The organism is Psychrobacter sp. JB193 (assembly GCF_002285555.1).
GTDB classification, from domain to species: domain Bacteria; phylum Pseudomonadota; class Gammaproteobacteria; order Pseudomonadales; family Moraxellaceae; genus Psychrobacter; species Psychrobacter alimentarius.
The window spans coordinates 230,685-1,153,430 of sequence record NZ_NRGY01000001.1 but is presented as its reverse complement, the minus strand read 5'-3'; the positions used below and the strand labels follow the sequence as shown (position 1 = coordinate 1,153,430).

Below are 922,746 nucleotides of genomic sequence, written 5' to 3'. Positions count from 1 at the left end.
CGGCTCTGATTGACCAGACCAACAAAGTGGCGAATAGTGCCCAGGCTGTAATTAAAGACCTTTTCGACTTAGATGCCAGTTACGGTGAAGATACCAACTCTCCTCATATACAACGTGTGTTAGAGCGTTTGGAGAAAAACACGGCGTCAATTACCAGCTCTATCGCTGCTATTGAACAAGGTGGAACGATCACTGATACCGAAGGCAGAAGTTATACTCTACCGAAGATAGATAGTGATGCCCAAGCAAACATTACTGCCGCCAATGAGCAGTGGAAAGCGTTAGAACCTAAAATTCAGACATATCTAAAAGATGCTGATAATATTATGGTTCCCTCTGCTGACGCGTTGACACAAGCGGTTGAGCAGGCAAAAACGTCAAGTTTGCTGATGAACGATTCTTTAGATAATCTTACAGATGACGTGTTCAATAGTGCAGAGAGTGAAGCATCTACGATTCGTCTTATTCAGGCAATTGGGGTTTTTGCTATTTTTGCCTACTTCTTGATCTTCGTATTCTTCTTTGTACGTCGTTTACGTGAAACGGATGCTGAAGCACTTGCCGCTCGTCGTGAAACTCAAGAAATTATGGAAACGGTTAATACGGGTCTATTCTTGCTTGACAAAGACTTGCGCATTGGTCAACAGCATTCTCGAGCACTGAACGATATTATCGGTGCTGATAGATTGGCTGGAGAAAACTTTACCAATGTACTGCGTGGTCGTATCTCAGATAAAGATCTAAAGACCACACAGCAGTTTATTGAGCAGCTTTACAATCCACGAGTCAAAGAAAAATTGGTGGATTCTCTCAATCCTTTGCACAAAGTCATGCTCCACAATACCTCTGGTAATAAAGGGCTCAATGATCGCTTCCTAGACTTTAAATTCTCACGTGTTTACGATGACAAAAACATTGCGCGTATTTTGGTCAACGTGAACGACGTATCAGATGCCGTCTATCTAGAACAGCGTCTAGAAAAAGAACGTACCGAAAACGACATGCAAATTGAGATGTTAACCACCATCTTGAATGTAAACCCGAAAATTATTAACGAGTTTATTGCGAACACGCAAACGCATATCGAGAAGATGAACAATATCTTGAAAAACCCTGGTAGTTCGCAATACGAATTAGAAGGCAAATTAAAAGCCATTTACCGTGAAATGCATAGCTTAAAAGGCGAAGCTTCTGCGTTAAAACTGCACAGCTTCACTAAGATTGCTTCAGATGCAGAAGACAAGTTGCACGCGTTGCAGAATCAAGGTCAACTATCGGGCAATGACTTCTTACCGTTAGCCGTACATTTGGATGACTTGTTGAGTCTATCAAATACCATTGCTACCTTGGGTGAACGTATTAACCGCTCAGCACCGCCAAGTGTAAAGCCTGCAACAGCGCCAATCAGCGATAGCTTTGCAAAAACCAATATCACTGAGAGTCATACATCAAACCATACTATCAATAACATAAACGCTGATCATGGTCAAAGTATTGATTTGGATAATGATGCAGACGATCAATTGTCTTTTTATAAAGAATTTGCAAAAGACATCGCAGCACGACAAGGCAAGCAAGTACAACTGAAAAGCGATACTCTAACGCAAGCGGACATACCAGACCATCTGGTGAAACCAATCAAAGAGATCAGTATTCAGTTACTACGTAATGCGGTAGTTCATGGTATCGAAGCACCAAGCGTTCGTCATTCCACGGGTAAAGATGCCGTAGGAACCATTGATGTAGAAGTAAAAGACAGCGGTTCAGACGTTTTGTTAATGGTACAAGATGATGGTCAGGGCATTGATTATGACGGTATCCGTACAAAATTGAGCAAAGAAGGTCGTTTTAGTACGGAAGAGGCAAATCAGCTCAGCCAAAATGACCTATTGAAGCAACTGTTTTCTTCAGGTTTTTCTACCAAAGAACACGCAGATGAAGATGGTGGCCGCGGCGTCGGTCTCGACATCATCAAAGCAAAAGTTAAAGAGTATAACGGCAAGCTTAATGTAAATAGTGAACTGGGTCAGATGACACGGTTTGTCATTACTTTACCTAAAGCTTAATTAAAAATAGCAGGGATATTGTCAAGGACGACAAGCACTTTATTAAAGGTAATAGATAAGTTATGCATAAGTTAATGATTGTTGATGATTCGAACATTATCAGAAACCGTATTCAGCGCGCGTATGATTCAGGAAATTTTATGTTGGTTGCTACGGCCACCAGCGGTGTTCAAGCCATTGAAAAATTTAATATACATCGTCCTGATGTGATCACTATGGACTTGACCATGCCGCAAATGGATGGTCTTGAATGTATTGAAAAAATCATCTCGATTGATCCTGACGTCCGTATCTTAGTGGTATCAGCGTTGTCTGATAAATCTACAGGTATTGAGGCGTTGTCGTTGGGTGCAAGCGGCTTTTTATGTAAGCCATTTTCAGAGGAGGAGCTTGTGGAGGCTTTGTATGAGCTGATGCAAGACTAATACTATTCAACGACCTAAGTAGATGTGATTATGAAAGAACAAAAACTACAGATTTTTTTAAGCATTATTAGTAATTATTTTAATCAATTTGGGGGAGAAGAGCTTGTCGCTGATACCCCATATTTGTTAGAAAATAAACAGCCCAAAGTTCATGATTATACTGGCGTGATTGGTATATCTGGTGGACAAAAAGGCGTGGTATATTTTTCGGCAACCCATCAGTTGTTGTCTTCTATATTAGACAATATGGGTGAAACCGATAAAAGTGATGAGAACTACATAGATTTGGCTGGTGAAGTCGCCAATACGATCGCAGGTAATGCACGCAAAGAATTCGGTTCAGAGTTTCATATTTCTGTGCCATTCGTGTTCAAGGGCTCTCCGCAAAGTATCGTACTGCCGAATGATGAGCGCTCTTTTATCATTCCCATCACTTGGCATGCTCAAGTTGGCGAGATCGTAGTTTGTTTGCAGGACTAACTGTCCTGCCGCGTAATAAAGATGGATATTAATATATTATGGTTAAAATAGAAAAGCTGGGCGTGTTTTTAAGCTCAATTAACGCATTTTTTGTACAGATTGATGGCTCAGAAGTAGACATTGATACGCCGTATCTAAGCCATAATAGGAGCGCTATAGGTTATGATTATAGCGGTATTATTAAGATATCAGGGCCTCTTGAGGGCTGTGTGTATGTGAGTGCGCCTAGCGTCATGTTACGAGAGGTAATAAAAGTGATGGAAGAGCCGGACTCTTCTATCACGATGATGAAAGATTTGTTGGGTGAAATGGCCAATACTATTTCTGGTAATGCTCGTACTGAATTTGGGTCAGAGTTTATTATTTCACCGCCGCACATCGTTGAAGGTGCTCCTAGCGTGTCTTATCTACCAAAAGACCGTCAAAGCTATATTACCCCATTCACTTGGCGTAATTACAAGGCCATGATTGGGATCTGTATTGCCTAATCTAAACTCAGCTTTATAGTCTCTAAAACTCAATGATTGCCTGAATAAATTGATTAAGTATGAGCTATCTAAGCACAAATTGCCCACTAAAAAAAGCGACACACTCTGTGTCGCTTTTTGTCATTTAATTCCTTTATATCTTATGTCTATCTGGAGAAGACCACAACGATAAACTGCTGGAGATTTGAATAGATTATATGATAAAATACGGCACAGCTATTTTCATCACTCTTTTTATCGTTTGGATTTAAGTTTTTCTTAGATCAGACAATAGCTTTTTTTAAACCAACCAATGACACACACATCATGGCAAAAAATTGCTGGGTGTTTGGCGACTTGATTAATTTGCAACAGGGTAGTGTGGTCTCAACGAGCACTCACTATTGGCAGATGCGTGTCGCTAGATAGGCAGTTTTTGTGATGTGGAGGCATAACCCAATCAATAGGACATTTTAACATGGCTACAAAGAATCCAACCAAAATCGAAATGCGCGACCTACTACAAGCTGGCGCTCACTTTGGTCACCAAACACGTTTTTGGAATCCAAAAATGGGTCCATATATTTTTGGTGCCCGTAACAAGATTCACATCATCAACCTAGAGCACACTGTAAAAGCATTTAACGAAGCATTGACTTACGTAAATGGCTTAGCGGCTAAGAAAAACAAAGTATTGTTCGTTGGTACTAAGCGCGCTGCAAGTGGTATCGTTCGTGAGCAAGCGACTCGTGCTGGCATGCCATACGTTGACCATCGCTGGTTAGGTGGTATGTTGACTAACTGGAAAACACTACGCCAGTCAATCAACCGTCTAAAAGAACTTGAAAAGCAATCAGAAGACGGTACTTTTGCTAAGCTGACTAAGCGTGAAGCATTAGAGCGTACTCGTGACATGGAGAAACTTGAGCGTTCATTGGGCGGTATCAAAGACATGGGCGGCCTACCTGACGCTATCTTCGTTGTAGACGTAGATCACGAAGCGATCGCTATCAAAGAAGCTAAGAACTTGGGTATCCCAGTTATCGGTATCGTTGATACAAACTCTAGCCCAGACAATGTTGATTACATCATTCCAGCTAACGATGATGCAATCCGTGCTGTATCTCTATATGTAACTTCTATGGCTGATGCAATCATTGCTGGTAAAGAATATGCACAAACTCAAGCTGGCGGTAAAGCTGAGCAAGAGCCTGCTACTGAAGAAGCATCAGTTGACGCTGAAGAAGCTGCAACTCCAGCAGAATAAATAGCTGACCCAAAGGGTTTAACTTTGTCAGGATAGTTTGATGATTTATTTGTCACTATTCATAACAGGTTATTAACAGCGTATAAGTAAGCTTATAATAGGCATGATGTAGTTTTACTCGTCATGCCTTCTTATTGATAGATAGCAAATATATTAAGTATAAGTTAAGCACTCCCATACATAACAATACTGAGGTAACTCTTATGTCAGAAGTAAAAGTATCTGCCAAAATGGTAAAAGAATTGCGTGACCGTACTGGTCTTGGCATGATGGAATGTAAAAAAGCGTTAGAAGAGTCAAATGGTGATGTTGAAGTAGCCATTGATAACCTACGTAAATCTGGTCAAGCAAAAGCAGCTAAAAAAGCGGGTAACATCGCAGCTGACGGCGCTATCATCATCGCACAAGGCGATAACAAAGCATTCTTGTTAGAAGTTAACTGCCAAACTGACTTCGTTGCAAAAGATGATAGCTTTACTGCGTTTGCAGAAAAAGTGGCCAATCTTGCATTAGAAAACAACGTCACTGATGTTGCTGCTATCTCTGAATTGCCTTATGGAGATGGTCAAACGGTTGAAGAAGCACGTGTATCATTGGTACAAAAAATCGGTGAGAACATTCAGATTCGCCGTGTTGAAACCCTAGAGGGTAATAACATTGCTTCATACCGTCACGGCCTACGTATCGGTGTGGTCGTTTCTTATGAAGGTGGCGATGCTGACACTGGTAAGAACCTTGCGATGCATATCGCTGCGTTCAATCCTGTTGCGGTTGCTGACGAAGACGTTGCAGCTGACCTATTAGCACGCGAAAAAGACATCATCGAAGCGAAAGCTAGAGAGTCTGGCAAGCCTGATAATATCGTTGAAAAAATGATCGAAGGTGGTCTGCGTAAATACCTAGAAGAAGTGACTCTTCTACGTCAGCCATACGTCATGGACAACGAGAAAAAAGTTGGTGATGTCCTAAAAGCTGAAGGCGTAAAAGTACTTGGTTTCAAACGTCTAGAAGTTGGTGAAGGCATCGAGAAGAAGCAAGAAGATTTCGCCGCTGAAGTTGCTGCAACTCAGGCTGCTAACAAGTAAGTATTAATTTACTGAAAACGACTAAGAATGTTGAATGCAAGTTATTTAACATTCGCAGTTTGGCTTTATCTTTCATGTAATACCTATAAGATAAAGCTGCTCAGTAAAATAAGAAAAAGCCCGTTAATCAATTAACGGGCTTTTTTGTGTTCGGATTTTAAGTTTTGGCTTCAGGCTTTAAAACTGAGTTTAGCGTAGTGCTGCATAAGCCGAATTGGTATAACTGGCACTGTTGATGTTACTACCAGTTGCATAGCTGACATTTTGTAGGCCGTCACTCATAGTCCTGTTTGTCGTCTGATTATTGGCACTCATACCTCCACCAGAAAGCCCAGCATCATTTTTGTACAGGCTATGGTAGCGACTCATCACTCTTTGGACATAATTACGAGTCTCTTTAAAAGGAGGGATACCACCGTATTTATCGACGTTGCCTTCACCAGCATTATAGCCAGCCACAGCGTGTTCGACATTATTATTGAAGCGGCGCATGAGCCATGCGATGTACTTAGCAGAGCCTTCTATATTGTCAGCTGGGTTCCAAGGGTTGCTCACATTAAAACGACGAGCGGTGGCAGGCATCAATTGCATAAGTCCTTGTGCCCCGACAGGCGAACGTGCATTCGGATTAAATGCCGACTCTGTGTGCATCATGGCTTTCATGAGTGCGGGATCCACACCGTTTCGCTCAGCAGACGCACGGATATAACTGTCATACGCGTTACGGCTACTGCTATTACTGGCAGCACTGCTACCATAATTATTGCTGCTATTACTGCCGTCATACATCTTAGAGTCTTTGTAGTAAGTGACTTTTACTTTTTTCGTAAATTTATCAAAATTACCACTTGGATTGACGTTGGTAAGGAGAACTTGTCCACCTTTGTCTTTATAAATATACATATTGCCTGCTTGGGCAGCAGTAGAAAAACCAGATAGAAGAAGAGTGGTGAGTAGGGCAGGAGGTAAGCAGCGATTAACTAAGGTTGCAATATTTATCATAGGGTCATCACTTTTTATAGAGTAATAGCAAATCTCTTTGCTTATAGGCGTGTTTTTTTGCGCATTTAAGCGGTCATTATGTTTGTAGGATTTTGCAGCTATAAGGCATATAGCCACCTAACAAAAATCACGTCTAACTAAAAACCACTTGCGATAGATACAAAAAATAATAGTGGCTTACTATAACATATAATAACTTTTCAACACATTTGATTGTCAAAATAAGCGCGAAATATAAATATTATCTACTAAATAACTATAAACAAATCAACATGATATTGGGATCAGATATGTCAGTAAACGAATAAGCTTAAAAAATAGAAATAAGTGGACCTAACATATCCATTTACTTAACCACTGAGCGCCCCAATGAAAATAGGCACCCAAACCGCAGTAACCAAGCCATTTACCGCCAGTCCAAAAGCAGCATAACGCCCAGCGGTATGGCTGATTTGCCATGCCTCTACCGTGCCAAACGCATGAGCTGCCAATCCAAGTGCCAACCCTTTGGCTCGATCATCATCGATACCGCGAAATAAGAAACGCGCTAAAGTACCACCAAGTAGCCCTGAGACAATAATGATCAAGTTTGCCATTGGCAATGGCGCTCGAATCAAATCTGCCACACTCAAACCAATAGGCGTGGTCACTGAACGAGTAGCAAAGGCCAATATGGTGTCGTGACTTAATGACATAAGGTACGCCAATGACATCGGTAATAAAGCACCAATAGCACTTGCAAGGACAACGATCAGCGTAAGCTTTTTGATCGGTAATCCTTTAAAGTTCATCGCTGCTAAGGGGACTGCTAGTAGTACGGTGACGTATCCTAATAGGTGATCAAATACAGGCTTGGCAGCACTATAATAATGATTATAATCCCATTGCAATAAAAACAAGAATACAAGCACCAAGACAAGGGCGGTAATGACCATCGGCAACCATGACAGCTTGCGTGCCAATACTCGAGCAATCACATGAGCCGCTAAGGTCAGTAATATGGCGGCAAGCGTAGTTAGCAACACGTTATCAGTAATCATGACATCTCCCCGCAGCTCACAGCTGTCCCTTCTGCTGATCGATGGTGGTGCTATCACTATCGTTTTTATGATTTAACCAACGATTGGCAAGTATGGCCAGTCCCCAAAGTGGAATCAACGTACTGATAATCATCGTGAGTATCACGCCCCATAGCTCATCTCCTAAGGCAAACAGCAACAGTCCTGCTCCAGCAGAAACTGGCAAGAAAGCAAAGCCACTATCGACAAGCAAGGTATTACTGGCATGCGTCAACCAGCTAGGTAGGCCTTTGAGCAATCGCCATATGATTAAAATGATAAACATCGCGATCAAGCCAACAATATTGGCCGCTTTTTCGATACCTGCCCACTGACAAATAATCACTGCCGACTCACGAACGAATATGACTATTGCCAGTGTGATTATGACAGCTAGCCATAAAGGTAAACTGGATGAGGGAGTAGACTTCATAAAGATTCTGGCCAAGTCAAATATAGATAGTGCAGGTATTCGATTCAAAAGAAACGCTCTTGCTCTAAAAAATGCATTTAATAAATTAAGCTTTATTAAGCCACCTACGAACGATTATATAGAGAGCAGATAGACTAATAAAGTCTATAAAAAAGCAGCGTCCTCTATTATCTTAAAAAGATATGAAAACTAAAAGCGATATATCAGATAAAAAACGGCAAAACAAAAAAGACGATATCAAATGATATCGTCTAGGTGTGACTGCGACAGCTATTTCAAATAATAGGCATTGCTTAGTATATCATTACTTAAATCTGAGAATCAGTAATAGGTGCTGCTTTTGTGCCAGTGTCGTCTGAGTTGGCAGTAGTGGTATTTAGCGAATTAAATTCATCAAAGGCCTGTTCTTCTGCTTCCGTTAACGTCTGCTCTTCTTCATCATCAGATTTTTCGAACTCTTCAAGGACTGGCATCAGCAAGGTTGCTTGCGCTAGTGGCAATACCTCTAAAGGATCTAAGTCGGCTTGCCCAAGCAGCTGTCGTAAGCGCTCGCTTGGCAAACGAATGGTCAAGCACTCATGACCATTATCATCGTAGCTCTCCTCCAAGATAACGCCCAGCTCATACAAAGTGTTTTTGAAGTGACCCGCACTATAAGGTAAGGTCAAATCGAAGGTAGTCAACTTACCGGTCAGCAGCTGCTGAACGGCAAGTGTTAGACCTTCCATACCGAGATTTTCTCTAGAAGACACATAAACGCGGTTGGGTTTACCTTCACTCGCATAACCAATATGCGCAGGTTCATCGGTCAAATCAATTTTGTTATAAACATTGAGTACTGGTACATCGTTATCAATTTCAGCCAATACGTCTTTTACTGCTTGAATTTGTTCATGCATGTCTTCACTAGACGAATCAATCACGTGTAGCAGCAAGTCCGCCTCTAACGTCTCTTCTAGCGTGGCATGAAATGATTCGACCAACTCATGTGGCAGGTGACGAACAAAACCAACAGTGTCTACCAAAACAACCCGTCCCACACCCTGCCAATCTAAGCGGCGTAATGTCGGATCCAACGTGGCAAATAGCTTGTCGGCTGCATAAATGTTTTCATCAACCAAACGATTGAATAGAGTCGATTTGCCCGCATTGGTATAACCCACGAGCGAAATGGTCGGTACATCAGATTTTTGGCGGCGCGCCCGGCCTTGGGCACGTGTTTGACGTACCTTTTCTAACTTGCTTTTTAACTGATTGACGCGAGTCTGTAGTAAGCGGCGATCCGTCTCAAGCTGAGTCTCACCCGGTCCACGTAAGCCAATACCACCTTTTTGACGCTCCAAATGGGTCCAACCACGTACCAAACGTGTCGATAAATGATTGAGCTGAGCAAGTTCTACCTGTAGCTTACCTTCGTAAGTACGGGCACGCTGAGCAAAGATATCTAAAATTAAACCGGTACGGTCAAGCACGCGGCATTTGACCAGCGCTTCAATATTACGCTCTTGAGAAGGCGATAAGCTATGATTGAAAAGGACGATATCAGCATCATGCTCGCGAACCAATTCTGCTATCTCTTCTGCTTTACCGCTACCCACGAAGTATTTGGCATCAGGTCTTTGACGTGAGCCTGTAACCAGCGCCAAACGATCTGCGCCTGCCGAATCTGCCAATAACTCAAACTCACTCAAGTCATCAGGATCTTGAATCTGACGAATGTCTAAATGTACGATGATGGCGCGTTCGCCACCTTCATGTCTTTCAAAATAATCCAAAGAGTATCACCTATTCAATAAAGTAAATAAATCGCCACAATACTAGTGCCTGATAATACAGCATTCAAAAGAATGAGATTTTTCATTCTATTAAGCCTGTAATCAATGCATCAAAATAGTAACGCAGCGTTCAGATAGCTGTTTATATGTGGTCTTATTGATTGATATTAAAGCGTATTGAGACAATTAGTGATGATTTTATGTTACAGAGTTGATAAGTGAATGCTTTGTCATTGGAGAGGTTGATTATCTTATTGGCGTTTTTATCAACAATAAGCGTTGGAAGAAAGAGGTGGCCTTTTTTATTCACAGAAGCAATATTCACAAAAGCAGTTTATAATTCAGTGCACAAATCATCACTGATTGAGCGAATTTTGTTATACTCATGGCGCTCGTTTTAGATATATAATCACAAGTTTTTTAACCACGAGGGGCACAGATGAGTCAATCTAAGTCAGGCTTTTCACTCAAACAGCAATTGGGTCGCGGCAAACAAATCGCTGGTATGACCACGACGATCGCTGGTGGACTACGCGCCGCCCAACGCATTGGGGCTTTTAAACAGCCACCACGCGAAACGCTACCACGCTACATCCAAACCTTTTGTCGCAAAATGGCCAGCTCTTTTGGGGTAGAGGTTGTTGCCGTTGAGCCCGTACAACAGCTTCATGGCTTATGGGTATCTAATCATGTGTCATGGATGGATATACCAGTAGTGGGTACGCTTAGCCCAGCTTTCTTTTTATCCAAAGCTGAGATCGGTGACTGGCCTATATTTGGGAAGTTGGCGCATGCGGCGGGTACAGTGTTCATTGAGCGCGGATCCGGAGACGCAGGTTCGGTTGCCACGCAAATTGCCAGCTTTCTAACCGAAGGGTTTTCGGTCATTTTCTTTCCAGAAGCAACCACGACCGATGGTAAAAAGGTCAAACGTATTCATGGTACTTTGCTACAAGCCGCCATCGATGCTGATGTGCCTGTGCGTCCGCTTGTGATTGCGTATGTCAATAAAGACGGCACGTTGAGTGATGCGTTACCTTATTATGGCAAGCTGACCATGAAGCAGAGTCTGAAAAAGGTGCTGGATAGTAAAGACGTCACCGCTTATGTGTTACCACTTGAGCCAATAGATCCCAAAGGTCTAAATAAAAGCCAATTGACCAATTTGCTGCAAGCACGTATGCAAGAAGGATTGTCGGAGTTGCATTCTCGGGTGCTAACAACAGAGTTGAACGTGTAGAGTCTTTTTTTATTCAAAAATAAGCACAAAAAAGGCGCGAACCGCAATGATAATACTCGCGGTTTGCGCCTTTTTTACTATAACCAATTCAAAATTAAAAGTTCTACAGGTAACTATAGTTAGTGAAAAGTAATATCGCTACAACACGTACTGCTGGTACAAATTTTTCTTGCTTGCTGTGCCCTCGCAGACAGAGGCGGCAAAAAATTTACACCAGCAATACGGTAGCGACTTTAAAATTTTTTAACTATATTAACCTATGGAGACGGGTTAGGATGCTGAGCATGTACCGCTTCAATCGCGTCTAACACGTCTGACGTTAAGGTGACATTGATACTATCGATGTTGGATTTAAGCTGTTCCGTCGTTGTTGCACCAATGATGTTGCTGGTCACAAAGTGACGTGAATTGACAAAGGCCAATGCCATTTGCGCCATGTCCAAACCAGCATCTGCGGCGATTTCGGCATACTGCTCAGTGGCTGATACGGCTTGATCGTTGGTATAACGGGCAAAGCGATCGTACATGGTAAGACGGGCGCCAGCGGGGCGTTTACCGCCCAAGTATTTACCAGACAGAACGCCAAATCCGAGTGGCGAATAAGCCAGTAGTCCAACGTTTTCGCGATGAGCTATTTCAGCCATGCCAACTTCATATAAACGGTTTAGTAAACTATAAGGATTTTGAACGGTAAGAGGAGCGATGAGGCCGTTTTTGTCTGCTTCCCAAAGATAGCGCATCAGACCCCAAGCAGTGTCATTTGACAATCCATAAGCACGAATACGACCTTTTTTAATTTCATCATTTAACGCCTGTATGGTTTCTAAAAAAGGCGTTAAGTCGTCTAGCGATTGGGCCGCCATTTCTTCAGTATAACCGCGTTGACTAAAAAAGTTGGCTTGGCGTTCAGGCCAATGCAGCTGATAAATATCAATATAGTCAGTTTGCAAACGTTCTAAATTGCCATCAATAGCGCTACTGATGTGTTCGGCATTAAAGCGCGTTTGCCCATCACGCAAAAAGTCCATCGGTGATATTTTGCTGGCAAGAACGACTTTGTCACGCTGTTTGGTTTTATTAAACCATGTACCCATGAAGCGCTCGGTATCACCTTGCTTGTCCTTGTCCGGTGGCGAAGGATACATCTCAGCCGTATCCCAAAAATTCACGCCCTCAGAGAGTGCCATATCCATTTGTGTATGGGCGTAAGACTCTGTATTTTGCTGACCCCATGTCATGGTGCCAAGACAGATTTTAGAAACTTTTTCATCGATTTGGGGCAATGTTGTATATTGCATACAAGTATCCTTTTAGCATTCGTTTTATAGTTTATTAGGTGTTTGGAAGGCTACATTAACTTTATACTTGTAACACCAGGGGGCGTCACTTTAAAGACTTTTACTTTAAACAGCACGTCTTGTCCAGCGAGAGGATGATTAAAATCGACTTCGATTTCCTCGTCATCAATGGCGCTAATCGTACCAGGCAAGGTGTTTTTGCCTTTGTCTTCAAACTCTACCATCATACCGATTTCAGGATTGTCAGCGACCAGCGCAAATTGAGGACGGCTAAAATGCTGGATGTTATCAGGATTCCATTCGCCAAATGCTTGCTCTGGCTCAAGATGGGCCGTTCGTGTGTCACCGGCACGTAGATTCATCAAAACCTGTTCAAAGCCTGGTAGTAAGCTCTCATCACCAATCGTTAAGCTGACAGGAGTGTCGCGGCTAAAGGTTGAGTCAATCACCGTACCATTTTCTAGCGAAACCTCAAAATGCAGCTTCACAAGACTACCGTAAGTGATACGTGTGTCTTCATTGGGATTAATAAATTGCGAATCGGTCATAGTTATCATTTCTTTTGTGAATTATGTTAAATAGATTAGAACTAGAAACTGTTTTTTATAGCAGATAAATAGTCTAGCATAGTCAGTATGTTACATGCCGCTATATCACGGGGAGAGTATGAAACATATATATTAGCCATTTAATTACTGAAATAAAACCTCACTGATTACTGACGAAAGTAAATTTAAGTTGACTTATGTTTCTATTTTGTATATAAATGTTTTTTATTCGTTAAAACAGCGAACTTTATTCTATAAGGTTCAATTTAAACAACTTTGAGATGACCATGAAAAAAGCTATTTTAGTAATCGGTGTATTTGCATTATTAGCCCAAGGTTGTGCGACTCCTCATGTCGTACAGACTAAAAAAGTAAGCGATGTCAACTTGTCATGTACACAAATTCTTAGTGAAATTGAAGAAGCTGAACAATTTGAAAAAGATGCGCGTGCTGAGCGTAAAATTACGGGCAAGAATGTAGCCGCGGCAGTATTATTTTGGCCAGCATTGATTGGTACTTACTCTAATACAGAAGAAGCTATTGACGCTGCAAAAGAACGCCGTGCTAATTTGACCAATCTATATGAACAAAAAAAGTGTCGTTAATGTCTTTGTTTTAATGATAAGTATCTAAAATACTTTCATGCCCGATCTAAACAAGCTGAGAGTTTACTCTTGGCTTTTTTTATGAGTTGATTAACAAGCTATACTATCCATAGTAACGACTAATAATAAAAAGCAGGTAGATATGGCAAACAAGCAACAAGGTCACATAAAAAAGTGGCAAGATGACAAAGGTTTTGGGTTTATTGATACTGAGCACGGTGAGTCCGTTTTTTTTCATATCAATGAGTTTAAAGCGCGCCGTCGTCCTGAGGTGGGTGAGCAGGTCGTGTTTACTGTTGGACGAGATAATCAAGGTCGCTTGCAGGCAAAAGACGTGCAAGAGTTGCAATTTGTACAGCAAAAAATGGCACAAAAAAACCAGCAAATACGTCAGCGTAATGCCAAACGTAGCGCGCAAGCAGATTTTGAAGCGGGACAAAAAAAGCGCTTGTTACTCGGTGCTGGATTCTATGCGGTCTTAATCTTATTGATGGTCACTCATAAAATAAGCTGGCTGGTGGTGGCTTGGTACGCAGCGTTGGGTGTTATTACCTATGCGATATATGCCAAAGACAAGGCAGCAGCGCAAAGCGGCGACTGGCGCACACCTGAGTCTACACTGCATTTAATGAGTGCGCTTGGCGGCTGGGTTGGGGCAATGGTGGCGCAAACTTACTTACGTCATAAGTCACAAAAACCAGAGTTTCGATTGACCTATTATTTGACCGTTGTCATCAATATGGCAGGTTTTTTGTTTGTATTGTCGGGTGGCGGCTTAGAATTTTTAAAAGGCCTATTGTAGACATTACCGATTACATAATCCGTTCGATATGACATCGTTACATTGATGACGACGTGCTACTGGTATAAGTTTTCCTTACTTGCTGTACCTACGCAGACAAAGGCTACGTAAAATTTATATCAGTAGCCCTGCACTTATTTTTTAGTAGTTCAATTCTAAAAATCCACTTATTGCTTCTGCTCTAATACTTGTTTATAGACGGCAGCATCTTTGTCCGAAAAGCAGCAAAATATCACCTCACGAATTGAGAACGTATGCGCTTGTTTAAGACTGCTTAATACAAATGCCCTCACAGTATCAATTGCTATCTCAGTCGCTTGTTTTAATGGATAACCATAGACGCCTGTACTAATTGACGGAAAAGCAATACTGGCAAGCCCTTGCTCAGTCGCTAATGCTAAAGATTTTTGATAACAGCTGGCAAGCAAAGCTGCTTCGTTATTATTGCCACCATACCAGACAGGGCCGACCGTATGAATCACATACTGACAAGGCAAGTTAAACGCTGGACTTATTTTGGCATCGCCAGTCTCACAGCCATTCAACGTGCGGCAATACTCAATCAGCTCAGGGCCTGCAGCGCGATGAATCGCACCGTCCACGCCGCCGCCACCCAGCAAACTTGAATTGGCAGCATTGACGATGGCATCGACACTTAACGTGGTAATGTCCGCTTTTAATACGGTTAAAGTAACGATAGGCTCAAGGTGCTCATGATTAGTGTCATCAAGCGTATTAATTTGCTTTTGGAAAATAGGGGTGGCTGATTATGTGTCATATAAAACGTCCTTTTTCTGATGTCTTCCAGTTTTTTCCTATATATTCTAATTTAGTCGCTGTCATTTGCTTGTATATTGTATGAGTATAAAAAGTTGTGATTTTTAAATACTTTTATGTGAATAATAAAACCTATTGTCTTGCATCATCAAAATGAACCGCTAAAAAAAAGGTGGGTTACGAATACGTAACCCACCTTTTGTATATATAAACGTTATTTTCTTATGACTGTGGCATTTCACGCTTTTTTTCTAAAAACAGCATATCAATGACAATGAATGCCACGCCAATGCTAATACCCATATCAGCAATATTAAAGATTGGATAATGCCAAATGTCCGCATTATGCACATGGATAAAATCAATCACATGACCATGTAGCAAACGATCAATCAAGTTACCAACCGCACCGCCAAGTACCATCGCCAATCCGACAGAGAGCAGCGTGGCTTTGCGAGGCGCTTTGATGAGATAAACTATCAAAAACAACGCCATGACAAGCGCTAAGCCTGAAAAAAACCACTTTTGCCAACCGCCAGCATCTGCCAAAAAGCTAAAGGCTGCGCCATAATTGTAAGCGAGCGTCCAGTTGAGAAAAGGCTCAATGACAGGTACTGGCTCATGAAAGGTCAGGTTGGTTTCAGCCAGCCACTTCGTCCATTGGTCGATAATTACGACCACCAGTGCCAACAAATACCACATAAACGCGCGACTGCCATTAGCAATCATTTTTGGCGTTTTGGTCAAGCGGCTTCTTGGCGTGGTTGAGCTGCCCGTTGTTGCATGGGCAGGTTTGGGCGAATTATCGACATCGACTGGGGGTAGATTGTTCTCTGATGAATTAGGCATAGTGGCGCACCTCACCATCACCACTGACATTGGTCACACAGCGACTGCAAATCTCAGGATGTGCGCTATCTGTACCGATGTCATCACGGATATGCCAACAGCGCACACATTTAGTACCAGTAGCGGCACTTACATTGACCACTAAGTCTGCTGATGCTTCTGTATCGCTGTCGGTTTGCTCATCCAAGACAACTTTGTTAGCAGGAGCGGCACTCATTGGTTGAAGGGTTGCTTTGCTGGTAATAAGGACAAAACGAAGCTCCTCGCCAAGCTTGGCTAAGCTTTCTTGCATCGCACCATCAGCATACAAACTGACATCGGCAGACAAGTTGGCATTGATGATTTTTTCGCCACGTGCTGTTTCGATGTTTTTGTTGACCATGTCTTTGGCCAGCATGATTCGTTGCCAATCATCAGCACTGATATCGCTAAGCGCGAACTCAGGGAAGGTGTACCACTCTTCAGTGAACACGTAGCTGTCAGCGCCATGCAATACTTCCCAAGCTTCTTGCGCGGTGAATGACAAGATTGGTGTGATCCAGCGGATCAAGGCATGGGCGATGTGATAAATAGCCGTTTGCGCAGAGCGGCGCGGCTGACCATCTCTCTGCGTGGTGTACTGACGGTCTTTGATGATATCCAAATAAAAGCTGCCCAAATCCTGCGAACAAAACGCCGTTACGTGCTGGGTGACTTGGTGAAAGTCCATCGCATCATAGGCGCTGATGATCTGTGCTTGTACTGTTTTGGCTCGCTCAATGATAAACTTATCCAAGCTCACAAGCTCATTAACATCGACGCTGTTGGTCGCTGGATCAAAGTCATCAGTATTGGCCAGCAAAAAACGCAAGGTATTACGGATGCGGCGATATTGATCTGTTGCACCTTTAAATGACGCTTTACTCGCCGCCATCTCATAGCGATAGTCGCTTGAGGCAATCCACAGACGTAGCATGTCCGCGCCCGTTTTGTTGATCTCTTCTTGGGGCGTGATGATGTTGCCTAGAGATTTACTCATTTTGCGACCGTTTTCATCGACCACAAAACCATGAGTCAATACTTGCTTGAACGGTGGGCGCTCATACATGGCTTCAGACGTTAGCAAAGAGGTCTGGAACCAACCGCGATGCTGATCTGAGCCTTCTAAGTACATGTCGGCTGGGTTGGTCAGCTCTTCACGCTGCTCAAGCACAGCAAAGTGCGTCGTACCTGAATCAAACCACACGTCTAGCGTATCAGTGGCTTTATCATAATCAGCCGCCTCACTGCCCAAGAAATCTTCACAGCTGGCATCAAACCATGCTTCTACGCCGCCCTCATTGATTTGTTGTGCCGCCGTTTCCATCAGCTCAAGCGTGTTTGGATGCAGCTCACCCGTTTCTTTATGGGTAAAGAAAGTGATCGGCACGCCCCATGTGCGCTGGCGTGAGATACACCAGTCAGGACGACCATTCATCATCGCTTCAATACGGTTCTGACCCCAAGCTGGTGTCCAGTTGACTTTTGGGATATCGGCAAGCGCACGCTCACGCAAACCTTTGGTTTCCATATTGATAAACCACTGCGGCGTTGCGCGGAAGATAATCGGCGACTTATGACGCCAGCAATGCGGATAGCTGTGCTCAATCTTGGTATGGCTGATTAAATGACCATTCTCATGTAAGGCGGTGATGATTTTTGGATTGGCTTTATAAATATGCTCACCCGCAAATACCGCTGCACTGTCTAGGTAGACGCCCGTACCACTTACTGGGTTTTCCACTGGTAAGTTATATTTTAGACCCACAATATAATCGTCGAGACCATGACCAGGTGCGGTATGTACCAGACCTGTACCACTATCCGTTGTCACATGCTCACCTAAGATAAGCGGCACTTGACGCTCTGCAATGAGTGGGTGTTGAGCACGCAGACCTTCAAGCTCGCGTCCGGCTACCGTCGCAAGAATGCCTTTGTTATCCAATTTAAGCTCAGTCAGAGCGGTCTCGACCAAGTCAGCTGCCAAGAGCAAATTGCCTTTTTCAGTAGCGACCACACTATAGTCGTGCTGAGGATGTACTGAGATGGCTTGGTTGGCAGGCAAGGTCCAAGGCGTGGTTGTCCAAATAACAGCGGCAATGTTATCCAGTTCAGCCAAAGCTGCAACTTTATCGGTATCAAGCACATCAAAGCTGACATAGATGGCGTCAGAGACTTTATCTTGGTATTCAACCTCGGCTTCTGCCAAGGCAGAACTACAGTCCAAGCACCAATTGACAGGCTTCATACCACGAGTCACGTGACCGTTTTCATGAATTTTGGCAAGCGCACGTACGATGTTGGCTTCTTGATGGAAATTCATCGTGAGATAAGGATTGTCCCAATCACCAAACACGCCCAAACGCTTGAAATCCGCCTTTTGCAGTTCAATCTGCGTGCTGGCGTATTCACGGCAAAGGCCACGGAATTCAGTTGCTGAGACTTTTTGGCCAACTTTGCCGACTTTGGCTTCAACTTTTTGTTCGATGGGCAGGCCATGACAGTCCCAACCAGGGACATATGGCGCGTCAAAACCTGACAGCGTTTTTGACTTAACGATAATGTCTTTGAGTACTTTATTGACCGCGTGACCCAAGTGAATCTGACCGTTGGCGTATGGAGGGCCATCGTGCAAAATATACTTGGGCGCACCCGCGCGTGCCTGACGAATTTTGCCGTATACGTCATCCGCTTCCCAAGCAGCCAACCAATCAGGCTCGCGCTTGGCAAGATTTGCCCGCATCGCAAATGGTGTATCGGCAAGGTTCAAGGTGTCTTTATAATCGTGGCTTGGTGTATCAGTACTTTTATCAGTCATAAAGGTGTCTTTTTAAAAGGTAGAAGTGGGTGAAAAGATAGGTTCAATATTGAAATAAGTTCAAATGCTCAGCCTACTGCTCAATCGTGGTGCTCTTATTTATGGTGCTAAAGTGCTTTAAAAGCAATAGTGCGCTAAAAGCGATGGTATGTTAAAAATAAAGTAAGGCTGTCTACATTTATGTTTTACAGCATTGAATCTTGTTTGCAAGTCAGATACTGCCTACAAGTCAGATGTTAAAATAATTTATATCAATAGCATATCATTATCCACATAATGATTTCAGTGTACGTGACAACAAGCGGTGGCTGGTGACAGATGTTATCGCCGCTTAAGATACAGTCAGGTCAATAATAAATGCTCACAAGGCGAATGCAACCTAAAATACGTTTATCAGTCATAAAATACCGTTCTGATGTGTTTAAGATGATAAAAATCCCAGCCTAAATAGCATTTACCGGACATAATTTTTTATCACTGATTTTATGCTTCTTACCTTCAGCACTTTGCAAAGCTGCTTCTAACCGCATAAGGGTTTGTTAAAGTAAATCAATCGTATAAGAATCAGTAAAAAAGATAACGGCAGCTATTATATGACAAAAAGGATAGGGTAAAAAGAGCTGGCCCGCAACACCATGACTTTATCCAAAACGAATGCAGTGATTTATCTTAAATACTGATTATCTTTTAAACTATCTGTAGTGCACGTTTCAAGTGTATTGGCTATTAAAGTATATTAAACATCGGCTAAAGTGTTAGTCAAATTTTAGAAAATAGAGGACAACCATAACCGTAATTTCAACGACCAAAGTGGCTGTACGCCAGTCAAACCTTGACTCATCTCACCTTCATTTAGGATGACATAAGAGGGTGTAACCTGTCCTTGCCAATCGGCAAAGATACGACCTTCTTTGTCATTCACAGTCGTAAAGCTATAGTTGTGTTCAGTAAGATAACGACGTAGCTCTTGATCAGACCCTGATTTGATAGCAACAGTGACAATAGGATAATTATTTTGGGCCGCCAATTTGTCTATTGTGGGAGAAGTAACACGGCAAACAGGACACCATGTACCCCAAAAATATACTAGAGTAGGTTTCTCGTCACTCAGCGCTGCCAAATCAACCATTTGCCCTTCGTAATCTGTCAGTTGCAATTCTGGGTTGGCAGGCATGACCGGCTGACGCCACCAATTAATGGTAGTATATACCACAGCAAATATCAGACCGTATAGCAGGACGGTTTTTAATACAGACCACGCTTTTTGTTTTGGTGTCTTTTTGAGCGTGTTCTTTTTTTTGCCGATATCAGTCGTCATAGTGGCTGCTTTTTTCACTCTTAGGTTTTTGAGTAGATAAAAATAAACGGCTGAATGATCAGCCGTATTATCAAGTGAGAAGGTTCTCGTATCTTATATTAGCGTTCTTATCTTAACCGATTAAGGTTTTTGTGCACGGTCTTGTAACGGATCGCCCAATAAGACGCTACCTGAGTTTTCACGACGTTCTTCATCACTTAACTTGCTCGCTGATATTTTTGATTTTCGTTTCCATTTTAGGCTAAACAAGTCATCACGACGGTCGATCAGATTGTGTACCGAGCCTTCGTTACGGACGTGAGTGAGTTTGTCTAAATTCACATCTGAGAAGAAGATCATCTCAGTGTTCGCAGTGGTTTCTGCCATAATCGCATCATGGGGGAACGCAAAGTCTGATGGTGAAAATATAGAAGACTGCGCGTATTGAATGTCTAAGCTCTCAACTTGCGGTAAGTTACCGACTGAGCCGCAAATCATGACATAGCATTCGTTCTCAATCGCTCGTGCTTGAGCACAGTGGCGCACACGCAAGTAGCCGTTTTTGGTGTCTGTCCAAAAAGGCACGAATAAAATGTCCATATCGTCAAGCGCGAGCAAACGAGCAAGCTCTGGAAATTCAACATCATAACAGACCAAGATACCAATACGACCAGCATCCGTATCGAATACTTTAACCTCATCACCACCCTCGATGACCCAAGCACTACGCTCATGTGGGGTAATGTGAATTTTGCGCTGCTCTTCCACCGTACCATCGCGGCGACATAAGTAACTGACGTTATACAGCGTGTCGTCTTCATCGAGTAATGGCATCGAGCCTACGATAACGTTGACGTTATAACTGACCGCCAGATGAGAGACTTCGTTTTTGAACCATTCGGTATAACCGGCCAAAAAGCGAATAGCGACATTTTGATCCGTTGACTCACACAGACCCATTAATGGTGCATTAAAGAATTCTGGCAAGCAAGCAAAGTCTGAGTTGTAATCTGCCATAACGTCAACGAAAAACTCAACCTGCTGCAGCAGCTCTTCAGGAGACTCAACCTCACGCATTTGCCACTGAATACCGCCAATACGCACTTCGGACTTGCGCGTGTTGGGTTTATAATCTTGTGGCTCATAGTAAATATTTGCCCATTCAAGTAGGGTGGCAAAACCTTTGGACTGCGCATCATCTGGCAGATACGCGGTCAAAATACGCTTGACGATAAAGCCGTTAGATAACTGAAAAGAGAGCGCAGGGTCATGAATTTCACGTGACGCAACAGCGTCAATATATTCACCAGGCGTCAGATCTTGGTGATGATGATAGTTGGGAATACGTCCACCAGCCAAAATAGCGCGGAAGTTTAGCTGACGGCACAGCTCTTTACGGGCATCATAGAGCCTGCGACCTAAGCGATAACCACGATATTCAGGATCAATCAACGCGTCCAACCCGTAGATAGCATCGCCTTCTGGGTTGTCTCTGATGATCTCTTTTTGACCAATCAAATCATCATAGGTATGCGGGTTTGAAAACTTAGCATAATCAACGCGCATGGATAAGACAATACCGATCAATTGATCGTGGTCAAATAAGGCAATCTGACCTTCAGGGAAGGCATCAATTAAGGTGTGAATGGTGGTCTTTGACCAAGCGCCACCCAAGTTGACATAAACGCGATCCATCAGCGCTTTTAATTGCGGATAGTCTTTTTTCTTAATCTCAGCAATCGTAAGATGAAAGTCATCTAACTTTTCTATTTTACTCATAATTTTCCTGTTTTTGCATTTTACGGGTTATAACAATATTGAAAAAGGAGTCGTTTAAGGGGGGGTAAGATTCAAAATAACAAGTCTTTGTGTAACAGATGCAATAAATATATTTCATTGACAGAGTATTACCGTTACAATGATTTATTGCTGCATTTACAATACGTTATAATGATATTCTATCTCATTTAGTGCATAAATTTTATTGTAATTGTCGCTGGTTTAACAGATATTTTAGTCAAACTGATTAAAAGGTGACTATCCTTACCGACCAGAGTTGAAAGATATTTAATGTCTATGGCGAGTTGGCTAAATACTCTTTCAAGCTGACCTGATAACTTTGTTAAATAGCATTTCTTAGTACCTTCACTCCAAATACGTTTCGTTCTGCTCGCTATCATAACAAGCTACCTCATCAATAAAAGTCTAACGTGGTAACTATTTGCTACGTTTTTGTGAGTCAGTATCCTATGTTCTTTTTGGGCATCGTTTTACTTTGTTTGGTTTGTTTCATTTCGCCGTTATAAGATGGTTTTTTAGGATGGTTTATTATGCCCACGAATTACAAAAATAGAAGCAATATGGGTGATGAAGTACAAGACTCAACGCTGATTCAATTGGTTTATGTCAGCAGTTTGACCTTAGGCTCACGTTTGAACACGTCTATATTTGAAGAGGTAGAACGTCATGCGCGTGATTATAATCAGCAGCATGGTATTACTGGTATCTTATGTTATGGCAATGGTCAATTTTTGCAATGTATTGAAGGGGAGAAAGCTCACGTATTTGCATTAAAACAACGTATTTTTGCCGACAATCGTCATAAGAATGTTGAGACGTTACTATTGCAGGCTATAGATCACCGCAGCTTTACTGACTGGCGTATGCGTTTGCTGTTCTTAGAACGTTGGTTGTGGTCACCCGCGACAAAGAAACAAGCCGCGCAATTGTCACCCTATTTGCCATTTTTCCCCCATGATTGGTCACCAGAGCGTACAGAGCGTTTCTTACAAATTATCAAAACCTTTGACAACCCACCTCACATTCAGGCGGCAGGTATTACCTATAATGCGCTGGGTAATATGTTTCGTCATATTGCGGCACCGCATCAAGCTTTTTTGATTGTGCAAGGGTTTTTAAGTTTGTTACTCGTGGCAGGGTTGGTACTACTGTATTTGTAAAATAATAAGGTGTTCTCCTTTTTATTCATAAATTGATACTTTATATAATGCACAAAAAAAACGCTAGCCTGTCGGTATAGCGTCTTTTTTTATCTCAATCTAATCCTACTGCCAATTACATATCAAAAATCTTCCCACGATTCATAATATTGTTTGGGTCAAAGACTTTTTTGATATCACGTAAATAGCTCATCTCAGCCTCGCTGCGGCTATAGTGCAGATACGGCTTTTTGGTCATACCCACGCCGTGCTCAGCAGATACTGAACCGCCGTATTTTTTTACCGTCTCAAACACATACTTATTGACGATTTGACACTCGGCAAAGAAATCATCTTTACTCATGTTTTCAGGTTTTAAAATATTGAGATGCAAATTGCCATCGCCGATATGACCGAACCAGCACACCTCAAAGTCAGGGTAGTTGCTGCTGACAATCTCATCAATCTCAGTGATAAAATCAGGTACATAGCTAATCAGTACGGATACATCGTTTTTGTAAGGCGTGAAAACTGAGATGGTCTCAGAGATATATTCGCGCAGCTTCCAAAGCTCGGCCGCTTGCGATAAGCTCTGACTCATGACACCGTCAACGACCCAGCCTTGCTCTAGACACTGCTCAAATATTGTCATGGCTTTTTCCATGATTGGCTCATACGGTACTTCAAACTCTAATAGCGTATAAAACTTGGTACGCGACTCAAACGGTTCTTGTACTTGACCGTGTGCCATCAGCTTATCAATCGCCACATCATCAAAGAACTCAAAGGCGGTCAAATCAATCTTTGCTTGGAAGGCAGAAAGCACATTCATCACATCACTAAAGTTGTCCATACCCAGCACCATGACGTTTAAGTCTTGTGGCTGACGCTCAAGCTTGATCTGTGCATGAGTCACAAGGCCAAGTGTGCCTTCTGCCCCAATGAAAAGTTGGCGCAAATCATAACCAGTAGCGTTTTTGACCATACCGCGGTTGAGATGCAAGATATCGCCACGACCGGTGACGACCGTCAGTCCCATGATCCATTGACGGGTCATACCATAGCGAATGACTTTGATGCCACCAGCATTGGTGCCAATATTACCGCCCATTTGGCTCGAGCCTGCTGAAGCAAAATCCACTGGATAGTAGAGATCCTTTGATTCGGCGAACTGTTGTAATTGCTCGGTTACAACGCCTGCTTCAATCTCAACCATGCGATCGGCAGGATAAAACTCACCAATCTGGTTCATTTTATCCATGCTGACGACAATCTCACCATTGGCGGCGACCGCGCCCGCTGAGAGTCCAGTACGACCGCCACTTGGGGTTAGCACGACGTTGTGTTCATTAGCGAGTAAGACGATGGTTTGTACTTGTTCGGTGGTCTTTGGAAAGACGATGGCTGCGGCATTGGGCGTGAAATGCTTAGTCCAATCTTTGCCCCAGTGCTCTAGGCTCTCAGCGTCAGTTTTGATTTGGCTGGGATCGAACTGATGCGTATCGATTAAGGTACTCAGTATCGTTTGGACAGCAATCGGATGGGTTTCAGATGTGCTTTGGCTAGATAAGGAAGTCATGGTCAAATCTCAGTATAAACGTAAGCGCTATGCATAAAGAAGATTATTATATCGCTAAATTGATATAACGAAACCCATATAACTATGTTTATATGGTTGTGGGTGTATAACTGGAAGTTGGTTATATTGATAATTATCGAGCGATTCGAGTGTGCTTACTCAGACGAGCCGAGACAGTCGTAAAAGATAAACAAGTCCATTGCGAACCAAATGATTCACTATAGCATAAAAAGTTTTCAGGCTTAATCATCAATAATTGCTGTAATCTGCTAACATCAAGGTCGGATTTTGTGTAAGATATCTAGACTGTTTTCGTTTCACTCATCATGGATTATCCATCAGATAATTTTATAAGACAATTATAGGACAGTTCTCACATGGCGTTATCACTACAAAAAGATAAAATCCGGTTTCTATTGCTCGAAGGTCTACATGACAATGCGTTAAAAGTATTGGAAGGGGCAGGCTATCATAATATCGAGAACATCAGTCATGCTCTTGATAAAGATGAGCTCATCGAAAAAATTAAAGATGCCCACTTCATCGGTATTCGTTCGCGTACGCAATTGACACGCGAAGTACTTGAGCATGCGCATAAGCTGATCGGTATTGGGTGCTTTTGTATTGGTACCAACCAAGTAGATTTGGACGCGGCTCGCGATCTTGGTATTCCTGTCTTTAACGCACCATACTCAAACACTCGCTCAGTGGCAGAGCTGGTATTGGCCGAAGCCATCATGCTATACCGCGGCATTCCTGAAAAAAACGCGACCGTCCATCGTGGCGGCTGGGGCAAGTCTGCGGCTAACTCACATGAAGTCCGTGGTAAGACGATCGGTATCGTCGGCTATGGCTCTATCGGCTCGCAATTGTCTGTCCTAGCAGAAAGCTTCGGTATGAAAGTCATCTATCATGATGCTGTGACCAAATTGCCACTTGGTAATGCCGTTCAGGTTGGCAGCTTAGAAGAGCTACTATCAACAGCTGACATCGTGACATTGCATGTACCTGATTTGCCAAGCACGCGTTATATGATGAAAGCAGAGCAGTTCGCGCAGATGAAAGAAGGCAGCTACTTTATCAATGCGGCTCGCGGTACCTGCGTTGAGATTGATGATCTTGCAGCAGCGCTTGAGTCTGGCAAAGTATTGGGCGCGGCGATTGATGTGTTCCCAAAAGAGCCAAAATCTGCGGACGAAGAGTTTGAGTCTCCATTACGTAAGTTTGACAATGTGATCTTGACGCCGCATATCGGTGGTTCAACGCAAGAAGCGCAGGCCAATATTGGTCTAGAAGTGGCTGATAAGTTCGTCAGATACTCTGATCAAGGGGATACGGCAACAGCTGTCAACTTCCCAGAAGTTTCTGTACCGTTCAAAGAAAATTCACATCGCCTGCTTCATATTCACAAAAACGTACCAGGCGTACTGTCTCAGATCAACCGTCTGTTTGCAGAAGCAGGTATCAACATTTTGGCTCAGAGCTTAATGACAGAAGGCGATGTGGGTTATCTGGTGATGGATGTCGATTATAACGATTCGACAGCAGCGCTAGATCAATTAAAAGATGTAGAAGAAACGATCCGCGTACGTATTCTGTTCTAAGCAGTACTTATATTTTAATTTAATTAGCAGTAAAAAATAGCAGGCCATTTGATGAGTGCCTGCTATTTTTTTGTTTTAAAAAATTTTTAAACAGGCAGTTATAGTTCCAATGACACCTATTTCTGCGTCATAAAAACTTTCTAGCTTATTTATATGATGCTCACTACTTCTACTTTATATACGTTAAATTTTTATGAATCTTGTAAGACGATAGTTAAATAAATATACAAAATATCGTTAAATATATAAAGCAAAACGCCTACCTATGTATTCTGTGATTCATTATATTTATCATCTTAGTTCCGACTGGTTTTTGTAAAAGTCTAATACAAAAGCTACTAACTAATCTAAAAATAATCTATTGAACAACATAGTGTTGAGAAGAGGCTTTATGAATAATAACTTACTAAAAGCGATTGCCTTTGGAGGAGTGTTGGCTACTACTGCGGTGGCAAGCCATGCTGCGGGTAATCAAGAAGACTACCAGCTATCCAGTCATATTTTGGATATCAGTACAGGTAAACCTGCACCAAATGTCAATGTGAAGCTAATGATGCAAGATAAGGCAGGCGGTTGGAAATTACTGAATACTCAAAAAACGGACGCCAATGGACGTATTGGCAACTTTTTACCGAATCAAGATGGTGTTCAGCACGATGGTACTTATAAGCTTATCTTTGAGACAACTCCTTATTTTCGTAATCAAGGTCTGAAGTCTTTTTATCCTTATGTTGAAGTCAACTTCAACATTGAAGGCGACAACCATTATCATGTGCCAATCACTTTATCGCCATACGGCTATAGTACGTATCGTGGTAGCTAAATTGTATTGAGTAAAAATAAAGACAAAAAAACACATCAGCTAAATCATTAACTGAGGTGTTTTTTTTTGGTTCAATTAGAAGTAAATTTATTCTGTTTTGGCTTTTTCGTCTGCTTCAGCTTGACGACGGGCTTCAATCTTGGCGGCTTTGCGTTTTTCAATCACATCCATGACGTCACTACCAATATGAGCTTCGCCGCGTTTTTGTGCTAACTGCATTTGATGCTCACGCTCGCGGAATCGGGCTTTTTGCTCATCTGTTGCTTTATCAATGCAATGCGGGCATGACTCGCCTTTGATGTAGGCGGGGCTTTGCATATCATCAGCAGTAATGGGCATACGGCAGGCAAAACACTGCTCATAGCTGCCTTTTTCTAAGTTGTGATTGACCGACACACGGTTGTCAAACACAAAGCAATCGCCTTGCCACATCGATTCACTGACTGGGATTTCTTCTAGATATTTTAAGATGCCACCTTCTAGATGATAGACTTCTTCAAATCCTTGCTCGCGCATATAGGCAGTGGATTTTTCACAGCGGATGCCGCCTGTACAGAACATCGCAACCTTTTTGTGTTTGGCTGGGTCCATCTCTTTGGCGACATATTCTGGAAACTCACGGAAGGTTTCCGTGTTTGGATTGACCGCGTTTTGAAACGTCCCAATTTTCACTTCATAATCGTTTCGTGTATCAATCAGGATAACGTCTGGGTCTGAGATCAGCGCATTCCACTCGCTAGGTTTGACATAACGACCAACGGACTGTAGCGGATCAATATTCTCTACGCCCATGGTTACGATTTCTTTTTTGAGTTTTACTTTGGTGCGGTAGAATGGTTGAGCATTGGTATAAGACTCTTTAAAGGTAAAGCTGCCAATGGCTTCAATGCTGCGCAGATAGCCAAGGACGTCATCAATGCCTTGACGTGTACCAGAAATCGTACCATTAATGCCCTCGCTTGCAATGAGTAACGTACCTTTAACGTCATTATCGAGCATAGTATTTAAAATTGGCTCACGGTATTGCTCAAAATCGGCAAAGCGTGTGAACTTATAAAGGGCTGCAACCACGATATTATTGGTGACGCTATCGTAGGCGGGAGCCGATTTGTCATTGGGTACAGTGGTTTCTTGGATACTACTATTTTGAGTGGTGCTCATGTGTCTCTCCTGCTGGCTGGGTCGCAAACCCAGTGCAATAAGTTAAGTCTTTTGAAGGGATAAAAACATTGGCGCAATTGTGGAATTGACCGATGTGCGCGTAGTGTAGCAAATTTTGAGAAAGTTTTGAATGGTTTGTATGTAGTAGTGCAAGCACAATGATGGGCTTATCCTAATAGACGTATAGGTTAGGAAAATAATAATTTTAGTCTAAAATATTTTTCATGCGCAGTTACTTCGAAGAAAACATATCATCTATGTATTCGCGATCATAGTCTAAAAGGAACTCTGAATGACCCTTATAGAGTGTCTCTAGTGCACTTCTTTCGAGTGCGACTATGTCCATGCCTCGGTCATCATAGAGGTTAAGAACAACATCTCTAGTATGATTGATAAAAAAGCAATCTCCTTTAAACACTGGCTTAGCTCTTCTAAAATCAGAATTTATCAAAGCTAATAAAATATTTTGTACATTTACATCTTCAGTTTTTATATTTGATATTACGACTTTATTATAACGATAAGAAATACAGTCAAAACGTTCATTATCCAAAATTCGACACTTAGTAATGTCGATATACCTTTTCTCAATTTCGCTTATTTGCTTAAATATAAAATTACTTTTCCTTATCTGATTACGACGGTTCAAATGAACTTGATAAACAATAGAAATATCATCATCTGCAGCAAATACTTGTTCAAATATATCCACTGCTCTGTTTAAGGCAGTATCAAAGTATATTTCGTTATAAATCCCGCTCTCATAGTTTGTCCAAATCTCTAAATCAGGTAGACCTATCTGAAACCTTAGTCCAAACTTATTATTATAAAAAAGGGGAATATCTAATTTTATTCCTTCAAATTCTTTATACATGCTTTTAACTCACTATATAAGATACGAATAGAATAGATCGTTCTTTTATTAAATTAAGTATTACAGCTCATAAGTGATGAAATTGAATTATAGGTTTAACGCAAAAAAGCCCAGTAAAATACTGAGCTTTTTTATATTCACTGCGTAAGCGTTGAGTTTACTTACTCTGGAACCAAGTATCTGCTTTACTACGAGCACTAGCAATATCAGCACTTGATAAGTTCAATGCCAATTGACCAATTTTGCCGCGTGCTTTGTTACGAACTTTTTCATCTAGCATGCCATCACGGGCAGCCAAGTCGTACCATTTATAGGCATCAACCAAATTCTTTTGCTTTTCATCTAACAAGGCAAGGGTGTAGCTGGCACGGTTGTCACCGCGCATTGCTGCTTTTTCTAACCAAATGCGAGCTTGTTGTAGGTTTGGTTGTACCCCTTCACCGCGCAAGTACATGATGGCAAGGTTCAACTGAGCAGGGGCAACACCTTGATTTGCCGCTTTGGTGTACCACTGGATGGCTTGTTGAGTGTTTTGGGCAATGCCTTGGCCTTTTTGTAGGCGTTTGGCCAAATAAAATTGAGCGTGATCATTACCTTGAGCAGCGCTGGCAGACAGCTCACTGACAGGCATTAGCTCAAAACGTGAGGTATCAAGTGGCACGTTTGATATTAACTCAGCGTTTGCAATACCCGCACAAGAAAACAACGCGGTAAACAACGCAGCTTTTAATAATTTCATAGCAGCTCCAATATTAGGCAGTTAATAAGCAAAAGAAAAAGTTGTACCGCTGAACCGAATTAAGCGGCAGTAACAATTAGGTGAAATCTTGCAGTATCAACTTACCTAATCATTAGCAATATAATTTATCATGGTAGTGTTGCAATCGACCAACATTGGACCCATAAATGGTCGCCGTGGCGGTACTGCTGACACTATTTCGCTAGCTTAACACCCAAACTTACGAAACTCAAATACTAATTACACGATTCAATTCCTATCTATACCTGTTTGACCTTAATAAAATCATAGAGTTACTTGATTGTAATAATAAAACCAAACTTTATTAAGGTTAAGAATTGTACCTGCAGAATTTCTTGTCACTTATTGTTTTCAATTATATTTTATTGACTGGCTGCTATTGTTATTCTGGTTTTTGTTTGGTAACGCGATAGATAGCGACATCAGCTAATAAATTGGGCGCTCGTCGTATCAAGGTTTTCATCAAGGGAGTATGTCCTTTTTCAGAATCACTGACCGCAAAGCGGTTGATGATATGAATATCGTGCTTGGCGCACAATTGCTCAAAATCTTTAAAGGTGCATAAATGAATGTTTGGTGTGTTATACCATTCGTAAGGCAGCGCTTCTGAGACAGGCATCAGGCCTTTTAAACCTAAGTGCAGGCGGTTTTGCCAATGGGCGAAATTCGGAAAAGTAATAACGGCTTCACGAGCAACGCGCAGCATATCAAGTAACAAGACATCAGGTGATTTTACTGCCTGTAGCGCCCGTGCCATAACAACCGTATCAAAGCTATTGTCAGCGAAACGCGCTAGACCGTCGTTGAGATCTTGTTCAATAATAGACAAGCCTTTTGCAATGCCGTCATTGATTTTTTCTTCGTCAATCTCAAGTCCGTAGCCCGTCACCCCGCGATGTTGTTGCAAATGTGCAAGCAGCTCCCCATTACCACAGCCCAAATCTAGCACATGTGACTGCGGCGCAATCCAGCGCTCAGCCAGTTGATGGTCCATTCTCATGAGCGTGCTCCTGTTGGTTGCTGGCGATTGTTTTTTGGCTGGCGGTCTGCAATAAATGGCGCAGTTAAAAACCCTTTGACAGCGTCCATATATCGCGGGATATCGAATAAAAATGAGTCATGACCGTGCGGCGCGTCGACGTTGATGTAGTTGACGGGTTTTCCTGTTGCCATTAAGGCATCAACAATTTCTTGCGAGCGCTCTGGGGCAAAGCGCCAGTCAGTGGTAAAGGACACCACCAAGTATTGGCATTGTGTGTGGGCAAATGCCGCTTTGAGCGCCGTTAGCTCTTGCTGACGGTTGTGCTCATTATTACTGATAACGGCTAAATCGTCCTCTAGCTCAATTTGAGTGGCTGTTTTGGACGCTTCGACTGATGCACCAATTGAGTCTTCAAGTTCTGTTACAGGCTCTGTCGTTTCTGTAGACGGTGCTGAAGGACAATCATGCGTTAGATAGCCACGTGTTGGGTCAAAATAGTCTAGCGCTTTGGTCATCAGTAAATATGTGTTGGCATCGAAGTTTTCGCTAAAACGCTCACCTTGATAGCGCAAATAACTCTCAACTTGGAACTCAACATCATAGCCATACATAAATTTGCCAGATTTCAGATCACGCCCGAATTTGGCTTTCATGGCATCATCAGTAAGATAGGTAATATGACCCACCATGCGTGCTAGGATCAGACCGCGACGAGGGTAAGTACCTGCCTGCAAGTAGCGCCCATCCTTAAAGTCAGGGTCAGAGAGAATGGACTGACGCGCCACTTCATTAAAGGCGATGTTTTGTGCTGATAGCTTGGGCGTACTGGCAATGACCACGCAGCGCTTGAGTCTGTCTGGATAATCCACTGACCACTGCAATGCTTGCATTCCGCCCATAGAGCCACCGACAACGGCGTGCCATACGTCAATCCCAAGGCGGTCTGATAGCATAGCTTGGGTTTTTACCCAGTCTTTGATAGTGACCAAAGGAAAGTCAGGGCCGTATACTTGAGGCTCACTATGTTCGTTTGTAGGCTCATCTGAATGAACGCTGTCTGGATTGGTAGTGGTTGGGCCAGTAGAACCAAAACAGCTGCCAATATTGTTGACACAGACCACATAGAATTGATTGGTATCAATGGCCTTATTAGGGCCAATCATATTGTCCCACCAACCCGCTTTTTTATCATCGCTACTATGAAAACCCGCTGCATGATGACTGCCTGATAAAGCATGGCAAATAAGCACGGCATTTGATTTGTCGCTATTGAGCGTACCATAGGTTTCGACTATTAAGTCAAACGAGGGCAGCGTACGATTGCACTCTAACGTTAACGGCTCAGCAAAATGAAAAATCTGGGGCGTGACGATACCTACGGAGCCCACAGAATCAACCGCATCAGTTGAATGGGCTGTCTCTTTAAGAAGAAGGTCACTGGTACTATCAGGGCGTGCGTTCAAAGCTACCTCGCAAGACAACAATCGTCAATAAAATAAAAATGGCAAGATGTCGACAGATTGTTTGACCGACATTGTTATTACCTATAGTCAGTTCTAAATAAATCGATACGTTAAGAGTGACGTACGACTGGGATGAATTTTTTGTAGCCTCTGTATTAACAGCACGCAAGGAAAATTTATACCAGTCGTACTCTATCGTTTTTAAAATGAATCGACTATACACTATATTTTGGCTCATAGTTTTCATTACCACAGGCTTGCCTATTGTATGGTGATGCGCATATGAGTACAACCTTCATGCAGCTTTTCGAGCTGAGTTTTTATAGCGGCAGAATGATGCAAGTGAAAAGGGTGTGATCAAACACTGAGTATCAAATTGTGTCAGCACACTTTTACCCTGCGTTATTAATAGATAAAATGCTACACTTACATGGCGTTGGTTTAACACTGACTTAATAATCTGTTATCGACTTACTTTGCCTGTCATCTCGTATTTTTTAATTAACCAATAAAATAGTGCTGCTATGAAACCTGAACTGCCTCCACGTATTGCTGTCCTATTAGTTAACCTTGGTACACCAGATGAGCCGACCGCGCCTGCGGTACGTCGTTATCTGAAACAGTTTTTGTCAGACCCTCGTGTGATTGAAATCCCAAAGCTCTTATGGGCGATTATTCTGAACCTATTTGTTTTGCCAAGTCGTCCTAAACGTGTGGCAAAGGCTTATGCCAGTATTTGGGAAGGGGATTCACCGATTCGTAAGATTCTAAAAAGCCAAGTTGAGAAGTTAGAGCCACGCTTGGCCAATAGCGTTGCGCCTTTTCGTGTGTCGGTACATCCTGCCATGAGTTATGGCAATCCAGGTTTACCGGATGTGATGGATACGCTGCGTAGCGAAGGCGTTGATCATTTTGTCGTATTGCCTTTATTTCCGCAGTACTCCGCGTCGTCAGGCGGTGCGGTATATGATGCGCTGACCAAATGGACGCTTAAGCAACGCAATCTGCCCAATTATACGATTGTGAAAGATTATTTTGCCCATCCGCTATATATTCAAGCGTTGGCAGACTCGATACGTCGGTTTCAAGCGAAGCATGGCAAACCTGAAAAGCTGATGTTTAGCTTTCATGGTATTCCGCAGCCTTATGCTGATAAAGGCGATCCGTATCCTAGTCGTTGTAAATGTACGGCAGCGCAAGTGGCGCAGGCACTAGGTTTACAAGCAGATGAATGGATTATCAGCTTTCAGTCACGCTTTGGCAAACAAGAATGGGTCAAGCCTTATACCGACGTCGTGTTAGAGGACTGGGGCAAGTCTGGCGTGCGCTCAGTACAAGTGATTAGTCCTGCGTTTTCAGCCGATTGTTTAGAGACACTAGAAGAGCTTGCGATCGAAAACCGTGATAACTTTTTGGAGGCGGGCGGTCAAGAGTATCATTATATTCCAGCGTTGAACTTGGATGAAGCGCATATTGATTTGCTCGAAGCGTTAAGTGCGCCATTGGTTAAAGGTTGGGCAGGCACCTTGGATGGTTGGGCATAAATAAATCAGTTGATAGCCAGCCTGACACAAAGATAATGAGTAAAAATACCGAGCCTGTCTGAGGTTCGGTATTTTTTTGTTAGGATAACTTTTATCTGAATAGATATAGTGAAATAAAGTTGAGATTGTTATCAGCAATGTGCAAAACTATGGCAATATTTATGGTTATTTTTGAGGGTTAATATGTCTATCTCTAGTGGTACACCCAATACGGTCTCACTACAAAAAAATAATGCACTGCCACCAGAGTTACCGCCAGTAGATGAGTATGGCAAGTTATTGCCGCAATTATTAGCTGAGCCTAGATCTGGTAGCGCTGGCTGGGGTATCAGTTGGATCACCAACGCTTTTGCCCTATTTAAAGAGCAGTTTTTGTTATGGATAGGAATGGTGGTAGTGTATTTGATCATCATGGCTGTCACGAGCGCGATTCCTGTTATCAATCTTATTTTTTCTATTATCTCTTTTGTGTTTATTGGCGGAATAATAAAAGGCTGCGCTGCGCAAGTAAGTGGTAAAGAGCTGAGATTCAATCATCTTTTTTCAGCATTTGGTACACATTCAGGGCCGCTGATTATTTTATTCTTACTGTACGTTGTTGCCCTTATTATTGCTATTGTACCCGCAGGGATTATATTTGTGGCTTTAGCTCATGTGCTGAGTAGTTCGGACAGTATCAATAGCGTGCTATCGGTCGACCAAATCAGTAATGGCACTATCATAGCGTTGTTACTTGCCTCCTTGGTCGCCATACTAATCTTTATACCTTTATCTATGGCAGTTTGGTTTGCCCCTGCCTTAATCGTATTGCACGATATACGTCCTATCGAGTCAATGAAAATGAGCCTCAAGGGATGTTTAAAAAATATCGGACCTTTATTTGTATTTTTCCTAGTAGGGCCGATTATTGCTTTGTTGGTGTTTACCTTTACATTGGGAATCGGCATGTTAGTGTTAGTACCAATTGGTATGATTACCTATTATACAAGCTACCGTGACGTTTGGACCGATCAGCCTCTATCTGCGACGACTTGATTTCTCCGTTTTCTCATCACATTGACATATTGCTATACGCTACAAAAAAGCCTGCTTTATTTTATAAAGCAGGCTTTTTTAGTATATAAGCGCGTCAAACATTTTATTTATTTTTAAAAGTCATCATCATTACTACGCTCTGCTGCTTCTCTGTCTGCAATATCCATCGTATCAGGATAATGACTGTCATCAAGATTGTCTTGTACGAGCAGTTCATCAACACGTGATTCATCGAGGTTCTGGCGATGCATAGGCGTCAAACCTTGCGTGGCATCCGTGCCCACTTCTGAGTTATCAAACCCAGCACTGTTATCAATCACATCATCGTTGTCAATCGTGTGTAGCATTGGATTGTCTAAGTCGACCAGTTGATTGTCCTGATCGTCAGAGTCATTACTGCTAGTCGTGTTACTGTCAATATGATCCATCTCTTCTGGTAATGGGGTTTTTGAGTTTTCCATGGAAGCTTCCTTATTATTATTAATTAAAAATAGGTATTGATTAGAAATAGGTGATTTTGTTTATCAAGGGTAGTTTGACGGGTTATGATGATGGCTAATAGTGGTAAGGTGTCACAGCATGTTCAAAAAATGTAAGACGGTCAAACAATCAAAAAGGTCCGATATGGTAGCCACTCGTCATTTCTTCCTCCCCTTATCTCTGATAACTGCCACTGTTGTCATGACGGCATGCGAGCGTTTGCCCTCTATCTATACTGGTTCTGACTATGATGCTGATATAAAACCGCCTCTTATTATCGATGCTCATTTACCAACTGTCACGACGACGATAGATTGTGCAGCGTTAGTTCCTAATCAGACAGTGATCGTAAAAGGCCATAGTGTCATCAGCCAAGGCTGCGACCTGACAGAAAAATCGATACGGTTTGAGCTCAATACCTCGGACAGCTCCCTTGATTGTCAAGGCGCGATGCTCAGCCTTGCTGCCAATGATGCATCAAAGGCGAGTGCCATTACCATCAGGCCTAAGACCGATAGTGCTATCAATAATATTGCTGTGGCCAATTGTCATATAGATGGCTATGGTCACGCCCTCCATATTCGTCAATATAGTAATCCTAACCAGCGTTATGCGCGCGGTTTGATTGCGCCTGCTGCCAATCGAGCGCTTGCGCCAAATGATATTCGAGTCAGTAATGTCACTAGCCGCAACAGTATCAATAGCGGCATGTTCGTGGGTGACCATGTACACGGTGTTACTTTTGATAAAGTGCATATCCAAAACGCAGGGACGGTAGGATTGTATTTGGAATTTGGTAGCCGCGATAATGTGATTAAAAACTCAGTCTTTGTAGGCAATGGCTTTCGAAATTTTAAGCCCAATCGTGAGGCAATAGCGGTTGATTCCTCTAGTGACAACCTGATTGAGCATAATCGCTTTATCCATAATGGCGCAGGTAGTGTGCTTTTATATCGTAATTGCTTTGAGCATGCCAATGACCCAGCGCGCAGTAATCATTTTAAGCGTACCGAGTCGAGTCGTGACAATATGATTCGTCATAATGTCTTTCAAGAAGAGCCGGTTGGGGTTTGGATAGCCTCAAGACAATCGCGCAACCTAAAGGGCTTTGAATGCGGGGCGTATTTGATTAAACAAACCCCATTTGCCAGCTATCACTTAGATAGTGCCAAAGACAATCAGATTGTTGATAATCGATTTGAGCAAGTAGAACAGGGTATCATTATCGAAGATGACGACACATTTGTGAGCGGCAATCAATTTGCAGCAACCGTAAATTTGCCTATCAGCATCGGCTCTGAGATACGTGAAGCGAGTCGGGCAGGCGCGATAAAAGGGACGGTGATAAGAGACAATGTTTTTGTCGATAAGACCACGGAGCAGGCAATAAAGATTCGAGAAGCAAGCAAAACGGCCACTCGTATTGAGTAGCCATTTTGAGAGTTATTGATTATTGAGACTTATTGATTGTGATGAAAGGGCGAGACGCGCACAGACCGTTTATTTGGCGCCAATCTTGGTATTGACCCAGCGTATCAATGGATCAGGGGTGATTTGTGCCAGTGTTTGAAAGGCTTTGGCTGGCATGCCAACAGTGTAATGCACGCTCTTTAACTTGCGATTAGGACGTGTGGTGAGTTTGCATAGGGTTTTTGCTACGTCATTAACAGTCAAGTTGATACCTAAGCGCTCTACGCTGGTCACGTTAATATCGGCGGTCATGTCTGATTTGACCCAAAGTGGCATCACATCAATCACTTTAATACCTTGCTTTGCATACTCGATATTTAGGCCTTCAGTGAGACCACGTACAAAAAACTTACTGGCCGCATAGTTTGCCACTTCGGGCTGACCGTAGATTGCAGAGGCCGAAGAGACATTGATGATTTTGCCATCATTACTATCAGCCAGATGCGGCGCAAGTTTGTGACAGCCAATCAGCACACCTTTACAATTCACATCAATCAGGGACAGTTGTTCATCGAGATCGGTTGTGGGCAGTGCGCCACTGACCAACACGCCTGCGTTATTGATTAAGACATCAATGCCACCAAATCGCTCAAGCATCTGATTGATGGCATTATCCCATGAGTCAGGCTGAGTCACGTCAAGTTGACCTGTAATGACCTGATGTTTTTTGACTGACTTTTTAAAGGATTTGTCTTTAATGGCCTGCTCAAGCGTCGTCCTGTCAGTGGCAAACAACCCAACATGATGCCCTTTTTTTGCTAACTGCTTGGCAGTCGCAACACCAATACCACGTGATGCACCTGTAATCAATATATTCATAATAAGAGACTCAGTTATTATTTATTATCAACAAATCGAGAGCAGGCATTCAATGCCTTGTCACTCGGACTGACATTTAGTATAACAAACCTATCTGTCTCTATTTTATGCAGGCATGTTGGTTTTATTAAAAATTCTATTTGTGACTGACATAGGATAAAAGTGTGATTAAAGCTCTTATTTATCGCGTAGACGTTTGATAGTGTAGCTCGCTTGCCTCCTTTTGTTGATTTGCATAGTCACTTATGTTCAATCGCCACAGATATATGAGGGCAACAGCATAGATGATAGTCTCCGAAATCTCTTCGACGAAAACACCAAAATCTTTAGGGAATAATATGGCATTTTCACCCATATACTGCACGACTGCCAGTACGGCGACACTGCCATATAGAGACAAAGGGGCTTTTTTTAATAAAGCCCAAAGGTAGCGCCACGAGTGGATTAACAAGCCTACCACTACTAAATAAATGACTGTGAGAACCATATCTTCCCACCAGTCATAAGAGCGGCTGAGCAAGGTAAAGTTATTTGGAACAAATAAATCTGGTAAATAGTTTAGCTCTCGGCGTATCGCAGTAATAAATATCAGCACGCCTGCCAGCCAAAAAGTTTGCGCCCGTCTGATGTGGCTCTACAAAAAATAGTGTAGGCAACGTAGTAAGCAGATAACTAAAATGATGTTACCAGGAATTTCGATCATGCTTTCAGGGCTTGTGATAATAAACTCCCAATACTTAAAAAATAAAAAGTGAGCACAAAGGCTCACTGTAAGTTAAAACTCATTCAACTACGTCCGGCTTGGTCAATAGTTATTATAACGTCAACGTTGACCACATGCTGTTGGTTAATATAACTAACGAGTCATAAGGTATTGTTAATATAGACAATACAACCTATGTCCAAGCCAATTTAAGTCAGTGATTAATGCGCCTCATCCCAGTTTTGACCACTGTCGGTTTCAACCAGTAATGGCACAGCAAAGTTGATATTCCAGCCTTTGTCTACCGCTGTTGTGGTCAATACATCTTGCATGGCATGGGTAATCAGCTGACTGACTGCACCCACCTTATCGGCATCAACTTCAAACACCAATTCATCATGTACCTGGAGCAGCATTTTGGCGTGGTCTTTTGGCAATACTTTATCGACTGCAATCATCGCAAGTTTGATTAAATCAGCTGCGGAGCCTTGTAGTGGCGCGTTAATCGCCGCACGTTCAGCGCCTTGCTTGACCATACGGTTGCTATGATTGATATCTGGCGTATAGAGCTTACGGCCCAATATGGTCTCGACATAGCCTTTCTCATAAGCACTGGCACGCGTGTTGATCATGTAGTTTTTGACACCAGGATAACGCTCAAAATACATATCGATGTAATCTTGCGCTTCACCGCGGCTCATTTGCAACTGCTTGGCAAGACCAAAAGCGCTCATACCATACAGTAGGCCGAAGTTAATGGCTTTGGCATTACGGCGCTCCGTTGGTGTGACATCCGCGACATCCTTGCCAAGCACCTCAGCAGCGGTCGCCGCGTGAATGTCCAGCCCTTCATTAAACGCATGGGTAAGGTTATTATCGCCTGAAAAATGCGCCATCAAACGCAACTCAACTTGTGAGTAATCCGCGGCCAAGATGACGCGACCTTCTGGTGCAATAAACGCTTGGCGAATTAAGCGACCGGTCGCCGTACGAATCGGAATGTTTTGTAAATTGGGCTCTGTAGAAGACAAACGGCCCGTACTGGTCAAGGCTTGGTGATAACTGGTATGGACACGATCGGTCTCGCTATCTGCAACATTATCAAGTGCATCGGTATACGTGCTCTTTAGCTTAGAGAGACCACGATACTCAAGAACGATTTCGACCAATGGATGGTCAATCTTGGATAACACGGCTTCACCCGTCGAGTATTGACCAGACTTGGTTTTTTTACCACCAGCAACACCCAGCTTTTCAAACAATACTTCACCAAGCTGCTTAGGGGAGCCGAGGTTAAATTCTTCTCCAGCCACTTCATAAGCGCGTTTTTCTAATGCGATGATTTCTTCGTCAAAGCGTTTTGATAGCTCGTTTAAGAATGGTCGTTTGATAAGAATGCCGTGCGCTTCCATTTGGCAAAGTATCTGGGCTGTTGGAATCTCTAGCTCGTGGAGCAATTTGGCGTTATTGCTGTCATTTGCCATCTCTAAACTGAATACATCAAACAACTGATAAGTAATGTCCGCATCTTCACAGGCATAATCACTGGCGATATCAATAGCGACCTGATCGAAGGTGACTTGTTTGGCGCCTTTGCCCGCAACGTCTTCATAGCTGATGGTTTGGGTTTGTAGATAATGGCGTGCCAAGTCGTCCATACCGTGACGAGTGACCGCCGCATTGATCACATAGCTGGCAAGCATGGTATCCATTGCCCAGTTGTTAGGGTGCTCATGGAGCGCGCCAACAAGGTCAATGTCATAGTGAGCGAGAATATGCGCATCGTACTTTAGATGCTGACCAATTTTGCCAATGTTTGGGTTTTCTAAAATAGGCTTTAAGCGCGTCAATACCATGTCGCGATCAAGCTGTTTGGCTGTTAGCTCATCGCCCTCTAAGCTGTGGGTAAGCGGTATATAGTAGGCTTCATGAGCTTTTACGGCAAACGATAGACCGACGATTTGCGCCTCGCGCCAATGCACGCTGGTGGTCTCTGTATCAATGACAAAATGCGGCACGGATGCTAATAATTCAACTAGACTGTCAAAAGCTGGCTCATCTAAAACCGTGTGCCATGCTTTGTCGTGGCTTTTACTGTCTTTGGTATCCGTGATTTTTGACGACTGTAAGTACTTTGCTACCTGTGCTTGTGATTCAGCCTCGGCTTGGCTGTCAGCGACACTTTGTGAGCCATTGGCTGGATGATTTGGATGATCGAGCGAGGCCAGCTCATTTCTAAACTCAAGCTCACTATATAGATCGCGTAGTTCGTCTATGTGCGCACAAGGGTCAGTATTGATTTTTAAATCATTCCAATCTTGGCCAATCTCCAAGTCTGTGACGATGGTGGCAAGCTTGGCATTGAATGGAATCTCATCGGCATGATCAATTAAGCCCTTTGCACCGCGACCTTTGATAAAACCAATGTGTTTTAGCATGTTGTCAATGGTGCCATACTCAACGAGCAGGTCTTTGGCAGTTTTTTTACCGATACCCGGCACGCCTTTGATACCATCAGAGGTATCGCCCATTAAGGTCAAAAAGTCGATCATCTGATTTGGATTAATGCCGAACTTATCAATCACTGCTTGGGTGTCTGTTATCTTACCTGTAAAGCTGTCTTCCAATATCACGCAGTCATTGACCAGCTGCATCATATCTTTATCACCAGTTGAGATAACCACATGATGACCTTGTTCAACCGCACGATGAGCCAGTGTACCAATGATATCGTCGGCTTCTGCGCCTTCAATACGCAATAGCGGAATACCTAAGGCGGTGACCAAGCGGTGAATATAAGGAATCTGCTCGACCAGCTCAATATCGATCGGTGGACGTCCTGCTTTATAGTCGGCAGACATATGATGGCGAAAGGTAGGAGACTTGGTATCAAAACAGACGGCCATATGGGTCGGATGATAACGACGCATCAGCTTCAATAGCGCATTGAGCGTACCACGGATGGCATTGGTTATCAGCCCTTGTGAGTTTTGCATGGTTTTAGGCAAGGCGTGATATGTGCGAAACAGATAGTAAGAGCCATCCACCAAGATAAAAGGCGGCTGGTTTTTATCGACGTGATCGGTGCTCATCGTCGCGACGTTGGGCATGGTAGCAAAGTTTGGTAAGGTTTCAGGGTTGATGGCTTGGTGGGAATTATGATCACTGTCTGTGGTGATGTCGGTTGTATTATCGGTCATAAAAGTCACTTATCAGCTATTGGATAAAATATACCCTTATTATAACGATAAAATCAGCGCGTGCCGAACTGCTGAAAAGTTAAGAGATGTTCTTATGGGTAAACTTCCAATGCCATACCCAACATAAAAAAAGAACCCAGACAAGCTGAGTTCTTTTATTATCGGTAATAAAGATTCTGATATATTATTTTACTTCTGACGTGACTTCTACATCGATATTGCCACGAGTTGCTTTTGAATATGGGCAAACTTGATGCGCTTTTTCGACCAATTGCTGGAATTCATCTGCTGACAATTCTGTGTTCTCACCAACCACATGAATCTTAGCAGCTAGTTTATAGTCATGACCTTCGCCTTGAAGCAAATCCACTTCTATTGAAGTGGTTGAGTCAAACTTGGCTTTTTCCATTTGTTTAACAGCACCTAATGCACTATCGAAACAAGCGCTGTAGCCCATCGCAAAAAGCTGTTCTGGGTTATTGCCTGATTTTCCAGAGCCTGGTGGTACCATATTGATAGTAAGATCATTGTCACTCAGGCTAACTGAACCGGCACGGCCGCCAGTAACGGTTGCTTTAGTAGAGTATAACGTTTTCATAATTCATCCTTTATTTTAGGTTTTTGTGGTTAAGTGATACTTATTAGTATAAGATTTTTGATATAGCGTTTTTTGACATCGGACTTAGCATAACAAACCACTAAGTTATTTGTATAAAGCAGTCGTAAATATATACCCTGTCTTTGTAAGTGAAATGTTAAGTAAAAAGATTATAAGGTGACGCATCGACAAAGTTTTAGGTATAAACTGAGCCTGTATCAATATAAACTAATAATACAGAGACTTACACTAAAATCATTAGAGCGGATAACAAGAGCTCTATCAAGCACAAGGACATTAATTGATGAACAAATTGATTGTTGTACCGAGTATTTTTTCTTTGGCCGCTGTGATACTTGTCGGCTGCGGAGAAGACGATGGTACTTATAATTCTGACGGTAGTAGCAACCAGATTACACTGACTAAATTTGCCAATAGCTATGACAGTCAAGCCAATGCCAGTGCAATTGCTCGTATCGATGAGATGTACCGCAGCGGCGAACATGAAATAAAGACAAAAAATATCGTCAATAATTATATCAATCAAAGTTTGAATACTTTAGACAAAACCGTGCTGGCTGATAACTTTGAAGGGCAGCTTGAAAATAAAAATATTGAAGTCGATAATCGCACGGTCAAACGCCCCATTTATGAGAAAAACAGTAATAATAAAGTCACTTATGAAACGACCTATAAAACGCTAAATTTATCTGGTCTACAAGCCACCAGCTATAGCGCTGGCACGAACAGAGAAAATAGTCGAGGAATTTTGACGGACTTAAACAATTATCCTCGTATTCCAGCTAATGTCGCATTCCCAGCCGGTTCAGTGTGTTATATCCCAGTGGTCAAGAGTGATCTCTCGTTTTTAGTCTTTAACGAAAAGAACAAGACTGGATACGCATCCATTGATAAATGGATTGAGGGCGCTGAAGATCGCTTCAATGACAACAGAGATTATAGAACCTCTCAGTTTGGTGTTGGCGTCGGTAACAAGCACAAAGCGGCGCAAGTGACGTTCTTTGAATATCAAAATCAGCCTTCTTATCAGTACAATGGCGTCGAATATACTGACGGTAGTAATAGTAGTAAGGGTACTTATGAGGCAGATTATATTGCCAAGGGTACGACAGAACCCAATACCAACAGTCTGCGCGGTTTGGTAGATTGTACAATCGTCAATGAAGTCGCAGGGGACTTCTTAGCGACACAAATTCAGCGTTATTATTGATCCCAAAAAACCAATAACACTCTCTATTTAAAAATTAGAGGGTGTTTTTTTTGTGCGCTAATTCTGCACCCTGACGCTAAATCCGCTACAATACGTCCATTATTTATCCTATTTATTTAGATTGTTTTCTAACTGACATCACTATTGAAGCCGAACACTATGAGCGTAGAACCAAAAAAGTTAAGTAAAGAAGTTGCCAAACGCCGTACCTTTGCCATCATCTCGCATCCCGATGCGGGTAAAACCACCATGACCGAAAAGCTCCTATTGTGGGGACAAGCCATTCAGGTTGTGGGTGAAGTCAAAGGCCGCAAGACGGATCGTCATGCGACCTCAGATTGGATGAGTATGGAGCAAGAGCGTGGTATCTCCATCACCACATCTGTCATGCAGTTTCCTTATCAAGATCATATCGTCAACCTACTAGATACCCCAGGTCACGCCGACTTTAGTGAAGATACTTATCGTACCTTGACCGCCGTAGACAGCGCGCTGATGATGGTCGATGGGGCAAAAGGTGTTGAGGAACGTACCATCAAATTGATGGAAGTCTGCCGTATGCGCGACACGCCTATCATCTCATTTGTAAACAAGCTCGATCGTCAGATTCGTGAGCCGCTTGAGCTACTGAGTGAGATTGAAGCGGTACTCAAAATCAAATGTATTCCAGTGACTTGGCCTATCGGTATGGGACAAGATTTTGTGGGTGTGTATCATTTAACCGAACATAAGACATACTTTTATCAGAAAGGTAACGGCGGTAAGATGACCGTCGCTGAGACCCGTGAGGGTTATGATTATCCTGACGTCCGTGAGCGTTTAGGTAGCCTGATGTTTGATGCCTTTGAAGAATCGCTTGAGCTGGTACAGATGGCATTAGAAGAGTTCAATGTTGAGGCGTTTTTGGCAGGCGAGATGACACCTGTCTTGTTTGGTACAGCGTTGGGTAACTTTGGAGTCAACATGGTGCTCGACACGTTAGTGAAGTACGCACCGCCGCCCAAAGCCCATCCTACCAACGAGCGTGAAGTGAGTGCTACAGAGACAGATTTTAGTGGTTTTGTCTTTAAGATTCAGGCCAACATGGACCCGCGTCACCGCGACCGTATCGCGTTCTTACGTGTTTGCTCAGGTAAGTACGAAAAAGGTATGAAACTCAAGCACGTGCGCTTGGGCAAAGACGTGCGCATTGCCGACGCCTTGACTTTCCTTGCAGGTGACCGCGAAGCACTAGAAGAAGCGTATCCGGGTGATATTATTGGCCTACATAATCATGGCACCATCTCTATCGGTGACAGCTTCACCGAAGGCGAGGAGCTAAACTTTACTGGTATTCCTCATTTTGCGCCTGAACTGTTTCGCCGTGTGGTACTCAAAGACCCACTCAAATCAAAAGCATTGCAAAAAGGTTTACAGCAGTTAAGCGAAGAAGGTGCCACGCAGGTATTTATGCCGCAGATTAATAATGACTTAGTCTTGGGCGCTGTAGGGGTGCTACAGTTTGAGGTGGTTGCGCATCGTCTCAAAGAAGAGTACAAGGTGCAATGTGTGTTTGAGCCAGTATCGATTGCAACTGTACGCTGGATTCATTGTGATGACGAAGTTGCTCTGGCGAAATTTAAGAAAAAAGCCCATGACCAATTATCAATAGATGGTGGCGGTTATCTCACCTACCTTGCGCCATCACGCGTTAATTTACAATTGATGCAAGATCGCTATCCAGAAGTGACGTTTAGCAGTACTCGTGAGCATTAAAATCAGTGATTTTATCGCATAGTTTATTTATAAAGACACGCTAGCCGTGTCTTTTTTGTTGTCTACGATTTGTAGAGAGATACGATAACGGGCGTGTAAATAAATAGCAACGTTCCAAAAACTCCAACAGTGTTCCTACAATACATCGCAATTGTTACGCTAAAATATTAAGTAACAACTTAGATTCCTAAATGAGGATATATGGACACTACGAATCAATTGAATACTCATTCATCCGTATTACCTACATGCTTATCGATGAGACTAAGCACTGTATGTATGACGAAAACGCTAGCAGCCAGCTTGATTGTGGGTGCCATGAGTGTGTCTGCAAATGCGACAAATATCATCAGCAGTACCACTTATCTTGAGTACCAGTTGCCCGAAAAAATACAAGAGATGTGTACTGAGCGTGAGAACTGCCCAAAAATTGAAGTCAAGTATCTCAAAACCAATCATCCTTGGATCAACGATATCACCAATGCTCGCATCAATAACTTGGTGGTCAATAGCAAGCCTACTGAGTCAGCACCTATAAAAACAAAAAGTAGTCCAGCAGAAGTACAAGCGGCTATCAATGACTTTGCAAACTCACAATTTTTAGATATGCCAGAAGACAGACAATGGGCGTATGAGCTGATAGTAACGCCCAACTATTTGGGTCATGTGGGTGATGCTGAGCTGTTTGAAATAGAATCGTACTCGTATACTGGCGGCGCTCATGGCATGTCTTATAGCGAATACTTAATATTTGATCCCAGCACCAAAAAACAAATCAAGCTGGATAATATGCTGGTCACCGGAAAAAAATCCCGCTTCAAAACCCTTGCTTATAATGCTTATAAAACGTGGGTAAAAACGTTTGATAATGATGTGAGCAGTTATGAGAAAAACTGGCCATTTACATTAAGTGATAATGTGACTTTGACGGATAAAGGTATCGATATCCTGTATCAACCTTATGCCATTGGCCCTTACGCCTCTGGTATGCCTACACTAAGTATTCCGTATAGCCAGCTTAATGGTGTGATAAAACCTCGCTTTATTCCCAAATAGCGTGCACAGTCAATTTATAGAAGATGACTGATATTGAAATAATTGTAAAATCTTTAGAAAATTGGTAGTAATTATTCAGAATATTTTGGAATTCAACAGAAAAACAAGGAGTGATGACATGACGAACCCTATACATGATGAGCTTGATACAAGCAAAACAAACACGTGGGCGCTAAATGCTTTAACAGAAGAGCTTGGGGATTTGACGGTGACAGTGAGTGAAAGCTTATCTGTTGGTCGTGGTAGCGACAATGATGTCGTGCTCGGTAGTAAGCAAGTATCGCGCAATCATGCCGTGCTAAGCGTTTTGGATGGTCAGTTATATGTGAAAGATTTAGACTCATCAAACGGTACGTTTATCAATAATGAGCGTATTGAAGGGAATATGTCGAGCCTTTTACAAGCAAATGACACGATCGGTTTTGCCAGTTTTAATTTTAAGGTAAATACCTCTGTTGCTGATGCAGAAATGAACTCACAAACTGAGTCATTAACGCCAGTGATGGCAGATGACGCAGCGACTATTATTGATACTGATACTAAAGAACCAGTAGTAGCTGCTGAGCCAATTGTTCAAGAACCTATCGTTCAAGAACCAGTTGTTGAAGAGTCAGTAGTTGAGGCGCCAATCATTGACGAACCAATTACTGAAAACCCAGTAGTTCAAGAGCCAATTGCCGAAGAACCTGTTGTTAAAGAGCCAGTCATTGAAGCGCCAGTCGCTCAGGAGCCCATCGTGAAAAAAACACATATCGAAGAGATGTTGCCTGTTAAAGATGAGGTGGTGCCAACACTGAGCAATAGTGATGCAACCATATCAGATGCGTCATCGACAGCCGCGACACACGAGTCTGCCAACACTTTAGAAACGTCGCCAACCCCAACGACTGAGCATGAACCGTTAGTGGAGGCCGAGCAGCCAGCTGTACATAAAGAACAAGCTATCCATGAAGAGCCGATCGTTCAGCCTGAGCATGATAAGACGACCAAAACGGAGCTACAAGAAGAGGCAGATCCTGAAGTGTTACGTGCCAAGCAAGCAGCTACAGCGCAGTTTTCAGGTACAGCCAATTTGGGTCAAGGACATGATCTTGGTACCACGGGTAATAACGCAATGGATCAAGCAGTCGATAATCCTGCGACCACAGAACAAGTGGAGAAAAAACCAAGCGGCGGCTGGTTTATATGGGTATTTATCGCCTTGATTATCATTGGGGTGGCGCTATGGCTGTTTAACATGGGTGGCGCTGGTGCCTAGTGATAGCCCTTTGCTTGTACCTTATACGATTCTTAGTAAGAGTAAGGGAAGTTAAAACATACAAGCAATCACTCAATCGGTAACTGATCAGTCGGTTTAAACAGCGATAATGCCAGTGGGCTTCGTTATAATTGCGCAGCCGCAGATTAGATAAGCGTTAGCGACATAGATATTAATGGCATAGGTATTAATAATCCAGTCGTAACAAAGCCATTGTTATCAGTTACTGTGAGTTTTTATAACGATCCATTTTTTATAGCGTCAGCATTCAGTAGAGTGCTGACGCTATATTTTGTTTGTCATTTTACTATTGTGTTTATTGTTCTTATCTTTTGCCAATATGTTGTTAAGAGAGCGTTACTATGATGACCTTTAAAGAATATCAAGCGTTTAAAGACCGTGGCTTTAGCCATGCACCACTGGTAAAAAAACGTTTGATGGATGCACAAACGCCAGTGTCTGTGTTTTCTAAAGTGCGTGACTTGAATGGTTCTGCATATTTATTTGAATCTGTCGTCGGTGGTGAGCGCTGGGCACGATACTCAATGATTGGTCTAGGTAGTGAGCTGATCTTGCAATACGCAGATGGCAATATGACCATCAAAAAAAATGACCATATCGATGTAGAGTCGGTAGATGATCCTTTCGATTATATCCGAAAGCTCATGGCAGAGTATAAAATGCCAACCGCAGACGACATCCCGACCTTACCGAGTTTTAGTGGGGGTTTGGTTGGTTACTTTGGCTATGACATGGTACGTGTCATCGAGCCATCCGTGGGTCTGTCTGATGCCCCAAACCCCATGTCGATGCCAGACATGTGGCTGATGCTATCAATGAGTGTGATCGTTTTTGATACTCTAGAAAACACCTTGTCTATCATTGTCTACGCTGACTGTCATACGGAAGATGGATATGGCACTGCTATCCGTGAGCTCGAAAAAATTGAAGACAAATTGGCAGAAATGCCAAATTTGAGTGCACCAATTATGCCGACACCGGTGTTTACATCGCAGACAGGAGCAGAGAAGTATTGTAGCGATGTCAATAAAATAAAGGACTACATCTCAGCAGGTGACGTGATGCAAGTCGTTCCAGCGCAGCGTCTCACTGCTGATTATCTGGGTGACTCATTGGCAGTATATCGTGCTCTGCGGTTTTTAAACCCCTCTCCTTATCTGTTTTTGGTACATGGTTATACGCTTGACGATCATAAGCGCTTTGACATCATTGGTGCATCACCTGAGATACTATCGCGTATCGAAAATGGCAAAGTGACTGTCAGGCCGCTGGCGGGTACGCGTAAACGAGGTAAAGATGATGCAGAAGATTTGGCACTTGAGCAAGAGCTGCTGACTGACGAGAAAGAAATCGCTGAGCATTTAATGCTCATTGATTTGGGTCGTAATGACATTGGCCGTGTCTGCGAGTATGGCAGCGTCAAAGTGACTGAGAAAATGTTTATTGAGCGTTATTCACAAGTGATGCACATTGCATCCAATGTCGAGGGCACCATATCACCGGATAAAGACGCACTGGACGTATTCTGTGCCACTTTTCCTGCAGGAACGCTATCGGGCGCACCCAAAATTCGCGCTATGCAAATTATCGATGAGCTAGAGCCAGTGCGTCGAACAGTGTTTGGCGGGTCAGTAGGGTATCTTGGTTGGCATGGCAACATGGACACGGCTATCGCTATTCGTACCGCAGTAATGCGCCGTGGTGAGATTCATATTCAGGCAGGAGCAGGGGTGGTCGCTGATTCAGTGCCAGAAGCAGAGTGGGAGGAAACCAATAAAAAAGCGTTGGCCTTGATAAAAGCCGTAGAAATGGCCTGTAATGGTTTGCGTATTCGTTAACGATGCCATATAAAAAACGGTATAAAGCCATCAGTAGAATAAAGATGCGTATTTTTATTTTTGAAAAAATTATTATAATCAATAACTTAAAAATTATTATGAAAATAATGATAAAAAATATGAAAAAGTACTTGCGTCTTTCAAAATATTTGATAGAATAGCCACCACTTTAAGAGAACAAGCCGACTTAGCTCAGTTGGTAGAGCAACTGACTTGTAATCAGTAGGTCGCCAGTTCGATCCCGGCAGTCGGCACCATCTCTCTTAAAGTAGCTTTTTATGAATTTGCCTTAATTGAAAGCCATTTTTGTTCAAAGCAACCTAAGGTGGGGTTGGGGAGCGGTCAAACCCAACAGACTGTAAATCTGTCGCGAAAGCTTCGAAGGTTCGAATCCTTCCCCCACCACCATATTTTGAAGTTTGTCATAGCGCCAAGCATGCTCTATATACTAGAGACTCTCGATTAGAGTCTATTTGGACAAGAGCAATTGCGGGTGTGGTATAATGGTAACACCTTAGCCTTCCAAGCTAATGACGCGGGTTCGATTCCCGCCACCCGCTCCATATATACACCATCGCAAAAGTTATAAATAATTCATCACGACAGCCAGTTCTTTAGTACTGTGTCGTGATATTTTTTTTAGTGCAACTTGTTGGTTGACTAAAATTTGCTCATATAGCTCAGCGGTAGAGCACTCCCTTGGTAAGGGAGAGGTCTCGAGTTCAATTCTCGATATGAGCTCCATTTATTGTTTACATCTTTTGTGCTCGCCATGCTATTGATATAGCCTTGCATCGACGTTGAAATTATAAAATATTGAAATATATAAAGTTAGTGCGATAGGTAATGATTCAAAGGTGACACTGAGGTGTTGCCTTTTAGTGCTGTCAGAATATTAACAACTTATTGATCTGAATGATTTGATATTGATAAGGTGGGAACAAATAAACAAGTATGCAGACGTTTATACATTATTTTTTGCATTTTGGTTTCCCGCTTTTTATCGCAGTTATATTCTTTAAAAAAGAGTGGAAAAAGGCATACTTGATTTTACTCGCGACAATGTTAGTGGATGTAGACCACTTAATAGCGAATCCAGTTTTTCAAGCCAATAGATGCAGCATTAATTTTCATCCGTTACATACTTATTATGCGATGCTTATCTATGTTGTTTTGCTTTTTTTCCGCAAGCCTTTCAATATTATTGGAATTGGATTGCTTTTCCATATGTTGACGGATTTCACAGATTGTTTGATGATGTCAGCCAGGTAATATAGCTGTTCTGCATATCAAGGTAGAATAACGATGATTGGTGTTAAAACAATTTAGATCTTTGTCTATAATACAGCAAAATTGTTTTCGATTATGAGATGTATGACTATTTAAGAGAAGTCAGCGTATAATAACCGATACAAAAGATTGGTTCGAAGCATTGTACTAGCAGTGGTTCGTGCGGTTGATAGCTAGGTTTATGATGATTTGATTCTATTATGAGCCACTAAACAGCTTTTTATTGAACATTCACTAAAAAAAGAGGAATTACCCATGGCAAAGGCCAAGTTTGAACGTAACAAGCCACACGTCAACGTCGGTACCATCGGACACGTTGACCATGGTAAAACAACCCTAACTGCTGCAATCGCAACAGTAGCTGCAAAAACTTCTGGCGGCGAAGCCAAAGACTACGCGTCTATTGACTCAGCACCTGAAGAAAAAGCACGTGGTATCACCATCAACACCTCACACGTAGAGTATGACACTGAAGCACGTCACTATGCTCACGTTGATTGCCCAGGTCACGCCGATTATGTTAAAAACATGATCACCGGTGCAGCCCAGATGGACGGCGCAATCTTAGTTGTATCAGCAACTGACGGCCCAATGCCACAGACCCGTGAGCACATCTTGCTATCACGTCAGGTTGGCGTACCATACATCATCGTATTCATGAACAAATGTGACATGGTAGATGACGAAGAACTACTAGAACTAGTAGAAATGGAAGTTCGTGAATTATTGAACGACTATGACTTCCCAGGTGACGACACCCCAATCATCAAAGGATCAGCCACTGAAGCCCTAAAAGGTTCAGAAGACAAGTATGGTGAGCCAGCAGTAGTAGAACTACTAGGCGTACTAGACACCTACATCCCAGAGCCAGAGCGTGATATCGACAAAGCATTCCTAATGCCAATCGAAGACGTATTCTCAATCTCAGGCCGTGGTACCGTAGTAACTGGTCGTGTTGAATCTGGTATCGTTAAAGTTGGTGACGAGATCGAAATCGTTGGTATCCGTGACACTCAAAAAACCACCTGTACTGGTGTAGAGATGTTCCGTAAACTGCTTGACGAAGGTCGTGCAGGCGAAAACTGTGGCGTACTACTACGTGGTACTAAGCGTGAAGACGTACAACGTGGCCAAGTACTAGCTAAGCCAGGTTCAATCACGCCTCACACCAAGTTTGACGCAGAAGTATACGTACTGTCAAAAGAAGAGGGTGGTCGTCACACACCATTCCTAAACGGCTATCGTCCACAGTTCTACTTCCGTACCACTGACGTAACTGGCGCAATCCAATTACAAGACGGTACTGAAATGGTTATGCCTGGTGATAACGTTGAGATGGGCGTAGAGCTTATCCACCCAATCGCTATGGACAAAGGTCTTCGCTTCGCAATTCGTGAAGGCGGCCGTACTGTAGGCGCTGGTGTTGTTGCTAACGTATTGAACTAATTGTTACGTTTGTCAGAGTGATCTGATAAGGTCAATGACTAGTAAAAAGCCACTCTAGAAATAGGGTGGCTTTTTTTTGGATATGAAAAAGTGACTTCATAATATAGCTAATCTCAAATAAAAAAGTTACAACAATGATGCTGGACTGCCAACGATATATTTTTGTCGTCTCTGTCCGCGAAGGCACAGCAAGCAAGAAAATATGACGTTGGCAGCACTGTATATATTTTATAGTGGATTGACTATAGAAATAATATCTGTCTACATGAACAATGCCTATTTTATATAGAGTCTGTAGTAGACTAAACATGATCAAAATAAAAGGAGAAACTGTGGCTGTCATAGAGAATGTATCAGTACATGCAGTCGACTATCAGCAGACCATTCAAGCAGTAGCTGATATAGAAGCAGTGGTTCAGCCGCATGATGCATGGACGTATCAGATACTGATTACTTTGCTTGAGCAAGACAGTATCGATATGCTGATCGTTTATGAGAAAGAAAAAAAAGAGCGGGTTTTAGACAATAAAGTGGTTGGCTACTGCCTATATCAAGTTGTTTTTGAGCAAGCTGAGATTTTGCGTATTGGCACGCATCCCAATTATCAACGTCAAGGCATTGCGTCACAACTGTTTGACAAGTTAAATCGTGAATTGATGCAACGCCAAGTAGAAAACCTTTTGCTCGAAGTACGGGCGGATAATATTCCAGCGATCGCTTTGTATGAGCAGCAACAGTTTGTAGTGATTCATAGGCGTAAAGGCTACTATCAACTAAAAGATAAAGCGGCTATCGATGCGTTGATCATGCAACGAGTGGATACGTAGAAGTAGCGAGTAGGTACGTGCCAATGCGTTACTCAAAATTAGAAGAAGAGTTGGTCAATGAATCAGTATGATTTTGATCATTGTTCATGTATTTTTTTTTGCACGTTTCAACGTCAATTGTGGAGCCATGATCTGCTTTCATATACTCTAGTACCTCGACACGCTCGCTGAGCAATTCTACCATCACACTGATGTTGGCTTGTTGCTTTCGTACTTGTGCCAATTTTTGCTGAGTAAGCATCAGCTGCAGATCGATATCGAGCTGACCGTCGTAATAATCATTAAGACTGTCTTTGATTTCAGTCAGGGTAAAACCAATAGCCTGTGCGCTTTTGATCAGTTCAATACGTTCCACGCATTCTGGATGGAACTCAGTATATAGACGTGAGCCTGCTTGACGTTTGCGAGATTTTAGTAAGCCTAGTTGATCATAGTGGCGCACAGTATCTTTAGTTGTATTGGCTTTTGTTGCTAAAGCACCAATCAATAAAAAGGAATTGTCAGGGGACATAATACTCTCGTTGGAAGCTATGAGTGGGAATAAGACAGTAGGAACAATTAACTCAATTTACGCTGCCAAGGGGTTGGTGTATCAAGTAATGAGACGGCTAGTGGTATATAAGCGTCTTTTTGCCATTTGACCGAGCCGGCCCTTATTAAAGTATCTAACTGAGTAAGAAACTCAGCTCGAGGTACGGTAGAGGCACCCAAACTCATCAGATGATCATTCGGTAACTGACAGTCAACAAGAGCGACCTGACTTTGTTCGCATAGCCGCATCAACCCCCAAAAAGCCAGCTTGGAGGCGTTGGATGCACAATGGAACATGGACTCGCCAAAATATATGCCGCCAAGCTTTAAGCCATAAAGTCCACCTATAAGCTGTCCTTGATCATTCCATACCTCAATGCTATGGGCAAAGCCTTGCGCATGAAGATTGGTATAGGCTTCAATCATCTCTTCATGGATCCAAGTGTGCTCACCTTCAGGAAGCCCATCACTACGCGGTAAGCTACAGGCACGGATGACATCATCAAATGCCTGATTCAAGGTCAACTGCCAACGTTCGCGTCTTGCTTGTTTGCGTAAAGACTTGCTTGGTTGGTAGTCGGAGGGCACCACCACACATCTTGGTTCAGGACACCACCAAGCGATGGGCTCGTCTTCATTAAACCAAGGAAACAGTCCCTGCGCGTAAGCAGAAATCAGCGTGTCAGATGCCAGATCGCCACCCATGGCAACGAGACCAATCCCTTCAGGATCGATAGAGGTAGGATCAGGGAAGTCATAACGCCCAAGACTTTTTAAGGTCTCAGGCGTGATGTTTTGATCGTTTGGTAGAGTGAGATTGCCCATTTAGGATTCTTGATCAGCGGTCAATGTTGATGCATAGGTGTGGTCAGTTGCCATCGTTTCACCAATAGCGTCCAAGTACTTCTCAGCATCCAGCGCTGCCATACAACCTGTGCCCGCAGAGGTAATGGCTTGACGATACACATGGTCTGCAACATCGCCTGCAGCAAACACACCTTCAATACTGGTTTGCGTGGCGTTACCATTTAGGCCACTTTTGACTACAAGATAGCCGTCTTTCATATCGAGCTGATCTTTAAATAAATCTGTATTAGGCTTATGACCAATCGCCACAAACATACCCATGGTATCTAGCTGTTTGGTGCTGCCATCAATCATAGACTCGATGATGACACCATTCACGCCCATATCATCACCAACGACTTCTTTGACTTGATGATTCCACTCGATTTTGATATTGCCATTTTTGGCTTTTTCAAATAATTTGTCTTGTAGAATTTTTTCAGAACGTAAGCTATCACGGCGATGCACGAGCGTCACTTCAGACGCGATATTAGACAGGTATAAAGCCTCTTCTACAGCAGTGTTACCACCGCCAATCACAGCGACTTTTTGATCTTTATAGAAAAAACCGTCGCAAGTGGCACAAGCTGATACACCCAAACCTCTAAACTTGGTTTCTGACTCTATGCCCAAGTATTGAGCAGACGCGCCTGTTGAGATAATCAAAGCATCACAAGTGTAAGTGCCATTATTACCGACCAACTGAAAAGGACGTACGTTTAGGTCGACTTCATTAACATGATCATAGACCAACTCAGTACCAAAACGCTCGGCATGAGCTTTCATGCGCTCCATTAATGCAGGGCCCGTTAAATCATGAGCATCACCTGGCCAGTTATCGACTTCTGTAGTGGTGGTTAATTGTCCACCCACTTCTAAGCCTGTGACCATCACAGGTTTGAGGTTGGCACGTGCTGCATAGACTGCAGCGGCGTAACCAGCAGGGCCTGACCCTAGAATAATAAGCTTTTCGTGACGTGGAGCAGTATTGTCAGTTGCCATGAGTTTGTTCCTTGCTAAATATACGAATTAAAATAAGAATGATAAATGTTATAAAAAATTTCAAAAAATGAGACTGTTTTGGTTTGTTTAATTGCAATGTGATAATAACATAAGGGCATAGACCCAAAAGTGCAAGTTTGCTAAAACAAACACAGGCATCACTATAATCAAAGCATGGTTGCCTTGACGTTTGGTTTTAATAAATAATGGTTATTTTATAGAGTTTACGCAAAATTGTTAGCGTTATCCTATCAGCTGTTTGTACTAATTGTACGGTTTTATGCATAAATCGCAGATTGACTGACTTTCTTGCCTGCTTTCTTTAGAAGACTGTCGCCACCATACCTATCTATTTGTTATTATAAGAAGTTATGCCAAGTACAGTTAGAGTAAAAAGACCATCGTTATTCACCATTTTCGGGATCGATAATGGCTCTTAACCCTGTTGCTAGGTATATTTATGTCAGCACTTTATGTCAGCATGATTAAGCTTAGTCATGCGGCGACCATTTAGTATTAATAACAAGGCAGATCTTACGTGATATCAGCACCGCTTATTGAGTATTTGAAAAAAGGAATATTTACCCTCCTTGGGTTAATACTGGCCGTTTATCTGTTCGTCATTTTGATGACGTATACGGGTAACGATCCGAGTTGGTCACACATCAGTAGTGATATGACCACAATCAATAATATGGGCGGTGAGACAGGTGCGTGGTTGTCCGACTTGCTCTACAGCTTCTTTGGTTTTGGTGCATGGTGGCTGCTGGCATTTTTGATTTATGAGTCTATCCTTATTTGGTGGGACAATAAGCCTACGTTTTGGCTGATGCGTTTGGTCGCTTATGTTTTCTTATTATTAAGTGCCAGTGCCTTGTTTGCCCAGCTCGTAGCTTTGGTGCAACAATTCACCAATCCTACAGCGACAGCACTTGAAGGAGTGGCGGGTGGCATCATTGGTCTTGAGTTGCAGGTGCGTTTAGCACAGCTCTTAACGCAGTGGGGGAGTGTGGTTTTCTTGATGGTGTTTGTCGTTCTCACCGCGACCTTTGCCTTTAACATTCATTGGATGACGATTTATCAGAAAATCACCGCCCTGTCTTGGTTTGGTTCAGGTGTGAAAAAAGAAAACACACAAGAGACCGTAGCAGTCACTCAAAACAGAGAAGTATTAAACACGAAGGGCAAAGTCACCACAGGGGCGAATCCAGATCAAGAAGCGCCAGCTTATGAGCAGTTGCCCTTGGCCTTGCAATCTTCTGAGCAGGCGACCGATAAAAGCGGTCGATTTAGCAACGTCTTATCAGACTTTTTGGTGAAGTCTGGGCTTTCTGATAGTGTCAGAGCCTCTATGGCCGCAGCGACACAGGCCACAACAGCAACCCAGACTGCCTTATCTGGTCATGAAAAAAGTGAGTCTGTAGAAGCCAAATCACTCACAAGTGGTACGACTGAGAATATAGATAATCAAACACATTCATCACCAAGTCCAAACCCTGTCATAGCGCCTGTCCGTAAAGTTGAACCAAGCTTTGCATGGAATGATGCCAATACGGTCGATGATTTGTTGGCGAGTGAGCAGATGGCCTATAGTGCCAATAGCATGAGTCATTCTGATACTGCTGCTCTGACTTCTGATGATATGAGCCCTGAGCCTATAAAAAGTGAATCGTTAAAAAATGAATCCGTCAAAAACGAGCCAACAAATTTGGAAGTGATAGCGGAATCTACGCCAGCATCTACCTCTACGATAGAGGCAGAGCCGTCTGTAGAACCAATCACTGCGAGACCCAAAACAAGGATCATTCAGCCTTCTGTCAAGGAGCAACTGTATAACGAAACAGCCAGTACTGACGCTGTATTATCAACATCAGAAGACACTAAAATAGCTGTTGATACTTTAGCAGATGCATGGCTAGCAGAGCATGCTGATGTTTTAGAACCTGCTATGGAAACGGAAACCGTTCAGCCCAATGAGCCTTTGTCTAGCAGCCAGGCTGAGTTATCAAACAGTGATACGTCAACCGAGGTGGCGGCATTAGCAGTTGCTTCGCCAGCATTAGACAGCGTAGCCGCGGTGTCAGAAGCGATAGATATGACACCAACCAATACACCGCCTACCAATCCAACAGTAGCGCCAACGGTAGACACGATTGATGTTGCTAATGCTGCGAAAAACACGCAGCTAGTCAAACCGACGATGAGTTTTGCCGTACCAGAAGGGGATAGCAGCAACCATATCACTGATATGATGCCAGAAGATGAAGACACTGATATACCAGTCATGCCGCATATTAGCGATGATGATGCCTTTAGTCGAAAGTCACGCTCGATGCAGACGGCGCAATATCGCAGCAGTTTGACGCCTATTCCAGAGATGTCTATTCTTGATAAGCCAGATCCAGATCGTAAGCCTAGCTATACCATAGCTGAGCTTGAGCAGCTCTCTGAGCTGTTAGAGATCAAGTTGCAAGAGTTTAATGTAAAAGCGTCGGTGGTTAATGCCATCCCAGGTCCAGTAGTGACGCGCTTTGAAGTTGAGCTGGCTCCGGGTATTAAAGCCAGCAAGGTTACGGGTATTTCACGTGACTTGGCGCGTTCATTATCGATGGCATCTTTGCGTGTGGTTGAGGTGATTCCTGGCAAGCCTTATATTGGTATCGAAGTACCTAACAAACAGCGTGAAATGGTGCGTTTGATTGAGCTACTCAATACCGAGAAGTTCAAAGACCCCAAAGCGCAAATCAGTATGGCGATGGGTAAAGACATTGGTGGCAATCCAATTATTACCGATCTTGCCCGTGCACCGCACATGTTGGTTGCTGGTACGACCGGTTCTGGTAAATCGGTATTGGTCAACTCCATGTTGTTGTCGATGCTACTCAAATACACGCCCAATGAGCTGCGTCTTATCTTGATTGATCCAAAGCAGTTAGAGCTTGCTAACTACAATGATATCCCGCATCTACTGACACCAGTCGTCACTGATATGACCGAGGCGGCCAGTAGTCTCTCATGGTGCGTGGCGGAGATGGAGCGCCGTTACCAGTTGATGAGTCTGCTCAAGGTTCGTAAGCTCAATGAGTTTAATAAAAAAGTCATCGCAGCGGAAAAAGCGGGCAATCCTATGCTTGATCCTTTGTGGCGGCCTAATGATAGTGTCAGCATCAGCCAAGCACCAAAGCTCAAAACCTTGCCTATGATTGTCATTGTCGCGGATGAGTTTGCTGACATGATTATGCAGGTCGGTAAACAGGCAGAAGAATTGATTACACGCTTAGCGCAGAAATCCCGAGCAGCGGGTATTCATTTGATGCTTGCCACTCAGCGCCCATCGGTAGATGTGATCACTGGTTTGATCAAAGCCAATATTCCCGTACGTGCTGCCTTACGTGTCAACTCAAAGGTCGACTCACGGACGATTTTGGACAGTGGCGGCGCTGAGGACATGCTGGGCAATGGTGATATGCTCTTCCTAGGCCCTGGCCAAATTGAACCAGATCGTGTACACGGCGCTTATGTCAGCGACGAAGAGGTCAACCGTGTCTGTGATGCGTGGCGTGAGCGCGGCGCACCGGACTATATTGACAATATGGCTGGCAACTTTGAATTATCTAGCCTAGGTGGTAATGGTGGTGGTAGCGCAAACAATGCTTCTGGCGAAGATGATGGACTGTATAACGATGCGGTGGCATTTATTATGGAAACGCGTAAAGTCTCTGCTTCGAGTATCCAGCGTAAATTTAGTATTGGCTATAACCGTGCAGCGCGTATTGTGGACTCTATGGAGGAAGCCGGATTGGTCAGCTCAATGGGTAAAAGCGGCAAGCGTGAACTGCTGATGTAGCGTTTGGGCTTCAGTAGATATAGCCAATCCATTTTAAAAATGGCTCAGATCTACTGGGATGAATTTTTCGAAGCATCTGTCACGCTTGCGAACGGCCAGCGAGAAAAATTGATACCAGTAGAGCGTTACGATCTTATGTACTACTTTTACTTTGGATTGACTATACAGTCGATTCCAAATAAAACAGAACCCTTATATTGCAACGCGGAACTGGTATCACCTTTATACTGAAACTCACTATAGCAAAAAGACGAGTCACAAAAGTGGCTCGTTTTTTTATGAAATGAGCTTAATCATATTTTCACAAATGGAGAATCTAAAAGGAATTTCTATGATCAGTCATGCTTTGATTTATCAAAACTGGGTTTATTTACAAAACTATGAGCTTAATCCAATCTCCAAATGACCAATCAGTTTGTTTATCGACTATAAGGTGCCATTTTTTATACTAAACTGAGAGTGGTTATAAGATAAGTGGGCAACAATTTTAGTTAATCTCATTTTAATTACTCTCTAAGGACGGTCAGTTATGTTTAAAGAATACACTCAGTATGATGGGTTAGCCTTAGCGGCATTGGTCAACTCAGGTGAGGTCAGTACAAAGGAGTTGTTGGACGCGGCCGTTTATCAGGCCAATAAACTCAATCCTAAACTGAATGCCATTATTCACCGTTTTGATGAGCGCGCTTACAATGCCGCGCAAGCAGGATTGCCAAAAGGTGTGTTTACTGGCGTGCCTTATCTGCTAAAAGATTTGTCATTTAGCTTCGCTGATGAACCGATTACGATGGGCAGTCGCAGCGTCAATATCCTCTCAGAAAACGACAGCGAAATCGTCAAACGGATGAAAGCCACGGGCGTTAATACCTTTGGTAAGACCAATACGCCCGAGTTTGGTTTGATTATCACCACTGAGCCAAAGGCGCATGGTGCTACTCATAACCCTTCTAAGAAAGGCTATAGCGCTGGTGGATCATCGGGCGGCAGTGCAGCAGCAGTCGCAAGCGGTATTGTACCGATGGCGGGCGCTGGTGACGGTGGTGGTTCGATACGTTTTCCAGCTGCTTGGTGCGGTGTGTTTGGACTCAAACCCAGTCGTGGGCGTAACCCAATGGGACCGAGATATGGTGAAGGGTGGGAAGGCGCAGTTGCTGATCACGTGATTACACGTTCGGTACGTGACAGCGCCGCGATGCTCGACGCTACGAATGGCGCAGAGATCGGTGCACCTTACGTGATTGCCCCGCCAGATGGGACGTTTTTGCAGGCAGCAATGCGTGCGCCAAGGCCATTAAAAATCGCTTTGCAACAGCAGCCATTGATTGTCAATACCGTAGTGAACAAAGAAGTGCTCGCCGTACTTGAGAAAACGGCCAAGCAACTAGAGTCTATGGGTCATCAGGTAATACCTTGTGAGCCAAAGATCAATATAGAGCAGTTTTGGCATGACTTTATCGTCGTGGTCTGTGCGCATACTGCCTTTACGATTGATAATATCGAGCGGGAATTTGGGGCTGCTCATATCAAAAACCTAGAGCCGCAAACCTACAATATGGCGCTGCTAGGACGTTCGCTATCAGCAGCTGATTTGGTTCATGCCAAGCACGGTTGGCACCACAGTCAGTATCAAACGGGCCTGTTATTGGACACTTATGACATGATTTTATCCCCGACAGTACCCACGCCTGCTGTCAAACATGGCGTGCTGCCACCAAGTCGTATGGATGAGATGATGATGCGTAGTGCAGGCTGGCTCAACAAGGGTATAAATGTGGGAAAACATGCCTTTCGCTCAGGGATGATTGAAAAGCTGAGTCAACCAGTACTGAGCAAAATGGCGTTTACAATATTGGGTAATGTCACAGGATTACCAGCAATGTCATTACCAGTAGGTATGAGTAAAAAAGGTTTGCCAATTGGTATGCAGCTCATTGGGCGTATGAATGATGAAGCGACGCTATTGAGTCTGGCAGGTGAGATGGAACGTGCTGGTTTATTTACCGAACCTGCCTTTAAGAAGTAGATTTGTACGCTTTGATTAAATAGCTGTTATTTAATAGCTATTACTTAATCAAAGCGATAAATATCCATCCCCAAACTATGATGTGCCATACTTTGATGCACAACAGAGACACGTTGACCCGCACCTAAAGCAAAAAACAGTGGTAGCAAATGCTCATCACTTGGGTGAACGTGCTTATAGTTGGGGTACTGCTGCCAATCTAGCGCAGTAGGAATATCTGTCTTAATGTGCTGTAGTAGCCAATCCTTAAAGCCTTTTGCCGCCTCATCAATGCTGTCTGCTTGCCAACGCAAGGCTTGCAAGTTATGCGTGATGCTCCCTGAACCGATGATAAGTATTTGTTCTTCACGCAGACGTGCAAGCTGAGCACCCAGCTGATAGCAAGCAACACTGTCGTAGTGCTGTGGTAAAGATATCTGTACGATTGGTATGTCTGCTTGTGGATACAGATGGGTGAGCGGGGCCCAAACACCATGGTCACAAGCACGCATCGGATTGATGCTGCACCTAATACCGCGCGCAGTAAGCTGATGCGCGAGCGATTCAGCAAGCGCTGGCTGACCAGCAGCAGGATACTGTAGCTCATATAGCTCAGGCGCAAAGCCTGAAAAATCATGCCACGTTTTCGGTTGAGGGTTGCTACTGATCTCAAGCTTGGCTGACTGCCAATGTGCCGACATAATAACGATGGCACGTGGCTTGGGTAAGTTTTGCCCGATACGTGCCAATGCACTGGTTGTGGCAGATTGTTCAATCGCAAGCGTGGGTGCGCCATGCGAGATAAACAAGGCTGGCAGTTTAGCCAAGTTAGCTGCCTTAGAGACTATAGCAGACGTGTCTTCCCAAGCATCGGCAGACGTGATGGGCTGCAACGTGTGACCATGATGATCGCCATGTTGTGAAGTGGAATGAGAGGCGTTAGGTATTGCGCGTTTTGGATATTTCATGTTCCAGTTATTAGGGCGCACGCCAGTTTTTCAATCTGTTTTGTCATGGTTATTTTCAGATAATTTATCGCGAACGGTACTTTGCCTAATTACCGCGATGATAAGGATGGTTGTTATTGATACTCATCGCTCGATACAACTGCTCCATCAAGACAACTCGTACGAGGGGATGTGGCAATGTCAGCGCAGATAACGACCATTTCACGTCAGCTTTTGCCAGTACTTCAGGCGAGACACCATCTGCACCGCCAATGACCAAAGCAATGTCATCCCCTTGTTGCATCGCATCTGATAGTTTATCCGCCAAGCCTTCTGTCGAAAGCATTTTACCTTTGACGTCCAATACCCATAATTGTTCGCGCCCAGTGGCATTATGAGCTGCCAAAATGGCTTGACCCTCTTGTTCACGATACTGTGCTAAATTGGCATCTGAGGGGTTTTTTGCTCGCTTGGCGGCCGCGATTTCGATGATGTCTGTACTGAGCATGGGTTGAATACGTTTATGGTATTCATCAAAACCTGTTTGCACCCAGTTAGGCATTTTATTGCCAACGCTCAAAATTCTTATTTTCATAGTCCATACCACGTCAATAATTAAATAAATATCACAAGGCTTTTTACAATTGGTTGCGGCCAATACATTTTCTTTTTTGATCTATTATTACATCAAAGGTGAAATCGTTTCTGAGACAGTCTGTTCTGTCATTTGGTGGTGAGGGTCACTCGGGCTTGGCTTTGGAATAATGGTAAGCTTTGCATCCGATTCAAATACAATGGCTTCAACTTCATCGAAGCTATTTATTCCATCAGAGCGCATTGCACATTCTATCTCCTGCCGGGTCAATCGTTCATCACGCATAGCATCTGGTAAAAACTGCCCTTGATAAAAAACAATGCGCGGCTCGGACAAAATAAAACTGCTAAACTGCGGTGAAATAGAGGCATATTTGGTGACCAAAAACTGCAATAGATAGAGCACCAAAATAGAAGAGGCTCCTTCAATAAAAGGAATATCTTTGAGCAAAATGGTACTGGCACCTAATGAGCCAATCATGACGGTCACAACCCAATCAAAATTATTGAGTTGAGAGGTAGAACGTTTTCCTGAAACTTTCGTCACTAGCACGATTAAGACGTAAATCATGGTGGTCGTCAGTACGATGCGCCCAAGTTTGTCTATATTGTCAAAAAAAAGCATGTCCATTAAGCGCGCTCCTATGGTAAGAATAAAACCGTGTGCCGCTAAGCATCGATTCATAAAAGAAAGTAACTGATGAAGCTCACCAATTGATACTGTTAGCCTAACGAATTCTAAGCCTCAAAAGGAAAAAATTTGTAGTCAGTCATTGTGGTTTTATAAGGTTCAAGTCGCGCGTTATTAAACTCATATGGTCTTACGTTTGGGATCAAGCAAACGATTCATTACCCAAATACTGATGCGAGCGCTGACCAATGTCATTACCAATATCAGCATCAGTGAGGACAGCAGCGGTAGGGGCTGTTGTGTGGTCATCTCAAACAATACTTCGCGGCTCACTGCGTCAAACAACCAAAACCAAATCCCCAAGAAGTAAATCACCGTCAGTACCCAAACAACTGCTATTCCTCCAAATACTAAGCGATTACTCTCACTTCTATTCAAAGCGCGTTGCTGCTGTTTGGTAAACTTATGCACCGCAATATAAGCGCCAACAATGATAGAGATTACTGTGACCAATGTTGAGTTCAGCGCCACTTTGGTTTGGATCATCATAAATACTGCGCTGGCAAGCACATAACCAATCGCGAAAAACCCAATATATCGAGCCAGTTTAGGTCGTGCCAATTGATGAGTGTTGAGCGATCCATTGTGCCCTAAATGCGAGGTGGATTTGTTGAGCGTGGTAGTCTTGCGTGACATAAGCGGACCTTTATCAAGGTAAAAACAAGAAAATATAAGTAATATAGTGAGTCAATAAAATAGCGAGGCACTAATGGTAAAATAAAAATGCGCAAAGACCACTTTAGAGACGGTCTCACACCTTTGCGCATGCTTTCTAAGATTTGCGCCTTTGCTGTTTAGATTAATGCTGCGCCGTCCAATCAAGTGCCACATCCAATACCGTTCGAGCATTATAGGCATTTAGTGCTTGCTCGCTGTTGATCAGTCCTACAATGACATAATCCTGTCCTGATAGGCCTTTGACGTATCCTGCCATCGACGTCACGTTGTTCAATGTGCCTGTTTTTATCCATGCGCGGCCAATAGCTTTCGAATCAGGCAATCTATCACTATGCGCCACGATGGTGCCACTCACACCAGCCACGCCTAAAGAGTTAACGTAACTATCGAAGTTTGGACGATCATATGCATACGCCAGTAGCTCGCTTAAATTAGCGGCAGTAATCGTACACTCGCGGCAGAGTCCTGAACCGTTGGTTAAATACGGTGGGGGTGTTTCTAGATTGCTCTGCCACCATTGATTGATCGTCTGTAACGCGGTCGAATAGTCCGTCGTTGGGTTGCTAAACTGATATAAACTGGTGTCATATAAGCTGCTATTTTTCACAGTTTTGTTTTTCAAACGGTCGCTTTTATCGTCAAGAGAACTACTGATTGTCCCTTGCTCATTCGCATTTTTATTATTTTTCGCTTTATCCGTTTTATTTGTAGCTACTTTAGCATTATTGTCATGATGATAGGCGCCTATCGATAGTGCCACTTGTTCAGCCATGACATTATTTGAAAAATGGTTGATGTCATAAATTTGCTGGGCCAGATTTAATGACGCGTAGCTTACAATAGGTAGCGGCGATATCGGCCACGCGGCTAGTCCCTTTACGGGTGTTGATTTTTTGCTTGCATCATAAGGCGTTTCTTGTGAGATGACGTCGCCACTCAGCGTATTGCCCAGTGCCTGCCATTTTGCCGCAATGACACGTGCCGCAAACTCTTTGGCATCGGGATAAGCAATATAAAAGGCGTGTTCTTGGCAGCTGTTTGGCAAAGAAGCATTGAGTGCCAATCGATTGGGTTGCCACTGCGGCGCAAGGCTATAACGCGCTTGACCACAAGCCGCTGAGCGTGTGTCTATGGTGCTTGGCATTTGATAGTTTGCTAATTGCGGCGTATACACCAAAGCCGCTTCGCCATTGTCTGCCGGATAGCTCTTGATACCGATGGTGCTAAAGTTGACCAAAAAACCATCAGGGCTGGCATTATAAGGTCGCAGTGGATCATTATCAAAGGCAGCTGGGTCTTTGGTCACATTATGAAAAATGGCACTATCGACAATCATGTCACCATCGATATGGCGAATGCCTGCTGCCTGCACTTGATACAATAACTGTTGCAAACGCTCATGAGTCATTTTTGGATCGCCACTTCCTTGAATAATCAAGTCGCCATATAACCGATCATTGACAATCACACCCGTATGATAAACACGCGTGTGCCAAACAAAATCAGCACCAAGTGTATCCAAAGCGATAAAGCTAGGCACAAGTTTCATAGTGCTGGCAGGGGTACGGGCGATATCAGGTTGATAACTCAATAAAGGAGAAAACGAGATGTTGATAGACGATGTCGCTATTTTATCCCGATTATTTTTTGAATCATGACTGTTATCATTGGGAGTTGTTTGATTGCTGTTTGAGAGATGACTATGAGAGGAATAGCTATCGGATAATGGGGTAGGAATACTCTCTAGGCTTTGATAAATGTAGGGGTCATCGGTATAAGCATGTATTTTTTGCTCATACTTCTTAATTGTGCGTTTCTCAATAGTCGTCAGAGCACTGTGATACTCAGTTGATTTTTGGATACTCGTCTTACCCTTATCAATAGGATTTTGAGTGCTTTTTGGACTGTCAGGAGTAATAGCAGCTTCTGCGCCTGTCGCGCTTACACTATCGACGACCTGAATGGGAGACGGCAGATGACTGGCATTTTTATCACCGACTGGCACGATGACAATGCTCATATCAGAAGCGGACAAATCTGCACGTGCCAAAGCCGCTTGTATGGCCTCAGGTAGCGCTGCTTGTGCAAATACTGGCGTTGCAGTGGCTAAAAGCGCAAGTAAAGACAAGCGTTTGCCTGCTTGCAAAAAAGGACTCAAACGTTTGTTAAAAAACTTTGGTTTGTTATCAGTATTATAATCGATGTTAGTATCAGTATTGGTATTATGATGAGGGGTGCGGCAGCGTTGAGAGTTAAGTAACATGAGCATCTATCGTTAGGTGAAAAAACAGCCTATGGTAACATGAGTTATCGTTTTCGCGTAGATGTAGGGCAGGGTTTGAGTGTCTCTTTTAGGGTATATTATAACTGTGAGCGTAGATGCAAAAACACCATCGCTGTCATGATGGCATCGTTATAAGCATCATGTGTGCCCATTTCAGGAATTCCATAATACGCCAAAATATTGGTTAGACGCTGTGACTGATGGAGAATGCCTTGTGTACGGTCGCCCATACGCCGACTGTATAACTGACGCACATCAATGATTTGATTCGGTAATGTCGTACCCATATAGCGTTTGACCACAGGGTTTAAAAACCCGATGTCTAACTGCGTACAGAATCCAACAATCGGTCGATTGTCTATAAAGGGTAGTAAAAGCGCCAGCATCTCATCATAGCTTATCCCATGCTCAACATCAGCAGTGCGCAAGCCATGAATCACAATCGTATCTCGGTCTGGCATCACAGGCGGTCTACATATCAGGTGCATACCGTTGCCAGTATCAATCGTATTGTCATTAATATGAATGGCGGCGACAGATAACAAGTGATGCTTTTTTGGGTTCAATCCCGTCATTTCGCAGTCAATGGCGACCCATTGTTTGGCATGAGGTTTGGCAAACATAGATACCAACTCTGGACGTTGTAGCTGGGTTTTTTGCCAAGTGCCAGATAACTGCTTTAGCCAATTCATATCCGTCACGCACCCCTTTATGATACTTCTGCAGTCATGATATCTCTAATTGATAGTGCTGACGTAGTTGGTTTTTGAAGCTTTTGACCACAGCCAAACACTCTTTTAGTAAGTCACGCTCAAGCGCGGTTAGCATCATTGGGTTCACTTGACGCGCCTGTCTATCATCGGTTGAGAGCGCAACAGATAAGCGCTGCGCCATAAAAAACTCTAACGCTTCTAATAAAGTGTCGGCGCGTTCTTGATTCAAAGCGTGTACTTGCACCAGCGCTTTGAGGCGGTTTTTGGTACTTGGAACGTCTAAGATATCGTTTTCTAAGGCGAGCGTACGTATGCCATGAACCAATGGAAAGATGCCAGTTTTTTTTAGGTCGATGTCTGATGAGGCTGATTTGCCTGCTAGTAATGGTACAAATTTTTGCCACCACTGATTGACATCACCAAACTGTAAGGCGGCGCGGGCGAACTGACGTACAAACATAGGGTCTGACTGGCGATGCGCAACTTGTAAATGTTGCCGTACCTGAGTGAGGAGGGATTCGTCACCGCAGACGTATTCACCATCGAGTATGGCGGACAGATAGATGCCATGCATGGGATCGGTATTTTTCAACCATGAGCCAATCTGTGTGTTAAACGACTTAAGCGGTTGTCGCCACATCGGATTGGTCATCATGATATTGCCATCACATAGTGGATAGCCGAGACTGGCCAAATGTGTATTAAAGGTAGCGGCAAACTGAGCCAAATCAGGATGCATGTAGCCATCGCGTATGATAAGCGCGTTGTCTTGATCGGTACGCATGATTTGCTCACCGCGACCTTCTGAACCCATGACAATCAGACAGGTATTTGCGACGACATCATCAGGCACGATTAATTGCCAAAGTTTGGTAAATACTTGCGCGTTTAGCGTCTGTACCATGCGGCTGATATTGCCGATTTTGACGCCGTTTTGATGCTGAGCACGAATATAGCGACCGATCAGCTCAACAGCGGTATGTAAGCTTGATAAGTCTTCTGCTTGTTCAATTTGAATACTAATCAGTTGTGAATGGTGGCTGATATGAGCAAGCATATCGCTTTGTCCGAGTATGCCTATCACCTCACGGTTGGTATCAAGGACCGGCAGTCTATGGATACGGTAGCGTGTCATGGTCAGTAGGGCATCGCCAATCTCATCGCCTGCGTTGATGGTGCGCAAGTTAAAATTGGCATAACGCTGGCATGGCGTTGTATTAGGATCTTGCTGCTCACTCACCGCGCGGCAAATATCCGTGTCCGTTAAAATGCCCAATAAATGATTGGGACCGTGTGACAAAGAGACGTCATGATTTGAATGATTGATGGGTCGCACCAATACGTGTTTGAGTCCTGCTGTTGTCATGCTGCGGGCGGCCTCGAATAAGCTGCTACGAGCCTCGACGATGTGGACGGGTAACAGAGTCACATCCGTCACAGGTTGCAACATGATCTGCTGTACTTCTTGTTGGTTATTGTGAGAGAGGGCAAAAGTCTTATTCTGGCGTCGCTGCTGTAAGGCTTTTAAGCGTTCAGGCAGCTTGTCTGATAATAACTGACGTACCAAATGGTTTTGGGCGCTAATTTTGTCGATTGCTTCGCCAGTGACTTGCAGCAGCAAGGTATCCTCAGAGGCTCGATATTGATAGGTTTGTGCCGCTTCAATCGTAGCATTACTTGCTTTGCCATCTTGCAGGCGGGGTGTTACGACAGATTCAGGCAAGCGCCGACTGTCGAACCAGTCGTTGTTGTTGTAATCATCAGCATGGTTACTGCCTAAGTAGGAGGCGACAAACTCACCATCAAGTAATTGCTCTATCTGTCCTTTGATGACCACATACAGATACGTTAATTCTTCGACAGGTAGGCTTTCGCCTTTGGCAAGGTAGCGAATTTGGGTGTGCTTTCTAACGCTTTGTCGTTCAGCCAAACTTAAGACATCAAAAGGTGGCTGAGTAAAATCAAGATGGGGCATGGCATCATCCTTGATGGCATATCGGTGAGAGTATTTACGATAGCATTATTAGGATATCTATTATTCTCGATTATGCGCCAAGCAGCTGACGAATGCGACCAATCGCTTCACGACTCTCATCGACACTAGCGACCAAAGCAATCCGGACATAACCTTTTCCTGGATTGTGACCATCGATTTCGCGAGATAAGTATCTGCCTGCTAAGGCATGGATGTTGGCTTGCTCATATAACGCTTTTACAAATACCTCGTCATCCCCTTCGAACTGCTCAGGCGCTTTTATCCAAAAATAAAACCCTGCCTCAGGCATACGCAGTTCTAGCAGCTCACCAAGCTCAGACATCCACAGTGCAAATTTTTCTTGATACAACTGGCGGTTATGCGCCACATGCTTCTCGTCTTGCCAAGCTGCGATAGAGGCGAGCTGATGCGGTATCGGCATCGCGCAGCCTTGATAGGTGCGATATTGTAAATACGCCTGCAAAATTTTGGCATCACCTGCCACAAACCCTGAGCGTAGACCAGGCAAGTTTGAGCGTTTAGACAAAGAGTGGAACACAACACAGTTTTTGAAATCATGACGGCCAAGGGCCGCGCATGCTTGCAACAAACCAATCGGCGCTTTATCAAAATACAACTCGCTATAACACTCATCACTTGCAATGACAAAACCATACTGATCAGACAGGCGAATGAGATATTCCCAATCTTCCATCGTCATGACTGAGCCGGTCGGATTATTGGGACTACAGACAAACAAGAGCTGCGTCTGTGCCCAAACGTCTCTTGGCACTGCGCGATAATTGCCTTTAAAGTCATTATCACGTGTGCAAGGCACAAAATACGGCGTTGCTTGCGCAAGTATCGCTGCGCCTTCGTAAATTTGATAAAAAGGATTTGGCATCACGATGGTAGGTGGTTGATGAGAGGGGGGTAGTGCAGGATTGGCTGCGTCATCTGCAGTGTGGTCAACCACTGCTTGCACAATACTAAAGATTGCTTCACGCGTACCCATCACTGGCAATATTTGCGTATCAGGATCCACATGCGTTAAGAAAAATCGCTTTTCGAGCCAGTGAGCGATGGTTTGACGCAGCTCAAACAGACCGTTAGTGGTTGGATAATGACTTATTTTGTCCAAGTTTTCTCGTAGTACGTCCAGCACAAAGGCAGGTGGCTCGTGTTTGGGCTCGCCAATTCCCAGTTTGATTTCACTGTAGGTAAGGGCTGGCGCGCTATCAGCAAGCAGTTTTGCCATCTTCGCGAAGGGATAAGGATGCAGGTGGGTCAAGTTGTGATTCATAATTAGGATAACTATAATAGACAATTAATAATAAAGTTATAAAGAAAAGTTACATTCTAGCAGTGTGGCAATTCTCTTATTTTTTCTTTTTTTCATGGTAAGACTGTTTGTTGGATGACAAGTAATTATCGCTCATCGAACACTCAAAAATGTAGTGGTATTCAAAACCGTTAAATAAAAATTATCAATGACTAACGGCTATAAGTACAAAAAACGCTATCAGTCTTCATGATAAAATATTATAAGGATAATTTGATATGCCTAGTGTTTCGAAAACTGAAGATATAGACGCTGAACATATCAATCGTGATAATGTAGGTAGTCATCAGCATCATACTCGATTGTATGAATTATTGAAACAGCGAGAACAGTATTGGTGGCAGGCTCGACAGCAGTTGCTGACTCGTAAAGAAAGAAAAATGGTTTGGTACAGCGAAAACAGTTTGATGATGTGGTTACTATGGCAATTGGTTGGTTATGTGGTCGTTGCTATGGTACTAATGTTAATCAGTAATTTACTCGATATAGTGCTACCTTTATGGCAATACATTGCTTTGTTTGTCTTACAAACCGTTATTTTCGTTTTTATGTTGATGGCTAAAGGGCGAACGGCCAATAAACTACAGCGTAAAATCGACAAAGATGAAATGGTGAGTGAAGAAGCATTCAATGAAATGGTTATCTTAGCAAAAGACAGTTTGTTTCCAGATGTACATGCTAATGCGCCAATTTCTTTAAAGCAGTTATACGATTATTTTGAGGGACAGTTTCATCTGACCAGTCTGCATCGCTTACTACAAAAAGAAGTTGATACGGGGCGTCTACTACTGACTCAGCAGCAGTTAGATGCAAATATATTGCCGCCAGATCTTGCTGATGATGAGCTGGATGATCATGCCAGCGAAATGATATACAAAAGCATGATTTAAGACAGTTTTCCTTCTCTCAAGTCACGCTTGTGACTGTTTAACCTCTCTTTTATTGGCAAGTCTGGTTATTCAGCCATATCTTCGTCAGTCAAATATCTTTATCAATCAAATACCTCTATCAATCAACATATCAATTCATAGAGGTATTGATTTATCGTATCAAGTCACAGTGTCTTTTTGTGTACTTAGACTTGCGATTAGTGCTGACTTTAAGGCATCGAGCCTGTCAGTAGATAAGGGCTCATCATTTTGGTCACTGATATAAAACATATCCTCTGCACGCTCGCCCAATGTAGTAATACGGGCGGCATGTACCTCGATTTTTTGTTGTAAAAACACCTGTCCCACTCGTGCCAACAATCCGGGTTGATCCAGCGTCTCTAAGCTCATGATGTGTTGATCTGATGCGTCATTAAACTCAAAATTAATCACTGTCGTCACTTCAAAATGTTTAAGCTGACGAGGCATGCGCTTGTTCGTCAGCTTAAGCACAGTAGGATCTTTAAAGGCATCGATCAGGCGTTGTTTTAGCTCTTGCTGACTGTCTTCATCAACCAACAGCGTGCCGCTAGGATCAAGGAGTACATACGAATCTAAGGCAAAGTCACGCGTGGCGGTAATGATACGAGCATCTAATACATCCAGATTCATCTGATCGAATACGGCCATCGTAACGGCAAATAGATTCATCTGATCTTGCGTATAAACGAAGACCTGCACCGCATCAAGTGCCAGCTCTCGATGCTCGCGTAATACGACCAAAGGCGGGCTATCTGCGTTAGAGGCAAGACCGATAGGCGGGTGGTTCAAGATAGCTTCGGTATGCCATAAAATATCTTCGGCAATCTCTCGCAAAAAGTACTCATCACCCAAATCGTCCCATAGTCGCAGTACTTCGTCGCGATTCATGTGCTGATTTTTGACATTGTCCAGCATCTCCAAGGTTTGCTTACGCGTAGCACTAATCATGTCTTGACGGTTGGTCGGCGCATCTATATCAGCCCGCAAAATGCGCCGAGTCTGAGAATATAGCTGCTTCATAAGGGTTGCTCGCCAGCTGTTCCATAACTGTGGGTTTGTTGCATTCATATCGGCAACGGTCAGCACGTAGAGATGATTGAGATGGGTGACATTGCCAACCAAATTTGCAAAAATAGTGACCACTTCAGGGTCTGAGATGTCTTTTTTCTGGGCGGTCATCGACATCAATAAATGATAACGAGTCAGCCAACCGACTAAGTTGGCATCTGCCAAACTCATACCGTGCGCCAAGCAAAACTCAATCGACTCCGTTTCACCCAGCTCACTGTGATTGCCACCGCGACCTTTGGCAATGTCGTGGAACATCGCTGCCAATACCAAGATTTCTTTGCGCTCGATTCGTTGGAATATTGAGCTGACCAAGGGAAAGTCTTCATAAAAGCGCGGGTCGGTGAAGCGGTGTAAAATCCGAATCAAAAATAGCGTATGTGCATCGACTGTGTAACGGTGAAACAGATCATATTGCATCAGACCCGTCACTTGAGCAAAAGCCGGAATATAACTGCCCAAAACGCCACAGCGATTCATGGTACGCAAACGATGAAACAGATAGTTCTGCTCTTTTAGATTGGCCAAAAATAATGCCTGATGTACAGGGTTGTCGCGGTATACCTGATCGATACCGCGCGCAGCGATTTTGAGCGCACGTAAGGTATGAGTACGCACGTTTTTGATACCGTGCTGACCCATCAATAAAAACATCTCCAAAATCGCTTCGGGATGCTGAGCAAAAACCCTATGATGTGACATGGCGATCTGGTCGCCAATTTGATTAAAGTGCGCGTTAATAGGCTGCTTTTTTGGTCGCTCGGCATCGGGTAGGTGCGATTCTATGATTGTCTCATAATAATGGTTGGTCAACATCTCAGACAATGTCGATATTTTCATAGCACAGCGATAATAATCTCGCATAAAACGCTCAACCGCCGCGTTTGGCTCATCATCTGGTTGAGTCTCATAACCCATCAACTGAGCAATCTCGCGCTGATAATCAAACAGTAGCTTATTTTCATTACGACCTGTCAAGACATGCAGATAATGACGTATTTGCCATAAATAACCCTCTGCAAAGCTCAACTCATCAAACTCTTTTTCTGTCAAAAAGTTTTGTTGCACCAAGTCATAAAGCTTACTGACGCGGAAATAGCGTTTGGTCACCCAGCCGACCAGATGGATGTCACGTAAGCCACCTGGCGCTGTTTTGATATTTGGCTCAAGGTTGTATTCTGTGGCATTGTGCTGCAAATAACGCTCTCTTGCCTCAGCAACCTTGACATCATAAAAGTCACGCGGCGACCACTGTTTGTTGACAATCTGAATGGGCGTCTGTTGCAATGCCTCATTCCCAATCAATAACCGAGCCTCTAGCTGAGCGCTAGCAATGGTATGATCAAGCGCGGCTTCTAAAGCATCATTGACGCTACGCACAGAGAGAGCAGGCTCTAACCCGATATCCCAAAGTAGCGCCACTAAGCGATCTATTTTTTGATTGGTATCTGCGCTCATCTCATCTGGATAAAGTAGCAAAATATCGATATCTGAATACAGCGACAGCTCACCGCGACCGTAGCCGCCTGTGGCAAACAGTGCCAAATCCGTCTTATCAAGCTCAAACCAAGTAAAGAGCGCAGTGAGCAAGCGATCAATGGCGCAAGCACGTGCCGCTACCAACTGACGAATATTGACACCACGCTCAAGAGCACGGCTGATATCGTCATTGATTTGGCTTAACCATTTTGGAATATCGATGAGTAGCTGTTCGGTATCATGCGTGTCTGCCAATAGTGATGTGTTGGCCGCTGTATTATTCAATAGCAAAGGTAAGGGCGTTAGATCAATAGTAGCAACATCACAATTCAGCATGAGAAGTATCCAATTAAGAGGTTGAAAATAAATCGTTAAAACCAAAGCGTTAAAAGCAAGTCGTCAAAAGCAAAGAGCGATTAGGAATGATAAAACACGCGCCACGCAAATCATATGAGAAAAAGTATAAAGATAAGTACTTTACCAACACAGTATTCAATATGCCCTAATTATGCGCCAAAAAAAAGACCGCCTAAGCGATCTTTTTTATATTATTGGGTCAAAAAGCTCAAATCTTCTTCAGGTCGCGTGGTAAATACTTCACAGCCATTGTCGGTCACAACCATCGTATGCTCCCATTGAGCAGACAACTTACGGTCTTTGGTGATCGCTGTCCATTCATCGGGCAAAATTTTCGTCTGCCATGTGCCTTGGTTAATCATTGGCTCAATGGTGAAGGTCATCCCCGTTTTTAGCTCAAACCCCGTGCCTTTTTTGCCATAGTGCATGACTTGTGGCTCATGGTGAAACTCATTGCTGATACCATGTCCGCAGAATTCGCGAACGATACTGAAGCGTTCAGGCTCGACCACTTCTTGAATGGCAGCACCAATATCGCCTAAGCGTGCACCGTCTTTGACAACACTCATGCCCGCATATAGGGCGTCTTGGGCCACTTTGCAAATACGCTGCGCCATGATAGAGCCATTGCCTACGATCCACATTTTTGAGGTATCGCCATAATAACCGTCTTTGATGACGGTCACATCGATATTGATGATATCGCCATCTTTGAGCAGTTTGTTTTCGGCAGGAATGCCATGACAGACCACATGGTTGACAGAGGTACAAATCGATTTTGGAAAGCCATTGTAGTTGAGCGGTGCAGGAATGGCTTTTTGCACATTAACGATATAATCATGAGCGATTTGGTTAAGTGCTTCGGTGCTAACGCCGACCTTGACATGCTCATCAAGCATCACAAGGACATCGCTGGCAAGTTTACCAGCCACGCGCATTTTTTCTATGGCATCGGCGGATTGAATAAGGGATTTTTTAGTCATCATCGTCTTACTTATAGTTATGAGATTGGTATGGGCCATTATAGCATAAATGTGGTTAATGCTGTTTTGCGTGCATTGACCATCTATTCGTTGATTGAGTTATCATTTGCCTGACAAGTCACCGCATCTTTGACGCTATAGAGATGACTACAAAGTCATTAAAATACGGCATAGATGCCAAGAAACCCATTGAATGTTGCTAAATATAGTCGTAATGTAATTTTGGTTGCTAAATGGATTAGCAAAGGTTTTCAGTGCTTTTTTGCAGGATGCAAGAATAAAAGGACTGAGAACAGCCTCACCTTAACAATAACAAGGATGTTGTTATGAGACTCAAAGATTATTTACCTTCGGCAGTCATGCCAAGCCTTTTTTTGCCCACACTTGGTACGATTGGTGCGGGTATCTTTATGATAATCATACAGACCAATTCTGCCCAAGCAGCGGGTCAGTACTATAATTGTGCCAATGCCAACGGTTGCAAGTTGGTTGATAGCCAATATTTCACATCCAGCTATACCAAGACGCAATATCCCGTCGTCATGGCTCACGGTCTTGGTGGTTTTACGACACTATTTGGCGTCATCGATTATTTTAATGGAATTCCTGGTGAGTTGATAAAAGGTGGCTCAGAGGTATATACCACCAAAACGTCAGCCGTCAACAACAGTGAAATCCGCGGTGAGCAATTGCTGCAACAAGTCAAAACCATCACTGCCATCTCAGGCAAACCCAAAGTCAATTTATTTGGGCACAGTCAGGGCGGTATCGACATTCGCTATGTCGCTGGCGTTGCGCCAAAATACGTCGCCTCAGTGACGGCCGTCTCAAGTCCAGAGCAAGGCTCAAAAACCGCAGATTTTGTCAAAAAAACGCTTGAACCAAACAACACTACTGGAGAGCCATCAAACGTCACCACGCAATTAGTATCAGGCGTATTCAATTTAATTGGTGGCTTTACGGATATCGGTTCGGGCATAAGTTACAAGCAAATACAACAGCAAGATGGCTGGAAGGCACTGGTTGCTTTATCCACGAGTGGGGCTGCCACCTTTAACGCAAAATTCCCAGCAGCGATGCCAACCTCATACTGTGGACAGCCTAGTAGCACCAAAGTAGGTGGTATCAGCTATTATTCATTCAGTGGGGTTGGGCAGCTAACCAGTGCCGTTGACCCAAGCGATTACCTGTTAGCCGCAACAGGCGTACCATTTGCAGGCGAGTCTAACGATGGATTGGTATCTGCTTGCTCAAGCAGGCTTGGTTATGTGATTCGTGACAATTATAAAATGAATCACTTAGATTCAGCCGACCAAGTGCTGGGTCTGACCGCATGGGGCGAGTCTGAACCAAAATCTATCTATCGCACTCAAGTAAATCGTCTGAAAAACGCCAGTCTATAAGAGTTATTTAGAATGATAGACAGAAATAGCATCAATTAGGCTTTAATTATATTGATGCTGTTTTTGTTTATCAAAGTGGCCAATCGTCAGATCAACCTATTTTTGCTACTAAGATACCTTTGCTATGTCAAATAATGGCCGCTCGCCTTTTTTAACTGTCGTGATGATTGCCGTGGTCATCCTCTTAACCGTGGCGATTATTTTATGGTTTAAACCAAACAGTAGCAGCGTTGCTTCTACTCAATTGGCTTCCACCACAACAGGCCGTCCAATTACTGATAGCGAATCGAATCTAGTCAGTTCTGACCAAGGTACGACTACCAGTCCTACGCAGGGCAATACGCCATTTATCACGGGGCTAGAGAATCTACCGCGCTCGTTGCAAGGCACGACGGTCGATGGTGAAATCATCATTGACGAGAATAAACAGCTGGTTGTGACCGAGGGCTTACGGCGTCTGTTCGATTACTTTTTATCCGCGTTTGGGGAAGAAGACGAAAGTGTGATTCATGAGCGCGTAAAAGGGTATATTCGTAATCACACACCAGAGCCTGCTGCCAGTCAAGCCATTAGTATATTCGATCAATATGTGGCGTATCTCAAAGCACTGCCAGAGATAGAGAAACGCTATGGCAATCTACAACTGCAAGCGACACAAAGTGGTGAGCTGGATTTAAATATCGTGGCGCAGCGCAAGCAAGATGTTGCAAAGCTTCGTCAACAGTATTTTGACAAGCAAACCATCCGCGCATTTTTTGGCGCAGAAGAGATATATGACAACTATAGTGTTGAGATGATTCGAATCAATCAAAACGAGCAGCTATCTGATGCCCAAAAAGAAGTGGCAAGGCAAGACTATATCAGCCGTATGCCAGACACTGTGACCAAAACCAATATTGAGCAGCAAGCCAATATCAGTACCTTAATCACTCGGACAGAACAGATGAAAGCAAAAGGCGCGACGGCAGAGGAGCTGTATAAAATGCGTCGTGAGTTGGTAGGCGCACCAGCCGCTGCACGGTTAGCGAAAGTGGATCAAGAAGATGCAAGCTTTGATCAACGCTTTACTCAATATCAAACCCAAAAACAGCTGCTGTTGAGCCAAAATTCAGACAATGCGCAAACTCAAATTGAGCAGATTGAACAGCAATTGTTTGATGAGAGTGAACGCAAACGGTTGACAGGCTATGCGGCGCTGCAACAACAAAAAGCTGCCAGCTCTAATTAAATGTTTAACGAATAATACGAAAGTATTAGCAGCTAATGGCATGTCTAGCAATGCCTAGTAGCAAAAAGACTATAAAGAAGAACAAATAATGGGGCAATCGCGCACTCAATCTATAAAGACAACTGAGTAGCAACTATGCATAATAGCTCAATTGTTTAGATACATGAATAAAACAATAAACCAATGATAATAAAGCTCATGGTTAGGGTAAAGGGCAGATCTGTTTTTGTGCGAATGCTTTATTATGCAAATGCTTTTTATACTAATTATGCTTAGTAACCTATATAGGAGTTTATATGAAAAACATGACTAAAATAATGATGGCAGCGACGCTTGCTGTTGGTACACTTACTGCTGGCTGTCAAACGACTCCGAGCGTAACAGCGCCCGTTACTCAGTCGATTACTTCTGAGGCGCTACAAGCGTATAACTGGCAACTTGTTGATGCCAAACGTATGAATGGTGAAAAAGTCAGTCAGCTGTTTATCAATCCAGCGAAACCGCTAACATTGAGCTTCTTTGAAGACAATGGCAGCGAGCGTGTGACATTTAAAAATACCTGCAATAATATGGGCGCGCAGTACAGTGTGGTAAATGGCAATGTACAGATTACCAATGGTATCAGTACTATGATGGCGTGTCCTGAGCCACAAGCGAGTTTTGACACCGCGACATTGGCCACTGTGCAAGGCAAATACAGCCTTAATAAGAATGTGAATAATACGCCTATCTTAACCATCAAAAATGACAGCCAAGTTGCTTATTTCAAAGCCGTCGCTAAGTAACTTATTCAACACAGCTCATTTGATAATGCTCAGTCAATACAACTTGTGTCGGTATGGCTTATGTCGGCACAGCTTATTGAACTAAGTGTGCTGTTTTTCAAAATCAGATTTGATTGTCACGATGCCTCACTACTATATTAAGTGGGGCATTTTTTTGTGTAAAATCAAAGCGCAATGTGCGCTACACTAGAGATAAAGTTGGTCTCTAAAAACGCTTATTATGCACTCATTAAAGCTCTATTGGACTTTATCTTATGTTGAAACGCTTTGTGTCACAACCGACTAAAACTCTTATTAGCACCTCGATCGCGATAGGTACGCTCAGCATCATAACGGGTTGTCAGACGCTACCGAACATGAGTGTGTCTAATACCACGATGAATACTGCTAGTAACCCACTTACAGCGGCGATGCCTGCCATCGACCGTCAAGGACATATTGCTTATGTGGAAGAGCAAGGCGTAGGCGCTGCCAAGATATCCACCCTTTATACCATCCGTCCTGATGGTAGCGATCGGCAACTGATTGATCAATTAACTGGCTATATCTATGCGCCTGCATGGTCAGCGGATGGTCAACAGCTGGCTTATAGCAAACAAGCACCGCGCGAGCATCCCAAGATTTATATTTATGAGCGTAAAAGCAACAATAAACAATTGGTCGTGGATAGTGAAGGCAGCAATCTATCAGCGTCGTTTTCACCGGATGGACAAAAATTGCTTTATAGCTCAACCGTTGGCGGCAACGCCGATATTTATGAGCGGCGTTTGAGCGATGGCAGTACCAAACAGATCACCACCTTGCCCAGTACTGAGGTTCAGCCAAGCTACGCTGCTGATGGTAGAAGCTTTGTTTATACTAGCGACAGAATCCGTGCGGGCAGGCCGAGCATTTATCGTTATACCTTTGCCACTGGCAGTGCAGCACTGATACCGACAGGAGGTTATGCTGCCAGTCCGCAACTAAGCGCAGATGGTCAGCGCATGGCATATCTGAATGGTCGCAAGGCTGCGGTCATGACGCTTGTCACAGGTCAAGTGCTTGATTTGGCAGAGACAGGATTTGATGAGCCAGCGCGCCTGTCACCTTCTGGGCAATATGCTGTCTATCCAACGCGTAACTCAAATTTAGGCGGGCAAGTAGACGGGCAAAGCGGTGGCAGCTTGGTCATTCATTCCTTGTCTGGTCGTACAAGCTATGGCATCAGCAGTCAAGCTGGCGGTATATTGCGTTCACCCGTTTGGGGTCGTTAAAATTGACTCTTAAAACCTAAATTATCGATTGAATAATATTAAGGAAAATTATGTATGGCGCACAAAAAAAAGAACGTCCGTAAAAAAGAATGCCCTGTCTGCGAGCGCGAGTTTAGTTGGACTAAAAAGCTGGATAAAAACTGGGACAGCATGGTCTATTGCTCAGACCAGTGCCGACGGATTAAGAAATATGAGGGCGTAGAGCATCAAAAGTAGATAGATAAGGGTATAAGGATAAAGGCAATGGCACATAAAAAAGTAAACTTACCGCAAAAAACCTGCCCCGTCTGCCAGCGCCCGTTTACGTGGCGTAAGAAGTGGGAAAAAGACTGGGAGCAGGTGATTTATTGTTCTGAGCGGTGTCGGCGGGCTAAAGTGAAAATATAGCAAATTAAATAAAATGCTTGGATGGTAATTTATTTTCCCTTAAAAGTAATGCAACTAATACCATGCTTTTGTAGAGTTGATAGCTTTCTTTCGTTTTCAGAATGAAGTAAACACTGCTTTATTCCAAGATTAGCTAAGATTTTGGCAACAATACTATAATCTCTACTATCTTTTGGAAAGCCTAACCTCAAATAAGCTTCGTCTTGAGTAGCACCATCTTCTTTAAGTTTTTGTGAAGATATATGAGCAACGTTACCGTTAGCTCTACCTTCTTGATTCAATAGAATAAGTAAACCATTTCCATTGGCTGAGATGTAATTTTGAAAGCTATCGGAATCTTCTTTACAGCTACATTCTGTGCTATTAAAGTAATGACCAGTTATACAAGTAGATTGAATCCTAAGATGTACAGGTCGAGTGTTATTCAGTTCCAAAGTCTGTAGAACCGTGGCTTCAACCTGTCCATCGTTGTATATAGTCACCTTAAGTTTACCAAATTCAGTCTGCAGATTTCCCTCTGCCATTCGAAATACTAGCGGTGATGTCATCTGATCTATCCCAATGATTTAAGAATTCGTCTTCGCAAAAATCATACCATTCAGTGCTCGGTTCGTAGAAAAACTTTGGTTTACTATTCGAAGCCTTTGTACCGAAATTATAACGACTATCAATAGCTAGGTTATTCAAGATAATTAGTTCATGTTCGAATAAATAGTCATGCTGTTTTACTATTATTTGCTCTGGGTAATCTTTTATTAATTTACTTAATATATCGTGTGTTTCTTTAAGACGCTGATCTTCTTTTGCTATCTTGGTATCTTCTTCAGTATGTATGTAACGTCGTGCTGTCATCGTTATAGCACTAGAACCTATCGGAGCTATAATTATTCTTATTTTGGTGCCTTTATCAAGCGCCTTTTTGAAATATTCACGATAATTGTTAAACAACGAGTTCAGATGAAGACCTAAGAGATCTATATCTCTAGAATTTTCTATTAGTTTAGTAAAGTTTTTAGGATACTGCTCATTGATGGTTTTCAGATAATAGGTTTCCTCAAAGTGTTGGTCAATCATCTCAATAAGTCTGTATATAATCACAATGAGTAGAACATAAAAACTTCCGAAAACTGTTTTAAAGAAAAACTCATCAGTGATTATAATATTGAAGAAAATGATAACTAAACTAGACCAAAAAGCTAACAAAAAAGCTTTGTCTTTTTTTAAAATCTTCACCTATTTTTCAGTCATTTCTAAACTTGTCTCTCAAGTAATGGTGCACTTATTCTTCCGTTCTGCCATTGTCCACGATAAGGGTTAGTAGTACCGTATACTTCACTAAATAAAATATGGGCTATTCTAGCACCTAACTCGAATTCAAATTCAAAGTTAGAGGCATTATACATACCGAATGTTAACTCACCCGAATAGGCTGGATTAACTTGACCAGTCGAAAGTATTATTCCAGAGCGGAAAAGAGTACCTCTAGGTCTAATTATTCCTACTAAATCATTGGTCATATTCAATGATTCAATGGTCGTAACTAAAATGTATTCCTGAGGCTTTAATATGTAAGAAGAAATTTCTGTATCACTGAATTCTGCTACTTTTTTCGAGTCTAATGTTGATCTTTTATCGACTCCCAAGAATGACTTAGATTCTATAAACTCCGAGACAATACCAACTCTTAAATCAATGCCTGCACCTTCAGGATTAATTAATTCACGTTCTGAAATATTTTCGATTAGGGCTGGATTATTATCATTAATCAATCCAAGTATTTTATCTATTCCGATCATTGAGGTACAACCTTTAGAAATATTAATATTTCAAATGAAATTTATTATATTCTACCATGTGAAAAAATATACAGCACGTTCTATGAACTATCGATAATAATATATTCAAATTTAATCGTTTTTCAGCTTTTACCTCAGGATCGTTTTTTAACCAAGCACAACTTATCCCACCTGAAATCCTATCTAGCATCTCTCTTCGCAAAGATATTTGCAACCAACGCACCGCTAAAGTTATGCCAGACACTAAAGATCGCACTCGGTAAGGCAGCGACAGGATTGAAATAAGTCGCGGCAAGGGCAGCGCCCAGACCAGAGTTTTGCATACCCACTTCCACCATAATTGCGCGGCGCTGTCTCTCCGTAAATCCAGACAAGCGCGCGATCATATAGCCCAAGGTATACCCCAGCATATTGTGTAAAGCAACCACGATGAAGACGATGGCACCGCTATCTAAGATGGTTGCTTTAGACACCGCGACTACAGCTGCGATGATAATTGAGATACCCAATACCGACACCATTGGCAATACTTCGGTGACGAATGCGATCTTACTACCCAAAAACTTGTGAAAGACGACACCCAATAAGATAGGCAAGATGACGATCTTGGTAATAGTTACCATCATACTCGCCAAGTCGATATCGATCAGCTGACCGGCAAACACGTTTAATAATATAGGTGTTAAGAAGGGTGCAAGTAGAGTAGAGATAGACGTAATCGCTACGCTCAGTGCCACATCCCCTTTAGCCAAAAACGTAATCACATTACTAGACGTACCGCCAGGGCAACAGCCTACCAAAATCACGCCAACCGCGATTAAAGGGTCGAGATTAAAAGTCATAGTCAATAAATAAGCAATCAGAGGCATGAGCGTAAACTGTGCTAATAGTCCGACCAACACAGGTTTGGGACGTTTGACAATCTCTAAGAAGTCTTCTGTTCTAAGCGTCATACCCATGCCGAACATAATAATGCCGAGAATTGGCACAATCAAAAACGCCAACGAGGCAAAAAACTCAGGAAAAACAAATCCCAATACGGCGCTGACCAATGCCCAGATTGCAAATGTTTTGCCAATCCAATTAGAGAGTAATGCAATCTGATTCATAGCCTGTCTCACAACGATAGTAATAAAGTAGGCAATAATTTAGCACGGTTATTGGCAGTAAATGATAAAAGTATTTTGTGATACGTGCAGCGATAAGTTTGCTGAGAGCGGATAGAAGAAGGCGCAATAAAAAAGGCTTACCCATCATAAATGAGTAAGCCAAGAGATAATGATAAAATGTCTATCATTGATATTCTTCAAAGGCGTTGTAACGCTACTAGGATGAATTTTACGCAGCCTCTGTCGGCGTAGGCACAGTAAGCAAGTAAAATTGTACTAGTAGCGCATTTCAATTTATATAGCGGTTTTTTTAAAATCTATAAATTTGGATTTAACCACTTTTCAGCCGTTTTTATATCCCAGTCTTTACGCTCAGCATAGCTCTCTAATTGATCGCGGCTTATTTTGCCGACGTTGAAGTACTCACTATCAGGATGCGAGTAGTAGAATCCACTGACCGAGGACGCAGGCCACATCGCATAGCTTTCGGTCAAGGTTGTACCAATCGCCTCAACCGTACCAAGCCAATCAAACAGTTTGCCTTTTTCGGTGTGCTCAGGACAGGCAGGGTAGCCGGGTGCTGGACGGATGCCGACGTATTTTTCTTTAATCATCTCCTCATTGGTGAGGGACTCGGTTGGCTGATAGCCCCAATACTCTTTACGGATCAGCTCATGCAGATGCTCGGCAAAGGCTTCAGCAAGACGGTCGGATAATGCTTGTACCATAATGGCATTATAGTCGTCGCCCGCTGCTTTGTACTTTTCAGCCAGCGCCTCTGTCCCAACGATGGAAACGGTAAAGCCGCCCAAATAATCTGTGTAAGCATCAGACGGTGAGATATAGTCGGCTAAGCTCAGGTTTGCTTTGCCACTGGCTTTATCGCTTTGCTGACGCAGATGTTCAAACTGATGGGTCGGCTGACCGTTTTGTTGTGGGTCATTGTCATAAACGGTGACCGTATCCGCGGCAGTACGACGCGCAGGCATGAGTTTAAACACGCCTTTAGCTACGATTGATTTTTCCGTAATCATTTTGTGTAGTAAGTCTTCGGCATTACCAAACAAATCGCGCGCCGCTTCACCAACCACATCATCTTGCAAGATTTTGGGATACTTGCCCGTTAGACCCCAAGAGATAAAGAAAGGCGTCCAGTCGATATAAGGCAGTAGATTGTTGATGGGATAATCATCAAATATCACTTGTCCTAGGGTATTGGGTACAGGCGGTACATAGTTTTCCCAGTCATACTTAAAGCCAATCTTGACCGATTCCGCATACGTAATCTTAGCGGCTTTTGGTTGACGTTTGGCGAGACGCTCACGCACTTTGACATACTCATCACGCGTCTCATCGATCAGTGCTTGGCGGTGTTCTTTTGACAGCAGCTTGGTGACCACACCTACGGAGCGCGAGGCATCCGCCACATAGATGACGCCATCGTTTTGATATTGTGGCTCGACTTTGACTGCCGTATGCGCTTTTGAGGTGGTCGCACCACCGATCATTAAGGGTAGGTTCATACCGCGCTCTTGCATTTGCTTGGCGACATAGACCATCTCATCGAGACTTGGGGTAATCAGACCGGACAGACCGATGATGTCTACTTTCTCTTTAATAGCAGTATCAAGGATGGTCTCACAAGGTACCATCACGCCCAGATCGACGATATCATAACCGTTACAGCCGAGTACCACACCGACGATGTTTTTGCCGATATCATGGACGTCGCCTTTAACGGTCGCCATGAGGATTTTACCTTTGACTTCACCTTCGACTTTTTCCGCTTCGATATACGGGTTGAGCCATGCGACCGACTGCTTCATCACGCGAGCAGATTTAACGACCTGCGGTAAGAACATTTTACCAGCACCAAATAAGTCACCGACGATATTCATACCGTCCATGAGTGGCCCTTCGATGACTTCTAGCGGTTTGGGATATTTCTCCCACGCTTCTTTGGTATCGGCTTCAATGAATGTAGTGATGCCTTTGACCAGCGCGTGAGCAATACGCTCTTCTACGGTTCCTTCACGCCAGCTCATATCGACGGTGCTGTCTTTTTTCTTACCGCCGTCTTGATAGTTTTCAGCGGCGCTCATGAGTCGTTCGGTGGCATCTTGTCCCGTTTCGCCTTGATTGCGGTTGAGCATCACATCTTCGATGGCATTACGCGCTTCAAGAGGGATGTCGTCGTACAATTCAAGCATGGAAGGGTTGACGATACCCATCGTTAGACCGTTTTTGATGGCATGGAACAAAAACACAGAGTTGATTGCTTCACGAATCGGGTTACCACGGAAACTGAATGAAACGTTTGAGACACCGCCTGATACCATAGCATTTGGTAGGTTTTCAGTGACCCAGCGTGTGGCATTGATGAAATCCGCGCCGTAGTTGTTGTGCTCAGGAATACCCGTTGCCACCGCAAAGATATTTGGGTCAAAGATAATGTCTTCGGACGGGAAGCCCACTTCGTTGACCAAGACATCGTAGCTTCGCTGGCAAATCTGGATTTTACGCTCGTACGTATCGGCTTGACCATCTTCATCGAAGGCCATTACGATGACGGCTGCGCCATAACGCATACATAACTTGGCACGCTCGACGAACTCAGCATGACCTTCTTTCAATGAGATAGAGTTGACGACAGATTTACCCTGCGTACGTTTTAGCCCTTCTTCAATGATGTCCCATTTCGACGAGTCAATCATCAATGGTACGCGGCTGATATCAGGCTCACCAGACACCAAGTTGACAAAATGTATCATCGCTTGCTTGGAGTCCAGCATGCCTTCGTCCATATTGATATCGACGATTTGCGCACCGCCCTCGACCTGATCGCGCGCGACATCGAGTGCCTCGGTATAGGCTTCGGTTTTAATCAAGCGCAAGAACTTTTTAGAGCCTGTGACGTTGGTACGCTCACCCACGTTGACAAACAAACTCTCAGGCGTGATGGTAAACGGCTCAAGTCCAGACAAGCGGCAGGCGGGCGGTATTTCAGGAATAGTACGCGGCGCATAGTTTGCCACCATCTTGGCGATTTGGCGGATGTGCTCAGGTGTTGTACCACAGCAGCCGCCCACGATATTTAGAATACCTGCTTTGGCAAAGCCTTCGAGTAGGGCAGCCGTTTCTTCGGCCGTCTCGTCATATTCTCCAAACTCATTGGGCAGCCCCGCGTTTGGATGCGCAGACACATAAGTATTGGCGATATTTGATAGGGTCTGAATGTGTGGACGCAGCGCATCAGCACCAAGCGCACAGTTAAAGCCAACGGATAAAGGCTTGGCATGGCGAATCGAGTTATAAAACGCTTCCGCTGTTTGACCGGATAGTGTGCGACCTGAAGCATCGGTAATCGTCCCCGAAATCATAATCGGTAATTCAAAACCAATATCTTCAAACACGCCCGTCACTGCAAATATCGCGGCCTTGGCGTTTAGCGTATCAAAGATCGTCTCAATCAAGATCAGATCGACACCGCCTTCCATCAATGCCAGTGTGGCTTCACGATAATTGAGCACCAATTCATCAAAGGTGATGTTACGAAATGCAGGATCATTGACATCAGGCGAGAGTGAACACGTCCGTGACGTGGGGCCAATGACCCCAGCGACAAAACGTGGCTTTTCAGGCGTCTTAGCAGTGAATTCATCGGCTGCCGCACGCGCAAGCTTGGCTGCTGCTTTATTCAGCTCGGGCACCAAGTATTCCATGTCATAGTCAGCCATTGACAGACGCGTACCGTTGAAGCTATTGGTCTCGATAATGTCTGCGCCCGCTGCCAAATGATCCATATGAATCTCTTGGATCATATGCGGCTGCGTGAGCACCAATAAATCGTTATTGCCTCTCACATCTTGACTGATATCTGCAAAGCGCTCACCACGATAATCAGATTCTTCCAGCTTATAGTTCTGAATGTGCGTACCCATTGCCCCGTCCAACATCAAAATCCTTGATGCCATTTGCGTAGTGATACGGTCACGTACAGTCAGTTGTTGCGCTTTATAAGGAAACACAGCAGGCGGCGTTAGAATAAAACCATCCGTAGAGTGTGACGAGCTAGAAGTGGTCTCTGTTTCAGAAGAGTGTTGCGGGGTCATCGTTTGAGTCGTCATTTGAGTCATAGGAGCGCTGCTTATATCGTCAATGTTATAAAAGGAAGGAATAACAAACAGAATGCAATTTTTATAAAAATATCGGGCAAATCCGTATTATTTTAGCATGAAAATCATATGGTAAGCGGAACAGTACTTATTCCTGTTTGGCAGTATAAAAAGTAAAAAAAGTATTGGTAACAAGAGACAGCACCACAGGCAATTTTATAAAGAAAAAGCGTGAAAATAACTCTCATTTCGATTCAAGATTACATAACGTGTAGCTCTTGTAAATCAAAGCAAACGCTCTCTTATGAAAGACAGACGCAACTTACACCACAACTACAAAAAGTAGCGTAAATTCGAGTTTATAAATATTTTTTATATGTTAATTTAATTTCAGAAGGATTTGTTTTTCGTAAGCAATACTTACTAGTAAATGTGCATGATTTCATTGACTTAATGTCAATATTTATCATGAATGTTTGCTTAGTGGTTAGCATTACGAAAACAAAATCTGATCTGTAAGACAATAATTTTGTGGTTAACAAATAATTGAATCATTAAGGAAAATGTTATGAAACTTACTAAAATCGCTACTCTTGGTACTTTGGCACTCTCAATTGCAGGCCTAAGCGCTTGTAACAACATGATGCCAAACAAAAGCGCTGATATGAAACCGCCAATGCACAGCCAATCTATGGCAAAAATGAACGTCGTACAAGTTGCTCAAAGCAATCCTGATTTTTCAGTACTAGTAGAAGCCATTCAGGCCGCTGGTCTAACAGGTGCTCTAGCCAATCCAAACGCTCATTACACGGTGTTCGCGCCGACCAATGAAGCCTTTATGCAAGCGTTAAAAGAAACAGGTATGACCAAAGCACAGTTATTCGCAAACAAACCATTATTGACCAAAATCTTGGGCTACCATGTAATCAGTGGCGATATGGCAATGTATAAGAAAGACGTGAAGCCAGGTAACGTCATGACATTGAGCAAAGACACATTGATGGTGACCAATCAAGGTAAGCTGATGGATGAGATGGGTCGTACGACCAATATTGTTAAGACAGATATTCCTGCCAACAACGGTGTGATTCACGTTATTGACAGAGTATTAATGCCTAAATGATAAATATGGCACAAATAAGTCGTGTTTGAACAAGCATCGCTTAATGTACGTTATATGTCCTTTCTATAAGATGAAGCTGGTATCAATACTAGCTTTCATCACTCATAAATTTACTAACTATTTAATCAGAAGATAGGTGTCGTTTTAGATATCATCTAAAGCTCTTTTAAAAAGCTCTCCTAAATAGTTACTACTATTGATTTACTCTAATAAAACTTCAGACCATAGGCGTGAAGTTTTTGACATCTTTATCGGACTTAACGCTTTTTTTGACTCAAATATATAGAAAAGAAAACTCTGGTGACCGATTCCTCTTGTATGCGTAACCGTATGCTCTGTTGTAACAAGGCGAGAAGGCGAGTGAGTCATCTAGGAAATAGCTCCTTTACTATTATATTAGCTATTATTCAAATAATTCCTTGTTTTGTACACGTGATTGATACAGTCTCGCTACCTAAGTACGCAGCAATTTAAAATGAATCAGTTAGAATCATAGTCATTGGAATAACAGTATCGATGTCCTCGAACTGTGTGATAGGTTTTACTTGCTATGCACAAGTCCATAAGTCATCTGCTGTTATATGCACATATTGAGCAGAATGGTTTGTTTAACAAACGATTTAACCCATTATTTATTTATAAGGAAATACCTATGTTAAAGAAGAATTTATTATCGATCGCAGTTGTTACAGCCGCTATGTCACTGGCCGCTTGTAATGATAAAGAAGCCGCTACTGATCCTGTAGAAGCTGATACGACTACTGAAGAAGTAGTAGCAGAGCCAGCGGTAGGAACGGCTCCAGAAGCTGAAGCAGAGCCGATGGCTGATCCAATGGCAGAAACGGATGGCATGGCAACACAGACCATCGCTGAAGTAGCAGCTGGTAATGAAAATCTAACCATCTTGACAGCAGCGCTTAAAGCCGCTGGTCTTGACACTATGCTAATGGAAGATACCAAATACACTGTATTTGCACCAACTGACGACGCTTTTGCGCCAGTATTAGAGAAGTTAGGTGTGACTAAAGAAGAGTTATTGGCTAACACCGAACTACTGAAAAAAGTATTGCCTTATCACGTAGTACCGATGGAAGTAAAAGCAGCTGATATCCCTTACGGTACAGACATCGAAACTGCTAATGGTGCAACGATTTCTATCAGCGATGCTAACGTGATCACTGATGCAACTGGTGGTACAGCAAACATCACAGGTACTGATATCATGGCAACCAATGGTGTTGTACATACTATCGATGCAGTATTAATGCCTGAATAAGCTACTGTTGGAAGCCTTTTTTATAAGCTATTTCCGTAGTGAAGAAGCCTAGCCACTGAGCTAGGCTTTTTTGTGCTCAGGTACTAACTATTTATAAAAGAGTAATCTATGAAAAGAAGATAGATGGATAGAGAGTCATGTTTTAATATACTTTACCTAACTCTACTTAAGACAAATATGACTCCTGAATCCTACTTATATAAAAAAGCCCGAGACAATCGTCTCGGGCCTTCTTGTATACTATTTAACTGATGGCTATGATAAAGACGACTATCGAATGTCTTTACGTAGTGGATCAGCCGCCATTCTTTGTTGCTGTTTTAGATGACGCTCTTCCCAGTAAGGTGCGTTTTTGATACCGAACTTGGCTGGGTCAAAGGTATATTCGTCAACACCAGCTTTAAGTTGTGCTTCGTAGTCTTTCAGCATGGTTAGGGTTGGACGAGCCACAAAGAAGATGACCAAAATACCCACAATGTTTAACCAAGCCATGAGGCCGACACCGATATCACCAATCGCCCAGATGTAACCAGCTGAGTTTAGGGCACCGTAAGCCACCATCACCATGATTAAGATTTTAACTAAGAATAAACCTGTCTTATTGGCACTGCGCCCAAGAAAGCGTGTCAAGTAAGCCACGTTGACTTCAGCGATGTAGTAGTAAGCCAAAATTGTCGTAAAGGCAAAGAAGAATACAGCAACTGCAATAAAGACATTACCAGTAGTACCGTATACTGATTCCATTGCCATCTGCGTAAAGGCAGGGGCGTTAATTTCAGTAGTAGCTGCAACGTTCTGTACGATGAATTGACCATCTGGTAATGTACCTTGAATGTTGTACATACCAGTAGACAAAATCATGAATGCAGTTGCAGAACAAACCAGTAGTGTATCAACATATACTGAGAATGCTTGTACTAAACCCTGTTGTGATGGATGCTTTACTTCAGCAGCGGCGGCTGCATGAGGACCAGTACCTTGACCTGCTTCGTTAGAGTAAATACCACGTTTGACACCCCAACCGATTGCAGCACCAAAACCTGCTTGTGCCGTGAATGCATCACTGATGATCAAACCAAATACATCTGGAATCAAGCTGAAGTTGCTGAACATGATGATTAAAGCTAAGGCAATATAACCGACTGCCATAAATGGAACAGCAAATTCAGTGAAGGTTGCAATACGTTTGATACCACCGAAGATGATGATACCTAGTACGACTAAGATGATGGCTAAGCCCACCAAACGCATAGAGCCGACTTCTAGGCCTGCCACGTTCATGACAGTACCTTCACCCATAAGTTGCGTGAAAGCACTGAGGACACCGTTTGCCTGTACACCAGGTAAGAACATACCACAAGCTAAGATAGAAGCGATTGCGAAGAGGATGCCGTACCATTTTTGACCAAGGGCACGCTCAAAGTAGTAAGCTGGACCACCGCGATATTCGCCAGTGATGACGTCTCTTTCTTTATAAATCTGTGCGAGTGTTGATTCAACATAAGCAGTAGATGCCCCTAAGAAGGCAACAACCCACATCCAAAATACTGCACCTGGACCACCGAAGCCGATAGCAGCTGCTACCCCAGCGATGTTACCCATACCCACACGCCCAGCTAATGCTACGGCTAGTGCTTGGAATGAAGAAATACCATCTGCACTGGATTTACCAGTAAATAGTAGCTTGATCATTTCACCGAATAGACGTACTTGTACGAAGCGCGTCATAATGGAATAAAACAAGCCTGCGCCTAAACACAGATAGATCAGCGCGGGGCTCCAGATAATTCCGTTTACTAAGTTAACTAAACCTTCCATATTTATATCCCTAGTACTGTCTCAAAGTGGCTCTGTATGCTCTAGGAGTAAGCTAACTGGTTAACTTACTTATTTAAGTTAAGCAGTTAAATTAGCTACATTGACTTATATATAGTTAAGTCTCATACGTGTTTAGCCAATAAGAATGGACTGTAGTTGTCCGTATTTATCCACTTGGCTTGCTAGCAACAATACCTATTTGCATAGCACTTATCATTCGTAATATTAGTACCAGCTGCATGTAAAACGCTTTTGCTACATTAATTACTCTCGTATCTTATTATGAAGTGATGAATAAGATTCGTGATAAGTAGAGCAGCGGATAAAATAGGCGTTTATATAATTGAACACTCATCATCATGAGGGTGTTCAATTTGCTATGAGCCGTGTCAGCTGGATATATTACTGATAGGGCGTATTGAACGTACTAAAAGATATTTCATGGCTCAATAAGGATTTTATACCTCAATTACCAACTCTCTAATACGTATCAAAATATAAGTCCACTACCAAATGTATTCAAACCGTACGGCTACGTAACTGCAATTTGCCATATTTTTATCCTAATTACTAGAATTTTCTTTATGGAGAGATAGATATATTTGAATTTAGTGAGGTAAATTTGGTCATAAAATATGGGAAGTGTCTGTACGCTTAGCTTTGCCGATTAGTGACTATGTATCCTTATATAACGGTTTCTGATACTTGACTTGTAAAAAAAGTTATATAAAAGCCATAACAGCTTACAATTGGGGTTGTGTTTTGGTAACGGTCAATTGTAAAACCATCACGATAACGCCATTATTAGTGTGATATTAGATAGGCAATAAGACTTACAGGTACAAATGACACATATTGTTCAGGTTGTATCTACCTATCGATAGTTTGTCTACAAGAAAGAGCAAGCCTACGACATATAGAGTATATATATGGTCACTAGACTGGCATTAAAAAAATGAAAGAATTATTAGAAAACGTGTTACCAGCTATTTGTTATTTATGATTATTAGGAGAAACAACGATGACGCGTAAATCTATTATGAAACCAGTATTGTTAGCAGCACTATTGACGACTTCTACTGTCGGTTTGAGCGGCTGTGGGTATAACAATCTTCAAGCGCAAGACGAGCAAGTGACAGCGTCATGGTCAGAGGTGGTTAACCAATATCAGCGTCGCTCTGATTTGGTACCAAACTTGGTAAAAGTTGTACAGCAATATGCGACACAAGAGCAAGAGGTGTTCACGCAAGTGGCAGAAGCTCGCTCACGGGCTGGCGGTATTACCGTAACGCCTGAAGTACTCAACGATCCAGAAGCAATGGAGCGTTATGCTGCTGCGCAAGAGCAGATGACAGGAGCATTATCGCGTTTGATGGCTGTATCTGAGCGTTATCCTGAATTAAAATCAGATGCTTTGTTTCAAGATTTACAAGCCCAGCTAGAGGGCACAGAAAACCGTATCGCCGTCGCACGCAATCGCTATATTCAAGAAGTACAGGGCTACAATACAACAGTTCGCCAATTCCCAACCAATGTGACCGCAAAAGTCTTTGGCATGCAACCTAAGCCAAACTTTAGTGTCGCTAACGAAGAGGCGATTTCAACCGCGCCAAGTGTCGATTTTGGTGGTGACGATGCTGCGACAGCAGAGTAGGATTAGGGTCAACCAAAGCAATACAACAGTAGAGCGGTCGTTGCCGCTCTATTTGTTTGATGACAGGTCAAATGTGTTTTAAAGGTGTTGATGGACGTGGATGCCTATTAATTTAGTATAGATGTCACTTGAGGTGGTATAGATTAGATGAATAATTCAAAAGCAATCTTATCAACATTATTGTTTACACTCAGCATGACTGGTGCGTCAGTACTTTATGCTGCGCCTAATGCCGATGTTGGAACCAGTGTGGCCGCTACCGATAACCCCTCAACGATGCAAGATCGTAGTGTCGAGGATTTGGTTGCTATTGCCAAGGCAGGTGAGTCCAATGAGGCCATTAACGATGCAGTGCTGGGTAATGATGCCATTAACCCTAATGCAAGTAACAATGATGCGACTGACAGTGAGGTATCTACATCAAGCGCCAGTCGACCGGATGTAACATCAAGTGCACCCAGTATCGATTCAGATAAGCTAATACTAAACGAGCCAGTCGTCGATCAGGCCAATATCCTAAACCCACAAGAAAAACAGCGCCTAGAAGCGCAGCTTCGCGGTATCTATCAGCAAGGTTTGGCTCAGGCTGCTGTGGTCATTGTACCTACTACCAACGGCACACCCATTTTTGATTATGCGCTTCAAGTAGCCGAAAAATGGCAATTGGGTGATAAAGATATAGACGATGGTTTATTGATGGTCGTGGCTGTTAATGACCGTGATATGTATGTTTTAACAGGTTATGGATTAGAGGGTGTGCTACCGGATGCGGCCGTCAATCGTATCATTCGTGAAGACATCACCCCGTTGTTTAAGCAAAACAACTATGGCGGCGGTATTTTGGCAGGTATAGATGCACTCAAAACACGCCTGACTGCTGATCCTGAAGTATTAGATCGTGCTGACGCCCAAGCCGCTGAACGAAGCACACAACAAAGCTCAGATGAGGTACCAGCACCGATTTTCCTATTTATCATGGCCATGATATTTGGTAGCTTTATTACCAATATTTTGGGCCGAGTATTTGGCTCTATCTTGACCGCAGGTGGCTTTTTTGCAGGCTCGTTAGCGCTAGGTGGCGGCTTTTTCATGACGTTAATCATGGCGATATTTATATGGATGTTTTTGATTTCGCGAGGCGGTGGTGGTAAAGGCGGCGGTGGTAAAGGGGGGCGCAGAGGCGGCGGCATGATTTTCCTACCTGGTATGGGCGGTGGCAGTGGTGGCGGCTTTGGCGGTGGTGGTTTCGGTGGCGGCGGCTTCGGCGGTGGTGGCGGTGGCTTTGGCGGCGGCGGTGCTGGCGGTTCTTGGTAATTGATTCACTAAACAACCGTCAGTAATGACGTATTTGAGGAAATAATATAATGGTAGAAAGCAACGCTTCAACTTCCAGTTTGGCTCGCTGGTGGCGTCAGGTATTGTTTGTCCCTTTATTACATAGTAAATGGCTGACAGCGGACGCAAGAGCACGTCTGACAAAAAGAGTAGAAAGCGCTGAACAAGGGCATCGTGGTGAGGTTTTTTTAATTGTAGAAAATCATCTACCCATTCAAGATGCGTATTATATAAATTGTCGTGAACGAGCGATTGATTTATTCAGTGAGTATCGGGTTTGGGATACCGAAGAAAACACAGGCGTTTTGGTCTATGTCAATATTTGCGAGCACCAGTTAGAAATCGTGGCGGATCGCGGTATCAGTGCTCACGTCAGTCCCACCGTTTGGCATGCGATGTGCGAAAAGGCAGTATCAGGTATTGCCAACAAAAAAACAGAAGAGAGCGTGGCCGAATTGCTAGATGAGGTGGGGCAGGTGCTTCGTCAGTATTATCAATTAGAAGACAATCCATCAGGCAATGAGTTGTCCAACACAGTGGTATTTTTGAAGTAATTGGTGTTAAAGGTGACGGTACTGTCTGTCACCTTCGTCCATTCTCTCATTGATGAGATATATAGATTGGTATGGTTGATTTTAGTTTATAGGGTTTTGAGGCAAATTCAAATATAATAGCGCTTCTATTGATAGAGAAAGTGGATATGCAAATTGCGCGTATCTAATTTTTCTATCAATAGGCCTTAATACAAAACCAGTACTGGAACACTATGATTGATTTAATAAAGAAACTACCAAAAGCTGAGCTGCATTTACATATAGAAGGTTCTCTAGAGCCTGAGCTGATGTTCAGGTTGGCCAAAAAGAACCAAGTAGACATTCCTTATAAAGATATAGAAGATGTACGCAACGCCTATAATTTTACCAATCTACAGACCTTTTTAGATATTTACTATGCGGGTGCTAATGTCCTTCTCACAAAAGACGATTTTTATGACCTAACGTGGGAATATATCTTGAAGTGTGTCGAAAACAACATCATCCATACTGAGATATTTTTTGATCCACAAACGCATACCGCCAGAGGCGTTCCTTTTGATGCAGTCATTACAGGCATTAAAGAAGCGCTACAGGATGCCAAAGCCAAATATGGCATCACGTCTTGTATTATCATGTGTTTTTTAAGACACTTATCACAAGAAGACGCATTTGGAACGTTGGATGCGGCACTCAAATATCAAGACGATATTATCGGTGTGGGTCTGGACTCTTCAGAGCTTGGCAATCCACCTTCAAAATTTAAAGACGTGTTCAAGAAGGCAAAAGAAGCAGGCTTTAAATTGGTCGCTCATGCAGGCGAAGAAGCCGATTTTTCGTACATCTATGAAGCATTGGATCTATTGAGTATTCACAGAATTGATCATGGTGTGCAATCTATAAAAAGTGCCGCGTTAATGCAGCGTCTAAAAGACGAGCAAATGCCGCTCACCGTTTGTCCGAATTCGAACATTGAACTCAAGGTTTTCGAAACTTATAAAGAGCACAATATCAAAGAGCTTTTGGATTATGGCTTAAATGTCAGTGTCAACTCTGATGATCCAGCGTATTTCAAAGGCTATATGAATCAAAACTTTATCAACTTACACGAAAATCTTGAACTGTCAGAAGATGATATTGTGACCTTGGTAAAAAACTCGTTTAAGTCAGCATTTATCAGTGACGAGTTAAAAGAAGTCTATTTAGCAAAAGTTGATCTTGCTCTACAATGAACTTCGTTTGATTTCTGACTTAGTCGCATTTAATTGAGTAAACATAAAAAAGGCTTAATGGCTGATATAAACCGTTAAGCCTTTTTTAGTGCTACTGTTTTAAACTGCCCATCGCTTATCTAGCGTCATCTTCTACAAATACCTTTCTACTTATGAGCCAGTGATTTGCTTTACTAGCAAGGGCATTATCAACCCTGCTTTTTCTTTTATGATGATATCGACGATGGTGTTCGGCGTTGGGTTTGGATTTATCTCGATAACCTTAGCGCCATTTTGCTTGGCTAACTGTGACAATCCAGCAGCAGGATAGACGAGGCTGGATGTACCAATACTGATAAACACTTCGCAATCAGCAGCAGCCTCTTCTGTAGTCTGCCATGCTGGTACTGGCAACGATTCTCCAAACCAAACAATATCTGGTCTGATATAACCATCACAGTGCGAACAAGTGATCAATGCCTCAGCGTCAATCGCATCAACGTCACTGCTATGTAAAACTTCACTACTATGTAAAACTTCACTACTATGTAAATTGTCTGATGTGCTTTTATAAGGTGTCTGGCATTGATTGCAGCGATTACGTGCCAGATTGCCATGCAGATGAGTCACGATACTACCAGCTTGCTCATGCAGATCATCCACATTTTGAGTGATGAGCGTTAGTTGCTGATGGTTGACTCTTGCGAGTCGTTGCCAATGTGCCAAGGCCACGTGTGCGGGATTGGGTTTTTTATCCGCGACCAATTTTCGGCGCCATTGATACCATGACCAGACCAGTGCTGGGTCACGAGAGAATGCCTCTGGTGTGGCCAAATCTTCTGCCTTATAGTTTTCCCATAAGCCAGTTTGCTTATCCCGAAAAGTAGGAATGCCGCTTTCTGCTGAGATGCCAGCACCAGTTAAAATACAAATGCGCTGTTTTGATACCAATAGTTTGGCTGCATCTTGTACTTCTGCTATTAACGCTGGTGATAATTCTGCTAACATGAGCCAACCCTTGCTAATAATGGATATTTTTTCTCATGATAGACGGAATTTGGTGGCTTGTCATATTGTTCGTTGTGATCGCAGCCTTGTGGTTATTGGCAAAGTCGCGTGGCGTCAAAGCAGGCGAGACATCTTATAGCGGGCAATCAAAACAGACTAAAACCACTGCTAATGATGGTTTACAAAAGACGTCAGCTTTGTTAAAACAGTATTTCCCTAATTATCGAGTCACTCGCAAGGCAAATCATTTATTGCTCAGCCAGCAAGACCAGAAAGTTGCGATGATTACGATGGATAAGAAGGTTGCCATAGGCCAGCGACGTCTTGGCAGCGTGCCTGTGATTAATTATCACCGTGTACCTAGTCGCGCACAACTGACGGCCAACTTGCAAGATATGAAATAGATTAATATTAGCGGAATTTTAGAATGATAGACACACGGCAAAATACACAAATAGATTTGGGTATAAGTGAGTCATTAGGGTAATACTAGGAAAGGGGTAAATACGGTGATTGGTGCGCTCGGCGGGAATCGAACCCACGACCCTCGGCTTCGGAGACCGATACTCTATCCAACTGAGCTACGAGCGCATGATAATGACGATATGGAACAATACAATACTTAAACGAGTGTTATAAGCCGTATAAAGTGTCGAAAAATAAAGACCGCTTAGTCTAACAAATAAAAGCCATAAAGCCAATGAGTGAAGGCAGCGATTGATGTTTTTTAAGAAAAAACAGGATAGTCATTAAACAAGCATGGCAATTTACCTGCCTTTTCCCTTATAATGTCAGGGAGAATTCATATTTATAATCACCGATTACAAGTGCGTTGACACGCGGGATGGCTGTTTGCTATTGATGACGATTGCTCATCAAAGGAGGACAGACAGAATGTCCGAGTCGTGTAGGCCACTGTATCTGTAATAAGAGAACGTGACGAATGAGAAAAGTAGTTATGTTATCGGCAGCTGCCATTCTAGGAATCGCTAGTATCGCGGTGAGCCAAGCTGAAGACGTTGCAGGCACTTCTACTGTAACCGTTTCTGACGTAGCAGAGGGACAGGAAGTGGTAGATAACCTGCCTGAAAAGCTAGGGGACGACACCAAAGCCGCGGCCGTGACTACAGATGGCGAAGCTGCTACTGATGAAGCTGCGCAAGTGGATGGCGAAGCTGCTGCAGAAACCGCTGCTGCGGCACCTGCTGCCGAAGAAGAGCCTATCCCTCAAGACACGCCACAAGTACAAAAGCTGATCGCGCTATACCCTAATTTGATTGCTCGTATTCAACCTGTAGCCAAAGTATGTTTTGAAGATGACGAAGTTTGTGATGTGACAGCTCGTGTGGCTGGGCCAGCACCAGGGGATGGACCTCGTGATGGTAAGGCTGTATACAATGCAGTCTGCCATACATGTCATACTGCAGGCCTACTAGGCTCTCCTATTTTTGGTGATGCTGGCGCTTGGGGACCTCGTATTTCAAAAGGTAAAGATACGCTATATACGCATGCTATCAATGGTTTTAATGCCATGCCTGCAAAAGGCGGTGCTGATATTCCTGATGAAGAAGTTCAAAATGCTGTAGATTATATGGTTGAAGCAGCAAGCTAATCCTGATTCAAGCCAACGCTAAATTTTTGCAATATACTCTGTTAAGCGCCTATTTCATTAAATGAAGTAGGCGCTTTTTTTGATGATAAGTAATATCAATCTGTTACTTCTTACGAGCGACAGTTGAAATTCGGGTCTGATAACCTCACTTCATGACATTGTCCTATCTAGATATTAGGGCGTGTTGAATATTTATAGACCGTCACTGCAAAGTGATATGGTCGCATGTTCAACACGCCCTAATATGCTATAAACATTCATAATAGATATAGAGGTACTCATGTCTGATGCACCAGCACTGATGATAAAAGATTTATCCAAAACTTATGATAATGGGTTTTCGGCATTAAAAGGGGTCGATTTGACCGTACCACAAGGTGGGTTTTTTGCACTACTTGGTCCTAATGGTGCTGGTAAGTCCACCATGATTGGTATTATCAGCTCACTGTTTAAACCCACGACAGGTAGCGTACATATTTTTGGGACAGATTTATTAGAGAATCCTTTGGTTGCCAAGCAATATCTTGGAGTGGTACCGCAAGAATTTAATTTTAATATGTTTGAAAAAGTTGAAGATATCTTGATCACGCAGGCCGGTTACTTTGGTATTTCTGCAAAAGAAGCCAGACCACGAGCCAAAAGATTACTAACAGCTCTTGGGTTATGGGATAAGCGCAATAGTAAATCACGTGAGTTATCCGGTGGTATGAAACGCCGTTTGATGATTGCACGTGCTCTCATTCATAAACCTAAACTGTTGATTCTGGATGAACCGACGGCTGGGGTCGATATTGAGTTGCGCCGCTCTATGTGGGAATTCATGCAGCAGATCAATATTGAAGAAAACACCACCATTATTTTGACCACGCATTATCTCGAAGAAGCCGAGCAGCTTTGTAAGCGCATTGCAATTTTAGATCACGGTGAGATTCGTATCAATACAGAAATGAAAGACTTGTTGGCACAGCTATCAGTTGAGACGTTTGTCTTTGATTTAGGTACGCCACTTGTGCAGAAATTGGCTTTGTCAGGTGTGACAGATGTCTCTCAACCCGATAGTCAGACGCTTGAAGTCACTTTGACAGAAGGGGAGTCACTCAACGGTGTTTTTGATCAGCTATCTGAGCAAGGCATCACGGTAGCCAGTATGCGTAACAAAGCCAATCGATTAGAAGAATTATTCATGCGTTTAGTGGATAAAAACATTCAAAGTACAGACAGTATGAAGGAGGCGGGGTTATGAGTCAGGAAATTGTAGATCATAATAAATCGATGTCATGGCACAAAAAAGGAGTCGCTTTTCGTACGATTTGTTTAAAAGAAATTCGTAGGATTTTGCGCATCTGGCCACAGACGTTATTGCCGCCAGTCATCACCATGAGTCTGTATTTTGTTATCTTCGGTAAGATGATTGGCTCACGTGTGGGCGAGATGGGCGGCGTGCCCTACATGCAGTTTATTGTGCCTGGTTTAATCATGATGTCGATTATTACCAATAGTTACTCCAATGTCGTTTCAAGCTTTTTTAGCGCCAAATTTACGGCCAGTATTGAAGAGCTTTTGGTGTCGCCAGTCTCGAAGCATGCTATTTTAATGGGCTATATTAGCGGCGGTATTTTCCGCGGACTTGCCATTGCTGTCATTGTTTCAATAGTGGCACTATTCTTCACAGACTTGGGTATTGAGCATTTATTTGTGACAATATTTACTGTCCTTGGTACCTCCATTTTATTCTCACTGGGTGGTTTTATTAATGCGGTATTTGCCCGCTCGTTTGATGATATCTCCATCATTCCAAGCTTTGTATTAACACCACTGACGTATTTGGGCGGTGTCTTTTATTCAATGGAAAACCTCTCACCATTTTGGCAGAACATATCGCTTTTGAACCCTATCGTTTATATGGTCAACGCATTTCGTTACGGTATTTTAGGCTACTCTGATGTGAATGTTTGGTATTCAATGGTCGCGATTTTTATATTTTGCGTGATATTTTATGTGATTGCTTATCGCCTGCTTGATAGCGGTTCACGGATTCGTTTGTAGTTCACCTTATCATCTAAGCTGCCAAGTACTGGCAGCGTTGCTTTTTTCATTATTCCATTTATCGTGACCCGCCTTTGTCCAACGAATAATAGATGAGTATTGCAGGGCGTTAGCAATAACGCCCTGCAATACTCAGTTGTTTGGCTCCCTTCCTTTCCTATATCCCAATTTGTTATCGATCTCCCTTCAAATGAAAGGGCACTTATTATATGAATTCAAAGGCTTAATAAGGGGAAAGATAAGACTATTAATTGCGAATGTTCCTCATTAGCACTATAATTCTCATCTTTTAAGACAAAAGGTAGCTTAAGTCTGCCTTGGTAATTGAGATATAAGATGACCCAATCCGTCAGCGAACAAATCATCCGACAACAACGTCGCATAGAGTCAAAACGCCGAGTGGTATTATTGGCACTGGCGACAGCGTGTTTGTTGGGTCTAGTGCTCGATGTGATGACAGGACCTTCGATGCTACCGATGGCGGACGTCGTTAAGTCTTTACTACAGATAGGCAGTTTGGATGATACCTCACATACCATCGTTTATGATCTGCGGTTGCCAATTGCGTTTATGGCTTTGCTTGTGGGAGCGTCGCTTGGTGCAGGCGGGGCTGAGATGCAGACGCTACTCAATAACCCAATGGCAAGCCCTTATACACTAGGACTTGCAGCGGCAGCAGGGTTTGGAGCGTCACTGGTTATTGCGTTTGGTAGTTTTGGCTTGCCACTGCAATATGCGGTGCCTATTGGGGCATTTTCGATGACGATGCTCGCCTCTGCGGTGCTGTTTTTATTTGCATCATTGCAGCAGTTTGCCGCTTCTACACTCATCTTAGTGGGTATCGCCCTCTTATTTATTTTTCAGTCGTTACTGTCATTGGTACAATTTACCGCATCATCTGAAGTCTCGCAGCAGATTTTGTTTTGGCTATTTGGTAGTTTAACCAAATCCACCTGGACAAATGTGACGGTGGTGGCCGTCGTAAGTAGTATTTGTATCCTATTACTGATGCGAGACAGTTGGAAATTAACAGCGCTGCGACTGGGTGAAGAAAGAGCGTCAGCACTTGGCGTCAATCTCACTCATTTACGCATCAAAACCTTGATTTTGGTAGCAATGATGACAGCAACCGCGATTAGCTTTGTAGGGGTAATTGGCTTTATTGGGTTGGTTGCGCCGCATGTCGCAAGGCTGCTCGTTGGTGAAGACCAACGTTACTTTTTGCCCGCGACTATGCTCGCTGGAGCGGCGTTTCTATCATTCTCATCAGTGTTATCAAAAGTGATTATCCCAGGAGCGTTGTTTCCGGTTGGGATTGTCACGTCGTTTGTGGGTGTGCCTTTTCTATTTTGGATTATTTGGAGTAAGCGGTGAAAAACTGGATTCGCGGAACATTGGCGTTAAGTTTGATATTAACAACATTAACTGCCCAAGCAGAAGTCAAAACCATCAACGATGTATTAGGGCGTGACGTACAAGTCGATGTACCTGCCAAGCGAGTCGTGTTGGGGTTTTATTATCCTGACTATATTGCCGCCACAGGGGCCGAAAACTTTGGGCAGGTCGTCGGTATTTCAAGAGAATTTTGGGAAAAGTTTAATCCTGGTAGCTGGAATTTATACAACCAAAAATTGCCTAATTTACAGGGCATTGGCGATATTGGCAATATCGATAGGGGCACGTTTTCATTTGAAAAAACCTTAGCGATGAAACCTGATGTAGTGATATTGGCAAAGCAGCAATACGATACGCTAAAAGCCGAAATGCCGCGTTTTGAAGCGGCAAATATCCCTGTGGTGGTGGTTGATTACAACGATCAAACGGTGAAAAACCATGTCAAAAGCACTCAAATATTTGGGCAATTGGCAGGCAGTGAGCAACGTGCCGACCAAGTGGCTCAAGAATACGCTGATGGTATCGCAGATATCCAAAAACGGGTGAATGCTGCTCAAAGTGCCAAACCTAAGATCTACGTCGAATTTGGTGATAAAGGACCAAAAGAGCACAGCTTCACCTTTGGCAAGAACATGTGGGGTGCGATTGCCGATATTGTGGGCGGTGACAATATTAGTAAACCGTTTGTCGAAAATTGGGGACCTATTAACCCCGAACAAGTTTTGGTGAGTAAACCTGAGGTCATTATGATCTCAGGCACCGAAGTGGGCATGAAACAGCCCAATACGATGGCAATGGGGATTGATGTTCCAGCTGACGAAGCCCAGCGCCGCCTAAAAGGCTTTACTACCCGCAATGGTTGGGAGAATCTACCAGCGGTAAAAAATAATCGCGTATATGGTATTTATCACACGGCTTCTCGCTCGTTGTCTGATTTGGCAGCAGCACAGTTCATGGCAAAAGCCTTGTACCCAGAAGCCTTTGCCGACGTCGACCCTGAAAAAACCTACATGGATTTTCATGAAAAATACTTGCCAGTCAAGCCTAACGGTACATTTTTTATCCAGCTAGGCTGTGGCGCAAGTGTTTGTGATGGCAATGCTAAAAACCAAGCCAACAACAATGCAGAATCATCGACAGCTGCGAGCCAAGCCGATCCTGCTGCCAATACGTCTGAAAATGTGTCGTGGTTTACTAAGCTCATGAATTGGTTCAGCGGTTTGTTTGCTTAATTGGTTTTTAAAAATTTGATAGAAGAAGTCCGCTATGCTCAAGCTTGACCGTTTAACGATCCAATATGGCGCGCTCACCGTTGCTAGGGATATTGATGCCCAGTTTGAAGCGGGCAATATTTATACCATTTTGGGAGCCAATGGGGCAGGTAAGTCCAGTTTACTCAAGGCGATTTTTGGTGAGCTTACATTCTCTGGCACGATTGACTATCAAGGGAGAGTGCAGACCAAATCCCAGCTCAACGCGTGGCGCAAATCTATCGCATATATGCCGCAAGACAGTCACACTGACGCCGAGCTGACGACTCTCGAAGTGGTCATACTTGGACGAATGGATGCCTTGAGTCGTCATATCAGCGATGAGTTGTTACGAGAAGCAGTCGAGTTATTGGCGGAGTTGAATATTTCCCATTTGGCGCATCGCTCAATCCGCTCATTGAGCGGCGGACAGCGACAGCTGGCGATGTTTGCACAAGCGTTACTTCGCCGTCCCAAGATTTTACTGCTGGATGAACCCGTCTCAGCACTAGACATGGCACATCAAATTAACTTATTGGACAAAGTTAGGCATTACACGCAACAACACCAATTGATTTGTATTATGGTATTGCATGATTTGAGCCTAGCCGCTCAATTTTCGGATGAAGTCATATTATTGTCTGATGGTGATATTCAAGCCCAAGGTATGCCTAAAGCTGTGTTACGATCCGAGATTTTACGCAAAGTGTATCACGTGGATATTGAGATTTTGACGAGTCATCAAGGCTCACCAGTGATTCATCCGTATCGTAAGCGGCAAGCTAGCGTTTAGCTACTTTTCGCTCAGGCACACTGCTGACGATGCCTGCCAAAATGACTGCCGTAATCCCTAAAATCTCTAGCCAGCCAATGCGTTCGCCTGCAAAAATGACCCCATAAATCGCAGAAAACACGACCGTTAAATACGACAATGCCGCGACCGTGAATTTTTTTCCGACATGATAGGCATGAGTCATCGCCAGCTGCGCAAGCAACCCTGTCACACCAATGCCAATGATATAAGGTAAACTCTCGCTTGTTAGATGACTCCAACCAAACCAAGTTGCCGCTATGCCTGAGACAATGGTCGCCACTGCCGAAAAGTAAAACACAATTCGCCACGCAGGTTCTCCCATCAAGGATAGTTCTCGCACTTGCAGTAACGCAAAAGCCGTAAAAATACCGCCACTCAAGGTAATTAAAGTCTCTAATAATCTATCTGAGGCGAAGGCAGGTTTTAGCATCAGACAGATACCCGCCAACCCCATCAGCAGAGCGATCCACGTTTTGAGTGATGGCTTGTCTTTTAGCCAAAAAATGGATAGCAAGGCAATAAAAACGACAGAGGTATAGTTCAGCGTCACAGATGTTGCTAGAGGCAAATGACCCAAGCCATAGAATGCCAATAACAATGCCATTGTGCCCGCCATACTACGCTGCATATGACCCCAAAAAAATGGCGTCTTAAGGGTTTTTTTTCGCGCGAGGGTCGTGCCAAAAATGACCAGAGCAGGCAATAATGACCGCCAAAAGGCCAACTCATATTCATTCATGTGCAAGTGAGTAGACGCATTTTTGACCAAAATGCTCATCATGGCAAACAAGAATGCCGCAATAATCATCCAAGCTGAACCCAAAGGGAATTTTTTTATCATAGGGAGTATTAAGAAAAAAAAGGCAATTGTAACACTGCACGTGGCCTGGTTTTTGCCTAATTTAGAAAGTGAATGATTGTGGTAGTTGGTACGGTTTGGTTATTAAAAGGCGCGCACAGATAGGTCGATTGCGGTAAAATAATGACCCATTAATATAATTCATGTTATCTAGTAATCAAGGCAGTTTATGAGTATTCACGGTATTTTAGGAGAACAAACCACCAATTATCCCACGCAGTACAGTCCAGAGACACTCTATCCCATCGCGCGTGAGATGGGACGCAATGCCATTGATTGGCATACTGACAAGTTAACGGTCGGCGTCGATTGGTGGCAAGCTTTTGAGATGTCTTGGCTCAATACGCAAGGGGTCTCGCAGGTTGCTATCGCGCGTTTTAGTATTCCTGCCAGCTCACCATATATCGTAGAGTCAAAGTCGCTTAAACTGTATTTGAACAGTATCAATTTTACCGAATTTGCTAGCTGGCAAGAGGTAGAGACGCTGATTGCTAAAGACTTATCAGCCTGTGTACAAGCTGATGTGACGGTTGAATTGTTTGGCTTAGAAGAGGACTTATCAAGCTTATTGATTGCCAAGCCTGAGGGTATATGCATTGATGATGCCTTGTCAGATACCACAGAAAAAGTGACACTATGCGAGCATCCAGATGCGTCATTGTTGCAGGATCAAACACGGGCAGATGATAGTCAGTTAGAAAGAGATGAGTCTCAGCCTTATACTTTTTATTCAAACCTACTGCGTAGTAATTGTCCGGTGACCAATCAGCCAGACTGGGGTACGCTAGCTGTTTCGATAACGACTGATAAGCCTTTCAGTAACGCAAATATGCTGCGCTATATATTGAGCTTCCGCCAGCACAATGGCTTTCATGAGCAATGCGTCGAGCAGATATTTGCTGATTTGAGCAAATACTATGAGCCAAGTGAGCTAATGGTACGTGCTTGGTACACACGCCGAGGCGGTATTGATATCAATCCGTGCCGTGTTAGCGATGCCAGTTTGTTACCGAAACCGAGTCGCCTTATTCGTCAGTAGGTAAATAGAGATTTTATAATCTCGCTGGTGTATCTTATAATCAATAGACTTTATCTATATAAGATCAGGATGCAGACATGAAGCTGATGACTAATGCTTTAATGGTGGCGGGGTCAGCCGCTTTGCTTCTTTCTACCGCAATATCAGCACAAGCAGCATTTGTAGAAAACGAATACATTTGTGAAGATATATATATGGAAAAGGCCTATGATTGCGCTAACAATGCCATTATAGTTGAGAAAAATCGCCTTAATAAAATCTATAATCGCGCTTATCGTCGTTTGAATAAAGTGGAGCGGCAGCAGTTGGATACAGAACAACTCGCATGGTTAAAAAAGCGCGATGATAAGTGCCACTTTGAACATGATGGCCCAATGAATAATACTATAGTGTATGCTCAGATTGGGGCGAATGTTTGTACCGCCACTGAGACTCAGAAGCGTAGTAAAGCAATTGCCAAAAGATACAACATTCAATAGACTGTTCTCGCCAATAAAAAAGCGCCTACCTCATTCGATGAGATAGGCGCTTTTTTTTGTTAAAGGCTTTAGCAATAGAATTATTTACCGTTTACCTTTGCCAACACTTCTTCACGGCTGAGCATTTGCTTTTCTGTCTCGCGACGGTTGACATATTCGTACTTATCTTCTGCAAGGTTGCGATCAGAGACAACGATGCGATGTGGAATACCGATAAGTTCTAGATCTGCAAACTTAACGCCTGGACGCTCATTACGGTCATCAAGTAGCACATTGACACCCTGAGCTTTTAACTCTTCATAAAGTGCCGTTGCCGTTTGCATGACATTTTCCTCTTTTGACTTCATCGGGATGATAGCCACTTCAAAAGGCGCGATAGAGTCATTAACGGTTGGTGTGGTTGGCCACATGATGCCGTTTTCGTCGTTGTTCTGCTCGATAGCAGCGGCGATGATACGACTGACACCGATGCCATAACAACCCATCATAAGGGTCACAGGCTTACCATCTTCACCTGACACCGTACAGTTCAGTGCTTGTGAGTATTTATCACCCAATTGGAAGATATGACCCACTTCGATACCGCGTTTGATTCTTAGGCTACCTTTTCCATCAGGAGAAGGATCACCTTCTTGAACATTGCGGACATCGACAATGCGAGTAATATTGGCATCGCGTTCCCAGTTTAGACCAAGGGTGTGCTTATTCACTTCATTGGCACCAGCCACAAAGTCTGACAAAGCTGCAGCCGAGCGATCAACGAATACGGGCATATCTAAGTCAACACCGATATATCCTTTGTGCAGACCAGCAACCTTCAATTCTTCATCAGACGCCAAAGTCAGTGGCACGTTGGCCTCTTCGATTTTTTCCGCTTTGATGGTATTGAGCTGATGATCACCACGTAAGACGATCGCAATCAGTTGTGGCTCGTTGTCTTCTGTATGACCGTGTACGATCAAAGTTTTGACTGTTTGCTCTAGAGGAATGTCTAAATGCTCAGCGACCATCTTACAGGTGGGCATGTTCTCTGTTAAGACATCTTCACGTGCTCGGCTAGGCGCTTGACGCTCAGCAGTGCTTACTGATTCAGCCAGCTCAACATTGGCTGCGTAGTCAGAAGCGTCTGAGAAAGCGATATCATCTTCACCGCTATCAGCCAATACGTGGAACTCATGAGAAGCAAAACCACCGATGGAACCGGTGTCTGCTTGTACGGCACGGAAATCTAAACCCAGACGTGTAAAGATGCGTGTGTAAGCTTCATACATGTCGTGATAGGTTTGCGCCAATGACGCTTGGTCAACGTGGAATGAATAGGCGTCTTTCATCGTGAATTCACGAGCGCGCATCACGCCAAACCGTGGACGAATCTCGTCACGGAACTTACCTTGGATCTGGAAGAAACTGATTGGCAGTTGTTTATAGCTGCGCAGCTCGCCTTGAGCAAGATTGGTGATGACTTCTTCATGAGTAGGACCCAGTACAAAGTCACGATCATGGCGATCTTTGAAGCGTAATAGCTCAGGACCATAATCATCGAAGCGCCCTGTCGTCTGCCAAAGCTCTGCAGGCTGAGTCATCGGCATGAGCACTTCTTGCGCACCCACGTTTTGCATCTCTTCACGAACAATACGTTCAACTTTTTGTAAGACGCGCAGCCCCATGGGCAGCCAAATATATAACCCAGAAGCAATCTTACGAATAAGACCGGCACGTACCATCAATTGGCTTGAGGCGATATCGGCATCACTTGGGGTTTCTTTTAGTGTGGCAAATAAAAATTGACTGGCTTTCATAAATAAAGCGTAACCTTATCAACGATAAAAATAAGAAATAAGAGGATGTTGAGCGTATGGCTAACTGTTTCGTTGCCGCCGCAAGCTTACCGTCATCACTTAGTAATAATCTGGGATGTGTCTTAGCGACTAAAATGCTTGTAAGAAAAGCATATGAACAAAACCGCTCTAATGAAAGAGTGGCGAACTCTGATTGATGTATCAATATACTGAGCAGCTATAGAAACCATTTGTAGGGCAAAACCTGTTAAATAAATCTATACCGACATTTTATCAACGCAATCTGACTATGTTAGGTAAAGTTGGTCTAAGACGCAATGACTTTTTATTTTTTCAAAGCGAACGTGGCTCAAAGACGCTAATAAAGCGCCTATAACTCGATTTTTATCAGCTCTAAACCTATTTATCGCGTATTCTAAGGAGGTGCTTAATAAGTAATTATGTAAAGCATTTGTACCTGTTACTTGAAGTTATTGCTCAAACATAGCATTTATTGCTTAGATTGTTACTTATCACGATGTGATAGAAATAAACGCCACATTCTAAGGTAGCTTATATGAACAAGTCTGATAATCGCTCTTCTATCAATCACAATGCCCCTAATTCTTCAGCAAAAAAACCAATCGCTCCAATGTCATGGATAGTATTGCTGGTTGGTTTGGCCGCGATCGTGTTTGCGATTTATAGTGTTCAGAATATAACAAAAGAAGAACCCATAGAAACCATCACTCGTGAGGGCGTGGTCACCCAGATTCAGCAGCTCAATCGCTTACAAACGGTCGCGTTCAGTGTAGATACCGTCATCACCAGTAAGCGCCCAGGAAGTTGGATGAAGCTGTGGCAAGATGAGCAAAAAGGGCTGTTTATCGCGCGTGGTCGAGTACAAGCAGGGATCGATTTGAGCGCATTGACGCCTGAGATGGTTCAGGTAGTGCAGCCTGAGCCTTCTAGTGCTGACCAGAACGCACAAACGGACAGTGCGACAAGCGCAGCTTCTTTGATGCCAACAATCAATATCACGTTGCCACCATCAGAGATATTTGCGGTTTATTTGGATGACATCGAGATTTATGATTGGCAAACGGGTGCGTTTGGCATGATGCAAGTCGATCCAAAAATCTTAGCCCAAGCACAGAGCATGGCCAAAGAAGAAGTTTTGGAGCGTGCGTGCCGCGGTGATGTGATGAATATGGCACTAAAAAATGCGCAGACACAGTTGCAGCAACTGTTTGCTATGACAGGCGCAGTCGTGACTGTCACGACTCAAGGTGCAGGGGCGTGCCAATTGCCAGTAGCCTCGTCAGCAAACGGTTAAACCACTTACTGACATGACTAAAGGTCTGTTTAAACGACGTTATTATTTTTTAAACTCAGCAATGGCAAGCTCGCGGGCTTTTTTGTGTTCAACCATCGGTAGAGGATAATCAAGGCTGGCAAATTTACCCCCTTTACTGAGTGCCTTGCGGAGTTTTTCTTCTGAATGCAGGGTGCTATTAGGAATATCTTTGAGTTCAGGTAGCCAAGTCTTAATGAATGTTCCATCAGGATCATGAGTCTTGCCTTGGCTAAATGGGTTCATGATACGGAAGTAGGGCGCAGAATCCGTGCCAGTCGAAGCGCTCCATTGCCAGCCACCATTGTTGGAAGCAAAGTCACCATCTATAAGTTGCTGCATAAAGTAGCGCTCGCCCCATCGCCAATCAATCAATAAGTCTTTGGTCAAGAACATAGCCGTCACCATTCGCAAGCGATTGTGCATAAAGCCAGTGGTATTGAGACTTTTCATGGCAGCATCGACCAAGGGCACGCCAGTTTTACCTGTACACCATGCCTTAAAATCATCATCACCGTAAGACCAGTCTATACGTTTATCCATGTCATCTTTATAAGCGTGATGGCGTATGAGCTCTGGCTTATCGACCAATACATGACGATAAAAATCACGCCATGCCAATTCACTTATCCAGCGATTGATGTCTTCATTATCGCCATCATTTCCGTGCAATTTTTCTTGCGCTTTATGAGCTTGTAGATAACACAGTCGTGGACTAATAGTACCAATCGTGAGGTAAGCAGATAGCTGACTAGTGGCATTCAAGCTAGGTACATCTCGTCCCACGTCGTAATCATTGATGTCCTCAGCAATGAAACGCTCTAGCTGCTGGCAGGCTGCTTTTTCACCCGCAGGATAAGCGTCGCGAGCGTGTTTAAGCTGCTCCTCGCTATCTATGTGCTGTAGTGCTTCTGCGTCTTGCAAGGTCTTTTGATAATCCTCGACGGTGTTTTTGCAAAGACTCTCTATCTCTTTCATAGTGTTTACACTGGTTTTTGATAGTTGCAAATCAATATCATGATTGTCTTTGATAGCTGGTGCGTCATGTAACTGTATTTCGCCCACATCCAAGGTATGACGCCATTTTTTATAGAATGGCGTAAATATTTGATACATGGTGTCATCGTTAGTGGTGATGCTTTGCGGTGGCAATATACATTGGTCGTGCCAACGAATAAACTCGATATCATCTTTTGCCAGCTGTATGGTTAGTTGCTCATCACGGTCAATCTCATTGCCTTCGTATTCATGATTTGCCATGATGCAACTGATATGATTTTTTTGACAAAAGGTCGTCAAAGTATCGATACAGTCAGCAAAGCTTGGAGCAGAATGGACGATAAGGGTGATATTCAGTTGATCTTGTAGCGTTTTTGCCAGTATCGGCAAGGTGCAGGCAATATGATCGACTTGTACAAGCGACATATCGTGTGCTTGCCACTGCTTGGGTGTCAAAAAAAACACGGCACTGACTTGAGCGTTGTCTGTGGCTGCTTTTTCACACAGTGCTGTCAAAGCCGTATTGTCATGGAGCCTTAGGTCACGACGGAACCACATCAAGTAATGAGGCGAGGTTGCATTCGTGTTTTTATCATTATTATGGGTCTTGCTTGCCGCTTTTGATGCTGTCTTAGACATTCAAATAACCTTATGTCAATCATAAACAAAATTAGGAATAAAAGTATGCTAGGATAAGTTTTTGGATGCAATTGATTTGCCATTTGGTTAACAAATCATCATCATACTTAATCTGGCGCGTTAACGAGTCGTATTGGTCGTGAGCCAATTGTAAAGCAGTATTCTGAGAGTTCTATTTAAGGTCATATCATGCACGTTAAGTTTTGCGGTTTTACCCAGCTTAGTGATGTTCAGACTGCGGCACAATTGGGTGCTGATGCAGTCGGTTTGGTGTTTTATCCGCCAAGCCCGCGTGCTGTGACGCTTGTGCAAGCAAAAATACTCAGTGCTTCTGTGCCAGCCTTTATGAGCGTCGTCGCATTGGTGGTCAATATGCCTCAGGATGAGCTGATTAAATTAGCAAACACCGTACCTTTTGACATCATTCAATTTCACGGTGACGAAACCCCTGAAGAGTGCCAGCAGCTGGCAAGCAGTATCAATAAGCGCTGGATCAAAGCGCTGCGTATCAATGCTGAGCAGCATACGCCCGATAGCGTTCGCGCCCAGATTGACAAATTTGCAGCAGCAGGTGCCAGTAGTATCTTATTGGATGCTTATCACCCCGCTGCTTATGGAGGTACAGGCCAGCGCTTTGACTGGAATCTCATTCCGAAAGACAGCTCGCTGCCAATTATCTTGGCGGGTGGACTAGATGCCAAAAATGTCGCTGCGACGTTAGATTTGCCTATTTATGCGGTCGATGTCAGCGGCGGTATTGAGCAGGATAAAGGCAAAAAAGACCCTGCCAAAATGCGTGCCTTTATGAAAGCGGTCAAGCGTGACCGATGGCAAAACGCGACGCTTAGCGAACCTTCGAACCTGAGTAGTTAGTTCTGCATTATTCAAGCATCTACTACTCAACGCATTTTCTAATATTTATACTAAAAAATACCACTTATTACAGTAGGAATTATCATGAGTCATGTCGCTAATAAAGAGTTATCTACCACTGCAACGGCCATTAACACCTTTACCAATCCTGAAAACGTGCCCGATTTTAACCAGTATCCCGATGCACGCGGACATTTTGGTGTACACGGTGGTCGCTTTGTCTCTGAAACCTTGATGGCTGCCCTAGAAGAGCTAGAGACGCTTTATACCAAAGTCAAAGCAGATCCAGCATTCTGGGAAGAGTATCACAATGATTTGGTGAATTACGTCGGTCGTCCAACACCGCTTTATCACGCAAAGCGTTTGAGTGATGAGATTGGCGGTGCGCAAATTTATTTCAAACGTGAAGATTTGAACCATACTGGCGCGCACAAAGTGAACAACACCATCGGACAAGCATTGCTTGCCAAGATGTGTGGCAAAAAACGTATCATCGCTGAGACAGGGGCAGGGCAACATGGCGTAGCAACAGCCACGATTGCGGCACGCCTAGGACTAGAGTGTATCGTCTACATGGGTGCTGACGATGTCGAGCGTCAAAAGATGAACGTCTATCGTATGCGCTTGCTTGGTGCGACCGTCGTGCCAGTCACGTCAGGTTCTCGTACGCTCAAAGATGCCATGAACGAAGCCATGCGTGATTGGGTCACCAATGTCGATAGTACCTATTATATTATTGGTACGGTGGCAGGTCCGCATCCTTATCCGTTGCTAGTGCGTGATTTCCAAGCGATTATTGGTAAAGAAGCGCGTATTCAGCATTTAGAAAAAACAGGCAAACTACCTGATGCACTAGTTGCGTGTGTCGGTGGTGGTTCGAACGCTATTGGTTTGTTCTTTGATTTCTTAAACGATCCTGAAGTCAAAATGTATGGCGTTGAGGCGACAGGCGACGGTATCGATTCAGGTCGCCATTCTGCGCCACTAGCAGCTGGTCGTATCGGTGTGCTACATGGTAACCGTACGTATCTTATGGCAGATGATGATGGTCAAATTCAAGAAACGCACTCTATCTCAGCAGGTCTTGATTACCCAGGCGTGGGTCCTGAACACAGCTTCCTAAAAGACATGAACCGTGTTGAGTATGTTGGTTGTACTGACAAAGAATCTTTAGAAGGCTTTCATGAGTCCACGCGTAAAGAAGGTATTATCCCTGCACTTGAGTCTGCCCATGCGGTCGCTTATGCCCTGAAGCTTGCGAAAACCATGACGCCTGACCAGACCATTATCGTCAACATGTCAGGTCGCGGTGACAAAGACTTGCACTCAGTGATGAAAGCGGAAGGGATTGAGTTGTAATAGCCATTGTTTTGACAGGCTACGCCACTATCATTCATAAGAAAAATTGCTTAGCGCCCTTTATTGTTTGATAAAGGGCCAGCTGAGCCACCGTATACAAATTAAGAGAATTTTATGACTCGAATCGAAAGCACTTTTGACACTTTAAAATCACAAAATAAAAAAGCCCTCATTCCTTATGTGATGGCGGGCGATCCCAATCCTACCGTCACTGTAGACTTGCTGCATGACTTGGTGAAGCATGGCGCAGATATGATTGAGCTTGGCTTACCGTTTTCTGACCCAATGGCAGATGGTCCCGTGGTTGCATTGGCAGGCGAGCGTGCGCTAGCAGCCGGTACGAGTACGCGTGATGCCCTAAAAATGGTCGCGGAGTTCCGTCAGAAAGACACTCAGACTCCAATTATCTTGATGGGTTATCTCAATCCTGTGGAGATCATCGGTTACGATAATTTTGTCGCGCTATGTGAGCAGTCAGGCGTCGATGGTATTTTGATGGTAGATTTGCCGCCCGCAGAGGCAGGCAGCTTTACCCAGCATTTAACTGAGCATGCGATGAATGAGATTTTCTTACTGTCGCCCACCACTTTACCTGAACGCCGTGAGCAAGTACTGACCCATTGCGGCGGCTATATCTATTATGTTTCCTTAAAAGGCGTAACTGGCTCAGCTACGCTAAATACAGACGATGTTGCCACCCAAGTTCAAGCAATCAAAGCAGAGACAGATTTGCCAGTATGTGTCGGTTTTGGTATTCGTGATGCCGCGTCAGCCAAAGCGATCGGTGCTCATGCAGATGGCGTCATCGTCGGAAGTGCCTTGGTACAGAATTTTGCTGATATAGATGGTAATGATGCAACGGCTGTCGCCAATGCCCAGCAAAAAATCATGACCAAAATGGATGAGCTACGCGCTGCTCTTGATAGCTTGAGCGCTTAGTGAAGCCTAAGCAAATAGAGAAGATGCAAAGATAAGATACAATTATTCAAGTGAAACAGCAGCAGTTATTATTACTACTAAAATACTGAATATTGATGCCATATGAATGTGAGCATTAAAAATTTTAAAGATAAAAATAATTGCGCTGAGCCATGATTACAGTCTTTGTAAGAATGTTTATACAGACAGTAAGAAATGACTTTGCTAAACTTAGTTTACGTGTGTAAACTAACCTCACATATGAATTGTTACAGTTGCATATAAGTGTGCTTGATAACTGCTCATGTTATGACTATGTGCAACTCTTAAATCTACTCTTAGGGACAAGTAAATGAGCCAACTTGTCGATAAGCCTTTGATAATGGCGAATAATATGACTGATACGATAACGAAACCCAATGCTAGTAACGATAGTGCGCCAAGCCTTGAGCCAAAAGGCAATACGGCTGGGCAATCATGGTTTAATCGCGAGATACCAGGGATTAAGCAACAACTGACGGCACCATTGACCGCAGTTGAGACCGAGCCATCAACAGAGTGCAGTAGCTGCCACTCAATGATTACCAATACAGCGCTGATTTTTAACTGTTATGTGTGCCCGCATTGCGATCATCATTTACCGATGAGCGCTCGTGAGCGTCTGAACTGGTTACTGGATCAAGTTAATGGTGAGCTTGGGCAAGAGTTTACTGCCAAAGATCCACTCAGCTTTGTGGATAGCAAGCCCTATCCTGCGCGTATGAGTGAGGCACAGGAAAAAACAGGTGAAAGTGAAGCGCTGATTGTGATGCATGGTAAATTGCGCAATCTTGATGTCGTTACTTGTGCCTTTGATTTTCGTTTTATGGGTGGTTCGATGGGGTCAGTGGTTGGTGACCGTTTTGTTCAAGCAGCCGAAAAAGCGCTTGAAGATAAAGTACCTTTGATCTGCTTTGCGGCGTCTGGCGGCGCTCGTATGCAGGAAGGCCTGTTGTCTTTAATGCAAATGGCACGAACGGCTGCCGCCATTGAACGTCTCAGAATCGCTGGCATTCCTTATATTGTGGTATTGACCAACCCTGTTTATGGTGGGGTGACGGCTTCTTTAGCTATGCTGGGTGATATTCACTTGGCAGAGCCAAAAGCCATGATTGGTTTTGCTGGTAAGCGCGTGATTGAGCAAACCGTACGTGAGACATTAGAAGAGCCATTCCAACGCGCAGAGTTCTTGTTAGAACATGGTGTGGTCGATGAAGTGGTACATCGTCATCAACTGATTGATACGATTTATCGTTTGCTCGCGAAGTTATGTCATGTACCCAATCTCAATGCTCAGTAAGTAAATGAGCGCATGGCGATATGCATAACGATTGAGCGTTGTGCTACTATCTGCCAGATATATAGAACTCACGAATAGCATTTATCGTCATATTACGGTAAATGCTATTTTTTGTTTTTACCAAGCCAGTTATACTATTTTTTCTTTTTTTAGTAATTATCAAAATTCTTTATATAGGTTTTGTCCATGTCTGATTCTTTAGTTTCTTCGACGCACAATCTCAACGACCAATCTAGCCTAACAGAATGGTTGGACTATATGCAGCAGATACATGTCTCTGCAATAGACATGGGTTTGTCACGAGTATTGCCAGTCGCTGAGTTGCTTGGTGTCGTACAATCCGCTAAAGATGATGCCTATGTGTTCACGGTGGCAGGTACCAATGGTAAAGGCTCAACCACGGCTGTTATCGCACAAGTTTGCCAAGCTGCAGGGTACAAAACGGCATTGTATCAGTCACCGCATCTGAGCGTGTTTAATGAGCGCGTGCGCATCAATGGCGAGATGGTCAGTGATCAGACATTGATTGATGCCTTTAACAAAGTAGAAGCCGCACGATTAGCGTGTGATTTGACCTTGTCGTTTTTTGAGATGACGACGCTGGCAGCATTATTGATATTCGCTGAAGCAGATTGTGATGTTTGGGTGTTGGAAGTGGGGCTGGGCGGACGTTTAGACGTGGTCAACATTATTGATCCTGACATGGCGGTGATTACCAATATCGGTATCGATCATGTCGATTGGTTGGGTGACAATATCGAAGATATCGGCGCAGAAAAAGCAGGTATTCTACGTAAAGATATTGCTTTAATTTATGGCAGTGACCAGATGCCTGCTAGCGTGCAGCAAGCCATTGATAAGCATGAGGCCACTTGTTATCAAGTTGGTCAAGATTTTAGTTATCGCGAACTTGACTCAAAAACATGGCAGTACAGTAATGCAGCTATTACGATGCAGCTACCTCGACCAGCATTGTCATTGATGAACACCGCCAATGCTTTGTCAGCGGTATTGGCAAGTCCCTTAAATGTCGATATGGCTGCGCTTGAGCAAGCGTTGCAAACGGTTAAACTGGCAGGTCGCTTCGATTATCGTGAGGTCAAAGCGCGTCATTGGTTGTTTGATGTGGCCCATAATGAGCATGGCGTTACGTTTTTATTAAAACAGCTATTACCACTTTGGCAGCAGCATCTGGCGCAGCAAAAGGTAGATAGTCAAACCCATTACACACCCGCAACGATTAAAATCCTGTTTTCAATGTTAGGGGATAAAGACATCGACAAGGTTGTACAGTGCCTGACCGAATCTGGTTTGCCAATCAGTGATTGGTTTATTGCCGAAATCGATTATCCACGTGCGGCCAGTACCGAGCAGTTACGAGGGATTTTGGCCAGTTATGTCGATGGCGCTCAAATACATGAATTCAATCGGTTATCAGCAGCAACTGATGCGGTGATGGATGCCAGCCAACCACAAGATCTGATTGTCGTATGCGGCTCTTTTCATACCATTGGAGAGGCATTGTCTGCGCTTAAAATTTCATAATCTTGGTTAAAATATCCGTTAATTAATGTTAATCTTAGTATCAGCAAGATTGCAGACAGCACGAAAAATATGCTTTATAATCAAAGAGGTTTAAAAGACTGGTATGACAAGGTCTACAGAAATCTTGAGAACGGATGAATAGAATTGAGGGCAAGCACTACGAACTAAATCTAGCTACCCTATAGTTTTGAGACGATAGCTGCGCCGCTCAATCAACCTTATTACCAACTAAGAGACGTAAACGGATGAATTTTTCGAGACAAGCCTTATTGGGCATTGGGATGATTATTGGCGGTAGCGTGATGCTATACGCCATGGCGCAACAGATTAGTGACAGTAACAAACCACATCTACCCTCAGCACTGATAGATCAGCCAAGTAGCGAACAAGAGTCTTCGCAGCCATTAACGACTGATATCGAGACCGAAAAACGTATCTTGGCACAAAAACAGAAAGAACGCGCGGCTCGCGTTGCAGAGCAAGAAATGCGTGCTCAGCAGTTCTTAACAGAACAAGAAGCTGCTGAAGCTGAAGCATTGGCCAAGGCGCGTGCTGAAAGCCAGCAATATGTGGCTAGCAATACGCCTAAGGTAGAAGAGAATGACTCAAGCGAGTCGTCTGAATCAGCATCAGCACAGTCCACTAATGATAACAGTACCAATACATCAAACGAGACTGCTACAAGCGCCAGCAGGCGCGATCAGCAACAAACTGCGCAAGCAAAGCAGGACGCTCAAAGACAAGCCGCTTTGAAAGAACAAGCCTCTGCTGAAAAAGCGGCAAGAGAGAAAAAAGAAGCCGAAGCAAAAAAGCAGGCTGAAGCACAAGCTGAAAGAAAGAGAGAGGCTGCGGAAACGGCTAAGGCAGAAGCCGCTAAGAATGAACCGCCAAAATCGCCTTCTGACTATCAGGTCAAAAGAGGGGACGGACTGATTAAGCTTGCACGGCAATACAACATGCCAGTAGAAGCGTTGGCGCAGGCAAATAATCTTTCACCCTCAACATCGCTACAGGTCGGTCAAAACATAACGATTCCATCGCGTAGCCAAGTACAGCGTTTAGAGCGTGAAGCGGCAGCAGCTGAGAAGTCCGCTGAAGCCAAACGTAACGCTCAGCAGAAACTTACCGAGGCTCGTAAAGAAGTAAAAGAAACCGATGCCAAAGGCAGTTTCGGCGTGCAAGTTGCCTTGGCAAACAATCAAGCCAAAGCGGATGAATTGGCAAAGAAACTACAAGCCGCAGGTTATCAGGTTAAAACCAGTCCTACCAGTCGCGGTGTTCGAGTGATCGTTGGGCCTGAGCGCGGTAAAGTCGCAGCGTTGGCACTAAAAGATAAAATCAATAGTGACCCCAAACTGAATGCGTCGGAAGCTTGGGTTTTATACTGGCGCTAATCTATCGCTGATAGAATCGTTTAAAGCAACAGACAGTATTTTGACCATGCTCTTATAGCCGATTATCTTTTATTTTTTATGACTGGACACGACAGCTACTGTCGTGTTTTTTACGTTAGTGTTTGCTGCTTGGCGTAAGCTTAGCTAGGATAAGCATTAATTTCTTTGTTTTTCTCCGTATCGCTGGTCAGTCTATAAAGGCTGACCAGTTGTGACTGGTTTACTACGAAACGCCCTTCATAAGGTCATGGTAGATCGTTAGTCACTTTCATATTGTATAAGGTAAAACCATGTCATTTGGCGTTATATTTTTAATACTGGCAGTTGGCTTTTTGGGGCTGATTACATTACCAAAGCTGTTATCAAGACGTCAAAGCGTGGAGCCTGATCCAAAGCCTGTACGCGGTGATGAGTTAGAGATTTGGCCATTTGCTCCTATGCCTATTATGACTGACACCGAGGTTGTCTTTTTTAACAAGCTAAAAAATGCGTTGCCCGAATATCATATCTTTGTCCAAGTGCAGCTATCACGGATTATTGAAGCCAATAGCGATGAGACCTCAGAGCGCAGTTTTTGGTTCAATCGTATCTGTCGTCAAAGCGTCGATTATGTGATTGTTGATGTGGATGCGCAGACGACATTACTGGCGATAGAGCTTGATGACTGGACACACAGTAGCAAATCCCGTCAAAAGGCTGATGACAAAAAAGACAAAGCTTTAGCGAGTGCTGGGATTCCTATCGTTCGCTTTCACGCAGAGCGTATGCCCAGTGCCGATATGCTCAGGTATGAGCTGATGCAAGTGATTGAGACTTATTAAGCCAGTAAGTATTTATTGTTGCATGAATTCTGGTCGAAATTTGCTTGCCAACAAGGGCTAACGCTTTTTAAAGCTTATCGTAGGGTTTTTCAGGGTATGCGAAATAAATAACGATGGGTCTATCACCTTCAAAATACAATCCGGTTCTAAGGGTTTCAGTTTCAGACAGGTTAAGCGGTGGTAGACGTGCATCATAATTATCATAAAAGTCACGCTTGCTAAACCATTCCACATAGTGTGCACGTCGTAAGGTGGTCGTATAAATCGTCGCAAGATTGGTCAGATCATTCTTATCGCACCACTCATGTATGGGGAAGCTAGATTGTAGCCAAGCGGGCCAATCACGATCACCAAAACTGCTGGTGTTGATGGGCAAAAAGAATCGCCCTTTGATAATACCGTAACGCTTATCAATTCTAATGCGTCCATGATCCTCGGTATCAACCCACACACTACGAAACTGCTTGGTCTGCATGTGCGTCATCTTACGCTCTAAGTTGTCCTTTGAGTTAATCCCAACCCAGTTCTCAGGCGCAAAAGGCGCTGACCCCATAAAGAACTTGATGGCAAGCTCCCAATGCTCAACCAGCTTTTCCTCATGGTTGTACAAGATCAAATCCAGCTCGCCCGTGGTTTGCTTACCGTTATACAACTGCACGTTATTAGCGAGCATCTCATACGGATGCAGCTGACGCGCAAACCCATCTTCTAACCAAAATGATAACAGCCCCTCAAAGTGAAACCCTAGACGACTCGGACTTGGTCTTTTTAATAAGTAGCGTGTTAAGTCTTGATAAGCGGTGGTTGTGTCTAGCTCTTCTAGACGCTCTTGATACGTCTCAAGCTGCGCTTGCCAAAAGCTGGCGCTATGCACATCAACCGTATGCGTGTTTTGATGCGGTGTAAAGTCTATCCATTGCGTCAAGACATTGGGACATGCCAGCACATATGCCAAATCACGTACAAAGGGGCGCTGATATGCGTTCCAAAGCGCGTCGTTTGTAAAGGTAAAGTCAGGTTGAGTAAGAGTCTCGCGCATAGGATAAGCCATCATTGTGATAGAGCATTTACCCTAACGGCTCACCTACCAAAAGTCTAGTTATGGTGAGTATCAACTAGGGCAATGTGTATGCTGTCATTATGAGGGAAAGGCGATGGTGATGTGATAAGTATAAATGCTGATATCGGGCGGTGATAGTAAGTAAGGTAATAGAATACCGAGCACTGCTTTAAGTAAAAATCGCTGCCACTTTTTGGGTTTGCGGGGTTGGGTGTTAGGTGGTTGTTGTGAGTTCTGGTTTGGGTGGGTCATTTTTTAGCTCCATGTCATGCCGTGACTAGTTTCGGCGGATTACATGGGCTATCTTATGAGGTTGGTAGTTATAGCTAAATACTTATGCTTGTATAACACATGGTATGCGTGCATAGCGTGTTGTATGCCTGCATACCACAGTAGAATAGGTTATGAAAAATTGCCTTTATTGGCTTGGCTTAGCCATCTTTTAATAGTGTCATAAGATGGTTTTTTATCTGTTTCAATATGCTGTTTTATATATTCAGCTGTTTCAGCAAAAGCGGTAAAGTTCTGTTGATTCATAATCTCTAAGTATTGTTTCTTTTTTTCGGGCCTAGTTTGATTGTGCTTTGACCATCTTTTATTTGCTTTTTCCTTATTAGATCTCGATAGTTTTTTTTGAAAATCATTGTCACCGCTAACTTCATTTGTTCCTGCTCCAAAAACATAGCTGGCTAACCTGACACAGTAGAAACTGGCTTCATACTGTCGGTTTTCAAAATAAAGTCTAGTGAAAGCTTTTAGCTTGATACATTGACATAATTTATGGAAGTTTAAACACTTAAGCTCTTTTGACTCTAAGTAAAGATCTTTATGATCGAAGATAATATGAATGCCAAACCCTGCATACATAATAGGTTGCTCTTGCTCAAAATTTACATAATAGTCTTGCTCTTCTAAAAGTTCTCTACAATATTTAATAGCAATATTTTCTATTTTTTCTATCAAGTTATGAATGGCTGATATTTTCTTTCTATCTTTATAACCCACGTCAAAAAAATTATGACTTAGTAAGTAGTTAGGTGGGCTATCTAGCAATTCTTTTATGAATACTGTGGGTATAGTTGTTTTATGTTGCAATCTTTCAAACTCTATTCGTTTGGCTTGTTCGAGTATTTTTTGAAGATCTTCATCTGAAAAATCTTCTTTAGAATTAACCATAAATCGCACCTTTACACACCCTCAAATCAAAATAGCTACAGGCAGTGCCAGCCTAAAGGCGTATGAACGGCTGGCTTTTGATTACTTGTCATGCCTTGCTCAAATTTTTAGTATTTCGTCAAATACATCATACAATTAACAGTTAAATTTAGCACAAAAAAAAGCCAACCATTGAAAACAATGATTGGCTTTTCTTGTTACTACAATGTTTGGTCGGAACGGCAGGATTTGAACCTGCGACCACTACACCCCCAGTGTAGTGCGCTACCAGACTGCGCTACGCCCCGAATGACTGACTATTTTACGCAAAATTATGTATATTGCAAGGGCTATTTATATTAGCCAAACGCTATCATCGTATTTTGCCTATCACAGTCAGTCGAACCAATGAGCAGACAACCTTAACCTAGTAGCTCTTTTAGGATTTGGTTGACTTGCTGCGGGTTGGCGCTACCGCGACTGGCTTTCATCACTTGTCCAACCAGACCGTTAAAGGCTTTTTCTTTACCGCCGCGATATTCTTCGACCATCGCTTCATTTTTAGCGATGACGTCTTCCACGATGGCTTTAATCGCGCCCGTGTCGGTTTCTTGCTTGAGGCCTTTGTCTTTGATGATTTTATCTGCTGCATTATCGGCATCGCCGCCTTCGCGCTCATACAGGGCGCTAAAGACTTTCTTTGCCAATTTACCAGATAAGGTATCATCTTTGATACGTGCCAGCATACCAGCTAATTGCTTAGCACTGATAGGGGAGTCGACGATATCCGTGTCATCTTTGTTCAATGCACCGAGTAGATCGCCCATAACCCAGTTGCCAGCCATCTTCGCGTCCGATTGTCCCACTTCAGCGACGACAGCTTCGAAGTAATCGGCCAGCTGACGGCTTCCGGTTAGGATACGAGCGTCATATTCTGATAGACCAAGTGCTTCCTCAAAGCGTGCGCGACGAGCAACTGGTAATTCAGGCATAGCTGCTTTGATTTCATCAACAGTATGCTGCTCAATGCGAACAGGTAGCAGATCAGGATCAGGGAAGTAGCGATAGTCGTTGGCGTCTTCCTTGGTACGCATGGTACGCGTCTCATCACGATCTGGATCATATAGCATCGTGGCTTGGATGACTTGACCACCGTCTTCGATGATGTCAATTTGACGCTCGATTTCACGATTGATCGCACGTTCGATAAAGCGGAACGAGTTTAAATTTTTCAGCTCAGTACGCGTACCAAGCTCGTCACCCGGTTTACGTACAGAGACGTTACAGTCACAGCGGAACGAGCCTTCTGCCATAATCGCATCGGATATACCAAGCCATGTGACCAGCTGATGGATGGCTTTGATATAGGCAAGGGCTTCATTGGCTGAGCGCATGTCTGGTTCAGAGACAATCTCAATCAGCGGCGTACCTGCACGGTTCAAATCGACACCTGTCATACCGTCGATGGCGTCATGTACAGATTTACCTGCATCTTCTTCTAAATGCGCACGGGTGATGCCCATGCGTTTTGGATATTCGTTCTTTTCTCCTTCATTGACCACCACATCGATGTACCCTTTACCCACGATAGGATTGGCCATCTGGGTAATTTGATAGCCTTTTGGTAAGTCAGGATAAAAGTAGTTTTTGCGATCAAATGTGTTGTACAAACCCAATTCAGCATTGACGCCAATACCGAATTTTAAGGCGCGATCGACCACGCCAGCATTTAAAACAGGCAATACACCAGGCAGACCCAAATCAACAAGGCTGGCTTGGCTGTTTGGCTCATGCCCAAAATCTGTGGGCGAGCTTGAAAAGATTTTACTTTCCGTATTAAGTTGGCAATGAATCTCGATGCCGATGACCACTTCGTATCCATCAACGAATAGCTCTTTACGAACGGTATTGTTATCAGTAGTTGCAGTGCTCATTATACCGTCTCCTTCGCGATGGCAGAGTGTTGTAAATGATAATCGGTGTGTTGCTGGAATAGGTGCGCAGTAGACAGCAGCTTACTTTCGTGCCAATGCTTGCCAATCAATTGCAAGCCAATAGGCAAGCCGTCTGACGTCAAGCCAACTGGCTGACTCAGTGCTGGCAAACCAGCCAAATTCACCGCGATGGTATACACATCGCCTAAGTACATGGTGGCAGGATCAAGATCTTCAGCGAGCTTGTAGGCAGCCGTTGGTGCGGTTGGACTGGCAATCACATCACAGTTGGCAAATGCATCTTCGAAGTCTTTAACGATTAAGCGGCGCACCTTTTGTGCCTTAGTATAATAAGCGTCGAAGTAACCAGCAGATAGGGCATAAGTCCCTGTCAAGATACGGCGTTGCACCTCAGGGCCAAACCCTTCAGAGCGTGAGCGTGTGTATAGATCGATCAAGTCTTTTGGGTTTTCACAGCGATAACCAAAGCGTACACCATCGAAGCGCGATAAGTTAGAAGAAGCTTCTGCCGGCGCTAGCATATAGTAAGTAGACAGGGTGATATCAGGGTTGGTGATGTTTACTTCTACAATGGTCGCACCCAGTTCTTCATATTTTTTTAGGGCGGCGCGTACTGCTTGCTCGACTTCGCTATCTAAACCATTAGCAAAATACTCTTTGGCAACGCCAATACGTAGATCCGCAAATGGCTTGTCGCCAGCGGCTGCTTCTGCATCTTCAATGTCTTGTATATAGTCAGGAATGTCATGTTTAATGGAGGTGCCATCAAGCGGATCATGACCGATCATGGGTTGCAGTAGATAGGCACAGTCTTTGGCGCTGCGTCCCATGCTACCAGCTTGGTCAAGACTTGAGGCATAAGCAATCATACCAAAGCGCGAGACACGACCATAAGTGGGCTTGATACCGGTCAAACCACAGAATGAAGCAGGCTGACGGATAGAGCCACCCGTGTCACTACCAGTTGCAACAGGAACGAAGCCTGCGGCGATGGCTGCGGCACTACCACCTGACGAACCACCAGGAACACGCTCTAGGTTCCAGGGATTTTGCACCGTGCCATAATAAGAGCTACTATTGTCTGAACCCATCGCAAACTCATCCATATTGAGCTTACCTAAGCTAATCATACCGGCCTTATCAATATTAGAGACAATCGTGGCATTATAAGGTGAGACAAAGTTATGTAGCATTTTAGAGCCACAAGTCGTCAATACACCTTGCGTACAAAAAATGTCTTTATGCGCCATTGGTACGCCTAACAATAGGCGGTTGTCGCCTTGTGCACGCATCTCGTCTGCTGCTTTTGCTTGTGCGCGTGCTGTCTCAGAGGTATGAGTGATAAAGCTATTAATCTTGCTGTCGAGGGCGTCGATACGTTTGATATAGTGATCAGTCAGCTCGAGGCTGCTAAATTCTTTGTCTTGCAAGCCAGTGATCAGCTGCTCGGTACTTAATAAATGAAGCTCAGACATAGTTGTCGTCCGTCAAATTGTTAATAACATAAATAAAATTAAGATAAAAGACCAAAAAGAGGTGATCGTCTATTCAATCACTTGTGGTACAAGATATAAGCCTTCTTCAACAGCAGGTGCGACCGACTGATTGCGTTCGCGGTCGATATCGTGGTTGGCAACATCAGCGCGCAATTCTTGACAAGCTTCATGAATGTTTGCCAATGGCTTGATGTCTGTCGTATCAACGTTGCTAATGGTCTGCATCATCTTTAATATTTTAGTGATGTCATCGGCATAGCTATTGGCAGTACTCTCATCGACACCCAAACGGGCAAGGGTAGCAATTTCTAAGATTTCTTCACGGCTGACTGCGCTGTCAGACGTTGATGGTTGCTGTGACGTTGATTGTTGTGACATGGTTTCTCCAGTTAAGGACAGTTTTGTTAAGTGTAGTAATAGGTTACCATTGAGGACAATGAACCTTAAAGTATATAAATATGAGTATGACAATAGGTCAGTATTAAACTAAAGCTTTGATAAAGGTGCTTTATTATAAAGCATCTGACCTAAGTTTACAGAGCAGGACGCTTGATTGATGCACAATATAAACCAAGACACAATTAACCAAAATATAAGTATTCGCAAAGTTGACCATATAATTCACGATTGTTGCTCAATTGCTCACCCATTCGATTCTGAAATACGTTACAGTATGCACCTACTATCAAGCAAAACCATCATCTGCCTGTAGAACTTTGTTAGTTATTGAATTAAATGATGTTTCATTAAGTTGAATGGCAATGACTGCTCATTCAAACTTTGTAACAACTTTTAGCGTCTAAGACCGAAATCCTGACTTACTGATGCAAATATCTGTGTTTTTTCTGAGCCAAATCGGTATAATTTAGCTCAGTTTTATCATTTCATCATTATTGCTTAGGTTTGACTTGCTGCGATGCTCAAATTTTGCAACAAGTAACGTCTATCGACGACCTGCTCAACACTGACGAGTAACCCCTCAGTCAATCTCATTCGCCTCATTCGTAAGACGCTGGATATATTAGTCATGAACCTGTTTGGATTTTTATCAAATAATATCGCAATCGACCTCGGTACTGCGAACACCCTCATTTTTATTCCTAATAAAGGCGTCGTACTTGACGAGCCTACGGTGGTTGCGTTACGAAGTAATCGTACTCAAAACCCTACCGTTGCTGCTGTTGGTATCGATGCAAAGCAAATGCTGGGTCGTACGCCTGCCAATATTACGGCGATTCGCCCACTAAAAGACGGTGTGATTGCTGACTTTGAAGTGACACAAAAGATGCTCAAGCATTTTATCGCTAAGGTAAAAGCCAAGCGTTTTATGGCGCAGCCTAACGTGGTGGTTTGTGTACCTTGTAAGTCTACGTTGGTTGAGCGTAAAGCAATACGTGAGGCAGTTTCATCAGCAGGCGCAAGTAAGGTGCTATTGCTAGAGGAGCCGATGGCGGCAGCGATAGGGGCAGGTATGCCAGTCCATGAGGCCAGTGGCTCTATGGTCGTTGATATCGGTGGTGGCACGACTGAGATTGCTGTTATCGCGCTATCTGGTTGCGTCTATGCTGAGTCCATTCGTATTGGTGGCGATATGTTTGATGAAGCCATTATCACGCACGTACGCCGTACTCATGGTTGCGTGATTGGTGAGACAACAGCTGAGCGTATCAAAAAAGAAGTCGGTTCTGCGTTGAATGAAGACAGTCAGTTAGAAGTTGAGGTTCGCGGTCGTAGTATGGCAGAAGGGGTGCCAAAGACATTTATCGTCAATTCTGAAGAAGTGCAAAAAGCATTGAGCGATCCATTGAGTGGCATCATTAGTGCAGTAAAAGCAGCACTTGAGCAGACACCACCTGAGTTATCATCAGATATCGCTGAGCGCGGCATTGTGTTGACTGGTGGCGGTGCGTTACTTCGTGATTTAGACAAACTGATTTCAAGAGAGACTGGTCTGCCTGTGACAGTTGCCGAAGACCCATTGACCTGTGTCAGCCGTGGTGGCGGTATCGCACTTGATTTTATCAATAACAAAAGCTTGAATATGATTTTTGTTTAAGTCATTCGCTTAAACCAATGTCCTATGATCATGTTCGTTGTACTTGTTACTTATTGATATAACATCGCAAGTCAAAAGAGTTAAAAATAAAGGTAGCCCGTTGCGCTACCTTTAATTGCATTAGCAAACGCTAGAACATAGTATTTATGATGAAACAGCCTCTATGACTGGCAACTGATTGTTCTATAACTTCTGAGTTAAAAAGCTTATGACCCCAAGTATTTTTGCGCGCCAGCCGTTATCACTTCGTAAGACTGCTATTGTACTAATAGCAGCCTTAATATTGATGTGGTTCGATAGCAAAAACTCAGAATGGTTTACTCCCGTACGTAGTACGAGTCATGCCGCAATGCAGCCGATTTATGAGCTGTCTTTATTGCCCAGCTATGCAACCCATTGGGCGAGTGGAAGTTTACAGTCCAAAGAAACCTTGCGCCGTAAAAACATGCAGCTAGAGTCACAGCTCATTCATGCCCAAGCCAAGCTGCAACAGCAGGATTATATCTTGGCACAGAATGCGCGTTTGCAAGGCATCTTATCAACCACGAAGCCTGAGCAGTTTGATCTCAATTTGGCTCAGGTTATTGGGACCGATGCCAATTTGCTCAGACAAATTGTGGTGCTCAATAAAGGTGAGCAAGATGGAGTGCAAGTTGGGCAAACGGTCATTGATGAAAACGGCATATTAGGACAGATTATCAACGTATACCCTAATACCAGTCGATTGCTACTGATCACTGATGAACAGCAATCGGTGGCTGTGACGGTCAAACGTACGGGTCAACGAGCTATCGTGACAGGCAAGGGCATACCAACTTCATTGAGTCTGGATTATGTTTTCAAAACTTCAGACGTGCGTGTGGGTGATGAGCTGATTTCTTCAGGGTTAGGTGGACGTATACCAGCAGGGTATCGTGTCGGTCGCATCTCTCATGTGGAAGATGTACAAGCTGCTAACTTTAGAAGCATCAATGTGACGCCAACAGCAAACTTCATCGATAATGCCTATGTACTAATCTTGCAAGACAAACGCTGATTAATATAAGCATTGATTGAGTAGTAATGTACGCATGCTCAATTGATAGTGTGTTTACTAGTGCCACTTCAGTAATAGCATTTGGCTCATTATTGATTAACCACGTTTTAACAGCAGTAGTTTCCACTTCTAAGGTAAGTAAATAATGGCGTATCCTGATTCTGAGAATGCAACGGTACTTTTAATTGCTGCCATCATTCTAAGCTTCGTCGCTGCTTCATCACTCAATGTATATCCATTAAATCCTAGTATGGCAACCCTACGTCCTATGGTCATGATTATGGTGCTGATTTTCTGGTTGCTGTTTCAGCCCCGTTACGTCGGTATCTTCACAGCATTTACCATAGGTATTATTGCTGATTTACTGATGGATACGCACTTGGGACAACAAGCCTTTTCTGCGGTAGTGGTCGCTCTTGTCATCAAAATCACCAGTATCTACGTGAGACAATTAAATACTCTGAGTGCATGGCTGATAGCGAGCTTGGGATTGATCGTCTTCCAAATCAGCCTATGGGTACTACAGATGTTTATTCAAAATGTCTTTATCGCACAATCCGCATTGTCCTTACTGATGAGTATCATAAGCTGGCCACTAGTGCTCTTGGTATTAAGAAAGTTTGTGCATTGATCGCTGATAGCTTTATGGCAATAATAATTGCTAATATCCTGTTCTAATGTTCTGATTCACAAACAATCAGCGGTGACACATCCGTAAATTTATAAATGAAGAGAAGCGCAATGAATATCATTTTAGCGTCTGGTTCACCGCGTCGTCGCGAGCTACTGGCAAGAGCGAAGCTAGATTTTGAGCTCTTGAGCGTAGATATTGATGAGACACAGTATGACCGTGAGGCACCAAAAGACTATATTGAGCGCATGGTTGCGACCAAGGCACAAGCGGCCATTGAGCAACTGAATGTACAACTCAAAACAGGTAAGGCATGTTTCACTGAGCCACTTATTATTTTAACCTCGGATACGATAGGGGTGCTACCAGATGGTCAGACAGTACTCGTAAAACCAACCGATCGTGAACATGCTTATCGTATGTGGCAGCAAATGTCGGACAGCATTCACGAAGTATGGACCGCTGTACAAGCAACCCAAGTATCGTTACCTCTTGAGTTTTCTGAATGTGCAAGTCTAGAGCAAGGCTTTCAAATACTTGACCAACGACAAATTACTGAGCGTACAGAAGTAAGCTTTGTGCCACTGACGGCTGAGATGATGAGCGACTATTGGGATAGTGGTGAGCCAGCTGACAAAGCAGGGGGTTATGGGATTCAGGGTCTTGGCGCGGCTTGGGTCAGTCGTATCAATGGCAGCTATACCAATGTCGTTGGGTTGCCGTTAGCACAGACATTGGCCTTAATCAAAGAAATGACAGCAGTCAGTGCGTAAGTAATTGCGCCGTTATCGTTAGATATGCGCACAATAATGCGGTAGAGTAATGAGTAATAGCAAACCATATTTGTTATACTATAACGAATTATGAACGTCTAACAAAAGCTAAGAGAAAAACTATGTCCGAAGAGCTGCTGATTAATATCAGTCCAATGGAATCCCGTGTCGCAGTACTAGACAACGGCATTTTGGGCGAAATCTATATTGAGCGTCATCATAAACTTGGTTTGGTTGGCAATATATATCTGGGCACGGTTGTTCGGGTCTTACCTGGTATGCAGGCAGCTTTTGTTGATATTGGTCAATCACGGACAGCATTTTTACATGTCAATGATATGCAGCGTGAACCTCGACCAGTGGCCGACAATAAAGACAAAACTGGTGCAGGCAGTCTTCAAGGTAATAGTTCTCAAAGTAAAAGTACAGAGAGCGATAAAGACAACACAATTCTTGAAACCTCTGATGGTGTGGATTTTACAGCACCTATGGTCACGACCCAAACGACTGAAGTAGTGCCTGTCTCCAAAACACTTATCCAACATCGCTTGTACGAAAGCCAGCGTATTTTGGTACAAGTCACCAAAGATCAGTTAGGAAGTAAAGGCGCTCGCCTGACAACCAATATATCACTGCCATCACGCTACTTGGTTTATTTGCCATCAAGTGATCATATTGGTATATCACAGCGTATTGATGGGGAAGAGGAGCGTACACGCTTAAAGACTGAGCTTAGCAATTTGATGCAAACCGTCAATCTAAAAGGTGGCCTCATCGCTCGTACCGCTGCTGAACGTGTGCCTGTCGACAAGTTAGAAGAAGATATTTATTATCTATTGCAATTGTGGCGTACCATTTGCGCTCGCCGTCAAGAAATCAATCATCATCAAAGCTCAGAGCTGATTTATCAAGAGTTGTCGCTGCCTCTACGCTCTATTCGTGATTTGGTTCATGCAGATACCGAAAAAGTTATTATTGATAATACAGAGGTTTATGAACAAGTCCGGTATTTTGCCAGAGAGTTTGTACCTTTTGTATATGATCGAATCGTACACTACACCGCAGAGCAGTCACTATTTGATGTGAGCCGTGTTGAAGATGATTTGCGCGACGCTCTAAAACGCCGTGTTGATCTAAAATCTGGCGGCTATTTGATTATTGATCAGACAGAAGCCATGACAACCATTGATGTCAATACAGGCTCCTTTGTTGGAGGGCGGTCACTAGAAGACACTGTCTATAAAACCAATTTAGAAGCCACTCACGCTATTGCCCGTCAACTGCGTCTACGTAATCTTGGCGGCATTATTATCCTAGATTTTATCGATATGCTTGAGCAACAACACAAGGACGATGTGCTCGAGAGTTTACAGGCACAACTCACGCAAGATTATGCCAAAACCAAAATTACTCAAGTGAGCGAGCTTGGTTTGGTTGAGATGACACGCAAACGCACTCGTGAATCCTTGGGACAGCAGTTATGTGAGCCTTGTTCTACTTGTCAAGGTCGTGGTTTTGTAAAGACAGCAGAAACCGTTTGTTTTGAGATATTTCGCGAAATTATGCGCTGTGCTCGTACTTATAACTCTCCTAAAAAGTTCACTGTCGTTGCCCATGCTGCAGTCATCGATTTATTACTGACTTCAGAATCAGATACCGTGGCAGACTTAGAGTATCTATTGGGTAGAGTCATCACTTTTGATGTGGAAAACCTATATACCCAAGAGCAATATGATATCGTTTTAGACTGATATTTTAAGTTTTATGAAAAGATTTAAAGAATGGCAATAGGAATAGAAAAAGTGCTGCATAACGGTTAATATCTGAAATCACTATATATATTGCCCTTGCAATGATAAAAATACTATGTATAATACGTACCACTGAATTATATATGCGCAGCGAATAAAAAAGCTGGCGCTATGACAGCTAGAGCATCGTTTCTAGCACTATTTCATTATGCCTTTGCTGATTTCCAATATATGGAGGGTCGGCGGGGCTTTAAACTATTTTGCTTTTGGCACGCTATAAGTTCGGATAAAGAACTCATTCTGGTTAAGAACAGAAGGCCGCTTTAAGTGAATATTTAACCAAACTGCTTTTGGTCATAATCTTGCGAAGCAAGGATGACAAAGGCACATATTAGGAGCTTGCTGGCATGGCTAACCAGAGAATCCGTATCCGTCTTAAGTCTTTTGATCATCGTCTGATCGATCAATCTGCACAAGAGATTGTTGATACTGCAAAGCGCACCGGTGCGCAAGTTTGTGGTCCTGTACCGTTGCCGACTCGCATTGAGCGCTTCAACGTTCTAACCTCACCACACGTTAACAAAGACGCTCGTGACCAGTACGAAATCCGTACTCATAAGCGTATGGTTGATATCGTTCAGCCTACTGATAAAACAGTGGATGCGCTAATGAAGTTAGATTTAGCGGCGGGTGTTGACGTTCAAATTGCTTTGGGTTAATGCACATTACACACCCAACCCATTAATATAAGATATAAAGAGGTCTAAAATGGCGATCGGTTTAGTCGGTAAAAAATGCGGCATGACTCGTATCTTCACTGAAACAGGCGCATCTATCCCTGTAACAGTGGTTGAGGTCGATGCAAACCGCATTACTCAAGTAAAAAATACTGATGTAGATGGCTATCAAGCTATCCAAATTACCACAGGTACCCGTCGTGACAGCCGCGTAACAGCCGCACAAAAAGGTCACTTCGCTAAAGCTGGCGTTAAAGCTGGCCGTGGTGTTTGGGAATTCCGTGCCAACGATAGCGATCTTGAAGGTCGTGAGATTGGTGGCGAGATTCTAGCTGACTTGTTCGAACAAGGTCAGATGGTTGATGTGACAGGACAAAGCAAAGGTAAAGGCTTCCAAGGTCCTATCAAGCGTCACAACTTCAGCATGCAAGATGCGACTCATGGTAACTCAGTATCTCATCGTGCACATGGTTCAACTGGTCAAAACCAGTCACCAGGTAAAGTATTCAAAGGCAAAAAGATGGCGGGTCAGATGGGTAACAAACGTGTTACCGTTCAAGGCCTAGAAGTAATTTCGGTTGATGCCGAAAAAGGGTTACTTGTCATTAAGGGTGCTATCCCAGGCGCCACCGGTGGCGATGTCATCGTACGTCCGTCAGTCAAAGCCTAAGCAAGGGGATTAACGTGGATTTAAAAACAGTTACAGGTGCGGCGGTTGAGCTTTCTGATACGGCTTTTGGTCGTGAATTCAACGAAGCATTAGTGCATCAAGTCGTCACCGCATATCTTGCTGGTGCTCGTCAAGGTACACGTGCGCAAAAAACCCGTGCCGAAGTTTCTGGCGGTGGCATTAAGCCATGGCGCCAAAAAGGTACTGGTCGCGCTCGTGCAGGCTCTATTCGTAGCCCTATCTGGCGTTCAGGTGGTCGTGCATTCGCTGCAAAACCACAAGATTGGTCACAGAAAGTAAACCGTAAAATGTATCGCGGTGCGATGCAGTGCATCCTAGCCGAATTGATTCGCCAAGAGCGTTTGATTTTGGTAGAAGAGTTGAGCGTTTCTGGACCTAAGACCAAAGAGCTGATTGCAAAGTTAAATGATCTTAATGCACCTCGTGCATTAATCGTCACCAAAGAAGTTGACGAGAATTTATACTTAGCTGCTCGCAACATCCCACACGTCAATGTACTTGGTACAAACGAAGTGGATCCAGTGAGCTTGATTGCTTTTGATAAAGTAATCATGTCAGTTGAAGCTGCGAAACAATTTGAGGAAGCACTAGCATGAATAACGCAAGACTTTATCAGGTCTTAAGAGGACCTGTATTCTCAGAAAAATCTCAAATGCTTGGCGACTCACTTGGTGTGCAGGTATTTAAAATTGATTCTAATGCTACTAAGCTTGAAGTCAAGAAAGCAGTTGAGTTGATGTTTGAAGGTGTTGAAGTTACTAAAGTGAACACTTTGAATGTTAAAGGTAAGACAAAGCGTTTTGGTAAAAGCATTGGCCGTCGTAACGACTATAAAAAAGCCTATGTTACCTTAAAAGCTGGTCAAGATGTACAAATGGCTGATGCTGGTGAAGAAGTAGCGAACACTACTGATTTTACTAGTGAAACAGCGAATAACGAATAAGGATTACACTCATGCCTATCGTAAGAGCAAAGCCAACATCACCAGGCCGTCGTTTTGTTGAAAAAGTGGTGCATCCACACCTTTACAAAGGTCGTCCTTATGCAGCGCTTCTCGAATCAAAAAGTAAGTCAGGTGGTCGTAACAATAATGGTCGCATAACGACTCGTCATATCGGCGGTGGTCATAAGCAACATTATCGTATTATCGATTTCAAACGTACTAAAGACAATATCCCAGCAACGGTAGAGCGTATTGAATACGATCCTAACCGTACTGCACATATTGCATTACTTAAGTATGCTGATGGCGAACGTCGTTACATTATCGCTGCTAAAAAACAAGCAGTTGGCGATACAGTAATGTCAGGTGAAACATCTCCAATCCGTCCAGGTAACTGCTTACCGCTAAAAAACATCCCATTGGGTACTGTGATTCACAATATCGAGCTTAAAATCGGTAAAGGTGCACAGATGGCTCGTTCTGCGGGTGCTAGTGTTCAGTTGTTAGGTCGTGACGGTATCTATGCGATTCTTCGTATGCGCTCTGGCGAAACACGCCGTGTACATGTGAATTGCCGTGCAGTTATTGGTGAAGTTTCTAACACTGAAAACAACTTGAAATCACTTGGTAAAGCCGGTGCTTCACGTTGGCGTGGTGTTCGTCCTTCAGTTCGTGGTGTCGCTATGAACCCGGTTGATCACCCACATGGTGGTGGTGAAGGTCGTAATAAAGGTCGCCATCCAACTAGCCCTTGGGGTCAGAAGTCTAAAGGACTTAAAACGCGTCACAATAAGCGTACTGACAACATGATCATCCGCCGCCGCGCCAAGAAGAAATAAAGGAAGAATTTCATGCCTCGTTCATTGAAAAAAGGTCCATTCATAGACGCGCACCTATTTGCTAAAGTTGAGAATGCATTAGACACCAACTCACGCAAGCCAATTAAGACTTGGTCGCGCCGCTCAATGATTCTGCCACAAATGGTTGGCCTAACTTTATCTGTTCACAACGGCCGTACTCATGTACCGGTTATCGTGAGCGAGCAGATGGTTGGTCATAAACTAGGTGAATTTGCCCCGACTCGTACGTATCGTGGTCACGGCATTGACAAAAAAGCTAAGAAATAAGGTGCTTACCATGGAAGTAACTGCAAAATTACGCGGTGCCGCCATTTCGGCACAAAAAGTTAGACTCGTTGCTGATGAAGTTCGTGGCAAATCAATCGAGCGTGCTTTGGATATCCTAACGTATAGTAATAAAAAAGGCGCTGTGTTTGTTAAGAAATGCCTTAACTCAGCCATCGCCAATGCCGAACATAATCACGGTTTAGATATTGACGACCTAAAAGTCGCTACTATCTATGTCGATGAAGGCATTACGCTAAAACGTATCCTACCACGTGCTAAAGGTCGCGCTGATCGTATCAGTAAGCGTACTTGTCACATCACTATAAAGGTAGGAGAATAAGTTATGGGTCAAAAAGTACATCCAATCGGAATTCGTCTTGGTGTTGTAAAAAAGCATAATGCAAATTGGTATGCTAACCCTAAACAATACTCAGAATACCTCATCAATGACATTCAAGTTCGTGAATATCTACGCAAAAAGCTAGATAATGCTATGATCAGTAATATCATGATTGAGCGTCCTACTGGTGCTGCTAAGATTACCATCGCCACTGCGCGTCCTGGTATTGTTATCGGTAAGAAAGGCGAAGATATTGAAAGACTTCAAAAAGAATTGACCAAAATTATGGGCGTACCTGCTCAGGTCAATATTGAAGAAATCACTTCACCTGACCTTGATGCTCGTTTGGTAGCAGACGGTATCGCAAGCCAGCTTGAGCGTCGTGTTATGTTCCGTCGTGCAATGAAGCGCGCTGTACAGAACAGCATGCGTTCTGGTGCTAAAGGTATTAAAGTTGAGTTGTCTGGCCGTCTTGGCGGTGCTGAGATTGCTCGTAGCGAATGGTATCGTGAAGGTCGTGTGCCATTGCATACACTCCGCGCTGATATTGACTATTCGTCAGTACGTGCAGAGACAACTTACGGCACTATCGGTGTGAAAGTTTGGATTTTCCGTGGCGAAATCCTTGACGGTATGAACAGTGTTTATAATCCCGTCAATGAAGAGAAGCCTCGTGCGCCAAAACGCCGTGGTCGTGGAAACGGAAACCGTCGAAACTCAGACAGAGGTTAAACTATGTTACAGCCAAAACGTACCAAGTTTCGTAAAATGCATAAAGGTCGTAACACTGGGCTAGCTCATCGTGGAAGCACCGTTGCATTCGGACAAATTGGTCTAAAATCGTTGACTCGTGGTCGTATGACTGCCCGTCAAATTGAAGCAGCACGTCGTACCATCACTCGTAAAATCAAGCGTGGCGGTAAGATTTGGATTCGTGTATTCCCAGACAAACCAATTACCAACAAGCCATTAGAAGTACGTATGGGTAAAGGTAAAGGTCCAGTTGAATATTGGGTATGCGAAATCAAACCTGGTAAAGTGCTATATGAAATTGAAGGGGTACCAGAGGAGCTTGCACGTGAAGCTTTCACGCTTGCTGCAGCAAAATTGCCCTTTAAAACTACCATTGTTAAGCGGACGATAATGTAATGAAGATCAGTGAATTACGTGATAAATCATTAGAAGAACTGACCCAGTTACTTGATGAAAAGCAACTTGATGCTTTCCGTATTCGTATGGCTAAAGCAACTGGTCAGTTGGGTAATACCCATGAAGTCAGAGGCAATCGTCGTACGATTGCTCAGATTCAGACTTTGATTAACGAGAAACAACGAGGCGACTCATGAGCGATAACAATCAAACAGCTACCAATGCTAGCGTATTGACAGGACGAGTTGTCAGCGACAAGATGGACAAGTCCATCACAGTTTTGATTGAGCGCCTGGTTCGTCATCCTTTGTATGGCAAACAGCTTCGTCGTTCTACGAAAATCAAAGCACATGATGAGAATAACGTTTGCCAACAAGGCGATCTTGTCCGCATCAAAGAAACGCGTCCAATCTCTAAAACCAAGTCTTGGACTTTGGTTGATGTGGTTGAAAAAGTAGAAAAAATCTAAGTAAATTGCATTAAAAGCCAGAAGCTGTTAAAATAGCCGCCTTTTTAAGGATGCTGATTGCGCCGAGCGTATATCACTCACATTAAGAGTAAGTCGCGGTTATTAATATTAAAATGCCGTCCTACTCATTCTGTGCTAGCGGCAGCAACTGGTTTTTATTGCTCATACGTGTGGAGTAACGCTATGATTCAGGTTGAGTCAATGCTGGAAGTTGCAGATAATAGCGGTGCAAGGCGAGTTCAGTGCATTAAAGTACTGGGTGGTTCTCATCGTCGTTATGCATCAGTTGGCGACATTATTAAAGTAACGGTTAAAGAAGCCATTCCGCGTGGTCGTGTTAAGAAAGGCGACGTGATGAATGCTGTAGTTGTTCGTACCAAAAAAGGCGTTCGTCGTCCTGATGGTTCTGTGTTGCGTTTTGACGATAATGCTGCGGTATTGTTGAACCAAAATAAAGCACCTATTGCAACTCGTATTTTTGGACCGGTAACTCGTGAACTACGTGGTGATCAGTTTATGAAAATTGTATCACTAGCACCAGAAGTATTGTGAGGTAATCCATGTCAAAATTACGTAAAGGCGATACAGTTATCGTGATTGCTGGTAAAGATAAAGGCAAACAAGGTACTGTGCAAGCTGTAAAAAATGATCGTATTAAAGTTGAAGGCATTAATATTGTCACTAAGCATCAGAAGCCAAATCAGGCAACTGGCGTTGAAGGTGGCATTCTTAAGCAAGAAGCTTTTTTGCATATCTCAAATGTCGCAATCTTAAATGCGCAAACCCAAAAAGCTGATCGTATTACTTATCAGTTTGGCGAAGACGGCAAGAAACAACGCGTCTATCGTTCAAACGGTGAAGTAGTGGCGACTGCGTAAGACACTAAGGGTGTAATGGTAATGGCAAGATTAAAATCTTTATATAACGATAAACTAAAGCAGCAAATCAAAGAAGAGCTTGGTGTTGCAAACGTGATGCAAGTGCCTAAAATCACTAAAATCACACTAAACATGGGTGTAGGCGGCGCGTCTCAAGACAAGAAATTGCTTGAAGGTGCAGTGGCTGATATGACTGCAATTGCTGGTCAAAAGCCTGTTGTCACCAAAGCACGTAAATCAGTTGCTGGCTTTAAAATTCGTGAAGAATGGCCAATTGGCTGTAAAGTAACGCTACGCGGTGAGCAAATGTACGAATTTTTAGATCGTCTCATTGCCATTGCAATTCCTCGTATTCGTGATTTCCGTGGTTTTTCACCTAAAGCCTTTGACGGACGTGGCAACTACTCATTGGGTATCAAAGAACAGATCGTATTCCCAGAAGTAGATTTTGACAAGATTGATCGTATCCGCGGTATGGATGTGACGATCACCACGTCAGCTCAGTCTGATGAAGAAGGTCGTGCGTTGCTTAAAGCATTCGGCTTCCCATTTAAATAAGGTAAAGACGTTATGGCAAAGAAGAGCATGATTAACCGCGAATTAAAGCGCGAAAAAATGGTTGCTAAATATGCTGAAAAGCGTATCAAGCTAAAAGAAACTATCAGTGATATGAATGCAAGCGACGAAACTCGTATGGAAGCGATGCTAGAGCTACAAGCTCTTCCACGCAATTCATCACCAGTACGTCTACGCAATCGTTGTGCTATCACCGGTCGTCCTCATGGTTACTTCCGCAAGTTTGGCTTATCACGCAATATGCTGCGTGAGCGTGTCATGCAAGGCGATGTGCCTGGTGTTCGTAAAGCAAGCTGGTAAGGAGTAACTATATGAGTATGCAAGATACCGTTGGGGATATGCTAACCCGTATTCGTAACGCACAAATGGCTAACAAAGTATCGGTAGCAATGCCGAACTCTAAATTACGTAAATCAATTGCTGATTTACTAGTTAGCGAAGGTTATGTGGCAAGCGCTGTTGTTACTGAAGAAGAAAACAACAAAGCGACCCTATCTATCGAATTAAAATACTTCGAAGGCAAAGCTGTCATCGAAACTATCCAACGTTTTAGTCGTCCTGGCTTACGCCAGCATCGCGGCAAAGACAATATCCCTACTGTTAAGCAAGGTATGGGTGTTGCTATCGTATCAACTAGCCAAGGCATCATGAGTGATCGTGCTGCACGTGCTGCTGGTATCGGTGGTGAAGTCGTTGCATTTGTTGCCTAATCAGTATTTATTGCTCTAGGTAATAAGACGATAAAGTCTATTTGAACCCTTTAATAGTTTCCTATGACATTTATATAGATTAATTATAAGTTCTAAGAAGCTATTCATTTGATCTTAATAAAATTGAATGATGCTTAATGGGTGCAACTATGCTAAACTAGCAGGCTTTTTAGCCTGTTAGTTTTTTCGCTAATATAAAGAAGTCAATTTTTTAAGGAATATTCCTATGTCTCGTGTGGCTAAAGCCCCAGTGACGCTACCAAGTGGTGTAAGCGTTACTTTGAACGATCGGCAGGTCGAAGTTAAAGGCAAGAACGGCAATTTGTCTTTACGCCTGCATGAATTGGTCGAGCTGAAACAGGAAGATGATGCTATCATTTTCTCACCTACAGTCGATTCGAAAGAAGCTATGATGCACACTGGCACCATGCGCGCCCTGCTAAACAACTATGTTACAGGCGTTAATGAAGGCTTTGAAAGACGTCTTCAGTTAATTGGTGTTGGTTATCGCGCTCAAGTTGCTGGTAACAAAGTAACTTTGAACGTTGGTTACTCTCATCCAGTAGAGTATACGTTGCCTGAAGGTGTGTCAGCTGAAACCCCAACGCAAACTGAAATTGTTTTAAAATCAAACAATAAGCAGCAGCTTGGTCAAGCAGCGGCTAATATCCGCGGTTTCCGTCCACCTGAGCCTTATAAAGGTAAAGGTATTCGTTACAGTGATGAACATGTGATTCGCAAAGAAGCTAAGAAAAAATAAGGTGAGTTGAAATGTTTGATAAAAAAGCAGCTCGTCTGCGTCGAGCTAAGAAAACCCGCGCGCATATCCGTGTCTTAGGCGCTCATCGCTTAACGGTTAATCGCACGCCGAAACATATTTATGCCCAGATTATCTCTCCGAACGGTGGTGAAGTGATTGCTCAGGCATCTACCTTGGACGGCAGTTTGCGTTCAGGCGCTACAGGCAATATTGATGCCGCAACGTCTGTGGGTCAATTGATCGCAGAACGTGCAAAAGCAGCTGGTATTACTAAAGTTGCCTTTGACCGTAGTGGTTTTAAATATCATGGTCGAGTAAAAGCTTTAGCGGAAGCTGCTCGCGAAAATGGATTGGAGTTTTAATCATGGCTAGAAATGATAAAAATGATAAGAACGAACAAACTGACGGCCTAGTCGAACGCTTGGTTACTGTTGATCGCGTTGCCAAAGTTGTCAAAGGTGGTCGTATTTTTTCTTTCACTGCGTTGACCGTAGTGGGCGATGGCAATGGTCGTGTTGGTTTTGGTCGTGGTAAAGCACGTGAAGTGCCAGCTGCTATTCAAAAAGCACTAGAAGCTGCTAAACGCAATATGATCACTGTTGATCTTAATGATGCAACTTTGTATCATCCAATCAAAGCACGTCATGGCGCAAGTAAAATTTATATGCAACCTGCATCTGAAGGTACTGGCGTCATCGCTGGTGGCGCAATGCGTGCTGTATTAGAAGTTGCTGGTGTCAAAGATGTTTTGACTAAATGTTATGGTTCTACCAATACTGCTAACGTTGTTCGTGCAACGTTTAACGGTTTACGTGATATGTCAACTCCAGAAAAGATGGCAGCTAAACGTGGTAAATCTGTAGACGAAATCTTGGGTTAACTTAGACTAGGTGAGTTACGATGAAAAAAATGAAAGTCACTCAATTTAAATCGGGTGCCCATCGCCTAAAGAGCCACAAAGCGAGCTTGAAAGGATTGGGTTTACGCCGTATTAATCATACTGTTGAAGTAGAAGATACTCCTTCAACCCGTGGTATGGTTAATCGCGTCAACTACATGGTAAAAGTGGAGGAAGCGTAATGGGACTTAGATTAAATGAATTATCACCAGGTGTTGGCGCAAAGAAAACTGCCCAACGTCGTGGTCGTGGTATCGGTTCAGGTCTTGGTAAGACTGGTGGTCGTGGTGTAAAAGGTCAGAAATCTCGTTCAGGTTCTAGCATTCGCTCAGGATTTGAAGGTGGTCAGATGCCTCTATATCGTCGTCTACCAAAATTTGGTTTTACCAGTAAATTGGCAATGAAGACGGCTGAAGTACGTTTGTCTGAACTGAACAAAATTGAAGGCGATGTAGTTAGCATTGAGACACTTAAAGCTGCTAACCTAATCCGTCACGATATGAAGCGTGCACGTGTTATGTTGTCAGGTGAAGTTACTAAAGCTTATACTTTTAAAGGTATCAAAGTAACTAAAGGCGCTAAGCAAGCAATCGAAGCTGCTGGTGGTAGCATCGAGGAGTAGTAACGTGTCAAAACAATCAATGTCATCGACTGGTATACCGCTTAATCCATTTGCATTCATACGTAAGTATGATGAATTATGGACGCGCTTATTATTCTTAATCGGCGCATTGATTGTTTATCGTTTAGGGTCACATATTCCTGTACCAGGCATTAACCCAGTTAATCTAGCAGATCTGTTTTCGCGCAACGAAAATACTATCTTGAGTATGTTTAACATGTTCTCAGGTGGTGCGCTAGAGCGTATGTCCATTATGGCGCTTGGTATTATGCCATATATTTCAGCATCAATTATTGTACAGATGATGTCTGCGGTATTACCATCGCTTGAAGCTCTTAAAAAAGAGGGTGAGGCGGGACGACGTAAGCTAAACAAGTATACTCGTCAGGGTACACTTGGTTTGGCACTGGTACAATCGTTGGGAATGTGTGCTGGTTTAATCAGTCAAAATCTTACCTTATCATCTGGTCTTACCTTTTATATTCCAGCAGTTACTTCTTTAGTAGCAGGCGCAATGTTCTTAATGTGGCTCGGTGAGCAAATTACAGAGCGTGGTGTTGGTAATGGTATCTCAATGCTCATTTTTGCGAGTATTGTGGCTGGTACGCCAGGTATGATTTCGCAATCTATTGAACAAGTGAATCAAGGTCAAATGAACTTGATTGTACTATTTATTTTTGTGTTATTAGGCATCGCGGTTACTGCTGGCATTGTTTATATTGAACGTGCTCAGCGCCGTGTTCCCGTAAACTACGCACAAAAACAACAACAAGGCCGTAAAATTTACGCTCAGCAGCAGTCACATTTGCCGTTGAAGCTTAATATGGCAGGGGTTATCCCAGCTATTTTTGCAAGTTCATTGTTATTGTTTCCAGCAAGTTTAGGGCAATGGGTTGGTCAATCAACTGATCCTACTTTTACTCAAAAAATATTACAAAATATGGCATTGGTATTGTCTCCAGGACAACCGCTATATTTAGTCTTGTTCGGTGCGATGATTATTTTCTTCTGTTACTTTTATACGGCACTAGTATTTAGCCCGCGTGAAGTAGCTGAAAACCTTAAGCGTAGTGGTGCTTATATTCCAGGTATTCGCCCAGGCCAACAAACTCAGCGTTATCTCGATCATGTATTAAACCGATTGACCTTTATTGGCGCGATGTATATGACGGTTATTTGTTTAATGCCAATGGTCGTCCAGTCATCGTTTGGTGTACCGTTCCAACTTGGTGGTACGTCTTTACTGATTATGGTGGTTGTGGTAATGGATTTCATTTCGCAGATCCAAGCGCATTTGATGACCCATCAATATCATGATCAGACGTTAATTCAATCGCCCACTCAATCTTAATGAGCGGTACGATATTTCAAGGAGCATGCTATGAAAGTTCAAGCATCAGTTAAGAAGATTTGTGGTAGCTGTAAAGTTGTGCGCCGTAAAGGCCGTGTACATATTATTTGTACAGCAGAACCGCGCCACAAGCAACGTCAAGGTTAATACTTAGTTTTATAAAGTTTATAACTTTTGTCACTATTTAAATTAATACTTGAAAAATAACGGCGGATGGGATATCATCCGCCACTTGCCGTGTTTATGCAGAATATTTTATAATTCTATTTATTGATAGGCTTTTTATAAAGTCAAAAAGTAATATGGTTATAAAGTTCTAGTATTAACAGCAACAAATCTGAAGAATAATGCCTTATTGATAAATAACGCTTATTTTTCTTTAATGGAGAGAAATCAATGGCTCGTATTGCCGGCGTAAACATCCCGGATAATAAGCATGCTGTTATTTCACTAACTTATATCTTTGGTGTAGGTCGTACCACTGCTCAGAAAATCTTAGAAGCAGTTGGCATTGCCCCTACTACTAAAGTTAGTCAGTTAGATGATACACAGTTAGATGCTATCCGTGCACAAGTTGCAAATTACATGACCGAGGGTGACCTTCGTCGTGAAGTTTCAATGAATATTAAGCGTTTAGTTGATCTTGGTTGTTACCGTGGCATCCGCCATCGTCGTAACCTACCAGTTAGAGGTCAGAACACCAAGAACAACGCTCGTACTCGTAAGGGTCCGACACGTCCTCTCAAAAGATAATTAACTTAGGAAGCTAAAAGATGGCAAAAGACACTCGCAGTCGCAAAAAGGTGACTCGCCGTTCAGTATCGGAGGGCGTAGCCCATATCCATGCGTCTTTTAATAACACCATTGTTACGATTACCGATCGTCAAGGTAATGCATTGGCTTGGGCCACTTCAGGTGGACAAGGCTTCCGTGGTTCACGTAAATCTACACCATTTGCAGCTCAGGTTGCAGCTGAAGTCGCTGGTAAAGCGGCTCAAGAATATGGTGTTAAGAATATCGACGTTTTGGTCAAAGGACCAGGACCGGGTCGTGAGTCTGCGGTAAGAGCACTAGGTGCATTGGGTTATAAAGTTAACAGCATCTCTGATGTAACCCCAATCCCACACAATGGTTGCCGTGCGCCGAAAAAGCGCCGCGTCTAATATTAAAGACGAAGCTTTTTATCCCAAAAGCTTATAGGAGACATAACAATGGCCCGCTATATTGGACCAAAACTAAAATTATCACGTCGTGAAGGTACTGACTTAGGTCTTAAGTCTGGCGTTAAACCATACGATGTAAAAACGAAAAAAGCTGGTCGTCCACCAGGTCAACACGGTGTAAGCCGTAATAAGACCTCAGAATATGCTTTACAGCTGCGTGAAAAGCAAAAAGTTAAGCGTATTTATGGTGTATTAGAGCGTCAGTTTGCTAATTACTATAAAGAAGCTGCTCGTAAGCGTGGCGCTACTGGTGAAAACTTGCTAGCAATGCTTGAGAGCCGTCTAGATAACGTGGTATATCGCATGGGCTTTGGCTCAACTCGCGCTGAAGCACGTCAGCTAGTCAGTCATCGTACTGTTATGGTAAAGAAAGCTGGTCGTGATGAGTTTGTTCGTGTGAACATTCCATCAATTCAGCTTCAAGATGGTGATGTCATCGCTATCCAAGAGAAATCTCGCGAACAGCTACGTATTAAAAACGCTATTGAACTAGCGACACAACGTGGTATTCCAGAATGGCTTGATGTTGATCACAGCAAATTACAAGGCACGTTCAAAAAAGCGCCTGATCGTATTGATCTACCTGCTGAAATCAACGAAAGCTTGATCGTTGAGCTATACTCTAAGTAAATGACGTAATGCTCAATGTTATGAGAATGGCATTGAGCAATTAACGTTAATTAAACCAGTTTAATAAATCGAGGTGACATCATGATGCTAAATGCAACTGAGTTTCTAACGCCTAACGCCATTAATGTGGATACGGTTAACGAAACGATTGCGAAAGTCACGCTCGAACCGTTAGAACGCGGCTTTGGGCATACCCTAGGTAATGCTTTACGCCGCATCTTGTTATCTTCATTACCTGGTGCTGCAGTCATTGAAGCTGAGATTGATGGTGTTGACCATGAATACTCAACGCTTGAAGGGCTACAAGAAGATGTACTTGACTTGCTTTTGAACCTAAAAGGCTTGGCAATCACACTTCATGACCAAAATGAAGTATTTTTGACCTTGGATAAACAAGGTCCAGGCACTATTACTGCTGCAGATATCGCGTTACCGCATAATGTAGACATTATCAATCCAGAATTGGTATTGGGTACATTGAGCGACCGTGGTCATCTTAAGATGCGTTTGCGTGTAGTAATGGGTCGTGGATATGAGCCAGCAAACCAGCGCCGTGAAGATGGCGATACCAAAGCAATTGGACGTTTGAAGCTTGATGCAAGTTTTAGTCCTGTGCTTCGTGTTGCTTATCAGGTTGAGAACGCTCGTGTAGAGCAGCGTACTGATCTTGATCGTCTTATCATTGAGCTTGAAACTAATGGCACTATAGATCCAGAAGAAGCAATTCGTAAAGCAGCCACTATTTTACAACAACAGATTTCTATCTTTGTTGACCTAGAAGCTGAAGAAGCGCCTGAGCCTGTGAAAGAAAAAGAAGAGGTTGATCCGGTGCTATTACGCCCTGTGGACGATCTTGAACTAACGGTTCGCTCAGCCAACTGCTTGAAAGCTGAAAACATTTACTATATCGGTGATTTGGTACAACGTTCAGAGACTGAACTATTAAAAACCCCAAATCTTGGTAAGAAATCATTAACGGAAATCAAAGACGTTTTAGCGTCTAAAGATTTAGAGCTCGGTATGCGCCTAGATAACTGGCCACCAGCTGATTTACGCGTTGATGATCGCTTTTCTTATCGTAGCCGTTAAACTTTAAGGATTTTTGACTATGCGCCATCGTAAGAGTGGAGTCAAGCTGGGTCGTACCGGCAGTCATCGTAAGGCAATGTTTCAGAACATGACTAACTCATTATTTGAGCATGAACTGATCAAAACAACTTTACCAAAAGCTAAAGAATTACGTCGCGTTGCCGAGCCATTAATCACTATGGCTAAAGAAGACAGCGTTGCTAATCGTCGTTTAGCATTTAGCCGTATGCGTAGCAAAGCTATGGTAGGCAAATTATTTGGCACGTTAGGTCCTCGTTACCAGACGCGTCCAGGTGGTTATTTGCGTATCGTAAAATGTGGTTACCGTGACGGTGACAATGCGCCAATGGCTTATGTAGAATTGGTTGATCGTGACTAATTTTATACTAATAGTATAAGTTATAAAAAAGCTCCAATTAAATTGGAGCTTTTTTTTGCCTGAAATTTTCTACTACTTTTTATTAATCACAACAATAACGATGTGACATCAGCAGCCCCTTGCCTAATAACTTCAGGTTGACCACTGGTCATATCTACAATGGTGGTTAATTTGGTAGTTTTTACACCTGCATTGATCAAACCATCTATTTGATTGCCCAAAAGATCTTCAATTTCAAATGGATCATCAAGTATTTCATCTTTATTAGGTAGTATTAACGAACTCGTCAAGATTGGTTCGTCCATAACCTCTAAGAGTGCTTGAGCAATAGGATTGCTGGGTACCCTAATGCCAATAGTTTTTTTCTTCGCATGGGCCAATTTTTTCGGCACATCCTTTGTGGCGTTTAAAATAAAGGTAATAGGGGCCGGTGTATGAGCCTTGAGCTGTTTAAATTGCACGTTGTCTACTGTTGCATAGTTCGCAATTTCACTTAAGTCTCGGCACAAAAGGGTGAATTGATGCTTATCATCAAGCTCACGAATTTGCTTGAGCTTTTCTAGGGCGTCTTTCGCTCCTAAGCGACAACCAAAAGCATAACTTGTATCAGTAGGATAAATGATCAATTGATCTTTACGCAGTAGGTCAGCGGCTTGTTCGATAAGGCGAGGCTGTGGATTTTCTGGATGGATATAAAATACTTGCATGGTGGCTCCTTATTTTATAGTTATTGATTGATAATCAGACAAAGATATTATTCTTTGTCATTTGTCTCTCTTATTTTTCAGATAAATAATCCATTTGCTGAATAAAAATGGAATACTCACATAATAATTGATAAAAAAGCTATCAATTTAAAATCTGCTTTATGAGTTAGTATAGTCTGATGTAGACAGAAGTTTATTGGTAAGGCGTTACTATCCGTAGAAAATCGTTAACGGAAAATTGATACAGAGTCACATGCTAAAATCAATAAGCCGTTTGAATCAGGGGTAAGTACAAACACTAAGAAAAGTGCGCAATAATACTTTGGCATCGCGTGGTAGGCGATGTGGTTTTTCAATATACTCTTTGACTTGTGTATGAACGTCACTGGCAAAAGTGCTGTTACTGGTATCAAACGTTGCAAACAAGTTGTCTTGTGAGACTTGAAAAGTATTTTTACAGGCGAGTGTAAACAAACACTCTAATGCTTGCGGCTTAACCTCTACATGTTCAAATGCTTGCTGCTGAGTAGCTGAGCGTCCATCTGGTGCGTACCAATAACCAAAGTCACTAAGAGTCCTACGATTTTTACCAGCAACGCACCAGTGGCTCATTTCGTGTAATGCACTAGCGAAAAAACCGTGTGCAAATTCAATTCTTGCCGGTTGATCGTCATGGGCAGGGAAATATTCGGGTTCTCCTGAGCTGCGAGCCAGTAAGACTTTTTGATTTTCAAACAGAGTATTAAATATTCGAATCAGCCAATCTGTTGCGATTTGTTCACTATCAGCTACCTCATTGGCATAAATTTCTTGCCATTCTTTTTTCCACTTGTTTAAGTGCTCTTTATTCTCGCGTTTTTCATACTCAAAGATCGATGAGGTAGTACTGTCTTTTTTGACGGGATCAGTTAGCTCGATTAAATGTTGTAGCAATGCTTTGTCTTCGAGATAAGACAGCAGATCAGAAAAGTCAGGTTTAGTGTTACATGAGCTCATAGATGAAAGGATAACCAAATAAAAATAAGAGGGGAAGATGGAAAAGCAGAACAAACCAGCTAAAAAAAATTTAACATACTAGCGCTAGCGCAGCTTAAAGCTTTCCTTTAGTATGGCAGGCAATATTATACACCGTTTTGATGAATGAGGCCTCGCATGTCAAGCACTCCAGAAAGTAAATCGTCAGTCCTTAAATCTGACAACAAAAAAGCGCCTGTCTCTGCCAGCATGCCTGAGCATATTTCTTTAGACAAATGGGCAGACAGCGGTTATGAGTGGGCAGGAGAAGTGTCACCCAATTCTTTTAAACGTCTAAATGCTACGTTGACAACGGAACGTGAACAGTCAAACACCCAGATTAGCGCTAATTTATATCGTCGCAATAACGTTTTACACTTGGCGTTTACGTTAGATGGTGAAGTCTGGCTTACTTGTCAACGTTGTTTGCAGCCGATCAATATTGATTTGTCCGATGACTACGACATTGCTTTGCTTGAAAATGATAGTCAAGTACGCTTAGTGAATGAAGAACAGGACTATCTAATACTGGATGAAGTCATTACTGAACAATCACCAGAGACGCTATTGCCATTCAAAAAGCTGGTAGAAGATGAGATTTTATTAAAAATTCCAATGGCACCAAAGCATGACGATTGCGAAATGACTGTTGAGCAATTTGGTGAAATTCCAGAAGAGGAAGAGACAGAAAATCCTTTTGCTGCATTGGCATCACTTAAAGGTAAGTTATAATAATCTGAATATTTTATCAGCAATTTTATAGCCACTTTTACTACTTTGTGCAGAAGAGTGGAAAGCAGGGCTTTATTAATCTAATAAACATGCGTATAATGTCCGGTTTATTGCATTCTAGCAACAAGTTACTTGCTGATAGACGCTGACTAGGCAAATTCTATAGATTTTAGACGTAGTCAGTACTTTTATGTAGGTGGCAATCTATTTAATTAATGATGCTTAAGACTTAGGTTGTTGTGACCATATAATCTCTGTCAGTATCAACTGAAGCTGAATTTTTAAGCTTATCCCTTTTAAGTATAGGAGCTATATCATGGCTGTTCAAAAAAGTCGTAAAAGCCGTTCTCGTCGTGACATGCGCCGTTCACACCATCGTATGGAAGTGGCTGAGCTAAGCGTAGATGCTACTACTGGTGAAAAGCATCGTCGTCATCACATGACTAAAGATGGTTTCTACCGTGGTCGTCAGTTATTCAAAGTAAGCCAAGACGCTTAAGTCCTTGGCTATACAATAGATAATATAAAAGTAGTGATGATACTGGTGATTGTCATTGTCTTTTTGCAATTATTATCAAGTAGTATGCTATAAGTTAAAAGAGCCAAGTTATTTCGCTATCATATATTATGTGGCTGGATAACTTGGCTTTTTGCTATACATTTTTTATCGTCAGTATATCAAAGTCTTTAACTTTGAATCTTTAGCAGCTTTTAGCGACTATGCAAGTAAATTGATAAGATTGCTTTTCTAGCGCATGTGATATTTTTTGCTATTTATTTTGAAGTTTGATTCGCTAGGATAATAGTGCGTGTCAGTGTATAGTTTGCTGATAGTTGGTTCTTTGGGCAAATAAAGCAAATACTGGCTTGATATAGTATCTAATAATATAACGACCCCATTGTTTTAGGGATGTTTCCAATTAAATAAGGAATATTGGTTATGGCTTCTGTACCTGATATGGTAAAAAAGCAACCCACACGTATTGCGGTAGTTTTTCCTGGACAAGGATCACAAGTCGTTGGAATGACCAACGAGCTTGCTGACATCTATCCAGAAATTCGTAATACTTTTGCTGAGGCGAGTGAAGCGCTTGGCGAAGATTTATGGGCTATTTGTCAGGATGAAGAAAAGCTCAATCAGACTCAATATACCCAACCTGCTTTGTTAACTGCTAGCATAGCGATCTGGCGTATCTTGAAACAGAAAATAGCCACAAAACCTTCTTATTTAGCTGGACATTCTTTAGGTGAGTATAGTGCACTGTGTGCAGCTGACGTCATCTCATTAGCAGATGCAGTCACCTTGGTCCATAAGCGCGGTCAATTAATGCAGGAAGCAGTTGTCGGTATTGATACGGCTATGGCAGCAGTATTGGGCTTAGAAGACAATCGGGTCGAAAATCTATGTGAGCAAGCGACCGAGCATGTCGACGATGCAGTGGTTGGTGCCGCGAATTTTAACAGCCCAGGGCAAGTGGTTATATCGGGTAATGAGGTAGGTGTTAATGCCGTGATCGATAAAGTACAAAACACTGGCAAGAAAGCCATTCCTTTGAAGGTAAGTGTGCCATCGCATTGTGCACTTATGGAGCCAGCCAGCAGTGCCTTGGCTGAAATATTAGCAGGCATCAAATTTGATCAAGCAACTATTCCTGTTATTCAGAATCGCTATGCGCGTATCGAAAGTAACGCTATAGGCATTAAACAATCATTGACGGAGCAGTTGAGTCAGCCTGTATTATGGTCAAAAACCATGCAAGAGCTTACTGATAAACAAATCAATGTTTTAATCGAATGTGGTAGTGGCAACGTATTGAGCAACCTAGCCAAGCGCCAAGCACAACCAATTACCAGCTATCCTACTGATAAGCCTGCCCGTATTGATAAATTAATGGAGATATTATCATGAGCCGTACAATTACATTAGTCACTGGTGCTAGCCGTGGTATCGGTAAAGCCGTTGCTAAACGTTTTGCTAAAGAAGGTCATTTTGTCATTGGAACAGCGACTAGTGAAAAAGGGGCTGAACTTATCAACGATTATCTTCATGATACCGGTGGTATTGGTCGAGTCTTAGACGTTCGAGATAGTGCACAGATTGATAAATTATTCGAAGAAATTGAAAGTGTTTATGGTGCAGTACAAGTGTTGGTAAACAATGCAGGTATTACTCAAGATGGCTTATTAATGCGTATGAAAGACGAAGATTGGAGCAATGTGATTGACACCAATTTGACCTCAATTTACCGTATGAGCAAACGTGCTGTGCGTGGCATGATGAAAGCACGCCGTGGACGTATTATTAATATTACTTCTGTCGTCGCACAGATGGGCAATGCTGGTCAATCTAACTACGCTGCGACCAAAGCAGGGGTTGAAGGTTTCAGCCGTACTTTGGCACGTGAGATCGGTTCAAGACAAGTCACTATCAATTGCGTAGCACCAGGTTTGATTGAGACAGATATGACTGATGAGCTTGACGAGCGTCTACTAAACTCTATGTTGGATGCGGTGCCTATCAGTCGTCTTGGTCAGCCAGAAGACATTGCTGCAGCGGTGTATTTTTTAGCAAGTGATGAAGCGAGTTATATTACAGGTGCTGTTATTCCTGTAAATGGTGGCATGTATATGTAGGCCAGAAATAAGTGTTACACACTGACAATAAAAAACTGTGTGAACGAGTGTAAACTCTAATAAACAGTGCTATAATGACGGACACTTTTATATCGAAGTCTTGTATGATAGCAAGGCTTTATCAGACATTAGTCAAATCGTATAACTGGTTATAAAGCACTTAGACGACCTACTAATTTAAAAACATCATTTTGTATACAATGTCATAGAACCTAATAATAGGACTATGAACCGTTTGTAAAAATAATAGATCAAAAAGGAGAAATCTACATGAGTAATGATACAGAGTTAAGAGTTAAAGCAGCAGTAGCTGAGCAACTAGGTATGAATGTTGAAGATATCAGCAACGATGCTTCATTTATGGAAGACCTAGGCGCTGATTCATTGGATTTAGTTGAATTGGTTATGTCATTTGAGAGTGATTTTGGTATCACTATTCCTGACGAAGATTCAGCTGAATTGACCACTGTACAAAAAGCAATCGATTATGTACAGGCTCAGCTATAATCAGTAATTAGCTCAGCAAGTTTTATATGACCGCTTATCTTTTTAGGTAAGCGGTTTTTTTATGTTCAGATCTTTCTTGAGTAACTTATCTATGTCGCATGTATAACTGCTTTAACATAAGCTACGCCAAATCAACATTACTCAACATTCTATTACTATCTTACTCAGCTGCCTTTGCTTATACTCATAAGGGTAAGCATTACTAAGAAATGATTATAGTATTTTGATGGTACTCTATTTACAGAGATTTATGCTCATAAAGAGTTACCATCACAACAATAAACACAAATAATAAATAATGATATTTTAAGGAGCAATAAGATGGGTGTATTTAGTTTTGCAAAAGACATTGGTGAGAAGATATTTAATCGCGATGATGCCAATCACGATGCCAAATCAGAAACAAAAGCCGCAGCTACCACACCAGCCGCGAAAACGACTGGCAAACCTGCTGCGAATAGTGAGCCTTCAGCACAGTCAGTAGCCAATCTACTGCTTCGTCGCATTCAACAGCAGAATTTGAACATTAGTGATCTACAGATAAAATATAATGGTACTACAGATACTGCAGAAATTAGTGGTAAAGCGAAGACACAAGCAGATCGTGAAAAAGCGATTATCGCCATTGGTAATGTGCAAAATGTTGCTAAAGTTATCGATAGTATCGATATTGAAGAAGATGCACCTGAATCTACGATGTATACTGTAAAATCTGGTGATAGCCTGTCAAAAATCGCGAAAGATGTGTATGGTTCAACAGCTGACTATATGAAGATTTTTGAAGCCAATAAGCCAATGTTATCTGACCCAGACAAAATCTATCCAGGTCAAGTATTACGTATTCCTAAGCCATAGTAGAGATACAATCATTGTATCAAGAATAATTCGAAAATCGATATTCAAAAAATGCCTCTTTTTAAGAGGCGTTTTTTTTGGTCTATTACTTGTATTTAAAGTGAATTAAGTACAAATTAGTGTATGGCAATAAAAATAAATCTGTTATTGAGCAGCGTTTATTTTCTCATGTTGTTCATTGATTGCCCATATTATGTGTTCATCAAGCACGTCGCTATGTTTGCCTAATTTCGATTGCAAATGTGTGATGGTTGCTTCGCTACCATTTGCATTACCAAGCCCAATCGCAATATTACGTAAAAAATTGATATAGCCTGTGCGTCTGAGTGGGCTACCTTCTGTCTTTTTCATAAAGTCAGCTTCTTGCCATTGCCATAATTCTAATAAACTGCTGTTATCGAGGCTATGCCGCGGTGCAAAGTCGTCTACAGACGTTAGGTTGGCATAACGATTCCAAGGACAGATAAGCTGGCAATCATCGCAACCGAAGACACGATTGCCAATGGCACGGCGATATTTGTGATCAATGATACCGTCGTGTTCGATAGTGAGATATGAGATACAGGCAGAAGCATTGAGCTCATAGGGTGCGACAATGGCTTGTGTAGGACAGATGTCAATGCAAGCGCTACAACTACCACAGTGTGCCTTGACAGGTTGGTCATCGGGCAATTCTAGACTAACGAACAGTTCGCCCAGCACGAAAAACGAACCTGCTTGCTTGTTGAGCAATAAGGTATGTTTTCCTGTCCAACCAAGCCCTGCTGCTTCTGCAATGGGACGCTCAAAAATAGGCGCAGAATCACTAAAAGGTCTAAAAATAAAATCTTGGTCTGAGCCGATATTGAGATGTTGCCACTCAGGAAGCATGGTTTCGATATTCAATGCCAACTGCTTTAAACGACTGCGCATGGTTTTATGATAATCCCGCCCTCTCGCATAGCGTGCAATGATACCTTGATTAGGATGATCGTTATCACTGACCGTGCGAGGTGTTGGCGTTTGAGTCAGATAGTCCATACGCACACTGATGATGGTTTTTGCACCTTCTACCAATTGATCAGGATTTGCGCGCAGATGATGATTGTTATGCATAAATTGCAACTGACCCTCATAGCCTTTATCTAACCATTGCTGCAACTGCAAAATTTGCTGAGCAAACAGAGGGTGATGAACCGATAAGAAACCGCAGTCAGCAAATCCCAGCGCCTGTGCTTGAGCTTTAATCCAGTGTTTGACGTCCGCAGTGGTTGTAAATGCTGGAGTATTTTTAATAGTAATCTTTTTTTCAGATGCACCGCTGCTAGCTGATACCTGTTTAATAGAAGCGTCTGATAAGTTTGGTTTAGATGAATGATTCATGTAGGGCAATAGGCATTGATGTGAATACCGCTATGATAAGCGAGTGAGCGAAGAGCGCAAGCATAAAAGCCAAATAAACGCACATTCATATTAATACACAACATAGAGTTAGCTTTGCTAAGCTAATGCCATTGAGAAATAAGTATACTTACATTACTAAAAAATATGCCTATAAAAATAATCGAGGACAAGTCATGTCAAAACTTTCTAACTTATTAAACGAAAAAACGAACATACCTGTAGCGCTTTATAGTAGTGAGCAAGTTTATGCGATGGAGCAGGCATGGTTTGCACAAGGTCATGACAGTTTTGGATTGATGAAGCAAGCAGCTTGGCAAATGGCGCAGCAGATCGAACAGCTTTATGCAAAAAAGTATTTGCATACTAACGTCTCAAACAATAATCAAAGTAATTATGTAGAGACTCAAGAGCGACGAGTCAGTGTCTGGGTCGGGAAGGGCAATAACGGTGGTGATGGTTGGCTTGTTGCCTATTATTTGCAACAAGCAGGCTGGCGTGTACAAGTCATAACAGTCGGTTTTGAGCATTGTGATTTTGAGATAAATGATGAGTCTGATGCGTCAAGCGCACCGACCGATGCTATAAAAGCGCTAAAAATAGCACTATCTGCTGATTGCAATTATCAGCGCTTTGAAGACCATCTGGATGAGCTGAATAATTACAGAAAAGCAGGCTTACAAGCAGATATTTATATTGATGCGTTATTTGGTATTGGGCTGAACCGCGCGCCTGAAGGTATGTATAAGCAAGCCATTCATGCCTTTAATCAATCAGTGCGACAAACATATGCATTGGCTGTGGCAGTAGATGTTCCAAGTGGGTTGGTGGCGTCTACTGGCGAAGTATTTGATCGAACCGCAATACAGGCAGACGTGACCTTATGTCTGATTGCGAGAAAATTTGGTTTACATACCAAGGATGGCGCTGATTATAGCGGAGAAGTGCTTGATATACCGTTGATACCTTATGAGACAGTATCTTATCGACAGAGTTGTCAGTCTCAAGATATGAATAAGCTGGCACCAGTGGCTATGCTGCTAACGGCAGCACACAGTTTTAATGCCCGTCGCCAGAATAGTTACAAAGGAAGTTACGGTCATGTTTTGGTCATCGGTGGCAATCGTGTCAACGGTTCACAAGGTATGGGCGGAGCAGCGATATTATCAGCTTCTAGCGCCATGGCAACAGGCACTGGGAAAATTACCGTTGCTTGTCATGACGCTTTTCATGGCGCACTTTTGACGTCATTACCAGATGCCATGACTATCGACTTGCATAATGTAGAGGGCGTCAAGCATTTGATTGAATCTGCCAGTATCATTGCTATCGGTATGGGATTGGGGCGTGATGAAAAAGCAAAAGCGATATTTATCAGCTATGTAGAAGCTGCTATGGCCAATGAAAAACCAATGGTTATCGACGCTGACGGTCTTTATCATTTGGCATCATTACAGGCAGATAATCATAATCTGATCTCTGAGTTACGCGAATACAGTATAGATCATCAGGTTTGCTTAACACCGCATAGTGGCGAAGCGGCTAATTTACTAGATAAAAAAATAAGTGAGGTGGAAAGCGATAGATTGGCTGCTATCAAGCAGTGTGCTGAGACTTACGGCGGCGATTGGGTGTTAAAAGGCGCAGGTTCTTTGGTACTTGAGCAACGCTCAGGATGGAAAAATATTTATGTTTGCGGTGTTGGTAATGCTGGTATGGCGACAGCTGGCATGGGTGATGTGTTGTCTGGGGTTACCGCTGGTCTACTGGCACAACAAGATTTAGAATCAGAGATGCGCAGCTTGCACCAAGCAGTGGTTATTCACGGTCTAGCAGGAGATACGCTGGTAAACCAAACGAGTCATTATGATAAGCATACGCTATTGGTCGGACAAAGAGGGCTACAGGCTCAAGATATGCCAGCGGCCATTCGTCATGTGATGCAGTTAGGAATTTTTACCTAAAATTAGGTAGAAGGGTTATTGCAGTATTGATTAATCGCTTGTTGAACACGCTCACGTTTAAGTTCAATTTCACGGCCGTCCAAGTACTGACGTTTACCATTGGCGTCCATCTCATAGATGCGACCGCCAACGTTTAGGTTGGTCAAATTGTTTCGTAGCGATTGACAACGCTGGGCATTGGCTTGAGCATCCTGTTCTTTAATTCGTGCTTCTAGCTGTGCAACGCGTTGTTCTTCAGCGCTTTGAGTATTGCTATCTTGATTGGCCTCTGTTTTGCCTGCCATCTGTCCAGCATTATTTTGTCTACCGTCACTGCGAAATTCGATGAGTTCAACATTTTTACCATTTTGCGGAGCATGTTGACTGTATTTGACTTCACCGTGCGCACCAATAGATTTATAAACCTGAATAGCCTGACTGGCATTCATTGATAGCATTAACATACACGCAGTACTGATAAGCAGTTTGGCAGCATTATTTATCTTAGACGCATATGCCATGTTTGCAATCCTCTTAATTGGTAAAACAGATGTAAGTATAAATATAACATCTGAACGTGCTAATGAGACTAAAAAAATATGAACGTCTGATTTTAACAAATATTACTTATAAATGTATATTATTTAATAACCAATAGTTAGGTATAGGCTTTAGAATTTTTTCTTGACAATGGCTCACAAACAATCGAATATAATAGACGTTGATTGGTCAGTGAACGGCTTTTATTGCATTGCCGTGGCACTTGAAAATAATGACAACGGGTTACTTATCGGTAACTGGCGCAGTTTTATTTTCTTTGTGACAATGATATGAGAAACATAGTAATCACAGGCATTACTATTGAAACTTTATACATTGTCTCCGGACTTATCTGTCTACAATGACTAAGATAAACTTATTATTTGATACTTACTACGCATGATTTTAACGGTATTACTAAATTGATATGGTATGTGAATATAGATGTTGTTGCTAAAGCACTTATAAAGCCTAAGAAGTTTATAAGATAGCATTGGCTATGAGAGTAATTTACTCTATCTATACTGTGGCATTCGTGCCCACCTACTCGTATAAATACTGACTGATATTCATCATCAATAATAAGCTTCTTTTATAGATGCATTCGCATCTTGTCACTGTATATCGATAAACACCGTCACAAAACTGACCTTACATACATTGCTGAAATACAGCGGGCACAAATTCTTGTCCTACACAAGGATTGGCATTCATTTTTACGAGATGGACAACAATGTGCAAACGTGGTTGTTTTCTTTTATGAAATAACGCAATTTTTTGCCACAAAAAAGGGTGACGACAGTGACGCAAACTACGCAAAGTCCAAACATGACTGGACATACCCAAACGGGTAATGCTGCCAAAAACTTTGAAAAGAAACAACAACGTCTTGCTGAGAATAATGGTCAGCCTGTAAAGCTGTCTGGCGCTGAGATATTGGTTCAATCGCTGACTGATGAAGGCGTTGAATATATTTTTGGTTATCCAGGCGGTGCCGTTCTGCATATTTATGATGCCTTGTTCCAACAAGACAATATCGAGCATATTCTGGTGCGTCATGAGCAAGCGGCTGGTCATATGGCAGATGCTTACTCACGCGTGACGGGTAAGACGGGCGTCGTATTAGCAACGTCGGGCCCTGGTGCAACCAACACCGTGACGGCTATTGCGACCGCCTTTATGGATTCAGTACCGATGGTTGTAATCGCCGGTCAAGTACCAAGTAGCCTTATTGGTGAAGACGCTTTTCAAGAAACCGATATGGTTGGTGTCTCACGTCCTATCGTGAAGCATAGCTTTCAAGTGCGTCATGCGAGCGAAATTCCAAGTATTGTTAAAAAAGCGTTTTATATTGCACAGTCTGGACGTCCAGGGCCAGTGGTCATTGACGTGCCTAAAGATATGACCGCACCTAACGAAAAGTTCGCATACGAATACCCAGAAGAGGTTTTCATACGCTCGTATCAACCTTCGCTAAAAGGCCATAGCGGTCAAATCAAAAAAGCAGTTGAGACCTTATTGTCTGCACAGCGTCCGGTCATTTATGCGGGTGGTGGTGTGATTTGGAGTAAGGCGCACGAAGAGTTGACAGATCTTGCTCATCGTCTAAATTTACCTGTGACCAACACGTTAATGGGTCTTGGTACTTTCCCTGGCTCTGATCGTCAGTTTTTGGGTATGCTGGGCATGCATGGTACTTATGAGGCCAATATGACCATGCATCATGCCGACGTGATTTTGGCGGTTGGTGCACGTTTTGATGACCGCGTCACCAATAACGTCAAAAAATTCTGCCCAAATGCAACGATTATCCATATTGATATCGATCCGGCCTCTATTTCTAAAACGATTCTTGCTCATATTCCTATTGTTGGTGATGTGAAGTCCGTATTAACAGACATGCTAGATATTATTGGGCACGACAAAGAGCTTGAGCAACATGCACTACTTGATTGGTGGTCGCAGATCAATGAATGGCGTAAACGTCATGGTCTGCGTTATGACACCAATACAGACAACGGCATTAAGCCACAAAACGTTGTACAAGCATTATGCAAAATTACCGATGGCAAAGCCATTATCACAAGTGACGTGGGTCAGCATCAGATGTTTGCTGCACTATACTACACGTATGATGAGCCGCGTCAGTGGTTGAATTCAGGCGGACTTGGTACGATGGGCGTCGGTCTACCATATGCAATGGCCGCAAAGCTTGTCAATCCTGAGCGCGACGTGGTGTGTATTACTGGCGAAGGCTCTATTCAGATGAATATCCAAGAGCTATCTACGTGCTTGCAATACAATTTACCAGTCAAGATTTTGAATTTAAACAACGCTCAGTTGGGTATGGTCAAACAGTGGCAGGATATGTTGTACGAAGGTCGCCATGCACAGTCTTATATGAACTCATTGCCTGACTTTGTAAAATTGGCTGAAAGTTATGGTCATGTGGGTATCAAGATCACCGATCCTGAGACCATGGAAGCACAGTTGGCTGAGGCCATGGCAATTAAAGACAGATTGGTATTCATTGACGTTTATGTCGATCGTAATGAGCATGTGTATCCGATGCAAATTGCTGGACAAGCCATGCGTGATATGTGGTTAACAAAAGGGGAGCGTACCTAATGCAGCAACAACATCTTATTTCAGTATTAATGGAAAATGAAGCAGGTTCGTTGTCGCGATTGGTCGGCTTGTTCTCACAACGTGGCTATAATATCGAAACACTAAACGTTGCGCCCACCGATGATCCAAGCATTTCACGTTTGACATTAACGACTATTACTTCACCTGAAAGAATTGAACAAATTACCAAGCAATTGCATAAGTTGATTGAAGTCGTTAAAGTGCATAACTTATCAGACACGGTACATGTAGAGCGTGAATTGATGCTGATCAAAGTACGTGCAACAGGTAACGTGCGTGAAGAAATCAAGCGCAGTGCTGATATTTTCCGCGCCCAAATTGTTGACGTCAATGCGGCTTTATATACCATTCAAATCGTTGGCGACAAAGCGAAGTTAGATGGTTTCATTGATGTGATTGGTCGTGACCGTATTATGGAAGTTGTACGTTCAGGTGTGATTGGTATTGCTCGTGGTGAGAAAACACTTAGCTTATAACCAACACTGATTGTATTCAAACATCATATTTTAAACTTATTTACTTAGAATTTAACATCGCGCTTAGGTAACAACTTACGTATATAAAGTGGCTGTAAACTAAGCGCTCATTTATCCATGGTAAGCCATGATTGAGGAAAAGGACTCTATTTATGAACGTATTTTATGACAAAGATTGTGATCTATCGATTATCCAAGGCAAAAAAGTTGCCATTATTGGCTACGGTTCACAAGGCCATGCACACGCTCTTAATTTACAAGATTCAGATGTCGAAGTAACCGTCGGTCTACGCGCAGGCTCAGGCTCATGGAAAAAAGCTGAAAACGCTGGCTTAAAAGTTGCTGAAGTAGAAGAAGCGGTAAAGGCCGCTGACGTGGTCATGATTTTGACGCCTGATGAGTTCCAAAAAGAGCTTTACAGTGACGTGATCGAACCTAATATCAAAGAAGGTGCCACCTTAGCATTTGCTCATGGTTTCGCGATTCATTACAACCAAGTCGTACCACGTAGTGACCTTGATGTCATCATGGTTGCGCCTAAAGCGCCAGGCCATACCGTTCGTTCTGAGTTCACAAAAGGTGGCGGTATCCCTGATCTTATCGCTATCTATCAGGATGCTTCAGGTCAAGCCAAGCAAGTAGCGCTTTCTTACGCTGCTGGTGTTGGTGGTGGTCGTTCAGGTATTATCGAAACGACGTTTAAAGATGAGACAGAAACGGATTTATTTGGTGAGCAAGCCGTTCTTTGTGGCGGTGCGGTAGAGCTGGTAAAAATGGGCTTTGAAACCCTAACTGAAGCAGGTTATGCGCCAGAAATGGCATATTTTGAGTGCTTACATGAGCTTAAGCTGATTGTTGACTTGATGTATGAAGGCGGTATTGCTGACATGAATTATTCAATCAGTAACAACGCTGAATACGGTGAGTACGTGACTGGCCCTGAGATTATTAATGAGCAGTCTCGTGAAGCCATGCGTAACGCATTAAAACGTATTCAGTCTGGCGAATACGCCAAAATGTTCATCTCTGAAGGTGCAACCAACTACCCATCAATGACCGCCCGTCGTCGTAACAATGCTGAGCATCAAATTGAAGTGACTGGTGCCAAACTACGTGGCATGATGCCTTGGATTGGTGGCAACAAGATTATCGATAAAGACAAGAACTAAGCAACTATTTAGGATACAAGCCTAGTTAGTCATAAAAACCTACGCTATGAATACATAGCGTGGGTTTTTTAATGGCTACTATTTGAATACGTTTTCATAGAGGTCTAATCATATGGCTTGAAAAGCAGTTGTAACTCCCCAATGTAGATTATCGCCTTTGTGTTCTTTAATTGTTTGCTCAATGAGACGACGGTCATTATCTTGATTTGTCTTCGACAGGTTAGAGAGAACAAAAAATTCCTTCATTTTTATTTTTCATAGATTACAGGTTGTATGTTGTGCAAATATCTTATCCTGACTGGCTAACGCCGCAATTCATATATGTTACGCTCAGCGCCGTGATAGCAGTGTTAATTTGGATACAAGGAGAAATGCTCAAGAAAACGAATGGCAAATTACCAAAGTCTAAGTTTTTTCAAGTTAGCTCACTCCTAGACACGCTGTGGTTCTTTATTTCCGTAGTCATGTTATATGTGATAGATCTAACGCCATTGGCTATCGCGGTTCCTGCAGCTTATGGTATTTATACGACTTTCGGTTGGATTTATGGAACACGTCTATTAAAACGTAAAGGGGTTCCTGACTCTCCCAAAGACCTGGTCATACCAGCCAAATATATTGCTTATAGTCAGTCATTTTCATTGATATTTTTTGCCCTTTGTTTATTAGTACTGAGCTCGCCGTGGCTACCCATATTTCAATAGAATATTTTTGTATTGTTGCTCATTATACTTTGCAGCATTGATATGCCTCAGGATGAATCATTGGTTTTTATTTGGACGTTGAATATCTAATAATAAAATTATACTTAATATCAGTATGATAGGTGATTGGTTGCTTAATAAATTGGTCTTTTTGAACTGACTATAATCGTTTACAAAAATCATCAATTTAACCAGTTGCGATTAAGAAAAGCTGCTATAATCAAGTGGTATTCAAAGATTTTTAGGCAAAAACCTTATGTTAACTCTGAGGTAGCTTGATGATTTTAATCATCAAGCCAAGCAAAAAATAATTTGGGTATATATCAATTAATCGGTGGCGACACAAGTCTCACCAACAGTTAAAGAGTTAGGAAAATTTATGTCAGATAAAGTTGAAGGCACTGTAAAGTGGTTTAATGAAGCTAAAGGTTTTGGTTTTATTGCTCAAGACAATGGCGGACAAGATGTATTCGCTCACTACAGCGCTATCCAAGGCAATGGTTTCAAAACTCTAGCCGAAGGCCAAAAAGTGTCTTTCATCTTAGGTGATGGCAAAAAAGGCCCACAGGCTGAGCAAATCGAAGCTATCTAATCTTATTTTTTATTGAATCGACTGATTTTCAGTAGATTCCATAATAGGTAGATTACACATAAGCATTGATTACTTTGTTTGTTAAAACAATAAAAATACTGTTTCGACTTCAAAAAAAAGCAACCTCTCATCAGGTTGCTTTTTTTATACTTTTTTCTTTGTGAAACGATAAAGTGATGGCTGTTAACGGCAAGCGTTATGAAGCAGTAAAAATATCGATGTAAAAAATATGCAAGAAGAAAGGATGTGTTATGAAATGGGAAACTTGATTTTCAATGGACTGGCCACAAGTGCTAGGTATTTCTCTATCTGTGATAGGGTTTTATATAGGGCTTATGTTGTTCACACGGCTGATGGGACTGCGCAGTTTCTCTAAGCTATCAAGTCATGACTTTGCAATGACAGTGGCTATCGGTAGTATCCTTGCTTCAACGGTGATATCAGATACACCAGCATTGTTGCAAGGGTTGTTTGCAGTGGCTGTATTATTTTTAATACAAGGTGTAATATCGGTCATCAGGCGAAAAGTGAAGCCATTAAAGGCTTTAATCGACAATCAAGCCATCATATTAATGGCGCATGGTGAGTATTTTGGGGATAACTTAAAAGAGGCAAACCTTGCTACCAGTGACGTTCAAGAAGTATTACGTAAAAATGGTATCAAATCCAAAACCGAAGTGTTTGCCGTTATTATGGAAACCACAGGTGATATGAGTGTGATAAAAAATAATGATGTGACACCTGATTGGAGTTTGTTTGATGACGTACGCGACAGTGAGCTATTGATTAAAACTGATAAGCGCTTATCATGATAAAACTTCGGTAATCTGGTAGTTTTAAAAAGATAAATAATAACAAAACGTTAAATGGATAGAGCGTTAGCAATGCTATAAAGGTGTGAAGCGTTAAATATTTAAGCAGAAACGGTGAAGTGATACGCTTATAAACTATTTTTTATAGAATAGTGACAAATTTATGACGCATTATTCACGGCGCTGTCTTGACGTGATGCCTGTGCTCACGCAAGATACATAGGTCTGATAATAATGATTGGCTTGGCTTTAACCTCTGTTTCTGCTGAGCAATCATCACTTTAAGTACAACTTTGAACGACAGTTTGAACAATCCTGAACCTTTGGTTCTTAACTGATCATTTTTAATTCATAACATTAATAAACGAGGAACGTATGAAAGCATTAGTAGCGGTCAAGCGTGTCATTGATTATAACGTGAAAGTTCGTGTAAAAGCTGATAACTCTGGCGTTGATCTATCAAACACTAAAATGTCAATCAACCCATTTGACGAAATTGCGGTAGAAGAAGCGGTTCGCCTAAAAGAAGCGGGCGTTATTGATGAAGTTATTGTGGCATCAATCGGTCCAAAAGAATCGCAAGAGCAAATCCGCGCAGCCTTAGCCCTAGGCGGAGACCGTGGTATTTTAGTCGTGACTGACGAAAAACCATACCCATTGCAAGTTGCTAAAATCCTAAAGAATATTGCTGAAACTGAAAGCACTGATATTATCTTGCTGGGTAAACAAGCCATTGATGATGACAACAACCAAACTGGTCAAATGCTAGCCGCACTGATGGGTATTGGTCAGGGTACTTTTGCTTCAGAAGTGAAAGTTGAAGGCGATAAAGTAAACGTAACTCGTGAAATCGATGGTGGTTTACAAACTGTTTCACTGGCCTTGCCAGCGGTTATCACGACAGACTTGCGCTTGAACGAGCCACGTTATGCAAAATTGCCAAACATTATGAAGGCAAAGAAGAAGCAGCTTGACGAGAAGACACCAGCTGACTTCGGTGTTGATATGACATCTAAGCAAGAGATTATTAAAGTGGTGCCACCTGCTGATCGCAAAGCTGGTATCAAAGTAGGGTCGGTTGATGAGTTGATTGATAAGCTAAGAAATGAAGCAAAAGTCATTTAAGACTTTTTCATAGCCTATCCTGTCCAGTGTTGTGATACTAAAACGAAGCTATATTAAAGCTGAAAGTATAAACAACATTGGACAGAAACAACCAAATGAATAGACGATACAAAAAAATAAAGGATTAAAACCATGGCAATTTTGGTATATGCAGAACATGACAATGCCAGTCTAAAAAAGGCAACTCTAAACACGATCGCTGCTGCTAAACAAATCGGTGGCGATATCCATGTATTGGTTGCAGGTAGTGGCAATCAAGCCGTAGCCGATGAAGCAGCCAAGGCTGAAGGCGTGTCTAAGGTACTATTAGCTGACAATGCTGCTTATGAGCATCAATTGGCAGGTAACATTGCCTTACTAGTGTCTGATATCGCTGGTGATTACAGCCATATCATTGCACCTGCTACTACAACTGGTAAGAACTTCATACCGCGTGTCGCAGCATTACTTGACGTTAGTATGTTGTCAGAAGTATCTGCTGTCATAGATGCGCAAACATTCGAGCGTCCTATTTATGCAGGTAACGCGACTGCCACCGTTAAAACGTCAGAAGACAAAGTGGTATTGACCGTTCGTACTACCGCTTTTGATCCGGTTGCAAGTGAAGGCGGCTCTGCTACTGTTGAGACGCTTGATAACGTACAAGACACTGGTAAAGCCAGCTTTGTAAATGAAGAGATGGCCAAATCTGATCGTCCAGAACTCACGTCAGCGGGCATTGTAGTTTCAGGTGGTCGTGCATTGGCAAATGGTGAAAATTTCACTAAATACATCGAGCCATTGGCTGATAAGTTGGGTGCTGCTGTTGGTGCCTCACGCGCTGCTGTTGATGCAGGTTATGTACCAAATGATATGCAGGTCGGTCAAACCGGTAAAATTGTAGCGCCGCAGCTGTATATCGCGGCTGGTATCTCAGGTGCGATTCAACATTTAGCGGGTATGAAAGACTCTAAGGTTATTGTGGCTATCAACAATGACCCAGAGTCACCGATTGCTAGTGTGGCAGATTACTTCTTAGAAGCCGATTTGTTTGAAGCATTACCTGAGTTGACCAGCAAAATCTAGGCTGCCAGTAATTACTCTGATGACTACTGTTTAGGAAAACCCACTATCTGCTGATAGTGGGTTTTTTATATGTAAGACAATTTTAAGGCGTAATGTCTAGGCGTAATGTCGTTGCCGTAAGGTTTCATACAAGCAAAGCGATCCTGCGATTGCGACGTTGAGGCTCTCTTGTCCATTTGGCTGGGGCAATGCAATAGGGATGGCGCATTGCATGAGCTCATCACAAACCCCTTGGCCTTCATGACCCATAATCCAAGCAATGGGTGCTTTTAAGTCATGCTGATAGATGACCGTATCGGTATGAGAGCTAGTGGCAAACAATGGTGTTTGTACGTAATCTAAAATATCCTGTACGCTTAAGCCTTCATAGATGGTGAGTGCAAACTGCGCACCCATACCTGCCCGTAAGGTTTTGGGAGACCATGCTTGAGCGGTGGCATTGGTACACAGAATATTGGAGATGCCAACCGCTGCTGCTGTACGTAGTAGCGTTCCAACATTGCCACTATCTTGTACATCATTCAAGATCAAGCAATCCTCTGTTATGGTCGATAAATTAGGCGTTGGCACCTTGATGACTGCCATGATATCGATACCTGTACCTAGGTTCCGAATACTTTCATAAAGCGTATCTGAGAGCGTTAAAATAGGTGTGTAGGTTGGCAAGCGCGTTAATACTTGCTGTACCTCAGGATGCGTATGGGCAGATTCAGACAGTAATATTTGGACAAATGGATAGTCACTACGCAGAGCGGCGTCAATAAGATGAACACCTTCAATGACTGTCTGACCATGCTTTTTACGCTGGCGCGCTTGCGTCAATAGCGCTTTGACCAGTTTGACTGTCGTATTCTTATCTGAGGTAATCAGCTCGGTGGGATTTGAGACCATAGTGGATCGCTTAGAGAAGAGGATAAAATGAGAATGGTTTGAATAACCAGCATAATGTCATATAAACGTTAGACGTTAGACTGGCTGCTATTAATGCACGTTGCAAACAATTATTTTTCAGTATAATTCACATGTAAGTCTTTGACGTAATTGACTTCATTCTTACTACCAAGCACCACAGGTACGCGTTGATGAATATCGTTAGGTTCGATATCTAGAATACGATTGACCGCGTCAGTGGCACCGCCGCCAGCACGTTCAATCAGTAAGCTCATTGGATTGGCTTCATACATCAAACGCAATTTACCGGCTTTATTGGCATATTTGGTGTCAAACGGATAAGTGAACAGACCGCCACGGCACAAAATACGATGAACGTCACCCACCATAGCAGCCACCCAGCGTGTGTTAAAATCGCGACCGCGCACACCTGTCTCGCCTGCGATTAGCTCATCAATATACTGCTGCATAGGCGCACGCCAATAGCGGTAATTTGAGGCATTGATTGCATATTCGCTGGTATCTGCTGCGATTTGCACATTGTCCTCTATCAGTACATAGTCACCTGTATCTGGATCTAAGCTGAACATGACAACCTTGTCTGCTATCGTCAGCGCCAATACGGTAGAGGTACCATATAATAAATATCCTGCTGCAAGCTGCTTGGTACCTGCCTGTAAGTAATCACTGTTTTCGCTCAGTTGGCCTTGACGTTCATACGGTAGAATCGAAAAAATCGTTCCAACGGCCATATTGATATCAATATTTGATGAGCCGTCTAATGGGTCAAACAATACCAGTAAACTACCATCAGCGTTGGCAGGAGTCGCATCGTCCAATTCTTCTGAAGCAACGCCAGCACAATGTGCATTTTTTGCCAAAGCATCTAATAACAAGTCATTAGCCAATACGTCCAGTTTTTTCTGATCTTCGCCTTGAACGTTCTGATTACCCGCTTCCCCTAAAATATCCGCTAAAGCGCCTTTTCTTAGTAACTGTGAGATGGTTTTACCCACGTCAGTGACGGTCGTAATCACATCATTAAGGGCAGGATTGGCTGCGTGATCGTTGAGATAGTTTGCTAAGGTTGTCATAAGATGTCCTGCTGGATGATAGTGTGAGTAAAAACTAGATCAGTATTAAAAGAAGAAAGGGTTACATGAACCACGTTTAATTTGACAGATTTTGAAATAGCTCATCAGGCAACTTTGTCCTGACCAAAAAATCAGCTACACTATATCTGTTATTATTCATTTATATTTTGATAGGCCTATCCTCTAAGATAGGTGATAAAGGTTGACTTATCTCATTTATAGAGCTGCTAAAGGTATTATACAGTGCCTATTTCTTTAGCGTAAATTGTAGCAAATAAGTGACTGAATGTCCTCGTGTCTGTGCGTATCAACCGTAAGTGCTCGAATAAAAATGAATAAGTGATTACGATAGACTCATATAAACCCACAATAAAGACTTGCCATTATGTCAAATTCTCCCGATAGCAATTCAACACATGCGGTCTTGTCGACTGATTATGCCACACTCGATTCCAATGCCATTCACCAAAAACTCAATACTTCACTGAGTCGTCCACAGCTAAATACTGATGGTAGTATTCGCCATTTTTTGGGTGTTGAAGGTCTGAATAAGGCACAGTTGCAAGCCATTATTGCCAAAGCAGAAACGTTTTTTGATGATAAAGGGCAATTGATCAACCGTCCTGAGCTTGAAGGTTATACGGTGATGAATTTGTTTTTTGAGCCATCGACTCGTACTCGTACCACCTTTGAGGTCGCTGAAAAACGTCTGGGCGCCAATGTATTAAACATCGATATCGAACGCTCCAGTACCAAAAAAGGGGAGAGCCTACGCGATACGCTATGGAATTTGCAAGCGATGACGGCAGATATTTTTGTGGTACGGCATTCGGCATCTGGCGCTGCGCATTTTATGGCCACAGAAGTGACGCCTGATATTGCCATCATCAATGGCGGTGATGGCTGGCATGCGCATCCGACCCAAGGTATGCTCGATATGCTGACCATTCATCGAGAAGCGCCGCGTCCATTTGAAGAGCTGTCAGTGGCTATCGTTGGTGATATCAAGCATTCACGAGTAGCACGCTCTGATATCAGTGCCTTGCAGACTCTGGGTGTTAAGGATATTCGTGTCTGTGCGCCGCTTACGTTATTGCCTAAAGGAATTGAGCGTTATGGGGTAAACGTTTATGAAAATATGAATGAGTGTGTGACGGACTGCGATGTCATTATGGGATTGAGAATCCAAAATGAGCGTATCGGTTCGCCTTTATTAGCGTCGTCGAGTGAGTACTACAAACACTATGGCATCACGCCTGAGCGCGTGGCACTTGCCAAACCTGATGCGTTGGTTATGCATCCTGGGCCGATGAATCGCGGTGTTGAGATTGCATCGAGCGTGGCTGACGGGGCGCAATCGGTGATCTTAAAGCAAGTGAATAACGGTATTGCGATTCGTATGGCCGTACTGTCGCTTGCGATGGAAGGCCAACGCGCGCATCAAGCAGGCAACAGTTAGTATTTTACTCGCCACTTTATTCTTATTCCTTTTATTTTATCGATACGGTAATAACGCTCATGTCTACTCTGCTCAATACTGAAGCACCAATACGAGATCATCTTCCTCAAACCATTAAGAACGCTCTGCCAAATGCTGTCACAGACAAACTGGCTTCAATCGGAACTGAGCGTGAAATGTGGTTACTACCTCCATTGGTTGATTTGTGCGCGCGCTTACGTGAACCGGGTCAACAGCAACACGGTACGCTAGAATCAGAAGGTCGCGCGGCTCGTGGCAATGGCTTTTTGCATGTGGTGATTCCACCTGACACCAATCCTATCCTAGAAAATGGGTCTTTGTTAAAAGGCTTGCGTGAGCGTGCGCTAGATGATGGTGGCATTTACTTACATATTTTGGGTGCATTGACCGCTGGGTTAGAAGGCGAGCAACCCTCCAATATTGCAGGCTTAAAAAAAGGTGGCTGTATCGCTGTCTCTAACGCGCGCAGACCGTTCCGTAATGATTTGGTGTTGTTACGTACTCTAGAATATGCAGCGACGTTTGGCATGAAAGTCTTCTTTTATCCAGATGAGCCAAGCTTGTCGGGAGATGGGGTCGCGCATGAGGGTTATATTGCGTCTTATCATGGGTTACAAGGTATTCCATGGATTGCTGAAACGGTGGCGTTGTCTACCCAGTTATTGATGGTTGAAGAGACAGGAATCGCGGCGCATTTTAGTCAATTGTCGTGCAAATCCTCCATCGAGCTGATGCGCTGGGCAAAAGACAAAGGTCTGCCTGTGACGTGTGATGTGGCCATGCATCAACTCTATTTGACAGATGACAATTTAGAAGGGTTTAACGCACAAGCCTATGTGTTACCACCACTACGCAGTAATACTGACCAACAAGCCATTCGACGGGGTCTAAAAGATGGCACGATTGATGCCATTTGTAGTCATCACGAACCACTAAATAGCACAGCTAAAAAAGCGCCGTTTGCTGAGAGTACACCTGGTATCTCAAACTTCGATACGTTTATGGCGCTGGCTTGTCAGCTGGTGCATGATGAATTCCTTACGCTAGAGCAGTTAGTAGATAAAATTTGTCTGAATCCTGCTAAAATTGCTGGGATCAGTGAGCAGTACGAGAAAATTGGTGGGGCCGTCTTGGTTGATCCTAATATAGAATGGCAAGTGACAGCACAATCTATGCTATCAAGCGGCAAAAACACGCCATTTTTTAACCAACAACTACAAGGCCGTGTTGTGGAGACTTTCTTTGGCTAATTTGCCCCGACAAGATGACAATCTGCTGCCATCCTCGAAGGATTATGAGCCGAATTTACGTGACCAGCATGAAAGCCCGTGCAGTACTTCTAGTGAGTCCATCAAAGCGGTGGCAATCTATGAGGTGGTTAAAGGGGTAGGCGCACTGCTAGGGGCAATGGCGTTATGGTCGTGGCATACCAACCTTGATCACTGGTTGACAATGATTGCGGATTTTTGGCAGCGAAGATTCGGTCAGCTATTGGCACCTCAAGTGGACAGTGCGGTACAAGTTGCTCAACAAGCCAGCAAAAACTGGCCAGTATTTTTACTATTGATTGTGGCTTATGCCAGTTTACGCTTCGTTGAGGCTTATGGGCTGTGGCAGGATAGAACATGGGCGTATTGGTTTGGTGTGCTTGGCTACGGTATATTTATCCCTATTGAGCTTTATTATCTGCTAGCCAATCCGTTTGATTGGTTTAACTTTGCCATCTTGGTCTTAAATGTTTTGATCGTTATTGTGGTATATCGTAATATGAAGCGAAAGGGTTTGATATAGAACATTGTAGATATTGAAATGTGGTCAATACGCTTCAAAATTTACCAAAAAGCCAGCATAGACGATATTCTATGCTGGCTTTTTATAGTGAGTTCGGTATAAAACCGATACAGCGTGACTGGAATGGGTTTTTTGCAGCCTCTGTCTGCGAAGGCACAGCAAGCCAAAAAAATTCATTCCAGTTCAGCGTTGTCTTATAAGGTATCTGTTTTATTTAGACTCGACTATACTGCAAATGCTTTTTGGTACAGAGATTCTATTTATACGCTGGCTTTTTTGTCATCAGGACGAATACTTTTTGCCACTCGGCCAACACTCAATCCTTGTACCAAAATAGAGAATATGACGACGGCGTAAGTAAGTGCCAATAAAATATCACGCTCATCGCCCATCGGTAACTGCAATACTAAAGCGACTGAAATACCGCCACGCAGTCCGCCCCATGTCAATACTTTCCAAGCCCCAGTTGGCAAATCCAGTTGACGATGAAAGGTTTTGGTAGTCATTCCCACGACAATGAAACGCGCCACCAAGGCAATGATGATGGTCAATGCGCTTGCGATAAATAAATTGCTTGAATATACAATCATCACCACTTCTAGACCAATGAGAACAAACAAGATAGCGTTTAAAATCTCATCAACCAATTCCCAAAACAAATCGATGTAATGCCGCGTCTTATCACTCATCGCAAGCGCCCGCCCACGATTGCCAACCATAAGACCCACCATAACCATAGCGAGTGGGCCTGATAAATGCCAGTGACTCGCCAATGCATACCCACCGATGACGCCCGCTAGGGTGAGCAATACCTCTTCTTGATAGCTGTCAATGCTCTTTAACAAGTAATACAAGATTGCCCCAAGTACCAAGCCAAAAAGAATACCACCACCAGCTTCAACCGCTAATGTATGTGCTACATAATTGACCGTTGGGATGTCGCCACTGGCTAAGATGCCAAGCAATAACACAAAAATGACCACGCCAATACCATCGTTAAACAATGATTCGCCAGAAATAACAGTTTCAACGCTTTTTGGCGCGCCAGCTGAAGCAAGAATACCCATGACCGCAATAGGATCGGTGGGCGATATCAGAGCCCCAAACAGTAAGCACCAAATAAAAGGTAGACCAAACCCAAATAGGGGCAACATAAAATAAATAGCAATGGCAATGAGTAAAGCCGATACGATGGTGCCAAGCCCTGCAAGAATGCCAATCGGCAGCTTATAACGTTTTAAATCACCAATGTTGACATGTAAAGCGCCTGCAAATAACAGCATGGAGAGCATACCATCTAATAATACTTCGGTAAAATCAAGCTGCTCTAATAGACTGACCTCATAATCAATGAGCTGATCAAACCCCAAAAAGCCTAAAAATATCGCTCCGATAGACAACAATATGGAAATAGCCATGACACCAATCGTGGTCGGTAGGCCAATAAAGCGATGATTGATATAAGACAGTGAAGCAGTAATCGATAAAAATATGGCGCTGATTTCAAGAATAGTGAGGCTGTTTGCAGTGGCCATAAAGTGGGTCTCGTATAAATATGAAATTGCCTTAAGCCTAGGACTTATAGTAATGATGCCAGCATATTTGTATAAGTCATAACATTATACAAGTCTGAGGATCGCCAGTCGTGTAATGATTAGCTTGATTGTTTTTGTAGCGACTGACGAATGTGAGCGGCAAAATCGCTGGTATAATGGAAGTGCTTGTGTTGGGCGTCCTCATCAAGAATGAATTGCTTTGCTTGTTGGCACATCTCCATCAAATCATCCACCAATTCTTGATAGCTTAAATTTTCTTCTCCTGCCCGTTTAATCAACTCGAGCTCATGCAGGAGTGTTTGTTGCTGGGCATGATTGACGCAAGAATAATTTAGATTGACCATTGCCTGACACAAGGCTTTTAGTACCATCAGATCTGTTGCCGCATAACGACGTATCTCACCAAGCGATATATTGATAAAGTCCAAGATCGTAGGTATATAAGTCACCACCGCCAATATGGAAAGGCGTTGTGCTTGGTCTATGGTCTCTGACGTTTCGTTTTCTTGCGTTGGAACATGAAAGTGATAAGAAGTGGGTGGCTGACGGCGCATCATGATACTCAGGCAACTTGTCAAAGACTGTACACAGTTGACGGCCGTCTTTGGATCGTTGATACCAGGAGACAAAGCTCGCACAGCAATCTCAGTCATTTGACTTAAGCTATAAGAGATATCATTAGAATGTGACAATCGTTGTTCGAGTCGTATACAGCCTGCAAACCGCTGCCAAAATTCGCCATCAGGTGCGCGCGGCAAAACAGCCAAATTAGGCAAGTCTGTGATTTTCTGGTTGCTGGCATGATCGGCTGGTCGTTGGTAAAAATACCCAATAACGTTTTGGTTGGTAACATAATCACCCGTATTGACTTGTATTTGTACCACGCCGCCATACTCTTGAGTCAGAGTGATCAGTGACTCAAGATAGATTTGTTGAACATAACCTGAGCTTGATGGGTAAATGGGTGTCGAAGACCATGTATGAAACGTCTGAAGGTCTTGATGTTCAATATCACGCTGATGTTGAATCTCGCAACGATCGCTATACCAATAGTGAATATTTTTAATGGCTTCATTACTAGCACCTTGAATGACATGTGATGCTTGAATGGCGTGAACCATATGTTGGACAAAGTAGACCAGTAAAAGCGCACAAATAATAGCCATGATAATGGCAAAAGTCACTGCTAATTGCGGGACACCAAAGTCGACGTCGTATTTATGAATAGACTTTAGTACGAGCAGGCTATAACTAAAGGTGCCAATAAAAGCACCCAATACAAACTGGTTTGGTGTATCTGTCAAAAAATTGCGCAATAACCGTGGACCAAACTGAGACGAGGCCATGGATAGTACAGCAATGGTAATAGAAAACGTGGTCCCTGCTACGCCTAAAACGGCCCCTGCAATCGACGTCATGATAGCGCGTGCAGCATCATCATTACCGGTAAACGCAAACGTAATCTTCCTCACCGCTTCCCGATCAAAATATTGATCAATCGTCAATAATAAAGGCGCAAGTAACAGTCCTGCAAGTACGCAGGCCGTTGGAATAAACCAGTAAGAGCCGATAAGTTGCTGCCACAAATTTCTAAGTCGATCCGGTAAATCAGTCAATGTCTGGAGCGACCATAGCTGAATGAACGACTTGGGTATATTTTGAACCCTATTAAAAAATCGCATCCACAAGCTTTTTGTCTCGTCTTTATTTACTGTCATAAGCTAAAAAATATCCAAAAATAATCATACAATAGAGATAAGGCTTGTTTGCCATGTTATCAGTCTGTTTTGAGCCTCATACTATATTGAGCTCTACATCAGTTCAGGCTTTTTTATTTGGCTGATAAGGCTGGGGGTTATCCGCTTCAGTAATGATAGAACGTTTGTGATTATCGCGTCTGGTAGTATCTGTCTCAGAATGGTGTTTGTCATGAACCTCGTTGGCGTCCATAGGAATCAATATTTCATTATTATGCTCGTCATACTCGACATCGCTTTCTTTATCATAAGTCGCAGGATCAAAGTGTGGCGACTTTTCGAGATTTGAAGGGGACTTCGAGGCAGAACTGACTGGTGGTATCTTGTTATTGGTCTTTCTAAACAAATTATTTTTATGACCTTTGAGCGCGTTTTCTTCATCGGAGTCGGCTTTTTTACGCGGTTCACTGTCGGCAAAAATAGTACTCAGAGGCAGGTTTAATTGTTGTTTAGCATAAGATTCAGTATTCTCAAAACGCGCGACCAAAAGGCTTAGCCAAGGTTTTTGATCTTCTGTTGTCATCTCATCGAATTCATCTTTGATCGGCAAAGGGTAGGGTAACGTACGATAAAAATCCCACAATGTCATTTTGCTCAAGTCTCTTTTGAGCACATAATCATCATCTTCAGTCATGGTAATGAGATTACTGTCTTGTAGATAGTTGATATAGGTATACCATTTTGGCAGCTCCTTACGTCCCAAGACATTACGCAGCGCCTGTTCGCTGACAGCCTCACCTTTTAGATGGTGCGTATATACCAAGTTGAGCATATCAAGCAAACTGAGTAACGGGTGACGAGGATACACCTCTTCGGTCTCAAAAATCGTCAAGGTATAACTAATCTCAACACCCAATAAAATCAGGTTCCATGATAAAAAGATCCATAATAAAAAGATGGGTAGGGCAGCAAAAGCGCCATAAATCGCTTCGTAACTGGTGAAGTTAGCCATTACAGTACCGAAAAGGTACTTCATCAATTCAAATACAATGGCCACAAATATACCTGCAATAGCGGCGTTCTTTGCAGGTACACGCGCTTTAGGAATGAACCAATACATTCCAATGAAGCCCGCCAACGTAATACCTATCGATACGGCTTGTACCCAAAAAGACCAATCGATACCATAACCTGCGATCTGTCGGTTTAGAAAACTTAGGCTCTGTACCGTACTTGAAGCAATAAAGGCTGTGCCTAACACTAAGGGCCCCATAGTCACGATGGTCCAATACCGCATCATGCTTTTGATACCGCCTGACCGATTTTCTACCCGCCATATTTGATTAAATGCGCGCTCGATGGTCGTTAGCGTCAAGATGGTCGTTAGAAATAAAATGAGGGCACCGATGATGGTCAGATTGGACGATTTTTCAGCGAAGCTATTGATATACTCGCTGACCTGCATGCTCGACCGTGGTAGCAAGTTGCTATAAATAACCTCATAGATTTGTGCTCTGACCGAGGATAGCGCAGGCACAGAAGATAAAATCATCAACAGTACCGTCAGTATAGGTACAATGGATAACATTGTAGTGTACGTCAGCGATGCCGCCTTTTGCTGGCAATTGTCCTCAAAAAAATGCCGCGTTAAAAATCGCAAGAATTGAAACCAGCGTTGATTCAAAAACGGGAGTTTTTTTGTTAAGTTTTCCATGTTGACCATTTAGCAAGCAATAAAGTGACAATAGTGTAACAAAGATACGCCATTATCTTCTGCCCTTTAATTGTGTCAAAATGCACAGTGGTGACTGCCATCGGTTCTTAAGAGCTATAATATAAAGCAGGGTGGTTTGCATGTCAGGGAAAGACTCGGGCATAATGCATACGCAATTCTATGGTGCAAACGGCTGACTATGAATTGATATATGACAGGTCGATAATAGTCTGATTGGCAAACATAAAAATAAGCCGATGTAGACGATGGTTATCAATAATAACGTGAACGATTTTATGAGGAAGTGTTGCTAATGAGTCAGACTGCCCCTTATGTTTTAGTACTCTATTATTCCAGTTATGGTACGACTAAAACATTGGCCTATGCTATCGCTCAAGGTATTGAAGATGCGGGAATGAACGCACGTATCCGCACTGTACCAACAGTGGCACCTGAAACCACCGTAAGTAAGCCTGCGATACCAGACGAGGGTGATCTTTATTGTACGATGGATGATCTAAAAAATTGTAGCGGCCTTGCGCTCGGTAGCCCAACGCACTTTGGTAATATGGCTGCGCCTATGAAGTATTTTTGGGACAATACGGTGACGCTATGGTTGGCAGGTAATTTACAAAATAAACCAGCGTCCGTGTTTACTGCCACAGGTTCGATGCATGGTGGTCAAGAGACGACATTGCTGACAATGATGTTACCACTGATACATCACGGCATGATTATTCTTGGTGTACCTTATGGAGAACCAGCCCTAAATCGTACAGATCGAGGTGGCACGCCTTATGGTGCCAGTCATGTTAGTGGGGCTGCGCATGATCAACCCATCACTGCCGATGAGCGTGAGCTGGCAATCGCTCAAGGTCACCGTTTGGCCATTAGTGCAACTGCTTTGGCACAAGCCAACTGGCGTCGTTAAGCCACTATCATATGGTAATATGAGAGTAATGAAGCACTGCGTTATTAATTAGGAAATAAATACATCCAATGGTTACCAACCGCTCCGATAGCGAGACAAATATTACCCCGCCTGAAAAAAGAGTAGGCAAACCTGCTAAGGCTAAAAAACCTATTGCTCCCATTCGTCAGCGTTTGCTGATGACTTGGTTAGCTTGGCTGATTTATAGGCTCATTGGATTGCCTGTTTTTATTAGCGTTTTTAATCCGAGCAATCCTGACATTGTTGGTGGTGTCGCATGGCAAGCATTGTGGTTAGTGCCCGCCTTTATCTTGACGCCATGGATAGTACGAGGACGCTCGCCTTATGCATTGTTAATAGCCAGTATGTTTACCTTGGTGTACTTGGGTGCCAGTGGTGTGGTGTTATTTACACGTGCTTATGGTAGTAGTTGGGCTGAGATAGGCGTTTATTTAATCGACTTCTTATTATTATTGGGGATTAACATTTGGTTGTTTATTTTACTCAAACGTTTGCCCTCGATGAATAACGTGGTAAAACAGCCGCGTTCATAAGCGATCAATCCTCCCATACAAAAAAGCGGCGCTCTAATATAGAACGCCGCTTTTTTATTGCCTATCCTCTTGAGATTAAAAATCTCAAACCTTCAAAGGGATAGCTGCTTCTATTAATTGACTTTAGTTAATTCTAAGTCCATTTTTTTACCATCATTAATTTGGCTGACTTTTACGGGTAAGTAATCCAAACTTGGGGCTAGCCAAAAGCTGGTAGAGCGACTGTCATCTTCATGGATACGGTCAACACGTACCGTATCAAAGGTACCAGCTGGTACGGTAATTTTGGTATTACCAGACTTCTTAAAAGGGGTTTTTTCTATTTTGTCTTTTTTTGCCATGTAATAATTGCCAGAGAATTTACCATTAAGTAGGTCTTGGCGAATTTGCACTTCGAGGCTCAAGTCATCAAATGCTTGTTGTGCCATATTCATGGTCGTTGTTTTGCCCTTATAAGTGCTCGTAACTTTTTTGGCACTTGGGTTAAAGTTTAGCTTATGAGTACGACCAAGACCGAGCAGTTTATAGGTAGTTTGGGCTTGAGTTGGCACGACGTTATTACCGTTAATGGTAAACGTACTGCTTTGTGCGGCACTTGCCACGCCTGCAACTCTAGCATTCACATTGTACTTCCACGTATTACCTGACTGGTTTAGCGTGCGAGTCGCTGTTCCTTTATATTTGTCTTCTACTGTAAAACTATAATTGGCACTTGAAGGCTGAACGGTTTTTGCGTTAGCAAGTGTAGGGGCAGTCATACTTAAAGCTCCGATAGCAGCAATGCTGGTGCCTGTGGTCAAGGCAGTCAAAATCTTAGACTTGCTGCGCTGTTTGTCATTAGCGGTAAGAGATGCTTTGTTCATTGATAAAAATCTCATGAATGTTCCTTGATCGGTTTCTATACGACATATTAGATTTTGATGGGAATTTTTTTAATAGCGTTGGGCTGTTTTAATAACTTTGACACCTATAATGGCCATGTCTGGCTACCTTTTCAAGAGTAGCCAGACATATTGTCGTTTGGCTCTTGTAGCCAATGTTACCGCTAAAGCTGGAACCATTGGTTTCATAATAAGTGGCGCATTATCAACATAATGAAAATCGATAAATAGAGTATCAGACAGATTCTACAGCTCGTTCACTGGTTTGTTTCATAGCGTTATCACCATTTTTGTTCAAGGGATTTTCGACAAGTGGATTTTTGAATTTTGTGAAATGCGAAAAGCGAGACAATCTTTCAAAAGTACAAAAATCAAAGGTACAAAAAATCTTGTAAATTTTTGAGCTTTACACTTGAACCGCACTTGTCCTGCCCCCACTTTTTGAAACAAGCTCAAGGCTTATCTTTAGAATACTGTTTTATACAGAACTTCTGATAGATATTGGCATTGAGAGTATTTATTCAAATAAACCCTTAATTCAAATAACCAATTTTTGGAGTCATATCGATGAACATTCGTCCTTTACATGACCGTATTGTCGTCCGCCGCATAGAAGAAGAGACAAAAACTGCTGGTGGTATTTTACTTCCTGGTTCAGCCCAAGAAAAACCATCACAAGGTGAAGTGCTGGCAACAGGTAATGGTCAAATTCGTGACAATGGCGAAACGCGCGCATTAGATGTAAAAGCTGGCGACAAAGTTTTGTTCGGTCAATATGCTGGTCAAACAGTGAAAGTTGACGGTGAAGAATTATTGATTATGAAAGAATCTGACGTATTGGGCGTGTTAGAAGGCTAATGGTTTAACAGCATATTTTGGCTGACCATTTTTTAGCTAAAAATACTCATAACCATACGAACGAATCATTCAATTGTATTCTCATACTTATAATAATGGAGTAATTTACCATGGCAAAAGACGTAAAATTCGGCATTGATGCCCGTAAACAAATGATGGACGGCGTAAACGTCCTAGCAAACGCAGTACGTGTTACTCTAGGCCCTAAAGGCCGTAACGTGGTTATCGATAAATCATTTGGCGCACCAACCATAACTAAAGATGGTGTCTCGGTTGCCAAAGAAATCGAGCTTGAAAATAAATTCGAAAACATGGGCGCGCAGCTCGTTCGTGAAGTGGCTAGCCGCACTAATGATGTTGCTGGTGATGGTACAACGACTGCAACTGTATTGGCTCAGTCAATCTTGCAAGAAGGCATGAAGTCAGTGGCTGCTGGCATGAACCCAATGGATCTTAAGCGCGGTATCGACAAAGCCGTTCGTGCAGCTGTTCAAGAAATCCATAACCTATCAACGCCAGCTGATGACGAAAAAGCCATCGCGCAAGTAGGTTCTATCTCTGCTAACTCAGACACCAAAATCGGTGAGTTGATTTCGCAGGCGATGCAAAAAGTTGGTAAGCAAGGTGTTATTACGGTTGAAGAAGGTTCAAGCTTTGAAGATACCCTAGAAGTTGTCGAAGGTATGCAGTTTGACCGTGGTTATATCAGCCCGTACTTTGCAAACAAACAAGACAGCCTAACTGCTGAATTTGAAAATCCATATATTCTATTGGTTGACAAAAAAATCAGTAACATCCGTGAGATCGTGCCATTACTTGAGCAAGTCATGCAGCAAAGCAAGCCATTGCTTATCATCGCTGAAGACGTAGAAAACGAAGCATTGGCAACCCTAGTTGTGAACAACATGCGTGGCGGCTTGAAAACTTGTGCCGTTAAAGCACCAGGTTTTGGCGATCGTCGTAAAGCCATGCTAGAAGACATCGCAACGCTAACGGGCGGCACCGTAATCTCTGAAGAGATTGGTCTAAGCCTAGAGACTGCAACGCTTGAGCAATTGGGTACAGCTAAGAAAGTCACTGTTGGTAAAGAAAACACCGTGATCGTTGATGGCGCTGGTAACAAAGCTGACATCGAAAACCGTGTTGAGTCTATCAACCGTCAGATCGCAGAGTCTACTTCTGACTACGATAAAGAAAAGCTACAAGAGCGTGTTGCTAAATTGGCAGGCGGCGTAGCAGTTATCAAAGTTGGTGCAGCCACTGAAACTGAAATGAAAGAGAAGAAAGACCGTGTTGACGATGCGCTACATGCCACTCGTGCAGCGGTTGAAGAAGGTGTTGTACCTGGCGGCGGTGTTGCATTGGTTCGTGCCATGAATGCATTGTCTGAGCTAAAAGGCGACAACGATGACCAAGACGCAGGTATCAATATCCTACGTCGTGCGATGGAAGCGCCATTGCGTCAAATCGTTACCAACGCTGGCGAAGAAGCATCAGTTGTGGTTAATGAAGTGAAAAACGGTACAGGTAACTACGGTTACAATGCGGCCTCTGGTGAGTACGGCGACATGCTTGAAATGGGTATTCTTGACCCAGCAAAAGTATCTCGCTCAGCACTAGAGAACGCTGCCTCTGTTGCTGGTCTCATGCTAACCACTGAAGCCATGATTACTGACCTACCAGAGAAAGATGATGGTATGGCTGGCATGGGCGGTGCTGGTGGAATGGGCGGTATGGGTGGAATGGGCGGCATGATGTAATTTATGCCTAGATATATTAGAATGACGAAGTTAAACTAGTTTTAAAAGAATGCACGGTCAGTAGATATTTCTATTGACCGTCAACCGTCCAGTCGGGTTGCTGTCACCATATGACTGGTTGAAGTTAAACTAGAATAGACAGCAAAGTCTGAGCTGCTTTACCCCGACTCATCATGAGACGTGAAGCAACGTTATAGGAGTGTCTTATGGCACAACCGATATTGACGGGTTCAGCGGCTCTAACTGTTCGTATAGGTGCTTTGGTTACATTGTATACTGCTTTTATGGTGTCTTTTGATCCAATTGCTCTTATGATAGCGCTTATAGTTTACTGGTTGCTGTTAGAACGGTAAGAGTAGGGTACGTAGCTTGGGAAGCTGCGTACCTTTTTTTATTCATAAATATTATTTTGTGATCGTATTTCCTCTAAATATCGATGTTGGACTATCAGACACTTCTTTATCATAGCAATATTCTATCAAATCCAAATGAACTCATTATGGGTCTTGCTACTCACTAATTATCGAGCGAAACATTGTGCTCTGAGTCGGTATGGAAAAATCTCACACAAAAATAGGTAAAGTCGTCTTATGGATTACCTTTCTCACCGATAAATGAGTGTGTATGTCTTTTACGCTAGCAAGCTTATGTAGCTTACGTGTGAACCGCTCATAACCATCAAGATTGGGGCTTACCACTTCTAATAAATAATCGTAAGAACCTGATACCACATGTCCATTGATGACCTCGTCCATATCGGACAGGGCTTTTTCAAAGGTTGCAATAGAGTCTTCTTGGTGGCTGTTGAGACTGACCTCCACAAAGAAACTCATCGCAATACCCACTTTGGCTTTGTTTACGTTCGCTTGATAGTTCTCTATATAACCCTCATCCTCCAAACGTTTTAGGCGCCGTGCGCAAGGAGATGGCGACAGCCCTATTCGTTCGGACAGTTCCGCCGTAGATAAGCGCGCTTCTTTTTGAAGCACCTCCAAGATATGACGGTCGATTTTGTCCATAATTTACCTTTTGGTTTTTTAAGCCAATAATTTTGATTTAATTGGCATTATCCACCAAATATTTGCAAAATTGCAATGAATAAATAGAGATAAAAGCGCGTATTTTAATCGATAATTGGTCTTTGTATACCAGTATAAGATACGACTATGAATACGATATTCCATCCCTCATCACGCAAAAATCCTTTGTTTATAATGTCGCCACTAACCAAAGGCTATGTGGCTATGAGCGTTGTATTGTTGATTTGGTCAGGATTTGCGTTGACTGTGCGAGCGGTTGGGGAGTCGTCGCTAAGCATTGCCGATGTCGTGCTCATTCGCTTTAGTGTACCGCTGGTTTTGTTGACCCCTTGGGTACTATCTAGTTGGCATGAAATCAAAAATATAAGACTGCCAGACATCATGTTTATTTTATTTGGCGGCGTACCTTTTCTTCTGTTGGCGGCTTTTGGTGCAAGTACGGTGCCAGCAGCTTACATGGGTACTATTTTGACAGGGACACCAGTCTTCTTTGCAGCCTTACTGTCTTTTATTTTTTATCGTCAGCGAATATCATTAAGAAAATTTGCCGCATTAATCCTTATTCTCTTTGGTATCGCTACGATGATTGGCGGGCATGCACAGGCAATACCGAATAGTCTTCTGTACGGTGTAGGATTGCTATTGATGGCAAGCCTGATTTGGGCGGGTTACACTTTAGGGTTAAAAAGTACCAAGTTAAGTCCAATAGCTATCGCTATCGTGCTCTCTTATACCTCGTTTTTTCTGACATTAGTGATGGTTATGTCTGGCATTATGGAGACAAATATAGGTTCTGTATCTTTTGATGACGCGCTTCCATTTATCCTAGTACAAGGACTTGGTGTAGGGATGGTATCAACCATTGCATTTTCTTATGCTGTCAAACAATTAGGCTCCATTCGTACCTTATTACTTGGCTCGTTGTCCCCAGGACTAACTGCTATATTCGCTATGTTAATACTCAATGAGTCTCTATCAGTCATCATGATATGCGGCATCGTACTCAGTACCATTGGTGTTATCTTGTCCAATCGAGCGAAATAAATTAATTGAGGAATTATCATGATGTTAAATAATATGCCCATTATCAATGGTGATCCACTATGGGCATTGTTGGGTAGGTTTCGCGCTGACCAGCGTAAACATAAAATAGATCTATTGGTTGGTGTCTATCGAGACGAGCATGGCAATACGCCTGTAATGAAAACCGTGCAAGACGCAGAAATACATCTTGCTCATGAAGCTCATTCAAAGGCTTACGGCATGCTATCGGGTAACGCTAATTTTAATCAACAAATGGCAAAATTTGTATTAGGTGACAGTCCAAGTCTAAACAACCAATGCACGATTCAGACGGTTGGGGCATCAGGGGCGCTACGACTCATTGCTGATGTGATCGCCACGCTCTCTCCAGATTCAACCGTTTGGATCAGTGACCCTGGCTATATAAATCATCGTCCGCTGATGGAAGGTGCTGGGTTAACGGTTAATACATATCCATGGCAAAATAAAAATGGACAATTAGATATTGATGCGTGTTTTGCCGCGCTAGAAAAAGCAAAAGAAGGAGACGTGTTGTTATTACATGCGTGCTGCCACAATCCTACCGGTATAGATCCTTCTTTAGAGCAGTGGCAACGGTTTTCTGATAAATGTAAACAGAAAAATATTGTCCCGTTTATTGATATGGCGTATCAAGGTTTTGGAGGTGATCCTAATACCGATGCTGCAGGGCTTCGTCTAATCATTAAAGACTCTGACTTTGCATTTATCGCCGCCAGCTGTTCAAAAAATATGGGTCTATACAATGAGCGTACTGGTATTGCCACGGTGGTAACGACGAACCGTGAGCGTCACGCAGATATACAGACACTCTTAGAAACCATCACACGCGCCAACTACTCCATGCCGCCCAATCACGGTGCCGCAGTTGCTTCTCATTTACTAGACAAACCAGACGCTTGGCTAGTCGAGCTGGCAAGCTACCGTGATAGGGTGGATACTATTCGCCAAGCGTTAGGCAAAGCCTTAAAAGATAGGGATGCACCCGCAGAGTTTTTGGACATTTCGCATCAAAAAGGTATGTTTTCTCTATTACCGCTAACAGAAAATCAAATGCTCATATTGCAAGATGAGTTCGCGATTTACGGCATGCCAAATGGCAGAATCAATATTGCAGGTTTAAAAATGACGGAAATTCCCCAACTGACTGACGCTATCATGTCGATTATTTCACGTTAAAGAATCATCTTTATAGTTCAAGGCAATGGTTTTAGCCATCAATCGCAACAGCAAGAAGGACTGTTGTGATCCGTTCAATTAAAGGAGATGTAATACAGTCGCTAGAAGCCCTGAGTGCCATGCTTCTAGCGACTGTAGTAAATATGGTTTTTATATCAAGTTACTGATCCGCCGCATCTCTTCTAAACACCCACGTCTTATCATCAGACGCTTCTGCACAGTAATAATAACCCGCCAAATCAAAATCTTTTAACTGCTCCGCATTGCTCAGCTTATTATCTGCAGCATATTTCACCATAAGACCGCGTGCCTTTTTGGCATAAAAACTAATCACTTTATACGTGCCATTTTTTTCGTCTTCGAACCGTGGCGTGATGATATTAGCATCAATGGCTTTTTTCTTTACTGCTTTAAAGTACTCATTAGAAGCCAGATTGATCAGGGTCTTATCTTCGCTATCTGCCATACGAGCATTGATAACGTCAGTCACTTTCTCGCCCCAAAAGTCATAAAGATTATCACCGCGCTCGTTTTTTAGCTTGGTACCCATTTCTAAGCGGTAAGGCTGAATCAAATCTAACGGCTTCAATACCCCATAAAGCCCTGACAAAATCCCCAAATGCTCATTGACGTAAATAGCGGTCTCTTTGTCCATATGATACATATCAAGGCCCGTATAAACGTCGCCATCGAATAAATAACCCGCTGGCTTCGCTAGATTACCCGTTGCGTCATCGGTAAATGGTTGCTCTTTACTCCAACGCCACTGTTGATTGCGCTCGGCATTAAGCTGAGCCAAATCATCAGAGATACTCATAAGTGCTTGCAAATCCATCGGTTCTTTTGACTTTAATATTTTCATCAAATCCTGCGAATGTTCAATCAGCTTTGGCTGACTGTAATAGTTACCCAGACTTAGCGGTATCGCATCTGTTTCATTCAAAGATTTGGCAGGGGAGAGCAAAAAATACATCGTTATTCCTTATTAAAGTGAATCAATAACTGACTGATCAAAGTATTAGGTTTTCTTATTATACGACACTCAGAGAGTCAACTGTATTTGTGAGCAGTCGTTTTAGGTGTTCCTCAATCTTCACAAATGTGTAAAAAATTACCATCAAGTGGTGAGCCTATCTGCAATGAAGCACAGCGTCTAGTAGAAAGATAAAATTTTTAATATAACAATAAAAGTTATGTCTATGGTGTAAATACTTAACTTTTTATTTACTTGTAAGTCATCATTTGGCAATGAAAGTTGACGGATGATGTCTCTATAATAAAAAGGAGTGATGGAAAACTATCTATCATTTATTAAATTGATAAGCTTTGGTCATACATAGTGTCCGTTCTGACCAAAGCTTTTTTGTCCCTGTGCTTTTTAAATGTGCGTTGAGGATATTGGGGTCAATCATTGGACTTGAGTAAGGAGACGATATGAAAATTGGTGTAATCAGTGCAGATAGTGCGAGTGAGAGTCGGGTTGCGCTAACCCCAGACGCGGTTAAAAAGTTGCGCAAACTTGGGTTCGACGTGGTCGTGCAGTCAGGAGCAGGAGAAGCGGCATATTACGCGGATAAGTTGTATCAGGCCGCAGGTGCCGATATTGCCATGAGTAGTACTGAGGTCGTCACACAGTCGCAAATTATTACCACAGTCCATGACTTGCCAGCAGCGACAACGGACAGCCTAACCTCTGGTCAAGTAATCGTTGGTATGCTCGACCCTTATCGTAATACTCAGCTCGACACTTATGCTGCTAAAGGGGCAACAGCATTTGCGATGGAGCTATTACCTCGCACCCTTTCACGCGCACAAAACATGGATGTCTTGTCATCACAGGCCAACCTTGCTGGTTATAAAGCGGTATTGCTAGCAGCCAATGAATACTCACGTCCATTTCCTATGTTTATGACGTCAGCAGGGACGGTCAAGCCAGCCAAAGTGGTCATCTTGGGTGTCGGTGTCGCCGGTCTACAAGCGATTGCGACGGCAAAGCGTCTAGGTGCTGTAGTAGAGGCCAGTGATCTGCGTCCTGCGGCAAAAGAGCAAGTCGAGTCACTTGGGGGTAAATGGCTGGATGTACCGATGAGTGCAGATGAAGCACAAAAAGCAAAAGCAACGGGAGGTTATGCATGGACGCCCTCAGAGCAATACATCAAAGACCAAGCTGCAGTGGTAGACAAAGCCTTGACCAACGCTGACATCGTGATTACAACGGCACAAATCCCCGGTCGACAAGCACCGCGCTTGGTGCACGGGGCCACGATTGCCAAGATGAAAGCAGGCTCGGTATTGATCGACATGGCAGCAGGGACGGGCGGCAATGTAGAGGGCAGTCTCCCTGATCAAACCATTACTACCGATAACGGTGTACGTATCGTTGGTGCAGCCAATATTCCCTCAATGCTTGCTGCGCAGTCCTCAGATTTATACGCCAATAATCTTGTTAACTTTATTACGACTTTGCTTGCGCCCAGTATAGATGAGGCTTCAGTGAATAAACTGGCACTCAACTTAGACATGGCAGATGAGATTCAAGGAGCCTTGGCCGTGACGCACGAAGGTCAGCTCCGTCTTGCCAAGCGCTAAGTTTGGATGGTTTGCTATTACACATTTGCCAGACACGAATAAATTTTTAGGAGGATAAGATGATTGCCACTGTTTTAGCTGCCGCACCAGTCGGTGCAGCCATGAGTAGCACACCCTTTGTCGCGATTTTTACGGTATTTGTACTTGCGGTTTTTGTCGGATACTACGTCGTTTGGGGCGTAACCCCTGCATTGCACACGCCATTGATGGCGGTAACCAATGCTCTATCAAGTATCGTCATCGTGGGTGCGATGCTACAGACAGTTACCATTGATGGTTCGATGTTTACGCCAACCAGCTTACTTGGTGCCTTCGCGGTCTTTTTAGCCAGTATCAATATCTTTGGCGGTTTTGCTGTGACTGAGCGTATGCTGGCGATGTTCAAACCCAAAGCAAAAAAAGCCCCTGCTCTTGAAACTAATGCAAAAGAAACTGGAGGCGACGCATGAATGATTTATCAATGCTGATCGCAGCAAATGCAGATTGGTTCTACTTGGTTGGTGCCATTCTTTTTGTCTTAACCTTACGTGGCTTATCTAGTCCAAAGACCGCCGTTCGTGGTAACCGTTTTGGTATGGCAGCGATGGCGATTGCCGTTGTGACGACGTTCTTTTTGGCAGAAGGCCCTGTCCTTTGGTTAATCATCGGAGCGATGATTTTAGGTGCGCTTGTCGGTATGTGGAAGGCAAAAACAGTCGCAATGACCCAAATGCCAGAAACAGTTGCGTTGATGCATTCATTTGTCGGTCTGGCCGCGGTTGCGATTGCACTTGCGACGGTATTACATACTGAGCAGCAACATGGTGCAGTGGCTCGGGTAGAGTTATTTATCGGCTGCTTTATCGGTGCGATTACTTTTTCAGCCTCGGTCTTTGCTTTTGGTAAACTGGCAGCAAAAAGCTGGGCGAAAACCTTGGTCGGCGGCTGGGTAAAACCCGTTCAAGCGCTATTATTCATTGCGATGATTGGTTTTGGCGGCGTGTATTTCGTCACAGATTCATTGCCCGCTTTTTATGCCATGGCAATGATTGCAGTCATATTCGGTTGGATGTGGATTGCGCCTATTGGTGGCGGTGACATGCCAGTGGTTGTATCTCTGTTGAACTCATTTTCTGGTTGGGCGGCGGCTGGCATTGGTTTTACGCTTGGCAACTCGATGTTGATTATCGCAGGCTCACTCGTTGGTTCATCAGGGGCAATCTTATCTTATATCATGTGTAAAGCCATGAACCGCTCATTATTGAATGTCTTGTTTGGCGGTATGGGAACCTCAGCCGTCACAGCAGGTGGCGATGAGGGCGCACCGAAAAATTACAAAGCAGGCTCAGCAGAAGATGCTGGTTTCTTAATGGCCAATGCCAGTAGCGTAGTGATTGTACCAGGTTATGGTATGGCACAAGGCCGCGCACAAAATGCGGTCAAAGAGCTATACGAGTTATTAAAAGAAGAAGGCGTGAATGTGCGCTTTGCGATTCACCCAGTCGCTGGTCGTATGCCAGGTCATATGAACGTGCTATTGGCGGAAGCGGATGTACCCTATGATGACATTTTAGAGATGGATGAAATCAATTCAGACTTCGCGAGTACCGATGTGGTCTTAGTCATTGGTGCAAACGATGTCGTAAACCCGTCTGCCAAAGACGATCCAGCGTCACCCATCTTTGGTATGCCAATTCTAGAAGTCAGCAAAGCCCAAACCGTTATGGTTATTAAGCGCTCAATGAGTACAGGCTACGCAGGCTTAGACAACAGCTTATTCTATATGGATAAAACCATGATGATCTTCGGTGATGCCAAAAAAATGGTAGAAGAGATGGTGCGTAGTGTCAATGGCGGCGGTCACTAACGCTTAGCGCATGTTCTTAAATAGAAAAAGTCACTATGGTGGCTTTTTTTGCGTTAAAGTGTGCGACGTTTACGCTCCCATTGCTTTATATAGGCGATCACCCAGTCCAAATACAATGTGATAAGAGATTTATTTATGAATATGCTACTGCGTTTTTTTATTATGATCAGTTTGCTCAAGCAACAGTTAAAGCAGCAATCAGCGAGTGAGACGCTCAGTCTAGAGACCTTGATTGCACCAACCACCCGCCATTATCGAGTTTTACCACATGACATGGGCTTTCGTGATCATCTGCCCAATTATCGTTATCTGTCTTTTATTGAATTAAACGTCACTCGCTGGCTGATGGCATGCTGTCATCAAAAAGGTATTCAATCTTTAGGTTGGGTAATTGCTATGCAAGAGATGGTCTATCTAAAAGAAATCAAATTTTTGAGTAAGATGACAGTCAATAGCGTACTGGCTGGCTGGGATCACAAATACATCTATTTTGAACATCGCTTCTTCGTGAAAAACCAACTCATGAGCGTTGGTATGACTAAATTTGTTTTGAAAGGTAAAAAAGGAAAGCTGCAAACGCCAGAAGTGCTAGACATGCAGGGAGAGCAACTTACAGATGTCATTAGCACATGGAATACACATCAAGTAGCTATAAAATCATCCAAATCAAAGGTGAGTGTATAAATAACGCACCTATAATCATCGGGCAAATTTTGGTAGGATAGAGCCTATTAAGTCGATAACATGGTTTTATAAAAACGACTGATATTTTATAAAAATGATTAACCATTAAGGAGCCACTATGACCCCGCAAAAACTAAAATGGACAGACAGCTTAGACATCGCGATTGAGCTTTATGAAAAATTTCCAGAGACAGATCCGCAATACATACGCTTTACAGATTTGCATCGCTGGGTGACTGAGCTTGAAGGTTTTGATGATGATCCGCAAAAATCAAATGAAGGCATCTTAGAAGCCATTCAAATGAATTGGATCGATGAAGCCGACTAATCGTTTCGGTTTTTTAACGTTGCCATCCATAAAAATTCAATAAATAAATTAAAAAGGCCGCATCATGACATCACAAATTAAAGAGTTATCAGAAGCGATAGCTTGCAGTGGCATTAGCGTACGTACGACCAACAACGCTGAGATTAGCTATGAGACCGCCAAGCTGGGTAGATTATGGCAAAAGTTTTATCAAAATCATGCAGGTCAACTTCCTGAAGGCGAGGACATTTATGGTATCTATCATAACTATGAAAGTGATGATTTAGTCGGTGCTTTTGATGTGGTCGCTGGTTGGCAGACGACTAATGAGCAAGAGGGAGTAGCGTCAACAGATAATGTAGTTGCGGTAGAGATTCCTGCTGGCAAGTATTTAGTATTCTCTGAGCAGGGCAATATGCCCAATACGGTCATGAATGCTTGGGAAAAAGCTTGGGAATATTTCAATGCGGCAGACTGTGAGCATACTCGAACGTTTAATGTGGATTTTGAGCGTTATATCGATGGTAATCTAGAGTACGGTCAAGTGGATCTTTATATCGGTATTGAATAGAGATAGTAAGCTGCCTATAAATTAAACTACAAGAGTTTTTTTTAGAGGTACAGTATGCGTTGATGATATGGTGATCTTATTTATCAATGACTCAATCACTTCTAAACTAAATATTCGGTTATCGAAAAATCACTGGTTTAAGATTACGAAAACTTACTCAGCCTTTTCCGTTTTACAGTATATTCAGTAGTATGTCTATATGAGAAGGTTCTCAAAGACGTTAAAGATGGATAGCAAAAATGGACGATGATAATATTTCAGTTTACGAGTTAGGAATAATTAAGAATGCACTGCGTGGACGCGTATTGGATGTAGAGGATTTCAGAACAGAAGGTATGCTTAGCGAAGATGAGGAAGACATGAATAATAAAGTCGACGCTTTCCAAGCAGAGCTAATCAACATACAGCAAAAACTTGAAGACCTTCCGGCCGATCAAGGTATCAATCTTTAGAGCATTCTTAATTCATTTAATCTCCAAGAAATTATCGACATATCACTCAAATATACGGTTTTTAGCAATTGAAAATAAGAAAAAAGCGCCTTCTATCTATATGAGAAGGCGCTTTTTTTAATCTTATACGATTGAGATTAGTACCATTAATTCAACAACAAATTCTCTAAAATCCCTTCATAAATCTGCGCAAGTCTTCCTAAGTCATCCACTTCTACTTTTTCATCAACCTGATGAATCGTCGCATTACGTACACCAAGCTCCACAACTTGTGCACCTGTTGGCGCGATAAAACGTCCATCTGATGTACCGCCAGAGGTGGATAGTGTGGTATCGACATCGGTTACGGTTTTGATGGCTTTTTGACAGGCTGAAACCAATTTACCTTCAGGTGTCAAGAATGGCTGACCGGATAACTTCCAATTAATGTCGTAACTGGCCTTACTATCCGCAAAGTATTTATCAAAGATAGCGTGCGTTTTTGCTTTTAGCGCATCTTCTGTGGTTTCCGTTGAGAAGCGAAAGTTAAAGACCACCTCTAAGGTTTCAGGAATGACGTTGGTTGCGCCCGTACCGCCATTGATATTTGATATTTGCAAAGACGTCGCTGGGAAATAGTCATTGCCCTCATCCCACGTAGCAGCCGTCAATTCTGTCAAGGCTGACATGGTGGCATGGATAGGGTTAGAGGCCAGATGCGGATAAGCGACATGACCTTGCTTGCCCGTGACCGTAAGTACCGCGCCCAATGAGCCACGGCGACCGTTTTTGATAATGTCGCCAAGCGTGTCGGTACTTGATGGCTCACCAACAAGACAGTAAGTGATTTTCTCATTACGCGCTTCTAAGGTTTCAACGACTTTCACTGTGCCATTGACTGACGGCCCTTCTTCATCAGAAGTGATTAAAAAAGCAATAGAGCCATTATGCTCAGGATGGTTTTGCACGAAGCGTTCGGCTGCGATGGTAAACGCTGCAATGCCAGTTTTCATATCAGCGGCCCCGCGTGCCCATAGATATCCATCTTGGATGGTTGGGGTAAAAGGTGGATACGTCCAATGGCTTTCATTACCTGTGGGTACTACGTCAGTATGACCAGCAAAGCAAATGACGGGGTCAGTCGTGCCACGGCGTGCCCATAAGTTTTTGACTTCGGCATGTTCGCCGCTTTGTTTTCTATCACCAAAGTACATAAACTCACAGTCAAAGCCCGCTTGCTCTAATCGTGCCGACAATATATCTTGGCAACCATCATCGTCTGGTGTCACTGAAGGGCGTTCGAGCAATTCGATGCTCAAATCTAGCGTCGCTTGTTGGTGAGTCGTCTGTTGATGAGGGTTAGATTGAGTGTTTGCATCAGACATGAATAAACCTTTTATATAAAGTCAATATTTAGAGTTAAAGTTGAAAATGATTTAATTGTTTTCTTCCACAAATGGGACCAAACCATCTCGGCGCATCCAAGTGGCAATAGAATAGCGCTGACGGTGGGCTGTTTGCACTTGATGTCGTAGATCGCTATCGAAGATGATGAGTCTATTGGCAACTGGCATCACTTCATGATGAAAGCCATGTTTATCAACAACTTCTAGTGCGCCGCCGTCAGTAGGTTCCCAGTCATCATTGAGATAAAAAACGGCTGAAATAACGCGTTCATCACGTCCAGCAGGATTGTCACTGTGCCACTGATAGCCAAAACCAATTGGATAGCAGGCATAATGTGCTTCACTATGGCGAATACCGGCGAACAAGCTACGATTGAATAAGGAGGCAAGGGCATTGATACTTTGCAAGTAATAATAGCCAGCAAAGAAGTTCTCAGTAATCCAGCGGATTTTATCACCGCGAATATCACTGACGCGGACGCCCGCGGTCAGCTCTGCATCACGATAATCTACAAAACCGCTCTCTACCTGCAAGGCAAGCAGCGCCTTAGTCTCAAACACATCGTCAATGATCATCCATCCATCATTAACAAATGTATCAAGCTGCGTATCGGTGAGATTGTCTTGCCAATTTATATCGAAATCTGCTGACTGCAATACCTCTTGGGTTGGCGGTTGCTCAGTATCATTGTGGCCATGCGGAAACAATAATGGCGGGTTGTCCTGACCGATCGGATTCTGGGCCACGATGTCTGTCACGTCAAGATTGCTAATAATCTTCGTCATTTCATCTCATTCTTATCAATCAGCTGTCAATATACCGTCAATTAGGCTGTTTTTATTGAAAGCACTTACTAAAACCACATTATCTTTTACTCTGCCTATGCTACCATAGATGCAATTTTTCTTATTTAAACTTTTGAGATTATGAACTATAAACACGCCTACCACGCTGGTAACTTTGCTGATGTGGTTAAACACATTTTATTGGTACAACTGCTCAATCAATTGGGGCAGAAAAACAAACCTTTTTATGTGCTTGACGCTTATGGCGGTCGTGGACTGTATTCACTGAGCAGTGAAGAAGCGCGCAAGACAGGAGAAGCCAAAGGTGGTATCCAAGCTTTATTGCAAGCAGATATCGAAAAGGCACCAGCTGCTGTCAAAGATTACATGGAAGGCATTAAGCAAGCCAGGTTCACTTATGACAGCAAAGTGTATCCTGGTTCTCCTTGGTGGGTTGCTCATCATATTGAAAAAAATCCTGAGGTAGGCGTCCGTGGTGAGGCATTTGAAGCCAAGGCCACCGAATATGATGCACTAAATTATCAACTACATAAGTTGCCAATCGGCATTCAACATCGAGATGCTTTTGAAGGGATTACGGCCGTTATTCCACCAAAAGAAAAACGTGGCTTGATCTTTCTTGATCCCCCTTATGAGCAAGAGCATAAGGATTTCACGCGTCTCATCAATCTATTAGTCGCTGCTTATAACAAATGGCCTCAAGGCACGTATGCGCTTTGGTTCCCTATTAAGAATATGGAAGCGGTTGAGCTGTTTTATAAAAAGCTTAAGCGTACCGAAATGCGTCGCCAGCTAGTGTGTGAGCTAAACATTTATCCAAACGATGTAGCAGTAGGTCTGAACGGCACGGGTTTATTGGTTATCAATCCGCCTTGGCAATTTGACAATCATGCGCGTGAAATATTACGCTTTTTACAGCCTGCATTAAAGGTAGCAGATGCACCAGATTTAACGCCTGATAGTGCGACTAATGTGCGCTGGCTGGTCGGCGAGTAACCATGCTAGCAATGACGCCATGTTGGTAATAAGGATATTGAGATGACTAACAAGCAGCCACCAAGCAACCAATCAGATAATACACCGTTAAACGATGGATTGTTACAAGACAGTGCGGCCACCCAGCCGCCCTTCGTCGACGAGCATGAGTTCAATATTCGCCTAGCGGATAATGACAGTTATGATGGCTTGACCTTTGAGGTGATTGAAGCAGAAGTCGCGGAAGGCAAGCGAGTGGTCAGCCGCGGCGTTTATTTAGCGCCCAATTTGATTACGACCTTGTCTCTACTGTCAGGCTTTTACTCGATCTTGGCGAGTACGCAAGGCGAGTTTTATAAAGCCTCGCTAGCCATCTTTTTGTCTGCCATTTTGGATGGTGCAGATGGTCGCGTTGCGCGGATGCTGAATGCACAAAGTCCTTTTGGCGAGCAATATGATTCACTGGCGGATATGTTAGCATTCGGTGTGGCACCCGCTATCTTGATTTATAGTTTTGCCCTGCAGTCATTAGGTCGTATCGGTATCGGTTGTGCCTTTGTCTTTACTGCTTGCGCGGCATTCCGTTTGGCACGGTTCAATGTGCAGGTTGGTATCGTTGATAAAAAATATTTTGTTGGTTTGGCCAGCCCGCTTGCTGCTATTTTAGTCACGTCTGCAGTGATGGTTGCCATTGATCATAATGAATGGATAGGGCAATATGATACGGCAATCATGTTGTTGTTTGCCGCTTGGGTAGTGACTTGTGGTTTGTTAATGGTCAGCAATGTTAAGTACTACAGTTTTAAAGAATTCGACAAAAAGAAAGTTCCTTTTGTGGTTCTGATCGTCGGTGTGCTGGTAATGAGTATCGTGCTATATGATATACCAGTAGGTATCTTAGCCATTGGGGTTATTTATGCGTTGTCAGGTATTGTCACCACTTTACGTATGCGTCTCTAACCTGGCTTAATGCTTATACAGATATATTCTTTAATATCTATAGTTGATACTAAATGAATAATTTTATAATGAGACATATTGCCTATTGAGTGCAATATGTCTCATAAAGATGTAAGACACGAAGTTTTGTATGTTTATAACCCTTGTCTATATAAGCTTTATATCCCTCTTATTGAATATAAACATCCTTCATTTTACTTTCTGCTAGCCTCAGTTGTTCGTCGCTTTCGTGAGCCGAACAGCTAAACTTATCCCCCTCGTTTTATATATACTATCCCAATCTCCATTGACTCATAAAACCTCTCTACGCTATCTTCATTCCCTCTCATACTCAAAAATAAAAAAATTTCAAGCTCAATTTATAGCTTTTGAATAGTGAAAACATGTTTTTTTATTTCTATTTTGTTGCAGGTAGTGCTTTTTAAAAAAAGAGGCGTATAGTGTGTGTGAATTAGATGAGCTTGCTTCTGAAGGTTTTATACCTTGTATATTGTGTGTAATATTGTTCTGGCATTCAGACAAAATTTAACATTGGAGTAAGCTTTTCTGAATTATTGATACCCTCTTAGTAAATCGATTTACCAATTCCCAATCTCACAGGATTAAAAAACAGAGCATAACTGCTACTGTTTTTTAATCCTGTGTTACTTATTTGATTAGGTAGATGAACGTTGAGATTTACATTATCGGTTATTGTTGCAATCTATTGACCTTGTTTGCACTCTTTACAGCGTTAGAATTGCCGTATATTTTCTTTGCTAAGTTAAGAGTATGAATAAGGTCAAAGTCCAGTGTCATTTCTCTGATGTCCGCTATGAGATTGTAACAGTTACTGGGTGTCTCTAAAACTTGGCAAATGTTAATAAGACTAACCGAATATAAGGTTAACAAGGCATGACGTTTTTCAAATTACCAATCTGGCTCAAAGCCAACTTAGTAGTCTTGATAAGCAGCTTGCTCCTGACCGCCTGTGATACAGGGATATTAGATCCCAAAGGCGAAGTTGGCGTGCAAACTAAAGAGCTTCTCATTGTTACTACTATCTTGATGTTGATTGTGGTTATACCAGTCATCGTCATGACAGTCTGGTTTACCTACCGCTATCGTGCGGATAGACCAGATGCTGATAAAGACTTCGATCCGCAGTGGTCACACAACACTTGGATTGAAATAGTAATGTGGACTATCCCCATTATTATTATTGCTATCTTGGCTGTGATTACGTGGAAAAGTACCCACGCACTCGATCCTTATAAGCCGCTAGAGACGACAAGCGAAAATCCACCGCTTGTGATTCAAGTTGTGGCGCAAAACTGGAAATGGTTGTTTATCTACCCAGAGCAAGATATTGCCGTCGTCAATGAGCTTTATATGCCTGTAGATCGACCAGTTAGCTTTAAGATTACCTCTGATTCAGTCATGAACTCATTCTTCATTCCGAGACTTGGTGGCCAAATTTATGCCATGTCAAGCATGGTAACGCAGCTACATTTAGTTGCCAATGAACCAGGTATCTATAATGGGCTATCTTCTAACTATAGTGGTCCTGGTTTTTCAGATATGAAGTTCTTGGTTCATGCTGTTGACAATCAAGGTTTTGATAATTGGGTAGCCAAAGTTAAAGCTGAGGACAATAAAGTTCTTGATACCGCTGTCTATGAAGAATTAGCGAAACCATCAGAGAACCATGCCATCGAATACTTCAAATCGACGCAACCTAATATGTTTGATTATATTGTGAATCAGTATGGTTCAGATACCAAACAACAAAATCAGTTTGTAGCGCCAAATGAAGTCAACCAGCGTGATAATGAAGTCGCTGTGGTAGAAGGTATAGAGTCTGATTTGAAGGAGGATGGTGAAGGTAGTATCAACCCAGCAGCGCCATCAAATAAAGATGATGCGCAAGAAGATGACGCTCACTAATAGGAGAGGCGACTATGGAAGCAATACTCGGTAGATTGTCCCTCGAGGCAATACCTTACCATGAGCCTATCATTATGATGGCTGGTGGTATGATGGCCTTGGCTGGGCTAGCGGTTTTAGTTTTTCTAACCAAAAAGAAGCTTTGGGGTACACTTTGGCATGACTGGCTAACCTCAGTTGACCATAAAAAAATTGGTATCATGTATATCGTTGTAGCCATCGTTATGTTACTACGCGGTTTCAGTGATGCCATTATGATGCGTACCCATCAGATGCTGGCCAACTATCCTGAGACAGGATATTTGCCTCCGCATCACTATGATCAGATTTTCACGGCCCACGGCGTGATCATGATTTTCTTCGTCGCTATGCCATTGGTTGTAGGACTAATGAATGCGATTGTACCTTTACAGATTGGCGCACGTGATGTGGCCTTTCCGTTCCTAAACTCATTGTCATTTTGGCTATTCGTTACCGGTGCTCTATTGGTCAACGTCTCGCTAGTAGTTGGCGACTTTGCCGCGACAGGCTGGTTGGCTTATCCACCATTATCAGAGCTAAACTTCAGTCCGACAGTGGGGGTGGATTATTATATCTGGGCCTTGCAGTTATCAGGATTAGGAACGTTGCTGACGGGTGTCAACTTCTTAGTAACTATCTTAAAGATGCGTGCCCCTGGCATGAATCTGATGCATATGCCTATTTTTACTTGGTCAGCACTTTGTACCAATATCTTGATCGTTGCCGCTTTCCCAGTATTAACCGCAACGTTAATTATGCTGACGCTTGATCGCTACTTTGGTATGCACTTCTTTACCAATGATGCTGGCGGCAACGTCATGATGTATATCAACCTGATTTGGATTTGGGGTCACCCAGAAGTTTATATCTTGGTATTACCAGCTTTTGGTATTTTCTCAGAAGTCATATCGACTTTCTCGCAGAAAAAACTGTTTGGCTACGTCAGTATGGTTTATGCCATTCTCGTCATTGCTGTTTTAAGTTTCATCGTTTGGTTGCATCACTTCTTCACGATGGGCTCAGGCGCCAATGTTAATGCCTTCTTTGGTATTACCACCATGATTATTGCCATTCCTACAGGGGTTAAGGTCTTTAACTGGCTGTTTACCATGTATCGCGGCAAGATTATTTTTGGTACCCCGATTATGTGGACCATTGGTTTTATCATTACCTTTACGGTTGGTGGTATGACAGGCGTTATGCTAGCGGTTCCTGGTATTGATTATGTGTTGCATAACAGTCTGTTCTTGATTGCGCATTTCCATAACACCATCATTGGTGGTGCGGTATTTGGTTATTTTGCAGGCATTGCATTCTGGTGGCCGAAGATGTTTGGCTATCGTTTGGACGAAAAATGGGGCAAACGCGCTTTTTGGGGCTGGATCATTGGTTTCTTCACAGCCTTCATGCCGCTATATGTTCTAGGTTTCTTAGGTATGACACGCCGTACCAACCATTATGCTAATGATTCATGGCAGTTCTGGTTAATCATTGCTGCTGTTGGTGCTTTTATTATCATGTTCGGTATTTTCAGCCAGTTGATGATGTTCTATGTCAGCTATCGCGACCGTAAACGTCTTGCTGATGTTAGTGGTGATCCTTGGAATGGTCGTACTTTGGAGTGGAGCACACCGTCACCTGCACCGTTTTATAACTTTGCTCAGTTGCCGGTCATTAACGATCTTGATGCCTTAGCTTATCTGAAAGACAGTGGTTGGACGTCAGACAAAGCGCCTAATTACTACAGCCCAATACATATGCCTAAAAATACAGATTCTGGTGTGATTATTGGTCTGCTGACCTTTGTCTTTGGTTTTGCTTTTGTTTGGCATATCTGGTGGTTAGTAATAGTGTCTTTCTTCGTCATGATTTTCTTTGTTATTCGTGAAGCCAATAAACGTGATATCGATTATATCGTACCGGTTCATGAAATTGAAAAAGTTGAAAATGCTTACTATGAGCGTCTTCGTACGGCACACGCAGGAGACGGATTATGAGTGGTACCGAAAGTATGAATAAACAAGAAGTAAATAGTAATTTGCCAGACGACAACGGTGAGGAGTTGTTGCCGTCTGATGATCATAATAAAGGCAATATAGATTACTTTAACCATAGTGACCCGCACCATCCAGACCATTTGGACGCACAGGGCAATAAAGTCTTGGGTTTCTTTATTTATTTAATGACCGACTTGATTTTGTTTGCGACGTTTTTTGCCACTTATGCAGTGTTGAATGTTGGTGTGGCAGATGGTCCAGGTCCTAAAGATATTTTCGACCTTAAGTTTGTTTTAGTTGAGACCTTCTTGCTACTAATCAGTAGTATTACTTTTGGTTTTGCTATGCTTGGTGCTTATCAGAACAACATGGCAAAGCTTAAGACTTGGCTGATTATTACTGCATTATTCGGCATGGGTTTCATTGGGATGGAGATCTATGAATTCCATCACCTGATTGTCGAAGGCTTTGGACCTGATCGCAGTGCTTTCTTATCGAGCTTCTTTAGCTTAGTCGGTTTGCATGGTATCCACGTAACAGTCGGTATCTGCTGGTTATTCTTTACGCTGTTCCAGTTAAACAAATTTGGTCTTTCTGAGCGTATGATGACGCGTTTAAGATGTCTAAGTCTGTTCTGGCACTTTTTGGATATCGTGTGGATTTGCGTCTTTTCACTAGTGTATCTAGTAGGAGTGGCATTATGAAAAATGAGAATTTGCATGCAGCTCAGCAGGCTCATGCACATGGGGATGTCAGCCACGGTCAGAGCAGTCATGGTAGTAAAAAGAGTTACCTTACCGGCTTTGTACTATCGGCAGTCTTAACGGTCATTCCGTTTTGGCTAATAATGAGCGGTACAATGTCAGGGACCAGTGCAATTTGGATGATTGGTATCTTTGCAGCTGTACAGGTTTTTGTACAAGTTTACTTCTTTTTGCATATGGACTTTAGCCCTGAGCAGCGCAATACGCTTTATAGCTTTTTGTTCACGTTGTTTGTGGTTGCGATTGTCATGGTCGGTTCTTTATGGATCATGCACAACGCTAACGAACACATGATGCCTGGCATGGGTCAAGATATGAATATGGACATGGGTATGGGTATGGACGAAGAGATGCCTATGCAAATGCCTACCAATGCAGATGGTACACCTCGATTAGACCGTGAGCTTGAAGGTTTTGAGGATAGGTTAAATCTACCAGATACGTATCAACCTCATACGCAGGGTAATCCTGCTACCACGCAAGAAGATCACTCAGATATGTCTGATCATTCAGACATGCCTGGAATGCAACAGTAGGGCAGTCACTGCCGTTATTATCTGCGCTATTAATTTGGCGTATGTAAGCTATCGCAAATGCCCCAATGATGGGTCGCTGGTTGAGGACTCATCATTGTTCTAGATGGTAATATTTTACCGATGTAATTAAGGTATTTGACGATATTAACTGATGGATAATCATGAATAAACTTGCACAGTTAAAACTCGATGTTGCCAAACAACCGCTTGTTCAGGTGATAAAACCTGGCATCGTCTTTGGTAATGCTATCACCGTGTTGGGTGGCTATTTTTTAGCCGCTAAAGGCAACCCCGATTGGCTGGTATTGCTTCAGGTCTTGATCGGGACCTTAACCGTCATAGCTTCTGGTTGTGTGATTAATAACATCATCGACCGTGATATCGACTCAAAGATGGAGCGAACTTGTGATCGCGTTTTGGTCACAGGCGAGCTCTCTATTGCGCATGCGATACTTTATGCGATTGTGCTACTGGGCATTGGTGTATTATGTCTAGCAGCGACCACGCCATTGGCTCTATATTCGGCTTTGTTCGGCTATGTCGTTTATGTCGGATTTTATAGTCTGTATTTCAAACGTCAATCCGTTTGGGGTACGTTTATTGGCAGCTTCTCTGGTGCTATTCCTCCAGTGATTGGTTATGCCGCGCTGACGCCTTCTATTGATGGTGTGTATTGGGTGCTATTTGCGATGTTTGCCATTTGGCAGATGCCGCATGCGTATGCCATTGCTGTGTTTCGCAAAAAGGACTACAGCGCAGCCAGTATTCCTGTACTACCAGTCAAGCACTCGTTTAGAACAACCCAGTGGCATATTGCCATCACTATTGCTCTTTTCTTAATTGTGGGTAGTTTGCTCACAGCGTTAAATGCAACTGGCTATTGGTATTTGGGAGTTCATCTATTGTTATCAGGCTATTGGCTGTTTATCGCCATGAAACCGATTAAGTTCGATAGCGAACAAGACCAAGTTCAACAACAGATAAAATGGGCGTATAAAATCTTTGGACTATCCATTATCATCATGATGGCATTATGTTTGATGATGGCGATTGATTACGTATAGAGTTGATTGGTTGTAGACAGTTCAGCAGTCATGATTCCAAAAGCTGGAACCATTGTAGCTCCAATCTTAAATATTGTTAATGAATACCATCAAAAAGCCACTAGCATGTATAGTGGCTTTTTTTATGTCCATTGATCTTATAAGAGATATTTACCTATTAAACCCGCTTTCTTATAAATAAGCCAACCTATTAAAATCTATAACTCATTGAAAAATATCTAGTATTCAAAATGAGGTAGGATAAATCAACAATTAACTCGAATAAGCGCTTGCTAACAAGATAAAACCCCGTATAATGCCACCCAGTCGAAAGGGAAGGTTAGTTGGATATCTGATTGATTCAGGTCATTCAAACAAACTTAAAATAAACCCTTGACACTAAGAATAAAGCGTCTATAATACGCACCTCATTAAGGCAAAGCAGTTAATAACTGAGTGAGTAATCACTAAAATTAGCGAGCTAACTTATTGAAACGAATTAAAAAAGAAGCTTGACAGTCTATTAAAACATGATATGATAGTCGGCTCGCTAATAACGATAAGCACATTGCTTAGTTATTAGTTATATCACTCTTTAACTGGACGACAGTGAAGAGACACTATTTAAAAGCACAACTAAAGAACAACTTGTGTGGATTTTTGCTGACATAGAATGCTAAAAAATAAAGTTGGTTTTGATTTCTTTTCGGGAGTTAATTCTAACTATAAAAATTATCATTTACTCAGCAGAAAAACTCAAAGTTAATTCATTACGAACATAATTTTAAGCGATTTGCTAGATAAATGAGCCAAGATTAGAAGTCATCTTCCTATTTATAGGTAAAGGCTTCAGATAGATTAAACTGAAGAGTTTGATCATGGCTCAGATTGAACGCTGGCGGCAGGCTTAACACATGCAAGTCGAGCGGTAACATTTCTAGCTTGCTAGAAGATGACGAGCGGCGGACGGGTGAGTAATACTTAGGAATCTACCTAGTAGTGGGGGATAGCTCGGGGAAACTCGAATTAATACCGCATACGACCTACGGGAGAAAGGGGGCAACTTGTTGCTCTCGCTATTAGATGAGCCTAAGTCGGATTAGCTAGATGGTGGGGTAAAGGCCTACCATGGCGACGATCTGTAGCTGGTCTGAGAGGATGATCAGCCACACCGGGACTGAGACACGGCCCGGACTCCTACGGGAGGCAGCAGTGGGGAATATTGGACAATGGGGGAAACCCTGATCCAGCCATGCCGCGTGTGTGAAGAAGGCCTTTTGGTTGTAAAGCACTTTAAGCAGTGAAGAAGACTCTTCGGTTAATACCCGGAGACGATGACATTAGCTGCAGAATAAGCACCGGCTAACTCTGTGCCAGCAGCCGCGGTAATACAGAGGGTGCAAGCGTTAATCGGAATTACTGGGCGTAAAGCGAGCGTAGGTGGCTTGATAAGTCAGATGTGAAATCCCCGGGCTTAACCTGGGAACTGCATCTGATACTGTCAGGCTAGAGTAGGTGAGAGGAAGGTAGAATTCCAGGTGTAGCGGTGAAATGCGTAGAGATCTGGAGGAATACCGATGGCGAAGGCAGCCTTCTGGCATCATACTGACACTGAGGCTCGAAAGCGTGGGTAGCAAACAGGATTAGATACCCTGGTAGTCCACGCCGTAAACGATGTCTACTAGTCGTTGGGTCCCTTGAGGACTTAGTGACGCAGCTAACGCAATAAGTAGACCGCCTGGGGAGTACGGCCGCAAGGTTAAAACTCAAATGAATTGACGGGGGCCCGCACAAGCGGTGGAGCATGTGGTTTAATTCGATGCAACGCGAAGAACCTTACCTGGTCTTGACATATCTAGAATCCTGCAGAGATGCGGGAGTGCCTTCGGGAATTAGAATACAGGTGCTGCATGGCTGTCGTCAGCTCGTGTCGTGAGATGTTGGGTTAAGTCCCGCAACGAGCGCAACCCTTGTCCTTAGTTACCAGCGGGTTAAGCCGGGAACTCTAAGGATACTGCCAGTGACAAACTGGAGGAAGGCGGGGACGACGTCAAGTCATCATGGCCCTTACGACCAGGGCTACACACGTGCTACAATGGTAGGTACAGAGGGCAGCTACACAGCGATGTGATGCGAATCTCAAAAAGCCTATCGTAGTCCAGATTGGAGTCTGCAACTCGACTCCATGAAGTAGGAATCGCTAGTAATCGCGGATCAGAATGCCGCGGTGAATACGTTCCCGGGCCTTGTACACACCGCCCGTCACACCATGGGAGTTGATTGCACCAGAAGTGGTTAGCCTAACCGTAAGGAAGGCGATCACCACGGTGTGGTTGATGACTGGGGTGAAGTCGTAACAAGGTAGCCGTAGGGGAACCTGCGGCTGGATCACCTCCTTATAGACAGCATTCGGTCAGCAAGAATTCACAACAAGTTGTTCTTTAGTTTAAGCTTACGTTTTAGCGAACGTATTGGGTCTGTAGCTCAGCTGGTTAGAGCACCGTGTTGATAACGCGGGGGTCAGTGGTTCAAGTCCACTTAGACCCACCATTTATATGGGGCCATAGCTCAGTTGGTAGAGCGCCTGCCTTGCACGCAGGAGGTCAACGGTTCGACTCCGTTTGGCTCCACCACTACTTTAGTTAAGCTTAGAGTGCGAATAAATAAAATAGGTATTAAATAGAAATAAGTGATTTTAATAAGATTACTTCTTTCTGTTTTATACGGAAATCTATGACTCGACGAGAGCATAGAGACTATTTAAAAACATAGATATGAGTCTGGGTTAGGATGAGCGTGTTCACGCGCACATCTTAACCTTAGCAATCAGCTCTTTAACGACATCAGTTGTTATCCCAGGGGTTGATTGCTAAAAAGAAATAAGAGAACTGAATCAAGCGTAAACATAGGTGATATCGTTATCATTAATTAGAGTGTATGACACTACTTAGTCGAAAGACTACTTGGGGTTGTATGGTCAAGTAATGAAGCGCACATGGTGGATGCCTTGGCAGTCAGAGGCGATGAAAGACGTGACAGCCTGCGATAAGCTTCGGGGAGGCGGCAATATCCTGTGATCCGGAGATTTCTGAATGGGGAAACCCACCTAGCATAAGCTAGGTATCCTAATTTATTAGGAAGCGAACGAGGGGAAGTGAAACATCTCAGTACCCTTAGGAATAGACATCAATTGAGATTCCCCTAGTAGCGGCGAGCGAACGGGGAGAAGCCGATTAGTACTAATGTAGAAGAACAGCGTGGGAAAGCTGACCGTAGTAGGTGATAGTCCTGTATTCGAAACATTAGCATTAACATATTAAGTAGAGCGGGGCACGAGAAATCCTGTTTGAAGATGGGGGGACCATCCTCCAAGGCTAAATACTCCTGACTGACCGATAGTGAACCAGTACCGTGAGGGAAAGGCGAAAAGAACCCCTGTGAGGGGAGTGAAATAGAACCTGAAACCGTGTGCGTACAAGCAGTGGGAGCCCACTTGTTGGGTGACCGCGTACCTTTTGTATAATGGGTCAGCGACTTATATTCTGTAGCAAGGTTAACCGTTTAGGGGAGCCGTAGGGAAACCGAGTCTTAATAGGGCGTCTAGTTGCAGGGTATAGACCCGAAACCGAGTGATCTATCCATGAGCAGGTTGAAAGTGCCGTAACAGGCACCGGAGGACCGAACCCACTGTCGTTGAAAAGCCAGGGGATGACTTGTGGATAGGGGTGAAAGGCTAATCAAACTCGGTGATAGCTGGTTCTCCCCGAAAGCTATTTAGGTAGCGCCTCGGACGAACACCATTGGGGGTAGAGCACTGTTTCGGCTAGGGGGTCATACCGACTTACCAAACCGATGCAAACTCCGAATACCGATGAGTGATATCCGGGAGACACACAGTGGGTGCTAACGTCCATTGTGGAGAGGGAAACAACCCAGACCGCCAGCTAAGGCCCCAAATTCCTAGTTAAGTGGGAAACGAGGTGGGAAGGCATAGACAGCTAGGAGGTTGGCTTAGAAGCAGCCATCCTTTAAAGAAAGCGTAATAGCTCACTAGTCGAGTCGGCCCGCGCGGAAGATGTAACGGGGCTCAAACTAGGAGCCGAAGCTGCGGATTTGAATTTGTTTTCAAGTGGTAGGGGAGCGTTGTGTAAGCCTGTGAAGGTGTGTTGTAAAGCATGCTGGAGGTATCACAAGAGCGAATGCTGACGTGAGTAACGATAATGCGAGTGAAAAGCTCGCACGCCGGAAGATCAAGGGTTCCAGTCCAACGTTAATCGGGGCTGGGTGAGTCGACCCCTAAGGCGAGGCCGAAAGGCGTAGTCGATGGGAAATCGGTTAATATTCCGATACTTGTTTATGATGCGATGGAGGGACGGAGAAGGTTATGCCAGCCTGGCGATGGTTGTCCAGGTGGAAGGATGTAGGTTTATAGCTTAGGTAAATCCGGGCTATTTTATACCGAGATCTGATAGCAAGCTGTACTTGTACAGCGAAGTGGCAAATACCATGCTTCCAGGAAAAGCTTCTAAGCGATAGTCATAAACGAATCGTACCCTAAACCGACACAGGTGATCAGGTAGAGAATACCAAGGCGCTTGAGAGAACTCTGCTGAAGGAACTAGGCAAAATGGTACCGTAACTTCGGGAGAAGGTACGCTGCTGATGGTGAAGGACTTGCTCCGTAAGCTATTGGCAGTCGCAGATACCAGGCTGCTGCAACTGTTTATTAAAAACACAGCACTCTGCAAACACGAAAGTGGACGTATAGGGTGTGATGTCTGCCCGGTGCTGGAAGGTTAATTGATGGGGTTAGCGTAAGCGAAGCTCTTGATCGAAGCCCCAGTAAACGGCGGCCGTAACTATAACGGTCCTAAGGTAGCGAAATTCCTTGTCGGGTAAGTTCCGACCTGCACGAATGACATAATGATGGCAGCGCTGTCTCCAGCAGAGACTCAGTGAAATCGAAATCGCAGTGAAGATGCTGTGTACCCGCGGCTAGACGGAAAGACCCCGTGAACCTTTACTACAGCTTTACATTGAACTTTGACCTGACTTGTGCAGGATAGGTGGGAGGCTTTGAAGCCGAGACGCTAGTCTTGGTGGAGCCAATCTTGAAATACCACCCTGGTCATGTTGGGGTTCTAACTCAGGTATAACAATACCGAGGACAATGTATGGTGGGTAGTTTGACTGGGGCGGTCTCCTCCTAAAGAGTAACGGAGGAGTACGAAGGTGCGCTCAGACCGGTCGGAAATCGGTCGTAGAGTATAAAGGCAAAAGCGCGCTTAACTGCGAGACCCACAAGTCGAGCAGGTACGAAAGTAGGTCTTAGTGATCCGGTGGTTCTGTATGGAAGGGCCATCGCTCAACGGATAAAAGGTACTCTGGGGATAACAGGCTGATACCGCCCAAGAGTTCATATCGACGGCGGTGTTTGGCACCTCGATGTCGGCTCATCTCATCCTAGGGCTGAAGCAGGTCCTAAGGGTATGGCTGTTCGCCATTTAAAGAGGTACGCGAGCTGGGTTTAGAACGTCGTGAGACAGTTCGGTCCCTATCTACCGTGGGCGTTGGAAATTTGAGAGGATCTGCTCCTAGTACGAGAGGACCAGAGTGGACGAACCTCTGGTGTTCGGGTTGTCACGCCAGTGGCATTGCCCGGTAGCTACGTTCGGATGGGATAACCGCTGAAAGCATCTAAGCGGGAAGCCCACCTCAAGATTAGATTTCCCTAAAGAGCCGTTCAAGACTAGGACGTTGATAGGCAGGGTGTGGAAGCGCAGCGATGCGTGTAGCTAACCTGTACTAATTGCTCGTTTGGCTTGACCATACAACACCCAAGTGGTTTGTATCAAGTCTAATTAATCTATCTTGTAAAGCGAAAGCTTTAGAATAAGAAAGAACATTTCGATATCACCGTTAACCTTGATTCAGTTAGGTTATGTGGTACTTATCAAAGTCACACAAACAGACTCATATCTAACCCCCTTTGCTGACGACAATAGCACGATGGAACCACCTGATCCCTTCTCGAACTCAGAAGTGAAACATCGTAGCGCCAATGGTAGTGTGGTTCGCCCATGTGAGAGTAGGTCATCGTCAGCTCTCTATTCTAGATAAAGCCCCCTTCGCTAACGCGAAGGGGGCTTTTCTTTGACTGTAATTCTGATAATTCTGCGCTTTACACTTGCTGCCAATTATATTCGTTCTACTTACTATTCATATTTCATATGGTTGCTTTCATTATGCTGATATTTAGCATGTCTTTATCTTATGCTTTGTTTATTATCAGTCTTTCAGATATTCAGTTATTAATTGAATAAAGTTGATTCAAAGATTATATTTATATTGTTGCTCTGGGAGATTAGTGCTAACTTTGATTAATGATATATTATCATTTCAAAGAGCCAAACCATGAATACAGACAAACTCCCTCCTTATATCAGCGCTTCAGATAAAGTCATACTCTTCGATGGTGTTTGCAAGTTGTGCAATGCATGGAGTAACTTTATTATCAAACATGACAAGCACCGTCTCTTTAAGTTATGTAGCGTACAGTCGGAAGAGGGTCAAGCAATACTGCTTCATTTTGGCCTACCTATCGATTCTTATGAGACGATGCTTTACGTAGAAGGTAATCAGTCATTCCAAAAAAGTGATGCTTTTTTTCAAGTAATGGCGAAGCTGGGCTACCCATGGAAAACGACTTGTATTTTTAGCATTATTCCAAGACCAGTACGTGATTGGATGTATGACCGTGTTGCCCTAAACCGTTACAGTCTTTTTGGTAAGTATGACTACTGCACTCTACCATCACCAGAACATAAGACGCGCTTTTTAAATGCAAAGCTCTAAGCTTACTCATGTCTCATTTATCAGCAGATTATCATTCGGCTTCTTATTTATTTATCATGGCTTAGTGCCCAAGATACTTTGGTTAAGTCCGGTTGAAACCCATTTGGTTTCTTTAAGTGGTCTCGATATTCCTGCCAATGTAGTTTCTCTATTATCTGGTATTGGTGAGGTACTCTTAGGTAGCTCAATCCTATTTTTTCGGAAATCTATTATTCCACTTTATATGGCAGTGGTCGTTTTACTGCTGCTACTACTCTTTGTAGGTTTTGTCAGCCCAGAGTATTTAGTTGAGGCCTTTAACCCTGTTACAACCAATATGTTGGGGCTGGGTTTTTGTTATTTGGTATGGTTTATGCATGAAGGTAAGAAGGTTTAAAAAATAGATAACGTATCGTTCGTTTGGTTTCTTCTGCATAAAGTTTGAGTAGACCCTTATTTAGCTTATTATTATAGATTTAGGTAATATCTTAGGCACAAAGCTATGAAGAAGATTAATGTGGTTGGAACGAGTGGCAGTGGAAAATCTACTTTTAGCCGTATGTTAGCGACAAGATTGGACTATCCGTATCTTGAAATGGATGCGATGTTCTGGAAGCCCAATTGGCAAGAGTCTAGCGATGTAGAATTCTTTGCCAAGCTTGACAGTGCTTTGTCGCAAGAAAGATGGGTTCTCGATGGCAATTATAATAGGACGGTTGATATAAAACGGGCAGATATTGATCAGGTTATATGGATAGATTATTCGTTTCCTCGTACGGTCTATCAAGCAATCAAACGTGCCTTTATTCGCTCAATAACGAAAACTGAGCTTTGGGATGACACTGGAAATATTGAAACGTTCCGTAAATCATTTTTTAGTCGTGATTCAATCATCATTTGGACGTTAAAAACATATAAGCGCAACCGTGTCCGTTATACTGAGATGTTCAATGATCCTAAATATAATTATATAGAATTTGTAAGATTGACAAGTCCAAAAATGGCTAAGAAATTTATAGATGAGTTAAATCTATAGCAGTAAGTTTAGTCGGGTTTATTTCATATTTAGCGCTACTATTAGTAAGAGTTTTAATACCGCTTTAACTACTTTTGGAAATGATTATGAATGTAACTGATATAAAAGTGTTTGTGCCAAGTAAGGACTATGAAATCTCAAAATCGTTTTATTCGGAAATTGGCTTTAAGCCTGAGTTCGTAACCAATGATTTAACCCTTTTTCAAAGTGGATCGTATTCTTTATATTTGCAACGTTTTTATAATCAAGAACTGGCAGATAATTTTATGATACAGATTTGCGTCTCAGATATCGAAGAAGCATTCGATGTGTGCTCAAGCTCAGAACATAAGACAAGAATCATGCCTGTTCAGCAAGAGGCGTGGGGTAAGGTATTTTACTTATGGGGACCCGCGGGTGAGCTGCTACATATTACTGAGTTTGATCGTTAATAATAAGTTCTGCGAAGATAGGTTTTGAGCAGTGCTCCAAGCTAGCTCTCTTTGTAGGTATTATTTTAGATGTGTATATCAAGGATAGATGTATGAGTATTCAAAGAGTGGCACTCATCACAGGTGGTGGTCGAGGTATTGGTGCTGCCACAGCGAAGCTGTTTACCAAGCAAGGTTATGCGGTCGCTATCAATTATAAATCTAATTCGGAAGCAGCCAACAAACTGGCTGAGATGACCACTGCTGATGGTGGATAGAGTGAGTAGAGCGATTACAGACGGTGATTCCACTGCAAAAAGGCGGGCAACCTGAGGAAGTTGCTGAAGCCATATATTGGCTGGCGTCAGATAAATCTTCCTTTTCGACTGGGAATTTCTTAGATATCACAGGTGGTTTGTAGGTGGAGTAAATGGTTTGAAAGTAAATCTTAAATATATAGTGCTTTTTGTCTAGTCTGTGTGAGAATAGATCGTTGTAAGCTTTCTATTATAAGTGCTCCTCTCTGTATTAACGTACAGGAGCGAAGATTTTGTAAGTTTTTCAGATATTTAATGCATGTTAGCTATCAAAAGATATATAGATTTAAAAGAATACATTTTTGAGATTTTATTGGTTTAAGTATTTTAATTTCTAAAAGTTAAATTATACATTGGTTGCTTTGAGGGAAGTTTCTATATGAAATTAGAGTTCGATAAAAAGTTAGAACAAGCGTTCATCACTATTTTAGAGTCTCCTGCTTCTGAAGGAAAAAAGAAAGAGTTAGTAGTACATGAGTTCATGGAAAGGAATCCAGAATTAATCCCTACACCTAACTTGTTAAACCATCATCTTCATTTTGGATTAGTAGTATCAAAATTTCCTTTAGATACATCTTTAGAAACCGATTATGTTTACCTAACAAAAAGTTCTGATACATGGAGAGTGACCTTTGTCGAATTAGAAGCCCCTGACAAAAAGATGTTCACAAATAATAAGAAGCAGGTGGATACCTCTTCTGATTTCAATAAAGCTATCGCTCAAGTTAGGTCATGGCAGGTTTTTATAGAAGAAAATAAATGTGAAGTTATGCGTAGGCTTAACCCTATTTTCTATCCAATTGTAATGAGAAGAAATCCAGTTGAATTTAATTATCAGTTAATAATTGGACGATCTGAGGAAAAGAACGAGTCACCTGAAAGAATTAAAATATTAAATCGTCTTCGAAAAGAGACTGGTATCGATATTATGACTTATGACACGCTTATTAACTATTACAGAAATTCAGAGAGATATAAGAAGGATATACTTTCGTTATCAAAAAATAAAATGAAGTTTAAGTATACCCATACAGATTCAACGATGCTGTTTAGCTATGTCAGTAAAGACGAATTTATTCTAACTTCAAAGCAAAAAGAGTATTTTAAATTAAAAGGGTATGAGATTGATGAGTGGGAGCAAGGCAAATCACTCGCTGTAAATGGAAAGCAGACTATGAAAAATTTTAGTTTATCTTGTATGCTTGAGCTGTAGAATAAACTTTAAAACTACCATAAGTTGAGCGAAAAATTATGGCTCGTTTAACGACTATAGCCAATAATTTTCTTTCCCTTAATTAGCTTCTATACCATTATCGACATTAGGAAGACTAAATGTCTGAACTGAAAACTGATAACAATTTATCTAAACGAGATGACATATCTTCTTCAAATTGGAATAAAATTTTTCAATGGATATTTTCCACTCAGCTAGAAGAAAAGGAAGAAGAAGATCCCGCTAAAAAATTATTGAATAGTATGAGAATAACCGCAAAATGTCGATTTAATGCATCAGTAAGACTAACAAGAATAAGCAAATACTCTTTTTTGACCACTACGATTCTATCGTTAGGATTAATATTCATACCACTATATCAGTACTCGGGTCTTCCTATTCCCTACAGCACAGAAGTGCTAAGCATGTTGCAAATATTCTTAGCTGTTGCGGTACTTGTGTATTCAGTTGTTAATGCGACAGCTAAATATGACTTACGTGCCCAGTCCTTAGACGATTGTGGTATAAGTATTAAAGAGTTGATCCGCGAACTCCGAAATGTGATATCAGACACAAAGATAAGTGGACAAGTTATTAATTTAGAAGAATATCATAAGAGGTATCATATTATATCCTCTGAACCAGAGAACCATACTAGGGTTGACCATCTTTTTGCCGTATTAGATACATCTACTGATTTCGATATAACTGGGCTAAAAAGGCTTTCAATGTATATTAAGTCTTATTCTATGTATCTAATACCTTATGTGATTCCCACTTCGATGATGCTTTTTGAAGTTTTATTTATTTTAGATATGTTGAAAGTCACGAGCTATTTTAAAAATATTTTCACAATTACGGCTGGGTAATAAATTATTTTAAATATAATAAAAGATTATTGGCTATTTTGGGTATATTTTTTGCTCCTAAGATAAGTTTATACATTAATATCTTTTAAAGTGACTAAGCCAAAATATTTATTCAGTAAATATAATAACCATTAAAGAGAACCCTATGACCACCTCAAAAGTAACCTACCAAGGCGATTTGCGCACCACCGCCATTCATTTGCAATCAAACAATGAAATCATCACCGATGCGCCAACCGACAATCAAGGCAAGGGCGAGGCATTTTCACCGACTGACTTGCTAGCGACCAGTTTGGCCAGTTGTATGCTGACCATTATCGGTATCAAAGCCCGCGACATGGATATCGATCTCGCAGGAACAACGGCTGAAGTGACCAAAATCATGGCGGCCGACCCAAGGCGCGTGAGCGAAATACATGTCATCGTGACGTTTAACAGAGAGCTTGATGATAGAACGCAAACGATCTTTTATAACACCGCATTGACTTGCCCAGTCGCCAACAGTATACACCCTGATATCACGCAAAATATCGTTTTTAGATGTGCAAAACCGCTTGATTAAGGGCTAACTATGGCTGCCAAAACCTTATTAATCGTCGCGCATGCACCATCGCCCAATACTGAAAAGTTAGCGCAAGCTGCTTACAAGGGTGCCAATTATCCTGATATAGACATCAAGGTTATTATCAAGTCGCCGCAAGATACGCAGCCAGAAGACGTGTTGGCTGCCGATGCGCTATTACTGGGCACGACTGAGAACCTTGCGTATATGGCAGGATTGACCAAAGACTTTTTTGATCGTTGTTATTATCCTGTGTTAGAGGAGAAGCAAGGGTTGCCGTTTGCCTTATATATTCGAGCAGGGCAAGATGGCACGGGTACTGAACGTGCGATGAAGACGATTACGACAGGTTTGCGCTGGTCATGGATACAAGAGGCGCTGATACTACAAGGCGAGTGGCAGGACGACTTTACTGAACAAGTAGAGACGCTAGCGATGACACTTGCGGCGGGACTAGAAGCTGGGATTTATTAGCATCATGAGCCTTATTATCCATATGGTGCTACTTGTCATATAAGAAGTGAAAATACGATGATATATAGCAATACTGATTTTATGCCCTCTGAGGCGTTACCGTTTTCTCAAGCTTGTGAAAACAACAAACAACCTATCTTATCTGTTTTACAAAAAGAGTTGATAGAAACGGCTCACGTGTTGGAAGTCGGTTCTGGAACGGGTCAGCATAGCGTGTATTTTGCCCCAAGACTCGCGCACTTAACATGGCAGACCAGTGATGTTCTAGTCAATCATACTGCTATTCATGCATGGCATGCCGCGTATCCTGCGAACAATTTATATGCGCCATTGGCGTTTGATCTGTCTCGTGATTCAGTACCTATCAATACAGATAATAACGCACCATATGATGCCTTCTTTACGGCTAACACTTTGCATATCATTGCGTGGCCATTGGTAGAGCGCTTATTTGCATTGGCAGGTGATACCTTACCTTTAGGTGGCAAACTCATTGTCTATGGCCCATTTAACGAAAATGGTCATTATACGAGTGCTAGCAATCAACAATTTGATATAAGCCTGCGTCAACGCGATCCAAAAAGCGGTATTCGTCATAAAGAAGATATTGTCACGTTAGCAAGCCAGCATGATCTGAAGCTAAGCAATACTTATGCATTGCCTGCCAACAACCAAATATTGGTCTTTACCAAAGCAGATTGAAGCCATTCACGCTTCTAAAAAATAAAGACCAAGACAGAATAAGGTGATCTATCTTGGTTCTTTATACAGTGCTTTTTATACGACAACTACAGCCTTTTGAATACGATGGTTTTATGCATAAGGTCTTCGTATAGATGATTTGCGCTATTTATATTCGTTGGCTAAAAAATCTAAATAACGTTTCCAAGAACGTTCATCAGCACGCGCATCGTAACGATCACTTCCAAACACGCTAAAGGCGTGTGGCGCGCCGCTGTAGGTCACCATCTCATGAGGTACTTTGGCCGCTTCTAACGTTTTGCCCAAAGTAGCAAAACTCTCTAGCGAAACGGACTCATCGGCAGAGCCGTGGAATACTAAGATTTCTCCTGTGGTTTTATCATAGTTCTGTCCCGTTGGGATATCAAAAGCACCGTGGAAAGGCACGAAGGCTTTCTGCGGGAAGCCTGAACGAGCTAACTCTAAAGCAACCGTACCCCCAAAACAGTATCCCATGGTAACGCCTTCACGCACATCATTTCCTTGCAAGCGACCTGCATTCAACGCACCTTCTAGTATGCGGCGCATTTTACTGCGATCATCATATAGGGCACCCGTTAGGCGCTTATTTTCTTCAACGGACGTAGGGCGAATGCCTTGCCCAAACATATCTGCGGCGAGGACGTTATAGCCCTCATTCGCTAACATATCAGCGCGCTTACGCTCATAGTCTGTGAGGCCGTCCCAATCATGAATCAGTAAGATAAAAGGGGCATTGGGCTTGTCGGCTTTGGCGTAATAGCCTTCATAGGCTTGGTCATCGACGGTATAAGTAACGTTCTTGGTCGTGATGGCAGCTGCCGTCTGACTAAATGTCAATGCCATGACGCACATTGACGCACCTACTAGCAATGAGCGATAAGGTTTTTTGGATAAGATATTTGATGTTGGTAGCATAGTAGATAGCCTTATAGTTGTATGAGAAGGCGATAAAGAGATGGCTAAACACCATGCCACTATCATTTATCGATAATTTTGGAACGTCATAAAAGCATACCTTAAAGAATAACTACATTACAAGATTGGATTGTTAACGTTACTGCTCGTATTAAATATGGGGTTTGTAGAACTTTCTGAACGCATACTTTAACCAAACATCAACAAGGTTCACCATATACGCAACTTAGTTTTTGGGTAAGATAACCCGTATGCCTTTTATTCCTTTATATTTTTTATTTCTTTATATTATTTGATAATCGGTTATACAAACACACAGATAAATAATCGACAGATGAAGTCAGCATTATCTCAATGGATACTAAACCTGTGTAAGCACACTTTTAATGGTCTAAAAAAGACTATTTTACTCATTAGCTAGGATGTTTTATGAATAATAATATCGATCATACCGACCCAGCCAAAGACATGAATTCTGAACGTGGTAACGGTGGTGAAACCCATCAGCGCGCAGGCGACGATACTAAGGTATTGACAACGCAGCAAGGCGTGCCTATCTCTGACAATCAAAATTCTCTAAAAGCAGGTTCACGTGGACCTACGTTGTTAGAAGATTTTGTACTACGCGAAAAAATCAATCATTTTGACCACGAGCGTATCCCTGAGCGTATTGTTCATGCTCGCGGTAGTGCGGCGCATGGTTATTTTGAGCTGACCGAATCGTTAGAAGCGTATACGACAGCCAAAATTTTGACTGAAACTGGTAAACAGACGCCACTTTTTACGCGCTTCTCGACCGTTGCGGGTAATAAAGGCTCAAAAGATACACCACGCGATGTACGTGGATTTTCTGTCAAAGTATATACCGAAGAAGGTAACTGGGACATCGTTGGTAACAACATGCCAATCTTCTTTATTCAAGATGCGATTAAATTTCCAGATTTGATTCATGCGGTTAAGCCTGAGCCAGATCGCGGATTTCCGCAAGCGGCGTCTGCCCATGATACTTTTTGGGATTTTGTGTCTTTAAGCCCTGAAACCATGCACAACCTGATTTGGCTCATGAGTGATCGTGGTCTGCCACGTAGCCTACGCATGATGGAAGGTTTTGGTATTCACAGCTATCGTTTGATTGATAAAGACGGCAAGAGCACGTTCGTCCGTTTTCATTGGAAACCAGTACTGGGTGTACAATCGACCACATGGGATGAAGCAGTAAAAATCTCTGGCGCGGATCCTGATTATCATCGCCGCGACTTGTTTGAGTCCATTGATAACGAGATGTATCCTGAATGGGAATTTGGTGTTCAGTTATTTACGGAAGAAGAAGCAGATAACTTTCCATTCGATCACTTAGATGCGACCAAGCTTATTCCAGAAGAGCTAGTACCAGTAAAAATCATTGGTAAAATGGTCTTGAATCGCAATGTAGATAATTTCTTTGCAGAAACTGAGCAAGTGGCGTTCTGTCCATCGCACGTCGTACCTGGTATCGATTATAGTAACGATCCTTTACTACAAGGGCGTCTATTTAGTTATCTAGACACGCAATTGTCACGTTTAGGCTCACCAAACTTTGCCCAAATCCCAATTAATGCACCAAAATGCCCATTTGCGAACAATCAGCAAGATGGTCATATGCAAATGCAAGTGCCTAAAACGCGCGTGATGTATGAGCCACAAAGTCTTGATCCAACGCGTCCACGTGAAAGCGCCAAACGCGGATTTGCTTCATTCCAAGAACGCTTGGATGATGGCGTAAAAGGTCGCATCAGAGCAGAAAGCTTTGCTGATCACTATAGCCAGCCACGTATGTTCTATCGCAGCCAGACGGCGACAGGACAGGCACACATTGCTTCTGCCTATGCGTTTGAGCTAGGTAAAGTGGATACTGCGCATGTACGCACTCGTACGCTAAGCCATCTACGTCATATCGATGAAGATTTGGCCAATCGTGTGGCCACAGCACTTGGTATGGAACTTCCAGAGCCTGCTAATGCCGCCGCTCCTGTACAGGATTTAGAGACGTCTAAAGCCGTTCAAACCATTGGTATCACGCCTAAGAGTTTGGAAGGTCGTTTGGTCGGTATTTTAGTTGCTGAAGGTTCTAGCCATAGTGAAGTTGAAAAGTTTGAAAAAGCCGCCCGTGCAGCTGGTGCTAATGTCAAAATCGTTGCTCCTAATAAGGAAGTGACGTTAGATAACGGTACACGCATTCAAACGGATGAGCGTTTGGCTGGCGCGCCGTCAGTCATCTTTGATGCGATAGTAAGTATCATCATGCATCCACCCGCTAAAAAGCTGGCTAAAGACAGCGCAGCACTAGACTGGTTTAATGATGCTTATGCGCATTGCAAAGCGATTGCATACTGCCCTGCGACTGAAGAGCACATTTTGAGCAAACTGCCTATCGAAAAAGATGCGTTTGTAACGCCGCTCGACAATGTTGACGGTTTTATCGAAAATGCTAAAACTCGTCTGTGGGAGCGTGAGCCAAAGGTACGTGACCTTGCATAATTGAAGGCATAAGCTTTGAATATATAAAACATACTTTTGATATAAAAACCCAGCCTATGTGCTGGGTTTTTGCTTTTATACGAGCAGAGATCAATCCGTTATTAGATGGAAAGTTTAGTTTTTATAAGTTTTTATTTACGGTCGTCTCTTTTACTGATGGATATCTATAGTCACAAGCGTTCACTCAAAGTCGTTTTTTTTGAGTTGACGGACGTTATACTAAAGATCGTCTATAAAACTGAATAAAACCTCATAATGATAATTATAAAGGAGGTGAGGGATAGCAATGAGTTTATGCAAGATTGTACGTTTAGAAGGATATATTCAAAGTACCTACCTTGCGATATATCCAGACAAGATAATGCTGCTGGACGGTGGCTGCCGTGCTGATGTGCCAATGGTTCTCGATTATATTAAATTGACATTGAAACGACCGATCACGGATTTAAAAGTCGTCGTCGTCACACACATGCATCCTGATCATGCTGGTGGGGCAAATAAGTACCGAGAAAAAACGGGTTGCCTCATTGTTTCCTCTAACAAAAAGCATCAGTGGTATGGCGGCATTGGTGGACGTGCCATGCACTTTATAGATATAAATCTTGCGTATTATGTGGCTAAGCGTCAAGGGCGCTCATTTAAAAACTTATATTACCCAGCAAGCCTAAAACCAGACATCACTGTGAAAGATGAAGATTGCGTGCCAAGGTTTGAGGAATGGCAAGTACTAGAGACGCCAGGGCACACAGATAGAGATTTGTCTTTGTTCCATATGCCAAGTCGGCAAATATATACCGCTGATTTGATTATTAAGCTGCGTCACAAATTTGTGGCACCGTTTCCTATTTATGATCCTAAAGTCTATATTCAGTCATTGACCAGAGTCAAAGATTTAAAACCTTCCATGGTGATGATGGCACATGGGTGTGAGATGGCGATAGATGAGGATACTTTTGATAAGCTTATTGCTGGCGCGCCCAAACATCCTCGTACGATCAAAGACACGATCAAGCACAAACTACTATGGCGAAGAGATAGAGACCGTCATATTTTTAAACAAAATCGTAGGTAATAAAAAATGAAGTCAAAAAAAAGCCCCATGACGATATAGTCATAGGGCTCTCTAAATATGGTGGGCCGACCGCGACTCGAACGCGGGACCAATTGATTAAAAGTCAACTGCTCTACCAACTGAGCTATCGGCCCTGAGAAGCATTAAAAATTTAGCTTCGCAAGATAAATTTCCTTAGAGGCAAATTTATTAAAACTGGATATCTTAGCGATATCTTTTAAACTTAAACTCGTTAATCAACTACCGGATAGGGCAGAACAATTAATAAGTATCAAACTAAATATGGTGGGCCGACCGCGACTCGAACGCGGGACCAATTGATTAAAAGTCAACTGCTCTACCAACTGAGCTATCGGCCCTGAGAAGCATTAAAAATTTAGCTTCGCAAGATAAATTTCCTTAGAGGCAAATTTATTAAAACAAGACATCTAAAAAATGTCTCAAAACTTAATTCTTTATGTATTGAGCTGTCAATAATAAAAGAGGCATTAAGTTTCTTTCACCGTTTTGAGAATTTGTATCCCTAAACGTGAGAGCACATTATATATATAATTCTGACAATTACAACCCCACATCGTAAAAAAAGTGCAATTCTTGCGTAAAAAGGGCTATTTTTCTGGAATACTTATAAAAATGCCTGTTCTGATTGTCATTTTGAGAAAAAGTACGCTCTTGATTAACCATTAATCTCTAGATAATGCTTCAACAGGATCTAATTTTGCCGCATTACGTGCTGGTAAGAAGCCAAAAACCACGCCAATGAGCGTTGAGCAAACAAAAGCCGCAATGATGGAGGTCATTGAATAAATCACTTTGAAACTATCGCCACCCACACGGTTGATCAATTCGCCAATAGCAAAGGCCATTCCAATACCAATCAGTCCTCCTAAGACACAGACCAAAACGGCTTCGATCAGAAATTGCTGCATGATATCGCTTTGGCGTGCGCCAACGGCCATACGTACACCAATCTCATTGGTACGCTCGGTCACTGATACCAGCATGATATTCATGACGCCGATACCGCCGACCACTAATGAGATAATGGCAATGGAGGATATCAAGAGCGTCATGGCTGTCGTGGTAGACTCAATGGTTTGGCGAATAGAGTCTGAATTGCGTATGCGAAAATCATCCGTACCGTGGCGACTTTCCATCAACTGATAAATGGCAGACTCAGCGGCCGAAGAAGATATCTTGTCATCGATGAGTGCGACGAAACTTTCAATATTATCGCTACCTTTGATACGTGACATCATGGTGGTATAAGGCATATACAATGTCGGTGTGTCGACCTCGCCGCCGAACCCGCTGTTGTTGGGTTCAAGCACGCCAATCACTCGTCCTGGTACGCTACCAATCAATACCACTTCACCAATAGGATCCGCATCATTGGGGAAAAAAGTATTTTTGGCATTATTGTCAATAATGATGTCTTGCGTGCGACGTAGAATGCTTTGGCCATCAAAACCCTGACCTTGCGCCAATGTCTCACCACTGACGCTCAGATAATCTTGTCCAACACCGCTGATGCTGGCAGCTTCCTGTATGTTGCGATAGCGTACGTTCATATTGGCGTCAAGCTGAGGGCTGACACTAATGACGTAGGGCTGATCTTCGACGGCCTGAGCATCTTGCGGGGTCAAATTCTCATCGTTGTATTGTCGCCTTGGGTCACCATAAGGATACCCATCACGGACAGTGATCGTATTGGTACCAAGCGAGCTAATATTGGTCAGGATTTGTTCTTGTGAGCCTTTACCTAAGCCCACGACAGAGACCACTGAAGCAATACCAATAATAATACCTAGCATGGTGAGCAAGGTACGCATTTTATGGGCACGCATGGCCAACAGCGACATTTTGAATGCTTCGAGCAGCCGATCGATAAAGCTGCTAAAAACGCTCTTACGGTTGTTGTCTAATATAGGCGCGGGTTGAGTGGTCGTTGATTTATAGTGATCGTTTTTATAGTCCGCAATCACGTAACCATCTTTTAGCTCAATCACACGCTCAGCTTGTGCAGCGAGGCCTGGGTCATGAGTTACCATGATGATGGTATGACCTTGAGCGTTTAGGTCATATAAGATTTTCATCACATCTTCGCCAGACTTGCTATCAAGCGCGCCTGTAGGCTCATCGGCTAAGATGATATCGCCGCCATTCATGAGCGCCCGTGCGATCGACACACGTTGCTGCTGCCCACCTGAGAGCTGGTTAGGGCGGTTATTCACTTTTGCGCCCAAACCCAAATCTGCTAATAATTTTTCAGCGCGCTCGCTACGGGCTTGTCCATCCATACCAGCATATACCGCAGGGACAGATACGTTGTCTCGAGCACTGATATCGCCAAGCAAATGATAACGCTGAAAAATAAAACCAAAATGCTCGCGGCGTAGCTTAGCCAACTCATCAGCGTCTAAGCGACTGACTGATTGACCATAAATTTTATATTCACCAGCAGTCGCTTGATCTAAGCAGCCTAGGATATTCATCAGGGTTGACTTACCTGAACCCGACTGACCGATGATAGCAACCATTTCACCTTGGTTGATGGTCAGATCGATATCATGGAGCACACGAATGGTTTGTTCACCAGCTTTGAACTCTCTGATTAATCCTTTGACCTGCATCAATGGGTTATCTGCTGCGGTAGTAGGGCTGGACTCTCTGGTATTCATTTGCGATGCTGCCTATATCAATGCTGCTTATATAATTGCTCTTATCGAAAGCAATAAAATGCTTGGCGATGAAGATTGGTACCAAATGCTTGTCTAAGTATTAAAACCCTCTCATGCCTCTACCGCCTTGTTCCTTTTTTTGTCCTTCTTCGCCCAATATCACTTCATCACCTTGATTTAAACCGCTTAAAATCTGTACGCTAACGCGGTTGTTAATACCTGTTGTTACGGTTTGCTCGACTACTTGACCATCGGCTTTGAGTACGCGTACCATCGCCGTTTTTGCATTTGGATCTGTATTGGCGTCACGAGATTTATTGGTTTTACTGACAGGTTGTAGGGCAGCTGCTGGTATAAGAAGGGCGTCTTTTGCTTGATCGATGACAATATAAACCTGTGCTGTCATATCAATACGAAAACGTCGTTCAGTATTTGGCACTTCGATATAACCAACATAATAAATAGCAGAGTCGGTTGAACTGGTGTCACTGATGACTTCAGGAGCAGGTTCGACAGCCTTTAGGACAGAGTCGAATTTTTGATCCGGATTACCAATGATATTAAAATAAACAGGCATACTGGCATTGACGTTGATGACGTCAGCTTCTGATATTTGAGCATTGATTCGCACTGTAGACAAATCAGCCAATGTCACGATAGTGGGTGCAGTTTGGTTAGCGTTAACGGTCGTGCCTTGCTCTGTGGTAATCGATACGACGGTTCCTGACATAGGCGCACGGATGGTGGTATAGCTAAGATCTTCTTCAGCCGTATTGACGTTGGTCTGTGATTTGCGCAATGCCGCTTCTTGGCTGTTGATATTGGCCTCAGTCGTTGCAATCGCAGCTTTGGCAGTGTCGATGGCAGCAAGGGCATTGGCTACCGCAGCCTTGGCTGTCTCTACGCTGGTTGCTTGAGTGTCATACTCTTGCTGAGAAATCGCGTTAATGGCGACCAACGATTTTAAACGGGTAAAATCTGACTGCGCTTGCTTGAGCTCAGACTGACGGCTGGCAAGATCGGCATAAGCACTTTTTAGGCTGGCTTGTCTGCTCAAAGATTCGGCTTTGGCGCTTTGTATCGCGGCCACACTTTGTTCAAGACTGGCTTGCTCGTTACTTAGATTGTTCTTTTGCGTGACTTGATCGATTTGGGCAATCAAATCGCCTTGCTGTACCTCATCACCAACGTCAACATAAAGGCGTTTTACTTCACCTGAAACCTGAGCACCAACATCAACCGTGTTCAGGGCTTTGACTTTACCAGACGCCATGACATTGTTTTCAATGTCACCGATCTCAGCTGTCGCTGTTAAATAATTAGGCGTGGTTTCTTTTGGTTTTAAGAAATGATAAGCCAAGGCCGCGAGTGCTATGACAACTAAGGCGATAACCCCCCATTTAATAGCAGATTTTTTGCTCATTTTGCGCATAACAACAGTCCAATCACAATTAAATCAAATGTAGCTATAGTAGAGGCTTCATCAGCAAAAGGGAATGGGAATTAGTTTAAGAAAGGTTAAGGTAGCGTGAGACAAAGTAAGGATGCAGCAGCAAAACAGGCGTCGCACTAGATTTTAATAAGCCAATTACCGTAAGCATTAAGAAAATAATATTAGTATAGGCGGGGTTGCTAAGGGAGTGGTTGTACAAGAGAGTCAGTAGAAATTCAAAGATAGCGAGAGGAGTAAAATGGCAGTTATCGTTTTATAAACAAACGCTTTCCTGCCAGCTCAAGTGCAGCTTGCAATAGTAACTCCCATGCAGGCTGGCGAATAAGCCCTTTGATGGCTTGGTCACAACGATAAAGTAGGGCGGGCCACTCGGCAGTTTGTACTTTTGACTGCCTGCGACAAGCTTGTTGATACAATCCTTGTTTGCTACGCCAAATGCCAAGCGCTTGCGGGTCTTGTCCATCCATCAATTGTATGACTTGACGCATGTCTTTACTGATTGCCCATAATACCAAGGTCGTTGGCTCATCTGTGGCTCTAAGCTGAAACATAATCTTTGCCACTTGGGCGCTGTTGCCCATCAGCATGGCGTCTGATAAATCAAACACGCTAAATTGGGCATCACTGACCAAGGCTGCTTGCAAGTCATTAATGTCCAGCGCCACACTATTATCAGGCTGGTTCAATGTACGACTTGTTTGCAAAGCATCTTTATTTTGACTGACAAGTTGCGGCGCAAATAAATAGGACAGTCGCCATAAGGTTTGATAAGCGCTCAACAGATGATGCTCAGTATGGGACATAAGTAGCTGCCACGCTTCTTGTGACAAGCGTAATCCAAATTGCTGGGCTTGTATTTGTAATAACTGTTGTCGTTGCTGCTCGTTGTATAAATTACAGTCAATCACGTGACCATATTGAGCAAATGGCGCAAACCACTTGCTACTCTGACTGCGCTTGTCTTGCTTTGGCGTTAGCCATAACACGCTATGAGTATGTGCGCCTGTTTGTGCTTCTTGGGCAAAACGTTCTAACGCCTCAATCACACCTTTGTCTGGTTTATGATTGCCGGTCACGATTAATGCGCTGGCATCATCAAATAGAGATTGACTGCCAAGCTCTGATAATACCTCTTGCCAACTCTTGACTGATATCAGCTCGATACGTTTGACGGCGTAGTTTTGCGCTCGCCAGTGTGGACGTAATGCATCAATAAGCCATTGACTCAACAGCGGCTCATCTCCATGAGCCAGCCACAAGCCTGCTACCACAACAGAAGATTGCAGTAGTTTTGGATAGGCTTGTATAAAGGTATCTTGCATAAATTAGAGAGACGCAGGTTGATAAAAATAAACGTGAAACATTAATTAGAGAGACGCAGGTTGATAAAAATAAACGTGAAACATTAAGAATCTGGTATTACAACAGTTGTCGAACCTACGTTATCACTAACGGGTATCGGTTTGCTAGCACCGTTCGAAGTCACTTTGGGTAAGGAGATAGCGACATACTGATCCGTGATGCGGCGCGCTAAACTATCATAGAGCCAATCACGAATCTGATCACCCTGTAGATCGTCTGTACTGACCGAGGCTTCATTATACTGATAGCTACGTTCGACTTGAATCGGGTTGGTTAAGGTGACGGGTTTGCCATTTTCAGTCGTTTGGTAAGTCACATTGGCTGACAATACCAAGCGTATTTCTGTCAAAACACCCACCAGCTCATAACGTTTAAAACGGACGTTACTGATATTGATGGCAGCAATTGGATCAGCACTGATGTTCTTATTATTCGCCGCCACATCAGAGACAGTCATGTTATCGATAACATCGACACCTAATGTTTCTAGACGGCTTGTTAAAGGTAATTTGAGAGGAAACGAGATTCTGTTATCCTCAATAATCACTGCTGTTTTGGCTGCATCAAACAACATCGGAGAATCATACCCACGAAGCTGAAAACCGCAGCCACTAAGCCCTGCGGTTGCACCAACGACAGTAAACATAGGCAAGGCAGCAAATAGAGCGGCTGCTAGTTTCTGTCTGCTTGATGATTTGGCAAGATTGGCGGGTTTGCTCAATTTGATATGAGGTGACTGCCCAGCTCTCTGCTTATACCACATAATCGCTATCCTTAAATGTTAAGAAGGCTTAGAGAGCCAAGACTAAAATACTCAGCTCAATGCACTTATTTTAAAGTACTTATTAATCAAAGTACTTCTCAATTAGAGTACTTAGCCTGCAACCACGATATTTACCAATTTATTAGGAACGACGATTTCTTTTTTGATGTCGCCCGTAATGAATTTTGCCACACTTTCCATTGTACGTGCTTGTACTTTTAGTTGCTCAGGATCGCTGTTCGGTGCCACATCCATCTTACCGCGCATCTTACCATTGACCTGTACCACCATCGTAATTGTATCTTGTACGAGCGCACTTTCATCAACAGCTGGGTAAGTTAGGGCGCTACTCTCAAGACCAAGCGCTTCAAGTAAATGCTCGCCCACGTGCGGCGCATAGACAGATAACATAGTTAGCAAATCAACCAAGGCTTCGTGTTGTACTCGCAAGTCTTGCTCACTACTGGCCTTGAAACTTGCAAGCTCATTAGAAAGCTCCATCAAGCTAGACACTGGCGTATTCAATGCCAAACGATCGCCCAAATCATTATCAATCTTGGCAATGGTCTCATGTGTTTTACGGCGCAAGTTTTTGGCTTCTTTGCTCAAATCGTCTGTATTCAAGGCGTTATTGTTTAGCGCATCAAGGCTTAAGTTTGCATCAGCAAGTGCTTGCATGTGTTCAGTTGCAATGCGCCACATTTTTTTCACAAAGTTGTAAGGGCCTTTTAACGCGTCATCTGACCATTCAAGCGTTTGGTCAGCAGGTGCGGTAAATAACGTGTACAAGCGTACTGTGTCAGCGCCATATTTATCGATGGTAAGCTGTGGATCAACACCGTTGTTTTTTGATTTAGACATTTTCTCAATTTTGCCAATCGTCACAGGCTGTCCATCTGCTTTTAATAACGCTTTAATGGGTTGTCCGCGCTCATCGAATTCAATGTCGATGTCTTCTGCAAAATAGTACGTCGTACTACCATCCGCATTGACACGATAGAACGTACCAGCGAGCACCATACCTTGGGTCATCAAGTTTGCAAACGGCTCATTGCCTGATACTAAGTTTTCATCACGCATTAGCTTGTGAAAGAAACGCGCATAAAGCAGGTGCATGACGGCATGTTCTACGCCGCCGATATATTGATCGACAGGCAGCCATTTGTTGGCGGCAGATTTGTTGACCATGTTTTGCGCGTCGTTCGGACTGGCAAAGCGGGCATAGTACCAGCTTGACTCGACAAAGGTATCAAAGGTATCGGTTTCGCGCTCAGCAGGGTTGCCACATTTTGGGCAAGTCGTGTTTACAAACTCTGGGATATTTTTGAGCGGGTTACCACGGCCATCAGGAACGACATCCGTTGGCAATACAACGGGCAAATCTTGCTCTTCGACAGGAACTGTACCACAATGCTCACAGTTGACCATTGGGATAGGGCAGCCCCAATAACGCTGGCGCGATACGCCCCAATCACGCAGACGATATTGGATTTTTTTCTTAGCCAAGTCTTGTGGTTCAAGTTTGGCTAGCATTGCGTCGAACGCCTGCTCAAAATCTAACCCGTCGAATTCACCTGAGTTAACCAAGGTATTACGTTCAGTATAAGCAAGATTGGCCGCAGTATCATCTGCCTTTGCCTCGGCTTCTATCTCATCAAAATAACCGTTTGGAATATCGATCACTTGTTTAATAGGTAAGTTGTATTTGGTTGCAAACTCATAATCACGTTCGTCATGAGCAGGTACCGCCATAACCGCGCCTGAGCCATAACTCATCAACACATAGTTGGCCACCCAAACTGGCACTTCTTCACCAGTCAAAGGATGCGTGACCGTAAGACCTGTATCCATACCGATTTTCTCGGCTTTGGCAAGATCCGCTTCAGCCACTGAACCTTTTTTGCATAAGGCACAGAACTGCGCGATTGTGTCATCTTTTTCAGAAGCGTACTGTGCAAGCGGATGCTCTGCTGCGACGGCCACATAAGTCACACCCATCAAAGTATCAGGACGAGTGGTGAAGACGTCTAATGTGTTTTCTTGGCCAGCAAGCTCATAAGGGAAGTGTACTTCCATACCTGAACTACGACCAATCCAGTTACGCTGCATGGTCAATACTTCAGACGGCCAATGACCCTCTAGTTGATCCAAATCATCCAACAGCTCATCAGCATAATCGGTGATATTGAAATAATACATAGGAATGTCGCGTTTTTCGACTGGCGCACCACTACGCCAGCCTTTACCATCAATGACTTGCTCGTTTGCTAACACGGTATTATCAACCGGATCCCAGTTAACAGTAGAAAGCTTTTTATAGACCAAGCCTTTTTTGTACAACTGTAAAAACAACCACTGCTCCCACTGATAATACTCAGGGCTACAGGTAGCAAATTCACGTGACCAGTCGATCGATAAGCCGAGTAATTTTAGCTGCGCGCGCATGTTATCAATATTGGCAAACGTCCATGCCGCAGGCGGGGTCTGATTGGCAATCGCCGCGTTTTCTGCTGGCAAACCAAAACCATCCCAACCCATTGGCTGCATGACTTCATAGCCTTTGAGGCGGTAATAACGGCTTAACACATCAGAGATGGTATAGTTACGTACGTGGCCCATGTGCAGCTTGCCGCTTGGGTACGGGAACATCGACAGCATGTAACGACTTGGCTTATCGCTTGGCTCATTGCCCACTTCATAGCGCTTATCATTTGCCCATTTAGCCTGCTGCGCGGCTTCGATCAGTTGTGGCTGATACTGGGTGCTGTTATTAGAAGTGTCATTTGCGCTGATAGGGCTGTTGTTAGTATTAGATTGGTCTGCTGTCACGGCATTGCTCATAGTCGGCTCGGAATTGGTTAATACTGATAAAAATAGGTGGAATTTGACAATGCCATAGCATAGCGTAATTTGGCAAAAATTGCGACGATATGATGTATTTGCTTATCAGGTTCACAGCTAAACATGCGATAGCAGAGACCTTATGTCTACCTGTGGTCAGTCTTAGGTATAATGAAGAGGCATTCTTATAAATAATAGTATTGATTTGGAGTAAATATGACCATCACCATTTACGGTATAAAGTCTTGTAGCACGATGAAAAAAGCATTTAAAAAGCTGGATGAACTAGGCGTCAGCTATGAGTTTCATGACTATAAAAAACAAGGTATCGATAAAGAAACGGTACAGCGCTGGGTTAATGAGCTTGGTATTGATAAAGTACTGAATAAGCGCGGTACGACGTGGCGTAAACTGGATGACCATCAAAAGCAAGCGGCTGACACCAGCGTAGACAATGCCATTGAGCTACTGGTTGAAAACACCAGTATGATTAAGCGTCCCATAGTAGAAGGTTCGCTCGAGGATAAAAATGAGCCAATACTTTTATGCGGTTATGATGAAGCAGTATTCGATACCAGTTTTCGTTAATAAAATTTTCATAAATAAGCTATGCCTTTTGCTCATTATAACTTATGCTACTTTTAATAGAATTATGTTCAGTAGTTAAGTGTGTTCAATGACGAGGATAAGACGATGAAAAAATTGTTAATAGTAGCGGCTTTGGCAGTCGCACCTTTAATGGTGACTAGTGTGCAGGCAGCTGATTCATCCACTAAGATAACTTTTGCAAAAGACAGTTATTGCGGTAGCTTTACTGGCAATATCAGGGATGGGAAAGTGTTTCGTTTGTGGCTCATGCCAGATCAGAACTTAATCATTCGTAATGTGGGCGACGATCAAATCAATGTCGCTTATGTGACAGGGCCCAATGGGCGCTTGAGTGGTGATCGCTATGATAAGGAAAACTCTTATTTTATTCAGCGTAAAGGCAATCATCATATGAAAGTATATGGCAACAGCAGCCATAGTGCTGTTGAGTTCTGTGCTTATTGAGTGATTTTTGATAAGTCCATTTTAGCAAACAAAAAAGGCCCAAGCGGGACATTCAAGCTTGGGCTTTTTCATATCAATTATTGCAAAAACTTCCTAACTCTGTGAGGTCTCTATCTCACGACTGATGAGCGTACCCACACCCTCATTGGTGAAAATCTCAAGCAAGGTAGCATGTGGCACGCGACCATCAACGATAACTGCACTTTTGACACCACTGCGTACGGCATCAAGCGCACATTGAATCTTAGGAATCATGCCACCTGAAATCGTACCATCTTCGATTAAAGCATCGACTTTTTTGGGTGTGAGTCCAGTCACTACTTCGCCATCACGGCCGAGTACGCCTTTAATATTGGTGAGGAGCATCAGCTTCTCTGCTTGTAGAAACTCAGCCACTTTACCTGCGACCAAATCAGCATTGATATTGTAAGTATTGCCTTCTTTATCAACGCCAAGCGGGGCGATAACGGGGATAAAGTCAGAAGCAATGAGCATATTGATCACGTCTTTATTGACACTCACAACGTCACCGACAAACCCTAAATCTATTGGTACGGCAATACCGTCGTTACCGATTTTTTCCATCATAAGTTTTTTTGCTTGAATCAAATTCGCATCTTTGCCGGTCAAACCAATGGCACGACCACCATGTTTGTTGATTAAGCTGACGATAGACTTGTTGACACTACCGCCCAACACCATCTCAACGATATCCATAGTGCTCTTATCTGTAACACGCATGCCATCGATACGGTCAGACTGACGTCCCAGCTCTTTTAATAAGTTGTCAACTTGTGGACCACCACCATGCACGACGACAGGATGTATACCAACCGTTTTTAGCAAGACGATATCACGGGCAAATGAGCTTTCAAGTTCAGGGTCAGTCATGGCATTGCCACCGTATTTGACCACGATGAGTTTATCAACAAAGCGCTGAATATAAGGTAGTGCTGTGGTTAACACCTCTGCAGTGTTTTTGGCATCATCTAAATTAAGCGTCATTACAAGCTCCTCAAGAAGGGTTTTAATGGGGGATATTGTCAGCGTTATTCTTTTATCTTGGCTGTTATATCGTTAATTCTAAATTGTATGTATTTTATATTGGATTGACGATATAGTCAGTTCAACATAAAAAAGATGTGCTTATTTTCTAGCAAATCCACTGTATACGGTGCAAAGCATCTCTACTCGGCTGGCATAGCAGAAATCTGCTCTGCCAGATTTTGATCAAATGGGCGACACAGTGCCGCAAATTTTGCCTGAATGTCTTTCAAATCAGCCAACGTATTGCCAGCGAAGCGTGCCGTCAAATTATGACTGGTATTTGATTGGCGCAGTACGCCAAAACCGTGTGCAAAATCTAAACGTACGCCATCGATGCAGCTCAGCTTTGTGCCTACTGGTAGTAAATGCCGCGCTTGTTCAAGCGTTACGTGATGCTTGTCTGTTGAACATTCACACAGTGACGACGGACACGTATCTAACTGGTAATGACCAAAATCGCTCTCGGTCGTGGTCGCCACAAGTTTGCGTAAATAATGACAAAGTCTCGCCAACTGCTCTACAACAGGGCATTCTTGGTCAGCAGTGTTGGGCATTGGCAAGTAATGATCTGCTGTACTGACTATGGCTGGCAAGCATTGAGTGATGTTGGTCAAAGCATGTTTGCTATCAATGGCTGATAACCAATGCAGTAAACGTAAAGCGGCGTACATGGCGTCATCATAAATAATAAAATGGCTGTCGTTAAATATAAAGTGACCGGACAACTCACCTGCAAAAATAATGGGGCTATTGGCAGATTGCATGCGTTGACGCATAAAACTACTGCCTGTTTTGCTGAGTACAGGTGTCGAGCCAAGCTTGGATAATAAGGTCGGTAGATGATGAGAGCACTTGATATCAAATAAGATTTGCGGTGTGGATAGTGAGTCTATTAGCGATTTTGGGCGTTCAGCCAGTGCAACCTGTGCCAATAAATAGAGCAGATGGTCAGAGCTGACAACGTTACCGTTATTATCGACCATCATCAGGCGGTCGCCATCGCCATCGAACGCCATACCTAAGTCCGCGTGATGGACAATTACGTTCTGCTGTAACTGTAGCAGACGATAAGGCTCAGTCGGGTCAGGATTGCCAGTAGGGAACCTGCCATCTGGTGTGTCATTGAGCATGATGACTTGTCGGCAAAATCGCTCAAATAAGCGCTGCGCAATCGTGCTGGTTGCGCCATGCATACAGTCAATCACAACCACCAAATCAAGTTTATTAGACAAGCGGTGGTCAGTTTGTTTATCAGAGGGATAAATCTTTGCAAAGACTTGAGTAATGGCGGTCATGTAAGCTGTAGCAACATGCTCGCTGGTCAAATCGAGGGGTTTCTGACTGATGGCTGAATCTATTGTCTGTAACGGTACGTATTGATCTGGACGGTCTGCTTGAATACGGAGGCGACTTTTTGTTTCGTTGATAATGAGCTGCTGATAAAGAGATTGAATTTGTCTGCTATCAGGAGATTTATGGTCTACTAGCCATTTAATACCTAAAATGTCTTTGGCAGAATGACTGGCTGTCACAACAATCCCATGACCCTGATATTGCTGCGCCCAAAAAGCCATCATGGGGGTGGTGATCAATCCAAGCTGAATAACTTGTATGCCATGTTGAGTCAAGATGTCCGACAGTCCTTGAGCAATACGGTCGCTACCACAGCGCACATCATAGCCCATCACGATAATAGTGTGTTTAGAGTGCGTGTTTTTTTGGTCGTTAAAGGTAGTTGTATAGAGAGTAGCAAAAGCCCTGCCTAACGCTTCTATGAAATGAGGCGTAAAAAGCTTGTATGATCCGCGAATATCGTACGCACGAAATAAGGATTGCTGCGCAGCAAAAGATGACATTGCTTACTCTCCTTATCGGCGTAATCTGTATTGTTGTAGCGGATTATTGTAAATCATCATTGTGAGCCAATAGGTCTGCCAGCGATAATGGTAAAGACCTCAGTGATACTACTGAGTCGACGTGAATATTAGCACTTTACGATGAGTCATCACTGTTTAATCTGGTAAATTGTCAGGCTAATATCATTGATGACGACTGACAATTACTGACGACCAGAATGACCGAAACCACCTGCACCGCGTGCGCTCTCGTCACTAAATTCTGTGACCACCTCAAACTCAGGACGGGCAACGGGTACGACCACATACTGCGCCATACGTTCTGCTGGATTGAGAATAAAGTCTTCTTGACTGCGATTCCAAATACTGACCATCAGTTCGCCTTGATAATCGGCATCAATCAGCCCAACCAGATTGCCTAAGACGATACCATGTTTATGACCCAAACCTGAGCGCGGTAAAATCATGCCTGCATAGTTAGGATCTTGGATATAAACAGCAAGACCTGTTCCTATTAAGTGCGTGGCACCTGCCTTAATGGTTAAAGGCTCATCAATGCAAGCACGCAAATCAATACCGGCACTACCATCAGTGGCGCGAGTGGGTAGAGAAAAGGCCTCATCTTCAATGACTTTAGGATTTACCACTTTAACTTGGACAGCTTGCATAACGCACTCTCTTAACGATTTAATGGTTTTATAAATAAAATAAAATAAAATAAAATAAAATAAGGATCTTGACGTTTCAAATTTTTATTAAAGTATCAGTACACTGGCTAAGCCCAAAAATGACATAAAGCCAATAATATCGGTAACCGTCGTCAAGATAACGGAAGCAGATAGGGCAGGGTCGATATTCATACGTTTTAATAACAACGGAATACTGATGCCTGAGACATTAGCAACTGTCATATTAATTGCAATAGCAAAACCGATCACCGCACTAATTTTAGCATCATGGAACCATAATTGTGCAATAAATGCCATGATTATCGCCCATATGATACCGTTTATCGCGCCAACCCACAGCTCTTTGTTGAGTAGCCATAAACGGTTAGACCCACCTATTTGACCCATGGCCATACCGCGAATCACGACAGTAAGCGTCTGTGAGCCTGCGATACCGCCCATGCTGGCAACCACAGGCATAAGAATGGCAAGCGCGACCACCTCTGCTAGTACGGCCTCAAACTGACCAATCACTGCTGCGGCCAGTAATGCCGTCCCCAAGTTAATACCCAGCCAAATGCTACGACTTTTTGCGCTAGTCAAAATCGGCGCAAACAGCTCTTCGTCTTGACTAACACCAGCAAGATTTTTCATGGTGCTATCGACATCATCTTGGATAATCTCCATGATGTCTTCACCATTCAATTGACCAACCAGCTCACCATGACTGTTAATGACAGGGGCAAAACGAATGTCTTCTGAACGAAAAATCGCGGCGGCATCCTGAATGTCTAAGCGATCATTAATCGTGATGGCAGGATCAATCAGCTCTGAAACCAAAGTGTTTTGATCGTGTTTAATCAGATCGACCAAACTGAGCAGTCCAAGTAACTGTTGGCTTTGATCGACCACCAACAGCTCTTGGCTTTCATCGTCGAGCAACTCATCGTTTTCTCGTAGCCAATTTTGTACTTCAAACAAACTCACATCTTCTCTGACCTGAATCAGGTCAGGGTCCATATAGCTACCCACTTCCCAGTCTTCATAAGTGTCGAGCTTGTTGACCTGTATACGGATGTCTTCGTCTAAGGTGGCCATGACCGAGGTACGAACGCTCTCAGTGACCGTATCTAAAATCTCGGAGATGTCTTGTGCATCAAGGTCTTGAGTAAATAAGGAGATCTCTTTTGATGAAATATTTTCCATCAATGGCTGGCGTGTATCAAAATCCAGCTCAGCCAGTACTTCACCTTTAAGATGCTCAGGTACTTGCGCCCAAATCAGTAGGCGGTTTTGGGGAGGGAAAGATTCTAATAAGCTAGCGATTTCATATTCTGACTGCTTTTCTAAAAACTCAGTAATGGCATCGTAGGCCTTGTCAGCAACCAAACCCTGCAAGTAGAGGAGCTTATATTCAGCACTGTATTCTGCCGGATTGTAATCTCCTTGTAGCGTCGAGGGGCGTTCCTGATCAGGCATAGGGGTAGACATAAGGGTTCCCGTATTTTTAGAAAATGAAAATAAGTACAAAAATAAAAATCAGTATTGAAAAAATTCGCTACTGATTTTTCTATTAAATAGTGCGTATTTGATAAAGCTTGGACTAGCGTTTGCCAAGTAGTGCTCGAATATTGGCCAAATATTCATCGGCTACTTTTGCTGGATCTTTGGTCGCTTGTTTCTTTTTGGCTTTGGCAGGCCAGTCGATATGATCTTCTGGCAGCTCCTCTAAAAATCGTGACTCTGAGGTGACACGCATCTGACCACCAGCTCGGCGCTGAGTGGCTAAAGTCAGGGTTAGCTCGCGGCGAGCACGGGTGATACCGACATACATAAGACGACGCTCTTCTTCGATCGTCTCGCTCAAAATAGAGTTACGGTGTGGCAGCATCTCTTCTTCAAGTCCCATGATGTAAACGTAATCAAACTCCAAACCTTTTGCCGCATGCAACGTCATCAGATTGACTTTATTGGTATTCTCTTCTTCTTGTTGCTGCTCTAGCATATCCAGCAAGACCAGCTTACGAATGATGGTGTCAATCGTTCGGTCTTCGTCCTCTTCTGCACGATTGATCAATGACTGAATACTGGTGTACAGCATATCGATATTATCAATACGGTTTTTTTCTTGCTGCGGCGTTTTTGCATCGCTACGGACAAAATCAATATAACCTGTCTCATCGATCATTTGACGGACGATAGGGACGGGGTCAGGATGTTGATCAAGCTCACGCGTATAGTGCTCGATAAACTCACCAAACTCTTTGATTGTGCCATACGCTTTTGATGGCAACACATGTGCCAAACCAGCATGGGTACAAGAAGCCAGTAGCGATATACTATGCTCTTGCGAAAACAAGCCAAGCTTTTCTAGCGTTGCTGGGCCCATACCACGCTTGGGAGTATTGATAATACGCAAAAACGCACTGTCATCTTCGGGATTCAAAATTAGACGCAAGTAACCCATGATATCTTTGATTTCACTACGCGCAAAGAACGACTGACCACCCGATAATTTATAAGGCACTTGGAGTTGGCGCAATTGTGCCTCTAGCATACGCGCTTGAAAGTTGCTACGATAAAGAACGGCATATTGCTCCCATTCGTTGCCAAAACGCAGTTTGTGAGTGACGATTTCTTTGGCAACGCGCTCAGATTCATCATCGTCATTGCGGCAGTTAATGATGCGGATTTTTTCGCCTTGTCCTTTGTCTGACCACAGCTTTTTCTCAAATAAATGCTCATTATTAAGAATGACCGCATTTGCAGAGGTCAAAATACGCGTGGTTGAGCGATAGTTCTGCTCAAGCATGACGATTTTTAGTTTAGGAAAGTCTTCTTTTAGCAATGCCATATTTTCAGGTTTGGCACCGCGCCACGCATAGATAGATTGGTCGTCATCGCCCACAACCGTAAACCGACCTTGTGGCCCCACCAAGTATTTAATCATTTCATACTGAGCAGTATTGGTATCTTGATACTCATCGACCAGCAGATAGCGGATGCGATTTTGCCATTTGTCTCGCAGCTCTCTATTTTCTCGTAGGATTTTTGTTGGTAATACAATCAAGTCATCAAAATCGACCGCATTGTAAGCGCGCAGATTACGCTCATATAAAGCATATAGCGTCGCAAAAATCATATCTTCTGGGTCGTCTAACGTTTCCATCGCCTTATCTGGTTCAATCAAATCGTTTTTCCAATCAGAAATCATCTTGATCGCTTTACCAACTAACTCACGACTTTCAGCGCCACTTAAGTTGTCGCGCATCATCAGCTCCATCAGCAAACGCTTACTGTCATCGCTGTCCATGATAGAGAAGTTGCCCTTTAGCGGGGTATGAATAAGCTCGTAGCGTAAGAACTGTAGACCAAATTGGTGAAAAGTAGAGACCGTCAAACCGCGCATCTTTTCGCTTGGCAACAATTTGCTGACACGGGCTTTCATCTCACGTGCTGCTTTATTGGTAAAAGTCACCGCCGTGATGCGCTCAGCTGGCATGTTGCATTCTTCGATAAGGTAGGCAATCTTGCGCGTAATAACAGACGTCTTACCGGAGCCTGCCCCTGCTAATACCAGCAATGGACCGGAGACGTAGAGCATGGCTTCTTGTTGTTTGGGATTCAGTTGACTCATAACGTGACCTGTAAGACAAAGACTAAAAAGGATGGAGCGGAGAGCATCGTTTCAAAATGTAAAGATAAATATCGCGCATCTCATTAAAATTGGCATTGGGATGACAGATTAATAAAAAATCTTATAGTAAAAGCAGCAGAAATTTTTGCTCAATAATATTTTTATAGTCATAAGATATTGAATTTAGGTGGGCTATTATAAAGCAAAAACCATAACTTTAGGGCACCAGTTGCGTACGGATATCAGGAGATTGGACAATAGATCAAGGTCTTATGAAGCGATGATATGAGCGACGAGTTAAAAGCATGGATTTGGGGTTAATATAAGGTAACGTCTATATCATAATCTATATGCAAAAAAATACAGTTTTTTTGCATATAAAGTGACCGTTCAATACAGTTAAAAACTAGCTTTTAAGTGCCAAAATGCGTATAGTACGTAAATAATTTATGCCAGTTGTCACGTCATTATTAACCACGTGTAATGAGCTATTAAATCAATTAAATAAACTATCGGATATGATATTGATTTAATACGTTGATCTTACGTTGTTATGAGATGCGTTAGACGACCAGCCATTTATCCGTGTGCGTACCGGAATATGTCTAGTTGGTCACGTCTGACATCGTCGTTGATAAGTCTGATAATTGGTTATTACCAGCACAGTACCTAAAATAGTTACTTAAATACAGTGGCTCAATGACAGTCGCTTTGTGTTTTCGTCTGCGTTATGCGTGTCGCTAGACGACCTTGAATAGGTCAGTACTTGCGCTGCGCTTAACACTCTATTGGGTGAGGAGCACGTATTATCATGTCTGCTTTTAATTGGTCAGCAGTTGCTTTTATTCTAGCCGCCATTGGGTTAGTTGTCTTTATGCTGGTCGTTCCGCGCTTACTTGGCGGACGTTCTCAGGGCTCACAAAAAGAAGAGATATTTGAAGCGGGTGTTGTCGGAGCTGGCAACGCCCGTATTCGTTTGTCTGCCAAATTCTATTTGGTGGCGATTTTCTTTGTCATCTTCGATCTAGAAGCTCTCTATCTTTATGCTTATGCCGTTTCGGTACGAGAAGCAGGCTGGCTTGGCTTCGCCGCTGCCACTGTGTTTATTACCATCTTAATCATCGGTTTGATATACGAGTTGAGTTTGGGGGCGATGAACTGGGCACCTGCTGATAAGCGTCGCAAAAAAGCACGTCTATATGCAGCGCCTGCTGGCTTCAATTTGGCAGATATCACAGGCTTTGATGGCGTTGATGAATTGGTTGTTGATCCGACAGGCAAGATACCAGCACAGTCTTCTGGACAGATTAATGTCTCAAATAACATTGAGACCAATCGTCTTCACTTAAAAAATATCGATCATATTAATACCACAGGTAATGTTACTTCCGTGGATTTTGTATCGTCTGTGCCCCAAGATCACGTTGGACGCTAACTACTTTTGCCTGTCTTTGTCTAAGCTTCTAGTAGCTTGGACAGATGGACGGTGAGGGTATGATCAAAAAATCCTGTTTGTATACTACATTTGTATTGATGACCATTTATTCATAATAGAAGTTAAGGCAGTGGTGATGGCAAGATGCTTGTCACGCTAGGCCTAATAAAAAGGTTGTATGTTATGAAATACACATTAACAAAAGCCAACCCTGATGCAGATGTCTATCCTGCACAGACCAGTCAAACGGTCAATGATCCTATCGAAGACGAAGTCAATAAAAACGTCTTTATGGGTCGTCTAGAAGACCTCGTTCATTCGACAGCAAATTGGGGGCGTAAGCACTCATTATGGCCATTCAACTTTGGTACATCTTGCTGTTATGTCGAATACGCCACCACTTTAACGGCCGTTCACGATTTATCCCGCTTTGGGGCAGAAGTTATTCGTGCCTCGCCCCGTCAGGCAGACGTCATGATTGTGGCTGGTACTTGCTTTGTAAAAATGGCGCCCGTGATTCAGCGCTTATATGAGCAAATGCTTGAGCCAAAATGGGTGATTTCTATGGGTGCTTGTGCCAACTCAGGCGGTATGTATGATATTTATTCTGTCGTGCAAGGCGTTGATAAGATTATTCCAGTGGATGTTTATGTGCCAGGCTGTCCACCGCGTCCAGAGGCCTTGATTCAAGGTCTAATGTTGCTACAAGAGTCCATCACCAAAGAGCGTCGTCCGTTGGGTATTCATGTCAATGAACAAGGTATTTATCAGCCTCAAATGACGCCTGAACGTGACCGTAAGCAAGCAGATCGTATCGCGGTCAAAAACTTACGCAGCCCAGACAGTATTTAGTCATCTGGTATTGAGCAAGCAAATTGCCTCAATAATAAACAATCACTAGAAGGGCTAGTATGCTTACGCTCATCATAGTTCGGTTATGATTAACATAGTTCAGTTATGATTAATGAAGGAATATATCATTCATGGTCACGGTAGTCGAAAACATAGATCCTAAGATTAAGCCTGTCCCAGCCGTTATCACAGAGCTGGAGCAGAAGTATGCTGGCAAGTTTGTGATACAGCACACTGTGGATGAGATTCCAACGGTTTGGGTGGCTCGCGCTGATTTGCTCGATGTGCTTTTATTCTTGCGCAAGCTTCCTAAGCCTTACGTCATGCTGTTTGATTTATCAGCGATAGATGAGCGCCTGCGCCAGCATCGCGGAGGCATGCCGGACAGTGACTTTACGGTGTTTTATCACCTGATGTCACTTGAGCGCAATAGTGACGTACGCATCAAAGTAGCATTGAGTGAAGAAGATCTCAATGTGCCTAGTGCTACCCAGATTTGGCCCAATGCCAACTGGTACGAGCGCGAAGTATGGGATATGTTCGGTATCGTCTTTACGGGTCATCCGCATTTGACGCGTATTTTATTACCAAAATATTGGGAAGGTCATCCTTTGCGTAAAGAGTACCATGCGCGCGCGACTGAATTTACCCCATACTTCCTGAACACAGCCAAGCAACAATACGAGCAAGAAAACCTACGTTTTGTGCCAGAAGAATGGGGCATGAAGCGCTCAGGTCGTGATGAAGACTTTATGTTCTTGAACATCGGCCCCAACCATCCCTCGGCTCACGGTGCTTTTCGTTTGGTACTACAGCTTGATGGCGAAGAAGTGGTTGATTGTATTCCTGATATCGGCTATCACCATCGCGGTGCAGAGAAAATGGCTGAGCGTCAAACCTGGCACTCATTTATTCCTTATACCGATCGAATTGATTATCTCGGCGGCGTGATGAATGAGCTACCGTACATCATGTCGGTCGAAAAGCTAGCAGGTATCACGATTCCGCCTCGCGCTGAAACCATACGTGTGATGATGAGCGAGTTTTTCCGAATCACTAATAACTTACTCTATGTCGGTACGTTCATTCAGGATGCTGGCGGTATGACGCCAGTATTCTATATGTTTACCGATCGTCAAAAAGCGTATGACGTCATCGAAGCTGTGACGGGCTATCGTATGCATCCAGCATGGTTCCGCATCGGTGGTACAGCAGCTGACTTGCCACGCGGCTGGCAGCGATTGGTTCGTGAGTTTTTGGACTGGATGCCAAAACGTTTGGATGAGTATGTCAAAGCCGCTCTACAAAACAGTGTATTAAAAGGTCGTACCCAAGGCGTGGCGCAATACAATGCCAAACAAGCATTGGCGTGGGGCGTGACGGGTGCTGGCTTGCGTGCAACGGGTTTGGATTTTGATCTGCGTAAAGCACGTCCATATATGGGCTACGAGAATTACGACTTTGAAATACCAGTAGGCTATAACGGTGATGCTTATGACCGCTGTATGGTAAAAGTCGAGGAGATGCGTCAGTCACTGCGCATCATTCGCCAATGTATGGATAATATGCCACAAGGTCCTTATAAAGCCGACCATCCACTCGCTGTGCCACCACCAAAAGACCGTACACTGAACGACATTGAAACATTAATCAATCACTTTATCTCGGTATCGTGGGGTCCTGTGATGCCAGCGGGCGAGTGCGCAACGATTGTAGAGGCGACCAAAGGTCTAAACAGCTATTACATCACATCAGACAAAGCCACCATGAGCTACCGTACCCGTATTCGTACGCCGACATTTGCACATTTGCAGCAGATGCCATCGGTGATTAATGGCTCGCTGGTATCTGACGCCATTATGTATTTGGCATCGATTGATATCGTGATGGCAGATTGTGATCGCTAATATATTTCATTGAAATCGTAGTTATCTGACACAGCTTGCTAAGTATTGTAGTTAATAAATAAAGTCTATCATTATCAAAAAGATACGTTAATCCATATATTGCCGCCGAATTGCACACCAAAATGCAGTCATATTTCAAGACAGTGACAGAATTCATAACACTGTCTTGGTTAAGAGATGGAGCATGATGAGTGAGGAAAGATAGAAGATTATGAAAATTGTTTCCGACAAAATGCCAAAAGTAGATGTGGCAAGTATCCTCACCGCTGAGGAGATTGCTGCTATTCATGAATTTATGCACCATTATCCGCAGGCGCGTGCAGCCTCATTGGACGCGCTAAAAATAGTACAAAAGCGCAATGGCTGGGTGGATGATGCACAAGTCAATGCCATTGCCAATATCCTAGATATTCCGATGTCAGATATGGATGGAGTCGCAACTTTCTTTAACCGTATTTATCGTCAGCCTGTCGGTCGTCACGTGATTCTTATCTGTGATTCAGTCGCTTGTTATCTGACTGGCTATGAGGCGCTATCGGCTGAAATAAGAGCGCAGCTAGGTATCGAGTATGGACAGACGACCACTGATGGTCGTTTTACGCTATTGCCGATTTGCTGTCTGGGTAATTGTGACAAAGGTCCTGCCGTCTTGATTGATGAAGATACTTATGGCCCTGTTCAGCCCACCGAGGTCGCGCAATTATTGGAGCTATACGCATGAGTTTAACGATTTCAGAGCAGATTGCTCGTCGCGGTCAAGGCAAAGCACCCAGTCAGCTTAACGAACAGCGCGTTCCAATTTATGGTGATAAAGCAACCGCGACTAGCGAGACCAGACCCTTAACCTGGCGTTTGGCACATCATGATGCCGTGCTTGATTTGGCTACTTATGAATCTCTAAAAGGCTTTACTGGTTTAAAAGAAGCACTATCTAAATCACCTAAAGACGTTGGCAACATGATTAAAGCTGCTAATGTCCGCGGACGTGGTGGTGCTGGTTTTAACGCAGGTTTGAAGTGGACGTTTATGTCGCCTCCTGATGGTTTGCCGCGCTATCTTATTTGTAATGCTGATGAGATGGAGCCGGGCACTTTTAAAGACCGTTTGCTCATGGAGCGCCTGCCATTTCAATTAATCGAAGGTATGTTGATTACGGCGCATGCAATCGGTGCGACTGACGGCTATATCTTTATTCGTGGCGAGTACATTTTAGCCGCGGAGCGTTTGGTTGCCGCGATTAATGAATGCTTAGCTAACAACCTGATGGGCAATAACATTTTAGGCTCTGACTTTAGCTTTAATCTTCATGTGCATACAGGCGCTGGACGCTATATCTGCGGTGAAGAGACGGCACTGATTAATTGTCTAGAAGGCCGTCGCGCTAATCCACGTACCAAACCGCCATTTCCACAAATCTCTGGCGCATGGGGTCGTCCAACGGTTGTCAACAACGTTGAGACCTTATGCAATATGCCAGCCATTTTGAATCATGGGGTTGATTGGTATCAGTCATTGGCCAACATCAAAGGTACCAGTAAAACACCAGGCACTAAACTATTTGGTTGTTCAGGCTTGGTCAATGATCCTGGTCTGTGGGAGTTGCCTTTTGGTTATACCGCTCGCGAGATCATTGAAGAGTTGGCTGGTGGTATGAAAGACGGCAAAACGCTTAAAGCTTGGCTACCAGGCGGCGCATCAACAGATTTCTTGACAGCAGATCATTTAGACGTAGTCGTCGATTTTGACTCGATTCAAGAAGCAGGTAGCCGTATGGGTACGGGTCTTATTATGGTCATCGATGAAGCGCAAGACATGGTGCCATTACTGCGTAATCTTGAGATTTTCTTTCAACGCGAATCTTGTGGTTGGTGTACACCATGCCGTGATGGTTTGCCGTGGGGCGTCAAATTGCTGACTGCTATTAATGATGGTGAAGGGCAGTTGGGCGACGTAGAAAAACTAGAAGGTCTGACGCGTGATTTGTGGATTGGTAAAACATTCTGTGCCCATGCTCCAGGTGCGATGGAACCACTCATGAGTGCGATTAAATATTTCCGTCCTGAATTTGATCAAAAAATTGCTCAGGCGGTTGGTGTAGATGTCATTGATGCTGCAGCCAATCAACAGCCAGTAGCGAAATAAGGAGAGCGGCATGGCAGTCATACATATTGATGGAACCACTGTCGAAGTAGATAGTAGCGATAACTTGCTACAAGCGTGTTTGTCTCTTGGCATTGATGTGCCATATTTTTGTTATCATCCTGCCCTCGGCTCAGTAGGATCATGCCGCCAGTGTGCGGTTAAACAATACCAAAATAAAGAAGATATGGAAGCAGGTCGTGGTCGCCTAGTGATGTCATGTATGGTGGCACCTGGTGATGATATGTATATTTCGGTCACCGATGATGAAGCCAAAGCCTTCCGTAAGTCGATGGTTGAGTTACTCATGACCAACCACCCGCATGACTGTCCTACCTGTGAAGAAGGGGGGCATTGTCACTTGCAGGACATGACTTACATGTCAGGTCATAGCCGTCGTCGCTATCGTTTTACCAAACGTACGCATCACAACCAAGAGCTTGGGCCGTTTATTGCTCATGAAATGAACCGTTGTATCGCTTGCTATCGCTGTGTTCGCTTTTATAAGGATTATGCAGGTGGTGAGGATTTGGGCGTTTATGGCTCAAACAACCGTGTCTATTTTGGTCGTGATAAAGATGGTCAGTTTGAAAGCGAGTTTTCAGGCAACTTAACTGAAGTATGCCCAACGGGTGTCTTTACGGATAAGACGCATTCTGAGCGCTACAATCGTAAGTGGGACATGCAGTATGCGCCAAGCATTTGTCATGGTTGCTCAGCGGGCTGTAATACCTCGCCAGGTGAGCGTTATGGTGAATTGCGCCGTATTGAAAACCGTTACAATGGCGAAGTCAACCGTTACTTTTTGTGTGACCGCGGTCGCTTTGGTTACGGTTATGTCAACCGTGATGATCGCCCAACCCAAGCGCTTGAGCGTATTAATGATAAGCATGTCAAAATCAATATCGACTATGCGCTAGATGAAACCATCAAACGTATCAAAGACAAAAAGGTTATTGGTATTGGCTCACCACGTGCCAGCCTAGAAACCAACTTTGCCCTAAAAAACTTAGTTGGCTTTAATAACTTTTCAACTGGCCTTAATCACCAGCAGCAAGCTTTGGTCAATAAATGTATCGAAGTGCTTAGCACTGAGGGCATCTATAACCCAAGCATGACTGATATCGAAAGCTATGATGCCGTATTGGTATTGGGTGAAGACATCACGCAAACGTCATCAAGAGTTGCACTATCAGTACGCCAAGCGGCTAAAAATGAAGGTCTGAAAATGGCAGCCGCGTTGCAGACTCAGCCTTGGCTTGCTGAACCTGTCAAGCGTATTGCCCAAGATGCTTTAAGTCCCGTTTATGTCATTGATGTGACCCAAACTAAGCTAGAAGACATCAGCAAAGTGAGTGTGGTAGCAACGCCTGAAGATATTACCAAACTTGGCTTTAAAGTGGCCGAAGAGATTGCTTATTTTTCTGATGATTTAGCCAAAATTGCTCATCCTCAGGACAGTAAGCAACAAGATGCCAGTGCTGATGCCAACATCGACGGTATGCAATCGCTTGCCCAGCAAATTGCTTATGACTTGATTCAAGCGGATAAACCATTAGTCATCTCAGGCACGGGTCTGTCGTCTGTTGCCTTAATAGAAGCAGCCGCGCAAATCACGCAAGCATTAACCCAAAAACGTGCTGCCATTCAAGCGACAGAGCAGCACCAAGTTGATGTTCATAATGAAAAAGTGAGAGCGGCAGAGCAGCAAGCGCAAACTGATCAGCCTGACGAAGATCAAGAGCTATCAGCCAAACCAGAAAAACCTGACACTGGTACAAATAAAGAAGCGCAAGACGATGTTGAGCGTAAGCCAGCTGAGAAGCTTGAGCTAAAAGAAGTGAATGACAGCTATCATGCACAAGCCGGTATTTATCTGACGGTTCCTGATGCCAATAGCATGGGCGTTTGTATGCTTGGTGGTCAATCAGTCGAAGAGCTACTAGCGAGTGACTTTGATGTGGTCATCGTTGCAGAAAATCAGCTAACTGATGCAATAGATGCCAATAAGTTAACACAGCTATTGGCTGATAAAACCGTGATTGCGCTTGATCATCAGTTGCTTGATTGGCACAAAGATGTTGATATCGTATTACCAGCAGCAAGCTTTGCGGAAGCTGATGGTACATTGATCTCGGCTGAAGGCCGCGCTCAGCGTTTTTTCCAAGTCTATGACAATAACTATTATCATCCAATGAGCAGTATCAAAGAAGGCTGGCGCTGGCTGCATGCTGTGCATAGCAGCTTAGAAGGCAGAGAGGTCGATTGGACGCAATTGGATGATGTGATCAATGCGTTAATAGCCACGCATCCTAAGCTTGCAGGTATCAAAGGCGCAGCGCCAGAAGCAGATTACCGCATTACTGGTCTTAAAATTGCACGTCAACCGCGTCGCTATTCAGGTCGTACTGCCATGCGCGCACCGATCTCCGTCCATGAGCCAATGCAGCCAAAAGATTTGGATACAGGCTTAACTTTCTCAATGGAAGGTTATAGTGGCAAACAAACCCCAAGCTCTATGATTCCTTTTGCCAATGCGGCAGGTTGGAACTCACCGCAAGCGTGGAACAAATATCAAGACAAAGTGGGTGGTCATCTAAAAAATGGTGATCCAGGTGTGCGCCTGTTTGATCAGTTAGAACGTCTAACCACTCGTCAGTATGTGGCACCAGAAGCTACTGCGTCGACCATGACGGATATGCAGCAAGGACAAGCCAAGTTAGTACCTATCTATAATATTTATGCCAGCTCAATGATGGTATCACGCAGTCCCATCGTTGCAGAGCAACTGCCTGTTGCAGCATGGCGCATTGGTATTGATGATGCTAAAAACTGGAATATTGGTGCTGGTGATTATTTAGCGATTGAGATTGATAAGCAACAAATCACCTTGCCAGTCCAGCTTGTCGGTTACTTAGCGGAAGGCTGTATTGGTTATCCAGTCGGTCAGGTCAGCATCGTTCATCCGTCACTGCCAGCGTCGGTACGTAAAGTTGACGCGCCCGTTACGATGATGGGCGATATGGCTGATGATCGCCTTTTGACAAACAAAAATGCTGGTAACAGCTTTGATGATAACCGCGCCATGCAAGCAACTGTAGCGCCAACCACCACACAGGAGGTGTGATATGCAAGTCACTCGTATTATTCCTGATGTGCCAAGCTTTTTGGCCAATAGCATGAGTTTCGATGCGTGGTCCATTCTATTTTTGGTGGGCCAATCACTGGTTATCTTCTTAGTTGTGGTACTGGTTGCTGCCATGATGATCATCTATGAGCGCCGCATGCTGGCATTATGGCAAGACCGTTATGGTCCAAACCGAGTCGGGCCTTTTGGCTCATTGCAGTTAGTCGCGGATATGCTAAAAATCTTCTTTAAAGAAGATTGGACGCCAAACTTTACTGATAAGTTCATGTTCACTTTGGCACCTGCAGTTGCAATGTTTACGGCATTGGCTTCATTTGCCATTATTCCTATCTCACCGACGCTTGGTGTCGCTGATTGGGATATTGGCATTTTGTTCTTCTTTGCCATGGCGGGTATCGCTGTCTATGCAGTGATGTTCGGTGGTTGGGCATCAGCGAATAAGTTTTCTCTTTTGGGTGGCTTACGTTCAGCTGCACAGACGATCAGTTACGAAGTGTTTTTGGGATTGTCATTGATGGGTGTGGTTGCATTAACCGGCTCATTTAACTTGCGTGAGATTGTCGAGTCACAAATTGACGGCTGGTATATCATTCCGCAATTTTTTGGATTTTTGACTTTTGTGGTCGCTGGTGTGGCCGTTACCCATAGACATCCATTTGACCAACCAGAAGCTGAGCAAGAGCTCGCTGAAGGCTATCATGTCGAATATTCTGGCATGAAATTTGGTATGTTCTTTATTGGCGAATACGTCAACGTTGTTTTGATTTCTGCGCTAATGACGTGTTTGTTCTTTGGTGGCTGGCTTGCACCTTTTAACCTAGATATTCCATTTATTCCACCAGCTTTTTGGTTCATGATTAAGACACTGTTCTTTATGACCATGTTTGTTTTGGCTCGAGGCTCACTCATGCGTCCGCGCTATGATCAGGTGATGAACTTTGGCTGGAAAGTTTGTCTGCCAGTAACGTTGATTAATTTATTGATTACGGCTGCAGTCATTTTGATCTTTTCCCCAACGTTGTAATCATTACTAGCCATCACTGATGAACTAGGGTAAAGCTGATAAGGATAATAATCCCATGTTTACTACTATAAAAAAGACCGTCATTGGTATATTTACCATTGTCCGCAGCATGTGGATGGTCAATAGTCATGCGCTCAGGCCACGTGATACCATTCTTTATCCTGAAGAGCCGGTACCTGTACCGCCACGTTTTCGTGGACGTATTGTCCTAACGCGTGACCCTGATGGAGATGAGCGCTGCGTTGCCTGTAACTTATGTGCTGTTGCATGCCCAGTCGGTTGTATTTCGCTACAAAAAGCGGAACGTGAAGATGGCCGCTGGTATCCAGAGTTTTTTCGGATCAATTTTTCACGATGTATCTTTTGTGGAATGTGTGAAGAAGCCTGTCCGACAACTGCTATTCAAATGACACCAGATTTTGAGCTTGGTGAATATAAGCGTCAGGACTTGGTTTACGAAAAAGAGCATTTGCTCATTTCAGGACCGGGTAAATATCCTGATTATAACTATTATCGTGTGACGGGTATGGCGGTCGCGGACAAACCAAAAGGAGCAGCTCAAAATGAATCTGCACCTATTGATCTAAGGAGCTTGCTGCCATGATGAATATCTTGAATCATCCTGAATTGGCAGGGTTTTACTCGCTTGCAGCCGTGGCTATTTTTGCCAGCCTGCGAGTGGTCACTCAAGCCAACCCCGTACATGCTATTTTATCAATGATTGTGTCATTGCTAGCGATTGCTGGGATATTTTTTGTGCTTGGTGCGCCATTCGCAGGCGCGCTTGAAATCGTGGTCTACGCAGGCGCTATCATGGTGCTGTTTGTCTTTGTCATCATGATGTTGAATCTCGGTATGAGTAATGATGAGCGCGAAGAGAAATGGCTAGATGCTGGCAGTTGGGCGATACCGACAGGTTTGACAATCATCATTGCTGTGATTCTTTATGCGCTGATTGGTCTTAATGACGACGGCACAGCGATGATTGGTGGTACCACCGTATCTGCCAAAGTAGTTGGCACGGTGTTGTTTACCAAATACGTGATGCTAATAGAAGTAGCAGCCTTATTGCTGTTGGCAGCTTTAGTGGCCGCTTATCATTTGGGTAAAGAAGCCAATGATGACGAGATTGTCAGTGACGACAGTCATAAAGGGCAGCCGAGTGTGGCTCGCACCAAGTCTTACAATCACGATAGCTCTCATGTAGAAAACAATGCAGCAGAAACGGCTGAACCTTATGAATATAAAGATGTTGATCCACGTGACTATGTGGGTGCAAAACGAGTCGTGGGTGTAAAACGAGTCACGCGCAAGGAGTCAGACTGATGGTACTAGCAGCGAGCGTGGCACAAGACGTATCGAATGTGCCGTTTGCCCATGAAGTGGCAGGCTTAGTACAGCCTGCTGCTGAGGCACAAAACTTATTGGGAATGATACCGATGAGCCATGGATTGATTTTGGCAGGTATTTTATTTGCCATTGGTTTGTGCGGCGTCATGGTACGACGTAATTTCTTATTTATGCTAATGAGCCTTGAGATTATGATGAATGCGACAGCACTGGCATTTGTCATAGCAGGTAGTCGCTGGGTCGATCCAGATGGACAGATTATGTTTATCTTTATTTTGACGTTGGCAGCAGCCGAGGCCGCCATTGGTTTGGCAATATTATTGCGGTTTTATCATAAGCGTGGGCATCTAGATGTCGATACCGCCAATGAGATGAAAGGATGATGTCATGAGTTTATTACCATTAACCTTTATATTCCCGCTCGTTGGCTTTTTGATTTTAGCCTTTATGCGCGACAAGTTAACGGAGCAGGTGGCAGCGATTGTCGGTGTTGGCAGTATGCTGTTATCAGCATTGTGCACACTGGTTGTCAGTTATACCTTTTTGAGCACCAGTCCAGCAGGAACGGTGATAGAGATACCGATGTGGACATGGTTCCAAGTTGGTGACTTTGCGCCAAATTTTGGACTCAGCTTTGATGGCTTGGCATTGACCATGACTGGCGTCATTACTGGTATTGGCTTTTTAATCCATTTGTTTGCTGCTTGGTACATGAAAGGCGATACAGGATTTGCGCGCTTCTTTAGCTATATGAATTTGTTCGTCGCCAGCATGTTATTGCTGGTATTGGCAGATAACTTATTCTTACTCTATCTGGGCTGGGAAGGTGTGGGTATCTGTTCGTACTTGCTCATCGGTTACTATTATCACGATAGAGCCAATGGTCGCGCGGCGATAAAAGCCTTTACGGTTACGCGTGTGGGTGATGTGTTCTTAGCTTTTGGTCTATTTTTATTATTCCGCGAGTTTGGTACGCTCAATATTCAAGAGATTATCACGCGCGCGCCAGAAGTTTTTGACATCAATAATCCAATCATGATGTTAACCACTATGATGCTTGTGGGCGGTGCAATGGGTAAATCAGCCCAGTTGCCACTACATACGTGGCTTGCCGATGCGATGGCAGGTCCGACGCCCGTATCAGCGCTGATTCACGCTGCAACGATGGTGACAGCAGGGGTGTATTTAATCGCTCGTCTGCACCCATTATTTGAGCTGACGCCAGGTATTTTATTGTACTGGGTTGGCGGTGTAGGGGCATTAACGCTGGTCGTTGCTGGTTTTTGTGCATTGGCGCAAACAGACATCAAACGTATTCTTGCGTATTCAACCATGAGTCAGATTGGTTATATGTTCTTAGCGTTGGGTGTGGGTGCATGGCAAGGGGCTATCTTCCATCTGATGACGCATGCTTTCTTCAAAGCATTGCTGTTTTTATCATCAGGTGCGGTTATTCTTGCGGTACATCATGAGCAGGATATCTTCAAGATGGGCGGCTTACGTAAAAAGATACCATTGGTATTTTGGTGTTATATCGTCGGTGGTGGTGCATTGGCTGCCATACCTTGGGTAACCGTTGGTTTTTACTCTAAAGAAGCGATTCTTTGGGAAACCTATGCGACAGGTCATCTCGTCTTGTTCTATATGGGTGTGTTTGGGGCATTCTTAACGGCCATTTATACCTTCCGTATGATTTGGATTATCTTCTTTGGTGAAGAGAAAACCCATGCACACAAATTGTCAGGGGTATCGTATTGGTTACCGCTTACTGTACTGCTGGTGCTATCAACAGCGGTTGGTGCATGGATTACGCCGCCATTACAAGGCGTGTTACCAGAGAGCGTTGGGCATCTATTAGAAGTGGCGGGTCAAGATCATGCTAAGCACACAGCAGAGTATATTGCGATGGGTGCGATGGCCGCTGGTTTGATCATCGCTGCGCTACTTTATGTGGTCAATAAAGGCCGCATACTAACCAGCTTCAAACGTTCACGCATTGGTGGCGGGCTATATCACTGGTGCTATCATGGTTTAGGCTTCGATGCGCTATATGATCTAATTTTTGTAAAACCCTTTTTATTCATCGGCCGCTTATTTAAAGCCGACCCTATTGATAAAACGTGGTATGTATTACCCAAGCTGGCTTCAGCAGGTAATAAGATATTGTCTGCGACGCAAACAGGGTCACTTCGAGGTTATGCGACAAGCTTTGGCTTGGGCATGGCTGTGCTGTTGGTGCTGGTAATGATGACGGTGGTATAAGATGATTGAGTTACAACAAACGTGGATGCTACCAGCATTGATTGCAATTCCTTTTATTGCAGGGTTGCTATGTTGGCTGGTAGAGCGATTTAATAAGCGTCTGCCGCGCTGGATTGCGTTGGTCGGTATGATATTGACCTTTGCACTATCACTGGTGCTCTGGCAGTACGGCAATTTTAGCGGTATGAGCAAGCAAGTCATTGCACCAGACTCAGCAGTGCCTTGGGTTGCTGAATTTAGTGTGCCGTGGATACCAAGTTTTGGTATCAGTTTTCATTTGGCGCTAGATGGTCTATCACTATTAATGGTGGCTTTGACAGGTCTGCTCGGTATTGCTGCTGTGGCCTGTTCATGGAATGAGATTCAACGCCGCGTTGGTTTCTTCCATCTAAACTTGCTGTGGAGTCTGGGCGGCGTCATTGGTGTTTTCTTAGCCATTGATTTGTTCTTATTCTTCTTCTTCTGGGAGATGATGCTGGTTCCTATCTATTTCTTGATCGCTATTTGGGGTCATGATGTGGTCGGTAAAACCAAAGAGTATGCGGCCACCAAGTTCTTTATCTATACCCAAGCCTCTGGTCTTATCATGCTGATTGGTATTTTGATATTGGTTATTATCAGCTACGCACAAAAAGGCGTAGTGAGCTTTAACTATAATGATTTACTCGGTACGTCACTTGGCGGCTGGGAATATCCAATCATGCTGTGCTTCTTTATTGGCTTTGCGGTTAAGTTGCCGATTATCCCGTTCCATGGCTGGTTGCCAGACGCGCATGCGCAGGCACCAACAGCAGGTTCGGTGGATTTGGCAGGGGTTTTGATTAAGACTGCGGCTTATGGTTTGATTCGATTTGTTTTGCCGTTATTTCCTGTGGCATCTCAAGAGTTTGCGCCGATTGCAATGACGTTGGGTACGATTGGTATCTTTTACGGCGCTTGGCTGGCCTTTATGCAAACCGATATGAAGCGTTTACTGGCTTATACCAGTATCTCGCACATGGGATTTGTGGTATTGGCTATTTATGCAGGAACGTTACTCAGTCTACAAGGTCTGATGATTCAGATGCTGGCGCATGGTTTAAGCTCAGCGGCACTCTTTATCATGGCAGGGCAGTTATATGAACGTTTGCATACGCGCGATTTGACTTTGATGGGCGGTATGTGGGGTCAGTTCCGTTACTATGCACCAATATTGATGTTCTTCTGTGCCGCGCTGCTTGGTATCCCTGGTACAGGTAACTTTATCGGTGAGTTCATGATTTTATTTGGCTCATTTGCTCAATATCCTGTATTCGTGGTATTTGCAACGTTTAGCTTGGTACTAGCAGGATTGTACTCGCTGATACTGATCCACCGTGCATTATTTGGAACAAACAATATTGCCGAACTGGCGCTCGAAGAGACCAAATCACATGGGTTGCCCACACGCCGACTCAAAGATTTGGGTAAACGTGAGCTGTCATTGTTACTGGTATTAGCCGCTGGACTGGTATGGCTTGGACTTTATCCGCAGCCGTTCCTCGATACGTCGAGTCACGCGATGCAGTGGATCAACAATGCGTATATATACAGTCAAGTGACACAGGTAGATGCATCGCAGTTGCTTGATGCAATGGAGGCACGTTAAGTCATGAATAATATTACAATGAATGATTTGATGGGATTGTTGCCTTACGCGCCAATTATTATCGTAGTCATTACGGTATTGGCAGTTATGATTGCCATTGCAATCAAGCGCTCACATATGGTCACTGCGGCAATCACGGTTGCCGGTTTGAATATCGGTTTGTTTACCTTAATTGGTCAAATGCTGGGTATTGTTAATAGTGGCAATATGATGCCAAACGCTGAGCAGTTATTTGTCATTGATAACTTCGCTCAGTTTAATATGGTGGTTATTTTCATCTGTGCATTGGCCTGCTGTACGCTATCGTATGCGTATCTTGCGAATTTAAAAGACAATAAAGACGAGCTATATTTGCTCATGTTGCTATCGACAATTGGTGCCTTACTCATGGTAAGCGCTCAGCACATGGCATCGTTCTTTATGAGTTTAGAGATGCTATCAGTGCCGCTCTATGGATTGCTAGCTTATACGTATATGCGTAATCGCTCGCTTGAGTCGGGGTTGAAGTATTTGGTATTGTCTGCGACTGCATCGGCGACGTTGCTCATGGGCATGGCCTTTATTTACGCAGAAGTTGGCTCGTTGGCTTTCAAGCCCATCAGTATGATGCTGACCAATCTATTTGAATCGCCACTATTGATTCTTGGTGCGGCAATGATGATGTTCGGTATTGCCTTTAAACTGTCTGCGGCACCATTTCATATGTGGACGCCCGATGTTTATGAAGGCGCACCAGCACCTATCGCAACCTTTTTAGCGTCAGTTTCAAAAGTGGCGATGATGGCGCTCGCGGTTCGCTTTTTGATTGATACGTCTTTGTTGGCATTGCCCTCGGTACAGATGTTGCTGATGGTGATGGCAACCTTGTCAATTTTGGTGGGTAACTTATTGGCCATACGCCAAACCAGCCTAAAACGTCTACTTGGTTACTCTTCGATTGCCCATATGGGTTATGTGCTGATCGTCATTGTTAGCATTGGTGCAGCAGCTGATAGTATCTCTAGTATGTATATGGCAATTTATGCATTTACCTCTATTGGTGCCTTTGGGGTTGTGACCTTGATGTCGAGTCCATATCGCTTATCTGGTGAAGCGGATGAGTTGACGCATTATCAAGGACTGTTTTGGCGTCGTCCTGTATTGACCGCTGTTATGACGATTATGATGTTGTCATTGGCAGGTATTCCGTTGACGGCAGGTTTTATCACTAAGCTATTTGCGATATTGTCTGCGGTACAAGGTACTCATTGGTTCTTAGCGGCAATGATTATTCTCGGTAGTGCCATCGGTTTGTTCTATTATTTGCGCGTTATGCTCACGTTGTTCAAACGTCCTAAGCAATTTATTGAATTTGATGTATCTGGACAATGGGGTATTCGTATGGGCGGTATAATGGTGATTGCGGTAACTGCCATTATCGTCTTCTTCGGTGTCTTACCCAATAGTATGATTGAGTGGGCAAGTCTGGCACGTATCTGGTAGATGTTAGATGTGGTAAGTTGTTATCATAGAGAAAAGGTAAGCCACCGTATACGGTGGCTTGTCTGTTGTTACGGTTAGAAAACCAAGATGCGCCTGCTTTGTGATAAGCTTGGCGCATCTTTTCGTTTGTAGCGTCTAACAATTCAATAAGTATAAATACTAGGTGGGTGAACAATTATTATGAGTGACAATATTCAAAAGGTAACGGTGCTCAGCAAAACCACATGGACACCAAATCTATTTAGCTTTACGGTGAGCCGTCCTGACAGTTTTAAGTTTACCGCAGGTCAATTTGTACGTTTGGGCGTCAATCCTAGCCAATTACAGTATTATAAGCAGCAAAGCGACGTATCTGATGATGGCGTTGATGAAGCAGCGAATACAGCATTGAATGAAGATATCTTTCGTGCCTATTCAATAGTGTCGTCCCCTTTTGACGAAGTGCTAGAATTCTTCTCTATCGTGATTCCAGATGGTGCATTTACCTCGCAGTTACAACACTTGCAAGTAGGCGATGAATTGCTACTCAATACAATGCCATTTGGTTTTCTAACCTTAGCCCGTTATCAAAAACCCTTGCCAAAAGATCTATGGCTACTAGCGACTGGTACTGGTTTGGCTCCTTTCTTATCCATGCTACAAGATTTAAAGACATGGGAAGATTATGAGCATATTATTCTTGCCTACAGCGCACGCTCAACGGAGGAGCTTGCTTATCTGGAGAAGATTGAAAGCTTGCAAGAAGACTTTGGTTCGTTGGTAGATAACCCGGCGACGTTGACCTTTATTCCTATTGTTACTCGTGAGTCTGTCGAAGGGGCATTGACAGAACGTTTGCCAAAGCTGTTGTTAGAGGGTACTTTACAAGCGCGAGCAGGTATCGAGCTGGATATCGATAGTACGCATGTCATGCTATGTGGTAATCCAGACATGGTAGAAGATACCAAAGAGACATTAAAATCGTTAGGGTTGGTCATGAACCGACGCGGTGAGGGTAATATTGCAGTAGAAAACTATTGGTAAGTATCAGCTGTGAGCAGACACAGGGTTGATATTGACCATCTGTAAGCTATTTTTTATACCATAACGCGGTCTCTAAAAGTAAATAGGCTTTCAGAGACCGCGTTATGGTATAAAAAAGCAAATATACTTTAAACTTGGCTGGGTTCGGTGGCATCCTCTATCGGTCTGATGGGACCTTGCATCAGCTGCGGTTCATCATCATCGCTAATGATATCTTCATTGCTACTGGCAGCCAGTAAATCCCGATAGTTGATTTGTGTTTTCAAAATCATCTGTTCTTCTTCAAGCTCGCCATAGTTCACTTGAACCTTATGCAGCGTGCTAATGATTTTTTTGTTGCTCTTGAGCCAACGATTGATATCAAGATAAATGACTTCATCTTTTGTACGAGCAATATTGATATAAGACAGAATAAATCCTAAAGGATCTTTTTTGAGGATACTATGATAAAACCAGATGAAAAGCTTAACCCCTTGACGTTTGAGAAACGACTCACAACGTAGGTTGAGTACATCGGTATAGGTCTGCTGCCCAAAAACAAAGCGCTGAACATTACGATCAAGCTGCACATGGACCAAGCTAAAATTACTGGCCACCTCAGCATAAATGCCACTGGTATTGACTGTACAGAATAATCGAAACCAGTCGTCATGCATCTCAACACGCAATTCTAAAATGGCTTTTACGTTATCAGTGACGAATTTTTGCAAGGCGTCGTTGACATATTTTTGGGCAACGGGCAGAGCGATTTCGTCTTCTAGCTTGTCAGTCGTTTTATTATATATTTGCTTAATAGACTGAGTAAGGCGCTCCCAGCCTCCGCTAAATGACTCGTCAAAACGGTCACCCATATTTTCGAAAAACTCATCGAAATTGTCTGAATCATTCACGTTGTCATTTATGTTATCAAAGCCACTCAAACTTATTATCCTTATAATAGGGGTCATTATTTAATACTTATAAAACAGTATATAGTAAATGTGATGGCTTCAAAATAAACACCTACACTTTGTAGTAATTCATTTGATGACGCCTGCTGCTAAAGTAAAACAAACATTGTCATAACAAAAACATCATTGCCACCGATCTATTTTATTTGAAGCTACTGGGCCTATTAATCAGCCGATCAGAGCTGCTGGCATAGCAAAAGTGAGTGAAAATACGGCATCACAGTTATACTGGCAGTATAATTCTATGTCATGTTATGATAGCACTGGCATTGTTTTAGGCTCTGTAGCAATAGTGCTTTTTATTTGTTTGACTTGATTTTTATCCGCTGAGACCTATTGTGGCCTATATCAAAGATTCACAAAGTTACCATTTTTCTGCTCAAGCGCCCAAGCGTGATTTGGGTTTGCCTATCGCGATTGTGATCGCTGTTGCGATACATGTCGGGATTATCTTTGGTATCAGCTTTTCGATGGGTAAAGATCCCGCTGCAATGATGCAAGACGTCGCAAAAGCCCTCACGGACAACATGCAACCAAATGAAGACGCGCATTTTATTGCCAATGCGTCACAAGAAGGTGGTGGCACAATAGAGGAGACGCTGCGGCAAGAGACTGATCAAACCAGTCCTTTGTCCGCTGAACAAATGAGTGAGACGCAAGACGTCATCAATTTACAGCGGCAAGTTCGTCAGCAGCGCTATCAAGAAAGTTATCTACGCACCACTTTGAGCTGGCGTCAAGCAGCGGTTGAGTCTGATAATGATAGCAAACAAGCACAAGACGATGCCATGGAACAAGAAGAGCGGCTACGCAAAAAAATTGCCACGTTAGAAGCACAGCTCTCCCAGCGTCAGCAAGTCTATACGACCAAATCAAAAGTCGTGACGATGGATAGCAATTCGACCACGCGCGGTGTCGCAGCAGATTATATCAATACCTTTCGTGAGCATGTTGAGCGTGTTGGTAACTTGCACTATCCAGTACAAGCTCGTGCCCAAGGCATTACAGGTGATGTGCGCTTGATGGTCATCATTAATAACGATGGCAATATTAAAGCCATTCGTCTGCTAGAGAGCTCGAACTCGACAATACTAGACGAAGCGGCAAAACAATCAGTGCGTCAAGCGGCGCCTTTTGGTCAATTTACCAAAGATATGAAAAATATTGTAGAGTTGCGCCTGATACGGACGTATCGCTATAGTGACAAAGTCGATGTCACTTATTAACATTTGTGGTTAAGTACTACACAGACAGACATCAAAAAATATTAACATGAGTTTATCAAAACATTTATAGAATAAAGAGTCAGTATGGAATTTTTAGGTTTTACCATCGATATCGCCACGCTAACCGCTAGTGCAGTAGTGTTAACAACCAAGCTAGTGTTGGCCATTCTAATATTCGTCATCGGACTGTGGTTGGCCAAAAAGGCAGTAAGTATCGCTCATAAAGTCATGCTAAAAAGTCGCTTGGATGACACGGTCGCCAGCTTTTTAGGTCGCTTATTGTATGGCGTTTTACTCGTCGTGGTTACCCTAGCGGCTTTAAGTAAGGTAGGCGTGCAGACGACATCTGTCGTTGCGATCTTGGGTGGTGCAGCGGTCGCCATTGGTTTGTCATTAAAAGATCAGTTATCAAACTTTGCAGCTGGCATCATGATTGTGACTTTCCGCCCATTTGTCAGTGGCGACTATGTCCAAATCAATGGTTTCACTGGTACAGTGGGCGAAATTACTTTGGTCAATACGCATTTAACGACGACCAATAACCACGATATCATCATTCCAAACGGTAATATCACAACTTCAGCAATCACCAATTATTCATCGTTGCCCAATCGCCGTGTTGATATCACAGTCGGTATTGGTTACGACGCAGATATTAAAGCGGCTAAAACCGTCATGCTTAACTTGGCACGAAATAACCCATTGGCCTTTACTGATCCTGAGCCCATCGTGCGTGTTACCAACTTGGGCGATAATTCGGTGGATTTGACTTTGAATGTTTGGACCACCAATGCTGACTGGTGGTCAATGCAGTGTGAGTTGTTAGAACAATTCAAAGTGGCACTAGACGATGAGAAAATTGAGATTCCATTCCCGCAGCGTAGTGTCCATGTCAAAGGCCTGGATCAAATGATTAACCAAATGGGTGAATCACAAAAACTACCGATGAAAAAAGACTAAAGCATGTCCTCAATTAAAAATGGGACCGTAAAAAGTCCCTAATCTAGACATATGGATTTGGCAAATCCAGATTTGCTAAAATATCGATCTCAAACCTTTCCATTTCATCTTGTTCGGCCTGTCCAAGCTCATGATCGAAGCCCAGTAGATGCAGTACCCCATGTATCAACAGATGGCTGATGTGCTGATCTACTGCTTTGTTCTGCTCTTCGGCTTCACGCACCATAACGTCATGACAGATAACGAGCTCACCGAGCGGTAATGTGGGCATTAGCTCAATGATAGCAATGGGCAAATCGCTTGGGTAAGATAGAATGTTGGTTGCATAATCTTTATCACGTGCTTCCAGATTTAATGCCTGTCCTTCAATCTCATCAGTAATATATATGTCCAGCGCTTTTGTTTTTGACTGCCAGCGCTCAGGATCAATATCCTCAAAGTAAGGCAGCGTCAAACCTTGAGGCATACGCTCATTCACATAATCTAACGTTGCCATCATAATCGTGCGTAGTTTATCTCGCTGATAAAAGGTATCCAGTATCTCATCATCAATACTTTCAGTCGCATTGATATCGAGTGCTACTAAGTCTGCATCGTTATTAGTCATGTCATCATTTACGTGATCTTGGTCATCGTTAGACTGACTCATGTCATTATCCTTTTATCGGTTGATGAGACAATGTCTCTAAATATTATTATCTCAAACATTTCAGTGTTGCCTGACTGCATAATCAATCCAATATAAAATAAATATAGTGCTGCCAACGTTATATTTTTTTAGCAAAAAACCGGACTACTCTAGAAGTAATCCGGTTTTGTATTTTAGAATGACTGCTTAAACATGCCAGTTTATAATTTAGCTGCTGCGTTAGCAATCACTTGTCTACGTTCTTGCTCTTTAATGCGCTCAAACTTGCGTTTTTCTTCTAGTATCAATTGCTCTTCATCAAACACATCGTAAGCTTCGACGATTTTTTGTACCAACTGATGGCGTACCACGTCTTTTGAGTCAAACTTAGTGATATGAATCTCTTCAATACCGCTTAGAATCTCCATCGCTTGTGCCAAGCCTGATTTGTGGCCACGTGGCAAATCGACCTGAGTGATGTCACCCGTAATCACGGCACGTGAGCCAAAGCCCAAGCGCGTCAAAAACATTTTCATCTGTTCAGGGGTGGTGTTCTGGGCTTCGTCTAAAATGACAAACGAGTTGTTTAGTGTCCGACCACGCATATAAGCAAGTGGCGCAACTTCAATGATTTGACGTTCAATCATTTTGCCCACTTTTTCAAAGCCAAGCATCTCATACAACGCATCGTACAATGGACGCAAATACGGATCGATTTTTTGGGTCAAATCACCTGGTAAGAAGCCCAGTTTTTCACCCGCTTCTACGGCTGGGCGTACCAATAAAATACGTTCAATCTCATTACGCTCAAGCATGTCGACTGCACAGGCAACCGCTAAATACGTCTTACCTGTACCAGCAGGGCCAATACCGAACGATACATCAGAGCTTAGTACATTTTGTACATAACGTTGCTGATTGCCGCCACGAGGGACGATGCGGCCTTTACGTGTGCGTAAACTAATAGGCGTAAATTCACTGGCTTCTAGCTCGTTTTCGTACTCTGCATCGTCGTCTTCTTGTTCATCGGCTTCCATGTCTTCATCACGAGAGATGCTCGATTGGATAATGAGGTGCAACTCTTCTGCGCTGATGTCTTTTGAGTTTTGGGCTTCGTCTACCATTTTATATATAATGCGCTCACCGCGCTCGACACCAGTCACATCGCCACTGAGGCAAAAATCGCCTTGACGTTGGCTGATTTTGATGTCGAGGCGTTCTTGGATATATTTCATGTGATTGTTGTATTCACCAAGTACAGTTTTTAGCTGGGCTGGTGTCAATGATTCAAACTTTATACGGCGGCTCATGGAATCAGTCAAGCGATTATCCTTATGTTGTGTACCCGATACTAGGATGTATTTTTAATAAAGTGACGGGTTTAAACGGAAAATAGTTATTAATTTTAGATCGTAGAGATAAAAATAACGGCAATGTTTTAAAAGTTATTATTGGTTATTGGTTATTGGTTATTGGTTATTGGTTATTGGTTATGAAGAGAAATAAATGCCTTGTCTTTATTATGGTAGATAGTTTTTAAATTTCAAGCAGTACATCCGCCAGATAGCCCTGTTTTTGTATGACGATTGCAACTACCTCAAGTGGTTTTTGTTTTGTATGACTCAAGAGAGGATATCTCAAATATCCTAAACTTGACATGCGATTGATACACGTTTTATGTACGGTTAAGAGCACAAAGGAAAAGGCAATTTATGGTAATCTACGAGTCATATCACCCCTTTTATAATTGGACATAAAGCTGGCGTACAATAATAGAATAATGAGAGAACAATAATATAGTTGGGTCGATATAAAACAGAGACTTGAATAGCCACATGCTACTGGTATAAATGTTTCTTGCGCGCTGCGAAACAGAGACGGCGCAACATTTATCTCCGTAGCACTGTATCGGTTTTAAAGTAAATCGACTATAGATGAGCGTATTTGGCACGCAGACTCAATCAATAGCAATAGGCATAACAATTAGGAACAACCATGATGCAAAAAACGGATTCAAATTTATCGCAGGCTACAACGAAAGAAGCAGTCACTGAGCAGCAGGTACTTATCGCTGGAGGGGGCCATGTAGGCTTGTCTTTTGCATTGCTATTGGCGCATCATGGCATCGCTAGCACCTTATTAGAAAAAAACCGTTATCCAGACATTAGTCCTACCGATGATAGAACCCGCAGTCATTACTTAGACAGTCGCAATACGGCACTATCACGCCGTACAGTACAGATTTATCAAGAGATTGGTCTGTGGGATGAGCTACAAAGCCATGCGTGTCGCATCGATACGGTGCAGATTAGTGAGCAGGGTAGCTTTGGGCGTGCTCAATTGAATAAAGCGGAAGAAAAGGTCGAATCGTTTGGGCAAGTGATCGAAAATGCGTGGCTTGGACGTAAGCTATTATTAGCGGCTCAACAAGAGCCATTGATTACGCTGATTGATGGTGCCAATGTGATAGCGGTTGAACAGCATGTCAACAGTGTCATACTCAGCTTTAACCATGACGGCGATGAGAAAAATGAGCAGCAATTGCAAGCCAGTGTTTTGGTTGCTTGTGATGGACGTGACTCTACGGTGCGTCAACTGTTAGATATCGATACGACGACTTATGATTATGGACAAAGTGCGATTGTGGGCGTGGTTGAGACAGACAAACCTCATCTCCATACCGCCATTGAACGCTTTAGTCCAGCAGGCCCATTAGCGGTCCTACCACTGACAGATCCAGAGGGCGATGGCAACAATGAGCATCAAGAAGGTTATAGACGCTCAGTCGTTTGGATATGTCCAAAAGGGGAAGAGACGCAGTACCTAGAAGATGACGCGCATTTTCTGACGATGTTACAGCAAGGATTTGGACAACGGGCAGGCACGTTTATGGCTGCTGGTCGACGCGGCGCATATCCATTAACCCGAGTGTTGGCAGACAGGCAGGTGGTGGGTCGCTGCGTCATCATGGGTAATGCTGCTCATACTCTACACCCTGTGGCAGGGCAAGGTTTTAACCTTTGTATGAGAGACGCTCATGTCTTGGCGCAAATGATGAATGCACAAGTGTTAAGAGGCGACGACATTGGAAACACGCAATTGCTCCAACGGTATGAGAAAGCCAGAAAAGCGGATCAAAAACGAGTCATCCGCTTCTGTGATGCCGTGGTGCATGGCTTTACACATACCAATCCAGCCGTGAAGCTAGCGCGAAACGTGGCTTTGGTTGCATTTGACAAACTACCGAATATTAAACCGTTAGTGGCGACTTATGCGATGGGCTTAAAATCTTAAATTTGAAGTCTTCAATTTAAAATCTTAAAAGCGTATTACCATCGTGTTAAATAATGAAGCGATAAATACTATGAGCAAACCACCGCTTAATAAAGGATATTCCATGAAAAACAACCATACATTGATTATAGGTAGCGGTATCGTTGGTGCCACGCTTGCATTAAAGCTGGCGCAAGCAAAAATGCCAGTGACTTTGATTGATGCTCGTCCTGCACGTGATGAATCAATGTGGCAAGCGGTATTGAATAAGCGCGATGCCCGTGTCTATGCGCTAAGCTTAGCCAGTATCCATCTTCTAGAAGACGTAGGGGCGTGGCAAAAAATTGCGGCCTCCAAACGCAAAGCAGACTATTCGCAAATGCAAGTATGGCAATTGAATGGTATGGGCGAGTTGCTGTTCGGTGATAGCGATAGCCAAAACGTCGCATCTGACATACTGGGTAGTATGGTTGAGCCTACCGTCATTGAGCATGCACTGTGGCAGCGCGTCAATGACGAGACAGTCAGTGACTATCTCACCGTTGTCGCAGGTCAAAAAGTGGTAAACATAGATTGGCTGGGCGCTGATAAAGGATATCGTGTGACTTTAGATGACGGCACAATCATTGAGGCCGCGCTAGTGGTTGGCGCAGATGGTCGAAACTCCTTTGTGCGTCAGCAAGCGGGCATTGGGCTTGATACCTTAGATTATCATCAAACTGCGATTTGCTGTGCCATTCAAACAGAAAAGCCGCATCAAGCGACGGCGCGCCAAGCCATGCTGCCTACGGGGACTTTAGCCTTATTGCCTTTGGCTGATATTACAGATACGGACAAAGCCAATCCACACTACTGGCAGTCAGTCGTTTGGACATTGCCGCGCAATCAAGCGTTGTCACTACTAGAGGAAGAGGATCACTTTATCGCGGATAAGCTTGCGGCTGCGACGAACTATGAGCTTGGTGCTATCCGACAAATTGAATCTATCGCCAGTTTTCCATTAATGGCGCAACAAGCGCAAAGTTACGTCGCTGATAACTTAGTCTTAATTGGTGATGCAGCGCATGGCGTCCATCCGCTGGCAGGTCAGGGATTAAATCTAGGCATGCTCGATGTGCAAGTATTGAGCAAGCAGTTAACCCATGACTTTGCTCGTAGTGGCAGCAAGATTTGGGGCAGCAATCAGACCTTACGTGCATATGAGCGCTCGCGCCGTCCGCACAATAGCTTGATGATGCACAGTTTTTCTGCACTTAACTGGTTGTTTGCAGGATCGCTTGCTCAAGCTCGTCCTGTGCAGCAGATCCGTAATGAAGGCATGTACCGCGTCGGTAAAATCAAGCCATTGATGCGCTTGTTTGCAAAGCAGGCGAGTGGGGTGTAAGTAACTGTAATTTTTACTAGATGATAAGAATACTTCGATGAAGCATATTTTAATTGATTATGAAAATGTTCAACCCAAAAGCTTTGATAATATAGAGACAAAAGATTGTCATATATGGTTGTTTTTGGGTGTCAATCAGCAGAAAAGCCTACCACTTGAATTGGTTGAAACCTTGCTCAGGTTTGATAATGAAAAAACCCATATTATTAAGATGCAGCATGTGGGAAAAAATGCCTTAGATTTTTATTTATCTTTTTATCTCGGCAAAATCTCTGAAATTGATTCTAATGCTGATGTCTTTATTTTAGCAAGAGACAGTGGCTATGATGTCTTAGTTGAGCATCTTAATAGTGCCTATCACGGTATGAAAATTTTGCGATCAGCAAGTACTAATCAACTCAATATAGTTTATGAATCAAATGGAAAAAATGCGTTAGATATAGAAAAAAGCCAAATCACTGTCGAAGATAATCAAAATTTTTTGTGCGATAACGTTAATAGCGTATCAACGGAGGAGAAAGAATCTTTAATTCAAACTGTTGCGAATGATATACCTAAAGCAACGGTTATAAACGAGTTTTATATTTCCGTGTTTGATAGTATAGTCAAACGAAAAGTGTTCTTACCAAGCTACAAATCTAACCTATTATATTCAATGAAGAAGTATATCCCAGTGACAGTATTAGAGAGATTTAATAGTACTCAGCAAGATTATATTTTTGAAGAGGTTTTCAAAAAATTTGTCAAAGCAGGGCTCATCATACCTGATGAAAATGAAGAAAAATTAAGTTATAAGGTAGATAGTGAAGGAATATTGGGTTTAGTAACTCATCAAGTTTTGCTAAGCAAAGCTAAAGAAATTGATGGATTAAATAATATCATAAAGCAAAAACTTGCAAGTTATCGCCAATTAAACGATAAGCAACAAGTTGATTTAATTGTGATATACCTTAAAAAGAAAGGCTTGATAAGACAAGATAATAAAGCTATCTATTATTCATCCTTCGGTGATGTAAGAGTCAATTTAAGTAAAAATTCACAAGCCAATATTGAAAAGAGCAAACCTTCTATTACGATATATCAAACTGCAGTTGCATTAATAAAAAATAGACCTGCAGGCACTCGACCATCCAAGAAATCAAGTTTAATAAACTATCTCAAAAGCCATCTACGTAATGAAGACCCTAAAGTAATTGATAAGCTTGTTAAACAGATGGTTAATAATAAAGTTATCGTAGTATCAAATACTAACAAGCTGAGCTATAAAATATGATTAATTTACCCAAGCGCCGAAAAGAACACCATCAGTACTGGCGAGACGATGTTAATAATAAAGCCAAAACTGATCGCCAGCGGCACAACTTTGAGACCACCTGATTGCTGGATAATCGGCAAAGTAAAATCCAAGCTGGTCGCGCCACCAAGCCCAACAGCAGCAGACGGGTATTTACGCATAAAAACAGGAATAAAGAGTAACGCAAAAAACTCGCGTACCAAATCATTAAATAGCGCGACACTGCCCCAAACTGCGCCATAAGCATCCGTCATCACAATCGCCGAGAGCGAATACCAGCCAAATCCTGAGGCTAACGCTAAGCCTTTCGTCCATGAAACATCTGTGAACATCAATGCAAAAATCAGTCCGCCGACCAATACTGACAGCGTAAAGATAATGCTCATCTCTACGCCGCGTCTATTCAGTAATACTTCTTTTAAGGTAATGCCTGAACCCTTCAACCCAATACCCACTAACAAAATTAATATCATTAGCAGCACGGTCATGGTGTTTTCAGGTGGCATGTAGTCAGCGGGTAATAAATAGCCGATTATCATGCCAATCGCCACACAAAATACTTGCGCTAAGCTGCCACGAATACTGACGCGATGCGCTTTTGACTTTACGCTGGGTTTTTTAGCATGCCATGGACGCATGTGGTCAAACAACATAAGAGCGAATAAACCTGTCCCAACCGTGAGTATCGATAAGACCGTCACGTATAAAGCGATCTCGCCAATCTGACTGCCTAAGCCTTCCACTTGTGACAGCTCAATACCAATGAGTCCCAAGATGACAAACACCAAATAAGACAGGCCTTTGTCTGCAAACTTGGTCATGGTTGGGTTAGAAGGAATGGCAAAACCAATGAACATTGGCATCAATACCAAAACAAGAGTGATTAGGCTGTGCATGGTGGTAGGCTCGCAGCATTTTTAATAGGGCATTTTGGACAAGCCGATGATTGTAGCACACTGGGTCATAATGGTGGCACGTGCGTCAAAGGGTGATGCATACGCCCCAGTTGATTGATGAAAAAAGAATATAATAATGACAAGCATTTACCTGATAAACATTTGTTGTTACATTAGAGTATTCAGATAGCTGATCTTTATTATGTCACTTTACCAACTCAAGTCTCAATTTCAAGATCAGCTGCGCCCTGTTAGCGATATGCTGGTTAAGCATCATTGTACTGCAAATCAAGTGACTATCAGCGCGGTCGTGTTAAGCATGGGTACGGCTTATGTGATTGCGACGCGGGCAGGAGAGAGCCCACGTTTATGGTTATCATTGCCTTTGTCTTTGTTCATGCGTATGGCGCTAAATGCAATCGACGGCATGATGGCACGTGAGCATGGACAGGCATCGACAATGGGTGCCGTACTCAATGAAGCAGGCGATCTGGTAGCAGATACGGTATTTTTTATCAGCATTTTGCCGCATTTGAATCAGACGACAATATCGGGCGCTCATAATCATGGCTCTTATCAGCAGCATATTGCCAGTTTGTCCTTATTAAGCATCGGTACAGAGCTGTTGGCAATTGGTAGCAGTATTGGTTTCCAAGAGCGAGCCAATCAAGGGCCATTAGGAAAAAGCGATCGTGCGTTATTGCTTGGGGTGCTTGGTACGGTGATGGGTATGAAGTTACCGCTCACGAGTTTAAGTGTTTGTCTGTCACCATTGTTCATCATCTCAGAAGCATTACTCATAAAAACGTGTCTAAACCGCTTACGGTTTATCGCTGAGCTTTATCTGCGAAGTAATCCACCCCAACTTCGGTCAAACCGCGCAGTTTTTTTGAGTCATGCCGATGACAATACATTCGAGCAATTGCTTACTAAGAAAATACAGTTACCTTTAAAGCATACTTCTTCAAAATTAGATAATCTCTCAGAGATAACTCACGCATCGACTCCCCATCATTTGGATATTCAAACCATGGCTAAGCCTTCATCACCTCATTATTTTCATCAATCGGCATGTGATCAGACACTGCCCATCAGTGGCGAAAGCTGTTTTAATGCTTACGATGGCACGGCGATCTATTACCGTTATTGGTTGACCATGCCGATAGCTGACATAAAATCACAAGCAGCCAATCAGTTATTACGCCAAGTAATTTTGTTACACCGTGGGCATGAACATTCGGGACGACTGGCAGAGCTTGGTGTACAGTTTGCAAAGGCAGGTTATCAGGTATTTGCATGGGATGCGCGTGGTAATGGACGCTCAGGTGGCATCAAAGATCATGCTGATAGTGTCACAGAGCTTGAACGAGATTTGAATGGTTTTGTACAGTTGATCAGAGCGCAGACGGGCATAGCTATCGAAGATACGTTGATTGTGGCCAGCAGTATAGGGGCTGTGTTAGCAGCCGCATGGGTACATGATTATGCGCCCAATATCCGCGGGATGATATTAGGCACACCTGCGCTCAATATTCGCTTGTATATGCCGTTTGCCATTCCGACGCTAAAAGTGGCACGAACTCTTGGGATGATGTCTCGCGTGAGCAGTTATGTGAAGGCGCAAGTGCTCACTCATGATAAGGCCGCGCAGGAAGCATATAATGCCGATCCACTGATATCGAGTAGTATCTCAACGGATTTATTGATTGACACTCACGCCACAGGGCAGCGTTTGCTCGACGATGCTGCTGCTATCACCGCGCCTGTTTTTGTGTTGTGTGCCGGCAAAGATTACGTGGTAGATAAACAAGCTGAGCGTGATTTTTATGAAGCCATTAATACGCCTATTAAGCGCTGGCAGCTATATCCAGACAGTTATCACGCGATTTTTCATGAGACCAACAAAGCGGATGTGTTTGCAGATTGTCTTGATTTTGCTGAGCAGGTATTCGCAACGTCAGTACAAATGCCAGATCTAAATAATGCGCATCTTGCCAGTGCCAGCAAGGATAAAGTCGATCGTTTAGCAATTAAGCCATTTAATCCAAGTTTTGCTATCACGCGCTTTGCCATGCAAAAATTTGGTCATGTCAGTCAAGCCATCTCGGCAGGACTTGAGCACGGCTTTGACTCAGGTAGCTCGTTGGATAAAGTGTACGATAATACTCCAAGCGGACGTGGGGCAGTTGGGCGTGCTATAGATAAGTTCTATTTAAACAATATTGGTTGGCAAGGCATCCGGGTACGACGTGAGCATTTGTTAGAATTAGCAGGTGAGGCGATTACGCACATACAAATGCAAAAAGAGGCTCAAGACAGTCAGCATGCCTCTATCTCTGAACAGCCAAACCACGTCCCAAGATCATACACTCCAAAACTATTAGATATTGCGAGTGGTCATGGCGCTTATGTATTTGATTTGCTAGAAAAGTTCGACAATTTACATGCTGAGCTGCGTGATTACGAGACCTATAATGCACAGGCTCTACAAGCTAAAGCAGAGCATTTGGGTATGGGCAATCGCGTGGTAACTTATCAAAAAGATGCGTTTGATAGCAGTAGTTATCATAACAATAATGCTGTTACGCCTGCATTTGATATTGCTATTGCTTCAGGGGTGTTTGAGCTGTTTTCTGATAACACATTACTTGCGACAGCGTTGGCAGGGATGTACGCCAGTCTTCAGGCGGGTGGATATCTTATTTATACCAATCAACCTTGGCATCCTGAGCAAGAATTTATCAGCAAAACCTTGAATAATCATCGCGGCAGTAGTTGGGTGATGCGTTGCCGCTCACAGGCAGAAATGGATCAACTGGTTGAGCGTGCAGGTTTTGAAAAAGTATCTATGCGTATCGATAAGTTTGGTATTTTTACGGTATCATTGGCAAAAAAACCACTTAATGCTGACAAAGATAGTGAGGCACCCCTAAAAGACAGTAAAACTGAGTCTACCAAACATCATGAGAGCCGGTAATGAAAACTGCGTACCCTTATGAGCGTGTTCAGCTTTTTTCTGGTGGCGGTTCGCGCTTTGGGTATTATTTGGGCAGTTATGCCGCGCTGGTTGAGCATGATCTCAAGCCGGGTTTAATCATTGGGACTTGCGGTGGTAGTTTGTCCGCTCTTCTGGTACAGCTTGCGCCTGATCCTGTTGCCCTCAAACAGCTTATTGAGAGTCATGCGCTATATAAGGTAATTGGCAATATCACCCATGTCGCTCCTGATGAGGTTAGCATGCGGCATAAATGGCGTTATGCCAGTCAGGCATTCAACCGTTGGCGTACTTCTCATCTAAGTATGCGCCAGTCTGCCAATATGCATGCTGATCTTTTGGATGAACTACAACATTTGGCTATGTTTCGTATCACAAATGACGATCAATGGCTTGATGAATTGATACACTTGGCAAATACTAATAAACAGACGGTAATTGATCCAATGACACCTGATATTGCGATTATTGCCAGTCGACTTTATCAAGGGCAAGCAGCACAAACAGCGCTTGGCCAGCCGCAGCTACAAGAAGTTTTATTTGCTCCGCTACCTTTGGCTCATCGGTATCGGACCCAGTTAATACCGAATTCTACTACCGAACCAACAGCATGTACTACGTTCGATAAGCTTATTTCTCCTGTCAATACACTAGCACGTACACGCATTCATCAGAACGTGGCCGTACTACAAGAATGGGAAATAGCCACTGCAGTTCGTGCTTCGATGTCAGACATGTATTATTTACCGCCCATCCATATTCGAGAGTTGGGTTGGTGCTTGGGCGGTGTGATTAATTTAACCCCCATTGAGCTGGCAGCTGCTACTGGTCACACAGTCTTTGCCGAAACTAAGGCAGGATATGATCGTTGGCTTGCCGCGCCTGCTATTCGCCATGTTTTTGGGTTTGACCCAAATGTGCGCTTGGCACAGGTGCATCAGTATCAGCATAGAGATGGGGCAAGCGGTTTTACCAGTCAAATACATTGGCTGCCTTTTTCTGACAATGCAGCGCAGTTAGTAGGGCAGCAAGTAAGAAAACGCTTGAATATGAAGACGGCAATGATTGAGCTGGTACACAGCTCTCACGATACGTTTGTCCGTCAAATGCAGGCGCAGTGGGACTACGGGTATAAGCGTACAGTGAGCTATATTCAACAGCATCTTTAATACCGCTACTTTATTACAATGACTTATCGGCAGGCACTATGACAGATGTTATTAATCCTTCCTATACTAATACCAGTAGCATACCGCATCTGATTGTGGTGGGTGGTACAAGCGGAATTGGCTTGGCACTAGCACGCCGCCACCAGCTGCAGGGCTGGCGAGTGAGTGTGGTTGGTCATAATCAAGAGAAGATAAAAACGTTAAATCAGAGTCATCCTGATATGATTACTTATTCTTGTGATTTAGCCCATGACATTGAACGTCGAAGATTATTGCAACAACTATCAGAGGTTGATTTTCAGCGTTTGATCTATAGCGCAGGCAGTTATTTCAATGAGAGAATACACACACTTGACCGCGTGCAGAGTGACCAAATGCTGGCGATTAACTTGCAAGCGTTTGAGCATGTATTTTATTGGGCAAGTACGCAATTAAAGCGGCAAATAGAGGAGCAACCAGTCACTTGTCCTGCTACTCATACTGTATCTGATCCTAAACTCGGTCTCATTTGTATTGCGTCGATAGCAGGAGTGTTGGATTATCCTTATGCCAGTCTATATGCCAAAAGTAAGAGCGCCATGATTGCCACTGCCAGTGCTTATCGCTGTGCTATGCAGCCTTTTAATATACAAGTTACTTGTATTGCATCAGGCTATATTGACACGCAAGCTTTGCGCGATTTAAATAAAGGGGATGCCAGTCATAAGCCTTTTATCATGTCCACTGAGCATGCAGTCGATAACATAATGCAAGCAATTAGCGAAGATACTGAGCTAGCTATATTTCCATGGCCTATGCGTTACATCACTAGAATATTGAATCGACTGCCAAAGCCTGTATTACATCGACTACTACGTAGTAAATTAGACAAGTAATGGGAGATCTTCAATTTTAGTAAAACCAATAAACCAAGGTAAACAGTGGCACACCAATCAGTAGACTATCAATCCTATCAAGAATACCGCCATGTCCTGCCAGTAACGTACCAATATCTTTGATCCCATGTTGACGCTTGAAGGCTGACTCTAGCAAATCCCCTGCAATGCCACTCACAACTAGCCCATAAGCAATAATAAAGCATAACCAGCCATCAAATGGCGTCAACCAAATCCCAAATATCGTAGCAAGTACGGCAGCAGCGAATCCACCAAATAGGGCACCTTCAATACTTTTGTTAGGGCTAATGGTGGGTGCAAGATTACGTTTAAATAGCTTGTTCTTGAGCCATTTGCCACATAAATATTGAGCAATATCGTTAAATTGACTCGAAAATAATACAAATAATACTACGCCATACTCGCCACGTTGCCATGCCACATGTTGAAGAACAATGAGACTGATGGTCAAACTAATAGTAGCAAGTACTAGAGCGATATCAATACCATTTATTGTTGGAGTAAGCGGAGATGAGTGAGGAATAGCATTAAGGAATGCAGGTTTGTGATCAGTTGGTGTAGAAGGATGTAATCCACGCTGTTGTAGCTTATAAATCAAATGTGCTTTGCTGCTTGGTCGCCACAAACGAATGATTTCGTATAAGGCGCGTAAGCCCACTAATAAAAAAAAGACCGTCAATAGCCATGCATAAGGATGCTGATTATTGAGGTCTATTTTTGCAATCACATAGCAGCTGCATAATGTGGCTAGCATCCACCACCATGAGCGGGCGATAAAATAAATTTTAGGTAAGCGGAGGCGGATGCCTGGATAGGCCAGTGCACCCCAAACTGTGCTTACGGTTAACATCAGACCAACCACAAACCAAGTATCAGCAGTCATCGTCCATCGTCTTAGTCATACATTACGAATAAAAGGTAAAAGTGAGTCCAGCATATTATACTCAGTATAAATAGGGTACCTGCTGCTAAATTGAGAAAGTATAGTTTGTTGCATCTGATTCACTCTTTTACCCTATATTTGCTGGTCAAAGCAGGTGCATTATCCTGTGGCAGTTGTTTTAGCTGCTACAACAGAGGTATTTATAGGCAATGTACCATGATATCTGCTTGGCTTATCAAGGCTGTGAATATCCAACTCAACGATTGGATAAACGACACTGGTTCGCGGTTCGCTGTCTGTGTCAGGATAGTCTAGGCGCGCGTGACCACCACGACTTTCACAGCGTTGATACGCCGCGTGAATAATAAGAGAGGCTAAAGATAGTTGCTGCTTTAACTGAAAAGATGCCAAAGAATGGAGTATAGCAGATTCATCAACACAATTTGATAAATTTAAGTCGGTCCCACTAGTGCTATAACTCTCGGTTCCATCTTTTAAAAGGATAAAAGCTTTTTCATCAGACAGTGCGTCCAATGCTTGTTGCCACTGCTGTACTTGCAGGAGCGCTTGCTCTAACTTATCAGCATGACGCACGATACCCATATTATTGGTCATCAGCAGTTTTAATGCGGCGGTTATTTTGACAGCATCAACGTCAAAATGTGTATTGTCTTTTATATCACTATGAACATATAAATGAGAGCTAGAAGGTGACAAGGCAACAGCCTGAGTCTCTTTAAGAAGTGGTAGCGTCCAAGCAGTAAATGCTGCTTGCACTGAATTATTGTCATATAAAGGGCGGTTTGGTTTCGTAATGGCCTTCAAATACTGGGGCACATGTGCGGCAATGTACCGACCAACGACCACGCATTCTAATAATGAGTTACTGGCCAGACGATTGGCGCCATGCAATCCGGTATAGGCAACTTCACCAGCCGCATAAAGTCCTACCACATCGGTCAAACCGTCAGCAGATGTCACCACGCCGCCACAGCTATAATGGGCAATCGGCGCTACAGGAATAGGCTCAGCAGTGATGTCAATACCGAGCGTTTGCAATGTTTGATAAATCTGCGGGAAATGCGCCTTTAAGAATGCCGCTGGCAAGTGACTGACATCAAGATGCACGTAACCAAGACCATTGCTCTCAATTTGCTCGGCAATGGCACGGGCAACGATATCGCGTGGTGCGAGCTCAGCGCGCGCGTCGATATCTAGCATAAAGCGCGTACCGCTCTGCGGACAATATAATCGTCCACCTTCACCGCGTAACGCCTCCGATATCAAAAAATGACTATCGCCAAGCACCAAACCTGTCGGATGAAATTGAACAAACTCTAGATTGGCCAAGCGGCAGCCTGCTTGCCATGCCATCATCACCCCATCACCAACACAAACGTTGGGCGCACTGGCGCGTTTAAACAGTTGCCCTAAGCCGCCACTGGCCAATACGACAGCACTACTATGAAAAGTAAATTGACGCCGATTGATATGATCAAAAACACGTGCACCGTGACAGTGATTAATAGCTGCGTTATCCAGATGACGGCTGAATGGTGCTGTCAACAATTCCAACGCTTCATGATAGGGAAGGATAGTAATATTACTCGCCGCCTGCGCTTTGAGAAGTAATGCTTCCATAATATGCCGACCAGTCGCATCGTCCGCATGGGCGACTCGGCGACAACCATGACCGCCTTCTTTGGTTAAGTGTAAGTCGCTGGTACGCAGAGTGGCGATGGTTTTTTGCTGAGTATCTGAATGAGATATTTGGGTAAAAGGCACGCCTTGTTGGCACAGCCATTCAACCGCTTGTTTTCCAGCGCTTAAGATGCGGGCGGTATTATCAACCTCACACAATCCTGCGCCAGCAACCAACGTATCAGCGATATGGTCGGCAACAGTATCCTCTTTGTCTAAGCTTGCAGCGATACCGCCTTGCGCATAATGACTCGAGCAAACCTCAAGTGCAGCTTTGCTCAGCACCGTGACCGAAAGCGACGTTGGCAAAGACAAAGCCGTGCTCAAACCCGCAAGTCCTGCGCCAATGATTAACACATCCGTTTGTCTTATATCGTCTTCGCTATGTGCATCACCAATGGCGCTACCTAGGTTGATAGCCTGGCTCATGTTAAGCCGCTCCTACATTGGCAAATAAAGAGCGGTCTTTTGTGATATCGCCACTGCTCGCCACACGTTGTTTTTGTGACTCAGCAAAATCAAGCATGCGTTGCAAAGGTTTTCTAGCCGCGGCGGCCAACTCAGGTGTCATAAGTATTTCACCGCTTTGATGAGTCAAGCAGTGTTCAATACCCTGCAAGCCATTCATTGCCATCCATGGACAAAAAGCACAGCTTTTGCAACTGGCGCTTTCACCAGCGGTGGGCGCGGCCAAAAATCGCTTGGTTGGTGAGCGTTTTTGCATCTCATGCAAGATACCCAAATCGGTGGCAACAATAAACGTATCGGCGTCCATCTCATATGTCGATTGCAGCAGTTTACTGGTTGAACCAACCACATCGGCGAGCGCCACGACGCTATCAGGAGATTCAGGGTGTACCAATACTTTTGCCTCTGGATAGGCTTCTTTCAACTGTATTAGCTCAGTGGCTTTAAACTCGTTGTGTACCAAGCATGAGCCTTGCCACAGCAGCATATCTGCACCAGTCTCACGCGCGATATATTTACCCAAGTGACGATCAGGCCCCCAAATGATGGGCTCGCCTTTTGCGTGCAGATGACGAACGATATCGATACCAACGGAGGAGGTCACCACCCAGTCTGCCCGCGCTTTTACGGCAGCGCTGGTATTGGCATAAACCACCACGGTACGCTCAGGATGAGCATCACAAAATTCAGCAAAGGCATCGGCAGGGCAGCCCAAATCAAGCGAACATTCCGCCTCTAAATCTGGCATGAGGATGGTTTTTTCCATGCTTAGTATTTTTGCTGATTCACCCATGAAACGTACGCCCGCAACCACCAAGGTCTGCGCACTATGTGCTTGACCAAAGCGCGCCATCTCAAGCGAGTCTCCAACACAGCCACCCGTTGCCAATGCCAAATCTTGGATAAAGGGATCGACATAATAATGGGCGACCAATACCGCATTTTTATCCTTTAACAACTGCTTGATGTTTGCTTCGACCGCGATGCGCTCTGCACGTGGCAGATCCTTTGGGATTTTGGCTCGGGCATAGTCGATATTCATTTGAGTAGCAATGCGAGCATCAGTGCTCATTATTGGCGCATCGTATGGGTAGATTTTCATAATGACAACCTTTTATGGGGTAACGACAATTGGTGTGCCGCTAAAATGGATCAATCAAGTACTGCTGACAAAACATTATTTAATTATGCTCATTTTGAGTATAAATACAAGTGCTTTTTAGATGTCGCTGATTAAAGGATGCGATTTACATAAACTGCGTTTTTGTACTTGAGTGATAAGAACTTGAGTGATAAGAACTTGAGTGATAAAGCGTCGAGATGATAGGAAAAAGGCTTTGGTTTTTTAGAGAGATTCGCGTGTAATGGGAAAGAGGGTAGATAAATGGTGCTGTAAATTGTGTAATTTGAACCAACTATCCTCTGCTAATTATCGTTTTTGACATTGCTTTCGATACTGTTTTCCACATTGTTTTTAACTTTTTATCGTTACAACCGCAGTCTATGATAATGCGACATTCACGCTATACTAAGCCATACTATCAGCCATTCGTTTTATTACCTTTTGACTCTAAAAAATAAAGGATGACCTTTAACGTTATGACATTGTCTTACTCGCACGCCCATCAACAAGGTAGTGGCACAACCGAAGTGGTCGCAGTACTTGTGGCCATCACAGATCATACCGCTCGCGTCTTAACGGTCGATCAAGGGAAATTGTTGCCCAATGGACCACTCATGCCGTTGCATCGCTCTTTACAAACAGGCGTTCGTCAATGGGTCGAAGAGCAAACACAGCAGCCACTTGGATATTTAGAGCAGTTGTATACCTTTGTCGATACCAATAGGCGCAACATCGATGGTCACGCATTGGTTTATGTGAGTTATCTAGGATTGGTGCAAGAGACGCAAGCGCAGCTACAAAGCCAAGCTTCATGGCAAGATTGGTACGACTATTTTCCTTGGGAGAATCACTTGGATGGTATGCCAAGTATGATTGTAGAATTTATCGTGCCTGCATTATTAGATTGGGCGAATACCGCAGAGGATGACGTCGGTCAACAACGCCGAATACAACGCATTGGCTTGTGCTGGGGTGTAAATCAGCCAGTTTTTGCAGATGATGACGCTCACAATATAGAATTGGCAAGTGAGTCAGATAAAGAGCCTGTATACGAGAGTAAAGAATGGGTAGCCGAGCATGTGTTGCTGCGTTATGAAATGCTCTATGAAGCAGGGCTGATACCTGAAGCGCCTACTTATCCGCCCACTTATCAGACAAAAATACTGCCTGAACAATGCTCACAACTCATAGGTGTGCCGATGTACTATGATCATCGCCGTGTGATTGCCACTGCTATCTCAAGGCTGCGTGCAAAAATCGAATATCGACCCCTTATCTTTGGCTTAATGCCTGAGGTGTTTACGTTGTCGCAGTTACAGCAAAGCGTAGAAGCATTATCAGGCGTGCGTTTGCACAAACAAAACTTTCGTCGCCTGCTCGATGCACAGCACCTCGTAACAGAGACAGGAGACAGTAGTAGCGCTCAACGAGGTCGCCCTGCAAAGCTCTATAGCTTTCGTCATGATATTGAACTACAAAGCTTATTGATGGATAGCAAATTACCCAAACGTAAATAAGAAGCCATTTTTGCAGTCGATGATGTCCACTTGGTTAAGCACGAAAATAGGTGCTTGGCTTGCGAGAGTGTTCACTTTACGCTATATTTATGCTCATTTTGAGTTTAATTAAATCAAGCTCATATTACTAGTGTACGCATATAAGGGTTAAAGATGACAGTCAAAAAAGAGCCAGCATTGGATGAGGTATTGCTTAAACCCTTGGTTGAAGCTGCTTTAATCGAGGATTTGGGTAGACGCGGTGATGTGACGTCGCAAGCAACCATCCCAGCTGATCTGCAAGCGCAACTAGAAATTAAGACGCGGCAAGCAGGCGTGATATGTGGTATGGATTTGGCGCGTTTGTCGTTTGCTTTGGTTGATGCGCAGATTGAATTTAGCGCTTACGTCAACGACGGTGAATCGGTGGCTGCTGGTACAGTTTTGGCAACCGTTCATGGCAATGCTCGTCATCTGCTAACAGCAGAGCGCACCGCACTCAATTTTATGACGCATCTGAGTGGTATTGCGTCAGCGACAAAAATAATCGTCGATAGTGTCGCTGCATATCCCGCGCAAATTACCTGCACGCGCAAGACCATTCCAGGTTTGCGTGTGGTACAAAAATATGCCGTACGCTGCGGCGGCGGGCGCAATCATCGCTTGGGTCTGGATGATGCCATCTTGATTAAAGACAATCATATTGCCATAGCAGGTGATATCAAGACAGCCATCCGGCATGCACAAGAGTTTGCAGGTCACCTGATTCCAATCGAAGTGGAAGTTGATACACTAGAGCAGCTAGAGCAGGCGTTGGAGGCTGGCGTGAGCTTGGTCTTATTAGACAATATGTCGCCTGACGTCCTATCGCAAGCAGTGGCCATGTGTCAGGGCCGCGCCAAAACAGAAGCGTCAGGCGGGATTACTCCTACCACCGTACAAGCAGTGGCAAAGACAGGTGTTGATTTTATTGCGATGGGGTACCTCACACACAGTACCATGGCCTTAGATATTGGTTTGGATTTTAGTGTGTAGTCTGGTTTGTTGAGGTTTGATAAGATTGCTTGATAGCTTAGTTTTTTAATTTAGTCGATTCTAAATAAAACAGAACCATTATGTGCCAACGCTGAGCTGGAATGAATTTTTCTTGCTTGCTGTACCTTCGCAGAAAGAGGCTGCAAAACATCTCGTTTAAAGATAAGCATTCCAGTCAGGCTTACTCGTTTTTATATTGAGCTCACCATACTTAGCGTCTGAATAAAGCATTTGCTAACAGTCTGATATTAGTGATGTAAAAAAATCGACAAAGTTAATGATTTTATTGGCTTATCTGCCTATGTTACAATGCCATTTTTCGATGCGTATTGGGTCATCTTTGCACTCGCACGATGACCTTACTTTTTGTACAAGTTATCTCAATAGACAAGCGAGCGCTCAGTGAATACTGAAATTATCAAAATAATCTTAGCCTTTATGGTATTGATTAATCCATTTAGCGCTCTGACGTTATTTTTGGATTTGACCCGTGGTTATTCGATGAATAACCGGCGCAAAGTGGCGCGCGTTGCTTGTGTGACGATTTTTATTACCATTAGCTTTTTTACGTTAGCGGGCGAGGGGCTACTAAAAATACTGGGTATATCGATAGGCTCGTTCCAGCTGGCAGGCGGAATATTGGTATTTTTGATTGCGCTGAACATGATGAATGGTGAGGGTAACCCAGTTAAGCCTGATCAAGAAAATTTTGATGTCGATCATGTACAAGACGCGCCGCCAACGATGGCTTCTGCCGTTGTTCCACTTGCGATTCCGATGATGATTGGACCCGGTGGTATCTCAACCGTAATTATCTACTCCTCACAAGTCTCGGGCGTGTTGCAAGTCTCTGCTATATTGATCGCTGGATTGTTCATCAGCTTGTTTTGTTATTTGGCATTGATGGCAGCTGGTCGTATCAGCCGTTTATTGGGCGATACGGGGCTAAACATTATGAGCCGAATCATGGGTATGTTACTGGCGGCCGTTTCTGTCGAAATCATCGTCAATGCATTGCGTACATTGTTTCCAAGCATGATGTAATAAGGGTTTTAATATAACAGCCGTTTTGTGAGCAAGCGCTTAGCATAGACTCTAAATCATATACCTGTGCTAAGTGCTTGCTACTGTTTTATACAAAGGACTTGTTTGACTTAGTCTTGACTAAACTCTCTAAAATCTGCCTTACGAATTTTTGCATGAATGCCTTTTGTTTTATCGACCACCTGTGATACTTCAAAGTCAGTGGCGGCACTCAAATAAGCATACGCTAATGCTTCATCAATACCATACTCTCTATTTAAAAAACCAATGGCTTCACGAGTCGATTTTTTCATGGCTTCGTCTAAGTCTTCATCCAACCCCGGCGTCATCCAAAACTCAGCATTTTCGCCCAAAGGTTGTGACATCGACTGACCAGGGATTTTGTCTTTACCCGCTTTTAACAATGTGAACTTAAAGGTTGCACGCGCTGATGCTTCGAGTGCGGTCAGAGCGACTTCACCATCTCCCTGAGCGAAATGACTGTCACCTGTGTAGAAGAGTGCGCCTGGTACTTGTACAGGATAATAGACCGTTGAGCCATCACCCAAGTCATTGATGTCCATATTGCCGCCATGTTTTGCTGGTGGTACAGAGTGTACAGGCTCTGAGGTGTTTGAGGCCACGCCCATCAATCCCATAAATGGATTGAGTGGAAAGCGGATAGAGGGACCAGACTCGGTTTTGATGACGCCTTCATAATTGCCGTTGGCGTTTTTTTCTATCGGCGTAAAGACGGAGACATTACCGAAGCGTTCAGGATGAGCGGTCGAGGCGTTTTTTTGCTGCAGTGTTTTTGGAAACTCTCCCACCAAGGTGCCTTTGCCATGACGATTAGAGATAACCCCATAAGGCACACGAGGCTCAATTTTAATCACTTCTACTTTCAAAATATCGCCTGGCATGGCGCCGCGTATTTCAAGTGGTCCTGTCACAATATGCGGGCCATCTTTATGAAAATCATGTGCTAAGTCAGAACCAGTTATCTTTTTTGCTTCATCCAAGACGTAATCTGCTGTGACACCTTTTGATTGAAAGTATTTTTCTGCATCGCGTCCTTGATCTTCAAGTAAGCCTTCATGAGACACCGTGTCAAACGTCACTGTACTTCCAGATGGCACACTTAACACCGGTTTGGCGTCTCTATTTGGCAAATAACCCCAGCTGATGGTTTGTAAGGTAGACGGCACGTAGTAGTTGCCTTTATATGGTCCTTCTTTTAGTTGAGTGGGTTTATTTGTGATTTCTTTTAGAACCTGAAAGTCTTGTGCATGAGCTAGGGATAGAGTGAGCGTGCTTAAAACAAATAGTGACAAAGCCGTTTTTTTCAACATAGAGCATATCCTTAGTTTTTAAGAGCAATGGTTTTTAAGAGCAAAAGTTTCTTAACTGCGCTTTGATTAAGGCAAGTTCTATACCATTGTAAAGAAACACTCATTCAGCCATAAAATCTATGTTCAAACGTTCGGATACGTTCTAATTTGGTGCTATTAAACCATTTAAGAGCGATTTTGGTGCAGTACGTCACAATATCTCAGTAGTATTAACTGCGATACAGGTGCCAAGCAAGGTATAGCATCAATATGCCGACTAAGGCATCAAGGATGTTCCAAGCTTTTGGTTTGGCAAACAGCGGTCTCAGCAGGCGCGCGCCATAACCCAACGCAAAAAAGAAAAAGAAGGACGCCGTGATGGCACCCGCTGCAAACACGAGCTTGCTACTGGCGCATGTTGAAACCATGCCAACGAGCACCAATGTATCTAGATAGACGTGTGGGTTTAGCCAAGTAAAGCCAAAGCATAATAACAAGGCCTTTTTAAGACTGGTGACTACCTGTCCCTCGACGGTCATCGCATGTGACACTCGCACGCTGGCATACAAGCTTTGTAAGCCGTAGCATAGTAAGAACAAGACGCCAGCTATCTTTGCAATATTGACCACTTGAGGGTAGCGTGCGGTGACTGCGCCAAAACCACCCACGCCTGCTGAGATTAAAAGCGCATCACTCACCGCGCAAAAAAGACAGACAAAAAATATGTGCTCACGTTTGAGCCCTTGTTTGAGTACAAAGGCGTTTTGTGAACCAATGGCAATAATGAGCGATAGCCCAAGAAAGAAACCAGAAAAATAATCAGGGGCATTCATAGTAGTAGGCTTATTGTTTTTAGAGTAATAACGTTGACAGTTTGCTTACTGGCAGCGCCAAAAAAAGCTGTTAAGATACGCTATTGAATCTACGTATGCAATACAAGCACAATGAATGAGAGGCGAAGTGGGCCATGGTGGTAAGTTTGGCAAGAATGCTACAGTCGTTTGGACAAGCGCAGAATGACTTGCCAACGCTAGCGGCTGAAAATGCTCAAAGAGCGAGTATCAGTCAGGACGCCGAAGTTAAAGAGGCTGGAGCGACTGAAAAAAGTAATCAAGTAGATCAGCAACTCTCCACGCTGACTCCACCTGAACGGGCGGATCGTATCTGTGATGCTTTAGCACAAGTCACTGATATTGGAACACCCACGCCTTTGACGGATCGTTATTTGTCCAATCGCGCTCAAATGCGCCCCACAAATAGACCTCCTTTTGACCCAGATACGTTATGGTATCTAAGATATGGACGCTGTCCGATTATGACTGAACTGATTGATGTGGTTGATGAGGCCACCTTAAATGCTATGCCGATTGAAGCGGTTGCCATATTAGATCGAATCAATGGTAAGTTAAAGCGCTATCGTGAGTGGAGCAATGAGCTCAACGAACAGCAACAGCAGCAGCACAATGAGCGCCAGTTTGTCATCGATAAGCTGGTGTCAGAGAGTATTCCAGAAGCGTTACATCATTATGAACAGCTACAGCGCTTTAGTCCACATCGAACCAAGAATAGTACGGTTCAAGGTAAAATGACGGCAGGTGACATGCTGACCGATTTGTTTTTAGAAATTGACTATGAGCTTGATGAGTTATTAGATGAGTTGCATCAAACCGTGATGAACCGTCTGGCATCGACCCATCGTTATGTCAAAAGTCGCACCCAAAGCTAGTTTATATAAGACCAATTCCATAAGGACGCTATGATGACCCAAATGACAGCGATGTTCGTGATGTTTGTTTTATACGGGCTGTTACCAGCAGCTGGGTTATATTTGGGGTATCGCGGTATCAAAAAATTCACAGCGCCCAAAATGCTTGAATACACGGCCATGCCGCAATTGGGCTATATTCCCGAAAAAAGCTTGCCTAGCGATGTCAAAACAGCGCTTGACCAAATCAACCAAAAAGGCAAAAAGCTGCGTCTAATTTATGGTGATACCAATAATGATGGAAAAATTGATGACAAGGATACTGTCAACGAAACTTATATTATGATTCAGAACCTGATGGACACACATATACCACAAGCAGTGACTGACTATCGCCGCTTGCATGACTTAGATGTGGCGGATGGCGCGCTTGTTAATACGACAAAAATTAAGCACTCTAACGTCACTGGCAAAGAAGCATTATTAGACATACTAAAGACAATCAATACTCAGTTTGACGATTTATTAAACGCTTCTTATCATCAAGATGGACAAAAACTGCTGGTCGCCAATAGATATCTACAAAGTCGCTTTGATGACCCAACAACCACGGTAGAGGCGCCTTCTCTGAGCAACATTAGTAATCCTAATACAGTCCCTAATATGGATAAAAATAGTGACCCTAATGAGCTAAATCCTCAAGAAGAAAACATTCAAGAAGCAAGTACTCAAGAAAAAAGTACTCAGCGATTAAACGATTAGCCAAAGACAAATGAACGCGAAATAGCATCTGATGACATGTGTGAGTGAAAAACAAATAGCGAGTGTATATGAGTATCATAATAGGCATTGGCGTTGTGACGACAATTACTACTTTATATTTGGGAAAAAAGTGCTGGCATGCATTTCATAAAGCGGTCGGCATCTCTCCAGGTGTACTCACGTATCAAGATTACCATGCGCCATTGTCTCTAACGACCCTAAACTGGCAGCAGCTAAATCTGAATAAAAAACATTTGGAGAGTCTATCAGAGCAGCAGTTGCGCCAACTACAGCGTATTGACGAAAAAGTACATCACTACCAAGCATACCAACAAGAGTTACAAGCGCAGCATAAAACACCTGCGGTTAATGAGTCTCAATTTGTGCTGCACAAGATGTTACATACTCGATTGCCAGAAGTGTTGGCCAGTTACTACCAGCTCACACATATGCATAAGAATGCAAAAACTGTGAATGGTGAGAAAAGGGCGGAGGCAGGTGAGTTACTACAAAAGGTATTAGACAATATTGAACAACGTCTGGATACGTTATTAGAGCAAATGGAGAGGCAGCATTTGCAGGATTTACGAGTCATGAATCAGTATCTCGATAGCCATGATCATTGAGTAGTTAAAGTTATTGAATGGGTATAAGAGTTAAACAATCTTAAGACTTCAATAGTCATAATGCTTGAGCTGACGGTATGTCTATAAAGACCCAAGAACACCACATAAAAAAGCTGCCCATGACTCATCATCATGGGCAGCTTTTTTGAATTTACCTTAACGCTTTAACAGATTTAAAGTAGATACAGATTAACGTTTGTCATTACGGTCACGAGTATTGCGTGAACCGCGGCTGGCAGGGCTTGCGCTGCTCTTAGGTTTTGCATTGCTACTCTCGCCACGGCTGTCTGCACGACGTGCTTTTAGTGGCTTGTTGCGGATACGCTCTTGCTTCTCTTTTGCCGCACCATGTAGGCCCGTGCCATAACGTGGGCGTAAGCTGACTAGGTCTGTCAATGTATTGATGTCTTTTTTGTCCAGCTCTAAGAAACGACCTGTGCGCAGCTCTTTTGGTAAGGCAATTGTACCGTAACGCGTACGCAATAGACGACTCACTTTAAGGCCTTGCGACTCAAATAGACGACGCACTTCACGGTTACGTCCTTCTTTTAGCTTAACGTGATACCATTTATTGACGCCTTCACCGCCGCCTTCTTTGATGTCTTCAAACTGTGCCATGCCGTCTTCTAGCATCACACCAGCCGTCAAGTTTCGAGCAATATCAGGTGTCACTTCGCCCAATACACGTACAGCGTATTCGCGAGTCACTTCGCTTGATGGATGCATCAAACGATGCGCCATTTCGCCATCATTGGTGAACAAGAGCAGACCAGTGGAGTTAATATCCAAACGTCCAACCATGACCCAGCGATCATGAGTCAATTTTGGCAAGCGCTCAAAGACGGTTGGACGACCTTCTGGATCCTTGGCCGAACAAACTTCACCTTCAGGCTTATAGTATGCCAACACGCGGCGACGCTTCTCGTTTTCAGCAGTGTATTTGATCTGGCGACCATCAACGCGAATTTCATCGCCTTGGGTGACGCGATCACCAATCGTTGCTGGGCCATTATTGACAGAGACGCGACCCGCTTTGATCACTTCTTCCATTTGACGGCGCGAACCTAGACCCATACGGGCGAGGGCTTTTTGTAGTTTTTCATCTTTCATAGTGATGTCCTTGAGTCGGTGGGTTTACATTTCTCAATGTATAAAATTTTAGCAAAGTAATTTGCAGCCGCTATTCTACGCTATTTTTAACCTTTTAGCACGTAAACCCTTTACGAATAATTATGGTATTACATTTATACTCAATGAGATTTTTTAGCCAAACCTCTGCCTTTAACGAGTCAATGACTGCCATTTATCCGCCTGTAAATCTTATCCTGCGCTAGGATTATTTGGCTCAGACAGGTACAATACTCCTAGTAAATAAACGTTCAGTTCATTCATACATCACTCAAGCACAAGACAGGCATGCAAATCAATTGCGAGCGCTGTCTTTACTTTTTTTATGCTTCCTATATTGGAGTTATTATGTCTACTGCCCAAGAGTCAGCCATCGTTTTGGACGGCAAAGCACTTGCCAAACAAATAGAAGAGCAACTACGTACACGCGTAGATGCCATTAAGGATAAAACTGGACGTACACCGAGCTTGGCGACGGTATTGGTCGGTGACGATCCAGCGTCTGCAACTTATGTCCGTATGAAAGGTAATGCCTGTAAACGAGTTGGTATGGATTCTATTCGGGTCGAGATGCCGAGCGAAACGACGACCGAACAGCTGATGGCAAAGATAGATGAGCTAAATAATAACCCTGATGTACATGGCATTTTGCTTCAGCATCCAGTACCTGAGCAAATTGATGAGCGCGCCTGCTTTGAGCAGATTGACTTAGCAAAAGATGTCGATGGCGTGACTTGTTTGGGCTTTGGTCGTATGGCGATGCAGCAGTCAGCGTATGGCTCATGCACGCCTCAGGGTATCATGCACCTATTGGCGCATTACGACATCGAGCTATCAGGCAAAGAAGCGGTTGTCGTTGGACGCAGTGCCATCTTGGGTAAGCCGATGGCAATGATGCTATTGAATGCCAATTGTACCGTTACTATCTGTCATTCAAGAACTGAAGACTTAGCCGCGCATATTAAGCGCGCAGATATTGTAGTTGGGGCAGTTGGCGTGCCAGAGTTGATTAAAGCAGAGTGGATCAAAGCAGGGGCAGTCGTTATCGATGCAGGTTTTCACCCAACAGATAACGGCGGTGTCGGCGATATCGAAATGCAGGGTATGGAAAACATCGCCAGCGCTTATACCCCTGTACCAGGCGGTGTGGGTCCAATGACTATTAATACACTCATTCGCCAAACGGTTGATGCGGCTGAAAAATCAGCAGGTCTGAGCAACGATGAGTAGCCTAGCCAGTTATTAATAAGGCTAGTTTATTAATACGAAAAAAGGCTACGGTTGGTAGCCTTTTTTTGTGGAAGCTTAAATGTTATGGTTCGTTACTCGAATTGATATGGCAAGCAAAGAACCTAAGGTCGTTTTTCTTAATTGGATTAGCGTAAGAAAAATAGGCTGCCTGTCAGATTTGGCTCGGTAAATGTACGGGTGTGGGGGTGTTGTACATCCAAATATGAGAGGTGTTTTTATTACCCAATGCACCTTCAAAGCTCCAGCCCCAAGTCAAGAAAGAACCGATTTTGGAATCACTAATGCCGTTTTGAGAGCGCGGTTTTTCATGAGCAATCAGGTGCATGATACCCACGGCCATGGTGTCGATATTTTTTAAATGAAGCAGTTTATTGGTAGGCTCATCTAAATTGTTATAGACAGTTTTGCCAGTGCTATCGGTCTCACCAAATGCGCCCCAAGCGTAGACAATGCCATTGGCTTTTGAGTCAGTACCCATCGATACGTTGTCTAATAATGCATAGCTGGCATGACCATTGGCATAAATGCGGCGAACTTCCTTGTTAATAAACCAAGGCAGTTTGGTCGGTGTGACAATAATATCTGTCCACGCATCTTTGGTATCTTTGGATGCTTGGCCGTTATAGCCCAATTGACTGGTATCATTTAATCCCCAACCGTAAACGGATTCTGTATTAGTCAAGGCAAGGACGTGGTCGCGACCAGCAGCAAGCTGAATGATTTTTTCTTTATAGTGAGTCGCATTGGATTTGGTAGGATTGTTATCGAGAACCTGTATGCGTGTAGGTATGGCATGAATATTGAGACAAGAGTTGGTTGCGGTACAGGTTTTGCCGTCTCCAAGATTGGCGTAAGCATCGCTGCCCCAACCCCAGACCTGACCTTTATCATCCAAGGCATAAGAACTATTAGCACTAGCGACCACTTGTACAATGTGCCCGACATCATTTGCGTTAGAAAAATCTACACGAATAGGGGTGCTGCTAGAAGCACTTGAGCCCGTACCCAGTTGTCCTTGAGTATTGGCACCAAACGACCAAACACTACCATCTTTGGTAAGTACCAAGTTGTGCTTATAACCTGCCGCTACCATGACTGCATCATCAATACCTGCAATAGGACTGATATCGAGGCGGCAATCTTCGATTTCTCTACAGTCATCGCGACCTATTTCCCCGCGACCCAATTGACCGTACTTATCAGCACCCCAGCTATAAACCTGACCCTCTTGATCGATTGCCAGTGAATGGTTTTGATTATAATTGATAGAAATCAAATTTTTTGGCGCATGGTTTACGATCATGGGGGTGTCTGGATGACCAATCACATCGGTCGTTTTGGTCGTCAACCCAAGACCAATTTGACCATAATTGTTGCGTCCCCAAGCATAGAGTTGCCCATCGCGTAGCGCTCCAGTATGCGAGCCTCCTGCAGCGACCGTGTTACCAAGATACAGGGTTTTGGTTGAGCGCATGATATTGCCTGCATTGTCGGTGGCCTCTAACGTTAACTTGTTATTGCCTAAGGACAACAAAATTCGATCGTCAAAATACCCTTTAGCATCGACTGTTAATGTTTGCGCGGGGGCTTCATTCAGTGTGTAAGTTAAAGACTTTATACCACTGCTATCCTGTACTTGTCCTGAGACAAAAACGGCGGCCACAGCAGTATAGCCATCCACAAACCCACTGTCAGTCGTTAGCAACGGCGGTGTCCTATCAATAACCGTTATGGCGGCAACAGTATCAGAGTCATGGCCACAAGCAGTCAAAAGCAAGGCTATGACAACCATGGCCATTGCCTGCATGAGAGAGGATGAACGCATAAAAACCTTAATAGAGGTGAAGCACTATCATGTCAAAAACTAGAGGGGCAAGTAAGGCAAAAGTAAGTCTGATGCCTAGTTTTTGACATGATAGGATGTGAGTGATAGCAAGCCATTAATAATAGCGATGAATCATATTATAAGTAAGAATCATTATCAATTAAAAACAGCTTCTTTGACGAGACTGTTTTCTGTCAAAATGGTTATAACTTGTGTTTGAGCATAAGTTATAACCATTTTAATCGCTTAAAATTATAATACAGATAGCCACACAACGAACCGATAAAGATCATAATAACCAAATAGGAATACTTCCAGTGTAATTCAGGCATAAAGTCAAAGTTCATGCCATAAATACCAGCGATAGCCGTTGGTACTGCCAAGATACCTGCCCACGCAGCAAGCTTACGTACCACCTCGTTTTGTCCCATATTGACCATGGCCATATAGGTATTCATCACCACGCTCAGCATCTCATTAAGACCATTAATCGCATCTAACGAATGCAAAAGATGGTCATTGACATCGCGAAAATAAGGTTTGGCCGCCTGAGAAAAACCAGAAAACAGCTCGCTTTTTTTATGATTGATAAAAAAGCTACAGATGTCTTGTACGGGCAAAATAATAGCGCGCATGTGGACCAGTTGCGATTTCAACTCATAAAGGTTTTTTAACGTGCCTTTATCAAACTCGTAGGTAAATACATAGCGTTCTTGCTCACGCAAATAGCGACCCAAGCGATCCGTGATCGGCATATAGTTATCCACGATAAAATCGAGAATAGCATGTAGCACAAAGATTGGACCCATGCGCAGCTTTTCAGGACGACGGTGGCAATGCTCGCGGACAGGTGCGTAAGAGTTCGATGGACCGTTACGAATAGTAATCAGGTAATTTTTACCCATAAATATCGCTGTGGTGCCATAGCGAATAATGTTGTTTTCAAGCTTCGCCGTACGCAGCACGACAAACACCATGTCATTGTCATAGTTTTCAACTTTGGCGCGCTGATGGTCGGCGAAGGCATCTTCGATAGCCAACTCATGCAACTCAAATGCTTCTTTAACTTTGACCATGGTTTCTAAGCTTGGGTCATAAAGACCCAACCAAATAAACTGACCGTTATTGCTCAAAGCACGACTGACATCAGTGAGCGCAACTTGATCCAGTTTTTGACCCGTTTTACGCGAATAAGAGTAGCAGTTAACGACTTCTCCAGAGCTTGATAAGTCAATATCTTCATAACGCTCTGAGTCTGGATCATAGACAGTCATCGTCTCGATCGTTTCCTCATTTGTGGCATCTGCATCGCCATAGATATAACTGTCGTCATTATCCAAATAAAGATGTTTGTCATTCATATTGGCGTGAATACGAGTGACATTGGAGTTAGGTGCAATACGCGCTGTTTCTTTAATCAACGGATCGTTATTGTTTTCCATACACCCTCCCTTAATAAAGTAAAAGGTCTGTAATAATCAAAACTTATAATTTGAGCTACTAAAGTGCATAGCTTTTCAATGTTTCAATATCGACTAAACTTAACAAGCTTTCATGACAAGCTTCGAGCTTTATTTGCGGTGCAATATCGAAATCTAGCGCTTCAACCCAGCGTAGGGCACAAATACACCAGTAATCTCCAGGCTTAAGACCAGCGAAGCCATATTCTGGCAAAGGTGTAATCAGATCATTGCCGCGACTGGCAGAAAAGTTTAAAAACTCACTGGTCATTTTGGCACACACCGTATGCTGACCGACATCATGGTTGCCAGTGTGACAAAAGCCGTTGCGATAATAGCCAGTAAGCGGGTCAAAGCAGCAGCTGGCAAGCGCTGTCCCTAATACATTGGTTTGGTTGTTGGCTGGGTTTGGGTGATAATCAGACGACATGAGGCTTCCGAGATAAAAATATGCGTTAGTGTAACATGAGTCTGCGTTGAAGGCGCTGTTCTAAACACTTTGATGATGTTCTTTATAAGCAAGATTGAGCCAAGGTTGAGCATTGCTAGTCTCGATCAAACTCATGCAATATGAGGCATTTGAATCATCTGGTCTGTAACATTGAAGAGAATCAATTAGATAGTGATTGTGGCAATTGTCACTAGGCGAACCCAAACTGCTATGCTAAACTAAAGCGTAAAGTGCCTTGGCGGTTTATCAAGCTCTATTAGCTTATCGCTATTTATCGGCGTATAAAAATACTCGTCTTATCATTCTAAATTATACTTATTACTCACCCTTTTGCGGCTACCTAGTTTGTTTATAAATAATTGGGTCAATGATGTTGCGTGTTAAAAAATAAAACGTACTACGCATTATTGCCATTATAAAGACAAATTTTTAGTACCGCATTAGCATCGCGTTTTTTGGTAAGCGCTACGCCAAACAAGGATTTATTGTGTCTGTCAGTTCTGATTCTGCGAAACTCACCCAGTCAAATACGACCAATCAAACGGTAACGCATCCTGCTACAAGTGATGCTATATCCAATCAAAACCGCTCTTTTAGCAACTTTGCCAATGACGTTGCCAATAGTTGGTTACTGCCTGATGGGGTGGTGGACGTGTTGTTTGAAGATGCTCATAAGCAAGAAGTGCTTAGACATCGATTGACTCAGCAGCTCATTACACATGGCTATCAGCTGGTAAATCCGCCAATGATTGAGTTTACTGAGTCTTTGTTAAGTGACGCCTCAGAAGATTTGAAGCGTCAAACTTTTAAGATTATCGATCAGCTTACTGGTCGCTTGATGGGTGTACGCGCTGATATCACGCCGCAAATTTTGCGTATTGATGCGCATTGGGGCGGTACTGGTATTGCCAGATACTGTTATGCTGGTGATGTGATTCATACCTTGCCTTCTGGACTTTTTGGCTCGCGTACACCATTACAGCTTGGTGCTGAGATATTTGGCTGCGCGTCACTTGCTGCAGATATCGAGCTTGTCGATGTGTTATTCACTATGGTGAATACGCTGAATATGAGAGCTGCTCTACATATTGATTTGGGTCATGTAGCAATCTTTAAGCGCTTGTCTCAGTTAGCGCAATTGCAAGACGTTGATACCGAACAGTTGATGCATTTATATGCCAATAAGAATCTACCAGAGCTCAAAAAAGTCTGTCAGAACTTGCCAATGGGTGATGATTTTTACGTCTTAGCACGCTTTGGTCATGATATTGACAACCTATTGACTAAGCTGTCTGCAACTGCTCAACAAGACAGCCAAATTGTAACGGCAATTGACGAGTTACAACGACTAAAGACTCATTTACAAGAACAGTGGCAGTGCGCAGTGAGTATCGATGTGACAGAGTTGTCAGGCTATCATTATCACACAGGCATCATCTTCAACGGTTATATTAATAGTGAGACCCAGCCACTGGTTCGTGGTGGTCGTTTTGATGGTATGCAAAGTGGCAGTCAATTAGCAGGACATCAGCCACGTGACGCAACTGGTTTTAGTATGGATGTCAGTCGTTTACTGGCTCATACTCAGCTTAATGCGCCAACCATTGTATTGGTGGATTATGAGGCATCACAGACCATTGACGATGAGCAAAAACAGCTACTATTGCAACAAGTTGAGAGTTTGCGTCAGCAAGGTTATCGCGTCACTGTGCCATTAAATGCAGAAGACCGTCCCACCAATGTGACGCATCAGCTCAATCTTGTGAATGATCAATGGCAACTACAGACCTTGTAAGCACAAAATAGGTGGGTGCTTAAGGTCTGGTTGAGTCATTGATTGACCAAATATACACCAAATATGATTCATTGATTTTGAAGTTATTATGAGTTTTTGACGTTATAAACGTTACTGTTATTAAAATTATCGTGGTTTTTAAACCATTATTGCACACCTCAATACATAAAGGTAAGGATTGATCATGGGTAAGAATGTCGTAGTTTTGGGTAGCCAATGGGGCGATGAAGGTAAGGGTAAAATCGTTGATTTACTTACCGAAAAAGCATCAGCAGTTGCTCGCTTTCAAGGCGGTCACAACGCAGGCCATACTTTGGTTGTCGATGGCAAAACCACTGTCCTACATTTAATCCCATCGGGCATTTTGCGTGAAGGCGTCACTTGTTTTATCGGTAATGGCGTGGTGTTAGCACCTGACGCATTATTGAAAGAAATGAAAGAGCTTGAAGACAACAATGTGCCAGTCCGTGAGCGTCTACGTATTTCACCTAATTGCCCACTTATCATGCCGTATCACGTCGCGCTTGACCAAGCACGTGAAGCCAAGCGTGGTACTGGCAAAATCGGTACCACAGGTCGCGGTATTGGGCCTGCATACGAAGACAAAGTGGCTCGTCGTGCTATTAAGCTTGCTGACTTGTTCCGTGAAGATTTAGAAGAAAAGCTACGTAACCTAATCGAATACCATAACTTTCAATTGACTGAATACTACAAAGTCGACGCAATTGATTTTGATGAAACGTTTAAGCTTTGCCAAGAGTGGAAAGCTGAAATCACTGGTATGGTCACTGATGTTACTGAAGATTTGAATCAGTTACGTCTTGCTGGTAAAAACTTGATGTTTGAAGGTGCTCAGGGCACGCTACTAGATATCGATCATGGTACTTATCCGTTTGTCACCAGCTCAAGCGTAACCGCTGGCGGCGTATCAACGGGTACAGGTATTGGTCCATTATATTTAGATTACGTACTTGGCATTACCAAAGCCTATACCACCCGTGTTGGTAGTGGTCCGTTCCCAACCGAATTGTTCGATGACGTTGGCGCGCATTTGGCCAAAGTTGGTCATGAGTTTGGTGCAACGACTGGTCGTGCGCGTCGCTGTGGTTGGTTTGATGCCGAAGCATTACGCCGTGCCGTAGTACTGAATTCACTGTCTGGTATCTGCTTAACCAAACTTGACGTATTGGATGGTTTAGAAGAGTTGCTAATCGGTGTGGGCTATAACCTACCAGAAACTGAGTGTGCAGGTGCTCACGATGCAGAATTTTATGAGTCAGTCACGCCAAAATATGAGACGCTGCAAGGCTGGAGTGAGTCAACGGTTGGCATCACTAACTATGATGATCTGCCAGAAAATGCCAAGACATACATCAAGCGTATCGAAGATTTGATCGGTTGTCCTGTTGATATTATCTCGACCGGTCCTGATCGTTCTGAGACAATCGTATTACGTGACCCGTACGACGCGTAATAATATTTGCGTTGAGATCAGTATGTATGGACTCCTAAAACCCCAGTGCTCAGCACTGGGGTTTTCGTTTGTGTGAGATATCATGACTTTATAAATAATTGGTGCCTACTGAGTTTACTTTTATGCAAGATACAATCATAAATTAACCCTATCATTTATAGCCTTAATCATTATAATAGGCAGCAATCCTATATTGGCCAAGTTGGCGCTCATTTTTTTGATTGCCAAGCCATAAGTCGATTGAATCGACACATGCCAATATAGTGGCTACAGACAAAACAAAGCAGTAACTATTTCATTTATTATTAAGTTTATTATTTATTAGGAGCTTTTCATGGCTAACGAACGTACTCTATCTATCATCAAGCCTGACGCTGTTGCTGGCAACCACATCGGCGCTATCTACAGCCGTTTTGAAGAAGCTGGTCTAAAAATCGTTGCAGCAAAAATGCTACAACTTGATGATGAAAAAGCAGGCGGTTTTTACGCAGAGCACGCAGAGCGTCCGTTTTACAATGATCTAAAATCGTTCATGATGTCAGGCCCAGTATTGGTATCAGTATTAGAAAGCGAAAACGCCATCGCTAAACATCGTGAAATCATGGGTGCAACCAACCCTAAAGAAGCCGCTGAAGGCACTATCCGTGCGGACTTCGCTAACAGCATCGATGAAAACGCTGTTCATGGTTCAGATTCAGCTGAATCAGCCAAACGTGAAATCAGCTACTTCTTCAATGATGATGAAGTATGTGCACGTACGCGTTAATAGCGGCAATTATTGATATGGCTATTGTTTGATTTAGTCCTTATTAATAATTAGTTTCGCAAAACGGCTTATATCTTATGGGTATAAGCCGTTTTAACGATTATAATAATGACTGGTTTCATTGAAATTAGTGCTTTTCTCCCTCATTATTGTGTTTCACTAGCGTTATCAATCCCTTAGCAGTATAACTTTATTGAGTTTTTATCATCTAGGATGCGAATCAATAAAGCCTGCGCTGATAACGGATTGCTCATGCATCACATACAGCAACGTTTATATTAATAATTGCATCGATCATTCACGCTCATGCAAAAAGGTTACCTATTATGTCAACTGTACAAACACCGACCCAGCATATTCCTGCGAAGCTTACAGACAGCATCAAATTGGTAGATGAGACGCTGGCAAAAACCAATCTACTCGGCATGACCCAAGCGCAACTTGCTGACTACTTCAAGAGTATCGGCGAGAAGCCATTTCGTGCTACTCAGGTGATCAAGTGGATATACCAGCATGGCGTGACAGATTTTGAGCAAATGACCAATTTGAGCAAATCATTGCGTGACAAATTATCACTCAATGCGTGTGTCGTTCCACCTAAAGTGATTCACCGTCAGTACAGTGATGATGGCACGCGTAAGTGGGTGTTTGAAGTGACGGGCGGCTCGTTGGTTGAGACCGTATTGATTCCAGCAGATGATAGTAAGTTGAACGGCCGCAAGACATTGTGTATCTCCTCACAAGTGGGCTGTGCACTAGACTGTAGTTTTTGCAGTACGGGTAAACAAGGGTTTGAGCGTGACTTGAGTGCGGCTGAAATTATCGGTCAGCTTTGGGTTGCCAATGCCTCTTATATGACAGATGGAAATGACAGCTTAGAAAACGTTGACCACAGTTTATGGGAAAATAACGTGACCAATGTTGTAATGATGGGTATGGGTGAGCCGTTATTGAACTATAAGCCAGTGGTTGGTTCAATGGAAATCATGCTGAGCGATCATGCTTATGGCTTGTCAAAACGCCGTGTGACGTTATCGACGTCAGGCGTCGTACCAAAAATGTATCAGTTGTCACAAGACATTGATGTGGCTTTGGCTATCTCATTACATGCACCCAATGATGAGTTGCGTAATGAATTAGTGCCTATTAATAAAAAATATCCGTTAGATGAGCTGATCGCTGCTGCAAAAAACTACGTCTATGACGTCAATCCGCGCCACAAAAAACATGTGACGATTGAGTATGTCATGCTGGATGGCGTCAATGATAGCAATGAGCATGCAAAGCAGCTGGTTGCCTTGTTGGAAGGGTTGCCAAGCAAAATTAATCTGATTCCATTCAATCCTTTCCCGCACGCGCCGTATGACAAGTCAAGCAACAACCGTATTCATGCGTTTAGCAATATCTTGAGTGAAGCCGGTTTTGTTTGTACCATTCGCCAAACTCGTGGTGATGATATCGATGCCGCTTGTGGCCAATTAGTAGGGCAGGTCGCTGATCGTACTCGCCGCTCGGCGGCTTGGCAACAAAGTATCAAAGACCGTGAAAGTGTTTAAGACGTGTTTGTGCACTACATAATCTAGAAGGGTACTTTGTGTACCCATATTCACTGATAAATAACCGATATAGGATATTAGTTGTCTTCTATCTATCACAACGGTAATAAAAATGTATCAATAATGACAAGTAATGCAGAGTACAGCAATTAATCACAACTAAATTGTACTTATAGGGGTTAAATCTATTAAACTGATGCCTCGAGGATCGAACGCACTGAATCACAGTTTTATGATGGCGGCTATGATGACTTCTAAAAATTCTTGTCAGTTCAAATATCAAAAACCATTTTCTCAAGATTATAAAGCGTCACATATAGTGACAGTTCAAAGAGCGTTGCCAAAGCGTATGGTACTGGCGACAACCCTAGCAGGACTGCTAATGGCTGGTTGCCAAAGTACGCCTACCAACGATTTGACTGGTAGTACTTCCTATCAAACGTCGACGCGTCCCAACGACAATCGTAACTTAGACAAACAAGAAATTGCCCGCGTACGTACCTCACTTGCTGCGCAATATATCCGGAAAAACGAGCTTGACACGGCACAGCAGCAGCTTGAAAAAGCCTTTGCTGCTGATAGCCGTTACGCGCCAGCCTATGATATGATGGGCGTTTTGCTGCAACAAGAGGGCAGCAGCATCAATCTTCAAAAAGCCGATCAATATTTTAAAAAAGCGATTATGCTTGATAAAGAGTTTGTGCAAGCCAACAATAATTACGGCGTTTATTTGTCACAGACCAAACGCTATCGTGAGGCTGCTTCGCAGTTTGAGATTGCAGGTGCGGCATTAGGATATGAAGGTCGTATTGGCGCTTTGGAAAACTTAGGGCGTACCTACCTTCAACTGGGTGAGCGCGATGCTGCTGCTAAAGCTTTTTTACGTGCGCTCGATGGCAATCGAAATAGTATCATTGCTCATATCGAGCTGGTAGATTTGTTGCTGGAGCAACAGCGTGTCCCACAAGCACAAAGGCTTTATGATGAAACATTGATATTGGTACAGGGGCAAGGTATTAGCCCGCGCTTGCTAATGCAAGGCATCAAACTGGCTGCTGCGCAAAATAACATAAAAACCCGCCAGCAATTGGCACAGCAACTTTTATCCGCTTATCCACTAAGTGATGAAGCAAAACAACTTAAGATTTGGCTTAATAATCCAGAGGCACCATGGAAATGACCACCCCATCATCAAACACTCAATCTAACGCTCAGGGATCATTTGGTGCTACGTTGCAGCAAGCCCGTAAAAATAAAAAAGTCAGTATAGATGAGGCAGCGGCTGAGCTATTTATCTTGAAGCGTCATTTGCAAGCTTTAGAGAATGAGAATTTCTCTGATTTGCCACAACCAGCGTTTGCGCGTGGTTTTGCCATCAATTATGCCAAATATCTGGGCTTGGATCCGATAAAGATCGCCAGTAGCTTCGATGCTGCTTATCCTAATGAACTGAAGGTGCAAGCGTCAAATAGTACAGACACACCGCTGCGTCCAATGGGTACATTACAGCGTGACACGCACAATCGTATTCGTTTCAATCCTTTACTGATTTTAGCGGTTATTGGGGTTATTGTATTAGCCGTATTCTTATTCCGTATGGTCAGTAATGCAAGTAAAGAACACAATGAAGAGCCTGTATCTACAGTCGAAGACATTTCAGCCAGCGAACAAGCGCAAGGTGCGGCGATCAGCAATACTAGTGGTATAGGCTCGTCGGGCTCGGCACTCAATTTGGGTGATGCCAATGTAAGTGAGGCTGCTTTAGCCGTCACCGTGACTGATACGGCCAACGTGACGATTACGGATGCCGCTGGTAATGATCTTATGACAGGTGCCCAAACCTCTGGTAATTACAACTTATCAGGTATGCCACCGTTTAATGTGCAAATTGACAATATCGATAATGTCAGCTTAATGCTCAATCAAGAAACAGTTGCTTTGGACACTTACGCAACTGATAAAAAAGCCAGCTTTGAGCTTGCGCCTTAACGGTAGCGCTGTGCTTGCCAGCTATTAAAAGCTACTGTTATTAAAAGCTACTATGAGTGTGTTTTTTCTTTGTTTTTTTCGCTCCAAATAAAGGGTTTGTCTATGTCAACGTCAGCGCCTATTAACCGTCGTCTTACCAAAAAAATATATGTCGGTGATGTCGCGATTGGTGGTGATGCGCCGATTAGTGTACAAAGCATGACCAATACAGATACCTGTGATGTGGCAGCAACGGTCGCACAAATTGAGCGCTGCGTTGAAGCAGGTGCTGATTTGATGCGTGTATCGACGCCAACCATGGATTCTGTCAGAGCTTTTGGTGAAATTCGTAAATTGGTCAGCGTACCACTAATCGCCGATGTGCATTTCGATCATAAAATTGCATTGGCTGTTGCAGAAGCAGGGGCGGATTGTTTACGTATCAATCCAGGCAATATCGGTAGCGATGCCAAAGTACGTGAAGTGGTTGCGTGTGCCAAGCATTACAATATTCCTATTCGTATTGGCGTCAATGCAGGCTCGCTCGAAAAAGATATTCAGCGTAAATACACTGAGCCAACTGGCAAAGCGATGCTTGAGTCAGCGATGCGTCATATTGATATATTAGAACGTTTGAATTTTGACCAATACAAAGTATCTGTCAAAGCCAGCAATGTGTTTTTGACTATGGATGCGTATCGCCTGATATCTGCAGAAATTGATAATCCACTACACTTGGGCGTCACAGAAGCAGGCGTATATCGTACAGGCGCTGTAAAGTCTGCGATTGCTCTTGGCGGTTTATTGTTAGATGGGATTGGTGATACCATTCGTATCTCGCTTGCCGCTGAGCCTGAAGAAGAAATCAAAATTGGCTTTGATATTTTAAAATCACTAAACATTCGCTCTAACGGTGTCAATTTCATCGCTTGTCCAAGCTGCTCACGTCAAGAGTTTGATGTGATCAAAGTCATGACTGCATTGGAGTCGCGCTTAGAAGACATTCGTGAGCCGCTGAATCTGTCTGTGATTGGCTGTAAGGTTAATGGTCCAGGCGAAGCCAAAGAAGCTGATATTGGTATCGTGGGAGCCGCGCCAAAATCATTGGTATATCGCATGGGCAATAAAAGCCATTTGATCGATACCAATAACTTGGTTGATGAGATAGAAGGCATGGTGCGAGCTCATGCAGAAGATTTGGCCAAAAAGCGCGAGAATGAGATTATACGAGTCAAATAGGTCGAGATACCGTATGGTGGCTGATGATAGCGCCGTAGTATTGACTCAATGCTCCATGAAAAATGATGCTCAGCTGTGAGCAAAAACAACAATAATAGAGACACTTGTTCGAAATTTTAAGGATATGACCGTACCATGATTAAAGCGATTAAAGGGTTTAATGATATTTTGCCAGAACAGTCTGCAAAGTGGTTGCATTTAGAGGCGATATTGGCGAATGTGCTTGGCAGATACGGTTATGAACATATTCGTTTGCCGATCGTTGAGCAGACAGACTTATTTGCCCGTGCTATTGGCGGCGCAACAGACATTGTTGAAAAAGAGATGTATAGCTTTACTGACAAGTCTGAGCCACCAACGCCATTGGCGTTGCGTCCTGAAGGAACGGCAGGGGCAGTACGCGCTGTCATCGAGCACAACTTATTGCGTGGTGATACACCTAAATTGTGGTATATCGGTCCAATGTTCCGTTACGAGCGTCCACAAAAAGGGCGTTATCGTCAATTTCACCAGCTGGGTGTAGAGAGTTTCGGTAGTGCATTGCCCGACGCTGATGCTGAGCTGATTGCGATGACGCATTTGATGTGGCAAGAGCTGGGTCTACGAGATGAGATGCGTTTGCAACTCAACAGCTTAGGTGAGCTGGATGAGCGTCATGCATACCGTGAAGCGCTGGTTACTTATTTGACAGATAAAAAAGATCAACTTGATGAAGACAGTCAACGCCGCTTAACCACCAATCCACTCCGTATTTTAGACAGTAAAGAGGCGAGTACGCAGACAATCTTGGCAGATGCGCCAAAGCTTGCTGAGTTCTTAGGGGCAGAAAGTTTGGCACATTTTGAGCAAGTACAAAGCTACCTAAGTGCGCTTGGTATTGAGTTTGATATCAACCCACACTTGGTACGCGGACTAGATTATTACAACAAAACAGTTTTTGAGTGGGTCACGGACAAACTTGGTAGCCAAGCCACTGTATGTGCAGGCGGTCGTTATGATGGTCTGGTAGGACAATTAAAGTCTATAGGTACGGATGGCAGCAAGCCTGTTAAATCTGAGCCAGCGGTTGGCTTCGCCATGGGACTTGAGCGTTTATTACTGCTGATGGAAGCCGTGGCACCAATTACTGACGTACCAGCCTGTGATGTTTTCGTAGTTGCTCATCCAGAAGTGTATAGCGCTGGTATTGGTTATGCGCAAGGCCTGCGTTATAGCCGTCCAGACATACGAGTCAAAATGGCAAGTGCAACGAGTCTAAAAGCGCAAATGAAAAAAGCCGATAAGTCAGGCGCTGCATTGACGGTTATTATCGCGCAACAAGAGCTCGATGATAATACCATCAGCATTAAAGACATGCAGACAGGTGAGCAAAAAACAGTTGCACAAGATTGGCTTGTAAACAAAGACAATTTTTCTCGCAACTGAGTGTTCATTCATCGCGTCAACCGTCAATGCCAATACACTATTGGCGTTGACGCTCGCAGCAGCAACTTAATATCAATTTTATCAGGTAAATATGTATGGCTCTGACACCTAATTCGCCAAATGCAGACAATTCAATGCAAGCGTTAAAGCAATATGGCAGCTATATTGTCACTGCGATTCTATTGGCACTGGCCGCTTATTTTGGCTGGACCTATTGGCAGAATAACCATGCGCGGGTAGATACCGTGGCAGCGGATCACTATGCAGACATACAGCGACTGAACGAAGAGGTCAGTTTGGCCTCGCAAAACCCAGATTTAGAAGCAGAGGTACAAGATGCACTGACACAGAGTCGCACGCAACTTAATAAAGATATCGATGCGCTCGTGAGTAAGCATGGAGATTCTGTCTATGCTTGGCAGGCGCTAATGATTAAAGCTCGCCAGCAAGTCGATAATGATGAGTTTGCAGAAGCAGGCAAGACACTCAAAAAAGCACTGACAATCGACTTGGGTGATGCAGGTTTAGAAGCAATCACGCGTTTGCGCTATGCAGCGACGTTGTTGGCCGCAGGTGATGCAGACGGTGCATTGACAGAAGCCAGTAAAGACATGCCAAGCTCGTTTGAGCCGAGTCAACAAGAATTACTGGGTGATATCTATTTGGCGCAAGCCAACAAAGACTCAGCCGTTAAATCGTACAACAATGCTTGGGAGCTGTTACGCAATCGTCAGGAAACGCGGGCAGTATTGGCGTTAAAGATGGAGAGTTTGGGGATTGTGCCTGAGCCTATCGATGAGCAAGCAAGCCTCATTCAAGAGTCAGCGGCACCAGAACAGCCATTGGTACAAGATGACGCTGCACAAAATGCTGCTGCCGAGGTTACACCGTAATTGTATAGTAATGAGCGCTATTGACTAATAATAGCATTGGCGCTTTACTTAATTATCAATAATTTATTTGTAGTGAGAACCTATAATGACTCAATCTATTCGCTCTAGCAAAATATTTAAAGCCAAAACCCTCAGAACGACGGCTATGCATGTAGCAGTACTGGCAGTAATGAGCACTGCAGTGATTGGGTGTAATCGTGGCATCAAGCCAGTGGTCAATGAGCCAGTAAAATTGGTGCAAATTGCGCAACCTATCAGTGTTCTACAATCTGTGTTTAGCACTGATGTTGGTAATAAAAAAGCCAGCAAAAAAGATCCGCTAGACTTGCAAGTGGGTTATGCCAATGGACAGATCGTTACTGCTTCACGTGGCGGTGATTTAACAGGCTTTAATAGTGCAGGCGAACGTGTATGGTCAGTCCAAGCAGGTGACCAAATCACGGGTGGTGTGGCGCTAGACGCATTGAGTCAGACAGCAATTGTAAGTACGCGTAATGGTCAGATCATGGCGTTTGACAGCACGACTGGTGCTAAACGCTGGCAGCAGCAGTTGTCAGGCACAGTGTTAACGTCAGCACTTATCACCAATAACCGTGTGATCCTCTCTGCAAATGATGGCTTTTTACATGGATTGTCGTTACAAACTGGCCAACCTGTATGGCAGTTTGCTACACAAGTACCTGCTATCAGTGTACGTGGTAGTGCGGCCCCAACGTTATTAGACAATAAAACGGCACTATTGGCGACTGCTGATGGTCGATTGCATGCGGTAACGACGGATAGTGGTCTGCCGCAGTGGTCAAGACGCGTCGGCGTTGGCACAGGTAGTAGCGAAGTCGAGCGTATGAGCGATGTCGATGGTACGCCTATCGTGGATAAAAACCAGTTATTTGCTGTCAGCTACAGTGGCCAGTTGCTCGGTATTGATTTGGCCTCGCGTCAAGTAATGTTCGTTAAAGACATGGCGAGCTTAAAAGCGCTTGCGGTAAACAACCAACAAGTCATCGCGACAAGTTTAGATGGTAAAGTCGCGGCCTATGATAGAAACACGGGCGAGATGCTTTGGGAAAGTGAAGAGTTGGCGTACCGTCATCTAACCAACCCTGTGATGATTGGAAACTATATTGCCGTTGGTGATTTGGATGGGGTTGTGCATCTATTTGACCCAGCCAGTGGAAAAATCGTTAGCCGCGTAGAGACCAAAGGCGCTTTGAGTAGCTTGCAAGTACAAGGCAGTCGTTTGATGACACAAAGTACTTCAGGTCAAGTGGCTATTTGGCAGTTGGCGCGCTAAATTTTTTGGCCGGCAGTGAATCAATAAGTTTGTTTTACTACCCTTAGAAAGCCAATTGATTGATGATAATATTGTGAAATGTAGATATAAACGCTGCTTGGTCAGCGTTTAGTGCTTTGTGTAAACTGCTTGTTTAAACGCAGGCTTTCGCGTACTCTATGCGACCGATACGCCGTAGGCGTGATTCATATACGGTAGTCGATTCATTTTAAAACAACGCCACCTTAAGGGTAGGCCTTTTGTTTTGGACTAAGTAACGTGTTTATATATAATATAGACGGCCTATATACTATTTGCTAATCGCAATATAACCCACTATCATTTTTGCTATTGTTTTATTTTTATCATTCATTTTAATTTACGGTCAAGTACAGCATTGTCGCTACTGTTATCAGAGCCACTGTACCGTCCGTCATTGTGCCCTTCACTGAGAGTAACCCATGAGTATCAAGCCTGTGGTCGCCTTAATTGGTCGTCCAAACGTCGGTAAATCTACCTTATTTAATCAGTTCACAAAAAGTCGGCAGGCATTGGTTGCTGATTTGTCAGGACTGACTCGTGACCGTCAATACGGCGATGCTACTTATGAAGACAAATCCTTCATCGTGGTTGACACTGGTGGTATTGGTGAAGCAGATGACGGTAGTGGTAACATTGACGATTACATGTCTGAGCAATCACATACAGCCATTCATGAAGCCGATATTATCGTGTTTGTCGTGGATGCCCGTGCTGGTATGATTGGTGCCGATGCCGAAATCGGTAAGTTCTTACATACCCTTGGTAAACCCGTTTACGTCGTTGCCAACAAAGTTGATGGCGTACATGATGCCGCACCTGCTGAGTTCTATGCGTTAGGATTGGGCGAACCGTATCCAATGGCTGCCAGTCATGGACGCGGTGTTGGGAACTTGCTTGAAGTGTTGACCGCAGATATGCCTGCGCAAGAGAATATCGTAGAACCTAGAGGTCTCAAGCTTGCCATCATTGGTCGTCCAAACGTTGGAAAGTCGACATTGGTCAACCGTCTATTGGGCGAAGACCGAGTGGTGGTTTTTGACATGCCTGGTACCACGCGTGACAGTATCTATATTCCTTATCAGCGCGATGGTAAAGACTACGTACTGATCGATACAGCTGGCGTACGTCGCCGCGGAAAAATCGATGAAAAAGTAGAAAAGTTCTCGGTTATTAAAACATTACAAGCGATTGAAGACTCAAACGTGACCGTTATTGTGATTGATGCTCATGAGGGTATTGTCGATCAAGATTTGCATATGATTGGTTACGCACTGGATGCTGGTCGTGCCTTGGTAGTTGCGATCAATAAGTGGGATGGTCTGACGCAGGATCAAAGAGACTATATTAAAATTGAGATGGATCGCCGCTTCAACTTTATACCTTATGTGAAAGTGCATCTAATATCAGCGCTACACGGTACAGGCGTTGGCAACTTATATCCGTCTATCTTACGCGCTTATAAATCTTCAATGTTTGAAGTATCAACCAATCGCTTGACCCAAATTTTACAAGATGCCGTTACAGCAAATCCGCCACCCACGGTAGCAGGTCGTCGCATCAAACTGCGCTACGCTCATATTGGTGGTCATAATCCACCTGTGATTGTGATCCATGGTAATCAAACCAGTGCACTTCCTAAGAGCTATCAGCGCTATCTTGAGAACCAGTTCCGTCAAGTATTTAAGCTGGAAGGTACACCGCTTAACGTTATCTTTAAGCAAAATGATAACCCTTACGCAACCAAAAGCGATACGCCAACCAAGGCCAAAACGCAGCAGCTGCGTCAACGTGAGCGCAATCGAGCGAAAAAATTCACTACCAAAGATAAAAAACCACGCTAATTAGTAGATTTTTTAACGGTTTATTTACTTTATCGTGCCAAAGAGTACGGTAAAGTAAATAAGACGCCCCTTTACTACCATAGTTTTGTCTGTCATGAGATAAACTAGGCAAATATCTACAAGTTTTTCTTATCACATCTCAAAAATACCTGTAATATACATAAAAGTTGTCTTGACTCAGTTGAGTGATATGAACAACCGTCCTTCCAAAACTATCTCTATACTTATCTGGCGCTCTGTCATCAAAGCCATCATGTTTGCGGTGCTGGCAGGCTTTTTGTTCTCTTTTATTTATGGTTTATTGCATCACTATAAAGAGAAGCGCCACAATATCCAGCAGTTTGCTACTTTATTAACCATAAGCGCTTCAACAGCTGATAGCGCAGATATTGTGGCGCAGCAAGTGACGTTTTTGCTAAACAGTGAACCCAGCATCAAAAGCATTTTATTTTATTCAACGCCTCAGCCAATTGATGGGCTTAATCAATCCAGTGGCGATTGGAAAAATGCTTTATTTGCAGACACAGTCAGCTTCAACTACCCAGTGGTTAGTAACTACATCAGTAACGATAGAGCGCCTCGAGTGTCAGACGCCAGTCAGCAGTTAGATGTGGCTTTATCAAATCGAGGTATCTCATCAGCCGCCGATAACAGTGCCTTAGTGGGTTACATCAACATCACATTGGATGTAGATAAAATGCGCTTATATTGGTTCCAAAATATAATACTATATTGGCTGATTGCTACTATATTGACTGTGCTTGGTGCCTTTTATATCCTGCGCAAACTCAATTGGCCGATTAGAGACATAGAGACACTGACCGACGCATGTGACATTGTTTTGAAGACCTCAGATCTTAAACAACTACCCACCATTTCTCAACAGTTCGATTTCCAAGAATTGCTACAGATCAAACAGACATTTATTAAGTTGTTTAGTCGCTTACAAAAATCGCGACAAGAGTATGAGGAGATTGCGGTTTTTGAGCAGCAACTACATAAAAAAGATATCTCTCTCGATGTGCAGCTTCATAACTTTCAAAGCATGATCACACATGAGTTAAAAACCTCACTGAATGCCATTGTGGGTGGCTTACAACTGTTAGACCATGAAACTCTAAATATAGAGCAAAAAGATGCTGTCCAAATTATTAGAAATGGTAGCGACAAGCTAGTACTATCGCTTGATCATATTATTCAGCTGAATCAAATACAAAGAGGTCAAATGAATGTCACTTTTAGTGAGTTCAAACCTCTACAGTTGCTAGCGGATCTATTGGCGACATTTGAACCTATTGCTCAAAAAAGAGGGCTTACATTAATCAGTCATATCCATCACATAGACTATAATTTAGAAGGTGACGCTGAGAAAATACAACAGATACTAGCCATCCTTCTTAGTAATGCAATTAAATTTACGCCAGCGGGACAAGTGACCATTACCTCACAATTGACCCACTTTGATAAAAGTAATCGTTGGCAAATCAGTGTCAAAGACACAGGTATTGGTATCGATAGCAATTATATTGATGATATTTTTAATCCATTTTTTCAGGTGGATTCTTCAAAGACTCGTCAATATGAAGGGTCAGGGGTGGGCTTACCAGTCGTTAAGCAAATGGCACAACTTATGGACGCTACGATAGAAGTAGAGAGTACATTAGGGGTAGGTACGGAGTTTGTACTGACTGTAGCAATGCCCAGTCAGAATCAGTCTCGACAGAAGCATTTTTTGGCTAAAAAGACCATTATTTACTACTACTCTCATGAGGTTGGCTCTTTAGGCAAAGAGCTAGAACGTTTGGGAGCTACGGTTATTTATCGTCAGCACGAACAACTGGTGCTAGAGGATATTAATATGAGAAAGGTTGATATGGTCATGTTTGCCGAAGGGGTCGCTCCCAGTAAAGCTGAGTTATTGGCAAAAAAAATCCGTCAATCTGAAAGTGAGCATCGTGCGTTATTGATATATTGGTACCCTCAGCACCAAGCAAGACAATTAGACAGTTTTGAGCGCTTCTTAAAAGCAGCGGGCGTCGATTATTGTCAAAGCTCGACTTATAAGGATAGAGCATTGAGTGACTTGCTTAAGCGCTGGTTGGTATGGACATAAAAAAGACGCCCCTATGTTGGGCGTCTTTTTTATGAGATAAACTGTTTTATCAAATGAGTAATTTGCTAGACAGCTTTTAAATGAATAAGCATTCGCTTAAAGCAGATTTTTTATCCAGCGTACTACGTGCTCCCACGTGCGGCTCATAAAGCCTGATTGCTCGATATCACTCGTCGCTACGATAGGCACTGACGCCACTGCTTTGCCATCAATAACCGCCATCATCTTGCCAATTTCTTGACCTTTTTTGATTGGTGCTTCCAAGCTTTCAGGAATATCAACCACAGTGGTGATTTTATTCTTTTGTGTTTTGGTGGTTAGAATTTGCAAGCTGTCACCAGTTGCCAATTCCATTTCGTCTGCTTCACCAAACCATACTGGAATCTTGCTAACGAATTGTCCAGCAGGCGCTTTGGTGACTGTTGTAAAATGACCAAAACCCCAGTTAAGTAGCTCACGTGACTGATCGGCGCGAGCTTGTTGGCTTTCTGTGCCCATAATGACAGAAATGAGGCGCATACCGTCACGCTTACTTGAGGCAGCTAGGCAGTAGCCTGCAGCATCAGTATGGCCTGTTTTTAGACCATCAACCGTAGAGTCAGTGGCTAGTAGAGCGTTACGGTTGCCTTGCGTGATACCGTTATAAGTGAATTCTTTTTCAGAATAAATGCTGTAATATTCACCGCTGTTTTTAATGATAGCGCGAGAAAGCTTTGCCAAATCTAAGGCAGATGCTTCGTGGCCTTCATCAGGCATGCCTGTCGAATTGACAAAATGCGAGTTGGTCATACCAATCTTTTCTGCTTGCTCATTCATTAATATAGCAAATGAGGCTTCACTACCAGCGATATGTTCTGCCATTGCTTTTGAAGCATCATTACCAGATTGAATGATAATGCCGCGTAGCATATCGATGACACTGGCCGTTTTATTTACCGGTACGTACATGCAAGACTGACTGCTACTACCACGGCACCAAGCATTTTTACTCATTAATACTTGATCGTCTTCTTTGAGATCACCTGATGCTAAGCGTTGCTCAATGATATAACTGGTCATCATTTTTGTTAAAGACGCTGGCGGAAGTGACTCATTGGCATTTTTCTGTGCCAAAATCTCGCCAGTATTGAAGTCCATTAATACATAAGCGGTATTATCCATCTCAGGTGGCTGAATGGCTGCGTTTGCCATCACTGCGCTCATAGAGATACTTACACCAACTACCAGTTGTATGAACTGGTTTTTTACACGCTTTACTGTCATATATCGTTACACCGCATCATGAAACCAAATGTATCTATCGCTTATGCATAACATTGACGCTCAGCCATCATTTCAGACAACAAGAATCAATAATTCTGTTGCAAAATAAATTATGAGAGAGAGTAGTGATGATTAAGCGATAGACATAAAATTAACGCCTTATCTTAGCAAAATGCCAACCGATGGGGAATCAGTTAATGCAAAAAAAAGAACCAAATTAAAAACAAAGTCTAATAATTATCAAACGTTTACTCTTACTAAGAGTTTACCGTATTTTAATACGCAAAACCTGACAACCACAAAAAAGCCTGCTGTGTTGTCCATTATTGAAAACGAACATACAGCAAGCTCTTGATTCAGTAAACTCAACAAACCAGTATCGAGTTTATTTGATCTATCGTATCACTTAGCGCTTAAAAATTCATAATGCCATTGTTTTATTGTCGTTGATTCTAGTAGGCATTATTCTTTAGAAGCGGGTCATGATGCATTCTAAGAAGACATCTTAAGAGCGATACAGGTAAGCCCATCAAAACATATTCTTGATAAAGCTTACTTGTTACTTGTGGTTATTGATATTGAGCATCCGCTAGGTCTTCACACAATGCTTTATTCTCTTGCTTTGAGAATCCCATTGTCCAGCCACGAATACCTTGTAGAATTTGACGGTAATCTTGCTGAGTTGACAGATATTGGATAGCCGCTTTTGGGTCTTCTAAAGAGGGCATCAATTCATGAAGCTGAACATTGTAAGATTTGTAAAAACGCTGCTTCTGCTTACCGTTGAGCATCTGTGGACATATCTCTGAGAGCACTTGCATAACCGCAATTTCATGTTTGGTTATGTTGATACCAGACATGTCTAAGGGGATAGTTGTCGCAGGATTATTTGCGGCAAGAGAAGCTTGAGAAAACATGGCAACAGACGTTATCAGTCCTGCAAAACCAACTTTTGATGCGGTCTTTGCTATTACAGAAGCTATAGATAATATCGATTGATTTTTCATTCAGTATTACACTCACTTATCTTTATTTAATGGTCATATGTTAATGGGTAAAAAAACAAAAGTCACATAAAATATTGATTTATGTGTAGATATCTTGTGAGCCAGAGCCCTATTTTAGCAACATACCAGTAGCATATATGTCTACGTTACTTCAGTATAAAAGCAACTGTCCACATTGTTGTAGGTTATTGCCTATTGTAACGTTATACCTCGTCATTTCCCTGCTATCAGCACACTATGGTCACCAAAAAAGCATTGTTGAGACTCAAAATATCAAAAAAACGCTAAATGCAGACAGGGTTCGTGTGAACCGACTATTCAGGTATAATCCGCTCTAATAGGGGTTTTGAAATGACCTTTTCGAGCAAATAGAAGGCTATATTACAAGGTTTGTGCAATTGTTTTTTCTTAGATTTTGAGCTAACTTTACTGGTAGTAGCTGTTTTGACAAATCGGGTTAATGATTATTTATTAAAATCCGTAGAAGTCTACTACGGCTGCTTGCAGGTCAGATTATAGCAATTCTATGATGATAAAACTCAGAAGTGGACGAGCGGTCAACTATAAATATATTGAGTACAAATGAAATTTTTAATCAGTAATGATGATGGAGTGTACGCTCCAGGTTTATTGGCCTTATATCAGGCACTGTCTACTATCGGAGAGGTCGTGGTGGTCGCGCCAATGACGGAGCATAGTGGTTGTGCTAGTGCATTGAGTATTTCAATGCCATTACATACGCATCAGCTAGATTCAGGATTTATTGCTATTAATGGTTCACCTGCCGATTGTATTTATTTAGCATTGCATGAGTTATATCGTGATACACCATTTGATTGTGTGATTACAGGTATCAATTCAGGGGCCAATCTTGGTCAAGATGTATTATTTTCTGGTACGTTTGGCGCAGCGTCAACAGCGCAGCTTTTTGGGATACCAGCAATTGCAACTTCACTAGTGGGCGGTGGTAGTAAAGGAAGTCAGCAAGAAGAAGCCAGTCATTATCGAATAGCTGCCGATGAAATTGTTAAGTTGTTGGTAGAAACCTCGATATTGAGTGAGTGTAAAAATTTGCCCTATCACGTATTAAACGTTAATATTCCTGATGTTGGGCGCGTCGATGATATCAAAGGCCGAAAAATAACGTCTTTGGGTCACAGGAAAGTTGCACGTCCTGTACATCCCTTGATTGACCCACGCGGGCGAGATGCTTATTGGTTGTCTTTACGTAAAGCCCCACCTGAAGTGCTCGCAGACAGTGAAAAAGTACCACTATCTGCTAAAGATGAGCTAGACCAAAAAGATCAGTCATTTGCTATACCATTGACAGATGATGAAGCGGTGGCAGCAGGTTATATTAGTTTGTCGCCCGTACGCCTACATCATACGCCAGGTGCCGCTTTGGATAGATTTTCGGCATTGGCTCTGTAGATGGACGATATCAGATATGTACAGCCTTATTAATAGCGAACGCTGAGAAAGGGTGCTGGCTATAAAATTATCATGGTGGTACTTACTCAATACTAAACGGTATAACAGTTAACAAATGCTTTTTGAGTCACACAAGGCATTTGTGAGCAACACAAAGAATAGGAAATTTTGTATGAAAAAGCTTATGGCGGGATCGCGCTTTGCAACAGCGGCATTGATTGGTACGATGACAGTGGCGACGCTTGCGATGGTGGGCTGTGCTACAAAACCTACTTACCAAGCAGCCAACCAAGCTGGGCCTAAAATCATCACCAATGCTCAAGGCGTTCCCAATTATCATCGCGTACAACGTGGTGATACGGTCAGTCAGATTGCCGAGCGTTATCGCCTCAGTTATCGTCAAATTGGCGCAATGAATGGTCTAGACAGTAAGTATACGATTTATAGTGGGCAATGGCTCAAGCTGTGGGAAGGAAATCAAGCAGCAGGTAACAACCCTCGCAACAATAATAGCTACAATACCGCTACGCCAACTGTCTCACAACCAGCTTATACCTATACGCCACCCGCTACGAACGTGCCTACAAATAATTCATCAAGTCCTGCCTATGAGGTAACTGCGAACTCAACCTCAGGTTATGAGTATCCAAGTCGCAATCAGGTGACTAGCAACTTTGATGCAGCAGCTGGCAATATGGGTATGTGGTTTGCTGGTAATGTTGGTGATCCTGTGCTTGCCAGTCAAGCTGGCACTGTACTTTACTCAGGTAATGGTCTGCCAGAATATGGCAATCTCATTATGATTCGCCATAGCGATAATTATATCACGGCGTATGCTCATAACAGCCAACTATTGGTTAAAGAAGGGGATACGGTACAACAAGGTCAGCGTATTGCCAACATGGGTAACAGTGGTCAAACCAATCAAGTAGGATTGGAGTTTCAAGTACGCTTAAATGGCAATCCTATTGACCCACGTGCAGTATTAGGGCGTTAAGTTCAACCTGATATTTTGAATGGCTTGGTTGATTTGGCAACGTATTTAAAACGGGTTGATGTTAACGTTTTTGATGATGTTGCTTTATTTGAGTCAGTTTACTTATTCACACCTGAGAATTTTTATGATTATAAAAAAGCATTATGTCGCTCTTTTTCCTGCCCTAGTGATGGTCGGGTGTACGAGCCAACAGGCCATGCAGAAACAAAGCAAACCTGTACGCCAAGGCAATGTTGAGATCACACAGACTCAAACCATTCAGGTAAAACCAACGCCGCGTCCAGTCGTTGTCAAGCCTCAGCCCGTTGCCAAGCCAAGCTACAACAGCTTTTCTGATTGGAAGTCAGACTTCTCAATGCGCGCAATTTCGTCAGGCCATGATGCTGCGACAGTTCGTCGTCTTTTAGATTCTGCGTATTTGAATCAACAGGTTATTTCGTTGGACTCAGGACAGCCAGAATTCTCTAAAATGCCTTGGGAATATGTGGACTCTGCTGTATCAGACGGTCGAGTAAGTACAGGTAAACGAAAATTTGCTGAGCAACGTGCGTTTTTGTCGCAGTTAGAGTCACAGTATGGCGTCAATGCAGAAATTGTCGCGGCAATATGGGGTATGGAGTCCTCTTATGGAGCAGTGACGGGTAACAGCAGTATACCAAGCTCTCTTGCCAGTCTTGCCTATGATGGTCGTCGTCAAGAGTTTGCCGAAACTCAATTATTATCACTGGCAACCTTGTTACAGCGTGGCGATGTATCTTGGTCGCAGCTTGATGGTTCTTGGGCAGGCGGTATGGGGCAAACACAGTTTATTCCTGATACATGGCTCAAGCAGGGCGTAGATGGCGATAACAATGGACATCGTAACCCTTGGGCAACATCAGATGCTTTAGCGTCTACCGCAAACTATCTTAGTAATTCAGGATGGGTTCGTGGCTTAGCGCCATTTTATGAAGTTACGGTTCCTGCCTCATTTGATTACTCAGTGGTGGGCACTAAACAGCCAGCAGCAAGATGGGCGGCCATGGGTGTGGACACCATAGCGGATGTCTATTTGGATGCCAACACACAGATGGAGTTGTGGCTACCAGCTGGCAAGGATGGCCCAGTATTACTACTCAGCCCGAACTTCGATGTGATTAAGGTCTATAACAATTCTTCAAGTTATGCGTTAGGAGTTAGCTTGCTTGGTAAAGCGCTTGCTGGACAAAGTGGATTGCGAACCGCTTGGCCGCGTTATGAGCGTCCATTATCGACTGCTCAAGTGCGCAATTTACAGCAGCGTTTGACCAGCTCAGGCTATGATACCAAAGGCGCTGATGGGATTGTTGGTACAAATACTCGTAAGGCATTCCAGCGCTGGCAGGCAGACAATGGTCAAACGCCAGACGGTTTTATCACGCAGCGTAGTGCCTCTTCATTAGCCTCATGGTGAAGTAGATTGATATCATGGCTGGTTGAACAGCTTTGTTTTTAAAAGTTAGAATTGTCATCAAGGCTCGATGATTACTATAAAAATTGTGGCCTCGTAGCGACAACAAAAAAGCACCTTATTCGGGTGCTTTTTTGCTTTACTCTATAACCACTTTTTGGGCATTTATTAAAATTGCCAAAATAACCGTGTTGAGATGTGCTTAAACTAGAAATGTGCTTAAACTGATTAGAGTAAAAGTAGATGCGTGAATGGTTATGCCAATTTCAAAAGACGATTATCCCTGTCAAACGCTAAAGACAGTATTGGTACAAGAAAGTTTGATCTGTGAATGCTACACTCTAAACAAGATGATTTTGATAAATTGATAATGAGAATAACTAGAAGAGTATACCTTTATGATTACCATGGAAGCATTACAATCTGCGATAAAGCAGCGCATAGAGAACTATAATAATAATGACTTTCCGTTACACGTTAGAGCGACCAACACCTGCGAGCTATTGAACAGCTGTAATCAAGTGCTGGCTCAAGATATTGTCTCGCCGTTTGATGTACCAAGACAAAATGTGTCTGCCATGGATGGTTATGCGATTAGTCAAGGTAGCGAGCTTACTCAAGACAGCTCGATCGACATTATTGGCGAATCACAAGCGGGCTGTGCGTACACCGGTCATCTCACAGCGGGTCAAGGGGTTCGTATTTTTACGGGCGCTGTTGTACCAGACAGTTGTGATACCGTGATTATGCAAGAGAATACCAACTTTGCAGAAATCAGAGACACAATCGATAAGTCACAACCTTATGCCATAACACTCAAACAAACGGCTCAGACTGATAGCAATATTCGTAAACAGGGCGAAGAGATTGAGTCGGGTGAAGCCGTGTTAGCGGTAGGCAAACGTATCAATCCTGCTGATATCAGCTTACTTGCCAACTTGGGTGTCAGTGAAGTCCGTGTTTTTCAGCCACTGGTAGTAGGTGTTTTGGCGACTGGTGATGAGCTCGTTGCTATTGGCAAAGAGCTGACAAGCTTGGCACAAATATACAACTCTAACACCCCAACTCTTAAGAGCTTACTGTCAGATATACCTATCAGTATTCGCGATTACGGCATTATTCCTGATGATTTGGCGCAGACAACGGCTGCTGTAAATACAGCCATGCAAGACTGTGATGTCTTGATATCCACAGCTGGGGTATCGGTTGGCGACTATGATTTTTTGACCAATGTCATTGAAGCACTGGGCCAAATCAATCACTATAAAGTAGCAATGAAACCAGGTAAGCCGTTTGTATTTGGCGAATTGAATCAAGGGCTTGATAAACCTGTACTGTATTTTGGATTACCAGGTAATCCTTTGTCTACGGTCGTTGGCGCACTACAGTTTGTCATACCGGCACTGTGGCAGATGTCAGGAGCAGGCGTGGCAGAGCAGCCTATGGTACTGAATGTAAAAGCGACGCTGACCAATGATGTCAAAAAATCGCCTGGCCGCAAAGACTTTCAGCGCGGTTTTTTGTCTCAAAATGAAGCAGGCGATTATCAAGTTGAGTGTTTTTCGGGTCAACAATCTCATAGAATCAAGCAGCTCAGCCGTGCCAATTGTTTTGTTGTTTTAGATAAAGACAGTGGCAGTGTTTCAGCAAATAATATGGTGACTGTACAACCTTTTCCATGGCTGTATCGCTAATTCATCGGTTGCTAATTTGCTATAAGATGACTACAGAAAAACTGAGGAAAAATAGAAAATCAGCCTTACAATGGTAAGCTAAACGCGAATAATAAAGCAGTGTTGCCAATCAGCACTGCTAATGGCAATAAAATATGAGTGATAATAGCGTCAAATTAGACAGTACCCAATGGTATTCGCCTACCTCAGTGTCTGCTGTAGATACGGTTGAGACTTATCAATCGTTGTCTATAATGGCACCTACTGATAATACAGTTGAATCCTATCAACCCCTAACTGATGGGTTTTCTCGTCGTTTGACTTATTTGCGGTTATCCATCACGGACTTTTGTAACTTTCGCTGTGAGTACTGCTTGCCAAATGGTTATCAAGGCAAACGTCCTGATGATGAGTTGAGTGTGCCGGAGATTGCCACATTAATTCGCGGATTTGCCCAAGTCGGCACCAAAAAGGTCAGAATTACGGGTGGTGAACCTTCTATCCGCCGTGACATTGTTGATATTATTAAAACGGTCAAACAAACCAAAGGTATAGAAACCGTTGCTATGACGAGCAATGGTTATAAGCTTGGTAAGCATTTGGCCAGTTGGCAAGCCGCGGGATTGGATCAGCTAAACATCAGCATGGACAGTTTTGATGCGGCGACCTTTCATAAGATGACGGGTTTTAATACGTTGCCACAACTCCTTGCAGACATGGATGAGCTGTTAGAAACCACAGATATCAAACTTAAAATCAATAGTATTTTGATGGCGGAAACAGCCTTTGAAAATCTACTGCAAGCCATTGATTATGTCAAAGACAGAGCGGTCACTTATCGTTTTATCGAATTTATGCAGACAAGCGATAATAGTGATTTGTTCTTTGCGCAGCACGCTCAGTCTGACACCATTATCGATTATTTATTGGCGCATGGCTGGCAGCCAAATGAGCGAGGCCATGCCGATGGGCCAGCAGTCGAATATAGTCATCCAGATTATGTTGGTCGTATTGGTATGATTGCGCCCTATGCTGCGCATTTTTGCGACACTTGTAACCGTTTGCGGGTGAGTAGCCAAGGCAAGGTGCATTTGTGCTTATTTGACCAAGGCAATTATGATATTCGCCCGCATCTACAGCAGGATGATGTCGCAGGATTGGTCAATACTTTGCACAGCTTTATGCCGATTAAACCTGAGCATCACCACTTACATGACGCTAATAGTGGAATTATGCACAATCTATCGATTATCGGTGGTTAGTGCCTTGATGACGCGCTTTAATAACAACACGCTTGAATAATAAAAAGTAATGGATTTTAAATTTTACTGAACAAGCACTTTATAAAGGAAACTCTATGAGCAAGCCCGCTGCACAATTTACGCCATTAAATATCGCTGTGTTGACCGTATCTGACAGTCGCACACTCGCGGAGGATACATCGGGACAGTATTTGGCAGATAGCTTGAACGAAGCGGGGCACCATTTAGCAGACCGTCAGCTGATTACGGATGATATTTATCAAATACGAGCCGTTATTAGCGGCTGGATTGCCGATCCAAACGTTCATGCAGTGATAACCACGGGTGGCACAGGATTTTTTATTAGAGACAGCATGCCAGAAGCGGTGCAAGTGCTGTTTGATAAATCCATTGATGGCTTTGGCGAAATGTTTCGTTTAATCTCAAAAGATGAAATTGGTATGTCAACTGTACAATCGCGTGCAGTGGCTGGTATGGCAAATGGCACGGGTATTTTTTGTTTACCAGGTTCGTCTGGTGCTTGCCGTACTGGCTGGGAAAATATCCTAAAAGAGCAGTTCGACAGCCGCACGCGTCCTTGTAATTTTGTACCGCACTTCATGGCACAAAACCCCAGTCATGACCATAACTAACTATTCAAACTTTCAATATAACTTGGCAGGCGTAGTTGTTTTAGCAGGCGGTGCATCTAGACGAATGGGCACACCCAAAGCGACTTTGACATTACCAACGGATGAGCAGCTGCTCGATTATCATGTTCGCCATTCGCTAAATTTACATGTGCCTGTAATGATTGCAGACAATGAACGTGGTTTTGAGGTCGACTCAGTACTAATGGACAATGAATCACAGCCGCCTATTATCCATATTGCTGATTATGAAGTTGTTAAGAACAATAAAAAAAGTAAGACGGGCGGGGCACTGGTTGCGATTGAATCGGCATTGCAAACACTGATCACTTTAAATAGCTCAGCCGCCTTAGAAAACAAGTTACTATTGCAATCGTCGTGGTTGCTGGTGATCAGCTGTGATAGCTTAATACCCGCGACGGAGTTATGGCAGAATTTACAGTCCTTGATAGATAATGCTAGGGATAAAAAAGTCATTTGCTTAGCGGATGAGAATCATTTGTACCCATTGTTGGGCATTTACCGAGTCAGTATTGAGCCTGACTTAAAGGCCTATGTTGATAGTGGTGAGCGTAGAGTCATGTCATTTATTAATCCTGTTGTCCAGACAGTGCAATTTTTGAAACAGTGGCAGCCTTTAACCAATTTTAATACGCCCGCAGAGTTTGTGCATGCTTGCGAGGCTTTGAGAAATATAAATACAGCGTTATCAAGAGAAATATAAATGAATATGGACAGTCAAAAAGACAATCGCCAAGACACCAAGCAATCGACTTTATCGCATTTAGACAGTGATGGTGACATCACTATGGTCGATGTCAGTGGTAAAACTGCCACGACGCGAGAGGCCACTGCTATCGGTCAAGTGCGATTTCCACGTGTGATATATCAGCAAATAAAAGCGGCTGATGGGATGACCAAAAAAGGAAGTATCACTCAAACCGCGCACATTGCGGGAATTATGGCTGCTAAGCGTACGCATGACTTGATACCGCTTTGCCACCCATTGCCACTCGATAAGATTGGCTTAACCTTTGATTATGATGATGCATTGAGTAGTATTATGGTCAGCGGCGTTGTCAAGGTCACGCATAAGACAGGGGTTGAGATGGAAGCGTTGACGGCTGTCAGCGTTGCTTGTTTGACCATTTATGATATGACCAAAGCCTTGTCGCACGATATTGTGATCGATAATGTTCGCCTTATCAATAAGACAGGCGGCAAATCAGATTACAACCACGCTTAAAGCAACCGTACTTAAAACTGTAAGACTTAAAGCCTAATGCTGTCGTCATTTAGAATCGACTATAGATATTTAGAAGGGAAGGATTTATGGGTAATACTGCCGTGGCAAGTTCTGTTGATGCGACAATGGATATTAACGTTCTATATTTCGCGAGCCTAGCGGATGAAGCCAATTGCCAACAAGAAACGGTCACTGTACAGCAATCGACGTCACTGATTGAATTGTATGATCAGCTTTGTCAGAAGCATCGCTTTAGTCGTCCGCAGTCAGAGCTGCGAGTTGCCATCAATGATTATTTTGCAAAATGGACAGATGCTATCTCTGATGGGGATAGTGTGGTATTTATTACCCCAGTGGCTGGTGGGTAGGGCGTGTTCCTAGTTCAAACGCTTTATGTTTAATATAACGGCAAGTAGAGATAAGAGATGACAGACAACGTTCATAGCCATTCCATGACCATCAAGCGCAGTGTGGATGAGGCTTATCAGATTGCTGAACGCGATGGTTTTGCGCTATTAGACACGGCTATTGACGAAAATCGCCTCAAAAACACCCTTGATGATGATAGCTGCGGCGCGTTTGTGTGCTTTGAGGGTCGCGTTCGCAATCACAATAATGCTGAGAGTGTTGAGCGTTTGACTTACTATGGTTATGAAGATTTGGCACTCAATCAAGGTCGCGCGATCATAGAGGAAGCCAAGAAGCGTTTTGAGATTACGCATGCCATTGCGATACACCGTATCGGTGCTTTAGAGATTGGTGATGTGGCAGTATGGGTTGGGGTGGTTTCTGCGCATCGTTATCCGGCATTTGATGCTTGCCGCTGGATATTGGATACCATCAAGGCAGATATCCCCGTTTGGAAACAAGAGTATTATGAGGGAGACTCTTTTAAATGGCTCAGTAACAATGGCTAAGTAATCACGGCTAAGCAGAGTAAGCAGAAATGAGCTGCATTTACGGTTTATGACGGCAGTTTAAGTAGCCGCTGCATCTGGTACGATCCGTTTTCTAAGACAAACCCTCACCTATAATAATACCTCTACCAATGAGACGAGCAGTGACATTATGATAGATCAGTCGCTTATGTCAGACATGCTGAGTCCATTTTGGGTAAGCATTAAGCTTGCCAGCATTACTACTCTGTGTTTATTGCTGTTTGCGACCCCTGTGGCGTATTGGCTGGCTAAACCCAGTCGTAATCAAGGAGTGGCACGTTTTAAAGTTCTACTCATGGGTGTCATTGCTATGCCACTCGTATTGCCGCCGACTGTCATCGGGTTTTATCTTTTACTATTACTCAGCCCGAATATGGGTATTGGTCAGTGGTTAAGCGAACATAACATCAGCTCATTGATCTTTACTTTTGAAGGTCTTGTCATCGGCTCCATTATTTACTCACTGCCTTTTTATATTCAACCTGTATACGCTCAGTTTTTGCGTATTCCACGCAATGTCATGGACGTGGCTCATTTACTCGAACCTAGCGCTCTAAAGCGTTTTATCAGAGTGGTTTTACCACAGGCACGCACAGGTATTGTGCTTGGGAGCTTGATTAGCTTTGCTCATACGATTGGTGAGTTTGGTGTGGTGTTGATGATCGGCGGCAGTATCTCAGGGGAGACCAAAGTGGTATCGATTGCGATATATGAGCAAGTCGAGGCGCTTAATTATGAAGCCGCGCACATGATGTCAGGTGTTCTTATAATCGTTGGCATTATTATGGTGGTTTTGATTGCGAGTGTCAGCCGCATGAGTCAGCGTTCGTTAAGATAACGTGATGAGAAATAGGGACGGCAATCCTTTTATTTTAGAAGTCATTAAGACCATAGTTTTTGTGATATCACGTCATCAAGATATCAAAGTATCAAGAAATTAAGGCTTTGGAATATGAAGCTTATAACCCACACCAATTTCGGTTAAAAAATAATTTGGCCTAGAGGGGTTGTCTTCAAGTTTTTGCCGTAAGTTGGACATAAATATCCGAACATAGTGCTCTTGGTGATTGTGACCTTTGCCCCATACTTCTGTGAGTAGCTGCTGATGTGTCATGACTTTTTCAGCGTTTTTGATCAATACCGTCAGTAGCCGATATTCGATTGGGGTGAGATGAATGTTGTCACCATTTTTACTGACTTGTCTTTGCGCCAAATCAATACTGACGTTGCCGAGTGTCAACTCAACGGGCGTCTCATATCCCACTTGCCAGCGCCGCATGTGAGCGTTTACTCTAGCGATGAGCTCGCCCATGCTAAAGGGTTTTACCAGATAATCATCTGCGCCTAGATTTAGCGCTTTGATTTTATCTTGCTCATCACTGCGCGCCGACAATACCAAGATAGGAAGCGATGACCAAGTTCGAATATCCAAGATTACATCGCAACCATCGGCATCCGGTAAGCCCAAATCTAAGATAAGCAAGTTCGGACGCCGAGAGGCCGCTTCTATCAACCCTCTGTTTGAGCTATCTGCTGTAAAGACTTGATAGCCTTCTTGCTCCATAGCAGATTTTATAAATCGGGTAATATGCGCTTCGTCTTCGATAATTAGAATGGTCTTCATAATGCCTTATTTTCTAAATGTGTTGTCACTCTGACGCGTCGAGTACAAACTTGTCATCGAACATATCTTTTTCTGATAAAGGTTCCCACGGTAGCACTATAACAAATTGTGCGCCATGCGGCTGGATATTGTGTGCGCTTAGCGTGCCGCCTAAATGTTTAACCAAATCTCGACTCAATGCCAGACCCAATCCCAGTCCTGTTGTACTACTTTCCGTATCACCGCGCGTAAAGCGTTCAAATATTTTTTCCTCCATACCTATCGGTAAGCCTTGGCCACTATCTGTTACCGTTATTTGATAGTGGGACAGGTTTTGGTTATGTGGAGGGCTTTGGTGATGTTGCGAGTTTTGGTTTCTTTGAATATGTGATGGTTGATCAAGTGTGGCTTGAATTTCAATAGTCGCACTGTCTGGGGTGTAGTTAATCGCATTGGTTAACAAGTTATTCAGAATTCGCGACAAAATAAGCTCATCCGTATAGATAAAATCTACCGCATGAGGAATGTCTATTTTAATCTGTCGATTTTGTAGATAGGGGTCGAGTTGACGAATATTGCTGCCGATGATTTCCTCCAAACTGACCCACTGCTTGTTCAGTTTCATCCCGCCAGATTGGAGTGCCACGTAATCTAGAATATTGATGACCAAACGCTGAATGACACGAGCTTGCTGTTCGATGTCGATTGCCAACTGCTTTTGTTCATCGAGTGCTAAAGGTTGGGTGGCAAGCGAAGTGGCAAGTCCTGATAGTACGGTAATGGGCGTACGAATGTCATGAGATAAGGCTGATAGGAGTGAGCCACGCAGGCGCTCTGATTCCACTCTGATAAGAGCGTTTTGGGCAACTTTTGCGTAATGCACGCGCTCTAATGCGAGCGTAATTTGCGCAAGTGCCACATCGAGCGTTCGCTGCTGCTCGGGCTGATTAAAATTATCGTTATCTGTCGGTTTCAATGCCAATACCGCCAGTACACGACTTGAGGTCGCAAGCGCTCGATAATGCATGGTGTTGGCAGGTAGGGTATTTGTTGCCAGCCCCGCGCTTTCATTGTGATCGAACACCCACTGCGCTACCGTCCAATTAAAGTCCGCTGGGGCGTTTGGCTCTGAAACAAGAAGCAGCTTACCATCGGCATTTGGCATCACTATGAGGGCTTTGCTGGCGATATGCTTGTTCAGCCACACGATGGATTGACTGATGATTTCGTCATTTTTACGAGCAGCACTTAAGTTTTGTGCCAAGTGACTCATCGAGATGGCTTGTTGCTCACGTTTACGCGCATTTTGCGCTTGAAAACGTAAGCCTACTGCTAGGTTATTAATGATTAAAGAGACAATGAGCATGACGGCAAAAGTCACAAGATACTGCACATCGCTCACGCTAAAAGAAAGTTTCGGTTCCACAAAAAATAAATCAAAACTTAGCACACTCAAAAGCGCAGCAAATATTCCAGGGGCGCGGCCAAAGCGCACGGAGATAAATACAATAACCAATAAATAGAGCATCACCACATTGGCCAAATCAAACCAACGCGTCAGGGCGACTAAGCTAACGGTGACAAGCGTACAGCCCGACATCGCCATCAAATAACCCGTACGGTTGTCTGTGGAAGATAAGTCGGAGATGTTCCAAAAAGGTGGTTGGCGCTCGGCTGTCAGCTTATTTTTCTTTTTGGTTTGATTAACCAGTATTAAGTCTAAATTCAAATCTTGCTCTGAGATTTGCTTAACCAATGAGCCGTTAAAATAAGAAGCACCTTGGTTTTGTCCGATGATAATACGTCCAATATTAAATTGATGTGCATAACTGACCAAGCCCTCAGCCACGGTAATAGCGCTGATGATCTCTGTCTTTGCGCCTAACTCATCTGCTAAGCGTAGGGCATTTAACACGTTTTGTTTATCTTTAGCGCGTTTATAAGGGCTTCTAGGCGTCTCTACATAAATGACATACCACTGAGAATGTAAGCTGCTGGCAAGTCTTGCCGCATGTCGAATAAGGCGTTCGCTATGCTCGCGCGTACTGATACCGACCAAGAGCTGATCGGTCGTATTCCAAATAGAGGATATGCGAGATTGATTGCGATAGTCACGCATATCAGCATCGACTAGATCAGCCGTTCGACGCAAGGCCAGCTCTCGAAGGGCAATCAGATTGCCTTTTCTAAAGAAGTTTTTTATGGCGTGTTTTGCTTGGCTGGGAATATATACCTTGCCTTCGTGCAGCCGTGCTAGTAGCTCATCGGCTGGCAAGTCGACCAATACCACTTCGTTTGCTTGATCAAAGAACCAGTCGGGGATGGTTTCTTGCACAACGACGCCTGTGATTTGATTCACGACATCGTTTAGGCTCTCTAAATGTTGGACATTAACCGTGGTATAAACACTGATACCGGCTTTTAAGAGCTCATTGACATCATGCCAACGTTTTGGGTGCCGAGATCCTAGCACATTGCTATGGGCCAGTTCATCCACCAATAAAATATCGGGCGCACGCGCCAACGCCTCATCAATATCGAACTCTAGCAAGGTTTGCGCTCGATACTCAATCTGGCGTAATGGCAGTATCGGTAGTCCCTTTAGCAGCGCCGCTGTTTCACTACGACCATGCGTTTCTACGATACCGACTAAGACATCGAGTCCATGCGCTTGATCCCTTTGAGCCGCAGAGAGCATGTCATAAGTTTTTCCCACACCTGCCGAAGACCCAAAGAAGATTTTTAGTTTGCCTCTACTCAGCGTGTCTTCTTGCTGCTTTATTTGCTGCAATAAATCTTCTGGATTGGGTCGCTGATCACTCATGTCTATGTTCGTCATTAAGGCACACACTTATCATGGCGCTCATTTATTATCGCGCCCACTTATCACCGCGCGCACTGCCTGTTGCTTATTGCTTAGTGTAAATCAATTGGCACCAGACATCTCATCTAATGCTAAGTTGACAGCCAATACGTTCACGCGCGGCTCACCCAGCCAATGAAGCTGGCGACCTTCTGTATGAGCATCAATCACTTTTTGTACTTGCTCGCTACTGATGCCTCGTATACGTGCCACTCTATTCACTTGCCACTCGGCAGCGGCAGGGGAGATATGTGGATCTAATCCACTACCTGACATGGTGACCAAGTCAAGAGGAATGGGCGCGGTGTTTTGTGGATCGGCTGCTTTAAGTTTTTGTACTTGCGTCTCTACATTGGTGACCAATTCAGGATTCAGTGGACCTAAGTTACTGCCCGATGATTGCGCCGCATCGTAGCCATCTCTAGCGGCTGATGGGCGAGTCCAAAGATATTCTGGTTGATCAAATGTCTGACCAATGAGCGTAGAGCCAACCAAGCTGCCATTTTGCTCTATCATGCTGCCGTTGGCTTTGTTCGGCATTGTCACGTGCGCGACGCCTGTCATTAATAAGGGATAGCATAAACCTAAAGTGATGGCTAAGACGATAAATAACGACAACGCAGGTTTGAGCATGGGCATACGAGTGGCCGCCTGATCAATCTCGGTGCTTTCGTTGTCTTTACCATTGTCACTATCGTTGTGATTATCGTCAATATATGAGTGTTCAGCGTTCATAGAAGCCGTAGGTTGCGTCGCGTTACTAGAAGGTATGGAGTGGTTAGGTTGCATAGTCGTTATCATCCGTATTGTGGTTATACCAAGTGCAGTGCGTTAATAATAAGGTCAATCAGTTTGATGCCGACGAAAGGTAAAAGCAGCCCGCCCAAGCCGTATATCATTAAATTACGACGTAATAGATTGATGGCAGAGTCAAGTCTATAAGTGACGCCGCGCAGCGCTAAGGGAATAAGAAACACAATGATTAACGCGTTAAAAATAATGGCGGACAAAATGGCGCTTTTGGGACTGCCCAATTGCATAATGTCGAGCACACCAAGCGCTGGGTAGGTACTGGCAAAGGCGGCTGGGATAATAGCAAAATACTTGGCGATATCGTTTGCAAGACTGAACGTCGTCAAGGCACCGCGAGTCATCAGCATCTGCTTACCAGTTTGTACCACTTCAATGAGCTTGGTCGGATTTGAGTCCAAATCAACCATATTGGCCGCTTCTTTAGCGGCTTGAGTCCCGCTATTCATAGCGACTGCTACATCAGCTTGAGCCAAAGCAGGCGCGTCATTGGTACCATCACCAGTCATAGCGACCAGTTTGCCTTGACGTTGATAACTGCGTATTCTCTCCAGTTTTTGTTCTGGCGTGGCTTCTGCCATAAAGTCATCCACGCCCGCTTCGGCCGCAATAGCGGCAGCGGTCAAGGGATTGTCACCAGTGATCATAACGGTGGTAATCCCCATCTTACGCAGTTCGGCAAAGCGCTCTTTTATGCCCGATTTGACCACGTCTTTTAGTTCTATGATGCCAAGTATTTGTCCGCTGTCGGCCACAAGCAGTGGTGTACTACCGCGGCGAGCAACTTCTGCGACTTGTTGATCTAGATTGTTGGGAAGTTTGCCGCCTTGAGATTCAACCCACTTTATGATTGCATCAAAAGCGCCTTTACGAATACGGCGACCATCGATATCTGTGCCACTCATACGCGTTTGAGCGGTAAATTCAATCGTGTCAAACGAACGCGCTTTCCATACCTCATCATCGATATCAAAACGACTTTGCGTAAGTTTGACGATACTTCGACCTTCTGGTGTCTCATCGGTTAAAGAGCTGATGAGAGCCACCTCGGCAAGCTGGCTTTCTGTTACGCCTTGGGCATGAACAAATAACGCCGCTTGGCGATTGCCATAAGTAATGGTGCCCGTTTTGTCGAGTAGTAAGACGTCAACATCACCTGCTGCTTCTACCGCGCGTCCAGAAGTTGCGATGACGTTGGCTTGCATCATGCGGCTCATACCGGCAACGCCAATGGCTGATAATAAACCGCCAATGGTGGTCGGTATCAAACAGACCAATAATGCGACCAAAACTACGATAGATATCGGCTCGCCAGTGCCTGAAGACAGTACGGCAAATTGCGAAAAAGGCAATAACGTAACACACACCATCAAAAATATCAGGGTCAGTGCGACTAATAAAATGGTCAAGGCGATCTCATTGGGGGTCTTGGTACGTTTTGCACCTTCTACCAACGAAATCATACGATCCAAAAACCCTTGTCCCGGGGCTTGCGTGATACGAATCATTAGCCAATCGGACAATACCTTGGTGCCGCCCGTCACTGCATTAAAATCACCACCACTTTCACGAATGACAGGGGCTGACTCACCAGTAATCGCTGACTCATCTACTGAGGCTAGGCCTTCTATGACCTCGCCATCAGCAGGAATGATTTCGCCAGCATTGACTAACACGATGTCATCTTGATTTAGCGCTGTGGCTTGAATCATCAATGGGTCTGAGTGTCTATCAGCATTCGTCAGTTTGCGAGCTTGCACATCTTGGCGTGCTTGTTTGAGACTGGCGGCTTGGGCTTTGCTGCGACCTTCTGCCAAGGCCTCAGCGAAGTTTGCAAACAACAGCGTAAACCACAGCCAAAAAGTAATGGCTAAAGTAAAACCAACACCTGATTGGGACTGAGTCAGCATGGTGATGGCTAAAATACTGGTCAGCAATGAGCCGATATAAACCACGAACATCACGGGATTGCGCCATTGGACTCTAGGATTAAGCTTGAATAAAGCCTCTTTTAAAGCTGGCTTGATCAAAGCAGGATCAAGTAGTCCTTGTACGGGGTTTTTGGGCGTACCCGACTGATTGGGATCTTGTTGGGACTGTAAATTGGTGGACTGCTCGTTAGGATCTGATATAACCTTCATGTTGGTATTCCTCACATAATCATAAAAATGGGGCGATTCGCTGCTGGGTATAGAGCCGATCTATGATGGATAAGATGACTCGGTGCTGGCCGATATAAAGCGGCTAGCCGCCCAGCATCCAAATCTGCTCTATGATGGGCCCAAGTGCTAAAGCGGGGACAAAGGTTAAGGCGCCAATCATAAGGACAGTGCCGACCAAAAGCCCGACAAACAAAGGCGTGGTGGTGGGTAGGGTCCCGCTATTGACTTCGAGTCTAGGCTTTTGCACCAACGATCCTGCCAAAGCCAATACAGGAATAATCACACCAAAGCGTCCAACCAACATAGAAAGACCAAGCATAAAGTTATAAAACAGGGAGTTCGCGCCCAAGCCTGCAAACGCGGAACCATTGTTGTTGGCAGCCGAACTAAAGGCATAGAGCACTTCACTAAAACCATGAGCACTTGGATTAAAAATACCTGCTTGACCAGAAGGCGTCATCACACTAATCGCAGTGCCGAGCAACACCATAAGGGGCGCAGCTAATAAGGCTAATACCACCATTTTCATCTCAAAAGGTTCGATTTTTTTGCCAAGATATTCAGGCGTACGGCCAATCATAAGGCCTGAAACAAACACAGCTAAAATAGCAAAGAGCAACATACCGTAAAGGCCTGCGCCCACACCACCAAACACCACTTCACCCAATTGCATCTGTAGCATGGTGCTAAGACCACCGAGGGGCGTGAAGGAATCATGCATTGCATTTACTGCGCCGCATGATGCCGCCGTCGTGATAGTGGCAAACAGCGACGAAGCCACAATACCAAAGCGTATCTCTTTGCCTTCCATGTTGCCGCTCACACTTGCATCAGTTAGTCCTTGAACCTGCGCTGCCAACCAAGGATTACCAGCAAGCTCACTACTTACCGTCAATGAGTACATGCCCACGAACAGGACAGTCATCGCGCCCAAAATAGCCAAGCCTTGTTTTAGGTTGCCACTTATCTTGCCAAGACAAAAACAAAGCGCGGTTGGAATCAAAAAGATGGCCAACATTTGAATAAAGTTAGAAAGAGGCGTGGGGTTCTCAAACGGGTGAGCGGAGTTGGTATTAAAGAATCCGCCGCCATTGGTGCCTAGCATTTTGATGGCTTCTTGTGAGGCCACAGGACCCAAAGCGATGGTCTGCGTGTCGCCTTGTAAGGTTTGTACATCCATATACGTCGATAGCGTTTGGATAACCCCTTGACTCATCAATAGCACAGCGATGATCGCAGCAATGGGCAGTAGGATATAAATATTACATCGCCATAAATCTATCCACGCATTGCCTAGATGAGCGCTTTGCTTGAGTACCAAACCCCGCATCAACGCAAAAGCCACCACGATACCGGTGGCAGCAGATAAGAAGTTTTGTAGAGATAAACCCATCATTTGCGTCAGGTAGCTCATGCTACTCTCGCCGCCATAGGCTTGCCAGTTGGTATTGGTCATAAAGCTGATGGCGGTATTCATCGCCAAGTCCCACGTAATACCTGACATGTTTGCTGGATTGAGCGGTAAGCGTCCTTGCGCCAATTGCAAAATGAACAACGCTAAAAACCCAATAAAGTTAAACAGAACAATGGCTAACGCATATTGCTTCCAATTCATACCAAAAGCACGATTGCCCTTGCTGTCTTGACCGATCATACCAAGCACACTAAAAAAGCGTGACTCAAGGGCAGAGACAGGGGCTTGCATGCGCTTGAGCATGTAGCCTGATAGGAAGTATCCTAAAACAAACAGAATAAGCAGGTATATAACCAGCTGTGATAATGCATACATGGTCATCAGAAGGCCTCCGGCTTAATCAGGACATATAACAAATAGAGGAATAAGCCGAAGGCAAGAAACCCTGCAAAAACGTCCATAATACGCTCCAAAAATAATAGTGAAGATCGGCTATGAGTCGTTGGTCAGCAGTAAAGATAGGGTATAAATGGAGGGCTTAGCATGACCTTCACTGGTAGGAGGTGTCGATCATCGCTTGGTTGCATCTCGCTTTATATCACTGACAACGCATTCATTGACTGATCGTTCATTGACTAATCGTTTATTAATGGAAACAGTATGCCAAGCGAGGTATAAAAGTGTTGTCAAGATAACAAGGCGAGGTATAAAGAAAGTATAAAGATGGAGGAGGATTAGCGTTTTTGAGTATTTGATAAGGTAGGTTTGGTCGGGTGAAATTGGCTGTTTTTATTTTCATCAAAACGTTTAAAAAAAATATGTGCCAATGCGCAAGCAATGGTCAATGACAGCAACATTGATATAAAGGTGTGACTAAAAAAGTGATCACCGAAGAGCATTTTATATAGTCCCATCGTCCATCCCAAAGCGGTCACTGCTTCAAAAATTTTATAGCGATATTTGCGCCATGTGGGGAGGAACGCTAAGCCATATAAGGAAAATCCTGCGCTGGCATGTGCTGCTGGAAAGCATTTAGCCGATGTATGTTCTACCATGCTTTGCCAAAGGGTTAGGTAAGGCATATCACCACCAAATAGCATCAAATGGTTGGGGCAGCTGACGTGAGTGACGCTTTTGAGGGTAGCAATAGTCGTAGGGACGATTATGCTAACAATTAGCAAGTAGCTTATCTCGCGGACAGATAAAGGCAAAATATATCTGCTGCGTTTTGAATGATTTAATGAAAAGTCAGCATTCAAAGGCGTTCTGTATTTAATCGCTAAAACGGTCATCAAGTAAATCGCAAATAAAATTAATAGCGCTTTGGGTGCGTCATAAAAGACAAATGCATAAGGTTGTGCGCCTTTCTCCAAAAGCCATTGACCGTTTAGGTAAAAAAGCTTACTGATAAGTAGGTCTATTTGACTGTGCTCCAATGCTACTGTCGCAATAATAGTTAGACACAGTAGTTTGAGCCAAGTCCAGTCAGTCACATGATGGTTGGTGTTCATTGAAGCATCCCATAAACGGCATTTATTTGTGAAAATCTAAAAATGGCTCAACGTAAAAGGCTTGAAAGCGCCATCGTCCACAAAGAAAATAGAAGTAGCAAAGACAAAAACTGTGCTGCAGAACCCACATCTTTCGCTATTTTTGCCAATGGATGTTTTGTCATTGAGGTATGGTCAACACACGCTTCGATGCCAGTATTTAGCAGCTCAACAATCAAAGATAAAAAAGAGGCAATAATCAGCAGCATTTTTATACTGATAGCAAAAGGCATGAATATCAGTGTCAATAATAAAATGAGGTTGAGCCAAAGGACTTGTCTAAACGCAGCCTCAAACTGATAAGCAGCTCGAAACCCGTCTAGTGAATACCCCGCCGCTTTTATAATACGAGACATTCCTGTTTTACCTTTGGCTTGACTCACAAAACTGTCAGCTGACAGTGAGTCTTTATGAGCAGCTGAGCGTAGAGGATCACCCTGATATGGTTTGGTTTTAAGCGTAATAGAATGGATTTTTTTCATAGTGACTGCTTAATATCAAAGTAGGCAAGAGTTTCGAGCTATTTAAAAAGGCTCTAATGGGATTACCAGACTTTGAGTATAAAACGGCGTGCATTAAGAAAGCGTTAAGGCAGGAGGGATGACTGGAGCTGTAGGGTGGGGTGATAAGTGTTAAGACTTAGGGGTATTTGGCTTATCTTATGACAAGCGGCTATTGTAATAGATACTAAAGGTGCTACCGCCTGATGCATTGGTTTGATGGGTTAATTGCCAATCCATATGAGCCATAATACGTTGTACAATACTGAGCCCTAAACCCGATCCTTCAATCTTATAGCCTGCGCTATCGCTTAGTAATACATTGGTATGCAAAATTGTGTCAGTATTTTGCGGCTCTAAACGTTCAAATCTCTCATACAATAGCAGCATCATGTCCTCAGGAATCCCAAGACCCGTATCGGTGACGGTGATGTTTTCTGCGTCAATACAAACAGTGACTTCGCCTTCATCGGTATACTGAAACGCGTTTTTTATCAAATTGCCCAATGCCATTTTTAGTAGCTCAGGTCGGACATTGGCCACATAGTCTTTATCAGCCAGTACGGTGCATGTTACGGCTTTGTGGCGAAGCAAGTATGTTAAGCGGTTCACCTCGCTGATAGCCACGTTGTTGATAGACGTTGGCGGCGCGTCCAGCTTTTCAGGTGAGCGAGAAAGCAACAATAAAGCGGTGATAATCTCAGAGGTTTCTTTTGCAGTGTTACTGATGCGGTTGGCAAATTCGCTCAAACGCTCGTTATCTTGTAATTGTGATGCCAGCACTTCTGATGCGCCCATAATAATGGTTAAGGGCGTGCGTAATTCGTGACTAACATCTCCTGTAAAGAGTTGCTCACGTCTTAAGTATTGCTCAAGTTTATGGTTTTTTTCATCGACGGCTCGTGCCAAGACGCCAACTTCAGAGGGCAAATGCGTTAACTGAGTGAGATTTTGATGATCTGTTTCGACAGCATTTTTTAAGTCTAATAAAGGCTTGGTGATTTGCCTAGAGGATAATTGAGAAAAAATAGCAGCGATGAGTAGGCTTAAAATGACAGCAACTCTTAACGCATTGGCAAAGATATCTTCTAACTGCTCAAAGATTGCCAAAACGGGGTAGTTGGCCATCACCATTTTTGTGTCTTCTAAGTAGGTTAAAATGTAGCTTTGGTTGTCTTGATGGTAGACAAAAAAATGCAGGTTGGTTGACGTTTTACCTGTGTCAGTATTCACAGTGACAGGAATTTCTTGAACCGTTTCAGTAGCCTCGGCTTTTAAATGCGCTGGGGCATTATCGTAGTTGTAGATTTTAATACCTGGATCAGCAATATAAATAGGCTGCTCACCTTGTTTTTCTTGACTGAGTTCTAATTGTTGCAGCAAGCGACCTTTGACCAGCTCTTGCTCCATTCTAACCTCAGCATACATAAAAATACTGACGAAAGTGGCGCAAAGCAGTATGGCAAATAAAAAATACGACAGTCGAAACTTATTGGCAATGGAGTCGATACTGAACATGGTATTTACTTCATAGTGAGAGGTAGGAGATAAGATAGCATTTTGCTATTTGCTATTTGCTATTTGCTATTTGCTATTTGCTATTTGCTATTTGCTATTTGCTATTTGCTATTTTAGGCTTTATCTGGATCAATAAGCTGATAACCAACGCCCGACACGGTCATTACCATGGGTTTGGCAAATGGCTTATCGACTTGTGCTCGTACGCTGTGCACGTGGGTTCGTAGCGCATCACTACTAGGGATATCATCAGCCCATACCTTTTCTTCTAGCTCATTTTTACTGACCATCCTAGGCGATGCACTCATCAGTATCTGTAATATCTTAAATCCAGTGGGGGTCAATTTAAGCGATTTACCTTCGCGCACCACCGTATGCTCTTCAATATTTAAACACAATCCACCCACATTGAGACTTTGCTCACAGTGACTGTCTTGATGTCGGCGTATTAGAGCTTTAATACGCGACTCCAATTCAACTAAAGAGAAGGGTTTTACAAGATAATCGTCAGCGCCACTATCAAACCCTGCTACTTTATCCAAAATAGTATCACGCGCTGTCAGCATCAATACGGGGGTTTTATCGTGTAATTCTTCTCGAAGTTTTTTGCACAATTGCGTGCCGTTCATACCAGGCAGCATCACGTCCAACAATATGACATCGTAACGATTGTTCGAGGCCAGTGTTAGTCCACTATAACCGTTGTGAGCATTGTCTAACTCAAAACCTTTTGGTTCAAAAAAAGCATAAATATTGGCTACGATATCGGGGTTATCTTCAATAACGAGTATCTTGTACATAAATGTCTCGTGCATCAGTGTTAGCAATGCGATGATAAAAAAGCTTAAGTGGTAGGCTTAAAAAAGGTAGGTGCTGCTGCTACCTCGTCCGTTGTAATATTAAAAAAACTGAGCAACGTTGGGGTAATAAAATCATGAGAGACGGGCTGATTAATCATATTGGTCAGGCTGCTCTTATCGTTACTCTTAGCATCAATACCATTATCACTAGGTGACCAGATAATCAAAGGTACCTGCTTTTGGGCATCGGGTGCAATACTATAAGGCAAACCATGCAAATAAATATTATTTTCGCCCAAGCTTTCACCATGATCGCTCATATAGACCATCACCACATCATATGTCTGCTCGTAAGGCTTTAGTGTCTCAATCACACCATTCAAAAAATAATCAGTATAGCGCAGAGCATTGTCATAACCATTGATAACTGACTGAGCATCGCATTTGGACAGCTCATTGGTCTTACATACAGGTTTAAAGGTCTCAAATGCTTTGGGATAGCGCTGGTAATAAGCGGGGCCATGATTACCCATTTGATGTAACAAAATAAGCGTGTCTTTAGGCGTATCTTTCTCTGAGCTGCCTGACTTAACCAGTGTATCAAAACCATCAAGCATACCAATATCTCGGCATTCAACATTGCAAATAGGATTGTTATCAGGCGTTTTGTAATCCTCAAAAGTCACTCGATCGGCGACGCCTTTGGCGCTTGAATTATTGTCTCGCCAAATCACATTGACGCCTTGCTTGTGTAAGGTGTCGAGGACATTTTCGTTATAGGCAGCGTTATCAGTGTCATAGTTTTCTCTATTGGCATAACTGAACATGCAAGGTACGGAGTAAGCGGTCGAGGTGCCGCAAGACGTCGCCTTTGTGAAGCTATAAATATTTGATTGCTGAGCAAGTAATGGCATGGTGTTGCGCTTATAACCATTGAAACTAATGTGGTCGGCACGCGCTGTCTCACCCACGACAAACACCATAAGTTTGGGTTTGGGTTTACCTTTACTGCTGGTAACAACGGGCGTTACTCGCTTCGCATCTGTCGCATGCAGTATCAACGTATCAGGACGGCGCAGCTCATTGGCATAGTCGAGACCGAGCTTCACAACAGAATAAATGGGCATAATAGGGTTGGCATAACTTCGAACCATTTTATGCTGCCGAAAAAAGCTGGCATATTGGTCACCAAAGGGAAGCAGGCAAAGACCTATCAGTGCAATTGCCATTACCAAACTGGCAGTTTTTTGTAGTATGGCTCGACGCCAAGTAGGGTGTTTGATACGAATTTGACTGATCACAAAAGCAGGTAAGACACCTAACAATAGCAAATGCACAAAAAAACTCGGTGCCATCAGTCCCATCACTTCGGCTTGATCGGTTTGTAGGCTGTTAATTAACATAATGCGATCAAATATAGTCCCATAGCCATCCGTAAAATAGCTACATACAGACGCAATCAATACTAAGGCAATCAATACTATTTTTGCTATTGGGCGGTAACACAGTAGCTGGCAGACGAGCCATATCAAAGCAAATAGTAAACTTGCGGTAGAAATCAGAAAACCAAAGTTATTACTCAAAGGGTAAATCGTTAGCATATGCTTAAAAAAGCTAATATTTGCAGTCGCTACTAAGTAGAGGGCAACGACTATAATCAAATGATTGAGGTTGACTGGTCGATTATAGAATTTGTTTATGTCGCCTTTATTGGTCGGGGCTTTAACTTTCGCAGTATGAGTGATAAACACGTGAGATAGTGACATAAACGGTCTTCTCAACAGAGTGATAAGGAATGTAGGTCCTTACGGTAACAAGTTGCCTGTTAAGAAGACGTTAAGGTGAATAGGTTTCTTTATGTTTAAAGCCAACTTATTTGTGAGAGGGCATTTCTGCCTTCAAAAACTCAATGAATGAGCTAACCCGTTCTGATAATTTCCTATTTTTGTAATAAACAAGGTTGATGGGTTGCTGCATTTTTATCGTACTAGAAATCAAGATTTGCACCAGACGCCCTTCTCGAATGTCTTGCTGTGTCATAAAGTCTGACAAACAAACGATACCTGTCCCACATAACGCAAGCTGTCTTAGCGTCTCACCACTATCGGTTTTTATGTTTGTATCAACATGAAATAAATTGTTGAAAGCATCATAAATAGGCCAGTCGTTTAGTTTTTCTAACGAGCTAAAACCCAATAGCTGGTGTTGTGTTAACTCTTCTAGATTCTGAGGTGTACCGTGTTTTTTTAGATAGGCAGGGCTGGCCAGTATTCGAATCTGGCTTAACCCTAGCGGGGTTGCGCTCAATGTAGAATCTTTTAACTCACCGATGCGCACAGCGATGTCTGTTCGCTGTTCTAACAAATCGACTAAGTTTTCATTGCTTATCAGCTCAATGTCAATTTGTGGGTAAGCGCTGCTGTACTTATCAATTAATGGTGCAATGACGTGTAGCATAAAAGGGGTTGCCGCATCAATTCGTAGTTTGCCAGAGGGGACTTCTTTATTCATGATCAGCATATTTTCGGCCGCTTCTAACTCTTCTAGAATGCTGCGTACTCGCACGAGATACTTTTCACCCTCTTGCGTCAACTCCAAGCGCCTTGTAGTACGCCTAAAAAGAGCCGTATTTAGCTTTTTTTCTAATCGTGATAATGCTCTACTGACGGCCGAAACCGTGACATCTAAGTGCTCAGCTGCCTGACTGATAGTGCCTTCATCGACAATACTAATGAAAGTGACCAGCTCATTAATCGTGACTTTCATTATTGACTCCTACGCAAAAGTATTTTGAATATTTGTGCCTTCTTATCAAGTATCAGCTTATATATAATTTCTGCCAATCACAATTGATAAACCCATTCGCTTTCATCGGAAAATTTGTAAAAGGCAATTTATAATGAAGAATATATTAATATTAAACGGAAGTAAGCGTTTCGCCCATTCAACAGGCGAGCTTAATGACACCATGACGACAGTCGCTGAGCAGCAACTACTTGAATTGAGCCATAACGTAAAAGTAACCAATATTGATGCAGGTTATGATGTAGAAGAGGAGATTACAAAATGGCTATGGGCAGATGTGGTTATCCAGCAGACACCTGCTTGGTGGATGGGCGTGCCATGGATCGTTAAAAAATATATTGATGAGATTTTTACGATTGGACATGGTCGTCTCTATGAAAGTGATGGACGTTCTCGTCATAATTCAGAAAATAAGTATGGCTCTGGTGGTTTGTTACAAGGTAAGCAGTATATGCTGTCAGTAACGTGGAATGCACCTGAGGCAGCCTTTACTGATCCAAACCAGTTTTTTGAAGGTGTTGGAGTAGATGGGGTATATCTTGCTACTCATAAAGCGTATCAGTTTTTGGGTATGCAGCCGCTGACCACCTTTATGAATAATGATGTCATCAAAAACCCAACTATTGATAGTGATATTGCAAGATATCAAGAACATTTAAATGCCTTGTTTGCAGTGTAGCTATTGCTATTTTTCGCTTAGGTTGGCGCTACAGTGAACGCTACGTGACATTAGTATCAATTTTTCTTGCGTGCTGTTGAAACAGATGCTACGAAAAACTCATCCCAGTCGCACAGTCTTGTTTTTAACGTCAATTAACTGTATTTATGACGCATAAAAAAAGTAGTGATACGCCATCCATCAGATGAGTTATCACTACTTTGATTAAGATTGGCAAATATCAGCCAACGCTAGTCTTTTTCTAACACCACTCTATAGCGAGCGTTGCCACTTTCTAGTCTTTCAAATGCTTCATTTATCTCAGACATTTTATAGGTTTCAGTGACTGGTTGAATATTATGTCGAGCGGCAAAATCCAGCATTTTCCGCAAGGTTGATGGTGAACCAACTGGCGAACCTGATAGACTTTTTTGAGCCATAATCATGGGTGCCGTTGCTATCTCTAGCGGTGCTTCTAGTATACCAACGAAGTGTAGCTTACCCTTTGGCTTCAAGGTTTTGATCACCAGATCCCAGTTCATATCGACGTTCACGGTTGATATGATTAAATCAAAAGAGCCCGCTGCTTTTTCGATTTCGCTATCTTCTCTTGAATTTAAAGAGTGGTGAGCACCCAACTCTTTTGCTTCTTCCATCTTTGAGCTGCTGGTAAAAGCAGTGACTTCACATCCCCAAGCATTAGCAAACTGCAGCGCCAAGTGACCTAAGCCACCGATACCAATAACCGCCACTTTAGAGGTTGGTTTGATATCGTATTGCATAAGCGGGTTAAACACAGTGACACCGCCACACAGTAACGGTCCTACAGAATTAAAATCAAGGCCTTCAGGGATTTTTATAACGCTGGTGTCCTTTGCGCGTACTTTGTCCGCAAATCCGCCATGATTACCAATGATAGTGCCTTCTTGTTCAGGGCATAAATTTTGGTCTCCACCGATACATAGGTCGCAGACGTTACAATAGCCTTTATGCCAGCCAAGGCCAACCTTATCGCCCAGCTCAAGATGCTTTATATGCTTACCTTTTGCCAGCACTTTTCCTGCCACTTCATGTCCACCGACAAAGGGGTATTGAGTCATACCCCATTCGTTTTGCCACATAGACAGATCACTGTGACAAATACCACAGCTATGTACTTCGATTTCTACTTCGTGATCACCTAAAGCGCTAGGTTCGTATTGGTAGGGCGCAAACTTGCCACCTTTTTCTGTTGCTGCATAGGCGTTAATCATCGTTATTCCTTATTTTCTATTATTTGTGGAAAGGCGTTATAAATATTTAATGGATATATTATCTAATAAATCTGTTCTCAGCGTGTTGCTGAAGCTTATTGGTAATGGTTTGTGTAAAGAGAGTGGGATAGTGCAATTAACTTCTACCAATTTTGGTTAGAACATTGCAACCAATTTAAAAGGCAGAGTGCTTAGATAACAGTTGATTTCAAAGATAAGAAAAGAGAAAGTGGATTGCCTCTTTTGTGAAGTAAAAATAATAAATAGAGAGATATTAAAAACCAATATGATATAGCAGACACAAAAAAACCTCAAGTAAACTAATACTTGAGGCGAAACTTGCTTAAACTTTACAGTTTAAATTCGTTTTAAATATGGCGCAGCGGACGGGACTCGAACCCGCGACCCCCGGCGTGACAGGCCGGTATTCTAACCAACTGAACTACCGCTGCTTAGGTCGTTTTAGCTTCTTTAACCACTTGCTAATAAGTGGTGGGTGATGACGGATTCGAACCGCCGACATTCTGCGTGTAAGGCAGACGCTCTACCAACTGAGCTAATCACCCTGAGCGAGGAGCAAACGAAGCACTGCTTCGTCCGAGCGCAAGAGAATTTACATTTTCGTAAATTCTAGAAGCTCAGTACCCAATATAAGGTATAACTTCTACTGCAATAGAAATTCTTTAAATAGAATTTCTGTATTGCTTCGTTAATATAAGCTGTCACACTTAAGTTAACTTAATCAGCTAGGGTTGTTTAAGTCCCCTTGCTGTGGGTGTGTATTATATAGATTTACGCATGGCTGTCAAACACTATTTTAAATATTTTCGCAAATAATTGAAGATATTTACCTAATGGTAATATTTACAATAACTTAAGTTTGCGATGGATAGGGTGGTTACCATGACGTTTATAAATGTCATCTGTTGTTCGGTAGCCAAAAGCTACTATACTATTGATGCTTTATTATTCACACTGTACTTTTATCTTGTTAAGCGGAGGCAAGCATAGACACTTTTACTACATGGTCGTTGGGAGACGTGGCTGGACTAGGTCTGGTATTGCATATCATTCTGATGATAGTAATGACGCTAAGAATTGTGACGGTGCAGCGCAATATTGGTGTGTCAATTGCTTGGGTCGCTGTGCTTTATACCCTGCCTCTTTTTGGCTTTATTGCTTATCTCTTGTTGGGTGAGCCGATGATTGGGCGGCGTTATCGTGATCGAGTGGATCAAGCAGGGATGATGATGAACGATATGGCAAAGCGTGAACATCTGGTGTTTGATCAAGGGCAGGAGTTGCTACCAGCCAATTATCGCGGTGTGAGTCAAATAGGCACACGTTGGACAGGGCTTGGTGTTTTTCCTGAACACAAAATGCAATTATTGACTGATCCCAACTCTATTTTTCAAGGATTGATTGAGGATATTAATGCCGCGCAGCGTATTATTCTGATGGAGTTCTATATCGTTTATCCTAAAGGACAGACATTAGACGTGATAGCGGCGTTATCAGCCGCTGCACAACGCGGCGTGGAATGCCATATATTGGCTGACAGCGTGGGAAGTTTTAGTTTTTTCAATAGCAAAGAACATCGTATGCTAGAAAAAGCAGGCGTCTTCGTCCATCAATCGCTGCCAGTGGGTTTGTTTAAGACGCTCTTTAAGCGTTCTGATTTGCGCAATCACCGCAAAATCGTGGTCATTGATGAATACATCGGTTATATCGGTAGTTTTAATTTGGTTGATCCCAGATTTTTTAAACAAAATAAAAAAGTCGGGCAATGGATTGATGTGGCAATACGTACGACCAGTCGTCAATCTATGAGCATTACGACCGCGATGGCAAAACTGGTGGCAACAGATATCGGTGCTGAAAATAAGGATAATTTAGATGCACTACATTATCGGGTAAACAATTATACGCGCAAGCTATATGTGATGGATCCGACTATTAATGATTTGAACAGTCGGGTAAAAGTGCTGGGCAATAATGTGGCGCATCATGAGCAAGCAGAGGATGGCTCAAAATTAATTGCCATACCCCGAATGCCTGTTGTAGAAGGTGTTTTAGCGCAGCTGATACCATCAGCACCTCGAGTGACAGCTCATGTGATTTATAATACGTTAGTCACAGTGATTCATCGTGCTAATAAAAGTATTTGCATTACTACCCCGTATTTTGTGCCGGATGAAGCGTTATCAGGGGCGCTTACAACAGCAGCGAAGCGTGGTGTGAAGGTCACGCTGATTGTCCCTGAAAAGGTCGACTCCTTCCTTGTACAGCACGCATCTCAAGCGTATTATCAGGAATTACTTGAAGCTGGCGTCATTATTGCTCTATTCAAAGGCGGTTTATTGCATGCCAAAACAGTGGTCGTCGATGATGACTATTGTTTATTTGGTACGGTAAATATTGATATGCGCAGTTTTTACCTAAATATGGAAGTCAGCTTGGCAATTTATACGCCAGAAATGGTAGCTCAAGTAGCAAGTTGCCAAGAAGTCTACTTGCAACATTGCCGATTTTTAGGCTTAGAGGAATGGCAACAGCGTCATGGTGCTGCGCGTTTGTTTGATAATGTGGTTCGCCTGTTTAGTCCTTTATTGTAGCGTTTTTACTTTTAGGTTAAGGTAACCTATCGCTATTAATGATGCTCACTGTTTTAGCCATACCACATTCCACTTATTGGTAAAAAGGACGCGATTGTTTATGTCTGCATTGCTTTTGACACCACTTGACTATACCGCAGCAGGATATTGGCAAGACTTTTTAGCTGCGCGTCCCATTGCTGGCGGTATTGTTTATGAAACCGAGCTGCGCGACTGTGTATTGGATGAGTCACTGGCAAGTTTGCAGCGTATAGATACGTTATTGACGCAAATACGCCGTGATATGATTAAAGCGGGTCAATGGCATGAAGAAACGTTACTGATTGATGAGCGTTATAGTAATTTTATAGTGTTTCTGGCGTTTTATGCAGGACAAGTCTTAGCCCAGCAGTGGCAACATACGCCGCATTGGTATGGTCAATTTGAGCTACGCAAACGCTATCCTAATTTATCATTAACAGGTGATGATTTTTATCAGCATATGGCGGTTGTCTATCGTGAGGATACGGAACACAGTACCTCACATAATGGCAGTACATCTGCCTTTTTTGCCTTAGAGCCAATAGGGCTGCGTTTGTTTGGGCATATTGATCGACCATTTGAGGCAGTACAAGGTGGTCAAGTAGCAAGCGGTTTATATCAAGCGGTCAGCTTACGATTACCAGGTGTCAGCGAGCCATCCGTTATTAAAGCGGCTGTACCCGATATCATTCAGAATGTTGATACACATAAAACGGTTGAGCCTTATTTAGACACTGTCCCAGAACTGCCTCAAAATTCTAATCAAGTGTTAGCTGGTCCGTCAGATAAAATAGAGACCAGTTCGACACCAGTCAATAATCCCTCGTCTACAACAGACTACCAACCATCGCCAGATTTAAGCAGCGCTGAGGCACCATCAGTTGATACGGCATCAGACACGCTTATATCATCCAAACCTGCTCCCGTCTCAAAAACACCTCCAACGCCAGAGATGTTTACGCAGCTTCTTATAGAGTTAAATGAGATTGAAGTGGTACAAAGCGCTGACAATATGGCTTACCAACAAGCTTGTCGTGTGTTGGATCAGTTTGAGGAACACATTGCCAAACAAAACAAACCCCGTGCGCAAGTTTCTTTTTCACAAAATCATCTAAAAGCAAAAAAACAAGCATTATTGAAGCTACAAGAGGCTGCTAATGCTGGCAGTACGGCGGCCATGTTACGTTTGGCAATGTATGAATTATTGGGTGAGGGTTTGGCGGTGGATAATTCTGCGGGAACGGCGACAGGGGCAGAGTGGGTCAAACAAGCCGCCAGCAAAAACGACAGTCGGGCTCAGCGCCTCCTTAGTAAAATGTATTACCAAGGCATAGGGGTCACGCAAGACATAGAAAATGGTCAGTATTGGCTCACTCAAGCTGCTAAACATGGTCATGCTGAAGCTGCTGACTTGGTCGCCCATTGGCAGCAGACCCAAGACTTGATGAGTACACAAAAGCGAGAGCAGCATAGTATCAAGCGGTATCAAATCTTGCTTGGAGCGGTGGCGGTGATAGCGATGTTGATTCTCATTCTTCTCTAAGCTCTTTTGTGGTAGACCGTGCTTAAAAGCGTATTGTTACGTGCCAAATTCAGGTAGAATTGGCGCATTTTTTACTACTAGCTTTTTGTTTATCAATCCATTACTCATCTGGGCTGCTTCATGTCATCTCCCCATACAACTCCTGCTTGTCCTTCGAAGTCGTCTGATAGTGCTTCTTTACCCAGTCGTTCTGTGCACACGCCACCTTTTTATTATCAATTTGGTATTGGATTACTCAAGCCGTTATATCGAATGCAGGTATGGCGACGCTCACATAAGCGCGAAAATTATCAACGTGAAGTGGCACAACGGTTTGGTAAACACTATCCCGCTCGTCCAATAATAGAGTCTGCTACTAATAAAAACGAACCCCACGCAAATAAAGGCGTGATTTGGTGTCATGCGGTCTCATTGGGTGAGACCAACACGGTTGCGCCTTTATTAGATGCATTGCTGGCTGAAGGTTATAAGGTATGGCTGACCAATACCACTCAGACAGGGTTTGCTCGCGGTGCCAGCCGTTTTGCCGACGAAATTGCTCAAGGTCATGTGAGTCATAGCTATGTGCCGGTCGACAGTCCGGCAATCATTGAGACGTTTTTGGCACATGTAAACCCTATGGCAGCTTTGTTTGTAGAGACTGAGCTATGGGCAAACATTTTAACCAAACTCTCTGAGCACCAGATTCCTAGTATCTTGGTCAATGGACGTTTATCGGCGTCCTCTTTTAAAAGCTATCAAAAAATTGGTGCCGTCAGTACCAGTATGATGAAAAATCTGACACTCATCATCGCGCAAGACAATGAGTCGGCAAAACGCTTTCGGCAATTGGGGGCACACAGTGCGCAAATTCGCGTGGCAGGCTCGCTAAAGTGGGTGATCAATACACCCAAAGTGATGGACAGTGCCGCTCATACAGAAAGTACCCATGACTCTAATAGTTTACAAACACAAAAAAGCAAGCTGGCAGAAGCGTTGGGCGTCGCCGGTCGACCGATTTGGGTGGCGGCAAGCACACATAGCGATGAAGAACAAACGGCACTGTCACTACACCAGCAATTACTGTCCAATTCAGCGCTGGCTAATGCGCTATTAATTGTGGTGCCCAGACATCCCGAACGTTTTGACGAAGTCGCAGAGCTGATTCAAAACACAGCATTAAAGATGGCACGGCGTAGTAACGAAGAGGCAATAGAAGCAGGCACACAAGTATATTTAGCTGATAGTATGGGTGAGCTGATGACGTGGTATACGCTAGCAGATGTCGCACTAGTGGGCGGCTCGTTGGTTGATATTGGTGGGCATAATCCAGTGGAGCCTGCGAGTGTGGCAACGCCTGTGATTATGGGACGCTACACGCAGTCTTGTCAAAGCGTAGTCGATGCACTGTCTGAAGTAGGAGCTTTGTATCAGCCGAATAATGCGTTTTATCGTCCCGCTACTAGAGAACAAGTGGCGCCGAATGACGCTGGTAAATATGAGCAAACCACCCTACAAAATGCCGCAAATATAACTCAAAAACCCGCGCACAAAGCGTCTAATAATGAGGATGAGACAACACTGATTTACCAACAGTTGGTGTCTTGGTTGGACAATTTGGCATTGGCAAAACTGGCTGGACAGGCTGGGTCGCGTATGACAACGAAGCAACAAGCGGTATTGCCTCGTCAACTTACAATGATTACGGATATTATAGAGAAGCATGCGGGTTTAAAAACGTTATGAACTGTATATTACTTCCAGCCGAAAACATCGTACATGAGACTGCTCAGATTAATACTTTGTTGCAAGTGCGTCATGTGACTCAAATATTAGATGCTAAGGTTGGTGAGTCACTAAAGATAGGGCAGATCGGCGGAAAGCTAGGCACAGCAATCATTGAGTCTATAACACAAGACTGTATTCAGCTACGTGATGTTCAGCTCACGATTGCACCACCACCTAAACTAGATCTGACAGTGATACTGGCGCTACCCCGACCAAAAGTGCTACGACGCCTGATTATGGATATGACGGCGCTTGGCGTACGACATATCATTCTTATCAACAGTTACCGTACTCAAAAAAGCTATTGGCAAAGCCCAATGCTGGAGCGCTTAGATGAGTTCGTGTTAGAAGGGCTGCAACAAAGTGTGGATACGATAGCGCCAAGTATTGATCTAAAAAAGCGCTTTAAACCCTTCGTGGAAGATGAACTGGCGAATCTGATCACTAATGGTGCTATTGTGGCACATCCTTATAGCACACAGTCATTTGCTCAGTATATAAAAAAGCAGCCTTTAGACAAGCCCTATCTAGATCACCCAGATTCAAAAAAGCCGCCGGTTTCTGGCTTGCCAAGTTTGGTATGCATCGGTGCTGAAGGTGGCTGGATTGATTACGAGATAGCGTTGTTGGCCACTCAAGGTTGCGAGCCTGTGCATATAGGGCCGCGGATTTTGCGCACTGAAGCTGCGGTTAACGCGCTATTAGGACAGTGGCTGCTGTAAAAAGAAGTGGTTTATTGATGGTGGTAATTTAGAAATATTTATACCCGCTGAGCTTTTGTAGTGGTAATTTTTTTGCTCCATTGACTGTACAGAAATTAACGTTATTGAGTTCAGGTTGGCGATTTACATACGGCTGGAGGGCAAGTTATCAAAGGATTTGTGAGAAAAAAATGCATTGATAATTACTCTCATTTACATTAGTATGTCGTTTCTAGATATTACAGTCTTGACCATTTTAATCAGTGGTTGACGCAATAAATGGTCGCACAGATTTTTTCACCAGCCTTTTCAACGTTTGATAATACTATCTTTCTTTTATAACACCATTGTGGAGAAACCATGTCACTGAATGCCATCACTACCATTGCGAGTTTTAATAAGCTGACCTTACCTGTTGCTGTATTTGGCATGATGCTGGGGCTTACGGCTTGTAGCGATTCTTCTACGACAGACGGTAGCGAAGATACAGAAGCACCTGCTAGTACAGAAGCAGACGTTGCGACCAGTGATGCTGATGCCGCTAAGGCTGATACTGAGAATCATACTGTTACTATCTACTCATCACGTAACGAGCAGCTTATTAAGCCATTGCTTGACCGTTATACTGAAAAGACAGGTGTGAAGGTTGAGTTGGTCACAGATAGTATTGGACCATTGCTTGCACGTTTAAAAGCAGAAGGGCAGAATACGCCAGCTGATATGCTCTTGACCGTTGATGCAGGTAATTTATGGCAAGCTTCGCAGGAAGGATTGCTCCAGCCAGTAGCTTCTGATATTTTAGAAGCGAATGTTCCTGCAAAATACCGTGACCCAAAAGGTCAGTGGACAGGCCTGTCATTACGCGCGCGTACTATCTTTTATGACCCAAGCAAAGTCAACGCTGACCAATTATCGACGTATGCAGATTTGGCCGATCCAAAGTGGAAGGGCAAGCTGTGTCTACGTAGTTCTAAGAAAGTTTATAATCAATCACTTGTAGCGAGTATGATTGAGCACTTAGGCCCAGAAAAAACTGAGACCATCATCCGTGGTTGGGTCGATAATTTGGCCACTGATATATTCAGTGATGACACAGCGTTGTTAGAAGCGATTGCTGCTGGACAGTGTGAAGTCGGTATCGCCAATAGCTACTATTATGGTCGTTTGCTCGATGAAAAGCCTAACTTTCCTGTTAAGCTATTTTGGGCAAACCAAGGCACAACTGGTACGCACACAAATATCTCAGGCGCGGGTGTGGTGGCAAGCTCAGACAATGCAGACGACACGCTTAAACTTATAGAATGGTTGTCATCTGATGAAGCACAAGGCATTTATGCCAGCTCAGACAAAGAATTCCCAGTAAAAGAAGGGGTTGATGAGTCGGAAATGCTCAGATCGTGGGGTCAGTTCAAGAAAGACGATATCAACGTTCAAAAATTTGGTGAGCTACAGACTCAAGCGATTCAAATAATGGATAAAGCAGGTTACAAATAACGACTTTTAGTCACTACGGTTGATAATGGTCTTTATACCAATCTTTAAAAATTGCTTATAAGCTTGGGATTGGTATAAAGCCGTTATACGTATGACAGGACATTGAAGCATGGTAATAACGATATGAGCACAACGCCAAACGCGTCTGTTCGTCAGCCTGGTGCAGTGGATAAACGTCTTAGTCAGCAGCAGCTTGCCAGTCAAGACCATACACTCTTTAACCGTTTTCTCTCCAAATCAGTCTTAGGGCTGATTTCGTTGTTTATGCTGATCCCAATTTTAATCGTATTGCTGTCATGGACGCAGCCAGTCGCTGATATTTGGTCGCACATGGCAGAGTATGTGCTGCCACAAGTACTCAAAAATACGGCAATTTTATTGTCGATGGTAATCGCCATTTCTGGCATCATTGGTACCACGCTTGCTTGGATTACTAGCATGTACCGCTTCCCTGGACAGCGGTTTTTTTCGTGGGCATTGATGTTGCCGTTGGCCATTCCTGCTTATGTATTGGCGTTTGTGACGATCGGTATTGTTGATTTTAGTGGGCCATTGCAGACCAGTTTGCGGGATTTTGGCATTGATACAGCGATTCCATCAGTACGCAATGTCTGGGGCGCAGGTCTAGTCCTATCATTAGCATTCTATCCTTATGTTTATTTGTTGGCGCGCCAAGCTTTTTTATCGCAAGGTCGGCGTGCGATTGAAGCAGGACAGATGCTTGGTTTAGGCCGAGGGCAGGTGTTTTTTAAACTGGCATTGCCACAAGCACTGCCATGGATCGTTGGTGGATTATTGCTGGCAAGTATGGAAACCTTGGCAGATTTCGGTGCAGTATCAATATTTAATGTCGATACCTTTACGACCGCAATTTATAAAGCGTGGTTTGGGTTTTTTAGTTTAACGACGGCAGCACAGTTAGCGGCGTTGCTAATTGGGGTAGTCTTTATCGTGGTTTTGTTTGAGCAGTACTGGCAAGCAAAGCGCGGACGTTCGGTGACTCAAGGCAATAGTCAACGTTTTGAAACCACTACGCCTGCCAAATGGGGCATGACGCTGCTATGTATGCTCGTATTTGCAGTGGCATTTTTTATCCCATTTTTACAGCTGATCTATTGGACGGCATTGAACTTCAGGCAAGACTTTGATGCGCGTTATATCGATTTTGTGACCAATAGCTTTATGATTGCTAGCATGACCACGCTCTTCATTGCTGTTTTGGCGATTATTATGGCGTGGATTAAGCGGCAGTATCCTGATAAATTGACCAAGCTGATGACTACGCTGGCCAATTTAGGTTACGTGGTGCCCGGTACGGTATTGGCAGTGGGTATATTTATTCCGATTGCTTGGTTAGACAATCAAATGATTGCTTCTGGAATAATCTCAAAACAAGTGCTATCAGGTAGTGTGATTGTAATGCTACTTGCTTTATCTACACGCTTTATGACAGTCAGCTTTCAGCCAGTGGATCGGCAATTACAACGCTTGACAGTCAATCAAGAGGCGGCGGCCAAGTTACTTAGTGATAGCGCATATCAGCGCTGGCGACAAGTGGTGTTACCGGTGCTGAGCCCAGGAGTGTTGACAGCATTATTGATGGGTTTTGTCGAAGTCATGAAAGAGATGCCAATTACGTTAATGACACGGCGACAAGGTTGGGATACGCTTGCAGTACGGGTATTTGAGATGACCAGTGAAGGCATGTGGGGACGCGCGGCATTGCCCAGCCTATTGATTGTACTGGTTGGACTGTTGCCTGTTTGGATATTATTGCGTCAAAGCGACAAGCAGCATTAAAGGCGGGCGCTAAAATAGATTAAAAGCAAGCGATAGCCTTTTTGTCGTTATGATGGTTGTACTGTTTTATCCGTGAGTTTTTATTTAATATTATTTAACGAGTATCTTCCATGCACACTGATTCGATGAAAGATTCAATAGATCTCAAATCAATAAATACCAGCTCAGTGAGTGACACTAAGCCTTATTTTAGCGTGCAAGATTTGGTGGTTGGCTATGACGATACGATAGTCGTCAATGGATTGTCTTTCATTCTGCAACAAGGCGAGATTGGTTGTTTTTTGGGATACAGTGGATGCGGTAAAACCACGGCATTACGCGCCATTGCAGGATTGGAGCCGAGTCGCGGCGGTAGCATTCATCTAAGCAATCAGTGCTTAACTGACCAGACGGCTCGTAACGCATTAACCGTAGCGCCAGCCAAACGTGGCATGGGTATGGTGTTTCAAGACTATGCGCTTTTCGGTCATCTAAGCGTCGCAAAAAACATCGCTTTTGGGCTGAATAAATGGTCTGCGGCCGACAAAAAATCCCGTGTGATTGAGATGCTAAGCTTAGTCGAATTGATCGAACATGCTGACAAACGTCCTCATGAGCTTTCAGGTGGACAGCAACAGCGCGTAGCATTAGCACGAGCATTGGCACCTAAGCCTAAGTTGTTATTGCTGGATGAGCCATTTTCGAATTTGGATGTGGTATTGCGTGAGTCGTTAGCAATGAGTGTCCGTGACATTCTCAAACGCACCAATACTACTGCTATCTTGGTGACTCATGATCAAAACGAAGCTTTTGCGCTGGCAGATAAAGTTGGGGTGATGGATAAGGGTAAGCTTGTGCAATGGGCAACCCCAAGCGAGTTGTACCATGAGCCAATCAGTCCTTTTGTTGCCGAGTTTGTAGGCGAAGGCGCAATGATAGATGGCATCATAAAAGACGGCCGCATCGAAACCGCCTTGGGGAATATTTATCGACGCATGGAAGTTTATGACGAATTAGGGCAGCCGCAATACTGCGCGTATGATTATCCCAACGGCACGCCGATTAAAGTGCTGGTGCGTCCTGATGATATCATTCATGATGATGAGAGTACGCGAACAGCATTGGTGATTGGGCGCGTGTTTCGCGGTGCCAACTATTTGTATCGCTTACAGCTTGATGATGGGCAGACAGTGTTATCTTTGGTCGCCAGTCACCATAATCATGCGATAGGCTCGCACATTGGTATTTTACCCTTGTTAGAGCATGTCGTGGTATTTGATGAAAAAGAGATCAATGCCACGACGTGGTCAGAATCTGATAAATCAAAAAGAGTGGAAGAGATTAGATAAAACAAAACGGTTTGCTTTGCCTGTAACTTTAGACTGGCTATCATGATGGGCAAATTTACCGAGTTGCCATGACATGTAAGTAGCGTCCTAGCCATTTATAAGGTTCTAGTTGTGAGTAACGCAGCTCCATCCGTACGACGGCATCTGGGTGATTATGACCACCGCGTTTGAGGGGCGCATAATCATGAAACACGCGCAAGCCACTGGTCAGTACGGTTTGATAATGATGGGCTGCCAGCCAAGCATCGACTTCTTCTTTGGCAACGGGATGATTGGGCGTTAAGCTTTTTTTGTTGTCGGCCTTATAGTCCGTGTTATCGAGTAAGTTAAAGTTACCCATGATGAGGTTACGATAATCGAAGCTGGCGAGATTATAGAAGCATAAAGATATCGCCCCATGATTGGCTAATTGTCGATCAAAGAAATTCATAACCATCGCAGGTTCTGCCAACCATTCTAATAACGCGTGTGACAGGATCAAATCAAACTTAGCGCCATTTGAGCTTTTATCCTTATTTAGCTTGTCTTCAAGGTCTTGATACGGGCAAACATACCACGTTATATCCAACGCTTTATCTATTTGCGCCGCGCTCACTTTCGCCTTTTCAAGCATATTGGCTGAGATGTCATTGATGACTAGGCTATGGCCTTGCGTGGCAAGCTCGATCGAAATCTGTGCCAGTCCTGCGCCCACATCGAGAATACGCAAAGGCCGTCCAAGCTTTTCGCTCATCTTTGCACTATATTCAAAAATATCACGACGCAACACAGCCAATCGAATCTCGCCCTTTAGACCACCGTAGACTTTTTTTTCAAAATGATCAGCAATCGCATCAAAATTGCGATCTGTACGTGCGTCTTGTTGCTCTAACGCTTGCTGCGGCGATATAGTTGCTGATTCTAATAATGGATTATCAGCATTTTTTGTGTCTTGAGGTATTGTTTGCATAAAGGGTAGGTCTGTATCGAGGTGAGATTTTGCAACATCGTACAATAAAGAAGAGAGCGATGCTAGGATTGGTTTGATGGCTCAGAATATTGTTTATTAGTGTCAAAAAAGGGTCTAAGGTCATGCTTTGCAGTAGCTTTTGATAATATTTTACGGTATAAATAGTAAGGTTTAAGAAACAATTCTGATCATGCAGATTTTGAAGAAAATGCTTAAGACCAAGCAATGATTAAGAATCTCTTTCAAACTAACATTATCTACTGCCATGGACTATCGGCAATCTATTACTTGCCTCTGAAGGCCATCACTACTAAGGATAGTAACGATGATAAAATCTAAATCTGCCACTCGCCTCGCACCAGCTGCCAATACTCAGCTCTCAACTTCTATTATTACGAAACAACCAAAAATGTCACGCTGCTTGTTGTCTGTCGCCATCACCAGTAGTTTACTGCTGGTAGGCTGCGGAGATGATGACAACGACAGAGTTGTCTCCTATGACACGACAGTTGAAACCATCAATGCATTTAGTACCGATCAAATTGATAATGGATTTGGTCTAGGAAATACCGCAACGCCTGATGCCAAATGCGACATTAAAATTGAAAAAATCAATTATCCAACGGTAGGTGCAGCGGGCGAGCGTACCAATGCAACTGCCGCACTGATGCTACCAAGTGGTGATAGCGCGGACTGCCAAGGTGATCGACCCATACTGCTTTATGCACATGGCACCACCACCGATAAAGACTATGACTTCAGTCAAGTGGCGAATACCCAAAACCCAGCGGTGGCTGAAGCCACATTGATAGCCGCGAATTTTGCTGCACAAGGTTATATTGTGGTGGCACCAAACTATGCCGGTTACGATGATTCTAATCTAGATTATCATCCGTATCTGGTGGCAGAGCAGCAAGCCACTGACATGGCGGATGCGTTAGAGGGCGCGCGTACGATTATTGATAGACAACAACGCGTCAATGATACGGATTACACCAGTATTGATGACTCTGGCAAACTGTTTATCAGCGGATACTCACAAGGTGGGCACGTTGCCATGGCAACCGCCCGTCTTCTAGAACAACAAAACGAGCCAGTGACGGCAATTGCACCTTCATCAGGACCTTACGCATTGGCCGCATTTGGTGATTTTATATTTAGAGGAAATGTGAATGTGGGTGCCACCCGTTTTGCACCGTTATTGGCAGTAGGTTTGGATAAAAAGTATAAAAATATCTATAGCAATACATTAGATATTTTCTCGGCGCAGTATGCCAATACTAAGCTACCAAGTATGCAAACGTTTGGCGAGTTGGTAAACGCTGGCAAGTTACCTGATAACGCGCTTTTTCAATCAAAACCTACCAATAATACGATTCTCGATCAACTCCCAACCAGCAATTTGCCTTTTGCTTTCTTAGGGTTCGACGATGATAAATATCTGATAAAAACAGACTTCCGTGCCGCTTACGTTGGCGATGCCTTGCAAAATCCAGACAGCCTAATAGCTAGTACAGGAGTATTGCCAGCCGCTAATCCACAAAACAATTTGCGCAAAGCGCTAAAAGACAATGACCTTCGCGGCTATGTGCCTAAAATGCCAGCCCTATTGTGCGGTGGTAACCAAGACCCAACCGTTTTTTATGATATAAACACAGGATCAATGACGGCCATCATACAACAAGCAGGAGCAGCGTCAGGCGCCAATCTGAATGTCACAGTATTGGATGTCGATACCAGAGGCAATCGCGGCGCAGTAACACCAATTGGTAGTGCTATGAGCAACCCATGGATGTCCACGTCCATCATTGACAACATTCAAGGCAGATTTTCTGCAACTTTGACAGCTGTTCAAAACAAAGCTATCGCAGATGCTCAAGCGGCAGGAGTAACTGATCCGACGGTATTGGCGCAAGCAGCAGGCGCTGCTGTATTGGCTAGCTACCACGGCGGATTAGTCAGTGCGGCCTGTACCCAAGCGACACGCGAATTCTTTGATCAGGAATTCACAGCAAGTTAAGCGCATTCAGACTTTCTCATAACCACTGTTTTACCATCAAAAACTGTATCTACTGGATGCAGTTTTTTGATGAATGTATGCCAATAATTGAAGAGAGAAAAATATGAAATCAATACTATTGTCACTATTCACAATTATCTTTGTGGTTGCGCCTATCGGCCAAGCACAAGCAAAAAACACCCCATGTTCGGGTAAGATGGGCGGGGTATCTCACTGCTCAGCAGATGGTAAATTTGTGTGTAATAATGGCAAAATTAGCCAATCTAAAAAAACTTGTCGTTAATATAAATCAAGAGGGGGTTTAGTCGTTAAAATATCATCGCTAATAAGCTGTTTTCCTTGATTTTAATGACAGTCAGAACCCCCTAAATCAGCAATTTTGTGCTAAAATAGCTTCTTTTATTAAACATTAAAACGATCGTCGTTTTCTTATTGTTTTGCACGTTTAATAGCGTTTTTCTGATCACTATTTTACGAGTAGCTGCGTATTGATGCAGCTATATTTTTTAGAGTGCATCAGTATTTTAAAAAGTGTCTACATTAGAAAAAACGAGAGTGAAGGAGTGTATATGAGCGAATCGGTCAGTCCTATTGGCATTGTAGATGAACTAAAACAATCCTATTTGGATTATGCGATGAGCGTGATCGTCTCGCGTGCACTACCTGATGTGCGTGATGGGTTCAAACCTGTACATCGCCGCGTCATGTACGCTATGCATGTGCTATCTAACGATTACAACAAACCTTATAAAAAATCTGCACGTGTGGTTGGTGATGTTATTGGTAAATACCACCCACATGGCGATAGCGCGGTATATGATGCCATCGTACGTATGGCACAGGACTTTAGCTTGCGTTATCCGATGGTCGATGGTCAAGGTAACTTTGGTTCGATCGATGATGATCCACCGGCAGCGATGCGTTATACCGAAGTACGTATGACCAAGCTGACCCACCAAATGCTGGCTGATTTGGACAAAGACACGGTCGATTGGGAAGACAACTACGATGGATCTGAGCGCATGCCAAGCGTGATGCCAGCACGTATTCCCAACCTATTGGTGAATGGTGCGACGGGTATTGCTGTCGGTATGGCCACCAACATGGCACCGCATAACTTGACCGAAGTCATCAATGCGTGTTTGGCCTATGCTCAAAACCCGCAGGTTTCAGCCGAAGAGCTGATGTCCCATATCTCAGGTCCTGATTTCCCTACAGGCGGCATTATCTATGGCCGCGCAGGTATTTTAGATGCTTATCGTACCGGTAAAGGCCGCTTGCACATACGGGGTCGTTATCATATTGAACCTATGAGTGATACGGGTGTCAACCGTGACCGTGAGCGTATTGTATTCACCGAAGTGCCTTACCAAGCCAACAAAGCCAAGCTGATTGAGCGTATTGCAGAGCTTGTCCGTGATAAAAAAATCGAAGGCATCAGTGAGATTCGTGATGAGTCTGATAAAGACGGCATGCGTATCGCCATCGACTTACGCCGTGGTGAGACAGCAGAAGTTATCGTTAATAACTTGTTTTTACAAACCCCGCTTGAATCTAGCTTCAGCATCAATATGGTGGCATTGGATAATGGCCAGCCAAAAGTATTGACCTTGCGTCAGCTGATTGCTGCGTTTGTGCGTCATCGTCAAGAAGTCGTGACACGTCGTACCATTTACGAGTTAAACAAAGCACGTGTACGTGGGCATTTATTAGAAGGGTTGACGGTTGCACTTGCGAATATCGATGAGATTATTGCAACCATCAAAGCGTCTGCAAACCGTGGATTGGCGCGCGAAAGCTTATTGAATAACACGTGGGGCTCAGGTAGCGTCGTTGCGATGCTAACCGCTGCCGGTAGTCAGTCAGTGCGTCCTGATTTTATTGAAGGCGAAGATCCTAAAGCGCCATTCGGTTTGATCGATGGTGAAAGCGATGGTGAGCAGCGTTATCGCTTATCACTTGAGCAGGTCAATGCAATTTTAGACATGCAACTGCATCGCCTAACAGGTCTTGAGCAAGATAAGTTGACCGAAGAATATCAAGACTTGCTGCGCGAAATTGCGCATTTAGAGTCTATTCTTGGAGATTTTGATAAGCTGATGACCATTATCTCTAATGAGATGATTGAGATTCGTGACAATTTTGGCGATGAGCGTCGTACGGACATTATCGACTCACGTACTGATTTCAACCGTGAGGATCTCATTCCTGAACAAACCGTGGTCATGACTGTTTCTCGTACTGGCTATGCAAAAACTCAGCCGATTGATGATTATGTGGCACAAAAACGTGGCGGTAAAGGTAAGTCTGCAACCGCCATGAAAGAAGATGATGTCATCGATCATTTGGTTGTGACCTCCACGCATGCGACGGTATTGTGCTTTACAGATAGTGGACGCGTCTTTAGTTTGCGCGGCTTTGAAGTACCCATTGCCAGTCGCGGCGCTCGTGGTCGTCCATTGGTTAACCTGATTGGGTTAAATGGTGATGAGACGGTGACGACCATACTACCAATTCCAAAAATAGTAGAAGATGTTTCTGCCAAAGGTGATATTTCTTTAACGGATGATGAATCATTAGAAGACACGAATGAAGCAGAGCCTCCTTTTGTCTTTTTTGCAACGGCGAATGGTACAGTCAAGCGGGTCGAGCTTAAGCAGTTTGCCAATATTCGCTCGAACGGTCTGATTGCTGTTGGTTTAGAAGACGGTGATAAATTGGTCAGTGCTCGAATCACCAATGGTAGCCAAGAAGTCATGCTGTTTGCCTCAAGCGGTAAAGCCATTCGATTTGATGAAAATGATGCTCGTGCAATGGGTCGTACCGCAAAAGGCGTACGTGGTATGCGTTTGGCAGATGATGAATTTATCAAATCATTGGTTGTCATCGAAGATGATGTGCGTGAGATATTGATTGCTTGTGAAAATGGCTTTGGTAAGCGTACCTTCATCGACGAGTTCAATACCCAAAACCGTGGCGGTGGCGGTGTTATCGCGATCAAAACCAGTGAGCGAAATGGCGCATTAGTTCGTGCGACCAAAGTCGAGCCTGAAGATGACATTATCTTAATCTCAGACAAAGGCACGTTAGTACGTACGCCAGTTGAGCATGTGGCCAGTTCTGGACGCAACACTCAAGGTGTGACACTGATTCGCTTATCAAAAGATGAGAAACTGGTTGCCATGGCGCGAGTTGAAAATGAAGAAAACGCTGATGAATTAATCGATGCCATGAGAGAAGATGGTACGTTTGAAGTTGATGGTCAAGAGCAGCAAGACATTGATACGGTTGCTGGAGACTCAGCAACTACGGATGTCAATGATGCGATTGATATAGCCAATGACTATTCATTGGATGATGACTTGGCAGACGATGACAAATAAACGTCTTGGCAGTTAGTTTTTTAGTTTAGTTTTTCACACTGCTCTAAAAAAGCCTCTAACGCTATCGTTGGAGGCTTTTGTTTTTTTAGCATTTTATTTCTTTTATTGTCTGCTTTTAATTTTTGGAAGCGCTAATAATTGAAAAAAATGTCCATCACGTTGTATTTTAAAGGCCATAGCTATGCTCACAACCAATCAAACCTTTCAAGGAACTGTCGCCTCGGTCTCATCGAGCGTTTTGTTTTCGATGATGTTTTTGTTTGGACTGTTTATGCTGCCCTTAACAGGTACGCAGGTGGCGTCATGGCGCGTGCTGATGATGCTGCTCAGTTTGGTCATATTGCTTAGCTTAACCAAACAGTGGCAGCATGTTTTTGATTATATAAAAACGCTAAAGACAGCAAAAGAATGGCTCATATTCATGTTACCTGCACCAATTTTAGGTGGGCAAATTTGGTTATTTATGTGGGCACCCGTGAATGGCTTTGGTCTTGATGTCACTTTGGGATATTTTCTGTTGCCACTCATGATGATAGTGATCGGTCGCTTTTTTTATCAAGAGTATATGAGCGCGCTGCAGTGGATAGCGGCGCTCTGTGCAGCATTAGGCATTGGTTACGATATTATTCAATATGGATCGGTATCTTGGGTAACATTGTTTGTGTGCTTGGGGTATCCGCCTTATTATCTCTTGCGGCGCACACTTTCTGTACCACCCATTACTGGTCTGCTGTTTGATTTGACATTACTGACGCCAGTGGTACTGGTTATGCTTTATATGAGTGGTGGTTTTAGTGTGGCGGCACAAAACATGAAGTTTTGGTACCTACTACCACTGCTTGGCGCTTTTAGTGCGCTTGCCATGTCTCTGACAATGATGGCGAGTAATAAGCTGCCTGTTTCATTATTTGGGGCGCTAAGCTACATAGAGCCGATGCTGCTATTTGTGTTCTCTATTACTATCCTGAGTCAAAGTCTTGATGAAGGTGGATCGCTCTTTATGTATGGCATGATTACGCTCGCGCTTTTGGTGATGATAATTGATAGTGTGATAGGATATCTGGTTCGTCGCCGTGACAACCATTTACATGGCTATAGAGAGCCACAAGTAGGCGGATTTCCGCCGCGTCGTCACTATATCAATCAGCGTATCGATGGTGCACTAAAAGCGCATCGTTTTCGCAAAATTCGTCGTTATCGAAAGAAGATAAATAAGATACAGCAAAAACTGGATAATTCTTTTTAAAATAAGTACTTAGGTGTATTAAATTTACTCAAGGTAGAAGTTAACACACTAGATGAACAGGGGCATTGCTTATCTATGCTGACTTTGACATAATGCCGCCCATGATGTAAGCACAATACATTACAAGCGTTGATTTTAGATGGCGCGACGACCTTATATGCAAAAGCCTCAGACGTTCTCGTCTGAGGCTTTTGTTTTTTTTTAAATTGCCAAGGATGTGCCCCAATCTCTAAAGGCTGTTGTGATGCTGACTACTAACCAAACCTCGCAGGGTACAATCACTGCTGTGGCTGCAAACTTTTTATACTCTTTGCTGTTCCTATTTGGTTTGCTGCTGCAACCGTTATCAGGTACGCAAGTGGCTTCTTGGCGCGTACTGACGATGTTTTCTAGTTTGGTACTACTAGTCAGTGTGCTCAAACAGTGGCAGCATATTTTTGATTATTTAAAAACATTGAAGGGCACAAAAGAGTGGTTGTTATTTATATTACCAACCCCAATTTTGGGCGCACAAATTTGGATATTTATGTGGGCACCCGTCAATGGCTTGGGGCTTGAGGTGACACTGGGTTACTTTTTATATCCGATGATCATGATCGTCGTTGGTCGGTTTTTTTATAATGAAGATATGAGCTTACTTCAATGGGCGGCTATTATATGTGCAGGTTTCGGTATTGCTTATGATATTTTCCAATATGGCGCGATCTCTTGGGCGACTTTATTTGTCTGTCTGGGTTATCCGCCTTACTATCTACTGCGTCGCAAGCTGGCAGTGCCGCCAATCACAGGCTTGATTTCTGATCTTGTGTTGCTATTACCCGTTGTCTTGATTGCGCTGTATTTTAATGGTGGTTTCGAAGTTGCGATCGCAAGCGACAAGCTTTGGTATCTACTGCCATTATTGGGCATTATCAGTACCGCTGCGATGTCCTTAACCATGGTGGCAAGCCAAAAGTTACCAGTCTCACTATTTGGGACTTTGTGCTACCTTGAACCGATATTTTTATTTATATTTTCGATTGCGATTTTGGATCGTAATTTACATGATGGTGGATCTATGCTGATGTATAGCATGATCTTTATTGCACTGCTTATTATGATTGCTGATAGCGCCCTTGGCTATCTGGCGCGCAAACGTGATGACCGCTTACATGGTTACAATGAGCCACAAGTGGGCAGCTTTCCGCCGCGTCGTCGTCTCAAAAACCGCCGTATCAAAGGCGTGCTAATCGCGCACCGATTCCGCAAAATAAAAAAATATCAGCAAAAAATAGACAAAATGACCCGTAAAATTGAAGCGTTACATTTAGAATAATACGGAGTAGATAGCGTCATAAAGTTGACTTAGTAGACATAATTTTTCGTGATGGGTCTACATAGCGCCTATGTTAAAGGTGAATCAATTACGCTATTATCGATATCAATGTTGTCATGCGTAATAGAATATGTGGCACCATCTATGGATCTTGTTATTTACTTATACTACAACTAGGACGGTCTATGTTAAATCTGCATCATTTAAACAACTCGCGCTCATTTCGTATTTTATGGTTATTAGAAGAGCTTGAGCTTGATTATAAATTAACCAGCTATGAGCGCACCAAATCTTATCTGGCACCTGAAAGCTTAAAAAAAGTTCATCCGCTTGGTCATACTCCAGTCCTTGAAGTGGATGGTCGCGCGCTGGCTGAGTCAGGTTTTATCATTGAATATCTGCTCAGACATTATGACACCGACCATCAGTTCAAACCTACTGATGACAATGAAACGGCGTGGGAAAACTATACTTTTTGGCTACACTTTGCTGAAGCTTCTGCGATGCCGCCTTTGGTCATGCGTTTGGTATTTAGCAAAGTGGTTGAGAGATCACCAATGCTCATCAAACCAATCAGTAAAGGTATTCGCAAACAGGTAGAAGATGGCATGATCGATAACAACATCATGAACAACTTAAACTTGATGGAGCAGCATCTACAAAACAACCATTGGTTTGCTGGTGAAGCGTTTAGTGCCGCTGATATTCAAATGTATATCGTCGTTGCAGCGTCTAACGCGCGCGCAGGGATGGACAGAGTCAGATTTGCCAATCTACTAAACTGGCTTAAGCGTTGCCAAGAACGTCCAGCCTTCAAGCGTGCTGAAGAAAAAGGCGGCACACCGAAGTTTTAAAGATATAATATGCTATTGTGAGCGTTTTTGATTCTTATTTAACCATAGCATATAAAGAAGGTAGTACCATGAGCGACCAGAATAAACTGGCTAAAGATACAGTAAATGCCGATGAGAGTGATATTCGTCGTCAAGAAATTCGTGAGCAGCAAGTCTCCATTAAATCATGGACGCAAAAGATATTGGTTGTGCTGCTGTGTCTTGCCAGCTTTTATGGCGGCTGGAAGTCTTATGAGTCCAATATGGTCAGCGAGTGCCGAGCCAGTGGTGGGCAGATGGTAGAAAATCAAAAAACCATGCTATGTCAATTGTCGTAGTGAATGGCTAAATAGATGATTGCTATCAGTCAGAGAAGCTACCAATGCTCAAGTTGACCTTTCTTGGCACATCAGCTGGTGTGCCTACCAAGCAGCGTAATGTGACGGCGCTTGCGATTGAATGCTTGAATCCCTACGCATTAAGTGCAAATCAACAAAATAGTAAGTCGCACCCATGGCTGTTGATCGATTGCGGCGAGGGCACACAGCAGCAACTGTTACATACTAAGCTGTCTTTGCATCAGTTGACTGCTATTTGCATCACCCATGTGCATGGGGATCATTGCTATGGGTTGCCTGGATTGCTCGCCAGTGCGGCCATGTCTGGACGTCGCCAGCCATTAACTTTGATTGCACCAAAAGCCGTTGCCACACTTTTAGATGCCATCGTATTGACCACTGAGCTATATTTGCCTTTTACGATTGACTTTATAGCAGTTGAAGACATAGTAGAGGGGCAAGTGGGCAAAGTGGACATTGCCTTAAATGAGCAGCATCAGCTAACGATCGACATCACACCTCTCTCGCATCGAGTGTCTTCGCATGGTTTTGGTATCACACAGAATATTAGTCGCCATACATTGAATACCGCTAAACTCATCGCAGCCGGCATACCTGCCAGTCATTTGTGGGGCAGCTTACAGCAAGGTCAAGATGTGGTGACTGACGAAGGTCAGCAACTGAATTCGACAGACTATGTCAATCATGAGACGCAGCGCACACGTATCATAGTGGCTGGAGATAACGACACGCCAGAGTGCCTAAGTGCAGCGGTGGTCGATACAGATTTATTGGTCCATGAAGCCACTTACACCACCGATGTGTTAACTAAAATCCAAGCCAAAAATCCAGACTTCGATCCGATGCATAGTAGTGCGCGGCTAGTGGGTGAGTTTGCGCACAATAGCGGTATCCAAAACCTAATTTTGACACATTTTAGCGCCCGTTATCAGAGCTTTGAAAATCCGAATAGTAGCACACCAAATATGGCACACATCCGAGCGGATGCGCAAAGTGGTTATCAAGGTAATCTTTGGCTGGCAGCCGATTTTGCTCAGTATATAGTCAATGGTGCCAGTGATTTGACCAATAATCAAAAACACGATCGCGTACAGTATCTAGGCTCTGCACGCGATCATGAAAAATGATTTAACGCTTACTGTCTTCGATAGCCAGCTGTGTCTTACCACTCCAATAGCGACTGAATTGATAAGCCACTCGTCCTGAGCGCCCGCCGCGTTCGGATGCCCAACGTAGCGAATCTGTTCTAATTGCGTCAGGCAAACTGCCATCTTCTGAGCTAACTTCAAGAGTCGTATCGGTATTAGCCAAGATTTTCTGTTGCTCTAAAATCAGATAATGCTGAATAATTTGTAGATAGGTTTGCTGATCCATGGGGTGAAAGGTGAGCGACAAACCGAATCGATCGGATAAAGACACAGTTTCATCAATGGTCTCATAAGGATTGACTTCATCTGTCTGACCATTGTAAATATCAAGATTGTCTTTCATCATCTGCGGTAATAGACGACGGCGATTACTAGTGGCGTAGACCAGTAGCTTGTCTTGTTCAGAATCCAGCGCACCATCGAGTACGCTTTTTAGAGCGCGATAACTTTCATCTTGACCATTGAATGCCAAATCATCGCAGTACACTATGTAACGGCAACCGCAGTCTACGGGTAACGCCTTAATGGCCGCGCGTATTTTGTCTAATACTTGCAAATCATCACGCGCAATCTCAATAATGCGCAGCCCTTCACTATGATAAGCTTGTAATAAAGCCCGAATCAATGAAGATTTACCTGCACCGCGTGTCCCTGTCATCAACACATGATTGGCGGGATAGCCTTTTAAGAACTGACGTGTGTTTTGTATGAGCTTTGACTTTTGTCTCTCGATACCTTGCAAGTCGTCTAAACTCAAAAACAGATTGACTGCCAAGGGTGATAGATGACCATTTTCACCGCCGATCCAGCGATAGGCCAGCTGCTCAGGATCAATTTTGATCGTTGGCGTGACCTGCTCTTGTAAGTATTGAGTCAGCAAATCCAGTATTGGCGTGGGTAAGGCATAATGAGTAGTAGGTTTAGACGAGTGGGTAGGTTGCGACATAATAGCTCTAACTGTTGAGGTGGGATTTGAGAGGTGTCATCGTGGTTTTTTCAGGACGTCACTGTATGATAAGAGTTTGCCATGAAAAACCAGACCATGCAAAATAGTGCCAGTAATCGGCTGATTATACAAGCTTTGCAAACGCAAGCTCAGCAGCTATTGCCGCTTATTACTCAAGCACTGTCTGCACTACAATATAGCGAAATAGTGCATCAGCGTATTGCTCAGCAAAACGCTCTGAAAACACGAGGTGCTGAAACAAAAACCACAGCAACAAGTTGTTATCAAGGTTTGACACGCGCAAAGCACCCGCAATTTGGTAGCGTTATGATTAAGTGGCAGCTAAATGCTTTTGAAAATCATGATTTATCCGGTTTGACTCATGAGTATGATGTGCTGAAGTCTTTGAACGCATTATTACAAAATCAGAGTGCCCAAAAAGCTTTTGTTCCTTCTGTACTTACTTGTGAAAAAATGAGCATTCAGGCAATGGGGCAGAGTCAGCAATTAATGGCACTTGTCATGCCTTATTATTCAAATGGTAATTTAGCAAAGCAGCTTACTAGTCAAAACGGTCCTTTATTAACAGATAATCACAAGCATCATTTCATTAAACAAGCCGCTTATCTTGTAGCCAAGTTACATCATGCTGGCTGGCTACACAATGATATTAAACCCAGTAATATTTTGCTTAATGCCGCTGTAGAAAATGGTGGTCATAATCGTAGCAAAATGCTTGATCTAGTCATGATTGATTTTGCGTTAGCAGAGACGATGCATCAATCTATTAACTCAAATTCTGCTGGGACGCCTGCCTATCTGGCACCTGAGCGCTGGCAGGGACAGAGAGCAACGATACAAAGTGATATTTACGCGTTTGGCATTATGATGGTTGAGATATTAACGGGCGAGCGACCGTTTAAGATTGCTGCTGAAAGTCATGATCCTATGATTGATTGGGCGACTCAGCATTGCCAAACCCCCATTCCAAGATTGCCGTTATCATATAGTGGTTATCAATTTATAATAGACAGGGTATTAGCAAAGCGGATAGAGAAGCGGTACCAGAGTATGGGCGAAATACTGTTAGATTTAGAGAAAGTGTGAACCTACGATTAAAACTCAGACACAAAAAAACCTGCTAAAAAGCAGGCTTTAATATTTGGTCTAAGATGTACTATCCGAAAATGGTGGGGCTGGAGAGACTCGAACTCTCACACCTTGCGGCGCCAGAACCTAAATCTGGTGCGTCTACCAATTCCGCCACAGCCCCATTTTCGTTACTCTATCATCAAAAGCGGTTAAATTCAAACGCTATCTAGACAGTTAACTGATTCGGTAGTGCGTCTCAGTGGTTGGCTATTATATAGAGTTTGAATTTTTGGTCAACCCCTATTTTCGATTATTTTTAATTATTTGACGAATATTTTTCAAAGATTTTATAAATAATTGATAATAAAAACATTTTTATTTGAAGGTTTTGCTGCTTAAATATCTATCTATTTGGTTTCTGCTATGACGGAATATCTAATTGCTGTAATTTGCGTGTCAGCGTATTACGTCCCCAGCCAAGTAGGTTAGCAGCGGCTATCTTTTTACCGCCACTATGTTTAAGAGCTGCCGTCAGTAGGATGCGTTCAAATTCAGGCGTTGCCGTTTGCAAAATATCAGTTTCGCCTTCTTGTAGTGATTGCTCAGCCCAAATAGCCAAGGCTTCCTGCCAGTTCTGGCTCTCAAATCCCTCATGCAGAATATCAGCTCCAGCATGGTGGTGCTGGTCTTGTATGGTTTCTTGTGCAGAGGCAGACAGTTGCCTTAGTTGAGGCTTCACTGGGTTATGCTCAAGCAGTTCTGGCGGCAAATCATCAACCATGACTGTGTCACCAGTTGCCATGACGGTGAGCCACAAGCAAACGTTTTCAAGTTGGCGCACATTGCCGCGCCATTCAAAAGACTGCATTATCTGCATCGTTGCAGGATGCAGTTGCTTTGGAGTCGTATTCATCTGCTCAGCCGCGCGCTGCATAAAATAGGTGGCTAGGGCAGGGATGTCTTCGCGCCGTGTGCGCAGAGGCGGTAGTGGCAGGCGAATGACGTTTAGGCGATAAAACAGATCCTCACGGAATCGACCCAGTTTGACCAATTCTTCTAGATTTTGATGGGTAGCAGCGATGATGCGCACATCTACTTTGACCGGCTGCTGTCCGCCCACTCGATAAAACTCTCCGTTTGCCAATACTCGTAGTAGACGCGTTTGCGTGCTAAACGGCATATCTCCAATTTCATCTAAAAACAACGTCCCTCCATTTGCTTGCTCAAAACGACCTTGGCGCGTTGTGGTGGCTCCTGTAAACGCCCCTTTTTCATGACCGAATAACTCTGACTCAATCAGATCATGCGGAATGGCTGCCATATTAAGAGCGATAAAAGGTTGTTGTTTACGAGGTGAATGCTGATGCAAGGCACTGGCAACCAATTCTTTACCTGTCCCTGACTCTCCTGTAATTAAAACGGTAATGGGTGAGTGCGCCAGTCTACCAATGGCACGAAACACGGTTTGCATGGCTTGTGATTGCCCAATGATTCCGCTGGGGTTGCTCTGTGCCTGAGGTTGGGCTTGGGGTGCGAGTTGAGTATCAGTTTTTATCTCAGGTTCACTATGTGCAGATGGATGCGTTTTACTCACAGGACGAGTGGTGCTAATAGGTTTCGTTGTTGCCTCTGATACGGCTGCTTTATTGGATGCATTATCAGGAGTGGCATCGATATCAGATCCAGTGACATTGGGATTCGTCGCCCTGTTAGGCTGATAGTTGATGGCTTTATAAATCGTTGCGACTGCATCATCTAAGTCAAATGGCTTAGGAAGGTATTCAAATGCGCCTGTCTGATAGCTGTTGATTGCAGAAGTTAGGTCTGAATGCGCTGTCATAATGACGATGGGAAGCTTGGGAAAGTTCCGGTGTACCCAATCACTAAATGACAAGCCATCCATCATCGGCATGCGGATATCTGTCAATATCACGTCTGGCAATGGCTCGGCTGACTCTGGCTGCTGCAAGATATCATTAAGGCGTGTCCACGCTGCTTGCGCCTGTGTAAAGCTAATAACCGTCAATCCTGCGTCTTCAAAAGTATCCGCCAATATCAAACGTAGGGCAGCATCATCGTCAATAAGCCATAAAGTGGCAGAGTGATTGTCTGCATGGTTGTTGACGGTGACTTTTGCGGTTTGGTCATTGACCTGTTGAGTATTTAACGCTTGACTGTCTTGAGCTTGCCGATCAAAAGTCTGATCGCTTGATGAGTCGTTATCGCTTTTAGGGTTACGCGTGTTGTTATAGTCAGTCATGTATCAGGCCTAATGAGCAATGAGTTGATTCAGGTTTATGATTGAGTGGTGAGACAATGATTTAAGGTTTAACGCCACTTAAACTTTAACATTATTTACGTCTCAACGATTGGTCGATTAAACGGTAGATAAAGCGTAAAGCGGGTTTGGCCTTGGCTATTATTGAGACGGCCATGAGAATTTTTTGCTTGTGTGGAGCTGACATCAATCATACCATGATGATGGCTGATAATATCTTGCACAATGGACAATCCAAGTCCAGTTCCTGCTGCCCGGCTGGTCACCATTGGAAAAAATATTTGTCCGATGAGCGCAGGATCAATCCCTGAGCCATTATCGGTGATGTTAACTTGCAGTACTTGTTTATGCTGCTGCCCACTGATGGTGTGTTGAAACGCCACGCGGGTTTGAATATGCAACGTCGGTTGGTAGTCACCATTGCTATCTTTATGCGCCTGTGAAGTCGCAGATTGAGCATCGGACAACTCTTTTTGTTGCAATGTTTGGGCAAACTCTGTCATAGATTCGCAAGCATTATTGATCAGATTTAAGAATACTTGAATCAGCTGGTCTTTATCAGCCTGCAACTCTGGTAATGATAAGTCGTAATCACGCTGTAATGTGACTTCTGGATATTGATTAAGCACCAAGGTTATGACGTGTTCCAATGGCTCATGAATATTCAGCACTTGCCAATTGGGCAGCTGATTCGAGCCAAGAAATTGCCCAATAAGATGGGTCAAACGATCCGTTTCCGAAATGATGATATCAGTATAATTACGGAGTTTTTCCGCAGTTTTTTGTAGATTGAGATTGGGGGTCAATACGGGCATCGACTGATCAGCAGTATCAGATGATTGAGAATCGAAGGTGGCGGTGTCACTAAAGGTGATGAATTTTCGCTGGAGTAATTGCGCCGCACCGCGAATACCAGCAAGGGGATTTTTGATTTCATGTGCAACCGAGCGTAGCATATTTCGAGCGACGCTATATTGTTGCTGCTGGCGTTGTTCTTCTGAGATACGGCTTTGACGATCCTTGCCCCACATCTCAATGATAAAATAATGCTGTTGTTCATAAATCACAGGCGTCACGCTATAGTCGACTGACAACGGAAAATTACCATTTAAAGAAGTATTGATAATGTGATCGTGATCGATAAAGGGTTGCTGATAGTGCTTGGCCTGCGTAAAACGCTCGGTCAAAGAGCAAGTGGGTTCAGCTTCTTTATCTTCAATTGACGTATGATCTTTTGACGTTGATTTCTCTGTGACCAGTAATGTCAATATGGACTGATTGAGCAATCTGCCACTACTGATCGCAAGCAACTGTTCAGCTTGCGCATTCAACCAAATAATAGACATCGCATCATTGACCCATAAAATAGACGTAAACAAATGCTGTGATAAAAACGCTAAGTCAGGTGTCAGTTTTGTCGGGGTCAAATGACTTGTCATAGATAATGCCTAATAAAATGATGCATAAGTGAAAAAGTGCTTGATATAATATTTAACCACAAATCAACAGTATAGAGCGGCAAAACTGGCGGTTTTTGTAAAAAAAACGTACAATGCGCACAGCCAATTATCTCTAGCAAGGTCAGCCATGTCCAAAACTTCTACCGAGTCGGTAAATACGACTACGATCACCTCACCGTCAGCGTCTACTGCTCCTAATAATACAGCCACTATATTTAATCCTGCTAAGCCTGCAATGGTAAAAGAGCAAGGGTCGTCAGACAGTAGCCAGCCTTACCACCATAAAGCCAATCACAATCAAAACCGTAGTATCGTGCAAAGCAGTGATGCTGCTTCAACGGCAGCAACTTCTACTGCGCCAGTGAGCACAGCACCAAAGATTGGGTTTGTATCGCTAGGTTGTCCAAAGGCACTGGTAGACAGTGAGCGCATTATTACGGAACTTAGCCGCGATGGTTACCAAGTCGCAAGCGACTATGACGGTGCAGATTTAGTCGTGGTCAATACTTGTGGCTTTATCGAATCAGCAGTACAAGAATCACTTGACGCCATTGGTGAAGCCATTAGCAAAAACGGTAAAGTCATCGTTACAGGTTGTCTTGGCAAAGAAGCAGAAAAAATCCGTGAAATGCATCCAGCCGTGCTCGCTGTGACGGGTGCTCATGCTTATGATGAAGTCATTACCGCGGTGGCGCAGCACGTGCCTAGACCCAATCGTAATATGGATGCCAACTACGATCCAAAAATAGATTTGATCAATGAGGCAGGCATAAAATTGACGCCAAGTCATTACGCCTACCTAAAAATCTCTGAAGGATGTAACCACCGTTGTACCTTCTGTATCATTCCAAGCTTACGCGGTGATTTGGTCTCGCGTCCGATTGACAATGTCATGAATGAGGCGATGGCACTGAAAAAGGCGGGCGTGAAAGAATTGTTGATTATTTCGCAAGATACCTCTGCCTATGGTCTTGACTTAAAGTATAAGACCAGCTTTTGGAATGGTATGCCCCTAAAATCTAAGTTTTATGACTTGTGCCAAGCATTAAACGACTTAGGGATTTGGGTGCGCCTGCATTACGTCTATCCTTATCCCCACGTAGACAAAGTCGTCGAGCTGATGGGCGAAAAAAAGCTGTTGCCGTATTTGGATATTCCTTTCCAGCATGCCAGCCACAGTATCCTAAAAGCCATGAAGCGCCCTGCACATAGCGAAAACACGTTGGCACGCATCAAAGCATGGCGTGAGATTTGCCCAGATATCGTGATTCGTTCAACCTTTGTCGTCGGCTTCCCTGGTGAAACAGAAGAAGATTTTCAGTGTTTGCTCGATTGGCTAGTTGAAGCGCGCCTTGATCGCGTTGGGGCATTTACTTACTCAGAAGTTGAAGGCGCGGTCGCCAACGATTTGCCAAATCATGTACCTGAAGCGGTTAAGCAATCTCGTTATGAGCGCTTGATGGCACTACAGCAAGAGATATCGGCACAAAAGCTACAAGAAAAAGTTGGCAAGACCTTGATGGTATTGGTTGACGAGATTGATAGCGACGAAAATATCGCGATTTGTCGCAGTTACGCTGATGCGCCAGAGATTGATGGTCATGTCTATGTTGACGAAATTACCGATCAGGTAAAAGTGGGTCAATTCTTAACGGTCACTATTGATGATGCAAGCGAATATGACTTATTTGCCAGTTATCAAGGTGAACACTGACGATAATATGCGAGTGAAAATTGCCCAAGAGCGGGCAGTTTTTGCTACAATTAGCGCAATTTAGCCTGCTTCATACGCCGCCAGCCTGTATGGCGCTGCAGGCATACGCTATTTGTATTTTACCCATGATTGTAATTATAATTTAATACTAACAAGGTGACCTCATGTCTGACAAAAATCCACGTTACTCCCGTATCTTGTTGAAACTCTCTGGTGAAGCTTTGGCCGGCAGTAAAGACATGGGTATTGATACCGAAGTACTTGATAAAATGAGTTTGTCTATTGCCCACTTGCGCGGCCTTGGCGTGCAAGTCGGTATCGTCGTTGGTGGTGGTAACTTATATCGCGGCGCACAGTTGCAAAAAGAAGGCTTGGTTGGCCGTGTCACAGGTGATCAGATGGGTATGCTGGCGACAGTCATGAACGGACTTGCCATGCGTGATGCGCTTGAGCGTCGCAATATCAAGACGCGTTTGATGTCAGCACTGCCAATTGGTGAGGTGACAGAAAGCTATAGCAGTCGTAATGCGATTCGCTACCTCAAAAACGGCGAAGTTTGCATTTTTGTGGCAGGCACAGGCAACCCGTTTTTTACCACTGATACCGCCGCTTGCTTGCGCGGCATCGAAATTGAAGCGGGTCTTATTTTAAAAGCCACCAAAGTGGACGGCGTTTATGACAAAGACCCAAGCCTACATGCCGATGCCAAAAAATACGATGGCTTAACGTTCGATGAAGTGTTAGAGCAAAAACTGGGTGTGATGGATTTAACTGCCATTGCATTATGCCGTGAGCACAATGTACCTCTACAAGTTTTTGATATGAATAAGCCCAATGCTTTATTGAATGTCATTATGGGCGAAAATGAAGGCACGCGCGTTTATCATTAATACGAGTGATGACTCTTGTTGTAGTAAATACCCTAATAACTTTTTATAACTAACAATAATGAATGATTTGTCGGTAGCGATAAATAAGGATACATAATGATTAAAGAGATTAAGCAAGACGGCGAAGCGCGCATGCAAAAAACGCTAGAAGCGCTTGAGAGTACCTTTAGTAAAGTGCGTACTGGCCGTGCACATCCAGGTATGTTGTCTGGTGTGATGGTCAGTTACTATGGCTCACCTACGCCATTGAACCAAGTTGCTAGCGTAAACGTAGAAGATTCGCGCACGCTATTGGTTCAGCCATTTGACCGTACTATGGTACAAGCGGTAGACAAAGCCATTCGTGAAGCAGATCTGGGTTTGAATCCAATGACAGCTGATGTGATTCGTGTGCCAATGCCAGCGTTGACAGAAGACACGCGCCGCGACATGCAAAAACTTGCCCGCGGGGAAGCTGAGAGCAGCCGCGTTTCTATTCGTAATATTCGCCGTGATATGATGAATGACATCAAAGAATTGGCGAAAGAAAAAGAAATCTCAGAAGACGACGAGCGCCGCGCCAGTGATGATATTCAGAAAATTACTGACAAGTATATCGACACTATCGATAGCCGTCTGAGCAAAAAAGAAAGTGATTTGATGGAAGTCTAAAACTGGTCAGCCTATTATTTATGGCATAACCAGTTGAATTATATTTTGACAGTTTAAGCAGCCAATGTGCGAGTGCTATTGGCTGCTTATTATTATGTCGATTGGCAGGATGTTTTTATAGCAATATGGTTTTTTGGTCTTACTCAGCGCATGAGCATATGTGTTTTTGAATATTTGGCCCATCATATCTTATCGATAATAAATGTATATGGTCTGATAATGTATTTATGATAAGTTCATGAATTGTCTGTATGACGCTTTTGAACTGCGCAAGTCCACGTTATTATTATCTCACCTTAACAATAAGCAAGTTTTCTTATGTCCACTTCAGTTTTTTTGGCTCCTGACATTCTTCCACGCCATATCGCCATTATCATGGATGGTAATAATCGTTATGGAAAAGCCAATGACTTGGCAAAGGGGCAAGGACATGTGGCTGGCAAAGATGCCTTAGATCCTATTGTTGAGTATTGTGTCGAAACAGGTATTGAGGTATTGACCGTATTTGCCTTTTCTAGTGAAAACTGGCAACGCCCGCCTAGCGAGGTGGCGTTACTCATGCAGCTCTTATCATCAACCATCTATGAGCAAATACCGCGTATGAATGAGTACCGTATTCGCTTGCGTTTTATTGGTGATCGCAGCCAGCTCAGCGACAGTTTGCAAGCATTGATGGCAGATGCGGAAGAAAAAACAGCAGATTTTGAAGCCATGACCTTGGTCATTGCCATCAGTTATGGTGGACAGTGGGATATTGCAAATGCTGCAAAACAGCTAGCTAAGCAAGTCCAAACAGGACAATTACAGGCGGAAGAAGTGAGCAAAGAGCTGCTGGGTGAGTACGTGCAGTTGGCAGATGCGCCAGCAGTAGACATGTTGATACGTACAGGCGGTGAGTATCGAATCTCCAATTTTTTATTGTGGCAATCTGCTTATGCAGAGCTATTTTTTACTCAAACGTTGTGGCCAAATTTTGGTGCGGAGGAGTTGTCTACTATGGTAACCGAATTCGCTCAGCGTCAACGCCGCTTTGGTAAAACCAGCGAACAAATAGTGATAGAGCAGCAGTCTCGTTAATGTGGTGACGGTTTTGAGGGTTTCTAAGTGCTTTTATAAGTAAGTACTTTTATAAATAAGCATCTTATAAATAAGTCTTTTACAAAGCCAATATGCTACTAGTAGTTAATAAGCTGTGTTTGTGAAATAATCAATACTCTCATTAGGGTCAATTGCTATTAAAAGATGATTATAGATTGACAGCTATATAAAGCACTTTTTGTTCATGCGTTTTTTATTATTATAAGGCTCAATAAGTATGTGGCAACGAATTAAAACGGCAATTATTCTCGTTATTATCGTTGGTATTGCAATGTTTGCGAGCCAAACTCCTATTTTATTTGCACCGCTATTAGCCATTGGCGTCATTATCGCCGCTCACGAGTGGACAAAGCTGATGCCAGCATGGCGTCAACCGCCAGTTTTTGTATTGTTGGTACTGATACTGACATCGGTATCTTTGCTTTTTAAAGTGACTTGGTTGTTTTGGTGGATTGCTGCCATCGCGATATGGCTAATGGCCCTGTCTTGGGTAAATGCCTTTCCCACACATACCAACTGGTATGGCAAAAAGCTGGCATTAATGGGCGCTGTAATATTGACGGCATCCATCACAGCCATGTTTTATTTATGGCAGCTGTCAGCATGGTGGCTGTTATACGTGTTTTTATTGGTATGGTGTGCTGATAGTGGTGCGTATTTTGTTGGCCGTAAGTTTGGCCGCCGAAAAATGGCCCCAAATGTCTCACCCAATAAAAGTATGGAAGGCCTTGCAGGCGGTTTAGTGACGGGTTTGTTAGTCGTTGTCGTCATTAGTATTTTTAAGCTGCATCTGACAGGTGTGCCTTTGGTTGCTTTTGTGCTACTGTCGGCGCTAACCATTTTGGCCTCAGTGCTTGGCGATCTGTTTGAGTCAATGCTTAAGCGTCGTGCGAAAGTAAAAGATTCAGGAACCATACTACCTGGGCATGGCGGTGTGCTTGATCGCATCGATTCGTTATTGTCTGCTACCCCAATATTTGCGCTTGGTTTTTGGGTGATACAATATTTCGGTTTGATGGTTGTGTAACGTTAAAAAGTCCTTATATTAGTCTGTTTTATTTTTACTGTATCACTTACATTCGTACTCTTTATATTCTTTACTTTATATATATAGGCACCATTGGTTATGACGCAACGCATCGCCGTATTAGGCGCGACAGGTTCGATTGGCGATAGTACGCTAGCAATCTTAGCCGCGCAGCCACAGCATTATGAGGTCTATGCGTTATCAGGTCATCACCGTTTAGACAAATTATTTACGCTCTGCCAGCAGTTTTTACCAAAGCGTGTCAGTGTACCTCTGACAGCGGTGGATGATTTTGCCAATCGTCTCAGTATGGCAGGCTTAAACATCGATGTGGTAGGCGGCGAGGCGGGGCTGGTAGATATTGCTAAAGACTCCCAGACCGATACAGTGGTAGCAGCCATTGTGGGCGCAGCAGGCCTTCCTTCTACCTTAGCTGCTGCCCGTGCAGGCAAACGTATCTTGCTGGCCAACAAAGAAGCTTTGGTTATGGCAGGTCAATTGATGATCGACGCGGTCAAAGCAAACAATGCGACTTTGCTACCACTCGATTCTGAACACAATGCTATTTTCCAATGTTTGCCGCTTGCTATTCAACAAGACAATACCCAAATCCACCAAAAAGACCACGGGGTGCGCAAGCTTTGGTTAACGGCATCTGGTGGGCCATTTTTGCAGCAATCATTTGAGCAAATGCAACAGGCAAGCGTTGCTGAAGCTGTCAAACACCCAAACTGGTCAATGGGTCAAAAGATATCGGTTGATTCTGCCACGATGATGAACAAAGGCTTGGAGTTGATTGAGGCGTGTCATCTATTTAATCTGCCTGAAGATAAGATAAATGTGGTGATTCATCCACAAAGTATCATTCACTCAATGGTAGAATACAGCGATGGCAGCTTCTTAGCCCAGCTTGGCAGTCCAGACATGAAGACACCAATCGCGCATGCGCTCAGCTATCCCAAGCGGATGGATAGTGGCTCGCAGCCCTTGGATTTGTACGCACTAAGCGGATTAGAATTTATTGAACCTGACTTACAAAAATTCGCCTGTTTGCGCCTTGCACGCCAAGCCATGCAAGCAGGAACACACGCAACGATTGTACTGAATGCGGCCAATGAGATAGCAGTGGCTGCATTTTTGAATGGACAGATTCGCTTAACAGATATTGCTGATATCAATGAGCAAGCCCTAACTAACACTCAAGTGCCATTATTAAATGATAGTGCTGACATAGAAGACATATTGGCAATTGATAAAATAACGCGTCATCATACCGATAGACTTATCAAGAGTCTGACATAATCATCTCATGAGCCATTTAACAGAGAAAAGAGCATGACATTTTTATTAACGCTACTAGCGGCAATATTTGTCTTGGGCCCACTTATTGCTTTACATGAGTGGGGTCACTATATCGTGGCGCGTCTTTGCGGTGTAAAGGTGCTGACGTATTCTATCGGCTTTGGACCCAAGCTCTTTGGTTGGACCAGTAAGAAAAGTGGTATTGATTATCGTATCTCAGCACTACCACTTGGTGGCTATGTCAAAATGCTTGATGAGCGTGAAGGGAATGTCGCAGAACATGAGCAGCATTTGGCTTTTAATCGCCAGCATCCGCTAAAAAAAATTGCGATTACTGCAGCGGGTCCTCTCATGAACTTTATCATTGCAATCGCGCTTTTTTGGGTGTTATTTATGACGCCATCAGAGCAGCTTGCGACGAGAATTGGACAAGTCTTACCTGATACACCCGCTGCCATCGCACAGCTTCCCGTTGGTGATAAAATTGTCGCCATTGATGGCCATGAAGTGCAGACATGGGAAGGTATTAACTATCGTCTCGCAGATCGTATGGGTGAGACAGACAAGGTGAGTGTTACTTTGCAGTCAGACGCACAAGTCGATAGCCCAACCAAAACATATCAAGCGCCCGTACAAAAGTTTATGCAAGGGGCGGCACAAGGTAAAGATGCCTTGAGCAGCTTTGGTATGTTACCGTGGCAACCCAATATCGCACCAATCGTTGGTAACTTGACGCCCGACGGCGCTGCCAGTCGTCAAGGTTTGCAAAAAGGTGATCGCATTACAGCTATCAATGATGAACCAATCAAAGACTGGATTAGTGCGACTCGTATTATTCGTGATAGTCCAGAGAAGTTGCTTAATTTCACGGTATTGCGTGATGATAAGTCGGTTCAATTACAGATTATGCCGCAAGGTAAAAAAGACAATTTAGGTAACGATTATGGGCAGATTGGTGCTATGGTGGAGCAATCTGAGATTGTTATTCCTGATGCTTATAAGACGACCGTGGTATATGGTCCTGGTGAGTCACTGATCAAGTCTTTTGAAAAGACTGAGCAATTGGCTGTCATGACAGTAAGCTCGATGGGTAAAATGCTGTCAGGTATGATTGGGTTAGACAACTTATCAGGCCCAATTACCATTGCCAAAGTCGCCAAACAAAGCTTTGATATTAGTTGGGAGATGGTGTTATCCACTGCAGCCTTGATCAGTTTGAGCCTTGCTGTATTGAATCTTTTACCCATTCCGGTGTTAGATGGCGGTCATATCGTCTATCATTTTATTGAGCTGATACGCGGTAAGCCACTTTCAGAAGGGGTACAAATGGTAGGATTAAATATTGGCTTACTCTTGCTGGCAGGTTTCATGGTGTTAGCAATTGGTAATGATATCAGTCGTCTGTTTTAAACAATTATTCTTCTATACCCTTGATCAGAGGAGATATAATAATGGCTTTACCTCAATTGTGTTGTCATTATTCATGTGACAGGTAAGTGGCTTTATATCAGGACCTCTGTACTAATCGTAATTTTTAGTTTATTTTGTGATGCATTTTATATAAAGTGTTCTGAGTCTCCCATGTATCGTTCGAATTTGACATGTGATGGACTGGACAACAGGCGCTTTTTAACTTAACTTAAGCAAGTTTTTTATTGACGGATAGTGTTTATGCGTACGCCTTTATTTATGAGCGCGGCAGGGTTGCCGTTAGTTGTAGCGATGATGAGCATGCCTGCACAGGCTGCCGAGTTTGTAGTAACTGACATCGGTTTTAATGGTCTGCAACGCTTAACCCCAGATAGCCTCTATCCGGTCCTACCCATTTCGGTAGGGGATACGGTTAATGACAGTAGTTTGGCGGCGAGTATTAAGGCGCTATATGCGACCGAAAACTTTGCCGATATTCAAAGCCGTGTGGAAGGGGGACAGCTACGATTTGACGTTGTTGAGCGTCCAACCATTGCTGAGGTAAATTTTGAAGGTAATAAGCTCATTCCAAAAGAAGGACTTCAGCAAGGTCTAGACAATGCTGGCTTGGCTACTGGTAAAGTGCTAAAACAAGCCACTTTGCAAGGCGTTGCTAATGAGCTGCAGCAGCAGTATATAAGCCAAGGTTATTACAACAGTAATATCGAGGTTGACCAAACCCTACTTGATGGCAATCGAGTAAAGCTTGATGTGCGCTTCATTGAAGGCAAGCCTGCTAAAGTGGTCGATATCAACGTTATTGGTAACAAGCATTTTAGTGACGAAGAAATCAAAGATGTCTTCGCCGTAAAAGAGTCTTCTTGGACACGTCTGCTGTCTAAATCTGATCGTTATGCGAAAGAAAAACTGGCAGCCAGTTTAGAAAATCTAAAGGCGCTGTATCAAAATGACGGTTACGTACGTTTTGCAGTAGACAATGCTGTCCTCAATATCAGTGAAGACAAAAAAAATGTCTTCATCGAAGTCAGTTTGAGTGAAGGCGAGCAGTACCAATTTGGTGAAACAAACTTCTTAGGCAAACCAACATTTGATACAAATGAGCTAAAAGATTTGGTTACTTTTGCCCCTAATGAGAAGTACTCACAAGCCAAGTTGGATGAGACGACCGCAGCACTTAAGAGTCGTTACGGTAACGAAGGCTATTACTTAGCTCAGGTCAGACCTGTGCCACGTATCAATGATGATACTAAAGTGGTTGATGTCGATTACTTTATCGATCCTGCGCGTCCGATTTATGTTCGCCGTATTAATTTTACAGGCAATATCAAAACTCAAGATGAAGTGCTGCGCCGTGAGATGCGTCAATTAGAAGGCGCGTTGGCGTCTAATGACAAAATACAATTGTCACGTACTCGTTTGATGCGCACAGGTTTCTTTAAAGCTGTCAATGTTGATGTAAAACCAGTACCTAACCAGCCAGATCAAGTTGATGTTAGCTACACTGTTGAAGAACAACCTTCTGGCAGCTCGACGATTGCAGCTGGTTACTCACAAAGTGGTGGTGTTACATTCCAGTTGGATTTGACCCAGAATAACTTTATGGGTACAGGTAACCGTGTTAAAGCCGCACTATCACGTTCAGAGACGCGTGACTCTTATAGCTTGGGCTATACCGACCCATATTTCACCGAAAATGGTGTATCACAAGGTTTAAGTGCTTATTATCGTGAGACTAAATTCGATGATAGAAACGTCAGTAATTATGTGACTGATTCTTACGGCGCTACCTTGAATTATAGCTATCCTGTTGACGAGACCAAGCGTGTGAGCGCAGGTATCAATGTCGATAATACCTCAATACGTGGTGGTCGTTTCCTTGGTGTATCAAACGTACAGCAAATCATCGATGATGGCGGTTCATTTGAAGATTTCACAGGGGATTTTGAGGGACGTACTGGCTTCAAAAATGATTACCAGACCTACAACTTGTTACTAGGGTGGGATTACAGTACTTTAGATCGCCCTGTTTTCCCGACTAAAGGGATGAGTCATACGGTAGATGCAACGGTTGGCTTGGGTGACTCCAGTTATCAAAAGCTTATTTATCAAGGTAATGTGTACTATCCAATTTACAAAGATTGGGTTGCTCGCGGTTATACCAAGTTAGGTTATGGTAATGATTTGCCATTCTACGAAAACTTCTATGCTGGGGGCTATGGCTCAGTACGTGGTTATGAAGCCTCAACGCTTGGGCCAAAATCACAAACGTATTTTGATGCCATTAATGACCCCGCCAACCAAACTTTTTCAGCAGAAGAAGTTGGGGGTAACGCATTGGTTAGCTTCGGTAGTGAGCTGATTTTACCGATGCCGTTCAAAGGCGACTGGGCAGACCAAGTACGTCCAGTACTGTTTGCTGAAGGTGGTCAGGTATTTGATACCACTGATAAAGAAGATCGTACTTTTGTTAATCCTAATACAGGGGTTGATACCGAAGTACCGCTATTGACACAAGACAATAGCATGCGCTTTAGTGCTGGTGCAGGGGTGACTTGGTATACGCCAATTGGCCCGATTTCACTCAGCTATGCAGTGCCTATCGGTGATAAAGACGGCGATGAGACTGAAAAAGTTCAGTTCCAAATTGGTAATACTTTCTAATTTGCTATCCTTGTCTATGCTGGTTTGATAAACAATATAGAAAATTTAAAAGAGCGAAGCCTCAGTTAAATATAAATAGATCGCCAAGATGATTTTTCAGCTTGGCGATTGCCATATTCATAATAATATTAATAGCAACTATGATAACGATTGAGCAACTTATCACTCGAATTGAGCAGCGTCAGCCTATTATTAATAAAGCTGACATTGATGCTGAGCAATTACATCAAGAATTTGATAGTGTTGGTAGTTTAACCACTGCAACTCATAAACAATTGAGTTTTTTAGCAGATCCTAACTACATTTCGAGTTTAGCGAGTAGTCAAGCCGGTGCAGTATTAATTACTGCCGAATATTTTGACCAAGTGCCACAGACAGCAGTAGCGCTGGTCGTGGCGAATCCATATTTAGCCTATGCTGGTGCCAGTCAGCTATTTGCTCGTGAGTCACTGTTTAAAGGTATTCACCCGAGTGCGGTGATTTCTGAAAGTGCAGTGATTGGTGAGCAAGTCAATATTGGCGCTTTTTGCGTGATTGGCGACAATGTACACATTGGTGCACACAGCTCAATTGATGCTCATGTGGTGGTTGAAGCCAATACTGAGATCGGTCACAATTGTGTTATTAAGTCTCACGTGGTCATTGGGCACGATAGCATTATTGGAAATCATGTAAGGATACACGCGAACGCAAGTATCGGATCCGAAGGGTTTGGCTTTGCACCTACTAGAAATCCTAGTACTACGGGCTGGGAGCGTATCGCTCAGCTAGGGCGAGTAGTAATTGGCGACCATGTGCGTATTGGTAGCCAAACTTGTATCGACCGCGGAGCTATCGACGATACAATCGTTGGCAGTTATGTGGTTATCGATAATTTGGTGCAAGTTGGTCATAACGTTCGTATTGGGGATGGTACCGCTATCGCTGCCAAAACGGGTATTGCTGGCAGTGTTATTATAGGCAAACGTTGTATTATTGGTGGGGATGTTGGTATTACTGGTCATATTGAGATTGTAGATGATGTTATTTTATCTGGCATGACAATGGTCACCAAATCGATTAAAAAGTCCGGTTCATATTCTTCTGGAACGGTCGCAATGCCGACGGCTGAGTGGCGACGTGCCGCAGTACGTTTCCGCAAGCTTGGTCGTGATTAGCAAAAACACAAATATGTCTTAAAGATTTAAAACACTGCAAGGAAATGCCATTATGAGCAGCACTGATACAGATAGTTCAATTGATAATAATGTGAAAAGTTTGGCTGAGCAAGGTCTCACGCTGCCATTAACTTATCACACTCTAAAGCATTACTTGCCGCATCGTTATCCTTTTTTATTGGTGGACAGAATTATTGATTGTACCCCTGGAGAAAGCATTACTGGTATTAAGAATGTGACGATCAACGAAGAGTTTTTTAATGGCCACTTCCCTGATGAGCCAATTATGCCAGGCGTATTGATGGTTGAGTCGATGGCTCAGGTATCGGGCGTGCTTGGATTTATCAGTGCAGGGCTGACATCAGAAGATGGGTATTTGTATCTGTTTGCAGGCGTGGATAAGGTTCGTTTTAAACGTCGAGTGATCCCTGGTGATCAGCTGACCATTCGTGCCACATCAGTGATGCAAAAGCGTGGTATTTATAAGTTCGATTGTACCGTTCATGTTGAAGATGAGCTGGCGGCTAGCGCGCAGATAATGATTGCACGTCAAGAGCAATAGCACTTATTGCTATCTATCTACAATTGGCAACAGTGTCTAAAAAACCACATCAAAATAGATAATAGGCATCGTTATTTACTATGATGTTTTATAGTCATGATACTTTTGTTTTGGCGCACCAAGCCAGACTTGTTATATTCGCTTTACTATTTATTCGCATAAAATGATACAAAGGGCCACATTATGAGTCAGATTCATCCAACAGCACTCATCTCACCATCCGCTCAAATCGATGAGACTGCTATCATTGGTCCGTATTGTATCGTCGGTGATGAGGTAACGATTGGTGCCCATACAGTTTTGCATCGGCATGTGGTTGTGACCAAGCTAACTCGTATTGGCCAGCACAATCAGTTTTATCAATTTGCAAGTATTGGTGAAGACCCACAAGACCTGAAATATGCAGGTGAGCGCACATGGCTTGAGATTGGCGATCACAATACTATTCGCGAGGCTTGTAGCTTACACCGTGGTACAGCGCAAGACAGTGAGCTTACCAAAATCGGCAGTCATAATCTGTTGATGGTAAATACGCACGTGGCTCACGACTGTGTGATTGGCGATCATAATGTGCTGGCTAATAACGTTGGGGTGGCAGGGCATGTGACCATTGGCGACCATACCATTATTGGTGGTAATTCAGGTATTCATCAGTTCTGTACGGTTGATGATTATAGCTTGATTGGGGGCGCCAGTTTGATTCTGAAAGATGTTGCAGCCTTTACAATGGTATCAGGGAATCCTGCAAAAGCACACGGTCTTAATGTCGAAGGAATGCGTCGTAAAGATTGGTCACAGGATACCATCGACGTGTTGCGTCAAGCATACCGCACAATCTTTAGATCAGGCTTGACAACCGTTCAAGCACTTGAAGTTTTGAGCAACGAACTACTACCAAAAGAGCCAAAAATTCAATTACTGATCAACTCATTAGAAAAAAGCCGCCGCGGTGTCGTACGTTAAACAGGTGATGGCTTTTTATTCAGAAATCTAGAGCGTATTACGGTTCTAATCAGCCAAAATATTATCAATCGCAGCTAAAATATCAAAAAGCCATAACCAAACGTTATGGCTTTTTATGTTTATAATTACTTGACTTTTTTAGTCGCTTAGCAGAAACTTCCTAATCATATACAGTTAGATTCTAGTAACGTATTTTAACCAATAGCTTGTGTAGTCTCTTTAAGTATCTGTCTTTAGCTGAGTTTGATAACTTAAAGGGAATTACTATTAAATTTTAGGAGTGTCATATGGCAGAGCAAAGGGAAAATTGGTCCAGTCGAACTGGATTTATTATAGCCGCTGTCGGTTCAGCTGTGGGATTAGGTAACATATGGCGTTTTCCATATGTTGCTTATGATAATGGTGGTGGGGCATTTATGGTGCCATACCTCATTGCGTTATTAACCGCAGGTATTCCATTGTTATTTTTAGATTATATTATAGGACATAAGTATCGCGCTGCAGCACCTCGTGCTTATAAGAAACTGGCGCCTTCTGGTCAGTTTGTGGGCTGGTGGCAAACGCTGGTCTCTTTTGTGATTGCGGTTTATTACGCAGCTGTCATTGTATGGGCTGGCAGTTATATGTTTTTCTCGTTTGGCCAAAAGTGGGGTGAAGATACCACAAACTTTTTCGTCAGTGACTTTGTCAAGCATACTGGCGACTTAACCTCAGTATTTGTACCCCAAATGTTTGTAGGCTTAGTCATTGTTTGGGCTTTAGCCATATTGATTATGTTTGGTGGCATTCGTAAGGGTGTTGAACTTGCGAACAAAATTTGTTTGCCATTATTACTGGTATTATTTGGTGTTATGGTATTTAAGGCAATTACTCTGCCAGGTGCGGTCATTGGTTTAAATGCCTTCTTTGAGCCAAATTGGGCGAGAATGAGTGATCCTAATGTTTGGTTAGCAGCTTATGGTCATGTGTTTTTCTCATTATCAGTAGGTTTTGGTATCATGGTCACTTACGCCTCATACCTACAGAAAAACACAAACCTAACAGGTGCAGGGCTAGTGGTTGGTTTTGCTAACTCTTCATTTGAGCTCATGGCGGGTATTGGTATTTTTGCTGCAATTGGTTTTATGGCGATGTCGACAGGTCAAGACGTGTCTGAAGTGGCTAGTGGCGGTGTTGGATTGGCATTCTTCGTCTTCCCTAAAATCATCTCTACTATGGGTGCCAGTGGTGATTTTGTTGGTTTCTTATTCTTTGGCTCTTTAGTAGTGGCGGGTATTAGCTCATTAATCAGTATTCTTGAAGTACCTATCTCTGCTTTTCAAGGTAAGTTTGATTGGTCACGCAAAAAAGCAGTTGCTATCATATGCGGAGCATGTGCACTGATATCTATTTCTGCTTTCTCTACAGGTAGCTCACTAGTGCTAGTAGATGTGATAGATCATTTTGCAAATAACATTGGTATCGTTGCTGGTGGTTTGATGTCAATTGTTTTAGTCACTTGGTTTCACCGTAAGAAAATTCCAGGTTTATTGGCACATAGCAACCGTATTTCTAGTGTCAAGTTAGGCGGCGCTTGGATATTTATGTTGACCATTATTACTCCAGCTGTACTGACTATTGCTTTAGGTCTCAAGTTTATTGACTTAGTCAAAACACCTTATGAAGGTTACTCTTCAACGATTCTATTGCTGTTTGGTTGGGGCGTAGTCGTATTCTTTGGCCTAGGTGCCTTCATATTAAGTCGTATGAAAGGTATCCATGATGAAGAAGATGATAAAGCTCGTGCCATTGATGATGCGCGCTAGATAGTTAGCAGATAGATTAACATTTCAATAGGAATTTATTATGAGCACTTCAGCTATTATTTTTATGATTATCTCAATGGTACTGATATGGGGTGGCTTGATTTCTGCCATCATACACCTGCGCAACAATCCTGATATTCCAATGGATCAAGTACCAGATGATAACTTTTAAAGTTTAGTCTACTAAAGACTTTGATGTCTTTAAGGTTTTGCATATTATAAAAAATGCCAATCAGTGAAAGCTGACTGGCATTTTTCTTATTAAATAGTCTAAATTAAGCAGTTATGTAGCTCTATTCATATCAACGAAGGTTTAATTCAGGAACGGTTTGACCACGTTTGCTATAGAACTCACTGACGAATGTATCAAAGTTATCTTGTTCGATGGCGTCTCTAATACCTTGCATTAGGCGTTGATAGTAGCGCAAATTGTGAATAGTCGCTAACTGTGCACCAAGCATCTCTTTACATTTATTCAGGTGGTAAAGATAAGCGCGGCTAAAGTTCTGGCAGGTATAACAATCACATTCAGGGTCTAATGGGCCTTCGTCGTTACGGTATTGGCTGTTACGAATACGTACGACGCCCGCGTTGTCCGTGTCGCCTGTGACAAAATAGTGACCATTACGCGCATTACGAGTTGGCATGACACAATCAAACATATCGACGCCTCGACGTACGCCTTCAACCAAATCTTCAGGCTTACCAACACCCATCAGATAACGCGGCTTATCTGCTGGCATATCATCAGGAAGATAATCTAGGACATCTATCATCTCCTCTTTAGGCTCACCAACGGACAAACCACCGATGGCATAACCATCAAAGCCAATATCGAGCAGCCCTTCAAGTGATTGCTGACGCAAATCAGGATACATACTGCCTTGGACGATACCAAATAGTGCGTTAGTACTGCCCAGTCTTTTATGCTCATCAATACAGCGCTGTCCCCAGCGTAGTGATAGCTCTAGAGATTTTTTGGCTTCATCGTGAGTGGCTGGATATGGCGTACACTCGTCAAATTGCATCACAATATCAGAGTTTAAGCTGTACTGAATTTGCATAGATTTTTCTGGAGAGAGAAATACCTTGGCACCATCGATAGGGGATTTAAAATTGACCCCTTCTTCAGTGATTTTGCGCATTGCGCCAAGACTAAATACTTGGAAACCGCCTGAATCTGTCAAAATAGGCTTATCCCAATGCATAAACTTGTGAAGACCGCCAAATTTGTCGATCACTTCCGTGCCTGGACGCAACCATAAATGAAAGGTATTACCTAAAATGATATCGGCGCCAATCGCTTCGATATCACGTGGCAGCATGCCTTTGACCGTACCATAAGTACCAACAGGCATAAAAGCAGGCGTTTGCACGTCGCCATGATTGAGATGAACCGTACCACGGCGTGCACGCGTTTCGCCGCTGGCCGTTTTGTGTAAGACAAATTGCATATGATAACCGCTATCTAAGCTATGAAAATAGCGCCAATTATAGCACTACTGGCTATTTTTTTGGACATGGATATTTAGGGGTATGCGAGATACTGACGGTCAGGTTGACAGAAAATAAGGCGGAACTATAGTAAAACTTAATAGACGCTGTTTGCATAGATGCCGAAAGCCACAAATTTCCTAAAATGATGCATCGTAGTATTAGTTGTATTAGATATCTACTGTACTTTAGTCGCAGCTATAGCTTCGCTATAACCAAAAGATACAGACACTACTATAGAGTCGTTGGTAAAGTAAAAAATGGGTGAGGGGTTAACAATCGTTAAAATGTACTGCTGTACGCTGGAGACATAATATGAATAGGGCACCTTACTTATTGCTGAGCGGTTTATTATTGATATCAGGAGAGACTATGGCTATTGAAGAGCCAAGCTATACGGTGTTGTCACAAGTGGAGGATTTTGAGTTGCGTCGTTATGATGAGCAGCTTGTAGCTCAGACATGGGTGAGTGGTGACCAAGATACTGCCAGTCGTCAGGGCTTTAAAATTCTGGCAGATTATATTTTTGGTAATAATACAGCACCAAGTGGAGAGAGCAGCAAAATAAGCATGACCGCACCTGTTACGATGCAGTCCGACAATCTAAATGGGCAAGCATCACAAAAAATTGCCATGACTGCGCCAGTTAGTATGCAACAAAATAATGGGAAGTGGCGTGTACAATTCACAATGCCTAGCCAGTATACGATGCAAACATTGCCAAAGCCGAACAATCCAGACGTCAAAATTGTACAAGTGCCAGCTCAGACATACGGTGTGATTAAGTTTTCAGGGTTGGCAGGTAGCAAAAAAGTGGCGAAAAAAACAGAAATGTTAAAATCTTGGATGCAAACTCAAAAGCTAGTGATAACAGGGACACCGGAGTTGGCACGCTATAACCCACCTTGGACATTGCCTTTCATGCGTCGCAATGAAGTGATGATGGCTTATCAGCCCAAATAGTACACGTTAGTATTTTTGGTATTTGCTAAATTTATGTATACATAATTGACTTTTTTTCGATATTTTTAACTGAGATAGGCGACATAAAAAAAGACAGCCACCGCTGTCTTTTTTCGTATAAAACTTAAATGCCATAAGATTAGCTATTTTGTTCACGAATAATATTAAGCATACGACGTAACGGTTCAGCGGCGCCCCATAATAATTGGTCACCAACCGTGAAGGCACCTAAGTATTCAGGTCCCATGTTTAGTTTACGCAGACGACCTAAGGCAACGGTCAAGGTGCCTGTCACTGCTACAGGTGTTAAACGGTTTATGGTCGCTTCTTTGTCATCTTCAACCAAATCTAGCCATTCGTTACCGCTATTTTTTAGGGCGGCCTCAATCTCTTCTAAGGAAATGTCTTTTTTCAACTTAATGGTCAGGCCTTGAGCATGACAACGCATCGCACCAATACGCACACACATACCATCGATAGGAATGGTATTGTCTTCTGAGTTGCCAAGGATCTTATTGGTTTCAACACCGCCTTTCCATTCTTCACGCGACTGTTTGTTTTCTAGCTGAGCATCAATATAAGGGATCAAGCTGCCTGCCAATGGAACCCCAAAGTATTGCTTAGGAAAGCTGTCTGAGCGCTGAGTTTGAGCGATTTTTTTATCGATATCTAAGATGGCACTAGCAGGATCAGCCAACTCGTCCTTGACGGCATCATGCAACACACCCATGCCACTGATCAGCTCACGCATGTTATTTGCACCAGAGCCGCTTGCCGCTTGGTAAGTCATTGCACTGACCCATTCTACCCAGCCTCTATTGAACAGCTCACCGATTGCCATTAGCATCAAGGATACGGTACAGTTACCACCGATAAAATCTTTTTTGCCTTCAGCCAACGCATCATCGATCACGGTGCGATTGACAGGATCAAGGATGATGATGCTATCGTTTTCCATGCGTAACGTACTTGCTGCATCAATCCAGTAGCCACTCCAACCGCTGTCTCGTAATGGTTGATGGACTTTTGAGGTGTAATCTCCACCTTGACACGTAATAATCACATCACAGGCAGCTAGTGCATCAATATCATGAGCATCTTTTAATTGGCCAGTTTGAATACCATCAAATTTTGGTGCATCACCACCGGCATTGCTGGTTGAAAAAAACACAGGCGTAATACCGTCGAAGTCTTTTTCTTCAATCATACGTTGTATCAATACTGACCCAACCATACCGCGCCAGCCTACCAAGCCTACTGTCAAATTACCCATGAAATCTAATCCTATTTACAATTAATTATTGCATTACCAGCCGATAACAATGCCGTGAATAGTCACAAAAAGCAAGGCGTTTTGACGATTTTTACGCGTTTTTCATGCACTATTAACTGTGTTTGCTATAACTTTAAGTTATTAACGCCATACCGATATCTGCTCTTCTTCTCCCTTTTATCATATGAAAAATCCTTATACATTAGCTTACGGAATATCAGGTAGGGCAGACATGATTTTTATATTTTCTGACTGTTGTCGTATAATTAATACGCAATGAGTAGGCGTTAATCTTGTGAGATGATAAAGTAAGCCCTAATGCGGGTTCAATTAAGAACAGAAAAGCGCTTGTCAGTGAGCCAATAATGACTATCATTATTGGCTCACCTATTATTTTAATCAACGGTTAATACACATTATGGATCTCTCACTATTATATTATGGCGCACAGTGGTTAGCAGGATTCATCGCATTTATAACAGTTTGGGGTTGGATACCGCTCGATAATTGGTGGGTGCGCGGTGTGGATTTTCCACGCATACAGATTATGGTGCTTGGCGTTATCGCTTGGATTGGTATGATCGCATTTTGGTCAGAGTGGCAACTAGGGCAATGGGTATTGTTTGCAGCTTTATGTGTCACTTTAGCATTCCAGTTTAGAATGGTATTGCCTTATACCAAACTGTGGAAAAAAGAAGTTGAACATGCAAAAAGTGATGCAGAGGGAACCTCGCATCATCTTAAAATCATGGTTTCAAATGTACTGACACCAAATGATGAAACGCAAAAGCTGGTTGATCTCGTTAAGCAAAAGCAGCCTGACATTCTTATTACTTTAGAAAGTGATAAAAAATGGGAGCAAGCCCTGCATCAAGTCGAAGCAGATTATCCTTATACCGTGAAAGTACCTTTGGATAATTTGTATGGTATGCATCTATATTCTAAACTTGAATTGATTGACCCTGAAGTCAAATATTTGATGATTGATGACATACCTTCTATACACACGCAGCTGCGGCTTCATAATGGCCGCGTGATCTGGCTATATTGCTTACACCCTATGCCGCCAAGTCCGACAGAGGCGGATAAGTCGACCACTCGTGATGCTGAGCTGTTAATGGTTGGCAAGCATATAAAAGAAAATGAGCAAACCGCGATATTGGCAGGTGATCTCAATGACGTTGCATGGTCAAAGACGACCAGACGCTTTCAGCGCATCTCAGGCTTATTGGACCCGCGTATCGGACGACACTTTATCAATACCTTTCATGTCAAGTATCCGTTTTTACGTTGGGCATTGGATCACCTTTTCCATAGTGCTTGCTTTACGGTGGTGGATATTAGGCGTCTGCCCTCGGTTGGCTCCGATCACTTTCCTGTGATGACCACACTACAATATGAGCCAGAAAAAGAGCAAAAGCAAAAGCAAAATGCGCCTACTGCGGAAGCAGATGATATTAAAGAAACTGACCATAAAATAGAAGAAGGCAAAAAAGAGGGTAAAAAAATCTCAAATGAGAATATAGAAGAGCATGTAAGTCCAGCTTTATAAGTGATAAATGCAGTGAGCGAAATGAAGATAAAGTTCATCATAAAAATGTAAGCATATGCTTACGTTAAATAAGGTCTTTAGCCTCTAGTGGCCTTATAGTGATTGCACTACAATAAAACCATCAACAAAAGGACATGCAAGGATGCATTGTTGAGACAGTACCCTAAACGTTCAGACCAGCCCGCTGTTCTTTTAGTGTACTGTTTGTGACTTAGGATAAGTCAAAATGGAGTAGATAATAATAACAATATGAAGCGTCATAGCCCTGAACCAATCGCCCTAGGTTCGGGGCTATTCTTTGTATAATGGCTTTAGTTTGTAGACAGTTCTTCACTTACAATGATTAGCGTACAAAAAAAGGATACTTGCATCGACAAGTATCCTTTTTTTAATCAATTATTTTTAATCAAGTATCATGGATTTGTCTATCTACTAACCAAGTATCTGGATATAAGCACCTGCACGCAGCTCTTGTAGCCAATCTTCTTTGGCTTGTGGTGCCAAACGTTGATAAAGAGCTTGACGTGCCATGTTGCGACGATATTGCGTACTGACGTCCTGCTCACGCTTACCTTCTACTTTTAAGATATGCCAGCCAAACTGAGTCTTGAAAGGCGCTGAATAATCACCGACAGTCGTGTTTTTCATCACAGCCTCAAATGGACCGACCATATCTTCTGCACTTACCCAATCAAGATCACCGCCGCGACCAGCTGAACCTGGATCATCTGAATAAGTAGAGGCTAGGTCAGCGAAGTCAGCACCACTACGTAATTGACCATATAGATCATTGATCTTTTGTTCAGCAAGTGCGTCTGTCTGTAGCTCATCAACTTTGACTAAGATATGACGAGTATGCCACTGCGGTATGAGCATCTTATCGCTTTCTTTTTTGTCAGCAAGCTTAATGATGTCAATACCTTCAGGCGTCACTAATGGTGCACTGACAGCGCCAACTTCCAGTTTGGTAATTTCAGTTGATAACTCTGTGGGTAATGAAGCAGCTTTATGAAAGCCCATATCGCCGCCTTGTAACGGGATAGGATAACTGCCTTGAGTAGCAGCAACGGCCTCAGCAACATTAACGTTTGGTGCAAGTAAACGAGTGCGTAAGTCCTCTGCGACTTTTAGCGCCTCTCCGCGTTGAGCTTCTGATAGGCGGCTATAATCATCTATATAAGGCACGCGTACATGAATCGTTTGATACTCGCTTTGATTCAAACGCTTGGCTTCAGGTGAGGCCAAAAACGCATCAATGTCTTGTTCGCTAATACGAACACGACTGCTGATTTGACGTTGTTGTAAAGCCTGAATAGAAGCTTCTTCAATCAATTGTGCACGCAGGGCAGCATAGCTACCAGGTCTTGCTGCGTCTAAACTTTGCTGCAATTCTGATAGACTATTTAGACCTTCTGATTGTGCGATTTGACCAAGGCGCTGATTGATGGCTGATTCATCAGGATTCAAGCCAACACGCTTAATCATAGACAATTGCAATTCGCGCAAGATAAGAGCGTTTAGCACGTCCGACTGCAACTGTGCCGAATTTGGAAGGTTTTCTCCAGCAGCTTGAGCGCGTGCTTGGGTTTGCACGATAGCGTCAACCAATTCACTTTTTAAAATCGCATTTTCATTGACCAAAGCAATAATGCCATCTGTGCTATTGCCTGGAGTCAAACGATTGCTACTGTTTTGCTCAGCAGTGCTCGCTGTTTGCCCTACAGGAGGCTTGACGGTGGCAGCGTGGGCACTCAATGTCAGTGCAAGACTGGCACTCATAGACAGCAATACAGCGCGGCTGGTCTGACGTAAAGAAAAAACTCTCATGATGCTCCTCATCAATGTCATCACATCGGATGGTAGTCGGTTAACGCTATCTGATACTCTCAATAGATAAGTATCAGATAGGATAGTCCATAATAGGGTTGCAGACTGGGTAATACAAAATGCTTTATGAATATTTATACAAACGATCTTTTAACCTGACAAAGAATAATTTATCAGTCTTTCCATGCAGTTTGGACAGGTTCAAAGCCCAAAACCTTGTCAGACAGTAAGCGTGTCAAGCGACTGCTGCCACTGCCAAGCCCATTTAATCTGATCTCTGCCATAATCGCTTGCGTTGGTTTGTCTTTAACATTTAGGTCATTATAGTAACGACGACCATAAACCGCAAAACCAAAACAACAATCCTCATAGTCAACACCTACTAACGAATCAAGCATCTTATCACGATTATGATCGTATTGACCCTGAGCCAATATTCGCCAGCTATTATTGATAGGGAAGACGGCTGATGCTGTAAATGCAGCGAGCGGTAGCTGATTCGTGTTTTCGTCACGTTGACGTTTGACATAACCGACGTTAAATAAGCTATTTTCCGATGGCTGATAACGCAGTTCAGTCGTGATGTAATTTAAGTCATAGTCATTGGTAAGTGCGCCACTGACATCCACCCAAAAATTATTATAGGGCTGTGTACTCGTATCCCAAACCATCCCTGAAGAAGAAGACGTAAAGACGGGTTGTTCATTTTCAAGTGTGACACGTCCATCATCGATATAGAATTGTTCCGCTATGCTACCATCAAAACGTGTCACACCCGTTGCGTCGATGTAACGATAATTGACCCCAGGAGTAATCGAATGCAAATCTTGCAAGCGATCATGGCCTAAGAACCAACTGTCCGAAAATAACTGCTCGTAGTTAATAGAAGCAATACGCGTGTTAAAGTTGGGAAGCTCGTTTTGGTTTTTATAAGGTGAGTACGTATATTTTAATCGCGGACTGAGCAAGCGATAGCCACCCATAGTGTCATCAAAAGCGCCAAACGGTGAACCTGCTTGATAAAAGTTCAATCCAGCATCAATACTAGCCTGTGGTACAAACACAGATTGACTACCGTCTTCCTCACTCAAATCGTTGTCTGCCAAACTGTCTTCATCATAAGAGGTGTAAAGATGCTGCAAGCTTAGTTTGGGTCTAATGTAACCCCAAGATTTTTCTATTGGATAAGCTGCGCTTAGCTTATTATAAATACGGGCGCCACTTTTTTCATTCTCAGAACCATCATCGATCGACTTTTTAAAGTAAGCAGAGTCTTGTACACCTGTTATGTCGAAATTTTCAAACCAAGGCAGGCGATAATTGAGTTTGAGCTGCGGTAATCGTGAGTAGGGCTTGTCTTTGTCTTGTAATGGCTGTCCACTATCCGTAAAAGCATCCAAAGTCTGAAACGTTTCTACTTTTAATTCGCCATCAACGTAGTCATTGTAATAATTGACGCGAGCACGGCGTGGTAAATTGATGGTACTGTCTGATAAACCCAACGTATCAAAATCGTTGAGATAATCAGCATCTGACACATAGCTGTATTTGGCATCACCGCTCAAACGAGGGATATCTTTAGACGTCCAGTAATGATCATAGAAGAAGCTGGTACGATCTTCATCATTATATTCTTTATCGTTGGGTAGGTATGAGCCGTTGAAAATCCCTTCGCCATAGTTTTCGGTTAAATAACGAAATTCACCTGAGACCATGGGATTACGATCAGTATAAATGTGGGTATTAAGCGTGGCATCATAGTTGGGTGCAAGATTGAAATAATACGGCACATCAAGTTCAACGCCACTTTCACTACCGATACTCGCGCTTGGCAATAAGAAGCCACTGCTGCGACGACTATCAATTGGAAAGTTAAAATAAGGCAGATAAAATACTGGCACATCAGCAATACGGAAAGTGGTGTTGTAAGCTTCACCGCGACCTGTGTCTGTATCTAAATCAATGCTTTTTGCATCGAACTGCCATTTACGATTGGTCGGCGGGCAGGTGCTAAACATTACCTCATCTAATTCGTACTGACTCTCATTGGGCTTGTTTAGACGCTTAGCATAGCCATGTGCTTGTAGTGCCACACTGGCAAACGCCACATCATTAGCGGTTGATTGTCCAGTTTCAGTGTTGTAAGCCAAGCTGTCTGCAACACCGATGAGGCCTCCTTGAGAGGCTTTATTGCCAAAGTTGCCCTGCGATGTCTTAAGAGAGTTACTCGTAGCATTACTAGATGGCATTTGTTGTCCAGTTGCTTGATCCGTAAACATGACTTTGCCTTGAGCAGCAGCAACGCCTGTGTTTAAATCGACCAAGACCTTTTCTGCTTCTATGTACTGCGTACCCTGATTGACAATAACGTTGCCTGAAAGCTCGGCATAATCGACGTTATTGTAGTAACCGTAGTCTGACTCTGTAAACAAAGGTGCTTGATTGTTTGGAAGACCATCAAGGTTCGGCGCTGGTTGACCATTTGCTGCTCCAGCCTCATTCACGGCACGCTGATAGTTTGGGTTCCCCTTTGGATATACCCATTGACCTTCACAGCGTTGAGCACTATCGATTGAGCTTGGCAACAGCCGCAAGTCTCTACCCACCTTCGGAATGGTTTGTGAGTTAGGTGTCAAAGCATTTTGATTGTCGTCAGTTTCAGTTTCAATATTTGCTGTTTTATCTGCACTGTCCAAAGCTGGTGTATTAGCACTACTATCAGTGTCTGGTGTCAGCTCATAAAACTCTGCCAAACGCATCAGACTGTCTTGGATGCTCTCTTCACTGGTCTCACTTTGAGTCGCGTCTGTTATAGTATCCGACACGGCTGTCTCGCTGACTGGTACATCAGTATTTATTTGAGGGTCACTGTTTTCCTCAATATCAGTGATATCCAAAGCATTGCTGTCTAAAGTATTGCTATTTAAATCGCTGTTATTTAAAGCACTACTATTTAAACTGTTGTCATTTAGATTAGTGGTATCTAAGCGACTGTCAGCAAAATCACTATTATCGGGGCTATGAGTGGCACTATTATCAGTGATTGGTAGCTCTGTTTGCGATGTATTGACATCGTTCAGCGCAGCACTGACAGTGAGGCTGGATAAGCCTAGGGCACCAAATAAAATCAAGCGAATGCTTTGGTAAAGCGGAGAATATAACAAGGGCACACCTATGATTGCAGAGCCTATTGGATTGCGATACTGAGTTTAATAACTGCTGATATATTCTATATGGTACAAACAATACGATAGCGAATGAGCAGCTACTAAATTCCTAATGGGTAATGTAATCTCAAGAATTTAGACGTTTTACATATAATGACGACTAATCATAGTCAAAAAAAACCAAATCAGCTACACTATTTACCAAAATTTATCGTATAGACTGGCTATTTTTTAAATGGTCACTGAGAGAATGCTCAGCGCTAGATACTGAATGATATATCAATATGACTGTTACAGCATCTGTTGTGGCTCAAGACGTTACTATTTTAGCAAGTATTGGTGCGACTTATCACTACTTTAATTGTTTACGACGCATATTTAACTTTTAATACCTTTTATGACTGACCCAATAATTTTAGAGCCTAACATGACTATGACAATTACAAACAATCGCCTTCAGCATTTAGAGCACTGGTTGCAGCAAGTATTTGCTGGCAAAACATTCAATCTTGACAGTTTGCCAGGTGATGCTAGCGCGCGTCAGTATCATCGTCTTCAGCTGTTAGAGGGCAGTGATACGACAGCATCGCGTTATATTGTTATGGATTCTGCTGATGAACAAGACGCCATGCGCCAGTTCATCAATGTTGCCAAATTGATGTCCCCAGCGATCAATGTACCCACGCTCATCGCACAAGATGTAGAAAGAGGCTTTTTAGTATTACAAGATTTTGGCGCGGTAGAGTTTGCCCATTTACTTGTCGGTGCAGTGCCTGCTCAGATTGATAAGCATTATCGGCTGGCAATGCAGACATTGGTCGCGCTTCAAACTGTTCCGGTTGAGACTGCAAAGGCTCAACATCAATTGCCAGATTATGATGAGGAACTACTAAATCGCGAGATGGATCTATTTAGTGATTGGTTTATACCTTACATTGGTGTAGCCCTTGATAAAACATTGTGGGACAATCTAAAAGCGGCACTGATAAAACAAATTTTGCGCCAGCCTCAAGTTATCGTCCACCGTGATTATCACAGTCGCAATCTTATGCAAGACCAAGCGGATCACTCACGCTTGGGTGTGATCGATTTTCAAGATGCGGTCATAGGTGCTTATACTTATGATTTGGTGTCATTGATACGAGATGCTTATGTTGAGTGGTCAGAGCCTCAAATATCTGAATGGATTAGCGATTTTTGGCAATTACAAAAACAAGCAGCGCTCACCACGGCAGATAGTGTTGAGCAGTTTGAAAGTGATGTGAATATCATGGGTGTGCAGCGTCATCTAAAAGTGCTGGGGATATTTATCCGCTTGTCTGAGCGTGATGGCAAAGATCGCTATCTATCTGACATTCCTAAAGTCATGCGTGATTTGATCACCGAGTTAAACTGGTTGGCTGAGCATGGCAACGCTGACATTCAGCAAGCCGTTGTCCCTTTTAACCAATGGCTAGAAAGTGTTGTCTTGCCTGCTTATCAAGACACATTTTCTGCGATATGAGTGCGGCAATATAAGTATTGATAAATCGACACTGATAAATACAGACTACTCATGAGCTGTGGCTGAATATTTAGATCAAGAATTTACATAATACGATGAAAAGGAATATGCATGTCAATGTCATCTACCTCTAAGATTACCCAAGCAATGATTTTGGCTGCGGGTAAGGGGACACGCCTACGTCCATTAACGCTTGAAACCCCAAAGCCACTGGTTGAAGTGGGTGGGCAGCCGCTTATTGTTTGGCATATCAAAGCGTTGCATGCTGCAGGCATCACTGATATTACTATCAATGCGTCATGGCTTGCTGATAAGTTAATGGATACATTGGGGGATGGCTCTCAATATGGCGTCAACCTACATTGGTCCGTTGAAGAAGATGAACCGCTTGAGACAGCAGGTGGTATTTTTCAAGCATTGCAAGCAGGTCAGTTAAGAGATGAGCCCTTTATCTTAGTCAATTCTGACATTTGGACGACGTATGATTTTGGCCAGTTACGAGATTATGCATTGAGTGCTGACCAACAAGCGCATTTATTGTTGATTGACAATCCTGAGCACAATAATGGTGGCGATTTTGCAATTAACAACGGTCTGGCCAGCGAACAAGCAATTGGTGACGCAGACAAATATACATTTGCTGGTATCAGTATCATCTCTCCCAGATTGATAGATGGTTTGGTGTCAGGACAGCCAGCAGCATTAGGGCCTTTATTAAAACAGGCAATGATAAAATTCCAAATCACTGCTGAAGTCATTACTGATAATTGGATCGATGTCGGTACGCCCGAACGCCTGACACAGGTAAATGAGTTCATTGACAGTAAAGGCGCTGACAATCATTTGGGCGCATAAACCCACTATCAAATAAAAATAGACCCATAAAAAAAGCAGCGTTGATTTCTCGACGCTGCTTTTTTATGGTTTTAGCAATTGGCATCAAACGCCCATTGCTAACTTGATTATTTGGGCAAATATAAAAACAACCAAAAACCCTGCCACATATAAACCAAAAAACCATAACCATTGTGACTGTTTTTTACTAAGCTTTTTCATAAAAACTCCTGATTAGCTCATGAACTGTGGTTACCCTACATCAGTAGTAATAACCACAGTATCAGTCTGACCTGTCATAAGTTGCTATTTACGATTAATACATTGGGTTGTGATCTGTTTTACCCTTAAACGTATAATAAGCAAATGCGGTATAACTCAAAATAATCGGTAGCATAATGACCGCGCCAATTAACATAAAGGACAACGATGTATCAGCCGCCGCCGCATCATAAATGGTCATTTGATACGGTACGATATAAGGGAATATGGCAAAACAAACCCCAATATAGCCCATCAAAAATAATGCCACAGTCAATAAGAAAGGACGATACTCACGTTCCGTTTTTAAGTCTTTACGCATTAGGAAAAATAATAACAACGCAATAACAGGCATCGGAGCAAGATATAAAATACTTGGCAACATAAACCAGCCTTCGAGTGCATCAATGTCTGAAAAATACATGAACGCAGTCACGACAATCATGGCTACTACTAAGGCAGAAAGCAGCCAACCTGATACTTTACGTGCCCAAACTTGCAATGTATGCTCAGTTTTTATGATGAGCCATGTCGAGCCAAGCAGCGCATAGCCGATAATCATCGCAAACCCACAAACGATAGAGAAAGGTGTCAACCAGTCAAATGGACCACCTGTATAGAGACGGTTACTGGCTTCTAATCCTTGTACTAGCGCTCCAAGCATAATCCCTTGAGAGAACGTCGCAATGACCGAACCGACAAAAAAGAAAGTATCCCACACATGACGACGTGCTGATGATTTAAACCGGAACTCAAACGCGACGCCGCGCATAATGAGTCCAAACAGCATAGCAGTCACGGGCAAGTAAAGCCCCGTCATGATGATACCGTAAGCAACTGGGAAGGCGGCAAATAAACCACCCCCGCCCAATACCAACCACGTTTCATTACCATCCCAAAATGGAGCGATTGAGTTCATCATGCGGCTGCGGTTTTTATCAGAACCTGCAAATGGAAACAAAATACCGCAGCCCAAATCAAAGCCATCGAGCAGTACATAAATAAAAACAGCAAGGACGATAAGTCCGCCCCAAATTAAGGGTAAGTCTAATACATCACCGAAGTTAAACATTAGCGTAACCCTCCATCATCGACATCATCAGCAGGCTTACTCATGTCTTCGTCATTGTCTTTGGTATTTTCGCCTGCATTTTTATCACCGCTCAAAGCCCGACCTTGCGCTTCTGTGACAGAATGCTCATAGAAGTTATCTTCTGATGGATCTTCATAAGGCTTAGGCCCTTGCGCAATCAGTCGCAAAATATAAAAGCTGCCAGCGCCAAATACAAAAATATACAATATGATAAAGCCAATGAGCGTCGTCGCCACTTGCTGTGCAGCGACTGGCGACATACTTTCAGCGGTACGAATAACGCCATATACTGTCCACGGTTGACGACCTGTTTCAGTCACAAACCAGCCTGCCAATATAGCGACAAACCCAAGCGGCGTCATCATCATCCATGCACGGTGGAACCATACACTCTCAGGACTAAATTGCTGCTTCTTAAAGTATTTATAAAGACTAAATAAGCCGACAAGTACCATTAACATACCAATAGCAACCATGATACGAAATGCCCAAAAGACAACAATAACGACAGGTTGATCTTCAGGTGCCCAGTTTTTTAGGCCTTTAACTTCGCCATCTAGTGAATGGGTAAGAATCAAGCCGGTCACATAAGGAATTTTTACTTCATATTTATTGGTTTGGTTTCCCTGATCAGGAATAGCGAATACACGCAAAGCAGCTCCGCGCTCATCCTCCCAAATACCTTCCATTGCTGCCACTTTGGCAGGTTGATGCTCTAATGTATTTAGACCATGCTCATCGCCGATGAGTACTTGAGCCGGTGCCACAAAAATTGCCATAATCATCGCCATACCTAGCATGATACGACCATGACGACGGTGCTCAGTGTGTTTTTTAGATTGAAGATAGTAAGCACCGATACCACCAACGACAAAGGCGGTCGTTAAGAATGCGGCTGTCATCATATGAGCGTAGCGGTAAGGAAATGACGGGTTAAATATGATTTCAAGCCAGTCAGTAGGATATAGCAACCCATCTGCGCCCATCATGAAACCTTGCGGTGTTTGCATAAAGCTATTGGCAGCCAAAATCCAAAATCCTGAAATCAGCGTACCAACAGCGACAATGGCAGTTGAGGCAAAATGCATGCGCTTACTAACGCGGCCCCAACCGAATAGCATAATGCCGAGGAAAGAAGCTTCCAAGAAAAACGCAGTCAACACTTCATAGGCAAGTAGTGGACCTAAGACGTTCCCTGCTTTATCAGAAAACACAGCCCAGTTGGTGCCAAACTGGTATGACATGACCACGCCCGATACCACACCTAAACCAAACACCACGGCAAATATTTTTACCCAGTGTTTATAGACTTCAGCATAAATAGGATCGCCAGTTTTCAACCAACGGTATTCAAGCACCGTAAGCCAGCTGGCAAGTCCGATGGAAAAAGCGGGAAAGACGATATGGAATGAGATAACGAAAGCGAACTGGATGCGTGCGAGTAAGAGCGCATCAAGCTGGTCAATCATAAACGTAGCGAACATAAATGGTTACCCTTATCTGTTACCTGAACAGCGCTAGCTTCCATAAAACGCTTAAGTAACTGTCCGTAACTGTCTGTAGACTAAAATGACAAGTATTACGGCAGTAGCTCAGTGTCGGCTAGCGAGCAACATTAGAGACAAAGTGCAGCTAGGCTAACAACTGTTTAGTTGGATTGAATAACTTACATCCTTATAAATTAATGTATTGTCGTACGGATTAATATCTTGCTGTCGTATGTTAGAGATATATTATGCGCTTACCTAGATATACACGCAAGCTAAGCTATGTCATGGTTACATACCTAACAGTCATCTAAAAATACTAAAATCATCCTCAAAAACTTGAATAAATACCATTCAATAACAAGGGGTTACTAAATAGATAGTATGGTCAAAAATGTCTATAACTGATCACGAAGTGATATTCGTACATCATCACCAACTCTTTTAATATTTATAACGATTTTTTCTTAGATAAAATACGGTTTCGCTAGAACAATTCTTTAAAATAATATTCACATGACATGCTTTATAGTCTGGCTCTCTTATTTTTTAATAAGTTGCTAGAGTTAAATCATTGTGAATAATCGACGATGTAATACAGATTGCCGCTATTCTTGTAATTGCTTATGCAAAATGCGTCTCAAGGTCAAAATGGTTTGTGGATTGGTTTGAATACTATGGCCACCACTAATAATAGTCTCAGAAGTTGCCCCTTCTAGATGCGCACTGGTATAAGGGACAATGCCGTCTGACAAGCGTTCAGTCAATGCCTGGCTTATATCGCTATTGACCGTGACGGCAGCCACAAGAGGCTCAGCAGGTATTGCTGAGGTATTGGCAGCATTATTTGTATCATCGGTTGGATCTTCTTCTACCGCTTGTGACAGATCTACTTTTGCACCGTTTGGCTGCATTTGCGCCAAGCCTTGAGTGATATCGACATCATTATTGGCAATAATGGAATGATAGGTGACGCGATCGTTGATAGCAATGTCTTTAGTCAATTGTATAAAGGATGACTTATCGCTCAGCTGGCTGGCACCATTTTGTAAGTACAAAGCACCCAGTGGGTTTTGTGCCAATTCACCCTGAGTCGCAATCGTGGCCAAGTTATCCGTGACCGTTTTTACCAAGCCGACGGGTAGATAGACAATGCGACGTAGCGCCCGTGTAAACCAACGATCGGCATAATCGGTGCCGCGAAAAGGCGCGGATAAAAAGACAGCTGTATCCACTTGCGGTAATGCTTTAAGCTCAAACCGCTCTTGTAGCTTGTTTTCTGTAAAGGACGCTTTGAGAGCATCGCGAACCCTACGTTTTTCGCTACCAGACAATAAGTCTTCGTCATCCAACTTATCTAAGTTGTTGGCTAAGTTGTCATCGGAGAGCATCATACGAGCGATAAGAGCACCCATACTATGACTGATGATGACGCTATTTTTGCTGGCACGATTTTGGCTTTTAGGGTCAGTTTGCTGATAAGTAGTTTCAATCAAACGCTGAATTTGATAACGATTTTCCAAAATGGGCAGATTGGTTGGATAAAATATCTGCCAAACTTGGTAGTTATCACGCAGTTTGTCATCATTCAGAATATCGTTGGTCAGGTTCACCCATGTCGCCGGACTAGAGGCCAATCCATGTAGCATAATTAACACGCGCTTGTCAGGATCATAAGGCTCAAGCATGAAGAGTTTGGGCAGCCTTTCTTCGGGTTGACGCGTTATCAAGTTTAAATAGCCGACGCCATCCAGCTGATTTTCAGACAGCCACAAGCCATAACCAGCAGAGAAGTTAGCCGCTAGAGGATAATCGTTATTTAAAAGGTTAACGCTTTCACTTCGGTACGGGTTATATAAGTGAATATCAAGCTTGCGACTGCTTAACACCTCCAGCACGCTATCACCACTTGGCTGAATCAATCCAGTCAATAATAAGTGTCCTGTAGGATAGATGCGTGTGCTTGGATCAGCGTTGTCTACGTTGCTATCACTCTTTTCATTCGCCAATCGACCTGATAATGAGGATACCAATAGCTGACGGATCGTCGTGGTATAGCGATCGTCTAATGACGCCACTAAGCTGATACCCAATCCTGGACGCTTGCTAATGGAGTTAAGGCCTGAGAGGCGTAACTCATAAGTGGATACTAGGTCTGCTAAAGCAGAGGTTTGCTTGTGTGCATTCTGTAGATAGTTATTTTCGTTTGGCAAATAGATACCAAGATCATAGTCATCAACTTGCACTTTCATGACTTTGACTTGATCAACCGTCTTTCCTTTTAGCGGAGAAGGATTGGCGATAGCGGCTTGCTTATCATCAATAAGATTGGTGGCGGTTGTTGGTAGGTAGTCTACCTTAACATCACCCATTCGCTTCTCTGAGCCGTTGGTCGATCGATAAAGCTGGGTAATAACATCGTTACTGGCAGCGTTATAGATATCTTGGGTTTGAATGTCGATATCACTTGGAATACGGTTTGGCGTATAGGCATTCTTTTCTTGGTCAGCGCCTTCAAAGTCATGTGCCAAACTGTCATAAAACAAATAGGTATAACTTGACTTAATGGCGTCAAATAGACGAGCTTGATAATCGACCACACAGCGACTGGTATTTTGTTCTTGGGTCTTAGTATCCGCTTCGCTCAAAGGGGCATTGGCATAATAAGGGTCGAGTGGCGGACGAGCAAGCGCATTGCGACAATCCTGAGAGTCAGCAAGCTGACGTGCTTTTGCATAATGTAGTTCTGCAAAAATCGCTAGAGCAGAGCGGTAGTGTTGATTTAGGATGCTATCGGTCAGCTGAGTCAGGCATAAGTCAAATTGCTGCATACAGGCTTGTTCATTAAGACCTGCTGATAATAATGCTGAGGCTGTGTCACTGCTTAGGTTTTTACCTGTGACGATATTGCCGCGCTGTGCGGTGATGGTCTTCGCTGATGTTTGTTTATTCACTGACACCGTGCTACAGGCAGGCAAAAGCGCGATCACGGCTATCAAAGCGACTGACGTGATGGGTAAAGGCTGCTTATTAGTGTGCGCCACCATATTTTTGATAGAGCGAACGAAAGTCATAGGTCAGTCCAATAAACGTCAGTCATGAGGATGCGATTACTTCACAAGATAATGATAAGAATGAGTGTAGCGTAACTTCTAGAATTAAACTATTTTATTTAAGCTTGATAACTTAATTCTATTTTTTAGAGTAGACACTCAAATTATTGTTATTATTTGAAGTTGGAGACTTAAAGATAATATGTATAAAAATAAAGGAATAAGTAAAGAAAATATAGACAAAAGGGGATTTTACAGTCATAAAAAAGCACCATCGTTTTATATCAACTTACTATCGACATAAAATAATGGCGCTCAATATCAAGCCTAGATTATATAGGATTATCAGACATTTGGTTTAACATTGATGTCAGGAGCAGGAATATCCCAAATATAGAACTTACCTTCCTCTACCAGCTTAATTTGTTGAGGAATGATGGTATTGTTTGGATTTTCTCCAGCAAGACGACGCAAACGCTGCAATGCATTATCACGACGATCACTTAGTACATCTGACTGTGCCAAGCTTTGCTCTGCTTCTGTGTACCCCAAAGACACCGCTTTATCCAGATACTTTTGACCTTCTTTGAATCCACCGCCTTCTGACAACATCATGCCGTATAAAAAGTTAGCTTCGCCACTATCAGGTTGAATTTTGATAGCGCGATCAACATATTTCCCGCCACGTATGGTGTAATCCGAGCCTAAATCTAGGTTACGTCCCATACCGTTTAGTTTGGCAGCACGAAGCAAGACATCGTAAGAAGCATTTGGCGATTGGGCATAAGGCTCGATCCATTCAGTCAATACTTTAATTTTTTCACGAGTATTATAGCGCTGGGTGCGATTAGGAAAGTTTGGTGGGTAATGACGCGCATTGGGTGACGCTTCTGCGATGAAAGCATCAAGCAGACTCACATCTAGTTTATCTGTACCAAGCCCCTTTTGTTGAGGAATCAGTACAGTAGTGACAAAGCTGACGTCAGACAGTTGTACTTGCGGTGTTGGAATATTAGGAAGCTGACCGCCACGAAGGTCAATGCCTGCTGCGACCATTGGACTTGGCGTGTATACGCGAGTAGTAGTATTGCCTGTCAATTCAGAGTCGTCAACTCCTGCAGCCGTCGCTGGTTTTGGTGTAGTGCCGCTACTCATTGGTGCATTATTTTGTTGGACACTGTTCTGTTGGACGGTATTTTGTTGATTACTATTTTGCTGAGCAGTATTCAGCGGCATGGTAGTAGCTACAGCGTCCATTGATGTGTCTGGTTGAGGGGCTGTTTGTGTGTTAGGTGCCGTGGCACTGACAGTAGCGTTGGGCCGTGCAAGACGAATGACTCGTTTGCTTGAGTCCATAGCACTAGGTACAGAGGTACTGGTCGCAGACGCAGCAGCGGTATCCGTTTCAGCAGCATTAACAGGTGCTGATAGCATCATTGCACAAGCAGCCGCTAGTGCTGTCAAGGTAGCAAGCTTAGGTGACTTGGCTGGCAAGCGGCTAGAGAGAGTCGATTGGTGGTTGGCTTTCATAAAAATCGTTACCTTAATTATTCATGGTTGAGCAAATGGATGGCAATTGGGTTATGTCTGTGAGGCAAAATCGTACAAATTTTTAATACCCTACCAAATTAAACTCAACGCTATCAGTAGTAGGATTGTTAATGGTGAGAATTAACCAAGTTGGGGTTTATCGCTAACACTGTACATCGCTAATCGTGCTTACTGTATTAACGACGATAAAAGCTATCTAAACGTTACAAATGATAAGCAGTGGCTTTCATGCGATTCGCCATCCAGCGCATGGTCTGACGAACTGGTGGTGGTAATGCTGCACCGCCACTTGTCAGTGCTAACTCACGATGGTGCAACTCTTCAAGATCCATCTGGGCCAGTATCTCTTTTGAGCGCTGATCGTGTTCAGGCAACTGCTTGATATGATCTTGCAGGTGTTCACTCACTTGTGCTTCCGTTTCAGCGACAAACCCCAAACTGAACTCATTAGAGATGGCGCCTGCCACCGCTCCAAGGCCAAAGGACATGCCATACCATAATGGCGTAAAGACACTGGGATGACTGCCCAATTCATTTAGACGAGTCTCACACCAAACCAGATGATCGACTTCTTCTTCGGCTGAGTGTTGCATGGCTTGTTTGACGCCTTCGTCTTTAGCAGTAAACGCTTGCCCATGATATAGCCCTTGCGCACAGACTTCGCCTGTATGATTGATACGCATCAAACCTGCGACATGGCGTGCTTCTGTGATCGTAAGCTCAGGAATATCATCACTGCTTACAGGTAACGGACGGGTACTAGGATTGGAATTGGGCACGACAGCTCGTAATGCCTTGTCGACCCCAAGTAATAAATGATCGATTTTGGATAAGGGACGCGGGGCCATAATTCACTCCTGATGGCTTAAAGTACGGTAAGGCTTAAGGTAGTATAAATACATTCTATCGATAAGGTGTCACCAATAAAATAGAATTATCTGCTTCTTTTTTGGGATGATTCTAATCATGATGGCATGTTTTTTACTATAGCAAATAATCCAAATTATCAGCACAAATATTAGTGCCTTCACAATTTACTCATGCAACAGAAATGATGCTTATTTGTATGTCTCAGGGATACAAGCTTTTCATCTCTCACTTTAATATTATGAGCTGACCACATCATTTGTTTGAATAACGGCATCTTTGATGTGTTTGTTGAGCTTGACATACAAAAACGCACCAAAGGCAATGTTCAGTAAGCCTGTCACTAAGAAGAGCTGTGGTAATGTTAAGCCCAAGGCGTTCAAAATAACAATCGCAAAAATGGCTGAGGTCACCATAAAGATGGCATTAAATATGTTATTTGCACCTACAATACGAGCACGATGGCTTTTAGGGGCATATGCTTGCATAGAGGCGTACAAAGGCACGATATACAAACCACCACTAAACCCTAAAAAGAACAGGTCTGCAAACACACGCCAGCTACCATTGAGTCCAAATAAATCGCGAATACTGAGTAAAGCGCTATTATTAACATCAATATTCAGGCTTGAAAGCGAAAAATACAAATCAATGGCGAAAATACTGAGACCTGCAATGCCAAAAGGCAGTAGACGTAGACTGACCTGATTTTTGGTCAATGATTTACACAATAGTGAACCAATTGAAACGCCGACAGAAAACAGGGTTAATAAGAAAATAACCACTGACTCATCGCCTTGCAAAATGACCTTGCTAAACTCTGGGGTTTGCGTCAAAAATGTGGCCCCATAAAACCAAAACCAGCTATTACCAAGGATGACAAAGAATAAAAAAGGCAATGAGTATAAATAGCGAATCGTTGATAAGCTGGTGGTGATGATGTTCCAGTTAATTTTTAGATTGGGCTGCATCGCAGGCATGGTAGGAATATATCGCGCAGCCAAATAACCCAGAACAGCGACAATCAATACAGTGACGCTAATCCAGTATAGCGATTGTGATAGCTGAGTTAACACACCCGCGATAATCATGCCCAAAAGAATGGCAAGCGATGTACCCATTTGAAACAGCCCATTGGCGCCAACTAACTCATCTTCTTTCATCGCTTGTGGCAAATAGGCGTACTTAATTGGTCCAAAAAAAGTCGAATGTGTACCCATTAAAAACAGCGCCACAAATAACAGCGCATACCACTCAAAAACGAAGCCAACCGCAGCAATTGCCATAATCACTAACTCCAACAATTTAATAAATTGCGTGAGTTTTGACTTTTCGAACTTATCGGCAATTTGTCCCGCCAGTGCTGAAAATAAAAAATAGGGCAAAATAAATAACATAGCGGCCAAGTTATTTAAAATGCTTACTTCCATTCCTAACTGACTAGCAGCGGTATAGGTCAGAACCAGTATGAGTGCTTGTTTAAAAATGTTGTCATTAAACGCGCCCAAAAATTGGGTAAAAAACATAGCGTTAAAACGGCGATGCTTAAACAGTTGAAACTGATTTGCCATGGAGGTTCCTGCAGATAGGTCGCGGCTGATTGAGTGAAAAAACGTCAAACATAATTTTTGAGATAAAGTTAATTATCAATATTATCAAAAACTTATTTGAATGTAGCATAGGTTTTGTCAATATTAGGAAGTATAATAGCAAGGCTTTAGAAAAAATACATGCAGCCTATGCTATGATTTCATAATTAACTAAGTTATGATTTGTAAATTTCGCATCGTTGCATTATAAAGTGTGAGTGATGCTAAAGGTTCACTATTACCCAATTTTAACTCTTAGTAAGTACAAAACAAGACTAAAGTCTGTCTGTTAGGCTATCATTATCCAAGTTAGGTAAGATAGTCACCATCATTTTCATCAACTGCTTGACGTTTATCCACCGGTAAGACTTGGCGATTATTGTCGCTAATAATATTGTGCCGCGTGAGGTGATAGGAACCGAACATGAAACATCAGCCTTCAACGCCATCGCGCAACGTATCAATCATGCAGCGTGTTACTGTCAACACACAGGATGATATTAGTAACCACAGCCATCAAGAGAATTTTCAAAAGACGATGAACGATACGCATAATAATGTCCCACGTATTTATTTTAGACGTTCCGCACTTTTTACAGCATTAGCAACCAGCCTAGTCGGTTTTGGAATTGTGCCTATAGCATTTGCTGATACCACAGATAGTACAACAATTGATAATCAATCTATTACTGATCAAGCCATGGCTGATAAAGCATCCAGCTTAGTAGAAGGCAACACTGAGCAAGAGGATGATCAGCTTAATATGGCTTTAGATGCATTACGCCTAAAGAAGGCAGTAGAACAGGGCATCATCGAGCAATCTGTATTGGATGATTATGCCGAACAAAGTCTCGGTGCCAAAAAATCAGATTCAAAAACTGAAACCACGCAAAACCCAAATACTCAGTCTCCAAACACGTCTAACTCTCAGACGAATATGAATTATGCAGAAAATGCGGATAGCAATCTTGATCTGTCTGACAATGCCAATGACGATTTAGCACAACAAGCCGCAACGATACAACAACAGGGTTATCAGATGATGACTCCTGAGCAGATTGATCGTGAGCTGGCTGCGATGGATCTACAAAATACACAAGACATTGATGATATAAACAATAGTAATAGCCTTAACAATAACAGCAATACTATCAGCAGCAATGACAGTGATTTTGATGGACCAATTGCAACATTGGCAGATACTACTCCGCCAATTGGCTTAGATGCGGAACTGGATGCGAACAGTCTGCCCATACCTAATAACCTCGATACTTTAGGTCGAAATGAGACAGCAGCTGAGCAAGCCGAAACGTCTGAGGTTATGTCGCGCCCGATCGATGTAAGCGATGCTGTCAGTAGTAGAGATGAGGAAGGAACGAGTGAAGGTATCGTTGCAGCAGGTGATGTCACTGGTGCAGAGAGCACATCATCATCAGATATTATAAATCCTGATGATTACTTGCCAGATTATCAAACAGAAGATCAGGCGATTAGCCAAAGCATCGAGCAAGCGGACAAACCCAAGCCTTTAGCTCGTAACAGAGGAAATATCGTCAAACGCCTTTATAACCGTTTGTTTAATAGTGGTGCCATAACATTACCACACGTAGACACCACGATTTATATGAGTCAAGCAGCGCCTGATGGTACGGTGGATAACACATCGAAAGTAGTCAAGGCAGATAATGATATTCAGCCTATGAAAAACATCAAAGCAGCGCTTGATGATACAACAGTACAATCAGTGGTCGACTTTACAGCCGCCTTGCCTCGGTTACGTGAAACAGCGTTAGATGCTGCCAAAGCTGTTGGATATTATGATGTTACCTTGCGTTTACGCCAGCCCAATGCCGATACGATAGATGTCATTATCGATGAATTGGGCGAACCTGTGCGCGTGGATAGTCGCATTGTTGAGATTCGCGGTGAAGGCCGTGAACAAAAAGAGTTTATTGAGTTTGAAAAAGAGCTGCCCCCACAAGAAGGCGATATTTTCAATCACCGTGTGTATCAAAACAGCAAAGCTGCGCTTGAGTCGCTGAGCAATACCTATGGGTATTTTGATCAATATTGGTTAAACAAGTCTGTCGATATTATCTTGCCTGATAATACAGCAGATATCTCTTTAATCTACAATACTGGCGATCGTTATGAGTTTGATGATGTGGTGTTCTTTACCTATGATGCAGAAACGAACACGCTGACTCAAGATCCAGATAAGCTGCCTGTCGAATTGTCATTATTACAGCAGCTGTTTGAATTCAAGCCTGGCGATCCGTTTTATCGTCCAGATGTGACTAAGTTCAGCAACGATTTGTCAGCCACACGTTACTTTAATACGGTCAACGTCGAATCAATACTGCCGCCAAATGAACGCAGTGAAGCCAGCACATTGGCATTTAGCAATGCGCCAAACACCGATAATGAAACACTAGATGGTGATATCAATAGTGATGGGACAACAAGCGCTGTCGCTATAAATGCTGATAATACCAATAGTACAGAAACCTTAGCAGCAGCCAATAATTCGCGTAATATCAGTCAAGACAATGCCAGCACTTCTGTTGATTCGGATGAGGTTGGCACAGCAAGCCAAAGCGATACTAGTGCCAACAGTGGCGATACAGTGAACCCAGCTGATATTGCTACCCTCGAGTTTGAGGCGGATGAAGAAACACTAGACAAACTGCAAGCCATTAGACGAAAAGCAGAACGCTTGAGCAACTTACCAGATGATCGTGTATTAGATGAAAAAGATCAAGAAGCGCAGAATCTGTTAGGCAAAATCAGTGATTCAATTAGTAATGTGGCTCAAAAAATATTCCCTGATGAAAAAAGCATTCTTGCAGATGAAAATTTTGTGCCACCAACACTAGCAGGACGCAAAACTCCGCAAGATGTCGTAGAAAGCAAAAAAGTACCGCTGTATGTTTTCGTATCTTCCAGTAAGCCTCGGGATGCTCAAGTTGGTCTTGGTTATGGCACAGATACAGGTGTACGAGCAACGGCAAAAATAGATTACAACTTATTGAACCGTCAAGGTTATCAGGCGGGAGCAGAAACTGAAGTCTCAAGAATTAATAAAAATATAGGCGTTTACGCCAGTCGACCTTGGAAGCATCCACTCAATGACAAATTGGAAGGACGCCTCACGTATGAAGAAGAGGTAATCGATCAAGGCGAAGGTAACTTTGATCTGTCTACTCGCACACTAAAAGCAGCATTGAATCGCAATATCCGTCGTGAAGAAGGCTGGAATAGTAGCTACTCTGTGCGTTATCGTTTGGATGAGCTTGAAACAGGCGTTGATGATACTAAGTTGGACGATCTTCCCATACGTTTTACTTCTTCTAACCCTAAGCAAAAAGCATTGCTATTTGGCTATGGTATTAATAAAACCAGTGTTGATAATGCGACCAATCCAACGCGTGGTATACGCCAGTATTACTCACTTGAAGCTGGAACAGAGAGCGCCTTTAGTGATACTGATTTGGCAATCGCGCGTGCAGGGGTCAGTGGTATCTATAGCTTTGGCGAAGACAAAAAGCATCAGGTACTAGGTAGTCTAAACACAGGCTACATTTGGGCGGATGATTTTTATGATGTGCCTTATAAACTTCGCTTCTTTGCAGGTGGCGATCAGAGTATCCGAGGCTACGACTATGAAAGTTTATCTCCGATTGATAAAGGCTATCTAACGGGTGGACAGATTCTCGCAGTGGGTAGTGCAGAGTACAATTATGAATTCAGACCTGGCTTTCGTGGTGCATTTTTCACTGATGTAGGTAATGCCTATGACAAGAATTTTGATACTGAGACAAAAGTTGGTGTTGGTGTTGGGGTTCGCTGGGCATCACCCATTGGCGTGGTCAGAGTCGATGTGGCAGCTGGGGTGACAGAAGATAGCATCCCAGTCAGGCTGCATTTCTTTATTGGCTCGCCTTTATAATTGGATTTAGTGGTTTTTTTATTTATCGTGCCAATTGCTGGTAATCATTCTTTAACGTAGTTGAGTGTCATGCTGACAAATAATACCCCGCCTAATAACTCACCAGATGAAGATCCAGCACAGCGCGATGCTCGTGCAGTCAAACGTTGGTATCCGCTGTCTTTTTTACTCAAGCTACTGGTGCTGATCTTAATCGTATTAGTGATTATGTTTGCGGTCTTCTTCTATGCGGTAGGCACCGATTCAGGTACCAAATTTGTATTAGACAAAATCAGTGCCGAGACAGGAATCAAGTTTAAGTACGGGCGCGGTAACTTACGTGATGGTATTTGGATTACGGACATCGATATCGACGCGACTGAAGATCTTGAAGTACTGATCGATAAAGCCTATGTCAAGATTGGTTGGCGTGCCGTGTTTGCCAAAGAAGTGCATTTGCGTGATGCAGACATACAAACTATTGAGATTCTCAATAATAAGCCGCCAACAGGTGAGCCGTTCGACTATAAGACCTTGCAGTTGCCAGTGAATTTGCGTTTTGATCAAGCTAACATTAAAAAAGTTATCTATAAGCAAGTGACTAAAGATCCCATTATTGTTCATGATATTGCTGCCCGTGATTTGACATGGGTAGGCAGTACTGTGACGGTTGGGCGTGGTGATCTGCGCTATGCCGACATAGTTAAAGTCAGTGCGTTGCAAGGTAATATTGATTTGCAAGGGGATTATCCACTGGACTTGAGCGCCATTGCAGAAGTCAGTGCCTTAGACAAAGCTTATATTGACCCGCTCAATATTACCGCAACAGGAACGCTTAAGCGTACAGTCGGTAAAGTACGTAGCCGCTATAACGATAGTGATGTTAGTGGTGATTTTGTTGTGCAGGGATTGGATACTGATGCGCCGTTCCAAGCAAAACTGCAATGGGATGATATTTTAATTCCTTATGCCGAAGATCAGAACATTCGTCTAAAAAGTGGTAGAGCAACTGCCACGGGGGTTGTCTCAGAAATACGCTTGCGAATCAATACTGAGCTTACAGCAAAAGATATTCCTTCAGGTCACTATCAAGGTCGCGGTATTATCGCAAACAGTCAGTTACGTATCGATCGCTTGGATGCCGAAGTTCCTGCTGGTCATTTGATATTGCAAGGTATTTTGGATTGGCAAGAAAGCTTTGATGCAAAACTGCGAGCAACTGGTAGCAATTTTGATATCCGTAAAGCCATTCCAAATGAATATGCCGACTTTAAAGCGTATGCACCGCAAAAGCTTAACGGTAGACTGTCATTGCATTATCAGCTTCAGAATACATCTGGTAATACACAGATTGATGCAGATTTGCGTCAACGAGATGGTGAGCACCTCAATGCCAATATGGTCGCTGGTAAGACGTCAGCGAAGTCTAAGCAAGCAGCGCCTTGGTATATTGATGCAAGATGGGAAAACCTAATCCGTCGAAATGTACCCGATATTGGTAATATTGACAGTCCAAGTGGACAAGCGAATGTCATTATTCAGGGATCACGACTATCCGTCGATGCCAATGCCGTTATCAATGAGTTAAATGCTGCGCCCAAAGGTAACTATGATGTGCGCATACGTAAAGCGGGTGACGTCATTGATATTAACCGTCTTAACTATAAAGGCATCGTGGGTGATTTATCAGGTACTGGACAGATTCAGCTGGCAAACAATCGCCGTCCATTATCATGGCAAGTCGATGCGCGTACCAATGGTTTGCTTCTCAAGCAGTATCGCAGTGACTTACCGCTTGAGCGTTTGACTGGTAATATCAGTGCGCGTGGTCGTCTATTAAATATCACTAAAGGTGGCGTGAGTGGTCAGCGTCATATCATTACTTTAAACAACACAGATTTGCAGGCACAGCTTGATGCCACGCAAGATAGCCGTACTATTGGCATCACAGGTGGCGGTGACGCCAGTGTCGATATCGTTGGTGGTGAGCTGTCTGTCTTTGATGCAAGATTTAATGGACAGATTGATACGGCAGATGTACCAAAAGGACGCCTTGTCATCGATGCGGCAGGCACGCCAAATCTTATCAGCATCCGCAAAGTTAATTACAATGGTGAAGCAGGCGCAGTAAATGCCAAAGGCGTTATCGATTTGCGCAAAAATATTGGCTGGACTATTGATGGCCGTTTTGATCAGTTTAACTTGGGCTATTTCTTACCTAATAACCCAGCAATCATTACGGGTGATCTAAAAACCAGTGGTGAATGGCAAACTGCGCCCAAAAACCAAGCAAATGCGGCAGGCAAGTTGCAACGTTTCGCCGTCAATTTCGATGGCATACTAGATGCAGAGCAACTGCCAGCAGGTAAGTTGACCATTGATGCTAGTGGCGATGCGCAACTGATTCGTATCAAACGTCTGCGTCATGTGGGTGCAGCAGGCAGTATTGATGCCAAAGGCACCATAGATGTTCGTCAAGGGATTGCTTGGGATATCAATGCGGTAATGGATCGCTTTAACCTAGGTTACTTCCTTAAAGACACCCCAAGTCTTATCACCGGTACCATCAATACGGATGGTCGTTGGAGTGATATACAGCAAACCATCAATGTTGATCAGATTGATCTTAGAGGTATGCTAAAAGGTCAGACGCTAAGTGCCAAAGGCAGCTTAGCAGCAAAAATGCGTCTGCCAAAAGACTTAGCGAGCTATTTCAAACGTCTCCAAACACAAGACGCGCAAGCACAATATAGACAAGTTAATGCCTTGATTGATAGTTTGAATGCGGACAATTTGGTACTGCGTTGGGGTGATAACTACATTACTGCAAATGGTAATGCCAAGCAATTACAAGCAAAAATCAATATTACCAGTTTGGATCAGCTTTCAGATAAGCTGACAGGCAAAGTTACAGGCGGTGCGACTTTAGCACAGCCAGCAGGACAAGCGTTACCAACCATCTATATTGATTTGGTGGGTGAGCGTCTTGCACTGCCAGGTTTTGTCTTACGTCAAGGACGCGTGCGCGGCAAGTTGGTCAACTTGGCAAATAGCCCAAGCCAGCTGATTGTGACGGCGGAGGGTTTGGATGCGGCTGGTCAAAGCTTTAAGAGCCTTAATGTGACCTTTAACGGCACTGAGCAGGCACACGTGGTCGATCTTGGGGTTATCAATGATCAGCTGGATGTTAGCGCACGGCTTAAAGGCGGTTTTGATCGTAATAACCTTAGCTGGTCTGGTGTGATTGGTCGAGGCCGTATCAAGTCCAAATACGCAACATTAAACCAGTTACAGCCAGCACAACTGATTGTGAATTTACCTAATAACCAGAACGGTAAAAATAATGACCTAAGAGTGCAGCTGGCAGCCCATTGTTGGCAAGCTTCTGACCAAACGGGTAAGCTGTGCTTACGCGAAAACTTAGTGGCATCGCCAGATAAAGGTGAAGTCAATGTCGCTTTGCAAAATTTAGATACGTCATTGTTCTCAGTCTTTTTACCTAAAGATATTGAATGGCAAGCCAAGATTAACGGTAAGGCTATTGTCGGCTGGCAAAAAGGTCGCCCGCCAACTATCAATACGACATTATACTCGGATAATGGCAAAATCGGCTTAACCCAAGATGGCGATAGTACACCTGTCTCCTTACCTTACAAGCGTGTGTCACTTATTGCTTTATCAGTCCCTGAGGGTATCAAGCTACGTACTGACATCAATACGGGTCGCGGCGCTCGCGGCTATGCTGAAGTCGTGGTTGATCCTTATAAAGCGCCTAAGCCAATCTCTGGTGCACTGGTGTTAAATGAGCTTAACTTAGCGGTATTTAAGCCTTTCTTACCAGGTATGCGAGTACTTGAGGGTAATATCACGATGGCAGGTGGGCTTGGCGGTACATTAGATACACCGCAGTTTTACGGTGATGTAAAGCTTGCTAATGGTCGTATCGCGATGCTCGATTTGCCAGTGAATTTGACTAATATAAATACTGAAGCCAAAATTCGTGGCACACAGGCAACCATTGATGGTTCATTTAAAAGTGGTACTGGTAATGGCACCTTAACAGGAACAGTGAATTGGCAACAAAAGCTACAAGCCAAATTGAGTATCGTTGGGGAGCGTTTGGTAATCACGCAGCCGCCGTTACTGGTCGCTGAGATTAATCCTGATATTGATATTATCGTGCGTCCAACTGATCGTTATGTCGATATTAAGGGTGCTGTCACTGTGCCTTCAGCGACTATTCGTCCACCAGAAGCCAGCGAGGATATCATTACACAAACCGAAGATGCGGTTGTACTTGATCGTCGTCTGATTGGTAATATTAATGACGTATTGGCTGTCTCAAAACCTTGGTCTATCAATGCTGATGTTGGTGTTGATTTGGGCGATGATATCAACTTCCGTGGTTTTGGTGCCGTTATTCCATTGGCAGGCGCGATTAATATCACTCAGTCTGGTACGGGTGTCATGCGTGCAAGGGGTGTGGTGCAAGTATCACGTCGTACTAGTGTTGGTATCTTTGGTCAGAATTTGGACCTTAACTATGGCCAAGTACGTTTCAATGGCGATGTCATGAAGCCCAATCTTAGTATTGAAGCCGTTAAAGAGATCAGTGGTAAGACTGTGGGTGTACGTGTCAAAGGCAGTACTGAAAGTCCAAATATTGTTGTCTTTAATAATGCAGGTTTAACCCAGCAGCAAGCGATGAATGCGCTAGTAACTGGTCGAATTGATAATAGAAGCGCCACACAGATCAGTGAGCAAGGATTTAAGTCGCAAGTTACCAACAATTTGGCAGCCGCTGGATTGAATTTTGGTTTGGGTGGTACGCGTAACTTAACCAATCAAATTGGACAAGCTTTTGGTTTCCAAAGCCTGACAGTCGATGCCTCAGGTAGCAGTGAGGATACCAATGTCAACGTAACAGGTTATGTGTCTCCCGATCTATATATTCGCTATGGTGTCGGTGTGTTCAATGCACAAAATAGCCTGTCGGTTCGTTACCAGCTGACTCGTCGTATCTATGTCGAAGCGACTTCAGCGGTAGAAAACGTAGTCGATGTGGTGTATAGCTGGCAGTTTTAGAGTCTGGGTTTAAAAGACTGTAATGATGACGATATAATTTAGAACCAACAAAAAACGCCTTTTAATGAAGGCGTTTTTTTATAATTAATCCGACGTTGAAACCAATAAATTTATTTGGTTAAAATAAGGCGGTTGTTGCGTGTTAGGCGCAAACGATACTCTTCACCTTCATGCTCGATTCTTACTTCTTTGGTTAAGGCAAAAAGGTGTTGTGATTGTAGCGTTGGTAGACGGTTTTCACGGCAATTTAAATAACGAGAGATGACCATACTCATGGCAAATTCCTTTTGATAAAAAGTGGCTGAATAAATTAATAGCTGAATAAATCAATAATAGTGTGACTGCCTTTTAACGATAATAATTATCATTTACATTTGTTTATTTTGCAAGTCAATTTATAAAATAAAATGCAGTTATTATGTAAACTTATCTTAACCGATACACATAAAGTATTTTTATCAAGCATTTTTTATAAAAATAATTATCATAATCAATAGTTTAACGACTAAAGAAACAGTTTTTACTCAGCTTAGTCAGAAAGCGCAAAAGTCACGATAACAGTAGAAATGGAATACTATGTCAAGTAAAGCAAATAAAAACCGAGAAAGTCAAAAAGCCATCGTAAACGTAGCAGTGGCAGTCATTCATTACAAAGACCAGTATTTACTAGGATTTAGAGATGCAGCTCAACACCAAGGCAACCGTTATGAGTTTGTAGGTGGCAAGATAGACAACAATGAAAGCGGAGAGCAAGCAGTCATTCGAGAGGTTGCTGAAGAGACTGGTATCGCCATCCAAGATAACACTATCGTCAAACTTGGCCGGCTGCATCACGACTATGGCGATAAGCAAGTGAGCTTGCAGGTTTATAAGATTGAATTAACTACGGCGCAGTATGAGCAGCACAAGCATTGTCAATATGGATTAGAAGGTCAGGCACTGGTATGGGTAAATAAACGTGATTTGTTAACAGAGCAATATCCTTTACCAGCCGCCAATAAGACCATTCTTGAATGGTTAAGCGTACCAACAACCATCGCAATTACCTATCCGTTAACACATTTCAAGATGCATTCTGATCCAAGATCAGCTTGGCTACAATATCATCAAGAAAACCTAGCCTCAAAGAGCTGGGTATATATGCGAGTAAAAGACGCGATGTCGGAGGATATAGTCGGGCGCTTGATGCGTCAACGTCCAGATATCTCAGTCATTGTCTCTCATGATGCTGATTATTCATTTCTGATGAGTAAAGATTTGGTCGTTGAAAATAAACATACTTCTGAGCAAATAGTTGCTCATCACTTAACGCATACTACATTAATGCAATGGTTCGACAGTATTCAAGACAGTAGTGCATCTACTCAGCTTATTTCGCATACGCATCCATTGTTCGTCAGCTGTCATGATGCTGCCAGTATTAATGCAGCCAATCACCTTGCCAGCACCCGTCTACAGCAACAATTACCACCAGTAATTGGCGCTTTTTTATCACCTATATTGATGACTCAAACACACCCTCATGCTGAGCCGCTCGGTTGGGAGACATGGTCAAGTTTGGCACAATTGGCTGATATGCCTATCATCGGTCTAGGCGGTTTATCACCTGCAATGATTGATCAAGCTTTAACGTATGGTGGTATCAGTGTGGCTGGCATCCGGCAGTTCTACTAATTTCAAAGTCTAAAAAATATTTCATAATACTAACTTCTCATTTTTAATTAACTATTCAGATCTCAATATAACGTTGTTTAAGACTGTTGCTTATTAGAAAATCCTATTTTAAATAACGGATTTTTAACATATTTATCTGCTAAGTAACTATGTGTTTATTCCATAGCATAAACACATAGTTACTTACAAACCGTTGCTTTTTCCTACATTGCGACACTGTTTTAACTGCTCATCTGTCCTTAATATAAACTACCTAAACAAAGCGCCTTTGTAGTACTTCTACTAAGTCAAATGTTCACACAAAAGTTTTATTACTATTTTGATGACTTGTAATTTTTATAATATTCATACGCTTACTGGATATATTTTCCAATATGAGCGACAAATAAGATACTAAATATAATTAATGACGTATAAGAAACTTTAACTAACATTATTAACAATGGTACCCATATGAAAACCAATAAGTTACCTAAATCAGCATGGCCTGATTCACAGGAAGCTGGTTCTCAGTCTCCGCAGGCTAGCCAGTCGAGCCGCTATTATCAAAAAGATAATAACACTCAGACCAGCTATGCGAGCAACGATTCTAGCTATAACCATGCTAGTTCGAACGATGATTATTCTCATCCTTTAGCTGACAATGTATCTGAGCAAGACGGCTATTTTGGATATAAAAGTGCTAAGCAGACGAAAGACCCCATTGCGACTAATCGTGGCAGTATAACGAATGATAAGATCAATGGAGATTTCGAGATGCTCAATAACTACAAGCAGCCGCAGAAGTTAAGTAAAAAAGAACCATTAATGTCAAAGTTTGTAGAAGAACAAGAGAACAACTTAACAGAGGATCTGGGACAAGATGTTGATTCATTATCCCCAAAAATTACTTCATATAAAGAAATACCGGAGCGCGTATTCATGAATGGATTGATCAAGCACACAGGTATTGCTTTAGCGATTATCATACCTTTAGCTGCGTTTTCAGCTTATGCTGCAACACCGCCAACAAATAATGCTACTAAAGCAAATGTAGCGGCAAATACAATGGCGAAAGAGAATATATCAATTAAGCCTGATGCGATCATACACAAGTCTGCTAGTACGCCAACCACAGTCGATAGTGTGGATCTAAAAAAATACTCAGGTACTTGGTATGAAATAGGTCGCTTGCCTATGTATTTCCAGCGTAAGTGTGCTGGTGACGTTACAGCGAACTATACCGAAAAGACAGATGGCTCAGGCATTGTAGTTACTAATAAATGTATGGGTGAAGATGGCTCTAAGATCACAGCTGAAGGTTTAGCCAAACCAGCAGATGATACTGGTAGTAAATTAAAAGTGACCTTTTTGCCATCTTGGATTCGTTGGTTACCAGTTGGCCGTGCAGACTATTGGGTGTTAGCACGTGATCCTGATTATAAGACCGCATTGGTTGGGACACCTGATAAAGACTATTTGTGGCTGTTGGCTCGTTCGCCAAATATCAGTCAAGAAACCTATGCCAAGTATCGTCAAATTGCGCAGCAACAAGGGTATGATTTGAAAGAATTCAAATTAACACCGCAGACAAACCAAACCACTCGATTGGTGCCGTAATAGTTTAAATATAAAACTGAGATAGCTTTTTAATGTTAAGAGGTTTTCATTGGTTAGTAGAGTACACGTAAAGAATTGACGCAATTGATTTCTATTTTATTTTTTTGTGACCAATGAATCGTAATAAAACGCCTTATAACACTAGTAGATCGGTTATCACTGGCAAAATAAGGCGTTTTAGGCTAAAATCTACGCGATCTAAATACTCTATTGTCAATAACTTACATTCATTATGTTTGCTTGATGGATTAGAGTGATTGCTTAGACTATCTATTATTACTTCTTATATTTTTCTTCATACATTATTGATCACATACTACTGACCATAAGGATGTTTCTCGTGAGCAACGCTGATACCTTACGCCAACTACATCAAGACCATTTAAGCAACTATAATAATCAAGAACAAAAAGCAATTGAGCTTATGGGGTTACTGAATAAACTCTATAACGAGCAAGATGTGCAAGTGACCTTGTTCGGTGATACGCTTAATACGACTTCAACTGGTCAGATATTGGCATTGCATCAAAAAACAGCGTTACGTAATCAGACCGCTAAGGCTATCGATATTGCTGATACTTTAGCAATGGTAAAGGCATTAGCTGATAATGATAGTCTTCAGTCAGCACAAGTGGATGTTGGTCAATTGATTGCTAATGACAGCGATCTACAGACTGCGCTTCAAGCAGTAAACACCGATAGTAATACCGTCAATGCTGCAGCTGATACTGTATTATATGGTTTTGGCCGTATTGGACGTATCCTGACGCGCTTATTATTGTCACAAGCGTCAAGCGCCAAAGGTCTACAGTTAAAAGCCATTGTTGTACGTCCTGCTGCTGCTGGTGATTTGGCAAAACGCGCGTCATTGTTAGAGCGTGATTCGATTCATGGTAGCTTTGCTGGCGGTGTTGTGGTTGATGAGCAAAACAATGGTTTAATCATTAATGGCCGTTTTGTACAAGTTATTTATGCCAATGACCCAAGTGATATCGACTATACGGCATACGGTATCGACAATGCCTTAGTTATCGACAATACAGGTATTTGGAAAGATGAAGCAGGTCTTGGTAAGCACCTACAGTCTACTGGTGTGAAAAAGGTTCTGCTAACTGCCCCTGCTGGTGGTAATATCAAAAACGTCGTTTACAATGTCAATAATGACACGGTTGGCGAAGATACGATTGTCAGTGCTGCTAGCTGTACCACTAATGCGATTACACCTACGCTAAAAGTATTGAATGATAAGTATGGTATCGAAAATGGTCATGTTGAAACGATTCATTCATTTACTAACGATCAAAACCTAATCGATAATTATCATAAGGCTGACCGACGTGGTCGCAGTGCTGTACTTAATATGGTTATTACCAGTACAGGCGCAGCAAAAGCGGTTGGCAAAGCACTACCAGAGTTGAGCGGTAAATTAACAGGCAATGCGATTCGTGTGCCAACGCCAAACGTTAGCTTAGCAATTTTGAACCTAAATCTAAAAACTGCACCAAAAAGCGTAGAAGCGTTAAATGAGTTCTTACGCAATATTTCTAATAGCAGCACTTGGCAGACTCAGATTGCTTATACAGATTCTACAGAAGCTGTTTCGACTGACTTTGTTGGTGATACTCATGTAGGTATTGTTGATGCACAAGCCACTATCTTGACGGACAATCATGCTATCGTTTATATCTGGTATGATAACGAAGTAGGGTATAGCACCCAAGTACTACGTTTGGCAACGCAAATGGCAGGCATCAGTTATACTCAGATTCCAGCATAATTTGTCAATATGTTAAAATTCAGATGCGGTAAAATGATATAGTAGGCGTAACGCTAAAGCTGCACTTACTATTATTGTTAGCAGTAATGTGAGGCAGCATCTGAAATGTCATACCCAAACACCCGATAGTCCGACTGATTATCGGGTGTTATTGTCATAACGGAAGGCATATACAAATTTAATGTATGTTGTCGATAGTATGTGAAAGTGACAGCATTCATTTAGAGCAATATAGAATATAGTGAAAACCTAAAAATACAGCCGTGGGTTGTACCAGTATATAAACTGGATTGTGAATTAAGGAACGTAAGATGCGATTTATTGATGAAGCCGTCGTAACGGTAAAAGCAGGTGACGGTGGTAATGGAATCGCCAGTTTTCGCCGAGAAAAATATGTGCCGCGCGGTGGACCTGATGGTGGTGATGGCGGCAAAGGCGGAGATGTTTATGTCATTGCAGAAGACAACACAAACACGCTAGTTGACTATCGTTATACACGTCGTCACGATGCGATGCGCGCTGAAAATGGCCATAGTAGAAATTGTTCAGGCAAAGGATCAGATGATCTTTATTTACCCGTACCAGTGGGTACAACTGTGGTTGATACTGAAACTGATGAAGTGTTAGGTGATTTGATTGAAATTGGTCAAACCTTACTGATCGCAAAAGGCGGCGATGGTGGTTTGGGTAATACTCATTTTAAAAGCTCTACTAACCAAGCACCGCGTAAAGCGACGTCTGGTTTTGAAGGTGAGTTAAAAGTCCTTAAGTTTGAGCTAAAAGTGGTGGCTGACGTTGGTCTAATTGGTTTGCCCAATGCAGGAAAATCTACTTTTATTCGACAGGTTTCTGCTGCAAGACCGAAGGTGGCAGACTATCCTTTTACCACATTAGTGCCGAATTTAGGCGTGGTCGATATTGGTCGTCATCGCTCGTTTGTGATGGCAGATATTCCTGGTCTGATTGAAGGCGCGTCAGAAGGTGCAGGACTTGGTATTCGCTTCTTAAAGCATGTCGCTCGTACTCGTCGTTTGCTACACTTGGTTGATGTTAAGCCAGTTGATGGCAGTGATCCAGTACAAAATGCTCGCGTTATTCTCAATGAGCTTGAGCGTTTCTCTCCTGAGTTGGCCAATTTACCTCAAATTTTGGTATTGAATAAAATCGATCAGGTCAACGAAGAAGACTTGAACGAGCTGTGCACTCATATCGTGGCCGAACTTGGCTGGACAGGTATTGTATTTCGCACTGCCACATTGACTGGTGAAGGTGTTGATGCCGTCAAATATCATCTAATGAATGAGATTGAGCTTGAGCGCGAGCGTGAGATAGAAGATCCTATCTTTGCTGAAGCACAAAAAGAACGTTTCGAGCGTTTAGAAGCTGAAGTACGCTTAAATACCGAAGCACAGCGTGAAGCGTATCGTGCAGCACGCAGGGCGGCGCGCGAAGGTTTAGACTTGTCTGATTTTGATGGCGATGACGACGATGGAGTTGAGGTGGTGTACGTTCCTTAAACCAATACGCTTGAGTAAGTATATTTGAATTTTTTAAATAACCCCCGTAATCAATTCGTATAATAAATAGGAGTTTATATGGCAGTTGACATAGCAAATACGACCGAAGAAGCAAGATTTATTAAGCAAAATCGTAACTTCGACATTCAGCGCGTTATTGTCAAGATTGGCTCATCATTATTGACAAATAATGGTCGAGGGCTAGATCGTACTGCCATATATGAATGGGCAAAGCAAATCGCAAAACTGCATAAACAAGGGGTGGAAGTATTACTGGTATCTTCGGGTGCGGTTGCCGAAGGCGTGGTACGTATGAACCTTGAGGAACGACCCAAAAAACTAGCAGCGCTACAAGCCTGTGCTTCTATTGGACAGATGGGATTGATTGAAACGTGGTGGTCAGCATTGATCCAGCATGGTATTCAAAGCTCGCAATTATTATTGACTCATGATGATTTGTCTAATCGTAGCCGTTATCTTAATACAACAGGGGCGCTGACGCAGTTATTGGACTGGCGCGTATTACCTGTTATTAATGAGAATGATACCATCACGATTGATGAGATTAAATTTGGCGATAATGATACATTGGGTGCGATGGCGGCTGCCATGGTTAATGCCGATTTATATATTATTTTAACTGATCAAGAAGGTGTCTTCACAGATAACCCGCGTGACAATCCTGATGCTAAAATGATTCGTCAAGAGCGTGCAATGGCTGATTATTTATTTGATATCGCAGGTGACGGCGGTAAGCTTGGACGCGGTGGTATGTTGACCAAAATTCGTGCCGGTCGCCTTGCAGCGATGGGTGGTTGCCCAACAGTTATTGTGAGCGGTGCTATTGACGATGTCATTACTCGTGTGGTCTCAGGCGAAGCAGTTGGTACATTACTGACGACTAACGAAGAGGACAAAATCATTGCTCGCAAACAATGGCTTGCAGCGCATCTACGTATGTCAGGCAGCTTGGTTGTTGATGCTGGTGCTGCAAGAGCATTAACTGAACACAATAGAAGCTTGCTACCGGTTGGTGTTGTAGAAGTTCGTGGTGGTTTTGATGAAGGCGATGTCGTAGAAATTGTCCATCAGGATACGGGCGAACGTATTGCAGTTGGGCAGGTCAACTTTTCATCACATGATGCACGCCGTGTGGCTCGTGAACGTACTGAGCAATTTGACAAGATTTTTGGCAGTAGCGAAGAACGGGTCGTTATGGTGCATCGTGATAATTTGGCGTTGACAGTGTAGCGTATTAGAAGTACATAGCATTTACTATGTGGTACGTTTCGTTGGTGAGTCATTGCTAGTCGTTAATGTTGCGTTTTTTATTTGGTCAATTTTAAAAAGTTTAGAAAATCACGCTGTACGTATTACCAAGTGATTCTAGATTGGCCAATCTAATCTATATGTAATGATCGTCTATAATTCTTTTATCTAACTTTTTTATTCATCACTGTATTCTTTATTTATGATGAATGCAGTGATGCTTTGGGGATTTGTACATGAGTGCTTCAGACAATAGTAGCTCGATCCAGCAAGAGTTTGCACCTTTAAAAAACGACAGACTGTTACGAGCGCTACGTTTTGAGTCGATAGATACCACACCAGTTTGGATGATGCGTCAAGCGGGTCGGTATCTGCCTGAATATAAAGCCACTCGTGCAGAAGCGGGTGATTTTATGAGTTTGTGCAAGGATACTGCTCGCGCTACTGAAGTGACTTTACAACCGTTACGCCGTTATGATTTGGACGCGGCTATTTTGTTTAGTGATATCTTGACTATTCCTGATGCTATGGGACTGGGGCTATATTTTGAGACTGGAGAAGGTCCTAAATTCAAATACCCTATCCGCCAGCAGGCAGATCTTGATAGATTGCCAGTATTGAATGCTAATGACTCTTTAGATTACGTCATGCGCGCTGTGACAAGTATTCGTAAAGCGCTTAATGGTCAAGTGCCTTTGTTTGGTTTTTCTGGTAGTCCTTGGACATTAGCCACTTATATGATTGAAGGCGGGAGCTCAAAGGATTATCGCTATACCAAAGGTTTCTTATATAGTAATCCTGAATTTTTACATCAGTTATTAGATAAGTTAGCGACAGCAGTTATTGATTATTTGGATGCACAGGTTGTTGCTGGTGCGCAAGTATTACAAATATTCGATAGTTGGGGCGGAGCACTTGGTCATCGTCAGTTTATCGAGTTTTCTCATGCATACAACAAACGCATTGTCGCTGAATTAAAAGTACGTCACCCACAAATTCCTGTGGTTTTATTTACCAAAGGTGGCGGATTGTGGCTTGATGTCCAAGCAGACAGCGAGGCTGATGCATTAGGTTTAGACTGGACGATGCCAATTGATCGTGCAAGACAGGTATTGACTGAAAGTCAGCGCCAGTTAACCAAGCAGCATAAAAAACTACAAAGTAGCAAAGCCATTCAAGGTAATTTAGACCCAGCCACATTGTATGGTTCACCTACAACTATCCGCAGCGAAGTAAAAGCGATGCTAGATAGTGCTTATGCTAGCGGCGAAAAAACAGGGTATATAGCAAACTTAGGCCATGGTATTACCCAGTGGGTCAACCCAGATAATGCCAAAGTATTTATCGATGCTGTACATGAGTATCAAATTTAAAGAATCTGAATACTAGTAGCCATATTATAGCTCTAGTGATTATCGTTTTTGTGAGCACAAAGTTAATGTTAAGCTCAAAAATAGAGGTTACACTCTAGTATTTACTGCGTAATAGAAAAAGGACATCTTATGATTTCGGCAGCGATTGTTGGTGGTACAGGTTATACAGGTATTGAACTGATTCGTTTATTATCTGCACATCCTGAAGTGTCTATTGATCTGCTTACCTCACGTAGTGAAGCAGGTACAAGAGCTGACGAGATATTTCCAAGTTTGCGCGGTGTGTCAGACATTGTCTTTAGTGACTTAGGAGACAATACACTTGCAACACTACAGCAGTGTGATGTGGTGTTCTTTGCAACACCTCATGGCGTGGCAATGCAGCAGGCGGAAGCGTTGACACAAGCTGGTGTCAAGGTGATTGATTTGGCTGCTGATTTTCGTTTGCAGTCATTGGCAGATTTTGAACACTGGTATCAGCAATCGCATGCTTGTCCTGAGTTATTGAAAACAGCGGTATACGGCTTACCTGAAGTCAATCGAGAAAAGCTTGCGAGCGCTTTGGTAGTGGGCAATCCAGGTTGTTATCCGACAACTGCTATTTTGGGTTTGAAGCCGATAATTGAAACTCAAAATCAGCAAGTAGAAAGGTTGGTTGAGTCACGTATTGTTATTGATGCAAAATCTGGAGTTTCAGGCGCCGGTCGTCAGGCAAAGCTTGCTTTAAACTATGCTGAAACGACAGATAATTTTAAGGCATATAGTGTTGAAGGGCATCGTCATCTGCCAGAGATCGAGCAAGGCGTTGCACAATTACTAGACAGTCAGTTTACGCATCGTATCCGCTTTTTGCCTCACCTTGTACCAATGATTCGTGGCATGCTGAGCTCTATTCATATGGAGTTAACTGAGGCAGGTGCGGCTATTGATTGGCAGCAAGCATTTGAAAATACCTATGCATCAGAGCCGTTTGTCGACGTTATGCCAAAGGGTATTTATCCTGACACGCGTAGCGTCCGCGCTAGTAATCGCTTACGTATTGCTGTACATCAAGACAATGAACGTGATGAGCTGACCATTATCGTAGTACAAGATAATTTAGTGAAAGGTGCGGCCGGGCAAGCGGTGCAAAATATGAATGTTATGTTCGGTTTTGATGAGTCTATGGGGTTAAATTTTGCGCCTATTGTCCCTTAATAAAGACATGTTACTCGCACGTTGTTCATATTTATGATGCTAGGTATTGATTATAAATTCCGCTATAATGGCTTGCCTTTTCTGTTAAGAGATATTGTCTAAATGCGTGTTAAGTTCGTACAACGCTTTTGCTCACAACCAACACGTTTATCGTGCCAAAACTCTGCTTTGCGTTATGGAGAACATAGGTTATATTCTCTTGACATGAGCAATGGACCAATAATTGCGGCAGGTAAAGGGCAGCGAGGGGCGTCCACATTGTTATTGGCGTTATTCGTGGTAGTGGTTTTGGTAACGGCTACGGTTGGATTGTTATTTGGACACAAACTGGGCTATCAACGCGGTTTTCATTCTATGCAGACGGAAACCAAGCAGGCGATGATTAACAGCAGTGAAGCGACCAAAGAGCTTGAAAAACTGCGCCTGAGTAACAAAATAGCGACCAAGCAATCAGCTACTGCTAAGCAAGAATTGGCAATAAGTTTGGCCAATATCAAAGAGTTGCGTGAAAACCAAAAAGAATTAACGGTCGAAAATAGACAACTTGCACAACTCAATGAAGCATATGCCGAGATTGTTGTTGATCAAGGCGGTATGCCATTGAAGATACTTGGTGCAAAAATCAAACCCCTACCTGAGAACTCGTTTGAGTATGGTTTTGATGTTGGGATGCTGAGTAGTGATGGTCAAGCCAAACGCTTACAGCCAACATTGACACTGCTTAATGATAACTCTTTAGTTGAAGTGCCATTAGATCCAGCTGTTTATACCATTGACGGTATTACTCGTATTCGTGGTCGTTTTACGATGCCAACAGGCTTTAGACCTTTACAGGTTAAACTCAATCTGCAAGCAGATGGACAAAAGGTAGAGCAATTATACAACTGGTCGCTAGGAGCCAGCGTTGATAACATGCCTCTCTCACTTCTCGACTTATCAGAAGTCGATGAAAGCCCTATTGAGCCTTGATTGTATATTGATTGATGAAAGCATCAGTTAAACGACGCTACAAACCTCAGTAAAGATAGGGGTTATATAAAATGACTTTAAGTTGTTTTCTATCTCACTCTTGATAAGATTGATGCGGGCAAAATCTGTATACTTGATAAGTGAATATAACAGGTACTTTATTAGCTCTTTGATGGGCAGATATGGTATGCGACTCTCTAATTTTTTACCCAAACTTACCATATAATTTTATTGCTACTATTATGAAACAAATGATACTTGAAGCAACGCCCACTGTTTTAGATTGGCACTTTCCCAATATGCCAGCTCATCGTGCGCAAGAAGGCGATACAGATAACGAAACCTCACCGCAAGCTGATGTACTCGTCGCGGAGCCAGAGGTGGCTAAGCCACCAATGTATGCAGTCGTAATGTACAATGACAACTATACTCCTATGGAGTTTGTGGTCTATGTTTTACAGTCGGAATTCCGTCATAGTATGGATTCAGCAGTTGAAATTATGCTGACGATACACAATAGTAGTAAAGGAATTGCTGGTATTTATCCTAAGGACATTGCCGAGACCAAGGCTAAAAAGGTCAACAGTCTTGCCCACCGTGAAGGCTATCCTTTATTAACTCAAATAGAGCCACATCAAGGCGAATAACTATTGTTTTGAAATCCTCTTCTACGAGATTTTTTACGTCACTACAAACTGCTTCATCTCTCGTGTTACTTTCAATATCATATGATCCTCAAAGCTCTTTAAATAGCTGACATTATTGATAAGTGTGATAGGGGCTTTGAAGCAAGCTTTTGTCTTCAAAAATTCTTTCTTATAAAAATTTTTCTGTTAATGCTTATCTCATCATTGTCTTGATTTTTCTTTGATATAACCTCATATAATCTATTGAACCACCAAATAATGGTTTATATAGTCATGATTTCATTCTCATTGTTTTTTAACAGTATCTAGAGTCTCTCTATATTTATTAAGCATTTTGCTTAAACAAAGCTCCTTCAAATTTTCTATATTCTCATTTTGTATTTCTGTCATTTTTTAAGCTTTTTAAGTCATCTAACGTTTTATTTACTTACCTATACTGACAGGCGTAACGAGCCGTATGCTTCGATACATTTTAGTCTGCGTTAATAGATTGACTCTGCTTGAGTATCGTGTTGAGATAAAGACAAAGCGGATAGCAATTATCAAGAAGCATTATCTATGATAGGTAATCAGAAAATATCAAAATGAGGGATGAGTCATCTTATTTATCGCTACCTATTTAATAATATATATATTGCCCTTGAACAATCCATCTATTGCCCTGATTTACTTACTAACTCATTAATAAAGCTATCAATTATAAAGATAGGTATAACCGTAGGAAGCCGTTATGTTAAGTCGTCATCTTGAAGTTTCTTTGCGTTTAGCAATGACACTTGCGCGCCAAAAATCGCATGAGTATCTTACTGTTGAACATTTACTATTAGCGTTATTAGAAAATACTCATGCTGCCAATACATTGACGGCATGTAATGCTAACGTTTCAACGCTGCGTACTGAGCTTGAAGCTTATATTAACAAGCACACGCCAACTGTTGATGTAGATACTGAACAGTCACCACAACCAACACAAAGCTTTGATCGTATCTTACAACGTGCCATTTTTCATGTGCAGTCTATCGGTGGTGGCCGTCTTGTTGAAGGTTCGGATATCTTGGTGTCTATGTTCTCAGAGCATGATACCTATGCAGTTTATTTGCTTAAAAAGCAGGGCATCAGTCGTCTTGAGCTGACTCAATATCTCTCACACGGTCAAGACAAAGATGAGCCATCTGAGCCACGTGCCTCTATGACGGGTGAGCGCCGAAGTGCCTCTGAAAAAACCAGTAAAGATCCGTTGGTTGAGTTTGCTACCAATCTGAACCAGCGTGCTGCTGAAGGTAAAACAGATCCATTGATTGGTCGTGCTTCTGAAATTGAGCGTGCCGCCCAAGTCCTATGCCGTCGCCGTAAAAACAACCCATTGCTAGTTGGTGAACCAGGCGTTGGTAAAACCTCCATTGCTGAAGGTTTGGCGTGGTTAATTATCAATGACAGAGCACCAAAACCACTTAATGGTTGTGTCATTTATAGTTTAGATATTGGTTCTTTAATCGCTGGTACTAAATATCGTGGTGATTTTGAAAAACGTATGAAATCGCTGCTTGATGCACTTAAGAAAAAACCAAATGCCATCTTGTTCATTGATGAGATCCATATGATTATTGGCGCAGGGTCGTCAATGAGCAGTAATATGGATGTGTCAAATCTGATCAAACCAGCACTTGCAAATGGTGAGCTGCGTTGTATTGGTTCAACAACCTTTACCGAATATCGTCAAGTGTTTGAAAAAGATCATGCATTGTCACGTCGTTTCCAAAAAATTGATGTGAAAGAACCAAGTGTTGATGACAGTATCGACATTTTGCGAGGTCTCAAACCGCGTTATGAAGAATTTCACAATGTTGAGTATACGGATGAAGCCTTAGTGTCTGCGGTACAGTTATCTGCTAAGCATATTCATGAGCGTTTTTTACCGGATAAAGCGATTGATGTGATTGATGAGGCAGGTGCTTATAAGCGTTTGGGTGTGATTCCTGATGCTGCTGATATCGATGCCGAAGAAAGCTTCATTGCTGATATAGAGCAAGACTTTGACTCGCAAATAGATAGTGATGAAGGTTTTGACACCGATAACGAGGGTGTTGACAACGAAATGAAGAGTGAGGCCGATACGGCGAAAGCCAATGATCGTGCTCAATCGTCTGATAAAATTAAAACGTCTAAAAGCAAGAAGAAGCCACCAATAAAGATCGATGTGGCAGACATTGAGGCCATTATCGCAAAACTTGCGCGTATTCCACCCAAATCCGTGTCGAGCGATGACAAGAGTATTCTTGAGCACTTAGATCGTGATCTTAAACATTTGGTATTTGGTCAAGATGAAGCCATCGAGACCTTGGCTGACGCGATTAAGTTATCACGCGCTGGTCTTAAAGCGCCAGACAAGCCTATTGGTTCGTTTATGTTCGCTGGCCCAACTGGGGTTGGTAAGACAGAAGTGTCACGTCAATTGGCAAGCTTATTAGGGGTAGAGCTAGTACGCTTTGATATGTCAGAGTATATGGAAGCCCACACAGCGTCACGCTTGATTGGTGCGCCTCCAGGTTATGTCGGTTATGATCAAGGTGGTTTGCTGACCGAAAAAATCAATCAGTATCCACATTGCGTATTGTTGCTTGATGAGATTGAAAAGGCGCACCCTGATGTCTTCAACTTACTATTGCAGGTTATGGATCATGGTACGTTGACGGATAACAATGGTCGTGTTGCCATCTTTAAGCAAGTCATTGTGATTATGACCACAAACGTTGGCGCCGATAGTATTAGCCGCTCTTCTATGGGCTTTACCCAGCAAGATCATAGTCGCGATAATACCGAAGCTCTTAAACGTGTCTTCACACCTGAGTTCCGCAACCGATTGGATGCGATTATTCAATTTAATCCATTGAATACCTCAGTCGTGGTGTCAGTGGTTGATAAGTTCTTAGTTGAGCTACAAGTACAGCTTGATGATAAACAAGTAACGCTAGAGATTGATGATGAGGTACGCGACTATTTGGCGAACAAAGGTTATGATCGCTTGATGGGTGCCCGTCCAATGCAGCGCTTGATTCAAGACGAGATCAAAAAGCCATTGGCCAGTATGATTTTGTTTGGTGATTTGGTCAACGGCGGGGTAGTACATCTTACTTTAGAACCTGAAGCGACAGATTCAAAAGATGAGGCAGCAGTGAAGTTGAGTAAAAATTCAGATAAGGGTTCAGCAAGTAGTCGTATTGTCTTAACAGTCGTAGAGACTCATGAGCCACATCCAGACTCTGAATCACTAGCCAGTTAAATCATTCGTACCAATATTATAAGAACGGTTACCATGTTAGTGGGGTAGCCGTTTTTTTATTGTTATAATTTATGATTACGCCAATAGATTATTTTTTGGCTATATCTTAAAAAGTATTCACGTGCTTCTTTTCTCTATTTATAACAAATATAAAGGATATATTATGGAACTGTTTGATGAGCCGAAGACAAAAACAGCCGAACAAAAGCAAGCCATTTTAGACAATGTGCGTTTGCCAGAAGATTGGAAAAAGGCATTAGCAGAAGAACTCACGTCTGATAATATGGATAATTTACGAGCCTTTTTAAAGAGTGCCTATCAATCAAACGAAAGTATTTACCCACCAGCTCCTTTGATATTTAATGCTTTTAATTTGACACCTTTGTCACAAGTAAAAGTCGTGATTTTGGGGCAAGATCCCTATCATGGTCCAGGTCAAGCAATGGGGTTGTCTTTTTCGGTACCTAAAGCCATACCAAAGCCACCTTCACTGAATAACTTGTTAAAAGAGATGGCAGATGATATTGGTATTCGTCCCTCGAATCACGGGGATTTGACCTATTGGGCGGAGCAAGGTGTGCTGCTTTTGAATAGCTCATTGACTGTGAAAGAAAGTGAGCCGAATAGCCACCAAAATCAGGGTTGGGAGCAGTTTACAGATGCCGTTATTGATGTGATTAATGAGCAAACCGAACACACTGTCTTTATATTATGGGGTAGTAAAGCTCAAAAAAAGGGCAAATATATTAACACAGACAAACACCTGATTTTAACGGCTGTCCACCCTTCGCCCCTTGCTGCGAATCGTGGGGGATTTTTTGGAACTAAGCCATTTTCTAAGACCAATGACTATTTAAAACAGTATGGTCAAACACCAATCGATTGGCAGTTACCACAGTAAATGATGAATAATTTTGATTTTCAACAATCTGTATTATTAGCGACTCAGCTGGCAAGTATAGATCTCAAAACCTATATGTTTTGGCAGATTCAAGACGTCCAGTGGATGCAAAAAGCACTAACGCTTGCCAAACAAGGTGCAGTGCTTGGAGAAGTACCAGTAGGAGCCATACTGGTACATAATCAACAGATTATTGGTCAAGGGTTCAATGAACCAATTGGGCGTCATGATGCAACTGCTCACGCTGAGATTGTGGCGTTGAGAGATGCCTGTGCCCGTCTAAAAAATTACCGCTTGCCATTGCAGACGACTCTGTATGTGACGCTAGAGCCTTGTACTATGTGCGTTGGTGCCATGATTCATGCACGTGTCAGTAGAGTGATATATGCAGCAAATGAGCCAAGAGCAGGCATGGTTGGTAGTCAGATGGACTTGCCCAACCAGCCTTTTTATAATCATCGTATGCAAGTAAGCAGTGGGCTATGTAGCCATCATAGCAGTCAAATGCTAAAGGCATTTTTTCGTGCCCGTCGTAAAGCCGCGAAAATCGAAGACAATGTAAGCAATTAAAAAGATATTAGTCTTTCCGCTAGTGATAGTTGGCTTTCTTTGCTATAATATTGCCCTATTTGACTGCGGAATCATAAAAGCGCAGTCAAAAATTTGATAAACAAGTAAGTACGGCGAGATTGCAAAAGATCATACAGGTATCATCTATCACTGAGTGAGTATTATGACTGTTTCTACACCTGATAGCCCCATGCCCAGTAATAAAGAAAATGGTTCAGCGCAACCATTGCGTTTTCCGGTCATTTGTATTGACGGGCCAAGTGGTGCAGGTAAAGGTACAGTAACGTGGCGTTTGGCTCAAGCTTTGAATTATCAGTTGCTCGATTCAGGTGCTTTATATCGTATTGTAGGTCTTAAAGCATTTGAGGCAGGTTTGATTACCGAAGATACCAGCAATGCGATTGATGAGCAGGCGGTATTAGCGTTAACACAAAATTTAGAGATATCTTTTGTACCGAACAATGACTCAGGCCGTGTCGATATTATTGTGAATGGTGAGGCAGTTGGTGAACAAGTTCGTAACGAAACAATTGGCGGCTACGCCTCACAGATAGCAGTATTTCCAGAAGTTCGACAAGCATTGCTTAAACTCCAAAAAGACATGGCAACCCGTTCAGGATTGGTTGCTGATGGTCGCGACATGGGAACAGTGGTATTCCCAGACGCTGATGTAAAAGTGTTTTTGACTGCAAGTGCTGAAGCGCGTGCTAATCGCCGTGTGACGCAGCTATTGACAGCTGGTCAGGAAGCGGATTTTGAAGCCATTTTAGCGACGATTAAAGCCCGTGATGACCGTGATGAAAATCGTGCAACTGCACCGTCTAAGCCTGCAGAAGATGCCTTGTTACTTGATAGCTCAACCTTAGATGCCAATGCTGTGTATGAGCAAGTGAAACAACATTGTCGAGATAAGGGTATTTGTTTTAATAGTTAATAAAAACAACATATTAAGTACTAAAAATTTCACTATAAGCTTTAACTTTAGTATAAAATTGTATGAACACTAATCTTGGCAGATTGACTAAACTATCGGACTGCTGAGTAAGCTCGAAAGCGTAAGTATTTAAGACAGTTGTTGTTAATGAGTACTTTAAGCTATTTGCTTATTATCAACAAACGTTTTTTTATATGACTATATAAGATATAAAACCAGTATTCTCGTTTTATGCAGTCATAAATTTGATCCGTACTGTGCTGGACAGGATACGGCTATACAAAGGTAGAAATAATGGAATCATTTGCTGAACTATTTGAAGCGAGCATTGAAGAACAGGGTCTGGATATCGAGCGTGGCTCGGTTATTACAGGTACTGTTGTGGCCATCGACAGTGATTGGATCACAGTAGATACTGGTCTTAAGTCTGAAGGTATCGTCGCTCGTGAAGAGTTTTTAAGCGAAGAAGGCGAACTTGAAGTTGAAGTTGGCGATAGCGTTGATGTTGTGGTTGAAGCGGTTGATAACGGTATGGGTCAAACCTTACTGTCACGCGAAAAAGCCAAACGCGTTGAAACGTGGAATGTCCTTGAAAAAATCTATGACAACGATGAGATCGTAAAAGGTATCATTTCTAGCAAAGTAAAAGGCGGTTTTACTGTAGACGTGGGTTCAGTACGCGCGTTCTTACCAGGCTCATTAGTAGATGTACGTCCTATTCGTGATACGACGCATCTTGAAGGCAAAGAGCTAGAATTTAAAGTTATCAAACTTGATCAAAAACGCAACAACGTTGTTGTTAGCCGTCGCGCAGTTATGGAAGCTGAGAATTCAGCTGAGCGTGAAGAGCTATTGAACAAGCTTGAAGAAGGTATTGAGATCGAAGGTATCGTTAAGAACCTAACTGATTATGGTGCATTCGTTGATCTTGGTGGTATCGATGGTCTATTGCACATCACTGATATGGCATGGCGCCGTATCAAGCATCCATCTGAAGTTGTAGAAGTTGGTCAAGACCTAAAAGTTAAAGTATTGAAGTTTGACCGTGAGCGCAATCGCGTAAGCCTAGGTCTAAAGCAACTTGGTACTGATCCTTGGGATAACGTTGGCGGCACATACCCAGTTGGTAGTGTTGTAAAAGCTCGCGTAACCAACTTGACTGATTATGGTTGTTTTGCTGAGATTTCTGAAGGTATTGAAGGTCTAGTACACGTATCAGAAATGGATCATACCAACAAAAACATCCACCCATCTAAAGTAGTACAAGTGGGCGATGAAGTTGAAGTAATGATTCTTGATATCGATGAAGAACGTCGTCGTATCAGCCTAGGTATCAAACAAACTCTAGCCAACCCATGGGATGAGTTTGATAAGAAACATGAGCGCGGTGATAAAATCACTGGTACGATCAAATCAATCACTGATTTCGGTATCTTTATCGGTCTAGACGGTGGTATTGATGGTCTTGTTCATCTATCTGATATCTCTTGGAACGAAACTGGCGAAGACGCTATCCGTAACTACAACAAAGGCGACACTGTAGAAGCGATGGTATTGTCTGTAGATGCAGAAGCGAACCGTATCAGCCTAGGTGTGAAGCAGTTAAGCTCTGATCCATTCAACGAATACCTAGTCAACAATGACCGTGGTGCTATCGTTAATGGTAAAGTAAAAGAAGTAGATGCTAAAGGCGCAACTATTGAGCTTGCTGATGAAGTTGAAGCTTACTTACGTGCTTCTGAAATCCAGCGTGACCGCGTTGAAGATGCGACTAAGCATTTGAGCGTTGGTGATGACGTTGAAGCGAAAATCATCAGTGTTGATCGTAAAACACGCAATATCAACTTGTCTATCAAAGCGAAAGATGAAGCTGAAGAGCGTCAAGCGATCAAAGATCTTGGTAGCACTAGCACAGCTGCTGCTCCAGGTTCTGAAGCACAACCAAAAACTATTGGTGATTTGATCAAAGAGCAAATGCAGTAAACTGCAAATTGCTAATATAAAAGTATGATAAAAAAGCGACTCCGGTCGCTTTTTTTTATAAGTAAACTTTGGGTTTACTAGCTCTTAATAAGGTTTTTGCTCAAAGAGGCAAACTCTTGTTTTCATTTACTATAATATCCGCTATCATTTGCAATATTGAATAACGATATTAAAATCATGGCTTATTTTGGATCGTAATATTGACATGATCGAGAGATTTTTACCGTAATCGATGCGATTATAAGAGTGATATTTTCAACATGGTTGTTATAAAATACTACTCGAAAGCAGCGGTCTAACCTAAAATCATCTTATCCATTAATTAACAAGGCAAGCGTAATAATGCAGCAAGCAATCAACAAGTCCGAATTTATTAGTAATTTGAGTGCAAACTGTGACACGATGACTGATACAGTGGTCGATGACGCAGTACGCGAAATATTGAATCTGATGACCCATACTTTGTCAAATGACGGTCGGGTAGAAGTTCGTGGATTTGGCAGTTTTTGTCTTCATCATCGTCGCGCTCGTATGGGTCGTAATCCTAAGACAGGAGAAAGTGTACCAGTACCAGCCAAAGCTATTCCACACTTTAAGCCAGGCAAAGCATTACGTGAAGCAGTCAATGATAAAGTTGCAAATGGTTAATTATTATAAAGTCTGATTGGATGAAAATTCTTAAGGAGATAGTATGCTAGGAATTTTTACTAGTATATTATTTTCAGAATATTAACGATATTCCAAATCGAGGTACATGTCTCATGCGATTTTTACTTTTTGTCCTATTATTTTTAAGCTTTGCTTATGCACTTGGTTTGGTATTGGCAAATAATACCGAAATTGGCGTAAACTTACTATTTTCGCAAGCGCCTACAATGAATCTAGGGTTGTTACTAATCCTTTGCCTCATACTTGGTGTTTTTATAGGTATATTGCTGGCCTTACTTATCTTCCGTGTATTACAAAACAAGTGGGAGATCTCACGTTTGCAGAAAGCAAATACTAATTTACAAGAGCAATTGACCCAAGCGAATATTGTGATTGATCGTCAAGCAAATTCACCAACGGTAGAAGATGCTGTATATGGTTCTACTACGACTGGCATGCAAGACACTACAACAATAAATGCATCTAGAGAGCCTATTCTTACCAAGCATAAACGAGATTAGCTTGGCAAGTAAGAGGTTTGCGATTAAACCCTATGTGTGGTGTTTTAATAATTTGATATAAATATGGCAAAACCATGAATAATGTAACTAAGTCTCCTATCATAGTCGCTTTAGACAACATGAGTATGGAGGCATCTTTAACGTTAGCTGACCAGTTAGATCCAGCATTGTGTCGATTAAAAGTAGGTAAAGAGCTTTTTACTCGCTGTGGTCCCACCATCGTCCAGGCATTACATCAGCGTGACTTTGATGTGTTTTTAGATTTAAAATTTCATGATATTCCAAATACGACAGCACAGGCTGTCCTAGCTGCTGCCGATCTTGGTGTCTGGATGGTGAATGTACATGCAAGTGCAGGGCTAGAGGCAATGTCGTTATCCAAACAGCGCTTGCTTGACGGTAATTTTGAGACATTACTCATTGCCGTTACGGTTCTAACATCAATGGACAAAGCAGCGCTGGCACAGACAGGCATCACTGTGGCATTGGATGAACAGGTCAGTCGATTAGCACAACTGACTAAACAAGCGGGTCTTGACGGTGTGGTTTGTTCAGCACAGGAAGCTAAGGTACTCAAAACGCTATGCGGCCATGATTTTAAATTAGTGACTCCTGGTATTCGTTTGCCAGAAGACAGTTCTGATGATCAAAAACGTATTTGTACGCCAAAACAAGCATTCGATGATGGTTCTGATTATTTGGTTATTGGTCGTTCAATCACGCAGGCATTAGACCCTACTGCTAAGCTACAAAAGATACTACAAAGTATCTAAGACCGTGCCTGAAATTCTAACGAAACAATTAGAAACGAATATATCTAAAATTGCTTCTCGAGAAAATCATAAAAAAGACAGCCTAATATGCTGTCTTTTTTACTTTTTGTAGGTATTAGAAAAGGTGCTACACTGTTTGAGACTGTGCTCATATCATACCTAAAATTGTGTTTGAGCGTATGACAATGACTCAATTTGTTTCCAGCAAGTTTGATTTTGCTTATCACTCGAGTTTTTAAAATAGCATCATAAAATAGCATCATAAAATAGCATCATAAAATAATATTGGAAAATATGAAATTACAGATACTAAGCGACTTACATATCGATAGTTATGCCCGCCAGTCGCACCCTATAGGACATATCCCTAAGACAGATGCAGACGTGGTACTAGTAGCAGGAGATACTGCCAATAGTGACAGCGGAATGCCTTGGCTACAAGAGCAGGCAGCGCGTCTACAAGTACCTTTGATTACCATTGCAGGTAATCATGAATACTTTAATGAGGATGTGCTAGGTTTTGATAAGAAACTGGCCACTTGGGACAACTATAATAATGAGTCAATGCAAGGTGTAAAAATATTGCAGTGCCAACACATTGATATTGGTGATGTACGAATTCTAGGATGTACGTTGTGGACCGATTATCAGTACAAAGCCAATGATGAGACCATGGCAGCGGCTAAACATTTTATGCGTGATTACAAGCAAATATATGCAGGCAATGAGCTATTTTCACCTGAGGTGTCGATACAAATTCATGCTAAGCAGCGCCAATGGCTTCAGCAAGCTTTGATCACAGCAAAAGAGCTGGGTAAAAAGACCATTGTGATGAGCCATCATAGTGTGAGTCCGCTATCAGTCTCAGAGAAATACGCTAGCTTGCCGAGTAATGCTGCTTTTGTTAGTGATTTTTCTGAGTGGATGCACGAGGATTGGGCACCAACACTTTGGGTACATGGTCATACTCACGAAGCATTTGACTACCGTATCGGTAATACGCGTGTGATCGTCAATCCGCGTGCCTATCCCAACGAAGTCAGCAGTACGACTTTGGCATTTTCGTGGGATAAAGTGATCCATATTGATTAGTTTGAATTCATGAGTTTTAAATATCTTGACTAACAATACAATAAAATTTTTCTTCTTATTAGAAGGCTTTATTCTTACAGGGATTGCTTATATTGCAACTGATCGTATATTTCATTCATTCTTATCCAAAAATCTGCTACGCTTATTAATATGAGTAAAAATCAGAATAATCTCTTATCCAAACTATCTGCTGAGACGCTTGCGAATCACACTCCAAGTGCGCCGGCACCTTCGCATCTGCCTGATAGCATGATCTCATCCGTCCGTCTGTTGCCTGAAGGTGAGCGCTTAATTTTATTTACTAGACATTCGCTACGAGAGCGCTCTGATGGTAATGGTTTTGCCAGTTATCAATTGCCACTGACCCCGAAAGGGCGCGTACTAGCAAAGTCTTGGGGGCGATGGTTGTCAGGGCATTTGCCGTATTCACTTGATGTCGACAGTATTTCAAGTCCGATCGGTCGTTGTATTGATACTGCGCAGTTAATGCAAGAAGGGGCAGGGCTTAGACGTGATATTGCGCATCAGTCCTTACTGGTAGAGCCGGGTAGCTTGGTCACTGAACCTGATATTGCCACGCCCATATTTAAAGAAATTGGCGTTCTTAATTTTATCAACCGATTCTTGCAAGGAAATCTTGAAGGCACCAAAAATGCCTATCAAGGCGGTCTTGATATTCTATCGCTTTTTTATCAAAATCAGCCGCAACATGGTCATTTAATGTTGGCAGTCAGTCATGATACTTTGCTGTCGGCGTTTTTAGCGGTTATGTTTGATGTGGTTGAGATTGACTGGAATGATTGGCCAAAGATGATGGAAGGGGTGTTTTTGTGGTTTGATGATCAGCCTTTTGAACAAGCAAATGCTCATTTTGTCTGGCGAGGTGAGGTATACGTTCGTCCGATAAGCTCTTTGTTGGACAGTTACCGTGCAGCGGGTTTCCATGCCAGTACCTTGTTGTTACCGCCAATTGCAAAATTAAAGTAATCCTACTTTCGAAGATAAAACTTTCGATACTAAAGTCGTATTTTACACAGACATAAAAAAACCTTGCCCCAGTATTAGAACCAGTAACAAGGTTTTAGTCATCACGCTATCGATGCATGATGCGGTCTAAACAGTACAAATCTTAAGCTTGTAGGCCTTTGATTGTTTTGTTTAGGCGGCTCTTACGACGAGCAGCTTTATTCTTATGAATAATACCTTTGTCAGCCATACGATCAAGAACTGGTACCGCTTTTTTGTAAGCTTCGGTAGCCGCGTCATAATCTTTAGCTGCGATAGCCGCATCAACACGTTTTAAGTAAGTACGAACCATAGAGCGTTGTGACGCAGAGTTCTGACGACGTTTGGTGTTTTGACGGGCGCGTTTACGAGCTTGTGCAGTATTAGCCACGCGTATCTCCTTGATAAAGACAGATAAAATATGAATGTTGATTGCAATAATGGGTTTAACAATCATTGGTGACGAGCAGCCGTCTCGTCAAACATGATGTCGATGTCTGATATCAAAGTATCTAATATCAATAGATCATCGCAAGCGCCAGAACTGTTTGGAATAATTAAACAGCGTTGACGTGTAAAGCCGGTTATCTTATCAAATTATTGTGCTTAGGACAATATATTTGATGATTAATGCTCAAAGAAGTTGCGATAACACTTGGACTGCCGGCTTTTTCACGTTCCTATGAATGGATATAGGAAGTTTATCCATCTAAAAGAATTATCATTGATTAAGATAGAAGGATAAGTACTATCCATTTAGGCTGTTAGTAAGAGTAATTTTTATTTGTTGAAGAGTATGCTGTACATAGATGGCACAAAATGACTCAAAATCGCTAAGGGTTTGATGAGTGAATCAGCTATAGCAGACAAAATCTCTTACAATAAACTCTACAGAATAACGTCAATGGTTGCGTAATTTAGGTATGATACTAAAAAGAAGCGCTTTTAAAAATTGCGCTTTTCATTATAAGAAATTTTCCAACCGTATATAAGTGGATAGGATATGCAGCGAAAAGCAATTGTAATTGGTGCGACAGGATTGGTAGGTCAACATCTTGTTAAGCAACTGAGTGAGCTTTATGACACATTGATTGTGATTGCAAGGCGTCCGCCACGCTATATTAATGTCAGTATGCGTTTTTATCAGGTCAATGATTTTGATAATTTGGCTGAAATATTTTCAAGCGTTGGTGTAGATAAGAAAACAGATGCGTTTAGCTGCCTTGGTACGACAAAGAAACAAGCTGGTAGCAGTGAGGCTTTTCGAAAAATTGATCATGATTACAATGTGAATTTCGCCAAACTTTGTCAAGATAGAGGTGTTGAAAACTTTTTTTTACTGTCTTCAATGAATGCAGATATTAACAGTCGTTTTTTATATAACCGAGTAAAGGCTGAGACCGAACAGTCCATTATGGCATTGGATTTTGCGCAAATTGTCATTTTCCGTCCCTCGTTGTTGCTTGGCAAACATAAAGGTCGTCCTCTTGAAAGCATGGGTCAAAAAGCTTTTAAGCTCATTTCACCTTTAGTATCAGAATCTATGCCATTGCATCCTATCTCCGCTAAGCGCGTTGCTAGTGCCATGGCAATGAGTGCGCATGATATTTATGAGCGCAGTAAATATCGCTCAGAGCCTAGGACGAATACAACCCGTATTATTGAAAATAAGCAGATGTTGTCGATGACAAGAGTGAAACAATAGGTCATCAATCACTATCGGCATGTAAGTAGCTTTAATGTGTTAAATAGCCTAAGTGAACGTAAATAATCTAAGATTTAACAAAATCAATATTTTTGTTTGAGCGTTAAAAAGGAGTTTGATCGTGTCAGAATCAGCGAAGATGAGTGACGAAAACTTTGTGACTTGTGATCTATTAGATGCCAATCCCGAATCACAAGTCTGTCTGCCCAATATTGAAGGCAAATCGTTTCATACATTTGGCGGCAAGGACAGGTTTTGCGGTGAAATTGTGACGGTGAAGTGCTTTGAAGACAACAGCTATGTTAAATCATTGTTGAACAGTAATGGGAAAGATAAAGACGGTAATGGAAAGGTGTTGGTTGTTGATGGCGGCGGCTCTATGCGTTGTGCACTCTTAGGTGACATGATTGCCCAAGCGGCAGTCGATAACCGCTGGGCCGGAGTGATTGTGTATGGATGTGTCCGTGATGTCGATGATATGTCGAAAATGGACATCGGTGTGATGGCACTTGGCTGTATCCCGCGCAAATCGACCCGCCGCGATGAAGGCCAGACTGATATCGAAATCAGCTTTGGTGATTTAACACTTAATTCAGGTATGTTTGTTTACGCTGACAATAACGGTATTATTGCGAGTGATAAGCGCCTCATTTAAATAGCAATATTTAATCAGCAATCAACCAGTAGTCAGTCATAAAGACCTCAGCTCGTATACGAACTGAGGTCTTTTAATGTGCGTGATACTGTTTTTGGACCGATATAAATTGTTTCTTCACTCTTTGATTTCTTCTAAAAAATGCAGAGTAATAATTTAGAGGCGGCATATTTGGATAATACTGAGCAAAATGGCTAAGTGACAAACCGTTACGGCATAAGTTTTGGCAATTGCTTAAATATTCGTATAATAGCTATCTGACTCTTAACTTCGATCCTATCTTTTATGCCTATCACTGCTTTGACTGACGCATTTGACCCTATTAATCAGCAGCTTTTTCCTATCCAAAATACCGAGCGACGTTGGCTTGCGCCTGTGCATGGTGCTGTCAGTAGTTTGTGGCTGGCAAGTTTGGTACAAGTGCCAATATGGGAGGTTGCTGACCGTCTCAAGATCGTGGTGACACGTGATCAAAACCAGCTCAATCAGATAGAGACAGAATTGGCATTTTGTGGAGTCGATGCTTATGTGTTTCCTGATTGGGAAACGCTGACGTACGATGAGCTATCACCGCATCAAGACATTGTCAGTGAGCGTATTAATCTGCTGACAGATATGCCAACCTCAGGCATACTTTTAATCTCCGTACAGGCATTGATGCACCGTGTGGCACCGCCAAGCTGGTTGATTGGTCAGCACTTTGATTTGAGCGTTGGTGATCGGTTTGATATCAATACGCAGCGTGAGTTGCTGGCAAAAGCAGGTTATCGAGCGGTTGAAAATGTTTTCGAGCCAGGCGAATTTGCTGTGCGTGGTAGTATCATTGATATCTTTGCGATGGGTCAACCATTTCCGCTGCGTCTTGATTTGTTTGATGACGAGATTGAGACGATTCGATTCTTCAATCCTCAAACCCAGCGTACGTTGACCACTGAAGATCTCAATGCCATGATGACGGGCAATGACAGCAGTATGGCCAAAGAATCACTGTCTCTATTGCATAAATTACCTGATATCTCAAAACCTATTAAACAATTTCAAATCCTACCAGCAAAAGAGTTTCCACTCGATGAAGGGCGCGAAACTTTCCGTACAAATTTTGCCGCGATGTTTCCGAACACTAGTAGCCGTAAATTTGAACTACATAAAGATGTGATGGCAGGTATTGCCAGTAGCGGTCTTGAGTATTATCAGCCTTTATTTTTTGATGCAAAAGACTGGGAAGCAGAGAGTAGTTTGTTTGCCTATTTGCCAAGCGACGCACTATTCATTACTGATGAATTGATTCATGAAAAACAGGCAGATTACTGGTCACAAATCCAGCGCCGCTATGAAGAGCGCCGCCACGATATTGACAAGCCCATTGTCGCCCCTGAGTTGTTATATCTATTATCAAATACCTTTAATGAGCATCTGAATCATTATCCCCGTGTGATATTGAGCGCACGTGATGAGCTGATTACCATGAATGATGGTGACGTTATAGACAAAGAGAATGGATCATTAGCGTCTAAGGCCTCGACTCAAAAACAAGGGCTAGTCACGCTAAGCGCTCAAGAGCCACCACAACTGGCGGTAAATCATCAAAAAGCTGAACCTTTAAGCGAATTATTGGACTTTTTGAGTATACAAGCGCAAACCTCGACACCTGTGTTAGTGGTTGCTGAAACCGCAGGACGTCGTGAGATTTTGATTGAGCTGTTCAAGGGTAAAATCAATGTTAAGGCGTATGACAGCTTTGAAGCGTTTTTAGCGGCGGATAAAACAAGGGGAATCGCTGATAATAACTTACCACAAGTCGGCTTGACGGTTGCACCCATTGAGCGCGGCGTTTATGTGCCTGAGCGTTTGGTACTGATTAGTGAGACACAATTATTTGGTCGGCAGGTGCTGCAAACACGTCGCCATCGTCAAAGCGGCGTGTCAGAAGAGTTTTTGGTAAAGAGCGTTACGGAAATAACGGAAGGCAGCCCAGTTGTTCACATCGAGCATGGGATTGGTCGTTATAATGGTCTGATTACTTTGGACGTTGGTGACGGTGAGCAAGAATTTATTCATTTAAAGTATGCCGATGACGCCAGTATTTATGTCCCAGTCGCTAATCTACAAATGATTAATCGCTATAGTGGTGGAGATCCGGCGTTAGCTCCGTTGCACAAAATTGGTAGCGGTAAATGGGATAAAGCAAAACAAAAAGCGCTAGAACAAATTCATGACGTGGCCGCTGAGCTCTTAAACATGCAAGCGCGGCGCGAAGCCAAGGTCGGTATTCATTTTAAAATAGACAGCTCACAATATGAGCTGTTTGCTAGCCAGTTTGCTTTTGAAGAAACGCCCGACCAAGCGAATGCCATTCATGCTGTGATGGAAGATATGAGACAAAATCAGCCAATGGATCGTCTCATTTGTGGAGATGTGGGTTTTGGTAAAACTGAGGTTGCCATGCGTGCTGCCTTTATTGCGGTTAGTGCAGGCTACCAAGTTGCCGTTTTGGTGCCAACCACGCTGCTGGCAGGTCAGCATGAAGACAACTTCCGCGATCGTTTTGCTGATTGGCCAGTAAGAATTGAAACGTTATCGCGCTTTGGTGGTAAAAAACATCAAGATACCGTATTGGCTGATTTGGCGGCTGGTAAAGTCGATATCGTCATTGGTACTCATAAACTGCTACAACCGGATGTGAAGTTTTCCAATCTGGGCCTCATGATTGTCGATGAAGAGCATCGTTTTGGTGTGCGTCACAAGGAGCGTATCAAGGCTATTCAAACGGACGTTGATAGTATGTCAATGACTGCTACGCCAATTCCTAGAACGCTTAACATGGCACTGTCAGGTATGCGAGATATGTCAATCATCGCCACCCCGCCAGCACGTCGTCTGGCGATTAAAACCTTTGTGATGCAAAAGACAGAGGCATTGCTAAAAGAAGCCATCTTACGTGAGCTATTGCGCGGTGGACAGGTCTATTTACTGCACAATGATGTGGCAAGTATCGAGCGTATGGCGGAGACCATCCGTGAGCTTGTTCCTGAAGCTCGCGTGGGTGTCGCTCATGGTCAAATGCAAGAACGTCAACTTGAACAAGTGATGCAGCAGTTTTATCATAAAAAGTTTAACGTATTGATCTGTTCGACCATTATCGAAACGGGTATTGATGTCCCCAACGCCAATACCATTATCATTGAGCGTGCTGATAAGTTTGGTCTTGCGCAGCTACATCAATTACGTGGTCGCGTAGGTCGTAGCCATCATCAAGCCTATTGTTATTTACTGGTACCCTCTATCAAAGGACTTAAAGGTGATGCTAAGCGTCGTCTGCATGCGATTGAACATGCCAATACCTTAGGCGCAGGCTTTATGCTGGCCAGTGAGGATTTGGAAATTCGCGGTGCTGGCGAGATATTAGGAAAACAGCAAAGTGGTAATATGCAGGCGATTGGTTTTAGCTTATATATGGATATGCTGGAACGTGCCACCAAAGCCATTAAAGCAGGTAAAGAGCCTGACTTGAGTACACCATTGTCGCTGACCAGTGAGATTAATTTGCATAGCTCTGCTTTGATACCAGAAGAATATTTGCATGATGTGCATCAGCGTTTGCTATTTTATAAGCGCATTAGCAATGCCGATGATAAAGAAGCGCTCACAGACATCCGTACCGAAATGATTGACCGTTTTGGTACATTACCAGATCAGACGAAGCAACTTTTTGCGGTTCATGGATTGCGTTTACAGGCCGAGCCACTCAAGATTAATAAAATTGATGCCAATAACAGTAGTATGACGCTTGAGTTTGCCCCAGATACCCCAGTCGAAGCATTGGCAATTATCAAACTGATTCAAACCGATGGGCAGCGATATCGAATGAATGGTGCCTCTGGTATTCGTTATCAGGATGCTGATAAATTGGCAACGCCGCAACAGCGAGTTACTGTCATCCAAGACTTGCTTCGCTATTTTAGTGAACATATGGTTGATGAGTCCAACTAGTCTAATTGGAGGATGGCGATAGGCGTGTTAGAGTATTGCGATGGGTAGCACCAGTTCAAAAAACGCAGTCAATAAGTAATGGTGCTATTTTATCGGTTAGATACCTGATAAAATAACGGGATTATTTTGTATTTTTACCTATTTTTATCTTCGTTTATTTAAGTGCCATAACAAGAGAACCGTCATTATGTTCCAACTTCATCATAAACTTGCTGCTGACAGCTTTTTAGTGGGTGATTTTCCACTATCGACTTGTCGTTTAATCAATGACTGCCAGTTTCCGTGGTTGATCTTAGTGCCGCGTGTATCGGGCATTAAAGAGTTGTACGAATTGTCTGAGTCAGACCAAGCGCAGTTTTTGCGTGAATCAAGTTGGCTATCAAGCCAGCTGGCTAAGACTTTTCAAGCAGATAAAATGAATGTAGCAGCACTTGGCAATCAAGTACCTCAGCTGCATTTTCATCATATTGTTCGGTATCAAAACGACATGCAGTGGCCGAATCCAGTATGGGGCGTGGCCGCTGTTCCTTATACCAAAGATGTATTGGCGCAGATGCAGCAGACCTTAATGATGGCACTACGTGGACATCATCAAATGCCGTTTGATTGGCAGATGTAGGGTAATACTGCCAATAATTGGCTGACCATTATTGATCATAAAAGAAAGCCAGATAATTGTATTATCTGGCTTTCTTTATGATGTTATATCTAAAATATATCGATCAATAAAACGATAGAATAAGTAAGTCATTAACGGACGAAGGGAGTTTCTTTAGTTATCGGTGGCATAGGCTTTATTACAGTTAGAAAGTATAATATATTGTTGGGTAAACTCATAAATAAGCTATTATGAAAATTAACAGTATGTAGATATTTTTATAACACTTAATTTTCTCGTTGCCTGTTAGATAAAGTGATCATTTTTATGGCTTTCTTAGACATACTAAAATTAAAGTCTCCGTCGAAGGACAAAGAGATTTGCCGATTTGATTACCCAGAAGTTTTTGTATTGATTCTTACTGTAGCGTTGATTGCTTTTTATTTTGAGTTTCGCCCCACTTCAATGGCATTGTTGGTTACTACCGCCTTACCTGGTCTGATGATTCTTATTTATAACTATCGACGTCAGACAAGTTTTTGGACGTCCAATATTGTCATTATTTTATTGTCCGCAGTCATTGGATCTCTACAGTTTTGTTCAGTTATGTCACTGAGTTTGGCAGCTTTAATTGGCGTACGCATGATCATCGAGCCTAAAGATCATCTAAAGCTAATTACGGTAGCTTTGGTCACGACCGTTATTTTTTATTATGTCAGTACGATTTTAGAGGGTGTCGAAACGGCCTGTATTGAGGGTTGGGTGCCATCTGTTGTGCTATTAGCTACTATGATGGTTATCCTATGTCAATTTCGACGCATCTATCAGGAGTATACAGGTTATAAGGTACGTGCTGACCAAGCAGCAGGACGACTCAATACCATGGTGTCTGTCATAAATAAGCTGACCCGGTTTGTACCGCCGCAAATTTGGGAGCCAATTGTCAGAGCAGACAGTCCTGTTAGCGTATCCAACAAACGAGCAAAGCTGACCATTATGTTCTCAGACATCGTAGGTTTCACTGAGCTGTCTGATAGCCTAAGTGCTGATAATTTGGCTGATATTTTGAATACTTACATGGAGCGTATGACCTTAATTGCCAATAAACATGGGGCAGTACTCGATAAGTTCATTGGCGATGGTATGGTGTGTTTCTTTGGTGAGCCAAACAGCCGTGGTCCGCGACAAGATGCTTTGGACTGTGTGGCCATGGCGATAGACATGCGCCGTGAAATGCGTACTTTAAGGCAAAAGTGGCGACTGATGGGTTTTGAAGGATTATACATTCGTATCGGTATCACGACAGGATATTGCCACGTGGGTAACTTTGGTAGTAATAATCGATTGAGCTATACTTTGATTGGTAAAGAGGCCAATCTGGCAGCTAGACTTGAGTCTAGCGCTGGCAAAGGCATGATACTGGTTAGTGAGAGCACATATGATTATATTTGTCATAATTACGAGTGCGAGCATGCTGGAGCGTTTCAACTAAAGGGTTTTGACAATAAAGTAAATGCATGGCAAGTATTGGACCCTGATTCTAATGTGACTCACCAATCAAAATGGGTGGATCACACCTTACCCGGTTTTAATTTGCATCTGAATTTTAAAGATATAAAAGATTATGATTATCAAGACATCATGACTCGTTTGAATTTTGCACTTGAACGTATCGAGCAGGAAAAAGAAAAAGTAGTCACAAATATTGAGGTGGAAGATAATCGTAATACCACCTCTCGTAAATAAAAATCTGAAGAGTAAATCCTTATACCCTTAAATATAAAAAAGCCAGCTATGATAAAGATAGCTGGCTTTTTTATTATCTATAAATCTAATTCACTATAGTTAATCAATGATTCTCTTTTGCATGATTGAGCGTATATTTTGGAATCTCAATAGTCAGATCGGTTTCTTCAAGCATCACTTGACAAGATAAACGCGAATCAGGCTCTAGTCCCCAAGCACGGTCTAGTAAGTCAGCTTCGACATCGTCCATCTCATCTAAACTATTAAAACCTTTACGAACGACCACATGACAAGTAGTACAAGCTTTCGACATCTCACAAGCATGCTCAATTTTAATACCTTTTTCTAAAAGTGCTTTACATAGGTTTTTGCCAGCTTCTAGTTCGACTTCAGTGCCTTCAGGGCAAATCTCATGATGGGGTAGTACAGTAATTTTTGGCATAAATTGTCTTTCCAATGCTAATCAATTTAAAAAATATAGGAGGTAAACTTAAGACAGCTTCTAAGTCACAATGCTAGAGGTATCTACTACCAATCTTGTGCACTGGTTCCAGCCATACTGGCTTTGACGCTCTGATTCATGATACGGGCAGCAAAAGCATCACTGTGCGGTTTGAGCTGAGCTTGCTTGGTTTCGATTACAGACAAGTCATCAGTGCTAAGCGCTGTCTGTAATGCTTGTATCTGCTCAGCTAAAGCATGCTGCTCCTCAGAGGTCAATAATGGGGCAAACTCCTTCAAAGCCGACTGTAGAGCCAATACTTCTCGCTCAGCTTCCACTTTGGTTTCAATCAAAGAGCGTGTGTTTTTATCTTCTTCTGCGTACTTAAAGCCTGAAACAAGTAACTGCTCTTTTTGTTCATCTGATAAACCGTAAGAAGGCACAATCTCAATCTTACTTTCGGTTTTAGTGGTGGTTTCTTGTGCACTCACAGTTAACTGTCCATTAGCGTCAACACTAAACGTGACCTCAATTCGAGCAAATCCTGCTTTCATTGATGGAATGCCATACAACTCAAAACGACCTAGCGAACGGCAGTTTTCTACGGTTTCGCGCTCACCTTGTACGACATGAATCACCATACCTGTCTGACCGTCTTGATAAGTGGTAAATATTTGACGTTTTTTAACGGGAATTGGCGTATTACGAGGAATAAGCACTTCCACCAGACCACCCATAGTCTCAAGACCAAGCGACAAGGGTGTTACATCCAACAATAATAGATTATTATTAGCATCGCCATTGACAAGTTGATGGGCCGTTTGCGCCGCGCCTAAGGCAACGACTTCATCTGGATTCAGACGACAAAGAGGTTGTTTTTCAAAAAAGTTAGTAACTACTTTCTGTATTGCAGGCATACGGGTAGAACCACCGACTAAGATGACTTCATCCAAATCTGCACTCGATAATTTAGCATCACGCAGCACTTGCTCACAGACGCTCAACGTGCGGCGGCTTACGGGTTCTATAATAACAAGTAAGTCTTCACGGCTTAATACACCTTGATAAAACTGATTGTTCACAGTGATATCAATATTCACTTGTTCAGCATCGGTCAATGCTTGCTTATAAGTTTTGGCTTGCTGGGCGAGGATTGATTTATCATGACGACTTACATCTTTTGGGTCGATATCCAACTGTTTGATGAGCCAATTGGTCAGCAAGCGATCAATGTCGTCACCACCAAGTGCACTATTGCCACCCGTTGCCAATACTTCAAAGACCCCATCTGTCAGCTTTAAAATAGAGACGTCAAAGGTGCCGCCACCAAGATCATAAATCAAATAATAGCTTTCTTTAGCATCGGCCTGAGTTGGTTGATCCAAACCATAGGCTACTGCCGCAGCAGTTGGTTCGTTTAATAAACGCAAGACATTTATACCAGCGGCTTGGGCGGCATCTTTTGTTGCTTGGCGCTGTGCTTCATCAAAATAAGCAGGAACCGTAATCACGGCGCCTTCAATACTGTCAGCAGGTAACGCACTCACTGCTCGCTGCTTGAGCGTTGCTAAAATTCGTGCTGAGACTTCAACTGGCGATACCTCACCTTGAGCAGTCACAAATGTCGGCATATCATCTTTATTACCGCTTAGCTCATAAGGATGAGAAAATTTGATATCCGATTGACTACGGCCCATAAAGCGCTTGGCTGAGACAATGGTATTTTTTGGATCATCTGCCAAGTGAGAGAGGGCGTCGTTACCAACCAAAGGATTACCTGAGCTTGGATAATAGACAATGGACGGCAATAAAGTGTCATTGCTTGAGTCAGCTTCTAAGACTTGCGCCTTGCCTGACCGTACTACAGCGACCAATGAGCGTGTGGTACCAAGGTCAATTCCTAGGCCAAAACGATGCTGATGAGGTTGAGCGCTTTGATTGGGTTCGGCAATTTGCAATAAAGACATAAGATAACTCAGAGATAAAATAAATAAGTGAAATGAAGCAAATACAACACACGCACGGTGATACATTAAAGGCGTCTATTTTGCTCTCAATGCAGCGAAGCGAAGCAATCAGGCGTGCTGAAAATAAAAAAATAGATTATACGATATAGCGGATATTACTTTAACCATAATGTCCAAATAAGCACCATAAGTTCAAAGTATTTCTGTGCAAAAGCCAATAGGCTGCACAAGAATCAATAAACCAAATAGTTCGTACAAATTTAACAATCGGATATCAGGACTATCAAAACGTTAGACATATAGATCGTCATCATCTGATTGATGAGCGGTCGCGACTTCATCAAGACCTGTGGTAACATCAGCATTCAACTTCACTAAAAACTTTAGTTTTTGCGTGGCATCGATGGCTGTTTGCCAATCTTTACTTTTATACGCATTGCTGAAGCGGTCAGATTGTTTGGTCAAGCGTTCTACGATCTGCGGATGCAGTTGCTGTAATACCAGACGGTCTTTATCGGTGATAGCATCATCCAAATCCATGCGCATTTGCATCGCATCTTCTAAAAACTCCAAATCTGCAATTGAGTGCTCTACATTCTGCGCTTGACCTGCTATTTCTAAAAGGTAGCTAGCACGGCTATCAGGTGCGCTTAATGTCTGATACGCTTGATTGATCAGTGCGGATGCTTTCTCAGAATGCTGCTGAGCTTGTGCGGTATCAGCTAGATTTTTTGCAACATTGTCAGGATGATACTGCTTTTGAAGCAGACGTAGATGTTGATCGAGACGTTCTTGATGGATCTCAAATTGTACTGGTTGCTCAAATAGAGCAAAGAAGTTATCAAACTGAGCTTCTGGAGTCATATCGGTCATGTCATACGCCTTACTTTTTTTATTTGTTTTTAACGTTTTTATCAGCAATTGAATTACAAAAACTTAGACGGTAAATGACTCACCGCAACCACATTCACCTTTTTGATTGGGATTGGTAAATTTAAAGCCTTCGTTCAAACCTTCTTTTTCATAGTCCATTAACAAGCCATCCAAATAAACCAAGCTTTTAGGATCAATAAAAATACTGACGCCACGGCTTTCATAGCGCGTGTCATTTTCGTCAGGTGTATCAACAAACTCTAAAACATAAGCCAAACCCGAGCAACCTGCTGTACGTATGCCGACTCTAATGCCTTCACCTTTACCGCGATTGTCCAAAAAATCTCGAACATGCTGAGCGGCGCGTTCTGTCATTTCAATCATGCCAACTCCCATTGACTATCAATAAGAAATATCTATAAAACATTATACAAACTGGCAACCAAAATGACGAGTTCGCCAAAGTAATGTGCCAACAACGTTTAGAAAATAAAAGGTGACAATTGCGTAAGCGTTATTGTCACCTCTTTAGCGTTAGTTGCTGTTCAACGTACTGCTACTAAAGCATTGCTAATAAAATAACAACTTATGCACGAACAAGTTAGCTGGCTGCTTCTTCTACTGCGTTGTGCTTACCTTTATAGTCGCTAATAGCGGCTTTAATGGCATCTTCAGCAAGAACAGAGCAATGCACTTTTACTGGTGGTAATGCCAGTTCTTGTGCGATATCGTTGTTTTTGATTTCGCTAGCTTGATCCAAGCTTTTGCCTTTAAGCCACTCAGTAACAAGCGAGCTTGATGCAATCGCTGAACCACAGCCATACGTTTTAAAGCGTGCGTCTTCGATGATGCCATTGTCATCAACTTGAATTTGTAGGCGCATTACATCGCCACAAGCTGGGGCACCAACCATACCAGTACCAACGTTTTTGGCATTTTTATCAAGATTGCCAACGTTGCGTGGGTTTTCGTAATGATCAATAACTTGGTCACTATAGGCCATGGGGTTTTCTCCTAGTTAGATGATGAGCAGTAGCTTAAGTGTTTAAAACGCTACTAACTCATCGATAATTGGGGTCAAACTGGTCATTTATAGAAACAGTATTTGTAGAAACTGAATTTATAATTGTCTGATTAATTATTTAATGGTTATATTTTATAACCATATTAGTATTTTGGTACAAATTTTTAATGCTCAGACCATTCGACTGAGTTTAAATCAACACCTTCTTGATACATGTCCCAAAGTGGTGATAGGGCACGCAATTTATCAACTGCCTCATGCATTTGTTTAATAACCGTATCGATGTCTTCTTCGGTGGTATAACGTCCAAAGCTAAAACGGATTGAGCTATGAGCCAATTCGTCTGGGCGACCAATAGCGCGTAATACATATGATGGCTCAAGTGTCGCTGACGTACAGGCTGAACCTGATGAGACAGCTAGATCTTTTAAAGACATCATGAGTGATTCACCTTCAACAAAGTTAAAGCTGATATTCACAATGTTAGGTACGCTGTGCTCAAGATCACCATTGAGATAAATCTCTTCAATATCTTGTAGACCGTTCCATAATTTTTGACGCAATTTCGCTGCATGAGCATGGTCTTCTTCATAACGCTCATTAGCTAGAGCAAATGCTGCACCCAAACCAACGATTTGATGTGTTGGCAATGTACCTGAACGCATACCACGCTCATGACCACCGCCGTGCTGTTCTGCTTTTAGACGAATACGAGGTTTACGACGAACAAATAATGCACCGATACCTTTAGGACCGTATGCTTTGTGACCTGAGAAACTCATCAAGTCAATTTTCACCTCTTCAAGATTAATGCGTACTTTACCAACAGACTGGGCGCCATCAACATGGAACACAACGCCAGCTTCACGAGTCAACTCACCAATAGCAGCAACATCAGTCACTGTACCAAGCTCATTATTTACCATCATTAGTGATACTAAAATCGTATCATCACGTAGCGCTTCTTTAACTTGCTCAGGCAAAATAAGACCAGTGCTTGGTTGCGGCTCAAGATAAGTAATCTCAAAGCCTTCTTGCTCAAGCTCACGGCAGGTATCAAGTACGGCTTTATGTTCAATTTTACTGGTAATAATGTGCTTACCACGAGACTGATAAAAATGGGCCGCACCTTTAATAGCTAAATTATCAGATTCAGTTGCACCAGAAGTGAAAACAATTTCGCGTGGGTCAGCGTTAATGACTTCAGCAACTTGCTGACGAGCGGTTTCTACCGCTTCTTCTGCTTGCCAGCCATAACCGTGCGAACGCGAGGCTGGGTTACCAAAGATGCCATCTACAGTCAGATACTCGCTCATCTTAGCAGCTACTGATTTAGCAACTGGTGTGGTGGCGGCATAATCTAAGTATATAAGGTTGTTATGTTGGCTCATGCTGGGTTTGCCTCGCTGTTCGATAAAGTAATAGTGTTGATGTCTTTTATGGAAATACCTTTAGTAGATATGTGCTGACGCTCTGAAACCGATTGCACGTTTTCCATGTCTAATAATTGCGCTAAAGTTATATTTTTCAAGTACTGTTCGATATGGTTGGATAACGCAGACCATAAGTCGTGAGTTAAACACATTGTACCATCTTGACAGTCGCCGCGTCCTTCACATTGCATCGCATTCACTGATTCGTCAACCGCCGATATGATGGTCATCACATCTATTTCATGTAATGGTTTGGCTAAAAGATAACCACCAGCGGCACCGCGAATACTAGTAACAAGACCACGTTTGCGAAGCTTTGAAAATAGCTGTTCAAGATAAGAGATAGAAATCGATTGTCTTTTGGCAATGTCTGATAAAGAAACTGCAGTATCCTGCTGACTGGTTTGTAATGCCAAATCTAGTAATGCAGTAACGGCGTACCTGCCTCGAGTAGTCAAACGCATATGTTATCTCCAAACTTTTATGTCATTTTTATTTAACAACGGTCTTAGCGAGATGAGCATGACAGTAGCCCATAATATGAGCACTACTTGTAAAATGTGATACTGGCTAAGATTTGTCTTATCGTTATTAAACAACAGATGATCGACCCGATGTGTGCAACGATTGAACCCATTATACTTAATCCTGAGTAATTTAGTCAAGATTAAAGTATGGTTGAATGGTTAATCTAGCTCATCATGATGATTGATAAAAACAATGACATTAAAAAGAGAGGGAACCACATAGATGAAGGGAGGACGTCAAGCTTTTGTTTTAAAAATAAAAATCTATGCACAACATTAACAAGTACATAAAAACAAAAAAGCGTTTAATGCCCATCAGATAGCAGGCATCAAACGCTTATATAGACGGCACCGCGCTGTCTGTTAATACTTAATCAAAACTAATTCATCAATAGCGCTATGATAGAGCCAATCATAACAACGATGGCAATGACCGTTACGATCATCAGGGTTTTTTGCTTACTTTGTAACTCTTTTAGCGTCGTTTCAAGTTCGCGATTTTTAATGGTTAAGGTATTGATTTGGGTTTGCTGCTCTTTAATACGGAGCTGATAGCTCTCTTTTTTATCCGCCATTTCAGCGTCAGTAGGATGGCTTTTATCCTTTCCACCCTTAAACTTCTGAATCACGCCTCGAATCAAATTACCAACACCAAGCTGCATAATAAATTGCTTGACCAGTTGTACTTGGACAGACTCACCGCGCATTTGTAGCTTCTCAGTTGCCTCGCTATCGTGAGTGCTGATAGCGTTGATAATTTGAACACTATAAGCATTAATGATGACATCAGGCTCACTACGACCAATTGGTAGTTCAGCATCTAGCAATACACCCTTAGTGCTAAAAGTAGCAAAAACCTCGACATGAGGTAAATACAAACGTAGTGCTACAACAGTACCTTGTTTGGCTAGCGGATAAGCGGCTTTACGCAGTTCGGGATCCAAACGTAACAATAGTGTTAGCGCCGACTCGATGAATACCAAAATAATATTAAGAAGAGAGTGGGACAACGTAGAACGCTTCATGTAAATAATCCGTTTTTTATTTGACAAATCTGAGGCAGAAGATAAACAAGGTTTAAATTCTGCCTCAATAGATGCAATGTTATTTTCTTATAGTAACGTCTTTATAATAAAAAGTAACGTTAGTTTCTGCTGGTTAATAAATTATTACCTGATTACTTGGCAGTCAATAAAAAAGCTGGTACTCATAATTATCAATGTAGTAGAAGGTAACACATATCGTTTTGCTAACAGAACTATCGATATTTTAGCTAAAATAAACATCTATGTGGAGAGTTGCAAAGGCTTTGCGTAACATTGAGTGTCAAATACGTAGTTCAGAGAACAAAAATATGTAAAATCACTTGCGCTCCTTATGCTGCCTTGATATAAAGACGATAACAAAGCGACACCTGTTAATATGCCAGTCAGGCAGTTCTTATTGCTTAAATGCTATGAGAACGTTACAATGCTTGGCGTGAGCGTTTATTATCCCCCTTAAACTTGAAGGAAATTTTATGAATAAGTCAGAATTAATTGATAGCATCGCAGACAAAAGTGGTCTAAACAAAACTCAAGCTGGTGATGCCTTAAACGCTGTTATGGAAAGTGTTGGCGAAGCATTAGAAGCTGGCGATAGCATTTCACTAGTTGGCTTTGGTACTTTTAGCGTAAAGGACCGTAAAGCACGCACTGGTCGTAACCCTAAGACTGGTGAAGAGCTTAGCATTCCAGCAAGTAAGGTACCAAGCTTTAAAGCTGGTAAAAACCTAAAAGAGCGCTTAAACTAAGCCGTTCTTTTAAGCGATAAGCTGCATGCGCTGTATGATGAAAGCAGATAAATAAAGACAGCGCTTGCTGACCGTGATACAGATATATCATCGTTCATGACTTGGGTTTTACTCTAAGTAAAGATTTGAACGAAAAAAAGCACCTAATAACTGGGTGCTTTTTTTATTGGGATAGTTTGTATCAGACAACGTGAATATTTTGAGTATATATCAAAAATCACGTATCATAGGGCGCGCGATAGATGCGTTGTTTAAACAAGGCTGCTTTGTACGGCCTTATTATTTTTCAGTAAATGCATATGTTCTTATTCTTACCATTGCCTGCTTAGATAGCATTGATATTAATAATAATATTACAATGGTTTTTCATCAATATAGGTTAATAAAGCAGAGATAATTATGGATAAATTGCGCGATTTTTTAAAGAGCTGGCCAGGTCGCATTTTATTGATTTTATGCCTATCGCCGCTCGCTCTACTGGGTGTCGAAAGCTATTTTGGCGGCGGGGTTGATCCCAACCAGATCGCTCAGGTGGGTGATGCTAGCGTAGGATTGTCAGAGTATCAGACTGCCGTAAATAACCGTCGCACTGAGATATTAGAGCAAGTTGATGATGCCAGTCTATTGAATGAAGATGTATTGCATGAGCAGGTACTAAAAGGTCTTGTTGATCGTACGTTGTTAGAGCAGCAAGCTGGCAAGCTTGGCATGACAGTCTCTGACGACACCATTAATCGTTTATTGCGTGAAGAAGAAATATTCAAGGATGCAGAGGGTAATTTCTCTAACGATCAATTTGCAAACTTTTTGCGTCAGCGTGGTATGACTAAAAACCAGTTATTTGCAGAATTTCGCAATCAGCTTAGTCTCGATCAGCTTAATGCCAGTATCGTAGGTACGGCAGTGTATCCAATGAAAGCCGTTAGTCAACTGATTGATTTGCAGCTTGAGTCACGTAATATCTGGCTGTATCGTTTCAAATGGCAAGATTATGCAGAGCAGGTCAAAGTAAGTAAAAGCGACATACAAGCTTATTACGATGCCAATAAAAACACACTAAAAAGTGCAGCGATGGTGGATTTGGCTTATTTGCAACTGACCCCTCAATCTATTCAAGTTAATGATGTCACTAAAGAAGACTTGCAGCAGCAATATGACGCTTATAAGCAAAGTCAGGCAATCAATGATGAGCGTCAAATTAGTCAAATCTTATTGACAGGTAATGATGCCAAAGCACGAGCAGATAAGATAAAAGCTCGTCTAAATAAAGGTGAGTCTTTTGCAGCATTGGCAAAAGCAGAATCTGATGATCCATCAGGAGAGACAGGTGGCGATATCGGTCGATTTAACCCAACGGTCTTCGGTAATGACGCAGAAGCAGTTGAAAAAGCTTTAGAAGGGCTGAGTGTTGGTGGCGTGACCGCACCAGTTAAGACCAGCTTTGGCTATCAGATATTTACTGTAACAGAAGACAATGGCAGTAAGATGCCAACGCTAGAGAGCATGCGTGACGAGTTAACCGCTAAAGCAAAAGAATACAAACGCCAAGAGATGTATGCCGATAAAGTGACCGCAATTAATGACTTGGCAGCAGATGGGTTTAGTATTGAAGATATTGCTCAGCAAGAGAATGTAACGCTCAAACGTATTAAAGACTATACTAAAGAAAATAATCAATCGGTACTGTCTCAGCCAGCGGTTATCAAACAGGCCTTTGATGAATTCACTATTCAAGATCAGGCAGTAACAGCTGGTATCGAAGTTGGAAATGGTAATGTTTGGGTGCAACCAAGTAACTATCGTCCTACTAAGACCCTTACTTTAGCAGCGGCAACCCCGAAAATTACTCAAATATTACGCCAGCAAAAAGCCACAGCATTGGCATTGAAGCAAGCCAAAACGTTGGCTGCTGGTATTAAGACGCCAGCTGATATCGGTAAACAACCAGTACGTCTTCAATCACTAGGCAGTGTCAACCGTCAGACAACTCGATTGACAGAAAAAGAGCGTGGATTGGCATTCAGTCAGCAAGCTGCTGATAATGGTGTCGTTGCTGTCGCTAGTGAAACTGAGACAGGTGCCACGTTATTGGTGGGTGATCGTATTAAGACAGAACAACAGTCACCATTGTCTGAGATGCAAAGAGCGCAAACCGCTACTATCATTCGTGATAATTTGGGACAAGATCAACTACAGGACTATCTAGATTATCTGCGCTTGGTATATAAAGTTGAAATCAATGAAGCCAACATGAAAAACGCACAGGGGCGTTAATCGGTTGACTGATTATTGAAACTGACCAATTATGAAAATGGAACATAAAAAAGCCACTGTATTTTGACAGTGGCTTTTTTATTATCTACAGCTTCGACTTATTAATGGCGGAAATGGCGCATACCTGTAAATACCATCGCTATACCATGCTCATTTGCTGCAGCAATGGTCTCATCATCACGCATAGAGCCACCTGGCTGAATAATGGCAGAAATGCCAACTTGGGCAGCATTATCAATACCATCACGGAATGGGAAGAAGGCATCTGATGCCATGACAGCACCTTCAGTAGCTAATCCCGCGTGCTCAGCTTTGATAGCTGCAATACGGGCTGAATTGACGCGACTCATTTGACCTGCACCCACACCAATCGTGCGCTGACCTTTTGCATAAACAATGGCATTAGATTTGACATATTTGGCCACATTCCAGCTGAAAAGTAGATCGGCAATTTGCGCTTCGGTTGGCTGCACATCTGTGACGATGGTCAGGTCATTAGCAGTAATCAAACCAAGATCTTGCTCTTGTACTAACAGACCACCATTAACGCGCTTGTAGTCCAGCTGGGTATCACGCTGATCCGGTGCAGGTAGTTCGCCGCATACCAATACGCGCACGTTTTTCTTAGCAGCCGTTGCTTTGAGTACACCTTCTTCAACGCTAGGGGCGATAATCACTTCAACAAACTGGTTGTCGATGATGGCATGAGCAGCTGCTAACGTTAACGGACGGTTGAAAGCGATGATACCGCCAAAAGAAGACTCAGGGTCTGTGCTAAAAGCCGTGCGATAAGCCGTTACCTGATCAGCATCAACAGCGACACCGCAAGGATTAGCGTGCTTAACGATAACGCAAGCAGGTGTACTGAAAGCTTTTACGCATTCAAGCGCTGCATCAGTATCGGCGATATTGTTATAAGACAGTGCTTTGCCTTGCAATTGCTTAGCGGTCGCAATAGAGGCTTGCTGGCTTTTTAATGGGTTATTTTCTACATAAAAAGCGGCATTCTGATGTGGGTTTTCACCGTAGCGTAGGTCCTGTACTTTTTCAAGTTGCACATTAAATGTACGCGAAAAATTCTCAGCGCTTTGGTCTTCATTGACACGGCTACCTAAGAAGTTGGCAATCATACCGTCATATTGTGCAGTATGTTCAAAAGCTTTCACTGCCAAATCGTAACGTAAAGCAGCTGTCAGTTCAGTACCATCACCCAATGCAACAAGTATACGCTCATAGTCACCTGGATCAGTGACGATTCCAACGTGGGCATGGTTTTTTGCCGCTGAACGTACCATAGTAGGACCACCGATATCAATATTCTCGATGGCATCGTTCATGGTTACATCAGCACGAGCAATGGTTTCAGCAAAAGGATATAAATTCACCACAACCAAGTCAATACGTTCGATTGCATGCTCACTCATTACAGCATCATCTGTACCGCGACGTCCGAGGATGCCGCCATGAATTTTAGGATGCAGGGTCTTAACACGACCATCCATCATCTCAGGAAAGCCTGTGTAGTCAGATACTTCGGTGACAGCAATATTGTTTTCTGTGAGTAACCGATAAGTGCCGCCAGTAGATAGTAAGCCAAAACCTGCTTTGATAAGACCCTCGGCAAACTCAACGATATTAGATTTATCAGAGACCGATAATAGTGCAAGTGGGGTTGTACTCATAAAAAAACTTCCATAAAAAAAGCCTGACGTAAACGTCTGGCAAGGGGATAATGACAATTATTGTAGACGATATCGCTGAGGATAAAATCATGAACGTCAAATTGCCATACATAGTGAAGATTAATTAATATAAAAGCGCTCATATAGCCTGTGCTACATTAAGTCGTAAGTTTTGAGTTTTTTGCGTAAAGTACCGCGATTAAGACCAAGAATTTGCGCACATTTGGTTTGATTGCCTCGAGTTTTTTCGAGCACGACAGATAAGAGGGGTTCTTCAATTTGTTTTAAGATCAATTCATACAAATCAGTAGGTGTCTCGTCACCCAGCATGGCGAAATACTGTCTTACCACACGTTCTACATGTACACGTAAAGGCTCCTGTGCATGATTGGTATCACTACCTAAAGAAGAGCAAAAACCATGCGCTGGATGACGATAGTCGTTCTCATTATAATCGGCAAGATGATCAGAGCTTTTGGCAAAATGATTGGCGTTATGCTGTGCATGAGTTGCCATAAGATAATGTCCTTTAGAGAGAATCAAACCATGAGAGGGTAGGGTATTATATCAAACTAATTTTGTCTAGCGCTGACAGATTGGCTGTTATCTTCAGTAGGATTATCGAGTAAGAACAGTTTTATACTGTAAATGACCGCCTATTTTGCTGCTCAACAGCGAAATCAGTACAAAGGATTTATAGTGATTTCGCGGATTTTTGTATCAGCTACGGGAATTGTAAACAAAAGCTGCCTAGCACTAGCAGCAGCCAAATAGTTTTGTTTACTCAGTAAATACTCTTCTGGTGTCGCGATAAATTCGCCAATCATACTATTCGCACTATAAACACTGACCTTGAGATTTGGGTAAAGCTGTGCTTTTGCACTTTGATTATTTAACGTCGCACTTACATCGCTAAAGGTGCTGGCATCATTAACTAGGCTTGAACGGTGATTGGTGTTAACAATTGATAATGCATTTAAATCAGCGCTTGGCAAACTACAAGCAGCGATAGAACAGATGGCTTGTAGGCGTTCAGCATAAACTGGATTCTTGACCAGATTTTCTAAATTAAAAATGACATATTGGGCAAAAAGTAAGAAAGCCAGTACTGAGCATCCAAGTACCCATAGTAATGAGGCAATTGACTGTTTTTCAGACGTTGGTGAAAATTTTGCTTGAGATTTTCTAATATGTTTTTCGGGGATGTTGTTTTCGTCCTTAAGAGGCACACCCATATTCAGCAATAATTGTGATAAATCTGTATCGTCTTGCAGTGTCTCTTCACGCTTGTTTTGTTCTTTTAGAAGCTCCTCAAGCCATGCATTGTCTGTTTTTTGATCTACGCTTGCATGAATATCATTAGCTGCTACTGAGCTAATTGCAGAGGGTGCTATTGACGTATGGTCATTTAATAGAGGTTTCGTAGAGGCGTAGCTGTTTTTATTTGCTGCTTTAGAGGTATTATATGAAGATGTATTAACAGGAGTGGATGCATGACTTGCTTGAGTCAACCATGCATCCATACTGTCTAGTGAGTCATACTCTAACTCGGTATCTGAGGCCTCATCGATATCCATATCATCATAAATCAAATCATCAGATGAAAACTCTTTTACCAGTTGCCTATTCTTAGACGGCATATTTTGATTGGGTGATTTGGTTTCTGATCGAGTATTAGTACGATAGCTAGTATGAGTGACAATAAGATGTTGATTGACCAAAAAACTTTGTTGACACTGCTCACAGTTGACGATGGCATTTACTTTATTTAACTGAGTCTGCTGTACGTCAAAGCAAGCTTTGCAATGGGGGCATTGAGTTTTTATGGCAGTGGTCATAGGGTCGAATCCAAAAAAGTATGGTTATCAATACCGCTCAGCCACTTATGAAAACTGCCTATCACGCTCATACTTGCATTCAAACGTACAACAAATTGATGAGTTACAGCTAAAGATAGAGTGGCATCAAACACATAACATTTGACTACCCTCTATCGTAACAGATGTAATTAAATGTTGCTAGCCTGTAAATGTACCAGATAATCGCTGCCAGTGCTGTTCTTCTTGAGCAGTGAAAGCATGTTTCGGATCAAGTGCGAAATAGGGCTGATAAGCTGCCATGACCTGTTCAGTTTGAGACTCAATCAATCCCGCCAAAACAATACGACCTTTTGGTGCGATTAAGGTAGAAAAATAAGGCGCTAAGCCAATCAAAGGCTTGGCCAAAATATTGGCAACGATCACATTGACAGGCAAGATATCATGCTCTGAGCAATAATCAGTGAAGGCTTCTGGCAAAAATGCTTGTAGACGGTCACCCACTTGGTTGCGCGCTGCATTTTGATTGGTGGCCAATACGGCTTGAGGGTCGATATCGACGGCAAATACGTGACGTGCACCTAATAACAAAGCGGCAATGCCCAAAATACCCGAACCACAACCATAATCGATGACAACTTTATCATTTAAATCTTGTTCTGTTAGCCAATCAAGACACAAACGAGTAGTGGCATGATAGCCAGTCCCAAAAGCAAGTCCTGGGTCCATAATAATGTTGGTTGCCTCAGGGTTAGGCGGCGTTATCCAATTTGGCACAATCCATAAGTTATTGGCACATTCGATAGGATGATAGTTACTCATCCATTCGCGTTCCCAGTCTTTGTCATCAACGGCGCTCAGCCAAATACGTGTGGCTTGTACTTGCGCGGCAATCTCATGACTCAGCTGCTCAACGGCTTGGCGGCTACCCGTGTCAGTTGTGGCATCGAACAGTCCGGTTAAGATGACATCATCCCATAGTGGTGATTCACCAGGTAATGGCTCAAATAAAGGCTGGTCACCTGCGTCGTCTAAAGCGATGGATAATGCCCCTGCTTCTAGTAGCAGTGCCTCAGCCAAATCGACGTTTGCTTTTTCACATTGTAAATGCAGTTGTTGCCATGCCATAACGATAACCTTAAGCTTGAATAAAAATGAATATAGATATGTTTTAAATGAATGATGAACGTACCAAATTTAAAAAATAATAGTATGGTTTTCTTGTCTAGTGCTTGATGGCTCAAGTACTGCCTTTATTAGCGTAAGGCTTGCTTTGCTTCACGTATGACACGCGAATTACCTTGAGCTTGTCCAGACTGCAAGATAATTTGCCACAAGGCTCGCCTACGACTAGAATCTTGCGAAACCGTAAGTCCGCGTCTAGCCATCGCCTCTGCTTTGCGAGGTTGGTTCTTTTTCAATGCCACTTGCGCCAGATAAAAGTATACGGCAGAAGACTTAGGCGCTAGGCGCTGTGCACGAGTGAAACTGTTTTCAGCATTGGTCAGATTGCCAGATTTCAGTTGATTGATGCCAGTTTGCATCAAATTGCGAAATGCTGGCAGATCACTGTTGTTGCTTGTTGCTCTCTGAGTCCTTTGCTGTGAATTTTTTCTTGCTTGCTCTAGTAACTCGTTGCGTGAGGGTACTATTGGTTCTGAGATCATATAATCATCACGAGAAGGAGTGAGGATGATGGTATTAGATGGAATCGATGCGGAGCTAGGTGTATTAAGAACAGGTGTCTCTTGCGTCAAGGGATTTGATGGTTCAGAAGAACCATCAGACTCAATCGCATAATCGCTTTCATCATCGGCTCTCACGATAGGCGCTTGAGTGACAGGCGTAACCTTTACTGTGGTAACGGCTTCTGACACTTGTTCCTGTGATGGTAAGCTAGCTTGTATAGGTGTACTCTGCGCTGTAGTAGACATACTTGGTGCAGTCTGGCAGGCACTCAAACTTAACATGGCGATCAGTACACCAACTGTCAATGAGGTATTGGCAATGCTGCTCTTTTTGAGTGGCATTATAAACACCTGCTTAGCTAAGACAGTTTGATTGAGAGATAATATCATGTCGAAACCCTTTATAAGTTTTAAAAACAGTTTTAGCGTCATTGAACTCTAAAACCACTCAACGGCACGGTCATACCAAGTATCAGCACGACTTTCTGCATCATCACCTTCTTGATTGTCAGAGTCAACCGCTTCGCCATTTGGAATCTCCAAACCTTCACGGCGACGTTGCTGGTTGATAGCGCTTTCCTGATCCTGTCCTTGCATCTGTTCACGATTACGATCTTGTTGATAAAGACCAATTGCACAACTACTGGCCTCTTCTGGCAAATGCGCAGACATGACCGGTAAGTAGCGAGCGTCAGCACAGCGTTCATTTGATAACTTGCCTGAGTTGTTTTCAAGCCATAACCATTCGATACCTTCAGGCTCAGGCAACGCCACAGGGGTAAGTTTTAAGCGTTTCATATAGTCAACCCAAACTGGCAGGGCACCTGTACCACCGCTCAAACCAATTGGCTTGTTGTCATCACGACCTACCCAAACCACACTGACATAGTTGCCACTGTAGCCTGCAAACCAAGCATCGCGGAAATCATTTGTAGTGCCTGTTTTACCCGCCAAGTTTAGATTGCTACCAAGCGATTGCGCACGTTTAGCAGAACCCGTTGCAACCACTTGTTGTAACGCATAGTTGGTCAAGAAATTGGTTTCAGGTGGGATGCTACGCTGAGTGTTTAAACCAGTACGTTGCAAAATGCGACCACGATCATCAATCACAGTACGAATACTATGAATCGGCGTGCGAAAGCCACCCGTTGCAAACACTTGGTAGACGCCAAGCATATCCATTGGGCTAAGATTAACTGAGCCTAATAAAGCAGAAGGATAAGGTGGTATTTTTTCTTTAACCCCCATGCGCTGTAACTGCTTGGCAAAGGTGTCTACTCCGAACTCCATACCTAAACGTACGGCACTGTGATTATAGGAGTTTGATAAAGCAGTGGTGAGTGGCACAAAACCATGATCACGATTGTCATAGTTTTTAGGATTCCACTTGGTACCGTCATTCAAATTCACCGTAATTGGCGAGTCGTCTATTGAGCTGGCCAGATTATAACGACCGCTTTCAAGTGCTGTCATATAGATAATAGGTTTTAACAACGAGCCCACTTGACGCTTAGCATCGACGGCGCGGTTAAAGCCTGTAAATTCACTACCACTGCCGACCACAGAGACAAGCTCGCCCGTTTCAGGATTGGCACTTACCAAAGCACCCTGTAGATTTTTGGTTTTACTATTGTTGCGGCGCAGCTCCCCAAGCTTTTTATCAACGGCTTTGTCTGCTGCTAACTGAGCAATAGGATCTAGCGTACTAATGATAATCAGACCTTCGTTTTTGAGATCGTCAGAGTAGTACACAGTGTTTAATTCACGTTTCACGATATCTAGAAAGTCTGGGAATTGACTCTTGCCCTCAACAGGCTTATCAACGATGCCAAGTGATTGCTTCACTGCTTTATCGTAGTCTTCTTGGCTGATTGAACCCACTGCCAGCATATTACTAAGGACAATATCACGGCGCGCTTTTGAATCATTTGGATTGCGACGAGGATTATAAATACTTGGACCTTTTGCCATCCCGACAAGCATGGCTTGTTGATCCAAACGCAGCTCATTCAAAGGTTTGTCAAAATAGAATTGTGATGCCAAACCAAAACCATTGATCGAGCGATTGCCGTTCTGGCCCAAATAAATCTCATTCAAATAAGTTTGAAGAATCTCATCTTTACTATAGTGCAGTTCAAGTAGCACGGCCATTAAGGCTTCGTTGGCTTTACGTTTTAGGGTGCGGTCAGAATTCAGATAGAAATTTTTAATTAGCTGCTGCGTAATGGTTGAACCACCCTGTCTAGAGCCACCTGAAAAGTTATTGAGAACAGCACGTGCAATACCACGTATCGAAACCCCTTTATGCTCATAAAATGCACGGTCTTCCGTGGCTATCAATGCATCGATCAATGGCTGGGGTACTTCATCTAACGAGACGACCAAGCGATCTTCGTTGCTATCTGGATAGATACCGCCAATATTGACAGGTTCCAAACGAATGATGCCACTTTTGGCAGGTAAAGTGCTTTGAATCGACTCGATTTTATTACCAGCAATGGTCATTTTAATGACCTGCTCTTTGTCGATATCACTTGAGCTATAAGTAAAGCCACGCGTATGGATAAAATAGGTATTGCCTGAGCGATGATAAGTACCCGTGCGATCATAGGACTTATTGCTTTGATAATTTAAAAGCTCAAGCCACGTCTTCATCGTATCTCTATCAACATTCGCACCTTGATACAACTCAAGTGGCTGGGAATATACTTTTGCAGGAATGTCCCAGCGCTTACCCTCAAACTTATGGGTAATGGTGCGATCAAGTTTCACTAGATATAGTGCCAATAGGACCATACCAGCGATGACGATGATTAATAGAAGACTACTAAATACCAAGCCGCGCTGTTGTGAGGGCAGCGTATGATGAGTAGGCTTAGAGGAAGGTAATAGCTTGGGATTGGATTTTTGCACTGATGTCGCACCATTTTTGGATAAAAAAACTGCCTCATAATGACGTAAAATGACAAATTTTTCAATCTATCATCGTCAATGCAGTCATTCATTGTTAGTAGACTACAAGCAGTTATGCTACTTGCAGCGACGGCTTATAGTATAATCTGTCTCTAAATACTCATATTGGTAATAAATCGTCGGCCGCGTTTAATTGGATTTATGAATGGCATTAAGATAGCAATTTACGACTGCTATCACGATGTATTTTCTATGAATTCGTCATTGAGTTTTTATTCTGCGTAAACTAACTGGCATCGATACTATTGCAAACCGCTATATTGGATGGTGTTCAGCACTATCAATAATAGCAATTTTACTAAGAATAAATAGGGTTTGAGAAAACTTATATAAAGGAAGTAAGTGCGATTATGTCTAGTACTCCATCACAAGCGGCATCGGGTAGCAGCCATCCTTATGAAGATAACTCTATTATCGAAGGCTTGGTACTACCGCTCGCTGGTCACTGTTTTCACTGCGGTGATCCAGTATTGGATGGTGTTCAGCACTATCAATAATAGCAATTTTACTAAGAATAAATAGGGTTTGAGAAAACTTATATAAAGGAAGTAAGTGCGATTATGTCTAGTACTCCATCACAAGCGGCATCGGGTAGCAGCCATCCTTATGAAGATAACTCTATTATCGAAGGCTTGGTACTACCGCTCGCTGGTCACTGTTTTCACTGCGGTGATCCAGTGCCGCAGCCACCCTTTCATGCTGAGATATTAGGCAAGTCACGTGAAATGTGCTGTATGGGCTGTCAACTGGCCTCACAAAGCATTGTGGAAGCGGGGCTTGAACAGTATTATCTAGACCGTTCAGAGATTAATCGCACTGCAAGTCTACCAACCCAATTGAACCGCCTCGAAGTTTATGATCACGATGAAATAAAGTCGCAGTTTGTCTATGCACAAGATGGGCTTTCAGTCGCAGAGCTGTCCGTCAATAACTTACGCTGTGCTGCTTGCACGTGGTTGATTGAATCGCGGCTAGACGAGCTAGATGGTATTCGTCAGTGTCAGGTAAACTTGACCAGTCAGCGTATGCGAGTGATTTGGGATGAGAGCAAACTGCCTATCAGTCGTATCTTAGCTGTTATCAATGAAATTGGCTATGAGGCAAAGCCTTATCGGCAAGATACTCATGAGGCCATGCTGGCACGTCACAATAACCAAATGATACTGCGCCTAGGCATTGCTGCTCTAGGTTCTATGCAAGCTATGATGTATGCGGTTGCGCTGTATTTTGGCGAGTACAGTGACATGTTGGTTTTTCAACGGGACTTTTTGCGTTGGGTATCCTTGTTCGTTAGTACGCCTGTTTTCTTCTATGCTGCTATTCCTTTTTTTACCTCTGCATGGTCAGCGATTCGCGCGCGTCAAGTCAATATGGATGTGCCCGTCAGCGTTGCTTTAATCATTACTTTCTTTGCAAGTCTTTATGCCACTGTGACGGGCCAAGGAGAAACCTATTATGACTCAGTCAGTATGTTTGTTTTCTTCTTATTAGCAGGGCGTTACATTGAGCACAATGCACGCCTAAAAGCGGCCACAATGGCAAACGATTTGGTGGTGGTCGAACCTGTGCTGGTACAGAAGATTGCTGAAAATAAGGCAGCAGCGCGGCAAATTTTGCAGCAGTTAGAGCAAAATGTGCTCACGCAAGTGAGTATTGAGAAGAAAAACACAGATACCAGTGATCCGGTTGATGACTTGGGCGTAAGCGATGCCAATTTGCAAAGCACTGCCAGCGTTATGCCAAATTTTATGCAGAGTATGGATGCCAATGTCTATCAAATAACCTCACAGATTGCACAAGATTGGCAGCAAACAAGGCATCAATCATCAGCCATGTCACAGCCGGACAGTCTGGAAGAAAAACAGATGATGACTGCCCATAGTTTGCAGGTGGGTGACATCATTATGATTGAGGCGGGCTCTGAGATTATTAGTGATGGTATCCTGCTCAGCCCAACCGCAACCGTGTCACAAAGCCTACTAACGGGTGAGGGTGATTTGATTTTAAAGACTCAAGGAGATTATATTGTTGGCGGTGCGCAAAACGACAGCCAACCTTTTGAGATGTTGGTAACAGCGCTACCAGAAGACAGTCAGATTGGCTTGATTGATCGACTGATGAACCGAGCCATGAGTGAAAAACCAAAACTTGCACAGCAGGCGGACAAACTGGCACGTTGGTTTGTTGCTCGAATTTTGGTATTGTCCGTTTTGGTCTTTGTAGGCTGGTACATCGTTGAGCCAAGTCAAGCCATTTGGGCCACGGTCGCAGTCTTGGTGGCAACCTGTCCTTGTGCGCTCTCTTTAGCGACGCCCATTGCGCTGACAGTGGCTACCAATCGGCTGGCAAGCTATGGATTTTTGACCACGCGTGGCCATACCCTGCAAACGCTTGCCGAAATTACCCATGTAGCGTTTGACAAAACAGGTACGTTGACTTATGGCAAACCCAATTTGCTCAATATTGAGTTAACCGCTTCTCATAATGAAATAGTGCTTAACTGTACAGATAAGGATCGCAATCTCACAACGTCTGCGCAAAAAGACGAAGTGCTAGCAATTGCTGCTGCGCTGGAAGTAGGGAGTCGTCATCCTATTGCCCACGCTTTACTAACCGCAGCCTACCAACTGCATCTGCCAGCAACACAAAACTTACAGCATTACCCAGCGGGCGGTGTGGAAGCAATGATCGATGGGATACTTTATCGCATTGGTCATATAGACTTTGCTCTGGATGGCATAAATAACACTAAAAGCGGTCAAGACCTTAGTATTGATTTGGAGATGCATCGAGCCAGCTCAGCGGTGGTGCTGTCTTGTCAGCGAAATCAGTCAGCATCTTGGCAAGCGCTCGCCTGTTTCTATTTTAATGACAAAGTACGCGATAGTGCCAAAGCGATGCTTGATACGCTCAAAGCATCGAATATTGAAGCAGTCATGTTGACAGGCGACCCAAGTCACCAAGCGCTGGTCATGGCCCAAAATTTAGGCATGCAATATGCCTATAATGGCTTATCGCCCACTGATAAAGTCAACCATATTCAGCAGTTGCAAGCGAAAGGTGCGGTAGTGCTCATGGTGGGCGATGGTATTAATGATGCGCCAGTATTGGCCGCCGCCGATGTCTCAACCTCAATTGCAGGTGCAGCAGATTTGGCACAAGTATCTAGTGATAGTATTATTTTAAATGGACAAATCGAAGCCATTACTGCTGCCAAGCGTATCGCTGATAAAGCTGAACGCATTATCAAACAAAACTTTCGCTGGGCGCTTATCTATAATGGCGTCGTATTGATACCAGCGGCATTAGGTTATGTGCCACCATGGCTTGCTGCCATTGGTATGTCACTAAGCTCATTGTTCGTCGTACTAAATGCGCTGCGTTTAAAGCGTGCTTAGATTGGTAATTATTTTATTCAGCTCATAAAAAAACCGCCTTTGGTAAAAGACGGTTTTTTATTGAAAATAGTTTTTTGTTTTAAAGACTGGTGGTAAGTATTAGATTAGTCTTGTAGGTAGCTAAGCAAACGCATGAATTCAATGTACATCCATACCAGTGTTGCAAGGATACCAATACTGAATAACCATTCGTAGTCTTCAGAAATACCCATTGCCACGCCACGATCGATGTTGTCAAAGTCTAATAAAAGTGTAAAAGAAGCAATGACAATCACAAACAGACTAAAGCCAATGGCAATAGCGCCACCTTCAAACAAAAACGGTAAAGTTGAGCCAAATGCTAAAGAAAGCACCCACTGTGCGACGTAAACAAGCATAATGGCGATAACGGCTGAGGTCACAATTGAACGGAACTTTTCGGTGACTTTAACCAAGCCTGAACGATATAGTCCTAGCATCACTGCTGCTGTGACAAAGGTTGCGCACATTGCAGTAACGGGTACTGTTGGGTACATTCTCATAAAGAATAGGGAAATACCGCCCAAAAATATACCTTCTAGCAATGCATAAGGCACTGCCAACGTCTTGGCTTTTTGTGGTTTAAAGGTGATCACAAGGGCGAGAACAAATGCAGCAATCATGCTACCAAAAGCTGCCATTGTGATAAAACCCTGCGATAGCCCTGCCATAAGGGCATAAAAGAAAAAGCCCACACCAGTGATAGCAGATAAGCCAAGTAACAGACTGGTCTTTTGAATCACACCCTTGACCGTCATTGGATTACCGCCGATCGCAAGTTCTGCGCGACTGACAATAGGATTGGCCATACATGTATCCTTAATAATAAATTATATAAATATCAGTTACTTTAGCAAAACCGCCATTATTGTCAACTGTGTTTGCGTGACAACAGTCAGGGTTTGAGCATAGCTTTACATTGTGTACTGATTGAAAAAATGCTGCACCGCTCAATCTACCTACTCAAAGAGTGAGTGAGGCGACTCTTGTGAACCAGATTACGACACTTAACAAGGATGATTCATAAACGTGCTAGTCTAAGCGTTCATTTATCGCTATCATTGCTCTGTAATTTACCGTTATACCGAGTCGTTTTATGGAAAACTCAGCGCAGTCAGCCAGATTGCCACACTTACATGAATCAGAGCTATTCCACGCTATTAAAAACCCAGCTTTTAGACGTATTGGTTTGATGGGGCGTGCGGGTAAGCGTAGCGTTACTCAAAGCTTGGTACAGATTGCCCAGACCATTAATGAGATGAATCTCACGCTGATTATGGATGTGCAAACGGCAAACTTGCCCACATTAAATCTAACCGAAATTGAAAAAGTTAAAATTGTGAAGCGTGGCCTGATTGGCGAGATTTGTGATCTGGTCATTGTCGTTGGCGGTGATGGGTCAATCTTACATGCTGCTGAAGCGCTGGCACGCTATCGCGTACCAGTATTAGGTGTTAACCGTGGCCGCTTGGGTTTTTTGGCGGATGTCAAACCGGACGAGGCTGCATTTAAATTGCGTCAAGTATTAATGGGTGACTATCAACTCGATCATCGGTTTCTCTTGACCATGGAAATACGCGAAGGGCGTAAAATCATCCATGAAGATATGGCGCTCAATGACGTGGTCTTACATGCGGGTAAGTCGGTACATATGATTGACTTTCAGATGAAAATTGACGGTCAGGACGTTTACAGGCAGCATAGCGATGGCTTAATAGCGGCCACACCAACAGGATCAACGGCGTATGCTTTGTCTGGTGGTGGTCCCATTATTCATCCAAGCATGGATGCCATTTGTTTGGTTCCTATGCATCCGCACACGCTATCTAGTCGACCGATTGTGGTCAGTGGTAATAGTGAAGTTTGCATTCGTATTCATGAGGACAATCGCACTCAACCAATGGTTAGTGCAGATGGTAAGCCAAGTGTACCGCTTGAACAAGAACAACGTCTTTATATTCGTAAGCATCCTGATAAACTTACTTTATTGCATCCACCTGGATTCGACTTTTATGAAGCTTGCCGAACAAAACTACACTGGAACGTCCATGCAGAAGAATTCAGTCTCGATGTCGATGATGATATTATGGACGATGAGTAATTGAATCAGTGATATAAAATACGTTATATAGAAAATAGTGTTGGAGAGTAGGTAAGATGGATAAGCAAACAATATTAGCAAGTTTAACGCCAGATTTGGTCGACAAGTTCCGTATGGCGATTGAGCTGGGGAAGTGGCCTGATGGTCGTAAATTGACCGCTGAGCAACGCGAGACCTGTATGCAAGCAGTGATGATTTGGGAGCATGAACATTTATCACCTGCCGAGCGTACAGGCTTTATTCATAAACCAGTCAAAGACAATGGTGATATCGTTGGCGCAGAATGTGATGTGGAGCACGAGCATCACTATCCTAATATGCCCAACCCTAAAGGCGCAGTACAGCCTATTAAGTTTCATAATAAATAAATTGAATGATTGATAGTAGACTGCTGCAAAAAAGCCACGCTAGTTAGCGTGGCTTTTTTGTGCTTAACAGATAATTAAAGTGCAGTCGTATCAACGCTTGGGCGCACGGTTAGGGGGTTTTTTTGCATCAAAAACCCTTGCCAGCCCCAATGTAGAAAGTTACGAATATTGGCATGATCAGTACCGTTAGGAGTGGCCTGAACCTTGGTATAATGCTCGCCAAACAGTTTTAGCGTGTCTAACTGGTTTAGACCATGGTGCTTGGCAAAGCCAAAAATTTTCGCACTACCTTCGTTTTCACCAGCTGCATTATGTACCATGCCATTCACGAATGGGGCAGGTGCATAGCGATAAAAATCATCAATAAAGCTGATGACATCATTGAATCCAATGGCTTTTTTATTCAAACCATTAAGTAGAGCCGATACATCTGATTGGCGAATACTCATAAATAAATGACCTCAGAGCAGATTAAAAAAGCAAAAACACAGTAATTCTAAAAATATAATACCCAATAATAGTTAATTACTAGGTATCAAAGATTGGCTTAGCGATTAAAATAGTCTTCATCATCAAATGAAGGCGCAAAACTGCCTTGCTCAAGATGCTGCATTTGCGACTGTACAGAACGCTCATGCTGAATACGTTGGTAGATCTCTTCGCGATGTACAGCGATATCTTTAGGTGCATTAACACCAATGCGAACTTGATTACCTTTGACGCCTAGTACAGTTACACTGACCTCGTCGCCAATCATTAGCGTTTCGCCCACGCGGCGTGTCAAAATTAACATGCGTCACACTCCTTATGTCGCATCAACAAATTATTACTCATTAGATTAATTCTCAATTGCAGGACATCACCGAAGCACTAAACACGCATTATATTAATCATAACTACAATGCTTAACGTTGTGCCAATAGAGGCGATGATAGGTAGATTCATTTAGCCCAAATGAAAGCCCATTATAGGTGCCATAACAGATACTGTCACGGGTTTTCACAAAACTATTAGGTAAATACTCACCCGAGCAATAATAAGAAATAAAAATAGGATCTAAAAAGACCCTATTTTATCTACGTATTATTGTCGGTAACTTATAGTTAACCCGTGAAAAACCATGCAAGTCAAATCCGCATTTCATAAGCTTTGACAAATATGATGGCTCAGTTACTAAAAATAGTGTTATAGAACCGTCATTTGGTCTCTCAACGGATACTATAGTCCAGCGATTTTACTTTCGCCTTCTTCACGATCAAGACCAAAAGCAGTATGTAGCGATTTGACGGCTTTTTCCAAGTGCTGATCTTGAATCAGTACAGACACTTTAATTTCGCTAGTAGATATCATTTGGATATTGATATTGTTTTCAGCCAAAGTCTGAAACATTAAGCTGGCAACGCCTGCGTGTGAACGCATACCAACACCAACTAAAGAGACTTTAACAACTTCGCTATTGCCCAATATTTCTTTGGCACCAATCTCGTCTTTGACTTCATCATTGAGTACTTTCATGGTTTTGTCTAAGTCAGAACGATTGACTGTAAATGTGAAGTCTGTTGTGCCATTGACCGATAAATTTTGTACGATCATATCGATTTCAATGTTGGCACGACCGATTGGGCTTAAGATAGCAGAGGCAATACCAGGATGATCAGGTACACCGCGCACTACAATTTTCGCTTCGTCTCGGTTGAATGCGATACCTGAGATGATTGCCTGTTCCATATTGTCTCCTTCGTCTATCGTAATTAGTGTGCCAACATTATCTTGAAACTCTTGGTCAAAGCTACCGTCGGTATTTTCATCAAAGCTAGAGAGTACACGCAAAGGCACACCATATTTACCAGCGAACTCGACTGAGCGAATCTGAAGAATCTTAGAGCCTAGACTTGCCATTTCGAGCATTTCTTCAAAGGTTATTTTTTCAAGCTTTTTGGCCTTTGAGGTAACACGTGGGTCAGTGGTGTAGACGCCATCGACATCTGTATAAATTTGACACTCATCAGCACCCAGAGCAGCAGCAATAGCAACACCTGTCGTGTCAGAGCCACCACGGCCTAATGTGGTCGCATTGCCTTCGTCATCAATACCTTGAAAGCCTGCCACGATAACGATATTGCCCGCGTCCAGCTGTTCACGAATATTTTCATCATCAATGCTTTCGATACGCGCTTTATTATGGGCGTTATCAGTTTTGATGGCGACTTGACGACCAGTGAATGAGCGGGCACCAATACCAAGTTCTTTGATTGCCATAGCGAGTAGTGAGATAGAAACCTGCTCACCTGTTGAGACCATTTGGTCGTATTCACGCGGATCAGGCTGATTGCTAATTTGGCGTGCCAGATCGATTAAACGGTTGGTTTCGCCACTCATGGCAGATACCACAACGACCACTTGATGACCATTGTCATGCCAGCGTTTGACTCGTTTGGCGACGTTTTTAATGCGGTCGATACTGCCCATCGAGGTGCCGCCGTATTTTTGTACTATTAACGCCATAAAAACCTACCTATTATTCATTAATGGCCTTTTTATCATCAATGAGAGTCAATATGACAATCGATCAATGCGTGCATAGACAAAGCCGTATTATAAGAGTTGCGTCTTATGCTTTTTATTTATTCAATAATATGTGCTTTAGACTGGATGAGTGAACAATGTGTTCAAGCGTTGACCTTTATATCATATCTGCGCCACCACGTTAAGTGTCCGTGTGGCTTAGATGTATGGCGATTGGTTATAACCGTTATAACCAATCACATATCCTACAGATAACACTTATTGACATTTAGCCAAGCTGAGTTTCGACCCAAGCAGGTAGGGCATTAATAACAGCTGCACTATTACCAATTTTAGGGGCACCACCTTGAGCATAATCTGGCTTACCGCCGCCTTTACCGCCAAGCTCACTTGCTAAATGACGGATGATATCGCCCGCTTTTATTTTAGCAGTGAGAGATTTTGAGACACTGGCTGCTAGGGCTAATTGCTCGTCTTTATCACCAATCAAAACAATAATGCTATCAGGCAGTTTGGATTTGATATCATCCATTAGCGTACGGATGGACTTGCCATCGATACCACTTAAGGTGCTGATAAGAACGGGTGTGCCAGCGATGGTCTGAACGTCATCCAGTAGATTCGCCGCTTGAGCACTGGCCATTTTTTGTTGCAAGCGCTCTAATTGTTTTTCTAGATCGCGTTGCTTATCAGCCATGGTACGTACACGCTGTGCTACTTCAGGACGTTGCACTTTTAGTTGACTGGCCAATTCACTTAGTTGTATTTCGCTTTGCTGAATATTTTTAATCGCATTCATGCCAGTGACGGCTTCGATACGGCGAATACCAGCTGCAATGCCTGATTCGCTAGTGATTTTGAGTACCCCAATATCACCAGTGCGTTGTACATGCAAACCACCACACAGCTCGATAGAGAAAGGTTTACGCTGACCATCGACAATGCTGTCTGTACCCATGGTAAGGACGCGAACGTCACTGCCGTATTTTTCGCCAAACAGCGCCATGGCACCTTGTTTCATCGCTTCATCGATCGCCATATGCTCAATGCGAGCAGGGGTGTTGGCTTGAATTTGCTCATTGACAAGACGCTCTACGCGTGCGATTTCAGCGGCACTAACAGGTCTATCATACGAAAAATCAAAACGCAGTACTTCGCTTGAGACCAGTGAGCCTTTTTGGGTAACCTCTTCGCCTAATACTTCTCTTAGTGCTGCATGCAAAAGGTGAGTGGCAGAGTGGTTTTTGGCACTTGCTGCACGAATGCTAGACAGCACTTGAGCCTCTGCTGTTTGCTTAACGCTGATATCACCCATGGTTACCACACCATAATGAATGATTGCCTGCCCTGATTTTTTGGTATCTTGAACTTCAAACACACCTGACTCGGTGCGAATTTCGCCAAGCTCACCAGCTTGACCACCACCTTCAGCGTAGAAAGGGGTGCGGTCAAGTACGACCACACCTTCTGTGCCTTCAGTTAGGCGATCAATGGCATTGCCATCTTGATAAAGCGCATTGACAGTAACGCCATTTTCTTCTAATTGTTCATAACCGATAAATGTCGTTGGGGTTTCGACTTGGATAATGCTGCTATAATCGACGTCAAACTTGCCAGCATCGCGAGCACGCTCACGCTGTGCCTGCATATGTTCATCGAATTCCGCTTCATCAATGGCGATACCGCGTTCACGTGTGATGTCAGCGGTCAAATCAATCGGAAAACCATAAGTATCATACAGCTTGAAGGCGGCTTCACCAGAAAGCGTGTCACCATCTTGCAAGCCTTCAAGCTCGCTGGCAAGCAAACGTAATCCTTGGGCAAGTGTCTTGGCAAACTGCGCTTCTTCTTTTTGAATGGCATTCTCTATGACGCTTTGCTTGTCTACTAATTCTGGATAGGCAGTGCCCATTTCAGCAACCAGTGGTGCAACCATTTTATAAAAGAAATCACTGTCCGCACCAAGCTTATTACCATGGCGTACCGCACGGCGTATCACACGGCGTAGTACATATCCACGGCCTTCATTGCTTGGCGTGACACCATCCGCAATCAAAAATGCCACGGCACGAATGTGATCAGCGATGACTTTTAACGACGATTGTTGTTCATTTTTAATCGCTAAAATCTCAGCTGCTGCATCCATCAAATGCGTGAATAAATCAATCTCATAGTTGCCATGAACGCCTTGCATGATCGCACTAATACGCTCAAGCCCCATACCAGTATCCACACTTGGCGCTGGTAGCGGTAGTAACGTACCGTCTTTTTGACGATTGAATTGCATAAATACGCAATTCCAAATCTCAATATAGCGATCGCCATCTTCTTCTGGTGTGCCCGGCAGACCACCTTCGATATCCGCGCCGTGATCATAAAAGACTTCAGTACAAGGCCCACAAGGACCCGTGTCGCCCATGGTCCAAAAATTGTCTGATGCGTAAGGTGCGCCTTTGTTATCACCGATACGAATGATGCGATCGCTTGGAATACCGATTGTTTTGTGCCAAATATCAAAGGCCTCATCATCGGTTTCATAAATAGTGACGTATAGACGGTCTTTGTCAATCGCTAACCACTCAGCCGATGTCAAAAACTCCCAGATATATTCAATACCTGCTTGTTTAAAGTAGTCACCAAAAGAGAAGTTACCAAGCATCTCAAAAAACGTATGATGACGTGCCGTATAGCCGACATTGTCCAAATCGTTATGTTTACCGCCAGCACGTACACATTTTTGTGAGGTCACAGCGCGTGTATAGTCGCGCGTCTCCATACCCAAAAATGTCTCTTTAAACTGATTCATACCTGCATTGGTAAATAACAATGTTGGGTCATTATGTGGAATCAAGCTGGACGATGAAACTTGGGTGTGCTGCTTGCTTATGAAAAAATCGATAAAGGCTTGGCGAATATCGGCTGAGCGAAATGGCTGGCTCACAGCGGCTCCTTACTGACGGATAGAATTGAGTAAAATAATTTTGCATGCGATTTTAGCACAAACGCCAAGGCTCTTGGTACAAGATATACAACCGCTAACGTATTGTGTGAATAAAGCCAGCAGTTTTGTGGACCAAAAATGGCTGACCAAAATAGAGATTAATTGGTCAAAATTGCCGCATCAGTCTCATCGAGCTTATCTTGTATTAATGGATCAGATTCAATCACTTGCACAGGTAAATAGCGCAGTTGCAGTTTAATTGGTAAATAACTGGGGAAGTTTTTTGTCATGTCCTGAGTAATCGTGGTTTCGATTTGGCGTACATCATAAGCGCTAGGCGTGGTTTCACCGCGAATAATTGCACGCACGACTTGGCGCTCATCTGTGACATCAAATTGAGTATTGGTCAATACATTGCCTTTATCAGTAAAGTACGCAGTGATGGTCTCTTTAACATTATTTTCAAAGGCTTGCTGTTTGGCATTAGTCTGCAAATTGATGGTCAAATATGTACCCAATCCACCCAGTAATAATAAAGTGACAGCGTTGCGTTGCAAAAACGTGAGATAAGTATTTGATTGATAGTCGTCATCGACCAGACGACGAAACCCCAAGACCCATAATACAAGCGCATTGGTAAATTGGATGGCAATGATGTTTGTTGCGGCTAATAAAAGTGCACCCAAGCCCAGTTGAGGCTCGCCATGGGCAAATAAAATCCCACTAGCAGCAAGAGGTGGCACCAACGCAGTGGCAACAGCAACTCCAACCACAGCAACTGAAAGATGGGGTGATACCATGGCATAGGCACCAGCAGTACCACCTGCTAAAGCAATCATCAAGTCCATAGAAGTAGGCTGGGTACGCGATAGGATTTCTGCTGTCAATGACTGATCTTTGTGCAACCATCCTACAATAAACCCTACTAATACCACTAACGTCACACCGCTGAGCACAGTAAGAATTGATTTACGTAGCAATGGCATACGGTGATCAATGATTGCTAATGCAACCCCTGTAATTGGACCTAGCATCATTGCAACCAACATTGCGCCAATGACTACCGCTGCCGAGTTGGTCACCAGTCCATAGCTTGCGATGATGGCAGATAGTATATTCATAATGAAATACATTTTACTGGGTAGCGCATTTGCCTCAATGGTGACTCTGACTTCTGGATAATCTACTGTTTGATTGCTAAATTGCTCTGCTACAAATTGCTTATAAGACTCAAGTTTGGCTTCCTTTTTTTCTTTGACTTCTTCCTCTCGATCTTCTTCTTTATTGACTTCGTCTTGTGTGTCATCACTCTCTGTTGATGATTGATAAGTTGTCAATTCATCGCTTTCTTGTTCTGGTAAGTCCACATCTGGAGGCGTTTCTAGCTCGATGTCTTCTTGTTTTGGTACCTCTTCTGAGTGTGCTTGTGACTCATTTTCAACTGAATCTTCTTCTGGTTCAGAGGTTTCAAGCGAGGCCACTACGACATCAGGCGCAAGTGATTCTATTTTGACTTTTGCTTCAGGTGGCTGCGCACAAGCCGTATCTTCAACGGTTTCGTCTAAATCATCATCTTCTGTCTCTTCTATCATAGAAATATCAGTATCGGTCTGCGTCAAAAAATCAGACTGAGCAGCCGTATCTTTCGCATCCGTTATTTCTGTTGAATCCTGAAAAGCTGTCAACTTGTCGGAAGAAGTGTCTTTGGGTTTTGTCATAGCAAATAACTTGATTAGAAGATAAAAAAGAGTCGTTATTGTAATGATAAATATATAAAGGCATAGAAGTTTTTTGTGGATGATTATTTATTCTTAGGTAGATAGAAATTAGGATTTTTTCAGAGTAAAAACAAAAACCTTAATAGTAGCATGGTTTTTATGATTGGTCATTTAGTATGGTTGACCTCAAGAGTTATAGTAAAACCTTATTTTTTTTGTGGGTATAGTGTATAAAGTAGTTATACCCACAATATAAATGAGGAATAAGGTATGAACTGGTCATTGTTTTGTGTTGTTTATCTGATAGCCGTAACGGTCACGATGGGCGTTTTTATAGTTGCTGCCTTAGTCACAGGGTTTAATGAAATAGTACATATCCTCATAGTAGCAATATTAGGAATGATAGTTGCTATTCCTGAGGCACTATTTTTTTCTAAAAAGGTGGGTAGCATTACGGGGAATGAAGCTTAAAACATAAGACTTTAATCATAAGGCGCTTCAGTGCTTATAAATTCGGCCATAAAAAAAGACCTCGATATCAAGGTCTTTTTTATATTCATACTAATGCATTTAGTGCTGACAGTTATTTTAGCTCGACAGTAGCACCGTTCTCAATATTAGCATAAACCTCTAACACATCCCAGTTGGTCAAGCGAACACAGCCCGCTGATCCTTGGCGACTGATACCTTCAGGCTGTGGTGAACCATGTAATCCATAAGAAGGCTTAGATAAACCCATCCATACGACGCCGACAGGATTGTTTGGTCCTGGTGGCAACATATGAACTTTTTTCTGGGCACCTTCACCAACGGTAGCTTTATACCAAGGCATTTTTACTTTATTAATGATCTTAAAAGTACCTTTTGGTGACGGTGTAGCATCACTACCTACGGTAGTCGGATAAGTGGCAACCAGTTTGTTGTCATTGTAAGCATATAGTGTTTTGTCTGCTTTATTGGCAACCACACGATTGATGCGCTGATTAAGTGGACCACGAGTATTAAGAACAGTAATGGTCTCACCCGCTTTGTAAGTTTTGTTTTTATTCAACTTGTCTAAATAGCGCACATCCATATGGAAGCGTTCACCAAACATCTCTTTAATGTCTTGGTAATAAAGACCTTTCATCTTTGATTTTGCCTCTGCGCCAGCAGGTGTAGATGCAAAATTGGTTTTGATGTCATCTTCAGTAATCGTATAAGTAACCAATACAGGCTTATTAGCAGGAATGTTTTTAACTAAGGCATCCCATGTTTTTTGATCCATTTTACCTGTTGTTGGTAATCCCTTCATGGCCTGAAAGTTGATAAGGGCCTTTTTGCTGTTCATACCCCAGCCACCGTCAACAGGACCAGGAGAAGCATGGTTCCAATCCAGCAATGCTTGCATCTTAATGGTCATTGCTGAGTTAACTTTCATGTTAGGTGACCAAGTGGCCTCATTGACCTGCTTAGCGTAGTTTGACAAATTCAGTGTGGTATATCTTTTGCCATCTTTGTCTTCAATATTCTTGATGGTCGGATCATCACTGAAATCTTGACGTTTTTCACTTTCAGGTAGATCAAAAGCGAGTGGATCAGAAGAATCAATAGAAGCCACATTGCTAGGGGCAGCAACCGCTTGACCTTCACTGATATCGTCAGTATTGTCAGATTGTTCATCTTTTAGCGTCAACTCAGCCGCACTCATGTTATCTGCTGCGACCGCTTGAGGCGCTTCAGACTTTTGCTTTGAATCAATCAGCTGCGTCATACGATCAGCGGATTCAGACTGCACACGAGTATCTAATGAATTGCTACGGTTTTCTTGCACATTAAGGCTAACTTTCTGAGCGATACTAGGTAGTGAGTCAGCCGTACGTACTGGCAATGTGCGAGTATTCTCAGTAGGGGCGGCAAGCGCGCTAACACTGGCACCAACGATAGCGATAGATATGGCAGTAATAATGGGCTTTATTTTCATAATATTGAATCACTTGTAGTTGCTACTAATGCGGCTATTATGCGCATAATTTGGCTGCTTCGCAAACTTTTGACACATCTTTTTTCACTTAAGCCTTGCTAAACGTCAACTGTTGACGTATTCACTACATTTGGGTAATAACCTAGCGAAGATGTGTATTTGATACCATTCAACTCTTACGGCTCTTTCTAAGTATGAAAGCTACTTACCATTAGGGTGAAAAATCGATATAGGGTAAGAAACCAATATAAATGCAAATATTGGCGCTCCTCCTTGTTTATGTCTATAATGTGAGGTTAGATTTTTATTTAATAGATTGGCTTTTCGTAAAAAGCAATTTAACCCATTCGCGTGTGTTTAGTGACCATGCAATCAGTAAGGTGCCATATGTCAGAAGACCAAACCATGAGTGCAGAAGAGTTTCAAAATCAATATCTTAATGATGAGTCTCAGAACTTTGAAAATGAGGTAGAGTATGATTTGGAGACAGGACTTCTTGCTGAGCAGGGTGAATTTGCCAACTTACATGCCGAGCTAGAAGAAGCACGCGAGCAGCTGGTGAGTATTCGCGATTTCATTCGTTTCTCGGTCACGCAACTGCGTAACTATGATGTGGTCGTTGCGCAAGGCACTACGGATGAATTTGCAGAAGCATCTGCTATTGTCTTACATTCATTAGCGTTAGATTGGTCGGCCAATGAGCAGATTCTAGATTGCCGTTTGACGACATCAGAGAAGCAAGTGGTACTGGACTTATTGGAAGAGCGTATTGCTGAGCGCAAACCACTGAGTTATTTAATCAACTTATCTTATTTTTGTGATCTGCCTTTTTACGTTGATGAACGTGTTTTAATCCCACGCTCACCCATAGCAGAATTGATTCGCCAACAGTTTTATCCTTACTTTGAAGTGAGTGAGTTGGCCAAACCACTCAAAATTGGTATGAATGAGCAGACGGCAAGCTTTTACGATCATGGCTTAGATGTTAAGCAATTGTCGCAGCCTGAGCGTATTTTAGACTTGTGTACGGGTTCAGGCTGTATTGCTATTGCCCTTGCAACGCGTTTTGTTGATGCCCTAGTTGATGCCGTAGATATTGATAAAGGGGCGTTAGAGGTAGCAATGGTCAACGTCGATCATCATGATCTTGGTCATCAAGTTAATGTGATCGAGTCTGATCTATTTGCTAAGATTCCGACTGAAAATCAGTACGAGCTAATCGTTACCAATCCTCCTTATGTTGATGCCGCTATCATGGCAGACCTGCCACCTGAATTTTTATATGAGCCTGAGCATGCGTTAGCGGCTGGTCAAGATGGACTAGATTTGGTACATCGTATTTTATTTGAAGCGCCAGATTATCTCAGTCCAGAAGGGTTGCTGATTTGTGAAGTGGGCGATAGTGAATGGGCTTTAAAACAAGCCTATCCTGAAATCCAGTTTGATTGGCTCAAGTTTGCCCATGGTGGACATGGGGTTTTTGCTATTACTTATGATGAGTTGGTGGCAAATCGTCAGCTGTTTGCGGCTTATGTCCAGTTATTAGATAGCATTCAATAAGCAACATTACAAAGGATTGGTCAACTAATCATCAGTCGCATTTACTTGTTTAAGGATAGATATGGCAGGCAATAGTATTGGACAGGTTTTTACTGTGACCACTTGTGGCGAATCACATGGTGCAGGTCTTATGGCAATCGTCGATGGTGTACCACCAGGTCTAGCACTGTCTGAAGAAGATTTACAAGTAGATTTGGATCGCCGCAAACCCGGTACTTCTAAATACTCGACCCAGCGCCGTGAGTCTGATGAAGTCGAGATTATCTCTGGTGTTTTTGAAGGTAAGACGACAGGGACCTCCATCGGTTTACTGATTCGTAATACCAATCAAAAGTCAAAAGATTATAGCGACATCAAAGACACGTTTCGTCCCGGTCATGCCGATTATACATATAGTATGAAATATGGTTTTCGTGATTACCGTGGCGGCGGTCGCTCGTCAGCACGCGAGACAGCAATGCGAGTAGCGGCGGGTGCTATCGCTAAGAAATATTTGCAAGATCGCTTAGGCGTGCAAATTCATGGTCATGTGACTCAGATCGGCAATGAACATAGTCAAGTGCTCGACCCCAGCCAAATTGATTGGGAGTTTGTAAATAGTAATCCGTTTTTTTGTGCGGATACGGACGCCGTATCCCGTTTTGAAACATTAATAGATAGCTTACGCCGTGAAGGAACTAGCTGTGGTGCTCGGCTTGAAGTCATTGCCAGTGGCGTTCCCGTTGGACTTGGTGAGCCTGTATTTGATCGTTTGGATGCAGATATTGCCCATGCCATGATGAGCATCAATGCTGTAAAAGGGGTTGAAATTGGCGACGGCATGGCAGTAGCCGGACAGTTTGGGCATCGCTCTCGTGATGAGATGACGCCAGATGGATTTACAGCCAATCATGCAGGCGGTATCTTGGGCGGCATCTCGTCTGGTCAAGATATTCGCGTGAGTATCGCCCTCAAGCCAACGTCTAGTATTACAACGGCGGGCAAAAGTATCAATACGCAAGGTGAGGCAATTGATATGTTGACCAAGGGTCGTCATGATCCTTGCGTTGGGGTACGTGCAACGCCTATTGCTGAAGCCATGCTAGCGATTGTACTGCTCGATCATTACCTGCGTCATCGCGGTCAAAATGCAGATGTAGAGCCGCCAGTGCAGGCGATTATTTAGACAGCTCGTTAGAGATACTTATTAGTCCTTGGTTATTTCTAATAGTAGTTTATTAGAAATGACCAAGGGCTTTTTTGTGGATGTGTGGTTTGTGGCCGTATAGAAAGTACTTAATCAAGATAATAACGCGCCAGTTTAATGGGTAATGTCTTTTAATATGCAATGGCTTAAGCTGCCAACTGATAACCCTCTATCGCCACACATTGCTGATGTCGAAACACCAACAGTAGCTGCTGGCTAGGAACGGCAAGCCAATGCCCAAAAGCTATGCTATTAACACCTGCCTGTGATAAGGCGAGCAGACAAGAATGACGACTATGCCCTAAGCAATCTTCTATTATTTGGCATTGCTGAGTCAGATGTTGCATTGATTTTTTACCTCTAATAGTGATGACGAATGTGACTGACGCTATCGTAAAATAAAGAGATAGAAAATCTATGCAGTAATGATGGAAAGTTAATGAACTGTCATTAGCTTATAAGATACTAAAGTCGCCTACTAAAATAAGATGTATAGATTTGCTTGAAAAATTTATTCTTTAGCCAAGGGTAGGGTGATACTGACCATCACGCCAGAAAGCTGGCTCATAGCCATATTATCTTGACCATCATTTGCCATCATATTGTGAATAGCAACTAGACCGCCATGATGTTCGATGACTTGTTTTACTAAGGTTAAACCAAGACCTGTTCCTTTCTTGATCACATTATGAGATATGCTGGGTGTTTCTTGTTCAAGGTATTGAGACGAGTCATTGTTCGCCATGTTGCTGGCAGAGTAGCTTGTCGAGTGATGCGTGGTTTGACTTTGATGCGATAAACTAAAGTAACGATCAAACGCTTTATCAACCGCATATTCAGGTAGCAATTTTCCATCATTAAATATATCAATCGTCACCGTATTTGCTGTCTGACGTATATCAATGATGATCGTGTTTTCGGCAAAATGAATCGCATTGTCTAATACATTCTGTAGCACTTGTACCAGCCAAAACTGATCAGCAAAAACGCTTATGTTGGCAGTTAGATTAGACTGTGAACGATCTGTTTCGGTAAAACAGACGTTATCAATATAGATTTCGATGGGTGGTAAGTGCTGCTGTTGTAGCTTGGCAGCATTGTCTTTTGCCAGACTTTGTAACAATGGCAATAATGGCGTTAATTTGCGATTGAGCTTAAAGGTCGGCTGTTCAATTTTGGCAAGTAACAGTAAGCGATCAATCAGATGCTGCATTTTTATGCTTTGCTCACCAATGGTGTGAATAAGCATTTGCCGATCGTCTTCATCGAGTCCGTTGTCCTCTAACAATTCACTGCTGGCGCGAATTGCGGTCAAGGGGCTTTTGAGTTCATGGGTAAGAGTATGAACATAATCGGTGACGTAGTCTCGATTTTCTAACTGATGTTTCATAGACTCAATCGTATCTGTTAGGCTATTGAGCTCACGGCCTAGGTAGAAGTAAGGCTTTTTGGTGTCTTCAGCCAGTGCGCTGGTATACTGAGTCACTAAAGTGATGCTTTGCTTGAGCCACCATGCCACCAATCCTGCCAAGATAAGAGCTGCAATACTCATCAGTAATGCAGTGATAAACATGCGATTGCGAGTGTTATCCAAATAAGGCAGCACACTAGCGACTGGCTTACCAACACTCACCACACCAATCAGCGCGCCTCTAGGATTTTCTATAGGCTGTGCCACATACATGATCGTGCCATCACGCTGATTGTGGTTTTGGGTGGTACTCCTTGCGCCATATTGACCATTCAAAGTCAAATACACATCATTCCAACGGCTATAGTCTTGTCCCTCATCATTGTCAGGCTCAGGTAGTGAGTCATAAATGACAACGCCTGTCTTATCTGTTACGTATACCCGAAAACTGCTATAACCTTCGTGCTTATATTCTGGCGTTATGTCACTGTTAATTGCCGGTAGGCCAACGAATGCCGTATCTAAATTGGCTTGATAAGTAGCATCATATAGTTGCCCTGAAGATAGCGGTAACTGCAAATTTGCCGCAAGAAATTTACTAGTATCGAGCAAGGTGTCTTCGATGACTTGCTGGGCAGTCGGTTTGACATAGCCAAACAACTGAGTGAAGGCCACCACACCGCAAATCACTAAAACCAAAGCCACTGCCAACCAAATCCTAAAAAAAATACTCAGGTTCAGTAAGCGTTTTGGCTCATCAATTTGTTGCGCTGTGCCAATAGGATGCAGTTTTGCATACCAATTGCTTTGGCTAGTGTTGCCGATTTTATGAGTCATGATTTAAGCAAAGCAATTTGAAGTTGTGAGATGATAATACTAAGCTGGGCATAAACCATACCCCAACCCGCGATGTGTATGAATAACATCAGTGCTGGCGTCAATGGTTGCCAGCTGCTTCCGAATAGATTTGATATGACTGTCTATCGTCCGAGCTAGGCGATGATCTGGATAATCACTGACGGCGCTTAGGAGTTGCTCGCGGCTAAAGACCTGATTCGGTGCTTGTAACAAGGTTAATAAAATTTTGCGCTCAGTGTTGCTCAGCTCAAGTTTTTGCTCTTGCCACATTAAAGAATAATTGAGTGGTTGGTAATGCCAAACCCCAGATTGACAGTTAAACGTTAAAGCTTGTCCCGACATTAGCGTATCATTAACGGTATTATCGGTTATTATATTACTAGAGGACTGCTGAGAAAGTAGCTGCTCGCGTCGCCAAATAGCCTTTAAGCGAGCGACAAGCTCTCGAGGACTAAAGGGTTTTGCACAATAATCATCACCGCCCATCTCTAGACCTAAGATACGATCGACTTCATCACTACGAGCTGTCAAAAACACAATAGGTATATCTTTTAATGCATCGATACCAGCACTATGACGTATTTGTTGGCACAAGCTTAAACCGTCACCATCTGGCAACCCAACATCCAAAATAATGGCCGATAGGTTTCTTGCCTCATCACTGCGCAGCATTGGCAAGACGCTACTGGCATTATCAAGCCATGTTATGTCCCAACCTTCACGCTTGCATGTGACTTTGAGCGACATTGCAATGGCAGGGTCATCTTCTACTAATAAAATATGTGTCATAAGCATTGCATCGTTATATAAGAGAAAATGGATTAGAATAAATGATTTTTTAATACTCGTTGAGGTATGGGTGTTGAAAAATAATAGTAGGGCGTCATACAGTAACTAGAGTGTTAACCATATATTTACTAAATAATCGTAGCATAAAAGCTGTTTAAGGTTTTAATCCAGGTCCTAAAAACGTGTGAAAAGTTAATGGAAATTAGACGGCTCATCATTAATCTTTTGACTGTCAGTTTTGAATAGAGACTGTAAAATAATCAGCGCCACTAAAAAGAAGAATATAATATACGGCAACGGTTCAATTTATTTAAAATACAAACGTGTTTACGTCCCACTTTTAAAGGAATACAGAAAGTATGAGTAATTATTTAGATACTGTCATTGTTGAGCATAATCCAGCACAAAAAAAAATAGATAGAGCCGTCATCTGGCTGCATGGCTTGGGTGCCAGCGGTCATGATTTTGAGCCAGTGGTTCCGCAATTAGGCTTGTCTGATGATATGGCTGTGCGTTTTATTTTCCCACATGCGCCGAAGCGTCCAGTGACAGTCAATGGTGGTATGATAATGCCGGCATGGTATGATATTTTGGAGATGAGCCTAGATCGCAAAGTGGATACGGCTCAAATTGAAGAGTCCTCTCAGCAGATACAAGATTTGATTCGCCGTGAAATTGAACAAGGCGTCGCACCTGAACATATCGTCATTGCAGGATTTTCACAGGGTGGGGCAGTGGCGTATCATGTGGCACTAGGCTATCCAGAGCGCTTAGCAGGTTTGATGACGCTCTCTACGTATCTGGCAACCAATGATAATATTGACTATAGTACTGCCAATAAGGACATGCCGATTCTCGTTGAGCACGGTTCTCATGATCCTGTGGTTCCCGTTATTTTGGGTGAGCAGGCGCAGCGGTTGCTATCTGACAAAGGGTACAATGTAACTTATCGGACTTATCCGATGGCACACCAGGTTTGTATTCCGCAAATTCAAAATATTGGTCAATGGTTAAATACCGCATTAGCTTAAATTATTAAGCTGTAACGTAATGTAATGCAGTTGTTATATAGGTTGAAAGTCAGCTGATAAGTGCTATATAATAGTCGACCTTATTGGGGATGTTCTGGCTTCGACGCTGGTGATGAAACTCAATGATGCATGTCGAGAGTGTATGTCCTCTCGTTAATCAAACATATATTGTTATAGTCGCAAACGACGAAACTTACGCTCTAGCAGCTTAAACCCTGCTTACTTAGTTGCTGATCACCTACAGTTGGTTAACTAAGTTGAAGCGTCCGCATGTAGGCTCGCCACAAGTAATTGTCTCAATCGCTTGGGTTCAAAAGTAGAGAATCGTCCAATCCATCCTGACTGTCGGATCGGTGCGGACTAAAACTAAAGACAGAAACTAAACATGTAGATTCATGAGCGTAATGCCGGCGGACGCGGGTTCAACTCCCGCCATCTCCACCAAATATATTAAATAAAGTCAGTCACTTAGGTGGCTGGCTTTTTTTATGACAGGCTTTTGACAGGCTTTGGTTTTGCTGGCATGTTAGTCTGTATTCAATTTAGATACTTCAATCTTATTCTGATCACCATGCAACCATCTACCATATCGCTTGATAAGCATCTGCAAACTATGGCCCAATTGGTTGGCGACAAATACTGGGTTAACGTCTGACATTAATAACATCGTGGCATAGGTGTGTCTAGCATTATATGCTGGGCGGTGTCTTACCCTCGTAGACTTCATTGCTTCAATCAATCTCATGCGGGCAGGTTTCTCATTGTAAAAAGGCTCATTCGTTTCTGGGCATATCATCACATAGTCATTACTGAGCTTCATAGCGTCCAGTGCCTCAAGTGCACGCTTCGACCGGTCATTCAAATAGACTTCACGAGCGGTATGAGTCTTAGTGACTTGCTTCTCAACACCACGTACACGGCTTTTATTAATGATGACTGAGCCGTTAAACCAGTCTACATCCTTCCACCTTAAAGCGTATAGCTCGCTTGGGCGACAGCCCGTCCAAAACGCAACTTCGAAATACCAATAATAAAAATGGTCCTTATCTGTCAAATTTTTGTCCAACCACTTTAGTAACGCGTTCATTTCATCACGGGTGAATGGATCAGGTAATCCTGATTGCACCTTTTTATTTTTTATCATCGCCATTGGGTTTTCTGCTGGCGTGATAAGGCGTAATTCAATCGCCTTCTCAAACACACCCCTAAGTGGTACTAGGCAGTTATTAAATGTCTTATCAGATTTGAAGCCAATGTCAGAGATGATGTCACGTATCAGGTCAGAGGTTATTTCTTGGATGGGGGTCAGCGCTATGTGAGGCATCCAGTGTTTATTTAGCGCACTGACATAATCTTTTTTAGAATCAGAGTTGGCTTCACAATGTTTCAGGTATTTTTTGGCTACATCTTGAAATAAGACGCCATCACTCACCATCACACTATCATCTTCAATCATTTTGCCTTTGGCTGCATCAAGGTCTGCTTGAGTGAGCAGACCCCATTCAGCTTTGGTAATTAGATCGCGTCTAATTTTAGCGGCTGCGCTGATACCCGCTGCACTGATTGGATAAGGGAGTGTGACTTGATACTCTTCACAGTTTCGTTCAAAGTAGATCTGGATGCTGCCCGATCTAAGCCGCACGCCTTGCGGTAAAGTATATCTGCTTGTTTTGTCATCCACTGGTTATATCCTCTTATTGAATAATACAGGTTACCACTCTGCTTCATCCAAACAACGTTTTCTGGCCACTCTCGCTTACGGTGAGTTAGCTTTTGCTCAGCAATACCAGTTAGGGTAGCGAACTGCTTGGCATCTACCCAATCAAGGGGCGTTAGGCCCATTTGGTGGAGTAGGTCGATTATGGCTTGAGATTCATTTGGCATTTCTTGCACTCCTATCTTGTTGTCTGGACAACTCCTTAGCGACTTGAGATTTAATCACTATCTCATCATATTGCTGCTTGGTTATTTTTTTAACAAACAAGCCGTCATCGTACCAATAGGTCTTGCCGAACAACCCTAGTTTCTGATAAACCTTACTCACAGTCATTCTCCTTTATGCAGATTTTGTATACTGCACTGATAGTTATCAGCGATACATAGTGACTTGCCATATCTAGCGACAACGCCATCGATTTTTGATACCCAGTAACCAGCCTTGTCTAAAATTGGACGATGCTCAAAGTATGCAACGGTGCCAGCTTTATCTATTGCACGCCATGGCTTATCAGGATATTCCCAGCGTACCTCCTTTATAGATTTTGGCATTTGAATACCACGTCTTGACGACGGCGGTTCTATAAAAATATCTGGCTGCACGCTTCCAAACCGTGCTAAAAAATATGCAATCAAATCTTCAGGGTCAGCATTTAAGTCGACTGGCTCACACAGCTGATGTTTTGAACCATCGAGAATAAGAAGTTTGTCTTTAATAGAAAAACGCTGTGCGTACTTGCGCCTAGTACGGCCAGTTTTCGTTACATCATCAAACACAGCAGACATTCGGACCGTATCGATGCCATTGATTGACTCTCGTATTACTGAGCTGTTATTTAGTCTTAACATGTGCTGCTCCTATTATCTAACGACGACTATGGTTCCAAGCCCTTACTGAGCTTTCGTGATGTTTTTGGCAGTCAACACAGCGTTTCACATTACCCATTTCTTGGCGTATAGCTGGTATATCCTCGCCACATTCCATGCACTCAGAGAGTGATGGGATATCGAATACCGGTAACACTCTAAGCCGTGCCTTCATCTCAGCGTCTATGCGCTCACCAGCTAGATCTATATCGTCAGCCATTAGCTATCCACCTTCTTAAATTCAATCATTGGTAAGGATTTTAGTGTTTATCAGCATCGATATAGACACTGACAAACTTTGAATAAACGCTATAAACAATACTTAAGATGCGAACGTCCTAGCACAGTTTCGGCCTTGCTTGGATTTCAAATCTGACCAAGACTACGGCGCGAACGTACCAGCATAGACAGGTAGATCATCAGGTACAGCCGTCTTAATCATTTCAACAAATTGCTTTGCTTGTTCGTTTAAGAGTTTATGTTCACCTACGATACGAACGCCAAAGCGGACGTTCTCGTCATCTGTGAGCACAGATAAACGAGCAATTATGTTTATTGCTGGCAAGTCGTCATATGCTGGTGTATGCATAACAATGAAGCCAGGTAACTTAACCGCTGAGTCCGCTTCGATGTGTTCCAGTGCAGATTTGGTTGAGCTCATATCACGTACATCACTGGTCATTTCACGTGCTGTCTTGATAGTCACGCTACGGAAAGCGTTGATAGCGGCTGCCATACTCATAGCATCAGCAACTTCACCATCGACTGACTCGTAAAAAGACAGACAATAAGAATAATCTTGTACAAACTCGATAAGACCTTTTTGATTAAGTCTCTGACTACTGCGCAACGAAGCAAACTCATGCGTTATGTTCAAAACAAGGTTTGCAGTGTCGTCAGCATGACCAGCTACAGTCTCATTGCCTAGATTGAATATGGCCTGACATGCCATTTGATTAATATGGTTATTGTCAACAAAGCATTTATCAGCACTGCCGCGCTCAGTCACATAATCAGAAAACGCTTGCAATGACTTTGTTTTGAAGGTGCCACGGAAACGATCACGATGCTCTTGATTGGCTTCAGTATTTTTTAAAACATAACTTTCAGGTATGGTTATTAACGAAGGTGCTTTAGAGTTTTTGAGGTTCATATTGATACTTTGCGCAAGTCTTGCAACTGTTTGCGCGTTATTAACATCTGACATGTTGAAATCCTTAATAGTGGGCTTGAGGGGTTTAACTGCTACCGTTATTCGGCAGCAGTGTGATTGACGAACAGGTCATGCTGGTTCTCAGGATATGAGCTCAGACGACCACCTTTATTGACGTACATAAGTGTATCGCTAGGCGTTAGCTCTGCACGATGACCACGACCAGCCTTGGGAGCCTTATAAGAGAGATCGCATTCCATCTCAACTTGATTGTCAGCCTTTGATGGTGCAAAACGCAGCTTGATAGTCACTTCACCTTTTTTACCGTGGCTAGCAACACTTTCTGCAACATCTGATAAGACATGACCAAATTGTTTGGCAAATACACCGGCATTAAGTTCGCCTACGAAGTTTTCTGCATTAGTTGGGGTAGTCATAGGACTGTCCTTTTTTATTAAGTGGTTTGGACTGGCTCGCCTGCTGGCAAGACAGGTTTGAATTTAGATTTTCATTCTTTCGACAACAACAAACTCGGTTATATCTTCGAGCGTCACGTTCCAAGTGATTGGATCAAACTTAGTGGGCTTTACGTTCTTAGCGTATGTCGAACCCACGGTATTAATTTCGTCTGAAAAGTAGCAATCGTGGCTGCCATTCCAATAAGAAGTATTGAATGATATGCCGTTATAATCTTCGTCAGGATTTCCAATCATCCCAAAATAGATGCCGTTTTGATTGAAGTCTTCGTCGATGCCTTTCGGTATTTTCGCCAGAATAATAGTTTGATAGCCATTGAAACGAGACAAGACATCTGCTTCGTCTTTCGGGAACTTCTCCCAGTTAAGTTCGGGATTGATGATTAATTCAGGCATTTATTTATTCCTTGTGTTGTCAGCGTAAGCATTAGATATAAAAAGATTAGCGTGACGCGCTGCCTTGGCTTGCTCAGACGCTTCGTACACCTCAGCATCAAAGCCATTCATCGGGTCAGTGACATAGTTGTCATCGTCGCTGGTTAGATATGCCTTATGTTCTGCAATCATCGCGTCCTGACCCGCCTGCTGACGATTAAACGCATCATTGATTTGCTGCACGCCAGCCGTTGCTGCAGTAGCACCAATTGCTAATAGAGTGATAACGCCAATGCTGGCTAGAAAGTCTTTGATTGAGTTCATAACAATTACTCTGCTTCGTTGTGATGAATACTAATTTAGTATAATACTAAATAAAACGCAAGTATAAATTTAGTTTAAAGGTAAATAATAATATTTGTATTGAACTAAATAATACTTGCGACACAAATTGCAGACATAAAAAAACCGCCAAAAATGGCGGCTTTAGTACTAATTAGAGTTTATAGCTTTATAAACGTGTATCGAACACGTCCGAACAAATTGAATTGCCCAAATGTATCTCTCGTAATTACTTGGTCAGGATAAGTCTCTTTGTCCATATTGTCAGACTTTAAGATGACGGTACCATTTAAGTTTTTGATAGCTCGCTTACACATCATCTCGCCATCAGCATTAAATACATAGATTTTATCGTTGGTGAAGTTATCAAATTCTCTTTCATTTGTATTAACAAGCATCAGCGTACCATGTGGGATGGTGTATCCCATGCTGTGACTACAAGCATGCATAAGCAACAGACCTACACCGTCAATCGGTAGATTGTTGTCACGTAAAAACTCTACTGTGAATAGTTGCGTATGTACGGCTGGGTAATCTTCATTGACATAACCGTTGCCACAGCTGGCCTTTATGTCTAAGTATTTAATAGGTACTAATGGATAGGCTGATTTAACTCCCACAGCAATGTGATCAACAATCGGGTCTGAAGCTGCCGCTGGCGCGTCTGAGCTTTTATGATCTAAGGAGTCCATCCAGCCACGTTGCAATCCTAGGGCTTTTTCTACATCTCTTGCAAACTCACTGCCCATACTGACGCTTTCGCCATTCTTTTTTACTCCTTTCTTAATTTGACTTATATACGACGCTGGCTTGTCTACTGCCTCAGCGAAGTCTGATTGAGTCCTAAAATTAGCAATAAGACTCAACATGTTCTCACGTCTTATGCTTCCAATGTCCACGGTATAACTCCTGCTAGTGTTTTTAGTATTTAACTAAAACATAGACGTAATGTAAATGAGTGCTAAACATAATTTGCAAAGCTTATAATTTAGTTATAAACTAACGTTAAAATATAGCTTGAGGCTAAATTATGACTAATTTAAACAAGAAAGAGCGCCGACGTCCTGTCGTTATCTCTTTAACGCAAAAGTTAAACGGTATGCCAGAGCAAGAACGCAAAGCTTTCGCGACTAAATGCGGTACATCTTTTGGCAATTTACAACAGATCGCATATGGGTGGGGTGGCTGCTCAATTACGCTCGCTCAGTCCATCGTTTCAGCTTGTGATCAATCAATTGAGTTGGATGATCTTATTCCTGAACTCAAGAAGTCTGCTTCTTAGGTAAATAATACAACCAACCCGTAATCAACAATACGTTTTTATGAACAGGAAGGACACGATGGACGTTATCGACGCAGCACACAAGACAGTACATAACCCAAAACACGGCGGTTCAACAGCTATTGCCGCGCGTATGGGTATGTCTCCCACTGTTCTGAATAACAAGGTTAATCCAAATACTGACAGTCACCATCTGCGCTTAGATGAGGCGGTCACAATTATGGAATACACAGGTGACACAAGCATCATTCAAGCCATGGCTCAGCGTCTTGGTGGTGAGTTCACAAGCTCAGCTGGTCATACACCGCAGGCAAACTTGCTTATGACCGCTTTATCTACAACGGCATGCCAAGGCGAATTGATGGTTGAGATGTATAGAGCACTTGAGGATGGGATTATTGATTGCAAAGAGAACGAGTCAATACAGACTAACATTCAAAATATGATCGTGGCTTTGCGCACCCTTGGTAAGCATGCTAACGAAAAATGTGAGGGTAGTCATGCGAACAAATAACGAATTGATCAAACAGACCAATGAGCTAGCGCAAAGATTTGCTGCTATGAACGGGCTTTATATCAAGACGCCTAATCCTGACTTCTGCAATATTAACACGCCAGAATGTCAGAAATTTTGGTCAATGGCTTGCTTAGCTCAAGAGGTGCTTACTGGAGCGAATCCGAATATTTGCAACAATTTAAGAGAAGCAACAGAAGTGACTGGCGATGATGCAGATATCAGACGTGAGTTTGACCGTATAGAAGCTTGCCAGCACAAGCACTGGGATTTTAAACACGAAGCAGGCGCACAAACAAAAACCCCATCAGCTGTAACTGATGGGGTTTAGGCGTTTCTTTAATACATAAAACTGGATGAAGGAAATATTACTATGAATATTCAGACTTTGCAAACAAATAATCAAAAACGCATGACTAGCCAGCAAATAGCTGATTTGGTCAAAAAGCGTCACGACAATGTAAAGCGCACTATTGAGTTAGTGGTAAAAGCTGGCGTGATTGTCCAACCTCAAATTGAGGATGAATACAGCCAAGATACTATGGGCCGTCCTCGCACAATGCAGGTCTATGTTTTTGCAGGTGATCAAGGTGAACGCGATAGTCTTGTGGTAGTGGCCCAACTTTCACCAGAATTTACTGGTGCTCTTATAGATAGATGGAGAGAGCTTGAAACTCAAGCAAGCGCACCAGTTATCCCACAAAGCTTTGCTGAGGCTCTACAGTTAGCAGCTAACCAAGCGCTACAGATTGAGCAGAACGCGCCAAAAGTTTTGCATTATGACAACGTGGTTGAGCGCAAAGGTCTGCTTAATGCTACCCAGGTTGCTCAAAAGTTACGTCTATCAGCTGTCGCTATGAACAAGATACTTGACGAGCTTGGAGTCTATAACAAGGCGGTGAAGCGTTCGCGTGTGTTCCAGCAATGGTTTATCGATAAAGGCTTGGGCGAAGTCAAACAGACTGACCAAGGCTACTCGCAAGCTATGTTCACCAAGCGCGGTGAAGCATGGATCATTGAGCGTTTGATTAGTGAAGGGGTGGCCTAATGCATTTCGTTAATCACAACTTCACTGACCATGACTTTGAAACTAAACATTTGAACCGTATCGAGAAAACCATCTATCTTGATTTGCGCTCTATCTACTTATCAACTGAAAAGCCTATCGATGGCAGTGATATGGACCTGCTACAGCGCCGCTTATCTGTCACTGACGACGCTGAAAAGCAAGCATTGGTATTTGTACTAAAAGACAAGTTCACCAAGGCTGGCAAGCTATTCAAGCATCCAGTATGGGACAAGATAATCAAAGATTATAAGTTTCAGCAGATCTCTATTGCACTTGGTGATATGACTAAGCGACTTAGAGCAGCTGGCGTAACTGTCGAAGCGAATGCTGGCATGTCAGCTATTAGAGAGCTATACATCCAACGCTTTGGTGGCGACAAGCTAACACGAATCACGAATAACGCTAATGTCATGACGAATGAAGCGAATGTGAAAGCGAATAGGGCGAATGATAAAGCGAATGTCATGACGAATGAGGGCGAATACAAGCTAACTTCTAATGACGAACGCAAATTTATGGTTGATAGCTTAAAAGGTGTTGGCGAATCAGTCACGCTAAAGACCTCTATAGCAACGCTTAGAGAGCTTTATAGCAAGCGCTTTAACAGTGATAGCAAAACAGATGCTACTAACGCTATCCATCAAGCGAATGGTATGACGAACACTAACGCTAATCCAATGACGAATGCAGCGAATGCAATCACGAATGAAATTAACGCGGAAAATGACACCATAACTACGAACCATGAACCAGAAACCAATAACCATAAACCAGTTAGTGAGGACGCACACACAAACACAGGCGATGTGATTGTGGATAAGTCTAATCATCATTCTGTGGATAACTCTACTCATAATAATCAAGCATCAGACAGCCAACCAGTAACACCTCAGTTATCAGCCAACCAGCCAGCAACCAAAGCCGACCAGATACGTAGCCTTAATGCGGTCGATATGGAGTGTTGGGAAGCACCAACCATTGATGAAATGCGTGCTCAGTTATTCAGAGCTGGCAAGATGATGCAGCTTACTGATGACCAGTATTCGCTTCACGTAGAAGACTTCAAAGCTTTTCATTCTGCAAAAGCAATGGAAGGTAAACCATTAACTACTGAATCGGTGCGTAAATTCAAACTGCGTAAGTGGATCATAGATGAATTTGACAAACAGAAGATTGCCGAAGCACGTGTAGAGAAAGCTAAAGGCCGCTTCTCTACGGATAACGAAGATTGGGGTACCACTGCCAAGAACTCGTCTAATGATAATTATGACAGTGATCTACCACCTGCTTACCATCCAAGCCACAGCAAAGGTAAAGCCATTGATGAGTATGCACCACTATTCTTGAATGGCTGCAAGCGCCTACCTCTACCGGGCATGACAAATGCTGAGACTGAAGCGTATGTAGATAGATATGTTCAGTCTAGTGAGCCACGAGTAGCTGCATACGATCGTTTATCAAGAGAAATGAAGGAGGCGGTATGAAGCGGCTAACGCAAGCAATATTCAGCGGTCAACCATCTTGGGTTAAGAGCGCAGGCATAAGCGGTTATGGTCATCTTACTTATTTTAGCGTCACTAAAAATAGGTTGAGTACATACGGTAGGCAGTTAGAAATCGGTAAGATTACCGCCGCTGACTGGCCACCAATTCAGAACGACTGTCACGAAAAACTAGGTTACATCGCTTGTGATACGACCGACTGGCAGGACAGTGCGATTGATAGGGAGGCAGTATGAGCTATTTCGACGGTTACGCCCAAGGGCCAGTAAACATAAACCAAGAAGTAAAATTTAAGCTAACCAATTACGGTCAAAAGATACTAGATGATCATAATGCTGAGGTTAGAGCTACATGCAGAATGCTGTCCGATTACAGTGCTACTAAGATAGATAGTGAAGGCATGCATGTAATGCAGTTACATACAGCCATGAGAGTGTTTGGTGGTAAAAATATTGGATTCACGCAAGGCCCTTTTGAAAACTGCGTTATGACTGTTTTGCGTTAAACCATTTGAAGATGGTGTGAGCATGAAGACCACAAAGGATCTAAAAGTTTCAGGGCTTCAAAAGTCGTTTGATACAAACGTTTATTCTTATCAAGGCTGGTCTGGTCGAGTGAGAGTAGTTGAAGGTAACCCTTTCTATGATGACTATGCCAAGTGGTCTGATGACGGCAAGGCCAAAGATCATGAATATGGTGATATTAATTTAAGGGGTGGTAAGAAATGATTTTAATCGGTATCGATACAGGCGTTAAGACAGGCTTTGCTCATAGCATTGATGGTGTGCTTCAGGACGTATCAACACAGACTATCCTTAGTGCACAAGATAGAGTTTTAGAGATTAGAGACGAAGCGGCACAGTCAGACGTTAAGCTGGTCGTTTGTATTGAGGACGTTCGCAAGCGCACATGGGTAGACCACAGCATTGGTAAAGAGCGATTGAAGGGCGTTGGCTCAGTCACAAGAGATTGTAGCATCTGGCAAGAGTTCTGTGAGCGTAACGGCCTTCGTCATATATTAGTACCGCCATCTAACATTGATACCAAGCGTAGTGCTGAAGACTTCGAGATGATTACTGGTTGGACGGCTCGTACATCTGGGCACGCTCGAGACGCTGGCATGATGATCTATAAATATCACAGGCTTATTGATAAAGGTGTGGTCGACGTGCCAGCACCAAAGCCAATTAAAAAGAAAGGGAGTAAGTGATTATGGATTGGAAATATTGGCCAGAGTGTTTTCATGCACTAATGGCGATGATTTATAACGTTGTGTTGGTGCTAGCTGTGTCGTGGGTCGTTGTGTCCCTATATAAGCTGTCAGATTCGTTGTTAGCATTACTTGGATTTGTAGCGCTGCTGATGGTTGCAAGAGTTGGTTTTAAACGGGATTGATATTGAGGGGATGGCGATGTGTGGTATTGATACTAAGATTGATTGGGTTGATAAAGAAGGTGAGGTGATTAAGGTACTGCATGTTGATACTGATAAAGGCGAGGTTAGATTTAACTGGCATAACAACGCCAACCGTAAAAAAGAAAGGGTTATATCTATTGATAAGTTCCTCCGTTACGCTGTACCAGCCAATCAAGTTCAAGAAGTGTTGGATAAGCCTGTGCCAGTAAAAGAACAATCTGCTAAGCCAGGGCAGCAGTTTGTAGCTGTATGGGCTGGTGAATCACAACTTAACTTTGCCCAGTCTCCAAACCTGCAGCTATCAAATCAAGATTGGTTAGAGCAGGGCATGCACGCTAAGACTGTTAAGTTTAACATCGGTGCAGGTGGGTTGCCTCCTGAAGTTAATTGGGAAGATCACTGCGCTGCTATTGCCATGATTGACGACGAGCCAGCCAAGGCGCTGGCAAGTATATTGCTATGGGGTAGTGACACCAACTGGAATTGGTCACGTCATTTCGATGATGTGGTGAAGCATTTAGCAACCAATATGATTGAGAGATGTAATAAAGATAAGCGTGTTGCACCGCAGGCATGTACTCATACCTTGCCTGAGCTGGCACGACTGATGGCGCGGATGGTATTACACTTTGAATTGTATGAGCTATGGGATGTTTACACAGTCAAAGGCCGGTTGCAGTTCTCAGGAATAGAGGTAAAGGCTAGTTCTTATACTACATTATGGGTGCGGTACCAGCGTCAAATGATGGATGATCTCATCGATATGGTAAGTACCGCTGATCAGTACGTCAGTAGCTATCGCATGCAGCTTAATAGAGTAGATGATAACGCTTGACGCACCGTGCCAGATTAGGGTAATATTTCTCATACTGCTAAATGGTAACAGATAAAGCAGAACATAAAAGACGACGGCTTAATTGCTCTCGTCTTTTTTTGTGCCTGCAATTTGGTGAGGTCGTTATGTGATTAAGCACAGGCTTTGATATGGGCCTAAACGTAAACAGCCAAGATACTGCCTGATTGATTTGGTCACAGTCAGCACATGCCAACGAGACACCCACTAGCAGGTGACGCTGCACACATCGAAGTCTATACACATTAATGATTGTTGCATGTGACAGCCGTTAATATTGTTTAGACGCATCTTATTATCCCGAAGGTAGCTCAGTAGGTAGAGCGCATTACGCTGTTGTATGAGGTCGCAGGTTCGAGTCCTGCCCAACGGGCCACATTATTATTCCTTTGCTCACGTTAGAAATAGCGTGGGCTTTTTTATGTCTAACGTTTGGTCATGGAGTTGTTGTCATGCGATACGAGTGCACAAGCGAAACGCTGTACAACAACTACCGAACTGGCGAAACGTTACAGTACAGAGACTCAAACCTGAAGCTGCTTACTGCTAGAGCCAATAATGGTAATAGTGAGGCTAAAAAGTATATGGCTTTGATTGAGCCTGATAATAATAAATGGAAGTCAAAGCCATGCCGTCCACTCCTTGCCGCCAATACCGCTGCCCAAACCTAACCACTCGCAAAGACAAAGGATACTGTGATGACCACTCAGACCAACGCAGCAACTGGACCAAGCGACCAGATAGAACGGGCAGCACAACAAAGCGAGGTTATGGATATGCTTGGCGTAAGCTTCGTGCGCAGGTACTTGATCGTGATGGTCATCTTTGCGTGGCTTGTAAGCGCGCAGGTAGATACGTGCCAGCCACCGACGTCGACCACATAATTAACAAAGCAAATGGCGGTACCGACGAGCCTGAAAACCTACAATCCCTCTGCAAAAAATGTCATCGAACCAAAACGGCCAATGAATAAAGGGGGAGGGTGGGTAAAAACTTCAGCCGGAAGCCCCTAGTGACCGCCCCCTAAAGTACATTTTTACGCGCGTTTAATTAAAAGTTTAGCCCATTGACTAAGCTAAGGAATTTGTGATATGGGAGGTTTGGCAGCGGTACCAGGTCGAGGTCGCAAGCCGGACCCGAAAAAATCTAAAGGCAAAAATATCAACGTTCCAGAATTTAGTAATGTTACCGATATTGACCCGCCTGATTATATGGACGGCCTAGAATTTGCACCGATGATTTGGCGCTCGATAGTGCCTGAGCTTTTAGAAAACGAGCTGCTGAAAATTACCGACATGCATAACGTCGAGATTTTTTGCATGGCCTATGATAACTATCGTGAGTGCCAAAAAGAGATTGCTTTAAACGGCATAACCTTAGCCACTGAAGGTGGAAGCACAATCAAGAATCCAGCATTAACAGCACTCAATGAAGCAGTAAGACAAATGGCGACTTTTGGTAGCTTGCTTGGACTTGACCCATCTTCGCGTCAGCGCTTAACTGGCGTTGGTAATAAAGAACAAACAAACCCATTTTCAGGTGTCCTTAATATGTAGATGCTCAAGCGAGATACTATGGCCGATTATCCTAATGTAGATATCGCCAATAAGTGGGCAAGAGCAGTTGTCAAAGGCAAAGTTCCAGCGTGCAAATGGGTTGTTCTAGCTTGCCAACGCCACTTGGACGACTTAAAAGCGTCAAAAAAACGTGACTATCCATATAAATTTGATCCAAAAGCCGCCGAAAAAAAGATACTTTTCGTTGAATTGCTACCTCATACGAAAGGTGAGTGGGCCTTAAAGCGCTTAAAAATTCAGCTTGAGCCATGGCAAAAATTTGGCATCGCAGTCACGTTCGGTTGGATGCGTAAAAAAGACGGCTTCAGACGCTTTCGAGAATCGTATTGGGAGGTACCGCGTAAGAATGGTAAGTCTGCAATCGCAGCGGGCGTCGCTCTTAATATGTTTGCCAACGATGGTGAGTTTGGTAGTGAGGTTTATTCAGGCGCGACAACAGAGAAGCAAGCGTGGGAGGTTTTTAAACCAGCGCGCTTAATGGTGATGCGTTCGCCCGATCTAATAGCGGCCACCGGCATACAGATTAACGCGGCAAGCCTTGAGCGTCCTGATGACGGCTCATTATTTGAGCCTATTATCGGTGACCCGCCAGATGGCCAGTCGCCGCATTGCGCTATTGTCGATGAGTACCACGAGCATCCAGATAGTCGCCTTTATGACACGATGCAAACAGGTATGGGCGCGCGCCGCCAGCCGATGATATTTGTTATCACGACAGCCGGTCATAATATCGAGGGCCCTTGCTACGAGCTGCGCAGCCGTGTGCAAGACATGCTATTAGGTAACGTGCCAGATGATGAATTGTTTGGCTGGATTTGGAGTATTGACGAAGGCGATGATTGGACCGACCCAAAGGTACTGATCAAAGCCAATCCTAATTATGACGTCTCTGTCTATGCTGACTTCTTAGAGTCCCAACAAACCAAAGCTATCAACAACGCCAGTCGTCAAAACTCTTTTAAAACCAAGCATCTTAATGTTTGGGTGTCTGCAAAATCTGCCTTCTTTAATATGGAACATTGGCGCGCATGTGCTGATGACAGCCTAAGCCTTGATGATTTTTCAACAACGCCTTGTGTGATGCCGATAGATTTGGCGTCAAAAATCGATATCGCAGCGCGCATCAATCTGTTTTATCGACACGAAGACGATGGCAAACTTCATTACTACTGCTTAGCACCATGGTTTTATTTACCAGAAGACACGGTTTACAAGGGTGATGAGAAGCAAGCGGTTGAGCGGTACCAGAAGTGGATGAATCAAGGTTTGCTTGAAGTGCATGACGGTGCTGAAAATGACCTGAATGCCATCGCTGAAGACTTGGTTTCTGATGCAGGTAGCTTTCCATTAACCGAAGTACCCTACGATGAATGGGGTGGTTTCCAAGTCGCCGCTACTATTGAAGCCGCAGGATATGACGCCGTAAAGATTCCTAAGACGGTCAAGTCTTTCTCTCCTGCTATGCGTGAACTAGAAGCAGCTATGAAAGGTGGACGGTTCCATCACGACGGTCATCCAGTCTTATCTTGGATGATTGGTAATGTCGTATCACGAGAGGATGCAAATAATAACGTATTCCCTCGTAAAGAAACCAACTACAAAAAAATCGATGGTGCTGTTGCCCTGCTAATGGGGATCAGTCGCGCAATGGTGCTGGCAGGTGATGGTAGTAGCGGTGACAACGGCTTCTACGATGATCCAATCATGATCGGCGTTTAATATTTAAGGATTCAATGTGCTTAATCTAATCAAGCCCAAGCGTTTTGCAAAAGCTGCAAAAGCCGCAATCAGTTTTTTAGGCTTGGATGGACATCTGAGTCTAACGCCTAGCGATAATATATCGACTAGAACAGCCAGTGGCAAAAACGTCACTGTTGATAGCGCCTTACAGCTTAGTACTGTATTCGCGTGCGTGCGCTTAGTCGCTGAGACAGTATCAACATTGCCTATAAAGGTTTATGAAACTAAAGCCGATGGTAGTCGTGTGTTGGCCAAACAGCACCCTCTATACGATTTATTGTGCCGTTCGCCCAATTATGAGATGACGCCTGCACGATTCATGCAAATGATAGTGGCAAGCCTACTGCTTTGGGGCAATGCTTACGTTGAGATTAAACGGAATATCACAGGCAGTCGCATCATATCGCTTGAGCCGCTATTGCCTCAGCATGTCAGTGTAACTCGCAATAAAAACAATCAGCTGCTGCAGTATCACTACACAGATGAAGGTACGCGTCGAGAAATAAATCACAAAGACGTCATGCATATTCGCGCATTTGGTGTCGATGGCGTGATGGGTATATTCACGATTAACAAGGGCCGTGAAACATTTGCTACTGCAGCATCTGCTGAACAAGCAGCTGGCAAGTTTTTTGAGAACGGTTTACAGACGTCTGGATTTTTAACTACTTCAGAAAAGCTTAACAAGGAGCAACGCACTACACTTAGTAAGCATATTGAGCGGTTTATGGGAAGTAGCAATGCTGGCAAGACAATGGTGCTTGAGCATGGCATGCAGTACAACGGCGTTACCATGAATCCAGAAGCGGCGCAAATGTTAGAAACACGCTCATTTGAGATTGAGGAAATCTGCCGTTGGTTCCGTGTATCGCCCATTATGATTGGTCATTTTGACAAGCAAAGCTCCTGGGCAGCTTCTGCTGAAGCGCAAGATTTACACTTTTTGAAATACACGTTTAGACCCTTGCTGGTGAATATTGAGCAAGAAATTCTACGTTGTCTGATTGGCAAACTTGATAGTGATAAATACAAAGTTGAGTTTAACGTTGAGGGCTTGCTACGAGCAGACAGCGCATCACGCAAAGAATACTATGCGTCCGGTCTTAATAATGGTTGGTTCAATCGCAATGAAGTCCGTGCCAAAGAGAATATGCCGCCGATTGAAGGTGGTGATAAATATACTATCCAAGCCGCATTAATCCCGCTTGATCAAGTGGGCACAAACTACAATGGAGTTACCAAAGATGAGCAAGCGAACAATGATGCCAAAAGCTGATTTTGAAGCAACGCATGATGTAAGAATGCCGCTTGCTTTGGACCGATGGAATCCAGACATCAAAGCATTAGATGATGACTCTGAGAACGTCATTAATATTTTAGAAGTTATTGGCTATGACTGGTGGACCGATGGTGGCATCACCGGCAAATCTATCAGCGCGCAACTCAAAAGATTTAATGGTGCAGATATCGTCGTTAATATCAATTCCCCTGGTGGCGATGTGTTCGAGGGCCTAGCAATCTACAATATGCTGCGCGAATATGCTGGCCATGTAACCGTGCAGGTGGTTGGTATGGCTGCAAGCGCCGCCTCGTTTATCGCTATGGCTGCTGATGAAGTTAAGATTGCGCGCGCTGGCTTCTTTATGATTCACAATGCTTGGACTGGTGTAGGCGGCAATCGTAACGATATGCGTGAAGTCGCTGATTTTTTAGAGCAAATTGATGCGACCATCGCTGATATCTACCATGTTAAAAGCGGCATGGAGGCGACAGAGCTTTCATCGCAAATGGATAAAGAGACTTGGATTAACGGCAAGACAGCCGTTGAGACAGGTATGGCCGATAGCTTCTTAGACTCTGATGTGATTGCAGAGCAAGCCAATAATACTGCTAAAGAGCGTATTGCTGCGCACAAACTAGATTTGATCATGGCGCAAGCGGGCATGTCTCGCAAAGAGCGCCGCGGTCTTGTAAAAGATTTAAAGAGTACGCCTAGCGCTACTCAACCAGATGCTACGCAAAACGCTGGCGTTGACTTATCGGGCTTGGTTGTCGATCTGCAAAATGCGATTGATTCAATCAAACTAAAATAAACAAACTCAACCATTCACCTCGCTGCCTATATGGCGGCTTTTTTTGTGAGAAAAATTATGGATCCTGAAGATATCAAAAAAGATGAAGTAGCCAATCAGCTAAAGCTGGTCAATGCTAGCGTCAAAGAGCTGACTGAAAAAGCGCTGCCGGCAGCCGAAAATGCTTTGAAAGAAGCAAAGAAAGCTGGTGATCTGTCAGAGAAAACCAAAAAAGATGTGGATGAACTGATTACCAACTTAAATAATCAGCGTGACCTACAGAATCAACTAGCAACCCAGTTGGGTGAAGCTGAGCAGATGTTCGCCCGTCTTGGTAATAATTCTGGTCAAGCACCAGCACGTAACCGCGCAGGTGATTTGGTTATTGCTAATGAATCTATGATTGATTTTAGTCGGTCTGTAGTTGCTGGTCGACGCTTGGCAATTGATATGCCACGTAACGCGCTGACTTCGTTTACTGTCAATCCAGTTGATGGCAGCACCCAAATCATTACTAACCCTAATCAGCGTTTGACAGTACGTGATTTATTGGCCCCTGGTGATACTGAATCACCATCAGTTCATTACTTACGTGAAACGTTATTTACGAATAACGCTGCACCGGTCGCTGAAAATACAACCAAACCATATTCGGATATTGAGTTTGAAGAAGTGTTATCTGGTGTCAAGACGGTTGCTCACCTGATGAAAATTGCCAAGCAGACGCTTGATGATTTGCCACAATTAAGAAGCATCATTAATGGTCGTTTGCTCAACGGTTTAAAGCGTGTTGAAGATACACAGCTGCTATTTGGTAGTGGTGTCGGTAATAACCTTCACGGTATTTATACGCAAGCTACTGCTTTTGCTAATCCTAGCACTAAGACCACGCCGTCAAACAGCTTGGATTTAATGCGCTTGGCAATGTTGCAAGTTACATTAGCTGAGCTATCAGCAACTGGTCACGTCATGCACGATATTGATTGGACTGATATTGAGTTGATCAAAGATGCCAATACAAAGGGTTACTTATTTAGCAATCCATTTGGCACATTAGAAGCGCGCCTATGGGGTCTGCCAGTTGCGCAAACCAATCAGGCAGGCATGCATGGTAACTTCTTGACAGGTTCTTTTGCGGACGCCGCACAAATCTTTGACCGTGAGGATGCGAACGTTGTCGTCTCTACCGAGAACGCCGATGACTTTGAGAAAAACATGGTGTCAGTCCGTGCTGAAGAGCGCTTAGCACTGGCAGTCTACCGTCCGCAAGCCTTTGTTAAAGGGTCTTTGACAATCGCGCCATAACGAAACCTCTATCGTTGAATATACAAAATACGCAACCTGTCTATCAAGTTGCGTATTTTTTATTAAGCCAAAACCATTTTATCAAGCTGTTTTTGTCTTACTAAAAGGAGCAGGTCATGAAAGTTAAGTTTAAAGATGTTATGTGCATGGGTAACAAGACCTATAAAGCAGGTGAAGATGTTGAGGTCAGTGATATCAGTGGTCAACAACTCATTGAGAGAGGCGATGCGGAATTAGTCAAAGATGATGACGATTCTGCAGCTAAGTCAAAACCAGCTGCCAAAAAATCCACCACCAAAGACGAGTAATTAATTATGTTTATACGTACTTTGAGATACATGATAGTCAACCGAACCCCTCTGCAGAGTAATACTACTGTCGAAGTAGATAAAGCAGAAGGTCAAAAGCTGATTGATAAAGGTCACGCTGTTGAAGTTGATGCGCCTAGTGTTGCGGTAGCAAAAGCGGAAACGCCAAAAACCAAAGTGGTCACGAAAGATAAGGCAGATTAATTATGGTCACACTCGAGCAGGTAAAATTTCAATGCCGCATCGAGCATGATGATGAAGATGCGCTGCTGGCTGAATATATGGCAGCTGCTCGTGACCATGTTCAGAAGCATCTTGATCGTACTATTTATGAATTAGCGGTACCGGACGATGATCCTGATGGCGTTATTGATAACCCATCCATTGATCAGGCGACTCTGCTACTGATTAGCCATTGGTACGCCCATCGTGAGGCGGTATCTGAGTCGTCAATGACAGAGATGCCAATGGGTACTTATCATTTACTACAACCCTATCGCAACATGGGAATTTAACAATGACTTGTAAATCATGCGAGGCCAGACGTGAGTGGATTAAACGAAGAGCCGATGAAGCAAGAGATCGCGCAAAGCGACTTATTGCCAAGCTTAATAACACTGGTGACCAAACTGGTCGAACAAAATAGCGTGCTCATCGAGCAGTCCAGTGAGAAAGAAAAAATCATATTGCGACTGCTTGATCAGCACGATGAAATACTAAGCGAGCTCATCGAGCAAGAAGATGGCGATGAGCAGCCGCGCTCAACCTTTTTAGATGGGTGATGATATGGCAGTCAAGGCAGGCGAATTACACCATCGCGTCACTATAGAAAGCTATGTGAAAGGCGGTCGTGATGATGACGGGTATGAATTGCCGTCAGAGTGGATTTTTTACAAAAAGGTGTATGCCAAAATCACGCCACTCTCTACTAAAGATTTACTCAGCGCACAAGCTGCGGACTCTGAAATCACAGCGCGAATGAAAGTCCGATATAACGCTGGACTAGATATCGATACAACTATGCGCATTATTTGGAAGGGTCGCGTTTTTGCTATAGATAGCCAAGGGCTTGATGATAGCGACACTGGCGTCGAATACACAACGTTCAATTTGAGCGCCGGTGTTGAGCAGCATAAGGACTAATCATGGCTAACGAAATCACAGGGCTTGATGAAGTGCAGGCTAAGCTACGTCAGCTAGGCAATCAACGCAAGGCCAAGAACGCTGCTACACGCTCATCACGCAAGGCAATGAACATCGTTAAAAAAGCAGCTGTGGTCAATGCCAAGGCGCTTGATGACAAAGATAGTCCTGAAAAGATTTGGAAAAATATTATTACTAAGCCTGGTAAAACCAAGGGTGTTGATAATGTCGTGATGAAGGTTGGCGTTAAGGGTGGTGCAAAAAATTACGGCACTAATGCAGACAATAGGCGTGCAAATCGAATAGGGCGTACTTATCAAACGCAGGGCAGTAAGGCGAACCCCGGTGGTGATACGTGGCATTGGAGGCTGGTAGAGTTTGGGACTGCAACGAGCTCTGCAAAACCTTTGTTGCGGGCAGCACTCAATAACAATATGCCTGAAGTACAAACTGAGTTTACTAGAGCGTACAAAGAAGAGCTCGACAAGGAGATTGCAAAGCTATGAGTTTACCAATCTATCGAGCTTTAAAAGCTGATGCACCGCTGGCGTTGCTAATCGATGTAGAAACGAAAGTTTATGAAGACGTAGCTCCCTACGGTACGGCACCACCATACATCGTATGGCAAACAATATCTGGTCAGGCAAACAATCATTTAGACGAACCCGCTAATTTTGACGATACACAGTATCAAATCATGGTCTACGCGGCAGATGCCAAATCTGCTTATGCAATACGCGACGCAGTGCGTGTAGTCCTCGAGCAGCAATCTTGGATATTAAATCCATCCATCCATCAGTATGACAGCAAAGCTAAGCTGTACGGGCGCGGCTTTGATGCCAACTGGATATTAGCACGTTAACTATTAACCAATCACACTAGGAGCCGATCATGGCTAAGAAAGAAAAAGGCATTCTTACGCAGGGAACCGGCGTTTGGATTAAGCATGGCGACGATGCTACGCCCACACTGACCAAGATGGTATGTATTACTGCCATTGTCATTGGTGACGATACGCCAACGGATATTACTGATACATGTCTCGAGGAAGAAGATTCAGCAACATCAACATATGGGCTTAATACGCCAGGCGAAGGCTCTATTTCGATTAATACAGACCCTAAAAATGCAACCCATATTACATTGTTGCAGCTCGCTGATGACCGTGAGCTTGTTGAGGTGTTTGTAGGTCTTTCAGATGGCAAGATGGCGCCAGAACTGGCCAGTGATACTGTTACATTGCCAGAAGGCCGTAGCTGGGTTTCTTTTACTACACGGCTAAGAAATAGTGCTCCTGTAATAGATCCTGACTCATTGGTGAAGCACACTATCTCTATGAAACGTCAGTCTCGAGCTATTGCTGCATGGAAGACTACTGATTAGTAAAAAGTTCGGTGTGATAACACATTGCAAATTTAAACCAAAGCCTCTTGATTGGGGCTTTACTATTTTTAGAGGATTGCAAAGATGGCGAAGACTCCAAAGTCTAAAGAGACTCAGAAAGCATCAACGACTCAAGAAGATTCAAATACTCCAGAAGTACCAAAACCAACTAAGGTTTCATTGTTAGATGTGAAAGCGGGTAGTTTGGTATCAGAGATTCGTGATGACACGGTGAGCTTTTATCATAATGGCGAGGAATTTGAAGTTGATATTCGAATCAAGCAATTGCCATTTGAGGTAACTGACGATTTGCATAAGCGCATGAATAACAAAGAGGATGTGACTTTCGAATGGATCAGTAAAGCACTGGTTGATGATAAAGGTGATCGGTTATTTACTGAGCAGCAAGTAAGGGATACTTTTGTGCAAGCCATGGGTAGCGCTATATTTGATAAGGTATGGGGGCTTGATAATATAAAAAAGGCTGTGGAGAAGGAGGCAGCCAAGAAGAAAAAGGTTTCATAGCTGGCGAGAACGAACTGCTCTATGAGCTTGCGCTAGCAGGTATTGGCGGCAATACCATTCACCAGGTTAAATGTAATCTGACATTATTAGAGATTCGACAGTGGGCAGCGTATCGTTCACGGCGGGGTAGTCTAAACATTGGCAGGCGTGTCGAGCAAGCAGCTGCCAATATTATTGCAATGAACATCAATAAAGGGCTTAAAGCTGAGGACTGGGTAGAGCCAATTGAGTTCATGCCCAATGAAGATGATGTGATTGAGAGCTTTGAGAGTCAGATTTTAGACTAGATATTTGTTTTATTAATTAAAGTTGCTCTAATGTTACTATTGTTTTATATTCATATATTCTATGATTTAAAAACAAGGAATTAAGCCGTGTATAAAACATTAATCTGTGTCGCTGCATCGATTGCAGTTGTAGGTTGCGCTACGCCATTAACTAACTATCAACCACAAAAGAGAGAAATTAGTGAGCCACCGATCAACAGCATTAATGAGGCTTATGTAGGTGATAGAATGTTGAGCCAAGGAACAATCACTGAGCGCGATGCTTTATATTTTCCTGTTACGCAAAAGACCAGCTTTCAACATACTATTCAGCAAGGGTATTATCCAAAGCGTGGTGAAGATGCTGAATATATTCAATACGGTATTTCAAACGAACCTGGTGCTGGAAAAATCATAGATGGTCCTTTATCAGATCCGACGCAAAGTGTGACTCTAAGAAAAGCCGATAACGCTATTTGCATGTTTACTATCTATAATATGAATGTAGATTGCAAAACTGGCTTAAATTTTAATAAACAAAACTGGTCTACTGCAGACGCTAATAGTTTTCAACAAACCCTCTTATATAATGGCAAAGTTGGGTCAAAAGTAAATATTGGTTATCGTGAGTTTTCAGGTGATATGGCACGTCCCGCTTTCAGTAATGCGGTTGAGTATGACTTAAATGAATCTCAGCAAATTGGCTACAAAGGCGCACTTTTAGATATTATAGAAGCTAATAATCAAATGATTAAATACAAGGTTCTTAAAAACTTTAAAGTTCGTTAGCAGTTGATTATTTGGTAGATAGCTTATGCAATACTCACCACGATACAAACTACCGTCGCAACAGTTAAACTGGGCGCAAATATGGGTAAGCAACTTGATTGAATATAATCAGTGGTTACACATCAATTCCATACCTATTGGGTATTATGTTTATTTATATTTAGACGACGAATAGCCAAGATAATTGCAAAACAAAAACCCTAATCAGAAATGATTGGGGTTTTTTTATATCCAAAATAAGGACTATCTATTATGGCCAGCACTTCACTAGGCACACTAACCCTCGACTTGGCTGTGCGTCTAAGTGAGTTTACCGATGGTCTGTCACGCGCTGAGCGAGCAACTACTGAGGCTACAGAGGAGATGGGCGACTCTGTTGGTAAATTTAAAGAAAAGCTAATTGAAGGTCTTGATGGCACGGCTATCGGTGATGCCGTAGGTTCTCTTAACGAAAAATTATCTTCTATTACTGAAGCTTTTGGTGACAATGGTTTGGCAGGTGTGGCTGCTGTAGGCGCTGCATCTGTTATAGGCTCAGTAGCTGCTATAGGCGCTGGTTTGGTGACTTTGGCATTGCAGACGGCAGAAACGGATGAACAGCTGGCAAGGTTGGCAGCAAGAGCGAAGACTTCTACTACGAATCTACAAGTATTGACAGCCGCAACTGGTGCGTATGGACTAGAAATGGAGAGCGTTGGCGATATATTGGCAGATGCACAAGAGAAGCTAGGAGAGTTTAGCGCTACTGGTGGTGGCGGTCTAGTGGACACTTTAGAGCTTATGCAGAACGCTACCAATAAGACTGACGCTGAGCTAGAAATATTTGGTAAGAGCTTGTCCACGATGGATAGCGTAGATGCTATTCAAGCAGTAGTTAATGAAATGGAGCAAGCGGGCGCTACTTCACAAGAGGTCAGATTCGTTACTGAATCATTAGCTAGTGGGCTTGGCGACATCATACCGCTTTGGGATAACAATGGTGAAGCACTACGCAATTATGAGCATGATCTTAATGAAGCTGGTGTGATTAGAACGAAAGAGTCTATAGAGCAGTCTCAGATTCTAGCAAACGAAGTAGAAGGCCTGCAGATTAAATTTGAGGGAGTATCTAACCAATTAGTTACTGCTGCCTTACCTGCAATGGGTACGTTAATAGAATATTTTAAAGAAGGTACAACGCAAGGTGGTAGCTTCAAAAATGAAATTAGTGGTGTTGGTCAAGCTATTAATATTACAGCAGCGTCAGTGGTTGGTTTAGCAGCAGGAATTGGGTTACTAATTAATTCCTTCTCGGCGGTTGGTATGCAAATGCGCAATATAGGACAGACTGCGCAAAATTACTACGCAGCTGATACTTTGGCGGAGAAGGGCAAGGCTTTATTTACTGGTTTCTTTTCTGCTGGGGCGTTAGCTAGTGGAAGTATGTTAGATATATCTAGCCAATGGGCTAAGGATATGGAAACCATAAATAAATTGTTAGACGGTGCTGCTAGCAAAATGGAAAGAGTCAATACTCAACGTCCAGCGGTTAATACTTCGTTTGGCAGTGTATTAACGGGTAAAGGTAACAATGCTGCATTCCCTTATAGAAACGACGGCATCCCTTATAGAACTGGCGCAGTAGACGTAGAAATAATAGCCTCAAGAGCCATAGCTGATGCCGCTGAAGAAGAAGCCAAGGCGAAAGAAAAACTTGCTAAAGCTAATGATAAAACTGCAAAGTCGCTCAAAGGTTTAGCGACTGCAAAACTGAGTGTGAATCCTAAAGCTTTGGCCAATGCAGAGAACTATGGTTTTGCAAACTATGAAGCGCAATACGGCCTACCGCAAGGACTGATGACCGGCATACACATGCAAGAGTCACACGGCAATCCTAATGCAACTGGTCCTATGACCAAGTATGGCAAAGCTAAGGGTGGTTTTCAGTTTATCGATGCTACCGCTAAGCGATTTGAGGTTGATAACGCTTACAACATGGAGCAAGCCACTGAGGGCGCGGCTAAGTATTTAAGCTATCTTTATAAGCGGTTTGATGGCGACCTTGCCAAGACTATTGCTGCTTACAACACAGGTGAGGGCAATGTAGATAAAAACCCAATGTCTTTGATATTGTCTGACCGCTGGGCTAGAAACAAAAAAACAGGTATCGGGCAGACCAAAGAGTACACAAAAAATGTTCTCGCTTACATGAAGTCAGCCACGACCGATACAAGCAAGCTAGTTTACGACACCGTCACCAAGCAAGCACAAGCTGCACAGAAGCTACAAGAGGAAACGTTACGTCGACAAAGCTCAATTCAAGCAAAGTACGCCACTGACCGTGAAAAATTAGACCGAGAATATGCTACCAATGTCACTGAGATCGAATCTTTGTATGCTGAAGGTTCGATTGAACGTACTGATTTACTAAATCGAGCAAAAACTGAGTACGACCAAAAGCGCACAGCAAACGCAAAATCGATACTTGAAAGCTATATGGCAGATGAGGAAAAGCTGACATACGAGCACAACAAAAAAATTGAGCGTATCAATGCTGAGTTTGCTGAAAATGATCCAAATAGACAATTGCTTGTTGACTTGCAAAATGCAGCATATCAAGAAGACTTGGCTAACTTTAGGTTTGTATCACAAGCTAAAGCACGTGAGCAAGATAAGATGTACCAGTCCATTGCTAATAGTGCGAGAGCTAATAGCCAGCTTGCGCTTAGTACTGGCAAAGACAGTATGATGCAGCGCGCATTAGGCGATGAAGATTATCAACAGTGGCGCTTATCTCAAGATTATGTAGAAGGTTTCGATTCTATTAATAATCAATACTCTGGTCGTGAAAAAGAGATCAATGCTAAAGATGAGCGTGGTGAAGATTATCTATTGCCAGAGCTTGAACGTAACGAGCTTCTAGAGCTGGCACGCCAAGAACATTTAGACAATATGTGGGCAATGGAGCAGGAATACGCCTTAAAAGACCAGACTCTTGCAGAACAACACGCTTCACAACGTGTGGCTATCTATCAAAGCTTATTTGCTGGCATGACTAATGCTGCATCCGTATTCTTCGGTGAAAACTCAAGAATGCATAAACTTGCGTTTGCAGTTGAGCAAGCTTATGCCGTAAACAAAGCTTTGATGAATGTTGAAGAAACTTACTCAAACACATTTAACTCACTATCAGCCGTGCCACTGATTGGTCCTTATATCGCGGGACCAGGGGCAGCTGTTGCAGCTGGTCTTCAGGTAGCTGCTGCCGGCAGAATCCAAGGAATGTCCGCACCCAGCATAGCTGGTATTGCCCACGGCGGACTTGATTATGTTCCAAAAGAATCTACCTATCTGCTTGATGAGGGTGAGCGAGTACTATCCCCTAAACAAAATAAAGACTTCACGCGCTTTATGGGCACTGCTGGCAGGCAAGGTAACATCACAATCAACAACAACTCACGTGCTGAAGTCAGTGCCAGTCACAACCCTGATGGCACGGTAACGATTGAGATGGTCGATAAGATGATGGATAAGCGATTTCGTCGTATCCAAAACCCCAATTCACTTGAAAGCAAAAGTATACAGCGCGGCACGACCGCTAAGGTGAACCGCCGATGAATAACTTTGCATTGTGCCCATTGCAGCGTGGCTACACGCCTGATGTGGCAAATAATTTACTAGAACAAGCGTTGATGGGTGGCTTTGCCCGTCAGCGTATGCAGTTTATTAACAACGTGCATACCGTCACTGCATCGGTCATGCTTGATGAGAAAATCAAACAGCAATACTTTTGGGCATTTTGGCGTAGCCATCAAAAAAACCCACGTCCGTTTTTGTGGCGGTTAATGGTTGATGATGTTGAGATGACCACCTATGTTTGTCAGTTTGTGGCTGGATCGTTAAATACCGGTGAACGCGATGGCAAAGTTTATAGCGTGTCCTTTGGTCTGCGTTTAAAGCCAAACAATACTGGCAAAGATTTTGATGAAACTATTATTGGTCTATGGGAATCTGGCGACCCACGTAAATTGCTCAACTTGCTCGAAAAACTGGTCAATGAAGATTTGCCAAATGCACTAGGAGGTATTTGATGGTAACGATTAATGATATCAAAGACCTACATCTTGATAGCTCACCAAGTATTGCTTTGCTGGAAACATTAGAAATCCGACATAGCCTATGGCCAAAACCGATCCGCATCGTAACCAATCATGATGACGGGGTTGATGCCATGCTTGAGACGGGCGAAGTAGTTAACTTCGAATTTGCGCCACTGCTAATCAATAAAGGCAAAACCTCTGACGATCTTGATCAGGTTTTAAACATTACGCTCGGTGACCTGGGCGAGATTGTACCGCCACTTATTAAGCAGATAAGAGCGTCTGACAGCGATGAATACCCACAAGTTATTTACCGCGCTTACGCTTTTGATGCAGCCTCAATGACGTTTGCCAAAGACAAGCCGATTGATATCACCAAAGGCTTGTTCGTTGAGCAAATGAGCCGCGATCACCAAGCCACCACATTTGATGCTAAGACACCTGATAAAAACACTGTAGCCACAGGTCGCATTTACACGCCAAGCTATTATCTTGATTTGAAGGTTTAGTATGAAAAGCATCGATCCTTTACTTGGTCGTAAATTTGACCGCGCAAATTATCACTGTGTCCATTTTCTGATAGATGCTGGCAAGCATTTGTTTGACTACAATTTTAGTCATTGCTTCTTGGGGTTGACTGGTTCGCTTAATGACACGTTAATACCAACCAAGCAAGGTATGGAGCAAGGGAAATTAGTGGACAAACCAAACGATGGCACAATCGTACTTATGATGACGCTGGATAATCGACATCATGTGGGCTTGCAGTACTGTAACCGCATACTTCATTTATCAGAGACGGGTCCACGCTTTGAACCCCTACGAAGCATCAAGCGACAATATAAAAAGGTGCGATTTTATGACGTTAAAGATTTTTCACAATGAGCTTGACGCGAGCGAATGCACTGACCATGAGTTTTACTGTCTTTTAACTGAATGGATTAAGGTGCGTGACAAATATCCAGCAGCAAGACTATATAAGGGTGTTATCTGTGTACAGAATGACATCACGCCAAAGACTGTAAAAGAAGCTTGGGCGCTTAAAGATGTGACCGGTGATTATAATGTGCTGTGTCATGCACGCGACCCAGTGACATTAGGTGTCATTGCTGCTGTCATATCCGTAGGCGTAGCAGTTTATACCTATATAAACATGCCTGATATGAGCACGCCACAAGATACATCTGGCTCACCCAACAACAGTCTTGCTCAGCGTCAAAATAAGCATCGTGTTAATGAGCGTGTACCAGATGTTTATGGCAGGGCTAAATCTACTCCTGATGGAATCTCGTACTTTTACCGCTACTATAAAGATCAAATCCAAGTTGAGGAGTGCTTACTCTGTTTTGGCACCGGCTCATTTGCAATAGATGAGAATAGTATTAAAGAAGGTGAGACGCCTATCAGCACCATCGAAGGTGCATCAATAAGCATCTACGAGCCGAACCAGTCGCTCATCGATCCCAATCCACAAATACAGATAGGTGCTGCATTTGATGAGTTGCCACTGGTCACAAAGCAAGTCTCCTCAATCGATGGCAAACAAACCCTACGCTCGCCTAACAGTGGTTATTTAGAGTATAGAGGCGTTGTCTTTACATCGCCAAATACCATACAAGTTCAAGCAGACCAAGGAACGACCGCAAATATTGAGTGGGATAACGGTAGCTTTGTTAGTTTACTCAAACCCAAGATTGCTAAATTCACCAGTGAGTTTCAGTCTGGCGAGAAGATTATTATTGCAAACGCGATATACGGTACCGTTACTGATAGTGTCATATCTGGAAATACCAACATCGATGTTACCGATGGCGTACTGACCATTGCCGCCAAGCAAGACATATTCAATCCTGATGACTACAAGAAAATCCGCATTACATCGCTTCTAGTGGGTGATGAAAATGGGGGTAGCTTGAATCTAGCAGGTGAATATCCTGTTGAGAGCATCATCAAGTCTGGTGGCAACGGTGCTTACATCTATGAGCTGACACTTGCTGACGGCTACAAGGATATCAATCCAAGCTTCTATATGCTGACAGTCAACACAACTGGCGTGACATCTGGTGTATTAACAGATAACGATAACAACGTCGACTTGTCTGGTGAATACACAGTATCTAGTGTCACCGATACGAGTCTTACACTCGTCAATCCAGCCGCTGTGAATAGTGACTGGAATAAACTCAGTAGTTTAAACCAGTCGCAAATAGTTGATATGCTCTCTCGGACTGTGACGTTTGCCAGCTCAAAAGATAATTTTATTGGTTGGTACTATGCTGGCAGTAAAGACAGCACAGGGTTTATCCTAAATTACTTGGCACAAAACGGTATATACCAGGGCAATACATCACAAGAAGTGGCTGTCGAAGTGGAATATCAAATGGTCGTCGATGGCGTGCCAACGGGTCCAATATTTAAGCATGGCGACGTTATGCGCGGTATTGCGAACAACCGCAATCCTATTGGTTTGACTATTAAAAGAGATCTGCCTAGTGCTGGTCCGTTTAGATTTAGAACCAAGCGCTCTAACGACAATCGAGACTACAAAGGCAAAGATGACAACCTGATTGACGATGTGATATTTGAAAGCGCCTATAGCTGTTACGAGACTAAGCGCTCAGTCTATGAGTACGATACTGTTGCACGTCTGCGTCGCATGGCAATCGGTTCTGGTACAAACGCCAGTGAGTTAAATGCAGTCGTACACCGTAAGCTAGATACGATTGATGGTTTTCTTCCTACAAGCGACTTTGCTGATATTGCCATAGCAATGGCTCTGGATCCGTGGATTGGTCGTATGTCTGCTGAAGAGATTGATAGCGAGTCTCTTTATGATTTGAGTGATGAGGTCGCCACTTACTTTGGCACTGACAAAGCCTGTGAGTTTAATTACACGTTTGATGATAAGTACAGCAGCTATCAAGAAATGATATTTGCACTCGCTGAAGCTGTATTTTGTACAGCGCGCCGTGAAGGTGGTCTGCATTATTTTAATTTTGAGCGTGAGACACCCAATAGCCTACTGTTATTTAATCATCGTAATAGTCTGCCAGAAAGTATGACGGTTACTGAGTTTTTTGGCATCCAAGATAATTATGATGGTGTTGAGCTCAAGTGGCGCGATCCAGACGACAACTATGGTGAAGCAATTATCAGGCTGCCTGATGACCTACGGACTAACTACAAGACGATTGATACTCAAGGTGTGACCAATAAATTACAGGCTCACTTTTTAGCACATAGAGTGTGGAATAAGCTTAGGTACAACCGTAAAGCGATTGAGTTTACCGCATACGGCGAAGGCGACTTAGTGACGCGCATGGACAGAATCGCTGTCGTTGATTCGACGGTACCGATACTATGCAGTGGTCAAGTTGAGCTGCAAGAAAACACGATATTGACCTTGGATTATCCAGTTGATTTGGATGAAGACAAGAGTTATGTCATCCATCTGCAGCTTAAAAACTGCACCGTTGATGTGATTGAGATTGTTGGTCAAGTTAGTCATTATCAAATCGAGGTGGCACGCATACCAATGCTGCCGCTAGTAACGTCAGGTGTGGCCCATGCTGTATTTGATATTACTGAAGCAATGGAGCTTGAAGCTGATGCGTATCTAATCAACGAGAAGACAGGCAAGGGAGTGTTTGAGTCATCAATAAGCGCTATGTCCTATGATCGGCGTTATTACCCGAATGATAAAGACTACATCAACGGGCTGATAGCCTAAAATTAAATTAAACAATGCCCACCCTAATCCGGTGGGCTTTTTTATGGGAGCTTTAAAAATGGCAGAGCTGTTAACGATACAAGATTCTATTGATGGTCGTTTGGATACGCAGACACTCAAAGAGGCTGTGAACGAAGATAAAGTGATCGTGAGTCGTCTAGGCAAAGAGTATGCGTCAGTACCGATGGCTTCACGATTATTTGTAGAAAGTGCATTGCTTGGCGCAACGCCTTACTCCACTTTCGAAAAGATGACGACAGAAGGGGCTGCTAGTGCCGACGAGAGTTATGCCGTTGTTACTAATGATCCCATTATAAATAATGTTGATAAAAATGGTTTCTATGAAAAAATTGATGGTGATTGGGTGTTCTTGGAATGGAACCCAATCGTTCAAGCAAAAGTTTATACCGATACTGCACTTGGCGACGTTGCTATAGAGAGTCAGGCAGTTGATGCAGACAAACTATTAACATTTACCGATGATAACTATAATATTTTGGTAAATATTGATAGTGAGCTAACTGCTAATTTTGATGGCGTCAAAACAGATCGATTAGAAACAGCGCAAATGCAATGGTACGACTCAAACCTAACTGATAACCCATTAACGTTTACAGATGATAGCGGTAATATCCTATGCTATCTAGATCTAAATGGAGAGTTGCAGTCGATATCCAAAAACAGCAACTCATTATTAAAACCAATGACAAGACCTTTTACCGATATTATCCACGTTGCAATTTATGGACAATCATTATCTTTAGGTCTTGGCGCAACTGTAGTGTCAACCGCGGATGAGGCTACTAATGCGTTAGTACCCAATGCAGGCATTGAGGATGGTCAACAAGGATCAGCCAAACAAGGTATCGATAGCTTGCCGCTCAGCTCTACTGGCTTAGTAGCCTTTGACCCTGCGCTCAATCCAAACCCTAAAGAAAGCCCTATTTACGCTGCAACAATACACTTACAAAAATCGCTAGATATAAGAGAGTCTTCATCAAAAATATTAGCATCCGCGCATGGGTATGGTGCAACCGCGATAGCTGGCTTATCCAAAGGCACCATAAATTACGACGTCGGAATCGCTCAATCAAAACGATACAGGGATTACGCAAGCGCGCGCGGCGAATCATGTTTAACCCAGTTTGTACTTTGGGTGCAAGGCGAAGCAGATATTAGCACTGGCTTAAGCGCCATTGCATACAAAACAGCGCTGACTAAGTTAGTAAGCGATTATCAGGGTGATATCAACCAACCAGCATTAAAGCCGATGATGCTGTCATATCAAGTATCTAGTCACACTAAGCGTACACCTAATAGTAGTCCTGATATTGCATACGCTCAGTTGCAGCTAGCAAACGAAAACCCTTACTTTAAAGTCGCTTGTGCTACTTACCCTATGCACTACTATGACGGCGTACATATGATTGCAGACTCTTATAGATGGCTTGGAGCGTATTTTGGGAAAGTGATGGATTGGATGTTGACTAATAAAAGAACTGACTGGAAGCCCCTACAGCCTGCAAGCATTATACGTACTGGCAAAGTAGTGACTATCTATTTTGATGTGCCGGTAGGACCATTGGTTTTTGACACATCAATGGTAACAAACCCAGGTGATTACGGCTTTATAGTTAAAGATTCAAGTGGTGTGGTATTACCCATATCTAGCGTCAGCATCAAAGATGGGGATAGGGTTAACATTATATTAGCTACTGACCCAACATCATCGGTCACAGTAACTTATGCACTCGGCACGACTGGCGCAGACGCAGGCCCAGTGACTGGCGCAAGAGGTAATTTAAGAGATTCTGACGATACTGTATCAAATGTTTTAGATAATACTGGCACACCCTATACTTTATACAACTGGTGCATTTTATTTTCACAAAAGGAGAATTTTCAATGGGCGCAGTAATTAGATTAAAAAACGTCAATATTGGCCAGTCACCGCTTGGCGTAGTTACCACTGCGTTTTTGCCAAATCCCACGATGACATTTGTACCATCTGTAAATGGTGCAATAACAACTCTACCAACTGGTGTAACACTTAGTAAAATCGGCAGTCCTGTTTTTACTAAGGATTATGCACAAGGGCAAGGTACGACAGACTACCTAAAAACAAACTATCAGCGAGACAGTAGTAAGAGCTTTACACTTGCTGCAGTTGTTAAACGTGATGCAACCACTGGTCTACAGTTTTATGCGGGTGATTATCATAATGCCAGTCATCCAAAATATAAAAATAATGCTGGTATGGCAATTATTGGCAGTGGCACTCAAGGATTACGCCCTGTTATTCACTTGTTATCGGGTGCAATATTTAACTCAGCAACAACCCCAGAACTATTAAAAACGGGAGTTAATCTCAGTCAGTGGTACTTCGCGTGTCTCACAGTTAATACTGAGACAAATACAGCCGAATTTCACGTACCTGCACTTGGCGTTATTTGGTCTGAAAGTTTGTCCGCACCAATGCGGCCGTTAGAGGTTGACGAAAATATAATGTTCTTAGGTAATGAAAGTGGTGCTAGTGGTTCGTCAGCTCAGATTGCGCTTGCTGCTTTTTATGAGCGGCATTTTACTCAGGAAGAAGTGATGCAACAATACGAATTTGCGAAAAACTATTGCGCATCGAAAGGTATGAGCGTTAATTAAACCCAGCAGCTTTTGAAACCCTCAATTAAGAGGGTTTTTTTACGACTAAAATTTGAGGGGGCGTTATGCCACAAAACACACCGTTTTTAGAGCTAATCATACTAAAGCTGATGGTATTTCTACCTAAAGTTTTTGCAGCAGTGATTGGTGCAATATTTGGATTGATGCTATCAGGTGACATCGGCAAAGACGGCAAGATACAAGTCAATATGTCTGTGATAGTCAAGTTTACTATCGCTGTCACAATCTCGCTATTTGGTGGGGCCGCGCATATAGAATTTATGGGCTATCAAGATTATAGCGTGATGACACAGGGCGCAATCATGCTTGTTTGGGCGGTGTTCGGCATGTTGGCCATAGGGATTGTCTATCAAGCTGTAGCATTGTGGCAGGGTAAAACGATTGCTGAGGTAATCAAAGAGATCAAAGACGCAGCGTTTGCAATCTTTGGTAAATAATAATCAACATTAAATACAGCCCCAAATTGGGGCTTTTTTAATGTCTGAAACAAGGTAAAAACTATGAGTATCTACGACATGATTTTTGATAGATTAATGGATCATGAAGGCGGTTATGTCAATCACCGGGACGATCCCGGTGGCGAAACAATGTATGGCGTGACTAAGCGTGTCGCTAATGCACACGGCTACTGGGGAGATATGCGCAAGCTACCAAAGTCCCTTGCAAAGCAGATCACTGAGAAATCATACTATAAAGCGGTTAAAGGCGATCAACTAGACCGCTTAATTGCATGGCAGCTAACAGACGCTGCATATAACCACGGTAATAGACAAGCTGTTAAGTTTCTACAACGAGCAGTCGGTGCCAGTGCTGATGGTTTGATTGGTCCACGTACGCTTGCAGCAGTTGCAGCAATGGATAAAAATGATGTCGTATTTTTATTTAATGCAGAGCGCATCGAGTTTTATACCGGTCTTCGTGGTTGGATCAGTTTTGGTAAGGGATGGGCAAGACGAGTTGCTGGTAACTTACGATTTGCAGCTTCAGATAATTGAAAAAAATTCGACTATACTCCACCTTAACCAATGATAATTTTTATTAAGCGGGTATAATGGGTTTATTTTGCCAAGGTGTAAATTATGAGAAAGCCCAAATACATTAGAGATTCTTTATTTCCTAGCGCTATAGAAAATGGAGATTTGCAAGTATCAGGAGAACACCATCAACTAATAAGCAATAACAGATCTAAAAAACTGATTATTTTCTTCAGCGATACAGTCACAAAACAAAAACAATTTAATTTTTGGGAAGTCGGTAATAAGTTATCAGCTCATGCGAATATTCTTTTTGTGAAGGGTTGGTGTAATTCTTGGTATCAAGATGGTGTTCGTGGAATTGGTTCTGATTTAGATTCTACGGTAAAAAATATTAATGGTTGGATGTCAAAAGAGGGTGTTAAAGAGGTTTTTTGCACTGGTCAATCAATGGGTGGGTATGGAGCATTGTTGATTGGTGGCTTACTTGGCGCAAAAATTATAGCTTTTGGTGCTGAGACTTTACTTGATATACCACACGGTCAATATTCTAGGAAAGCAGATCGTTTAATTGCTATTCAGCATCAAGACTTATCAATAAGCTTTAAATCAGGCTTAAATGCCGTACTACTTGCTGGCGAAGAAGCTGCTAATGATATTTACTGCGCGCAAAGGATGTTGTCAGTGCCATTTGTTAACGTTCACACAATGAGATATGTCGGGCATGATCCTGCTGGATACTTGAGAAAGCGTGATCGTTTAGAGCCATTGCTTTTAGATTGGATTAATGGAAGTATCTTTCCTGAAATGGAAGAGTTCGGCAGAGCACTTGAAGAGAAAGATTTTCCTGAGAATTTCTATCTTGGTTGGTGCGCTATAAGAGATAAAGACTATCCTTTGGCAATAACTAAGCTAAAAACAGCGGTTCAGCTCTATCCTGCATGCGATGAAGCTAGAAGGCTTCTTGGTGTTGCACTTAATGCCGAGAAAATGCATTTAGAAGCTTTCGAGCAATTTTCTGTAGCATCTGCTTTGCGTTTTCGTGCGCAATCACATTTAGGTATGGCTAACTCACTTCGCTTTATGGGTGAGATATCTCAAGCAAGGCGAGCGTATTTAAAAATAATAAAAGCGTTTCCTGAAAACGCACCATCACATTATGGGCTTGGTCTTTGTTATATTAAATTAGAAAATTTTGAAGGTGCGGCTAGTTGTTTTAAGAATGCGCTTAAATACGACCCTAAAAATACAACTTATAGTAAGCGACTGAAAACAACCAAGTCGATAATAAAGTAGTGAAAAACTTACGATTTGCAGCATCGGATAATTAAAAAATATGCCACTATACTTCACCTTGACTAAGGTGAAGTTTCGCCAGTTATCGTTAAGCAGGTATACTAATGTTATTTTACTTAGGCATAAGTTTATGATCATAAAAAGAAATTTTGGAGAATTTTTATCATCTGGCAATATAAAAGATGAAGGTTTACAAATATCAGAAGATACAGGGAATTATTCGCAGCCGATGACTACTACAGAAATAAATACTATAATCCCTTTGTCATCAGATACACACTACTTTGACGCGAAGCCTAACTCAAATAAGTTGTTAATAGTACTTAGCGCAACTGGTACAAAGCCTGGTCGGTTTAACTTATGGAGCTTGAGAGATCAGATACCACATAATATATTGTTTTTGCGAGTTCCGACTAATGACTGGTATCAGCGCGGTATACCAGGTCTTGCTGATTCTCATGATGGGACTATTGAAGCAATTAGATCGCTAGCCAAAGCTCATAAAATAACAGATATGTATACGTGCGGGTCAAGTATGGGTGCATACGGCGCTTTGCTTTACGGTACTTCATTGAACTGCAATGTACTTGCGTTCAATCCAGAAGTTGAACTCAAACTTCCTAGTAGTCGCTCTACAAAAATGATGCCAAAAGATGCTCCTGTCAACTTCCTCGATATTCGATCAGAGATGAAAAAAAGTAGTGCAATTTTCCATATATATACAGGTGAACGTGATCCAGTTGACTTGTATTGTGCTGACTCAGTTAAAGATTTTGTAAATGTTAGAGTAGTTACTTTTCCTGCTGATGAGCATACTGTGTTAAGAACCTTCGTTTCTAGCAATAGATTTTTAGCATTGATGTGGTCCTTCATGTCTGGCAGCGAATCGCTAATATTGTCAGATACAGGTCGTGCCATGTCTTATGATAATTTTGCATATAACTTCTATCATGGTTGGTTGGCTTATCAAGGTAAAGATAATGAGAAATGTAGACAGTTTCTTGAGTTAGCATTAGCTGAGTATCCAGCTTCATCTTACTGTCAGTATATGATGGGGAATACATTATATCGGTTAAAAGACTATGAAAAAGGGAAGGATCATATATTATTTGCATTGGCTTTAGAGCCTGAACTGCCAGAACACCATGTTAGTCTCGCATATTACTTCCGTCAGGTCGGTTTGTTAGAAGAAGCTGTAAAAACACATTTAGAAATTCAAAAAAGATGGCCAGAGTCATACCAATCTAAATATGAGCTTGCAATGGTTTACTTAGCTCTTGGTAAAAAATCGCAAGCAATTGCACAGCTCGAAGCTGTAATTAAGTTAAAGCCAGATCGTCAAAATTATAAGAATGCTTTAGCAAAAATACAATAGTCGTAATTCTTGACAGGATTCTTGACAGCCTACTATCAAACACTATCAAACGTAATCACATTCACTTTTCGTAAGTCATTGATATTACTAAGAGCGAATGTGATAGAATGTGATGGTATCGGGTTCAACTCCCGCCATCTCCACCAATACAAAAAGCAACAAACCAGCAATAAAATAGTAACAAACGTTAAAAGCGAAAACCCCTTATAGCACAACGCTTTGAGGGGTTTTTTATTACCTACAATATGTTTTTGTTCAGGACAATAGATACGAAAAAAACGATTAATATCGTAATAATACACACCTGACGTACACGGATTACACACAGGAAATAGCCAAATATTTAGTGAAAAAGACATATTTTCAGTTAGCACCGTAGATGCGTCTAATCAATAAAATCACCTATACATTATTAGTCTCAAGGTAATCAATTTCTTCCTTCAGTTGTGCTTTTATTTCTTCAAAATACGCATTCCAATCGTTAATACTACTGATGGTTTGATAGTCTTTACTGTTTTTGATCGCAAAAATCTCTTGTTCGACTTTCTCAATCTTATGTTTTAATATCTGAACAATGGCTTTAAGCTGCTCTGATTTGCTAACCGTTTCTGAGCGAGGTTTAAACATACCTTGCTTTAGCTCCGCCAGTATTTCTTGCACTTCAATGACATCATTTTTTTCATAGGCTTCGTTGAGTTTTATAAAAACCTCTTGTGCAATATCTTTCATCTCTTCACTAACACGATCAGGGTGACAGATTTGACTGGCTTGTCGATAGGTCTTCTTTAGCTCTACGCGTTCTTCCTCATCGAGCTCATAAATTATTTTTTCTGATTCAATTTCAATTTGCTCGTTGTAGTCTTCTTCATCTTGCACGGCTTCTGCATACTCTTCGGGATTATCTTTGGTAGATAACTTGCGTAATTGTAGTAATCGGCTGATGTAGCTTCCGAGCTCATTAGTATGACGGTAATGAAATTCTGAAAGCATTTTATCCAATTCAATCTTCTCATTGTCGTAGGCATTGAGTTGGTGTTCAAGATGGCGGATCTCTAATTTCAAAGCTTTGACATCAATATCTTTATAGACGACCAAGGCATGATGGTTTTTGATGAATTGGTCAATGAGGGTAATTGCAGTATCAAAGCTATGCTGTTGTAAAGCTTGGGTGATAGCAGCAATGTCTTGTTGAAAGGCGTATGTCTTTAGCTTGGTGTTTTCGCGCGTAATATCATCTATATCCTCTAGGATAACGTAGTTTTTGATAATTTCGAGACGTTTGATGATTTTATCGAGTGGTAAGTCTGGGGTGCTATCTTGATGATCAAAGTAGGTATTGCGGATTTTCTTAAATTGACTAATGAATTGTTCAGCTAAAATGGTATCGCCTTTAGTAATCAGTACATTCTCATGATTTTTCTCAGCCTTATAGCTCCAGTTATAAGAGCCATTAATCACAGTATCACTGTCAATCACACAAAACTTATTGTGCATAAGGTTTGTTTTACCGTCACCGATTAGATAGGCAGCAGAGTTGCCAACACTTAATTGGTCGTAGTCGACATAACTTTGCTGATTGATGTGATCGTTTGATAGCATCAACTGAACGGTGACACCCTCTTTTGATTTTTCAATAAGCGTGTTAAATAAAGTGCGATTAGTAAACCAAGCGACAGCAATATAGATGCTTTGCTTCGCTTGCTCCAGCTCAAGGCGAATTCGCTCAGCGATGTCTTCAAATATTGCTTCGGTTTGCATACTCATCCAATTTAAGAATTATAAAAGTTAAGAAAAGGGGTTTACTTCTTTACTATATATATCGCTATAGTAGTATTAGAAAGGCTGGTCCTCTTCACCATGGAAGTAATGCTCTTTAATTAATTTAAGACTTAGAGGAAGGTTATTTATTGCATTAACTTTAATATCAAATCCTTCTAACGCTTGATTGTAACCATAATTTGGTAAATCTTTAAGAATTCCAACGTCTATATGAAATGAAATTAAACTTTCAAGCAAACACATGCTAGTGGGTAGGGTTGTAATATAGTTATTACTAATATTGAGGCTAGTAAGATCTTTTAACTTGCTAATATTTTCTGGTAATGTACTAATGTTATTGCCTGCTATGTTAAGCTTATTTAAATTTTTGAGTTGGAATATAGCTTCAGGAATTTCTGATAAATTACAATTAGTAATATTAAGTTCAGTTAAATTTATGAGTTTACAAATAGCTTCAGGAATTTCTAGCGAATTACAGTTATCAATACTAAGTTTGGTTAAATTACTAAGATGATGAATATCTTTATGGATTGTTATTGACTTACAATTATTGATACTAAGTTTAGTCAGGTTACTAAGCTGACGGATGCTCTGAGGTATATTTATTATCTCTGATCCACGAATAATAATATCAGTCAACTGTTTCAGCTGACAAATTTCCTCGAAAAAATTACTGACGTTACATCTCATAGCTACTAACGTCTTTAAATTACTAAATGACTGGGCATTTTTTAAGAAATTACTAGAATCTACCCTCTGAAGTTCAATCTTTATAAGATTCTGGAGATGGCTCAGTTCAACAGGTATAGAATTAATTTTATTAGTGGTAGATAAGAGCCTTTCCAAACGTCTTACTTCGTTATTCAGGTCATGTACTTTTATAAACTCTGGAGGTATCCCACCAATATGTAGTCCTATATCCCTCGCTCTTTGTAGTCTTTCATTTTCCACTCTCAGAGATTCCTCTGCCTCTTTTTTCTCTTCCAAAAGGTTCTCAAGGTCCTCAGAGCGACACATTTCAATATTTAAAGACTCTAGTTTTATTAAATCTTCTTTATTGCGTGGTATTTGTGTTTCAGTTAGTTCAAATTCATCTGCCCAATCCCATATTTCCTGTATCCAGCTATCATCAACTGCTAATTGACCAGCCTTACGTGCGGCTATTGCTGAACTAATGATAGAATTTGTTAATGCCAATAAGCTACCTTTACCCTTTAGGGTAAGGCTATTACTATTTTTATCAGACTTCATAATAGCTTGAGATTCTGCTTGGTTTTGATCAGCATTAGTATAATTTTGAGTCATAGTGTTTTTAGCTTTAAAAAAGATTTATTAAGTATCGGGTAAAATCATATCATCTATCGATAGTGAGAAGCTAATCAACTACTTATTCTTTTAAATCATAAAATATTAGTAGACCTAATATTTTATAGTCAATTTGTTAAAGAAGATAAATAACAGCTAAAACTGCTTTGAAATAACTAAGTACTAACATTTGTATCTAGAGATACCTTATTATCCTGCAATATTTAGAATAATAGCAAACAAATATTGAATATATCATACACACCTATGACACACCATGAGCTTATTTCATGCTGGAAGCCTTGTATATCAATGTATGTAGCACAGTATATCAACTCCCGCCATCTCCACCAAATACTAAAAATCCGATCACTTAGGTGGTCGGATTTTTTTTGACTTAGTTATGAGGATATAGTTGTGATGAAGATTGAAAAGGACAATCAGTCAGCTTTTCATTAGGTAAGAAAGATTTCTATTTAAAATTGGAAGCTTTATACTTAAAACAGAAGAACCCAATGTCGTTAAGATGTGAGGTTTTTTCGGTTAGAGTGGTTATTGGTAGGGTGACTTAGCTCCTAACCGCAACCTTCAAAGTAACGAATATATGGGCTATAGTGAATCCCTATACTTACCACTTTTTCGCTCAAAATATCATAGCGCAGGCCTATCTTTTCAGAGCTATCAGTCCAGTAGATAAATATGGGCTCATCGGAATGTATATTATTAAAAATTTCGTCTGGTGGCTTATCATGCAACTTCATTACAGTTTCAGTAGTATCTCCGATCTTGATGCCATTGTATGACTCAAATGGTATTTTATTGTCCCCCATACTACTGATGCTAGCGCCTACGAAAATATTATCGACAAATTGAAAATACAAAGAGTGTTGATATTTAGGATATTTTTTTGAAGTAGTTAAAAAACAATTATCAACACCCTCTAATTGGCTTTCTAACTTTTCAAATCCATTTGGATCAAAATTTTGTCCAAGAGGTATATTTCCAATACCATTTTTAGTTATAATATATTTCCCTCGATTGGAACTGATAGGGTTATCTGCTCGGATTTCTTCAGGTCTATCTTGTATTTTATCATCAGTTAAGTCTAAGTTTTTTAGAGCTTTAAGATCGTTGAGACGTAACCAGCCTTTCTTTGAGCCTTTTAAATAAGATGTTTGTATCCAATTTTTTTCAGTAGATAGCACCTTAATCTCATCACCTGCTATGAAATACGAGGAAGTCTTATTTTCAAGATAAGGTTGTTTATAGATGAAAGCTTTATCCACACTAACTATATAGGTTGAATATTTACTATTTGGCAGAGTGTTGCATTCTAATCCAGAATCAAATGAATATGATTTAGTTTGGTTTCTTTTATTCGTTATTTCTAAACGTCTAATAAAACTTTGAGACATTAATGTTGCTATGTATCCTTGTTTATTCTTATATATACGAGTGAACTCATGAGGGCGAGTCTCACTTGTTTCTATCTCATTAATACTTTCCAATGTGAATGTGCTATAACCATTTATTTTTAATTCTTCAAGGTTCTGATCATAGTAGGTACTTATTGATTTACTATTATCCATTAGACATAGTAATTTCTTTTCAGGTGGTTTTTGAGAATGGGATATTGATTTTACATTTTGACTGCTAATTGAAAAAGATAAGTTGTTACTAGAAGATGAGCTATCATTAGCTGAAGAGTCAGTGGATAGATTACAGCCTGTGCCTACCAATAAAGTAGATATTAATATAAACAAAATTTTATTTAGCATCATAACTTATCTACCCTTTGCTTAGCATAATTTACAGCATCATCATATGTCCATCCATAACGTTTTTCACTTTTTCCGAAGCTACCTTTTTTATTAGCTAGTCTTATAAAGTGAACATATCCTTCTTTTGCAACTACTACACTTTTTGTAACGCCACTTTTATTCTTAGCAGGATCATGCCATAAACCCCAACCAAAGCTCTCACCAATCATTTCCGTTACCATGCTATCAGGAAAGTTAAAAGTAGTTAAATGGGTAAGGTTGATGGAATTTAAGTTTTTACAAGATTTCAAATTAAGACTCTCGACACCACGTTTAAAGTATTTTAACCTATCATCAAATCCGTTAAATCCACCGTTTACGATAGCACTGATGCAAATAATATCATTCTTGTCAGCTAACTCATTTAGGTCTTTCCACTTAAATTTAGTCCAAAACCATCCAGCCGAATCAATAGAGTAAGGCAATTGTGCCATTTTAACGTTATTTGAACCTAAGAAATTAACCTTTACGTATTTTCCGTAAGATTCGTAAGCACCTTTTAGCGATATTTGAATATATCCTCTTCCTTTATAACCTCCATAATGAGCATCTGTAGTGCCAATTTCTTCGTTATATTTAAATTCAGCAGATTCATGCGCTAATTGAGCTATAAAATGAGCTTTTCTTAAACATGTAGTGATTTTATAGTTTTTTAAAGTCTTATTTAAATGAGGTAAAATACTTTCTAAAGTTGATTTATCTCTTACTGTACATATTTTTCGTAACTGTTCTAACGTGAGGTCTGTATTGCATGAGCATATACCTGTCTCACTTCTAGAAGTCTTGTGAATAACATCGATATCTTTTATATTCGCGACTAAACCCTGAAGATGAAGGTGATTATCGTGTCCTTTATAAGGACCGCAATGAGGTAAAATATAACTTTTATTTATCCCTGCTTGAGAGTTAGTGAAATATACGCTAAGCATTTTTACGATAGAATCGTTAGGTCTTTTTCTTTTACCCCATCCAAACTCATAGAGAGTATTAACAAGTTTTAAGTTTCTATCGTGATCGTATTGAGAGTCATGGCTGTGATTATTCAATATCATTTCTAGCGCTTTTCTGTCTTTTCGAAGATATCTCACATCGATACATTTGCCATTGGTATGACTGCTACTAGGACCAGGGCCTCCGTCAACTTTACTAGCTCCATTAAAAGAAATGTCATCATAGCCCAATTTGCATAGAGCACCTAAAAATGTAGCCATAGCAACTCCAGACAGATAATAGCGCTGATACTGCTGAGAGTTCATATATATGCTGTAGCCTATATTACCTTTCCTGTATTTAGACAACCTTTTTTCTTTTTCTATATTTGATAGGTTGTTATCATCAATACCGTTGCTCTTTTTATCTCCGCCAATATTTACCAAGTATATATGGCCACCTCCGCCGTAACGTGGTATTTTTAAGTATTTAGTTTTTCCTAGAAAATGCTTAGAACCACTTTCATCGTGATAGATAAATGCGGCATACCCAACGGCTTGCCTGTTAGCACGCTCTATATGCCCATCATGATAAATATGGTAAACCGTAGTATCACTATCATAAGTAATTTGTTCAGCAGGATTGCCTTTTTGGTTGTTACCTACTTCCTTCTTAATATCTAGCTGTGGCTCGTTAGATTTGCTTTTACTATCTGATGACTCGGTTTTGGAGGAGTTATTCGTGTCATTGTTCTTAAATGGCTTGGTATTATCACCAAATAGGGTGCCATGTAACTTTCCGCTTGCATCAGCTACATGTTCCTTCACATCAAGAGTTCCATTTATTATTTTTTGCTGACTCTGTTTAATGACTTCTTCAGTTTTGTCAATTGCAGCATCTGCTTTATCAGTAACATCTTTAATACTATCCCAAGTTTTTTTATACCAAGGTTGCTTTGAATCTTTAGATTCATTATCTTTATTTTTTTTCGCAGTCGGATTTTTCGAAACTGATGGAGAGGACTTATCTTCCGACTCTTTGCCACCATCACCAATTTGCATTGGAACTTTTAACCAATCACCTGCGAATATCTTATGAATGTTTTTTATTTTTGGATTCAAAATCTTTAACTGCGTGATATCTGTATTATACTTTTTGGCTATACTTTCCAATGTATCGCCTTTAACTATTTTATGATCTTTACGCTTGATACTACCTGCTTCGTTGCCATATTTCTTCAGTTTTGAGTCAATCAAAATCGCACTAACTCTAGCTCTAATTTTAAGTTGGCTTCTCTTAGTTTGAGGTAGTAGTATCTTTGCAACTTTTTCAAAGTCTTTAGTGCCAGTTTTTATATATAGGTAAAGCACAGTATTAACTGGTTTGATAAATTCATAAGTTGCACCTTTACTATTAGTTTTACCTTTAACTACGTATTCCTCCTCATTATTATTGTTAACTGCTGTGACCTTATATTCAATATTTTTTAGAAGTTTGCTTTTCGCATCAAGCAATATGAACCATGCAGTGATCTTTTTTTGAGTATTTGACATTATTCTTCATCCTCTAAAAGATCGATATCTTCTTCTGGCGCTTGGCAAGCGCATTCTTCTGAATATTCGAATTCTACCTCTTCATTTTCATCATCATCATCATCATCTTCAATTTCTATACTCCAATTATTCAGATATCCTACTAATACTTCAGCTTCTTCAGACTTCATAGAGATCAATCTATTAGTCCGCCCATGTTCATCTAATGTTCCTTCTACTATCTGACCATCATCTAACATTGCTACGTAATCTACTTCATTAAAGTCAGCATGATAAAACAAGTCATAAACATCAAGCTTATTACTAAAGAGCGGAATAGTCTCCGGCATCATTGGCAGCGAGTAATTGGCTTTCGCACCACCCATCAACTTTTTCTTCACCGCCTGCACCTTAATCGTCCCCGGACAAACCAGCTTAATCCCGCTATCATCAATCGTAATCGAAGCCCCTGCTGATGTTTGCAGCTTGATGCGCTTCGGACTCGACACATTTACGGGTCCCGACTCACTACCAATTGTCATACTTTGCTGAGAGTGCAACTGCAACTCACCACCTTGCGCTTGTATCGCCACAGGTTTGGTATTGGCACTGATATGTAGACCTGATAGATTTGCTTGACCGCCAATACCTGAGAGCAAGTCAATTGTATCTGCCGTCAGCGTATAATTGCCTGCCACCACATCTGACTGTGTGCTGCCTGATTGTCTGACAATCGTCTTCGCTGTCCATAGAGTATTATTGGCAGACGCAAGAATACTGTCACGACTGACCAGCATCACATCGGGTGCACCTAAGACTTCCGCATTGAGTGTCTCATCTATCACTTGTGCCGTGGTTTTAAAGGCATTTATCGATTGATTCACATTACTCAGAGTCTGTATCGATTGTAGATGTGCTTGTTTGGCCTCTTTTAGCGTCTCACCCAACTCAGCGCCTATTTTAAGTTGCTGTTGTCCAGCATCATTGACCCACGCCGACTCATGCTCTGATTGTGAGTGTCTGAGCCCAAAGGTTGTAAGCAGGACACCTGTATCGCCACTGACCTGTAGTCCGTGATCGGTTGCGACATTGACACCTTGACCGCGGTCACTTGATTGATGATTGCTATAACGATGCCGCAAGACGCCAAGCTCTACTACGTGTTCATCGGGCGCAAAGGTCGCCATCTCTGTTATGGTTGGCGTCTCAACATTGTCACTTGACCCAGTATTTACCGTCCACTGTAGCCCTACTTTGTTTGGCGTATCATCAAAGCTGAACGTCACCTCAGACTCAGCCATCAGTCCGTACTGCGCAATACCGGATATCCAGCCGCTGTGAATATCGTCCTCACTGATTTGCGAGTGACCCAAACCATTGCCATGCCATCTAGGGGAGGTGCCGCCTTGTACGTTGTGCCTGTTAGATAAGCCAGCATCACGGGTAGTGATGTCATGCTCATCCGTATCGCCCATACCGATACCGTCAAACAGTGACCGGCTAATCACCGGACTGTCAATATCCCCATACCAATGACTAAGCAACACTGGTTGTCCCATACGCGGGGCAAACTGCCAACCATGTGTCGCACCTGATGACAATTGTAATGAGCGTAGGGGCGGAGTAGTGCCATCATCGTGAGGGCTAATCCCTGACCAAGCAGGAGTAGAGATGGTTTGGTGTAGGGTATCGTCAGTGATTTGTGAGCCGTAGCCTGGGGCGCCATCATCACCAGTACGTGCTTGAGCAAGACCTTGATAGGTACTACTGACCAACGACAGATGACTGGGATAAGGACAGTAAGGAGTAGTGGCGTCCAGGAGGGTCGTCGTTACCCAAATGCCAGTATCACGGGCGATGTCGTAGGCATACTCAGGAATAAAGGCATCGGTAGCGTTTATCGCATGGTGTTGCAATTGATGTACAGTGCTTGCTAACCAGTCCTTGATAAATGACTGATGATGGTAGGAGGTGCTGTCGTTATCGGGTTCAATGCCGATTGTCATTGTATCTATACAGCGAGTCGTTAAGCGGCCAATCGATGGTATATCACTGATATCAACTGGGCTACCGATGCAAAGACCACGCATCGCGCCACTGGCTTGATAGGTTTCTCGCAGGCAACGATTTGCCCGTATCCATTGCTGAGCCATTTGATTTGCGGATTCATCACTACTCACTCGAGACGGTGCTGCCAGTAATACTGTAATGTCATCAATTGCTAAAAGCGAGTCATCAATCGCTTGCCCTTCATAGGTAGTATCATTGGCCAAACCATCTGCTCGGACCACCACCGTATGACTACCAAGCTGCTGATTACTCATTTGTAGCGTATTCACATTGTCTTGACCGGATTGTACTGAGGATTGAGCATAGCTGTAGCTTAGTGGTAACAGCTCGCTTTCATCCAACCCACCGACTAACAACCATGTTCCAATATCATCAACTGAATCACTCGATACCCACAAGGTAGATACCCCAATATCAGCAAGCAATCCAGTGACAAAGTCATAGTCACTAATATCTGACTGCGTGCGTATCGATAGCGTTTCAGACAAGCGTTCTGATGACAGTAGCACCTCAGAGACTTGCCACTTTATATCATAGTCACTAAGGATAGTCGTCACGATATCGAGGGTAGACTGATTGATGAAACTACGAGTATGCATAGATTGAGTCAGTTGCCAATCGGGACTGACAATTTCTAAAGTGTAGAAATGTATGGCACCGTCTGAATACTGATAGTTGACACCTTTTATCAGTCCCGTACGAGAAGTGGCAATGCGATTGGATGACAGTGTACTCAGGTATACAGGCATGTTAATTAATGATAAACAATCGTTCGAATCTAAAAATATTTTAATAAACACTAGTATAAAAATATTATCGTTTTGATTGATACTGCTCGTTTCAGAAAATGCAAGGGGATAAAATATATCTTGTTCGAATAAGCTAGAATTAACGACAATACTGTGTAATCTAGCGGTTTTGTAAGACATATTAAGCGTACCATCGTTACTATTTGGTATTAAGAAAATGAAATTATTTTAGAGATAACCCGATTATTTAATGAGAAAAGTATAGAGTTTATTGAAATTTTGTCAAGTGTATGTATAATCAACACCACGGATTTTTTGTTTATAGCAAACTTTAGTTCTATATAAATCCAATTTGACTGCCTTTTCTTTATATTTTTAGTGATGATATTGTCTTTATGAATTCTATTTACCGTAATAATTTTAAGGCAGCAAATCTGCTACTGCTCATGTTTAGCACAGCTTTATTAGCGATTGGTTGTAGTACCACAACGACGGAAAATAAACCACGTCAACTCAGTCAGCCCGTGGTTGAACAGTTGAGTGAGCCGTCACTGGTATATATGTTTGATAACGATGAGATGGATGGCACCAACCCACGTAATATTGAAACGTGGGTAGCGATTGCCAAAAAAGATTATGAAGAAAAACACTATGCACGTGCATTGAGAGCAGCTGAGGAGGCTCTTGGTATAAATAACCAAGTGGTTGAAGCACGTCAGATTGCTATGTTATCAGCAGTCAAAATGATGGAAAGTAATGTCGATGCTTATCACAATAATGCCGTGATGGAAGATAGGGATAAATCGACATTTAAAGAAACGTTGACCAATATCACTACTTTGGTAAACGTTTCTAATTGAATCAATTTTGAGTAGACAGCGACATCCTTTTACTAATAATGACGAGCACTAACTTACGATGATCAGTATAAAAAGCAATACCAAAGTCAATTTTAAACTGACAAGAACCATGACAGCTGGCGTTTTAATAATGTGGTTGACCATGAATACGTCGCATAGTGAGCTAGTAATACAAGAAAAGGATCCAAGTGCTAGCATCATGAATCAATTTGAGATGCTCAAAAACTCTGATGCAAAATCACCCCAATTACGTCAATTTGTCACAGAATTAAATCAGAGAGTGACTCGTAACCCTAGTGACTCGTTAGCATGGGAAATTCTGGCGCAGACTTACTATGACAATGACTATCATGCTTATGCCCTTTATGCCGCTAGTGAGGCAATAGATTTGGGTCATAGCACCGCTAAGCTCAAAAAAATATTGTTAAACAGTAGTGCTGTCGTCTCTCAAGACCAACTACAGTCAGACTACCTGACGGATGAAGTTGATGAGGTGTTTTTAACCGCCTATCAGTATGCTTTGAGTAAGATCTATGGTGATATCTATGGTTTTAACTATGATGAATCCTTACCAAAATCTTCAGCACCTTTTGTCAAACCTAAAAAAGCTAAAGTAAAGAATAAGTCAAGAAGTCGGAAGCGTACAGTGGCAAAAAGACAAGCAAAACCTGTTAAGCAAAAAGCAGCTATAAAGCGACCGTCACGCCAAGTACCAAAAACAAAACCAGTCAATAAATTGGCTAACCCATCATCTCCAAAAAATAGTAATGCCAAATCCACTGATCCATTCAGTATATTACGTTGAAATTAGAAACTGCTGAGGCAACTTATTATGGCAAATCAAGACAGTGTGCAGAAGAAACTTGCAAAAGTACGTGCTCCTCGAGTGCACCTCACTTATGACGTCGAAGTTGGCGATTCACTTGAAACGAAAGAAATCCCCTTCGTAGTTGGAGTATTAGGAGAGTTTTCAGGAGATTCCAAACTTGAGCAACCCCGTTTTAAAGACAAAAAATTTGTCGAAGTGGATTTGGATACCTTTGATGAAGTGATGTCAGGATTAGCTCCTCGAGCCGCTTTCCGTGTTAGTAATGATTTGAGCGATAAAGGAGGCGAGTTCTCGGTTGATTTAGCTTTCAATAGTATTGATGACTTTCGCCCAGAAGCCGTTGCCAAACAAATTGAACCGTTAAAACAATTGGTAGAGGCACGCGATCGTCTAGCGGACTTACGTAATAAAATATCGGCTAATGAAAAGCTGGAAGATTTATTGGATGATGTGCTCAAAAATACAGAGCAGGTCAAAAAAATGGCAGAACAAAACCCAACTGAGGGTGAGGATTAAACCATGAATGCTCAGGCCCAGCAGAATATAGTAACCGACCCGTTAAATAACGAAAGCTACGACTTACTCGAAGAAATCGTTATTAAAAGTAACATTGCCAAGTCTGATGAAGAAAAGAATCGTGCAAAGTCGCAAATCGCAGAGCTAGCTAATGAAGTTATGCAAGGCACAGTGACTTTATCTGATAATTTATCAGCATCGATTGATGCTCGTATTGCACAGATTGACGCACTGATATCTAAACAGCTGACGACAGTGATGCATGCGCCTGAATTTCAAAAATTAGAATCCAGTTGGCGTGGTTTACATTATTTGTGTAGTCAAACACCGTCGGAATCAATGCTAAAAATACGCATGATGAATACCAACAAACGTGAACTTACTAAAGACTTTCAGTCTTCAATAGATTTTGATCAAAGCACGTTATTCAAGAAAATATACGAAGAAGAGTTTGGTAGTTTTGGTGGCGAGCCATACGCAGCCATTATTGGTGATTTTGAGTTTACTCGTCAAAATGCTGACATGTATCTACTTGAGCAATTATCTCATGTTGCTGCGGCTTCTCATGCACCTTTTGTATCAGCGGCCTCTGCTGAAATGTTTGGGCTGGACTCTTTTACAGATATTGGTCGCCCTAGAGATTTATCAAAAATATTTGAGACTGCGGAGTACATCCGCTGGCGTGCGTTTAGACAATCAGAAGACGCCCGCTACGTTGCGCTCACTGTTCCTAGCTTTTTAGGTCGTTTGCCCTACAACCCTAAAGATGGAACCGTGGTTGAAGGCTTTAACTTTACTGAAGAGGTTTCTGGTAATGACCATAGTGATTATCTATGGGTCAATGCTGCTTATGCCTTCGCATCACGTTTGACCTCAGCTTTCTCTGATTATCGTTGGTGTGCCGCTATTCGCGGGGTCGAAGGTGGCGGCTTGGTAGAAAATCTACCTGTGCATACCTTCAAGACGGATGAAGGAGATCTGGCGCTTAAATGTCCGACTGAAATCTCTATTACTGACCGCCGTGAAAAAGAGTTAAGCGATTTGGGCTTCATTCCATTAGTCCATTGCAAGAACACCAATTATGCAGCGTTCTTTGGTGCACAGTCCGTTCAAAAAGCTAAAACGTATCAAAACGACGATGCCAATGCCAATGCTGTGCTATCAACTCAGCTGCAATACATTATGGCCGTATCACGTATTGCTCATTACTTAAAAGCAATGATGCGCGACAAGGTTGGTAGCTTTTTGGCACCTGGCAATGTTGAATCTTTCTTGAATGACTGGATTTCTCGCTACGTCTTGCTAGACGATGGAGCCTCACAAGAAGCAAAAGCCCAGTATCCTCTGCGCGAAGCTTCTGTACAAGTTGTAGAAGTGCCAGGTAAGCCTGGTGTCTACAAGTCAGTGGTTTTCTTAAGACCACACTTTCAACTTGACGAGTTGTCTGTTTCTTTGCGTCTGGTCACTCAACTGCCGCAGGCTAGCAACAGCTAATCATTTATTTAAACTCAATGTTAAATCTAAACCTCCTAAAACAAGGTATGTGATATGAAAGATATTTATATTCAGTTTCGTGGTAAATACAAGATCGATGGGGAATCTCGTGATAGCGAGCATAAAGGTTGGCTTGAAGTAAATACATGGGATCATTTAATCCGTCAGCCAAAATCAGCAACAGCAAGTAGTGTTGGTGGTCATACTTCTGAGCGTTGCGAGCACGCTGATATGACTTTCATAAAAGATTTGGATTCTACGAGCCCTAAATTATGGGAAGCTTGTTCTGCTGGTTATACTTTTGATGAAATTCAAATTGATTTTTATCGTGCGAATGGCGATAAGCGTGTTAAATATCTTGAGATAAAGCTGAAGCATGCGCTTATTGCTAGTGTCGAGCCTACAGTACGTTCGGAAGGTGTCCCAACTGAAAAAGTTGGTATCAAGTATGCCGCGGTTGAGTGGACTTACACGCAACAAGATATCGATGGTACTGCCAAAGGCGCAGTCACTAAGAAGTGGTCACTAGCCAATAACACTGCCACTTATACTGCCTAAGCACGGTAGTATCAGAGGTTCTTTACCTATCGTGCCAAAAAAGAAAGGTTTATAGCTAGACCTTTCTTTTTCATTTTTGCAAATGAGAGGGATCGTATCAATGCATTATGTTACCAAAGACATTGGATTTCGCCCAAACTTATTTGAACAGCTGTTTGATGATCAGCCTCGTGAACTGGGGCATGAACTTGTGGTTCGCCGTCTCAATATTGATGAATTAAAATCGTCGGTCGCGCAAGATTTAGAGTCTCTATTAAATACGCGTTGTGTGATATCTCACAAGCTACAAGCATACCAACAAGTGCGTTCATCCATATTGAATTTTGGCATATTGGACTTTGTGGGACTCAGTAGCGCCAATCCTGCTGACTGTGACTATATATGTCGACAAATCGCCCAAACCGTTGAGCAGCAAGACACGCGATTAAAAAATGTTCGAGTCTCTTTGGATGTTGGGGCTGTCGATGTCAACCAACTGTGCTTTTCTATTGAAGCTTTGTTGAAAGTTTATCCAGCACAAGAGTTAGTCAGTTTTGACGCGTTCTTTGAACCAAGCTCACAGCGTTACTTAATCGAATAACCGATAGTGCCGCCAACATTCTTTAGTCGGCAGCGATAACTATGTTAGCAATAAACATATTGAGGCGTCATGGACAGTCTACTTCCTTATTTTGAGCATGAGCTTAGCCTGTTTAATAAACAGTCAAAAGCGTTTGCCAAAAAATATCCAAAAATAGCCAATCGACTATTGATGGGACACGACACGGTAGATGATCCGCATATTGAGCGATTGATACAAGCTTTTTCACTGATTAGTGCGCGTATTAATAAAAAACTAGACGACTCATATGCTGATTTTACCGAATCTTTATTAGAAGTTGTTTATCCCGATTATCTTAAGCCTTTTCCTTCTGTTTCTATCGCACAATTCAATTTAGGCGTGCAGGGCGCTGCGATGAGTGAGGCAGTCTTAGTTCCCAAACAAAGTATGTTTGCCACGCAAAAAATAAATGGGACGCCTTGTCAGTTTCAGTCAACCCAAGATGTGACCTTGCTACCGCTACAAATAGATAGCGTTGACTTTGAGACACGTCAAGAAGTATACGACAATCAGTACGGACTGCTTAATGGCTGTATTAGTATTAAGTTCAAAGGACTTAACCCAAGCTTCGATTACCAATCATTATTGAATCATCCGCTAGATTTGTATATTGACGAAGATGCCAGTCAAGGCACCAGTTTGTGGGATTTATTAGGCTGCGATATTAGGCAAACGCATTTCCATGGCAGGCACGTTAATAAGACAGTTGGCAGCCCGTTTGAGATTATAGGTTTTGATCCTGAGCAGCAAATTCTTCCTAGCCACCGCGTTAGCAATGCTGCGTCCGCCTTGTTAAAAGAGTACTTTTACTTTCATGAAAAATTCAATTTTCTACGCCTCAATCCGGGTCATGTTTGTCCTGATCTAAAAATTGATAATAATGGCTTTGAGGTTCGTTGCTATTTTAAGTTTGATAAAAAAAATACTATTCTACTCAAAAACTTACAGCAGTTAAGCGTTTCTAGTATCAAGTTGTTTTGCACGCCTGTCGTAAACTTATTCAAAGCAGCGGCCAAGCCCATTCAAGTCACGCATCGTTCTATCTATTACGATCTAGTACCTGATACACGTGCGCTCTTTCAGCATGAAATCTATGAGGTTCAAAAAGTTATAGAGTCCAAACAAAATGATAATCGCTTGATACAGCGTGAGTATCATCCGTTTTATGCGCTCAATCACTATGAGCAACAAGACGAAGGCCGTTATTACCACGTTAAACGTGACAAGGATATGGCGGAGTTTAAGCAGGGTTTTGAATATCAGATTATGTTCGTAGAAAAAAACCGTGAAGAACTATCAGGCGCGGTAAGTATGAGTACTTCTTTATTGTGTACCAATAGAGATCTGCCCGCTCAAGTGGTATTCGGTCAAAGCCGCGGTGATCTGTTTAGTGAAGGGATGACGGGTTTTAGTAGTTTGTCGTTGTTAAAGCAACCAACCAGAACGGCAAGGTTTGAATATACAGGGGAGGAACGCTGGCGCTTGATTTCTCTGGTTAGTTTAAACTTTTTGTCGCTTGCCGCGCAAGACGCAGAACTCATGAAAGAGTATTTGTCACTATATGATATTACGCAATCGGCTTCTAACAAACTATTGGTGGAAGGAATTGTCTCTGTCGCGACCAGTATTGAAGCTCGGCGTATCCAGCGTTTACCGCAACCTGGGTTTGTGCGTGGTACTGTGATTGATATTCAAATTAACAAAAAGAATTTCGCTGGTGTCAGTATTCGCCAGTTTGCCCATTTATTGGCTCATGTTTTTGGCTATCACGCCAGCCTCAACAGTTTTGTTCAGGTTGCCATTAGTGATGCTGTGACCAAGGAGGAGATATACAGATGTCAGCCACGCAGTGGTCTCAGTCCTCTTATTTAACCGATCTCATTGCAGCGCCTCAAACTTATGAGCTATTGCAAGCGCTTCGTTTGGTTCAGTATGAGCCCAACATGGGCAATGCTCCTATTGAGATACGTTACCGTGCCTCCTTGTCGCTGGCTTATCCGCAAGCTGAAATTGAGTCACTGTCGTTAATTGCTCAAGACAGTATGGACGCCAATGCGAGTCAGATAAACGTTAGGCAGGTGGAAGTCTATCCAGCAGTGATCGGCTTGACGGGGCCGTTGTCTACTTTACCAGCGATGTATACCGATCATTTGGCATCGCGAGTACAACATGTAAAAGATAAGGCGGCACCAGCCTTTTTAGATTTGTTTAATCATCGTTTGACAGACCTTTATGTCCAAGCGAGCTGGTTTTATAACTTGCCATTACAGTATGAATTAAACCGCAAAAAGGACAGTTATTTGCTTAGCTTGCGGGCACTGGCACGCCAGCCTAAAAAGATTACAGCAATCGATAGCTTGATTGCTTATGCAGGCATGATAGCCCCAGGACGTCTCACTGCCGATCAATTGGCGCATGTATTGTCTCATTTTCTAGACAGCACCGTGAGTGTGCAGCAGTTTGTGCCTGAATGGTTTGATTTGCCCGCAACTGAACAGACGGCGCTTGGCGGCCAACATGCCACGCTTGGGCTATCAGCATTTTGTGGCGCGCGTGCTGTACAGTTTGATAGCAAGATCAGAATTGTATTTCATCAGCTAGACGCCAAACGTTATCTCAGATTGTTACCTGCAGGCGATATGTACCAAGTTATCATCGACTTTATTCGTAAATGGTGCGGGGTATGTTTGGCGGTTGAAATGCAGCTGGAATTGGATAAGCAACATATTACGCCACTGTCTTTATCAGAAAGTCATTTTGGCGGCTTGGGACGAGGTGGTTTTTTGGTATCGCAGCCTGCTACTGCGCATCACGATGACACCCGCTATGCGTTACCGATTCAGTAAATGGCTACTAGGGTTCAGAAGCGGTTTATCAGTACACACTATATATAAACCCTATAACTATAATTTCAAAATCAATAAGAATGCTAAAGGAAGAGAGTTATGAGTCAGTTAAAAGCTGTGATTACCCGCTTGAGTCCGAGCTGCCGACAGTGTTTGCAGCAGGCAGCTCGGCTTTGTATTGATAAAGGACATCGCGAAGTAGATACCATTCATTTGCTGCATGAACTCATCGCCACTGCGCATAATGATGTGGCGCAAATATTGAAAGCGAATAAAATTAATCAGCCGTTACTACTAGCAGAAATCACAGATTTATTGGGTGCGTTTGGACAGGCAACAGGCTCAACACCTGTCTTTAGTGAGCGTTTGATGGCATTGCTCGAAGATGCATGGGAGCTGGCAAGTAGCCAATATAGCCAAAGTGAGAATAACAATAGTCCACTAGAAATCCGCTCTGGACACATATTGCTGGTGCTTTTGACTCATGAGCGTTATCAGCCATTGCTTCATGCGCTGCCTGAGCAGCTTCAGTATATTGATCGTTTTACGCTAAAAGACGACTATGAGCGTCAATGCCTTGGTAGCACTGAGGGCGGTAGTTCCGCCAATCTCAACAAAAGTAAAACAGATGGTGACAGCGATAATAAGAATGTAGACATTGCGCAAACGGCTCAGCCCACACCTGCGCTAGACAAATACACGTATGACTTAACCGCCAAAGCGACTGCTGAGCAAATAGATCCAGTCATTGGTCGTGAGTTTGAGATTCATCAATTGATCGATATTTTAATCCGTCGTCGCCAAAACAACCCGATTTTGACGGGCGAGGCCGGGGTGGGCAAGACTGCCGTAGTAGAAGGCTTGGCACAAAAAATAGTGGCAGGTCAGGTTCCCGACCAACTCAAAGACGTGACGATACGTAGTCTCGATATGGGACTGCTACAAGCAGGGGCGAGCGTCAAAGGCGAGTTCGAAAATCGTTTGAAGCAAGTCATTGAAGAAGTACAAGCGTCTGTACAGCCAATCATTTTATTCATTGACGAAGCGCACACCCTGATTGGGGCGGGCGGTCAAGCAGGGCAAAACGACGCGGCCAACTTGCTAAAACCCGCACTGGCTCGCGGTGAGCTACGAACGATTGCCGCCACGACTTGGTCGGAGTATAAAAAGTACTTCGAAAAAGATGCGGCATTGTCGCGTCGCTTTCAAGTAGTCAAAGTCGAGGAGCCTGATATTGACACGGCAGTGGCGATGATTCGTGGCTTAAGCGCCAAAATGCACGCGCATTTCGGTATCTTGATAGATGATGATGCGCTACAAGCAGCCGTTGAGCTATCAGCCCGTTATATTAGTGACAGACAGCTGCCTGATAAAGCGGTGAGTGTATTGGATACTGCCGCCGCCCGTGTGAGTTTATCAAAGACTGTTATGCCCAATCAGCTCGACAAATTAAAAGCAAAAGGCACGCAGTTAGAGCAGCATATCAACAATCTCAGTCAGCAGCTTGAGCGTATTGGCGGTGTTGATGAAAAAGAAAAAGTCAGCCAGCAGATAGCGGTGCTTGATGAGCAGCGCCAAGCCAATCAGAAAAGCATTATTGATATGACGGCTCGTTGGCAAGAGCAGCGTACGCTTAATGATCAACTTGATGTGCTTAATCAACAGTTGAATAGCAAAATTAAGGGCTCTGATAACCTTAGTGCAAAGGAGCGCTTAGACAAACAAGCCGAGTATCAAGCGATTGAGCAAGCGCTAAAACAGGTACAAGAAGCACATCGACTCATCCATGCCGTATTGGATCGCCAAGTCATCAAACAGATTATCTCAGATTGGACCGGTATTCCGCTTAACGATATGACAGGCAATGAAAAAAACCATATATTAACCTTGGCGGATACCTTACAAGCACGCGTCATTGGGCAAGACCATTCTGTTGCCGCCATCGTCAAACGTATTCATACCGCCAAAGCACGTCTAGATGATCCCAATCGTCCGCAAGGGGTATTTATGCTTGTGGGCCCAAGTGGCGTAGGCAAGACAGAAACCGCATTGGCACTATCTGAAGTACTGTACGGCGGTGAGCGTAACCTTATTACGATTAACCTCTCAGAATATCAAGAAGCCCATAGTGTTGCCTCGTTGAAAGGCTCGCCACCAGGATATGTTGGCTATGGGGAAGGTGGCGTGTTGACAGAAGCGATCCGTCGTCGTCCTTATAGCGTACTGTTACTTGACGAAGTAGAAAAGGCGCATCCTGATGTGTTGGATTTGTTTTATCAGGTTTTTGATAAAGGGGTCATGGAAGATAGCGAAGGCCGCTTAATCGATTTTAAAAATACCCTTATCTTATTGACCAGCAATATTGGTTCATCGCAGATTATGCAGCAGTGTATCAATACAGATCCTGCTAATACTGATTTTAGCTTGCCAGACAGCGATAGTTTAAAGCAGGTGATTAATCCGCATTTATACAAAGCCTTTAAACCTGCGTTTTTGGGTCGTCTGACGGTGATTCCTTATTATCCGTTGACCGATGACGCACTGGCAGAAATTATTCGTCTCAAGCTGAACAAGATTACCGATCGTATTCGTGACAATTATGACGTGCCTTGTGTCATTGACCCTGAAGTAATTGAGCTGATTTTATCTCGTTGTCATGAAGTTGACTCGGGTGCACGTAACGCTGATGCCATCATTAGTCATACGCTATTGCCACAGCTGGCAAGTCAGCTACTGGCTCATGATGACAGTCAAAGCGTGCTAAGAAAGATTACGGTATTCGTCGATGCCGATGATAACTTTGCTTATCGCCTCGACTGCGATTCTGTTGTGGCGCTCAACCAAATGGCGCAATACAGTGAAACCAAAACTGAGATAGAGGGTAGCTCTAATACTGAGACCATTTTAGCCACAAAACCGATCAGCAAAAAAGCCACTAAGGATGCACCAGCCAAAAAGACAAAGCGTAAAAAACCGATTAAGGAAGAGTCCCTATAATGAAAACTGATCATTCTTTAATGACCTCGATTGACACGCTGATTGCTCCTATTGATGGCAGTCATCATGGCGTGGGAGAAGATTTAATATTTGACCCACGTGTGGATGCCATCATTGCTGCTCGTCAAGAGGACGATCCACTGTTAGCACAAGGTAACTGGGTCACTGAGCTAAAAATTGCTGATTGGGATTTTGTCAAAGAGCAATGTGCAGAGTTATTGAGCCGTACCAGTAAAGACATGAAGCTGGCGCTTTGGTATGTCGATGCGCTCAGTCATACCGACCATTTAGCTGGTATTAGTCATGGCATTAGCCTATTACAAGCACTCAATGATGAATACTGGCTCACAATGTATCCGCCACTCGATGGTGAAGAAGACAGCATGGATATTAGGGCAGGACTGCTGTCATGGTTTGTCAAAACACTGACTGATGACCTTAAGCAGTTATCGCTCTCTGATACCAAAGCTGGCAATTATAATTACAATTATTATCTAACCGCTCGCGATCATGACAAGCAGCGTCAACAAAATCCTGATGGTGAAACGCCCAACCAATTAATACTGAGTGACTATAATCATGCCATAAAAAACAGTAGTGAGTCATGGCAACAAACGCTAATGACCAATCTCACGACCATCATTGAGCAATGGCAGGCGCTTACTGACCAGCTGAACGACCTCATGGGTATGGATGCGCCCGTGTTTGCCCCAGTGACGGATTTATTGGCAGCCCTTAGTCAGCATCTGCGCTCATTGCTTCCAGAGTCTACTATCAATGTAGACGGTGCTGGTACAGAAAATAACAATACAGCCGATGTTATAGGAAATGAAGAGTCTATTTTGGATAACGGTGGACAAGCAAGCAATTCTACAAACGCTAAGCCAACCAGCTTTAATCCGAGCAATCGCGATCATCAAAGCAACCGCCGGCAGGCCCTCAAGTTATTGGGTCAAATCCAAGATTACTTTGCGACCAATGAGCCGCACAGCCCAGTGACTTTTTTGCTGGGACGAGCGATTGATTGGGCAGATATGCCGCTGGATCAGTGGCTGACTCATATCATAAAAAATGAAGATCAATTAGCGACGCTCTCTGACATGATTGGTATTCAGCCCAAACGAGAGTCGTCTGACGATGGGTATTGATGGCGATTATTCAGGACAGTATTGCTTAGCTTAGTAAGTTAGTTGGCAGTACAAAAGACGCTTAATCTTATTATCTTGACTTTGTGATTTTAGTATTTCAACCGTTGGACGGATAGAGAAGGGCTTATCATGGTTTGGACTCAAACAAAACGACATCTACAAATCAGTAGTGCCCACCCTGATATTGCCACCAGTCTTATTCAGCAAGCCGATACTGTTGAAAGCATGCTGGGAATGCCACTGCCAGATAGTGTTTGGGAGACACCTGCTCTCATGCCGGTGCCAACTGCTTATCCAAGCCCTTATCATCACGACCAACGACAGCAGTCTTATCAAGAGCGCCAGCTTGCGCTATATTGCGGCTACCGGATGAGCATCACTTTATTGCATCCGCAGGCAGGACTCAATATAAAAGACTGGCTCGGGCAAAGTCTGGCGACTCATTGGAACACTGACGACGCTACAATTCCTAGCCAAGTTCGCCATGGAATTATTACGGAAGCAGTAGCTCTGGGCAGCAATAGCGGTATGGCAGCTTATCGTATTGTCTGCGAGCCTGCGTTAAACCAGCTACGTCTCGCTAGCCATAATCGTCGCCATCATCACCTTAGCCTCAGCGAGCTCATCACTGATATATTAAGCCCCTATGGGATGGACATCGAGATCGACGAGCGTTTGAGCGACTATCATATTCAGCACAGCGTGCAATACAATCAAACGGATTTGGCTTATTTAACTCAGTATCTTGCTTTGTATGGCGTTACAGGCTACTACCGTCATGAAGCTGACAAACATACTTTGGTTTTATTGCCACATAATGCCGAAGCATTGCGTCCAGACGCAAATGACATTCGCAGCACTTTAAGCCAAAACCCAGCAAACCTTGCCGACAGACAGGATCGTGTTACTGCCATTCGACCTCGTGTTGCGCAGCATACCCAGCAAACCGACCTATATCGGTATGACAATCGCTTAACAGGTACTTATACTTGTAGCGGCACTAGCGAACAATCTATCGAATCGAACAGTCCAAATAGTCATACCCGCTTCTTACACAGCCATACCCATTTTGATGATGAAGGGCTTGAAGAGTTGGCTATTCGCTATCAAAAGAATGCTCAGCAGCTTGCTAATGTAGGTAGCCTTGCTGGTAACATTCGTCATCTCAATTTGCCGAGTACTCACTATCTCGATGGCAATCCTTATGTGACTGAGCCAATAAGTCTCATATCTATTCATCACCGTATCAACAACCACCTCCCCGCAGATTGGTTGGGCATAGCAGCCTTTGATCCCATTACTTTACAGCCTAATGTGAACGATCATAGTGATACTGACCACGTCCATCATATCACTGCTTGCTACTTACCATTTCCACACCATCACCATATTCCCTTTGGCGAACAGCTGGCAAACCTTGGACAACCGCATCCTAGCCTCACCGGTCTGATGAGTGCCAGTATTGTCGATACTGCTAGTGGCAGCGCTATTGATACTGATCGTAATCATCGTGCCCACATTCGCTATCACTGGCAAAATGATGAAGGCGGACAAGATAATGATGGTGACACGTCTCACTGGGTACCTATTGCTAGCCATCTAGTTGCCGACCACATGGGACAGACCCATCCACTGCGACATGGTCAACACGTTTTGATCGACTTTATCGGTGGTGATATCAATCACCCTATCATCATCGGTAGCACCCACAACGGTCAGGGCAACAGTGATGCTCAGCACAACAGTATAGTAAGTGATACAGACTTTATCGATGCGACTAGTCCGACATGGTTCATTAATCAAAGTCATGCCCATCCCATAGACGGTATTAAAACCCAAAGTATCGACTCAAGCCGTACGGGAGATACGACCAAAGACAGCCTCGCTAACGGCTACAACCAGCTCATGTTTGATGCCCATCCTGAGAGTCCGCAAATCAATGTCTATAGTACAAGCTACCAAAGCAGCCTGACCATCGGTCATCTATATCAACATACTGACCACACGCGCGGCCTTGCACGTGGACGCGGCATCAGCATAGAAACTGAGGCAGCCGCTAATGTACAAGGTAGCAAAGGACTGCATATCAGTAGTCGGCAAGCAGACCCCTTATCAAACCCTCATATGAGTCATGACAGTCATAGCAAACTACAAACGGCTGATCAGCATCAACAAGCGTATGAGCAACTCGCCAATACCCATCAGCCCGTTGGATTGGCTAGCGGTGCCAATAACAAACCAAAAGGTAGCCAAAACCAAGAAGACGCTCAAACACCATTTGCCAAGTTTAGCAAAGATACCAATGATGCTGCGCTGAGCGAGTCTGGACAATGGCAGCAAGCTAACCTGCTAATCGACTCCCAGCGTCACCTCGCACTGTTAAGTGGACAACATAGCCAATTTACCAGCACCCAAAGTATGCATAGTCATGCGGCAGCAGATACCCATCATCACAGTCAAATGCAGATGAATCAGTTGGTCGCAGGTGACATGCATTACTACTCAAACAAAACACAAACCCATACCGCCGCCCATGGTGATGTGACCATACAAGCGCATCAAAGCGAGATGCGCCTCGATAGTGAACAAGTACTGCGCATCCATAGCCGAGACAGTATTGAGATTATTGTCCCTGATACGTTGACCTTAAAAGCTGCTGGCAGTGGTATTGAGATATCTGGCGGTAATGTGACTTTTATCACGCCAAGCCAAGTGGGCTATAAAGCAAGTAAGGTGGATTGGGGTAGTGGGGGCGGAAGTAGCCCAACGATTACCATGCCTCAGGACGAGCTTGCCGACTGTTCTGCCAAGGCTGGTAGCACTGGCAAAAAAGGCGGAGCTGTTTAAATATGTTATTTCCACAACTAGAGCCCCTTGATGATATTCAAGCCACGAAACAGTACCAAAATCAGCTTGAAGCTGTATATCAAATAATTGCTGATAATAACTATCAGCAGCTCACTCTACTCATTGATCTAAATGCGTATGGGGCTGAAGTCTTTAACGTTCTTGACTGCGGTGTAGATTTACCATTTGAGCGTATAAAGCGCATTCACCATACCTTTAGCGATGACTTGGTCGTTGTTAATATTCAGTTAGGTAACAGTACTGGTAAGCGCTTACTAGAACAGTTATTGGCCCTAGCAATATATGAGAATACCAACGATATAGCAGGTCGTCCGCATTCACGTAGCATTTGCTTGTGGTTGTTTGAGCAACCGATTACTGAAAAACTCAAACAGAACCTGTATCTGATAGGTCAAGCGTATGGACTAGGATCAAACAAGCGCCGTTATCTGCGTTATTGGGATCCGAGAGTAATACAGCTACTGCCCTATTTATGGACTAGTCAGCAAAAGTTGCAAGTATATCAATTGGGTCTACCTCGTATGCACTGTGTAGACTGGAATAACACCTTTACAGAGATAACGTTGCCGACACCTAGCGAAGTATATCCGTCTGATACTCAAGTGGCATTAGAGCAGCTAAGACCTTTGCCCTTTAGATTTAATCAGCAGCAGTGGCACCTTCTTGAGCAGACAGAGTGGGTAAATATGATAGTAAGGCAGCTTAAAGAACAAATGGTAATCAATGTTCAATCTTATAAGACTGTACTGAGCCAAGCACTATTGATTGCTCAGCGTCAAATTACGCAACAGCAAGCCGTTAGGAATATAGTTAAGGGTTTGGAACAGCCTAGAAGTCAAGGAGTAGCAGGATGAGTAGTGACTTAAGCTTTATGAATAGATTGACAAATGAGCATAAGAATCCACAAAGAGTAAGTAAGGCTGTACCTGTAACTCCTTTCGATAGTGATGAACCTTCGACTACATTACCTACCATCGTAGTAACGGCTACCAATAAATGCGCTTATGGATGCGGGAAAACAGGTATTCCGATATTACCTGTGGTATTGAGTAAGATGGATTATAAAGTGACACTACAGGATGAGCGATATTTCCCCCATGAAATTGTCTCGATGCCATCCAGTCATACTGCTGTTGCGAGCCTACCAAATCATGCCTATCTATATTGTTATATAGAGGATACTGAAGGATATAATTTTGATGAGTACTACATAGGTGCAGACGGGGCATTAAAACGTACTAACTCATATATTGACAAAAATTTTAAAGAAAGAGCCAGCCGATCTGGACAAATAGACGTACAAAATATCGATGAGTCTGGCAGTGACAGTTTTGACGAAGAGGTACAGCCATTTAACTGTAACAAGAAAGGGCATAGTACCTTAGATAGCAAATATATTACTTTGCTACTAGGAGATAAGGCATGGCTAATGGTGAGTCATGCCAAGCTGAGTAAATCCGTATTAAAAAGATACATTGAAGATGAAACGCTACGTAATAGACGTATGCAAAAGTTTATCGTTGATGAACTAATAGGCAATACAAATACCATTAATATGAGCACTAATGAAGTTGGGTATATAAAAAGTTTTTCTCAACGTAAGCAGCTTGCTCAAGGTGGAGATATTAACGAAAAAACTAATGTGTTAGAGAGAAATGGCGGCAGTGATATATTAGGAAGTGTAAGAACTGCGTTATCGCTGTATCAAAGTATGCAAAGAAGTGTCAGTGAAAAGATAGAGGGCACTGAAGAAATTATTGGTAATGGAAATGGTACTAAAGCTGATGAGGAAGAATTAAAATTTTTAAAAAAAGTAACACTTATGATGGTCGCCTTACCTGACCCTGTAGGAGAGGTGATAGCAGCCGCGGAGAAACGAAACTATTTGATTAATCAACTCAGTGAACTATCAGAAGATAATGATTATATTCGTAAAACTATTAATGCTTTAATCATAAAAAACCTTGAAAAATCAAGTATAAAGACTACTCAGTTTGAAGGAAAAGACTTATTCAACTGGGGGGATAATGATTATGTAGGAACGTTGCTTAATATAGGTTTTTCAGATACTGATCCAGATGATTTGATATTTAAGCATATCGATAAGAGCAGTTATGAATCTTACTTACAGTCTTCTCAAAAAATAATTGATCTTAAGGAGCAAATTGTTAATGCTCGTCAAGTCTTTATCAAAGCAATCGCCAGTGAAGAGTTCAAATTTATTATAGAAAATGACTTTGACATTGAGCTTGTTCACGATGAACAGACTGCTAAAGATTTTGAGGCGATGATTGCTTCTTGTATCGCTGGATGCGGTATTGATGATAGTAATATTGGTATCCCACAAAGCATGCTTGATGCTTTTGAATCTACTGCACCCAAAAGTGATATGGCCACTGAAGAGGAGTTTAAAAAAGCATTACTACCTCAAATCAGTAGTAGCATCAAAATCAATCAAAACTGGCTATTCAAAGCACTTGGCGGTTTGGATAAGGAGCTGGTCGAGATTATTTATGGCTTTAGCAAGAAAGATAGAGCTTCTGAAGCAGTAGGTACTGGAATAAACTATATGGTCGAAAGGGTTAGTGCTGAGACGTTGAATAAGATAACAGTCAACAGTAATCGAAGCGCTGATATCAATAAAGGTAAATTGATTCAGACACTAAGTCAAAATTTATTAGCATTGAGTTTTCATGATTCAAAAGCGTTTATAAATTTGTATAAAGCACTAGAGCTTAGTGTATATGGTCATTCAGGATTAGTAGTTGTTCCTAAAAAGGTGACTGCCACGGCTGATACTATGGCTGCCTTTGCAAATTTCGCCTTAGGTGCAGTGCTTCCAAAATCAGTCGTTAATAGAATTAATGAAAGAGCCAGACAAGCTCAAAGAGGTGTAACCAGTATCTTGGAAACCGTTACTGATACTAATATTGTGCGTACGCCGCAGATCGATAATCTACAACAGGCTGAAAAGTGGGTCTTATCATATTTTGATAAAGCCCGCGTAACAGGTGAAGGTATAAGTGAGTTAAGCCAGCTCAATGATGGTCAAAAGCCTATTGATCTTGATCAGCTGGATGCTGACGCATTAGCTGCAAGGGGTATTGAGTGGCACAATAGCATCAAGAATATAGCGACGGGTGCGACAGGAGGAGTATCGGCTTTCATTGCATTTTTTCAGCTGAATGCGGTGATTGCCAGTGTACCAGCGATTGCCAGATTAAAATACGCAGGCGACCCACTACGGTTAACGCAAGAGCAGCTAGGCACAATTAGTTCTGGACTTGCATTAGTAACAGCAAGTATGGATGTGGCAGCATCGGGAGCTAGTGTGTTTGGTAGAACCAGTTTTGCAAATAAACTTGTCTATCGCGCAGGATGGTTAGGTGTGGTTGGCGCGACATTTGAGGTAGGAAGCTTAGCGATTTATGGTCATCGTAAGTTTAATGATGGTAATAAGAGTTCTGGCTTTTTTACAGTTGGAGCGGGTTTCTCTATCGCAGCATCAGCTTATGCTGGATTAAACTTAGGATTGTTAGCAATAGCATCGCCAACGGCACTACCAGCACTGCCACTATTGGCAATTATGTTTGTCGGTATGACCCTAAGCTATACTTTTCAGCGCCTAGCCTATAAGTTTGATGATAAAAACAATACATTAATAGAGTACTGGTTAGACAACAGCGTGTTTGGTCATAAAGCCATGCGAGGACAAGATTACTATCTGATAAATCCGTTTCAGTCAAAGTCGCCTTTCAATAGTTTGGAGCAAGACATTAGCGGCTTTATCACGGCTTGTACCTTGTTCTTAGCCAATAATCGTTTGCAAACCTTTCAAGGTAATGTACCTGTGGAGCATGAAATAAGCACAAACAGTGAGATAAGACTTCCGCCAGTTCTTGAGATTGTAAAAGAGCATCTGACCTTATTTGAAAGTCAGATTCACATTGGAAATTGGGACAAAGCAAGTCAACTGACTATAGAAGTAGTCGCTGATAAAAACGGCAGAGAACAAAATCTATATAAAGCGACATTCCATAACTCTGCTAGTAATGAACCGGTTGCTAGTAATATTACGTCATTAGCCATTAAGAAACTATCACCTGTAGTGACAAAAAAAGAGACTGAAAGAGAATCGGAACCCCAATTTATCATTGATACGCAGTTATTGAAGTTCGAGCCACATAGTATCAATAAAGCAAAAGTTATCGTCACTTATACGCCCGATACCAGTCGCAATCTGCCATACCCTCTAAAAGACGTAAGTTATTTGGATAATAATAGCTACTAAAGAAAGGTTGCAAAAAAAATAATGATTTACAATCCTCCTAACAATACCCATCCTATCGAAAAGCTACTAAGTAGACCTTGGGAAGGGAGCATACCTACGTATCGGGAAAAATTAGCCAGCATAGAGAAGCTGAGCCGTGATGTACACGAGGTAAACCCAGATTATTTATTGTTTCACCCGATTATTAACTCGCACCAGTTGGTTGGTTTCTTAATGACCTATTGCTTTAGTTGGTTATTTGGGCAGTCGTTCTTTTTGATGACAGCTATGGTTATGGCAATTATTAAAGATGGGTCTATATTTTATTATTTCTTAGCTTTTTTTATTATTATTTTAAACTTTTTAATGTTTGGATTACTACCGTATGTAGCATATAAACAGTTTAAAAATAAAAAATCCTATTACAATAAGATTTTATTGTTAAAACAGACTCAACAAATTGCCTATTACGAGCATAATCGCAAGCAAGAGCCGATTTTTCATTTAATTAATTATAAAGATCTTGTCGCCTCAGTTAGACGTAACAAAGGCGTCGTCTTTGAAGCCTTGAACCTGCATGTGATTGATCCTAAAACAGAAGAAGTGGCTCAAAGTATCAATCTTGAGGATATGCAGCTCAACCCTTATGACCAGTGGACATTTATTCGAACCTATATGGAGCGTCCTGCAGACGAGTTGCCGCTTGACCCAAGATATGCTCATGCCTGTCCGACAGATGTCAGTATCTCATTATTGGCGTGTGCTGATATTGCTCAAGAGAAGAAAAACAAAGATTTGACTGGTCTGCGCCATGAGGTGACTTTTATGGGTTGGTCGCGTGCTTGCACCATTAGCTACTTAGACCTTGCTGAAGGCAATATCTATCAATCAAGTGCCAATCCTGCCCTGCATCCGGAAGTGCAGCGTCGGCTTATGTGGGATGGGGAAAACAATCCCTATAATATCTTGCCTGTCACAGCAGAGCGTCAAGCGGCTTTTGCTAACCAAAATCAAAAAGTTAAGCAAAAATGGTATTCAGGCATTGCGATCAATGCGACATGGTTTATCGGCTCGATACTGTATGTGATGCTGGTGATTGCTTAGATGAAATAGACAGTAGGGTAGCGACGGCACTGAATATTTTAATAGACTATTGATAGTAGAGTTCAATGCACATTGATAAAGTACATGCAGCCAAGATTGACATTTATTCAAAATGAATGTCTACCAAAAACAATCTTAAAAAAGTATATCAATGTTTCTTATGATCATTATCAAGCCACTAACGACCATAAGTATGAGCAGCATTATCCTAAACTGACTCACACTCATGCCTGCCAAAAAGCGTTTGCCAATAATATTACCAATAACTGCACCCAGTCCTAGTACAAGCCCATATAGCCAAATCTTGGCAGTGAGTAAACCAAAAAAAGCATAACTACCGATTTGCACCACACCCATAAAAAAAGAGTTGGCAGTTTTGGTGGCAATTAGACTCTCTTTTTCCAGCCCAGCATTCATATAAAAAGGGTTGAGTATAGGGCCGAGACCACCTATCAATGTGCTCATAAAAGCTATGATAAACCCCAAAGGTATAAATCCTATTTTGGGCATATTGAAGGTTTTGCTCACCTTGCCAAATTTATATTGGAAAATGGTAGATACTAAAAATATGCCAACTAATAACTGTATCCAATTGGCATTTAAACGACTAAAAATCAGTGCGGCTAGCCATGCGCCTAAGATTGCACTGGGTACATAATATTTCGTCAATGACCAATCAATGTGATGCCAGAATAGATAAATCCGAGAGCCATTACTGATAAAGGTAGCCAAATTGATCACTGGTGGCGCTGCTGCTGCCCCTAGCATCCAAGAAGTAACTGGTATCAGTAGTATAGCGCCGCCGCCACCAGAGATAACAGAGATGATAAAAGCGACCATACCAGCGATAAACAAGCCTGCTAAATGCCAATTTGGAATCGTTTGTAGTAGGTCTAAAACAATGAACAATATAAAATCCTCTTCCCTGAGTTATATTGAATGATGATTATGTACTTAATTAATATACAGCCTGTAAAATGCTGGGTAGAGGCGTGAATAGATATGTTTGTCCACTCAATAATCGTCCATTTGTTCGCTTGAAAAAAGACAAAAATGTTTAAGAAAACCAGTTAAGGTTTATCAAGTAGGCAAGTAAATATTAGCGGATTATTAATACTAACGGTATCTTTCAGTAATGAAAACAATGATGCAATGTTTTCTATCGTATAGCAAGCCCTACAATCAAGTGCTTTGAAAAGGATGAATATGAGCAATCTAATGAGTGTCACGATAAATTGGTCTTGCAGGCTGTGTCGTCAGGATAAAATAAGCTTAGATTGATTTATAAATATAGACGCACACAAAAAAGCCCAAACGTTTATGACGTTTGGGCTAATCTGTACTGCTATATGGTACCCGGAGCCGGACTTGAACCGGCACGCTATTACTAGCGAGGGATTTTAAATCCCTTGTGTCTACCAATTTCACCACCCGGGCAAAACTTGTAATATCTATAAAGTAATCATTCTACTTGCTAGATAAGTGCTGGCTATTATAAGTGGTTATACTAATAATGCAAGCTAAAATTAACGTAAAGTTAATAAATAATTGGAGGCTGGAGTCGGAATCGAACCGGCGTTAACGGAGTTGCAGTCCGCTGCATGACCACTCTGCCATCCAGCCAATCAAGGTGGACTATATTAGCAAAAATATATTAAATTACAAGTCATTTTTTAATTAAAAACAGGTTATTTGCTCGCTTACCTATATTTAGATGCTATTTGCACCTATTTATACTATAAAAAGTCTTTATAGGCTCTGTGCTGAGCAGGCATCTGATGGCGAACATACAGATTAATACTATCAACTAGGCTTATTTATCGCAGTCTATCATTATCAATTGTGTTTTGATTTTTTAATAGCGTGATAGATTAGAGAAGTCTTATATAGCTTTTTAAGCGTTTAGATAACTTGAATAATACGTCACTCTATCATGACGCAAAAATCCAGCTACGCCCAATCCGTAACGTTCAGCGACGCGAACCGCTGTACTGGTAGGGGCAGACATACCGATTAGCCAAGGGATATGACTACGAATAGATTTTTGCACCAGCTCAATTGATAAACGTGAGGTCATTAGTACACAGCCCACCTCTATTTTCTGACGCAATTGCCAGCCTATCAGTTTATCAAGGGCATTATGACGCCCTACATCTTCAAATAGATACAATTGTTGTTCATGTATCGTAGCGGCTGCATGTACTGCGCCAGTCAATTGATGTGTATGTTGCAAAGCATCAACTTTTTGTCGCATGTCCAACAGATACTCAAGACTTGGTATTGCTGCGCTCTTAATTGAATGAATTTGAGGTGTATGAGGCAAGCGCTTTTGTGAATAGCTACTAAGATCGGGCAGTGCTTGTGTCAATCCAGTAATACCGCACATGCCGCATCCTGTGCGTCCTGCTAGTTGACGCCTTTGAGCCTGAATGCGTTGATGACAGCGCTGGCTTAGCACCAGTTCGACCACATAAACGTCGTAATCTTGCAGTTGCTCGGAAATTTGATCAAAAGTAGCTGGTTCATTACTTTCATCGTCTAAGTCTTGAGCAAATTGTCGGTAACTTGAAATATCAGTAAGCAGCGTCACCTCCCAATCTAATAACTCATGACTATGTTGAATTAGGCCTTCACTAAATAAGAACCCAACTGCTAAGTATTCAAGCTGGTTTGGACTTGCCATCAGTACCGCGTAATGTATGCCATTGATGACAATGGCAACAGCGGCTTCTACTGCTAAACTGGCTGGCTGATTATCAACATAAGGTTGAGCTGCGCCACTGTGATCGTATCTATCTGAAGAATAAGCGTGTTTCTGTGACGAATGGACACGTGCAAGCGGCGTTGTAGGCAAGTCTATAACATTAGGTTGCTTATCTGATAAAAATGGCTCATTCGCTTGATTTGTCGCATTGGTCTTGTCTGTCATTATAGGTGGTCACAGTGTTTAATTATCGATAATATCTTTTGCCATTTTTGTTGTAAATCGTCGTTACCGAGAGACTCGGCTTTCAAAAACTAAGCAGGGTCTGCCATCTCTGTATTTGCATTCACACGCTGTAAAACCACAGTCGTTGATTTGTAGGCAGGTATATGAGAGTCTGGCGCATGGGTGTCTAAATCAAATAAATCATTACACTCAGGGTAATAAGTCGCTACGGCGTTTGCAGCGATATCCATTTCGGTCAATATTAGTGGTCCTAAAATACGTGCCTGGTCTGTGCTGTCTTTACTTAGGTGTCGGGTTATCATAACCTTATCGCCTTTTTGCCATCCTAGACGGTTCATCTCATCAGGATGCATAAACAGCACATCACGTCGATCGGTGTGACGATAACGATCTTGATAACCAAAAATCATGGTATTAAATTGGTCATGGCTACGAACACTGGTCAACTGCCAAATCTTTTGCTCATTGGCTTGAGTGCCACTGCTTGAGGTTGTAATATCTGTGTCATTTTGAAATGACGACGTTGCCTCTGCCATTTGTGCAGCGACATAAGTAATCGGATATTGCGGTACTTCAAACTGTGCTTTACCGTCACTGGTATTCCATACGCGGTGGCGTGCAGGGTGATACAAATGAAAGCCACGTTCAATCTCACGAATACGTTGATTAAAATTCTCAAACCCACTAATCGCCTGAGCAATATAATCACGAATGACATCAAAATCCTCGCTCATCATTTGCCACGGAATGTTCGAATGATCTTCGAATACATGAGTCGCAAGATCTGCCACAATCTGCGCTTCAGACTTCAAGGTCTCGCTAACGGGTTTCAAATTGCCTTGAGTTCGAACAATCTGACACATAGAATCTTCGATAGTGGCAAATTGCTCACCTTTAGCCGTAATGATGCGTTCAGTACGACCCAAGCAAGGCAGGATAAGATTGTTTGCACTAGGGTATAACATTGTCTCATTGAGCTTGGTTCCCACAAAAATATTCATCTGAGTGGTGGTCAAAGCTTGTTGAATGGCTTTAGTATCAGGCGCTGCCACAGCGTAATTACCACCCATCGCCATAAATACTTTAAGCTTACCAGCAATCAACGCTTTTGCGCCTGTCATGACATCGTAACCATGCGCTTGCGGCATAGGGTGTTTAAACACCCGTTCAAGACTATCTAGTAGTTTTTGAGCAGGGCGTTCATGGATGCCCATCGTACGGTCACCTTGTACATTGGAATGTCCACGGACTGGAGAAGCACCTGCGCCATCAATACCAATCATACCCATCAGTAGTAATAAGTTAGTAATCATCGCTACATTATCATCGCCTTGCACGTGTTGGGTGATACCCATACCCCATGTGCAAATCGTTGCTGGGCTGTCAGCCACCAGCTGGGCAAGATTGATGATTTCTGCCTGAGTGATACCACAACCACGCTCAATATCTACCCATGATTGCTCAGTAAGCCATTGTTTTAACGGCTCAAAACCCGAAGTATGGGTCGTAATAAAGTCACTATTGATCTTATCGTTTTTAACCAACCATTTAGCAAGACCTGTCAGTAAAGCTGCATCACCGCCGATTTGAACTTGAACAACCTCGTCAACCATAGTGTCGCTAGAACCCGCTGCCATGTGTGTGGGCTTCTGCGGGTTTCTAAATTTACTTAGACCTTGTTCGCGCATAGGATTGATAGAAATAATTCGAGCACCTTTCTCATGAGCATGAGCAAGCATTTCAAGCATACGAGGATGATTGGTTGCTGGGTTTTGACCAAACATCAATATCAGTTTTGCTTGTCCAAAATCTTCTAATTTGACCGTGGCTTTACCAACGCCCAATTGTTTGCTTAGCATCACTGAGGTTGGTTCGTGGCACATGTTCGAGCAGTCAGGCAAGTTATTGGTGCCAAAACAGCGCACAAATAACTGATACATGAAAGCAGGTTCATTGGTAACCCGACCTGAGGTATAAAATAACGCCTCATCTGGCGAATGAAGCTGCTTTAGCTGGGCTGCAATACGTTCATAAGCGGCTTCCCAAGAAATCGCTACATAGCGATCTTGCGTTGCATCATAATAGACAGGTTCCGATAGGCGGCCAATATGTTCTAGCTCGTAGCCTGACCATTGTTGTAACTCAGTGACCGTCTGTTTTGCAAAAAAGGCTGCATCTGCTTTGGTAGTCATGGTTTCACTAGCGATGACTTTGATGCCATTTTCGCAAACATCGAGGGTTTTATGCGAATTATGATCAGGCCATGCGCAACCTGGGCAGTCAAACCCACCTTGGGGCTGATTGCTTTTTAACACACTCACACTGCCTCGCAAAAAAGTTTTATAGTCCATCAATTTACGAGTAGAAGAGAATAGGGCGGGCCAACCAGCAGCAGGATGGGTATAAACAGGAATTTTACGCATGACAGATCTCACAGATGAATAGCGATATATAACAACTATATCCCTATGAGGAAAAGTTTTATACGATTATTAACTATAGATAACAAAAAAACCTTCAAGAAAAAAGTGTTTTCTTGAAGGTTTATAGCGTGCTTATGCGTTGAAAAAATAATGCATTGAAAAAAGATAGTACGTCAATAAAAGCTCGCAAAACATCAGCTTACTGATAAACGTTTATAACGATTATCTTTATATAGCTTAGCTTAAAATCAAACTGTCATCTTCAACCTTTTCACCGCGCGTTTGCTCAAACATATCGAGTAAATCATGTACTGTCATACCTTTACGAATATCGCCTGACACATCTAGTACGACTTGACCTTGGTGCAGCATCACCGTTCTAGTACCATGCGCCAATGCCTGCTGCATGGAATGTGTAACCATCATAGTAGTCAGTTTGTTGTCCGTCACAATCTTATCAGTTAACTCCAAAACAAAAGCCGCTGTTTTTGGATCAAGCGCTGCTGTATGCTCATCAAGCAACAGGATTTTAGAGGGCTGTAAGGAGGCCATGAGTAAGCTGACGGCTTGACGTTGACCACCTGATAACAAGCCCATGCGATCAGTCAGACGGTTTTCCAGTCCCAGTTTTAGCACCGACAACTTTTCTCTAAACAAATCACGATTGTTTTGATTGAGTGCAAAACTCAAGCCACGCTTGCCACCACGCTTATAGGCCAGTGCCATATTTTCTTCGATGGTTAATGCTTCACAAGTCCCCGCCATCGGGTCTTGGAATACACGAGCCACCCAATGAGCGCGCTGATGTGCCGTCTTTTTAGTAACATCAATACCATTCAATAAGATTGAGCCACTATCGACACGTGTGGTACCACTAACGGCGTTCAAAAAAGTTGATTTACCAGCACCATTGGTACCGATGACGGTCACAAATTCACCATCTGCAATATTTAGGTCGATACCACGTAATGCAGGGTTTTCAATGGGCGTTCCAGGATTAAAGGTCAACCGCAAATCTGTAGCTTGCATCATAATAATTATTCCTTATGGTTGCACATTGACATTAAGCCCGAACTTTACGACTTAAAAATTTAGTTTTGGCTTTTGGTAATACCAGAGCCAAGACCACGAGTAACGCTGTAATCAAGTTCAAATCTTGTGGACCAAAACCGATGCTACGCAGGGTCTGACTGGACAGGGCGACCTGAATAAAGAGTTTGTATAGCACCGCACCGACTACCACCGCAAAAGTAATTAACCAAATCCGCTTAGCAGGAATAATAGTCTCACCAATGATAACGGCTGCCAAACCAATGACAATCGTACCAATACCGATGGATATGTCTGCGCCACCTTGGGTTTGCACAAATAACGCGCCAGCCAATGCTATCAAACCGTTAGAGATTGCCATACCAATAATGGTCATCCACGACGTATTGATACCTTGAGCCTGTGCCATTCTGAGGTTTGAGCCAGTAGCACGCATGGATAAGCCAGTTTCAGTACTATAAAACCAGTTTAAGAATAACATGGCTAATAGTACAACAGTGCCGATAATTAGACAGCGCATCCAATAACCGTTGCCATCGGACACTAACGTACTAAACACGGTGGTTTCGCCCAATAGCGGCAAGTTTGGCGCACCCATTATGCGTAGATTGACAGAATATAGCGCGACCATCACCAAGATACTGGCAAGTAATTGCAAAATTCCAAGCTTGACGTGCAACCATGCAGTGACAATACCGGCGACTGAACCTGCCAGCATACCAAACGCACAGGCAAGCCATGGATTGATACCAGCGATAATAGAAATACCAGCGACTGCACCGCCAAGTGGAAAACTACCATCAGCAGTCAAGTCAGGAAAGTCGAGAGTACGAAATGAAATAAGCACACCAAGTGCTACTAGGCCATAAATCAGACCGCTTTCAAGCGCACCAAAAAAAGCAATTAAGGACATAAGAGATCAGTAAGTCATAACCAAGCGTTTAGCAAATAACGTTGTCGCTATTCATAGCATAAAGCAACCAAAAAATCGGTGCTATTTTATCCATGAACCAAGTTATCTAAACGGCTGAGCGGTGAATTTAACAGATTAAGCAATCTGCGGTTAGGGTAAACCAAAACATATCAAAAAGAAGCCCAGCCTACTGATTCATAGCTGGGTTTCTTATAGTAAATACTTGGTATTCTAGCGTAAGAGTAGATAATGGATGACAACGTGATCACAACCACCAGCTACCTTTTTTTGCTATGAAAAGCCAAGTATGAATGTGCGTTATTCTACCACTTCTTTTGCTTTATCGATAACCGCTTGTGACAAAGTAATGCCTTCTTCTTTAGCATGCTTTGGACTGACATACAGGTCTAACATTTGTGGGGTATAGACAGGAATAGCGCCTGCTTTTTCACCATTCAAGATACGGACAACGATTTTGCCAGTTTCGCGACCGAGATTGTAATAATTCACACCCAATGCTGCCACCGCACCGCGCTCAACTGAACTGGTGTCTGAAGCAATAAGTGGGATTTTACTTTCTTTGGCGATTTGATAGAGCGACTCGTAAGCCGATACCACATTATTGTCGGTTGAGGTATAAATCATGTCAACCTTACCCTCAAGGCTACGTGCTGCCATCGCAATGTCATTACTACGCTGAGCTGGTGCTTCGTGCACATTGATGCCAAGTGGCGTTAACTTTTCTTTTAGATTTTTTAAGATGATGGTTGAGTTCACCTCACCTGGGCTATAAACATAACCGACATTTTTCAAATCAGGAATGATTTGACGCATCAATTCGATCTGTGGTTCATACGGTAGCGCATCTGATGCGCCTGTCACGTTGGTACCAGAGCCATCAAGCTTGGGTACTAATTTGGCAGCGACTGGATCAGTGACCGCTGAGAATACCAGAGGGATGCTGCTGGTTGAGGCAGCAACAGACTGAGCAGACGGGGTTGCGATAGCGACGATCACATCTGGCGCATCGGCAACGAACTGCTTCGCAATCTGTCCAGCAGTTGCTGTATTGCCTTGGGCGCTTTGGAAGTTGACAGTCAAGTTTTCACCGTCTTTAAAGCCTGCTTCATTCAACTCGTCTATGACACCTTTGCGTACATCGTCAAGTGCTGGATGTTCAACAATAGCGGTAATAGCGACCGTCTTCATCTCTGTTGCGGCAGCGCCAGTAGCTGCAGCATCCGTTGTACTGGTCTCTTGTGCTGACTGATTACAACCCGTCAAGATAGCGGTACAAACGCCGCCCAATAATAGCGCCTTGCTAAAATTAAAACGACCAAAACGGTTTTGATACAACATAGGTTTCACTCCTGAAATAATAATGTGTCCGTACATTATTGAATAAATAAAAGTTTATATGAGCCATCTAAACAGACAGCCGCTATCTAAAGGTTATTTCTCAGCACTTTGCGCTTTTTTATCGACATTGATGGCATTTTTTAATAAATCATCTGTCAAGCTAACACCTTGCTCAGCTGCATGCTTCGGGCTTGCATATAATGTTAGGGTATTCATTACTTCAGGCTTAATGCTATTGATGGCCTCACCATTTAACACGCGATAAACCATCTTACCTGTGGTACGACCGAAATCATAATCATTGACACCCATGGCAGCAGTCGCGCCTCGTCTAACACTAAATTCATCGGAGGCAATGACTGGAATTTTGAGCTCATTGGCAGCGCCCGCCATCGCTTCAAAAGCGGATACCACGTTATTGTCCAATGAGGTGTAAATAACATCAGCACGGCCAGATAGGCTACGAGTCGCCATGGCAACGTCTGTTGGTCGATTGGCCGTAACATCCAATATAGTCAATCCGCGCGCCGTGGCTGCTTTTTTAAGCTGGTTGAGCACGACGACCGAATTTACCTCGCCTGGGCTATAAACGTAACCAATGGTTTTGGCATTGGGTACGATTTTTTGGATATTATCTAGCTGTGGCTCGATAGGGAGCTGACTAGAAAGCCCTGTCACATTAGATTGGATTGGCACCTCGTTTTCATCGATGAGCTTTGCCGCTACAGGATCTGAGATGGCTGTATAAATGACAGGAATCGTCTTGGTTGACGCTACAATGGATTGAGCCGATGGCGTCGAGATTGCGACGATGGCATCTGGATTGTCTCCTGCAAATTGTTTTGCAATCTGACCTGCTGTCGCTGTATTGCCCTGAGCGCTCTGAAAGTTGACAGTTAAATTTTGGCCTTCAACGTAGCCACTCTCTGCGAGCTCATCAATAATGCCGCGACGCATCTCATCTAATGACGGATGCTCGACAATTTGGGTGATGGCTAACGTTTTGGCAGGCTTGTCAGTATCAGCAGCTGCGCTTTCATTGGTAGCAGCAGTATCGGTTGCGTTCGAGCAGCCAATCAGTCCAAGAGTGACACTGATAGCAGCACCGAATAGGCTTAGGCGTAAAGGAGAAGCAATAGTCATTATTAGGTGAACTCGTCGGTTATATCAGTTTTGGAAACCAAGCCAATAGGTTTAGTCGTACTAAGCGCACTGATGATTGCGCTTATGCATGTCTTTGTTGGCTTGCGTCTTACAAATGATATTGGAAAATGCAGGTTAGCCGAGTCAATACTATATTGATGTCAAAGCTGATGCCAAAATAGTAGGCTAACAATAAGGTAATCGTTCCATCGATCATTATGTTCATATTATGACAGTAATGTAAGTTATCGCAATAAAAAATTAAAGCGTATTCGTCACAGGCGTACTGAGCAAGACGATTTGGCGTTGTCGTAACCACTGTCATAAGTGTGGTTTTGAGCATTTGGCCATAGGAATTAGCTTCTAAAAGCGCTGTTTCATCCAATAAACTAATAGTCAAAAAGCGTACAAGCTAGCAACGCATCTATTACGAACCCACTTCATAATTAACGTAAGCTGATATTTATATAAAAGTTTTTTATATGAGAAGTAGAATGTGTCCAAAATCCATATCATTATTATGTTGACGTGTTGAATATACAATGCACTCGAATATCTCATTACTATTATTCAAACGCATACTTTAAGGATAACATTATGAATACCGTTAATTTGAAGTTATTAACCATCGCTGGAATTACGGCAAGCTCATTGATTTGCCTGCCTGCTATGGCAAAAGACAATCATGGAAATGGCAAAGGTAACTCTGCTCACATTAGTAAAGATTACAACCATAATAATTATCAAAATAATGGCAATGCACACCCTAATATTAACGCTTATAGCAATGCCAGCCCAAATGCCTCATTCAAGCGCGATCTCGACAAATACGGTTATAAAGTAGTCGGCAAGATTGATAGAAGGGATTATGATCGCTCTGTCATTTTAGACCGTTATGATGACCGTTACGTGCGTATCCGCACGCCAGATAATAACATTGTGACGGTAATTAACAACACGTTGGAAATTATTGATGTTTTGAGTAGATAACTATTGAGTGGAAAGCTATAAGGCTTAATTTTTATTTATCTTGTTAAGCAGCCATAAAAAAACGGTCTATTTAGACCGTTTTTTTTCGTTCTTTAATTATTACTTACATCATTACTTAAGTTAACGTTTCTATGCGAGTACATCACCAACGACACAAGCATCAGGCAATGTGACGACTGTTAAACCCGTTTTTGGATTGCCAGTTGATAGCACCATGCCTTCTGAGACACCAAATTTCATCTTGCGCGGCGCAAGGTTGGTGACGCAAATCACCTTTTTACCAAGCAGCAGCTCAGGCTCATAAAATTTACGAATACCACTGAACACATTACGTGGCTTTTCTTCGCCAACATCCAAGGTGAACTGTAGTAGCTTATCAGCACCTTCTACGTGATTGCATTCTAAGACGTGCGCCACTTTCATCTCGACTTTGGTAAAGTCTTCGATACCGATATAGTCAGTCTGTTCAGTCTCGATGGGTGCAGGCTGCTGGTTTTGCTTAACTGGCGTACTGTCTTCGCTAGTCGCTGGTGATGCGGCTTGTGTCAACGACGCTTTTGAATCTTCTACCATCGCAGTGATGTCTTTTTCTTCAATACGCTGCATCAAGGGTTTGAACTTGTTAATTTTATGTCCAAGCAACCACTCGTTGCGGCTGGCAAAGCTTAAATCATCAATATTCAAAAACTCTTTGGCATTATTTGTTAGCTCAGGCAGTACTGGCGCAAGATAGACCATCAATTGACGGAAAATATTGATAGCGACCGAGCAAACGTCTTGTACTTCTTGCTCAGTGCCTTCCTGTTTCGCTAGTGACCACGGTTTTTTACCATCGATATATTCGTTAGCTTTGTCCGCACATTGCATGATTAAACGCATCGCACGTGAGAACTCACGATTTTCATAAGCCGCGGCAATCTCATCGCCAGTTTTGGTGATGTCTTCTAACAGCTCAGGCTCTACGCAAACCTCTGACAGCATGCCATCGTATTTTTTGACCAAGAAACCCGCGCTACGACTGGCAATATTGACCACTTTACCGACCAAGTCAGAGTTGACCTTTTGCATAAAGTCTTCTAAGTCAAGGTTGATATCCTCGACTTTGTCAGACAGCTTACTGGCAAAGTAATAACGCAGGTACTCAGGATGCAAGTGCTCAGCGTAAGTTTCGGCTTTGATAAAGGTGCCGCGCGACTTACTCATTTTTTCGCCATTGACCATCAAGAAACCATGAGCAAAAACGCCCGTTGGTGTACGGAACTCACTACCCGCAAGCATGGCTGGCCAAAATAGAGCATGGAAATAAACGATGTCTTTACCGATGAAGTGATAAACTTCAGTTTTGTGCTCGTTTTCTTGCATCCAGTAACGGTCAAAATCCAGCGCGTTTTCAGTACCTAGGCGTTTATCACATAGGTTTTTAAAGCTTGCCATGTAGCCGACTGGCGCATCGAGCCAGACATAAAAGTATTTGTCCGGCTCATCACTTGGCGTATCTGGAATTTGAAAGCCGAAGTAGGGCGCATCACGTGAGATATCCCAGCTGGCGAGTCCAGCATCAAACCATTCTTGTAGTTTATTAGCGACTGATGTTTGTAGACGATTGTCACTGCGTGTCCAGTCTTTTAAGAACTGCTCAAACTCAGGCAAATCAAAGAAATAATGCTTAGACGTTTTGAGCACAGGCGTTGCATCAGACAATGTTGAGTGCGGATCTTTCAGATCTGTCGCATCATAAGTGGTGCCACAAACTTCACAGTTATCGCCGTACTGGTCTGGTGAATCACACTCTGGGCAAGTTCCTTTGACAAAACGATCTGCTAGAAACAACTGCTTTTCTGGATCAAAAAGTTGCTCAACATCTTTTGTACTGATATGGCCAGCATCATTAAGGCGACGATAAATCAGCTCAGAGAATTGCTTGTTTTCTTCAGAATGCGTGGAGTGGTAATTATCAAAATCAATCAAAAATTTACTGAAATCTGCTTCGTGCGACGCTTTCACTGAGGCAATTTGCGCCTCTGGTGTTACGCCGTTAGCTTCTGCCTTGAGCATGATTGCCGTACCGTGTGCATCATCCGCGCAGACATAGGTGACTTGATGGCCTTGCGCTTTCATCGCACGTACCCAAATGTCTGTCTGAATATATTCTACAAGATGCCCCAAATGGATATGGCCATTGGCGTAGGGCAGCGCACTGGTTACTAGAATCTCACGCACTTTCATCACCTATATTTTTATATAAACGGGTTGGTTATCAAACGTTGTTAGCCATTTATGGCTATCAGACGCGATATTATCAATGCTAAAAACTTCCAAAAACGAAGAAAGTTTAAAAAGTGTGCCTATGATACCGTAATTCGACCACCTTTGTGATGTTCCTCTTTAATTAATACAGTAATTGACGCTATACAGCATAGGCATTATTTCTTACTTATTAGGCAGGGTTGATGGGCTTTAGTCGTTTTTATATTCGATAAAATTACTATAAAAAACCCACCTAGCAAGCTGCTAAGTGGGTTTTTTTGTTCGCATATAAATTTTTAATAACAGAGAAGCGCTGAAAAATTTACATGAATTTTAAAATGAGCCAAACATCGTTCCTAAGATAATAATAATGGTTACCGCTACTAATGGGATTATGATGGTGACCATTGCCAGATTTAGATAAGACTGCTTGTGTGTTAAACCACAGATCGCCAGTAAGGTAATGACAGCGCCACTGTGAGGGAGCGTGTCCAAACCACCCGCTGCCATGACGGCCACACGGTGCATTAGCTCAGGGTCAATACCTGCGTTTACCGCCATTCTGAGGTAGTCTTCTCCTAAAGTGGATAGAGCAATACTCAAACCACCAGAGGAGGATCCTGTGATACCAGCCAGCGTAGTCATCGCGACCGCTTCTGAGATAAGTGGATTGTCAGGCGTTAAGTTAAGGATACTATCACGAATGATAATAAAACCTGCCAATGAGGCAATGACGGCACCATAGCCCACTTCCGATGCGGTATTAAAAATAGGCAGCATGGAATCATAAGTACCACGGTTGATGGTTTTTTGTAGGTTGTTCCAATGCCCGATACGTAGCAGAATCAATACCACACAAGCTACGATCAAGGAGATAATAATCGACCATAATCCGAGTGAACCTGCGATATTCAAGTCTGGGAACTGGGTTTGTAGAGGGGTAAAATCCATCGACGGGAAAACCGCATACGTCAATAAGGCGTTTAGGGCGATAACCAGCACCAGTGGAATCATGGCAACGATAAATGACGTGTGCTGAGTAGTTAATGCTTCAGTTTTTTTAACTTCTTTTGTACTACTGCCAAGACTGCCTGTGTCTTCCTCATCATGCTGACCGTAGCCTTCACCTGCCGCATTGGCTTTTCTAGCGCGAGTCTGCAACCATAACCAGCCGCCAATAAACATAATAGTACCGCCGATGATGCCCAGTACAGGCGCAGCGAATACGTTGGTATTATAGTAAGGAATCGGAATAGCGTTTTGAATGGCAGGCGTGCCGGGCAATGCCGTCATGGTAAAGGTAAAAGAGCCCAAAGCAATGGCTGCTGGAATCAAGCGTTTAGGTATATCGGCGGCCTTGAATAGATCTTTGGCAATAGGATAGATAGCAAACGCTACGACAAATAATGACACACCGCCGTAGGTTAAAATCGCACAAACTAAAATAACGGCTAAAATTGCCTTACTGGCACCAAGCTTTTCAACCACTGTATTGGCAATAGCTGTGGCTGAGCCAGAGTCTGCCATCAAACGCCCAAATAGCGCTCCCAGCAAGAAAATCGGGAAAAATTTGAGCAAAAATCCACTCAGTGCGCTCATAAAGACGTCGGTATAGGCAGGAATACTACTTAAAAAATCCCCTGACAGTAATACCGCTAGTACCGCCATAATCGGTGCTAAAATCAACACTGAGTAACCGCGGTACGCGAAGAACATCAATAATAATAAAGTAATGATAATAGCAAATGTGCTAAACATAATCGCCCTCCTTGGCAAAGTTAAAGCATTGAGAAGGCAAAGCCTATGATCACAAGTCAACAGAATGGATAATAACAGACGGATTCACTGTGTATTGCTAAATAGCAATCTAGACTGATACGATGTTGACCTACCATATACTGAGCACTTCCTTTAGCTCGGACACCTGCAATCTTATTTTCTAGTCGCTGCGGGAATAATATGGTAAGTTATCATAAATATTCAATACATGATATATCGATATAAAGTGTATTAATATAATGTTAAGTATGGATAAAACTATGAATTGAGTATTGATAAAATTATTAGAAGTAACGGAAGAAAGCAAAAATCAATGATGATTGAGCAGCCTCAATAACAAAGAATAGACTTGCAAGGAGATAAGCATGAGTCAATCAAAAGTATATAGCAGTGCTAAAGAAGCGTTAAAAGATGTCGTAAGTAGTGGTCAAACGCTTGCTATTGGCGGCTTTGGTCTGTGCGGTATTCCCGAAGTATTGATTGAAGCACTGCGTGATAGTGGTGTAAAGGATTTGACCTGTATCAGTAATAACGCAGGTGTCGATGAGTTTGGTTTGGGATTGTTATTACAAACCCGTCAGATCAAAAAAATGATCTCCTCTTATGTTGGTGAAAATAAAGAATTTGAGCGTCAATACTTAGCAGGGGAACTTGAGGTAGAGTTGACACCGCAGGGCACATTGGCTGAAAAACTTCGTTCGGGCGGTGCGGGTATTCCTGCATTTTATACGGCAACTGGCGTGGGCACTCTTGTGGCTGAAGGTAAAGAGACGCGTGATTTTGATGGTCGCACCTATGTTCTTGAGCATTCATTACGTGCGGATGTGGCACTCATCAAAGCGCAAAAAGCAGACAAAGCGGGTAACCTCATATTTAATAAGACCGCTCGTAACTTTAATCCAGATTGTGCGATGGCAGGTAAAATTACCATTGTTGAAGTAGAAGAGATCGTAGAGGTTGGTACCTTTGATCCTGATGAGATTCATTTGCCAGGTATATTTGTGCAACGTATCGTATTGAACAGTACGCCTGAAAAGCGCATTGAAAAAACCACGACCAAAGCAGTCGAAGGCGCTTAGCGTTCTTAAAGTTATCGGATAGTACATTAAAATATTGCTAAATTAATAATAGAACATTGTAATAATAAGGAAGTTAACATGGCATGGACAAGAGAGCAGATGGCACAGCGTGCCGCAAAAGAGCTAAAAGACGGTTATTATGTCAATTTAGGAATTGGTCTACCAACGCTTGTGGCCAATTATATTCCTGAAGATGTGGATGTATGGTTACAGTCAGAAAATGGTCTGCTAGGAATTGGCGAGTTTCCAACCTTAGAGAACGTCGATGCTGATTTGATTAATGCTGGCAAACAAACCGTCACTGCAAAATCAGGGGCCAGTTATTTTAGTAGCTCAGAATCGTTTGCGATGATTCGAGGGGGTCATGTCAATCTTGCAATACTAGGAGCTATGGAGGTCTCAGAGCAAGGCGATCTTGCTAACTGGATGATTCCTAAAAAAATGGTCAAAGGCATGGGCGGCGCTATGGACCTGGTCGCTGGCGTACAGCGAGTGATCGTACTGATGGAACAAGTCAATAAACACGGCGAGCCAAAGATTCTTGCTAACTGTGAGCTGCCATTGACGGGTAAAGGCGTGGTGGACCGTATCATCACTGAGCTTGCAGTATTAGACGTCACAGCAAACGGCCTAAAGCTGGTTGAATTGGCAGACGGTGTTAGCTTTGATGAGTTGCAAGAAAAAACCCCTGTTAGCATTGCTCAGTAGAGATTGAGCGTTCAAACTCGTTACTTATTCTGATTTTATAGCCACTAGATTTTAGTGGCTTATTCACCTGCCTATTGCCTATTTGACCTTATGGTTCAAATACTATCATTCAACAAGCTTTCATCCATTTTATTAAGGAAAATATATGGCGACTCAATTAAAACAGGATTTGACGGGCAAGGTAGCTTTAGTTACTGGCGCAGCAAGTGGTATTGGGCGTGATATTGCTGATACTTACGCTCAAGCAGGGGCAGCGGTTGGCATCGCAGACATAAACATTGATGCCGCTCAGCAAGCTGTTGATGCTATCAAAGCTCGTGGTGGCAAAGCATTCGCCATCGCGATGGATGTGACGTCGGAAATCGCCGTTAACGATGGGGTGCAAAAATTGGTTGATACCTTTGGTAGTATTGATATTTTGGTCTCCAATGCAGGTATTCAAATTATTAATCCCATCCACAAAATGAATTTTACTGACTGGAAAAAAATGCTAGATATTCATTTGGATGGTGCCTTTTTGACTACTAAAGCGGCTTTGCAACATATGTATAAAGACGACAAGGGCGGCACGGTTATTTACATGGGCTCAGTACATTCGCATGAAGCATCACTATATAAAGCACCTTATGTGACGGCCAAACATGGTTTGCTTGGACTGTGCCGTGTACTTGCAAAAGAAGGGGCTGAGTATAATGTACGTGCGCATGTCATTTGTCCAGGATTTGTCAAAACGCCTTTGGTTGAGAAGCAAATTCCGCAACAAGCAGCTGAAAAGGGGATTAGTGAAGAATCAGTCGTTAACGACATCATGCTAGTAAATACAGTCGATAAGGAATTCACGACTGTCGATGATATTGCACAACTGGCCTTGTTTTTAGCAGCGTTCCCGAGCAATGTCTTCACTGGACAATCTATTGTTGCCAGTCATGGTTGGTTTATGAACTGATACCTTATTAATAAATGTCTGTTACTGGTGTCAAACCCCAAGGTCATTCCTACTGGCGTTGTGGTTTTTTTATGTCTGCAATTGAGCTACACTGTCACGAGAAAAGGTTTGGACAAAAGGCTTGTCAGCTATATCGTTGTTAATATTAGAGTAGTGCTTGATTTGTCTTGCCATACCAACCCACTTGTATAGGTAGTAACGGTAGCTATGTTTAATTTTATGAAGAAAAAAACCAACTCAGAACCTGAAACACCGCAACAAAAAGCAGAGCGAGATAGTGCCGTTGATAAAGTACTACTCGGTTATGAAATTGGTATGGTAAGTATCGCGACCATGGTCACAGGTCTTGAACGTAAGGGTGACCAGCTTACTTTGGATTTGCGCCTACCTCAAAACAGTCGCCCTGAAAGTATTCAACAGGAACTGGGACAACTTCTTCAACCGCATGGAATTAAGACCATACATATGAATGTACGTTTGCCTGCCCCAGAAAAAGGAGCAGGATCGACCTTACCAAAACCCATGCCAAAGACAACCAATGCCATGGATGATCAAAGCCATTCATCTGCAACCAACAATGCCAATGCTGAACCACCAATTACTAAGTCAGCACCAACACAAGCATCATTGTCGGCGCATCCACGCATACGTCATATCATTGTCGTGGCATCAGGCAAAGGCGGCGTCGGTAAATCAACCACGACCGTCAATCTTGCGCTAGCATTGCAAAAACTCGGCAACCGTGTTGGCGTGCTTGATGCAGATATATATGGGCCCAGTATGCCAACGATGTTGGGTGTAGATAGCGTAAAACCTGAGTTGGAAAATGAGCAATTCGTCCCTGTTAATGCGCATGGCTTAGCGATGCTATCGATTGGTAGCCTGCTGGATGGTGATAATACGCCTGTTGCTTGGCGCGGTCCTAAAGCGACGGGGGCCCTAATGCAGCTATACAATCAAACCAATTGGCCGCAGCTAGACTACTTGGTGATTGACATGCCGCCAGGAACAGGTGATATTCAACTGACATTGGCGCAGCGCATTCCAGTGACGGGTGCTGTCATTGTTACAACGCCCCAGCATGTTGCGCTACTCGATGCGCAAAAAGGCATTGAGATGTTTAATAAAACCAATATTCCTGTGCTTGGCGTGGTTGAGAATATGGCATTGCATACCTGTAGCAACTGCAATCATACCGAAGCCATCTTTGGTACAGGTGGTGGCGAACGAATCGCTGAGCAGTATCAGGTGCCTTTATTGGGTCAGTTGCCGCTCGCTAGTGGTATCCGTGCTCAAGTGGATAAAGGGGAGCCGAGCGTATTGGCTGACGATGAGTTTGCGTCATATTATGTGAACATCGCTAAAAATATCGAAACCAATATTGATAAATTTGCCAAGCCCGTTGATGACAAGCGAATTTTTTGAGGTTTGAAACGCTTAATTAAAAAATACGTTTATACAGAAAACTGTTTTATAAGCTCGTAAGGTTTTAAGTCATTGCGACCCTATAAATTGAGTCATCAATTCCGTATAATCGTCGCTACTAAATATTTGCTAAGGAATAACAATGTCTATCAAATCTGACCGCTGGATTCGTAAAATGGCCGAAGAGCACGGCATGATTGAGCCATATGAACCAGGTCAAGTACGTTTTAATGATGATGGCGAACGTTTGGTGAGTTACGGCACTTCAAGCTATGGTTATGACGTGCGCTGTGCCCCTGAATTCAAAGTATTTACCAACGTTCATTCAGTTGTCGTTGACCCTAAAAACTTTGATGAAAAAAGCTTTATAGATATTGTGGGTGACGAGTGTATTATCCCGCCTAACTCGTTTGCGCTAGCACGTACGATGGAGTATTTCCGTATTCCACGCGACGTATTAACTATTTGTCTCGGCAAATCAACGTACGCGCGCTGCGGTATCATCGTCAACGTCACGCCGCTTGAGCCTGAGTGGGAAGGACACGTCACCTTAGAGTTTAGTAACACAACCAATTTACCAGCGCGTATTTATGCGGGGGAAGGCGTAGCACAAATGTTGTTCTTCCAAAGTGATGCTGACGATGTGTGCGAGACGAGTTACAAAGATCGTGGTGGTAAGTATCAAGGTCAGCGCGGTGTGACGTTACCTAGAACGTAATGGATACATTGATGTCTTAATTCATTTACAGGTTTTAATTTGTTTAAAGACACAAGAAAAAAGCCAGCCATATCAAATATGGCTGGCTTTTTTCTTATAGGGAGCTGATTATTTTAGAACTTTTAAACCAGCTTTATTATCACGCTTAGGTTTAGGAGCGGCAGTCGTCTTTTTAGAAGTCGTTACTGAATCTTCTTCAGGCTGATAGTTTTCGTATTCATTCGGGTCAAAAAACATACCTTGCGAATTTTCTTTTGCATAAATGCCCATGACTGCTGTGAGTGGCACCCAAATCTCTTGTGATACACCGCCGAAGCGAGCACTAAAATTGATATAGTCATTTTCCATACTCATGTTACCAGTGGCACGGCTGGCAATATTTAGTACGATACGACCATCTTGCACATGCTCTGTTGGAATCTGTACGTTCTCAGCAGTGGCATCGACCATTAAGTACGGGGTAAGATCATTATCTTCTATCCATTGATATAGCGCGCGCACCATATAGGGACGGGTTGGAGTAATAGAGGTAATTTCGCTCATTGTTTGGCTTCCTATATTGATTGCATTAAATGATTACGGTTAAAGTAATGGTTTCAGTTTTGCGTTGATCTACCAAGGATTCATATTCTTTATTGTTTTTTATTTTAAGGCAGTGATGTCTAACTGTCTAATCAGCGCACACTTTTTTGAAAACTATCTCGCTCAAAAACCCGTTTCTGATACTCAAATAACGGACGACTAATAGCACGTGGCAATTCAATCTCCATCTCTTCGAGTCGCCATAATAAAGGGGCTAGCAAAACATCGCACCAACCAAAATCATCCGCCATAAAATAAGATTTATGAGCGAACAAAGGTGATAGGGTAATTAAAGAATCACTTAATTGTTTTTTAGCCATCGCTGCCTGCGCTTTATTGAAGCTATCCGGATGCGTCAGTAAGCGTTTACCAAGTGATAGCCAATCACGCTGAATGCGCCAAGCCAGCTGCCGGAACTGCGCGCGCTCTTGTGGTGTTTCAGGTAATAACTTATTTGTGTGGTAACGTTCTTCAAGATACTCAAAAATGACGTTGATTTCGTAGAGTGCAATTTCGCGCTGCTGCAAGACAGGCAAAGTATGATAAGGATTGAGCTCGGTTAAGTCTTCAGGACGCTCAGAGTGCAGGCGTGATAAATAGTAAGCAAGCTTTTTTTCTTCAAGTAATAGGCGTACCACATGACTGTCGTAGCCGTCATCAGCGTATAAAATTAGCTGACTGCTTGGTATGTCATTCGCATCAATCATGAAAGCCTAATGTTAGTAGTAAAGCCTGTCATCGTAAACAAAGTCGCCTTATTTATCAAGGTAACGTACGTAAACATTGCTTGTCAGCCCCTTATTTATCTACTTCTTTTATAAGATACGTGTTATTCAGGCACAAAAAAGGCACTACCAATGTAGTGCCCAATCTTATCTATAACATCTATATATTTAATATTTAGTTATTTTACGTCTTTCCAGAATTCTTTATTCAATAAGTAGACTGGGATTAGTAAAACAAGTAAGAATAAAATAACAAAGAAACCAATCACTTGACGGTCATGACGTGCTGGCTCTGCCATCCATGCCATAAAGTTAACTAAGTCACCAACCTCGCTTTGAAACTCTTCGGCACTCAACTGCTCTTGCATATTGTGTAATACATGAGGCATTGCTGCATTTTGTAGCACTAAGTTATTAGCGCCCCAAGGACGGCTTGGATCTTCATAAAACGAGAGTAGGTAAGTATATACCCAGTCATCACCACGCAGTCTTGTCTCCAATGATAAATCTGGAGGCGCTGCGCCAAACCATGATGCCTGTACTTCAGGGTCAATCTCAGCGTCGATATGGTCACCAATTTGGTCGGTCGTTACCATCAGGTATTTCTCGACCAGCTCTGGCGGTATCTCTAAGTCTTTAGCAATGCGAGAGTGACGAACATACTTGGCTGAGTGACAACCCGCACAGTAGTTCATAAAAGTTTTCGCACCGTTTTGTAGTGAGCCCTTATTGGTAAAATCAATAGGGGCAGTACTACAAGCTAAATGCTCTTCAACACCTTCAGCGTTCACGAATGTACCACATCCGTGACCACCAGCTGCCAATGCCGTACCAGTAGTCAAAGTTAATGCTGCACCTAAGCCTAGACCAGCTAAGGATTTAATTAGCGTGCTCATCAGTGACCTCCGGTAACGCGTTCTGGTGGCTGTTTACACTTCTCAATGGCAGTGTAGAACGGCATCAATAAGAAAAATAAGAAATATAGAACCGTGAATACACGAGACATGATGGTTGCCGTTGGTGTTGCAGGCGTCGCACCTAAGTAGCCCAACACGACAAAGCTAATGGCAAAGATAGTAAGTGCAATCTTAGATAAAATACCTTTATAACGCATCGAGCGTACAGGCGATCTATCTAGCCATGGCATTAAGAACAATACAGCAATAGCAGCACCCATGGCGATAACACCACCAAGCTTATCTGGAACCGCACGCAAGATGGCATAAAAGGGCGTGTAGTACCATACTGGTGCAATATGCGCTGGTGTTTTCAGGGAGTTGGCCGTCTCAAAGTTTGGTGGCTCAAGGAAGAAGCCGCCGCCTTCTGGGAAGAAGAATACCACTGCAAAGAAACAGATAAAGAAGACTACGATACCAACCATATCATGCACAGTGTAGTACGGATGGAACTCAATACCGTCTAATGGCACACCGTTTTTGTCTTTTAGCTTCTTGATATCGATACCATCAGGATTGTTTGAACCCACATGGTGTAGCGCCACAATATGCATAAACACCAAGCCCACCAATACTAATGGGATAGCAACCACATGTAGAGCAAAGAAGCGGTTTAGGGTAATGCCTGAAATAATATAGTCACCACGTACCCACTCAGCAAGACCGTCACCAATGACTGGTAGCGCTGCAGGAAGGTTCAAAATAACCTGTGCACCCCAAAATGACATGTTGCCCCAAGGGAGTAGGTATCCAAAGAAACCTTCTGCCATAAGCGCTAAGTAAATACCCATACCGATGAGCCAAATAAGCTCACGAGGTTTTTGGTATGAGCCGTATAGTAGCGCTCTAAACATATGCAAATACACTACGACGAAAAACGCAGAGGCGCCTGTCGAGTGCATATAGCGGATTAGCCAGCCGCCTTTTACATCACGCATAATGTATTCAACAGACGCAAATGCTCCTTCGGCACTTGGGTTGTACATCATTGTAAGCCATATACCGGTCACCAATTGGTTGACCAATACAATCATCGACAGCACGCCGAAAAAGTACCAAAAGTTAAAGTTCTTTGGTGCATAGTACTTTGACATATGGTATTCATAGGTTTCTGTCGCTGGAAAACGCGCGTCCACCCAGTGCATTAACTTTTTACCCATACTCATATTAAGCCTCCCCAACCGTCAAAATGGTACCATCCATACCATATTCTGGGACGGGTAAATTAAGCGGTGCAGGAACGCCACTATATACGCGGCCTGCTAAGTCATATTTTGACCCATGACACGGACAGAAAAATCCACCATACCAATCGTTACCACCTAAATCCACCGCACCCACATCAGGACGGTAGTTCGGTGCACAACCCAAATGCGTACAAACGCCTTCAACAACCAATACGGTTGGATCCAAAGAACGAGTAGGGTTTTTGCAGTATTCAGGCTGTAAAGACGCATCAGACTCAGGATCGGACAGTAAAGGTTTAACTGACTCTAGTCCTGCGACCATCTCTTCGGTGCGTTTAACCACATAAATAGGTTTGCCACGGTATTTGACAACGATCATTTGTCCTGCTTCGATAGAACCAATATCTTGGGTCACTGCAGCCCCTGCAGCCTCAGCTTTAGCACTTGGATACCAAGAGCGGACAAAAGGGGTTGCCACAGCAGCTACCCCAGCTGCACCAATTGCGGCAGTCGAGGCAATAAGAACTCTACGGCGTTGTACATTAACGCCTTCGGCTTGGCTCATTAATACTTCCTCCAGGTGAATGAAATGGGATTACCCCACACTGGGTTTGTGGCTTAGAAAATATACAATATCAAGCCACTTTAGCTGTGCCTAATCTTGCTAATTGTTGCTATTCTAAGCTATTTCGGTGATAAAATAAATTATTGCGTTAAAAATAAAGCAACCTTTATAGGACATATTATAAGGTTGAATGTGATGACCAGCATAAAATGATTAACATTATCAATGTCTAGCATCTATTTTTTTACTAGGGATTGTAAATGTGATGACCTTATAATTAATAAGGATATTTAGTAATAGCGCATGATACTTGAAATTGCGGTAATGTTCACTAACTTTCAGTATCTAAACAGATTGTAACTGCTCTATAAACGAGTAATCACCACTTTATCTCATAAAGTGGTGATTAATTTATGACCTTTAAGTGTTTATTGATGCAAAAATGAGAAACGTGTAGTCAGTCTTTCTAAAGGGATAATAGGCCATACATTGCTATTAGCTCTCAAGAGTACTCCAGCGTTCAAGCTTATTCATCATTTCTTCTTCGATAACCAGTAAGCGTTCACTAGCAGCGGTGGCTGCTTCAATATCTTGTGTAAACCATGAGCCGTCCGCCAGCTTTTCTTCTAACTGGCTTTGTTCTGCTTCTAAAGCCGCAATCTCTTTGGGTAAATTATCAAGTTCACGTTGTTCATTATAGTTGAGCTTTTTGATGGCTTTTGCTGGTTTTGCTGTTACTGTCGATTTATTAGCCACTTTGGTATTAGCACCATTATTGACTGGTGCTCTAGCAGCACGAGCAGCTTCTTCGCGGCCTTTTTGTATCAGATACTCTTGATAACCACCAACATATTCTTTAACAATGCCTTTACCATCTTCATCCTGATCAAACACCCAGGTAGACGTGACGACATTGTCCATGAATGAGCGATCATGACTGATAAGTAAGATAGTACCGTTAAAGCTACTGACTGATTCTTCTAATAGTTCGAGAGTGGCCATATCCAAATCGTTGGTAGGCTCATCTAGTACCAAAATATTAGCAGGCTTTAATAGTTGCTTGGCCAATAGTACACGATTACGCTCACCGCCTGACAGCGCTTTTACTGGGGTACGAGCGCGCTCTGGTGCAAACAAGAAATCTTGTAAGTAGCTCATGATATGCGTCTTACGACCACCAACCTCGACGAAATCAGAACCTTCTGAAACGTTTTGCGCCACGCTGGCTTCAAGGTCTAGCTGGTCACGCAATTGATCGAAAAATGCAATTTGTAAATTGGTACCAAGCTCAACATTGCCTGTTTTGGTTACTTCAGCATCAGACATATCAAGTAGAGCTTTAATTAATGTGGTTTTACCCGCACCGTTAGGACCGACAATACCAATTTTATCACCGCGCATAACCGTCGTACTAAAGTTGTCAACCAAGACATTACCATCGTATTCGAGGTGCAGGTTTTTAACTTTACAAACCAGCTTACCGCTTTTCTCGCCTTCACCCATTGTGATATTGACGTTACCAACTTGCTCACGTCGACCACTGCGCTCTTCACGTAATGCTTTTAGTTCGCGTACGCGGCCCTCATTACGAGTGCGGCGCGCTTTGATACCTTGGCGAATCCAAACTTCTTCTTGCGCCAGTTTTTTGTCAAAGTTGGCATTGTTCTTTTCTTCAGCCAATAATTGCAGCTCTTTTAGCTCTTGATAGCGAGCATAACCTTTGGCACCTTGGGTGACGTCGTAGCTGGTCAATTGACCGCGGTCAAGCTCGACAATACGAGTGGCCAATTTATTAACGAAGGCTCTATCATGGGTTACAAACAATAGCGTCAAACCTTGCCAGTCAAGCAAGAAACGCTCTAACCACTCAATGCTCTCAACGTCCAAATGGTTGGTTGGCTCATCCAGTAACAATACATCAGGTTTGGTGACCAAAGATCTGGCGAGTAGGACGCGGCGCTTACGACCACCGGAGAGTGATGACAAGTCGTCTTCTGGATCCAATCCCATCGTTGTAATCAGACGTCTAGCATCACGCTCTAAGTCCCAGCCATGCACCGCATCGATGTCATGTTGTAGCGTTGCCATATGCTCACAAGCATCCATGTCACCATTGGCACAGAGATCAACTTGTTTATTATAATTAATCAATAAGTCAGCGGTGCGGCGACTGCCACCCATGACGATATCTAAAATACGTCCACTCGTTTCAGGGACGTCTTGTTCTAGCATAGCAACACGCATGCTGCTATTGGTAATAATCTCACCGCTATCAGGCTGCAATGAGCCATTAATCAGTTTAAATAACGTAGACTTGCCTTCGCCATTGCGGCCAATCAAACACACACGCTCACCTGCATTAATAGCAAAATCAATGCCATCAAGAACTGGGGCGACGCCGAATGCTAAGTGAATATCTTTTAAATGTATCAGTGCCATAGAGTATCTTAAGCTTATATAATAGAGAAGTAGGGGTTGTTGCAAAATTGCTAGCAGTATAACATGCCACTACGTGACTGTAGTGAGCGTAAATGGTTTTATAAGTACTATTTATAACTTTTACGGCAAGCTATTATGTTATGGCCATTAATCAATATTTAGTGCCACTATTCATTGATTGCTAATCCTTGTTATTAGCCAATAAATCTTGCCTTATTTATCACAATTTAGAGAACAATATGAACCAATCTAATACTCAAAATGACGCCTCTATTGCACCCCATGAATGGCAAACACAGCAAGTTATTGACCTACAAATGAGCATGGCACATCTTGAGCTGACAGTAGAGAGGCTTGACGAAGTCATTGCAAGACAAGACAAGGATATTCAAACGCTCCAAAGACAGCTACAACTTATTTATAAACAAGTTGAAAGTCAGGATACAGAAGGTGGCATAGCACCTTTCGATGTAATGGCAGACAAGCCACCGCATTATTAATATTCATAAAAGAGTCATGTACATTAAAATAAACAAAAACCATAAGCCTATTTTTAGACAAATGTAACGTCCAGTGACTGTTTGGTCATAATAGAGAAATAAGGTGTTTTTATAGTTGTTTTCATGTTCAAATATCTTTAATATCGCTCATCTCGGATACTGCTTGCCTAATGAAAATGGTTTTAGTAGTAAAACAATGCGGATGTTTGGAGATATACAATGCGGGCGAATTTTCACTTAAAAACTCTTACAGTAGCGGTTGCTACCCTTTCTGTTATTAGCGTTGCTAACGCTGCTGGCCTTGATCGTTCAGGCCAAGACATCACCGCATTCTTACAAGATGGCACTTATGCCGAAGCTGTCTATACCTATATCGATGCTGATGTTACAGGTCATGACAATGCGTATGTTGGTTCGGATAAAAATGCTTACCAGAAAGGTGATAAAATTGGTGATATTGCAGAGTCTTATGACTTTTTCCGTTATGGCGTAAAAACAGACGTTAATGATACGTTTAGCGTTGGTATTTTATATGATGAACCCTTTGGCGCTGCAGCTGACTATAGTGGTAACAATAATTTTGTCGATCAAAACCCTCTTTCACCCAGAAATGGTGAAGGCACTAACGTAGAAGTACGTACTGAAAGTATTACTGGTATCATCGGCGCGAAACTTGGTGAAAATAAAAACTTTCAAGTCTATGGCGGTCCAGTAGCTCAACGTGTAAAGGCAGATGTAAAACTGCGTGGCACTGCTTATAGTGCAGCGAACGGTTATAGCATTCATGTCAGCCCAGACCAAGACTATGGTTGGATTGCAGGTGCGGCTTATAGCAAACCAGAAATTGCACTTAAGGCAGCTTTAACCTATCGCTCTGAGATTGAACATAACGCTCCAGCCTCTGAATTATATCCTTTCGTTGGTAATCTACCACCTGCTTTAGGACTTTCACCAAATAGAAGCGATACTATTGAAATCAAAACACCGGAATCAGTCAATTTTGACTTTCAGACAGGTATTAATCCAACGACATTAGCTACTGCAAAGGTTCGCTGGGTGCCTTGGAGTGATTTTGCAATTGTACCGTCTCTATATAATGATGTTAGCAAATTATCGACTGGTGATAATACAGGGTTACCCCTGGTTGACTATGACGATGATCAATGGCAGGTAGAGCTAGGTTTAGCGAAGCGTGTGGCACCAGCACTAGCGATTAGTGGTACAGTTGGTTGGGATAGTGGTGCTGGCAACCCAATAACTTCATTAGGTCCTATTGAAGGTTACTATAGTGCTGGTCTTGGCGCAAAATATAACCTTACCGAAAACTGGGCAGTATCAGCTGGTGGTAAATACTTGTGGTTCGGCGATGCCAAAGGACAGATTCCAAATAAAACTGTCGTCAGTGATTTTGAAAGCAATGATGGTTTCATCCTTGGTGCAAAACTTTCTTATCAAGCAAAATAACGCATAGAAGAATTTTACTGTTAGAATTTTTAGTAATGAATGAGACAAGAGCGATCCGTAATGGGTCGCTTTTTTATTGAGTCCTTGATATATAAAACTTTATTTTAATCATCAATCTAAAAGCACTGACTCTGGTTTCTCTAATATCATAATAATTAAAAGTGTATTTCTACAAACCAAGAATCCGTATGTTGTTTAAATCTTATTTGTACTGTTCAGTCATATTTAAGAAATAAAGTGCTTTAATTGTTGTCTTAGTGTCAAAAAGGCATTAGTATTCAACTTAGGACACTACTTTAATCATCAAAATGTCACGCATAGGAATGCTAAGTATTGATGATTAAAGTATTAAAACAACGAGGACGTTTGGAGATACACAATGCGCACTACCTTTCATTTAAAAACCCTTGCAGTAGCAATTGCCACACTTTCTGTTGCTAGTATGACCAATGCTGCTGGTCTTGATCGTTCAGGTCAAGACGTCACCGCATTCTTACAAGATGGAACGTATGCAGAAGCCGTTTATACTTATATTGATGCTGATGTAAGCGGCTACGATAGTGCGAATGTTAACCCTAGCCAAAATGACTATGAGCGTGGTAATAAGACAGGTGACATTGCTGAATCTTATGACTTCTTTCGCTATGGCGTAAAAGCTGATATCAATGATACATTCAGTGTGGGTGTGTTATATGATGAGCCTTTTGGTGCTGCTGCTGAATACACGCAAAGTAATTTCGTTGCAAATGAAGACAGGAATGCTTCAGGAGGGGCATTGGTAGGTGATGGTGTAGACCCACAGACTGCAGGTGCAATAGCATTAGCTGAATCAGCCACTGCAGGCGAAAATACCAACGTAGAAGTCCGTAGTGAAAGCTTAACAGGCATTCTCGGTATGAAATTCGGTGCTAACAAAGAGTTTCAAGTATACGGTGGTCCAGTTGCCCAACGTATCAGAGCCGATGTGAAATTACGTGGGTTGGCTTACGGCCCTGCTACTGGCTATACATCAACCAGTAACCCTGACATGGATTACGGTTATATCGCAGGTATCTCTTATAGCAAACCAGAAATTGCTTTAAAGGCTGCCTTGACTTATCGTTCTGAGATTGACCATGATATGGACATCTCTGAAAATTATCCTATAGCAGGTATCTTGGCTCAAGGAGCTGCTTTGCAACAAGGAGCTACTCCAGCGCAGGCAGCGGCTATAGGTGCTGCGGCTGCCAACCGAAGCAGCAATTATGAGATTACAACCCCTGAATCAATCAACTTTGACTTCCAAACGGGTATCAATCCAACAACACTAGCAACGGCGAAAGTGCGTTGGGTACCATGGAGTGATTTTGTCATCACACCACCATTATATAATGATGTTAGTAAACGTAATTACGGCCCTGATGGTCTGAACTTAGTTGAGTATGAAGACGATCAGTGGATGGTAGAGCTAGGGTTGGCTAAGCGTGTTGCACCAGCACTTGCTATTAGTGGTACGGTTGGTTGGGACAGCGGTGCAGGTGATCCAACGACTTCTTTAGGACCTATTGATGGCTATTATAGCGTCGGTCTTGGTGCCAAATATAATGTCACTGAAAACTGGGCGGTATCAGCAGGTGGTAAATACTTATGGTTCGGTGATGCCAAAGGTCGTCTACCTAGTGGAAAAATTGTTGGAGATTTCCAAGATAATGATGGCTATATCTTAGGTTTGAAACTTTCTTATCAAGATATCAAATAACACCCATGTTTAGCAGTACTACTAGATAAAAAAGCGATCCGTGATGGGTCGCTTTTTTTATGACAATTATTAATAAATTGTCTATATAGAACGGACTGAGAAAAAGCCAATCAGAAAGTTTCTAGACATCTATATGGCTTGTTTATTCTCTAAAATTTGGGTCACATGATTGCACAGGTTGTTTGATTATAAAGAGATTCTGTATTTATAGGAGTCAGTCAATGAGCTGAGATAATCAGTCACTAAAAATAGCTTTTAAAAATAATCATAGGATTGATAGTACGACAAATCTTTTGATTTGAACTATGAGTGCCATAGTCTAATCTTAAACATGAGTCTTTAGACAAAGATAGTTTTTATCACATCAGCTGTAATGGCTCACATTATCGGATGAACAGTTACTCATAAAAAAACCTCGCCAATGTTGGCGAGGTTTTTTTTAGTGATAAAGTACTTTATCGATTTACTTGTTCAAATTGAGTTCCATTTCTTTATACTTCGCAGCCACTGAAGGTCTTGGACCACCAGTCACGATACTAACCGCAAAGATTGCAATGGTACTTAAAATGAAGCCTGGAACAATAGCATATAACCAGCTATTTAATGCCATACCGTTTACTTGGAAAGGACCATAGATCCATAAGATAACAGTTAAGGCACCAATAACCATACCGGCAACAGCGCCGTTACGGTTCATACCGCGCCAAGTAAGACTGAAGATTACCAATGGTCCAAACGCGGCCCCAAATCCTGCCCAAGCGTTAGATACCAAGCTCAATACTGAGCTATCTGGATTTGAAGCCAACAAAATGGCCACAACAGCGACGACAATCACTGAAATACGACCGACCAATACTTGGCGAGCTTCAGGTGCATCTTGGTCAAAAAACAGTTTATAAACGTCTTTAGTTAGTGAGCTTGACACCACGAGTAGCTGTGATGAGATAGTACTCATAATCGCTGCCAAGATTGCAGCTAATAAGAAGCCTGAAACCAATGGATGGAATAAGAACTGTGTGAATACTAAGAAGATAGTCTCTGGATCGTCTAGAGTCATGGCTGTTTTTTGTACATAGGCACGACCTGCAAAACCTGTCATCAATGCCCCGATAAGACTGACAATCATCCAGCTCATACCGATATTACGTGCAGTAGGCACATCTTTTATTGAACGAATAGCCATAAAGCGAACAATAATATGTGGTTGACCAAAATAACCCAAACCCCATGCCATTAATGACACAATACCAATAATACTCATGCCATTGGTAATATTTAACATGGTTGGATCAATATTTCTTACCGCTTGCGTAGTGGCTGAGATACCACCAAGATCAGTAAAGGCGACCACAGGTACAATGACCATCGCAAACAGCATGATGATACCTTGTACAAAGTCGGTCATAGAAACCGCTAAGAAGCCACCAAATAGTGTGTAAGCGACAACCACACCTGCGGTTACCCATAGACCTGTGCTATAAGATAGATTGAGTGAGCTTTCGAATAGTTTACCACCGCCTACTAAACTTGCGGCTGTATAAACGGTAAAGAATAAGATGATAACCACAGCCGAAATAACGCGCAGCATGTGCGATTTATCTTCGAAACGATTAGCAAAATAATCTGGTAGGGTAATAGCATTATCAGCAACCTCGGTATAAACACGAAGTCGCGGTGCCACGATAAGATAGTTTAAAAAGGCACCCAGCGTCAGGCCAAGCGCAATCCATATACTGACCACACCATCTGCATACATGTAACCTGGCAGACCAAGCAATAACCAACCTGACATATCAGAAGCACCAGCAGAAAGTGCAGTGACCGCTGGTCCTAAATTACGTCCCCCTAATAGGTAACCTTCCGTATCATTGGCTTGCTTAAAATAAGCGTAAATGCCAATCCCAATCATCACTAAAAAATAGGCGCCAAGTGATATTAGTACGCCACTAGAAACTCCGTTCATATAAATTGTCCTTAACCAATATTATTGGCTGTAATTATTTATAACTGTCAAATTTGATCTCAAAAGCGATGTTTCAAACAATATTTAAAAACAAAAAAAGCCATTAAGTAGGACATAATGGCTTCTCTCAGTATTTGCTGTTAGTTTTATATGATTGGTAGTTTCTAGAGCGACTATTCAAATCATAAAGAAGGAGCAACGGGAATTTCGTATCCCCTATATTTACTTTGGTTGCTCGTTTTACTATTGATTTGTAGATAGTAGCCGCCTATAAAACCAATCATTTAAAACCACTAAACCTACTGTTAACCATCATATCTTACTCGAAGTATTCAATATATGACTATCAGTGCTCTTATGGTAAATTTTTGTTGGAAAACAACGTCAATTGCATTATAACGTATGACTATCACAAATGCGAACAGCTTATTTTATAAATTGAATATAATAAGTATATGCGCCTCACTATTCAATAGGAGCGAGCAAATCTAATAACGCAGTCACGCTACTAGATGGCGTTAATTTTGGGTTGATTACGACACCTAAGTAACGCTGTAATTCAATATTATCCGCCATATCAATACGTTCCAAATCTTGGCTAATCATGGTTTGTGGCAGTACTGACCAACCAAGACCGACAGAAACCAACATGCGAATAGACTCAAGTGGATTGGTGCTCATGGTGGCATAAGGCTTGAGATTGTGCTTTGCAAATTCAGCCAACGTAATCTGACTGGTAAACGTGTTGGCCGATGGTAAAATAGCAGGATAGCGTGCCAATTGCTCCAAAGTGACATTAGATTTGGTGGCCAAAGGTGACAGTGTGCCTGTCATAAAGTACAGAGGGTCAGACCATAATGTATGATAGCTCAAACGCTTATCATAAACAGGAGGTAACGTGACGAAGGCTAGGGACAAATCGCCATCCAGTACCGCTTTGTGAGCTTTCTCTGAATCAACAAAGTGTACTTCTAATTGTACCGCTGGGTAGGTTTGAATAAAGTGCTTAAGTACAGGAGCTAAATGATGCAAACCAATGTGATGACTGGTACCGATGACCAATTTACCAGAGACAATGTGCTGAGAGTGTTGCAGGTTGATTTTAAAATTTTCATAATCTTCTAACCAGCGCTTGGCATGAGGTAGCATTTCACTAGCAGCTTGGGTCGGCACGATCCCTCGTCCAACTGTGTCAAACAAAGTAATATTGAATTCGTCTTCCAGATTTTTGATACGCTTACTGACAGCAGGCTGTGTGATGAACAGCTTTTCTGCTGCGCCCGAGATACTGCCTGTATGCATGACAGTAACAAATGTCGTTAAGTTTGTGGTGTTCAAGCGAATGTCCTTAGCTATGTAGCGAACTATAAATAAAAGTTAACTGACTTAATCACAGTGTATTAGAAATAAAAGTTTGCATCTGGTTAAAAATCATCAATTATTATTATAGGATTAGCCTGCTATAATCACAAGACATCAAGGCGTATTGTGGCATATTTATTGTAGCAACTCAGAAATTTAGCTTATAAAGCAAGTCTCAATGCCCCAATATGGTAATAAATACAAGATAGACATGATATTTGAACACGCACTTTGCCTGCTACTATTATATGGGCGAGTGAAATATTCAATGATTAGTAAACAATAAAGGATAAGAATATGGCCGGTCAAACGTTATACGACAAACTTTGGAGCGCTCACGAGATCACCAAACGTGACGATGGTTCAAGCCTGATTTATATTGACCGCCATTTGCTGCATGAAGTGACAAGCCCGCAAGCATTTGAAGGGTTGGAGTTGGCAAATAGAGCGCCATGGCGCTTGTCTGCCAATATCGCAAGCCCTGATCATAATGTGCCAACAGTATCTAAAGAGCGCCTAGAAGGGGTGTCTGGTATTAAAGACAAAGTATCACGCTTGCAAGTGGTCACATTGGATGACAATTGTACCAAGTTTGATATTGCTGAATTTACTATCAATGATGCTCGTCAAGGTATCCTACATGTAGTGGGTCCTGAGCAGGGCTTGGTACTGCCAGGTATGACAGTAGTGTGCGGCGACTCGCATACGGCGACACATGGCGCACTTGGTTGTTTGGCTCATGGTATTGGCACGTCAGAAGTTGAGCATGTGCTAGCCACGCAGTGTTTGATTCAAAAGAAATCAAAAAACATGCAAATTCGCGTCACTGGTACGCTTGGTGCTGGTGTGACATCAAAAGATGTGGTATTAGCCATTATTGCTAAAATTGGTACGGCAGGTGGTACAGGATATGCGATTGAATTTGCAGGACAAGTGTTTGAAGACATGAGTATGGAAGGTCGCATGACTGTCTGTAACATGGCGATTGAAGCAGGTGCTCGTGTGGGTATGGTCGCTGTTGATGATGTCACCATTGATTATGTTAAAGGTCGTCCATATGCGCCAAAAGAATCACAATGGCAGCAAGCTGAAGCTTACTGGCGTACCTTGTATTCAGATGACGACGCGGTATTTGACACCGTGGTTGAAATTGACGGTAGCCAGATAGCACCACAAGTATCGTGGGGAACTTCGCCTGAAATGGTTGTCGATATCACGCAATCAGTACCAACACCTGATCAAGCGGTTGATGAAGCGCAAGAAGAGGGTTGGTTACGTGCCTATACCTATATGGGATTAGAAGCTGGGCAAAAAATCACAGACATTCAGCTTGATCGTATTTTTATTGGTTCATGCACCAATTCGCGTATTGAAGATTTGCGTGATGCTGCGGCAGTTATCAAAGGCCGTAAAGTTGCTAATAATATTAAAGAAGCGATCGTTGTCGCTGGCTCAGGACAAGTAAAACTACAAGCAGAAGCAGAAGGTCTTGATGCCTTGTTCACTGAAGCTGGGTTTGAGTGGCGCGAGCCGGGTTGCTCTATGTGTCTTGCCATGAATGCGGATAAGCTTGAGCCACAAGAACATTGTGCTTCAACGTCTAACCGTAACTTTGAAGGTCGCCAGGGTAATGGCGGACGTACGCATTTGGTCAGTCCAGCAATGGCAGCAGCAGCAGCGCTCGCAGGTCACTTTGTTGACGTAAGAACGTTTTAATACTGATGGTTGATGATCGGTCGGTGTCGATAAAAGTACGATGATCGGTCGGTGTCGATAAAAGTACATTGTAAGAGAAGTAAAGACTGATTGTTTTCCAGCGGTTTAATGACTACCACGCATTAGCGACAACATAATTGATAGGATATTTTATGCAAGCTTATAACACTCAAACAGGTATCGTTTGTCCACTTGATCGTGCAAACGTCGATACCGACCAAATTATCGCAAAGCAGTTTTTAAAGTCTATCAAACGGACAGGCTTTGGTGTGAATTTATTTGATGATTGGCGCTATCTGGACGAAGGCTACCCAGGTCAAGACAACAGCACACGAATCATCAATCCAGACTTTGTATTGAATAAACCACGCTATCAAGGCGCTACTATTTTGCTGGCGCGTAGAAACTTTGGCTGTGGCTCTAGTCGTGAGCATGCACCTTGGGCATTGTCTGAGTATGGCTTTCGTACAGTCATTGCACCAAGCTTTGCTGATATTTTTTATAATAACTGCTTTAAAAACGGTATGTTACCCATTGTATTAGATGAAGCGATTGTCGATACTTTAATGAAAGCGACTTTTGCTAATGAAGGTTATGAGCTGACTGCCGATCTTGAGCGTCAGGTAGTGATCACACCAACGGGTGAAGAGTACGCTTTTGAAGTGGACGCGTTTCGCAAGCATTGCTTGTTAAACGGTCTTGATGACATTGGTTTAACGTTACAGCAAAGCGATGCGATCAAAGATTACGAGCATAAAATGATGCAGAAAACACCTTGGATATTTAACGAGGTGCGAGCCTAAGTAGTCAGTTTCTAGCAGACAGGTCATAAAAGCTCTGAGTAGTAATAATGCAGCGTTGAGTTATAGTGATGAACTGGCTAAAATAAAGGACAGTTCTTCATTATCTCTATCACAAATAGTAGCCGCCATTATGAATAAAAAACGTTATGCGTTATGGACCAGTACAATTTTTGCCGCAACCTTATTGGTGTCTGGCTGTCAAGTATTAACTGGCTATCAAAAGATAGATGAAGCAGAAAGTGCTAAATCATTGGTAGGCAGCATTCAACCGCTCGATGGCGAGGTAAATATTTCTTGTGCGGGTACTTATCACTGTGAAATTGTGCAGATAGACAGAACGTTGATTATCGCACCTGACACTCATGAGCCAGTCAATCCTAATATGTTGGTAACTTTACCAAATCGTAATGGTATTAAAAAAACGGCAAATGCACCGATAAATATGGACATGGCACCGCTGACCAATAAATATGCAATCAAAGTAGTGCCATTATCCGCATCAGCAATGCCGGGTTTGACCAATTATTATGCTCGAGTCATGCCTGCAAAACGCGAGGTACATGTCAATTTTTACCCAGAAAACAATGAGGGTTATGTAGAACGCTTTGCGATGATTCATGACTTTGTTGATACAGGTATTTATAAGCTTCGGGCTTATCAAAAAAAATCTGATACAAACTCTGGTAGCTTATTAGAGACTGCTTCACCTGAACCTTTATGTGTCGATCTGCTGCAAGACAATCAAGTACAGCGCCGATTCTGCAAACAACTCGACACTGAGCACCAAGGTGAGTTTGTAGAAGCGAGTGTAAGGCAAGGACTATCAGCAGTGTCGAACACTAAAAAAGCCAAAGCATAGAAGTGTGTTTAGCAATCACGTATGAACGCTCAAATAATAGTGAGCAATAATGCGTCATAACACTGTCAATTAATAAAAATTATCAATTAATAAAAACTTATTCGTTTAAAAGGACCAGTATGGCAACGATTTTAACATTAGCAGGCGATGGTATTGGCCCTGAAATCATGACTCAAGCCATTGATGTGCTCGAAGCCGTCAATAAGAAGTTTGCATTGGGTTTGACACTTGAATCAGGACTTATTGGTGGGGTAGCCATTGACGCAACTGGCGAGCCTTTACCAGAGGAAACTCTGACGCGTGCACGTGCTGCAGATGCCGTACTACTAGGAGCAGTTGGTGGTCCTAAGTGGGATAGTATCGAACGTAGCAAACGCCCAGAGCGCGGTCTACTTAAGATCCGCGGTGAGCTTGGTTTATTTGCTAACCTTCGAGTAGCAAAACTATATCCGCAGCTTGCTAATGCATCAAGCATCAAGCCTGAGATCATCTCAGGCTTGGATTTATTGATCGTTCGTGAATTGACTGGCGGCATCTATTTTGGCGAGCCACGCGGTATTCGTACATTAGAAAATGGCGAGCAGCAAGGCTATAACACCATGGTGTATAGCACCAGTGAGATACAGCGCATCGGTAAAGTGGCTTTTGAGTTGGCAAAAACGCGGGCGCAAGCCGCAGGTACAGTGCCAAAGGTATGTTCGGTGGATAAGGCAAATGTCTTAGAAGTGACTGAATTGTGGAAGCAGACGATGATCGAGATGCAGCAAGCAGACTACAGCGATGTGGCGTTATCGCACATGTACGCTGACAATGCTTGTATGCAACTTATCAAAGATCCTAAGCAATTTGATGTTATGGTCACAGGCAATATGTTCGGCGATATTTTATCTGATGAAGCAGCGATGCTGACAGGTTCTATCGGTATGCTACCATCAGCAAGCCTTGATGAAGCGGGTAAAGGTATGTATGAGCCGTGTCATGGCTCAGCACCTGATATTGCTGGTCAAGACAAAGCCAATCCATTGGCAACCATTTTATCTGTAGCGATGATGCTTCGCTATACCTTCAAACAAGAAGAGGCGGCGCAAGCCATTGAGCAAGCAGTCAGCGATGTCTTGGATGATGGTTTACGTACTGTCGACATTTTAGATCGTAGTGAAGAGGGACTCAAGCAAGTTGGCTGTCAAGAGATGGGACAGGCAGTATTGACCAAACTGGTCTAAAGCCCATTTGAGGAAATCGATCTTTTATTAGGATTGTTAAAAGCGTCAACTGATACTTTATCAACCCATAAATTGCTTCGCAGTTTATGGGTTTTTTTATTGCTTATCCATTGAAGATAAAAACGGACAGCAACGATTTACGCCATATTAAAAACCTTCTTATCAGCAGTGTTAACAGATATGCTGCACAATTCAGATGCTTTTAACATAAAGCTGTTACATCCTCACAGAATAATGTGTCAACATGAGTTGTTTGTTAAACTTAAAAAGTAACGCTCGGAATAGCTTAATAAAGTTATGTATCGAGTAAGTGGGTATTCGAAGTAATAAGTATTAATAACAAAATCCTTAATAACAACAGCATAATAAAAAATTAGGAGCATTACATGTATCAATTGAAAAAGGTAAGCGCTGCACTCGTAGCGGCAGGTTTATCGACAGCAATTTTTATGAGCCAGAGCGTTGCAGCGACCAATACTGATCAGAGTGCAAATGACACAACCAGTATGGCTATGAATGATGTCAGTCCAGTGACTAATGGTGTCAGTCAAAAGCCGATGGGTAATAGCAAAACGGTCAGTTCACTCAAGAACTTACTCCCTGTTATTAACTATACGACAGATAACTTGTCTCCTATGGCAACAAAGGTAAATGCAGCAAATTGGAAAACAGGGGCAAAAATAGACCGTACCACAGGGACTAAGTTGCAGGCACTACTAAACTGGCATCATAATGGTGTGGGTCCCGTAGATGGATACTGGGGTAAGAATACTCGCAAAGCAATGCAAGCATTTCAGAAAGCAAACGGTCTGAGCGTTACTGAAAATTTGAATAATGAGACATGGCAAGCATTAACTAAAAATGAAAAGCTGGTCGCCCAGCCTGTGTTGGTGAGTTACCAATTGAGTGATGATGATGTAAACGTCAAAACGACTAAAATACCTACTGACACAAAAGAAAAGGCCAAGCTCGACGGCATGTATTATGAAAGCCTCACTGAAGCGCTGGCAGAAAAATTTCATATCAGTGAAGATTATTTAAAAGCATTGAATCCTAATGCTAAGTTTACAGCTGGTGAGACCATCACTGTCTATAACCCCAGTAATCCTAACACCAAACCTGTCAGTAGAGTCGTTGCAGATAAAGCTACTGAGACATTATATGCCTATGACAGTGATAATAAATTGATTGCCAGTTATCCTACTACGGTAGGGAGTACAGCAACACCGTCACCAACAGGCACGCATACCGTAGAAGTGAAGGTACATGAGCCTAATTACACGTACACCGCTGATGATGGTAGCAAGTCTATTATTCCGCCAGGGCCCAACAATCCTGTTGGTCTAGTCTGGATTGGACTCAGCAAACCCACGTATGGTATTCATGGTTCGCCAGATCCTGCTCGTATCAGTCGCCAAGCATCGGCAGGTTGTATCCGTCTAACCAACTGGGATGCACTGGCACTTTTAGGGGTAATCGAAAACGGTGCCACTGTTGAATTCAAATAAAAGCTGGTTCATGATTTAAAATCAATATTCTCATGCCCTATAAAGCAGGCAAAAAAATACCGCTGATATTAGCGGTATTTTTTTAATGAAATAAGTTGCTTGCAGTCAAAACTAAAACATTGATAGGCAATAATGAGTAGGTTAGTATTTTCATTATTATTATCAGTTAAACCACTCAAACATTCATATCAGCGGTAAAAAACAACGTAACAACTGGTGGTACATGTAAATGCTTTTATAACCATCTTAATTGATAAGAATTTAGTTCTTACCACGGTAAGTAATACGACCTTTAGACAAGTCATAAGGTGTCATTTCTACCTTAACCTTATCACCTGTTAAAATACGGATATAGTGTTTACGCATCTTACCAGAAATGTGAGCGATGATTTCGTGTCCGTTTTCTAAACGCACTTTGAATAAAGTATTTGGAAGGGTGTCAATGACTTCGCCTTCAAATTCAATGATATCGTCTTTTGCCATAATTTGTATCAATCAATTAAAAATAAGCCCATATTATACGTAAGTTGGCTGGTTAAAGCAATACAGAACCTGGTTTTGACTTGACAGTCTGTAAGTGATATGTATATCAGTCAGGCAAATTAAGCCAAAGTGGCGTTAAAGGCGCCTTTGGAAGAAGTTTCTGAAAACGGTCAGGATAGTAAGCATTAATAAAATACAAACCATCACCAGATGCGGTTGGCGGCGCTATAGTGCGGTCTTTTTTGTTTAAAATATTCAAAAAATCTGTCGGATCAAGTTCGTGTCTACCAATAGCATATAACGTGCCCATTAAGTTACGAACCATGTGATGTAAAAATCCATCTGCTTGAATATCAAAAACGATGAACTGACCGTGAGAAAACAAGTTTGCATGACTGACCTGACGAACAGGTTGATTGGATTGGCAGGCCGCAGCGCGATAACTGCTAAAGTCATGTGTCCCCACGATATCGGCTGCCGCTAGTTGCATCGCTTTTAAGTCAAGAGGTTCATAGATATGGGTGACTTGATGATTGAGTATCGCAGGACGCTGTGCTTGATTGAGCGTGATATAACGGTAGCGACGCGCAATGGCACCAAAGCGCGCATGAAAGTCGGCTGGCATGGGTTGAATCCAGCGTAGCGCTATATCATCAGGCAGTAGGCTGTTTACACCGCGCAACCAGTTATGTGTAGGGCGATGCGCACGAGTGGTAAAATGAGCAATCATATTGCTGGCATGCACACTGGCATCAGTACGCCCAGCAGCGACTACTTCTACTAGCTCGTTGGCGACCTTACCGATGGCTACCTCTAATGCCTCTTGTACACCCAGCACTTCGCGTTGGCGCTGCCACCCATGATAACGCGTGCCTAAAAACTCAATAGCAATTGCTAGGGTATAGGTTGGTAAAGGTTCAGGCTTGCTGGTTTCTATGTCAGGCAGTATTTCAGTGTTGGGCATTGTGTTTTTAACGCTTATAAAATAAAAAGGGAGTTAACGTTTTTTGATGGTTGTGCTGGTTTGAGTCACATTATTTAACCAGCGCTGTCGGCGTCTCGCTGGACTGTCGTAACGCAGCAATAACCATAACAAGCGCGCGTAAACCGCGGGAATGGTCAAACGCCCACCAGAGATGACATGGTGATCGTATTGCCAACTGCCAGCAGCATAGCTATCGCTAACACCGCCAAACGGACATTGGCTGGTACCTACCACCAAATGTCCTTTTTTATGAGCAAGCTCTAAGGTTTCTGCCAATGCTGCTGAATAAGGAACATTACCAGCACCAAACCCCATTAAAATAATGCCAGAAGGCGGCTGTGATAGTAAGGCTTGTAATTGACTGTTTATTGCTTCAGCATCATTGGGCAAACAATACAAAGCGTTAACGCGCACGCTTTTCGCACGACTTTGAATATTGTTTAGTACTTCTTGTTGGTCATCTAGCCAATGCTGACGGCGGGTATCTGGTAGGCTTCTTACATAACTGTTGGCCGGATACGCGGCTCTAAAATGACCTGTGAATGCCATCAAATCATGACTATGAATTTTTTGAACCGTTTGGGCCGGCCATGCCTCACCACCAAAACTAATTTTGACGCCAGATTCACCCGCTGCTGCCAACTGTAGTGATTGATTAAGATTGTCCCAAGCATCGCTATGCTCATCGATACAATAAGAGTGGATCACTTCACTGTCTAGTAAAGGACGCATACTCCCAGTTAAGACAATACAGATATCACTACCAGCAAAAGCTTCTGCCAAAAAAGCGCCCAAATAGCTTAGCGTGTCTGTCCCAGTAATCAACACAAAGCGTCTACCACCTTGCGCATAAGCAGTCAGTAGAAGCTGATAAAAATGGGCGAAATCGCTGGGCGTAAGTTGACTGCTGTCTTTGAACAACGTGTTGTCTAACCATGAACTTTTTGATAAATGTGCTGTGTGCGCTTGAGCTGCTAATAGCTCCTGCACGATGGGTAGAAACACGTCTGCTGATAATGATGATAAAGGTTTTCCATAGCTACCAAAGGTGCCACCAGCATAAATCAGTTGAATAGGATCGGGTAGTGTTTTTGTCATAGTAGAGGATGGCATAGTATTGGTACGATAAAAGAAGATAAGGCAGTAATAATAGATAATATAAAGGCGAAATGCAAAAAAATCAGCAAGTATTCTATGTCATATACTCATAGAATACTTGCTGATGAAAAACTAAGTTATTTGTGATACTGGTATCTGTAATTACGCTGTGCGTTTAAGCAGAAGTTTGGCTTGATTTTGTTGTTCATGGTTGCCTTGATCCATAACTTCATTGAGTAAACGTTTGGCGCTATCGTATTCACCCAATTGTACATACTGAGTGGCCAAATCTAACGTCACTTGATTACTATCCAGCGATTTTACAAAATCAAAGTCTGCTGAAAAACGAGATGCAAAATCTTCTGTTGATTCGGTATCAATTTCATTTTCAAGAATAACGCTGTTATCTGCTTCGACAGGTGCTGATGGCGTCGGTCTTGTTAAAGCATTTGGCTCAAAGTCAAAGTCTTCCTCTAATACGGTGTTGTCATCGAACAATAGCGGCTCAGAAGAGGCAATCTCTGGCACTTCAGTAACTTCGTGTTCTACAGAGTTATCGTCAAATCGTTGCTCTTCAAAACTGATGTCTTCAAATTTATTATTGTCAAGGGTGCTACTTTCAAAGCTACTACTTTCAAAGCTACTGTTTTTAGAGTCACTTTTTTCAAAAGTGTGGTCTTTAGAAATATTGTCTTTAGAACTGCTGTCTTCAAAGTCAGTATTTTCAAGAATGAAATTATCGATATCATTGGTTTCTTCAAGAGCAGGTACAATGCTTTCTGACACAGTCTCTGTATTATTTGATGCATCAAAATCATCTAATGATAAGACGAAATTATCTTCATTTTGATTAGCCTCAATGCTCAATTCTTCGACGATTGATTCTTTATTATCAGCAATAGTATCGGTCTCAGCATCGCTTACTAAATCATCAAAATCTAAGATGAACTCTTCGCTATCTAACGTCATATCTTCGTTAGCGCTATCAGCATTACGTGAAGCTACAGGTGTGTTTATTGGAGTCTTATCGGCCTCAGATGAATCAAACTCAAAGTCGAAATCAATGATATCGCTGTCTTCGCTAGTAGTCTCATCGACGGTAGCGGTATTAAAACTTTGCTCTTCTGTGTCGTTCAATGAGGTTACAGGCGCTACACTGGTAGTGGCAGGCTCTTCAAAACCATGATCTTCAAAATCATTGTCAAAGTCACTGAGGGTAAGATCAAAGTCGTTTTCTACTGACTCATTAGTAGAGCTGATATGATCAAACTCATTTGATGTTGCAGTTTGATGGGTTTGCTCATCTGCCCAAGTAGGATTGCTATCTTGTACAGCTGGCTGATCGGACAGTACTTTTTGATCATCAGTTTGACTGATCGGTAAGTCAAAATCTATGCTTTCAAAGTTAGTATGATCTTCTACTGGCGCTACTTCTGCAGCAACAGGCGCTTGCTCTCCAAAGAACAAAGCTTTTAATTCATTGGCCTGAGTGATACTTTGTGGATCGCTCTGAGTCTTGATAGTGTTATAAACATTATTAAAGTTTTCGGGCTGATCTAGCGTGGCATAAATGCTCAGTAGCTTAAGCAATAATTGACTATCGTTCGGCTTCTCATTAAGTCCACGAGTTAGTGTCTCAATGGCTTTGTCATGGCGCTGTTGATCAATAAAACGCTGGGCGATTGTAATGTGATCAAATTTCTTATCAATATCTTCACGGCTATGAGCAGGGGTATTATCATTGGTTTTGGCAGTCGGCGTTAGAGTAGCGGCCTTTTTTCCTGATTGAATAGCTGGTGGTATTGACGTTTCTTGTGCTTTCTTTTTGCGCAATACTAAAACAGCTACCAATAAGATGAGCACCAATCCGGCGATGATATATAGCATATTGTCCATAATTACTCCAACGCCTATCTATGATCATGGCGTATTGCATTGATCAATCAGGCAATTATTGATTGCGTAGTTTTTTAAGACGAGCTTGTAGCTCAGCCAGTTTTTGATTTTGTAATTGAATTTTTTTAGCATAGTTATCAAGTGTACTACTGGTCTTTGATAACCGCTGCGCTTGTGTTGCTGTACTCTGTCTTGATGATTTTAGAGTCGCTAATATATCTGTGCTAAGCCCATTACCTTTGGTCGCTGCTGATTTTGCCTGCGTGCCCTCGGCACTTCCATTGTAATCAGGAGCCAGTACTGAAAACTGGGCCTTTGGCAATGTTTGAGTCTTAGTGGTTACAGGCTCTACACGTGGTTTGGTTGTTTGGGCCCTCTCAGATGACGATGGAGAGCGCTTTTTGGTGGTTTCCGGTATGACAGAGGCGTTTGAACGCCGACTATATTGTCTTTGTGCGCTAATAGCGGCTTCTAATTTTTTCTGTGACGGAATTACATCGTAGCTGGGTAAGCTTAGCTTCGCATCTGCTTTTAGTTGACCTGCGTCTCTATTGATAAAGGCATCAGGGTTTTGTGATTGAATCTGCTTCATCACGGTTTGCACATTCAGATTGTTTTCTTGTGCAATCTGCTGCGCTATCATCCATAAGCTATCGTTGCGTTGTACTTGATATTGAGCAGTCACGCTATTAGTCATATTGCTAGAATTAGCACTGGCAACAATCTCAGGATTATTATTAACTTTGGCTTCAGAGTTTGCGATATTAGCCGGTATATTGCCAGTTGAAGCAATTGTAGAAGTGGCATCGCTCGTATCAAGGTTTGTCTCTGAGTTTTTAACAGCCAAATCTTTAGCCATATTGGTATTGGGAGTTGGTTCAAGAGTAGAGGCAGCAACAGTGCTGACTTCTTTCTCACTTCTTGGCTGTATCTGGCGAGTGACTTGTATATTCAAAATATCTAGTTGTTTGTCAGTAATGGCTTGAGAGGGTGTCTTGTCAGCTGCAATGACAGCTTTATTGCTATTTGCGTTATTAGCAGTACTATTATTGAGCCTGTCGTTGGCTATACTTTCAATAGAGTTGGCGCCAATGCTACTTTGCTGAGTCGTGCTATTTACTTTATCCGTCAAGCCACCATTGTCTAAACGGCTAGGTGCATAAGAAAGGTTGTTGCCTACTGACGCAGTAACGGTAGGGGCTTGTATGCGAGTCGCCTGAAGACTAGGCGCAGGCAATTTTGCAGCGATCAACTCATTTGCTGATGAATGGATCGCAGGTAGACTCGATGTAGGCATCAATGGCGGCGGTGCACCTCTTCTGAGCGTTAGCGGCTTGGCAGTACTGGCAGATACCCTTGGTAAGTTGGGCTTTTTTGCCCCTGTGTTGATGTTAGTAGATGTATTAATGGGCAAGCCATCATCGAGCGGCATCAGCAAGGTTTTGGGAATGACATTGCTTTGACCTTTATCGTTGATGGTTAGTACCACATCAGCAAAAGGTTTCGATACCGGCTGTGATGTGGTGATAATGACTTGACCGCTGGTAGCTGAAGTTGGCGTGAAGCGTACCATCATTGAATCTGTTTTGGTCAATCCCATTTGCTGATAAATGGCTGGATTTGCTAAGCTCGCTGAAAAGTCTGCTGCTCGAATATCGGTGACGACAATACTTGCTGCTAGCGGCTCATGTTGGGCAGAGGTGACTACCGTCTTGCCGATCGTTGCTGCTTGAGCATTTGAAGTCAGAGCCACGTAGCCGACAGAATACAGTAATGCCATCGAAATCGCGCGATGTACAGTAGTCAAGCGATAAGAGAGATGACAAGACATGAGCCGCCCTTTAGGATATAAGTTGTCTTTGCTGTTATAGCAAAATACTAACCAGTTTACCAGTTTATTTCACAACTGTTGTGACCAATAAAAAAATGTTTGTATCGTGTTTAATTTGCTTTTTTATCGAGCAACATAGCATCGCCGTAACTAAAGAAACGGTATTGTTTTTCAATAGCATGTTGATAGGCATGTTCGATGGCAGCTTTGCCAGAAAAAGCGGAGACCAACATCAATAAAGTAGATTTGGGCAAATGAAAATTGGTCAGTAGACGATCTATTACCCCGAACTTAAAACCAGGGTAAATAAATATATCTGTATCGCCTGACCAGCTAGAAAGTGGTTGACCTTCTACTGCAGTCTTTTGATACGCAGTTTCAAGGACACGAGTGACCGTCGTACCAATGGCAATGACTTGGTTGCCGTTTGCATGAGTTTGGTTGATGAGATAAGCGGTTGCCTGCGGTAAATGGGCATATTCACTATGCATGGTGTGATTGAGCAAGTTGTCTGTCTTAACGGGGGCAAAAGTACCAGCGCCAACGTGCAGCGTGACAAAAGCTGTATTGATACCTTTCTCTGTCAGTTGGTTCAATACGGATTCATCAAAATGTAAGCTGGCAGTAGGGGCAGCCACGCTCGCAAGCTTGGCTGGATCATGAAAGACAGTTTGATAACGCGTATTATCAGTGTCATCTGCATGACGCTCAAAGTAAGGTGGAATAGGTAGCTCGCCATACAGTTCTAGGTGAGGCAAAATAGGGGCCTCAAACGCCAAGATAAATAGATTGTCTTGACGACCAATCATAACCGCGTTCATATGACCATCAGCCAGCGATACGCGCTGCCCAAGCTTAGGCGCTTTACTGGCTTTTACATGACAAAGCGCAATATGTTCTTTATTGACAGCCGTATCGTCTATGGTTTCTACGTGTAGAGTGGTTACATCCAAATCTGAAAGGTTTACCAAACGCTCAATCAATACCTCAATCTTCCCACCTGTGTCTTTTTGACCAAATAATCGCGCCTTCATCACTTTTGTGTCATTAAACACAATCAAATCGCCTGCATTTAATAAATCTGGTAACTCAGCAAACAAACGATCCTGCACACTGGCTGTGTTTTTCTGATTATCAGTGGCTAGGTATAGCAGTTTTGAGGCAGAACGTTGTGCCAGTGGATAGCGAGCAATAAGGCTATCTGGCAACTCATAATCATAATCATCAACGCTCAAATAGTCTAAGACGTTGTTGTCTGTATCGTTGTCAATTAAGGCAGGAGCCGTAGAGTCTAGCGCATGAGAATCGGTCATAATGAGTCTTTAAATGAATAGAAATTTTGGCACAATTGTAGCAGAAATGAGATTGTGAGAGGATAGCTAAATATAATTACTCACACCTAAGAGTAGCTTAAATTTTATAAATAGCCTAAGTAAAAAATAACATAGTAGATGATAGACAAAATCATCCAGAATTTATTGCCTAAAAAACTACTCAAATAAATTGAGCTGAGGTAGCACTTGTGCCGCTGGCATTAATGATGAAAAAGTAACGCCTACTAGTCGAATGGGAAGCTGGCGTGGAATGTCTAAAAATAACTTATCAAGCCAGTAATGAGCGGATTCAGCGCTATCAAAAGCTGTAGAGAGCGTGTGTGTACGCGTGATTTGAGTAAAGTCTGCGTACTTTACTTTTAGGGTAATAGTATGAGCGATGAGCGCCTTCTTTTGTAGTTGATTAAATGCATCCTCATTTTGTTCATAAATCTGAACGCGTAGGGCATTATCATCGTTGAGATTCTCTGTAAAAGTGGTCTCCGAACCAACAGACTTATGCGTGCGCTCTGATTTTACCGCACGCTCATCACGCCCATGTGCAATATCATGATAAAACTGTCCACGCTTACCAAACTCTTGCACCAACAGAGTCGCTGACAGATTCCGAAGATCAGCACCAGTATTGACACCCATTGCGTGTAAACGCTGAGCAGTTGCCTTACCTATACCGTGAAAGCGCTCGATAGGTAAGGTTCTAATAAAAGCCTCGCTATCTTCTGGTGTGATGATGGCTGTGCCATTGGGCTTGTTAATATCAGAGGCAATTTTGGCCAGCATTTTATTAAAAGATACCCCAGCAGAAGCCGTCAACCCGGTGTGCTCGAGAATCTGGGCGCGTAACCAATTGGCCATTAAAGTTGCCGACCCTTGGTGAGCTGGTAGCCCTGTGACGTCTAAATATGCTTCATCCAGCGACAACGGCTCAACATGTGGTGTTAAGTGGTACATAAGCTGACGAATCTCACTGCTGACAGCGCGATAAACCTCAAAACGTGGTCGTACAAATATCACTTCTGGACAGCGTTTGCGTGCCTCGTAGCAAGACATAGCAGAACGCACACCAAATTGACGCACTTCATAACTGGCCGCCGCCACCACACCGCGACCACTTGGATCGCCGCCTACGACCAACGGTTTACCTCGCAACTCCGGAAAATCGCGCTGTTCAACACTGGCATAAAAGGCATCCATGTCTATATGGATAATCTTACGAGGACTGGGGCTTTTTAAAGTTGTCATAGTCCTTATTTTACCTGACAGATAGTTTGAGTTCATTATCAATTATTGTCGCAATCAATATAATAATCATGTGTTTCAATACCTACTTGGTTAAGCCAAAATCAGTATTGATGAACTACGCACAATGATTGCAACGTGCTCCTAAGATAAATTTTCCTTGCTTGCTGGGCCGTTGCTGCCAGAGGCTACGCAAAATTTATCTTAGGAGCACTTTATTTGTTTTATAGTGAATCAACTATGTGCTGACATCAATATAATTGACTGATATGTAAAGCGGAGTGTACCTGTGAAAAAGTTTGAAGAAATATGTTTAATAATCATTGATGACATTAAGTCGGGTAGAAAAAAAATTGGAGACAAAATACCTTCAATTCGTGCCATGTCAAAACAATATAACGTGTCAAAAAATACCATAGTGAACGCGTATAGCATTTTGTTAGAGCAGCGATGGATCAAGGCGTTACCCAAATCAGGGTTTTATATCAGTGAAGATTTATCCAGCAAAGAGATGCACAATACCATGCTGGATTTGACCAATGTTTATAATGGCGTCGATTTACTTGAGCAACAGCTGGTCAACGAGTACAGTCACAAACCTGGCGAGGGTAGATATCCAAGAGAGTATATGGATAAGCTCAAGCTAGACAGTTATCTGGGTTACCCGAATTGTGGCGACAAACCTTCCTATCTTGACTATGGATATGGCGATCCAGCTGGTAACAGCATGCTTCGAGGACTGATCACTGACATACTGAAAAATCATTCTCTTAACGTTGATCCGCAAAATGTGTTAATGACGTATGGTACCAATCACAGTGTGGATTTAATCATTAGGCATTTTTTGTCAGAAGGCGATAACGTTATCGTAGAGTCGCCTGGATATTACCCTTTATTCAGCAAGCTTAAGCTTAATAAAGTGAATATGATTGCGCTCAAAAGAACCAAGTTTGGTTTAGATGTAAATAATCTAGAAGCCATTATTCAAAAAAAGCACCCTAAGATGTTATTTCTGCAGCCCTTCGCGCACAATCCAACAGGGACAGACTTAACCGTAGAAAATCTTGAAGCCATTAAGTCGGTCTGCGTAGAGAATAACGTCATTATCGTGGAAGATGATCCTTTTTTACTGATTCGAGAAAAAGCCGCCAGTTATCTATTTAGTGAAGATGATCCTGTCATTTACCTAAGTAGCTTTTCAAAAACCGTTTCTGCCTCGTTACGATGTGGTTTTATCGTCGCCTCTAAGCCATTAATAAAATCACTTACGCGTCTAAAAATGATAACGGTCATCAATACGTCATCCATCACCGAAAACATCCTTAATCATATGATCAGTAGTGGCACGCTAGACAATCATCTTCAAGCACTAAAAAATCTGTCACATGAAAAGTCGGCCGAATCAATAACGGCGCTGAGTACCATCGAAGGCATAAAGCTTTATCCTCACAATCCCAGTGGTCATTTTTTGTGGTTTCGTATTCCAATGGATGACAAAAAAGTCGTCAACTATGCCAGAAAAAACAATATTTTTATGGCGCCAAGCAATCTATTTTTTCCTTGTGAGAATACGTACTTTGCCTTGAGAATCAATAAATTCTATATAGACCAAACCACCGTTACATTCATTGAAGAAGAGATTTTTAATACGCGTTAGCCTATGATTTTTTATAACTGCTTTAAGGCCGTTGTCCAAAAAGGAACCGCTGGGTGTCACCCATTGTTCACGCTCAGTATGATTTCACTACCTATCTATTTACTTATCTTACTTACCCAATGGTCTCTTCCTGTATTCAATCGACTGTGTTCGCCACAATAACGTCGTTCTATAATGATAGGTACAGTTTTGAGAGTAAAAGCCTTTCTGTACCCTTGGAAGAACATTCCGCACATGGTATTTCTATAATAACGGACTGAAGTAGTACTGCTATGAGCAGTCTTGGGGTTTTGCTATTTCAAACCCTTTTTCAAGGAATCATTTTACAGGATGTATACCCATGCAAGAATCAACCTCTTCTTCGCGCATTTCTAGTTTTTACAAACTTGAGCACCAGCAACGTTTAGAAAAAATTGCTGAATTTTTAGGTGAAAGCGATTTCAATCAAGATCACTTTTTGAACACTGGTAATACGGAGTTTCAGACCGTTGATAATATGATTGAGAATGCCATTGGTACGATGAATATCCCCATTGGTGTTGCTACTAATATGATAATTGATGGTAAAGACAGACTGATTCCTATGGCGACAGAGGAGTCGTCCGTAGTGGCCGCTGTTTGTAATGCAGCCAGACAATGCCGGGCTACTGGTGGTTTTTATACCCATACTTCTGAACACATTATGATCGGCCAGATTCAATTGATTGATGTCATCAATCCCATGATTACCAAACAAGTTATCCTCGAAAATGAGCACGATATTAAAGCTATCTGTAACGATGTAGATCCATTATTAGTGAAGTTAGGCGGCGGGTTCAAAGGGCTAGAAGTGAGAGTGTTGGATGATGGTCATGAATACAACATCATCGTACATATTCTTGTAGATACCTGCGATGCCATGGGTGCAAATGCAGTCAACTCTATGGTTGAAGCGTTATCGCCAGCATTGGAGGGCTGGACATCTGCCAAAGCAAATATGAGGATTTTGTCAAACCTTGCAGACAAACGCCTGTCAATGGCTCGTGCCACGTGGCCTACGGATGAGATAGGGGGAGAAGCCGTTAGAGATGCGATGTTATCAGCATTCCGATTTGCAGATAATGATCCTTATCGGGCAGCGACCCATAATAAAGGCATTATGAATGGGATATCCGCTGTGATTCTGGCAACAGGGAATGATACACGAGCGATAGAAGCGGGTGCACACGCCTACGCTTGTAAGACAGGTCAATATCGTAGTTTATCCAGTTGGGGTGTTGATAAAGACGGCAATTTATGCGGCAGCTTAGAATTGCCCATGGCAGTCGGTCTGATTGGTGGTGCAACCAAAGTGCACCCAACGGCGCAGCAAAACTTAGAGATTTTGAACATTGATTCTGCAGATGAGCTGGCTAGGATTACGTGTGCGGTTGGATTGGCACAAAACTTTGCGGCAATGAAGGCCTTGGTGACCACAGGTATTCAAAAAGGCCATATGTCACTGCATGCAAAAAACATCGCGGTGATGGCAGGTGCCAAAGCCCATGAGGTTGACAAAGTAACTGAGCTATTAGTTCAGAGCGGCAAAGTGCGTATCGATGTGGCCGAGGAGATCTTAGCAACCTTGCGTCACAAGAGCGGGTAACCAGTGCACATCGATAAGAAATAAAAGTTCAGTTAGCACCAAGGTCGATGCTTCAATACTGATTTTTAGATGGTCATTCTATACGGACTATGATGACAAGGATGAATATGACTATGGACAGTTCAAACAATAATTTGGTAGAGGTCTGGGGGGATACGGTTAATTTTAAGTCGATGATATTCGCTATCGTGATAGGTAGCGTCGTGAGTACAGGGACTTTTTTATTGGCCAAGTTTTTTCTGTCTTCTTCCTCTGGAGACACGACCCTACTTAATGGTTATGCAATGCTCATTGGCTTAGGAGGTTGTCTGCTCTCAGGCTTTATTTGCTCCATTATGTTTAAACCAGCAAGGACAGTGATATCCAGTCAAGAAGACAATAGCGAGAATGTCAAAGCATTCATTGTCGACTTAATTAAAGACGATCCCAATTACACCAGCGTCAATGATTTACCTTCTGAAGTAAAAGAAGAGCTGAATTTGTTGCAATTAATGACCGTGTTTCAAGAAGCAGAAGAGATAGCAAAGAAAAAACAATAACAAATGGACAGTTTTTCTAAGCATTTATATAAGAGCCATTAGCCGATATACGACAGCCAGTGGCTAAGAATACAGACTTCAAGGAAGAAGGCGATGTTACATGAGATTTTGATTCAGTTTTGGCCAGCGCTGATGTATGGCGTTATTGGCGCTATTATTTTTTCACTGATTGGTATGGTATCAGGAACAGATGAGACCGCGACTATGGTGCCGCTTACCTTGATGGTGATTATCATTGGGGCGCCGCCAGCAGCCGTGTTTACATTTTGGATGGCAGGTGCTGTGTCCAAACACATGACTCATGCTATACCGACAGCGCTGCTGGGGATTCCTGGTGATACAATGGCGACACCTATGTTAGAGGAGGCAGATCTTTTACGGAAGTTGGGCATACCGCATATTGCCCTCAAAAAGATGATCTCAAGCTCAATTATATCGGCTTTTATTGCGGTGGTTGCCGCTGTTGGGTTTGCCCTAATTTTAGCGCCATTTGGCGACATTATTACTAAGTTTGCGCCATGGATCTTTTTAATAGCTGCCATATCCATTGCTTATTTTTCAAAAGGTAAGTGGGCATCGGTACTGTTACTCATCCCCTTTGTGACGTTCATCTTGGCGCTAAAAGCCTTTACAGCACAATATGATACCAGTCTGGGCGTGACTTACTTTTTAGCCATTGCTATCGGCCCCCTAATAGCAGATTTGTTTACCGTTATGAGTCCTGCTGGTAGAAAGTTGCAATCTCGAGCAAAAAATAACGAGGTTCAAGTCGCGCCAGATTTGAAGCTTTGGCAGGGTTATTTTCCCAATCCATTTAAAATTTTGAACAAGACACAGATTAAATTTACGGTGATCACCTCCCTAATATCGAGTGCCACCTTTGTGTTTAGCCCAGTGGCAATGACCGTGATATTGGGTGAGTTTGTGGGTTCACGTATCAAAAATACGTATCATAGGCTAACGACGGTCTTGTCTTCTAAGAATGGGGTCACTGAATCGACCTATATTGCAGAAGCCTTGATCCCATTAATTGCTTTTGGTCTACCGCTCAGTCCAGTCGCTGCTGGTCCTGCCGCGCCTTTATTCAATGCGCCGCCTGTGTTTAATGTGGAGACAGCTGAAGTAGCAGGTAATAACTTGCACCACTTACTCAGTCCGATGGATTTTCTTTTTTATGGTGTCCTATCAGTCATATTGGCCGCTATTATCGCGTATCCTTTTTCAATGAACTACGCCAGAAACGCCGCTTTATTTGTAGTAAAAAAAATCAGCCACGAAGCGATTATCGCCACTTTTATCGGTCTGATTTTGGTCATTAGTATATGGGAAGGGGGATTGGTTGGTGTGTTTACCGTTCTAGGATTGGGTTTACTGGGTGGTCTTTTATCAAAACACTTCTCATTTAATACAGGCTGTCAGTTTATGGGTTACTACGTGGCTGTGTTGTCAATCCCTGCGATTATTTGATATTGAATCTTGATGAGTAACATCTCTAATAGAGCGCTGAGTAGGGTTCGGCGCTCCCATGCGTCCTTAAATAAAGAGTATCGACAATGATGGTAAGACATGACTAAAAGATTTGGTATGAATTCTACTGAGCATGAGTAAAGGTGCTAAGGTGAATGAATCAGGAAGAAAGTAATTTTAACAGGGAGAGTAAATTTGTTGGCTTTATTGGGATTTTTGACGATTGCTGTGTTTTTGGCTCTTATATTAACTAAAAAGGTATCCGTGATTGTTTCGCTGATTTTAGTGCCTATTATTTTTGCTTTAATAGGTGGTTTTGGCAGCGAGTTAGGCACTTTTATGTTGGACGGTATTGTGAGTGTGGCGCCAACGGGCATCATGTTAGGGTTTGCTATTTTGTTTTTTGGTGTGATGAACAATGCCGGACTATTTGATCCATTAATTACAAGAATCTTGAAACTGGTCAAAGGCGACCCAGTGAAAATCACCATAGGAACGGTTGTCATTGCGATGATTGCCCATTTGGATGGCTCTGGGGCGTCTACTTTTTTGATTACCATTCCTGCATTATTACCGCTATATAATAAATTAGGTATGAGCCGAATTGTACTGGCGGGCATGGTAGCGCTTGGTGCAGGCACCATGAATCTAACGCCTTGGGGCGGACCAACCGCACGAGCCGCAGCGGCACTAGAGGTTAGCACCGCTCAATTATTTAATCCTATCATTCCCGCGTTTATAGCGGGTATCGTTTGGATCATCTTTGTGGCGTATCTGGTCGGAAAAAAAGAGCGTAAACGTTTGGGTGTTCAGGAGATGGAGCATAGCTTGCAGGATGAGCTCACTGAAGAAGAACGTAGTATGCGTCGCCCTAAGCTGTTTTGGTTCAATTTGGTGTTAACCGTTTTAACCATTGTGGCATTAGTTCAAGTGTGGCTACCGTTACCAATTGTCTTTATGGTGGCGTTTGCCGTTGCTGTCCTTATCAATTATCCCAAACCGAATGATCAAATGGATCAGATACGCGCGCAGTCGGTTGGCATGATTACGGTTGTTTCGATTATTTTTGCTGCTGGTATTTTTACAGGGATTCTATCGGGTACAGGCATGATTACGGCGATGGCGACGTCCTTGGTCAATATCATCCCTAATCAAGTAGGCGGTTTTATGGGTGTGATTGTCGCTACCATCAGTATGCCATTGAGTCTGATATTCACGCCAGACGCTTATTATTTTGGTGTCATGCCGATTCTGGCAGAGACGGCTGGTGCTTATGGATTGGATCCTGTTCAAATTGGTCAGGCATCTATGCTTGGACAAATGACCACAGGGTTTCCCTTAAGTCCTCTTACGGCTTCGACATTTTTATTGATTGGATTGGCAGGAGTAGAGCTTGCTGATCATCAAAAATTTGTATTCAAATGGGCGTTTGGTACGACCATCGTTATGACCATCGTGGCAGTCATCACTGGTGTCATCATATAAATAGAATATATAAATAGAAAAAAAGGAAACACATCATGAAATCTATCAAAATTGGGTCGGGTGCAGGGTATTCTGATGACCGATTGGAACCCGCTCTTGATATCATTCGAGATGGCGACGTTGATTATATTGTGTTTGAATGCCTTGCAGAGCGTACGATTGCCATTGCACAGCAGCGAAAAATGAAAGATTCAAAGCAAGGTTATGACAGTCTGCTTGAGTATCGAATGGCGCAAGTCTTACCGCTTTGTGTAGAAAACAACGTCAAAATAGTCACCAATATGGGCGCGGCCAATCCAAAAGCTGCTGCCGAAATGGTCAAGCAAATCGCTGAAAAACAAGGTTTGCACCATTTAAAAATAGCAGCAGTCACTGGTGACGATGTATTCCCAAAAATTGAGCGTTATCAGAATGAAACACTGCTAGAAAATGGTAAGCAAATTAAAGAGCTTGGCTCGTCAATCGTTTCGGCAAATGCGTATATTGGCGCGGCAGGTATCGTACAAGCGCTTAAGGCAGGTGCCGATATAGTCATCACGGGTCGAGCCGCTGATCCTTCATTATTTCTTGGCCCCATGATGTACGAATTTGGCTGGTCCTTTGAAAATGCTGAATTATTAGGTAAAGGCACCATAGGCGGGCACTTAATGGAGTGCGGCGCTCAAATCACGGGTGGGTATTTTGCCGATCCTGGCTACAAAGAGGTGCCAGAGCTGTGGAACGTAGGTTTTCCAATCATGGAAGTGACTGAAAACGGAGAATACCATATAACTAAATTGGCGAACGCTGGCGGTTTGGTATCGTTAGCCACGGTAAAAGAGCAATTGCTTTATGAGATTCATGATCCCGCTAACTACTTGACGCCAGATGTCATTGCTGACTTTTCTAGTGTTCAAGTTGAAGAAGTAGCAAAAGATGTCGTTAAGGTATTTGGTGGCTCGGGCAAACTAAAGACGGGCTTGCTAAAAACGAGTATCGGATACAAAGATGGTTATATTGCCGAGGCAGAAATTAGCTACGGCGGTGCAGGCTCAGTTGAAAGAGCCAAGCTGGCCAAAACCATTATGCAAAAAAGACTGGCGGCTCAAGATATTGAACCCATTGAAATACGCTATGATTTTATTGGACTCAACTCTTTGTATGCTAATGAGACTTTTGATATGCAAGAAGCACCTGAAACGCGGCTTCGTATTGCTGCAAGAACCGAGGAAGAGGCAGTCGCTAATACCATTGTGCGAGAAGCAATGTCACTCTACACCAATGGGCCAGCAGGCGGCGGTGGTATTCGCTCAAATATCAAAGAGATAGTATCTATAGGCTCAATACTCATTCCCGAGCCAGACACTGATATCAACGTTTCATATTGGGAGGTATGATAAATGAAATTACGTGAAATAGCCCATTCCCGAACAGGTGATAAAGGCAACATATCCAATATCTCTCTTATCGCTTTTAAAGAAGAAGATTACGAGCTTCTCAAAGACAAGGTTACTGAAGACATTGTCAAAGAATGGTTTAAAGACATTGTACAAGGGGAGGTTGTTCGTTATGAGCTACCGACTCTTAATGCATTCAACTTTGTGATGTATGGTGCGCTGGGCGGCGGGGTGACCAAGTCGTTAGCGCAAGATATGCATGGTAAGAGCCTAAGCTCTAAACTTTTGGATTTAGAGATATAAACAAGTCAGTAATTTGTCGTAGGTCTGGCGGCTATATATAGCATTTTTCAAAGCCAAGTATCCAAAAGAGTGCCTTCATATCAAGGTGCTCTTTTTTATTGAAAGTTTGTGGATGAGTATGAAAGTAAAAATGCAAAACATCAAAAAATGTCATATTAACGAGACAGCTTGTGGTTAAATGAACAAGAATAAAAAGAAAGAATAAGGTAGCATCAGGGTTATAAATCAAGTCTACATTTGGCTAAAAGGGAATTAAAAAATGAAAGGGATTACACGTTTTTCAAATAGCTTGATGGAAAAGTATTTACCAGATCCATTTTTATTCGTCATTATCTTAACGGTTGTCATCTTTATCCTTGGTCTAGGATTGACTGACTCTTCACCCATACAGATGGTCGCATTTTGGGGAGAAGGATTTTGGGCGTTACTCGCATTCTCCATGCAGATGGTGCTGGTGCTAGTAACTGGCTTTGTACTTGCAAGCAGTCCCATATTTAAAAAGGGACTTGGTAAACTTGCAAGCTTTGCTAATTCGCCAGGCAGTGCCATTATTTCAGTGACCTTGGTGTCACTGGCTGCCAGTTGGATAAACTGGGGATTTGGCTTGGTGATTGGTGCGCTATTTGCCAAAGAGCTGGCGAAGCGCGTTGAAGGCGTTGATTATCGCTTGCTGATTGCCAGTGCTTACTCTGGGTTTATTATTTGGCATGCAGGGTTCTCAGGATCCATCCCTTTATCGATTGCGACAGAGGGTCATCCATTCGCGGACAAGATTGGTATTATTCCAACGAGTGCCACTATCTTTGCCACTTATAACTTAATTATCGTTGTTGCGCTCGTGATTATCGTACCTGTATTAAACCGTCTGATGATGCCAAAGGCAGAAGACACAGTGACCGTCGATCCCAAACTCTTGGTTGATCCCATCGTCGAGGACGTTCCAGCAAAAGCTGATATGACGCCAGCAGAGCGGTTAGAGAATAGCTGGATGTTATCAATGGTTATCGGTCTGATGGGCATTGCTTTTATCGTTTATTACTTTGTGCAGAATGGTTTTGCCTTAACGCTCGATTTGGTGAACTTTATGTTCTTATTCCTTGGGATTATATTCCACGGCACGCCTCGTAAGTATCTGATAGCGGTTCAAGAGGCAGTCAAAGGAGCGGGCGCTATCATCGTACAGTTCCCATTTTATGCTGGTATTATGGGCATGATGACTGCCTCTGGTTTGGCGGCTATTATGTCAGAGGCGTTTGTTAATATCTCGACAGCAGAAACATTGCCGCTTTTTGCATTTCTGAGTGCTGGACTTGTCAACTTCTTTGTCCCTTCAGGTGGTGGACAATGGGCGGTACAAGCGCCCATTATGCTAGAAGCGGCAGAGATGCTGGGTAGTGATTCAGCAAAAGTGGCGATGGCAGTAGCGTGGGGTGATGCATGGACCAATATGATCCAGCCGTTCTGGGCATTACCAGCACTTGCCATTGCAGGACTAAAAGCCAAAGACATCATGGGTTTCTGTGTCATTGTTTTGGTTGTCAGTGGCATTGTGATCGGTTTGGGATTGCTGTTCTTATAAAGACAATTTAAAAGATGCATATATAGCCTTGCCTTTAGAGGTAAGGCTTTTCTACGCTTGAATACCAAAAGGATGACTACTATCCATGGTTTATCGGAAAATGGTAAATGTTAGAAAATAAAGATGGTACATACGGACGTCATATCCTGCTGGTATAAATTTTCTTTGCTGGCTGTTTGGCGGCGTGACAGATGCTTTGCAAAATTTATCCCAGTAGAACTATACTTTTTTAAAGGGGATTGACTATATTGAATAGCATATACGACTGCTTTAATTTGACAGGATGTTTACTGAATACAAGAGTTAAAAGGTACCGATAGACTGGTTACGGGCTTACCTGCATCTGCACTGTTCAAGCGATAGTATTTTTATTTTTAAGGAAGATCATGATCTTACAAACACTGCAACAGACATTCATTTATAAAGTAATGGTAGTGGGATTATCGTGTGGGTTAACCATGTCAGCTACTGCTGATCTTGGGAAGGTAAGCACGTTAGTGAATAACGGTATAGCGACTGCTCAAGCCACTCTTGGCCATATGTATCTTACTGGAGAGGGTATTAGTCAAGATGATGTTAAAGCGTTTGAAAGGACTAAAGAAGCCGCTTATAGAGGTCGAGCATTTTCGCAATATGCGCTCGGAGAGATGTACAGCAATGGCACAGGCGTACGTCAGAATGATACTAAGGCCATTGAGTGGTATGAAAAAGCTGCCAAACAGGGCAATGCTAAAATTCAATACAATCTTGGAACACTTTATCAAAATGGCGACGGTATCCCGCAAGATGATTATAAAGCAGTTGAATGGTACCAAATGTCAGCTGAGAAAGGTTTTGCACCCGCTCAGTATAATCTGGCTGCAATGTATTATGAGGGTCAAGGAGTGAGTCAGGATTACGCAGAGGCACTAAAATGGCTAAGAAAAGCTGCTGCTCAAGGATATGCGAGCGCTCAAAACAATATCGGTGACATGTACGAAACGGGTAAAGGGGTTAAGCTCAATGACACAAAAGCAGCCGAATGGTATCTAAAAGCTGCAAATCAAGAAATAGCTGAAGCGCAAAACAGTCTTGGTTTGATGTACTTCGAAGGTAGAGGTGTGGAGCAAGATAAGGCCAAATCGCAAGAGTGGTATAGTAAATCTTGTGACAATGGATATCAGCCTAGTTGTGATGAGTTGTAGCTAATATTAGTAGTATCTACGGTGCTAAATCTAGCACTAACGCCAGATACAACAAAGCCCCTGATATCAGGGGCTTTAGCTATTCTATAAGATAGTATAGAACTATGTATTGGTACCAGTGGTCGGACTCGAATATAATGGTTAAACCATTGATATAAATGACTTATTATTTTAGTTTATGGTCAATTACTGTTAATTTTACTGTTATTAACTTATATCAGGCCTCGTCACGTTCCGTTTCTGGTACCGACTCAGGCTGTAAATCATGCACTTTTATTATCCATGCGTCAAGCTCATGTTCAAGCCAAAAAGATGAGCTACCATCTTTACGCTGGGCTGGAAAAGTGCCGTCTTTAATTTTCTCGTAAATTGTGGATTTTGGCAAGCCTACTTTATCAGCTACTTGCGCGATTCGTAGTCGTCGTAAGTTAGTCATCTGTCACATCCTTAATCTCGTTGATAATGTCGTCAACACGCCCCATGCAAGATAGCCACATATTATGACCGTCAGGTGTGTCAGCAAAATCTTCGCAGTCGTTAATATCATTGGCCGCTTCGTCAAGTTTGGATATAGCAATCGCTCTTGCAAACTCATAAACATACGGATTCAAATCCATTTCACCATTTGGCTGCTCTTTGAGCTTAAAACCGTTCGCCAATGCGATCTCTCTTATCTGTTCGTTAGTCACTTTGCACCTCGCTTAATTCTTTAAGTTTGCATTGCTCAAAATGCTCATAAGCCCATTCTGTTGCTGCATCTTCAAGGTCTTCGACATCATCAGCATAAAACCACTTCTTTTGATAATAACCCCAGCCACTTGTCCATGAGTTGCCATTATTCTTAAAATGAATTGGCTTAGGCGTGGCAAACTCAGCTAGAAAACCAATCTTGTTGTTTTGCTGCAGTAGCTCAATAATTTCATGCTCAGATTCTACATCAAGTGGTAAGCCAAGTAGCTCGCACACCGACGCTTCTTCAAATATTGCGTCTAATAAATCTTGGCTTGGCTTGTCAGCTAGACACATGTAAATAGGGATTAGCTTTTCACAGCGAACCTCGGCATCGTGAAAACAGGTCACTATACTTGCTTTACTCACATCACTCTCCTTTATTATTTTGCGTAGTGCTAAATTCAGGAATTGGCATCCATTGTGTCGGCTCACACATGGCATCCCATTCTAAGAACTGCTGATGTTCCGCATTCCACCACAAAATCACAAATACATGTTCGTTACGATGGCCATCAAATAAGCGCACTAGATAAAAACACTCGCTTTCAGGCAACCGCTCACTCGCATCAATCCAAGTAGGCATCGGCTTAACATACGGCTGCATCTTGCTGGCATAGTGTGTTGATTGCGCCCATTCTTGAGCCGCGCTGACTGAATCAAAAACTGGCGGCTCATCTTTACGATTGTCACTATCTTCATCGTTATCAAACTTACGATAATCAACATAGCAATCACCACCTGCCTCAAGCCTGATTATGTACTCGTGACTTGGTGATTTAGCCCTACACACAGCGTTAGTTTTGCCACCATCACCGTATGACCAATCCCACTTCAACGGCTGTAAATTATTCATCGTCTTTATACTCCAGTTTTTCTATTTGAGCGCATAACTCATCACGGCTATCTAAATGTTCGGCATACACTAAATTGCGCTTAACCCACATGTCGCCACCCATCATAATTTCAGTGATAGCTTTGTATCGTGGATCATTAATATCATCAAAATGGACAGCAAATATGCAATTAACTTCTTGTTTGTCGCTCATAACCTCAATCCTCTTATAAAATAGGTTGCCCTTATCGCGGGCGTTCGGCTTTGCCTTGTCCAAGGAATCTCGATAATCGAGCAAAAACGACAATCTCGGCTGCTAACGATTCTTTTATAGCGCATCATCATCTAGCCTTGACGCGTCAGTGTATTAGCCCGCACTGCTCGGTATTTAGTTAAAACTGACCGTCAAAATGCTTAGTAAACGGTATGGATTGATCTACTACACCGCCGCCATTCATTGCAGGATTTTGATTCGCATTAGCAAACTGCTGATTAACTTGGTTCTGCATACCTTGCGCGTTTTGCGCTACTTGCTGCGCGTATGGGTTAGGCGCTTGGTTGTTTTGCGTTGGTTGCTGATAGCCTTGCTGATTGTTTTGATTGTCACCCTTGCTACCTTGCAGCTCAATCTGATTGACGCGCAATTCTTTATATTGCTTGCCGTCATATTCGCGCTCGCTGTACTCACCGCTTATCGTTACTGGAGTGCCTTTTCTTAGATACTGAGCGATTGCCGCGCCTTGATTGCCCCACAATGAACAGCTAAAGAAATGGGCTTGCTTCTTATCACCAAAGCCCGTGTCGCCTGCGACGCTAAAGCTACAAACCTGCGAGTTACCTGCTTGTCTCAATTCTGCATCTTTAACAACTCGTCCTGCTACTGTAATACTTATCATAATCTATCTCTCTTATTAAACTTTGAATTTATCAGGCATATCGCCCGTGATTAATGCTTGCTCTAATTCATCAAGTAGCGCCAAAAATAAAGGCACTCGCTCGTCCAGTTTTGCGTGTAGCTCTAAGTCAGGCTCAAACCTTTGGTAAAATGGCGGTAAGCCATCGCAGTAAACAAAGTAGTCCCACCACTTGCGACCGGACACCCAAAGATTGATTTGTATTTGCGTGATGTGCGCCTTATCAATCTTGCCATTGCGTAGCAGTGTAACCATGCCCTTTGAGTGCTTTGACTTAATCTCAAGACCGCCATCTGTACCAATCAGTCGGTCAGGGCTTGCACCAACGCCTTTGTCCAACATGATGCCAGCTTCAATAACATCGTCAGCCGTTGCATAGCCGCTGTTGATATACTCTTGAACCGCTATCGGCTCAACAACATGGCCGCGCTCAGTATCATCATTGCCTTCAAACTTTCGTGCTGATAGACCTGTGAAGCGTTCGGCAACCAATGCGTCAGCCAGTGAGAAAGCGCCTTGTCCGAATGGTGGGCAAACCCGACCATCAGACAATAGACAATGCATTTCGCTAGCCGTCGGCAAAGCTAGACGTGCAGCAAGCCACTCAGGTGAGCCTTGTTTTACGTCTAAGATAATCATGCTGCATCCTTATCTAGCGAAGCTATGACCTTGTTTAGAGCTGACATAACGGCATTAAACGCGCTTACTCTGACCTCTGGTATTGACTCAACGCCTTGCTGACTTTTTAGCCACTCAATAAACTTGTCTTGGCGCTCGATTGGTAGTTGATCGAACTTAGCCTCAAGCGTTTTTGATTGACCAGCGGTGATGACTCGGTTGTCTTTTTGCATAGCTGCCTGTGCGTCGTCATCGTCACGAGTGGCGATATTGAGTAGTGACGACAGCGTGTAGCGTTTGGCGTAGCTAATGCTTGAGCCTAGGGCTTGTACGTCATTTTTACCGCCTGACTTATCCTCTTTTAAAGTCATTGCAGTCTCAATACTATGTCCTTCTTTGTGCATCAATGAGCACTGGACGTTTACATCTTTTAATGTATTCACCTTAAAAGACACAGCAAAACCATGTTTTTGTAGCACTGGGCGCACCATGTCAACGATATCTTCTAGCGTTGCAAAACTATAAGTTGTACGGCCTTTCGCTGTGCTGTAATCCACTTTGCTGCCTTTGCTAACTGTGGTTATGTCAGACTGCATTGCAGCAAAGTCACGATTAAACGCTACTTGTGATTTTCTTGCCTCATCACGCTCATATAGAGCCATTAGCTTTTCAAGCTTGTCAACGTCACATTCAGGGTTCATCGCCATATTCATGAACATTGACGCCATGTTGTCGTTGCCTTGCGCTGCAACCTGATTGCTATTTACTGTCGTTAATTCGCTCATAGTCTTATTCCTTATAAATTTAGTAGGTGCTTTTTGGTAACCTTTTTAATCACGACACCCCGTTTAAATATTCTATTAGTTCGCCATAGCCGACCCGAAACAACTTGTTTCCTGTTCTTCCATATTTTTCAGTTATTGGGTGGTAGTCAATGACTTCGCCGTTTGAAGCACAGAGCCTTATAAGAAAAAAGTTATTAAAGCTCTTAACCCAGTGACTAAAGGGTTTTAGCATTTCAAACTCTCTTTGCCTTTTCTTAAGTGACTTAAAGTTTCGCTTTGCCATATCAGCCCCCTTTTATCCGTTTTAATGATTCATTCGCAGCCTTGATTGTTTGATACTGCTCACTCGCCAAATACTCGTTCGTGTAGCCACTCTCTTTGACTGGCTCCCACTCGTTGCTCACAAGTAGCTGGCCGTCAATCTCGACCAGCTGATAGGATTTGTCATCGACAATGACCGTTTCGGCATTAGCAGCAGTGACCGTGATTGCGCCCATGAGAGCGCCAAACGTGATAAAAATTAGCCAGTCCATCATGCTTCCTCCTCCTCGTAGACCACAAATTCAGCAGTACCAGTAGGCTGACCGCAGTAAAACTTCAAGTCATCAATTCTTACGTCTGCAATCTCGACTTGTCGTTCGGTGCGCCAGCCTTGCACTGGTAAGCTCACTTCGATTGAGTAGCAAAAGCCGTCATCTTTCACCACGTCATAGACAGCGCCTTCTTGCGTCCATCTGTTTGATTTAGTACAAAGTAATTGCATGATGTACTCCTATGCGTGTAAAAAGTCTGAGTTGCTTAACCCATACGTGCGCTGGTCGTGCCAATCGGGTTCGTATTCGTCACCGTCAACTGAGTTATCACGTAGAAACTGGTTAATAACCGCCTTAAACGCTGGCTCATGCTCAAATTGCAGCGTGTAGGCATAGTCTGTGCTGACACCGTCAATCTCTTTGTAGCAGTCACCTACGCTTAGCAAGTTGATGTTCTGATTGCTGTCAGTCTCAAAGTAAATCTCAACCGATACGTCGTTAGGCATTGCGATATAAACCGTACCGCTTGTACCTGATTCGCTTAACTCGTGGTCAGCGTTATTGTCTAATCTGATGTGCTGTGTCATACTGTCCTCGCTTATTAGTAAGTAAAGCCCTCATTGATTCCACTCGGCGAGGGCTTTTTTGTGTCTGTTATTCGGCTGTAATATTGTTCACAAACTCTACGCAATCCTCGTAAGTGCTTGAGTAGATCATTTCGTTTTGCAAGATGCACCAAACTTCACCTCTTGCATGTACTACGTAATCACCGATTTGAAAGCCTTTGTTTTGCATGTTGTTCTCCTTGTGAGCCTCGGCTCGTTTAGTTGCTTACTGCCTACGATTGACGAATCGCACGTAGGTGTGTAAATAACTTCTTGTTGTCTCAGTTGCGTTATATAGCTAATCGCTTCCCTCGTCGGGTCGTTTCCGTTGCGATGTAGTTATAATACCTGTGAGGTAGTTTTATGTCAATACCTATGAGGTATTATTTTATAAAATAAGCACAAAAAAAATACCTGATATGAAAATCAGGTATAAATTACAGGCACAAAAAAACCACCGCTAGGGTGGTTTGGTGGTATTATTATGTGAAATTAATTACTTTTTGAGGTTCTGTTATGGACAATGTCTTTAAGTTGTCAACAATAGCTGTTCTTGCCTACCTTGTTATCGCCAGTAATAGAAATAAGCTAACCATTGAAGAAGTAGAAGATCATATTTCCAATGTTGCTAAGAATCCCTTAAGTCGTTTATCAAAGAATCTAAAAACGTCAACAGTTTCTCCTTCGCTTGCTTTTGCATCTCAGCGTTGGAATCGACAGCATCAACGGTGATGGTGAAATCAGCTTGCACTTCATCAGACGAGGCTATTATCCCTATTGGGCGTTGAGCGTAATGTATAGTTGGAATAAAGTTTACTTCGATCATATTAATCCTTAATAGCCAGTCTCAAGCGTGCTGACTTTTACGCATTTAATCCCAGTCCAGCGCCTCACTATAGACGCACCACCCAAAAGGCAATTCATCTACTGGTTTAGCAAACTTCAAAAAGTGGCATATCCATATGTAAGCCCAATTATCATTTCCTGACATAATCATCCCGCCCTGTAAACCTGTTCGCCAACAATAATCAAGCTGCTATGATTTCTAGCGGTCACAATTCGATCAGGATAGTCAGTATTAAAACTATGCAGCCTTAACGCACCACCAGCCTCTCTAAATACCTGCTTAAACATTCTGTCCCCATCTAACAATATGGCATACACCTTACCGTCATGTATCTCAGTTGATCCCAAATCAATACCAACCTCATCTTCGTCATTGATATATGGAGCCATACTACCATTGGATGCACACACCAGCTTAAAATTTTCAGGCTGTATATTCTTCTTTCTGAAAAAAGAAGGTGGGAATTTTCGTGTGCCTTTGATCTCTTGAAACTCGCAACTAGTATCACCGTCACCACAGCAGAAATATACACCATACAAAGGTATCTCAATCATTCCTTCGGTATCGTCTGATACTTGAACTGTATTGCTATTCTTTATATTAGACAACAAATCTTCATTGTCGCCATGCTCATGGTCAAGCCAATTAGAAGGCTTATCAAAAAACACCTCTATTTTTTGCGCGATCTCATCGCCAATGGCTTTGCTTGGATTTTTACCAATGTAATGACCTAAAAGTGAATAGTTGATATCCGACTGATCAGCAAACTGTCTACGAGTTAATCCGCTGGCATCCATCAGCCTTTTAGTGTTTTCGCGCCTGATTACCTCAATACCTGAAAATACCTTGCTCATAACTGCACCCCTTATTTTTTACGGCAATTATGCCCTTTTATACCTCAGAGGTAAAATCACCTGACAGGTATTATTTATGTTGACTTATTTATACCTACGAGGTATTATTTATTTATATTATTAATACCGAGGTATCAGATGAGCGATTTATATGACTATTGGTCAAACCTAAGCCAGTCCGATCGTGAGGTGTTTGCTACTAATAGCGGTTTTAAAGTCGCTTATGTAAATACCCACTTAATCCATCGTCGCAAAGTACCACCGTTAGCTGCACTAAAAAGATTGGCTGATGCCAGCAATGGCGAACTGACTTATCACGGCCTTTGTGATTTTTTTATTAGCGATGAATTGGAACCAGCCTAACCCCTGTAACGAAAGATACAGAAATACAGGCTTAAACAAAACGTTTTTAAATACAGGTGTAACACGATGAACGTAATAGACGCAGCTCACAAGACGGTACATAACCCTAAGCATGGCGGCTCAACAGCTATTGCGGCACGTATGGGCATGTCTCCCACTGTATTAAACAATAAGGTTAATCCAAATATGGATAGCCATCATCTGAGACTAGATGAGGCGCTAACCATCATGGAATTCACAGGCGATCATTCAATTATTCAGGCAATGGCTCAACGTCTTGGTGGTGTGTACTGCGAAGTAAGCAGCGAATCAACCAAAGATGAGCTAATCATGACCGCGCTATCAGCTTCTGCTTGCCAAGGTGACGTGATGACCGAAATGCACAAGGCGCTAGAAGATGGTCGCATAAGTTGCAACGAGCTTGACAGCCTACTTCCGAAAATACAAAGGGCTATGTCCTCACTTCAATCGCTGAAAAACCACGTCAAGCGCAAACACGCTAAAGACAATCCGCACTTACAAGGATGTAATTAATGACCTGCCAAGACTGCCCAAACCAAACCGACGGCAAATGCTGTCACCAACTTATCAGACCGCAAGGAAGCAAGACGATGAATGTATTGGATATCCAAGCATGGGAACGCGAACTAAACCACGCGGCCAAGATGCAAGAGCAACGCGAAAAAATCACCTTTTCAGGTGGCAAAACTTACGAATTACCAGTTAAGGAGGCAGCCAATGAGAAGCGAGCATGATGCAAATATGGCGCTAGTAATTATGGCCGCACAAGACCGTATTGACGAGCAGCGGTATCAAGTGAAGTTGGCAAACAAAGCTGAGCAAGAACGCAAGCAAGATGCTAACGACAAGTTTTGGAGCCATGTCTTTTTTGTTGGTACTGGCGCACTGGTTTTAATCGTATTGGCTTTTTTATATCAAATTATGAAGGGGTAGATCATGGCAACCAGTCAATCAGAAATCGAGCAGCACATTAAACGTCATGGTTTAAAGCAGCTCACAGCAGCAGACAACACAGGTCTTTATTGCAACTCAAATCACTACAGCAAAAAGACGAAGCAGATTGTGATCAGACAGACAAAGAAATGGTCAAGGAGCAAATCATGATAGGCAGAACGATTAAATCAGGCGCAAGACTCAAGGCAGAGCAAGCAGTTATCGAAGGCACGAATGATGAAGGGTTTTTACCTAAAGACAGAGTGGATCATCTGCTTAACAAAGAGGTTTTGAGAAATGTATTGGTTCGATTGGGTTACTCGGCTGAGTACAGAGGTTCTAACGTACAGAAAGGCTGGATTTGTAGCAGGCATTAAAAAACCCATTACGCAAATAATGGGCCAGTGTTAATCAGGTGAACTCATCAACAAGGAGATTATTACATGACAGATGATGAAAGGCAAGGGCTTCTTATGAGTGATTTTGTGCAGGTGCCAAACCTTATATTGCAGATGCAAAGAGTGTTAAAAAACGGCAATACCTACGCTTGCCTTCAATTCATCTGGTGCAAAACTGGTGGTTGGGGCCGCAATGCAGACACGATTGCCTACTCACAATTTATCAATGATAAGCGATATGGAACTGGTTTAGGTGAAAAAACGATACGCAGATCAGTAGAAAAACTAGCTGAATTAGGCGTGATTAGCATGGCACCAAGTTTCAATAACATGCACGAATTTACACTAAATATCGAGAAGATCAGAGAGTTAGTAGGCGATGAAGCATGGTCAAAAAGACCACCCTTAGAAGATACAAGCATGGTCAATTTGACCACAAGTCCGGTCATTTTGACCGAAAGGGTGGTCAATTTGTCCGACAAGCATGGTCAATCTGACCACCACACAAGAACTACTACACAAGAACCTTTACACAAGAATATTACACAAGAAGAGAAACCGAAAAAATCTAAAGATAAATTCGACGCTCTCAGTTATCCAATACCTAGTTTTATCGAACAAGAAAATTGGAATGATTTTGTAGCAATGAGAAAGGAGATTAAAAAACCACTCACAGCAATATCTAGTAAAAGAACGATCAACGCTTTAGTCAAGTTTGACGCAAACGGTTTTGACGCAAACGACTCTTTGGATTATTCAATTGCAAATAATTATCCAGGGGTGTTTGAAAGAAGCCGCAAACAACAATCAAATAATCAGGTGAATAGACATGCAACCAAACAACCACAAGCAGACTGCTACGCAAACAGAATTGACGCACAGCTCGCAGCAGAGAACGAACTCAGAATGCGAACAGTTAACCAAGGTGAATATAGCTAGCTTGTTCAAGGGATGGAAAAAATTATTTAGGTCGAAGATGAAAGATGAGGATTGGGAGATTGACACGATCACCGTCTGGCACATTGCACTAAACGATCTACAGATAACCCCTCATGAGTTTACATTAGCGAAAAGAAAATCACTAAGTTTGCAATGGCCGCCAACGGCACCAGCCGACTTTTTGGCTTTAGCAAGACTTAGTTCATTAGCGAATTATCCTGATATGCGCCAAGCGTATTTAGATGCCGCTAATCAGCGCACAGATTGTCCTATCGCTTATGAGACAGCAAGACGTGTTGGTTTTAGCCAAATGAGACATGGATATGAATACATAACCTATCCGATATGGCAAAAGCACTACGCAGAGGTCTGCACAGAGCACTCACGCGGCATAGAGTTTAAAAACCCACAAGTGCTACAGATTGCAGATTCTAACGCACCAGCGGCAATTGACGAGCTAACCAGTGATGAATGGATAGCGAATATCAGAGCGATATTAGCAGGTGACAAGAAATGATTACTGATAACCACCTACAAGCAGAACGCTCAGTCTTATCGACGCTACTGGATAACAACGATCAGTATGACTTGATAAGCAATCTAATTACAGCTAGTGATTTTGAGTCGGTCGCTCACCAAAAAATATACAGCGCCATTGTTGAGCTTGCAGAGAACAATCAACCACATGACGTAGTGATGGTTGCTGATGTGCTGTCAAGCAACAACAAGCTTGCGGATGATAAGTATTTAAACAAACAGTTGGCTGAGGTATCAGTTGCGCCAATAGCAATGGTTAAGTCGCTTATCTCACATGCTGAATTGATACGTGCTAACGCAATGCGTAGAAGTACGTTGCAAATACTTAAGCAGGGTATTGAGAAGCTAGAGAATAACGCAGGTACGGACGATGTTAATAACGATATTGTGAGTGCAATATCAAGCCTTGAGCAAAAAGAGGATGTGAAAGAGGTTTATAGCGTTGACGACATGATGACCAACTTGGTCAAAAGAATGGCGTTGGCCAATTCAGGTGAAAAAACCTACATCGAGTGTGGATTCCCTGAGTTGGACGCTTTAATGAAAGTACGCAAAGGTAATTTGGTTGTTATTGGCGCAAGGCCGAGCATGGGTAAGTCATTGCTAGTAATGAATATACAGGCTCATTTGGCTAAATTTAGAGAGGGTGTGTCCGTATTTTTTAGTGTTGAAATGGAAGAGAGTGATTTGATGAATAGATTGACGGCTGCTGAAACTGGCATACCTATAAATTCTATCACTGAGTGTCGAATGACAGAGGATCAACAAGTCAGCTTTCAAAAGTTTGCAACCAATCAGAAAGACATGCGCTTAAAAGTAGTTAGAAAAACAGGGTTGAGCGTATCTCAAGTTAGAACACACCTCAACAGACTCAGAAGAGAGCACGGCAGTATTGCATCAGTGGGTATTGATTACCTGCAATTGATGGACGGCTTAAATGACGAGGAGTCGGTTAGCAAAATAGGCGCTACTACAACCGCATTGAAAGCAATCGCCAGTGAATTTGGGTGTCCTTTGTTTTTACTAGCTCAATTAAACCGATCGCTTGAGAAAAGACCGAATAAGCGACCGGTTATGAGTGATTTACGTGGATCAGGCGCTATCGAGCAAGACGCGGATCAAATAGCGTTTATCTATCGTGAGGACTACTACAAAGAGAAAGACGGTGACAAGGATTTGGACGGTATGGCTGACATTATTGTTGCCAAAAATCGTAATGGTAGCACTGGCGTTAAACGACTAGCTTTTGAAGGCCATATGGGGCGCTTTAGCAATCACATGCCATTTCACGACAGCTTCAATGACATTCCAGCATACGGAGAAACAGCATGAGCCAGACAGCATTTAAACCAGTATTCGATGGGTACATGAAGTTGTTTCTACATGACGATGTACCAGAGCGATTAGCAAGCCGAGCAGACTTTACAGGCCAATGGATTAGATCAAGACGACAACGGATATTAAAGCGCAACCGCAAGTTTCAAGTCACGCTACACATATTCGATATGGACGGACACAAGCGCGGATTGCAGAGCATGGTTTTTAAGGACAAGGGCGGTCAAGGTGATTTGTCAAAAGTGATCTTTGGTTTTGGCAATGATTTCGTCGATGAGCTGAGAGCTGGTGACAAAGATTTGAAAGTGGATTTGGTTAACTCGTACGCAGTAGTGAGGGCTTAGCATGAAAACCAACCGATACAACGACAAAGTGGTGCAAAAAGAAGAATGGATTAAGAGCGATACGGTGGTCATCACGTATAGCGACGGTAAGAAGGAAACAATGAGTAGAAAGAGTTTTGAGCAAGTGATTAGGGAGATTAAGCCATGAGCAAGATGAAAGGTAGTTGCCGATTGCTTTCTATGTTGAAGGCGCAGACACGTAGTAATTATTATGACCCGCACAGCTTTAAAGGCCAAGAGTATATACCGCACAAGCCTCGGAATAACCGCAAGACCAAAAAAGGTGGCAAGCGATGAGTGAGCCATTTTTCAAAGCAAACCTACCAATGCCACCGTCAGTGAATCATTACTGGTCAAAGTCAGTCAAGCGAGCAAAGGGCAAGCAGTACGTTCACGTCAGATTGTCCGATAGAGCGAATAAGTTTAGGAATGACGTGGTTGCAAAGGTAGCGGATATTGCACAGCGTCACGGCTCGATTAGAACCCATAACGGACGTATCAAAGCAGTGGTAACGCTGCATGGTGCAACAAAGCGTAGTTTCGATGTTGATAACTATGGCAAAGGTCTGTTTGACGCGCTGACTTACTCAAAGGTCTACAAAGACGACTCACAGATTGACGAGATGATTGTAAAGCGTGGCGAGGTTATCAAAGGTGGTCGAGTAGACGTTGAGTTGTACGAGTTAAATAACATGGGGATTGAGTGATGAAAGTGAAGCTATGGAAGTTGGTCGGGTTTAAAACTTTGGTTGTGTCAGCTTTGTTGACTGCATATTTTTCGCTTGCGTTTTCTAAATCGCCCTACATTCCTTTTATTTTCGCTTCTGGATTCTGTTTTGCGTTGGCATTAGTCGGACTTGTGACCATGAGACTTGATTACAAGCAGAAAGCACAAGAATCGCAATAATTTACTAGGTTACGGCTCTCTAAAAGTCAGTTTGATGCACATGTAGCTTGGTAGGGTTTAAATCGAATAGAGAGGGTTTGGTGATGATTGAGTTTTTCATATTTTCGTGGGCTGAGGTGCTGACAAGTTTGCGATTTATTTTTGTGTTGGTTTGGCTTTGCAGTATATCGCTTTTAATAGCCGTCTTTTTAGAAGCATCAAAAGTGGCGGTATCTTATGGAAGGGTTTTTAAGCACGTAATAAAGCCTTTGACGTACAAGGATTACTGGCCGTTTATCAAGCACTGCTATCGCGTTCCAAACTCTGGAATATCTAGCACATGGAATGACGGCTCATATTGGAAAGGCACTGAAAATTGGGCTTATTACGATAAGAAAAGCAATAAGTGGATTAGCAAGGGGAAGGGTTGATGAGCGACATCAAACTAAAAAGACCAATCAAAATCGACACGCAATGGACTCACAAAAAGCAGGGCATGGTTTGCGAAGTATTGGAGATTTGGATTAACACGCAAGGTCAGGCGGTTATTGATTTGGCGGCTATGGGTGATGGTGAGATTGTCAGTCATAGCTTGAGCGACTTTATTAACGAATATCGGTTTAAGGGGTAGGTTATGAGTGAGATTGATTATCCAATTGTTGGTCATAAAGAAAAAAGCCCTATTTGTAATCACTGCAAGCACGATTACACAGGCAATCAATTAGAGGTTATGTGCATGGATGAAAACAATAATTGCCAAATGTGCAGAGCAGAGCTAAGCGGTAAGTTTGCAGATGGACAAGGTCGCAAAGACGACAGCTCAAAACTACGTTATTCGCTACTGCCAAGCGGTACGGTTAATCAGGTTGTGCAGGTGCTTGAATTTGGCTCAAAGAAATACGCTGACAACAACTGGCAGAAGGTCGAAAACTCACGCACACGTTACTACGATGCAGCAATGAGACATATCGATGCTTGGTTTAACGGTGACCTAAAAGACGACGAGACAGGGTTACATCACTTGGCACACGCTATTTGCTGCTTGATGTTTCTAATGTGGTTTGACGGTGAATAAAGATAAACAGCGTCTTGAGCGAATCAGGGCGCTTTGTTGTTGTGAGTGTGGGGCAAGTCCGCGGAGCCAAGCAGCCCATTCAAACTTTGGAGTGCATGGCAAGGGCAAAGGGGTTAAGGCGAGTGATGAGTATACATTGCCGATGTGCAGCGAGTGCCATGGCCGATTGGATAGATACGAAATGGGGATGAATCGCCAGGAGTCGCTTGAGTGGTTCGAGAAGAAGTTAAGTGCAACGAATCGATTGCTGAAATGGCAAGAACGCAAATTAGAACAGAACGGGGTGGACTTCTGATGGCTAAGAAAATCAAGCGATGGGTTAAGAATGAGGACGACAGAGAAACGTTAATCACGTTTATTCAAAATCAACCACTACCGTTCACGAACACGATTGAAAAAGGCGTCATTGAGAAGCGGTCGTCAGATCAGAACAGGCTACAACGTCTTTGGATTAACGAGGCAGAAGAACAAGGCGACATGACAGCGGAGGAATACCGCGCTTACTGCAAGTTGCATTTTGGTGTGCCATTGCTAAGAAATGAGAACGAAACATTTGCTGAGCTGTACGACGAAAAGGTGAGGGACAGGATTCCACCTTACACGTATGAGCAAAAACTAGAATTTATGGCGATACCGTGGGATATGCACGTAACACGCCTTATGACCATCAAACAACACGACAAGTACCTGAACATGATGCACGACCACTTTACAGGCTTAGGCATGATTTTAACGATACCGAATGACATTGACTGGGTGCAAGGGAGAGACTACTGATGAGCGACGTAATAGACCGTGATGTAAAAGTAAAACTGGCAGCTTGGGGCGCTTGGACTCGTAACATGGGTAATACTGGCGGTTGCTCAAGTCCAGCACAAGCACTTATCAACTGTGCGCCAGTCTGCGACAGCGACTATAAACGATATGCTAGATACGAAGCATTTGAACACATAAGCGATGAAGAAGCCTTGCAGGTAGAAGGTGCTATGGCAAAACTTAAACGCTATTCAGCTCGATTAGACGTGGCATTGGGACATATGCTAGACAATGAGCTTGAGGATGATAACTTGCTTATTTGTGTACTGATGTACCCAGTGCTAAGAAGTCACTTTCGATACGATGAGTCGTTCAGTCATATTTCAAGAGAGCTGACTAAAGCACTTGGCAGAAAGATAACAGACGTAAAAGTTAAGGCGATTATGGAACGTGGTGCTGGATTTATCGAAGGCGTATTAATGTCTTGACAGCTCATTGAGCTATGTAGTAGTATTCATTTATGCTACGCATTTTATGTAAAGCAGCAATACAATAAAGCCTAAGAACGGAAGTTATTCTATTTTCTTATCACTTGTGATTGTTGATAGATTAATACCGTGATACGAAGTGCGCCAATACTGAGTATCAACCAAACGCCTCATCTAACCGATGGGGCTTTTTTTATGTCTGAAATTTGGCAGGGATGCTATGTGCGAATTATCAAATGCTGAGGTGTTTAATAATTGGTCAGAGTGCCATAGAGAAAAAAGACAGCAAGGCGCTGACTACTGGTATGACTTTATGAGCAAGCGTGCCAAACGTGGCGGTAAAGATGCCGAGGACGCAAAGCAGCAAGTAGCTAAGATGGATATGCTATGTGCAACGTAAACATAAGCGAGTCATTGCGATTGATACTCGATAGTGAGATTGATTGTAGTGATGAAGATGATGCTTGGGCTATGGATGATAGCTTAGATAAGTATGAGGTGAGTGATGATTGAGAAAGTAATAAATCTGCATTTCACAGGTCTGCAATACCAAGCCGTAGTGAGGCTAGGCAATAGAGATATTGAAGTAAGTCACGATCCGATACGTGGCGAAAGCATGGATGATATTCAAAAGCAGATGATAGTTAATGCTAAAGAAAAGGCTTTGCGAGAACATTGCATGCCAACTAATAACCGATAGACTAAAACAACCCTTTCCCACTTCGGTGGGTTTTTTTATGCAATACAGGAGGCGAGACAAGCAATGATAAAACGTCCAATGCCTCCTGAAGATATGCCAATGTTTGTAGCAGCACCCGAAATATACGAATGGCTACACGACACGATATTTAACCCTGACCATGCTTGGTATAACGCAGATCATGAACACGTATTTGATTACCAAGTTAATGAGCTTGCTTTCATGTGGGCACATAGCGGATTTGATAAAGCGGGTAAGCGCGTCATAGGTCAGTGTGAAAAGCCTATGTTCATGGCGGGTGGATGGAAGCGTGAACGACAGATCATGTGGTTTGAAGATATGCTCGGTGAAGTTCCCGATATGCTTATCACATTAGATGCTCAGTATTGTAGAGAGTGTAGTTATAGTGACTTTGCTGCATTGGTCGAACATGAGTTATACCACATCGTGCATAAGCTGGATAACTATGGCGCCCCATCGTTTAGATCGGACGGGAAGCCAAGACTTGATTTAGTCTCACATGATGTTGAGGAATTTAACGGAGTGGTGAGGCGCTATGGTGGCGATGAGGCTGTAATGAAGATGACGGACTTGCAGAACCAAGAGCCTGAATTAAAGATTGACGATTAACTATTTAAATACGAGAGAGTAATTATGTCAACCCTGACCAATGAGGTTAAGGCCTTTATTGTACAAGGGCTTGCAACATACATGACGCCTACGCAAGTAGCTGAGGCTGTATTGGATGAATTTGATATAACAATAACACGTCAAACAGTAGCGAGGCACGATCCAACCAAGGTGGCAGGTAAAGACGTAGGCCAAGAATGGGTTGACTTGTTTAATGAGTCTCGTAAGGCATTTCAAGAGGATTTGCAGGCCATACCTATCGCTAACAAAGCTTATCGCATGACTGTATTAAATCGAATGACGGTTGATGCGGAAAAACAAAAGAACAGGCCGTTGGTAGCGAGCCTACTCGAACAGGCGGCCAAAGAAATGGGCGAGGTGTTTACCAATAAGCAAAAAGTAGACAATGTATCAAGCGATGGCTCAATGTCACCGCCTCAACCTTTAACGCCTGATGCTGCTCAAGCAATCAGCAAGGACTTGGATGATGAGTATTGATGCTAATAAGCTTTCGGTGATTAAGCATCGCTGTGAGCATGAGCATCTATTCTTTGTCCGCTACTTTTTCAAGCAACGCATGGGCGATAAGTTTTTAACCAACTGGCACCACCATCTAATCGCTTATGAGATTGATCGATTAATACAAAGAGCAAAGGACGGCAAAGAGACTGAGAATATCATCTTTAATTTGCCTCCTGGTGGCTCTAAAACTGAAATGGCGATGAATATCATCCCTAGAGGGTTGGCGCTTAATCCGCGCTCACGGTTTTTGTACTTGTCGTTTAGTGACAGCTTGGTCACTGACGTATCGTCAACAGCTCGTACCATCGTTAAGTCAAAACCATATCAGCAGTTATGGCCTGTGGCTATATCAAGCGACACGGACAGCAAGGGCAGTTGGAAGACAGATATTGAAGGCTTTGAGGGTGGTCATATTTATGCTGCCAGTATGGGCGGTCAGGTCACTGGTCGCCGCGCTGGTCGCATGTCAAAAGACTTTAACGGCTTGATTGTACTTGATGATCCATTAAAGCCTGAGGACGCTTTTAGTGATACCAAGCGCCGCGCTGCTAACCGTAAATTATTAAACACGGTCAAAAGCCGTAAAGCGAAAAGCGACACGCCTATCATCCTGATTATGCAGCGACTGCATAGCGATGACCCCACGCAATTTATCTTAGATGGGAACATGGGCGGCAAGTGGCGGCACGTCAACATACCGGCATTGATTGATGATGCGTTTATCAAGACGTTACCGCCTAGCATTGCAAAACTGGTGCCTACGGATGTTGAGCGTGACGACAAGGGTAGACAAAGCTATTGGACTGCTAAAGAGTCACTGCTATCACTGCTAGAGCTTGAGATGGGCGGTAGCGATAAGGACGGTCAAAAGGTCAGCCGCTACACATTCCACAGCCAATACATGCAAGCGCCTACCAAGTTGGGCGGTGGATTAATCAAAGCCTCGTACTTTGGTCGCTATACGGTACTGCCAAAACTTAAATGGCTGGCAATCTTTGCCGATACCGCGCAAAAGACTAAAGAGGTAAATGATTACAGCGTCTTTATGGCAGCAGGTGAGGATTACAGCGGCAATCTTGTGATAGTCGATGTGCTGCGCGGTAAATGGGAAGCGCCTGAGCTAATGGTTAAGGCAAGCGCATTTATCAAAAAGCATAATGATGACATAAACACGCCTAATCTACGCTATGTGGCGATTGAGGATAAAGCAAGTGGTACTGGGCTAATCCAAGCGCTAAAGACCACTAGCCGCATATCTATTAAGGCAGTACAGCGCAATACAGACAAACTCACAAGATTTATGGACGCACACCCCTACATTGAGGACGGCATTGTTTATTTGCCGCTTAACGCTCACTGGGTTGGTGATTTTATCGATGAAGCTGAGGCGTTTAGTGCTGATATGTCGCATGACCATGACGACCAAATCGACCCGCTTATTGATTTAATTAATATCGGTAGGCAAGCATTCAGCTACGACAACATATAACAGGATAATCCATGTCACAAGTGATAAACGACAGTCTGACCTCGCTTATTACAAGCATGGGCGACCCAAACAGAGACAAATTAGCAGCCGTGCAGTATAGCGGTGCCGTGCTTGGTGATATGCAGATACAAAATGCTTATCGTACAGGCTGGATGGCTAAGCGATTGGTCGATATTCCAGCTAAAGACGCATTGCGTAATTGGCGGTTATGGCAAGGCACACCTGAACAGACGCAGCAGCTTGAAAAGACTGAGACCAAGCTAGGCGTACAGGGTAAGTTACTGCGCTGTTATATCTTGGCTCGCGTTTTAGGCGGTGCTGCTATCTTTATTGGCACAGGTGACAAGGATTTATCAGAGCCGTTAATCCCTGAGCGTATCGGTAAAGACGGGGTTAAGTATTTAACCGTTCTACCCAAAACGTCACTGGCGGCTGGTGAGATTGACACCGATGTATTGACTGACAACTACGGCAAGCCAAAATACTATGAGCTATTGACCGATAACACGCTAGTTAAAATCCACCCTAGCAGATTGGTTATCTTGGTTGGTGAGCAGCATATTGACGAATGGACGGTCATGGATTCAAGCCGTGGCTGGGGCGATAGTATTATCCAAGCGTCATATTCAGCACTCAAGAACAGTAATGCGACCGATGATAACGTCGCAAGCCTGATATTTGAGGCAAATATTAACGTGGTTGCCGTGCCTGATTTGATGAATAAACTGGGCGACCCACGTAGCGAGCAGCAATTGCTCAAGCGGTTATCGTTAGCAGCGGCTCAAAAGGGCATACATGGCGACTTGCTGATTGACAGTGAGGAATCATTTACCCGTAACAGTGCGTCATTCGCTAATCTTGATAACATCATGGAGCGTTTCGCAATCTTGGTTGGTGCCACACAGGGCATACCAGCAAGTAAGTTTCTAGGTCAATTGCCACGCGGTCTTAACTCGACTGGCAGTAATGAGCTTAATAACTACTATGACGACATTAAGACAATACAGGCGCTTGAGATTCAGCCAGCACTAAAGATACTTGATGAATGCTTGATACGGTCAGCTTTAGGCTCACGCCCTGATGATATTAGCTACTTATGGGCGCCACTCGCGCAAGCCACGTCTAAAGAGATTGCCGAAACAGGCGAGAAATTAGCCAACACGATTAGAACGCTGGTCGATAGTGGGCTTTATGAGGCAGGTGAGCTTAGAGAAGCTGCTACAAACCAGTTTGTTAACTTTGATGTGCTGCCCAATCTTGGTGATGCGACATTATCAAGTGATGGTGAGCTTGATGATAACTTTGGCTTAGATGGTGAGGATGATGAACTACAACCTGTCTGATTTAATCGGTAAAGCCAAAGACATTAAGTTGCCTAGAATGGTTGAGCGCCTGACCAGTCAACGGACGTATCAAAAAATACTGCGTCGTATGCTCAAAGAGACAGGGAGTGAGATTAACAAGACCCTGCTTGCTGTCTATGCTGAGTCGCTTAACGAGGACAGCACGATTGAGACAGCTATTATCACTTACGCTGTGTTCACTGCATTAGCTCAAGCCACAGAGGGCGCTAAAACGGCTGTCAGTCAGCTTATAGCGCAAGAGTCGGTGTATTTAGACAAGGCGTTCGTTCAAGGCGTTAAATCGGCAACTAAGGCTGATATAAGCGCATTGATAGGCGTTACTGACACCGACGACCTGATAAACAACATCGTTAAACGCAATGTATCGCTAATCACGGACTTATCAGAGCAGACACGTACACGGATTGAGCAAGCGGTTATCAATGGTCAAATCAATGGTACGACCAAAACACAGCTTAAAAAAGAGCTTAACGAGATATTAGGCAAACAGGCCAAACGTGGTGATTTGATAGCGTCTGACCAAATGGAGAAGTTATCCAGTGAGTTGACAGCGTTTAGAGCCAAGCAGGGCGGTTTATACAAGTATGTATGGCGCACTCAGGGCGATAGTCGTGTTAGATCAAAGCATCAATACTTAGCAGGTAAGACACAGGATACGCGCAAAGCCAACTCAGGCGATAACGGACAGTTGCCAAGACAGCCTATCAGGTGCCGTTGTTGGGCGCAGTGGTTGATTGATGATGAGGAATAGTTATGATTACACTTGATATGTCGTCAATCGAGAGCACTGATGACGAGATTTACTCATACGAACGCGGCTCTAATGGCGTTGTGTTCCTAGACGGCAAAGAACTAAAAGGCTGCGTGTACTGCAACGTGACCAAAGGCGTAGCTATCCGTGTTAAGCGCGAGCTATCAGGACTGCTAATTGTTGCTGATGGGTGTATTGTGCATGAACTTGTTTTTGGTGAAATCGCTTTTCAGCCAAAAGGAAAGGAGCCAGATGCCGAAACACAAAGACGTAACCACGCAATCAAAGTGGCGAGCAATCGACCTAAAGATTATGACTGGTTTGATAGTTGCAAACCTGATTAGCACGAATAACACAGCCACTCGTTTGAGTGGTTTTTTTACGCCTACCAAAAAGGGCACAACATGAAATTTACAGACCGCGCCCAAATCGGGGGCATGAAAGAGACACAGGATGGCTATTTAGTCGGCTCGCTACGATGCGCTAAAACAGGCATACAGGATTATTTAGGCGTTGAGCTGGGATTGCCTACGATGGATGTTATCAGAGTCTACAGACCAGAATCAGAAGTATTTAGCCGTGACTCATTGGCAAGTTATGCAAACAAGCCGATTAGCGATGACCACCCACCAGTAAATGTCGATGCGACCAACTGGAAACAATACGGAAAAGGCGATATTGGCTCGGACGTAGTGCGTGACGGTGAGTTTGTCAGTGTGTCCTACAAAATTATGGACAGCGACACGATTGCCAAGGTCAAAGCTGGTAAGTCTGAGGTCAGCATGGGCTATATGGCTGAAATTGAGTTTGCTGATGGCGTAACACCTGATGGTCAAGCCTACCAAGCCATACAAAAGAATATACGAATTAATCACCTAGCGATTGTCGATAGAGGTCGCGCAGGTTCTGAATGTGGTTTTAGCGATTCCGCTAATTCCCTTAAATGGGGAACGTCCCCGATAACCAAAGTCTTAGGAGATAGAAACGTGGACTTGAAAACATTAATTGTGGACGGCTTAACAGTTGAAACCACGCAAGAGGGGCTTGCCGCAGTCAATAAGATTGCTGATGCCAAAAACGAAGCAGTTAAAGCGCTTAATGATGCAAAAGTAGCACACGATGCTGCTATTGCTGCTAAAGACGCTGAACTTGCCAAACGTGATGCCGAGATTGACGCGCTAAAGGCGGCTAAGCTGTCCGATGCTGACATTGACGCAATGGTACAGGCTCGCAGTGACTTGCTCGCTAAAGCCAAGTCTGTGGCTGATGCCGACTATACAGGTATGGCAGATAGCGATATCAAAAAAGCCGCTGTGGTTGCCAAACTTGGTGACGCTGCCATTGAGGGTAAAACCGAGGCTTATATTGATGCCCGTTTTGACATCTTGGCTGAATCAGTAAGCAATTCAGACCCATTTGTTACCGCTATGAATGACCATAAACCACAAACCAAAGTAGCGGATCATGGTCAGTCAGAATATGAGCAGCGAACAATCAACCGTTCAAACAAAATTAAGACAGGGGCATAAGCAATGAACTTTAAAAATGAAATGGACAAAGGTGTTGCTGGCGCAATCGCTAACACTGAAAACAGCAACATTATTAGCAGAACAGTCGAAGATGCCGCTGGTATCGCGTTTGGTCTGGCAGTGGCTCAAGGCGTAAACGATAAAGGTTGCCGCATTGCGACTACTGGTGACACTGATTTTGTCGGCGTGACTGTTTTAGATCGCACTGCTACCGATTTGATTAATGGTAAGTTTGTGCAATATGAATCAGCGCGTATCTTAGAAGAAGGCGTGATTTGGGTTGAAGTTACTGCTGACGTAAAAGCAGGTGACGCTGCTGCTGTTGATTTGGCAACTGGTAAATTCAACAAAGCTGGTGCTGCAATGGCTGGCGCTCGTTTTGAAACCTCGGCTGCAAGCGGCGGTCTTGCTCAATTACGTCTAAAATAGGACACAAAATATGAAACAGTATGATGCAGTATCAATGCTTGCGTTTGTCGAAAATCAGCGCAATCACATTGAAACCGAAGTAAACAAAACCGTTTTCCCTGAAATCGTTTACCCTGATTTGGTGCCAGTTGATAACAGCGCCCCTGAGTGGACGAAAACAATCACGTTCCGCAGTGCTGAGACGTTTGGTAATGCTGATTGGATTAACGGCAACGCCAATGACATCCCGACCGCTGGTAACAAATACGGCGAATCACAGTCAGAGGTACACATGGCTGGTGTGGGCTACGCTTACGGCTATGAAGAAGTGCAAGCCTCATTAGCGTATGGCGTGAATCTACAGAACAACGATGCTATCGCAGCGCGTGAGACGTACGAGCGTTTTGTGGATAAAGTAGCAATCGCTGGTGATGCTGAAAAAGGTATGCAGGGCTTGATTAACACGTCAGGCGTAACACTTGAGTCATCTGCTAAAACCTTCTTAACTTCAACCGAAGATGAGATTTTGGCAGCGGTTAACAAGTTAATCAGTGGCACGGCTGCTGATACCGAATACCAAATGGCAGCTGACACACTATTGCTGCCATACAGTGTATTTACTTACCTTGCCTCTACGCCACTATCAAGCAAAGAAGGTGGTACGTTGCTGAGTTTTATCCAGCGCTATAACACTTACACCGCTACTACTGGTCAGCCTTTAACTGTTCGCGCTATCAGCCGTCTTAAGAATGGTGGTACAGGTGGCACAATCGACCGTGCAGTCGCTTACTCAAACAATGCGCGTGTGCTTAAGTTGCACATTCCAATGATGCACAAGTTTTTACCAGCGGTTCAAGTTGGTGCGCTTAACTTTGTAGTGCCTGGCATCTTCCGCTTGGGCGGCCTAGAGGTTCGCACTAAAGAAGCAATGCGCTATATGGATGGAGTGTAATCATGGATATTACCAATAACAGTAAAAGCCGTTTAAACCTACTTGACGGCCAATCATTGAAATCAGGTGAGACAGTAAGTTCGCCTGATTTTGACCAAGACAACCGCGTCATGAAGGCGTGGATTGATGCTGGCTTAATCTCAGTGGCAAAAGGCGCTGAGAAAGAAGCCAAAGCGGTCAGTCAAATGACGGTCAAAGAACTTGAGACTTACATTAAAGCGAACGGCGGTGAGTTTGCCGAGTCGGACAATAAACCTGAATTGCTGATGATCGCTCAAGACATTGAAGAAAAACTAGCGGCCAACCAAGAGTAAATACTATGGACTTAGCATCATTTAAAGCGCGTTACCCATCATTTAGTGATGATGCAGTGATACAGCAAGCGTTAGATGATGCTGGGCTGTTTATTACCATCTATGACATTGCTGATAGTCAGTACGAGCTGGCTATGGGTTATCTAACAGCACATATGCTCACAGTGCCAAATGGCGCAACTGAGCAGACTGTGACAAAAGTAAAAGCCGATACAGTCGAGGTGCAATTTAGTGATAAAGACAACCTCGTGAACGACTGGCTCGGTCAGTCCAGCTATGGACGCATGTTAAAACTGTTAATCAAACCAAAAGTTAAAGGCATTGGTATGGTGGTCGTATGATTAACGCGATTATCAATAAGCACCTACCTCGCGCCTTTGACAACCAATTAAAAGATGCTGTAACCGAATTTACCGCGACTCGCAAAGGTACTGGTGGCGCTTACGACCCTGAATTGGGCGAATACGTAGGCGCTGCTGATATTATTTATTCAGGGCGTGGTACGTTTGGCAGCTACTCAACGATGGAGCAGCAAGCCACACAGATTGAAACCACGGACGTTAAGCTGACAGCTTTGCAAATTGAGGTCACAGACACGCCAAAGGTTGACGATGTGATTGTCGCCGATGGTCAAGACAGGCGCGTCATGGACGTAAGCCAAGACCCAACCAAGTCGATTTGGATATTGCAGCTAAGGGGGCTAAATGTGGGATAAATCACCAAGCCTATTCGCTGATGTTGTGGAGAAAGCAGCGGTTAAGAAAGTTATTGATATCGGTACTGACTTTAACAATGCGCTGGTCAATAAAATGCCAGTAGATACCAGCCAAGCGGTCTCAAATATAAATCTATCCCTAGATGCTCCCAATTGGACTTTCGTCGAGGGTAAAACGATAGGGCGTAGTGGTGCAATGGCAGAAGGTATGAACTTCATTAGGGCCATGCCAAAAGATAAATTGCACTCGCTCTATTTTACTTCAACGGTTCCATACATGAAATATTTGGAAAACGGTCACTCAAGGTTCGCCCCCAATGGTGTTTTTACAGTGAGCTTTTTAGCAATATCAATGTTTCATCGGTGATATAATAGACTGAAAATAAGGGGTTTATTATGGATAGAAAGAGACTTGATATTAACGACTACCAAAATGCTAGCGATGAATTTAAAAAAGACGTTGCTTTTGCTAATGATGTTCTTGACAAGGTTTACGCAAAGATAAACAACCAGTCACAAGCCATGCTTGATGAGACTATCAAAGCAAAAACAACTACAGGATTTGTTCACAGCTCTGAGAATGTTGCAGGGTACAAGAGCAGCTTTCTACTTAGAGCTAAAGCGAAAGCGTTAAAGGCGCTACGTTTAGGAAAAAACAAAACTATCGTCATTAAGGTCAACAAGGTCGATTGATTACAGAACCACAAATACCAAGCCCTAATCAGGGCTTTTTTATTGCCCAAAATAAGGCGCTGACTATGAAATGGTTATTGATTGCTCTAGTAGTGATAGCTGACAAGATTTATGATAAATACTTTGATGATGGGGCTGACGATGAAATGGAACGTTGATAAAATGAGTCCGATTATAGATGGCGTCATAAGCGTGTCTATTTTTATCGTTTTGCTTTGGGCAATTCCTGATGATTGGTTCGCTAGCGCGCATCCAGTTGAATATCCGAATTTCATTATCCTTACGGTTGTTATTTATAATATTGGAGTTTGGTCAGGTCGAAGATTTGAGCACAAGAAAAGAGGCAGCCAATGAGCAAAGAAGCCATACGAAAACTGGTAGAGGGTAGATTTGCCTCATTCACCTTTGATGGAATTGAAGCCACAGACAAGTCCTATCCCAATGTACCAAATCAGCCTATCCCAACAAGCGGTAGGTGGCTCAGATTGCACGATATAGAGTTTGTGATACATAGGGTGGCGAGTATCGGTTCAGAACCTTGTACAAGGCGTACAGGCGTGATTGTGATTGATGCGTTTGAACGTTTAGACATGGGTACTAAGAAAATATTTGAGCTGACCGACGCTATCGAGGAATGGTTCGGCTTATGGTCAACGACTGACTTTTGGACTGACCCAGCCAATACGGTAAATTTTCCGAATGAGGGCGACAAGCCTCTAAACTATCGGTCACGGGTTTATGTACCATTTACTTATGATGAAGGCTAAGCAAGGTTCCGCACCTCAAATGCGGAATTAAAGGGTCGGATTTCAAATCCCAACCATACAGATACAACCCGCCTAATTGGTGGGTTTTTTATACCCAAATTTTACGCTTTGGGGCTGACGATGTTCTCTACCTTCGGTTGTCAGTCCCTTCTTTTACATCTATCAAAAACCTATGCCCTCGCTTGAGGGTTTTTTGCATCTGGAGAAAGACAATGGCTCGTGGAAATAAGGCTGTATTAAGTTATAGCAAACAAGACGATGTTTCGGTAGTTCCTCTTGCAGGTTGGAAAATCCTACCTCGTGTGTCGGATAGCCTGAACAACACAGTTGAGCTGACAGACAGCGAGACCATCAACGATAGTCGCTTAAAGACAGCAGGTATGGTTACGTCTGCCAATGCTGAGGGCGATATTGAAGTAGAAATGATTAAGACGGCTTATGACGACCTAATCGCAGCAGCAGCAGGTAATGAGTGGACTACGGCAACCAAAACAAAGACGGTAGTCTTTGGTGGCGATGTTGTGACTAAGTTCGCTATCGAGAAAAACCATAAAGATATTGCACAGTATCACTACTGGTCAGGTATGCGAGTTAATAGTTTCTCGCTAGATATTCCTGAAAGCGGCTTTATCGGCATGACATTTGGCTTCATGGGTGGTGGTTATGCCGCATCATTAGCTGCCAGCGCAGTAACACCAACAGCAGCCGTAACATCACCTAAAGCAACCTCATTAAGTGTTAGCGACATTAAAATTGATGGCGTTACAACTAAGGGCGTGTCATGTGTTACCGCATTTAGCTTTGAGCTAAACAACAATATTGAACGTCAGAATTGCTTAGGCGCAGGTCTGTACGGCTCTAATTTCCTAGAAATGATGGCTGATATGACAGGCAGCTTAACGCTAGCCTATAGTAAAAACACACAGTCAATGCTGGATAAGCAGCTCACTGGTGCGCCAGTTAAGATCGAAGTTACCGTTAAATTCCCTGATGGCGATACTTACGTGCTGACTATTTTCAAGGCGCAAATTTCAGGTGATATTCCATCTGGCGGAAACGAGATATTGCAAGCTCAATTAACCTATACGGTTTATGCAGACGCACCTGCTGACGCGCCGACACTTAAACTGATTACCGCATAAGGATTATAAAGATGGCCATTACTTTAAAAGATTTAAAGCCTAAAAACCTCGCAGCCATTGAGCGCGAGATCGACCATAAAGGCCTTGTTAAGCTAACCATGCGTGTTGGTCAAGACAAAGCGTTTGGCGCTGCTATGACAAAGGTACATGAGCAGAGCGCGAACAAAAAAGTAACCAAAGATGTACTAGCAAAATCTAATTTTGATGAAAACGAATTATCAACAGGCGAGGCTATGCTATATCTGATTGGTGAATATTTAATCACTGAATGGGATGTTGAGACAGCAGATGGTGAGATTGCACCCATTAACGGTGATAATTTCACCGCATTGTGCGCGTCCATCGGTGACGATCAAGAAAACTTAGACTTTGCCACTGAGATTTATAAAAACTTTAAAGAAATGTCGGATGAGTTTGTTGCTAAATCGGCTGATACTAAAAAAAAGCCATTGAAGTCTACCGCTACCAAAAAGACTACGCAGGCTTAACGGACTTTGATGTTGAGGTGATGGCGCATTTAGGGCTTGATGTGCCAGAGCCGCCGTCTTATGATGCCAGCATTCAAGACGTTATACAGACGTTCTATTTGGTCGCTAGAGGTCGCAGCTACACAGACGGACAAGCATTACCGATTAGCGTAAAGAACATCACAGACGTGGTTAGCGTGCATCCCATCAACGTACCACGAAGCATATTAGACGGTATTATATTTGAGATTGATAATTTGGTGCTTGACGAGGTTGCAGAAAAGAATAAAAGAGATAAGCCGAAAAACACATAAAGCAAAACCCCCAAGGGCAGCAACCTTTGGGGGTTTTTATTTGAACCCTAACCAAGACTTAGGAGAACAACATAAGTGAATTTTAACATAGATTTAAGCGACATTGGAGGTATTCCATTGATAAATATCGTAATTATCGGTGTGTTTGTATTGACTGGAATCCTAATGTATAGGCTACCAGAAATAATCAGGCTCTATCTTGAGCATAAACGAGACAGTCGTTAATTTGATTGGTGATCAGAACGCCGTTGTTTCAGCCTAAAATCAGCGCAAAGCCTTATATAGTAATGGGTTGAGGGTGTGATCAAAGTGATGTGCGAATATACAGATAGGCTACTATGACCGAGGTCATCGAATCAATGACCTCGTAGGAAATAAAGGTTTTAACGGTGAGGGGCTCTGACGGTCAATTTGACCTGCTGAGAGAATCAACGAGTAGGTCAAACTGACCACCTCGTCGAAAACAAAGGGTTTTAATGATCTTACCGTTCTGCAAATATGATGAACGGCAGGTACTAGCTTCTTAAGTGACCGATATAACCAATTATTGCGCAGACATCGCGAACCTCTTGTAGCGTGAAGTCATTTAGGTTATTGGTTGCCATATTGATTAAATTCTCGCGCTTGGTGAAATTATCTTCCACTAGCTCGTTCATCAAAGATGAAAAAATAAGGCTATTCATAGCTTCATTCATAGAAACTTTATTGGCTTCGCAAAACTCCTTTAGCAAAGAATGCGTGTGTTTTTCTAAACGAATCTGAGTTCTAACAAAATCTTCTTGTTTTGACATAATAAAATCCTTGACACTATGGGTAGTGCCATATATTATATTGATTGTGACACTACGCATAGTAACAAATAAGGAGTAAAACATGCAAGAAGTGGTTAGGTCACAAATAAGACTGCCGAGAGATACCTATCAGAACGCCAAGCAATTAGCGCAAACTGATGGAATTAGCTTAAACCAGCTTATTGTCGAATCGATTAATGAAAAACTCATGAAAAAGGCTTGTTCACCGGTCAAAGTAAAACAAGCCCTTAATTTAATTACCTTTGCATTGGAGCAAAATAATCATGTCTAGTTTAACAGTTTACGCACCACAAATCACCATCCTTGATAATGTAGTTAATATGATAGATGGCTTATACTCTTTAAAGGATTTACATAAAGCAAGTGGAGGTGACAACAAACACGCACCATTCCGCTTTATGAGAAACGCAGAAACAAAAGAACTTATTGTGGAAATAGAGCGTTCACCAGATGTGGTGAACGGTAACGATATCAAGGCCTATAAGGTCGTAAAAGGCGGTTCTGCTGCTAAGCAGGGTACTTATGCTTGCAAAGAATTGGTCTACCGTTATGCCATGTGGATTAGTCCAAAATTTGCCCTACTTGTTATTCGCACCTTTGATAAGTTAGTAACTGGTGAGCTTAAAGTTCAGGGTAGCCAGCTCACAGCAGAGCAGACTCTACCTTTACGTAATGCTGTAAATAAATTAGTAGGTCGTTCAGGTATAATGTACCCAGAAGGGTACAAAATAGTCCACCAGCAATTTGGTGTTAAGCATATCAAAGATTTAACGCTTGAGCAGTTATCACAAGCGGTTGAGTATGTGCATGATCGCATTCTTAACTTAAACGTAGAGAGTGCGCCAATATCTAGCTTTACGCACAATCAGTATATTATGAATGTGAAGCATGAGGTGATGGATTATGTGTACTCATTGCAAAAAGTAATAGTCGATAGTGGCAACAAACTACCAAACCGTCCTGATTTTGACACAGAAGAGATAAGCCGCGCTTTTATAGTGAGCATGATACAAGAAAACCGCATGACACTTAGTTTTGATCACGATGGCAAGCCAAATATTGGCTTTGTGCCCAAACAGCATGCTATTGTAAGTCATGAAAGTTTAGCTAGTGTTGTGCAATTCGCGCACAGATCGCAACTACCTAGTATTATCAATGCAGCGGTTGAGCGTCTAGGTAAATAAAAAATCAAGACAAATTAAATTCAAAAAAGCCTTACATCATTGTAGGGCTTTTTTATTGCCCGCCTACCACCTATCGGATATTATAAGAAGATACGAACGACTGGAATTATAAGATGAAGGTTATATTGGTAGGTATTTTAATATCCTTGCTTGCTTTGAATGCTAATGCTGGCAACATGTACGTATATAAAGACAAGGGCGGACAAGTAATTCTTAATAATATAAACCCTAGTGGCGACTTTGATAAATTCTCTGAGAAAGTCAAGGTTACCTACTATGAGGATACAGATGAAGGTAAGCAAGAGGCTGCATATCAGGCGCAGCTTGCTAAAAAACCTGCCGCCGCCATTGGTATGACCAAAGAACAGGTAAGAAACAAAACCAATTGGGGTGAGCCTAATGACATTAACACCACTACCAACAAATACGGTACTCATGAGCAATGGGTGTACGATGATTATCAATACCTATATTTCGACAATGGCAAACTGACAACCATACAGCAGTAAACAAGATCAATCACACAACCACCTTTTTAGGTGGTTTTTTTATGCCTAAAATTCGGGGTGAGATATGGCAGAACAAACTTCACGGCTTAGTATTGTCATAGATACCAGAGATGCAGAGGCAAGAATTGAGCGCTTGCGTAGAGCACTTAGGGGTTTAGATGGTGCGACAGGCGGAGCTAACAACGGTACTAATGATTTGTCACGTAACACCGATAGGTTGAGCCGTAGCGCAGCGGGAGGGACAACAGCGATACAGCGCTTAACATCGTCGCTAGGTGGCTTGCAAGCGGTATTTGGCGGTCTTATTGCTGCTATGAGCATTGGCTCTATCTTCCAAACAGCCGATGCAATGCAGTCACTTAATAGCAAGATCAAGCTAGCAACTGATAGCTCGGTAGAATATCTAGCCGTGCAAGGTCGCTTACGTGATATGGCGCAATCAAACTTAACTCAATATGATTCATTGGTTGATTTATACTCCTCATCAAGACGAGCGCTTAAACAGCTGGGTAAGACACAAAATGAAACCTTGCTATTTACCAATAATATAACCAAGGCGATGTTTGTTGGTGGCGGAGCGGCGGCAAGCCAAGCAGCAGCTTTGGTTCAGCTGAGTCAGGCACTTTCCAGCGGAATTTTACGCGGGGAAGAATTCAACAGTATCTCTGAACAGGCGCCGATCTTACTTGAGTTGGTTGCTGAAAAAATGGGCGTTGCTCAAGGCGCACTTAGAAAGCTAGCAGCAGACGGTAAGATATCATCAAGGGTTTTATATGATGCTATCAGTGACGCTACTGGGAAGTTAGACGAAATGGTGGCTAAGATGCCAGCCACGATGACTCAAGGACTGGAAACGGTAAAAAATCAGTGGAAGTTCTTTATTGATGACACGCTTAATGCCACAGGTGGATTTTCAAGCATTGTGGCAGCTGCTTTGATAGGGCTAGGTGAAAACCTACAATCGCTAATTCCGATACTGGTTGCTGGTGGTCTTGCATGGGGCGCTTATGCCCTAGCAACGTCAACAGCGGTAACCACAGGTCTTGCTGCTGCCATATCAAGTATGGCGGGTATGGGCGGCTGGCTCTTATTCAACTCCATGCTTATTAAGGCGCAAATACTAAGCTTTTCTGGTTTATCTGCGATTATGGGTGTTTATAGCGCCAAGGTAGTTGCCGCTGCATTAGCAATAAAAGCTAAAGCTACAGCCGTTGCTCAGTCTCTTGCTGTAACAGCATTAAGTACAGCAGCTATCATACGTAATGGCGACGTAATCTTTACTTTGACAGTGGCGGCTAGAGGTGCAGCAACAGCTATTGCTCAGAAAGTCGCAGCAATGCGAGCAGGGATTAGTGTTGCATCACTATACACAGCAACACTATCGGGCGTAGCAGGTGTCGCAGGTGTTGCAGCAGCTTCGGTAAAAGGTTTAGGTTTAGCAGTTGCTAGGCTAGGCGGTATCATTAACGCACACCCTATTATGTTTTTAGCGGTTACGCTACTTAGCGTAGTGGCAGCAACAGAGGACGCAGAGGGCAAGACCAGAGGCTTCACAGGGGCAATGAATAGTCTTAGTGAGGCGGTAAAAGTTGTTGGGTCGCTATTTCTGGATTTTGTAAGATTCACGATTAACGGTATTTCTAGTATTGGTCAAGTTTTTGGCACGTTTATCACCTCATTTGTGCAAAATTCAGAGTCAGGCGCTAACGAGTCTAGCAATATGTTTGCAGTGTTCTTCTCAAATACCGAGGGCGGTTTTGTTGGATTGCTTCAGGTTTTTGCAAGATTCAGCGACTTGGCAGCGGCATCTATCCGCAACCTAATTAAGTCAGTTGTACGAGGTATGGGGAATCTTGTAAAAGACGTTGCTAATAAGGCGGCTATGATGGGCAATATCTTGGTTGATGCCTTTGAGTGGGCGGCAGGTGGTATTGCCAAAACCCTCAACTTTATATCTGGCGGTGTTGGTTGGGCAGTAAAGCAGCTTAATAAAGTATCACCCATTCAGATTGGCGTTGAGGAGAGAGAATACGCAGCGCCTAAATTAGAACGCTTTTTGGCTGACCGAGCTTTAGATGTTCAAGGTTGGTCTGAGAGCATGATGCCAATCATGGAAGACCAGATAACAAACGGTCTAAGTGGTACGGTTCAAAAAGCTATCGATGCAACACGCATTGCAGCTAAGGAAGCAAAAGCCGATCTAGACTTAGTTGCTGATGGTATCGCCAATATTGCGGATGCAGACGATAAAGCTAAGAAGAAGAAAGCGAAGAAGGAGAAAAAACCTAAAACAGTTAAAGATAAGTCAGCAGAGGAGTATAAGCGTCTTCTGGAGAGTTATAACCAACAGATGGCAGCCTACGATAAAGAAAGTTTTAATCTAGAGGCGCCATTTCCTACTGAGCTCAGGGATATGGTGTTTGAGATCGAGCATCCTTTTGGAAAATTTGTAGGCCTATCTGAAGAATTAAAGAAAAACTTGATCGAATCCGCTAAATCAATGGATGCGGTCAGAGTTAACGCCACTGGCAAAGGTATGATTCGAGATCTAAAAAGGGATATTTTAGCTTTAGATGAATCCAATCCTTTGCAGTCTCTGCTGAACAATCTTAATGATGTTGATAACGTTTTATCGACGCTAGATGTGTCTGTGATGCGTGACTTGCAGCGCCTAACGGTTGACTTGGATGTTAAAAAACAATCTTTAGCGATAGCAGATATGACTAAAGAAGCTGAAAGGCAATTGAAGTTATCTACTACAGTTAACGAACTTGATAGGCAAAGGTTGGAGATAGGCTATGAGTATGGCGACATGCTTGAAAAATTCTCTTATCTTAAAGACGTAGGTTTAGATTCAGAGTATAAGGCGCTCAAAGTTGACCTTGATAGATTAAAGGCCGTTAAGGATCTCATGGCGGCTAACGAAGCTATGAGGGTGAGTAGTGAGGCGCTAACAGGCGTAATGGACGAAATAGCGCAGGAGTCGCCACTTGGCAAGATTGAGGCTGACTACCAAAGACGCTTAGAGATTATTGATGAATATGAGAGCCAGTGGACGAACTTAGTAGGTGTTCATTCTGCCGAGCGTACGGCGATTGATCAAGCTTACATGGATGCTAAGCGTGACTTGATGTTAGATCAAGGTGAGGCAATATTTGGCAACTTAGCAGGATTATCAAAGGCATTCTTAGGTGAGCAATCTGGTATGTACAAAGCCCTATTTGCTATTGAAAAAGGGTACACCTTAGCCAAGGTCTTGCTGAAGAATAAAGAGGCTATTGCTGAGGCTTGGGCTAGTGCGCCATTTCCTGCCAACTTAGGCGCGGTTGCTTCAACGGTGGCAGGTACGGCAGGTTTGGCATCGGCGGTATCAGGAATTATGCCCGGCTTCAAAACTGGCGGCTACACTGGCAACATGGGCGCGTCTCAAGTTGCTGGTGTCGTACACGGTCAAGAGTATGTTTTTGATGCACAAGCAACTAAGCGTATCGGTGTTGATAATCTTAATGCTATGCGTAGTGGTAAAGCGCCAGCTGGTGACGTAAGTATTAACATCATCAATAACTCAAGCGCGCGTGTCGAGGCTAGTGATGATGGTAAGACGATCACGATCACAGACGTTAATAATGCGGTTGACCGCGGCATTAAACGTTCATGGACCAATACTGGCAACCCTAACAGCTTTGAGAGTAAGCAGCTTAATCGCAACCTACAAGCCCCAAGGAGAAGATAATAATGAATATTACATTAAATAGTGACCAATGGTCGGATGTGAAAATCGATACCAATATTGAAGGCGATACAATTATAACCTTGGTGAAAAAAGCAGGTGATGAAGCGGAACGACTGGCTAAGGATATTGATAACCCAAACAGTAAAATATCAAAATCTTTAAAAAGGGCGTTTGATATTAATCGGAGACGCTAATGGCTATTGAAGATTTACCGCAGATGGTGCTATTGCCATTGCGTGATAGCTATAACGTCACGCTTGGCAATGATGTAGTCACCACGCAGTTTGAAAAGGGTATGCCGCGCCAACGTTTAGGCGGTGTCGGTAGCCCTCACCAGCTGTCAGTGACGTTCAGGCACAAGGGTCAGCACCAAGAGTACCTTTATAACTTTTGGGAGCTGTACAAGACCAAATCCTTTGCAATGCGATTGATAATTGGCAGTCCAACTTTGTCATGGTTTGAGTGTCGGTTTTTAGGCAGCCCAACACATACAGAGCTTGGCGCTGATGTGCATGAGTTTAGCATTGGCTTGGTCGTCAAACCCAAGCGTCTTGATCTTGATGTATCAGCCGCTTACGTGTGGGCTTATCAACAAACTGGCGGCGATGTATCAACCTTTTTTAATGCGCTTGAAAAGCTGGTGAATGAAGATTTGCCAGACGCGTTAGGGGGTCTCAATGCCTGATTATTCGTTTTGGTTATCGGGCAATCCTGATGACGTTAGATTGCTGCTGGTTGAGATTAGTCATCCTGCATGGTCAAAGACCTATCGTATCGTGCAGAACCACGCTGACGGTATCACGGTGCAGCATGAGAACACGCTCAGCTATAATTATGAGTATGTGCCACTGACCATTCAAAAAGGCACTAACAGCGACGACTTAGATCAAGAGATAACCATTGGCGTTGGTGATTTAGGTGAGGATTTCCCAGCCGAACTTGACCGAGTGCGAGCCAGTGCCATGTACTCAAAAGTCAGACCAGTGCTGAATTATCGTGAATTCAATCTTAGCGACTTGTCAAAGCCACAGGTCACAATCTTGGGCTTAGAAGTCACAGACTATGAGCCAAAAGTGGAAGGCGCTGTGTTCGTTTGCAGAGCTAAGCAAATGAATCTGACAAAGACAGGCGAGGTCTACACGCTAGACAATACGCCAACGCTGAGAGGGTTTGTCTAATAACAAACGAGGATCAACTATGCTAACAATCGCAGCTTTTGCTATCTCAATAGTATCTCTAATGCTAAATATTTATTTAATAGTCAAAACCAAGAAAATCAGCGTCAAGGTTATTACCAAGAGCGACGTTCAGGAAAATATCAAAGCAGAAGTGCAGCGCTCATGGGGTAATTTAATAAACCCTAACAGCTTTGAGTCAAAACAAATAAAACGTGGTTATCAAATGCCTAAACGGAGATAACCATGTGGGACTCTATCATTTACGATGCTGACCGTTATTGCTGTGAGCATTTTTTGATAGATGCTTACAAGCATTACAGGCAAATAGATTTATCACCAAAGCTGCTTACGAGCGGCTTTTTTAATGTCCAAAATTTGAGACAGTTTGCGCAAGTGGATAAACCAAGCCAGTACAGCATTGTGCTATTCAGGGCAAGGAGCAAGGCGCACGTAGGTTTATGGGTAGATGGGCGCGTGCTGCATTTAGAACCACACGGTGTGGTGTGGCAGACGCTAAACATAGTGAAACAAGGATTTGACAGGGTGTTATTTTATGAAGCTATTTAATCGCTCAGTTGAATTGATTGTAATTCGTGATGTGCTGAATCCGCAGAGGCATGAGTCTTATTACGGAAATAACATTGAGAAGCTATCAAAAGAAGCATTTGGTGGTCAAGGCTTATCTGAAAACATACGGCTATATCATGGCAATTTCCTTGATGAGGTCACGCCTAAGACGCCTGACGATGTAGATAATATCATGCACCTAAATGGTCGAATCTATGCTGTGGTTAAGCCGATGGGCGTGATAGAGCCGTGGGTTGTATCATTAATTATATCCGTCACGGTTGCGGTAGCCACGGCCTTTTTAATGCCAGTGCCAACACTACCAAATCAAAATAGCAGTGCAGCACCAAGCCCTAACAATGCGTTGGCAGCTAGAGCGAATAAGCAGCGTTTAGGTGGTCGCATACCTGATATTTTTGGCACTGGTTACAGCTTTCCTGATTTAACTGCGGTGACGTACAGCGTGTACATTGACCATAAAGAGGTGGAAATGTCTGCTTATCGCGTAGGGCGTGGCAAGCATCATGTCTTTGAGGCTTACGACGATACGACGCCAATCAACCAAGTATTTGGCTCAAGCGTATTGGTTTTTGACCCCGATACCACATTTGATGATACGCCAGCTTTTCAATTTGGCTCAGCATTTACAGCAGACGAGGCAGAGTGGTCACGCAAAGTCGCCAAGCGGTACACGTCGGTAAACGGGCAAACACTGCAAGCGCCTGATAGCTACCTAACAGTAGCAACGATATTTAAAAACCCAAATATTATTGAAACATCGAGCAATGCTGATTTTAGAAATAACTTTGCAGCAGGTGACACGATACTTATTGAGGGCGCGGACAACTTAGCGTCAGCTAATGGCGTTACTGAGGGCGTAGAGCCTGACGAAACTGATGTTACTTACACACTTAACGGTCAGTACGAGATATTGACCGTAACTGAAAAGCAAATAATTTTGTCTAATCCAGCGGCTATCAATAGTGACTGGGGGAAATTGGCAGACAATATTGATTTAACGGTTGAATCTGACGCGGTAACGTTATCAACTGAGAGTGATACGTTTTGGCAGGGTTGGCACTATACGGACTTAAAAGAACACGAAAGCGCATACATCAATATCACAGCAGCAGGACTCTACGATGGTGAGCCAGATGCTACTTGGCGCGCCTTGCGCTTATTTGGTCAGATTGAGTCTGAAATTGTCGATAGCTCAAACAACCCTGTAGCTGGAACGCTAGTTACTCAGGAATTTAGCATACAGTCACCTAATAGCGATGGTTTTGCATTTGGCGCCATGAAAAAAGGTTATCAGACCTCTTTGTCATCTTATACAGACAACAAGATTAGAACCACAGCAAACAAGACAGTTGTTATCAATAACCCTAATTTTGTCAAAGGTAAGCGCCTACGCTGGAGAGCAGCAAGAACATCTAACGTGGTCACGGATAGCTCAGGCGGCATTGTTGACGAGCTAAAGATTAAAGATTTTTATGGCATCCGATCAATGGTCGCTAGCGACTATATGCCAGGTACAACCAACGTGCTCAGTAAAACGCTTGGCACTGAGGGCGCTCTATCACTCAAAGAGCGTAAGTTACGACTATTGGTGCAAAGATATGTGACAGATGCGACAACTGGCATATTAAAACTATCAAATCGCGCTGACGACATTATCAGGCACATAGCGACTGATCCAAAAATTGGCAATCTTGATTTGTCTCAAATCGATATTGCTCAGATAAAAACCGAGGTCGATAACATTGTTACTTATTTCGGCACTGAAAAATGTGCTGAGTTTTGCGGTACGTTTGATGACAATAATTTGTCAGCAGAGGAGACGATACAAACGGTGGCGCGCGCGGTATTTAGTCAAGCCAAGCGACAAGGTAATAAAATTATGCTGGACTTTGAGCGATTAGTGCCAGGTTCAGCAGCAATTTTTAACAGTCACAACATATTGCCTGACACTTATAGCGCACCGCAGTCGTTTGGCGTAAACAGTGATTATGATGGCGCCAAAGTCGAATACACCGACCCAATCGATGATGCGACAGTGACGCTGAGTTATCCGAGCGAATCCATCGTCAATCCTCACGAAGAAAAGCTAATCGGTGTCCGCAATAAGATACAGGCGCATATGCACGCCATGCGAATACTCAACCGTGACCTTTTTGTCTACAAGTCATGCGAGTTTACAGCAGGGGACGAATCCAACATTGTCGTGCGTACCAATCGCATCACAGTCGCAGATCAGCTACGTGCAAACGTGCAGCAGGGCACTGTGTCAAGTATCGAGACAGTCGGTAGTGACATTGTGCTGCATACCGATTATCCGATTGATATTGCAGCTGGTACACCGCAAACGATGTTTATCCAAACTATCAACAACGGTGTAGAAGCAATCGAGGTGACAGCGCGTGACGACTACAGCATGACGCTTGCAAGACTGCCAAGTGGTGAGATTAGCACGGGGCCAGATAGCGTGGTGCAAGCGGTGTTTGTTACCAATGCCGATACCGACCGCGATGCTTATCTAATCACCGAGAAATCACCAAGCGAGGGTATGACAAACAAGCTCACATGCACCAATTACGATGATAGGTATTACCAAAACGACACGGATCACATAAACGGCTTAATAACCTAAACCAATAATTTAAACAACGCCCACTTAACTGTGGGCTTTTTTGTGGGAGCTTTAAAAATGGCAGAGCCGATTACATTGCAAAGGCTGATTGATGCAAGCATGGATAGCGAATCGCTTGAAGTGGTGGTCAATGGCGATGATAGTACAGACGTAGAAACAAGGTTGGGTGGTACATATCCAACGCTAGCAAAAGCAATCAAGACAATTTTAGAACAAGGCACGCTTAACGCTACATTGTTTAAGACAAAGGCGTTAATGGAGTCTAGCGCACTAGTAGATGATAGTTATGCGCTAGTCACTGATGACGCAGTTGCTGATAATAATGGCTACTATCAAAAACAATCTAGCGAATGGGTGTTTAGTGGTTACAATCCGTCTGCGCAAGCAAAGACGTACACTGATTCAGCGATAACGACAGCCTTAGATGCAACATCATTTGAAACGCAAACAGTGGATTTAGAGCAGCTGCTCACAGTAACTGACGATGATTACAATATATTAATGACCATCGATGAAAATCTCGATGCAAACTTTGACGGCATTGCATCAAATCGGATAGCAACTAAAGGCATGATGATTTTTGAAGATGACTCTGCAACTGGCGCATTCCCGATAACCGATGATTTTGGCAATATCTTAAGCTATTACGATGACAATGGCGTTTTTCAGTATATCGGCAAAGGTGCTGATAATCTAATTGGTGCAGACGACCGCATTGAAACCGACATTATTCATGTATCTATTTATGGTCAATCTTTATCTCTTGGTTTAGGTGCAACAACCGTATCGACTGCCAGCGAATCACCTAACGCTTTGGTGCCAAATCAGGGTATTGAAGACGGTCAGCAGTCGTCGGTTAAGCAAGGCATTAATGCTTTACCGCTTACCTCGACAAGCCTAGTTGCTTTTAATCCTGCGCTCAATCCTAACCTTAAAGAAAACCCTATTTATGGCGCTACTATTCACTTGCAAAAAGCACTGGATGCTCGCGGCTCAACAAGCAAAATACTGCCGTCAGCTCACGGTTACGGCGCAACCGCTATTGCAGGTCTATCAAAGGGCACTATCAACTACAATGTTGGTGTTGCTCAATCTAAGCGATATAGGGAGTATGCAAGTGCTCGTGGTGACTCTTGCTTGACTCAGTTTATGCTGTGGGTACAAGGCGAAGCTGATATCAGCACAGGTCTAAGCAAAGACGCTTACAAGACTGCATTAAATAAATTGCTTGACGACTACCAAACGGACATCAATCAATCAGCATTAAAGCCAATTATGCTCACTTACCAAGTATCGAGCCACACGAAAAGAACGCCAAACAGCACGCCTGATATTGCATACGCTCAGCTTGAGTGCGCCAACGAAAATCCATACATTAAAATGGTTTGTGCTACTTATCCGATGACTTATTATGATGGCGTTCACATGGTGGCTAATTCTTATAAGTGGATGGGGGCTTACTTCGGCAAAGTAATCGATTGGATGCTTGAAAACAAACGCACAGACTGGAAACCTCTACAGCCTGAGAAAGTAATGCGGACTGGTAAAGTGGTGACTGTTATTTTTCATGTGCCAGAAGGCCAGCTTGTGCTAGATACAACAATGGTCACCAATCCGGGTAATTATGGCTTTACGGTCAAAGATGCACTTGGCAATAACTTGACGATCTCTAGCGTATCACTAAAGGGCGATAACAGAGTTAATATTGTACTGTCAGCCATACCAACGTCTGATGTAACGGTGACTTATGCGCTTGGCACGACTGGCGCTGATGCGGGTTACAACACAGGCGCTCGCGGTAACCTGCGTGACTCAGACGACACGATTTCAAACACACTGGATGAAAACGGCAATCCGTATTCTCTATACAACTGGTGCGTACTATTTTCTAAAAAAGAGGGCTTCTCATGGGTTCAGTAATCAGACTTAAAAACTTAAATATTGGCAGCTCACCACTTGGTGCGATCAGCGTACCATTTTTACCAGACAGCACAATGACTTTAGTGCCGTCGGTAAACGGTGTTGTCTCTAAGCTGCCAGCAGGGGTCACATTAACGCCAGTAGGTAGTCCAACAGTTACGGCTGACTACATACAAGGCAACGCTAACGTCAATTACCTTACAACAAACTATGTACGTGACAGCACTAAGAGCTTTACGCTTGCTTTAGTGATGAAGCGTGACGCGGTAAATGGCACACAGTTTTATGCAGGTGACTATCACAACGCCTCGCATCCAAAATACCCAAATAACGCAGGTATGGGGATTATATCGACAAGCACGCAAGGTATTAGGCCCACAATACATTTAACATCAGGCTCTATTTTTAGCACGTCAAATATGCCAGCAGCGCTTAATACTGGTGTGAATTTGGGCGAATGGTACTTTGCATGTTTGACAGTTAATGCGACAACAAAAACTGCAACACTCTATGTGCCAGCGCTAAATGTCGCTTGGACAGATACATATACAAGCGAGATGCGCCCACTCGAATACGATGAAACGTTTAACTTTGTTGGTAATGTGAGCGGCGCAAGCGGTGGCGCTGCATATTTAGCACAGCTGTCTTTTTACGAGCGACACTTTACACAAGCAGAGGTCATGCAACAGTACGAATTATCAAAAAGATACTGTCAAGCAAAAGGTCTGACTGTTAACTAGCAGCGCTTTCAAAACAAAACCCCTTAACTGGGGTTTTTTATTATCAAATTTTTGAGGAGTGACGGATGCAAATAAGCATCAGACAGGCATGGTGGGTGCTGATTGCAGTCCTCGTCATCGCTTACCCTATTAGCGCAAAAGCCGCTGAAATCGCACAGCAGGTCTACGGTGCCCCATTCTTACCAAGCTGGTATGGCATTGCTGCGTTCAGCTTTGGTGGTGGATTAGTGGCATCATTTGTTTATATTGATGACATTGACAGGCAGCTCAAGCATCCAGTGTTAGCCAAAATTGTTATTGGTTTTTTATCTGGTATCGCGCTTTGTATGCTCCTATCGCAAGATGCAGCCAACCCAAAACCAGCTTTAACCTTTTGGGCGTTTGTAGCATCAGCAGCAAGCGCACCTATTGTTTGCGGTGCTTTGGTCTATCTGAGTGACAAAGGCAGATTGTTTGGCTGGTTCGACATCGTAGCAGACCGTCTGCCACGATCACGATCAAAAGGAGGCGATGATGATAACGCCAATTTTAGTTGATTTAATATTGAACATAACTGCTTTTTTATTTGGTCTTTACATACTTAGCTGCAAGATGTACGCGTTCAATCGTGCCATTTATACGCCAAAGGCTGAGACGCTAACCATAGCCGCCTTTATGCTCGGCTGGTCTATCTTTGGTTTTAAAGCATTTGCTGTCATATCTCGATACCCGCCTTGGCTGTCCGATAATAACGGGTGGCAGGGTGCATGGAGTTACACGCTTGGTCGCGCGGTTCTCGTCGTCGCCTTTGTGGTTGTGACCTGCATTTTTAGCAAGCGAGCAGCAGCACAGCGACTTGAACGTAATAAAGACAAACAACACGCCCCTTAATTGGGGCTTTTTTTGGAGCTGAAAATGTCTAGACAGATGAACTCTCATCAACTCAAGATGCACAATCGAGCGCTATCAGCGACAAGACGACTGCAAGCACAGTTGAATGAAACGCCCGATGGTTTTTGGGGTGGTGATTCACAGGCCGCTTTGCTTTGTAGCTCTAAGCAAGTTGGTTATGATTGGGACAAGCTGCGCGCGCACTTTGGCAGTTTCAAACAATCACAAGTCGATGGATTCAATGCGGTATTAGATGCAATCAACAAATACAATAGTGACGCTATCACACCAGCATTTATCGCCTATATGCTCGCCACTGCATGGCATGAGACAGCACATACCATGTTACCCATTGCTGAGTACGGTAAAGGCCGTGGTCGCAAGTATGGAAGCAATGTAGATATTGACGGCTCGCGCTATGAAGGGCTGCCTCATATCTATTATGGGCGTGGCTATGTGCAATTAACATGGCTATCAAACTACGTCAAAATGGGTAAGTTGCTAAATATAGACTTGGTTAACAACCCTGATTTGGCAATGCAGCCAAAACATGCGGCCGATATTATGATCGCTGGTATGTTAGGTGGTTTGTTCACCGGTCTATCGTTATCACGTTGCATCACGTATGGTCTGTACTTTGAGTTTATCCAAGCACGTAAGATAATCAACGGCACAGATAAAGATGATGCTATTGCTGATTATGCGGTTAACTTTTTGGATAGTTTGGTTGTTTCTTAGCCGCATTTGAATAGGTCTACCCTGTGCCCCGTCATTAATTTGGCGGGGCTTTTTTTGTGCCTAAAATTAACTACCGAGCATTAATCGGTGGTTGATTTCAAGCTGTCGAGATAGTCAGCCCATTTTTGCATCATATCAAGTCGCTCTTCTAAAAACTGCACTCTATTATAAGCACGTCCGTTGCTGTCTCTCACGCTATGCCCTAACTGCATTTCAATAATGCGATAGTCAAACTTAAATTTTTCTTCTAATAGCGTTCGAGCAATAGCGCGGAATCCATGACTTGTCTGTTCACTACTCACAAAACCCATGCGCCTAAGCGCCTGATTTAATGTGTTTTCTGATAATGGACGCGAAGCATTGATCACCGACGGAAAAGCAAGCTCACTATCTCTATACTCACGCATCTCAGCCAATATTTGTAATGCTTGGCTAGATAATGGCGTGACCATTTTAACTTTGGTTGACTTCATTGTTTTTGATGGCGTGTAAGTCCATGTTGCTTGCTCAAAATCAACGTCGACCCATTTTAAGTGGCGCACTTCGCCAGGGCGCGCAAAAGTAAGCAAGGCAAATTCTAGCGCCTTTCTTGTCACAAGGTGGCCATGATAGCCGTCAATACATTGCACAAGCTCAGTCAAGCGAGGTTCATCAAGTATGGCGGGATTATGGCGTGTGTCCGCTGATTTGAATACACCTCGTAGATGCAAGGCTGGATTGTTATCAGTGCGACCAGTTGCAATAGCAAAGGCCATGACTTGGCTTATCATCGTCCGCATTTTTTGCAGTTTGGTAAGATGACCTGCTTTTTCAGCTTTGCGCAGCACAGCCAAACAGTCGGCAGTGGTGACATCGCTTACTGGCTTATTGCCAATCACAATCAAAACCTCACTGATGTAACTCTGCATTTTTTCTAACGTGCCTGAGCTATAACTTTTGGTAGATAGCCACTCATTGAAAACCGATTTAAAATCGTTTGCTATTTTATTGCGCTCAGAAGTTATCTGATCTTTGTTATTCGTCTTTGGATCAACATTGTTTTCAATCAGCACATCACACTCAGCACGTTTTTTGCGAGCATCAGCTAAAGATAGAGCAGGGTACCGACCAAGTTTGAACATATCAGCGATACCAGTGTAGGGACGACTGTATTGATAATACCAAGTCTTGGTACCTGACTTTGCAACATTGAGCACTAGACCATTACCGTCATACAATCGATACGGCTTATCTTTTGGCTTAGCTTTCGCCACCTCGGTATTGGTCAGCGGATTAGTGATGCGAGCCATAACAGTAAATCCTAATAGTAAAAACAGTAAAAACGGCAATTACTGGCAAGTTTACTGTTAATAATCTCGGTTTACAACAGACAAGTACAGACATATACAGACAACAAAAAAGCCCAAACGCTTATCACGTATGGGCTTATTGGTCATCGTCGTACAACTACAGACTGCTATATGGTACCAGTGGTCGGACTCGAACCGACACGCTTTTAAAGGCAACGGATTTTGAATCCGTCATGTCTACCAATTCCATCACACTGGCATGTAAGGAGATAACATCTAATGTAGAATAGAGATTATCGAATTGGGCTACAGGGTTAACTCTGTATAGGCTGCGTATTATAGCAGCCTATTTTTAGCCGTCAAGAATTATTTTAAATTATTTTCGACTGATTTACCAAAATACCTATTATCCAACAAACGCACGTTCAACAGCATAGTCTGCTTGTACACCCATACGTGGTGATACGGTCAAACCAAAATCATCCAAAATGGTTGAAACATCTGCGTTAAATGGCATGCTGCCGCATATCAAAACACGGTCATCCTCTTTATTGATTGGTGGCAATCCAATATCTTCAAAAAGCTTGCCTGATTTCATCAAATCCGTCACACGACCTTGATTTCTAAATTCTTCACGAGTAACGGTAGGGTAGTAGATGAATTTTTCGCGATACCATTCGCCAAAGATTTCGTCATTAGGAAGCTCGTTCTCGAACATGTCGCGATAAGCCAAGTCTTCTGCGTTACGTACCCCATGTACCAGAATTATTTTTTCAAAACGCTCATAGACTTCAGGATCACGCGCCAATGCCAAAAACGGTGCCATGCCCGTTCCTGTTGAGAGCATGTATAAATGTTTGCCCGGTAACAAATCGTCTAATACAAGCGTACCAGTGGGTTTTTTACTGACCAATAACTCATCGCCAACCTTGATATGCTGTAAGCGTGAGGTCAGAGGGCCGTCTGGAACCTTAATAGAAAAGAATTCCAAATGATCTTCGTAGTTAGGGCTGGCAATTGAGTAAGCGCGTAATAGCGGTCTGCCATCGACAACGATTCCAATCATCGCAAACTCGCCATTACGAAAACGTAAGCCGTCGTCACGAGTGGTTTTGATACTAAATAGAGAGTCATTCCAATGATGAACCTCAGTGACCGTTTCGGTGCGAAGTTTTGACATAAAGTCCTCGTCAATAAGTTGCTATCTGTGTCGTTAAATTAAATGAGTATTAAATGTATTTTTTTCAATGTTACATTAAAAATGATAAATGATATTAAAATGATAAAAAGGTATCGAGCCTTGATGACGGTATAAATTGTTGTTTTTAAAACATCAATTTTGCAAGCGTTCACTAATATCACATATTCATTGACCAAAATCTGAGCGCTATTCTAACATTTTATGTGATGTTGTCAGTATGTAGAGGTGGCTTGAAGGTCTATAGAAAGGTAAGCAATTAAACGGCTGTCATCGAAGTGCTCGCTCATAATACCAAACTTTAAAATAAAAATCCGTCCAGTAGCAGCAATGCAGCATGATAAAATGGAATATCGTTAGCGAGTAATTTTGTAAGATTGGGCAGTTTTGCTTGATAAAAGAGCACGGTTATTTACGGAGTAGGTTTATGTCTAGTGAAAATGCGTCTCAAAGTGATGGTTATCACGCACCAATTATTGGCTATCATCGTGCGCCGCTGACGCAAAAATTTGGTGCGCCAAGACAGCCAAACTTGGTAGCACTGACCAGTATTATTGAAATGTTAGCGCCTTATGATGATCCGGCCGCTTTTATTGGTATGGAGGCGTTTAGTCATATTTGGATCAGTTGGCATTTTCATCACAACTATATTAATAAAAACAATAGTCGTGATAAAACAGACACCCGTTTTCGCCCGCAAGTACGTCCTCCTAGGCTCGGTGGTAATCAAAAAATAGGTGTATTCGCCAGTCGTAGTATGTATCGGCCTTCTGCCTTAGGATTGTCTGTTGTTAAGCTTGAACGTATTGAGATCTTAGAAGGACGCGTATTACTGGTTATTAGCGGAGCCGATATGATCGATGCCACGCCAATCATCGATATCAAACCCTATGTCGCTTATAGTGATGCGATTGTGCACGCAGAAAGTGGCTTTGCTCCATCAGCCCCCATACTGTCGGAAGTGATGATCACTGAATCTGCTCACGAGCAGTTCATGGGTTTGGTGAATATCGAGCAGAACAAACAATGTACCGATAACGCCACTGGGGCAGAGCTTAATACAGTCGCCGCGCATATTCATCAAATACAGAACCAGTTGCTGGTCTCTGATATGGATGCGATTAAAGCGCTTATCGCTCAAGACCCACGTCCAGCCTACCGCCGTGATGATACAAAAACGGCGTTTGTGATGCGTTATAAGTCTATCGATGTAACGTTTCGGTTGATAGAATCAAAGCATTTACAAATAACTGATGTGGTAGAGGTGAGTGTGTAGCGCTAGAATCGCCTCGTCGCACTTACTTATTAGTCGCTTGTGAATGATAGAGTAGTGATTGATAAAGCTTTAAACTGACATTTGTCTCTATTTACATTCATATCTTTACCGAAATTCGTTGCCAATAATACAAGAAGAAAAATATGTCTGTTCAAAATTATTCGATAGTGATTGATCTGCGTTGGTGTCTCGATGAGTTGTTGGCAGATAAAGTCATTGATCAGCGCGGTTACAACCTAGTTATTACCAGTCGTCGTGATAAAGCGCAGCATCCATTGATTACCATCAGTGAGTTTGGTTTACCAAATGGTCATGCCCTTGAACCAAACGCTGAGACCAAGTTGACCCTTGCGTGGTTGAATCAGTGGTTGGCCAGCAAAGCAGGTATGACACTGGTTCGTATTGATCCCTTAAAAGTGGATGTCCCTGCTGCGACTCAGTTGATGTCCTTTGAATATGCACGCTCGCAGCATATCTTACCAATTGAAGTGAAGAATGATGAAGTGGTCATTGGGACAGATCAGCCATTTTATACGGACTGGCAAGCAAATATTGAAAAGCTCGTTAAGTCTAGAAACTATCGCACGGTTTATATCAGTCCTGACCAGATTCATCGCTATCGACGAGAGTTCTATCAAGTAACCCAAGCGATTGCTGGGGCAAATAGTGTCCATAAACGGGCGGCAGCGGACGTCACCAATGTCGAGGCATTATTGCAACTGGGTGACAACACCAACCCCGATGCCAATGATCAGCATATCGTCAGAGTGGTTGATTGGCTATTGCAGTACGCTTTTGAGCAACGCGCCAGTGATATTCATCTAGAGCCGCGTCGTGAGACAGGTAAGGTGCGTTTTCGTATTGATGGTGTGTTACATACCGTTTATGAGATGCCGCTGGCAATTATAGTGGCAGTGACGGCACGTATTAAAATCTTAGGGCGACTTAATGTTGCTGAAAAGCGTAAACCGCAAGATGGTCGCCTTAAAACCCGTACGCCAAAGGGGTTGGAGACTGAGCTACGTTTATCGACCATGCCAACAGCTTTCGGTGAAAAATTGGTCATGCGCGTGTTTGATCCTGAAGTATTGGTACGCTCATTTGCTCAGCTTGGCTTATCTGGCAAGCAGCTTGAGACATGGCATGAGTTGACTGCCAATCCTAACGGTATTATCTTGGTTACAGGTCCGACAGGCTCAGGAAAAACAACCACTTTATACAGTACGCTCAAGCAGCTAGCCACTGAGCAAGTCAACGTCTGTACGATTGAAGACCCGATTGAGATGATTGAACCAGCCTTTAACCAAATGCAGGTCAATCCTGGCGTCGAGCTGCATTTTGCAGATGGTATTCGCTCATTAATGCGTCAAGACCCTGATATCATTATGGTGGGTGAGATTCGTGATGCCGAAACGGCAAATATGGCAGTACAAGCCTCTCTGACTGGTCATTTGGTACTATCGACATTACATACCAATGATGCGCCAAGCTCGATTACTCGTCTACACGATTTGGGCATCCAGCCGTTTTTAACGTCAGCGACTATTTTAGGAGTGATGGCTCAGCGTTTATTACGGACGCTATGTCCACACTGTAAGCAAGCAGTAGACGTGGCGCCTGATAGCGAGATTGCCATTCAGTGGCAAGAGCTAGTTCAGCCTTGGCGTGCGGCACTGCCTGCTCAAATCTATACGGCGCAAGGTTGCGAGCACTGTCGTCACACCGGTTATCAGGGTCGTGTGGGTCTGTACGAAATCATGCCCTTATCCAATGAGTTAAAAAAACTGGTCGCGGCTGATGCCAATTTGGACGTGCTCAAACAGCAAGCCTACCGAGAAGGCGTACAACCACTGCGTTTGTCTGGCGCAAAACGTATTAGCGAAGGAGTGACCACCATAGAAGAGGTGATGCGCGTCGTACCATTGCACTGATTTCAAGTCGTTATGATTTTAAGTAGTTATAAATAGGCTTGATAAATAAGGTACTTTTAATTTACTTGAAAACAGCTGTCTTTAGAGCAATACATACCCATAACATTTTTAATTTTTAACTCAATTTTGCTATTTATCCATTTTTATTAACGAGAGAGTATATGTTTACTGATACCCATTGCCATCTGAATCGTTTAGATTTAACCAAATACGATGGTCAATTGTCTGGCGCAATAGATGCGATGAAAGCCGCTAATGTCACTCGTGCGATGGCGATCATGTGTGATTTTGATGAATATGAAGATATTGCCAAGATTGTTAGCACCTATAACAATGAGACGCTCAATCTGGGTATGAGTGTGGGTATCCATCCTTGTGAAGACATTCAGGTCTTGCAATCAGCGACCGTTGAGCGACTGATAGAGACGGCCAGCAACGATTACGTATGGGCCATAGGAGAGACAGGGCTCGATTATTACTGGTCGACTGAAAACAAAAAAGAGCAACAAGCCAGCCTTGCTCGTCATATTCATGCCAGCCAACATTTAAAGAAACCACTCGTGATACATATGCGTGATGCCAAAAAAGACACCATCGATATCCTAAAAAGTGAGGGCGCTGAACATGGCATTATTCACTGCTTTACTGAAGATTGGGAAACCGCAAAACAGGCATTGGATTTGGGGTTTTATATCTCATTTTCAGGTATTGTAAGCTTTAAGAGTGCTCAAATGATTCAGGACGCGGCACGAAAAATGCCTAAAGACAGAGTACTTATAGAAACGGACAGCCCTTATCTAGCGCCCGTACCCAAGCGTGGTAGACCGAATGAACCCGCTTATGTACCCTATGTGGCAGCTTATATCGCAGATATGTATGGCTGTAGTGCCGAAGAGGTAGGCAAACTAACTGCAAAAAACTTTGAAAATTTACTGGCACAGTATCATTAAAATCGTTATGCTATGACCAATCAGTCATTTATCAGCTAGCCTTGAAACCTCAAGTGCTAAGCCATTCAAATGACAAGTATAACTCTATGGTTGTTAGTCACTATTTCGCAAATATAAGCATATCCTCTGTTGTCGTTTTTGAGCCGTCTTTGTATAGATTTATACTTGCATTGCCCATGCTCTAATCCAAACAACGGTCGTATGTCCAATCTTGTCAGGTTTTAGGAGATATTATGAGTCGTCAGCACCAATTCAAAGCACGAGAAGAGAATATCTTAGCGATGGCAGAGCAACTGCTACTTGAGTCGGGCGATGGTGATATCACTTTAGACAGTTTGGCAGACCAGCTTGATTTGGCTAAAGGCACACTATATAAGCATTTTTCCAGTAAAGATGAGCTTTATTTGCGTATTATCATTCGTTATGAGGAGCAGCTGTTTGCAATTAACCGTATTGACGACTGTCCATCGGCAGGCGTGGCACGAATGATTTTTCAGCAGCTATTTAATCCACAAAAAGCGATGTTACTCAATCAAATTGAAGAACGCTTGGCGGCATCAGTAACGGGTCTCAATCGCTTGTTTGGCGAGTTATATGATATTCGCCGTCAACGTATGAAGCGTTTGATTGACATCATTAGTGCTTATCTAAAAGACGAACACAGTAGCCTAAGTACTCGTGATTATTTATCTTCTATTTGGGCAATGGGTCAAGGTGGAGCAGGATTGTTGAACTCGAGCTTCTATCAGCGCTATTTGGGTCGCCGTGATACCCTACGTTATGCTTTTGTGCAGCAAATGCTTGAACTGCCAAGTCACTATCCTGCTCATGAGGATGAAGTGATGGATGAGGACATGCAAGAGCTGGTAGAGCAAATCGATACTGAGTCAGAAGAGCACCGCAACACCAGTTATTAATATCTTTTTTAACGCGTTAATCATATAAATGAGCGCGTGCAAGAATCTGTGTCGTCGTACAGGCTATGGCGACACATGCTATTCTGTTCTTTTAGCGTACTGCTACTCATACCATTGTATACACAACAACCTGCTTATTATGGGCTTATAGGTGCAATATGACGGTCACTGCCAAGACCCAGTCCAGCTCAGCGACCAGTGACTATACTGCCTTAATCCATAAAAGTCTGTCATATGATACAACAGGTATCAATCCGTTAGATTGTCCTTATTCTGATAAACACTCTTTGCAAAAAAATCCTTACGCGCCTGCTTCTCGTCTGCTTTATTTACCAGGCTCACAATCAGGGTTTACTTTGGTTGAGATTGTCGTTGTCGTGGTTATTTTATCCATCTTTGCTGGCATGATGAGCTTATCCGTTGGTAGTAGTGAATCTCGCAAAAACCGTGCATTTTATGAACATCTTACCGATTCATTAAGCTATGTTCGACTGTTATCAGCGGAGCGTATGCAACCAATGGGTCTAAGCTTGCAAGCTGATAAGCAAGGTCAGGTTGCGCCTGTGATTGTCACTTTATCAAACGCTTATATTGCTTATCAAACACCTGAAATCACCTCCAATAGTATGGACAGTCGTCCTAAAAATGCGATGGAGTTATCGTCAGACCTGACAAGTATGTCCGGTATGATTGGTGAACAACAGCCTACGCCGAGCTGGGAAGTTGAGCCAGAGGTCAGCTTGCCTGAGCTGCCTACTGACGTCAGTCTGCGGATACAGAGTTTGGACTCTGGTAACGTACCAAATACGAATCAAAATCAGACACTACAACCTTGGTTTGCCAGTCAAGCCGTACCACAGATATTATGGTTTGGTACTGGGCAAGCGACACCAGTGACCATTGAAGTGATTCATGATTCGCGTTTGGTGGGGGAGGTGATTACGATTATGCCTGATGGTAGTATGATGATCGGGCAGGAGTTATAATTGATGGCTCCTTTATCCAAATCATCTCCTGCTGTTATCAAGAAAGCACCTTCTAGATCCAAACACGAGCGTGGCTTTACTCTGATCGAAGTCATGGTTGCCTTAGCCATTTTGGCAGTGGTTGCTGTTGCTGCGAGCCGTGCAAGTAGTGCGTATCTCAGCTCTGTCGATACATTGCGTACTCGCACACTGGCCCACTTCGTCGCACAAAATACAGCAGCCGATTTACATATTCAAAAGACATGGCTAACCGCAAATCGTACGCAGACGATCAATGCTCAAGGTCGTGATTGGCAAGTGGTGATTACAGTCAGTAATGCCATCACACCTGCACTAAAAAAAGTAAATATCGCTGTTGCCCCTATGGTGGACGGACAGACGCGTAACGTCGTGACAGATATTGATGTGATCTTAAGCAATCCTGAGCAAGACATGGGCAGTTTGGATCTGGGTAATATGAGTAGTCAGAGCGCAGATACGTTAGGACAAATAGGGGACGGCCTATGAAGCATCAGCATGGATTCACTCTGCTTGAGCTCATGGTGGCTATGGCTATATTTGCTATGCTAGCGGTGGCAGGATGGCAAGTGTTTGATAGTGTCAATCGCGCTCGTGAGCGGTCACAATTTCATGCCGATAATTTGGCCGTGTTGCAATATGCCTATTTGCAGTTACAGCAAGACATGAGTCAGATCATCCCTTACCAAGCACTTGATGCTCAGTCAGATAATATTGCAAATAACAGTCTCAACGCGGATAGCCAAGCCAACGAGAAAGCGCCAGAGCCTTTTATGAGTTTGGATGGTGAGCATGTCAGCTTTGTACGCTATGCCGATCCTGATCCGCGTTATCAAAGCAGTGCCAGTATCCAGCATGTCGAATACGTTTTTGTAGATGAGCGCTTGATTCGCCGTCAATACACTAGCCTAGGCGGTGAACGTGACAGTATCAGCTTAGATAGCGTGTTGCTTGAAGGCGTGACTGATGGACGTTGGCAAGCCTATTTACCAGAGTTAAGCACCAAATTCCCTAATGAAAACAACAGTAATAGTAGTGTGAATAGTAGCGCTACGCAGATAAATACTGATGGCAGCGCGAAGTCTGAATTGCCTTTACTACCAAAAGGCACGGCTGTTAGTTTCACTTATCAAGATATGCCAATCACTTGGCAATGGGCGCTTGCCCCTCAGCCGTTACCACGTAGTTATAAAAGTGCCAGTAACAATCAAAACCCTTCTAATGACCAAAACCTTCCTGACGACCAAAATAATAACAGCGACCGTACTGGCAACGACGCTCAAAGTGGCTCCAATGATGGCGTAGAGAATAGTGATTGAGAAGATAATATCAACTGAGAAGGTAACGTTAAAAACGTACCACAGGATCAATAACCAAGGCCACCACTTATGTCAATGACAGCGCATTCTCAGCGCGGCGTAGCGCTCTTGACTATCTTACTATTGGTCGTCAGTATCACTGTGGTCGCAGGTGCCATGCTTGCCAGTCAAAAAATTGCTATTAGGCGCAGTGGTTTGTTGTTTGATCAAAATCAATTACTACAAGATATTAGTGCTGGTCAGCAATTAGCGCTTACCATGATTCGTGCTGATAATAAGCTGAATGATACGGACAGCGCACAGGATATTTGGGCACAGCCGATACCGCCATACGCCTTGGGTGGTCATAGTATTGGTATCGAAGTGCGTGATGAGGCTAGCCGCTTTAATATTAATAATTTGTATCAAAATGGCGCGGTTGATACAGCCGCTGTCGCCATGTTTCAAAGGCTGTTGACTCAATTAAATCTAGAGCCTGATATTGCTATTGCGGTACTTGATTATCAAGACAGCGACAGTGAGGTATATAAAGATGGCGGTGCTGAAGATGCGGTGTATACGCAGCAATCGAATACGATCTTACCAAATCAGTCTTTTGTAAGTGTCGATCAGTTGCAAGAGGTACGAGGCATCACCGCTGAGGCATTAAAGACACTGCGTCCGTATATTACGGCGGTACCTTACTTTGTACCAGTGAATGTGAATACAGCCAGCCCTGTGTTGCTAGCTGCCTTAATGGACGGTGCTACAAGTGAGCAGATGCAAGGGCTGGTCGATATGAGATCGAAGCAGGCAATCGCAACCATCGATGATCTGTGGCAATTACCCGTGTTGAGCAGTTTGGATGACGCGCAGCGTAAAGATCTTTCGACCTTATTAGCAGTGGACAGTCAGGCATTTTTGGCACTGATTACGGCCACCGATAGTGGCAGTATCGGTCAAACCAGACAACGCTTCGCAACCGTACTGATTAGCAAAACGCCAACTGACGTCAGCGCTGTAGAAAGTAGTAATGGCAATACTAATAATAGTGGTACTGATAACAATGAAAAAGCTAAGACCATTGAGATAGTGACACAGCGCCTTTGGGCTTTTAGACCCAGTTTTTGACAGGTATCAAAAAGCCAATGATTAATCTTTCAAACGAGTCTCTTCACTCGACTTCCAGTTATAAGCACCATAAAACAGCATCTGCGCTTGGCGAGTACAGTTATGTAGCATGAGATGCTTATTCTCTTCAATCTCATTCAAATCGACCTCATCGTCATGATCTTCTGTATAGGTCAGCTCTAGCCAGTCGATGATCCAAGAAAAGAACATATTGACACCCGCTTCAGCCAATAAGCGACGGTCATACCCATTGATGTGAGTAAAGGCTGGCTGCAGCGCCAAATCTTCCGCTAAACTGTGTGCGTGTTTTTTAACCAGCTCATTGATGGCTTTGCGCACGGCTTCTGAGCCGCCATAACGCTCACTGACTAAAAATTGCCAATAATAAGGCTGATCGCTGACCATATACAAAAACAGCTGAATACTTTTTGCAATTTGGCGATCAAAGCTGCGTTTGCGGCCTATTTGTAAGCTGTCGCTCAATATGGCCAACGTACCGCCCAGCTCTTCTACCACAAGCGCACGACCTAGCGACTCCATATCATCAAAATGTCGATAAAATGCAGTTGGCACAACCCCTACCTCACGGGTTACCTGCCTGAGGCTAATAGAGCTAAAAGACTGTCCTGTCATACACAGATCGAGCACTGCATTAAAAAAGGCGTGCCGAGTCTGAAGTTTCTTTTGTTCGCGACTGCTCATAATGGTTCAAAATTATCCGATAGGGGTTTATCATACTCATTTCAGCGCACAAATACGACTGAAATACGCAAATTGTTTTAATCCGTTCAACTGGTATGCACTACACCATGGTTCCCCAATGCCCTTGTAGCTCTTGCGCCAAACGATACGCTTCATGATCATTCATACCTGTAACAAAATCCAATATATTTAAGATATTATGATAATGATTGTCTGTAAGTTCGCGGTGATGCTCATCAAGATGGGGTTGAAGTAATCTAAGTAGGCGCTGTTGTTCAAAGGACATAGAGAATGATATGGGTGCCGTTTGATTGCTTGTCCAAGCAAGTGGCATAAAGGCATCTAGTAGACGATGTAAGCATTTATTTGCCATTAACTCCATTCTGACTTTGCTTGGGTGATTAAATATCTGCTCACGTGCCAGTTGTTTGGCTTGATGGATGCCATTTTGCACGCTTGCTTCACAATGATCGAACAAACTACCGTGCAGCTTGCCAGCCAGCAAAGCGTCATTATTATCGACAAAAGCATCGGTCACGGTATTGACCAGACGCATCATGGCGCGCGCACGTAATGAAGCCAAACTTTGTCTGACCGACATATAGGCTGGTAGTTGAATATCGCTAGGGCGTTCGCCGATTAACTCATAAAAGATACTGGCCACATCGGTATAGGTAAGCATATTCAAATTGATGCCATCTTCTAAATCAATCAAGGCGTAACAAATATCATCAGCTGCTTCTAGCAAATACGCCAGCGGATGACGGGCAAAGCCATCGTGCTGCTCTGAGCGAGGTAAGTGTAACGTTGCAGCCAGTACTTCTAACTGTGCTGACTCGCTATTAAAACAGCCAAATTTTTGTACGTTACTGGCCATATTGGGGTTATTAACATCGTTACTGTGAGTGGCAAGCCAAGGGTACTTCATAAAAGCACCTAGTGTGGCACAAGTCAGCCGCATGCCATCTTTATCAGGATGATGCTCGTTGCGCACCAATAGTCTAAACCCCTGTGCATTGCCTTCGTATGCTAATAGATCCAGTTGCTCATTCATGCTTAGGTTTTGCAAAATGGCTTGAGGATTGGGTTGTCGAAACCAATCACGAATGGCGTATTCTCCCGCATGACCAAAGGGCGGGTTACCGATGTCGTGAGCAAGACAGGCGGCTTGTACAATAACGCCAACGTCAGCAGGGGAGACTCCAGCAGGGAGACCACTGCTTAATTGGTCATGTAGTTTTTCTGCCGCCATCATACCTAAAGAGCGTCCGATACAAGAGACTTCAAGTGAATGGGTCAAGCGAGTATGAATGCCAAGCTGATTGGTCAATGGATGAACTTGGGTTTTTTGATTGAGCTGGCGAAAAGAGTGAGAAAAAACCAGTCTGTCGTAATCTTTATGAAAGTGGGAGCGGGTGGTTTCACCAGCTTTAGGCGTTTTGGTTGAACCAAGTCGTTGAGCGCTGAGTAAGTGTGACCATTGTGTGGTGGTAGATGAGAACGATAGGTGGTTAGACATTATTATTATAATCCCAGTGATGAACGGACAGTATTTGTTCTATTGCTTCTTAGCATAGCAAAATAGTCGCACGGGTTCATCTGTTGTCGCTGCCTGATTTTAACCAGACAACGACGCATTTTAAGGGTTTAGTTCTATATGTTTAAGAATACACCTTAGCTGTCTGCTTTTTGGCAATCAAACAACACGGCTTCAGCCTCTGTAGCGACACTGCCATCCAACGTTTTATTTCTCAATACCGCTTTGGTGGCGTCAGCATTCAACTGCCATGTCATACCAGCATCATTCGCAATACCAATATCGGTCTCATACGCAGCACCAGTACTATTATTTTGAGGTAAGGTCATTGCGGTTAGATCATACTCAACCCCATCGATCAATAAGTGGGCGCTTGTGGCAGGCTGTGCACTATCTTCAGGATCGTAGTGAGCTTCAATGGTTTGTTCAGGCTGGCAGTTATAGGTTGTCATGTCTGCATGGTCATGATGATGTCCTGCATGATCGTGCTCGTCGTGGCTGTGTTCGTGGTCATGCTCTTCATGGTCGTGGTCTTCGTGCTCAGCATGGACGTCCTCTGTCGTTGTCGCTTCACTAGGAGCTTGCGAAGACTCGGTCTTTTGTTCACAGCCTGCGCCTGCCAATAGAAAAGCCACGCAAAGTAGAGCCGTTTTAGAGTGAGTAGGGGTAAGCGCTATCATGGAAAATGCCTTTAAAGATATAAAAGTAGGTGGATGAAAGTTACTAGTTTGTTACGTTATAATATAACATATAAACCATAAAAAAAACCAACATAGATTGCTCTACATTGGTTTTTACGTTTAAGACAAGGTATATTACACGTTAAATCTAAAGTGCATCACATCACCATCTTGTACGATATAGGTTTTGCCTTCTAGGCGTGACTTACCAGCGGCAGCCGCACCTTTTTCACCGTTATATTCAATAAAGTCATCATAAGCAATGACTTCAGCACGAATGAATCCGCGCTCAAAGTCCGTATGAATTACACCAGCGGCTTGCGGGGCAGTAGCACCAATAGCAACTGTCCATGCGCGTACTTCCTTGACACCAGCGGTAAAGTAAGTCTGCATATCAAGCAGGTCATAGCCGCCACGAATTACCTGATCAAGACCGGCCTCTTCCATATCCATCTCAGCCAAGAAGTCCTTTTTGTCGTCTTCATCGAGTTGGGCAATTTCAGATTCAATTTGGTTACAAAGCGCGATGACGATAGAGTCTTCACCAGTGGCGTAGTTACGGACGGCATCTAAATACGGATTATTTTCAAAGCCATCTTCAGAGACGTTAGCAATATACATGGTTGGCTTTAGTGTAATCAAGCCATAGCTTCTGATGAGTTTTTTCTCATCATCATCAAGATTGGCTGCACGCGCGGCTTTGCCTTCTGCCAATAGTGGTTCAATCTTTTTGAACACATCGAGCATGGCGCTCGCATCTTTATCGCCGCCTTTGGCTTTTTTGGTTAAGTTAAGTATGGCACGTTCAACCGCTTCTAAATCTGCCAATGCCAACTCAGTGTTGATGGTTTCGATATCATCAATAGGGCTGACACGACCATCAACGTGCACGACGTTGTCATCATCAAAACAACGCACCACATGTGCAATCGCGTCGGTCTCACGGATATTGGCTAGGAACTGGTTACCCATACCTTCGCCTTTTGAGGCACCTGCGACCAAACCTGCGATATCAACAAACTCCATCGTCGTTGGCAATATGCGCTCAGGATTGACGATGTCAGCCAGTTTTTTTAGACGTGGATCTGGCACAGGCACGATACCTGTGTTGGGATCTTTGGTACAAAATGGAAAGTTTTCAGCGGCGATACCCGCTTTGGTCAAGGCATTAAACAGGGTAGATTTACCCACGTTTGGTAGGCCGACGATGCCGCAATTAAAACCCATAACGTTCTCTCAATATAGTAATAAAATCAGTTGATAGACAACTCGGTCAAATAGTAAATCAAAATTGGGCATATTGTAGCAAATTTAACCCAATATGGGTGAGGTTGTTATATTGGATAAATGGATTTTCATGACACAGCATCTGTTAGGATAGGTACTCACACTATTATGATAAGCTACGACTTACTGCTTACGTTAAACGTTTATTCAGTGGCATTAATCTCAGTATTGAGCGCGCTGCAAACCCCATCAAAGGCAAGACCGTATCATGAAACCTACGATTTTTGACACACACCATTATAACTATCCGCAAAACTTCATTGAGATGAAACCCAAGCTTGCACGTCTTGAAAAAGCGATTGAGAAGCTTGAAGCCAACTTGATGACCGCGGATACTGATTTGTTGCAGCAAAGGCTTGCCCATGATTTAGGATTAGAGATTGATTATGCCAGTGAGCTTAACGAAAATCAGCTCTTGGCTGCTACGACCATTGAAGGGAAGGTTTTGGTCATCGCGGGTGCAGGCTCTGGTAAAACAAAAACACTCACTTATAGAACCAGCTATTTGATAGAAAACGGCGTGTCTCCTAAAGAGATTTTGCTGCTGACGTTTACCCGTAAAGCCGCCAATGAAATCAAAGGTCGCGCCAAGACCTTGCTGGCAAGTAGTCTCACGAGTGATGGTGAGAGCCAAAAAGACAGTCAAGCGCTCAATGCGATTACCAGCGGTACTTTTCACTCATTTTGTGCCTTGCTGCTGCGCCAATATTCAGGACTGCTTGGTATCAATCCAAGGTTTACCATTTTGGACACGGGCGATAGCGAAGATGCGATTGACTTGATTAACAAAGAGAAAAAATACGCAACCAACATCACCAGCCAAGCGTTTCCGCGCAAAAAAACGCTGCAAAAAATATTTTCCACGTCTAGAAATCGGCGAATCCGTATCCGTGAATTAATTGAAAGTGGCTATCCCGATATTGCGACCCATATCCCTGCTATAGAGCAATTGGCGATTGATTTTCACGAATACAAACGCGCTAATCATTTATACGACTTCGATGATATTATCGGCCAAGTGGTACGTCATCTAAAAACCAATGACAAATTCCGTCAGCTCCTCCAAACGCATTATCGTTATGTCATGGTTGATGAATATCAAGACACCAATATTCCGCAAAAAGAGCTGATTGATCTCATTTGTACCCCCGAATCAGTCTCACTAATGGTGGTCGGTGATGATAACCAAAGCATCTACGCCTTTCGCGGTGCCAATTATGAGAATATTCTTTTATTTGGTGAGACGTATCCTGATGCCAAGCTTATTAAGCTTGAGCAGAATTATCGTAGTACGCCTGCTGTCTTAGACTATATTAATGCCTTATCAGATGAAATTACATTAGGCTATCAAAAACAGCTGTATTCAGGCTCTCAAGTAGAGGGGGTGAAGCCTGTTTTTTACCGCCTGAGTAACGAAACCAAAGAAGCCAAATATATCGCCGATAAAGTCATCGCGCTAAAGTCAGAATATGATTATAAGGATTTTGCGGTATTGTGCCGAACGTCTTTTCAGTCTAATTATATACAGCTGGAGTTTATGGAGCGTCATATTCCATTCATTGTCGTCGGCGGTATTAAGTTCATTGAGAGGCGTCATATCAAAGATGTACTGGCATTTGTCAAAATCCTCTATAACCCCAACGATACCATATCTTGGCATCGTATCTTGACCTTGTTTAAAGGGGTTGGATCAGTCACTGCAACGCGTCTAACCCAAGCAATCACAGCGGATAACAATTCTTTTGAGCCATTACTGACCGCAAGATTTGCCAAAAAGAGCGATCAACTGATGCCATTATACAAGATGCTAAGCCAAGCCAACCAAGCGGACTCAGTTGAAAAAATTATTACGCTGATTCTTGAATTTTATATACCTGTCTTAAAAATCAATGAAGACAATTGGCGGGAGCGTAGTGAGGATTTCCGTGTCCTCACAAACTTAGCGAATGAGCATGACAGTCTTGATAGTTTTTTAGAAAATCTTGCACTCGATCCACCCAATGACTCAGTTGCCATCGCAGGCAAGTTTGAACAAGGCGATGCGGACACTGATAAACTAACCATCTCTACGATTCATAGTGCTAAGGGGCTGGAATGGCCTGTGGTATTCATGAATGCATTGGTTGATGGTATCACGCCACACTATCGATCATTGAATGATTTTGCAGAGTTGGAGGAGGAGCGTAAACTGTTTTATGTTGCTTGTAGTCGTGCCAAGCATCGATTGTTTTTAACCGCGCCAGATTATTTTTCGAGTTACTCAGGATACTTTGACAAAGCCTCACGGTTTATCGCTGAGCTGTCCATAGACAAGGTCAAGGTAGAAACGATGAAACAGCCAGTGATAGAAAGTGACGAGCCAGTATGGTGGTGAGTATTGATTCAGCAATCTTATTCCGTTTAAAAATGGCTTTTTGTTAAATGTATAACCAAAGATATGTCGTCGTGAAAATATTTTTTAGATAAGGGTTTAATATTCAGCGCAATGCGTTATATTACCACCTTATAATTTAGACCCTCTATTTTTACACTCCTATATTTTGACACACTGTATTAATATCCTATGAGAAGGACAGATTATGCGCTATGAAGTGATCGTTATCGGTGCAGGTATGGTTGGTACCTCAATTGCGTGGCATTTGCAAAAAAACAATTCAAACGTATTGTTATTAGATAAGAAGCTACCAGGGTCAGAGACGTCATATGGTAATGCTGGATTGATTCAGCGTGAAGCCATTCATACGCATCCTTTTCCCCGTCAGCTGACTGAGATGATTCGAGTATTGCCTAATCAAGGTACGGATATTCGCTATCGTATTCCAGCCATTTTACGTTATCATCAAGCGCTGCTTCAGTACTGGAAGTACTCGACGCCTGCGTCAGTCAAAAAAATTGAATCTGAGTGGCAAACGTTGATTGAGCATTGTACCAGTGAGCATCAGACCATGATTAGTGCATCTGGTGCTGATGAGCTGATTACTCGCGATGGTTGGTTGCAACTACATCGCTCGGAAGAGACGTTTAAAGAAGCACAAGCATCAGCCATTGATGCTCGTAACCAAGGCGTTGAGCATAATGTACTCAATCTCGAACAGCTAAAAGCCATGGAGCCGCGCGCCAACTTTGACGGTTTCGTTGGTGCTATCCATTGGTTGAATTCATGGCAAGTATCAAACCCAAGCTCGCTTGTAAAAGCCTATGCGAAAAACTTCCAAGAGATGCAGGGCACGATCAAAGAGACTGATGTCAAAGAAATCGTTCAAGATGCAGAGGGCTGGAAAATCATCACTGATAAAGATACTTATTATAGTGATAAATTGGTCATCGCTGCAGGCCCATGGTCTAATGATTTGATCAAACCACTTGGTTACAATCTGCCATTGTTCCCAATGCGTGGCTATCATCAGCATTTCAAAGTGACGGAAAAAAATACCATCCATCATAGTATGTTTGATATGGACAAAGGGTTTGTGATGGGTCCAATGCAGCAAGGTATTCGTATTACGACGGGTGCTGAGATGACCACCATGAATGCACCAAAGAACTTTGGTCAATTACAAACCGTATTGAAGCTTGCCAAAAAAATCTTGCCGCTAGAAGATGCGGTCGAGAGTGAAGCATGGGCAGGATCACGTCCTTGTATGCCGGATATGAAGCCAGTCATTGGTCCTGCTGATAAGCATGACAAGCTCTGGTTTGCATTTGGTCACAGTCATCAAGGCTTCACTTTAGGGCCGATGACAGGGCGTCTTGTTGAAGAGATGATTCATGAGAAGCCTTTACTGGTCGATCTTGCACCATTTAGTGCCCAGCGTTTTTCTAACTAAACGCGCGTTCAGCATATTTAGCACAGACTTAAATTTATAAATTGAAGGTATATGACATGATAAAAAAGCTACATAGTACTCCACGCATGAGCAGAATTGTCGTCCATAACAAGACCGTATACTTATGTGGTCAGGTCGGTAATGCAGAAGACGATATCAAAGCGCAAACATTGACTTGTTTGGAAAAAATCCAAACGTTATTAGAAGAAGTGGGTAGCGATAAGTCGAAGCTATTATCTGTCACGGTTTGGATCAAAGACATGGCAGACTTTGCCGCTATGAATGAAGTCTATGACAAATGGTTTGAAGGCATAGAGCCGCCAGCGCGTGCGTGTGGTGAATCTGCATTGGCACGTCCTGAATTATTGGTTGAGATGATCGCCATCGCTGCTGAATAATAGCGGATTGTAGTACCTGTATTAAACAAAAAAGGACATGATAGCGATATCATGTCCTTTTTTTAAATCATTAAAATCAGTTATTTCACACTTTGACCCAGTCGCATGGCTGCGGCAATATTGACAGCGGTGGTTTCAATATTGTGGTAAGCGGCACTTAACACATTGTCAATGGAGTCTATCCTTTGAATACTAGGCATAACCACATCGAACTGAGTGGTTTGAGCAGGTTTTAGCCCATCAACACTACCGCAAATAGCGATAACTGGCGTATGAGTGGCTTTGGCAAGTTGGCTGATACCGCCCGCGACTTTACCCATGGCTGTTTGCTCATCAAGCTTACCTTCGCCTGTGATCACAAGATCAGCATCAGCGATATGCTGCGATAAGCAGGCAACTTCTGCTACCGTATCAAAACCTGATTTTAATTGAGCGCGGCAAAAGCTCATCAACGCATACCCAAGCCCACCAGCGGCACCAGCACCAGCAACTTCTTGACATCTCTCATAGCCATGTTCATTACATATAGTGGCAAAATGACCAAGCGCATTGTCTAAGTCGATAACTTGCTGAGGACAAGCGCCTTTTTGAGGGCCAAAAATAGCACTGGCACCAGATTCACCACATAAAGGATTGGTCACATCACAAGCCACTTCAAACACCGTGTTTAAGATGTCTGCATGAAAACGAGTATTATCCACTCGCTGTAAGTTGGCAAGCTCACCGCCACCTTGACCCAGTACATTGTCATCAGCGCCATGAAACGTCATACCGAGCGCGGTTAGCATACCAAGTCCTGCATCATTGGTCGCACTACCGCCCAAACCGATGATAATGCGTTTGGCACCTTCATCCAAAGCATCTGCAATCAGCTCACCAACACCATAACTACTGGCAATAACAGGATTACGCTCCGCGACAGTTAGTAGATGTAATCCGCAAGCCTGAGCGATTTCAATCACTGCAGTTGCATCTGGTAATAGCAAGTATTTTGCGGTAATGGGTCTCATCAGAGGATCATGTACACGCACTTCTTTCCAGCGTCCGCCCAATACGTATGACAACACCGCTGACGTGCCTTCACCGCCATCAGCCATAGGCAGCAACGTATAATCAGCGTCTGGAAACACCTGACTAAATCCAGACTGAATGGCATGGCAAACATCCAATGCCTCTAAGCTTTCTTTGAACGAGTCGGGGGCGATTAAAATTTTCATAAAACTCTCTTTAACTCAGCTGATACGTTAAATAAATACCAAGGTTAATAGCCAGATAAATACGATACTGGTGACACCTTGAATACCAGTGGCCATCGAATGCGCTTTGTAAGCCTGAGCCACACTCATACGGCTAAACTGACTGACAATCCAGAAGAAACTGTCATTAGCATGTGAAACGGTCATTGCGCCTGCACCAATAGCCATCACACAGAATACACGACCAAGCTCACTATCAAGACCAATTTGATCCAGTAAAGGCGCAACCATTGCAGAGGTGGTAACCAAAGCAACCGTGGTTGAGCCTTGTGCTGTTTTTAGCGCAGCAGAAACGATAAACGGCATAAAGACGCCTAAACCCAATGCGGATAACGTTGTACCCAAATAGTCACCGATAGGCGTCACTTTTAGCATGGCACCAAACGCACCACCAGCACCCGTGATTAATAGAATGGGTGCCGCCACTACCAAGCCTTGTGAGATGCTGTCGCTAATTTGCTGCGTTTTTTGCGTTGAATTGATAAGAAAGAAGGATAAGAACAAACCGATCAGTAGGGCAGTGAGTGGATTACCAATGAATATCAATATATCTGGTAACATACCGCTACCAAAGGGCGTACTTGGAAGATTGGCAACAGATGACAGGCAAATGAGTAAAATAGGTACGATAATAGGTAAAAACGCCATGGTTGCTGAAGGCAGCTGACTATAGTCATCGCGCGTTTTCATGCCTTCAGGCATCGCCGCTGCAGGCGCGTCTGCGGCATCTATGTTGTCAGGCGTGGCATTAAGGAAACGGTTCGACCACCACCAGCCTGCCAATACGGCAACTGCTGTCACAACCACACCAACCATAATAACCAAGCCTAGATTTGACTCCAGTCCTAAGTTTCCTGCGGCAGCGATCGGACCAGGTGTTGGCGGTACAAAGGTGTGGGTTGCATATAGACCTGTTGCCAATGCAATACTCATTGCCACGCTCGATACCTTTAAGCGCTCGGCCAAAGACTCTTTTAAAGAGTTCAAAATAATGTAGCCTGAGTCACAAAAGACAGGGACTGATACCACAGCACCAACGATAGACATGGTTAAAGTAGGGAAGCGTGGCCCCAATACTTTGATCACAAACTCTGCCATCACAATGGCAGCACCGGTTTTTTCAAGAATTAAACCGATAATAGTACCGAATACAATGACCAGACCAATGTAACCTAAGATACCACCAAAGCCATCGGAGATCGTCTTAGCGACAGTGTTAAGCGGTACTTGGTAAAAAAGTGCGACCAAAAAAGCTGATAATATTAACACTAAAAAAGGATGCCACTTTAATTTTGCTGTGGCAAAAATAATAAAAAGAATGGTCAGCACCAGCCAAAATACGATCATTACAGCCTCTATATAGTTGATATCTTTGTGAATTATCCATGCAGCTGTCACTGAGCTGGGCATCAATAGCGATATGTGTTTTTAAAGGGGCATATTCTATCTTAAATACGCGCTCCTAGGAAATCTATTCAACACAGATATGACGTTGTTAATGGTAAAAATTTCGTATTCTGCTAGTATTGGTTTTTTATTTTATATGTCACAACATCAGGATGCTTGCTTTGACCACATTCACCGCGCCTACGATAGCCAGTATAGAAAACAAGGTACTTCGACAGCAACTCCAGCAGATTATAGATCTGAAAACTAAGCCACTTGGTGCACTAGGACGATTAGAGACATTGGCATTGCAATTGGGTATGATTCAAGGCACTACCAAGCCGCAAATTGAGCAACCACAAATTCGAGTATTTGCAGCCGACCATGGTTTAACCAAGCACGGTACATCCGCTTATCCGAGTGCTGTGACTGCGCAAATGGTGTATAACTTTTTGCAAGGTGGGGCCGCGATTAATGTATTGGCACGTCAACATAATATCGAGTTAAAGGTAGTTGATGCGGGCGTGGATACAGATTTTGAGCCACATCCACAATTGCTGAATCATAAAATCCGTCATGGTAGTCGTGATGCCCTCGTAGAACCTGCCATGACAGAAGAGGAGTGCTTGGCAGCGTTAGAACGCGGTATGACAGTGGTTAAAGAGTTACCTGGTAACTTACTGATTGTAGGAGAGATGGGTATTGGTAATACCTCAGCCGCCAGTTTGTTATTAGCAAGGTTAGGCAATGTACCAATTGCTGATTGTATTGGTCGTGGCACGGGGCTAAATGATAAAGGATTACAGCATAAGACAGAGATTTTAAAACAAGTGTTAACACAACATAAAGACGCAAAAGAGCCTTTATCCGCACTTGCTGCCTTAGGTGGTTTGGAAGTTGCTATGATGGCAGGAGCGTTGATTAAAGCAGCTAGCGAGCGCCGTATTCTCCTAATCGATGGTTTTATCGCCAGTAGCGCTTTACTGGTGGCTGAGCGCTTAGCGCCTGGTGTCATACAATATGCTATATTCGCCCATCATTCAGTTGAGCCAGGTCATATACATTTGTTAAAGTTATTGAATGCGCAACCATTACTTGATATGGGTATGCGCTTAGGAGAAGGAAGCGGTGCAGCGCTTGCCTATCCGCTACTTCAATCAGCTTGTGCCATTATTAATGAGATGGCGAGTTTTAGTGAAGCAGGTATTAGTGAGCAAAACAGCTGATGCTATCACCATTAAAACATCCAAAGCCGTCTTCATCTAGACCTACTGTCATACAATTTATAAGTTATGAATACCGACTGTTGCTAGTTGCTATACAGTTTTTGACGCGATTGCCAGTATCGCCATTTATTCATTACAATCCGCAATGGTTGCATCAGAGCAGTCGTCATTTTCCGGCTGTAGGATTACTGGTTGGATTGCTTTGTGCAGGTGTGTTTTGGCTCGGCAGCATTTTATTTACACCGCTGGTGGCTGCGGTAATAAGCACAGTGTTTGGTATTAGACTTACTGGTGCTTTTCATGAAGACGGTTTGGCTGACAGTTGTGATGGTTTGGGCGGCGGTCTGACACGCGAGCGCACACTAACCATTATGAAAGACTCGCGCTTAGGGACTTACGGTGTTCTGGGCTTGGTGTCAGCACTGCTGTTAAAAGTTACCTTATTGGCATCTATGCCGCTGTCAGTTGCCATTATTGCCCTCATTATCGGTCATACGGCTTCGCGCTTGCTATGCATCAGCTTACTCGCTTTATTGCCCTATGGTGGTGAGATTGAGCATGCCAAAGCCAAACCGATGGCACAACAATTAACACCATTACAAGGAGTGCTCAGTGGTGGTTGGTTGATATTAGCTGGCGTATTAGTCACTATCATCTTTCCTAATACGATGCATCAAATTGGTCTTGGTCAATGGCTGCTGACATTATTATTGGCTCTGATTGCAACAGATTATATGCGACGATTGCTGTATAGGCGACTAGAAGGCTATACAGGTGATGGATTAGGCGCGACGCAACAGGTGAGCGAAGTGGCAATCTATATAGGGCTGGCAGCATCTATGCCATTTATCTAATACTCAAACTCATTAAAATAACCGTTTATGATTATGTATATTTGGCGTCACCCTAAACCCATCGAGGCAAAAGGTTTGTGCATTGGACAGACAGACATATCGGTAGATGTGCGTAAAATAAAACGTCTTGCGAACAAAATTGAGCGTTTTGTTCGTTTACATCAATTGCCCAAAGTCATTTTAGTAAGTCCATTAAGGCGCTCTTTAGCTGTGGGACAGATATTGGAGGAGCGTGGTTTCCAGTATTACATTGTACCGGAGCTTGCTGAGATTGATTTTGGTATTTGGGAAGGTCGCTCTTGGGAGGAGATTGCTAAGCAAGACATTGATGACTGGTGCAATGATTTTGCACATTTTGCCCCTACTGATGGTGAAAGCTTGTATCAACTGTTTATAAGGATCGAGCGTTGGATGAATATCATGACTATTGAGAAAGGTATTAACGATGCTAGCGTACCGATAATGGCTGTAGGGCATGCAGGCTGGATTAACGCAGCAAAAATGATTGCTGAAGGTAAGAGTGTACCAACTACAGCCAATAAGTGGCCGTGTCCTGTAGATTATCTAGAACGTAGCCAATTGGATTTTTGACCAAAAAAATAGCCAATTATCATGACCATTCATTTCAAAAATAAGACGTACTAATATTTAGCATGGAGCATACTACTACCAATAGTCAGCTAAGAGCTAAGCGATTTTGTCGAACCAAGCTTTACTGTTTTTGGCGGTAATAGAATCAAAGCTCACATAGATACCTTGATCATCCAAAGTGGCGTACCAATGATCTTCATTATTGCCAGTTAATAGCTGGAAGTATTTATTATTCACAATTCTACCGACTGTGTAAATCTCACCTTCTGAGTAAAAATCATTACCCCGTATACATAATAATTTATCATCAGTGTTTATCATATTAGTACACCTTGTCAGTAATTAAGAGGCACGTAGAATATCAACTTACTAAGTAACCTTGTAGATGACTTTATATACATAATCTTATTATTAAGTATAAGTTTTTTAACAGATTTATTGCAAGTAATTGCTAGGGTGCATTAGAAAAGAAAATAATGAGATAGTAGCAAACTTGCGTAGAGTATACAGTGCCGCGTACAGTCAAAACTGTCGTTGCTCAATATATTTATTTCACTAACGTAGTGGCACTCTGCCAAAATACAGATATAAAAAAACCAGTGACTTAACGCCACTGGTTTTCGTGTAAACTGAACTTAGATATTCAAAAGATTACTCTTCAGAATAGTCTTCGCTCTCGTCTGCAGCTTCTTCTTGCTCTTCGTCATTACCATCTTCAGATAGGATAGTAACTAAGATGCTAGCAGTAACGTCGTGATGTAGCTGAATATCAACATTATATTCGCCAACTTGACGTAAAGTGCCTTCAGGAAGCTTGATTTCAGCACGGTCTACTTCTAGACCTGAGTTAGTCAATGCTTCAGCGATATCGCGAGTACCGATAGAGCCGAATAGCTTGCCTTCATCACCTGATTTAGCACGCATGATAACATTAACGTCAGTTAACGCATCAGCACGTTCTTGAGCAACCGCTACTTCTTTTGCTTCTTCAGCTTCAAGTTCAGCACGACGTGCTTCGAACTTTTCAATGTTAGCTTTAGTAGCAGGTAGTGCTTTGCCCTGAGGGATAAGAAAGTTACGTCCGTAACCTGGTTTTACATCGACAGTCTCACCGAGTTTACCAAGGTTGACGATACGCTGTAACAAAATAATTTGCATGAGTCATTCCTAGTTAACGGTTAACCTTGATGGTTATCAGTGTATGGAAGTAGCGAAAGATAGCGAGCTTGCTTGATAGCAGTGGCCAACTGACGCTGATATTTAGTAGATGTACCGGTAATGCGGCTTGGTACGATTTTACCATTATCACTGATGTACTGTTTTAGCAATTCAACATCTTTATAATCGATGTGAGTGATGCCTTCAGCAGTGAAACGGCAGAATTTGCGACGGCGATAGAAACGTGCCATGAGTATTCTCCTTTAATTAGTCTTCACTGTTGTCGTTGTCGTCATGATCGTTTTCACGATTGTCTGGACGACGAGTAGTTGCTTTGCGTGCGCGTTTTTCATCGGCATTCTTGGCTAACTGCGACTCTTCAGTGACAGCTTCGTCACGGCGCATAACTAGACTACGAATGATCGCGTCGTTATAACGGAATAATTCTTCAAGTTCAGCCAAAGTTTCACCGTCAGTTTCAATGTTGAAAAGAACGTAATGAGCTTTGTGAATCTTGTTGATTGGATAAGCCAGTTGACGACGGCCCCAATCTTCTAAACGATGGATAACACCGTTGTTGTCTTGAACTAACTTGATGTAACGCTCAACCATGCCAACCACTTGGTCGCTTTGGTCTGGGTGTACAAGTAACACCAGTTCGTAATGTCGCATTATGACTCCTTACGGATTAGTAGCTATTAACCCTATGTTAATAGCAAGGAGATTTATAAAGTAAGCCTGACTCTTAGCCAATAAGGTAAGGAATAAGCTTAGTTTATAAAGCGCCGTATTATAACAGTACTTCAGCATTAACACAAAGGTTAATCGCTTAGCACTAAGAATAAGCTATAAAAATGAATTTTTTTCCATCAACAAAAAAGCAACGGTAAGACGTTGCTTTTTTATCTAACTAATAAAATCGGTAGTTGAGCTTGAACCAAAAACCACTGACTCAAAAATTGACTATTTGATCTTAGGTTCTTTTACCAATTGACTACTATCTGCTTTTACCACCAATGTTTTGGCAAGTTTGTCGTGCCAACCGATGTTTTCAGGGCTTTTCGCTGCCATATAATAATGAATAGCAACAATGACAAAACCTAAGAAGCTGGTGAATGAAAACAACAGATTATAGATGATAAACAAAAACAGCGTACGCATACCCACCAGTTTGGTAAATGATGGCAAACGATGCGTGGTCTGATCTACCACACGAATACCCGTTAGCAATTTACCAAGTGACTGACCACGTAGCGTGATGAATATCAGTTGCAGTGCAAATAATCCAAAAACCATGACTTGTGACATCATCAATGTGCTGCTAGGAAGACTTTCCATCAACGTCATTGAATATTGATAAGCAACATCCATGTTTTGAATATTTTGGAATTTACTATAATCCACATCCATCTTAGTCAAAGCCAAGACAAGTGGAATAATGGCCAATATATACAGTAGACCATTAATGGCCGTCGCTAATATACGCGACATAATAGGCGCAAGCACAAGGTCACCGACGACTTTGTCTTTGCTAGATTTGTTAAGGGCAGACTTATTCAAAGACACATTATGATGCGGTGTTTGATGACGGTTGGCTGTCATGTCCATCTTTGCATTTTTGCTTGAGTCTTTTGAACGTTCAGGCTTGCCATATAATCTGTCTAACGATACGGACTTATCACCTTGAGCATTATTGGCATTGTTTTCAGGAAAGATGGTGACGTTATTGATAATAGAATCGTTAACATCTGAAGTAGGGACATTATTGATTCTATAAACAGTTTGATTGTTGGTTAGGTTACCAACACGTTGCCATTGATCTAAGCCTTCATGCCATATCAAGTCATCCAGTAATACTTCACCAGATGCCAACATGATATTGAGCTGCTCCAACGTGTATGGGCCAGCTTGTACGTTATTTCGAGCAAGGAAAATCTGCATAATTGCCTGCATAGTTAGTCATATCTAAGTCATTATATTAGGGTCTATCTGAAAAAATCAAATAGACCCTAGAAGCTATATCTTTAATGACTGTGTGAATTACCGTAGTAATTTAACATAGTAACTTAATGTTGTGACTTAACGTGATGGCTTATTTTGCTTCTTCACCCGCTAAGAAGAACCAAGTATCAAGTACTGAGTCTGGGTTCAATGACACAGAGCTAATACCTTGCTCCATGAGCCAGAATGCTAGATCTGGATGGTCTGATGGGCCCTGACCACAGATACCAACGTATTTGTTTTGCTTACGACAGGCGTCGATTGCCATAGTTAACAATTTCTTAACAGCAGGGTCACGCTCATCAAATAGATGTGAGACGATACCTGAGTCGCGATCGAGACCTAATGTTAGCTGAGTCAAATCGTTAGAGCCGATTGAGAAACCGTCGAAGTATTCTAGGAATTCTTCTGCCAGTAGCGCGTTGGTTGGTAGTTCACACATCATGATGACGCGTAGACCATTCTCACCACGTTTTAGACCGTTTTTCTCAAGCAGTTCAATGACTTGTGCCGCTTCGCCCGTGGTACGAACGAATGGAATCATAATCTCAACATTGGTCAAGCCCATCTCGTCACGTACACGCTTTAGCGCTTTACACTCAAGCTCAAAGCAATCACGGAAGTTGTCAGACACATAGCGACTAGCACCGCGGAAACCAAGCATTGGGTTCTCTTCTGATGGCTCGTATAACTTACCACCAAGCAGGTTAGCATATTCGTTTGATTTAAAATCTGACATACGAACGATCACTGGCTGATCCATGAAAGCAACGGCTAGGGTTGAAATACCTTCAACCAATTTATCAACATAGAAGTCAACAGGTGAGGCATAACCTGCAATACGCTCTTGGATTGCTTGTGAGATTTCACGTGGCAAGCTGTTCATGTTTAGCAGTGCTTTTGGATGCACACCAATCATACGGTTGATGATGAATTCAAGACGCGCAAGACCAATACCTTCGTTTGGCATTTGGGTGAATGAGAAGGCGCGATCTGGGTTACCGACGTTCATCATTACTTTGAATGCAAGCTCTGGCATAGACTCGACAGAGTTGGTCTGGACTTCAAAATCAATTTGGCTTTCATAAATGAATCCTGTGTCACCTTCGGCACAAGAAGCAGTCACGTCTTGACCATCGACTAATAATTCAGTGGCATTACCACAACCAACGATGGCTGGTACACCAAGCTCGCGTGCAATAATAGCAGCGTGACACGTACGACCACCACGGTTGGTGATGATGGCAGAAGCACGCTTCATGACCGGCTCCCAATCAGGATCAGTCATATCTGATACCAATACATCGCCTTCTTCTACTTTGTCCATCTCGTTTAGGTTGGTCACGATACGGACTTTACCTGAACCAATACGTTGACCGATTGAACGACCTTCACACAATATTTTGGCATTACTCGTATCAATGATGTAACGTTCCATAATGTTGCTGTCTTGACGACTCTTAACAGTTTCAGGACGCGCCTGAACGATAAAGATCTCGTTAGTGTCACCGTCTTTTGCCCACTCGATATCCATCGCTTGACCATAATGCTTTTCGATGGTCATGGCTTGCTTGGCAAGTGAGGTTAGCTCTTCTGTAGATAATGAGAACTGCATACGATCTTGTTTTTCAACATCAACGGTTTTGACTGATTTTGCCGTACTGCCTTCATCACCGTAGATCATTTTCTTGTGCTTGCTACCAAGGTTACGGCGAATAACCGCAGGCTTACCATTTTCTAGCAAGCGTTTTGAGATGTAGAATTCGTCTGGGTTTACCGCACCCTGTACAACCATTTCGCCAAGACCATAGCTTGATGTGATAAACACCACTTGATCAAAGCCACTTTCTGTATCTAGCGTGAACATAACGCCAGCTGCGCCAGTCTCTGAACGTACCATACGCTGTACGGCAGCAGATAAAGCAACGCCCTCGTGCTCAAAACCTTTGTGTACACGGTAAGAGATAGCACGGTCATTATAAAGAGAAGCGAATACTTCTTTAATAGCAATAAGGATATTATCGATGCCGCGAATGTTTAAAAAAGTTTCTTGCTGACCAGCAAATGACGCATCTGGCAAATCTTCAGCAGTGGCAGAAGAGCGTACCGCAACCGCGATGTCTTCGCCGCCACTCATGGTTTCAAATGCTAGGCGAACTTCTTGCTCAAGATCTTTTGGCAGCTCTTGCTCAATAATCCACGTACGGATTTTTTTACCAGTAGCAGCAAGTTTGTTGACATCATTGACGTCTAATGTTTTTAGCTCATCATTGATTTTGTCCAGCAAGCCTGTTTCTGTCAAAAAACGATTAAACGCATTTGAAGTTGTGGCAAAACCGCCTGGAACACTGACACCCAAATCAGAAAGATGGCTGATCATCTCGCCAAGTGAGGCATTCTTACCACCGACCACTTCAATGTCGTCTTTTCCTAGCTGATCAAGATTGATTACAAGTGCTGTAGATTGAGCTGCCATGATAACTCCAGAAAATAAGGTTATTTAGTAAAGATTATAATGGTGGATTATACCGCTATATTCTGAGAATTTCGAGGGGGTAAATTAAAAAACTTGGTAAAAAAATACAAATTGTCAGGTTTACTACATAATTTCCGATGTTGCTCCGAGCTTTTGCTAATAATCGGGCTAAAAACTTTTAGAAAAAAATGAGGTAGTATCTGCCTTCAAAGACTGGAAGTGATGTTGGTTTCTAAGTGAACGCCTGTAACATTGATTTCTATTAGTTCTTTAATATGCGTATAATGGAGAGCATAAATAGTAGAGGCTTATCATTATATAGGTGTTCAATATTAAGTACCGAATTACGTGCTATATCAGAGCAGTCGAAGACAGATGAGAATCAAGCGCTACATGAAGGTTACTATTGTGTTATCAATCGAGGTGCCAACGTTATGTACTCAAGCAATCCCGCTGAACAAGTGAAACCCACTATTCAAAATCGAAATGCGCTAAATTTAGACAGCTCACAAGCCGTTAGAACGGCATTTTTTATCTCAGATGGTACAGCGATTACTGCTGAGACGCTGGGACGTGCTATTTTGAGTCAATTTGCCTCGGTACCTTTTGAGACGCGAGTATTGCCTTACGTAGATAGCTTAGAGCGCGCTGATGATGCGGTTGAACAAATCAATATGGCCTATCAACGAGATGGTTTGTTACCATTAGTGTTTGATACGATTGTAAATCCTGAGATACGTGAAAAAATCAACGCCGCCGAAAGCTGTAATCTGGACATGTATGAAGGGCTAATTGGACGCGTTGCTGAAGAAACAGGGGTAGAGCCAGATGGACATTCAGGTCATGCCCATGACGATGTGGACTCTGAGACTTATAAAGAACGCATTGATGCGGTTCACTTTGCCTTAGACAATGACGATGGCGCACGTACTCGTCATTATAATGCCGCTGATATTATTCTGATTGGGGTATCACGTTCAGGCAAAACACCAACTTCACTATACCTAGCTTTACAGTTTGGTATTCGCGCTGCTAACTATCCTTTGACTGAGGATGACCTGTATGACAATCAATTACCAAAAGCCTTACGTGATCACAAAGACAAGCTATTCGGCCTACTAATCGATACTGACCGTTTAGTAAAAATCCGCCAAGAACGTCGTGCGGGTAGTCGTTATTCTAGCTATCAACAATGCCAGCAAGAACAACGTGCGATACAAGGCATCTATATTACTCATGGTATCCCAAGCTTAGATGTGTCTGAGATGTCTGTGGAAGAGATTGCCACCCGTATTTTGCAGATGACTGGTCTTAAACGCCGCATTGGCTGATGCCATAGGTATTATAAAAATAAGCGCTAAAAAATTATTAGTATACGCCATTCACTATAATGTCATTATCATACAGAGAATATTATGATCTCATCCTATAAATCGAGTAAAACGCCTTTATTATTGACCAGTTTACTGAGTGTGGCGACCTTGCTAAGTGCCTGTCAAACATCACCATTCTCACGTGAGCCAGTTCCTGAGCCGCGTTATATCCCAACCATCGTCTTGGGCGAAGCACAAACGCTAACCATTATGCCAAACCGAGTTGCCTGCGCCTCAGCCTTACCTATGCAATGCTTACTCGCCAAATCAAATAAAGATGGCAGCGTGTTTCAAATTCCTTATGACTGGGTTGATGACTTCAAACCAACCCTTGGCACAGAGTATGTGATCAGTGCCCGCCCACAGATTGATCAAGCCAAACAAAGCCCGACGGGGTATTGGACATTGCAAAATATAGTGTCACAACGTATGGTGACCATGCCTTAGCACTTGAGCTTGATGCAGTATTTGAGCTTGGTACGATGAACTTGACTCAACCAAGTATTGATTTACTCATGGTCTAACCACCAAATAAATAAGTAAATATGAAGAGGACATGATGGTAAGTAAAAAAGCAAACGACGCGACCAATGAAGTCGGCGAAGATACTCAGACTGAAGTCTCAAACAAAGAAAGCAACCTTACTCCTGATTCTGAACATACAGAAGGTAAAGATAAAAAACAAAAGATTGAGCAAACCCACGAGCAGGTGACGGATGATATCATGCACCATCCGCATCTTGTGAACCCACTCGATGACACGCGTATTGATATCAAATCTGGTTATGCCAAAGATTTGAATCGCATAAAAGGCGATGATCATGAGTATGAATACGATGTGGTCATTTTAGGAGCTGGGCCAGCTGGTGAAGCGGCTGCTATGAAGCTGACAAAATCAGGCAAAAAAGTGGTGGTTGTAGACCCGCGTGACCAAGTGGGTGGCAACTCTACTCATGTGGGCACCATTCCAAGTAAAGCCTTACGTCAATCGGTATTCAACTTAATTAACTTTCGCCGTGACCCTATGTTTACTAAGGCGATGGAGTACAAGCAGGTACCTTTAAATAGCGTACTGGCTAATGCTCGTCAAGTCATACGTCGTCAGGTAAATACGCACACACGGTTTTATGAGCGTAACCGCATTGAGGTGATTCAAGGTTGGGCAAGTTTTGTTGACACCCATACGTTGCGCATCGAAATTGATGACAATATGTTTGAGACCATTACCTTTAATAAAGCCATCGTGACTGTTGGTAGCCGTCCATATCGTCCAGACATTCTAGATTTTAATCATCCACGGGTTTTTGACTCTGATAAAATTTTACAAATGGATTATATCGTCAAAAAAATCATTATCTATGGCGCAGGTGTTATTGGCTGTGAGTACGCCTCTATCTTTACCGGTCTTGGCTATAAAGTTGATTTGATTAATAACCAAGATCAATTACTCAGCTATTTGGATAGCGAAATTAGCGATGCTATCGCACATGATTTTAGGCAGTTCGGCGTGCTTATTCGTAGTAATGAAGAAATTGACCATTTAGAAACGCACGATGACTGTGTCATTTTACACTTAAAAAGTGGTAAAAAAATCAAATCTGATGCCATTCTATGGTCAAACGGACGTTCGGGTAATACAGAGGGTCTGAATTTGGAAGCTATTGGTCTCAAAGCCAACAGTCGCGGCCAATTAAAAGTTGACGATACCTATTGTACCGAAGTCAAAAACATCTATGCAGCTGGTGATGTCATCGGTTGGCCATCGCTGGCTTCTGCGGCTTATGACCAAGGCCGCTGTGCGGCAGCCTTTATGGTTGGTGATAGTGATGCTGAACCAGTATCTAGTGTCCCAACAGGGATTTATACGATTCCTGAAGTCTCATGTATTGGTAAAACAGAACAAGAGCTGACGGATGAAAAAGTGCCTTATGAAGTAGGACAGGCCTTCTTTAAGCACTTAGCACGCGCACAAATCATCGGGGAGCGTAGTGGGGTACTCAAGATATTGTTCCACCGTGAGACGTTAGAGATTCTTGGTATTCATTGCTATGGCAACCATGCTTCAGAGATTATCCATATCGGTCAAGCTGTTATGAAGTGTAAGAGCAATAACACGCTTGAGTACTTTGTAAATACTACCTTTAACTATCCAACGATGGCAGAAGCCTATCGCGTTGCAGCATTGAATGGTTTGAATCGAATCTTTTAATGTGTCGTTATTGATCGTAAGGTCTTGCAAATAGTACAAATAAAAAAGCGTCTACCGAACAAGTAGGCGCTTTTTTTCATCTTTGTATTAATAAAAGCATTAATTAAAAGGCAGCTTCACTGTTTATAAAGGGTAGGATAGGTTATAGCAGAGCTTTACGCTGCTGTACGCAGTCGTACCAACGTATCAGCATCAGCAACATAAAATAAAGTACCCACAGTCCTGCCAATGCATAGAATCCCAGTGCAACTTGAGAGAGACTGGCGCCCATTTGGTTCAGCTGGACAGAAGTATTGATGGCAGGCGTAGTCGGTATGAGCCAGCGGATGATTTGTAAAAACTCTGGAAGTTGATAGGCAGGCCAAGGGTAGCCGCTGACAAAGAACATCGGTAGTGAGCTAAAAATCAAAAGCTGCATACTGCGCTCACGTTGACGGAACCACAGTCCAAGCACACAGCCAAGCGTCGCCACTGTAGGACAAAATAGTAGTAAAAATAGCAGGCTACCGATCATATTCTGTCCGCGCGCATAATGATGTAGCTCAAAGGCCCAACCATAATAAAAGCAGCCAGTCATAAAACCAAAAGTGCTTAGAGCTGCAATACGACCAAGCCAGCCCCTTACACTGGCTCTATGACGTCGCTGTTCATACCACGTACCAACCAGCATAGCGGTTGACATCAAAAGCGTCTGTTGCAAAATAAGAATAGACACTGCTGGCACAACGTAAGCGCCATAACCTTCAGTTTGATTGTATAAAGGGATGATTTTTAATGGTACCGCTTGGGTATTAGCGGCAGCAGTTGCGAGATAAGCGCCTTGAGCCACATTTTTTTTGATTTCAATGCCAGCAGACACCGTGCTAACGGCTTTTAAAAATCCAGTTTGTACGTTTTTATTCAATAAAAAGTAACCACCATTACCCAGAACACTGACACTGGCTTCTTTTCCGGACATTACCTGCTGCTCAAGTCCACTGGGAATCACCATATAGCCAGCAATGTCATCTGACCATATAGCCGCTTTGGCTTCTTGTTCACTAAGAAAACGCTGTGTATCTAGTTGCGGGCTGGCGCTTGCATAACGAACGATGGTTCGCGATAAGTTGCTGTTGTCGTTATCAACGATACCCACAGGCACATGATTAACCACCTCTGTTGAATAAGGCCAAGGATAAAAGAATCCATAAATAATTGGCGCAATCATGAGTAATAAAAGCACCCCCTTATCAGAAAATACGTCTTTAAGCGTCTGTAAAAAACTGCCTAAAAAATGTTGTGAGGAGTATTCGCTGGAATCATCTGCCGTGGTAGATGAGTGGTTTTTCGATGTTAATGACATTAGCGTGCTCCCCAACGCTCAGGATGCGCAAGCGCACGTTTGGTCAGTAGCGCAGTTAAAACCATAGCAATTCCTGTTGCAAGGGTCAGGCCATAAACAATCGGTAGCGACACGGCTACAGGCGCCTGCATCTGTAATTGCGCAATGTTCAACTTTAAATAATGAGTGAGTGGCAATGCATCTGACCAATGTTTGGCACTGTCACTAATGGCAATATAAGGAAAAGTCACCCCAGCAAAAGCGTATGAAGGTGCTGAGATAAAGGCAGTAGAAGACAATCCCATACGCAATGAGAATGCACCCAAGGTAAAGATAGCGCCCAGCCAAAAAGACAGCATCATCAGCAGTATCAGACCGATGTAGGTGGTAACAATTGAGCCAATGGCGACCGATGTTTGAGGTGTGGCGAGCCATAATACCAGCATTGCCCAAACACTATACGCCACTGTAGGCCAGAAATATTTGCCCAACAACCCAAATAATATGACCAAAATGCTGGCTGGTTCAACGATTTTATGGCCTGATTCATTCTTATCAATAAAACGATACCAATGACCAAGGTTTTTATCGCGTAACTCACGGCCTATCGTCGTTGCACCAATGACCATCGCCAAAATATGTAATAAAGCAGGGATAACGGTTGATGCCAAAAACTGTTGGTAATTGGTGGCGGCGTTAAACAAGCTGATACGCTGTATTTTAATAGGCGAGTAGGCAATGGCTGCTTGTGCTGATGACATGCCTTTTTTGACCAAACGCTGTATCTCAACCCCTGCTGATAACGTACCAGCAACCGCCTGAACACTGGTCTGAATAATGCCTGAATGCGTGCCATACTGCGCATTGACACGCAATATTAGCGGAGCCGACTTACCAGACAAAATATTGCGAGAAAAGTTCTCAGGAATAACCACGGTGGCATACACATCGCGCTGTAAGATTGCCGCCTGTGCCTCAGTATCTGAGTAATAAAGCTGTCTTACGGTCAAAGTAGGACTGGCTTCCAAATAACGTACAGCAGTATTGGCAACAGGGCCATTGTCTTGATCCATCACGCCAATGGGCAAGTCGGTAATCTGAGTCTGTGAAAATATCCACCAGATCATGAGTACGGTTATTAGCGGTAGCCAAACCGCCATACTAAGATCCCATGGGTTTTTGGTTAAAAACCGCCGTTCATAGGCAGCGCTGCGTATAAAAGCCCCACTCAGCTTAGTTAAACTCATGACTTACTCTTGGGTCTGACGAACAGTAGTAGGATCAATACGTACAACAACGCTCATACCTGAGCGTATACGGGTGTCAGGCGTGTTCGGACGTGCTTTCACTTCAAACGTACGCACATCAAAGCCATCATCATTATTGGTTGGGCGCCAAGTGGCAAAGTCAGATAACGTCGAAGTGGCATAAACCGTAAACTGCTTGGTATAAGGCTTATTGGTTGATGATAGTGCTGGAATCGTACCGTTAAATTGCTGACCAATCGCAAACTGATTCAGATGTGCTTCGGTGACGTTGAGTACTACCCACTGATCGTTGGTATTAACGAGCGTTAAGATCGGCACACCTTGCCCAATAACTTCACCTGCATTGACAATAATATTATCGACGATACCAGAAATGGGACTTTTTAGATTCGCCTCTTCTTTTGCGACTAAAGCTTCGTCTAGTTGAGCATCGACTTGGGCGACTTGCGCGCTGGCAGCAGACTTGTCTTCACTGCGTGTGCCTTCCATCGCCAAATCGTATTGTAAGCGCGACGCTTCGGTCTGGTCTTGAGTGGCCAAATATTGTGCATAGGCTTCGTCGCGTTTTTGCCGCGCCATGAGCCCTTCTTCATACAGGCGATTGACACGCTGATACGTATTTTCTGCCAGATCAGAAGCAGCTTTATTGGCCTGCCATGCTGCTTTTGCTTGAGCGATTTCTTGTGGACGCGCACCGTTTTCTGCTTTATCTAACTGACTTTGTGCCATCTGTTTGCCAGCGCGTGCTTGGTTGATTTTGGCATTAATCTCAGGTGAGTCCATTTCAATCAGCTGCTGACCCACCGTCACAGTATCGCCCTCTGTCACTAATATTTGAGCAATACGTCCAGATACTTTTGCTGCAATGGAGGTTTGCTGCATTTGCATCTGACCTTGTAAGGTGACAATTTCAGGCTTGCTGTGCTGATTGCTCTTATACAAACCGTAAGCAATGACGCCCACTACTATCAAAAACACTAAAGCGAGAATGCCTTTTTTTATCAAGGCAGCTCTTTTGGATTTGGTGTTAATACGATTATAGGCGGGTGTGGGCTGATCGGCTTTAGCTTCAAGCACATCTTCTGTCGAATCCATTGAAGCCTGCTCATTTTGAGAGGTCACTGACTCGGTCGAATCAGTGGGTTTGCGTGAGTTGTCTGATTCGTGTGGTAATTCAGTCATGACAGAAGGGTTCCTAAAGCGACAAGGTTGAGAGTAAAGGTTTTATAATTAATACACACGAATGGCATAAGGTTTGCCGTTTTCTATGACTTGAGAGTTAAAAATAGCACCAAAGGCGATGATAAATGCTGAGTAATAAAGCCATAGCATAATGACCACAGCCGCTGATAGGGCACCAAACTCAGCGCTATAGTTATTAAAGTTTTGCACATAAATCGAAAACAGCAGAGACAATACAATCCAAAGCACAGTCGCCAAAGCCGCTCCTGGCATCAACTGTTTTAGCACGATAGCGTCACGATTTGGGGCTAGGCGATATAGGCCTAAAAAGCTTAAGAAAATAATACCAGCCAATATCGGCCATCTGCTCCAAAGCGCAATGGTTTTAGCTACTTGAGGGAAGGGAAAATAGTCTGCCCCCAAAGGAATGATAGCGATAGAGGAGATGGCTATAATCAAGACTACTACTGCCCCGAAAGTTAAACCAACCGCTCGAATCGTACCCTGAATGAAACTGCGTTCTTGGGTGATATGAAAGGCAAGATTGATCAAAATAATCAAAGATTTTATGCCTTTTGAGCCTGCATAAAGGGCGAGAAAACTCGATAATAAGAGACTAAAAGTTAGTGTGGACGTGGTGTTAGAGACCAACTCACTCAAGCGCATATTAAGAACGTCATAGACAGTATCTGGTATAAAGGTACGTAACAGTGAGATTTGTTCTTGCATCTCAGCGGGCGAAAACGCAAGACCATAAATCAGTACAAATACTGCCATGACTGGAAAAATAGACAAAAAGCCAAAATACCCGACACTCGCACAATGTGCCCAAATATTGGAGTTATTCGCAATACGCCATGTTTCTAATAAAGGATGCAATCCACTGGTCAAGTTAGAAGTTATTTTTTTCATAAGACAGTTATTCACAATAAGATTAATAATAGTAGGGTGATGAGTGGTTGTATGATAGTCAGTATAAGCGCTTATCTACGTACCCTACGATTTTTAATATAAAATCATCATTCAGTATACAAAGTCGGCAATTGAATGTCGGCGGCATTGAGATAAGTATTGAAAGCCAGCGGCGTGCCGCAGCTTTGCATCAGCGCCGCCAATGATTGTACATAACTGTTTGCTGCTTGTGCTTGTTCCGTACGCGCTTTAAGTGACTGCGTCTGTGCTTGCACGACGTCGATAGGTGTATTCACGCCTTCTTGGAGTCCCAATTGTCGTAGACGCAAGACCTCAGCGGCCAAATCAACATTACTTTGTAGTGCCTGATAACGTGATTGGGCATTGTTGACATCGTGCCAGTTCTTTTCGACCAATAACAACAGATTGTCACTGACTTCAATCTCGGACAAATCTGCTTGACGTATTTTGGCATTGCTGGATGCCAATGAAGCGGTTTTATCGAGTCCACCCCACAGTTTCCAGCTTGCAGAAACCCCAGCGACCCAGCTGGGATCTTTTTCAACTTGCCCATAACCATATAGTAAAACAGTGGGTTTATAACCTGTATCTGATAACGCATGTAATTGCTGCGCCTGTGCGCGTTTGGCAGCCACTTTTTGTAGACCTGGGTGATTATTAAGCGCCAAATCCTGAAAATAGGTAACGTCTGGCAAAGGTCGGCTGGAGACAAATAGTGGTGTTGAGGGTTTGATACGATAGTCAGTACGCAACAGACGCTGTAAAGCCATCATGGCAAGCCTTGCGTCATTGTTGGCACTAGCGGATTCACTTTGTGCATCCGCTAGTGCTGACTGTGCTTCTAAGCGATCAACGCGTGAGATAAACCCTTCTTCAAAAAGTCGCTGCGCCATATGGTCGGTCTTCTGCAATGTGTCATAAGCATCGTCACGTAAGTAGGCAGCAATAATGGCCAGCTGTGCCTTAAAATAACGCTCAATTAACGTGTTATACAGCTCGTTTTTATCTAACAAACTGTCTGCTTGCGCTTCTTGGGTTCGAGCATCAGATGCCCCTGTTAACGCCTCAGTACGTCCAGCAGTATAAATTGGCCATACAACGCCAAGGCCTGCTCCTGTTGTTGAACCTGAGCGCTTTAATTCGTATGAATCAGGGATACGTTCACCGATTAACTCTCCAAAATTTGGCAAGTCAGGTAGCGTAGGAAGAGAAGGGGTAACACCGTCATTCACCTCATTGATAAGGCCACTTTTTAGCGTGGATAAATCAAGATCTGTATCCAAGTTATAAGCACTAGCTGATACTCGCGCAAACACCAAAGGATTGTCTATGGTTTTAAGCGCGTCCGTTTGATACTCACTAGCGGCAATCGCTGCTTGATTGGCGGCAATTTTTGGTGAAACTTGCAACAGAATATTTTGAGCTTGTTCAAGGCTCAATAAGCTAGACACTTCTAATGGGTAGCTGTTATCAACGCTTTTATGAGTAATAGGATCGATAAGGGTGGTCAAGCCAGTCGGTGGTTCTACTGGATACGGCTTACTATTCGTAACGGTGGCTTTTTCATTTTGGACATTGCTTGGATCATCAGCATCAACAATTTGGGTCACAGTGATTGGCATGACGTCATCTTGTTGCGCAAGATCAGTGTCTTGAGCTTGCGCGATGGCTGGAGTAGCCAAACCCATCAGCATAGTCGTTATCACAGCAGTAGACAGCATCGATAAGGCAAATTTCATAAGTCATGTAAGCCATTAATTAGAAAGCAAGATATTTTAAAATTGTGTAAAGCATGAATATTATCAAAAGCAAGGAGTGCTAAAGATCATCAATGAAAACCAGTATCAGAAACTAGAATTTTGTTACTCATGATAAAACGTACACTGTAGTGGCACAATGGTGACGGGTCAATGCTCAGTATTTGTCTATTTTGCGTTGAATGCACAATGGTTTTATGTTAGCTGTTTGAGTTCAAAAAAGGCAACCACATCGCTTATTTAACCACAATAAAAGGTTTATCAAACAGTTAAAGGATAAGTTGCAGAGGCGTTCATATTATTGTGTGTCGATTAAAGAGCTATTAAGCGTCGCCGGTGCTGATGTATGTTATATTCCAAAAATCTGAATTATTTGTCTGACTACCACATATAACCGCTAAGAGCCTTCATGCTTGACTAACCTTATTTTAATGACTGATCATGTGAAAGACTATAAATATGTGCAAGTAACAGATAAATGACTATAAAATATCAATGATAAATGACTGAGATAAGATAGGGTGTGAGTGATGTCAGGATATATTTTGGCTTTAGATCAAGGGACAACCTCAAGTCGGGCAATATTGTACGACGATCATGCGAGTCCAATCAAAATGGTACAGCAGCCAACGATCCTCAAAACGCCGCAGGCAGGATTTGTTGAACAAGATGCACAACAAATCTGGCAGACGCAAATTAGTTGCGCGCATGATGTTATCAATCAAGCAGGACTGCTTGCCACTGATGTCACCAGTATTGCGATTACCAATCAGCGCGAGTCTATCGTGGTTTGGGACAAAAAAACTGGTAAACCATTAGCGCCGGCAATTATTTGGCAAGACAGACGTACAGCAAGCTATTGCAAAAAGCTGACTACTAACACCTCTCATGATAGCCAAAGCGATATATCAAGCGATGTGCAACGTATAACAGGCCTGCGCTTGGATCCGTATTTTAGCGCCAGTAAGATTGCTTGGCTGTTAGAGCACAATCCTAAATGGCGGGCGCGCATTGACAACGACGAAATAGCTGTCGGTACGATAGACAGTTGGCTCATATATAAGCTAACAGGCGGTGAGCATGTCATTGATGTCACCAACGCTTCTCGCACTCTACTATATGACATCAATAAAATGGAGTGGTCAGAGGAGTTGTGTGCACGTTTTGCCATACCTATGAATTTGTTGCCCAAAGTATTGCCATCTGATGGTGACTTCGGTAAAACTAAAAAAGGCCTCTTTGCCAAACAAATCCCTATACACGCAGTGTTGGGTGACCAGCATGCCGCACTTTTTGGACAAGGCTGCCTCGATGCTGGCATGGCAAAAAACACGTATGGTACAGGGTGTTTTTTGTTAATGAACATTGGGACAAAGCCTAAGCTTAGTGAACATAAGCTATTGACTACCATTGCTTGGCAAAAAAAATCGGCATCGTTTCGCTCTGACAGTCTATCACTTGAGCAAATTGTAAAGTCAGGCCGACGCATGTTGCAACCGCCCAAAAAAGAAGTCACTTATGCGCTCGAAGGCAGTGTGTTTATGGCAGGGGCAATCGTCCAATGGCTGCGTGATAATCTGGGTATGATTCAAAAAAGTGATGAGATTGAGCAGTTGGCAAGGCAGGTCGATAGTAGTGAAGATGTAGTGTTATTACCAGCTTTCACGGGACTTGGTGCACCCTACTGGCGTTCAGATGTCAGTGCTAGCATTACTGGAATGAGTCGCGGTACGACCAAGGCGCATATCGCACGTGCAGCATTAGAAGCAGTCGCTTATCAAACTTACGACGTGCTGATAGCAATGCAAAAAGACAGTCCTCATCCACTTACTGAATTAAGAGTAGATGGTGGAGCCGCGAATAATGACTTGTTAATGCAGTTTCAAGCAGATTTGCTTAATGTACCAGTATTACGTCCAAAAGACACAGAGGTCACGGCTAAAGGTGTAGCGTTACTTGCTGGTCTGAAAACTGGCTTGTACGATGAAGCCACGATACAAGCTTCCTGGCAAGTCGATCGAATTTTTGAACCTCAGATGTCGAACGATATGCGTGAGCAACATCTAAGAAAATGGCAGCAAGCCATTGATAGAGCGTTGATTGTCTTATAAAAAATACTTTATCAATGGACGACTGTATATATGAAAATTAGATAACTAGATATTACGTAAAGTGCTCTGCCACTCTACAAAATAGTTATAAAGATACAGGCTGTAACGCAAGACAATCGCAAGTAGGACATATTTTACATAATCCGTCTATCTGTCTTCCCCTATAAGTTTCTATACTTTAGAAGAGTTAAGTAAGATCACTAATTTATCATTTAAAGATAAGTTAGTAACCAATAAATACTAATATATAAAAACGAATTTAAGGAAGATATTATGAATAACGATGGCCGCATTACAGACCCTAATAACCGTGTAGTTGCTGATGATGATTACTTAGAAGTCGGTGATAGAGAACGAATTATTGATGACAATCAGCGCAGAGTAGCTGGTGCTGATCCTATGTTAGACGGTAATAGAGGTGTCTTACATGACAATGACAATATGATAGACAATCATGACGCTATCGATCGTAGCGAAGTAAAACACATGTCTAAAGAGACAAAAAAAGACCTAAATGCTGATATCATCACAGGTGAACCAGGTTCTCATCCAGTGGGTACAGGTATTGGTGGCGTAGGCGGAGCAGCAGCAGGTGCAGCTATTGGTACGATGGCAGGTCCATTAGGTACTCTAATTGGTGGTGCTATTGGTGCTATCGTTGGTGGCGGTGCAGGACATGCAGCAGCAGAAGCCATTGACCCAACGCATGAAGAAGCCTACTGGCGCGCTGAGCATGCAAATGCAGATTATTATAAAGAAGGTTATGATTTTGACCGTGATTTACACCCAGCATACGCAGTAGGTTATGCTAACCGCGCCCGTTATCCTGCCGATGCTCGTTTTGAAGATCACGAAGCAGATTTGGAACGCTCATGGCATGAAGTAAAGGGTGAGTCTCGTATGGAATGGAATGAAGCCCGTAGAGCATCAGCTGATGCTTGGAACCGTATTTCCTAATATCGTTACAGATTTGAAAAAGGATAGTATTTTTAGGCGCTTATCTGCTTTGCGTAATTGAACAACCTATTATATTACTCTCATATAACAAGAGTTAGTTTGATTGTAGAGTTGATTCTTTTACCAAACAAAACCAGTGAGATTTGTGCTAATTTAAAGCTTCCAAAGTAATCTTTGGAGGCTTTTTTGCTGCAAATAAATTAAACTCTACAATATAAGTTTTCAATAAATATAATAAGAGATCATTTAGGATGAGTAATATGGAAGATAGTGGTCAGAAACAGTTTTATATTGCGACAGCCAATTTACTCAATTTTTCCAATCCTGATCGTATTTATTATGAAAATGCGCCCGCCTATAGTCAGCGCCAATATCAGCATAAATTGCGCGGTATTACTGATCTACTAGCAAAGGCGCATGCCGATATTATTGCAGTACAAGAGGTATGGGACAGTCAGGCACTTGAAGAGCTGGCTGTATCTCTAGGGTTTGAGCCTAAGCATGTTGTAGCACCACTGGCGAGTAATGATAGTGCCAGTGCATATACTCAAGGTAGAGGGGCACAAAATACGCCTGCTGTTGGTATTATCAGCCGTTTCGAGCAATTAGAATGCAGTTTGCTAGAAGACATTTTGCCAAAAGCTGTGATTGATATACCTGACATTGGACTATATAAACGTTTTAATCGTCCGCCACTAATGTTACGTGTCAATGCATATGGTCAGCCAATAACGATTGTGACGACCCATTTAAAAAGTAAACGTGCTTTTTTCTTGCGTGATGAAAATGGTCATTTATTAGAAGATATGGATGATCCAAATATTCGAGTCCGTGCCAAACTTCGTAGTTTATGTATGCGTGCTGCAGAGGCAGCCTCTATTCGTATGTCTATTATAGAGCGCTTACACCATACTCGCGAGCCGCTAATCTTGTTAGGGGACATGAACGATGTCACTGGTAGCGTTACCACGCAGTTAATGGCTGAGACTGGCGAAGTTAACTATGATAAGAGTATGCGTGATGTTGCCTTATTTGATGCAGCTCGTATTCAGTCACGCTATGATTGGATGAGAGATGTGGCCTATACTCATATATATCAGGGTATGCCCGAAGTAATCGATCAATTGTTTGTATCAGAAGAGTTTTTGCCTGATAGCAAGTTTTCACTTGGTCAAGTGGAGCGAGTAGACTATTTTAATGACCATTTGAAGTGGGATTATGCAGATAGAGTCATTGATCATGGTATTATAAGGGCGAAAATCAAACTTAATGATTAGTTTTAATTGAACGATTAATTTTATTACAATTCATGGTCAGCTTGACTAAATTGTTGATCTGTACATTATTTTAACCCATTCATCTCCCTTGCTTGATAGTGTACAAGCGTTTATGATGCCTTTCCAATGAGTCTTATAGCGCTGATACTAGCATTATATTATTGACTGATAGGAAATATTTCTTCAATTAGGAGGAATATCTTCCAATGAAGACTACTTTTATAAATTAGGGTGTAATTTTAAGAGACTTACAATGAGCGAAAACAAAGACGAAAAAATTGAAGATGTGTTGGTAGATTCGGAACTGGCAAAAAAACTTGTTCCAAATAAATTTAAGTTTACCAGCCAGCAAGGCCGTGCCCGTCGTCAAAAACTTTTGGCGGGTGCCAAGAAGTTAAGTGAAACACAAGCGATTAACGATATTACGTTGGCGGCTGTGTGTGAAGAGGCAGGCATTCCAAGAGCTTCTGCCTATCATTTCTTCCCTAATATCGAAGCAATCTTTTTAGCATTGCGTTTTTTGAATGCGATCGAGATATTAGAAATCGTAGAAACGGTTGATGTGGGTAATTACGACAGATGGCAGGGGTATTTAACGGCTCTGATTGACCAATGTGTGATGATCTTCCATAACGACAAGACCAAAGCCAAGCTTATTTATGATACCAATACACCTGATTTTGAAGGTGACAGTTTTGGTGAAGACATGGATCATCAAATCGTCGATTTGGTTTATAAGCGTTTGTCAGAGCGTTATGAGATGCCAAACTTTGAAGACGTGCAAGATACCCTGTTAATTGCCTATAGCATTGTGAATGCGATATTCACGTTGTCTTATCGTCGTCATCAGAGTATTACGGATGAATACATCCAAGAAGCGAATACAGCGTTCATTGCTTATTTACGTTGTTACTTGCCAGAAAAGTTACCGCGTAAAAATCGCTAAGACAGCTGGTTAAATACTATTGAGTAGCGATAAAAAAGCCGACATTAAATGTCGGCTTTTTTGTTATTGTTTTGAGGGTGTCAATATTTGTCCACGGCAGATGTCATCGCTGGCATCTAAAGGTGCATACTGCTTATAGTAATCGACGATTCGTTTTTCCAAAGCGACGTTAGTCTGAGAATCATGGACATTGATATAAGCTTCGCGTGCTTGCTCAAGCCAGCGATCTGCCATACGAAAATGTATACCGGACTCGCGCCAACCTCGCTCGCACTGATTGGTTGCAGCCCAGATCAATGCCACTTCACTGAATGCCATCTCACGTGGTGCTGACTCTATACCATCACTGTCTTTGAGCGCGCTTAGCGTTGCCCACAGATCAGGGCGCATTAGGGCAGAGGTCATCGGGATGTCCTGCTGTAACTGGATATTTTGCGCGGTGTCATTTTTCAGCGCTTGCAATATAGACTCTGCCATGCCTACCGCAACGAGGCCAGCAGGTGAGCGGCTATTCATACTGTCTTGATGAATCGCATAATTAAGCCATGCTTGTGCTTTGTATGCCAGATATTGCTGACGCGCTGCTTTGTCTTTTTGCTGATAGGGCTGTAGCTGCTTTATCATACAGTTAAGCACACGTTGCTGCTCACTTTGGTATTTATAAGAAGGGACTTGAGTCTCGATATCAGTGCGACAGTCACTAGTGCTTTTTGTATTAGCGGTTTGAACCTTATCAGTAGCGATGCTATCTGCCGCTGACGCAGGTGAGGCCACGCTCACAAGTAATAGTGCTGAGAGCGTAGCCTGTATTGGTCGGGTATAAGCAATGGTGTTAATGGCAGCTTTAAACATGATGCAAACCTTATATGAAGGTAATAAGTATTGGTATTTACCATTTTTAGCGCTGATTTTGTTGTCTCTGGTCTAGCAAATCAAAATACCACTACCGTCAGGGTGACATTGTTATCAGATAGGATTTAAGACAACATCAGCAACACTATAAGCTAGTGTCGCCGATTTGAGTAGAGTCACTATTTAGACGCTTATTTTTACGTGGGTCTTCACGCTTGAACAGGTTTTCATCAAACTTGAAGCGCAGTCTAAAGTAAGCACCTTCTTGAGTGCTGTCATCATAAGCAATGTCTTCGTCCTCGAAACCCATGAAATTGTAGCCAAGAGACAACCAAAGATTGGTCATCGGGCTATAGCCCACTTCAGCGCCAAGCATATAAGCCAAGTCATTTGCTTGATTGTTCCAGTATGTACCCGCTTGCAAACCAACATCCCAGCGCTCACTGATGTCATAAAGTCCACGACCATAAAGAGCATGAGCTGTGTTATCACTAGTAATGTTGTCTGCTTCATATTCTGTATACTTACCTGCATAGCGACCAGACAAGGTTAGGGCACGCGTTGGATGATAGTTACCATTCCATGACCAAACGGTCGTGTCTTTTTGATAAGTGTCGTCACCTGTATTATTATCATCCAAGCGATACTCAAGCTTTGCAAGCATGTCTAGCTGATTGCTATCGTAATCACGATAAGCCGCGCCTAATTGGAAGCGATTGATTGTGCGATCGCCATCATTATAGTCAATGCGTGAATAGGTATCTTTGGCAAGTAAGGTAATCTCATCAGTATAACGATAAGCAATGCCGGCGCTACCCAGTAACGTGTCACTCGTTTCACCCCAACGTTTTTCGACACGACCTGAAGCTTTGTAGTTTTCTTTGGCAAGGTATTCAACGCCAAAACCTGCCGCTGTTGCTGTGTTGTTTTCTTCACCTTCGAGTGATTCAACACGCTCAAGTAACGTGTTTACCGTCAAACCTTCTTGTACATACCATTTGTTTTTTAGACCGAGAGCGGCTTCAGCTTCACGTGCGCTAATGGCGTCACGCATACGATATTCGCTATAGACTTTACCATCTTTCATGTAATTGGCATCAAAACCAACCACGGTGCGTTGACGCTCATCGGTATCATCAAGACCATAAGTGCCAGATAGGCTATTGATCAAGTCATGACGTGCGTACAATCGACCCAAGCCTCCGATAGGCGTTTCGCCGCCGATAGAGGTGGCGTTGCGTGAGCTGTGGTCGATATCCTGCTCGTATTCTGCAAATACTAAGCTATTATTAAGTTTAGGCAGGCGAGAGGTAACACGAGCACGAACGGTCGTGCCTTCGATGTCTTTATCAGCATTACTCACGCTACTTAATGCAGATTGGTTGATGATGTCATCGTTAAACAGTGTGTCATCAGTGATATCTACAACATCTGTGGCGGCTTGCGTATTACGCGAGGCAGCAGTGGCGTCTTGCTTATAGTAGCGGACACCGATTTCGCCAACGACATTTTCGCTCAGGCGTTGCTCGATACTGGCTTGTACGCCTTCACGACTCGCTTTGGTAGTATGGTCTTCGGTATATATACCTTCTAACTTCAGGGCAGTTTTTTTATTGTTTAGCTTATGGATAACTTCTACACCAGACTCCGTACGTCCAGCGGTAAGCGGTGACGCACCAGTGACAAACCCTTCGTCAGCATCATTATAATAAGCCTTGGCACGCGTATTTTTCTTATTGTCAAAGTCAAGCTCGACACGTAATGCATCACCTTTCACATTGTTGTCGTCTAACTCTGTCGTATTGATCTGATTGCTTGCCTGAAAATTTGGGTTCTCGGCTTTATTCATCGCGTATTCAGCAACCAGCTTTAATTTGTCATTGAATTTGATAACGCTATTGATACTAGCAAGCTCTTCTTTGTTCAATGGGTCATCGCTATTGATATAGCTACCACCGATAGAGATTTTGTTAGTAAGCTGTTGTTTAGCAGCGATACCGCCAACTAAATAGTCCTCACCACCTTCATCCACTTCTACAGTGACACGAATATAAATAGGATTGCCTTCAATATCTTGGCTGGCAATTGGTGATTTTAAAAATAAGCTACGGCTAATCGGGTCAATTTCATAATCAGCAAAGCGAGTCAGAGTTTCACGATTAATGATGAGTCCGGGGTTATTGGCGTCACGGGTGATTACTTCAACCGTTTCAGAATTTTCTAGTACCGCATCAAAATCTTCAGCAAGTGGATATGGCCCAGAAATACCCAAACCGCGAGTCTCGTTCACACGCTGGCTAGTGCTGGTCTCTGCCAAAAATGCAGTTACGCGAGTATTATTGTCTTCAAACTGCGCTTTTAGACCAGTCAACGTACGGTTGTACTGTCCAAGTTTGATACCTTCATCATTATCAATTTGGGTTTTTAGATCGCCATACATAGCAAATGAGCGGCCTTTGTCCAGACGCACATAGAGCTTACTAGTAGACTGAGCATCGAAGCCTTTAGCAGATGAATCGCCATAGACTGGATAATACTCGCCAGGGTCGATATCGCGGAACAGGCGCTCGCCTTTTTTGTCACTGTCGTAAGCTAGGGTCAACAAATAGTCGCCGCGTACTTTGCCTTTGAGGAACATGGCTGCACGACCTGATGCGGTATAGTCGTCGTTTCCAGCAAAATCATTCAGCTCTTGCTCAAATGCACCTTGAGCATCAGTGATACTACTACCATCAAAGTCTTTGAGTGAAATAGCACCTTCGACGATACCAACGGCAATCAGTGGACGCAGTTTGGCTGTGAACTGTACTGGAATGGTCTGTTTGCTGCTACCAGTATCGATTACCAGCTCACCTTTACCTGGTACGCTCGGCGCGGTGACTGGTATCAACAGCTCGCCACCTGATACGATGACTTGAGTGCCCGCTTGATCTTTGCTGCTATCACTAAGATTGATACGGCCAATGTTGGTATCGATAGTGACTGGCGTTGAAGCAATATAAGGACGACCATCACGATCTTTTAGGCTGATAACGACTTGATATTCGCTTATACCATCAGCGGTAACCATTTGCTCTTGAGTGCGATAATCAATCGTTTGTAGTTTTTCTGGTGTCCATACCTTGATGGTTTGCTCAGAAATAACCTTACCATTCACATCGGTCGCCACGCCGCGTAAGGTATTGCCACCGCGTTGTAAGTCAACCGCATAATAATCAAATGCTACGACACTTTGTTTTTTCTGTTCAGCAGTTTTACCAATTTGTTGTTCTGATACCGCTTTGCCATTGGCGTATAAGGTAAATAATGAGCCAAGCGGTGCTTGGACTTGTACCATTTGCTTATAAGTACTGAGCTGTTGGCCTTCGTTGAGATTGATAAAACCAACCTCATTGTTTGCCACTTCTTTTAGATATTCTTCTAGCTCTTTTTCTACTGGTAGCGCTATAGTAGTAACCGCCATATCTACACGACTGGCTACTGGATGAAGCATGTCATTGACGATAGCGGAGTCGCAGTTACTGCCTAAGTCTAGTTCGCCATTGATGTTACAGCCGCTGGCTTGAATATTATCTTTGTAGCTGCGATTGTAGTCAGGGTCTAACGTCAGTTCTGTTTTTACGGCTTGCTCAAGGGCGTCATTTTTAGTGCCCACTGATTTGCTACGAGCTACCAGCTCTGCGTTTAAGCGATCAGTACTATCATCCATACCGCCTACGATACCGAAGTCAGCACGATGCAATTCACCATATTTTAAATCAACAAATCGGCTACCCGCATCACCAGCATTACGATTGCTTTGAGTGACCATTTCAGTTGCGTTAGGAAGCGTTGTACGATCAACTTTTAAAACATGAGTCTTGGCACTCACACCATAAAAATTATATTTACCTTCAGGATCGGTCACGACAAAATTGCCATTTTCCATGTAAATACGTACGCCTGCGACACCCAGCTCGCCATCTTCTTTTTGTTGAATACCATCACGATTGATATCATGGTAGACCTTGCCGACAATGATACCATCGGTGTTTATTGTGCCGCGCTCTACCTCAATTTTCCATTGTGCTTCTCTTGACGCCACGCTTTGACCTTGGCCGTTATTCGCTACCGCCGTTGCACGATTGATACCATCACCGCCCAATGAGGCTGCACCGACTAACACACGGTAAGTGATTTTTTTACTTTCACCGCTTGGCATGTTACCCAAGCTTAGCACCTGATACTTGCCGTCAGTCTTAAATTCGGTCGTTTGTGCTTTATTGATCTCAGCGCTTTGGCCAACGCGCACGCTACCATTAACGTAATCAAAACCACGCGGCAACGCATCTTTAAGCTGCACGTCAAAAGCGGTAGAGGTGCTGCTATTGGTGACATTGATGGTGTAACTGACGTAATCACCAAGCTCGGCACTTTTGACATCACTCTCTTTGGTCACAATAAGACTTGGAGTATCATCGATAATATTGATTTGCGTATCTAAGTCGTCAATACGTACCGTAAAGTCGCTATCATTTGGTAGCTCATTTACACCCGTACCGACAGAAGGAGCAATACAAGCGTCTAAGCTGGCAGTTAAGGTATCGTTTACTAATGTCTGAATAATTTTGTCATCAATAGCATTGGCATTGTTTTGCGTTGGTGCCGACAGATGGTATTTACCTGTGTTATTGCCTGTCTCAATCGCTTTTAATGAGTATTTGTCACCTGTTAGTGAAGAGATAATTGTCACCCATACTTGATCTGGTTTTTCAGGCTGAACATTACACTGGGCGTAGCTGGCATCGATATAGACGTTTTCATTGAGCTGAGAGGTGGTTTTGTTTTCATCGAACTTAGGAGTAGTAAAAGCTATATCAGGCTCAACAATGATTAACTCATCAGTAGCATGAGCTTTTGATACAGACGGATCTTCTAAGACCACCGCGCCAATTTTGATATCAGCCGTATCGCCGCTTTTACCATTTGCATCTGACAAAGCTTGCACAATAAGCTGGAGGCTTTCGTTATGCCCAAGCTTGATCTGGGCGCTTAAGTTATCAAAAAGTATTTCACTATCAGCACTGTCAACAATGCCGTTTTTATTAAGGTCTTGATAAACCTTTAAGTTCGATAGCGTTGGCGATACGTCTAATGTCAGCTTGACCGTCTCATCGCTGTAGCTGGTATTGGTGAGAACATTGACCCAGTTTACCAAGGCATTTGGCATGACAGTAAGTAATGGCTGCTGAGTCAAGCTGATACCGTATTCCGGTAGGTTTGAGACTTTAACTTGTACTTTGTTTGAGGCACTAGTAATAGCTATGTCATTTTGTTTGCTGACATTGTAGGTGGCTTGAGCAGTATTGTTGATTATCTGCACAAGTGATTCAGGCGCAGCGAATGCCATATTTGATTGCATAAGCAACATTGCCAATGACAGCGCCGAGATCTTCGCTGTACACAATGCGGTACGATTAGACGGTGTCATGATAGATAGAGTCATATGTCGCTTATCCAATAAAACATAAAGAGGTAACAGGGTGGAACATCTCTAGCTTGAACCAATCATTTTTAACTGTTCAAGCTAGAGATTTGTTCTATAAGCACCTTATGGCGCTTATAGGTTACTTGATTATCAATTAGTGCCTGTTTGCGAAGGTTTTGCAGCAAACACAACGTTGGCTGTCGTATTAGCAGCGATACTCGCAAATGTCACTTGGATTGACTGACCAAGCGTTTGAGTCGTTGCTGTTGGGGACGCTGAGAAGCTATTGGTTTGATAGGTAAGTTTGCTGTCTAACGTATCTGAAACCACAAGATTGTTAACGATTTTAGCGGTATCCATGAATGTGTTTTTAGCTTCTAATTTATAAAAGACACATTGATCAGCATTAGCAGTGACATTGCCAGTCGACCACGCAGCAGCGGTAACACCAGGATTAGCATCACAATTAGCCGCTATTTGGTATTTTTTCAGATTAATACCTTGCAAGGTCGTCGTAGAGGTTGTAGACAGTGGATTGCCAGCAGTGCTAGTAGGCGCGGCAGTACCGTTAACAGCACCATTAGGCTGTACAGCGACTGTTAAAGTCTCAAAGTCACCTATGTTGTTTACGTTATCTGCTGTAGAGTTTGGATCGTTGCTACCTTTACCTGTTGAAGCGACCTGTACGCCAATTTTGACGCTCTCGCCAGGCGCTAACCCTTTACGAGTGGTCGTACTACCTGGCTCGAAAGGAGTGGCAGCATTAAGATCGTAGATACCATTTACACCAGTAAGTTCAATTTCACCAGTGTCAAACTTACCATTGTTGTTAGCGTCTACATAGACACGTGCGATACTGATATTAGGATTATCAATAATCCCGCCATCTTGAGTAGCCGTTGGTTTTATAGATAGTTTGACAGCATTGGCATTATTGCCTGTTCCTGCTGCTTCTATAACGTCAGTACCATTGTTAGTGATGGTATAAGTGTAACTGTTAGTCACGTCATTAATAGTATTAGGGGTAACAAGCGCAATTTCTTTATTGGCACCAGGAGTGATGGCAATAGCACGCGTTTGATTGGTCGTGTTTACGGTTGCATTGGTATTATCGTCTTTACCTACTAGAGGTTTAGCGGGATCTTCATAAGTGTTTTCAGTAGGACCGCCTGGATTAGTGCCATTATCAGATCTATCGATGATATCAGGCGTATTCGCAGTAGCATCGTCTTTGGTATTGTCTCTGACGACTGCATAGTTGACGAATGAGCTAGTAGCGGTTGCGCCAGTTGCTTTTTTGGCACGGAAAGTGACGGTGATCGTTTCGCCAACTTTGATATTTTGGCCAGCGACAGTGATTGTTTTGTTGGCATTAGAGATGACAGCTGTGCCAGCGGCACTACCATTAGAGGCAGTAACAGTAGGCGCTACATAGTTAGCTTCTCCTGACGCTATTGCTACCAAGCCTGATGGTAGATCATCTGAGATACTGATTGCAGTACCAGCGATATTACCTTCGTTTTTTACGGTAATCGTATAATCAACATAAGCAGTGGCATTATTTAAATCTAAGTTACTGTTACCAAGGTTGGTAATCGCCGATTTTGTGATAGCGTAAAGCGGCGTTTTGGTTAACGCATTATCAGTGTTAGTAGCGGTATAAGTAGTAACAGCGCTGTTACTAGGTTTCGATTTTAGGTAGGCACTTTGAGCAGTGACGGTTAAGATACCATTAGCATCGGCAACCCGTTTAGTATCGGCTTGAGCTGTCACAGTGATTAACGCTTTTTCGCCTGGTGCTAATGCAATCGTACCGCCGTTAGCAATGGTCACCAAACCCCCAGTGTTAGCACCGCTAGCATCAACTTTTTGATACTTGATAATACTACTGCCTAGGTTGTAATCAAAATCATCGCCCGTGGCATTGGCAATATTGATGGTATAAGTATCATTAATGTTACCAGCGTTGGCCAAGGTATGGGTGAAATCCACGGTTGAAACGGCTTGTGCATTAATAGCACGATCTCTACCAAAATCATCGTTAGGATTGGCATCGACGACAGTAGAAATCAAACTAAAAGAGCCCGTTTCAGAAACATTAACGGTGACTACGTTTGATTCAGCGTTTTGTACAGTCGTATTACCAGCGACAGTATAAGAAGCTGTGGCTTTGTTATTTACATTGAATGAGCCAGACGTACCACCTGTTGGGGTAGCTGCATTGGCAGTAGTAATACCCATAGCAGCAACCACACCAATGGTCAACACTGAGTATTGGAATAAATTAGGTTTCATGCGGTCAATCTCCAGAAGGTTTAAGATAAAAGCATTGTGTAAGTATTAGTTGACGATTGTATTGAGTGATACGGCGGCGGATTTCATGGCTGGTAATAGCTTGATATTCCAACGCAGGCTACGGTATTCAGAAAACGGCACCTTAACTACTTTGCCATTTACTTTACGCATCAAAGGCATGTCAGCATAGTTCTGACCATCAGTACTGGCCTGAGCGCTAGCAGGAGTGGCGTCACCTGTGAATACCATGTTGGTAGGAATTGGTAGTGCTACCATCAAATCGTTAATATCTTTATTGATAGTATTGGTATAAGTTGCTTTGTATTGAATGACAGTACCTTTTGGTGCTGTGCGTACTGGCGAATAAACCGTTTTACCTTCTGCATTTTTGATAACTTGATTAGCAGTTAAATCCATTTTCAAGGCATCATCAGCGTGAGCGGTACCTAATACACAGGTAGAGGCCAACGCTGCTAACAAAATGTTGGTTACAAGCTTAAATCGTTTCATATAAAATCCTTGTCTCGATCGTAATGCTAATAAGGTATTAACTTACAAATCGCGGAGTAATTAACCTGAATCTGTTATAGAAAGTACGCATAAAAAATAGGTATTTTCTTCTTTGGTGATTTTCACGTAAACGATACAAATAATCACTATAAAGATGACAAAGGGCTTATTAAGGTGACCAAACGGCAAAAGCCCTATCTTGGTAGATAGGGCTTTTTGGCATAAAAAAGAAAGCTAGTAGATTAGGTGAGAATTACTGACTGATCGCTACTGAGTGTCTACAGTAGTACCGTATTTGGTATTGAAATAAAATATGCGTTTATCTCTTTTGGGCAATGTCTGAGATATGGTTTTAATCGTGCCATTTTGTCCATTGCTCAGCCCATCGTTAAACACATTGGCTTCACGAGCAGGGGTAGTCAGGACTGAGGTTACAGTCGCATTATTGACCCCTTTTTTCTGTAGAATGTCTTGCATGATAAAATTATCAATAGGGATATTGGCGCGATTGGTCGCTGTAATTCTATAAGCAATACACTGCCCAGGTGTCATGTTACTAATACTGCCAGTACTAAATCCGGTTTTTGGATCACCATTATTAGCCGTATTAAGACTAGGATCGGTGTAATTAAGCGTGTTCGGACAGTTATTAATATATTGTGCTTTTTTTAGAACCAAGGCTGCGTTTGCAGCGATCACTCTACCAAAGTCATTGTTTGAATAAAGGTACGTTGTAGTGGTAAATCCAGTATTCTTGTTATCGCTGGTGGTTCGAATAGGATAGGCAGTTCCACTATATTCTTCTATTAAACAAATATTAGTATTATTGTTAAAAGTAGCAATAGGAACGCTAAACTGATACTGACCGATGGGAGACCCTGTATTAACGATCTGAGTCGCGTAAGTAGTAGCTGTGTTCGCACAGTTCACTAATTTAACGGTACTACCACTAATTCCTGACTCTTGAGGCGAGTTAAAAACGCCATTAAAATAATTAGGCTTATTGGTATAAATACTACCGCTACTTGTAATATCATCATTGGTTGCATTTGCCTGAGCAGCAGTGATGCCGCCATTATCATCAAATACAGTGCCTGTAAAAATATACTGAGGAACATAGCAATAGTTGTCTACTCGTAAGTCAATTTCTTGATTGGTTGCACTGTTAAGATAACCAGTATTAGTATAACGGACTTTCACTGAAGCTACTGGTTGAGAAAACTGTACAGAACCTTGACATTGTGTACCCAAATTTTTGGCTGTGCAATTGGGGTCACTGGCGGTTCTAGTAAATAAACCTTGTAAACCTTGTGGAGGTTGGCCAAACATAATATTTGAGCCAGTTATTGGCTGAAATGTACCAGAAATAGTAGAGCCTGCTTGAGTAACCCCTGTAATCTCCACGAAATCATCAAAGGTGTTACCGTTGCTATTGGCATAATCTATGTCAAAAGCACTAAGAGCCACGTTGGTTAAGTAGATGGGTTGTGAGGTCAAAGCATTGCGAAAGTCAAAAATAATGTCAGTATAAGCTGAGATGTTCGGAAAGGTTCTTTGAATATTGATAGCACTAGTGCCCGCTGTAGTAATCACACCAAAATTTGACTTTACCGTACTAGTACTAGATTCAACGGTTGTCATTTTTACTTGTAGGGGAATACTGCCTCCCGCATTACCTAATATATTGACATAGTTATTCGTATTAACAGCGGAAACTAGGTTAGTATAATCAGCATTGGTTAAGCTGCCTTGAGAAAAACTATTGCTACAAACAGCACCTGGGTTTGTAGCAAGCGCAAATGCTGTGTTGCTCATAAATAATAGAATGATAAAACCAGTAAAAATCGACAATAAACATCTATATTGTTGAAGAACATACGAATTTCTGTAGCCTAAACTGTATTTAGTCTTTTCCATAGTATTGTAGCCTTCAATATAAACTGATAGTCGAAACTAGCTATAGATTGTTCTGTTGATAATTCTATATCTAGATGTATAAATATTGTAAAGCATATTTTATATATATCTATGAGTGTAATTCCATAAAGAGTCGATAAGTGGTAGATATTCTACGACCAAACCCTATGGTCATCATAAAGAGCAACGTGTTATCTGCTAGCAATACCATGACATATGTCAGACATCTGTATCTAATCTATCGAAACTTATCTATCTCATCTTAATGAGGTTGGCTGACTAAAAGAGTAAAATGTAGGTACTAAATATTTACCTAATCACTAATCAATATTTATTTCAAAAATACTTGTCATATCACCATTTCTTTATAGCTATAAACAACTGTGGCATAAACGCCTATAATAAAGGGTTATTATCGTTTGATGGTTGATTATAGGAGCTAGGCTGAGAGCGTATTTTACTATCTGATTATTCAGTTAGCATACGATATATAGATGCACAGTATTACCGTTTCTACTTTAATTACGTTGGATGCCCAAGATTATGAAATGATCAAATGCAACCGTATACATGCAGAATACTGAATGTAATTTCTTGAATTAACAAGGAAGTCATTGAGCAAACCATTCCCTTAAGACAGTATTGAACAATACTTTGACTTAACAACATCCTGTTTTTAGGCAGGGCTGACTGACAGAAAAGGACAGTAATGATGAATTATTATAAGGATGCTGATAGCACCGAAACCCAAGAATGGCTTCAAGCCTTTGAGTCTGTTCTCAAGCATGCAGACAAGGATCGTGCTCAGTTTTTATTAAAAGCGCTATACAACATGGCGGTTCAAGAGGGGTTACCATTTAACCGCCTCGATACAGCCTATATCAATAGTATTGCTGTTGAAGATGAGCCAATGTACCCAGGTGATTTGGGTATGGAGCGTAAGATCCGTGCGTTGATTCGCTATAACGCTTTGGCGATGGTCATGCGTGCTAATAAAAATGATGATGATTTGGGTGGTCACCTAGCTTCATTTGCTTCTAGTGCAACGCTTTATGAAACAGGTTTTAACCATTTTTTCCGCGCGGCAAGTGATCACTTCGGTGGTGACATGATTTATTATCAAGGTCACTCAGCACCAGGTATCTATGCGCGCTCTTATTTAGAAGGCCGTTTGACAGAAGATCAGCTTGATAACTTCCGCCGTGAAGTCGGTGGTAAAGGCTTATCAAGTTATCCACATCCATATTTGATGCCTGACTATTGGCAGTTCCCAACCGTTTCAATGGGCCTAGGTCCGATCATGTCGATCTATCATGCTCATGTGCATCGCTACATGGAAAACCGTAAATTACTAGAGAAAGAAGGTCGTAAGATTTGGGCATTCTTAGGTGATGGTGAGACGGATGAGCCAGAAAGCTTGGGTGCAATCTCTCTTGCTGGTCGTGAGAAGTTAGACAATTTGATTTGGGTCGTTAACTGTAATTTACAGCGTCTTGATGGTCCAGTACGTGGTAATGGTAAAATTATCCAAGAACTAGAGTCAGTATTCCGCGGTGCGGGCTGGCGTGTGATTAAGGTTATCTGGGGTGGTAAATGGGATAGCCTGCTTGCCAATGATGATACTGGCGTTCTCAAACATCGTATGGAAGAAGTGGTCGATGGTGAGTACCAGCTATACGAAGCGCGTACGCCTGAATTTACTCGCAAAGAGTTCTTTGGTAAATATCCTGAATTAAAAGAAATGGCAGATGCATTGACTGATGAGGATATTGCCCGTCTAAACCGTGGTGGTCATGATCCACAAAAAGTGTATGCTGCGTTTAGCGAAGCGATGAAAACCAAAGGTCAGCCAACGGTCGTACTGGTCAAAACTGTCAAAGGCTATGGTTTGTCCAGCACAACACAAGCGGTCAATAAATCGCATCAAATTAAGAAACTTGATCAAGAGGCGCTCGTTTATTTCCGTGATCGTTTTGATTTGCCATTTACAGATGAGCAGCTAGAAACACTACCGTTCTACCGTCCTGAAGAAGATTCGGCAGAAATGAAATACTTGAAAGGTCGCCGCGAAGCATTAGGCGGTCACTTACCAAATCGCCGCAGTGGTCACATTCCATTGAATATTCCTGAACTGTCAATATTCGATCGAGTGTTGAAAGGTAGCAATGGTAAAGAGCAATCAACGACAATGGTATTTGTACGTCTACTATCAGCCATGCTGAAAAATAAAGATATCCAAGATCGCGTCGTGCCAATCGTACCAGACGAAGCGCGTACTTTTGGTTTGGAAGGTATGTTCCGTCAACTCGGCATTTACTCTGCAGTTGGCCAAAAATATACGCCAGAAGATAGCGAAGCCTTGATGGGTTACAAAGAAGCTATCGATGGTCATATGCTAGAAGAAGGTATCAACGAAGCGGGTGCAATGAGTACATGGATTGCCTTAGCAACCAGTTATTCTGTGAACGCGCTACCAATGATTCCGATGTACATATACTACTCAATGTTCGGTTTCCAGCGCATAGGTGACTTGGCTTGGGCGGCAGGCGACTGTCAAGCACAAGGCTTCTTACTAGGTGCCACTGCGGGTCGTACGACTTTGAATGGTGAAGGTTTGCAGCATCAAGATGGTCATTCACAAATTTTATTTAACGTCGTACCAAACTGCGTGACTTATGATCCTTGCTATGGTTATGAGCTAGCAGTTGTCGTACATGATGGCCTACGCCGTATGTATGGAGAAGGTGAGCGCGTTTATTATTACTTGACCTTGATGAACGAAAACTACGATCAACCTGCTATGCCTGAAGGTGCCGAAGAAGGTATCAAGCGTGGTATGTATCTGCTTGAAGACAATGGTTCAACTCAGGTGCAGCTATTGGGCTCAGGTGTGATCTTACGTGAAGTACAAAAAGCCGCTAAGATCCTAAAAGATGAGTTTAATATCACCTCAAACGTTTGGAGTGTTACTAGCTTTAACGAGTTGACTCGTGATGGTATGGTTTGTGACGACTACAACCGTCTACACCCAATGGATGAAGAGAAAGTGCCATGGGTTACTGAGCAATTAGCACCGCACGAAGGTATTGTAGTAGCAGCAACCGATTATATGCGTAACTACTCAGAACAAATCCGTGCTTGGTTACCGGACAACCGTCCTTATACCACTTTAGGAACGGATGGTTATGGCCGTTCTGATACTCGTGAAAACTTACGTAGTTTCTTCAATGTTGATGCAGCTCACATCGTTGTTGCAACGCTTAAGCGCTTAGCAGATGAAGGCGAAGTGGAAATGCGTTTGGTTAAAGATGCTATTTCAAGTTTAGGTATCGATGTGGATCAGCCACCTGCATGGCACCAACAGTCTTATTATGATCATTCTCCAGATGCACCAGCACCAGGCAAAGTAAACCCAAGCCCTGTACCTGAGTTTGTCGCTGAAGACGATGAAGAAATCAGCAATGAAGGTCGTGCTGAAGATCAAGCGGATGCAACTTTACTCAATGACGGTGATGTCAAAGAATAATAATCATAAGACTAGGAGATAAACATGGATATTAAAGCCCCCGATTTGGGTGTCGATAGCGCCGAAGTCAGCGAGATTATGGTAGCAGTGGGTGATGTTATCGAAAAAGATGACAACATCGTTTTGCTAGAGTCAGATAAAGCCTCAGTTGAAGTACCAAGCTCTGCCGCTGGTAAAGTCACCAAAATCAGCGTTGCTGTTGGTGATCAAGTCAGCGAAGGCATGGTATTGATTGAACTAGAGAGTGCTGAGGCAAGTGACGATGCTGACGACAATGCCGAAGAAGTAACTGATTCAGAACAAGCAGACGAAAGTACTGAAAACGCACCTGCTGAAGAGGATACAGACGTAGAAGAATCGGCTGAGGATGCTAGTGAAGGCGCATCGACCACCCATGCACTACCAGATATAGGCGTTGACGAAGCGCAAGTGGCTGAAATTATGGTGAGTGTAGGTGATACGGTCAGTGCTGATGAGTCTATCTTACTGATTGAGTCGGATAAAGCCTCAGTTGAAGTGCCTGCACCAGAAGCAGGTGTGGTCGAAAAAATCTTGGTAAATGCTGGTGACACTGTTGCTAATGGGCAAGACTTTATCGTCATTAAAGCGGCAGGTAGTTCTAATGCAAAACCAAAAGCGGACACTGCTAAAAAAGCGGATAAGCCTGCACCAAAAGCTGGCGATAAACCGCAGCCAGCTCCAACAGGCGAGCCAAAGCAAGCACCTGCGCCGACCTCAACTGCGGTCTCTACGGATAAAAAATTGACCGAAGCACAAGTCAATGAAAAGCTTGCAGATGTATACGCAGGCCCTGCTGTACGTAAACTGGCGCGTCAACTAGGTGTTGATATTACACAGGTAAATGGCTCAGCACTAAACGATCGTATTCTAAAAGAAGATCTGTTTGCGCATGTCAAAAACCGTTTGACCACCCAGCAAGCCACGCCAGCTGCTCAGGGCGCTGTTAGCTCAGGACTGCCAAAGCTACCTGACATGAGTAAAACTGAGATTTGGGGTGAGACGGAAACGCAAGACCTCAGCCGTCTTCAAAAGGTCTCAATACCTCAGCTTAACTATAATACGTTATTGCCACAGGTCACTCAGTTTGATTTGTCAGACATCACCGAGACTGAAAAACTGCGCGGTGAGCTAAAAGGCGGCATGAAAGCTGAAGGTATTGGCCTGACTATCTTGGCCTTTATTGTTAAGGCAACGGCATATGCCCTCACACAGCACCCACGTTTTAACAGTCATTTGAGTGATGACAACACTCAAGTGATTTTGCGTAAGAGCGTCAATATGGGTATTGCGGTTGCGACTGATGACGGTTTAGTGGTGCCAGTGATCAAAAACGCACAGGATAAAGGCATCAAGCAGATCGCCATCGAAATCGGTGAGTTGGCAGGCAAGGCACGTGATAAAAAGCTCACCACGAAAGACATGCAAGGTGCAAGTTTTACTATCTCAAGCCAAGGTATCTTAGGCGGTACGGCGTTTACACCACTTGTTAACTGGCCACAAGTGGGTATCTTGGGAGCATCAGAAGCGACCATGCAGCCTGTTTGGAATGCTGCAAAGCAGACTTTTGAGCCGCGCTTAATGCTGCCACTTTCATTGTCTTATGACCACCGTGTCATCAACGGTGCTGATGCAGCAGTATTTACCCGCTATGTCGCTACCTTATTGGCTGATCCACGCCGTATTTTACTCTAGGTTTGATTATCAGCTCTTAACATAATTAATTTAAAAAAAGACTGTCTACGGATGGTCTTTTTTATGCTTGAGAGTTTTTGGAAAACAATCATTACCAGCAATAAAAAAGTCAGTTATCAAACTGACTTCTTTATTTACGCTATTTCATCTGTGCTATCTTTGATATATTAGAATTGTTTAACAAATGCCACGCCATATACCCAAGGGCTGATATCAACTTCACCAATATCTAGCGTTTTACCAGCAACGTCTACACTTGCGTCGGTCTTGATGTCCATATAGCGAGCATCGATACGAAAGGATTCAGTGGGGGTAAAAGGAATATCAAGACCGAGATGACCAGCAACGCCAACACTGTCATCCAGCTTTAAGTTTTCGTATGTATCGCTATAAATTTTTTCTTTAAAAAAGGTTGTGTAGTTCACACCTACGCCAATAAAAGGTTTTACATTCATAGGCATATTGTAGCCGTCAAAGTGATATTGTAGAGATAGGGTAGGCGGTAGATGCTGAGTCTTTGCATCAATTGTGGTGTCACCAGCTGTTAAGGTAATGTCATGATGGAAAGGAATTGCTGCTAATAGCTCGACTCCTACGTTGTCGGCAATGAAGTACTCGCCACTGATGGTTGGACGGATATCGCTATCTACATCAGCATCTATGGCGCCATTTGCAAGGGTGCCATTGTTATTCTTAGGATCGACCATATGGGCACCAGCAGCAACTGACCAAGTACCTGCAGGGACTGCAAAAGCAGTATTCACAGTCAATGCAGTGATAGCAGCTAAAACTAGGGATTGTAGTTTCATCGTTTTATTCCTCAACATGATAGATAGTTTTTGGTAGAGATCTAATGAGGGATGACATTAGCTACCGATACACAATGTTATGATTATTCACTAAAGAGTAACATTGAGATTATATTATATTATAAAACCATGCTAACTGTAAGGTTTTTTGAATGTATATGAGACGGTTTTATACGATAGATTATGACAACTAACGTTTTAGTCAAAAAATTGGGAGTTTTGAGAGAATTAGTTATCATGATGGGATGATAGTTGTTTTTTATATCGTGACCAGATGAAATAAAACTGTCTTCATATATGCTTTATCTATAAAACCTCAAAACTAAAGTCCTGATTTCAAATTTGGTCTTGTTTACCTAACACTTTTTGGATTGATAATTATGTTATAAAAAAGGCGTATATATTATGCTCGGCTACTGTAGTAATTCTCCTCTACGCTGTGAAAAAGCACGTTCTATGGAAGCATTGAATCAGGTAGATTCGTGTTGCCCTGAATGTCATCTATATTTACTACCTGCCCAAGATATAAGCCAGCAATTACGCTTAGAGGAAAAGGTGTTGCAGTTTGCTATTTTACTCATCGCATTTGTATTACTCACATCTACCTATATTTATTATTCAAATTTTGTATAATCAATGACGTTTGGCTCAAGTAAATATAACTATGTGTCACTAACGTTCTTTAACGTAGTACCGAATAATTGTCATCAGCGATGACTGCGCTAGAATCCAAAAAATATATTTAGGATGTATGTTTTATTAACATAAGACCAGTGTTTTACCAATTAGGGACGTCATGCTACTCCAATCTATACGGCGCTTGCGTCTTTTTGTCTACAATATCTTGCAGAACGATGACCATGACACGTTCTTTAGTCGCTGCGTTGATTATTTTTTAATATTTTTGATCATGACCAATGTAGCAGCGGTCATTGCAGAGTCTGTTGATCAATGGTATTACGGCTATCAAACCTATTTTACTTGGTTTGAGAATTTCTCTATTGTGATATTTTCTATCGAGTATTTGCTGCGATTGTGGAGTGTGGCTGAGGCGAAGCCAACGAACACGACTTGGCATCAGCGTTGGCAATGGTTAAAAAGTCCTTCAGCGTTGATAGACTTGGTGGCGATAGCACCTGCGTTTCTTAACTTCTTTGTGAATATTGATTTACGCTTCTTACGCATTTTGCGTCTATTCCGTATCCTCAAATTGACACGATATTTCGCCTCTTTACGTATTCTACTGGTGGTCATTAATAAAGAAAAAGGCTCATTTCAAGCGGTGATTTTTATTTTGATCATTATGATTGTCACTGCTTCTAGTGGTATTTATTTGGTTGAAAACCATGCCCAGCCACAGGTGTTTGAGTCGATACCTAAAGCTATGTGGTGGGCGGTGGTCACGCTAACTACGGTTGGTTATGGCGACGTCATACCAATTACAACTGCTGGCAAGATACTGGGTGCAATTATCACGATATTAGGTGTCGGGCTGGCAGCATTACCAGCTGGTATTTTGGCAACGGGGTTGGCAAATGAGCTTGCTCAGCGTCGTGAAGAGCTAGAGCAGCATTTTCGAGAGCAACTGATTGATAGCGATTTTGATTTGATACAAAATCAGATAATGATAGATAAGATTCGACGTGAGCTTGGTTTGGATAAAGAGCAGGCGCAAGGCATCGTGCTACAAGTATTACGTGAACAAGAACTTGAGCGCCGCGAGAGAGAAGTAAACGTCAAACAAAAGAATTTTTGTCCGAACTGCGGCGAGGCATTATAGAAAACAAAACAGTAAAAACGGCGAGTATAAAGCTAAAAAAGGGGCTGCGTTTTGATAACGTAGCCCCTTTTTATATAGCAATTGAATAGGTGTTGTGAGAGTTCTATATGCCTTGTGGAATAGGAAGCGCGCGTGCAAGTTCATGGGACACGCCTTGCGATGCTTCCACCATGTCTTCGGCAGAAAGTGGTAAATTATGTAATGTTAAATGCCAGTCCTCTATTTCTCGGCGCAAATGCGCTACCCAAAGCGTGGTGCAATCACGCGGAATCTGCTTTAAGTTGACCTCAAAGCACCGATTGCCTTCATCATCACTAAGATGAATCTCACCTTTTTTCACTCTAGAAAACGGATGGCCATGATAAGAGTTGGCAATCAGGGCAATATGGGTAATATTGAGTGGCACTTTTTCTAAGGACAGTCTGATTTGCTCTTGGTCAAGTGGCGCCAAATACATGGCTTGTTCGCCACGATCTTTACCATTTAAGCTATCACCTTGATGTTTGACCGACTCAGCTCTATCACGCAACTGTTTGAACCAAACAATGTCGTGAATGGTACAATGAGTATCATATAGGACGCACGCCAAATCGATATCAATTGCTTCTTTGTTCTTCTTAAAGCGTTTGAGTAAACCTTTTGATTCAATTTTAGTAAAGTCATAATTTAGTGCAAAAAACAAGGTTCCCGCATCTATACCCAGCCCTTTTAAGCTTTCTGAAAGTAGTGGTGATGGGGCAGTGGTCGACATAACATTCCTTTTTAATTCTTAGTTTTTAAATGCCTGTATCCATGTGAATACAGTTAAATTTGAGTGGTGTTATAGTTAGGCATTATTCATTATTTAGCGATTTATCTAATACAGCTTGATATAGCAGTTCAGGTTTGGCGTTTAATAAACCATTGCCAAAACCGCGCAACCACCAAACCAGCTGTGACGTCAGATTTACAGTGGCTTGGATGGTCAAGGTGTCATCGTCGTTTGACATGACAATTTGATCATCGCTCAGCTTACTTTCGGTTAGGCTTTTACCGGCTTGCTTGGTAAATTGTAGCTCAATGGATGTATTTTTACCACGGTTGGGCAGCTCGCTAAATAATGGGTGACTAAAGCCCATGCCACCTGCGTCCAAATACGTATCAAGCTGAAAATTCTCTGGCGTTTTTGCGGCGCTGTCGAGAATTTCGACACTGGCAAAACGGTGCAAAGCAAACGTACGAATGATGGATTCTGTGTCGTCGGTACGAGTGGCGACCAAATATATGATGACACCGCGTTGAATAATAGCAATTGGATTTAGAGTATATTCACTGGCCTGAGATTTATCACCACGAGTATAGCTGGCTTTGATTTGTAATTGATAAAACAAAGCATGATAAATGTTGTCTTTACTTTCTAAGTTGATATGCGGCGCAATCAAGGGCTGAGTTGCAGGTTCAATACGGACTCTATCTATCCATGAATGCGTGACTTTGCTGTTTTTTAATTGTCGTCTGGCCAAGTCAAACCAAGGAAACAATTCATCCAAAATAACAGGGGGCAGTAGCTGAGTCAGATTGGCTTCTACCATATTAAAAGCAACGGCTTGCGATAGATTCATATGAGGCAAGCTCTGTAATGGTGCGTCATCGCACCAGCGCCAACCTTGTGGATTGGCATTGTTTTTTTCAATAGGAAAGCGTTTGGCCAGTGCATTTAAATCACGCTGCACAGTACGCAGACTGATGTCAAAGCCTGCCATGATAAGCTGTTCAAATATATGGGTTGTGCCTACCCAGCGATTACGCTGTAGCTGAGATAGCACTTGCCATTGCCGTGCTGTTGTGGCTGCGCCGTGGCGATTGTCGCTTGTATCGTTCAAGACCTGACTGTCCGTTGCGACTGGTATGTTAGTCTGCTCATCAGAATCTGTCTGTCTTTGAAGAGAGTTAGCATCAGTAGGATGTACAGTCATTAAGAGATAACCTTTATAAAGTTACAGTCAGTTTTTATACGTGTTAGCGCACCAAGAACTATTTATCATCGCAGAAAAATATCGTAGCGTCTAGGGACGTTCGTCACTGTGTACGTCCGCCAAGTGCTGTATACGTCCGCTAAGTGTTGCTAAGCCAATACCGCATATAGTGAAGCATCACGTTATTACACCCTACTATGATTTGTATTAAATACTATCAAGTGGTTTTGCATTTTCATCATTATCAATGCTCTTTTCGTCATCAATAACCTCTTTACGACCATTCATTGTGTCCACCACTTCACTCTCATTTTTTTGATGTTTAGCAGTGTCTTTTCTTCTATGGTCTTCTTTTTTTTGACGTTTAGCTTTCCGCTTTTTCTTGTCCTTCTTTTTTGACTTCTTATCGTCAATATCCTCTTCTTCGTTCTGATTCTCATCCCATAGCATCAGACGACTCAATACTTTGCCAAATAGAGTGTCTTTGCGGTAGCGGCCCTTTTTATTCATGGTATCGATAGGAAGGCCTGTCATCAGTGTTAGGGCTTCGCTTAATGTATGAACACCATAAATATGAAAACTGCCAGCTTTGACGGCTTCAATAATATCGTCGCGTAGCATCAGTTGTTTGACATTGGCCATAGGGATCACAACGCCTTGCTGCCCTGTCAATTCTTGCTCACGGCACGCATCAAAAAAACCTGCGATTTTTGCATTGATACCGCCCACGGCCTGTACTTCGCCGAGCTGATTCATGGAGCCTGTGATGGCAAAAGATTGGTCAATAGGTACGTTGGCTAGTGCGGACAATAGGGCGCAACCTTCGCTGACGGTGGCACTATCGCCATCTATGTGGGCGTAGCTTTGTTCAAAAGCGAGTGACGCGCTAAAGTTTAAGGCATGATGCTGACTAAAAAGTGCCCGTAAGTAGCTGGTCATGATAAGCATACCTTTGGCATGTAAGCTACCGCCTAAATCCACGTCGCGCTCAATATCTAGAATTTCCCCAGCGCCTATATTTGGTTGGATGACTGCGGTGAGACGTGCTGGCATGCCAAACTCACTATCCGCATAGCTAACCACCGTTAAAGCATTTACCTGTCCGACGGCGTGCCCTTGTGTTTGAATCAATTGCTGACCGTTTTTCAGCTCATCCCAATACAGATCTCTTAAGTATCCTGAGCGCTCATCCATATCACTAATGGCTTGAGTAACATGCGTGGCAGTAACAATGTTTTCATCATCCAAGCGTGCATGGCGGTTTGATTCATGAAGCAGTTTGATTAAAAGATCGCTATGTAGGCTCAAGCGGTCTTGTTCTTCCGCTTGTAAGCTCAAATGCTCAAGCAAAGTGGCTTGGGCGTGACGATCGAAGGGATAAAGGTTGGCATAGTCGATGATGTCAGCCATCTTCGCGACCAGTGCTAGTTCATGCTCGCTGGTACGAACCACGTCGTCATGAAAGTCAGCGCGAACCTTAAAAACCGCGTCAAACTCAGGTTCAAGCTCCAGCAGCTCATAATATAAGTCTGCTTCGCCCAACAAGATAACCTTGATGTCCAAATCAATGGGTGCAGGTGATAACGATAAGCTACCTGTTAAGGTCAGCATCTGCTCAAGGCTTGAGAGCTTGATTTTGCGAGATTGCAAGGCGCGCTTGAGCCCTTGCCAAGCATAAGGGTGCTCTAGTAAGTGACTGGCTTCTAATAGTAAATAGCCACCGTTGGCACGGTGTAGCGCGCCTGCTCGAATCATGCTGACGTCGGTGGTCACTGTGCCCAACTGTGTGATCTGCTCAACATGACCCAATAAGTTTAAATGAGTTGGTAGGTCTTCGAAGATAACTGGCGCACCACTGTCAGGTGCATGACTGACAATCACATTGACCGCATAACGACTTGGTGTTGTGGCCAAAACTGCTGTCACGAATTCTTCATCGTCCCCATTGACGATGCGTTCTACATGAGTGACCATGTCGGCAAACACCGCTTTGAGATAATCAACCACAAGTGGGTGAGCGATAAATTGTTCATAAACAGGGGCAAACAAAGGCTGTAATGCTCGCTGTGCAATGTTTCTATGCAGCGCTTCTATCGCATCGTTGGCTTCGTCTTCCAACTGCTCTAAAGCGATGGTCAACTGACTGAGCCTTTTTTGCATATGGTTCTTTTGTACAAAATTATTCAGTTCAGTCTCGTATTCACTATTACCGTATTCAGTATCGTTGTCTTCTGCACCATTAACAGAAGTTTCTTTGCTATCTTCTACGTCTACTTTTTTATTGGCGTTATTTACGGGCTGATCGGTGTTTTCATTATCTTCATTGTCAGTCTGTAGCTGGCTAGGATGCACAAAAACGGCTTTATTATCAAACGATCGAAACGTCAGCGCCAAGTCATATTGCTTACCTTCAGCATTTAGTACTTCATACGCTTGACTTTCTTTTTGATGCGTATTGTTTTTGATGGCTTCGATTTTGCTTTGATATTGATCGCTACGAAAACGCTGACTCAAACGTTTTTTGGCTTGTTGCCACAGATGATTGACTTGCTGCTGTAAAAGATCCGCATGACCTGCTGGCAGTCGCAAAGCCAAAGGAGTACGAGGATCAGTAAAATTATGTATGTATACCCAATCATCTGGTGTCTGTGCATCAGATGCGATGCGCGTGAGCAAACGGCTGATAATCGTGCGCTTGCCTAAACCATTTTCTCCAGCGGCAAATACATGATAGCCACTGGCTTTGATATCTAGGGCCGTTTGCAAAGCTTTGAGGGCACGCTGTTGACCAAAGCCAACATCTAAGTCAGGCGCTGTGCGTGTGTCAGTCGGTAGCTCATCGGGATTGCTATAACGCTTGAGTTGCTCGGCGCTGATCAGGCAACGTTGCTCGACCTCAATAAAAACAGGATGCGGGGTAGTTGGTGCTGTTTGCTCGGTATCTTTTAACTCAGAGAGGGATGTTGCCATATTATTGGTGTCTTTTAGTACTTGATAATGAAGGTTGTGAAGTTGTTCAGTCATAAGCGTATGATAGATCGTCTTAAAAGCGTTGAATCATTATTGATTTTTTTATGTTTAGCTAGGTTCGTATTTTCTGTATTTGTTTTTCTAAGCCTGATTTTTTCATACCATTTTGACAAACCGCTAAAGCATATTACAAGATATGGCTGCACTTGAGACAAGTCATTAAATGCAGTTTTGTATCATGATAAAGTAAATGGGTAAGTAAAATGAAAGAAATAGGTATAAAAGAATAGTCAATTTAAAGTCATTAAAGAAGAATAACGCACTTCATATAGGGGAAGATAGTATAAGATGTCTCACATTGGCGCAATCTGCAACTATTCAATGAGCAGGCTGCATGATAAAATAGACGGTTCACATGTCAAAACTGGATAACTTGTTGTATGTCAGCTTCCGCTAAAACCTCTTTATCTTCTGCTAGTACAGGCAGTGTACATATGGATTCGACTGGCTTTGTAAAGCTTGGTTCACAATTACCAGCACTTGCTAAGACTTTGTCGCAAGCAGTAGACAATCTGAATCTACCTCTAAGCGAGATGCAGCAACGCACGTTATTATTGTACTTAGACCAGCTCTTATTATGGAATAAAGCGTATAATCTGACCGCAATCACTGATCCAGAAGAAGCCTTGATCAAGCATGTGATTGATTGTTTGGCTATTATAACGCATTTACCAGCAGGATCTTTGCTCGATATTGGTACTGGCGCGGGTTTACCTGCTGTTATTATTGCTATTTGTCAGCCAGAACGTCAGTGTACGGCACTTGATAGTAACCAGAAAAAAATCCGTTTTATTAAGCAAATCAGTAGTGAGCTTGGTTTGAGTAATATGCAGCCGATCGCTTCTCGCATTGAAGCTCATGAGGCCAGCTATGACGTGGTCACCTCGAGAGCATTTGCCAGCTTAATAGATTTTGTTGAAGTGGTACAACCTAGACTGGCAGATAATGGTTATCTGTGTGCTATGAAAGGGAAAGCGCCAAGCGAGGAAGAGCTGCAAGCGCTTGAGAGTGAGTGGAACATCAAGACCATCAAACTTCATGTGCCATATTTACACGATAGCCGTCATTTAATTGAATTATCTATCAAAAATGTCTAAGCTACCAATAGCTTTTGACCATGAAACAGCAATGATTTTTTTGTGAAACATAGTTTACGCCTGTATTTAAATGGCATAGTATGGAAAATGCACTGAAAAAAGTGCGCTATTTATCTAATGAATGGTTTATGTCGCTTCAATATCCAAGTATGATGCATGCGCTTTGCGGCATGGTGACTATACAATCTTGGCGCAGGCAATGACGAAATAGATAACAAACAAGAATAACGGTAATAGACCCTAATAAAATTGAGTGAGTGTATGGAAATCATAGCAATTGCGAATCAAAAAGGCGGCGTGGGCAAAACCACGACGGCGGTAAATTTGACCGCCAGCTTGGCTGCTAAGCACAAGCATGTACTACTGATTGACTTAGACCCACAGGGCAATGCGACCAGTGGCACTGGTGTAGATAAAAATGAATTGGCGTTGACGATAGCCGATGTGCTGCTTGATGGCGTGTCTCTGACAGATGCTATTGTCACCAGCCCAGCAGGATTTGATGTCATCGGTGCCAATCGCGATTTGGCTGGCATGGACATCACTTTAATGAGCAAGACCGATAGTCATGAGCTGTTTAAAACAGCAATGGCCGATTTGGTAAACGATCAAATCACTGCTCAAAAGCCTGCTTATGATTATGTCATCATCGATTGTGCGCCCAGTTTGAATCTACTAACTATTAATGCGTTAGTCGCGACAGATGGGGTAATCATTCCTATGCAGTGTGAGTATTATGCATTAGAAGGTCTTGCGGACTTGTCACAAACCATTGAGCGTTTAACTGAACTCAATCCCAGCCTTTATATTCGTGGCGTTGTGAGAACGTTATTCGATGCACGTAATACACTGGCGCGAGATGTCTCTGCCGAATTGGAGTCACATTTCGGCGATATCATGTATAACACACATATTCCAAGAAATATTCGCTTGGCAGAAGCACCAGCGCACGGTTTGCCAGTTATTGCGTACGAAAGATGGTCGAAAGGTGCGCGTGCTTACCAAAAATTGGCAGCAGAAGTGATGAGACAAAGTCGCTAATTGTTTTGCTGTTAAGCGACAATGGCTGGTCATCAATGAAACCGACCAGTCAGAAGCGAGCATATCCAGTGGGACATCAAAACACTTAACATTGTATTTTTAGTAAGCCGCATGAAACATTATTTGGCTTTTATTTTAGCGTTAGAGGATAGGTAATCATGGCAAAGAAAAGAGGATTGGCTGCCAATCGAGGCTTGGATGCCTTATTAGGGTCAATCAAAAAAGAAAAGCAAATTGCCGCCTCTGCCTTGCAAGATGATATGGCTGTGCGCGACAATACTTTGCCAGTTGAGACGCCAGATACCAGTGCATCAGATAAACTAAGTAGCCCTGAGGCTAGCGACAAACCGTCTACAAAGCCAACGGATGCTAAAACGCTTGGCTCTGAAACCACGGATACGAGCAATCGTAAAGCACGTTTGCCACGTACAGCGAGTAAAGCAGCAGCCAATAAGCCACGTACTAATGGGACAGAGGCTAGTGCCACAGAAGACCAAATCAGCTTGGTACAAATCGATGTGATGCGCTTACAAGCCGGTAAATATCAACCGCGCCGTGATATGAGTGAAACGGCCTTGGCTGAGCTGGCATCTTCTATCGAGCAACATGGTGTGATGCAGCCTATCGTGATTCGTCCGTTACTGGCGAATGAGGATAAAAGCGAAGCATTTGTGACGCACGAAATTATTGCTGGTGAGCGCCGCTGGCGTGCAGCAAAAATGGCTGGAAAATCAGTAATCCCAGCGATTGAGCGTGCTTTATCTGATGAGTTGGCTATCGCACTGGCACTGATTGAAAATATTCAACGGGAAGATTTGTCTGTGATTGAACAGGCTGCGGCTTTGCAGCGCTTTCATACAGAATTTGGTATGAGTCATGCCATGATTGCCGAGGTTGTGGGTAAAGCGCGTACGACGGTGTCAAACTTACTACGTTTGAATCAGTTGCATGATACAGTAAAAGACCATTTGGCGAACAATACCTTAGATATGGGTCATGCGCGTACACTTTTAGCATTATCGTCAGAACAGCAACCAATCATTGCGCAAAAAATCATCGATGGTGGTATGACAGTACGCGAGGCTGAAAAATTGGTTAAATCCATTTTACAGCCTGCTCCGAAAGCCAATCGTGCCGAACAAATCCAATCTCGTGATGCTGAACAATTGACGCAGAGACTCACAGACATGTTAGGCGCTCAAGTAAAGCTCAAGCATAAAAAAGATGGGCAGGGCAGCGTTGAGATTTTCTTCCATAGTCAGGACCAGCTTGCAGCGCTCATTAAGCACATAGAAGCGCAGGCTTGAGCATTAAAATAAGTTTGCACGGCCTATTCATATTCAAATCATCTTGGTAACCACTGTTTTTAGAAAAAAAAGAAGAGAGTCAATATGTGGGAGTTGGTGAAAGCAGGTGGTTGGTTAATGACCCCTATTGTTTTGTGCTCGATTTTGGCATTGGTTATTATTATTGAGCGTAGCCATACTTTACAGTTTAACAAGATTGTACCCACTAGGCTGCGCGAACAGCTGATCACTCGCTTGCGTGAAAACGGTGATATTGGTCGAACACAATTGATGAATGTCAAAGAAAAGACCGCGCTTGGCGATATTCTAGCGACTGGTCTGCTTTACCGCCAGTATGGCTTAGAGTCAATGACGATGCATATGCAGAATCGTGCGAGCGTGCAAATTCATCAATTAGAAAAGAACATCAATATGCTCGGTACCATAGGGGCGATTGCACCGCTGCTCGGACTATTGGGTACAGTATTGGGTATTATTTCTTCATTTTTAGCGATTACCGATGGTGCGATGCAAGATCCGACGATGCTTGCGGCGGGTGTGTCACAAGCATTGATTACCACAGCAGCGGGCATGATTGTCGCTATCCCAGCGCTGGTTGCTTATCGTTATTTTCAGCGCCGCATCATTGATATCAATGCACAGTTTGAGACCCAAGCGGGATTGATGATTCAAGAGCTATACGATTACGAGTTGCTTGAAAATACGCATGCTGCTGGTTTTAATCAGTCTCGTACCCATACGGTAGTAAATGGTGAAGGCTTGAAACATGAGCGTCCAATGAGTGCGTCAAACTGAAATAAAATGGTAGCAATTAAAGTGTAATGGAGGAAGGTCTAAGCAAAGTCTGCTCTTTCTTAGTATAACGCTTATGAAAAAAATATTGATTTCAGCACAAGAGCTTGCCAACCAAATGGCAATGGGTAAAAAAATAAAAATTTTAGATGCGTCTTTAAGGTCATCGGTTTCAAATACAGTAAACGAAATGGCAAATGGAATCATTCCTCGCGCATTAAAGTTTGACCTTGACGAGGGCTTCTCAGACAGTTTGAGTGTTTTTCCTCATACTTTGCCTTCTAGAGATATGATCGCTGAGTCCTGCCAAAAATTAGGACTTGATATTAAGGACTCTATTGTTGTCTACGACAATAAGGGTATTTACTCATCTCCAAGGGCTTACTGGATGTTAACCGAGTCTGGTTTCAGAGATGTACTAATATTGGATGGTGGACTAAAATCGTGGGTTGAAAGTGGACACAGCGTTGATAATGCCTTCTCAGTGCCTAATACATTGAAGTCCTGTCCCAATGTGAACTCAATATCAAATGTAAAGAACACACAAGAAGTCAGAGATAATTTGAGCAGTAAGCACTTTAAATTGATTGATGCCCGTAGCTCTGGTAGGTTTTTAGGCAACGATCCTGAACCTAGAAAAGGTTTAAAAAGTGGAAGCATCCCGAAGTCCTTAAACATACCGTTCGCAAATGTTCTGAACGAAGCGTTTTATTTGGACGAAAAGCAGATTTATGACGTTTTTGCCAAAAAAGGAATTGCGAAGTCTGATTCGCTCGTTTTTAGTTGCGGGTCAGGAATAACAGCGTGTATCGTGTTAGTAGCTGCAAAAATAGCTGGTTTTGAGAGTACTTCTCTATATGACGGTTCATGGTCTGAATGGGCGGCAGATGAAAAGAATGAGATTGTTATATAAAATTGAGCCGTAATGTATTTTAATGGTTTGAATCCCGTCATTAACGCTTAACCAACCATGTCTCAAGGACATTAGTACTACGCGGATTAAAGAGAGTGATATGCGCTTTAGAAAACCAACGGTTGAGCCACTTGAAATTAACTTAACCCCGATGATCGACTGCTTGCTATTTTTAATTGTATTTTTGCTGTTGGCAACATCGTTCAATCACTTTAGTCGCCTGAATATCATTCTTCCTGAGGCTGAAGGCGTCGCATTGACAGAGCAAAAAAACAGCATTGAAGTAGCAGTGCAAGAAGATGGCAGTTATTTGGTTAATGGTATTACCCTGGCTAGTAGCAATGAAGCAGAATTGACCAGTATGCTACAACAAGAAGCAGGCAGTAATCGTGATATGCTATTTGTCATTGCTGCCGATGCCAATGCCACACATCAGTCAGTCGTGCGGGTAATGGATATCGCTGGTAAACTTGGTTTTTTAAATCTTAATATCAGTACCGTTGTGCCACTTGGGCAACCTTTACCGCAATAATGCCTATGGCATATAGCCAGTTTTTGCTAAAACTATTCCTGTAAAGCTGTGTGTTAAGCACAGTCCATTCATATGATGATACCCGAATTGAGGCTTTTATGAGCCAAACTTATCAATCTGATTCTGCCAAAACTTCTGCTAAGGTAGCACCAGCAAGTGTGTCTAGGTATGCCACCTTATTGCGCCTTTTGAGCTATTTAAAACCATACTGGTGGGCATTATTGCTCACGGTTTTGGGATTTGCCATCAATGCTGGTACTGAGATTTGGATTGCCAAGCTGCTGCAATATATCACTGATGCTATTAATCAAAATGATCAAAGTCAACAGGACTTATTCCCGTTATTGATCATTGCATTGTTCTTTGTTCGCGGTGTTGGCAGTTTTTTAGGTAACTACTATTCTGCATTAGTCTCACGTAACCTGGTTTATGAGCTCAGAGTAGAAGTTTTTAATAAATTGCTACGCTTGCCGAGCTCATTTTATTTAGCCAATCCAGCCGGTACCATCTCGTCCAAATTGATTTTTGATGTCGAACAGGTAACGGCCGCCAGTACTGACTCTATGAAAACCTTACTGCGTGATGGTTTGACGGTCGTAGCATTGATTGGGTTTTTGCTTTATAGCAACTGGCGTTTGACTTTGATTTTGTTTGTCGTGTTACCGCCTATATTATGGCTAATTCGTCTGGCTTCCAAACGATATCTCAAGCTGTCTAAAGGCATTCAAGAGACGATGGGCGATGTGAGTCATATCACTAATGAGGTCATCGGCGGCTACCAAGTGGTCAAAAATTATGGTGGGCAAGCTTATGAAGCCAAGCGTTTTGATAAAACCTCAAAAAAGAACCTACGTCAGGGGATGAAGGTTGTTGTTACCAACAGCATTAATACGCCAGCCGTACAGCTATTGATGGCAATAGCCATGTCAATCGTCGTATGGCTTGCCTTGCGTCCAGCAGTGATAGACAATATCTCGGCGGGCGCTTTTATTTCCTATATTGCCGCTGCAGGCTTACTTAGTAAGCCAGTACGGTCATTGACTGACATCAATCAAAAATTGCAAAAAGGTATTGCTGCAGGTGAGTCGATATTTGCCTTATTGGATGAGCCAGAAGAAAAAGACACAGGTGTGCTGAGTCCTGCATTATCAGGAGAAATTCGTTTAGATAATGTTGGTTTGGTGTATCCAGATTCGACCATAGCACTGCGTGATTTTACGTTGGATGTACGAGCGGGCGAGACAGTAGCATTGGTCGGTCGCAGTGGCGCTGGTAAGTCATCTTTGGTGAATTTGCTGACCCGCACTTTATCGACGACTTCAGGGCAGATTACTTTAGACGGCATGCCTATTGAAGATATCACGTTAGAAAGCTTACGTTCTCAAATTGCGATGGTCAATCAGCAAGTGGTACTCTTTAATACTACCGTATTTAATAACATCGCTTATGGTAGCTTAGCCAATAGAACCCAAGCCGAAGTCGAAAAAGCAGCAAAAGATGCCTTTGCTCATGATTTTATTGTAAAAATGCCAAATGGCTACCAAAGTGAAATCGGGGCTGAAGGTTTGCAGCTCTCTGGCGGACAGCGTCAACGCTTATCTATTGCTCGTGCTTTATTAAAAGATGCGCCTATTTTAATTTTAGATGAAGCCACCAGTGCCCTTGATAACGAATCAGAATATTATATTCAGCAGGCGCTAGATAACGTGATGAAAGACCGTACAACATTGGTGATCGCTCATCGTTTGACGACCATCGAATCTGCCGACCGTATCGCTGTCATGGATAGTGGTCAGATAGTTGAGCTAGGTACACATGATGAGTTGATACAACAGCAAGGTCATTATGCGCAAATGTATGCTCGAGACTTTACGTAGTTCAATCAAATCAGGACGTGAGTCAATCAGGCAATAGTTAAAAACAATTCTTGCGCTTGAGTAATGCGAATAAGTGGGATAAATGGCTAACAATGAGTATTGAGACGACGGTGACGCGTGCGTGGCAACGTCAGGCCACTTGGTTATGGCTGTTGCTGCCTTTTAGCTGGCTATATGGGCTTATTACGATGCTTCGTCATCAGGCTTACAAAAGTGGCCTCTTATCAAGCTATCGTGCTCCTGTTCCTGTCATGGTAATTGGCAACATTAGTGTGGGTGGTAGTGGCAAGACTCCGCTGATTATTACCTTAGTCGACTATTTACAAGAACAAGGGGTTTACGTCGGTGTCATTAGTCGTGGTTATGGCGGGGATACCAGACAGATGCCAGCGTTGGTCGGTAAGACCAGTCTGCCCAATGTGGTGGGAGATGAGCCTTGTCTGATTGTGAATACGACAGGTGTGGCGATGGCGGTATGCCCAAACCGTGAGCAAGCGATCACTATGCTGTTGGAGAGATATCCAGACCTACAATTAATTATTGCAGATGATGGTTTGCAGCATTATGCACTACAGCGCGATATCGAATGGATTGTGGTGGACGCGGCACGAGGTTTTGGTAATAAGCAACTGTTACCCACTGGATTTTTACGTGAGCCAATATCACGTTTAAAAGAGGCGGATGTCATTTATCATGAAAGGGCAATTGATGCATCAAACCATGATAACAAAGAGAATGACCAGCATCATGTCAATCGTCTGACCATGCATCTAGAAGCGGATAGTATGCAGCGCTTATGGCAATCCTCCTTTGACAGTAAAATGAGTAGGGAGATGCCTGAAAAAGGTAGTCCAGTACATGCAGTAAGCGGTATTGGTTATCCGCAGCGTTTTTTTGATACGCTAAATTCGCTTGGTTATCAGGTCATTGCGCATCCGTATCCTGACCATTATGCGTTTAGTTTGGCTGAGCTAGCTGAATACAGCGATTATCCAATTGTGGTGACCACTAAAGATGCAGTAAAAATAAGAGCCCTACTGTTGGAACATACTGCGCAGCAAGCATTAATGGACGATTATGAAAAGCTTGCAAATAATTTATGGGTCTTACCAGTCAGCGCTGTACTGTCCAACAACTGCTATCCGCATTTAAATCGACAGTTGAGTCAATTAGGTATTACTATACAAAACGATCAAGCCGACAGTCATATTAACGATCAAGATGGCACAAACAACAATGGCTGATACTTCAAACCATATAAAACCCCATAGGAATAAATCATGTCATCCATTGCTGCGCCCGCTAAAACCCACATTGTCATTCCTGCGCGCTTTAAAAGCACAAGATTGCCTAGCAAGCCATTATTAATGATTCATGGCAAGCCAATGATTCTTTGGGTTGCTGAAAAAGCACAGGCTGCACATTTTGCTGATGATATGTGTATTGCTACTGATGATGAGCGTATTGCTCACGTATGTATAGAAGCTGGTTTTGATGTGGTGATGACCAGTAGCGAGCATGCATCGGGCACAGATCGCCTAGCAGAAGTGGCGGCTATCAAAGGCTGGTCAGATCATGATATTGTGGTCAATATGCAAGGTGATGAGCCTTTGGTGCCGCCATTATTGCTGGAGCAGGTCAAGGCACTTTTGGTGGCAGACAATGAGAGCGTAATGGCAACGTTATGTGAGCCTATAGAGGATTATGAGACGTTTCATCGTCCGTCTGTGGTAAAAGTAGTCAGTCAGAAGTCCGATAACAGACAGCGTGCGCTTTACTTTAGCCGAGCACCAATTCCTTGTGACCGTGATGTGGTTTTGGCCAATAATCAGGATAAGCAAGCACCAAAAAATGCCTATCGTCATCTGGGTCTATACGCTTATCGCGTCAGCTTATTACAGCAGTTTGTGCACTGGCCCCAAACACCACTTGAGAGTCTTGAAAGCCTAGAACAATTACGTATTTTAGAAAATGGCGGACATATTGCAATCGCAGCAGCAGCTTGTCAATTACCAGCTGGTGTTGATACTCAAGAAGACTTGGACCGCTTAAATGCGATGAGTCTAGCCAATTTTCAAAACCCTGCTGAAAAATAGTCATGAATAACATCATGGAAAACAACAGTGTCGTTGATACCACAGATAATATTTATTTTGCGCCGTTGTTGCCATGGCAGCAAACGCTGTGGTCGCAGCTGACAACGCGAGTTCAATCACAACAGCCCTTGCCTCATGCGCTACTTGCCGCAGGTATGCAAGGCATGGGTAAGCGTGCTTTTGTATGGCGATTGATTGCTTGGTTATTGTGCCGTGAGCGCGCAACGCATCCAGCAGGGGCCTGTGCAAAATGTGAGAGTTGTCAATGGCTCAGATCAGGCACGCATCCAAGCTTGCAAGTATTACCTATTGTTCGTATGCCAAGTAGTGCAGAGTCTACGGATAATACAGAAAAGTCGAATAGCAAAGCAAAAGACAAAAAAGCGTCCCAATCCAACAGCGCGCTCAAAATAAAAATAGATGACATTCGTGCCTTGCAGCCTTTTATTTATCAAGGTGGTCAAGGAATACGTATTTGTGTACTAGATCAAGCAGAGCAAATGACCGTTGCGGCTGCCAATGCACTACTTAAGACGCTAGAGGAGCCACAATCACAGGTGCATTTGTTTTTGATCAGTGATACGCCTGCCCAATTGCTTCCTACCATTAAAAGCCGTGTCCAGCAGTTGCCATTACAAACAATTGATACTACAGTTGCTGTCAATTACGTAACCAATGCATTGGGTCACACTGTCAATCGTGAGGCAGTGGGTACAGCTGCTATTGAACAACTTATTCAACTAGCAAATGGTGCGCCTCTAGCAGCAATAGCCATGGCGCAAGCACCATGGTACAGTAAACGAAGCTTATGGTTAACGACGTGGCAAGCATTACGTAGCGGTAAGCGCAGTAGCGTGGCGGCGAGCGACTACTGGCAAAATCAGTTAAGTATCGTAGAATTTATGCACTTGTCTGAAATGATGCTACTTGACATGCGCCGTGTCTGCCTTGGGCTTGGCGAACTACAAAAAGACGTCAATCTATCAAGCGTTTTAGACGCGTATCAACCAGCTGATAGTGGATTAGAGGCATTTGCCAGTAGCATACAGCAGACCAAAATTGCACTACAACAAAATGTGCAAGAAAAATTTGCCTATGATAAGCTGATGCAAGAATTGGCGTACTTATAGAATGGCATGATAGCCACTGGCGGCAGTTCGAGTATTTATCATTATCATGCGCTATATACCGCTAAGTTGTCGTATAAAAAAATCTAACTCATGAAGGAAGCTGACTATGGCAATGCCAGGACGTGGCGGGATTTTAACCTGCCATATTGAAAATATTGAGACGTTATATGCCAGTTATTTATCTTTTGTGAGTAATGGGGCATTATTTGTGCCTTCCAATCAACCTCAAAAATTGGGTAATGAAGTGTTTATTGCCATCACCTTACCCAACTCAAGCGAGCGGTTACCAATGAATGGTAAAGTAGTTTGGGTAAATACTAAAACACAAGGTGGGCGTCCCGCAGGTTTTGCCGTACAGATTGGTACAGACATCGCAGGTCAAAGAATCAAAAACGAAGTTGAACGCTTATTGGCCGGTAAAATAGATGGCTTACAATCTACTTATACAATGTAATGCTGAAAGTTAGTGGCGGTGCTGTTTATTGAATGCAGTATTTACCAGAACTGTATTTAATTTTGAGCACGTATGAAAACGGCCTTATAATCTTATAAGGTCGTTTTTTATGAAGCATGGGAAATTAGTAGCGCGGTGGTACATACATATCATCTGGAATGGGTTCACGATAGTATTCATCATCACGCTTGCGATCAGGTAGCTCAACTTCTTCGCGCGGCACTTCTTTGTAAGGAATTTGCTCAAGTAAGTGCGCAATACAGTTTAGCCTAGCGCGCTTCTTATTATTACCTTCAACCACCCACCATGGTGCTTCAGGGATATGAGTACGTTCAAACATGGTCTCTTTTGCTTTGGTATAATCTTCCCAACGTCTTCGTGATTGCAAGTCCATTGGTGAAAGTTTCCATTGCTTGAGAGGATCATGAATACGGCTCATAAAGCGTGAGTGCTGCTCATCATCAGTGATTGAAAACCAATATTTAACTAAGCGAATGCCTGACCGTACCAGCATACGTTCAAATTCGGGTACGGACTGAAAGAATTCTTCGTATTGAGCATCGCTACAAAATCCCATGACTCGTTCAACACCGCCACGGTTGTACCAACTGCGATCAAATAAAACAATTTCACCTGCTGCTGGCAAGTGTGCCACATAACGCTGAAAATACCACTGTGTTTGCTCACGTTCAGTAGGGGCAGGCAGGGCAGCCACTCGGCATACACGAGGGTTCAAGCGCTGTGTAATACGCTTAATCGCGCCACCTTTACCAGCAGAGTCTCGCCCTTCAAATATCACTACGATACGCTCACCGCGATCGACGACCCAATCTTGTAACTTGATAAGTTCTCGTTGTAGGCGTACCAATTCTTGAAAATACGTACGACGGTTTAGCTTTTCTTTTTCACTCATCTCAATACCATCAAAACGAAAGTCACGGATATAATCATCTATCTCGTTTTCAAGCTCTTCATCATAATTGTCGATCAAATCTTCATGCATCTTACGACGCAACTCATCGTTAAAGACTTCTTTATCCATGCGTTCAACAAAATTTTCCTGCTCAAGCACGCTAAGCTCATTGCGCTCTTGCGTCGTTAAAGATTTTGGGTCAATGGCTGAAGGTATATTACCCATCAAAAGCTCCTGATAAATATTGTTATAGTTTTTATTAATAGTGCGTCTTACTTTAGCATATTTAGCAAGAAGGCCTATGACTTGGCTGTGCTTTCTTATTTTATTTTCACGTATTTTGTTACCGAATGTATGAAGCTTCTAAAATAGAATTGAGACAAGGGTATTTCTATAGAGTTATACCTATAAGTTCCTAGAGTAAAGGTACTTTTAATTCAAAAGACAATTTAATTCAAAAGATAAAGATAGTGACGAGAACTGTCTGTCTAAATGTGAATTTTTTATTACGTGGTTGAGCTCGATGGATATAGATGGATATATAAGCACAAAAAAACATCCTCTAATCAGCAGATTAAAGGATGTTTTAATATTTTGGCTTACGTTACTTTTTAATCAGTAACGGATGGCTGAAGGATCTATTTTTCTAGGATGCAAGTCACACCTTGACCACCTGCTGCACAGATAGAGATGAGCGCACGACCAGATCCTTTTTGGTCCAATAATTTTGCCGCAGTTGCTAAGATACGAGCGCCAGTGGCAGCAAATGGATGACCTGCTGCTAATGATGACCCATTTACATTAAGTTTGTTGCGATCAATAGCACCAAGTGGCGCGTCAAGACCTAAGCGCTCTTCGCAAAACTTCTGGTCTTCCCAAGCGGCAAGCGTTGACAATACTTGTGAAGCAAACGCTTCGTGAATCTCATAAAAGTCAAAATCTTGCAGTGTCAAGCCAGCACGCTCAAGCATACGTGGTACCGCATAAGCTGGTGCCATGAGTAAGCCTTCTGTGGTACCAGACTTACCAATGAAATCAACGGCTGCTGTTTCTTGGTGTACGATGTAAGCCAGTGGTTTTAGATTGTGCTCTTTTGCCCATTCATCAGTACCCAATAGTACACAAGAGGCACCATCGGTTAAGGGAGTAGAGTTGGCCGCTGTCATTGTCGGGTTGGCATTCTTTTTGCCAAACACAGGCTTTAGTTTGCCTAACTTTTCTAAAGTTGTGTCTGGACGCAAGTTATTATCACGCGTCAAACCTTTATATGGCGTGATTAAGTCATCAAAGAAGCCTTCATCATAAGCACGGGCAAGATTTTTATGGCTATTAAAAGCCAGCTCATCTTGTGCTTCACGACTGATATTCCATTCAAGTGTCGTAATGGCTTGATGCTCACCCATTGATAGACCTGTGCGCGGCTCGCCATTTTGTGGTGAGTCAATCAAGTCTTTTGGGTTTAGACCCATTAAGGCTTTTAGGCGTTGCTTATTGTCTTTTGCAGCACCTAACTTGATAAGGACTTTGCGTAAACCATCGCCAATGGCAATAGGTGCATCGGAGGTCGTATCAACACCACCTGTGATGGCTGAGTCAATCAGACCCAAGGCAATCTTATTGGCAGAAGCGAAAGTCGCTTGTAAACCTGTGCCACAAGCTTGTGAGATGTCGTAAGTTGGCGTATGCGGGCTGAGCGCTGTGTTCAATGTTGCTTCACGAGTAAGATTGATATCGCGGCTCAATTTCATGACAGCACCAGACACCACTTCACCCAGTACTTCATCTTGTAGGTTATAGCGCTCAATCAAACCGTCTAAAGCAGCCGTTAGCATGTCTGTATTACTAACATCAGCGTATGAACCGTTTGAGCGAGCAAACGGAATACGGTTGCCCCCTAAGATAGCCACTCGATTTTGCCCCGAGGCTAGTCCAGATTTACGACTTTTGGTTGCTGCTGGCTTTTGTTTTTTTTCATTACTGGCTTTTACAACAGTGCTTTCTACTACAGGACTATCAGCGTGATTGTTTTTATTACTCATTGTATTATCCTTAAGAGAGAAAAAGAGTGTTTAAAATAAAATACGGTTTAATCAGCAAAATAACAATAAGCAAATATTATCATTTATTACGTGATACAGCTGTTTATGATAAGGCGTTTTTATGACCTTACTGTATATCTTTGGCAAACCATATCAAACTCAGGCAAATTTAATGGGTGCTTAAAAAGTAATAATTAGACAGCTATTAGACTGATGAGTACTGATTACCAGCATTGCTTAACAGCGCTTTTGATAATATATTGTTATCTATTTTTTAATTATACATAACTTATAGGCTTGATTTTAGCATGATGTTATGCGCTTGATGCTAGGAAAAGTAGCGTACTTGTATACTAGCTTGTTTACAGATTGTTGTAGACAGTCGCGATTTTTGGACTTGTCTATGATGAGAGTGTATAGTTAAGACGATTTGAGAGCCATTTATTCAATATCGATAATTATAAAAGCAGAGCGCCTATAGCATTAGGTAATTTAGTATTAGGCAATTTGCATTCATTATTCATTATTCTCTAACCACTACTTATAGGATTATATTATGTCAGACCGTTACGGTGATTTTGTTCAGTCTTCTATTGGCAAAAAAGTTGCAAAGAACTTAGGCTTGCCTTTGCCAGTCACACTTGACCGTTTTGAGAGTGGTGAGCGTTTGGTCCGCGGTAGTGTTTTGGTGGGTCGCGCCAATGGTGAAGACAAAAGTGTCAGTGAATCAGTTGCACGCATCTTATCGGATGTGCATGCTGAGGTGTTCGTTAACAGTCATGACGATGTCAAAGACGCATTGGCTGATGCAAGCGTAGAAGCAAAAGCCAATACGGGCGGTGATGATAAATTTAAAGTATTGCTGTTTGATGCCAGTAATATTCGTAATTCGGATGAGCTCAAGCAAGTGTATGAGTTCTTTCATACTGTTGCACGCCGCGTAGAAACGTCAGGCCGAGTGATCGTTGTTGGTCGTCCACCTGAGCAGATTACAGATATTGAAGCGGCATTGGCTCAGCGTGCGCTCGAAGGTTTTGTAAAATCGGTGGGTAAAGAGTTCAAACGCGGCGTCACCGCGCAGCTTATTTATGTAGAGGAAGGCGCTGAAAAAAATCTGGATTCAACACTGCGCTTCTTTACTTCGGCACGCTCGTCTTATGTGTCAGGTCAAGTAGTACGCGTTAGCAAGGGCGATTCGGTTGAGGTTGATTGGACACAACCACTGGGCGGAAAAACCATGTTAGTTACTGGTGCAAGTCGCGGTATTGGTGAAGCGATTGCTCGTGTATTGGCACGTGAAGGCGCTCATGTTATTTGCTTAGATGTACCGCAGCAACAAGGTGACTTGCAAAAAGTAGCAAGTGAAATCAGTGGTTCTATTCTAACCGTTGATATTACCAGTGAAGATGCGGGTGCACAAATTGCAGATGCTGCGCAGAAACGTGGTGGCTTGGATTCAATCATTCATAATGCTGGTGTGACTCGTGATAAGACACTTGCAAAAATGGATGAGAAAAAATGGGACATGGTCATCGATATCAATTTGGGTAGTGTGGCCAAATTAAACCGTTATCTATTAGATAACGATGTCTTAAAAGAAAATGCACGTATTGTCTGTGTATCATCAATCTCAGGTATTGCGGGTAATATGGGTCAAACCAATTACGCGACCTCTAAAGCGGGGGTTATTGGTTTGGTTGATGCGACTGCCAAACAATTAGAAAACAATGCAAAAGGTATGACCATCAATGCCGTGGCGCCAGGATTTATCGAAACACAAATGACAGAAGCCATTCCATTTGCTATTCGAGAAGCGGGTCGCCGCATGAACTCAATGAGCCAAGGCGGTCTACCAGTGGATGTCGCTGAGACGATTGCATGGTTGGCATCACCTGCGTCTGGTGGCCTGAATGGCAACACAGTGCGCGTCTGTGGTCAGAGCCTACTTGGGGCATAGCAGCCACTTTTATGCAGAGATAAGTGTTACAAAGAGGTAGGTAAATATCTGATATAAACTGTAATTTTTTATTTACCTCACATATGCTTACGAAAAATTGCTAATAAAGCTGCCCAAGGGTGGCTTTTTTATGATAAAAACACAAGAACCATACGCCAGATCGTTTTTTGCTGCAATAGCCACTTGTACGATTGATTAAACGCAGGATTTGCTATCCTGCACATCGATAGGCTTTAGTCAACGTATCTATAGTATCTTTACATGCACACAGAAAATTTGTTCAAGCCCCACTTAGGATTTATTTATGTCAGACAAACATTATGATGCGTTGCCAAAAGCGCATACTACCTACGCCAATATTGTAAAAAGTTTACTGCCTATGGGTAATAGCGGCAAAATTAGTAAAGATCAGCTGCCGCAAGCGACCTATCATGTCGATGATCTGCATATTGACCAAGAAAACTTAAACGATTACCGAAAGATTTGTGGTTTTGCTAACAATGGTAAAGTCCCTATTACGTATTTTTCTGTACTGTCTCAAGCGCTACAAATGAATATGATGGTCAAAGAACCGTTTCCGTTTGCTATGTTAGGCTTAGTACACGTTGACAATAGTGTTACCCAATATCGTCCTATCGGTGAGCGCGAAACAGTGGCGCTGTCGGTGGCTTTTGATAATTTACGTGACCATGCTCAAGGTCAACAATTTGACTTTGTGACCACAGTCAAATCAGAAGATGAGGTGATTTGGGAAGGAACATCAACTTACCTATCACGCAGCAAAAAACCCAGTAGCAGCAAAGATAAAAAGAGTGCGCCACGTTCAGCAACGGTTAAGCCAATAGTTAAAGAGCAGGGCGTACATAGTATTTTTGAAGTGCCAGAAGATATCGGTCGTCGCTATGCATTTGTTTCAGGTGACTTTAACCTTATCCATTTACATCCGTTGTCAGCTCGTGCTTTTGGGTTCCCCAAAGCGATTGCGCATGGTATGTGGTCAAAGGCCAAATGTCTTGCTATGATGGATGAATTGCCTGATGCTTGTACCGTTGATGTGTCATTTAAGCTGCCGATATTTTTGCCAGCTGAGGTTGAGCTGATTGCTGATCCAGTCTCACAGCTTGAGAGTGCAGAAGATACTTGCCAATTTGGATTGTACAGCTCAAAAAACGACAAACCGCATTTGGCTGGCACTGTTACCTTACAGAGTGGTAGTAAATAGCGTAAGACAACTCTTATTTTATATAGCCATATTTAACGAACCAATTTATAACTATGACTTCACAAAATACCAGTCCAAAAGATACTAGCTCACAAGCCATCAGTTTACAAGACAATGCTACAAACAAAGATCAGCGAGACAGTTCAGTAGCCACTAATATAGCTGCTAATGACAACGTGACTAACAATAGTTCTACGAGTGAAAATGTGAGCAGCGACAGTTTGATCAATGACGATTATGTTCATAATGACGCTCCTGACAATGGTGTCGATCTTGCTTCTGTTATTGAGCCGTACTTTCGTCCCGATGCAAACACTGTCGTATGTGGTGCGCTTGACGAAGAAAAAGTAGCAGCGTTAGCAAAAGCGGGAATCGACGTAGTGATCAACTTGCAACCGGACGAAGAGTTAAGCTTTGATGAAGCCGCTGCAGTTGAGCGCGTAGGTATGGGTTACGAGCACTTACCAATTAGCGGTGCTGCCGATTTAAAGCAGCTCAAAATACTGGCATTTGATAATATCTTGCGGCAACATCATGGCAAAAAAATAGCCGTACACTGCGGGTCTGGCAATCGAGTAGGGGCAGCGATTGCTTTGCGTGCGGGCTGGTTACGTGGTCGTAAGATGGATACAGCAATGGAACGAGGTCGTAGTCATGGCTTGACGAAACTTGAAGATGAGGTTTTTAAGCGTTTGCTTGTACCACGCTAAGCCAATACTTTATTCATGTATCATCGTTTGATAATAAAAGGCGACCACTAGGTGGCCTTTTTTATGGGTAAATGTTTGATTTGTGTTTATCATAGGGCCGTTCAATCTCAAATGATAATACATTGTGTTTTATTTTATAAAAATGGAGCAAAGCCACCATGACTGACCACCACAAAGAGAACAATCAGAGCGTGGATCAACAGATTAATTCAGAATTTCAGCAGCGCCTACAACAAATATTAACCGATTTGCAATTAGAAGATGGACCAGCAGGCGGCACTGTGGTGGTCTATCAAGCGGGAAAGTGTATTGGCAAGGCAAGCACAGGTATGGCACGCTCGAATATGCTATGGCAGCCTGATACGTTGGCGATCAATTTTTCTACTGGTAAAGGGGTGCTGGCAACGCTGGTACATGTATTGGTTTCAAAACAATTGCTGAACTATGATGCGTTTATTGCTAGCTACTGGCCAGCATTTGCAGCAAATGGTAAAGAAAACATTACTTTGCGTAGTGTGCTATCGCATCAGGCAAATTTGTTCTCTATTCAAAGCATTGATGCCGATAGCGAAACAATGCTTGACTGGTCTGTTATGTTAGAAAAAGTGGCGGCTATGCCCATCACATCACCCACAAATGCAGCAGCTTATGATAGCGCTTATAGTGCCTTGGTCTACGGCTGGGTATTAGGCGGTGTAACAGAGGCTGTCACCAATATGTCGTTAGCCAAAGCGTTGATACATTACTTAACAGAGCCTTTGGGTATTGCAGACAGCTGCTATTTTGGCGTACCTGATAGCAAAGTAGAGCAGGTAGCAACGCTGGTTCAAGATTTTGATGCGTCAGAGAGTGAGGACGCGTTACTACGTCATAAACGTCACAATCGTAAGCCTGTTTTAAAACCTGATTCTTTAAGTACCTTACGCACTTATGAAAATCTACCCAGTTATTCGTGTTGGCGGCAGCAGGCTGTAGCCAATAAGAAGACCATGGATGATGAGAACACAGTAGACTCTGATGAGCATAATGAGTTGCCAAAACTAGACACAGCGCGTATCACTCGTCTGTACTTTGATACCAGTCAGCTCAATCTAAGAAACTACAAGGCAGCACTCATACCTGCCAGCAAACAACCGATTGACTATCACAAGCGTGAGACATTACAAGCAGTCATTCCAGCTGCCAATGGTGTTGCCTCAGCAGATGCGCTAGCGACTATTTATGCCATGTTAGCAAATGGCGGTGAGTGGCAAGGACAGACGCTTATTGATCATAAAACCTTTCAGCAGCTCTCTACACCGCAAATGACAGGTCCAGATGCCGTTATGCCAGCCTCGATGCAATGGCGCTTGGGCTATCATCGGTTGTTTACCTTGTGCACCCATAATAAAAGCGCTGACGAGGCACTCAAGCCTCAAACATCAGGGTTTGGGCACATGGGTTATAACGGCTCAGTTGCCTGGTGTGACCCCTCACGTCAATTGTCATTCGCTTTTATTCATAACTTCGATACCACCATGCTAAATGATATTCGTCAGTTCGCATTAACAGAAGCTGTGCTACTTTTGATCAATGAGACGCGCTTTGACCCCTGCCGTCAAATCCGTACAACTAAACTTGGGAGATTTTAATTACGCAGCCTGACGATAATAGTCAAACCACACCTGTCTTGGCGTTTTATAGCCCAAGCCCTTTTGAATTCTAGTTTGGTTGTACTCAAGCTCAATATATTTAGTGATATCGTTGATGGCTTCGAATCTTGTTTTATAGTCTTGGTGATACACCAGCTCATTCTTTAATATGCCCCAGAAGCTCTCTATGGGCGCGTTATCAAAGCAGTTGCCTTTACCACTCATCGAGCCTGTAAATTGGTGGCACTTAATGATCTTATGATACTCATTGCTACAATACTGACTGCCTCTGTCAGAATGTAAAATCAACCCTTGGCTAGGTCGCTTGTTTTTGATTGCCATATTAAGTGCACGGCATACCAAATCAGCGGTCATGCGCTTATTGATGACATAGCCGACGAGCTCTTTAGTATATAGGTCTTTAACACCTGCTAAGTATAGCCAACCTTCATTTGTCCAAATATAAGTGATGTCACTGACCCAAGCCTCATTAGGACGATTGGCATTAAATTTCTGTTCTAGACGGTTTGGATAGACCAGCTTGTTGTGATTAGAGTTGGTGGTGACTTTAAAGCGCTTGTGACGACGGCATTTAATGCCGCATTCTTCCTTTATACGTCTAACCATATACTTACTTATGGCATATCCTTGCCCTGTAAGGTAAGCATACAGTCGCTCATAGCCATAGCGCTGCTTAGTCTCATCATGAGCCACTCTGACTAGCAACTCACACTGATTGCGATGGATCTGCTGATTACTGATGCCACGATTTATCCAGTTGTAATAGCTTGATGGCTTAACATCTAATACGTGACACATGCAGGTGATGCTAAATATTTTCTGGTTATCCTTGATAAAGACGTACTTCATCAACTGTGCTTCGCGAAGTACGCCGTCGCCTTTTTTAGAATGTCTCGCTCCTCCTGAGCAACCTTGAGATCACGTTTAAGACGTTTATTCTCTTCTATAATGGCCATGAGTTCAGGATCATATTGCTTAGTGCCGACAAGCTTGCCTTCATTCGCTTTATTCTGCCAGTTAGATAAGGTCTGCATCGCTATACCTAGCTGCTTTGCAGTCGCTGAAACATTGCCATTATTATCTGCTATCTTTTTGACGGCTTCAGCTTTAAAAGCTGCACTGTAGGTTCTGACTTTCTTAGTCATGATAAACTCCTGTGAATACACTTAGTTTACCAAGTTTGGTTCTATAGTTTTTTCAGCATAGCTCACTTAGCCAGTTAACATGAGCTGATAATATTCATTTACTAGGTCTTGTTTGGTACCATTTTAAGTAGTCTGTTGGCACTAAGACCATGCATAAATATCGAAATTAAAATAACAATTGAACAGACCACCCATAGTTTGAGTGCATCTTCCTCGCCGAAAAATCCCTGATTGAGTGCATAAGCCAAATAGTACAGGGTGCCAATACCACGGATACCCAGTGCTGAGATTGCATATTTTTCGGTACGAGGAAGCTTCAACCCTGAAAGAGCAATAAAACCACCAATCGGACGTATGAATAATAAGAAAGCAAAACTGACGATATATACGCGCCACGTTAGCTCAACCCCAGATTGCAATCCTTGACCCAAAAATATCCCAAAAGTGACCAACACCAAAGTCATCAGCAAGCCTTCTGATTGCTCTGCAAAGTCGTGTAGCTTTTCATGATATTCGTGCTTGTGTTCTGAACGTCGGAAAGCAAACGCGGCGATAAACACGGCAATAAAACCATAACTATGCACGAATTCTGCTAATCCGTAAGCGACCAAGGTGAGAGCAATGACGACATAACCTTGTGAGATGGTTGTGTCTTTGGTATGTTTCGAGAATACCATTTTGGCCATAACCTTACCAACGATAATACCAGTCACCAAGCCTGCACCAATTTTCCACAGCACGTCATGAGTGAACCATTCCCAAAGCAGTTCACTGGTAATACTATTACCCTCGCTAAATGCTTCTGCTATCTTTATGGCCAAATACACAAAAGGAAAGGCCAATCCATCATTCAACCCTGCTTCTGAGGTTAGCGCGAAGCGCGGTGTGTCTTCACCACCAGTATTGGGTGGACCCACTTGGATACTAGAAGCCAAAACGGGATCAGTAGGTGCCAGCACTGCGCCGAGTAAGAGGGCAGCTCCTAAAGTAAGACCAAAGGCATAATAGCCCAATACTGCCATCGAAAAGATACCAATCGGCATGGTGATGAGCAAAAGGCGTGTCGTGGGACGCCACAATCGCCAACTTAAAGGGGTGTCAATTTTAATACCAGCGCTGACTAACGAAACAATCACCACAAACTCGGTGAGCTTCTCGATAATCACGCCATTATCAATAGGATCTAAAAAAGTAAGAGTGATCCAGAAATAGCCTACTATCACGCCTAATGTGACTTGTAGCATGGGCAATGAAATAGGGGTCTTTTTAAAAATAATAGGAAACAGGGCGCCGAATAAAAAGGCGACACCGCAGATTAATAAGAATAAGTTATAGTTTTCTATCATAAGGGTTTCATGCACCGATATAGGGTTTTTAAGACTTGCAAACGTACAAAATGAGCAACTGATATTGATTGGCGGTTAGACGTAACGTGGATATATTTAGATAATGGAGGTATCTGCCATAAGAAATAGAAGACCTGCTTATCATGACGATAAATTGACTTCAATGTCGCAAAAAATCGTTATCAAAACGATTGCTGTGTTGTTTTTTGGTGAAAAAAAGCCTGCATAGTGCAGGCTTTACATACTTCTATAAGGATTTTCTAACAATTTATAAGGTAAGACTTATAAATAGCTGTTTGGCTTAACGCTCTACTTGGCTGACATCACGTATTGCGCCAGTATCAGCACTGGTCGTCATGGCAGCATAAGCACGCAGAGCAGGCGTCACATAACGCTCACGACTGACAGGCTTCCATGCATCGCGACCACGAGCCTCCATCACGTCACGACGAGCTGCTATCTCTGCATCACTTACTTGCATATTGATGGTACGATTTGGAATGTCGATATGAATGGTATCGCCTTCTTCAACCAGGCCGATAGCACCGCCCTCAGCAGCCTCTGGACTGGCATGACCAATGGATAAGCCGGATGTACCACCAGAGAAACGACCATCCGTCAGTAGCGCACACTGCTTTCCTAACCCTTTTGATTTGAGATAGGTTGTTGGATAGAGCATCTCTTGCATACCAGGACCGCCTTTTGGTCCCTCAAAACGAATAATAACCACATCACCGGCAACGATTTTGTCGTCTAAAACGGCAGCGACTGCATCGTCTTGGGACTCAAAAATACGTGCACGACCTGTGAACGTTAAGATACTCTCGTCGACGCCAGCAGTTTTGACCACACAGCCACGCTCAGCGATATTGCCATACAGTACCGCAAGACCACCATCTTTTGAGTAAGCGTGTTTTGCGCTACGGATACAGCCGGATTCACGGTTGACATCTAGATTTGACCATTCTTTCGATTGTGAAAACGCTTCAGTGGTTCGTACACCGCCAGGTGCTGCCAGAAAGCGTGCGCGCGCCTCATGATTAGCAGGATTCATGATATCCCATTTATCAATCGCTTCTTTCATGGTATTACTATGGATGGTTGGCACATCCGTTTTTAGTAATCCAGCACGATCAAGCTCGGCCAGTAGTGCAAAGACACCGCCCGCACGGTGCACATCTTCCATATGATATTTTTGCGAAGCAGGGGCAACTTTTGCTAGACAAGGCACGCCGCGGCTTAAACGGTCAATATCAGCCATTTTGAAATCGATTTCGGCTTCATTGGCAGCAGCAAGTAAATGCAATATCGTATTGGTTGAACCACCCATGGCGATGTCCAAACTCATGGCATTTTCAAAAGCCGCTTTGGTTGCAATAGAGCGGGGCAATACAGAGTCATCATCTTGCTCATAGCGACGTTTGGCTAGTGAGACAATGGTACGACCCGCTTCTAAAAACAGCTCGCGGCGCAGCGAATGGGTGGCAAGTAGTGAGCCGTTGCCTGGTAAGGCCAGTCCTAATGCTTCAGTCAAACAGTTCATTGAGTTGGCCGTGAACATACCAGAGCATGAACCACAAGTTGGACAGGCTGAAGCCTCAATAGCGGCCACATCTTCATCACTAATGCTGTCATCAGCCGCGTCCATCATTGCATCGACAAGGTCAAGTTTACGGATGGCACTACTGTCATCGCCATCGGTGTTGTGACTCTTACCAACGGTGCTGGCTAAAATCTTGCCCGCTTCCATCGGTCCGCCTGAAATAAATACCACTGGAATATTAAGACGCATCGCCGCCATCAGCATGCCGGGGGTGATTTTATCGCAGTTTGAGATACAAACAAGCGCATCGGCACAGTGTGCATTGACCATATATTCTACTGAATCAGCAATCAAGTCACGACTTGGCAATGAATACAACATGCCACTATGACCCATCGCAATACCATCATCGACAGCAATAGTATTAAACTCTTTTGCCACACCGCCGGCTTTCTCAATCTCACGTGCGACCATTTGACCAAGGTCTTTTAGATGTACGTGACCTGGTACAAACTGGGTGAATGAGTTGGCAATGGCAATAATTGGTTTGCCAAAGTCGCCATCAGTCATACCAGTTGCACGCCATAGTGCACGAGCACCTGCCATATTACGACCACCAGTAGAGGTTTTTGAGCGATAATCCATGTGAAATTCCTTACAAATAGGCGAGGTTTGTTAAAAGTGCTTCCTCAAGTGTGATGAGGATAGTTTGCTTTTTATAGAGAGTGAGGACTAGTGAATAATACTAAGTCAATACCATACCATTAGCTATGAATAAATAAAAATAGCTCAGTTATGGTAATGGTTTGAATGTAATCAAAAATACGTTAAAGATACTATTCAAGGCGCGCTAAAATAGCCTTATCAAACCAAGGCAGATCTGCTTTGTCCGCTTCTAGCTTCGCAATCGCTGCCAATGCATGAGCAGGTAAAAGCTGTTGATAATCACTTCTAGCATTAATGGTCAATAGCGATTCAGGCTGAGACTGTTGTTCATCGATACTCACTAACGTCTGTTTGTCATTTTTATAAAGAACATCAACACGACCAAAAAACTGCCAGTCTTTAAAAGCAGCAACAACGGCTTCTGCTTCGTTTTTAGTATATACCTGCTGGGTCTCTTTACCTGTATTGGTCCAATGCAAACGTACAGCTAATTGCAATGCCTCACTAAACACGACCAATGAGCCGATGATTTTTACATGCCAAGGATCAGATAAGGCATCTTTATTGATACCAATCAGTGTGGCGGCTTCATGAGTCGTCATAGGCGTATTAAACTGGGCAAGTAATGCAGGCGTTAGTGGATAGGCTGCCTTGATACTCTCATCTAAGCTATCGTAATGATACAAAAAGGGTAGCGGTAGATCTTGTGTGATTGTCTTTTTGGTGATCTTACAATTGTGTATTTGCCAGCTGATGGTTTTGTCAGTCAAGGCTTCTGCTAAGATGATAGCGTTAGGCTCAATAGTCTGTACACCGTTTTCGTTCTCAGTGCTACCATGTACAGAATCGGTATGTACAAAATTCGTCGGTACAACGTTTTTTGACAAAGATTTGGGCGCCAAATTATCAGCGTTTGTAGGAGTCTCATTCATATTTGATTGAGTGGGCAAAGTAGACGAATCCATAAGCATTGTGTTCTTAAAGTAGGGTAGTAATATAACATTTAAAGCACCTAGCTCGCTAATAAATTAGCGAACAACAGTGAGAATAGACTTTATCGCTTCTTTGAAGCACACTATCATATCTTGTACTGACATAACGTTTAGTCCACTATATTCAAGACCGTCCAATGACTCGAAAAGCCTACTGAATTATTTAAAATCAAACTAATAAAGGAATAAATATGAGCCAAAATAATAAGCAAGTGACTTACGATGACAATAACATTTTCGCAAAAATGCTTAGTGGGGATATTCCCTATCATAAAGTCTATGAAGATGATAAAACGCTTGCCTTTATGGATATCATGCCCCAAGCAGAAGGTCATGTACTGGTCATACCCAAGCAAAAAGCCATTGATTTAGCAGATCTTGAGCCAGAATATGCTGCCGCCGTCTTGATGACTTGCAAAAAAGTAATGCAAGCACAGCGCCAAGTATTTGAGCGTGAAGGCATCATTCAGATGCAGCTAAATGGCGCGCAAGCAGGGCAAACCGTTTTTCATTACCATGTGCATCTCATACCATCCAGTATTCATGAGTTAGGCCGCCATGCTGTAACACAAGTAGAGAATAATCAACTGGCTGACATAGCTAAAAAGCTTGCTACGGCTATCGAAAGTTAATTTTATTTGAATATGTTATTAGCTTAATAACTGATTTTTCTTATAATGAATCAAAAGGCAGCTGAATAGCTGTCTTTTTTATTGTTTGGTAATTATGATGTAATATTCCTTAAAGTATTGTTACAAAAGCAATGATAATCTGGGGTTTTGGGACATATTGTGATAAAAACTGTGCCATCTATATAAACTTTACTCCATATTTAACATTACTTATTTAGTGCTCACTTGAAGAAGGAGTTGCTACTTTTATTATTCATTTTTTGAGGGAATCATTTTTTCATGAATAAATTACCTCGCTCCACTATTTTGCTGCCGGTCTTCGTACCCGCAGCTGCCATTATGCTATTGTTAGTGATTGGCACCGCTATTAATCCAGAAGCTGCTGGCGAATTATTTAGTACAGTACTGGCGTTTACCACCGAAACTTTTGGTTGGTTTTACATGTTGGCAGTCGCCATATTTTTGATGTTTATTGTTGCTTTGGCATTTTCGCCTTATGGAAGTATTAAGCTTGGTCCTGACCATGCAGAAGCCGAGTATAAGTTTCTTGAATGGTTTGCTATGTTGTTTTCTGCAGGATACGGCATTGCCTTACTGTTTTACGGAGTAGCAGAGCCTGTATTACATTTTGCCAGTCCACCAATGTCTACACCGCAAACCATTGAAGCTGCGAAAGAGGCCATGCAAATTGCCTATTTCCACTGGGGCTTTCATATTTGGGCGATTTATGGCGTCGTAGGTTTGTCACTGGCATATTTCTCTTTTCGTCATGGACTACCGTTATCCGTACGTTCAACCCTATATCCACTTATTGGTGATAAAATTCATGGCCCTATCGGTCACACGGTAGATGTGTTTGCAATTTTGGGTACGATGTTTGGTATCGCTACCAGTCTAGGGCTGTCAGTAGCACAAATTAACGCGGGTCTGAATTACCTACTACCAGATCTAGTGCCAGTGAGTACGACGGTGCAGGTCATCATTATTGCAGGTGTGACAGCAGCTGCTTTAGTATCTGTGTTAGCAGGTATGGATAAGGGCGTAAAGCGGTTGTCCATCTTAAACATGCTTTTAGCAACGGCATTGATGATATTCGTATTTATCGTTGGTCCATCGATATTTATTCTAAATGCTTTCATGGAAAATACGGGAAGCTATTTGGGTAATATCGTTGAGCGTACCTTTAGCTTGCAAGCTTATCAATCAAGCGATTGGATCGGTAGTTGGACACTGTTTATCTTTGCATGGACAATTGCATGGGCACCCTTCGTCGGTCTATTTATAGCCAAAATTAGCCGTGGCCGTACTATTCGTGAGTTTGTGCTTGGTGTAATGCTGGTACCAACGTTCTTTACATTTTTCTGGTTTGCCGTCTTTGGTGATACTGCTCTACATATGATCATGGTCGATGGCTATACGTCATTAATTGATGAAGTGCAAAATAACCAAGCAATCGCTTTGTTCAAATTATTAGAGAATCTACCATTTACGCAGATCGTTTCTTCGTTGACGGTTCTTTTGATTATTACCTTCTTTGTAACGTCATCGGATTCAGGATCATTGGTCATTGATTCGCTGGCGGCAGGTGGACGTAGTGACACACCATGGTGGCAACGTTCGTTTTGGGTTCTAACTGAAGGTGCAGTTGCTGCGGTTCTATTGATAGCGGGCGGTTTAAGCGCCTTACAAACAGCAGCGATTGTCAGCGCGCTACCGTTTGCCATTATTATACTGATCTCAACATTTGGTATGTGGCAAGCGCTACGGATTGAAGGACATCGCAATCAAAGTTTGGCCAATGACAATCATTTGCCGCCTCATTTGCTTAAACTCGACGCATGGCGTGATCGTATTGACTACATGACCAATCAGCCAACACGTGAGAAGGTGCTGAATTATATCAAAGGCACAGTTTTGACATCGATGAATGAAGTGGCAGAGAAATTTGCAGAAACAGGTTGGCTACCTGATGTCAATTATGATGAAATCAATAATCGTGCTGTGCTGGAGTTAAGACGTGGTGATAATGTCGAATTCTGGTATGAGGTTCGTTTGTCTGAGTATGATGTGCCCAATTATTATATAGATGATAAGGCAGATGGTGTGCCGCAAGAGCATCATTATCGTGCTGAGGTGTATCTGCGCCGAGGCGGTCAAACTTATGATTTGTATGGTTATCAATCGGAATCTATCATCAATGACATCATTGATCAGTTCGAAAAATATCTCCACTTCTTAAACATGGCACCTGACAGCCTGCCGTGGCGTATGCAAGAACATGATGAAGATATAACGTTAGAACAGGGTAGTGTGTTTGATAAATAAAGACTTATTGTTAAAAATTTAGTGTCTATCAATGCAAGTTATTCACGTGAATAGCTTGCATTATATGTACGATTCCTTAGAATAACGGCTTGTCCCTCTCGTGATACAAGCCGTTTTTTATGTCTAATAACTCTTCTGTTGTATCTCCGTCTTCATCTGCTACTGACCATCCATTATTACAGCCATTAAATATCGGTGGTTTGACGATTGAAAATCGTCTGATGGTTGCACCCATGGCAGGCGTCACAGACAATCCGTTTCGCCGATTGTGTAAATCATTTGGTGCAGGCCATGCAGTCAGCGAAATGATCATTGCTGATACGGCGCTTTATGCACGCAAAAAATCTTTATATCGAGCCAATTTTGATAATGAGATAGCCCCTATTTCTGCACAGATAGCAGGCGCCGAGCCAGATAAACTGGCTGAAGCCGCTCGTTACCAGATTGATAATGGTGCGCAAATTATCGATATCAATATGGGCTGTCCTGCCAAAAAAGTCTGTCGTAGGCTGGCAGGCTCGGCGCTCCTTCAAGACGAAGATTTGGTTGCACGTTTGTTAGATGCGGCAGTGAATGCAGTCGATGCTCCCGTGACATTAAAGACACGATTGGGTTTTGAGAATGGACGTGAAAATATTTTACGAGTGGCTAAACGGGCAGAGCAAGCGGGAATTGCAGCGATTGCTATCCATGGGCGTACGCGTGAAGACATGTATACGGGTGAAGCGCGTTATGAGCTGATTCGTGACGTTAAAGAAAGCATCGGCATTCCTGTGATTGCCAATGGAGACATTGATAGTGCGCAAAAAGCGCAGCGAGTCTATGAGTTGACAGGTTGTGATGCTGTGATGATTGGACGTGCAGCACAAGGGCAGCCGTGGTTATTTCGGGATATCGGACATTTTTTGCAGACAGGTGAAAATTTGGAAGCACCTAGTGTGAGCGACATCAAAGAAATTGTGCTGGGGCATTTACAAGAGCTGTATGATTTTTATGGCGAATACTCGGGTTGCCGGATAGCACGTAAGCATATCGCTTGGTACACAACCGGTATTCCAAACTCCAATGCCTTTAGACAGGCAATGTATGGTGAAGAGAGTACCGCTGGCCAGTTTCAGGTGGTTGAAGCTTTTTTACACGCGCATGAGTAATCAACCGTTGGTGAAAAGATTAAGGGCTGTCATGTTTGATTGCATGACTTGCCTCTGAGTTGCTTTCGGGTACAGTTTTTTCCTTTTGCCACGGAAAACGACCTTCGAGCTCGACTTGTAAAGACAGACTCAAAAACGTTCGAATGAGTACGATAAACCCTAATACAAGAATACTGCGCAAAGTGGGTTCTGTGACAACAGTGGCCATAATGTCAGCAGCAATCAGTACCTCTAATCCTAGCAGAATTGACTTACCAACCGTTTGCCTAACTTCGATATAAGTATCATGATTAAATCCATGAGTTGAAAAAATACCTCGATAAAAAGCCAGAAATAGACCAAAAAACATAATTAAGACACCAATAACCTCGACGATTTTGGCCACCAAATCAATATAGTAGGTAAGGTCTTCAAGCAAGGCAGATACTCCTCATCAATAGTGAACAAAAACCAAATACGCAAAAAACGCTCATATAGCTTTATGCGCGTTTAAAATAGTCAAATTAACTGGCTGAGCTGGTTGTTTTATTCACTTTATCATATACTTTTTTGCTATGCTGTAATTGAACATACATAGGCACAGGACAACAAAAAGGACTTTTTATGGCTAATCCCTCTAAGAAAAAAATTACCAAAACCGTTAAAGGTAAAAGTATTATTATTACAGGTGCCTCAAGCGGTATCGGTGAGCGTACTGCCTTTTTGCTTAGTGAATGCGGTGCTCATGTGATTTTGCTGGCTCGAACTGAAGATAAGCTAAAAACGGTTAAAGAAAATATCGAAACACTTGGTGGCAAGGCCAGCTATTATCCATGCGATCTCACTGACATGGATGATATTGAGAGAACCAGTAAAAAGATTCTTGAAGATTTTAAGCATGTTGATGTATTGGTGAACAACGCTGGACGCTCTATCCGTCGCTCAGTACATGAGTCTGTCAATCGTTTTCATGATTTTGAGCGCACCATGGATATTAATTATTTTGGTGCTGTCAAAATTATTCTTGGTTTTTTGCCCACTATGATTGGTCGCCAAACGGGTCAAATTGTCAACATTTCATCCATTGGTGTACTGGCAAACAGCCCTCGTTTTGCAGCATACGTTGCATCGAAGTCAGCACTAGATGCATTTAGTCGCTGTTTGGCGGCCGAAGTCAAAGGCGATAACATTAAAGTGACCAATATTTTTATGCCATTGGTACGTACGCCAATGATTGCACCAACCAAATTGTATCGTTATATGCCAGCGTTGATGCCTGATGAAGCGGCAATGATGGTCGCAAAAGCCATTGTGCATAAGCCCAACAGTATTGCTAGTAATATGGGTAAGTTTGCTTCAGCCAGCTATTCTTTGATGCCAGCATTTAACGTCGGTGTGCAGTCAATCGGCTATCGTATCTTTCCAAGCTCGACAGCGGCGCAGACAACTGACAGTAAGCCCAACTTGGCGCAGCGCGCTTTTGCTAGAATCCTTCCAGGTGAGCATCACTAAAATAGGATTGCTACTAGCCGTTAGATAATAAAAAAAGGATACGACGGTATCCTTTTTTAATTCCTTACCTATTTATATTAATGCTCGTATAGTATGAATGGGTAGGGCTTTGGTAGCATTTTTCTCTTAGTGGCTTATCTTGATCAAAATCTATCCAAAACCTATTTAATATAACGTCCGTTATGGGAACATATTCCGTTTGCCATACAGGTAGCGAAGCATTGGCTACATAATTAGCATTCTTTAGTCTATCATCCTAAATTGTACGAAATTAATTGACCACAGACTTTGACCATAGGAAAGAAAATGTCGTTCTTTTATCCTAAAGATGTAGATTTTATGGAGATGTTTGGATGCGAGAGTCATATAGATAATGATGGTTTGCTAGAGTCCACATTCATTGATACACAAAATAAAAAAATGGTTTTTTCTATCAGTGATATGCAGAACTCAATATCTGCTTATGTATATCAAGATGAAGCAGTAATATTTAAGATATATGAAGAAGGAGCGATGAGGGTCATGATATATGAAAATCAGATCATTATAGAATATCTGAATTATCAGGATTTATACGCTAAAAGACTGACTATTATTGATGTGTATCCAATATTTAAAATTGACCACTGTACTCTGATAGACAAGGATATGAGCCAACTAAACTAAATGCCTTACAGGTATTTTTATATTAAGATATATCTACACCGAACCAATCAGTCCTTCACTGGTTCGATACCCTAGTGAGGACTTGAATCTTCGGCTGTGGGCTAATGGTATCAAAGTTTTAACTCGCTGAAATAGTCACAGTGTACTTCATGGTGTACTTGTCATATATATTATGTTCGTGATCGGTGCGCTATACAGACATCGAACTAGAGCTTAGGAATAAACAATTAGTAATTTAGTATAATAATATCAATATGAGACATATGCTCTTTGAGTTGATTTATTTGTATGGTTGAAGTTATCTTATTCAGACGAATCTCTTTTAATTTTCCAAATGCTTGTGTGTTTTTAAAAAAATCTAAATCCTTTAAACCATTCAGTCCATTAATAGACATACTTTCAACGTGTTCAAAGCTGTTATTTTTTATCCATATATCAAATAGATCCTCTATAAGATTTTTATCTATATCGAGCCGTATAGACTTACTAAATACAAAGCTCTTATAGCTATTTAATACTCTATACACGTCAGGCACAGATATAGGGCTGTTCATATAAGACTTTGTGATTAAAGCATTACCACTGACTTCAAAATAGCCAACTGTGGCTAACGGTTTGGTGTATCTTATACCAACCTTTTCGTCATTATTTTTTTCGACAAGAGAGCAGTGATAAGTAAAGTTTATTTCATTCGAATGTTCGTTATAAGAGTACATTACTCCATCATTGAGATAATTTAATAAGAATTCTTTTGGTTCATACGAAAGAGTATTCCAGTCTATTCGATTTTCAGATATACCGTCTTCGTGAGTATATAACTCTAAGTCGCACCTACCTTCTACAAAGGTAGAAGACATACCTTGATATAGCTTATTCTTATAGAGTTGTGGTATTCCACGAGAACCGTATATGTCATCAATCTCATTACAGAACTCTGTAGAATCTATTTGGATAGGTGAAGATAGCCCCCTCTGACAAGGTGAAACATAAGGTTTGATAATCTCACCATTTTTAACTTCATAAGCTTCAATTTGATAATCTGGTTTATCAAAAAAGATGATGCCAGTGTATAGCTGTCCGTTCTCATACCATTTATCGTTACTTTTATTTAACAATGTGGATTTCAATCGTTGCATATTACTCATGTTAATATTCTCTGAAAGATGAATAATTGATCGTGCCGGTAGAAGAGATAATGAATAGAGATAGTTATGTAAAGGTATACCCCAAGGGTACCTTCAAAACATGCCTCTTAATCAATTAACAGACTACTTAAAGTAGACCGCTATATTGGAACTACTTAAAACAGATTGGTAGAAACTAACAGACGCCACTTACCCAAACACCCGCCATAATATCCAAAACATACCCAGCATAATCACCGCAATGACCAGTACTCTTTTTAGCCAATAAGGTATCAGTGGTTTTTTATAGCCCAAATCTTTGAGCCGAGTGTCAACGCCTGTTTGCAATGATTGAAAGTCTTGGTGTGACTTGGTGGTTTTGACACGATTTTTTACTAATGGGTCTTCATCCTCATCAGGTTCTTGTTCTCTATCAAAGCTAATAGCGTGATTAGAGATGCCTTGTTTGTTGGCAATGGTATTGAGTTTTTGCTGCTGCTGTACTTTTAGCTGGGTTTCGTAGGCATCAATTCGTACCTTGGCCTCATCCATACTGATGTTTTCATCGGCTGCCAATGTCTTAATGGCCATGACTAGGTTATTTTTTTCGATCATCATGATAACCGCTTTTGGCAGTTTTTTACTGGCTGATTTGGAGCTGGGATCAGGATTGAACATGATTTTCCTTATAGCAGCGTGCAATAGGGGTAAAGAGAATGTTTTATTATAACCATTTTATATCAGTCATGTTCAAGCAAAAAAATACCGCAGTCACGATAATGACTGCGGTATTTGAATCGTATTTATCTGTACAAGCATAAATATCAGTCTTGGATAGATTATAGATCTTTCCAGCGCTGGATAGATTCTTTAATCACTTCTTTGGCTTCTTCTACGTCGCCCCAAGATTCAACCACAGTGGTACCTGCTTTTTTCAGGTCTTTATAGTGGCTGAAATGGAACTCTAATTGGTTGATCAGTTGTTTTGGCAGATCAGCTAAGCTGTTATACGCATTACCAGTATCACGGTCGTCGGCTGGTACCACAACGATTTTGTCATCCACTTCGCCATCATCAACGAACTTCATCACACCAATGACTTTGGCTTTTAGGAAGATACCAGTCGGTAGAGGTTGTTCAGTCAAAATCAACGCATCAAGCTCATCGCCATCTTCGTCAAGCGTTTGTGGAATAAAACCATAGTTACAAGGCTTAGCAAAAATCTGTGGGTCAATACGATCAAGCTCAAATACCGCCAATTCACGATTCCACTCAATTTTATGGCTGCTACCAGTTGGGATTTCTACTACTACATTGATGATGCCGCCATCTACGTCGCCTGCATCTAGAATTTTATTAAAATCTGCCATGAAGTACTCCAATTTTCTTTTGTTTTAAGTGTTTGAATAATGAAAAGGGTTTATCAGCGAACGCGATAATACTATCTACATAATATGGTCGCTGCCCCTTATTTTTGTTCCGCTTGCGATTATAACAAGTTTGTTTCAAGTTTTCTCATAATGCTTAAGTCTAAGCGTGCAAGATATTATGCAAAAATGGACTCAAAGAGTTATTTTGGTGCAATTGCCCGTAATTCAATTAGACCAGCATGACGCTTAGCAATATTATCAATGAGCTTTTGTGTGACTTGATCGTAGCTCAATGAAGAGCGATTTTGCTCATTATTTTGGCTGTTACATGCATGTCCCTGAGCATCGCGATGCATGGACACAAAGTCCGATAGACGCAACATTTGCATGCCCGCGTATCCGCAAGGATTGATCGCATTGAATGCCGACAAATCACAATCTAAATTGATTGCAATACCATGATAACTAAAGCCATGTTTAATTTTAAAGCCTAATGACGCCATTTTTCCCAACATAATCTTATCATCGAGAGAGGGAGTCATAGACGCATCACTGTTCGCCTGATTGGATGTATCAGCATATAAGTAAACGCCAGGCGCATCACGGCGAGAATGCGCACTGATATGAGTATTATTATCATTGATACTGTTCGAAGATGACGACGCCAAACATTCATTGATGACGTCTTCGATGGCTTGTTCAGCGTGAGAAACCAGATTACGCACACTCCAGTTCAAACTGTCCAAATCAAACAACCAGTAAATAACCAGTTGCCCATGACCATGCCAAGTGACCTGTCCACCGCGATCGGTTTTGATAATTGGTGTATCAGTGCGCTGCAAGATATGCTCTTCTTTACCTGCTTGTCCAAGCGTATACACATCATTATGGTCTACAATCCATAATTCATCAGGCGTACGCGTCCCTTGCTGTTTTTTTAAATCGATACGCGCGAGGGTACGTGATAGCATGGCATCGAGCGTCGGCACATAGTCAGCTGCTAAGATGGATTTACTGATCAGTGTGTCATTGAGTTGCTGTATTGGGTTTTGCATGAGAATGAAGGTCTTATTATTGTCAGATTTAGAAGTATGAATTACCGATATTTAGTGTAGCAGTTTTAAAGAGCAACGCCCAAAAATATCTCTTATCAGGTTATTTTTGATACTGTAAATGCGTATAGAACAATTGGAACAAAAGAGTGTAGTATCATTGGCTTATATACTGAGTGAATACTTGTTTGTCACAAACGCAGCAGTCAGTTTAATGTGCTGTTCATTGAGTATTCGATGCGCTACATTGAAGTATAATGAATGGGATCTCGGTAATGTTGATAGGTTCAGAGGTTATCACTGATAGGGTATTTTAACTTGGATAGTCCCTATAAATAGGGCGTCTCTTACCCAATATAGCTTATCAATGCCAATATATAACAAGGAAGATAAATGATTAGTACCGACCACACCAGCCATGATCAGACGTCGACCAATACTGATCTGATGCAGCACCACGTACCTGAAGTGCCGAGCATCGCCAAAACAATTGATGAGATGCACGCGCAATTTTCTCACTTAAAAACATTGAGTCGTACGCAGCCGATCAACGATTGGGTCACTCGTGAGACGCAACTCGACAATTTAGAAATCATGCTGAGCGACAATCAAGCAAGTTTTGCTAAAGCGATCAGCGCCGATTTTGGCTATCGTAGTGAATCAGAAACCCAGTTTGCCGAGTTATTTCCGAGCTTTACTGGTATCAGCCATGCCAAAAAACATGGCAAAAAATGGATGAAAGCACAACGTGCGCCTATTTCAGCGTTATATAGACCTGCTCATAATGAGATTCAGCCACAGCCATTGGGCGTGGTCGGTATCATGGTGCCGTGGAATTATCCACTATTTTTGGCAATAGGACCCATGATTGATGCGCTCACCGCAGGCAATCGCATCATGATTAAAATGAGTGAAGCTGCGCCGCAATTTGCTCAGACATTTGCGGATACGATTGCGCGTTATTTTTCATCAGACATGATTTGTGTGGTGCTGGGTGAGGTTGATATCGCTGCGGCGTTTAGTGAGCTGCCTTTTGACCATCTGCTTTATACAGGCTCTACAGCGGTTGGCAAAAAAGTGATGGCAGCAGCAGCGCCCAATCTAACGCCAGTGACCCTTGAGCTTGGTGGTAAGTCACCTGTAATTGTCTTTGAGGATGCCAATTTGGAGGCGGTCGTCAATCGTGTGATGATGGGCAAAACCTTAAATGCTGGTCAAACCTGTATTGCACCAGATTATGTGTTGGTCCCGCGTCAGTATCACGAAACGTTTATCAGCTTAGCAAAAGAATGGATGGCGAAGCACTATCCCAACATAGAACATAACCCAGATTATTCTCGTATCATCAATGGTGCTCAGTTTAAGCGAGTCAAAGGCTATTTAGATGCGTTACCAAGTACTGAGATACATCCGCTGACGTCGGTTGAGGCAAATATTGAAACGCGCCTGATGCCGCCCATCATTGTGAGCGAGCCTTCGTCTGATAGCGATATGATGCAAGAAGAGATTTTTGCACCGATTTTGCCGCTCGTTCATTACGAAACGCTAGATGATGCCATTCAATTTGTCAATTCACGCCCACGACCTTTGGCCCTATATGTCTTTGGTGATAACCAAAATGGTATAGAAAAAGTACGCAATAAGACGGTGTCTGGTGGTCTATGTATTAATGAGGTGATTATGCATGTGGCTCAGCATGACTTGCCGTTTGGCGGGGTTGGAGATTCTGGTACGGGTTCTTATCATGGCAAAGCTGGGTTTGAGCGTTTAAGCCATATGAAGCCTATTTTTGTACAAACCAAGCTTAATGGTTTGAACCTGTTGTTGCCTCCTTATGGTGGTTTATTCAAAAAAGCTATGGCGCTATTTTTAAAATAACTATTTTTAAAGTCACTGCTTCTCAAGCAACTATCAAAATGATGATAGTAAAATAGCCGTATCAAATCCATGGATCCATACACAATAGCATCTACGCAAGTCGGTGCTATTTTTTTTGCCAAAAATTCTATATTTACGAGCCAGGACAGTTGATAGTGAGTGTTCTATAAGTGTTACAGATCAAAATATGACCTTAACAACCAGTGAATAAGTATTTATTATCAACGTTATAAATCGCTACATTTTGTCGATAAGCTTAAACAGTGTAGAAAAACACCTACATAAATAAGTAATAGAAACATGAATGAGTAATGAGGGTTTTGAGTCACAGTGAGAGCAGGCGAGACACGACCAAAAGACTGTGACTTTAATAGTCATTTTGCTACTGATACAAATAATAATAAATAGGACAGAGCATGCGTCAATGGATTGCATTAAGTGTACTGTGGATGAGCATGCTGTTACTGCCCATATCAGCGTCTGCCACTTGTGAGTCGCCAATCAAATTTGGGGCACTTACGTGGGAGAGTGGCCAATTCATCTCTGGCGTGCTCAAATATATCGCTGAAGATGGCTATGATTGTATAATTGAGGAAGTGCCAGGCGCAGGCCCTGCGCTTGAGACTGCCTTGTCACAAGATGACATCCAAATCATCGGTGAACAGTGGGTAGGGCGCTCTCCAATTATGGAGCAAGCCATCGAAGAGAATAAAGTCGAGGTCATCGGTGACACGCTTAAAGGCGGCGCCACCCAAGGCTGGTATGTGCCTAAGTATGTCCTAGAAGAAAACCCTGGTTTGCGCAGCTACCAAGATCTGCCCAAATATGCTGAGTTATTTAAGGATCCTGAAAACCCAAGTAAATCCCGCTTCATGAACTGTCCTTCTGGTTGGACGTGTGAGATTTTCAATACCCGCCTGCTCAAAAACACGGGATTAGACAGTACATTCAACAATGCCCATCCTGGTACTGGTGCGGCACTTGATGCCGAGATTGCCTCTGCTTTTGAGCAGCATAAACCACTCTTATTTTATTATTGGCAGCCCACAGGGCTGATGGCAAAGTATGATTTTGCACCATTAGCGTTTCCTGCTCACAATGATGCTTGCTGGCAAGATTTATTGCGAGTAGATGGTACCGCTGATTGCGTCTCTGGGTTCCCTGTGTCACCTCTCGGCATCGCGGTCTCTACGCCGTTCCTCGAAAGTAATCCTGAATTGGCAGAGGTGTTTAAACAAGTACAGTTTACCTCAGACGAGCTTAATGGCGCTATTTTGGAGATGAGCGAAAATAAGCGTAGCGGCGAAGAGCAAGCATTAGTATTTTTACGTGAAAACCCAAACGTTTGGCGACAGTGGGTATCTGAAGAAGCGGCTACCAATCTTGCGAATAAGTTAGGTACTAGTCTGGATGGAGCCGCTAGTGTTGACAATGCAGCAACCAACAGTAATCTATTAGGTTTGTCTTCAAGTTTTCCTTCGTGGTCGCTTGAAACGCCACTGAACAATACGCTAGCAAATGTCGTCCAAAACTACGGTGATGTGTTTCGCACGATTAGTCACATGGCATTGACATATTTATTGCTACCTATTGAGCGTTTGCTGACTGTCATCCCGCCATGGTTAATTATTGGGCTGGTGACTGTGCTTGCATGGTTTGGCGTCCGTAAAATTTGGTTTGCGCTGGCATGCGGTGCAGGACTGTTTTTGATTGGCGCATTCGGATTGTGGGGCGCATTGATCGATACCTTGGCGCTTCTAATTGTCTCTGTATTGGTGACAGTGGTCATTGGTATCCCTATCGGTATTGCCATGTCTGGCAGTCAGTTACTCCGCAGGATTGTGACGCCTATATTGGATGTGATGCAGACGATGCCAAGCTTTGTTTATCTGATACCGGTATTAATGTTATTTGGTATTGGTAAAGTGCCCGCGTTGTTTGCCACCATTATATATGCGCTGCCGCCACTTATTCGTTTGACCATGCTCGGCATCACGCAAGTGAACCATGAGATGGTAGAGGCAGGGCGCTCATTCGGTAGCACGCATTTACAATTACTCATTTGGATAAAATTGCCACAAGCGTTACCGAGCATTATGGCAGGTATTAACCAAGCAGTGATGATGTCTCTTGCAATGGTGGTATTGGCCTCTATGATTGGGGCGCCAGGTCTTGGCGAAGATGTATTACAATCGATACAAACGCTCAATATTGGTCAAGGCTTACAAGCAGGTACGGCCATTGTCATTGTAGCAATTATCATTGACCGTATCACTCAGGCATTCGGTCAAGGCAAACGTGCGCGCCAAAAAACCATCGAAGCCGGTAGACGCCCAGTTGGTTAGGCACTTAATCAGTGGTAAAGACAGTTCAGGTCAATAAGTTAAGTTACATTTGCAAAAACAATGCTCATAAAATAATACCAACAGCGAGAACAATGATGAACCATATCCAGCTCGAAAATATCAGTAAGATATATAACGCCACTAGCTCGCAAGCACAGTCTGCATTGGCGTTACTGGCAGAGGGTATGGACAGCAGCAAGGTAAAAGAGCAAACAGGCTACTCAGTGGGACTTTATGATATCAATCTCGCGGTCAAAGCAGGCGAGCTACATTGCATCATGGGACTATCCGGTTCGGGTAAATCCACCTTAATACGTCATATCAATCGCTTGATTGATCCAACCAGTGGCAAGATATGGGTAGATACTTCTATCAACGCACATCATGCTACCAAAGAAACGGTGTCTGCAAACGGAACAAGCATTGTCAACGATCGTCAGCCCATGACGAGTGCAAAAAAAACGCAGATGGATGCGGCAAACGTAGCAGAAACTGAACGTTCGACCTCTGCTGTCAACGTACTGGCGTTCAATGATAAAGAGCTGCAACACTATCGCCAGCAAACGGTCAGCATGGTTTTTCAACATTTTGGCTTAGTACCGCATATGACTGTGATTCAAAACGTTGCTTACGGCTTACGAGTGCGTAAAATGAGTGTCAAAGAGCGTCATGACGTGGCTCGGCACTGGCTCAATGAGGTGGGGCTGTCTAACTTAGAGCGCAGTTATCCTGATGAGCTATCGGGAGGTATGCAGCAGCGTGTTGGTTTAGCGCGTGCTTTGGCAACGGACAATCCGATTTTGCTGATGGATGAAGCGTTCTCTGCACTTGATCCCCTTATTCGTGCTCAGTTACAAGACCAGCTGCTCGCGCTGCAAGAGCGCCTAAATAAAACGATTGTCTTTATCACTCATGATATTGACGAAGCGATTAAAGTCGGTCAACGTATCAGCATCTTAAATGGTGGGCGCTTGATACAGACGGGTACGCCGCAAGAGCTGCGTCTCAATCCAGCCGATGACTATGTCGCACAGTTTATGCATGCTAAAAACTAACCGTGGTCATTTCATCCTTTTCATTCGGTACTGCGAAAATACTTGTATTAGATTTTAACAATATTCATGCTTATCGAGCACCGATTGTAAAAAACCTTGTCTTTTCCTCAATTTATCTCCATATAAGCATGTAAAGACAACAAGTATGCTTACTCTAGAGTAGTGGTTTTTCTATATCACCACTATTACTACGTTGTTAAAAAAGTGTAGTGACCTCTTAATTACTATTAAAGTAAATTCCATTGTCAATGTATACTGTTAAGATAAGCTAATGCGAATAAGCATGTAGTTATTATCTACTGATGATATATGAGCTTTCTATCAAGTGATCATATCATTCTTATATTTTTCATTCGTAGATGGCTTATATTTATATATATGGCCTCCATTTTTGTAAAAGATTGACTCTATTCTTTTTCGCAAACTGCATAAAAAGACCATGAGGTATCATCTAACTCAACCTATGGACGTCAGACTTCGTAGAAGGGACATATTATGCCAAATAAACATATTCCAAATAAAGACCATAAGAAAGCTAATAAATTGGCTTCTGGCTCACCACGTGCTTCGTCTCGTTGGTTTAAAAATGCTAGTACGTTTGGCATGACGACCGTATTGAGTGCAAGCATATTAGTTGCTTGTGGTCAAATGAGCAATGCGGACAATAAAACGAGCAGTAGCGCTGGTAAGCAAACCAGTGCGACAAAAACTTCTCGTGATATGTTGCCCTCCGATATGCTTAAACAAATACAAGCGTTGCCACAGTTGACAAAAGGTCTGGGCGATACAGGCGCTGATGTGATAGATCCTAATAAACCAACCTTGGTAAAGTTTTGGGCAAGTTGGTGCCCGCTTTGCTTAGGGACGTTGGCAGAAACAGAAGAATGGCGTACTGATCCTAAGTTCGCTGATCTAAACGTGATTACTGTGGCAAGTCCGGGTCATTTGAACGAAAAAGAAGACAATGACTTTAGTACTTGGTATGCAGGCGTTCAAGCAGACTATCCAAAACTGCCTGTACTGTCCGATCCTTCAGGCGAGCTGATCAACAAACTTGGCGTGCAGGTGTATCCAAGCTGGGCCATACTCGATAAAAAGGGTAATTTGGTTCATTTGGTTAAAGGCAATATAACGGCAGAGCAAGCCTATGCGCTTGCTGAAAATGCCAACAATGATTTTGCTGAGCTCAAAGCGGGTAATGGCAAACCTGCCAACGCGCAAGCAATGGATAATAACAACAAGATCGAAACCATCAAGCAAAAAGATGGGGTCTACTATAATGACAAAGGCAAAGCGATCAATACGCGCTCAATCTATCTGGCGGGCGGTTGCTTTTGGGGTATAGAGGCTTATATGGAGCGGGTTGATGGTGTCGTAGATGCCGTCTCAGGTTATGCAAACGGTAATACTGCCAATCCAAGCTATGAGCAAGTGATTCGCGGATCAGGACATGCCGAAACCGTTAAAGTTACTTACGATGCTGATAAAATTGATTTAGATACGGTCTTAAAATATTACTTCCGTGTCGTTGACCCAACTAGCGTAAATAAGCAAGGCAATGATCGCGGCGTACAGTATCGCTCTGGCGTTTATTATACCGATAAAGAAGATAAAGCGGTTATTGATGCGGCTCTCAAGCGAGTGCAGAGTCAATACAAACAAAAAGTCGTGGTCGAAAACGAAGCATTAGACAATTTTTACTTGGCTGAAGCGTATCATCAGGACTATTTGGCAAAAAATCCAAATGGCTATTGTCACGTTGATTTGAGTTTGGCGGATGAGAAACCTGCAGGCACGCCCTCTACCAAACTTGCTCCTGCCAATACAGTGGCTGAAGCATTAGATCCTAAGCGTTACGCCGGGTTCGATAAAGGCGCTTTGAAGAATACATTAACGAAAGCTCAGTATGATATTACTCAAGATGCAGGAACCGAACGCGCGTTTAGTCATGAGTATGATGAGTTGTTTGCGCCTGGGATTTATGTCGATGTGGTAAGCGGTGAGCCACTTTTCTTATCCACTGATAAATATCAATCCGGTTGTGGCTGGCCAAGTTTCACTAAGCCGATTGACATGCAAGTAATCACTCAGCATGAAGATAAAGCATTTAATATGGTGCGTACTGAGGTTCGCTCTCGAGTCGCGGATTCGCATCTTGGTCATGTATTCCCTGATGGTCCAAAAGATCGCGGCGGCTTGCGTTATTGCATCAATGGTGGTGCATTGCAATTTATTCCCGTCAATGTGATGCCCCAATCAGGCTATGCACCATTGGTCAAACTGGTAAAATCATAATAGCTTTGCAACAGTATTATTCATAAAAAAGACGCTAGGAGTTCTCTTAGCGTCTTTTTTATGGGAAATTTCTTATGGTAGTTGGTAAAAATAGCAAACAAGCGTAGTAATTTTGCTGCGATTAATCGTGAACTCTGAAATAAGCTGCAAACTTCGTTATACTTAACGGTTTATTGAGTGCTGATTGTTTGTGCGCTTTTTTTCATCGTTCTATTATGTCGCTTTAAGTATCAGGTGACGTTTATTTCTTATTCTTGCTTTTGTTTTTTAAGGCCATAGTATGACCGTTACCTATACACCTATTATTACTTCGTTACTTGATAATGATTTGTATAAATTTACCATGCTACAAGCCATGCTGCATCAATTCCCACAAACGCATGGTGTCTATCGTTTTCGTTGCCGCAATAATAAAGAAGCGCTCTATCCATTGGCTGATATCAAAGAGCAGCTTGAAAAACAGTTAGACAGTTTATGTGAGTTGCGCTTTTTAGAAGATGAATTGGAGTATTTGCGCAGCCTACGTTTTATGCGCTCAGACTTCGTGGACTATCTTGAATTATTTAAACTTAAGCGCCGATTTATCACGGTCAGTACAGACAGCGAAGGTCGTTTGTTTATCGATATTGAAGGCCCGATGATTCAGGCCATGTTTTTTGAAGTCTTTGTACTGGCTATTGTCAATGAGCTCTATTTCAGTGCTTTATCAGATGAGCATGTGATTGAAGAAGGTCAGCGTAGGCTGAATGAAAAAGTTGAATTGCTACATCATTATGCAGCAGAACAAGCCAAAGGGGATCGTAGCAGACCACCATTCATCGTTGCTGATTTTGGTACTCGTAGACGGTTCAGTAAAGCGTGGCAAGCGCATGTGGTTGAAACAATACACAAAGCTGAACCGAAGATAGTTGGCGGTACTTCTAATGTCTATTTAGCAAAACAGCTCGGTATGACACCAATCGGTACGATGGCGCATGAGTTTATGCAGGCGTTTCAGGCACTAGATGTACGTTTGCGTGATTCACAAAAAGCGGCACTCGAAGCGTGGGTACATGAATATCGAGGTGATTTGGGCATTGCACTGACGGATGTCGTTGGAATGGACGCATTTTTACGAGATTTTGATTTGTATTTTGCCAAACTTTTTGATGGGCTGCGTCATGATAGTGGCGATCCCTATATTTGGGGTGATAAAGCCATTGCTCATTACGAAAAACTAAAAATAGATCCCAAAACCAAGATTCTCACCTTTAGTGATGGTCTAAACCTTGAAAAGGCATGGGAGCTGCATCAATACTTCCAAGGTCGTATCAAGACCAGTTTCGGTATCGGCACCAATCTGACCAATGATATGGGTATCACGCCGATTAATATCGTTCTTAAGCTGGTTGAATGCAACGGGCAGCCAGTTGCCAAGCTGTCTGACAGCCCTGGCAAGACCATGATCAATAATGATACGTATCTTGCCTATTTGCGCCAAGTTTTTGAGGTTGATGAACTAGAATAGCGTGCTTAACTATCGCTATTGTTTGTCTTGTTTTCTTCAGCGAACGCGGCGTCCAAGGCTTGCTGTACTGCATTGATACGCGTCTCACAAACGCGATAAGCGGCAATAGATTCTTCGACGGTGGTCATTAGATTGTCAATATCAGGCTCGTCCTGTTGCTGTAACTCAGTGGCATTGGTTTTTAAAATATCATAAGCCGCCTTAAAGGTTTTTGGGGCGGCTTTTTTGCGTTTGCGAGTAGGGGTAGTCATAATCTGTCCTGATGTTCAAAATTAAGGTTAAGTAATTAGTATTAAGTAAAAAAACTGACTCTAAATATCGCAAAGTCATTATTTTTAGTGATATTTGGTAATCAGCTTTTTATGTAGCTTTTACATCCATGATCTGTGCTTTTGCTTTGCCATCCTTCAAGACAATGTGTACCATTTGTTCAGTATGAAGCTGAGTACGACTGGTGAGTATCTGTTTGTCTTTTTCATCTGTAAGTAAGGTGTAGCCTTGCTTAAGTATGCGGGAAGGGCGATGTAGTAGCACAATGTCCCGCAGATGCTCGCTGTCTCGCTGCGCTTGTATCAGCTGCTGCTGAGTACGGTGCATGATGGCCTTGTGCTGATTGTTACTGTAAGTAGAAGCAATGGATAACTGCTGGTAAGCCGCGGCTTGAATCTGGGTATTTAATTCAGCAGTTTGTCTTGCCGCTTGTTTTACTTGGCGCTGAGCACTTTGCTGAATGCTGCGCCACGCATAGTCACTGTCTTTTTGTAGAGCAGTTAGTTGCCCTGTGGTTTGCGTTTGTATTTGGCTTAATTGACGCTCTGCTCGCTGTTCCGCCATATTGAGTTGACGCTGGGCAGCTTGTTTGATCTGTGCTTGATATTGCAGCGTCTGAGTGATCAACTGTGCTAGGTGGCTGCTAATGGCAGCGATGACTTTTGAGGGCGTATCAAAGCTTGTATGAGCAACTTCATCTAAGATGACTTTGTCGCGTTCATGACCAATCCCTACCCAGACAGGAACTGGCTGCTCAGCCACCAAAGCGGCAAGCTCATAATCATTCAAATACGCCAAATCACCGACCGCACCGCCACCACGAATAATGACTAACAAATCAGGCAAGCGTCCGTACGTGTCTTGAAATTGCTGCTGGGCACTGACGATGGCTTGGCGTATTTCAGCAGGGGCATGATTGCCTTGAAAGGTCGCGTGATGGTAGTGAAAATGACAAGCGCCTGCCTCGGCTAAGCGATCGGCGTCCGCTTGAAAATCTCCTAATCCAGCGGCTTTTTCAGGCGCGATGACCAGCACGTGTTCGATATCAAAGGGAGTAGGGAGTTGCTGATTGAGGGTCAGTAACCCTTCACCTGTTAAGCGATCAACCATCTGGGCATATTGACGTGCCAAATCGCCTAATGTATAGCTAGGATCAATGTCTTCGATTGTGAGTGAGAAGCCATATTGGGCATGAAAGCCAGCTGCGACTTTAAGCAAAACAGTCAAATCGCGATCAAGTGGCATACCCGTCGCCCGCTCAAACTTGGCCAAAACACGCGCCGCTTTAAAGCGCCACAGATTGCCACGGCAGCTGGCTACGACTTTGCCATCGTCATCTTTTTCTGCTAATTCAAAATAATAATGACCGCCTTTACTCGACAGATTGCGAATCTCTGCTTTTACCCAGACACGGTGGTCAAAGGTTTGTTTGATAACCATGTCAACAGCGGTCAAATAGTCACTTAACCGCAATACTGTATTTTCTAGATGGTCTTCTTGCTCTGCCAATTCGGCTTCCAAGGTCGCCAAGTCTTTGGCAGGGGTTAATACTTGAGCATGTTTGAGATTTGAAAGTTTGGGTTTGCGCATAATATTAGACCAAAATGAGAAGAGCGTAGATGTGAGCCAAAATATGAAAGCTCTAAGTAGGGTATAGTTAATTTTTTATCAAGCGGACTCGATCAGTCTACTATTTTTAGTATTTTCACTTGTCTTCTGTATGCCGGAGTTATAGTAAACTGATCATAGTTTAACGCAAAAGTACGGACACAAAAAGTAAAGCCAACAAGCGGCAATAAAATTCATGCAAACTTGCTGGCAATAGGTAAGTTTATCGTCATTCAACAAAGACAATGCGAAATATATGCACTAGTAGAAATGTCGTCTTGATGTCTTAGTCTCAGAGATGATCTAAGGCGTTATCTGAAAAATGAGACAACGGATATATTTTATTGGCAACGGAAATTAATGGTGTACTCATAATCATCTTTACGTGATAAGTCTGGTGTGCCAGTACCAAAAATGGACCCAACAACCGCGCCAACTTGACCGACCATACGTCCAGTGCGCTCATCTAAAATCCCGTTATATTTGACGGTGTCATTGACAATAATGACTTGTTTGCTTCGACAGGTTTTTTGTGCACTGTCAATCGCATTTTGTTGTGCTTTGACTTTAGTATCTGCGATGCCAGTGGTTTCATAAACCGAGTTGGCACGCTGAATAACGGGAGATGAAGGCGTACTTTGGCAAGCACTCAAGGCAAGTGCAGCAGCTAAAGTTGCCGTCAATGTAACGGTTTTATTCAAAGTATTCATAAATGATTCCTAATTTCTGTCAGTTGACTATCAAAGTTAAGCAGGTGTGGTGGTTTGCTCAATATAGATTATAAATCTAACTCATTCTTATCTTGGGTGTCTAGACTGTTATTGTGTGGCATGACTACTGCATATTTTATCTTTTATATTGTGACTAGGTTAAGTTTAAAGGTATGTAAAACGTGCTGATAATGCCACTATTGATAGACTTTGTTTGTCGCTATCTATCAAAAATTGACACAAGCTGCACGCTGACACAGCAAATCACTTGAAATAAAAACCTTATCTAGGATAATTGGTCTATTCATTCTTAACGAGTAAGCAATTTTATGCAATTGATTCCTGCTCCTGCTGGCGTGCTCGAAGTCGACGCACTGTGGCAACAAAACAATCCTAATGACCCTAACACGGATACCGTGGCGTTACTTTGTCATCCTAATCCATTATTCGATGGGACGATGAATAATAAAGTGGTGACGACTATGTACCGCTTTGCCCGCGATAGTGGGATGCATGTGGTACGTTTCAATTTTCGAGGCGTGGGTCAATCAACGGGCGAGCACGATTACGCGGAAGGTGAAGTGGTAGATGCGATGACCGTGTTACAATGGATTGCCGAACAAACCAATGCTCGTAAGTTATGGCTTGGCGGGTTTTCTTTTGGTGGCTATGTGACAGCGCGTGTGGCTGAGCAAGTAATTGAGGCCTCTCACATCTGGGGCGTAAGCGATTTTGAAATTGTTAATATTGCCCTGATTGCGCCCTCTATCGAAAAAAATGAGAGTAGCGATATACGTTTGCCAGTTGATAAGACGTTTGAGATTTATGGTAATGCAGATGAAGTCATTGATCCCAAAAACATGCAGGCATTTGCTGATCATTTAGGAATTGAGGTCAGCGTCGTGGATGGCGCAGGTCACTTTTTTCATGGTCGCCTATCAGAGCTCAAAGGTTTGTTAGAAAAACACAGCTTTGGTAGTGAGATGTAGTTTTTCTCATTCGTCTTAGCGTATAGTCGTTTAGTCGTTTTATTTCATAAAGTTCTTGATGGCTTTGTCTTGATGTGATGAAGCCGAAACACGTTAGTACTTTCATATTCATTTTATCCAACGATGAGTCGTATTATGAGTTTATCTCCATTGCAACGTTACGAGCAAGCCGTCAGTACGGACGATTTTACTCAAGATGAACAGCAATTTAAGGCCATGAGCTACCTTGATGAGATTTATCATCAGCTCATCAATAGTGCGCCGCAAAAAAAAGGCTTTTTTAGCTTTCTAAAGTCTAAGCCGACCGCACCAAAGGGTTTGTATATGTGGGGCGGTGTGGGCCGCGGTAAAACATGGATGATGGACATGTTTTACGATTCTTTGACCATTGATCGTAAGATGCGCCTACATTTTCATCATTTTATGAAGCGTGTGCATCAAGAGCTACATAAGTTGCAAGGTGAGAGTGACCCGTTAGAAAAAGTCGCAGATATTATTCATGCAGAAGCCGTCATCATTTGTTTTGATGAATTTTTTGTATCTAATGTCTCTGACGCTATGATTTTGGGCGATCTATTTACCATGTTATTCAATCGTGGTATCACATTGGTTGCCACTTCAAACATTGAGCCGTCAGGGCTTTATAAAGATGGGCTGCATCGTGACCGTTTTTTGCCCGCCATTGCTGAAGTTGAGCGTCATACGACAGTGATGAATATCGACTCTGGTATTGACTATCGCTTACGTGTGCTGCAACAAGCAGAACTTTATGAGTCGCCTTTAACCAAGGCAAACCATCACTGGCTTGCCAACCGTTTTGCCAGTTTGTCTAATAACCAAAAAATCAGTCATGCTCCGATTACGATTAATGGCCGTGAAATTAAGATTAACGCGCGTACTGAAGACATCTTATTTTGCGATTTCCGTCATCTATGTATGGAGCCGCGTTCAGCCTCTGATTTTATTGAAATCGCTAAGCAGTTCAACACCGTCTTAGTCAATTCAGTACCAGCATTAGATGATGATTTGCGCGATCCGACGCGTCGTTTTATTTACCTTGTGGACGAGTTCTATGATCGCCGCGTAAAACTCTTGGTTCGAGCAGAGCAGTCGATTTTAAATCTATATCAAGGTGAGAAGCTGGCATTTGAGATTGAGCGTACGCGCTCACGTTTGCTTGAAATGCAATCAGAAGATTATTTACGGATGGCGCACCGCGTCGAAGACGGCGCCTAATAGGGATCTTTTAAACCGTTTGCTAAAACTGAGTGTCTATGATGCGTTCAGTTTTAGCTTTTTTTGATAAAAATGTATACGCTGACAAGAATTAGCGTATAAAAGAATGAATGTATTAACACAAATAGACATAGATAATAATAAATAAGGAATGACAATGACCGAATCCAATAATGACGATAATGCAAAAAACGATAAAAAATTGGCCGTTAAGAACGTCACAGCTACTGATTCACCATTGGCTGCTGAGACGCTGATTGGTTGGATCAATTCAAGACGCAGTATGGGCAACTTAGATGCGCCAGCACCGACGCGCGCCCAGATCGAAGCGGCAATCGAATGTGCTGCCACCGCGCCAGATCACAAAAAGTTGAACCCATGGCGTTTTATAGTGACGCAGGGCAAGGCTCGTCATCAATTAGGGCAAGCATTGCTTGAAGCCGCTCAAGAAAAAGCGGCACAAGAGGGTGAGGTGTTGTCTGAAAAAGACATTAAAAAAACCCAAAGTATGCCACTGCGAGCACCTCTTATCATTACTGTGGTCACTAAAATACAAGCGCATAAAAAAGTTCCTCCCTTCGAGCAGATGTTAAGTGCGGGGGCTGCTGTCCAAAACCTTATCTTGGCACTAAAAGCCCAAGGTTTTAGTACTGTATGGCGTACTGGACTGCTATGTAACGAGCCTGCTGTGAAAGCTTATTTTGATGTTGGGTCAGATGATTATGTGACGGCTTTTGTTTATACTGGTACCAGCCCAAAAAATGAACCCACACGTAAACCCATTGATATCGAGCCATTGGTACGATTTGAGTCATAATATAGCTAAGCGCTGTCTACTAAGTAAACCTATCTTCTAACAAGACAGTCAGCCGCAGTAGCCAAACTTGGTAGGCACATAATGATACATTTTATGAATAATCAGTCAGTCAATATGGATAAAAGAACATGACCAGCCCAAATGATAGCAATAAAAACATTGGCAACGATGACAATAACACAGAGAAGAGCGCACCTGATAAGCAAAACAGTTTGTTACTAGGTATCATCGAACGTGCGACTAAATCCGGTCTTGGTCGTAAAAAACTGAACCCTAGTGCGGTCGAATCAGCAGTGGCAAAAAACATGGCAGAGATTCATAGCAACCCTACTAAGCTGCGATTGGCCTTTTTAGGTGGTGGCAGCTTTGGTACGGCAATGGCAAACTTGGCCGCACGAAATGGCTGTGATACCACACTGTGGGTGCGCAATAAACGTACCGTGAAGGCAATGATAAAAACTCAGACCAACAAAAAATACTTGCCGGGTTATAAGCTAGATGACCGTCTAAAATATAGTCACGACTTGGCAGCAACGGTAAAAGACAAGGACATTGTTTTTATCGCTATACCAGGTTTGGCCTTCAGAGAAACCTTAAAAAATATTGCCCCATTTATTAGTGGTCAATCTATCGTCTCATTAACGAAAGGCATGGAAAAGGATACGTTTGCCTTAATGAGCGATATCATTAAGGATGAGCTACCAGAAGTGAATTTTGGCGTGATGTCAGGGCCAAATTTAGCCATAGAAATCATGAAAAACATGCCTTCTGCGACGGTCATTGCTAGTGAGTCTGAACCGTTACGTCATGCGGTACAAGCAGCGCTGCACAGTGCATTTTTTAGAGTTTTTGCCAGCGATGATGTCAAAGGCGTTGAGCTTGGTGGTGCACTCAAAAACATTTACGCGATTGCGATGGGGATGGCGGCGGCCTATGATGTTGGCGAAAATACCAAAGCGATGATACTGACACGTGCTTTGGCAGAAATGAGTCGTTTCGGTGTCGAAGCAGGTGCAAACCCACTCACTTTTTTAGGGTTGTCAGGGGTTGGTGATTTATATGCCACTTGTAGCTCAGAATTGAGTCGCAATTATCGCATTGGTACGATGCTCGGTCGTGGCATGAACATAGACGCTGCTGTCAAAAAACTTGGTCAAACAGCTGAGGGTGTTAATACCATTCAGCAGGTACACGAAAAAGCGAACAAAGAAGGCATCTATATGCCTATTACTCACGCTCTGTATGCGGTCATTTATGAAGATAAAGCGGCTCTAGGGGTTGCCCTACATTTGATGGAAGCTGGTTTCCGTAGTGATGTTGAATTCGTCATGGCGCATGATCATAGTAATGCGGCACTGACTGCCCATATGAAAACATCGAGTAGTAGCGCTGAAAATAATAAGGACGACACTGACCACAAGTAAAGCCATTGCGATTAATGCTGCATCATCTAATTTCATCATGCAGCAATAAAATCAAATTAAGCTATGCCTTGTACCCAAAAATGTCTAACAAGGACTGTCATGAAAATTATACTAGTACGTCATGGTCAAGCAGAAGATGAAACACGTCCTGATAGCGCCCGTCAGCTGACTGACTTTGGACGTAAGCAAGCCGCCCAAACCGCAGAATACGTGATAACTCATTATCATCCTGATCGTTTTGTTGTAAGCCCTTATGATAGAGCGCAGCAAACACTCGCTGAATTCCAAGCAAGAGCGCCAAAAGTGCCGTTAACCATACAGAATAATATTACGCCTTCTGATGATGCGCGCCAAGCTTTAATAGATATCGGTAATATTGAAGCGGATTGTCTTGTGGTGGTCTGCCATATGTCCATCGTTGCCTACATTGCTGGATTACTGACAGGAGATTATCCTGAGTCATTTTCTCTGGCAGAAGCGCGCGTGTTCGAAATGGACTTTGTCATGAGCGGTATGGCAAAAGAGATCGACCGCTTTGTTCCTGATCAGCCTTATTGATAATAGCCCTTCTATCATTGCTTCAATAATTAAGGACACGCTTAGTGTTACATGTTTGGTTACGAGCGCAGCATAGCCCACTAGCTGTCTGGCATGAAGATGCAAAACAATGGCAAACAGTCGATGGGTGGCAACAGCTACAAGCGATCTATGGTAGTCATAAAAACAATGCTCACAAAACATTGTGCTTGTATTTTCCTTCAAGCCATCTATTACAAGTCGATACGGAGTTTACGGCTGCCCAACTTAAACAACTGGGCATTAGTGGTAAGCAGTATCTATTTGAAGAGATGTCATTGACCCCAGTTGAACAATTGGCCATTCGACAAATCAGTCATGCCGATCGTCATCAACTCTATGCGTTGTCACAAAATGATATCGAGTCGTGGCAGCAAAGTACCAAACTTGCTGGTATGACCATCACAGCGTTACTCCCTGATTTTTTATTGCTGCCAACGCCAGAAGAGGGGGCAGGACAGCAAGTGACGTTATATCAAGACACTCAAACCATGCTGCTGCGTCAATCTTTACGTCAAGGTATGGCGGTCAGCTATTTGCCATTGATTTTTGAGCGTTTCCCGCATCTTAGTGAAGTCAATGTATTATTGCCCATAGCGTCTTTTGAAGACACGTCAACGCTCTTCAACAGTAATCCTCTTACGGATACATTTGGTGACTCTATTGCATCTCATGACATTGGACTGCAAAAGTCGTCAACGCCAATATCGTCCATGCCAACCGATTTTATGGCACAAACCTTAGCAACGATTACTGAACATCAATTATTATTGACCACACTGACAACGACGCCAAAACCCATTGAAAACCCTGATCGTCATGCGCTAAACTTCTTCATCAAGTCCACAGATTCACAATTGTCACCTTATTTGCGAGTGGCCATGATGGTCGCGCTGAGTGCATTGGTACTACAGATGGCGACGGATGGTGTGCAATGGTATCAATATAATAATGCAGCTATCGCAACCAAGAGTGAGATTGCTAAGCAGTACCAATCGTGGTTTGCTGATGAGCCTTTGAGCACTCGTACAAAGCTACAAGTACAATTGCAACCAAAATTGCGTAGTGACAGCCAAGCGCCTGATTCGCACATGGCTGCATTGGCTCGCATATCACCTCTTATCAAACAGTCTTCCTTGCATGCACAAGCACTGGTGATGCAGCCTTCATCACTCAGCTTTACCTTGATAGCGCCTGACCGTACTAGTTTGGATACATTTACAAGCACACTGACGGCACAAGGGTTGAGCGCCAAGCTTGCGCAAGTGAGCGGCAATGAGCAAGGGCAGTTTAGTGGTCAAATTACGGTAAGCGTGATAGAAAATAACAATACGCAAGCAAATACGGCGGCATCATAATCTCTATTAGCCATGGCAAACAAGGTCAAACAATGAAAAGATTACTACGCCGTAGCAAACGCAATAACGTCAATCCTGCATTCAGTAGCAGTATAGAAACGCATGCATTATCAAAGCGCATGAATAACTTTCAAAATGTTTTGTCAACGCGCTGGCAGTCATTATCTCCACGTGATCAGTTGGCATTGGTCATATTGTCTACATTTTTATTATTATTTGTGGGTGGCTATGGCGGTTATAGCATTCACCAAGCGGCAAGTGATAGCAAGAGTGGCTATCAGGAGGAGGTGGCTGATTATTTTTGGCTGCGCGCACAAGCTGGTAATATCGATAGCAATGCAATGCAGGCCAACACGCCTGATGGTGAGGCATTGCCACCTGCTAATAGTGTGAGTACAGTGCTAAATAGTGCTGGTATTACAAACGCTCAAGTAGTGGCAGCTGGCGATGCTGTTCAATTGAGCTTTACTCATGGCAGTCAAGCAGTGGTTAGTACAGCACTTGGTAAGCTTGAGCAGCAAGGTTGGCAGTTCACTCAATTATCCATGCAACAAGATCCCGCTAATAAGTCCATTCAGGTACAAGCAACAGTTGCCCTATAAACGGCTGTCTCTCTAGCCTTTTCCTATAGTCAATCCAATATAAAACCAAAGCAGTGCTGCCAACGTCATATTTTTTTGCTTGCTATGCCTTCGCAGACAGAGGCTACAAAAATATGTCGTTGGCAATACATGATCATTGTTGTACCTTTTTTATTTAGGATTAACTATACAATGATATCCTACTGTGATGGCTGATAAACAAAGCTGTTTAGCGCTTATTACTCGCATAGTTGCTGATATTGAAAAATCACTGCTCTGACACAATCAAATAATGATTAGTCACTGTCAGATAGGGATAATTACAATGAATCATTCTTCTGAGCGCAAACCTGATGATACTGTACGTCAAAAAACTCGTACTGCTGACCACCATTACCATGATTCTGTTGATACAATGTCTGATCACAATATTGCCCAACGAGGAAAACACAGCATGATGAGCGACAATAAGCGCCGTTCTTTAATCACTTATAATCACGTTACTTATTTTTTGTATGTCATCAGCTATTTTACGGCAGGTTTGCTTTGGATTGTGCCGATTGTCATGAACTATGTGAAGCGCCATGATGCAGAGGGGTCCTGGCTTGCTACGCATTTCGATTGGCAAATCAAAACCTTTTGGTACAGTATCGTCTGGTTTTTCTTAGGCATTATTATTATTGTGTTTGCTTTGGGCGGTGTAGGTGTGAGTGTATTGGCAGACAGTGGAAACATTGCTATTGGTTCTGTGCTCTTGGCTGCTTTTGGTCTTCTTATTATGACCTTTACCTTTATTTGGCATCTTTATCGCGTCATTCGAGGGTGGATCGCATTAACGGATAATCGTCCTGTGCCTTAGGTCTCATCCAAAATTCATTGAATAGCAATCACGTTTAGTGACTACTCCTAATTAATTAGTAATAATTGATTTATGGATTGCTAAGAGGTAAATCTGAAAAATTAGCGCATGAAACTTTGCTCTTATTTCTGTTAAGCTGATATAATCGCAGCGCTTGATTTTATCAGCACTTTTCATCCACTATGTCTTTCGAGCAGGGTCTGTCATTACTATGTCTTATGCCTTACTTCGCCCTTTTTTGTTTAATATGGATCCAGAACATGCCCATGAGATGACTTTGTCTTTATTAGACAAAGCTCATAAAGCCCGTGTCTTAGGGCTGGTATATGGTCAATCAATGCAACCAACCGATTGTATGGGGTTGCAGTTTTCGAATCCAGTTGGCTTAGCGGCAGGACTGGACAAAAATGGTGATTACATTGATGCCCTTGCGGAACTGGGATTTGGTTTTATAGAAGTCGGTACGGTTACGCCGCGTCCTCAAGTAGGGAATGATAAGCCGAGATTGTTCAGAATAAAACAAGCCGATGCTATCATCAATCGTATGGGGTTTAATAACCAAGGTATCGATTATCTGGTCGAAAATGTCAAACGCTGTAAATATAAAGGCAATATTGGTATCAATATTGGCAAAAACGCCGATACACCAGTAGAGCAAGCAGAAGATGATTATGTTTATTGTTTAGAACGTGCTTATCCGCATGCTTCTTATATCACGGTGAATATCTCTTCTCCTAACACGAAGAATTTACGCGATCTACAAAGTGGAGATGCCTTAACTCAGCTATTGGATACGATTAAAAATCGTCACAGTCAGCTGGCAACCGAATACGGCTTTTATGTGCCTTTAGTACTCAAAGTTGCACCTGATCTAGAGCCTATGCAAGTCGATTACATCTCACAGCAGTTACTAGATTTCGAAATAGACGGTTTGATTGCGACCAATACGACGTTGAGCCGTGTGGGGGTTGAAGATTTACAAGATGGTGATCAAATGGGCGGATTATCAGGTCGACCAGTGAGCCACATTAGTACCCAGATTTTACAACAGTTCTCTGATCAGTTGGGTGATAAAGTCACTTTGATCGGTGTTGGCGGTATTGATAGTGGTGCCAAAGCCGTCAAAAAAATAGAGGCAGGTGCAGATATGGTACAGCTTTATACAGGGCTTATTTACCGTGGTCCTGGGCTGGTACAATCCTGTATTCAAGCAATCGGTGGCTACTACGATGCTATGGAAGGTTAGGGTGCAATGAAGACCTCGCTATTTACTTAAAAATATTGGCTCTTGAAAGCGCTTTTAACCATCTATGACATTATAGAACCTGAACAAACCCCAACAAACATGAATAAAGTATGAGGCGTAACACATGAGTGGTCTAGATATCGTGATTGCTGTTGTTGTCTTGATTGGCTTATGGCGCGGCTTTCAAGTAGGACTGATTAAAACAGCCGTTGGTTTGGCAGGCTGGTTTATCGCCTTTATTGCTGCTACGCGTTTAGCAAGTGCGGTGTCGCCTCAATTATCAGGAGTCGTGCAAAACCCTGTGTTACAGTTGGCGCTGGCATTTTTACTAGTGGTAATTATCATATTGGCCATCATGCATTTGGTCGCGTTTGTGTTTTCAGGTGTGCTAAAAACCTTGCGGCTGGGCATTTTTGATAAAATGGCAGGCGGCGTATTGGGTGCTGCCAAAAACGTGCTGATGATATTGGTTGTCCTTAGTGTCAGTGCGCCCTTATTGGTACAAATGCCGCAATGGCAAACTTCAGTTCTTGCGCCTGAGTTATTACCTTATGCACCGATGGGCAGAGAGCTTGTGTCAAATGTGTTTGGTATGGCTTGGGATCAAATCAATCAGTCATAATTGTTATACTTCGAATTTTCGTCCTCATGAGTCAAATACTCATACCTTATGGTTTCAGCTTTTTATAGCCTCTATAACATCAACCTCGTCTTTGTAACCTATCCTTGATAAAAAATTATTTGATAGCATTTAGGCTACATAAATGACGATAGATAAAGTATCGATAGCTCATTTTTCTAACAATCAAAGATATATATACTTTTTAAACGTTTAACATCATCAGGTCAGCGGTGACTGACAGCTCAAATGTTTACTAGCGTGCTGTCAAAAATTACCGTTATTGTAATACTAATGTATGGGTCAAAATAGGATATAACTATGTGTGGAGTCATTGGGGTTGCAGCTCATGAGCCAGTCAATCAGATTCTTTATGATGGTTTAACGATGCTACAGCATCGCGGCCAAGACGCAGCAGGTATCGTTACTTTGCAGGATGGACGACTTTATCTACGTAAAGAAAATGGTATGGTTCGTGACGTCTTCATGAATCATCATATGATGAAATTGGTTGGTAAGTTTGGTATCGGTCATGTACGTTATCCAACCGCGGGTACGTCTAGTAGTGCTGAAGCTCAGCCATTTTATGTTAACTCGCCTTATGGCATCACGCTTGCTCACAATGGTAACTTGACCAACGCTGAGAGCTTGGCTAAATCATTGTATATCGAAGATCGTCGCCATCTCAATACTGACTCAGATTCTGAAGTATTACTAAACGTACTTGCTCACGAAATGCAAAATTTGGGTAAAACCAATCCAACAGCTGATGACATTTTTGAAGCAGTAAAAGCTGTCTATAGTCGCTGTGAAGGCGCTTATGGAGTAGTGGCTTTGATTACCGGTCATGGCTTATTGGCTTTTCGTGACCCGAATGGTATTCGTCCGCTTATCTTTGGTAAACGTATGGCAGAAAATGGTGGCACTGAGTATATGGTTGCCTCAGAGTCAGTAGCATTGACAGGTTCAGGCTTTAGCATTATTCGTGATGTGAAGCCAGGGGAAGCCATTTTTATCGATTTAGACCATAAGCTTCATACGCATCAATGTGTAGAGCCAAAAGAATACACACCTTGTATCTTTGAATATGTTTATTTTGCTCGTCCAGATTCAATTATGGACAATATCTCCGTTTATAAGTCACGCCTACGCATGGGTGAAAAACTGGCAGATAAAATTTTGGCTGAATGGGGTGAAGATCACGATATCGATGTCGTCATTCCCATTCCAGATACGTCGCGCACTTCTGCGATGGAGTTGGCGCTGAAGATGAATGTTAAATACCGTGAAGGGTTTATGAAAAACCGCTATATCGGTCGCACTTTTATCATGCCAGGCCAACAGCAACGCAAAAAGTCAGTTCGTCAAAAGCTCAGTGCGGTACCGTTAGAATTCAAAGGTAAAAACGTGTTGTTGGTAGATGATTCTATCGTTCGTGGTACGACGTGTCATGAGATTATTCAAATGGCGCGAGACGCAGGTGCGAATAAAGTATTCTTTGCGAGTGCAGCGCCACCAGTAAAATACCCAAATGTATATGGTATCGATATGCCTGTGCGTAGTGAGCTGATTGCGTCAGGCCATACCACAGAAGAGGTACGAGACATTATTGGTGCTGATCGTCTGATTTTCCAAGACTTAGACGATTTGATTGATGCCGTCAAAGACACCAAGCACAGCAGAGTGGAAGGCTTTGATTGTGCCGTCTTTAATGGTTGTTATATCACGGGTCAAATCAATGAAGCCTACCTTGATCATCTACAAAAACAGCGTAGTGATACTGCCAAAACAGGTAAAAAAGGCGTACAAATAGTCGCTGATACACCAGTCGATATGACAGGTGTTGAAGAGATGTAAATAGTTCTAGCTAGAAAATAATTCCAAAAAAAGCTGCATTTTCATTAGAGTGCAGCTTTTTTTTGTCCAAAATATGACTAAGCTACGCTTCATACTTTAACTGATGCTTTACTTAATACAAGCTGAGATTAACTGACTTCATTAAAGTATTCAATATGAGATGATGCTTAGCTTAAAAAATGAGTAAACACCCATAATAGACCATTGATTGCCGCAATACCAACGACCATGCTGACCAGCAATTGACGGCTAACATGATAAACGAGTAAGACCAAAAATAGAGCACCAACTTGTGCCATCAATAAGTGTAACTCTGCACTATTGATACCAGTAGTAGCAGACAAGCCTTGATAAGAGAGACTGGTTAAAATAAGTAGTACCATAACAGAAAGGGGTAGACTCTCATTCAACCGATGCAGCCAAGGCGTATCTAGAAATTTTTTGGGTATCAAAGCAGGCAATGCACGAGTGACAAAAGTAACAGCCGCCATCGCAAAAGTAGCAAAAATAAGATAACCACTACTCATGAGTTCCTCCTGTTACATTGTGCTGTGTCCAAATACCACGTACTAAAATCATCACCATACAAATGGTGATAGCCACCAGTAATAACCAATTACTCGTAAATAAAGAGGCAATGGCTAAAGAAACGACAGCAATAACAATAGGGAAATAGCGTTTGATGCTTTGAAACTGCTCATAAGCCAAAATGGCAAACAAACAAACCAATGCAAAATCTAAGTGTGGCACCAAGTCACTAAGCGCACCTCCAATTATTACGCCAACCAAGCTTGCCAACACCCACCAACTTTGATTAAACAGACTTATGGGCAACATCAACGCCTGTTTTGATTCGTTAGGTAGGCTGGTTATGACTGAGAAAGTCTCGTCAGTCAATGCAAATAAACAATAGGCTTTGGCAAGCTTTTGCTTGGGTAAGTAATTCAGTAACGGCATACCATAGAACACATGACGCAAGTTGATGGCGGCAATATTGGTGGCGATGTTACCAATCGGCAAACCAGCGCTTAGCATAGGTAAGCAAGCATACTGAGCTGCACCAGCATACAAAACGATACTGAGCATCATTACTGCCCATATAGGGATACCAGCAACTTGCGCCAGTACGCCAAAAGCGATGCCTGCGGGTAAATACCCCATGGCTACTGGCAGACTTTTTTTAAAGCCTTCAACCCAATCATAGTTGGTTTCAAACGGTTGATTTAATTCATTTGAGCGAGTCGTCACGTAACATCCTAGTTTTTTACTATTATTCTTTGGTTGTTAAATTGGTTAATCGAAAATTAAGCATTATCAAAAATACTGAATTAAAAAATTCATTTAGACAAGAGCATGTTTATTAAGCAAATATCACACAGTGGGCTGTAGCTTTTCATAGCTGCCTGTCTGGTGAGCACGATATAAAAAGATACCCAAAATAAAGAGTCTTAGTAGTAGGAGACACCATACGCTCAGCCAAATACCTGTCATATCCCATTGTTGATACAGTAACCAGCTTAATGGGAAGAAGATGGCAGCAAGTATTAAGGCGGCATTGCGAATCACACTACCGGCCGTTAAGCCAAAAAATATACCGTCTAGCCAATATGCTCCCACACCCACGAGTGGTAGCAAGACAGCGTACAGACGATAGTCATTAGCAAGGGCAAAAACGGTGTCAATATTGGTCATCAATTGTAAATAAGTTGGCATCAAAAGCCACCATATGGTGCTTAGAATTATAGCAAGTCCATAGCTAACAATTCCCGTTCGCTTAACAATAAGGCAAAAACGTGGCCAGTCTCGCCGTCCTGCTGCTTGTCCGCTCAAAGTTTCAGCAGATACCGCTACGCCATCAAGGGCAAAAGCGGAGATGCTAAGCACTTGAAGTAAGATAGCATTGGCTGCCAGTATGACATCTCCACTTTGGGCTGATAGTCGGGTGATCCAAGCAAAACTAAGGGTCAAGATGAGAGTGCGAATAAAAATATCTTTATTCAGAGAAAATAGCCTAAGTATCTTCTCCTTGGTAAAATACTTAGCATCAGCTTGAAACAATTCTATCCAAGATATTCCTAAATGTTGACGGCTTAGCCATAGTGCTAGTAGAACACCTGACCAAAACGCAATAGTAGTACCCAGTGCCACACCAACCAAGCCCATTTGCAGACCAAACACAAAAAATAGGGTTAAAATAATATTTAGTATGGCAATAAAACCTTGTTGATACAGCATATAACGTGTTTTACCTTGGCCTGCAAACCAACCAATAAAAGCAAAGTTCATCAATTCGGCTATCACACCCCAAAATCTTACATCCAAATAGGTTTTTGCGGCGAGACCACTTTCAGGATTTGCTGACAATGCTTGTAAACCAAAGTCAATGATCCAAGGTTTTGCCAATAGTAAAATAGCGCCAATGACAAATGCTAATAGTAAGGCACGCTGTAAGATAGAAAGTAGAGGCGATGGAATTATGTTTGATGAATCATTTGTCTCTTGGACAGAGCCATTACTATGACCAGCCAGTTGTCCAATTGCTTGAGCCGACAGTCCAGAGGAGGCGTATTGCAAAAAGTTAAAGCTGACGAGTAATAAGGACAGCAATTGTATGGCGAGACCCATCCCAGCAAGTTTGGCAGTTTCATTCATGTTACCGACGATTGCCGTATCGATCACACTTTGTAGTGGCATGGCTAAGTTGGCCAATAATACTGGCAAAGCAATAGCAATGATCCGCGCATATCTGGTATCAATCGGTGGCATCGTACTAGAGGGCGGTGTAGTAATGGACATTTGCGGCTCGTTTATATTTAGGTAATAAAGAGAGTGCGGTTAGTTAATCAAGGTTGTCAGTTAATCAAATCACCAGATCGCCATAGCATGTTTGATAATTAAAAAAATAGCCATAAAGATAAAAGCACCTAGACCCATTATTCATGAGTCAGGTGCTTCGATTCAACAGTCATTTTTTTGCAATCAGCAGTAAATATTGAGAGTGTTAAATTTTTTCTTGCTCAAACATTTTTGGATCATTAAAAGTAACAATTTCTTCTTCGAACTCTGGTTTTACTTTGACAATGAAATCATCGCGAGACAGACCCATACGTAATGGGATTGAGCTGGCAATATAGGTTGATGAGTAAGTACCCGCCAATAACCCGATAAACAATGCCACTGAGAACCAGAACAAGCCATCCCCGCCTAGGAACAACATCGCTAAAACCACCAATAACACGGTAGAGATTGTCATAATGGTACGACGTAGTGTCTCTGTCAATGACAAGTCAATAGTCTGACGCGGTGTGATACCGCGGACACGACGGAAGTTCTCACGGATACGGTCATACACGACAATCGTATCATTGATAGAGTAACCGACCAATGCTAAGACAGCTGCCAAAACGGTTAAGTCGAAAGGAAAACCAAATAGGGCAAAGACACCAATGGTTACGATAGCATCATGAAACAGCGATAGTACGGCGCCAAGAGCGAGTTTGAACTGGAAACGTAAGGCAACATAGCCCAACATACATACCAACGCCAACACGAGTGACATAACTGAGTTTAGGTAAATTTCATTACCAACTTGGCTACCAATAATATTAACATTACTGATTTCGACGTCATTATTAGGTAGAGACAGCGCTTCGTTAAGGCTAGCATTCAATCCGTCAACGCTATCCGATTGGGGAGGAAGGCGAATCAATAGCTCTTCTCGAGTGCCGAGATACTGTACTACTGCATCATCAAAACCATTATCAGCCAATGATTGTACCACTTCAACCTGCTCGACGGGCTGCTCATAACGCACATCTGCTGAGACGCCGCCAGTAAAATCAAGACCCAAGTTCAAGCCATTGACTGCAATCGCAATAATACTACCAATCACAAGAAACAAAGATAGAAATATCATTGGCTTTTCTATCTTCAGAAATGGAATGATACGCTGATCACCTACCGCTTTGATACCACCTTCAGCAGCTGCAGCTGCATCATCGGCAGCGTCACTTGACGGTAAGTTTGGATCAGTTACCTGAGTTGCCAATGCCTTACTGTCTTTTTCGCTACCTTTACCACTGCGACGAGACTTGCTTGTCGTTGACTCGGCAGTAAAATTGTTGGTTTGGGTATTGCTACCTTTGCCGTTGCGACGTGGTTTTTTACGGCGACGTGTGCTTGCGTCAACATTCGAGCCATTTGAACCGTCTCGATCTGGATTGTTTTGTTGTTCTAAAGGATTATTCTTATCAATCGTCATAATATTCTCCTAACCGATGCTCAAACGTTTGATAGATTTACGCTTACCATAAGCAATTTGTACCAGCGCACGCGTCACCATAATAGCGGTAAATAGCGAGCTGACAATACCAATAGCCAATGTAACCGCAAAGCCTTTAATCGGACCCGTACCAATGGCAAATAGGATAAAAGCAATTAATAGGGTAGTGATGTTGGCATCGAAAATACTACTAAAGGCTCGATCAAAACCTGCTACGATGGCGGACTTTGGCCGTACTCCATTTGCAAGTTCTTCTCGTATTCGCTCAAAAATCAGTACGTTGGCATCAACTGCCATACCGATGGTTAAAACAATACCAGCGATACCAGGTAACGTTAGTGATGAGCCTAAGATCGACATAATGGCAATGATGATAATGACGTTCACAGCAAGTGCCACGTTAGCAATTACACCAAACAGACGGTAGAAAATAATCATAAAGGCAAAGACTAATAGATAACCGATCTGAGTAGAAAATAGACCTTTATCAATATTCTCTTGACCTAATGATGGACCAATAGTGCGCTCTTCTACAAAGTACATTGGTGCAGCAAGTGCGCCTGAACGTAATAAAAGTGCAAGTTCTGCTGCTTCAGCAGTACTATCCAAACCAGTAATTCGGAAAGAAGAGCCAAGCACCGCTTGAATATTGGCGCGGTTAATGACTTTAGTTTCAGCGTAAGGCGTTCTTACTTCGACAGTTTCTCCAGTTGCTGGATCTTCTTCATAAGTAATTCTTTGCTTATTTTCGATAAACAATACTGCCATCTGCTTACCGACTGCAGTACGCGTGGCGTTTTGCATCAGCTTGCCGCCCGCACTATCTAACGTGATGCTAACTTCAGGAGAACCGTTTTCATCAACACCTGTTTGAGCGTTGGTGACTTTATCACCAGTGACAATTGCTTGGCGCTGTAACAGTACAGGTGGGCCATCTAGGGTTTCAAATGGGAACGCTTCAGTGCCCGCTGGAGGAATCCCACCAGTGTAGTTTTCACTGTTTTCGGCGACCATACGGAACTCAAGGTTTGCGGTACGGCCAAGAACACGCTTAGCTTCAGCTGTATCTTGTACACCTGGTAGCTCTACTACAATACGACTGGCACCTTGTGACTGTACCAAGGCTTCTGTAACGCCAAGCTCGGCAATACGGTTGCGTAGGGTCGTTAAGTTTTGATTGACTGCGTAGCTATTGATCTCATCAAGCGTAGCTTCATTATATGCTAAGATTAAAGCAGGGCCTTGAGCATCAATAGAGGATTGTAAACTAAATGTACTACCCATCGAGCTTTGTAGAACGTTCTGTGCACGGTTACGCGCATCTGTATCAGCAAAATGCAATACTATGCTTTGACTTTCAGTCTTAATACCTTTAATTGCAACCTTTTCAGCACGTAGGTCACGACGCACATCACGACTGGCACTATTCAAGCGTTGTTCGAGCGCTTTATCCATATCGACTTCTAGTACAAAACGTACACCGCCGCGTAAATCAAGGCCAAGCTTCATTGGTCTTGCACCAATATCACGTAGCCATTGCGGGGTAGTCTGCGCTAAATTCAGCGCGACCACGTAGTCTTCGCCCAATTTTTGACGTAGTACTTCTTGAGCTTTCAGCTGATCGACTGGATTGTTGAGACGCACCAGTGCACTGTTGTCCTCAAATGTGCCATTATGGTTTTCAAGACCTGCCTCCTCAAGTAAGCTTTGAGACTGGGTCAAAATACCTTCAGACAGCTGTGTACCTGCTGCCGCACTAGTAATCTGCACAGCAGGTTCGTCAGGGTATAAGTTAGGAGCAGCATATAGACCGGCAATGATTAGCACGACGGTAATAAGTAAGTATTTCCAAGCGGGATATTGCATAATCACTTCTTTAAGTTGATAAACAACTGGCGACATGAGCCACAAGTTAGCAGATGGGAAGTTAGCGATAACAATGGTCAAATGCTATGTTAAGCATTATTTATTCAACACCATTGCAATCATCCGCGATAATAATAAAACGTAAAACAGAAAGGCAAATGATACAGTCGTATCTTTATATAGTCATTAAAAATATAACAGATACGATCTATAAAAACAGTCACTCAACAGAGTAAGGACGGATCGTTCTAAGTCTACAAATTCGATTTAAATCTCTGTTTTATAGCAAAAAATGACCGTAAATCATCTACGGTCATTTTGAATCATTGCACATACTGATAATACGACCATCAAATCACCATCAATAAAATACTATTGATGATTAAACGCTTTCGATCGTGCCAGCAGGCAATACTGAAATAACAGAAGCACGTTGTACTTTTACATCAGTGTTGTTGTTTAAGCTTACGACAGCATAGTCGCCTTCTATCGCTTTAATACGACCCATCAAGCCACCAGCAAAGATGATTTCGCTGCCAACCGTTAATGCATTGACCATCGCACGATGCTCTTTGGTGCGCTTAGATTGTGGGCGAATCACCAAGAAGTAAAAAATGGCAAAAAAAGCGACTGGTAATAGGATCTGACCGAATAACGATGCTGCGCCAGCAGTTTCAGCAGCATGAGCGGCTTGAATGAATAAAAACATAATTTCTCTCAGTAAGTCATAGATAATAATAAAATTAAACGCATAGTAACAAAAAATCTCAGTCTTGGTAACTGTTAATCATAGGCGAAGTACGTTTTTATTGAGTTAACAGTATACTGATAATTCATACTTGCCCTGCCAATCAGTAATTCTACCTAGACAGTGCTGCCAAATTTTTGAAAGTATATCAAATTCTAAGTATTTGATGACTAATAGGTAAGTCTATATGATAAGAAACGTTAAAAAATAAAGGCTCGAAAATAGCGACTTATTGTGAAATGCTATCATCAATGCTACTATCAAATGGTAATAATTACTTGTATTTAGCATGCAATCTACTGAGATGTGATAAAGTTCTAGTATGAAGTCATAAATCGTTTTTGAGCGGCTATTGGTCATTGGTTTTACAGACATCTTGACCTATTTTGACAAGTGATTTTGTTGTCTGATTTAACTTACTTATTATATCCCTTTTCCTTTTTTTTGTTTAGGTCCCCTAACTTGTTTAACACTCTTATGTTTATACCTCGTTTACGTCGTTCACGCGCTCATAAAAAAGCGTCTGCCAAACCTCCTCCGACGATACGTCATACCATGCGGCTTAGTCGTTATCAGTCAGTTTCTGGTATAACAGCGCTAATAGTATGTTTGATGTTGCTAGTGCCTTATTCTTCTTTTGCAGCAGGTGCGGTAGCGACAGATGCAATAGCAGACCCAACGGTCACAAGTATATTTTTACTGATATTTTTTGTGGTTATCGCTATCGGTATCTCGTTTGTTTGCTCTTTATCAGAAGCAGCATTATTGAGTATGACACCGTCGTACATTGCTGATATTCAAGAGCATAATCCAAAAAAAGCAAATATGCTAAGACGTCTGAAGGTTGACAATATCGATCAGTCTTTGGCCGCTATTTTGACTTTGAATACAGTGGCTCATACATTGGGGTCCATTGGAGCGGGTGCGCAAGCCACAATTGTATTTGGTAGTGCATGGTTTGGGTTGTTTTCTGCGTTTATGACCTTGGCGATTTTATTTTTATCTGAGATTATTCCAAAAACATTAGGAACCATGTATTGGCGTCAAATAAGTGGCGTTGTCGCTTACTTTGTTCGAGGTATTATTTTACTGCTATATCCTTTGATTTGGATTTCAGAGCGACTGACAAAATTGCTTGTGCGTGGCAAAGAGCCTCAAGCGTTTAGCCGTCGTGAGTTTGCTGCACTTGCCAGTATTGGTGAAGAGTCAGGGCAAATTGATCCATTGGAGTCGCGTATTATTCGTAACTTACTGGCGTTTGGTGCCATTAAGGTTGAAGACATTATGACGCCGCGTTCGGTGATGTTAGCGTTTGAAGAAAATAAAACCGTGGCTGAGTTACTGGTTGATCGTCCCAAGCTTACGTTTTCACGGTTGCCAGTTTACGAAGGTGATTTAGATAACATCACCGGTTTTGTCTTAAAAACAGATATGTTGTTGGCGAAAGTCAACCATGCCATGCATAAGCCATTGACACAGTTCAAAAGAGAAATTACTTTTGTATTCTCCAAAATGAAGCTGTTTGATTTATTAGAGCTAATGCTAAAAAATCGTATTCATATTGCCATTACTGTGGGTGAGTACGGTGAAGTCAAAGGCTTGGTCACGCTAGAGGATGTGTTTGAAACCTTATTGGGTCTTGAAATTGTAGATGAAATAGATCGCGTTGAAGATATGCAAGCGTTGGCTCGTCAAATGATGGACAGACGGGTAGAGCGTTTAGGTATGAAGCTTAGCGATGATGAAGAATACGAAGACATTAGTGGTAATAGTAAGCTTTAAGACAAAGTTGCTAAGCTACAAAAGAATAAAGCTGCAAATTGTATAGTACGTTCGATGGATCAGGCTTTTTTTTGATGGTTTGAATGCAGCGTTATCGGAACTGTAAAGATTGTTCTATAACACACCCTGTGTATTTTAGTCTTCGCAATAATTACACAGGGCGTCACATAGCTGTGAGAATTGAATGATACGCTCACTCTATGATACAAGTATGCTGCCATGGATATCGATTGACATATTATTGAAATGAATCTTCGGTATTAAAGGTAAGTGACAAAAATATAAAGTCTGAAAAATATTGATTGTCATTATTTAAATACAATGACGTTAACTGCAATGAAAAAAGGGTTTCTAAGGATTACCATGAAACAATTATGGGGTAAAAAGTGGCTCGCGCTATTGATAAAAGGCACAAGCGTCGCTGCAGTTGCTGCAGCGGTAAGTACAGTAAGTGTCACTGCCCAAGCAGCAACCATGACGGAAGCTTTGGTACTAGACTATATAGCAGCCATGAAGTCGTCAGCGAATAGCCAGAGTATTAACCAAGTTGCTCGTCTGGTTTCTGATGATGCACTGATTTCATTATCTAGAAAGGGTAAGTCTACCAGTTTAGATAAAGATGCCTATCTAAAATTATTGCAGAATAGCTGGAATGACACGTCCAATTATAATTATGATATTTCTGTTGATAATATTGTTATTACTGGCACACAGGCCAAAGCAAATGTCACGACCAATGAAAGCTGGGTAAAAGATGGTCAAAAGGTTTCATTTGTGACGACATCAAGAGTGACTTTGACAGTGGCAACTGGCAATGCAGTACTGCTGCGGGCAGTATCGCAAGTTACAATTAACTAATTATTGATATGAATGCGGATCTAGCTTTTGTCTACTATCTTTTAATATTAAAGTAGTCTTTGCTTTACATTGCATACTATACTACCAAACAACTTTATCTTATCACTTCTTGTCGTTAGGAAACTTCCAATATCATGTCTACTGTGCTATCAAAATCTCGCTCATTTATCGCGTTGCCATTGACGCTTGCGGTATCCACTTTACTTATCAGTGCTTGTAGTAATACGTCAGCGGTAAAAGATAAAGGTGTGACCAATGGCTCATCTGTCCTTGTTAAACGTCCTTCTAATCAGGCACCTAAAGCAAATAGCAGTGATGATTATTCAACTGCGTTTTTGGATGCGGAAAGCTTGGATGAGTTAGCAGATTTGCTAGAAGCCACTGACATGACTATGGTGGAAGGTAACAAACTTGCGATTCAACAATATGGTGATTTGTGGAATCGTCTACGTGCTGGTTATCGCATGAATGGTGGTCAGCCAATTTATAACCAACGTATCGAAGGACAAAAAAGCTGGTTTACCAGTCGTCAAGATTATCTAAACCGTTTAACAGCGCGTGCCAGTCGCTATATTTATCATACGGTAAGAGAAGCGGAGCGCCGTAATATTCCAACAGAGCTTGCTTTATTACCAGTTATTGAGAGCTCTTACGATCCAAGTGGTACGAGTAGTGCGGCGGCGGCAGGTCTGTGGCAGTTCATACCAAGTACAGGTCGAATTTATGGTTTGAATCAAAGCGGTACTTACGATGGTCGCCGTGACGTTATCGAGTCTACGCGTGCCGCTTATGACTTTTTGACAGCATTGCATAATCAATTTGGTAGTTGGGAGCTTGCGCTCGCTGCATATAATGCCGGTCCTGGTCGTGTTCAAAAAGCGATCGATGCCAATGCTGCACGGGGTTTGCCAACCGATTACTGGTCACTCAGACTGCCTACTGAAACCATGAACTATGTGCCGCGCTTTTTGGCAGTTGCCGAAATCGTTGCCAAGCCTGAGCAGTATGGTGTCTACCTACCTGCTATTGCTAACCGCCAGCATTTCCGTAGTGTACCAGTAAACTATGGAGTAAGTTTGGCTGAGGTAGCACAATTAACTGGTGTGAGTTATGATGAACTAGAAAGACTGAATACGGCTCTGACTTCTGGGCGTGTTGACTCTTCAGGTCCTCAGCGTGTCATCATTCCTAATGATGTCAGTCTCAATGCAGATGCTAAGCTCAGCACATTAAGAGGCAACGGTACAGGTAACGTATTGGCTTCTAATAACACGAGCAGTCCAACTGCCACCACGACCACGCCAAGTTACAACAGCAAACCGTATACCAACTCGTCTTTGCCATCTACTGGCAGTGCATTGGCTGATTATGCGGCGAGTGCCAGCGTGCCTCAACAAACAACAAGCTACATTTCACCCTCTGTGACACCAACCAGTGGCTCTATTTATAATAGTAGTACACCAAGCCGTACTGAGCCACCACTAACCAATGCAGAAACCAGCAAGATCAATGCTGAGCTTAAGAGTAGTAATAGTTTGCCAACCACTTCTGCTCAAATTACTCAGAATAACACGATTGTTCAAGAGCCACCGCTGAGCAAAGAAGAGCGTGACTTCATTGCCAATCAAATTCGTACCAGTACGTCTGAAACCAATGTCATCAATGCAGACGGCAACATTAACTTATCAGCAGTACAAACACAGCAATCTATCCTAGAAGCCAGTGGTGAAGAGAAGAAACTGAGTTTTGCAAATTCTTCAGCGAGCAAGCCTAAGCCACAAGGCGCACGTACAACGTATACCGTAAAACGTGGCGATACTTTGTCTAATATCGCCAGTCGTGCTGGCGTGAACTGGCGCGATATCGCAGAGTGGAACCAAATAGATGCGAACGCTAAGCTGCTATCTGGTAGTACCTTGTATTTATATAATGCCAAAACCATTGAGCCTTTGAGTACAGAGAGCAGTGCAGCGGCTAAGCAACCAGAAAGTTATGTGGTACAAGGCGGAGACACTTTAATTGGAACAGCGAATCGTTTTGGCTTGTCAGTCACTCAGCTTGCCAGTTATAACAATCTTAGCAGCCGTGCCGACTTACTCAGAGGTCAAAAACTATGGCTAATACCAGGCAAAGTATCTGCGCCTGCTGTGACCCCAGCTGCACCATCTAGTAAACCAAGTAAATCGAGTACAGCTACCAAAAACTATAAAGTGAAAGCAGGGGATGGTCTGATTGCACTGGCGCGTCAGTTCAATGTTCCAACGAGTACACTTGCCACACTTAATGGTATTGGCGCCACAGACTCATTGTATGTTGGTCAAACACTAAAAGTACCTGCTAGTGTTGATTTCAACGCCGCTACCAGCACCACGTCTGCTGCAAGTAGTAACGTAAGTAGCTCAAGTTCGGTAGCGACGACCAACTACAAAGTTAAGTCAGGCGATACCTTAATCGGAATTGCTAATAGCGTGGGTGTTAGCCCAGCGGATATCGCAGCAGTCAATAGTAATTTTAATGCCAATGCACGCTTGCAACGTGGTCAGACCATTAAAGTACCTGTATCTAGAGAATTGGTAGATCGTCAGCTTAACGACAAAGAAGTCAGCTATAAAGTGAAGTCAGGGGATACGTTGACAGGTGTGGCGCAGCGCTACAATATTGGCATCAGCGAATTGGCCGCTGCCAACAATCTAAAAACCAATTCCAACCTCATATTGGGTCGTACCATTACGATTCCTGCCGGTGGCAGTGTCACAACTTCTAGCGCTTCTAGCAGTACTAAGCAAAGCAGTAATTCTACTAGCACAGCAAGTACTAGCAATGGTAAAAAACTGGGCAACACTGAAAGCTACAAAGTCAAATCAGGTGATGGATTAATTGCTCTAGCCCGTCAATTTGGCGTCTCAGTAGAAGACTTGGCTGCGACCAATAATATGGCAACCAATGCCCAACTGCAACGTGGACAGACACTTAGAGTACCAAAGGCAACCGTCAGCTATACTGTAGGTTCAGGCGACAGCTTGATTGGACTGGCACGTAAGTATGGCTTATCAACACAAGAGTTGGCTGAGATGAACAATATAGCTGCCAATACTATGTTACAGCGTGGTCAACGTCTCACAGTACCAAATCGTTAGTCATTGAGGATTAGGTAAATCTAATACCAGTTTATCAATTAGAGATTTAAGCCTTAGCGCATAAAAAAAGCTGCTCTTTAAAGAGCAGCTTTTTTATTGGACTATTTATTTATAAATTATTGATAAAAGTCTGTGCTAAACCGTTTGGGTTTTGATCGTCTCAAGGTAGCTTCTGATGTTACTGACGTAATGCATCGCCTGACCGTAACGGCTATTAGAAGCTTTGTTGTCAGCTAAATAGGCATAAACGTTTGCCCAGCTTTTATCATCAATACCTTGATCTCTCAATTTACGCTGGATACTTTTTACCGCATTGGGGCCCATATTGTAACCCGCAAGCGCAAACCAGATACGATCTGTTTTTGGTACGTCCACAAACTCACTTTTTACTTGCTCCAGATAGCGTGCACCGCCGCCGATACTTTGATAAGGATCAACGCGGTCTGAAACGCCCATGGCTTTAGCAGTATTATTGGTCAGCATCATAAGTCCACGCACACCAGTCGGCGAGACAGCATTGGCATCAAGGTGTGATTCTTGATAGCCCATTGCAACAAGCAGCTCCCAATCATGGTTATAATTGCGCGCCTGTTCTTCAAAAGAAGATTGATAATCAGGCAGTTTCTCTATCAGCGTCTTTTTGAAATGATCCTGACTATAGGCATCTTTTAATAAGTTTTGATTATAGAATGCCGCCAACTTTTGAGTGTTTTTTAGCTTGATGCTATCACATAAGAAATAACTGGCTTTCTTTGATAATGGGTCAGTTGAAGAGCCAAAGGTCCAGCTTACCTTGGGGTGCAGACCGTTTTTGGTCAAACTGGCGTCATATCCGCAGCTGACATTGACAGAGGCCAAGTTCAGCTTGCTTTTTAGTTGCGTACTCGCTGTGGTCAGCGCCATATCTGCTTTACCTGATCTCAAGGCTTTTAGTGCCGCTTCCTCATTAGCATAAGCTTTGAGACTGATATCCACACCAAGCTCATCGGCATAGGTGCGTACCAAATCAAAACCGAAACCATGTTGGAAACCATCAGTAGCAAAATACGTACTATCGCCTGGGACAGCAGCGATCGTCAACGTATTGTTGAGCATAACATGATCATAAGCTGGCATTTGCACGCCCATCGTCGTCAAACTCTGAGCGGGGAGCGAGAGAAAGGCGATACTAGAGATTTGTGCCAACTTCTTGGTTTTGGAAAAACGAGTCGAAGTAATAGGGGTAACGGATGAAACGATGTTACTTTTAGTGTTGAGCCGGCGTTTGGTCGGACGCAGTAAATAAGAAATACGGCGTTTTGCCCCTTGCGCAGATACCTTTACACGGTAAGTAATACGCTGCATGGATGTCTCCTGATTTTAGCCATCCTACTCACCCTAAAATGTACATTGATCACGCTAATACAATAGGCGTAGACCACTATCACATTTCAAATGATAGGGTGCTTATCGGATAGACAAGCACACTATCACTCTGTTTTATCATCTATCCGCTACTACCTGTCTTAATAACGTAGCGGGATGTTTTATGTATTCGCTCTCTATTGGTATAAATTTGGGCGATTAAAAAATCGCCCTTAAAATCCGGACGCACAACCACGTGAAGGATATAAATCGAATGATTCCCTCATCGACAATAGATAGCATTAATAGTAAAACAACGATAAATAAAACATAGGTAAGGTCATGAATAAGTTATCAAAACAACGCCGCATATCAATGAGCCAACGGAGGCAATTATTATTACCATACCACTGTCGCTCGAATATCAATACGTTCATATCTTTGGCAATTTACTTGTAAATTCATTTATAACAAAGCAAATAGGTGCAGATATGTCATTGTTCAGGCATAAGGATGAGCAAGTAACCTTGATAGATAAATACAGCAATCAAAACTTTCTATCAATCAAAAATGTTAATCAAGGTATGCAACACCCTTATTAAGACGCCAAAATGAAGGCAAATATCACTGCTAAAAATATATGAGACAGTGAAAGGCCAATGGACAACTACTCTAAAATCTTACAAAGCAATAAGATATTAGAGAGTTATCCCCATTAAAGCGCCATAACCGGAAGCTATAATAAATGGGAAGTCTCATGACAAGACGTTCTTTCTTCAGTGAGTAATATGTAGATACTGATAAGATTATTCAAGAGGAGTTAAGAAATAAGCGATAAAACTTAACAATAGAACTATAGACGGTAAAAAATAGGGTTATTATTCATGGGTTTATAAAAATGAATGTCATAAAAATAGGTGTGATAAGACAAAAAATAAATATTTTTGTCTTATTTTTTCAAACGTCTTTGCCAAATGCTATTCGATAATGATGTTTTTAAGCAGGGTTTTCAATATCAATAAAAGTGACAGGCAGCGCAAAATGATCAGCAAGCACATGACCTAATGCTTCGATACCACCGCGTTCTGTCGCATGATGACCACAGGCAAAATAATCTATGCCAAGCTCACGAGCAATGTGAGTAGTGCGCTCCGATATTTCTCCAGAGATAAAGGCGTCACAGCCCATGATCGCTGCCTGCTCAATCATATCTTGCGCGCCGCCCGTACAGATACCAATGCGTTCAATCATTCGCTCATTCTCCGTACGGGTGTCGGTCTCATTAGAGGCATGATAGTTGGCTGAGATGTGTAATGGCGTACGTCCCAATACTTGAGTGATGTGAGCAATAAGACTGCCTGCACTTTGTGGCTGGCAAGTAGTGATATTGCCAACAGGATGCGACTCATGAGGGTATAGCGCACCAGTGACGGTCAAATTCAGTAGTTCAGCAAGTTTGGCATTGTTGCCAATGATCGGATGCGCATCAAGAGGCAGGTGATAACCGATCATAGAGATGCCGTGTTGCATCAGTTTGCGGATACGTCGTCCTTTTATTCCCGTAATAGGAGCGGGTTCACCTTTCCAAAAATAACCATGATGCACCATAATAACATCTGCATTTTCTGCGATAGCCGCATCGATCAGCGCTTCACAGGCGGTAACTCCAGTGACAATACGCTGCACAGGTCGTCCACCATCAACTTGTAGGCCGTTTGGGGCATAGTCTTTAAACGCGCCAGCCGATAGGTAGTCATCGCAAAACTGCGTTAAGTCTTGTACGCTAATACCAGTAGGAATGGTAGGTGTTGAGACAGAGTTGGTGATCATTTTTATTTTCCTTATAATTGTGGCGTGCTTAGAGTCAATATGAATGAGCTACAAGATGAAAGCGCTGCAAATAGCTTATCACTGAATAGACTGTCACTGTACATGGCAGGCGTCTCAAAGCCTGCATTTTAACATGACACTGCAAAAGAGTAGACAAGGGCAATAACTGAAATGGTACACGATACGTTACAATTCGGCAGTGTTGACAGTTATAATTTAGGCACGTGAGCCTGTACCCAACATCACCTATGATGACCTCTCTGCACTAATTGCCACTAGGTAGGTTATGTGAAGTCAGCACGTTTCTCTTACTTCATTCACTTTCGTTCGTTTGTATCAAATTTATAGAGGTTTTATATGTCGTCATCTCGGAACACCAACAACAAGGCGCCTTTGCTAAAATGGTTACCTTGGGTTTTATTACTGATAGTGATTGCCGCATTTGTCTGGTTGTTTATGAGTATGAAGTCGCCGTCTAAGGATACATGGGAGCCGCCAAGAACCACGCCAGCTGAGCAACAAGCTTCAGCGCCTACCAGTGATACACCAGCGCCCATTGCTTCGTATCATAACGCGGTCGCTCGAGCGTCGCAGTCGGTTGTCAATATCTACACCACCCAAACGATGACAGAGCACCCTTACATGGATGATCCAGTATTGCGCCGGTTCTTTGAATATCATGGTGGCCCATCGCAAGAGCAGGGCAATACCAATTTAGGCTCTGGCGTAATTGTGTCAGAAGATGGCTATATCGTGACCAATGCCCATGTCATCGAAAAGGCAGATGAGATTACGGTTGCCTTTAACGATGGTCGTAAGAGCCGTGCCAAAGTCATTGGGACAGATCCAGACAGTGACTTGGCCGTGATTAAAGTAGACATGACTGGGCTGACGCCGCTTGGATTCCGTGAAGAACCCATTCGAGTGGGCGATGTGGCACTAGCCATTGGTAACCCGTTTGGTGTCGGTCAGACCGTGACACAAGGTATTATCTCAGCCACAGGTCGTACAGGCCTTGGCGTCAATAAGTTTGAAGACTTTGTACAAACAGATGCAGCAATCAATCCGGGTAACTCGGGCGGCGCACTGGTGGATGCGTATGGTGAGCTACTAGGGATTAATACTGTGATTTTCTCACGCTCTGGCGGCTCGATGGGTATCGGTTTTGCCATTCCTACTTCGATCGTTGAGCAAGTGATGAATGCTCTGATTAAAGATGGTCGAGTAAGCCGTGGTTGGTTAGGTATCGAGATACAATCACAGCTGCGTGATCCGACACAGCTTGAAACCTCAACAGGGGTAGAAGTCTTAAATGTCATCGAAGGTGGTCCTGCTGCCAAGAGTGGACTACGTGTTGGCGATATCATCTTGACTATTGACGGCGTTGAGATGACGGATGCCAACACACTGATTCAGTACGTTGCGCGCAAATCGCCTAATACCAAATTGAATGCACAAATCCTGCGTCAAGGTAAAAACGCACAAGTAGAGATATTGCTAGAAGAGCGTCCAGCGCAAGAGACGGTCGAACAACCTGTTGTCATGATGCAAGATGAAGACGGTCAATCAGGTCTACAAGGTGAGCAGCAAGAAGTACCTATGATGTCAGAGGCCGAGCGTGACCGTATGCGTGAAGAGCTATTAAAATTGTTCGAGCGAGATGGTGCGCCTTTATAACAGGTACATTTAGCAAGGTTTTAAACAAAGAAACCAGAGCAGTCTATAAGAAAAAGCGCGCTATCTATTGAGATAGCGCGCTTTTTTGATGATTTTTTTAATGTATAAGCAGTTATTTTACGACAACCTCATGATTGATATAAATCACTCCTTGCACACGGCAACAGCAAGGCAGGATTTCATCGTCCTCAATCATGGCAAGCGGATGAAAGGGATAATCAATCGTATGGGAGCTGGCAATACGTTTGATGCGACAACTACCACAATAGCCTTCACGGCATTGATAATTCACTTCATGCCCTGTCCGTAGCAATCCATCGAGCAGGCTTTCATCATCATGTAAGTAAAACTGTTTTTTACTGGTCATTACCCAAGTCATAGTCTTGATCCTATTTCACTGGTTGTCTGATGTTCCAGAATTTTTGAGTACTATATAAATGCGCAATTGGTATAAACTTTTCTTACTAGCGGTTCGCAAATGTAATAGATGCTTACCGCTTAAATTCATTAACGCTTAGATGCATTAAAGCTTAAAATTATTAAAGTTCAAAGTCATCAAAATCGCTGTCTGATAGATCAGAGTCAATCTGACCAACCAAGTACGAGCTGATTTCTGTCTCTTGCGGCGCAACTTGCACGTTGTCAGAAGACAGCCACGTATTGATCCACGGAATCGGGTTTGATTTTGAGTTCGGGAACGCCGCTGGCAAGCCGACCGCTTCCATACGTAAGTTGGTGATGTACTCGATATACTGGCACAGAATGTCTTTGTTTAGACCAATCATTGAGCCGTCTTTGAACAAATAGCCTGCCCATTCTTTTTCCTGCTCAGCAGCTTTGCGGAAGATCTCAATACTTTCTTCATAGCACTCGGCGGCAATCTCGACCATCTCAGGATCGTCACGACCGTTGCGCATAAGGTTCAGCATATGCTGTGTACCGGTCAAATGCAGCGCTTCATCACGAGCAATAAGCTTAATAATCTTAGCATTGCCCTCCATCAATTTACGCTCAGCGAAAGCAAACGAGCAGGCAAATGACACATAAAAACGAATGGCTTCTAGGACGTTGACTGCCATGATACACAGATACATCTGTTTTTTCAGCGCGCGTAAATCGACTGTGATTTCTTTGCCATTGATGTTATGCGTGCCAGCACCGTACAAGCTATATAGCTGCGAGTTGCGGTATAGCTCATCATAATACTGAGCAATATCAGAGGCACGGCCTAAGATGTGTTCGTTTTGCATGATGTCGTCAAAGATAATGTTTGGGTCATTGACGATATTACGAATGATATGAGTATAGCTGCGTGAGTGAATGGTCTCAGAAAACGACCATGTCTCAATCCATGTCTCAAGCTCAGGGATAGACACCAGTGGCAAGAGCACCACGTTTGGACTACGACCTTGGATAGAGTCGAGTAGGGTCTGGTACTTGAGGTTGCTCAAAAATATGTGCTGCTCGTGGGATGATAGGTTGCTAAAATCCATACGGTCGCGTGACACATCAACTTCTTCTGGACGCCAAAAAAATGACAACTGCTTTTCAATCAATTGCTCAAAGATTGGATGCTTTTGTTGGTCATAGCGTGCCACATTGACGGGCTGACCAAAGAACATCGGCTCTTTTAGGGCATTGTTTGGCGTTTGAGAAAAAATCGAGTAAGTCATGGGACTGCCTTTATAAGTGATACGGTTATTAATGTGAAGGTTAAAAATGCTGCTGTAAAAATACTGGGTCGAATGTATCGACGATATTATAGATTTTCTAAGGATATCTGTGAGGATTCTTGTCCATCATTAATATAAGCTTTGAATATCTCGCTTAGTTCACTATCATCTAATGCTTCTAATTCATCAAGTGCGCTCTTACGTAGGGTATTCACGTCAGCATTTTCCGCTGCTTTTTGTACTTCTTTTTTGGTCTGCTTTTTTACTTGTTTTTTAGGTACTCTTGGCGCGTCTGCTTTTGGCGTTTCGCTCGCATCTAACTGCTGACGCACCGCTGCAATATCAACCTCGACTTGTACGATATGCGAGCCACCATCGTTTAGGTCTGAAAATACGTTTGGGATAAACAAACCACCGTCTTTGATGATTGCGGTATATTGCACATGACCTCCGTCGTTTTAGTTCTGTCTGTATATTTTAATTATGGCTGACGCGTCGCCAGACTGTCATATACTTTGTTATTTTCTCTTTTACCGACTGCCAATACATAAACCACCACCACGTCATCTTTGACGGTATATACCAGACGATATCCTATAGTGCGTAATTTAATTTTATAAGTATCTATATGTCCAGAGAGTTTTGACGCAGGCACATGAGGGTTTGAGAGTCGCTGCTGTAATTTTTTCTTAAACTGCTGCTGGATACTTGGCGCTATCTTTTTCCACTCTTTTAGTGCTAATGGGTGAAACTCAAGACTATAAGTCATCTAACGTGACCTTGATAGGTGTTTGCCTATCATTCATCCGTGCGTTCACCGTTTGGCTGAGTGCCATATCGTCCATCGCTTCCATCATACGCTCAAAGACGTGTGTTGATACCAAATAAGCCACGGGTTTGTTGTGGTTTAAAATAGCAATCGACTCACCATCTGACTGTTTGATCAAGGCAGAGGGATTGTTTTTTAGCTCTGAGATACTGGCTGTTTGTGTCGCAAATATTGGTTGCATTACGCATTCTCCGTTAAAATTAGGCTCTAAATATAGAGCTAATTTTAGCACGAAAATTCGGTCTAATTTGTTAATATCTTTACGCGTAATTTATAGGGTGAGCCTCGCACACTTTTAAACATGGTTTCCATATCATCCGTGCGCTGGGCGCACCCTACAACTATTTAAAATAGTTGGGCATCGAAGGATTCGCTTGACCTAGGCTTATTAGCTTTCAAAACAACAACTTAAAAATCTTTTTAACTTTCTATGCCTTTTACTACTTATCAAAGGCGTAAATTGTCTCATATTATCTGTACTAAATAACTTGAAGCCATCCGCAATGATACTATGAGCTTCACGAACACTATCATTTAATTTTTCATTCTCTTTGATCATTTTGCTAAGTTCTTTGAAAGTTGTCTTCTCCTCATCAAAATCATTTAAACGCTCAAGAGTTATTTTATTTTTTAAAATCATGGCCTTAATTTTGATTCTATCAGTAAGATAGTTTAGACCTTTCAAATCACCTAAGTTATCAGAAATATAGAAAGGATTTTGAACGTCTTTTCCTGTTCTAACCTCTTCAAGCTCAATCTCAGGTTGTGTAGCTCTACGCTGTATTGCAATAATGGAGCTCTTACTATGTTTCATTTGTTCTAACTTGTCGTATAGTCCATCAAGACCTTCAGACTTTATAGCTCTATAAACGCTCTCAATCTTCTTCCAATCAGCTTCTATTTCATTTAACTTTCTATAATTTTCAGCAATACTCAATTTAGCTAACTTTATATTCTCGATTTTGTTTGAGTAATCAATTTCTTTGCTAAGTTTGTTGCTCAAGGACGTAAAGTTTTCTCCAAAATACTTCTTGCCACAGTCATTTCCTAAATTAGTCAACCTACCAGATTCAGTTTCAACAATACATCCAATATTATGAGGTGTGCGACAATTTGATAAACCGCATTTACCCTTGTTTGGAAGTTCATATTTATTAATAACTTGCTTTAATTTTTCCTTCTTAGGATCTAATGAGTCAGTATATCCACTCATTTTATAAATATCATCCCAAGTATTAATTCTCAAAAAATGCTTTTTACTAACTGAAATATTCAAATTCTTATTCCTCTTAGCAACTCATACTTAATAGTGCTAAGGTGTCGAAGCACCCTAACACTAAACCATGGAGGTCAGACTAAACACCTATGCTATTTTTCTAGCACTAGCGTGTTCAATATTTAAGTTTATGTATCTGTTAAGTCCATCTCCCATTCTAGCTAGCTCTATCATTTTGTTAACATGATTAGAACCAGTTATAGAATAGTTATACAGATACATACCACCTTTCTTAAAACGCACAATTATGAAATCGTCACCGACCTCATATGCGCTTATACCAGAGTTACCACCGATATCACGATATTTTTCCATGCTCATTTCTCCTGAGCTGAAACATGTGCGACTATCAATTCACGGTTTCTTTGGACAAGGGGTAAGTTTTAAATTAGAATAGCTGCCTAAGAACGGAACGTTATTCTATTTTCTTACCACTTGTGAAAGTCGATAGTCTCAACTTCCTGATATTAAATACGCCAATATTTAATATCCCCAATGGCAAAGATGAGAAATCGTCTTTGCCATTTTTATTGCCTGGCACTTCTAGTGCCAAACAAATTTTAAAACCTTTCGACTATATATTAGTGGTAGATGACGAGTTTAACCCAAAAGTCAAACCGGCTATCCATCAGAAACACTCTTTAAAGGGCCTCTCTTACAAACCTTAAATCTTACATGCACCGCCAGCACAATCATCTTCCATATCCGCTTGCGCATCGTTCGCACCATCACGCGTGTTATGGTAGTACAACGTCTTCACACCCATTTTATAAGCGTTTAGTAAATCTTTTAGCAATATCTTCATCGGTACACGGCCACCAGCATAACGAACAGGATCGTAGTTGGTATTGGCAGAGATACTTTGATCGACGAATTTTTGCATGATAGCGACCAGCTTTAGGTAACCGTCATTGTTTGGCATTTGCCATAGTAACTCGTACTGATCTTTTAACTTGTCAATCTCAGGCACGACTTGCTTTAAGATGCCGTCTTTTGACGCTTTGATAGAGACCAGACCACGTGGTGGCTCGATACCGTTGGTCGCATTGGCGATCTGACTTGAGGTCTCAGATGGCATCAAGGCGGTTAGGGTAGAGTTGCGTAGACCGTGCTCAGTGATCTCTCCACGTAGCGTTTCCCAATCGAGATGTAGCGGCTCTTGGCAGATTTTATCCAAGTCGGCTTTATACGTATCAATCGGCAAGATGCCTTGTGAGTACGTGGTCTCATTGAACGCAGGGCACGCGCCTTGCTCTTTTGCCAATTTGTTTGACGCTTTTAAGAGATAGAATTGCAATGCTTCAAACGTCTGATGCGTCAGACCAAGCGCGCTATCATCTGAATAGCGCACGCCATTCTTAGCCAAGTAATACGCGTAGTTAATCACGCCCACACCGAGTGTACGGCGACGCATACTGCCGTTTTGAGCCGCTTTGACGGGATAGTCTTGGTAGTCGAGCAGGGCATCAAGCGCACGCACGATTAGCTCGGCTGGCTCTTCGATATCGCTGACGTTTTCAACTTTACCCAAGTTGACCGCTGATAGCGTACAAAGCGCGATTTCGCCTTCTTCGTCATTGATGTTATCAAGTGGTTTGGTCGGTAGTGCGATTTCCATACATAGGTTTGACTGGCGAATCGGTGCAACCGTCGCGTCAAATGGGCTGTGCGTGTTGCAATGATCGACGTTTTGGATGTAGATACGACCTGTGCTGGCGCGCTCTTGCATCATTAGACTAAACAAGTCTGCCGCTGGGATTTGACGGCTACGCACGTTAGGATCGTTTTCGTACTTGGTGTATAACTCTTCGAATTTGTCTTGATCTTCAAAGAACGCATCGTAAAGGCCTGGGGTATCGCCTGGTGAGAATAGCGAGATGTCTTGACCTTTGATGAGGCGCGTGTACATCGTTTTGTTTAACTGTACGCCGTAGTCCATATGACGGACACGGTTGTCTTCAACACCGCGGTTGTTTTTGAGTACCAGTAATGACTCAACTTCTAAATGCCATAGTGGGTAGAACAACGTCGCAGCACCGCCACGTACGCCACCTTGTGAGCAGCATTTAACGGCCGTTTGGAACAATTTATAAAAAGGAATACAGCCAGTATGCTGCGCTTCACCGCCACGTATAGGGCTACCAAGGGCACGGATACGACCTGCGTTGATGCCGATACCAGCACGCTGTGACACGTAGCGTACGATGGCACTGGTAGTGGCGTTGATTGAGTCTAAGCTATCACCACATTCGATTAAGACGCACGAGCTAAACTGACGCGATGGCGTACGCACACCTGACATGATTGGCGTTGGTAGTGAGATTTTAAATTCTGACGTCGCATCATAGAAGCGTTTGACGTAGTGTAGGCGGTCTGATTTGTCATAACCAGCAAACAAACACATGCCGACGAGCATGTACAAGAACTGCGGGCTTTCAAAAACCGTCTTGGTGACGCGATCTTGTACAAGATATTTCCCTGCCATTTGCTCAACAGCAGCATAAGCAAGGTTCATATCGCGCCAATGGTCAAGATACTCTTCTAACTCATCAAATTCAGCGCGGCTGTAGTCCGCTAAGATGTGCTGATCGTACTTGCCTGCGTCCGTTAAGGTTTTGACATGATCATAAAGATGCGGCGGCGTAAATCTGTTGTAGGCAATTTTACGCAGATGAAAAATGGCCAAACGCGCGGCTAGATACTGATAGTCAGGGGTGGTTTCAGAGATAAGATCGGCGGCTGACTTGATGATGGTTTCGTGAATATCACGAGTCTTAATACCTTCATAAAACTGGATGTGCGACTTTAGCTCAACTTGCGATACTGACACATTTTCTAAACCATCAGCGGCCCACGCGATAACCTTATGAATTTTGTCTAAATTAATAGGTTCTAAACGTCCATCACGTTTGGTTACTTGGATTTTATCAATATGTGTCATGTTGGCCTCTTAAGTTGATTACTTATAGTGATGCTGCACGGCTGGTACTTGGCAGACATTCTTTATAACGCTAGCGCGGCAGGTTTTTTTAGGCAAAAAGCTGCCGCTACTCATGATGATGATTAAAATCATTGAGTACTACATGTAGCGTGTTTGTTAGTAGGTAGGCACAATATAGCGGGAAAGTTTTGAAAATACTATATTGATTTTACGATAAAACTATGTTGCTGACAGTCCGTATTTTGGCAAAGGACGATGGGACAAGGGTTAAGCGAGAATAAGAAAAATAATAAATTTTTTGTAAAAATGGAATGACCGTTTGCTTTTGATTCCTTCACAAATTATCAGGCCATAAAGAGCAGGCTAGTAATAAAAATGAGGGCGCAGATTGTACATCAAACCATAAAAAATCGCCACCCGTATGTTATTAATAGCGAGTGACGATTTGGACGAAAAAGATAGTGGTTTTAACCAACTATCATCCCGTTAAATAACGACGGTCTTATTAAACAACCATGCGTACCGTTTTGGCGTTATCAAGTGACGCATACAGCGCATTGACCTGATTGGCATTGGTTAAATATAGATTGACCCGCGCTGAGTGAAAACGACCCGTTCTAGAGGGCTTGACTTCGATAGAGGCTAAATCAAAATCTGGGAACTGACTGCCCAAGATAAGCTTCACTTCATTAAGCAAGCTTTCGTGCTCGCCTTCATGACCAATGATACTTAAAGGATAGTTCATCGGAAAATCCCAAAGCTCAGGATTTTGAATGTCCGTTTTTTTGCCTTTTAAGATGCCTTCATTGGGCGTGAGGTCAGTCACATTCACCGCTCTTTTGTTTGCTGGGTTTTGGCTATTGTCTCTTTGATCATCACTCATGATGTATGCCTCGCTTTTCTAAGAATTTGGCTATATAAATATTGGCCTTAACAAAGCCAAGACAGGCTCAGGCTTTTAATGAACTCAATTTCTGGACAGTTGCCTTTATTAAGGGGAGTTTCTTTATGCGCTATTTATGGTGGTATCTGCACGATTTTTCAAGTACCGTGATATCTAACCATGATCAGTCAGATGCTGTCATAAGCAACGACGAGCGTTGCCATTATACCGTTATGACAGATAATCATTGATAGGTGCAATAGCAGGTGGCAAGTCTGGTTCTCCCAAGGCTTCTAATAGATTGATCTCAATAGTACGTGACAGAGCGGTAAGCGGTAGTTGGTTGGCAGCCATGCCAAATGGCTCTTCAAGCTCCTCGCTCAACGCATCTAGACCAAAAAACGTATAGGCAATCACCGCACAGATGAGAGGCGTTGCCCAGCCTAGAGAGGCAACCAAGCCAAAGGGCAGCATAATACAATACAAGTAGGTCGTACGATGCACCAATAACATATAAGCAAAGGGCAGTGGCGTATTATGAATACGCTCACAGGCAGCCAAGACAATCGTCATCGATGTCAGACGTTCGTCCATGTTTTGTATCACTTGCTCTGACGTAAGCCCTTGACGTCGAATATCCCCAAGCGCTTTCCCCATTAAACGCATCAGATAATCAGGTAAGTTTTGCGCTTGACGCATGCTGGCATGATGCGTTGGGTCAACAAACCGCTCGATATCTTGCCACGGCTCAGTATCACGAAGGCGATGGCGCACAGCGTGAGTAAACGCAATGGTTAGATAAATCATGTTTTTCTGCAAATTTTGTCCAGCTTTGTCTTCTTCGTCTATAAAAGACAAGACTTGACGAGTGAGGCTGCGACATTCGTACACCAGCTGACCCCAGAGACTGCGAGCTTCCCACCAACGCTGATAGCTTGCATTATTACGAAACCCTAAAAACAATGATAAAGCGACACCGAGTAAGGTAAAGGTCGCTGTCCCATAGTAGGGGAATGAGTTCGGAATCCAGTGCTGCACAATCGTAATCAAGGTACTTAGCAGAGCGATTAACAGAATTTGTGGATAGATTTTTGGAATGATTGAACCGCGAAGGGTAAAAAATATTTTAAAACGGTGAGGTTTTTGCCGAACAATCATGTCAGTTTCCTAGCGATAAGGGTATAAATGCGCTACGTAGTGTACACGAAGATTTTAATATAGAAATAAAATGTGTAAAGCCCACCAACCATAAGTTCATCAAAGTCTATCGCTCACAAACAAAATAGGATTTTATAAATCGAACGCATCTATGTTAGAATGCCCGCAAATATTATTTCATACACTCAAAAAAGCTACCTACCACAAAGATGAATACGCCACCCTAGTTGACCCTCTCCTCAGTAAACATTGCTCTAAGCAGCAATGACTCTTATAAAGCGTCTGACGCTTTTTCTTATGCATACGCATGGCTTTTATGTTTGTTTCATTATTCGATGTTTCTATTGCATCATTAAGATCAAATGAATCATCAAGCTCAAACCACGAAAAGTAAGTTATGACAACAACTGACTAACGATGACAGTTCACATTTTTATACTTATTACTTGATGGGCATCATGCTCAGATAAAAATGTGTCAGACTGTTTGGCTCAGATACTTTCAAAATATTTCGTGTATTGGCAAACTAAAGCTGCGCTCAAAAACTGAGCTCAAAATGTTAAATACAATTAAAGAACACTGGCTAGGCAACGTGAGAGGCGATGTCTTGGCTGGCATGGTAGTGGCTTTGGCCCTTATTCCTGAAGCAATTGCTTTTTCTATTATTGCTGGTGTAGATCCCCAAGTAGGTCTCTACGCTTCATTCTGTATCGCTGTGGTGATTTCATTCGTTGGTGGACGTCCAGCCATGATTTCTGCGGCAACGGGTGCCATGGCGCTGTTAATGGTCACATTGGTCAAAGAGCACGGTTTGCAATATTTGCTAGCAGCCAGTGTATTGACAGGCGTCATACAGATTATCTTTGGCTTTTTAAAGCTCGGTAATTTGATGAAATATGTTTCTCAATCTGTTGTCCTTGGTTTTATCAATGCGCTGGCTATTTTGATATTTATGTTGCAGATTCCTGAGTTGATGCCGCAAGCAGGCTCAAATTTGGTACACGTCTATGGTCTGGTAGCATTAGGTCTAGTGATTATTTATGGCTATCCCTACATTCCCAAAATTAGCAAAGTGATTCCATCGCCGCTCATCAGTATTGTACTGGTGACCGCAATCGCTATTTTGTTTGGAGCAGAGGCGCGTACCATCAATGATATGGGACAGCTTCCTGATACTTTGCCTTTATTTTTGATACCAGATATTCCGCTAAACCTAAATACCTTATTAGTCATTTTTCCATATTCTATTAGTTTGGCGATCGTCGGTTTGCTTGAGTCTATGATGACCATGACCATCGTTGATGATTTGACCGATACCAAAGGGGATCGTACCCAAGAGTGTAAAGGTCAAGGTATCGCAAATATCGTTAGCGGGTTTTTTGGTGGCATGGCAGGCTGTGCAATGATTGGGCAGTCTATTATTAATGTAAAATCTGGCGGCTATACACGGCTGTCTACCTTGGTTGCAGGTGTGTTTTTATTACTCATGGTCGTGTTTTTGAGTGACTGGCTAAAGCTGATTCCAATGGCAGCATTGGTTGCTGTGATGATCATGGTGTCAATTGGTACGTTTAATTGGGGCTCTTTTAAAGAGCTGAAAACCAAGCCGCTACAAAGTAATCTTGTGATGATTACGACAGTTGCTGTGGTAGTCGCCACTCATAACTTAGCGTATGGAGTACTCATTGGGGTATTACTATCAGCGTTGTTTTTCGCCAACAAAATCGAGCGTTATATGAGTGTGCATACCTATATGGATGCTGCAGGTACTCGTCATTATCACGTTGACGGTCAAGTATTCTTCTCATCAGCAGAGCGTATGACGAAATCCTTCGATATCAAAGAGTCTGTATCCAAAGTCATTATTGACGTGTCACGAGCACACTTTTGGGATGTGACGGCAGTTGCTGCGATTGATAAAGTCATTATCAAATTTCGCCGTGAAGGCACTGAGGTGGAGCTCATCGGTTTGAATGAGGCGAGCCAAACAATGATAGAGCGTTTTGGTATTCATGATAAACCCGATGCTGAAAAAAACTTAGGGGCTCATTAATAGCCTGGATTAACACACACAAAAAAGCCGAGATAAACTCGGCTTTTTTTATACTTAGCTGACTAGAGGCTTAGTCGTTTTCAAGAAAAGAGCGCAAGTGCTCAGAACGTGATGGATGACGCAGTTTACGCAATGCTTTTGCCTCAATCTGACGAATACGCTCACGCGTTACGTCAAACTGTTTACCCACTTCTTCAAGCGTGTGGTCGGTTGGCATATCGATACCAAAACGCATTTTAAGCACACGTGCTTCACGCTCAGTCAGATTGCCTAGTACATCACGAGTGGCTTCACGCAGACCAGCAGAGGTTGCATCATCGACAGGGCTTGAAATCGTGCCATCTTCAATGAAGTCACCTAAGTGTGAGTCTTCATCATCACCAATTGGCGTCTCCATTGAGATAGGCTCTTTGGCAATTTTCAACACTTTACGGACTTTGACTTCGTCCATCTCTAAGCGTTCGCCTAATTCCTCAGGCGTCGGCTCACGTCCCATTTCTTGTAGCAACTGACGTGACACGCGGTTAATCTTGTTAATAGTCTCAATCATATGTACAGGGATACGAATGGTACGGGCTTGGTCAGCGATAGAACGCGTGATTGCCTGACGAATCCACCACGTAGCATACGTTGAGAATTTATAACCACGACGATATTCAAACTTATCCACCGCTTTCATCAGACCAATGTTACCTTCTTGAATCAAATCCAAGAACTGTAGGCCACGGTTGGTATACTTTTTGGCGATAGAGATTACCAGACGCAGGTTGGCCTCAACCATCTCTTTTTTGGCACGGCGAGCTTTTGCTTCACCGACAGCCATACGACGCGCCACGTCTTTCATGTCGTGGATTTTCATGTCGAGCTGCTGCTCATAATCACGGATACGACGTTGTAATAAAATAACGTCATCAGTGACTTTTTCTAGTGTGCCAGCAAATGCAGGTTTGCCCTTGATGCGCTCAATAAGCCAATCGACGTTGGTTTCGTTACTTGGGAAAGTCTTACGGAACTCTTCACGCGGCATACGACCACGGCGAATAACCAAACGCATGATTTGGCGCTCAAGCTTACGCACGTCATCATAAACATCATGCATGATGGCCATGACTTGATCTGACAAGCGGTTGTTCAGCTTTAACATCATAAAACGTTCAGCGAGTAGGGCATAAGCGTCATCTGCTTGTACACTACCACGACCGTAGTCTAATAAGGCTTGTTTGGCTTTGATGAATAAATGCTCGATTTCTTCTAGACGTAAGCGGACTTCTTCTGGATCAAGACCACTGGTTTCTTCTTCGGCTTCTTCTTCAACGTCGTCTTCATCTTCGTCATCATCATCTAATGCTAATGCCTTGGCATTGGCTTTTGCTTTGATGATTGGTGGGTTTTCTTTTTCTTCTTTGATTCGTTCTCGCTCTTCTTTTGCTGCTTCTTTGGCTTCTTGGGCAGCAATCTTGTCTTCTTCGGTTTCAGGATCTAAAAAACCAGTAATGACGTCAGAAAGCTTTTTCTCACCATCTTGCACTTTTTGATATTCGTCAAGGACGAACTGCACAGTACCTGGCCAATAAGCCATAGCATGCTGTACATCACGAATACCTTCTTCGATACGCTTAGCAATGGAGATCTCACCTTCACGGGTAAGTAGATCAACAGTACCCATTTCACGCATATACATACGCACAGGATCAGTGGTACGACCGGGCTCAGTCTCAACAGACGCCAATACGGCTGCTGCTTCATCCGCTGCCATATCATCATCACTTGAATCATCGTTCATCAAGATGTCATCGGCATCGGGTGCTGATTCAAAGATTTTAATACCAACGTCAGTTAGCATTTGCACAATATCTTCGATCTGATCGCTTTCGGTAATAGAGTCGGGCAGTTGGTCATTCACCTCAGCATAGGTGAGATACCCCTGCTCTTTACCCATCTGGATTAAGGTGGCCAGTTGAGATGTGGACTTAGAAACTGACTTATCGTTCATAAATACTCGCTTACTTGCATCGGACATTTTTATATTGTGACTCGCTATCGCTTGTTGGGTGCGTTGATCTTATCAATCGATTGATCAAAATGGGGCGTAGAGGTTGTCAATAATATCAAAAATGAGTTGATATGAATAAAGGCTCAAAACACTACAATAACACTGCTGAAAAACAGCTAAACATTCAAAAAGGCTTCAAACACTGAGGCCTAAAAAACAGATACCTAAAAAATGTGTGCTTAACGAGGCGTGCGTATCATCACTCACTAAGCAATGCTACAAATACACAGCGACACAGTTTAACACAGACCAGCGCGGTCAAGCACGAGGTAGTGATATCTACCCACTATTTTTTACTGATTATTTGCCATCAGCGAAACGATTAATAGGCTTCACATGCTACTGGGCATAATCATTAATAGTGGGGGCAGCCACGATACTTTTAAAGGGCAACCGTTTGAGAAACAAAAATTAAGCGTAGGCGCTAAGATTGAACGGTGACCATCTGCGCCGATTGTTCGGCTTGTTGGGCGCGCAACCAGTCATTCAATAACTGCGACTGCTTACGAACAATTGCCAGTTTGATATGGTCTGGATTTTTTATCAGCTCTTGCATCTTTTTTTGTAAATGTAATTTGAGCAACTGCATGACCAAGTTTTCAACCAGCTCATCTAGACTTAATACATTTCTTGCGGTCAATGTTTTATAAAATCCACCCCAACCACGGCTAAGCGTTTCTTGCGTGAGCGGCTTTAGATTGGATAAGATAAAGTGTGCCGCTGCATTGGCATCTTTTGGCAAGTAATTGAGACAGCGTTTGATGGTGCTGACGATATCAAGTAAGGCATTGTCTTGTAAGTCCTCCCAAGCCACAGGGCGCAAAACGTCAGGCGATGCTTTTTGGTGGATATGGGGAGGCAAATGCAAACCATTGATACCAGCACGCTGCCAAATGATTTCTATAGGGTCATCAATAAGCGTGCGCGGTTGAAACAAAAAACAAAGTTGCAGCTGCTGACTGATGGTCATGTCACCATCAAAATCTAACAGCGCATCTTTGGCCTCGACATTTTGACTGCGTTTGCCGCCCAGTTTTTGATAAATATCATTATTAAGCAGATAGCGAAAGCTACTGCCTTTGGGTAAGGCCGTCGTTAACGAACGAACTTGAGACATCAGTTTCGCTTTGCCTTCAGCCAAGGTTAAGTCATAACGCTCACTCAAATAAGCAAAAATATACTGAGATAAAGGCATGGCATTGGCGATTTGCTCGCGCATGGCATCGCCCCCCTGACTTTTGATAAAGGTGTCAGGGTCATGGTTGTTGGGTAAAGTTAAAAACCGCAACTCTTTATCATCAGCCAATACAGGCAAAGCCACTTCAAGCGTGCGCCAAGCGGCTTTTTGTCCTGCACTATCACCATCGAAACTTAGGGTCAAAGTCGGGTTCAATGTCAACAATCGAGATATCTGACTCTCATTAATTGCCGTACCCATTGATGCGACTGCGCCATAAATACCCGCTTGATAGAGGGCAATGACATCCATATAGCCTTCGACCACAAGCCAGCTGTCAGCACGTTGCTGGCGTGACTCATAATAGCCGTATAGCACATGCTGCTTGTGAAAAACGGGTGAATCTGAGGAGTTGATATATTTGGGTTTTACTTCATTGTCGAGTGCTCGACCACCAAAGCCAATAGTGCGACCTTGATTGTCCCGAATAGGAAAAATCACACGATCACGCAATAAGTCGTAATCTCGTCCAGATTCTGATTGGCGAACCAAACCTAATGCTTTTAATCCTTCAATATCTTGTGGAAATTGATGCTCGAGATGCTGCCAGCCAAAAGGGGCATACCCCAAACCGAACGTCTCAAATATGTCTTCTGTGATACCACGTGATAAAAAATAGTGCTTGGCATGAGGATGAGTAGCAAGGTTGTGCTGATAAAACTGCTGTATTTGCTCGAGTAGCTCATACAAGTTACCGTCTTCATCAGCAGAATGATCCATACTGTGCAGATCTGTGATTGCGTCAGTGTCTGTCAGCCACGAAGGTGGATAACCATTACCGCTGTCACTGCTGCTTTGATAATCTGAGCCGTAGCCCTCAGATGAATAAGGCGCTGAGTCATAAACGTCTAATGGTGGATAGTTGTCATAATGACCATCATCGTAAATGACAGAGTCTGAATACGACGGAGCGCTATTATCTTGATTTTGACCAACAGGCGTAGGATTGTCTGATTGAGTAGCTGTTGGTGCTTGAGATGTCGGCTTGACAGTGGACTGTTTGGTGCGTTGATAGCTAACATTTTGCTGTTCTTCTTTTGGCACCTCGATGCCCGTTTGCTTTGACAGCTCATTGACGGCTTCAATAAACGTTAAACTTTCATAGTCTCGCAAGAAACTGATGGCGTTGCCACCAACCCCGCAACCAAAACAGTGATAAATGTTTTTTTGTGGATTGACATAAAAAGAAGGCGACTTTTCACCATGAAAAGGGCAGCAGCCTTTATATTCGTTGCCCGCTCTTTTGAGCGTGGTATGACGTCCAATGATACTGATTAAATCAGCTTGGCTATTTAATTGTTCGAGGATATGGTTAGGAATGCTCATACAAAAAATAGTTTACCATAGGTCAATTAGGTTAAGACACAGCCGATAAATCAGTCATAGCAAAATATCGAGGGCAGAAAAATAAGGCCAACATAATGTTGACCTTATTATTTATGACACGCAGTAGCCAGCATGGCGCTGCCTAAAGAAATCCGACTTAATTCATGCCTGAATCAGTGTCCGATGGTGTCAGCATAATACCGTCGCGCTCAGACTCAGGTAGAGTCGTGCGGCGTGTTGGGTTGATGTTTTGCGGATCAACGTTTGCTTCTCTAGCAGTAGAACTTGTGCTCGATTGACTAGTAACGCGTTCTGTTGATGCTTCTGGCAATCCTAACCCAATATTGACACCATTGCTATTTGTAGAAGATGTGAAAGAACCCGCTATCGGTGCATTAGCTGGTGCAGCATTATCACTAGGCAGTCTCAATTGATTGGCGTTGCGAATCATTTGGAGTTTGGTGGCACCATTATATTGACCAGTGGCAGCAGAAGCATCTGTTGTACTTGAGCGACCAAGCTTCCCAAAGGTTATTTTGTTGAGCCACGTGCTGTCACGTTTGGTTTTTAATTTGACACGACCATCATTGGTCAACCAATTAGGATAGTTGATTTGCAATAGGGTTTTATACTCGTTTGCCAAATCAGTCAGACCCAATTTGCCATGGCTATAAGCAAGAATGGCAATGGCTTCTGGCGTAGATTCACTGAGTGGATAATATTGGAACACCCATTTGGCACGGTTCACAGCAGCGACATAGGCTTCACGTTCGATATACCAATTGGCAGCGCTCATCTCACTTTCAGCAAACTGATTGTAAATAAACGTCATACGCTGAGCAGCATCTGGTGCATAAGGGCTGTTCGGGTATTTATTAATAAGCTCTTGGAAATTGGCAAAAGCAATACGCAAATAGGCGGTATCGCGCTCTGCTTGATTTAACTTAAACAGCTTTAAACCTTCTGATGAGCCTTCCATATTGGCCACGCCGCGTACATAGTAGGCGTAGCTGACTTGTGGATTAGATGGGTATAGACGAATGAATTGTTCAGCACTGGATGCGGCCATTTCAAACTCACCGCTGGCATACTGTGCATACATCATATCGAGTAAAGCTTGCTCGGCGTACTGTCCAGTAGGGTAAAAAGTACGCAAATTGGTTAAGTCTTCGATGGCTTGATTGTAGCGGTTTTTGTCGATCTGAGCGATGGCATCGTTATAATAGTTTTGCTCTGATTTTTCGGCAGTTTCTACTGCATCGACGTCTTTTTTACCAGTCAGGTTTTTGAAAGTCTGACAACCCACAAGGTTTACGCTAAGCGCAAGTAAGGTTATTGAGGACAGTTTGATAAACGTATTGCCAACAGCTTGCATACTTCTTCTCCGACACAAGACGCACAATAGCAGCGCCATTATGCTATATAAAAGGTTAATAATAAAAAACGATGCTTATGGCATCAGTTAACTGTCTACTATTGAGTATGCTTATGATCAAGCGAACTCATTAAGAATATGATCTTCATCGAATGCGGTTTTGCTATGGTTAATAACTTGTGCATTAGATCAAAATCTTATTTTACGCTAATAAAATACGATTATTTTAAGATACAGTGCCATAGCATACAGCAAAATATGGCTATACTTTATAGAATAACGCTGGCCTCGTCTATTTTTTCACCATCTAATTATAGCTGCATGATGTCAAATATCCATAAATCTTTAGTACTGAGGCATTTTAACATCACTCAGATAAGCCAGAGCAATTTTTTGACCACACTATACTAATACAGTTGCATGGGAATTCATCTGCCCACAAATACGATAGCTTTTGAGGTCGCTCGATCTGCGCTCTGATTATAGCCTAGCATTTTAACATGAGCGGCCATTATGAGCGATCTCCAATGTCACTGGCATCGCTAAATATACAGTAAATTACAGCAATGTTATATTCTAGAGAGTTACTAAATGATGTTCGGCAAGGTGATGGATCATCAAAAAAAGACAGATAAAACAGTGCCTCTATAGGGCTTAAGCGCTTGGCATGATACACTATCGCCATATTGCTTCCGCTTTTTTTGACGATGATTCTTTTTAAGATACATCAGTAATCAATGAGCGGTCGTCTGTTTGTTATAACACTCCCTTTAACGTTGCTATTTCAAGCCATGTTAGGAAGTTTACCCTATATAAATCTTCTATGAATAATGATGCTATGACTACCCACTTACCACCGAATCAGTCGCTAGATACTGATTCATCAGCACAAGAGTCACCAATGCCAAATAATGTTTTAAACAATGACGAGCCTGACAATCAAGAAATGATTGATGAGAACACTGATGCTCTTGATAATGACGACTTGCTCGAAGAAGACAGCGATATTGATGACGAGATTGACGATAGCAACATAGATGATGGCGATGATGAGGTCCCTGTTGCTGGTCAAGCCATACCAGTGGTGGTAGATATGACACACATTGTCACCGAAGATCAGTCTGGCCTGCGCATTGATAAAGTTGCCTCACTGGTGTTTTCAGACTTCTCGCGCGTGCAAGTACAAGGTTGGATAACTGACGGAAGCTTGCTCTATAACGGCAGTGTGCAACGACCAAAAGTCCGTGTCAAAGCCGATGATGTTCTACATCTATCAACGACGTTGCAGCAGCATAGTGAAGATCAACCAGAAGACATCGATATCGATGTTGTCTATGAAGATGACGACGTACTGGTGATTAACAAACCTGTTGGTATGGTCGTTCATCCGGGCGCTGGCAATCAAACGGGTACTTTGGTCAATGCGCTTTTATATCATTATCCGCAGCAACACCACTTGCCACGCGCAGGTTTGGTACACCGTATTGATAAAGACACATCAGGGCTTTTGCTGATTGGCAAAACCAAGCCCGCTCAGATGGCTTTGATGGAGCAGCTAAAAGACAAATCGGTCTATCGCCATTATCAATGTGTGGTGGCAGGGGATGCAGCAAGCTTACTTCGTCACAGGCGTATTGATGCACCGATTGGTCGTCATCGCACTCAGCGTACCAAAATGACGGTGATGACCGCCGGGCGTGAGGCAGTGACGCATTTGTTGAATGTCACACCGCTCAATGAAAACTACTGTTTATTAGATGTGGGACTAGAGACAGGGCGTACGCATCAGATTCGTGTACATCTCAGTCATATTACGTATCCGCTAGTAGGGGATCGTGTTTATGGTGGTCGTCGCCAACTGCGTTCGGGTCTATCAGAAGCTCAGCGTCAAGCGATTAGTAACTTTCCACGTCAAGCCTTGCATGCCTATACATTAGGATTTGTTCATCCAACGACAGGCGAAGACGTTGAAGTCACAACACCATTACCTGAAGACATGCAGCAGTTAATAGCAGTGTTAAGCAATGGCTATGACGACGAATACGACAAATAAGCAAGTATTTATAAATGCTTGTGATAGCTGGTAAAGAGTTAATGACTGCCGGCGACATAATCACCATATACGAATAATAACAACCCATGAATACGGTACATCAGCCATGATTAATACGTTTCCCATGACATTGCTGGCGCAAGTTGATGATGTGGCGGTTTTTCAAACGTCTGCTTTTTCTAGCGATGATACTCTCCATATTGAGGCGTTTGGTTCAAAGAAAGAGCAAGCTGAAGAAAAAAGTAGGGCTGATTATGGCGAGCTAAATCTAGGGTTGCATGTCAAGGATAATGCGACAAGTGTATTAAATAATCGTATGCGCCTATTGGCTGCCATCAATGAGCAAATGACAGATATATCTTTCAAGAATGAGCTGTGCACTCAAGTCAAAAGCTTGCACTGGGTCAGTCAAGTTCATGGCAAGCACATTTATGATGTTGATGCTACTGCACTAGGTATGGAGCCAATGCCCGCTGATGCGATAATTAGTCAACAGCAAGGTCTTGGTCTTGCCATAATGACGGCTGATTGTGTCCCCATTGTCTTATATCAACCTACCAGTGGTCAGATTGCAGCAATTCATGCAGGCTGGCAAGGGTTGGCATGCGGCGTTATTCAAGCAACGGTTCAGCGTTTTAGAGAGTCTGGGCCGATAAGTGCTTGGATTGGTGTTTGTATCAGTCAAGAAAGTTACGAGGTTGGTCGCCAAGTCCGTGACCAATTATTAGCTGGCTGCGTAGAAACTCAGTCATTAACGGCTTCTGACATTGAAAATTTTGACCAGCGGTATGTTGTTAATAGCGAGGCAGACAATGCTGATAAGCTCAAAATTAACTTACCAAAGCTGGCTGCCGATCAATTAAAGGCGGCTGGCGTAACGTTAGTGGGTGGGTTGCCTGAGCATTGTAGTTACGCTGATAATCGATATTACTCCTATCGTCGTCAGACGCATTTGAATCAGCCTGCTACAGGGCGTATGGCGCTAGTGATTGTTCGTGGCCTTTCTGCGCATTCATAAAATCTATTTATTAATAGAAGTGATGTAAGGATCGCTATTCGTTTGTAGCATTTATAATGTTAATCGTCCAAAAAAATAGCAGACTTAATATAAGTCTGCTATTTTTTATTCACAAATTATTGATTTTTTAGCATACAGAATCATTAGATTTTGGTACAGACAGCCCAAACAAGGGGCGCAGATATAAGGCTAAAAAAGTCCCTGCCATTGCCATGATACCCCAAATATAACCATGAGCACTAAAAGAGGCAATACCACCAAAATAAGCACCGATATTACAGCCAAAAGCCAGACGCGCGCCATAACCCATCATCAACCCGCCAATCACAGAGGCTGCAAAATTACCTAGAGTAATCTGAGTAAATTTGAATAAACCTCCTGCTGCCGAGGCAATAAAAGCACCGATGATAATACCGATATTCATGACCGTGGTCGAATCAGCAAAGATTGAAGCATTTAGCGCAGCGGCATTGGTTCCTTGCCAATAGCCCCAGCTTGCAACATCAACGCCAAAGTTGCTTGCAATTTTAGAGCCCCATAATGCAAATGCAGAGGTGATACCCCATGGCTGACCACGCGTGATTAATGTTAGCGCATTCAGTATGGCAAGAACGATCGCTGCTGCAAATAATGGCCATGAGCCGCGAAAAATGCGTCTCCAACCTTTTTCAGTCGGCACGGGTGCCATTTTCGGTGCTTTGGTTTTTTTCTCAACAATAAGCGTGACCCATGCAATCAGAGCAAATAGTGCCAACGATACTATCCAAGCACCACTATAGCCAAGACCTGTGGACGTCGCTAAAGAAAAAGGGGCAAAGGAGGGCATCTCTTCTGTCCAAAACGGCAGATGATAAGCGCCAACAGTTGCGCCAATGACGAAAAAGATAAAGGTGATGAACATCACTGAACGTCCACCGCCAACGGCGTAAAGCGTACCAGAAGCACAGCCGCCGCCCAGCTGCATACCAATACCGAATACAAAAGAGCCGACGAGTAAACTAACGCCAACGGGTGAGACATACCCTGCGACCGAGCCGCCAAACAGGGTCGTACCATAGGCAAGAATAGGGGCAAATAGACTGACTGCAACCGCTAACATCAGCATATGAGAACGCATCGCTTGTCCATTACCTACTGACATCAGACGTCTAAATGCAGAAGTAAAACCAAAACGCGCATGAAACAGAGTATAGTCAAGCAATAAGCCGATAATAAAAAGTAAGGGCTGAGCCATAGGCTGGGTGCCAAATAGATAAATCAGCATAACAAAGCCAGCAAGTGCGCCACCTACTACCAGTAGCTTCTGCGGGTCATTTAGTGCCAAGGTCCCTCTAGCAATAGGGTCTAGTGTGTCATTTACGGGTTGAACTTTCGTTGTTGTAATAGCCAAAAGAGTACATCCTTCTCTGATATATGTTTTCAGAGTTTGTTATTTAAATAGTTTTTTGGAATATTTAAGTAGTATATTCGCGAATAGTTGAATAAGCGCCCTATGATAAACCCGTTTTTTAAAAGCGTGACAAGAAGAGGAAGAATTTATATATTCTTTAATGGAATATATAAGATTGTAATGGCTGATTAGTGATTGATAGTAATACAGCGAATTCATCTTTTTCCTTACCGCTCATTTATTTAATCTGTTGACCGCTCATTTATTAAAAATAGTTATATTGTTAGGACACTGATTAAGTTCTTATAAATATAGCAAATAAGATCAGGTTGAATTTACGAAAGCTTGCCTCATATTAGCTAAATAAATGAGATATCTATAACATACATTTTTAGTATCCTAAAAACAGACTCTTAGTCTGTTCAATTAATCCATAATTAGAGTTTGTATGAATACATCTGTCGAATCGCCTTTAACCTCCACGTCCACTGATAACGTACCCAACGTTTCTATTGCCGTAATTTTTCATAGTAACTATGGGCACACCAAGCGTGTTGCTGAGGCTATTGTCAAAGGGGCGCACCAGCAATTACCAGAATCACAGGCCAAAGTTGTCGATGTTCATGATGTCGATTGGGATTATTTGGATCAAGCAGACTTGTTGGTGTTTGGTAGCGCTGTCTATATGGGTAGTGTGACGGCTGAATTTAAGACCTTTATGGATGAAACCTCAAAGCGTTGGTATCATCGGGTATGGGAAGGTAAGTGGGCAGCAGCCTTTGCCAACTCTGGTGGGCTAAGTGGCGACAAATTGGCAGTATTGCAGCAGATTTCTTTATATGCGATGCAGCATGGCATGAATTGGATTGGGTTGCCCTTGATGCCAACAGGTCATGAAGCCCATGATTTAAACCGTCTGTCCAGCTTCTTGGGGTTAATGACACAGTCTCTAGATGGACCGCCAGAAGAAACGCCAGGGCCTGGCGATATTGATACGGCTATTTGGTTCGGTGACCATTTAGCAAAAACCATTATCAAACATCAGCCCGCTTCTGTAAAACCTTGAGATAAGGTGATAGGCTGCCCTTAAAATAGTTCAATAAAAAAACAGATGCCAAGTTGGTATCTGTTTTTTTGCTTTACTGGGTATGGTTTTGTACAGCAAGAGGTGCGGTGACGGGTATGGGGCTATCAACAAATTGAAACGATTGACAACCTGTGATTAGCAACACCGAGGTCAATAAACAGCTTAGCGTTAAGGATTTCATAAAGGTATCTCAGAAAGCAATCAAGGATAAAAAGATACTGGTCATTACAAGTAATATTATAAAAAGCGCCTCGTATAACGTTAGGCGCTTTTTATGTTTCATACTTTATATTAATAGAGCGAAGCCGATCATCTTATTTGGGACTAGATGACCATACTGGTGAGCGGATGACGCCTTGTCCTGACTTACCGAATGCTTCACCACCATTCAGTGACTTGATGGTCAGCACACCTTTACCGCCTTGCTTTGATGCATATACCACGCGTTTACCGTTTGGAGAAAAGCTTGGTGCTTCATCGATACCTGTATTACCCAAATTAGCAGTAACCGCGCCATTGTTATTCATGATGGCAGCTGATCGTCCACTCAAAAAAGCAATTTGTGAGCCATCGCTACTATATTGCGGACTGGTCGCATAACCGCTATTAGATACTTTAGTCGTGCGACCTGAGCCAAACTCATAACGATAAATTTGTGGCTTATTAAAGCCAGCTCGATCACTGACAAAGACGAAAGATTTACCATCGGGTGCATAGCTTGGTTGCACTTCGCTACTGGGCCAATTGGTAAGTCTTCTAGGCTGACCGCCACTGGCACTCATCTCATAAATATGAGCGCTGCCTTCAAAGCTACTTGAAAATAGTATCTTACTACCATCAGGAGAAAATGAAGGGCTTAAATTGCTACCTGCAAAAGGCGTTAACGCACTTGCGCCGCCGCCACTGACATTTTGTACATAAATAACAGGGTATGACTTATCACGCTGTACAGAGTAGGCGATACGACTACCATCTGGTGACCATGTTGGTGAAAAGATTGAGCCTGCAACTTCTGTGATAGTTTTGGCGTTTTCGCCATCTGCATCCATGACTTTTAGGCGTGAGACTTTCTCTTTCCCAGCGCCAATCTCTTCAATATAGGCGATACGCCCTGAAAAATCGCCTGGAATACCTGTGATAAGTTCATACACTTTATCGGAGATAACATGTCCGGCATAACGTAGGCTTTCTCTATTATTATCAGCGGTCAAGCTTTGTTTGCCTTCGATGACCCGACCAGATTTAACGTCAATCACTTCATAATCCGTCACTATCTTGCCGCGATTACTGCGTGTGGTGCCGACCACCAGATAAGGAATTCCCATACTTTGCCATACTGGTAACGAGCCTGAAAGCTCGCCACTGCTGTGCGGCTGCTGCGGTAAGTTTTGGCTAGTCACTTTTAGCTCAGTCTTGCTCAAATCATTTAAGACAATAGGTGATAAAACCGAATCGCCAGCGAAGGGCACAAAAGCCACTTGGTTTTGCTGGACAGGGATTTCATAATCCAATTCTAAAACGACAGGTGCGGCAAATAGACTAGGAGAAACAAGGAGAGTAGAGGCACTGGCGAGTAAAGAGGCCAATAGTTTCTGATGGGTACGCATGAGTCAGTTGAGCTCCTAAAACAATATGGTTATCATTTTTATAAATAAGGGAGGTTGCCCTTGTCATGATAGTAGTGCCGTATATCGCACGGTAATAACGGTTTAACATCACGTTATCAATAATATAAGACATGAGCAACTGATTAATTACTGCCTTTAAACTGTATGGTAAAGGTAGGGTATTTAGGATCGTCGGTATCGATTGGTAATGAGCCTGTATCCAATACGGCTTGCTTGGCAGCCTCATTCACAGCGCTATCAGGCCCTGAAGCAGAAACATTAACAATATTTCCACTCGCGTTGACAGTAATGGTTAGCGTTGCGCTTTGAGTGGAGCCTTTCGCTGCGGTCGGTGGGTTATAATTACGTTTGATCAAACCAACGATCTCACTGTTGCTGGCGCCGCGGTTGCCACTGGATGCAGAGCGACTGCTACCTTTAGTGAGACTGGACGTGGCTGTATCGCCAGAAATACTGGATTGACCATCTGATAGATTGTAGGTTTTACCCGCACTGCCTGTATTAATTTCTATATTACGATCACTTGCAGTAGGGCGTGTAATCTTCGGTGGGTTATTCTGTTTACTACGAAACTCTCCTAACCTTTCTTGCTCTTCTGCACGCTGCTCTCGTTTATTTTGCTCAATTTGACTGTGTTCTTCGGCCACTGAGTCATCCAACTGCGCTGCCCATTCAGCCATCCGGCGTTCATAGTCTTGGTTTTGCTCAAACAGGCGCTGTTGCTGATCTTCACTCATGAGCATTGGCTGGCTGCTAGAGTCGTCAGAGCGTGTAAAAACAGGTACGCGCTGAGAACTGGTTTGATTTGGGTTCTGTGCACTAGCACTACCGTCAAACGTTTCTGTCTGCGTCATACCGCTTGCGCTGCTTTCAGCCTGCATGGCACTGGCCGCGGCCGCCCGATTGGCTAAGATTTGTCCTTGCATCTCAGCAAGCTGTTCAGGCGATACCATGACAGTCTCAATACTACCAGCCGTTTCTACCTCATCATGTTGATAATTATAAATAAGCACACCAATCACAAGTGCATGTGCCAGCAAACTGAGTAGCGTCGGCAAGGTAAGACCATTGCCTTCAGGTTGAGTTGGTACATAAACGATAGGGGCATTATGCATGGTAGAGATACTCAAAAACGAGGTTCGTCAAATGATCAGTTTTATTATAGCAAGTTGGGCTAAGAATAGACGTCATTATAATGAAGGTGCGGGCAAGGGCGCCCCTGTTAACAGACCAACTTTTTGGATACCTGCTTGTTGTAAGGTCGCCATTAGGGTCATGATGGCACCATACTGATTGTTTTGATCCGCATTAATCATGACTTGCAAAGGTTGCGCCCCAGCATCGGCACTTTGATTTTGTAGATTGGATAGGGTGTCAATCAACTCCGGCTCGCTAATTGGCAAATCAATATTGTTTTCATAACTGATAAAAATCTCACCGTTATCGGTCAATGAGACAATAACCGGTAGCTGACTTTGGCTCATGGTATTGGTTTGCTCTTTTGGTAAGTCAACATCGACGCCCGTGATCAGCATAGGTGCTGTCACCATAAATATCACAAGTAGCACGAGCATTACGTCAATATAAGGAACAACGTTCATCTCCGCGTTGAGTGCTTTTTTCTCACGGCGATATGGGCTTTGTCTCATAACCCTGTCACCTGACTCGCAGTTGCCTGATGGTCTCTACCAGTGATATTTTCTGCACTGGTCTCACGCTGGAGCATGCCCGTCATCTCATCGCAAAACAATGCGCGTGAGTCATACAGTTGGCTCGATTTGGCCGTAAAATGGTTGTAAGCCAGTACAGCAGGAATAGCAGCAAACAGTCCCATAGCAGTCGCGATTAACGCTTCAGCGATACCAGGCGCCACAGAGGATAACGTGGCTTGCTCAGTTTGAGACAGTCCTAAAAACGCATTCATGATACCCCAAACCGTACCAAATAGACCAATATAAGGGGCCACTGATCCAATACTTGCTAGCGTGGTTAATCCTGACTCTAGTAATTGCTGCTGACGCCCTAAACCGACTCGCAGCTTGCGCTCAACGCCATCAATGATGTCATCCTTAGGTTGGCGCTTTTTATGCATTCTTAAATATTCAGAAAATCCCACATAGAAGATTTGCTCAAGCCCTTGACGTTCAGGAGAGCCTTGGACACCTTGATACAGTTTGGCCAAATCTTCACCCGACCAAAACCACGTCTCAAACTGCTGATCGAAGTTTTTGGCAGTCCCAAGCCGTGCACTCATACGAAAAATAATTACCCAGCTGAGTAAGGAAGCCAATAACAATAACGCCATTACTATCTGTACCAAAAGACTGGCTTGAGTAATAAGGTCAATAATATTTAAAGATTCAGGCATGTATGAGACTCGTGAATAATTGATAATGACTGGCAGGGCGCAGCACGCAAACCAAGTTAGACCATCTAATAAAACATAGAATATGACACCAAAAATGCGCTTTAATTTCGCACATTGCTATCAACCGCTTAGTGTACTGGTAAATGTACAAAAGGTCATTTATTAAAGTGTTAAATACTCAATAATATGAATTTAGCCTATTCCAATCGTGACCCATCGTTAGCTCATATCTTTCTATTAAAAGTAGGAATATAGCGTTGTACAGGTACAAGATTTTTTATTTACTTTGTGATTTATAAGTTGAAGAGATAAAAAATTATGAGTACGGCACTATGATTTTTGAGGCATAAGGACTGTATTGTAATATTGAAACCTTGTTCAGTCATTGCTCACTAGGACGTCAGAAAATCAGATTTGTACCCATAAGACACGGGTAATGATTGAATTTGTACCGCAATTTCTCTAAAATGTTGCACTTTGTTACCGCTGCCTTTTGATTATGACGTCGCAATTTTTTGTTGACGTCATATTTATTTTTGGCACCAATAAATTTGTTCTTTCACTAGCAAGCTGGGCGCGACACTTATGAATGCAATTGAACGCTATTTTGGGATTAACGGTGAAAACACCACGGTCAAAACGGAAATTCTTGCTGGTATAACTACTTTTTTGACCATGGCATATATCATCTTTGTGAACCCTAACGTATTGGCTGAGGCTGGTATGGACAAAGGGGCGGTGTTTGTGGCCACCTGCCTGGCCGCAGCAATAGGCTGTTTTATCATGGGGATTTATGCCCGATTGCCTGTGGCATTGGCACCAGGTATGGGTTTGAATGCTTTTTTTACCTATGGTGTCGTACTGGGTATGGGGTATGCGTGGCAAACGGCACTAGGCGCTGTTTTCCTATCGGGTTGTTTGTTTATTATTTTAAGCTTATTTAAAATTCGTGAATGGATCATTAATGCCATTCCAACCAGTCTTAAGCAGGGCATTGTGGCAGGTATTGGTGCTTTCTTAGCATTTATTGCACTTCAAAGCTCAGGCATTATTGTTGGCCGTGATGCCACATTAGTAATGCTTGGTGATATGACCTCATTTGCGCCAATGATGGCAGCGTTGGGGTTCTTTATCATTATTGGCTTGGTCTATAAAAAGGTCCCAGGTGCGGTCACTATCGGTATTTTGATTGTTACCCTGATTAGCTTGCTGACAGGTCATACGCATTTCGCTGGCATTATATCTGCTCCGCCATCCATTACGCCGACTCTGTTAGAGCTTGATATTGCAGGCGCGTTTGACGTTGGGATGATCAGTGTTATTTTTGCTTTTTTATTCGTTGATTTGTTTGATACAACAGGCAGCCTAGTAGGTATCGCCAGTAAAGCAGGTTTGATTGATAAAGATGGTAATATCCCTAACATGGACAAAGCTTTATTGGCAGATTCAACGGCGACTGTGGCAGGCGCTATGCTTGGTACCTCATCGACGACCAGTTATATCGAAAGTGCTTCTGGTGTGGCGTCTGGTGGACGTACTGGTCTAATGGCAGTAACGGTTGGCGTATTGTTTGTGCTGAGTATTTTCTTCGCACCATTGGCAGGCATGATCCCTGCTTATGCGACGGCTGGCGCGATTTTCTATGTGTCAGTATTAATGCTATTTACGTTAAAGGACATCAACTGGGAAGACTTAACAGAAGCTGCTCCGGTAGCGGTCGTACTGTTATTAACACCGCTCACGTATTCTATTGCAGATGGTATTGCGCTTGGCTTCATTACCTTTACCGCGGTCAAGCTGATGACAGGTAAATTCTCTGAGATTACCATTCCTGTTTGGGTACTAACCGTTATCTTACTTGCTAAGCTAGTATTGCTATAGGCATCTGATAGTTAATTTCTTACCTTGTATGACTATTTTGAGTCCCCTTTATTCTGAATGAATGAAGGGGATTTTTCTTTGCGTAAAAGATAATCCAGTGTTACCTTATAATCGCAAGTATTTGATTTAAAGAAATTAAATGTTAATAGTAAATAAAAAAATATAACCAGAGCGTCATGCTGACTAAGGTGCTGATAACTGGTTGTTTTTCAGCATAATATGAATTTAGAAAAATAGTAAATAGTGTTAGTTTGAAAATTTTTTTCATGCTAATATGCCCAAGTTAAGCGCATCACCTCAATCAACGCCGTAGAGGTTTTTCTTACAGTGAATTAGCGTCAAATAAGATGACAGATTTAGACCTAGTCAAAGTGATAATTGATTATCCTTATTTTGATCTAGCGATAAAACCATCTGCTCATCACACTCCTTTCACTACTAACAAGAAGAAGGCACTAATGTCGCTTAACTGTTTGTTGCCTTTGTATTGTTAATGTAGCCCGTTTAACACTCGAACGACCTACTTAACCATTTCCAGCCGATGCTGGATTTTCCCGTTTTGTAATGGCGCCGTTTGGTCTTTTGATTACCGCTGTGAGTATCATTACTAACCACTGTTTAAAGCAACAGTGGGCGTAGGCACTTAGGCGTCATAATCAGACCTCCTAAAGCATCATTTATTATGGTTTTTAAACGATAGTTATGGAGTTGTTATGAACCCAGTAGATCAGTTTACCCCGCAAGAACCAATTTTATTCAATCCTGTCGATTTACTATCGCCAGAATATATTACTCACTCATCAAAAGAGCTATATACGCGTATTTCGCCATTATATAGTGTGGATGAAACCAGCTGGTTGTCTAAATTACTGCCACTGGCTAAACCCAGTGATGAAGAACGTAATGCGGCGGCTGAGCAAACGCGTCAGCTGGTTGAGCACGTACGTAATGATGGCAAAGCGGTCAAAATGGTTGACTCGTTATTGCTCGAGTACAGTCTTGATACGCAAGAAGGTATCTTGCTTATGAGCTTGGCAGAAGCTTTGATTCGAGTACCAGACAATTACACGGCAGATGCACTTATTCATGACAAAATGAGTGTGGCTGACTGGAAAAAACACATCAAAAATGACAATGGTTTTATGGTCAATGCTTCTTCATGGGGCATGATGATGACAGGCCGTGTCGTCAGTATTGATAGCAATACCACAGCCTCAGGATTTTTGGATCGTATGACCAAAAAAATGGGTGAACCAGTCATTCGTAGTGCGATGCAAAAAGCCATGCGTATTATGGGACATCAGTTTGTATTGGGCGAGACAATCGAAAGCGCTAATAAAAACAGTCAGCCATATCGCAATAGAGGGTATACCTATTCGTTTGATATGTTAGGTGAAGCAGCGATCACCCATAGAGATGCTGAAAAGTATTTTAATGACTATCTGCATGCAATCAGAGCTACGGCTAATGTCAAAGTCAAAGAAGGCATGCCAAAGCCATCAGTGTCTATCAAATTATCAGCACTGCATCCTCGTTATGAAGCCACGCAAGAAGCGCAAGTCATGGGCTTATTGCGTCAACGTTGCTTGCTACTTATTGAAGCTGCGCGTGAAGTCAACGTCGATCTTAGTATTGATGCTGAAGAAGCGGACCGTCTTGAAATTTCATTAAAGTTATTTGAGTCTTTATACCGTGACAACTTAACCGCTGGCTGGGATGGTTTAGGTATTGTTGTTCAAGGATATTCTAAGCGTGCTATTTCTGTCTTAGTATGGCTGGCTCGTTTGTCATCAGAAGTGGGCGACCGCATTCCAGTACGTCTGGTCAAAGGTGCTTATTGGGATACTGAGATCAAACTGGCTCAGCAAAAAGGGCTATCAGGCTATCCTGTTTGGACACGTAAAGAAGGCACAGATACGGCTTATCTTGCTTGCGCCCGCTTCTTATTGTCAGATCATCTGCGTGGTCTTATCTGGCCACAGTTTGCGACTCATAATGCGCATACGCTTGCGTCAATTATGACCATGAGTCAGCACAAAGAGTTTGAGTTCCAACGTCTACACGGTATGGGTGATGCGCTGTACGATCATATTTTACAAGCTTATCAAATCCCTGTCCGTATCTATGCCCCAGTTGGTGCACACAAGGACTTGCTACCATACCTAGTACGTCGCTTGCTTGAAAATGGCGCGAACAGCTCGTTTGTGCATCAGTTATTAGACAAGTCTTATCCTATTGATAAGCTTACTGTGCATCCTTATGACAAGCTGCTTGCCAATGCGACATTGCACAATCCAGATATCCCATTGCCATCAGAAATATATGGCTCACGCCGTGCAAGTTTTGGCCCTAACATATTTGTAGAGTCACAATGGCTACCATTTAAATCTGCTATCGATAGCCACTTGCATAAAACTTGGTCAGCAACATCTATCGTTAACGGTAAAGCCATTAACGAATATGAAGTGGATGGTACAAGCCAGAAGCTAAGTGTGCAGACCGTGCGTGCTCCTTGGAATCATGAAGTGAGCGCAGGGGAAGTAACCTACGCCAATGCAGAACTTGCTCGTCATGCCATTGATGTCGCAGTCGCTGGACAAAATGTTTGGAAAAATGTGCCAGCTGTTGAACGTGCTGCCATATTACGCAAAACAGCTGATCTTTATGAAGAAAACTACGCTGAATTGATGGCGCTTTGTCAAGTTGAAGCTGGCAAAACCATGCAAGACAGTATTGATGAGATTAAAGAAGCGGTTGATTTCTGCCGTTTTTATGCTGATGAAGCCGAGCGTTTAGATGCAACAGCATATGAGTTCACAGATTTAAATGGACAACAGTCACGTCAAATCTATAAAGCACGTGGTACTTTCGTTTGTATCAGTCCTTGGAACTTCCCATTGGCCATTTATACGGGTCAGATCGTGGCCGCTCTAGCAGCAGGCAACACGGTTGTGGCAAAACCTGCCGAACAGACCAGCTTGATCGCTCATTTCGGCGCACAACTGATGTATAAAGCGGGTATACCTGTAGAAGCTTTACAATTGGTCATCGGGGCAGGCGACGTTGGTGGTGCATTGACTGCTGCTGATAATATTGCTGGCGTTATCTTCACAGGCTCAACCCAAACGGCGCAACGCATCAATCAAAGTCTAAATGATCATGCCCAAGCCAGTGGTGAGCTGCCTGTGTTTATCGCTGAGACTGGTGGCCAAAACGCCATGATCGTTGATTCGACAGCGCTACCAGAGCAAGTGGTTAGAGATGCAGTATTGTCTGCCTTTGGTTCAGCAGGTCAACGTTGTTCAGCTTGTCGCATCTTATGCGTACAAGAAGAAATGGCTGATGACTTGATTGAGCTATTACAAGGTAATATGGCAGAGCTGTCAGTGGGTAATCCGCTATATGCATCGACTGACGTAGGTCCAGTGATTGATGCGGATGCTAAGCAAGGTTTAGAAGCACACATTGAGCGTATGAATGCTGAACCAACAGCGCGTATTTTGGCTCAAACACCGATGAGTACCAGTTCAGTCGTCAGTCAAGAACAATCTACTTTTGTATTGCCAACAGCGATTGAAGTGAAAAGTATTGATGTGATTGGTGGCGAACACTTCGGGCCGATATTACATGTACTACGCTATCAAGCACGTGACTTAGATCTACTGATCGATGCCATTAACGCCACAGGATTTGGTTTGACTTTAGGTATTCACAGTCGTATCGAAAACAACGCTGAACATATCGAGCGCCGTGCTTTTGTCGGTAATACCTATATTAACCGTAATCAAATTGGTGCCGTAGTGAATGTACAGCCATTCGGTGGTTGTGGTCTATCAGGTACAGGCCCTAAAGCTGGTGGTCCGCATTACGTGGCACGTCTGATGACACTAAGTACAGAATCATCAGTGAACCCTCAAGTGACTAAACAAACAGCAGCTACAAACAGTATAAACTCAACCACTCAAACAGAACTCGTATAAGGAGTAGCAACATGGCAACTGAATTCAAAAAAAATCATGCCCAGGTTTGTGAATCCTGGCGACTACTTGGCGCAGTAAATCGCGCCACCTATCTACAATCGGCTGTGCCAAAACTGGCATTGCTGACGGGTGATGCCAATAAAGCAAAACGCTTATTCAATCACTTGTTAGAAGCTGCGCCGAGTTTGGATGAAGTGCATCGTATGGTTGGGGCTACTGGTGAGTCCAATGACCTATATGTGACTGCTCGTGGCAAAACCATGGTTGTTGGCAGTGAATCTGCTAGAGCCATGGCGGTATTGGGACAGCTCATTGCGGCATTATTAACAGGTAATGAAGTTATTTTGCATTGTCCAAGCCAAGATGAGATGTGTAATGAAGCGGCAAAAATACTCTATGAAACGGGTATCAGTGATGATGTATTGAGCGTTGCAAACGACTCGCAAACGATCACGCTTTTACATATTGACCGTCTGGCACAAGTTGCGGTGTCTGGTAATGGTAGTGAGATACAAACCATCAGCCAAGAACTAGCCAAAACCGATGGTATCTTGACACAAGTGATTGCGGTCAGCGATATGGAAGGGTTATCAGAAATGCTAACGCCTGATTATCTGCACCGCTTCGTTACAGAACGAGTCAAGACGATCAATACGACTGCCATTGGTGGTAACGCCAGCTTACTTGAGCTTGGTACAGAATAGGGATTTTAATTAAAGGTGAAGTGGCGTTTAGCTTTTATCGAAGATTAAGCGTCATTACCATCATATTAAAATTTAGCAAATAAAAACCGATGTCTGATCAGTATTCAGGCATCGGTTTTTTTTATGTTTCTGTAAGACATTCAAACAGAGCTGTCAGGTTAAAAATTACTCAGCAAAATCAATCCAAACCCAGCCGTTTTCCAACCATTCACTGAGATCGTCTGGGTCAACGCCCGTCACATCACTATGCTGTAAAGATTCACCATTAGCTAAACGGATAAGAACAGCCTTTGTCGCCTCATCAAGACCATCAATACGTTGGCCATTGGCATACAGTACTGTGTTATTACTGTCCTGAGTATAAAGCAGACGATTGCTATAATCTGCTTGTAGTGTCCCGCCTTCTAACAAGGCTTGCATCAATTCATCAGTGTCTAATGTTTCTTCTGGCATGAGCGCATCGTATTGACGTTTGCTCACCACTTCCGACACGGCTTGGCGGATAATGTGATCACCGCGCTCAGATTGGAGCAATTGTAACAATTGATTTTTGATCGCCTCAATACTTTGGGTTTGTAACGCACCTGAGGCTTGCATAGCCTGCGGAAGTAGCATAGGTACAAACAAATCGCTGTCGTTGGTAGCGATATCAGCCATACTATCAATGATCTGCATCAGATTTGGACGACGACAGCCAAAAGAAAACGTCAAACAGTCATCTTGAGCAACCCCAAAATGTGATAATTTCGGTGGTACATAAAGCACGTCACCTGCTTCTAATATCTCATCGAAAATAATCTCACCCATATCATCAAAAAGTCTGATTGGTTCATCGGCGACGAATTCTGTGTTTTGGTCGCAGAATTTGCCCAATTGCCAACGGCGATGTCCGTAACCTTGTGCCAGAAAAACATCATAATCGTCATAATGTTTGCCCACTGAGCCACCCTTGGGTGCATAAGAAACCATGATGTCATCGCGTTGCCATTGCGGGATGAAGTCAAATGCTTGCCATAACTGACCAAGCTCAGGCGACCACTGTTCAAGGTTTTGTACCAGTACCGTCCACTGCTTCGGTAGATTGTCAAAATCCAATTCAGTCAGAGGGCTTTTTTTTAGTTGCCACTGCGCTTGACCTTCTTTTTTAGTATTGGCTTGTGTCAGTAAGCGCGCTGAGGCTTCTTCTTCTATGGCAAGACCCAACATGTCTTCTGGTTCAAACATATCAATAAGCTGGGGTAAGCCTTGTTTGATTAGTAGCGGCTTTTTTTGCCAGTACTCGGCTAAAAACTGCTCAGGCGTAATGGATTCTGGCAAACAAAGGGGTATAGAAGTCATGGATAAATCCGTATTTTAAATGAGGGTGAGATTAATAATGAGCAGTGCTTTATAGGAGGGTTTTAATAGTTTATGATGATCCTCTATCTGATGGCACTCATCAGAGCTACCACTGAATCGTAGGAACGTTATGAAAAAAATGCATTTGATCGTCATCCTCACAAGCGTATTTTTATTGCAAGCTTGCGTACATAAGATCGTCACTGTACCGGCTAAAATCGCTTACAAGACCACCAAAGGTGTGGTCAAAGGCACTGTTGCTGTTGGTAAAGCCATCATACCGGGTGATAGCGATGACGATAAAAAAGACAACTGATCTATTTTGGGGCAGCCACTTGATGGGTGCGAGTTTTAAATAAAATAACCCCTGCCGCAATCAGCCCACCGAGTAATGCCAAAGCCATGTCTTTGTGGGCATCCCAAATATCACCTTGCTGACCATTATAAGCTTCAGCCGCTTCTGGCGATAAGGTTGAGGCAATTCCCCATTCGAGTAGCTCGTAGAGTAGGCTTGATGACATATTGATCATGAGTGCGATAGCAATTAATAGCTTCGTTGACTGAATACCAAAGACAGATTTTGAGCTTTCAACCATAGCACTAAGCAGCAAAAGTCCATAACTGAAATGCACAAGCCTGTCGTACATATTGCGCTGCCAACCAAATATTTGGTTTATATTTATACCGAATAATCGCTGTGTCCAATCGTCATATGGCACGTATGAGTATAAGTAACGTGCACCTATAATATGAATGATCAGAAACAACGAAGCAAACATATAAGAGCGTGAGCCAATCTTCCTATAGCAGTAAGCACCAAGCACCACTGCCAAAAAAAGCAGTGTGCCGAGTTGATGGAGTAGATAACTTGACCACTCTAGAGGCTCAATACTTGCCAGTACCATAACGATGAATACCGTGATAGTACTGACAGTAACAGAATTTAAGCGCTTGCTCATGGCAAATATTTGCTCAATAATTCGCTCTTAGATTTTAGCGATCCAGTCTTTGATAGTGCGAGCTTGTTCTGCGGCATTACCAGTGTAAGTAGCTGGTGTCAATTCACGAAGGCGTGCTTTGTCAGCGTCGCTCACTGCAGATAACTCATCACTTTCAACGAACGTCAGCATGGCTTCACGCGTCATGGCATTACCGCGCGTCAAGGCTTTTAGTTTTTCGTAAGGATTTTCGACACGGTAGCGACGCATGACCGTTTGAATAGGCTCAGCCAATACTTCTTGTGCTTGATTGAGGTCTTCATTCAGACGCTGTGCGTTTAATTCAAGCTTGCCAACGCCTTTTAGGCAGGCATCAAACGCAATCATGCTTTGTGCCAGACCAACACCGATATTACGCAGTACGGTTGAATCCGATAGATCACGCTGCATACGTGAGATTGGCAGTTTTTCACCCAAGTGTGCCAGCATCGCATTGGCAACGCCCAAGTTACCTTCTGAGTTTTCAAAATCAATCGGATTGACTTTATGTGGCATGGTAGAAGAACCAACTTCACCGTCTTTTAGGCGCTGTTTGAAATAGCCTAAGCTAATATATTGCCAAACATCACGGTTAAAATCGATCAATATCGTATTGAAGCGTTTTACTGCGTCAAACAATTCGGCGATGTAATCATGTGGCTCAATCTGCGTAGTATAAGGATTGAAAGTCAATTCTAGACGTTCATCGATAAATTGTGCGGCATGAGTCTGCCAATCAACATCAGGGTAGGCTGAAAAATGCGCATTATAGTTACCGACTGCGCCATTAATTTTACCCAGTAACTCTACTTGACCGATTTGCTTGATTTGGCGAGCTAGGCGATAAGCCACGTTTGCCATCTCTTTACCAAGTGTGGTTGGGCTTGCGGTTTGACCATGTGTGCGTGACAACATAGGCTGATTAGCGTGAGCAATCGCCAAGTCTACGATACTATCGGTGACTTGCTGCATTTTTGCGACTACGATGTCGCGGCTGTCTTTGAGCATCAGCGCGTATGACAAGTTGTTGATATCTTCACTGGTACACGCAAAATGAATGAATTCTAATGAATCAATAAGCGCGTCTTGACCACGGAATTTGTCTTTGATGAAGTATTCGACCGCTTTAACATCATGATTGGTCGTCGCTTCGATGTCTTTAATCGCTTGTGCATCCGCTTCGCTAAAATCATCCACGATGCTATTCAAAAACGCATTGGTATCTGCGTCAAACGCAGCCAATTCACCAATCGCCTCATTGTCTGCCAATGATTGCAACCAGCGAATTTCAACCGTAACTCGGGCTTTAATCAAACCAAATTCAGACAAATATGGGCGCAAGCTGTCAGCTTTGGACGCATAACGACCGTCAATGGGGGAGAGTGCGGTAAGTGGAGTCATAACGATACCTCAAATGGTTATAAATAGTGAACGTGATTAAAAGGAACAACAACATCAAAATATAAATAAAAAATTAAAACCCACAAGGCGCATCGATAGAAGCGATGACACCGCCGCCCAAACAGACCTCCTCTATATAAAATACAGCAGATTGGCCGGGCGTCACTGCACGTTGTGGCTCATCAAATACCACGCGGACTTCACTACCGTCGGCTTTTGTAGCAAACACGTGGCACGCTTGATCCGGCTGACGATAGCGCGATTTTGCCATACAGCGTAGACCTGTGTCGCTAAAGACATCAGTAGGCGGCAAACCATCAATCCAATCGAGCTTATAAGCGGTTAGCTCATTGCTCATGAGCATCGGGTGCTCATGCCCTTGACCGACAATTAATCGGTTTTTGTCTAAGTCTTTTGCCAATACAAACCATGGCTCCTCAGGACGATCTTTGACACCGCCAATGCCGATGCCACCGCGTTGCCCCAGCGTATAGTACATAAGTCCATCGTGAGTACCGATGTTTTTATGGTCATCCGTCATGATGTCGCCTTTTTGCGCAGGCAAGTACTGCTGTAAAAAGTCTTTGAAACGGCGCTCACCGATAAAGCAAATGCCCGTAGAGTCTTTCTTTTTCGCCGTGATCAGATCATGTTCTTCAGCAATTTGACGCACGACAGGCTTTTCAAGCTCACCAACTGGGAAAAGCGTTTTGGCAATTTTATCACCGCCCACCGCGTGCAAAAAGTAGCTTTGATCTTTGTTATTATCCAGTCCGCGTAACAGCTGCGCGACCGTCTCACCATCAGTATTGGTGTAGTTTATGCTACGACGAGTATAATGACCGGTCGCAATATAATCGGCACCAAGTGTCAACGCGTAGTCTAAAAATGCTTTAAATTTAATTTCTTTGTTGCATAAAATATCAGGGTTCGGCGTGCGCCCTGCTTTATATTCTGCCAAGAAGTGCTCAAAAACACGATCCCAGTATTCCATGGCAAAATTGGCCGTGTGCAATTTGATGCCAATTTTGTCACAGACAGCTTGCGCATCTGCTAGATCGTCCATCGCAGTACAGTATTCGGTACCGTCATCTTCTTCCCAGTTTTTCATAAACAAGCCTTCCACCTTAAAGCCTGCCTGCTGAAGCAAGACGGCCGAGACAGAAGAGTCGACGCCACCTGACATACCAACGATGACATGTTTGGTGCTAGGACTGTCGATATCAGCAAGCGTTAAAGGACGATGGGCAGAAAAAGAATCTGAGTGTGATGTGATGGCTGACATAAAACGGCTCAACTATTTATACTGGATTCAAAATCGTAATGGTACTCATGACAAATGCTCTGATTGATAGCATTGGCATTTTAACGGTGCCAGTTTTTCTTTTGAATTGGGTATTATGATAAAATAAGCGTCACATTATACCAGTTAATTGAAACTGGTGGCGACCTATGGCATCTTACGGTGAGTAAAATCTCTTTAGAAATTCAGATAGTGGTTTTGAATTGTTTGAATCACGCCCAATTAACCCTTTTTGATTGAGTTGAAATAATAATGATAAAAATTGGTCAAGGCATCGATGTACATGCGTTTCATAATAATGGTCAGCAGCAGCAATATGTCATGCTAGCAGGCGTACCGATCGAACACACGCATAGCTTACTGGCACACTCTGATGGGGATGTAGTACTACATGCACTGGCAGATGCGTTACTAGGTGCACTGGCGCTTGGTGATATTGGTCAGCACTTTCCAGATACGGATGCTGCACACGCTGGTTTGGATTCGCGTGTGCTTTTACGCTATGTGTATAGCAAAGTGCAAGAGGCTGGGTATGTCTTAGGCAATGCTGATATCACCGTCATGTGCGAGCGTCCAAAACTGGCACCTCACAATCAAGCCATGCGCGATAATATCGCAAGTGACTTGCAAACAGCGGTCGGTAATATCAGTGTCAAAGCTACCACCACTGAAAAACTCGGTTTTACTGGACGACAAGAAGGTATCATGGCCAATGCCGTGGTATTATTGGTTCCTAATAAAGTCGACCTATAATCGATGTGCACTCGCTGATCATCAAACCAATCTATCAATTATGCTTGTAATATAGTGATAGTCGCCCCATGTATCAGCCATATTGTCATTCAATACCTTTGCAATATTACTATTTTAACGTATTGCCTTTTTAATATACCGCCTTATCAATAGGAGTTTTTATGAGTGATCAAACCCCAAATACTGCTGCAAATGATGTCGAACAATTGATTCGTGATCAAATTCGTGACAACAAAGTCATTCTTTATATGAAAGGCACACCGCAATTTCCACAGTGTGGTTTTTCTGCCCGTTCTATTGAAGTATTGACGCAGATTGGTCGTCCATTTGCCTTTGTCAATATTTTAGAAAACCCAGAAATCCGTGCGACATTACCAAAAATCGCTAACTGGCCAACGTTTCCACAGTTATGGATTGATGGTGAGTTGATGGGTGGATCTGATATTATCTTGCAGATGTATCAATCAGGCGAGCTAAAGCCACTGGTTGAAGCCAATAGCCCTGCTGCTTAATATTAAAAACGACTTATGGCATTACTATTTATAACATTGTGGTGATGTTTTAAAAATTCAGTAATACATAAATCAGTTTTGCTATTAAAGTACTATGAACCCAAATAGTCATAAGACTATTTGGGTTTTTTATGGTTTGCGCCTTTTATTGATTTTGTAGGTTTTGACCCCATATAGTCTTCAATATAAACAAAACGAAGAATAAGTACCATTATCAACAAGAGAGTCTTATGAATACCCAAGCATATGATCAACAACAAGTACAAAAAGAAGCTGACGAGCAAGCACTCATTGAAAAGCGTCGCGAGCGTCTAAAAAATGAATCTTTAAGAATTATTGAGATTGCAGATAATGAAGCCAACTCAGCCCTTAAGTGTATCCATCAGTTAAGTGTGGCAGGCGGTGCAACAGAGGCGACGTATATTGCTATTGAGCAGCGTATTGTTGCGGACCAAGATCCTGCTGGTGCTTATCATTTGGCATTATTGGCTCAAAGCACACCAGATTTACCGATTGATGCGCGTCAGCTTATCGAATTGGTGGTTAATAAAGGCGACAATCAGCAGCTTTTAGCGCTTCTCAAGAATTTGCCATTGCCTCCTGTCGATATTATCAAAGAGCAAATCTTAGCCACGAATGATGGTGAGGCCATCGGCTTAATGAATGCGTATTTGCAAATCAATCCAGAAGGTTATGGTAGTCATCATATGCTGAGCAGTGGTCAATCGGATCAGATAGTACCGCTAAGCTCTGGTAATCATTCAAACTAAATTTGAAAAATGAATATGAGTGATTCATCTCATTTTTAACATTAATTTTAACAGTTTTGGTTCTAGCGTTTTTTAAGTGACAAAAAATTGTTATAATTGTTGGTTATCTATTTAAGTTTTAACAACTTATATCATCCGTTATTAAAATACGATTGACGATTATTGATCCTACGGCGCGTTTATTATGATTCATAACGTGCCTATAAACATATCGTTATTCAAGCGAGGCATGCATGCAATATCCAAAAAATTACGACGTGGTAGTGATCGGTGGTGGTCATGCTGGCACAGAAGCAGCCCTGGCAGCCGCACGTATGGGCGCGCAGACCTTGCTGTTAACGCATAATATCGAAACGCTTGGGCAGATGAGCTGTAACCCAGCGATTGGTGGTATTGGTAAATCGCATCTGGTACGCGAAATTGATGCGCTCGGCGGGGCAATGGCGCTCGCAACAGACAAAGCAGGCATTCAGTTTCGCGTATTGAACAGTCGCAAAGGGGCTGCTGTAAGAGCCACGCGTGCTCAAGCAGATCGTATTCTTTATAAAGCCGCAATTCGTCATACGCTTGAGAATCAGCCCAATCTGGATATATTTCAGCAAGCGGCGGATGATATTTTGGTAGAGAATGGTCGTGCCACGGCAGTGGTGACTTCGACTGGAATTATCTTTAAGACGGAAACAGTGGTACTAACCTCAGGTACTTTCTTAGGCGGGGTTATTCATATTGGCCTTGAGAACTCAAACGGTGGACGCGCAGGGGATCAGCCTTCTATTAAGCTGGCTGACCGTCTGCGTGAGCTAAAGCTGCCAGTTGGACGCCTAAAAACCGGTACACCAGCTCGTATCGATGCGCGCAGCGTTGATTTTAGTGTGATGACCGTACAACCGGGCGATACACCACTGCCAGTCATGAGTTATATGGGTGATGTGTCGATGCATCCTGAGCAGGTTAACTGCTACATCACGCATACCAATGCGCGTACCCACGATATTATCCGTGAGAATCTTGATCGTTCACCAATGTTTTCTGGCAAGATTGAAGGTGTTGGTCCACGATATTGTCCTTCTATTGAAGATAAGATTCATCGTTTTGCCGACAAAGACAGCCATCAAATCTTTATCGAGCCAGAAGGCTTGACCACGCATGAGCTGTATCCGAATGGTATTTCGACCAGTTTGCCGTTTGATGTGCAGTTAGACTTCATTCATAGTATGAAAGGGTTAGAGAATGCGCATATTACTCGTCCAGGTTATGCCATTGAATATGATTACTTTGATCCTCAGAGCTTAAAGCCAACGCTTGAAACCAAGTCTATCGATCGTTTGTATTTTGCAGGTCAAATCAATGGTACGACTGGGTACGAAGAGGCGGGCGTGCAAGGTTTGCTTGCAGGAACCAACGCGGCATTGGTTACGACCAATAACAGCGAGTTTGATACTTGGACTCCGCGCCGTGATGAAGCCTACCTTGGCGTTCTTGTCGATGATTTGATCACTCATGGCACCAACGAGCCATACCGTATGTTTACTAGTCGTGCAGAGTATCGCTTGTTGCTGCGCGAAGACAATGCCGATCAGCGCTTGACAAAGACGGGTCGCAAGCTTGGTTTGGTTGACGATGTACGCTGGCAAGCCTATCAAGAGAAAATGGAAGCCATCGCGGCAGAGTCTGCACGCTTAAAAGACATGTGGGCAACGCCGACCAATACATTGGGTCAGCAAGTGAGTGCACAAACAGGTGAAGTGTTGTCGAAAGAAGCGACCGCTTATGATTTGTTAAAACGTCCGCAGATTCATTTTGCTGATATTGCTGCCATCACTGATTCAAAAGTAGATGCGCAGGTAGGTGAGCAAATAGAGATCTCTGTCAAATACGCAGGTTATATTGATCGTCAACAAGAAGAGATTGATCAAATGAAGCGTTTGGAAAATACAGCGTTGCCAGTAGATTTCGACTACACGATAGTATCAGGTCTTTCTAATGAGATTGTACAGAAGCTAAGCAAAGTACGACCTGCTACGCTTGCTCAGGCAGGACGTGTTAGTGGAGTGACGCCTGCTGCTGTACAGCTATTGGCAATGACAGTTAAAAAACAGAAAAAAGCAGCCATGGCATTAAATTTGTCGTAGTAAGTTCAAAACTAGAAAGCTAAGAAAATTAATAAAAGCTTATGACGTCATTTCGTTATAAGCTTTTTTTATGACCAATTCTTTAACAATGTCAAAACAACTTAAAACGGCTTTATGCTGTTTTGATTGTAAATAATAGGTAGAATGGAAAACTCTTGTTAATGATGCTAGTTTGTTACTGAATTTTTTACTAAAAAGGAATGTCTTTATGCCTTATGATAAATTATCAGACCTGCCACCTGCGGTAAAAGATAACTTACCCAAACATGCTCAAGAGATTTTTCAAGCGGCCTTTAATAGCGCAAGTAAACAGTATGATGAAGAGTCGCGTTGGTTTGCCACGGCATGGGCTGCTGTTGAAAACGTTTATGAAAAAAACGCTGATGATAAATGGGTAAAAAAACCTGATCATAAATAACAAAGCGCCATAGATATACCTCAAAATAAAAAAATTAATCCATTTCCGATTGTTTACATTGACCTACAATAGACAGATTGTCACTGCTTTTAACATATGGCTGTGAGAGTGCTGTTGATTCGAGTTTACCTATGATTGAAGCCATTATTTTTGCGATTACCATTGTACTACCCAACCTTGCTTTGATGGGGTTGGGTTTTTTTATGCAACGACGCGGTCAAGCCAGTCAGAGTTTTATTGACCAGTCATCAAATTTTGTCTTCAATTATTGCTTGCCTTGTCTGCTATTTTTCAGCGTGGCCGACAGTAACGTTGATTATGCTAAGCAAATCACGCTGATAGGTGTTGGTATCCTTGTCACCTTTACTCTATTTATTGGTGCAGAAATTTATGCTAAATACTTTATTAGCAAACCTGCTGATCAAGGAGTGTTCGTACAAGGTATTTTTCGTAGCAACATGGCCATTATAGGTTTGGCCACTGTTTATAATGCTTACGGAGATGCAGGTTTAAGTATTGGCGCGGTTTATATGGGCGTAGTCACCATATTGTTTAATATTTTGGCCGTGATTACTCTGAGCCGTGTGTCTAAAAAAGTAGGCGATACGTGGAGCAGTCGCATCATCATGGTATTCAAAAAACTGAGTACCAATCCTCTTATCTTGGCATTGTTGGCGGCGTTTGCCTACAAGGCGCTTGGACTACCACCAATCACAGGCGTTATTCATGTCACAGGTGATTTGCTGGCAGCGGTCGCCCTGCCATTAGCACTGATTTGTGCGGGCGCTAGTATTGATTTGAAATCCATGCTGCGTCTGTCAGGGTTGTCCATGCAAGCCAGTATCGGGCGTATCATTGTTGCGCCATTGGTGGCCATTGCTATTGGATTGGCGTTTGGTTTATCAGGTGTACACATGGGTGTGCTGTTTTTGATGGTAGCCTCGCCAGCCGCCGCCGCCAGTTATGTAATGGCAAAAGCCATGGGTGGCAACGATGTGCTTGCGGCAAATATCTTAGCTTTTACCACGGTAGTAGGCATGTTCGGAATGGCGTTTGGCGCAGCAATCTTACGTGCTTTGGGTCTTATGTAGTATCCTGTACTCTATAATAAGAAGTAAGACAAATAAAAAGCCCTTTTCCAATTGGATAAAAGGGCTCTTCGTTGTTTAAATTGACTACTTCAGATTGTCTTGATTGCGTCTGTCTTCTCGGCGTTGTTTGCGTTTAGGGCTAGTACGATACGTAAGGTATGCAAAAACAGCCATGACGATAATAAACGCGACAATGTACAAAAATATTGATGAACCAATGAAGCTTGAGGTTTCCATGACCTTTTTCTCGTTATAGTTTATCAATAATTATGCAATTGCTAATCATGCTTGTAAAGTAAACAAGTTTAGCTCAGATGTAAGTTCAAGTGAACGCAAACGCGCAGCTTGATCATAAACATTAGCTGTAACAATCAACTCATCTGGTTGATGTGTGGCTATAAATGCAGCAAGTTTGGGTTTAACTGTCTCAACAGAACCAACAAATGAGACTGACAATGCATTGTCCACCATCATTTTTTCTGCTTGACTCCAGATACTATCCATATCATGTGTTGGTTTTGGCATTTGACCCGTTTCACCGCGGCGCAGTCGTACAAAACTTTGCTGCGCTGAGGTAAAGTGATAATTTGCCGTGGCATCATCATCAGCAAGCAGTAAGTTTGCCGCCAGCATGACGTAAGGCTTATCTAGATAGGCAGATGGTTTGAACTGTTCACGATAAGCTGCAATGGCTTGTGACAGCATTTGTGGGGCAAAATGCGAAGCAAACACATAGGGTAGTCCAAAGTGTGCAGCTAAAGTTGCTCCAAAAAGTGAGGAACCTAAAATCCAAATAGGAACGTTTGATTTCGCACCAGGGAATGCTTGTACAGGACTTCCGTCCGTATCATTACCCAAAAAGTACATCAGTTCTTGCACATCTTGCGGGAAACGCTCTGCATCCTTCATTTGGCGACGAAGCGCCTGAAATGTTGCGCCATCAGTACCAGGGGCGCGGCCAAGTCCCAAATCAACACGATCGCCATATAAGGCTTGTAATGTTCCAAATTGCTCAGCGATAACAAGTGGCGCATGATTTGGGAGCATGACGCCACCTGCACCAATACGAATGCGCTTGGTTTGGCTACCTATATGCGATAATAAGACTGCAGTTGCGGCACTAGCAATACCAGGCATATTGTGATGTTCTGCCATCCAATAACGGTTTAGGCCAGATTTTTCTGCTTGTTGTGCTGTTTCAACGGTTTGAGCAATACCTTCAGCGATGGTTTTGCCCTGAGGCACAGGTGCTAGGTCTAAAAAAGATAGGGGGATTGTGTTACTCATAAAGTGTCCAATAAAGTTATTAATTATTTTCTCTTGATATGCTTATCATCGGTATCGATTTCAAGCCATGTTACTGAGTGGTAATAAATCATAACAAACGACCGTGAATTATCTTTAGGTGCGCTTTTTGAGTATTTTAATGGTTGAACGATTCTTAGATTGATTAAAGTATTTCCATAAAAAAAGCAGGCAACCTAAGTTACCTGCTTTCTCAAAATGACGTTATTTAGCTGAATGGCTGTTTAAGTCGATCACTTAGACCAATTATTTAGCTTGACCACCAAGCTTATAAGCGACGACATAATCGCCAATCTTCGTACCTACTGAACCATGTCCACCAGCTACCAATACTACCATCTGCTCACCTTTAGAGTTCAAGTAAGTCATTGGCGTGGCTTGACCACCTGCTGGAATACGAACATTCCATAGTACATCGCCATTTTTTAGATCATAAGCGCGGAAGTTGTTTTCCGTTGCTGCTGACAAGAAGGCGACGCCACCTTTGGTGATGATAGGTCCGCCAATACCAGGTACACCCAGCTCAAACTTCAACGGAATAGGAGATAAGTCTTGGACTGTACCATTTTTACGTTGATAGGCAATCTCACCTGTTGCTAAATCAGCCGCAGCGACCGTGCCCCATGGTGGCTGCTGACAAGGTACGCCGAGCGGTGATAAAAACGGTCCCATTTCTACCGCATAATCTGCCCCTGCGTTGGCATTGACACCTTGCTCACCTTTATTGGTTTCAACATCCCCAAGTGTGTCTTTAGGAATCAGCTTTGAGGTAAATGCCAAGTAAGTTGGCATGCCAAACATGACACCATTTTCAGGATCGACAGCAAGGCTACCCCAGTTAAAGGTACCGAAGTTACCAGGATAGACTAAAGTACCATTGGTTGATGGTGGTGTGTAGCGACCATCATAATTAAGTTGATTAAACTCAATACGGCACATCATTTGATCGATAAGGCTTGCACCCCACATGTCTTTTTCAGTCAGTTTTTCAGGTTCAAAGCTCAAACCAGAGTATGGTTGCGTTGGAGCAGCATGTTCGCCTGCAACCAAGTAACCTTGCGGTGCATCACGTTCTTTGATTGGTACGATTGGCTCGCCTGTTTCACGATTCAATACATACACATCGCCTTGCTTGGTAGGAACAACAAGGGCAGGTTGAACGCCGCTGTCGGTCTTCAAGTCAATCAAGCTTGGTTGGGCGGGCGTGTCCATATCCCAAAGATCATGGTGGACAAATTGTTGAACCCAGCGTGCTTCACCTGTTTTGATATCTAAAGCAACAACAGATGTTGCATATTTCTCTTCAGCTGCATTTCGATAGCTGCCCAATTGATCTGGTACACGATTGCCCATAGGGAAATAGACCAAACCAAGTTTTTCATCCGCACTGGCCGTTGACCATGAGTTTGGTGAACTGGTTTTATACGTCTGAGTTGGGTCGTTGACATCGAAAGGTGCTGTGTTATCAGGATCACCTGAATCCCAGTTCCACAATAGCTCGCCAGTATTGACGTCATACGCGCGAATCACACCAGAAGGTGAATTAACGTCGTAGTTATCATTGACGGCGCCTGCCACAACAATCGTGTTGCCTACCACGATTGGAGGCGACGTAGAATAGTAGTAACCTGCTTGTGTAAATGGCATGTTGTGCATTAAATCTAACGCACCATCTTCACCAAAATTCTGACAACGTTGTCCAGTATTTGGATCAAGTGCATATAGTTTGGCATCAGAAGTTGGAATAAATATCTTGGCATCACATTGTTTAGACGCGTTTTCAAAGGTATTTCCAGCCACTTTTTGTGCCACCACATTGCTGGTCGTAGTTGCTTTATTGGCAACAGCTACATTATTAGCACTATCATCGCTTGCCTGAGTAGTGACCGCTGGAGTCGTACTGGCTATACCAGCTTGACCTGCATAGTAAGACACACCGCGACAGCTTTGATGTTGACGTTGTAAGTTTTCTCCCACTTTAGGATCAAACTTCCATAAAGTCTCACCAGAGTCAGCATCCAAGGCTAACGCCCAATTATGTGGTGTACAGAGATATAGGGCGTTACCAATTTTAAGAGGGGTGGCCTCGTAAGTGGTCTCACCAACATCATTAGGACCTTTTACATCCCCAGTTTGGATTTGCCAAGCAACCTCTAAGTTTTTGACATTTTCAGTGTTGATTTGAGTCAAAGGAGAGTAGCGCTGGCCATAATCTGTACCACCATACGCACTCCATTCACCCTCTGGTGTCTGCTGACCATTTGATAATGGGTCACCAAGATTGGCAGAAGTATCATCTTTATCAGAGGCAGTCAAATCAAGTTCGCCCAATTTGTCAGTAGCGTTGTTTGCTAAACTGCCAAAAGAGAGTAGTGCACCCACAACCACACTCGCTAGCAATCCCCAATAATAAAGCGGATTCTTTTTAACGGTGTTGGAAGTTATTGGGCTATTGGCATCTGTCGCTACTTGAGTAGGTACACCATGCATCTTTTTGAAGACCCATGGTAATAGCATCAACACGCCAAAGATAAGTGGGAAGCCCAAGCGAGTTGCTAGTGCCCACCAATAAAATCCAGATTCCCAAAGCGCCCATACTAGTGTTACAACGATAAATATCGCGTAAACCCCGTAAGCGCTCCAGTGTTTTTTAAACAATAAAAATGCTGTCGTTAGCATGGCAATGCCAGCGAAAAGGTAGTACGGACTACCTCCTAGAGAGAGCAAGTAAGCACCGCCGACAAGCAAAGGGACGGCAAAAACCGCCATAATGATCGCTACGAATTTTTCCATGAGCGGTATAACCTGTTTACATAGAAGCAAATGGACATGCACTGATCGACACCCAGCAAAAATGAGGCGCCCATCAATACATGCATAAATAATAAATAAGGAAAAGAAACGTTGAATCACGTTTCAGACTCCATTTTATCATTTATACACAAGCTCGGTAAAGGAGGTGTAAGTTTGAATCATTATCAATAAGGCTAGCTACTGTGGTTTAATTGTTAAATTGTTTTTGACAAAGCTCCATAAAAGCACGTCCATACTGACGAATTTCAGCATCATCACGTACTGCCATCCAGCTGGTAAAACGTCCAAAATGGTCGACTGGAATCGCCGTTAAGTTGCTATAGTGGCTTGGCTCAAAGGCCATCTCAGCAATGATGCCGATGCCTAAACCTAGACCAACATAAGTACTGATCACGTCGGCATCTAGCGCTGCCAATACGATATCAGGCTCTAAACCAGCTGCTGCAAACGTTTTGTCAATTGCACCGCGACCTGTAAAGCCACCATGGTAGGTAACGATTGGATAGCTGGCAAGAGTTGGCAAATCAACAAATTCCTGATTGGCAAGCTCATGATCGCTTGGCACAATAACGCGATGCGTCCAGTCATAGTAGCGATAGCATCTGAGATAATTGTTGTGAAGTAAAGACTCAGTTGCAATACCAATATCAGCCTGACCACGAATAACCATCTGCGCGATGGTCTCAGGATCGGCCTGCTGTAGAATCAAATTGACCTTAGGGAAACGCGCTTTGAACTCTTTTACTACTTGCGGTAAAACATAACGCGCTTGGGTATGAGTCGTAGCAATGGTAAGTGTGCCGATATTTGGATTATTAAAATCGAGACTCAGATTTTCAATGGTACGAATTTCGGCAAAAATAGATTCAATATGTGGCATGAGAGCAGTACCCATGGTCGTAAGACCTGTTAGCCGTTTGCCTTGACGAACAAATACTTCCGTTTTGAGTTGATTCTCAAGCGCGGCAATGTGTTTTGATAAACTTGATTGACTGGTATGCAATACCATTGCTGCTTGACTTAAGTTATAGCCATTAATCACGGTATGCCACACTGTCTCCAGCTGCTTGAGCTGAATTTGTAAATGTCGCTGATTAACTACTACATCAATTGCCATAACCTAATCCTATTGGGTAGATATACAAAGCCTATTTGTATACATAAAGTAAAAATGTATAAATGTGGATAATAGAGTAGTGTAAAACAAAGTTATTATTCTTGTATATAATAAATAGATATCAATTTATAATATTTTGGAATATGGAGTTTTTGTTTTTGAATAAATGGTATCTACTAAAAGCATATCTGTGGAGCCACAAGAAAAAACAGCCACCCTTCAAAGGGTAGCTGTTTTAGTTTGTTTAAATGACTAACAGAGTTTAAAGTCATGTTTTAAAGCGTTCATGCAACATCAAAACGATCTGCATTCATGACCTTACTCCAAGCGCGAACAAAGTCATGCACGAATTTTTCTAAGTTATCGTCTTGCGCGTACAACTCGGCATAAGCGCGTAGTATGGAATTTGAACCAAACACAAGATCTACGCGGCTTGCTTGCCATTTCGTTTTCCCTGTTGCTCGCTCACGCACCTCATACATATTAGAAGTATTATGTGCAGTGTCGCTAGCCTTTGTCGGATGCCACGTGTGGTTCATGTCCGTCAGATTAACGAAGAAATCATTGGTAAGCACGCCAGCCCGCTCTGTAAAGACGCCGTGTTGACTCTGACCATGATTGGTATCCAAAACTCGCATACCACCGATAAGTACCACCATCTCAGGAGCCGTTAACCCCATCAATTGACTACGATCAAGCAGCATCTCTTCAGGAGAGACAGCGTAGTCTTCTTTGACCCAATTGCGATAACCATCGTGTAAAGGTTCTAAATCAGCAAAAGCGTCTGCATCGGTCATTGCTTCATCAGCATCACCGCGACCTGCTTTGAATGGTACTGTGATACTTACGCCAGCTTCGTCAGCGGCTTGCTCAATGGCCGTATTACCTGCTAATACGATAAGATCGGCTAAGCTGATATCTTTGCCAAAGTCAGACTGAATGCTTGTCAAAGTTTCAAGCACACGCTGCAACTGCTGCGGTTCATTGCCAACCCAATCTTTTTGCGGTGCCAAACGAATACGTGCACCATTTGCCCCGCCGCGATAGTCTGAAGCACGGAAAGTACGAGCGCTGTCCCATGCAGTGATAATCAATTCACGACGGCTCAAATCACTGTCTAATATCTGCGATTTTAAGGTCGCAATGTCTTCATCGGTCAAGTCAGTGTTGCCCGTTGGAATAGGATCTTGCCAGATAAAATCCTCACCTGGTACGTCTGCACCCAAGTAACGAGATTTAGGGCCCAGATCACGGTGGGTCAATTTAAACCAAGCTTTGGCAAACACTTCATCAAAGTAATCTGGCTCTTGGTGAAATTTCTCTGAAATTTTGCGGTAGATAGGGTCTTTGATTAATGCCATATCTGCATCGGTCATGATAGGGTTACGGCGTACACTTGGATCGTGAGCGTCCAATGGACGATCTTCTTCGCGAATGTCAGTTGGCTCCCACTGCCAAGCACCTGCTGGACTCTTGGCTAATGCCCAGTTGTGCCCCAATAGCAGTTCAAAATAACCGTGATCCCATTGAGTGGGGTTGGTGGTCCATGCGCCTTCAATACCACTTGAAACGGTATCTCCAGCATTGCCACGACCTTTAGGATTACGCCAGCCTAAACCTTGCTCATGCACATCTGCTGCCTCTGGCTCATCTTCTAATATGGTGGCATCACCATTACCGTGACATTTACCAACGGTATGTCCACCGGCAGTCAGTGCAACCGTTTCTTCATCGTTCATTGACATACGGGCAAAAGTGGTGCGCATGTCTTGAGCGGTTTTTAGTGGATCAGGATTACCATCAACCCCTTCAGGATTGACATAGATTAACCCCATTTGTACCGCTGCTAATGGATTCTCAAGCGATTCACGATCTTTATTGCTCTCATAGCGGTTTTCGGTAGGCGCTAACCATTCACGCTCAGAACCCCAATATATGTCTTTTTCTGGATGCCAAATGTCAGCACGACCGCCAGCGAACCCAAGGGTTTTGAAACCCATTGATTCATAAGCCATATTGCCTGCTAGAATCATCAAATCTGCCCAAGACAGTTTATTCCCATATTTTTTCTTGATAGGCCACAATAGACGACGTGCCTTATCTAAGTTGACATTATCAGGCCAACTATTCAACGGCGCAAAACGCTGATTACCAGTGTTAGAGCCACCGCGGCCGTCAGCACTGCGATAAGTACCGGCCGAATGCCATGCCATACGAATCATAAGACCACCATAGTGACCCCAATCGGCTGGCCACCATTCTTGCGACTCAGTCATCAAATTTTTTAAATCTGTTTTGACTGCTTCTAAGTCCAGCTGTTTAAATGCTTCAGCATAGTCAAAATCATCACCCATCGGATTGGTTTTTTTGTCTTGCTGGTGCAGAATGTCTAAGTTTAAGCTATTTGGCCACCAGTCGGTTGCAGCAGACGCAGTGGTTGTATGGGCTTGATGCATAACAGGGCAGCCACCCATACTAGGACGCTGCGGCGTATGCGTTTGATCGACGTTTTCACTATGAATCGTCGGGCCTTTATCGTCGCCTTGATCATATGTTGTATTGGTAGAAGCATCCGCTGGATTGCTATTATGGTTTACAGGACAACGTTCCATATCTGATGCTTCATTCTTATTGGCGTTGGTAGAGGTTGAGTCGGTCATGGCATAACTCCTGTACTATGATGGTAGAGAGGTTCAATGATTAATTATAATCAGCATTATTTATACACAGATCATAGCTAAATATTATAGTTTTACAAAACAAATATATATGGATTATAAGTTTTAAATAACCAATCATAAGAAAGTGTGCTTACCTTATCTTACTCTTTATGAGCCATAAGTTAATGTAAAAATATCTAGTCAAGGTAGAGGTTCTCAAGTACCATAACTGGATTTTGTTGCGATAAGAGTATTGGTGCAACGTTGAACAATTTTTATCGATCCTTTTTGATGGTAAATACTTATAATGATTGATAAAAATTGTACACAGTTGTCTTCTTCGTTTTAAGTGTTAGTGAGTCATTATGTCTGCTGTCAAATCTTCGCCACCCAATCAGCCCGTTGCCAAAAAATCATGGGGAGAGGCGGCGAAAGCCTATCTTGATCGGCGCGCTATTATCATGTTGTTTTTAGGCTTTGTTGCTGGCATTCCTATTCTGCTTATTTTTTCGAGTCTTTCATTGTGGCTACGAGAAGCAGGTATCGATCGCAGTGTGGTAACGATGTTTAGCTGGGCGGCCTTAGGGTATTCGTTTAAATTTATCTGGGCACCTTTGGTTGATGCTGTGCCATTGCCTGTATTGACCAAACTTTTGGGTCGCCGTCGTAGTTGGATATTAGTTGCTCAGCTATTGATTATTCTGGCTATTTGTTTGATGGCTAGCGTCAACCCAATCGATGAAAGTAGCCTGATTTGGATGGCAGTTGGTGCTGTATTGCTTGGGTTTTCTTCTGCAACGCAAGACATTGTGGTTGATGCCTACCGTATTGAGCTTGCACCTCCCAGTCTACAGTCTGTCCTATCAGCGATGTATACGGCTGGCTATCGCTTGGGAATGATTGTCGCAGGAGCGGGTGCCCTGTACTTAGCCGACTATTTTGGTTCTACAGAAGCACTCTATAGTTATGAAGCTTGGCGTAATACTTACTGGATCATGGCAGCAGTGATGGGCGTTGGTGTGGTGACCACGCTGATCATCCGTGAGCCAGTGAGTGAGCAGGTGCGTGTGCCACGCCAGACATCAGACTATACGCGTTTGGTTCTCGTATTTGCTTTATCGGTCATTGGTTTTGTCCTAGTATTTGCCAATATGGGTGCCATACTGCCTGAAACTGAGAGTGCCTTAATTGGATTTTTGATTGAGATTGTGCATCTGGCGTTGAGTTTGACGACGGCATTGGTCATTGGTTACGGTTTAGTCAAAGTAGGGCTCGTTAAAGAAGAGGTCGCACGAGCAACTTGGGTCGAGCCGATTGCAGATTTCTTTCGTCGTTATGGCAAAAAAGCATTATTACTGCTGGCACTAATTGGCTTATACCGCATCTCTGATATCGTCGCTGGCGTGATCTCTAACGTTTTTTATCTCGATATGGGTTTTAGTAAGACAGATATTGCCAACGCCGTGAAGCTTGTGGGTGTGGTCATGGTGATTGCTGGTGGCTTTTTAGGCGGTTTAATGGCGCAAAGGCTACGTATGATGCAAGCTATGATGGTTGGTGCCATCTTGGCCTGTGTGACCAACTTATTGTTTGTGTTATTGACCTATCATCAAGGTAGCTTGCCAGTCATGTACTTGGCTGTTATTTTTGATAACTTGGCAGCAGGTCTTGCCAGTGCTGTATTTATCGCTTTCTTGTCGGCACTGACGTCTATTCGTTTTACTGCAGTACAGTATGCGATATTTTCATCGCTTATGACCTTACTACCTAAAGTTCTGGGCGGTTATTCGGGCACTATTGTCGATAACATGGGCTATCCATTTTTCTTTATTTTTACTTTTGCCATTGGTCTGCCAATCTTGATTTTAATCTACTTGGTCGATAAACACATTGTCATTGGTGATAATGACGATATATATGGTGATAATGATAAATTAACAAAGGCGAATCCAAACCTGACCGATACCAATGAGCCACCGCGTGCGTCAGAATAGCCTAAGCTTTAAATTTATACTTATTCATCGATAATACCTTTTTATTAGTCGCATCTTTTTATTTATCGCACGTTTAAGAGTTATTTATGACATCAATGACCATTCGTCAAATAAAGCAGCAAATTCAGCAGTTGACGAATACAGAATCCGCCAGTAAATTGCCTTCTTTTTGGCTAACCGATTGGCTGCTATACGTCATTGATAAGCCAGCGCTGTTTTTGATTACGGATGAAAGCTACGAGCTGACAGAGGATGAGAAAAAACAGTTTAACGCTGGTGTGACGAAGATGCAGCAAGGCATGCCGCTTGCTTATCTAACGGGCCAGCAAGCATTTTGGTCACTGAATTTTATGGTTAATGAGCACACGCTGATTCCCAGACCAGATACTGAAATCCTGATTGAACAAGTAATAGATTGGATAAATATCTCACCAATCCATGCCAGTACTAAGCGCTTATTAGACTTAGGAACAGGTTCAGGGTGTATCGCTATCAGTCTTGCTCATGAGTTAAAAAATGATAACTGGCAAGTGGTTGCCGTTGATTTATTACCAGCAGCACTTGAGGTTGCTCAGCACAATGCGCTTATAAATGAAGTAGCCAATATCAAATTTATACAAAGCAGCTGGTATGACGCGTTTCGTACTCACGAAAAAGTATCATTCGATGTCATCGTCTCCAATCCTCCTTATATAGATGAGGAAGATGAACATCTAGCACAGCTAAAAGCTGAGCCTATCAGTGCGCTCAGTGCTCCCAATCATGGCTTGGCTGATATCGAACATATTATCCAGCAAGCACCATCCTATTTGCGTATAGGGGGCTTGTTAGCCATTGAGCACGGTTTCGATCAAGGTGTTTCTGTCCGTCAACTTTTTGCAGATAATGGCTTTGAATCCGTAACGACGGTGCAAGATTATGGTGGTAATGATCGCGTGACGCTTGGTCATATCTAGTCGTACCAATTTTATTCAGCTGTACCAATTTATTGTCATTGGTTTTTTAATTATAGGTTTTAATAATGGATAGGGCGCACTCATTAGAGACAGAGCAGTTATCAGACGAAGAGCTACTGGTTTATGCGCGGCAAATACTGCTTGATGGCTGGGATGTTGATGCTCAGCTGAGGTTAAAGTCTGCACGTATCGTCATCATTGGAGCAGGCGGACTAGGTTGTCCAGCTTCTGAAACATTAGCACGTGCAGGCATTGGACAAGTTCATCTCATTGACGATGATGTGATTGAGGCCAGCAATCTACAACGGCAAACTCTATTTTTACCTGATGACATCAATAAGTCTAAAGCGCTAACAGCGGCGCAGATGCTCGAGCGCATTAATCCTTTGATAAATGTCAAAAGTACGATAGCAAGATTGAGCGAAGACAATGCTTATGACTTACTTGATATGGTAATAGGTAAGCCTGATTTGCTTTTAGATTGTACGGATAATTTCGCCACGCGCGACATCATCAATCGCATTAGTGTGCGTTATCAGATTCCATTATTGTCTGCCTCAGCGATTGCGATGCAAGGGCAATTGGCTTTGTTCGAACCGCATTTAGATACAGGGTGTTATCACTGTGTGTTTGGCTCAGTGGTAGACGATATAGAGGCAGATGAACGTACGTGTGCCAATTCAGGTGTGCTTGCCAGCACAACAGCTATTATGGGCAATTTGCAAGCCAATACCGCCTTGCAATATCTAGGATTAACCAAAAATCCACTGACAAATAAACTGTTATTGTGGGATGGTAGCCGAATGCAGCAACGTCTCATGGGCTATCGCAAAGATCCAGAGTGTCCTGTCTGTAGCAGTCATTAATCTTTATCTATCCTCAAATATCCTTTTTATTACCATAGTTGTTTTTTATGAAAATTCATCGTCCCCATTTATTGAAACACACTTTCAATGTTGTTAATCGTGTTCGCCAAACGGCGAGCGTGGCTGGTCTTTCTGCACTGAGAGTCGTAAAAGGTGAGAAACCTGATGCTATGTTGCTAAAAGAGACTTTCGAGCAGCTAGGTACGACTTATATCAAAATTGGTCAATTCATTGCTAGTACGCCGTCATTGTTTCCTCGCGATTATGTCACTGCGTTTCAAAGCTGTTTGGATCAAACCACGCCATTGTCTTATGCTTATATTGAGCAAGTCTTGAAGGAAGAGTTGGCAGTCGACGGTATAACACTTGATGAGTTGTTTGCTCATATTGAGCCAAAACCGCTGGCCTCAGCTTCTATTGCTCAAGTGCATGCCGCACGTCTACATAATGGTGCCGAGGTGGTATTAAAGGTACAAAAGCCTGGCGTCGAGACCATCATGCAAACAGATTTGGGCGTCTTGCATGGTGTCACCAAACTGCTTGAGCTACTCATGCCATCTATGAAGTTTGCCAGTATTGCGCCTATTATTGATGAAATCCGTCTACGCATGCTTGCTGAAACGGATTTTATCGCTGAAGCGCAAAACATTCGTGATTTTCAGCAGTTTTTAGTATTGTCTGGTAACACCCGTGTGACGGCGCCAGAAGTATATGAGACGTTGACGACGAAGCGTGTGCTCACAATGAGTCGCTTATACGGTGTCTCTATGGTAGACGAGTCGCTGATGCGCCAGTACTGTACTGATCCTGCTCAAGTCATGGCAGATACCTTAAATACATGGTTTGCCAGTCTCATGTTATGTAACAGTTTCCACGCTGATCTGCATGCCGGTAACTTAATGCTGTTAACCGATGGCCGTATTGGCTTCTTGGATTTTGGTATTGTCGGTAAATTAAAAGCTGAAAGCTGGCGTGGGTGTATGGGTATGATGCAAGCAATGCAAGACAATGATTATCAGGCAATGGCGCGTCATATGATTGATATGGAGATGACGCATGGTGGTAATCAGGTTGATGCCGTAGCATTAGGCAATGATTTACAACGTATGATGAAGACTATCATGGCAGAAGACAAAGCCTTTACCAGCGGTGTTCCTTTCAATAGTAAAGAGCAAGCAGATGAGCTCAATACCATGATGCTTGAGATTGTCGAAGTGGGTAAGCGTCATGGTATTCACTTTCCCCGTGATTTTGCCTTGTTGACTAAGCAGATGTTGTATTTCGATCGCTTCATGCGCACGCTTGCACCTGACATGGATATGTTCAGCGATCAGCGAGTGCAAATGCTTGGACAAACAGAGAGTGAAGCCGCGACAACGCGTACCTTAAATCTGTCTTAAAGGCTTATAACGCACTAAATCATGAGCTGATTCTTATTTCTGATTGTTTTAACACAATAGATTGTGTGCTTATCGCCGCAAAATGGCTCTGTCTAGATAACTGCTTTTAAAAGCCGTGCTTTTCCTATTATTACCAGTAAAACGGCGATTGCTTTTATCGGTACTCTCATTGCCATGTTTGTACCTCAGCGTTCTACATGGCAAGCAATGACGGCGTAATGCACACTCAAGATAGCCTATACCACACTACGGCTAAATACCTCTCGTAGCTCAAAACTGGTATGGACTTGAGCAACGCCTTCGATACGATTTAACCTATGTAATAAAAACTCCTCGTAATGTGCCATATCGCGTACCCGAACTTTAATCAGATAGTCTTCGGTACGACCAGTGACAATACTACAGCTCACTACTTCATCAAAGCTTTGTACTTTAGATTCAAATTGTTCGAAACGCTCTGCTGTGTGGCGATCCATACTGATAGCGATAAACACCGCCAGTGGGTAACCAATTTTTTGTGCATCTGTTTTGGTGTGATAGCCTGTGATGATGCCTGCATCTTCTAAGCGCTTAATACGGCGCGCACAGGGAGTTGCCGAAAGATTGACACGTTCAGCCAGCTCAGTAATACTCATTCGAGCTTGTGTCTGTAATAAACGCAATAGTTGTTTATCGGTCTCATCTAAATCTACCAATAAAGCAGTATCTGAATGACTACTTATCATAATTTATTATCATGCTAGAGAATTTATCTAATTATAACGACCAATACAAGATTTTCCACTAAAATAACGCAAAAATGCATGAAAAAAAGCGGATTTCTGTAGCTTAAACTTTGCTATTATAATGACAGATACAGTGGTTATCTCGTATGATACATAATGCTTTAATAAAAAACTGTCCAATTAAATATCTAAAATCTCATATCATCTAAGGATTGATTATGTCTAACCAAGCCACCAGCACCGTTGCCAAAGCGACCACCAAGATGACACCAAAAAGTGCCGCTTTTGATTTCCGTAAATACCGTCCATTTGCTTTTGCACCATCGTTACCAGATCGCACTTGGCCAAGCAAGACGATCGAGAAATCACCAATATGGGCAAGTGTGGATCTGCGTGATGGCAATCAGGCACTGATTGATCCGATGACCATTGAACAAAAAATGCGTTTTTTTAATACGCTAGTAGAAGTTGGATTTAAAGAGATTGAAATTGGCTTTCCGTCAGCGGCACAGGTTGAATTTGACTTCGCTCGTAAACTTATCGAAGAAAATCATGTGCCAAACGATGTGACCTTGCAAGTTTTGGTTCAGGCTCGTGAGCATTTAATTGCTCGTACCTTCGAATCATTGAAAGGCGCAAAGCGTGCGGTGGTCCATGTTTATAACTCAACCAGCCGTGTACAACGTGAAAAAGTTTATGCTAAAAACAAAGATGAAATTAAAGAAATCGCTATCACTGGCGCCAAGCTATTAAAAGAATATGCAGCAAAATATCCTGAAACAGAGTGGGTTTTTCAATATTCACCAGAAAGCTTTAGCCAAACAGAAACTGAATATGCCGTAGAGGTCTGTGATGCTGTTTGTAAGATTTGGCAGCCGCAGCAAGGACAAGAGGTCATTCTTAACTTACCAGCGACGGTTGAAGCCTCAATGCCGAACGTTTTTGCTGATCAGGTTGAGTATTTCTGCCGCAATCTTGCCCATCGTGAGCATGTTATTGTCAGCTTGCACACACATAATGACCGTGGCTGTGCCGTGGCTGCTGCTGAACTTGGCGTCCTTGCGGGTGCTGATCGTATTGAAGGGACGCTATTAGGTAATGGTGAACGTACAGGTAATATGGATATCATGGTCATGGCCATGAACTTGTTTAGTCAGGGTATCGATCCTGAGCTTGATTTTAGTAATATGAGCGAAATTGTACAGGTGGTAAGTGAGTGTAATAACTTGCCTTTACATCCGCGTCATCCTTATGTGGGCGAATTGGTATTTACCGCCTTTAGTGGCTCACATCAAGATGCCATCAAAAAATCGCTTGATTACAATGAAAAGCATCAAGACGAGACCGATAATGTTTGGGATGTGGCTTACTTACCGATTGATCCGGCGCATATTGGTCGTAGTTATCAAGATGTGGTACGTATCAATAGCCAATCTGGTAAAGGCGGTGTCGCTTACATTTTGCAGCGTAATTATGGGTTCAACTTACCACGTTGGATGCAAATTGACTTTAGCGGTGTGGTACAAAAACAAGCTGAGGCCGTAGCGCGTGAGTTACAGAATGACGAGATTTTGCAGACTTTTGAAGACACATATCTACAGCAGGGCAAGTTTGAGCTATTAGATTATAGTGTTAATAATAAAGGTGGCGAAGTTTATTTTAACGGTCAAGTACAAATGAATGGTGATATCATCAACATCGATGGTACTGGTAATGGTCCACTATCATCTTTTATTGATGGTCTTGCACAGCATACAGGCAAATCACTCCACATCATTAATTACGCTGAGCATGCAATCAATCCGCAGCACAATAATGGTAACGGCATTGATGATGATACCAATCGGGACAATAAAACAAATGCAAACGCTGCAGCTTACATTCAATTAAATGTAGATGGTGACGTTTATTCAGGTATTGGCACTTGTAGCAGTACGGTATCGGCAATGCTTAAAGGCGCGTTATCTGCTTTTGCCCAAGCAGTAGGCACCGCTGCCGCCTAATAGTTATAGTTATATAACGGTATTGGCCCTTTGTATTAATGACACCATCGCTCCTTGCTATATGCAAGTACAGTGATGGTGTTTTTTTTACTATAAAAGCACTAGGGTTCTGATGTAGCACTTTATAATGATGCATTATTTTAGCGTGCGCTAAGTCATCATCAATAGCATAATGTTACTTGTATTTTTGGTGTCTAAGACTTACGCTAATGTATATAACGCATATTATTATAAATAAAAGGTTAATTATGGAACCTATATCATTTGCTTCATTTTCATTAGCAGCTTTGTTGGCGTCATTACCAGCGAATGGTGAAGTCATTAGTAAGCCAACGATTACTACTCATATCAGTCCTGCAATCGCTGGACAATGGGAGATAGATTTAGACAGCGAGATCACCATGACGAAAGAGGCTGAAGCCAGACAGGCTGCTGCCTTAGTCGATGGACAGAACGTTGACAGAGATGAGCCTAGAATAGTGGCAGGATCAGAAGGCGGTATTCTCACCCAAGATGAGCAACGGGCGCTTAATATTCAATCAAATCCTAACAAAGATTTGATCGCATCTACTAAAGTCTCCAATCAATGTCGCGAGCTATATAATTTTGCAGCAGATAATGAGGTATGGACTGTCAGTGGCAAAGAATTGACATACGGTCGCTATCTCATCACACATCGTGAAGAGGGACTACCTATTATCGCTATTAAAACTATCTATGATAATAACGAAGTAGATTGTTCTGGTAATAAAATTGATCAAACGGATGAAGCGTTAATTGCATTTGTGAATCATGATGGCAACAAAATGCAGTGGTGTGCCGATCCTGATGGTAATGAGTGCTTTATGAACTTCAATAGAATATTGCCTTAACCAGCTATAGGAATTATCCTTAATTCTTAAAATAAAAAACCGCTATTTTAAATAGCGGTTTTTTTATTTTGATAGATTACATTTTCAATCTAGGATTGTTTTTTTGCTTTGTTCGCTGTTAAAAGCTCTCTTTCAAGATAATGGATATTTTGTGCTTCATTGACAAAATTATCATCTGCTAAAATCACGTCACGATGTAGAGGGATGTTGGTTTTGATGCCTTCAATGACCAATTCATCAAGTGCATGCAATGTTTTAGATACCGCTTGCTGACGAGTTTGACCGTGGCAAATCAGTTTGCCAATCAACGAATCATAATAAGTCGGTATTTCGTAGCCAGGATATAGGTGTGAATCAAACCGAACGCCTGCGCCACTTGGGGCAAACAATTGACTTACTGTACCAGGGCAAGGAACAAAGGTTGCTGCATCTTCAGCATTGATACGGCATTCAATCGCATGTCCTTGAATCTCAATCTCGCTTTGACGATAAGACAATCCATAACCAGCAGCGATTTTAAGCTGTTCAACGACCACATCGATACCTGTAATCATTTCGGTGACAGGATGCTCAACCTGAACACGAGTGTTCATTTCGATGAAGAAAAACTCGTTGTTTTCAAATAAAAATTCGAAAGTACCTGCGCCGCGATATTTCACTAGCTCACATGCTTTTACGCAAGCTCTTAATATAGGCTCACGCACATCATCAGGGATGTCAGGAGCAGGGGCTTCTTCTAATACTTTTTGGTGACGACGTTGTAGCGAGCAATCGCGATCATACAAATGAATAGCATTGCCGTTGCCATCACCCAATACCTGTACTTCTACGTGGCGCGGGTTTTGTAGATAACGCTCCATATAAACAGTATCATCGCCAAACCACAATTCTGCTTCTTGTTTGGCAGCTTGTACTTGACCAACGATATCTTCGAAACGTTCAACCACACGCATACCACGACCACCGCCGCCAGAAGCGGCTTTAATCAACAATGGAAAACCAATATTGCGTGCTTGCTCTTCAGCATTATGTAACGTAACGGCACCCACAGAGCCAGGCACAGTCGGTACACCTGCTTTTTTCATCGCGTTAATGGCTGATACTTTGTTACCCATCAAACGAATATGATCAGCGTTAGGGCCAACGAAGGTCAGACCTGCCTCTTCAACTCGTTCAGCAAACTCAGCATTCTCGGATAAAAAGCCGTAGCCAGGGTGAATGGCATCAGCGCCAGTGATTTCGGCTGCGGTCAAAATGGTATTGATGTCAAGATAACTCTGACTGGCGTTAGGTTTGCCAATACAGATTGCTTCGTCAACAAAGCGCAAATGCATTAAGTTTGCATCAGCCGTGGAATAGACACCTACAGTTTCTATTCCAAGAGCTTTACAAGCTCGAACGATACGCAGGGCAATCTCACCTCTATTGGCGATGAGCAGTTTTTTTATCATGGGTTCATCCTTGTCGAAGCGGCATTCATTGATAGAGTCGCTAGCTTAGGCATATTCAAATTAAATGCACTTAGTATAAGACAATCTAAATTAGATCATCTTATAGAAGATAACGAAGCCTCTATCATCATGAGATAAAGTATGGCAAAAATAGTCGTTAGGCTTTGTAGCGTACGACAGGCTGACCAAACTGTACCACTTCTGAGTTATTCACTAAGATTTCGTCAATGACACCACTTTGGGTCGCTTCAAGAGGATTCATGATTTTCATCGCTTCAATAATTCCTAAGGTGTCACCAGCCTGTACCTTTTGTCCAACCTTTACAAATGGCGGATCATTAGGACTAGGGGCTGAATAATAAACACCTACCATTGGCGATGTCTCAACACTACCAGCTTTTACTGCTGCAGGCGCGGCTTCAGCAGCGATTGGTGCACCAGCAGCAGCGGGCGCAGCCATCATTGTTGGCGCAGGCGCATCATAGTGACGAGTCAAACTGATATGCTCATCATCTGAGCTAACTTCTAAATTAACCAGTTCACTTTCTTCCATAAGGGCGATCAGGGTGCGTATTTTTTCAATATCCATAGTTTTAATTTTGCCTTGTACCAAAGTCGAGAAATAGTGTAACTAAATATTGTGTAGATAATTGCTAATGATACCTATATTCCGGTCAATGAGCAATCGATGTACAGTTGTTAACTGAGTTTTTTTACATATTATGACGTAAGCTATCGTACGCGTAAGAAAATATTAACGATTTATCATAGTCTATGTGACCTCATAGCGCCAGTAAATATCATTAGAAGTATTGTTTGGATGAATCGAAACACGATTAACCCCACAAAGCTCTTAAACGTCTTTGTTGATAACGTAGTCGTAATGTGAGTAAGATAGACGACAAAACCAAACCATTAATCAATGCCATCCAAAATCCCTGTGCACCAACATCAGTGAAGCGCACCAAATAAATACCTAGTGGTAGAGCCACTAACCAATAACAAAATAGCGTGACCAACATGGGTACGGCAGTATCTTGCATACCGCGCAATATCCCTGCGATGTTTACTTGCCAGCCATCAAAGAGCTGATAAGCGAGCGCAAAAATAAGCAGATGCATAGATTGAGCCATCACGGCTGGATTGTCAGTGAAGGCCGCTGCCAATTGTGGTCTAAATAGCCATATTCCAAGCATACAAATAATGGCAATCAATACTGTCCATATGAGACCAGTGGCTTGCACTTGACGTAGCGCCATCATGTTTTTTTCGCCAAAGCGATTAGATACCATGATGGTTAATGCCATCGCGACTGATATAGGTATCATGAACAATTGTGAGGTGACAGACAATGCGACTTGATGCGACGCAGTTGCCAGCTCGCCCAATGGACTGATGACGAGTGCGCCCAAGCTAAATAAACTGGCTTCAAAAAAGATGGACACACCAATAGGAATACCAAGCTTAAGAAGTTTTTTGATCTGTGCACGATTAGGACTGGCAAACGCATAAAAAAAGCGAGTACTGGCAAACTGTTTACGCTTAGTAAAACTGGTATAAGTAGCGAGTAGTAACACGTTTATCCATAAAACTAAGGCAGTTGCAACCCCGCAACCGGCGCCGCCAAGCTCAGGCATCCCAAATAAACCATGAATAAAAATATAGTTCAGAGGAATATCGGCAAGTAAGCCGATGATACTAATGACAGTCACGGGCTCAGGTCGACCAAGTGCTTCGCAATAGCTGCGCAGTACCGCATAGACAGCCAAAGCAGGGAAACCAAAGGAGACACCATGCAAATATTGCGTGGCAATTGGCTGAATGTTCTCAGGTACACCCATGATTCCGAGTACATTTGGCGCTAAATTGACAACGATGAAACCAATAATACCAAGGACACCAGCAGTCCATAAAGATTGCTGTGTGATATGTGGTACTTGACTGTGCTGATCTTTACCTATCGCTTCACCAATCAGCGGTGTGGTTGCGATTAAAATACCAGAAGCCAATAAAAATAGAGGAAGCCAGATACCAGATCCAACAGCCACGGCCGCTAAATCAAGTGCAGAGACTTGACCCGCCATAATGGCATCTACGACACCGAGCGCTGCTTGGCAAAATTGAGTAATCAAAATAGGAAGCGCAAGCACGCCTAAGCGGAAGCTGTAGCTTTTAAAGTCTTTAAAAGATAATGGGAAAACCATAGTGAGCAACTTTTTATTCTTTGTGGTCGTCATTGCTGATGAACAAATATGGTCATCAGCAAATCAATAGCGGACAGTAAGATAGAAGTTGTGCCAATGATGATAATTTGATAAACAGTAGAAGCAAGCCTATAAGGGCAAAGTCTGAAAATAAAATGAAAGGCACAAAAATAAAAATAACCCGTCAATTCAAAAAGTGAATAGACAGGTTATAAGTAAAGAAGATGGTAAAGAAGCTAGGCTATGATGTCAACGTTAAAGAAGCGTTTGTTATCACTAAAATATTAGCTCATAAAGATTCTGGTAAATCTTGTACCACTGCTTGATATCCGATTAGTGTATTATTCGCGTCAAATGCTTGTACGACAATCGCGTAGTTAATTGATTTGTCAGAAATAACAGGCGCAAACTGGGTTTCAAGATTACTCAATACCAGATTCTGTACATAGCCATTAGCACCCGATTCTGCTTTATTGACGTCGATTTGACTGATTAATACGTGCTGAGTATTAGCAGGGTTTTTCCAAGTAACATTTTTCTGATTTCCATTACCGACAATATCAAGGTTCATTTGACCAAGTTCATAGTCCAGAGGGTAGGTTCTAAAATTGGAACGAGCACTAATGGTATAAGTCACATTACAATTGTTTTCGCCACTCGATAGCGTTTTGCCGCCTAATCCGTCTTGATATTCAAAACTGCCTTTCCACGGTGAGCCTGCTTCTTTTTCTTCAAAACTACCAGCAAAGGTAGTTAGCAAGTTTGGTGTTTCTATCCCTAACTCATTAACATACTTAACATCCAAAAACTCTAAAGTATCGAGACTGCCTGTCACTTTACCAGCGATATAATTATCGACTTTTAGGGCTGAATTTACACCCAAGCTATTATTTTCTTGGCAAGCTTGTTGCTGATAGCTAATGCTACCGTCAACACTGCCAACCCCATCTTTACTGATGTCAAAGTATACGGCGCCAATATCAGTATCGTTGCTGTCACCATCATTGAGTTCAACGAAGTGTCCAACATACAGACCACCACGTCCACCTTCTGGTGTCAGCTTGTCTAAGAAATTATCCAGTGACTCTTCTGGCAAGAATACTGACTTTAAAATCTCAGCCATAGATTTTTCGTCATCGCTGAGTTTGTCTTCAACTTCTTTATATTTTTCTTTTACTTTGTCTTCCACACGATCATATTCGTCTTTTACCTGATCTTCTATGCGGTCGTACTCTTCTTTGGCCTTGTCGCCATCGCTACCACAAGCACTGAGCGTCAAGCTGAGCATACTGAGGGTTAAGGCAGACAATAGCAGTTTGGGTGCGCTCATAACTAAATCCTAGCGTTGTTATATAACAGTTATAAAAAGTGTAAGCAGATAAAAAGTCTGTGCTCGCCAATATAGCAAATTTATACAGCACGCACGTGGATAAGTGTTAACTTACAACATAAAATTTTATATATTACCCTTACAGATAGACGTTGGCCTCGTCTGGCAGTAGGCCAAGAGTATCTGCCATAGACACAATGGCGTGCCAATGTTTTGGCTCAAGTGGAATAATAGTAAGCTGCTCGCAACCTTTTTTAAGGAGTAAAGAGTCTTCAAGTGCTGGCAAAAACTTCAGCTCTGATAAAGGTAAAACATCTATGAAAGCCAGCTCAAAACTCACTTCTACCATATACCAACGCGGCGCGTCTTCAGTCGTCAGTGGATCGTAATGGCGATGTTCAGGATGAAACTGGCTGGGATCAGGAAATCCTGCTTTGCTAATAGTCATGATGCCAGCTGCGCCTGACGGTCTGGCGCTAGAATGATAAAAGACAACTTTGTCGCCAACACGCATGTCATCACGCATAAAATTGCGAGCACGGTAGTTACGAACGCCATCCCAGTCGTCTGTCTCTAATCGCTCTAAATCTTCAATACCAAAAAATTTCGGGTTGGATTTCATCAGCCAATAAGCCATGTGTTGTATCCTTATAGTATGGTCAGTTATTTGTCGTAAACGTCTGATTAATGCGTTTTTAACATGTTGCCTGTAAGCCAATCGTTTTAACATCGGTTTTTATGAGTGGTTTTGTTGAGAAATTTATTATCGCAGCGCTTTTCTTTACATCATCTAGCCGTTATCCTAGCGCTACTTTCTGCTGATAACATCAGCCACCTATTTGTATAGACCGTTTTGCAGACAGCTTTTTCACAGATACCTTTATTAAAGAACCCTTCGTTTATGTCAAATACTCAATCTGCTCATTTCTTAAGTAGCAATAGACCTTTTAATGATTCTATGGTGAGTGTATGGGACGTGAAAGCCATTCCGCTAGCACTTTATATTCACATCCCGTGGTGCGTCAAAAAGTGCCCTTATTGTGACTTTAATTCACACGAGCTACCAGAAGATTCTCAGCTGTCTATGTATGATGAATACGTAGACGCGCTGTTGCTGGATGCTCGATTACAACAGTCACTGACGCAAGAGCGTGAAATCAGCTCAATATTTATAGGCGGGGGCACCCCTTCATTGCTGCCAATTGCACAGTACCAGCGTTTGTTTTCTGGCTTACGTCGTATTTTTAGCTTTGCTGAAGACATCGAGGTGACGATGGAAGCCAATCCAGGTACGCTTGAGCATGCCCCTTTTGCTGAGTATTTGAAAGTGGGTATCAATCGGTTGTCTATTGGGGTACAGAGCTTTGCTGCTGATAAATTGAAAACGCTTGGTCGTATCCATGACCCTGCTCAGGCACTATCAGCAATTCGTGCTGCTCGTACCGCGGGTTTTGAGCGAGTCAATGTGGATTTGATGCATGGATTACCGCAGCAAATGATGGATGAGGCATTGACTGATATTGAAATGGCGCATGAAGCAGGCGCTACCCATATTTCTTGGTATCAATTAACCATTGAGCCCAACACAGTGTTCTATCGCAGTCAGCCTATTTTGCCAGATGAAGACAATTTGGCCGATATTGAGCAAGCTGGTCAAGCGCTTTTAGAGGACTTGGGCTATAGCAATTATGAAGTCTCAGCTTGGGTGGGCTCCTCAGACAAGCCATGTCGTCACAATATTAACTATTGGCAGTTTGGTGACTATTTGGCGATTGGCGCTGGCGCGCATGGTAAGGTAACGGTTGGTAATATAGGCTTAAACTTAACTGAGAGTAGGCTACGTCCTGTAGAAACAGACAGTAGATTAGAAAATAACTTGCTAGAAGCGTCTGGTATTTACCGTTTTAGTAAGTCGCGCTTGCCTAAAGATTATATGGTTAAAAATGACGAGTTTGACAGTCATGATACCGCTAACGTTGAGGCTAAAGATTTACCAGTAACTGAGTATTCGTCCATTCAACAACTTGCCCCAAAAATGGTTGGTTGGCAGAAAATTGCCAGTGACGAGCTAGTCAGTGAGTTCATGCTGAATGTACTACGTTTGCATGGCGGGGTAGAGTGGTCGTTGTTTGAAGCTAGAACGGGTCTTAGTTACGATGACATTGATGTGCAAGTGAAAAAACTGATAGCGCAGGGATTATTGATAGACAGTACTGAGCAGCTACAGCCGACCGCATTAGGGCAGCGTTACTTAAATCAAATATTACGAGAGTTTTTATGACAGTGAATATTGATCGCCATATTATCAAGCAGCAGTTTACAGCTGAAACATCTTAAAAAACTTACAATAAAAAAAGGGCTTATCAAATTAATGATAAGCCCTCTAGAACATCTAAGTAGTTAACACTTAGATTTTGTTTTGTACTTCTTGTGCACTACCAGATACAGCACTGCCAGCACTTGATACGTCTTGGCCTAAACCTTTAAAAGTGTTACAACCAGTTAGAACAAACATAGCAGCTAAAGATGCGATAATTACTTTTTTCATAATAGTATCCTCAAAAATGGGTTTTTATAAATAATCACAGTGACCTAAGCAGGTGCTTAAACTTCACTGAGGGGGTAATGAATAAAATGATAATGTATAAATATTATCTCGCTATCCGTTACCGACATAATAGTGAAAGTTAAAAACGCTGCACAGTATCAAAATGTAATTATCGCTAGTAAACTGTAACTTTTCATTACACACCATATATAAGGCAAACAACAGTTTGCTTTGATTACTTGAGGAGTATTATGACCATCCATATCGTGCTGGTAGCCCCTAAGATGCCTAGCAATACAGGCAATATTATCCGCTTGTGTGCGAATACAGGCGCGCAGCTACATTTGGTGAGACCTTTGGGGTTCGAGCTTGATGATAAAAAACTACGCCGTGCCGGTCTGGACTATCATGAGTATGCGCATTTGCAAGTACACGATGATTGGATAATGGCAAGACAGGCATTGCAAGCTGCAGACTGTCGAACGATTACCGCGCTGACCACCAAGCTTAGTAAGCCTTTTTATGACTATGATTTTAGCGGACAGCGAGGCACTGAAGAGGTAGAAAACCACTCAATGCCTAATATCGCTCTGGTGTTTGGGTCTGAAACCGCAGGATTGGCTGACGATATTCGTGAAGACATCGGCGCAGACAATTGGCTGAGATTACCGATGCTTGCTGATTCACGCAGTTTGAATTTGTCTAATAGCGTGGCAATATGCTTGTATGAAATATGGCGTCAGCAAGGCTTCTCTGGTGACGAGGGGCGCAGTATTGGCTATGAGACATTGACTGTCTATGATCCAAAATAACGCTCTGTTGATTGGCTAATCAAATATCATGTCCTATATCTATAGACACGTATAAAAATGACCAGAGCTTTATAAACAGTTGGGCGGCTTGGGTAGACCAGCTAAGCGATTGACATGGCGAGCAACCAACCCTGTATTGAATAACTGCTGAAGCTTTTGGTTGCTAATGTCATGGGTTGGCAGCGTTTTCTGTAGCCATTTAATGAGCGGGCGTGTGGCGGGTGCGTGATTGAACTTATCAAAAAACGCTCGTACCTGTTGTAAGATTTGCAAATGCTCAGTCTCTAACACCACATCTAAGGTATTAGCGAGTTGCTGCGCAATAGCAGGTGTCCAAATATTATGGTCACATAAATGACCGTCCTGATCCAATGCCACGGTACTCAAATCGTGGGTCATATTTTCGTTATTCATAAGGTAATCGTCACCACTTTCTCGAATTGACTGTCTTGGGTTAAATTAACCCATTCCAAATCTGTTAATAAACCATTTAGTTTGGCATCTAGATTGAGCTTAGCGCTGGTATTGGTGGTTAGCTGAGCCACATCATCTGCTAGTGCATAGATGCCAGCAATACCCTGTATTTCGCTCTCTTCTAAATGGGCATTAAACCAATCGATAAAAGCGATGGTTGAGCCGAGCAGTATCACACTGTCACCTGCACGCCATGTACGTGCCATCTCTTCGGTAGCGTGACTAAGCGTATCCATTGTACTGTGTAACTGATATAAGGTTGCCATAGGTATGTCCAGCTGTTGTTATTTTAATATTAGGCGTTGGGTCAAATAGTGATCTATTTGGTGATATTACTTGTCATCAAAATCGCAATATCTGCTCAAAATCTTGAGTGTTCACCACTTCTGGTATCAATGTTAATTGAGAGGCCAAATCTGCTGGTAGCATGCCCGTCACCCAACCACTAAAGACATCATCAGGGAGCCATGCGGCTGGCATATCATATAGATCAAGCGACTGAATCATGCCATGCAAACGTGATTCAGGCTGCATCAATAGGCCAAAGACGGGCGCATCCAAATAAAGCTGCACCTCATGGCCAAAAGTTGCTAGGGTTAGCGCAAGCGCACAGCCTTCATAACTGGCCATCTCAGTCGCCGTATGTAGCTGAATTAATAATTTCATGATTACTTCCTAATCTGTGTAGTCACTGACTGGCCTTTATCTAAGGCTGCTTTTTGCTAAAGCTGCACTTTATCAAAACTGCATCAGCGTATTGTTCTCTTGCATCATCATGGCGAGCTCGCTAAGTCCAACTAAGGCAAAACCTGCGGCAAGGTTGTCGCTATCAAGCTGATGACGTGCGCTGTTATCAGCATCAGTGATACCGCGACTGAGGGCAGTACTGACACAAACGGGTAGCGATAATTCATATTGCTCAGCGAGATTTTGCCACTCTTTGGTCAAATTGATTTGGTCAGCAGACTGCCAACGTAAACGATTTGCAATATGAGCAGCATCTCCATAAAAAAAGATATTTAACGACGCTTTTTTTATTTTGGAGTGGTCGCTGTCATTGTGCTGCTCGTCTGCAGCAACTGCATTTTTAGCGTTTTGAAGATAGGCACGTGCATAACGCAGCGCTAGCTTGGCAAGCGGGTGGCTTGGGTCGGCAGTAATGAGGAGTAAGGGCGTAGTGGTGGTCATAGAATTTTTATCAATCATCTGTGCTAAAGTTGTTTATGCTACCATAAAGCCACTCAAAGCAACTAGGCGCACTGCCATGAAATGTGGTTTTATATCCCACAGTTATTATTAAGTGCTGTTATTGGATACAGTGACTGCTTCGTAAGAAAAAACAATAAACTTATGCGCGAGCTTCACGTAGTCTTATCACTCTATGCAAGGAGTTTATGTCCCTATGTTACCTGCTATGCCTTCACCTATGAACAATACGACAGATTGTCAGCCGACAGCGGCGCAGCTACAAACATTGCAAACGGCAAGTAGCTTTGCTTATCAGATTTGGGAGAGCCGGACGGTCTCGTGTCAAACGTTTTTACGTAGCTATCCTCTAGACCAGACTTTAACGCGCCAGCAAATTGATGATCTGATTCAAGACTATACGTTGGATGAGAACTATCAATTGGTTGATGAAGCAAAGGTAATGAGCGGCTTACGACACTTGCGTACATTGCTGATGATGCGCTGGATTTGGCAAGATGCCTTACAAGTGATTGCGCTTGAGCAATTGACCGATGAGCTGTCTGAATTTGCTGATGGTTGTATCTCGTTTGCTAAGGACTATACGTATCGTCATTTGGTTAAACAGTACGGTGAGCCAACCTTTATTAACGCTCAAGGTAATGTGCAAATTGATGACATGGCAATCATGGCGATGGGTAAGCTTGGTGCTCATGAACTTAATTTATCGAGTGATATTGATCTCATCTTTGTTCATCAGGCTCGCGGAGAAACCAACGGCAACAAGGCAAATGGCACACGAAGTATAGACAACAAGCGTTTTATGACGCGACTCGGTCAAGGCATTATCAAACTATTAGACAATAAAACGGCTGATGGTTTTGCTTTTCGAGTCGACATGCGTTTGCGTCCATGGGGTGATGGTAGTGATTTGGCCATCCATTTATCGGCGCTACAAAAATACTTCTCTTTGCATGGACGTGCGTGGGAGCGTTTTGCGTGGTTAAAAGCCCGAGTAGTAGGCCACATAGACCAGCCATTCTATGATGAATTACAAGCGCTCATCAAACCATTCGTTTTTCGCTACTATGTGGATTATAGTGCGTTCTCAGCGCTTCGAGAGATGAAGTCACTCATTCAGAACCAAGTGGCTCAGCGTGAGGACTTGGATAATATCAAACTTGGTGCAGGCGGTATCAGAGATATTGAGTTTATTGTACAGGCCTTTCAGCTAATTTATGGAGGTAGGCATCCGCAGTTACAGATCAAGTCTTGCTTAGAAGCGATGCAAGTATTGTGTGAACTTAGATATTTAGAAACGTCAACTTATGAACAGTTGCAAGCGGCTTATCGGTTTTTGCGCCGGCTTGAGCATGGTATTCAGGCCATCAATGATCAGCAAACTCAGCGTTTACCACATGATCCAAAATGGCAGCACAACCTTGCTATCACACTTGGGTTTGATAACTGGGAAGCGCTACTAAGCACTCTCAATCAGCATCGAAACAATGTCAATGTGCCATTTGAACGCATGGTGACTGAACGCCAAGTCCCCACTCAAGAAGAGACAGATATTGGACCGGAGCGTCTGGACAAACAGATTGCGCGTTTATATCAAGTACTGACAGAAGACAATGGCAAGTTGCTACAAGACTTTTGGCAGTCAAAAATGGTTGCCAACTTAAGCGAGGAAGCCCGCGAGCGCTTGGATGATGCATATCCTGTCATCGTACATGCGCTACTTGCGCACCAAGAGCAGCAGCAACTGGCGAATACTGCTTTACCTCGCCTTATCGCCTTGCTTGAAGCGATCTGTCGCCGTTCTATATATTTGGTCATGATCGCAGAAAACCCGAACGCAACGGTTGAGTTGATTCCGATGTTATCAGCCAGTCCATGGATTGCAAAAGAGCTGGCACAGTATCCAGTACTTTTAGATAGCTTCTTACAGCAGCGTTATCGTCACTTGCCTGACAAACTTGAATTGCGTGATATTTTGCGTCAACAATTATTGCGGGTTGAACCTAATGATGAAGAAGAATTACTCAGTGTCCTAAGACTGTTCAAAAAGAACCAAGTATTGGCTGTGGCGGCCAGCGATGTGTTGGCTGAGCGTCCAATCATGAAAGTATCGGACTCCCTGACTTATATTGCAGAAGTAGTGTTAGAGGCTGCACTTGAGCGGGCCTTTGCGGAGCTTGTGAAGCGTTATGGTTATCCTATTGGTCAAGATGGTGATCCAGTTACAGAGGCAGATTGCGGCTTTGCCATCGTCGGCTATGGCAAACTTGGCGGGCTAGAGTTGTCCTATGCTTCAGACTTGGATTTGGTGTTCTTGCATAAAATAAAAGAGCAGGGTATGACTACTGGTGAGAAATCGGTGAGTGGCATGAAATTCGCTGCACGTCTGGTACAAAAATTGATGAATTATCTCAATACTCAAACGCGAGATGGCCGCGCTTATGAGATTGATATGCGTTTACGTCCTTCAGGCAACGCAGGTATGATGGTAGTATCCTGCCATGCTTTTGAAACCTATCAGTTTGAAAAAGCATGGTCGTGGGAGCATCAAGCTTTGGTTCGTGCACGCGCCATTTGTGGTGATAGGCGAGTAACAGCACAGTTCTGTGATATTCGTCGAGATGTGTTGGCATTACCACGGACAATAGAACAAGTACGTTCTGAAGTCACCAGTATGCGTATAAAAATGCAAAAACATTTGGGTACGAGCCAATGGCAACAACAAGCGGGCAAGTTCCATCTTAAACAAGATGCGGGTGGCATAGTCGATATTGAGTTCTTAGCACAATTCGCTGTGCTGGCTTATTCGCACGAGTATCCAAGTTTGACTAAGTGGAGTGATAATGTCCGTATTTTCGAGGAAGTGGGGTCGTTAGGTATTTGGGAGCAGCGTGTTTGTCAGGATCTGACGGATGCCTATCTCAGAATTCGTGCGGCCACTCATCAGTTAGCGTTGTCAGAGCAGTCGTTATTGGTTGATGAATCATTATGGAAAGAGACGCGCGCACTTTTGCAAGCGCAATGGCAGCATTTGATGGGTGTCAATTTGACAGACACAACCTTACCAACATCTTGAGGGAGTCTATAACCATAAAGCTAATAACTATAAAACCAATGACCGTAAAATCAGTAACGATAAATAATATGAAAATAGTATGTAAACCAAAAGATTTCATTTGCTCGTACTGCCAATGATATAATCGGCTTCACATCATAATTTCACCATCAGTATCGATTCATAATGAAATTGTATTTTTAACCATAAAATGTGATACGGCGGTGTTATCATATGATGTTGACACATACTGTTGAATAAAACCTATCTAAAAAGTTAGACGTTAGCGCTAGCATAAGGACTATAAAATGAATATGGCAACACAAGACGGTAAGCTTTGGATGAATGGCACGATGCTCGAACAGCCAGATGCTAAAGTTCATGTACTGACGCACAGCTTGCATTATGGCATGGCTGTGTTTGAAGGGGTACGCGCTTACCAAACAGCCGATAACCGCACTGCTATTTTTCGCCTAAAAGATCATACTGAGCGCTTATTAGGCTCAGCGAAAATATTCCAAATGGATGTGCCTTTTGACGCGGCAACACTTGAGCAAGCACAAAAAGATGTGGTCAAACAAAACAACTTAGCAGAAGCGTACATCCGTCCTTTGATTTGGGTAGGCGCAGAAAAGCTAGGTATCTCATCTCGTGAAAACAGTATCAATGCGATGGTTGCTGCTTGGCATTGGGGTGCTTATTTAGGAGATGAGGGTATCAAAAATGGTATCCGCGTAAAAACCTCTTCTTACACTCACCATATGCCTAACGTCACCATGTGCAAAGCAAAAGCATCTAGCAACTATCCTGTGTCTATCTTGGCAAACCAAGAAGTCACTCGTAATGGTTATGACGAAGCGATCTTAATGGATCCACAAGGTTTTGTGTGCCAAGGCGCTGGCGAAAACTTATTCTTAGTTAAAGACGGTGTCCTACATACCCCAGACCTATCTGGTGGTGCATTAGACGGCATTACTCGTCGTACTATTCTTCAGTTCGCAGCGGATTTAGACATCAAAGTTGTTGAGCGCCGTATCACTCGTGATGAGTTTTATTTAGCGGACGAAATCTTTATGACAGGTACCGCTGCTGAAGTGACGCCTATTCGTGAATATGATGATCGTACTATCGGTAATGGTGGTCGTGGCGAGTTGACCGAAAAACTACAAACGTTATATTTCGATGTTGTGCATGGTCGCAATGAAAAATATATGGATTGGTTAAGCTTCATCGACTAAAAGCCATATTATTTAAACCGATCAAAAAAGCTGAGCATAATCGTTCAGCTTTTTTATGCTAATATATTTGTCATATTTATCCATAAGATTAAAGTGAGCAGTCAATGCCAATAGATTCTAGTACAGCAGATAATAATAATATCAAACAAATTATTTGTATTAAATGGGGTACAAAGTACGGCGCTGATTATGCCAATAAATTATATGGCATGGTCTCTCGTAACATCACACCACCGTTTCGTTTTGTCTGTTTTACAGATGATACGACTGATGTGCGTCCAGAAATCGAATGTCAAGAATTGCCACCACTAGATGTCACTATGCCGACCAATACCCTTGGTAAGTGGCCGAAATCTCGCTTGTGGGGTGAGAAGCTGGGTGATTTGACAGGCACAGTGCTGTTTGTAGATTTGGATGTGATTATAGTAGATAGTCTCGATCCTTTCTTTGAATATGGCGAGCCAGATGACGTTATTTTGTCTTATAACCCAAGTAATCCATTAGAACGTTTGGGTCAGACGTCTTGCTTTAGATTTAAAATAGGGTCACTTGTCTCATTACAAGAAAAGTTCAAAGCCGATCCGCAAGGTGTCGCTGATGAATATCGTTTTGAGCAGCGCTTTGTTACCCGCAACGCGCCAGGTGGCGTCAAGCTGTTTCCAAAGGCGTGGGTTGCTCATTTTAGACGCAAATGTCGTCAGCCATTCCCGCTTAACTATATTAAGGAACCAAAAATTCCTAAAGGCGCACGCATCGTCATTTTCCCTGGTGATTTGTATCCGACGCATGCTATTGAAGGCAGATATAACAAAAACGCTGCCAACAATGCCAAAGATCATTTGAAAAGACTCACTGAGCCTAAAAACTTAAAAAGACCGCTCCGTCATCTGCGTCACTTTATTTTGCCAGTTGGGTGGATAGAAAAATATTGGAAAGAATAAGCTCAATGTGATTTTAACGAATTTCATGTTAAAAAATCAGTACTTAAGCCTTATCACATTTAAGTATCATCACATAGGTATAAGGCTTAGAGTATTTATCAGTCAACGGATGTAATTATGAAACCAAATGATACTATTAGAGTTTTTGTCGGTTGCGACCCAAATAACTGTGATTTAGAGCAGATGATGGTGTTGGATTATAGTATCCATAAACATACTAGCGTCCCTGTTGAAATAGTATGGATGCAGCTATCGCGTGATCCTAAAAGCTATTGGTATTCTAATCCTGAAACTGGCGAGGGCTGGGACACAACCAAATGGTCAACGCCATTTTCAGGGTTCAGGTGGGCTATTCCAGAATACTGTGGTTACTCTGGGCGTGCTATTTATATGGATGCGGATGTGGTGGTTTTGGATGACTTAGCAAATTTATGGCGTCATCCCATCAATGGAAAATCTGTAGTAGCGGCCAAAACAAATGCGGATATGACTCGCTTATGTACCTGCGTTTGGGATTGTAACAAGGCAAAGGATGTTGTTCCGCCGGTTCAACAACTCAGAAAAGATCCTGATAGCCATAAACATATGATGAAGCTGCTTAAGAAGAATAGAAAGCTCATCGAGCCTTACCTTAATACCTATAATTGCGTAGATGGTGAAGGTTTACCAATAGAAGATATCAAGATATTACATTACTCAGATATGGGCACGCAGTTCAGCCACAAATACGCAATAGATAGAGTAAAAGCAGAAGGATTTGAGCATTGGTTTGATGGTAATATTATGCCGCACCCAAGACAAGATTTGTCTGAGGTTTTTGATGAATATTATAACGAAGCACTTGCTGCAGGATATCAGTTAGACAGTTATAGAGTTGAACCTTTTGGACGTTTTCCGAAAAAATCTCAGCAAGGTTATGTGGGTAATAAAGTTACTCGTCCTCCCGCCTCTAAATCGTTATTTGCGAAATTGTTTAATCGCTAATTTTTTTCGTAAAATCATCGTATATTCTGTTTTCAAATGGGTGAAGAATCAATCCATAGGTTGTCATTTATGAAGCAGCACAAAAAAATTGTAGTACTCGTTATTAACTGTCTACAAGGTGGCGGTGCGGAACGTGTAGTATTAACGTTAGGTCAAGGATTCTATGAGCTGGGCTACGAGGTACATATACTAAGATTCAAGCCGCTAGTTGAGTACGACTTGGGTCCAAATCTTAATTATCATGTACTTAGATTTAAACCTTATAAGCTCATACCAGGATCAGAGCGGCGTGACAGAATTTTTGCGCGTGCGGTTGATAAATATGTTTCACAAAATATTGGTCAACCTGACATTGTATTGTCTAACCTTGATCGTGCAGACAGTATCCTGAGCAATAGTAAGCTGCCCAATATCTTTTATGTGATCCATAATACGGTGTCTTTATTATATAAGTTCAATAAGACCAGTGCGGCTGACGACCGAAAATCTAAGATGATCAACATATACTCTAAGCATCCTTGTATATGCGTCAGCAAGGGCGCTGAAAAAGATTTTATAAAAAGCTTTGGTGATATCACACCAACGATTGCCATTCATAATCCAATTGATCGAGATGGAATCAAAAAACAGGCTGATGCTTTTGTTCCAGATTATCAAAACTACATCATCCATGTGGGTAGCTTTAAAGATGCAAAGCGTCATGATTTATTGGTAAAAGCATACGCTCAAACAGACCAGTCTATGCCGCTATTGTTGCTCGGCCAAGGTAAGCATAAAAGTGAGACGGAGCAATTAGTTAAAGAGTTAAACCTAGAGGAAAAAGTGGTGTTTTTAGGTTTTTGTGAAAATCCTTTCCCTTATATAAAAAACGCCCAATTTAAAATACTGACCTCTGATTGGGAAGGCTTTGCCCTGGTGATCGCTGAGGCTTTAGTGCTAGGTACGCCTGTCATAAGTACTAACTGTCCTTCAGGTCCAAGTGAGTTATTACCCGAAAACAACTTAATGCCAATGGGTGATATTGATGCAATTGCCGAAAAAATGCGTCAAGCCATGAATAACCCACAGAAATTTCATGCACCATTTGATGAAAAACTTCTCCCAGCTCAGATTGCGGCAGAATATGTAGGCTTTGCCCACAGCGTGAATACTAAAAGTTGATAAAACTGCCTATTCTTTATGTTAAAAATTACCTGTAGTGATGAGAAAGACTAGAAAATGATTAATAAATTAATAAAAATAACAGAAAATGCCCACAAGAAAAATAAGAAAAAAGTGCTCTTAGTGATAAATTGCCTGCAAGGTGGTGGTGCTGAGCGCGTCGTCCTTACTTTAGGACAGGGGTTTTATGACTTAGGGTATGAAGTTCATGTCTTGAGGTTTAAATCTCGAATCGACTACGATCTCAATCCAAATCTTAATTACCATTTACTCAATTTCAAGCGTTTTAAGCTCATACCAAAATTAGAGCGTCGTGACAAAGTTTTTGCGTTCGTAGTCGATCGTTATATTTCAAAAAACATTGGCAGAACTGATCTGATCTTGTCAAACCTTGATCGCGCACATAGTGTTTTTAGCTATAGCCGTCTACCCAATATTTTTTATGTCATACATACTACGATATCATTATCATATAAGTTCAGACTCTTAGATAATCACCAAAGAGAGTTGGCTTTTACTAATATTTATTCAAAACATCCTTGCGTGTGTGTTAGCCATGGTGTCCAAAAAGATTTTGTTGAAAGCTTTGGAAATATTACACCAACGATTGGTATTCATAATCCAATTGATAGAGATGGAATTAAAAAGCTGGCTGATGCTTTTGTTCCAGATTATCAGAACTACATCATTCATGTGGGCAGTTTTAAAGAAGCGAAACGTCATGACATATTGTTAAGAGCTTATGCTCGAACAGATCAATCTATGCCACTATTACTGCTAGGTAAAGGCAAGCTGAAAGACGAGATAGAGCAATTGGTCGTAGAGCTCAACTTAGAAGAAAAAGTGGTATTTTTGGGTTTTCAGGAGAATCCTTTTCCTTATATAAAACATGCTAAGTTTAAAGTGCTGACCTCTGATTGGGAAGGGTTTGCCTTGGTAATCGCAGAATCTTTAGTGTTGGGTACTCCTGTCATTAGTACCAGTTGCCAGTCAGGTCCAAGTGAGCTATTGCCAGAAAATAATTTAATGCCAGTGGGAGATATAGATGCTATCGCTGCAAAATTGAGCTTAGCAATGAAAAACCCTCAACAGTTTCACGCTGAATTTAACGAGGCACTTCTTCCGGTTACTATTGCCCAAAAATATCTGACCTTTGCAACTGATCTTGAAGTCAAAAGCGTTCTTAATCCAGCCACCATTTAGACCAATCGTCTTTGTGTAATGCGCGTAATGTGGCAAAAGCGCTATCAGTATGCTGTAGCTTTTCAAAAACAGCCAACAGCATATTTGTGGCCAACTTATCTGCTTTATAGAATTTATGATAGCGTTTGCGCATGTTTCTCAAACTGTCATCAGTCCCTATGCGAAAATAAGTAAGACCGTTATAAAGAGGTAAGTCACCAGCATAAAGCATGGCGGTTTTTTCAGGTATCAATGGCATAGAGTCAGCGGGTCGCTGCAAAAAATTCTTGGTCTCGTAGGCTCTCAAAGTGTTCATTAAAGTCACGACATTCATCAATATAGCTGCTCTGTGAGTATTTTCTGAATGATCAATAAACGTATCACAGGAAGAGACAATCCAGCGTAAAGATAAGTTTTCCAATAGATAATCGCTTTCAGCCAGCCATAGCCTTTCAAATTCAGCAAATATGTAATCTATCTTGTATTTACGGCGCATCAATATAATAAGCGTATTGTGATAAAAACAGAGCTCAGACTCTCCTAATGATTGGTATTTTAAGTTATTCAAATGGTTTTCTAGATCTGTGCTCTTGCGCTCATCGGTTAGTGCTTCAATGTCACACATTGATTCAGTAAGCGTTGTTGCTTTCATTGCATCAAAGCTTTTACCTTCATAATTCTTAATAATCTTACCTGCATTCAATCTTTTTTCGCTTCGGAATACCAATAGCAATTTTCTTTGCCAATTTGGAGATGTGGTCATGTGTGTAGAATCCTTTGAGCAAATATAATGATATTAAAGATCAAACGGTTGAATTATGAGGGGTTGGAGATGTTTTTTTATCTAGACTGAATAATATTGTTTGTACCAATCCACAAACTTTCCAATACCTTCCTCGATACTGGTTTCAGGCTTAAAGCCGATATCATCTACCAATTCATCTATGTCGGCGTAAGTAATCGGCACGTCGCCTGCTTGCATCGGTAGTAGGTTTTCCTGAGCTTTTCTACCACAAGCGTCTTCGATAGCAGTGATAAAGCGTCGTAACGTCACGGGCTGATTATTGCCGATATTGTAAATTTTGTAGGGAGCAGTTGCTGTTGTAATAGTAGAATACTGAGGAGCGGGAGGCTTGTCGACTATTCTGATAATACCTTTTATGATATCGTCAATATAGGTAAAGTCACGCTGCATATCGCCATTATTGAAAACATTGATTGGTTGGCCAGCTAAGATCTTTTTGGTAAAAGAAAAGTATGCCATGTCAGGGCGTCCGTAAGGACCATAAACCGTAAAAAAGCGCAATCCTGTCGTAGGGACATTGTATAGATGACTGTAACTATGTGCCATCAGCTCGTTGGATTTTTTGGTAGCAGCGTATAAACTGATGGGGAAGTCAACACAATCAGCAGTGGTAAACGGCTGTTTGATATTCATGCCATAGACAGAGCTAGAGCTGGCATAAATTAGGTGTTTGATCTTGTGGTGACGACAGCCCTCTAATATATTCACAAAACCAACCACGTTTGAATCAATGTAAGCATTTGGGTTATCAATGGAGTAGCGCACCCCAGCTTGAGCACCCAAATTAATGACGGTATCAAATTGATAAGTGGAAAAAATATCAGACATGCCTTTGCGATCAGCAAGATCTAGCTTGATGAATACAAATTTTTCTGGCGTTGATATCTCACTGAGTATCTTCAAACGCTCTTGTTTCAGACCGACGTCATAATAGTCGTTGATATTATCAATACCAACAATCAAATCCTCATTGTCAGCTACGTCTATTTTTGGGTTTGCTTCTAACAACGCTTTGATTAAATGAAAACCAATAAAGCCTGCCGCACCAGTTACTAGTATTTTCATCAGTCGCTCCCAAATAAGTCACGTGTGAACACTTTGTCCGCGACATCTTCTATATCATCAGATAAGCGGTTTGCGACGATGACATCACTCATTGATTTAAAAGCTTCTAGGTCACGAATCACTCGTGAGTTAAAAAAGTCCTCTTCTTTCAATACAGGTTCATAAACCACAACTTCAATACCCTTTGCCTTAATACGTTTCATAATTCCCTGTATGGCAGAAGCTCTAAAGTTGTCTGAACCGCTTTTCATGACCAGTCGGTGTATACCTACAATTTTTGGCTTTCTCTCAATAATTTTATCAGCGATAAAGTCTTTACGGGTTCTATTAGAGTCAACGATAGCCTTTATAAGGTTACTGGGTACTTCGTCATAATTTGCCAATAATTGCTTAGTGTCTTTAGGGAGACAATAGCCGCCGTAGCCAAATGAGGGATTATTATAATGATTGCCAATGCGTGGATCTAAGCCAATACCTTCTATGATTTGCTTGGTCTCAAGTCCAAAAGTTTGTGCATAAGTATCAAGCTCGTTAAAATATGCCACACGCATCGCTAGATAAGTATTAGAAAATAACTTAATCGCCTCAGCTTCAGTGGACTCTACAAACAATATAGGTGCATCTTTTTTGATGGCACCTTCAAGTAGCAAGTTAGCAAAAATCTGAGCTTGCTCAGACTGTGCGCCTACAATGATTCGAGAAGGGTATAAATTGTCATGCAGTGCTTTACCTTCTCGCAAAAATTCAGGCGAAAAAATAATACGGTCAGTCGCATAACGTTCTCTGATATTCGCTGTATATCCAACTGGCACCGTAGATTTTATGATAATGGTGGCTTGTTGGTTGACCAAAAGCACTTGCTCAATCACTGTCTCTACGGTTGAGGTATTAAAATAATTGGTCTTGGTATCGTAATCAGTTGGCGTTGCTATGATGATAAAATCAGCATTCTGATAAGCGTCTTTGGCATCAAGTGTCGCAGAAAAATTGAGATTTTTGTGTGATAAAAAATCTTCAATATCTTCATCTTCGATAGGAGATTGCTTTGCATTTAATGATTTGATTTTTTCAGGGACGACATCGACAGCCACAACTTCATTGTGCTGGGCCAATAGCATTGCGTTTGATAAGCCTACGTAGCCTGTACCTACTACTGCTATTTTCATATTATATCCAAATAATTTTTAACTTTTCTTGGTTTGAACCAAGAGTAGGTGATGCTAATGATAGTTCAAGCGTGGGTCAAATACATTCAGGTCTGCTTACTGTCATTTTTTATTACAGCATCGGGAAGATAATCCGAAAATTTCTGTCTCATGGCTTTGCTAATTTTTTCATATAGATCTGGCTGAAGAAGGTCTAAGCTTTGAATACAACCATATTTGATGCTTTTGTCTTCCAAGTCATTGATAAAACTCTCTACGCTATGCTCATTTTTTAGATAATTGATAGACGTATCAGGTTTTAAAATTGCTTCACTCTTTTGAATTTTTAGGTGGTTCATTAGAGTGATGGGATTCATTTGCTCGACGTCTCTAAACTTATATTTTATCTGCTCATTCAATAATTGTGGATGATGTAACCAATATGTTTGTAAAATATTTTTATCGACAATATGAGGATAATGATGAATCTCAAAAAATTTATCCATCCCAAGTATTTTAGCACTTAACATTTGCGCTATCGTATGCCTTGGCTGAATAGGCGTGCCAAATAACTTAAAGCGAGATTTTCGAAAGTTAAGTTTGGCGTTCAAAGCGGTACTTTTACGCCACTTACCATGAATAATGAGTTTTTCCTCATCCAAAAAGTCAGTGATCGTCACTGGCTGATTAAAAAAGAAATCGTCATTCATATAAATAAAATAATCAGACAGTCCTTTGATATTCCATATCATTGTTTCAATGGATCGGGTATTAAAGGTCGGTAAAAATGCTTCATAGCCTGTAAATATTTCTTTGTGATCGATAATACGTATTTTATCTGCTGAACAGATTTTTTGCTTGGCGAACTCATCAATGAGCGCTGGTTGCTGCTGGTCGGTGACAATATAAATGTGACGACAAAAAGGCACATATTTGATGATAGAGGCCACATTATAATATATTTCATCGTCACTCGCGAAACGTGTCGCTGTTATCGCATCTGACGCGACTGTTTTTCCTGACTTATAAAGCTCTCTTTTTTGTTTGAGTGTGGGGTCTGCGCCGTCCACCCAAGCAATGACCACGTCTACTGTTTTTTCGCCAGACTGTTTCATGACTGATCCTGTTTTTATGACCGTATTATAGTGATATGCTGGTTTTTTGGTCGTTATATTGGCTCAGCTATGATATTTACTCGTATTGAGATTGGCAAGATCTAACTGATTTATATAGCAAAGACTGGACATTACTTTATGCGAAAGAGCATAACCAGACTTCAATCAGTATAAGCTTAGGGCCAAAGGTAGCTGAGACTAGCATACAAAGTCAAAAGTTGGCAATAATCGTAACCGTCGATATTCTTATTTGACCAGTCTGCCATACTTATATTTCTACAACCTTAAGCTGGAATAACAATGCCTGCAACTATTCTATTTATTTTGAAAGCGCTTGAAGGTCGCGGTGCTGAGCGTATGGTAACAACGTTAGCAAGTGCTTATGTAAAAATGGGCCATAGCGTTCATATTTTATGTTTGGAAAACACGCAAGACATGTCCTTGGGTGCTGGAATTCACTATCATGTCGTGCCATACGATAAGGTGTTTTTTCCTCAAGATCTGGCACCATCTTCTACCCAATCAGCCGACTATAGAGCTGTTGCTCAGCGGATTGATAATTATGTGCTAAGTCAAATAGGGACGCCTGATCTGATATTGGCTAACATATATAAAATAAATTGGATAATGGCATATAGCCAATTACCCAACATCGTTAATATATTGCACACAGCGTTGTCCAAGCAGTTTCAGGATCAATTATCAGATGCGCCCATACAAAGCCTCAAGCATCTGCAAATGGTCTATGGTGCGCATCCTTGTAGCTGTGTGAGCGAGGGTGCGCGTAAGGATTTACTGTCGCTTTTGGGAGCAGTGACCCAAACTACGACAATTTATAACCCTTGCGACATGATCAATATTAAGGCTAAAGCAGAGCAAACACGAGATATCGAACAACTTGGCCTCATAAAAAATAACTATATTATTCATGTTGCCTCGTTTGATACGATGAAAGGTCATCTAGACTTGCTACAAGCTTATGCAAAAACGGAGCGCAAAATGCCTTTAGTATTAGTTGGTAAAGGCAAGCTTGAAGCGGATAGTAAGCAGTTAGCCCGTGAACTTGGTATCAGTGACTGTGTCAGATTTTTAGGCTTTCAAAGCAATCCATATCCGTTGATTGCTTCAGCAGCATTGATGGTGCTGACCTCTAAGTTTGAAGGTTTTGGCTACGTTATTGTAGAGGCACAAGCACTGAGCGTACCAGTAATTAGTACCGATTGTCCGTTTGGTCCAAGGGAGCTCTTACCAGCCAAAAACTTGATACCTGTAGACGATATTGACGGATTAGCGATGCTCATCGATCAAGTAATAAATGATCGAGCACAGTACGTCGTACCCTTAAATCAGCAACTATTACCACATCATATCGCCAAGCAATATTTGGAATTTGGTACAAAACTTGTCAGATAAGTAGGATTATAGGTAGTCGAATAATGCTTGAGAGACAGGGGAGTGATTGATGACAGACACGCCGCGCGCTTTGTACACTTTACCCAATAAGTTAAATGCAGGGACAATGCGCTCACTTGTTACTTTGTTGAGTGTACTTGGAGCACTGTCACTGTCATTTTCATAAAATCGGGGTTGATCGCTATTGAGTAAGTCAACACCATACAGATGAATAGCAGCAACTTGACGTGAAAAGGCCAGTTGCGTGGCTACATAAGCCACAGTACCTGCCTCAACAAATCCATTAGTAACATTAAGAGAGACACCAATCTCAGCAGATTTATGGCAGCCATCAATAATAAAGTCTGGATGGTTTATAAAGTAAGACAGGGGCATCTTTTTATTCAGTCGTTTTTTCTTAAAGATGAGTTTACTGAAGGAGAGTTTGTTTGATTTTACTCCCCATGGCCTATCTACTGGATATAGTACACGCATGGAATGATGATGCGTAAGCATAATCTCAGGATGAGTGGTCGCCATTGCTTCAAAGACAGCTAAGGTTGCGTATAAAGGTTGACCAGTATAGTACTGCCTTAAAATTTCAGGTCGATGGCAGATAAAGCGCGCATCGCTAATGACATAGCCTACAATATTGGTGAAGTGATAATTACCACTCAGGCTAAGGCTACCATTAACGAAAATAGTGGATGTGGCCAATAGTTCAGGCAACGGCAATTGCTGTATGGATGGGCCTGAAGCGATAATGTTGACGTCTTGTCCAAGTAAGCTTTGCTCGGGCTCATTGGCATTAAAAGCCTTGATAACGACAATCTCGTTATCAATATTAAACCTAGCGGTAGTAGGTAACCTCAAATAGAGCGCCATACTATTTTCCAGTATTTGCCTTCGACTATAGATATTTTATACCGTAATGCACTGTCTTTAAATCACACGAATATCGCTACTATCAAATGCTGATTACTGCCAGTATTCTTTTAACCAAGGACTGGGCTTTGCGTAGCGATACCATTTACCACCGCCGCCATCAATCGCATCGGGCGGATTAATCTCTCCATGGAATACCACAATTTTTGCGCCATCGGGCAACGTCGGTGCACGTACTAAATTAAAAGGAATAGGTGCCATACATTGATATTTAAAACTCACGCACCATGTCTTATCCCAGTATTCTAGATGATGATGCTCACGTAAATAGTTAGACAAATACGCTTGTTCATGACGTACTTGGGTGCGGATGGTTTCAAAGTTGCGCTCAAAGTTTGCGAGCAAATCAGGATAAGTGTTCATACCAATATTAAAGCGATACACCGAACTGTTACCAATCATACGCCACGGCTTTTTCCAGTCGCGGATAATGACCACGCTGTCTTCATGCTTCGCTTGGTAAGTGAAAAACGCATCGATATTATCGACAATCACAATATCAATATCTAAAAACAACGCCACACCTTCAAGATCATACAGCTCAGGCTTAAAGGTGGTGAGCTTCTTCCAACCACGTTCAGGACCTGCCGGCAAGTCCATTTCGGGGATAGGATAACAAATAATGGCAGGATCAATACCGGTGCTGTCATCAGTCAAACAAACCATCTGGAAATCTAATGTCAGATGACGACTGACCATATTGTAAAGACGATTGACGTATTCAGGACCGTATTTATCTCCCCATTTCATACAAATAATATAGCGTTGGTCAGCAGTATCATCGCGGGTGTGAGTTGAATCTATGGAAGTGGTCTTAGTTACGTCAGATGTCATAATGCACTCGTAGTGAGATAATAGTGAGGTAAATGAAGGACGAACAATAAAAAAATAAAGATGCAAGATTTGGCCAATATTAGCATAACTGCCACTGATGATATTTCTATATAGTTAAACCATATTATTGTTATTATTCGTGATTATCGAACTTAATATTATCACCTAAACCATTGTCAGAACGATTGGACGTGGTAGCATGATGCGCTTGAATAAAGGCTGCTAAAATTGCTTTGTCTTTTCTATAAGGGTTGCCCAATTTTGGTATGCGCTTAAAACGTCGATAGCCCCACATATAATGACTACAGTTGTCTTTAATCATATGCTCCATGGCTCGATTGAGAGCCTCTGTGGCTGTTTCAACATTGCGGTCGTGCAAGTCTGGATCATCAAGTTTGTAGCAATAAATATCAAACCCACGTCCATCGTTACGGCGAATACAAGATAAGCCAACCAATGCACATTTGGTTTTACTGGCAAGTTTGGAGGCGAGCGTACTGGTTAAGGTATTAATACCAAAAAAAGGTACGACCACCCCCCCTGAAGGGTCAGGTACGTGGTCTGGTAAAACAATACTAAAACCACCTTGTTTTAGCGTTTTAAATACAGCTTTAACGCCACTACCATCAGTAGGCACTAAAGTTGCATTAAGCCTTGCACGACCTTTTAGCACAAAATCATTGGTTATACGGCCTTTGACAGGCTTGTACATAATGGTTGGTGAGCCAAATTGATTGAGCCATGCGTTCATCATCTCCCATGTACCAAGGTGCGGGACGATAGCAAGCATGCCGTTGGGACTGGCCAGTCCTTCTAATAGAATATCTTTATTATGAACATCGCGGATCTGATCAATGCTCCATTCGGGTGGCATTGCCCAGCTTTTGATAGACTCAATACTGGTCAAACATTGATGATAAATAATGTCTTTAGTCAGGGCTTTTTTTTGTGAATTAGATAAGGTAGGAGCAATCAGCGCCATATTGATATGTATGGTACGCATGATGCTTAAACGAGGCATCTTAATAATTACCCAGGCAACAATACGTGCCATTGTCTGTAATATAGACAATGGCACGTATTTAAAAACATGATATGGATTCATGAATATCCATATGGTGATAAATCACCTAACATGTGGCGTAAAAAATAACCAAACATCATCACATCGTTTATTATTTGGTATCAGCTTGTGCTTTCTCGCGCACACGGATACCAAGATCACGTAACTGCTTGCTATCGACTTCAGCAGGCGCTTGAGTTAGTGGACACTCAGCCGTCTTGGTTTTTGGGAAAGCGATGACATCACGAATAGAGTCTGCGCCTACCATGAGCATGATCAGACGATCCAAACCAAACGCCAAACCACCATGCGGTGGTGCACCAAATTTTAGCGCGTCAAGTAAGAAACCAAATTTGTCTTCAGCTTCCTGCTCACCGATACCTAGTGCATCAAGTACGGCCTGTTGCATATCGTAGGTATTGATACGTAAGCTACCACCGCCAACCTCAGTACCATTTAGTACCATATCATAAGCGATAGAAAGGGCAGATTCTGGGTTGTTTTTCAACTCTTCAACAGAGCCTTTAGGCTTGGTAAATGGATGATGCATAGACGTCCAACGACCATCGTCTGTCTCTTCAAACATTGGGAAGTCAGTCACCCAAAGTGGTGCCCACTGACAAGTCGTCATCTCAAGATCTAGACCAATCTTTTGACGAAGTGCACCAATAGCATCATTCACCACACTCGCTTTATCTGCACCGAAGAAAATAATATCGCCATCTTCTGCAGCAGTACGCTCGATTAGGCTAACCAGAACATCATCAGTCATGTTTTTGATGATGGGTGACTGTAGACCCGATTCTTGATCCACACCATTGTTAATGCTGCTTGCATCATTGACTTTAATATAAGCCAAGCCGCGCGCCCCATAGATACCAACAAATTTGGTATAAGCATCGATTTGCTTACGGCTTAATGATGCGCCACCAGGAATGCGTAGGGCAGCCACACGACCTTTAGGATCGTTAGCAGGGCCAGCAAACACTTTGAAATCAACGTCTTTCATCAAATCTGCAACGTCAACCAATTTCAATGGAATACGCAAGTCAGGCTTGTCTGAGGCGTAGTCACGCATTGCCTCGAAGTAAGTCATACGTGGGAATTTATCGAACTCAACGTCCATCATCGTTTTAAATAAATGCTTGATGAGGCCTTCATTGATGTTCATGATTTCTTCTTCATTTAAGAAAGAAGTCTCAATATCGACTTGAGTGAATTCAGGCTGACGATCAGCGCGTAAGTCTTCATCGCGGAAACATTTAGCGATTTGATAATAACGATCAAAACCTGACACCATTAATAATTGCTTAAACAGCTGTGGTGATTGTGGTAATGCAAAGAAATTACCTGGGCGTGTGCGTGAAGGTACAAGATAATCACGCGCGCCTTCTGGTGTGGCACGGGTCAAGATAGGCGTTTCAACGTCTAAGAAGCCATTATCATCTAAGTAACGACGAATCGCTGATGTGGCTTTAGCACGGAACACCATACGCTCTTGCATCTGCGGACGGCGCATATCAAGATAGCGATATTTCAGACGCAAGTCTTCTGATACAGTGGTTTTTTCGTCATTCAATGGGAACGGCGGTGTTTCAGACTTAGCCAGTATCTCAATCTCTTTACCCAATAGCTCGATTTGGCCACTGGTCATCGTATTGTTTTCAGTACCTTCATAACGGCGACGTACGCGACCAGTTATTTTTAGTACGTATTCAGGACGTACCGCATCAGCAGTAGCAAAGGCTTCTGGGGTATCAGGATCGACAACTACCTGCAAGATACCAGCGCGGTCACGCATGTCCAAGAAAATCACGCCGCCATGATCGCGACGACGATGTACCCAGCCTACGACACTAATGGTTTGCTCAAGTAAGCTTTCGGTTACGGCTCCGCAATATTCGTCTCGGTATTCGCTATGCGTCATAATATAGTTATCCAGTTATCAGCCCAATTCAAAGTACAATAATGCAGCCATTGCCGTGCGATTCAAGCCATTTGCAATAAAAAGCACAAACAACGCGATTTAGACAAAGGTCATCACGTTGGCTACAGAAGATTTGATACAAACGCATATTATGCCTAATCTGCCATTGTTATACAACCAGATGCGTTTAATCAGAATAGAGTAATACGTCGGTATCAGACTTATTTATTCAGTAACATTTGGATTGGGTTAAATATTGTCAGTTTGCTTGAAAACTTAGCCAAGTGTGCGCATATCAACCGCACGCTAATAAAAACAGCCATATCGATATATCTACTGAATTGAGGAATTACTATTATGTTGTTTCATTCACCTAAGAATCCTATTGAACTAAAGATACTTCATCTTAATGAAGCGCAAAAACAGCGCCGTGAAGACTTGATGGAAGCCACACAAGGTAAAGATGCGCTTAAGCAATTTAAAAAAACAATGGCTAAAAAAGCCAAACAGGCATTAAAAGCCAAATCTAAAAACAAGAAAAAAGGCTCTAGTACCAATACCAAGTCACAAGTGTTCGTTTTGGATTTCGATGGTGATATTAAAGCTACAGCGGTTAAGCATTTGCGGGAAGAAATCAGTACCCTGATTAGTGCTGCAAACAAAGGTGATGAAGTGGTCGTCCGTCTCGAATCAGGCGGCGGTCTCGTACACGGTTACGGACTGGCAGCCGCGCAATTGGTACGCTTAAAAGAAGCTGGTCTAAAGCTGACTGTATGTGTGGATAAGGTTGCTGCAAGCGGCGGCTACATGATGGCTTGTGTTGCAGACAACGTTGTGGCTGCACCATTTGCTATTATTGGGTCAATCGGTGTGGTTTCACAATTGCCAAACTTCCATAAATGGCTAAAAAACCATGACGTCGATTATGAGATGTTCACCGCTGGTGACTATAAACGTACAGTGACTGTATTTGGCGAAAATGACGAAGAAGATCGCGCTAAGTACCAAGAAGAGCTGGAACAGACGCATGAGTTATTCAAACATTTTGTTAATACTTACCGTCCAACGTTGGATGTAGCCAAAGTCGCAACTGGTGAGCATTGGTACGGCGAAGATGCGCTAAAATTGAACTTGATTGATAGTCTACAAACGTCAGATAGTTATATCTTAGCTCGTATGGAAGATAGTGAGGTGTATGCGCTGCATTCTCGTCAAAAGCCAACATTGGCAGAAAAGCTTGGACTTGCACAGGCGGCAGAGGCGACGCTAACTATAGCAGTCGATAAATTGCCAGATGCATTGGCTCGTTTTGATTTAAATAGCCGTCTGAACATTTTAAAGTAGATCTATTATTAGTATGATTATTTTTAGATAGTACTTGGAATTACCGATAATCATCTGAGCACTGTTTGTATTTTGTAAAAGGCGTGTCCTAATGGGTCGCGCCTTTTTGCTGTTTATTCAAAACTGCTGTGTTATAAATACAGGAGACAAAAAACAGTATACGTACGTGCACTATAACATGTGCACTATAAGAAGTTTTTTATGAGAACCTGATGAAAATAAGGAAAAGGATGTCACCTATGTCTAACAATACATTGATGTTTACGGCAACAGAACATGGTCAAGCCATGTACAAGAAAGTCAAAGCGTTTATCGAGACGCAGATTGAACCCATTGAAGCGCAGTTCTGGCATGAGTGTCACGAGCAAAACCCTGATGGTAATTGGCGCAATTGGCAGTGGCCAGAACAATACGAGAGCTTACGCAAACAAGCACGGGAAGCTGGACTGTGGAATTTATTCTTGCCAGACGATACCTTAGGTGCTGGTCTTTCGGTCACTGATTATGCACCGATTGCAGAATTAACCGGTCGCAGTTTGCTGGCGCCCTATGTATTCAACTGTAATGCGCCTGACAGCGGCAACATGGAGCTACTGTGGCGCTACGGTTCTGAGGAGCAGCAGGAAAAATGGCTGACCCCAATTTTGGAAGGTAAAACACGCTCTGTATTCTGTATGACGGAGCCTGATGTGGCCTCGAGCGATGCGACCAATATGCAAGCGACCGCTGTGGTAGAGGGCGATGAGATCGTCATCAATGGTAGTAAATGGTGGTCATCTGGTCTTGGTGATCCTGCCGTTGATATCTTGATTGTCATGGCATACACGCCTGACGATAACAAAGACCGTCATCATCAGCATTCTATGGTGCTTGTGCCAGTCAAAACAGCAGGCGTCAATATCGAGCGCATGTTAAAAGTATTTGGTGATTACGATGCACCGCATGGACATGGCGAGGTCAGCTTCAATAATGTACGAGTGCCTGTCAGTCACTTTATTGGTGGCGCAGGCATGGGCTTTGAGATTGCTCAAGGGCGTCTAGGGCCAGGTCGTATCCATCATTGTATGCGTTGTATTGGTGCTGCCGAAAAGTCGCTTGAGCTGGCAGTGAAGCGCGGTATGGCACGCACAGCATTTGGTAAACCTTTAATACAGTTGGGTGGCAATTTTGAGCGTATCAGCGATGCCCGTATCAAAATCGATCAAGCCCGCCTGCTAACCTTGTATGCGGCACAAAAAATGGATGCGCAAGGTACAAAAGCCGCACTCACTGAAATATCAGCCATCAAAGTTGTCGCTCCTACGGTATTGCAAGAAGTGGTGGATATGGCAATCCAGATTCATGGCGGGATGGGCATGTGCCAAGATACACTGCTACCCAACTTCTTTGCGCAAGCACGGGCACTACGACTGGCTGATGGGCCTGATGAGGTACATAAGACCATGATTGCCAAACTAGAACTAAAGCGTCAAGGTTTTGGTCGCTCGTCTAAATCTGAAAAATCTTCATAGGCATGCCCAAAGTATGGTTTACTGGTCAGCTCGTGGCTTTAAAATAAGCAAAGCTATCAAACCATAATCAGGCATTTAAAGATTCACTATGAATGATTGAATAGTGAATTTTTCATTACTTGATAGTTTGATAGTTTTTAACACTAAATTTTTAACAATAAATGACCACAGGATAAGGAACATCTTATGGCAACGGATTATTCTAAAAGCCAAACCGATGACAAAAATATGTCCACTGAGATCAACAGTCAGATACTGGATAAAGGCGGCGAGGTTCGTGATGGCGAAGCGCTTGATAGTAAAGCTGTCAGTACATGGCTACGCGATCAAGGAGTTGATATACAAGGTGAACCTACCGTTACTCAATTTTCAGGTGGTGCATCAAACTGGACGTACCGTTTGCAATATGACAATCAGGATTTGATCTTGCGTCGTCCGCCAAAAGGCACCAAAGCCAAATCAGCACATGACATGGTGCGCGAATATACAGTACAAAAAGCGCTAAAAGATGCTTATCCCTATGTGCCAAAAATGGTGGCGCTCTGTACAGATGAAGGCGTGATTGGCGCTGATTTTTATGTCATGGAGCGTATGGAAGGCATTATTCCTCGTGCTAATTTACCAAAGGGTGTCGATTTAGACACCGCACAAACGCGAGCTTTATGTACCAATGTCATCGACGCATTGGTTGAGTTGCATCAAGTGGATTATAAACAGCATCCTGATCTAATAAGCTTAGGTCGCGGCGAGGGTTATTGCGAACGTCAGGTCAGCGGTTGGGATAAGCGCTATGTTAAAGCAAAAACGCCTAATGTCCCAAGTTTTTCGTTAGTGAGGCAGTGGTTAGGTAAGCACACACCTGCGGACAGTAAAACCTGTGTCATTCATAATGATTGGCGCTTTGACAATGTAATTTTAGATGCCAATAATCCGACGGAAGTTATCGGTGTGCTCGATTGGGAAATGGCGACATTGGGTGACCCTCTGATGGATTTGGGTAGTGCTTTGGCGTACTGGATTGAAGAAGATGATAACATCATTATGCAGCAATCTCGTCGTCAGCCAACCCATTTGAAAGGCATGATGACCCGTCAGGAAGTGGTTGATTATTACCTTGAGCAGACAGGGCTTAAGATAGACAACTGGACTTTTTATGAAGTGTTTGGGCTATTCCGTCTGGCAGGGATTGTCCAGCAAATTTACTATCGTTACTACAACAAACAAACGACCAATCCCGCGTTTAAGAATTTTTGGATCATTGTGCATGTATTGCATGCCAAATGTCTTAAATTGATTGCTCAATATGAGGGCGAGGCATTGTTTGTCAGCCATGTACAGCCTCATTTGCAAGACAGAGGTATTGATGCTGCCACCATTGAGCAGCTACCAGGTCCTGTACAGTCTGTTATTAAAGGCATTTTACCCAAAAGTTATTTTGTACCAGCGCCTCATAAGTCTGCTGAGCAAACAATCAAATAACAATTTATGAAAGATATGATAAGAAGGGATTCATTTATGACAACCATACTTCTGGTGCGTCACGGTCAGGCGTCTTTTGGACAAGAAAATTACGATCAGCTTTCAGAGTTGGGTAGTACTCAGGCGCAAATGCTGGGTAAACATTATGCAACCACGCAGCGCCGTATCGATGCCATCTTTACAGGCAGCTTGGTAAGACAACAGGACTCTGCCCGAAATTTTTTGGCGCGTTACCAATCATCGATCAATACCGACTGTAGTAAAGCCCTGCCTTTGTCGTCCGCAATCAATATCGATGAGCCTGAGAGTTACATTCTGCCACAGTTTGACGAATTTAATCATCAAGATGTATTTAGAAAATCGGATCCTGCTTTTAGTAGTCGTGCTGCGATCGCTGCTGAAATTGCTAAATCAGAAGTACCAAACACAAGGCTTGCTGAGTTATTCGATCAAGCGATGCAGCGTTGGCATGGCGGTGACAATGATCAAGATTATATTGAGAGCTGGCCCCAATTTAATCAGCGTGCGCAGCAAGCACTTGAGCAAGTTCGTACAAAAGTGGCAGATTTGAATTTAGGTTGTGATAGTACAGTATTGGTGTTTACCTCAGGTGGTGTGATTGCCGCAATCACTGCGCAACTATTAAAACAAGGCAGTCAAATCGCATATCAGTTAAACAAAAGCTTAGTAAACACAGGTGTCACATCCATTACGCTAAAAGAACAAAGCACTCGTTTGATGTCTTTAAATGAGTACAGCCATCTGTTTTGTGAAGGCAAGCGCTTTGTTACTTGGCGCTAAGCTGATTGAATGTAGCATAGATGCGTTGAATGACTGATATAGTGATCACTATTTGGTGATGACGGTTGATTATATATCGAAAGTCAGCAGTCTCATTTTGCCTGCTTATTGTTTATTTTTATAACTGACAGACCCAATCTGTAGATTTGCGGTATTATAGACTATCAACTTTACCCAACATCTATAAAAAAGGATTGTCCATGCAAAATAAGTTGATCAATTTAGTCGTTAAAAGCGCCAACCAAAGTAAAAAACAGATATTGAGCGCGGTTCAGCCGTCTCGTTACTTGCAAGAACTAAATAAAAAGCAGGCTGGACAAAACAAAACAGTACTTATTACAGGTGCCAGTTCTGGGTTAGGTGAAGGGATGGCGAGGCTTTTTGCCAAGCTTGGTTACAACCTTGCTATTTGCGCTCGCCGCGTCGATCGTTTGGAGTGTTTGCAGTCAGAATTGACAGCAGCGTATCCTAATATACGTGTTGAATATCAGACGCTTGATGTTAGCGATTATGATGCCATTTTTGATGTGTTTAATGCCTTTGCAGAAAAATTTGGTAGCATTGATCGAGTGGTGGTCAATGCCGGTATTGGTGATAGTCGCCGTATCGGTAAAGGGCGTTTTGACACCAATCGCCGTACCGTCGAAATCAATTTCATATCGGCATTGGCGCAATGTGAAGCTGCGATGAGTATTTTTAGAGCACAAAACAGCGGTCATTTGGTGGTCATATCAAGCATGTCGGCCATGCGCGGAATGCCTAAGCATTTGACCGCTTATGGGGCAAGTAAAGCAGGATTGGCACATCTGGCAGAAGGGATTCGCTCGGATATGCTCTTAACCAAGCTTCCTATCAAAGTCTCTACCATTTATCCTGGCTATATTCGTACTGAGATTAATGAAAATGCCAAGCCATTACCGTTTGAAGTCGATGCTGACACAGGCACGAAGGCCATTGTTGCCGCGATTGAAGCGGGCGTAGAAGAAGCTTGTGTACCAAGTTTACCATGGTCATTTGTCGGTCAGGCACTAAAACACTTGCCACTTAAAGTCGTCAGTACAGTCAGTTAACACGACTGGCGCTGATCGTAGTAAATAAGAAAGCCGCTTACAGCATGTTGTAAGCGGCTTTCTTATTTATTTATTTAAAGTAAGCACTTAAGCGTTGTCTAAAATATGTTTCTCGCGCAGCTTTTGACGCAGTACTTTACCGACGTTACTCTTTGGCAGCTCACTCACAAACTCGATGTGACGTGGGCATTTATAGCCCGTTAAGTTGTCTAAAGCAAACTCTGTGATCACTTCTTTGGTTACGTTGTTATCAGCAGGGACGATATAAATCTTCACCGCTTCACCTTGACGCTCATCAGGAATCCCAATGACTGCACAATCAATAATACCATCACAGTCCAGCATCACAGACTCAATCTCATTAGGGAAGACGTTAAAGCCTGAGACCAAAATCATGTCTTTTTTACGATCAAGTAAGGTGAAGTAGCCTTTTGAATCCATGCTGGCGATATCACCGGTTCTAAAATAACCATCACTGGTAAAGTCATCACTACTTTCTCTGTTGAGATAACCTGACGTCACGTTTGGTCCTTTGATACACATCTCACCTGCTTGGTCGATGCCCACACGATTGCCATCCTCATCGATAAGAATGATGTCGATACTAGGCACAGGTATACCAATAGTGCCATTAAACTTACGATCAGTAATAAGGTTGGCAGTACCGCCGGCAACCCCTTCAGTCATTCCCCAACCTTCAACCATAGGGCAACCTGTAACTTCTAACCAACGTGTTGCTGTTTGCTCGGTTGCTGCCATACCGCCTGCTTGTGAGATGCGAAGCGAGCTGAAGTCCAGCTCTTTGAAGCTTGGCTGCTCCAGTAGTGCTTTGAATAGAGTATTCACCGCTGGGAAAATATGGAATGGCTGCTTTGATAAAGTTTTGACAAAACCTGGCATATCACGTGGGTTTGGCACCAATATAAACGTGTAGCCTGAACGCATACCTAACAGGCTGAGTGAAAAGGCAAAGATGTGATAAAGCGGTAGCGCCATGACCATGTTGATATAGACCTCATTGATTTCTGAGGTAACAGGGCGATACCAAGCTTCTGCCATCAAGGCGGCAGATACAATATTGCGCTGGGTAAGTATCGTACCTTTAGACAGTCCTGTCGTACCGCCTGTGTATTGCAAAATAGCCAATTGATCTAAGCTCATCTTTGGCGCATGGAAAGGTAGATTTTTACCCCTCTTAAGTACATCAGGGAACTTGGTCACTTCGTGTTTTGGATCGTCAAGTTTGTATTTTGGGATCAAACGCTTGACTTGACGAACGATGGTATTGACCAACATGCCTTTGAGTCCCATCATATCGCCCAGTTTGGATAATACGATGCGCTTGATATTGGTCTCGTCAACGACTTGTTCGAGGGCTTGAGCGAAGTTATCGACCACAAAAATAACTTGAGCGCCAGAGTCATTTAATTGATGGCGTAGCTCACGGCCTGTATATAGAGGATTAACTGGCGTGCAAACATATCCTGCTCGTAAAATACCAATCATGATCGGTAAATACTGTGGAATGTTTGGCATCATTAAGGCCACAACGCTGCCTTTAGGAAGATTTTGCGATTGCAACCATGCTGCTACTGCAAGTGACGCTTTATCGACATCGCCATAAGTATGAGTGACGCCCATACAGATTGTCATAGGGTGCATACGAAAGCGCTCGAAACACTCTTCGTATAGCTCCATTATGCTGCTATATTTGTCTGGATTGACAGTTTTAGGTACACCATTCGGATAATGGGCAAGCCAAGGTTTATTTGGCGTCATGGTCAGCGTCCTTGAATTCAAAATAGATTAGAATTTGTGGTAAAGCAGTCATATCCGTGTCAATAAAACACATCAGCGCTGACGTAGCGTTTGTCGCTGATAGAAGTAGTATCCTTACTTATTGACTGGCTGCTATATTCTATTGCCGTATATAAGCTTTCTTAATCAAACTAAAAGAGTTCGCTGATTAGAAGGCATAAACGGTTAAGTTGGTGATAAAAAATACACCGCATCAAATACACATTATCTAATGTTTACCACTAAGGTATTAAAAAATAATACATTTAAGCAATACATTAGCATGAATAGATTTTAATGTAATACCAGTATGCAAGACTGTAGAGTGCACAAATAAAGCTGAAAAATTCAATTTCTTTTTTATCAGATTTGTAACGTTAAGGTTTAAAGAGTCGTTGTCAGTTAGGTAGAAATTCTAACCCGTCAAAACGATGGCTATTGAACATGAAAATTATCTTAATAGTGATTAAGGTAGAATTAACTGTTTATGTTTATTAAAGAATCGGCGATAAATGAGTAAAGCACTGATGGTACAGCCAAGCATACTGCTCACACATATCAAAAACATGGTGACGATTTGATAGCGAACCGCTTGAGTAGGATCGGCACCTGCCAATATTTGCCCTGTCATCATACCAGGTAAGCTGACAATACCGACAACTAGCATGGAGTTTAAAGTAGGGGTCATACCGTTGATGATTGCTGAGCGTATAGGATCATGTACGGCCTCGAACGGGCGAGCAGAAAGGCTTAACATCATCTCAATACGTCCTTGCTGCTCATGAAAGGCATTAATCAGCTGATTACTGGTTAGTGAAATGGCGGTCAGAGAGTTACCCAGTATCAAACCCAATATGGGAATGACAAACTGCGGAGTATACCAAGGCTGCACCTGTAAAATCATCACGATAGCGATGGCAGTAACCAATATTCCAGAGGCGCTAACGGCGAGCAAAGTGTCAGTAAATAAGCCCTTATAATGACGTTTGACACGGTTTTTAGCAGCGCTTCCTGCAATCAGTGTCATGATGGTTAAAATAACCAACACTTCATACCATTGTTCGCGAGCAAAAATCCATGCCAGTATCAGCCCGATAAAACTAAGCTGGACGACAGTACGAACAGCAGCCATCAATAAAGTTTTGGTGAGCTGTAAGCGCAGCCGCCACGATAAAAGAATGACGATAATAATAAGGCTGCTGGCAAGAGCGATGTCGCTATACGTTAGAAATATCTGCATGTCGTCCGTCGCGCTCATAAGTGCTCATCATAAAAGTAACTAAGGAAAAGTAGAAATGTAGAGCAGAAGACAACGCATTTGTATAAGTGATGGTTTGTATAAATAGGCAAAGGATACTTTGATTGCATCATTAAGATACGTTGCTCAATATACCTGCCTGCATATGCCAATGTCTATCGGCCAATGGCATAATAGCTTGGGTGTCATGAGTTACCCATAGCAAGGTGCGAAGCGGATCAGCTCGCAACCAACTAATGAGCAAACGTACCAGCTGAGCTGAAGTATCACTGTCTAAGGCGGCGGTCGGTTCATCTAATAGCAATACTTGTGGGTTTAGTTGCAATAGGCGTAACGTATTGACCAGTTGCCGCTCACCACCCGAAAGATGAGTGGCTTCTTGGTATAAAAAATCAGCGCTGCGCTCTAGATGGCCAAGCTGTTTGATGTGCCAATCAATATCAAACTTATGATGTTGGTGCGCTTGCAAGCGATAAGGCAGTTGTAAATTGTCAATGACACGGCCTTCTAGCAATTGAGGGTGTTGTGCAAGTAGCGAAACTCGCGAGCGCCACGCTGTAGGGGCGGTATCATGAATACGCTCATTAATGCTAGGATAAATAGCACTGTTTGATTCGCTTTGTAAGCTAATTTCACCACTGCTCATTGGTAACAGACCTGCTAACACACGCAACAATACAGATTTTCCGCTTCCAGAAGACCCTGTTAAGACTGTTATCTGTCCTGCTAGCAGTTTTCCGCTGATCCCATTTATTAAGGTGCGTTCATGAGTGAGCGTAGCGGAATCCAGCGCTGACGGCTTCCTTATTCTCTTGAGCCAATAGTGATAGTTTTCAGACAGTATTGAGCCTGTAGCAGAAGCGCTTTTTTGGCTCTGATCGGCTGTCGTAGCGCGCTTGCTATGTACCCAAAGGTTATCAAATGCTAGCATGAGGCGCTTCTGATGCGTGCCAACAGGTTAGCGTCATCATTTATGGGTCTGCTGAGTAATGGCATTTTGGATGGCATCATGTAATGCTCTTGGAACACGAATAGGGCGCATGGGGGCATTATAAGCAGCATTTTCATCTCTAGACACTGGGTCAGGCTTGACCTGATTTTGCACGCAAGCAATCACAATTTTAGCGCGACTTAACAGACTGTCATTGGCTTTGCTAGTAGCGTTATTATCAGGCAGATGGCGATGAATGCTTTGGTAAAAAATCATGCTAGCAGGTTTGAGCTCGACTTTATCGATACGCACATTGATGACTTCATCTAAAAGAATGGCTTTTTTGTAGTGTAAATCTGCTTGACTCACGACAAAATGCTGTATGTCACCATGGTCACTCTGTAAAAAATAACCATTTAGACCAAGGTGAGTAAACCAGTCACGGCGGCAATTTTCAAAGAACACCAAATGATTGGCGTGATAAACTATACCACCAGCGTCAGTATGGTTAATATAGACGTTATAATCAGTCGCAAATAGTGGCGTGGTAGAGTTGTCAGGTTTTGAGGATTCATCTGTATGGTTATTTATAGGGGTCTTCATAGTGGGACTCAGTAAAGTTATTTAATAAAAAGCGATGTATGTGATAATAAACGTTACTCTAACTTAAGATACAAAGGCACGCAACAGATAGGCTGTCTACGTCTGTTATCTTAGTCATTTGTTTGTCGTTACAAGTCATGTGTTCGTTCAGCACCTTCTCTAGTCAAATAGTCTAATCAATCAGTATAGGATGGTTTATGCCTCGTTTTGTCAGTTTTAATATCAATGGTATTCGCGCCCGCCAACATCAGCTTGAAGCTGTACGAGAGGTCATCGATCCTGATGTAATGGGTCTACAAGAAACGAAAGTGCATGACGAGCAGTTTCCACTAAAAAACATAGAAAGTCTTGGTTATCATATTGAGTACTTCGGTCAAAAAGCCCATTATGGCGTGGCATTATTGTCTAAGGTTGCGCCTATTTTTGTACAAAAAGGCTTTCCGGAAGAAGACGTAGAGGCACAAAAGCGCTTTATCCATGCACGCTACGTGATAGAAGGTCGCGAAATTGATGTGCTTAACGGCTACTTTCCACAAGGCGAGAGTCAGGATCATCCCACCAAATTCCCAATGAAGCGTGCTTATTACGCAGATTTGATGGCTTATATCGACACTTTAAAAGCAGAAGGGCGTTCACTCGTCATTATGGGTGACATGAATATTGCCCCAGAAGATATTGATATCGGTATTGGTGAGGTCAACGCAAAGCGCTGGCTAAAAAATAGAAAAACGTCGTTTTTGCCAGAAGAGCGTGCATGGTATAGCGACTTGATGTCACGCGAGCTGACCGATACGTATCGTTTGCATTATCCAGAGAGTACAGACTTGTATAGCTGGTTTGATTATCGCAGTGGAGGATTTAACGACGACCCTAAGCGCGGCTTACGTATCGACCATATTTTATGTACCGCTGACTTGGTAAAGGCGTGTGTCGATGCTGGTATCAGTTATGAGTTGCGAGGCATGGAAAAACCTTCTGACCATGCGCCCATTTGGTCAGCATTTGACTTAAGTAAACTTTGATATATGCAGGGCTTTTAATAGAGCAGGGTTCATATCGTATTGGTTAAATTTTTTATTCAAATAACACTAAAAATTGAGAAATAAGGATTCAATAATGGCTGTCGGAAATGTTGCAGTACCTAATACTATTTATCCTATTGAAGGCATTAGACTAAGCGCCACAGCAGCAGGCGTACGCTATAAGAATCGTGATGATCTAGTGGTTATTGAGATCGTTGATACGGCCACCACTGCAGTTGTGACCACTAAGAATACATTTTGTGCGGCACCCGTGCGTATATTGCGCGAGCACTTTGCCAACGCCAATCCGCGCTATTTGATCACCAATACAGGTAATGCCAATGCAGGCACGGGCGCTGATGGTAAACGCCGTGCTGTGGATATCTGTCAAGCGTTAGCAACCAAAACAGGCGTCGATATCAGTGCCGTATTGCCATTCTCTACTGGCGTGATTGGTGAACCGCTCAATAGTGACGCTGTGATTAATGGCTTGGACAATGCGCTCGCCAATTTAGCGTCTGACAATTGGCTGGCTGCAGCGAATGGTATTCGTACTACTGATACTATCCCTAAGCTTGCAAGCCAAAAAGTCGATATTGACGGTATCAGTTATCACATTACTGGTATGTCAAAAGGCTCAGGCATGATAAGACCTAACATGGCGACCATGCTTGGCTATGTGGCAACAGATGCCAACATTGCGGCTGATGTATTACAAGAAATGCTGAGTGCCATCAACGAGCAGTCGTTCAACCGCATCACCGTTGATGGTGATACCTCAACCAATGACTGCTGCGTATTGATTGCGACGGGTAAGGCCAGCTCGGATGTGATTGACAGTCCAACGCATCCGCATTATCAGGCAGTTTTTGCCGCCTTGACAGAAGTGTTTGTACGTTTGGCACAATTGATCGTACGTGATGGCGAAGGTGCTACCAAGTTTGTGACGGTAAAAGTCACGGGTGGTAAGACAACGCAAGAGTGCTGTGATGTGGCATATGCAGTTGCACATTCACCATTGGTCAAAACAGCATTCTTTGCCAGTGATGCCAACTGGGGTCGTATCCTAGCGGCAGTGGGTTATGCTGGAATTGAAGATCTGGATACAGAACAAGTCGACGTATATTTGGATGAGGTAATGATTTGCCAAAATGGCGGCGTTGCTAGCACTTATACAGAGGAAGCGGGTAAAGCTGTGATGAGCCGTGCTGAAATTACCATTCATATTGATTTGGCACGTGGTGACGCCAGTGATACGGTTTATACGTGTGATCTGTCATACGATTATGTCAAAATAAATGCGGACTATCGCAGCTGATATTTTTAGATCGAAGCGTTTAATCAGTATTATCATAAAGCCAGAGCATAGATTGCTCTGGCTTTTTGCAATTTGTGGATTATCATTTTATACCATTATCTTATACGTTTTATTAACATCAGTTGCAAAAGCTGACGTTACTTTACAAAGCAGTCATAGAGCGAACGCAGTCCTGCACCCTATACTAGCCTCAGTAAACAATAGACGGGATTGCTAATAACATAGTAAATTTTCAAAATTCTTACTTTATTCATTTGATATTGGCAATAGCGTCATAATAATCACTAAAACTGCCTACAAATTTTGAGTATGTACTAAACAATACAGGACGTTTATAACAATAAATTCAATCCAGTAGGCGATGAAGAAAATACAAACATAGATTAATTCACTGAGGATTTGATAATGAAAAAATTAGCACTTGCAGCATTGATGACAACTTTTGCCCTTTCAGGTTGTTCTACGATGGGTATGGACAACGAGCGTACCATGGTTGTTGAAGGACAGCCTATGAATGTTAAAATCGTCAACATTCCAAGTTTTGAGGTAGAGATCGCTCCACGTAAAGCAGTATGCGATCTGACAGCCACTGATGGTAGCAAAGTAGAATCACAGTGCCTACAGTATCGTCAGACTCACCAGAAAAACTTCAATACGCTAAACGGTAACATCCAAGGCTTCACTTATGAGCCAAACTATCGCTATGTACTTGATGTTCGTCAAGAAGCAGTGACTGCTGAAGGTTCTGATATGGTACAACCAATCTGGATTCTAAATGAAGTAGTTTCAAAAACGGCTGAATAATAGCAGTATGATGCTGACTTAGAGTGATGAGTCAACAGTAATGAAAAAGCCTCTAATACGTTAGAGGCTTTTTTGTATGGGCAGTATAGCGGTAACTGCTACTAGCATTGACTGTAGTTAACGGTAACACCGCGAGTGGCGGTAGGAATGCGATTGTCCGCATAAATTGCCAAACCACCACGAGCCGTTTCTTTATATTTATCAGACATATCTGCACCTGTCTGCTTCATGGTCTCTATTGCCTTGTCTAAAGAAACAAAGTGCTGACCATTGCCTCTACAAGCAAGACGTGCCGCATTGATGGCTTTGACGGCACCCATGGCATTACGTTCGATGCAAGGTACTTGTACCAAGCCACCAATCGGATCACAAGTCAAACCTAAATTGTGCTCGATACCAATTTCAGCGGCGTTTAAACATTTGGCTGGCGAGCCATCCATGATTTCTGCCAATGCCGAACCTGCCATGGCACAAGCAGAGCCCACTTCACCTTGACAGCCAACTTCGGCACCAGAGATTGATGCATTTTGCTTGATTAAGCTACCGATAGCGGTGGCATTCAACAAAAATTTGCGCACACCATCTTGGCTATAATTGGGCAAAAAATCTCGATAGTAATGCAATACGGCTGGAATGATACCCGCAGCACCGTTGGTTGGGGCAGTGACGACTTTACCACCATTGGCATTTTCTTCATTGACGGCAAGCGCATACAAATCGACCCAATCCATGGCAGCAAGCTTATCTGTTTTCGATATGGGTTGATCTTTTTCAGTACATAGCTGCAAGTATAAGCCCTGTGCACGGCGTTTGACATCCAAACCACCAGGTAAGATACCGCCATTTTCACAACCTTGCTTGACACAGTCTTGCATCACGTCCCAAATGCTGTCCAAATAGGCAAATATTTCTTCTTTTTCATGGAAGTAGCATTCGTTTGCTAAGACCAAATCACTGATGCTCAAGCCATGCTGAGAGCATTGATCTAAAAGCTCTGCCGCGTTGTTGAATGGATAAGGAACGCGATCAATCGTTGGGCTGGCTTGATCTTCATCAGGATTGGTGGCATCTTCTTCATTAATGACGAAGCCGCCGCCGACGGAATAATAAGTCTGCTGATAACGAGTACCATCCTGCAATATTGCTCGAAGGGTCATTGCGTTAGGATGATAAGGCAAAACAGTATCATCGTACCAATGGATATCTTGCTCTGTATCAAACGCAACCGTATGAACGCCCGAGACATTCAATGTTTTATCAGAAAAAATAGGGGATAGATAACTACTGGTCATACGAGTATCGATGGTACTAGGGGTATGACCAAGTAGTCCTAATAGTATCGCCGTATCAGTGGCATGCCCTTTGCCTGTGGCGGCCAAAGAACCGTAAAGCTCGATTTCTATTTTTTCAACTGTCTGTAGTTCTGCCTGTTGGTTCAATGAGGCCAAAAATAAATTTGCGGCTACCATTGGGCCGACGGTATGAGAGCTTGATGGACCAATACCAATTTTGAATAAATCAAAAACACTAATCATAATAAATTACCGAAAATTTGGAGCGCTTGAGTATGGGACATCCATTCCCAAAAGCACTTTTACTAAAAATATGAGAGACAGCTTGCACTTTTATGCACGGGTAAAAATAGGCATAAGGCGCTGTCTATGAAAATGCGTAAATCAAAGAGTGTGTATGGTGACTGAATAATAACTTTTATTTATTTTGAAACTCCGTTATCATGCTCGGAGCCAGGGATTATGTAACATCCTGTAAGTGATCATCGCCATAGTGTACATCGAGTCATAGGCGATTAAAACCAGTTTCAGTAGAACACATCTGGCCCTATACCTCTATCAAATAATGATCATCATACCAAATCGTACTTTTGGTTTGTCATATTAGAACATAAATGAATGAATGGGGATGGCATATTATAGATGGGAATATATAGAGTTGCTATGGATAAAATAGCCAATCACATAATAATCCTATCGACTGTCTCTATGGTTTACTCAAGACAGTTTTGCTCCATATAGTTTTATTCAATTTCTAGTTCACCAGATATTTTAGCCTATTACTTTAGCCAACATAGGACAAGCGCGCATGCCCTCTCAAATAGATCCTTCATCACCTGTAGAAAACAGCGCTAAAAATCAGTCAGCTCATAATGCCTTGGAGGCTGCAGGTATAGATTCAGCCTCTAGCACTTACTCACATAATCCAGATTTTGAAAACGGGCGCTGGTTTCCAACATGGCAGCCTTACAAAGGCAATCTAGACCGTGATCCAGTGGGTATTAATGAGTATTTGCCACCATCAAAAAGTGTATTACTTGGTATACAACATACTTTTGCAATGTTTGGGGCGACCGTACTGGCGCCGCTTTTAATGGGATTTGATCCTAATTTAGCCATTTTGATGTCTGGTATTTGTACAGTGATGTTTTTTATGATCACTGGTGGACGCATGCCAAGTTATTTGGGTTCAAGCTTTGCTTTTATTGGTCCAGTGATTGCTGTGACGGCTTATGCAGGTGCAGGGTTCAATGACAACCTGAACGTTGCGTTGGGCGGCATCATGGCTTGCGGTATTATTTATGCATTGATTGGTCTACTGGTAATGAAAACGGGCACAGGCTGGATCGAGCGATTGATGCCGCCAATCGTTACAGGTGCCATCGTAATGATTATTGGTCTAAATTTAGCACCAGTTACTATTCAAGGGGTTTCTGCCAATCAGTTCGATGCATGGATGGCCACGTTGACGGTATTACTCATCAGTGTCGTGGCAGTGTTTACCAGAGGGATGCTACGCCGTTTGCTATTGCTTGTGGGATTGGTACTGTCCTATATTGCCTACTTTGTGATGACCAACATATTGGGCTTTGGAACAGCCATTGACTTCAGCAGTGTGGCCGCAGCTTCATGGTTTGGACTGCCAAGCATTCATACGCCGCGCTTTGAGATGAGCGCTATTATTTTAATTGTCCCAGTGGCCTTTATTTTGGTTGCAGAAAACTTAGGGCACTTTAAGGCGGTTGAAGGTATGACTAAGGCACGAGTAACGCCTTATATGGGCCGTGCTTTCTTTGCTGATGGACTCGCGACGACTTTTTCGGCAGGGTTTGGTGGGACAGGTGTCACTACGTATGCTGAAAACATCGGTGTAATGGCCGTGACAAAAGTATATAGCACCACAATATTTGTAGTAGCGGGTTTGGTGGCCATTCTACTAGGACTGTCGCCAAAGTTTGGTGCCATTATTCAGACCATTCCAGCGGCATTGTTGGGCGGTGCCTCTATTGTAGTATTTGGCTTGATTGCGGTGGCAGGTGTGAAAATCTGGATAGACAGTCACATTGATTTTAGCAAAAACAGCAACCTGATTATCGCTGCTGTCACTGTCATCATGGGTACAGGTAACTTTAGCCTGCACTTAGGCGGTTTTGATTTGGGCGGTATCGGTACGGCTACCTTGGCCGCTATTATACTCAATGCTTTATTCAATTATGGATCTGAGGCAAAAGATACCAACAAATCACTAGCCAAATAATCAGTGCTATAGCAGTCGGTTATTGATTGAGTTCACATAGTTGAAAAAGCGCTTCTCTTATCTAGAGAAGCGCTTTTTTTTGCAAAAAATATCAAGCTTATTTGTAATCACGCTTATAAAACCGTGAAAAAAATCGATAACGGCGCAGGGCACGCGGCTTAGGTTTTAAAGAGCCCAAGTAAATAGCAAACATGGTTAATAGCGCACCGCTCCATTGTAAGGTATTGATGGGCTTATCCAGCCAGCTATAATCAATGACCAACGCAGCAATAGGCTCCGTCAATAGTAATAGCCCCGTCAATGCCAATGAGAGCTTAGGGATAGAGTAGGCGATTAAACCCCAGGCTAAGCATTGCATCACCGTCCCATAGATCAGTATCCAACCAATCTCCGACCACGTATTGGGTAAAATATTGCCCATATCAAACACTAGCATCGGGACAATCATCGCTAAAACCCCGCCAATACTAATCAATTGCATGAGCATAAATATGGGTGTTGGTTCTGTATCATGCGTTTTTCGGATAAAAGTCATAGATGCCGCCAGCATTGCCCCAGACAGAATACCACTGACAAACCCCCAAGTGGCCGCTGTATTGTGCGCAAATTCAGGACTGCCAATCATCGCAACCCCGAGCATGGCTAAAAATAAGCTGATTAGCTGAAGGATGGATTGACGCTCATTGAAGTATAAAAACCCAATCGCGGCTAAGAAAAAGATCTGTAGACTATTGAGTAAAGTCGAGATGCCTGGGCCGACGGCATAAATACTCTCGTGCCAAAGCGCCAAATCCAGTCCTAAAAACACACCAGACAATAAGCTATAAAAAATAGCACGCCTTGAGCGAGGTAGGCGTTGTCCCATCATTTTGGCTAAAGCCGCAAACACGATACCAGAAACCAGCAATCGCCAAAAAGACATCGCCCAGCCACCGACATCTACGTGAGCGACAATCAAACTACCCAGTCCAAATATGACACAACCAATGACTAAGCCAATAGGTGCAGATCGTGAAGAAGCGATAGCCATAGACTGTCCTTAAATCAGTATTATTTTTTAATGGTTTAACAGCGTTATCAATGTAGGGCATATTGTCGAGGGTTTGACCGTAAATTGAAATGCCTAAATGCTCATTTATGTTTATTTTTTAAATGGCAGCTCATTGTATTGCGTTTTTTTAAGTGCAGAGAGGTATACAGTCGAGTCACCTACGTGCAGGAATGATGTTAGCGTAGATAACAGTGTTTATCGCTTTAGTGGTTTATAATGGTTATATTTTATCTACATTTGTATTAAAAATTTCAATATCATTGGTTTAGGTCTACTTATGTTTCGACGTTTATTACCAACACGCCAGTCCTCTTTGATACTCAGTTTGCCACGAACATTGTCGCAATATGGTTTAACGCTGAGTATTTTATCTGGCGCTCTAATTGCGATGCCAACTGCCCAAGCAGCCAGTTGTAAAATTCCCAAAAGCTACTACAAAAATGTCTCCTGTACAGCGAACAGTGGCTATTTTTTAGCCATAAAAGATTTTGGCGCGCCCGTGGCATTGATCAACAATAAAGGCAAAAGCGTGGTGGATCTCTCGCGCTATCAAAAAGTCGATGTCAATAAGTTGTCAGGTGGTCTGCTGCCAGTGCAGCGTAATAATCGAGTCGGTTATCTCAATATGAAGGGTCGCGAAGTCGTTCCTGCAATGTATGATGTGCTCTCAGAAAGCCAAGGTTGGGCGCGTCCGGTATCTGATGGACGAATTGTGGTAAAAAAAGATGGTAATTATGGCGTCATTAATACTGCCAACAAAATTATTGTGCCATTTTCGGCAGCAATTAGTGATATTGATGATTATCAAAATGGCATGGCACGGGTACATAAAAACCGAGCAGTTAGCTGGCTTGATAAAAATGGTAAAACAACAAACGAACCAAGTAATGCTGATAGTGACGAATTTGCGGCTAGATCGTCGGCGAATAAAAATAGCAGCAGCTCATCCGCCCAGACCAAGCAAGCGGCATCTAATCGCTTTACGACGCTGGACGCACGTCAGCAGGATGGCAAATGGGGATACGTCGATGACAATAACGTGACTATGATTACCTATTCATTTGATGAAGCACGGCCATTTTCTGAAGGATTGGCTGGCATACGTATCGGTAAGGATTGGGGATTTATCAATCTCGGCGGTGAGCTGGTGATACCTTTTCGATTTTCTAATAGCGGTGTGTCAGCTAAAGGCAGCTATAAAGGCCAGTCAGCATTTATATTCAAAGACGGCAAAGCTTGGATTGGTAATTTAAAGAACGGTAATAAGATGTGCGTTGACACAAAAGGGGAAGGGGTTCGCTGTGAATAAAACTCACATCTATGTAGACGATTTACTATGAGAGAAACCCCCTGTTATTGGTATAAAAAAGAGTGTAACGCCTATTAATGTATCGATAGGTTTTACACTCTTTTTTATTGCCGATTTGCTCAGACAACCAAATGCTAAGATTACTTAGCCAATAAGTGATTACTAATCAAATCGACCATATAAGGCTGATAATACTCAGGAATATCGTGTGCCATTCCTTCAATTAAGTGGAATTTAGCGTTAGGAATAGTTTTGGCAACCACGCGTCCTTGTGAAGGAGGTAGTAGTCCATCTGCGCTACCATGTAAGACGATAGTAGGCGCTTTGACCTGCTTACTAAAACGACTGATAGAGCCTGATGCCAAAATAGCGTTAAGCTGCTGTACCGTACCAAGCGGATGAAAGTTGCGCTGATAACGTAACTTAGCAATTTCACGCACCATACGTACGTTGACATGACCAGGCGTACCCACCGTCTTCATGAACCAAACACTATGGCGTACAATATCACGCTCAGAGTGACTTTCAGGACGGTTAATAAGCGTGTAAAGCTGTTTGGGTTTTGGTGGACGTAAAAATGCACGATTGGTTGAGGTAAACATCAACGCCATTCGTTTAACAAGGCTTGGATAACGGGCAGCCACAATCTGTACAATCATACCGCCCATAGAAGCGCCAAGCAGATGCGTCGGACCGAGGTTAAGGGCTTTAATCAAACGGGCGGTATCTTCTGCCATATCTGTCAGATTGTAAGCAACGGGCGCGCCTTTATTAGAAAGCCCTGTTTGCAAGCGCATCATCATTTTGAATTGACTGATACGCGGTAGCCCCTCAATTTGGACTTTAGAAGACAAGCCAATATCACGATTGTCAAAGCGAATGACAAAAAAACCGGCATCAATGAAGCGCTTGATAAAGTTGTTTGGCCAAAATACCATCTGTGAGCCAAGTCCCATCACCATCAATAAAGGGGGATTGTTGGGATTGCCACCAGCCTCCACACAAAGCTCAATACCATCGCCAATATCAATCATTGCCTGGTAGAGATGCTCGCTCAGGTCAGAATCACCCCATTGATGTTCACCAAATTTCTGCCACTCAGGTGTTGGGTAGCTGCTTGAATGTTCAGCCAAGCTTTCAGACAGTTTAGTGTCATTGCTATCGTTTGATTTTGTCATGAAGTATCCTAATTAGAGGGTCATCTACTAAATCTCAAGCATCTCAAAATCTAGCTTGCCAACACCGCACTCTGGACAAGTCCAGTCATCAGGAATGTCTTCCCATTTGGTACCAGGCGCAATGCCTTCTTCAGGACAGCCGAGCTCTTCATCGTATATCCAGCCGCAGACAATACATTCATAACGTTTCATAAATAGTCCTATCGATCATTACCAGTATTACAGTAAGTTATTAACGCGCATATTTAGAGTCACAGTCACTATATTAGACTGCAAAAACGCACGTAGTTTAGCATATAACCTTTACTATATGGCTAGGGTTTTCGTAGTTAAGTTTACACTTGTATATTGAGATAATTTGGTTTTTATCAAGGTCATTGATTGCGAATTATCAAAATCACTGGCGCTATTGTGATGGCTCATGCCCCAACATTTCTATCAGCTGTGATATAATCATCGCCGAAAAATTATAACGATTTTCAGTACTTAAGATCGTTAAATTATTATCTCTATACTGTTATCTAAGCCATATATATTAAGGGTCATTATGAGCAGCAATGCCGCTATATCCGCGAACAACGACGCCGAACCTTCTGATATGCTCAATACTGACCATCAGTTTTGGCAAATTATCCGTACCGTACCAGACTTCCCAAAAGTCGGGATTGATTTTTATGATATTACGCCGTTATTGCGCAGTCATATTAATGAGGTCATCGATGCATTACTTGCTGCTTTGCCAAAAGGATTATTGGATGAAGTCGACTGTTTGGGTGCAGTCGAAGCACGTGGTTTTGTATTTGCAAGCTTGCTGGCAGGCAGATTGGGTAAGGGTATGATTTTGCTACGCAAGCCTGGCAAGCTACCACCGCCAGTGGCGAACAAAGCCTATGCACTAGAATATGGAAAAGATACTCTTGAGATGCAAAACAATTTGCCACCTGAGCGTGTGTTGCTTGTTGACGATATCTTAGCCACGGGTGGCACGTTGACCACGGCTTATGAGCTTTGCCAATCAGCAAGTCACACTGTGGTTGGTGCATTGGTGTTGCTAGATTTGGTCGATTTACACGGCAAATTTCCTGTACCCGTATATGCGGTTTTAAAAGCTTAAGCCGATTGTTCCGCTGTTTTTATAAGTTAAGACGGTTACATGAAAAAAGCGCGCTGATATCGTTCAGCGCGCTTTTTTGTTGGTTAGTTTTTACTTAAGCCATTAAACCGATTTTTGATCATTTTCATAGTTTTTACAGGCTTGTTCGACGATAAGACGAGCAATTGTTTTGGGAGTAGTAATGATAAAATCCTTGGTCGTCAATATGGGTTTTTCTGATTGCCAAGATTTGATGACTTTATTATCAGCGCCATAGTCCACATAAGCTCTTTTATAGTAGCTTGCATCTTTGCAGGAGATTAATAACTGCTGATCACTATGATGAAGAATGGTGTCTTTACTGGCTTTATCTTTATTTACTTTGGTTTCTTTCGGTGTTTTACCGTCTTTGTCATCATTTTTTTGTACAGAGTTTTTCTGAGTCGGGTAGGTTCTACGAATCGAAACCGTGATATTGTCTATCGGCTTTTCATCTATGACACTGATGTCAGAGCTTTCGATAGAGTTCAAATCGACACTAAAAATAGTTCCATTAGGACTTTCTGACACTTTTGACCAGTTCACTGCATTTGCGCTGACTGCTAGAGCACTCCCTGCCAATAATACTGATAGCCGTTTCATAATAAAGCCTTGAATAGGGTTGTGAAAAGTAGGCCATAATAGCCAACTTACTGTGAGCAGGCAAATATCTTTTAAGAAGACTGCCTACTCTTAGTATATCGTCAATAACCGTATGTGCTTGTATTAATTGCGCATCGCTGCCAGCATTTGAGCAAGCTCATCACGAGCGCCAATGAAGCCATCAATACCTTTTGGCAGTAAATCTTGTGTGACAGTATCTTGTTGATATGCGGTACTAAACTCTTCATGCGTTAAGCTTACTCGGGCCATATCAGCCATTTCTAGTGACATACTTGGTGATAGCTGCTGAATAACGTCGGTATTCATTGTTGCTAGCTCATCGATAAGGTCGGGCGCGATGGTCAATAGATCGCATCCTGCCAATGCTAGTATTTGCTCAGTTGAGCGGAAACTTGCTCCCATTACCTGTGTACGGTAATCATGCTGTTTGTAGTATTGGTAAATACGTTTTACGGACTGTACGCCCATATCGTCTGAAGCAGGGACGTTTTGACGGTTTTGTTGACGTTTTTGCCAATCTAAAATGCGACCAACGAAAGGTGATATCAGTGTTACGCCAGCATCGGCACAAGCGATTGCTTGGTGCTGTCCGAATAGCAAGGTCAGATTGCAGTGAATGCCTTGGGTCTCAAGATAGCGAGCGGCTTCGATACCTTGCCAAGTGGCGGCCATTTTAATTAAGACACGCTCTGAATCAATCCCTGCTTTTTGGTAAGCTTCCATAAACTCTAAGGCTTTATCGATGGTAGCTCCAGTATCATAAGACAAGCGGGCATCAACTTCTGTAGAAACCCGACCTTCAATAAGCGCTAAAATATCACAGCCAATTTGTATGGTAAGCGCATCAATTACCGCATCTACATTGCCATTATGCCGGCTCATGGTTTCAGACAGCATGCCTTGGTTATCAGGATGGATAAGTGCTTTGGTAATAAGGCTGGGATTGGTGGTCGCATCGATAGGCTTTAGGCGGGCAATCGCATTTAGATCACCAGTATCAGCAACAATAGTAGTCATAGTGCGAAGTTGTTGTAAAGCGCTCATCAAGTATCCTTTTTCAGTTATAGATTTATAGTCTTATTCATAAAGTGGTTTGCTATCGGCATTAAACTGTACCATAGTTTTGAGCCTATGTTACTTCATAGTTTCACTAAGCACTGCTGACATATGTCATAATTTTGCTGATCTTAATTCGCTTACCTATTATTTATACCCGTTTACGCCCATTTACGAATGGGCACTGAGCACAGTTTTTGTTATAGTAGACCTGAGCAGATCTCTGTCTGCCATATTTGCCATTTAGAGTATGGTTCGCTTATGGTAACCATAAAAGATAAGACTGGTAGGGCACAATATTTTTGATAGACTGGTCTATTGCATATTGAAATCAACACAGTAATACTTAACAGATTATAAAATCTAAGAAGGATGGGCGGTAATGAGTGAGCAGTCAACAGAGCAAAACATGGATAATCTGAATCAAGCCATCGCAGGCACTAACGACACTGCAACTGAAAAAGAGTTTTTGGATAATATTCGTCAAAATATTGATGCAGTAGACTGCGAAATCCAAACGTTAATCAACAACCGCGCGAAATTGGCTCAACAAGTGGCGGCCGTGAAAAAAAGCCACACAGCCAATAGTTCATCTAATGACAATAGTAACCCTATTTTTTATCGTCCAGAGCGAGAGGCTCAAGTATTAAAAGCAGTCATGGAACGTAATACTGGGCCAATCGCTGATGAAAAAATGGCCCGTTTGTTCCGTGAAATCATGTCGGTGTGCTTGGATTTAGAAGCGCCGCAGCGCATTGCTTTCCTAGGACCAGTTGGCACCTTTACCCATGCAGCCGCACTCAAACATTTTGGTAAAGCGGCTGATACGGTACCGATGACGACTATTACGGATGTATTCCGTGAAGTGGAAGCAGGAACCGCCATGTATGGTGTGGTGCCTGTTGAAAACTCATCAGAAGGCGTGGTCAATCATACTTTGGATGGCTTCTTGTCTTCGAGTCTCAAAATCATTGGTGAAGTTGAATTACCGATCCATCAAAACTTCTTAGTGGCAGAACACACCAAAATTGATGGTTTGAGCCGTATTTATTCGCACCAACAGTCATTGGCTCAATGCCGTCATTGGCTTGATGTGAATTTTCCCAATGTTGAGCGCGTGGCGGTATCGAGCAATGGGGAAGCGGCACGTCGCTTGAAAAACGAGTGGCATTCAGCTGCGATTGCAGGGGATGTAGCGGTTGCAGAATATGGCTTACATAAGCTGTATTCAAATATTGAAGACAACCCAAGTAACACCACACGCTTCCTTATCATAGGACATGAGTCTATCGCACCGTCAGGTCAAGATAAAACCTCTATCGTGGTGTCAGCGCATGATAAAGCGGGCGCACTGATCGAAATATTAAAACCGTTGTCTTATCATGGCGTCTCGATGACCAGTATCGAGACACGTCCTGAACGTCCTAATAAATGGGCGTACGTTTTCTTTATTGATATGAATGGTCATGTCGATGACGCAAATGTAAGTGCCGCCATTAATGACATTCGCCCATTGGTAAAAGATGTACGTATACTGGGTTCTTATCCAAAAGCCGTCTTATAGCCTAAGATGTATCGCACCTTTAGCGTATGTGACTATCGTTAACGCATATGGTAGTCATTACCTAACACAACAGGCTCAACCCATAATAGATGTCTGACCACATCTAAGGATAAATCATGAAGTCTACTCAAGCGCCAGAGTCAAATTTATCACCACTAGTGCCTGCCTATGACAGTATTCTAAAGTTGGCGCCTTATCAAACAGGCAAGCCAGTTGAAGAGTTGACGCGTGAGTATGGCATCGCAGATGTGGTAAAGCTTGCCAGTAATGAAAATCCAATGGGCTGCTCACCGCATGTGACGCTGGCCGTGACTGAGCAATTGGGGCAACTGGCACGCTATCCTGATGGTAATGGTTATTATCTCAAGCAGGCATTGGCGGATTTTAATGAGGTCGACGTTAAGCAGATTACCTTAGGTAATGGCTCAAATGATCTACTTGATATTTTGGCGCGCAGTTTTGCTGGCACTGATGATGCGATTGTGTATAGCCAATATGCGTTCATTATTTATCCGATGCTGGCAAAAATGCAAGGCGCAACGGGTATAGAAGTACCTGCCCACCGTTTTGGGCATGACCTAATAGCCATGAGTCAGGCGGTTCAAGACAATTCCAATACTAAGATGGTGTTTATCGCCAATCCCAATAATCCAACGGGTACGCAGCTCGAGCATAAAGCGCTACATGAGTTTGTTGCTAGTGTGCCAAGCTCCGTATTAGTGGTATTAGACGAAGCCTATATTGAATACAGTCCCGAGAGCAACAATCGCGCGCTGCTGGACGAGTTTGATAACGTGGTCATCGTACGCACTTTTTCTAAAGCTTATGGGCTAGCGGGCTTGCGTATTGGCTATGCATTGAGCTCAGTGGCAGTGGCGGAATTGTTAAATCGTATTCGTCAGCCATTTAACGTCAGCCGTATTGGGTTGGCTGCTGCTGCTGCTGCCCTTGCTGATCAAGATTTTATTGAAAAAACCCGTCAGATGAATGAGGAGCAAATGCGTTGGCTTGAAAAGCAGTTTGATGCGTTAGGCTTGGGATTTATCAAGTCGCATGCCAATTTTATTATGGTCGAGGTAGAAGTTGAGATGGAAGACACCACGGCTACTGTGATTTATCAAGCATTATTAGAGCAAGGCGTGATCGTTCGTCCATTAACAGCGTATGGTCTGCCTAATTGGCTACGAATCACTGTCGGCGTAGCAGAGGACAATCTACGCTTGATTGATACCTTACAATCTATCTTGACCGAAGACTGATAAGATCGCCACCATTTTAAAAAACAGCCATTAAATTTTATAACACAAACGCTGTATTGCTTTATCCGTATTGGCGTTTGTTTGTACAATGAGAAAAGTCGTGAGTCGTCAGCAAAGAAATCAAAAGAATAACAATCAAACCTTCTTAAATGCTCAGCCGTCGTTGTTTAAACAAGTTTGTGTGATTGGACTTGGACTCATTGGTGCCAGCCTTGCGCAAGCCATCAAAGACAATGGCTTGAGTGAGCGTTTGGTGGCAGTCGATAGGCATGCGCCCAGTATAGAAGAAGCAATCAAACAAGGCCTGCTGGAAGCCGGCAGCTCAACTCTGAGCGAGGTAGTGGCTGGTAGTGATTTAATCATCATTGCTGTACCTGTACAGGCGGTACAAGCTGTGTTCATGGATATCAAACAGGCAATGGATAGTGGACAGCTCGCTTCTGATTGCATGATTACTGATGTCTGTAGCACAAAAACGAACATCATTGATGCCGCCAAAGCGGTATTTACCTCGCTGCCAACGGGTCTGGTGCCTGCGCATCCGATTGCTGGGGCTGAAAATTCAGGGTATCATGCTCGCCGCGCCACTCTATTTGCCAATCATAGTGTCATTATTTGTGAGCTACCTACGACCAATTACGTGGCTATTGCTAAGCTGCAATTATTATGGGAGGCGGTGGGAGCAAAGGTGATGCCGATGGAGGCCAATCACCATGATGCCATACTGGCGCATACCAGTCATTTACCGCACTTATTGGCGTTTAATCTGGTAGAGCAGCTGGCCAGTCATGATGACAATTTAGATATGTTTCGCTATGCTGCTGGCGGTTTTCGTGACTTTACTCGCATTGCCGCAAGCGACCCTAAAATGTGGCACGACATCTTTTTTGCCAATCAAAATGCGATTGTCAGTGCGCTTGATGAGTATGGTGTCTATTTACAAACCATGCGTCAGCTGATCATCGATAAAGATTCAACCGCCCTGATGGGACTTTTGGGCCGTGCGCAAGCCGCGCGGCGACATTTTGGCCATATGTTAGCCAGCACCCCTTATACGGATACTTCTGCCATGTCAGCTTCTTATATTATTACGCCAAGCACTACCGTTTCTGGCACCATTACCATTCCTGGTGACAAGTCTATCTCTCATCGCAGTATCATGCTTGGTAGCTTAGCGACAGGCGTTACCCATGTCACTGGATTTTTGGAAGGAGAAGACGCGCTTGCGACATTGCAAGCGTTTCGTGATATGGGCGTGACAATCGAGGGACCGGATAATGGTAATTTGACCATTCATGGCGTTGGCATGAATGGCTTAAAACCTAGCAAAACACCGCTGTATATGGGCAATTCAGGCACCAGTATGCGCTTGCTAGCAGGTATTTTGGCGGCGCAACCGTTCGACAGCGTGATGCTGGGTGACACCAGTCTTAATAAACGCCCAATGGAGCGTGTGGCAGCGCCGTTACGTATGATGGGCGCTGTTATCCAAAGTACCGGTCATAGCGGCACCGCGCCACTCAGCATTACTGGCCGAGACACTGTTGGTAAGCCATTACAGGGTATAGATTATGAGCTACCAGTGGCTTCTGCACAGATTAAGTCTTGCTTATTGCTGGCAGGTCTGTGGAGTGAGGGCACAACGACTATTACTCAACCAGAAGTCAGTCGAGATCACACTGAGCGTATGCTGTCAGCTTTTGGTTATCCAGTCACAGTCGATGGCAATCGCATCAGTGTGGAAGGAGGCGGTACTCTAGTAGGCGGTGATATCGCTGTGCCTGCTGATATCTCGTCAGCAGCTTTCTTTATGGTTGCGGCAGCGATCAGCCAAGGTAGTGAGTTGACCTTGACACAAGTGGGAATTAACCCTACGCGTACTGGCGTTATTGATATTTTAAAGCTGATGAACGCAGACATTAGCCTAAGTAATAATACGCATGTCGGCGGTGAGCCAGTTGCAGACATTACCATTCGTGCGTCAAACTTGGTTGGTATTGAGATACCAGAGCATTTAGTGCCACTGGCGATTGATGAATTCCCAGTATTGTTTATTGCTGCCAGTTGCGCGCAAGGCCGTACGGTATTGACAGGTGCAAAAGAGTTGCGTGTCAAGGAATCTGACCGTATCGCAGTAATGGCAGAAGGGTTACAAACGCTTGGTATTGAGTGCACGGTTACTGAAGATGGTCTTATCATCGAAGGTAAAGGAACTGGTGGCCAAGACGATCAGATCAATAATAGCCAGCCTGTTTTTGGTGGCGGTCAGATTACCTCGCATCATGATCATCGTATTGCCATGAGCTTTACGGTTGCGAGCTTACGGGCATCAGAGCAAATCATCATCGAAGGGGTTGAGACGGTCAATACCAGCTTCCCAGGATTCGCCGAACTTGCTAATCAAGTTGGTATGTCCATTCAAGTTGAAGATACCAGCATTTAAGCTGATATCATTTTTGAGATGAGAAGACGTTCTAATTTTTAAGTAAATTTATTTCAAACGAGCGGTTATTTTTAGCAATGTGTTGATGTCTATGCAGGCGTCAACACATTGCTTTTTAACTTGTATTTTATCTGTAGTAACCCTGCGTGCTTGCCTTTATATAAATATAAGAAATTATCATGAGGCGAGGGCGCGCTTTGCTCTAAAACGTTGTACTGTACTATGGCTACCCAAGACGTTATCAAAAAACCCGTTACGCCCATCAAAACAACCAGAAGTGGCATTTTGACTGCCCTCAGTGCTTTTTTTATCTGGGGTATTTTTCCATTATATTTTAAGCAGTTGGCAGCCTATGATGCGACTGAGATTATCGGTCATCGTATCATTTGGACATTTGCATGCTTGCTTGTTGTATTGGTAGCGACCAAACGTTGGCAGTGGATCGATACGCTTAAGCAAAATCCTAGATGGATCGCGTTTTCTTTTATATCTGGCTTGATTATCGCCACCAATTGGCTCACGTATGTATGGGCGGTCAATCATGACCGTATACTTGAGGCCAGTTTGGGATATTTTATTGGCCCCTTGGTGGGTGTGGCGTTATCAATGATCTTGTTCAAAGAACGGTTGCGACCTTTGCAATGGATTGCTATTGGCTTTGCACTTTTGTCTGTGGTGATTCAAGTGGTCATGCTTGGTAGCTTGCCTTGGATATCACTGATACTGGCATTTAGTTTCAGTACTTATGGAACTATTCAGCGCCAAACGCCTCTAACTGCGGTCGATGCTATGTTTGTTGAGACAACCCTATTAGTACCGATTTGCTTGTGGTGGTTTTGGCAAGCAGACGTGATCAGTAGTCAACTGAGCTTTTGGTTTAGTCCGAATATTTGGCTATTGATGCTGGCAGGTCCCATTACACTGATACCATTACTGCTGTTTAATAAATCGACTAAGATGGTCGCGTTTAGTATCTTAAGCTTTATGAATTATCTGACACCGACTTTCATTTTCTTCTTGGCAGTATTTTATTATAAAGAGCATTTTGACTTACATCGCTTAGCGGTATTTGGGTTAATTTGGTTAGGTCTGTTATTATTCAGCATCGATTTGTGGCGTCATCGCCCCAGCAAAGCGCTAAAAGCCAAGCGTTTACGTGAAGCTGCATTATGAGTATTTAAGTAAAATTTATTATAAACAAAATTTTTGGTGAAAATCTGAGTTAAAAATTGAGCCAACAAGGATGCAAGCATGTTTCATACCCAGTCTGATGTCGTATTTGTAAAAGGCTTAAAAGTAGAGGCCGTTATTGGTGTCTATGAATGGGAGCGCGTTATTACGCAGCCGCTACTGATTGATATCGCACTTGAAACTGATATTAGCCGTGCGGCTGTGTCAGATGATGTCAGCGATGCGCTAAACTATAAAGCCGTGTGCGATGATGTGAGCGCATGGTGCCAAGCACTCAAAGCACAACTTCTTGAGCATCTGGCAGGGCAGATTGCTGACAATTTACTCGCAAAATACGCCACTCACAAAGTCACACTCAGCATTGCCAAACCGACTGCCATCAAACCAGCAGATGCGGTTGGGGTGCAAATCACGCGTTATGCCAAAGCTTCATCCAATGATGCATAAAGCGCTGACAGGTTTGAAGAATTTTGCGAGTTTGGAGAGGCGTGAGCCTGAAGCGTTGCAAGCGCAATCAGTGACGGCGGTAATGTTGGCATTGGGCAGTAATTATCAAGCAGAAATGTATTTGCCAGTTGCTCGAGAGCAATTGGGAGCGTTAGGTCAGATACAGTTATCAACCGCCTTCCAAAATCCTGACTTTACTGCCACGGTTGAGCATCCAAAGCCTGATTACACCAATCAGTGTGTTTATCTGTCGCTACAGACACCCATGACAGTGCAGCAGCTAGAGCAAACATTCAAACAGTTTGAATGGGAGTGTCATCGACAACGATTGATAGAGCAGCAGATGTCTATCAAACAAGTCACAATGGATATCGATATATTACTTGTACGCTTGCTTATAGAAAAAAATAGCCTAAGCAAAGAAAACGAATCTGAATGGACAATCATGGCAAATCGTTATCCGTTCAAAACACATGAAGTGGCAGGAATTAACGAACTAATAGCAGAAGATTCATTTGAAAAATGACAAAGCAATGAATGCTAAAAAAGTATTATCGAAAATTTATATAAAAAAATAACGATATAGAAAGCGTCATAATGGCCATCTATATCGCTATGATATCCCGCAGTTTAATCTTGATAAATCAATATAATAGATTGTAACCTGTCTGAATCAAAGCAATCTTTACTTTGATTCAGCGTCAGTCTTATCCAAATCATCACTACCAATCACATCAAAATCTTCTAAACACAGTTTATCGTATTCTTTTTTACAAAAATCAGGATCGATTTGGCACATTGCGGCCTGTAATTGGTCCAGACGGTTTTCTGATTGCTGAATGTGTTCGAGCATTTTAGCAAACGCTTCTGTGACCGGATCTTGTGAAGAAGGATCGACACCGTACGCTTGAAAGGTTGTGGTACGCTTGGTATTGGAGGCGGTTTGCTTACTATTGTGTTTTTCAGGACTGCCTGCCGCTTGCGCCACTTTTTCTTGCTGTTTGGCATCTTGGACTTTGGTCGTAATGGGATTGCCTTTTTCATCATGATGATCTGAAATCATACGGGCCGCACTGCCAACCATCGTCGCGCCAGCTGGTACAGGCTTTACTACCACTGCATTTGAACCAATTTTGGCATTTTTACCCACTGTGAATGGCCCCAAAACTTTTGCCCCCGCACCAACAGTGACACCATCCTCTAATGTCGGATGACGTTTGCCGTTATTCCAAGATACGCCTCCAAGCGTTACACCGTGATAGAGGGTAACGTCGTTCCCAATCTCCGCAGTTTCACCAATAACAACGCCGACCCCATGGTCGATAAAGAAACGCTTACCGATTTTGGCAGCAGGGTGAATTTCGATACCAGTAATAATTCGCGAGCCATAAGAAATTACACGTGCTGCCAGTTTCTGTTCTTTATTCCAAAGGCAATGCGCGCCGCGGTGCAAGATAAGTGCGTGAAAGCCAGGGTAGGTCAGTATGATTTCCAGACTATTACGTGCTGCAGGATCGCGGGTGAACACGGCATCGATATCTTCTTTTAAGTCTTTTTTGATGGTGGCAAGCGACTTGAACCATTTGGATGGGAATGACATAACGCGTCCTATCTATTTGTCGGTAAAATGTCTTTATTAAGAATACTATTATTAAAACAGTCATTTCCTAATTTGTAGTTATTATATTTTCATGAGCATTGAGATCTATCTGTACCCATTCTTTCAAGTTATATCAGCTTTGCATCATAAAATATAGTGATGAATATCATATAAACGCTTATCGATACATTGACACTGATGCACTGGCGTCAGATTCTATTCATTTATCGAAAATAAATCTACTATCTAAACCTTCGAGAGTTTGGCAATGAGCGCGCTTAGCAACTGGTATTCTTTTTGGTCAAGTTGCAGACGAGAACCAAGTCTCGATAGCCTCGATGGTAAGGACTTTAAATGTTCGCTATCTGCTAGGCCACGCTGAACCATCAAATCAGTCGTACGCTGGGTAAGCTGTTGTAGCTGCTGCTGAGTGATAGCTGGCTCATCCCATTGTTGACGAAGATGGACATCGACAGTTGGCTGAGCTGTCATGATTGTATTATCGTCTAAGCTGATATCACCGGTCTTAGCATTGGCCTGAAAGTGGTTTTGTGTATAGGCAAAAATGAAGCTGGCGATGACTTGTACGGCTGACGCTACATTTAATACAGGGTAGTCAGGATTGGCGTCTATTTGGATGTGATAATCTGCGTAGGCCAACTCTTCATTGGTCAGTCCTCGGTCTTCACGGCCAAACAAAATCGCAATGTTTGGTTTTTGTTTGCTATCGATTGCCTGATTTACATCGAGATTATCTTTAGTACTTAATGTAGATTGACTATCAATAAAAGCCAGCATGATCTGAGCTGCCTGTGTTGGCGTGACGACAGGCCGTGGCAAATGACGGCTACGACTACTGGCAGCAAACACGAGCTGACAGTTGGCGATCGCCGACTCCAGCGTTGGGGTAATAATGGCAGATGATAGCAAGTCACTACCACCCGCTGCATGGGACACACTAGACTCATCGATTGGCAGCTTAGGGTTGACGACAGTCAAGCGCGACAAACCCATCGTATGCATTGCTCGTGCCGCCGAACCAATATTGGCAGGCAAAGTTGTATTTACCATAACCACTTGCATGCAATCAAGATAATCACTCACGGTATGAATAGGTGCTGAGGTTGATGACAGAGAAGTATGGCTCATTATTGCCCCAGTCTTTGATTGATTTCTTGTTCAGCACGTTGTAGAGCGACAGCGATATTTTCAATGAGGTCAGCTTGCTCACTGATCAATTGCTCACGGCAGCGCTCTTGTAACTGGCTACTCAGAGTCATTACTTGCGTTGCACCCAAGTTGGCACTAGCACCTTTTAGAGCATGAGCAATCTCAAAGCCGTTAGTATTGTCTTGTTTTTGCTGTGCTACTCGAAGCGTTGATATACGCTGCCGACTATCAGCGAGATAGACTTGTATCAAATCGGCAAAATCCTCTTCTAATAAATCACGCATGTCTTCAAATTGCTCATGATTGATGATTTCTTCATCAGTCTGCACAGTCATATTGCTATTGGACATATTATTCATAGTTTGGTATCCAGTTTTTTTAAATTAATACAATAAAATTACTATAATGAATTTTTCGACCGTAAAGTACGCTTTAGCTGTAATGAAAGTGTAAGCTGTCTTCATTAATCATGGTTTTTAATTGCTGTAAATTGTCATCGTTGGGGTAGATACGCCAGTGCTCTGATAAACTGACATTGGCAATACCAAATTCTTCGTAAATGCTTAACCCAAGCGGCAGACAGTTATCGTTAATAGAGGTGTCTGTATTGCTCAGTGCATTATTGCCATATTGACTCACCTCATTCTCTACAGCCAATAAGTCATTACCATCTTCATCGTATAAACTTCCCCCCATAGCAGGATCATAAGCGCTATCGCTGCCATAACTTTCAGATTCGTTCTGCTCGTCACTGTATCCTAAGCGCGGCGCAGGGATAATGTCTGCTTGTGCTGATTTAAGCAAAGGTTGCAGACGCATCAGCAGATTAATGTCACTAGCATGAACCTTGATACTGATTTTTTTAAGCCAACGCAAGCGAGCATCAACGATACTCATGGCATTATCAAGACGGGCAAATAAACGTCCATCACGCTCACGAATACTGCCTTTAATAATCACCACTTCATCAACTTTTAGTTGCTCTTTAACACGGTTGAAACGCTCTGCATAGCAGCTGACTTCAAGACGAGACGTACCGTCATCTAAAGTAATAACATTGCGATTACCAAAGTTAGCAATATCTATAATCAATCCTGAGAAGTAACAGCTGCCATTGTAGCCAGTGTCTGTCAGCTTGTTAAGACGAGCACCTGAGGTATAGCGTTTTAGCTCATCCAAGTATTCATTAATCGGATGACCTGTTAAGTACAGACCTAAGGTGTTTTTTTCAGCTTTAAGGCGATGTTTATCTCCCCAAATCAGCTCTGGCGTCATCACAAGTGGCGGTGCAGCAACCACGCCATCCATTTCACCAAACAGATCCATCATGCCAAGCTCATTGTTCTGACGATCTTGCTCAGCTGCTTGTACAGCATTTGGCAATTGACTCATCAATGCACCGCGGATCTCATAAGCGGTATCTGCTGGCAAATCAGGTCGTAAAGTGGCGGCAAAATCATCAAAACAGCCTGCGCTCACCAAAGCTTCAAGTGTGCGTTTATTGACTTTCTTGATGTCTACGCGGCGACAAAAATCGTATAAGTCTTTAAACGGCCCGTCCGTGCGGCGTGCTTCAACAATGGATTCAACCGCGCCCTCACCAACCCCTTTAATCGCACCCAGCCCATAAATGATATTGGTCGGTGTGTCAGCAACAAAATGCCATTCACTGCGGTTAACAGAAGGGTTGACGACGGTCAAACCGAAGTTTTCGCGGCAGTCATTGATAAAGAACACCACGTTGTCGGTGTTGTTCATATCAGAGGTCAATACCGCTGCCATAAATTCAGCAGGGTAGTACTGTTTCAAATACGCCGTTTGATATGCCAATACACCGTAAGCTGCGGAATGAGAGCGGTTAAAACCGTAACCTGCGAACTTTTCCATCAAGTCAAACACACCACCTGACGTGACTTCATCAATCCCTTGTGAGGTGGCACCTGTCACAAAAATATCGCGCTGTTTGGCCATTTCTTCCGGTTTTTTCTTACCCATGGCACGGCGCAGCATATCCGCGCCGCCCAAGCTATAGCCTGCCATGACCTGCGAGATTTGCATGACTTGTTCTTGATAGACAATAACGCCGTTGGTGTTCTCTAATATGGGCTCAAGATTGGGATGATCGTAGATGACTTCCTCGCGGCCGTGCTTACGGTCGATATACATCTCTACCATGCCAGCGTCAAGGGGACCTGGACGATACAACGCACACATGGCGATCACGTCTTCGATATTCGTCGGCTGTAATTTGGCCAGATATTTCTTCATGCCCATACTTTCAAGCTGAAAGACAGCCGTGGTCTTGGCATCTTGCAGTAGTTTATAAGCTTTGGCGTCATCTAAAGGCAAGTCTTCCAATACCAAGGCATCCACACCTTCTTTGGCACGGCGTAGATTGATATTTTCAACCGCGGCATTGATAACGGTTAAGTTACGCAAACCCAAAAAGTCAAATTTAACCAGTCCCACGGCTTCAACATCATCTTTATCGAATTGGCTGACACGGTGCCCCTCATCATCACAATAAATGGCACTAAAATCGGTAATTTTATGCGGAGCAATGAGAACGCCACCGGCATGTTTGCCCACGTTTCGGCACACACCTTCAAGCTTAATGGCCATCTCCCAAATCTCAATGGCATCTTCATAATCCATATTATCAGGATTGGAGATTAAGTCTTTGAGCTGCGGCTCTTGCTCTAGCGCTTGGCTAAGCGTGATGCCCGGTGTTTTAGGAATAAGTTTAGATATTTTGTTTGCCAAAAAGTATGATTTGCTTTGTACGCGCGCCACATCACGCACCACCGCTTTTGCCGCCATCGTACCAAAAGTGATAATCTGCGAGACTGCCTCGCGTCCATAAGTTTGCGCTACATAATCAATAACACGGTCGCGCCCTTCGATACAAAAGTCAATATCAAAATCGGGCATGGATACACGTTCAGGGTTTAAGAAGCGCTCAAACAATAGATCATAATGAATCGGATCAAGGTCTGTGATGTTAAGCGCATAGGCGACAAGCGATCCAGCACCAGAGCCACGACCTGGCCCCACAGGTACGCCATTGGCTTTTGCCCAGCGAATAAAGTCCATGACGATTAAGAAGTAACCGGGAAAACCCATAGATAAAATAACTTCTAACTCGTACTCTAGACGCTCATCGTATTTTTGACGAATGTCGCTCCAATTATCGCTGCGTGTCTCAACAGGAAACAGTTTGTCTAATCGATGATCAAGACCGCGCTGCGACTCTGAACGAAAAAACGTTTCAATCGTTTCGCCTTCAGGCACTGGAAAATCAGGTAGTACATTAATACCAAGGGTCAAAGACACATTACAGCGCGTTGCCAAACGCAAAGTATTATCAATCACCTGCGGAATGTCAGCAAACCGCTGCGCCATTTGCTCTTGTGTCTTTAGATATTGCTCATCGGAGTAGGTTTGTGGACGACTTGGATCAGCCAATACGTAGGAACCTGCAATACAAACACGCGCTTCGTGCGCATCAAAATCGTCTTGCTGTAAAAAACGCACGTCATTGTGCGCAATAATAGGAATGTTATGCTTGGCGCCTGATTGTATAGCCGCCTTAATAAAAGCGTCTTCTCCCGCGCGATTGGTGCGCTTGATGGCAAAATACAAACGATCATGAAATTGTGCTTGCCATTCAGCAAGTAGCTCGTCGGCTTTTTCTGGCATAGAACCGACCAACGCCTGACCCACATCTGATTTTTCAGCGAGCAGTACAATTACGCCTTCTGCATGCTCTAAGATATGACGACGTTTAATTACAGGCGTACCATGATTGACAGGGTCAGCACGGCCTTCGGTAAAGCCAAGCGATACAATACGAGTGATGTTTTGATAACCTTCGTTGTTCATTGCCAGCAATGTAAGGCGCGTGTCTTCATTATCCATAATGACTTCGCTGCCAATAATCGGCTTGATACCAGCGCCCAAACAAGCACGGTAGAACTTCACTGTCGCATATAGGTTTGATAAGTCTGTCAGTGCAAGTGCGCGTTGATTGTCCGCTGCCGCAGCTTTGACAAGCGGCTTGATACGCACGATAGAATCAGTGATGGAATATTCGCTGTGAATGCCAAGGTGTACAAATGCCATAGAGGACTCTTACGGATACGATTAAAAACGTTGATAACAAAATAAATTTAATATTATCAATGCTTTAATCTGGTATATGAGACAAAAAATACAGAGGGAATTGTATTTATTCGTTTTAAATCAGGTCGTTAATAATATCATTATTTGCCGTAGACAGCCACCGATTGAATTTACTAATGACAGCCAGATCGGTTGTTTGCTCTCATTAATAAAGTAAGTACTGACGTTTTATCATAAATAGTTGGTAGCACAAGCATTTATCTTCAAGTTA

At 42.9% G+C, this 922,746-nt stretch carries 807 protein-coding genes, 16 tRNA genes, 3 rRNA genes, 1 other RNA gene and 2 pseudogenes (1 of these 829 cut by a window edge); 514 read left to right on the top strand and 315 right to left on the bottom strand.

The window, feature by feature from the left end:
* The 6 genes from CIK80_RS05045 to tsf form a co-directional block, all read left to right on the top strand.
* Window positions 1-2,066, top strand: the 3' portion of a protein-coding gene (locus CIK80_RS05045; RefSeq protein ID WP_095569080.1) for an ATP-binding protein. Its footprint begins 130 nt before the window's first position; the window shows 2,066 of its 2,196 coding nt (coding positions 131-2,196); the start codon falls outside the window, past its left edge; it ends in the stop codon at window positions 2,064-2,066.
* A 62-nt stretch (window positions 2,067-2,128) separates the two neighbouring features.
* The gene (locus tag CIK80_RS05040; RefSeq protein WP_062843829.1) at window positions 2,129-2,491 is read left to right on the top strand and encodes a response regulator; all 363 of its coding nucleotides are present in this window, start codon (window positions 2,129-2,131) and stop codon (window positions 2,489-2,491) included.
* A gap of 30 nt (window positions 2,492-2,521) precedes the next feature.
* The gene (locus CIK80_RS05035) at window positions 2,522-2,971 is read left to right on the top strand and encodes a chemotaxis protein CheX (RefSeq protein ID WP_062843830.1); all 450 of its coding nucleotides are present in this window, start codon (window positions 2,522-2,524) and stop codon (window positions 2,969-2,971) included.
* A gap of 38 nt (window positions 2,972-3,009) precedes the next feature.
* Window positions 3,010-3,459, top strand: coding sequence for a chemotaxis protein CheX (locus CIK80_RS05030; RefSeq protein WP_095569079.1), 450 nt, complete (start codon window positions 3,010-3,012; stop codon window positions 3,457-3,459).
* Between the two features lie 457 nt (window positions 3,460-3,916).
* Complete coding sequence (gene rpsB, locus CIK80_RS05025) at window positions 3,917-4,705, top strand: 30S ribosomal protein S2 (protein ID WP_087042132.1); 789 nt, start codon at window positions 3,917-3,919, stop codon at window positions 4,703-4,705.
* A gap of 203 nt (window positions 4,706-4,908) precedes the next feature.
* Window positions 4,909-5,790 carry a translation elongation factor Ts gene (tsf, locus tag CIK80_RS05020; protein WP_062843833.1) on the top strand — a complete coding sequence of 294 codons (882 nt, stop codon included), beginning with the start codon at window positions 4,909-4,911 and terminating at the stop codon, window positions 5,788-5,790.
* Window positions 5,791-5,979: 189 nt separating this feature from the next.
* Here tsf and CIK80_RS05015 read toward each other — a convergent pair whose 3' ends face one another.
* The 4 genes from CIK80_RS05015 to hflX all read right to left on the bottom strand — a co-directional run bounded on the left by CIK80_RS05015 (window position 5,980) and on the right by hflX (window position 10,058).
* Window positions 5,980-6,792 carry a lytic transglycosylase domain-containing protein gene (locus CIK80_RS05015; RefSeq protein WP_095569078.1) on the bottom strand — a complete coding sequence of 271 codons (813 nt, stop codon included), beginning with the start codon at window positions 6,790-6,792 and terminating at the stop codon, window positions 5,980-5,982.
* A 350-nt stretch (window positions 6,793-7,142) separates the two neighbouring features.
* A complete protein-coding gene (locus CIK80_RS05010) occupies window positions 7,143-7,832 on the bottom strand; it encodes an LrgB family protein (RefSeq protein ID WP_095569077.1) in 690 nt (229 codons plus the stop codon).
* Between the two features lie 16 nt (window positions 7,833-7,848).
* Window positions 7,849-8,283, bottom strand: a complete 435-nt coding sequence (locus tag CIK80_RS05005) for a CidA/LrgA family protein (RefSeq protein WP_095569076.1) — start codon at window positions 8,281-8,283, stop codon at window positions 7,849-7,851.
* 308 nt (window positions 8,284-8,591) lie between these two features.
* The gene (gene hflX, locus CIK80_RS05000; protein WP_095569075.1) at window positions 8,592-10,058 is read right to left on the bottom strand and encodes a ribosome rescue GTPase HflX; all 1,467 of its coding nucleotides are present in this window, start codon (window positions 10,056-10,058) and stop codon (window positions 8,592-8,594) included.
* Window positions 10,059-10,497: 439 nt separating this feature from the next.
* Between hflX and CIK80_RS04995 the strand changes: the two genes are divergently transcribed.
* Entirely contained in the window at window positions 10,498-11,298 is an 801-nt protein-coding gene (locus tag CIK80_RS04995) for a lysophospholipid acyltransferase family protein (protein ID WP_095569074.1), read from the top strand.
* Between the two features lie 257 nt (window positions 11,299-11,555).
* On the opposite strand, the gene CIK80_RS04990 is transcribed toward CIK80_RS04995, so the two are convergent.
* Together CIK80_RS04990 and CIK80_RS04985 are read right to left on the bottom strand one after the other, a co-directional pair.
* Window positions 11,556-12,596, bottom strand: coding sequence for an aldo/keto reductase (locus CIK80_RS04990; RefSeq protein ID WP_095569073.1), 1,041 nt, complete (start codon window positions 12,594-12,596; stop codon window positions 11,556-11,558).
* A 50-nt stretch (window positions 12,597-12,646) separates the two neighbouring features.
* Complete coding sequence (locus tag CIK80_RS04985; RefSeq protein WP_095569072.1) at window positions 12,647-13,144, bottom strand: peptidylprolyl isomerase; 498 nt, start codon at window positions 13,142-13,144, stop codon at window positions 12,647-12,649.
* Window positions 13,145-13,431: 287 nt separating this feature from the next.
* Here CIK80_RS04985 and CIK80_RS04980 point away from each other — a divergent pair, with 287 nt between their 5' ends.
* Together CIK80_RS04980 and CIK80_RS04975 are read left to right on the top strand one after the other, a co-directional pair.
* On the top strand, window positions 13,432-13,749 hold the full coding sequence (locus CIK80_RS04980; RefSeq protein ID WP_095569530.1) for a hypothetical protein: 318 nt from the start codon (window positions 13,432-13,434) through the stop codon (window positions 13,747-13,749).
* Between the two features lie 142 nt (window positions 13,750-13,891).
* Entirely contained in the window at window positions 13,892-14,551 is a 660-nt protein-coding gene (locus tag CIK80_RS04975; protein ID WP_095569071.1) for a DUF1294 domain-containing protein, read from the top strand.
* A 167-nt stretch (window positions 14,552-14,718) separates the two neighbouring features.
* On the opposite strand, the gene CIK80_RS04970 is transcribed toward CIK80_RS04975, so the two are convergent.
* The 5 genes from CIK80_RS04970 to CIK80_RS04950 all read right to left on the bottom strand — a co-directional run bounded on the left by CIK80_RS04970 (window position 14,719) and on the right by CIK80_RS04950 (window position 22,089).
* Window positions 14,719-15,249, bottom strand: coding sequence for an O-acetyl-ADP-ribose deacetylase (locus tag CIK80_RS04970; RefSeq protein ID WP_095569070.1), 531 nt, complete (start codon window positions 15,247-15,249; stop codon window positions 14,719-14,721).
* Between the two features lie 301 nt (window positions 15,250-15,550).
* A complete protein-coding gene (gene lspA, locus CIK80_RS04965; protein ID WP_095569069.1) occupies window positions 15,551-16,177 on the bottom strand; it encodes a signal peptidase II in 627 nt (208 codons plus the stop codon).
* Complete coding sequence (gene ileS / locus CIK80_RS04960) at window positions 16,170-19,013, bottom strand: isoleucine--tRNA ligase (RefSeq protein WP_095569068.1); 2,844 nt, start codon at window positions 19,011-19,013, stop codon at window positions 16,170-16,172. Before ileS ends, lspA begins: the two co-directional genes overlap by 8 nt.
* Window positions 19,014-19,779: 766 nt before the next feature.
* Entirely contained in the window at window positions 19,780-20,331 is a 552-nt protein-coding gene (locus CIK80_RS04955; protein ID WP_095569067.1) for a protein disulfide oxidoreductase, read from the bottom strand.
* A gap of 120 nt (window positions 20,332-20,451) precedes the next feature.
* Entirely contained in the window at window positions 20,452-22,089 is a 1,638-nt protein-coding gene (locus CIK80_RS04950) for a carbon-nitrogen hydrolase family protein (RefSeq protein WP_062843845.1), read from the bottom strand.
* Window positions 22,090-22,640: 551 nt separating this feature from the next.
* On the opposite strand from CIK80_RS04950, the gene CIK80_RS04940 reads away from it, so the two are divergent.
* A complete protein-coding gene (locus CIK80_RS04940) occupies window positions 22,641-23,270 on the top strand; it encodes a BLUF domain-containing protein (RefSeq protein ID WP_095569065.1) in 630 nt (209 codons plus the stop codon).
* Window positions 23,271-23,385: 115 nt separating this feature from the next.
* On the opposite strand, the gene CIK80_RS04935 is transcribed toward CIK80_RS04940, so the two are convergent.
* Window positions 23,386-24,828 (bottom strand): FAD-binding oxidoreductase, encoded by a 1,443-nt coding sequence (locus tag CIK80_RS04935; RefSeq protein ID WP_095569064.1) that lies wholly within the window; start codon window positions 24,826-24,828, stop codon window positions 23,386-23,388.
* 377 nt (window positions 24,829-25,205) lie between these two features.
* Here CIK80_RS04935 and serA point away from each other — a divergent pair, with 377 nt between their 5' ends.
* Window positions 25,206-26,432 carry a phosphoglycerate dehydrogenase gene (serA, locus tag CIK80_RS04930; RefSeq protein WP_062843849.1) on the top strand — a complete coding sequence of 409 codons (1,227 nt, stop codon included), beginning with the start codon at window positions 25,206-25,208 and terminating at the stop codon, window positions 26,430-26,432.
* A 391-nt stretch (window positions 26,433-26,823) separates the two neighbouring features.
* On the top strand, window positions 26,824-27,255 hold the full coding sequence (gene uraH, locus CIK80_RS04925; protein WP_095569063.1) for a hydroxyisourate hydrolase: 432 nt from the start codon (window positions 26,824-26,826) through the stop codon (window positions 27,253-27,255).
* 87 nt (window positions 27,256-27,342) lie between these two features.
* Here the strand turns inward: uraH and CIK80_RS04920 are convergent, their stop codons facing one another.
* From CIK80_RS04920 to CIK80_RS04900, 5 genes and pseudogenes are all read right to left on the bottom strand, one after another.
* Window positions 27,343-28,416, bottom strand: coding sequence for a rhodanese-related sulfurtransferase (locus CIK80_RS04920; protein WP_095569062.1), 1,074 nt, complete (start codon window positions 28,414-28,416; stop codon window positions 27,343-27,345).
* A gap of 232 nt (window positions 28,417-28,648) precedes the next feature.
* Window positions 28,649-29,290 carry a DUF3885 domain-containing protein gene (locus CIK80_RS04915; protein WP_095569061.1) on the bottom strand — a complete coding sequence of 214 codons (642 nt, stop codon included), beginning with the start codon at window positions 29,288-29,290 and terminating at the stop codon, window positions 28,649-28,651.
* Window positions 29,291-29,447: 157 nt separating this feature from the next.
* Entirely contained in the window at window positions 29,448-30,029 is a 582-nt protein-coding gene (locus CIK80_RS04910) for a tetratricopeptide repeat protein (RefSeq protein ID WP_062843851.1), read from the bottom strand.
* Window positions 30,030-30,432: 403 nt separating this feature from the next.
* Window positions 30,433-31,050, bottom strand: coding sequence for a methionine biosynthesis protein MetW (metW, locus tag CIK80_RS04905; protein ID WP_095569060.1), 618 nt, complete (start codon window positions 31,048-31,050; stop codon window positions 30,433-30,435).
* Window positions 31,051-31,103: 53 nt separating this feature from the next.
* A pseudogene (locus CIK80_RS04900) lies at window positions 31,104-32,420 on the bottom strand (homoserine O-acetyltransferase); the annotation flags it as partial.
* Between the two features lie 599 nt (window positions 32,421-33,019).
* On the opposite strand from CIK80_RS04900, the gene hemH reads away from it, so the two are divergent.
* Window positions 33,020-34,039 carry a ferrochelatase gene (hemH, locus tag CIK80_RS04895; RefSeq protein WP_095569059.1) on the top strand — a complete coding sequence of 340 codons (1,020 nt, stop codon included), beginning with the start codon at window positions 33,020-33,022 and terminating at the stop codon, window positions 34,037-34,039.
* Window positions 34,040-34,222: 183 nt separating this feature from the next.
* Window positions 34,223-35,074: a BPSS1780 family membrane protein gene (locus CIK80_RS04890; protein WP_095569058.1), complete on the top strand. Its 852-nt coding sequence runs from the start codon at window positions 34,223-34,225 to the stop codon at window positions 35,072-35,074.
* Window positions 35,075-35,187: 113 nt separating this feature from the next.
* Here CIK80_RS04890 and CIK80_RS04885 read toward each other — a convergent pair whose 3' ends face one another.
* Window positions 35,188-35,535 (bottom strand): hypothetical protein, encoded by a 348-nt coding sequence (locus CIK80_RS04885; RefSeq protein ID WP_095569057.1) that lies wholly within the window; start codon window positions 35,533-35,535, stop codon window positions 35,188-35,190.
* Between the two features lie 163 nt (window positions 35,536-35,698).
* On the opposite strand from CIK80_RS04885, the gene CIK80_RS04880 reads away from it, so the two are divergent.
* Window positions 35,699-36,985, top strand: coding sequence for a right-handed parallel beta-helix repeat-containing protein (locus tag CIK80_RS04880; protein WP_179288324.1), 1,287 nt, complete (start codon window positions 35,699-35,701; stop codon window positions 36,983-36,985).
* Between the two features lie 69 nt (window positions 36,986-37,054).
* Here CIK80_RS04880 and CIK80_RS04875 read toward each other — a convergent pair whose 3' ends face one another.
* The 4 genes from CIK80_RS04875 to CIK80_RS04860 form a co-directional block, all read right to left on the bottom strand.
* Window positions 37,055-37,843, bottom strand: coding sequence for an SDR family NAD(P)-dependent oxidoreductase (locus CIK80_RS04875; RefSeq protein ID WP_095569055.1), 789 nt, complete (start codon window positions 37,841-37,843; stop codon window positions 37,055-37,057).
* A gap of 181 nt (window positions 37,844-38,024) precedes the next feature.
* Window positions 38,025-38,438 carry a hypothetical protein gene (locus CIK80_RS04870; protein ID WP_095569054.1) on the bottom strand — a complete coding sequence of 138 codons (414 nt, stop codon included), beginning with the start codon at window positions 38,436-38,438 and terminating at the stop codon, window positions 38,025-38,027.
* Window positions 38,439-38,767: 329 nt separating this feature from the next.
* Entirely contained in the window at window positions 38,768-41,746 is a 2,979-nt protein-coding gene (gene polA / locus CIK80_RS04865; protein ID WP_095569053.1) for a DNA polymerase I, read from the bottom strand.
* Window positions 41,747-41,930: 184 nt separating this feature from the next.
* A complete protein-coding gene (locus CIK80_RS04860; RefSeq protein WP_062843860.1) occupies window positions 41,931-42,344 on the bottom strand; it encodes an organic hydroperoxide resistance protein in 414 nt (137 codons plus the stop codon).
* A gap of 304 nt (window positions 42,345-42,648) precedes the next feature.
* Here CIK80_RS04860 and CIK80_RS04855 point away from each other — a divergent pair, with 304 nt between their 5' ends.
* The 12 genes from CIK80_RS04855 to rimI all read left to right on the top strand — a co-directional run bounded on the left by CIK80_RS04855 (window position 42,649) and on the right by rimI (window position 53,066).
* Window positions 42,649-43,575, top strand: a complete 927-nt coding sequence (locus tag CIK80_RS04855; protein WP_095569052.1) for a hypothetical protein — start codon at window positions 42,649-42,651, stop codon at window positions 43,573-43,575.
* Window positions 43,576-43,734: 159 nt separating this feature from the next.
* Window positions 43,735-45,330, top strand: a complete 1,596-nt coding sequence (locus CIK80_RS04850; protein WP_095569051.1) for a peptide chain release factor 3 — start codon at window positions 43,735-43,737, stop codon at window positions 45,328-45,330.
* 279 nt (window positions 45,331-45,609) lie between these two features.
* Window positions 45,610-46,386 (top strand): RsiV family protein, encoded by a 777-nt coding sequence (locus CIK80_RS04845; RefSeq protein WP_257011684.1) that lies wholly within the window; start codon window positions 45,610-45,612, stop codon window positions 46,384-46,386.
* A 118-nt stretch (window positions 46,387-46,504) separates the two neighbouring features.
* A complete protein-coding gene (locus CIK80_RS04840; RefSeq protein ID WP_095569049.1) occupies window positions 46,505-47,644 on the top strand; it encodes an FHA domain-containing protein in 1,140 nt (379 codons plus the stop codon).
* A gap of 362 nt (window positions 47,645-48,006) precedes the next feature.
* Entirely contained in the window at window positions 48,007-49,503 is a 1,497-nt protein-coding gene (gene trpE / locus CIK80_RS04835; RefSeq protein ID WP_095569048.1) for an anthranilate synthase component I, read from the top strand.
* 181 nt (window positions 49,504-49,684) lie between these two features.
* Window positions 49,685-49,760, top strand: a tRNA-Thr gene (locus tag CIK80_RS04830).
* A 67-nt stretch (window positions 49,761-49,827) separates the two neighbouring features.
* Window positions 49,828-49,911 (top strand) — tRNA-Tyr (locus CIK80_RS04825).
* Between the two features lie 81 nt (window positions 49,912-49,992).
* Window positions 49,993-50,066, top strand: a tRNA-Gly gene (locus CIK80_RS04820).
* A gap of 106 nt (window positions 50,067-50,172) precedes the next feature.
* A tRNA-Thr gene (locus tag CIK80_RS04815) sits at window positions 50,173-50,247 on the top strand.
* A 210-nt stretch (window positions 50,248-50,457) separates the two neighbouring features.
* The gene (locus CIK80_RS15475; RefSeq protein WP_095569047.1) at window positions 50,458-50,775 is read left to right on the top strand and encodes a DUF6122 family protein; all 318 of its coding nucleotides are present in this window, start codon (window positions 50,458-50,460) and stop codon (window positions 50,773-50,775) included.
* Window positions 50,776-51,048: 273 nt separating this feature from the next.
* On the top strand, window positions 51,049-52,239 hold the full coding sequence (gene tuf / locus CIK80_RS04805; RefSeq protein WP_062843867.1) for an elongation factor Tu: 1,191 nt from the start codon (window positions 51,049-51,051) through the stop codon (window positions 52,237-52,239).
* Window positions 52,240-52,571: 332 nt separating this feature from the next.
* Window positions 52,572-53,066, top strand: a complete 495-nt coding sequence (rimI, locus tag CIK80_RS04800) for a ribosomal protein S18-alanine N-acetyltransferase (protein WP_095569046.1) — start codon at window positions 52,572-52,574, stop codon at window positions 53,064-53,066.
* Between the two features lie 28 nt (window positions 53,067-53,094).
* Here the strand turns inward: rimI and CIK80_RS04795 are convergent, their stop codons facing one another.
* From CIK80_RS04795 to trxB, 3 genes are read right to left on the bottom strand one after another with little or no spacing between them, the layout of a single operon-like run.
* Complete coding sequence (locus CIK80_RS04795; protein WP_095569045.1) at window positions 53,095-53,577, bottom strand: MerR family transcriptional regulator; 483 nt, start codon at window positions 53,575-53,577, stop codon at window positions 53,095-53,097.
* Window positions 53,578-53,624: 47 nt separating this feature from the next.
* On the bottom strand, window positions 53,625-54,422 hold the full coding sequence (gene aat / locus CIK80_RS04790; protein ID WP_095569044.1) for a leucyl/phenylalanyl-tRNA--protein transferase: 798 nt from the start codon (window positions 54,420-54,422) through the stop codon (window positions 53,625-53,627).
* Window positions 54,423-55,445, bottom strand: a complete 1,023-nt coding sequence (trxB, locus tag CIK80_RS04785) for a thioredoxin-disulfide reductase (RefSeq protein WP_095569043.1) — start codon at window positions 55,443-55,445, stop codon at window positions 54,423-54,425. It abuts the gene before it with no gap.
* A gap of 538 nt (window positions 55,446-55,983) precedes the next feature.
* On the opposite strand from trxB, the gene CIK80_RS04780 reads away from it, so the two are divergent.
* Together CIK80_RS04780 and CIK80_RS04775 are read left to right on the top strand one after the other, a co-directional pair.
* Complete coding sequence (locus CIK80_RS04780) at window positions 55,984-59,292, top strand: DNA translocase FtsK 4TM domain-containing protein (protein ID WP_095569042.1); 3,309 nt, start codon at window positions 55,984-55,986, stop codon at window positions 59,290-59,292.
* Window positions 59,293-59,821: 529 nt separating this feature from the next.
* Entirely contained in the window at window positions 59,822-61,315 is a 1,494-nt protein-coding gene (locus CIK80_RS04775) for an amidase (protein WP_095569041.1), read from the top strand.
* A 44-nt stretch (window positions 61,316-61,359) separates the two neighbouring features.
* On the opposite strand, the gene CIK80_RS04770 is transcribed toward CIK80_RS04775, so the two are convergent.
* From CIK80_RS04770 to dapC, 8 genes are all read right to left on the bottom strand, one after another.
* Window positions 61,360-62,262, bottom strand: a complete 903-nt coding sequence (locus CIK80_RS04770) for a class III extradiol ring-cleavage dioxygenase (protein WP_095569040.1) — start codon at window positions 62,260-62,262, stop codon at window positions 61,360-61,362.
* A gap of 85 nt (window positions 62,263-62,347) precedes the next feature.
* Entirely contained in the window at window positions 62,348-62,836 is a 489-nt protein-coding gene (rlmH, locus tag CIK80_RS04765) for a 23S rRNA (pseudouridine(1915)-N(3))-methyltransferase RlmH (protein ID WP_095569528.1), read from the bottom strand.
* A gap of 87 nt (window positions 62,837-62,923) precedes the next feature.
* Window positions 62,924-63,466, bottom strand: a complete 543-nt coding sequence (locus CIK80_RS04760; RefSeq protein ID WP_095569039.1) for a YetF domain-containing protein — start codon at window positions 63,464-63,466, stop codon at window positions 62,924-62,926.
* Window positions 63,467-63,646: 180 nt separating this feature from the next.
* Window positions 63,647-64,162 carry an ABZJ_00895 family protein gene (locus CIK80_RS04755; RefSeq protein WP_095569038.1) on the bottom strand — a complete coding sequence of 172 codons (516 nt, stop codon included), beginning with the start codon at window positions 64,160-64,162 and terminating at the stop codon, window positions 63,647-63,649.
* Between the two features lie 163 nt (window positions 64,163-64,325).
* The gene (gene dacB / locus CIK80_RS04750) at window positions 64,326-66,467 is read right to left on the bottom strand and encodes a D-alanyl-D-alanine carboxypeptidase/D-alanyl-D-alanine-endopeptidase (RefSeq protein WP_257011683.1); all 2,142 of its coding nucleotides are present in this window, start codon (window positions 66,465-66,467) and stop codon (window positions 64,326-64,328) included.
* A gap of 98 nt (window positions 66,468-66,565) precedes the next feature.
* Window positions 66,566-67,180 (bottom strand): 3'-5' exonuclease, encoded by a 615-nt coding sequence (locus tag CIK80_RS04745; RefSeq protein WP_095569037.1) that lies wholly within the window; start codon window positions 67,178-67,180, stop codon window positions 66,566-66,568.
* Window positions 67,181-67,214: 34 nt separating this feature from the next.
* On the bottom strand, window positions 67,215-69,176 hold the full coding sequence (locus CIK80_RS04740) for a DUF294 nucleotidyltransferase-like domain-containing protein (RefSeq protein WP_095569036.1): 1,962 nt from the start codon (window positions 69,174-69,176) through the stop codon (window positions 67,215-67,217).
* 70 nt (window positions 69,177-69,246) lie between these two features.
* On the bottom strand, window positions 69,247-70,479 hold the full coding sequence (dapC, locus tag CIK80_RS04735; RefSeq protein WP_095569035.1) for a succinyldiaminopimelate transaminase: 1,233 nt from the start codon (window positions 70,477-70,479) through the stop codon (window positions 69,247-69,249).
* Window positions 70,480-70,736: 257 nt separating this feature from the next.
* On the opposite strand from dapC, the gene CIK80_RS04730 reads away from it, so the two are divergent.
* Window positions 70,737-71,408, top strand: a complete 672-nt coding sequence (locus CIK80_RS04730; protein WP_095569034.1) for a hypothetical protein — start codon at window positions 70,737-70,739, stop codon at window positions 71,406-71,408.
* A 159-nt stretch (window positions 71,409-71,567) separates the two neighbouring features.
* Here the strand turns inward: CIK80_RS04730 and glnD are convergent, their stop codons facing one another.
* Window positions 71,568-74,312, bottom strand: a complete 2,745-nt coding sequence (gene glnD / locus CIK80_RS04725) for a [protein-PII] uridylyltransferase (RefSeq protein ID WP_095569033.1) — start codon at window positions 74,310-74,312, stop codon at window positions 71,568-71,570.
* Between the two features lie 212 nt (window positions 74,313-74,524).
* The gene (gene map, locus CIK80_RS04720) at window positions 74,525-75,319 is read right to left on the bottom strand and encodes a type I methionyl aminopeptidase (protein ID WP_095569032.1); all 795 of its coding nucleotides are present in this window, start codon (window positions 75,317-75,319) and stop codon (window positions 74,525-74,527) included.
* Window positions 75,320-75,642: 323 nt separating this feature from the next.
* Here map and CIK80_RS04715 point away from each other — a divergent pair, with 323 nt between their 5' ends.
* The 6 genes from CIK80_RS04715 to CIK80_RS04690 all read left to right on the top strand — a co-directional run bounded on the left by CIK80_RS04715 (window position 75,643) and on the right by CIK80_RS04690 (window position 80,372).
* On the top strand, window positions 75,643-76,719 hold the full coding sequence (locus tag CIK80_RS04715) for a triacylglycerol lipase (protein ID WP_095569031.1): 1,077 nt from the start codon (window positions 75,643-75,645) through the stop codon (window positions 76,717-76,719).
* A 124-nt stretch (window positions 76,720-76,843) separates the two neighbouring features.
* Window positions 76,844-77,947: a lipase secretion chaperone gene (locus CIK80_RS04710; RefSeq protein ID WP_095569030.1), complete on the top strand. Its 1,104-nt coding sequence runs from the start codon at window positions 76,844-76,846 to the stop codon at window positions 77,945-77,947.
* A 296-nt stretch (window positions 77,948-78,243) separates the two neighbouring features.
* Window positions 78,244-78,732 (top strand): META domain-containing protein, encoded by a 489-nt coding sequence (locus CIK80_RS04705; protein WP_095569029.1) that lies wholly within the window; start codon window positions 78,244-78,246, stop codon window positions 78,730-78,732.
* A gap of 254 nt (window positions 78,733-78,986) precedes the next feature.
* Window positions 78,987-79,985 carry a PD40 domain-containing protein gene (locus CIK80_RS04700; RefSeq protein ID WP_095569028.1) on the top strand — a complete coding sequence of 333 codons (999 nt, stop codon included), beginning with the start codon at window positions 78,987-78,989 and terminating at the stop codon, window positions 79,983-79,985.
* A 54-nt stretch (window positions 79,986-80,039) separates the two neighbouring features.
* Window positions 80,040-80,201 (top strand): DUF2256 domain-containing protein, encoded by a 162-nt coding sequence (locus CIK80_RS04695; RefSeq protein ID WP_095569027.1) that lies wholly within the window; start codon window positions 80,040-80,042, stop codon window positions 80,199-80,201.
* Window positions 80,202-80,228: 27 nt separating this feature from the next.
* Window positions 80,229-80,372, top strand: a complete 144-nt coding sequence (locus CIK80_RS04690) for a DUF2256 domain-containing protein (RefSeq protein ID WP_095569026.1) — start codon at window positions 80,229-80,231, stop codon at window positions 80,370-80,372.
* A 29-nt stretch (window positions 80,373-80,401) separates the two neighbouring features.
* Here CIK80_RS04690 and CIK80_RS04685 read toward each other — a convergent pair whose 3' ends face one another.
* From CIK80_RS04685 to metH, 5 genes are all read right to left on the bottom strand, one after another.
* Window positions 80,402-80,896 (bottom strand): hypothetical protein, encoded by a 495-nt coding sequence (locus tag CIK80_RS04685; RefSeq protein ID WP_179288323.1) that lies wholly within the window; start codon window positions 80,894-80,896, stop codon window positions 80,402-80,404.
* Complete coding sequence (locus tag CIK80_RS04680) at window positions 80,871-81,605, bottom strand: hypothetical protein (protein ID WP_095569024.1); 735 nt, start codon at window positions 81,603-81,605, stop codon at window positions 80,871-80,873. The genes CIK80_RS04685 and CIK80_RS04680 overlap by 26 nt, the downstream gene beginning before the upstream one ends.
* Window positions 81,606-81,622: 17 nt before the next feature.
* Window positions 81,623-82,168, bottom strand: coding sequence for a hypothetical protein (locus tag CIK80_RS04675; protein ID WP_095569023.1), 546 nt, complete (start codon window positions 82,166-82,168; stop codon window positions 81,623-81,625).
* A gap of 179 nt (window positions 82,169-82,347) precedes the next feature.
* Window positions 82,348-83,277, bottom strand: coding sequence for a bile acid:sodium symporter family protein (locus CIK80_RS04670; RefSeq protein ID WP_095569022.1), 930 nt, complete (start codon window positions 83,275-83,277; stop codon window positions 82,348-82,350).
* Window positions 83,278-83,594: 317 nt separating this feature from the next.
* Complete coding sequence (gene metH, locus CIK80_RS04665) at window positions 83,595-87,389, bottom strand: methionine synthase (protein ID WP_095569527.1); 3,795 nt, start codon at window positions 87,387-87,389, stop codon at window positions 83,595-83,597.
* 571 nt (window positions 87,390-87,960) lie between these two features.
* Between metH and CIK80_RS04660 the strand changes: the two genes are divergently transcribed.
* Window positions 87,961-88,515: a fasciclin domain-containing protein gene (locus CIK80_RS04660; protein ID WP_062843892.1), complete on the top strand. Its 555-nt coding sequence runs from the start codon at window positions 87,961-87,963 to the stop codon at window positions 88,513-88,515.
* A gap of 652 nt (window positions 88,516-89,167) precedes the next feature.
* Window positions 89,168-89,791 carry a fasciclin domain-containing protein gene (locus CIK80_RS04655; RefSeq protein ID WP_062843893.1) on the top strand — a complete coding sequence of 208 codons (624 nt, stop codon included), beginning with the start codon at window positions 89,168-89,170 and terminating at the stop codon, window positions 89,789-89,791.
* 270 nt (window positions 89,792-90,061) lie between these two features.
* Here CIK80_RS04655 and CIK80_RS04650 read toward each other — a convergent pair whose 3' ends face one another.
* On the bottom strand, window positions 90,062-91,609 hold the full coding sequence (locus CIK80_RS04650) for an alanine/glycine:cation symporter family protein (RefSeq protein WP_095569021.1): 1,548 nt from the start codon (window positions 91,607-91,609) through the stop codon (window positions 90,062-90,064).
* Between the two features lie 1,021 nt (window positions 91,610-92,630).
* On the opposite strand from CIK80_RS04650, the gene CIK80_RS04645 reads away from it, so the two are divergent.
* The 4 genes from CIK80_RS04645 (at window position 92,631) to CIK80_RS04630 (ending at window position 96,363) form a co-directional block, all read left to right on the top strand.
* Complete coding sequence (locus tag CIK80_RS04645; RefSeq protein ID WP_095569020.1) at window positions 92,631-93,263, top strand: LemA family protein; 633 nt, start codon at window positions 92,631-92,633, stop codon at window positions 93,261-93,263.
* A gap of 147 nt (window positions 93,264-93,410) precedes the next feature.
* Window positions 93,411-94,577 carry a TPM domain-containing protein gene (locus tag CIK80_RS04640; RefSeq protein ID WP_095569019.1) on the top strand — a complete coding sequence of 389 codons (1,167 nt, stop codon included), beginning with the start codon at window positions 93,411-93,413 and terminating at the stop codon, window positions 94,575-94,577.
* A 50-nt stretch (window positions 94,578-94,627) separates the two neighbouring features.
* Window positions 94,628-95,152, top strand: coding sequence for a TPM domain-containing protein (locus tag CIK80_RS04635; protein ID WP_062843897.1), 525 nt, complete (start codon window positions 94,628-94,630; stop codon window positions 95,150-95,152).
* 212 nt (window positions 95,153-95,364) lie between these two features.
* Window positions 95,365-96,363, top strand: coding sequence for an adenosine deaminase (locus CIK80_RS04630; RefSeq protein ID WP_095569018.1), 999 nt, complete (start codon window positions 95,365-95,367; stop codon window positions 96,361-96,363).
* Window positions 96,364-96,513: 150 nt separating this feature from the next.
* Here the strand turns inward: CIK80_RS04630 and CIK80_RS04625 are convergent, their stop codons facing one another.
* Window positions 96,514-97,350 carry an NAD-dependent deacylase gene (locus CIK80_RS04625; protein WP_095569017.1) on the bottom strand — a complete coding sequence of 279 codons (837 nt, stop codon included), beginning with the start codon at window positions 97,348-97,350 and terminating at the stop codon, window positions 96,514-96,516.
* 35 nt (window positions 97,351-97,385) lie between these two features.
* On the opposite strand from CIK80_RS04625, the gene CIK80_RS04620 reads away from it, so the two are divergent.
* On the top strand, window positions 97,386-97,754 hold the full coding sequence (locus tag CIK80_RS04620; RefSeq protein WP_062843900.1) for a hypothetical protein: 369 nt from the start codon (window positions 97,386-97,388) through the stop codon (window positions 97,752-97,754).
* Window positions 97,755-97,864: 110 nt separating this feature from the next.
* On the opposite strand, the gene CIK80_RS04615 is transcribed toward CIK80_RS04620, so the two are convergent.
* Window positions 97,865-97,941: transfer RNA gene (locus CIK80_RS04615), tRNA-Arg, on the bottom strand.
* A 352-nt stretch (window positions 97,942-98,293) separates the two neighbouring features.
* Here CIK80_RS04615 and CIK80_RS04610 point away from each other — a divergent pair.
* The 6 genes from CIK80_RS04610 to CIK80_RS04585 all read left to right on the top strand — a co-directional run bounded on the left by CIK80_RS04610 (window position 98,294) and on the right by CIK80_RS04585 (window position 104,446).
* Window positions 98,294-98,962: a c-type cytochrome gene (locus CIK80_RS04610; RefSeq protein ID WP_131400890.1), complete on the top strand. Its 669-nt coding sequence runs from the start codon at window positions 98,294-98,296 to the stop codon at window positions 98,960-98,962.
* A 280-nt stretch (window positions 98,963-99,242) separates the two neighbouring features.
* Window positions 99,243-100,205: an ABC transporter ATP-binding protein gene (locus CIK80_RS04605; protein ID WP_095569015.1), complete on the top strand. Its 963-nt coding sequence runs from the start codon at window positions 99,243-99,245 to the stop codon at window positions 100,203-100,205.
* Window positions 100,206-100,234: 29 nt separating this feature from the next.
* Entirely contained in the window at window positions 100,235-101,008 is a 774-nt protein-coding gene (locus tag CIK80_RS04600) for an ABC transporter permease (protein WP_062845827.1), read from the top strand.
* Between the two features lie 336 nt (window positions 101,009-101,344).
* Window positions 101,345-102,382, top strand: a complete 1,038-nt coding sequence (locus CIK80_RS04595; RefSeq protein ID WP_095569014.1) for an iron ABC transporter permease — start codon at window positions 101,345-101,347, stop codon at window positions 102,380-102,382.
* Window positions 102,379-103,635, top strand: a complete 1,257-nt coding sequence (locus tag CIK80_RS04590) for an ABC transporter substrate-binding protein (protein ID WP_095569013.1) — start codon at window positions 102,379-102,381, stop codon at window positions 103,633-103,635. The genes CIK80_RS04595 and CIK80_RS04590 overlap by 4 nt, the downstream gene beginning before the upstream one ends.
* Window positions 103,636-103,669: 34 nt before the next feature.
* Window positions 103,670-104,446, top strand: coding sequence for an ABC transporter ATP-binding protein (locus tag CIK80_RS04585; RefSeq protein WP_095569012.1), 777 nt, complete (start codon window positions 103,670-103,672; stop codon window positions 104,444-104,446).
* Here CIK80_RS04585 and CIK80_RS04580 read toward each other — a convergent pair.
* The gene (locus CIK80_RS04580) at window positions 104,436-105,308 is read right to left on the bottom strand and encodes a DMT family transporter (protein WP_095569011.1); all 873 of its coding nucleotides are present in this window, start codon (window positions 105,306-105,308) and stop codon (window positions 104,436-104,438) included. The two genes, CIK80_RS04585 and CIK80_RS04580, sit on opposite strands and share 11 nt — an antisense overlap.
* Window positions 105,309-105,495: 187 nt before the next feature.
* On the opposite strand from CIK80_RS04580, the gene queF reads away from it, so the two are divergent.
* The gene (queF, locus tag CIK80_RS04575; RefSeq protein ID WP_095569010.1) at window positions 105,496-106,365 is read left to right on the top strand and encodes an NADPH-dependent 7-cyano-7-deazaguanine reductase QueF; all 870 of its coding nucleotides are present in this window, start codon (window positions 105,496-105,498) and stop codon (window positions 106,363-106,365) included.
* Window positions 106,366-106,442: 77 nt separating this feature from the next.
* Window positions 106,443-106,844: a lysozyme inhibitor LprI family protein gene (locus CIK80_RS04570; RefSeq protein ID WP_095569009.1), complete on the top strand. Its 402-nt coding sequence runs from the start codon at window positions 106,443-106,445 to the stop codon at window positions 106,842-106,844.
* Between the two features lie 80 nt (window positions 106,845-106,924).
* On the opposite strand, the gene CIK80_RS04565 is transcribed toward CIK80_RS04570, so the two are convergent.
* Window positions 106,925-108,643 (bottom strand): proline--tRNA ligase, encoded by a 1,719-nt coding sequence (locus CIK80_RS04565; protein ID WP_095569008.1) that lies wholly within the window; start codon window positions 108,641-108,643, stop codon window positions 106,925-106,927.
* Window positions 108,644-109,199: 556 nt separating this feature from the next.
* Between CIK80_RS04565 and CIK80_RS04560 the strand changes: the two genes are divergently transcribed.
* On the top strand, window positions 109,200-109,958 hold the full coding sequence (locus CIK80_RS04560) for a DUF4230 domain-containing protein (RefSeq protein WP_095569007.1): 759 nt from the start codon (window positions 109,200-109,202) through the stop codon (window positions 109,956-109,958).
* 42 nt (window positions 109,959-110,000) lie between these two features.
* Here the strand turns inward: CIK80_RS04560 and CIK80_RS04555 are convergent, their stop codons facing one another.
* Window positions 110,001-111,614, bottom strand: coding sequence for an FAD-binding domain-containing protein (locus CIK80_RS04555; protein ID WP_095569006.1), 1,614 nt, complete (start codon window positions 111,612-111,614; stop codon window positions 110,001-110,003).
* A gap of 189 nt (window positions 111,615-111,803) precedes the next feature.
* Between CIK80_RS04555 and CIK80_RS04550 the strand changes: the two genes are divergently transcribed.
* The 7 genes from CIK80_RS04550 (at window position 111,804) to CIK80_RS04520 (ending at window position 119,863) form a co-directional block, all read left to right on the top strand.
* A complete protein-coding gene (locus CIK80_RS04550) occupies window positions 111,804-112,487 on the top strand; it encodes a phosphoribosylanthranilate isomerase (protein WP_179288322.1) in 684 nt (227 codons plus the stop codon).
* Window positions 112,488-112,643: 156 nt separating this feature from the next.
* Window positions 112,644-113,846, top strand: a complete 1,203-nt coding sequence (gene trpB / locus CIK80_RS04545; protein ID WP_257011710.1) for a tryptophan synthase subunit beta — start codon at window positions 112,644-112,646, stop codon at window positions 113,844-113,846.
* A 114-nt stretch (window positions 113,847-113,960) separates the two neighbouring features.
* Entirely contained in the window at window positions 113,961-114,785 is an 825-nt protein-coding gene (trpA, locus tag CIK80_RS04540) for a tryptophan synthase subunit alpha (RefSeq protein ID WP_095569004.1), read from the top strand.
* Window positions 114,786-115,146: 361 nt separating this feature from the next.
* A complete protein-coding gene (accD, locus tag CIK80_RS04535) occupies window positions 115,147-116,103 on the top strand; it encodes an acetyl-CoA carboxylase, carboxyltransferase subunit beta (RefSeq protein WP_179288349.1) in 957 nt (318 codons plus the stop codon).
* Between the two features lie 186 nt (window positions 116,104-116,289).
* Window positions 116,290-117,648 carry a bifunctional tetrahydrofolate synthase/dihydrofolate synthase gene (gene folC / locus CIK80_RS04530; RefSeq protein WP_095569003.1) on the top strand — a complete coding sequence of 453 codons (1,359 nt, stop codon included), beginning with the start codon at window positions 116,290-116,292 and terminating at the stop codon, window positions 117,646-117,648.
* 245 nt (window positions 117,649-117,893) lie between these two features.
* Window positions 117,894-119,042 (top strand): LysM peptidoglycan-binding domain-containing protein, encoded by a 1,149-nt coding sequence (locus CIK80_RS04525; protein WP_095569002.1) that lies wholly within the window; start codon window positions 117,894-117,896, stop codon window positions 119,040-119,042.
* A gap of 290 nt (window positions 119,043-119,332) precedes the next feature.
* Window positions 119,333-119,863, top strand: a complete 531-nt coding sequence (locus CIK80_RS04520; protein WP_095569001.1) for a DUF2726 domain-containing protein — start codon at window positions 119,333-119,335, stop codon at window positions 119,861-119,863.
* 67 nt (window positions 119,864-119,930) lie between these two features.
* On the opposite strand, the gene CIK80_RS04515 is transcribed toward CIK80_RS04520, so the two are convergent.
* From CIK80_RS04515 to gatC, 7 genes are all read right to left on the bottom strand, one after another.
* Entirely contained in the window at window positions 119,931-120,902 is a 972-nt protein-coding gene (locus CIK80_RS04515) for a DUF1853 family protein (RefSeq protein ID WP_095569524.1), read from the bottom strand.
* 99 nt (window positions 120,903-121,001) lie between these two features.
* Window positions 121,002-121,175: a hypothetical protein gene (locus CIK80_RS15315; protein WP_179288321.1), complete on the bottom strand. Its 174-nt coding sequence runs from the start codon at window positions 121,173-121,175 to the stop codon at window positions 121,002-121,004.
* Window positions 121,176-121,325: 150 nt separating this feature from the next.
* On the bottom strand, window positions 121,326-122,099 hold the full coding sequence (locus CIK80_RS04510; RefSeq protein WP_095569000.1) for a hypothetical protein: 774 nt from the start codon (window positions 122,097-122,099) through the stop codon (window positions 121,326-121,328).
* A 210-nt stretch (window positions 122,100-122,309) separates the two neighbouring features.
* Window positions 122,310-122,386 (bottom strand) — tRNA-Pro (locus CIK80_RS04505).
* A gap of 114 nt (window positions 122,387-122,500) precedes the next feature.
* A complete protein-coding gene (gene gatB / locus CIK80_RS04500; protein WP_095568999.1) occupies window positions 122,501-124,012 on the bottom strand; it encodes an Asp-tRNA(Asn)/Glu-tRNA(Gln) amidotransferase subunit GatB in 1,512 nt (503 codons plus the stop codon).
* Window positions 124,012-125,508: an Asp-tRNA(Asn)/Glu-tRNA(Gln) amidotransferase subunit GatA gene (gene gatA / locus CIK80_RS04495; protein WP_095568998.1), complete on the bottom strand. Its 1,497-nt coding sequence runs from the start codon at window positions 125,506-125,508 to the stop codon at window positions 124,012-124,014. The genes gatB and gatA overlap by 1 nt, the downstream gene beginning before the upstream one ends.
* Before the next feature lie 69 nt (window positions 125,509-125,577).
* Window positions 125,578-125,907 carry an Asp-tRNA(Asn)/Glu-tRNA(Gln) amidotransferase subunit GatC gene (gene gatC / locus CIK80_RS04490; protein ID WP_095568997.1) on the bottom strand — a complete coding sequence of 110 codons (330 nt, stop codon included), beginning with the start codon at window positions 125,905-125,907 and terminating at the stop codon, window positions 125,578-125,580.
* A gap of 649 nt (window positions 125,908-126,556) precedes the next feature.
* Here gatC and CIK80_RS04485 point away from each other — a divergent pair.
* The 33 genes from CIK80_RS04485 (at window position 126,557) to rplQ (ending at window position 146,348) form a co-directional block, all read left to right on the top strand.
* Window positions 126,557-127,585 carry a rod shape-determining protein gene (locus CIK80_RS04485; protein ID WP_084387236.1) on the top strand — a complete coding sequence of 343 codons (1,029 nt, stop codon included), beginning with the start codon at window positions 126,557-126,559 and terminating at the stop codon, window positions 127,583-127,585.
* A 208-nt stretch (window positions 127,586-127,793) separates the two neighbouring features.
* Window positions 127,794-128,621: a rod shape-determining protein MreC gene (gene mreC / locus CIK80_RS04480; RefSeq protein ID WP_095568996.1), complete on the top strand. Its 828-nt coding sequence runs from the start codon at window positions 127,794-127,796 to the stop codon at window positions 128,619-128,621.
* A gap of 145 nt (window positions 128,622-128,766) precedes the next feature.
* Window positions 128,767-129,252, top strand: a complete 486-nt coding sequence (gene mreD / locus CIK80_RS04475) for a rod shape-determining protein MreD (RefSeq protein WP_062843934.1) — start codon at window positions 128,767-128,769, stop codon at window positions 129,250-129,252.
* Window positions 129,253-129,362: 110 nt separating this feature from the next.
* Window positions 129,363-130,025 carry a Maf family protein gene (locus CIK80_RS04470; RefSeq protein ID WP_095568995.1) on the top strand — a complete coding sequence of 221 codons (663 nt, stop codon included), beginning with the start codon at window positions 129,363-129,365 and terminating at the stop codon, window positions 130,023-130,025.
* Between the two features lie 122 nt (window positions 130,026-130,147).
* Window positions 130,148-131,776 (top strand): Rne/Rng family ribonuclease, encoded by a 1,629-nt coding sequence (locus CIK80_RS04465; RefSeq protein WP_095568994.1) that lies wholly within the window; start codon window positions 130,148-130,150, stop codon window positions 131,774-131,776.
* A gap of 407 nt (window positions 131,777-132,183) precedes the next feature.
* Entirely contained in the window at window positions 132,184-132,495 is a 312-nt protein-coding gene (gene rpsJ, locus CIK80_RS04460; protein ID WP_010196670.1) for a 30S ribosomal protein S10, read from the top strand.
* Window positions 132,496-132,544: 49 nt separating this feature from the next.
* Entirely contained in the window at window positions 132,545-133,183 is a 639-nt protein-coding gene (gene rplC, locus CIK80_RS04455; RefSeq protein WP_062843937.1) for a 50S ribosomal protein L3, read from the top strand.
* Between the two features lie 14 nt (window positions 133,184-133,197).
* Window positions 133,198-133,800, top strand: coding sequence for a 50S ribosomal protein L4 (rplD, locus tag CIK80_RS04450; RefSeq protein WP_057758698.1), 603 nt, complete (start codon window positions 133,198-133,200; stop codon window positions 133,798-133,800).
* On the top strand, window positions 133,797-134,147 hold the full coding sequence (gene rplW, locus CIK80_RS04445; protein WP_095568993.1) for a 50S ribosomal protein L23: 351 nt from the start codon (window positions 133,797-133,799) through the stop codon (window positions 134,145-134,147). The genes rplD and rplW overlap by 4 nt, the downstream gene beginning before the upstream one ends.
* Before the next feature lie 11 nt (window positions 134,148-134,158).
* Window positions 134,159-134,986: a 50S ribosomal protein L2 gene (rplB, locus tag CIK80_RS04440; RefSeq protein WP_021813371.1), complete on the top strand. Its 828-nt coding sequence runs from the start codon at window positions 134,159-134,161 to the stop codon at window positions 134,984-134,986.
* 12 nt (window positions 134,987-134,998) lie between these two features.
* Window positions 134,999-135,274 (top strand): 30S ribosomal protein S19, encoded by a 276-nt coding sequence (gene rpsS / locus CIK80_RS04435; protein WP_062843938.1) that lies wholly within the window; start codon window positions 134,999-135,001, stop codon window positions 135,272-135,274.
* A 10-nt stretch (window positions 135,275-135,284) separates the two neighbouring features.
* Entirely contained in the window at window positions 135,285-135,614 is a 330-nt protein-coding gene (gene rplV / locus CIK80_RS04430; RefSeq protein ID WP_021813373.1) for a 50S ribosomal protein L22, read from the top strand.
* A gap of 3 nt (window positions 135,615-135,617) precedes the next feature.
* The gene (gene rpsC, locus CIK80_RS04425; RefSeq protein ID WP_062843939.1) at window positions 135,618-136,346 is read left to right on the top strand and encodes a 30S ribosomal protein S3; all 729 of its coding nucleotides are present in this window, start codon (window positions 135,618-135,620) and stop codon (window positions 136,344-136,346) included.
* A 3-nt stretch (window positions 136,347-136,349) separates the two neighbouring features.
* Window positions 136,350-136,763 carry a 50S ribosomal protein L16 gene (gene rplP / locus CIK80_RS04420; protein ID WP_010196693.1) on the top strand — a complete coding sequence of 138 codons (414 nt, stop codon included), beginning with the start codon at window positions 136,350-136,352 and terminating at the stop codon, window positions 136,761-136,763.
* A complete protein-coding gene (gene rpmC, locus CIK80_RS04415; protein ID WP_010196696.1) occupies window positions 136,763-136,960 on the top strand; it encodes a 50S ribosomal protein L29 in 198 nt (65 codons plus the stop codon). Before rplP ends, rpmC begins: the two co-directional genes overlap by 1 nt.
* A complete protein-coding gene (rpsQ, locus tag CIK80_RS04410) occupies window positions 136,957-137,232 on the top strand; it encodes a 30S ribosomal protein S17 (protein WP_021813375.1) in 276 nt (91 codons plus the stop codon). The genes rpmC and rpsQ overlap by 4 nt, the downstream gene beginning before the upstream one ends.
* A gap of 183 nt (window positions 137,233-137,415) precedes the next feature.
* A complete protein-coding gene (gene rplN / locus CIK80_RS04405; protein WP_010196702.1) occupies window positions 137,416-137,784 on the top strand; it encodes a 50S ribosomal protein L14 in 369 nt (122 codons plus the stop codon).
* Window positions 137,785-137,792: 8 nt separating this feature from the next.
* The gene (gene rplX, locus CIK80_RS04400; RefSeq protein ID WP_011279796.1) at window positions 137,793-138,110 is read left to right on the top strand and encodes a 50S ribosomal protein L24; all 318 of its coding nucleotides are present in this window, start codon (window positions 137,793-137,795) and stop codon (window positions 138,108-138,110) included.
* A 21-nt stretch (window positions 138,111-138,131) separates the two neighbouring features.
* Window positions 138,132-138,668, top strand: a complete 537-nt coding sequence (gene rplE / locus CIK80_RS04395; protein ID WP_062843940.1) for a 50S ribosomal protein L5 — start codon at window positions 138,132-138,134, stop codon at window positions 138,666-138,668.
* Window positions 138,669-138,680: 12 nt separating this feature from the next.
* A complete protein-coding gene (gene rpsN / locus CIK80_RS04390; protein WP_062843941.1) occupies window positions 138,681-138,986 on the top strand; it encodes a 30S ribosomal protein S14 in 306 nt (101 codons plus the stop codon).
* Between the two features lie 11 nt (window positions 138,987-138,997).
* Complete coding sequence (gene rpsH, locus CIK80_RS04385; protein ID WP_062843942.1) at window positions 138,998-139,396, top strand: 30S ribosomal protein S8; 399 nt, start codon at window positions 138,998-139,000, stop codon at window positions 139,394-139,396.
* A gap of 226 nt (window positions 139,397-139,622) precedes the next feature.
* Complete coding sequence (gene rplF / locus CIK80_RS04380) at window positions 139,623-140,156, top strand: 50S ribosomal protein L6 (RefSeq protein ID WP_062843943.1); 534 nt, start codon at window positions 139,623-139,625, stop codon at window positions 140,154-140,156.
* 11 nt (window positions 140,157-140,167) lie between these two features.
* A complete protein-coding gene (gene rplR, locus CIK80_RS04375) occupies window positions 140,168-140,518 on the top strand; it encodes a 50S ribosomal protein L18 (RefSeq protein ID WP_062843944.1) in 351 nt (116 codons plus the stop codon).
* Window positions 140,519-140,520: 2 nt separating this feature from the next.
* Window positions 140,521-141,036 (top strand): 30S ribosomal protein S5, encoded by a 516-nt coding sequence (rpsE, locus tag CIK80_RS04370; RefSeq protein ID WP_062843945.1) that lies wholly within the window; start codon window positions 140,521-140,523, stop codon window positions 141,034-141,036.
* Window positions 141,037-141,056: 20 nt separating this feature from the next.
* The gene (rpmD, locus tag CIK80_RS04365; protein WP_010196714.1) at window positions 141,057-141,236 is read left to right on the top strand and encodes a 50S ribosomal protein L30; all 180 of its coding nucleotides are present in this window, start codon (window positions 141,057-141,059) and stop codon (window positions 141,234-141,236) included.
* On the top strand, window positions 141,236-141,676 hold the full coding sequence (gene rplO, locus CIK80_RS04360) for a 50S ribosomal protein L15 (RefSeq protein ID WP_062843946.1): 441 nt from the start codon (window positions 141,236-141,238) through the stop codon (window positions 141,674-141,676). Before rpmD ends, rplO begins: the two co-directional genes overlap by 1 nt.
* Before the next feature lie 19 nt (window positions 141,677-141,695).
* Entirely contained in the window at window positions 141,696-143,027 is a 1,332-nt protein-coding gene (gene secY, locus CIK80_RS04355; RefSeq protein ID WP_179207260.1) for a preprotein translocase subunit SecY, read from the top strand.
* A 30-nt stretch (window positions 143,028-143,057) separates the two neighbouring features.
* Entirely contained in the window at window positions 143,058-143,174 is a 117-nt protein-coding gene (rpmJ, locus tag CIK80_RS04350) for a 50S ribosomal protein L36 (protein ID WP_010196721.1), read from the top strand.
* Window positions 143,175-143,423: 249 nt separating this feature from the next.
* Window positions 143,424-143,780: a 30S ribosomal protein S13 gene (rpsM, locus tag CIK80_RS04345; RefSeq protein ID WP_021813384.1), complete on the top strand. Its 357-nt coding sequence runs from the start codon at window positions 143,424-143,426 to the stop codon at window positions 143,778-143,780.
* Between the two features lie 20 nt (window positions 143,781-143,800).
* A complete protein-coding gene (rpsK, locus tag CIK80_RS04340) occupies window positions 143,801-144,190 on the top strand; it encodes a 30S ribosomal protein S11 (protein WP_058368279.1) in 390 nt (129 codons plus the stop codon).
* Window positions 144,191-144,238: 48 nt separating this feature from the next.
* The gene (gene rpsD / locus CIK80_RS04335) at window positions 144,239-144,880 is read left to right on the top strand and encodes a 30S ribosomal protein S4 (RefSeq protein WP_058025563.1); all 642 of its coding nucleotides are present in this window, start codon (window positions 144,239-144,241) and stop codon (window positions 144,878-144,880) included.
* A gap of 81 nt (window positions 144,881-144,961) precedes the next feature.
* Window positions 144,962-145,969 carry a DNA-directed RNA polymerase subunit alpha gene (rpoA, locus tag CIK80_RS04330; RefSeq protein WP_021813386.1) on the top strand — a complete coding sequence of 336 codons (1,008 nt, stop codon included), beginning with the start codon at window positions 144,962-144,964 and terminating at the stop codon, window positions 145,967-145,969.
* A 19-nt stretch (window positions 145,970-145,988) separates the two neighbouring features.
* A complete protein-coding gene (gene rplQ, locus CIK80_RS04325) occupies window positions 145,989-146,348 on the top strand; it encodes a 50S ribosomal protein L17 (RefSeq protein ID WP_021813387.1) in 360 nt (119 codons plus the stop codon).
* An 86-nt stretch (window positions 146,349-146,434) separates the two neighbouring features.
* Here the strand turns inward: rplQ and CIK80_RS04320 are convergent, their stop codons facing one another.
* Window positions 146,435-147,055, bottom strand: coding sequence for an L-threonylcarbamoyladenylate synthase (locus tag CIK80_RS04320; RefSeq protein WP_095568992.1), 621 nt, complete (start codon window positions 147,053-147,055; stop codon window positions 146,435-146,437).
* Between the two features lie 279 nt (window positions 147,056-147,334).
* A complete protein-coding gene (locus tag CIK80_RS04315; protein ID WP_095568991.1) occupies window positions 147,335-148,051 on the bottom strand; it encodes an elongation factor P hydroxylase in 717 nt (238 codons plus the stop codon).
* Between the two features lie 156 nt (window positions 148,052-148,207).
* Between CIK80_RS04315 and CIK80_RS04310 the strand changes: the two genes are divergently transcribed.
* The 6 genes from CIK80_RS04310 to lysM all read left to right on the top strand — a co-directional run bounded on the left by CIK80_RS04310 (window position 148,208) and on the right by lysM (window position 152,797).
* Entirely contained in the window at window positions 148,208-148,801 is a 594-nt protein-coding gene (locus tag CIK80_RS04310; protein ID WP_062843950.1) for a DUF177 domain-containing protein, read from the top strand.
* 316 nt (window positions 148,802-149,117) lie between these two features.
* Complete coding sequence (gene rpmF / locus CIK80_RS04305; protein WP_010196743.1) at window positions 149,118-149,300, top strand: 50S ribosomal protein L32; 183 nt, start codon at window positions 149,118-149,120, stop codon at window positions 149,298-149,300.
* A gap of 441 nt (window positions 149,301-149,741) precedes the next feature.
* Window positions 149,742-150,710 (top strand): ACP S-malonyltransferase, encoded by a 969-nt coding sequence (gene fabD, locus CIK80_RS04300; protein ID WP_095568990.1) that lies wholly within the window; start codon window positions 149,742-149,744, stop codon window positions 150,708-150,710.
* Entirely contained in the window at window positions 150,701-151,435 is a 735-nt protein-coding gene (gene fabG, locus CIK80_RS04295; protein WP_256958894.1) for a 3-oxoacyl-ACP reductase FabG, read from the top strand. Before fabD ends, fabG begins: the two co-directional genes overlap by 10 nt.
* Window positions 151,436-151,705: 270 nt before the next feature.
* Window positions 151,706-151,942 (top strand): acyl carrier protein, encoded by a 237-nt coding sequence (gene acpP / locus CIK80_RS04290; RefSeq protein ID WP_021813394.1) that lies wholly within the window; start codon window positions 151,706-151,708, stop codon window positions 151,940-151,942.
* A 321-nt stretch (window positions 151,943-152,263) separates the two neighbouring features.
* Window positions 152,264-152,797, top strand: a complete 534-nt coding sequence (gene lysM / locus CIK80_RS04285) for a peptidoglycan-binding protein LysM (protein ID WP_095568989.1) — start codon at window positions 152,264-152,266, stop codon at window positions 152,795-152,797.
* A gap of 144 nt (window positions 152,798-152,941) precedes the next feature.
* Here the strand turns inward: lysM and queG are convergent, their stop codons facing one another.
* Window positions 152,942-154,159, bottom strand: coding sequence for a tRNA epoxyqueuosine(34) reductase QueG (gene queG / locus CIK80_RS04280; RefSeq protein WP_095568988.1), 1,218 nt, complete (start codon window positions 154,157-154,159; stop codon window positions 152,942-152,944).
* A 194-nt stretch (window positions 154,160-154,353) separates the two neighbouring features.
* Here queG and CIK80_RS04275 point away from each other — a divergent pair, with 194 nt between their 5' ends.
* Window positions 154,354-156,141: an NAD(P)H-hydrate dehydratase gene (locus CIK80_RS04275; RefSeq protein ID WP_095568987.1), complete on the top strand. Its 1,788-nt coding sequence runs from the start codon at window positions 154,354-154,356 to the stop codon at window positions 156,139-156,141.
* Between the two features lie 2 nt (window positions 156,142-156,143).
* Here CIK80_RS04275 and CIK80_RS04270 read toward each other — a convergent pair whose 3' ends face one another.
* A complete protein-coding gene (locus tag CIK80_RS04270) occupies window positions 156,144-156,641 on the bottom strand; it encodes a DUF4124 domain-containing protein (RefSeq protein ID WP_095568986.1) in 498 nt (165 codons plus the stop codon).
* 847 nt (window positions 156,642-157,488) lie between these two features.
* On the opposite strand from CIK80_RS04270, the gene CIK80_RS04265 reads away from it, so the two are divergent.
* The 8 genes from CIK80_RS04265 to CIK80_RS04230 all read left to right on the top strand — a co-directional run bounded on the left by CIK80_RS04265 (window position 157,489) and on the right by CIK80_RS04230 (window position 165,252).
* A complete protein-coding gene (locus CIK80_RS04265) occupies window positions 157,489-159,288 on the top strand; it encodes an acetolactate synthase 3 large subunit (protein WP_228139893.1) in 1,800 nt (599 codons plus the stop codon).
* Window positions 159,288-159,785, top strand: coding sequence for an acetolactate synthase small subunit (gene ilvN / locus CIK80_RS04260; RefSeq protein WP_062843957.1), 498 nt, complete (start codon window positions 159,288-159,290; stop codon window positions 159,783-159,785). Before CIK80_RS04265 ends, ilvN begins: the two co-directional genes overlap by 1 nt.
* Before the next feature lie 152 nt (window positions 159,786-159,937).
* Entirely contained in the window at window positions 159,938-160,954 is a 1,017-nt protein-coding gene (gene ilvC, locus CIK80_RS04255) for a ketol-acid reductoisomerase (protein WP_095568985.1), read from the top strand.
* A 371-nt stretch (window positions 160,955-161,325) separates the two neighbouring features.
* Window positions 161,326-161,658, top strand: a complete 333-nt coding sequence (locus tag CIK80_RS04250) for a hypothetical protein (protein ID WP_323053118.1) — start codon at window positions 161,326-161,328, stop codon at window positions 161,656-161,658.
* Between the two features lie 379 nt (window positions 161,659-162,037).
* Window positions 162,038-162,250 (top strand): cold-shock protein, encoded by a 213-nt coding sequence (locus CIK80_RS04245; protein WP_057758834.1) that lies wholly within the window; start codon window positions 162,038-162,040, stop codon window positions 162,248-162,250.
* 275 nt (window positions 162,251-162,525) lie between these two features.
* Window positions 162,526-163,062 carry a YetF domain-containing protein gene (locus CIK80_RS04240; RefSeq protein WP_095568984.1) on the top strand — a complete coding sequence of 179 codons (537 nt, stop codon included), beginning with the start codon at window positions 162,526-162,528 and terminating at the stop codon, window positions 163,060-163,062.
* Between the two features lie 375 nt (window positions 163,063-163,437).
* Window positions 163,438-164,187 carry an electron transfer flavoprotein subunit beta/FixA family protein gene (locus CIK80_RS04235; RefSeq protein WP_062843960.1) on the top strand — a complete coding sequence of 250 codons (750 nt, stop codon included), beginning with the start codon at window positions 163,438-163,440 and terminating at the stop codon, window positions 164,185-164,187.
* A gap of 132 nt (window positions 164,188-164,319) precedes the next feature.
* A complete protein-coding gene (locus CIK80_RS04230) occupies window positions 164,320-165,252 on the top strand; it encodes an FAD-binding protein (protein ID WP_062843961.1) in 933 nt (310 codons plus the stop codon).
* Between the two features lie 96 nt (window positions 165,253-165,348).
* On the opposite strand, the gene CIK80_RS04225 is transcribed toward CIK80_RS04230, so the two are convergent.
* Complete coding sequence (locus tag CIK80_RS04225) at window positions 165,349-166,143, bottom strand: RNA methyltransferase (RefSeq protein WP_095568983.1); 795 nt, start codon at window positions 166,141-166,143, stop codon at window positions 165,349-165,351.
* A gap of 110 nt (window positions 166,144-166,253) precedes the next feature.
* Window positions 166,254-167,237, bottom strand: coding sequence for a class 1 fructose-bisphosphatase (locus tag CIK80_RS04220; protein ID WP_095568982.1), 984 nt, complete (start codon window positions 167,235-167,237; stop codon window positions 166,254-166,256).
* A 385-nt stretch (window positions 167,238-167,622) separates the two neighbouring features.
* Here CIK80_RS04220 and CIK80_RS04215 point away from each other — a divergent pair, with 385 nt between their 5' ends.
* The 3 genes from CIK80_RS04215 (at window position 167,623) to CIK80_RS04205 (ending at window position 170,508) form a co-directional block, all read left to right on the top strand.
* Window positions 167,623-168,696 (top strand): aspartate carbamoyltransferase catalytic subunit, encoded by a 1,074-nt coding sequence (locus CIK80_RS04215; protein WP_095568981.1) that lies wholly within the window; start codon window positions 167,623-167,625, stop codon window positions 168,694-168,696.
* A 176-nt stretch (window positions 168,697-168,872) separates the two neighbouring features.
* The gene (locus CIK80_RS04210; protein WP_095569523.1) at window positions 168,873-169,967 is read left to right on the top strand and encodes a dihydroorotase; all 1,095 of its coding nucleotides are present in this window, start codon (window positions 168,873-168,875) and stop codon (window positions 169,965-169,967) included.
* Window positions 169,960-170,508: a DUF2127 domain-containing protein gene (locus CIK80_RS04205; RefSeq protein ID WP_095568980.1), complete on the top strand. Its 549-nt coding sequence runs from the start codon at window positions 169,960-169,962 to the stop codon at window positions 170,506-170,508. The genes CIK80_RS04210 and CIK80_RS04205 overlap by 8 nt, the downstream gene beginning before the upstream one ends.
* Window positions 170,509-170,768: 260 nt before the next feature.
* Here CIK80_RS04205 and CIK80_RS04200 read toward each other — a convergent pair whose 3' ends face one another.
* From CIK80_RS04200 to CIK80_RS04190, 3 genes are all read right to left on the bottom strand, one after another.
* Window positions 170,769-172,043, bottom strand: coding sequence for a sodium:proton antiporter (locus tag CIK80_RS04200; RefSeq protein ID WP_062843966.1), 1,275 nt, complete (start codon window positions 172,041-172,043; stop codon window positions 170,769-170,771).
* 119 nt (window positions 172,044-172,162) lie between these two features.
* A complete protein-coding gene (locus tag CIK80_RS04195) occupies window positions 172,163-173,782 on the bottom strand; it encodes a DUF2254 domain-containing protein (RefSeq protein ID WP_095568979.1) in 1,620 nt (539 codons plus the stop codon).
* Window positions 173,783-173,885: 103 nt separating this feature from the next.
* The gene (locus tag CIK80_RS04190; protein ID WP_095569522.1) at window positions 173,886-175,475 is read right to left on the bottom strand and encodes a YhjD/YihY/BrkB family envelope integrity protein; all 1,590 of its coding nucleotides are present in this window, start codon (window positions 175,473-175,475) and stop codon (window positions 173,886-173,888) included.
* 313 nt (window positions 175,476-175,788) lie between these two features.
* Here CIK80_RS04190 and wrbA point away from each other — a divergent pair, with 313 nt between their 5' ends.
* Together wrbA and CIK80_RS04180 are read left to right on the top strand one after the other, a co-directional pair.
* Window positions 175,789-176,406 carry an NAD(P)H:quinone oxidoreductase gene (gene wrbA / locus CIK80_RS04185; protein ID WP_095568978.1) on the top strand — a complete coding sequence of 206 codons (618 nt, stop codon included), beginning with the start codon at window positions 175,789-175,791 and terminating at the stop codon, window positions 176,404-176,406.
* Window positions 176,407-176,474: 68 nt separating this feature from the next.
* The gene (locus tag CIK80_RS04180) at window positions 176,475-176,960 is read left to right on the top strand and encodes a hypothetical protein (protein ID WP_062843969.1); all 486 of its coding nucleotides are present in this window, start codon (window positions 176,475-176,477) and stop codon (window positions 176,958-176,960) included.
* A gap of 113 nt (window positions 176,961-177,073) precedes the next feature.
* Here CIK80_RS04180 and CIK80_RS04175 read toward each other — a convergent pair whose 3' ends face one another.
* A complete protein-coding gene (locus tag CIK80_RS04175) occupies window positions 177,074-177,838 on the bottom strand; it encodes a DUF3108 domain-containing protein (protein ID WP_095568977.1) in 765 nt (254 codons plus the stop codon).
* A gap of 570 nt (window positions 177,839-178,408) precedes the next feature.
* Between CIK80_RS04175 and CIK80_RS04170 the strand changes: the two genes are divergently transcribed.
* Entirely contained in the window at window positions 178,409-178,699 is a 291-nt protein-coding gene (locus tag CIK80_RS04170) for a co-chaperone GroES (RefSeq protein ID WP_010196840.1), read from the top strand.
* Between the two features lie 110 nt (window positions 178,700-178,809).
* Window positions 178,810-180,459, top strand: a complete 1,650-nt coding sequence (groL, locus tag CIK80_RS04165; RefSeq protein WP_087040787.1) for a chaperonin GroEL — start codon at window positions 178,810-178,812, stop codon at window positions 180,457-180,459.
* A 563-nt stretch (window positions 180,460-181,022) separates the two neighbouring features.
* On the opposite strand, the gene CIK80_RS04160 is transcribed toward groL, so the two are convergent.
* Window positions 181,023-181,478 (bottom strand): Lrp/AsnC family transcriptional regulator, encoded by a 456-nt coding sequence (locus tag CIK80_RS04160; protein WP_095568976.1) that lies wholly within the window; start codon window positions 181,476-181,478, stop codon window positions 181,023-181,025.
* Between the two features lie 195 nt (window positions 181,479-181,673).
* Here CIK80_RS04160 and CIK80_RS04155 point away from each other — a divergent pair, with 195 nt between their 5' ends.
* Complete coding sequence (locus CIK80_RS04155) at window positions 181,674-182,543, top strand: DMT family transporter (protein ID WP_095569521.1); 870 nt, start codon at window positions 181,674-181,676, stop codon at window positions 182,541-182,543.
* An 18-nt stretch (window positions 182,544-182,561) separates the two neighbouring features.
* Window positions 182,562-183,740, top strand: coding sequence for an aromatic amino acid transaminase (locus CIK80_RS04150; RefSeq protein ID WP_218830305.1), 1,179 nt, complete (start codon window positions 182,562-182,564; stop codon window positions 183,738-183,740).
* 160 nt (window positions 183,741-183,900) lie between these two features.
* Here CIK80_RS04150 and yaaA read toward each other — a convergent pair whose 3' ends face one another.
* Window positions 183,901-184,713, bottom strand: a complete 813-nt coding sequence (gene yaaA, locus CIK80_RS04145) for a peroxide stress protein YaaA (RefSeq protein ID WP_095568975.1) — start codon at window positions 184,711-184,713, stop codon at window positions 183,901-183,903.
* A gap of 461 nt (window positions 184,714-185,174) precedes the next feature.
* Between yaaA and CIK80_RS04140 the strand changes: the two genes are divergently transcribed.
* The 7 genes from CIK80_RS04140 (at window position 185,175) to CIK80_RS04110 (ending at window position 190,189) form a co-directional block, all read left to right on the top strand.
* Complete coding sequence (locus CIK80_RS04140; RefSeq protein WP_095568974.1) at window positions 185,175-186,329, top strand: NAD(P) transhydrogenase subunit alpha; 1,155 nt, start codon at window positions 185,175-185,177, stop codon at window positions 186,327-186,329.
* A 101-nt stretch (window positions 186,330-186,430) separates the two neighbouring features.
* Window positions 186,431-186,778, top strand: coding sequence for a proton-translocating transhydrogenase family protein (locus CIK80_RS04135; protein ID WP_218830319.1), 348 nt, complete (start codon window positions 186,431-186,433; stop codon window positions 186,776-186,778).
* Between the two features lie 11 nt (window positions 186,779-186,789).
* Window positions 186,790-188,175, top strand: a complete 1,386-nt coding sequence (locus tag CIK80_RS04130) for an NAD(P)(+) transhydrogenase (Re/Si-specific) subunit beta (RefSeq protein ID WP_179288348.1) — start codon at window positions 186,790-186,792, stop codon at window positions 188,173-188,175.
* A 135-nt stretch (window positions 188,176-188,310) separates the two neighbouring features.
* Window positions 188,311-188,859: an acyl-CoA thioesterase gene (locus tag CIK80_RS04125; RefSeq protein ID WP_095568971.1), complete on the top strand. Its 549-nt coding sequence runs from the start codon at window positions 188,311-188,313 to the stop codon at window positions 188,857-188,859.
* A gap of 118 nt (window positions 188,860-188,977) precedes the next feature.
* Window positions 188,978-189,187: a Fe-S cluster assembly protein IscX gene (iscX, locus tag CIK80_RS04120; RefSeq protein WP_021812734.1), complete on the top strand. Its 210-nt coding sequence runs from the start codon at window positions 188,978-188,980 to the stop codon at window positions 189,185-189,187.
* Window positions 189,188-189,251: 64 nt separating this feature from the next.
* On the top strand, window positions 189,252-189,737 hold the full coding sequence (locus CIK80_RS04115; RefSeq protein ID WP_095568970.1) for a GyrI-like domain-containing protein: 486 nt from the start codon (window positions 189,252-189,254) through the stop codon (window positions 189,735-189,737).
* Window positions 189,738-189,976: 239 nt separating this feature from the next.
* Window positions 189,977-190,189 (top strand): hypothetical protein, encoded by a 213-nt coding sequence (locus CIK80_RS04110; RefSeq protein ID WP_095568969.1) that lies wholly within the window; start codon window positions 189,977-189,979, stop codon window positions 190,187-190,189.
* A 146-nt stretch (window positions 190,190-190,335) separates the two neighbouring features.
* On the opposite strand, the gene dapE is transcribed toward CIK80_RS04110, so the two are convergent.
* Window positions 190,336-191,553, bottom strand: coding sequence for a succinyl-diaminopimelate desuccinylase (gene dapE / locus CIK80_RS04105; protein WP_095568968.1), 1,218 nt, complete (start codon window positions 191,551-191,553; stop codon window positions 190,336-190,338).
* Window positions 191,554-191,604: 51 nt separating this feature from the next.
* Complete coding sequence (locus CIK80_RS04100) at window positions 191,605-192,360, bottom strand: 2OG-Fe(II) oxygenase (RefSeq protein WP_095568967.1); 756 nt, start codon at window positions 192,358-192,360, stop codon at window positions 191,605-191,607.
* A 141-nt stretch (window positions 192,361-192,501) separates the two neighbouring features.
* Here CIK80_RS04100 and rlmJ point away from each other — a divergent pair, with 141 nt between their 5' ends.
* The 22 genes from rlmJ (at window position 192,502) to CIK80_RS03990 (ending at window position 213,020) form a co-directional block, all read left to right on the top strand.
* Window positions 192,502-193,377: a 23S rRNA (adenine(2030)-N(6))-methyltransferase RlmJ gene (gene rlmJ / locus CIK80_RS04095; RefSeq protein ID WP_095568966.1), complete on the top strand. Its 876-nt coding sequence runs from the start codon at window positions 192,502-192,504 to the stop codon at window positions 193,375-193,377.
* Between the two features lie 42 nt (window positions 193,378-193,419).
* A complete protein-coding gene (gene pssA / locus CIK80_RS04090) occupies window positions 193,420-194,316 on the top strand; it encodes a CDP-diacylglycerol--serine O-phosphatidyltransferase (RefSeq protein ID WP_257011682.1) in 897 nt (298 codons plus the stop codon).
* 894 nt (window positions 194,317-195,210) lie between these two features.
* Window positions 195,211-196,242, top strand: coding sequence for a ubiquinol oxidase subunit II (gene cyoA, locus CIK80_RS04085; RefSeq protein WP_084387241.1), 1,032 nt, complete (start codon window positions 195,211-195,213; stop codon window positions 196,240-196,242).
* A gap of 14 nt (window positions 196,243-196,256) precedes the next feature.
* Window positions 196,257-198,260 carry a cytochrome o ubiquinol oxidase subunit I gene (gene cyoB, locus CIK80_RS04080; RefSeq protein WP_228139896.1) on the top strand — a complete coding sequence of 668 codons (2,004 nt, stop codon included), beginning with the start codon at window positions 196,257-196,259 and terminating at the stop codon, window positions 198,258-198,260.
* Window positions 198,257-198,964 carry a cytochrome o ubiquinol oxidase subunit III gene (cyoC, locus tag CIK80_RS04075; RefSeq protein ID WP_257011681.1) on the top strand — a complete coding sequence of 236 codons (708 nt, stop codon included), beginning with the start codon at window positions 198,257-198,259 and terminating at the stop codon, window positions 198,962-198,964. Before cyoB ends, cyoC begins: the two co-directional genes overlap by 4 nt.
* Window positions 198,961-199,560 carry a cytochrome o ubiquinol oxidase subunit IV gene (gene cyoD, locus CIK80_RS04070; protein WP_084387242.1) on the top strand — a complete coding sequence of 200 codons (600 nt, stop codon included), beginning with the start codon at window positions 198,961-198,963 and terminating at the stop codon, window positions 199,558-199,560. The genes cyoC and cyoD overlap by 4 nt, the downstream gene beginning before the upstream one ends.
* A 161-nt stretch (window positions 199,561-199,721) precedes the next feature.
* The gene (gene cyoE, locus CIK80_RS04065; RefSeq protein WP_095568965.1) at window positions 199,722-200,624 is read left to right on the top strand and encodes a heme o synthase; all 903 of its coding nucleotides are present in this window, start codon (window positions 199,722-199,724) and stop codon (window positions 200,622-200,624) included.
* A gap of 839 nt (window positions 200,625-201,463) precedes the next feature.
* Window positions 201,464-203,002: ribosomal RNA gene (locus CIK80_RS04060) — 16S ribosomal RNA — on the top strand.
* Window positions 203,003-203,076: 74 nt separating this feature from the next.
* Window positions 203,077-203,153 (top strand) — tRNA-Ile (locus tag CIK80_RS04055).
* A 7-nt stretch (window positions 203,154-203,160) separates the two neighbouring features.
* Window positions 203,161-203,236, top strand: a tRNA-Ala gene (locus CIK80_RS04050).
* Window positions 203,237-203,578: 342 nt separating this feature from the next.
* Window positions 203,579-206,433, top strand: a 23S ribosomal RNA gene (locus tag CIK80_RS04045).
* A gap of 161 nt (window positions 206,434-206,594) precedes the next feature.
* A 5S ribosomal RNA gene (gene rrf, locus CIK80_RS04040) occupies window positions 206,595-206,708 on the top strand.
* The 16S, 23S and 5S rRNA genes sit together here with 2 tRNA genes alongside, the layout of an rRNA operon.
* A gap of 309 nt (window positions 206,709-207,017) precedes the next feature.
* On the top strand, window positions 207,018-207,458 hold the full coding sequence (locus CIK80_RS04035; RefSeq protein WP_095568964.1) for a thiol-disulfide oxidoreductase DCC family protein: 441 nt from the start codon (window positions 207,018-207,020) through the stop codon (window positions 207,456-207,458).
* Entirely contained in the window at window positions 207,445-207,834 is a 390-nt protein-coding gene (locus tag CIK80_RS04030; RefSeq protein WP_095568963.1) for a DoxX-like family protein, read from the top strand. The genes CIK80_RS04035 and CIK80_RS04030 overlap by 14 nt, the downstream gene beginning before the upstream one ends.
* A 105-nt stretch (window positions 207,835-207,939) precedes the next feature.
* Complete coding sequence (locus CIK80_RS04025) at window positions 207,940-208,473, top strand: (d)CMP kinase (protein ID WP_095568962.1); 534 nt, start codon at window positions 207,940-207,942, stop codon at window positions 208,471-208,473.
* A gap of 86 nt (window positions 208,474-208,559) precedes the next feature.
* Window positions 208,560-208,904, top strand: a complete 345-nt coding sequence (locus CIK80_RS04020) for a lactoylglutathione lyase (RefSeq protein WP_095568961.1) — start codon at window positions 208,560-208,562, stop codon at window positions 208,902-208,904.
* A gap of 92 nt (window positions 208,905-208,996) precedes the next feature.
* Window positions 208,997-209,161: an SDR family NAD(P)-dependent oxidoreductase gene (locus tag CIK80_RS15410; RefSeq protein WP_257011680.1), complete on the top strand. Its 165-nt coding sequence runs from the start codon at window positions 208,997-208,999 to the stop codon at window positions 209,159-209,161.
* Between the two features lie 418 nt (window positions 209,162-209,579).
* Entirely contained in the window at window positions 209,580-210,413 is an 834-nt protein-coding gene (locus tag CIK80_RS04010; protein WP_095568960.1) for a Shedu immune nuclease family protein, read from the top strand.
* A 119-nt stretch (window positions 210,414-210,532) separates the two neighbouring features.
* Window positions 210,533-211,282, top strand: a complete 750-nt coding sequence (locus CIK80_RS04005) for an SLATT domain-containing protein (RefSeq protein ID WP_143516779.1) — start codon at window positions 210,533-210,535, stop codon at window positions 211,280-211,282.
* Window positions 211,283-211,427: 145 nt separating this feature from the next.
* Window positions 211,428-211,844: an OsmC family protein gene (locus tag CIK80_RS04000; RefSeq protein ID WP_095568959.1), complete on the top strand. Its 417-nt coding sequence runs from the start codon at window positions 211,428-211,430 to the stop codon at window positions 211,842-211,844.
* Between the two features lie 9 nt (window positions 211,845-211,853).
* Window positions 211,854-212,318, top strand: coding sequence for a flavodoxin (locus CIK80_RS03995; protein WP_095568958.1), 465 nt, complete (start codon window positions 211,854-211,856; stop codon window positions 212,316-212,318).
* Window positions 212,319-212,375: 57 nt separating this feature from the next.
* A complete protein-coding gene (locus CIK80_RS03990; RefSeq protein ID WP_179288319.1) occupies window positions 212,376-213,020 on the top strand; it encodes a DUF938 domain-containing protein in 645 nt (214 codons plus the stop codon).
* Window positions 213,021-213,164: 144 nt separating this feature from the next.
* Here the strand turns inward: CIK80_RS03990 and CIK80_RS03985 are convergent, their stop codons facing one another.
* Complete coding sequence (locus tag CIK80_RS03985; RefSeq protein ID WP_095568957.1) at window positions 213,165-213,956, bottom strand: dienelactone hydrolase family protein; 792 nt, start codon at window positions 213,954-213,956, stop codon at window positions 213,165-213,167.
* A 429-nt stretch (window positions 213,957-214,385) separates the two neighbouring features.
* Between CIK80_RS03985 and CIK80_RS03980 the strand changes: the two genes are divergently transcribed.
* Complete coding sequence (locus tag CIK80_RS03980; protein ID WP_095568956.1) at window positions 214,386-216,473, top strand: catalase; 2,088 nt, start codon at window positions 214,386-214,388, stop codon at window positions 216,471-216,473.
* Window positions 216,474-216,759: 286 nt separating this feature from the next.
* Window positions 216,760-217,545, top strand: coding sequence for an MBL fold metallo-hydrolase (locus CIK80_RS03975; protein ID WP_095568955.1), 786 nt, complete (start codon window positions 216,760-216,762; stop codon window positions 217,543-217,545).
* 58 nt (window positions 217,546-217,603) lie between these two features.
* Here CIK80_RS03975 and CIK80_RS03970 read toward each other — a convergent pair.
* The 7 genes from CIK80_RS03970 to leuS form a co-directional block, all read right to left on the bottom strand.
* Window positions 217,604-217,679 (bottom strand) — tRNA-Lys (locus CIK80_RS03970).
* A gap of 149 nt (window positions 217,680-217,828) precedes the next feature.
* A tRNA-Lys gene (locus CIK80_RS03965) sits at window positions 217,829-217,904 on the bottom strand.
* A gap of 324 nt (window positions 217,905-218,228) precedes the next feature.
* Window positions 218,229-220,226: a MacB family efflux pump subunit gene (locus CIK80_RS03960; RefSeq protein WP_095568954.1), complete on the bottom strand. Its 1,998-nt coding sequence runs from the start codon at window positions 220,224-220,226 to the stop codon at window positions 218,229-218,231.
* 100 nt (window positions 220,227-220,326) lie between these two features.
* The gene (locus CIK80_RS03955) at window positions 220,327-221,658 is read right to left on the bottom strand and encodes an efflux RND transporter periplasmic adaptor subunit (protein ID WP_095568953.1); all 1,332 of its coding nucleotides are present in this window, start codon (window positions 221,656-221,658) and stop codon (window positions 220,327-220,329) included.
* Between the two features lie 266 nt (window positions 221,659-221,924).
* Window positions 221,925-223,001, bottom strand: coding sequence for a DNA polymerase III subunit delta (gene holA / locus CIK80_RS03950; RefSeq protein WP_095568952.1), 1,077 nt, complete (start codon window positions 222,999-223,001; stop codon window positions 221,925-221,927).
* 83 nt (window positions 223,002-223,084) lie between these two features.
* Window positions 223,085-223,804 carry a hypothetical protein gene (locus CIK80_RS03945; protein WP_095568951.1) on the bottom strand — a complete coding sequence of 240 codons (720 nt, stop codon included), beginning with the start codon at window positions 223,802-223,804 and terminating at the stop codon, window positions 223,085-223,087.
* Between the two features lie 111 nt (window positions 223,805-223,915).
* Window positions 223,916-226,645, bottom strand: a complete 2,730-nt coding sequence (gene leuS / locus CIK80_RS03940; RefSeq protein ID WP_095568950.1) for a leucine--tRNA ligase — start codon at window positions 226,643-226,645, stop codon at window positions 223,916-223,918.
* Between the two features lie 216 nt (window positions 226,646-226,861).
* On the opposite strand from leuS, the gene CIK80_RS03935 reads away from it, so the two are divergent.
* Both CIK80_RS03935 and CIK80_RS03930 read left to right on the top strand, forming a co-directional pair.
* The gene (locus CIK80_RS03935; RefSeq protein WP_095568949.1) at window positions 226,862-227,233 is read left to right on the top strand and encodes an arsenate reductase; all 372 of its coding nucleotides are present in this window, start codon (window positions 226,862-226,864) and stop codon (window positions 227,231-227,233) included.
* A 105-nt stretch (window positions 227,234-227,338) separates the two neighbouring features.
* Complete coding sequence (locus CIK80_RS03930) at window positions 227,339-227,698, top strand: hypothetical protein (RefSeq protein WP_062844002.1); 360 nt, start codon at window positions 227,339-227,341, stop codon at window positions 227,696-227,698.
* Window positions 227,699-227,791: 93 nt separating this feature from the next.
* Here the strand turns inward: CIK80_RS03930 and argB are convergent, their stop codons facing one another.
* The 5 genes from argB to CIK80_RS03905 all read right to left on the bottom strand — a co-directional run bounded on the left by argB (window position 227,792) and on the right by CIK80_RS03905 (window position 234,906).
* The gene (gene argB, locus CIK80_RS03925; RefSeq protein WP_095568948.1) at window positions 227,792-228,703 is read right to left on the bottom strand and encodes an acetylglutamate kinase; all 912 of its coding nucleotides are present in this window, start codon (window positions 228,701-228,703) and stop codon (window positions 227,792-227,794) included.
* A gap of 182 nt (window positions 228,704-228,885) precedes the next feature.
* Entirely contained in the window at window positions 228,886-230,601 is a 1,716-nt protein-coding gene (locus CIK80_RS03920) for a phosphomannomutase (protein ID WP_095568947.1), read from the bottom strand.
* Window positions 230,602-230,804: 203 nt separating this feature from the next.
* Window positions 230,805-231,269 (bottom strand): dUTP diphosphatase, encoded by a 465-nt coding sequence (dut, locus tag CIK80_RS03915; RefSeq protein ID WP_095568946.1) that lies wholly within the window; start codon window positions 231,267-231,269, stop codon window positions 230,805-230,807.
* 87 nt (window positions 231,270-231,356) lie between these two features.
* The gene (gene mgtE, locus CIK80_RS03910) at window positions 231,357-232,760 is read right to left on the bottom strand and encodes a magnesium transporter (RefSeq protein WP_084387244.1); all 1,404 of its coding nucleotides are present in this window, start codon (window positions 232,758-232,760) and stop codon (window positions 231,357-231,359) included.
* A 112-nt stretch (window positions 232,761-232,872) separates the two neighbouring features.
* Window positions 232,873-234,906, bottom strand: a complete 2,034-nt coding sequence (locus tag CIK80_RS03905; RefSeq protein ID WP_062844006.1) for a UvrD-helicase domain-containing protein — start codon at window positions 234,904-234,906, stop codon at window positions 232,873-232,875.
* A gap of 811 nt (window positions 234,907-235,717) precedes the next feature.
* Between CIK80_RS03905 and ndhC the strand changes: the two genes are divergently transcribed.
* The 14 genes from ndhC to CIK80_RS03835 all read left to right on the top strand — a co-directional run bounded on the left by ndhC (window position 235,718) and on the right by CIK80_RS03835 (window position 253,155).
* Window positions 235,718-236,341 carry an NADH-quinone oxidoreductase subunit A gene (gene ndhC / locus CIK80_RS03900; RefSeq protein ID WP_095568945.1) on the top strand — a complete coding sequence of 208 codons (624 nt, stop codon included), beginning with the start codon at window positions 235,718-235,720 and terminating at the stop codon, window positions 236,339-236,341.
* 183 nt (window positions 236,342-236,524) lie between these two features.
* Window positions 236,525-237,193, top strand: a complete 669-nt coding sequence (locus tag CIK80_RS03895) for an NADH-quinone oxidoreductase subunit B (protein WP_062844008.1) — start codon at window positions 236,525-236,527, stop codon at window positions 237,191-237,193.
* Window positions 237,194-237,324: 131 nt separating this feature from the next.
* Window positions 237,325-239,100: an NADH-quinone oxidoreductase subunit C/D gene (nuoC, locus tag CIK80_RS03890; protein WP_062844009.1), complete on the top strand. Its 1,776-nt coding sequence runs from the start codon at window positions 237,325-237,327 to the stop codon at window positions 239,098-239,100.
* A gap of 211 nt (window positions 239,101-239,311) precedes the next feature.
* On the top strand, window positions 239,312-239,821 hold the full coding sequence (gene nuoE / locus CIK80_RS03885) for an NADH-quinone oxidoreductase subunit NuoE (RefSeq protein WP_062844010.1): 510 nt from the start codon (window positions 239,312-239,314) through the stop codon (window positions 239,819-239,821).
* Window positions 239,818-241,242, top strand: coding sequence for an NADH-quinone oxidoreductase subunit NuoF (gene nuoF, locus CIK80_RS03880; protein ID WP_095568944.1), 1,425 nt, complete (start codon window positions 239,818-239,820; stop codon window positions 241,240-241,242). The genes nuoE and nuoF overlap by 4 nt, the downstream gene beginning before the upstream one ends.
* A 10-nt stretch (window positions 241,243-241,252) precedes the next feature.
* A complete protein-coding gene (nuoG, locus tag CIK80_RS03875) occupies window positions 241,253-244,366 on the top strand; it encodes an NADH-quinone oxidoreductase subunit NuoG (RefSeq protein ID WP_095568943.1) in 3,114 nt (1,037 codons plus the stop codon).
* Window positions 244,367-244,418: 52 nt separating this feature from the next.
* A complete protein-coding gene (gene nuoH / locus CIK80_RS03870; protein ID WP_062845842.1) occupies window positions 244,419-245,411 on the top strand; it encodes an NADH-quinone oxidoreductase subunit NuoH in 993 nt (330 codons plus the stop codon).
* Window positions 245,412-245,466: 55 nt separating this feature from the next.
* Window positions 245,467-246,015 carry an NADH-quinone oxidoreductase subunit NuoI gene (nuoI, locus tag CIK80_RS03865; RefSeq protein WP_062844013.1) on the top strand — a complete coding sequence of 183 codons (549 nt, stop codon included), beginning with the start codon at window positions 245,467-245,469 and terminating at the stop codon, window positions 246,013-246,015.
* On the top strand, window positions 246,012-246,737 hold the full coding sequence (gene nuoJ, locus CIK80_RS03860) for an NADH-quinone oxidoreductase subunit J (protein WP_095568942.1): 726 nt from the start codon (window positions 246,012-246,014) through the stop codon (window positions 246,735-246,737). Before nuoI ends, nuoJ begins: the two co-directional genes overlap by 4 nt.
* A gap of 98 nt (window positions 246,738-246,835) precedes the next feature.
* On the top strand, window positions 246,836-247,144 hold the full coding sequence (gene nuoK, locus CIK80_RS03855; protein WP_062845843.1) for an NADH-quinone oxidoreductase subunit NuoK: 309 nt from the start codon (window positions 246,836-246,838) through the stop codon (window positions 247,142-247,144).
* Between the two features lie 4 nt (window positions 247,145-247,148).
* Window positions 247,149-249,023: an NADH-quinone oxidoreductase subunit L gene (nuoL, locus tag CIK80_RS03850; RefSeq protein WP_095568941.1), complete on the top strand. Its 1,875-nt coding sequence runs from the start codon at window positions 247,149-247,151 to the stop codon at window positions 249,021-249,023.
* Between the two features lies 1 nt (window position 249,024).
* Entirely contained in the window at window positions 249,025-250,650 is a 1,626-nt protein-coding gene (gene nuoM, locus CIK80_RS03845; protein ID WP_062844016.1) for an NADH-quinone oxidoreductase subunit M, read from the top strand.
* A 3-nt stretch (window positions 250,651-250,653) separates the two neighbouring features.
* Window positions 250,654-252,132: an NADH-quinone oxidoreductase subunit NuoN gene (gene nuoN / locus CIK80_RS03840; RefSeq protein ID WP_062844017.1), complete on the top strand. Its 1,479-nt coding sequence runs from the start codon at window positions 250,654-250,656 to the stop codon at window positions 252,130-252,132.
* A 180-nt stretch (window positions 252,133-252,312) separates the two neighbouring features.
* Window positions 252,313-253,155, top strand: coding sequence for a ferredoxin--NADP reductase (locus CIK80_RS03835; protein ID WP_095568940.1), 843 nt, complete (start codon window positions 252,313-252,315; stop codon window positions 253,153-253,155).
* 128 nt (window positions 253,156-253,283) lie between these two features.
* On the opposite strand, the gene CIK80_RS03830 is transcribed toward CIK80_RS03835, so the two are convergent.
* Complete coding sequence (locus CIK80_RS03830) at window positions 253,284-254,093, bottom strand: hypothetical protein (RefSeq protein ID WP_179288347.1); 810 nt, start codon at window positions 254,091-254,093, stop codon at window positions 253,284-253,286.
* Window positions 254,094-254,443: 350 nt separating this feature from the next.
* Here CIK80_RS03830 and CIK80_RS03825 point away from each other — a divergent pair, with 350 nt between their 5' ends.
* Window positions 254,444-255,331, top strand: coding sequence for an energy transducer TonB (locus CIK80_RS03825; RefSeq protein WP_095568938.1), 888 nt, complete (start codon window positions 254,444-254,446; stop codon window positions 255,329-255,331).
* An 84-nt stretch (window positions 255,332-255,415) separates the two neighbouring features.
* The gene (locus CIK80_RS03820; protein ID WP_095568937.1) at window positions 255,416-256,291 is read left to right on the top strand and encodes a mechanosensitive ion channel domain-containing protein; all 876 of its coding nucleotides are present in this window, start codon (window positions 255,416-255,418) and stop codon (window positions 256,289-256,291) included.
* Window positions 256,292-256,334: 43 nt separating this feature from the next.
* Here CIK80_RS03820 and ybeY read toward each other — a convergent pair whose 3' ends face one another.
* Together ybeY and CIK80_RS03810 are read right to left on the bottom strand one after the other, a co-directional pair.
* Window positions 256,335-256,940, bottom strand: a complete 606-nt coding sequence (ybeY, locus tag CIK80_RS03815; RefSeq protein ID WP_095568936.1) for an rRNA maturation RNase YbeY — start codon at window positions 256,938-256,940, stop codon at window positions 256,335-256,337.
* Between the two features lie 200 nt (window positions 256,941-257,140).
* Window positions 257,141-258,229, bottom strand: a complete 1,089-nt coding sequence (locus CIK80_RS03810) for a PhoH family protein (RefSeq protein ID WP_095568935.1) — start codon at window positions 258,227-258,229, stop codon at window positions 257,141-257,143.
* 685 nt (window positions 258,230-258,914) lie between these two features.
* Between CIK80_RS03810 and CIK80_RS03805 the strand changes: the two genes are divergently transcribed.
* From CIK80_RS03805 to CIK80_RS03795, 3 genes are all read left to right on the top strand, one after another.
* Complete coding sequence (locus CIK80_RS03805) at window positions 258,915-260,213, top strand: FAD-dependent monooxygenase (RefSeq protein WP_095568934.1); 1,299 nt, start codon at window positions 258,915-258,917, stop codon at window positions 260,211-260,213.
* Window positions 260,214-260,316: 103 nt separating this feature from the next.
* Window positions 260,317-261,576: an FAD-dependent monooxygenase gene (locus CIK80_RS03800; protein ID WP_095568933.1), complete on the top strand. Its 1,260-nt coding sequence runs from the start codon at window positions 260,317-260,319 to the stop codon at window positions 261,574-261,576.
* Between the two features lie 37 nt (window positions 261,577-261,613).
* Complete coding sequence (locus CIK80_RS03795; protein WP_095568932.1) at window positions 261,614-262,849, top strand: PIN domain-containing protein; 1,236 nt, start codon at window positions 261,614-261,616, stop codon at window positions 262,847-262,849.
* A 5-nt stretch (window positions 262,850-262,854) separates the two neighbouring features.
* Here CIK80_RS03795 and CIK80_RS03790 read toward each other — a convergent pair whose 3' ends face one another.
* Window positions 262,855-263,766: a lysine exporter LysO family protein gene (locus tag CIK80_RS03790; RefSeq protein WP_095568931.1), complete on the bottom strand. Its 912-nt coding sequence runs from the start codon at window positions 263,764-263,766 to the stop codon at window positions 262,855-262,857.
* A 202-nt stretch (window positions 263,767-263,968) separates the two neighbouring features.
* Here CIK80_RS03790 and CIK80_RS03785 point away from each other — a divergent pair, with 202 nt between their 5' ends.
* Genes CIK80_RS03785 through CIK80_RS03775 form a run of 3 tightly spaced genes read left to right on the top strand, consistent with a single transcriptional unit; the run spans window position 263,969 to window position 268,805 of the window.
* Entirely contained in the window at window positions 263,969-266,743 is a 2,775-nt protein-coding gene (locus CIK80_RS03785; RefSeq protein ID WP_095568930.1) for an alpha/beta fold hydrolase, read from the top strand.
* The gene (locus CIK80_RS03780; protein ID WP_095568929.1) at window positions 266,743-267,930 is read left to right on the top strand and encodes a patatin-like phospholipase family protein; all 1,188 of its coding nucleotides are present in this window, start codon (window positions 266,743-266,745) and stop codon (window positions 267,928-267,930) included. The genes CIK80_RS03785 and CIK80_RS03780 overlap by 1 nt, the downstream gene beginning before the upstream one ends.
* A gap of 38 nt (window positions 267,931-267,968) precedes the next feature.
* Entirely contained in the window at window positions 267,969-268,805 is an 837-nt protein-coding gene (locus CIK80_RS03775) for an SDR family NAD(P)-dependent oxidoreductase (protein WP_095568928.1), read from the top strand.
* Between the two features lie 16 nt (window positions 268,806-268,821).
* Here CIK80_RS03775 and CIK80_RS03770 read toward each other — a convergent pair whose 3' ends face one another.
* From CIK80_RS03770 to nadA, 3 genes are all read right to left on the bottom strand, one after another.
* Window positions 268,822-269,709 carry a phosphatidate cytidylyltransferase gene (locus tag CIK80_RS03770; protein ID WP_095568927.1) on the bottom strand — a complete coding sequence of 296 codons (888 nt, stop codon included), beginning with the start codon at window positions 269,707-269,709 and terminating at the stop codon, window positions 268,822-268,824.
* A gap of 159 nt (window positions 269,710-269,868) precedes the next feature.
* Entirely contained in the window at window positions 269,869-271,839 is a 1,971-nt protein-coding gene (nadB, locus tag CIK80_RS03765) for an L-aspartate oxidase (protein WP_095568926.1), read from the bottom strand.
* Window position 271,840: 1 nt separating this feature from the next.
* Window positions 271,841-272,980: a quinolinate synthase NadA gene (gene nadA / locus CIK80_RS03760; protein ID WP_095568925.1), complete on the bottom strand. Its 1,140-nt coding sequence runs from the start codon at window positions 272,978-272,980 to the stop codon at window positions 271,841-271,843.
* Window positions 272,981-273,477: 497 nt separating this feature from the next.
* On the opposite strand from nadA, the gene CIK80_RS03755 reads away from it, so the two are divergent.
* The 3 genes from CIK80_RS03755 (at window position 273,478) to CIK80_RS03745 (ending at window position 276,576) form a co-directional block, all read left to right on the top strand.
* Window positions 273,478-274,518, top strand: a complete 1,041-nt coding sequence (locus CIK80_RS03755) for a hypothetical protein (RefSeq protein WP_095568924.1) — start codon at window positions 273,478-273,480, stop codon at window positions 274,516-274,518.
* A gap of 153 nt (window positions 274,519-274,671) precedes the next feature.
* The gene (gene nadC / locus CIK80_RS03750; protein WP_095568923.1) at window positions 274,672-275,532 is read left to right on the top strand and encodes a carboxylating nicotinate-nucleotide diphosphorylase; all 861 of its coding nucleotides are present in this window, start codon (window positions 274,672-274,674) and stop codon (window positions 275,530-275,532) included.
* Between the two features lie 402 nt (window positions 275,533-275,934).
* Window positions 275,935-276,576 (top strand): MarC family protein, encoded by a 642-nt coding sequence (locus CIK80_RS03745; RefSeq protein ID WP_084387246.1) that lies wholly within the window; start codon window positions 275,935-275,937, stop codon window positions 276,574-276,576.
* Window positions 276,577-276,686: 110 nt separating this feature from the next.
* Here the strand turns inward: CIK80_RS03745 and CIK80_RS03740 are convergent, their stop codons facing one another.
* Both CIK80_RS03740 and CIK80_RS03735 read right to left on the bottom strand, forming a co-directional pair.
* Window positions 276,687-277,907, bottom strand: a complete 1,221-nt coding sequence (locus CIK80_RS03740; RefSeq protein WP_095568922.1) for an acetamidase/formamidase family protein — start codon at window positions 277,905-277,907, stop codon at window positions 276,687-276,689.
* A 209-nt stretch (window positions 277,908-278,116) separates the two neighbouring features.
* Complete coding sequence (locus CIK80_RS03735; protein ID WP_095568921.1) at window positions 278,117-278,719, bottom strand: LysE/ArgO family amino acid transporter; 603 nt, start codon at window positions 278,717-278,719, stop codon at window positions 278,117-278,119.
* A 134-nt stretch (window positions 278,720-278,853) separates the two neighbouring features.
* On the opposite strand from CIK80_RS03735, the gene CIK80_RS03730 reads away from it, so the two are divergent.
* From CIK80_RS03730 to CIK80_RS03720, 3 genes are all read left to right on the top strand, one after another.
* On the top strand, window positions 278,854-279,612 hold the full coding sequence (locus CIK80_RS03730) for a hypothetical protein (RefSeq protein WP_257011679.1): 759 nt from the start codon (window positions 278,854-278,856) through the stop codon (window positions 279,610-279,612).
* Between the two features lie 33 nt (window positions 279,613-279,645).
* The gene (locus CIK80_RS03725) at window positions 279,646-280,353 is read left to right on the top strand and encodes a hypothetical protein (protein ID WP_257011678.1); all 708 of its coding nucleotides are present in this window, start codon (window positions 279,646-279,648) and stop codon (window positions 280,351-280,353) included.
* A 68-nt stretch (window positions 280,354-280,421) separates the two neighbouring features.
* Window positions 280,422-280,979 (top strand): hypothetical protein, encoded by a 558-nt coding sequence (locus CIK80_RS03720; protein ID WP_095568920.1) that lies wholly within the window; start codon window positions 280,422-280,424, stop codon window positions 280,977-280,979.
* Between the two features lie 189 nt (window positions 280,980-281,168).
* On the opposite strand, the gene rluB is transcribed toward CIK80_RS03720, so the two are convergent.
* The gene (gene rluB, locus CIK80_RS03715) at window positions 281,169-282,089 is read right to left on the bottom strand and encodes a 23S rRNA pseudouridine(2605) synthase RluB (RefSeq protein ID WP_062844039.1); all 921 of its coding nucleotides are present in this window, start codon (window positions 282,087-282,089) and stop codon (window positions 281,169-281,171) included.
* 366 nt (window positions 282,090-282,455) lie between these two features.
* Between rluB and folD the strand changes: the two genes are divergently transcribed.
* Window positions 282,456-283,337: a bifunctional methylenetetrahydrofolate dehydrogenase/methenyltetrahydrofolate cyclohydrolase FolD gene (gene folD, locus CIK80_RS03710; protein WP_095568919.1), complete on the top strand. Its 882-nt coding sequence runs from the start codon at window positions 282,456-282,458 to the stop codon at window positions 283,335-283,337.
* 172 nt (window positions 283,338-283,509) lie between these two features.
* Here the strand turns inward: folD and CIK80_RS03705 are convergent, their stop codons facing one another.
* The 3 genes from CIK80_RS03705 to CIK80_RS03695 form a co-directional block, all read right to left on the bottom strand.
* Complete coding sequence (locus CIK80_RS03705; protein WP_095568918.1) at window positions 283,510-285,183, bottom strand: chromosome condensation regulator RCC1; 1,674 nt, start codon at window positions 285,181-285,183, stop codon at window positions 283,510-283,512.
* A 227-nt stretch (window positions 285,184-285,410) separates the two neighbouring features.
* Complete coding sequence (corA, locus tag CIK80_RS03700) at window positions 285,411-286,625, bottom strand: magnesium/cobalt transporter CorA (RefSeq protein ID WP_095568917.1); 1,215 nt, start codon at window positions 286,623-286,625, stop codon at window positions 285,411-285,413.
* 58 nt (window positions 286,626-286,683) lie between these two features.
* On the bottom strand, window positions 286,684-287,073 hold the full coding sequence (locus tag CIK80_RS03695; protein WP_062844061.1) for a DUF2237 domain-containing protein: 390 nt from the start codon (window positions 287,071-287,073) through the stop codon (window positions 286,684-286,686).
* Window positions 287,074-287,581: 508 nt separating this feature from the next.
* Here CIK80_RS03695 and CIK80_RS03690 point away from each other — a divergent pair.
* The 12 genes from CIK80_RS03690 to CIK80_RS03635 all read left to right on the top strand — a co-directional run bounded on the left by CIK80_RS03690 (window position 287,582) and on the right by CIK80_RS03635 (window position 303,479).
* Window positions 287,582-288,889 carry an ATP phosphoribosyltransferase regulatory subunit gene (locus CIK80_RS03690; protein ID WP_095568916.1) on the top strand — a complete coding sequence of 436 codons (1,308 nt, stop codon included), beginning with the start codon at window positions 287,582-287,584 and terminating at the stop codon, window positions 288,887-288,889.
* A gap of 184 nt (window positions 288,890-289,073) precedes the next feature.
* Window positions 289,074-290,363: an adenylosuccinate synthase gene (locus tag CIK80_RS03685; protein WP_095568915.1), complete on the top strand. Its 1,290-nt coding sequence runs from the start codon at window positions 289,074-289,076 to the stop codon at window positions 290,361-290,363.
* Window positions 290,364-290,697: 334 nt separating this feature from the next.
* The gene (ndk, locus tag CIK80_RS03680; RefSeq protein WP_095568914.1) at window positions 290,698-291,129 is read left to right on the top strand and encodes a nucleoside-diphosphate kinase; all 432 of its coding nucleotides are present in this window, start codon (window positions 290,698-290,700) and stop codon (window positions 291,127-291,129) included.
* Between the two features lie 326 nt (window positions 291,130-291,455).
* Window positions 291,456-292,685 carry a 23S rRNA (adenine(2503)-C(2))-methyltransferase RlmN gene (rlmN, locus tag CIK80_RS03675; protein ID WP_179288318.1) on the top strand — a complete coding sequence of 410 codons (1,230 nt, stop codon included), beginning with the start codon at window positions 291,456-291,458 and terminating at the stop codon, window positions 292,683-292,685.
* A gap of 244 nt (window positions 292,686-292,929) precedes the next feature.
* Entirely contained in the window at window positions 292,930-293,865 is a 936-nt protein-coding gene (gene pilW / locus CIK80_RS03670) for a type IV pilus biogenesis/stability protein PilW (RefSeq protein ID WP_257011677.1), read from the top strand.
* The gene (locus tag CIK80_RS03665; protein ID WP_095568912.1) at window positions 293,862-294,674 is read left to right on the top strand and encodes a helix-turn-helix domain-containing protein; all 813 of its coding nucleotides are present in this window, start codon (window positions 293,862-293,864) and stop codon (window positions 294,672-294,674) included. The genes pilW and CIK80_RS03665 overlap by 4 nt, the downstream gene beginning before the upstream one ends.
* 102 nt (window positions 294,675-294,776) lie before the next feature.
* A complete protein-coding gene (gene ispG, locus CIK80_RS03660) occupies window positions 294,777-295,892 on the top strand; it encodes a flavodoxin-dependent (E)-4-hydroxy-3-methylbut-2-enyl-diphosphate synthase (protein WP_095568911.1) in 1,116 nt (371 codons plus the stop codon).
* 135 nt (window positions 295,893-296,027) lie between these two features.
* Window positions 296,028-297,317: a histidine--tRNA ligase gene (hisS, locus tag CIK80_RS03655; protein WP_095568910.1), complete on the top strand. Its 1,290-nt coding sequence runs from the start codon at window positions 296,028-296,030 to the stop codon at window positions 297,315-297,317.
* 95 nt (window positions 297,318-297,412) lie between these two features.
* Window positions 297,413-298,210, top strand: a complete 798-nt coding sequence (locus CIK80_RS03650; protein ID WP_095568909.1) for a tetratricopeptide repeat protein — start codon at window positions 297,413-297,415, stop codon at window positions 298,208-298,210.
* Window positions 298,211-298,295: 85 nt separating this feature from the next.
* A complete protein-coding gene (bamB, locus tag CIK80_RS03645; RefSeq protein ID WP_095568908.1) occupies window positions 298,296-299,504 on the top strand; it encodes an outer membrane protein assembly factor BamB in 1,209 nt (402 codons plus the stop codon).
* Between the two features lie 440 nt (window positions 299,505-299,944).
* A complete protein-coding gene (der, locus tag CIK80_RS03640) occupies window positions 299,945-301,366 on the top strand; it encodes a ribosome biogenesis GTPase Der (RefSeq protein WP_062844072.1) in 1,422 nt (473 codons plus the stop codon).
* A gap of 190 nt (window positions 301,367-301,556) precedes the next feature.
* Window positions 301,557-303,479: a HAMP domain-containing sensor histidine kinase gene (locus tag CIK80_RS03635; RefSeq protein ID WP_095568907.1), complete on the top strand. Its 1,923-nt coding sequence runs from the start codon at window positions 301,557-301,559 to the stop codon at window positions 303,477-303,479.
* 96 nt (window positions 303,480-303,575) lie between these two features.
* Here the strand turns inward: CIK80_RS03635 and CIK80_RS03630 are convergent, their stop codons facing one another.
* Together CIK80_RS03630 and CIK80_RS03625 are read right to left on the bottom strand one after the other, a co-directional pair.
* Entirely contained in the window at window positions 303,576-304,742 is a 1,167-nt protein-coding gene (locus tag CIK80_RS03630) for a D-alanyl-D-alanine carboxypeptidase family protein (protein ID WP_062844074.1), read from the bottom strand.
* Between the two features lie 569 nt (window positions 304,743-305,311).
* Window positions 305,312-305,749, bottom strand: coding sequence for a hypothetical protein (locus tag CIK80_RS03625; protein ID WP_062844075.1), 438 nt, complete (start codon window positions 305,747-305,749; stop codon window positions 305,312-305,314).
* Window positions 305,750-306,331: 582 nt separating this feature from the next.
* On the opposite strand from CIK80_RS03625, the gene surE reads away from it, so the two are divergent.
* The 11 genes from surE (at window position 306,332) to modB (ending at window position 316,192) form a co-directional block, all read left to right on the top strand.
* On the top strand, window positions 306,332-307,180 hold the full coding sequence (surE, locus tag CIK80_RS03620; RefSeq protein ID WP_095568906.1) for a 5'/3'-nucleotidase SurE: 849 nt from the start codon (window positions 306,332-306,334) through the stop codon (window positions 307,178-307,180).
* Between the two features lie 172 nt (window positions 307,181-307,352).
* Window positions 307,353-308,177, top strand: coding sequence for a M23 family metallopeptidase (locus tag CIK80_RS03615; RefSeq protein ID WP_095568905.1), 825 nt, complete (start codon window positions 307,353-307,355; stop codon window positions 308,175-308,177).
* Between the two features lie 124 nt (window positions 308,178-308,301).
* Window positions 308,302-309,609, top strand: a complete 1,308-nt coding sequence (locus tag CIK80_RS03610) for a lytic murein transglycosylase (RefSeq protein WP_062844078.1) — start codon at window positions 308,302-308,304, stop codon at window positions 309,607-309,609.
* A 395-nt stretch (window positions 309,610-310,004) separates the two neighbouring features.
* Window positions 310,005-311,300, top strand: coding sequence for a gephyrin-like molybdotransferase Glp (glp, locus tag CIK80_RS03605; RefSeq protein WP_062844079.1), 1,296 nt, complete (start codon window positions 310,005-310,007; stop codon window positions 311,298-311,300).
* 134 nt (window positions 311,301-311,434) lie between these two features.
* Entirely contained in the window at window positions 311,435-312,541 is a 1,107-nt protein-coding gene (gene moaA, locus CIK80_RS03600) for a GTP 3',8-cyclase MoaA (RefSeq protein WP_095568904.1), read from the top strand.
* A 95-nt stretch (window positions 312,542-312,636) separates the two neighbouring features.
* Window positions 312,637-313,173, top strand: a complete 537-nt coding sequence (moaB, locus tag CIK80_RS03595; RefSeq protein WP_095568903.1) for a molybdenum cofactor biosynthesis protein B — start codon at window positions 312,637-312,639, stop codon at window positions 313,171-313,173.
* A complete protein-coding gene (locus CIK80_RS03590; protein ID WP_095568902.1) occupies window positions 313,160-313,894 on the top strand; it encodes an NTP transferase domain-containing protein in 735 nt (244 codons plus the stop codon). The genes moaB and CIK80_RS03590 overlap by 14 nt, the downstream gene beginning before the upstream one ends.
* Window positions 313,895-314,416: a cyclic pyranopterin monophosphate synthase MoaC gene (gene moaC / locus CIK80_RS03585; protein ID WP_095568901.1), complete on the top strand. Its 522-nt coding sequence runs from the start codon at window positions 313,895-313,897 to the stop codon at window positions 314,414-314,416.
* Window positions 314,417-314,502: 86 nt separating this feature from the next.
* Window positions 314,503-314,784, top strand: coding sequence for a MoaD/ThiS family protein (locus CIK80_RS03580; protein ID WP_095568900.1), 282 nt, complete (start codon window positions 314,503-314,505; stop codon window positions 314,782-314,784).
* Window positions 314,785-314,841: 57 nt separating this feature from the next.
* Complete coding sequence (locus CIK80_RS03575; RefSeq protein ID WP_095568899.1) at window positions 314,842-315,333, top strand: molybdenum cofactor biosynthesis protein MoaE; 492 nt, start codon at window positions 314,842-314,844, stop codon at window positions 315,331-315,333.
* A 151-nt stretch (window positions 315,334-315,484) separates the two neighbouring features.
* On the top strand, window positions 315,485-316,192 hold the full coding sequence (gene modB, locus CIK80_RS03570; protein ID WP_095568898.1) for a molybdate ABC transporter permease subunit: 708 nt from the start codon (window positions 315,485-315,487) through the stop codon (window positions 316,190-316,192).
* A 99-nt stretch (window positions 316,193-316,291) separates the two neighbouring features.
* Here the strand turns inward: modB and CIK80_RS03565 are convergent, their stop codons facing one another.
* From CIK80_RS03565 to CIK80_RS03510, 11 genes are all read right to left on the bottom strand, one after another.
* Window positions 316,292-316,978 carry a response regulator gene (locus CIK80_RS03565; protein WP_095568897.1) on the bottom strand — a complete coding sequence of 229 codons (687 nt, stop codon included), beginning with the start codon at window positions 316,976-316,978 and terminating at the stop codon, window positions 316,292-316,294.
* Between the two features lie 25 nt (window positions 316,979-317,003).
* On the bottom strand, window positions 317,004-319,781 hold the full coding sequence (locus CIK80_RS03560) for a DUF4118 domain-containing protein (RefSeq protein WP_095568896.1): 2,778 nt from the start codon (window positions 319,779-319,781) through the stop codon (window positions 317,004-317,006).
* 102 nt (window positions 319,782-319,883) lie between these two features.
* Complete coding sequence (kdpC, locus tag CIK80_RS03555; RefSeq protein ID WP_257011676.1) at window positions 319,884-320,609, bottom strand: potassium-transporting ATPase subunit KdpC; 726 nt, start codon at window positions 320,607-320,609, stop codon at window positions 319,884-319,886.
* Window positions 320,610-320,632: 23 nt separating this feature from the next.
* Window positions 320,633-322,771, bottom strand: a complete 2,139-nt coding sequence (kdpB, locus tag CIK80_RS03550) for a potassium-transporting ATPase subunit KdpB (RefSeq protein ID WP_095568895.1) — start codon at window positions 322,769-322,771, stop codon at window positions 320,633-320,635.
* Window positions 322,772-322,874: 103 nt separating this feature from the next.
* Window positions 322,875-324,587, bottom strand: coding sequence for a potassium-transporting ATPase subunit KdpA (gene kdpA / locus CIK80_RS03545; protein WP_218830303.1), 1,713 nt, complete (start codon window positions 324,585-324,587; stop codon window positions 322,875-322,877).
* Window positions 324,588-324,940: 353 nt separating this feature from the next.
* Entirely contained in the window at window positions 324,941-325,717 is a 777-nt protein-coding gene (locus CIK80_RS03535; protein WP_095568893.1) for a PAP2 family lipid A phosphatase, read from the bottom strand.
* A gap of 47 nt (window positions 325,718-325,764) precedes the next feature.
* Window positions 325,765-326,112 carry a diacylglycerol kinase gene (locus tag CIK80_RS03530; RefSeq protein ID WP_228139939.1) on the bottom strand — a complete coding sequence of 116 codons (348 nt, stop codon included), beginning with the start codon at window positions 326,110-326,112 and terminating at the stop codon, window positions 325,765-325,767.
* Window positions 326,113-326,415: 303 nt separating this feature from the next.
* Window positions 326,416-327,774, bottom strand: a complete 1,359-nt coding sequence (locus CIK80_RS03525; protein WP_095568891.1) for a HAMP domain-containing sensor histidine kinase — start codon at window positions 327,772-327,774, stop codon at window positions 326,416-326,418.
* Window positions 327,775-327,887: 113 nt separating this feature from the next.
* Complete coding sequence (locus tag CIK80_RS03520; protein WP_062844088.1) at window positions 327,888-328,574, bottom strand: response regulator transcription factor; 687 nt, start codon at window positions 328,572-328,574, stop codon at window positions 327,888-327,890.
* Between the two features lie 44 nt (window positions 328,575-328,618).
* Window positions 328,619-330,340 carry a phosphoethanolamine--lipid A transferase gene (locus tag CIK80_RS03515; protein WP_095568890.1) on the bottom strand — a complete coding sequence of 574 codons (1,722 nt, stop codon included), beginning with the start codon at window positions 330,338-330,340 and terminating at the stop codon, window positions 328,619-328,621.
* 106 nt (window positions 330,341-330,446) lie between these two features.
* Window positions 330,447-331,340, bottom strand: a complete 894-nt coding sequence (locus CIK80_RS03510; RefSeq protein ID WP_062844089.1) for a LysR family transcriptional regulator — start codon at window positions 331,338-331,340, stop codon at window positions 330,447-330,449.
* Window positions 331,341-331,473: 133 nt separating this feature from the next.
* Between CIK80_RS03510 and CIK80_RS03505 the strand changes: the two genes are divergently transcribed.
* Window positions 331,474-332,058 (top strand): NAD(P)H-dependent oxidoreductase, encoded by a 585-nt coding sequence (locus CIK80_RS03505; protein ID WP_095568889.1) that lies wholly within the window; start codon window positions 331,474-331,476, stop codon window positions 332,056-332,058.
* Window positions 332,059-332,288: 230 nt separating this feature from the next.
* Here the strand turns inward: CIK80_RS03505 and CIK80_RS03500 are convergent, their stop codons facing one another.
* The 3 genes from CIK80_RS03500 to CIK80_RS03490 all read right to left on the bottom strand — a co-directional run bounded on the left by CIK80_RS03500 (window position 332,289) and on the right by CIK80_RS03490 (window position 333,856).
* Complete coding sequence (locus tag CIK80_RS03500; protein WP_095568888.1) at window positions 332,289-333,290, bottom strand: NAD(P)-dependent alcohol dehydrogenase; 1,002 nt, start codon at window positions 333,288-333,290, stop codon at window positions 332,289-332,291.
* Between the two features lie 375 nt (window positions 333,291-333,665).
* A tRNA-Asp gene (locus CIK80_RS03495) sits at window positions 333,666-333,742 on the bottom strand.
* Window positions 333,743-333,780: 38 nt separating this feature from the next.
* A tRNA-Val gene (locus CIK80_RS03490) sits at window positions 333,781-333,856 on the bottom strand.
* Window positions 333,857-334,321: 465 nt separating this feature from the next.
* Between CIK80_RS03490 and CIK80_RS03485 the strand changes: the two genes are divergently transcribed.
* From CIK80_RS03485 to CIK80_RS03455, 7 genes are all read left to right on the top strand, one after another.
* Window positions 334,322-335,905, top strand: coding sequence for a cardiolipin synthase (locus tag CIK80_RS03485; protein WP_257011675.1), 1,584 nt, complete (start codon window positions 334,322-334,324; stop codon window positions 335,903-335,905).
* A 100-nt stretch (window positions 335,906-336,005) separates the two neighbouring features.
* Window positions 336,006-337,469 carry a tetratricopeptide repeat protein gene (locus CIK80_RS03480; protein ID WP_095568887.1) on the top strand — a complete coding sequence of 488 codons (1,464 nt, stop codon included), beginning with the start codon at window positions 336,006-336,008 and terminating at the stop codon, window positions 337,467-337,469.
* A 120-nt stretch (window positions 337,470-337,589) separates the two neighbouring features.
* The gene (locus tag CIK80_RS03475; RefSeq protein WP_095568886.1) at window positions 337,590-339,194 is read left to right on the top strand and encodes a 3-deoxy-D-manno-octulosonic acid transferase; all 1,605 of its coding nucleotides are present in this window, start codon (window positions 337,590-337,592) and stop codon (window positions 339,192-339,194) included.
* On the top strand, window positions 339,191-339,958 hold the full coding sequence (locus tag CIK80_RS03470) for a 16S rRNA (uracil(1498)-N(3))-methyltransferase (RefSeq protein ID WP_095568885.1): 768 nt from the start codon (window positions 339,191-339,193) through the stop codon (window positions 339,956-339,958). The genes CIK80_RS03475 and CIK80_RS03470 overlap by 4 nt, the downstream gene beginning before the upstream one ends.
* Window positions 339,959-340,297: 339 nt before the next feature.
* Entirely contained in the window at window positions 340,298-341,431 is a 1,134-nt protein-coding gene (locus tag CIK80_RS03465) for an extracellular solute-binding protein (protein WP_095568884.1), read from the top strand.
* A gap of 123 nt (window positions 341,432-341,554) precedes the next feature.
* Window positions 341,555-343,231 carry an iron ABC transporter permease gene (locus tag CIK80_RS03460; RefSeq protein WP_095568883.1) on the top strand — a complete coding sequence of 559 codons (1,677 nt, stop codon included), beginning with the start codon at window positions 341,555-341,557 and terminating at the stop codon, window positions 343,229-343,231.
* 110 nt (window positions 343,232-343,341) lie between these two features.
* The gene (locus tag CIK80_RS03455; RefSeq protein WP_095568882.1) at window positions 343,342-344,559 is read left to right on the top strand and encodes an ABC transporter ATP-binding protein; all 1,218 of its coding nucleotides are present in this window, start codon (window positions 343,342-343,344) and stop codon (window positions 344,557-344,559) included.
* A gap of 55 nt (window positions 344,560-344,614) precedes the next feature.
* Here the strand turns inward: CIK80_RS03455 and CIK80_RS03450 are convergent, their stop codons facing one another.
* Window positions 344,615-345,508: a methyltransferase domain-containing protein gene (locus CIK80_RS03450; protein WP_095568881.1), complete on the bottom strand. Its 894-nt coding sequence runs from the start codon at window positions 345,506-345,508 to the stop codon at window positions 344,615-344,617.
* 325 nt (window positions 345,509-345,833) lie between these two features.
* Between CIK80_RS03450 and CIK80_RS03445 the strand changes: the two genes are divergently transcribed.
* The 8 genes from CIK80_RS03445 (at window position 345,834) to CIK80_RS03410 (ending at window position 355,791) form a co-directional block, all read left to right on the top strand.
* Complete coding sequence (locus tag CIK80_RS03445; protein ID WP_095568880.1) at window positions 345,834-347,528, top strand: dienelactone hydrolase family protein; 1,695 nt, start codon at window positions 345,834-345,836, stop codon at window positions 347,526-347,528.
* Window positions 347,529-347,631: 103 nt separating this feature from the next.
* Window positions 347,632-347,811, top strand: coding sequence for a hypothetical protein (locus CIK80_RS03440; protein ID WP_095568879.1), 180 nt, complete (start codon window positions 347,632-347,634; stop codon window positions 347,809-347,811).
* Window positions 347,812-348,097: 286 nt separating this feature from the next.
* Complete coding sequence (gene gyrA, locus CIK80_RS03435; RefSeq protein WP_095568878.1) at window positions 348,098-350,911, top strand: DNA gyrase subunit A; 2,814 nt, start codon at window positions 348,098-348,100, stop codon at window positions 350,909-350,911.
* 181 nt (window positions 350,912-351,092) lie between these two features.
* Window positions 351,093-352,157 carry an EamA family transporter RarD gene (gene rarD, locus CIK80_RS03430; protein ID WP_095568877.1) on the top strand — a complete coding sequence of 355 codons (1,065 nt, stop codon included), beginning with the start codon at window positions 351,093-351,095 and terminating at the stop codon, window positions 352,155-352,157.
* Window positions 352,158-352,401: 244 nt separating this feature from the next.
* On the top strand, window positions 352,402-353,472 hold the full coding sequence (gene rarD, locus CIK80_RS03425) for an EamA family transporter RarD (protein WP_095568876.1): 1,071 nt from the start codon (window positions 352,402-352,404) through the stop codon (window positions 353,470-353,472).
* A 185-nt stretch (window positions 353,473-353,657) separates the two neighbouring features.
* Entirely contained in the window at window positions 353,658-354,326 is a 669-nt protein-coding gene (locus tag CIK80_RS03420) for a glutathione S-transferase (protein WP_062844104.1), read from the top strand.
* A 68-nt stretch (window positions 354,327-354,394) separates the two neighbouring features.
* Window positions 354,395-354,643 carry a hypothetical protein gene (locus CIK80_RS03415; protein ID WP_095568875.1) on the top strand — a complete coding sequence of 83 codons (249 nt, stop codon included), beginning with the start codon at window positions 354,395-354,397 and terminating at the stop codon, window positions 354,641-354,643.
* 44 nt (window positions 354,644-354,687) lie between these two features.
* Complete coding sequence (locus CIK80_RS03410) at window positions 354,688-355,791, top strand: ribonuclease Z (protein WP_095568874.1); 1,104 nt, start codon at window positions 354,688-354,690, stop codon at window positions 355,789-355,791.
* A gap of 1 nt (window position 355,792) precedes the next feature.
* On the opposite strand, the gene CIK80_RS03405 is transcribed toward CIK80_RS03410, so the two are convergent.
* Window positions 355,793-356,758 (bottom strand): ATP-binding protein, encoded by a 966-nt coding sequence (locus tag CIK80_RS03405; RefSeq protein ID WP_095568873.1) that lies wholly within the window; start codon window positions 356,756-356,758, stop codon window positions 355,793-355,795.
* Between the two features lie 81 nt (window positions 356,759-356,839).
* Here CIK80_RS03405 and CIK80_RS03400 point away from each other — a divergent pair, with 81 nt between their 5' ends.
* A complete protein-coding gene (locus tag CIK80_RS03400; protein WP_257011674.1) occupies window positions 356,840-357,865 on the top strand; it encodes a protein kinase in 1,026 nt (341 codons plus the stop codon).
* An 81-nt stretch (window positions 357,866-357,946) separates the two neighbouring features.
* Here CIK80_RS03400 and CIK80_RS03395 read toward each other — a convergent pair.
* From CIK80_RS03395 to CIK80_RS03385, 3 genes are all read right to left on the bottom strand, one after another.
* Window positions 357,947-358,031: transfer RNA gene (locus CIK80_RS03395), tRNA-Leu, on the bottom strand.
* A 240-nt stretch (window positions 358,032-358,271) separates the two neighbouring features.
* Complete coding sequence (locus tag CIK80_RS03390; protein ID WP_095568872.1) at window positions 358,272-360,110, bottom strand: sigma 54-interacting transcriptional regulator; 1,839 nt, start codon at window positions 360,108-360,110, stop codon at window positions 358,272-358,274.
* A gap of 95 nt (window positions 360,111-360,205) precedes the next feature.
* Complete coding sequence (locus tag CIK80_RS03385; RefSeq protein WP_095568871.1) at window positions 360,206-361,567, bottom strand: ATP-binding protein; 1,362 nt, start codon at window positions 361,565-361,567, stop codon at window positions 360,206-360,208.
* 148 nt (window positions 361,568-361,715) lie between these two features.
* On the opposite strand from CIK80_RS03385, the gene rimO reads away from it, so the two are divergent.
* From rimO to CIK80_RS03320, 13 genes are all read left to right on the top strand, one after another.
* On the top strand, window positions 361,716-363,302 hold the full coding sequence (gene rimO / locus CIK80_RS03380; RefSeq protein ID WP_095568870.1) for a 30S ribosomal protein S12 methylthiotransferase RimO: 1,587 nt from the start codon (window positions 361,716-361,718) through the stop codon (window positions 363,300-363,302).
* Between the two features lie 164 nt (window positions 363,303-363,466).
* The gene (gene pyrH, locus CIK80_RS03375; RefSeq protein ID WP_062844110.1) at window positions 363,467-364,192 is read left to right on the top strand and encodes a UMP kinase; all 726 of its coding nucleotides are present in this window, start codon (window positions 363,467-363,469) and stop codon (window positions 364,190-364,192) included.
* 96 nt (window positions 364,193-364,288) lie between these two features.
* Window positions 364,289-364,843 carry a ribosome recycling factor gene (gene frr, locus CIK80_RS03370; protein ID WP_062844111.1) on the top strand — a complete coding sequence of 185 codons (555 nt, stop codon included), beginning with the start codon at window positions 364,289-364,291 and terminating at the stop codon, window positions 364,841-364,843.
* Between the two features lie 318 nt (window positions 364,844-365,161).
* Window positions 365,162-365,920, top strand: a complete 759-nt coding sequence (gene uppS, locus CIK80_RS03365) for a polyprenyl diphosphate synthase (RefSeq protein WP_095568869.1) — start codon at window positions 365,162-365,164, stop codon at window positions 365,918-365,920.
* Window positions 365,921-366,158: 238 nt separating this feature from the next.
* Complete coding sequence (locus CIK80_RS03360) at window positions 366,159-366,968, top strand: phosphatidate cytidylyltransferase (protein ID WP_095568868.1); 810 nt, start codon at window positions 366,159-366,161, stop codon at window positions 366,966-366,968.
* Between the two features lie 99 nt (window positions 366,969-367,067).
* On the top strand, window positions 367,068-368,270 hold the full coding sequence (ispC, locus tag CIK80_RS03355; protein WP_179288317.1) for a 1-deoxy-D-xylulose-5-phosphate reductoisomerase: 1,203 nt from the start codon (window positions 367,068-367,070) through the stop codon (window positions 368,268-368,270).
* A gap of 33 nt (window positions 368,271-368,303) precedes the next feature.
* On the top strand, window positions 368,304-369,680 hold the full coding sequence (gene rseP, locus CIK80_RS03350) for an RIP metalloprotease RseP (protein ID WP_062844115.1): 1,377 nt from the start codon (window positions 368,304-368,306) through the stop codon (window positions 369,678-369,680).
* A 261-nt stretch (window positions 369,681-369,941) separates the two neighbouring features.
* Window positions 369,942-372,362, top strand: coding sequence for an outer membrane protein assembly factor BamA (gene bamA, locus CIK80_RS03345; protein WP_095568866.1), 2,421 nt, complete (start codon window positions 369,942-369,944; stop codon window positions 372,360-372,362).
* 140 nt (window positions 372,363-372,502) lie between these two features.
* Window positions 372,503-373,519 carry a UDP-3-O-(3-hydroxymyristoyl)glucosamine N-acyltransferase gene (gene lpxD, locus CIK80_RS03340; RefSeq protein ID WP_095568865.1) on the top strand — a complete coding sequence of 339 codons (1,017 nt, stop codon included), beginning with the start codon at window positions 372,503-372,505 and terminating at the stop codon, window positions 373,517-373,519.
* Between the two features lie 52 nt (window positions 373,520-373,571).
* Complete coding sequence (gene fabZ / locus CIK80_RS03335) at window positions 373,572-374,081, top strand: 3-hydroxyacyl-ACP dehydratase FabZ (RefSeq protein WP_062844118.1); 510 nt, start codon at window positions 373,572-373,574, stop codon at window positions 374,079-374,081.
* A gap of 183 nt (window positions 374,082-374,264) precedes the next feature.
* Window positions 374,265-375,044 carry an acyl-ACP--UDP-N-acetylglucosamine O-acyltransferase gene (lpxA, locus tag CIK80_RS03330; protein WP_095568864.1) on the top strand — a complete coding sequence of 260 codons (780 nt, stop codon included), beginning with the start codon at window positions 374,265-374,267 and terminating at the stop codon, window positions 375,042-375,044.
* 287 nt (window positions 375,045-375,331) lie between these two features.
* A complete protein-coding gene (locus CIK80_RS03325) occupies window positions 375,332-376,849 on the top strand; it encodes a sodium-dependent transporter (protein ID WP_062844120.1) in 1,518 nt (505 codons plus the stop codon).
* A 40-nt stretch (window positions 376,850-376,889) separates the two neighbouring features.
* Window positions 376,890-377,021 (top strand): methionine/alanine import family NSS transporter small subunit, encoded by a 132-nt coding sequence (locus tag CIK80_RS03320; RefSeq protein WP_021815034.1) that lies wholly within the window; start codon window positions 376,890-376,892, stop codon window positions 377,019-377,021.
* 130 nt (window positions 377,022-377,151) lie between these two features.
* Here CIK80_RS03320 and tgt read toward each other — a convergent pair whose 3' ends face one another.
* The gene (gene tgt, locus CIK80_RS03315) at window positions 377,152-378,303 is read right to left on the bottom strand and encodes a tRNA guanosine(34) transglycosylase Tgt (protein WP_095568863.1); all 1,152 of its coding nucleotides are present in this window, start codon (window positions 378,301-378,303) and stop codon (window positions 377,152-377,154) included.
* 412 nt (window positions 378,304-378,715) lie between these two features.
* On the opposite strand from tgt, the gene CIK80_RS03310 reads away from it, so the two are divergent.
* Window positions 378,716-379,306 carry a heme-binding protein gene (locus CIK80_RS03310; RefSeq protein ID WP_257011673.1) on the top strand — a complete coding sequence of 197 codons (591 nt, stop codon included), beginning with the start codon at window positions 378,716-378,718 and terminating at the stop codon, window positions 379,304-379,306.
* A 139-nt stretch (window positions 379,307-379,445) separates the two neighbouring features.
* Here CIK80_RS03310 and asd read toward each other — a convergent pair whose 3' ends face one another.
* Entirely contained in the window at window positions 379,446-380,579 is a 1,134-nt protein-coding gene (gene asd / locus CIK80_RS03305; protein WP_095568861.1) for an aspartate-semialdehyde dehydrogenase, read from the bottom strand.
* A gap of 418 nt (window positions 380,580-380,997) precedes the next feature.
* Between asd and CIK80_RS03300 the strand changes: the two genes are divergently transcribed.
* Window positions 380,998-382,131, top strand: a complete 1,134-nt coding sequence (locus CIK80_RS03300; RefSeq protein WP_179288316.1) for an endonuclease/exonuclease/phosphatase family protein — start codon at window positions 380,998-381,000, stop codon at window positions 382,129-382,131.
* Between the two features lie 432 nt (window positions 382,132-382,563).
* Here the strand turns inward: CIK80_RS03300 and CIK80_RS03295 are convergent, their stop codons facing one another.
* Both CIK80_RS03295 and lptD read right to left on the bottom strand, forming a co-directional pair.
* On the bottom strand, window positions 382,564-383,958 hold the full coding sequence (locus tag CIK80_RS03295; protein ID WP_095568860.1) for a peptidylprolyl isomerase: 1,395 nt from the start codon (window positions 383,956-383,958) through the stop codon (window positions 382,564-382,566).
* 173 nt (window positions 383,959-384,131) lie between these two features.
* Complete coding sequence (gene lptD, locus CIK80_RS03290; protein ID WP_257011672.1) at window positions 384,132-387,128, bottom strand: LPS assembly protein LptD; 2,997 nt, start codon at window positions 387,126-387,128, stop codon at window positions 384,132-384,134.
* Window positions 387,129-387,552: 424 nt separating this feature from the next.
* Here lptD and CIK80_RS03285 point away from each other — a divergent pair, with 424 nt between their 5' ends.
* Both CIK80_RS03285 and murU read left to right on the top strand, forming a co-directional pair.
* Window positions 387,553-388,629 carry a phosphotransferase gene (locus CIK80_RS03285; protein ID WP_257011671.1) on the top strand — a complete coding sequence of 359 codons (1,077 nt, stop codon included), beginning with the start codon at window positions 387,553-387,555 and terminating at the stop codon, window positions 388,627-388,629.
* A gap of 111 nt (window positions 388,630-388,740) precedes the next feature.
* Window positions 388,741-389,484 (top strand): N-acetylmuramate alpha-1-phosphate uridylyltransferase MurU, encoded by a 744-nt coding sequence (gene murU, locus CIK80_RS03280; protein WP_257011670.1) that lies wholly within the window; start codon window positions 388,741-388,743, stop codon window positions 389,482-389,484.
* Window positions 389,485-389,779: 295 nt separating this feature from the next.
* Here murU and cydB read toward each other — a convergent pair whose 3' ends face one another.
* From cydB to CIK80_RS03250, 6 genes are all read right to left on the bottom strand, one after another.
* A complete protein-coding gene (gene cydB / locus CIK80_RS03275; RefSeq protein ID WP_062844128.1) occupies window positions 389,780-390,796 on the bottom strand; it encodes a cytochrome d ubiquinol oxidase subunit II in 1,017 nt (338 codons plus the stop codon).
* Complete coding sequence (locus CIK80_RS03270; protein ID WP_257011709.1) at window positions 390,796-392,286, bottom strand: cytochrome ubiquinol oxidase subunit I; 1,491 nt, start codon at window positions 392,284-392,286, stop codon at window positions 390,796-390,798. The genes cydB and CIK80_RS03270 overlap by 1 nt, the downstream gene beginning before the upstream one ends.
* A 626-nt stretch (window positions 392,287-392,912) precedes the next feature.
* On the bottom strand, window positions 392,913-395,378 hold the full coding sequence (locus CIK80_RS03265) for an alpha/beta hydrolase (RefSeq protein ID WP_095568856.1): 2,466 nt from the start codon (window positions 395,376-395,378) through the stop codon (window positions 392,913-392,915).
* Between the two features lie 324 nt (window positions 395,379-395,702).
* Window positions 395,703-396,887, bottom strand: a complete 1,185-nt coding sequence (locus CIK80_RS03260) for a hypothetical protein (RefSeq protein ID WP_095568855.1) — start codon at window positions 396,885-396,887, stop codon at window positions 395,703-395,705.
* A 224-nt stretch (window positions 396,888-397,111) separates the two neighbouring features.
* Entirely contained in the window at window positions 397,112-397,756 is a 645-nt protein-coding gene (gene coq7 / locus CIK80_RS03255; protein ID WP_062844132.1) for a 2-polyprenyl-3-methyl-6-methoxy-1,4-benzoquinone monooxygenase, read from the bottom strand.
* A gap of 258 nt (window positions 397,757-398,014) precedes the next feature.
* The gene (locus CIK80_RS03250) at window positions 398,015-399,346 is read right to left on the bottom strand and encodes an MFS transporter (protein WP_095568854.1); all 1,332 of its coding nucleotides are present in this window, start codon (window positions 399,344-399,346) and stop codon (window positions 398,015-398,017) included.
* A gap of 442 nt (window positions 399,347-399,788) precedes the next feature.
* Here CIK80_RS03250 and CIK80_RS03245 point away from each other — a divergent pair, with 442 nt between their 5' ends.
* Window positions 399,789-403,313, top strand: a complete 3,525-nt coding sequence (locus tag CIK80_RS03245) for a BamA/TamA family outer membrane protein (RefSeq protein ID WP_095568853.1) — start codon at window positions 399,789-399,791, stop codon at window positions 403,311-403,313.
* 69 nt (window positions 403,314-403,382) lie between these two features.
* The gene (locus tag CIK80_RS03240; protein ID WP_095568852.1) at window positions 403,383-408,377 is read left to right on the top strand and encodes a translocation/assembly module TamB domain-containing protein; all 4,995 of its coding nucleotides are present in this window, start codon (window positions 403,383-403,385) and stop codon (window positions 408,375-408,377) included.
* A gap of 110 nt (window positions 408,378-408,487) precedes the next feature.
* On the opposite strand, the gene CIK80_RS03235 is transcribed toward CIK80_RS03240, so the two are convergent.
* Window positions 408,488-408,652, bottom strand: a complete 165-nt coding sequence (locus tag CIK80_RS03235; protein ID WP_010200173.1) for a hemin uptake protein HemP — start codon at window positions 408,650-408,652, stop codon at window positions 408,488-408,490.
* 301 nt (window positions 408,653-408,953) lie between these two features.
* On the opposite strand from CIK80_RS03235, the gene CIK80_RS03230 reads away from it, so the two are divergent.
* The 19 genes from CIK80_RS03230 (at window position 408,954) to CIK80_RS03135 (ending at window position 432,088) form a co-directional block, all read left to right on the top strand.
* Window positions 408,954-410,051 carry an NUDIX domain-containing protein gene (locus tag CIK80_RS03230; RefSeq protein ID WP_095568851.1) on the top strand — a complete coding sequence of 366 codons (1,098 nt, stop codon included), beginning with the start codon at window positions 408,954-408,956 and terminating at the stop codon, window positions 410,049-410,051.
* A gap of 453 nt (window positions 410,052-410,504) precedes the next feature.
* Window positions 410,505-411,650: a lipocalin family protein gene (locus CIK80_RS03225; RefSeq protein ID WP_095568850.1), complete on the top strand. Its 1,146-nt coding sequence runs from the start codon at window positions 410,505-410,507 to the stop codon at window positions 411,648-411,650.
* Window positions 411,651-411,981: 331 nt separating this feature from the next.
* The gene (locus CIK80_RS03220) at window positions 411,982-413,427 is read left to right on the top strand and encodes a glyceraldehyde-3-phosphate dehydrogenase (RefSeq protein WP_095568849.1); all 1,446 of its coding nucleotides are present in this window, start codon (window positions 411,982-411,984) and stop codon (window positions 413,425-413,427) included.
* 311 nt (window positions 413,428-413,738) lie between these two features.
* Window positions 413,739-414,944 (top strand): Obg family GTPase CgtA, encoded by a 1,206-nt coding sequence (gene cgtA, locus CIK80_RS03215; RefSeq protein WP_095568848.1) that lies wholly within the window; start codon window positions 413,739-413,741, stop codon window positions 414,942-414,944.
* Window positions 414,945-415,022: 78 nt separating this feature from the next.
* Window positions 415,023-416,195, top strand: coding sequence for a glutamate 5-kinase (gene proB, locus CIK80_RS03210; RefSeq protein WP_062844140.1), 1,173 nt, complete (start codon window positions 415,023-415,025; stop codon window positions 416,193-416,195).
* Between the two features lie 254 nt (window positions 416,196-416,449).
* On the top strand, window positions 416,450-417,586 hold the full coding sequence (hemE, locus tag CIK80_RS03205; RefSeq protein ID WP_095568847.1) for a uroporphyrinogen decarboxylase: 1,137 nt from the start codon (window positions 416,450-416,452) through the stop codon (window positions 417,584-417,586).
* A gap of 129 nt (window positions 417,587-417,715) precedes the next feature.
* Window positions 417,716-418,783, top strand: a complete 1,068-nt coding sequence (gene argC, locus CIK80_RS03200; protein ID WP_095568846.1) for an N-acetyl-gamma-glutamyl-phosphate reductase — start codon at window positions 417,716-417,718, stop codon at window positions 418,781-418,783.
* Between the two features lie 204 nt (window positions 418,784-418,987).
* Window positions 418,988-419,752 carry a hypothetical protein gene (locus CIK80_RS03195; protein ID WP_257011669.1) on the top strand — a complete coding sequence of 255 codons (765 nt, stop codon included), beginning with the start codon at window positions 418,988-418,990 and terminating at the stop codon, window positions 419,750-419,752.
* 251 nt (window positions 419,753-420,003) lie between these two features.
* Complete coding sequence (locus CIK80_RS03190; RefSeq protein WP_062845859.1) at window positions 420,004-420,399, top strand: ATP-dependent Clp protease adaptor ClpS; 396 nt, start codon at window positions 420,004-420,006, stop codon at window positions 420,397-420,399.
* Window positions 420,400-421,129: 730 nt separating this feature from the next.
* Entirely contained in the window at window positions 421,130-423,679 is a 2,550-nt protein-coding gene (locus CIK80_RS03185; RefSeq protein WP_095568844.1) for an AAA family ATPase, read from the top strand.
* Window positions 423,680-423,842: 163 nt separating this feature from the next.
* Entirely contained in the window at window positions 423,843-424,580 is a 738-nt protein-coding gene (locus CIK80_RS03180) for a uracil-DNA glycosylase (RefSeq protein ID WP_095568843.1), read from the top strand.
* Between the two features lie 3 nt (window positions 424,581-424,583).
* Window positions 424,584-425,150, top strand: a complete 567-nt coding sequence (tadA, locus tag CIK80_RS03175; RefSeq protein WP_179288345.1) for a tRNA adenosine(34) deaminase TadA — start codon at window positions 424,584-424,586, stop codon at window positions 425,148-425,150.
* Window positions 425,151-425,340: 190 nt separating this feature from the next.
* Window positions 425,341-426,084 carry a (d)CMP kinase gene (cmk, locus tag CIK80_RS03170; RefSeq protein ID WP_095569508.1) on the top strand — a complete coding sequence of 248 codons (744 nt, stop codon included), beginning with the start codon at window positions 425,341-425,343 and terminating at the stop codon, window positions 426,082-426,084.
* 294 nt (window positions 426,085-426,378) lie between these two features.
* Window positions 426,379-428,067, top strand: coding sequence for a 30S ribosomal protein S1 (gene rpsA / locus CIK80_RS03165; protein ID WP_062844147.1), 1,689 nt, complete (start codon window positions 426,379-426,381; stop codon window positions 428,065-428,067).
* Between the two features lie 342 nt (window positions 428,068-428,409).
* The gene (locus CIK80_RS03160; RefSeq protein ID WP_062844148.1) at window positions 428,410-428,715 is read left to right on the top strand and encodes an integration host factor subunit beta; all 306 of its coding nucleotides are present in this window, start codon (window positions 428,410-428,412) and stop codon (window positions 428,713-428,715) included.
* A 113-nt stretch (window positions 428,716-428,828) separates the two neighbouring features.
* On the top strand, window positions 428,829-429,236 hold the full coding sequence (locus CIK80_RS03155; protein ID WP_095568841.1) for a lipopolysaccharide assembly protein LapA domain-containing protein: 408 nt from the start codon (window positions 428,829-428,831) through the stop codon (window positions 429,234-429,236).
* Between the two features lie 74 nt (window positions 429,237-429,310).
* On the top strand, window positions 429,311-430,009 hold the full coding sequence (gene pyrF / locus CIK80_RS03150) for an orotidine-5'-phosphate decarboxylase (protein ID WP_095568840.1): 699 nt from the start codon (window positions 429,311-429,313) through the stop codon (window positions 430,007-430,009).
* 294 nt (window positions 430,010-430,303) lie between these two features.
* Complete coding sequence (locus CIK80_RS03140; protein ID WP_095568838.1) at window positions 430,304-431,101, top strand: metallophosphoesterase; 798 nt, start codon at window positions 430,304-430,306, stop codon at window positions 431,099-431,101.
* 150 nt (window positions 431,102-431,251) lie between these two features.
* On the top strand, window positions 431,252-432,088 hold the full coding sequence (locus CIK80_RS03135) for a histidine phosphatase family protein (RefSeq protein ID WP_095568837.1): 837 nt from the start codon (window positions 431,252-431,254) through the stop codon (window positions 432,086-432,088).
* 142 nt (window positions 432,089-432,230) lie between these two features.
* Here the strand turns inward: CIK80_RS03135 and rpsT are convergent, their stop codons facing one another.
* Window positions 432,231-432,497 carry a 30S ribosomal protein S20 gene (gene rpsT / locus CIK80_RS03130; RefSeq protein ID WP_010200097.1) on the bottom strand — a complete coding sequence of 89 codons (267 nt, stop codon included), beginning with the start codon at window positions 432,495-432,497 and terminating at the stop codon, window positions 432,231-432,233.
* A gap of 612 nt (window positions 432,498-433,109) precedes the next feature.
* Here rpsT and CIK80_RS03125 point away from each other — a divergent pair.
* The 5 genes from CIK80_RS03125 to CIK80_RS03105 all read left to right on the top strand — a co-directional run bounded on the left by CIK80_RS03125 (window position 433,110) and on the right by CIK80_RS03105 (window position 440,800).
* Window positions 433,110-433,811 carry an NAD-dependent epimerase/dehydratase family protein gene (locus tag CIK80_RS03125; protein WP_095568836.1) on the top strand — a complete coding sequence of 234 codons (702 nt, stop codon included), beginning with the start codon at window positions 433,110-433,112 and terminating at the stop codon, window positions 433,809-433,811.
* Window positions 433,812-433,950: 139 nt separating this feature from the next.
* A complete protein-coding gene (gene rraA, locus CIK80_RS03120; RefSeq protein WP_179288344.1) occupies window positions 433,951-434,466 on the top strand; it encodes a ribonuclease E activity regulator RraA in 516 nt (171 codons plus the stop codon).
* A gap of 285 nt (window positions 434,467-434,751) precedes the next feature.
* A complete protein-coding gene (gene mfd / locus CIK80_RS03115) occupies window positions 434,752-438,456 on the top strand; it encodes a transcription-repair coupling factor (protein ID WP_095568834.1) in 3,705 nt (1,234 codons plus the stop codon).
* A gap of 187 nt (window positions 438,457-438,643) precedes the next feature.
* The gene (locus tag CIK80_RS03110; RefSeq protein ID WP_062844155.1) at window positions 438,644-439,075 is read left to right on the top strand and encodes an HIT family protein; all 432 of its coding nucleotides are present in this window, start codon (window positions 438,644-438,646) and stop codon (window positions 439,073-439,075) included.
* Between the two features lie 306 nt (window positions 439,076-439,381).
* Window positions 439,382-440,800, top strand: a complete 1,419-nt coding sequence (locus tag CIK80_RS03105; RefSeq protein ID WP_095568833.1) for an adenylate/guanylate cyclase domain-containing protein — start codon at window positions 439,382-439,384, stop codon at window positions 440,798-440,800.
* Between the two features lie 103 nt (window positions 440,801-440,903).
* On the opposite strand, the gene fdx is transcribed toward CIK80_RS03105, so the two are convergent.
* From fdx to CIK80_RS03065, 8 genes are all read right to left on the bottom strand, one after another.
* Window positions 440,904-441,242, bottom strand: a complete 339-nt coding sequence (gene fdx, locus CIK80_RS03100) for an ISC system 2Fe-2S type ferredoxin (RefSeq protein WP_062844157.1) — start codon at window positions 441,240-441,242, stop codon at window positions 440,904-440,906.
* Between the two features lie 86 nt (window positions 441,243-441,328).
* Window positions 441,329-443,209, bottom strand: coding sequence for a Fe-S protein assembly chaperone HscA (gene hscA / locus CIK80_RS03095; RefSeq protein ID WP_095569507.1), 1,881 nt, complete (start codon window positions 443,207-443,209; stop codon window positions 441,329-441,331).
* A 291-nt stretch (window positions 443,210-443,500) separates the two neighbouring features.
* Window positions 443,501-444,082 carry a Fe-S protein assembly co-chaperone HscB gene (gene hscB, locus CIK80_RS03090; RefSeq protein WP_095568832.1) on the bottom strand — a complete coding sequence of 194 codons (582 nt, stop codon included), beginning with the start codon at window positions 444,080-444,082 and terminating at the stop codon, window positions 443,501-443,503.
* Window positions 444,083-444,145: 63 nt separating this feature from the next.
* Window positions 444,146-444,466: an iron-sulfur cluster assembly protein IscA gene (gene iscA, locus CIK80_RS03085; protein ID WP_021814983.1), complete on the bottom strand. Its 321-nt coding sequence runs from the start codon at window positions 444,464-444,466 to the stop codon at window positions 444,146-444,148.
* A gap of 217 nt (window positions 444,467-444,683) precedes the next feature.
* Window positions 444,684-445,085, bottom strand: coding sequence for a Fe-S cluster assembly scaffold IscU (gene iscU, locus CIK80_RS03080; protein ID WP_095568831.1), 402 nt, complete (start codon window positions 445,083-445,085; stop codon window positions 444,684-444,686).
* 185 nt (window positions 445,086-445,270) lie between these two features.
* Window positions 445,271-446,497, bottom strand: coding sequence for an IscS subfamily cysteine desulfurase (locus CIK80_RS03075; RefSeq protein WP_095568830.1), 1,227 nt, complete (start codon window positions 446,495-446,497; stop codon window positions 445,271-445,273).
* Window positions 446,494-447,003: an Rrf2 family transcriptional regulator gene (locus CIK80_RS03070; protein ID WP_095568829.1), complete on the bottom strand. Its 510-nt coding sequence runs from the start codon at window positions 447,001-447,003 to the stop codon at window positions 446,494-446,496. The genes CIK80_RS03075 and CIK80_RS03070 overlap by 4 nt, the downstream gene beginning before the upstream one ends.
* Before the next feature lie 443 nt (window positions 447,004-447,446).
* Complete coding sequence (locus CIK80_RS03065) at window positions 447,447-448,091, bottom strand: hypothetical protein (protein WP_062844162.1); 645 nt, start codon at window positions 448,089-448,091, stop codon at window positions 447,447-447,449.
* 494 nt (window positions 448,092-448,585) lie between these two features.
* On the opposite strand from CIK80_RS03065, the gene CIK80_RS03060 reads away from it, so the two are divergent.
* Window positions 448,586-448,858 (top strand): HU family DNA-binding protein, encoded by a 273-nt coding sequence (locus CIK80_RS03060; protein WP_045445077.1) that lies wholly within the window; start codon window positions 448,586-448,588, stop codon window positions 448,856-448,858.
* A 399-nt stretch (window positions 448,859-449,257) separates the two neighbouring features.
* A complete protein-coding gene (locus CIK80_RS03055; protein ID WP_095568828.1) occupies window positions 449,258-451,132 on the top strand; it encodes a SurA N-terminal domain-containing protein in 1,875 nt (624 codons plus the stop codon).
* 101 nt (window positions 451,133-451,233) lie between these two features.
* On the opposite strand, the gene purH is transcribed toward CIK80_RS03055, so the two are convergent.
* The 6 genes from purH to mrcB form a co-directional block, all read right to left on the bottom strand.
* The gene (purH, locus tag CIK80_RS03050) at window positions 451,234-452,814 is read right to left on the bottom strand and encodes a bifunctional phosphoribosylaminoimidazolecarboxamide formyltransferase/IMP cyclohydrolase (protein WP_062844164.1); all 1,581 of its coding nucleotides are present in this window, start codon (window positions 452,812-452,814) and stop codon (window positions 451,234-451,236) included.
* Between the two features lie 153 nt (window positions 452,815-452,967).
* On the bottom strand, window positions 452,968-453,330 hold the full coding sequence (gene fis / locus CIK80_RS03045) for a DNA-binding transcriptional regulator Fis (protein ID WP_062844165.1): 363 nt from the start codon (window positions 453,328-453,330) through the stop codon (window positions 452,968-452,970).
* Window positions 453,331-453,494: 164 nt separating this feature from the next.
* Window positions 453,495-454,652, bottom strand: a complete 1,158-nt coding sequence (locus tag CIK80_RS03040) for a zinc-ribbon and DUF3426 domain-containing protein (RefSeq protein WP_095568827.1) — start codon at window positions 454,650-454,652, stop codon at window positions 453,495-453,497.
* A gap of 180 nt (window positions 454,653-454,832) precedes the next feature.
* Window positions 454,833-455,759, bottom strand: a complete 927-nt coding sequence (gene prmA, locus CIK80_RS03035) for a 50S ribosomal protein L11 methyltransferase (protein ID WP_095568826.1) — start codon at window positions 455,757-455,759, stop codon at window positions 454,833-454,835.
* Between the two features lie 128 nt (window positions 455,760-455,887).
* Complete coding sequence (locus tag CIK80_RS03030) at window positions 455,888-456,709, bottom strand: tetratricopeptide repeat protein (RefSeq protein ID WP_095568825.1); 822 nt, start codon at window positions 456,707-456,709, stop codon at window positions 455,888-455,890.
* Between the two features lie 48 nt (window positions 456,710-456,757).
* Window positions 456,758-459,232, bottom strand: coding sequence for a penicillin-binding protein 1B (mrcB, locus tag CIK80_RS03025; protein ID WP_095568824.1), 2,475 nt, complete (start codon window positions 459,230-459,232; stop codon window positions 456,758-456,760).
* 410 nt (window positions 459,233-459,642) lie between these two features.
* Here mrcB and CIK80_RS15310 point away from each other — a divergent pair, with 410 nt between their 5' ends.
* On the top strand, window positions 459,643-459,789 hold the full coding sequence (locus CIK80_RS15310) for a hypothetical protein (RefSeq protein ID WP_179288314.1): 147 nt from the start codon (window positions 459,643-459,645) through the stop codon (window positions 459,787-459,789).
* Between the two features lie 63 nt (window positions 459,790-459,852).
* Window positions 459,853-462,690, top strand: a complete 2,838-nt coding sequence (locus tag CIK80_RS03020) for a heavy metal translocating P-type ATPase (RefSeq protein WP_095568823.1) — start codon at window positions 459,853-459,855, stop codon at window positions 462,688-462,690.
* 104 nt (window positions 462,691-462,794) lie between these two features.
* Here CIK80_RS03020 and CIK80_RS03015 read toward each other — a convergent pair whose 3' ends face one another.
* Window positions 462,795-463,517, bottom strand: coding sequence for a Bax inhibitor-1/YccA family protein (locus CIK80_RS03015; protein WP_062844171.1), 723 nt, complete (start codon window positions 463,515-463,517; stop codon window positions 462,795-462,797).
* Between the two features lie 287 nt (window positions 463,518-463,804).
* Here CIK80_RS03015 and CIK80_RS03010 point away from each other — a divergent pair, with 287 nt between their 5' ends.
* Complete coding sequence (locus CIK80_RS03010; RefSeq protein ID WP_179288313.1) at window positions 463,805-464,809, top strand: NAD(+) kinase; 1,005 nt, start codon at window positions 463,805-463,807, stop codon at window positions 464,807-464,809.
* A 56-nt stretch (window positions 464,810-464,865) separates the two neighbouring features.
* Window positions 464,866-465,177: a DUF1315 family protein gene (locus CIK80_RS03005; RefSeq protein ID WP_062844173.1), complete on the top strand. Its 312-nt coding sequence runs from the start codon at window positions 464,866-464,868 to the stop codon at window positions 465,175-465,177.
* Between the two features lie 74 nt (window positions 465,178-465,251).
* Here CIK80_RS03005 and CIK80_RS03000 read toward each other — a convergent pair whose 3' ends face one another.
* The 5 genes and pseudogenes from CIK80_RS03000 to CIK80_RS02980 all read right to left on the bottom strand — a co-directional run bounded on the left by CIK80_RS03000 (window position 465,252) and on the right by CIK80_RS02980 (window position 472,362).
* A complete protein-coding gene (locus CIK80_RS03000) occupies window positions 465,252-465,626 on the bottom strand; it encodes a HopJ type III effector protein (protein WP_062844174.1) in 375 nt (124 codons plus the stop codon).
* Between the two features lie 176 nt (window positions 465,627-465,802).
* A pseudogene (gene csrA, locus CIK80_RS02995) lies at window positions 465,803-465,970 on the bottom strand (carbon storage regulator CsrA); the annotation flags it as partial.
* A 425-nt stretch (window positions 465,971-466,395) separates the two neighbouring features.
* Entirely contained in the window at window positions 466,396-467,682 is a 1,287-nt protein-coding gene (locus tag CIK80_RS02990) for an aspartate kinase (protein WP_062844175.1), read from the bottom strand.
* A gap of 289 nt (window positions 467,683-467,971) precedes the next feature.
* Window positions 467,972-470,644: an alanine--tRNA ligase gene (alaS, locus tag CIK80_RS02985; RefSeq protein WP_095568821.1), complete on the bottom strand. Its 2,673-nt coding sequence runs from the start codon at window positions 470,642-470,644 to the stop codon at window positions 467,972-467,974.
* Window positions 470,645-470,802: 158 nt separating this feature from the next.
* A complete protein-coding gene (locus CIK80_RS02980; RefSeq protein ID WP_095568820.1) occupies window positions 470,803-472,362 on the bottom strand; it encodes a DUF389 domain-containing protein in 1,560 nt (519 codons plus the stop codon).
* A gap of 270 nt (window positions 472,363-472,632) precedes the next feature.
* On the opposite strand from CIK80_RS02980, the gene CIK80_RS02975 reads away from it, so the two are divergent.
* Complete coding sequence (locus CIK80_RS02975; RefSeq protein WP_095568819.1) at window positions 472,633-472,833, top strand: hypothetical protein; 201 nt, start codon at window positions 472,633-472,635, stop codon at window positions 472,831-472,833.
* Between the two features lie 112 nt (window positions 472,834-472,945).
* On the opposite strand, the gene CIK80_RS02970 is transcribed toward CIK80_RS02975, so the two are convergent.
* Window positions 472,946-474,325, bottom strand: a complete 1,380-nt coding sequence (locus tag CIK80_RS02970; protein ID WP_228139911.1) for a L,D-transpeptidase family protein — start codon at window positions 474,323-474,325, stop codon at window positions 472,946-472,948.
* Between the two features lie 387 nt (window positions 474,326-474,712).
* Between CIK80_RS02970 and prmB the strand changes: the two genes are divergently transcribed.
* Together prmB and aroC are read left to right on the top strand one after the other, a co-directional pair.
* Window positions 474,713-475,885, top strand: coding sequence for a 50S ribosomal protein L3 N(5)-glutamine methyltransferase (gene prmB / locus CIK80_RS02965; RefSeq protein ID WP_095568818.1), 1,173 nt, complete (start codon window positions 474,713-474,715; stop codon window positions 475,883-475,885).
* Window positions 475,886-475,946: 61 nt separating this feature from the next.
* Window positions 475,947-477,050 (top strand): chorismate synthase, encoded by a 1,104-nt coding sequence (aroC, locus tag CIK80_RS02960; protein ID WP_095568817.1) that lies wholly within the window; start codon window positions 475,947-475,949, stop codon window positions 477,048-477,050.
* Between the two features lie 167 nt (window positions 477,051-477,217).
* Here the strand turns inward: aroC and CIK80_RS15225 are convergent, their stop codons facing one another.
* The 3 genes from CIK80_RS15225 to CIK80_RS02950 form a co-directional block, all read right to left on the bottom strand.
* Window positions 477,218-477,418, bottom strand: coding sequence for a hypothetical protein (locus CIK80_RS15225; protein ID WP_131539974.1), 201 nt, complete (start codon window positions 477,416-477,418; stop codon window positions 477,218-477,220).
* Window positions 477,419-477,582: 164 nt separating this feature from the next.
* Window positions 477,583-479,319 carry a two-component system sensor histidine kinase CreC gene (gene creC, locus CIK80_RS02955; protein WP_095568816.1) on the bottom strand — a complete coding sequence of 579 codons (1,737 nt, stop codon included), beginning with the start codon at window positions 479,317-479,319 and terminating at the stop codon, window positions 477,583-477,585.
* Window positions 479,320-479,358: 39 nt separating this feature from the next.
* Entirely contained in the window at window positions 479,359-480,129 is a 771-nt protein-coding gene (locus CIK80_RS02950; protein WP_062845863.1) for a response regulator, read from the bottom strand.
* A 359-nt stretch (window positions 480,130-480,488) separates the two neighbouring features.
* On the opposite strand from CIK80_RS02950, the gene CIK80_RS02945 reads away from it, so the two are divergent.
* Together CIK80_RS02945 and ssrA are read left to right on the top strand one after the other, a co-directional pair.
* Window positions 480,489-481,160 carry a dienelactone hydrolase family protein gene (locus CIK80_RS02945; protein WP_095568815.1) on the top strand — a complete coding sequence of 224 codons (672 nt, stop codon included), beginning with the start codon at window positions 480,489-480,491 and terminating at the stop codon, window positions 481,158-481,160.
* A gap of 85 nt (window positions 481,161-481,245) precedes the next feature.
* Window positions 481,246-481,604: a transfer-messenger RNA gene (ssrA, locus tag CIK80_RS02940) on the top strand.
* Between the two features lie 82 nt (window positions 481,605-481,686).
* On the opposite strand, the gene CIK80_RS02935 is transcribed toward ssrA, so the two are convergent.
* From CIK80_RS02935 to CIK80_RS02900, 9 genes are all read right to left on the bottom strand, one after another.
* Entirely contained in the window at window positions 481,687-482,841 is a 1,155-nt protein-coding gene (locus CIK80_RS02935) for a site-specific integrase (RefSeq protein ID WP_095568814.1), read from the bottom strand.
* Window positions 482,842-483,033: 192 nt separating this feature from the next.
* Entirely contained in the window at window positions 483,034-483,204 is a 171-nt protein-coding gene (locus tag CIK80_RS15305) for a hypothetical protein (RefSeq protein ID WP_179288312.1), read from the bottom strand.
* Between the two features lie 2 nt (window positions 483,205-483,206).
* Window positions 483,207-483,725 (bottom strand): hypothetical protein, encoded by a 519-nt coding sequence (locus tag CIK80_RS02930; protein WP_095568813.1) that lies wholly within the window; start codon window positions 483,723-483,725, stop codon window positions 483,207-483,209.
* A gap of 16 nt (window positions 483,726-483,741) precedes the next feature.
* The gene (locus CIK80_RS02925; RefSeq protein WP_095568812.1) at window positions 483,742-483,963 is read right to left on the bottom strand and encodes a TraR/DksA C4-type zinc finger protein; all 222 of its coding nucleotides are present in this window, start codon (window positions 483,961-483,963) and stop codon (window positions 483,742-483,744) included.
* 162 nt (window positions 483,964-484,125) lie between these two features.
* Entirely contained in the window at window positions 484,126-484,950 is an 825-nt protein-coding gene (locus CIK80_RS02920; protein WP_095568811.1) for a DUF2303 family protein, read from the bottom strand.
* Between the two features lie 44 nt (window positions 484,951-484,994).
* Window positions 484,995-485,333 (bottom strand): hypothetical protein, encoded by a 339-nt coding sequence (locus CIK80_RS02915; protein ID WP_095568810.1) that lies wholly within the window; start codon window positions 485,331-485,333, stop codon window positions 484,995-484,997.
* 63 nt (window positions 485,334-485,396) lie between these two features.
* Window positions 485,397-485,768, bottom strand: a complete 372-nt coding sequence (locus tag CIK80_RS02910) for a hypothetical protein (protein WP_095568809.1) — start codon at window positions 485,766-485,768, stop codon at window positions 485,397-485,399.
* Window positions 485,769-486,071 (bottom strand): hypothetical protein, encoded by a 303-nt coding sequence (locus tag CIK80_RS02905; protein ID WP_095568808.1) that lies wholly within the window; start codon window positions 486,069-486,071, stop codon window positions 485,769-485,771. It abuts the gene before it with no gap.
* A gap of 179 nt (window positions 486,072-486,250) precedes the next feature.
* A complete protein-coding gene (locus CIK80_RS02900; protein WP_143516777.1) occupies window positions 486,251-486,988 on the bottom strand; it encodes a S24 family peptidase in 738 nt (245 codons plus the stop codon).
* 131 nt (window positions 486,989-487,119) lie between these two features.
* Between CIK80_RS02900 and CIK80_RS02895 the strand changes: the two genes are divergently transcribed.
* The 40 genes from CIK80_RS02895 to CIK80_RS02705 all read left to right on the top strand — a co-directional run bounded on the left by CIK80_RS02895 (window position 487,120) and on the right by CIK80_RS02705 (window position 517,966).
* Entirely contained in the window at window positions 487,120-487,371 is a 252-nt protein-coding gene (locus CIK80_RS02895; protein ID WP_095568806.1) for a hypothetical protein, read from the top strand.
* Between the two features lie 58 nt (window positions 487,372-487,429).
* Window positions 487,430-487,885 carry a phage regulatory CII family protein gene (locus tag CIK80_RS02890; RefSeq protein ID WP_095568805.1) on the top strand — a complete coding sequence of 152 codons (456 nt, stop codon included), beginning with the start codon at window positions 487,430-487,432 and terminating at the stop codon, window positions 487,883-487,885.
* On the top strand, window positions 487,872-488,216 hold the full coding sequence (locus CIK80_RS02885; protein WP_095568804.1) for a hypothetical protein: 345 nt from the start codon (window positions 487,872-487,874) through the stop codon (window positions 488,214-488,216). Before CIK80_RS02890 ends, CIK80_RS02885 begins: the two co-directional genes overlap by 14 nt.
* Window positions 488,217-488,258: 42 nt before the next feature.
* Window positions 488,259-488,933, top strand: coding sequence for a phage antirepressor KilAC domain-containing protein (locus tag CIK80_RS02880; RefSeq protein ID WP_095568803.1), 675 nt, complete (start codon window positions 488,259-488,261; stop codon window positions 488,931-488,933).
* Window positions 488,933-490,438 (top strand): DUF1376 domain-containing protein, encoded by a 1,506-nt coding sequence (locus tag CIK80_RS02875; protein ID WP_095568802.1) that lies wholly within the window; start codon window positions 488,933-488,935, stop codon window positions 490,436-490,438. The genes CIK80_RS02880 and CIK80_RS02875 overlap by 1 nt, the downstream gene beginning before the upstream one ends.
* The gene (locus tag CIK80_RS02870; RefSeq protein ID WP_095568801.1) at window positions 490,435-490,692 is read left to right on the top strand and encodes a hypothetical protein; all 258 of its coding nucleotides are present in this window, start codon (window positions 490,435-490,437) and stop codon (window positions 490,690-490,692) included. The genes CIK80_RS02875 and CIK80_RS02870 overlap by 4 nt, the downstream gene beginning before the upstream one ends.
* Window positions 490,689-490,961 carry a hypothetical protein gene (locus CIK80_RS02865; protein ID WP_095568800.1) on the top strand — a complete coding sequence of 91 codons (273 nt, stop codon included), beginning with the start codon at window positions 490,689-490,691 and terminating at the stop codon, window positions 490,959-490,961. Before CIK80_RS02870 ends, CIK80_RS02865 begins: the two co-directional genes overlap by 4 nt.
* Before the next feature lie 22 nt (window positions 490,962-490,983).
* Complete coding sequence (locus tag CIK80_RS02860) at window positions 490,984-491,184, top strand: hypothetical protein (protein ID WP_095568799.1); 201 nt, start codon at window positions 490,984-490,986, stop codon at window positions 491,182-491,184.
* Entirely contained in the window at window positions 491,181-491,666 is a 486-nt protein-coding gene (locus CIK80_RS02855) for a hypothetical protein (RefSeq protein WP_179288311.1), read from the top strand. Before CIK80_RS02860 ends, CIK80_RS02855 begins: the two co-directional genes overlap by 4 nt.
* A gap of 2 nt (window positions 491,667-491,668) precedes the next feature.
* Entirely contained in the window at window positions 491,669-491,851 is a 183-nt protein-coding gene (locus CIK80_RS02850; RefSeq protein ID WP_095568798.1) for a hypothetical protein, read from the top strand.
* A gap of 16 nt (window positions 491,852-491,867) precedes the next feature.
* Window positions 491,868-492,707: a hypothetical protein gene (locus tag CIK80_RS02845; RefSeq protein WP_143516776.1), complete on the top strand. Its 840-nt coding sequence runs from the start codon at window positions 491,868-491,870 to the stop codon at window positions 492,705-492,707.
* Window positions 492,708-493,177: 470 nt separating this feature from the next.
* Window positions 493,178-493,396: a hypothetical protein gene (locus tag CIK80_RS15220; RefSeq protein WP_143516775.1), complete on the top strand. Its 219-nt coding sequence runs from the start codon at window positions 493,178-493,180 to the stop codon at window positions 493,394-493,396.
* A gap of 27 nt (window positions 493,397-493,423) precedes the next feature.
* Complete coding sequence (locus CIK80_RS15570; RefSeq protein ID WP_343286953.1) at window positions 493,424-493,609, top strand: hypothetical protein; 186 nt, start codon at window positions 493,424-493,426, stop codon at window positions 493,607-493,609.
* On the top strand, window positions 493,555-493,698 hold the full coding sequence (locus tag CIK80_RS15565) for an HNH endonuclease signature motif containing protein (protein WP_343286952.1): 144 nt from the start codon (window positions 493,555-493,557) through the stop codon (window positions 493,696-493,698). The genes CIK80_RS15570 and CIK80_RS15565 overlap by 55 nt, the downstream gene beginning before the upstream one ends.
* 118 nt (window positions 493,699-493,816) lie before the next feature.
* On the top strand, window positions 493,817-494,281 hold the full coding sequence (locus CIK80_RS02830) for a phage terminase small subunit P27 family (RefSeq protein WP_095568796.1): 465 nt from the start codon (window positions 493,817-493,819) through the stop codon (window positions 494,279-494,281).
* An 18-nt stretch (window positions 494,282-494,299) separates the two neighbouring features.
* Window positions 494,300-496,021 (top strand): terminase TerL endonuclease subunit, encoded by a 1,722-nt coding sequence (locus CIK80_RS02825; RefSeq protein ID WP_095569505.1) that lies wholly within the window; start codon window positions 494,300-494,302, stop codon window positions 496,019-496,021.
* Window positions 496,022-496,037: 16 nt separating this feature from the next.
* Window positions 496,038-497,318: a phage portal protein gene (locus CIK80_RS02820; RefSeq protein WP_095568795.1), complete on the top strand. Its 1,281-nt coding sequence runs from the start codon at window positions 496,038-496,040 to the stop codon at window positions 497,316-497,318.
* Window positions 497,287-498,135, top strand: a complete 849-nt coding sequence (locus CIK80_RS02815) for a head maturation protease, ClpP-related (RefSeq protein ID WP_095568794.1) — start codon at window positions 497,287-497,289, stop codon at window positions 498,133-498,135. Before CIK80_RS02820 ends, CIK80_RS02815 begins: the two co-directional genes overlap by 32 nt.
* Before the next feature lie 57 nt (window positions 498,136-498,192).
* Window positions 498,193-499,419: a phage major capsid protein gene (locus tag CIK80_RS02810; RefSeq protein ID WP_095568793.1), complete on the top strand. Its 1,227-nt coding sequence runs from the start codon at window positions 498,193-498,195 to the stop codon at window positions 499,417-499,419.
* 116 nt (window positions 499,420-499,535) lie between these two features.
* A complete protein-coding gene (locus CIK80_RS02805) occupies window positions 499,536-499,727 on the top strand; it encodes a hypothetical protein (RefSeq protein WP_095568792.1) in 192 nt (63 codons plus the stop codon).
* Between the two features lie 30 nt (window positions 499,728-499,757).
* Window positions 499,758-499,931: a hypothetical protein gene (locus tag CIK80_RS15300; RefSeq protein WP_179288310.1), complete on the top strand. Its 174-nt coding sequence runs from the start codon at window positions 499,758-499,760 to the stop codon at window positions 499,929-499,931.
* Window positions 499,932-499,933: 2 nt separating this feature from the next.
* The gene (locus CIK80_RS02800) at window positions 499,934-500,242 is read left to right on the top strand and encodes a head-tail connector protein (protein WP_095568791.1); all 309 of its coding nucleotides are present in this window, start codon (window positions 499,934-499,936) and stop codon (window positions 500,240-500,242) included.
* Between the two features lie 30 nt (window positions 500,243-500,272).
* Window positions 500,273-500,509, top strand: coding sequence for a hypothetical protein (locus CIK80_RS02795; protein ID WP_143516774.1), 237 nt, complete (start codon window positions 500,273-500,275; stop codon window positions 500,507-500,509).
* Window positions 500,510-500,513: 4 nt separating this feature from the next.
* Window positions 500,514-500,870, top strand: coding sequence for a phage head closure protein (locus CIK80_RS02790; protein WP_095569504.1), 357 nt, complete (start codon window positions 500,514-500,516; stop codon window positions 500,868-500,870).
* Window positions 500,871-500,872: 2 nt separating this feature from the next.
* A complete protein-coding gene (locus CIK80_RS02785; RefSeq protein ID WP_095568789.1) occupies window positions 500,873-501,376 on the top strand; it encodes an HK97-gp10 family putative phage morphogenesis protein in 504 nt (167 codons plus the stop codon).
* The gene (locus CIK80_RS02780) at window positions 501,373-501,732 is read left to right on the top strand and encodes a DUF3168 domain-containing protein (RefSeq protein ID WP_095568788.1); all 360 of its coding nucleotides are present in this window, start codon (window positions 501,373-501,375) and stop codon (window positions 501,730-501,732) included. Before CIK80_RS02785 ends, CIK80_RS02780 begins: the two co-directional genes overlap by 4 nt.
* A gap of 29 nt (window positions 501,733-501,761) precedes the next feature.
* Window positions 501,762-502,253, top strand: a complete 492-nt coding sequence (locus tag CIK80_RS02775) for a phage tail tube protein (RefSeq protein ID WP_095568787.1) — start codon at window positions 501,762-501,764, stop codon at window positions 502,251-502,253.
* Between the two features lie 84 nt (window positions 502,254-502,337).
* A complete protein-coding gene (locus CIK80_RS02770) occupies window positions 502,338-502,778 on the top strand; it encodes a phage tail assembly chaperone family protein, TAC (protein WP_095568786.1) in 441 nt (146 codons plus the stop codon).
* A 374-nt stretch (window positions 502,779-503,152) separates the two neighbouring features.
* The gene (locus tag CIK80_RS02760; protein ID WP_095568784.1) at window positions 503,153-503,833 is read left to right on the top strand and encodes a hypothetical protein; all 681 of its coding nucleotides are present in this window, start codon (window positions 503,153-503,155) and stop codon (window positions 503,831-503,833) included.
* A 252-nt stretch (window positions 503,834-504,085) separates the two neighbouring features.
* Window positions 504,086-507,430 (top strand): lytic transglycosylase domain-containing protein, encoded by a 3,345-nt coding sequence (locus CIK80_RS02755; protein WP_095568783.1) that lies wholly within the window; start codon window positions 504,086-504,088, stop codon window positions 507,428-507,430.
* Window positions 507,427-507,903, top strand: coding sequence for a hypothetical protein (locus CIK80_RS02750; protein WP_095568782.1), 477 nt, complete (start codon window positions 507,427-507,429; stop codon window positions 507,901-507,903). The genes CIK80_RS02755 and CIK80_RS02750 overlap by 4 nt, the downstream gene beginning before the upstream one ends.
* On the top strand, window positions 507,903-508,421 hold the full coding sequence (locus CIK80_RS02745; RefSeq protein ID WP_257011668.1) for a DUF1833 domain-containing protein: 519 nt from the start codon (window positions 507,903-507,905) through the stop codon (window positions 508,419-508,421). The genes CIK80_RS02750 and CIK80_RS02745 overlap by 1 nt, the downstream gene beginning before the upstream one ends.
* 1 nt (window position 508,422) lies before the next feature.
* Window positions 508,423-508,797, top strand: a complete 375-nt coding sequence (locus CIK80_RS02740) for a hypothetical protein (RefSeq protein ID WP_095568781.1) — start codon at window positions 508,423-508,425, stop codon at window positions 508,795-508,797.
* Window positions 508,772-511,642 carry a host specificity factor TipJ family phage tail protein gene (locus CIK80_RS02735; RefSeq protein WP_095568780.1) on the top strand — a complete coding sequence of 957 codons (2,871 nt, stop codon included), beginning with the start codon at window positions 508,772-508,774 and terminating at the stop codon, window positions 511,640-511,642. Before CIK80_RS02740 ends, CIK80_RS02735 begins: the two co-directional genes overlap by 26 nt.
* 58 nt (window positions 511,643-511,700) lie before the next feature.
* A complete protein-coding gene (locus CIK80_RS02730) occupies window positions 511,701-513,560 on the top strand; it encodes a sialate O-acetylesterase (protein ID WP_179288309.1) in 1,860 nt (619 codons plus the stop codon).
* Window positions 513,548-514,300, top strand: coding sequence for a hypothetical protein (locus CIK80_RS02725; protein ID WP_095568778.1), 753 nt, complete (start codon window positions 513,548-513,550; stop codon window positions 514,298-514,300). The genes CIK80_RS02730 and CIK80_RS02725 overlap by 13 nt, the downstream gene beginning before the upstream one ends.
* Window positions 514,301-514,365: 65 nt before the next feature.
* On the top strand, window positions 514,366-514,758 hold the full coding sequence (locus CIK80_RS02720; RefSeq protein ID WP_095568777.1) for a hypothetical protein: 393 nt from the start codon (window positions 514,366-514,368) through the stop codon (window positions 514,756-514,758).
* Window positions 514,759-514,821: 63 nt separating this feature from the next.
* A complete protein-coding gene (locus tag CIK80_RS02715; protein ID WP_095568776.1) occupies window positions 514,822-515,316 on the top strand; it encodes a glycosyl hydrolase 108 family protein in 495 nt (164 codons plus the stop codon).
* Window positions 515,317-515,400: 84 nt separating this feature from the next.
* The gene (locus tag CIK80_RS02710) at window positions 515,401-516,591 is read left to right on the top strand and encodes a tetratricopeptide repeat protein (RefSeq protein ID WP_095568775.1); all 1,191 of its coding nucleotides are present in this window, start codon (window positions 515,401-515,403) and stop codon (window positions 516,589-516,591) included.
* A 130-nt stretch (window positions 516,592-516,721) separates the two neighbouring features.
* Window positions 516,722-517,966, top strand: coding sequence for a tetratricopeptide repeat protein (locus CIK80_RS02705; RefSeq protein ID WP_095568774.1), 1,245 nt, complete (start codon window positions 516,722-516,724; stop codon window positions 517,964-517,966).
* A gap of 402 nt (window positions 517,967-518,368) precedes the next feature.
* On the opposite strand, the gene CIK80_RS02700 is transcribed toward CIK80_RS02705, so the two are convergent.
* The 5 genes from CIK80_RS02700 to CIK80_RS02680 all read right to left on the bottom strand — a co-directional run bounded on the left by CIK80_RS02700 (window position 518,369) and on the right by CIK80_RS02680 (window position 528,331).
* A complete protein-coding gene (locus CIK80_RS02700) occupies window positions 518,369-519,724 on the bottom strand; it encodes a phospholipase D-like domain-containing protein (protein WP_095568773.1) in 1,356 nt (451 codons plus the stop codon).
* Window positions 519,725-519,799: 75 nt separating this feature from the next.
* A complete protein-coding gene (locus tag CIK80_RS02695; protein WP_095568772.1) occupies window positions 519,800-521,050 on the bottom strand; it encodes a leucine-rich repeat domain-containing protein in 1,251 nt (416 codons plus the stop codon).
* Between the two features lie 575 nt (window positions 521,051-521,625).
* Window positions 521,626-522,831 (bottom strand): hypothetical protein, encoded by a 1,206-nt coding sequence (locus CIK80_RS02690; RefSeq protein ID WP_143516772.1) that lies wholly within the window; start codon window positions 522,829-522,831, stop codon window positions 521,626-521,628.
* Window positions 522,828-525,353, bottom strand: coding sequence for a LysM peptidoglycan-binding domain-containing protein (locus tag CIK80_RS02685; protein WP_095568770.1), 2,526 nt, complete (start codon window positions 525,351-525,353; stop codon window positions 522,828-522,830). Before CIK80_RS02685 ends, CIK80_RS02690 begins: the two co-directional genes overlap by 4 nt.
* A complete protein-coding gene (locus CIK80_RS02680) occupies window positions 525,353-528,331 on the bottom strand; it encodes a DUF2345 domain-containing protein (RefSeq protein ID WP_095568769.1) in 2,979 nt (992 codons plus the stop codon). The genes CIK80_RS02685 and CIK80_RS02680 overlap by 1 nt, the downstream gene beginning before the upstream one ends.
* A 215-nt stretch (window positions 528,332-528,546) precedes the next feature.
* On the opposite strand from CIK80_RS02680, the gene CIK80_RS02675 reads away from it, so the two are divergent.
* The 14 genes from CIK80_RS02675 (at window position 528,547) to CIK80_RS02610 (ending at window position 548,242) form a co-directional block, all read left to right on the top strand.
* Window positions 528,547-529,011, top strand: a complete 465-nt coding sequence (locus CIK80_RS02675) for a hypothetical protein (RefSeq protein WP_095568768.1) — start codon at window positions 528,547-528,549, stop codon at window positions 529,009-529,011.
* A gap of 142 nt (window positions 529,012-529,153) precedes the next feature.
* Entirely contained in the window at window positions 529,154-529,816 is a 663-nt protein-coding gene (locus CIK80_RS02670; protein ID WP_143516771.1) for a hypothetical protein, read from the top strand.
* Window positions 529,817-529,843: 27 nt separating this feature from the next.
* Entirely contained in the window at window positions 529,844-530,356 is a 513-nt protein-coding gene (gene tssB, locus CIK80_RS02665; RefSeq protein WP_095568766.1) for a type VI secretion system contractile sheath small subunit, read from the top strand.
* Between the two features lie 3 nt (window positions 530,357-530,359).
* Window positions 530,360-531,850 carry a type VI secretion system contractile sheath large subunit gene (gene tssC / locus CIK80_RS02660; protein WP_095568765.1) on the top strand — a complete coding sequence of 497 codons (1,491 nt, stop codon included), beginning with the start codon at window positions 530,360-530,362 and terminating at the stop codon, window positions 531,848-531,850.
* Window positions 531,851-531,904: 54 nt separating this feature from the next.
* Window positions 531,905-532,408, top strand: a complete 504-nt coding sequence (locus CIK80_RS02655; RefSeq protein WP_095568764.1) for a type VI secretion system tube protein Hcp — start codon at window positions 531,905-531,907, stop codon at window positions 532,406-532,408.
* A gap of 100 nt (window positions 532,409-532,508) precedes the next feature.
* The gene (tssE, locus tag CIK80_RS02650) at window positions 532,509-532,988 is read left to right on the top strand and encodes a type VI secretion system baseplate subunit TssE (RefSeq protein ID WP_179288307.1); all 480 of its coding nucleotides are present in this window, start codon (window positions 532,509-532,511) and stop codon (window positions 532,986-532,988) included.
* A 69-nt stretch (window positions 532,989-533,057) separates the two neighbouring features.
* Window positions 533,058-534,881: a type VI secretion system baseplate subunit TssF gene (tssF, locus tag CIK80_RS02645; protein ID WP_095568762.1), complete on the top strand. Its 1,824-nt coding sequence runs from the start codon at window positions 533,058-533,060 to the stop codon at window positions 534,879-534,881.
* Window positions 534,845-535,855 carry a type VI secretion system baseplate subunit TssG gene (gene tssG / locus CIK80_RS02640; RefSeq protein ID WP_095568761.1) on the top strand — a complete coding sequence of 337 codons (1,011 nt, stop codon included), beginning with the start codon at window positions 534,845-534,847 and terminating at the stop codon, window positions 535,853-535,855. The genes tssF and tssG overlap by 37 nt, the downstream gene beginning before the upstream one ends.
* A gap of 99 nt (window positions 535,856-535,954) precedes the next feature.
* Complete coding sequence (gene tssH / locus CIK80_RS02635; RefSeq protein WP_095568760.1) at window positions 535,955-538,852, top strand: type VI secretion system ATPase TssH; 2,898 nt, start codon at window positions 535,955-535,957, stop codon at window positions 538,850-538,852.
* The gene (tssA, locus tag CIK80_RS02630) at window positions 538,852-540,000 is read left to right on the top strand and encodes a type VI secretion system protein TssA (protein WP_095568759.1); all 1,149 of its coding nucleotides are present in this window, start codon (window positions 538,852-538,854) and stop codon (window positions 539,998-540,000) included. Before tssH ends, tssA begins: the two co-directional genes overlap by 1 nt.
* 129 nt (window positions 540,001-540,129) lie before the next feature.
* Entirely contained in the window at window positions 540,130-542,847 is a 2,718-nt protein-coding gene (locus CIK80_RS02625; RefSeq protein WP_095568758.1) for a contractile injection system protein, VgrG/Pvc8 family, read from the top strand.
* Between the two features lie 2 nt (window positions 542,848-542,849).
* On the top strand, window positions 542,850-543,722 hold the full coding sequence (locus CIK80_RS02620) for a hypothetical protein (RefSeq protein ID WP_095568757.1): 873 nt from the start codon (window positions 542,850-542,852) through the stop codon (window positions 543,720-543,722).
* Window positions 543,719-547,159 carry a toxin VasX gene (locus tag CIK80_RS02615; protein ID WP_095568756.1) on the top strand — a complete coding sequence of 1,147 codons (3,441 nt, stop codon included), beginning with the start codon at window positions 543,719-543,721 and terminating at the stop codon, window positions 547,157-547,159. The genes CIK80_RS02620 and CIK80_RS02615 overlap by 4 nt, the downstream gene beginning before the upstream one ends.
* Window positions 547,160-547,180: 21 nt before the next feature.
* Complete coding sequence (locus CIK80_RS02610) at window positions 547,181-548,242, top strand: DUF6708 domain-containing protein (RefSeq protein WP_095568755.1); 1,062 nt, start codon at window positions 547,181-547,183, stop codon at window positions 548,240-548,242.
* 135 nt (window positions 548,243-548,377) lie between these two features.
* Here the strand turns inward: CIK80_RS02610 and CIK80_RS02605 are convergent, their stop codons facing one another.
* The 9 genes from CIK80_RS02605 to CIK80_RS02565 all read right to left on the bottom strand — a co-directional run bounded on the left by CIK80_RS02605 (window position 548,378) and on the right by CIK80_RS02565 (window position 558,080).
* Window positions 548,378-549,151 carry a sulfite exporter TauE/SafE family protein gene (locus tag CIK80_RS02605; RefSeq protein WP_228139912.1) on the bottom strand — a complete coding sequence of 258 codons (774 nt, stop codon included), beginning with the start codon at window positions 549,149-549,151 and terminating at the stop codon, window positions 548,378-548,380.
* 441 nt (window positions 549,152-549,592) lie between these two features.
* A tRNA-Leu gene (locus tag CIK80_RS02600) sits at window positions 549,593-549,679 on the bottom strand.
* 112 nt (window positions 549,680-549,791) lie between these two features.
* Window positions 549,792-549,865 (bottom strand) — tRNA-Cys (locus CIK80_RS02595).
* 271 nt (window positions 549,866-550,136) lie between these two features.
* Window positions 550,137-551,171: a formate dehydrogenase accessory sulfurtransferase FdhD gene (gene fdhD, locus CIK80_RS02590; RefSeq protein WP_095568754.1), complete on the bottom strand. Its 1,035-nt coding sequence runs from the start codon at window positions 551,169-551,171 to the stop codon at window positions 550,137-550,139.
* An 89-nt stretch (window positions 551,172-551,260) separates the two neighbouring features.
* Window positions 551,261-553,615, bottom strand: a complete 2,355-nt coding sequence (locus CIK80_RS02585) for an FdhF/YdeP family oxidoreductase (RefSeq protein ID WP_095568753.1) — start codon at window positions 553,613-553,615, stop codon at window positions 551,261-551,263.
* Window positions 553,616-553,852: 237 nt separating this feature from the next.
* Window positions 553,853-554,647, bottom strand: coding sequence for an ABC transporter ATP-binding protein (locus tag CIK80_RS02580; protein ID WP_062844204.1), 795 nt, complete (start codon window positions 554,645-554,647; stop codon window positions 553,853-553,855).
* A gap of 31 nt (window positions 554,648-554,678) precedes the next feature.
* Window positions 554,679-555,578, bottom strand: coding sequence for an ABC transporter permease (locus CIK80_RS02575; protein ID WP_062844205.1), 900 nt, complete (start codon window positions 555,576-555,578; stop codon window positions 554,679-554,681).
* A gap of 318 nt (window positions 555,579-555,896) precedes the next feature.
* Complete coding sequence (locus tag CIK80_RS02570; protein ID WP_095568752.1) at window positions 555,897-556,937, bottom strand: ABC transporter substrate-binding protein; 1,041 nt, start codon at window positions 556,935-556,937, stop codon at window positions 555,897-555,899.
* Between the two features lie 93 nt (window positions 556,938-557,030).
* On the bottom strand, window positions 557,031-558,080 hold the full coding sequence (locus tag CIK80_RS02565; protein ID WP_095568751.1) for an ABC transporter substrate-binding protein: 1,050 nt from the start codon (window positions 558,078-558,080) through the stop codon (window positions 557,031-557,033).
* A gap of 597 nt (window positions 558,081-558,677) precedes the next feature.
* Between CIK80_RS02565 and CIK80_RS02560 the strand changes: the two genes are divergently transcribed.
* Window positions 558,678-559,070, top strand: a complete 393-nt coding sequence (locus tag CIK80_RS02560; protein WP_095568750.1) for a hypothetical protein — start codon at window positions 558,678-558,680, stop codon at window positions 559,068-559,070.
* A gap of 129 nt (window positions 559,071-559,199) precedes the next feature.
* Here the strand turns inward: CIK80_RS02560 and metG are convergent, their stop codons facing one another.
* Together metG and CIK80_RS02550 are read right to left on the bottom strand one after the other, a co-directional pair.
* Window positions 559,200-561,296 carry a methionine--tRNA ligase gene (gene metG / locus CIK80_RS02555; RefSeq protein ID WP_095568749.1) on the bottom strand — a complete coding sequence of 699 codons (2,097 nt, stop codon included), beginning with the start codon at window positions 561,294-561,296 and terminating at the stop codon, window positions 559,200-559,202.
* 354 nt (window positions 561,297-561,650) lie between these two features.
* Window positions 561,651-563,075 carry a GntP family permease gene (locus tag CIK80_RS02550; RefSeq protein ID WP_095568748.1) on the bottom strand — a complete coding sequence of 475 codons (1,425 nt, stop codon included), beginning with the start codon at window positions 563,073-563,075 and terminating at the stop codon, window positions 561,651-561,653.
* 386 nt (window positions 563,076-563,461) lie between these two features.
* Here CIK80_RS02550 and CIK80_RS02545 point away from each other — a divergent pair, with 386 nt between their 5' ends.
* From CIK80_RS02545 to dcd, 5 genes are all read left to right on the top strand, one after another.
* A complete protein-coding gene (locus CIK80_RS02545) occupies window positions 563,462-564,175 on the top strand; it encodes a CoA transferase subunit A (protein WP_095568747.1) in 714 nt (237 codons plus the stop codon).
* 78 nt (window positions 564,176-564,253) lie between these two features.
* Window positions 564,254-564,883: a CoA transferase subunit B gene (locus CIK80_RS02540; RefSeq protein ID WP_062844211.1), complete on the top strand. Its 630-nt coding sequence runs from the start codon at window positions 564,254-564,256 to the stop codon at window positions 564,881-564,883.
* Window positions 564,884-565,028: 145 nt separating this feature from the next.
* Complete coding sequence (locus CIK80_RS02535) at window positions 565,029-565,829, top strand: 3-hydroxybutyrate dehydrogenase (protein ID WP_095568746.1); 801 nt, start codon at window positions 565,029-565,031, stop codon at window positions 565,827-565,829.
* Window positions 565,830-566,036: 207 nt separating this feature from the next.
* The gene (apbC, locus tag CIK80_RS02530; RefSeq protein WP_095568745.1) at window positions 566,037-567,254 is read left to right on the top strand and encodes an iron-sulfur cluster carrier protein ApbC; all 1,218 of its coding nucleotides are present in this window, start codon (window positions 566,037-566,039) and stop codon (window positions 567,252-567,254) included.
* 142 nt (window positions 567,255-567,396) lie between these two features.
* A complete protein-coding gene (dcd, locus tag CIK80_RS02525) occupies window positions 567,397-567,972 on the top strand; it encodes a dCTP deaminase (protein WP_087041241.1) in 576 nt (191 codons plus the stop codon).
* 108 nt (window positions 567,973-568,080) lie between these two features.
* Here dcd and CIK80_RS02520 read toward each other — a convergent pair whose 3' ends face one another.
* The 6 genes from CIK80_RS02520 to CIK80_RS02495 form a co-directional block, all read right to left on the bottom strand.
* Complete coding sequence (locus CIK80_RS02520; protein ID WP_062844215.1) at window positions 568,081-568,515, bottom strand: ClpXP protease specificity-enhancing factor; 435 nt, start codon at window positions 568,513-568,515, stop codon at window positions 568,081-568,083.
* A gap of 131 nt (window positions 568,516-568,646) precedes the next feature.
* Complete coding sequence (locus CIK80_RS02515; protein ID WP_062844216.1) at window positions 568,647-569,261, bottom strand: glutathione S-transferase N-terminal domain-containing protein; 615 nt, start codon at window positions 569,259-569,261, stop codon at window positions 568,647-568,649.
* A gap of 197 nt (window positions 569,262-569,458) precedes the next feature.
* Window positions 569,459-570,175, bottom strand: coding sequence for a cytochrome c1 (locus tag CIK80_RS02510; RefSeq protein WP_095568744.1), 717 nt, complete (start codon window positions 570,173-570,175; stop codon window positions 569,459-569,461).
* Window positions 570,175-571,380, bottom strand: coding sequence for a cytochrome bc complex cytochrome b subunit (locus CIK80_RS02505; RefSeq protein ID WP_179288342.1), 1,206 nt, complete (start codon window positions 571,378-571,380; stop codon window positions 570,175-570,177). Before CIK80_RS02505 ends, CIK80_RS02510 begins: the two co-directional genes overlap by 1 nt.
* Before the next feature lie 22 nt (window positions 571,381-571,402).
* The gene (petA, locus tag CIK80_RS02500; RefSeq protein ID WP_095568742.1) at window positions 571,403-571,987 is read right to left on the bottom strand and encodes a ubiquinol-cytochrome c reductase iron-sulfur subunit; all 585 of its coding nucleotides are present in this window, start codon (window positions 571,985-571,987) and stop codon (window positions 571,403-571,405) included.
* Between the two features lie 495 nt (window positions 571,988-572,482).
* The gene (locus CIK80_RS02495; RefSeq protein WP_095568741.1) at window positions 572,483-574,426 is read right to left on the bottom strand and encodes an ATP-binding cassette domain-containing protein; all 1,944 of its coding nucleotides are present in this window, start codon (window positions 574,424-574,426) and stop codon (window positions 572,483-572,485) included.
* Between the two features lie 239 nt (window positions 574,427-574,665).
* Between CIK80_RS02495 and CIK80_RS02490 the strand changes: the two genes are divergently transcribed.
* The 3 genes from CIK80_RS02490 to CIK80_RS02480 all read left to right on the top strand — a co-directional run bounded on the left by CIK80_RS02490 (window position 574,666) and on the right by CIK80_RS02480 (window position 578,128).
* Window positions 574,666-574,926: a SlyX family protein gene (locus CIK80_RS02490; protein ID WP_062844221.1), complete on the top strand. Its 261-nt coding sequence runs from the start codon at window positions 574,666-574,668 to the stop codon at window positions 574,924-574,926.
* A gap of 219 nt (window positions 574,927-575,145) precedes the next feature.
* The gene (locus CIK80_RS02485; protein WP_095568740.1) at window positions 575,146-576,390 is read left to right on the top strand and encodes an outer membrane protein transport protein; all 1,245 of its coding nucleotides are present in this window, start codon (window positions 575,146-575,148) and stop codon (window positions 576,388-576,390) included.
* Window positions 576,391-576,769: 379 nt separating this feature from the next.
* Window positions 576,770-578,128: an outer membrane protein transport protein gene (locus CIK80_RS02480; protein WP_095568739.1), complete on the top strand. Its 1,359-nt coding sequence runs from the start codon at window positions 576,770-576,772 to the stop codon at window positions 578,126-578,128.
* A 463-nt stretch (window positions 578,129-578,591) separates the two neighbouring features.
* Here CIK80_RS02480 and putP read toward each other — a convergent pair whose 3' ends face one another.
* Window positions 578,592-580,091, bottom strand: a complete 1,500-nt coding sequence (gene putP / locus CIK80_RS02475; protein ID WP_095568738.1) for a sodium/proline symporter PutP — start codon at window positions 580,089-580,091, stop codon at window positions 578,592-578,594.
* Between the two features lie 465 nt (window positions 580,092-580,556).
* Entirely contained in the window at window positions 580,557-581,429 is an 873-nt protein-coding gene (locus CIK80_RS02470) for a LysR family transcriptional regulator (RefSeq protein ID WP_062844225.1), read from the bottom strand.
* A gap of 321 nt (window positions 581,430-581,750) precedes the next feature.
* Here CIK80_RS02470 and leuC point away from each other — a divergent pair, with 321 nt between their 5' ends.
* The 5 genes from leuC (at window position 581,751) to CIK80_RS02445 (ending at window position 587,562) form a co-directional block, all read left to right on the top strand.
* On the top strand, window positions 581,751-583,169 hold the full coding sequence (gene leuC, locus CIK80_RS02465) for a 3-isopropylmalate dehydratase large subunit (protein ID WP_095568737.1): 1,419 nt from the start codon (window positions 581,751-581,753) through the stop codon (window positions 583,167-583,169).
* A 152-nt stretch (window positions 583,170-583,321) separates the two neighbouring features.
* Entirely contained in the window at window positions 583,322-583,972 is a 651-nt protein-coding gene (gene leuD, locus CIK80_RS02460) for a 3-isopropylmalate dehydratase small subunit (RefSeq protein WP_062844227.1), read from the top strand.
* A gap of 130 nt (window positions 583,973-584,102) precedes the next feature.
* Window positions 584,103-584,831 (top strand): hypothetical protein, encoded by a 729-nt coding sequence (locus tag CIK80_RS02455; RefSeq protein ID WP_095568736.1) that lies wholly within the window; start codon window positions 584,103-584,105, stop codon window positions 584,829-584,831.
* A 119-nt stretch (window positions 584,832-584,950) separates the two neighbouring features.
* On the top strand, window positions 584,951-586,054 hold the full coding sequence (gene leuB / locus CIK80_RS02450) for a 3-isopropylmalate dehydrogenase (RefSeq protein WP_095568735.1): 1,104 nt from the start codon (window positions 584,951-584,953) through the stop codon (window positions 586,052-586,054).
* A 386-nt stretch (window positions 586,055-586,440) separates the two neighbouring features.
* Window positions 586,441-587,562 (top strand): L,D-transpeptidase family protein, encoded by a 1,122-nt coding sequence (locus CIK80_RS02445; RefSeq protein ID WP_095568734.1) that lies wholly within the window; start codon window positions 586,441-586,443, stop codon window positions 587,560-587,562.
* 261 nt (window positions 587,563-587,823) lie between these two features.
* On the opposite strand, the gene infA is transcribed toward CIK80_RS02445, so the two are convergent.
* From infA to dinB, 7 genes are all read right to left on the bottom strand, one after another.
* The gene (infA, locus tag CIK80_RS02440; RefSeq protein ID WP_021814850.1) at window positions 587,824-588,045 is read right to left on the bottom strand and encodes a translation initiation factor IF-1; all 222 of its coding nucleotides are present in this window, start codon (window positions 588,043-588,045) and stop codon (window positions 587,824-587,826) included.
* 106 nt (window positions 588,046-588,151) lie between these two features.
* Complete coding sequence (gene truA, locus CIK80_RS02435; RefSeq protein ID WP_095568733.1) at window positions 588,152-589,009, bottom strand: tRNA pseudouridine(38-40) synthase TruA; 858 nt, start codon at window positions 589,007-589,009, stop codon at window positions 588,152-588,154.
* A 33-nt stretch (window positions 589,010-589,042) separates the two neighbouring features.
* Window positions 589,043-590,128, bottom strand: a complete 1,086-nt coding sequence (locus tag CIK80_RS02430; RefSeq protein WP_095568732.1) for an asparaginase — start codon at window positions 590,126-590,128, stop codon at window positions 589,043-589,045.
* Between the two features lie 162 nt (window positions 590,129-590,290).
* Window positions 590,291-592,024 (bottom strand): FimV/HubP family polar landmark protein, encoded by a 1,734-nt coding sequence (locus tag CIK80_RS02425; protein ID WP_095568731.1) that lies wholly within the window; start codon window positions 592,022-592,024, stop codon window positions 590,291-590,293.
* Window positions 592,025-592,079: 55 nt separating this feature from the next.
* The gene (locus CIK80_RS02420) at window positions 592,080-593,855 is read right to left on the bottom strand and encodes a peptigoglycan-binding protein LysM (protein WP_095568730.1); all 1,776 of its coding nucleotides are present in this window, start codon (window positions 593,853-593,855) and stop codon (window positions 592,080-592,082) included.
* Window positions 593,856-593,965: 110 nt separating this feature from the next.
* A complete protein-coding gene (queA, locus tag CIK80_RS02415) occupies window positions 593,966-595,168 on the bottom strand; it encodes a tRNA preQ1(34) S-adenosylmethionine ribosyltransferase-isomerase QueA (protein WP_095568729.1) in 1,203 nt (400 codons plus the stop codon).
* 177 nt (window positions 595,169-595,345) lie between these two features.
* Window positions 595,346-596,431 (bottom strand): DNA polymerase IV, encoded by a 1,086-nt coding sequence (dinB, locus tag CIK80_RS02410; RefSeq protein WP_095568728.1) that lies wholly within the window; start codon window positions 596,429-596,431, stop codon window positions 595,346-595,348.
* Between the two features lie 286 nt (window positions 596,432-596,717).
* On the opposite strand from dinB, the gene CIK80_RS02405 reads away from it, so the two are divergent.
* The 9 genes from CIK80_RS02405 (at window position 596,718) to CIK80_RS02365 (ending at window position 607,642) form a co-directional block, all read left to right on the top strand.
* Window positions 596,718-598,085: a PLP-dependent aminotransferase family protein gene (locus CIK80_RS02405; protein WP_095568727.1), complete on the top strand. Its 1,368-nt coding sequence runs from the start codon at window positions 596,718-596,720 to the stop codon at window positions 598,083-598,085.
* A gap of 340 nt (window positions 598,086-598,425) precedes the next feature.
* Window positions 598,426-599,709 carry a hydroxymethylglutaryl-CoA reductase, degradative gene (locus CIK80_RS02400; RefSeq protein WP_095568726.1) on the top strand — a complete coding sequence of 428 codons (1,284 nt, stop codon included), beginning with the start codon at window positions 598,426-598,428 and terminating at the stop codon, window positions 599,707-599,709.
* A gap of 107 nt (window positions 599,710-599,816) precedes the next feature.
* Window positions 599,817-600,248 carry a hypothetical protein gene (locus CIK80_RS02395; protein ID WP_095568725.1) on the top strand — a complete coding sequence of 144 codons (432 nt, stop codon included), beginning with the start codon at window positions 599,817-599,819 and terminating at the stop codon, window positions 600,246-600,248.
* 93 nt (window positions 600,249-600,341) lie between these two features.
* Window positions 600,342-601,715 (top strand): tripartite tricarboxylate transporter permease, encoded by a 1,374-nt coding sequence (locus tag CIK80_RS02390; protein WP_087041267.1) that lies wholly within the window; start codon window positions 600,342-600,344, stop codon window positions 601,713-601,715.
* Window positions 601,716-601,910: 195 nt separating this feature from the next.
* Window positions 601,911-603,200 carry a citrate:proton symporter gene (locus CIK80_RS02385; RefSeq protein ID WP_343286949.1) on the top strand — a complete coding sequence of 430 codons (1,290 nt, stop codon included), beginning with the start codon at window positions 601,911-601,913 and terminating at the stop codon, window positions 603,198-603,200.
* A 35-nt stretch (window positions 603,201-603,235) separates the two neighbouring features.
* The gene (locus tag CIK80_RS02380) at window positions 603,236-604,576 is read left to right on the top strand and encodes an acyclic terpene utilization AtuA family protein (RefSeq protein ID WP_095568723.1); all 1,341 of its coding nucleotides are present in this window, start codon (window positions 603,236-603,238) and stop codon (window positions 604,574-604,576) included.
* Between the two features lie 3 nt (window positions 604,577-604,579).
* Window positions 604,580-604,879, top strand: coding sequence for a hypothetical protein (locus CIK80_RS02375; RefSeq protein WP_062844242.1), 300 nt, complete (start codon window positions 604,580-604,582; stop codon window positions 604,877-604,879).
* A gap of 259 nt (window positions 604,880-605,138) precedes the next feature.
* The gene (locus CIK80_RS02370) at window positions 605,139-606,458 is read left to right on the top strand and encodes a short-chain fatty acid transporter (protein ID WP_095568722.1); all 1,320 of its coding nucleotides are present in this window, start codon (window positions 605,139-605,141) and stop codon (window positions 606,456-606,458) included.
* 386 nt (window positions 606,459-606,844) lie between these two features.
* Entirely contained in the window at window positions 606,845-607,642 is a 798-nt protein-coding gene (locus CIK80_RS02365; RefSeq protein WP_095568721.1) for a tetratricopeptide repeat protein, read from the top strand.
* 217 nt (window positions 607,643-607,859) lie between these two features.
* Here the strand turns inward: CIK80_RS02365 and CIK80_RS02360 are convergent, their stop codons facing one another.
* From CIK80_RS02360 to CIK80_RS02295, 14 genes are all read right to left on the bottom strand, one after another.
* Entirely contained in the window at window positions 607,860-608,078 is a 219-nt protein-coding gene (locus tag CIK80_RS02360; protein WP_095568720.1) for an AlpA family phage regulatory protein, read from the bottom strand.
* Window positions 608,071-608,331 carry a hypothetical protein gene (locus tag CIK80_RS02355; RefSeq protein ID WP_095568719.1) on the bottom strand — a complete coding sequence of 87 codons (261 nt, stop codon included), beginning with the start codon at window positions 608,329-608,331 and terminating at the stop codon, window positions 608,071-608,073. The genes CIK80_RS02360 and CIK80_RS02355 overlap by 8 nt, the downstream gene beginning before the upstream one ends.
* Window positions 608,324-608,740 carry a hypothetical protein gene (locus CIK80_RS02350; protein WP_095568718.1) on the bottom strand — a complete coding sequence of 139 codons (417 nt, stop codon included), beginning with the start codon at window positions 608,738-608,740 and terminating at the stop codon, window positions 608,324-608,326. The genes CIK80_RS02355 and CIK80_RS02350 overlap by 8 nt, the downstream gene beginning before the upstream one ends.
* Window position 608,741: 1 nt before the next feature.
* Window positions 608,742-609,227: a DUF551 domain-containing protein gene (locus CIK80_RS02345; RefSeq protein ID WP_095568717.1), complete on the bottom strand. Its 486-nt coding sequence runs from the start codon at window positions 609,225-609,227 to the stop codon at window positions 608,742-608,744.
* The gene (locus tag CIK80_RS02340; protein WP_095568716.1) at window positions 609,220-609,420 is read right to left on the bottom strand and encodes a hypothetical protein; all 201 of its coding nucleotides are present in this window, start codon (window positions 609,418-609,420) and stop codon (window positions 609,220-609,222) included. The genes CIK80_RS02345 and CIK80_RS02340 overlap by 8 nt, the downstream gene beginning before the upstream one ends.
* A gap of 178 nt (window positions 609,421-609,598) precedes the next feature.
* Entirely contained in the window at window positions 609,599-610,102 is a 504-nt protein-coding gene (locus CIK80_RS02335; protein ID WP_095568715.1) for a single-stranded DNA-binding protein, read from the bottom strand.
* A gap of 15 nt (window positions 610,103-610,117) precedes the next feature.
* Entirely contained in the window at window positions 610,118-610,759 is a 642-nt protein-coding gene (locus CIK80_RS02330; protein ID WP_095568714.1) for a YqaJ viral recombinase family protein, read from the bottom strand.
* Window positions 610,756-611,523 (bottom strand): ERF family protein, encoded by a 768-nt coding sequence (locus CIK80_RS02325; protein WP_095568713.1) that lies wholly within the window; start codon window positions 611,521-611,523, stop codon window positions 610,756-610,758. The genes CIK80_RS02330 and CIK80_RS02325 overlap by 4 nt, the downstream gene beginning before the upstream one ends.
* Before the next feature lie 49 nt (window positions 611,524-611,572).
* Entirely contained in the window at window positions 611,573-611,806 is a 234-nt protein-coding gene (locus CIK80_RS02320; RefSeq protein WP_095568712.1) for a hypothetical protein, read from the bottom strand.
* A 1-nt stretch (window position 611,807) separates the two neighbouring features.
* Window positions 611,808-612,059: a hypothetical protein gene (locus CIK80_RS02315; RefSeq protein WP_218830302.1), complete on the bottom strand. Its 252-nt coding sequence runs from the start codon at window positions 612,057-612,059 to the stop codon at window positions 611,808-611,810.
* Entirely contained in the window at window positions 612,056-612,286 is a 231-nt protein-coding gene (locus CIK80_RS02310) for a hypothetical protein (protein ID WP_095568711.1), read from the bottom strand. Before CIK80_RS02310 ends, CIK80_RS02315 begins: the two co-directional genes overlap by 4 nt.
* A 9-nt stretch (window positions 612,287-612,295) precedes the next feature.
* Complete coding sequence (locus tag CIK80_RS02305) at window positions 612,296-612,643, bottom strand: hypothetical protein (protein ID WP_095568710.1); 348 nt, start codon at window positions 612,641-612,643, stop codon at window positions 612,296-612,298.
* Window positions 612,644-613,289: 646 nt separating this feature from the next.
* Entirely contained in the window at window positions 613,290-613,487 is a 198-nt protein-coding gene (locus CIK80_RS02300) for a hypothetical protein (protein ID WP_095568709.1), read from the bottom strand.
* Window positions 613,488-613,654: 167 nt separating this feature from the next.
* Window positions 613,655-614,362 (bottom strand): LexA family transcriptional regulator, encoded by a 708-nt coding sequence (locus tag CIK80_RS02295; protein WP_095568708.1) that lies wholly within the window; start codon window positions 614,360-614,362, stop codon window positions 613,655-613,657.
* A gap of 138 nt (window positions 614,363-614,500) precedes the next feature.
* Between CIK80_RS02295 and CIK80_RS02290 the strand changes: the two genes are divergently transcribed.
* The 40 genes from CIK80_RS02290 (at window position 614,501) to CIK80_RS02105 (ending at window position 635,194) form a co-directional block, all read left to right on the top strand.
* Entirely contained in the window at window positions 614,501-614,725 is a 225-nt protein-coding gene (locus tag CIK80_RS02290) for a hypothetical protein (protein ID WP_095568707.1), read from the top strand.
* A gap of 66 nt (window positions 614,726-614,791) precedes the next feature.
* Window positions 614,792-615,259 (top strand): phage regulatory CII family protein, encoded by a 468-nt coding sequence (locus CIK80_RS02285; protein WP_095568706.1) that lies wholly within the window; start codon window positions 614,792-614,794, stop codon window positions 615,257-615,259.
* Complete coding sequence (locus CIK80_RS02280) at window positions 615,259-615,480, top strand: hypothetical protein (RefSeq protein ID WP_095568705.1); 222 nt, start codon at window positions 615,259-615,261, stop codon at window positions 615,478-615,480. Before CIK80_RS02285 ends, CIK80_RS02280 begins: the two co-directional genes overlap by 1 nt.
* Complete coding sequence (locus tag CIK80_RS02275; RefSeq protein ID WP_095568704.1) at window positions 615,464-615,679, top strand: hypothetical protein; 216 nt, start codon at window positions 615,464-615,466, stop codon at window positions 615,677-615,679. Before CIK80_RS02280 ends, CIK80_RS02275 begins: the two co-directional genes overlap by 17 nt.
* Before the next feature lie 3 nt (window positions 615,680-615,682).
* Window positions 615,683-615,850, top strand: coding sequence for a hypothetical protein (locus tag CIK80_RS15295; RefSeq protein WP_179288306.1), 168 nt, complete (start codon window positions 615,683-615,685; stop codon window positions 615,848-615,850).
* Complete coding sequence (locus CIK80_RS02270) at window positions 615,847-616,056, top strand: hypothetical protein (protein ID WP_095568703.1); 210 nt, start codon at window positions 615,847-615,849, stop codon at window positions 616,054-616,056. Before CIK80_RS15295 ends, CIK80_RS02270 begins: the two co-directional genes overlap by 4 nt.
* Window positions 616,057-616,122: 66 nt before the next feature.
* Window positions 616,123-617,016: a hypothetical protein gene (locus CIK80_RS02265; RefSeq protein WP_095568702.1), complete on the top strand. Its 894-nt coding sequence runs from the start codon at window positions 616,123-616,125 to the stop codon at window positions 617,014-617,016.
* A 37-nt stretch (window positions 617,017-617,053) separates the two neighbouring features.
* Window positions 617,054-617,533, top strand: a complete 480-nt coding sequence (locus CIK80_RS02260; protein WP_095568701.1) for a hypothetical protein — start codon at window positions 617,054-617,056, stop codon at window positions 617,531-617,533.
* Entirely contained in the window at window positions 617,530-618,885 is a 1,356-nt protein-coding gene (locus CIK80_RS02255; protein ID WP_095568700.1) for a DnaB-like helicase C-terminal domain-containing protein, read from the top strand. The genes CIK80_RS02260 and CIK80_RS02255 overlap by 4 nt, the downstream gene beginning before the upstream one ends.
* A complete protein-coding gene (locus tag CIK80_RS02250) occupies window positions 618,882-619,232 on the top strand; it encodes a hypothetical protein (RefSeq protein WP_095568699.1) in 351 nt (116 codons plus the stop codon). The genes CIK80_RS02255 and CIK80_RS02250 overlap by 4 nt, the downstream gene beginning before the upstream one ends.
* A 1-nt stretch (window position 619,233) precedes the next feature.
* Window positions 619,234-619,380, top strand: a complete 147-nt coding sequence (locus CIK80_RS15290) for a hypothetical protein (RefSeq protein ID WP_179288305.1) — start codon at window positions 619,234-619,236, stop codon at window positions 619,378-619,380.
* Window positions 619,377-619,529, top strand: a complete 153-nt coding sequence (locus CIK80_RS15285; protein ID WP_179288304.1) for a hypothetical protein — start codon at window positions 619,377-619,379, stop codon at window positions 619,527-619,529. Before CIK80_RS15290 ends, CIK80_RS15285 begins: the two co-directional genes overlap by 4 nt.
* Window positions 619,526-619,939 (top strand): RusA family crossover junction endodeoxyribonuclease, encoded by a 414-nt coding sequence (locus CIK80_RS02245; RefSeq protein WP_095568698.1) that lies wholly within the window; start codon window positions 619,526-619,528, stop codon window positions 619,937-619,939. The genes CIK80_RS15285 and CIK80_RS02245 overlap by 4 nt, the downstream gene beginning before the upstream one ends.
* The gene (locus tag CIK80_RS02240) at window positions 619,939-620,139 is read left to right on the top strand and encodes a hypothetical protein (protein ID WP_095568697.1); all 201 of its coding nucleotides are present in this window, start codon (window positions 619,939-619,941) and stop codon (window positions 620,137-620,139) included. Before CIK80_RS02245 ends, CIK80_RS02240 begins: the two co-directional genes overlap by 1 nt.
* A 409-nt stretch (window positions 620,140-620,548) precedes the next feature.
* The gene (locus CIK80_RS02230; protein WP_095568695.1) at window positions 620,549-620,749 is read left to right on the top strand and encodes a hypothetical protein; all 201 of its coding nucleotides are present in this window, start codon (window positions 620,549-620,551) and stop codon (window positions 620,747-620,749) included.
* A gap of 3 nt (window positions 620,750-620,752) precedes the next feature.
* Window positions 620,753-621,193 (top strand): dATP/dGTP diphosphohydrolase domain-containing protein, encoded by a 441-nt coding sequence (locus CIK80_RS02225; RefSeq protein ID WP_095568694.1) that lies wholly within the window; start codon window positions 620,753-620,755, stop codon window positions 621,191-621,193.
* Window positions 621,194-621,403: 210 nt separating this feature from the next.
* Window positions 621,404-621,970 carry a hypothetical protein gene (locus CIK80_RS02215; protein WP_218830301.1) on the top strand — a complete coding sequence of 189 codons (567 nt, stop codon included), beginning with the start codon at window positions 621,404-621,406 and terminating at the stop codon, window positions 621,968-621,970.
* Entirely contained in the window at window positions 621,970-622,437 is a 468-nt protein-coding gene (locus CIK80_RS02210) for a hypothetical protein (RefSeq protein WP_095568691.1), read from the top strand. Before CIK80_RS02215 ends, CIK80_RS02210 begins: the two co-directional genes overlap by 1 nt.
* A 220-nt stretch (window positions 622,438-622,657) precedes the next feature.
* Window positions 622,658-622,837: a hypothetical protein gene (locus CIK80_RS02205; protein ID WP_095568690.1), complete on the top strand. Its 180-nt coding sequence runs from the start codon at window positions 622,658-622,660 to the stop codon at window positions 622,835-622,837.
* The gene (locus CIK80_RS15465; RefSeq protein ID WP_257011667.1) at window positions 622,825-622,950 is read left to right on the top strand and encodes a hypothetical protein; all 126 of its coding nucleotides are present in this window, start codon (window positions 622,825-622,827) and stop codon (window positions 622,948-622,950) included. The genes CIK80_RS02205 and CIK80_RS15465 overlap by 13 nt, the downstream gene beginning before the upstream one ends.
* A complete protein-coding gene (locus CIK80_RS02200) occupies window positions 622,943-623,137 on the top strand; it encodes a hypothetical protein (RefSeq protein ID WP_095568689.1) in 195 nt (64 codons plus the stop codon). The genes CIK80_RS15465 and CIK80_RS02200 overlap by 8 nt, the downstream gene beginning before the upstream one ends.
* Window positions 623,138-623,200: 63 nt before the next feature.
* Complete coding sequence (locus CIK80_RS02195) at window positions 623,201-623,767, top strand: putative metallopeptidase (protein WP_095568688.1); 567 nt, start codon at window positions 623,201-623,203, stop codon at window positions 623,765-623,767.
* 24 nt (window positions 623,768-623,791) lie between these two features.
* Complete coding sequence (locus tag CIK80_RS02190; protein WP_095568687.1) at window positions 623,792-624,265, top strand: DUF2280 domain-containing protein; 474 nt, start codon at window positions 623,792-623,794, stop codon at window positions 624,263-624,265.
* On the top strand, window positions 624,255-625,778 hold the full coding sequence (gene terL, locus CIK80_RS02185) for a phage terminase large subunit (protein WP_257011666.1): 1,524 nt from the start codon (window positions 624,255-624,257) through the stop codon (window positions 625,776-625,778). The genes CIK80_RS02190 and terL overlap by 11 nt, the downstream gene beginning before the upstream one ends.
* A gap of 11 nt (window positions 625,779-625,789) precedes the next feature.
* Window positions 625,790-627,121 carry a DUF1073 domain-containing protein gene (locus CIK80_RS02180; protein WP_095568686.1) on the top strand — a complete coding sequence of 444 codons (1,332 nt, stop codon included), beginning with the start codon at window positions 625,790-625,792 and terminating at the stop codon, window positions 627,119-627,121.
* Entirely contained in the window at window positions 627,099-627,893 is a 795-nt protein-coding gene (locus CIK80_RS02175) for a minor capsid protein (protein ID WP_179288303.1), read from the top strand. The genes CIK80_RS02180 and CIK80_RS02175 overlap by 23 nt, the downstream gene beginning before the upstream one ends.
* 2 nt (window positions 627,894-627,895) lie before the next feature.
* On the top strand, window positions 627,896-628,237 hold the full coding sequence (locus CIK80_RS02170) for a hypothetical protein (RefSeq protein WP_095568684.1): 342 nt from the start codon (window positions 627,896-627,898) through the stop codon (window positions 628,235-628,237).
* A 60-nt stretch (window positions 628,238-628,297) separates the two neighbouring features.
* Entirely contained in the window at window positions 628,298-629,422 is a 1,125-nt protein-coding gene (locus CIK80_RS02165) for a DUF2213 domain-containing protein (protein ID WP_095568683.1), read from the top strand.
* A gap of 3 nt (window positions 629,423-629,425) precedes the next feature.
* Complete coding sequence (locus CIK80_RS02160) at window positions 629,426-629,851, top strand: hypothetical protein (RefSeq protein ID WP_095568682.1); 426 nt, start codon at window positions 629,426-629,428, stop codon at window positions 629,849-629,851.
* Between the two features lie 10 nt (window positions 629,852-629,861).
* Window positions 629,862-630,782, top strand: a complete 921-nt coding sequence (locus CIK80_RS02155) for a DUF2184 domain-containing protein (protein WP_095568681.1) — start codon at window positions 629,862-629,864, stop codon at window positions 630,780-630,782.
* Window positions 630,783-630,784: 2 nt separating this feature from the next.
* Entirely contained in the window at window positions 630,785-631,096 is a 312-nt protein-coding gene (locus CIK80_RS02150) for a hypothetical protein (RefSeq protein ID WP_095568680.1), read from the top strand.
* A 5-nt stretch (window positions 631,097-631,101) separates the two neighbouring features.
* Window positions 631,102-631,437: a DUF4054 domain-containing protein gene (locus CIK80_RS02145; RefSeq protein ID WP_095568679.1), complete on the top strand. Its 336-nt coding sequence runs from the start codon at window positions 631,102-631,104 to the stop codon at window positions 631,435-631,437.
* Window positions 631,434-631,811 (top strand): glutamate 5-kinase, encoded by a 378-nt coding sequence (locus tag CIK80_RS02140; RefSeq protein ID WP_095568678.1) that lies wholly within the window; start codon window positions 631,434-631,436, stop codon window positions 631,809-631,811. Before CIK80_RS02145 ends, CIK80_RS02140 begins: the two co-directional genes overlap by 4 nt.
* Entirely contained in the window at window positions 631,801-632,178 is a 378-nt protein-coding gene (locus CIK80_RS02135) for a hypothetical protein (RefSeq protein WP_095568677.1), read from the top strand. The genes CIK80_RS02140 and CIK80_RS02135 overlap by 11 nt, the downstream gene beginning before the upstream one ends.
* A 29-nt stretch (window positions 632,179-632,207) precedes the next feature.
* Window positions 632,208-632,504: a hypothetical protein gene (locus tag CIK80_RS02130; protein WP_095568676.1), complete on the top strand. Its 297-nt coding sequence runs from the start codon at window positions 632,208-632,210 to the stop codon at window positions 632,502-632,504.
* Between the two features lie 111 nt (window positions 632,505-632,615).
* The gene (locus tag CIK80_RS02125) at window positions 632,616-632,858 is read left to right on the top strand and encodes a hypothetical protein (protein ID WP_143516770.1); all 243 of its coding nucleotides are present in this window, start codon (window positions 632,616-632,618) and stop codon (window positions 632,856-632,858) included.
* Window positions 632,855-633,271, top strand: a complete 417-nt coding sequence (locus tag CIK80_RS02120) for a hypothetical protein (protein WP_095568674.1) — start codon at window positions 632,855-632,857, stop codon at window positions 633,269-633,271. Before CIK80_RS02125 ends, CIK80_RS02120 begins: the two co-directional genes overlap by 4 nt.
* A 212-nt stretch (window positions 633,272-633,483) precedes the next feature.
* Window positions 633,484-634,413: a phage tail tube protein gene (locus tag CIK80_RS02115; RefSeq protein WP_095568673.1), complete on the top strand. Its 930-nt coding sequence runs from the start codon at window positions 633,484-633,486 to the stop codon at window positions 634,411-634,413.
* 11 nt (window positions 634,414-634,424) lie between these two features.
* Window positions 634,425-634,901 (top strand): hypothetical protein, encoded by a 477-nt coding sequence (locus CIK80_RS02110; RefSeq protein WP_095568672.1) that lies wholly within the window; start codon window positions 634,425-634,427, stop codon window positions 634,899-634,901.
* Between the two features lie 20 nt (window positions 634,902-634,921).
* The gene (locus tag CIK80_RS02105; protein ID WP_095568671.1) at window positions 634,922-635,194 is read left to right on the top strand and encodes a hypothetical protein; all 273 of its coding nucleotides are present in this window, start codon (window positions 634,922-634,924) and stop codon (window positions 635,192-635,194) included.
* A 515-nt stretch (window positions 635,195-635,709) separates the two neighbouring features.
* Here CIK80_RS02105 and CIK80_RS02100 read toward each other — a convergent pair.
* On the bottom strand, window positions 635,710-635,985 hold the full coding sequence (locus CIK80_RS02100) for a hypothetical protein (RefSeq protein WP_095568670.1): 276 nt from the start codon (window positions 635,983-635,985) through the stop codon (window positions 635,710-635,712).
* Between the two features lie 82 nt (window positions 635,986-636,067).
* Between CIK80_RS02100 and CIK80_RS02095 the strand changes: the two genes are divergently transcribed.
* From CIK80_RS02095 to CIK80_RS02025, 15 genes are all read left to right on the top strand, one after another.
* Entirely contained in the window at window positions 636,068-636,277 is a 210-nt protein-coding gene (locus tag CIK80_RS02095) for a hypothetical protein (protein WP_095568669.1), read from the top strand.
* Window positions 636,270-637,190, top strand: coding sequence for a KilA-N domain-containing protein (locus tag CIK80_RS02090; protein ID WP_095568668.1), 921 nt, complete (start codon window positions 636,270-636,272; stop codon window positions 637,188-637,190). The genes CIK80_RS02095 and CIK80_RS02090 overlap by 8 nt, the downstream gene beginning before the upstream one ends.
* Window positions 637,191-637,303: 113 nt before the next feature.
* Window positions 637,304-637,699 carry a DUF2845 domain-containing protein gene (locus tag CIK80_RS15400; RefSeq protein ID WP_218830299.1) on the top strand — a complete coding sequence of 132 codons (396 nt, stop codon included), beginning with the start codon at window positions 637,304-637,306 and terminating at the stop codon, window positions 637,697-637,699.
* 64 nt (window positions 637,700-637,763) lie between these two features.
* The gene (locus CIK80_RS02080) at window positions 637,764-641,432 is read left to right on the top strand and encodes a tape measure protein (protein WP_095568667.1); all 3,669 of its coding nucleotides are present in this window, start codon (window positions 637,764-637,766) and stop codon (window positions 641,430-641,432) included.
* A gap of 2 nt (window positions 641,433-641,434) precedes the next feature.
* Entirely contained in the window at window positions 641,435-641,626 is a 192-nt protein-coding gene (locus tag CIK80_RS02075) for a hypothetical protein (protein WP_095568666.1), read from the top strand.
* Window positions 641,626-642,117 (top strand): hypothetical protein, encoded by a 492-nt coding sequence (locus tag CIK80_RS02070; protein ID WP_095568665.1) that lies wholly within the window; start codon window positions 641,626-641,628, stop codon window positions 642,115-642,117. The genes CIK80_RS02075 and CIK80_RS02070 overlap by 1 nt, the downstream gene beginning before the upstream one ends.
* Window positions 642,110-642,610 carry a DUF1833 family protein gene (locus CIK80_RS02065; protein WP_095568664.1) on the top strand — a complete coding sequence of 167 codons (501 nt, stop codon included), beginning with the start codon at window positions 642,110-642,112 and terminating at the stop codon, window positions 642,608-642,610. The genes CIK80_RS02070 and CIK80_RS02065 overlap by 8 nt, the downstream gene beginning before the upstream one ends.
* A 19-nt stretch (window positions 642,611-642,629) precedes the next feature.
* On the top strand, window positions 642,630-642,851 hold the full coding sequence (locus tag CIK80_RS02060) for a hypothetical protein (protein ID WP_095568663.1): 222 nt from the start codon (window positions 642,630-642,632) through the stop codon (window positions 642,849-642,851).
* Window positions 642,852-642,853: 2 nt separating this feature from the next.
* Window positions 642,854-643,177, top strand: coding sequence for a hypothetical protein (locus CIK80_RS02055; protein ID WP_095568662.1), 324 nt, complete (start codon window positions 642,854-642,856; stop codon window positions 643,175-643,177).
* Window positions 643,164-645,827, top strand: coding sequence for a host specificity factor TipJ family phage tail protein (locus CIK80_RS02050; protein WP_095568661.1), 2,664 nt, complete (start codon window positions 643,164-643,166; stop codon window positions 645,825-645,827). The genes CIK80_RS02055 and CIK80_RS02050 overlap by 14 nt, the downstream gene beginning before the upstream one ends.
* Window positions 645,828-645,884: 57 nt before the next feature.
* The gene (locus CIK80_RS02045; RefSeq protein ID WP_095568660.1) at window positions 645,885-647,747 is read left to right on the top strand and encodes a sialate O-acetylesterase; all 1,863 of its coding nucleotides are present in this window, start codon (window positions 645,885-645,887) and stop codon (window positions 647,745-647,747) included.
* Window positions 647,735-648,487, top strand: a complete 753-nt coding sequence (locus tag CIK80_RS02040) for a LamG-like jellyroll fold domain-containing protein (RefSeq protein ID WP_095568659.1) — start codon at window positions 647,735-647,737, stop codon at window positions 648,485-648,487. The genes CIK80_RS02045 and CIK80_RS02040 overlap by 13 nt, the downstream gene beginning before the upstream one ends.
* Before the next feature lie 65 nt (window positions 648,488-648,552).
* Entirely contained in the window at window positions 648,553-649,023 is a 471-nt protein-coding gene (locus CIK80_RS02035) for a hypothetical protein (protein ID WP_095568658.1), read from the top strand.
* Window positions 649,024-649,078: 55 nt separating this feature from the next.
* A complete protein-coding gene (locus CIK80_RS02030) occupies window positions 649,079-649,357 on the top strand; it encodes a hypothetical protein (RefSeq protein ID WP_143516769.1) in 279 nt (92 codons plus the stop codon).
* A 24-nt stretch (window positions 649,358-649,381) separates the two neighbouring features.
* Window positions 649,382-650,095, top strand: coding sequence for a glycoside hydrolase family 19 protein (locus CIK80_RS02025; protein ID WP_257011665.1), 714 nt, complete (start codon window positions 649,382-649,384; stop codon window positions 650,093-650,095).
* A gap of 80 nt (window positions 650,096-650,175) precedes the next feature.
* Here CIK80_RS02025 and CIK80_RS02020 read toward each other — a convergent pair whose 3' ends face one another.
* The 3 genes from CIK80_RS02020 to CIK80_RS02010 form a co-directional block, all read right to left on the bottom strand.
* On the bottom strand, window positions 650,176-651,384 hold the full coding sequence (locus tag CIK80_RS02020) for an integrase arm-type DNA-binding domain-containing protein (protein WP_095568656.1): 1,209 nt from the start codon (window positions 651,382-651,384) through the stop codon (window positions 650,176-650,178).
* A gap of 172 nt (window positions 651,385-651,556) precedes the next feature.
* Window positions 651,557-651,643 (bottom strand) — tRNA-Leu (locus tag CIK80_RS02015).
* Window positions 651,644-651,790: 147 nt separating this feature from the next.
* The gene (locus tag CIK80_RS02010; RefSeq protein WP_062844254.1) at window positions 651,791-652,564 is read right to left on the bottom strand and encodes a ferredoxin--NADP reductase; all 774 of its coding nucleotides are present in this window, start codon (window positions 652,562-652,564) and stop codon (window positions 651,791-651,793) included.
* A 445-nt stretch (window positions 652,565-653,009) separates the two neighbouring features.
* Between CIK80_RS02010 and tsaA the strand changes: the two genes are divergently transcribed.
* The 8 genes from tsaA to gspK all read left to right on the top strand — a co-directional run bounded on the left by tsaA (window position 653,010) and on the right by gspK (window position 661,089).
* On the top strand, window positions 653,010-653,858 hold the full coding sequence (gene tsaA, locus CIK80_RS02005) for a tRNA (N6-threonylcarbamoyladenosine(37)-N6)-methyltransferase TrmO (RefSeq protein ID WP_095568655.1): 849 nt from the start codon (window positions 653,010-653,012) through the stop codon (window positions 653,856-653,858).
* Between the two features lie 143 nt (window positions 653,859-654,001).
* Window positions 654,002-655,789, top strand: a complete 1,788-nt coding sequence (locus CIK80_RS02000) for a GspE/PulE family protein (protein ID WP_095568654.1) — start codon at window positions 654,002-654,004, stop codon at window positions 655,787-655,789.
* Window positions 655,790-655,950: 161 nt separating this feature from the next.
* Entirely contained in the window at window positions 655,951-656,739 is a 789-nt protein-coding gene (locus CIK80_RS01995) for a TatD family hydrolase (RefSeq protein WP_095568653.1), read from the top strand.
* Between the two features lie 233 nt (window positions 656,740-656,972).
* Entirely contained in the window at window positions 656,973-657,656 is a 684-nt protein-coding gene (locus CIK80_RS01990; RefSeq protein WP_062844258.1) for a TetR/AcrR family transcriptional regulator, read from the top strand.
* 158 nt (window positions 657,657-657,814) lie between these two features.
* Window positions 657,815-658,642, top strand: a complete 828-nt coding sequence (locus CIK80_RS01985; protein ID WP_095568652.1) for a prepilin-type N-terminal cleavage/methylation domain-containing protein — start codon at window positions 657,815-657,817, stop codon at window positions 658,640-658,642.
* 3 nt (window positions 658,643-658,645) lie between these two features.
* Window positions 658,646-659,149: a type II secretion system minor pseudopilin GspI gene (gene gspI, locus CIK80_RS01980; protein WP_095568651.1), complete on the top strand. Its 504-nt coding sequence runs from the start codon at window positions 658,646-658,648 to the stop codon at window positions 659,147-659,149.
* On the top strand, window positions 659,146-659,979 hold the full coding sequence (gspJ, locus tag CIK80_RS01975) for a type II secretion system minor pseudopilin GspJ (RefSeq protein ID WP_095568650.1): 834 nt from the start codon (window positions 659,146-659,148) through the stop codon (window positions 659,977-659,979). The genes gspI and gspJ overlap by 4 nt, the downstream gene beginning before the upstream one ends.
* Window positions 659,980-660,048: 69 nt before the next feature.
* Window positions 660,049-661,089, top strand: a complete 1,041-nt coding sequence (gspK, locus tag CIK80_RS01970) for a type II secretion system minor pseudopilin GspK (RefSeq protein WP_257011664.1) — start codon at window positions 660,049-660,051, stop codon at window positions 661,087-661,089.
* Window positions 661,090-661,110: 21 nt separating this feature from the next.
* On the opposite strand, the gene CIK80_RS01965 is transcribed toward gspK, so the two are convergent.
* The 4 genes from CIK80_RS01965 to ychF all read right to left on the bottom strand — a co-directional run bounded on the left by CIK80_RS01965 (window position 661,111) and on the right by ychF (window position 665,235).
* Window positions 661,111-661,791, bottom strand: a complete 681-nt coding sequence (locus tag CIK80_RS01965; protein ID WP_062844261.1) for a TetR family transcriptional regulator — start codon at window positions 661,789-661,791, stop codon at window positions 661,111-661,113.
* 100 nt (window positions 661,792-661,891) lie between these two features.
* A complete protein-coding gene (locus tag CIK80_RS01960; RefSeq protein WP_179288302.1) occupies window positions 661,892-663,310 on the bottom strand; it encodes a deoxyguanosinetriphosphate triphosphohydrolase in 1,419 nt (472 codons plus the stop codon).
* A gap of 155 nt (window positions 663,311-663,465) precedes the next feature.
* Complete coding sequence (locus CIK80_RS01955) at window positions 663,466-664,008, bottom strand: hypothetical protein (RefSeq protein ID WP_095568648.1); 543 nt, start codon at window positions 664,006-664,008, stop codon at window positions 663,466-663,468.
* A gap of 135 nt (window positions 664,009-664,143) precedes the next feature.
* Window positions 664,144-665,235, bottom strand: coding sequence for a redox-regulated ATPase YchF (ychF, locus tag CIK80_RS01950; RefSeq protein WP_095568647.1), 1,092 nt, complete (start codon window positions 665,233-665,235; stop codon window positions 664,144-664,146).
* 268 nt (window positions 665,236-665,503) lie between these two features.
* Here ychF and CIK80_RS01945 point away from each other — a divergent pair, with 268 nt between their 5' ends.
* From CIK80_RS01945 to CIK80_RS01935, 3 genes are all read left to right on the top strand, one after another.
* Window positions 665,504-667,669, top strand: a complete 2,166-nt coding sequence (locus CIK80_RS01945) for an ATP-dependent helicase (protein WP_095568646.1) — start codon at window positions 665,504-665,506, stop codon at window positions 667,667-667,669.
* Between the two features lie 205 nt (window positions 667,670-667,874).
* Window positions 667,875-669,122, top strand: a complete 1,248-nt coding sequence (locus CIK80_RS01940) for an FAD-dependent oxidoreductase (protein ID WP_062844266.1) — start codon at window positions 667,875-667,877, stop codon at window positions 669,120-669,122.
* Between the two features lie 59 nt (window positions 669,123-669,181).
* Window positions 669,182-669,520: a RidA family protein gene (locus tag CIK80_RS01935; protein ID WP_062845869.1), complete on the top strand. Its 339-nt coding sequence runs from the start codon at window positions 669,182-669,184 to the stop codon at window positions 669,518-669,520.
* An 80-nt stretch (window positions 669,521-669,600) separates the two neighbouring features.
* On the opposite strand, the gene CIK80_RS01930 is transcribed toward CIK80_RS01935, so the two are convergent.
* Window positions 669,601-670,737, bottom strand: a complete 1,137-nt coding sequence (locus tag CIK80_RS01930) for a glycerate kinase (RefSeq protein WP_095568645.1) — start codon at window positions 670,735-670,737, stop codon at window positions 669,601-669,603.
* Between the two features lie 27 nt (window positions 670,738-670,764).
* Window positions 670,765-672,123, bottom strand: coding sequence for a GntP family permease (locus tag CIK80_RS01925; RefSeq protein WP_095568644.1), 1,359 nt, complete (start codon window positions 672,121-672,123; stop codon window positions 670,765-670,767).
* A 212-nt stretch (window positions 672,124-672,335) separates the two neighbouring features.
* Between CIK80_RS01925 and cobT the strand changes: the two genes are divergently transcribed.
* The 3 genes from cobT (at window position 672,336) to CIK80_RS01910 (ending at window position 674,833) form a co-directional block, all read left to right on the top strand.
* Complete coding sequence (gene cobT, locus CIK80_RS01920) at window positions 672,336-673,388, top strand: nicotinate-nucleotide--dimethylbenzimidazole phosphoribosyltransferase (RefSeq protein ID WP_095568643.1); 1,053 nt, start codon at window positions 672,336-672,338, stop codon at window positions 673,386-673,388.
* 80 nt (window positions 673,389-673,468) lie between these two features.
* Window positions 673,469-674,242, top strand: coding sequence for an adenosylcobinamide-GDP ribazoletransferase (gene cobS / locus CIK80_RS01915; RefSeq protein ID WP_257011663.1), 774 nt, complete (start codon window positions 673,469-673,471; stop codon window positions 674,240-674,242).
* 27 nt (window positions 674,243-674,269) lie between these two features.
* Window positions 674,270-674,833 carry a histidine phosphatase family protein gene (locus tag CIK80_RS01910; protein ID WP_095568641.1) on the top strand — a complete coding sequence of 188 codons (564 nt, stop codon included), beginning with the start codon at window positions 674,270-674,272 and terminating at the stop codon, window positions 674,831-674,833.
* Window positions 674,834-674,929: 96 nt separating this feature from the next.
* Here CIK80_RS01910 and CIK80_RS01905 read toward each other — a convergent pair whose 3' ends face one another.
* The 6 genes from CIK80_RS01905 to ppsA all read right to left on the bottom strand — a co-directional run bounded on the left by CIK80_RS01905 (window position 674,930) and on the right by ppsA (window position 680,468).
* Window positions 674,930-675,154, bottom strand: a complete 225-nt coding sequence (locus CIK80_RS01905) for a hypothetical protein (protein ID WP_062844271.1) — start codon at window positions 675,152-675,154, stop codon at window positions 674,930-674,932.
* A gap of 330 nt (window positions 675,155-675,484) precedes the next feature.
* Window positions 675,485-675,991, bottom strand: coding sequence for a 50S ribosomal protein L9 (rplI, locus tag CIK80_RS01900; RefSeq protein ID WP_062844272.1), 507 nt, complete (start codon window positions 675,989-675,991; stop codon window positions 675,485-675,487).
* Between the two features lie 20 nt (window positions 675,992-676,011).
* Window positions 676,012-676,242, bottom strand: coding sequence for a 30S ribosomal protein S18 (gene rpsR, locus CIK80_RS01895; protein WP_010198808.1), 231 nt, complete (start codon window positions 676,240-676,242; stop codon window positions 676,012-676,014).
* A gap of 16 nt (window positions 676,243-676,258) precedes the next feature.
* Complete coding sequence (gene rpsF, locus CIK80_RS01890; RefSeq protein ID WP_062844273.1) at window positions 676,259-676,663, bottom strand: 30S ribosomal protein S6; 405 nt, start codon at window positions 676,661-676,663, stop codon at window positions 676,259-676,261.
* Between the two features lie 291 nt (window positions 676,664-676,954).
* On the bottom strand, window positions 676,955-677,944 hold the full coding sequence (locus tag CIK80_RS01885) for an RDD family protein (protein WP_095568640.1): 990 nt from the start codon (window positions 677,942-677,944) through the stop codon (window positions 676,955-676,957).
* A gap of 139 nt (window positions 677,945-678,083) precedes the next feature.
* Window positions 678,084-680,468, bottom strand: coding sequence for a phosphoenolpyruvate synthase (ppsA, locus tag CIK80_RS01880; protein WP_095568639.1), 2,385 nt, complete (start codon window positions 680,466-680,468; stop codon window positions 678,084-678,086).
* Window positions 680,469-680,902: 434 nt separating this feature from the next.
* On the opposite strand from ppsA, the gene CIK80_RS01875 reads away from it, so the two are divergent.
* The 3 genes from CIK80_RS01875 to sthA all read left to right on the top strand — a co-directional run bounded on the left by CIK80_RS01875 (window position 680,903) and on the right by sthA (window position 684,050).
* Window positions 680,903-681,799, top strand: coding sequence for a pyruvate, water dikinase regulatory protein (locus tag CIK80_RS01875; protein ID WP_062844276.1), 897 nt, complete (start codon window positions 680,903-680,905; stop codon window positions 681,797-681,799).
* A gap of 84 nt (window positions 681,800-681,883) precedes the next feature.
* Window positions 681,884-682,288 (top strand): hypothetical protein, encoded by a 405-nt coding sequence (locus CIK80_RS01870; protein ID WP_062844277.1) that lies wholly within the window; start codon window positions 681,884-681,886, stop codon window positions 682,286-682,288.
* A 112-nt stretch (window positions 682,289-682,400) separates the two neighbouring features.
* Window positions 682,401-684,050: a Si-specific NAD(P)(+) transhydrogenase gene (gene sthA / locus CIK80_RS01865; protein ID WP_095569498.1), complete on the top strand. Its 1,650-nt coding sequence runs from the start codon at window positions 682,401-682,403 to the stop codon at window positions 684,048-684,050.
* Between the two features lie 142 nt (window positions 684,051-684,192).
* On the opposite strand, the gene CIK80_RS01860 is transcribed toward sthA, so the two are convergent.
* From CIK80_RS01860 to CIK80_RS01840, 5 genes are all read right to left on the bottom strand, one after another.
* Complete coding sequence (locus tag CIK80_RS01860) at window positions 684,193-685,392, bottom strand: ABC transporter permease (protein ID WP_095568638.1); 1,200 nt, start codon at window positions 685,390-685,392, stop codon at window positions 684,193-684,195.
* Window positions 685,392-686,618, bottom strand: coding sequence for an ABC transporter permease (locus tag CIK80_RS01855; RefSeq protein WP_095568637.1), 1,227 nt, complete (start codon window positions 686,616-686,618; stop codon window positions 685,392-685,394). The genes CIK80_RS01860 and CIK80_RS01855 overlap by 1 nt, the downstream gene beginning before the upstream one ends.
* A gap of 3 nt (window positions 686,619-686,621) precedes the next feature.
* Window positions 686,622-687,821 carry an efflux RND transporter periplasmic adaptor subunit gene (locus tag CIK80_RS01850; protein ID WP_095568636.1) on the bottom strand — a complete coding sequence of 400 codons (1,200 nt, stop codon included), beginning with the start codon at window positions 687,819-687,821 and terminating at the stop codon, window positions 686,622-686,624.
* Between the two features lie 48 nt (window positions 687,822-687,869).
* Window positions 687,870-688,733 carry a YihY/virulence factor BrkB family protein gene (locus tag CIK80_RS01845; protein ID WP_095568635.1) on the bottom strand — a complete coding sequence of 288 codons (864 nt, stop codon included), beginning with the start codon at window positions 688,731-688,733 and terminating at the stop codon, window positions 687,870-687,872.
* A gap of 107 nt (window positions 688,734-688,840) precedes the next feature.
* Window positions 688,841-690,493, bottom strand: coding sequence for a TolC family protein (locus tag CIK80_RS01840; protein ID WP_095568634.1), 1,653 nt, complete (start codon window positions 690,491-690,493; stop codon window positions 688,841-688,843).
* A 548-nt stretch (window positions 690,494-691,041) separates the two neighbouring features.
* Here CIK80_RS01840 and glpK point away from each other — a divergent pair.
* The 4 genes from glpK (at window position 691,042) to CIK80_RS01820 (ending at window position 695,802) form a co-directional block, all read left to right on the top strand.
* Entirely contained in the window at window positions 691,042-692,622 is a 1,581-nt protein-coding gene (gene glpK / locus CIK80_RS01835; protein WP_095568633.1) for a glycerol kinase GlpK, read from the top strand.
* 441 nt (window positions 692,623-693,063) lie between these two features.
* Complete coding sequence (locus CIK80_RS01830; RefSeq protein WP_179288341.1) at window positions 693,064-693,579, top strand: hypothetical protein; 516 nt, start codon at window positions 693,064-693,066, stop codon at window positions 693,577-693,579.
* Between the two features lie 251 nt (window positions 693,580-693,830).
* Window positions 693,831-694,856 (top strand): endonuclease/exonuclease/phosphatase family protein, encoded by a 1,026-nt coding sequence (locus CIK80_RS01825; RefSeq protein WP_062844285.1) that lies wholly within the window; start codon window positions 693,831-693,833, stop codon window positions 694,854-694,856.
* 253 nt (window positions 694,857-695,109) lie between these two features.
* Window positions 695,110-695,802, top strand: a complete 693-nt coding sequence (locus CIK80_RS01820) for a TetR/AcrR family transcriptional regulator (protein ID WP_062844286.1) — start codon at window positions 695,110-695,112, stop codon at window positions 695,800-695,802.
* Between the two features lie 63 nt (window positions 695,803-695,865).
* Here CIK80_RS01820 and CIK80_RS01815 read toward each other — a convergent pair whose 3' ends face one another.
* The 5 genes from CIK80_RS01815 to CIK80_RS01795 all read right to left on the bottom strand — a co-directional run bounded on the left by CIK80_RS01815 (window position 695,866) and on the right by CIK80_RS01795 (window position 706,741).
* Window positions 695,866-696,654, bottom strand: coding sequence for a hypothetical protein (locus CIK80_RS01815; protein WP_095568631.1), 789 nt, complete (start codon window positions 696,652-696,654; stop codon window positions 695,866-695,868).
* Between the two features lie 145 nt (window positions 696,655-696,799).
* Entirely contained in the window at window positions 696,800-702,139 is a 5,340-nt protein-coding gene (locus CIK80_RS01810) for an SdrD B-like domain-containing protein (protein WP_095568630.1), read from the bottom strand.
* A gap of 132 nt (window positions 702,140-702,271) precedes the next feature.
* Window positions 702,272-704,416, bottom strand: a complete 2,145-nt coding sequence (locus CIK80_RS01805; protein ID WP_095568629.1) for a DUF11 domain-containing protein — start codon at window positions 704,414-704,416, stop codon at window positions 702,272-702,274.
* A 45-nt stretch (window positions 704,417-704,461) separates the two neighbouring features.
* The gene (locus CIK80_RS01800; RefSeq protein WP_087041333.1) at window positions 704,462-704,926 is read right to left on the bottom strand and encodes a hypothetical protein; all 465 of its coding nucleotides are present in this window, start codon (window positions 704,924-704,926) and stop codon (window positions 704,462-704,464) included.
* Between the two features lie 267 nt (window positions 704,927-705,193).
* Window positions 705,194-706,741 carry a hypothetical protein gene (locus tag CIK80_RS01795; RefSeq protein WP_257011662.1) on the bottom strand — a complete coding sequence of 516 codons (1,548 nt, stop codon included), beginning with the start codon at window positions 706,739-706,741 and terminating at the stop codon, window positions 705,194-705,196.
* Window positions 706,742-707,555: 814 nt separating this feature from the next.
* Here CIK80_RS01795 and aceE point away from each other — a divergent pair.
* Window positions 707,556-710,369 carry a pyruvate dehydrogenase (acetyl-transferring), homodimeric type gene (aceE, locus tag CIK80_RS01790; RefSeq protein ID WP_084387268.1) on the top strand — a complete coding sequence of 938 codons (2,814 nt, stop codon included), beginning with the start codon at window positions 707,556-707,558 and terminating at the stop codon, window positions 710,367-710,369.
* Between the two features lie 24 nt (window positions 710,370-710,393).
* Window positions 710,394-712,082, top strand: coding sequence for a 2-oxo acid dehydrogenase subunit E2 (locus CIK80_RS01785; RefSeq protein ID WP_095568627.1), 1,689 nt, complete (start codon window positions 710,394-710,396; stop codon window positions 712,080-712,082).
* Window positions 712,083-712,249: 167 nt separating this feature from the next.
* On the opposite strand, the gene CIK80_RS01780 is transcribed toward CIK80_RS01785, so the two are convergent.
* A complete protein-coding gene (locus CIK80_RS01780) occupies window positions 712,250-712,891 on the bottom strand; it encodes an OmpW family outer membrane protein (RefSeq protein ID WP_095568626.1) in 642 nt (213 codons plus the stop codon).
* A 796-nt stretch (window positions 712,892-713,687) separates the two neighbouring features.
* Here CIK80_RS01780 and CIK80_RS01775 point away from each other — a divergent pair.
* A complete protein-coding gene (locus CIK80_RS01775) occupies window positions 713,688-714,671 on the top strand; it encodes an ion transporter (RefSeq protein ID WP_095568625.1) in 984 nt (327 codons plus the stop codon).
* A gap of 103 nt (window positions 714,672-714,774) precedes the next feature.
* Here CIK80_RS01775 and CIK80_RS01770 read toward each other — a convergent pair whose 3' ends face one another.
* The 3 genes from CIK80_RS01770 to CIK80_RS01760 all read right to left on the bottom strand — a co-directional run bounded on the left by CIK80_RS01770 (window position 714,775) and on the right by CIK80_RS01760 (window position 719,650).
* Window positions 714,775-715,422, bottom strand: coding sequence for a TerD family protein (locus tag CIK80_RS01770; protein ID WP_095568624.1), 648 nt, complete (start codon window positions 715,420-715,422; stop codon window positions 714,775-714,777).
* 82 nt (window positions 715,423-715,504) lie between these two features.
* Entirely contained in the window at window positions 715,505-716,626 is a 1,122-nt protein-coding gene (locus tag CIK80_RS01765; protein WP_062844297.1) for a WYL domain-containing protein, read from the bottom strand.
* 207 nt (window positions 716,627-716,833) lie between these two features.
* Entirely contained in the window at window positions 716,834-719,650 is a 2,817-nt protein-coding gene (locus tag CIK80_RS01760) for an ATP-binding protein (protein ID WP_095568623.1), read from the bottom strand.
* Between the two features lie 386 nt (window positions 719,651-720,036).
* Between CIK80_RS01760 and rsmG the strand changes: the two genes are divergently transcribed.
* The 11 genes from rsmG to CIK80_RS01705 all read left to right on the top strand — a co-directional run bounded on the left by rsmG (window position 720,037) and on the right by CIK80_RS01705 (window position 730,895).
* Window positions 720,037-720,753 (top strand): 16S rRNA (guanine(527)-N(7))-methyltransferase RsmG, encoded by a 717-nt coding sequence (gene rsmG / locus CIK80_RS01755; RefSeq protein WP_095568622.1) that lies wholly within the window; start codon window positions 720,037-720,039, stop codon window positions 720,751-720,753.
* A gap of 261 nt (window positions 720,754-721,014) precedes the next feature.
* Window positions 721,015-721,794: a ParA family protein gene (locus CIK80_RS01750; protein WP_095568621.1), complete on the top strand. Its 780-nt coding sequence runs from the start codon at window positions 721,015-721,017 to the stop codon at window positions 721,792-721,794.
* Window positions 721,795-721,952: 158 nt separating this feature from the next.
* Window positions 721,953-723,101, top strand: coding sequence for a ParB/RepB/Spo0J family partition protein (locus CIK80_RS01745; RefSeq protein WP_095568620.1), 1,149 nt, complete (start codon window positions 721,953-721,955; stop codon window positions 723,099-723,101).
* Between the two features lie 84 nt (window positions 723,102-723,185).
* Window positions 723,186-723,896: a MotA/TolQ/ExbB proton channel family protein gene (locus tag CIK80_RS01740; protein WP_257011661.1), complete on the top strand. Its 711-nt coding sequence runs from the start codon at window positions 723,186-723,188 to the stop codon at window positions 723,894-723,896.
* A gap of 73 nt (window positions 723,897-723,969) precedes the next feature.
* Entirely contained in the window at window positions 723,970-724,806 is an 837-nt protein-coding gene (locus CIK80_RS01735) for a sulfurtransferase (protein ID WP_095568619.1), read from the top strand.
* Window positions 724,807-724,906: 100 nt separating this feature from the next.
* Complete coding sequence (locus CIK80_RS01730) at window positions 724,907-725,338, top strand: biopolymer transporter ExbD (RefSeq protein WP_010198193.1); 432 nt, start codon at window positions 724,907-724,909, stop codon at window positions 725,336-725,338.
* Window positions 725,339-725,436: 98 nt separating this feature from the next.
* Window positions 725,437-727,215 carry a lipid A export permease/ATP-binding protein MsbA gene (msbA, locus tag CIK80_RS01725; RefSeq protein ID WP_095568618.1) on the top strand — a complete coding sequence of 593 codons (1,779 nt, stop codon included), beginning with the start codon at window positions 725,437-725,439 and terminating at the stop codon, window positions 727,213-727,215.
* 92 nt (window positions 727,216-727,307) lie between these two features.
* Entirely contained in the window at window positions 727,308-728,459 is a 1,152-nt protein-coding gene (gene lpxK, locus CIK80_RS01720; RefSeq protein WP_095568617.1) for a tetraacyldisaccharide 4'-kinase, read from the top strand.
* A 36-nt stretch (window positions 728,460-728,495) separates the two neighbouring features.
* Window positions 728,496-729,311 (top strand): 3-deoxy-manno-octulosonate cytidylyltransferase, encoded by an 816-nt coding sequence (kdsB, locus tag CIK80_RS01715; RefSeq protein ID WP_095568616.1) that lies wholly within the window; start codon window positions 728,496-728,498, stop codon window positions 729,309-729,311.
* 14 nt (window positions 729,312-729,325) lie between these two features.
* Window positions 729,326-730,441 (top strand): DNA polymerase III subunit delta', encoded by a 1,116-nt coding sequence (locus CIK80_RS01710; RefSeq protein WP_257011660.1) that lies wholly within the window; start codon window positions 729,326-729,328, stop codon window positions 730,439-730,441.
* A gap of 106 nt (window positions 730,442-730,547) precedes the next feature.
* Complete coding sequence (locus tag CIK80_RS01705; protein WP_062844305.1) at window positions 730,548-730,895, top strand: PilZ domain-containing protein; 348 nt, start codon at window positions 730,548-730,550, stop codon at window positions 730,893-730,895.
* Between the two features lie 124 nt (window positions 730,896-731,019).
* Here the strand turns inward: CIK80_RS01705 and ppk2 are convergent, their stop codons facing one another.
* Together ppk2 and CIK80_RS01695 are read right to left on the bottom strand one after the other, a co-directional pair.
* Entirely contained in the window at window positions 731,020-732,033 is a 1,014-nt protein-coding gene (gene ppk2 / locus CIK80_RS01700) for a polyphosphate kinase 2 (RefSeq protein WP_228139918.1), read from the bottom strand.
* Window positions 732,034-732,446: 413 nt separating this feature from the next.
* Window positions 732,447-733,847, bottom strand: a complete 1,401-nt coding sequence (locus CIK80_RS01695) for an acetyl-CoA C-acetyltransferase (RefSeq protein ID WP_062844306.1) — start codon at window positions 733,845-733,847, stop codon at window positions 732,447-732,449.
* Between the two features lie 556 nt (window positions 733,848-734,403).
* Here CIK80_RS01695 and CIK80_RS01690 point away from each other — a divergent pair.
* From CIK80_RS01690 to CIK80_RS01675, 4 genes are all read left to right on the top strand, one after another.
* On the top strand, window positions 734,404-735,804 hold the full coding sequence (locus CIK80_RS01690; protein ID WP_095568614.1) for a 3-oxoacyl-ACP reductase: 1,401 nt from the start codon (window positions 734,404-734,406) through the stop codon (window positions 735,802-735,804).
* 304 nt (window positions 735,805-736,108) lie between these two features.
* The gene (locus CIK80_RS01685; RefSeq protein WP_095568613.1) at window positions 736,109-737,026 is read left to right on the top strand and encodes a MaoC/PaaZ C-terminal domain-containing protein; all 918 of its coding nucleotides are present in this window, start codon (window positions 736,109-736,111) and stop codon (window positions 737,024-737,026) included.
* A gap of 53 nt (window positions 737,027-737,079) precedes the next feature.
* On the top strand, window positions 737,080-737,736 hold the full coding sequence (locus CIK80_RS01680) for a sulfur transferase domain-containing protein (RefSeq protein ID WP_257011659.1): 657 nt from the start codon (window positions 737,080-737,082) through the stop codon (window positions 737,734-737,736).
* A 158-nt stretch (window positions 737,737-737,894) separates the two neighbouring features.
* On the top strand, window positions 737,895-739,367 hold the full coding sequence (locus CIK80_RS01675; RefSeq protein WP_095568612.1) for a serine hydrolase domain-containing protein: 1,473 nt from the start codon (window positions 737,895-737,897) through the stop codon (window positions 739,365-739,367).
* Here CIK80_RS01675 and CIK80_RS01670 read toward each other — a convergent pair.
* From CIK80_RS01670 to CIK80_RS01655, 4 genes are all read right to left on the bottom strand, one after another.
* A protein-coding gene (locus CIK80_RS01670; RefSeq protein WP_095568611.1) for an IS3 family transposase occupies window positions 739,368-740,533 on the bottom strand; the annotation gives its coding sequence in 2 pieces (ribosomal slippage) (window positions 739,368-740,275 and window positions 740,275-740,533; 1,167 coding nt in all).
* 101 nt (window positions 740,534-740,634) lie between these two features.
* Window positions 740,635-741,879 carry a cation:proton antiporter gene (locus CIK80_RS01665; RefSeq protein WP_095568610.1) on the bottom strand — a complete coding sequence of 415 codons (1,245 nt, stop codon included), beginning with the start codon at window positions 741,877-741,879 and terminating at the stop codon, window positions 740,635-740,637.
* A 301-nt stretch (window positions 741,880-742,180) separates the two neighbouring features.
* Window positions 742,181-744,067 (bottom strand): dihydroxy-acid dehydratase, encoded by a 1,887-nt coding sequence (gene ilvD / locus CIK80_RS01660; protein ID WP_095568609.1) that lies wholly within the window; start codon window positions 744,065-744,067, stop codon window positions 742,181-742,183.
* Between the two features lie 191 nt (window positions 744,068-744,258).
* A complete protein-coding gene (locus CIK80_RS01655; RefSeq protein WP_179288301.1) occupies window positions 744,259-745,053 on the bottom strand; it encodes a hypothetical protein in 795 nt (264 codons plus the stop codon).
* Window positions 745,054-745,271: 218 nt separating this feature from the next.
* On the opposite strand from CIK80_RS01655, the gene CIK80_RS01650 reads away from it, so the two are divergent.
* The 3 genes from CIK80_RS01650 (at window position 745,272) to dusB (ending at window position 749,188) form a co-directional block, all read left to right on the top strand.
* Entirely contained in the window at window positions 745,272-745,712 is a 441-nt protein-coding gene (locus CIK80_RS01650) for an HIT domain-containing protein (RefSeq protein ID WP_095568607.1), read from the top strand.
* A gap of 279 nt (window positions 745,713-745,991) precedes the next feature.
* Window positions 745,992-748,037: a BCCT family transporter gene (locus tag CIK80_RS01645; protein ID WP_095568606.1), complete on the top strand. Its 2,046-nt coding sequence runs from the start codon at window positions 745,992-745,994 to the stop codon at window positions 748,035-748,037.
* Window positions 748,038-748,156: 119 nt separating this feature from the next.
* The gene (gene dusB, locus CIK80_RS01640; protein ID WP_095568605.1) at window positions 748,157-749,188 is read left to right on the top strand and encodes a tRNA dihydrouridine synthase DusB; all 1,032 of its coding nucleotides are present in this window, start codon (window positions 748,157-748,159) and stop codon (window positions 749,186-749,188) included.
* A gap of 19 nt (window positions 749,189-749,207) precedes the next feature.
* Here the strand turns inward: dusB and CIK80_RS01635 are convergent, their stop codons facing one another.
* On the bottom strand, window positions 749,208-749,606 hold the full coding sequence (locus tag CIK80_RS01635; protein ID WP_062844315.1) for a DUF1622 domain-containing protein: 399 nt from the start codon (window positions 749,604-749,606) through the stop codon (window positions 749,208-749,210).
* Window positions 749,607-749,791: 185 nt separating this feature from the next.
* Here CIK80_RS01635 and CIK80_RS01630 point away from each other — a divergent pair, with 185 nt between their 5' ends.
* Both CIK80_RS01630 and CIK80_RS01625 read left to right on the top strand, forming a co-directional pair.
* Window positions 749,792-750,679 (top strand): SDR family NAD(P)-dependent oxidoreductase, encoded by an 888-nt coding sequence (locus tag CIK80_RS01630; protein ID WP_095568604.1) that lies wholly within the window; start codon window positions 749,792-749,794, stop codon window positions 750,677-750,679.
* A 306-nt stretch (window positions 750,680-750,985) separates the two neighbouring features.
* The gene (locus CIK80_RS01625) at window positions 750,986-751,345 is read left to right on the top strand and encodes a hypothetical protein (RefSeq protein ID WP_095568603.1); all 360 of its coding nucleotides are present in this window, start codon (window positions 750,986-750,988) and stop codon (window positions 751,343-751,345) included.
* 227 nt (window positions 751,346-751,572) lie between these two features.
* On the opposite strand, the gene CIK80_RS01620 is transcribed toward CIK80_RS01625, so the two are convergent.
* The 4 genes from CIK80_RS01620 to lipB form a co-directional block, all read right to left on the bottom strand.
* The gene (locus CIK80_RS01620) at window positions 751,573-752,490 is read right to left on the bottom strand and encodes a hypothetical protein (RefSeq protein ID WP_095568602.1); all 918 of its coding nucleotides are present in this window, start codon (window positions 752,488-752,490) and stop codon (window positions 751,573-751,575) included.
* Between the two features lie 189 nt (window positions 752,491-752,679).
* The gene (locus tag CIK80_RS01615) at window positions 752,680-753,147 is read right to left on the bottom strand and encodes a hypothetical protein (RefSeq protein WP_095568601.1); all 468 of its coding nucleotides are present in this window, start codon (window positions 753,145-753,147) and stop codon (window positions 752,680-752,682) included.
* Between the two features lie 161 nt (window positions 753,148-753,308).
* Window positions 753,309-753,839 carry an inorganic diphosphatase gene (locus CIK80_RS01610; RefSeq protein ID WP_062844321.1) on the bottom strand — a complete coding sequence of 177 codons (531 nt, stop codon included), beginning with the start codon at window positions 753,837-753,839 and terminating at the stop codon, window positions 753,309-753,311.
* Between the two features lie 200 nt (window positions 753,840-754,039).
* On the bottom strand, window positions 754,040-754,894 hold the full coding sequence (lipB, locus tag CIK80_RS01605) for a lipoyl(octanoyl) transferase LipB (RefSeq protein ID WP_095568600.1): 855 nt from the start codon (window positions 754,892-754,894) through the stop codon (window positions 754,040-754,042).
* 444 nt (window positions 754,895-755,338) lie between these two features.
* On the opposite strand from lipB, the gene CIK80_RS01600 reads away from it, so the two are divergent.
* The 5 genes from CIK80_RS01600 to pncB all read left to right on the top strand — a co-directional run bounded on the left by CIK80_RS01600 (window position 755,339) and on the right by pncB (window position 763,971).
* A complete protein-coding gene (locus CIK80_RS01600) occupies window positions 755,339-756,769 on the top strand; it encodes a coniferyl aldehyde dehydrogenase (protein WP_095569496.1) in 1,431 nt (476 codons plus the stop codon).
* Between the two features lie 416 nt (window positions 756,770-757,185).
* Entirely contained in the window at window positions 757,186-759,114 is a 1,929-nt protein-coding gene (locus CIK80_RS01595) for a glycine betaine ABC transporter substrate-binding protein (protein WP_095568599.1), read from the top strand.
* Between the two features lie 95 nt (window positions 759,115-759,209).
* Window positions 759,210-760,169, top strand: a complete 960-nt coding sequence (locus CIK80_RS01590; protein WP_095568598.1) for an ATP-binding cassette domain-containing protein — start codon at window positions 759,210-759,212, stop codon at window positions 760,167-760,169.
* Window positions 760,170-760,664: 495 nt separating this feature from the next.
* A complete protein-coding gene (gene msrAB, locus CIK80_RS01585; protein WP_095568597.1) occupies window positions 760,665-762,464 on the top strand; it encodes a bifunctional peptide-methionine (S)-S-oxide reductase MsrA/peptide-methionine (R)-S-oxide reductase MsrB in 1,800 nt (599 codons plus the stop codon).
* Between the two features lie 280 nt (window positions 762,465-762,744).
* Window positions 762,745-763,971, top strand: a complete 1,227-nt coding sequence (gene pncB / locus CIK80_RS01580) for a nicotinate phosphoribosyltransferase (protein ID WP_095568596.1) — start codon at window positions 762,745-762,747, stop codon at window positions 763,969-763,971.
* 5 nt (window positions 763,972-763,976) lie between these two features.
* Here pncB and xseB read toward each other — a convergent pair whose 3' ends face one another.
* From xseB to CIK80_RS01565, 3 genes are all read right to left on the bottom strand, one after another.
* The gene (xseB, locus tag CIK80_RS01575) at window positions 763,977-764,222 is read right to left on the bottom strand and encodes an exodeoxyribonuclease VII small subunit (RefSeq protein ID WP_095568595.1); all 246 of its coding nucleotides are present in this window, start codon (window positions 764,220-764,222) and stop codon (window positions 763,977-763,979) included.
* Window positions 764,223-764,331: 109 nt separating this feature from the next.
* Entirely contained in the window at window positions 764,332-765,831 is a 1,500-nt protein-coding gene (gene xseA / locus CIK80_RS01570) for an exodeoxyribonuclease VII large subunit (RefSeq protein WP_095568594.1), read from the bottom strand.
* A 359-nt stretch (window positions 765,832-766,190) separates the two neighbouring features.
* Complete coding sequence (locus tag CIK80_RS01565; protein ID WP_095568593.1) at window positions 766,191-766,559, bottom strand: hypothetical protein; 369 nt, start codon at window positions 766,557-766,559, stop codon at window positions 766,191-766,193.
* A gap of 329 nt (window positions 766,560-766,888) precedes the next feature.
* Here CIK80_RS01565 and CIK80_RS01560 point away from each other — a divergent pair, with 329 nt between their 5' ends.
* From CIK80_RS01560 to purF, 11 genes are all read left to right on the top strand, one after another.
* Window positions 766,889-767,548: an alpha/beta fold hydrolase gene (locus tag CIK80_RS01560; protein ID WP_062844330.1), complete on the top strand. Its 660-nt coding sequence runs from the start codon at window positions 766,889-766,891 to the stop codon at window positions 767,546-767,548.
* Window positions 767,549-767,683: 135 nt separating this feature from the next.
* A complete protein-coding gene (gene zapE, locus CIK80_RS01555) occupies window positions 767,684-768,784 on the top strand; it encodes a cell division protein ZapE (RefSeq protein ID WP_095568592.1) in 1,101 nt (366 codons plus the stop codon).
* Between the two features lie 151 nt (window positions 768,785-768,935).
* On the top strand, window positions 768,936-769,601 hold the full coding sequence (locus CIK80_RS01550) for a nitroreductase (RefSeq protein ID WP_095568591.1): 666 nt from the start codon (window positions 768,936-768,938) through the stop codon (window positions 769,599-769,601).
* 128 nt (window positions 769,602-769,729) lie between these two features.
* Window positions 769,730-771,025: an NAD(P)H-dependent glycerol-3-phosphate dehydrogenase gene (locus CIK80_RS01545; protein ID WP_095568590.1), complete on the top strand. Its 1,296-nt coding sequence runs from the start codon at window positions 769,730-769,732 to the stop codon at window positions 771,023-771,025.
* Between the two features lie 99 nt (window positions 771,026-771,124).
* Window positions 771,125-771,583 carry a histidine phosphatase family protein gene (locus tag CIK80_RS01540; RefSeq protein WP_095568589.1) on the top strand — a complete coding sequence of 153 codons (459 nt, stop codon included), beginning with the start codon at window positions 771,125-771,127 and terminating at the stop codon, window positions 771,581-771,583.
* 44 nt (window positions 771,584-771,627) lie between these two features.
* Entirely contained in the window at window positions 771,628-772,959 is a 1,332-nt protein-coding gene (gene gspL / locus CIK80_RS01535) for a type II secretion system protein GspL (protein ID WP_095568588.1), read from the top strand.
* A 32-nt stretch (window positions 772,960-772,991) separates the two neighbouring features.
* Entirely contained in the window at window positions 772,992-773,561 is a 570-nt protein-coding gene (gene gspM, locus CIK80_RS01530) for a type II secretion system protein GspM (protein WP_095568587.1), read from the top strand.
* Between the two features lie 304 nt (window positions 773,562-773,865).
* On the top strand, window positions 773,866-774,399 hold the full coding sequence (locus CIK80_RS01525; protein ID WP_257011658.1) for a hypothetical protein: 534 nt from the start codon (window positions 773,866-773,868) through the stop codon (window positions 774,397-774,399).
* A gap of 211 nt (window positions 774,400-774,610) precedes the next feature.
* Window positions 774,611-775,645, top strand: a complete 1,035-nt coding sequence (locus tag CIK80_RS01520) for a quinone-dependent dihydroorotate dehydrogenase (RefSeq protein ID WP_095568586.1) — start codon at window positions 774,611-774,613, stop codon at window positions 775,643-775,645.
* Window positions 775,646-775,769: 124 nt separating this feature from the next.
* Window positions 775,770-776,267 (top strand): CvpA family protein, encoded by a 498-nt coding sequence (locus tag CIK80_RS01515; protein ID WP_062844338.1) that lies wholly within the window; start codon window positions 775,770-775,772, stop codon window positions 776,265-776,267.
* Between the two features lie 318 nt (window positions 776,268-776,585).
* Entirely contained in the window at window positions 776,586-778,121 is a 1,536-nt protein-coding gene (gene purF / locus CIK80_RS01510) for an amidophosphoribosyltransferase (protein WP_062844339.1), read from the top strand.
* A 167-nt stretch (window positions 778,122-778,288) separates the two neighbouring features.
* Here the strand turns inward: purF and CIK80_RS01505 are convergent, their stop codons facing one another.
* The 6 genes from CIK80_RS01505 to yajC all read right to left on the bottom strand — a co-directional run bounded on the left by CIK80_RS01505 (window position 778,289) and on the right by yajC (window position 784,978).
* Window positions 778,289-778,648, bottom strand: coding sequence for an AzlD domain-containing protein (locus CIK80_RS01505; protein ID WP_095568585.1), 360 nt, complete (start codon window positions 778,646-778,648; stop codon window positions 778,289-778,291).
* Window positions 778,641-779,369 (bottom strand): AzlC family ABC transporter permease, encoded by a 729-nt coding sequence (locus CIK80_RS01500; protein ID WP_095568584.1) that lies wholly within the window; start codon window positions 779,367-779,369, stop codon window positions 778,641-778,643. The genes CIK80_RS01505 and CIK80_RS01500 overlap by 8 nt, the downstream gene beginning before the upstream one ends.
* A gap of 123 nt (window positions 779,370-779,492) precedes the next feature.
* A complete protein-coding gene (locus CIK80_RS01495; RefSeq protein ID WP_095568583.1) occupies window positions 779,493-780,917 on the bottom strand; it encodes an MATE family efflux transporter in 1,425 nt (474 codons plus the stop codon).
* A 205-nt stretch (window positions 780,918-781,122) separates the two neighbouring features.
* The gene (secF, locus tag CIK80_RS01490) at window positions 781,123-782,382 is read right to left on the bottom strand and encodes a protein translocase subunit SecF (RefSeq protein ID WP_062844343.1); all 1,260 of its coding nucleotides are present in this window, start codon (window positions 782,380-782,382) and stop codon (window positions 781,123-781,125) included.
* A 9-nt stretch (window positions 782,383-782,391) separates the two neighbouring features.
* Complete coding sequence (gene secD, locus CIK80_RS01485) at window positions 782,392-784,269, bottom strand: protein translocase subunit SecD (RefSeq protein ID WP_062844344.1); 1,878 nt, start codon at window positions 784,267-784,269, stop codon at window positions 782,392-782,394.
* A 382-nt stretch (window positions 784,270-784,651) separates the two neighbouring features.
* Window positions 784,652-784,978 carry a preprotein translocase subunit YajC gene (gene yajC / locus CIK80_RS01480; protein WP_062844345.1) on the bottom strand — a complete coding sequence of 109 codons (327 nt, stop codon included), beginning with the start codon at window positions 784,976-784,978 and terminating at the stop codon, window positions 784,652-784,654.
* A gap of 516 nt (window positions 784,979-785,494) precedes the next feature.
* On the opposite strand from yajC, the gene CIK80_RS01475 reads away from it, so the two are divergent.
* The 3 genes from CIK80_RS01475 (at window position 785,495) to CIK80_RS01465 (ending at window position 790,794) form a co-directional block, all read left to right on the top strand.
* Window positions 785,495-786,799 (top strand): hemolysin family protein, encoded by a 1,305-nt coding sequence (locus tag CIK80_RS01475; RefSeq protein WP_095568582.1) that lies wholly within the window; start codon window positions 785,495-785,497, stop codon window positions 786,797-786,799.
* A gap of 363 nt (window positions 786,800-787,162) precedes the next feature.
* Window positions 787,163-787,657, top strand: coding sequence for a hypothetical protein (locus tag CIK80_RS01470; RefSeq protein ID WP_062844346.1), 495 nt, complete (start codon window positions 787,163-787,165; stop codon window positions 787,655-787,657).
* Between the two features lie 134 nt (window positions 787,658-787,791).
* Window positions 787,792-790,794, top strand: a complete 3,003-nt coding sequence (locus CIK80_RS01465) for a LysM peptidoglycan-binding domain-containing protein (RefSeq protein WP_095568581.1) — start codon at window positions 787,792-787,794, stop codon at window positions 790,792-790,794.
* A gap of 135 nt (window positions 790,795-790,929) precedes the next feature.
* Here CIK80_RS01465 and CIK80_RS01460 read toward each other — a convergent pair whose 3' ends face one another.
* Window positions 790,930-792,138: a transglycosylase SLT domain-containing protein gene (locus CIK80_RS01460; protein WP_095568580.1), complete on the bottom strand. Its 1,209-nt coding sequence runs from the start codon at window positions 792,136-792,138 to the stop codon at window positions 790,930-790,932.
* A 996-nt stretch (window positions 792,139-793,134) separates the two neighbouring features.
* Window positions 793,135-793,968 carry a Nif3-like dinuclear metal center hexameric protein gene (locus CIK80_RS01455; RefSeq protein ID WP_095568579.1) on the bottom strand — a complete coding sequence of 278 codons (834 nt, stop codon included), beginning with the start codon at window positions 793,966-793,968 and terminating at the stop codon, window positions 793,135-793,137.
* Between the two features lie 357 nt (window positions 793,969-794,325).
* Between CIK80_RS01455 and CIK80_RS01450 the strand changes: the two genes are divergently transcribed.
* Window positions 794,326-795,645, top strand: a complete 1,320-nt coding sequence (locus tag CIK80_RS01450; RefSeq protein WP_095568578.1) for a trypsin-like peptidase domain-containing protein — start codon at window positions 794,326-794,328, stop codon at window positions 795,643-795,645.
* 112 nt (window positions 795,646-795,757) lie between these two features.
* Here the strand turns inward: CIK80_RS01450 and yfaE are convergent, their stop codons facing one another.
* The 10 genes from yfaE to CIK80_RS01400 form a co-directional block, all read right to left on the bottom strand.
* Window positions 795,758-796,024 (bottom strand): class I ribonucleotide reductase maintenance protein YfaE, encoded by a 267-nt coding sequence (gene yfaE / locus CIK80_RS01445; protein WP_062844351.1) that lies wholly within the window; start codon window positions 796,022-796,024, stop codon window positions 795,758-795,760.
* A 160-nt stretch (window positions 796,025-796,184) separates the two neighbouring features.
* On the bottom strand, window positions 796,185-797,318 hold the full coding sequence (gene nrdB, locus CIK80_RS01440) for a class Ia ribonucleoside-diphosphate reductase subunit beta (RefSeq protein ID WP_062844352.1): 1,134 nt from the start codon (window positions 797,316-797,318) through the stop codon (window positions 796,185-796,187).
* An 86-nt stretch (window positions 797,319-797,404) separates the two neighbouring features.
* The gene (locus tag CIK80_RS01435; protein ID WP_095568577.1) at window positions 797,405-797,761 is read right to left on the bottom strand and encodes a hypothetical protein; all 357 of its coding nucleotides are present in this window, start codon (window positions 797,759-797,761) and stop codon (window positions 797,405-797,407) included.
* A 38-nt stretch (window positions 797,762-797,799) separates the two neighbouring features.
* Window positions 797,800-798,087 carry a type II toxin-antitoxin system mRNA interferase toxin, RelE/StbE family gene (locus tag CIK80_RS01430; RefSeq protein ID WP_095568576.1) on the bottom strand — a complete coding sequence of 96 codons (288 nt, stop codon included), beginning with the start codon at window positions 798,085-798,087 and terminating at the stop codon, window positions 797,800-797,802.
* Complete coding sequence (locus CIK80_RS01425; protein ID WP_095568575.1) at window positions 798,077-798,328, bottom strand: type II toxin-antitoxin system prevent-host-death family antitoxin; 252 nt, start codon at window positions 798,326-798,328, stop codon at window positions 798,077-798,079. Before CIK80_RS01425 ends, CIK80_RS01430 begins: the two co-directional genes overlap by 11 nt.
* A gap of 207 nt (window positions 798,329-798,535) precedes the next feature.
* Window positions 798,536-799,423 (bottom strand): hypothetical protein, encoded by an 888-nt coding sequence (locus CIK80_RS01420; RefSeq protein WP_095568574.1) that lies wholly within the window; start codon window positions 799,421-799,423, stop codon window positions 798,536-798,538.
* A gap of 87 nt (window positions 799,424-799,510) precedes the next feature.
* Window positions 799,511-799,738, bottom strand: a complete 228-nt coding sequence (locus tag CIK80_RS01415) for a hypothetical protein (RefSeq protein WP_095568573.1) — start codon at window positions 799,736-799,738, stop codon at window positions 799,511-799,513.
* A gap of 349 nt (window positions 799,739-800,087) precedes the next feature.
* Window positions 800,088-802,364, bottom strand: coding sequence for a class 1a ribonucleoside-diphosphate reductase subunit alpha (gene nrdA / locus CIK80_RS01410; protein ID WP_062844355.1), 2,277 nt, complete (start codon window positions 802,362-802,364; stop codon window positions 800,088-800,090).
* A gap of 505 nt (window positions 802,365-802,869) precedes the next feature.
* On the bottom strand, window positions 802,870-803,247 hold the full coding sequence (locus CIK80_RS01405) for a DUF493 domain-containing protein (RefSeq protein WP_095568572.1): 378 nt from the start codon (window positions 803,245-803,247) through the stop codon (window positions 802,870-802,872).
* 231 nt (window positions 803,248-803,478) lie between these two features.
* Entirely contained in the window at window positions 803,479-804,405 is a 927-nt protein-coding gene (locus CIK80_RS01400) for a bestrophin family ion channel (protein WP_095568571.1), read from the bottom strand.
* A gap of 556 nt (window positions 804,406-804,961) precedes the next feature.
* Here CIK80_RS01400 and CIK80_RS01395 point away from each other — a divergent pair.
* Complete coding sequence (locus tag CIK80_RS01395; protein WP_095569495.1) at window positions 804,962-806,458, top strand: SulP family inorganic anion transporter; 1,497 nt, start codon at window positions 804,962-804,964, stop codon at window positions 806,456-806,458.
* A 70-nt stretch (window positions 806,459-806,528) separates the two neighbouring features.
* Here CIK80_RS01395 and rpoD read toward each other — a convergent pair whose 3' ends face one another.
* From rpoD to CIK80_RS01380, 3 genes are all read right to left on the bottom strand, one after another.
* Window positions 806,529-808,451: an RNA polymerase sigma factor RpoD gene (gene rpoD / locus CIK80_RS01390; protein WP_062844357.1), complete on the bottom strand. Its 1,923-nt coding sequence runs from the start codon at window positions 808,449-808,451 to the stop codon at window positions 806,529-806,531.
* A 484-nt stretch (window positions 808,452-808,935) separates the two neighbouring features.
* Entirely contained in the window at window positions 808,936-811,074 is a 2,139-nt protein-coding gene (locus tag CIK80_RS01385) for a CHC2 zinc finger domain-containing protein (RefSeq protein ID WP_095568570.1), read from the bottom strand.
* 157 nt (window positions 811,075-811,231) lie between these two features.
* Window positions 811,232-812,449 (bottom strand): outer membrane protein assembly factor BamD, encoded by a 1,218-nt coding sequence (locus CIK80_RS01380; RefSeq protein ID WP_095568569.1) that lies wholly within the window; start codon window positions 812,447-812,449, stop codon window positions 811,232-811,234.
* 838 nt (window positions 812,450-813,287) lie between these two features.
* Here CIK80_RS01380 and CIK80_RS01375 point away from each other — a divergent pair.
* A complete protein-coding gene (locus tag CIK80_RS01375) occupies window positions 813,288-814,502 on the top strand; it encodes an RluA family pseudouridine synthase (RefSeq protein ID WP_179288300.1) in 1,215 nt (404 codons plus the stop codon).
* A 106-nt stretch (window positions 814,503-814,608) separates the two neighbouring features.
* A complete protein-coding gene (locus CIK80_RS01370; protein ID WP_095568568.1) occupies window positions 814,609-815,520 on the top strand; it encodes a polyphenol oxidase family protein in 912 nt (303 codons plus the stop codon).
* Between the two features lie 127 nt (window positions 815,521-815,647).
* Here the strand turns inward: CIK80_RS01370 and CIK80_RS01365 are convergent, their stop codons facing one another.
* On the bottom strand, window positions 815,648-816,910 hold the full coding sequence (locus CIK80_RS01365; protein ID WP_257011656.1) for a YeeE/YedE family protein: 1,263 nt from the start codon (window positions 816,908-816,910) through the stop codon (window positions 815,648-815,650).
* 448 nt (window positions 816,911-817,358) lie between these two features.
* Here CIK80_RS01365 and CIK80_RS01360 point away from each other — a divergent pair, with 448 nt between their 5' ends.
* On the top strand, window positions 817,359-817,976 hold the full coding sequence (locus CIK80_RS01360; RefSeq protein ID WP_095568567.1) for a flavodoxin family protein: 618 nt from the start codon (window positions 817,359-817,361) through the stop codon (window positions 817,974-817,976).
* A 335-nt stretch (window positions 817,977-818,311) separates the two neighbouring features.
* Here CIK80_RS01360 and CIK80_RS01355 read toward each other — a convergent pair whose 3' ends face one another.
* The 4 genes from CIK80_RS01355 to tolQ form a co-directional block, all read right to left on the bottom strand.
* Window positions 818,312-819,604, bottom strand: a complete 1,293-nt coding sequence (locus CIK80_RS01355; protein WP_095568566.1) for a PD40 domain-containing protein — start codon at window positions 819,602-819,604, stop codon at window positions 818,312-818,314.
* A gap of 143 nt (window positions 819,605-819,747) precedes the next feature.
* Window positions 819,748-820,755 (bottom strand): cell envelope integrity protein TolA, encoded by a 1,008-nt coding sequence (locus CIK80_RS01350; protein WP_257011655.1) that lies wholly within the window; start codon window positions 820,753-820,755, stop codon window positions 819,748-819,750.
* A 60-nt stretch (window positions 820,756-820,815) separates the two neighbouring features.
* Entirely contained in the window at window positions 820,816-821,274 is a 459-nt protein-coding gene (tolR, locus tag CIK80_RS01345) for a protein TolR (protein ID WP_095568564.1), read from the bottom strand.
* Window positions 821,271-821,993 carry a protein TolQ gene (gene tolQ / locus CIK80_RS01340; RefSeq protein ID WP_095568563.1) on the bottom strand — a complete coding sequence of 241 codons (723 nt, stop codon included), beginning with the start codon at window positions 821,991-821,993 and terminating at the stop codon, window positions 821,271-821,273. The genes tolR and tolQ overlap by 4 nt, the downstream gene beginning before the upstream one ends.
* 585 nt (window positions 821,994-822,578) lie before the next feature.
* On the opposite strand from tolQ, the gene CIK80_RS01335 reads away from it, so the two are divergent.
* The 3 genes from CIK80_RS01335 to CIK80_RS01325 all read left to right on the top strand — a co-directional run bounded on the left by CIK80_RS01335 (window position 822,579) and on the right by CIK80_RS01325 (window position 828,558).
* Window positions 822,579-823,874, top strand: a complete 1,296-nt coding sequence (locus CIK80_RS01335) for an NCS2 family permease (RefSeq protein WP_095568562.1) — start codon at window positions 822,579-822,581, stop codon at window positions 823,872-823,874.
* Window positions 823,875-824,587: 713 nt separating this feature from the next.
* Window positions 824,588-827,854: a bifunctional proline dehydrogenase/L-glutamate gamma-semialdehyde dehydrogenase PutA gene (putA, locus tag CIK80_RS01330; RefSeq protein WP_095568561.1), complete on the top strand. Its 3,267-nt coding sequence runs from the start codon at window positions 824,588-824,590 to the stop codon at window positions 827,852-827,854.
* Window positions 827,855-827,865: 11 nt separating this feature from the next.
* The gene (locus tag CIK80_RS01325) at window positions 827,866-828,558 is read left to right on the top strand and encodes a 1-pyrroline-5-carboxylate dehydrogenase (protein ID WP_095568560.1); all 693 of its coding nucleotides are present in this window, start codon (window positions 827,866-827,868) and stop codon (window positions 828,556-828,558) included.
* 165 nt (window positions 828,559-828,723) lie between these two features.
* Here CIK80_RS01325 and CIK80_RS01320 read toward each other — a convergent pair whose 3' ends face one another.
* A complete protein-coding gene (locus CIK80_RS01320) occupies window positions 828,724-829,896 on the bottom strand; it encodes a cupin domain-containing protein (RefSeq protein ID WP_095568559.1) in 1,173 nt (390 codons plus the stop codon).
* Between the two features lie 130 nt (window positions 829,897-830,026).
* On the opposite strand from CIK80_RS01320, the gene CIK80_RS01315 reads away from it, so the two are divergent.
* On the top strand, window positions 830,027-830,212 hold the full coding sequence (locus tag CIK80_RS01315; protein WP_062844371.1) for an NF038104 family lipoprotein: 186 nt from the start codon (window positions 830,027-830,029) through the stop codon (window positions 830,210-830,212).
* Between the two features lies 1 nt (window position 830,213).
* Here CIK80_RS01315 and CIK80_RS01310 read toward each other — a convergent pair whose 3' ends face one another.
* From CIK80_RS01310 to mnmA, 3 genes are all read right to left on the bottom strand, one after another.
* The gene (locus CIK80_RS01310) at window positions 830,214-830,855 is read right to left on the bottom strand and encodes a DUF2238 domain-containing protein (protein ID WP_095568558.1); all 642 of its coding nucleotides are present in this window, start codon (window positions 830,853-830,855) and stop codon (window positions 830,214-830,216) included.
* Between the two features lie 27 nt (window positions 830,856-830,882).
* On the bottom strand, window positions 830,883-832,274 hold the full coding sequence (purB, locus tag CIK80_RS01305) for an adenylosuccinate lyase (protein ID WP_095568557.1): 1,392 nt from the start codon (window positions 832,272-832,274) through the stop codon (window positions 830,883-830,885).
* A gap of 73 nt (window positions 832,275-832,347) precedes the next feature.
* Window positions 832,348-833,559, bottom strand: coding sequence for a tRNA 2-thiouridine(34) synthase MnmA (mnmA, locus tag CIK80_RS01300; RefSeq protein WP_095568556.1), 1,212 nt, complete (start codon window positions 833,557-833,559; stop codon window positions 832,348-832,350).
* A gap of 270 nt (window positions 833,560-833,829) precedes the next feature.
* Between mnmA and ispF the strand changes: the two genes are divergently transcribed.
* From ispF to CIK80_RS01270, 6 genes are all read left to right on the top strand, one after another.
* Window positions 833,830-834,330, top strand: a complete 501-nt coding sequence (ispF, locus tag CIK80_RS01295; RefSeq protein ID WP_095568555.1) for a 2-C-methyl-D-erythritol 2,4-cyclodiphosphate synthase — start codon at window positions 833,830-833,832, stop codon at window positions 834,328-834,330.
* Window positions 834,331-834,491: 161 nt separating this feature from the next.
* Window positions 834,492-834,842: a Grx4 family monothiol glutaredoxin gene (gene grxD / locus CIK80_RS01290; protein ID WP_062844376.1), complete on the top strand. Its 351-nt coding sequence runs from the start codon at window positions 834,492-834,494 to the stop codon at window positions 834,840-834,842.
* A gap of 230 nt (window positions 834,843-835,072) precedes the next feature.
* Window positions 835,073-835,612 carry a hypothetical protein gene (locus CIK80_RS01285; RefSeq protein WP_062844377.1) on the top strand — a complete coding sequence of 180 codons (540 nt, stop codon included), beginning with the start codon at window positions 835,073-835,075 and terminating at the stop codon, window positions 835,610-835,612.
* 233 nt (window positions 835,613-835,845) lie between these two features.
* Window positions 835,846-837,744 (top strand): tRNA uridine-5-carboxymethylaminomethyl(34) synthesis enzyme MnmG, encoded by a 1,899-nt coding sequence (gene mnmG / locus CIK80_RS01280; RefSeq protein ID WP_095568554.1) that lies wholly within the window; start codon window positions 835,846-835,848, stop codon window positions 837,742-837,744.
* A gap of 208 nt (window positions 837,745-837,952) precedes the next feature.
* Window positions 837,953-838,162, top strand: a complete 210-nt coding sequence (locus CIK80_RS01275) for a ChaB family protein (protein WP_062844379.1) — start codon at window positions 837,953-837,955, stop codon at window positions 838,160-838,162.
* A gap of 131 nt (window positions 838,163-838,293) precedes the next feature.
* The gene (locus CIK80_RS01270) at window positions 838,294-839,253 is read left to right on the top strand and encodes an AEC family transporter (protein ID WP_062844380.1); all 960 of its coding nucleotides are present in this window, start codon (window positions 838,294-838,296) and stop codon (window positions 839,251-839,253) included.
* Between the two features lie 282 nt (window positions 839,254-839,535).
* On the opposite strand, the gene CIK80_RS01265 is transcribed toward CIK80_RS01270, so the two are convergent.
* The 4 genes from CIK80_RS01265 to katG all read right to left on the bottom strand — a co-directional run bounded on the left by CIK80_RS01265 (window position 839,536) and on the right by katG (window position 846,963).
* Complete coding sequence (locus tag CIK80_RS01265; RefSeq protein WP_062844381.1) at window positions 839,536-840,540, bottom strand: LLM class flavin-dependent oxidoreductase; 1,005 nt, start codon at window positions 840,538-840,540, stop codon at window positions 839,536-839,538.
* 264 nt (window positions 840,541-840,804) lie between these two features.
* Complete coding sequence (locus CIK80_RS01260; protein ID WP_095568553.1) at window positions 840,805-843,351, bottom strand: membrane-bound PQQ-dependent dehydrogenase, glucose/quinate/shikimate family; 2,547 nt, start codon at window positions 843,349-843,351, stop codon at window positions 840,805-840,807.
* Window positions 843,352-843,559: 208 nt separating this feature from the next.
* Window positions 843,560-844,489 carry a LysR substrate-binding domain-containing protein gene (locus CIK80_RS01255; protein ID WP_062844383.1) on the bottom strand — a complete coding sequence of 310 codons (930 nt, stop codon included), beginning with the start codon at window positions 844,487-844,489 and terminating at the stop codon, window positions 843,560-843,562.
* A 284-nt stretch (window positions 844,490-844,773) separates the two neighbouring features.
* On the bottom strand, window positions 844,774-846,963 hold the full coding sequence (gene katG, locus CIK80_RS01250) for a catalase/peroxidase HPI (protein ID WP_095569492.1): 2,190 nt from the start codon (window positions 846,961-846,963) through the stop codon (window positions 844,774-844,776).
* A gap of 551 nt (window positions 846,964-847,514) precedes the next feature.
* Here katG and CIK80_RS01245 point away from each other — a divergent pair.
* The 4 genes from CIK80_RS01245 to CIK80_RS01230 all read left to right on the top strand — a co-directional run bounded on the left by CIK80_RS01245 (window position 847,515) and on the right by CIK80_RS01230 (window position 852,365).
* Window positions 847,515-849,143: an MFS transporter gene (locus CIK80_RS01245; RefSeq protein WP_062844384.1), complete on the top strand. Its 1,629-nt coding sequence runs from the start codon at window positions 847,515-847,517 to the stop codon at window positions 849,141-849,143.
* 86 nt (window positions 849,144-849,229) lie between these two features.
* On the top strand, window positions 849,230-850,099 hold the full coding sequence (prmC, locus tag CIK80_RS01240; protein ID WP_095568552.1) for a peptide chain release factor N(5)-glutamine methyltransferase: 870 nt from the start codon (window positions 849,230-849,232) through the stop codon (window positions 850,097-850,099).
* Between the two features lie 65 nt (window positions 850,100-850,164).
* Entirely contained in the window at window positions 850,165-850,965 is an 801-nt protein-coding gene (locus CIK80_RS01235; protein WP_095568551.1) for a HesA/MoeB/ThiF family protein, read from the top strand.
* Between the two features lie 47 nt (window positions 850,966-851,012).
* Window positions 851,013-852,365, top strand: a complete 1,353-nt coding sequence (locus CIK80_RS01230; RefSeq protein ID WP_095568550.1) for an AarF/ABC1/UbiB kinase family protein — start codon at window positions 851,013-851,015, stop codon at window positions 852,363-852,365.
* 236 nt (window positions 852,366-852,601) lie between these two features.
* On the opposite strand, the gene CIK80_RS01225 is transcribed toward CIK80_RS01230, so the two are convergent.
* A complete protein-coding gene (locus CIK80_RS01225) occupies window positions 852,602-853,090 on the bottom strand; it encodes an Lrp/AsnC family transcriptional regulator (RefSeq protein ID WP_095568549.1) in 489 nt (162 codons plus the stop codon).
* A gap of 218 nt (window positions 853,091-853,308) precedes the next feature.
* On the opposite strand from CIK80_RS01225, the gene leuA reads away from it, so the two are divergent.
* Window positions 853,309-855,093, top strand: coding sequence for a 2-isopropylmalate synthase (gene leuA / locus CIK80_RS01220; RefSeq protein WP_095568548.1), 1,785 nt, complete (start codon window positions 853,309-853,311; stop codon window positions 855,091-855,093).
* Between the two features lie 248 nt (window positions 855,094-855,341).
* Window positions 855,342-855,965 (top strand): hypothetical protein, encoded by a 624-nt coding sequence (locus tag CIK80_RS01215; RefSeq protein WP_095568547.1) that lies wholly within the window; start codon window positions 855,342-855,344, stop codon window positions 855,963-855,965.
* An 89-nt stretch (window positions 855,966-856,054) separates the two neighbouring features.
* Here CIK80_RS01215 and accC read toward each other — a convergent pair whose 3' ends face one another.
* The 5 genes from accC to CIK80_RS01190 all read right to left on the bottom strand — a co-directional run bounded on the left by accC (window position 856,055) and on the right by CIK80_RS01190 (window position 861,587).
* Window positions 856,055-857,416, bottom strand: a complete 1,362-nt coding sequence (accC, locus tag CIK80_RS01210) for an acetyl-CoA carboxylase biotin carboxylase subunit (protein ID WP_062844391.1) — start codon at window positions 857,414-857,416, stop codon at window positions 856,055-856,057.
* A gap of 157 nt (window positions 857,417-857,573) precedes the next feature.
* Entirely contained in the window at window positions 857,574-858,005 is a 432-nt protein-coding gene (gene accB / locus CIK80_RS01205) for an acetyl-CoA carboxylase biotin carboxyl carrier protein (protein ID WP_062844392.1), read from the bottom strand.
* A gap of 247 nt (window positions 858,006-858,252) precedes the next feature.
* Window positions 858,253-859,620, bottom strand: coding sequence for an MATE family efflux transporter (locus CIK80_RS01200; protein ID WP_095568546.1), 1,368 nt, complete (start codon window positions 859,618-859,620; stop codon window positions 858,253-858,255).
* A gap of 289 nt (window positions 859,621-859,909) precedes the next feature.
* Complete coding sequence (locus CIK80_RS01195; RefSeq protein WP_095568545.1) at window positions 859,910-860,950, bottom strand: hypothetical protein; 1,041 nt, start codon at window positions 860,948-860,950, stop codon at window positions 859,910-859,912.
* Window positions 860,951-861,089: 139 nt separating this feature from the next.
* Window positions 861,090-861,587 (bottom strand): EVE domain-containing protein, encoded by a 498-nt coding sequence (locus CIK80_RS01190; protein ID WP_095568544.1) that lies wholly within the window; start codon window positions 861,585-861,587, stop codon window positions 861,090-861,092.
* Between the two features lie 321 nt (window positions 861,588-861,908).
* Between CIK80_RS01190 and hemW the strand changes: the two genes are divergently transcribed.
* Entirely contained in the window at window positions 861,909-863,231 is a 1,323-nt protein-coding gene (gene hemW, locus CIK80_RS01185) for a radical SAM family heme chaperone HemW (RefSeq protein WP_095569491.1), read from the top strand.
* Between the two features lie 126 nt (window positions 863,232-863,357).
* Here hemW and CIK80_RS01180 read toward each other — a convergent pair whose 3' ends face one another.
* On the bottom strand, window positions 863,358-863,498 hold the full coding sequence (locus tag CIK80_RS01180) for an entericidin A/B family lipoprotein (RefSeq protein ID WP_062844396.1): 141 nt from the start codon (window positions 863,496-863,498) through the stop codon (window positions 863,358-863,360).
* A gap of 251 nt (window positions 863,499-863,749) precedes the next feature.
* Between CIK80_RS01180 and CIK80_RS01175 the strand changes: the two genes are divergently transcribed.
* The gene (locus CIK80_RS01175) at window positions 863,750-864,310 is read left to right on the top strand and encodes a tRNA (cytidine(34)-2'-O)-methyltransferase (protein WP_062844397.1); all 561 of its coding nucleotides are present in this window, start codon (window positions 863,750-863,752) and stop codon (window positions 864,308-864,310) included.
* Between the two features lie 69 nt (window positions 864,311-864,379).
* Here the strand turns inward: CIK80_RS01175 and CIK80_RS01170 are convergent, their stop codons facing one another.
* The 4 genes from CIK80_RS01170 to tusD all read right to left on the bottom strand — a co-directional run bounded on the left by CIK80_RS01170 (window position 864,380) and on the right by tusD (window position 865,972).
* The gene (locus CIK80_RS01170) at window positions 864,380-864,724 is read right to left on the bottom strand and encodes a TusE/DsrC/DsvC family sulfur relay protein (protein ID WP_095568543.1); all 345 of its coding nucleotides are present in this window, start codon (window positions 864,722-864,724) and stop codon (window positions 864,380-864,382) included.
* Window positions 864,721-865,050: a hypothetical protein gene (locus CIK80_RS01165; RefSeq protein ID WP_095568542.1), complete on the bottom strand. Its 330-nt coding sequence runs from the start codon at window positions 865,048-865,050 to the stop codon at window positions 864,721-864,723. The genes CIK80_RS01170 and CIK80_RS01165 overlap by 4 nt, the downstream gene beginning before the upstream one ends.
* Window positions 865,051-865,126: 76 nt before the next feature.
* Window positions 865,127-865,450 (bottom strand): hypothetical protein, encoded by a 324-nt coding sequence (locus tag CIK80_RS01160; protein WP_095568541.1) that lies wholly within the window; start codon window positions 865,448-865,450, stop codon window positions 865,127-865,129.
* Between the two features lie 72 nt (window positions 865,451-865,522).
* A complete protein-coding gene (gene tusD / locus CIK80_RS01155; RefSeq protein ID WP_062845886.1) occupies window positions 865,523-865,972 on the bottom strand; it encodes a sulfurtransferase complex subunit TusD in 450 nt (149 codons plus the stop codon).
* Window positions 865,973-866,186: 214 nt separating this feature from the next.
* Between tusD and glnE the strand changes: the two genes are divergently transcribed.
* The 6 genes from glnE (at window position 866,187) to CIK80_RS01125 (ending at window position 874,572) form a co-directional block, all read left to right on the top strand.
* Window positions 866,187-869,066: a bifunctional [glutamate--ammonia ligase]-adenylyl-L-tyrosine phosphorylase/[glutamate--ammonia-ligase] adenylyltransferase gene (gene glnE / locus CIK80_RS01150; RefSeq protein WP_095568540.1), complete on the top strand. Its 2,880-nt coding sequence runs from the start codon at window positions 866,187-866,189 to the stop codon at window positions 869,064-869,066.
* Between the two features lie 287 nt (window positions 869,067-869,353).
* Complete coding sequence (locus CIK80_RS01145; RefSeq protein WP_095568539.1) at window positions 869,354-870,283, top strand: branched-chain amino acid transaminase; 930 nt, start codon at window positions 869,354-869,356, stop codon at window positions 870,281-870,283.
* 104 nt (window positions 870,284-870,387) lie between these two features.
* On the top strand, window positions 870,388-871,224 hold the full coding sequence (locus tag CIK80_RS01140) for a hypothetical protein (protein WP_062844401.1): 837 nt from the start codon (window positions 870,388-870,390) through the stop codon (window positions 871,222-871,224).
* Window positions 871,225-871,341: 117 nt separating this feature from the next.
* Window positions 871,342-872,208, top strand: a complete 867-nt coding sequence (locus CIK80_RS01135; RefSeq protein WP_095568538.1) for a glycosyltransferase — start codon at window positions 871,342-871,344, stop codon at window positions 872,206-872,208.
* A 69-nt stretch (window positions 872,209-872,277) separates the two neighbouring features.
* Window positions 872,278-873,369, top strand: a complete 1,092-nt coding sequence (locus tag CIK80_RS01130; RefSeq protein WP_095568537.1) for a glycosyltransferase — start codon at window positions 872,278-872,280, stop codon at window positions 873,367-873,369.
* Between the two features lie 57 nt (window positions 873,370-873,426).
* Window positions 873,427-874,572, top strand: a complete 1,146-nt coding sequence (locus CIK80_RS01125; RefSeq protein WP_095568536.1) for a glycosyltransferase — start codon at window positions 873,427-873,429, stop codon at window positions 874,570-874,572.
* Here the strand turns inward: CIK80_RS01125 and CIK80_RS01120 are convergent.
* From CIK80_RS01120 to CIK80_RS01105, 4 genes are all read right to left on the bottom strand, one after another.
* Window positions 874,553-875,314 carry a hypothetical protein gene (locus CIK80_RS01120; RefSeq protein WP_095568535.1) on the bottom strand — a complete coding sequence of 254 codons (762 nt, stop codon included), beginning with the start codon at window positions 875,312-875,314 and terminating at the stop codon, window positions 874,553-874,555. The genes CIK80_RS01125 and CIK80_RS01120 overlap by 20 nt on opposite strands.
* Before the next feature lie 81 nt (window positions 875,315-875,395).
* A complete protein-coding gene (locus tag CIK80_RS01115; protein WP_095568534.1) occupies window positions 875,396-876,421 on the bottom strand; it encodes an NAD-dependent epimerase in 1,026 nt (341 codons plus the stop codon).
* Window positions 876,421-877,587 (bottom strand): nucleotide sugar dehydrogenase, encoded by a 1,167-nt coding sequence (locus CIK80_RS01110; protein WP_062844407.1) that lies wholly within the window; start codon window positions 877,585-877,587, stop codon window positions 876,421-876,423. The genes CIK80_RS01115 and CIK80_RS01110 overlap by 1 nt, the downstream gene beginning before the upstream one ends.
* 86 nt (window positions 877,588-877,673) lie before the next feature.
* Window positions 877,674-878,681 carry a Stealth CR1 domain-containing protein gene (locus CIK80_RS01105; RefSeq protein WP_095568533.1) on the bottom strand — a complete coding sequence of 336 codons (1,008 nt, stop codon included), beginning with the start codon at window positions 878,679-878,681 and terminating at the stop codon, window positions 877,674-877,676.
* Between the two features lie 300 nt (window positions 878,682-878,981).
* Here CIK80_RS01105 and CIK80_RS01100 point away from each other — a divergent pair, with 300 nt between their 5' ends.
* Window positions 878,982-880,094, top strand: coding sequence for a glycosyltransferase (locus CIK80_RS01100; RefSeq protein ID WP_095568532.1), 1,113 nt, complete (start codon window positions 878,982-878,984; stop codon window positions 880,092-880,094).
* Between the two features lie 6 nt (window positions 880,095-880,100).
* On the opposite strand, the gene CIK80_RS01095 is transcribed toward CIK80_RS01100, so the two are convergent.
* The 4 genes from CIK80_RS01095 to aspS all read right to left on the bottom strand — a co-directional run bounded on the left by CIK80_RS01095 (window position 880,101) and on the right by aspS (window position 884,842).
* The gene (locus tag CIK80_RS01095) at window positions 880,101-880,958 is read right to left on the bottom strand and encodes a hypothetical protein (protein WP_095568531.1); all 858 of its coding nucleotides are present in this window, start codon (window positions 880,956-880,958) and stop codon (window positions 880,101-880,103) included.
* A 93-nt stretch (window positions 880,959-881,051) separates the two neighbouring features.
* Entirely contained in the window at window positions 881,052-881,852 is an 801-nt protein-coding gene (locus CIK80_RS01090) for a glycosyltransferase (RefSeq protein ID WP_095568530.1), read from the bottom strand.
* A 133-nt stretch (window positions 881,853-881,985) separates the two neighbouring features.
* Complete coding sequence (locus CIK80_RS01085) at window positions 881,986-882,969, bottom strand: lysophospholipid acyltransferase family protein (RefSeq protein ID WP_343286951.1); 984 nt, start codon at window positions 882,967-882,969, stop codon at window positions 881,986-881,988.
* Window positions 882,970-883,027: 58 nt separating this feature from the next.
* Window positions 883,028-884,842 (bottom strand): aspartate--tRNA ligase, encoded by a 1,815-nt coding sequence (aspS, locus tag CIK80_RS01080; protein ID WP_095568528.1) that lies wholly within the window; start codon window positions 884,840-884,842, stop codon window positions 883,028-883,030.
* A gap of 357 nt (window positions 884,843-885,199) precedes the next feature.
* On the opposite strand from aspS, the gene sohB reads away from it, so the two are divergent.
* The 5 genes from sohB to CIK80_RS01055 all read left to right on the top strand — a co-directional run bounded on the left by sohB (window position 885,200) and on the right by CIK80_RS01055 (window position 891,047).
* The gene (sohB, locus tag CIK80_RS01075) at window positions 885,200-886,186 is read left to right on the top strand and encodes a protease SohB (RefSeq protein WP_095568527.1); all 987 of its coding nucleotides are present in this window, start codon (window positions 885,200-885,202) and stop codon (window positions 886,184-886,186) included.
* A 257-nt stretch (window positions 886,187-886,443) separates the two neighbouring features.
* On the top strand, window positions 886,444-887,697 hold the full coding sequence (locus tag CIK80_RS01070) for an acyl-CoA dehydrogenase family protein (RefSeq protein ID WP_179288338.1): 1,254 nt from the start codon (window positions 886,444-886,446) through the stop codon (window positions 887,695-887,697).
* A gap of 228 nt (window positions 887,698-887,925) precedes the next feature.
* Entirely contained in the window at window positions 887,926-889,176 is a 1,251-nt protein-coding gene (locus CIK80_RS01065; protein ID WP_095569490.1) for a phosphotransferase family protein, read from the top strand.
* Window positions 889,177-889,212: 36 nt separating this feature from the next.
* Entirely contained in the window at window positions 889,213-889,977 is a 765-nt protein-coding gene (locus tag CIK80_RS01060) for a histidine phosphatase family protein (protein WP_095568525.1), read from the top strand.
* Between the two features lie 200 nt (window positions 889,978-890,177).
* Window positions 890,178-891,047 (top strand): SDR family oxidoreductase, encoded by an 870-nt coding sequence (locus CIK80_RS01055; RefSeq protein WP_095568524.1) that lies wholly within the window; start codon window positions 890,178-890,180, stop codon window positions 891,045-891,047.
* Between the two features lie 87 nt (window positions 891,048-891,134).
* On the opposite strand, the gene CIK80_RS01050 is transcribed toward CIK80_RS01055, so the two are convergent.
* The 4 genes from CIK80_RS01050 to CIK80_RS01035 form a co-directional block, all read right to left on the bottom strand.
* Window positions 891,135-892,826, bottom strand: a complete 1,692-nt coding sequence (locus CIK80_RS01050) for an AMP-binding protein (RefSeq protein WP_095568523.1) — start codon at window positions 892,824-892,826, stop codon at window positions 891,135-891,137.
* Between the two features lie 484 nt (window positions 892,827-893,310).
* Window positions 893,311-894,102: an iron export ABC transporter permease subunit FetB gene (fetB, locus tag CIK80_RS01045; RefSeq protein ID WP_095568522.1), complete on the bottom strand. Its 792-nt coding sequence runs from the start codon at window positions 894,100-894,102 to the stop codon at window positions 893,311-893,313.
* A 112-nt stretch (window positions 894,103-894,214) separates the two neighbouring features.
* Window positions 894,215-895,033: an ATP-binding cassette domain-containing protein gene (locus CIK80_RS01040; RefSeq protein ID WP_095568521.1), complete on the bottom strand. Its 819-nt coding sequence runs from the start codon at window positions 895,031-895,033 to the stop codon at window positions 894,215-894,217.
* Window positions 895,034-895,069: 36 nt separating this feature from the next.
* Window positions 895,070-895,636, bottom strand: a complete 567-nt coding sequence (locus CIK80_RS01035; RefSeq protein ID WP_095568520.1) for a thioesterase family protein — start codon at window positions 895,634-895,636, stop codon at window positions 895,070-895,072.
* Window positions 895,637-895,833: 197 nt separating this feature from the next.
* On the opposite strand from CIK80_RS01035, the gene xthA reads away from it, so the two are divergent.
* The 3 genes from xthA to CIK80_RS01020 all read left to right on the top strand — a co-directional run bounded on the left by xthA (window position 895,834) and on the right by CIK80_RS01020 (window position 898,780).
* Window positions 895,834-896,658: an exodeoxyribonuclease III gene (xthA, locus tag CIK80_RS01030; RefSeq protein ID WP_095568519.1), complete on the top strand. Its 825-nt coding sequence runs from the start codon at window positions 895,834-895,836 to the stop codon at window positions 896,656-896,658.
* Between the two features lie 94 nt (window positions 896,659-896,752).
* Window positions 896,753-897,976, top strand: a complete 1,224-nt coding sequence (argJ, locus tag CIK80_RS01025; protein WP_095568518.1) for a bifunctional glutamate N-acetyltransferase/amino-acid acetyltransferase ArgJ — start codon at window positions 896,753-896,755, stop codon at window positions 897,974-897,976.
* Window positions 897,977-898,381: 405 nt separating this feature from the next.
* On the top strand, window positions 898,382-898,780 hold the full coding sequence (locus CIK80_RS01020) for a DUF4377 domain-containing protein (RefSeq protein WP_062844421.1): 399 nt from the start codon (window positions 898,382-898,384) through the stop codon (window positions 898,778-898,780).
* Window positions 898,781-898,881: 101 nt separating this feature from the next.
* On the opposite strand, the gene CIK80_RS01015 is transcribed toward CIK80_RS01020, so the two are convergent.
* On the bottom strand, window positions 898,882-900,315 hold the full coding sequence (locus tag CIK80_RS01015; protein WP_095568517.1) for an L-serine ammonia-lyase: 1,434 nt from the start codon (window positions 900,313-900,315) through the stop codon (window positions 898,882-898,884).
* Between the two features lie 565 nt (window positions 900,316-900,880).
* Here CIK80_RS01015 and CIK80_RS01010 point away from each other — a divergent pair.
* Window positions 900,881-902,329 (top strand): solute carrier family 23 protein, encoded by a 1,449-nt coding sequence (locus CIK80_RS01010; protein WP_095568516.1) that lies wholly within the window; start codon window positions 900,881-900,883, stop codon window positions 902,327-902,329.
* 97 nt (window positions 902,330-902,426) lie between these two features.
* Here CIK80_RS01010 and CIK80_RS01005 read toward each other — a convergent pair whose 3' ends face one another.
* On the bottom strand, window positions 902,427-903,359 hold the full coding sequence (locus CIK80_RS01005; protein WP_062844424.1) for a DMT family transporter: 933 nt from the start codon (window positions 903,357-903,359) through the stop codon (window positions 902,427-902,429).
* Between the two features lie 298 nt (window positions 903,360-903,657).
* Between CIK80_RS01005 and CIK80_RS01000 the strand changes: the two genes are divergently transcribed.
* Window positions 903,658-904,689, top strand: coding sequence for a WG repeat-containing protein (locus CIK80_RS01000; RefSeq protein WP_095568515.1), 1,032 nt, complete (start codon window positions 903,658-903,660; stop codon window positions 904,687-904,689).
* A gap of 140 nt (window positions 904,690-904,829) precedes the next feature.
* Here the strand turns inward: CIK80_RS01000 and CIK80_RS00995 are convergent, their stop codons facing one another.
* Both CIK80_RS00995 and CIK80_RS00990 read right to left on the bottom strand, forming a co-directional pair.
* Window positions 904,830-905,867 (bottom strand): alpha/beta hydrolase, encoded by a 1,038-nt coding sequence (locus tag CIK80_RS00995; RefSeq protein WP_062844426.1) that lies wholly within the window; start codon window positions 905,865-905,867, stop codon window positions 904,830-904,832.
* Between the two features lie 27 nt (window positions 905,868-905,894).
* On the bottom strand, window positions 905,895-906,059 hold the full coding sequence (locus CIK80_RS00990; protein WP_021814629.1) for a rubredoxin: 165 nt from the start codon (window positions 906,057-906,059) through the stop codon (window positions 905,895-905,897).
* 406 nt (window positions 906,060-906,465) lie between these two features.
* On the opposite strand from CIK80_RS00990, the gene CIK80_RS00985 reads away from it, so the two are divergent.
* Window positions 906,466-906,981 carry an adenine phosphoribosyltransferase gene (locus tag CIK80_RS00985; RefSeq protein WP_257011708.1) on the top strand — a complete coding sequence of 172 codons (516 nt, stop codon included), beginning with the start codon at window positions 906,466-906,468 and terminating at the stop codon, window positions 906,979-906,981.
* A 102-nt stretch (window positions 906,982-907,083) separates the two neighbouring features.
* Here CIK80_RS00985 and CIK80_RS00980 read toward each other — a convergent pair whose 3' ends face one another.
* Window positions 907,084-907,602 carry a hypothetical protein gene (locus CIK80_RS00980; RefSeq protein ID WP_095568513.1) on the bottom strand — a complete coding sequence of 173 codons (519 nt, stop codon included), beginning with the start codon at window positions 907,600-907,602 and terminating at the stop codon, window positions 907,084-907,086.
* 123 nt (window positions 907,603-907,725) lie between these two features.
* Window positions 907,726-908,667, bottom strand: a complete 942-nt coding sequence (locus tag CIK80_RS00975; protein WP_095568512.1) for a transaldolase — start codon at window positions 908,665-908,667, stop codon at window positions 907,726-907,728.
* A 394-nt stretch (window positions 908,668-909,061) separates the two neighbouring features.
* Between CIK80_RS00975 and pheA the strand changes: the two genes are divergently transcribed.
* The 6 genes from pheA (at window position 909,062) to CIK80_RS00945 (ending at window position 916,109) form a co-directional block, all read left to right on the top strand.
* Entirely contained in the window at window positions 909,062-910,243 is a 1,182-nt protein-coding gene (pheA, locus tag CIK80_RS00970) for a prephenate dehydratase (protein WP_062844430.1), read from the top strand.
* Window positions 910,244-910,359: 116 nt separating this feature from the next.
* A complete protein-coding gene (hisC, locus tag CIK80_RS00965; protein WP_095568511.1) occupies window positions 910,360-911,502 on the top strand; it encodes a histidinol-phosphate transaminase in 1,143 nt (380 codons plus the stop codon).
* A gap of 100 nt (window positions 911,503-911,602) precedes the next feature.
* A complete protein-coding gene (locus CIK80_RS00960; RefSeq protein ID WP_257011652.1) occupies window positions 911,603-913,945 on the top strand; it encodes a bifunctional prephenate dehydrogenase/3-phosphoshikimate 1-carboxyvinyltransferase in 2,343 nt (780 codons plus the stop codon).
* 222 nt (window positions 913,946-914,167) lie between these two features.
* Window positions 914,168-915,118 (top strand): EamA family transporter RarD, encoded by a 951-nt coding sequence (rarD, locus tag CIK80_RS00955; protein WP_095568509.1) that lies wholly within the window; start codon window positions 914,168-914,170, stop codon window positions 915,116-915,118.
* Between the two features lie 78 nt (window positions 915,119-915,196).
* A complete protein-coding gene (folB, locus tag CIK80_RS00950; protein WP_095568508.1) occupies window positions 915,197-915,583 on the top strand; it encodes a dihydroneopterin aldolase in 387 nt (128 codons plus the stop codon).
* Entirely contained in the window at window positions 915,555-916,109 is a 555-nt protein-coding gene (locus CIK80_RS00945; RefSeq protein WP_257011651.1) for a 2-amino-4-hydroxy-6-hydroxymethyldihydropteridine diphosphokinase, read from the top strand. Before folB ends, CIK80_RS00945 begins: the two co-directional genes overlap by 29 nt.
* A gap of 159 nt (window positions 916,110-916,268) precedes the next feature.
* Here the strand turns inward: CIK80_RS00945 and cysE are convergent, their stop codons facing one another.
* The 4 genes from cysE to dnaE form a co-directional block, all read right to left on the bottom strand.
* A complete protein-coding gene (gene cysE / locus CIK80_RS00940; protein WP_095568506.1) occupies window positions 916,269-917,183 on the bottom strand; it encodes a serine O-acetyltransferase in 915 nt (304 codons plus the stop codon).
* Window positions 917,184-917,429: 246 nt separating this feature from the next.
* Complete coding sequence (locus CIK80_RS00935) at window positions 917,430-918,332, bottom strand: RNA methyltransferase (protein ID WP_095568505.1); 903 nt, start codon at window positions 918,330-918,332, stop codon at window positions 917,430-917,432.
* A complete protein-coding gene (locus CIK80_RS00930) occupies window positions 918,332-918,712 on the bottom strand; it encodes an Hpt domain-containing protein (protein ID WP_095568504.1) in 381 nt (126 codons plus the stop codon). The genes CIK80_RS00935 and CIK80_RS00930 overlap by 1 nt, the downstream gene beginning before the upstream one ends.
* Window positions 918,713-918,785: 73 nt before the next feature.
* Window positions 918,786-922,475: a DNA polymerase III subunit alpha gene (gene dnaE, locus CIK80_RS00925; RefSeq protein ID WP_095568503.1), complete on the bottom strand. Its 3,690-nt coding sequence runs from the start codon at window positions 922,473-922,475 to the stop codon at window positions 918,786-918,788.
* Window positions 922,476-922,746: the final 271 nt, after the last annotated feature.

Bases quoted from the DNA above. Each gene is read 5' to 3' on its own strand.
- asd (WP_095568861.1), bottom strand. From the start codon at position 380,579: ATGGGTAATTTGACAGTAGGCTTGGTAGGCTGGCGCGGTATGGTTGGG.
- CIK80_RS03110 (WP_062844155.1), top strand. From the start codon at position 438,644: ATGTTCCAACTTCATCATAAACTTGCTGCTGACAGCTTTTTAGTGGGT.
- CIK80_RS03040 (WP_095568827.1), bottom strand. From the start codon at position 454,652: ATGACCACTGCCATAAAAACTCAATGCCCCCATTGCAAAGCTTGCTTT.
- tssA (WP_095568759.1), top strand. From the start codon at position 538,852: ATGAAAACTGATCATTCTTTAATGACCTCGATTGACACGCTGATTGCT.
- CIK80_RS01815 (WP_095568631.1), bottom strand. From the start codon at position 696,654: ATGTTTAAAGCTGCCATTAACACCATTGCTTATACCCGACCAATACAG.
- rpsF (WP_062844273.1), bottom strand. From the start codon at position 676,663: ATGCGACATTACGAACTGGTGTTACTTGTACACCCAGACCAAAGCGAC.
- CIK80_RS04315 (WP_095568991.1), bottom strand. From the start codon at position 148,051: ATGAGCTCATGTAACACTAAACCTGACTTTTCTGATCTGCTGTCTTAT.
- CIK80_RS03510 (WP_062844089.1), bottom strand. From the start codon at position 331,340: ATGAAAGTCACGATTAATGAGCTGGTCACTTTCATTAGTATTGTCGAT.
- proB (WP_062844140.1), top strand. From the start codon at position 415,023: ATGGCAGTTGACATAGCAAATACGACCGAAGAAGCAAGATTTATTAAG.
- CIK80_RS02565 (WP_095568751.1), bottom strand. From the start codon at position 558,080: ATGACTATTGCTTCTCCTTTACGCCTAAGCCTATTCGGTGCTGCTATC.
- rimO (WP_095568870.1), top strand. From the start codon at position 361,716: ATGTCCAAAACTTCTACCGAGTCGGTAAATACGACTACGATCACCTCA.
- CIK80_RS02510 (WP_095568744.1), bottom strand. From the start codon at position 570,175: ATGAGCACGCTAATTAAATCCTTAGCTGGTCTAGGCTTAGGTGCAGCA.
- msrAB (WP_095568597.1), top strand. From the start codon at position 760,665: ATGCCAAATAAACATATTCCAAATAAAGACCATAAGAAAGCTAATAAA.
- CIK80_RS03405 (WP_095568873.1), bottom strand. From the start codon at position 356,758: ATGTCGCAACCTACCCACTCGTCTAAACCTACTACTCATTATGCCTTA.
- accC (WP_062844391.1), bottom strand. From the start codon at position 857,416: ATGATAAAAAAACTGCTCATCGCCAATAGAGGTGAGATTGCCCTGCGT.
- leuD (WP_062844227.1), top strand. From the start codon at position 583,322: ATGCAAGCTTATAACACTCAAACAGGTATCGTTTGTCCACTTGATCGT.
- cyoA (WP_084387241.1), top strand. From the start codon at position 195,211: ATGACGTTTTTCAAATTACCAATCTGGCTCAAAGCCAACTTAGTAGTC.
- CIK80_RS01100 (WP_095568532.1), top strand. From the start codon at position 878,982: ATGCCTGCAACTATTCTATTTATTTTGAAAGCGCTTGAAGGTCGCGGT.
- CIK80_RS15475 (WP_095569047.1), top strand. From the start codon at position 50,458: ATGCAGACGTTTATACATTATTTTTTGCATTTTGGTTTCCCGCTTTTT.
- CIK80_RS01275 (WP_062844379.1), top strand. From the start codon at position 837,953: ATGCCTTATGATAAATTATCAGACCTGCCACCTGCGGTAAAAGATAAC.
- CIK80_RS02545 (WP_095568747.1), top strand. From the start codon at position 563,462: ATGAGTCAATCAAAAGTATATAGCAGTGCTAAAGAAGCGTTAAAAGAT.
- CIK80_RS03250 (WP_095568854.1), bottom strand. From the start codon at position 399,346: ATGGCAAATCAGTTTCAACTGTTTAAGCATCGCCGTTTTAACGCTATG.
- CIK80_RS04630 (WP_095569018.1), top strand. From the start codon at position 95,365: ATGATTGATTTAATAAAGAAACTACCAAAAGCTGAGCTGCATTTACAT.
- CIK80_RS03390 (WP_095568872.1), bottom strand. From the start codon at position 360,110: ATGACTGACTATAACAACACGCGTAACCCTAAAAGCGATAACGACTCA.
- CIK80_RS02755 (WP_095568783.1), top strand. From the start codon at position 504,086: ATGGCCAGCACTTCACTAGGCACACTAACCCTCGACTTGGCTGTGCGT.
- CIK80_RS02370 (WP_095568722.1), top strand. From the start codon at position 605,139: ATGAAAGGGATTACACGTTTTTCAAATAGCTTGATGGAAAAGTATTTA.
- CIK80_RS01380 (WP_095568569.1), bottom strand. From the start codon at position 812,449: ATGCAAGCTGTTGGCAATACGTTTATCAAACTGTCCTCAATAACCTTA.
- CIK80_RS01050 (WP_095568523.1), bottom strand. From the start codon at position 892,826: ATGACGCCAAATAAACCTTGGCTTGCCCATTATCCGAATGGTGTACCT.
- CIK80_RS01565 (WP_095568593.1), bottom strand. From the start codon at position 766,559: ATGAATACTTTGAATAAAACCGTTACATTGACGGCAACTTTAGCTGCT.
- CIK80_RS03235 (WP_010200173.1), bottom strand. From the start codon at position 408,652: ATGAGTATGGTCATCTCTCGTTATTTAAATTGCCGTGAAAACCGTCTA.
- CIK80_RS02175 (WP_179288303.1), top strand. From the start codon at position 627,099: ATGATGAACTACAACCTGTCTGATTTAATCGGTAAAGCCAAAGACATT.
- CIK80_RS04220 (WP_095568982.1), bottom strand. From the start codon at position 167,237: ATGACAACCTTAGCAAACTATCTCAACGATCACGCAGCCAATCCTGCC.
- CIK80_RS01910 (WP_095568641.1), top strand. From the start codon at position 674,270: ATGATTATGTATATTTGGCGTCACCCTAAACCCATCGAGGCAAAAGGT.
- CIK80_RS01830 (WP_179288341.1), top strand. From the start codon at position 693,064: ATGATAGACAATCATGACGCTATCGATCGTAGCGAAGTAAAACACATG.
- CIK80_RS04215 (WP_095568981.1), top strand. From the start codon at position 167,623: ATGTCAAATTCTCCCGATAGCAATTCAACACATGCGGTCTTGTCGACT.
- map (WP_095569032.1), bottom strand. From the start codon at position 75,319: ATGATGACTAAAAAATCCCTTATTCAATCCGCCGATGCCATAGAAAAA.
- CIK80_RS03755 (WP_095568924.1), top strand. From the start codon at position 273,478: ATGACATTGTCTTACTCGCACGCCCATCAACAAGGTAGTGGCACAACC.
- CIK80_RS04270 (WP_095568986.1), bottom strand. From the start codon at position 156,641: ATGGCATATGCGTCTAAGATAAATAATGCTGCCAAACTGCTTATCAGT.
- fis (WP_062844165.1), bottom strand. From the start codon at position 453,330: ATGGCAACTCATGCACAGCATAACGCCAATCATTTTGCCAAAAGCTCT.
- queF (WP_095569010.1), top strand. From the start codon at position 105,496: ATGAGTATTCACGGTATTTTAGGAGAACAAACCACCAATTATCCCACG.
- CIK80_RS04180 (WP_062843969.1), top strand. From the start codon at position 176,475: ATGGTTACCAACCGCTCCGATAGCGAGACAAATATTACCCCGCCTGAA.
- CIK80_RS02690 (WP_143516772.1), bottom strand. From the start codon at position 522,831: ATGATGCTAAATAAAATTTTGTTTATATTAATATCTACTTTATTGGTA.
- CIK80_RS01595 (WP_095568599.1), top strand. From the start codon at position 757,186: ATGCGTCAATGGATTGCATTAAGTGTACTGTGGATGAGCATGCTGTTA.
- secY (WP_179207260.1), top strand. From the start codon at position 141,696: ATGTCATCGACTGGTATACCGCTTAATCCATTTGCATTCATACGTAAG.
- CIK80_RS03820 (WP_095568937.1), top strand. From the start codon at position 255,416: ATGGAATTTTTAGGTTTTACCATCGATATCGCCACGCTAACCGCTAGT.
- CIK80_RS04955 (WP_095569067.1), bottom strand. From the start codon at position 20,331: ATGACGACTGATATCGGCAAAAAAAAGAACACGCTCAAAAAGACACCA.
- CIK80_RS02135 (WP_095568677.1), top strand. From the start codon at position 631,801: ATGTGGGATAAATCACCAAGCCTATTCGCTGATGTTGTGGAGAAAGCA.
- CIK80_RS02705 (WP_095568774.1), top strand. From the start codon at position 516,722: ATGATCATAAAAAGAAATTTTGGAGAATTTTTATCATCTGGCAATATA.
- CIK80_RS02035 (WP_095568658.1), top strand. From the start codon at position 648,553: ATGCAAATAAGCATCAGACAGGCATGGTGGGTGCTGATTGCAGTCCTC.
- CIK80_RS02875 (WP_095568802.1), top strand. From the start codon at position 488,933: ATGCATTTCGTTAATCACAACTTCACTGACCATGACTTTGAAACTAAA.
- CIK80_RS01260 (WP_095568553.1), bottom strand. From the start codon at position 843,351: ATGGAAAAATTCGTAGCGATCATTATGGCGGTTTTTGCCGTCCCTTTG.
- msbA (WP_095568618.1), top strand. From the start codon at position 725,437: ATGAGCCAAACTTATCAATCTGATTCTGCCAAAACTTCTGCTAAGGTA.
- CIK80_RS02400 (WP_095568726.1), top strand. From the start codon at position 598,426: ATGCAAGAATCAACCTCTTCTTCGCGCATTTCTAGTTTTTACAAACTT.
- CIK80_RS01930 (WP_095568645.1), bottom strand. From the start codon at position 670,737: ATGAAAATTTTAATCGCCCCCGACTCGTTCAAAGAAAGCTTAGAGGCA.
- CIK80_RS04695 (WP_095569027.1), top strand. From the start codon at position 80,040: ATGGCGCACAAAAAAAAGAACGTCCGTAAAAAAGAATGCCCTGTCTGC.
- CIK80_RS03770 (WP_095568927.1), bottom strand. From the start codon at position 269,709: ATGACTGCTGATACTTGGTTTGTGGTTGGTCTGATGTTAACCGTAAGC.
- CIK80_RS01230 (WP_095568550.1), top strand. From the start codon at position 851,013: ATGAAAATTCATCGTCCCCATTTATTGAAACACACTTTCAATGTTGTT.
- CIK80_RS04265 (WP_228139893.1), top strand. From the start codon at position 157,489: ATGACTGGACATACCCAAACGGGTAATGCTGCCAAAAACTTTGAAAAG.
- CIK80_RS01945 (WP_095568646.1), top strand. From the start codon at position 665,504: ATGAAACCTACGATTTTTGACACACACCATTATAACTATCCGCAAAAC.
- CIK80_RS03615 (WP_095568905.1), top strand. From the start codon at position 307,353: ATGAAAAAGCTTATGGCGGGATCGCGCTTTGCAACAGCGGCATTGATT.
- dapC (WP_095569035.1), bottom strand. From the start codon at position 70,479: ATGAATCACAACTTGACCCACCTGCATCCTTATCCCTTCGCGAAGATG.
- purB (WP_095568557.1), bottom strand. From the start codon at position 832,274: ATGACTCCACTTACCGCACTCTCCCCCATTGACGGTCGTTATGCGTCC.
- CIK80_RS01685 (WP_095568613.1), top strand. From the start codon at position 736,109: ATGTCAGACAAACATTATGATGCGTTGCCAAAAGCGCATACTACCTAC.
- CIK80_RS03525 (WP_095568891.1), bottom strand. From the start codon at position 327,774: ATGTTCAGTATCGACTCCATTGCCAATAAGTTTCGACTGTCGTATTTT.
- CIK80_RS01860 (WP_095568638.1), bottom strand. From the start codon at position 685,392: ATGTCATTAACATCGAAAAACCACTCATCTACCACGGCAGATGATTCC.
- CIK80_RS04760 (WP_095569039.1), bottom strand. From the start codon at position 63,466: ATGGACATGCTTTTTTTTGACAATATAGACAAACTTGGGCGCATCGTA.
- rraA (WP_179288344.1), top strand. From the start codon at position 433,951: ATGAGTGACGAAAACTTTGTGACTTGTGATCTATTAGATGCCAATCCC.
- tssB (WP_095568766.1), top strand. From the start codon at position 529,844: ATGGCAAATCAAGACAGTGTGCAGAAGAAACTTGCAAAAGTACGTGCT.
- CIK80_RS01470 (WP_062844346.1), top strand. From the start codon at position 787,163: ATGAAACAATTATGGGGTAAAAAGTGGCTCGCGCTATTGATAAAAGGC.
- CIK80_RS01090 (WP_095568530.1), bottom strand. From the start codon at position 881,852: ATGACATCTGACGTAACTAAGACCACTTCCATAGATTCAACTCACACC.
- CIK80_RS04470 (WP_095568995.1), top strand. From the start codon at position 129,363: ATGAATATCATTTTAGCGTCTGGTTCACCGCGTCGTCGCGAGCTACTG.
- CIK80_RS04130 (WP_179288348.1), top strand. From the start codon at position 186,790: ATGCTGATCGCAGCAAATGCAGATTGGTTCTACTTGGTTGGTGCCATT.
- CIK80_RS03725 (WP_257011678.1), top strand. From the start codon at position 279,646: ATGACCCAAATGACAGCGATGTTCGTGATGTTTGTTTTATACGGGCTG.
- CIK80_RS01170 (WP_095568543.1), bottom strand. From the start codon at position 864,724: ATGAATAACGAAAATATGACCCACGATTTGAGTACCGTGGCATTGGAT.
- gyrA (WP_095568878.1), top strand. From the start codon at position 348,098: ATGAGCGAATCGGTCAGTCCTATTGGCATTGTAGATGAACTAAAACAA.
- CIK80_RS03105 (WP_095568833.1), top strand. From the start codon at position 439,382: ATGGCTTTCTTAGACATACTAAAATTAAAGTCTCCGTCGAAGGACAAA.
- aspS (WP_095568528.1), bottom strand. From the start codon at position 884,842: ATGACGCATAGCGAATACCGAGACGAATATTGCGGAGCCGTAACCGAA.
- CIK80_RS04915 (WP_095569061.1), bottom strand. From the start codon at position 29,290: ATGTATAAAGAATTTGAAGGAATAAAATTAGATATTCCCCTTTTTTAT.
- CIK80_RS01515 (WP_062844338.1), top strand. From the start codon at position 775,770: ATGAGTGGTCTAGATATCGTGATTGCTGTTGTTGTCTTGATTGGCTTA.
- CIK80_RS01400 (WP_095568571.1), bottom strand. From the start codon at position 804,405: ATGATTGTTCGGCAAAAACCTCACCGTTTTAAAATATTTTTTACCCTT.
- CIK80_RS03625 (WP_062844075.1), bottom strand. From the start codon at position 305,749: ATGAAAAATCAATCGATATTATCTATAGCTTCTGTAATAGCAAAGACC.
- CIK80_RS01520 (WP_095568586.1), top strand. From the start codon at position 774,611: ATGTCTTATGCCTTACTTCGCCCTTTTTTGTTTAATATGGATCCAGAA.
- CIK80_RS01190 (WP_095568544.1), bottom strand. From the start codon at position 861,587: ATGGCTTATTGGCTGATGAAATCCAACCCGAAATTTTTTGGTATTGAA.
- groL (WP_087040787.1), top strand. From the start codon at position 178,810: ATGGCAAAAGACGTAAAATTCGGCATTGATGCCCGTAAACAAATGATG.
- CIK80_RS04125 (WP_095568971.1), top strand. From the start codon at position 188,311: ATGAATATGCTACTGCGTTTTTTTATTATGATCAGTTTGCTCAAGCAA.
- CIK80_RS01115 (WP_095568534.1), bottom strand. From the start codon at position 876,421: ATGAAAATACTAGTAACTGGTGCGGCAGGCTTTATTGGTTTTCATTTA.
- CIK80_RS15295 (WP_179288306.1), top strand. From the start codon at position 615,683: ATGGCAACCAGTCAATCAGAAATCGAGCAGCACATTAAACGTCATGGT.
- CIK80_RS04100 (WP_095568967.1), bottom strand. From the start codon at position 192,360: ATGACGAAGATTATTAGCAATCTTGACGTGACAGACATCGTGGCCCAG.
- CIK80_RS03265 (WP_095568856.1), bottom strand. From the start codon at position 395,378: ATGACTTTCGTTCGCTCTATCAAAAATATGGTGGCGCACACTAATAAG.
- nuoF (WP_095568944.1), top strand. From the start codon at position 239,818: ATGAGTTTAACGATTTCAGAGCAGATTGCTCGTCGCGGTCAAGGCAAA.
- CIK80_RS04520 (WP_095569001.1), top strand. From the start codon at position 119,333: ATGTCATTTGGCGTTATATTTTTAATACTGGCAGTTGGCTTTTTGGGG.
- CIK80_RS02720 (WP_095568777.1), top strand. From the start codon at position 514,366: ATGCCACAAAACACACCGTTTTTAGAGCTAATCATACTAAAGCTGATG.
- lysM (WP_095568989.1), top strand. From the start codon at position 152,264: ATGGGTGTATTTAGTTTTGCAAAAGACATTGGTGAGAAGATATTTAAT.
- ilvD (WP_095568609.1), bottom strand. From the start codon at position 744,067: ATGGATTATCGCTCAAAAACCTCTACTGGTGGTCGTAATATGGCAGGT.
- CIK80_RS00980 (WP_095568513.1), bottom strand. From the start codon at position 907,602: ATGAAACGGCTATCAGTATTATTGGCAGGGAGTGCTCTAGCAGTCAGC.
- sohB (WP_095568527.1), top strand. From the start codon at position 885,200: ATGTTGTTTCATTCACCTAAGAATCCTATTGAACTAAAGATACTTCAT.
- CIK80_RS01795 (WP_257011662.1), bottom strand. From the start codon at position 706,741: ATGAGCAACACAGCATTTGCGCTTGCTACAAACCCAGGTGCTGTTTGT.
- iscU (WP_095568831.1), bottom strand. From the start codon at position 445,085: ATGGCCTATAGTGACCAAGTTATTGATCATTACGAAAACCCACGCAAC.
- CIK80_RS02295 (WP_095568708.1), bottom strand. From the start codon at position 614,362: ATGAGCAAGGTATTTTCAGGTATTGAGGTAATCAGGCGCGAAAACACT.
- CIK80_RS01125 (WP_095568536.1), top strand. From the start codon at position 873,427: ATGATTAATAAATTAATAAAAATAACAGAAAATGCCCACAAGAAAAAT.
- CIK80_RS02880 (WP_095568803.1), top strand. From the start codon at position 488,259: ATGAATATTCAGACTTTGCAAACAAATAATCAAAAACGCATGACTAGC.
- CIK80_RS02620 (WP_095568757.1), top strand. From the start codon at position 542,850: ATGTTATTTCCACAACTAGAGCCCCTTGATGATATTCAAGCCACGAAA.
- nrdB (WP_062844352.1), bottom strand. From the start codon at position 797,318: ATGACTTACTCGATTTTTTCTCAAACGCCAAACAATGCCCTAAAAGAG.
- CIK80_RS01905 (WP_062844271.1), bottom strand. From the start codon at position 675,154: ATGATAAACACTGATGATAAATTATTATGTATACGGGGTAATGATTTT.
- modB (WP_095568898.1), top strand. From the start codon at position 315,485: ATGATAGATCAGTCGCTTATGTCAGACATGCTGAGTCCATTTTGGGTA.
- CIK80_RS03635 (WP_095568907.1), top strand. From the start codon at position 301,557: ATGAACAACCGTCCTTCCAAAACTATCTCTATACTTATCTGGCGCTCT.
- uraH (WP_095569063.1), top strand. From the start codon at position 26,824: ATGAATAATAACTTACTAAAAGCGATTGCCTTTGGAGGAGTGTTGGCT.
- CIK80_RS01940 (WP_062844266.1), top strand. From the start codon at position 667,875: ATGCGCTATGAAGTGATCGTTATCGGTGCAGGTATGGTTGGTACCTCA.
- CIK80_RS01055 (WP_095568524.1), top strand. From the start codon at position 890,178: ATGCAAAATAAGTTGATCAATTTAGTCGTTAAAAGCGCCAACCAAAGT.
- CIK80_RS03450 (WP_095568881.1), bottom strand. From the start codon at position 345,508: ATGCAAACAATACCTCAAGACACAAAAAATGCTGATAATCCATTATTA.
- CIK80_RS04550 (WP_179288322.1), top strand. From the start codon at position 111,804: ATGCACGTTAAGTTTTGCGGTTTTACCCAGCTTAGTGATGTTCAGACT.
- lspA (WP_095569069.1), bottom strand. From the start codon at position 16,177: ATGCCTAATTCATCAGAGAACAATCTACCCCCAGTCGATGTCGATAAT.
- rpsB (WP_087042132.1), top strand. From the start codon at position 3,917: ATGGCTACAAAGAATCCAACCAAAATCGAAATGCGCGACCTACTACAA.
- CIK80_RS04875 (WP_095569055.1), bottom strand. From the start codon at position 37,843: ATGAATATATTGATTACAGGTGCATCACGTGGTATTGGTGTTGCGACT.
- CIK80_RS02285 (WP_095568706.1), top strand. From the start codon at position 614,792: ATGAACGTAATAGACGCAGCTCACAAGACGGTACATAACCCTAAGCAT.
- CIK80_RS01710 (WP_257011660.1), top strand. From the start codon at position 729,326: ATGGAAAACAACAGTGTCGTTGATACCACAGATAATATTTATTTTGCG.
- CIK80_RS02445 (WP_095568734.1), top strand. From the start codon at position 586,441: ATGTATCAATTGAAAAAGGTAAGCGCTGCACTCGTAGCGGCAGGTTTA.
- CIK80_RS02495 (WP_095568741.1), bottom strand. From the start codon at position 574,426: ATGGCACTGATACATTTAAAAGATATTCACTTAGCATTCGGCGTCGCC.
- CIK80_RS04985 (WP_095569072.1), bottom strand. From the start codon at position 13,144: ATGACCGATTCGCAATTTATTAATCCCAATGAAGACACACGTATCACT.
- gspI (WP_095568651.1), top strand. From the start codon at position 658,646: ATGGCTCCTTTATCCAAATCATCTCCTGCTGTTATCAAGAAAGCACCT.
- CIK80_RS01615 (WP_095568601.1), bottom strand. From the start codon at position 753,147: ATGTTCAATCCTGATCCCAGCTCCAAATCAGCCAGTAAAAAACTGCCA.
- bamA (WP_095568866.1), top strand. From the start codon at position 369,942: ATGCGTACGCCTTTATTTATGAGCGCGGCAGGGTTGCCGTTAGTTGTA.
- argJ (WP_095568518.1), top strand. From the start codon at position 896,753: ATGGCTGTCGGAAATGTTGCAGTACCTAATACTATTTATCCTATTGAA.
- CIK80_RS03800 (WP_095568933.1), top strand. From the start codon at position 260,317: ATGAAAAACAACCATACATTGATTATAGGTAGCGGTATCGTTGGTGCC.
- CIK80_RS02860 (WP_095568799.1), top strand. From the start codon at position 490,984: ATGAAGACCACAAAGGATCTAAAAGTTTCAGGGCTTCAAAAGTCGTTT.
- CIK80_RS03695 (WP_062844061.1), bottom strand. From the start codon at position 287,073: ATGTCGTCTGATTATCACCCAAACCCAGCCAACAACCAAACCAATGTA.
- CIK80_RS03960 (WP_095568954.1), bottom strand. From the start codon at position 220,226: ATGAATACCAGAGAGTCCAGCCCTACTACCGCAGCAGATAACCCATTG.
- moaC (WP_095568901.1), top strand. From the start codon at position 313,895: ATGAATATGGACAGTCAAAAAGACAATCGCCAAGACACCAAGCAATCG.
- CIK80_RS04565 (WP_095569008.1), bottom strand. From the start codon at position 108,643: ATGAAAGCCAGTCAATTTTTATTTGCCACACTAAAAGAAACCCCAAGT.
- moaA (WP_095568904.1), top strand. From the start codon at position 311,435: ATGAGTGATAATAGCGTCAAATTAGACAGTACCCAATGGTATTCGCCT.
- CIK80_RS02580 (WP_062844204.1), bottom strand. From the start codon at position 554,647: ATGATGCAAGCTACAGATTTGCGGTTGACCTTTAATCCTGGAACGCCC.
- CIK80_RS04860 (WP_062843860.1), bottom strand. From the start codon at position 42,344: ATGAAAACGTTATACTCTACTAAAGCAACCGTTACTGGCGGCCGTGCC.
- CIK80_RS01885 (WP_095568640.1), bottom strand. From the start codon at position 677,944: ATGCAGGCAATTATGCAGATTTTCCTTGCTCGAAATAACGTACAAGCT.
- CIK80_RS04920 (WP_095569062.1), bottom strand. From the start codon at position 28,416: ATGAGCACCACTCAAAATAGTAGTATCCAAGAAACCACTGTACCCAAT.
- CIK80_RS04600 (WP_062845827.1), top strand. From the start codon at position 100,235: ATGTCATGGCACAAAAAAGGAGTCGCTTTTCGTACGATTTGTTTAAAA.
- CIK80_RS01870 (WP_062844277.1), top strand. From the start codon at position 681,884: ATGATCTCATCCTATAAATCGAGTAAAACGCCTTTATTATTGACCAGT.
- CIK80_RS02505 (WP_179288342.1), bottom strand. From the start codon at position 571,380: ATGCACTGGGTGGACGCGCGTTTTCCAGCGACAGAAACCTATGAATAC.
- CIK80_RS03185 (WP_095568844.1), top strand. From the start codon at position 421,130: ATGTTAAGTCGTCATCTTGAAGTTTCTTTGCGTTTAGCAATGACACTT.
- nuoC (WP_062844009.1), top strand. From the start codon at position 237,325: ATGGTCACGGTAGTCGAAAACATAGATCCTAAGATTAAGCCTGTCCCA.
- CIK80_RS02255 (WP_095568700.1), top strand. From the start codon at position 617,530: ATGATTACTGATAACCACCTACAAGCAGAACGCTCAGTCTTATCGACG.
- mreC (WP_095568996.1), top strand. From the start codon at position 127,794: ATGACCCCAAGTATTTTTGCGCGCCAGCCGTTATCACTTCGTAAGACT.
- pssA (WP_257011682.1), top strand. From the start codon at position 193,420: ATGACTAACAAGCAGCCACCAAGCAACCAATCAGATAATACACCGTTA.
- CIK80_RS03780 (WP_095568929.1), top strand. From the start codon at position 266,743: ATGAAAACTGCGTACCCTTATGAGCGTGTTCAGCTTTTTTCTGGTGGC.
- CIK80_RS02895 (WP_095568806.1), top strand. From the start codon at position 487,120: ATGACTAATTTAAACAAGAAAGAGCGCCGACGTCCTGTCGTTATCTCT.
- CIK80_RS03230 (WP_095568851.1), top strand. From the start codon at position 408,954: ATGTCAAGTAAAGCAAATAAAAACCGAGAAAGTCAAAAAGCCATCGTA.
- CIK80_RS02775 (WP_095568787.1), top strand. From the start codon at position 501,762: ATGGCTAAGAAAGAAAAAGGCATTCTTACGCAGGGAACCGGCGTTTGG.
- CIK80_RS01600 (WP_095569496.1), top strand. From the start codon at position 755,339: ATGCAGCACCACGTACCTGAAGTGCCGAGCATCGCCAAAACAATTGAT.
- CIK80_RS01460 (WP_095568580.1), bottom strand. From the start codon at position 792,138: ATGCAGCGTATTACTTACCGTGTAAAGGTATCTGCGCAAGGGGCAAAA.
- rplO (WP_062843946.1), top strand. From the start codon at position 141,236: ATGGGACTTAGATTAAATGAATTATCACCAGGTGTTGGCGCAAAGAAA.
- CIK80_RS04580 (WP_095569011.1), bottom strand. From the start codon at position 105,308: ATGATAAAAAAATTCCCTTTGGGTTCAGCTTGGATGATTATTGCGGCA.
- folC (WP_095569003.1), top strand. From the start codon at position 116,290: ATGTCTGATTCTTTAGTTTCTTCGACGCACAATCTCAACGACCAATCT.
- rarD (WP_095568876.1), top strand. From the start codon at position 352,402: ATGCTGACTACTAACCAAACCTCGCAGGGTACAATCACTGCTGTGGCT.
- CIK80_RS04225 (WP_095568983.1), bottom strand. From the start codon at position 166,143: ATGGTCTCAAATCCCACCGAGCTGATTACCTCAGATAAGAATACGACA.
- CIK80_RS02315 (WP_218830302.1), bottom strand. From the start codon at position 612,059: ATGATGGACTGGCTAATTTTTATCACGTTTGGCGCTCTCATGGGCGCA.
- CIK80_RS01475 (WP_095568582.1), top strand. From the start codon at position 785,495: ATGTTTATACCTCGTTTACGTCGTTCACGCGCTCATAAAAAAGCGTCT.
- CIK80_RS02205 (WP_095568690.1), top strand. From the start codon at position 622,658: ATGTGCGAATTATCAAATGCTGAGGTGTTTAATAATTGGTCAGAGTGC.
- leuA (WP_095568548.1), top strand. From the start codon at position 853,309: ATGTCTAACCAAGCCACCAGCACCGTTGCCAAAGCGACCACCAAGATG.
- CIK80_RS02245 (WP_095568698.1), top strand. From the start codon at position 619,526: ATGAGTGAGCCATTTTTCAAAGCAAACCTACCAATGCCACCGTCAGTG.
- tssC (WP_095568765.1), top strand. From the start codon at position 530,360: ATGAATGCTCAGGCCCAGCAGAATATAGTAACCGACCCGTTAAATAAC.
- tssG (WP_095568761.1), top strand. From the start codon at position 534,845: ATGTCAGCCACGCAGTGGTCTCAGTCCTCTTATTTAACCGATCTCATT.
- CIK80_RS04620 (WP_062843900.1), top strand. From the start codon at position 97,386: ATGATAGACGGAATTTGGTGGCTTGTCATATTGTTCGTTGTGATCGCA.
- metH (WP_095569527.1), bottom strand. From the start codon at position 87,389: ATGACCCCGCAACACTCTTCTGAAACAGAGACCACTTCTAGCTCGTCA.
- hemW (WP_095569491.1), top strand. From the start codon at position 861,909: ATGGTGAGTGTATGGGACGTGAAAGCCATTCCGCTAGCACTTTATATT.
- CIK80_RS03075 (WP_095568830.1), bottom strand. From the start codon at position 446,497: ATGAGCCAACATAACAACCTTATATACTTAGATTATGCCGCCACCACA.
- CIK80_RS04710 (WP_095569030.1), top strand. From the start codon at position 76,844: ATGTCAAATAATGGCCGCTCGCCTTTTTTAACTGTCGTGATGATTGCC.
- CIK80_RS00945 (WP_257011651.1), top strand. From the start codon at position 915,555: ATGCCAAAGCTTCATCCAATGATGCATAAAGCGCTGACAGGTTTGAAG.
- CIK80_RS01145 (WP_095568539.1), top strand. From the start codon at position 869,354: ATGAATATGGCAACACAAGACGGTAAGCTTTGGATGAATGGCACGATG.
- CIK80_RS04775 (WP_095569041.1), top strand. From the start codon at position 59,822: ATGTTTAAAGAATACACTCAGTATGATGGGTTAGCCTTAGCGGCATTG.
- CIK80_RS03455 (WP_095568882.1), top strand. From the start codon at position 343,342: ATGCACACTGATTCGATGAAAGATTCAATAGATCTCAAATCAATAAAT.
- CIK80_RS01325 (WP_095568560.1), top strand. From the start codon at position 827,866: ATGGCAACTGAATTCAAAAAAAATCATGCCCAGGTTTGTGAATCCTGG.
- secF (WP_062844343.1), bottom strand. From the start codon at position 782,382: ATGACGATTGATAAGAATAATCCTTTAGAACAACAAAACAATCCAGAT.
- CIK80_RS01985 (WP_095568652.1), top strand. From the start codon at position 657,815: ATGACGGTCACTGCCAAGACCCAGTCCAGCTCAGCGACCAGTGACTAT.
- CIK80_RS03260 (WP_095568855.1), bottom strand. From the start codon at position 396,887: ATGAAAGCCAACCACCAATCGACTCTCTCTAGCCGCTTGCCAGCCAAG.
- CIK80_RS01805 (WP_095568629.1), bottom strand. From the start codon at position 704,416: ATGAAACCTAATTTATTCCAATACTCAGTGTTGACCATTGGTGTGGTT.
- CIK80_RS02585 (WP_095568753.1), bottom strand. From the start codon at position 553,615: ATGCGTAAAATTCCTGTTTATACCCATCCTGCTGCTGGTTGGCCCGCC.
- rpsC (WP_062843939.1), top strand. From the start codon at position 135,618: ATGGGTCAAAAAGTACATCCAATCGGAATTCGTCTTGGTGTTGTAAAA.
- cyoD (WP_084387242.1), top strand. From the start codon at position 198,961: ATGAAAAATGAGAATTTGCATGCAGCTCAGCAGGCTCATGCACATGGG.
- CIK80_RS04560 (WP_095569007.1), top strand. From the start codon at position 109,200: ATGAACAAGTCTGATAATCGCTCTTCTATCAATCACAATGCCCCTAAT.
- CIK80_RS01385 (WP_095568570.1), bottom strand. From the start codon at position 811,074: ATGAGCATTCCTAACCATATCCTCGAACAATTAAATAGCCAAGCTGAT.
- CIK80_RS03190 (WP_062845859.1), top strand. From the start codon at position 420,004: ATGATACTTGAAGCAACGCCCACTGTTTTAGATTGGCACTTTCCCAAT.
- tsf (WP_062843833.1), top strand. From the start codon at position 4,909: ATGTCAGAAGTAAAAGTATCTGCCAAAATGGTAAAAGAATTGCGTGAC.
- CIK80_RS02990 (WP_062844175.1), bottom strand. From the start codon at position 467,682: ATGGCGTTAATAGTACAAAAATACGGCGGCACCTCGATGGGCAGTATC.
- CIK80_RS02575 (WP_062844205.1), bottom strand. From the start codon at position 555,578: ATGTCCTTAATTGCTTTTTTTGGTGCGCTTGAAAGCGGTCTGATTTAT.
- CIK80_RS02030 (WP_143516769.1), top strand. From the start codon at position 649,079: ATGTACGCGTTCAATCGTGCCATTTATACGCCAAAGGCTGAGACGCTA.
- CIK80_RS02145 (WP_095568679.1), top strand. From the start codon at position 631,102: ATGGACTTAGCATCATTTAAAGCGCGTTACCCATCATTTAGTGATGAT.
- CIK80_RS03505 (WP_095568889.1), top strand. From the start codon at position 331,474: ATGAAGAATATATTAATATTAAACGGAAGTAAGCGTTTCGCCCATTCA.
- CIK80_RS03385 (WP_095568871.1), bottom strand. From the start codon at position 361,567: ATGACAAGTCATTTGACCCCGACAAAACTGACACCTGACTTAGCGTTT.
- nuoL (WP_095568941.1), top strand. From the start codon at position 247,149: ATGAGTTTATTACCATTAACCTTTATATTCCCGCTCGTTGGCTTTTTG.
- kdpA (WP_218830303.1), bottom strand. From the start codon at position 324,587: ATGACCATGTATGCATTATCACAGCTGGTTATATACCTGCTTATTCTG.
- metG (WP_095568749.1), bottom strand. From the start codon at position 561,296: ATGAAAGTGCGTGAGATTCTAGTAACCAGTGCGCTGCCCTACGCCAAT.
- CIK80_RS04845 (WP_257011684.1), top strand. From the start codon at position 45,610: ATGACGAAAACGCTAGCAGCCAGCTTGATTGTGGGTGCCATGAGTGTG.
- CIK80_RS01465 (WP_095568581.1), top strand. From the start codon at position 787,792: ATGTCTACTGTGCTATCAAAATCTCGCTCATTTATCGCGTTGCCATTG.
- rpmF (WP_010196743.1), top strand. From the start codon at position 149,118: ATGGCTGTTCAAAAAAGTCGTAAAAGCCGTTCTCGTCGTGACATGCGC.
- CIK80_RS03245 (WP_095568853.1), top strand. From the start codon at position 399,789: ATGAAACATCAGCCTTCAACGCCATCGCGCAACGTATCAATCATGCAG.
- CIK80_RS03995 (WP_095568958.1), top strand. From the start codon at position 211,854: ATGGCTGCCAAAACCTTATTAATCGTCGCGCATGCACCATCGCCCAAT.
- CIK80_RS02310 (WP_095568711.1), bottom strand. From the start codon at position 612,286: ATGCAATTACTTTGTACTAAATCAAACAGATGGACGCAAGAAGGCGCT.
- CIK80_RS00935 (WP_095568505.1), bottom strand. From the start codon at position 918,332: ATGAGCCATACTTCTCTGTCATCAACCTCAGCACCTATTCATACCGTG.
- CIK80_RS01375 (WP_179288300.1), top strand. From the start codon at position 813,288: ATGACTACCCACTTACCACCGAATCAGTCGCTAGATACTGATTCATCA.
- metW (WP_095569060.1), bottom strand. From the start codon at position 31,050: ATGAGAATGGACCATCAACTGGCTGAGCGCTGGATTGCGCCGCAGTCA.
- CIK80_RS02070 (WP_095568665.1), top strand. From the start codon at position 641,626: ATGGCTATTGAAGATTTACCGCAGATGGTGCTATTGCCATTGCGTGAT.
- CIK80_RS02210 (WP_095568691.1), top strand. From the start codon at position 621,970: ATGAGCGACGTAATAGACCGTGATGTAAAAGTAAAACTGGCAGCTTGG.
- tssH (WP_095568760.1), top strand. From the start codon at position 535,955: ATGAGTCAGTTAAAAGCTGTGATTACCCGCTTGAGTCCGAGCTGCCGA.
- trpE (WP_095569048.1), top strand. From the start codon at position 48,007: ATGATGACCTTTAAAGAATATCAAGCGTTTAAAGACCGTGGCTTTAGC.
- CIK80_RS01625 (WP_095568603.1), top strand. From the start codon at position 750,986: ATGTCGTTCTTTTATCCTAAAGATGTAGATTTTATGGAGATGTTTGGA.
- CIK80_RS03360 (WP_095568868.1), top strand. From the start codon at position 366,159: ATGTGGCAACGAATTAAAACGGCAATTATTCTCGTTATTATCGTTGGT.
- mgtE (WP_084387244.1), bottom strand. From the start codon at position 232,760: ATGTCTACCCCTATGCCTGATCAGGAACGCCCCTCGACGCTACAAGGA.
- CIK80_RS01110 (WP_062844407.1), bottom strand. From the start codon at position 877,587: ATGAAAATAGCAGTAGTAGGTACAGGCTACGTAGGCTTATCAAACGCA.
- tadA (WP_179288345.1), top strand. From the start codon at position 424,584: ATGAATAATTTTGATTTTCAACAATCTGTATTATTAGCGACTCAGCTG.
- CIK80_RS01130 (WP_095568537.1), top strand. From the start codon at position 872,278: ATGAAGCAGCACAAAAAAATTGTAGTACTCGTTATTAACTGTCTACAA.
- CIK80_RS04525 (WP_095569002.1), top strand. From the start codon at position 117,894: ATGAATTTTTCGAGACAAGCCTTATTGGGCATTGGGATGATTATTGGC.
- trpA (WP_095569004.1), top strand. From the start codon at position 113,961: ATGACTCGAATCGAAAGCACTTTTGACACTTTAAAATCACAAAATAAA.
- CIK80_RS04975 (WP_095569071.1), top strand. From the start codon at position 13,892: ATGGCAAACAAGCAACAAGGTCACATAAAAAAGTGGCAAGATGACAAA.
- queG (WP_095568988.1), bottom strand. From the start codon at position 154,159: ATGAATCATTCATCTAAACCAAACTTATCAGACGCTTCTATTAAACAG.
- nuoG (WP_095568943.1), top strand. From the start codon at position 241,253: ATGGCAGTCATACATATTGATGGAACCACTGTCGAAGTAGATAGTAGC.
- CIK80_RS03790 (WP_095568931.1), bottom strand. From the start codon at position 263,766: ATGCACAGCCTAATCACTCTTGTTTTGGTATTGATGCCAATGTTCATT.
- CIK80_RS04570 (WP_095569009.1), top strand. From the start codon at position 106,443: ATGAAGCTGATGACTAATGCTTTAATGGTGGCGGGGTCAGCCGCTTTG.
- dnaE (WP_095568503.1), bottom strand. From the start codon at position 922,475: ATGGCATTTGTACACCTTGGCATTCACAGCGAATATTCCATCACTGAT.
- cyoB (WP_228139896.1), top strand. From the start codon at position 196,257: ATGGAAGCAATACTCGGTAGATTGTCCCTCGAGGCAATACCTTACCAT.
- gspM (WP_095568587.1), top strand. From the start codon at position 772,992: ATGAAAAGATTACTACGCCGTAGCAAACGCAATAACGTCAATCCTGCA.
- cyoC (WP_257011681.1), top strand. From the start codon at position 198,257: ATGAGTGGTACCGAAAGTATGAATAAACAAGAAGTAAATAGTAATTTG.
- CIK80_RS04935 (WP_095569064.1), bottom strand. From the start codon at position 24,828: ATGACTTCCTTATCTAGCCAAAGCACATCTGAAACCCATCCGATTGCT.
- CIK80_RS04670 (WP_095569022.1), bottom strand. From the start codon at position 83,277: ATGAATCAGATTGCATTACTCTCTAATTGGATTGGCAAAACATTTGCA.
- rplR (WP_062843944.1), top strand. From the start codon at position 140,168: ATGTTTGATAAAAAAGCAGCTCGTCTGCGTCGAGCTAAGAAAACCCGC.
- CIK80_RS01630 (WP_095568604.1), top strand. From the start codon at position 749,792: ATGGCTAATCCCTCTAAGAAAAAAATTACCAAAACCGTTAAAGGTAAA.
- CIK80_RS04990 (WP_095569073.1), bottom strand. From the start codon at position 12,596: ATGCAATATACAACATTGCCCCAAATCGATGAAAAAGTTTCTAAAATC.
- CIK80_RS03310 (WP_257011673.1), top strand. From the start codon at position 378,716: ATGGCTATTGAAGAGCCAAGCTATACGGTGTTGTCACAAGTGGAGGAT.
- CIK80_RS03980 (WP_095568956.1), top strand. From the start codon at position 214,386: ATGAATAATAATATCGATCATACCGACCCAGCCAAAGACATGAATTCT.
- nadA (WP_095568925.1), bottom strand. From the start codon at position 272,980: ATGAAAATCTACCCATACGATGCGCCAATAATGAGCACTGATGCTCGC.
- dinB (WP_095568728.1), bottom strand. From the start codon at position 596,431: ATGACAACTTTAAAAAGCCCCAGTCCTCGTAAGATTATCCATATAGAC.
- rarD (WP_095568877.1), top strand. From the start codon at position 351,093: ATGCTCACAACCAATCAAACCTTTCAAGGAACTGTCGCCTCGGTCTCA.
- moaB (WP_095568903.1), top strand. From the start codon at position 312,637: ATGAGCAAGCCCGCTGCACAATTTACGCCATTAAATATCGCTGTGTTG.
- nadB (WP_095568926.1), bottom strand. From the start codon at position 271,839: ATGAGCCAGGCTATCAACCTAGGTAGCGCCATTGGTGATGCACATAGC.
- xthA (WP_095568519.1), top strand. From the start codon at position 895,834: ATGCCTCGTTTTGTCAGTTTTAATATCAATGGTATTCGCGCCCGCCAA.
- CIK80_RS02685 (WP_095568770.1), bottom strand. From the start codon at position 525,353: ATGTCAAATACTCAAAAAAAGATCACTGCATGGTTCATATTGCTTGAT.
- CIK80_RS04030 (WP_095568963.1), top strand. From the start codon at position 207,445: ATGCAAAGCTCTAAGCTTACTCATGTCTCATTTATCAGCAGATTATCA.
- CIK80_RS04625 (WP_095569017.1), bottom strand. From the start codon at position 97,350: ATGTTAGCAGAATTATCACCAGCGTTAATAGCAGAAGTACAAGATGCA.
- CIK80_RS01610 (WP_062844321.1), bottom strand. From the start codon at position 753,839: ATGGCAGATTTTAATAAAATTCTAGATGCAGGCGACGTAGATGGCGGC.
- CIK80_RS01245 (WP_062844384.1), top strand. From the start codon at position 847,515: ATGTCTGCTGTCAAATCTTCGCCACCCAATCAGCCCGTTGCCAAAAAA.
- nuoN (WP_062844017.1), top strand. From the start codon at position 250,654: ATGAATAATATTACAATGAATGATTTGATGGGATTGTTGCCTTACGCG.
- CIK80_RS02825 (WP_095569505.1), top strand. From the start codon at position 494,300: ATGGCCGATTATCCTAATGTAGATATCGCCAATAAGTGGGCAAGAGCA.
- CIK80_RS02025 (WP_257011665.1), top strand. From the start codon at position 649,382: ATGTCTAGACAGATGAACTCTCATCAACTCAAGATGCACAATCGAGCG.
- mfd (WP_095568834.1), top strand. From the start codon at position 434,752: ATGCCTATCACTGCTTTGACTGACGCATTTGACCCTATTAATCAGCAG.
- glnE (WP_095568540.1), top strand. From the start codon at position 866,187: ATGTTACCTGCTATGCCTTCACCTATGAACAATACGACAGATTGTCAG.
- CIK80_RS04115 (WP_095568970.1), top strand. From the start codon at position 189,252: ATGACATCACAAATTAAAGAGTTATCAGAAGCGATAGCTTGCAGTGGC.
- CIK80_RS02260 (WP_095568701.1), top strand. From the start codon at position 617,054: ATGAAAGATGAGGATTGGGAGATTGACACGATCACCGTCTGGCACATT.
- CIK80_RS01180 (WP_062844396.1), bottom strand. From the start codon at position 863,498: ATGAAAAAAGTAATTATCGCATCTTTAGCTGCTATGTTTGTTCTAACT.
- leuS (WP_095568950.1), bottom strand. From the start codon at position 226,645: ATGAGCAATGCCGTGACAGCAGACCAATCTAATACTAACAACAGCCCT.
- CIK80_RS05030 (WP_095569079.1), top strand. From the start codon at position 3,010: ATGGTTAAAATAGAAAAGCTGGGCGTGTTTTTAAGCTCAATTAACGCA.
- CIK80_RS02340 (WP_095568716.1), bottom strand. From the start codon at position 609,420: ATGAGCGACAAACAAGAAGTTAATTGCATATTTGCTGTCCATTTTGAT.
- lpxA (WP_095568864.1), top strand. From the start codon at position 374,265: ATGAGTCAGATTCATCCAACAGCACTCATCTCACCATCCGCTCAAATC.
- CIK80_RS04190 (WP_095569522.1), bottom strand. From the start codon at position 175,475: ATGGAAAACTTAACAAAAAAACTCCCGTTTTTGAATCAACGCTGGTTT.
- zapE (WP_095568592.1), top strand. From the start codon at position 767,684: ATGAGTTTATCTCCATTGCAACGTTACGAGCAAGCCGTCAGTACGGAC.
- creC (WP_095568816.1), bottom strand. From the start codon at position 479,319: ATGACTCATAAAATCGGCAACACTAGCCAAAGCAATTGGTATGCAAAA.
- CIK80_RS02230 (WP_095568695.1), top strand. From the start codon at position 620,549: ATGAGCGACATCAAACTAAAAAGACCAATCAAAATCGACACGCAATGG.
- CIK80_RS02830 (WP_095568796.1), top strand. From the start codon at position 493,817: ATGGGAGGTTTGGCAGCGGTACCAGGTCGAGGTCGCAAGCCGGACCCG.
- CIK80_RS02515 (WP_062844216.1), bottom strand. From the start codon at position 569,261: ATGATTGATGCGAATGACATACCAAGCAGTCAGCTAATTTTATACGCT.
- CIK80_RS01215 (WP_095568547.1), top strand. From the start codon at position 855,342: ATGGAACCTATATCATTTGCTTCATTTTCATTAGCAGCTTTGTTGGCG.
- rpsQ (WP_021813375.1), top strand. From the start codon at position 136,957: ATGAGCGATAACAATCAAACAGCTACCAATGCTAGCGTATTGACAGGA.
- CIK80_RS02560 (WP_095568750.1), top strand. From the start codon at position 558,678: ATGAATACCGTTAATTTGAAGTTATTAACCATCGCTGGAATTACGGCA.
- CIK80_RS02725 (WP_095568778.1), top strand. From the start codon at position 513,548: ATGGGCGCAGTAATTAGATTAAAAAACGTCAATATTGGCCAGTCACCG.
- ispG (WP_095568911.1), top strand. From the start codon at position 294,777: ATGTCAACGTCAGCGCCTATTAACCGTCGTCTTACCAAAAAAATATAT.
- rplE (WP_062843940.1), top strand. From the start codon at position 138,132: ATGGCAAGATTAAAATCTTTATATAACGATAAACTAAAGCAGCAAATC.
- rpsN (WP_062843941.1), top strand. From the start codon at position 138,681: ATGGCAAAGAAGAGCATGATTAACCGCGAATTAAAGCGCGAAAAAATG.
- gspK (WP_257011664.1), top strand. From the start codon at position 660,049: ATGTCAATGACAGCGCATTCTCAGCGCGGCGTAGCGCTCTTGACTATC.
- CIK80_RS01525 (WP_257011658.1), top strand. From the start codon at position 773,866: ATGAATCATTCTTCTGAGCGCAAACCTGATGATACTGTACGTCAAAAA.
- CIK80_RS02360 (WP_095568720.1), bottom strand. From the start codon at position 608,078: ATGACTAACTTACGACGACTACGAATCGCGCAAGTAGCTGATAAAGTA.
- CIK80_RS15310 (WP_179288314.1), top strand. From the start codon at position 459,643: ATGTCTAGTACTCCATCACAAGCGGCATCGGGTAGCAGCCATCCTTAT.
- CIK80_RS04240 (WP_095568984.1), top strand. From the start codon at position 162,526: ATGGACTGGCCACAAGTGCTAGGTATTTCTCTATCTGTGATAGGGTTT.
- CIK80_RS02885 (WP_095568804.1), top strand. From the start codon at position 487,872: ATGCGAACAAATAACGAATTGATCAAACAGACCAATGAGCTAGCGCAA.
- infA (WP_021814850.1), bottom strand. From the start codon at position 588,045: ATGGCAAAAGACGATATCATTGAATTTGAAGGCGAAGTCATTGACACC.
- CIK80_RS04230 (WP_062843961.1), top strand. From the start codon at position 164,320: ATGGCAATTTTGGTATATGCAGAACATGACAATGCCAGTCTAAAAAAG.
- CIK80_RS01650 (WP_095568607.1), top strand. From the start codon at position 745,272: ATGAGCCAAAATAATAAGCAAGTGACTTACGATGACAATAACATTTTC.
- CIK80_RS03195 (WP_257011669.1), top strand. From the start codon at position 418,988: ATGAGCAATGGACCAATAATTGCGGCAGGTAAAGGGCAGCGAGGGGCG.
- pilW (WP_257011677.1), top strand. From the start codon at position 292,930: ATGATGACTTCTAAAAATTCTTGTCAGTTCAAATATCAAAAACCATTT.
- CIK80_RS04025 (WP_095568962.1), top strand. From the start codon at position 207,940: ATGAAGAAGATTAATGTGGTTGGAACGAGTGGCAGTGGAAAATCTACT.
- CIK80_RS03740 (WP_095568922.1), bottom strand. From the start codon at position 277,907: ATGTTGAAAAAAACGGCTTTGTCACTATTTGTTTTAAGCACGCTCACT.
- CIK80_RS04795 (WP_095569045.1), bottom strand. From the start codon at position 53,577: ATGTCCCCTGACAATTCCTTTTTATTGATTGGTGCTTTAGCAACAAAA.
- CIK80_RS01315 (WP_062844371.1), top strand. From the start codon at position 830,027: ATGAAAAAAATGCATTTGATCGTCATCCTCACAAGCGTATTTTTATTG.
- CIK80_RS01430 (WP_095568576.1), bottom strand. From the start codon at position 798,087: ATGACTTATAGTCTTGAGTTTCACCCATTAGCACTAAAAGAGTGGAAA.
- rpoD (WP_062844357.1), bottom strand. From the start codon at position 808,451: ATGAACGATAAGTCAGTTTCTAAGTCCACATCTCAACTGGCCACCTTA.
- wrbA (WP_095568978.1), top strand. From the start codon at position 175,789: ATGAGTCAGACTGCCCCTTATGTTTTAGTACTCTATTATTCCAGTTAT.
- CIK80_RS03420 (WP_062844104.1), top strand. From the start codon at position 353,658: ATGTTAAATCTGCATCATTTAAACAACTCGCGCTCATTTCGTATTTTA.
- rplI (WP_062844272.1), bottom strand. From the start codon at position 675,991: ATGCAAATTATTTTGTTACAGCGTATCGTCAACCTTGGTAAACTCGGT.
- CIK80_RS03985 (WP_095568957.1), bottom strand. From the start codon at position 213,956: ATGCTACCAACATCAAATATCTTATCCAAAAAACCTTATCGCTCATTG.
- CIK80_RS03720 (WP_095568920.1), top strand. From the start codon at position 280,422: ATGAGTATCATAATAGGCATTGGCGTTGTGACGACAATTACTACTTTA.
- CIK80_RS01590 (WP_095568598.1), top strand. From the start codon at position 759,210: ATGAACCATATCCAGCTCGAAAATATCAGTAAGATATATAACGCCACT.
- ppsA (WP_095568639.1), bottom strand. From the start codon at position 680,468: ATGGCAGCTCAATCTACAGCACTTGTAATCAATCTTGATCAGCTAGGA.
- CIK80_RS03440 (WP_095568879.1), top strand. From the start codon at position 347,632: ATGAAATCAATACTATTGTCACTATTCACAATTATCTTTGTGGTTGCG.
- CIK80_RS04320 (WP_095568992.1), bottom strand. From the start codon at position 147,055: ATGCAAGTATTTTATATCCATCCAGAAAATCCACAGCCTCGCCTTATC.
- CIK80_RS03930 (WP_062844002.1), top strand. From the start codon at position 227,339: ATGAAAAAATTGTTAATAGTAGCGGCTTTGGCAGTCGCACCTTTAATG.
- xseB (WP_095568595.1), bottom strand. From the start codon at position 764,222: ATGACTACCCCTACTCGCAAACGCAAAAAAGCCGCCCCAAAAACCTTT.
- CIK80_RS01370 (WP_095568568.1), top strand. From the start codon at position 814,609: ATGATTAATACGTTTCCCATGACATTGCTGGCGCAAGTTGATGATGTG.
- rplC (WP_062843937.1), top strand. From the start codon at position 132,545: ATGGCGATCGGTTTAGTCGGTAAAAAATGCGGCATGACTCGTATCTTC.
- CIK80_RS01355 (WP_095568566.1), bottom strand. From the start codon at position 819,604: ATGCGTACCCATCAGAAACTATTGGCCTCTTTACTCGCCAGTGCCTCT.
- CIK80_RS04650 (WP_095569021.1), bottom strand. From the start codon at position 91,609: ATGGAAGGTTTAGTTAACTTAGTAAACGGAATTATCTGGAGCCCCGCG.
- CIK80_RS01675 (WP_095568612.1), top strand. From the start codon at position 737,895: ATGACTGACCACCACAAAGAGAACAATCAGAGCGTGGATCAACAGATT.
- CIK80_RS02570 (WP_095568752.1), bottom strand. From the start codon at position 556,937: ATGTTGTATCAAAACCGTTTTGGTCGTTTTAATTTTAGCAAGGCGCTA.
- CIK80_RS02065 (WP_095568664.1), top strand. From the start codon at position 642,110: ATGCCTGATTATTCGTTTTGGTTATCGGGCAATCCTGATGACGTTAGA.
- prmA (WP_095568826.1), bottom strand. From the start codon at position 455,759: ATGGCATGGCAACAACTGCATTTACAATGTGAAAAAGCAAACGTCGAT.
- CIK80_RS02910 (WP_095568809.1), bottom strand. From the start codon at position 485,768: ATGCCTGAATTAATCATCAATCCCGAACTTAACTGGGAGAAGTTCCCG.
- argC (WP_095568846.1), top strand. From the start codon at position 417,716: ATGATTTCGGCAGCGATTGTTGGTGGTACAGGTTATACAGGTATTGAA.
- CIK80_RS04890 (WP_095569058.1), top strand. From the start codon at position 34,223: ATGTCTATCTCTAGTGGTACACCCAATACGGTCTCACTACAAAAAAAT.
- CIK80_RS01455 (WP_095568579.1), bottom strand. From the start codon at position 793,968: ATGATCACCAACTCTGTCTCAACACCTACCATTCCTACTGGTATTAGC.
- CIK80_RS01010 (WP_095568516.1), top strand. From the start codon at position 900,881: ATGCCCTCTCAAATAGATCCTTCATCACCTGTAGAAAACAGCGCTAAA.
- terL (WP_257011666.1), top strand. From the start codon at position 624,255: ATGAGTATTGATGCTAATAAGCTTTCGGTGATTAAGCATCGCTGTGAG.
- CIK80_RS03270 (WP_257011709.1), bottom strand. From the start codon at position 392,286: ATGATTGACCAGCTTGATGCGCTCTTACTCGCACGCATCCAGTTCGCT.
- CIK80_RS04585 (WP_095569012.1), top strand. From the start codon at position 103,670: ATGCTCAAGCTTGACCGTTTAACGATCCAATATGGCGCGCTCACCGTT.
- CIK80_RS02735 (WP_095568780.1), top strand. From the start codon at position 508,772: ATGACGTTAAAGATTTTTCACAATGAGCTTGACGCGAGCGAATGCACT.
- CIK80_RS02890 (WP_095568805.1), top strand. From the start codon at position 487,430: ATGGACGTTATCGACGCAGCACACAAGACAGTACATAACCCAAAACAC.
- CIK80_RS02850 (WP_095568798.1), top strand. From the start codon at position 491,669: ATGGATTGGAAATATTGGCCAGAGTGTTTTCATGCACTAATGGCGATG.
- CIK80_RS05015 (WP_095569078.1), bottom strand. From the start codon at position 6,792: ATGATAAATATTGCAACCTTAGTTAATCGCTGCTTACCTCCTGCCCTA.
- CIK80_RS02680 (WP_095568769.1), bottom strand. From the start codon at position 528,331: ATGTCTTACAAAACCGCTAGATTACACAGTATTGTCGTTAATTCTAGC.
- rpmJ (WP_010196721.1), top strand. From the start codon at position 143,058: ATGAAAGTTCAAGCATCAGTTAAGAAGATTTGTGGTAGCTGTAAAGTT.
- CIK80_RS04150 (WP_218830305.1), top strand. From the start codon at position 182,562: ATGATGTTAAATAATATGCCCATTATCAATGGTGATCCACTATGGGCA.
- coq7 (WP_062844132.1), bottom strand. From the start codon at position 397,756: ATGGCCCCGCGTCCCTTATCCAAAATCGATCATTTATTACTTGGGGTC.
- CIK80_RS00990 (WP_021814629.1), bottom strand. From the start codon at position 906,059: ATGAAACGTTATGAATGTATTGTCTGCGGCTGGATATACGATGAAGAG.
- tolR (WP_095568564.1), bottom strand. From the start codon at position 821,274: ATGAGACAAAGCCCATATCGCCGTGAGAAAAAAGCACTCAACGCGGAG.
- CIK80_RS01060 (WP_095568525.1), top strand. From the start codon at position 889,213: ATGACAACCATACTTCTGGTGCGTCACGGTCAGGCGTCTTTTGGACAA.
- rplP (WP_010196693.1), top strand. From the start codon at position 136,350: ATGTTACAGCCAAAACGTACCAAGTTTCGTAAAATGCATAAAGGTCGT.
- CIK80_RS02380 (WP_095568723.1), top strand. From the start codon at position 603,236: ATGAAATCTATCAAAATTGGGTCGGGTGCAGGGTATTCTGATGACCGA.
- CIK80_RS02330 (WP_095568714.1), bottom strand. From the start codon at position 610,759: ATGATTATCTTAGACGTAAAACAAGGCTCACCTGAGTGGCTTGCTGCA.
- CIK80_RS01730 (WP_010198193.1), top strand. From the start codon at position 724,907: ATGCGCTTTAGAAAACCAACGGTTGAGCCACTTGAAATTAACTTAACC.
- CIK80_RS03835 (WP_095568940.1), top strand. From the start codon at position 252,313: ATGAGTGACAATATTCAAAAGGTAACGGTGCTCAGCAAAACCACATGG.
- CIK80_RS02010 (WP_062844254.1), bottom strand. From the start codon at position 652,564: ATGTCAAAACTTCGCACCGAAACGGTCACTGAGGTTCATCATTGGAAT.
- CIK80_RS02060 (WP_095568663.1), top strand. From the start codon at position 642,630: ATGCTAACAATCGCAGCTTTTGCTATCTCAATAGTATCTCTAATGCTA.
- CIK80_RS01705 (WP_062844305.1), top strand. From the start codon at position 730,548: ATGGCAATGCCAGGACGTGGCGGGATTTTAACCTGCCATATTGAAAAT.
- CIK80_RS02240 (WP_095568697.1), top strand. From the start codon at position 619,939: ATGAAAGTGAAGCTATGGAAGTTGGTCGGGTTTAAAACTTTGGTTGTG.
- CIK80_RS03920 (WP_095568947.1), bottom strand. From the start codon at position 230,601: ATGTCATCTTTTGCTGCGCAGCAATCCTTATTTCGTGCGTACGATATT.
- hemH (WP_095569059.1), top strand. From the start codon at position 33,020: ATGAAACCTGAACTGCCTCCACGTATTGCTGTCCTATTAGTTAACCTT.
- CIK80_RS15400 (WP_218830299.1), top strand. From the start codon at position 637,304: ATGAAGGTTATATTGGTAGGTATTTTAATATCCTTGCTTGCTTTGAAT.
- purH (WP_062844164.1), bottom strand. From the start codon at position 452,814: ATGAGTACAACCCCACTTGCACTATTATCGGTCTCTGATAAATCTAAT.
- CIK80_RS03285 (WP_257011671.1), top strand. From the start codon at position 387,553: ATGACTATGACAATTACAAACAATCGCCTTCAGCATTTAGAGCACTGG.
- rlmJ (WP_095568966.1), top strand. From the start codon at position 192,502: ATGAACTATAAACACGCCTACCACGCTGGTAACTTTGCTGATGTGGTT.
- CIK80_RS04110 (WP_095568969.1), top strand. From the start codon at position 189,977: ATGGACGATGATAATATTTCAGTTTACGAGTTAGGAATAATTAAGAAT.
- CIK80_RS01095 (WP_095568531.1), bottom strand. From the start codon at position 880,958: ATGGCGCTCTATTTGAGGTTACCTACTACCGCTAGGTTTAATATTGAT.
- CIK80_RS02195 (WP_095568688.1), top strand. From the start codon at position 623,201: ATGATAAAACGTCCAATGCCTCCTGAAGATATGCCAATGTTTGTAGCA.
- CIK80_RS02790 (WP_095569504.1), top strand. From the start codon at position 500,514: ATGGCAGTCAAGGCAGGCGAATTACACCATCGCGTCACTATAGAAAGC.
- CIK80_RS03785 (WP_095568930.1), top strand. From the start codon at position 263,969: ATGTCACTTTACCAACTCAAGTCTCAATTTCAAGATCAGCTGCGCCCT.
- CIK80_RS02000 (WP_095568654.1), top strand. From the start codon at position 654,002: ATGTCTGTTCAAAATTATTCGATAGTGATTGATCTGCGTTGGTGTCTC.
- CIK80_RS04850 (WP_095569051.1), top strand. From the start codon at position 43,735: ATGAGCGTAGAACCAAAAAAGTTAAGTAAAGAAGTTGCCAAACGCCGT.
- CIK80_RS04880 (WP_179288324.1), top strand. From the start codon at position 35,699: ATGGTAGCCACTCGTCATTTCTTCCTCCCCTTATCTCTGATAACTGCC.
- ppk2 (WP_228139918.1), bottom strand. From the start codon at position 732,033: ATGGGTAATATACCTTCAGCCATTGACCCAAAATCTTTAACGACGCAA.
- CIK80_RS04155 (WP_095569521.1), top strand. From the start codon at position 181,674: ATGTCGCCACTAACCAAAGGCTATGTGGCTATGAGCGTTGTATTGTTG.
- prmC (WP_095568552.1), top strand. From the start codon at position 849,230: ATGACATCAATGACCATTCGTCAAATAAAGCAGCAAATTCAGCAGTTG.
- rplB (WP_021813371.1), top strand. From the start codon at position 134,159: ATGCCTATCGTAAGAGCAAAGCCAACATCACCAGGCCGTCGTTTTGTT.
- CIK80_RS03470 (WP_095568885.1), top strand. From the start codon at position 339,191: ATGAACTGTATATTACTTCCAGCCGAAAACATCGTACATGAGACTGCT.
- CIK80_RS02845 (WP_143516776.1), top strand. From the start codon at position 491,868: ATGTGTGGTATTGATACTAAGATTGATTGGGTTGATAAAGAAGGTGAG.
- CIK80_RS02045 (WP_095568660.1), top strand. From the start codon at position 645,885: ATGGCAGAGCCGATTACATTGCAAAGGCTGATTGATGCAAGCATGGAT.
- pncB (WP_095568596.1), top strand. From the start codon at position 762,745: ATGACCGTTACCTATACACCTATTATTACTTCGTTACTTGATAATGAT.
- frr (WP_062844111.1), top strand. From the start codon at position 364,289: ATGATTAAAGAGATTAAGCAAGACGGCGAAGCGCGCATGCAAAAAACG.
- cmk (WP_095569508.1), top strand. From the start codon at position 425,341: ATGCCCAGTAATAAAGAAAATGGTTCAGCGCAACCATTGCGTTTTCCG.
- CIK80_RS04635 (WP_062843897.1), top strand. From the start codon at position 94,628: ATGGTAGAAAGCAACGCTTCAACTTCCAGTTTGGCTCGCTGGTGGCGT.
- CIK80_RS02225 (WP_095568694.1), top strand. From the start codon at position 620,753: ATGAGTGAGATTGATTATCCAATTGTTGGTCATAAAGAAAAAAGCCCT.
- rplN (WP_010196702.1), top strand. From the start codon at position 137,416: ATGATTCAGGTTGAGTCAATGCTGGAAGTTGCAGATAATAGCGGTGCA.
- rplX (WP_011279796.1), top strand. From the start codon at position 137,793: ATGTCAAAATTACGTAAAGGCGATACAGTTATCGTGATTGCTGGTAAA.
- CIK80_RS02655 (WP_095568764.1), top strand. From the start codon at position 531,905: ATGAAAGATATTTATATTCAGTTTCGTGGTAAATACAAGATCGATGGG.
- nuoJ (WP_095568942.1), top strand. From the start codon at position 246,012: ATGATGAATATCTTGAATCATCCTGAATTGGCAGGGTTTTACTCGCTT.
- CIK80_RS03465 (WP_095568884.1), top strand. From the start codon at position 340,298: ATGTCACTGAATGCCATCACTACCATTGCGAGTTTTAATAAGCTGACC.
- CIK80_RS02115 (WP_095568673.1), top strand. From the start codon at position 633,484: ATGGCTCGTGGAAATAAGGCTGTATTAAGTTATAGCAAACAAGACGAT.
- CIK80_RS02075 (WP_095568666.1), top strand. From the start codon at position 641,435: ATGAATATTACATTAAATAGTGACCAATGGTCGGATGTGAAAATCGAT.
- ileS (WP_095569068.1), bottom strand. From the start codon at position 19,013: ATGACTGATAAAAGTACTGATACACCAAGCCACGATTATAAAGACACC.
- CIK80_RS03990 (WP_179288319.1), top strand. From the start codon at position 212,376: ATGATATATAGCAATACTGATTTTATGCCCTCTGAGGCGTTACCGTTT.
- CIK80_RS02250 (WP_095568699.1), top strand. From the start codon at position 618,882: ATGAGCCAGACAGCATTTAAACCAGTATTCGATGGGTACATGAAGTTG.
- CIK80_RS02095 (WP_095568669.1), top strand. From the start codon at position 636,068: ATGCAAGAAGTGGTTAGGTCACAAATAAGACTGCCGAGAGATACCTAT.
- CIK80_RS15315 (WP_179288321.1), bottom strand. From the start codon at position 121,175: ATGACCCACCCAAACCAGAACTCACAACAACCACCTAACACCCAACCC.
- CIK80_RS15285 (WP_179288304.1), top strand. From the start codon at position 619,377: ATGAGCAAGATGAAAGGTAGTTGCCGATTGCTTTCTATGTTGAAGGCG.
- rplV (WP_021813373.1), top strand. From the start codon at position 135,285: ATGGAAGTAACTGCAAAATTACGCGGTGCCGCCATTTCGGCACAAAAA.
- CIK80_RS00930 (WP_095568504.1), bottom strand. From the start codon at position 918,712: ATGAATAATATGTCCAATAGCAATATGACTGTGCAGACTGATGAAGAA.
- CIK80_RS04685 (WP_179288323.1), bottom strand. From the start codon at position 80,896: ATGGCAGAGGGAAATCTGCAGACTGAATTTGGTAAACTTAAGGTGACT.
- CIK80_RS04645 (WP_095569020.1), top strand. From the start codon at position 92,631: ATGACGCGTAAATCTATTATGAAACCAGTATTGTTAGCAGCACTATTG.
- CIK80_RS03575 (WP_095568899.1), top strand. From the start codon at position 314,842: ATGACAGACAACGTTCATAGCCATTCCATGACCATCAAGCGCAGTGTG.
- CIK80_RS01690 (WP_095568614.1), top strand. From the start codon at position 734,404: ATGTCAGACCGTTACGGTGATTTTGTTCAGTCTTCTATTGGCAAAAAA.
- CIK80_RS02950 (WP_062845863.1), bottom strand. From the start codon at position 480,129: ATGACACATATTTTATTAGTAGAAGATGACCCTGCCATTGCAATGTCG.
- rluB (WP_062844039.1), bottom strand. From the start codon at position 282,089: ATGAAAGATGAAAAACTACAAAAAGCCCTCGCCCGTATGGGTCTAGGT.
- CIK80_RS02345 (WP_095568717.1), bottom strand. From the start codon at position 609,227: ATGAATAATTTACAGCCGTTGAAGTGGGATTGGTCATACGGTGATGGT.
- pheA (WP_062844430.1), top strand. From the start codon at position 909,062: ATGAGTGAGCAGTCAACAGAGCAAAACATGGATAATCTGAATCAAGCC.
- CIK80_RS01770 (WP_095568624.1), bottom strand. From the start codon at position 715,422: ATGTCGACCACTGCCCCATCACCACTACTTTCAGAAAGCTTAAAAGGG.
- yaaA (WP_095568975.1), bottom strand. From the start codon at position 184,713: ATGTATTTTTTGCTCTCCCCTGCCAAATCTTTGAATGAAACAGATGCG.
- CIK80_RS04245 (WP_057758834.1), top strand. From the start codon at position 162,038: ATGTCAGATAAAGTTGAAGGCACTGTAAAGTGGTTTAATGAAGCTAAA.
- CIK80_RS01285 (WP_062844377.1), top strand. From the start codon at position 835,073: ATGAATACCCAAGCATATGATCAACAACAAGTACAAAAAGAAGCTGAC.
- CIK80_RS01990 (WP_062844258.1), top strand. From the start codon at position 656,973: ATGAGTCGTCAGCACCAATTCAAAGCACGAGAAGAGAATATCTTAGCG.
- CIK80_RS03475 (WP_095568886.1), top strand. From the start codon at position 337,590: ATGTCATCTCCCCATACAACTCCTGCTTGTCCTTCGAAGTCGTCTGAT.
- CIK80_RS01665 (WP_095568610.1), bottom strand. From the start codon at position 741,879: ATGATAGAAAACTATAACTTATTCTTATTAATCTGCGGTGTCGCCTTT.
- CIK80_RS03400 (WP_257011674.1), top strand. From the start codon at position 356,840: ATGAAAAACCAGACCATGCAAAATAGTGCCAGTAATCGGCTGATTATA.
- polA (WP_095569053.1), bottom strand. From the start codon at position 41,746: ATGACCGATAATACAACCGACATCACCACAGACAGTGATCATAATTCC.
- rpsH (WP_062843942.1), top strand. From the start codon at position 138,998: ATGAGTATGCAAGATACCGTTGGGGATATGCTAACCCGTATTCGTAAC.
- CIK80_RS00995 (WP_062844426.1), bottom strand. From the start codon at position 905,867: ATGACAAAATCAAACGATAGCAATGACACTAAACTGTCTGAAAGCTTG.
- CIK80_RS05035 (WP_062843830.1), top strand. From the start codon at position 2,522: ATGAAAGAACAAAAACTACAGATTTTTTTAAGCATTATTAGTAATTAT.
- accD (WP_179288349.1), top strand. From the start codon at position 115,147: ATGGCGAATAATATGACTGATACGATAACGAAACCCAATGCTAGTAAC.
- tssE (WP_179288307.1), top strand. From the start codon at position 532,509: ATGCATTATGTTACCAAAGACATTGGATTTCGCCCAAACTTATTTGAA.
- CIK80_RS01820 (WP_062844286.1), top strand. From the start codon at position 695,110: ATGAGCGAAAACAAAGACGAAAAAATTGAAGATGTGTTGGTAGATTCG.
- CIK80_RS03410 (WP_095568874.1), top strand. From the start codon at position 354,688: ATGCTCAAGTTGACCTTTCTTGGCACATCAGCTGGTGTGCCTACCAAG.
- rsmG (WP_095568622.1), top strand. From the start codon at position 720,037: ATGTCAGCTTCCGCTAAAACCTCTTTATCTTCTGCTAGTACAGGCAGT.
- rplW (WP_095568993.1), top strand. From the start codon at position 133,797: ATGAATAACGCAAGACTTTATCAGGTCTTAAGAGGACCTGTATTCTCA.
- CIK80_RS04140 (WP_095568974.1), top strand. From the start codon at position 185,175: ATGAAAATTGGTGTAATCAGTGCAGATAGTGCGAGTGAGAGTCGGGTT.
- CIK80_RS01505 (WP_095568585.1), bottom strand. From the start codon at position 778,648: ATGAGTAGTGGTTATCTTATTTTTGCTACTTTTGCGATGGCGGCTGTT.
- CIK80_RS02610 (WP_095568755.1), top strand. From the start codon at position 547,181: ATGATTTACAATCCTCCTAACAATACCCATCCTATCGAAAAGCTACTA.
- CIK80_RS02535 (WP_095568746.1), top strand. From the start codon at position 565,029: ATGGCGACTCAATTAAAACAGGATTTGACGGGCAAGGTAGCTTTAGTT.
- CIK80_RS03630 (WP_062844074.1), bottom strand. From the start codon at position 304,742: ATGACAGTAAAGCGTGTAAAAAACCAGTTCATACAACTGGTAGTTGGT.
- tssF (WP_095568762.1), top strand. From the start codon at position 533,058: ATGGACAGTCTACTTCCTTATTTTGAGCATGAGCTTAGCCTGTTTAAT.
- CIK80_RS02390 (WP_087041267.1), top strand. From the start codon at position 600,342: ATGTTACATGAGATTTTGATTCAGTTTTGGCCAGCGCTGATGTATGGC.
- cydB (WP_062844128.1), bottom strand. From the start codon at position 390,796: ATGTTTAACTTCGGTGATGTATTAGACTTACCCTTAATTTGGGGCGGA.
- CIK80_RS03180 (WP_095568843.1), top strand. From the start codon at position 423,843: ATGGAACTGTTTGATGAGCCGAAGACAAAAACAGCCGAACAAAAGCAA.
- CIK80_RS01925 (WP_095568644.1), bottom strand. From the start codon at position 672,123: ATGATCGTATTTTGGCTGGTGCTGACCATTCTTTTTATTATTTTTGCC.
- CIK80_RS01740 (WP_257011661.1), top strand. From the start codon at position 723,186: ATGTGGGAGTTGGTGAAAGCAGGTGGTTGGTTAATGACCCCTATTGTT.
- CIK80_RS02165 (WP_095568683.1), top strand. From the start codon at position 628,298: ATGAAATTTACAGACCGCGCCCAAATCGGGGGCATGAAAGAGACACAG.
- prmB (WP_095568818.1), top strand. From the start codon at position 474,713: ATGTCAGAAGACCAAACCATGAGTGCAGAAGAGTTTCAAAATCAATAT.
- CIK80_RS02200 (WP_095568689.1), top strand. From the start codon at position 622,943: ATGATTGAGAAAGTAATAAATCTGCATTTCACAGGTCTGCAATACCAA.
- nuoI (WP_062844013.1), top strand. From the start codon at position 245,467: ATGTTTACTACTATAAAAAAGACCGTCATTGGTATATTTACCATTGTC.
- nadC (WP_095568923.1), top strand. From the start codon at position 274,672: ATGACAGTCAAAAAAGAGCCAGCATTGGATGAGGTATTGCTTAAACCC.
- CIK80_RS04170 (WP_010196840.1), top strand. From the start codon at position 178,409: ATGAACATTCGTCCTTTACATGACCGTATTGTCGTCCGCCGCATAGAA.
- CIK80_RS01040 (WP_095568521.1), bottom strand. From the start codon at position 895,033: ATGCTAGCATTTGATAACCTTTGGGTACATAGCAAGCGCGCTACGACA.
- CIK80_RS04745 (WP_095569037.1), bottom strand. From the start codon at position 67,180: ATGAATTGGCTAAAGCAGTTATCTGGCACTTGGCAAAAAACCCAGCTA.
- CIK80_RS03065 (WP_062844162.1), bottom strand. From the start codon at position 448,091: ATGAAGCGTTCTACGTTGTCCCACTCTCTTCTTAATATTATTTTGGTA.
- rplQ (WP_021813387.1), top strand. From the start codon at position 145,989: ATGCGCCATCGTAAGAGTGGAGTCAAGCTGGGTCGTACCGGCAGTCAT.
- CIK80_RS01775 (WP_095568625.1), top strand. From the start codon at position 713,688: ATGCTACTCCAATCTATACGGCGCTTGCGTCTTTTTGTCTACAATATC.
- CIK80_RS01395 (WP_095569495.1), top strand. From the start codon at position 804,962: ATGTTAAATACAATTAAAGAACACTGGCTAGGCAACGTGAGAGGCGAT.
- secD (WP_062844344.1), bottom strand. From the start codon at position 784,269: ATGCAATATCCCGCTTGGAAATACTTACTTATTACCGTCGTGCTAATC.
- CIK80_RS04035 (WP_095568964.1), top strand. From the start codon at position 207,018: ATGAATACAGACAAACTCCCTCCTTATATCAGCGCTTCAGATAAAGTC.
- CIK80_RS03795 (WP_095568932.1), top strand. From the start codon at position 261,614: ATGAAGCATATTTTAATTGATTATGAAAATGTTCAACCCAAAAGCTTT.
- ispC (WP_179288317.1), top strand. From the start codon at position 367,068: ATGACGCAACGCATCGCCGTATTAGGCGCGACAGGTTCGATTGGCGAT.
- CIK80_RS04020 (WP_095568961.1), top strand. From the start codon at position 208,560: ATGAATGTAACTGATATAAAAGTGTTTGTGCCAAGTAAGGACTATGAA.
- CIK80_RS02365 (WP_095568721.1), top strand. From the start codon at position 606,845: ATGATCTTACAAACACTGCAACAGACATTCATTTATAAAGTAATGGTA.
- CIK80_RS01195 (WP_095568545.1), bottom strand. From the start codon at position 860,950: ATGAGCGCACCCAAACTGCTATTGTCTGCCTTAACCCTCAGTATGCTC.
- cyoE (WP_095568965.1), top strand. From the start codon at position 199,722: ATGAATAAACTTGCACAGTTAAAACTCGATGTTGCCAAACAACCGCTT.
- CIK80_RS01105 (WP_095568533.1), bottom strand. From the start codon at position 878,681: ATGAAACAGTCTGGCGAAAAAACAGTAGACGTGGTCATTGCTTGGGTG.
- CIK80_RS01255 (WP_062844383.1), bottom strand. From the start codon at position 844,489: ATGGCAATTGATGTAGTAGTTAATCAGCGACATTTACAAATTCAGCTC.
- glpK (WP_095568633.1), top strand. From the start codon at position 691,042: ATGTCAGGATATATTTTGGCTTTAGATCAAGGGACAACCTCAAGTCGG.
- CIK80_RS02870 (WP_095568801.1), top strand. From the start codon at position 490,435: ATGAAGCGGCTAACGCAAGCAATATTCAGCGGTCAACCATCTTGGGTT.
- kdpC (WP_257011676.1), bottom strand. From the start codon at position 320,609: ATGCAACCTAACCACTCCATACCTTCTAGTAACGCGACGCAACCTACG.
- CIK80_RS03295 (WP_095568860.1), bottom strand. From the start codon at position 383,958: ATGAGAGTTTTTTCTTTACGTCAGACCAGCCGCGCTGTATTGCTGTCT.
- iscX (WP_021812734.1), top strand. From the start codon at position 188,978: ATGACCCCGCAAAAACTAAAATGGACAGACAGCTTAGACATCGCGATT.
- CIK80_RS03515 (WP_095568890.1), bottom strand. From the start codon at position 330,340: ATGTCACTATCTCACGTGTTTATCACTCATACTGCGAAAGTTAAAGCC.
- CIK80_RS02915 (WP_095568810.1), bottom strand. From the start codon at position 485,333: ATGACTACCCCAACTAATGCAGAAAACTTCGTAGGCGAACTTAATGCC.
- tuf (WP_062843867.1), top strand. From the start codon at position 51,049: ATGGCAAAGGCCAAGTTTGAACGTAACAAGCCACACGTCAACGTCGGT.
- CIK80_RS02430 (WP_095568732.1), bottom strand. From the start codon at position 590,128: ATGACAAAAACACTACCCGATCCTATTCAACTGATTTATGCTGGTGGC.
- CIK80_RS02325 (WP_095568713.1), bottom strand. From the start codon at position 611,523: ATGAGCGAATTAACGACAGTAAATAGCAATCAGGTTGCAGCGCAAGGC.
- uppS (WP_095568869.1), top strand. From the start codon at position 365,162: ATGTCCACTTCAGTTTTTTTGGCTCCTGACATTCTTCCACGCCATATC.
- rpmC (WP_010196696.1), top strand. From the start codon at position 136,763: ATGAAGATCAGTGAATTACGTGATAAATCATTAGAAGAACTGACCCAG.
- mnmG (WP_095568554.1), top strand. From the start codon at position 835,846: ATGCAATATCCAAAAAATTACGACGTGGTAGTGATCGGTGGTGGTCAT.
- CIK80_RS04675 (WP_095569023.1), bottom strand. From the start codon at position 82,168: ATGATCGGAATAGATAAAATACTTGGATTGATTAATGATAATAATCCA.
- CIK80_RS01415 (WP_095568573.1), bottom strand. From the start codon at position 799,738: ATGGAAAAATATCGTGATATCGGTGGTAACTCTGGTATAAGCGCATAT.
- CIK80_RS01810 (WP_095568630.1), bottom strand. From the start codon at position 702,139: ATGACTCTATCTATCATGACACCGTCTAATCGTACCGCATTGTGTACA.
- CIK80_RS04610 (WP_131400890.1), top strand. From the start codon at position 98,294: ATGAGAAAAGTAGTTATGTTATCGGCAGCTGCCATTCTAGGAATCGCT.
- lpxD (WP_095568865.1), top strand. From the start codon at position 372,503: ATGATAACGATTGAGCAACTTATCACTCGAATTGAGCAGCGTCAGCCT.
- CIK80_RS01270 (WP_062844380.1), top strand. From the start codon at position 838,294: ATGATTGAAGCCATTATTTTTGCGATTACCATTGTACTACCCAACCTT.
- CIK80_RS04010 (WP_095568960.1), top strand. From the start codon at position 209,580: ATGAAATTAGAGTTCGATAAAAAGTTAGAACAAGCGTTCATCACTATT.
- putP (WP_095568738.1), bottom strand. From the start codon at position 580,091: ATGAACGGAGTTTCTAGTGGCGTACTAATATCACTTGGCGCCTATTTT.
- rpsR (WP_010198808.1), bottom strand. From the start codon at position 676,242: ATGGCACGTTTCTATCGCCGTCGCAAATTCTGCCGTTTCACTGCTGAA.
- ndhC (WP_095568945.1), top strand. From the start codon at position 235,718: ATGTCTGCTTTTAATTGGTCAGCAGTTGCTTTTATTCTAGCCGCCATT.
- CIK80_RS02785 (WP_095568789.1), top strand. From the start codon at position 500,873: ATGGCTAACGAAATCACAGGGCTTGATGAAGTGCAGGCTAAGCTACGT.
- CIK80_RS03805 (WP_095568934.1), top strand. From the start codon at position 258,915: ATGATGCAAAAAACGGATTCAAATTTATCGCAGGCTACAACGAAAGAA.
- CIK80_RS04275 (WP_095568987.1), top strand. From the start codon at position 154,354: ATGTCAAAACTTTCTAACTTATTAAACGAAAAAACGAACATACCTGTA.
- serA (WP_062843849.1), top strand. From the start codon at position 25,206: ATGGCGTTATCACTACAAAAAGATAAAATCCGGTTTCTATTGCTCGAA.
- CIK80_RS01760 (WP_095568623.1), bottom strand. From the start codon at position 719,650: ATGACTGAACAACTTCACAACCTTCATTATCAAGTACTAAAAGACACC.
- CIK80_RS01175 (WP_062844397.1), top strand. From the start codon at position 863,750: ATGACCATCCATATCGTGCTGGTAGCCCCTAAGATGCCTAGCAATACA.
- CIK80_RS01825 (WP_062844285.1), top strand. From the start codon at position 693,831: ATGAGTAATATGGAAGATAGTGGTCAGAAACAGTTTTATATTGCGACA.
- CIK80_RS02320 (WP_095568712.1), bottom strand. From the start codon at position 611,806: ATGGCAAAGCGAAACTTTAAGTCACTTAAGAAAAGGCAAAGAGAGTTT.
- cysE (WP_095568506.1), bottom strand. From the start codon at position 917,183: ATGTCATTCCCATCCAAATGGTTCAAGTCGCTTGCCACCATCAAAAAA.
- CIK80_RS03160 (WP_062844148.1), top strand. From the start codon at position 428,410: ATGCAGCAAGCAATCAACAAGTCCGAATTTATTAGTAATTTGAGTGCA.
- CIK80_RS01320 (WP_095568559.1), bottom strand. From the start codon at position 829,896: ATGACTTCTATACCCCTTTGTTTGCCAGAATCCATTACGCCTGAGCAG.
- CIK80_RS03325 (WP_062844120.1), top strand. From the start codon at position 375,332: ATGGCAGAGCAAAGGGAAAATTGGTCCAGTCGAACTGGATTTATTATA.
- CIK80_RS00985 (WP_257011708.1), top strand. From the start codon at position 906,466: ATGCTCAATACTGACCATCAGTTTTGGCAAATTATCCGTACCGTACCA.
- rpsE (WP_062843945.1), top strand. From the start codon at position 140,521: ATGGCTAGAAATGATAAAAATGATAAGAACGAACAAACTGACGGCCTA.
- CIK80_RS02675 (WP_095568768.1), top strand. From the start codon at position 528,547: ATGAATTCTATTTACCGTAATAATTTTAAGGCAGCAAATCTGCTACTG.
- CIK80_RS02855 (WP_179288311.1), top strand. From the start codon at position 491,181: ATGATTTTAATCGGTATCGATACAGGCGTTAAGACAGGCTTTGCTCAT.
- CIK80_RS02480 (WP_095568739.1), top strand. From the start codon at position 576,770: ATGCGCACTACCTTTCATTTAAAAACCCTTGCAGTAGCAATTGCCACA.
- CIK80_RS02150 (WP_095568680.1), top strand. From the start codon at position 630,785: ATGGATATTACCAATAACAGTAAAAGCCGTTTAAACCTACTTGACGGC.
- acpP (WP_021813394.1), top strand. From the start codon at position 151,706: ATGAGTAATGATACAGAGTTAAGAGTTAAAGCAGCAGTAGCTGAGCAA.
- CIK80_RS02780 (WP_095568788.1), top strand. From the start codon at position 501,373: ATGAGTTTACCAATCTATCGAGCTTTAAAAGCTGATGCACCGCTGGCG.
- surE (WP_095568906.1), top strand. From the start codon at position 306,332: ATGAAATTTTTAATCAGTAATGATGATGGAGTGTACGCTCCAGGTTTA.
- CIK80_RS01140 (WP_062844401.1), top strand. From the start codon at position 870,388: ATGCCAATAGATTCTAGTACAGCAGATAATAATAATATCAAACAAATT.
- CIK80_RS03060 (WP_045445077.1), top strand. From the start codon at position 448,586: ATGAATAAGTCAGAATTAATTGATAGCATCGCAGACAAAAGTGGTCTA.
- CIK80_RS01655 (WP_179288301.1), bottom strand. From the start codon at position 745,053: ATGGATTCGTCTACTTTGCCCACTCAATCAAATATGAATGAGACTCCT.
- CIK80_RS03125 (WP_095568836.1), top strand. From the start codon at position 433,110: ATGCAGCGAAAAGCAATTGTAATTGGTGCGACAGGATTGGTAGGTCAA.
- CIK80_RS03535 (WP_095568893.1), bottom strand. From the start codon at position 325,717: ATGAACACCAACCATCATGTGACTGACTGGACTTGGCTCAAACTACTG.
- CIK80_RS03010 (WP_179288313.1), top strand. From the start codon at position 463,805: ATGGAAAACTCAGCGCAGTCAGCCAGATTGCCACACTTACATGAATCA.
- CIK80_RS04175 (WP_095568977.1), bottom strand. From the start codon at position 177,838: ATGAGATTTTTATCAATGAACAAAGCATCTCTTACCGCTAATGACAAA.
- hscB (WP_095568832.1), bottom strand. From the start codon at position 444,082: ATGACCGATATGACTCCAGAAGCTCAGTTTGATAACTTCTTTGCTCTA.
- CIK80_RS03945 (WP_095568951.1), bottom strand. From the start codon at position 223,804: ATGTGGTATAAGCAGAGAGCTGGGCAGTCACCTCATATCAAATTGAGC.
- CIK80_RS02625 (WP_095568758.1), top strand. From the start codon at position 540,130: ATGGTTTGGACTCAAACAAAACGACATCTACAAATCAGTAGTGCCCAC.
- CIK80_RS02700 (WP_095568773.1), bottom strand. From the start codon at position 519,724: ATGCAAACCGAAGCAATATTTGAAGACATCGCTGAGCGAATTCGCCTT.
- murU (WP_257011670.1), top strand. From the start codon at position 388,741: ATGTCAATGTCATCTACCTCTAAGATTACCCAAGCAATGATTTTGGCT.
- CIK80_RS02550 (WP_095568748.1), bottom strand. From the start codon at position 563,075: ATGTTTAGCACATTTGCTATTATCATTACTTTATTATTATTGATGTTC.
- CIK80_RS02945 (WP_095568815.1), top strand. From the start codon at position 480,489: ATGAGTAATTATTTAGATACTGTCATTGTTGAGCATAATCCAGCACAA.
- accB (WP_062844392.1), bottom strand. From the start codon at position 858,005: ATGGATATTGAAAAAATACGCACCCTGATCGCCCTTATGGAAGAAAGT.
- CIK80_RS03905 (WP_062844006.1), bottom strand. From the start codon at position 234,906: ATGAGTCAACTGAATCCCAAACAACAAGAAGCCATGCTCTACGTCTCC.
- CIK80_RS01960 (WP_179288302.1), bottom strand. From the start codon at position 663,310: ATGTCTAACCACCTATCGTTCTCATCTACCACCACACAATGGTCACAC.
- CIK80_RS04640 (WP_095569019.1), top strand. From the start codon at position 93,411: ATGAATAATTCAAAAGCAATCTTATCAACATTATTGTTTACACTCAGC.
- CIK80_RS03580 (WP_095568900.1), top strand. From the start codon at position 314,503: ATGGGTAATACTGCCGTGGCAAGTTCTGTTGATGCGACAATGGATATT.
- CIK80_RS03225 (WP_095568850.1), top strand. From the start codon at position 410,505: ATGAAAACCAATAAGTTACCTAAATCAGCATGGCCTGATTCACAGGAA.
- CIK80_RS04770 (WP_095569040.1), bottom strand. From the start codon at position 62,262: ATGAAATATCCAAAACGCGCAATACCTAACGCCTCTCATTCCACTTCA.
- CIK80_RS03735 (WP_095568921.1), bottom strand. From the start codon at position 278,719: ATGAATGCCCCTGATTATTTTTCTGGTTTCTTTCTTGGGCTATCGCTC.
- CIK80_RS15220 (WP_143516775.1), top strand. From the start codon at position 493,178: ATGCGATACGAGTGCACAAGCGAAACGCTGTACAACAACTACCGAACT.
- CIK80_RS01235 (WP_095568551.1), top strand. From the start codon at position 850,165: ATGGATAGGGCGCACTCATTAGAGACAGAGCAGTTATCAGACGAAGAG.
- CIK80_RS02170 (WP_095568684.1), top strand. From the start codon at position 627,896: ATGATTACACTTGATATGTCGTCAATCGAGAGCACTGATGACGAGATT.
- CIK80_RS04715 (WP_095569031.1), top strand. From the start codon at position 75,643: ATGAGACTCAAAGATTATTTACCTTCGGCAGTCATGCCAAGCCTTTTT.
- rpoA (WP_021813386.1), top strand. From the start codon at position 144,962: ATGATGCTAAATGCAACTGAGTTTCTAACGCCTAACGCCATTAATGTG.
- CIK80_RS02335 (WP_095568715.1), bottom strand. From the start codon at position 610,102: ATGATAAGTATTACAGTAGCAGGACGAGTTGTTAAAGATGCAGAATTG.
- hisC (WP_095568511.1), top strand. From the start codon at position 910,360: ATGAAGTCTACTCAAGCGCCAGAGTCAAATTTATCACCACTAGTGCCT.
- CIK80_RS15465 (WP_257011667.1), top strand. From the start codon at position 622,825: ATGTGCAACGTAAACATAAGCGAGTCATTGCGATTGATACTCGATAGT.
- truA (WP_095568733.1), bottom strand. From the start codon at position 589,009: ATGCCCAACACTGAAATACTGCCTGACATAGAAACCAGCAAGCCTGAA.
- CIK80_RS04840 (WP_095569049.1), top strand. From the start codon at position 46,505: ATGACGAACCCTATACATGATGAGCTTGATACAAGCAAAACAAACACG.
- fabD (WP_095568990.1), top strand. From the start codon at position 149,742: ATGGCTTCTGTACCTGATATGGTAAAAAAGCAACCCACACGTATTGCG.
- CIK80_RS03220 (WP_095568849.1), top strand. From the start codon at position 411,982: ATGTTTCTCGTGAGCAACGCTGATACCTTACGCCAACTACATCAAGAC.
- rlmH (WP_095569528.1), bottom strand. From the start codon at position 62,836: ATGAAAATAAGAATTTTGAGCGTTGGCAATAAAATGCCTAACTGGGTG.
- CIK80_RS01800 (WP_087041333.1), bottom strand. From the start codon at position 704,926: ATGAAACGATTTAAGCTTGTAACCAACATTTTGTTAGCAGCGTTGGCC.
- CIK80_RS01695 (WP_062844306.1), bottom strand. From the start codon at position 733,847: ATGAGTAATAAAAACAATCACGCTGATAGTCCTGTAGTAGAAAGCACT.
- dusB (WP_095568605.1), top strand. From the start codon at position 748,157: ATGTCTAATAACTCTTCTGTTGTATCTCCGTCTTCATCTGCTACTGAC.
- CIK80_RS02770 (WP_095568786.1), top strand. From the start codon at position 502,338: ATGGCGAAGACTCCAAAGTCTAAAGAGACTCAGAAAGCATCAACGACT.
- tsaA (WP_095568655.1), top strand. From the start codon at position 653,010: ATGTCTAGTGAAAATGCGTCTCAAAGTGATGGTTATCACGCACCAATT.
- CIK80_RS01735 (WP_095568619.1), top strand. From the start codon at position 723,970: ATGAAAAAAATATTGATTTCAGCACAAGAGCTTGCCAACCAAATGGCA.
- CIK80_RS02810 (WP_095568793.1), top strand. From the start codon at position 498,193: ATGGATCCTGAAGATATCAAAAAAGATGAAGTAGCCAATCAGCTAAAG.
- CIK80_RS02040 (WP_095568659.1), top strand. From the start codon at position 647,735: ATGGGTTCAGTAATCAGACTTAAAAACTTAAATATTGGCAGCTCACCA.
- CIK80_RS01065 (WP_095569490.1), top strand. From the start codon at position 887,926: ATGTCCACTGAGATCAACAGTCAGATACTGGATAAAGGCGGCGAGGTT.
- fabZ (WP_062844118.1), top strand. From the start codon at position 373,572: ATGAGCAGCACTGATACAGATAGTTCAATTGATAATAATGTGAAAAGT.
- CIK80_RS01495 (WP_095568583.1), bottom strand. From the start codon at position 780,917: ATGTCCATTACTACACCGCCCTCTAGTACGATGCCACCGATTGATACC.
- CIK80_RS03650 (WP_095568909.1), top strand. From the start codon at position 297,413: ATGGCTCTGACACCTAATTCGCCAAATGCAGACAATTCAATGCAAGCG.
- ybeY (WP_095568936.1), bottom strand. From the start codon at position 256,940: ATGAGTCAGTCTAACGATGACCAAGATCACGTAAATGATGACATGACT.
- CIK80_RS02920 (WP_095568811.1), bottom strand. From the start codon at position 484,950: ATGTCAGATGTTAATAACGCGCAAACAGTTGCAAGACTTGCGCAAAGT.
- CIK80_RS01200 (WP_095568546.1), bottom strand. From the start codon at position 859,620: ATGGTTTTCCCATTATCTTTTAAAGACTTTAAAAGCTACAGCTTCCGC.
- CIK80_RS04605 (WP_095569015.1), top strand. From the start codon at position 99,243: ATGTCTGATGCACCAGCACTGATGATAAAAGATTTATCCAAAACTTAT.
- CIK80_RS01070 (WP_179288338.1), top strand. From the start codon at position 886,444: ATGTTTACGGCAACAGAACATGGTCAAGCCATGTACAAGAAAGTCAAA.
- CIK80_RS05010 (WP_095569077.1), bottom strand. From the start codon at position 7,832: ATGATTACTGATAACGTGTTGCTAACTACGCTTGCCGCCATATTACTG.
- apbC (WP_095568745.1), top strand. From the start codon at position 566,037: ATGTTTAATTTTATGAAGAAAAAAACCAACTCAGAACCTGAAACACCG.
- iscA (WP_021814983.1), bottom strand. From the start codon at position 444,466: ATGATTGAAATGACAGAACGCGCCGCTCAGCATGTTCGAGATTTTTTG.
- glnD (WP_095569033.1), bottom strand. From the start codon at position 74,312: ATGCTGAATTGTGATGTTGCTACTATTGATCTAACGCCCTTACCTTTG.
- CIK80_RS03140 (WP_095568838.1), top strand. From the start codon at position 430,304: ATGAAATTACAGATACTAAGCGACTTACATATCGATAGTTATGCCCGC.
- corA (WP_095568917.1), bottom strand. From the start codon at position 286,625: ATGGAAAACAATAACGATCCGTTGATTAAAGAAACAGCGCGTATTGCA.
- CIK80_RS15225 (WP_131539974.1), bottom strand. From the start codon at position 477,418: ATGCAACATCTGACTCAGCAATGCCAAATAATAGAAGATTGCTTAGGG.
- CIK80_RS03775 (WP_095568928.1), top strand. From the start codon at position 267,969: ATGACAGATGTTATTAATCCTTCCTATACTAATACCAGTAGCATACCG.
- CIK80_RS02750 (WP_095568782.1), top strand. From the start codon at position 507,427: ATGAATAACTTTGCATTGTGCCCATTGCAGCGTGGCTACACGCCTGAT.
- CIK80_RS03565 (WP_095568897.1), bottom strand. From the start codon at position 316,978: ATGAAGACCATTCTAATTATCGAAGACGAAGCGCATATTACCCGATTT.
- CIK80_RS02305 (WP_095568710.1), bottom strand. From the start codon at position 612,643: ATGACACAGCACATCAGATTAGACAATAACGCTGACCACGAGTTAAGC.
- CIK80_RS02425 (WP_095568731.1), bottom strand. From the start codon at position 592,024: ATGGACAATATGCTATATATCATCGCCGGATTGGTGCTCATCTTATTG.
- hemE (WP_095568847.1), top strand. From the start codon at position 416,450: ATGAGTGCTTCAGACAATAGTAGCTCGATCCAGCAAGAGTTTGCACCT.
- CIK80_RS04700 (WP_095569028.1), top strand. From the start codon at position 78,987: ATGTTGAAACGCTTTGTGTCACAACCGACTAAAACTCTTATTAGCACC.
- CIK80_RS01035 (WP_095568520.1), bottom strand. From the start codon at position 895,636: ATGAAGACCCCTATAAATAACCATACAGATGAATCCTCAAAACCTGAC.
- CIK80_RS15410 (WP_257011680.1), top strand. From the start codon at position 208,997: ATGAGTATTCAAAGAGTGGCACTCATCACAGGTGGTGGTCGAGGTATT.
- CIK80_RS04655 (WP_062843893.1), top strand. From the start codon at position 89,168: ATGTTAAAGAAGAATTTATTATCGATCGCAGTTGTTACAGCCGCTATG.
- CIK80_RS02540 (WP_062844211.1), top strand. From the start codon at position 564,254: ATGGCATGGACAAGAGAGCAGATGGCACAGCGTGCCGCAAAAGAGCTA.
- CIK80_RS02300 (WP_095568709.1), bottom strand. From the start codon at position 613,487: ATGATCGAAGTAAACTTTATTCCAACTATACATTACGCTCAACGCCCA.
- CIK80_RS05040 (WP_062843829.1), top strand. From the start codon at position 2,129: ATGCATAAGTTAATGATTGTTGATGATTCGAACATTATCAGAAACCGT.
- CIK80_RS02695 (WP_095568772.1), bottom strand. From the start codon at position 521,050: ATGACTCAAAATTATACTAATGCTGATCAAAACCAAGCAGAATCTCAA.
- CIK80_RS04510 (WP_095569000.1), bottom strand. From the start codon at position 122,099: ATGGTTAATTCTAAAGAAGATTTTTCAGATGAAGATCTTCAAAAAATA.
- CIK80_RS03730 (WP_257011679.1), top strand. From the start codon at position 278,854: ATGGTGGTAAGTTTGGCAAGAATGCTACAGTCGTTTGGACAAGCGCAG.
- CIK80_RS02160 (WP_095568682.1), top strand. From the start codon at position 629,426: ATGAACTTTAAAAATGAAATGGACAAAGGTGTTGCTGGCGCAATCGCT.
- tgt (WP_095568863.1), bottom strand. From the start codon at position 378,303: ATGCAATTTGTCTTACACAAAACGGCCAGCGGCGAAACGCGTGCACGC.
- lipB (WP_095568600.1), bottom strand. From the start codon at position 754,894: ATGCAAAACCCAATACAGCAACTCAATGACACACTGATCAGTAAATCC.
- CIK80_RS04135 (WP_218830319.1), top strand. From the start codon at position 186,431: ATGAGTAGCACACCCTTTGTCGCGATTTTTACGGTATTTGTACTTGCG.
- hscA (WP_095569507.1), bottom strand. From the start codon at position 443,209: ATGTCTTTATTGCAAATTGCCGAACCCAATCAAAGCGCTCAACCTCAT.
- rseP (WP_062844115.1), top strand. From the start codon at position 368,304: ATGACATTTTTATTAACGCTACTAGCGGCAATATTTGTCTTGGGCCCA.
- CIK80_RS04690 (WP_095569026.1), top strand. From the start codon at position 80,229: ATGGCACATAAAAAAGTAAACTTACCGCAAAAAACCTGCCCCGTCTGC.
- CIK80_RS02865 (WP_095568800.1), top strand. From the start codon at position 490,689: ATGAGCTATTTCGACGGTTACGCCCAAGGGCCAGTAAACATAAACCAA.
- gatC (WP_095568997.1), bottom strand. From the start codon at position 125,907: ATGTCACAACAATCAACGTCACAGCAACCATCAACGTCTGACAGCGCA.
- CIK80_RS03030 (WP_095568825.1), bottom strand. From the start codon at position 456,709: ATGATATTATCTCTCAATCAAACTGTCTTAGCTAAGCAGGTGTTTATA.
- CIK80_RS03000 (WP_062844174.1), bottom strand. From the start codon at position 465,626: ATGAGTATTCGCCAATCAGATGTATCGGCTCTACTTAATGGTTTGAAT.
- rpsD (WP_058025563.1), top strand. From the start codon at position 144,239: ATGGCCCGCTATATTGGACCAAAACTAAAATTATCACGTCGTGAAGGT.
- katG (WP_095569492.1), bottom strand. From the start codon at position 846,963: ATGGGTGGCTGCCCTGTTATGCATCAAGCCCATACAACCACTGCGTCT.
- CIK80_RS02020 (WP_095568656.1), bottom strand. From the start codon at position 651,384: ATGGCTCGCATCACTAATCCGCTGACCAATACCGAGGTGGCGAAAGCT.
- hisS (WP_095568910.1), top strand. From the start codon at position 296,028: ATGATTAAAGCGATTAAAGGGTTTAATGATATTTTGCCAGAACAGTCT.
- CIK80_RS01995 (WP_095568653.1), top strand. From the start codon at position 655,951: ATGTTTACTGATACCCATTGCCATCTGAATCGTTTAGATTTAACCAAA.
- CIK80_RS03020 (WP_095568823.1), top strand. From the start codon at position 459,853: ATGTCTAGTACTCCATCACAAGCGGCATCGGGTAGCAGCCATCCTTAT.
- CIK80_RS04465 (WP_095568994.1), top strand. From the start codon at position 130,148: ATGTCCGAAGAGCTGCTGATTAATATCAGTCCAATGGAATCCCGTGTC.
- CIK80_RS02905 (WP_095568808.1), bottom strand. From the start codon at position 486,071: ATGAACTCAATCAAAGACTTTCTAGCCAGCATTGGCGTTATCACTCTA.
- CIK80_RS02710 (WP_095568775.1), top strand. From the start codon at position 515,401: ATGAGAAAGCCCAAATACATTAGAGATTCTTTATTTCCTAGCGCTATA.
- aat (WP_095569044.1), bottom strand. From the start codon at position 54,422: ATGGGCAATCTCACTCTACCAAACGATCAAAACATCACGCCTGAGACC.
- CIK80_RS03460 (WP_095568883.1), top strand. From the start codon at position 341,555: ATGAGCACAACGCCAAACGCGTCTGTTCGTCAGCCTGGTGCAGTGGAT.
- CIK80_RS03705 (WP_095568918.1), bottom strand. From the start codon at position 285,183: ATGCGTTCATCCTCTCTCATGCAGGCAATGGCCATGGTTGTCATAGCC.
- ispF (WP_095568555.1), top strand. From the start codon at position 833,830: ATGATAAAAATTGGTCAAGGCATCGATGTACATGCGTTTCATAATAAT.
- kdsB (WP_095568616.1), top strand. From the start codon at position 728,496: ATGTCATCCATTGCTGCGCCCGCTAAAACCCACATTGTCATTCCTGCG.
- fetB (WP_095568522.1), bottom strand. From the start codon at position 894,102: ATGAGCGCGACGGACGACATGCAGATATTTCTAACGTATAGCGACATC.
- tusD (WP_062845886.1), bottom strand. From the start codon at position 865,972: ATGACCACCACTACGCCCTTACTCCTCATTACTGCCGACCCAAGCCAC.
- cgtA (WP_095568848.1), top strand. From the start codon at position 413,739: ATGCGATTTATTGATGAAGCCGTCGTAACGGTAAAAGCAGGTGACGGT.
- CIK80_RS04555 (WP_095569006.1), bottom strand. From the start codon at position 111,614: ATGTCTAAGACAGCATCAAAAGCGGCAAGCAAGACCCATAATAATGAT.
- CIK80_RS02125 (WP_143516770.1), top strand. From the start codon at position 632,616: ATGATAAATACTTTGATGATGGGGCTGACGATGAAATGGAACGTTGAT.
- nuoE (WP_062844010.1), top strand. From the start codon at position 239,312: ATGAAAATTGTTTCCGACAAAATGCCAAAAGTAGATGTGGCAAGTATC.
- CIK80_RS03500 (WP_095568888.1), bottom strand. From the start codon at position 333,290: ATGATTAACGCCTATGCAGCAACAGAAAAAGGTGGCAAGTTTGCGCCC.
- CIK80_RS01450 (WP_095568578.1), top strand. From the start codon at position 794,326: ATGTCGTCATCTCGGAACACCAACAACAAGGCGCCTTTGCTAAAATGG.
- trxB (WP_095569043.1), bottom strand. From the start codon at position 55,445: ATGGCAACTGACAATACTGCTCCACGTCACGAAAAGCTTATTATTCTA.
- CIK80_RS03135 (WP_095568837.1), top strand. From the start codon at position 431,252: ATGAGTAAAAATCAGAATAATCTCTTATCCAAACTATCTGCTGAGACG.
- CIK80_RS02805 (WP_095568792.1), top strand. From the start codon at position 499,536: ATGAAAGTTAAGTTTAAAGATGTTATGTGCATGGGTAACAAGACCTAT.
- CIK80_RS04660 (WP_062843892.1), top strand. From the start codon at position 87,961: ATGAAACTTACTAAAATCGCTACTCTTGGTACTTTGGCACTCTCAATT.
- rpsA (WP_062844147.1), top strand. From the start codon at position 426,379: ATGGAATCATTTGCTGAACTATTTGAAGCGAGCATTGAAGAACAGGGT.
- glp (WP_062844079.1), top strand. From the start codon at position 310,005: ATGATTACCATGGAAGCATTACAATCTGCGATAAAGCAGCGCATAGAG.
- ychF (WP_095568647.1), bottom strand. From the start codon at position 665,235: ATGGGTTTTAATTGCGGCATCGTCGGCCTACCAAACGTGGGTAAATCT.
- CIK80_RS04200 (WP_062843966.1), bottom strand. From the start codon at position 172,043: ATGGCCACTGCAAACAGCCTCACTATTCTTGAAATCAGCGCCATATTT.
- CIK80_RS01560 (WP_062844330.1), top strand. From the start codon at position 766,889: ATGCAATTGATTCCTGCTCCTGCTGGCGTGCTCGAAGTCGACGCACTG.
- CIK80_RS04740 (WP_095569036.1), bottom strand. From the start codon at position 69,176: ATGCCCCATCTTGATTTTACTCAGCCACCTTTTGATGTCTTAAGTTTG.
- CIK80_RS02100 (WP_095568670.1), bottom strand. From the start codon at position 635,985: ATGTCAAAACAAGAAGATTTTGTTAGAACTCAGATTCGTTTAGAAAAA.
- CIK80_RS03015 (WP_062844171.1), bottom strand. From the start codon at position 463,517: ATGGCCAATCCTATTGTCAGTCGCGCAGAACTTGCGATCGGCGGTAAT.
- CIK80_RS03685 (WP_095568915.1), top strand. From the start codon at position 289,074: ATGGGTAAGAATGTCGTAGTTTTGGGTAGCCAATGGGGCGATGAAGGT.
- CIK80_RS02800 (WP_095568791.1), top strand. From the start codon at position 499,934: ATGGTCACACTCGAGCAGGTAAAATTTCAATGCCGCATCGAGCATGAT.
- yfaE (WP_062844351.1), bottom strand. From the start codon at position 796,024: ATGACTTGGGTAATGACCAGTAAAAAACAGTTTTACTTACATGATGAT.
- dcd (WP_087041241.1), top strand. From the start codon at position 567,397: ATGTCTATCAAATCTGACCGCTGGATTCGTAAAATGGCCGAAGAGCAC.
- cobT (WP_095568643.1), top strand. From the start codon at position 672,336: ATGCTTGCTTTGACCACATTCACCGCGCCTACGATAGCCAGTATAGAA.
- CIK80_RS02375 (WP_062844242.1), top strand. From the start codon at position 604,580: ATGAAATTACGTGAAATAGCCCATTCCCGAACAGGTGATAAAGGCAAC.
- CIK80_RS03665 (WP_095568912.1), top strand. From the start codon at position 293,862: ATGACCACCCCATCATCAAACACTCAATCTAACGCTCAGGGATCATTT.
- CIK80_RS01780 (WP_095568626.1), bottom strand. From the start codon at position 712,891: ATGAAACTACAATCCCTAGTTTTAGCTGCTATCACTGCATTGACTGTG.
- CIK80_RS04310 (WP_062843950.1), top strand. From the start codon at position 148,208: ATGTCAAGCACTCCAGAAAGTAAATCGTCAGTCCTTAAATCTGACAAC.
- CIK80_RS03610 (WP_062844078.1), top strand. From the start codon at position 308,302: ATGATTATAAAAAAGCATTATGTCGCTCTTTTTCCTGCCCTAGTGATG.
- CIK80_RS01310 (WP_095568558.1), bottom strand. From the start codon at position 830,855: ATGAGCAAGCGCTTAAATTCTGTTACTGTCAGTACTATCACGGTATTC.
- CIK80_RS01165 (WP_095568542.1), bottom strand. From the start codon at position 865,050: ATGGCAACCTTATATCAGTTACACAGTACAATGGATACGCTTAGTCAC.
- mnmA (WP_095568556.1), bottom strand. From the start codon at position 833,559: ATGTCAGCCATCACATCACACTCAGATTCTTTTTCTGCCCATCGTCCT.
- leuB (WP_095568735.1), top strand. From the start codon at position 584,951: ATGGCAACGATTTTAACATTAGCAGGCGATGGTATTGGCCCTGAAATC.
- CIK80_RS01360 (WP_095568567.1), top strand. From the start codon at position 817,359: ATGAATACATCTGTCGAATCGCCTTTAACCTCCACGTCCACTGATAAC.
- rplF (WP_062843943.1), top strand. From the start codon at position 139,623: ATGTCTCGTGTGGCTAAAGCCCCAGTGACGCTACCAAGTGGTGTAAGC.
- rpsM (WP_021813384.1), top strand. From the start codon at position 143,424: ATGGCTCGTATTGCCGGCGTAAACATCCCGGATAATAAGCATGCTGTT.
- CIK80_RS01015 (WP_095568517.1), bottom strand. From the start codon at position 900,315: ATGATTAGTGTTTTTGATTTATTCAAAATTGGTATTGGTCCATCAAGC.
- CIK80_RS04910 (WP_062843851.1), bottom strand. From the start codon at position 30,029: ATGAAATTATTAAAAGCTGCGTTGTTTACCGCGTTGTTTTCTTGTGCG.
- CIK80_RS04595 (WP_095569014.1), top strand. From the start codon at position 101,345: ATGACCCAATCCGTCAGCGAACAAATCATCCGACAACAACGTCGCATA.
- bamB (WP_095568908.1), top strand. From the start codon at position 298,296: ATGACTCAATCTATTCGCTCTAGCAAAATATTTAAAGCCAAAACCCTC.
- CIK80_RS01750 (WP_095568621.1), top strand. From the start codon at position 721,015: ATGGAAATCATAGCAATTGCGAATCAAAAAGGCGGCGTGGGCAAAACC.
- CIK80_RS01160 (WP_095568541.1), bottom strand. From the start codon at position 865,450: ATGAAATTATTAATTCAGCTACATACGGCGACTGAGATGGCCAGTTAT.
- CIK80_RS04855 (WP_095569052.1), top strand. From the start codon at position 42,649: ATGAACAAATTGATTGTTGTACCGAGTATTTTTTCTTTGGCCGCTGTG.
- CIK80_RS02130 (WP_095568676.1), top strand. From the start codon at position 632,208: ATGGATAGAAAGAGACTTGATATTAACGACTACCAAAATGCTAGCGAT.
- CIK80_RS02455 (WP_095568736.1), top strand. From the start codon at position 584,103: ATGAATAAAAAACGTTATGCGTTATGGACCAGTACAATTTTTGCCGCA.
- CIK80_RS01645 (WP_095568606.1), top strand. From the start codon at position 745,992: ATGAATAAATTACCTCGCTCCACTATTTTGCTGCCGGTCTTCGTACCC.
- nrdA (WP_062844355.1), bottom strand. From the start codon at position 802,364: ATGACACATATTGATAAAATCCAAGTAACCAAACGTGATGGACGTTTA.
- CIK80_RS01005 (WP_062844424.1), bottom strand. From the start codon at position 903,359: ATGGCTATCGCTTCTTCACGATCTGCACCTATTGGCTTAGTCATTGGT.
- CIK80_RS02090 (WP_095568668.1), top strand. From the start codon at position 636,270: ATGTCTAGTTTAACAGTTTACGCACCACAAATCACCATCCTTGATAAT.
- CIK80_RS00975 (WP_095568512.1), bottom strand. From the start codon at position 908,667: ATGAGCGCTTTACAACAACTTCGCACTATGACTACTATTGTTGCTGAT.
- CIK80_RS02055 (WP_095568662.1), top strand. From the start codon at position 642,854: ATGTGGGACTCTATCATTTACGATGCTGACCGTTATTGCTGTGAGCAT.
- yajC (WP_062844345.1), bottom strand. From the start codon at position 784,978: ATGTTTTTATTCATTCAAGCCGCTCATGCTGCTGAAACTGCTGGCGCA.
- CIK80_RS01265 (WP_062844381.1), bottom strand. From the start codon at position 840,540: ATGAGTAACACAATCCCCCTATCTTTTTTAGACCTAGCACCTGTGCCT.
- CIK80_RS03975 (WP_095568955.1), top strand. From the start codon at position 216,760: ATGAGTTTATGCAAGATTGTACGTTTAGAAGGATATATTCAAAGTACC.
- CIK80_RS04705 (WP_095569029.1), top strand. From the start codon at position 78,244: ATGAAAAACATGACTAAAATAATGATGGCAGCGACGCTTGCTGTTGGT.
- CIK80_RS01875 (WP_062844276.1), top strand. From the start codon at position 680,903: ATGTACTCAAGCAATCCCGCTGAACAAGTGAAACCCACTATTCAAAAT.
- gatA (WP_095568998.1), bottom strand. From the start codon at position 125,508: ATGTCTGAGCTTCATTTATTAAGTACCGAGCAGCTGATCACTGGCTTG.
- leuC (WP_095568737.1), top strand. From the start codon at position 581,751: ATGGCCGGTCAAACGTTATACGACAAACTTTGGAGCGCTCACGAGATC.
- CIK80_RS02105 (WP_095568671.1), top strand. From the start codon at position 634,922: ATGGCGCATTTAGGGCTTGATGTGCCAGAGCCGCCGTCTTATGATGCC.
- CIK80_RS02485 (WP_095568740.1), top strand. From the start codon at position 575,146: ATGCGGGCGAATTTTCACTTAAAAACTCTTACAGTAGCGGTTGCTACC.
- CIK80_RS03480 (WP_095568887.1), top strand. From the start codon at position 336,006: ATGTCTGCATTGCTTTTGACACCACTTGACTATACCGCAGCAGGATAT.
- rpsJ (WP_010196670.1), top strand. From the start codon at position 132,184: ATGGCTAACCAGAGAATCCGTATCCGTCTTAAGTCTTTTGATCATCGT.
- rlmN (WP_179288318.1), top strand. From the start codon at position 291,456: ATGTCAACTGTACAAACACCGACCCAGCATATTCCTGCGAAGCTTACA.
- CIK80_RS04980 (WP_095569530.1), top strand. From the start codon at position 13,432: ATGAAAAAAGCTATTTTAGTAATCGGTGTATTTGCATTATTAGCCCAA.
- CIK80_RS04515 (WP_095569524.1), bottom strand. From the start codon at position 120,902: ATGCGCGAGACTCTTACTCAACCTGACTTTACCTTTACAAACGACGCG.
- CIK80_RS03895 (WP_062844008.1), top strand. From the start codon at position 236,525: ATGAAATACACATTAACAAAAGCCAACCCTGATGCAGATGTCTATCCT.
- CIK80_RS01405 (WP_095568572.1), bottom strand. From the start codon at position 803,247: ATGAGTGATGATCAAAGAGACAATAGCCAAAACCCAGCAAACAAAAGA.
- der (WP_062844072.1), top strand. From the start codon at position 299,945: ATGAGTATCAAGCCTGTGGTCGCCTTAATTGGTCGTCCAAACGTCGGT.
- CIK80_RS02280 (WP_095568705.1), top strand. From the start codon at position 615,259: ATGACCTGCCAAGACTGCCCAAACCAAACCGACGGCAAATGCTGTCAC.
- CIK80_RS01545 (WP_095568590.1), top strand. From the start codon at position 769,730: ATGACCAGCCCAAATGATAGCAATAAAAACATTGGCAACGATGACAAT.
- petA (WP_095568742.1), bottom strand. From the start codon at position 571,987: ATGAGCCAAGCCGAAGGCGTTAATGTACAACGCCGTAGAGTTCTTATT.
- gatB (WP_095568999.1), bottom strand. From the start codon at position 124,012: ATGAGCACTGCAACTACTGATAACAATACCGTTCGTAAAGAGCTATTC.
- CIK80_RS01855 (WP_095568637.1), bottom strand. From the start codon at position 686,618: ATGAGTTTAACTAAGCTGAGTGGGGCTTTTATACGCAGCGCTGCCTAT.
- pyrF (WP_095568840.1), top strand. From the start codon at position 429,311: ATGAATAATGTAACTAAGTCTCCTATCATAGTCGCTTTAGACAACATG.
- ilvC (WP_095568985.1), top strand. From the start codon at position 159,938: ATGAACGTATTTTATGACAAAGATTGTGATCTATCGATTATCCAAGGC.
- gspJ (WP_095568650.1), top strand. From the start codon at position 659,146: ATGAAGCATCAGCATGGATTCACTCTGCTTGAGCTCATGGTGGCTATG.
- CIK80_RS04195 (WP_095568979.1), bottom strand. From the start codon at position 173,782: ATGACAGTAAATAAAGACGAGACAAAAAGCTTGTGGATGCGATTTTTT.
- CIK80_RS03935 (WP_095568949.1), top strand. From the start codon at position 226,862: ATGACCATCACCATTTACGGTATAAAGTCTTGTAGCACGATGAAAAAA.
- CIK80_RS02290 (WP_095568707.1), top strand. From the start codon at position 614,501: ATGAGCGATTTATATGACTATTGGTCAAACCTAAGCCAGTCCGATCGT.
- CIK80_RS04940 (WP_095569065.1), top strand. From the start codon at position 22,641: ATGCCCACGAATTACAAAAATAGAAGCAATATGGGTGATGAAGTACAA.
- CIK80_RS01000 (WP_095568515.1), top strand. From the start codon at position 903,658: ATGTTTCGACGTTTATTACCAACACGCCAGTCCTCTTTGATACTCAGT.
- CIK80_RS03530 (WP_228139939.1), bottom strand. From the start codon at position 326,112: ATGTCTCGTATTATAAAAGCGGCGGGGTATTCACTAGACGGGTTTCGA.
- ilvN (WP_062843957.1), top strand. From the start codon at position 159,288: ATGCAGCAACAACATCTTATTTCAGTATTAATGGAAAATGAAGCAGGT.
- CIK80_RS01845 (WP_095568635.1), bottom strand. From the start codon at position 688,733: ATGAAAAAAATAACTTCTAACTTGACCAGTGGATTGCATCCTTTATTA.
- xseA (WP_095568594.1), bottom strand. From the start codon at position 765,831: ATGCGCAAACCCAAACTTTCAAATCTCAAACATGCTCAAGTATTAACC.
- CIK80_RS04995 (WP_095569074.1), top strand. From the start codon at position 10,498: ATGAGTCAATCTAAGTCAGGCTTTTCACTCAAACAGCAATTGGGTCGC.
- CIK80_RS04160 (WP_095568976.1), bottom strand. From the start codon at position 181,478: ATGGACAAAATCGACCGTCATATCTTGGAGGTGCTTCAAAAAGAAGCG.
- CIK80_RS02615 (WP_095568756.1), top strand. From the start codon at position 543,719: ATGAGTAGTGACTTAAGCTTTATGAATAGATTGACAAATGAGCATAAG.
- CIK80_RS02670 (WP_143516771.1), top strand. From the start codon at position 529,154: ATGAATACGTCGCATAGTGAGCTAGTAATACAAGAAAAGGATCCAAGT.
- CIK80_RS02080 (WP_095568667.1), top strand. From the start codon at position 637,764: ATGGCAGAACAAACTTCACGGCTTAGTATTGTCATAGATACCAGAGAT.
- CIK80_RS02270 (WP_095568703.1), top strand. From the start codon at position 615,847: ATGATAGGCAGAACGATTAAATCAGGCGCAAGACTCAAGGCAGAGCAA.
- CIK80_RS02180 (WP_095568686.1), top strand. From the start codon at position 625,790: ATGTCACAAGTGATAAACGACAGTCTGACCTCGCTTATTACAAGCATG.
- CIK80_RS01335 (WP_095568562.1), top strand. From the start codon at position 822,579: ATGAATGCAATTGAACGCTATTTTGGGATTAACGGTGAAAACACCACG.
- CIK80_RS02975 (WP_095568819.1), top strand. From the start codon at position 472,633: ATGAACTGGTCATTGTTTTGTGTTGTTTATCTGATAGCCGTAACGGTC.
- CIK80_RS02050 (WP_095568661.1), top strand. From the start codon at position 643,164: ATGAAGCTATTTAATCGCTCAGTTGAATTGATTGTAATTCGTGATGTG.
- CIK80_RS04730 (WP_095569034.1), top strand. From the start codon at position 70,737: ATGCCTAGTGTTTCGAAAACTGAAGATATAGACGCTGAACATATCAAT.
- pyrH (WP_062844110.1), top strand. From the start codon at position 363,467: ATGTCTGACAAAAATCCACGTTACTCCCGTATCTTGTTGAAACTCTCT.
- CIK80_RS01225 (WP_095568549.1), bottom strand. From the start codon at position 853,090: ATGATAAGTAGTCATTCAGATACTGCTTTATTGGTAGATTTAGATGAG.
- queA (WP_095568729.1), bottom strand. From the start codon at position 595,168: ATGACCGATTCTCATGCGCTAGACTCTACGGCTCCTGCCTTAATTGAC.
- CIK80_RS15300 (WP_179288310.1), top strand. From the start codon at position 499,758: ATGATAGTCAACCGAACCCCTCTGCAGAGTAATACTACTGTCGAAGTA.
- CIK80_RS01425 (WP_095568575.1), bottom strand. From the start codon at position 798,328: ATGCAACCAATATTTGCGACACAAACAGCCAGTATCTCAGAGCTAAAA.
- CIK80_RS04485 (WP_084387236.1), top strand. From the start codon at position 126,557: ATGAACCTGTTTGGATTTTTATCAAATAATATCGCAATCGACCTCGGT.
- dapE (WP_095568968.1), bottom strand. From the start codon at position 191,553: ATGTCTGATGCAAACACTCAATCTAACCCTCATCAACAGACGACTCAC.
- CIK80_RS02745 (WP_257011668.1), top strand. From the start codon at position 507,903: ATGGTAACGATTAATGATATCAAAGACCTACATCTTGATAGCTCACCA.
- CIK80_RS02815 (WP_095568794.1), top strand. From the start codon at position 497,287: ATGAGCAAGCGAACAATGATGCCAAAAGCTGATTTTGAAGCAACGCAT.
- nuoM (WP_062844016.1), top strand. From the start codon at position 249,025: ATGATTGAGTTACAACAAACGTGGATGCTACCAGCATTGATTGCAATT.
- kdpB (WP_095568895.1), bottom strand. From the start codon at position 322,771: ATGAAGGTTATATCAGATCCTAACGAGCAGTCCACCAATTTACAGTCC.
- CIK80_RS01135 (WP_095568538.1), top strand. From the start codon at position 871,342: ATGAAACCAAATGATACTATTAGAGTTTTTGTCGGTTGCGACCCAAAT.
- CIK80_RS03155 (WP_095568841.1), top strand. From the start codon at position 428,829: ATGCGATTTTTACTTTTTGTCCTATTATTTTTAAGCTTTGCTTATGCA.
- dacB (WP_257011683.1), bottom strand. From the start codon at position 66,467: ATGTTACTTAACTCTCAACGCTGCCGCACCCCTCATCATAATACCAAT.
- CIK80_RS01620 (WP_095568602.1), bottom strand. From the start codon at position 752,490: ATGAGTAATATGCAACGATTGAAATCCACATTGTTAAATAAAAGTAAC.
- CIK80_RS01120 (WP_095568535.1), bottom strand. From the start codon at position 875,314: ATGACCACATCTCCAAATTGGCAAAGAAAATTGCTATTGGTATTCCGA.
- CIK80_RS02930 (WP_095568813.1), bottom strand. From the start codon at position 483,725: ATGTTAAGACTAAATAACAGCTCAGTAATACGAGAGTCAATCAATGGC.
- CIK80_RS03300 (WP_179288316.1), top strand. From the start codon at position 380,998: ATGGATCTCTCACTATTATATTATGGCGCACAGTGGTTAGCAGGATTC.
- CIK80_RS02980 (WP_095568820.1), bottom strand. From the start codon at position 472,362: ATGACAAAACCCAAAGACACTTCTTCCGACAAGTTGACAGCTTTTCAG.
- nuoH (WP_062845842.1), top strand. From the start codon at position 244,419: ATGAGTTTCGATGCGTGGTCCATTCTATTTTTGGTGGGCCAATCACTG.
- CIK80_RS01020 (WP_062844421.1), top strand. From the start codon at position 898,382: ATGAAAAAATTAGCACTTGCAGCATTGATGACAACTTTTGCCCTTTCA.
- grxD (WP_062844376.1), top strand. From the start codon at position 834,492: ATGAGTGATCAAACCCCAAATACTGCTGCAAATGATGTCGAACAATTG.
- mreD (WP_062843934.1), top strand. From the start codon at position 128,767: ATGGCGTATCCTGATTCTGAGAATGCAACGGTACTTTTAATTGCTGCC.
- CIK80_RS04885 (WP_095569057.1), bottom strand. From the start codon at position 35,535: ATGGAAAACTCAAAAACCCCATTACCAGAAGAGATGGATCATATTGAC.
- CIK80_RS01785 (WP_095568627.1), top strand. From the start codon at position 710,394: ATGGATATTAAAGCCCCCGATTTGGGTGTCGATAGCGCCGAAGTCAGC.
- CIK80_RS04755 (WP_095569038.1), bottom strand. From the start codon at position 64,162: ATGTCACGCAAGACTACCACGCTCAACAAATCCACCTCGCATTTAGGG.
- fdx (WP_062844157.1), bottom strand. From the start codon at position 441,242: ATGCCAAAAATTACTGTACTACCCCATCATGAGATTTGCCCTGAAGGC.
- CIK80_RS15570 (WP_343286953.1), top strand. From the start codon at position 493,424: ATGACCACTCAGACCAACGCAGCAACTGGACCAAGCGACCAGATAGAA.
- CIK80_RS02155 (WP_095568681.1), top strand. From the start codon at position 629,862: ATGAAACAGTATGATGCAGTATCAATGCTTGCGTTTGTCGAAAATCAG.
- CIK80_RS03415 (WP_095568875.1), top strand. From the start codon at position 354,395: ATGAGCGACCAGAATAAACTGGCTAAAGATACAGTAAATGCCGATGAG.
- CIK80_RS02970 (WP_228139911.1), bottom strand. From the start codon at position 474,325: ATGAAAATAAAGCCCATTATTACTGCCATATCTATCGCTATCGTTGGT.
- CIK80_RS01550 (WP_095568591.1), top strand. From the start codon at position 768,936: ATGACAATGACCGAATCCAATAATGACGATAATGCAAAAAACGATAAA.
- CIK80_RS03005 (WP_062844173.1), top strand. From the start codon at position 464,866: ATGGATAAGCAAACAATATTAGCAAGTTTAACGCCAGATTTGGTCGAC.
- CIK80_RS01965 (WP_062844261.1), bottom strand. From the start codon at position 661,791: ATGAGCAGTCGCGAACAAAAGAAACTTCAGACTCGGCACGCCTTTTTT.
- CIK80_RS03320 (WP_021815034.1), top strand. From the start codon at position 376,890: ATGAGCACTTCAGCTATTATTTTTATGATTATCTCAATGGTACTGATA.
- CIK80_RS04235 (WP_062843960.1), top strand. From the start codon at position 163,438: ATGAAAGCATTAGTAGCGGTCAAGCGTGTCATTGATTATAACGTGAAA.
- CIK80_RS03590 (WP_095568902.1), top strand. From the start codon at position 313,160: ATGACCATAACTAACTATTCAAACTTTCAATATAACTTGGCAGGCGTA.
- argB (WP_095568948.1), bottom strand. From the start codon at position 228,703: ATGACGCTTAATTTAGATGATGCCAAAAACACTGCAGAGGTGTTAACC.
- CIK80_RS02420 (WP_095568730.1), bottom strand. From the start codon at position 593,855: ATGTCTTGTCATCTCTCTTATCGCTTGACTACTGTACATCGCGCGATT.
- dut (WP_095568946.1), bottom strand. From the start codon at position 231,269: ATGCAAGCTGTCCAAGTTAAAGTGGTAAATCCTAAAGTCATTGAAGAT.
- CIK80_RS04250 (WP_323053118.1), top strand. From the start codon at position 161,326: ATGCTCAAGAAAACGAATGGCAAATTACCAAAGTCTAAGTTTTTTCAA.
- CIK80_RS02520 (WP_062844215.1), bottom strand. From the start codon at position 568,515: ATGAGCGAAATTACCTCTATTACTCCAACCCGTCCCTATATGGTGCGC.
- CIK80_RS02395 (WP_095568725.1), top strand. From the start codon at position 599,817: ATGACTATGGACAGTTCAAACAATAATTTGGTAGAGGTCTGGGGGGAT.
- CIK80_RS02740 (WP_095568781.1), top strand. From the start codon at position 508,423: ATGAAAAGCATCGATCCTTTACTTGGTCGTAAATTTGACCGCGCAAAT.
- CIK80_RS03810 (WP_095568935.1), bottom strand. From the start codon at position 258,229: ATGAGCCGCCGTATAAAGTTTGAATCATTGACACCAGCCCAGCTAAAA.
- aroC (WP_095568817.1), top strand. From the start codon at position 475,947: ATGGCAGGCAATAGTATTGGACAGGTTTTTACTGTGACCACTTGTGGC.
- CIK80_RS03560 (WP_095568896.1), bottom strand. From the start codon at position 319,781: ATGAGTGATCAGCGACCCAATCCAGAAGATTTATTGCAGCAAATAAAG.
- CIK80_RS15290 (WP_179288305.1), top strand. From the start codon at position 619,234: ATGAAAACCAACCGATACAACGACAAAGTGGTGCAAAAAGAAGAATGG.
- CIK80_RS01840 (WP_095568634.1), bottom strand. From the start codon at position 690,493: ATGAAATTTGCCTTATCGATGCTGTCTACTGCTGTGATAACGACTATG.
- CIK80_RS02140 (WP_095568678.1), top strand. From the start codon at position 631,434: ATGATTAACGCGATTATCAATAAGCACCTACCTCGCGCCTTTGACAAC.
- CIK80_RS03055 (WP_095568828.1), top strand. From the start codon at position 449,258: ATGGATAAATTGCGCGATTTTTTAAAGAGCTGGCCAGGTCGCATTTTA.
- CIK80_RS01680 (WP_257011659.1), top strand. From the start codon at position 737,080: ATGACTTCACAAAATACCAGTCCAAAAGATACTAGCTCACAAGCCATC.
- putA (WP_095568561.1), top strand. From the start codon at position 824,588: ATGAACCCAGTAGATCAGTTTACCCCGCAAGAACCAATTTTATTCAAT.
- fdhD (WP_095568754.1), bottom strand. From the start codon at position 551,171: ATGACAGACAAGACCAATGCGACAAATCAAGCGAATGAGCCATTTTTA.
- CIK80_RS02730 (WP_179288309.1), top strand. From the start codon at position 511,701: ATGGCAGAGCTGTTAACGATACAAGATTCTATTGATGGTCGTTTGGAT.
- rpsS (WP_062843938.1), top strand. From the start codon at position 134,999: ATGCCTCGTTCATTGAAAAAAGGTCCATTCATAGACGCGCACCTATTT.
- sthA (WP_095569498.1), top strand. From the start codon at position 682,401: ATGGTAAGTAAAAAAGCAAACGACGCGACCAATGAAGTCGGCGAAGAT.
- CIK80_RS03070 (WP_095568829.1), bottom strand. From the start codon at position 447,003: ATGCGTTTGACTACTCGAGGCAGGTACGCCGTTACTGCATTACTAGAT.
- CIK80_RS02925 (WP_095568812.1), bottom strand. From the start codon at position 483,963: ATGGCTGACGATATAGATCTAGCTGGTGAGCGCATAGACGCTGAGATG.
- CIK80_RS03955 (WP_095568953.1), bottom strand. From the start codon at position 221,658: ATGCGCAAAATGAGCAAAAAATCTGCTATTAAATGGGGGGTTATCGCC.
- CIK80_RS01745 (WP_095568620.1), top strand. From the start codon at position 721,953: ATGGCAAAGAAAAGAGGATTGGCTGCCAATCGAGGCTTGGATGCCTTA.
- CIK80_RS02275 (WP_095568704.1), top strand. From the start codon at position 615,464: ATGAGAAGCGAGCATGATGCAAATATGGCGCTAGTAATTATGGCCGCA.
- CIK80_RS01765 (WP_062844297.1), bottom strand. From the start codon at position 716,626: ATGACTGTACATCCTACTGATGCTAACTCTCTTCAAAGACAGACAGAT.
- folB (WP_095568508.1), top strand. From the start codon at position 915,197: ATGTTTCATACCCAGTCTGATGTCGTATTTGTAAAAGGCTTAAAAGTA.
- holA (WP_095568952.1), bottom strand. From the start codon at position 223,001: ATGCAAGATACCTTTATACAAGCCTATCCAAAACTACTGCAATCTTCT.
- purF (WP_062844339.1), top strand. From the start codon at position 776,586: ATGTGTGGAGTCATTGGGGTTGCAGCTCATGAGCCAGTCAATCAGATT.
- rpmD (WP_010196714.1), top strand. From the start codon at position 141,057: ATGAAAAAAATGAAAGTCACTCAATTTAAATCGGGTGCCCATCGCCTA.
- CIK80_RS03445 (WP_095568880.1), top strand. From the start codon at position 345,834: ATGATAAAATCTAAATCTGCCACTCGCCTCGCACCAGCTGCCAATACT.
- CIK80_RS04000 (WP_095568959.1), top strand. From the start codon at position 211,428: ATGACCACCTCAAAAGTAACCTACCAAGGCGATTTGCGCACCACCGCC.
- CIK80_RS02265 (WP_095568702.1), top strand. From the start codon at position 616,123: ATGACAGATGATGAAAGGCAAGGGCTTCTTATGAGTGATTTTGTGCAG.
- lpxK (WP_095568617.1), top strand. From the start codon at position 727,308: ATGAGTATTGAGACGACGGTGACGCGTGCGTGGCAACGTCAGGCCACT.
- CIK80_RS02490 (WP_062844221.1), top strand. From the start codon at position 574,666: ATGAACCAATCTAATACTCAAAATGACGCCTCTATTGCACCCCATGAA.
- CIK80_RS02190 (WP_095568687.1), top strand. From the start codon at position 623,792: ATGTCAACCCTGACCAATGAGGTTAAGGCCTTTATTGTACAAGGGCTT.
- folD (WP_095568919.1), top strand. From the start codon at position 282,456: ATGTCTACTGCCCAAGAGTCAGCCATCGTTTTGGACGGCAAAGCACTT.
- CIK80_RS05005 (WP_095569076.1), bottom strand. From the start codon at position 8,283: ATGAAGTCTACTCCCTCATCCAGTTTACCTTTATGGCTAGCTGTCATA.
- CIK80_RS03520 (WP_062844088.1), bottom strand. From the start codon at position 328,574: ATGTACAAGATACTCGTTATTGAAGATAACCCCGATATCGTAGCCAAT.
- CIK80_RS02120 (WP_095568674.1), top strand. From the start codon at position 632,855: ATGAGCAAAGAAGCCATACGAAAACTGGTAGAGGGTAGATTTGCCTCA.
- ndk (WP_095568914.1), top strand. From the start codon at position 290,698: ATGGCTAACGAACGTACTCTATCTATCATCAAGCCTGACGCTGTTGCT.
- CIK80_RS01850 (WP_095568636.1), bottom strand. From the start codon at position 687,821: ATGACTGAATTACCACACGAATCAGACAACTCACGCAAACCCACTGAT.
- rarD (WP_095568509.1), top strand. From the start codon at position 914,168: ATGGCTACCCAAGACGTTATCAAAAAACCCGTTACGCCCATCAAAACA.
- CIK80_RS04950 (WP_062843845.1), bottom strand. From the start codon at position 22,089: ATGAGTAAAATAGAAAAGTTAGATGACTTTCATCTTACGATTGCTGAG.
- CIK80_RS02110 (WP_095568672.1), top strand. From the start codon at position 634,425: ATGGCCATTACTTTAAAAGATTTAAAGCCTAAAAACCTCGCAGCCATT.
- CIK80_RS03240 (WP_095568852.1), top strand. From the start codon at position 403,383: ATGCTGACAAATAATACCCCGCCTAATAACTCACCAGATGAAGATCCA.
- tolQ (WP_095568563.1), bottom strand. From the start codon at position 821,993: ATGCCTGAATCTTTAAATATTATTGACCTTATTACTCAAGCCAGTCTT.
- CIK80_RS01955 (WP_095568648.1), bottom strand. From the start codon at position 664,008: ATGATAGCGCTTACCCCTACTCACTCTAAAACGGCTCTACTTTGCGTG.
- aceE (WP_084387268.1), top strand. From the start codon at position 707,556: ATGAATTATTATAAGGATGCTGATAGCACCGAAACCCAAGAATGGCTT.
- rpsK (WP_058368279.1), top strand. From the start codon at position 143,801: ATGGCAAAAGACACTCGCAGTCGCAAAAAGGTGACTCGCCGTTCAGTA.
- CIK80_RS01540 (WP_095568589.1), top strand. From the start codon at position 771,125: ATGAAAATTATACTAGTACGTCATGGTCAAGCAGAAGATGAAACACGT.
- CIK80_RS04005 (WP_143516779.1), top strand. From the start codon at position 210,533: ATGTCTGAACTGAAAACTGATAACAATTTATCTAAACGAGATGACATA.
- CIK80_RS02715 (WP_095568776.1), top strand. From the start codon at position 514,822: ATGAGTATCTACGACATGATTTTTGATAGATTAATGGATCATGAAGGC.
- CIK80_RS04210 (WP_095569523.1), top strand. From the start codon at position 168,873: ATGTGGTTACTACCTCCATTGGTTGATTTGTGCGCGCGCTTACGTGAA.